The following is a 922,746-nucleotide window of genomic DNA, read 5'->3' as shown; positions in this document are numbered from 1 at the left end:
GGCGCCCAGCCCGTCCAGCCGGCGCGAGGTGGAACTGAGACTGAGTCTGCGGGGACGGGCGCTTCTCGAAGAGTACCGGGCCCTGCGCGCCCGTGAGCTCAACGCGGTGCTGGAGCGGATGGATCCCGCCGCGCTCGCCGCGCTCACGGACGGCCTCGCGGCCTTCCACGCGGCGGCTTCGGAGCGCCTCTCCCCGAACGGGGACGCCGCCTCCCCGCCGCTCCGCGACGATGTCGCCGACAGCGCCTAGCCTCATCCCGCCCCTGCTTCCGCATCCATCGGCGCTCCGCCGTCGGCAGCAGCACGAGCTGCTGCCGGGGACCAGATTGTTACCCGATGGAGAATGTTGTCAAATGGCAACTGTTACTCCTATCGTTACCCCCGTACCCCACCGCGACCAGGGACGGAACCGAGGCCGACCTGTCCGACAGAAAGCCTGCCCGTCCCCCCTCCCGATCCGCCCGAGGTGCCTTCCGTGCTTTCATCGCCCAACGAAGACAGAGCCGTCAGAGTCCTCACCCGACGGGAGCGGGGTGCTCTGGTCATCACGGTGTCGGGCGACCTCGACATCGACAGTGTCGGCCCGCTGAGTGAGGCTCTCGCCACGGCGGCCGACGCCCCCTCCGGTCCGGTGGTCGTGGACCTCTCGGGCGTGAATTTCGCGGACTCGACGATGGTGAACGTCCTCCTCCAGGGGCACACCGCGCTGGGTGACCGGATGCGCCTCGCCGCCCCGTCCCCCTTCATGCGGCGGCTGATCGGCATGATCGGTCTCGACAGCGCCCTCCCGGTGCTGCCGTCGGTCGACCACGCCATCGACGCCGTACTGCCGTCCTGACGCTCCCCGGCGGCGCCCGCCGACGACGGGCCGCTACCGGCCCGTAGCGGGTGATCCGGGTGCCCGGTCGAACACGCAGTCCCCGCACAGCCCACCGCCGGGACAGCGCCAGTACAGGCAGCAGCTGCGCCGCCGGAACGCCGGGCCGTGCGGGGCCCCGGTCCCGCGCAGTGCCTCGTCGTCGAAGAGTTCGGCCGCCAGCGCACGCGCCCGCGCGGCCACGTCCGGCCGGTCATGGACGCGTGCGAACGCGAGGAGTTCGCGTACGGCCCCGGCCAGCGCGGACCCCGCGTTGCCCCACAGGAGCCGCGGGGAGATGTTCCCGTCCCGCCGGAACGCCTCGGCCAGCGGCACCAGATGCCCGTACTGGATCTGCTCGCGGACGCTGTCCGCCGTTCCGGGCAGCTCCTCCGTCCCCGCGAGCCACAGGTCGTCGGGCGAGGTGGCCAGCGGGTCCCAGTGCAGGAGGCCGGGCGTCAGGGCGGGAACGCGCCCGAAGAGCGCTGCCGGGCCGACGGCGAGGGACCAGAGCCTGGCGGCCAGGCCGAGATGGGCGATCGAGGCGGCGACCCTGCGCTCGGGGGCCGCGAGGCGCGCCGAGACCTTCTCGACCCGCGCGGCCAGTGGGCCGTTCCCGCCGGCGTACAGCTGCTCCAGCGGCTGGTGGCCGCCGCCCGGCACCGGCGTGGTTCGCAACGCGAAGAACCCGCCCACCGACGCCAGTAGCACCAGATCCACGCCCCGCTCCCCCTCGGTCCACGATCCCTCGGCCGGCCGGCCGGCCGCTCGCACGACCGGCCGTGCGGACACGTTCCGTGCCGCCCGCGCGGCTCACCGTATCCGCCGGGCGCCACATTCTGACGGCCGGGGGCAGCGGGGCTACCGTCGAGAGGAGGACGTCGGCCGGAGAGGCGTACTCCTGGGGCAGTACGCCGAAGTGCAGACTCAAGGACGACGACGCCGGGCCCCGGACGGGACATCGTGGTGTACATGAGTTCCCTTGCGCTGTCCGTGCTGCTGTCACTGGTCTCCGCGGTCGCCTACGCGGCCGGGGCGATCATCCAGGAGCGCGTGGCGGCGACCGGGGACAACTCCTCGCGCGCCCTGCTGCGCACCGGTGTGTGGTGGGTCGCCGTCGCGCTCAACGGAGCCGGCGCGGTCCTGCACGTGGTGGCGCTCGCCTACGGCCCTCTCAGCCTGGTCCAGCCGCTCGGGGCGCTGACGATCGTCTTCGCCCTCCCGATGGCGGCCCTGTTCGTCGGGCGTCGGGCGGGGGCGGTCGCCTGGCGTGGCGCGTTGATGGCGACGGCGGGGCTCGGCGGGCTGCTGGCGCTCACGGGGAACGCGGAGCCGCACTCGCTGGACGGCCCTGAACAGGTGCTGCTGGCGTCGGTGACGTTCGGGGCCCTCGGGGCCCTGGTCGTGTTCGCGCGAACGCTGCGGCGACCGGTCCTGCGCAGTATCGTCCTGGCGACGGGTGCGGGCGGGGCGTTCGGTATGGCCTCGGTGTTCACCAAGACCGTGGCCGTCGAGTGGACGTCCGGTCCGGTGCGCTCCGGCGCGCTGCCACTGCTGGCGATCGCCGGTCTGGCGGCGGCGGGGCTGTTCCTGTCCCAGGCCGCCTACCGGGGCGCGGGGCTCACGGCTCCGCTCGCGACGGTGACGGTGGTCAACCCGGTGGTGGCCGCCGCGATCGGCATCACGCTGTTCGGCGAGCACTTCCGTCTCGGTGTTCCGGGCACGGTCCTCGCCCTCTGCTGCGGGGCGCTGGCCATCGCCGGTCTGATCATGCTGACCAGGGAGCGGCTGCACCGGGAGCACGCCGAGGAGGTGCGGGCGGGCGCGGCGTGCTCCGGCATCCGGCGCGCGGTCCCGGTCGACGCCCCCGGTGCGGAGGAAGCCGTGCGCGAGCCGGAGGGATCCGGAGGGGGGCGCACCTCACCGCCGCCGAGCGTACCCGGGCCCCCGGGGGAACGACGGCCCGCGGTGCGCGGGTCGTCGCCGCTGCCGCCGGGTCAGGCGGTGCCTCAGGTGCAGTTCGGTGCGCCGGAACCGCACCCGCGCCGCATGCGCACCGGGGCCACGCTGCGCCGCCCTTCCGCCGAGCGGACGGTTCAGACCCTGACGCCGCCTGCCCGCAGGTAGGCCAGCGGGTCGACGTCGGAGCCGTATCCGGGGCCCGTACGGATCTCGAAGTGCAGGTGCGGGCCCGTGCTGTTGCCCGTGGAGCCGGAGCGGGCGATGCGCTGTCCGCCGGAGACCGACTGGCCGGCGCGCACGTGGAGCGCGGAAAGATGGGCGTACTGGCTGTACTTGCCGTCGCTGTGCCGGATGACGACCTCGTACCCGTACGCTCCGGCCCAGCCCGCCGAGACGACGCGCCCCGGGGCCACGGACTTGACCGACGTCCCGGTGGGCACGGGGAAATCCACTCCGGTGTGGTAGCCGCTGGACCAACCACCGGCCTGCCGGTACGGGGTGCCGGTACCGGCCGCCACCGGGGCACTGAAGCCGGACTGCTGCACGGCGCGCTCCGGAGCGGGCCGCTCCTTCTTCGGCGCTTCCCGCTTCGGGGCTTCCTTCTTCGGAGCTTCCCGCTTCGGGGCGGCCCTCTCGGGGGTCCGCTGCTTCGGCGCGGCCTGCGCGGGCGGCTGCTTCGTGGGCTCGGCGTCGGGCCGGTCCGCCTTCTTCGCCCCGCGCGCGGCTTCCCGCGCCGGCTTCGTCGCGTTCCGCCCGTCGCCCGCCCGGGCCGTCCGGCTCCCGTCGAGGCTCAGCCGCTGTCCGGGATGGATCAGGTCCGGGTCGTCGCCGACGACGGTGCGGTTGGCGGCGTAGAGGCCCTGCCAGCCACCGCGGACCTGCTGGGCGGACGCGATGCCGGAGAGGGAGTCGCCGCTTGCGACGGTGTACGAGTCGCGCTTGCCCGGCACGTGGGTGGGGGTCGCCGCGGCGGGGCGGGCCCGGGGGCGCACGGGAGCGCTCTGCGGAGCGGCCCGGACGGGGCGGGCCCCGGCGCTCTGCGCGTCGGCGCCCGTACCCGGTGAGACCTCGGGCGCGTCCCCGCCCCGGCTGAGCCCCGCCCGTACGGAACAGGTGGGCCAGGCGCCGGGGCCCTGGCCGTCGAGTACCCGCTCGGCGACGGCGATCTGCTGGTCCCGCGTGGCGAGATCGGCGCGCGGAGCGTACTCCGTGCCGCCGTAGGCCGCCCAGGTGGAGCCGCTGAACTGGAGCCCGCCGTAATATCCGTTGCCCGTGTTGACGGACCAGTTGCCGCTGGACTCGCAGGCGGCGACCTTCTCCCAGACCTCGCTCGGCGCGGCCCCGGCCGACGCCGCGGTGATGAGCGGGAGCGCGATGCCCGCGCCTCCCGCCGTCACCGTGAGCGAAGCACGGTTGATGCGGCTCGGCTGATATCTGCGGTGCCGTCCGGTCGCGGCCATACGTGGCTCCCCCACTGGCTTCGGTACATCTCGCAAGGGGCAACGTAGGTCCGCGCGGTGACTGATCACAAGCAAAACGTGATACTCGGCCGCCCGGGGTGAAGCCCGTGGCCGGATTCCGTCCCTCGGCGGCCTGGCGGGGAGTCTGCGAGCAGGGACCCGGCGAACTCCCCGGGGAACTCGTCCTGTTCAGGTTGCGCGGGGATGACCCGGGGCCTGCTGGTCCATGCGCTGACGGCACCGGACGCCTGCCCTGCCCTGCCGGAGCACGGCCGCTCGGCACAGAGCCCCCCTTCTGCCGCCCACCACGCGGGCGGGGTGCTACCGTGCCGTCCGGCCTGGTCAACGAGTCTGCGTGGAAGAGGAGTTGCGCGGGCCGCCCCGGCGGGACAGGTGGGCTCATGAGCACGGAGTGCGACACGGCGGACGACGCGGAGGATCCGCAGCGGCCCGAGCACCCGGACCATCCGGAGCTGGGCGCCCACCGCCGTACCTACCGGCCGTTGCCCGGGAAGCTCTCCGCGTACGCGTCGCTGCTGCTCGCCCTCACACCCGTGGCGGCCCTCGCCTCCATCCTGGCGCTCCTCGTCTGTGCGGCCGTCGGCAGGGGCGGGGCCCTCGTGCCGGCGGTGTCCGGCGGGCTGGGGTTGCTGGTGCCGTTCGCCGTACGGGTGTCGTGGTATCGACGCCATGCGAAGGTCGAGTTCCGCCTCCACGAGAAGGGCCTCGTCGCGGTCACGGCGCACGGCCGGAACGTGGTCTACCCCTGGCTGACAACAGCGGTGTTCACGGATGGCTGGGACCGCGTCAAACTGTGCACCCCGCAGGGGACGGTCGTCACGCTGGGGCCGCCCGGCCGTCGGCCCGCGTTCGGTGGGGAGCGGATCAAGGGCCTGCGGACCCGTACGGTGATCCGGGGCGCCCAGGTCCCCGGGGATGAGGAGTGGGACCCGGCGATCCGGCGGGGCATCCGGGCCGCGCAGGGGGGACCGGCCACCGATACGGCCCTCGGCGGCGGCGACGTCACGTTCGGGGACCTGGTGCTGAACCGGACCGGAGTGACCGTACGGCGCAGGCACGGCCGGGACGACTTCACGACGTGGGAGGACGTCCGCTCGCTCGCCCTCTCGCCGGAGGGGCTGCTCATGATCTCCTCCCGCGGCAGTGACTTCCCGACGCATTTCCTGAGGTACCGGTACCGGGTGGCGAATCTGGAACTCTTCCTCGACCTCGCCCAGCGGCTGCACCGGCACGCCCTTCAGCGCCCACCCCAACCACCCTCAGCGGCCGCCGAGTCGACACCGGACTCGCCCGAACCGTCCGCCGCCACACCCGAGTCGGCGCCTGCCTCCCCACAACCGTCCACCGCACCCCCCGAGTCGGCACCCGCCTCGCCCGAGTCGGCCCCGGACACTGCCGCGCCCGCCCCCTCCGCGCCCGCCCCGGCTGCGGCGGGTACCGCCCCGACCACCCCGGTTGCGGCACGCAACGCTCCGGCCGCTCCGGTGCTCCCACGGGACGAACTGCTCGAACTCCTCTCCCAGTACCTCGTCTTCGGAATGGGGGCGTGGGCGGCGTGGCACCTCGGCACGCGGGACGAGATCGACGAGGTGGGGGCCGTGCTCCTCGCCGTCCTCAGGGCGGTCATCGGCGCCATCGGCGGGGTGCTGGCCGGCCTGCTCGCCGTGACCGCCATCACGGCCGGGTGGAAGGTCGGCGGCGAGATCTTCCTCGAAGCCGCGATCCGCTGGTTCCGCCACCGCCGGTACGCCGCCTCGGCCGGCCTTGTCCTGTGCGTCTTCGTCGGCCCCCTGGTTCTGCTCTTCCTCCTCTTCCGCGCGTTTCCTTCCCGCCTGGTGCCTCTGGTGGCGCTGCTCCTCTTCGGCGGCTGGGCCCTGCTGCTCGCGGTGGGCCGGTGCGTGCCGTCGGAACATGCACTGGTCCGCCATCTTCCCGACCTCCCCGGCGTGTTCCTGGTCGTGCTCGCCTGCCGGCAGATGGCCTCCGGTGACGTGCTCACGGTCGCGCCCGCCGCCGGACTCTTCTTCCCGATCGCCCTCTGGCTCTCCTGGTGCGGGTGGCGGTGGATGCAGGGCTCTTCGCGGCGGACCGTCCAGGCGGCGGCCGACGTCGTCCTGTCCGCCGAACTCGGCCTGGTGCTCACCCTGTTCATGGTCTGGCTGGCCAACGTCCTCTCCTTCACGCCGCCTCAGGTGGCCGTGGTGCTGGAGGTGGTCGAGAAGGTGCAGGGATTGACCGAGGTGCACTGGCTGTACTGGATGGCGGCCTACACGGTGCTGGCGATCGGCAGCTATGTCCTGTTGCGGTGGCCGGGGCTCGTCGCGCGCGTCCGACGACGTCTGCGCCCGGCGCGGTACAGCGAGTCCCGGCTGCCACTGGGCCTCGTCACCAACGCCGTCCAGCGGTCGCTCTCCGGCCTCAACATCGCCATCATGGTCGCGCTGGTCTTCCTCGTCGTGGTGGCTCCGGTATCCGAAGGCGCGTGGAGGCGCCCGGTCGAGGAGCGGTACGCGCTGGAGGTGCAGCGCCGGGAGTACGCCGAGGGCGCGGTCGCCGCGTACCAGGAGATCCACCGGCAGGTGGCACTCCATCCCCGGACCGCGGCGCGGATCGGCGACGTGATCACCGCCGTGCACCGGATCGCTCCGTCGCCGCCCGGCGAGCCCGCGAACCGGACGGCCCTGGACATCGCCCGGCAGGCCGGACGGTTTCAGGCCGGGACACTGGACATCGATCCCACGCCTCCCGAGTCCGAGGCCGAGTCCGATTCGGCCCCGGAAGGGGACGATCTCGAGGACCGGCTCGGGCAACTCGACGAGGCCCAGCGGCGACGCGCGGAACGGGAGGAGCGGACCGACCGGTTCGCCGAGCTGGCCTCGCTCGCGGTCACCCGCGCCCTGGACACCCTCGACCTCGGTGACAACCAGGCCGTGCAGCTGGTCAAGGAGTATCTCGGCGGACTGGTGGAGGACGGCCCGGTGAAGACGGCCTTCCAGCGCTGGGGTGAGGCCGCAGGACAGCCCCGGCCGGAGGGCCGCCGACTCGTACAGATCGACGTCCGCCGGCTGACGGCGGTGGCCTACGAGCGCACCGCCGTGGCGGTCGACCGGGCCGACGCGGGTCTGCTGACCTTCTACGGACGGTTCGGCATCGGCGTTCCGGCCGAGGACGCCTCGGTGACCCGCGCGGTCGAACTGGCGAACCAGCACCGGTACATCCGCCAGGGCACCGGCCCTTGCGCGGGATGTGCCTCCCCTCTGACAGGCGGAGGCGGTACGGGTGGCACCGGCACGACCGGGGGCGGCGGACGGCGCTGAGCGGAGGCACCGAGAGGACGGAGGGCGCCGAAGCGAAGCCGGGAAACGGGGTTGCGGAGGAGCTGTCCGGGTCGGTCCGGAGTGCTGTCCGCTCAGGCCGTGAGCAGGTGGAGGAGGCCGCGATCTGCCGCGTCGAGGCGTACAGGGTCACTGGTGGGCTCGGTCCACCGGCCGGAACGGAGGTCCTCACCGGGGTTTCGTGGCTCCGCGACCTCTCCAGGACCGCATCCCGCCCGCCGGTGGGTCACCAGCTTCCGCAGCCGCTCCATGTCGCCCGCCGCAGAGGCCCGCCGGCCGACGCGGGACCGGTTCGCCCCGCAGACGGCGAGGACCCCCGCAGGAGCCGCCTCGCCGGGGAGGACGGCGAGGCGGCTCCGCCGGATCAGGCGGTGTGCAGCCTCAGCCCGTACCGGTTGAGGATCTCGTTGACCGGCTGGTACCAGGTCTCCCCGCCGGAGGAGCAGTTGCCCCAGCCGCCGGAGGTGACGCCCTGGGCCTGGTCGCCGCTGATGAACGAGCCTCCGGAGTCGCCGCCCTCGGCGCAGACGCTCGTCTTGGTCATCTGGTACACGGCGCCCTGGCTGTAGTTGACGGTCTCGTTCTTGGCGAGGACCCGGCCGCAGTGCCAGCGCGTGGTGGAGCCGGAGCGGCAGATCGACGCACCGATCGGCGCTTCGTTGGAGCCACGGACGAGCTGGTCGGAGACGGTCCCCCAGCCGAGGACGACCGGCACGGTCCACCAGCCGTTGGCCACGTTCACCCAGGCGTAGTCGTTTCCGGGGAAGGACGAGCCCTGGAAGTTGCCGATCGCGGAACCGTCCCAGCCGCGCACGGACTGGCCCGCACCGCCGCAGTGTCCGGCGGTGACGAAGCCGCCGTGGACGGAGAAGCCGATCGAGCAGCGGACGTTGCCCGTGTAGTACGGGTCGCCTCCGACCGTTCCCGCGGCGAAGGTCTGCGGCGCTTCGGCGGTGGTCTCCACCGTCACGGGACCAACCTTGCGGGCCTTGGCCACGAAGGCACGGACATCGTTGTCACGCCGCTCGGACGCCACGACGTCGACGACGACCCTGCTGCGCGCCGGATCGACGCGCCAGCTGCTCACCCCGGCCGGGGCGGGCAGGGCGTCGATGCGGGCCTTCGCCGCGTCGAGCTGCGCGGCCGAGTGCTCGACCATGCGGACGTCGGCACCGGTGGCCCGTACGGCGTCGGCCTTGGAGGCGCTCGTGACGGCGACGACCAGCTTGCGGGACTTCGCGTCGAACCAGGTGCCGCCGAAGGCGGAGCCCGCCGCGCGCTGCGCCTTCGGCTCCAGGGCGGTGGCCGCCTTCTCGTCGGCGAGCCTGGCGACGGCCTCGCTCTCGCTGATGCCGAAGTCGCGCTGCATCGCGGTGAGCAGGGCGGTGGAGGCGGGGAGGTGCGCGGATTCGGTGGGGGCGGCGGAGGCGGACGAGGGGCCGGCGGCGGCCCAGGCTCCGACGAGCAGGAGTGCGGACAGACCGGCCCGCAGCAGGGTTGCGTGTCTCAAGGGAGTGACCCTTCCTGTTGTTCCAGCGACGTGGGGGCGTAGGAGTGGAACGGGAGGCGTCCGGGAGCGCATGCTGATCGTGCCGCGTGAGAGCGCTCTCAGATGTGCCGTCCCGGACTGTAGCGGAGTTCGAAAGTCAGGTCCATGCCAATGACGTGATGACCGCAAGGCGGTGCGTGACGCCTTCCGGTCCCTTGCGGGGGACGACACTCCACACCTCGTTGAGTAGCCGTACTCATCCGGCTCCCGGCCGGCGGTCCTACTGTCACAGGAACGCAAGGCGGGACCTCAGGGAGGAACGGACCATGGCCGGATCACGCCGCAGGCAGTGGAGAACCGTCATGACCGGTGTGCTGGCGGGTTCGCTGGTCGTCCTCATGGGCGCGTGTGGAGTGGTCGGCACCAAGGACGACCGGCGGGCGGCGGAGGACCTCGCCGAGAAGCACTTCCCCGGTCAGCTCAAGGCGATCGGCGCGCGGACGCTCTTTCCGGGCACGGGCGGCTCGGAGGTCATGTTCGCGGTGAGCGGCGACCGCGACGCCGTGGTCCGGCTCCGCATCGACACGGACGAGAACGAGCGGGGCTCCTGCGACGGGAAGGACTGCGTCGGCGCCCTGACCGAGGCCGTGGAGCGCGCGAGGCAGCAGGCCGAGGACTTCCGTACGCTCGAGTCCGCCTTCGACGCCTGCGGCTACGAGGTCGTCGCACTGGGCCCGACCGGCACCCCGCCCTATGTCGTGGCCGAGCTGACGAACGCCACCGTGACGCGGGTGCTCAGCGAGATCGGGCAGTGCGTCCAGCGGTGGGTCACGGCGAGCGGGCCCGACAGCACCGTGGCGAAGGGGCAGGGAACGTACGTGAACGTGGTCTCCCCCGCCGTGGCGGAACACCGGAACCGGGGCAAGGATTCCTGGCCCACCCTCATGCGGCTGACCCGTTCCGACCTCCTGGCCTCGCTCACCGAGTACACCCACTTCTCCGCGAGTTACGAGATCGAGGCGGGCCGGGTCGACACGACGGGCAGCGCCCGCGAGGTCCGCCCGTTCCGGGAGCGCCAGAAGTTCGGCGAGACCGTGCAGAGCGCGGTGAAGGAGCAGTTGCGCACCACCTATCCGCGGGTGGCCGTGAGCGAGTACCAGTGGATCTGGCGGCTGGAGCCGGGACGGGTGGACCGCCAGACCGGCTACGTCCTGTTCTGCCCCGAGCCGGACCCGCGCGGGCGGTGCGTCGACAGCGACGACGCGGCCCTGGTGACCACGGACGAGAAGGGCGTTCCGGTGGGGAAGATCCGCCTCGTACACGATGTGCGGGACGCCTCCGGAATCCTGCGGCTGCCTCCGTACTAGCAGAGCCGGGGCATGGTGCGGTTCGTGGCCACCACCGTGCGCCCGCCCCTCCCCGCCGTCTCGCCGGATCGCGGCCGGAGTTGGCGACGGTGACCGTCACCCGCCCTGTGGGGGAACTCTCCCCGGCGAACGCCCATGCCCCCTGCTCCAGCGCGAAGGGCGCGACCTCCCTCGGTGCATGGTCGAGGACGTTCTCACCCGGGAGCGCATGACCGCCTGGTTCGGCCGCCCCCCGTCGAGGTGACCCGGCACGCGGGTCGCCGGTCGGCCCGCTCGGGCGGCTCTGCGTAGAGGTCGGCGCTACACCGGGGGCATGGGGGTGTCAGGGGGCCAGCAGCGGTAGTCCGGCCGTACGCCACAGATCACGGCAGCCGCCCCCGGCCTCCCGCACGTCCTCGGGACGCCCTTCTTCCATGCGCCGGGCCGTGTCGCTCCCCGTGCCACCCTCCACGCCCGCGTCCTCCTCCGCCGTACGCCAGACGCGTACCCTCGCACCGCTCCCGGCGGGTCGCTCGGGTCCGGGAGGTCCGGCGAGGGGCGGCCACCCCGGATCGCCATGGGCGGCGAAATCGGCCCAGGCTCCGGTCATCCGCCGGGCCAGCTCCTCGTCGGCGGCGCCGGGCGGCCCGCCGATCAGGAAGTGGACGCTCTCCTCGTGAAGGTTGCCGAACGCGAACGGGATGTCGGCGCAGTGCCAGGCGCGCACCCGCTGCCCGGCGCCGCCCGTGCGGCGGTCGAAGCGGGCGAGGAAGGCCCGGCCGCCCGCCGAGGCATGGGCCTCGGCGAGGCGCGAGCTGTACTCGGCGAACAGCAGGTCGGAGGCGAGGGAGAGGTGGACGTCGAGCACCGGCGCGCCCGGCAGGCGCTCACGATACTTCTCGACGAAGGCGGACGACAGGCCGAAGTCAGCGGCGAACCGGGCCAGTTGATCATCGTCCGTGATCTTCGCTCTGCTGCCGACCGCATCCAGCAGCCAGCACTCCTCCGTGGTGTGGCAGACCAGGAGTTCCACCGCGCCGCCCGCTCCGGCGGCCAGCGCCTCCAGCGGGTCGGCGGTCAGCAGGGCGCCATCGATCACCGGGCCGTAGATCGCCGGGTCGTAGTGGCGCTGCCCCGAGGCGGGGTCCTGCGCGTACCGGGCGCAGACCCGGTCCGCCGCGGCGACCAGGGCCTCGGGCGGGGCGGCGAGCAGCCCGCTCCGGTCGGCGGGTACCCCGGCCTCGGCGGCGACCTCGGCGGTGGTGCGGGCCGCCTGTTCCACCGTGGCGAAGGCGTTGACGGCGCTGTGCAGGACCACGCGCCGGAACAGGCCGTGCGCCCGGTCGGCCACTGCCAGGCAGGCGGCGGAGGTCGCGCCCGAAGACTGGCCGGCCAGCGTGACCCGGTCCGGGGAGCCGCCGAACGCCGCGATGTTGTCGCGGATCCATTCCAGCGCGGCGATCTGGTCGAGCAGTCCACGGTTGTCGGGGAAGGACGGGCCGCCGTCCGCGTGGGGGACGTGGCCGAACCCCTCGAAGCCGAGACGGCTGTTGAGTGTGACGACGACGAGCCCGAGCCCCGCCAGCGCGGTGCCGTCGAAGTCCGGCTGGGCCGAGGACCCGAAGACGTACGCACCGCCGTGGAGCCAGACCAGCACGGGCAGGTCGCCCGGCCCGCCGGCAGGCGTCCAGATGTTCAGCGTGAGGATGTCCTCGTCACCGGGCGACCAGAGCGGCGCGCCCGGAAGTTCGGCCGACTGGGGAGCGACGGGCCCGAAGGCGGCGCAGTCGCGTACGCCGTCCCAGGGCTCCGCCGGCTGTGGCTCCAGGAACCGGCGGGGACCGAACGGCGGTGCCGCGTACGGTAGTCCGAGTACGGTGACGATCCCGCGGTCCCGCGCGGCGCGCCGCCCCCGTACCCGTCCGGCCTCTGTCGTGTAGACGTCCACGGTTCCGCTCCCCCTGGTACTGCCCGTCCGGCGTTCGGCGCGGCCGGGTCAGCATCCCAGCATGCCTCGGGCCCCCACCAGCGAATTGATCTTGCCCCGGGGCGTGTCCCGAACCGGCTCCAGGGGGGGTGAACGGGTTCCGGGAGGACACCGCCGCCGGGAGCGGCACCGTGCGGAAGGGCCGGGCCGCTCAGCCGCCGATCAGCTCGCGTACGGTCGCCATGTCGCTGAACGGGAGCAGTTCGCCCCGGACGCTCTGGTGCGGTTCGCTGCCCTTGCCCGCGATGAGCACGATGTCGTCCGGCCCCGCTTCCGCCAGGGCCGCGGCGATGGCCAGGCGGCGGTCGGCGAGCCGCTCGAACGGTGTCCCGGTCGACGCGATGGCCGGGGCGATCTGGTCGAGGATGGCCTCGGGGTCCTCGTGACGGGGGTTGTCCGAAGTCAGGACGCACAGGTCGGAGTGGGTCCCCGCGATCGTGCCCATCTCGGCGCGCTTGGTGGTGTCGCGGTCTCCGCCGCAGCCGAAGACGGTGATGACCCGGCCGCGGGCGAAGCCCCGGATCGTGGTGAGGACCTTGCTGAGGGAGTCCGGTGAGTGGGCGTAGTCCACGATCACCGAGGTGCCTCCGGGCGTGTGGAGGCGTTCGAAGCGGCCGGGGATCTGCGGCATCCGCTCCAGCGCGTCGACCAGGCCGGCCAGGCTGTGGCCGAGGAGGTGGCAGGCTGCCACCGTGGCCAGCGCGTTGGAGACCGAGAACCGGCCCGGCGAGGGGATCGCCGCCGGATATTTGCGGCCCTCGTGATGCAGGGTGAAGCGGGTGCCCGAAGCGTCCACGGTGAGATCGCTCGCGCGGTAGTCCGCGTCGCCGTCCAGCGCGAACGTGGTCACCGCGTCGGGCATCAGCTCCCGGATCCCGGCGCCCACCGGGTCGTCGGCGTTGATCACGGCGCGGCGGCACAGCCCTTGGAAGAGGCGGAGTTTGGCGTCCCGGTAGTTCTCCATGGTGCCGTGGTCGTCGAGGTGGTCCTGGGTCAGGTTGGTGAAGACGCCGACATCGATGAACGTACGGTCCAGCCGGTGTGTCAGGAGCCCCATCGAGGTGGCCTCCAGGACGACGCTGCCGGTGTCGCGGTCGCGCATGTGCCCCAGCAGGTACTGGAGATCGGGTGATTCCGGCGTGGTGAGCACCGAGGAAGGCATCGGGATGTGCTCGTCGCCGATGCGGCTGCCCGCGGTGCCGATCACCCCGACCCGCGCGCCTTCGGCGATCCGGAGCACCGACTCGGTCATGTACGAGACGGACGTCTTGCCGTTGGTGCCGGTGATGGCGATGAGGTCCATCGCCCGGCCCGGTTCACCGAAGTAGCGCGAGGCGACGACCGCAGCCGCCTTGCGGACGTCGGGGACCCGTACGGCGCACACCTCGCCCAGCGCCGGGGGCAGCGGGGGCGCCTGTTCGTCGACGAGGACGGCGACCGCGCCGCGTGCGACGGCCGGGGCGACGGAGCCCGGCCCGCCGGCGGCGTGGCCGGGCACCGCGGCGAAGACGGAGCCGGGGGCGACCCGGTCCACGTCGAAGGTCGCTCCGGCGGTGACGTCCGTGCGCGCGGGGGTTCCCCGGAGCACGTGGTGGTCCTGCCCGGCCATGAGGTCGCTCAGCTTCACGATGATCCCTTCGAATGCGGCGTCGGCCAGGTCGTACGGCCGTCGCCGGAATGCCGCACGGGCAAGTGCGCCGTGGGCCGCGTGGTGCTGTGGAGCCGGTGGTGGATTCCGCGTCCGGCGAGCGCCGGAGGAGACGGTGACGCTGCGGCACGCGGCCGCCGGAGCGGTGGTGCTGGTGATGCCTCCGGGCGGTCGTGGCCCTGCTGATGGCGTTGGTGAGATGGCGGCGGGCCGGGGCGGTCCGCGCCGAGGGCCGGGGACGCCGGATGCCGCTGTCGGGGACGGTCGCGGAGATCGCTAGCCGTGGCCGTGCAGTGCGGTACGGCCCGTTCCGGGCGCCGCGTCGGCGGGCACCGGGGGCACGGCCGCGCGGGCGGCGACCGGGGGCAGCGCGGAAGCGGCCCGGTGCGGGCACATGCTCGGCTCGGCGCTGCGTTCCATGAGCCGAGTGTACGTGCGGCGGGAGGCGCGCCGGTCCGCTCCGCCGCGCGCTCGCCGGGGAGGCCGGGCCGGGACGCTGCCCGCTCCGGTGGGTCCCGTGTGCGGCCTCCCGCCGTCTCCGCCACCACCGGCTTCAGGAATCGGTCACCACGGCGGGGGGCGGTTCCGCCGAGGGTGATGACCGCCTCGGGGCGGCCGTTCTCCGTGGGCGGGCGAGGTCACCTCGTGGCGCGGGCGTTCGGCGGTTCGACCATCCGCACCGTCGGTGTGACGGATCTCTTCGGATACCGGGGGAACGGGGCGCGACCTGCGGACGAACCGGTCGGGGTGGCCCGCCCCGACACCCGGAAACCGATCTTCCCTTTGCGGCCGGAGCGGTACCGGAGTGGAATTGCGTACAGGGACAGCGGTTCTCGGTACCCCGGAGGAAAGGACGCGCCATGAGCGACACCGACTGGGGGGACGCGGTCTACCAGCCCCAGGAGCCCGAAGCTTCCGACCCCGCCGCCGAGCAGCTCGGCGCCGAGGACACGCTCATGGACCCGTCCGGCACCGGCGACCCGCTGGACGAGGGCTACGCGCCGCCGGACCGCCCCTGGGTGGTCGAAGGGCTGGGCGCCACGGCCTCGGAACAGAACTCCGGCGAGTCCCTCGAAGCCCGTCTGAGGAGAGAGGTCCCCGAGCCGGACCGTTCACTCGGCGACGGTGTCGGCGATCTCGTGGACGGTGACGGCGAGCCCTGGGACGACGAGGTCGGCGTCGCCCGTGCCGGGCGGCTGACCCAGCAGGCGGAAGGGACCGTTCCGGCGACCCTCACCGCGAGCGACGTGGGCATCGACGGGGCGGCGGCGTCGGCCGAGGAGGCCGCGATGCACGTGATCCCCGAGCCGGGGGACGACGACGCGCTGCTGGAGCCCTGGCCTCCGCCTCCGGGCGACGCCGGGACCGATCCCGCCACGGGCGGAGCGGCGGCCTCGGCGTCGCCCTGAGCGGACCGTGGCGCCGCGCGGGACCGCGCCCCGCCCCGCTTCTCACCCTCCCGACGTCATCGGACCTCCAGGAGCACACAGATGAGCGGCACCGCTCAGATCGGCGTCACCGGACTCGCGGTCATGGGACGCAACCTGGCCCGGAACTTCGCCCGCGACGGCTACACGGTGGCCCTGCACAACCGCACCACCTCCCGGACGGACGCCCTGGTGGAGGAGTTCGGCGACGAGGGCGATTTCGTGCCGGCGCGCACGCCGGAGGAGTTCGTCGCCGCGCTGGAACGGCCCCGGCGGCTGGTGATCATGGTGAAGGCGGGGGACGCCACCGACGCGGTGATCCAGGAGTTCGCCCCGCTGCTGGAGGAGGGCGACGTCATCATCGACGGCGGGAACGCTCACTTCGAGGACACCCGCCGCCGGGAGAGGGAGCTGCGCGAGCGGGGCATCCACTTCGTCGGGGTGGGAATCTCCGGCGGGGAGGAAGGCGCGCTGCACGGCCCCAGCATCATGCCGGGCGGCTCCGCCGAGTCCTACGCATCGCTCGGCCCGATGCTGGAGCGGGTCGCCGCTCGGGCGGAGGACGGCACGCCGTGCACCACGCACATCGGCCCCGACGGCGCGGGCCACTTCGTGAAGATGGTCCACAACGGCATCGAGTACGCGGACATGCAGTTGATCGCCGAGGCGTACGACCTGCTGCGTTCCGTCGGCGGCTACTCCCCCGCGCGGATCGCCGACGTCTTTCGCACCTGGAACACCGGCCGGCTGGATTCGTACCTCATCGAGATCACGGCGGAGGTCCTCGCCCATACGGACGCGGCGACCGGAAAGCCGTTCGTGGACGTCGTGCAGGACCGGGCGGAGCAGAAGGGCACCGGCCGGTGGACCGTCCAGATCGCGCTCGACCTCGGGGTCCCGGTGTCGGGGATCGCGGAGGCGGTGTTCGCCCGGTCGCTGTCCGGCCACGCCGATCTGCGGGGCGCGGCACGCGACCTCCCCGGACCCAGCCCGAAGCCGCTCGACGCGCCGGCTGCCGCGGCGTTCGCGGACCAGGTGGAGCAGGCCCTGTACGCCTCCAAGATCGTCTCGTACACGCAGGGCTTCCACCAGATCCGGGCGGGCAGCGAGGAGTACGGCTGGGACGTCGGCCTCGGCTCCGTGGCGGCGATCTGGCGGGCCGGCTGCATCATCCGGGCCGCCTTCCTGGACCGTATCCGCGCCGCCTACGCCTCCCGGCCGGACCTGACCCTCCTGCTGGCTGACGAGGAGTTCGGGCAGGAGATCGGCGCGGCCCAGGAGGACTGGCGGGCGGTGGTGGCCGTGGCCGCGCGGCAGGGAGTGCCGACACCGGGGTTCGCCGCGGCGCTCTCGTACTACGACGGGCTGCGCGCCGACCGGTTGCCCGCGGCGCTCACCCAGGGGCAACGGGACTTCTTCGGGGCGCACACCTACCGGCGTACGGACCGGGAGGGCTCGTTCCACACGCTCTGGGGCGGCGACCGGTCCGAGGTCGAGGTGGGCTGAGCCCGGCGTGGCGGCCCCGCTCCCCCGGCCGGTCCACCCCGCGTGCGACCGGTCGGCAGCCGTGGCCCAATAACTCCGAGCCCTGTTCGCCGTCGCCCGGTGGCCGCCGTCCGGCCACCGTCCGACCCCCCTCGTAACGGAGCACGTCCATGCCCGATGCCGTTCCCGATCCCGTCTCCGTCCAACCCGTCGTGGCACCGGTGACCAGTGCGGCCCTGTTCCTGGTGGGCACGGTCGAGCCGGGCGGTGAGCAGGCGGTGCGGGACGTGCTGCCGGACCTCGCGGCCGTCGCCCGGTCGCTCGGCTTCCGGTTCCCGGACGCCGGGCTCGCCTGTGTGACCGCTTTCGGTTCCAACGCCTGGGACCGCTTGTTCGGCGGGCCCCGTCCCGCCCACCTCCGGCCGTTCCCGGAACTGCGGGGGCCGCTTCATCACGCTCCGGCGACACCGGGCGACCTCCTGCTGCACATCCGGGCCGACCGGATGGACGTCTGCTTCGCCTGGGCCGCCCAGTTGCTCGACAAGCTCGGCGGGGCCCTGCGGATCGTGGACGAGACGCACGGCTTCCGCTATCTCGACCACCGGGATCTGCTCGGCTTCGTGGACGGCACGGCGAACCCGGTGGGCAACGACGCACGGGTGGCGGCGCTCGTCGGGCCGGAGGACCCGGATTTCGACGGCGGCAGCTACATCGTCGTACAGAAGTACCTCCACGACCTGGCGTCCTGGAACGCACTCACCGTGGAGGAGCAGGAACGCGTCATCGGCCGCACGAAGCTGGACGATGTGGAGTTCCCCGACGACAAGAAGCCCGCCGACTCCCATCTCGCGCTCAACACCATCATCGACAAGGACGGCAACGAACGGGACATCCTGCGGGCGAACATGCCGTTCGGAAGCTTCGAACGGGGCGATTTCGGCACGTACTTCATCGGATACGCGGCCGATCCCGGCGTGACCGAACAGATGCTGCGCAACATGTTCCTCGGCGACGGCGCCGGGTCGCACGACCGCATCCTCGACTTCTCCACGGCGGTCACCGGCTCGCTCTTCTTCGCCCCCCGCGCCGACTTCCTCGACGCTCCCCCGCCCCCACCCGCCTCGGCCCACGCCGGGAGCCGGCCGGAGCCGGCGTCCGCACCGGACCGGCAGGAGCCGCGGAAGCCGGCCGCCGCCGGCTCCGACGACGGTTCGCTGCACCTCGGCGGCCTGCACGGAAGCAGTCAGTGATGAACAATCTGCACCGCGAGCTCGCACCGGTCACCCCCGCAGCCTGGGACGAGATCGAGGAGGAGGCCCGGCGCACGTTCCGCCGCCATGTCGCCTGCCGCCGCGTCGTCGATGTCTCCGACCCGGCCGGCCCGACGCTGGCCGCGGTCGGTGACGGCCACCTCCGTGCCATCGGTCCGCCCACCCCGGACGTCGTGGCGCGCGCCCGCACGTCGATGCCGGTCATCGAGTGGCGGGTGCCGTTCACGGTGACCCGCGCGGCCGTGGACGACGTGGAGCGCGGCTCGGCCGACAGTGACTGGCAGCCCGTCAAGGACGCCGCCCGCACCTGCGCGTTCGCCGAGGACATGGCGATCATCGACGGGTACGGGGCGGCCGGGATCACCGGCCTGAGGGACGGCTCCTCACACGATCCGCTGCCGCTGCCCGCCGACGCGCGGGACTATCCGGTGGCGGTCAGCCAGGCCGTGACCCAGCTGCGGCTGGCCGGGGTCGACGGGCCGTACCGGCTGCTTCTCGGCGCGGACGCGTTCACCGAGGCGGCCGAGACCTCGGACCACGGCTATCCGGTCAAGACGCATCTGAGCCGCCTGGTCGATGACGAGATCCTGTGGGCGCCGGCGGTCAAGGGTGGTGTGCTGCTCTCCACCCGCGGCGGGGACTTCGAACTCTGCCTGGGCCAGGACCTGTCGATCGGCTACGCGGACCACGACGCCACCAGCGTCCACCTCTACTTCCAGCAGGCGTTCACCTTCCGGATGCTCACGCCGGAGGCCGTGGTCGGCCTGATCGCCTGACCACGGGGGCGCGCGCCCGCGCGTGCGACGGCTGCCGAGCGCCCCCGTTCCGCCCAGGACTCCGGGGGCAGCCATCAGGGACTCCGGCCGTATGACGCAGACGACTCCCGCACACCACGAGGGCGCGACGACACCGCCCGCGACCGGCCACGCCACGCGCCGCGATCCCCGTTTCGACGCCGTCGTCCGGGCGGCTGTCGGGCAGGGGCTCCTGGGCGAGGGCGGCCAGGTCGCCGGATTCATCGACACCGAAGGGGTGCGGGCCTCCGTCGGGGCTCTGCACGACGCCTTCTCGGCCGCGCCCGAGGTGCTCCACACCTTCGCCGCCAAGGCGTGCTCGCTCATCCCGGTCCTGCGGCTGCCCGACCGCGGCATGGGGTGCGAGGTGGCGAGCCCCGGCGAACTGCGCCTCGCCCTGGAGGCGGGGTTCGCCGCGTCCCGTGTCGTGCTGGACTCGCCTGCCAAGACCCGTGAGGAGATCCGGCTGGCGCTCGCGCTCGGGGTGTCCGTCAACGCCGACAGCCTCGACGAACTGCGCCGCATCGACGCCCTCCGTCATCCGGGTACCGCCTCGGTGGTCGGGGTGCGGATCAATCCCCAGGTCGGCGGTGGTTCCATCGGGGCGATGAGCACGGCGACGGGCACCTCGAAGTTCGGGGTGGCGCTGCGCGATCCGGGAGCCCGTGAGGCGATCGTGCGGGCGTTCCGGGACCGGCCGTGGCTCACTCGGCTGCACGCCCATGTCGGCTCCCAGGGCTGCCCGTTGGAGCTGATGGCGGCCGGGGTGGCCCGAACGTACGAACTGGCCGAGGAGATCAACGCGACGCTGGGGGTCCGGCAGGTCACCAGCCTGGACATCGGTGGCGGCCTCCCGGTCAACTTCGCCGACGAGACCGTACGCCCCACGTATCCGGACTACGTGGCGGCCCTGACCGCGGCCGTCCCCGGCCTGCTCTCGGGGCGCTACGGGCTGATCACGGAGTTCGGACGGTCGCTGCTGGCGAAGAACGGGTTCATCGGGGCGCGCGTGGAGTACGTGAAGGACGCCGGGGGCCGCCGGATCGCCCTGACCCACGCGGGTGCGCAGACCGCCACCCGTACGGTGTTCATGCCGGACGCCTGGCCGCTGCGGATCGGGGCGTTCGGCGCGGACGGCACCCCCAGGACCGGCCCGGTGCTGCCCCAGGACATCGCGGGGCCGTGCTGCTTCGCCGGCGATGTGGTGGCGTACGGCAGGGAGCTGCCGGAGCTGGCCGAGGAGGATGTGGTGATCCTGTACGACACGGGGGCGTACTACTTCTCCACCCCGTGGGCGTACAACAGCCTGCCTCGCCCTGCCGTGTACGGATTCCGGGCGGGGAAGGGCGGGGCGGTGACGTTCGCGACGGTGCGGGACGCGCAGTCGATGGAGTCGATCGCCGCGGAGAGCGGTCTCGCCCACGTGGACGCCCTGATGGAACGGGACGGCTGAGCGGGCGGCCACCGACCGGAGTGGCCGAGCAGGCACAGCGGGCCCGGCCGACCGGCGCGCCACGGCCGGCCGGGCCCACATGGTGCGAGGCGTGGCTGTCGCGCTCCGGTCCGCCGCCGGTCAGCTCCCGGCGGGCTGCGGCTCGGGCTCCGGGTCCGGTACGGGGTCCGGGCCCGGAGCGGGCGGCTGCGGGATCGGGTCCGGCGAGGGACCGGGCGGAACCGGTGCGGGCCCCGGCGGCACGGGCGGCGGGCTGGGCACCGGGGTGGGCGGGCCCGGCACGGGCGGAGGCGTCGGCGAGGGCGGTACGGGGTCGGGGTACGGGTGGGTCATCGCGATCCTCCACAACGGGACGAAACGAACAGATGGAGCTTTCCTCCACCGTCTCCCGGTGCGGCTGCCCGCGCCTGCCGAGTCCACACGCGCGCGCCGCCGCAGTCCTACGGACGGACGTGACCGGGACCGCCCGGAGCGGGCGGATTCCCGGACACGTCCCCGGAGCCGGCCGGGGCTGCGGCCGGCTCCCCGCTCAGTGCAGTTCGGGGTGGTCCCCGAGCCGGCGCTCCGCCTCCTGGACGAGCTCGGCCGGGGCCTCCGGCGCCTCGTCGGGGTGGCGCTGGGCCCACTTCGCTGCGTACGGGCACAGCGGTACGACGGGTACCCCTTCCCGGCCGGCCATGGCGTAGAACTCGCGCACGAGCGCCCCCGCGATGCCCTTGCCCTCGTGCTCGGGCCGGACGACGGTGTGCACGGCCACCAGGGCACCGGGGGCCGGTTCCACGGCGAAGTACGCGATGGAACCGACCGGCTCACCGCCCTCGTACGCCACGAGGCTGCCGCTCTCCCGGTCGTCCCTGATCTCCACGTCCGCCATGGCTCCTGCTCTCTCCCCGTCATCCGGGCGCATCCAAGGCGCACCCGTGGGCTTGTCCCGACACGGGCGTCCGTGGTCGCCCCCGCACACGGACGGCGGACTCAGCCGCCCGCGACGACGGCCTGCGGGCTCCGCTCCGTACGGGTCCCCGGAACGGGCGCCGAGGCGTCCGTCCCGAGCGCCACGATCCGGTTGTCCGCGTCCACGTGGACGACGCGCGGCACGAAAGCACGGGCCTCCGCATCGTCGACCTGGGCGTAGCTGATCAGGATGACCAGGTCACCGGGGTGGACGAGGTGTGCGGCGGCGCCGTTGATCCCGATGACACCGGAGCCGCGCTCGCCCTCGATGACATACGTCTCCAGGCGGGCGCCGTTGTCGATGTCAACGATATGGACCAGCTCGCCGGGCAGCAGGTCGGCGGCCTCCATCAGAGCGGCGTCGACCGTCACGGACCCGACGTAGTGCAGGTCGGCCTGGGTGACGGTGGCCCGGTGGATCTTGGATTTGAACAGAGTGCGCAGCATCGTGGACTCCTCGAAGACGGCTCCCCGCCAGCTTTGTGCAGGTCAGGGGCGTTGCTCACTCTACACCGGCGCTTCTCGAACGTGAGGTTCCCGAGGAAGATCGATCCCCTGCCCGGCCGGGTGACCGGGGCACGGCGACGCGTCCCGACCACCCGGCTCCGCGGCGCGTCCGCAACCACTTCCTCCCGCGCGGCAAGGAGTCCGTCGCGGTCGCCCGCCGTCGGCCACGGCAGCCAGGAGTTCTCGACGGTCCTCCGCGAATCGCTCGACAGCGAGGGGGACGCCGGCGCACGCGACCTGCGGGAGTCGGCGACCACCGCCGCCCCGGCCCCACCCCATTGCAGGCAAAGGGCACAAGTCGCGCGATCACCCATTCGACTAAGCCCGTACGAATGAATGACCGACAGTCCTATGAATTGCTCTGCGGCGGCCGGGGGCGCAGCATGTAAGTCACCTCGGCGGGAGGGGCCCGGCCCAGCCGCTCGCGGCCCTCGATGACGGAGGACCTGGATGGCATCGTATTTCGAGAACGGTGACGACACCCTGGTGCCGGACGCTCTGCGGGGCTTCGCCCGCGCCCACGCGGATCTGCTCACGCTCGACCCGGATCACGGCTTCCTCCTGGCCCGCGACCCGGCACCCACGCGGAGGGTCGGCCTCCTCTCGGGTGGCGGATCGGGCCACGAACCCCTGCACGCCGGATACGTCGGACGGGGCATGCTGGACGCCGCCTGTCCGGGACTCGTCTTCGCCTCGCCGCACAACCGGCAGGTGTACGAAGGGTCTCTCGCGGCCGCCCGGTCCGAGGGGGTGCTGCACATCGTGAAGAACTACACGGGGGACCGGATCAACTTCGGTATCGCCGCCGAACGGCTCGCCCACCGCGATGTCCCCTGTGCCCGCGTCCTGATCGACGACGACCTCGCCACCGACTCCGAGGACATCGCCGCGGGTCGCCGTGGTACCGGCGGAACCGTCCTGATCGAGAAGATCCTCGGAGCGGCGGCCGACACCGGCACGGGCCTCCGGGAGCTGCAGGAGTTCGGCACCCGCCTCGCCGCACGCTGTCGCACCCTGGCCGTCGCCTCAGCGGCCCACACCGCGCCCAGCACGGGCAGGCCGGCCTTCGCCCTCGATCCGGAGGAACTGGAGTACGGCGTCGGCATCCACGGCGAGCGCGCCCGCCGGACCATTCCTCGCGGGCCTCTCCGCCCTCTCGTGGAGCGCATGGTCCGGGAGCTTCTCGACGCGCTCTCCCCGGCCCGCGGTTCCTCCGTCATCGTTCTGGTCAACGGGCTCGGGGCCGTCACCCCCCTGGAGTTGTACGCGGTCCACGCCGAGCTGTGCGGCCTGCTCGACGCACGCGGTATCGAACCCGCTCGCTCCCTCGTCGGCGAGTACGTCACCGCCCTGGACATGCGCGGTTTCTCCCTCACCCTGCTCACCGCCGACCCAGAGATCCTGCGCCTGTACGACGCGCCCGTGCGAACCGCGGCCCTGCACTGGTGAGGAGACGGCACCGACGGCCGCTGCCGAAAGAGTTTCCTCGAACACGGGAGCACCCATGACGACCAGCGCGTTTCACGACACGTTCTCCACCGACGGCTGGATACGCCGCTTCGCACAGTCCGTCGACAACGTGAAGGACCGCCTCACCTCTTTGGACCAGGAGGTGGGTGACGGCGACTTCGGTCTCAATCTCAGCACCGGAGCACACTCCACCCTTCGACATCTCGACGCGACCCCCGCTTCCCGCACGGGCCCCGCCGCGCCTCTGCAGGCTGCGGCAGCCGCCTTCCTGGACGAGGTCGGCGGGACCAGTGGGCCGTTGTTCGGCCTGCTGTTCCAGTCGTTGGCCGTCGCGGTGGCCGACGCCGGGGCCGCCAGCACGACGGCTCTCGCGGCCGGAGCGACGGACGGACTGGCGGCCATCCGCCGGGTGGGTGACGCGGCGCCCGGCGACAAGACCCTCGTCGACGCGCTGGGCCCGGCGGCGGAGGCCCTCCGGACCGCCCCGGCGGACACCCCGCCCGCGGAAGCCCTGGGCCGGGCCGCCGACGCCGCCTGGGCCGGCGTGTCCGAGACCGCACGCCTGCGCGCCCGGATGGGACGCTCCAGCTACGTCGGCGAACGCGCCGAAGGCGTTCCCGATCCGGGCGCGGTGGGCATCGGGCTGTTCTTCGCCTCCGCCCGGACAGTGGTGGACGATCTCAGCACGCGGCTGGGCTGAGGGGCTCCCGACCTACTCCCCTTCCCCCCGAGGCGGCCAGGACTCCACCCAGGCCGTCAGGTCCGGCGCGTTCAGGACCGGCACCCACAGGTCGGCCCGAGTCGCGTCCTCGGACCGCGGGCGCGGGCCCACCCCGATGACGCGCAGCCCGGCCCGCAGCGCTGACTCGATTCCCGTCATCGAGTCCTCGACGGCCAGGGCACGCTGCGGTGCGGCACCGCAGAGCCGGGCGGCGGTCGCATAGACGTCCGGCCAGGGCTTCGGGCGTACGGGCTCGCTCGCCCCGCCTCCGGAGTCCTCTTCGCTCGGGACCACGACGTGCTCGAAGTGTCCGAGCAGGCCGGCCCGCTCAAGGCTCGACTCCACCACCTCCAATGGGCAGTTGCTCGCCACAGCGAGCGGCAGGCGGCCGGAGAGGCGGCGGACGAAGTCGGCGGCTCCGGGCATGGTGACCGGGTCCTCGGCCACCTGCGCCATGAAGTGGCGCAGCAGCGAGCCGGTCATTTCCCCGGCCAGTTTGGGCTTGTCCGCCTCCTGGGCCATCATCCGGCCGCATGCGATGTAGTGGACGCCCTTGGCCCGCTCGGCGAAGCCCGGCGCGGGGTGGATTCCGAAGTCCCGGAAGACCTGGTTGCGTGCGTCCTGCCAGTGGCTCTCGGTGTCCATCAGGGTGCCGTCGCAGTCGAAGACGACGGCTTCCGGATACCAGCCGGTCAGGGCGTCGGGTGTGTCAGTCATGGTGTGCCGCTCCTGAAGGAGGGAGGCGGTCGGGCTCGTGGCGGGACCGCGTATTCGAGGTGGTGCGTTTCCCCGAGGCGGCTCGGATGGCGTGCTACGTCCGTCGGCCCCATCGATGTCCGGGGGTGCGTCGGCGTATTTCCGTCCGCATCGTGAAACATCAGCGCGGCCACGCTATGGAGTTTTTGTTGCACCATGCAATCACTGCTTTGCGTGCTCGACCGCGCGGCATTCGAGGTGTACGGGCCCACTCGAATAGGCCGCACAAGGCACGCCGAAATTCGCGTCAATTCCAGTCGAAAGAAGGTGAGTTGACCACAACACGCAGGGGGCCTCCGGCCTGGATTCCCCGTATGCCGGTCGACCCGTACGGCTAACCGCACTCCGAAAACTCGGGCAAATTCACTCGCAGGCATGCATGGTCGAAAACACATCACAATACGGGGAATGAGCCGGCTGATCCTCACCGGCGCACGCGGGCGCACGAAATTCTCCCATCGAACGCGGAATGAGCGGGCACCACGCGCGGGCGAGTCGGGGCCCAGGGGTAAGCAGAAGCAAAGGTTGACGGTCCGGAAGATCTCGACAGCCCCATTCGGTGCGGACAGGGAGGTCCGGCGTCACCTGTTCCCGGACAGTCGGTCACCAGCAGAAAGGAAAGACTTCGCCGCCCTGACGGGAATTCATTCACCCTGACGGGGGGGACGCTCGAAGGATCACGGGATAGTACCTTAAGAAGGGTATCGTCCCTGCACATGACAGGGATTCCGGAATTTCCCTGTCCATGCGTCCAGCGCGGCTCGTCCGGAACCAGCAACAGAGACCCGCTGAGGCCCGGCCGGGCCGCCTCTGTTTTCCACTCCGAGAACATGACGGGTTGAGAGACCAGGTAGCCGGATGACGATCGACGTCGTGTCCCCTGTTCACCGGCAGCCCGAATTCGGCAGCCTGATCCGCACTCGCAGCGAGGTCGTCGCCGGACGCGGTGGAGCGCCTGGTGACGATCGGCGGCGACGTTGGCATGGACTGCGACCTGGAGCGGGTGAGCGCTTCACCCCCTACGCGGCCGGGCCGGCCTCCCGCGCGGCCGTCGAGGCCGAAGCGAGGGCCGCCGCCGACGCGGACCTCCAGATCTCGTACGTCACCGGGACGGGGCTGCCCTTCCCGGCCGGCGGCGCCGTCCACCTGGACGGGCAGGCGCAGTTCCCCCCAGGCGCGTACCTCCTGGCCTTGACCGAAGTCCTGCGGGTCCTGGGGGCCTCGTCCTCGAACGGGCCCGGGGCACCGGCCTTCGGGAGGGCTGCCGTGTCGTCCGACCATCGAGGGCCGGCCGGGGGATGGCGGCACGGGGACGTAGTGGTCGCCACCCATGATCCGGTCTTCGACCGCGCGGTCCCGGCTCGTACGGTCACACACGGCGTGCCGGTCGCCAGGGCATACCGTAATTTCGAGAACCGACGGAAACGGGAGCGGACTGTGCGCCTCTTGCTGACTTCGGACACGCATGTACCCAAGCGGGCCAGGGTGCTTCCCCCGCCCCTCCTCGCGGCGATGGACGAGGCCGACGTCGTCTTCCACGCGGGTGACTGGACGGACACGGCCACGCTCGACGTGTTCGAGTCCCGTGCTCGACGCCTGGTCGCCGTTCACGGGAACAACGACGGGCCGGAGTTGAGGGCCCGGCTCGGCGAAGTGGCACGGGTGGAGTGCGGTGGTCTCCGCTTCGGCGTCGTACATGAGACCGGACCGGCTCGGGGCCGCGAGGAGCGGTGTCGGGAACGCTTCGCCGACCTCGACGTCCTGGTGTTCGGCCACAGCCACATTCCGTGGGACACCACCGCACCCGGCGGGCTGCGTCTGCTGAATCCGGGCTCGCCCACCGACAGACGGCGACAGCCCTACTGCACCTATATGACTGCCGAGGTGGTGGACGCCCAGCTGAGCGACCTCCGTCTGCTCCGTCTGCCGCCCCGCTCCCGGTGAGGTGCACGCCGACCGGCGTCATCCGACCGGCCGGGCCCCTCCTCGGAGTCTGCACGCGTGCGAGGCGCAGCTCCCGGGGAACGCGACACCGAGGCCCGCAGCGCGCAGGGCGCTGGGGGAACACGCACGGCCGGTGGGGAACCACGTGCCACGGCGGCCACACCGATCACACCTGGCGAGGACGATCTCCCCGTTGTGGTGCGTCCGGCGTTCAGCCGGCCGCTGATCGTTCCGCGTCCCGGGTGGCTTCCCCGGTGGCGGCCCGGGCGGCGAGGAGACGCAGTCCATCTTCGGAGGGTGAGCCGGGTTCGGCGATGTAGATGGTGAGGGTGAGGCCGGGTGCGGCGGCCATGTCCAGGCCCTCGTACGCGAGGAAGAGGTCGCCGACGGCGTGGTGGTGGAAGTGCTTGGTGCCGGTGCCGTGGTGGCGGACGTCGTGTGCGCCCCACCGGGTACGGAACGCGTCGCTGCGGGTGCACAGCTCCCCGACGAGATCGTGCAACTCCTTGTCGTGGGGGTTGCGGCCGGCTTCGGCGCGCACGATGGCGACGGTGACGTCGGCGAAGGAGTCCCAGTCCGGGTAGAAGCGGGGGGCGGCGGGGTCGAGGAAGGTGAAGCGGGCAAGATTCCGCTGGTTGCGGGGTGTGGCGTAGACGTCGGTGCAGAAGGCGCGGAAGAGCTGGTTGGCGGCGAGGATGTCCATGCGGCCGTTGCGGACGAACGCGGGCCCTGCGGTGATGGCGTCCAGCGTCCATTGCAGGCTGCGGTGCGGCTTCCACTCGCCCTTGGTACCCCGGTGCCGGGGCCGGGTGAGCGCGTCGGAGCCGGCGGCGGCGTGGGCCAGGTTCACCAGATGGGCGCGTTCGGCGTCATCGAGCCGCAGAGCACGGGCGAGGGCTTCGAGGACGGCCGGGGAGACTCCGGCGAGGTTGCCGCGCTCCAGCTTGGCGTAGTACTCCACGCTCATGTCCGCGAGGGCCGCGACCTCGCTGCGTCGCAGGCCGGGCACGCGACGGCGGGATCCGGAGGGCAGTCCGGCCTGGTCGGGGGTGATCTTCGCGCGCCGCGAGGTGAGGAACTCGCGGACCTCCTCACGGTTGTCCATGCCCTCGACGGTACGTGCCGCGGGCGGCCCGAGGGGTGTACTGCCGGTACACCCCTCGCCAGTGACTCGCCGCGGGCCTGAACAGGGGGTTACCTGGACGGCGTGGTACTTCTCCTTCCGGCCCCCGTCGGCGGCCAAGGCGGAATGGTCCACGCTCCCGGCGGCACCCGCTCCTCCCCTCGTCCAAGGACTCACGATGACTACGTTCGCACTGGTCGGCGCAGGCCCCGGTCTCGGTCTGGCCACTGCCCGCCGCTTCGGCGCGGCGGGCCACACCGTCGCGCTCCTGTCCCGCGACCGGGGGCACCTCGATGATCTGGTGGCCGCGCTGGACGGCGACGGAGTCACGGCCCGCGGCTACCCCGCCGACGTTCTCGACCTCGGAGCGCTGACCGGCGCCCTGCGCGCGGCGGCAGAGGACCTGGGGCCCGTCGAGGTCCTGCAGTACAGCCCCGTACCGCGGGCCGACTTCATGAAACCGGTCCTGGAGACCACCGCAGCCGACCTGGACGACCCGCTGGCGTTCTCCGTTAAGGCCCCGGTCGCCTGTGTGAACGCGGTCCTGCCCGGCATGCGCACGTTGGGCCGGGGCACGCTGCTGTTCGTCAACGGCGGCAGCGCGGTACGCCCGAAGGACAGCGTGGCCGGCACCTCGATCGCGTTCGCCGGGGAGAGCGCGTACGCCCGGATGCTCCACACCGCGCTCGCGCCGGAGAGCATCCACGTCGCGCAACTGATCGTGCCCGGGGCGATCAGTGCCGACGCCGAGCACTCCACACCCGGTGCGCTCGCCGAGCTGTTGTTCGGACTGCACACCGACCGGGAGGGCTTCCGGCACTACGCCGAGCCCATGCCCGATCCGCAGGACGGCACCTCATGATCTTCACCTTGTCCCGGGCTCTGACCGCCGCTGCCACCGTCGGAGTACTGCTGCCGGCCGCGACCGCCTGCTCCGCCGATTCATCCGCCGGGCAGTCCCCGTCCGCCGCCTTCGTCTCGTCCGGCTCCATCTCGTCGTCCGCTCCGGCGTCCGGGCAGCCCCGGACTTCGCAGCCCCGGACTTGGCAACCCCGGACTTCGGCGTCGGTGAACCCGTCCGACTCGGAGAGGAGCACTCCGATGGACATCCGCGTCACCGTCGATGGGCAACCCGTCGACGCGGCTCTGAACGACAGCCCCGCCGCCCGTGACCTCGCCTCCCTGCTGCCGCTCACTCTGGATCTGGAGGACTTCCACGGCACCGAGCGGACAGCCGACCCGCCAAGGAGGCTGACCACCGAGAACGCCCCCGAACCGCAGGCGGCGAAGGCCGGGGACATCGCCTACTTCGCTCCGTGGGGCAACCTCGCCGTCTTCTACGAGGACGGTCCAGCCGCCTCCGAAGATCTGCTGATACTCGGCCACATCGACGCCGACGCCGGCCGGCTGGCCGAGGCCGACCGGATCACCATCGAGGCCGCCCCCTGACCTCGTCCACCACCCCTCCTCGTACGGAAAGGTCGGCTCGTCGTCCGGGCCTCCTCGTACGGGAGGGGCGGCCCCTCGTACGGGAGGACCGGCGCGGTCTGCGCCGCGGTCGTCCCGCTGCCGCTGAGCGCGCTCGTCCCCCTGCGGCACCGCCGATCCCTCGCGGATCGTCGCCCAGCGCGCTATGGCGACCCGTACGGGAGGACGCCTTCATACCGGCACACCCCTGAGGTCCGCTGTGATCGGCTGAGATCCACTGACCTCCGCTCACATCCGCCCGGACGAGCCACGGCTCGGCCGACGAAGGAGAGACTCGCATGACCGTCACCTACGACTTCCACGGCAAGAGCGCGTTCGTGACCGGCGCGGCCTCCGGCATCGGCCGCGCCACCGCCCTGGCCTTCGCCCGCGCGGGCGCGCAGGTAGCCCTCGCCGACCGGTCCGCCGATGGCCTGCGGGAGACCGCCCGCCTCATCGAGGCTGCCGGAGGCAAGGCCCTCACCCTGACCTGTGACGTCACCAGCGAGGACGACGTCCGGACCGCTGTCGAGCGGACGGTCGAGCGTTTCGGGGGCCTGGACGCCGCGTTCAACAACGCCGGCATCGAGCAGCCCGTCCAGTCCGCGGCCGACACGGCCAAGGACGACTGGGACCGCATCCTCGGCGTCAGCCTCACCGGTGCGTTCCTGTGCACCAGGGCGCAGATCCGCCAGATGCTCCGGCAGGACGGCGGCGGGGCGATCGTCAACGTCTCCTCCGGCGCCGGGGTCAAGGGGTTCAAGGGCCAGGCCGCCTACGCCGCGGCCAAACACGGCGTCATCGGTTTCACCCGCTCCGCGGCCCTCGACCACGCCGCCGCGGGCATCCGGATCAACGCCCTGTGCCCCGGCATCATCGACACCGAGATGATCCGCCGCTTCGGCGACACCCGGCCCGGCGGGCGCGAAGGGCTCATCGCCGACGAACCCGTCGGCCGCCTCGGCAAGCCCGAGGAGATTGCCTCCGCCGTGCTGTGGCTGTGCTCCGACGACGCGGCCTTCACCACCGGCACCGCCCTCGTGGTCGACGGCGGCCAGACAGTCTGACCTCCGGGAAGCCCGTACGGAAGCCGCCCACCGACACTCCATGTGAGGAGTCATCACCATGAACCCCGCCTACGACTTCACCGGCCAGGTCGCCTTCGTCACCGGCGCGTCCTCCGGCATGGGTCTGGCCACCGCCCGCGCCTTCGCCGCCTCGGGGGCCGCTGTCGCTCTCGCCGACATCAACGAGGACGCCGTCAACACGGCTGCCGAACAGCTCGCCGCCGAAGGCCGTCACGTCCTCGCGCTGGTCTGCGACGTCGCGGACGAGGACCAGGTCGCCGCCGCCGTCGACCGCACGGTCGAGGCGTTCGGCCGACTCGACATGGCCTACAACAACGCCGGAATCATGCCCCCGCCCACCGACGCGGCCGACGAGAGCGCCGACCAGTTCGACCGCGTCCAGGGCATCAACCTGCGGGGCGTCTGGGCGAGCATGAAGCACGAACTGCGCCTCATGCGGGAGCAGGGCAGCGGCGCGATCGTCAACTGCTCCTCGCTCGGCGGCCTCGTCGGCAACCCCGGCCGCGCCGCCTACCACGCCACCAAACACGGCGTCATCGGCCTGACGAAGAGCGCGGCCCTCGAATACGGCTCGCGCGGTGTCCGCATCAACGCCGTCTGCCCCGGCACGATCAGCACCCCGATGGTCGATGCCATGGTCGAGGGCGGAGAACTCGACCGCTCCCGGGCCGAAGCGGGCCAGGCCATCGACCGGCTGGGCACCGCCGACGAGATCGCGCAGGCCGTCCTGTGGCTGTGCAGCGACGGCGCCGGCTACGTCACCGGCGTCGCCCTGCCCGTCGACGGCGGCTACACCGCTCGCTAGCCACCAGCGCCCATCGGACGATCGCCGGATGTGAGACCCGGAAGGCCGCGGCCAGGCCCCAAGCTTCCGGCACGCCGAGTGCCTGCCGTGTGGCTGCCGTGTGGCACTCCGGCTGCTGGCCGTGCGGCGCGCCGATGAGGCCAAGCCTGTGCAGCTCCGGCTTTCCTACCCGCCCGAGACCGCCCCGCACCCACTCTCGTACGCACCGCGAAGAGCCGCCGACACATCGAGAAGGGCTATCACGAGCCGGAACGGCCCCTGGGGCCGCCGACCTGACCTGAGATGGCCGAGAACGAGTCTGAGCAAGGCCCGCTTCTCCGCCCAGGGCGTCGGTACGATGTTCTGGTTTCCTCCCAACAGTCGGCAACGGGGCATCGTGAAGCACTTTCCAACAGTGGTCGAGAAGCACGGTCCGGGGCTGATGCTGGTGACGGCCCCGACAGGCGACGGCACAACGGATGCGGCACTGTTCGTGTCCAAGTCACGCCGGAGAATCGTCGGCGGCGTCTCCGCCAAGGTCCGCGACGAACTCTGGGCAGCGGTGACCGCCTGCACCCAGAACGGCCTCGCAGTCCTCACCCACCCCACCGACAACGAACAAGGCTTCCAACTCCGCACAGCAGGCACCCGCCACCGCGAACCGATCGACTTCGACGGCCTCACATCCATCGCCTTCCACCGAGAAAGTCAAGAAATGGCAAACCCCCTCTAACGGCCCAGGTCACGAAGGGTGCTCTCCGCGCGAGCGGAGGTGAGCCATTCAAGCGGGGACCGGAACCAGGTCTGTCACGGTGCTCTCCGCGCGAGCGGAGGTGAGCCGTCGGCCCGGTACGCGGCGGCGGTCCAGGAGCAGTGCTCTCCGCGCGAGCGGAGGTGAGCCGACGCGCGGGTGGGTGCTGTGGCCCCCGACCACGTGCTCTCCGCGCGAGCGGAGGTGAGCCGCAGCTCACGGCCGGACAGATCCGTCTCGTCCAGTGCTCTCCGCGCGAGCGGAGGTGAGCCGCTGCCGCTCTACCGCAAGCTCCACCCGGTACTGTGCTCTCCGCGCGAGCGGAGGTGAGCCGACGCGGCCGCGGCGGTGGCCGCCCTCGCGCAGGTGCTCTCCGCGCGAGCGGAGGTGAGCCGGCCCAGGCCGCCGCAACCGCCCTCCAGGACCTGTGCTCTCCGCGCGAGCGGAGGTGAGCCGGCGCTGCAGGCGTTCGATGAGCTCGCCAACTCGTGCTCTCCGCGCGAGCGGAGGTGAGCCGCCCACACCGAAGAAGACACCGCCCCGGCAGAAGTGCTCTCCGCGCGAGCGGAGGTGAGCCGTTCAAGGCCGAGTCCGCGAAGCGCCGCGTCAAGTGCTCTCCGCGCGAGCGGAGGTGAGCCGGCCCGCACCTACCTCGACGGCACCGTCGAGTTGTGCTCTCCGCGCGAGCGGAGGTGAGCCGCCGGCGGACACCGACGAGGACGGGTTTCAGGGGTGCTCTCCGCGCGAGCGGAGGTGAGCCGGCGGACCTTGCTGCTGCTGGCCTGGACCGCATGTGCTCTCCGCGCGAGCGGAGGTGAGCCGTCACGCGCGGCGGTGAACGCCTTCTGCATGTCGTGCTCTCCGCGCGAGCGGAGGTGAGCCGGTGAAACCCTCCCGCAGCTCGACGCGCCACTGGTGCTCTCCGCGCGAGCGGAGGTGAGCCGTTCATCGCCGACCTCGCCCGCGCGAACAAGGGGTGCTCTCCGCGCGAGCGGAGGTGAGCCGGAGATCTGCGACGCCCCGACCTCCTTCGTCTTGTGCTCTCCGCGCGAGCGGAGGTGAGCCGTGACCTCCTACGACGAGGACGGGGAGGTGGAGGTGCTCTCCGCGCGAGCGGAGGTGAGCCGGCTCTCGGCCTGGCGGGTCTGGCGGTGCTGATGTGCTCTCCGCGCGAGCGGAGGTGAGCCGTCGGTCACCATCTGCCCGGTGATGTAGCAGCCGTGCTCTCCGCGCGAGCGGAGGTGAGCCGGCCGGGGCCTCCTACCGCGACCCGCTCGACCGGTGCTCTCCGCGCGAGCGGAGGTGAGCCGGTTGAGGCGCAGTCCCGGCTGAAGTCCGCGTCGTGCTCTCCGCGCGAGCGGAGGTGAGCCGCACGCAGACCGCCGGCCCCGACTGGACGCGCGGTGCTCTCCGCGCGAGCGGAGGTGAGCCGTTCTCCGAGACCGGCGGCTGGGTGTCCATCAAGTGCTCTCCGCGCGAGCGGAGGTGAGCCGTCCAAGGCCGGCGGCAGCTACACCGGGGATGCGTGCTCTCCGCGCGAGCGGAGGTGAGCCGCCTCCCCGCGTGGCAGGCGTGCAAGGACTGCGGTGCTCTCCGCGCGAGCGGAGGTGAGCCGGGCCGCGACATCCTCGCCTCCCGCGCCGCCGCGTGCTCTCCGCGCGAGCGGAGGTGAGCCGTTCGACCTTGACGAGATCAAGCGTGGCGCTCCGTGCTCTCCGCGCGAGCGGAGGTGAGCCGACGCCATGCGACGTTTCGCCGACCAGGGCATAGTGCTCTCCGCGCGAGCGGAGGTGAGCCGCCACCGCGCAGATCGTCCGGGCCGACGATCCCGTGCTCTCCGCGCGAGCGGAGGTGAGCCGGAAGTCGGCAAGAGCTACACGGCGACCAGCAAGTGCTCTCCGCGCGAGCGGAGGTGAGCCGGTCCTGGCGGGCCTTGCCGCGCCAGTCCCCAGGTGCTCTCCGCGCGAGCGGAGGTGAGCCGTCCCACTCCACGACGTCGCCGGTACCGCCGGTGTGCTCTCCGCGCGAGCGGAGGTGAGCCGTACGGGCTGTCCTTCATGCGGGCGGTCAACGAGTGCTCTCCGCGCGAGCGGAGGTGAGCCGAAGCCATCCTTGGGAATAATTTCAGAGACATTGTGCTCTCCGCGCGAGCGGAGGTGAGCCGGACCGCACCAGCCTGTCTCGCGCGGTCGCCGTGTGCTCTCCGCGCGAGCGGAGGTGAGCCGGCCATCCCCGGCGCGCGGGTGCACGACCCGGAGTGCTCTCCGCGCGAGCGGAGGTGAGCCGCCGGTCGTAGGCCCACCGTCGATCGCACTCCGGTGCTCTCCGCGCGAGCGGAGGTGAGCCGCGGGCCCTCGCCGTCCGGCTGGGCGCGCAGGAGTGCTCTCCGCGCGAGCGGAGGTGAGCCGACGATGTGCGCTTCGGTCGGGTCTCCGAGCCCGTGCTCTCCGCGCGAGCGGAGGTGAGCCGTCGCGTTCGCCGCCTTGATCTTCTGCGACATCGTGCTCTCCGCGCGAGCGGAGGTGAGCCGTCCCGCATCGGCAAAAGCTGGGTAGCGAGGTTGTGCTCTCCGCGCGAGCGGAGGTGAGCCGGTGTCGCCGCCACAAAACCGCAGGTGGCGACGGTGCTCTCCGCGCGAGCGGAGGTGAGCCGCTGGTATGGACGCGCACGCGCGTCCGGCCGTCGTGCTCTCCGCGCGAGCGGAGGTGAGCCGTTGATATCGGCAGGGCCTAGAGTCAGGGAGCCGTGCTCTCCGCGCGAGCGGAGGTGAGCCGAAGGGTCGGCGGATCATCTTCGCGGATGAGGTGTGCTCTCCGCGCGAGCGGACGTGAGCCGTTGGCCGACTCCGGGACGGCCTCGTCGTACCAGTGCTCTCCGCGCGAGCGGAGGTGAGCCGGCTTTGTCCGGAGTCGAGCGCGGTCGCGCCGGGTGCTCTCCGCGCGAGCGGAGGTGAGCCGTACGCGGAGCGTACCCACGGCAAGATCGGCGTGTGCTCTCCGCGCGAGCGGAGGTGAGCCGTGGGTGCCCTGCTGGTCGTCCATGTCGCCCATGTGCTCTCCGCGCGAGCGGAGGTGAGCCGCCGTCGACCCCGAGGAAGCCGACGGTCTCCGTGTGCTCTCCGCGCGAGCGGAGGTGAGCCGCCGCGGGACGACTTCCGGACCACCCCCTGGCAGTGCTCTCCGCGCGAGCGGAGGTGAGCCGCTGTGGCAGCGCCGTTGGGACCGGTGGACCCCGTGCTCTCCGCGCGAGCGGAGGTGAGCCACCTGCCGGTCGCACCCAGCCAGAAAGGCCGGAGTGCTCTCCGCGCGAGCGGAGGTGAGCCGCTCCGCTGACTGCGCTAGTCGCCGCGGTGTCTGTGCTCTCCGCGCGAGCGGAGGTGAGCCGTCGCGGATGGCCAGGGCGACACCGACAACTCCGTGCTCTCCGCGCGAGCGGGGGTGAGCCGGCCACACCCGACCTCACGGCCTGGCTCCGTGAGTGCTCTCCGCGCGAGCGGAGGTGAGCCGCCGGTCCAGACGAGCGCCGCGCCGCCGCCCAGGTGCTCTCCGCGCGAGCGGAGGTGAGCCGCCGGTCCAGACGAGCGCCGCGCCGCCGCCCAGGTGCTCTCCGCGCGAGCGGAGGTGAGCCGCACCGGATCCGGCACCGCGGCGAGACGCTGCGGTGCTCTCCGCGCGAGCGGAGGTGAGCCGCAGGAGGCCGCGGACGCCGACGCCGCCCTGAAGTGCTCTCCGCGCGAGCGGAGGTGAGCCGACCAACCGATGACTGACCTTTCACCGACCGGCGTGCTCTCCGCGCGAGCGGAGGTGAGCCGACCTGGTCCTCGGTGAACTTGGGGTAGGCCGCGTGCTCTCCGCGCGAGCGGAGGTGAGCCGAAGGTGTCCGGGTCGATGAAGGGGCTCCGGCAGTGCTCTCCGCGCGAGCGGAGGTGAGCCGGAGTAAGTCACCATGCCTCAGACCACCGCCGCGTGCTCTCCGCGCGAGCGGAGGTGAGCCGCCCCTCGCCTGGACCGGGCCGAGAAGCACGCGGTGCTCTCCGCGCGAGCGGAGGTGAGCCGATCCGGCACGCGGACACCGTCGATGCCCGGGTGGTGCTCTCCGCGCGAGCGGAGGTGAGCCGGCCGTGCACGAGTACGGCTACCACCAGCAGGCGTGCTCTCCGCGCGAGCCGAGGTGAGCCGTCCGGCTCGCTGGGTTCGTACTGGCGGATGCCGTGCTCTCCGCGCGAGCGGAGGTGAGCCGCCGACCAGGGCGCCGAGTTCGGAGGCGGTGATGTGCTCTCCGCGCGAGCGGAGGTGAGCCGCCCGAGGGTCCCGAGGGCGACGGCTGGCAGGTGTGCTCTCCGCGCGAGCGGAGGTGAGCCGGCACCCGCCCACGGCACCGGAGAAGGAGCCTCGTGCTCTCCGCGCGAGCGGAGGTGAGCCGCGCGGGCACACCGCCGCCGGACTGGGCCGGATGTGCTCTCCGCGCGAGCGGAGGTGAGCCGCGCGGCCCGGACGGCAGGTTCGTGCTGCCGGAGTGCTCTCCGCGCGAGCGGAGGTGAGCCGTCGCCGAGTCGCAGCGCAACGTCGCCACCACAGTGCTCTCCGCGCGAGCGGAGGTGAGCCGCGTGGAAGCGGTACACGTACCGCAGGACCGGGGTGCTCTCCGCGCGAGCGGAGGTGAGCCGACGACCGTCTCGTGCTGCGTGTGGGTGTTGTTGTGCTCTCCGCGCGAGCGGAGGTGAGCCGCTGGTAGGGCGCGCACGCGCGCCCGGCCGTCGGTGCTCTCCGCGCGAGCGGAGGTGAGCCGTCTTCGGGCCCGGCCTGAACCTTGCGGGCTTCGTGCTCTCCGCGCGAGCGGAGGTGAGCCGGCCCCGTCCGTGAGGGGCGGGGCCTGGGGTGTGTGCTCTCCGCGCGAGCGGAGGTGAGCCGATGCCCATCAACACCACGGCCCTGCCCGCCCGGTGCTCTCCGCGCGAGCGGAGGTGAGCCGGCGAACCTCGAACGGATGCTCACGGCGGGCGCGTGCTCTCCGCGCGAGCGGAGGTGAGCCGCAGTCCCCGATGTTCTCGGGGATTTCCGGGACGTGCTCTCCGCGCGAGCGGAGGTGAGCCGGCCGTGTACCAGCACCCGACTCCGGACATGCGGTGCTCTCCGCGCCAGCGGAGGTGAGCCGGAGGAGGACTCGGCGAAGGCGAAGGAGCCGGAGTGCTCTCCGCGCAAGCAGATATGGCCTGAAGTTCAGGTGCCGCGCCGCTCTTCGCAGCGCGCACGGAGGTGGTGCTCGCGTTCCTTTCGATGGTCATCCGTGATGGACGCGTTCGTCGGCCAGGGGGAAGATCTCCGCAGGGACCCTGTCAGCAGGTTCACCCGGTCCGTTCGGAGCTCGTGGAGGTCGTGGGGATCGTCGGGAGAACCGTCCCGGCGATGTCGAGGAGCGCGCTGTCGTCGGGAAGCGTTCCGGAGTCGCTCCACACGGTGAGTTCGCAGTAGCCGCCCCGGTCCTTCTCGTCCAGGGCTACGGACAGCGTTCTGGCCAGGGGGCCTTGCCCGACGGGTCCGCCGGTTCCGTCGCTGCCGAGGTCGATCTCGATCGCCATGGTGTGGTCCGAGGAGAGGACTGCGGGCCGGCCGAGGACCAAGAGCGTCCTGACGTCCGTCTCCTCCCCGAACTTCATCAGCTTCACGTACTGGGCCATCGACAACTCGTTGTACGTGACCGAGACGTTCACGGTGTAGGTGTCGAACTGGACCTGAGCCTCCGGCCGCGCGACCCTCCCGTCGGTCAGGGGCGCGGTGTTGTCGGAGCCGGACGCCACGGTCGCGGTTTCCGCCGGCGTACCGAGGAGCTTGGCCAGGCCCGGCCTGTTGAGCACCTTGCACAGTTCGGCGCCGGTGACGGCGTGGGCCGTCTTCCTGTAGGCGGGTGGCAGCTCCTCACCCCCCGCCCGCGGGCACGAGGCGGCCTCCGGCGTGCTGTCGACGTCGGAGGGCACCAGACGCGGGCCCAGCCACAGCGCTGCCCCGAGCACCGCGAACAGCGCCACGGCGGCGAAGACCTGGGCCCCCGCGTGGGGTTCCTTCTCCGGAGCCACCGAGGCGGCACTCTGCCCCGCCGGCTCCTGCCCCGTCAGCCCCTGCCCTGCCGGACCCTGGTCGGCCGAAGGCTGCGGCTGGTGCTGCGCCTGGGGAGCGTCGGGCCCCGCTCCAACTGCGGAACCCGCCCCGGCGTCGGAACTCGCCCTGCCCGCGGAACCCGCCCCGGTCGTTGAATCCGCCGGGCCCGCGAAACCCCGCCCGTCCGCCGCGCCCGACCCGTCCGCCAGACCTGGCCCGCCCTCCGCGTCCGCCGGGCCAGGAGAGCGGCGGGCGCGGAGGGCCCGGACCACCGTGTGGACGCGCACCGCGGTGAACAGCAGGAACACCGCGCCGATCGCGGCTGCCGGCCATGAGCCGTCGTGGAGGGCCAGGTACATGATGCGTAGGCCGAAAACAGACCCGACCACGATGAACAGAGGCTCCCGGACCCAGAAGGGCAGGAGACCGAAGAGGAAACCGAGCATCCGGCGATCTCACCAGGACAAGATCGCGTTGGCTGTGACGGAGGCCACAGTTCCGGCCCGGTACTCAACCGTGATGGCCCGAGGGCTTTGGACCCACACGCGTCTCCGGGCGAACCGTCCGAGCGGGAGCCCCGAGGTGGCGGCCGCCGGCTGAGCGGACGCGCCTGCTCATCACCCGCGCAGCGCGTCAGCGGGCCGCCACCCGTACCCACAGAAGCCGCTCGGCTCCCGTCGCGGCGGCGCACCTCCGACCGCACAGATACGCACAACCGACCTCCATTCGAGCGTGCGTACGAACATCGCCGGCGCGCACCCCACCTCTCCGGATATTCATTGTCATGACCCTTGCAAGGTGGGCGGCGGCGCGCTCCAATGGACGCGACTCAATGGAAAGGAAACTTTCCTAATAGAGCTCGCCTCCCCGGCCGAGCTGTGTCCGTACGCCCCCCACGGCGCACCGGTGCGTCCGGCGTGCGGCACGTCCCAAGAGATCGGAGAACCGCATGCGCATGCGTATGCCCCACCGCATTTTCCGGCGCGTCTCCCGTTCGGAACGACCACCCCGGCCCGCGCACCGCCGGCGGCGCACCGGCGTGCGGATCGCCCTGGCCGTGGCGCTGACCGCGATCCCCGCCGCGGTCGCCCTCAACACCGGACAGGCGGCCGGGGTTTCCGGCCTCGACGATCCGGTGAAGAAGGAAATCGCCATGCAGATCGTCTCGACGGCCGAGAACTCCTCGCTCCAGTGGCGCGAGCAGTTCGACTACATCGAGGACATCGGCGACGGGCGCGGCTACACGGCCGGCATCGTCGGCTTCTGCTCCGGTACGCACGACATGCTCGAACTCGTCGAGTACTACACGGCCCAGGTGCCGGGCAACCCGCTGGCCAAGTACCTCCCCGCACTCCGTGCGGTCGACGGGAGCGATTCCCACGAGGGTCTGGACCCCGGCTTCACGGCCGCCTGGGAGAAGGCCGCGGCCACCCCCGAGTTCCGGGCGGCCCAGGAACACGAGCGCGACCGCGTCTACTTCGACCCCTCCGTGTCACGGGCGAAGAGCGACGGGCTGCGGGTGCTCGGGCAGTTCGTCTACTACGACGCCATCGTGATGCACGGCCGGTCGGGCTTCGACAGCATCCGCGCCGAGGCCAGGAACGACGCCCGTACGCCGGCCGAGGGAGGCGATGAGACCGCGTACCTCGACGCCTTCCTCGACGCGCGGGTCGTGGAGATGAAGAAGGAGGCGGCACACGAGGACACCAGCCGTGTCGACACCGCCCAGCGCGTGTTCCTGAGGAACGGGCAACCTGGACCTCGCCACGCCGCTGGCCTGGTCCGTCTACGGCGACGCATTCCGGATCGACACCGACCCCCGGCCCGGTCCGGGATCGACGGAGCCGCCCGGCGCCGAGACGCTGATCTCGCGCGGCAGGCCCGCCACCGCCTCGTCCTCCGAGACCTCCACCCTCACCCCCGGCAAGGCCGTCGACGGCGTCGCCACCACCCGCTGGGCCAGTGACGAAGGCTCGGACCCGCAGTGGCTCCGCATCGACCTCGGCGAAGGAGCGTCCGTCTCCCGCGTCGTGCTCAACTGGGAGGCCGCGTACGCGAAGCAGTACCGGCTGGAGATCTCGGCCAACGGCACCGACTGGACCCGACTGGCCACGGAGACGGCGGGCAACGGCGGGACCGACACCTGGACCGGCCTGACCGGCAAGGGCCGCTATCTGCGCGTGTACGGCACCGCACGCGGCACCACGTACGGCTACTCCTTGTGGGAGGCCGACGTGTACGGCAGCGTCGGGGGGACCACTCCCACCGACCCGCCGCCCAACGGCGCGTTCACCGTGGTCGGCGCCGGTGACATCGCCGACCAGTGCAACAAGAGCGATCCGGGATGCCAGCACTTCAAGACCGCCGCACGCGCCATGGCGATCGACCCGGCCTTCTACATCACCATGGGCGACAACCAGTACGACGACGCCCACATCGAGGACTTCCGCAACTACTACGACAAGTCCTGGGGCCAGTTCAAGGACAAGACCCACCCCGTGCCCGGCAACCACGAGGCGTACGACGACTGGGACAACCAGGACGAGGTCGCCTACCGGCAGTACTTCGGTGACCGCGCCACCCCCCAGGGCAAGATGTGGTACAGCTACGACTACGGCAACTGGCACTTCGTCGCCCTCAACTCCAACCGGTTCGACGAGCGCGAACAGCTCGACTGGCTGAAGGCCGACCTCGCCAAGAACACCAAGAAGTGCGTCGCCGCGTACTTCCACCACCCGCTGTTCAGCTCCGGAAGCCACGGCAACGACCCCGTGGGCAAACCGGTCTGGTCCATGCTCCAGGCGGCCGGCACCGAGCTGGTGCTGAGCGGCCACGACCACCACTACGAGCGCTTCGCCCCCCAGCTCCCGGACGGCACGGCGGACCCCAAGGGCATCGTCGAGATCCTCGGCGGCATGGGCGGCAAGGACCTGTACGGCCAGGGCGACACCGTGCAGAAGAACAGCCAGAAGCGCATCTGGGACAAGTTCGGTGTGATGCAGCTCGACTTCACCGACACGACCTTCACCTCGAAGTTCGTCGGAACCGACGGGACGGTCCTGGACACCGGCCCGACGTACAGCTGCCACTGACCTCCGCACCGGACCTGTCACCGAACCCCGCACCGTCCGTCGTGGTCCGGCCGCCGTGCCCCGGTGGCCGGCCATGACCGGGCGGCGAACCCACCCGGAGCAACGGTCGTGCGGCCGTTGCTCCGGGCACCGCGCCCCAGGAGCGTCTGTATGTACCTTGCCGCCGGCAGAGCCCGTCCACCGGACGGCCCCGCCCCCGACCGGACACCCCCAGCCGCACGACCCGCCGGGCGAAGGCGCCTCACCGGCACCGTCGTCGCGCTCGGCGCGGTCAGTCTCGTCACCGACATCTCGTCCGAGATGGTCACCGCCGTCCTGCCTCTCTATCTCGTCCTGGGCCTGGGACTCAGCCCCCTGCAATTCGGCTTTCTCGACGGCCTCTACAACGGCGTCACCGCCTTCGTCAGACTCGCCGGCGGGCACGCGGCCGACCGCTGGCAGCGGCACAAGCTCGTCGCCGGCACCGGATACGCGCTGTCCACCGTCTGCAAACTCGGACTCCTCCTCGCGGGCAGCTCCACCCCCGCCCTCTCCGCCACGCTCGCGGCCGACCGGGTCGGCAAAGGCGTACGGACGGCACCGCGCGACGCACTGATCTCGCTGAGCTGCGACGAGCGGGACCTCGGCCGGGCCTTCGGAGTGCACCGGGCCATGGACACCACGGGCGCCATGCTCGGCCCGCTCGTCGCCTTCGCCGTCCTGTGGGCGACCGTCGACGCCTACGACGCCGTGTTCGTCGTCAGCTTCTGCTTCGGTCTGCTGGGGGTGTTCATCCTCTTCGCGTTCGTCCCCGGCCGCGAAGCCACGCCGGCACGCCCGCCGGGAGCCGCGGCGGCCACCCTGCGGGAAACCCTGCGCCTCTTCCGTGTCCCCGCCTTCCGCAGGATCCTTCTCGCGGCCACGGCGCTCGGCCTCGTCGGCGTGGGAGACGGGTTCCTCTACCTCGTCCTGCAGAAACGGCTCGCCCTCGACGTGGAGTACTTTCCGCTGCTCCCGCTCGGCAGCGCGGCCATCTACCTGCTGCTCGCCGTGCCGTTCGGGCGGGCCGCCGACCGGATCGGCCGCCGCGTCCCCTACCTGCTGGGCCATGGCGCACTGCTCGGGGTGTACGTCGCCCTGTTCTCCCCGGTGGCCGGCTGGCCGCTCACGATCCTGGTCCTCGTCCTGCACGGCGCGTTCTACGCCGCGACCGACGGGGTCCTCATGGCGCTCGGCGGACCGGTCGTACCGGCGGACCGGCGTGCGGGCGGGATGGCCCTGCTCCAGACAGGCCAGAGCGTCGGCCGCCTGTTCGCGTCCGTCGGGTTCGGAGCCGTCTGGACGGTATGGGGCATGGACCACGCCCTCGTCCTGGCCACCGTCGCCCTCGGCGCCGTCCTCGTCCTCGCCTGCTTCCTCCTGCCGGCCGCGCCCCCTCCCGCCGGCCACGCCCCCGTCACCGCCCCGGAGCCCTCATGAGCCTGCCTCCCCTCTCCCTTCGCGCGCGGATCACCGCTCTCACGGCGGCCACCGCCGTGCTGGCGGCCGTCGCCGTCGGCTACACGGTCGCGGCGGCCGACGACGACGGCCGGAAGCCGGATTCCGCCGCCGCGGGCGTCACCCTCGACGAGGCGCCCGGCCTGTACCACGCGGCGCGGAAGGGCGACGTGCTCGCGGCGCCGTACAGCCCTTCCGGCACGGGAACGGCCGCCGGGGCGCGGAGCAGGAACACCGGGCTGTCGTGCGACCGCTTCTACGCGAGCGGAGCGTCGGCCGTCTGTATCTCGAGCCACCCCGGCCTCGCGCAGAAGACGAAGGTGCGCGTCCTCGACCGCAAGCTGAACACCCGCAAGACCGTCGTGGTCGGCGGCATACCCAACCGGGCGCGGGTCTCCCCGTCGGGGCGGATGGTCGCCTGGACGCTGTTCGTCAGCGGCGACTCGTACGCCTCGTCGTCCTTCTCGACGAGGACCGGCATCCTCGACACCCGGACCGGATACCTGGTCAAGAACGTGGAGACGCTCCAGCTGTACCTCGAAGGGCGGCGCTACCACGCGCCGGACGTGAACTACTGGGGCATCACCTTCGCGGACGACGACAACCGCTTCTACGCCACGGTGGCCACCAAGGGGAAGACGTACCTGGTCGAGGGCGACATGAAGACGTGGAAGGCCCGCACGCTGCGCCGGAACGCCGAGTGCCCGTCCCTGTCGCCCGACGGCACCCGGATCGCCTTCAAGAAGAGGGTCCGCGAGGGGGCCCGCGACCCGTGGCGGCTGCATGTCCTGGACCTGAGGACGATGCGTGAGACCCCCGTCGCCGAGACGCGCAGCGTCGACGACCAGGCGGCGTGGCTGGACGCCTCCACCCTCGCGTACGCCCTTCCGGGCCGGGCGAAGGGCGCCTCGGACATCTGGACCGTCCCCGCCGGCCCTTCGGCCGCCGGGCCGCGACTGCTCCTGAGCGACGCTTCGTCGCCTTCCATGGTCGTGGCGGGCGGCTGACGGGCCGGCGGGGCAGGGTGCCCGGTGCCGCCGAGCGCCGGGCGCACACCGACCAGCTCCCTACCAGGTGACCCCGAGCCGCCGCGGGCTGCGGGAGGTGGTGCCCGTCCGCCAGACGACGGCGTCCGCGGGGGCGGCCAGGCGCAGTTCCGGGAAGCGGGCGGCCAGCCGGTGCAGGGCGAGCCGGAGTTCGGTGCGGGCCAGCCAGACGCCCAGGCAGTAGTGGGGGCCCGCGCCGAACGAGAGCGTGGGGGCCTCCAGGGGCGCGAAGAGGTCGTGGAGGGTCGCGGGCGGGAAGACGTCCGGGTCGCGGTTGGCCATGCCGCAGTCGGCGATCACGATCGCTCCGGCCGGGATCGTCACCCCGCCGACCTCGACGTCGGTGGCGGCGTGCCGGGTGCTCCCCCGGTCGTCGCCCAGCGGGACGAGGTGGACGAGCCGGTCCACGACGCGTCCGGCGGCCTCCTCGTCGGCGCCGATGCGGGGCCAGGTCTCACGGCGTTCGCCCAGGAGATAGAGCAGCGCGTTGCCGAGCATGGTCATCGTGCTGTCGTGGCCGCCGACGACCAGCCCGCACACCAGGCTGACCAACTGCGCCTCGGGTAGGGCCCCTTCCTCGTCGGCCGCTGCGACGATGCCGCTGACCAGGTCGTCGCCGGGCGTCCGGCGCCGCTCGGCCAGGAGGTCCGCGCCGAAGGCGCTGAACTCCGCGAGGGCGGCGGCCACGTGCTCGCCGTCGTGGGTGCCGTCGGAGAAGGCGTGCTCGCTCCAGTGCCGCATCCGGCTCCAGGCGGACTCGTCCAGGCCCATCAGCCGGCTGATCACCGCCACCGGCAGCGGGAGGGCGAACTCCCCCACCACGTCGACGGGTTGCTCCCGTGCCTCCAGCCGGTCGAGCAGGTCCTCCACGATCGCGGCGATCCACGGCCGCCAGCGGGCGACGGCCCTCGGGGTGAACGCGCGCCGCAGGGTGCGGCGCAGTCGCAGATGGTCGGGGCCGTCCTGGTTGAACATCAGGTCGGGGTCGTTCACGAGGTCCGGTACGCCGGAGAGGGCCGGCGCGTCCGCCGCGTACAGCCGCGCCCGGCCGAACCGCGGGTCGGAGAGCACCTGGCGGACGTCGGCGTACCGGCTCACCAGCCAGGCGGGGGCGCCGCCGGGCAGTTCGGCGGGCCGGGGCGGTGCGGGTTCCTCGAAGCGGAGACGGTGCATCGGCTCCGGGGCGGGGTGCGTGGGGTCCGTGGGGTCGGCGGTGGTCACAGTGCCTCCCGGTGCGGGGACGTCGGAGCGTGCGGGGAAGGGGCCGCGTCGAGGGGCCGCGCTCAGAGTTCGACGAGCACCTTTCCCCGGTTGGCCGCCCGCTCGGCGTAGAGACTGCCGTACGCGGCGGGGATGCTGTCGAAGCCGTGGTGGAGGGTGTGGTCGAAGGCGACCTCGCCGCGCCGGACGCGGCCGCCGAGGTCGGTGTGGAGGGCCTGCCAGTTCTCCTCGGTGAACCACTCCAGGGAGAAGATGCCGCGCACGGTGGCGCGCGGGAACATCAGGTAGGGCAGCAGCCGGGGGCCGGTGGTCTCGTTGGCGACCTGGGTCGCCCACTGCCAGCACACCGCCACCTTGCTGCCGATGTTGAGCAGGGGGAACACCGCGTCGGTGACCGTACCGCCGAGGTTGTCGAAGTACCGGTCGACGCCGTCCGGGGCGGCCCGCGTGAGCGCCTCGCGCACGGTGTCGGTGTCGTCCCCGTGGCGGTAGACGACCACCGCGTCGAAACCGAGGCCCGTGAGGTAGTCCGCCTTGTCCGGGGACGAGGTGGTGCCGACGACCCGCGCCCCCGCGAGCGCGGCGAGCTGTCCGACGAGGGTGCCCACCGCACCGGAGGCCCCGCTGATCACCAGGGTCTGGCCGGGACTGACCGTCAGGTACTTGGAGAGGGTCCCCCACGCGGTCATACCGGGGCCGCCCAGGACGCTGAGGGCGGTGGGCAGCGGCAGCTCGTCGTCGTACCAGCGGGGGTCGAGTCTGCGGTACGCCGGGAAGACCATGGGGAACGTGCCGGTCTGCCAGAGTTCGGCGGCGCCCGTCGAGATCACATGGGTGCGCCAGCCGCCGAAGCCCTGCACGAGGTCGCCGACGCGGTGGGCGGCACGCGGACCCGCTTCCACCACCTCCATGATCGAGTCTGCGCCCATGTGCCCGCCGAGCGGGGTGTCGAGGGCGATGCCCTGGAGGTAGGGGTCGACCGAGACGTACAGGGTGCGCAGGAGCATCTCGTCGGGGGCGAGGGTGACGTCGACGTTCTCGACGACCTTCTCGTAGACCCGGTCCACGTCGGGGACGCCCTCGACGTGGTCGCGGACCACCCACTTCGCGATCTTCATCGTTTCCTCTCCGGTGGTGCGGCGGGGCGGACGGGCACGGGGATGACCCGGTGGGTCGGTGGGGGTGCGGTGCGGTCGAGCGACGCGGTGAAGGGCTTGCCGTCGTCGCGGCAGACGAACTGCATGACGTGGCGGCCGGCCGCGGCGGCGCGGATGAGGCCGCCGGTGGTGGCCCAGACGCCGGACTGATAGAAGTTCCGCAGTCCGGGCAGGCCGGGCCCGTGCTTCTTGATCAGCTCCTCCAGGGTCTCGCCGCTCTCGACGAAGGGCTGCCAGCCGAGGACGGTCCCGTCGTAGTTGCCGGTGTAGCGGACCTGGGTGAGGGGGCTGGAGACGTCGCGGACGACGATCGCGTCCCGCAGGCCGGGGTGGCGCTGCTCCAGGAAGTCGATGAGCGCCTCGCGGGCCCGCCGCTTCGCCGCGTAGTAGCCGCGCCCGTGGCGTACCGGCAGGGTGTGCAGCTTCTGGCCGCCCCGGGTGCGGGTGACCTGTTCGGGGCCCTCGTCCAGGGCGCGCCAGGGGGCGATGTCGCAGAAGTAGGTGGCGTAGACGACGGTGGTGCCCTCCGGGGACAGCTCGGGGTAGTGGCGGCTGCGGAACTGGACGTTGACGCTGGGATGGCGGATGCCGGTCAGCTCAGCCGCCATCGCCTCGTCGATGAGGTGCGTCGTGCAGGGGTCCCCCTCGGGGAACGGGCGGGAGAGGCCGAGGAAGAGGGTGAAGTAGCCGGGGAAGACCATGCCGGGTTCGTGGATGGTCTCGGTGTAGAGCTTGCGGTAGTCCTCGCCCAGGTACGCGCCGTCCAGGAACTTCATGGTGGTGGTGTAGCCGTCGCAGGCGGACACGACGATGTCGGCGCGCATTTCCCCGCCGTCGCTGAGCCGGACGCCGACCGCCCGGTCGTCCTCGACGATCACCGACTCGACCTTCGTGTTGTACGTGACCTCGCCGCCGAGGCGGCGGTAGCGGGCCTCGATGGACTCGGCGAGACCCAGGGAGCCGCCCTCGGGGACGCCCGCGGAGAGGTTGGCGTGCGAGGCGAGCTGGAAGTGGAACGGGAGGACGGGGAAGGCCGGGTGCTTCTCGTACAGGATGAAGTTGAACGCCTCCCGGAGGAGCGGGTCCGTGAACTTCTGGGAGAAGTCGGTCATCAGGACGGTGATCGTGGTGCGGACCGCGTTGACGTACGGGAGGAAGGAGGCGAGCATCCGCCAGCGCTCCACGCGTCCCATCAGTCCGACGGGCTTGAGGAAGGGGTAGACCGCGAGCGCCTTGCGGAAGCTGCGGAGCTGCCGGCAGAACGTGCGCACGAGGCGGGCGTCGGCGGGCGAGATGTCGATGAGGTGGGCTTCGAGGCGGTCCGGGTCGGAGTAGAAGTGGACGGCCCGTCCGTCCGTGCCGCGCACGATGTTGAAGACGTCGAAGTGGCGGATCTCCTTGCCCTGGAGGGCGCCGAGCTCCAGCCAGATCTGGTGCATCTCGTTGCCGGGTCCGCTGCCGAGGAGCCAGCTGACGCAGGCGTCCAGGGTGAAACCGCCGCGCTCCCAGGCGGTGCAGCAACCGCCGGGGATCTCGTGCATCTCCAGGATGCGGGTCCGGTAGCCGTTCATCTGGGCGTAGCAGCCGGTGGAGAGGCCGCCGAGCCCCGCCCCGATGATGATCATCGTCTCCCTGGGCCGGTCGCCGCCCGTCCCCGAGGCGGTGGCACGGCCGCTCATGAGTCCTTCCTCTCCCGTGCGGACCACCGGTCGAGCTGGGGCAGGTGCCCCAGCTTTCCGGGGTGCCAGGGCTCGCTCCCCTTGCTCTCCCACGCCCGGAATTCCAGTCCGAGTTCGCGGCAGAGGTACTGGACGGCGAAGCGGCCGGTGGAGGCGGCCCGGATCAGTCCGCCCATGCCGACCCACTGCCCGGCCATGGAGAAGCCGCTCAGTCCGGGCAGCCGCATCCGGTCCTTGCCGACCAGGCGGGCGGCGACGTCGTCGGCGTCGGAGAATGCCTTCCAGGCGAGGATGGAGCCGTTGAGGTTGCCGGTGTAGCGGTGGGTGGTGGCGGGGGTGGCGACCTCGACGATGTCGATGCGGTCGGCGGTGCCGGGGGTGCGGCGCTCCAGGAAGTCCCGGACGAAGTCGGCGACTTCGCGCTTGCGCCGGCGGTACTCCTTGCGGTCCCTGGTGCGCAGGTTCTTCCAGTGGGCGTAGTCGCTGAAGTAGGTGCAGTGCAGGACGGAGTGGCCCGGCGGTGCGAAACCGTCGGAGTAGCGGGAGCGGGCCTGGACGACGAGGCTGTCCTGGAGGGCACCGGGGAGGTGGGCCGCGTCGTCGGGGGCCAGGAGGTGGGTGGTGCTGTGCGCCTCGGCGGGGTCCGGATCGCCGCGCAGGCCGACGAAGGCGGAGACGACGGCGGGGAAGAGGGTTCCGGGGCGGTGGAGGAGGTCGGTGTAGAGCTTGTCGATGCGGGGTCCGGTGTACCGGCCGCCGAGCAGCCCGTAGACGGTGGTGTGGCCGTCGCAGGCGGAGACCACGTGTTCGGCGAAGTACCTTTTTCCGTTGCGGAGTTCGATGCCGATGGCCCGGTCGTTCTCGACGAGGACGCGTTCGGTGCGGGCCCGGTAGGTGATCGTGCCGCCCAGGCCCCGGTAGCGTTCCTCGATCGAGCGGGCAAGTCCGAGCGAACCGCCCTGGGGGAAGCCCGCGTTGCCGTGGTGGGCGGCCGCCATGTTGAAGAGGTACGGCAGCAGGGGGAATCCCTCCGGGTCCTGGAAGAAGATGTTGCGGAACGCCGTGCGCAGCAGCGGGTCCTGGAACCGGTCGGCGAAGGTGTGCATCGGGGTGGCGGCGGTCCGCCAGAACAGCCGGAACGCGGGCAGCACCGTGCGCAGGGTCCGCGCCCTCTCCCGTGCGGTCCGCAGGGCGGGCGCGGTCAGGAACGGGTACAGCTCGATGTCGATGAAGCGTCGCAGGTCGCGGGTGAAGGCCCGGATGAGGGGGCCGTCGGCGGGTGAGACGTCCAGGAGGTGGGCCTCCAGGCGGTCGGGGTCGTTGTAGAAGAACACCGACCGGCCGGAGGGATCCTCGACCTTGTTGAACAGCTCGAAGTTGGTGACGGACTTGCCGTCCAGCGCACCGAGTTCGGCCCACACCTGGTGCGCGTCGTTGCCGGGGGCGGTGCCGATGAGCCATTCGATGCAGTAGTCGAAGAGGTAGCCGTCGCGCGACCAGGCGGTGCAGCAGCCGCCCGGCAGCACGTGCTTCTCGAAGACACGGGTCCTGGCCCCGCTCATCTGCGCGTAGCAGCCGGTGGAGAGGCCGGCCACGCCCGCGCCGACGACGATGACGCGGGGCGGGGCGCCGGGGGCGCGTTCCCTCGTGGTCCAGTCGGTGGAGTCGTCATCCGCCATGGGGCGCGCCCCCCGTGAGGGTGGAGCGCACCAGCTCGGCGTTGCGCGCCAGGTGTTCGGCGTCGAGCATGTCGGCGTGGACCCCGGAGCCGCGGAGGACGGCGGTGGCCCCGGTGGAGCTGCCGTGCCAGGTGCCGTGCTCCCCGGCCGCGTAGAGGGCGGACTTCTCCTCGTCGGTGATGACGGTGACCGTCGCGGCGACGGTGCCGGTGTTGGGGGTGCGCCCGCAGAAGGCGAGGTACTCGGCGGCGTGGGCGAGGGTCTCGTGGGTGACGGCCTCGGACCCGGTGTGTTTGCGTACGTGGTCGGCGAGTTCGGCCTCGAAGGCGGCGATGCCGGAGGCGTCCGGTTCGTAGGCGGTGAGGATGCGGCGGGAGTCGATGATGACGACGTGGGCGACGCTGCGGCCGCGCCTCTCGAGTTCCTTGGCGGTCTCGAAGGCGAGGTTGCCGCCGAGGGAGTAGCCGAGGAGCAGGTAGGGGCCGTCCGGCCGGTCGGCCTCGATGAGGTCGGCGTACCGGGCCGGCTTGTCGTCACCGGGGAGGTAGTTGAAGCCGATGACGGCGAGGCCGGGAAGGTGGGCGGCGAGACCGCGGTAGACGAGTCCGTGGCCGCCGGCGGGCGGGAAGCAGAAGAGCGCGGTGTCCTGTCCGGGGTTGAAGGTGAGGCTGGGCAGTTCCTCGGCGCTCGCTCCGAGCAGGACGTCCTCGACGGTGGCGGCCATCCCGTGCAGGGTGGTGACCTGGTAGAGCCTGCTGACGGGGACGCCGACGCCGAACTCGGTGCGCAGGTGGTGGAGGAGTTCGATGAGTTTGATCGAGCTGCCGCCGAGTTCGAAGAAGTCGTCCTCCAGACCGATCTGTTCGCGGCCGAGGAGGGTCTTCCAGTGCCGGGCGAGGCTGATCTCGTAGAGCGTGACGGGTTCCTCGTGGGGCCGGTCGCCGGCTCCGGCGCGGGGGGCGGGCAGGGCGGCCGTGTCGACCTTGCCGTTGGCGGTCAGCGGCAGGGCGGGCAGCTCGGTGAAGTGGGACGGGATCATGTACGAGGGCAGGGAGCGGGCGAGGTGGCGGCGCAGGGCCCGGACGTCCAGGGTCGCGCCGGCCTCCGGCACGCAGTAGGCGCACAGGGCCGCGTCTCCCCCGGTGTCGGTGCGTACGGTGACGACGGCGCGGGTGAGCCGGGGCCACTGGGCGAGGTGCGTCTCGATCTCGCCGATCTCGATGCGGTGGCCGCGCAGCTTGACCTGGCCGTCGGTGCGGCCGAGCAGGTGGACCCGGCCGTGCGCGTCCCAGCGGGCGATGTCACCGGTGCGGTAGAGCCGTTCGGGGCGGGCGTCGGCAGCCCCGGAGAGCGTCCGGGTGACGAAACGCTCGGCGGTCTGCCCGGGGTCTCCGGCGTAGCCGAGGGCGACGCCGTCGCCGCCGATCCAGAGTTCGCCGGGCACGCCGGGCGGGACCGGTTCGCCGTGGGCGTCGAGGATGTGCAGGACGCTGTTGGACAGGGGCCGGCCGATCGGGACCATCGTGCCGGGTTCGAGGTCGTCGACGGGCCCCTCGAAGCAGGCGCTGTCGATGGTGGCCTCGGTGAGGCCGTAGGAGTTGACGAGGCGGGTGCCGGGTCCGCACAGCTCGGCCAGCCGCCGGTACTCCCCCACGTTCCAGGCGTCCGAACCGACCACCAGGAGCCGCAGGAAGTCCAGCCGCAGCCCTTCCCGTTCGCAGTGGTCCATCAGACCGCGTACGACGGCGGGCACGAACTCCGCGCAGTCCACCCGCTCCTGACGCATCGTGCGGTACAGCCGGGTCGTGTCGAAGAGGAGGTCGCGGTCGGCCAGGACGAGCGTGCCGCCCGAGCAGAGGGCGCGCACCAGGTCGCCCGTGAACACGTCGAAGGCCGGTTCGGCCATCTGGAGGTGGGTGCGGACCTCGGTCTCCAGCCGGTATTCCTGGCGCCATGCACCGTAGGCGGAGGCGAGGTTGCGGTGGCTGACGCGAACGGCCTTGGGCCGGCCGGTGGAACCGGAGGTGGTGATGATGTAGGCGGGCGCGTCCGGGTCGGTCGCGCACGGTGCCCCGGCGGGGTGCGACGGGGTGCCGCGGAGCGCGGCGAGGGTGAGCGTCGGGGCGGCCGGGTCCCTCGTCCGCCCGTTTCCGGCTCCGTCCTCGACGAGGACCAGTTCCGCGCCGGTGGCCGACACGAGCCGGGCGAGCCGGTCGGCGGGCTGGTCGGGGCGGAGCGGGAGGTAGGCCGCGCCGGTCTTGAGGACGGCGAGCAGGGCGACGATCAGCTCGGGTGACTTCTCCAGGCACAGCACCACCACCGAGCCCTCGCCGACACCGAGCGTCCGCAGCCGGGCGGCGGTGTCCTCGGCCCGCCGGTCCAGCTCCGCGTAGGTCAGCCGGTACGCGTCCCCGTGCGGGGAGGGCAGGATGACGGCGGTGGTCTCGGGGTGGTCGGCGGCGGCACGGGCGATCACGGCGTGGACCGGGGTGAACGGCTCGTCCTCCCGGTGGCCGGGGAGCGGCAGGGCCGGGAGGCTCCACTCCCCCACGAGCCGCTCGCGCTCGTGGTCCCCGAGCATCTCCAGGCGGGAGGCGGGCCGTTCGCCCGGCACACGGGTCATGCGGTCCAGAAGACGGGTGTAGTGGGCGGCCATGCGGCGCATGGTCTCGGGGAGGAAGAGGTCGGTGTTGTACTTGAACACGCAGTGGAAGCGGCCCTCGGCCTCGTCCTCGTAGGCGGACAGGGTTATGTCGAACTGCCCCTCCTCCTCGGGTAGTTCGATGTACTCCAGCCGGTAGCCGTACTGTTCGGCCGCGACCTTGTGGGTGAGGAGGATGAACATCGCCTGGAAGACGGCGGAGCGGCTGGGGTCGTGCTGGAGGCCCAGCTCCTCGACGAGGAGGACGAAGGGGTACTCCTGGTTGTCCAGGCCGCCGAGCACCGTACGGCGGACCTGTTGCAGCAGTTCGGCGACGGTCGGGTCACCGGACAGGTCGGCGTGCAGGGGCAGCGGGTTGACGAAGTAGCCGTACACCGAGGCGAAGTCCTGCCGGGTGCGGCCGGTCACCGGGCTGCCGACGACGAGGTGGTCCTGCCCGGAGTAGCGGTGCAGCAGGAGGTAGTAGGCGCTCAGCAGCACCATGAACGGCGTGACGCCGTGCGCACGGGCCAGGGTGTGGACGCGGGCGCTCAGTTCGTCGTCCAGGACGAAGAACGCGGAGGCCCCGTTGTGGGTCTGGACCGCCGGGCGCGGCTTGTCGACGGGGAGGTCCAGCAGCGGGACCTCGTCCGGCAGGTGCGAGCGCCAGTAGTCGAGCATGCCGGCCGCCTCGGGCCCGGCCAGGAAGGTGTTCTGCTGGTTGAGGAAGTCGAGGTAGCGGGCCTCGACCGGTGGGAGCTGGGGCTCCTGGTTGCGCCGCAACGCCTCGTAGACGCTGAGGAGTTCCTCGATGAAGGTGAAGGTGGAGATGGCGTCGGAGACGATGTGGTGGACGGCCTTCATGATGATCCAGCGGTCCGGTGCGCGCTTGAAGAGGCGGAAGCGGACCAGGGGGTCGTGGGCCAGGTCGTAGGGCTTGCGGTACTCCTGGACGATCGTGGCGTGGATGGTCTCCCAGTCCTCGCCCTGGACGTCGAAGAGGGCGAGGTCGCTCGGGGCGTCCTCGGAGACCCGCTGCACGGCTTGGCCGTCCACCAGGTGGAAGGTGGTGCGGAGTGCGGGGTGGCGGGCGATGAGGCGGCGGACGGCCTCGAACATCAGGTCGGGTTCGAGGGCGGCGTTCACCTCGACGGCTCCGCCGATGTTGTACGCGTAGCCGTCGGGGTTGAGGTGCTTGAGGAACCAGAGCGCCTTCTGGTTCTGGGTCAGCGGGTACTCCCGCTCGTCGGTGTGGAGTTCGACCGCGCCGGCCGCTCCGCCTCCTCCGTCCGCCGAGGCCAGGGCGGCGAGGCCGTCGTGGAGCTGGGCGGAGAGCTCTCCGGCGGGGGTGCCGCTGAGCAGGGCGACCACGGGCAGGGCGACACCGAGTTCGGCGTGGATACGGGCCCGCAGTTCCATGGCGAGGAGCGAGTCGAGGCCGAGTTCGCCGAGGCCGGTGGCGGGGTCGATGCGGTCGGCTCCGGTCCGCAGCACGGCGGCCGAGAGCGCGGCGAACCGCTCGGTGACCAGGGTGCGGCGGGTCTCCCCGTCGGCGGCGCGGAACGTGTCGAGGAATCCGCCGCCGGAGACGGCGCCGGCGGGCGGCGCGGCGGCTGCCGCGAGCTCGGCGACCAGCGGCGGCGGTGACGGGTACCAGGCGAGGAAGACCGGCCAGTCGACGACGGTGGCGACGACCAGCTGGGCGTGGTCCTGGCCGATGACGCGTTCCAGGACGGCCATGCCGGCCTCCGGGGAGAGCGAGCTCATGCCCCGGCTGTGCAGGTAGTGGTCGACCAGGCCGAGTTCCTCGATCATGCCGGTGGCCCAGGGCCCCCAGTCCAGGCTGAGTCCGGGCAGACCCAGCGCGCGGCGGTGGTGGGCGAGGGAGTCCAGGAAGGCGTTCCCGGCGGCGTAGTTGGTCTGGCCCGCGGTGGTCAGCAGCGAGGCGATCGACGCGAAGAGCACGAAGTGGTCGAGGGGTTCGTCCCGCAGGTGCCGGTGCAGGAGGTGGGCGCCGACGGTCTTGGGGTCGTGCACGGCGTCGAAGGCGGCCCGGTCGAGCTCGGCGACGAGCGTGTCGCGGACCTGTCCCGCGAGGTGGAACACCCCGCGTACGGGCGGTGCCCCGCTGTGCCGGTGGGCGTCGAGCCACGTGGTCAGGGCGTCCTCGTCGGTGATGTCGAACGCCGCCGGGACGGGCTGCGCGCCGAGCGTCTCCAGTTCGCGGAGCAGGGCCACGGCCCGGCCCTCCGCGGTCGCGGGGTCGGTGCCCGCCCACTTCTCACGGGCCGGGACGGGGGTGCGCCCGACCAGGACGATCCTGCGGGCACCCCGGCGTACGAGGGTGCGGCACAGCAGGCGGCCGAGCGCGCCGAACGCGCCGGTGACCAGGTAGGTCCCGTCGGGCCGCAGGCGCGGCGGCAGCGGGCGGGTCAGGTCCCCGGCGGGACGGAGGCGGCTGGTACGGCGGACGCCGTCGCGCAGCGCGATCTCCTCCTCGTCGTCGCTCAGCACCTCCGCCAGGAGTGCCGCGGCCTCGACGCGGTCACCGTCGCGCCCGGGCCGCCGGCGCGGGTCGAGGTCGATGAGCTTGCCGGGGTGGTCGGTCAGCTCCTGGTGGCGCAGTACGCGGCCGATGCCCCAGGCGGGCGCTCCGAGCGGTTCGGGCCCCTCGCCGGGCCGTGCGGGCTGGGCCCCCCGGGTGACGATGTGCAGACGGCCGCCCCCTCCCCGTGCGGCCAGCAGGCGGGCGAGGGCGACCAGGGAGTACGCGCCCGCTCCGGTGTGGTCGCGCAGAGCGGTGCGGTCGCAGTCGGCGAGGGCGGGCGCGTCGAGGTTCCACAGGTGCAGAACGGCTCCCCGGAAGGGGCCGCCGTCCCGGTCGAGGTCCGCGAACAGACGGCTCAGGTCGGCGTCGGACGCGGGGTCGACGGTGTACGTGGCGCCGTCGCCGGAGGCCGTGTAGGCGGCTCCGGTACGGACCAGGCGGCAGCGTTCGCCGCGGGCGGCGGCCAGGGCGGCGAAGGCGTCCGCGACGCCCCCGTCGTCGGCGAGGAGCAGCCAGTCGTGGGCGGGTGCGGTGGTGGCCGCCGAGGCGGGACGCGCATCGCCCTCGTGGACCGTCGACCCGTCGTGTACGCCGATGGGGTGCCCGTCCCGCCGCTGTCCACCGGCATCCTCGGCGGGCAGCGGCGGGCAGTCGGTCCAGACGGGTTCGGCCAGCCAGGAGTCGATCGTGGTGCGGGCGACGGCGGTGGCGGCCTTCTCCACGTCGGCGGCGCGGAAACCCTGGACGCGGCCGAGCGGGGTGCCGTCGTCGGCGTACAGCGCGATGTCGCCGAGGGTGGTGTCCGCGTCGGCGGCGCGCAGGGTGGCGTGCGCCCAGAACGGCTGGTCCCCCACGGGTTCGAGGGCGACCTCGTCCAGGGAGAGCGGCAGCCTGATTCCGGTGCCGGGTTCGGGGCCCCGGAGGATCAGTGGGGCCAGGAGGGCCTGGAAGCAGGCGTCGAGGAGCACGGGGTGGAGGTGGTGGCCGGCGGCGGCGCCGTCGATCGCGTGGGGCGGGCGGATGCGGGCGAGGACTTCGCCTCCGCCGATCCAGACCTCCTCCAGGGCCTGGAAGGCGGGGCCGTAGTGGTAGCCGAGGGTGGCCAGCGCGGAGTAGCAGTCGGGTCCTTCGAGGTGGCGGAGCGACCTGGCCCGGATCGCGGCGGCGTCCAGCGGGCCGGTGGTGCGGCGACGCTGCCCGGCGCGGACGACTCCGGCGGCGTGCACGGTCCGCTCGCCGTCGTCCCCGGCCGGGGAGGCGATGGTGAAGGCGGCGTTCTCCAGGGAGAGCGACACCTCCACGGTGCGGTCCTCACCGTCCGGCAGGAAGAGCGCCTTGCGCAGGTCGATGTCGGCGAGGGTGGCGGTGGTGCCTCCGGTGAGCCGCAGGACCGCCTGGGCCGCCATCTCCAGGTAGCCGGCGGCGGGGAAGACCACGGTGTCCTGGATGCGGTGGTCCGCGAGGTAGGGCAGGTCCTCGGTGTCCAGGCGGGCCAGCCAGGTGGGTTCGGTGGCGTCGGTCCGGCGGCCGAGGAGCGGGTGGTCGCGGTGGCCGAGGCGGACCTGGGCGACGGTCCGGGGCTCGGTCCAGTGGCGGTCGCGCCGGAAGGGGTGGCGGGGCAGCGTGACCGGGCGGCCGGCGGGCTGGAGCAGGTCCCAGTCGATCGGGACGCCGAGGGTGTGCAGGGAGCCGAGCGAGGCCGCGAAGCGTTCACGCTCGTCCTCGCGGCGGCGGATGGAGGGCAGGGTGAGCCCGGACGCGGAGGCGGCGTCGAGGCATTCGCGGATCGCGTGGCCGAGGACCGGGTGCGGGCCGAGCTCCAGGAAGATCTGGTGGCCGTCGTCGGCGATGCGGTCGACCGCCGACCGGAAGCGCACCCGGTCGCGGACGTTCTTCCACCAGTAGGCGGCGTCCAGTTCCTCGCCCCGCGCGGTTCCCCCGGTCCCGGTGAGGTACAGCGGGACCTGCGCCGGTCGCGGTTCCAACGCGGCCAGCGAGTCGAGGAGTTCGTCCTTGATGCGCTCCATGGCGACGCTGTGGTAGGGCACTTCGACGGTGAGGAACTTCGCGAACTGCTGCTCGGCCCGCAGCTCCTCGGCCAGCAGGGCCAGTGCGGCCTCGTCCCCGGCCAGCGTGATCGCGGTGGGGCTGTTGACGGCGGCGATGGAGACCCGGTCGGCGTAGGGGCGTACCCGGCGCTCCGCCTCGTCCTCGGAGAGGCTGACGGCGAGCATGCCACCGGTCCCGGCCAGGGTCTGCTGGAGCCTGCTGCGGTGCACGGCGATCCTGGCCGCGTCCCGCAGGGAGTAGACCCCGGCCTCGTGGAAGGCGGCGATCTCGCCGGTGCTGTGGCCGACCACGGCGTCGGGACGCACCCCGTGGGACCGCCACAGGGCGGCCAGGCCGACCTGGAGGGCGAAGTTCGCGGGCTGGGCGAGCCAGGTCTCGCTCATCCGGGAGGCCTGCTCGTCGGCGGTCATCTCTTCGATGAGGGACCAGTCGGCGAACTCGCGCATCGCCCCGTCGCACGCGAGGACCGCGTCACGGAAGACCGGTTCCCGTTCGAGGAGTTGGCGGCCCATGCCCCACCACTGGGGGCCCATGCCGGTGAAGACCTGGACGATTCCGCGGTCGGCGGCGTCCCGCGCCCGGCCGCGGACGACCCGCGGGTGGGGTTCGCCGCGCTGGTGGGCGGCGAGCGCCTCGTCGAGGGAGGCGCGGGTGGAGTAGGCGACGGAGAGCCGCTCGGGCAGGTGCTGGCGGCGGTGGGCCAGGGTGTGGCCGAGGTCGTCGAGGGCCACGGCCGGGCCGTTCTCGCCCGCCAGCTCGGCCCGGATACCGGCCGCCATCTCCGTCAGGGCGTCCGGGCGGCGGGCGCTGAGCGGCAGGATGCTCCAGGCCCGGCCAATGGGTGCGGCCGTGTCCCCGTCCGCCGGGGACGGCGGGGCCGCCGGGGCCTCCTCCAGGACGACATGGGCGTTGGTGCCGCCGAAGCCGAAGGAGTTGACCCCGGCGCGGGCGGGTCCCTCGTGGTCGGGCCAGGCGGTGGGCCGGGTGGGGATCTCGTACGGCAGGGTGGCCGGGTCGATGGCGGGGTTGAGGTTCTCGAGGTTGATGTGGGGCGGGATCATCCGGTGCTTGAGGCTCAGGACGGTCTTGATCAGCCCGGCGACTCCGGCGGCGGATTCGGTGTGACCGATGTTCGTCTTGACCGAGCCGACGTAGGCGCGGGCGCCCGGAGCCCGTCCGATGGCCAGCGCGCGGGCCAGGGCGTTCGCCTCGATCGGGTCGCCGACGGGGGTCGAGGTGCCGTGCGCCTCCATGTACTGGAGGTCGCCGGGGGTGATGCCCGCCTCCGCGCAGACCCGGCGGATGAGGTCGACCTGTGCGTCGGGGCTGGGCACGGTGATGCCGTTGGTGTGGCCGTCCTGGTTGACGCCGCTGCCGAGGATCACCGCGTGGATCCGGTCCCCGTCCCGCACGGCGTCCTCCAGCCGCTTCAGGGCGACCAGGCCGACGCCTTCGGCCCGGACGTAGCCGTCGGCGGCGGCGTCGAACGTACGGGAGCGGCCCTCGGGCGACAGGAATCCGCCCTTCGTCTCGGCCACGGTGTACTGCGGGGCCATGTGCAGCAGGGTGCCGCCGGCCAGCGCGAGGTCGCTCTCCCCGCTGTTCAGCGCCTGGCAGGCGAGGTGGACGGCGACCAGGGAGGAGCTGCAGGCGGTGTCGACGGAAAGGCTGGGGCCGCGGAAGTCGAAGCAGTAGGAGATGCGGTTGGAGACCATCGTCATCATGGTTCCGGTCGCGGTGTGGGCGGCCAGCGAGGTGAAGCCCAGATCGGCGAATTGCAGGATCTTGTAGTCCAGGGTGAAGGCGCCGACGTAGACCGCGACGTTGCCGCCGGCGAGGTCGCCGGGCCGCTGGCCGCCGTCCTCCAGGGCCTCCCAGGCCACTTCGAGCAGCTTGCGCTGTTGCGGGTCCATGTGGTCGGCCTCGCGGGGACTGATGCCGAAGAACGCGGGGTCGAACTCGTCGAAGCCGTCGATGTACCCGCCGCGCCCGCCGATGAGGCGGCCGGGCTTGTCGCGGAACCGGCTGCCGAGCGTACGCACGTCGTACCGGTCGGGCGGGGTGGGCGTGATGCAGTCCTTGCCCGCCACCAGATTTCGCCAGTAGGCGCGGTGGTCCGAGGCGCCACCGGGCAGGCGGCAGCCCATGCCGATGATCGCCACCTTGTTCCGTGCGGCCCGGTTGTTCACGTCGGCCATGCGAACTCCTCTGATCGTGGTGGAGCGTCAGGGGGCGGCGATCACTCCGGGCGGGCGCCCGGCGCGGGTCGGCGCCGCCAGGGATGCAGGAGCGCGGCGAGGATCTCGCCGGTGCCGGGGAAGGATGTGGGGTCGTGGAGGCCGACGGAGGTGGGCTCGCGGCCGGGGTACCAGGTGAAGCTGCCGAAGAGGTGGTCCCAGCACGCCAGGTCGGAGCCGTAGTGGCCGGCTTCGGACAGGTCGGTGCTGTGGTGCAGGCGGTGCTGCTCGGGGCTGGCCAGCAGGTGGTTGAGCGGCCCGATGCGGACGTCGATGTTGGCGTGGACGAAGTAGCCCTGGGCGGCGACGAAGAGCCCCGCCACCAGCACCGCGGGCCGGGAGAATCCGACGAGGGCCAGGGTCAGCTGGACGAGCCCCTGGGCCAGGACGATGTCCAGCACGTGATTGACGCCGTTGTTGGCGACGTTGACCTTCTCCGGAACGTGGTGCACCCCGTGCAGCCGCCAGAGCAGGGCGTTGCGGTGGCCCAGCCGGTGCACGAGATAGCCGGCGAGTGAGCCGGTCAGCAGGGCGCCCGGTATCTCGATCCCGAGGTGGCGGGTCGGTTCCGGTGGCGAGATCAGGCCCACGGCCACCGCGACCAGGAGTTGCGCCAGGCCGCTTCCGGCCATGGTGAGCAGGAACCAGATGCCGTACCAGCGCCATTCACCGGCGTCCGGATGCCAGGTCCGGTCGTGAGGAATCAGCCGTTCCAGGAGAGCCAGATAGGAGATGACCCCGATCAGGAAAAGCGGACTGACCCATGCGGGATCCCACCGCAGCCGCAATGCGGATCCCGCCACGAGAACGACCGCGAGCAGCAGAAGCGGGTATGCGGTGAGCCGGATGATCCGAGCCGGGTAATCACCCACCCTGCCATTCCGGCCACCCGAAAAGGCAGCCGAATAATTTTCGCCATCGGCGGATCTTTCACGCTCGTCCATCCGTGACCCTCCACGAGAGACCTTGCCTAGGAGAGAGATCGCCACATCACATCGGCGCAGATCAGGGGCTGCTGGCGAGTGATGGGCCCGCATCGGTCGCCAGGGCACCGCACTGGCCATTTCCCGACGCCCGGCTTCGATGAATTCCGGCCGTGACGTGAACCGATGCCCCCTGTCCCCATCGGCCCAGATCATCTATTTCCCGATCGCCCGGCTTTAACCGCCCCTCGCTCATCGGAATCGGCGGTCGCTTTCCCCATGAGATCCCCGCGGCGAAAAACCGTGCGGCCGAGGCGGGTTCACCGGCGCGAGACATTCTTTCGTAGGATTATCTTCATGCCGAGATGCGGCGCATTCCGACACCCCGGTACACGACATTCACGCGGAGGCGCACGCATTATCCGGGGGCGGCGCGCCCGCGCGAAATGGGGTGTCTTCCGAGCGCTCCACCGGGGCAGCCCCACCGGCCGGGACCCGCTCGTCCGGGCCCCCGCTCCTTCCGCAGGCCCGCGCGGCCCTGCGATGATCACGGCGAAGTCCGGCGCGCGGCCCGGCACCCGGCCCCCCGCGCAGCCCGGCAGTGAAGTCCGGCCGAACCGAGGAGTCCCCTTGTCGTACGACGTCCGCGCGGTGCGCGCGCAATTCCCCGCCCTGCGGTCCGGCACGGCGCACTTCGACGGTCCGGGCGGCACCCAGACGCCGGCCTCCGTCACCGCCGCGATCGGCGAGGCGATGAGCGGGCCCCTGTCGATCCGGGGCACGGGCCTGCCCGGGGAGGTCAACGCCGAGGCGATCGTCCTCGGATTCCGGCGCGCGATGGCGGATCTGCTGGGTGCGGAGCCGGACGGAATCGTGTTCGGCCGCAGCGCGACCCAGCTCACCTTCGACTTCTCGCGCACCCTGGCCCGCGGGTGGGCTCCGGGCGACGAGGTGGTGGTCAGCCGCCTGGACCACGACGCCAACATCCGCCCGTGGCTGCGGGCGGCCGAACAGGCGGGGGCGATCGTGCGGATGGCCGACTTCGATCCGGCGACCGGAGAGCTGCCGCCGGAGTCCGTCGCCGCCCAGCTCACGGGGCGGACCCGGCTGGTCGCGGTGACCGGCGCGTCCAACCTGATCGGCACCCGTCCGGACATCCCCGCCATCGCCGAACTCGTGCACGGGGCGGGGGCGTTGCTGTACGTGGACGGGGTCCACCTCACGGCCCACCACACCGTGGACGTGGAACGGCTCGGGGCGGACTTCTTCGTCTGCTCCCCGTACAAGTTCTTCGGACCGCACCACGGTGTGCTCGCCGCCCGGCCCGAACTCCTCGACACCCTCCACCCGGACAAGCTGGCCCCGTCCACCGACGCCGTACCGGAGCGCTTCGAACTCGGCACGCTGCCCTACGAGATGATGGCCGGGACCAGCGCGGCGGTGGACTTCATCGCCGGTCTGGGCACGGAGGCCGACGCGCCGGGCGGGCGCCGTGCGCGGCTGCGGTCGGCGTACGCGGCGATCGACGCCCACGAGAGCGCGCTGCGGGAGCGCGTCGAGCGGGAGGTGGCCGAGCTGGGCGGGGTGGCCGTGCGGTCACGGGCCGCCGAGCGCACCCCCACCCTGCTGCTCACCTTCGAAGGCCGGGACCCGGCCGACGCCTATCGCTTCCTCGCACGCTCCGGGGTCCACGCCCCCGCCGGCTCCTTCTACGCCCTGGAGGCGTCCCGCCATCTGGGGCTCGGTGAGACCGGCGGCCTGCGCGTGGGGCTGTCCGCGTACAACGACACGCAGGACGTGGACCGGCTCCTGGCAGGGCTCGCGGACTTCCTGCGCTGAGGCGGCGGCCGGCTCCCGCACCGGCCCGCACCACGATCGGGCGCGCTCGACGGCCCGGCGCCACCGCGCGGGCACGCCTACCGCGCAACCGGCGCGGCGAGTACGTCCACGGCGCGGGCCAGCCCGGAGAGATGACGGGCTCCCGGCGGTCGCCGTCCGGCCCAGCCCGGTCCGGCGACCAGAACGGCGGGCCTCCGCCGCGCGCCCCGTACGCCCCACGCGATGGCCTCCACCCGGTCCACCGTCGCACCGTCAGCCGTGTCCGGGGACTGCGCCCAGAGCACCACCGCGTTCGGCCCGGTACGGCGAACCGCCTCCACCAGCGCCTCGACCGGCAGCGCCGCACCGAACATGCTGACGGGAAGACCCTGGTGGGCCAGGGTGGCGGCAAGCGCCTCCAGGGCCAGCGAATGGGTCTCGCCGGGCACGCAGGCCAGCAGGGAGAGGCCCGCGCCGGGAGAGGGCGACCGCGCCGGCACTCTGCGCAGCGCGCCGGAGACGTGCCACGACAGCAGGTGCTCGACCTCGATGTACCGCTCCCCCGCCGACTCCCACCTCCGGCCCACCGCGTGCAGCACGGGCATGATCACCTCGTCCCACGCGGCCGGCAGGCCGTACCGGTCGAGCGCGGCGGTGAGCAGTTCGTCCATGGCCGGCCCGGCCAGCCGGGCGGCGGCGCGGGCCAGGCCGCGGCACTCCCGGCGGGCCCGGCCCGGCGGAAGCGGTCCGGGAGCCGGTGAGGCGCGTCCCGGCGTCGGGGCCGGGGCAGGGGTCTGCCCGGCGAGGACGGCACGGGCGGCTTCTGCGGGCGGCAGACCCGCGCTCGTGAGCCGGCACATGGCCCGCAGGACGGCGATGTCGGCGGCGGTCCAGCGGCGGTGCCGGCCGTCCTCCCGCGCGGCCGGGCCGAGGCCGTAGCGGCGGTCCCACGAGCGCAGGGTGGTGGGCGCGACGCCCAGGAGGCGGGCCACCGCGCCGGTGGTGAGGCCACCCACCGGCGGCGCCGTGGGCAACAGGTCGCCTGTCGGGTCCATCAACCCACCATACGATGCGAAAACGACGCATGTTGCCGGGCGGGCTGCGGAGCTGTTCGCTGAGGACCGGGCGTGGATCTGCTGCTGTTTCCGCGCTCCGGGACCGCGCCCGCCCGAGCCGTGCGGGCGGGCCCTCCCGTACCGGTCGGACCCCACCCGCAGGAACCGGCCCGCAGGGACTGTGCCCGTGCGGGATGAAGGAGACGGTCATGAAACTGAGGGACGAACTCCCCGTCGATCATCGGCTGGCGAAGGTGTACCGGATGGGCGCGGGGCTGTGCGGCGCCATCCTGGTGACCTTCGGCATCCTCGGCTTCACCCGGAAACTGGGCTTCTTCGACACCAGTGGCGAGAGCATCGCCGGATTGTCCACCAACGGGCTGCTGAGTCTGATCTCGCTGGTGGTCGGCGGGCTGCTCCTCGCCGGAGCCGTCGTGGGCGGCAACGTCGCCTCCACCCTGAACATGACGATCGGCACGCTGTTCGTGCTCAGCGGCTTCGTGCACCTCTTCATCCTCGACCGGTCCGCGAACATCCTGGACTTCGGCATGTCGAACGTCGTCTTCAGCTTCGTGATGGGGCTGCTGATCCTGACGTTCGGGATGTACGGGCGGGTGACCGGCGGGCTGCCGCACGACAACCCGTACTGGCGCCGCCGCCACCCGGAGGAGGCCGAGCGGGAGGCCGACGCCGCCCGCCGGAGTGCGGCGGCGGGCGGCATGCTCGGGCGGTGAGCCCCTCAGACCTTGCGGTAGCGGGCGTTGGCCCAGGAGAACACGCCGAACGCGACGAGCCCGAGGGCGATCACCACGAGCAGCCACGGGCCCGCCGGGGTGTCGGCGAAGGAGCGCAGCGTGTCATCCATGCCCTTGGTCCGGTCGGCCTGGTGCTCGATGGCGGCGGCCACCGCGAAGCCGCCCGCGGTGGCGAAGACGACGCCGCGGGCCGTGCCGCCGAAGACGCCGGTGAAGTCGACCGTCTGCCGGACCCGCTGGGACATCGTGGACATCTTCAGGTGCTTGCGGTACTTCCGCATCATCGCGCGGACCGCGATCCAGAGCCCCGCGCAGGCCACGCCGACGCCGGCGATCCCGACGATCCACTGACCGCCCGGCCAGCCGAGCGCCATGGCGGTGACGTCCTGGGACTGCTTGTCGGACGAGCCGCCGCCACTGCCCGTGTCGCCGGCCGCGAAGGACAGGACGGAGTAGGCGACGCATCCGTAGAAGACGAAGCGGCCCGCCGCCATGGCCCGCTTCGTCGGCTTGTGTCCGTCCGGCCCCACCGAGCCGAACAGTGCCTCGGACAGCCTCCACAGGGCCATCCCCACCAGGGCGATGCCGAGGACCCACAACAGGATCTTCCCGAAGGGCTTCTCGGATATCTCGGCGATCGCGCCGCCCCGGTCGGCCTGTTTCCCGCCGCCGGACAACGCTATCCGCAGGGCGAGGGCGCCCACGAGGGCGTAGATCGCGCCGCGGGCGACGAACCCCGCGCGGGCACCTGCCTCGACCGCCTTGCTGTTCGCGGCTCTTCGGGCGTGACCGCGTCCCTGCGCTGCTACTGAACGGGTATTCATGTCATCCCCTTGCCCCCGCCCCGGCATTCGATGTCACGAGCGGGGCCGGAACTCCTCCCCTCTCTCTCCCGTCGCCCCCGGCACCACTCCCGCTCCCGGCAACCGGGCCTTTCGACGCAGAACCGACGCGGCAGGCCGATCCGGCGGGAGCGCGGGAACGTGGGAGCGACGGAGACCACCATCCCTCGCTCACCCCGAGGGACGTCCGGAGGAGACCACATGACGCCCACCCGTCTGCAGCGCACCGCCGCGGCCGCCGCCGCCCTCGCCTTCCCCGCCTCGCTGGCGTTCTTTTCGCTCCGCAGGCCGGGGCGGCGGCGCCCGCCGAACCGTACGGCCCCGCCTGCTCCTCCGTACCGAAGGAGGGCGCGGGGAGCCTGGAGGGGATGGCGAAGGACCCGGTGGCAACCGCCGCGTCGAACAACCCGGAACTCTCCACCCTCGTCGCCGCGGTGAAGAAGGCGAGGCTGGTGGACACGCTGAACAACGCGAAGAACATCACGGTGTTCGCGCCGACCGATGCCGCGTTCGAGAAGATCCCGAAGGCGGATCTGGACGCGCTCCTCAGCAACAAGGCCCAGCTCACCAAGGTGCTCACGTACCACGTGGTGGGCGAGAAGGTCACGACCCAGCAGATGGAGAAGGGCACGTTCACGACCCTGGAGGGCAGCGACCTCATGACGAAGGGCTCAGGCACCCGGTTCACGGTCAACGACTCCTCGAAGATCGTCTGCGGCGGTGTGCCGACGGCCAACGCCACGGTCAACCTGGTCGACACGGTCCTCATGCCACCGTCCTCCTGACGGCCGTGAACCCGCCCGTCCACGAGGCTCCGCGCCCCGATCGCACGCCGGTCCGGGCGCGGCCCGCGGGCGAAGGTTCTATACGCTGAAGGCGTGACCAGCGCCGACGACCGAACGCCCCGGAGCCCCGCCTCACCACCCGAGGCGGGGCTCGCCGACCTCCAGGCGTTCGCGGTCGAGCTGCGCCGGATGAACGGCGAGATCAACCGGATGACGCACGGCTTCGCGGCGCACCAGCAGCTCCATCCCACGGACGTGAGCGCGCTGGCCGCCATCCTCGACGCCCCCTCGCCCCTCACGCCGGGGGCACTGCGTGAGCACCTGGGCCTCACCTCGGGTGCGGTGACGGCCTGCCTGGACCGCCTGGAGCGGGCAGGACACGTCCGGCGCGCACGGGAGAGCGCCGACCGCCGGGTCGTGCACGTGTACTACGAGCCGAGCGCCCGCACCGCCGCCCGCGACTACTTCATGCCGCTCGCCGAGGCCACGGCGCGCGCCAGGGCGCGTTTCAGCGAGAGCGAGCTGGCGACCGTCCTGCGCTTCCTCGCCGCGATGAACGAGGAACTGGCCGACCTTCCCCCGGCGCGTCACTGAGATCGCCCCTCCCAGCGCCTCCCCTGAGGGGACGGCTCACCGAAGCGGCCCCCGTTCGGTTCGCCGGCTCCGCCGTCCCGTAATCTATTTCAACGATTGAGATTGTTAGCTGCTGAGATATCTCCACCCTCGGGAGACCCATGTCCACCCCCGCACGGCCCCTCCGCCGGCTGATCCCCGTCGTCCTGCTGCTGGTCTGGCTCGGCATCGGCGGCGGGCTCGGCCCCTACGCCGGGAAGCTCGGCGAGGTCGCCACCAACGACCAGGCCGCTTTCCTGCCCCGGAACGCCGAGTCCACACAGGTGATCGACGCCCAGAAGGCGTTCCAGCAGAACGAGACCGTCCCGGCCATCGTCGTCTGGACCTCCGACCAGCAGGACGCCCCGGTGGGCGACGCACAGCGCAAGGCGGCCACCGGGGCCCTCGCCTCGCTCGCCGGGAGCGAGGGCGTCGTCGGCAGACCCTCCCCCGCGCTGCCCTCCGAGGACGGCCTGGCGCTGCAGGGCATCGTGCAACTGAGCCCCGACCTCGGTGAGGCGTTGCCGACGGTGCTGGAGAAGATCGGGAAGGCGGGCGCGTCCGTGCCCGGAACGACGGTCCGGCTCGCGGGACCGGCTGCCAGTCAGGCCGATCTGTCCGACGCGTTCGCGGGCATCGACGGGCTGCTGCTGGGGGTCGCCCTGATCGCCGTGCTCGTCATCCTCCTGCTGGTCTACCGCAGTGTGCTGCTGCCGTTCGTCATCATCCTCGGCGCGGTCTTCGCCCTCGGCCTGGCCTGCGCGGTCGTGTACGTCCTCGCCGACCACGACGTCGTACGCGTGGACGGCCAGGTGCAGGGCATCCTGTCGATCCTGGTGATCGGCGCGGCGACGGACTACGCGCTGCTGCTCACCTCCCGGTTCCGGGAGGAACTGGCCGTCCACGGCGACCGGTTCGCCGCGATGCGGGTCGCGCTGCGCGAGTCCTCCGGTCCGATCACCGCGAGCGCCGCGACGGTGGCGGCGGGCCTGCTCGCCCTGCTGCTCAGCGACCTCACCAACAACCGGGCGCTCGGTCCGGTGGGCGCCATCGGCATCGTCTGCTCGGTCCTGAGCGCCCTCACCTTCCTGCCCGCCGCCCTGGTGCTGCTGGGCCGGGCCGCGTACTGGCCGGCGAAGCCCAGGTCCGCCGAGGACACGGCGACCGGCGGGAACGGGATCTGGCACACGGTGGCGGCCCTCGTCGACCGGGCCCCCCGGAAGGTCTGGGCGATCACCCTGGCGATCCTGATCGCCTGTGCCGCGTTCGCCCCCACGCTCACCTCGAAGGGCGTGCCGCTGGACGAGATCTTCGTCAACGACGCGCCGTCCGTGGCCGCCCAGGAGACACTGAGCGAGCACTTCCCCGGCGGCTCCGGCAACCCGGCGGTGATCATCGCGTCGGCCGATCGCCTGAGCGAGGTCACCGAGGCCGCCGAACACACCGCCGGCGTGGCCTCGGCCGCTCCGGTGAGCGCGAGCGGGCGGCCGGGCGGCAAGCCCCTCGTCGTCGACGGCAGGGTCCGTATCGACGCGACGCTCAAGGACGCGGCCGACAGCGACGGGGCCAAGGAGGCGGTGGCCGCGCTGCGCACCGCCGTCCACGCGGTCCCCGGAGCGGATGCCCTGGTCGGCGGCTACACCGCGCAGCAGTACGACACCCAGCGGACGGCCGAGGACGACCGCATGCTGATCGTGCCGGTGGTGCTGGCGATCATCCTGGTGATCCTGGTCCTCCTGCTGCGGTCGCTGCTGATGCCGGTGCTGCTCGTGGCGACCGTCGCCCTGAACTTCCTGGCCACGCTGGGCATCTCGTCCCTGGTCTTCACCCATGTGTTCGGCTTCAGCGGCACGGATTCGTCGGTTCCGCTGTACGGATTCGTGTTCCTGGTGGCCCTGGGCGTCGACTACAACATCTTCCTGATGTCCCGCGTCCGGGAGGAGTCGCTCCGGCACGGCACGCGGGAGGGCATCCTGCGCGGGCTCACCACGACCGGCGGGGTCATCACCTCGGCGGGCGTCGTGCTGGCGGCCACCTTCGCGGCGCTGGGCGTGATCCCGCTGGCGTTCCTGCTCCAGATCGCGTTCATCGTGGCGTTCGGCGTCCTGCTGGACACGCTGGTCGTCCGGTCGCTCCTGGTCCCGGCGCTGGTGCGGGACATCGGGCCGAGGGCATGGTGGCCCGGCGCCCTGAGCCGCGAGAGCGCGAACACCCCGTCCGGTACGGGGTCCGGGGCGGCCGCGACCCGATAGGGCCCGCCGGACGTGGGGCAGGCCGAGCGGCCGGGGTCAGAACTCCTCCGGCTCCCGCTGGGCCTGCCCCTTCGCGCGCCTTCCGACCACCGCGGCGGCGGCCACCGCGCTGCCGGCGAAGGCCAGGGCGACCGTCCAGGGGCGGTCGAAGACATGGCAGGTGGCGTGGTCCACGGAGTAGCGGCCGGGACCGGTCAGACCGATGGCGGCCGCGGTGAAGCCGAGGAAGGCCGGGTATTCGTAGCCGCCGCCCTGGGCGAAGAACCCGGCCGGCGCGTGCACGGCCACCGCACCGGCCATCGCCCCGGCGGCCGCCGCGCCCGCCGCCGGAGTGGCGAGGCCCAGTGCCAGCAGGACGCCGCCGCCGGCCTCGCCGAGTCCGGCGGCGACCGCGCTGCGCTTCGGCGGATGGAACCCCATCGCCTCCATCGCGGCCGTGGTGCCCTGGATGCCTCCGCCGCCGAACCAGCCGGCCAGCTTCTGGCTGCCGTGGGCGGCGAGGACCGCGCCGGTGCCGACGCGCAGGGCGAGCAGGCCGAGATCACGCCGGTTGACGCAGACCATGGGGACTCCCGGGATGAGGGGGTGTGCGGTACGGGTCCCACTCTCGTCGGCGCGCGACGGGCGGGCGCGGCCGGCTACGCCGTACGGGCGACGGACGAGGCGATCCGGGGGTTCCCGGAGTCCCGGTGCGACGCAGATCATTGTGCAACTTGTTGCATAAGCGTTCGGCGGTGGTCTACAACTGACCCGACGCCCCTGTGCCGAGGAGACCCCATGAGCGCCCCCCTGAGCCCGTATCCGAACCTGCTGAGCCCTCTGGACCTCGGGTTCACCACCCTCCCCAACCGGGTGCTCATGGGCTCGATGCACATCGGCCTGGAGGAGGCCGAGCGCGGCTTCGAGCGGATGGCCGCGTTCTACGCCGAGCGCGCCCGTGGCGGTGTCGGCCTCATCGTCACCGGCGGCATCGCCCCCAGCGAGCGGGCCTGCTCCTTCCCCGGCGGGGCCAAGATGACGACCGAGGCGGAGGCCGAGCAGCACCGGGAGATCACCTCGGCGGTGCACGCGGCGGGCGGCCGGATCGCGATGCAGATCCTGCACTTCGGCCGGTACGCCCATCATCCCGACCTGGTGGCGCCGAGCGCGCTCAAGGCCCCGATCAGCGGATTCACCCCGAACGCGCTGAGCGGCGAGCAGGTCGAGGAGACCGTCGAGGAGTTCGTCCGGGCCGCGGAGCTGGCCCGGCACGCCGGGTACGACGGGGTCGAGATCATGGGCTCCGAGGGCTATCTGATCAACGAGTTCATCGTCTCCGCGACCAACCACCGCACCGACCGCTGGGGCGGCTCGTACGAGAACCGCATCCGGTTCCCCGTGGAGATCGTGCGCCGGGTCCGCGAGCGGGTCGGCACCGACTTCATCCTAATCTACCGGCTCTCCATGCTGGACCTGGTGCCGGGCGGCTCCACGCTGGAGGAGGTCGTGACGCTGGCCCGGGAGATCGAGGCTGCGGGCGCGACGATCATCAACACCGGCATCGGCTGGCACGAGGCCCGCATCCCCACCATCGCCACCTCCGTGCCACGCGGCGCGTTCACCTGGGTGACCGAGAAGGTGCGCGGCGCGGTCTCCGTACCGCTGGTGACGAGCAACCGCATCAACACCCCCGAGGTAGCGGAGGAGATCCTCGCCTCCGGCCGGGCCGACATGGTCTCGATGGCCCGCCCCTTCCTGGCCGACCCCGAGTTCGTCGCGAAGGCGGCGGCGGACCGCGCGGACGCGATCAACACCTGCATCGGCTGCAACCAGGCGTGCCTCGACCACGTCTTCAGCCTCCGGATCACCTCGTGCCTGGTCAATCCGCGTGCCTGCCACGAGACCGAGCTGGTGCTGAGCCCGACCCGGACCCGTAAGCGCGTCGCCGTGGTCGGGGCCGGCCCGGCCGGTCTCGCCTGCTCGGTGACGGCGGCCGAGCGCGGCCACGCGGTGACCCTGTTCGACACGGCGGACGCGATCGGCGGCCAGCTGAACGTGGCCCGCCGGGTGCCGGGCAAGGAGGAGTTCGACGAGACCCTGCGCTACTTCCGTACCCGACTGGCGGAGCTGGACGTCGAGCTGCGCCTGTCCACCCGCGCGGACGCCGGGACGCTGGACGGCTTCGACGAGATCGTGCTCGCCACGGGCGTCGAGCCGCGCACCCCGGAGATCCCCGGCACGGACCACCCGAGCGTCGTGAGCTATCTGGACGTCCTGCGCGACGGTGCGCCGGTCGGCGACCGGGTCGCGATCGTGGGCGCGGGCGGCATCGGCTTCGACGTCGCGGAGTTCCTCACGGACGGCGGAGAAGCGGCGAGCCTGGACCCGGACACGTTCTTCCGGCAGTGGGGCGTGGACACGGCGTACGGGGACCGGGGCGGACTGCGCACCCCCGAGCGTCCCGAGCCGCCGCGCGCGGTGCACCTGATACAGCGCAGGACGACCAAGGTGGGCGCGGGTCTCGGGAAGACGACCGGCTGGATCCACCGCACCGAACTGCGCCACCGGGGCGTCGAGATGATCGCCGGAGCCTCGTACGACCTCATCGACGACGAGGGCCTCCACCTCACGGTCGACGGTGAACGCCGGGTGCTGCCGGTCGACACGGTGGTGCTGTGCGCGGGCCAGGAGCCGCGCCGCGAGCTGTACGAGGAGCTGCGCGCGGGCACCGTCCCGGTCCATCTCATCGGCGGCGCGGACGTGGCGGCCGAGCTGGACGCGAAGCGGGCCATCCGCCAGGGCACGGAGCTGGCCGCCGCGCTCTGAACACCCCGGCGGCCGACGGCGACGGGCCGGGCGCCACGGTCCCCGCACGTCCTTAGGATGCACCCCATGTCACTGCCGCACGCGATCCTCACCGCCCTGCTGGAGAAGCCGTCCTCGGGTCTGGAGCTGACCCGCAGGTTCGACCGGTCGATCGGCTACTTCTGGTCCTCGACCCACCAGCAGATCTACCGCGAGCTGGGGAAGCTGGAGCAGGCCGGGCGGATCAGGGCGCTGCCCGCGGCGGCGCCGGCCCGCGGGCAGAAGAAGGAGTACGAGGTGCTGCCCGCCGGCCGCGCGGAGCTGGCGTCCTGGGTGGCGCTCCCCGAGGACCCCAAGCCGGTCCGCGATCCGCTGCTGCTGCGGATGCGGGCGGCGGCGGTCGTCGGCGCGGACGGCATGGGCGCGGAGCTGCGCCGCCATCTGACGCTGCACGAGAGCCAGCTCGCGGAGTACCGGCAGATCGAACAGCGGGACTTCACCCCCGCGCCGACGACCGACGAGGGGCGGCTGCGGTACCTGGTGCTGCGGGGCGGCATCGACCTGGAGACGTTCTGGATCGGCTGGCTGACACGGGCCATCGCCGACCTGGACGGCTGAGCGGTCCGCTCGGGGCGGCACGCCGCCGCGTGGGGCGGGGGCGCGCGGAGGTCCCCCGCGTGGGCGGCCGTCGCCCGCCGGCCGTGCTCAGCCGCTCGCGTGCGCCGGGAGGGGTTCGGGAACGGCCTGCGCGGACTCCGCGCGCCGGGGACCGCCGATGACGGTCCGCGCGGGCACCGGGCCCACCGGGGCGACGTCCACGGGTGCGTCCTCCGGCCCGGTGTTCCGCGCCTGGGCCCGGCTGAGGAGGACCACCCCGCGCACGGCACCCGCCGTGCCGAGGACGGCCGCCACCAGGCTGACCGGTCCGCCCTGCAGGCGCTCGCCGAGCAGGGCCAGGCCGATCGCGGCGGCGGCGACCGGGTTGGCGAGGGTGACCACGGCGAGCGGCGCGCCGAGCCCGCCCCGGTAGGCGGTCTGGGACAGCAGCAGGCCGCCCATCGCGAAGGCCGAGACGAGCAGCGCGACCGTCAGCAGCCGCCAGCTGAACAACGGGCCGCCGCCGTGGTCGGTGACGGCGACGGTGAGCGTCTGGGTGAGGGCCGAGGCGACTCCGGAGGTGATCCCGGAGGCCGCCGCGTGCCGCAGCCCCGGACGGGCGCCGGGCCGGCTGAGCCCGGCGACGACCGCCATGGTCGCCGCGCCGACGCCGAGCGCCTCGGGGAGGGTCAGGGTGTCGTGCGGGGCGGAGCCGCCCGCGGTCAGGAGCAGTGCTCCGAGGCCGAGCAGGGTCAGGGCGGTGCCCCGCCATTCGACCCGGCCGACCCGCCGCCCGGCGGCGCGCGCGCCGAGCGGGACGGCGACGACGAGGGTGAGCGCGCCGAGCGGCTGGACCAGGGTCAGGGGGCCGTAGTTGAGCGCCGCGACGTGCAGCAGCGCACCGGCGGCGTTGAGGCCGACCGCCGACCACCAGGCGCCCCGGCGCAGCATCCGCAGGACGCCGGCGGCGGGGTCGGTGCGGCCGGCCAGCCGGGACTGGGCCACGGCGGCGGCCGCGTAGGCGGCGGCCGAGACGAGGGAGAGTCCGACGGCGAGGAGGGTGGCGTTCACCGGGCGGCTCCGTTCCGGGGGTGCGCGTACGGTCCGGAGCACCTGCCGGCGGCGGAGGCGGCGGCCCCCGTGGGACCTGCCGCCGCGAGCGGACCCGCGACCGCGCCGGACGGCCGGCGCTCCCCGGCCGACGACCGGGGCACGAGGGGCGTCGCACACGTCCCGGACACCGGGGGCACCACTCGCGTACGACGCGCTCACGCCCGCATACGCCGGTACGGGAGAACCGGTGCCGCTCCCCCGCGGTCCCGGCCGGGACCGCGGTCCGACAGCGGTCGGGGCGGACCGCGGCAGCCGGAACACGGCGAGCGCGACGGCCAGCAGCGCCACGACGACGACGGCGTCGAGCCAGTAGTGGTTGGCCGTGCCCACGACGACGAGCAGCGTGACGGCCGGGTGCAGCAGCCACAGCCAACGCCACCGGGAGCGGGTGGCGGTGATCAGCCCGACGGCGACCATGACGGCCCAGCCCACGTGCAGCGAGGGCATCGCGGCGAACTGGTTCGCCATCGTGTCGGTCGCGGGCGTCTGCCCGTACACGGTCGGCCCGTAGACCTGGCCGGTGTCGACGAGGCCGGCGACCGGCAGCATCCGGGGCGGGGCCAGCGGGAAGACCAGGTGGAGGGCCAGGGCGGCGGCGGTCAGCGCGGCGAGGACGCGGCGCGACCGTACGTAGTGGCGGGGACGCCGCCAGTAGAGCCAGATCAGGAAGAGGGCCGTGGCCGGGAAGTGCACGGCGGCGTAGTAGGTGTTCGCCGCGTGGACCAGGGATGCGCCGTGCAGCAGCAGCCCCTGGACCGCGCCCTCGCCGGGGAGGTGCAGGGCGCGTTCGAGGTCCCAGACGTTCCCCGCGTTGCGGAACGCCTCATCGACATGACCGTTGGCGGCCTGGCGGCCGAATTTGTAGGCCAGAAAGAGTCCGGCCACGAGAAGGAGCTCGCGGACGAGGGGCGGTCGGGCACGTATGTCCGGCTCCTGGTCCACGGGCTCCGTGCGGGCGAGTCCCACCCGGTGCCCCCTTGGATGCGAAGCGGTATCAGGACGGCCCGGTCGTTTCGATCCATGCCGTATCGATACGCCAGTGTACCGATACGTTGGCGTATCGGTACACCCGCGTATCGGTACACTGGCGTATCGAGAACCTCGCCGCACCGCCGCAGGAGGTACAGCCCATGCCGTCGCCCGGTTCCGCACAGGAGTCAGCACTCGCGTCCCCCCGGTCGAAGATCACCCCGGAGCGCGCCCAGGAGCTCTACACGGCGGTGCTGGACCTGTTGCGGGAGAGCGGTTACGAGTCGCTGACGATGGAGGGCGTCGCCTCCCGCACCCGGTGCGGGAAGTCGACGCTGTACCGGCAGTGGGGCTCCAAGCCCGAGCTGGTGGTGGCCGCGCTGCGCGGCACCCGGCGTATGCGGCTCCCCAGGATCGACACCGGGACGCTGGCCGGGGACCTCCTGGAGGCGGCACGGGCGATCGGCGAGGCGGCGGGGCGCGACACCCCGCTGATGCACGCCCTCAGCCATGCGGCACTCCAGAGCCCGGAGCTGCTGTGCGCACTGCGCGAAGCGCTGATCGCGCCGGAGGTCGCGGCCATCGACGCGATGGTCCGGCGGGGCCAGGAGCGCGGCGAGATCGCGATGGACCACCCGGGCGCCGGGTTCGTCGCGGCCCAGCTGCTCGGCGTGATGCGCGCCCGCCCGCTGCTGGAGGGGCGCTACGCCGACGCCGCGTACCTGACCGGGTTCGTGGAGAAGGTGATCCTCCCGAGCCTCGGACTTCCGGCGGAGACACCGGAGTCCTGACAGACGTGGACCGCCCGCCCCCGCGGATGGGGACGGTCCACCCGCGCCGCACCGTGGGGACGGGGGCGGCGCACCGCCCGGACGGCCGGCGACCTCTGCGGAGGCCGCCGGCCGTCCGCGTTCCCCGTCCGCCCCGTGGAACCCGGCAAGCGGTCGGTGGACCACGGGGACGAGGGAGCGACGGGACGCCCACGCCCCCTTCTCGTCACCTTGAAACCATAAGAACCACCCTTTATCGTCGTGATGACGAAATAGAAGGGGTCCTCACCATGGCCGACATCACCCGCCGCTTCGGCTGGCGCCATCTGCGCTCCGCGCCCACCGCCCACATCCGCCACCACAAGCGCGGCGTGCTCGCCCACGACGGTCGGGGGCTCAGCTTCTGGTACCGGTCCCTGACGGCGGCGCTCTCCGAGGTGCCGGTGGACGACCGGGAGCTGGCCATGGCGTTCCACGCCCGTACCGCCGACTTCCAGGACGTCACCGTGCAGGCCACCGTCACCTACCGGATCAGCGATCCGGCCGAGGCGGCGAACCGGCTCGACTTCTCCGTGGACCCGGACACCGGAAGCTGGCGCGGCGCGCCGCTGGAGCAGATCGCCACCCTCCTCACCGAGACCGCGCAGCAGCACACCCTGGACGTCCTGGCCCGCACCCCGCTCGCGGCCGCCCTGGTGGACGGGGTCGCCTCCGTACGCGAACGGGTCGCCACCGGTCTCGCCGCCGAGCCCCGCCTCCCGGCCACCGGCATCGACGTGGTGGCGGTGCGCGTCGTCGCGATCCGCCCCGAGGCCGAGGTCGAACGCGCCCTGCGCACCCCGGCCCGCGAGCAGATCCAGCAGGAGGCGGACCGGGCGACCTACGAGCGGCGGGCCGTGGCGGTCGAGCGTGAGCGCGCCATCGCCGAGAACGAGCTGGCCAGCCAGATCGAACTGGCCCGGCGCGAGGAGCAGCTGGTCGATCAACGGGGTACCAACGCCCGCCGCGAGGCCGAGGAGAAGGCCGCGGCCGACGGGGTGAGGACCGAGGCGGAGGCCGCCCGCACGGTGCGCCTGGCCCGCGCGGAGGCCGAGGCGGCACGTGAGACGGGCGCGGCGCGGGCCGAGGCCCGGGCCGCCTGGCTGCGGGTGCACGGCGAGGCCGATCCGGTCACGCTGCACGCCCTGGCGGCGACCCGGCTCGCGGAGAACCTGCCGCGCATCGAGAGCCTCACCCTCTCCCCCGACGTCCTCACCGGCCTGCTCGCCAAGCTCGGCCGCGCGGAAGGCGGGGCCGGAGCGTGAGCCTGGCGCCCCGGGCGGTGCTCGTCCACCGGCGGACGGAGTACGAGGAACTGCTCGCCCGGCACGGCACGCACGGACAGGCCGCGTTCTTCCTGTCCAGCCGGGGCCGCTCGATCGACGAGGTGGCCCGCCGCCACGAGGACACCCGGCAGGCGCTGCGCGAGGTGGCGGCGGCGGTGCCGCTCACCTGGCGCTCCAGCCGGGTGGAGCGGGCCGACCTGGACCGCTTCCTGTTCGCCCCGGAGGACGTGGTGGTCGTGGTCGGCCAGGACGGCCTGGTCGCCAACACCGCGAAGTACCTGTCCGGGCAGCCGGTGGTGGGCATCGACACCGATCCGGGACGCAACCCCGGCGTCCTGGTCCGCCACCGCCACGCCGACGCGGCGGCCCTGCTGCGCGCCGCGACCGCCGCCGGAGGGCGGGCGGACGAGCTGACCATGGTCGAGGCCGTCGCCGACGACACCCAGCGTCTCCTCGCCCTGAACGAGATCTACCTCGGGCCGCCCGGCCACCAGACGGCCCGCTACCGCCTCGGCGACGACGGCGGGAGCGCCCCCGGCGAGGCGCAGGCGTCCTCCGGGGTGCTGGTCGGCACCGGCACCGGCGCCACCGGCTGGCTCCGCTCGCTGTGGCTGGAGCGCGGCAGCACCCTCCCCCTGCCCGCGCCGTGCGACGCCCGGCTCCTGTGGTTCGTACGCGAGGCGTGGCCCTCGCCGGCGACCGGGACGTCGAGGGTGGCCGGGGAGCTGGGGCGGGGTCAAGGGCTGCGGCTGACCGTGGAGTCGGACCGGCTGGTGGTCTTCGGGGACGGCATGGAGGCCGACGCGCTGGAGCTGACCTGGGGTCAGAGCGTACGGCTCGGCATCGCGGAGAGGTCGCTGCGCCTGGTGGTGTGAGCTCCGCCCGGACGGGCCGCTTCGCTACGGTGGTCCGTACGCGTACCCGTGACGCACCGCCCCTACCGCAGAGCGGAGATCCAGCGCCATGTCGGCCGACCCCGCCATCGAGCCCGCCCGCAACACCCGTCCGCCCACGGCGCAGGCGGCACTCGGGGTGGGGGTGATCGTCGAGGACGGCCAGGGGCGCGTCCTGCTGGGCCGCCACCACAGCGGCACCTGGGAACTGCCGGGCGGAAAGGTCGACGCGACGCACGAGTCGATCGCCGCGGCGGCCGTCCGGGAGCTGCGCGAGGAGACGGGCCTGGTGGTCGACGAGGGATCCGTGGACGTCATCGCGATGGTCCACGACGTGATCGGCGGGATCAACCGCGTCAGCATGGCAGCGGTCGCCCGGCTCGCGTCCGGGGCGCCGGAGGTGACCGAGCCGCACCTGATCAGCGCCTGGCGCTGGACCGCGCCGGAGGAGCTGCCGTCCCCGCTGTTCGACCCGTCGGCACAGATCCTGGCGGCCTGGCGACCGGAGCTGGGGATCGCCCACCCGGCCGCGCACATCCTGCCGATCGCCCGGCGCGGGAGCCGTACCTGACGGCCGCTCCCCCGACCGCCGTGCCCACCCTTACAGATGCGGACAAATAAGACCCGCTGTATGAATAGGGGACCATCCAGGCGATCGGAGTAGCTCCATGGACGATTACCCGCTCCTGAACCTCTTCCTGACCATGCTGTACCTGTTCCTCTGGGTCATGTGGTTCTTCCTGCTGTTCAAGGTGATCACCGACCTCTTCCGGGACCACTCGCTGAACGGCTGGGCCAAGGCGGGCTGGCTGATCTTCGTGATCGTGCTGCCCTACCTGGGCGTCCTGGTCTACCTCATCGCCCGCGGGCGCAGCATGCGCGAACGCGACGAGAAGGCGGCCAGTGACTCGGAGGCGGCGTTCCGCAGTTACGTACGCCAGGCGGCGGGAACCCAGGACGGATCCGGCGGCAGCTCCCACGTGGACGACCTGGCGAAACTCGCCGAACTCAAGGACCGGGGCGCGATCAACGCCGAGGAGTACGAACGGGCGAAGGCGAAGATCCTCGCCTGAGCGGTACGGGGCCCGGCGGCCGCACCCCGACGGCCCCCGGCCCCTCGCCTACCCGGCCCGGCAGGAGGAACGTCCCGGCCCGAGGGCGGCGAAGACCGCGGCGGTGGTCACGCCGTAGAGCAGATGGGCGCCCAGATCCCTGGCCAGCGTCACCCGGTCGTACTCGGTGATCGGCCGGTAGAGGCCGGCCGCGGGCAGGACCACGTATCCGGCACCCCACAGCCCGGCGCCGAGGAGAACCCCGTAGCCGATCCGCGGCCTGGCCACCGAGCCGACGACCAGACCGTACTGCGCGCCGGCGAGCATGCCGTACGCCCAGTGGGTGGCATTGTTGGCCGACCGGGCCCACCGGGGGTCCAACTCCCGCCGGAACAGGCCCTCGACCAGCCGGCGGCCCACCTGCGCGGGGGCGGGGGCGTCGTTCCAGTCGCGTACGGCGGCCGCCGTCTCCCAGGGGCCGAACCCTTCCCCGCCCCCTCCGCGCCGGTACCGGAGATACAACAGCGCGTCCATCGCGAGCGTGCCGGCCGCGCCGGCGAGCGCGCCGCGGGCCACGGCGCCCAGAGGTGTCGTCCCAGCCATGCCCCGACGATACCCAGAGTCACGAGTCGATCACGTACAGCGACAGGCAGCCGGCCGCCCCTGGGCCGGTCGGGTCACGGTCGGCCGAGGAAGCCCGCCGGGCAGGGAGATGCCGGGAGCGGACACCGCCGGGCCGCAGGCGGCCGGACCGCCGCTCAGGCGGTGAGGGGGATGCGGATGGCGAGCAGTGCGACGTCGTCATCGTTGTCGTCGGGCCGCGAGTGCATGAGCAACTGGTCGACGAAATCGTCCAGTTGCCGGTGCCCGAGCTCGGCCGCGTGTTCGCTGAGCCGCTCCAGACCGGTGTCCAGGGGCTGGCGGCGGGATTCGATGAGGCCGTCGGTGTACAACAGGAGCGTCGAGCCGGGTGGCAGGTGCACCTGGGCATCGGGCCGGGACTGGTTGGCGGAGGCCCCGAGGAGGATCCCCCTGCCGTCATTGAGGAAGCGCGTCCGGCCGGCGGGGTCGAGCAGCAGCGGAGGCGGGTGACCGGCGTTGGTCCAGCGCAGGATGCGGCCTCCGGCCGGGTCGGTGGTCAGCCGGGCCAGGACGAGGGTGGCCATGGAGACGTCGGTGATGTGCCCCATGGCCTGGTCCAGACGTTCGACCGTGTGGTGCGGCGGATCGTCCAGGGCCCAGGTGTAGGCACGCAGCATGTTGCGGAGCTGGGCCATACCGGCGGCGGCTTCCAGGTCGTGACCGACGACGTCGCCGACGACCAGGGCGGTGTCCCCGTTGGGGAGGGGGAAGGCGTCGTACCAGTCGCCGCCCACGTGCGAGGCGTCCGGGGCGGGAAGGTAGCGTGCCGTCATCTCCACCCCGGTCAGCCGCGGCAGCTGGGGCAGGAGGTAGCGCTGCATGGTGGCGGCGACCTGGCGTTGCCGCTGGTAGTGCCGGGCGTTCTCCAGGGCGATGCCGATGCGCCGGCCGATGTGCTCCAGCAGCTCCAGGTCGGCCGGCGTGAACGGCGCCTCGCCCGCGGTGCGCCCCAGCGTTATGGCGCCGAGGACCTCGCTCGGCCCCTTGACGGGAGCGATGGCCGCCGTCTCGATGCCGGTCGCCGTGAACAGCTTCCGCTGCTCCAGCGCCACCTCGCTGTCGGGCGGTACGTCGTAGGTCTTCGGTCCGGCGATGGTGGAGGCCACCCCGCGCAGGGCCTTGGACAGCGGCATGGGTGAGGAGGCCGGCACGGGCGGCATGGGCCCTTGCAGGTCCTCCCGTACCTCCAGGCCGTCGGAGTGGGCGTGCAGCACGAGCGACCTGTTCACCTCGTCCGTCTCCGTGATCAGGTCGATGACCGCCCAGTCGGCGAGACGCGGCAGCAGCAACTCCACGACTCTGCGCAGGGACTCGTCCACGTCGATGTTGTAGATCAGCTGGGCCGTGGTGTCCGCCAGCAGAGCCAACCGGTCCCGCTCCGACAGGGTCCGCGTGTACGAGGACGGCCCGGTGGGGCGGCGTCCGGGGGCGTCCTCCTCGGCGTCGAAGGCGAGCAGACGCACCCCGCCACCGCCACCGGAATCGACGGGCAGCGGAAACCACCGGACCGACAGGGGCGAACCGTCGCCGCGCGCCAGCCACGTCCTGTCCTCGGCAGTCACCACGGGCGTCCGCGCGCCCTCCCCGGCCGGCCGGGGAGAGGGAACGGGCCGGGCGCCCGGGTGGAGCAGCGCCCGGAGGCCGCGGCCGACGACCTCCGCGGCGGAACACGACAGGAAGGCCAGGGACGCGGCGTTGGCCCAGACGATCCGGTCGTGGCCGTCGAGCGCGAACACGCCCACCTTGAGACGGTCCAGCACGGCGGCCAGCTCCTGCTGGACGACGACCTGCGTCGACGTGCCCGTACCGTCGCCCACACCGGCTCCTTGCCTCAAAAACGTAGCCCCATGGGCACCGGCGGGACGGAGGCGCGCCCCTTGACGGCCACCGGGGGCTCGGGGGAGAACGAACGCCGCACGGGGGACCGTAGGAGAGCTGCTTCCGTCCGAACAGCCGCCGACCAACCGGCCACGAGGACCGAAGGAACATTACTAACACGAAACTCCGGGGCGGACCGCTTCGCCCGCGTCACCTCGGCGGCCCGCCCTGAACGCCACGGTGGCCGCGCGGGCCGCGGCGCGTCGGACGTTACGGACACTCCACGGGGGGAACCCGCCCTGCTACGGGCCGATCCGCCCGCTCGACCAGGCCGTCGACCTCATCGAGCCCCTTTCCACCGACCGACGACCGATCGCGCCCGGCCGTCCCGGAACGCGGCGTACGAGAAGGGACGTTCCCCATGGCGATGGAAGACCGTCCTCCCGGCAGGCGGGTGGTGGTGACCGGAGCGACCGGCAACGTGGGGACCGCTGTGGTGCGCGCACTCGCCGCCGATCCGGGCATCGGCTCGGTCCTCGGGCTGGCCCGCAGGCGGCCCGCGCTGGAGATCCCGAAGGTGCGCTGGGACACCGTCGACCTGTCGCGCGCCGACAACGAGGACCGGATCACCGCCCTCCTGCACGGCGCGGACGCCGTGGTCCATCTCGCGTGGCGCTTCCGGCCCACGCACGATCCGGTCGTGACCTGGCGGAGCAACGTGCTCGGTTCGCGGAGAGTGTTCGACTCCGTGGTCCGCGGCAAGGTCCCCGCGCTGGTGTACGCCTCCTCCGTCGGTGCCTACTCCCCCGGCCCGAAGGACGAGCCGGGCGTGGACGAGACGTGGCCCACCGACGGGTGGCCCGACGCGGCCTACTGCCGGGAGAAGGCCTACCTGGAACGGGTCCTCGACGCCTTCGAGCTGCGGCACCCGGAGGTCCGGGTCGTCCGGATGCGGCCCGGATTCATCTTCAAGGAGACGGCAGCACCCGAACAACGCCGCATCTTCGCCGGCCGCCACGCCCCCGGGCCCCTCCTGCGACCCGACCTGCTGCCGTTCGTGCCCGATCTGGACGGCCTGCGCTTCCAGGTGCTCCACACCGACGATGCCGCCGAGGCCTACCGGCTGGCCGTTCTCCGTGACGTCCGCGGCTCCTTCAACCTGGCGGCGGACCCGGTGGTCGACGCCCCGGTGCTCGCGGAGCTGCTCGGCGCGCGGATCGTGCGTCTTCCCCGCGCCCTGCTGCGTACCGCCCTGGCAGGCGCGTGGCACGCCCGCGCCGTGCCGGCCTCACCCCACCTGTTCGACGCGGTGCTGCGGGTTCCGGTCATGGACACGGACCGGGCGCACGACGTGCTGGGGTGGCGGCCCCGCCGTACGGCGGAGGACGCGCTGACCGACTTCCTGCGCGGCGTGCGGAAGGGCCGGGGCGAGAGCACGGCGCCGCTGGCCGGCGGAAAGCTCCGTTGAGCGCGCAGCGTCACTCCGGCCGGGCGGAAGCCCGGGCGGCGACGGCGGACCGGCCTCCTGTCAGGCGCGGGTCGGTGCCTCGCCCGCCTCGGCGTCTTCCCCGCCCGGCACGAGGTCGTCCAACAGCGCCTGGCAGTCGGCCACGAGGCTGCCGAGAGCGGCTTGGGCGTCGGGGGCCTGCCCGTGCAGGTGTTCCTTGACCGCGGCGAGCGCCCGGTCGGCGTCCGCGAGGGCCTCCCTCCGCCGGTCGTGCCCCTCCTGGTCGGCGCTGTCCTCCATGATCGCCCCGCACGCCTCGCACGCCTCCGCCGCGGCCGACAGGAGCCGCCCGAGCTCCTCCAGGGCACGCGGGGAGGGCAGGGGCAGCACGCGGCTCTCGGAGGCGGTCTCCCACACCGTCAGGGTCAGGGCGAGCAGCCTGTTCGCCACCCGGGCCCAGACGGCGTCCCAGTCGGCGGAGGGGGCGGGCGTCCAGCGGCGCAGCCGGTGACCGGGGTTGAGCCGGAAGCTCTCGGAGTCCCATCCGCGTCCGACGTACAGCTCCGACAGAGCGGCCGGGAGGCCCTCGGCGCTCCGGTGCCATTGTTCCGCCCGCGCGGTGTCGTAGTCCTCCATGCCCTCGGCCATGTCCCGCAGCAGCCGCGCACTGTCGCGGGGCAGGGCGGCCGCCAGCCTGCCGACGTGCTGGGAGTGGACCGGCGGCAGCACCACGGCGTTCACGGCGACGCCCACGGCGGCCCCCACCAGGGTCTCCAGCAGTCGGTGCCCGACGGCGGGGGCCGAGTAGGAACCGTAGGCGAGGACGAAGAGCGCGGTGGTGGAGGCGTACAGGCCCTGGCCTCCGACGGGAGCCACATTGCCGAGCAGCGTGGTGAGGGGAAGGACCACGATCATGGCGATCATCGTGTCGCCCGTGAGCGCGGCGGCACCGGCGGCGAGCAGCGTTCCCACCGTGATCATGAGGACAAGTTGCGCGGCGGTGCGCACGGACCGGTACACGGTTCCCTGCACCAGCGCGACAGCCGCCCAGGGCGCCATCAGGGCCATCGGGGCCGCCAGCCACCACCCGGTCAGGGCCCAGGCGACGATCGCCGCGGCGGCGGCCTTCAAGGACTGCACCACCTGGGGGCGGTCGGGGCGGCGCAGGACGGGCTTCCAACGGGCGAAGGCGTTCTTCATGTCGTGCGGGCTTGCCCTTCATGTCGCGGTGCGACCGGCCCCTCCCCGGCCGGGCGCCGCCCGTGGCCGGATGCGGCCTGCACCGGTGTCACTCCCCGTCGATGAGGCGGTGGCGCCGCCGTCGGAGCGGGTGGCGCGGGAGGACAGAGCCGCCCGGACCTCCACGGGCGCGCCTCCTGTCCGAAGCGCGTTGCTCGCGTGCCCTTGCGGGCAGCGCCTAAACGTCTCCGTCCCGGAACCGCCCCCGGCCCCGGTGCCCGCAGCCGACGCCGACAGGTACCGGACGCGTGAGTATCCCGCGGGACCTCTGTCCGACGTCCCCGCCCGGCCGAAGAGGAGGGGTTCGCCGGAGTATCGGCCGGGTGCCGCGACCGGTCACCGGCGCGCAGCCGTGGGGCCGCCGTACTCGCGCTCGGCGCCTGAGCGACTTCTTCGGCCGCCCTGCGTTTGATCCGGGGATGGCGGGAACCGGGAGGATCGACCGCGAGCACAGCGAGCCCTTCACCCCATCGGTCGGACCGCCGGTCCACCGAGCGTCGGACGGTACACCGACGCCCGGGCATGGCCCGCACCCTCCGGCGCGCCGCGAAGCCCCCCGCACACGTGGTGCGGGGGTGGGGCGCGGCCGGAAGACATGAAGACCGTCAGGTCCGAACCGCCGACCCGCCACCGCCGTGACCCATCGCCGCTCCGGACACCCGGTACCAGCCAGTGCGTGCGATCCGGGCAGGTGGCCACCGGGGGCGACCCGCGGGTCCGGCTGCTGATCACCGAGGCATTCCGGCACGGCAAGGCCATCGGTGCCCGCGCCGAAGGCGTCGAAACGCTGGGAACGACCGGTATCTCCTCCGACGCGCCCGGTGTGGCGACCGCCGCCGATCCGGCCGCGGTGATGGAGAGCCTGACCGGGATGCCGGGCCGCCACCGGGCCCGGTACCGGTGGCGGCCCGGCTGTCCGATGCCGGGCCCTGCCCGGTTCTGGCGGTGCTCCGGGGCGCACCGGACGTATCGGACGCGGAGGGTGCCCGAGCGTCCCGGACGGCACCCGCGGCGAACGGCCGCCGCGCCCCGCGCCGAGTAGTCCCTCCGCGTACGGGTACGGGACGAAGCCCGCCCCCACGAAGAGGAAGAGGAGGACCATGACGGAGACATCACCGGCCGAGGGCGAGCAGCGGTTCTGCGCCGCCTGCGGCACTCCCGCCGGAACGGCGAAGCTGTGCGAGCACTGCGGTGCCGTGTTCCCCGCGGCCGACGGCGGTCTCGTCGACGACGAGGGTGCTGTCGCGCGCCGCGTGTTCGAGGGCCGGGACGGCGCCGCCCCGGAGTGAACCGTCTGATGCGGGCCGGCCCGGTTAACCGGGCCGGCCCGCACGAGGACTCCGCGGCGGGGGCCAGGGCCATCGGAGCGACTCCGGTTGTCGGACGGGGGCTGGGGTACCCGGCGCCCCGTGAAACCATCTCCCACGGTGCCCCCGGCCTCGGACGCTCCGGCACCGCTCAAGAAGGCCCTGACCACACCGCTGCTCTACTTCTTCATTCTGGGCGACGTACTCGGCGCGGGCGTGTACGTCCTGGTGGGTCAGGTCGCCGCCGAGTCCGGCGGGGCCGTATGGGTTCCCCTCCTCGTGGCCATGTGCCTGTCCCCGCTGACGGCCGCCTCCTACGCGGAGCTGGTCACCAAGTACCCGCGCGCCGGCGGCGCCTCCCACTACGCGACCCTGGCCTTCGGTCCGTTCCCGGGGTTCCTGGCGGGCTTCTTCATGCTGGCCGCCGGCGTGGTGTCGGTGGCCGCCCTGGCCCGAGGGTTCGGCGGCGACTACCTGACCGAGTTCGTCACCCTCCCCGTGGTGCTGGTGACCGTCGTCTTCCTCGGCCTGCTGGCACTGCTCAACGCCCGAGGCATCAACGAGTCGACCCGCGCCAATGTCGTCGCCACGGTCATCGAGGTCGGCGGGCTGCTGCTGGTGATCGGGCTCGGCATCCGGATCATGCTGCGCGGCGACGGAGCCCCGGGGAGCCTCACGGATCTGGGCACCTCGCGCGAGGGCCCGGTGGCGGCCGTGCTCAGCGGCGCCGTGCTCGCCTATTACTCGTTCGTCGGATTCGAGACGTCCGTCAACGTGGCGGAGGAGACCCGCGAGCCCCGCCGCTCGTACCCCCGAGCGCTCTTCGGCGCGCTCCTCACCGCCGGCGCGGTGTACGCCCTGGTCGGCGTGGCGGCGTCCGCGGCGGTGCCGACGGAGACGCTGGCGGAGTCGAGCGGTCCGCTGCTCGAGGTCGTCCGGGCGGCAGGAGGGGTCCCCACCGAGCTGTTCGGCGCCGTCGCCCTGGTGGCCGTTGCGAACGGTGCGCTGCTGACGGGCATCATGTCCTCGCGGCTGGCCTACGGCATGGCGCGGGACGGCCTCCTCCCCCGCTTCCTGACGAAGGTTCTCCCCGGCCGCCGCACCCCGTGGGCGGCCATCGCCGCGACCACCGCGCTCTCACTGCTCCTCGCGCTGACCGGCGATGTGTCCACGCTCGCCTCCACCCTGGTCCTGCTGCTCCTGGTGGTCTTCTTCCTCGTCAACACCTCGCTCCTCGTCCTGCGCCGCGACTCGACGACCGGGCGCCACTTCCGGGCGCCGACCGTCGTACCGGTGCTCGGAGCCCTGTCCTGCGTCCTGCTCGCCACCCAGATCGAACGCGACGTCTGGTGGAGGGGGCTGGTGCTCCTGGCCGTGGGCGGCGGTCTCGGCGCCCTTGTCTCGTTCCGGTCGCGTCGGTCCTCCCGACCGTTCCGTACGTGGCTCCGGTGACACCCCCGACCGGCCCCGGAAACGACCGGGGGCCGGTTCCGGATCGCTCCGGAACCGACCCCTTCTCGGGGGCACCGGCCGCGCCGCGCGTCGTCCTAGACGCTCGTCCGGGGCACGTCCTCGTTCCACGTACGGGAGAACACGCGGCGGCCGCCCTCGTAACCGTCCAGGGTCGCGTCCACGTGGAACGCGTCCCTGTCCGAGGTCAGGACGGTACGCGTCTCGACGCGCACGTCCCAGCCGGGCCGGCCGAAGCTCATGGTCCAGGCCGAATCGCCCCGTACCGAGGCGAAGTCCTCGGCGACCCAGCTGTACCGCTCGCAGGCCCGCAGGCCTACGTCGATCCCGGCGTCCTCGTACCGGCGCGCCCCCTGGTCCTTCACGATGTCGAGCACGGACCGGTAGTTCACCAGGTCGCGTGAGACCGTCCACGCCTGCTCCGGTTCGCCGAGCTGGGTGACGGCCGCCGGCGCGCAGCCCTCCGGCTCACCGAAGGGGCGCAGTTCGCTGTCCGTGGCGACGTCCTGGTCGCGTACCGGCAGGGTGAGCGCGCTGCCGGACTCGTACACCGTGAGCAGGACGGGTTCGGGGGCCGGCCAGACCAGCGGCCAGTACGAGGTGGACAGGGAGAGCCGGATGCGGTGGCCGGGCGGGAACACCTGCGCCACCCCGTGCAGAGGGACGCGGACCGTGTACCGCTCCCCCGGTGCGAGTTCACTCGGCTCCGCCTCGCTGTTCCTGTGGGCGAGGTTGAGCACCCCGTAGGTGACGCGCGTCGAGCGCCCGTCCGGAGCGACGTCGGAGAGACGGACGTTCACCTGCGCGGCAGGGGCGTCGGCCGACACGTCGAGGGTGACGGAGGGGGCGCCGAGGATCTCCACGCGTTCGGTCAGGACGTCGGTCTCGAAGACGAGCGACCCGCCGTCCTCCTCGCGCTGGTCGTAGGGCAGGTCCGGCGGGGCGTTGTAGGACGCCCACTTGCCGGCGAACTGGCCGACGGACAGCGGGGACTGGACGGTGCGCGCGCGCTCCCGGCCCTCCGGCCGCTCCGCCACCTCGCCGCTGCCGCGGGGCATCAGGATTCCGCGGTCGTGGAAGGGCAGCACGGTGTCCGTGACGTGCGGCGAGGGCCAGGAGGGCTCCCCGATCCAGCGGCCCGGCCGCTCCTCGTACGAGGTGGAGGGCGGCACGCTCTCCTGCATCCAGGTGCGGAGCATGGGGCCGTCCATGACGCCGTTGTCCAGGCCCTTGAGCCAGTGGTCCCACCAGCGCACCACTTCCTGGAGGTAGCCGATCGCGGGGCCCGGCTCCCCCAGGTGGGGCAGCTTGTGCGACCAAGGGCCGATCAGCCCCTTGCGGGGCACGTCGACGTGGCGCAGCAGCCGGGTGACGGCGTTGGAGTAGCCGTCGGCCCATCCGCTGGAGGCGAGGACCGGGCAGGCGAGGGCGCTGTAGTCCTCGCTGAGACTGGCGTGCCGCCAGTAGGCGTCGCGCTGGGGATGGCGCAGCCATTCCAGGACCCAGGGCTTGGCGGCCCGCAGCCGCTCCTCCCACATCTCGCGCCACCGGTCGCCTACCACGGCCGGGTCGGGCGGGCAGGTGGCGTAGGCGAACATGGTGCCGGCCTCGGCCAGGTTGTCGGAGAGCATGGCGCCGCCGAGGTAGTGCATGTCGTCCGCGTACCGGTCGTCGGTGAAGGACGAGATGCAGATGGCGCGCAGGCTCGGGGGCCTGCGGGCGGCGACCTGGAGGGCGGCGAAGGCGCCCCAGGAGATGCCCATCATGCCGGTGGCGCCGTCGCACCAGGGCTGGTCGGCCAGCCAGGCGAGCACGGTTTCGGCGTCGGCCTGTTCCTGTTCGAGGTACTCGTCGACGAGGACCCCGTCGGACTCGCCGGTGCCCCGGATGTCGACGCGGACGCAGGCGTAGCCGTGCCCGGCGATGTAGGGGTGGTGGATGGAGTCCCGCGGGGAGGTGAGGTCGTTCTTGCGGTAGGGGATGTACTCAAGGATCGCCGGGACCGGCTCGGTGTCGGAGGAGACGGGGCGCCAGATCCGTGCCGAGAGCCGGTTTCCGTCGGCCATCGGGATCGTGACGTGCTTCTCCTCCTCGACCGCGTGGGGGAGTTGGTCCACGTGTCGCATCTGCTGCGACCTCCTCTGCTGCTCGGGTGTCCGGGCCTGCTCGGTGCTGTCGAGGCCCGTGGCCGCCGTGGTTCGCACGGGTCAGCCGAAGGAGAGGCCCAGGGCTGCCACGGCGCGGTCGAACGTGCGGCGCAGGTCCTCCTCGTCGTCGCCTCCGGTGAAGATGTGCGCGACCTCGTAGCTGTAGCTGTCCTGCTGCGAGACGGCGGAAAGCTTCTGTCCCTCCTCGGGAACGACGTCGATCCGGACGCCGGGGATCTCCTTCTCGATCTCGGCGATCCGCTCCGGTCCGGGTATCTCGTGCACCTTGCCGTCGGTGAACCAGCGGTAGTACCACTTGGCCGCCATGGCGTAGTCGCCCCGGCCGCCGGGCAGCGCCGGGTCGCGGCCGAGCGCCAGTGCGATCATCCGGTGGTGGTTGGGGACGCCGTCGACGTACTGGAACAGCTCCGCGTGGGACTGGGAGTGGCGGGGGTTGATCTCCAGCAGGCTGACCTGACCGGTCTTGGGGTCGTAGAAGTACTCGATGCTGAAGGTGGCCGTGTCGAAGCCGATCTGGCGCATCGTCCGCTCGCTGACATCGTGCAGGGTGCGGATGACGTCGGGCGGCAGGGTGCTGGGGTACTGGTGGCGCAGGAAGCAGGGCGAGTCGGGGTAGTTGATCGAGTCGAGCACGCCGTAGACGGTGGGGCGGCCCTCGTGGACGTACCCCTCAACGGCCACCTGTATCCCGGTCATCGCCTCCTCCGCGAGGCAGACCTCGCCGCCGACGCCGTCCATCTCCTCGGGCAGTTCCAGCATGTCGAGCACGGTCTCGAAGGGGCGCCCGACCCGCCCGATACCGCTCCGGATCTCCTTCACCGCGGCCTGGAACTCGTGCTCGTCCTTCACGCCGAAGGCCAGTTCGGAGGAGTAGGCGAGGGCGGGCTTGAGCCACATCGGGAACGAGACGCCCTCGGGCGGGCGCGGGGCGTCGGTGGTGAGGTCGACGCGGCCGAAGCGGGGATACGCGTCGACCGCCTTGCGCTGCTCCAGCCGGCTCCAGTATTTGTGTTCGCACTTCACCACGGACTCCAGGCTCGTGGTGCGGGTGCCGTACTCCCTGCCGAGGATCGGGACCATGGTGCTGACCGGGAAATCCCAGTAGCCCACGATCGCGTCGATGCTCCCCTCGTGCGCGTCGAGCACCTTCCGGGCCCGGTCGAGGAGATCGTTCACCGAGACCTCGCCCTCCTGGAGTTCCTCGACGGTGAGCAAGCCGTGGAAGTGGTAGGCGTCCGCGTCCGGAACGGCACGCAGGGTGGGCAGATTGGCCTCGTCGAGGCCGATGACGAAGATGTTCCGGCAATGGTCCTCGGGCATGCGGCGGTCCTCTCCTGGGGAACATGGGTGTGTTCCGGCCGCGTGCCCGTTGACGGCGAGCCCATGCGTGAACGCCTGTGGGGCACAGCACACCTTGTCGGGGGGCGCCCGTCGCGGGCACCGGGGAGGGCCTGCGGAGCGGGCACCGGCCGAGGAATGGGCGGTGAGAGTGCGGTGCGTGGCGGGAGTGCGGTCGACCGGAACGCGGGCGGGCCCGTACGCCGGGGCCGGGCCGTACGCCGCCCGGAGCTGCGCCGTCAGCTCGTGTCCGGCCCGAACCGTCGCCTGTACGCCGACGGTGTGATGCCGGTCCCGCGGCGCATCAGGGTGCGCAGATGCGCGGCGGTACCGAGCCCGCTGCGTCGCGCGACCACCTCGAACCGGGACTCGCCCCGCTCGATCAACCGGCACGCGAGAGCAAGGCGCTCCCCGGTGAGCCAGGCCAGCGGAGTCGTGCCCAGTTGCGCCCGGAAGCGCCGGTGCAGTGTCGCCGGACTGACCACCGCACGGGCCGCGAGGTCCGCAACGGTGAGTGGTGAGTCCAACCGTTCCTGGGCCCAGGCCAGAACAGGCGCCAGGGACTCGTCGGGGAGGTCGGGCAGGGGACGCTCCACGAACTGCCGCTGCCCGCCGTCCCGGTGCGCGGCGAACACCAGGCGGCGGCTCACCGAGTTGGCGACCTCAGCGCCGTGGTCGCGGCGGACCACGTGCAACCCGAGATCGAGCGCGGCCGCACTCCCCGCCGCGGTGAGGATGTCACCGTCGTCCACGAACAGCACGTCCGGTTCGAGGCGGACGGCGGGGAAGCGGGCCCGGAAGGAATCCGCCCACTGCCAGTGCGCGGTGGCCCGGCGCCCGTCGAGCACTCCGGCCTCGGCCAGGGTGAAGGCTCCGCTGCAGAAGCCGACGAGCCGCGCACCGCGTGCGTGCGCCCGCCGGACCGCGTCGAGCACGGCGGGGCGGCGGGGCACCTCGACGTCCGGGCGGTTGGGGACGATCAAGGTGTCCGCCGCGTCGGCCGCTTCCAGCCCGGCCACTCCCGTGAGGGTGAAGAATCCGTCGCGCATCACGGTGCGGGGCTCCGGGGAGCAGAGTCCGAAGTCGTAGAGGTCACGGCCGATCTCCGGTCTGCGCAGACCGAAGACCTCGGTCGCGCAGCCGAGCTCGAAGGGGTTGCTGTTCTCGTCCACGATCACGACGACCCGGTGCAGGGCCGTCTGCGAGGATTCTTTCGCCATGTGCGATTCCTAGCACTCACGGCGGCCGTGCGGAACAGCGCAGGATGAGCCCGTGAGCAGCGAACCGATCTCCCTCAGCAAGGCACTGGCTTCCTTCGACACTCTGTGGAGCCCTCGTATCGTCACCCGCGTCAACGACTACGACGTCCGCGTCGCAAAGGTCGAGGGCGAACATGTCTGGCACGTCCACGACGACACCGACGAGTTCTTCCTGGTGCTCGACGGCGAGCTGCACATCTCCCTGCGCGAGCCCTCCGGGGAGCGCACGGTCCTGCTCCCCCGCGGGTCGGTCTTCACCGTCCCCCGAGGCACAGCGCACAGGCCGTACGCTCCGTCCGCCGCCGCGATCCTCCTGTTCGAGCCCACCGGGACCCCGACCGTGGGCGATCGCCACGACGAGATCCCGGACCACGTCGATTCCACGACCGGACACGCCCTCAGCACGTGACGCCGGGGCGGGTCCGGGCACCCTGTGCCGACACGACACGCCGAACCGCCGGAGAGGGCCCGGCTAGTCTGCCGCGCTCTTCCCGGAACTCGGGGGCGCGGAGCCACGGTTCGACGGCGCCCCCGGCAACCTCTCGGCCCGCAGGACCTCGACCTCGTCCCGTAGTGCGGTCAGTTCGCGGTGCAGCGCCTGGATGGCGACGATGGCCACCCCGTTGGCGTCGGTGCAGCAGATCGTCCGGTCGTTCTCCCCGACCCCGAACGCCTTCCACCAGTCCTGCGCCATGGGCCCCAGATGACGTACCTGCGGTGGGTCCCAGTGATACCGCCAGGTGCTGACCGGCAAGCGGACCACCTGCTCCAGCACCTGGTAGCCGTTGACCGGATCACCACCGCACACCGCACCCGACACGGCGTCCGAAGCCAGGCCCGCGGCAGAGGCACCCCGGGGCGGGCCCATCCTGGCCAGGGCCGATGTCAGCATCCTGACCGCCGCCCCTTTCAACCGCCCGTGGCTCATCGCTCCCAGACCACCGCGGTGACCCCGGTCTTCAGCCGGCGGTCCGAGAAGAGCAGGCTGCCCCCGCCACCGCGGTTCTCCGGGCTGTTCACCGGCAGCTGGACCATGCCGCTGCCCACCCCGCTGCCGTACGCCGTCCCACCGACCGCCCCGACCTCACGGTCCCTGTTGATCATCGTGGCGTCGTGAGCGTCGTTTCCGATCGCAAGAATGTTCGTGCTCGCCAGGGCCTGACCGCCCCACGCACCCGTACCGCCGGCCGCCGTGGCCGTCAGCACCAGCAGACGGCGGGCAACGCGCTTCGTGAACATCGGGCACCCCTTCCCCACGGGACGCCACGCGCGTCCGCGACACCCCTAACGGCCCGCGCCGCCAAAAGGCACGTACGCCCTCCGAAGGAATCGCCGGCCACGGTTCGCCGCCCCGCGATCTGCGACTGCTGCCCGTCGGGACGACAGGAGGTGAACCTGCGCCCCCTTGACCCCGAGGTGTTGGGGCACGAGGCACTTTAACGATCGGGGGTCGTGGCGATGAACAGGGCAATGAGGCAGATGAACGCGGCCATCATGGCGAAGACGGTCCACGTGAGGTGCCGGACACGTTCTTCGCTGCCCAAGCGGATGGACCGGGCGAGCGGCAGGGTCGCAACGGCGGTGTCGGCGACCATGGTGCGCAGCTGATCGCTGACGGCCGCGGGGTCTTCGAGGCCGAGCAGGCGGTGAGCCATGTGGTCGCGGGCCCAGAGCAAGCGGCTGGTGGTGGCGGGTGTGCTGGCCTCCATCTCCCAGGCGGCCTGTTCCGGCGCGAGGCCCAGGCCCTCGCAGAGCAGGAGGGCCCGACGTTGTGGCGCGGGCAGGTCCAGCAGTGTCCGGTGCGTCGCATCGGTGACGGACGCGTCGAAATCCCGGAGGGTCCAGCGGAACCGGTGCCAGGGGGAGAGAGCGTACTCGTGCGCCTTGCAGCGCACCCAGCTGACCGGGTCCGGGTCAGCGGCGACCTCGGGCCAGTTCTGCCATGCCTGGCGGAAGGCCCAGTCGACGGACTCGAACGCCAGGCTGCGGCGTCCGGTCAGCAGGTAGGTCTGTCGGGTCAGGCCGGAAGCGGTGTGGGCGTAGAGCGCGTCGAAGGCACCCTCGGGTGCGGCGCCGGTATCGGGCCGCCTCCAGGTCCCGCCGGTCGCCACCCGGGCGCTCCGGCTGCCTTCGCCCCCGTCGATCGGTACATCGCCCGCACCGATCGCAGCACTGCTCGTCCCCACTGCCGTTTCCCCTCACGTCTTGAACCACCGGGGGCGTGGACCCTGGTGGGTTCCGGCATCCCGCGTGTGCAGAATCGTCACCGCTGTGAAGCGCCATGGGTCATAACGGCCGGAGAGCCCATCGGTCGCGCCACCCAAGTGTTCGATCGGGATGTGGAAGCCGCACGGGCGGTGGGGGCGCGTCGGACGATCTCGCGCCGATGACGCGATGCCCGGCGCGTTCCGCCCTGGAGTACGAGGTGTACGGGGCGACCCGCTCGACTGACGGCAGAAGGACACCACCGTCCCGCCGCTGACGTCAGGAGGGAGGAGCCCCGTGACACGTGCGACTGTCGTGGCGCGGGCCGCCGTCCTGCTCGCCGCCTCCCTGGGGAGGGAGCAACACCGCCTCGCCGTCGAGGAAGTGATGTGCCTGGCGCGCGAGGAATTCGCCGTTCTCATCGACGCCGGGCAGGCCCGTGCCGCCCTTCACCCGCACGGATCGGCCAGTGGCCGGCCTGGACTCCACCGCCCCGAACGATCGAGGGCCGGTTTCGGATGGCTCCGAAACCGGCCCTCGATCTACGACTGTCTCCAGTCGGGACGACAGGATTTGAACCTGCGACCCCTTGACCCCCAGTCAAGTGCGCTACCAAGCTGCGCCACGTCCCGCCGCGTTTCCCTCTGGTCTCCCAGGTGGCCGCGCAGGACAAACATTACCTCACTCCGAGGACCGGATCGACGCACGCGCCTGGTGCGCTCGGGCGGCCAGACCCTCGGCTCCGCAGGTCATCGCCTGCTTCTGGGCGCGCGCAAGCTCCCGGTGCGAACCGATCGCGATGCCGTACTCGACCCGCGCGAGGGCGTGCTCGTAGGCGGAGGTGGATTTCTCCAGATGCCCGACCGCCTCGGCGAGCAGTTGCGCGGCCCGCTCCGGAGGCGCGAACAGGGCGGCGCAGCGCAGGGCCTCGCCCATGGCGGTGGGTGTGCCGAACCGTTCGGCGTGCACACGGTTGCGGGCGGCGAGGTGGGCCGCGCGGGCCGGGTCCTCGTCGGCCAGCGCCCGTGCCAGGTCGGCGGCCCAGGGAGCCCAGACGCCGTTGAAGCGTTCCCTCGCCTCCAGGGCGGCGCCCGCCGCTTCGAGTTCCGCGATCGCCTCTTTCGTACGGCCCTCCGCCAGCAGCAGCCGGCCCCGGATGCACGGACCGTCCGGCAGCACCATGGCGCTGGGGTAGGGCGGTCCGAAGTGGTAGCGGTCGGCGAAGCTGCGGGCCTCCTCGGTACGTCCCCGCGCCAGCAGCGTGTCGATGAGCAGGCAGGTCGCGTCCCAGTGGACGGGCAGTCCGGTCCCGACGCGGTCGGCGAGGCGCAGCCCTTCGCGCAGGAAGACCTCGGCCTCGGCGAGGCGGCCTCGACGGCGGTGGACCATGCCGAGCAGGGTGTGGGCGAACGCCAGGTGCGCCCCGCTCCAGCCGGAGATCTCGAAGGCCCGGACCGCTTCACCGAAGAGGCTTTCCGCGCGGTCGAGCTGATCGACGAAAGTGTAGGTGATGCCGACCATGGTGGGGAACTCGAAGCCCCACTCGGTGTCGGTCCAGCCGAGGCCGCGGGCGGGGCTGCCGTCGATCAGGGCGCGTTCGCAGAGGTCCACGACGAGCTGGGCGTTCTCACCGCGCAGCATGCCGTCGAAGGCCCGCAGGGTGAGCAGCGCCCGCTCGGCGTTGTCGCGTCCCTTGAGGTGGTCGGCGTTGCGGGTGAGCCGGCGGGAGCGGCTCGGCCCGTCCTCCTCGACGGCCTGCATGCCCTCCCACATGAAGTGCGCGGCCTGCAGCCGCATCAGTCCGGGGCCGGGTGCGGTGCGCCCGGCCTCGGCGGCCAGCGAGATCGCCGCTTCCTTGAGCTGGTTGTTGTGCGCCAGCGCGGCGGCGAGCCGGAAGGTGGCGTCGACCCGCAGGCCGTCGTCGAGGCCCGGCATGTCCAGGGCGGCGCGCAGGTGCTGGACCGTGGTGGGCGGGGAACTGAGCAGCGTCGCGCAGCCCAGCTCGTACAGCAGGACGGCCCGGTCCTTGGGGCGCGGCGGTTCCTCCAGCGCCCGTTCCAGACAGCGCCGGGCCGCTTCCGGCGCGCCGACGGCGAGGTGCTGGGCGGCGGCTTCCCGCAACTGCGCGACCAGCTCCTGGTCGTCGTCCGGGTGGACCTCCAGCAGGTGCCGGGAGGCCGCGGCGGCACCGCGGCCGGCCCGCGTGATCGCCCAGGCGGCGCGGCCGTGCATGGCGGTACGGGTGGCCGCCGGGATCGATCGGTACACCGCGGACGCGATCAGCGGATGGACGAATTCGAGCGGGTCGAAGCCGCTGACGATGCGGGCGTCGCGCAGCCGGGCCGTGCAGTCGGCGGCCTCCGCCGAACTCATGCCGGCGAGGGTGGCCGCCAGCTCCTGGGAGATGTCGGTGCCGAGGACGGCCGCCGCCCAGGCGAACCGGTTGGCGTTCGTGCCGAGCCGCTCCAGCCGGGCGACGAGTCCGCTGCCCCTGGCGGATGCGCCCAGCGCGCGCAGTTCGCCCGCCGATTCCTCCACCGGCGGCAGCTCGTGGTCCTGGACCTTGGCGACCAGTTCGACCGCCTCGTAGGGATTGCCTCCGGTGACGGCCCACACCTCGCGGCAGAACGGGTCGTCGGCGTGCTCACCGAGGGCCGCCCGGACCAGCACGGCGGTGGCGTCCGGCGTCAGGGCGCGCAGCGCGACGCGGGTCACCCTGCCCTGGCCGCCCGAGTCACGCTCGGCGGCGCGGTCCGCGATGTGGTCGGCGTTGCGCTCCGCCAGCTCCTGCGGGCGGTGCGCCTGCACCACCAGGACCGGCAGTTCACCGAGGCGGGCGGTGAACGAGGCCAGCCAGGCGAGGGATTCGCCGTCCGCCCAGTGGGCGTCGTCCACGATGAGCAGCAACGGCCGGTGGCTGAGCCGGGACGCGAGGCGGCCGACGACGAAGTCCAGGCCGTCGCGCACACCTTGCGGATCGGGCTGCGGTCCGCTCGGCTCCGCCAGCCCGAGGGCCGGGGCGGTGATCTCGTACCAGTCGCCGAACAGCGCGCGGGTCTCGTCGGGCGGGAGCTGGTCGAGGGCGGGTTGCAGCAACTGCCGTACGACGTGGAACGGTACGGAGGTGACGGTCTCGCCTCCGCGGGCGGACCACACGGTGCAGCGGTCGACGGCCATCGTCTGGATCTCGTCGAGCAGCGCGGTCTTGCCGATCCCTCCCTCTCCGCTGAAGACCAGGAGTCCTCCGACGGCCTGCGCACCGCACAGGGCGTCCACCGCCTCGGCAGCGGCGGCGAGTTCCGGTTCACGTTCGTACAACGGCCGGGACGGCTTCATGCCCACCCTTCCCACAGAGGCAGTCTTCTCGACGGTCGAGCCTAGTCGTGCGCGGGTGCTCACCGACAGAGTTCGCACGATTCCTTGCAGGTACGAGGCACAATCGAGTAGTGGACGAGATGCGCAGGGACCGCGATGCCGAAGGCCGGGCGCACAACGCGCGCCCCCGTGACGGGCTGGGGCGTCCCCTGCCGTACGGGACGCCCGGCGTCGCGCGCCAGCCGGAAGGGGTGGTGCGCACGCCTCGCCAGACGCTTCTGGAGGCTCAGCGGCTGCTGGACGCCGGGATGCCGTTCCACGCCCACGAGGTCTTCGAGGACGCCTGGAAGTCCGGGCCCGAGGACGAACGGGAGCTCTGGCGGGGCCTGGCCCAGCTCGCGGTCGGGCTGACCCATTCCGCGCGGGGCAACACCACGGGCGGCGCGCGGTTGCTGCGCCGGGGCGCGGGGGCGCTCGCCCCGTTCGCCGGGTCCGCGCCCCACGGGATCGCGGTCACCGGACTGTCGGAGTGGGCCGGGGAGTTGGCGGACCGGGTGGAGTCGGGCCCGACGGTGGACGCCGCGGCCGAGGCGCCCCGTCTGCGACGGTGAGCCGGAGTGCCGGGCCGGGGCGGAGGCGCCGGCTCCGGGAACCCTGCCCGCCCACAGCTACTACGATCCGGCTCCATGAGCACTTCTGACCAGGACCAGCACCGGGACCAGCACCCGGACCGGCGCCGCGACCGCCGCGAGAGCGGGCCGGGCGACGAGCGGGCCGACCAGGACCCGGACACCGGCACCCTCATAGCCGAGGGCGCCTCTCGGCGTGTGGGGGAGGCGGAATCCGCAGAGGTGACCGCCGCGGAGGCAGCCGACGCGGCTGGGGGCGGGGAACCGGGCCGGGAGCTGAGCGGGGACGAGGACGGTCCCGGCGCTTCCGCCGGGCAGAACGGGCGGAAGGGGCCGGAAGAGGCGGAAGAGGCGGCCACCGGGCGCGGCCGGGACGAGCCTGCCGCCCCGGACCGTGGGGACGATCCCCCTGCCCCGGAGGGCGAGGACGGGCGCGACGGTAAGAGGCTGACGCCGCGCCAGGCGCGGCGGCTGCGGATTCTGCTCTCCTCCGTGGGCATGGCGGCGATGGCTGTCGTGCTCATCCTGCGCATCGCGAGCCGGTCGTCGGTGCTGGTGGTCGGCGTCTACGGGCTCGCGCTCATCCTGTGCGGCGTGGTGATCGAGCTGAGCCGGAACGGCCGTACCCGGATGGCGAGTTGGCTGCTGGTAGCCGGGCTGCTGGCCGCCGTGGGAGCGGACTGGCTGCTGCTTCCCTGATGCCGTGTGGCCCGGCGCCGGACGGTAAGGGCGACGACGTGCGGCACCGGGCGCCTGCCCGGTCCAGCCCTCGCTGCGGATCGGCGCTTCGACCCACTTCGACCGGTCGATCAGGCTGCGTCCATGACCACTTTCCTAGTCCGTGTTCGAGGTTCTGGCTCCACCGGGGCCGTTGAGCCGTGCCGGTCCGGGACCTGGGAACGAGGGCGGGTCGGTGTGGTGGGTCGCATGCGGGGTGCAAGGGCCCGGCCGGCTTTGCCGGCGCAGCACCGGCCGGGCCCGTTCCTGCGTTCGGCCGGCTGTCTCCCGGCCGTGTCCGCGGTCTGCCGCTATCGGCTTCTGCACATCACATAGAGGTCCACGTCGATCGGCTCCCACAGGCTTCCGGCCTGGATCCACCAGCCGTCGCGGTCGGCTCCCTCACTCATCAGGCCGGGCCTGGATGCGATGAGGACGGGCTCCTGACTGTTCGCCGCGGCACCGCCGCTGGTGACCCGCCGTCCGTTGAGGCAGGTGAGGAACCCTCCTGACGGGGTGTTCTTGCTGACCTTGTAGGTCGTCCACTCATGGTCGGCGATCGGGTCGGCACAGGTCACGGCCCCCGCGACACCGACCGTGCGGTTCGACATGACACGGCCGGCCACCGTCCACGCCGTCGGTCCGGAGGCGGTGAAGCCGGACGGGTAGCTCTTGGTGAGAGAGCTTTCGGTGCCCTGGATCTCGGCCCCGCCGCCGAGGGCGGTCTTGCCTGCCGGGCAGGAGACGGTGACGGCCTGGTCGCTCGGCACCTGGACGAGGGGGGCCTGTACGACCTCATAGCCCCTGGGCAGGGACGCGCAGACCGCCCAGACGGTCACCGTGGTGGGCTTCCCGCCGAAGTTGCGGGCATTGGCGGCCCACCCCCACGCTTGCTTCTCGCCTCGGAGGACGGCGGGGAAGCTCCCGACCAGGCCGACCTCGTGGTACACGGCGTTGGGGGCCACCGCCTCCGCGCCGCCGCTGACGGCCCAGTCCCCGTCGCGGCACTCCGCGTAGACCGGCTGGTAGTCGTTGACGGTCTTCGTCGCCTTGACGATCGAGACCAGCGCCAGTGGCGGTGCCGGTGTCGTGTCGGCGGCGGCAGGCTGGGCCGGCACCGCCGCGATCAGGACCAGGCCGAGCGCGGTGGCGCACCAGCCGATCCGGGAAGCGGCCCGGGACAGGAACTGCTGAAAGCTCATGGGACCTCGATCTGTGAGAGCGCGACACATCGCGCAGCGCGATCAAGGTATTGCGGTGCGTGATCGGTTGCCCAGCGGGTGTCACCGGATCCGGTGACACCCGCTCCCGCACGCAGCCCGCGGGTCACGCCGGGACGGCACCGTCGACGGTGCGATCGGATCGCCTCCGGTACCAGCACGAACTGCGGACCGTCACCTCGGGAAAGGGGCGCGGTCAGCGGGGGCTGCCGGGGATGTTCCGCCCGTGCAGCCGTCCGCGCTGCGGGTCGAACAGATGGGCCGCCGCGCCGGACACCACCAGGCCCGCGGCGATCAGGAGCCCGTCTCCGGCCGCGATGCCGGCGCCCAGCACGGCGAGGCCGACGGAGATCCACAGCCAGGCAGTGCGGCGGCGGTATTCGCGCGGGGGGCGCGGGGTCCCGCCGGACATCGCCTCGGCGAACACGGGATCGTCGTGACGCAGCTGCTGCTCCAGCTCACGCAGCCGCTCGTCGTACTTGGGCATGGTGCCTCCCTCCCGTACGGATGTCCTGTCGGCCCCGAGGGCCCCTCGGGGCCCTGGACCTCATGGTCGTCGGGGAGGGACGCCGGGGGCCATCGGGGGTGGCACCCATATCCGGGGGTCCGCACCCTGCAGACGAGGCCGCGCGGCGGTGGCGCGGAGTCACCCGCGTCCCGCAGCGGCGATAGTGGAGGCTGTCAGCGCGCCCGTACGCCCCGCCCCTCCGAAGGAGCCGTTCGGCCTTGTCCCTGTTCTGGCGGATCTTCCTGCTCAACGCCGCCGTGCTGGTCGCGGCCGCCGCTCTGTTGCTGCTCGGGCCGGTCACCGTCTCCACCCCGGTCCTGCTGACCGAGGCCATGATCCTGACCGGCGGCATCGCCTTCATGCTCGCGGCCAACGCGGCTCTGCTCCGGCTCGGTCTCTCCCCGCTCCAGCGGGTCACCCGCGCGATGGCGACCACCGATCTGCTGCGCCCGAGCCCGCGCCCCGAAGTGGCAGGACACGGGGAGATCGCCGCGCTGATCGAGACGTTCAACACGATGCTGGACCGGCTGGAGGCCGAGCGGGCCACGAGCAGCGCCCGTGCGCTGTCCGCGCAGGAGGCCGAGCGCCGCCGTGTGGCGCAGGAGTTGCACGACGAGGTCGGGCAGACGCTGACCGCGGTCCTGCTGGAGCTGAAGCGGGTCGCCGACCACGCCCCGGACCCGCTGCGCGAGGAGTTGCGGCAGGTCCAGGAGATCACTCGGGGGTCGCTCGACGAGATCCGGCGGATCGCCCGCCGGCTGCGGCCCGGCGTGCTGGAGGAACTGGGCCTGGTGAGCGCGCTGACGGCGCTGATCACCGGGACGCCGACGCCGGACGGGCTGACGATCCGCCGGCAGATGGAGAAGGATCTGCCGGAGCTGGGCACGGCGGCCGAGCTCGTCGTCTACCGGATCGCACAGGAAGCCCTCACCAACACCGTCCGGCACGCCCGTGCCACCCGGCTCGAACTCTCGCTGCGGCGCACCCCGGGCGGGGTGGAACTCCGCATCCGCGACGACGGCCGCGGCCTCGGCGACGCTCCGGAGGGGGCCGGCCTGCGCGGTATGCGCGAGCGCGCTCTGCTGATCGGCGCCGAAATCTCCCTCGGTCCCGGCCCGCTGGGCGGCACCGAAGTCCGGCTCGACGTTCCCGTACCGAACGGAAGCACGTGATCATGCCCATCTCACCGTCCACCGCCACGCCGCCTCGGGGCGGTACCGCTCCGACCCGCATCCTGTTGGCGGACGACCACGCCCTCGTACGGCGGGGCGTCCGGCTGATCCTCGACGGAGAACCGGACCTGACGGTCGTCGCCGAGGCGGGCGACGGCGCCGAAGCCATCGAGATGGCCCGGCGGGAACGGCCCGACCTGGTCATCCTGGACATCGCCATGCCCCGGCTGACCGGACTCCAGGCGGCGCGCGAACTGTCACGGGCCATGCCGGGCCTGCGCATCCTCATGCTCACCATGTACGACAACGAGCAGTACTTCTTCGAGGCGTTGAAGGCGGGCGCGGCCGGTTACGTCCTCAAGTCGGTCGCGGACCGGGACCTGGTGGAGGCGTGCCGGGCGGCGATGCGCGACGAGCCGTTCCTCTATCCGGGCGCGGTGACCGCGCTCATCCGCGACTTCCTCGACCGGGCCAAGGACGGCAAGGGCCTGCCGGCGCGGGCCATCACGGAGCGCGAGGAGGAGATCCTCAAGCTGGTCGCCGAGGGCCACTCCTCGAAGGAGATCGCCGACCTGCTGGTCATCAGCGTCAAGACCGTGGAGCGCCACCGCGCCAACCTGCTCCAGAAGCTCGGCCTGCGCGACCGCCTGGAGCTCACCCGCTACGCGATCCGGGCCGGCCTGATCGAGCCCTGACCGGTCCGGGAGCGAGGCCGGCACCCCACCGTCCGCGAGCGCCGGGCGGGTGCGCGAACGATCTCCCGCCGGTCATTTCATGTGATTCTCAGCCGGTCCGCATAGGGTGCCCTCGTGACCCAGATGACCCCGCCCGGCTGGCACCCAGACCCCGGGCACACAGGCAAAGGCCCCGCCCCGGAACGCTGGTGGGACGGTGTGCAGTGGACCGGCCATGTCCGCGCGGCACCCGGCTCGGCGCGCCGTCGCGGGCTGCGTATCGGCGTCGGCGTGACGGTCGGCGCGGTGGTGCTCGGCGCTGTCGGCGGCGGTGTGTATCTGCTGGGAGAGGACAAGGGCGGCCGGCCGGGTACCGCGGCCTCTTCGCCGTCCGGCGTTCCCGGCCTTCCCGGCGTACCGGACGGCGACGGGAAGGACGGCGGTAAGGGCGGAACCGGCGGCGGAGAGGGCGGCGACGGGAGCGGCGGGCAGGACGGCGACGGTCAGGAGCGGGGCGCTCAGCCGCCGACCGAGCCGGGCTTCGCCACGGACGTGGCCGCCGGGATCAGCCTTCCGGTGCCCAAGGGGTGGAAGGGAACGTCCGGCATGGTCGGTGCCGGGCTGACGACGGGCGAGCACCCGTGCCCCGGAGACACCGCCGAGACCTGTGTCCGCGGCGGGGTGTTCTCGGCTCCGGCGGCGGCCGTGAAGCTCTCGGCCGAAGATCCGGAAGAGGCGGCGCGGAAGGACATCGCCGTGAACGCCAAGGAGTCCTACGGCGGCAAGAGCTACGGGAAGGTCACCTCGCACGAGGTGCTGAAGTCCGAGGCCGTCACGGTGGCGGGCGGCAAGGGCTATGTCGTGCGCTGGAAGGTGGTGACGGAGAAGGGCGACGACGGCTACGTGGAATCGCTGGTGTTCCCCTCCCCCACGTCCAAGGGCATGCTCGTCGTGGTCCGGTCCGGGTTCGACATCCACGAGGACGCCCCGAAGCTGAGCGTTCTGGACGAGATCACCGGCGGGATCAAGGCCGCGTCCGGGGGTGCGGGAGGCGCGGGCGGAGCGGCCTGACCGCACGCGGACTCACCCCGCCCCGCCGGCGGCGCACCGAACGGACCGGCGGGGTGCGGGCCGAGGACGGCCCGCACCCCGCCGGTCCGCTTTCTCAGCCGGTGATCGTTCCGGGGTCGCTGACTCCGGCCTCGCCCGTCTCGACGTGGCCGGCGAAGCGGCGCAGGAAGAGGGGGTCGCCCTCGACCGTGACGGTCACGTCGTACCAGCGCTTCCCCGCCCGCAGGTCGATGGTGCGCGACACAGTGGCGCCCGGCCGGACGGTGACGGTGTGCTCGGCTCCCCCGTACACGTCGGCGTTGACGAGGGTGAGGCGGGCCTCGGATCCGCCGGCGTTGGTGAGGGTGAGGTCGAGGTTGCCGCTCCCGCCGTTGTGGCGGGCCGTGACCTCGGGCCCGGCGGCGGAACCCCGGCTCCTGAACGTGCGGAGAAATCCGTTCGGCCCGTGGACCGTCAGGTCGTGGGCGCCGCCGGAGTAGGCGGCGTTCCAGGCGTCCGTCACCGTCCGGCCGGCCCCCGCGGTGTACGTCCACGGGGCATCGGTCCGGTTGCCGGAGGTGACATAGAACTGTGCGCCGCCCTCCGTCCCCGGACTGAAGGTGAGCGCGATCTTCCCGGTGCGCGTGTCGACCGCGGCATCGACGTACGGGGCGTACGGGAGCGGCCGCGCCGGACGGCTTCCCGGCTCCTGCTTCGGCATGGCGCCCACGGCGGGCGGGGTGGGCCGGTAGTCCGGGTGCCTCTCGCGGTCCGGCGGCTCGTAGGCGGAGGTGTCCGGCAGGTCGCCGGGGGCGGGCTCGGTGCGGGCGAAGTCGAAGGCGGAGGTCAGGTCCCCGCAGACGGCGCGCCGCCAGGGTGAGATGTTCGGTTCGCGCACCCCGAAGCGCCGCTCCATGAAGCGGAGCACCGAGGTGTGGTCGAAGGTCTCGGAGCAGACGTAACCGCCGGTGCTCCACGGCGAGACGACCAGCATCGGGACGCGCGGCCCGAGCCCGTAGACACCGGGGCCGTAGGAGGAACCGCCCGCGTACACCTCGGTGGAGGTGTCCGCGGTGGACAGGCCCCGGTCGGCGGAGGTCGGCGGACAGGGCGGGACGACGTGGTCGAAGAAGCCGTCGTTCTCGTCGTAGGTGATGAACAGGGCGGTACGGCTCCACACCTCGGGGTCGGACGTCAGCGCGTCCAGCAGTCGGGCGATGTACCAGGCGCCGTAGTTCGAGGGGAAGTTGGAGTGCTCGGTGAAGGCCTCGGGCGCGGCGACCCAGGAGATCTGCGGCAGCTTTCCGTCCCGTACGTCGGCGGCGATGCCGTCGAAGTAGTCGTCGCCCCCGGCCACGTTCGTGCCGGTGCGCGCCTTGTCGTACAGCGGGTCGCCGGGCTCGGCGTCGCGGTAGCGGTTGAAGTAGAGCAGTGAGTTGTCCCCGTAGTTGCCCCGGTAGGCGTCGTCGATCCAGCCCCAGCCGCCGGGCCCGTCCAGACCGTCGCCGATGTCCTGGTAGACCTTCCAGGACACCCCGGCCTCCTCCAGCCGTTCGGGGTACGTCGTCCACCCGTAGCCGCGCTCCTCGTTGCCGAGGACGGGCCCGCCGCCGGTTCCGTCGTTGCCGGTGTGCCCCGACCAGAGGTAGTAGCGATTGGGGTCGGTGGCCCCGATGAACGAGCAGTGGTAGGCGTCGCACACGGTGAAGCGGTCGGCGAGCGCGTAGTGGAACGGGATGTCGTCCCGCGTCAGATGGGCCATCGTCGTCGGCGTCTTGGCCGGAATCCAGCGGTCGTAACGCCCGCCGTTGTACGCCTGGTGGCCGCCCGCCCAGTCGTGGTTGAGGCCCTGGAGGAACTGCATCCCCAGGTCGTCGGCGGTCGGGTGGAACGGCAGGGTCTCCCTGCCCGCCGCGTCGGCCTGGTGCCAGACGGACTTGCCGCTCGGCAGCGTCACGGGACGTGGATCGCCGAACCCCCGTACCCCTCTGAGCGCCCCGAAGTAGTGGTCGAAGGAACGGTTCTCCTGCATCAGGACGACGATGTGCTCGACATCCTTGATCGTTCCGCTCGCGCGGTGGGCGGGGATGGCGGCGGCACGGTCGATGCTGCCCGTCAGAGCGGCGAAGCCCGCCGTCGCACCGGCTATCCGGAAGAAGCGGCGCCGATTCATATCAGCCATGTGTAAGGCCTCTTGGAGTGGGGGGACCGGGGAAGTTCGAGGAACAGAAGCGAACAGGATGTTCCAAGAGAATCCAACAGAACGGAAGAGGCCGTGACGGATCGGTGAACGGCGGCGGTACGCCGGAGCGCGCGGCGGGTGTGCACGCGAAGGGTGCGGCCGCGGTCCGTCAGGTCAACGCACGTGTCAGCCAGACCACTTCACCGTTCTCCTCCATGGAGAGGTGGTCCCGCTCGAACCCGAGCTTCTCCAGTACGCGGAGCGACGGCGTGTTCCACGTGCCGACGGTCGACCAGAGCCGCTTCCGCCCGGTCGCCACGGCGGCCTCGACCACCGCGGCGGCCGCCTCGGTGGCGTAACCGCGCCCGTGGACGCGCCGGAACAGCTCATAGGCGATCTCGGGCTCCTCCCGTGTGGTGCGGCCGATGATCAGACCGCAGTAGCCGATGAAGTCGCCCTCCTCCCGGCGCTGGATGGGCAGGAGGGCGATCCCCGTGCTCTCCGTCGTGGCGAGGAACTCCGCGATGGACGTCCGGATGCGTTCGACCGGGGGCGTCCCTTTGCCGCGTTCGGAGAGGAGGGCGCAGAACTCGGGGGCGTCGGACCCGGCCCACGGCCGGAGTACCAGGCGCTCGGTCTCCAGGTGGAACGGCATGGGCTTGTACGTGGTGGACATGGCCTCACTCTGCCCCACGCCTGCCGCGCTTCTCGCCCTCCCTCGTCCCGCACGACCTGCTCACGTGGACGGAGCGTCGACGAGCGACTTCCGCACGGGTTCGGCGAGGAGGCCGGGCTGCCCCACGAACGGGGAGCGGTCGGCCGGCCGGCTCGGGACAGAGGCCGGACGACCCGTCGGGCTCGGCCCTGATCGCTTCCCGGCGTCGTGAGGACGAAGCCTTGCCGAGTGCTGCCGCGCTCTCCCCGACGTCCGGGACGAGAGCCGCCGCCGCAACGGGCGACCGGCTCCACCAGCTCAGCGGCAGGACCGGCCCCTGCGACGGAGCGCCCCACGACCGGCTTCGCGCCGCACGAACATCACGTCACCGGGAACGACTGTTCGGCAGCGACCGGTGCGGCCGACCTGGCGGCCTGCTCGATCTTCGCGCGGTGGGCGGCACGGGCTTCCTCGTCGATCCGCTTCTCGTGTTCGGCGCGCATCCCGGTCCGGCCGTCGAGGGCCTCACGCAGGATGTCGGCGTGCCCGGTGTGCCGGATGGACTCGCCGAGCACGTGGATCATGACGGCGAACAGGTTGGGGTTGCGGTACGGCTCCGGCCACCACGGCACGTGGCCGGGGGCGTCGAGGGGAAGCTCGTCGATCGTCGCGTCCGCGTGTACCCACGTGCGCCGGTAGAACCCGATGATCTGATCGCGGGTCTCGCCGGCGGCCGCCCACAGATCGCTGCCGTCGGACTCCTGCCACGGGCACAGCGGTTCCGGGGAAGGGCGGCCGAAGACCTCGCCGAAGTACCTGGCCTCGACGGTGGCCACGTGTTTGACCAGGCCGAGGAGGTTGGTCCCGGTCGCCGTCAACGGCCGGCGGGCGTCGTATGCGGACAAGCCGTCGAGCTTCCAGAGCAGCGCCTCACGGTCCCGCCGCAGTCTCCCGTGCAGGTCGGCCTTCGCGGATTCATCGATCATGCGGCACGAGCCTGCCATGGGCTGCCCGTGGTCTCAAGATCTTGTACGGGGTCCACGCCCACCCGCGGAGCCGGGACGTGGCCAGGACAGCGGTCCGACCTGCGCCGGGCAGCTTCGAACAGTCCGCGCGACATCCCACGGCGCCTCGTTCGCCTCGCCCCGCACCGCCGGACGGGCGAGAATGCCCAGCACGAGGTGTTCGCCTGCCGCACAGCACTGGGGAGGAGACCCACCGTGAGTGAACGGCACGGGACGTGGCCCGCGCTGGACCACGACGAGCTGGCGCCGACGATCGGGTACGTGAACCGGATCACGCAGGTCGCAGGCAAGTACACCCTCGGCGCACCCTTCCAAGCCGGTTGGGGGAACATCGTCCTCGACGTCACTCCCCGCGGGCTTCGGACACCGACCTTGCGGGGGTCGGACGTGACCTTCTCGGTGCACCACCGTCTGCTCGACGGCGATGTGGTCATCGAGGCCGATACGGGGACGCGGACCGTTTCCCTGGCCGAGAGATCCGTCGCCTCCTTCTACCGAGCGTTCTGCGACACGGCGGCCGAGCTGGGCATCGATCGGCCACGCACCACGCTGATCTGTGAGATCGAGGGCTCGGCGCGCACCTTTCAGGACGATCACACCGAGCACACCTGGAATCCCCGAGCGGCTCGGCGGATGTGGGAGGCGTGGAACCTCGCGTCCAGGGGGCTCGAAGCCTGGCAGGCGCCCTTCCTCGGCAACCACCCACGGGTAGGCGTGATGTGGGGCGGCTTCGACCTGTCGGCGACGCGGCACAGGGCGCAGCCCACCAGGCCGAGGTCCGACCTGCCGCCGTTCCAGCAGAACGGCGAGCTGAACGCCTACGTGTCCGTGGGGTTCGCCTTCGGGAACGCGGGATCACCGAGTTCCGGACTGTACGCCTATATCTGGCCCCAGCCGGACGGACTGGAGAGCCGGTCCTGGGGCGTCGCCGGGGCGGCCTGACATCCCGACGCGGGGCTGGTACGTCTGCCGTGGGACGAACTCGGGCGGACAGCCGACCCGCAGAAGGCCATCGTGGCGTTCGGTGACGCCGTGTACGACGCGGCCGTCGCCCTGGCGGGATGGCCTTCCGACCTCGTCGGGCCCCGCGTCGACGGCTGGTACATGAGCCGGACCCCTGCGGAAGCCGTCGCACGCCCCCCGCACCGTTGAGCGGAACCCGGCCGCCTCCCGCGCCTCGTGCCAGGACGACGCTCCCGGCCCGCTCCGGCGTGCTGCGCCTATCGCACTCGCTGCCGAGCCCCATCGGCATGGCCCGCCGGCCCCCTGCCCCGGCCGAGGGCGCCGACCCCTCACCCGGCCCCCGCGAACGATCGAGGTCGGTGCACAGCGACGACCGTCGCCCGATCAGGCCGGATCGTCCGGGCGGGGCCGTTTCCCGGATGCCTCCTGGCGCATCCTTGCGGCGAGGGCCAGGAAGACCGAAACATTCTGGATCATCTCCACGGGGAGCCTGGCCCACGGCTTTCCGTCGCCGTGCCGATGGATCTCCAGCCAGCCGTGTTTCATCGTGATCCGGTCGACCTCCCGCCAGCCGAGCCGGTGGTCGAGGTACCCGAGACCATCGGGATCGAGGTGGGCTCCGAAGAAGTCGACCCGTTCGCCCGCCTTCAGCCGGTCCCTGTCCTGCGGCAGCCGTACGCGCGTGAACGCCTTGTCCAGTTCGTCGATGAACCGTGCGGCCCCTTGGTACGCGTCGGTCACCGTCATCTCCGTGCCCTCACGGGGGCGCACCCGGAGTTCGTGTGTGGTGACGCTGATGATCCCGTTCGTCACTGTGGTGCTGCTCCGCCGGATGCCGTCGATCTCGTCCCATGAGTACGCCTCCGGCACGTGCCCGGCCACCTCCCGGACGATGCCGTGCTGGTAGCGACCCACCCAGACCTGGGCCTGCCGTCTCGTGAGCGCGAGGAAGAGGAAATACCCGGCCGCGGCGACCACGGCGGCCCCCACGATGAGCAGAGGCAGTCCGTGGTACCAGGCACCGTGGCTCCGCCGGCCTTCCACCGCGGACGACATCCCCAGCCAGAGCATGGGCAGTCCGACCAAGGCCGGCAGCAGCACCACGATCCACGGAAAGCGCTTGGGCTCCGTCCACACCAGCCCCTGGCGCGAACCGAGTTCGAAGTCCCGCGCGACTCTGCTCATGGCGGGTGGAACAGGAGTGGAAACACGATCCGTCACGGGCCCCCCACGACCAGACAGCGGAGGGCCAGTATCGGGGAGGAGGGCGTCGGCGGGAAGAGCACCCGACCCGGCGCGGGAAGCACGACAAGGAGGAGTACGCCGTCCGCTTCACGAGACTTCCGACGACGGCCCGGGGCGTGGAAGGGCGAAGCTCAGCGGTGGTGGCCGAAGCCCCGCCGGAGTGCAGACGGCGCACACGGCGGCCGACAGCTCTGTGGATGAACGGGGCGCGGGCGCGCGGGCGGGTTCCGGGGCCTGGTCGCGGCCGCCGTCACGGTATTGCCCAGGAGCTCCGGTGCCCGGGACCGTGGTGGGATGGTCGATACCCATGCACGTAGGTACCTGCTGGTGGTCCGCAGGATGTTCTGGGCAGGCATCCTGTTCTTCGGCCTCGGTCTGGCCGCCGGATGGTCCGCCAGGAGCCACCGGGCGACCTCGTGGGACTGCGATCCGACGTGCCGGCCCTCGCCCGACGCGACGTGGGACGCCATCGCCGACACGGCCCTGGTGTCCGTCGTCCTCGGGACCGCCCTCGCCGTAGCCGCTTTCCTGATGATCATGCTCCGCCGGCCTCGCTCCCTTCCGGACGACGACAAGTCGTAACCCCCGTACGACAAGGCCGACCCGCGCCGGCCCTGCCGGCCACGCGGGAGCCCCCGGCCCGGGCCCCGGATCAGGCAACCAGCAGCCGAGCGACCGGCGGGCAGAAGCTCCACGAGCAGGCCGAGGACGAACTCCCCGCCCCCGCACCACCCGGCGCGTCCTGTCCGCCGGCCCCGATCCGGATTCCCGTCGTGTTCACGGGCCCGAGGCTATGCGAGCACGGCGGCGACCAGTACCGCCGGCTCCGCCGAACGCGCCGCCTCGACGCACAACGGTGCGCCGCCCTCACGGGCGGGCCGCCTCAGCGTCTGGAAGAGCGAGCAGCTGGGCCCGGTGGCGACGTACGGCGCGGGCTTCACCCTGGACCGCTACGCGCAGGACACGGCGGTCCGGCAGACTCGCGGCCAGGGCGTCGGCGGCACCTGGTTCCCGGCCGCGCCCGACGGCACGAAGCAACTCACCATCGACTGCCGGCCGCTCCCCTGGTTCACCGGCGACGAGAAGCCGGGCGACACCAACGGCCAGGGCGTGAACGGCACGTGGTTCGCTGTTCGACCGGACGGAAAGCTGCCGAGATGGCCGCAGGCCCGGCCGGCCCCTCACCCGGCCCGCCGCCCTGGTCAAGGCCGCTGGTCCCCAACTGGTCCCCAAAAACGATCAAGGGCCGGTTTCGGATTGCTCCGAAACCGGCCCAGATCTACGACTGTCTCCAGTCGGGACGACAGGATTTGAACCTGCGACCCCTTGACCCCCAGTCAAGTGCGCTACCAAGCTGCGCCACGTCCCGATGCCCGCCTGACCTGGGGTTTACCCCGGCCGAACGCGCATGAGAACAATACCGCACTCCAGCGGGTGGTCACCAACACCATTCCGCGCTTGACCTCAACCATGGTTGACGTTGAACGCTCGGTGTCATGACGAACACCGCCGCCGAACCGACGACCCACGACCGCCACGCCACCTCCGCACCCAGCCCTGCGCCCGGCCCCGGTTTCCGGGACCTGCCCCGGTTGATCGCCCTGATGGCCGGGGACGAGAAGCACGCCCCAGCCGCCCACTCCACGCTCGACGCCCTCTGGGTCCTCTACAACCGGGTGCTCCGCGTCACACCGGACACGGTCGACGATCCCGGGCGGGACCGCTTCCTGCTGTCCAAGGGGCACGGACCGATGGCCTACTACGCCGTTCTCGCCGCGCACGGCTTCTTCGACGAGGGGCTGCTCCCCGGCTTCGGGACGTACGACTCACCGCTGGGCCACCACCCGGACCGGGTGCTCGTGCCGGGGGCGGAGGTCGGCAGCGGCTCCCTGGGCCACGGGCTGCCGATCGCCGTGGGGACCGCGCTGGGGCTGCGCGCCCGGGGGCTCACCGACCCGCGCGTGTGGGTCCTGATCGGCGACGCCGAACTGGACGAGGGCAGCAATCACGAGGCCATCGCCCACGCGGGCCCGGCCGGGCTCGATCAGCTGCACACGCTGGTGATCGACAACGCGTCCGCCACCCACGGCTGGCCCGGCGGGATCGCCTCCCGGTTCACTGCCGCCGGGTGGGCCGCGGAGACGGTGGACGGCCGCGACCACGACGCCCTGTACGCCGCGTTCACCACACCCCATCCGGGAAGGCCGCTGGCCGTCGTGGCCCGCGTCGCGCCCAAGAGCTGACCTCGTCGACCTCGTACACCCCCATCGCTCCACCGCCCGGCGCCGATTCGTACGCCGCGCACCCTCGGGAGGGAACCCCATGGACACCATGCGTGACCGATTCATCAGCACCACCTCACGGCTCCTGGACGAGCAGTCCCGGCTGGCCGTCGTCCTCGCCGACATCAGCACCGACGGCTTCGCCTCGGCCCGCCGCACCCACCCCGACCGCGTGATCAACGTCGGCATCCGGGAGCAGCTGCTCGTCGGGGCCGGCGCGGGCCTGGCGCTGGCGGGCATGCGGCCGGTCGTGCACACCTTCGCCAGCTTCCTGGTCGAGCGCCCGTTCGAGCAGGTCAAGCTGGACTTCGGGCATCAAGGGATCGGCGGAGTCCTGGTCAGCGCCGGCGGCTCGTACGACTGGCCGGCCGGGGGCTTCACGCACATGGCTCCCGGCGACGTCGCCCTCCTGGACACACTCGACGGCTGGACCGTCCACGTGCCGGGGCACCCTGACGAGGCCGAGGCGCTGCTGCGGGACGCGGTCGCCGGGGAGGACCGGGTGTACGTACGGCTCTCCCTCCAGGCGAACAGCGAGGCGCGCCCGGTGAGCGGCACGGACGGATTCACCGTGGTGCGCGAGGGCCGGCGGGGAACCGTGATCGCGGTCGGCCCGATGCTCGACAACGTCCTCGCCGCCACCGAAGGGCTCGACCTGACCGTGCTGTACGCGACGACCGTGCGGCCGTTCGACGCGGCGGGGGTACGCCGGGCCGCCGGCGCGACGACGGCCGCGGACGTGGTGCTCGTGGAACCGTATCTGGCGGGCACCTCCGCCACGGCTGCGGGCGAAGCACTCGTGGACCGGCCCCACCGGGTGCTCGGACTGGGGGTGGGCCGCGCCGAGCTGCGCCGGTACGGGGGGATGACGGAACACCTCAGGGCGCACGGTCTGGACCCCGTGGGCCTGCGGGAGCGGATCACCGGGTTCCTGCGCCCCTGAACCGTCGGCGCCCGGAGGCAGGCGGACGGCCGCCCGCCCGGATCAGCCGTCGCCCTCCCCTGCCGCGCCCAGCTCCGGATGCGCCGCCGCCAGCCGGCGGGGAGCGACCTGCCACCAGGAGTCGGTGAGGATGGCGGCCAGCTCGTCCGGGCCGTCCAGGGCGGACAGCCGTACGCGCATCCAGGCGTAGTGGTCGTCGTGTCCCTCGCGGATGAAGAACTTCTCCGGCTCGGCGGCGATCAGCTCGGCGCGATCCTCGCGAGGGCACTTCACGCCCATGGCCGTCCCGTCGTCACCGAGCGAGGCGAAGATTTTGCCCGCCACCCGGAACGTGGGCTGCCCCCAGGCGAGCTTCTCGGTGGTGTCGGGCAGGGAAAGCGCGGCCGCACGGACGTCGGCTGCGGTGATCGTGGCACCGGTGGTCATCCGGCCTCCATAACGACGGCTCGATGGGCCGATGGATCGGCGGTCAGAGGGGGTGGTGGCCTTCCCGGTCGTCGATCCGGCGGACGAGTTCGCGGGCGAGCGACTTGATGGTGTCGAGCCCGGCCCGCCCCCAGGGGCGAGGCACGGTGTCGACGGCGCAGACGGTGCCCAGCGCGATGCCGGTGCGGTCGATCAGCGGTGCCCCGAGGTAGGAGCGGATGCCTATCTCGTCCACCACCGGATTTCCCGCGAACCGCGGGTAGTCGCAGACGTCGTCCAGCACGAGGGCCTTGCGCCGGGCGAGGACGTGCGGACAGTACCCGTGGTCGCGGGCCATGTACCGGCTGCCGCGGTCGCTGCCCGCGGCGGCCGAACCGAGCTCCTGTCCACGGCGGTTGCCCGCGGGGGTGTGCAGCCCGGCGAAGAACTGCCGGTTCTCGTCGATGAAGTTGACCATCGAGAAGGGGCTGGCAGTGGCTTCGGCCACCTTGTCGGCGAAGGCGTCGAAGTCGTCGTAGGAGGAGTCGGGGCGTTCGCCGAGGTCCAGCTTGCGCAGTCGCTCGGCGCGGGCCCGGCCGTGCCGGTCGGTGGGTGTCAGGAGCATCCTGCCGGTGGCGAAGGATGTCACGGGTGGGCTCCGTACGTCTGGAGTGGGGCGGGGGCCGAGGTGGCGTTGATGAGGTGCTGGACCAGGGTGACGAGGGCGCCCGTGCCGGAGCTGGCCATCCGGGCGTCGCACAGGACGACGGGCACCTCGGGCCCGAGGTCGAGCGCGGCACGGACCTCGTCGGGTTCGTAGCGGTAGGCGCCGTCGAACTCGTTGACGGCGACGATGAATCCGATGCCGCGCCGCTCGAAGAAGTCCACCGCGGCGAAGCATTCGGCGAGGCGCCGGGTGTCGGCCAGCACCACCGCGCCGAGCGCACCCCGGGAGAGTTCGTCCCACATGAACCAGAAGCGCTCCTGTCCGGGTGTGCCGAACAGGTAGAGGACGTGCTGTTCGGAGAGGGTGATGCGGCCGAAGTCCATGGCGACGGTCGTGGCCGTCTTGGACTCGACGCCCTCCAGGTTGTCCGTCCCCACGCTGCTCTGGGTCAGCAACTCCTCGGTGGACAGCGGGGCGATCTCGCTGACCGCGCCCACGAACGTCGTCTTGCCGACGCCGAATCCTCCGGCGACCAGCACCTTCAGGGCCACGGGGAAGAACTCGGGGGCTCCGGTGCGGTCAGAGCTGTCGTCGTAAACCATCGAGCACTGCCTCCAGCAGAGATCGGTCGGTGGGCATGTCACGGAAAGCGGGGGCGTGGGCGGTGACCGCGCCGCAGGCGACCAGGTCGGAGAGGATGACCTTGGCGACGACAGCGGGAAGCCGGAGGTGCGCGGCGATCTCCGCGACGGACACCGGCCCTTCGCACAGACCGAGGGCGATGGTGTGCTCGGGGCCGAGCGGGACGTCGGGCTCGATGCCCGTGGCCATGATCAGGGACAGCAGGTCGAACGCGGTGGACGGCCGGGTGCGGCCGTTGCTGATCGTGTACGGGCGGATCAGCCGGCCGGCCGCGTCGTCGAGCAGGGGCCCGTCCTGCGGGGCCGGCATCCTCAGATCCCCGGAGTGAACGGCGCCCCGGCGGGCTGCCGCAGCGGGGTCGTCAGGTAGGGGCGGACGCTCTTGACCAGCATCGCCATCTCGTAGCCGAGGACGGCGGCGTCCGCCTCGCGCCCGGCGAGGACGGCGAGGCAGGTGCCCGATCCGGCGGTGGAGACGAAGAGCAGCGTGGAGTCCAGTTCGACGACCACCTGCCGCACGTCCCCGTTGTCCCCGAAGCGGGCTCCGGCGCTGCGGCCCAGCGAGTACAGACCTGCGGCCAGGGCCGCCATGTGGTCGGCGCTGTCGGGGTCCATGCCGTGGACGGACTTCACCAGCCCGTCGGCGGAGAGCAGGACCGCGCTGCGCGTGTAGGGCACGCGCTGGACCAGTCCGCTCAGCAGCCAGTCCAGGTCCGAGACCTGCCCGGACCGCATATCGCTCGTCATGGTGTCCACTCCTTGAAGGTGGTGTCTTTCCGGGGTTCCGGTACGGCCCCGCCCGGCAGGTACGTGGGGATGTCGTGCGGGTACGCGTCGGGCGGGTAGCTGTCCGGTACGGGAAGGTCGGACGCGGACAGCGCACGGTCCTGCCGGGAGCGCCGGGCCGGGTTGGGCCGCTCGTGCGGCGCGGTGTCTCCGCGTACGGGGAGGGGCGAGAGCGTCTCCAGGGGGGCGTCGAGGGCGGTCTGCCCGCCGGTCTCCGCGGAGTCGGGGCCCCCGTGGCCGCCGTCGGGGTTCTCCTCCTGGGCGGTCTGGGCCTCGGCGAGGTCGATGCCGCGCCGGAAGGCGGCCATGAGGCCGGGGTCGTGGAGGGCGTGTTCGTCCTCGACGCGCGGGGCAGGCGTTTCCCTCAGCTGCGGTACGAGGTGCTCCTGGTTCGACCGCTTGGGCAGCTCGGGGCGGGCGGGCGGCGGGGCCGGGCGGTCGTCGCGCTCGTGGACGCCCGCCGGTGCGGCGGTGCTGCCGCCCTCGGGCGGGGAGGCGGGCGGTGCGGCGCGGTCGACGCGCTCGGCGCGCAGCGGGAGGGGCGGGGCCTGACCGGCGGGCGGCTCCGGGCGGTCGCTCCGACCGCGGGCGGGTGCGGGGCGGGCCCCTCCGGTGGGCGGCTGGGCCGAGGACGCGGCGTCGGCCGGCCCGCTCTGCCGCGGGACCGCGGCGGCGGCTTCGACGGGCGGACGGTGCACCGCTCCGGGGGGCGGTACAGGGGCGGCGTCGGACGAGGGCGGGGCGTCGGGGTCGTCCCCGAGCAGCGACTGCGGGAGGACGAGCACCGCCTGCGTACCGCCGTAGATGTTGCTCTGCAGGCGGACCGCGATGCCGTGGCGGCGGGCGAGGGCCGAGACGACGAACAGGCCGATCCGGCCGTCCTGGAGCAGATGGGCGACGTTGACCTGGTCGGGGTCGGAGAGCAGGGCGTTCATCCGCTTCTGCTCGTGTTCCGGCATCCCGAGGCCGCGGTCCTCCACCTCCAGGGCGAGTCCTGCGGTGACGTGCTGGACGCGCAGGAGGACCTGGGTGTGCGGGGCGGAGAACACCGTGGCGTTCTCGACCAGCTCCGCCAGCAGGTGGATCACGTCGGCGACGGCGTGGCCGCGCAGGGTGCCCTCCATCGGCGGGACGAGCTTGACGCGGGGGTACTGCTCGACCTCGGCGATGGCCGAGCGGAGCACCTCGGTCATGGTGACCGGGTTGCTCCACTGCCGGCGGGACACGGCCCCGCCGAGCACGGCGAGGTTCTCCGCGTGGCGGCGGATCCGGGTGGCGAGGTGGTCGACGTGGAAGAGGCCCTTGAGGAGGTCGGGGTCCTCGACCTCGTGTTCGAGCTCATCGAGGATCTGGATCTCGCGGTGGACGAGGGATTGCAGTCGGCGCGCGAGGTTGACGAAGACCTCGACCTTCTGTTCGTTGCCCGCCCTGCTGAACATCTGGGACGCCTGGACGACGGCGGCGACGGCGGCCTCCTGGCCACGCGCCATCTCCTGGCCGAGCAGGTCGAAGGCGTCGCCGCCGGCCATCTGGGCCCGTCGGGGCGGGTGCGGGGCGACGGTCTCGCCGTCACGCAACTGCTCCACCACCCGTCGCAGTTCGGCCTGGCCCTGGGCGCCGGCCTGCCGGAGGGCGAGCGTCCGCTCCAGCACCTGTCCCGCGACCCGGTGGGCGCCGAGGTAGGCGGCGGCCACCGCGGCTACGGCCAGGGCGGCCGATCCGCCGAGCGCCGCCCAGAGACCGGGCGAGGGGTCGACGGCTCCGGCGCGCGCGGTGAAGATGACGGCCGCGGCTCCGCCGAGCACCGCGGCGACGGCCGGGAGCAGTGCGGTCCGCAGCAGCTGGGGGCGCATGCGGAGGTCGGGGGGCGGCCCTGCGGCACGGGGCCCGGTCGGGGCGGGGTGGGCGCGCGGTCCGGGGCGGCCGTGCCGCCCGCCGTCGCGGCGGTCCGGTCGCGCGTCGGGTGCGCGAAGTTGAGACATCAGCGTCCTCGGTACAGGGGGCACCGGGGGTCGGCGGTCGTGCCGGCGTCCATGCGGTGGCCCCTACGGTGGTCGGTCAGGCGCGGGTCATCGGTCGGGCAGGCCCGAACGTCATGAGCCCACCGTTGATCACCGGACACACACGGTAGTCGTCAATGTCGTATGCGCGACGGGCAGTTGTCGAACTTGCCCGCCATCCGTCCCACTCTGGTATGAGCCCTCGCACGCGCGCCCGATTGCGCCAGCTCGGCCCCGCATGTCCCCGCACCAGGCCCGGGCCGCCCACACGCTGGACCCGACCGGCGTTCCGGCCTCTTCCGAGGGGCCGCGATTCCCGGCCTGCCCGCAGGTGGGGCACCCCCTGAAGGGCCGGAAGACCGTCCGGTTACCATATGAGCGCCGCCTAGCTCGAAAGATAAACTTGTGACTGTCAACGACGACTCGTTCACCAACTGGATGCACCGCGAGGAGATCGCGGAGTCGATGATCCCGATCATCGGGAAGCTGCACCGTGAGCAGGACGTGAACGTCCTGCTGCACAGCCGCTCCCTGGTGAACAAGTCGGTGGTCAGCATCCTCAAGACCCACCGCTTCGCCCGGCAGATAGCCGGTGAGGAACTCTCGGTCACCGAGACGATGCCGTTCCTGCGGGCGCTGACGACGCTCGACCTCGGCCCGTCCCAGATCGACATCGGTATGCTGGCCGCCACCTACCGGGCCGATGGCCGCGGACTCTCCGTCGAGGAGTTCACCGCGCAGGCCGTCGCTGGGGCGACGGGCGAGAACAAGATCGAGCGCCGTGCGTCGCGCGACGTGGTGCTCTACGGCTTCGGCCGCATCGGCCGCCTCCTGGCCCGCCTGCTCATCGAGAAGGCCGGCTCGGGCAACGGGCTGCGCCTGCGGGCCATCGTCGTCCGCAAGGGCAAGGGCCAGGACATCGTCAAGCGCGCCTCGCTGCTGCGGCGCGACTCGATCCACGGCCAGTTCCAGGGCACGATCACCGTCGACGAGGCGAACAGCAAGATCATCGCCAACGGCAACGAGATCCAGGTGATCTACTCGGACGACCCGACGACGGTCGACTACACGGCGTACGGCATCAACGACGCCATCCTCATCGACAACACCGGCCGGTGGCGCGACCGCGAGGGGCTGTCCAAGCACCTCCGGCCGGGCATCGCCAAGGTCGTGCTCACCGCGCCGGGCAAGGGCGACGTCCCCAACATCGTGCACGGCGTCAACCACGCCACGATCAAGCCGGACGACCAGATCCTGTCCTGCGCGTCCTGCACGACCAACGCGATCGTCCCGCCGCTGAAGGCGATGGCGGACGAGTACGGCGTGCTGCGCGGACACGTGGAGACCGTCCACTCGTACACCAACGACCAGAACCTGCTGGACAATTACCACGACTCCGACCGTCGTGGCCGTTCGGCGGCGCTCAACATGGTCATCACCGAGACCGGCGCCGCGTCCGCCGTGGCGAAGGCGCTGCCCGATCTCAAGGCCCCGATCACCGGCAGCTCGATCCGCGTCCCGGTGCCGGACGTCTCGATCGCGATCCTGAGCCTGCGGCTGGAGCGCGAGACCACCCGCGAGGAGGTCCTCGACTACCTGCGCAACGTGTCGCTGGCCTCGCCGCTCAAGCGCCAGATCGACTTCATCAGCGCGCCCGACGCGGTCTCCAGCGACTTCATCGGCTCGCGCCATGCCTCGATCGTCGACGCGGGCGCCACCAAGGTGGACGGCGACAACGCCATCCTCTACCTCTGGTACGACAACGAGTTCGGCTACTCGTGCCAGGTCATCCGGGTCGTCCAGCACGTCTCCGGGGTGGAGTACCCGACGTACCCGGCCCCGGCGGTCTGATCCCGGTAGGCCCCTCCGTACGGCGCCCGGTGTCCGGCAGGTCCTCCTGCCGGACACCGGGCGCCGTCGTGACGTACGGGCTCGTCGCCCTCCGGCCGCTCCCGGCTCAGACCTGGCCGAGGTCCGAGCTGACCCACCGTTCGGGGCGCAGGGTGATCAACACCTGTTCGCCGTGGTTCTCCCGGGCGAAGTCCACGTACCCGGCGACCTTCCCGGCCGGAAGGTAGCGGGCCGCCATCTGCTCCAGGTCGTCACGGGTGGCGGGCCGGGTGTCGACGGCGGGCCCCTCGACGGAGACGTACCGGACGGTCGGCTCCAACCGGTCGACCAGCAGCGTGAACCGGCCCGCCGCGGCGATCAGTTCGGCCTTGCGCGAGGTGCGGCCGGTGAGGACGCGGACATCGCCGCCCGGTTCGTACGCGTACCAGATCGGCACGCTGAGCGGGGCGCGACCGTCCTCCCCGGACGCCACGGACAGCGCCGCGACACGGGGTTCGGCGAGGAACTGTTCACGTTCTTCTCGGGTGAGGGCCACGGCGCACTCCTTCGTACGGGAATTCGGGTGGGTCGCCCCAGTGTGCCCCGTGCGCACGGCGTGGCCGTCACCCGGCGGTCGGCGTGTCCTGTGCGGGGCGGTGATCGTTGCGTCACGACGTCCGGGACCGCGCCCGGGCGTCCTGAACCGCCCCGACGGCGTGCTCCGCGACGCGCCGGAGGGGAGCGGTCCAGGCCCCTCGACCGAACGCGTGCTGTCCGTCCGCGAAGAAGCCGACCGCCACGCCGGGAGGACCGAAGCATCCCCGATCATTCGGCAGGGCCGCCTGCGAGCTGTTCGATCATGGATGGCACAGTGGGCGTCCGCTCGGGGTGGGCTGTGGTGAGGGAGAGGGCGCATGCTGGAGATAGCGGGGATCGGGGCAGCCGAGGAGCGTGTCTATCGCTTCCTGGTGGAGGTACGCGATGCGGGCGTGGACGAGATCGTCCAACGGCTCCACATCCGGGAACGCGAGGCGCTGCTGCTTCTCTCCTCGCTGCACGACAGAGGTCTGATCGAGCGGTTGCCGGGTGACGTCGGCATGCGGTACGTGCCCCTCCCGCCGGACGTGGCGCTGCACCCCCTGTTGGCGCGTGGCCAGGAAGCGCTGGAGTGGGCGCGGCGCGGAGTGGAGCAGCTGGCCGAGGAGTACCGGGCGGGCGGACGGCGCCACGACGCCGGGCAGCTGGTCGAGGTGATCACCGGGAGCGGCGCCATCCGCCAGCAGTTGCGTCAGCTCGCCTACGCGGCCCGCAGTGACCTGCGGTGGTTCTGCAAGGCCGATCCCGTGGCGCTGCGCGCCCAGGACAACGACGAGGAGTTCGAGCTGCTCGCCCAGGGCATCCGCTACGAGGCGATCTACGAACGGGCCTGTCTGGAGCAGCCCGGCATGGTCGACAACGTCGCCCAGGGGATCCGCGCCGGTGAATCGGCCCGCGCCGCCAGCACACTGCCGGTGCGCATGGTCATCGTCGACAGCTCGGTCGCCGTCTGCCCGCTGATGCCGGGCGGCACGGCCACCTCCCGGGGCGAGCCGACCGCGGCCGTCATCCGCAGCAGCAGTCTCCTGGACGCCCTCGTCGCCCTGTTCGACATCCAGTGGGCGGCGGGAACCCCGCTGCACGTCACGGAGACGGGCGAGCTGGCCGACTTCGCCGGCGGCATGGGACCGGGCGGCAGCCTCGCCGACGACGAGCGCTACCTGCTCTCCCTGGTCGTCGCGGGCGTGGCGGACAAGGCGATCGCCACCCAGCTGGGTGTCAGTCACCGCACGGTGCAGCGCCGTATCACCGCCCTGATGCAGCGGGCCGGCGCGACGACGCGCACGCAGCTGGTGTGGCAGGCGGCGCGGCGCGACTGGCTGTCGTAGGACGTGCGGAAGCCGCGACCGGGACCGGTCGCGGCTTCCGTGTTCCGTGTACTACCTCAGCGCGTACGCCCGCTCGATCTTCTGCGTCACCTCGTTGCCCGCGTCGTCCCAGGCGCGGACCCGCAGGGTGACGTACCCGCCGGTGCGGGAGGTCGAGGGGTGGGTGACCTGGACACGGTAGGCACCGTGGCCGCGGTGGGACGTGGTCGCCGGACGCCAGTGACCTCCGTCGTCGTACGAGACGGACACCTCCATGCCCTTCACGGAACGGCCCGTCAGACCGTCCTGGTGGCGGGCGCTCACTCCGAAGGCGAAGGACCGCGATCCGGGGGCGGCGCCCCGGAGGTCGGTGGCCACGTCGTAGTCGAGCTGGAGGAGGGGGAGCAGGGTCTGCTCGCCCTCGGCCGGGCGCGGGGCCGTGAACGACCAGCGGGTGCTGGTGGCCCGCGAGAGCGTGCCCTCGGGGCTGGTGCGCTTCACGTCCAGGTCGAGCTGGTAGTCGCCGTTCTCCCCGCCTGCGGGGAAGGTGCCCCAGGCCCGGCTGCCTTCGGCGAGGACCTGGCCGTCGCGGCGCAGAACGGCGCGGGTCTCGTCGGGGTAGGGGGTGGCGGCGTCCCTGCGGGGCAGGGCGTAGCCGAAGTGGCCGGAGGCGGTGTCGGCGAACTCGGGGATTCCTATGGTCAGCTGGTCGCCCTTGCGCTGGGCGAGCCCTTCGGCACCTCGGGGGATCGCCGGGCGGACCACGGGGGCGTACCAGCTCTCCGTGGTGCGCTCACCGGGCCGGTAGGTGCGCAGGGGGCCGAACATGCCGGTCCCCACGGCCTGGTGGGCCCAGGTGCTGCGGGGGTTGACCCAGTGCAGCCACCGGGTGTCGGCGGGACCGCTGAGGTACTCCGTGCGCACCTGCCCGGTGCGGACGTACCGGGACTTCAGGGCGAGGTAGACCTCCTGGCCCTCCCACGGACGCCAGGATTCGCGGCTCTCCGCGACGTACCGCGTGCCGCCCGTGTCCGGGTAGCGCGAGACCACGGTGGCCGTGTTCCTCGACTCGACCTTGTGCACCACGCGCTCGGGGACCCGCTGTTCGGAGACCTGCATGACGTCGTAGAGGTAGGGGCTCTCCGGGGTGCCCTTCAACTCCAGCGTGGTGCCCGGCACGCGCAGTCGCTTCATGGCGGTGCCGGGGGCGTACAGTCCGATCGCCGACAGCCGCTCGCTCACCGGCTGCCAGGGCGTGGTCGCGTACCGGTCGCCACCGGCGGTGGTGACGGCGGCCGCGGCCCCGGCTCGGGCGGCGGTGTTCACCGCCTCGTCGTAATCCACTCCCTCCAGTTCCACGAGGACCGCCGCTCCGCGCACGTCCGTGCCCCGTGCGCGCAGCGCCGCGTAGTCCTCGGGACGGCCGTGGCCGGCGTCCACCACTCGCAGGCGTCGCACACCGTCCACAGCCGGGGAGTTGTGGAGCAGCCGGACGGGGACACCGGTCGCGGCGGTGCCGGAGACGGCGCGCCCGGTGAGCATCGGGGCCACCAGCTGCCAGCGGGAGGAGAACTCGAAGGTTCCCTCGGTGAACTCCTCGGTGGGCGTGACGTAGAGGTGCTGCCCTCCGCTGTGCCCGCTGGTGAAGAAGCTGGCGAACTCGCGGGCGGCCTTCTTCCAGTGGGTGGTGAAGACCAGCGGACCTCGCTGCTCGGCCCGCTTGGGGGTCCGGACCTCCACCGGGACCGCCTTGCGTGCGTCGAGCACCAGGTCGGTGGCGCCGCCCACCTTCAGGTGGGGGTCGACGACCAGGCTGTTGGTGACGTACTCGTCCCCGTGCTGGGTGATGACGCCGTGCAGGTAGTAGTCGCCCTCGGGCAGGTCCACCGTCAGGCTCTGCCCCGCCGGCACCTCGTGGACGATGTCGAAGCGGCCCGACGGGCCCAGCATGATCAGCGGGAAGACGGTCGCCGGCTGCCCGGCGCGGTCGATGCCGCGCACGGTGACCTTGTGCTTGACCGGGTCCTTCGTCGCGGAGAGGACGGTGTGCGCGACGGTCCGACCGTCGGCCGAGGTGGCGGTGAGACGGCCGCCGTAGATGCCCTCCGGCAGGGTGGACGGGTCGAGGGTCACGGTCACGTCGGCGGTACCGCGGGCGTCCACGGTGACCTGCCGGGGGGCGCCCAGGGCGCCTGCCGGGGCCGGGGAGCCGTAGAGCTGGTCGAAGCTGGTGTCCAGGGTGAGCGTGACGGGGGCGTCGCCGTCGTTGGTGTAGGTGACGTTCACCTGCTGCGGTCCCGCGTCCGGTCCCAGGGAGCCGAAACCGGTGGTGCCGGTGGCGCGCACCTGCTGGCGCACCGAGCGGGCGACGTCCACCCGGCCGGTGCCCTGCTCGTACGCCGTCCGGCCGGGGGCGGTGCGCGTCGTGCTCATCAACGCGTCCTTGAGCTGCTGGGCGTTCCAGTCGGGGTGGCGCGCGGCCAGGATCGCCGCCGCACCCGCCACGTGCGGGGTCGCCATGGACGTCCCCGAGGCCGCGGTGTAGGCCGCGTCCACCGGGCGGCCCATGGACGTGCCGGTGGCGCGGGCGGCGACGATACCGACGCCGGGAGCGGTGAGGTCGGGCTTGGCGCCGTTGTCCCCGGCGCGCGGTCCGCGGCTGGAGAAGGGAGCCAGCGTGTCGTCGCGGTCGACGGCGCCCACGGTCAGCGCTCTCTCCGCGGCGCCCGGGGAGCCGATGGTGTAGTCGGCGCCCGAGTTGCCCGCCGCGACGACGAAGAGGGTGCCGGTCTCCTCGCTGAGGCCGTTGAGGACGACGCTGAGGACGTCCGTGCCGTCGGTGGGCTGGCCGCCCAGGCTCATGCTGACGATGTCGGCGCCCGAGCGGGCCGCCCAGTCCATGCCGCCCAGGATGGCGGAGTACGGTCCGGAGCCCTTGTCGTCGAGCACCTTGCCGATCAGCAGCTTCGCCCCCGGTGCCACACCCTTGTGGGAGCCGCCGCCGGCAGCGCCGCTGCCGGCGATGGTGGAGGCGACGTGGGTGCCGTGGCCGTGCCCGTCGTTCGCGGTGGGGTCGTCGGTGAAGTTGCGTATCTCGCCGAGCTTCCCGGCCAGGTCGGGGTGGGTGGCGTCGACGCCGGTGTCCAGGACGGCGACGGTCGCGCCGCGTCCGTCGTGGCCGTCCTGCCACGTCTCGGGCGCACCGATCTGCGCGGTGCTGCGATCGAGGGTGGCGTGGACCTTGGCGTCCAGCCACAGCTTCTCGACGCCGCCCTCGAAGGCGGCGTTCTTGAGCGAGGGGTTCCCGGTGGCGTTCCGCGCGTCGCCCTCGGCGCCCCTCCTGGCGAGCGCGTCGTCGTCGATGGACTTCCAGAAGCGCCCGGCCTGCTTCTTGTCCGCCTTCAACGCCGAGCCGCGCAGGCTCTTGATGACCTGGCCCTTGCGCGAACCGGCGGGCGCGGCCTTGGAGGCGGGGTTCGTGCCGTTGGTGTAGCGCACGATCAGCGGGATGGCGGAGGTGCGGGCGTCGTCGTAGCCCTGCTTGATCAGGGAGGTGATGTTGAACAGCTGCCGGTCCAGCTTGCCGGAGGAGATGTACGGGACCGCGGCGCGGGGCAGCACGTACAGCTGTTTGTCGATCTCCAGTTGGGTGAAGTCGGCCGCCGAGACCCCTGGGGCCGGCTCGACGGAGACGGACTTACGGCCGCCGGGGAAGGTCTCCACCCTCACCCGGTCACCGGTCACGAGCGTGATGGAGGCGACTTTGGGGCGGACGGCGGAGTCGGTGCCGGGGGGAGCGGGCACCGGAGCGGCACTCGCGCCGGCGGTGGGTGCCAGGGTGGCGATGAGGGCGCCTGCCGCCAGAAGGGCGGCAGGGCGGAGCCGTCTGTGCATCGGAACCTTTCCAGGGGGCAAGGAAACGGACACGCGGAGCGGCTCCAGACTCGGGCCCCCGTAAGCGCCGCACCAGCCCTTTCCGTGCCGCGCTTACGACATGTCGCCAAGACGACACGGCGCGCTTCCTGACACGTGCCGAGGGGTTCATCGGGGCAAAGCGCCTGCGCAGCGGGCTCCACCGGCCGTCCGGGAGCCCGGTGCGAACGCCTCCCTCAGCGGCTGTCGCCATCACGACATGTCGCTTCCACGACACATGCCACGCCTCACCTCACCCCGGCGCGCGCCCTGTTGCCCTGGCCCCCACCCCACCCCGCCCGACTCGGCGCTCCCCCGCGCGCGTTCGGACGACAGCCGAGGACGAACCCGCCCCGGACGGCAACGGCCCGGACCGCGGGGCGCCCGTCGAGGGCTCCCGCCGCTCCGGGCCGTCCGGGGCACTCACCGCACGATGGCGCTACTCGCCCAGGAGAGGCGTCAGCACTCGCCCCGGAGAGGCGTCAGCAGAGCCACGGTCCTGCCCGCCTCGTCCTCACACGGCGTCACCGGTCACCCGCCAGGTCGAGATCCCGGCGGGGCGCCCCGCCGGACTCCTCCGCCGGCTTCGGCCGGCGCCACGGGTGGGCGATGGGCTGGGACACCGCACGCCACCAAGCGTCCGCGGGCACCTTCCCCGCAGGCTCGAACGGCTCACCGGCCCGCGGGAACGCCACCGCCTGCCCGGCCTCCTCCGCCTCGTACTTCGTCCACTCCCCCGGTTCCGCCCACGCGTGCGGGGCCAGGTTGAAGGTCCCCCAGTGGATCGGCAGCAGCACCCCGTGAGGGCTGCCGCCCTGGAGGTCCAGGTGGGCGCGCATGCCTTCGGCGGGGGTCATGTGGATGTCCGGCCAGTACTCCGAGTACGCACCGATCTGGATCATGGTGGCGTCGAACGGGCCGTGCTCGGCCCCGATCTCCCGGAAGCCGGGGAAGTAGCCGGTGTCCCCGCTGTGGTAGATGCGGTGCTCCGGGCCGGCCACGGCCCATGACGCCCAGAGGGCATGCTGCTGATTGCGCAGCCCGCGCCCGCAGAAGTGGCGTGCGGGGGTGGCGGTGAGCCGGATCGCGCCGACGGTCGTGGTCTCGTTCCAGTCGAGCTCGCGCATCCGGTCGAGGGGGACGCCCCAGCGCTCCAGGTGGGCCCCGACCCCGAGCGGCACGGCGAAGACCGTGTCGGTCCCGGCCAGGGCGCGGATCGTCGGGAGGTCGAGATGGTCGTAGTGGTCGTGGGAGATCACCACCACGTCGACGGGGCCGAGTGCGGCCAGCGACAGCGGCGTCGGGTGCAGGCGCTTGGGTCCGGCGAACGGGAACGGGGAGCACCGCTCACCCCAGACCGGGTCGAACAGGACGCGGTTGCCGTCGATCTCCGCCAGCACGCTGGAATGCCCCATCCAGGTCAGCCGGAGCCCCGAGGCGGGGAGGCCGGCCAGATCGGCGAGGGTCGTGGGGTGGACGGGCACGGCGCCGTCCGGCGTCCTGCGGGCCCGTTGCTCCTTCTGGAAATAGATCTTGGCGAATTCGACGGCGGACCCGGAGGGCCGGGTCCGGGCCCCCACGGGATTCTGGAAGGAACCGTCGACGAAATGAGGCGAGCGGCGGATGCGCTCCATCCGCGCTCCGGCCGGGTCGGCCCCGAAGGACTCGGTGCGCAGCGAGCGCAGTTTGGTGCGGAGCGGAAGCAAGTAGTCAGCGCCGGTCACAACATCTCCTGAGGGAGTCGGTGTCGTCTCATTATGGTCGTGCTGTACGACGGGGCCACCAGAAGGTGCTGAACGGGGCAGGCGGTCCGGCCGGCGACGGCATCAGCCGCGCCGCTGCCCGTAGACGTGGTCGATGTGCAGGGTGAGAAGCACCCTGCGGTCCTCGACCATGGCCCGCCGGAAGTCGTCCCAGTCGGGGTGCTCGCCCCGGACGTCGCGGTAGAGCGCGATCAGGGCCTCCACCGTGTCGTCGTCCGGCGCGGCGGCGGGCGGGGTCAGTTCGGCGGTCCCGTCGACGACGGTCCAGGCCCAGCGGTCCTCGCTGGTGACGTGGTAGCTCACCCGCGGGTCGCGCCGCAGGTTGCGGGTCTTGGCCCGGCCCTCGGTGATCGAGACGCGGATGACCTGCTCATCGGGGGAGAAGGAGTGGTTGACGTTGGACAGCTGGGGCCGTCCGTCCTGCTTGAGCGTCACGAGGACGCCGCCGTCGTGCTCGCCGACGAGGCGGAGCAGCGCTTCCTGTGCCGGTTCGGATCGCGTCATGCAGGGTGCAACGTCCGGGCCCGTCACGGGATTCCGGACGCCGTGTCCGGACGTCCCTTCGACGGCCGTCGTCCCACGATCGCCGGCCTGGCCGATTCGTTAGGGTGACCCGGTGGCAAGAGTCCGGTTGAACGTGGCGGAGCGCCGTGAGGAGATGCTGCGCGCGGCGGTCGGGCAGATCGAGCTCCGCGGGGTCTCGGCCGTGCGGATCGCCGATGTGGCCTCCGCGCTGGGAGTGAGCAACGCGCTCGTCCTCTACCACTTCTCGACCAAGGAGAAGCTGGTCGCGGCGGCGTTCGCGTACGCCGCCGAGGCCGACCTCGCCCAGCTCCGCAAGCTGCTGGCCCGCCGCACCACTGCCGTACGACGGCTGCGGGCGGCCGTCCGGTGGTATGCGCCGACCGGCCGGGCGAAGGGCTGGCGGCTGTGGATCGAGGGCTGGGCCGCTTCTCTGCGCGACCCCGCGCTCCGTGAGGTCGCGGGCGATCTCGACCAGCGGTGGAAGGCGGAACTCGCCCGCGTCATGGCGGAGGGCACCGCAGCCGAGGAGTTCCGGTGCGAGGACCCCTGGTCGGCGGCCTGGCGGCTGACCGCCCTGCTGGACGGGATGGCGGTGCAGACGACGTCGTACGCGGGTCCGCTCTCCCGGTCCACGATGCTGCGGTGGACCGATGAGGCGCTCGCCCGCGAACTGGGCATCGACCTCGCGGTGCTGACCGGCTCCTCGGCGTCCGGCTCCGGAGCCGCGGGCCCAGGGGGCCGACCGGACGCCACGGGCCGCGCGTCCTTCGGCTGAACGGCCGCCCACCGGCGCCTCACCGTCCTGAGCCGGATACTCGGCGACGCGGTCGAGGACGGCGAGGGCGACGGCGAGGGCGGGCGTACGGTCGATCCTCTCCCCCGGCCCCGGCCCCCTGCCCCGGCCCCTTCCGGCTCCGCGGGACGCGGAGCCGCGTCGCGCCGCCCTTCCGTCCCGTGCCGCCGGGCCGCCGGAGTCACGTCTGCCGGGGTCAGGTCTGCCGCAGCGGGGCGTACGCCGTCCCCTCCAGTCCGAACGTCCAGGCGACACCGTCCTTCGCGGTCCGGGTGGCGGGCGGCACGCGCAGCCAGTAGGTGCGGTACGTGCCGTCCGGCTCGGGGGTGGAGTTGACCACCTCGACCATCACCACGTCCTCGTCACCGTCGAGCGCGATGCGCCAGAGGATGCCCGTCTCGTCGCGGTGGACGGGCTCGGCGCCGGACTCGGTGAGATAGCGGTCGTAGCCGTAGTACTCCAGCATCACGCGGCGCAGCTCCGCGTTCTCCTCGGCCCGGATGCGCTCGGGGGTGAGGGAGGACAGCTCGGCCAGGAACGCGGCGGGCACGGGCATGCCGCGCCAGGCGTACAGGGCGAAGCCGTCCCCGTACGCGAGGGCAGGCCCCCCGCCGTGGTCGAGCCGGCCCGCCTCGTCGCGGTGGAGGACCTCGGGCCGCTCGGTGACGACCACGGCGTTCTCGTAGGGCCACCACCAGCCGGCGTTGCGCGCCACCTCCCCGAGACCCGTCAGGCGGTCGCCCCGCCCGTCGAACGCGGCGAGCCAGGCGGCGTCGTGCTGGCCGAGCACCGCGTCCAGGAGCACCAGCCGCACGGCCCCTTCCTCCTCGGGCCGGGTGGCCAGATCGGCGACGACCCCGCTCCGTATCCGCTCGGCGAGCGCGGCCGTGGTCTCCCAGAGCTGGGCCCCGGTGGCGGACCAGAGCGCCGCCCAGCCCGCCGGGCCCAGCTCGTCGTACATCCGGCGCCGTTCCGCGGCCCAGGGGCGGGTGCGGACCTCCTCCCGCACGGACCGTCCGGCGTCCGTCAGCTTCTCCACCGTCTCGACGGCGGCCCGTGGCGATGCGGCCCAGATGATCCGGTCCGGCTCGGCCAGTCCGGCGGTGCGGTAGGCGCGCCGCACCCCGGCCTCGGCCGCCGCCCGGTCCGCCCGGCCGGTCGCCGCTGCCACGCTCCGCCAGGTGTTCACGTCACTGCTCATCTGCTGTCCCCGTCCCCTGCTGTGCTCGTTCTGGACTGTGCTTGTCGTGGGCTGTGCCCGCTGTGGGCCGTGCTCGCTGCCGATGGGCGTCTTCGAAGGCGCCGGGCGCGGTCAGTCCGCCACGATGCGGACCGCACCCGGCGCGTACTCCCGCTGGCGCACGACGCGGAACCAGCCTGTGGGGAGGGGGATGACCGCGTGCTCCTCGTGCACCACCCGCCCGCCCTCGGGGAGATGGAGCAGCATCGGGCCGAACGGCCCGGCCTCCCGGATCAGCCGTCCGGGGCCCTGCACGGCGTGCGCGTGTCCGGTGACCTCGCCCAGCGCGAGCACCAGCCGCCCCCGCGCGTCGCGCAGTTCACCCGGCGCCTCCAGGAAGGGCGCGGGCACCGCCGACTCGTCCAGCTCCATGATCAGTACATCGCCCTGCCGGTACACAGACGTCTCCCCTCGGTCGCGGCACCCGCTGTGCCGGCCAGGGAAAAAACGCTACGGGCAAGGTCTGACAGCGGGCCGCCGCGGCGGCGTGAACGGGTCCCGGTCGCAGCGTTGTCAGAGCGGCTTGATAAACCTTGCGGACATCAGCAGTCCCCAGGATCAGGAGCTCAGGGCCATGTACGGTGCGCAGCATCTGCACGAGTTCGGCGGTCTTCCGGCCGTCGACTTCCAGCACACCGCCGGGGAGGGCTCCCGGCCGGCCGCGGACGCCGCGGCCTGGCGCGTTTCCGTCAACCCGTACGGCGACGACGACCGGCCCTGGGAGGAGGCGTTCGCCGAGTTCCTGGAGACGGTGGACCCGGCCGGGGTCCGGGCACTGATCATCGGCCAGTGGGGTGAGGCGTACGACGAGAACTCCTCCGTTCCGGTCAACCTGGTGATCGCCGCCGCCGACCGGCTGACCGCGCTGGAGGCGGTGTTCGTCGGTGATCTGGAGGCGGAGGAGGCCGAGATCACCTGGATCCAGCAGTCGGACGTGACGCCGCTGCTGGCCGCCTTCCCGGCGCTGACCGAGCTCGGCGTGCGCGGCGGATCCGAGCTGGTGTTCCCGCCGACGAAGCACGAGCGGCTGCGGTCGCTGTCCATCCAGGCGGGCGGGCTGCCCGTCGAGGTCGTACGCGGGGTGCTGGACAGCGAACTGCCCGCGTTGGAGCGGCTGGACCTCTGGCTCGGGGTGTCCGCCTACGACGGCGACACCGACGTCGCCGACCTCGCGCCGCTGCTCTCCGGCACCCGTTTCCCCCGGCTGAACCACCTGGGGGTGCGCAACAGCGAGATCCAGAACGAGATCGCGTCGGCCATCGCCTCGGCTCCGGTCGTGGCTCAGCTGCGGGTCCTCGACCTGTCGAACGGGACGCTGGGCGACGAGGGTGCGGCCGCGCTGCTGGAAGGCCAGCCGCTGACCCATCTGGAGCTGCTCGATCTCCACCACCATTTCCTCACCGAGGCCATGGAGGAGCGGGTCCGCTCCGCCCTGGAGCCGCACGGGGTGCGCGTCGACCTCTCCGAAAGGTGCGAACCCTGGGGCGACCGGGGTGCCGAGGGCCGCTACACCGCCGTCTCGGAATAGGAGCGGGAGACCGTGACGTATCTCGGTATCGAGCATCTCGACCATTTCCACGGACTGCCGGTCCACACCCCGGAGCCGTCGTCCGGGGCCCTGCCCGCCGCCGACTCCGTCGCCTGGCGGCTGGTGTGCGACGAGGACGAGGACGACGGCTTCGCCACCCTGTGGGAGCAGTTCCTGGAGACGGTGGACACGACCCGTGTCCGGGCACTCGTCATCGGCCCCTGGTGGAGCGAGGAGTACACGCCGTTCGCCCCGGTGATGGAGCTGATCGTCACCCACGCGGACCGCTTCCCGGCCCTGCGCGGACTCTTCCTCGCCGACGTGGTGGGCGAGGAGTGCGAGGTGTCCTGGCTCCGCATGTGTGACGTCACCCCGGTGCTCGAAGCGCTGCCGCTCCTGGAGGAGTTCGCCGTGCGCGGCTGCGGCCGGGAGGGGCTCGCACTGCGTCCGCTGCGCCACACGGCGCTCAGGTCGCTGCGTTTCGAGTCCGGCGGTCTGCCCGGCGCGCTGGTCCGAGCGGTCACCGCGAGCGAACTGCCCGCACTGGAGCGGCTGGAGCTGTGGTTCGGCAGTACGTGGTACGGGTGCGACGCCACGGTCGAGGACATCCGGCCGGTCCTGGCAGGCGGCCTGTTCCCCCGGCTGCGCCATCTGGGGCTCCAGAACAGCGAGTTCCAGGACGAGATCGCCGCCGCCGTGGGTTCGGCGCCCGCCGTCGCCCAGCTGGAGTCCCTGGCGCTGTCGATGGGCACGCTGAGCGACACGGGCGGCGAGGCGCTGCTCAACGGACAGCCGTTGCACCACCTCTCCCTGCTCGATCTGCGCCACCACTACCTCACCGAGCCGATGGTGGAGCGGATTCGGACCGCGTGCGCACCGGCCGTCGTCGAGGCGGGCGAGGCCGAGGAGGACTACGGGGACCCGGACGAACCGGAACGCTATGTCGCGGTCAGTGAGTAGCGCCGGGGACGGCCCGGCTCCGCGTTTCGCGGTGGTCGGCAATCCGGACAACCGCCGGATCGCCTTCTTCGAGGAGGCCGTACGGGCCGCCGGCCTGCCACCGGCTCGGGTCGTGCCCTGGCTCCACGTGCTGCGCGGGGAGGCGGGGTTCCGTCCCGGCGAGAGCGTGCGGATCGATTCGCCGGGCGAGGACGCCGAGGTGGAGCGGCTGCTGCGCGGGGTCGACGACCCGACGCGGGTGGAGGGTTCGGCCCGGTGGTACGCGCGCTTCACCGCTGCCGTGGAGGCGGTGGCGGGCGCGGCCGGAGCGGCGGGGGCCGAGGTGCTGGGCTCCCCCGCCGACATCGCCGTGCTCTTCGACAAGCGGCTGTGCCACGGGGTGCTCGACCGTGCGGGGGTACCCGTCCCCGCCTCGCCGACATCGGGCCGGGCGGCGTCCCCGGTGCGCGGCTGGTCCGACGTACGGGAGCTGCTGCGCGAGCACCGGATGCCGCGCGCGTTCGTGAAGCTCGCGCACGGCTCCTCCGCCTCCGGGGTACTGGCGGTGGAGACGGCGGGTCCCGGCCGGGTCCGGGCGAGCACCTCGGTGGAGCGGGACGCCTCGGGCCGGCTGTTCAACTCGCTGCGGGTGCGGCGCTACACCTCGGAGGCGGAGGTGGGCACGGTCGTGGACGCCCTGGCGCCGGACGGGCTGCACATCGAGCGCTGGCTGCCGAAGGCGTCCCAGCGCGGGCGGGCCGCGGACCTGCGGATCGTGGTGATCGGCGGCCGGGCGACCCACGCCGTGGTGCGCACCAGCACGAGCCCCATGACCAATCTGCATCTCGGCGGCGCGCGCGGCGACCTCGACGAGGTCCGGACCGCCGTCGCGGCGGCGGGCGGCTGCTGGCGCGAGGCGCTGACGATGTGCGAGCGGGCGGCGGCCTGCTTCCCCGGAACACCCTGCGTGGGCGTCGATCTGCTGCCCACGGCCGGCTGGCGGCGCTTCGCCGTCGGCGAGGTCAACGCCTTCGGCGATCTGCTGCCCGGACTGACCGGTCTGCCGGGCAGCGGTGCCGAGGGCCTGAACACCTATGCGGCGCAGGTCGCCGCCGTACTGGACCGAGCAAGGAACCACCGTGCAGTCACCGCTTCCTGACCCCGACCCGCCCCGCCCGTCCGAGGGCTCCGCACGGCCCGACATGGGCGAGGTCGTGGGCAGCCACGATCTGCTGCTGGTCACCCTCGACACGCTGCGCCACGACGTCGCCGTCGAACTGGCGGCCGCCGGCCGGATCCCCAACCTCGCCCGGCACCTGCCCGGCGGCGTCTGGGAGGAGCGGCACGCTCCGGGCAGCTTCACCTACGCCTCGCACCAGGCGATGTTCGCCGGGTTCCTGCCGACGCCCGCCCATCCGGGGCCGCATCCCCGGCTGTTCGCGGCGCGGTTCGCGGGCAGTGAGACGACGGCGGACGGCACGTTCGTGTTCGACACACCGGATCTGGTGTCGGGGCTGGCCGCCGAGGGGTACCGCACGGTGTGCGTCGGCGGTGTCGGCTTCTTCAACCGTCAGGGGCCGCTCGGTTCCGTGCTGCCCGGCATGTTCCAGGAGAGCCACTGGGAGCCCGGCTTCGGTGTCGCCTCCCCCACCTCGTTCGAGGAACAGGTGGCCAGGGCGGAGGAGGTCGTCGCGGCGCTCCCCCACGAGCAGCGGCTGTTCCTCTTCGTCAACGTCTCCGCCCTGCACCAGCCGAACTGGTTCCATCTGCCCGGCGCGACCCGCGAGGCGGGCGACTCCCGTGCCACGCACGCGGCGGCTCTGGAGTACGTGGACCGGCACATCGGCCGCCTCTTCGCCGCGGCGAGCAGCCGCCGCCGGTGCTTCGCGGTCGTCTGCTCCGACCACGGCACCGCCTACGGCGACGACGGCTACACCGGTCACCGGCTCGGCCACCCGGCCGTCTGGACCGTTCCGTACGCCCACTTCTTCCTCGAACCGACCGGACAGGCCGGTGAGACCGGACCACCCGCATCACACGGACCGGGGGCCGCCCGATGACCACCACCCCTGCCACCGCCGCGACCACGTCCCCGCTCCCCGCCGTCCGGCCGTACGAGAGCTACGTCTACGCCTATCCGCACAAGACGGCCTACCGCCCGCTGGAGGACCGCCCGGAGCTGCGGTCGCTGTGGGCGGCGGAACCGAAGGACGTGCTCTCCCTCTATCTCCACATACCGTTCTGCGAGGTCCGCTGCGGCTTCTGCAATCTCTTCACCCGGATCGGCGCGCCGGAGGAGCTGACCACGCGTTATCTGGACGCGCTGGACCGTCAGGCCCTGGCCGTGCGGGAGGCGCTGGGGGACGAGGAGCCGGTGCGGTTCGCGGCGGCGGCGTTCGGCGGCGGCACCCCGACGTTCCTCACCGCGGCCGAGCTGGAGCGGCTCTGCGACCTGGCCGAGAAGCGGATGGGCGCCGACCTGCGCTCGGTGCCGCTGTCGGTGGAGACCTCGCCGTCCACGGCGACGGCGGACCGGCTCGCGGTCCTCGCCGACCGGGGCGCGACGAGGATCAGCATCGGCGTGCAGAGCTTCGTGGACGAGGAGGCGCGGGCGGCCGTCCGCCCGCAGCGCCGTGCCGAGGTGGAGGCGGCGCTCGGCCGGATCCGCGAAGCGCGGATACCGGTGCTGAACATCGATCTGATCTACGGCATCGACGGGCAGACCGAGCGCACCTGGATCGCCTCGCTGGACGCGGCGCTGGCCTGGCGGCCGGAGGAGCTGTATCTGTATCCGCTCTACGTGCGCCCGCTCACGAGCCTGCACCGCCTGGGCCCGGTGGCCGGCGCCCGGGCGCGGGAGGACGCCGCCTGGGACGCGCAGCGGCTGCGGTTGTACGCCGTGGGCCGCGACCATCTGCTGGCGCACGGCTACGAGCAGGTGTCGATGCGGATGTTCCGGCGCGCCGACGCCCCCCGCGAGCAGGAGGGGCCGGAGGACTACGCCTGCCAGACCGACGGCATGATCGGCCTCGGCTGCGGGGCCCGGTCGTACACGTCGGCCCTGCACTACTCCTTCGACTACGCGGTGGACATGCGGGAGATCCGGTCGATCATCGACCGGTTCACCGCCACCGAGGACTTCTCGCGGGCCGAGGTCGGCCGGTACGTCGACGCGGACGAGGCGCGGCGGCGGCATCTGCTGCAGTCCCTGCTCCAGGCGTCGGGGCTGCCGGTGGCGGAGTACCGGGCCCGGTTCGGTACGGAGCCGGACGCGGACTTCCGGGCCGAGCTGGCGGGTTTCGCGGCGCGGGGCTGGCTGGACGCCTCGGCGCCGGACGGGCTGCTGCGGCTGTCCCCGTCCGGTCTCGCCCATTCCGATGCGCTGGGCCCCGCGCTGTTCTCCCCCGGTGTGCGGGCCGCGATGGCCGCGTACGAGCGGAAGTGACCGGGCTGTGGACCTGACGATCCTCTACCGGGGCCCACTGGCGTCGTGCGACTACGACTGTCCGTACTGCCCCTTCGCCAAGCGGCGGGACAGCCGTGCGGAGCTGACGTCGGACCGGGCGGCCCTGGAGCGGTTCACCGGCTGGGCGGCGGAGCGGACCGACGACCGGCTGTCCGTGCTGTTCACCCCGTGGGGCGAGGGGCTGGTGCGCTCCTGGTACCGGCGGGCGCTGACCGAGCTGTCGCGGCTGCCGCACATCGGTCGGGTGGCGATCCAGACGAATCTGAGCGGCCGTACCGCGTGGCTGGCCGAGGCCGATCCGGAGCGGGTCGCGCTCTGGTGCACGTACCATCCGGGGCAGACGCCGTACGAGCGGTTCCTGGGCAAGTGCCGTGAGCTGTCCGCGCTGGGCATCCGCTACAGCGTGGGGGTGGTGGGGTTCGAGGCCCATCGGGAGGAGGCGCGGCGGCTGCGGGCGGCGCTTCCCGAGGAGGTCTACCTGTGGGTGAACGCCGCGGAGGGGCACACGTACTCCGACGAGGAGGCGGCACGGTGGACGGAGCTGGATCCGCTGTTCCCCTACAGCCGCGATCCGCACCGTTCGGCGGGGCTGCCCTGCCGGACGGGCGAGTCGGTGATCTCGGTGGACGGCGACGGCACGGTGCGGCGGTGCCATTTCGTCAAGGCGGAGCTGGGCAATCTCTACGACGGGAGCTACCGCCGGGCGCTCGGCCCGCGAGCCTGTCCGCTCGCCGTGTGCGACTGCCACATCGGCTATGTGCATCTGGAGTCGCTGCCGCTGTACGACGTGTTCGCCGGCGGCGTCCTGGAGCGGATACCGGCCGGGTTCGGCGCGGGCACGCCGCGGGACGGGCTGGTCGTGCCGAACCCGTCCCGTGCGCTTCCCCTGCTGGAGCCCTGAGGGGCCCGCCGGGGGGGGTGTCCGGCCCTGATCCGCCGGACACCCCCTCAGAGCGGCAGCAGGTCCGGGCGCTTCGCCTCGACGTGGTCGCCGGAGGACTCGCCGCGCAGCCGTCGGCCGATCCAGGGGACCAGGTACTCGCGGGCCCACTGGACGTTGTCGCGCCGCGCGTCGAAGGGGCTGCGCTGGGCCTGCGGCGGCCAGGGCTGGTCGGGGTCGGCGGGCACGTCGTGGCCGAGGACCTGGGCGGCGCGCAGGGCGACGCGGGTGTGGCCCTCGGGTGAGAGGTGCAGCCGGTCGGCGTCCCACGCCCGCCGGTCCTGGACGGAGCGCAGCGACCACAGGTCCAGGACGGGGCACCGGTAGCGGTCGGCGATGGCCCGCAGATGGACGTTGTACGTGGCGATCTTGCCACGCATGTGGCGCAGGACCGGAACGCCGCGGGTGTCGAAGCCGGTGGTCACCATGACCGTCCCGACGGCGTTGCTCAGGTCGGCGACCGCCCGCTCGTAGCGCTCGGCGAGGTCGTCGGGGTCGGTTCCGGGCCGGATGATGTCGTTACCGCCCGCGCAGAAGCTGACCAGGTCGGGGGCCAGTTGCTTGGCACGGGGGACCTGCTCCGCCACGATCTGGTCGAGGAGGCGTCCGCGTACGGCGAGATTGGCGTAGCGGAAGTTGCCGTGCGGGGAGTCGTCGGGGCCGGCCGCCACGTCGGGGGCGGGGAGCCGGTCCGCGAGGAGCACCGCGAAGCGGTCCGCCCAGCCGACGAAGGCCCCGTCCGGGCCGGGATCGCCGACGCCCTCGGTGAAACTGTCGCCTATCGCCGCGTACGACCCGATGATGTGCTGCTGGTTGTTTCTCGAATCGTCTGCCACAACCACGTATCCTGCACCGTTCGATGTGACCTACGCGACCGTAATATGGGATTGACGGGTGGTGAGATAGACCACCCGGTCAGTTTTTGGTAAAGGCGGAATAAGCGAGGGGCGATGTGCTGACAGCACATCGCCCCTCGGGCACTTCTCGTGGTGCCGGATCAGACGGAGACGCCGTGCTGACGCAGGTACGCGATCGGGTCGACGTCCGAGCCGTAGCTCGGGCCGGTGCGGACCTCGAAGTGCAGGTGCGGTCCGGTGGAGTTGCCGGTGGAGCCGGAGAGGCCGATCTGCTGGCCGCCGGTGACGGTCTGGCCGACGGAGACGTTGAGGGCGGACTGGTGGGCGTACTGGGAGTACATGCCGTCCTCGTGCTTGATGACGACCTCGTTGCCGTACGAACCGCTGTTGCCGGCCGAGACCACGGTGCCCGGTCCGATGGCCAGGACGGGGGTGCCGGAGGCGGCCTGGAAGTCCGAGCCGGTGTGGTAGCCGCTGGACCAGCTGGCGCCCGAAGCGCGGTACTGGGTGGTGACGTTGGGGCTGGCGAGCGGGGCGGACCAGCCGGAGCCGGCGGCCTCGGAGGAACCGGTCCGCGCCGGGTCGCCGGAGCCCTCGGAGTCGTCGGCGGAGACCGTGTCGGCCTTCGGGGCCTGCCGGGTCTCGGCCTTCGGGGCGGGTGCGGCCTTCTTCGGCGCGGCCTCGGGGGTGGCGGACTTCGCGGCCGGGGCGGAGCCCTTGGCGCCGAGGGTCAGCTTCATGCCCGGGTGGATCAGGCTGGGGTTGCCGCCGACGGTGGAGCGGTTGTCCTGGTAGAGCTTCTCCCAACCGCCCTTGATCTTGTGCTCGGCGGCGATCTTCGACAGGTAGTCGCCGGAGACGACGGAGTACGTCTTCGGGGCGGCCTTGGCGGGGGCGGCGGCCGTGGCGCCGTGCGCGGCGGCGACCGACGCGGCGGCGGGCTTCGCGGCCGGGGCGGCCTGGTCGGCCGCGCCGGCGGTGGTGGCACCGATGAGCGGGAGCGCGAGTGCGGCTCCGCCGGTCCCGGCGGCGAGGACGCCGCGGGAGATCGGGCCGGACTTCGGACGACGGTGCTTACCCTTTGCGGGCATGGGGATCTTCCTCTCCGGCGCCTGCGAGGTGAGCTGTCGGGTTCGGGCTGGAGATGCCCGGTCGCGTTGCGGCGACTTCACCCCGAGCCGGCCCGGATCACTCCGGGCCGGCGGCTTACCTGGTTCCCCCGCTCCTGCCACGTCTGTGTGGGTGGGTGCGAATTCCGGGCGGCGGCAGGATTAGGCGGTCCGTCCGGATTGACGGTGACCGTAAACCGGCCGGGACGAGCGGAACAAGCCAACGGTTGGCCGCCGTATTCATCGATTCGACAGCGTCCGGAATTTCCGGTCACACTCCGTGGATTACGGATCTTGGATTTCCGCGCGCATCCTGGGAATACCTTGGGGCGCGTTCACCACGGACCGTCACGGATATGATCCCGCTCACCTCCCTATTCCCATCTCCCCCATTAGCGGGGCATGTTCTGCGAAATGCACCAATACGGACACAGGGCGGGCGGCACCCCTGACGCCGGGTCAGCCACAGCCCTCTCCGGACCCCGTCCGGACAGGCGAACCGTGATGATTTCCCGCTGAATCGATGTCGTATCGTCACGGGAGCGCCCTCGCCGGCGAGCCGCGCCGGCGTCAGAGACCCCAGGAGCCCCCGTGACGCAACAGGTGCCGCAGGTCCCGCCGACAGAGACCGTGCTGACCGGAGTCCGCAATTTCCGCGACGTGGGCGGGCTCCCCACCACGGACGGTCGGCGCACCGCCTTCGGGCGCCTCTACCGCAGTGGCCACCTGGCGCACGCCACGGCCGAGGACGCGGCCTTCCTCGGCGGGCTGGGACTGCACACGATCTTCGACTTCCGCCACTCCGCCGACCACCGGCTCGACGGGTACGACATCGATCTGGCCGGTGTCCGCAACATCAGCATTCCGCTCTCGGACCCGGCCGACGGCGCGGAGTTCTGGCGGCTGGTGGGCGATGGGAACATCGAGCAGCTGCGCTCGGTCCTCGCGGGCGGCAAGGGTGTGGACCGCATGATCCGGATGTACCGCGCGACGATCGAGGAACGCACCGCCGAGCACAGCCGGGTCCTGCACGCCCTGGCGGAGGACAGCGTGCCGGCGCTGATGCACTGTGCGGCGGGCAAGGACCGGGCCGGCCTCTCGATCGCGGTCGCCCTGCTGGCCGTCGACGTCGAGAGGGAGGCGATCGAGGAGGACTACCTCAAGTCCGACGACCTCCACCGCCGCTACGCCGTGAAACGCTCCGACGCCTCCGGGGCCGGGATGTCGCCCGAGGTACTGGAGCTGCTGGATCCGCTCTTCGGGGCGCGGCCCGCCTATCTCGCGGCGGCCTTCGCGGCCATCGAGGAGAACTGGGGCACGGCGGACCGCTATCTGGCCGAGGGGCTGGGGATCTCCCCGGCGACCCGCGACCGGCTCCGCGAGCGTCTGCTCGACCAGGGCTGACCGGTCCGGAGGCGCCCCACCCCATGGCGGCCTCTCACTTGCTCCCGGCCACCACGAAGAGCAGACAGAGGAAGCCCGCGACGACGTGGCCCGCCACCAGGTAGGCGAAGAGGCGGATGACGAGGCCGCGGGGCATCCGCTTCTCCTGCGGGTCCTCGCCCACCCGGCGTCCGGGGCCCAGCGGGTCGTAGTGCTCGGAATCGGACATGACGGTCCTCTCTGTCGGCCTCACGGCCGGTGGGACGAAGGGCGGACCCGGCGGGGCGCCGGTCAGCGGGCGTGGAGGCCGCTGCCGAGGCAGAGCTCGGCGACGGGACTCTGCAGCAGGGAGTGGACGAAGAGCAGCTCCGCGCCGCAGCGGCCGGCGGCCGCGATCCGGTGCGGGGTGAGCGAGTCGAAGTGGGCGCTGTCGCCGGGTTCGAGGTCGTGGACGGTGTCGCCGAGCCCGACCCGCAGCCGGCCCTCCAGCACGTACAGCCATTCCTCGCCCGGATGCACCCGGACCAGGTCGCCCTGGGCCCCGTACGGCACGCGCACCCGCAGCGCCTGCATCGCGCGGCCGGAGCCGCCTGCCTGCCGGTACATCCAGCCGTCGGCCTCCGTCCCCTCGAAGGCGCCGCCGCGCACGATCGCGTCACGTGCGGGAGACTGCTCGCCGAGCAGCTCGGAGACCGTCGTACCGTAGATGCGGGCGAGTCCCAGCAGCATGGGCAGCGAGGGCTGGCGGCGGCCGGTCTCCAGCCGGGAGAGGTGGGCCGGGGAGAGTCCGGCCCGGCCGGCGGCGGTCTCCAGCGTGAGACCGCGGGCGCGGCGCAGGTCGCGCAGGCGGGGTGCGACGCCGGGGAGCTCGTCCGGCGCCCCTTCGTCCGGAGGGTTCATGGAGCCATTGGGCCAGGATTTTTCCTCGGAGGCAAATAAGTTGCCTCAGAGGCAATACCTGTCGGCTCCCGGACCGGTCAGCGGTTCGCCACCGCCTGCTTGACCAGTGTCCGGCCGAAATCCCACATCAGCCCGCCGCCGCTGTGCGCGTCGTCCATGACGGAGGTGAACGCCGCCACGAAGCGGTCCACCTCCGCGTCCCCGATGATCAGCGGCGGGATCAGCTTGATCACTTCCAGGTGGTCGCCGGAGACCTGGGTGAGGATGCGGTGCTTCCGGAGCAGTGGCACCACGACCATCTGGGCGAAGAGTCCCTTGCGGGCCGCCTGGAGCATGGTCCAGCGGCTGCGGAGCTTCAGCGAGGCGGGCCGGCCGAACTCGATGCCGATCATCAGCCCGCGCCCGCGGACCTCGTGCAGCAGCTCGTAGCGGTCGACCAGGGCGGCGAGCCGGTCGCGCAGCAGGTCGCCGGTGCGCCGGGCCCTGGCGACGATCTCCTCGTCCTCCATGACCGCGAGGACGGCGAGCCCGGCCGCCATCGCCTGGGCGTTGGAACCGAAGCTCGCGGAGTGGACGAGGACCCGGTCCATCGAGGAGTAGACCTTGCGGAAGATCCAGTCCTTGCCGAGGGTGGCGCCGACCGGCACGTAGCCGCCGGAGAGCGCCTTCGCCACGCACACCAGATCGGGCTCCACCCCCTCCTCGTGCTGGTAGGCGTAGAAGTCCCCGGTCCGGCCCAGGCCCGTCTGGACCTCGTCGGCGATCAAAAGCGCCTTGTGCCGGTGCAGCAGCTCCTGCGCATCGCGGAGATAGCCGGGCGGCGCCGCGTGCACGCCCTTGCCCTGGATGGGCTCGACGACCAGCGCCGCCACGTCGCCCCGCTTCAGCTCACGGCGCAGCGCTTCGAGGTCACCGAGCGGGACGGCCGTGTCGGGCAGCAGCGGGGCGAAGCCGTCGCGGAAGCCGCGCTCCCCGTTGACGGACAGGGACCCGGTGGTCAGCCCGTGGAAGGCGTGGTCGCAGTAGAGGACCCGCGGCTTCCCGGTGGCGTACCGCGCGAACTTCAGCGCCGTCTCGACAGCCTCCGTGCCGCTGTTGCCGAAGAAGACCCGGTCCAGATGCGGGCTGTGGGCCAGCAGCTTCTCGGCGAGCAGTCCGGGCAGGGGCTGGCAGTCGAAGCGGGTGAGGTCGGCGAGCTGGGCGTCCAGCACGTCGTGCAGGGCCCGGCGCACGACGGGGTGGTGGCGGCCGAGGCCCATGACGCCGAACCCGGCGAGCATGTCGAGGTAGTCGTCGCCCTCCGCGTCCCAGAAGTACGCGCCCTCGGCCCGCTCGTAGACCTTGTCGAAGCCGAGGGTGTGCAACATGCGCGGCAGTTGGTGGTTGAGGTGGCGCGCGTGCAGGTCGTACCGCTCGGCTCCGCGTTCGGCGAGGAGCCCCGCCAGGTCGAAGCCCTGGTTTCCGCCGTCCGTCATCGCCCGCTCTTCTCCTTCGACGTGCTGCCGCACGGGTCTTCGGATGTGCTGCCGCACGGGTCCGGCCGCCCCGGAGGAGCCGCCGCGGCCGGACCCGTCACGTCGGTCACCGGCTCACCGGTTGCTGCTGATGGTCTCCCGCGCCGCACGCAGTGACTCCTTGAGGGACCCCATGGTGGCCAGCACCGCCGTGGGCTCGTAGCCGCAGTGCGCCATGCAGTTGGCGCAGCGCGGGTCCTTGCCCCGGCCGTACTTGTCCCAGTCGGTCTCCTCGATGAGCTGACGGTACGTCGGTACGTAGCCGTCGCTCATCAGGTAGCAGGGGCGCTGCCAGCCGAAGAGGGAGTAGTTCGGGATCGCCCAGGCGGTGCACGGGAAGTCCGCCTTGCCCTCCAGGAAGTCCAGGAAGAGCGGCGAGTGGTTGAGCCGCCAGCGGGCCCGGTTGCCTCCCGCGAACGCCTTCTTGAACAGCTCGCGGGTCTGCTCGACGCCGAGGAAGTGCTCCTGGTCGGGGGCCTTCTCGTAGGCGTAGGCGGGCGAGATCATCATCTCGTCGACGTGCAGGTCGTCGTTGAGGTAGTTGAGCACCTCGATGATGGTCTGCGGGGTGTCGGTGTTGAAGAAGGTGGAGTTGGTGGTGACGCGGAAACCGCGCCGCTTGGCCTCCTGCATCGCGGCGACGGCCTCGTCGAAGACGCCTTCCTTGGCGACCGACTCGTCGTGCCGCTCCCGCAGTCCGTCGATGTGCACCGCGAAGGCGAAGTACGGGGACGGGGTGAACTTGTCGAGCTTCTTGCGCATCAGCATCGCGTTGGTGCAGAGGAAGACGTATTTCTTCCTCGCGACGAGCTGGCGCACGATCTCGTCGATCTGCGGGTGCATCAGCGGCTCGCCGCCGGCGATGGAGACCATGGGGGCGCCTGATTCGAGCACCGCGCCCACCGCCTGGGCGACCGGCATGCGCTGCTTCAGGACACCGGCGGGGTGCTGGATCTTCCCGCACCCCTCGCAGGCGAGGTTGCAGGCGAACAACGGCTCCAGCTCGACGATCAGCGGGAACTTCTCACGCTTGCGGAGCTTCTGTTCGAAGAGATACGTCGCGACCTTGATGGACTGACGGAGCGGCATGGCCATCTGGCTCACCTCCTGGGGAGCAGTAAGGATCGGTGCCATTCGTAGAAAGCCGGAAGGACGGCACGAAGAACGATGAACGCCGATATTCCACCGCGTACGGTGCCGATGCGGACGAGCTCATGCTCCGGAGCGTCCACGACCACCCGGACGGCCGCAACCGGACGCGGCCCGTGGCACAGGGCGGTCCGCAGGGTCGCGGCGGACTCCATGTCGACCGCGATCGCCCCGCCCGCCCGCAGCGCGGCCCGCTCGGGCCCCCGTACGACGTGGTCGGAACCGGTGAGCGGGCCGGTGTGGACCCTGCGGCCGGGGAAGGCTCGGGAGAGGGCGGCCACCAGGACGCCGGTGCCCGTGCACGGAGTGGTGCCGTCGGCGTCCCGCGTCTCCCCGGCGACGACGAGGTCACCGGGGTGCATGCCCGGCGCGAGGCCCGCGCAGAAGCCGGAGGCGATCACCGCGGCATCGGGCATCCCCGCGGGACCCAGGGCCCGTGCCACGGCCGCCTCCGCCGCCCGCGGTCCCATGCCGGTGCGTACCACCCGGACCGGGCCCGGAGCGCCCCTGCCGCTGCGCAGGGCCACCTGTTCGATGCCGAGGGCGCACGCGACCAGCAGAGGCGTCACGGTGCCCCCGGCCCCTCGCGGATCGCCCATCAGGCCCACTCGGCGGCGTCCACGCGGTCGGCGAACGGGTCGCCGTGCACGAAGCGCCCGAGTGCGGTGAGGGGGAAGACCTGGCGGTAGAGGTGGTAGTTGATGGAGAAGTCCCAGGGGAAGCCGGTGCCGGTGAAGTACGGCTCGTCCCAGGAGCCGTCGGCCTGCTGGGCCTCGGTCAGCCAGGTGACGCCGCGGGCGACGGAGGGGGTGTCCCGGCGGCCTGCGGCGAGGAGGGCGAGCAGCGCCCAGGCGGTCTGGGAGGCGGTGGACTCGCCGTGCCCGATCCACTTCTCCTCCTGGTAGGAGCGCAGGTCCTCGCCCCAGCCTCCGTCATCGTTCTGGACGGACTCCAGCCAGGTGACGGCCCGGCGGATCGCGGGATGCCCGGCGGGCAGCCCCGCGGCGATCAGGGCGGGCACCACGGACCCGGTGCCGTAGACGTAGTTGACTCCCCAGCGGCCGAACCAGGCGCCGCACGCCTCCTGTTCGGCGAGCAGCCACGCGATGCCCTCGCGGGTACGGGGGTGGCGCGCGTGCCCCTCGACGGCGAGCATCTCCACGACATGGCCGGTGACGTCGGCGGACGGCGGGTCGATGACCTCCCCGAAGTCGCAGAACGGGAGGCGGTTGGGGAGGGGGCTGGTGTTGTCGGCGTCGAACGCGCCCCAGGCCCCGTTGCGGGACTGCATGCCGAGGGTCCAGCGGACGCCGCGGGCGATGGCGGCTTCGAGGCGGGCGGGATCGGGATGGCGCACCCGGCGCAGCGCCAGAACGACCTCGGCGGTGTCGTCGATGTCCGGGTAGTTGTCGTTGTGGAACTCGAACGCCCATCCACCGGGGGCGAGTTCGGGCTTGCGGACCGACCAGTCACCGGGGCGGGTGATCTCCTCGGCCAGCATCCAGTCGGCGGCCCTGACCAGGGCGGGGTGGTCGGGTCTGAGTCCGGCGTCGGCCAGCGCGATGGTGGCCAGACAGGTGTCCCAGACCGGCGACTGGCATGCCTCGACCATGCGGGCTCCGTCCTCGCGCCGGACGGCGAACCGGTCGAGAGAGGCCAGCCCCGCCTTCATCACCGGATGGTCGAGGTCGTAGCCGAGGAGGTGCAGGGCGATGATCGAGTAGACGGCGGGCGGCTGGATCCCGCCCCAGCAGCCGTCGTTCTCCTGGCGCTCGATGATCCACCGGGCGGCCACGTTCATCGCGATCCGGCGCAGTGGGCGCGGGGCGACCCTGTGGTAGAGGTGCAGCCCCTTGTCGAGGCGCTGGAAGAGCCCGTCCCATCTGGTCGGCGGGGCGAGCTTCGCGGGCGGGTTCGGGCGGTGCGGGTCGGTGTGCAGCTCGTCCAGGGCGAAGGGCGCGGGGCGCACCGGGCGCTTCGCGGAGACGATGGTGAGCGGCACGATGGTCTGGCGGGCCCAGCAGCCGAAGTCGTAGATGTTGAGCGGGACCCACCGGGGCAGGAACATCAGCTCGGGCGGCAGTTCGGGGAGGTCGTCCCACTTCCACCAGCCGAACAGGGCGAGCCAGATGCGGGTGAAGACGCGGGCGGCGGCGATGCCGCCCTGTTCCCGGATCCAGCCGGAGGCGCGGGCCATGTGCGGTTCGTCGGGGCGGTCCCCGGCCAGCCGCAGGGCGACGTACGCCTCGATCGTGGCGGAGAGGTCGGCGGGTCCGCCGTAGAAGGTGTTCCAGGTGCCGTCGCCGAGTTGTTCGCCGCGGATGAAGAGGGCGGCCGCGCGGGTGGTTCCGGCGTCCTGGATCCCGAGGAACTGGCGCAGGAGCAGGTCCTCCGCGTCCATCGTGACGTTGGTGGCGAGGTCGCCCTTCCACCAGCCCTGCTCGTCCTGTCGGCCGAGGAGGTGCTCCACCGAGCGTTCCGCGGCCCGTCGCGCGGCGGCGGTGACGTCGTCCGCGGCGGTGGTCGTGTCGGCCGGACCGTGGGCCGTGGCCCTGGCGGGGTTCGCGGCCCCGGTCGATCCGTCGGTCGTCGCTGTCATGAGCTTCCCCTTACGTGCAGTCGGTTCTCTGCTGTGCTGGGGTCACCGTCGGCCGACGCCCCGTGAGGGGCGCCGGCCGGCGACTGCGAGTCATATGCGAAGCATGGTCATCTCTTGCGTACCACCACGAAGTCGGCGAGCTCGGTGAGCTGCGCGCGCACCCGGTGCGGCATGTCCACGGCGTGCAGCGCCTCGATGGCGATGGTGTGCTGACGACGGGCTTCCTCGGCGGTCCACTCGCGGCCGCCCGCCTCCTCGATGAGCGCCGCGCGGGCGGCGAATTCCTCTTCGGAGAAGCTGTCGAAGTCGTTGCTCTTGGCATCGGCGGCGAGCAGTTCGCCCAGCCGCTCGGATGCCTGGCCGCCGGCGGCGAGCGCCGCGACGACGGGCAGGGACTTCTTGCGCTGCCGCAGGTCGCTCCAGGTCTGCTTGCCGGTGGACACCGGGTCGCCCCAGATGCCGAGCAGGTCGTCGACGGCCTGGAAGGCGAGACCGAGGTGGTAGCCGTACGCCTCCAGGGTGTCGGCGGTGCGGTCGTCGGCGCCGCCGAGGACTGCGCCGATCGAGACCGCGCAGGCCAGCAGGGCACCGGTCTTGTTGCCCTCCATCTCCAGGCACTCCTCGACGGTGACCCGCTCGCGGTGCTCGTAGGAGATGTCCTGCGCCTGTCCGTCGATGAGCTTGCGGCTGGCGGTGGTCAGCCGCCGGGCCGCGCGGCCCGCCTCGACCGTACCGAGCTCCAGCAGCACGTCGTAGGCGAGGGTGAAGAGCGCGTCACCGACCAGGATCGCCTGGGCGGGGCCGTGCACCTTCCAGACGGTGTCGCGGTGTCGGCGCTGCTCGTCACCGTCCATCAGGTCGTCGTGCAGCAGCGAGAAGTTGTGCACGAGTTCGACGGCCACCGCGCCGGGGACGCCGGTCTCGGCGGGGGCGCCGGCAGCCTCGGCGGACAGCAGGGCGAGCGCCGGGCGCACGGCCTTGCCGCCGTCGCCGTCCGAGGGCCGCCCGTCGGCGTCGATCCAGCCGAAGTGGTAGGCGGCGACGGTGTCCATGGGCGACGCGAGCCGGTCCACGGCAGCCCGCAGGACCGGCACTGACAGGGCTCGTCCGCGCTCCAGAAGCGCGGTGACGCCCGCGGTGTCCGCCACGGTGTCGACAGCCGGATTCGCCGGGGTCACAGACTCTCCTCTTGTTCCGGTGGTACTGCTCATGCCGCCTCCTGCAGCGGATGTCCTGGGGGGCGGCCGAGGTCGTGGAGGGCCGCGTCGGCGGCGGCGGCGCCGCTGCGCACGGCACCCTCCATCGTCGCGGGCCAGCCGGTGTCGGTCCAGGCCCCCGCCAGCTGGAGGCCGGACAGCCGGGTGCGGGGGCCGGGGCGCAGCCGTCCGACGCCCGGGGCGGGGGCGAAGGTGGCCGCGCGCTCGCGGGTGACGAAGAAGTCACGGATGCCGGCGCCGCGCGCGGCGGGCAGCAGCCGTTCCAGCTCGGGAAGATAACGGGCGCGCAGCTCGGCGACGGGCAGGTCGATCTCGGCCCGGGCGGCGGACTGCGAGACGGCCAGATACTGTCCGGGGCCGGTGAGGCCCGAGGAGTGGGTGCGGTCGAAGACCCACTGGACCGGGGAGCCGATCGCGGCGAAGAACGGCCGGCGCAGGACCTTGCGGTCGTAGACGACGTGCACGTTCAGGATGGGCGCGTTGTCGATGTCGAGCAGCAGCTCGGGCTCGTCCAGCGCGCCTGCGGGCAGCAGGTCGTGGGTCTCGGTCTGCGGCACCGCGAGGACGACGGTGTCGGCGGTGATCCGCTCCCCCGCGCTCTCCACGACCCAGCGGCCGTCCTCCGTGCGGGTGACGGAGCCCACCTTGGCGCGCAGCTCGGTACGGACGCCGGCGGTGTCCAGCGCCTTGCGGGCGAGGGTGTCGTGCAGGTCGCCGAGCGGCACGGTGGCCCAGCCGATGTCGGCGGCGCCGGGGTCGGAGAGCAGGCCGGTCTTGAAGACCTTCGCCGCGAGCGCCATGGAGGCGTGCGGTGCGGTGGCGTTCAGCGTGGCGACGCCGACGAGATCCCAGAGGGCCTCGATGGTGCGTTCGGACTGGCCGTTGCGCCGCAGCCAGGTGGCGAAGTCGATCCGGTCCAGTTCGGGGTCGGCGGGGTCCAGGCGGCCCAGCGCGAGGGCGGCCCGGCCCACGCCCGCCTTCTCGGCGAGCGAGAGGTGCGGGTAGGCGGCGAGCCCGCCGGCCAGGTGCAGCGGTACGGGCAGTGCGGTGCGGCGCAGCCGTCCCAGGCGGGGCCCGGCGGCCCGGCCGACGTCGAGCACGGGCACGTCGAGACGGTCCTGGAGCGGGGCCAGGTGGGTGCCGTCGATCCGGTCGAGGAACCAGCGGTAGCCGGTGCAGCAGCGCAGGTAGACGTGCTGGCCGTTGTCGACGGTGAGGTCGCCGCGCTGGAAGGAGAAGGCGAGGCCGCCGAGGCGGGGGCGGCCTTCCAGCAGGGTCACGTCGAGTCCGGCGTCGGCGAGCCGGAGCGCCGCGGTGACGCCGGCGAGTCCGCCGCCGACGACGACGCCGACGGGGCGCGCACTCTCGTCGCTCATGCCTGCCCCTCTCGCCGGGTGATGGCCGGGCGCCGGGCGCCCGCCGTGAAGATCGTCGCAGTCGGTGACGCGTCGGGCCACCGGAGGGTTGCCCGTGGACCGGGGCCGTGCGGAGGCATCAGGCACGCCCCCTGGCGGTGAGCCGGGAGATGTGGCGGGCATCCATGCCCGACAGGCCGCGCACCGCGACGTACGCCTTCTCGTGGCCGGGCAGCGAGACCCGGCCGCGCAGGACGGCCTCGGGGTCGCGTTCGATCCGGTCGAGGAGGCGGCGGTAGATCCCGGCCATCGCGGCGACGCAGGCGCCGCTGCGGCGGTCGAGCATCGGCAGCAGCCGGTAGCCCTCGGCGAACAGGGCGCGGGCGCGGCGGACCTCGAAGTGGACGAGGCCGGCGAAGTCGGAGCCGGGGGGCGGGGTGGTGCGGTGGAAGCCGTCCGAGCAGCCGAACTTCGCCAGGTCGTCGGCGGGCAGGTAGGTGCGTCCGTTGGCGGCGTCCTCGCGAACGTCGCGCAGGATGTTGGTGAGCTGGAGGGCGAGGCCGAGGGTGTCGGCGTACTCCGCGGCGCGCTCGGCCCCGCGGGCGCCGGGCGCGGTGCCGAAGACACCGAGGCTGAGGCGTCCGATGGCTCCGGCGACGCAGCGGCAGTAGGTCTTGAGGTCGTCCCAGGTCTCGTAGGTCGCGCCGCGCACGTCCATCAGGACGCCGTCGATCAGCTCGTCGAGCCCGCTGAGCGGGAGCGGGAAGCGGCGGGCGGCGTCGGCCAGCGCGACGGCCACCGGGTCGGTGTCGTCCTCGTCGACGGCGTCCTTGCGGATGCGCTCCAGCAGCTCACGGGTGCTCTCCAGCCGGGTCCGCTTGGTCTCCGGGTCCAGTTCCCCGTCGCCGATGTCGTCGACGCGGCGGGAGAAGGCGTACAGCGCCGACATCGCCTGCCGCTTCTCGTTCGGCAGCAGCCTGATGCCGTACGCGAAGTTACGGGCCTGCCGGCCGGTGACGGCCTCGCAGTAGCTGTATGCGGCCTGCACCGGCGGCGACATGGGCGTCGTCTGTCCCTCCACGGTCCGGCTCACCTCTCTCCACGCGCTCGGTTCAAGACGATTCCCACTTCCCGCAGCAGCCGGGGCTTGGTCGGTCCGGGTGGTCCGGGCAGGACGTCGAACCCGGCGGCCGAGATCGCGGCCAGTGCGGCGCGGCCCCCTCCGACGAATCCGGCGAGGAGCAGCTTCAGCCTGCCGTCGACGCTGCCCACCAGTGGGGGGCCTTCGTCCAGCAGTTCGCTCGCGCGCTGTGCCTCGTACGCGATCAGGGCGCGGACGGAGGCTCCGGCGGACGGGGCGGCCAGGTCGGATTCGGTGACCCGGAAGCGTTCCATGTCCTCGGCGGGCAGGTAGATCCGGTCGCGTTCCAGGTCCTCGGCCACGTCCTGGAGGTGCTCGACGATCTGGAGCGCGGTGCAGACGGCGTCGGAGCGGCGGATGCGGTCCGGGCTCGACGTGCCGGTGAGGGCGAGGACCAGGCGGCCGACCGGATTGGCCGAAAGCTCGCAGTAGGAGACCAGCTCGGCGTAGGTGCCGTAGCGGCGGATCTTCTGGTCCTGGCGGTTGGCCTCGATCAGGCCGAGGAAGGGCTCGGGGGTGAGCGACCGGCGCCGCACGGTCGGTCGCAGGCCGCGCAGCAGCGGATGGCGCGGTCCGCCGGTGGTGGCGAAGACCCGGTGGAGGTCGGTCTCCAGGGCGTCGAGCAGGGCGAGGCGGTCGTCGCCCCGCTCCGGCTCCAGGCCGAGGTGGCGGGCGTCGGCGCCGCCGGGGGCGAGGTCGCCGTCGCCGATGTCGTCGACGAGCCGGGCGAATCCGTAGACCGCCATCAGGTCGTCGCGCCAGGCGCGGGGCAGGAAGAAGGGGGCCACGGGGAAGTTCTCGTCCGCGGCCTTGCCGAGCGTGGCGGCGCCGGTGCGCGCGTCGGGGGTGGAGGTCACTGCGTACCGCCCGGTGCGGGGACGGCGGAACCACGTCGGAGCTGGAGATCTTCCGTCAATGCCGTCACATCTCCCGTTCTACACTGCTGACCCAAAACAACCCTTTTCGGACACGCCGCTCATGCTTCCGAGTGCATTGCGGCAAAGCGGGTGGTGCCGGGGCGATTCGCCCTACTCGCCATGAATCAGCACTGCTACAGCTTACGTTGTACAGCTCACCGGGGGCGGGCGGGGTGCGGGGGCCGCCACCGCCGCCCGGCCGTACCCGTCAACTCTCCCCGCGCACGGCGGAGATGGCCTCATCCGCCGGGAGGAGATCGACACCGCGGCCTCCTGCGGGCGCGCCGTCCCGGAGCGGGCACCGCACGGCCCCCGCAGGACCGGTCCGGCGGGGGCCGTGGCGAGCGCCTGGACTATTTGCCCGTCTCGCGCTCGTACGCCTTGAGGACTTCCTCGGTGGGGCCGTCCATCAGGAGTTCGCCCTTCTCCAGCCACAGCGCACGGTCGCAGGTGTCCCTGATCGACTTGTTGTTGTGGCTGACCAGGAAGACGGTGCCCGCCTCCTTGCGCAGCTCGCGGATGCGCTCCTCGGAGCGGACCCGGAACTTGCGGTCACCGGTGGCCAGCGCCTCGTCGATCATGAGGACGTCGTGGTTCTTGGCGGCGGCGATCGAGAAGCGCAGCCGCGCCGCCATGCCGGAGGAGTACGTCCGCATCGGCAGGGTGATGAAGTCGCCCTTCTCGTTGATCCCGGAGAAGTCCACGATCTCCTGGTACCGCTCGCGGATCTCGTCGCGGCTCATCCCCATCGCCAGACCGCCGAGCACGACGTTGCGCTCACCGGTCAGGTCGCTCATCAGCGCCGCGTTCACCCCGAGCAGCGAGGGCTGCCCGTCCGTGTACACATGGCCCGATTCGGTCGGCAGCAGTCCGGCGATGGCCCGCAGCAGCGTCGACTTGCCGGAGCCGTTGGTGCCGATGAGACCGATGGCCTCGCCGCGGTAGGCGGTGAAGGAGACGCCGCGTACGGCGTGCACCTTCCGTACGCCACGCTCCTCGCCCTTGCCGCGCCGCAGCATGCGGCTCAGCGCGGCGGTGGCGCTGCCCCGGCCGCCGCCCGTGCCGTTGACCCGGTACACGATGTGCACGTCGTCGGCGATCACCGTGGGGACGCGCCCCTGTGCGTTGTCCTCAGCCACGGCCGTACCGTTCCTCTGCCTTCCAGAAGTACACGAATCCCACGACGCCCAGCAGCACCGCCCAGCCCAGGCCGACGGCCCAGACGTGGTCGGGCAGGTTCTCGGAGCCGTAGCCGTCGATCAGGGCGAAGCGGACCAGGTCCATGTAGACCGCCGCCGGGTTGTACTGGAGCACGTCGGCGATCCAGGCCGGCTTGTCCTTCAGCATCACCGGGATGGAGAACATGACGCCCGAGGCGTACATCCAGGTCCGCATGACGAACGGCATCAGCTGCGCGAGGTCGGGGGTCTTGGAGCCGAGCCGCGCCATGACGAGGGCCAGACCGGTGTTGAAGACGAACTGGAGCAGGAGGGCGGGGATCACCAGGAGCCACGACAGCGAGGGGTAGCTGCCGAAGATGACGGCGACCGCGACCAGCACGATCATCGAGAACAGCAGCTGCTGGAGCTGCTGGAGGGAGAAGGAGATGGGGAGCGAGGCCCGCGGGAAGTGGAGGGCCCGGACGAGACCGAGGTTGCCGGAGATCGACCGGACGCCCGCCATCACGGAACTCTGGGTGAAGGTGAAGACGAAGACGCCGGTGACCAGGAACGGCACGAAGACGTCGTGGGAGATCCCCTCCCTGGTTCCCAGGATCAGCCCGAAGATCAGGTAATAGACCGCCGCGTTCAGCAAGGGCGTGACCACTTGCCACAGCTGGCCGAGCTTCGCCTGGCTGTACTGCGCGGTCAGTTTCGCCCGGGAGAAAGCCAGGATGAAGTGGCGTCGGCCCCAGAGCTGTCGCATGTATTCGAACAGTCCGGGACGGGCGCCACTCACGGTCAGGCCGTACTTGGCGGCCAGCTGGGCCGCGTCGAGGCCCTCGTCGGCGGACGGCGGGGTCCCGAGGGCTACCCCACCGTCGTGGGTCGTGTCACTCACAAGTTGAAACTCTCGTCTTCACGCGCAGTCGGTCGGGAGCGCGGCTCAGGCGGACAGGTTCCGGAAAGAAAATACGCCTCATGCTCTCAGAGGAAAGCCTCTCAGATGACCGGAGGGCGGCCCAGCCTCGTCAGCCGCCATACCGTACGCCACCTCATCGGGCGACGAGGTCCGCAGGGGGCCGACCAGCCTTCCCGGAATCCGCCGAACCATGCCTTGAGCGCGGGTGGCGACGGGCGCCTGACCAGGGTCAGCAGCAGCCAGACCCCCAGGTAGAGGGGGATCAGCGGACCGGGCAGATTGCGGCGGGCGAGCCAGACCCGGTTGCGGGCCACCATGCGGTGGTAGACCGCGTGCCGGGACGGGGCGGTGGTGGGGTGGTGCAGCACCATGTCCGCGCGGTAGTCGATCATCCAGCCCGCGTCCAGCGCCCGCCAGGCGAGGTCCGTCTCCTCGTGGGCGTAGAAGAATTCCGCGGGAAGCGGGCCCACCTCGGCGATGACCCGTGTCCGTACGGCGTTGGCGCCGCCCAGGAAGGTCGTGACGCGCGAGGAGCGCAGCGGGTCGGCGGCCCGCAGCCGGGGCACGTGCCGCCGCTGGGTGGCCCCGGTGCCGGGGTCGGTGATGCGGAAGGTGACGATCCCGAGCTCCGGGTCCGCCGCGAACGCCTGCCGGCACAGCTCGGCGGTGTCCCGGTTCGGGAGCAGCCCGTCGTCGTCCAGGAAGAGCAGCGCGTCCACGTCCGCCCCGCAGGGGCCGAACGCCTCGATGCCGACGTTGCGGCCGCCGGGGATGCCCAGGTTCTCGGGCAGCTCCACGGTGCGTACCCCCGCGGGCACGTCCGGGACCGGGGCGCCGTTGCCGACCACCACGACCTCGATCCGGTCACCGTGCTGGGCGGCGACCGAATCGAGGAGGGCGCGGAGTTCGTCCGGGCGGTTGCCCATGGTGATGATCACCGCACCCAGTTTCATGGGCAGCGTCACTTCAGCCTGCTGGACGCCAGGACGGAGACCAGGTGCAGCAGGGTCTGCAGCAGCGCGATGCCGGCCATCACGGCCACGGTGAGGCGGGTGTAGAACAGGTCCCCCCCGATCGCGTCCACGACGGCCACCACGAGGATCACCAGCGACGCCTCGATGCCGAGGATCAGCCGGTGGAACTTGAGCGCCGCCGCGGCCCTGCGGGCCAGCGCCATCCCGGAGGAGCGCGGCTCGGAGGCGGCCTCCTTGACCGGCGGCAGCCCGCCCTGGTGCCGGGCCACACCCACCAGGTCCGTCTCGGCCTTGATCAGGATCGCGCCGAGCGCGGCGAGGGTCCCGAGGAAGGCCCAGAGCCAGTCGATCCGGCCCTCGCCCCAGATGTCGGCGGCGCGCAGGCCGAGACCGACCAGCACCGCCGCGTCGCAGAGGTAGGCGGCGACCCGGTCCAGGTAGACCCCGCTGAGCGAGTACTGCTTCTTCCAGCGGGCCAGCTCGCCGTCCACGCAGTCGAACAGCAGGTAGAGCTGGACCATCAGCACACCGAGCACGGCGCCGGGGATGCCCGGCACCAGCAGCGCCGGCGCCGCCAGGGCGCCGGCCAGCGTCATCACGTACGTGACCTGGTTCGGGGTGACCCTGGTGTTGACCAGGTAGCGGTCCACCCGCAGCGAGACCTCGCGCATGTACATGCGCCCGGCCCAGTGCTCGCCGCTGCGCCGGTCCTTCACCCCCGGCGGGTGCACGACCGGACGGAGTTCAGCTACTGATGGTCGTCGCATAGTCGGCGTACGCGTCCCTGATCTGGTCGGTGGACAGGTTGAGGTGTTCCAGGATCGTGAAGCGTCCCGGACGCGTCTGCGGCGCGTAGGCGACGGCCTCCACGAACTCGTCGACGCTGAACCCGATCTCCTGCGGCAGCACCGGCAGGCCGTGGCGGCGCAGTATCGACGCCATCAGGAGGGCCTCCTGGCGGGCGCCGCGCAGGTGCATGGCGAAGCAGGCGCCGAGGCCGACCTGCTCACCGTGGCTCGCCGCGCGCTGGGGGTACAGCAGGTCGAAGGCGTGGTTGATCTCGTGGCAGGCGCCGGACGCCGGACGCGAGTCGCCCGCGACCGACATCGAGATGCCGGTCAGCACGAGCCCCTCGGCCAGCACCTTCAGGAAGGCGTCGTCGCCCACGCCGCCGGGGTGGCGCAGCACGGCCTCGCCCGCCTGGCGGGCCATCGCGGCCGCCAGACCGTCGATCTCCTCGCCGTTGACCTCGTGGGCCAGCTCCCAGTCGGCGACGCAGGAGATGTTCGAGATCGCGTCGCCGATGCCGGAGCGGACGTACCGGGCGGGCGCCTCACGGATCACGTCGAGGTCGATGACCACGGCGATCGGGGTGGGGACCCCGTAGGAGCCGCGCCCGTTGTCGTTGTCCAGCGTGGCGACCGGCGAGCACAGTCCGTCGTGCGAGAGGTTCGTCGCGACGGCGACCAGGGGCAGCCCGACCCGCGCCGCGGCGTACTTCGCCACGTCGATGATCTTGCCGCCGCCGAGACCGACCACGGCGTCGTACCGGTTGCCCTTGATGCCGTCGGCGAGCTTCACCGCGGAGTCGATCGTGCCGTCGGACACCGGGTACCAGTCGGCGCCCGGCAGGACCGGGGCGAGCCTTTCCCGCAGGGCGCGCCCGGAACCGTCGCTGATGGCGATGGCGAGCTTGCCCGAGGAGGAGATCCGCTGATCGGCCAGGAGACCCGCCAGATCGTCCATGGCGCCGCGTCGGATGTCGACGACGACCGGGGACGGAATGAGCCGGGTCAGTACTGGCACGCGATCTCCCGGCCCTTGGCGAGGTCGTCGTGGTTGTCGATCTCGACCCAGGTGACGGTGCCGATGGGGGCGACGTCCACGGTGAAGCCGCGGTTGACCAGCTCCTGGTAGCCGTCCTCGTAGTAGAGGTCGGGGTCGCGCTCGAAGGTGGTCTTCAGCGCGTCCGCCAGCTCCTCGGCGGCCTCGGCCTCGATGAGGGTGACACCGATGTACTCACCGGTCGCGGTGGCCGGGTCCATCAGCTTGGTGATGCGCCGGACGCCCTTGCCCTCCTCGGTGATGACCTTCATCTCCTCGTCGGCGAGGCTCTTCTCGGTGTCCAGGGCGAGGATGATCTTCTGGCCCTTGCCGCGGGCGTCCAGGAGGGTCTTCTCGACGGAGACCGGGTGGACGGTGTCGCCGTTGGCGAGGATCACACCGCGCTTGATGACGTCACGGGCGCACCACAGGGAGTAGGCGTTGTTCCACTCCTCGGCCTTGTCGTTGTCGATCAGCGTGAGGGTGAGGCCGTAGGTCGCCTCCAGCTCGGCCTTGCGGGCGTAGACGGCCTCCTTGCGGTAGCCGACGACGATCGCGACCTCGGTGAGCCCGACCTCGGCGAAGTTGGCCAGCGTGAGGTCGAGGACCGTCTTGTCGCCGTCGACAGGGACGAGCGCCTTGGGGAGCGTGTCCGTGTAGGGGCGCAGACGTCGTCCTGCACCGGCTGCCAGTACGAGGCCGATCATGCGAGTTCTCCTTCGTCGTGTACGGCGGGCGCCGAGGAGGACACCCAGAAGCGGATGGACTCCACGAGCACCACCAGAGCCACGGCGACCGCGAGCGCGGTCAGGGCCGTGGTGAAACCTGAGGCATGGGTGAGTACGGCGGCGAGGACGGCCACCAGCGCGGTACGGCCCTCGTGTCCACCGATCGTCCGCACCAGCCACCCGGGCGGCGCGCCGGTGCCTCCGCGGATGCGGTACACCGTGTCGTAGTGATGGTAGGCGACGGCCGAGACGAGCCCGAAGGCCGCCGGAACGGCGTGCGGGACGTCGCTGCGGGCCGCCAGCACGAGGATCGTGACGTACTCCCCCGCCCGGAAGAACGGGGGCACCAGCCAGTCGAGCGCGCCCTTGAGCGGGCGGGCGACGGCCAGGCCGGAGAGGAGCGCGTACACCGCGGCGGCTGCGACGGTGAACCAGCTGCCGTACGGGAGGAGGAGGGCGGCGCCGATCATCACGAGGGTGCCGAGCAGGGCGACGGCCGGGGCCGTGAACGCGCCCGGAAGGCCGGGGGCGACGGAGGCGACGGCGCGGGCGAGCGGGCCGGAGTCCGCGAGGTCCGCGAGTGCCTGCGCCGCGCGGTCGGTGCGGCGGGCCTTGCGGGTCAGTGAGCGCAGCAGGCGGCCCGCGGTGGTGTAGCAGGCGGCCAGGGAGCAGCCGACGAGCAGGGCGTAGAAGACGACGCGCGGGGTGGTGAGGGCGGTGAGCACCGCGATCATGGCCCAGCGCTCACCGATCGGCAGCACGATCATCCGGCGTGCCCAGACCGTCCAGCCGACGCTGTCGAGCTTGTCGGAGAGGGCGGCGGTGGGGCTGGTGTTGGCGACCGCGTCGTGGTTGGCCTCGTTGAACGAGAAGTCCACGACGTGGCGGCACGCCTGGAGGACCATCGCGCCCAGCGCGAGGACCCACACGTCGTCGCCGCCGCGCACGGCCCCGATGGCGAGCCCAGCGTAGTAGGCGTACTCCTTGGCCCGGTCGAAGGTGGCGTCCAGCCAGGCGCCCATCGTGGAGTACTGGAGCGAGTAGCGGGCGAGCTGCCCGTCGGTGCAGTCCAGCACGAACGAGACCAGGAGCAGGATCCCCGCCGCGACGTAGCCGCTCCGGGTTCCGGTGGCCGCCGCGCCCGCCGCGATGAGCGCGGTGATCAGCGAGGCGGTGGTGACCTGGTTCGGGGTGAGGCCGCGGCGGGCGCACCAGCGGGCGATGTAGCGGGAGTACGGGCTGATGCCGTAGGTGGTGAAGAAGCCGTCGTGGGCCTTGACCGCGCTGCGCAGCCGTACCGCCTCGTCGTCGACCGAGGCGAGACCGGCCTCGGCGGCGGCCTGCTGCTCCGGGTCCGTGGGGACGGCCGCGACGAGCGAACCGAGGGCGGGGCGCTGCACGGCGATGCCCTCGGCCTCCAGCGCGACGGCGATGCGGCCCGGAACCGTGCGGTCCTCGGGTGCCGGGTCGGCGTCGGGCTCGACGACGGGGGCCCCGGCGCCGACGGCGGCCGTGGTGTGCCGGAGCGCGCGCAGCAGGGCGCCGCGCGCCTCGGGCAGGGCGGTGAGCGCGCCGGGGACCGTGGCGGCCGGGAAGCGCGGGTCGGTCAGTCCGAGCCGCAGCGCGTGGACGTGGCCGACGAAGCGCGGGTCGACGAGGGCGACCCGGCGGCCGGCCGGGACGGCGGCGAGCAGGGCTGCGGCGTCACCGGCGTCGGCGGCGGTCCGCACGTCGAAACCCAGGGACCGCAGGTCGTCCGCGAGCGACGACCCGGGTACCGGCGTACCGGTGAGGATGGCGGTCGACAGACGAACTCACTCCTTGGCACTGGCGTGGACGACACACGGGGACGCGGCCACGTGGCGGGCCGGCGGCGTGTCGGCTGAGGCTATCGGATGAACGGAAGGCCGAGTTCACCGCCCGTTTGTGCGCCGTTCGGGTGGACCCGAGAGCCCGCCCGGCGCCGACGATCATCATCATCGATCGGGGGCCCGGCCCACAAACCGCCGGTCGGTTCCGGCGGTCCGGGCGCTTAGGCTGGCGGTCATGACATGGCTGATCACAGGCGGGGCGGGATACATCGGGGCACATGTGGCGCGCGCCATGGTCGCGGCGGGCGAGCGGGTCGTGGTGCTCGACGACCGCTCCAGCGGCCTGGTGGACCGGTTGCCGGAGTCCGTCACGGTGGTGGAGGGCTCCGCCTCCGACCGGGCCCTGCTGGAGAGGGTGCTGGCCTCCCACGCGGTGAGCGGCGTGGTGCATCTCGCGGCGAAGAAGCAGGTCGGCGAGTCCGTGGAGAAGCCCCTGCTCTACTACCGGGAGAACGTCGCCGGGCTGGCCGTCCTGCTGGAGGCCGTGGTCGCGGCGGGGGTGCCGCGCTTCCTCTTCTCGTCCTCGGCGGCCGTGTACGGCGTACCGGACGTGGATCTCATCACCGAGGAGACGCCCTGTTCCCCGATCAACCCGTACGGCGAGACCAAGCTCACCGGCGAGTGGATGGTGCGGGCCACGGGCCGGGCCCACGGGATCGCGACCGCCTGCCTGCGGTACTTCAACGTGGCGGGTGCGGCGGCGCCGGAGCTGGCGGACACCGGGGTCTTCAACATCGTGCCGATGATGTTCGAGCGGGTGACGCGCGGCGAGGCCCCGCGGATCTTCGGGGACGACTACCCGACGCCGGACGGCACCTGTGTCCGCGACTACATCCATGTCGCGGATCTGGCGGAGGCGCATCTCGCCGTCGCGCGGCGGCTGGACGCGGCGGGCGCCGGTGACCTGACCCTGAACGTCGGCCGGGGCGAGGGCGTCTCGGTGCGGGAGCTGGCGGAGGTGATCGGCGAGGTGACGGGGCACGGCCTGAAGCCGGTGGTCGAGCCGCGCCGGGCCGGGGACGCGCCGAAGGCGGTGGCGTCGGCGGCGCGGATCGCCGAGGAGGTGGGCTGGACGGCCCGGCGGGGCGTGCGGGAGATGGTGGAGTCGGCCTGGGAGGGCTGGTGCCTGCGCCACCCCGAGGCCCTCGCGCGCCGGCGTCCTTGATCATGTCCGCGGACCGGCGGCCCTGATGGTGTCCGCGGACCGGTGTTCCTGATCATGTCCGCGCGGGAGCGTTCCGGATCGGGTCGGCGCGGGGGTGTCGCGGTCCTTCGACGCTCTGACCTGCGGAACGTTTCCGCAGGTCAGAGCAGATGACAACGGTGTTCAGTCCCGTGTTGCCCGATACCCCCCACCCGTAGTTCACTGGGCCGGGCCGGGCGGTTCCGCCCCGGCACGTCCTACGGACCTGGAGGCGTTTCGCATGGGGGCTGGCCACGATCACGGGCACACGCACGGCGGTCCGCCTCCGACGGGCACGGCGGCCGCCGCGTACCGGGGCAGGCTCCGGATCGCCCTGGCGATCACCCTGGGCGTGATGGTCATGGAGATCGTCGGCGGGGTGCTCTCCGACTCGCTGGCCCTGATCGCTGACGCCGCCCATATGGCCACCGACGCCCTGGGTCTCGGGATGGCCCTGCTCGCCATCCACTTCGCCAACCGCCCGGCGGCCCCGCACCGCACGTTCGGCTTCGCCCGCGCGGAGATCCTGGCCGCTCTCGCCAACTGCCTGCTGCTGCTCGGTGTCGGCGCCTACCTCGTCTATGAGGCGGTGGAGCGGTTCATCACCCCGGCGGGGACGAAGGGCGGCCTCGCCATCGCGTTCGCCGCCGTCGGCCTGGTGGCCAATGTCGTCTCCCTCTCCCTGCTGATGCGCGGGCAGAAGGAGAGCCTGAACGTGCGGGGCGCCTATCTGGAGGTGATGGCCGACACGCTGGGCTCGCTCGCCGTGATCATCTCGGCGGGCGTCATCATGGCGACCGGCTGGCAGGCCGCCGACCCGATCGCCTCGCTGGTGATCGGCCTGATGATCGTCCCCCGGACGGTGAAGCTGCTGCGGGAGACCCTGAACGTGCTGCTGGAGGCCGCGCCCAAGGACGTGGACATGGCGGAGGTACGGGCCCACATCACGGCACTGCCCGGAGTCCTGGACGTCCATGACCTGCACGCCTGGACGATCACCTCGGGCATGCCGGTGCTCTCGGCGCATGTGGTGGTACGCCAGGAGATGCTGGACTCGATAGGGCACGAGAAGGTGCTGCACGAGTTGCAGGGCTGCCTCGGGGACCACTTCGACGTGGAGCACTGCACCTTCCAGCTGGAGCCGAGCGGTCACGCGGAGCACGAGGCGCGCCTCTGCCACTGAGGCGTCTCGGGCGCCGGGCCGCGCCTCTCCCCTCGGCGGGTGCGGCGGAACGGACATGCCCGGACCCGAAGTACGGACAAGCGGCTTCGGTACGGCAGACTTGACCGGACTCCAGGGGCCCGGCGCACCAGGCCGGGGACCAAAGCGAAGGATGGGTATGCCGACCACACCAGCCACCGCGACGCACAGCTCGTCGGACGGAACCGCAGAGGCGATCATGCTCGAACTGGTCGACGAGAACGGCACCACCATCGGCACCGCGGAGAAGCTGGCGGCCCATCAGGCCCCCGGTCAGCTGCACCGCGCGTTCTCCGTCTTCCTCTTCGACGAGCAGGGGCGGATGCTCCTCCAGCGCCGGGCGCTCGGCAAGTACCACTCCCCCGGTGTCTGGTCGAACACGTGCTGCGGGCACCCCTATCCGGGCGAGGCCCCGTTCGCGGCGGCCGCGCGGCGTACGTACGAGGAGCTGGGGATCTCGCCCTCGTTGCTGGCGGCGGCGGGCACGGTCCGCTACAACCACCCGGACCCGGCCTCGGGGCTGGTGGAGCAGGAGTTCAACCACCTGTTCGTGGGGATGGCCCAGGAGGCCCTGGAGCCGGACCCGGAGGAGGTCGGGGAGACGGCCTTCGTGACGGCGGCCGAGCTGGCGGAGCGGCACGCGCGGGCGCCGTTCTCGGCGTGGTTCATGACGGTGCTGGACGCGGCACGGCCGGCGATCCGCGAGCTGACGGGGCCCTCGGCCGGTTGGTGACCCTCGGGGTGTCCGGCGGATCCCGACCGGGTCCGCCGGCCCCCCGGCCCGGTCGGACACGGCCGCTCAGAGCCGCGTCTTCAACGGCAGCGCCGCCCAGATGATCTTGCCGCCGCCCGCCGTGTGCTCGACGTCGCAGGTGCCGCCCGCCTCCGCGGTGATCACCTTGACCAGCAGCAGGCCGCGGCCGCCGGTCTGCGCGTAGTCCGTCTCCAGGGCGGTGGGGCGGTACGGGTGGTTGTCCTCGACGGAGACCCGGACCCAGTCGGCGGCGATGGCCACCTCGACGGCCAGCTCGGGCGAGAGGAGCGCCGCGTGTTTGACGGCGTTGGTGACCAGCTCCGAGACGATCAGCAGCAGCCCCTGGAGGACGTCGTCCTCGATCGGTGCACCCTGCCGGCCGAGGAGGTCGCGCACGGCGTGCCGGGCGCTGGGCACGGAGGCATCCACGGCGGGGGCGGTGAAGCGCCACACCCCCTCGTACGACACGGGGTCGGCGGGGGCACTCCCGAGGCTCTCCATCGTCCGGCACCAGCTCTCACTCGCACTGCACTGACCGTCGAGTAAAGAGTGTTGGGAATGGCTTGGTCCGCCCCGTGCCACTGGCCGGAAGTAGCCAGGTATCGGCGCTATTTGACCAAACGTGCCGTTCCTTGAGCGATTCTGGACTATTTCGGTTTGCCTTCTGGCGACTTACCCCATCTGCCGCCACTCAGGGTCGCCTCATCGCGCCGCCCCGAGACCATGCCGACGACGCGCCGTCCGCCGATGCCGAGGGCGACCAGGCCGAGCCCGTCGAACAGCAGCGCCAGCGAGAAGAAGCAGCCCAGGACGTACAGACTGCTGTGCGGCCAGTCGAACAGCACCAGCAGGCCCAGCAGCAGGCCGAAGGCTCCCTGCAGCAGCGTCCACCCCATCTGCGGGCCGCGTACCACGACGCTGCCGACGAGCCGGAAGACCCCGCCGGTCAGGAAGAGCAGGGCGGCGAACATGGTCAGTGCCTCGGCCGTGCCCTCGGGGTGCTTGATGACGACGACGCCCGCGGCGATGTTGAGGGCCGCGACCACGACGCCCAGCCAGAAGTAGTTCGTGCCGCGCGACTCGATCGTGTGCAGCAGCCCGACCAGGCCGCCGACGAGCAGCAGCCACCCGAAGAGGAGCATCGAGGTGAGGGTGGCGACGCCCGTGTAGACGAGGCCGAGGACGCCCGCGATCACCAGCAGGGCGCCGAGCAGGACGAGCCGGCCGAAACTGCGGTTCAGTCTCCGGCCCTCGGTGGTGGGTTCGTTCATCGACAGCTCCTCACGGTGCGTGCCCGGTTCGCGACCCCTTCCTGATCATAGGTTCGAACCGTGGGGATAGCATCCGGCGCATGGACCGTACGGAGCCCCGGCTCATCCCGACCGTCGCGCACGGCGTCGCCACCGTCGTGATCGCGAATCCCGCCAAGCGCAACGCCATGACCCCGGTCATGTGGCGAAACCTGCCGGAGCTGCTGGATCGGCTGGCGGCCGATCCGGCGGTCCGGGTGCTGGTGCTGACCGGGGCCGGTGACACCTTCTGCGCGGGGGCCGACATCTCCGCGCTGCGGGAGGGCGCGGAGACCGCCCAGGACCTGGCGGTCGCGGCCGAGGACGCGCTCGCCGCGTTCCCCCGGCCGACACTGGCGGCGGTGCGCGGCTACTGCGTGGGCGGCGGCGCCCAGCTGGCCGCCGCCTGCGACCTGCGGTTCGCGGAGGAGGGGGCCTCCTTCGGGATCACTCCGGCCAAGCTCGGCATCGTCTACCCCGCCTCCTCGACCCGGCGGCTGGTCGCCCTGCTCGGCCCGGCCACCACCAAGCACCTGCTGTTCTCGGGCGAGCTGATCGGCACGGAACGGGCCCTGCGCACCGGCCTGGCCGACGAGGTGCTGCCGGTGGGCGGCCTGGACCGGCGGGTCGAGGAGTACGTACGGGTACTGGCGTCCCGGTCCCAGCTCACCCAGGCCGCGGTGAAGGAGTTCGCCGCGGGCCGGACGGACCGGGACGCGCACTGGGCCGGCGAGGCACGGGGCAGCGAGGACACGGCGGAGGGCGTCACGGCCTTCCTGGAGCGGCGTGCGCCCCGCTTCACCTACACCACGGTCCCCACCGGGGCAGCCAGGTGACGCGGCGTACGGACCGGGGCTACCGCGTGCTGTGGCGGCTCCTGGCCCGCCACTCCTCGACGAGGGCCGCCGGGGCCTTCTCGGGCGAGCCGCTGTCGTAGGGCGGCTGCGGGTCGTACTCCGTGAGCAGTTGCACCGAGCGCGCCACGTCGTCGCCCGCGATCCGGCCGAGCAGGGTCAGCCCCATGTCGATGCCGGAGGAGACCCCGGCGGCGGTGACGTACTTGCCGTCGAGGACGACACGTTCCCCGGTGGGCTCGGCGTCGAACTCCTTCAGCACCTCCAGCGCCAGCCAGTGCGAGGTGGCCCGGCGGCCCGTGAGCAGTCCGGCGGCGGCCAGCAGCAGCGATCCGGTGCAGACCGAGGTCGTCCAGGTGGTGGCGGCGTCTGCCGTACGCAGCCAGCCGAGCAAGGTCTCGTTCTCCATCTGGTCGCTCTGTCCGGGGCCGCCCGGCACGATCACCACGTCCGGTGACGGGACCTCGGCGAGCGTCCTCTCTGCGACCAGGGCGAGGCTCCCGGTGTCGTTGCGGACCGGACCGGTCCGCTCGGCCACGAAGACGGTCTCCGCTCCGGGGGCCCTGCTGAGGATCTCGTAGGGGCCCACCGCGTCCAGGGCGGTGAAACGGTCGAAGAGCACGATGGCGATCTGCACGGGAACGGCCTCTCTGTCGGTCGGTCAGGTGGTGCGGCTCGGGTGCTTGTACAGGTCAGGTTCGGGTGCGCTCGTACGGTTCGGATGCGGGTCGGCGCGTACCGTCCGGGTACGGGGCAGGGGTGCGGAAGCGGCGGCGGTACTCGGCCGGAGCCGCCGCGAGCGTCTTCACGAAGGCCCGGCGCATGGCCTCCGGCGTGCCGTATCCGCTGGCGCGGGCGACCTGCTCGATGCCGTCGGCGGTGTCCTCCAGGAGGCGCCGCGCGTGCTCCAGGCGGACGTGCTCGACGTACCGCCCCGGTGTCGTCCCCGTCTCCGCCCGGAACGCGCGGGCGAAGTGCCGGGGCGAGAGCCGGGCGCGGGCCGCGAGGGTGTCGACCGCGAGGTCGGCGGCGGGGTTCCGGTCGATCCAGAGCTGGACCTCGCGCAGCGGTTCGCGCCGGGCGGTCCGGGCGCTGAGCTGGGTGCTGAACTGGGCCTGGTTGCCGGGGCGGCGCAGGAACACCAGGAGGTGCCGGGCGATGGTCAGCGCGAGCTCCCGCCCGTGGTCCTCCTCGACGAGGGCGAGGGCGAGGTCGATGCCCGCGGTGACCCCCGCCGAGGTGGCCAGCCTCCCGTCCCGTACGAAGATCGGTTCCGGGTCGACGTGGACGGCCGGGTGGTCACGGGCGAGCCGCTCGCAGTAGTTCCAGTGGGTGGTGACCCGGTGCCCGTCCAGCAGACCCGCCTCGGCCAGCAGCAGCGCCCCGGTGCACACGGAGACCAGCCGCTCCGCCAGGGGCGCGTGCGCGCGCAGCCAGCCGGTCAGCTCCGGATGGGAGCCACGGGTGCCCTGTCCGCCGGGCACCAGCAGCGTGTGCGGTACGGGCGCGTCGGCGAGTCCGCCGTCGGGCACCAGGGTGAGGCCGCCGGTGGCCCGGACCGGGCCGCCGTCGAGCGACGCGGTCCGCAGGCCGTAGGAGACCCCGGCCGCCCGCGAGGCGCCCGCGAAGACCTCCATCGGGCCGCTCACGTCGAGGCTCTGGACGCCGTCGAAGAGGACGACGAGCACGGTTCGCTGCTGCACGTCCGCCATCCTGGGCGGCGGGCGGTGACGGCCGCAATGACGAATACCCCACCTTTCCTGCCATCGCCCCGCCACGGCGCGACGGTCCGCCGCCGCGTGAGGCCGTCCGCCACCCCAGGGGTACCACGTCGTACCGACCAGTCGGTAACGTTCTGGCATGACTACTCTCCCGGCCCGCGCGGAGCGCCGCTGCCACAACGCCGTCAACCCGCTGCACTCCTGCGTCTTCTTCTCGCCCGACCTGGGCGCCGAGATGGCGAAGATCGGCATCGAGGATCCGGCCACCGCCTACTTCGCCACCCGAGCCGCCGCGCTCGGCGCGGTCGGGGCGGGCACCGTCACCGCCACCTTCTACAACTTCAACCCGGTGCTGGTGGCCGGCTGTGTGCCCGCGGTCTGGGAGACCGCCTCCCCCGACGTGGTCCTCGGAGCCCGCCTGCGGGCGGCGGACTCGACACTGCGCCGCCTGCTCGGCGAGGAGGCCGTCGCCTCCGACGGGATGGCGGAGGCGGCCCGGCTCGCGCTGCGCGCCACCGAGGCGTGCACCCCGCACGCCCGCCCGCTGTACGCCGCGCACGCGGATCTCCCGGTGCCCGAGGAACCGCACCTGGCGTTCTGGCACGCGGCGACGCTGCTGCGCGAGCACCGGGGCGACGCACATCTCGCGGCGCTGCTCGCGGCCGGCCTGGACCCGCTGGAGTCGCTGGTCAGCCACACGGCCACCGGCAAGGGCATGGCGATCCGCTGGATCCTCGCCTCCCGCGGCTGGCGCCGCACCGACTGGGAGGCGGCGTGCGAGCGGCTGCGGGGACGCGGGCTGCTGGAGCCGGGCGAGGAGCCGGCGCTGACCGACGCCGGTACGGCGCTGCGCGCGGAGGTCGAGGAGGCGACGGACCGCATGGACGTCGCCCCGTACGAGCACCTGGGCGCGGACGGCGTGGAGCGGCTGACCGAGCTGGCGCGCGGCTTCCTCTTCACGGCCGCGGCGGCCGGAGCCTTCCCCGCGTCCGTGACCGGCCGGGGCTGATCCCGCACCGCCCGGGGCCCGGCCCGCGCCGCCGGGCCCCGGGCGTGTCGCCCGAGGTCACGCGACACACCCCCCGGCCACGCGGCACAATGCAGGCGCGGGGGATGCCCCCGGCACAGCAAGAACGTGCTCATCGGGACCGAGCACGGCCAGCACAGCCAGTACGAGAAGGCGAGTCGGGAAAACCGTGACGACGTCCATCGAAGGCAGGATCGCCGAGGAGCTCGGCGTACGTGAGCGACAGGTCAGGGCGGCCGTCGAGCTGCTCGACGGCGGATCGACCGTGCCGTTCATCGCGCGCTACCGCAAGGAGGCGACCGAATCCCTCGACGATGCGCAGCTGCGCACGCTGGAGGAACGGCTGCGCTATCTGCGGGAACTGGAGGAGCGCCGTGCGGCGATCCTCGACTCCGTACGCGAACAGGGCAAGCTCGACGAGGCGTTGGAGGCGAGCATCCGGGCCGCCGAGACGAAGGCGCGCCTGGAGGACATCTACCTGCCGTTCAAGCCGAAGCGGCGGACGAAGGCGCAGATCGCCCGCGAGGCGGGGCTCGAACCGCTCGCGGACGGCCTGCTCGGCGATCCCTCGGCCGACCCGCTCACGGCCGCCGCCGCGTTCGTGGACGGCGACAAGGGTGTCGCGGACGCGGCGGCCGCCCTGGAGGGGGCCCGCGCGATCCTCACCGAGCGGTTCTCGGAGGACGCCGACCTGACCGGCGAACTGCGTGAGCGCATGTGGACGCGCGGCCGGCTGGCGGCGAAGGTGCGCGACGGCCAGGAGGAGGCGGGCGCGAAGTTCGCCGACTACTTCGACTTCGCGGAGCCGTTCACCGCACTGCCCTCGCACCGGGTCCTGGCGATGCTGCGCGGCGAGAAGGAGAACGTGCTCGACCTGGCCCTGGAGCCGGACGCGCCCGAGGCTTCGGAGCAGCCGGGCCCGTCCTCGTACGAGAACATGATCGCCCGCCGCTTCGGCGTCGCGGACCGGGGACGCCCCGGTGACAAGTGGCTGACGGACACGGTGCGTTGGGCCTGGCGGACCCGCATCCAGGTACACCTCGGCATCGACCTGCGGCAGCGGCTGCGCACGGCGGCGGAGGACGAGGCGGTGCGGGTCTTCGCGTCGAACCTGCGCGATCTGCTGCTCGCCGCCCCGGCCGGGACCCGCGCCACGCTCGGCCTGGACCCCGGTTTCCGTACGGGGGTGAAGGTCGCGGTCGTCGACGCGACCGGCAAGGTGGTGGCCACCGATGTGATCCACCCGCATGTGCCCGCCAACAGGTGGGACCAGGCGCTGGTGAAGCTCGCGCACCTCGCGAAGGAGCACGCGGTCGATCTGATCGCGATCGGCAACGGCACGGCGTCCCGTGAGACGGACAAGCTCGCCGGTGAACTGATCGACAAGCACCCGGAGTTGAAGCTCACCAAGGTGATGGTCTCGGAGGCGGGCGCCTCGGTGTACTCCGCCTCCGCGTTCGCCTCGCAGGAACTGCCCGACATGGACGTGTCGTTGCGCGGTGCCGTCTCGATCGCCCGGCGGCTCCAGGACCCGCTGGCCGAGCTGGTGAAGATCGACCCGAAGTCGATCGGCGTCGGCCAGTACCAGCACGACCTGTCCGAGGTGAAGCTCTCCCGTTCGCTGGACGCGGTCGTCGAGGACTGTGTGAACGGTGTCGGCGTGGACGTCAACACCGCGTCCGCACCGCTGCTTTCGCGGGTTTCGGGCATCAGCTCGGGGCTGGCGGAGAACATCGTCGCGCACCGGGACGCCCACGGCCCCTTCCGCTCCCGCAAGGCGCTCAAGGACGTGGCACGGCTCGGCCCGAAGGCGTACGAGCAGTGCGCGGGCTTCCTCCGGATCCGGGGCGGCGACGACCCGCTCGACGGTTCCAGCGTGCACCCCGAGGCGTACCCGGTGGTACGGAGGATGGAGAAGAGCGCGGGCGGCGAGGTGGCCTCGCTGATCGGCAACACGGAGGCGCTGCGGGCGCTGCGCGCGGCGGACTTCGTGGACGACATGTTCGGACTGCCGACCGTGACGGACATCCTCAAGGAGCTGGAGAAGCCGGGGCGCGACCCGCGCCCGGCGTTCCGCACGGCGACCTTCAAGGAGGGCGTCGAGAAGATCGGCGACCTGGAGCCGGGCATGGTGCTGGAGGGCGTCGTGACGAACGTGGCCGCGTTCGGGGCATTCGTCGATGTCGGCGTCCACCAGGACGGACTGGTACACGTGTCGGCGCTGTCGAAGACGTTCGTGAAGGACCCGCGCGACGTCGTGAAGCCCGGGGACATCGTGAAGGTCAAGGTCATGGACGTCGATGTGCAGCGCAAGCGGATCTCGCTGTCGCTGCGGCTCGACGACGAGCCCGGTGCGGGCGGCGGCCCCGGCGGCGGGCAGGGCCGTGGTGAGCGGGGCGGCCGTCCGCCGAAGCAGCGCCAGGGCCAGGGGTCCGGCGGCGGCCGGGACCGGCGCGGCGGTGGCGGGGCACGTCAGGGCGGCCAGGGCGCTCCGACCCCGGCGAACAGCGCGATGGCGGACGCCCTGCGGCGGGCCGGCCTCACCGACCCGAAGCCGGGCGGCGGCGGCCGGGGGCGCTGAGCCCCGGGGCCTTCGGGGGCGGGCCGCCGTGTGCGGGCCGCCCCCGCTCGCTTGCTCGGTGACGGGCCGCGGACGGCTTGCCTCCCGTTCCGTCGGGGGCGAAGGGGGGCTGCGGTGGTCACGGCGGTGGGGGTGCGGTCCGCACGCGGCCCCGTGACCGAGCGCAGACCTCGTGGCCGCGCTCAGACCTCGTGGCCGCGCTCAGACCTCGTGGCCGCGCTCAGATCTCCTTGACCTGACCGCCCGCCACCTCGATGCGGCGGTTCGTGCGGACCGCCTCCAGCATCCGCCGGTCGTGCGTGACCAGCAGGAGCGTGCCCGTGTACGTCTCCAGGGCCGCCTCCAGCTGCTCGATGGCGGGCAGGTCCAGATGGTTCGTCGGCTCGTCGAGCACCAGGAGGTTGACGCCCCGGCCCTGGAGCAGCGCGAGGGCCGCGCGGGTGCGTTCCCCCGGCGACAGACTGGTCGCGGGGCGCGTCACATGGTCCGCGCGGAGCCCGAACTTGGCGAGCAAAGTGCGCACTTCGGCCGGCTGCGTGTCGGGCACGGCCGCGCAGAACGCGTCCAGCAGGGACTGCGCGCCGAGGAACAGCTTGCGGGCCTGGTCCACCTCGCCGACGACGACGCCCGAACCGAGCGCGGCATGACCGGAGTCCAGGGGCAGCCGTTCCAGCAGGGCGGCGAGCAGCGTGGACTTGCCGGCACCGTTGGCCCCGGTGATGGCGACCCGGTCCGCCCAGTCGATCTGGAGCGAGGCCGGGCCGAAGGTGAAGTCTCCGCGCACCACGCGGGCGTCGCGCAGGGTTGCGACCACGGAGCCGGAGCGCGGGGCGGAGGCGATCTCCATCCGCAGCTCCCACTCCTTGCGGGGCTCCTCCACGACGTCGAGACGTTCGATCATGCGCTGGGTCTGACGGGCCTTGGCGGCCTGCTTCTCGCTGGCCTCGCTGCGGGCGTTGCGGCCGAGCTTGTCGCCGTCGGTGGCCTTGCGCCGGGCGTTCTTGACGCCCTTGTCCATCCAGGAGCGCTGCATGTGGCCGCGCGCTTCGAGGGACGCCTTCTTGTCGGCGTACTCCTCGTACTCCTCGCGGGCGTGCCGCCGGGCCGTCTCCCGCTCCTCCAGGTAGGCCGCGTAGCCACCGCCGTACAGGGTGATCTGCTGCTGGGCGAGGTCCAGTTCCAGCACCTTGGTGACCGTACGCATCAGGAACTCGCGGTCGTGGCTGATGACGACGGTGCCCGCGCGGAGGCCGGAGACGAAACGCTCCAGGCGCTCCAGGCCGTCGAGGTCGAGGTCGTTGGTGGGCTCGTCGAGGAGGAAGACGTCGTAACGGGAGAGCAGGAGCGAGGCGAGACCGGCGCGGGCCGCCTGGCCGCCGGAGAGCGCGGTCATCGGCCGGTCGAGGCCCACGGTCAGCCCCAGCTCGGCGGCGACCTGCCCGGCCCGCTCCTCCAGGTCCGCGCCACCGAGGGCGAGCCAGCGCTCCAGGGCCTCGGAGTACGCGTCGTCCGCGCCCGGAGCGCCCGCGACGAGGGCCTCGGTGGCCTCGTCCATGGTGCGCTGGGCGTCGGCGACGCCGGTGCGGCGGGCCAGGAACGCGCCCACGGTCTCGCCGGCCCGGCGCTCGGGCTCCTGCGGGAGGTGGCCCACAGTGGCGGTGGGCGGGGAGAGCCGCAGCTCGCCCTCCTCCGGGCGGTCGAGTCCGGCGAGCAGGCGGAGCAGCGAGGACTTCCCCGCGCCGTTGGCTCCGACGAGACCGATCACGTCCCCGGGGGCGACGACGAGGTCGAGCCCGGCGAAGAGCGTGCGGTCGCCGTGTCCGGCGGCGAGGTCCTTGGCGACGAGAGTGGCAGTCATCAGGGTGCCGATCCTAGCCGCGACGCCCGGCGCCTTCGCTCCCTGCCGGCCCTGGCTCGGGGCTTCCCGTTCGGTTAGCGTCCGGGCAGCGAGGGACGCGGGCCGGGAGGACAGGGGTGACCGGGATGCCGGACGTGATCGTGGTGGGCGGCGGCGTCGTCGGTCTCACCACCGCCGTGACGCTGGCGGAGCGCGGGCTGCGGGTGCGGGTCCGGTCCCGCGATCCGGCCGGGGCCACGACGTCGGCGGTGGCGGGCGCCCTGTGGTGGCCGTACCGGATCGAGCCGGCGGAGCGGGTGGGCGCCTGGTCGCTGGAGACGCTGGCGGTGTACGAGGGGCTGGCCGCCGCCCCGGAGGAGACCGGCGTACGGCTGGTGGCGGGGCTGCACGGCGGGGAGCGGCTCACGGCGCTCGGGCCGTGGGCGGCGGGGCTGAAGGACGCGGTGGAGGTGGCCGAGGGGCTGCGGGTGACGCTGCCGCTGCTGGACATGCCGGTCCACCTGGCGTGGCTGGAGCGGCGGCTCGTGGCGGCGGGCGGCTCGGTGGAGCGGCGGGCGGTGTCGGGGTTCGGTGAGGCGGCGGAGGAGAGCCCGGTGGTGGTGAACTGCACGGGACTCGGGGCGCGCGAACTGGTGCCCGACGCCGGGGTGCGGCCGGTGCGGGGGCAGTTGGTCACGGTGGAGAACCCGGGGATCGAGGAGTGGTACACCGAAGCGGATCCCGCGTCGGCCGCGACGACGTACTTCTTCCCGCAGCCGGGGCGGCTGGTGCTCGGCGGTACGGCCGAGGCGGACGATCCGCGCACCGAGCCCGCCCCGGAGACCGCTCGGGAGATCGTGGCACGGTGTGCGCGGATCCGGCCGGAGATCGCCGGGGCGCGGGTGCTCGGCCACCTGGTGGGGCTGCGTCCGGCACGGGGGGCCGGGGTGCGGATCGAGGCGGAGGCGCTGCCGGGAGGCGGTCTGCTCGTGCACAACTACGGGCACGGCGGCGCGGGCGTGACCGTGGCCTGGGGCTGCGCGCGGGAGGCGGCGGCGCTGGTGGGCCGAACGGGGTCCGGCCCCGCGGTGTGACCCGGTGCCGGGCACGGGCCACCCCGGCACCGGGCACGGGCCAGGGGGTACCGGGTCGGAAGACGCCCGGAGCCCGCGACCGGTGTGCGGTCGCGGGCTCCGGGCGGCAGTGCGGCTGAGCGTTTACAGGGTCATTCGGAGGGCCGCTCCTTCTTCTCCGTGGAGAGGGTGGAGGTGGCCGTGGAGCCCGTGCCGTCCGACTCGTGTTTGTGGCGCTCGTCCACGACCGGCGTGGTGCCGGGACCGATACGGATCTCGAAGTCGCCGTCGTACTTGGCGTGCCCCTCGATCACCGCCGACTCGACCGCCTCCACACCGAACTCCTGGCGGACGATCTGCGGATCCTCGCGCAGGTCCCGCATCAGGGCCACGCACATCCCGAGCATCACGATGACGAAGGGCGCCGCCACCAGGATGGTGAGGTTCTGGAGCCCTTGGAGCGCGTTGTCCTTGCCCTCGCCGATGAGCAGCATGATCGCGGCCACGGCCCCGGTCACGACGCCCCAGAAGACGACGACCCACTTGCCGGGCTCCAGGACGCCCTTCTGCGAGAGGGTGCCCATGACGATCGAGGCGGCGTCGGCCCCGGAGACGAAGAAGATACCGACCAGGATCATCACGAGGATGCAGGTGACCGTGGCGATCGGGTACTCCTGGAGGACACCGAACAGCTGTGCCTCGGGGGTGTCGGCGCCCTGGAGCTTGCCGGCCTCGTCCAGCTTCATGGCCGATCCGCCGAAGACGGCGAACCAGATCAGGCTGACGGTGCTGGGCACCAGGATGACGCCGCCGACGAACTGGCGGATCGTCCGGCCGCGGCTGATCCGGGCGATGAACATGCCGACGAAGGGCGTCCAGGAGATCCACCAGGCCCAGTAGAAGACCGTCCAGCTGCCGAGCCAGTCCGCGACGTCGCCCCCGCCCGTGGCCTCCGTGCGCCCGGCGAGCTGGCCGAGATCGGTGATGTAGGCGCCGATCGAGGTGGGCAGCAGGTCGAGCACGATGATCGTGGGGCCGGCGATGAAGACGAAGACCACCAGGAGCAGGGCCAACACCATGTTGATGTTGGACAGCCACTGGATGCCTTTCTCGACGCCGGAGACCGCGGAGAGGACGAAGCAGACCGTCAGCACGGCGATGATGGCGACCAGCAGGCCGGTGCCGGTCTTCTCCATCCAGTTCAGTTCCTCGAAGCCGCTGCCGATCTGGAGCGCGCCGAGGCCCAGGGAGGCCGCGGAGCCGAACAGGGTGGCGAAGATGGCCAGAATGTCGATGAAGCGGCCGAAGCCGCCGTAGGCGTGCCGCTTGCCGATCAGCGGCTCGAAGACGGCGCTGATCGTCTGCCGCCGGCGCCGCCGGTAGGCGCTGTACGCGATGGCCAGCCCGACCACGGCGTAGATGGCCCAGGGGTGCAGCGTCCAGTGGAAGAGGGTCGTGGCCATCGCCGTCTGCTGGGCCTCGGCCGCGGTCGCGGGGTCGGTGCCGGGCGGCGGGGTGCGGAAGTGGGCGAGCGGCTCGCTCACGCCGTAGAACATCAGCCCGATGCCCATACCGGCGCTGAACATCATCGCCACCCAGGAGGTGGTGCGGAACTCCGGTTCCTCGCCCTCCTGGCCCAGGCAGATCTTTCCGTACCGGCTGATGGCCAGCCACAGCGCGAAGACGACGAAGCCCGATGCGGCCAGCATGAAGGCCCAGCCGCCGTTGTGGATCAGCCCTTCGAGCAGCGTGCTGGACACGCTTTCCAGGGAATCGGTGGCGGTCGCTCCCCACACGACGAAGGCGAGCGTGAGGATGGCCGTGACGCCGAACACCACGCGGTCGGTGGTGGGCGCCCTGGCGCTGACCGGTTCGGGGGGAAGGTCGGCTGTTACCGCCAGCCCTTCCCGCCCCTCCGCTGTCTGGTCGTCCTGGGACACAAATGGCACCTTTCACCGAGTCCGAAAATAGCTCTCCGTAGGCAGTACCACACCTGCCCAGGATCTCGAAGGATCAACAAGCAGTTACCGCTTGACCGTTTGTGAGGTGATATGTCGCTCGCTGATCGAGGAGCAGGGGAATCAGGGCGCGAGCCGACTGACGCAGGGGCACGAACACGCCACTTCGCTCCTGCCGGGTCGTGACCCCGTGGAGGGCCAGCTCGTCCTTCACCGCCGCGTACTGGGCGGCGTCCAGCCGGTAGCCGCACGGCGGGTCGGCGAGGATCTCGGAGGGGTCGGCCGGGTCGTTGTCCGCGCCGCCGAGGTGGACGGCGCCCCGGTCGGCGAAGCCGGCCAGGCGTGAGAGGGCGGTGGCGGTGCGGAGCCGGGCGCGCTGCTCGTCGGTGAACGCGAGGAGGCCGCCGAGGGCGGTGAGCTGCGAGTCGACCCGGCGGCGGTGGTTGCGGGCCGGGTCCGCCTTCTCCGCGTCGCTCAGCGCGTCGACGCGGGATTCGATGAGCAGGCCGACGGCGTGCTTGAGGCCGGAGGTGTTGCGCAGGATGCGCTCCTGGCCGTCGCCCGCGACCTGCTTGACGGGCTCCCCGGTGACCGGGTCGGTCCAGATGCCGTAGTGGCCGCTGGTGTAGCCGCCCGCCGTCGCGGCGGGGCGGACATAGCGCTCCGAGAGGGTGCGCGACGCCTCGTGGACCCGGCCGTGGACGTTGAGGTTACGCGGCCAGAGGGCGAACAGGTCCTTGTCGTAGTACGGCGGGGTCGCCCCGTACTCGTGCAGGTCGTAGATCACGTCCGGCCGTTCGTCGCGCACGACGGCGGCGACGGCCCGCGCCTCGGCGGTCCTCAGGGCGATGTGGTCGCGGTTGACGTCGGTCCCGGCCGCGTTGCCACGGGTGTCGGCGGCGCGTCCGTCCGGGTTGGCGGTGGGCAGGACGAGCACAGTCGTACGGGAGAGGAGGGCACGGGTGGACCGGTCCTCGGCGAACGCGAGGTCGCGGACCGTGGTCAGGCACGCCTCGCGCCCGGCGGGCTCGTCCCCGTGCTGGCCGCAGACCAACAGCACGGTGGTGGCGCCGGGCCGCCCCTGACCCACCCGTACGAGCCGCAGGGGGCGGCCCTCCTCGGTGGTGCCGACGCGGTCCACGGAGACCCGGCCGCTCCCCCGGTCCACCGCGGCGAGGAAGGCCCGCTCCTCCGCCTCACCGGTCCAGCGGGCCCCCTCGCTCGTCTCGAACCCGGTGCGCGGCGGGCGGTGCGCGGCCTCGGCGGGGGCGATGGCCAGGGGGAGGGCGAGACCCGCGAGCGCCGCCACCACCGTCCGGCGGGTCGTCCGCGCTCCCTCGCGCGATGTCACCGGTCCGGCGGCCCCCGCGACCGGCGCGAGCCACGGGTGCGGGCTGAGCATGCGGAGTGCGCGAGCGACGCGTGGGGTCATCGGCGGCTGCCTCCCGGGGGGACTTGAGGGGGCGGACACCGTGACGCCCCGTCGGTCTGTCGGAGAAGTGCGGACGTTACCTCGGTCAACTCCTGTGCAACAGGGGGCGATCGCCGCCGTTCGCCCGGTCGTGCGCGTCGTCGTCCGTGACGATGGAATGGCGATCGTGTGACAGAAGTACCCGGAACGGCCCGTACCGCTCCGCCGGCTGCTTAGCCTCGTGACGACCGGCCGGAAGATCATCCGGCCCGACCATGTGGAGCTCGCGTGCACCGCAGATTCATCGTCCCCAGCGCACTCGCGGCCACCCTTCTGCTGGCGATCCCGGCAGCGGCAGCACCGGGCACCGTGGGCGCCCCGGGCATCGGCGACCCCTACTACCCGGCAAGCGGGAACGGCGGCTACGACGTCTCCCACTACGACCTGCGGCTGAAGTACCAGCCCACGACCGACCTCCTGGAGGGCACGGCGACGATCCTCGCCACCACCACGCAGGAACTGTCCCGCTTCAACCTCGACTTCGGGCTCGACGTCTCCGAGGTGCGGGTGAACGGCAGGAAGGCCGGATTCGCCACCAGCGGCGACCACGAACTGGAGGTCACCCCGGCGGTTCCGCTCGCGTCGGGCAAGTCCGTGTCGGTGGTCGTCCGGTACGCCGGAAAGCCCTCCGAGCTGAAGATAGGCGGCTGGACCGCCTGGGCCCGGACCCCGGACGGCGGGGTCGCCGCGCAGGAGCCGGACTCGGCCGTGTGGTGGTACCCGAGCAACGACCACCCGCTCGACAAGGCCACGTACGACATCTCGGTCTCCGTGCCCGACGGCACCCAGGCCATCAGCAACGGTGTTCTCCAGTCGCAGAGTTCGAAGCTCGGCTGGACCCGGTTCAACTGGCGCTCGGACAAGCCGCAGGCCACGTACCTCTCGACGCTGGCGGTCGGCAGGTTCGACATCACGACCGACAGGACGGCCGACGGCCTGCCCGTGCTCAACGCCTACAGCAAGGACCTCGGCCCCAACGCCGGAGCGGCCCGCGCGAGCGTCGAGCGGAGTACCGAGGTCGCCGAGTGGCTGACCGGGGTGTTCGGCCCGTACCCGTTCAACGCCCTCGGCGGCTACGTCCCGAACGTGAGGAGCGGCTTCGCCCTGGAGACCCAGACGCGGCCCTTCTACAGCCCGAGGCAGTTCGCCAACGGCGCCAACGTCTCCGTCGTCGTGCACGAGCTGGCCCACCAGTGGTACGGCAACAGTGTGTCGGTCGACGGCTGGAAGGAGATCTGGATCAATGAGGGCTTCGCCCGCTACAGCCAGTGGCTCTGGTCGGAGAAGGAGGGCGAGGGCACGGCACAGGAGCTGGCGGACTACACGTACGCCCAGCATCCGGCCGACGACCCGTTCTGGAAGGTGAAGCCGGGCGACCCCGGCCCGGAGAACCAGTTCGACATCGCCGTCTACGACCGGGGGGCGCTGGCGCTCCAGGCGCTGCGCAACGAGGTCGGCGACGAGGTGTTCTTCGAGCTGCTGAAGGGCTGGCCGACCGAGCGCGCCCATTCCAACGCGAGCGTGGGCGACTTCCTCCGGTACGCCGAGCGGGTCTCGGGCAAGCCTCTCGCCGCCCTCTTCGACACCTGGCTGTACCGGCCGTCGCGGCCGGCCGGACCGGCGGCGGCCGGGGCCGGGCTCTCGCAGGAGGCACTGTCGGCGCGCTCGGCGCCGAAGGTCGAGCGCCCGGCGTCCTGGAAGAAGATCGCGGCGACGAACACCGTGCACGACCACGGGGACCGGGGCCGCGGCCGGGGCACGGCCGAGGGGCACACGGGTCACGGCCACCGCTGACGGCCGGCCCGCATGAGGTGCGTCGGAGCGGTGAGCGCTCAGCCGTTCCGGCGCGCCTCGGCGGTCCACGTCGCGCGGGCCGCCCGCGCCCTCGGCAGGTAGCGCAGCCGCTCGGGCAGGGCGGGGACCGCGGCCCGCAGCACCGCGCACGTCCGGCGGAGCCGGCGCTCCTGGGCGGCCGTCCACGGCAGGCCGATCGCCGCGCGGGCGTCGGGCGGCATGAGCCCGATGGTGACGAAGCGCCGGAAGCGGGCCAGGGGCGGCAGCAGCACCGGCCACAGCGCCCGCAGCAGCGGCCTCAGCGGCCACGGCCCCCGGTCCGGCGGCGGTACGCTCAGGTCGGTGGCGACGAGTTCACGGACGACGGCGGTCGCCTCGATCTCCTCGGCGAGCATCTTCCTCCAGTACGGCCAGAACTCCTCGATGGTCTGCGGCATGTCCCGGTCGTGGATGCCGAGGACGCGTCCGACCTGGAGCCACTCCCGGTACAGGGCGCGCTCCTGGTCCGGGGTCATGGGCCGGACCAGATAGCGGGCGGCGTGCCGGTAGACGGGGAAGCCGGTGGCGTGCACCCAGGCGTAGTTGGCGGGGGTCAGCGCGTGGTAGCGGCGGCCCCGCGTGTCGGTGCCCTGGATGCTCCGGTGGAGCACGCGCAGCCTGCGGCCCTCCTCGGCCGCCTCCGCACCGCCGTACACCCAGAGCTGGAGCGAGCGCAGCGAGCGTTCGCCGCGCCCCCACGGGTCCGTACGGAAGACGGAGTGCTCGTCCACGCCCGCGCCGACGGCCGGGTGGGCGACCTGGAGGGTGAGGGCGGCGGGCAGCATCAGCAGGGCGCGGAGATCCCCGGAGAGGCTCCACAGCACTCCACCCGGCGGGGGCGGCACGGGGTCGTGCGCGCCGCCGCTCCGGTGCTCCTGAGGTTCCGGCGAACGCTCCGTCGCGCGTTCCGCGCTGCTCATCCGTGCTCCCGAGGTCCCGGCGGGCCTGCCGTGCGCTGCCCGTGCCCTCCCTCCATGGTCCCTCGCGCAGGAGGCCGCCGGGCGCCGGGGGCCTCGAACGCGTGCGGGCGGCGCGAGGTCCCGGCCGGCCGGGGCCGTTCGCCGTCACCGGTACGGTGGCCCGCACCGTGGCAGCCGCCGTCGACGCGGCCGCCACCCGGGCATCCACCGCCGTGCCCGGAGGGTCCCTCTACGGTCCCGAGCCGATCCACCGCCGCAGGGCACGCGAACAGGCGGTGCCGGAAAACCGATTGCTTCGCGGGGGCGGCCCCACCAAAATGCCGAGGTGACAAAGATCGACAAGGGACCGCCCCTCGACGCGGCGTACTGGCACACCGTCCACGCGAACGACTACGCCGTCCCTCACGACGCGGACCTCTCCACGCTGACGGACGAACTGGCTCGGGCCCTCAAGGACCCGGACCCGGAGGTCCGGGACGGCATACCGTACGTGGTGCTGCGTACCTGGATCGAACGTGATGTGATCGGCCGGGAGCTGCGTGCCGGGCTCGGCACCGTGATGGCCGACCGCTTCACCGACCACGAGATCCAGGCACGGACCTTCGCCCCGCTGGTCCTCGACATGATCGTGGGCCGCGGCGACTTCGACCCCGGATGGCTTGCCGCCTTCCGCCGCTGGTACCCGGCGGAGGCGGACCTGCGCGGTTATGACCCCGAGCTGGGATGGCTCCACGCCGTCGCCCACGGCGCGGACCTGCTGGGCACGTTCGCCCTCCACCCCGCCGTGGACCCCACCACCATGCTCGCCCTGGCCTCGGACCGCCTGCTGGCCCCCACCGACCAGATCTACGCCCAGCAGGAGGACGACCGCCTGGCCCAGGCCATCGCCCGCGCCCTGACCCGCCCGGAGCTGAGCGAAGCGGAGTCCGTCGAGTGGCTGGCCCCGATCGAGGCGGACTTCGCCGTCGGCCGCCCACCCGGAGTGCCCACCACCGCAGCGCACACGTCGAACGCCATGAGGACCCTGCGCATGCTGTATCTCCTGGCCGATGTGGGCGTCCGGACCCGGCCGTCAGGACCGGTGGTACGACCCCTGCACGCGGATGCGCTGCAGCAGCGATTGGCGCGCGTGCTCGCCCTGGTGTTCCAGTCCCACTGAGCCCCGGCGTGAGCGGACGATCTCATCGGAGGGCAACAGGTCACTGACGCCGCTCGCCTCCGGCCGCGTCCAGCCGTCGGTCCTGGCCTCTAGGCGGCCGCTGCGGGCCGGTGCCCCCGCGACCGCACCGGCGCGATACGGCCCGCCCGCGTACGTCTCCTCCACCGCCCGCGACGAGGCGGGAGTCGGCATGATTCGGTGATCGTCCGCGCGGACCGCCGACCTACCCTCACGTTCCTCCGGTTGTCCCACGAGTCGCGGTGCTCCCTTGTCGACGGGTCATCGGGGTGCGGGTGACCTTGTCGCCCACCGCGCCGCCGGTACCGGCCCTGGCGCAGGAGATGTACGGACGGCCGGTTGGATCAGGCCGACGAGCCGGAGCAACGGCACCGGACCCGACCGGCCGGACCGGTGCGGCGCCGACCTCGGGCCGGCTGTACGAGGGCGCCGTCGCGGGCCCGGCACGCACCGGCCAGGTCGGCGTGGGCGGTTCGGTGACCGTACGGCACTCCGGCGGCACGGAGTCGACCGTGCGGATCGGTGAGATGGCCGAGGTGCACGACCCGACCGTGGTGACCTCCGACAGCCGCTCGGCGGCGCGCTGCTCGGTCGGCGCGTCGGTGTCACCATCGCCTCTCGGCCTGACCGAGAAGGAGCACGGCGCGAGGGCGTCCGCAGCCGTGCGCCGTCTCACGCGGGCGAAGGCGCAGGGGACGGTGTCACCGGTAGTCGGCGGTCCTCCGCACCTCGCCGAAGCGGGGGAAGACGCGTCGCACTGCGAAGTCGTGCTCGTCGGCGGCCAGTCCGGACATCGCGTCGGCCACGAACTCGAGTCGGTAGCCGTGGTCGGACGCGGCCCGCGCGGTGGACTCGACGCCCATCGTGGTGACCAGTCCGGCGATCACCAGTGTGTCCACGTCCAGGGCGCGCAGGCGCTCGTCCAGACCGGTGCCGTGGAAGGCGCCGACGGTCCGCTTGACCACCACGAGGTCACCGTCGTGCACCAGATCGTCGGCGAAGTCGCTGCCGGGCGGCTGTTCGGCGACGCCCGGACGCTCCACCCGCACCATCACCACGGGTCGCTCCCGCTCCCGGAACGACTCGGCCAACTCACGTCCGCGTTCCAGCACTTCCTCTCCTGAGTGGGGAGCGAGAGGAAGGGCGACGATGCGGGGCATCAGGTCGATCAGGACCAGTGCGGACGTCATGCCGGTGATCACAGGAGCACCCTCTCAGGGGAACGGAATGTCGAACCGGGTCCGCCGTCCGGGGGTCAGGTACCGACGATGGCGTCGTGGACGGCCCAGCCCATGTCGCCGGCCGACCAGCTGACGTTCGCCAGGACGGCCACGTCCATGTCGTGCCGGGGGTAGTGGTAGAGGCGCGCGCTGACCCCGTCCTCCTCTCCGGTGTGGCCCCATCGGACCGTATTCCCCTCGTCGTCCAGGAGGTGGGTGAGGCCGAAGCCGTACATCCATCGGTAGCCGCGGACCTTCTCCTCGCGTTCGGCGACCTGCGGGGTCAGCGCCAGACGCGTGGTCTCCTCGTCCAGCAGCCGCCCGTGGCGCAGGGCCCGGGCGAAGGACGTCAGGTCGGCGGCCGAGCAGGTGGAGCCTCCGTCGGCCGCCGCGCGGGGCGTGGTCGCGTAGTGGTTGGTCCGGTACGGGGTGGGGCCGTCGGCGGCGGTGAGGTACCCCTCGGCGACACCGGGTCCCAGCTCGTCCAGGGCGACGAATCCCGCCGTGTTCATGCCGGCGGGGGTGAAGACCTCGTCGGTGACGGTGTCCTCGAAGGAGCGGCCGGTCACAGTCTCCAGGAGCAGGCCGAGCAGGATGTAGCCGGCACCGTTGTAGAGGTGACGCTCTCCGGGCGGGAAGTGCGGCTTCTTGTCGGCGAACAGGGGCACGTAATCCGCGTTGCCGCGTAGCAGGTACAGCGGGTGGGACGCGGTCAGCGCGGCCCACTCCTCCTCCCCGTTCTCGCCGCCCTCCTCGAACCAGTCCCCGATGCCCGAGGTCATCGTCAGGGCGTGCAGGACCGTGACCCGCGGGTCCAGTCGGGGCATGTGGCCTCCCACGTGGTCCACCAACGCGTCGTCCAGGCGGATCCGCCCGCGCTCGACGAGTTGGAGGACGGCCACCGCCGTGAACGCCTTGGCGACCGAGGCCACGCGGAAACGCGTGTCGGGTGTGTTCGGGACCGACCACCGCCGCGACGCCGACCCGAACGCCCGGGTGAGCAGGGGCTCCCCGCCCCGCGTCACGCGCACCGTGCCGGAGAACTGCCCGGCCTCCGCGGTCCTGGACACGGCCTCCTCCAGAACTGCCGGATCGAAGCCGTCCGCGCCGTCCGTCCTCGCCATCGAATCCCCCCGCACAGAAGAAGTCCGCCTCGCAGGAGTGATGATCTTCGGACGGCTGCTTCCGGGCAACTGCTTTTCGCGGGCTTCCCGTTCCGGCAACCGGGCAGCGTCTCGCCGCTGTCCGAAGCGTGCGGCCAGGAAGAGGGGCTGTCCGTCGGCATGAGCGCCACAACCACAGATGAAGCGGTCACGCACGCCGTGGCGACTCCCGATCCACCCCACTGAAGCCGCAGGTCAGAGCATTGCTTCATCGATGATCGAGGATTTCACACACGGAAGCCGCATATGACCCCCAGGTCCGGCCATCTCTCTTCAGTGCCGGCTTGAAAGCCTGGTCGCACGGTCCGGGGTGGACGGCGGGGCCCCGGTGCCGGAGACTTTCACAGTAGTGGTGAGACAGCAGGACTGTCCGATACGAGATCCGACCGGCGGGAGCAGAGATGGCGACGGGGACCGACGGGCCGACGCTCACGGTGGACGAGCTGGCGGCACGCGCCGGGGTCACCGTGCGCACGGTGCGGTTCTACAGCACGCGGGGCCTGCTGCCGCCCCCGGTCATCGGCCCGCGCCGGGTCGGCCATTACGGGCCCGACCACCTTTCGCGGCTCGCGCTGATCGAGGAGCTCCAGCAGCAGGGCATGACGCTGGCGGCGATCGAACGGTATCTGGAGCAGCTGCCGCCCGACCTGAACGCCCGCGATCTGGCGATCCACCGGGCGCTGGTCGCGTCCTGGGCGCCGGACCAGACCGAGGTTCTCTCCCGTGCCGAGCTGGAGCGGCGAGCCGGGCGGGCCCTCGCGGAGGAGGACGTGGAGCGGCTGGCGGCGATGGGCGTGCTGGTGCGGCCGCAGGAGCCCGACGGGGAGTTCCGGGTGGATCTTGGGCTCCTGCGGCTCGGGGTGGAGCTGCTGGACGTGCCGATCGCGCACGAGACGATCCTCGCGGCGCGGACCCTGCTGCTGGAGCACACCCGCTCGGCCGCGCAGGAGATGACCCGGCTGTTCCGGGACGAGGTGTGGAACCCCTACCGGGAGCGGGAGGGAGATCCGGAGCATGTGGCGGCGATGAAGTCGCTGTCGGCCCATATGCAGCCGATCGTGGTGCAGGCGCTGGTGACGGCGTTCCAGCGGTCGCTGAAGGAAGAACTGCGGGCCGCGTTCACCGCCGAGTGACGGTGAACGCGGCCCACGGCGGCGTCCGGCGACGGATCAGTCGTGGAAGGTCTCGCCCTTCTCCGCCTTCTCCACCAGCAGCGCGGGCGGCAGGAAGCGGTCGCCGTAGCGCTCGGCGAGTTCCCGGGCGCGGGCCACGAAGCCGGGCAGCCCGCCCTCGTACCCGTTGATGTACTGGAGCGCGCCGCCGGTCCACGGCGGGAAGCCGATCCCCATGATGGAGCCGATGTTGGCGTCGGCGACGGAGATGAGGACGTTCTCCTCCAGGCAGCGGACGCTGTCCAGGGCCTCGGAGAAGAGCATCCGCTCCTTCATGTCCTCGAACGGCACGTCCGCGTCCGGCTTGCCGAAGTGCTCGCGCAGTCCGGGCCAGAGGCCGGTGCGCTTGCCGTCCTCGTCGTAGTCGTAGAAGCCCGCTCCCCCACTGCGGCCCGGTCGCCCGAACTCGTCCACCATGCGGTCGATGACTTCGTCGGAGGGGTGGCCGGGCCAGGTGCCCCCGGACTCCTCCACCGCCCGCTTCGTCTCGTCGCGGATCTTGCGGGGCAGGGTCAGGGTCAGCTCGTCCATCAGGGAGAGGACCTTGGCCGGGTAGCCGGACTGGGCGGCGGCCTGCTCGATCGAGGCGGGCTCGACGCCCTCCCCGACCATGGCGACGCCCTCGTTGATGAACTGCCCGATGACGCGCGAGGTGAAGAAGCCACGCGAGTCGTTGACGACGATCGGCGTCTTTTTGATGCGCCGTACGAGGTCGAAGGCGCGGGCCAGGGCCTCGTCGCCGGTGCGCTCGCCCTTGATGATCTCGACCAGCGGCATCTTGTCCACGGGCGAGAAGAAGTGCAGACCGATGAAGTCGTCGGGGCGCGTGACGCCTTCGGCGAGGACGGTGATCGGGAGGGTGGAGGTGTTGGAGCAGAGCAGCGCGTCCGGCTCGACGACGTCCTGGATCTCCTGGAACACCTTGTGCTTGAGGGCGGTGTCCTCGAAGACGGCCTCGATGACCGCGTCGCAGCCGGCGAGGTCGGCCACGTCCCCGGTCGGGGTGATCCGGGCCAGCAGCTCGTCGCGCTTCTCCTCCGTCGTACGGCCGCGGGAGAGCGCCTTGGCGAGCAGCTTCTCGCTGTACGCCTTGCCCTTGGCGGCGGCCTCGGTGGTGACGTCCTTCAGGACGACCTCGATCCCGGCCTTGGCGCAGGAGTAGGCGATGCCCGCGCCCATCATCCCGGCGCCGAGGACGGCGACCTTGCGGACGGGTCGCTCGGGGACGTCCTTGGGCCGGTTGGCCCCGGAGTTGACGGCCTGGAGGTCGAAGAAGAACGCCTGGATCATGTTCTTGGAGACCTGGCCGGTGACCAGCTCGGTGAAGTACCGGGCCTCGATGGTCAGGGCGGTCTCGAAGTCGACCTGGGAGCCCTCGACGGCCGCCGCGAGGATGTTGCGCGGCGCGGGCATGGGCGCGCCCGCGATCTGCTTCTTCAGGTTGGACGGGAACGCGGGGAGGTTCGCGGCGAACTTGGGGTTCGAGGGGGTGCCGCCGGGGATCTTGTACCCCTTGACGTCCCAGGGCTGCTGGGACTCGGGGTGGGCGTCGATGAAGGCGCGGGCCTTCTCGATCATCTCCTCGCGGGTGGCGGCGACTTCGTGGACGAGGCCGTTCTCCTGCGCCCGGCGCGGGGTGTACTGGGTGCCCTGGAGGAGCACCTTGAGCAGGGCGTCCGTGATGCCCATGAGGCGTACGGTCCGGGTGACGCCGCCGCCCGCCGGGAGCAGGCCGAGGGTGACCTCGGGGAGGCCGATGCGGGAGCCGGGGGCGTCGAGGGCGATGCGGTGGTGCGCGGCGAGCGCGATCTCGTAACCGCCGCCGAGGGCGGCGCCGTTGATGGCGGCGACGACGGGCTTGCCGAGGGTCTCGATGCGGCGGAGCGACTTCTTGATCGCGGTGCCGGCGTCGAAGACGGCCCGGGCGTTCTCCGGGCCGACCTTGATCATGTCCTTGAGGTCGCCGCCGGCGAAGAAGGTCTTCTTCGCGGAGGTGTAGATGATGCCGCGGATGGAGTCCTTCTCGGCCTCGGCGCGGTCCGCGATGGCCGCGATGGAGTCCTTGAAGGCCTGGTTCATCGTGTTGGCGGACTGGTTCGGGTCGTCGAGGACGAGGGTGACGACGCCGGTCTCGTCCTGTTCCCAGCGGATGGTCGTGCTCTCGGTCATGTGGGTGTCTTCTCCGTAAGCAGATGGGGCCGGGGCAGGTCAGATGCGTTCGACGACGGTCGCGACGCCCATGCCGCCGCCGACGCAGAGGGTGACCAGGCCGAACCGCTGGTCGCGGCGCTCCAGTTCGTCGATGACGGTGCCGAGGATCATCGCGCCGGTCGCGCCGAGCGGGTGGCCGAGGGCGATGGCGCCGCCGTTGACGTTGACCTTGTCCAGGGAGAGGCCCATGTCCTTGACGAAGCGCAGGACGACACCGGCGAAGGCCTCGTTGATCTCGACGAGATCGATGTCGTCGATGGTCAGACCGGCCTTGGCGAGTGCCTTGCGGGTGGCCGGGGCGGGGCCGGTGAGCATGATGGTGGGCTCGGAGCCGGAGACGGCGGCGGAGACGATCCGGGCGCGCGGGGTGAGGCCGTAGCGCTCCCCGACCTCCTTCGAGCCGATGGCGACGAGGGCCGCGCCGTCCACGATGCCGGAGGAGTTGCCCGCGTGGTGCACGTGGTCGATCTTCTCGACCCAGTGGTACTTCTGGAGCGCCACCGCGTCGAATCCGCCCATCTCGCCGATGCCGGCGAAGGACGGCTTGAGTCCGGCGAGCGAGTCGGCGGTGGTGCCGGGGCGCATGTGCTCGTCGTGGTCGAGGACGAGCAGGCCGTTGCGGTCCTTGACCGGGACGACGGAGCGGGCGAAGCGGCCGTCCTTCCAGGCCGCGGCGGCGCGCTCCTGGGAGAGGGCGGCGTACTCGTCGACGTCGCGGCGGCTGAAGCCCTCGACGGTGGCGATGAGGTCGGCGCCGATGCCCTGCGGAGCGAAGCCGGTCTCGAAGCTGGTCATCGGGTCCATCGCCCAGGCCCCGCCGTCCGAGCCCATCGGCACGCGGGACATCGACTCGACGCCCCCGGCCAGGACCAGGTCCTCCCAGCCCGAACGGACCTTGGCGGCGGCCAGGTTGACCGCTTCCAGGCCCGAGGCACAGAAGCGGTTCTCCTGGACCCCGGCGACGGTGTCGGGCAGCCCGGCCGCGATGGCGGCGATACGGGCGATGTCGGAGCCCTGGTCGCCGAGCGGGCTGACCACGCCGAGGACGATGTCGTCGATGGCCGCCGGGTCGAGGTCCGGGAAGCGGCCCTGGAGCTCGTGGATGAGGCCGACGACAAGGTCGATCGGCTTGGTGCCGTGCAGGGCTCCGTTGGCCTTGCCGCGACCGCGCGGGGTGCGGATCGCGTCGTAGACGAATGCTTCGGTACTCAAGACAACTGCCTTTCGAGGGTGATGGTCGGCGCGGTGGGAGGGCGTCAGGCGAGCAGCGAACGGCCGATGATCTCCTTCATGATCTCGGTCGTGCCGCCGTAGATGGTCTGGATACGGCCGTCGGTGAATGCCTTGGCGACCTTGTACTCACTCATGTAGCCGTAGCCTCCGTGGAGTTGGAGGCAGCGGTCGGCCACGCGCTTCTGCAGTTCGGTGGCCCACCACTTCGCCATGGAGGCGTGGACGGCGTCCAGGACCCCGTCGGAGTGGTCGACGATGCACCGGTCGAGGAAGGTCCGGGTGACGGCGCACTCGGTGGCCATCTCGGCGATCTCGAAGCGGATGTGCTGGAGTTTGGCCAGCGGGCGGCCGAACGCCTCGCGCTCCTTGACGTACTGGGTGGTGATCTCCAACAGGTGTTCGGCGGCGGCGATCCCGGCGACCGCTATGCCCATGCGCTCCTGGGCCAGGTTGGTCATCAGGTGGAGGAACGCGCCGTCCCGCGTCCCGAGGAGGTTCTCCTTGGGGACGCGGACGTCGTTGAAGAACAACTCGGCGGTGTCCTGGGACTTCTGGCCGATCTTGTCGAGGTTGCGGCCGCGCTCGAACCCTTCCGCGCCGCGTTCGACGACGATGAGGGAGAGGCCCTTGGCGCCGCCGTCCGGGGTGGTCTTCGTCACGACGACGACCAGGTCGGCGAGGATGCCGTTGGAGATGAAGGTCTTGGAGCCGTTGAGCAGCCAGTGGTCGCCCTTGTCCTCGGCGGTGGTGCGGATGCCCTGGAGGTCGGAGCCCGCGCCCGGCTCGGTCATGGCGATGGCGGTGATGGTCTCGCCGGAGCAGAAGCCGGGGAGCCAGCGGCGCTTCTGCTCGTCGGTGGCCAGGCCCGTGAGGTAGGGGCCGATGATGTCGTTGTGCAGGCCGATGGCGAGCCCGGCGGCCCCGGCGCGGGTGAACTCCTCGGCCAGGACGGCGCTGTAGCGGAAGTCGTCGCTGCCGCCGCCCCCGTACTCCTCCGGGACGGCGAGGCCCAGCAGTCCGGCGCGCCCGGCGGCGAGCCAGGCGTCGCGGGAGACGATGCCGTCCTGCTCCCACTGCTCGTAGTGCGGGAGGACCTCCTTGGCCAGGAAGGCCCGGACGGTCTCGCGGAACGCGTCGTGTTCCTCGGTGAAGATCTGCCGTTGCACGCGGTCTCCTAGTCGTGAGAGGGGGGCCGGAGCCCCGGTACGTCCCAGTCGGCGGCCACGGAGTCCGTGTCGGCACCCGGCCGCGCGGGTCCGCTGCGGACGGAGACGGGGGTGGCCGAGAAGCGGGGGGCGGGGGCGGGCTGGGTCTGTCCGCCGTGCTCGACGAAGGTGGAGCGGGCGGCGAGGTGCGGGTGGTGCGGGGCCTCGGCGAGGGAGAGGACGGGGGCCACGCAGGCGTCGGTGCCCTCGAAGACCTCGGTCCATTCGGCGCGCGTACGGGTGAGGAAGCGTGCGGTGACGGCGGCGCGCAGGTCGTCCCAGCGGGCGAGGTCCCAGCGGTCGGGGAAGGCGTCGGCGATGCCGAGGAGCCGGACGAACTCCGCGTAGAACTGCCCCTCCAGCGGGCCGACCGCCATATGGCCGCCGTCGGAGGTGGCGTAGGTGCCGTAGAACGGGCAACCGCCGTCGAGCAGGTTGGCGCCGCGCCGGTCCTGCCAGCTCCCCGCGGCCAGCATGCCGTGGATCATCGAGGACAGGTGGGCGGCACCGTCCACGATGGCGGCGTCGACCACCTGGCCCTCGCCCTGGGCGCGGGCGTGCTGGAGGGCCGCGAGGACGCCGACGACGAGGTAGAGCGAGCCGCCCGCGTAGTCGCCGACCAGGTTGGCGGGGACGGTGGGCGGCTCGTCCGGCTTGCCGATCATCGACAGGGTGCCGGAGAGCGCGAGGTAGGCGATGTCGTGCCCGGCGCGCCCGGCCAGCGGGCCGTCCTGGCCCCAGCCGGTCATCCGGCCGTACACGAGCCGCGGGTTGCGGGCGAGGCAGGCGTCGGGCCCGATCCCGAGACGTTCGGCGACGCCGGGGCGGTAACCCTCGATGAGGACGTCGGCGCGTTCGACGAGATCGAGGACGCGGGCCGGCCCTTCGTCGCTCTTGAGGTCCAGGAGGACGGAGCGCTTGTTGCGGTTGGTGATGTCGTACGCCGGGTCGATGCCGAGCACCGAGCCACCGGGCCGGTCGACGCGGACGACGTCGGCGCCCAGGTCCGCCAGCAGCATCGCGGCGAACGGCCCGGGGCCGATGCCCGCCAGTTCGACGACCCGGACCCCGGTCAGCGGACCGTGCCCGGACGTTGGGCCTTTCGCCATCTGTGAGCCCCCAGAGGTGTGACACAACCGATGTAACATCAATGATGCTAAGAACGCGCCCGGCTCCGCACAACCCCTCAGGGCGAGCAAGCGCTTAGTTCTTTTCTCCGATCCTCCCGCATCCCGCCCGCCCGGCCCGACGCCGCCACAGCGCTCTCCGCTACCCTCTGCCTGCCACATCGGCAACGGCTCCCGGCGGAGGTACTCGTGAACAGGCAGAAGGACGCGACACGCACCTGGGACGTGGTCCTCTTCGGCGCCACCGGCTTCGTGGGAACCCTCACCGCCGAGTATCTGGCGGCCCACGCCCCCACCGGGCTCCGCTGGGCGGTGGCCGGCCGCAGCCGGGCCAAGCTGGAGGCGCTGCGCCGGCGGCTCACCGCGATCGACCCGGCCTGCGCGGAGCTGCCGCTGGTGGAGGCGGACGCGGACGACGCGGAGGCGCTGGCCCGACTGGCGGCCTCCACGCGGGTGGTGGCCTCGACGGTGGGGCCGTACATCCGCTACGGCGAGAAGCTCGTCACCGCCTGCGCGGAGGCCGGGACGGACTACGCGGACCTCACGGGCGAGGCGGAGTTCATCGACCGGATGTATCTGGAGAACGACGCGCGCGCCCGTGAGACGGGCGCGCGCCTCGTGCACGCCTGCGGCTTCGACTCCGTCCCGCACGACCTGGGCGTCTGGTTCACCGTCCAGCAGCTTCCCGAGGGCGTGCCGCTGGCCGTGGACGGATTCGTGCGGACCAACGCGGTGTTCTCGGGAGGGACGTTCGCCTCGGCGCTGACCGCGATCGGCCGGGGGCCGCAGATGCTGGCCGCCGCGCGGGAACGCCGGCTGCACGAACCGCGCCTGGTGGGCCGCCGGGTCCGCACCCCCGCGGGCTCCCCGCACTTCAACGGATCGGTCGGCACCTGGGCGCTGCCGCTGCCGACGGTGGACCCGGCGATCGTGGGACGTTCCGCACGGGCGCTGGAGCGGTACGGCCCCGACTTCGGCTACCGCCACTTCGCCTCGGTCAAGACGCTGCCGATGGCCCTGGGCGCCCCGGCGGCGATCGGCGCGCTGGTGGCCGCCGCGCAGGTCGAGGGCGTACGGGAGTGGCTGATGGGGCGTTACGAGGCGGGTCGGGGACCGGACGAGGCGCGCCGCGAGCGGAGCTGGTTCACCGTCCGCTTCATCGGGGAGGGCGGCGGGAGGCGCGTCTTCACCGAGGTGTCCGGCGGCGATCCGGGGTACGGCGAGACGGCGAAGATCCTGGCCGAGTCGGCGGTGTGCCTGGCCCTGGACGAACTGCCGGAGACCTCAGGGCAGGTGACCACGGCGGTGGCCATGGGCGACGCGCTGCTGGACCGGCTGACGGCGGCGGGGCTGCGGTTCCGGGTGGTGGCGGTGCGCTAGGGCCTCGGGACGTGGCCGGTGCGGCCCGGCAGCCGGGCCTCGGTGCGGGCCCCGACGGTCAGAGGATCCAGCCGGCCAGCGTGTAGAGCATCGCGCCCAGCCAGACGAGTCCGGCGGCGCTCCCGAGGAGCATGCCGAGCGCCATGCGGCGCTGGGCCGGGTCGAAGGAGGCAGGGCGGACTGCTGTGCGAGTGGCGTTCATGTGTTCAGCCTGCCCAGCCGTACGGATCTATGCCATCCGTACACGTACTCAGTTGCGGGACTGTTCCCGTCCTGGAACGTCACGCGGGCGGCCGGGCGCTCCGCGCACCCGCGCAGGGGCCGGTCCGTGATGCGGCCGGCGAAGGGTTCACCTCGGTGGACGGCGCGAACGGCGCCGGGAACGCGCCGGCCGGGACGGTTTCGCCGCCGGGGGCGCATGCCGTCTCCGCCACCGCTCCGACGGGGCAGGCAAGGGACGCCGGGCCTCCCCGCACGCCTCCTGACGGGACATGCTGCCGCCGCCCCGGACCGCCCTTCCGGGCGGCCGCGTTCAGGCGGTCGCCTCCCGCAGGACCCGCCGGCACAGGGCGTCCGCCCGCCGGGTGCTCTCCGGCTGGCGGTAGCGGCCGGAGAGGCGGAGCGTGTGGGCGCAGGCGTTGTCGAGGCTGATGCGGTGGCCCACCGAGACGAACACCGGGCTGGTGTTCTCCCGTGTCCGCAGGGCCCGGCCGACCACCTCGTCGCCGTCCAGCAACGGCGAGGAGTCACCGCGCCGGGGGCCGGGGGCCTCGTAGGTGAACGTGAACGGGTTCTTGCCGACGCCGATCACCGGCAGTCCGGTGAGCACGCCCAGGTGGCTGGCGAGCCCGAAGCGGCGCGGGTGCGCCAGACCGTAGCCGTCGCAGACCACGAGACCCGGTTCCACGCTGAGCTCCTCCAGCGCCTCCAGCACCGTCGGGATCTCCCGGAAGGCCAGCAGTCCGGGGACGTACGGGAAGGCGATCCTGCCGACGGCGGTGGCCTCCTCGACCGTCTCCAGCGTCGCGGCGTCCAGCACCACGGCCGCCGCGACGACGACGTCCTTCTCGTCGTCGTAGGCCACGTCCACCCCGGTGATCAGCCCCGTTCCCGGCTCCGGCCCCACCTCGTCGAGGATCACCCGGCCGCGCAACCGGTCCTGGACCGCCCGGCCCTCGGCTTCGTCGGCGGGGGTCTCGTGGGCGGGGGAGGGGGAGCTCGTCATACCCGGAAGCCTATGCGCCGGCGGGACCGCCCCATGACCGGGTGCGCCGCGAGGTCCGCGGGCGCCGGGAATTACCGGGTGCGGGCGGCGGCGCCACGATCCTTCGGCCGGGTCCGGGAGACCGAGGAGGCCGCGGCGGAGGGCCTCCCCTGTCGCTCGCGGCGATGATGTCCGTCCTCGCGGCGGCCGGCGTCCCGTAGCCTGACGATCATGTTCGTACTCGAATTGACCTACATCGCGCCGGTCGAACGCGTGGACGCGCTGATGGCGGAGCACATCGCATGGCTCGACGAGCAGTACACGGCGGGCGTCTTCATCGCCTCGGGCCGCAAGAACCCGCGGGACGGCGGGGTGATCCTGGCGGCCGGGGAGGACCGGACGGCGATCGAGGGGATCGCGGCCGCCGACCCGTTCGCCGCGCACGGCGTGTGCGCGTACCGGATCACCGAGTTCATCGCCACCAGGACCGCGCCGGAGCTCGCCCCCTACCGGCAGCAGCCGTAGCGCGTCGGCATCGGGCGACGGCTGCCGTAGCGGTCGGAGGTTCCGGGCGGGTACCCCGCCACCGATGAGTCTTCGGGACGGGGCCGGTCTGCACGGGTATGGAGACCTACACACTCACCACAGCCGGCGCCGACCTCGTCCACGACGTTCGCGGCCCCCTGCCCACCGCCGACGGCCGACCGCCGCTCGTCCTGATCGGGCACCCCATGGACGCCACCGGGTTCGCCGCTCTGGCCGCGCGCTTCCCCGATCGGACCGTGGTCACCTACGACCCGCGGGGGCTCGGCCGCTCCACCCGCAAGGACGGCCGGGTGGAGTACACGCCCGAGATGCTGGCCGACGACGTGCACGCCGTCGTCGAGGCGGTCGGCGCCGGGCCGGTCGAGATGTTCGCCAGCAGCGGCGGCGCGGTCGTCGCCCTCGCCCTGGTGGCACGCCACCCCGCGGACGTGACGACCCTCGTCGCGCACGAGCCGCCGCTCATCACGCTCACCCCGGACGGGCCGGCGGCCGTCCGCGCGCGGGCCGGGGTCCGGGACGCGTACGAGAAGCGGGGGTGGGGCGCCGGAATGGCCGCGTTCGTGGCGATGACCTCGTGGGAGGGCGAGTTCACCGAGGCGTACTTCGCCCGGCCGGCGCCCGACCCCGCCGCGTTCGGCATGCCCACCGAGGACGACGGCTCCCGCGAGGACCCGCTGCTGTCCGACCGGTCCTGGGCGATCAGCGACCACCGGCCGGACGTCGAGGCGATCGCGGCGGCGACCACCCGTGTGGTGATCGCCGTCGGCGAGGAGTCGCAGGCGGTGCAGACCGGGCGGACCTCGGTCGCCACCGCCGAACTGCTCGGGCAGCGGGTGGCCGTCTTCCCGAGCCACCACGCCGGTTTCGTGGACGGGGAGTTCGGCTACCCGGGCAAGCCGGACGAGTTCGCCGAGCGGCTGCGCGAGGTGCTGGACGCCTCGTAGGGCCGCCGCCGGAACGAGGATGCGCCGTTCGGATCGGACCGGCCTGATCCGAACGGAAGACCCTAGAACCCCAGCCGGGCCACCCGCCCCTTCTCGCCGGCCGCCCAGCAGCCCCGGTCCGGCGTGCAGTCGACGGTGTCGTACGAGCCGGTGTCGAGCGTCCGCCAGGTGCGCCCGGCGTCCAGGGTGAGGTCGGTGCCGGTCGGACCGACGGCCAGGGCGGCGGTGCGGCTGTGCGGGAGCCAGGCGACGCCGGAGCGGTAGGCGGGCGGCGGGGTGGCCGCCTGCCGCCAGGTCCGGCCGCCGTTCCCGGTCACGGCGGCGGCACGCGGCGATTCCTGGTCGGCCCGGTAGTCGCCGCCGACCGCGATGCCGTGGCCCCGGTCGCGGAAGGCGACGGCGAAGACGCCTCGCGCCGGGTCGCCCGCCGGGAGGGTCGAGGCGCTCGCCGTCCACGTCAGGCCCCGGTCCCGCGAGTGCAGGACGCGGGCGGTCTCCGCTCCCCCGGTGGTCAGCCAGACGTCCTTCGGGCCGGAGCTGACCAGGCACTGGCCGCTCGCGGCGAACCCCGCCTCACCCGGCAGGGCGTCGGGCATCCCGGCGTTCGGCAGAACCCGCCAGGAGCGGCCGCCGTCCGCCGTGGACAGGAGGCGGAACTTCCCGTCCACCGGGTCGCCCGCCGCGAGGCCGTGCCGGCTGTCGAAGAAGGTCAGGCAGTTGAAGAAGGCGCGCGGGTCGGTGTTGCGGAAGGACTCGGTCCAGGTCGCCCCGCCGTCCTCGGTGCGCAGGACGCGGGACGCCTCGCCCTCGCCGATGGCCAGGGCGACGGCCCGCCTCCCGTCGAATGCCTCGATGTCCCGTAGTTCGAGTTCGGCCGCGCCCGGCGGTGACACGTCGAGCCAGGTACGGCCGCCGTCCGCCGTGCGCAGGACCGTGCCCTTCGACCCGGCGACCCAGGCAGTGCTGCGGCTGACCGCCGCGAGCCCCCGGAAGCGGGCGGTCGTGCCGGTGTCGGTGAGCTTCCAGCCGGGCAGCGGTCCGCGGACGGCCGCCTCCCGGAAGACCTGCTTCCCGTCCGGGTGTTCCGCCGCGTGCGCGCCCGGTGCGACCAGTGCGGCGGCCAGGGCCGCCCCGCCGGTCACCAGTGCCATCAGCCGTCTCGTGTTCCCCATGGCCTTCATGGCGCAGGAAGCTAGCCGACGGGTTCCGGCCCGTCCAGGGTGCGTCGCCGCCGAGCGGGCAGGAGGGGGGTGCGCGGAGGCGCGGCGGGGCCGGCCGGAACCGGTGACGCAGCTCACTCCGCGCGCCGGTGCACGAAACGAAGGGTTCCGTCGTCTACTCCAATGCCGGGAACCGTTCACCCAGCAGCGAGAGGGAGCAGGCCTTGTCCAGCGTTATCGAGCAGTCCGTGCAGGCTCGCATGGTCGCGTCCGCGCCGCGGATGGAGACCCTGCCCGCCATGCTCAGCTACGACCGGGCGTATCCCTTCGCCGTCCGCATGGCGTTCCCGGCCCCGGCGACCCTGGAGGGCACCGAGGTGTCGTGGGAGTTCTCCCGCGAGCTGCTGACCACCGGGGTGGACAACCCGGCGGGACAGGGGGATGTGCGGGTCCGGCCGTTCGGCTACGACCGGACGGTGCTGGAGTTCCACGCGCCCGAGGGCGTCGCCATGGTCCATGTGCGCACCGAGGAGCTGCGGCGCTTCCTCCAGCGGGCACAGGAGCTGGTCCCGGCAGGTGACGAGCACCTGTATCTGGACATGGACCGGGACCTGACCGACCTGCTCGGCGAGGACCGCTGACCGCACCGTAAATCCGGTTGCCCGGTCCGCTTCCCGGCCCTACCGTCGTGAGCGTCCCTGTCGTCGTCGATCGGAGTGGGACGTTGCTGATCTGAGGTCCTGTGCACACCGTGCAGCGCCCGCCGCGCCATGCCGCGGCCGGAGCGCCCGTGTGCGATCTCGGCCTCCAGCCGTCCTCTTCTTCCCCGACGTTCACGGGAGTTCCGCATGCCTGCCGACGACACCCACATCAGCTGTACCTCCCTCTCCTTCCGCTGGCCCGACGGCGGCGAGGTCTTCACCGGCCTCGACTTCTCCGCGGGCCCCGGCCGCACCGGGCTCATCGGGCTCAACGGGTGCGGCAAGTCCACCCTGTTGCGGCTGATCGCCGGTGAACTCGCCCCGCACGCGGGGGTGATCAGGATCCGTGGCGAACTCGGCCACCTTCCGCAGACCGTGGTCCTGGACACCGCGCTGCGCGTCGATCAGGTGCTCGGGATCGCGGAGCGGCGCGCGGCGCTGGACGCCGTCGAGTCGGGCGACGTCCGGGCGGAGCACTTCGCGGTCATCGGCGACGACTGGGACGTCGAGGAGAGGTCCCTCGCGGCTCTGGACGGGCTGGGACTCGGACACATCGGGCTCGACCGCACCGTCGGGGAGATGTCGGGCGGCGAGTGCGTCCTGCTGCGGCTGGCCGCGCTGCTGCTGCGCCGGCCAGGGGTGCTGCTGCTGGACGAGCCGACGAACAACCTGGACGCGCACGCCCGTCGCCGTCTGTACGACGCGGTCGACGCCTGGACGGGGGCGCTGCTCGTCGTGAGCCACGACCGGGAGCTGTTGGAACGGGTGGACCGGATCGCGGATCTGCGTGAGGGCTCGGTCACCTGGTACGGCGGAAATCTGTCGGCGTACGAGAGGGCGCTCGCCGTCGAGCAGGAGGCGGCTGAGCGGATGGTGCGGGTCGCCGAGTCGGACGTGCAGCGGCAGAAGCGCGAACTGGCCGCCGCACACGTCACGTTGGCCCGTCGCAGACGCTACGGGCAGAAGATGTGGGACACCAGGCGCGAGCCCAAGGTGGTGATGGGGCAGCACAGGCGCGCGGCCCAGGTGTCGGCCGGCAAGCACCGCATCCTGCACACCGAGCGGCTGGCGGCGGCCGAGGAGCGCCTGGACGAGGCGGAGGCGGCGGTGCGCGCGGACGAGGAGATCCGGATCGAGCTGCCGGACACCCGGGTCCATCCGGGCAGCGAGGTGCTGCTGCTGCGTGATCCGGTGCCGCCGTACGGTCCGCCGCTGCGGGGCGAGCTGCTGGTGCGGGGCCCGGAGCGGATCGCGCTGACCGGGCGCAACGGGGCGGGCAAGACGGCACTGCTGCGGACCATCGCGGGCGAGCTGTCGCCGCTCTCCGGCGAGGCGGCGCCGTCGGTGGCGACGGGGTTCCTGCCGCAGCGGCTGGACGTGCTGGACGACGACGCGTCGGTGGCGCGGAACGTGGCACGCGCGGCCCCGGACCGTACGGAGAACGCGGTCCGGGCCCGGCTGGCCCGTTTCCTGTTCAAGGGGGCGGCGGCGGACCGCCCGGCGTCCACCCTGTCGGGCGGGGAGCGGTTTCGGGCGACCCTGGCGATGCTGCTGCTGGCCGACCCGGCGCCCCGCCTGCTGCTGCTCGACGAGCCGACGAACAGCCTCGACCTGGCGAGCGCCCGGCGGCTGACCGAGGCGCTGGCGGCGTACGAGGGGGCGTTGATCGTGGCGAGTCACGATGTGCCGTTCCTGGAGTCGATCGGGATCACCCGGTGGCTCCGGCTCGACGGCGAGCTGCGGGACACGACGCCGGAGGCGGTGCGCGAGGGCCGCTGAGCGGCTTCCTGCGGCGCACCCGCACATCGCCCCGAAAAGGCGCCAGAAGCTGTCCGGTATCCCGCCTAACGTCGCGCACATGAACCGCCTTCCCGAGTACGAGCACGGCGCGGAGCCGGACGCCCCCGGCTCCGCCCACCGCGACATCGTCATCACCGGCGCGCGCGAGAACAATCTCCGCGATGTCTCCCTCCGCATCCCCAAGGGCCGGATCACCGTCTTCACCGGTGTCTCCGGTTCCGGGAAGTCCTCGGTCGTCTTCGACACGATCGCCGTGGAGTCGCAGCGGCAGCTGACCGAGACGTTCACCTCGTTCCTGCGCAACCGGTTGCCGAAGTACGAGCGCCCGCACGTCGAGTCCGTCGAGGACCTGTCGGTGGCCATCGTGATCGACCAGAAGCCGCTGGGCGGCAGCGTCCGGTCCACGGTGGGCACGGCGACAGACATCTGGTCGGTGATCCGGGTGCTGTTCTCCCGGTGCGGGACGCGGAGCGCGGGCGGGGCGAGCGCGTACTCGTTCAACGACCCCGCCGGGATGTGTCCGGAGTGCGACGGGGTGGGGCGCACCGTCCACCTGGATCTCGACCGGGCGATCGACTGGTCGAAGTCGCTGAACCAGGGCGCGCTGCTGCTGCCCGGCCTCTCGGTGGGCAGTTGGGAGTGGAGCCTGTACGGAGGGTCCGGGCGCTTCGACAACGATCTGCCACTGGCCGAGTTCGGCGAGGACGAGCGTCAACTGCTCCTTCATGGTTCGGGGTTCACCGTCCGCGTCGATATGCGGACCGCGTCGGCGGAGATGAGGTTCGAGGGCATCGTGACCCGTTTCGAGCGGCTGTACCTCAAACGCGACACGGCCTCGCTGTCCGAGAAACGGCGCGAGGCGGCTGCCCGGTTCACGGTGGACCGGGTGTGCGGGGCCTGCGGCGGGGCGCGACTGAACGCGGCGGCGCTCGCCACCCGGATCGACGGCCTCTCGCCCGCCGACTACGGACGGATGGAGGTCTCCGAGCTCATCGGCGTGCTGGAGCGCATCGACGACCCGGTGGGCGGGCCCGTCGCGGCGGCCGCCCGCGAGCGGCTGGAACGGCTGGCCGGGATCGGGCTGGGGTATCTGAGCCTGGACCGGGAGACCACGACCCTGTCGGGGGGCGAGGGCCAGCGGCTCAAGATGGTGCGCCACCTGGGCAGTTCGCTGACCGGGCTGACGTTCGTCCTCGACGAGCCGAGCGTCGGCCTGCATCCGCGCGATGTGGGACGGCTGTGCGAGCTGCTGGTGCGGCTGCGCGACAAGGGCAACACGGTGCTGGTCGTCGAGCACGATCCGGATGTGATGGCGGTCGCCGACCATGTCGTCGACATGGGTCCGCGGGCCGGCTCCGACGGCGGTCGCGTCGTCTTCGAGGGCCCGTTCGCACGGTTGCGTGAGGCGGATACGCTCACCGGCCGGTCGCTGCGCCGCCGCACCCCGGTCAAGGGGGTCGTCCGCTCCCCCACCGGCCGGCTCCCGGTGCGCGGGGCGGATCTGCACAACCTCAAGGGACTGGACGTCTCGTTCCCGGCCGGGGTGCTGACCGCGGTGACGGGGGTGGCGGGGTCGGGCAAGTCGACGCTGGTGTCACGGGTGTTCACCGCGGCGTACCCGGAAGCGGTCGTCATCGACCAGGGCGCGATCGCCGCCTCGTCGCGCTCCACCCCCGCCTCGTACATCGGGGCGCTGGACGCCATCCGCAGGACGTTCGCCCGGCAGAACGGTGTGGACGCGGCGCTGTTCAGCTTCAACTCCGCGGGAGCGTGCGCGGGGTGCTCGGGGCGCGGGGTGATCTCGACGGATCTGGCGTTCATGGACCCCGTCACCACGACCTGCCCGGAGTGCGAGGGCCGCAGGTTCCACGACGACGTGCTGAAGCACCGGGTCGCGGGCCGGTCGATCGCGGACGTCCTGGAGATGACGGCGGCGGAGGCGGCCGGGGTGTTCGAGGACCGGGCGCTGCTGCGGAAACTGCGGACGCTCGACGAGGTCGGTCTCACCTACCTGGCGCTCGGGCAGCCTCTCAACACGCTCTCCGGCGGTGAACGCCAGCGCATCAAGCTCGCCACCCAGCTGCACCGCACCTCCAGCGTGTACGTGCTGGACGAGCCGACGACCGGGCTGCACCTGGCGGACACGGGAGCGCTGGTGGATCTGCTGGACCGGCTGGTCGACGCGGGGAACACGGTGATCTGCGTGGAGCACAACCTGGAGGTGGTCAAGCGGGCGGACTGGGTGATCGACCTCGGTCCGGACGGCGGCAAGCACGGCGGGGAGCTGGTCTTCGCGGGGACGCCCACCGAGCTGCTCGCGCATCCGACGTCCGCCACGGGCCGGTACCTCCGCCGGGATCCGGGAGCGGGCACGGGAACGGGGTGAGTGAGGTGGAGTCGATGAGCCGCCGGGCCGGGAAGGGCCTCAGCAGCTCCCCGTACCGCCTTCACCTGCGTTGATGACGCTGCGCATCGGACCGCTGGCGGGGACGGGCTTGGTTTTGGCCTTACGGTCGCCTTAACCTACGGTCACGTAACCTACGAAGCCGTAGGTAATTCTCCCGTCCCCAGGAGCTCCCCGTGACGATCACCTCTCCCCACCTCGGCAGTTCGAAGGCGTGGACCGACGCCCAGCTGCTGTACGCGCTGGAAGAGGTGGTGGAGAAGGAACTCAACCGCCATCTCAAGGTCGCCAAGGACTGGATGCCCCACGAGTACGTCCCCTTCTCCGACGGCCGGAACTTCCCCGGTGTCTTCGAGGACGGCGAGGCGTGGACGGCGGACCAGTCCAAGGTCACCGACATCGGCAAGATCGCCCTCGTGGTCAACCTCCTCACCGAGGACAACCTCCCCAGCTACCACCACGAGATCGCCTCCCTGTTCGGCCGCGACGGGGCCTGGGGCTCCTGGGTGCACCGCTGGACCGCCGAGGAGGGCCGCCACGGCATCGTGATGCGCGACTACCTGCTCACCTCGCGCGCCGTGGACCCGGACAAGCTGGAGCAGTTCCGCATGGCGCACATGGCGGAGGGCTTCGAGTCGGACAACCGGCACTCGATGCTGCACTCCGTCGCGTACGTCGCGTTCCAGGAACTGGCCACCCGTGTCTCGCACCGCAACACCGGCCACCAGTCCGGCGACCCGGTCTGCGACCGGATGCTGGCCCGGATCGCGACCGACGAGAACCTCCACATGGTCTTCTACCGCAATCTCCTGGGCGCCGCCTTCGAGCTGGCCCCGGACCTGACCATGCAGGCCGTCCGCGACGTCGTCGTCAACTTCCGGATGCCCGGACACGGAATGCCGGGCTTCGAGCGGGCCGCCGCGCAGATGGCGATCGGCGAGATCTACAACATGCGCATCCACCACGACGACGTGATCCAGCCCGTGCTGCGCTTCCTGAAGGTCATGGACATCGACGGGCTCGGTCCGGAGGGCGCCAAGGCCCAGGAGGAGCTCGGTCTGTACATGGGCGGGCTGGACAGCGAGGCGTCGAAGTTCGACGAGAAGCTCGCCGCCCGCAAGGCCCGGATGGCGGCGCGCGGCCGCGCCTGAGCCGCCCGGTCCGGCCTCTCCGGGCCCGGTTCGCCGGGGTGTCCGGAGCCGCTCTCGGGTCCGGTACACGCCGGCGGGGCGGCGACGAGCAGGGGCGGCGGAGCGTCGATCATGGCCTGTTCCCGCCGGACGGGCTCCGCTTCCCCGGCGGTGTACGGGCCGGGGAAGCGGCCGGGAGCGTTCAGCCCCGGCGGCGTCCTTCTCTGCGCAGCCGCTCGCGCTCCTTCTCGGACAGGCCGCCCCAGACGCCGAACCGCTCGTCGTTGGCGAGGGCGTACTCCAGGCAGGCCGGCCGCCCTTCGCAGGCGTTGCAGAGCTGCTTGGCCTCGCGCGTCGAACTGCCCGGGGCCGGGAAGAAGAACTCGGGCCCGGCCTGCGCGCACAACGCGGCTTCCTGCCAGGCGAGAGCGTCGTCGGTCACGGTGTTGATCAGCATGGTGCACACGGTGCCCGATGGCGATAAACAGCCGATCAACGATCCATCAACCCGCCGGTCGGCTACTGCCTCGGCTCGGGCTTCATGACCGCGAAGACCGCCCCGTACGGGTCGGCGACGTTGGCCATCGTGCCGACGCCGGGCACCTCCATCGCGGCCAGGGTCTCCGTGCCGCCGAGCCGCTGGGCCTCGGCGACCGTGACCGCCACGTCGGCCACGGCGAAGTACGGCAGCCAGTGCGGCCCGCGGGCGGCCTCGGAGGGGACGTCGCCCATCCTGACCAGGCCGCCGAACGACTCGTCCGGGCCCGCCCCGGCCGGGTGGGCCGTGGTGTACGTGTAGTCGGTGCCCTCGACCCTCAGCTCGTCGGTGCCCCAGCCGAACACGCTGGTGTAGAAGGCGGCCGCGGCCGGGACGTCGGGGGTGTAGAGCTCGGCCCAGAGGAACGAGTTCGGCTCCTGGATCACACCGAAGCCGGGATGGTCCTTGGGCTGCCACACCCCGAAGTACGCGCCGGACGGGTCGGTGAAGCCGCCCATGGCGCCGAAGTCCAGGACGTCCATCGGTTCGAAGGCGGCGCTGCCGCCGGCCCGTCCGACCGCCGCGGCGGTGGCCCCGACGTCCGGTGACCGGAACGAGACGGACCAGGCGCTCGGCGCCTGCTCCGTGGGCACCGTCATCACTCCGCCGACGTACCGGCCGTCCAGGGTGAGCATCCCGTAGCCGCCGACCTCGGGGCCGCCGGGGACCAGCCCCCAGCCGAACAGCTCCCGGTAGAAGGCGGTGGCCCCGTCGAGGTCGGGAGTGCCCAGATCGACCCAGGTGGGCGCTCCGTCGAGGACGATCGGGCTGATCATGGTGTGCTCCTCGGTCGGTCCGGATGAACCCGCTCGGCGTGCGGCGCCGCGGCGGTTCCTCTCGTTCCGAGTCTTGCACCGGACGCCGGCGGCCGCAGTCCGCGCGGGGCCGACCGGGGCGCGATCCGCCGCGGGAGCCGTGGAGCCCACGCTCCGGCCGGCCCGGCCGGAGCCGCGTGCGGCGGTGATCGCGTCTGTCATGCGGCCAGGTTAGACAGCACTCGGGCGCAGGAACGAAGCGTTGGACCGGTGCGTCGCCCGGCGCTCGGCGGGGCCGTCGGGCGCCGGTGGCGGAGCCGGCCCGGTGTCCGGGTGCGCCGGGAGCGCCGGTCGTGAGGTGGGCCCCGTCCGGAGCGCGCCCGAGGGTGTCGGCGGTGCGTGCGACGATGGCACACGGAGCGGACCCCCGGGGCCGTCGGGGGTCCGGGAGGAGAACGACGCGCATGAGGCGGAGCGGGGCGGCGGGCGGCACGGGCCACGGGGCGGCCGAAGGTCCGGTGCCCACGGGCGGCGCGGCACGGGAGCTGCTCGCGCGGGCGGAAGCATTGCTGGAGGCCGCCCGCGCGGTGCCGGCGGACCGGGCGGACGCGGTGGACGCCGTACGTTCCGTGCTCGATCCGCTCCTCGGCACTCTGGTGGACCGGGAGCTGGCACACATCCCCGTCTCCCGGCTCAAGGACGTCACGGAAGGACGGTTGCGTCTCGGGGCCCTGGAGCAGGCAGGGTTCGGCACGGTCGGCCAGGTCCACGGCACGCACCGGTACGCGTTGCGGCAGCTTCCCGGTGTCGGGGCGCACACCGCCGACCAGGCGCTGGCCGCCGCGACACAGATCGCCCACGCCGTGCGCGACACCGTCTCGGTGCGGATCGACGTGGACGCCCCGGACGACACGAGCACCGCCCTGGTCATCGCCCTGCACCGGCTGGTCGTGGCCGGTGCGGACGCGCGCCGGGCGGTGGACGGGGCCCGCCGGCTGAGCGAGCTGCTGGGCCCGGCGGTGGAATCCGCGGCGCCGTCCGGGAGCCCGCTGCGGATGCTGTTCGCCGGGGGCCGGACGCGGGCGCGGGTGCGCGAAGCGCTCGGCGCGGTGCGGTCGGCCGTGGCGGACGCCGAGCAGCGGGAGCTGCCGGTCCTCTTCGCGCAGGCGTCGGCCGACCTGCTGCGCTCTCCGGCCTCCCCCGCCGAGGCGTGGGTGGACTTCGAGCTGCGGTCCGCCGAGTACTACAGCCTGCTGGCGGAGCTGTCCGGCAGCGGCCCGGACCGGGACGCGGCCGAGGGGTTCCTGCCCGCCGGGATCGCGGACCGGGTGCGCGCGCTGCGGCTCGACGACACGTTTCTCCGGGTGTCGTTGCGCGGCTACCAGGCCTTCGGGGCGCGCTTCGCGCTGACGCAGAAGCGGGTGATCATCGGGGACGAGATGGGCCTCGGCAAGACCGTGCAGGCCATCGCCGCCCTCTGCCATCTCGCCGCCCGTGGCGAGACCCACTTCCTCGTGGTCTGCCCGGCGAGCGTGCTGATCAACTGGAGCCGGGAGATCCGGGCCCGCTCCACCCTGCGCGCCGTTCCGGTGCACGGAACGGAGCGGACCGGGGCGTTCGAGGACTGGCGGGAGACCGGCGGGGTGGCGGTGACCACCTTCGACGCGCTGCGGCTGCTGCCCGAGGGGGCGGCTGCGCGGGTGCGGCCCGGCATGCTGGTGGTGGACGAGGCGCACTTCGTGAAGAATCCCGAGACGCGCCGGTCCCGTGCGGTCGCGGGGTGGGCGGAGCAGGTGGAGCGGGTGCTGTTCCTGACCGGCACGCCGATGGAGAACCGGGTGGAGGAGTTCCGCAGCCTGGTGCGCCGGCTGCGTCCCGACCTCGCCCCGTCGGTGAGCATGACGCACGGCGCGGCCGGTTCGCGGGCCTTCCGCCGGGCCGTGGCCCCGGTCTATCTGCGCCGCAACCAGGTGGACGTACTGGCCGAACTCCCGGCGCTGGTCCACGTGGACGAGTGGGAGGAGTTCGGGGCCGAGGACCGGGAGGCGTACCGCGAGGCCGTCGCCTCCGGGCGGTTCATGCGGATGCGCCGGGCCGCCTACGCGGTGCCCGCGTCCTCCGCCAAGCTGGAGAGGCTGCGCGAACTGGTCGGCGAAGCACGGGACAACGGCCTCAAGGTGGTCGTGTTCTCCTTCTTCCGCGACGTCCTCGCGGCGGTCGGCGATGCCCTGGGCCCGGACGTCTTCGGGCCGCTCTCCGGGAGCATCCCGCCGGCCCGGCGGCAGGAGCTGGCCGACGCGTTCTCCTCGGCGGAGGGGCACGCGGTGCTGCTGAGCCAGATCCAGGCGGGCGGCACCGGCCTGAACCTGCAGGCGGCCTCCGTGGTCATCCTGTGCGAGCCACAGGTCAAGCCCACGCTGGAGCACCAGGCCGTCGCCCGTGCGCACCGGATGGGCCAGGTGCGCACGGTGCAGGTGCACCGGCTGCTCGCCGAGGACAGCGTGGACCAGCGGCTGGTGGAGGTACTGGCCCGTAAGGACCGGCTGTTCGACGCGTACGCGCGGCGCAGCGATCTCGCGGAGACCACGCCGGACGCGGTGGACGTCTCGGACGCCGAGCTGGCCCGGCACATCGTCGAGAAGGAGCAGCGGCGGCTGGCGGACGACGCCGGCCATCCGTGACCGGCCGCGTCAGTGCCGGTGCTCCCCCGCCCCAGCCGCGTCAGTGCCGGTGCTTCCCCGCCCGGCCGCCTCTCCCGCCTTCTTCGCCGCGTCCCCGCCCGCGGCCGTACGGTGGTGCGGTTCGTACCCCGGAATCGTGCCGTCCGGCTTCTTGACCAGCAGCAGTCCCGCCATCCCCATGTCGGAGTGGCTCTGGACATGGCAGTGGTACATCCAGGCGCCCGCCCCCACGCGTTCTCCCGCGATGATCTGGAGGCCGAAGGAGTCCGCCGGGCCGCAGATCTTGTTGTCGATCACCCGGCTGGGGTCGTCGGGCCCGGTCAGCAGGCCGGTGCGGTTGTCCGCCCAGCGGTGACCGTGGATGTGGAAGGTGTGGTAGTACTCGCCGTGCGTGATCATGACGAATTCGAGCCGGTCGCCCACCGTGGCCTCGAAGTTGACGCTGTTGTGGTCCGGCTCGTTGTTGATCGTCATGTCGTTGAAGACGACCGTGCACGTCCGGTCCGGCAGGATGTCGCCCTTCCGGCGCACGATCACCGGACCGTAGAGACCCTTGCGGATGCCGCCGGTGCCGTGGTCCGTGCCGACGACGTGGTCGTGGTAGTGCCAGTAGCCCGCGCTGCCCGGCTCCCAGGTGCCGTCCTTCCGGCGGCCCGGTGCGTGGGTGCGCCAGGTGTACGTCCGGGTGCCGCCGGGCTCGACGTGGCTCCTGTTCATCCGGGTGCCGTCGTTGGCGATGTCGTAGTCCACGCCGTGGACATGGAGGCTGGTGTCGGCATCGGTGAGGTTCTCGAAGTCGATGTGGAGCGTGTCGCCCTCGTTCAGCTCGATGAGGGGGCCGGGGATCGACGCCTTGCCCTTCTCGAAGCCGTAGCCGAGCTGACCGTCCGGCAGCTTCTCCGCGTACATCTTCAGTCGGCGCACCACGCCGCCGGCCGGGGCCGTGCGGGGCGGGATCTCGGCGGAGCTCGCCTCCACCGCTCCGAGCGACAACGATGTCACACCCGTCGCGGCCGCGGCCGCGCCACCGACCAGCATCCGTCGGCTGAAGGTCCTTCGGTCCATGTCGAACTCCCCACTGGGATAGGGAAACGGGCGGCTCCACCGCTGTGGGACGGTACTCGCGGGCTCGCCGGAACGGGCCACACCGTAGCCGGGGCACCTTCGTTTATCCACACCCAGGACAAAGTTGGTTCGATTGTCGCCCTCCCTATTGGCGGGCCGCGAAAAGAGGTCTAGCTTCGTGCGCTGTCGCGGTGAATCGAGAGGCACCGACGAAGAGCGAGCAAGCCACAGTCACCGGGAGGCGCGGTGACCACAGAGGGGTGGGTGACCACATGCAGCGCGCATCACATCACCGGTCCAGATCACGACGCGGCCTCGCGGCGGCCGTGGTGGCCGGCGCACTGACCGTGTCCATGCTGGGCGCCGGCGGCCCGGCCGACGCGGACACCTCGCCGGACCGGGCCTTGGTCGAGAAGATGGCGACAACGTTGTCTCTGCCGTCTCCGCCGGGCGCGGCGAGCCAGGTCAAGGTGCTGGTGTTCCACGCGTCGGCGGGCGACGAGGCCCCGTACACCGACGCCGGGATCGCGGCGATCGAGAGGATCGGCCTCTCCGGGCCGGAGGAGCGGCGGTTCACCACCGTGGCGACCGCCGACCCGAGGGTCTTCACCAACGGCAAGCGGCTCGGCTCCTTCCACGCCGTCGTCTTCCTGACCGGCGGGGGCGACGTCCTCGACCCCGCGCAGGAGGCGGGCCTGGAGGCGTACATGGAGGCGGGCGGCGGCTTCCTCGGCATCCACGACGCGGCGCGCACCGAGCCGTACTCGGACTGGTTCACCGGTCTGGTGGGGGCCCGTCCGACGGCGAACAGCCCGGCCTCCGTGCAGCGGGCGACCGTCGAGATCGGCGACCGGGTCCACCCGGCGACCAAGAACCTGCCGCTGGAGTGGAAGCGTCCCGACAAGTGGCTGAACTGGGCGAAGAACCCGTCCGGCGACGTCCACACCGTGGCACGGGTGCGGGAGTTGACCTACAAGCCGGGGGCGGGCGCCAACGGCTGGGACCACCCGGTCTCCTGGTGCCGCGACTACGACGGCGGCCGGTCCTTCTACACGGCGATGGGCGGTACGGCGGACAGCTTCACGGAGACCGACTTCCGCGACCACCTGCGCGGCGCGCTCGCCTGGACCAACCGGACCGCGCAGGCGGACTGCAAGGCGACCATCACCTCCCACTACACCGCCGAGCGCGTCACCCGGCCCAACCAGCCCGGACAGAACGACCAGATCGGTGAACCGCACGGCCTGGTGACCGCCCCGGACGGCCGGGTCTTCTTCATCGGGCGCGGCGGGGCCGACAGCTCCGTCCCGGTCGTCACCGACTGGAACGACCCGGACATCGGCAGGGGCAAGGGCGAGATCCACGTCTACGACCCGAAGACCGGGAAGGTCACCCTGGCGGGTGCGCTGGACGTCTTCGGCAACAAGGGCGGCGGCGACGAACTGACCAAGGTGGAGGAGGGGTTGCTCGGCATCGAGCTGGACCCGGACTTCGCCTCCAACGGGTGGGTGTACCTCCACTACACCCCGCACGCGAAGATCGACCGGGACAAGCGCATGGCGACCCGTCAGGTCTCCCGGTTCACCTTCGACTCCGCGACCGGCAAGCTGGACCTGGCCTCGGAGAAGGTGCTGCTGGGGTGGCCGGTGCAGATCAACAGCTGCTGCCACGCGGGCGGCGGTATGGCGTGGGACTCGAAGGACAACCTGTACATCGCCACGGGCGACAACAACTCTTCCGGTTTCAGCGGGGGTTACTCCGGCAATAACCCGCAGCCGAACTACAAGGGCGTCGCCTTCGCCGACGCGCGGCGCACGTCCGGCAACACCAACAACCTCAACGGGAAGATCCTGCGCATCCACCCGGAGGACGACGGCACGTACACGCTGCCGTCCGGCAACCTCTTCACCGGCGACGAGCCGGACGAGGGCGGCGGCAAGACGCGCGGCGAGATCTACGTGATGGGTGTGCGCAACCCGGCCCGGATCTCGATCGACCCCGCGACGGACACGCTGTACGCCGGCTGGGTCGGCCCCGACGCGAGCTCACCGTCCACCACGTGGGGCCCGGCGAAGTACGACACGTTCGCCGCGATCACCAAGGCGGGCAACCACGGCTGGCCGTACTGCATGGGCAACAACCAGCCTTACCGGGACCGCAATCTGCCGGACCCGTCCAAGCCGCTGGGCTGGTACGACTGCAAGGCCCCGAAGAACGAGTCGCCGCACAACGACGGCCTGGTCAAACTGCCGCCCGTGACCCCGAACACCATCTGGTACTCCCCGCAGGGCGGCGGGGTGGACTACCCGCGCGACGCCGACGGCGTACCGAGTTACAGGACGGAGGAGGGCAAGGAACTCCTGCCCTGGCTCAAGGGCGGCGGACAGGCCACGATGAACGGCCCGGTCTACCGCTACGACGCGCAGAGCACGTCCACCGCCAAGTGGCCCGCCTACTGGGACGGCAAGTGGTTCGTCGGCGACTTCTACGACGACACCCAGCCCCGGCACGCCGTGCTCACCGACCCGAGGACGGCCGGCAAGGGCGGACTGCCCACGCACGCCGAGTCGTTGAAGAAGATCATCCCGGTCGGGGCCGACGGCATCCGCAACCTGATGGACTGGAAGTTCGCGCCGGACGGTTCGCTGTACGTCCTCGACTACGGACGCGGCTTCTTCACCTCCGACTCCAAGTCCGCGCTGTGGCGCGTGACCTACCACGGCGGCGGCGCGACCCCGGCCGCGAAGGACCTCGTCGGAAAGGCGGCGGCGCAGTGAGGCACCCCACGCTCCTGGCACGACGGAGGCGGCACCGTCCGCCGGGCTTCCGGGTGGCCCTGCTGGCCTCCCTGCTGATGGTCCTCGGGCTGACCTCGACGGCCGCGTACGGCAAGGGGGACGACGCTCCCGCCGCCGCGGCCGACCAGGTCCTGACCTGGACCGCGGGCGACCCGATCGACCGCTACCTGACCGCGCCGGAGACGGCGGTGGCCGGCCGGGCGACCATCGTCTTCGAGAACAGCACGGCCACCGGCAACACGACGAGCATGCCGCACACGCTGACGTTCAGCACGTCGGACCCGGAGTACAACAGCGACGTCCGGCTGAACATCCTGGCCAACCCGAGCGACGCCGAGGGCGGCAGGCACAGCGTCGAGGTCACCCTCACTCCGGGGAAGTACTTCTACCACTGCACGATCCCCGGCCACGGTGAGATGAAGGGCGTCCTGACCGTCACCGAGGGCGGTGGCGGCGAGGACACCGAGGCCCCCGCCACCTCGGCGAAGGTGGGCGGCGACCGGGACGGCGACGGGGCGTACATCGGCCAGGCCACCGTCACCGTCGAGGCCGCCGACGCCGGCTCCGGCGTGGCCACCGTCGAATACGCGCTCGGCGCGGACGGCGCGTGGCAGCCCTACACCGCGCCCGTCGTGGTGAACACGGTGGGCGACCACACCGTGCGCTACCGGGCCACCGACAAGGCGGGCAACACGGCCGGGGAGAAGTCCGTGGCCTTCGCGGTCGCCGCCCCGCCGAGCGACGACGAGACCCCGCCGGAGACCTCGGCGACCGTCTCGGGCGAGAAGGACGACGCGGGCGCGTACCTGGGCATGGCGACGGTCACCGTGACCGCGTCCGACACCGGGTCCGGCGTCAACACCATCGAGTACGCCCTCGGCGCGGACGGCGCGTGGCAGCCGTACACCGCACCGGTGATGGTGCACGAGCTGGGCGGGCACACCGTCCGCTACCGGGCCGCCGACCGTTCCGGCAACGTGACGGACGAGAAGTCCGTGGCGTTCACCGTGGTGGAGCCGCCGTCGCAGGACCGGACGGCCCCGGAGACCTCGGTGAAGGTCGAGGGCGACAGGAACAGCGACGGCGCGTTCATCACCAGCGCCCGGGCCACGGTCACCGCGACCGACGACGACTCGGGCGTGGACAAGGTCGAGTACAGCCTCGACGGCGGGCCCTACCTGGCCTACACCGCGCCGGTGATCGTGGACCGGGTCGGCCACCACTCGATCGCCCACCGGGCGACCGACAAGGCGGGCAACACCTCCGAGGCGAAGAAGGTGTCGTTCACCGTCGCGCAGGGCGGCGGGGTCCCCGCGCCGAACTGCGCGGAGTTCGACGAGCGGCACACCGTCTTCGTCGGAACGGTCGACACGGGCGTCCCGAACCGGATCACCCGCAACCGCTGCACGATCAACGAGCTGATCGAGGACGAGAAGGACTGGTCCTCCCACGCGCTGTTCCTCAAGCACGTGGCGTCGGTGATCGACAGGCTGAAGGCCGACGGCGTCATCGACCTGCGCGAGCGCCGGGCGATCCACCGGGCCGCCAAGCAGTCGGGCATCGGCACACCGGGCCAGAGCGAGGGGTACACCAAACTCTTCGACGGCACGGCGGCCTCGCTCGCCGAGTGGCAGCACGTGGGCGGCGGCGCGTTCGGGCTCAACGAGGAGGAGGGATCGATCACCAGCTCCACCACCGTGGACGGCATGGGCATGCTCTGGCTGCCGACCCGTGCCTACGGCGACTTCTCGCTGAAGCTCCAGTGGCGGGACGACGCCCCGGGCCCGGGCAACGCCAACGGCGGGGTCTTCGTCCGCTTCCCGCAGGTCCACGACCATCCGGAGGAGCCCCGTCCGGAGTGGGTCGCCATCAAGTACGGCCATGAGATCCAGGTCAACGACCGGCCGGACGGCGACATGTACAAGACCGGTTCGGTCTACGGCTTCGACCGGGTGGGTCTCGGCGGCGCCGGGGTCACACCCAAGGGCACCTGGAACGACTACGAGATCAAGGTGGTCGACCAGCACTACGAGATCTACCGCAACGGTGTCCTGATCAACGAGTTCGACAACACCCGCGGTCAGCTCTTCGAGCCGCCGCGGGGCGACGACCCGGGCACCGACGGCCGGCGGTTCGCCTCCGGCTACATCGGGCTCCAGGTGCACGGCGTCTCGGACGTCATCTCGTACCGCGACATCCGGATCCAGGAGCTGTGAACCCGTAGGGAGACGGCCTCAGGTGGCCGCGGCCGCATGCTCCGGCGCGCGGGCGCGGCCACCGGGGTGCCGGTGCCGCCACACCCAGAACACCGTGCAGGAGACCAGCGCCCACCCGGCGAGGACCAGGTACGGGAAGACGAACTGGTGGCCCTGGTAGTAGACGGCGGTGTGCTGGGCGTTGACGGACGCGCCCGGCGGCAGCCAGCGGCCGATGTGGCCGAGCGCGGAGGGCAGCAGCGGCCAGGACACCGCGCCGCCGGAGGACGGATTGCCGAGCAGCACCATGACGCCCCAGGTGGGGATCATCGCCCAGCGCCCCATCAGGGTGTTGAACATGGTGAAGACCATGCCGGAGGTGAACATCGTGAACGCCAGGATCAGCCAGGACTGGACGAACGGCAGGTCCACCGCCCCCAGCCACCAGTCCACCGCCGCCGCGATGGCGAAGCCGCCGAGCAGGGCGTAGGCGAGGGTGAAGGCGATGCGCTCGGCCGGGTTCAGTCCGTGGGCGTGCACGCTGAGCTGGAGCGCGCCGAGGAAGCCCATGATCACGGCGGCCAGCGAGATGTAGAAGAGGGCGAGGCCGCGCGGATCGCCCCGCTGGAGCGGTTTGACGTCCGTGACCGTGACCTCGGTGCCGGTGGCGTCGCCCGCCTCGACGCCCGCTTTGCCGAGCAGTTCGGCCACCGACGCCCCGGACGCCCCGGCCACGTCGAGCGCCACCCCGCCGCCGGTGGCGCGCACGATCGCGAAGACCTTCTGTTCGTCCAGAGCGCGGCGGGCGGCGGCGTCGTCCGGGTAGTCCTTCAGCTCGAGCGAGGCATCGAGCGCCTTCTCCATCCCGAGGACGAACTCCCGGCCGCCCCGCACCTCGGGTTCGGTGACCAGGGCCGCCGGGATGCGGTGCGGAGTCGGGTTGGCCATGGCGTACGTGTAGGAGCCGGCGAAGAGGCCGGCAGCGGCGGCGATGATCAGGACGAGGACGGTCGCGGGGAGGAACGGGCTGTTCTTGTACGCCTTCCAGCGCTCGCGCGGTGACAGCGGGCGGCCGTGGCCCCCGTGCTTCTCGCTGCTCCCCCTCACGCCTTCCCGCCGTCGCGGTCGTCGCCGGGCCGGTCGTCATCGTCGTCATCGCCGTCGTGACGGGCCCGGCTGGGCTGGACGCGCTTGGGTTCGCCGGGCATCTTCGGATACTCCGGCGGATACGGCATGTCCCCGAGGCCGCGCTCCTTCTCGTCCCGGTCGGCCAGCTCCAGCAGCCCGTCGAGCCGGAACGCCTCCTGGTCCATGTCGGCGTGGACGTCACCCACTTCGGCGTAGCGCACCGGGAGGGTGCGGATGTCGAAGTCGCGCGGTTCGGCGTCGTCGATCTCCTCCCAGCGCAGCGGCGCGGAGACCGGTGCGTGCGGGAAGGGGCGTACGGAGTAGGCGGACGCGATGGTGCGGTCGCGGGCGGTCTGGTTGAAGTCGACGAAGATCCGCTCCCCGCGCTCCTCCTTCCACCACGCCGTCGTCACCCGTCCGGGCATCCGCCGTTCCAGTTCGCGTCCGGCGGCGATGGCGGCGCGCCGCACCTCGGTGAAGGTCCAGGCCGGCTCGATGGGGACGAAGACGTGCATCCCGCGCCCGCCGGAGGTCTTGGGCCAGCCGCGTACCCCGTGGTCCTCCAGGACGGAACGCAGCTCGTGGGCGGCCGTGACGGCGTCCGCGTAGTCGGTGCCGGGCTGCGGGTCCAGGTCGATGCGCAGCTCGTCCGGGTGGTCGGTGTCCCCGGCCCGCACCGGCCAGGGGTGGAAGGTGAGCGTGCCGAGGTTGGCGGCCCAGATGACGGCGGCGAGCCCGGTCGGGCAGATCTCGTCGGCGGGCCGGCCGCTGGGGAAGGCGATCCGGGCGGTGGGAATCCACTCGGGGAGGTTCTTCGGGGCGCGCTTCTGGTAGAAGAAGTCGCCCTCCACGCCGTCCACGAAACGCTGGAGGGTGGTGGGCCGGTGGTTCAGGGCGCGCGTGATGCCGGGCCCCACGGCCAGGAAGTACTCGGCCACGTCCCTCTTGGTGTAGCCCTTCTCAGGGAAGTACACCTTGTCCGGGTTGGACAGCCTCACGGCCCGCCCATCCACGTCCAGCTCCACCGCTGCTCCCATGACGGTCACCGTAGGCCGGTCGCACATCTGCCGCACATCGGGAGACACCGGTCGATGGACGGTGAAGAATCGGGGCCATGGATCTGCCGGTGATGCCACCTCTGAAGCCGATGCTCGCCAAGTCGGTGGCGAAGATCCCGCCGGGCATGGCGTACGAGGCGAAGTGGGACGGCTTCCGGACGATCGTCTACCGGGACGGTGACGAGGTCGAGATCGGCAGCCGCACGGGCAAGTCGCTGACCCGCTACTTCCCCGACCTGGTCGACGTCGTACGGGAGAACCTTCCGCCGCGCTGTGTGATCGACGGGGAGATCGTCATCGCCCACGAGGGGCGGCTCGACTTCGAGCGGCTCGGCGAGCGCATCCATCCGGCGGACTCGCGGGTGCGGATGCTCGCGGAGCAGACCCCGGCGAGCCTGATCGCCTTCGACATCCTCGCGGTGGACGAGACCTCACTGCTCTCCACGCGGCAGGCGGACCGGCGCGAGGTGCTGAAGGCGGCGCTCGCCGGGGGCTCCGCGCCCGTGTTCCTCGCCCCGTCCACCACGGACATCGACCTCGCGCGGGAGTGGTTCGACCGGTATGAGGGGGCCGGACTCGACGGGATCGTGGCCAAGCCGCTGGACCTCCCCTACCGGCCCGACACCCGCGCGATGTACAAGATCAAGCACGAGCGGACCGCCGACGTCGTGGTGGCGGGCTACCGCGAGCACAAGAGCGGCCCGGTCGTCGGCTCGCTCCTGCTCGGCCTGTACGACGCACAGGGCGTGCTCCAGCACCTCGGGGTCTGCGCGGCCTTCCCGATGAAACGACGCGCCGAACTGGCCGAGGAACTGGCCCCGTTGCGCTGCGACTTCACCGAGCACCCGTGGGGCGCGTGGGCCGAGGCGGCGGCGCACGAGCAGTCCCGGCTGCCGGGGACGCAGAACCGCTGGTCGGGCAAGAAGGACCAGTCGTGGGTGCCGCTGCGCCCGGAGCGGGTGTGCGAGGTGGCGTACGACCACATGGAGGGCGACCGGTTCCGGCACACCACCCAGTTCCGCCGGTGGCGGCCGGACCGGTCCCCCGCCGACTGCACGTACGCGCAGCTGGAGGAGGTCGTCTCCTACGATCTCGCCGAGGTGCTGGCGGGCGGCTGATCGAAAGGCCCTCGTGACGGTGGGCATGGACGGCGGGAGCGGGGGCACGTTCCGGTGCGGGAGAGGGTCCACCCGCGGCGGGGTGGGCCCTCTCCCGCACCGGTTTGATGTCGAGGCGGACGGGGAGACCAGGGCGATGACCGAAGGACCGCAGTCCGACCCGGCGGAGCTGCTGAAGGGGCTGACCGTGGACGGCAGCCGGCCCGAGCAGCCCGTCCTGCTGGACGACCGGGGCCGCCCGATCGAGACGTGGCGGGAGAACTATCCGTACGACCGGCGGATGAGGCGCGGGGAGTACGAGCGGGTCAAGCGCGTCCTCCAGATCGAGCTGCTCAAGCTCCAGCGCTGGGTCCGGGAGAGCGGGCAGCGGCTGGTGGTCCTGTGCGAGGGCCGTGACGCGGCGGGCAAGGGCGGGACCATCCAGCGGTTCACCGAGCGGCTGAACCCGCGAGGCGCGCGCGTGGTCGCCCTGGAGAAGCCCACCGAGCGCGAGAGCGGCCAGTGGTACTTCCAGCGCTACGTGGCCCAGTTGCCGACCGCCGGGGAGATCGTCTTCTTCGACCGTTCCTGGTACAACCGGGCCGGCGTCGAGCGGGTGATGGACTTCTGCACCCCGGCGCAGTACGAGCACTTCCTGGAGCAGGCCCCGCAGTTCGAGCGGATGCTCGTCGAGGACGGCGTGCTGCTGGTGAAGTTCTGGTTCTCGGTCTCCCGCAGCGAACAGCGGACCCGCTTCGCGATCCGGCAGGTCGACCCGGTCCGTCAGTGGAAGCTGTCGCCGACCGACCTGGCATCACTGGACCTGTGGGACGAGTACACGACGGCGAAGGTCGAGATGTTCCGGGCCACGGACACCACGTACGCGCCGTGGACCGTGGTGAAGAACAACGACAAGAAGCGCGGCCGGCTGGAGGCCATGCGCAGCCTGTTGTGGCGGTTCGACTACGACAGCAAGGACGAGAAGGCCGTCGGTACGCCGGACCCGCTGATCGTCGGCCCTGCGGACACCCTGCTGGAACCCGGCGAGGAGCGGGCGGACCTCTCGCCCACCCCCCTCACCGGCCGGTCGGAAGGGCCGGGCAACCACCCCGGACGGGGCTGACGAGGGCGCTGTGCCCGGATGCCGGGGGCGGGCGGTGACGCCGTCCGCCCCCGGCATCCGGTGCCGGGTGCAGGAGCTTCGCGGGGTGCCGGGGTCAGGCTCCGGAGCCTTCGACCGGTGCGCAGGGGTCGCCGGGCTCGGCCTGGCCGCTCGCGGTCTCCTCGGCCGGTGAGGGATCCGCCGGGGAGGGGGGCGGGGTTTCGCCGGGGCAGCCCGGATCGGTCTCGCCGGGGTCGGGCGGGGTGGTGGGGTCGGTCGGGTCGGGGCTCGGGCTCGGACCCGGCTCGGTGGGGCCCGGATCGGTCGGGTCTGGGCTGGGGCTGGGGCTCGGGCCGGGGTCGCCGGGACCGGGGCCGGGGTCCGTGGGACTGGGGCTGGGGCTCGGGGAGCCGGGGCCCGTGGGCCGGGGCGTGGGGGTCGGGCTGGGCGGCTTGGTGGGCTGCGGGCCGACGACGATTCCCCCGCCGCCGTCGCCCTTGCCGGGCCGCTGCGGAGCGCCCGAGTCGGCGACCGGGGCCTTGGGCCGGGTCGTGCCGCCCGGTCCGGGGCTGGCGGGGAGGACGCCCTGGCCGTCGGCGACCGGATGGCTGCCGTCGCGGTAGAAGTCCAGCCAGGACAGCACCGTCCGCAGATAGGTGCCGGACTGGTTGTAGCTGAGGATCGCCCGGTCCAGGTCGGCCGGGCGGGTCAGGTCGCGGGTGCCGGCGCAGAGGTAGCGGCCGGCGGCGAGCGCCGCGTCGTAGATGTTGTGGGGGCTCTTCCGGCCGTCGCCGTTGCCGTCCGCGCCCCAGTTCGCCCAGGTGGAGGGGATGAACTGCATCGGCCCGACGGCCCGGTCGAAGGTGCGGTCGCCGTCGTACGCCCCGTCGTCGGTGTCCCGGATCAGGGCGAAGCCGTTGCCGTCGAGCGCGGGGCCGAGGATCGGGGAGAGCGTCGTCCCGCGCTTGTCGACCCGCCCGCCGGACGCCTGGCCGGACTCGACCTTGCCGATCGCCGCGAGCAGCTGCCACGGCAGCCCGCATCCCGGATCCCCGCGGCCCACGGTCTTCTCGGCCTTGCGGTAGGCGGCCAGCACGGTGGCCGGGATGCCCGCCTCCGACCAGGCGCGGGCCACGAGAGGGTCGGGTTTCGTGCCGGGTTTCAGGGGCGCGGGGGGCTCGGGGGATTCCAGGGGCGGCAGCTCGGTGTGGTACGCGTCGTCGCCCGGCACCTCGCTCCACAGGACGTCGTCCGAGGACGCCGCCTTCTCCTTCCGGGGCTCGGGCGCCGTGAAGCCGGGAGCCTGTGACGCGGTCAGCGCGGTCATCGCGGCGAGAGCGGTGGCCGTGGTGCCGAGCCGACGCCGCACCGTGCGGTTGAAGCTCATGTCGGTTCCCTTCGCTCAGCGGGTGAACGTGTCGATGGCGGCGATCAGCCAGGTGTCCCCGCGGCGGACGGCGTCCACGGCGAACATGGCCGCCGCGTACGTCGTCTCCTCGTCCTTGCCGGTACGGGTGTTGCTCTGGTCGGCGAAGACCAGCAGCCGGGCGCGGTCGCCGTCGAGGAACTCGACCCCGCTCTCGGTCACGGTGGTGGTGAGGACCAGCTTCTGCTTCGGAGCCTGCTCCCGGACGTCGGCGAGCATGTCCTTGTGCTGCTGCACCGCGCGGCCGGTCAGATAGGTGCTCGCGGCACGGTCGGCCCGGGCGGGCGAGGCGTAGTCGTACGAGAACACCGCGCCGACCGCCTCGCTGATGCGGCCCTTCACCTCGCTGGTCCGGCCGATGTCGGTGAGCGCGCTGTTCTGCCGGGCCGGCTCGTCGCGGAGGCGGTCGGCGGAGGTGAACGCCCAGACGGCGAAGGCTCCCAGGAGCACGGTGAGGGTGCAGAGCACGGCGGGCAGCGTGACGCGGAGGCGGGAGCGGCCGGGCCGGGACGCCTCGGCACGGGGTGTGTCCGCAGAGGTGTCGCCGGCGGAACTGGGGTCGGCTCCGGCTCCGGCTCCGGCTCCGGTTCCGGCTTCGGTTCCGGCTTCGGCGGTACCGGCCGGGTCCGGGTCCGTGGCGCGGTCGGCGGCGGTGTCGCCCTCCGGCGCTGCGGTGGTCAGCACGCCGCCCGGTTCCGTCTCGGCTCCCGTTCGTGAGGGCGTCGTGGCCATCCGGCGGCGGCGGTTGACGAGGTGGCGGGTCGTCGACATGGGGTGGTTCCTCTCCGGGGCGTACAGGGCGGGGCGGGTGCGGATACCGGGGTCAGCCGGCCGTGGCGCCGACGGGAGCCTGGCCCAGCGCGCTGAGCTTCCACCCCTCGGAGGTCCGGGTGAGGCTGCCGAGCAACCGGCTCTCCTTCACCGCCGGTTCGCCCTCGGGGGCGGTGACGGTGACGCGCAGGGCGACCATCACCCCCGCGCGGCCCGCCCGTTCGTCCAGCTCGGTCACCGCGCCGGAGAGGACCTTCGCCGTGCTGACCGTCTTCGCCTCGGCGATCTGCTTGGCGAACGCGTCACGTCCGTCGACGAGTTGGCGGTGCAGGTCACCGGTGGTGGACTGCTCCCAGCTGTCGAGCCCCTGCTCCAGCGACGTGTGGTCCAGGGTGTTCATGTTCTGCACGGCCTGCTCCCCCGCCGCCAGCGCGTCGTCGCGCGCCTGCGCGAAGGACGCCGCGTCGTCGTTCGCGGCCTGGTAGCGCTGCCAGCCGCCCCAGCCCGCCGCTCCGGCCGCGCAGACCACCAGGGCCAGCGCGGCGAGCAGCAGCGGGTTCCCCGCTCTCGTCCGTGCCGTTCCGGAGCGTTCGGTGCCGCCGGTCGTCCCGGCGTTCCCGCTGTTCTCAGCGGTCTCGCCGCTCTCGGTCTTCGCTGTCGCCGTCCGCTGCCGTGCCATGTGGTGCCTCTCCCCTGCCTGCCGAACCGGACCGGTGTGCCGTCGCCTCCGGTCCGCCGTCATGTGGAGCCGATCTCCACGATCCACCAGCGTCCGTCGCGCAGTTCAGCGGTCACCGTGAGCTGCGCCGCGGCGGTGGTGGGTGCGCGGCCCTGCCGCTCATAGACCTGGTCGAGGAAGACCAGGAGGTGGGCGCTGTCGTCGGTCAGCCGGGTCACGCCGGCCCGGACGACCTCGCTGGTGAGCGTCAGCTTCTGGTCGGCGGACTGTCGCTCCACCTGGCCGAACAGCGCCGCGTACTGCTGGAGCGCCTTGCCCGTCAGCACCTGCTTCGCCGCCGCCCGCGTGGTGGCGGTGGAGCCGGGGGCGTACGAGAAGATCTTCGCCAGGGCGCTGCTGACGTCGCCGGTGACGCGGGTGGTCGCCGCCGCGTCGGTGAGGGCGAGGTTCGCCGTGGCCGGGGTGTCTCGGAGCTGGCGTCCCTCGGCGTACAGGACACCCCCGGCGGCGACGAGGGCGACCGCCAGCAGGGCGCCGAGCACGCGCGGCCACCGGCGGGACGACGCGTCCGCACCGCTGTCCGGCCCCGGACCGGGCCTCTGCGTCTCCGCCTCCGCCTCCGCCTCCGGGACACCGGTTCCGGGTTCGACGGCGGTCCCGCCGTCGACCGTGGTCACTCCTCCGTGCCGCGTCATCGGCCGCCGTCCGTTCCTATCGCGGTGAGCGCCTTGACCTTCCAGCCGTCGGCCGTACGGGCGAGGGTCGCGCCGAACCGTTTGCGCTGGGTGCCGGCCGCGCCGGAGCGCGGGGTGACCTGGACGTCCACGGTGGCGATCAGCTCCGCCGTGCCCGTGCGCTCGTCCAGCGCGGTGAGCGCCGCCGACGTGACCTTGCCCTCGGCCGTGTCGCCCGCTGTCGTCAGGGACTTCGCGTCGGCCTTCCGGGTCCGCTCCAGCTGGTCGTGCAGCGGTCCGGTGGAGGAGTCCAGCCAGGCCCGCAGCCCGGTGTCGACCCGCTTCGCGTCCGTGCCGTCCAGGCTGTTCAGCGTGGCGAGGTGCCGTCGGCCCTCGGCCAGCGCGGTGTCGCGGGCCTTCGCGTAGGACAGGGAGCTGTCGCCGCGCGCCTGCCCGTACGACCAGGCTCCCAGTCCGCAGACCAGGGCGGCGGCGAGCAGAACGGCCCAGCCGCCCAGGTGCCGGGTGCGGGCGGTCACGAGGCGCCTCCCATACCCAGCAGTCCGGCCATGCCCTCCGCGCGGGGCTCGGAGTTCGCGGACGTGCCGTCCACGGTTCCGGGCAGCTTCATCGAGCCCGGTACGGCGGGCTCGGGCACCGGGCCGCCCTTGGGCGCGTTGGCGCTGCCCCGGACGTTGATGCCGGTGCCGGGCGAGGAGGTGCAGCGTGCGGCGGTGTTCACGGCGGGCCCGCCCGAGGTGTCGAGGCCGTTGCGGTAGACCGTGCCGCCGTATCCGGCGGTGCAGGGCAGCGGCTCGAAGAAGGTGAGGGACATACCGAACCGGGCGCCGTCGTCGTCGACCGCGCTCGCGCCGGCGGCGACCACGGCGGGCAGCTTCACGAGCAGTTCCTCCAGGCCGCGTTGGCGGGTGACGGCCACCTCGGAGGTGGTGAGGAGGTTGGCGACGACGACGCCGAAGGCGGGGTCCACGTCGCGCAGCAGTCCGCTGATCTGGAGGGCCGCGTCCGGGGTGGCCGCGATGAGGCGGCGCAGGTCGGCGTCGGAACCCTTGAGTTCGGCGGCCAGTTCCTTGGCGCCCTTGGCGAACCCCTTGAGCGCCTGCCCCTGTTCGGCCTGGGTGCGCAGGACCTTCTCCCCGTCGGCCATCAGCCGGGTGGTGACCGGGAGCGACCGGTCCGCGGCCTCCACGAAGTCGCCGCTGCTGTCCAGCAGGACCTGGAGGTCGTCGCCGCGCCCCTCGAAGGCGGCCCCGAACTCCTCGACGACGGTCCGCAGGCTCTCCAGGTTCACCGAGCTCGCCAGGTCGTCGACGCTGGAGAGGACATCGGTGGGGGGCGCGGGGATGGTGGTGTCGGCCTCGTCGATGACCGAGCCGTTGCCCAGGAAGGGCCCGTCCTTGCGGGTGGGCCGCAGATCGACGTACTGCTCGCCGACCGCCGAGAGGTTGGCGACGACGGCCGTGAGGCTGTCGGGGATCGGCGGGGCGTCCTTCTCGATCCGCAGTTCGGCCTCGACGCCTTCCTCGGTCAGCTCGATCGGTCCCACCCGGCCCACGGAGACGCCCCGGTAGGTGACGTTGGAGTGGGTGTACAGGCCGCCGGTCTGCGGGAGCTGGATCTTCACGGTGTAATAGCTGCGCAGTCCGACGTAGTGGCCGAGGTCGGCGTAGCGGACTCCGAGGTAGCCGAGGACCAGGACGGCGATGAGGAGGAAGGCGATGTTCTTGATCCGGATGGCGGGGGTGATCACGGGGTCGCCTCCTTCGTGGGCTTCGACGACCCGGACGCGGACGGCTGCGAGGCGCCGGGTGCGGTGGACTCCGGCGTGCCGGGCGCGGTGGTCCTCGGGGTGCCGGAGACGGCGGGCAGCGGCAGCGGGAGCGCGCCCCGGAGCGACGCGGCCGGGCCCTCGCCCTCGGCCGGAGGCTGCGGGATCCCTGGCGGGTCGGGGGTGAGGGCCGGGATGATCCGGGTGCCCGGCATGGCCGTCACGTCCAGGTAGACGTTGAGGTAGTCGCCCTTGACGCCGCGCAGCACCTCATCGGTGAAGGGGTACGTGAGCAGCACCTGGAGGGAGTCGGGGAGGTCCTGCCCGGAGTCGGCGAGCGCCTTGAGGGTCGGCGCGAGCGCCTTCAGGTCGGCGATCATGTCGGCTTTGCTCCGGTTGATCGTGTCGACGGCCACGGTGGAGAGGGTGTCGAGGGAGCGCAGCATGGTCAGCAGCGAGCCGCGCTGCTTCTCCAGGACCTTGAGTCCGGGGCTGAGGCCGGTGAGGACCGTTCCGACGTCCTGTTTGCGGGTGGCGAGGGTGGCGGCGAGCCGGTTGACCCCGTCGAGGGCCTTGGTGATGTCGCCCTTGTTCTCGTCGAGATTGGTGACGAGGGTGTCGATCCTGTTGAGCACGGACCGGATCTGCGGTTCCTGCCCGGCGAGCGCCTTGTTCAGCTCGGTGGTGATGGTCTTGAGCTGGTTGACGCCGCCCCCGTTGAGGAGCAGGGACAGGGCGCCGAAGACCTCCTCGACCTCCGGGTTCCGGTTGGTCCGGGAGAGGGGGATGCGGCCCCCGCTCGCGAGCGTCCCCTCCGCGGTGCCCTCGGGGGGCGGGGCGAGCTGGATGTACTTCTCGCCGAGCAGGCTGGACTGTTCGAGCCGGGCGTAGGCGTTGCCGGGGAGCTTGATCTTCCCGTTGACCTGCATGGTGACCCGCGCCCGCCAGCCGTCCGGGGCGAGCGCGATCTTCGTGACCCGCCCCACGGCGACATCGTTGACCTTGACCGAGGACTGCGGGGCGAGGCTGAGGACGTCGCCGAACTCGGCGGAGACCTCGTACGGCCGGTCGCCCAGGTCCGCACCGCCGGGCAGCGGGATCTGCTCGATGCCGTTGAACGTCGGGGCGTCGGGGCGGACCACCACCAGGGCGATCAGCGCGCCGGTGGCGAGCAGGGCGACGGCGGCGACGGCCGCCCGTGCGGCCGGTCTGCGGCGGGCGTCGTCGTTCATCGTTCCGCCCCCTTCTTCTTGCCGGGCTGCTTCTCGGGCGTGCCGTACACCGTGCCGACCTCGGGCAGCGGGAGGACGGGCAGGACCTTGCGGCGGTTCGCGTCCACGGGGGCCAGGCCGGTGAGCCGGCCGGCCGCCGCGGCGGCCCCCGGCTCCACGAGCGGTCCGCCCATGGACAGTTCGTTGAGGTTGGTCCGGCCGTTGAGGGTGCGGTGGGCCGGGTCGTACGCGTTGAGGACATTGCCCGCCGCGAGCGGCAGGGTGTCCATCGCCTCCGCGAGCGAGGCGCGCTGGTCGACGAGCGTCTGGGTGACGGGCACCAGGGCCTCGACGTTCTTCTTGAGCGAGCCGCGGTTCTTGGCGATGAACGCCTTGACCTGGCCGAGCGCGGCTCCCAGCTCCTTGAGGGCGGCGCTGAGGTTCTTCTTGTCGTCCGCCAGGAAGGAGGTGACCGTGTTCAGCTGCTGCTCGGCGCTGCGGACGTTGCCGTCGTTCTCCTTGAGCATGGTGGTGAAGCTCTGGAGATAGGTGAGGGTGTCGAAGAGGTCGCCGCTGCTCTTGTCGAGGGTCTTGGTGGCCTTGCCGAACTGCTCGATGGAGTCCCCGATGGCCTTGCCGTTGCCGTCGAGGTTCTTCGCCCCGGTGTCCAGGAGCCGGGCGAACGCCCCGTCGGCGTTGGCCCCGTCGGGCCCGAGCGCGGTGGAGAGCTCGGTGATGGAGGCGTACAGCTCGTCGACCTCGATCGGGGTGGCGTTGCGGGCGGCGGGCAGCACCGCGTCGTCCGCGAGCCGGGGGCCGCCGTCGTAGGCCGGGGCGAGCTGGATGTAGCGGTCCGCGACGAGGCTGGGGGCGACGACCACGGCGTGGGCGTCCCGGGGGACATCGATGCCCTGATCGATGCTCAGGACGACCTTCACCTCCTCCCCGCGCGGTTCGACGGACCGGACGGTGCCGACCTTGACGCCGAGGATGCGCAGGTCGGATCCGGCGTAGACGCCGGTGGCGCGCTCGAAGTAGGCGGTGACGGTGACCTTTCCGTCCTCCTCCAGGGCGCTCACTCCGGTGGCCGCGGCGACCGCGACGAGGGCGAGGCCGACGGCGATGCCGGTGATGCGGGTGCGTCTCATGTCAGCGGCCCCCTTGCTGCCGGGGTGGCATGCATCCGGTCGCCGGGCCGGTGCCGGCGGGCAGGTAGTTCTTGGGCACGACGCCGCAGACGTAGTTGTCGAACCAGCGTCCGCTGCCGAGGGTGTTGCCGACGAGGCGGCTGTAGGAGCCGGTCGTGGCGAGGACCTTGTCCAGGCTCTTGCGGTTCTTCACCAGGACGGCGGTGACCCGGCTGAGGGAGTCCAGGGTCGGCCCGAGCTGCTTGTCGTTGTCCCGGACGAGTCCGGCGAGCTGGGTGCCGAGGTCGCGGGTTCCGGTGAGCAGCAGATGGATGGAGTCGCGGCGGGCCTGGATCTCGCCGAGCAGCAGGTTGCCGTCCTCCAGGAGGGTCTCGAAGCTGCTCTTCTTCCCGGCGAGGGTCTTGGTGAGCTTCTTGCTGCTGCTGAGCAGGGTGGCGAGCTGGGCGTCGCGTTCGGAGACCGTGCGGGAGAGGGCGGAGAGCCCGACTGCGGCGCTCCGGACGTGGGGCGGGGAGTCCTTGAAGGTGGCGGAGATCGTGTCGAAGCTCTTGGCGAGCTGTGCGGTGTCGATCTCCCCGATGGTCTCCCCGAGCCCGTTGAACGCCTGGGTGACGTCGTACGGGGAGGTGGTGCGGCTCGCGGTGATACGGCTTCCGGGGTCCTGCGGGGCGTCGCCCAGGGGATCGACGGCGAGGTACTTCTCGCCGAGCAGGGTCTTGATGGCGATGCCGACGGTGGAGGAGTCGCCGATCCAGGCGTCCTTCACCCGGAAGTCGACCCGGACCTTGGCCCCGTCGAGCGAGACGCCGGTGACCTCTCCGACCTTCACACCGGCGATGCGTACCTCGTCGCCCTCGTCGAGTCCGGCGGACTCGGTGAAATCGGCGCTGTAGGACGTGCCGTTGTCGACGAAGGGCAGGGAGTCGGCGCGCCAGGCGGCGAGGCCGACCAGGGCGAGGACCAGGAGTCCGACGACGGCGACGGCGACCGGGTTGCGTTCCCGGATGGGGGTGATTCTCATGCCAGGCACCTCGGTTGGGTGATCGCGATGCCGGTGGGCGGCTTGCTTCCGTCGTCGTGGGTGACGCCGCTGACCTTCGCCTCGCAGAGGTAGAGGTTGAGCCACGATCCGTAGGACGTGAGTCGGCTGATGGCCGCCATCTTGGCCGGGGTCTTCTGGAGGAAGTTCTCGATCTGCGGGGTGCCCTTCTCCAACTGTCCGCTGAGGCGTCCCAGTTGACGGATGTTGTCCTTGAGCGGCTTGCGGCCGTCCTGGAAGAGGTCGGCGGTGACGGTGGTGAGCGCGCCCATCGCGGTGATGGCCTCGCCCAGCGGCCTGCGGTCACCGGAGAACCCGATGACGAGCTTCTGGAGGGTGACGACGAGGTCGTCGAAGCCGGCTTCCCGGTCGTTGACCGTCTTGAGGACCGTGTTGAGGTTGTCGATCACCTCGCCGATCACCTTGTCCTTCGCGGCGACGGTCGTGCTGAGCGATCCCACGTGCCGCAGGATGCTGTCGACGGTGCCGCCCTCGCCCTGGAGGACCTGGACGATGGAGCCGGCGAGCTGGTTCACGTCGGGCGGGGACAGCCCTTCGAAGAGGGGCTGGAAGCCGTTGAAGAGCTGGGTGAGGTCGAGCGCCGGGGTGGTGCGGGAGAGCGGGATGGTGTCGCCGGGCCGGAACGTTCGGCCGACCGGCCCGGCGCCCTGGTCGAGGTCGACGTACCGCTGTCCGACCATGTTCAGGTACTTGATGGAGGCCGTCACCGAGGCGGGGAGGTCCCGCCCCTTGCGTACGGCGAAGGCGACCTCGGCGATCCGCCGGTCCGCGACCCGCACGGACTCGACCTGGCCGACCTTCACCCCGGCGATCCGGACGCTGTCGCCGGGCATGAGCCCGGTGGCGTCGGTGAACCGCGCCCGGTACGTGGTGGTGTCGCCCACGCCCGTGTTGGCGATGGAGAGGCCGAGGACGGTGGTGGCCAGCGCCGTGACGACGATGAAGACGAGGGACTTGACGATCGGTCCCGTGAGCGAGCGGCGTTTCACTTGAGCTTCACCTCCGCACCGCGGAAGGCCGGGCCGATGAGCACGCTGCTCCAGTCGGGCAGGTCTCCCGGCGCCACCTTCAGCGAGGGTGCGACCAGTTCGTTGACGAGCTGGGACTCCTGGGGCGAGTTGGGCAGTCCGAGCGCGGTGTCCGCGTCACCGGCCGGTGCGGGCGGCGGCGCGGTGACGTCGGCGGCCCGGCGGGTGTCGGCGGTCGGGGCGTGCTTGCCGACGTACGGCACCGAGTAGCACTTCGGTCCGCCCGAGGCGTTGTAGACCGGCCGGTCCCTGCCGGGGACGTACTTGCCCTTGGAGGGAACGGGTTTGATCGACACGTGGAGCCCCGGCTCGTTCGTGCCCTTGCCGAGCGCCTTGTCCATGGCGGGGACGAATCCGGCCATGGTGCGCAGGGTGCAGGGGAACGACTCGGCGTATTCCGCGAGGAGTTCGAGGGAGGGGCGGCCGGCGGCGGAGAGCCGGATGATGTTGTCCTTGTTCGCCCGCAGGAAGGTGGTCATGTCCCGCGCGGCGGCCGTGGTGGTGCCGTGGAGCCCGGCGAGGCGCGCTTCCTGGTCGGCGAGGGTGGAGCTGGTGACCGTGGCGTCGGTCAGCGCGTCGAGAACGTCCGGCGCGGTGTCCGCGTAGAGCGTGCTCACCTTGACGAGTTCCTTGATGTCGGCGTTGAGAGTGGGAAGTTGGGGGTTGAACTTCTTCAGGTGGCCGTCCAGCGTGGTCAGCGTCTCGCCGAGGCGCTCGCCGCGTCCCTCCAGCGCCTGGGAGACGGCGTTGAGGGTGGCGGAGAGTTTCTCGGGCTTCACGGCGGTCAGCAGCGGCAGGACGTTGTCGAGGACCTGTTCCAGCTCGATCGCGTTGCTGGAACGGTCCTGCGGGATGACCGCTCCGGCCCGCAGGGTCGCGCCGGCGGGGACGCGGGGCGGGACGAGGGCGACGAACCGTGCCCCGAAGAGGGTGGTCGGCAGCATCTGGGCGGTGACGTCGGCGGGGATCCGGTCGAGCTGGTCGCGGTCGATGGCGAGGGTGAGGCGGGCGCCGTCGCCGTCGGAGTCGATGGAGCGGACCTGGCCGACGACGACGCCGCGCAGCTTCACGTCGGCGTTGTCGTGCATCTCGTTGCCGACCGCGCCCGTGCGGACGGTGACGGTGGCGTCATCGGTGAACTTCTTCTCGTACACGGCGACCGAGACCCACACCAGGACGGCGGGCACCAGGAGGTAGGTGACTCCGGCCAGACGGCGGCGGACCGTGCGTGTGCTGGATGTACGCATCAGCCGGCCACCTTCACCGTCGTCGTGGCGCCCCAGATGGCGAGCGAGAGGAAGAAGTCGGTGACGCTGATGAGGACGATCGCGTTGCGTACGGAGCGGCCGACCGCCACGCCCACGCCGGCGGGTCCGCCGCTGGCGTGGTAGCCGTAGTAGCAGTGGGCGAGGATCACCAGCACGCTGAAGATCAGCACCTTGAGCACCGACAACAGGACGTCCTGCGGGGAGAGGAAGAGATTGAAGTAGTGGTCGTAGGTGCCCGCCGACTGGCCGTTGAAGAAGATGGTGATGAAGCGGGAGGCGACGTACGAGGAGAGCAGCCCGATCGCGTACAGCGGGATGATCGCGACGACTCCGGCGATGATCCGGGTGGTGACGAGGTAGGGCATGGAGCGGACGCCCATCGCCTCCAGGGCGTCGACCTCCTCGTTGATCCGCATCGCGCCGAGCTGCGCGGTGAAGCCCGCGCCGACGGTGGCGGAGAGGGCGAGTCCGGCCACCAGGGGGGCGATCTCACGGGTGTTGAAGTAGGCGGAGACGAACCCGGTGAAGGCCGAGGTGCCGATCTGGTTGAGGGCCGCGTACCCCTGGAGTCCGACGACCGTGCCGGTGGACAGGGCCATGGCGACCATCACGCCGATGGTGCCGCCGATGACGCCGAGGCCGCCGCTGCCGAAGGAGACCTCGGCCAGCAGGCGCTGCACCTCCCGCAGATAGCGGCGCAGGGTGCGCGGGATCCAGAGAAGGGCCTTGATGTAGAAGGCGAGCTGGTCGCCCGATCGGTCGAGCCGGCTGAGCAGCGTCATCGGTCAGCTCCCCTTCGCGGGGACGATCTGGAGGTAGATCGCCGTGAGGACCATGTTCACGAAGAACAGCAGCATGAAGGTGATGACGACGGACTGGTTGACCGCGTCGCCGACGCCCTTGGGGCCGCCGCGTGGGTTGAGGCCGCGGTAGGCGGCGACGATGCCGGCGATGAAGCCGAAGACGAGGGCCTTGAACTCGCCGATGTAGAGGTCGGGCAGCTGGGCGAGGGCGGAGAAGCTCGCGAGGTAGGCGCCGGGCGTGCCGTCCTGCATCACCACGTTGAAGAAGTAGCCGCCGAGCGTGCCGACCACCGAGATCAGGCCGTTGAGCAGGAAGGCGACGAGCATGGTGGCGAGCACGCGGGGGACGACAAGGCGCTGGATGGGCGAGACGCCCATGACCTCCATCGCGTCGAGTTCCTCGCGGATCTTGCGCGAGCCGAGGTCGGCGCAGATCGCGGAGCCGGCGGCCCCGGAGATCAGCAGGGCCACGATGAGCGGACTGGCCTGCTGGATCACCGCGAGGACGCTGGCGCCGCCGGTGAAGGACTGGGCGCCGAGCTGCTGGGTGAGCGAGCCGACCTGAAGGGCGATGACCGCGCCGAACGGGATGGAGACGAGGGCCGCGGGCAGGATGGTGACGCTGGCGACGAACCAGAACTGCTCGATGAACTCCCGTACCTGGAAAGGCCGCCGGAAGATCGCGCGGGCCACGGCGACGGCGAGCGCGAACAGCTGCCCGGTCTGACGGAGCGGTGCGAGGAGCCGGGAGGGCCGCCGCCGGCCGGTGGCGGGACGGGCGGCCGCGTCCTGGCCGGATGTGGGCGGGTCCTTCTCGGGCGGCCCGGGCGGCCGCACCGGCATCGGGGCGGTCACGCGCGCGCACCTCCCGCGGCCGGGGCGTAGCTGTTGAGGATCGCCGTACGGGCGGCCTCCGGCAGCTGGCCCATCATCGACATGACCCGCTCCCGGCGGCGCAGCGCGCCCTGGCGTACCGGCATGCCGGGCGAGGGCTCCAGCTGGGGGACGACCGTGCGGGGCCCGGTGGGGAGCGGGGCGGTGTCACCCAGTTGCTCGGCGGCGAGGGTGGCGGCGTCCTTCTCCTCGGACATGCCGATGGGTCCTTCGCGGCGTCCGGCGAGGAACTGGGAGACGACGGGCGTGTCGCTGGTGAGCAGCACCTCGCGCGGGCCGAAGGTGACGAGGTTGCGGCAGAACAGCATGCCCATGTTGTCGGGGACGGTCGCCGCGATGTCGAGGTTGTGGGTGACGATGAGCATCGTCGCGTCGATCTGGGCGTTGAGGTCGATGAGGAGCTGCGAGAGGTAGGCGGTGCGGACCGGGTCGAGCCCGGAGTCCGGCTCGTCGCAGAGGATGATCTGCGGGTCCAGGACCAGGGCGCGGGCGAGGCCGGCGCGCTTGCGCATACCGCCGGATATCTCGCCCGGCAGCTTCCCCTCGGCGCCGAGGAGGCCGACGATGTCGATGCGCTCCATGACGATCCGGCGAATCTCGGATTCCTTCTTGCGCGTGTGCTCGCGCAGCGGGAAGGCGATGTTGTCGAAGAGCGACATCGAGCCGAAAAGGGCCCCGTCCTGGAACATGAGGCCGAAGAGCTTCCGGGTCTCCATGATCTCGCGCTCGGGGCTGTTCACCATGTCGACGCCGTTGATGAGGACGCGTCCCTGTTCGGGCTTGAGTAGCCCGATGATGGATTTCAGGAAGACGGTCTTGCCGGTTCCGGAAGGCCCGAGCATGACGCTCACTTCACCGGCGGGCAGGGTGAGGCTGACGTCCTGCCAGATGTTCTGCTTACCGAAGGACTTCGTCAGGCCCTCGACGACTACTTCGATTCCCATCGGCCCTCCCTCGAAATGGCGGTGAACGTGTTCATCGTTGGCGCTCCGGCTCTACTGAAAGCGATGGCGGCTCGTCACACATGCACCAGGGGGCGCACGCTATGTCCGTCGAAACCGCCAGGGCAAGCCGTTGAACAGCGGTGATCGACGAACGCGGGGGTCAGGTTGGATCACTTGTCATTCGGTGACAAGTCCGGTCGTCGTCCTTGTCGAAATCTGCGCACGTGCCCGGCGTCTCGACCGGGGGTGTTCCAGGGCCGGAGCGGAGCGAACCGGGCCCGAGCGTGCCCGCCAGCAGGTGCGCAGGCGCTTTCGATCGGCATGTCTGGGACGCTACGGGCCAGTAACCTGACTTCGCAATACTGGGTACAGATTTTCCTCGGCGAGAATTCATGCGGGCCGGGGGTTTGTCGACGGGTGAGTAATCCGCCCGCCAAACCTGTCGGATGATGAGGAATCATGCGGGCGGTATTCCGGCCCGGCGGACAGAAAAGAGCCCTCCCGGTCCCGGGGAACCGGAAGGGCTCTCTCGCCTTTCACCTGTCGGCGGCCCGCCGGCCGCCCGTGCTCACCGTTCGGGCTTCGGCTTCCTCGGGGGGCAGTCGGGCCCTTCCGGGTTGGTCGCCACGCACAGGGGCGCCTGGGTCATCTTGGCGTAGTTGTCGGCCTTCTTGCCGGGGCTGGAGATGGCCGAGGTGAAGATCGGGTCGAGGTCCTCGCCCACGCCGCAGCCCGTGAACGGCGGGATGTGGGCGTACCCGGTCAGGCTGCCGCCGTACGCCACCAGGTAGCCGGCCGGAGGATAGCTCTGGCCGTACCCGCGCAGCACCTGTTCGAACGGCCGTTCCGTACGGCAGTCGGGGCCCACGTCCAGGGGCACCCCGTTCACCTCGACGTCGGAGAGCCGCATGACGAGCCGAGCGGTGACCGTCGTCTCCTCCGGGTAGGTCGGCGTGTTGGTGACCGTGTGCGTGTGGATCGCCGCCGGCGGGCCCACCTGCTCCAGTGTCATGGTCGCGGTTGTCGGCATGAAGCCGTAGGTGAGGAACGTGGCCTTCGTCGGAGGGAGTTGACGCTTCCCCTGGTAGTCGAAGTTCACCTCGGAGGTGACGTCGACGGTCGAGGCGCAGGAGTCGTTGATGTAGCGCTTGTTCAGCACCACCTTCATGAAGGCGGGCCCCAGCGCCGCCGCGCCGTTCAGCTTGGCGGCGTTGGCGTAGCCGGCCGCGTAGGTCTCGGCGGTGGTCATCACCCACTCGGGCGGGATCTCGATCGGGCAGCTGCCCGGGTCGTCCTCCAGGGCGTCGAGCCGCTTGTCGGTGAGGGCGTCGATCTTCTCCCGTGCGTTGGGCGGCAGCCCCTCGGCCGGACGGCCCGGAGTCGGCTCCGGTGCGGGGTCGCTCTCGCCCGGCCGGGGTGCCGGGGCCGTGGGATCCTGGTCGCCGCGGATGTCCACGGCGGCCAGTTCGGCCTCCTGGCCGGGGACCGGTTCGCAGGCGACGTCGAGGCCGGGGGGCGTGGTCGGCTCGCCGTCCGCGGTGTGCGAGGAGAGCGCCAGGGCGAGCGCGGCCGGGGCCAGCGTCGCCCGACCGGGACTGCCGAAGGCGACCGTCGGCACCTCCCCGGTCGCGGTCAGGGTCAGGCCGCCCCGGTCCTCTCCCTCCCCTTCGCCCTCGCCGGGCTTCGGCAGCGCTGCTGGCGGGGCGGTCAGGTCCTGCCAGGAAGCGTCGGCGGACCGGTCGCCGACCGTGTTGCGGACCGTGAGCCGCGCGGTGGCCGACAGGGTCTCGGCGTCCAGGTCGCCGAACCGGGCGAGCGCCGTGGCCGGCAGGCCGACCTCGACGGAGACCTGGCCGGGGCGGATCTCCTCGCCGGTACGGGCAGAGGTGGGGAGCACCGCCGAGACGACGACCTCCACCTCCTCGGCCCCGGAGGGAAACGGGCAGTCATAGCGGAGGGCGACCTCCGACTTCTGTTCCGCGGCGGCCGATTCGGCACTGGGAACCAGCGCGGTGGCGACGACGAGCGCCCCACCCACGGCCCAGTGGATCGGTCGTCTCGCCGCGGCGCGTGCATCGACGGTCATACGGATGTGTCCTTCCGGCGCGCGTGGGCCCAGCGGGTGGGCGACTGCGGAGCGGGTCCGGTGCTGGGCGGCGGCTGAGCGGGCGGAGCCCCGGGCGGGCCGCCGACGGACGTCGGGCGGGGCCCGGCCGTGCTCCGGACCGGTGCGGCCGGACGGCCCCTACTCACGGGTACGCTACGCACGCCGACGACGCCTGGGAAGGGCCGCGTTCGCGTCCGGATCACCGGTGCGCGGACTTTGGCAGCCGGTGACAACGCACCGCCCCGGACCTTGTCGGCGGGTGCGTGAAAAGGCGGGGCCGGCGTGGTGGCACAGCACGTGCTCCGTGGTCGGCGTCACGGGTGTTCCGTGACGTGGTCGTGCCCGGCCGCCGGGTACGCACGGCCGGGCACGACGTTCAGGTGGTGCGGCAGGTCATCGGGTGCGGGATCAGCCGCTGATGACCGGGGACTTGCCCGTGGTGGCGCTGACGAGCGTGTACAGGCCCTGGAAGCTGGCCGTGGTGCCGACGATGCCGCAGCCGCCGCCGACCTTGTTGGTGATGGACAGGGTGAGCCCGCCACCCGCCGTGTTCAGGGTGCCGTTGCTGCCGCCCGCGGTCGGGTTGTTGTACTTGGCGGCGACCTTGCCGGTGACGTCGAAGGAGCAGGGACCGAGGACGCTGCTGCCGGTCACCTTCGCCTTGATCGCCCGGATCTCACCGGTCACCTGGCCCGTGGAGTTGGTCCCGGCGCCCGCCGCGTAGTCCAGGCCCCAGATCTCCCACGGCGGCGTGGTCGTGGTGGCCACGGTCCAGGTGGAGCTGAACGGACCGGTGCACGGCGAGTTGAACGAGATCGCCGTGATGTTCGCGAGCTTGGCGGGGCTGCCGGCGACCGGGGACGTCGGCGCGTTGCCGGAGGCTGCCGAGGACGCGCACTGGATCTTGTTGCCGTTGTTGTCGGTCAGGACCGTCACTCCGGCGCTGCCGTTGAAGTTGCCGGTCGGCGTGATCGTCCAGCTGGTCGGCGCGGCGACGGCCGACGGGGCCGCCAGGACCACGGAGGCCGCGGCGGCACCGATAGCGGTCAGGACACCGGTTCGCTTGAACATGGGGGTACTCCCTTTACTCGTCCCGTTGGGGAATTGACTGAACGTGAGTGGAGAGGCTGCTGCGCTGTACCTGGCGGTGCCGGACGGTGCGGCACGCTGTGGGGTCCACGGCGGCGGCTTACGGTGCGCGGACCTGGACGTGAGGACGTTTCCCGCATCACCTCCTCGTGCGGGCGGGCGGCCTACCGCTTCGCGGAGTGCCAGAACTCGGACAGCTTCCGTCCCTCGTTCGGCGCGAGGCCGGCGGGGTCGTAGGGGCTGCCGAAGTAGGTGGTGGTGGCGTTCAGCTTCACGCTGTTCTTGCCGGAGGCGGACGGGAGACCGGTCTTGAGGTTCACCGCCCAGTTCAGGAGGCCCGCTCCGCAGCCGCTGGCCCCCGGAACGGCGAACGTCGTGTCACCCTGGTCGGCGCCGTCGAAGGTGTAGCGACCCATCTCGCCCTCGTCGTCGTTCGGCGTCCCGTCCGCGGAGAAGCGCTGGAGGGAAAGGGTCGGCGCCGTGGTGTTCTGCGGCCTCAGGAGCACCGGGTCCGCGGTGGTCCCGATGTAGCACTTGTCACCCAGGAACGGATTCTTGAGGTGGATGCGGACCGGGATGGTGAGAATGGGCTCACCGGTGGAGAAAGCCGCCGCCATATTGAAGTCGCGGGGCGCTCCGGCCGGTTCGATGGTGGCCGTCACGCGGTTGAGATTGTTGTCCGTGAGCTGGCCGCAGATTGCCGAGACGACGGGAATTCCGCTGGGGCACATCAGACCGAGCAGGCCGCCCGGAATCTCCGCCGGGTCGGCGGTCAGCGCGCCCTCGGACGGGGCCACCAGCGAGGTGGTGCCGTCGGAGCGCTGGATGACGCCGAGTTGCAGGTCGGTGTTGCCGGTGGGGACATGCGACTTGCCCAGCGTGATGGAACCGGTGGCCGATCCGGAGGATATGCAGGTGGCGATGGTGTTGATGCCGTCCGCGGCCAGCATGGCGGGGGCGTCGACCGGGCAGCGGTCGAAGGGCGCCCAGTCGCCGTTGAGCTGAGTGGCGGTGGTGGCGGCGGTGGCCGAACCGGTGGAGAGCAGTGCGCCGAATGCCGTGAACGCCGCGAGCAGACCCACGCGGGTTCGATTGGAAACAGATCTCATGTCGTCCCCTCTGTCGGCCGCTGGGGCGCGGCCTGATGCACGAAAGCTGAACGGTGCTGCAACACATGCCCGCACCGTGACGACCGTCGACGGTGATGGGGCCTCGGGTGGGCCCGGGGGCGGAGGATCTGAGCATCAAATTTCGGGCAGATTTTTCGACCGAATTGATCGAGGCGTGATGTTACTTGCCGGAAACAGCGCGACACAATCCGTCCGCCTAAGATTCTTTCCAGCACCCTCTTTTTGATCCGGAAATGAGCATCCGGGAACCGGCCCCTTGTCAAGGAATGCGCACGCCGGGCCGGGAAAGCGCGCGCCGGCGGCGCGAACCCCGCAGGGGGTGCGCAGGCGGGACCGGCCGGGTGGGCTCGGCGGAACTCCTGCCTCCGCTCGCCGGCAGATCTCACGCAAATCAGCCACCCGGCTGAAAATGTTCGCCCAACGCCAGGCGTTACCGCGGGTTCGCCGTGGTGAGCCGCCTGCCACAGGAACCGACAGGGACGGCACGCGGCCCACGGGAAACACCGCCGGGAGTGCGGAACGTCTTTGTTGTCACCTTCGGAGCAGGCGGCCGGAATTCATTGTCCGAAAGCGCGCAGTACCGTCCGACCTGCACGGAAGTCGCACCGCGCCACCGGGATGCGTGGCCCCTGCACGCCGATCTTGTCCAAGTGGTGTGCAGTGCCAGTCACTTGGTCTATCTTCGTCGCGGACTTGGTACGCACCTGTCGGTTCGTGGGAGCGCTTTCCCCCCACCGCCTCACCCCACCACCGGGCGCCGAGAGCAAGGGGACTTGTCATGGCACATCTCATACAGCCGTTGGACACCGAAGACCCCCTGGGGCCCCTCCCCCAGGAATTCGCGGCGATCATGCGGCCCGAACTGCCGAGCCTCATCAAGGAAATCGGTGTCGAGGTCACGCGGGCCTACCCGGAATACGCCCGTCTGCTCGACGGACCGAACGGTCAGGCCATCCGGGTGGGCGTGGAGCAGAGCCTCTCCTCGTTCGTCGACCTGGTGGCCGAGCCCACCTCCTCCACCGCGCTCCGGGACGACATGTGCCGGCGCTTCGGGCGGTTCGAGGCGTACGAGGGCCGGACCATGGACACCCTCCAGGGGGCCTACCGGCTGGGCGCACGCGTGGCGCTGCGGCGGGCGAAGAAGGTGGGACAGAGCTACCGTCTCTCCCCCACCCTGCTGCTGAGCTTCGCCGACGCCCTCTTCGCCTACGTCGACGAGCTGGAATCCCTGTCCAGGGAAGGATTCCTGGAGGTGCAGTCCCAGTCGGGCGAGCACAGCGAGGCCCTGCGCCGCCGCCTGCTCCACCTCATCCTCGCCGGACGGCCGGCACCCGGCAGCGCCATCGCGGACCTCTGCGAGCAGGCGGCCTGGGCGCTGCCGGAAGAGGTCACGCTGATCGCCGTACGCGCCCCGGCGGAGCTGGACCGGATGCGCGCCGACCGCGACCTCCTCATCGACCTCAGCGCCCCTCAGCCGCATCTGCTCATCCCCGGCCCGATGACCGACGCCCGAAGATCCATGCTGGAGCAGGCCCTGCCGGACACCCGCGCGGCGATCGGGCTGACCGTCCCCACGGCGCTGGCCTGCGAGTCGGTCCGCTGGGCCCGCCGGGTCCTGGAGCTCGTCGACTCCGGCGTGATCGACGACGCCCCGCTGATCCGCTGCGAGGACCACCTCATCACCCTGTGGCTGCTCTCCGACCCCGCCCTGCTGGACCAGCTCGCCCAGCGGGAGCTCGCCGCCGTCGCGGGGATCAGCGCCACCCGCCGGGACCGGCTGGTCGAGACGCTGCGGATCTGGCTCGACACGCGGGGCACGGCCGCCCAGATGGGTGCGCTGCTGGATGTCCACCCGCAGACCGTGCGCTACCGCATGCGCAGCCTGGAGACCATCTTCGGTGATCAACTCGTCGATCCCGAGAGCCGTTTCGCCACGGAGGCGGTGCTGCGAGCCCTGCGCCTGCGTTCCCGCTCCACCGGCACATCACCCTGATCCGGAGCACGTTCGGCGCGACGGGTCAACTTACCGGCGGGTAAAGCGAAATAGACGGTCAGTCCCAAACGGTTGCGACACGGAGACGTATCCGACGAGAAACCCGGAACCGCGTCCCGTACACAGGAGGGAACCTGCCGCCGATCGGGCGGCGGGCCCCGCACCGCCTCCAGGCCGACCACCCGAGAGGGCCCCGATGACCGCCTCGCACCTCCTCGTCCCCGTGCCGATCCCGGACCGGGTCGCCGCGCTGATCGGTTCGTGCATTCCGCCGAACATCCTCCAGGCGGAGTTCGACGCCGATTGCGCGGCCCGCGAGGTCCGCAGGTTCCGCGGCCCCCGGCTGGGCGTCGAGGACCAGGCCGACCGCGAGCAGGCGCTGTCCGACCTGGCCCGCGCCAACAAGGTGCTGGCCGCGCATCATCCCCACCTCGCCGTGCTGCCGGGCTCCCCCTTCTGACCCGCACCCGCGCGCGCCGCGCGCCCGGCAGCGGAGGGGGATCGGGGCCGGGCCGCCGAACGGCCGGAGCGAGGGGGGAGCCCGGCCGGACCTCTCTTGCGGGACGGCCTCCGCCACCCGTACCTTACTCCAAAGTAAGTTTACTTCGGAGTAAGGAATTCGGCGTGGACGGAACCAGCAGCGGCAACCTCGGCGACGACCTGGCCCGGCTCGACTTCGCGGCGGTCGCCCCCGAGGAGTTCGCCCGGATCGTCAAGAGCCTGTCCTCCCGGCAGATCACCGAGGTCATGCGCGGAGAGCTGCGCACCCGGATACTCGGCGAGGTCTTCGGCCGGATGAAGCAGCAGTTCCGGCCGGAGGCGGCCGGCGGTCTCACCGCGCTGATCCGCTGGAAGGTGACCGGGGAGAGCGACGCGGTCTACGAGACCGCGATAGCGGACGGCGTCTGCGAGGTCACCCCCGGCCGGTCCGAGGCCGAGCCGCGCACCACACTGGTGATGGGCGACGTGGAATTCCTCAAACTCGTCTCCGGCAACGGCAATCCGGTCACCATGTTCATGATGCGCAAGTTGAAGGTCGCCGGTGACGTCGGCCTGGCCTCCGGCCTGACCCGCTACTTCGACATCCCGAAGGCGTGAGGACATGAGCTTCTTCTCCCTCGCCCTGACCGAGGAGCAGCAGGACCTGCGCGCCTGGGTGCACGGCTTCGCCGCCCGGGTGGTCCGCCCGGCCGCGGCCGAGTGGGACGCCCGCGAGGAGACCCCCTGGCCGGTGATCCAGGAGGCCGCCCGGATCGGTCTGTACGGTTTCGAATCGCTCGCCGACCTCTACGGGGACCCCACCGGGCTCTCCCTCCAGATCGCCAACGAGGAGCTGTTCTGGGGCGACGCGGGCATCGGCATGGCCCTCTTCGGCACTTCGCTCGCGGTCGCCGGGATCTTCGCCTCCGGCACCCCGGACCAGCTCGCCGAGTGGGTGCCGCAGTGCTACGGCGACGCGGACGACCCGAAGGTCGCCGCCTTCTGCGTCTCCGAACCGGGGGCCGGCTCCGACGTCTCCGCGATGACGACGCGGGCCCGCTACGTCGAGGCGAAGGACGAGTGGGTGATCTCCGGTCAGAAGGCGTGGATCACCAACGGCGGCATCGCCGAGGTCCATGTCGTCGTCGCCTCGGTCGATCCCTCCCTCGGCTCGCGCGGCCAGGCAGCGTTCATCGTGCCGCCCCGAACGAGGGGCCTCACTCCGGGCCGTACGGTCAAGAAGCTGGGCCTGCGCGCCTCGCACACGGCCGACCTCTTCCTCGACGAGGTCACCGTACCGGGGCACTGCCTGCTCGGCGGAAAGGAGAGGCTGGACGCCCGCCTCGCCCGAGCACGCGAGGGCGGCGCGGCCAAGGGCCAGGCGGCGATGGCCACGTTCGAGGTCAGCCGCCCGACCGTCGCCGCCCAGGCGCTCGGCATCGCGCGGGCCGCCTACGAGTACGCCCTGGAGTACGCCGGGGAGCGCGAGGCGTTCGGCAGGCCGATCATCGAGAACCAGTCGATCGCCTTCGCCCTGGCCGACCTCCGTACCGAGATCGAGGCCGTACGCCTGCTGATCTGGCAGGCCGCCTGGATGGCCCGCAACGACCGCACCTTCGACGCGGGCCAGGGCTCCATGTCCAAGCTGCGGGCCGGCGAACTCGCCGTCGCGGCCACGGAGAAGGCGGTCCAGATCCTCGGCGGTGCGGGCTACAGCCGGGAGCACCCGGTGGAGCGGATGTACCGCGACGCCAAGATCTACACCATTTTCGAGGGGACCAGCGAGATCCAGCGGCTGGTCATCGCACGGGCGATCTCGGGGCGTCACATCCGCTGAGGGATAGTGGTCCCCCGTCCCGCGCGACCACCGGAGGTCCCCATGCCGCCCTTGCCCGCCACCGCCACCGAGTCCGGTGCGGGCGGCGTCCGCCGCTCCTCCCTGCTGCTCGTCACCGATCTCGCGTACGAGGCGCGCGGGCGGCGCTACGGCGACGAGGACGTCTTCCTCTCCTCCCGGCTGCGCGAGACGTTCGACGTCGCGCTCTGCCACCCACGGGACGCGGCCGCGCTGCTGGAGGGCTTCGACACCGTGCTGGTCCGCAACAGCGGGCCCGTGCTGCACTACCGGGACGCCTACGACGCCTTCCGTTCGCGGGCGCGGGAACTGGGGACGGCGGTCTACAACCCGCTGCACGGGCGGGGCGACATGGCGGGCAAGGAGTACCTGGTCGAGATGGACCGGGCCGGCCTCCCGGTCATCCCCACGGTGGACCGCGAGGCCGATCTGGCCCGGCTGCCCGACGTCGCCGAGTACGCGGTCAAGCCGAAGCTGGGGGCGGACTCGGTCGGGCTGCGGTTCGTCACGGCAGCGGAGGCAAAGGGCGCGCTGGGGCGGGCGTCCGAGGGCTCCCTGCTCGTCCAGCCCCGGATCGACTTCCGCCACGAGGTGTCCTTCTACTTCGTGGACCACGACTTCCAGTACGCGCTGTACGCACCCGACCCGGAGCGGCGCTGGGTGCTGGAGCCGTACGCGGCGAGCGCGGCGGACCTGGAGTTCGCCCGGCGCTTCGTCGCCTGGAACTCCCTGACCCACGGAATCCAGCGGGTGGACGCCTGCCGGACGGCGGACGGCGCCCTGTTCCTGGTCGAACTGGAGGACCTCAATCCGTACCTCTCGCTCGACCGGGTACCCGAGGACGTCCGTGAGGCGTTCGTGGCCCGGCTGACGAGGTCGATCGCCTCGCTGCCCCGCTGACCCCCGTCCGGCCCGCTTCCGCATGCGGGGGCTCCGGGCCGGTGTGAGGGTGCAGAGGTGACCACTGCCAGCGAGCACGCCCCCGCCGCGCAGGACTCCACCGCGCCGCCGCCCGTCCTGGACCGGCGGCGGCGCAACATCGTCTTCGCCACGATCGTGCTCGGCATGCTGCTCGCGGCGCTCGACCAGACGATCGTGGGCACCGCCCTGCCCACGATCGTCTCGGATCTGGGCGGTGCCTCGCACATGTCGTGGGTGGTCACCGCCTATCTGCTGGCCGAGACGGTGGCCACCGTCCTCGTCGGCAAGTTCGGCGACCAGTTCGGCCGGAAGCTGGTGTTCCAGGTCTCGGCGGTCATCTTCATCACGGGATCGTTCCTGTGCGGCCTCGCCTCGGACATGCTGCTGCTGATCCTCTGGCGCGGTATGCAGGGCATCGGCGCGGGCGGCCTCATGGTCACGTCGATGGCGCTGATCGCGGACGTGATCCCGCTGCGCGAACGCGGCAAGTACCAGGGTGCCATCGGCGCGGTCTTCGGCATCTCGACCGTGATCGGGCCCCTGCTCGGCGGACTGTTCACCGACCACCTGACCTGGCGCTGGGCGTTCTACGTCAACGTCCCGATCGCCATCGTCGTGGTCATCGCCGCCGCCCGGAACATCCCCTCGGTGAAGGCCGCGGGCCGCCCGGTCATCGACTACACCGGCATCGCGCTGGTCACCGTCGGGGCGAGCGCGCTGATCCTGGCGACGAGCTGGGGCGGGAACGAGTACGCCTGGGGCTCGGCCATGATCATCGGCCTCTTCGCCGGCGGACTGATCGCACTCGCCCTGTTCTGCGGGGTGGAGACGCGGGCGAAGGAACCGATGCTGCCGATGCGGCTGTTCCGCAACCCGGTCTTCACGGTCTGCTCGGTCCTCAGCTTCATCGTGGGCTTCGCGATGCTCGGCTCGATGATCTTCCTGCCGACCTACCTCCAGTACGTGGACGGGGACTCGGCGACGCTCTCGGGGGTGCGGACGCTCCCCCTGGTCGTCGGCCTGCTGGCCGCGTCGATCTTCAGCGGCAACGTGGTGAGCAGGACGGGCCGCTACCGGGTGTTCCCGATCGTGGGGACGCTGGTCATGGCGGCCGGGCTGTTCCTGCTGTCGAGGATGGGGCCGGGGACCGGAGTCTGGCTGGAATCCCTCTACATGGTGGTGCTGGGGCTCGGCATCGGACTGGCGATGCAGGTGCTGACGATCGCCGTGCAGAACACCGTGGACTACGAGGATCTGGGCACGGCCACCTCGGGCGTGACGTTCTTCCGTACGCTGGGCAGCGCCTTCGGCACCGCGGTGTTCGGCACCATCTACGCCAACGCGCTGAAGCCGAACCTCACCGACGGCGTCGCCCGGGCGGTGGCGGTGGGCGGCGATCCGGCGGCCCTCGCCGGCGCGTCGCAGAGCCCGCAGGCGCTGCACGCCCTGCCCGCGGCCCAGTCGGAACCGCTGGCCCAGGCGTACGCGGACACGCTGCACACGGTGTTCCTGTGGACGGTGCCCGTGGCGCTGCTCGGCTTCGTCGTCGCGCTGTTCCTCAAGGAGGTGAAGCTGCGGGACTCCGCCCGGCTCGGTTCGACGGACATGGGCGAGGGCTTCGCCCAGCCGGGCAGCGGGGACTCGGCGAAGGTCCTGGAGTTCGCCGTGGCCACGATCCTGCGGGACGCCGGGCCGGAGACCGCCCGGCGGATCACCGCCGGGTCCGACACCCGGCTCGACATGGCGGGGGCCTGGGCGGTGATGCAGGTGGACCTCTTCACCCGGATGGTCGGCCATGCGGGGCTCCGGCTGATCGCGGCCCGGCACCGCATCCCGCCGGAGGTACTGGTGCCCGTCTTCGACCGGATGATCGAGGAGGGCTACCTCACGGGCGACGGCCGGATCTTCTCGCACACGGCGGCGGGCCGGCGCGAGGCGGCGGTGATCTCGGACGCCTGGGGCCGCTGGCTCAACGAGCGCCTGGCCGAGGACGGGGCCCGCCCCGACGACCGTCGGCTCCGGGCCACCGTCGACGTGATCGCCAAACGGCTGCTGGCGGAGGATCTGGCCCAGGAGCTGTCCCCCGCGGCCGCTCCCGGCGGCTCCTCACGGGTGGGCGCGCCGGTCTGAACCCCGGCGGCCCGCCGCCGTCCGCACGTCCGGGCCCCGGTCCGTGCCCGGCAGGGGGTGCGGGCGGCTCAGTCGACGAAGACCGCTGTCGTGTACACCCAGGCCCCCTCGTGCCGGACGAAGCGGCTCTTCTCGTGGAGGGAGTCGGGACGTCCGTCGTCGGTGTAGTGGGCGCGGAAGGTGACCGTTCCGGTGGAGTGGAAGGCGCTGCCCTCGGTGGTGTCCAGGATCTCCAGGCGTACCCAGCGCATCGCGGGGTCGAAGTCGACGCCGGGTGGCCGGGTCTCGGGGTGCCAGGTGCGCAGCAGGTACGCCGCGTCCTGGACGGCGAAGGCCGCGTACCGGGAGCGCATCAGGGCCTCGCAGGTCGGTGCGGCGGCGCTGCCGGAGTGGTACCGGCCGCAGCACTCCCCGTAGGCGGCGGGCAGGCCGCAGGGGCACGGCGAGGCGGGGGTGACCTGCGGGGCGGCGGTCGCCCGCGGCCGGGAGGTGCGTCGTGACATGGGTCCATTGTGACGCGTGCGGCGGGCGGGGCGGAGCGAGGGCATGGTCTCCGCCGTCGCTCCGCCCCGCCCCCGCCGGCCGCGGAGGCGCGCGTCAGGGTTTGCGGGCCACGCCGGCGTAACCGGGGATCGGCTCGTCGCCGGGGACGTCGATGACCTCGCCGAGCTCCGGGTGCCAGTCGGCCGAGAGCGTGACGCCCGGCTCGACCAGGTCGAGGCCGTCGAAGAAGGCGGTCAGTTCGGCGCGGCTGCGGGGCCGCAGGGTCATCCCGCGCTCCTTGTACATGGCCCGTGCCTGCGCCGCGCCCTCCGGGTTGAAATCGCCGGTGGTGTGCGAGAGCACCAGGTAGCTGCCGGAGGGCAGCTGCTCGACCAGCTTGTCGACCAGGTCGCCCGCACCGTCCTCGTCGTCGATGAAGTGCAGCAGGGCCAGCAGCGACAGGGCGATCGGCCGGTCGAAGTCCAGGACCTTGCCGGCCTCCGCCAGGATGGTCTCCGGCTTGCGGGCGTCGGCCTGGATGTATTCGGTGACCCCCTCGGGCGTGGAGCGCAGGAGGGCAGCCGCGTGGGCGAGCACGATCGGGTCGTTGTCGCAGTAGACGACGCGGGCGTCGGGGGCGGCCCGCTGGGCGATCTGGTGGAGGTTCGGTTCGGTGGGTATGCCGGTGCCGATGTCCAGGAACTGGCGTACCCCGCTCTCGGCGAGCCAGCGGGTGGCCCGGTGCATGAACGCCCGGTTGACCCGTGCCATGTCCCGTCCCCGCGCGTCCAGGGCGAGCAGTTGCCGCGCCATCTGTTCGTCGACCGGATAGTTGTCCTTGCCGCCGAGGAACCAGTCGTACATCCGGGCCGGGTGCGGCTTGGTGGTGTCGATCTCGATGGGGTGGTGCTCTTGTCCGGTCATGGCGCGCTCCGTGGTCAGGGTCCGTGGGTCGACGATGGGAGAACGGGTGCGGGGGTGCGGCGTGCGGAGTGTCTCAGGTGAGCAGGAAGTCGGCCTGACCGGCCTTGGCTCCCTGGATGAACGCGGCGATCTCGCCGTTGGAGTAGATGAGGGCCGGGCCTTCCGGGTCCGCGGACTGGCGTACGGCGACCCGTCCGTCGGCGAGTTTCATCGCCTCGACGCAGTTGCCGCCGTTGCCTCCGCTCCACGGCTTGTACCAGCCTTCGGAGCCGAGGTCACCGGCCGGCATGCCGTTGTATATGCGGTCCATCACAGCTCCTTGCGGAAGTCCCGGAGGATTTCCTTCGTGCGTTGTGCAGTCGCGGCCTGAGCCGCCATGCGGTCCATGACTTCGAGGTAGGAGGCCACCTCGGGGCGGGCGTCGAAGTAGACGGCTCCGGTCAGGTACTCGCTGTAGACCATGTCGGGGAGTTCGGGGACGGCGAACCGGAAGAGGACGAACGGCCCGTAGGTGCCCGGATGGTGGCCGGTGGCGAACTCCGCGATCTGAACGGTGACATGGGTCAGTTCGGTCGCTTCGAGCAGCTTGTCGATCTGTCCGCGCATCACCTGTGCGCTGCCGACGGGCCGCCGCAGCACCGTCTCGTCCATGATCACCCAGAGCTTGGGGGCCTCGTCCTTGTCCAGCAGGGACTGCCGCTCCATCCGCAGCGCGACATGGCGCTCGATGTCCTCGGGCCGGGTATGGCCGATCGCTCCGGTCCGCATCACGGAGCGGGCGTACTCCTCGGTCTGGAGCAGTCCGGGCACGAAGTGGGGTTCGTACATGCGCAGCAGGCTCGCCGCGCCTTCCAGGCTGACGTACATGCTGAACCAGTCGGGCAGGACGTCGTGGAAGCGCTGCCACCAGCCCGGCCTGTTGGCCTCCTCCGCGAGCTCGACGAAGGCTTCGGCCTCCTGGTCGGTGACGCCGTACTCCTTCAACAGCAGCTGGACGTAGGGGATCTTCAGCCCGACCTCGGCCGTCTCCATCCTGCGTATCGTCGCCGGGGCGACCCGGAGGACCTTCGCCGCCTGATCGCGGGTCAGGCCGACACGCTCGCGCAGATCCTGCAGGCGCTTGCCGAGAACGACCTGGCCCACGGTCGGGGCGGACCGCGGTTCGCTCACTTCAGACCTCCCCATGCGCTGGTGTGCGAGCAGTGTGCCACGCGGGCGCTTCCGACGACACAGCCACTCTGCAATTTTCAGAGTGCCTCTTGCCAAGTGTCATCGTCAGGAGGAGAGTTGGCCCCGAACCAGTTCGCTCAGTCATGCCCGCCCCCGGTCGCCCGGCGGCGGAACGTGACGCAGCCCCCACTGTGAGGAATCGGTCGTGGCACCTGGCAGTGCGCTCATCCCCCGGCTCATGGATCTCAGCCCCGGTGCGGAGGCGCTCCGTTACTGCTTCGCACTGCCGGCGCGCCCCGAGTCGGTTGCCGGAGCCCGTGAACTGGCACGGACGCGGCTGGACGCCTGGGACCTGGGCCGCGACACCTGTGAGGCGGCCGTCCTGATCGTCTCCGAGCTGGTGACCAACGCGGTCGTGCACACGGCGAGCACCCGAGTGGTCTGCGAGCTGAGCCGCCCCGGCGGACGACTGCGGATAGCCGTGCAGGACCAGGGCCACCAGCCCGGCGGCCCGCGGCTGCGCCGTTCCTCCGACGACGAGCACGGCCGCGGTCTGCTCCTCGTGGACGCGATGAGCAGCGCCTGGGGGTCGCACGACGCGGGGCGCGCCTCCGGACGCATCGTCTGGGCCGAGCTGCCGGACGAGGCCGGGCAGCCGTCCGGCGCGGAGCGGACGTGTTGAGGAACGCACTGGCCAGGCTGCGGACGGCACACCGGGTCCGGACGACCGAGCAGGCTCGCGGCGGCCGGGTGCGGCTGGCCCTGCCGGCCTCGATGACGGCCTCCCTGGGCTGCGACGCGGTCGGGGTGCCCGCCCGGCACGGCTTCCGCCTGATGTCCCATCTGCCGCGTACCGGCTGTGTCTTCGCCGACGCGGACCGCTGGTGGTGGATCGTCCCGGCCGGCTCCGACCTGGACCTCGACTGGCCCGAGCAGGTGACCTACGCGCGTGACGCGGACGTGCCCGGCGGGCGCCCCCGGCTGATCCACTCCCCGGACGGCCTCACTCCCTACACGCCGCCCATCCCGCTCTTCCTGATGGTCTGCCAGCTGACCGGGGTGGCCCCGAGCTGGGCCTCGGCGGGAGCGCCGAGCGTCGTACCGGCCCCCTGAGAGTCCGGCCCCGGCCACGGATGCGGCCGGCCCCGGTACGGGGTCAGGGCCGGTCGAGGTAGGCGAGTTCGGGGTGGACCGCGGTGTACCGATCGAGCAGCCGCCGGGCCACCGTCACCGAATCGACCAGCGGGTGCAGGGCGAACGCCTGGACGGCCGCCGCGCGGGACCCGCTCTCCGCCGCCTCCAGCACCGCGCGTTCCACGGCCTTCACCGCGGCGACCAGGCCGAGCGCGTGGTACGGGAGGGGCGCGACGGCCACCGGATGCGCCCCGTTCGCGTCGACGAGGCAGGGCACCTCGACGACGGCATCCGCGTCCAGGGCCGGAAGGGCCGTGCGATTGCGGACGTTGAGGATCAGCGAGGCGCGTTCGTCGCGGGCGACGGCGCGCATCAGCGCGAGCGCGACCTGTTCGTAGCCGCCGGACGCGAGGTCGCTCTCCTCCCGCTCCCCCACCCCGGCGACCTCGCGGCTCTCCGCCATGTACGTGGCCTCACGCTCGGCGCGGGTGCGGTCCCAGGTGGCCAGGGCGGGGGTGCCCGGCTCGCGCATCCGGGCGTAGAAGCCCTCCTGCTGGTCCTGGAGGAAGGCGCCGCGGCTCCGCTCGGCCTCCCGGTAGGCGCGAACGGCTTCCCGGTTGAAGTAGTAGTAGTGCAGGTACTCGTTGGGGATCGCGCCCAGCGACCGGAGCAGGTCCGCGCCGAAGAGACGGCCCTCCTCGAAGGATTCGAGCAGCTTCGGGTCGGCGAGCAGCCGGGGCAGCTCGTCCCGGCCGTCCACGTACAGCCCCCGCACCCATCCCAGGTGGTTGAGGCCCGCGTAGTCGATGCGGGCGCGGTCCGGGTCGGCCCCCAGCGCACGGGCGATCCGCCGTCCCAGCCCGACCGGCGAGTCGCAGATGCCGATGACCCGGTCGCCGAGGTGCCGGGACATGGCCTCGGTGACGAGCCCGGCCGGATTGGTGAAGTTGATGACCCAGGCGTCCGGGGCGAGCCGGGCGATGCGCCGGGCGAGACCGAGGGCGACGGGGACGGTACGCAGCCCGTACGCGATGCCTCCGGCGCCGACCGTCTCCTGGCCGAGCACGCCCTCGTCGAGGGCGACCCGCTCGTCGGCGGCGCGGCCCGCCAGGCCGCCGACCCGGATGGCGGAGAAGACGAAGTCGGCGCCGCGCAGCGCCTCGTCGAGTTCCGTGGTGGCGACGACGGCGGGGGCGTCGGCGATGTCCCGCCCCTGTTCCGCCAGGACGCGGGCGACGGCGGTGAGCCGGTCGGCGTCGGTGTCGTACAGCGTGACCCGCGCAATGCGGCCCTCGCCGTGATCGCCGAGGAGGGCCCCGTACACGAGAGGCACCCGGAATCCGCCACCACCGAGAATTGTCAGCTTCACGCTGCTCGATGGTACGGGCAGCTCCGGCTCGACGGCGCTGCCCGCGTCCGCCGGGGCGCGCGGCGCGGCGACCCCGGACCCGTGGGTACGGTCCGGGACCGCCGCGGCCGGGACGTGCTCGGCCGGGTGGGCCGCGGTCCGTGGATCAGTGGCCGTTCCACCAGCGGGTGACCGCCTGCCAGAGCCGGGCGGGGGCCGGAGGACGGCGCTGCTGCGGGATCGTCGGCACCGGGGCGGGTTCGGCGGGGGCCGGTACCGGTGCGGCGACGGGCGGTGCGGCAGGGGCGGGCCGGGGTACGGCGCCGGGAGCGTGGGCGGGCTGTGCTCCGGCTGCCTCGTGCCGGGGCTCGGGGACGGTCCTGGCCGGGGAGGAGATCTCCCAGGCGTCGGCCGGACGGGAGTTGCGGGACATCAGGGAGAGCGGGTCGGCGTCCAGCTTCTGCTGCGGGCTGGGGGCGAACTTCACCGGCAGCTCCACCAGGTGGCGGGACATGATGTTGCCGACCCGGCGCAGTTCGCTCTCCTGGACGCCGAGTTCCAGGTCCGGCAGTCGCATCAGGAGGGCGTCGACCCCGACATCGGCGATGGCGCGGCCGATGTCCTGGCCGGGACACTCGTGGGGGCCGCCGCTGAAGGCGAGGTGGGCGCGGTTGCCGCCCATGTCGGCACCGAGGTCGGGGCGTACCGCAGGATCGGTGTTGGCCGGCGCGATCCCGACGAGCAGGGCGTCGCCCGCCCTGATCCGCTGCCCGCCGAGCTCCGTGTCGCCGACCGCCCAGCGGCCGAAGACGGCGGTGAACGGCGGCTCGTCCCAGAGGGTCTGCTCGACCGCCTCGGGGACGGTCATGTGGCCGCCGCTGAGCCGGGCGCGGAAGCGGGGGTCGGTCAGGACCATCCGCAGCACGTTGGCGATGAGGTTGGCGGTGGACTCGTAGGCGGCGATCAGGGTGAGGCGGAGGTGTTCGACGACCTCGATGTCGGTCATCTCCGCGGGGTGTTCGACCAGCCAGCTCGCGAAGTCCGGCTCGGGGGCGGCGCGGCGGCGTTCCACGAGCCGGGTCAGGACGGCCACGACGTGGGCGTTGCTGCTGACCGCGGTCTCGGTGCCGCGCGTCATGTCACGGGCCGCCTGGACGAGGCGCTCGTCGTACTCCTCCGGCATGCCGAAGATCGCGCACATGACCATCATCGGCAGGTGCTCCGCGAACTGGCCGACCAGGTCGGCGCTGCCCTTCTCGCAGAAGTCGTTCACGAGCCGGTTGCTGAAGCGGTTGATGTGGCGGCGCACGCCACGGGTGTCGATGCGCGCCATGCTGTCGGTGACGGCGCCGCGCTGCCGTTCGTGCTGGGCGCCGTCGGCGAACACGCAGACGGGCTGCCAGGTGAAGATCGGGGCGAGCGGGTGGTCCGGGGCGACGCTGCCGTCCTGGAGGGCGCGCCAGCGCCGCGAGTCGCGGGAGAACTGGGACGGCGTGCGGGTCAGGTGGAGGTTCTCGCTGTGGCCGAGCACCAGCCAGGCGGGCACATCGCCGTGGAGCAGGACCGGGGCGACCGAGCCGTGTTCCGCGCGGAGCTTGTCGTAGAGGCCCGCGGGGTCGTTCTCCGCCTCGGGGCCGTAGAGGCGGCGCAGTCCGCCGGGGCCGATGTCGAGGTTGTGGGCCGGGCACCGGGGCGGGGGGACGGCGCCGGGTTCGTGGTGGAACGGGGTTGTCACAGGGTCTCCAGGGATCAGGATTCCGGGGCTGGTGCGCGAACGGGGGCGTGCGGGGACGGACCCGGCCGGAGGCGTACGCCGCGGGATGGCGTACGCCCGGCCGGGTGCCGGTCGCGGGGCTCCGGCGCGTACCACGTCAGGCGAGGGGGACGGCCAGGCTGTGCAGGTAGCGCATCAGGGTCATCAGTACGTCGCGGCTGGAGGTGCGCAGCCGAGCATCGCAGTCGATCATCGGTACCTCGTCCGGCAGGTCGAGGGCCCTGCGCAGGGCCTCGACCGGGTGGCGGGGTGCGTTGGGGAAGGTGTTCACGGCCACGACGAACGGCACTCCGCGCTCCTCCAGCCGGCCGATGACGTCGAAGCTGACCTCCAGCCGTCTCGTGTCGATGAGGACGACCGCGCCGAGAGCGCCCTCGAAGAGGCCGTTCCACAGGAACCAGAAGCGTTCCTGGCCGGGGGTGCCGAACAGGTAGAGGACCAGTTCCTCGCTGAGGCTGATCCGTCCGAAGTCCATGGCGACCGTGGTGGCGGTCTTCGTCTCCACGCCGGAGTTGTCGTCCACGCCGACGCCGGCCTGGGTCATGGTCTCTTCGGTCGTCAGCGGCCGGATCTCGCTCACCGAGCCGACCATGGTCGTCTTGCCGACCCCGAACCCTCCGACGATCACGACCTTCACCGCGGCGGTGGCCGTGGTGGGGAGGACGTCCTCGCTGCGGGGCCCGGTGATCGTGTCAGAGCTTCTGAAGTCCATGCATCACCGCTTCGAGAAGGGACCTGTCGGGGAGCGTGGCGCGGACGATCGGGTCCCGCGACTCGATCAGTTCGGTCGCGAGGAGATCGCTCAGGAGCGAGGTGACCACGCTGAACGGCAGGCCGAGGTAGGCCGAGATCTCGGCGACGGACAGGGGGGACTGGCACAGCCGGAGGATGGCCGCCTGTTCGGGCTGGAACGTCGGCGAGGGCTCCGCCTGTGCGACGACCATGGTGACCAGGTCGAGCGAGGCCCGCCCGCCGGTGTCGAGGTCGCCCGTGATCACGTACAGCCGTTCCGGATCGTGGAGGTCCGGGTCGGCCTTGCGGCGCTCCCGTCGGGGTTCGCTCATCCGGGCTGCCCGCCGTGGCGGGGCGGACTGGTCAGGTGGGCTCCGATCCGCACGACCATGTCCCGCATCCGGGCGCCGACGAGTCCGGCGTCGACGGTCTCACCGGCCAGGACCGCGAGGTAGGCGCCGGTGCCGGCCGCCATCAGGTAGAAGAACCCGCCGGTCACCTCGATGACGACGAGCTTCATGAGGCCGTCGCTGTACGGGATCTCGGTGGCCACCGCGGCGGCCAGGCTCTGCAGTCCGGCGCAGGCCGCCGCGAGCCGGTCGGCGACGTCGGGATCGCCGCCGTGCATGGCGATGCGCAGACCGTCCGACGAGAGCACCACGATCTGATGGATGCTCGGGACGTCGTCGGCCAGCTCCTTGAGCATCCAGTCCATGTTTCCCCGCTGCTGGATCACTTCAGGTCTCCCTTGTCCCACGCGTCATCGGAGTCTTCGCCGTGCTTGCGTTCCTGCGGTACGCCGTTGACGGCCTTGGTGAACGCCTCCAGCCACAGGCCGGGGGGCTTCTCGCCGCCGCTTCCGTCGCCCGCGCCCTGGTCCCGGCCGGGCTGGGAGCCGTTGGCGTGGGCGGGGGCCGGCGGCGGCTGCGGGAGGTTGTGCGAACCGAGCGGGGCGCGGCCCCGGCTGCGGCGCTGCGGCAGCCCGTTCTCGGTCCACTCGGTGACCACGGGAACGTCGTCCTCCAGGGCGGCCGCGGGGCCGCCGGCGGGGACCGGTGCGGCCACGGACGGCACCGGGCCGGTGGGGGCGGGCTTGGGCTTGCGCTTGCCGGGTGGCGGCACCACGTGCTGGAGCTGCGACATGTCCAGCGAGCTGGTGGGCCGCGAGGTGGCGCCGATGCCGTGGGCGATGCCCGGAGCGGGCCCGGTGGTGATCATGTCGCGCGGGACGACGAGGACGGCGCGGACGCCGCCGTACGCGGACTGGCGCAGCGACACCTGGAGTTGGTACATCCGGGAGAGCCTGCCGACGACGGCCATGCCGAGGCGCGGGGACTCCCCGAGGTCGTTCATGTTGATGCCGGCCTGGGCCTGCGCGAGCATGTTCTCGGCGCGGGCGCGGGCCTCCTCGCTGAGGCTGACGCCGCCGTCCTCGATCTCGATGGCGATGCCGGTCTGCACCTCGACCGCGGTGACGTGCACCCGGGTCTGGGGCGGCGAGTAGCGGGTCGCGTTGTCGAGGAGTTCGGCGCAGGCGTGGATGAGCGGTTCGACCGAGGTGCCGACGATGGCGACCTTGGCGATCGAGTGCAGATCGACGCGCTGGTACTCCAGGATGCGGGACATCGCGCCGCGCAGGACGCTGTACAGCGGCACGGGCTTGGGCCACTGGCGGCTGGGGCGGGCGCCGCCGAGCACGGCGATGGAGTCGGCGAGGCGGCCGATCAGCGCGGTGCCGTGGTCGATGCGCAGCAGGTCGTCGAAGACCTCGGGGTTGCGCCCGTAGTGGTCCTCCATCTCCCGCAGTTCACTGGCCTGGCGGTGCACGATCGCCTGGACGCGGCGGGCGACGCTGACGAAGGCGCGCTGGGCGGAGTCGCGGCGCGCCTCCTCGTTGTCGATGACTTCGAGGACCTGGCGGATCTGCTCGCGCAGCGCCTTGGGCAGATGGCGGTTGGCCACGTCCGCGTCGACGATGTCGCGCATCACCTCTTCGGGTGAATTGCCCACGCGCAGCCGCTTGATGGCGGTGGGCATGACTTCCCTGGTGAGCCGTACCGTCTCGGCGTCGTGCGAGAGGATGCGGTGTTCCAGGTAGGCGATGCGCTGTTCGTACTCCGCCCGCTGCACGCGCATGGCGTGGCGGCGGCGGTGCAGCGCCACGGTGAGTACGGCGACCACGAGCGCGGTGATCGCGCCGCACACGGCGACTGGTATCCGCGCGGCCGGTGCGACCAGGGCCGACCCGGCGGCGGTCGCGCCGAGGAGCAGCACCACGGGAAGCAGGACTACGCGGACGACGGGTACTTCTCTGTCGGTCGGCGGTGATTCAACACGGACCATCTAAAACCCTCTGGCGGTTGATTCCGGGATGTATGCGCACGTGAGCGGATACTCAGGAACAAGTGCTCGAATTCATCTCAACTCGACTTCACTGCGCGTGAGCTTAGCCAGATCAGAACAGTGCTTCGGCATATTCACCCAACCCCCTGCGGAAGCTCGCGAAGAGGAATACACTCACCAGTTTTTGCACGCAGCGCTTTCACGTGTGCGCGGTGAGTGATGATGGCTGGAAAGAGTTCACTTGGGACGCCATTCACGATGAGAGGCGGGATCTCAACCCGCCCCATATCGGGGCAAAATTGGGCAAATCGCCATCAGGTCAACGGGGTTCCTCGCATAGAACAAGACAACAAAACACCTGATCGAACCGGATCGAAAGGTGCAGATTCACGGTCGACGGAAGGGTGACGGGCCGAGCGGCCGCTCTGACGCGGGTCCGTGGCTCCCCCGCTCCGACACACACGTGCGCGGGCCCACCCCTGCGACGCGTCGCACGGGACCTCGTCCACGACGCGCCCCTCGGTCCCGCCACCGATGGTCGGCTCAGTACCGGCCCCCGCCGAGCCGCCCCTCCAACTGGACGAGCAGTTCGCCGAGCCGGGAGCCGAGTTCGTCGCGGCCGCTCTCGTCGAGGCCGGCCAGCACCGTGCGTTCGTAGGCGAGCTGCCGGGGCAGCAGCCGGTCCACCAGGGCCCGGCCCTCGTCGGTGAGGCGGACATGGGCGACCCTGCGGTCGCGTTCGTCGCCCCGGCGGTCGACCAGGCCGCGTTCCTGGAGGGCGCGCAGGCGCTTGGTGACGGCGGCGCCCGAGGAGAAGGTCTCACGGGCCAGTTCGCCGGGGGTCAGCTCCCGGTCCGTCCGGCGTACGGCGCCGAGGAGGTCGAACTCGGCACGGGTCAGCCCGGCGGAGCGCAGCGGACCGTCCTCCGCCTGCTGGAGCAGTGCGGCGCAGCGGTTGATCCGGCCGATGATCTCCATCGGCCCGGTGTCGAGCTCGGGGTGGACGGCCTGCCACTGCCGGACCACCGAGGCAACGATGTCGTCGGTCACTCCGCTCCGATCGAAGGGGCGGTGGGCGTGGAGGCCGTGGAGGCCCCGGACCCCCGCCGTCGTGCTGTCGCGGCGAGCGTACGGTGTCCCGCCAGCTCGGCCGCGAGCAGGCGCTGCTCGGGCAGGGCGCGCTGCCACCACTCGCCGGCGGCGGTGTCGCCCGCCTCGCGCAGTTCGACCAGGCTCGCGGTGAGCGTCCGGCGCGCCCGGTCCCGCTCGGCGGGCGCGGCCGAGGGGTCGGCGCCGGTCCGCTCGGCCTCGGAGCGGGCCCGTTCGGCGGTGTCGAGCGCCCGCTCGACGCGTCCCGCCGCCCTCCGGTTGGTGACGAGCACGGCGGCCAGGAAGCCGGCGAGCGCGCCGAGGACGGTGTCCAGGACCCGGTCCCCGATCACTTCCCCGGCCGGGTGGGCGCCGCCGAACTCCAGGACCAGCAGGGCCATCGGGGTCACCGCGACGGAGCCGAGCCAGTAGTTGCGGGTGATGAGGGCTTCGGCGGCGAAGCTGAGGAAGAGACAGCAGCAGACGAGGGCGAGGGGGCCGGTCCGGGACACGGGCAGCACGGCGGCGAAGACGAGTACGCCCAGGAGGTTGCCGAGGGTGCGCTGGAGGGTCCGGTCCCACGAAAGGGTGACGTTGGCCTGGTGGAGCGAGGCGGCGGTGACGATCGCCCAGTACGGGCGGCCGACGCCGAGTGCGGCGCAGAGGTACCCGGCGAGCGCGCAGCCGACCAGGGTGCGCAGGGCCACGGGCAGCAGGGGCGAGCCGGGGCCGAGGCGTCCCAGCAGCGCGCGGCGGGCCGCGCGACGGCCCTCGGGGCAGCGCAGGGCGGCGCGTTCGGCGGCGATCCCGTACAGCTCGTCGGCGGTGCCGGCCGTCGGTGGCGGCGTGGGGACGGGGCCCCTGGCCCGGGTCCGGGCCGCCCACTCCCGCAGCCGGTCCGGTTCCCCGGCACCGCCGTCGGGACCCGGCGCGGCGAAGGCCGCCTCGGCACGCACCACCAGGCGCTCCAGCGACCGGCGGACGGGCGTGGGGCGTCCCGAGGCGAGCAGGCACTGCCAGGCGGCGTGCACGGCGGCGGCCGCGGCGTTGCGGGTACGGGGGCCGGGGTCGGCGGCGCACGCGGCGGCGGCCTCCAGGGCGCGGGCGACGGACCGGCGTTCGGGGCCCTCGCGGCGGACCAGGGCGGGCGCGAGGACGACCAGCCAGGCGAACGCGCCCGCGCCGAGGGTCAGGGCGAGATGGGCGGGGGTCTGCTCGGGGCGCTGGGGGGCGAAGAGGGCGGCGGAGCTGACGAACGTGAAGATCACATGGCCGGGCGGGCCGATCCGGGTGGCATCGCACACCGCCTTCTGGACGGCGGCGAGCAGCGCTCCGACCGCGATGAGCACGGCGGTCGAGTCGGTGAGGGCCGCGGCGGCCCGGGAGACGGCGAGGCCGGCCGCCATGCCGAGCACCACGCCGGCGACGGCGCGGGCCCGCCGCGCGTACGGCAGACCGTGGCCGTAGAGCGCGCAGAGCGAACCGGCCATGGTGAAGATGACGAGGTCGAGCCGCCCGACGGCCAGGAGCGTCAGATGGGGTACGGCGGAGGCGGCGACCACGCTGAGGGCGGGCTTGAACCAGGTGTCCGAGGGGCGCGACAGCCGCAGGGCCGGAACCACCGCGAGCCTGCGGGCGGCCGCGCGGGCGGTGCGGGCAACAGGCCGCTCCGGACAGGTAGGTGCATCACTCACCCATATACGTTAACAGGTATTACACCAGTAAATTAACTTGCCTCTGTTCGGACGGCGACGACTCGGGCACACTGTCCCGCGAACAGCGCGACCCACATTCTTTGAACTTTCATGCACCCACTACGATGACGGGCGATGACCAGGGTGAGCAGGCGGAGCGACCGGCAGGGGTGCCGCTCCCGCACGCCCCTCGCCCTGGGCTGGGTCTTCTTCCTCCTGGCCATGCTCTTCTGCTGCTCGGCCACCACCTCGTCCGCGGCCGTGCCGGTCGCGGCGGGCCCCGACCCGGCCGCCGTCCGCGCGTTCACCCCGACCCCCGAGGCGGCCTTCGAGCCGGTCGTGCTGGCCTCCCCGGGCGACCGCGGACTGGGTACGTCGTGCCACGGCGGCTCGACGCACACGGTGGCCGTCGTGCTGCCGGCGTCGTCCGCCCCCGCGGCCGTGCCCTCGCCCGTGGCGTCCGCCCCGGCCGCTCCGCTCACCGGGGCGGCGGCCATCAGGGGTCCGGCGCACGACGGTGTGCGTTCCGTCGATCAACTGCGTCTCCAGGTTCAACGGGTCTAGAAACCGGCCCGCTCCCCACCGCGCCCCGGCACCGGTTCACCGGGAGCGGTGTTCCGCACGGCTCGACCCCTTTACCCCTCATGCATCGCCCCGTATGCATCGGTTGAACGACGAGGACTTCCCATGGCTTCCGCCAAGAACCCGAACGACCCGGCCGCGGCACGCCGCGCCAAGCTCGAAGAGGCCCGCCGCAAGGAGCGCGCCCGTGAGCGCCGGGTCCGCATCCTCACCATCGGCGCGTCGGTCGCCGTGGTCGCCGCCCTGGTCGCCGGCGGCGGCTACCTGATGGCGCAGGCCGACGAGAAGGAGAAGAAGGACCAGGAGGCCAAGACCTCTCCCGTCACCGGCGAACGCAGCTGGGACAAGCTGACGCAGGAGCACGTGGCGACCAAGGTCGACTACCCGATGAACCCGCCCGTCGGCGGCGACCACAACCAGGTGTGGATGAACTGCAACGCGGACGTCTACACCCACGAGCTGCCGAAGGAGAACGCCGTGCACTCGCTGGAGCACGGCGCGGTCTGGGTCACGTACAACGACGAGGCGTCCGACGCCGACATCGAGGCGCTCGCCAAGAAGGTCAAGGCGACCCCGTACTCCCTGATGAGCCCGGTCAAGGACCAGAAGGACCCGCTGATGCTCAGTGCGTGGGGCAAGCAGGTCACGGTGAAGAGCGCGTCGGACGACCGCGTCGCGCAGTTCTTCACCAAGTACGTGCAGGGCCCGCAGACCCCCGAGCCGGGGGCCGCCTGCACCGGCGGGCTGGACAAGTGACCCCCCTCGCCCCGTCCCGTGCCACCCGGCGGATGGTGATCGCGGGGGCCGGTGTGCTGCTCGTCGCGCTGGGGCTGGTGGCGCTGATGGTCGTCCGCCCCTCCGCGGCGTCGCCGTCCGGGGCGTCCTCGTCGCGGTCCGCCCCGGCGGAGGACTCCGTGGACGCGGGCTTCGCCCGCGACATGGCGATCCACCACCAGCAGGCGGTCGAGATGTCGTTCATCGTGCGGGACCGCACCGACGACGAGGACGTGCGGCGGCTCGCGTACGACATCATCAACACCCAGGCCAACCAGCGCGGCATGATGCTGGGCTGGCTGGAGGTGTGGGGGCTGCCGAAGAGCGCGGCCGGACCGCCGATGGAGTGGATGGGGCACACCGTCACGCCGACCGGTGACGGTGCGCTGATGCCGGGCATGGCCACCGACGCCCAGCTGGCGGCGCTCACCGCCGCGAAGGGCGAGCGGGCCGAGGTGCTGTTCCTGCGGTTGATGACCGTGCACCACCGCGCCGGGGCGGGCATGGCGCGAGCCGCCGCCGACGCGGCGACGACGGGCGCCATCCGGGATCTCGCGGCGGGCATGGTCCGCGGCCAGCGGTCGGAGATGGGCCTGATGGCGCACATGCTGGAGGAACGGGGCGCCAAGCCCTGAACACCGGGTCCTGAGCGCGGCGGGGGCGGTCGGCGGCCGGAAGGCCGCGGCCGCCCCGGCCGTGTCCGCCCATCACATAGGCTCGGCGACGACATGAAGAGCATCCTCACTCCGCTGGGGCCCAAGGCCGACAAGGACACCGTGCGACGGCACAATCTGAGCCTGGTACTGCGCGCCGTGCGGGACGAGGGCGAGCGCGGCGAGGCGACCCGCGCCGGGGTGGCCGGCCGCGTCGGGCTGACCCGGGCGGCGGTGTCCTCGCTCGTCGAGCAGCTGATGGACAGCGGGTTCCTCACGGAGTCGGGCAAGACGTTCAGCGGGCAGGCGGGCCGCCCCGGTACCGCGCTCAAGGTGGCCCGCACAGGTCCGGCCGGGCTCGGCGTGGAGATCAACGTCGACTACGTCTCGGTCTGCGTGGTGGACCTGGCGGGCACCGGGCGGGTCCGGCAGACCGAGCACCTCGACAACCGGGGCGCGTCCGCCGCTGAGGTCCTGGCGCGGGCGGCCCGGCTCGCCGCGCGGACCCTGGAGTCGGCGTCCGAGCAGGAGCTGCGGCCGGTGGGCGCGACGCTGGCGCTGCCGGGCCTGGTCTCCGGCGGCTCGGTGCGGCAGGCCCCCAACCTGGGCTGGAACGAGGTGCCGGCGCAGCAGCTGTTCGCCGAGGCGCTCGCGGCCCTGCGCCCCGGCCGCCCGGTGCTGCCGGTCGCCTCGGAGAACGAGGCCAATCTCGCGGCGCTGGCCGAGCTGTGGTTCGGCGGGCTGGGCGAGGTGCGCAGCTTCCTCTATCTGACCGGGGAGATCGGGGTGGGCGGGGCGCTCGTCCTGAACGGCGAACTGCTGCGCGGGGCACACGGTTTCGCCGGGGAGATCGGCCATGTGGTGGTGGACCCGGCGGGCCCGGAGTGCCGGTGCGGATCGCGGGGGTGCCTGGAGCAGTACGCCGGACAGTCGGCGCTGCTGCGGACGGCCGGGATCGACGGCGGGGGCGGCGCGTCCGGGGTGCTGGAGCTGGAGCGGCGCGCCGCGGCCGGGGACCCGCGCGCGGTGGCTGCGGTCGGCGGGGCGGGCCGGATGCTCGGCCGGGTGCTGTCGGGGGCGGTGAACCTGATCGATCCGGACGCGGTGGTGCTCGGCGGGATCTACCGGGGCCTGATGCCGTGGCTGTCGCCGCCCGCCGCCGAGGAGCTGACCGGCCGGGTGGTCTCGGGGCTCTGGTCCGCGGCCGACGGCCGGCTCCGGGCGTCGTCGGTGGCGGGTGACGCGGCGCGGGGCGCGGCGGCGCTCGTGGTGCAGGACGTGCTGGACGACCCGGTGGCGTACGCGGAGCCGGTGGGAACGTCCGGGGAGTGAGGCGCGGCGGCCACGGTCCACGGGGCGGCCGAACCGGGGTGTCCCGCGGTGCGCCGGGGCCTCGCCGTACGGGTGGGCCGGGCCCGGTGCCGGTCCCGGCCCACCCGTACGGGCGCCCCGCCCCACCCGGTTCCGTCCGTCAGCGCACGGCCAGCAGGTGGTCCATGGCGAGCTGGTCCAGGGCCTCGAAGGCCATACCGCGCTCGGCGGCGGCGTCCACGTCGAAGTCCTCGTACGCGGTGCGGTCGGCGAGCAGGCCCGCCAGGCCGTCGCCGGCGGTGGGACGTGCCAGTTCGTCCAGGCGTGACGCGCGCAGGGCCGCCCGCACCTCGGGGTCGGCACGGAAGGCTGCGGCCCGCTCCTTGAGGATGAGGTAGTTGCGCATGCAGCCGGCGGCCGAGGCCCACACCCCGTCGTGGTCCTCGGTGCGCGGGGGCTTGAAGTCGAAGTGGCGGGGGCCCTCGTAGCCGCTCTCCAGCAGGTCCACGAGCCAGAACGCCTGGCGCAGATCGCCCGCGCCGAAGCGCAGGTCCTGGTCGTACTTGATACCGGACTGGCCGTTGAGGTCGATGTGGAAGAGCTTGTCGGCCCACATGGCCTGGGCGATGCCGTGCGGGAAGTTGAGCCCGGCCATCTGCTCGTGTCCGGTCTCCGGGTTGACGCCGACCAGTTCGGGGCGCTCCAGGCGCTCGATGAAGGCCAGGGCGTGGCCGATGGTGGGCAGCAGGATGTCGCCGCGCGGCTCGTTCGGCTTGGGTTCGACGGCGAAGCGGAGGTCGTAGCCCTGCTCGACGACGTACTGTCCCAGCAGGTCGAACGCCTCCTTCATCCGGTGCAGGGCCAGGCGGACGTCCTTCGCCCCGCCGGACTCGGCGCCTTCCCGGCCGCCCCACGCGACGAAGGTCTTCGCGCCCAGTTCGACGGCGAGGTCGATGGTGCGCAGGGTCTTGCGGAGCGCGTAGCGGCGTACGTCGCGGTCGTTGGCGGTGAAGCCGCCGTCCTTGAAGACGGGGTGGGTGAAGAGGTTCGTCGTCACCATGGGCACCACGAGCCCGCTGCCGTCCACCGCCTTCCGGAAGCGCTTGACGAGCCGCTCGCGTTCGGTCTCCGGCGATCCGAACGGGATCAGGTCGTCGTCGTGGAGGGTCACGCCCCAGGCGCCCAGCTCCGCGAGCCGCCGCACCGAATCGACGGGGTCGAGGGCCGCGCGGGTCGCGTCGCCGAAGGGGTCCCGGCCCTGCCAGCCCACGGTCCACAGGCCGAAACTGAACTTGTCCTCCGGGGTGGGGGTGAAGCGCTCCGTCATGGTCCGACCGCCTTCGCCTGCCGTCGGGAGGCCGGTGGAAGATCCGGCACCCTTATTTGTTCAGTGTCATGACTAATCAAGCACATCGCGCCCGCAGCACGGAAGCCCCCTGCCGCACAGAGCTTCATCCGCAGTACGCCCCGAGCGCCACCGGCACCCTGTGCAGGGGCGCGCCCATCCCGTAATTTGTTCGTGCCGCAGCCCAATTCCCGGCCGCCGTGACCCGCACCCGCAGCGCGAAAGAGGCCCCCATGCCGTCACCCGCCGTCGTCATCGGCGTGGACAGCTCGACCCAGTCCACCAAGGCCGCGTTCGTCGACGCCGGGACCGGCGAGCAACTCGCCGTGGGCCGCGCTTCCCATGCGGTCACCGGGGAGGGCGGGGCGCGGGAGAGTGACCCGGAGACCTGGTGGCGGGCCCTGGGCGAAGCGGTGGCCGCCGGGCTGAAGGAGTCGGGGCTGCCCGCCCGCGCGGTCACGGGCATCGCGGTCGCGGGGCAGCAGCACGGGCTCGTCGTACTGGACGGGGCGGGCCGGCCACTGCGCCCCGCGCTGCTGTGGAACGACACCCGCTCCGCGCCGCAGGCCGCCGCCCTCACCGACGCGCTCGGCGGGCCGGAAGCGTGGGCCGCGCGGACCGGTTCCGTGCCGGTGGCCTCGATCACCGCCTCCAAGTGGCGGTGGCTGCGCGAGAACGACCCGGCGAGCGCCGCGGGCGCGGCCGCGGTCCGACTCCCCCACGACTTCCTGACCGAACGCCTCGCGGGCGTCGCGGCCACGGACCCCGGTGACGCCTCGGGCACCGGCTGGTACTCCACCGCCACCGGCGCGTACGACCCCGGACTGCTGGATCTCCTCGGGCTCGACCCCGCCCTGCTCCCCGAGGTCGCCCCCACCGCGGCGGCCCGCGTCGGCACGCTCACCGGCGCGGCGGCACGTGCCCTCGGACTGCCGGAGGGCATCGCGGTGGCGGCCGGAACCGGCGACAACATGAGCGCCGCCGTGGGCCTCGGGCTCGGCGGCGACGGGCTGCTGGACCATCCTGCCCTCAGCCTCGGCACCTCCGGCACGGTGTTCGCCGCCTCCCGCACCCGGCCCGTGTCCACCGCGCTGAACGGGTTCGCCGCCGCCGACGGCACGTTCCTCCCCCTGGCCTGCACCCTCAACTGCACGCTCGCCGTGGACAAGGTGGCCGCCCTGCTGGGCCTGGACCGCGAGGACGCGGCACCCGGCCGCGAGGCGGTCCTGCTCCCCTATCTCGACGGCGAACGCTCCCCCGATCTGCCCACCGCCGCCGGACTGTTGACCGGACTGCGCCATGACACGACCCGGCAGCAACTCCTGGGGGCCGCCTACGAGGGCGCGGCCGTCACCGTCCTGCGGGCCCTGGACGCCCTGCTGTCGGCCTGCGGCCTGGACCCGGACGCGCCCGAGGTGGCGGCCCGGCCGCTGCGGCTGATCGGCGGCGGGGCACGGGGCCGGACATGGGTGGAGACGGTCCGCCGCCTCTCCGGCCGGCCGCTCGTCATTCCGGGCAGCGGGGAGCTGGTCGCCCTCGGCGCGGCGGCGCTCGCCGCGTCGGCGGCGGGCGGAGGCGACCCGGTGGCGCTGGCGACGGCCTGGCAGGCGGGCCGGACGAGCCGTCAACTGCCGCCGGTCAAGAGGGATATGGAGACCTGGGAGCGGGTCACATCGGTCCTGGGGCGGGCGTCGGCACCCCTGCTCGGCGGGTGATCCCCCGGCTCCGGCGACTGCCGGGCAGGCGTCGGGGCAGGCCCCCGGGCCCCAGCCGCGGCGGCCGCCGTCACCGCGCCCCCTTCACGCAGGTGTTCGATGAAGTCCTCGAAGGAGTCCGGGCGGCCCGCCCGGCCCTCACCCTCGGCGGCGTACCGCCCCCTCAGCTCTTCCAGGTACGGCTCCACCCGCCCCCACGCCCGCGCCGACGTGAGATCCATGCCCATCACCGCAGCACAGCCACGGTTCCGTACACCGGGACCGGCGCGGCGTCCCCTGCCCGACGGCCTTCCCCACGCCGCGGACCGTGACTCGCCGGTGACGGCGGCGGACTCTCGAAGGACCCGGTTGGGAATGCGAACTGATATTCCATAGGATCCGGCGATGATCATTAGAAAACGGCTGACGACCGGGGTGGGCATAGCGCTCGCCACCCTGGCCGCCGGGCTCGGCACCGCGATCCCCGCCGCCGCCGACGAAGCCCCCGCCGCTCCCTCCCCCAAGGTCGAGCTGGTGCTCGACGTCAGCGGTTCCATGCGGACCCGCGACATCGACGGCCAGTCCCGGATGGCCGCGGCCAAGCAGGCGTTCAACGATGTCCTGGACGCGGTGCCGGAGCAGGTGCGGCTCGGCATCCGGACGCTCGGCGCGAACTATCCGGGTGAGGACCGCAAGGTCGGCTGCAAGGACACCCGGCAGCTCTACCCGGTCGGCCCGCTCGACCGCACGGAGGCCAAGGCCGCCGTCGCCACCCTCGCCCCCACCGGCTTCACCCCGATCGGCCCGGCCCTGCTCGGCGCGGCCGACGACCTGGAGGGCGGGGACGGCTCCCGCCGGATCGTCCTCATCACGGACGGCGAGGACACCTGCGGACCGCTCGACCCGTGCGAGGTGGCCCGTGAGATCGCCGCGCGCGGCACCCACCTGGTCGTGGACACGCTGGGCCTGGTGCCCAACGCCAAGATCCGCCAGCAGCTGACCTGTATCGCGGAGGCCACCGGCGGCACGTACACCGCCGTCCAGCACACGGAGGAACTGTCCGGCCGGGTCAAGCAGTTGGTGGACCGTGCCGCCGAGCCCGTCGTGACCCCGGTGGCCATCGAGGGAGCCGGGAGCTGTTCCGCCGCCCCCGAGTTGAGGCCGGGTCTCTACACCGACCGCGCGGAGATCGCCCAGCACCGCTGGTACCGCGTGGACGTGCTGCCGGGCCAGGAACTGCGCGCTTCGGCGAGCGTCGCGGCCGACCGCGCCGTGGACGACGACTACGGTGTGCTGCTGCGGGCGGTGACCGTGCACGGGCGGGAGATCGTCCGGGGTTCCGAGGCCGGGGCCGGGCGCACCGATGTGATCTCGTCCGGGCTGCGCTACCCGAAGGGCGAGGCGGAGGACGGCGACGGCAAGCCCGCCGCCGAGACCGTCTGCCTCCAGCTCGCCCACTCCTTCTCCGCGCCCGCCTCCGTGAAGCGGTCCCCCGGCCTCCCGGTCGAGCTGACCGTGGACCTGGTGGACGGCCCGGACGGCGCGTCGGACGTGGCGGCCTTCGGGCTCGGCCGCGGCTGGTGGCTGCTCGGCGCGCTCACCCTGACCGGCCTGATCGCGGGCCTGCTGACCGGCTGGATCTCCCGCTGGCGCGTCGCCGTCTGGAGGACCAACTGATGCGTACCCCTTCCCGCCGCCGCGCCCACGGCGTACGACGCGCGCTCACCGGGGCACTGCTCGCCGGGCTGACGCTCCTCACCACCGCTCCCCCGGTGTTCGCGGACGACCCGTCGGCGAGCGCGAGCCCGTCCGGTGACGCGTCGGGCCCCACCGAGGCCGGCACCACGTTCCGCACCGCGACCGCCCTGGAGCAGGGGCAGACCGGCACCGCGCAGGCGTCGACGGGCGACTACCTGTACTGGGTGTTCCCGGTCGACGCCGGGCAGCGGCCCACCGTGGAGGCCACGGTGAAGCTGCCCGAGAACGCGGCCCGGCGCTCCACGTCCACCTGGCAGATCGACGTGTACGACGGGTTGCGCCGCCGCCAGGCGTGCGCGTACGGGCACCAGACGCGCAAGACGGCTGCCGACGCGGCGACCGTCGAGCTGTCCTGCGTCCTGCGGCCCGTGCGCGCGTGGTCCGAGCCGTGGGCGAACGACCCGCTGCCCGGCAGCTATTACGTCCGGCTCACCGTGGTCGACCTGCCCGCCGACGAGCTCGGACTGCCGGTCGGGGCCGAGGTGCGGCCGACCGTGCGGGAGCAGGGCGGGGCCCACGACGTGGACGGCGCGCTGTCCGAGCCGCTGGTGCCGGGTATCTCGGTCGCCTCGGCCGCAGACGGCGAGGACGGGGACGACACGGGCGCTTCGGCCGCGCCGCGCACGGTCGCCGCAGGCGAGCCGGAGGACGGCTGGGCCTCGGGCCGGTGGACCGACCGCTGGCTGTGGACCGTGGGCGGCGGGGTGCTCGCCGCGCTGGCGGCCGTGTTCGGCCACTCGCTGACACGGGGCCGGGGCCGCCCGGCCCACGTCCCGCCGGGCGTCTGACGGATGCGCGGGGCCGGGGTCGCGCACCCCGGCCCCGCGCCGGAACACCCACCTCCCAGCCGCGCCCCGGCCCGTGCCGGAACACCCACCCCGCCCCACCGGCCGGGCCGGCGATTCTCCCGGCCGCGGTGGAGGAGACGGACGGAAGGAGAGACACGATGTACGTACGGTTCCAGAGCCCGGAGCGGAGCCCCTGCGGCCACTTTCCCGGCATCTTCGCGCTGGCCAACGGGCTGGCCCGCGAGGGCCGGCTGACCGAGGAGCAGTACCGGTTCTGGCGGGCGGCCAACGACTGGTACGACGCCGCGTACACCGACCCGTCGCGGGTCGACCCGACCGTGTACGACCCCGAGGTGAACCCGGAGGCCGTCGCCTGGTTCAAGCTGTCCGCCACCCGCCTGCTGGACCGCGTCCCCGGCTACCTCGCCCTGCTCTCCGCGCACGGGGTGGCGTGCGAGCGGCTGGAGTCCGCCGATCCCGGCCGAGTCGTGTACGAGGACGAGCACCAGGTCGTCGTGGTGCCCCACGGCCGCCGGCCCGGCCCGCAACCGGGAGCGGTCGCGGCCGGACCCGGCAACTCGACTGCCCCGTAAGGTCATCCCGGCACATTCCGGCCATGCCGGTCGCTTGAGTTCGAACGTGCGCGCGTCGTCGATGGCGCGCCCCAGGAAGCGGAGTCCACTCGATGTCCACCCCGACCGATCCGGCACTCGACACCCCACCGCACGGCCCCGCGTTCACACCGGGACCCAAGGGGCTGCCGCTCGTGGGGAACCTGCCGCAGTTCGGCAAGGACCCCCTCGCCTTCTTCGAACTCCTGCGCAGCCGTGGGGACATGGTGCGCTGGAGGTTCGGCCGCAACCGGTGCGTCTTCCTCGCCGACCCCGACCGCATAGGCGAGTTGCTCACCGAGACGGAGCGCACCTTCGACCAGCCGGATCTCGGCATCGCGTTCCGGACGGTGCTGGGCAACGGGATGCTCGTGGCGCGCGGCCGGGACTGGCGGCGCAAGCGCTCGCTGGTGCAGCCCTCGGTGCGGCCCAGGCAGGTCGCGTCCTACGCGGCCACGATGGCGGCCTGCGCGGTGGAGCTGGCCGACCGGTGGTCGGACGGACAACGGATCGACGTCAAACGGGAGATGTCCACGCTGACCCAGCGGATCGCGGTGCGCACCATCTTCGGCGTCGACACCCCGGCGGACACCGAGGCGATGGGGCGGGCGATGGACGTCGCCCAGCTGGAGATCGGCAAGGAGTTCGCCGGGCTCGGCGCACTGCTGCCGGACTGGGTGCCGACGCCGGGCCGGGCGCGGATCAGGAAGGCCGCCGCCGTCATCGACGCCGAGGTGCGCCGGGTCGTCGCCCGGCACCGGGACGGCGGCGAGGAACGCCCCGATCTGCTCAGCCGGCTGCTCACCGCCGTCGACGAGAGCGGGATGCCCCTCACCGAGGAGGAGATCCGCGACGAGGCGGTCACGCTGTACATCGGCGGTCACGAGACGACGAGCACGACCCTGGTGTGGGCGTGGTACCTCCTCGCCCGCAACCCCCGCGTCCGCGAAGCGCTCGCCGAGGAGCTGGACCGGGTGCTCGGCGACCGGGAGCCCGGCATCGAGGACTACGCGCGTCTGACGTACGCCCGGGCCGTGGTGAAGGAGACCCTGCGGCTGTATCCGGCGATCTGGCTGATCACCGGCATCGCGAAGGAGGGGGCGACGATCGGTGGCCGGCCCGTCGAGGAGGGCACGCGGGTGTGGGTCAGCCAGTGGGCCACGCACCGCGACCCCCGGTGGTTCCCCGAGCCGGAGGAGTTCCGGCCGGAGCGCTGGGACGCGGAGGCCGGCGACGCGATCCACGAGTACGCGTGGTTCCCGTTCGGCGGCGGCCCCCGGGTCTGCATCGGCACACGCTTCGCGATGGTCGAGTCCGTCCTCCTGCTCGCCGTGCTGGCCCGCCGCTTCACCCTGGACGTCGATCCGGGCGAGATCACGCCGCTGACGGGGCTGACGCTCCAGCCGGACCGGGCCATGACGGCGACGGTCCGGGCGCGGTAGCGGCACGGCGCGGTGCCCGGCTCCCCTCCCGGGGCGCCGGGCACCGGGCGGTCAGCCCTCGGGCAGCCACTTCTTCCAGACGTCCGGGTGGCGTTCGGTCCAGCGCTTCGCCGCCTCCCGGGGGGTGAGCTTCTGCGAGGCGATCATCTCGGAGACCTCGTTCTGGTCCTTCTCCGACCAGTGGAACTTCTTCAGGAACGCGGCGGCGTCCCCGCCACGTTCGGCGAAGTCGGCGTTGAGGAACTTCTGCAGCGGAGTCGTCGGGTACGCGCAGTCGATGTCCGCGGGGTCCTTGGCCGCACACTCCTCCGTGTACTCGGGGAGCTTCACCTCGACCATCGGCACCTCGTTGAACAGCCACTGCGGCTGGTACCAGTAGCTGAGGAAGGGCTTCTTCTCCTTGGCGAACTGCTGGATCTGGGTGATCTGGGCCGCCTCGGAGCCGGCGAAGACGACCTTGTAGTCGAGGTCGAGGTTCTTCACCAGGGCCACGTCGTTGGTGACGTAGGACGGCGAGCCGTCCAGGAGCTGGCCCTTGCCTCCGCTCTCGGCGGTCCTCAGCTCCTTCGCGTACCTGTCGAGGTTCTTCCAGTCCGTGACGTCCGGGTGCTCGTCGGCCCAGTACTTCGGTACGTACCAGCCGATGTGGCCGGTGACTCCGAGGTCGCCGCCGCGGACGATGGTCTCCTTCTCGTCGATGTACAGCTTCTCCTGGTCCGGGTGGCCCCAGTCCTCCAGGATCGCGTCGACGCGGCCCTGGCTGAGGGCGTCCCAGGCGGGGACCTCGTCGGTCTGGACCAGGTCGACGCGGTAGCCGAGCTTCTCCTTGAGGAGGTGCTCGGCCACCGCGACGTTGGCCTGGGCGCCGACCCACGACTGGACGGAGAGCGTCACGGTCCTGACCCCGGCGGGGGCCGCGAAGGGCGACGCCTGCCTGGTCATGTCGGCGGCGCCGCAGCCGGCCGTGGCGAGCAGGGTTCCGGCCGAGGCGAGCGCCACGAGCAGGCGGGTACGGGAGCGGTTCATCTCAGCTCTCCTGTCGCTGGCGGCGGGTGGTGGGCTGGGTGACCCGGTCGAGCATCAGGCCGAGGCAGACGATCGCCGCTCCGGCGACGAGGCCGGTGGCCAGGTCGCCCTGCGCGAGGCCGAGGACGACCTCGTAGCCGAGGGCGCCGGACCCGACGAGTCCGCCGATGATGACGACGGCGAGGACCAGGACGACCGCCTGGTTGACGGCGAGCAGCAGCGAGGGCCTGGCCAGCGGGATCTGGACCTGGCGCAGTTGCTGGCCGGGGGTGGCGCCGAGCGAGCGGGCGCACTCCATCGCCGCCGGATCGACGCCCCGCAGCCCCTGGGTGGTGATGCGGATGACGGCGGGCAGCGCGTAGATCACCGCGGCAGCGGCGGCGGGCGCGCGGCCGACGCCGAAGAGCGCGACGACGGGGATCAGGTAGACGAACTGCGGCATGGTCTGGAAGACGTCCAGGACCGGGCGCAGCAGCCGCTCCAGCCGTTCGCTGCGGGCCGCGCCGATGGCGACGCCGAAGCCGATGACCAGGGTGACCGCGACGGCGGCAAGCACCTGGCTGAGGGTGTCCATCGAGGGCTCCCACACGCCGAGGACGCCGATCGCGGCCATGGCGAGGACGGCGGTGGCGGCGGTGCGCCAGGTGCCGATGGTCCAGGCGAGCGCGGCGACGATCAGCAGCACCGACCACCAGGGCAGCCCGGTGAGCCCGCCGCGCAGCGGGTTGAGGACGCCGCCGGTGAAGTGGGCGGCGAGGTCGGCGGTACCGCCGACGACGGGAACCCCGGTGTAGAGGTGGTCGACCATCCAGTCCTTGGCGGTGTTGACCGGTCCGGCGATGGCCACGGTCATCTCGTCGGGCCAGACCCGGCCGTCGGCGGCCCGTCCGGCGGCGGCGACGGCCGCGGCGGCCAGGGCCCAGCCGCGCCACCCGCGCAGCAGGGCAGGTCCGGTGGGCTCGGCGCCGATGCGGCGGCCGGCAGCCTCGGTCGTACGGTCCAGGACGACGGCCAGCAGGACGATCGGGATGCCCGCGGCGAGCGCCGCGCCGACGTCCACGGAGGACAGCGCCTGGTAGACGCGGTCGCCGAGGCCGCCCGCGCCGATCACGGAGGCGATGACGGCCATGGAGAGCGCCATCATGATGGTCTGGTTGAGGCCGAGGAGGAGTTCCTTGCGGGCCAGCGGGAGCCGGGCGCTCAGCACCCGCTGGCGGCCGGTGGCGCCGAGCGAGGCCACGGCCTCCATGACCCCGGCGTCCGCGCCGCGCAGGCCGAGCGCGGTGAGCCGGGCCATCGGCGGGGCCGCGTACACGACGGTGGCGAGAACGGCTCCGGGGACGCCGATGCCGAACACCAGCACCACCGGGAGCAGGTACGCGAAGGCGGGCAGCACCTGCATGGTGTCGAGGACCGGGCGCAGGACGCGGAACACGCGGTCCGAGAGCCCGGCGGCCAGGCCGAGGAGCAGCCCCAGCACGACCGAGGCGAGGACGGCGACGACCATCAGCGCAAGCGTCTGCATGGTCGGCACCCACATGCCGAGCAGCCCGCAGGCCAGGAACGAGGCGGCCGCGGTGAGGGCCGTCCTGATCCCGGCCGCGCGCCAGGCGACGGCGGCGGCGAGCACGGTGACGCCGGCCCAGCCGAGGGCCAGGAGGACCAGGTAGACACCGCGTACGGAGAGCACGACGGCGTTGCTGATGTGGCCGAAGAAGTAGAGGAACAGGGGGTGGCTGTCGCGGTTGGAGACGATCCAGTCGGTGACGTCGCCGAGCGGGCCCGAGAGGTCGGCGGTCAGCGCGGCGGGCCACATCCCACCGCCCCAGCGGCCGTGCACGAGGGGGACGGCGACGACGGCGACGAGCGCGAGCAGCAGGAGCTTCGCGGCGGCGGGGCGGTCGCGGAGAACGGCCAGCGGTCCCCGGCGGGCGCCCGCGGAGGCGGGGCGGACCGGGGTGGCCCGGGCGGTGGCCATCAGGCGGTCACCTCGCGGGGGCCGTCCGGTGCGTCGGGGGCTCCGGTTCCGGCCGCGGGCGTGGCCGCCTCGGCGGGTCCCGCCGTTCCGGCGACGACGTCGAGCAGGCCGGCGCGGTCGACGACGCCGACGAGCCGGCCGCCGTCCATCACCCGGGCGGCGGGGTCGCCGGAGCGGGAGACCGCCTCGATGGCCTCGGCGACGGTGGCTTCGGGGCGCACGGCCGGTCCGCGCTCGCTCTCCCCGGCGAGCGCGGGGCGCATGGCGGTGGCGACGGTGAGGACCTGCTCGCGCGGTACGTCGCGGACGAACTCGCGGACGTAGTCGTCGGCGGGCGAGCCCACGATCTCCTCGGGGGTGCCGAGCTGGACGATGCCGCCGTCGCGCATCAGCGCGATCCGGGTGCCCAGGCGCAGGGCCTCGCCGAGGTCGTGGGTGATGAAGACCATGGTGCGGCCCTCCTCGCGGTGCAGCCGGACCACTTCGTCCTGCATCTCGCGGCGGATCAGCGGGTCGAGCGCGCTGAACGGTTCGTCGAAGAGGAGGACGGACGGGTCGACGGCGAGTGCGCGGGCGAGCCCCACGCGCTGCTGCTGGCCCCCGGAGAGCTGCGAGGGCCGCCGTTCCTCCAGGCCCGCGAGACCGACCTTGGTCACCAACTCGGCGGCCTTGGCGCGGCGTTCGGCCTTGCCCAGCCCCTGGATCTCCAGTCCGTAGGCGACGTTGTCCAACACGGTTCGGTGCGGGAGGAGTCCGAAGTGCTGGAAGACCATCGCGGCCCGGTGGCGGCGCAGTTCGCGCAGCCGGGAGCGGTCCATGGCGAGGACGTCCTCGCCGTCGATGGCGAGGGTGCCGCTGGTGGGCTCGATCAGCCGGGTGAGGCAGCGGACGAGGGTGGACTTGCCGGAGCCGGAGAGGCCCATGACGACGAACACCTCACCCTTGCGGACGTCGAAGGAGACGTCGCGGACGGCGGCGGTGCAGCCGGTGGCCTCGCGCAGTTCGGCGGGCGGGAGTGCGGCGTGCTCGCCGCCGGGGACGCGGTCGGCCCGGGGGCCGAAGACCTTCCAGAGGTTGCGCACGGAGAACACGGCGTCCTCGGCGGTCTCGGCCGTGGCCTCGGGAGCGCGGGTCGCGGTCATCGGGCATCGCCTCCGGTGCTGGTACCAGTGACCGGGGCGGTGTCGCCCGCCCGGCCGGTGAGGAGTTCGGCGCACTTCTCGCCGACCATGAGGACGCCGATCATCGGGTTGACGGCGGGCATGGTCGGGAAGACGGAGGCGTCGGCGATCCGGATGCCGTCGAGGCCCCGGATGCGCAACTGCGGGTCCACCACGGCCTCCCGGTCGTCGGCGGCGCCCATCCTGCACGTGCCGGCCGGGTGGTAGACGGTGTGGGCGACCTTGCGGGCGTACGCGCTGATGTCCTCGTCCGAGGTGATCTCCGGACCCGGGCAGACCTCGCGCTTGAGCCAGTGGGCCAGTGGTTCGGTGGCAGCGATCCGCCGGGCGAGCTTGATGCCGTCGACCAGGGTGCGGCCGTCGTGGTCGTCCTCGTCGGTGAAGTAGCGGAAGTCCAGGGCCGGCTTGACCTCGGGGTCGGCGCTGGTGAGGTAGAGGCGGCCCCGGCTGCGCGGCTTGGGGATGTTCGGGGTCATCGACACCCCGTGCTCGGGCTTCTCGTAGCCGAGCCGCTCGGGGTTGTCGGTGAACGGGATCTGGTAGAAGTGGAACATCAGGTCCGGGCCGCGGGATCCGGGGTCGCGGCGGACGAAGAGACCCGCGTCGGAGTCCATCGCCGAGTTCTCCGGGATGGGCCCGTCGGTCTCCCAGACGATGACGGACTCGGGGTGGTCGAGCAGGTTCTCGCCGACGCCCGGCAGGTCGTGGCGCACCTCGATGCCGAGTGCGGCCAGGTCCTCGCGCGGGCCTATCCCGGAGTGCAGGAGCAGCCGGGGCGTGTCCACGGCGCCGGCGCAGACGATGACCTCGCGGGCGGCGCGCAGCAGGATCTCCTCCCCGTCCTTCGTCCGGACGTGTACGCCGGTGGCGCGGGTGCCGTCGAACTCCAGGCGGTAGGCCCAGGTCTCCAGCAGGATGCGGAGGTTCGGGCGGTCGCCGGCCTCGATGTGCGGGTGGAGGTAGGCGACCGAGGCGGAGGAGCGCTTGTTGTTCTCGGGGTGGTAGGCGAGGTCGAAGAAGCCGACGCCTTCGTGGAACGGTTCGCGGTTGAAGCTGTCCACACGCGGGACCCCGGCCGCCTGCTGGGCGGCGTCCACGAAGTCGCGGGCGATGGCGTTGCGGTCCTTCTCGTCGACCGGGACGATGTTGTTGCGCAGCTTGGCGAAGTACGGGTCCATCGCGGCCGCGTCCCAGCCCTCGGCGCCCGCCTCGGCCCACTCGTCCCAGTCGCCGGGCAGCGGCTTGAAGCTGATGAGCGTGTTGTGCGAGGAGCAGCCGCCGAGGACCCGCGCGCGGCTGTGGCGGATGTGGGAGTTGCCGCGCGGCTGCTCGGTGGTGGGGTAGTCGTAGTCGAGGTCGCCGCCGAGCAGGCCGAGCCAGCGGCGCAGCGTCAGCACGTCGTCCCGGTCGATGTCGGTGGGCCCGCCCTCGATGACCGTGACGGTGGTGCCGGGGTCCTCGGCGAGCCGGGAGGCGATGACCGACCCGGCGGTGCCGCCGCCGACGATCACGTAGTCGGACACGGGGCTTTCGGGGTCGGGGACCGCGGTGCTGCGGGGGGTGGAAGGCATCGGTCACTGCTCCTTCTGCAAGGTTCGTGCGTGTGCGTGGTGCTGCGAACAGCCGGGCGGGGCCCCGGTGGCCGTACCGGTACGGGGCCCCCGCAGGCGTCAGCCGGCGAACCACCGCTGGGGGCGCGGGTTGAGGTTCTGGTAGATGTGCTTGGACTCGCGGTACTCCGCCAGCCCGGTCGGGCCGAGTTCGCGGCCGGTGCCGGACCTGCCGAAGCCGCCCCACTCGGCCTGCGGGAGGTAGGGGTGGTAGTCGTTGATCCAGACGGTGCCGTGGCGCAGCCGTCCGGCGACCCGGCGGGCCCGTCCGGCGTCGGTCGTCCAGACGGCGCCCGCGAGGCCGTAGTCGGTGTCGTTGGCCAGGGTGATGGCCTCTTCCTCCGTACGGAAGGTCTCGACGGTGAGAATCGGGCCGAAGGTCTCCTCGCGGACCACCTTCATCCCCCGGTGGCAGCCGTCGAGGACCGTCGGCCGGTAGAAGTAGCCGCCTTCGGGCCGTACGTCGCCGGGTTCGGGGCGCTCGCCGCCCGCCCGGACGATCGCGCCCTCCTCACGGGCCGAGGCGACGTACGCCTCGACCTTGGCGAGCTGCTGGGCGGAGACGAGGGGGCCGCACTCGACGCCGTCGAGGGTGCCCCGGCCGAGGCGGATGGCGTCGGCGCGGCGGGCCAGCTCGGTGACGAACCGCTCGCTGACGGTGTCCTGGACGATCAGGCGGGCCCCGGCGGAGCAGACCTGGCCGCTGTGGAAGAACGCGGCGTTCAGCGCCTGGTCGACGGCGGTGTCGAAGCCCTCGTCGGTGGCGCAGGCGTCGGCGAAGACCACGTTGGGGTTCTTGCCGCCCAGTTCCAGGGCGACCTTCTTCACGGTCGGCGCGGCGGCCAGGGCCACCTTCGTACCGCTGGCGAGGCCGCCGGTGAAGGAGACCAGGTCGACGTCCGGGTGTTCGGAGAAGCGGGCGCCCACCGGGTCGCCGGCTCCGGTGACCAGGTTGGCCGTGCCGTCGGGGAGTCCGGCCTCGGCGAGGAGCTTGACGAGGTGGACGGTGGAGAGCGGGGTGACCTCGCTGGGCTTGAGGACGAAGGTGTTGCCGGCGGCGAGGGCCGGGGCGATCTTCCAGCTGGCCTGGAGCAGGGGGTAGTTCCAGGGGGCGATCAGGGCGCAGACGCCGACCGGTTCGTGGACGACGATGCTGTGGACGTCGGGGTCGCCCGCGTCGACGACCCGGCCGCCGCTCTCGTTCATCACGAGGTCGGCGAAGTACCGGAAGGCGTTGGTCACGTCGTCCACGTCGACCCGGCCCTCTTCGAGGGTCTTGCCGGTGTCGCGGCTCTCGGTGATCGCGATCTCCTCGCGGTCCCGCTGGAGCAGGTCGGCGACCCGGCGCAGCAGGGCAGCCCGCTCGGCGACGGGCTTGTGCGGCCAGGGGCCGTCGTCGAAGGCGCGCCGCGCCGCCGCGATCGCCGCGTCGGCGTCCTCCGCCCCGCCCTCCGCGACGACGGCCAGGACCGTGGCGTCGGCGGGGTCGATGACCTCGCGCGTCGCGCCTGATCCGGCGGCCCGCCAGGTGCCGTCGATATGGATGGTAGTGAGCGCCGACATATCGTTTTTCGCCTTCCGTGCCTGAAATGCCCCCTCCGGTTCGGCGGGGGCATGCTGCGCGGCGGGCCGGGGTACGGCCGCACCAGCGACCTGGACCCCTCCCCGATATGGCGGAAACCATGCCGAGAATTTCACGCAGAGTGATACGCCTCACGCGCGGCGGGCTCGGTGGGGCGGGTCCTGAGGAACGGCCGGTCCCGCTCGCGGACCAGCCCTCGGGGGCCGGCCGAGCGGAGCACCACGTCCAGGGCGCGGTCGGGGTCGGCGGCGTACACCGTGCTGAACCAGGCCATGTTCGCCTCGACGACGGCCCAGTCGGCGGCCCTGCCGGGCGCCCGCATGCGCCCGACGTCCACGACGACGGCGCCGGGCAGGGTGTGGCCGCACTCCTCGGTGAGCCGGTGCACGAAGGCGCGTACCGCGGCCTCCCGGGGGCTGCCCGCGAGCGGCGCCGTGTCGAGCCGCCCGTACCGGGCGTACCGGGAGCCGGTGCGGATCTCGCCGTCGAGCAGGAAGACCCGGAACTCCTCCTCCCACTCGACGACCTCGCTGATCTGGACGAGCGGGTCGCCGGAGCCGGGTGGGGGCGGCGGAAGGGTGGATCCGTCCGGGTGGACGGCGGCGGGGAAGCTCTTGTCGGTGGGGGGTTTGACGAAGACCGGCCCGGTGCCGCGCCGGGCCTCGGAGAGCGGGACCCGGCGGATGGAACGGCCGGTGAAGGCGGCGGGCAGGGCGTCCAGCCATCCGTCGTGCGGTTCGAGGAGGGCCGTCCCGAGCGGTCCGGCGACGCGGGCGGCGAAACGCGGGCCGCCGTAGTAGTGCCCGTCCCGCCGCGCCCGGTACCGCTCGGGCACTCCCTCCACGGGCAGCACGGCCACCTCCATACCGCGCCGCCGCGCCGCTTCGGACAGGAGGGAGGCCGTGCCGGAGCGATGCGGCGCGAGCGCCAGGAAGCCCGGCCCTGATGACATGCGCTCTCCTCCCCGGTCCGCCGGTCCGCCGTCAGTCCAGGAGGACGGGGAAGGCGGCCATGTCGTTCTGCGTCATCACCGGGAGTCTGGTGATCTCCTCGTCCGGGACGGCGAGGCGCAAACCGGGGAAGCGCCCGAACAGGGCGGGCAGCGCGATCCCCGCCTCGATGCGCGACAGGGCCGCGCCGGGGCAGATGTGCGGGCCGTGGCCGAAGGTCATGTGCCGGTTGCGGGTGGGCCGGGTGATGTCGAAGGCGTCGGCGTCGGGGCCATGCTGCTGGATGTCGCGTCCGATGGAGCGGTAGGAGACGACGAGGCCCTCCCCCTTGCGGATCACGTCGTCGCCCACGGCGATGTCCTCGGTGGCGAACCGCATCAGCAGATGGGTGGTGGGGGTGTCCCAGCGCAGCGTCTCCTCGATCACCGCGTCCCAGCCGGCCTCCCCGTCGAGCACCTTGCGCAGCTGGGCGGGGTGGGAGAGGAGGGCGCGCACGGCGTTGAGGACGAGCCCGATGGTGGTCTCGTGCCCGGCGGCGACCATCGCCTTGAGGTTGCCCACCACCTCCTCCTCGGTCAGCGGCTCGCCGCCCTCCTCGGCCAGGATCAGCGCGCTGGTGAGGTCGTCCGTGGGCCGGGCCGTCTTCTCCCGTACGAGATCGGTGTAGAAGACGTCCAGTTCGGCGAGCAGGGCGAGCCGTTCGTCCTGCGGGGTGAGCATGGAGAAGAACGCCTTGTACTTCCGGGTCAGCATGGCGTGCTGGGACTCGTCGACGCCCATCAGCATGCCGACGACCTTCATCGGGAGCGGCTGGGCGAAGACCGCCTTCAGGTCGACGACCCCGTTCTCGTCCCGGCCGGCCTCCAGATCGTCCAGCAGTTCCCCGGTGAAGTCCTCGATGGCGGGGCGGATCGCCTCGAGCCGGCGCGGGGTGAGCGCCTGCGAGGTCTTGGTGCGCAGCCTCCGGTGTTCGGCCCCGTCGACGGTGAACATGGAGCGGCCGGCGTCGATCATGCCGATGAGCGGCCATGCACGTGTCACCACTCCGACGCGCCACGCCTCCCAGGCCTCGATGTCCTTCACCAGGCGCTGGTCGACGAGGAGTTGACGGGCCTCCGCGTGCCGGGTGACCGTCCACGCCGGGACGCCGAGCAGGTCGATCCGGGCGAGGACGCCCGCGTCGCGCAGCCGCGCGGTCTCCCCGTCGAGGTCCTGGACCATGGGGTCGATGACGATCGCCCCGGTACCCCGGTCGGCCGGTGCGGCGGCAGTGTGCGGGCAGTTCACAACGCGTCTCCTGTCGTACGTACGGGTGTGAAGCGGACGGGCAGCGCGATCGTGCCGCGCAGGAAGGCGGAGGGGCGGCGGACCAGTTCGGTCGCGGGAACGGACAGTTCGAGGTCGGGCAGCCGGTCCATCAGCACCTCGATGCCGGTACGGGCGATGGTCTCGGCGATCTCCCTGGCCGGGAAGGGGCAGCGGTACTCGCCGTGGCTGAACGCCAGGTGCGCGCTGTTGCCGCCCCGCCCGGAGCGGTCGACGTACGGGGAGACCTGCTGCCGGATGTGCGGGTCCGCGTTGGCGGCGCCGAGTCCGAGGAGCAGCATGTCGCCGCGCGCGATGTTCCGCCCGCCGAGCCGCGCGTCGCGCGCCGCCCAGCGTCCGGCCAGGATCTGGGTGGGCCCCTCCTCCCACAGCACCTCGTTCATGGCCTCGCCGACGCTGTGCCGGCCGCCGGTGAGCGCGTCCGCGAACTGGTCCTCGGTGAGCATCAGCCGGGTGGAGTTGCCGATCCAGTCGGCGGTGGTCAGATGGCCGGCCGCCGTGATGGCCATCAGGTCGAGCGCGTACTCCTCGTCGGTGAACGGTTCGGGGTGGGCGAGCATCCGGGAGGTCACGTCGTCGCCGGGCCGCTCCCGCTTGGCGGCGACGAGCCGGTGCATGTGCTCGCCGAAGCGCTGGTGCGCCTGCTGCGCGCCGGGCCCGCCGTCGGCGAGATCCTTCAGCACGCGGGCGATGTCGGCGCCCTCCTCGTCGGGGAAGCCGACGAGCCGGGCGAGCACGAGGACGGGCAGCGGCTCCGCGTACTCGGCGACGAGGTCGGCGGTTCCCCGCGTGCACACGGCGTCGATGAGCCGGTCGGCCAACTGCTCGCAGTGCTGCCGGATTTCGAAGGGGTCCACCGCTTCGAGCGCGGGGACGACCATGTCGGCGTGACGGCGGTGCTCGGCCCCCGCGGTGAAGTAGATGGACGGCATGGGCGTGCCCACCATGGGCAGGAGCGGCCAGTCGGCGGGGATGTTCTCCCACTGGTTCCACAGGGAGACGTCACGGGGGAACAACTCCCCGTCGCTGGTCACCTGGTGGAGTTCCCGGTAGCCGATCACCAGCCAGGCGGGCACGCCGCCGTGCAGCTCGACCGGGACCACGGGCCCGTGCTCGCGCCGCATCTGCCGGTAGAGCGCCTGCGGTTCGGTGGTGAAGCCGGGGCCGCCCAGCACGACCGCCCCCGTACCACCGACGGGACACCCAGCGCCGGGCGCGGTCGAGGACGTGGGGGACGAAGGGTTCGTCATCGTACGGACTCCAGTGGCAGCGGCTTCGCGCGTTGGGACCCGACGATCAACGCGGCACCACTATAAGGAGATCGAGTGAACGCGGGAGCGATTCGCGCTCATTTCCCCTCCCCTGTCGAGCGATTCGGCACCACCTTCTGATCCCATCCGTACGACATCTGCGCGGATTCGACCACAGCATCGGCATCGGGGGCGGTCTCCGGTGGGTGCGGTCCGGCACCCCCGCATCCGTACGGCGTCCCGTACACGCTCATGTGCTGGACGCGGACGGCGGGGTGAAGGCGACCCGGACGCTCCACTCGCCGGTACGGAGCGTCAGTCCGTCCGTCAGATCCTTCGACCGCTCCGGATCGGTCAGCCACAGATTGACCGCAGAGCCCAGGAGCACCGGGTCGAGCGGGGGCCGGCGAGCGCCCCAGGCACGTTCGGTGCGGGCCTCCACCTGCCGTCCGCCGCGCAGCCGGACGAGGCAGCGGGTCTCGTCCAGCCGGGCGACCAGGACGTTGAGGTTCTCGTACCGCAGCGCCGCGTTCGCGATCCAGTCGAGGGCGGCCACCTCCGCGTCCGCGACCGTACGGGCCAGCACCTCCGCGGCGTGCGGCCAGTGCGGGTGGGTCTCCTCGGTGGTGACGGCGTAGAAGCCGAGGGCCCGTGTGTGGTGCCCCGCGACCAGGGGCCGCCGCTGAAGCTCGACGCCGCCCCACGCGTCATGGGCGCCCGTCACGTCGTACGCGGTGACCGACGGCCTCCGGACCGGTTCGGGCGGCGGTACGGGAACGGGACGCGGCGCCTCGCCGGGCACCCGGACCCCGCGCCCGGCGAGGAAGGCGTACATCCGCGCCCGCGTCACCTCGCCCGAGGTGTCGACCGACGCGAGCTGTCCGTCGACCACGGGCCGCAGCGCCGCCGGGTCGTGGCGGCCCGCCGCGTCCAGCAGTTGGGCGTGGACGTCGCCCTCGGGGTCCAGCCGTGGTGCGCCCCGGCCGAACGCGGCGGCGGGCGAGAGGGGGTCGAGCTCGTCCAGGCCGGTGGCCGCGAGCAGCGTGACACGGTCCGCGGCGGCCGAGTAGAACGACGTACTGCCGTGGTCGCCGACCACCCAGTCGCTGGCCACCACCGCGGCCCGCCAGCCCTCCTGCGGCGGGATGATCATGAGCCCGGCGTCCATCGCCGCACCGAGCCGCTCCAGCACTCCGGCGCGGGTGTGCCGGGCCCACACATTGGGGTGGAAGACGGCCGCGACGGCGAACTCGTCGGCCGGGAGCGAGGTGACCAGCCGCAGCGGCAGCTCCGGGTGGCGCCCGAGCAGCGAGTGCTCGCTCCAGGTGGAGTGGATGACGACCAGCCGCCGCCCGTCGACCGCGCCGAGCCGCGAACGGTACCGGTCCCGGTGGGACATGCTCGCGGTGATGCGCTGGAAGCACCAGTCACCGACGGGCACCGCGTACGGCGCCGCCTCGGGGCAGGTCTCGGCCAGCCGGTCGATCTGCCCCTGGTGGGAGACGCCGATCGCCTTCGGCACGACCTTTCCCCGCCACATCAGCTCCCGGCGCGACAGCCCGGCGGGGGCGACGGCGTCACCGGTCGACTCGGTGACGAGACGGTTGTACCCGGCTCCGTGCGGCAGCACCATCAGCGGGGCGTCGAGGCGGCGCATCGTCGGATGCACCGAACAGCTCACGGCCAGGTCGAAGGAGCGCCGGGTCGCCTCCTCCCAGCTCAGCACGTGGATGCCGAGCCCGGCCAGATAGGAGTCGAGTCCGTCCGCGAACGCCGATCCCGGATTGACCGTGTAGTACTTCTCGATCCCGTCCTCGCTCCGGAGCAGATGCATCACGTCCACCACCCGCGTGGCGGAGGTGAGCGTCCGGGCCACTCCGAGCACCTCGGCCCTCGGCGGGTCCCAGGTGTTCCAGCGGGACGGGCCCGGCCGGCCGGCCCGGCGGAACCAGCTGGAGGGGCGGCTCAGCAGTGATGACACCGAGGACAACATGGCTCCGGGAAGAGGAAGGAACGGAACGGGGATCGGAAGGGGGCGGGGGCGGTCGAGCAGGGTCCGGGGGCGGAAGCGGTCGCGAGGGGCCGGGGAAGCAGGGAATGCCAGGAGGGACCGGGCAGCCGGGTAAAGGGCCGGAAGGAACGGGAGGGTGCGGGGCAGGCGCCGGGCTCAGTCCGCTGCGGCCGGTGGCTTCAGTCCCATCGCCTGCCGCAACGTCCGCAGCTTCTCCTCGTACGCGGCCCGCAGGGGTTCTTCCTCGGCCCGCTCGGCCAGCGAGGCGAGCAGCGCGAGGGCCTGATCGAACTTGGCCAGCTGCCTGAGCTCCGCCGCGCCGTCGGCCGCCGCGACCGCCGCCGCGACCGCCCGGTCCAGCTCGCCGCGTCCGCAGAGGGCGCGGGCCCGTACGAGCTCGATCCGCGGCAGCATGGGATCGTCACCGGTGGTACGGGCGACCTCGGCCGCCGCGTCCAGTACGCCGAGGGCGTCGTCCCACCGCCCTCCGGCCACCAGCGCCTGCCCCACGTTGTAGCTCTGCACGACGACGCCGTGCGGGTCCGGCACCGAGCGGTTGGCCTCCAGCGCCCGTCCGAAGAGTTCGCGGGCCTCGTCCGCCCGGTCACGGGCCAGAGCGATCAGACCTCGGGTCTCCCACACCACACCGCTCAGCCGCGGGTCGCCTGTCAGCCCCAACAGGGCTGTCGCGGCCGTCAGTTCGGCATCCGCCTGGTCGAGGTCGCCCAGTTCGTACGCGGCGCGGGCCACCTGGTTACGCATCCGGACCTCCACGTCGGGACGGGCCTCGTGCTGGGCCGCCTCGATGCCCAGACGGCCCGTGGCGACGCAGTCGGCGAGGTGTTTGCGGCTGTGATAGAGCGCCCACAGAGACTCGCACAGCCGCCACACGTCCTCGTACCACGCGTGCTCCGCCGCGGTGCGGATCACCTGCTCCAGGTTGACGCGCTCGGCGTCCAGCCAGTCCAGCGCGGCGGACCGGCCCACGAACAGCGGTTCTTTCGCGGAGAGTTCGGCCAGGGCACGGTCCGGCGGGGGTTGGATCCGGAAGCGGTCACCGAGCACCAGCGCGTCCGCGTGGGCCGCCGCGTCCCGGTAGAAGTCCACGACGAGCCGCAGAACCGGCCGCCGTCCGTCCTCGGTCAACGCCCTCGCGCGCACACGGGCATGGGCGCGCGCCACATCGTGCAACCGGCAGCGCCGGGGACGGTCCGGCGACTCCACCAGGACCGCGAGCCGCGACGAGACGAGCTCGCCGAGCGCCTCGTCCACCCGGACGGCGCCCGCGGCCCGCAGCAGATCCGTGGTCGCCGTCGTACCGGGCAGGACGCCGAGGAGATCGTAGAGCTGCCGGGTGTGCTCCGACACCTCGGCGACCACCGAGTCCAGCACGGTGTCGACCGCCTCGCCCACACCGCCCTCGCCCTCGTGGAGCCCCTCGTTCGCGCCCATGACCACCGCCCTCGCCTCCCGTACGCCGACGCCGCCCGTTCCGGTGTGTCCGCCGTCCGTTCCGTGCCGTCCGGCGGCCGTCAGATCACGCACCACGTCGTCGAGGGTCAGATGAGGCCGCGCCGCCAGCCACTCCACCGCGGCCCGCAGCGCCAACGGGTGCCCGGCGCACAGCCGTACGACGTCCGCGGCCGTCTCCTCGTCGGCGTCGGCGTGCCAGCGGCGCACCAGTTCCGTCCCGGCGGCCTCGTCGAGCGGGTCGACGGCGATCAGCACGGCACCGTCCATCAGGAGCGACGGCAGCACCCGGCGGCCGATCACCACGAGCAGCCCGCCCGGCGGCACGAGCGCCCGCGCCTCCGGGGCGTGCTGCGCGTTGTCCACCATCACGAGCAGCCGTTTTCCGGCGGCGACGCTGCGGAAGAGGGCCGTGCACTCGGCGAGTCCGGCGGGCACATAGTCCTTGCTGACCCCGAGAGCGCGCAGGAACCGGCCGAGGACCGCGGCGAGATCGACGGCGCCGTCACGCCGCAGATCCTCCAGATCGACGTAGAGCTGCCCGTCCGGGAAGAGCTGCTTCAGCTCCCGCCTCACGCTCTGGGCGACGAGTTGCGTCTTGCCTACCCCGCCGACGCCGACCACGAGCAGCATGCCGGGCCCCGGTTCGCCGGCCAGGGCCACGGCGGCCTCCCGGAGACCGGCGAGCTCCTTCGTCCGGTTGACGAACACCCGGCTGGGCGGGGGGCCCTGGCTCGGCGGGACATCGGGAGCCCGCTCCGGCAGCCGCAGGCCCTCGATGTGCTGCGCCATCAGGACGGGACCGACGATGACGGCGTCCCCCGACACCGTGTTGTACGCCGTTCCGCCGCTGTCGGTACCGAGGCTGTTCAACCCGTCTCCTTCCACCGGTACGCCACCCTCGCGCAGGTGAACGCGCCGGTACCTTCCCGGCTTCCGCGTTCCGGAACCCGCCCCGGCCTCGCACTGTAGTCCCGCCGCTCTACGATCGGGGGCGTGTGCGCAGACGTCATGGTCGCCGAGGACGACGAGAAGCAGGCCGAGCTGGTGCGCCGCTATCTGGAACGGGAGGGACACACCGTACGGATCGTGGGCGACGGCCTCGCCGCACTCGACGCCGTCCGACACCGGGAACCCGATCTGCTCGTACTCGATGTGATGATGCCTCGCGCCGACGGTTTGGACGTGGTGCGGGTGCTGCGGGCGGAGTGCCGGGAGCTGCCGGTGCTGATGCTGACCGCGCGGTCGACCGAGGACGATCTGCTGCTCGGTCTCGACCTCGGCGCCGACGACTACATGACCAAGCCGTACAGCCCACGTGAGCTGATGGCCCGCGTCCGCACCCTGCTCCGGCGCGCGCGGCGGTCCGCCGCCCCGGAGCCGGCGGCCGAGGATCCCGTCCTGCGCGTGGGCACCCTCGTGGTCGATCCGGAGCGGCACGAGGTGTCCGTGGGCGGCGGGACGGTGGAGTGCACGCCCGGCGAGTTCCGGATTCTGGCGGCTCTGGCGGCGGGCCCGGACCGGGTGTTCAGCCGGCAGCGGCTGCTGGAGGAACTTCACGGTTTCGACCGCTACATCAGCGCCCGCACCGTCGATGTGCACGTCATGAACCTGCGCAAGAAGATCGAGCGGGCCCCGCGGCGGCCGGAGCGGCTTCTCACCGTCTTCGGGGTCGGCTACAAACTGACCGATCCGGCCAAGGCCCCCCGCGGTGCGTAGGAGGCGCGCGGCGGACTACGGCAGCGGCGCGCCCGGCCCGGCCGGTGACGGTGGAGCGGGTGACGGCCGTGGTGGTGCCGGTGACGGCCGTGGTGGGTCCGGTGAGAAGGACGGTCATGGTGGTGGCCGTGGGGCCGGTGCACGCGAGGCTGTGGCCGGGCGGGGCGGTGACCGCGGACGCCGGGCCGCGGCGGGGCGGGCGCGAGTCCCGTTGCGGCGCAGTCTGCTCGGGCGGCTGCTCGCCGTCTCGGCGCTGGTGGCCGCGTGTTCGGTGGCGGCCACCGCCTGGATCGCCGTCCAGACCACCTCGGGCGCGATCAAGCAGGAGCAGGGGCAGAACCTCACCGCGGACGCCCGGATCTACGACACCCTGCTGGAGTACGCCGCGCGGAACCCGACCTGGGACGGGGTCGATGCCACGGTGCGGGAGCTGGCACGGGAGTCGGGCCGCCGTGTCGCGCTGACCACGCAGAGCCGGCAGCCGCTCGCCGACTCCGCCACCGCGGCGACCGCCCCGGCGCTTCCGCCGCAGGCATCGGCCGTGGTGGACCCGCTGTCCGTCGACACCGTCCTGGCGGCGCGGGGCACCGACGGGCAGGACACGGCGGCCGACCGGATCGACCCGCGGGCGGTGGGACCGTTCCGGCTGTCGGCGGCCGACAGCACGGCGTTGCGCCGGAAGGCCGACGCCAAGGTGGAGTGCCTGAACCGGGCGGGGATCGCCTCCGACGTGGTGGTCGGCGCGAGCGGTCGCCCGCGGGTGCAGATCGTGGGCAACGACCCCGAACGCGCCCTGGGCACCCGCTGCGACCTCGCGGATCTGGACACCCCCACGCGTTCGGAGCAGAAGGCTCTCGACGCGCTCACCGAGCTGGCCGACGCCTGCCTGAAGCGCCAGGGCCGCGAGGGCGTACGCCTGAACAACGACCTGTCCTGGGGCGATCCGGTCCCGGTGGCCGTGCCGGGCGAGCCGGGGCCGACCGCGCCCCGGCCGATGCCCGCGCCGGGCGACGATCCCCCGCAGGAGTCCGCGCCCTCGGTCATGGGCCCGGAGCGCACCGGGGAGAACGACCGGGCCATCGCGTCCTGTGTGGGTACGGCCCGCAGCGAACAGCTCAGTTCGTACGTGGCCTCCCCCGCCCTCCTCTTCATCGGCGACGAGGGCGGCGCGACGCTGCCCGGCTTCGACCTCTCCCCCGCGAACACCGCCAGGATCGCCGGTGCGGCGGCGCTCGTGCTCGCCCTGACCGTGGGCGCTTCGGTGTTCGCGGGAACCCGGCTGGTGCGCCCGCTGCACGCGCTGACCGGGGCGGCGCAGCGGATGCGGGACGGGGAGGAGCCCGCGTCGGTGCCTGTCTCGGGCGACGACGAGGTCGGGCGGCTGGCGGCGGCTTTCAACGACATGTCCGCGCACCGGGCCCGGCTGGAGGAGCAGCGCAAGGCCATGGTGAGCGACGTCGCGCATGAGCTGCGTACCCCGCTGAGCAACATCCGGGGCTGGCTGGAGGCCGCGCAGGACGGGCTCGCCGACCCCGACCCGGCGTTCGTCTCGTCGCTGCTGGAGGAGGCCGTGCTGCTCCAGCACATCATCGACGACCTCCAGGACCTGGCGGAGGCCGACGCGGGGGCGCTGCGCCTGCATCCGGAGCCCGTCGAGGTCCGGGAGCTGTTGGGCCAGGTGGCCGCCGCCCATCAGGCGCGGGCGGAGCACGCGGCCGTCACGCTCGCCGTCGCGGTCCCCTCGCCGGGCCCGGAGCTGTGCGCGGACCCGGTCCGGCTCCGGCAGGCGGTGGGCAACCTGGTCTCCAACGCCGTACGGCACACACCGGAGGGCGGCCGGGTCACGCTGAGCGCCCGCGCCTCCGACGAGGGCGACGGGGCGGTGCTGGTCGAGGTGGCGGACACCGGCTCCGGCATCCCGTCCGCGGACCTCCCCCATGTCTTCGACCGGTTCTGGCGCGCCGAGAAGTCCCGTAGCCGGCGGACGGGCGGCAGCGGTCTGGGGCTGGCCATCGTCCGCAAACTGGTCGAGGCCCACGGCGGCACGGTGAACGCGACGAGCACCGAGGGCAAGGGGTCGGCGTTCCTCATCCGGCTCCCCGGAACACCCCCGTCCGGGCCATGACGACGTCACCGGTGACGTCACCGGGGCGACTCCGTGGCGACTGCTCCGTGGCGACTGCTCCGTGGTGGAGGCCTCGTGGTGACGGTGTCGTGGTGACGCCTCCGTGGTGACGGGCGTCGTGGTGACGGACGTCGTGGTGACGGCCAGGGCGACGCGTCCACCGGCGTTCACGGCCGACTGCCCTACCGCGCCCCTGATGGAATGACCACAGCGATCTGACAGCTTCTTCATATCTCCACGCCAGCCTGGCGGCATGCCCCGCTCCCGGTGCCGACCGGCATCCGGGACCGTCACGGGGCCGCGTATGGAATGGAGCAATCCGTATGACCGCTTTCACCTCCCGCCGCACTCTGCGTGGAGCCGTGCTCGCCGCCGTCGCGGCCGGCGCGGTGCTGGTCCCGGCCGCCGCCTTCGCCGACTCCTCGCCGAAGCCGGTGCCGTCGGCGCCCGCAGCCGCCGCACCGTCCCCCGACCGGGGCAAGGCCACCGTGCCCGCCCCGAAGGACGCCGCGCCGGCGGTGGCTCCGCGCGGCGGCGTCGCCGCGGGTGAGCGTCCCATCACCGGCGACGACAGCAGCACCACCGTGCTGGCCGGTTCGGCGGTCGGGGCCGTCCTGCTCGCGGGCGTGGGCACGATCGTGCTGCGTCGCCGCTCGGCGGCCGGCCACAACGCCTGACCCGCACCGCTTCCCGCCGATGACCGTGGCGTCGCCCCGCACCGGGGCGGCGCCACGCCCGCTCGCCCGCATGCTCGCCCGCACCGATTCCGGAGTCCTCTGTGCCGTCCCGTACGCCCCACCGCTTCCGGCGGACCGCCGCCCTGTCGACCGCCTTCGCGGCCTGCGCCGCGCTGGCCGGCTGCTCGTCCGCCGAGCCCTCCCCGTCCTCTGCGGCCGCGTCCGGCGGAACGTCCGCCTCCGCTCCGGCCGGACCGGGCGACGCGCGCCCCGAGTCCGCCGGACCGACCGGATCGGCAGGATCGGCAGGGCCCGCCGCGTCCACCGGGACGGACCGCGCGACCCGGTCGGCCCCCGTCGAGGTCTCGATCCCCTCGATCGGCGTGCGGAGCACCCTGATGAAGCTGGGGCTCAACGCGGACGGCACCGTCGAGGTCCCGCCGGCGGACAAGGGCATGACCGTGGGCTGGTACAGCGGCGGTTCCGTGCCCGGAGCACCGGGGCCGGCCGTGCTGATCGGCCACAACGACACCCGCTTCGGCCGCGCCGTCTTCCACGACCTCAAGACCATCCGCGAGGGCGCCGAGGTCCTGGTCCGCGACACGGCGGGAAGGACCCTGCGGTACACGGTGACCGGCAAGGAGGCGGTCAGCAAGAAGGCGTTCCCCACCCGGAAGGTCTACGGCCCGTCGAAGGACAGCACCCTGCGGCTCATCACCTGCGACGGGGAGTTCGACGCGGAGGGCCACACCGTCGACAACCTCATCGTGTACGGCTCCCTGAGCTGAAGGAAACGCCACCTCCTCGGCCGGAACGGGGTGTGACCGGCGGGTGATCCGGATGGCAGCCGACCGGACAGACTCGTGCCATCCGATGTCTACCCGTGGGTAACTGCCGCTGCTTGGATGGGGGTCGCCCGGTACGCCCCACTCGACCCCAGGAGACCCCGTGCCGAACACCGCGTTCCGCCGCCTGACCGGCGTGGCACTTTCCGCCGCACTCGCCACCGTCACCCTCGCAGCGAACGCACCGCAGGCGGCGGCCGCCGAGACCCCGTCGCTGCGGGTGCTCTCGTACAACGCGTTCCTCTTCAGCAAGAACCTCTACCCCAACTGGGGCCAGGACCACCGCGCGGCCGAGATCCCGAAGACGTCGTTCTTCCGGGGCAACGACGTCGTGGTGATCCAGGAGGCCTTCGACAACGGGGCCGCCGACGCGCTGCTGCGCAACTCCGCCGCCCAGTACCCGTACCAGACCCCGGTGGTCGGCCGGAGCAAGAGCGGCTGGGACGCGACGGGCGGCTCGTACTCGGCGACGTCCCCGGAGGACGGGGGCGTCACCATCCTGAGCAAGTGGCCGATCGTGCGCAAGGAGCAGTTCGTCTTCAAGGACGCGTGCGGCGGCGACTGGTTCTCGAACAAGGGATTCGCCTACGCGGTGCTGAACGTCAACGGCGCCCGCGTCCACGTCGTCGGCACCCACGCCCAGTCGACCGACCCCGGCTGCTCGGCGGGCGAGGCGGCGCAGATGCGCAGCCGCCAGTTCAGGCAGATGGACGCGTTCCTCGACGCCAAGAACATCCCGGCCTCCGAACAGGTCGTCGTGGCGGGCGACTTCAACGTGGACGGGCACTCGGCCGAGTACGCGTCGTTCCTCTCCGACGCGGGCCTCTCCGACCCGGAGTCCCGGACGGGCCACCCGTACTCCTTCGACACCCGTGACAACTCCATAGCCTCCGAGCGCTACCCCGACGACCCCCGCGAGGACCTGGACCACGTACTGCACCGCGCGGGTCACGCCAAGCCGGCGGGCTGGAAGAACGACGTGATCAAGGAGCAGAGCGCGCCCTGGACGGTGTCGAGCTGGGGCACGACGTACACGTACACCAACCTCTCCGACCACTACCCGGTGATCGGCTCGGGCCAGTAGCCGGACCACGACGTCGCCGTCCGCATCCGCTCCACACGGGAGGGGACGGCGACATCCCCCGGCTCCTGCCGATATCGTGGCCAGCACTTGTGTCAGGGAGTGCGAGGGGCCGGTGTGGACGAGGGACGGAACCGGTGGATACGGGTGCCGGTCGGGGACGACGCGGGACGCTGGGCCACGCGGGTGCGCTGCCGTCGCGTCCTGTTCGTCGTGCACAACGTCACCTCGGCGACCCGGCTGCTCGACGTCCTCCCGCTGTTTGACGACGACCTCGGGGTACAGCTCCTCGCCACCTGCACGGGGTCCTCGGCCTTCCGGTCGGGCGTCGCCGAACTGCTGGCGGACACGGGGGTTCCCGTACTGCCGTGGGAACAGGCCCTCGTGACGCCGGTGGATCTGGCGATCTCGGCCAGCTTCGGCGGCGAACTGGCCTCCCTGCAAGGGAAATTGATCGTACTTTCGCACGGTATTGGGTACAATAAGAGGCTGGCAGCACCGAGCACCGAGCACCGAGCACCGAGCACCGAGCACCGAGCACCGAGCACCGAGCCGGATGCGGACGGGGCGGGACCGGCGCGGAGCACGCCTCCTCCCGTCTTCGGGCTCGCGCCGGAATGGCTGCTCGCGGACGGTGCCCCCGTGGCCGACGCGCTCGTCCTCTCCCATCCGGAACAGTTCGACCGATTGGCCGCGGCCTGCCCTGAGGCGTTGCCCACCGCCGTGCTCGGGGGCGACCCCTGCTTCGACCGGATACTGGCAGCCCGTCCGTACCGCGACCGTTTCCGCAGGGCGCTCGGCGTAGGTCGCGGGCAGCGTCTTGTCCTGCTCAACTCCACGTGGAGTTCCGAGTCGCTGGTGGGCGACGGGGACGGGCGCGGCGACGACGTACTGCCCTCGCTGCTCCCGCGGCTCACCTCGGAACTTCCCGCCGACGAATACCGCGTCGCCGCCGTCCTCCACCCCAACATCTGGCACGGGCACGGCCCCGGCCAGATCAGGGCCTGGCTGGACCGGGCCAGACGCAGCGGTCTGGCGCTGATCGACCCGCTGGAGGACTGGCGCCAGGCGCTCATCGCAGCCGATCTGGTCATCGGGGACCACGGCTCGGTCACCTATTACGCCGCCGCGCTCGGCAGCCCCGTGCTCCTGGGAGCCGCACCTCTGGACCGCCTCGACGCCGACGCGCCCATCGCCGACTTCATCCGGACCGCTCCCAGGCTCGACGCCCGGACGCCGCTGCGCGGCCAGGTGGACTCGGCGATCGGGAACCACACCCCGCAGCCGGGCCCCCTGCGGTTCACGTCCTCCGTGCCCGGCGAGGCGGCGGTACGGCTGAGGCGCGCCTTCTACGAACTGATGGCCGCCCCCGAGCCACCCGGCCCCGCCCTGCTCGTGCCACTGCCGATGCCGGCCCCGGAGCCCGCTCCCCGTACGGCGCCCCTGTGGGTGCTGACGCACGTCCTCGAAGAGCCGGAGGTCGCCGTGACCCGGTACGCCGATCCCGCCCGGGAACCGGCCGAGGAGGGAGAGGCCCATCTCGCCGTCCACGAGGACACCCGCGATCCGAGCCAACTCGGCCTGGCCGACCTCGTCTTCCGGGACGGCTCCCCGGACGACCCGCGCTTCGGCCCACCCGGCCGGTGGGCTGCCGACGTGCTGGCCCGGCACCCGCACTGCGCGCTCGCGGCGTACGTCACCGGGCCCTCGTCCTGCGTCGTCCGGACCCGTGACGGGGTCCTGCTCGGGCTCTCCGCAGGAGCACACGCAGATGCGGACCCGGCGGTGTACGCGTCGGCGGTGCACGCGTGGCTCGCGGCGGGCAGAACCCACGCGGCTCTGATCACGTACGGTCTGACCGTCCGCACCGGCGGCACCGCCCACCACGTCGTGGTCACGGCCGAGGCGGACGAGCCCGACGCGGGCGGAACGGGACAGCGCCCCCGTCCTACGTCTGCGGACCGGAGCACCTCTCCCGCACGCGGCGCAGATACTCCACGTGCTGTTCCGCGTTCTCCTCGGACAGGATCCTGATGGCCTCGTCGACCAGCGGCAGCGCTGCGGCGGGCTCCTCGCGCGCCAGCAGGATCTCGGCCAGATCCGTGAGAGCACGGGCGGAGTTGTACGCCTCGCCGCTCGCCCGGAAGGCGGCCAGCGCGCGCCGCACATGACCCTCGGCCTCGTCCAGCCGGCCGAGACCTCGCAGCGCCCGGCCCCGGTGGCGTTCCAGCAGAGCGCGCGCTCGGGGCAGATCCCCCGCGCCTTCGTCGTCGGGTCCGATGCCGTCCAGGACGGTGTACGCCTCGTCGAAGCAGTCGTAGGCGTCCGCGAAGCGCCACTGCCGCAGCCGTAGCAGTCCCAGCATCTCGACGGCCGAGGCCAGGCCGCGCACGTGTCCGGCCGCCCGCTCGTCGCGCGCGGCGGCCGCAGCCTGGGCCGCGGCCTCGTCAGCGAGCTGCAACTCACCCAGCGTGTGAGCCAGTTGGAAGTGCAGTGCCCCTGCGGCGCGGCTGCCCGGGGCCTGGGCATCGGCGACCGCCGCGCCGATCCGGAGCGCCGGGAGCAGCGTCTCGTGGTGGCCGGCCTTGAGCTGGAGCGGCCACAGGGCACGGCAGAGCGTCAGCAACGTGTCCGCGTCGCCGAACTCCTCGGCGGTGGCGACGGCTTCGACGAGGTTGGGCAGTTCGACGGCCAGACGCGCCACGGCCTCCCCTCGTGCCGTGTACACATCGTCCGGAGCATCGGCCAGGGCCTCCGGCACGCGCCAGCTCTCCGGGAGCGCGGCCCGCGCTGCCGTGACGGACAGCCGCAGGTAGTACCGCACGGCGCGGTTCGTGGCCGCCGAACAGCCGGCGATGCCCTCCTGGCGGTAGGCCGCCTCCTGGGCGTGGGCGCGGACGGACGGCCGATAGCGGTAGCGCCCGTTGTCCGTGTGCTCCAGCAGCAGCGCGTCGGCCAGTCCGCCGAGCAGCTCCTCCGCGGTGTCGGCTTCGACGCCCGCGACGTGCGCCGCCGCCTCCGCGTCGAAGGCGGGCCAGTACCGCAGCCCCATGAGGCGGTAGAGCCGGGCCGCGTCGGGCGGCAGCAATCGGTAGGCGTCCTCGGCGGCTGTACGCATCGGGTCGCTGTCGCTCACGGTGAGGTCTCCCGTCCGGTCCTGGTGGGGTGGTGGGGGCGGGGCCGCGGCGAGCGGTCCGGCTTCGAGGAGCCGGGGTGCGGCGGCGCGCAGGGCGTAGGGGGATCCGCCGCACCGTGCCAGCACGGCGGGGAGCGCCGCACGGGCGGAGCGCATGACCTGCTTGCCCACGAGCTTGGTGAGCAGGCGTGCCGCGTCCCGGTCGCTGAGAGGGCCGACGGGCACGGGGAACGCGTCGAGACCGGGGAACGGGCGCCGGGCCACGACCAGGGTGAGCACGGAAGGGGCGGAGGTCAGCAGCGGTGCGATCTGCGCCGCGGACCGGGCGTGGTCGAGGACGAGAAGCAGCCTGAGGTCCGCGACGATGCGGCGGAAGGTGTCGATGCGCTCCGCCTCCGAGGGCGGGATCTGCTCATCGCTCAGGCCGAGTTGGCGCAGCAGTGCCCGCAGGGCGCTGCCCGCGGTGTGGGCGCTGCCCGCGCCCCGGCGGCCGAGGTCCACGTAGAGCTGCCCGTCCGGGAACAGGCTCTCCGCCCGCCAGCCCCAGTGCACGGCGAGTGCGCTGGTGCCCATGGAGTCGTCCCCGTACAGCAGGGCGACGCGGGGCCGCCCGTCCGCTTTACGGGCCGCCTCGCGGTCGAGCAGTTTCATCGCTCCCTTCCGGTCCGTGAAGAAACGTACGGAGGCGGGCAGTCGGGGCCGTCCGATCGTCGTCCCGGTGGTCTGCACGCTGCGGGCGAACGCGCTCCAGGTACGGGCGAGTGCGGGGTCGCTGTGCACGCTGTCGTGGATGATCCGCGCCACGGCGGCCCGTTCCTCCGGCCGGGTCGGCGCGGCGACCTCGCGTCCGGCGATCCGCCGCACCAGTCCGCCCGCGGTCTCCCAGGCCCATTTGCCCGCCTCGCTCGCCACGCCCGATCCGACGGCGCCGAGGACCGCGGTGATGGCGGCCATCGATATGGGATCCAGCATGCGGTGCGCCCCCTGTTCCCGCCGGTTCGCCCGGTGCACCCCTCCCGGGCACCGCCGCGACCGACCACAAGGATCAACGGTAGCCGCTGGAGCGGTTCGCTGACGGGCCGCCAGGAGAACAGGGAGGCCGTTCGCCGCCGCCGGGGCTGTCCGGGATGCTGGTGGCGGAAGACGGATGAAACACCCTTGAGGAGTACCCGTGCATCAGCCTCCGCAGCCGTTCACGCTCGTCCCCGGAGCTGTCGACTCGCCGGTCCTCCTGCACGTACCGCACGGATCCCGCCACATCCCCCACCGCGTGCGCGGGGGCATCACGTTGGGCGACGCGGCCCTGGAGCGCGAGCTCGACCACATCACCGACGCCCACACCGCCGAACTGGCCGCCTCGGCTGCGGCGATCGCCCCGTCCGCTCCCTGGCGCTTCGTGAACAACCTGTCGCGGCTGGTCGTCGACCCGGAACGCTTCCCGGACGAGCGGGAGGAGATGTCGGCCGTCGGCATGGGAGCCGTCTACACCCGCACCACCCACCGCGAACGGCTGCGCGCCCCGGAGACCGACCCGGCACCGCTGCTGGAGGCGTACTTCCACCCGTACGCCGACGCCATGACGGAGGCGGTCGACGCCCGGATCGCTGCCGCGGGCCGTGCGGTGATCATCGACGTCCACTCGTACCCGACCGCGCCACTCCCGTACGAACTGCACGGCACGGGCCCCCGCCCGCCCGTCTGCCTGGGCACCGACCCGTTCCACACACCGCCGGAGCTGCGGTCCCTGGCGGAAGGGGCGTTCGCCGGTTTCGGGGGCACAGCGGTCGACACCCCGTTCGCCGGTACGTACGTCCCGCTGAAGCACTACGGCACGGACCGGCGGGTCACGGCCCTGATGATCGAGATCCGCCGCGACACGTACATGACCGAGCCGGGCGGCCCTGCCGGGCCGGGGCTCGACGCGCTGGCGGGGGCGCTGGCGGAGCTGGTGGGGACGTGCTGACCTGTTATGCGGGGGCCCCGCCGCCGGGCTGTCCGATCTCCACCACCCGCGCCCATGCCGGGGGCCGGCGCGGTAGGTGACCGGGGTCGTCCTCGTCCCGGGAGTGACGTCCGTGATCCCTCGGGAAGAGGCCGACGACCGTGCGGCAGGCCGGTCGCGTCGCGGGCCACGGTGTCTGTCCGTCGGTCAGGATCACCACGGCGTCGGGGCGGGGGTGCCCCCGCAGCGCCTTGGCGAAGCCCGTACGCAGGTCCGTCCCGCCGCCTCCCACCAGCGGGATGCCCTCCGCCCGGCACAGCGGGTGGACGACGCGGGTCGCCGCGTCGCAGGCCAGGACGGTGACCAGGTCGCGGCGGCCGCCGACCGCTCGGGAGATGGCGGCGACCTCCAGGAGGGCGCTGCCCAGTTCGGCGTCGCTCACCGAGCCCGAGGTGTCGATGACGACGGAGACCCGCGGCGGTCTGCGGCGCAGGCTCGGGAGGACGACGCCGGGCAGTCCGGTGGAGCGGCGCGACGGGCGGCCGTAGGTGTAGTCCTCCCCCGCGCCGGACCCCGAGGCGGCGGAGCGTACGGCGGCGCCCAGCAACTCCCGCCAGGGCTGCGGAGGATGGAACGCCTCCTCCGCCCACCGCTTCCACCCCTTCGAGGCGTTGCCCGGCCGGCCGGTGATGCCCTGTGCCACCCGGAAGCGGACCGCGTCCTGTTCGTGGGCGCTGAGCCCGTGCGCGCCGTCGGGCCCCTGCTCCCAGTCCCTCTCCAGCCCGTCGGCGCCGCTGCCACAGTCCAGCCAGGCGAGGTCCCGGGTACGGGGGCCGAGCCGGAACTGGTACAGGTAGTCCTCCATCAGCTCGCCGGGCTTCAGGTGCAGCGTCGACGGGTACACGGCGCCCTTCGGACGGGCCAGGCCGTCGCCGTAGACGTCGTCGTTGATCTCGCAGTCGGCGGCGATGTTCATCCGCAGCCGGTCGCCGGGCCCGGTCAGTCCGCGCTGCCGGGCGACCCGGTCGCTGCGGCCGTGGTGGTCGCGCAGCAGGTGGGACACCTCGTGGACCCAGACTCCCGCCAGTTCCTCCACCGGGGTGCCCGCCACGAAGGACGGTGAGACGTAGCACCGCCAGTACCGGTCCACGGCCATGGTCGGAACCTGCCGCGACTCCACGGTGTGCAGGGCGAACAGGGCGGTCGCCAGATAGGGGCGGGCCCTGGCGGCCTGGAGGCGGGCGGCGAACAGCTTGTCCAGGTCGAGCGCGGCCGGCGCGTCCGCCGCCGTCACCGGCCCGCCTTCGCACCGACGCGGGCCACCCGGTCCGCCGCCCGGTCCGCACGCCGGGACAGGGAGACCACCCCGGCGAGGTGCTCGATGGCCGCCGGTACGTCCCAGTCCTCCTGCCGCAGCGCAGCGAGGGTCGTCGCGGGGACGACCACCAGGTCCGGGGCCCCTGCCTCCAGGGCGCGGACGAGCAGCGCCCACGCCGCGTCCCAGCGGGCCCGGTCCGGCCGGGCGCGGACCGCCGCGACGACCCCGTCCAGCGCGGCCTGGCGGAGATCGCCGCGCTCGGGAAGGACGGCGCTCGCCGGGTCGGCGAGGAGGTCCTCGGGGTCCGGGAGGTCCATCCGGTCCAGGCTCGCCAGGAGCTCCAGCCCCGGACCGTCTCCCACCGTGCCCCTGACCAGCAGGGACAGCACCTCCCTGGAGGATCCGGCGGCAGTCGCGAACGCGATGAGGCTCAGGGTCATGTCCCAGCTGCGCGGCGACGGCCAGGGCCCGCCGCGTCGGGTCTCCGTGGTGGGCAGCCGGTGCACGAGCGTCGGGCGGGCGGAGAGGAGGCCGCACACCGCACGCCGGGCGAAGTCGACGGCCTCGGGCAGCTTTTCGGGGTGGAGGCGGGGCAGTGTCGCGCGGGGCCAGGTGCCGCCGAGGCCGCGGACGACGACCTCGTGGTCGTGGGTCCACCGGAGGTGGACGAAGCGGTTGGCGAGCGGCGGGCTCAGCTCCCAGCCGTCGGCCGCCGAGGAGCGCGGGTTGGCGGCCGCCACGATCCTCACTCCGGGCGGGAGTCGGAGAGCCCCGATACGCCGCTCCAGTACGAGACGGAGTAGCGCGGCCTGTACGGCGGGGGGCGCGGTGGACAGTTCGTCGAGGAATAGCAGCCCCTTGCCCGCCCGTACGAGACGGACGGCCCAGTCCGGCGGGGCCATCGGCACTCCTTGTTCGGCTGGGTCGTCGCCGACGACGGGCAGGCCGGAGAAGTCGGACGGTTCGTGCACGCTGGCGATGACCGTGGTGAGCGGCAGGTCCAGGGAAGCAGCGAGCTGGGTGAGCGCCGCGGTCTTGCCGATCCCCGGCTCGCCCAGGAGGAGCACGGGCAGGTCGGCGGAGACCGCGAGGGCCAGCGCCTCCAGTTGGGCGTCGGGGCGCGGTTCGGTGGTGGTGTCGCGGAGCAGGCTCATCAGAGCGTCGGCGACGGCGAGTCGGGAGACGGGAGCGGGGTCCGCGAGCACGGCGGTGGACGGACTGTTCGAGAGCATGAGAGATCACCTGAGGGTATGCGGGAGGGCGGATGGGCCAGGGTGCGTGCGGGTGTGGACGAAGGTGGTCACGGAGCGGGAACCGGCGGTTCCGGTGCCCGGAGTCAGCAGACGGCCGTGGGGCGCGGACGCCTGGCCCGGCGAGGACGGGGGGCGACGAGGTGAGGGCCCGGACGGTGGTGGACGGGGCCGGGTTCGAACAGGCCGGCCCGGTACAGTCCGTAGGTGATCCGCCGTTGCGCGTCGGCCTCCAGTTCGTCCCGCAGCGGGCCGTCGCGCAGGACCGCCTCCGGGCCGAGCAGTTCCTCGACGACGGCCAGGGCCCCGGTGAGATCGCCGTGGTCGAGGCGTTCCCGGACACCGGTGAGGCAGTCCGGCCGCCGGTGCGCCTCGTCGATGGCCTGGAGGCAGGGCAACGGCGTTCCGGTCAGAGCGACCAGCAGCTCTTCGCGGCGGATCTCGGCCGGGTCGTGGTCCAGCGCAGCGAGGGCCCCTCCGACCAGGCCGATCCGATGCTGCACTCCCCGGCATTCCACGAGGCGCGACGATCCCGCCCGGTCGCCGGTACGTGAACGTGCACCGTCCGGATTCGGCCCCGGAAGGTCCGGGACGAGGGCACGCGCGACCAGCGGGTGCAACCGACCGGCCTCGATCGCCCCGGTACGGAGCAGGTGGAGGTCGGGCAGCACCCAGGTGGCGGCGTCCGGCAGCACCGGTGTCGCGGAGGGACCGGGGTCCGGGGTCACGGCTGTGATGCGCCCGGCAGGCAGCCCGCAGCCGGACTCCTCCCGGGCCTCCATGTGCAGGAGGAGCCGACGGCGGCCCCCCAACCGCACGCTCACCGTTCCGGCCGGCCCCAGCCCCTCGGCACCGAGCAGGATCACCGCCTCCGCCGCCCACCGGTCGACGGCGCTGCGGCGGCCGGGCGGCACGGCGCTCCACAGCTGCGTATCAACCGACGCGATGACGTGCCGGGGTGGCTGCCTGTCGGCCCCGGATCGGGTCCGCAGGTCGTCGGCCCTGCGCGCATCCCACAGGTGGCGGTGCAGATCGAGGCGGAAGCGCCGGTTCGGATGCGGGTGGGGGTGGCGGCGGGCGCCCGGTTCGGTGTGCGAGCCGTCCCACAGCGCGAGGCTGATCCGCTGCCCGGCGTCCGCCCAGGCGGGCGGGGTCCGGACGACCAGGCGCAGGGGGCTCCGCCCGTCACGTTCCGGTGGGTCGTAGCGGGCCAGCTCGATCGTCAGGCCCGGGCGCAGCAGCCCGTGCGGGGCGATCCTCGGCATGTGCCAGCGCAGCAGGTCGGGTGCCAGATGGCGGAGGTCCGCCCGGATGCGGACGGCTGTTTCCCGGCCGTGGTCACGGACCACGGACCGGAGGCGGAAGTCGATGTCGACGCCTGCTGCGGCGCACGCTCCTGCCCAGTCCCCGGCCTCACGGCGGGCGGTCGCGGTCCGGATCATCGAGGCCGGCACGGCGTACTCGCGCACGCGCGGCCAGAAGGAAGAAGGGGAGGAGTGGGAATCCCGGTTCGCGGAGGAAGTGAGCATCAGCACTCACCTTGCGCGGACGGGTCCCCCGATCTGTTCTCGGAGTGAGTCATCGCGGGGAGCATAGCTCCGGTGACCGGGCGCTGCCAGGAATTTATTCTGCGACGGGACGCGACACGACCGGAGCGGGGTGCCCGCGTCCACCCTGAGCGGCACTGACGTACCACTCCGCTCGCCGGAACCGTTTCTCGCCCTCGGGCGAGCCCCCCGCACGCCCGCGTGCCCGTCCTTGTGCCGTCGGCGTCCCGCCCGTTCAGAAGAAGACGCCGCACCGCAGCAGGACGTTCGCGTACGGCCGGGCCTCCCCGGTGCGGACGACGAGGCGGGCGGCGGGGGTGAGCGCCTTCAGGGCCTCGTGCGGAACCAGTTCCAGCCAGGGGAAGTGGGTGTCCAGGAGTGTCGCGGCCTCCGGGTTGGCTTCCCGGATCTCCTCGGCGGCCGTCGCGCCCTCGACGGCCAACTCGTCGAGCAGGCCGTCCAGCACCTCCGCGAACGACGGGATGCCGGCGCGGAAGGCGAGGTCCACGACGCGCGGGCCGGGAGGGATCGGCATGCCGACGTCGCAGACCAGGACGCCGTCGCCGTGGCCGAGTTCGGCGAGCGCGCCCGCCAGGTGGCGGTTGAGGATGCCCGACTTCTTCACAGCGCGTCGACCTCCTCCAGCGTCGGGAACGACTCCTGCGCCCCCCGCGCCGTGACGGCCGCCGCGCCCACGCGGACCGCGAAGGCCGCCGCTTCCCGCAGGTCGTCGCCCCGGCCCAGCCGCCAGGCCAGGGCCGCCGTGAACGCGTCCCCGGCGCCGGTGGTGTCGAGGGCTTCGACCTTCGGACTGACCAGGTGGTCCAGGGAGTCCGTACGGCTGTCCGCCACCAGCGCGCCCGCCGCGCCCAGGGTGATGACGACCGAGCGCGGGCCGAGCGCGAGCAGGGCAGGGGCCCAGTCCTGCGGGCCCTCCCCCGCACCGTCGCCGAGGATGTACCGCGCCTCGTGCTCGTTGACCACCAACGGGTCGCAGGCGGCGAGGACTTCGGCGGGGAGCGGGGCGGGCGGCGAGGGGTTGAGGACGAGCCGGGTCCCCGGCCCCCGGCCGCGTACCGTCTCGGCCACGGTCGCCGACGGGATCTCCAGCTGTACGGAGATCACCCGCGCGGCCGCCAGCAGGGGGGCCGCCGCCCGGATGTCCTCGGGGGTGAGGCGGCCGTTGGCCCCCGGCGAGACGACGATGCTGTTGTCGCCCGAGGGGTCGACGGTGATCAGCGCGACGCCCGTGGGGGCCCCGCCGATCAGGACGCCGTCCGTGTCCACGCCCGCCGCGCGCTGGCTCTCCAGCAGGAGGCGGCCGTGGCCGTCGTCGCCGATCCGGGCGAGCAGGGCCGTCCGGGCGCCGAGACGGGCGGCGGCCAGCGCCTGGTTGGCGCCCTTGCCGCCGGGGTGGACGGCCAGATCGGAGCCGAGGACCGTCTCGCCGGGGGCGGGGCGGCGTTCGACGCCGATCACCAGGTCGGCGTTGGCCGACCCGACGACCAGCAGGTCGTACCGGTCGTCGGGGGCGTTGTCGCGCATGAGGGCTGCTTCCTGCTTTCGTCGGTCCGGGCCGGTCGACGGATTCGGTGCGGGCGGTTCAGGAGAAGTCGGCGACATTCTTCCGTGTGACCACCTTGACCGGCACCTTCACCATGTCCTCGACCTTCTCGCCCTTCGCTGCCATCACCGCGTTGCGGACCGCGATCTTCCCCAGTTCGGCGGGCTGTTGGGCGACCGACGCGTAGAGCGTTCCGGCCTCGACCGCCTTCAGCCCGTCCGGGGTCCCGTCGAAGCCGACGACGGAGACGGACTTCCCGGCCTTGCTCCCGAGCGCCTTCGCCGCGCCGAGCGCCATCTCGTCGTTCTCGGCGAAGACGCCGGTGACGCCGGGGTGGGACTGGATGAGGTTCGTCATGACGTCCAGGCCCTTGGTCCGGTCGAAGTCCGCGGGCTGCTTGGCGACCACCTTGATGTCCGGGTACGCCTTGAGGCCTTCCGCGAACCCGGCCCCGCGCTCACGGCTGGCGGAGGTGCCCGCCGTGCCCTGGAGGATGACGATGCTGCCCTTGCCGCCGAGCTGGTCGGCCAGCGCGTCGGCGGCCAGCTTGCCGCCCGCCACGTTGTCGGAGGCGACGAGCGTGGCGGTGTCCGCCTTGTTGACGCCCCGGTCGGCGGCGATCACGGGGATGTCCGCCTTGTCGGCGCTGCGGACGCCCGGCCCGACGGCGTCCGAGTCCACCGGGTTGACGATGATCGAGGAGACGCCGGAGCTGGTGAAGTTCTGGAGCTGATTGGCCTGTTGGGAGGCGTCGTTCTGGGCGTCGGTGACGGTGAGGTCGATGCCCGCCTTCTCGGCCTCCGCCTGCGCGCCCTCCTTCATCTGGACGAAGAAGGGGTTGTTCAGCGTGGACAGCGACATGCCGACCTTGGTCGTGCCGCCGGACGATCCGGAGTTGAGGAAGGAGACCGCGCCGACGACGATCGCCGCGCAGAGCGCGGCCCCGCCGAACTTCAGCGCGTTCCTCCTGCCGGAGCCCGGTGCGCCGGGGGCGGTGCCCGCCGAGGAGGCCGCGCCCGAACCGGCCTTGCGGCGCAGGGTGTCGAGCAGGACGGCGAGCGCGATGACGACGCCGATGACGACCTGCTGCCAGAACGCCGATACGGACAGGAGGTTGAGGCCGTTGCGGAGGACGGCGAGGATGAGCGCGCCGATGAGGGTGCCGGACGCCTTGCCGACACCGCCGGCCAGGCTCGCCCCGCCGATGACGACGGCGGCGATGGCGTCGAGTTCGTACCCCTGCGCGGCCTGCGGCTGGGCGGAGACGAGGCGCGAGGCCAGGACGATGCCCGCGACGGCGGCGAAGAGGCCGGACAGCGCGTAGATGACGATCTTCTGGCGCTTGACGCGGAGCCCGGAGAGCCGGGCCGCTTCCTCGTTGCCGCCGATCGCGTACATCGAACGGCCGATGAAGGTGCGGCCGAGGATCAGCGCGGTGATCAGGCCCATGGCGATCATCACGAGGACCGGTACGGGGAGCCGTCCGCCGATCGTGTCACCGAGCCACGAGACGGAGTCGGGGAAGGCGATCGGGCTGCCCTGCGAGATGACGAGCGAGAGGCCGCGGGCGATCGAGAGCATCGCCAGCGTAGCGATGAAGGGCGGGAGTTTGCCGTACGAGACGAGGGCGCCGTTCACGAAGCCGCAGGCGATGCCGGTGACGACCGCGAGGACGACGGCCAGGACGACCGGCACCCCGGCGGAGGTCGCGGACCAGGCGAGGACCGTTGCGGACAGGGCCGCGACCGACCCGACGGACAGGTCGATGCCCGCCGAGACGATGACGAAGGTGACGCCGAACGCCAGGATGGCGGTGACGGCCGCCTGGACACCGACGTTCAGCAGGTTCTGGGTGGTGAGGAAGTCGCCGGAGAGCAGCGACATCGCCACCACCAGGACGACGAGGGCGCTCAGCGCCCCGTTGTCGAGCAGGACGCGGCGCAGCACGGAGGCTCCGCCCGTACCCGCGTCACTCTTGGCTGTCTCAGTGGCCACGGGGGCCCTCCTCTTCCTTCTTCGGTGCGGGGTGTCCGGTGGGGGCGGGGCCCTCACCGGACATCGGTGCGGCGACGGCGAGGGCCATCACCGCGTCCTGGGTCGCCTCGTCGGCGGCCAGCTCTCCGGCGATGCGGCCCTGGGCCATGACGAGCACCCGGTCGCTCATGCCGAGCACCTCGGGCAGATCGCTGGAGATCATCAGGACGGCGTGCCCGGAGGCGGTCAGTTCGTTGATGAGCTGGTAGATCTCGACCTTGGCGCCGACGTCGATGCCGCGGGTGGGCTCGTCGAGGATGAGCACCCGCGTGTCGGCCAGCAGCCATTTGCCGATGACGACCTTCTGCTGGTTGCCGCCGGAGAGGGTGCGCACATGCTGGTCGAGACCGGACATGCGGACCCCGAGCTGCTGCGCGATGCGGGCGGCGGCGGTGCGCCGGCCCTTGAGGTCCACCAGCCCGGAGCGGGTCGCCGAGCGCAGGGTGACCAGGCCCAGGTTCTCCTGCACGGAGGCGTCGAGGACCAGGCCCTGGCCCTTGCGGTCCTCGGGTACGAGTCCGAGCCCGGCACCCATCGCGGCGGGGATGTCGTGCCGGGTCAGGCGCTCGCCGCGGACGTCGACGGTGCCCGCGTCGTACGGGTCGGCGCCGAACACCGCGCGGGCCACCTCCGTACGCCCGGCGCCGACGAGGCCGGCGAGGCCGACGACCTCCCCGGCGTGGACGTCGAAGCTGATGTCGTGGAAGACACCGTCACGGGTGAGGCCGCGCACCGACAGCAACGCGTCGCCGGGGTCGGGGCGTTGGCGCGGGTACTGCTGCTCGATGCTGCGGCCGACCATGAGCCGGACGAGCTCGTCCTCGGGGGTCGACGCGGGGACCTGGCCGATGCTGCGGCCGTCGCGCAGGACGGTGACGCGGTCACCGAGGGCCGCGATCTCCTCCAGGTGGTGGGTGATGAAGACGATCCCGACGCCGTCCTCGCGCAGCCGGCGGACGATCGTGAAGAGCTTGTCGACCTCCTCGGAGGTGAGCACGGCCGTCGGCTCGTCCATGATCAGGACACGGGCCTCCAGGCTGAGCGCCTTGGCGATCTCCACCATCTGGAGCCGGGCGATGCCCAGTTCGCGGACCTTGGCTTCGGGGCGTACGTCCACGCCGACCCGGCGCAGCAGCTTCTCCGCGTCCTGGCGCATCCGGCGGTGGTCGACGATTCCGAAGCGGCGCGGCTGGCGGCCCAGGAAGATGTTCTCGGCGACGGTGAGGTCGGGGACGAGGTTGAACTCCTGGTAAATGGTGGCGATTCCGAGACATTCGGCATCCTGCGCGCCCTCGATGCGGACTTCGCGTCCCTCGGCCAGGATGCGCCCGTGGTCGGGCCGGTAGGCGCCGGAGAGCATCTTGATGAGGGTGCTCTTGCCCGCGCCGTTCTCGCCGAGCAGGACGTGCACCTCGCCTCTGCGGAGGTCGAAGTCGACGTCGTCGAGCGCCACGACGCCCGGGAAGGTCTTGCGCAGACCTTCGATGCGCAGCAACTCGTCGGGGGCGGTGGCCCGTTGCTTCTGCAGGGCGGTCAACGGTCGCTCCTCTCGTTCGGTGCGGCCTCGCCGCACGAGCGGCGTACGACGAGGCGGGCGGGCAGGGTGACGGACTGCGGGGTCCGTCCTTCGATCCGGTCGGCGAGCGCGCGCACGGCGGCCCGCGCCAGTTCGGCGGTCGGCTGCGCGATGGCGGTGATCGGCGGGTCGGTGTGGACGAACCACGGGATGTCGTCGAAGGCGGCGAGCGCGATGTCGTCCGGCACCCGCATCCCGCGCGCCCGGATCGCGTCCAGCGCGCCGAGGGCCATCAGGTTGTCGGCCGCGAAGACGACCTCGGGCGGTTCGGCGAGGTCCAGGAAGCGCTCGGTGGCCCGGCGTCCGCTGGCGGCCTGGAAGTCGCCCTGCCCGATGTAGGCGTCGGGCAGGGCGAGCCCGAGCTCCCGCAGCGCGTCCCGGAACGCCTCGACGCGCTCGTCGCCGGTGGTGGTGGCGGCGGGCCCGGCGATGATGGCGAGGCGACGGTGGCCGAGGCCGTGCAGATGTGCGACGAGGTCCCTGACCGCTCCCGTGCCGTCCGCGCGGACGACGGGAACGTCGATTCCGGGGATCCAGCGGTCGACGAAGACCATCGGGGTGCCGCTCAGCGTGACGTCCCGCATGAGGGGAGTGCCGCCGTCGGCGGGCGAGACGAGGAGGCCGTCGATCCGGCGGTCGATGAGCGTGCGGACGTGGTGGTCCTGGAGATCGGGCCGCTCGTCGGCGTTGCCGATGATGACGCTGTAGCCGAGGGCGCGGGCCTCCTCCTCGACGAAACGGGCGAGCTCGGTGAAGTACGGGTTGAGCACGTCGCTGATGACCAGGCCGAGCGTGCGGGTCTGGGCGGTGCGCAGCGATCGGGCCACCGCGTTGGGCCGGTAGCCGAGGGCTTCGACGGCGGCGAGGACGCGGGTACGCGCCTCCTGGCTGACGGACGGATGGCCGTTCAGCACGCGCGACACCGTGGCGACGGACACTCCCGCCTCGGCAGCGACATCCTTGATGCCCGCCATGTCCGGACCACCTCCTTGTGGTTTCCGTGCACCTCGAAACCTGGGAGCCGACCGGTGGGGACCGGACCACGACGCCGTGGAATCGATTACACGCATGATTGGAATCGATTACATGGCTCAAAGCAAGACCCGCCCGGTGGCCGATATCCGATCGTGACGGGAAGGGTGCGCGACAGCACGGGGCGGGGCCGGGAGGCGCGGCGGCACCGCGCGGTCCGGTGCCGCCGACACTCCGCGCACCATCGCCACCGAAGTCTCCGGCCGGCCGGAGACGGATGCGGCAACGCCCACCGAACGCCGGACCGGTCCTCGGAGCGCGCTCTCCGGAAGCTCCATCGGCGCGAGGCCGGGCCAGTTCCAGGACCGCCCGCTGCGGGGGCACGAGCGGCTGGACCTCACGGGCGAAGGACTGCGTGGCGGAGCGGGGACCGGAATGCCCCTCGCCGCGATGAAGTCGCGGAACGACGGGGGCAGTTCAAGCACCGGCCCGTGGCCCCGGACGATGGCCTGGCTCCCGCTCTCCGGCAGTGGCGGCGGGCTCCGGAGCCGAGGCGCCCGGCTCCGCGCCCGGTCACGGCGTACCGTCCACCGCCGCGACGAAAGCTGCCTACCGGTCGACACCCCGGAACTTCTCACGGCGGTGGACGAAGAACGGCGCCCCGAAGACTCCGTCCCGGTCCATCGGGAACACCTCCGCCACGCCCCGGGCCCGCGGCCGCAGGGCGTCCGCCGTCGGATGCGCCAGGTGCGGCGCCTCCCAGCAGCCATGATCCGGCCCGGGAAGGGTCACTCGGCGTCGCTGGGCGGGTACGTGCCCCACACCTCGCGCAGGGCGTCGCAGACCTCGCCCACGGTGGCGTGCGCGGCCAGGGCGTCCTTCATGGGAGGGAGGACGTTGGCGTCGCTCTCGGCGGTCTTCTTGAGCAGGTCGAGCGCGTGGCAGACCCGCGTCTGCTCGCGCCATGCCCGCAGCTTGGCGATGCGCTCGGTCTGCCGGGCTTCGACGGCGAGGTCGGCCCGGTTCCGGCTGCCGGAGTCGGGCCGGTGGGCGGCACGGCCCGAGCCGCGCTCGATGTCGTCCTTCTGGAAACCTCGTTCCACGGCACCGACGGCACCGCCGAGGTCCTCGACCTTCCGTAGCAGTTCGAGGACGGCGACCTCGAAGTCGTCGGCCCCTTCCCCCATGGCTTCGGAGCCGACCAGCGGGGCCACCGCGGCGGCCGGGTACCTCGCCGGGGCCCGCGTCCGGGCGGGAGGGCGCGCGCTCCCGGCACCGAACTCCTCGCGCACCACCCGCGCCCAGACGCGCCGCGCGGCACCGAGGACCGCGGTCTCGTCCAGGGCGGTCGCACGGGCGGCGAAACTGAAGGACAGGCGGGACGCGAAGTCGGCGGCGTCCAGTCCGGCCGCCGTCGCGGAGCGCACGTAGGCGACGCCGTTGGCGAGGGTGAAAGCGACCTCCTGCGCGGGAAGGGCGCCCGCCTCGGCCATGCTGTGGCCCGAGACCACGATCGGGTTCCACCCGGGCATCTCGGCCCGGCAGTACGTGAACACGTCCGCGGTCAGCCGGAGCGACGGCCCGGGCGGGAAGATGCACGTCTCTCGCGCGACGTACTCCGCCAGCACGTCGTTGCGGACGGCGCCGGTCAGGCGGCTCACGGCGACGCCCTGTTCCTCCGCCACCAGTTGGTACAGCAGCACGAGCAGCGCCGCCGGCGCGTCGATCATCAGGGAGGTGGACACTCCGTCCAGCGGAACGCCGCTGAAGACGACGCGCATGTCGTCGAGGGAGTCGATCGCCACGCCGGCCTTGCCGACCTCTCCGCGGGCGCGCGGCGTGTCGGAATCGTGCCCCCTTCGGGTGGGCAGGTCGAACGCGACCGACAGCCGTCTGACGCCCTGCCCGATCAGGTACCGGTAGCGTTCATTGGACGCCGCCGCCGTGGCGGAACCGGCGTACCGGCACTCCGCGGTGTCCCGGCCGCCCACGGTGTTTCGGCCGCCCGGCCCGTCCCGCCCGTGGACCGGCGGGACCCGTCGGTCCGACTCCGCGCGTCCGCGGCTCCGAAGCATCACTCACTGTCCCTTCAGCCTCTGGGCCACGGGTGTTCGACGACAGCTGAGGCACCGGCCCGGTGCGTCGTCCCGAAGGTCTCCTCGGCGAGCAGGACGGCACCCCTGAGCGAGGACCGCCCGCCGAGGGCGGCCGGCCGGACCTCGACCGGCGGGACACCGGGCCTGGCCAGTTCTCTCACCCGCTCGGCGACCGAGTCCACCAGTGCGGGCAGGCCCGCGGCGAAACCACCGCCCACGCAGACGATCTCGGGATGGGCCAGCTCGCAGATGCCGACCGCGGCCCGGGCCAGGGCGGCGGCGGTCTCGTCCACCGCCGCCCTGGCCCATGGCTCGCGGGCCGTGAACGCCTCCACCAGGGCGGGGAAGTCGGTCTCCCGGCCCCGCAGTTGCGCGGCACGACGCAGGGTGGCCGGCCCGGAGGCGACCGCCTGCACGCAACCCCGGCGTCCGCAGTCGCACCTCGGTCCGTCGCGGTCGATGAGTACGTGCCCGACCTCGCAGGACCCCCGGGCCGGCCCCGGCCACGACCGTCCCTCCACGACCAGTCCGCCTCCGACGCCGGTGCCCACGCCGAGGTAGAGCAGGTTCGCGCCGCCCGCTTCCCGCGCTTCGGCCAGCGCCGCGAGGTCACCGTCGTCCGCGAACACCGACGGGGTGTCCGGGAACACCCGGCCGACGGCGGCCGTCAGGTCGAGCCCTGTCCAGCTCGGCCGTCCTGGCCACGTGAGCACCGTGCCGGCCGTGTCGCAGACCGCCGGTACGGCCAGTCCGACGCCCCGGAGCGGTGCCGTGTCGTTCCGCAGCAGCGCCCGGACCCGTTCGGCGATCAGGTCCATGTCCGCCGCGGCACCGTTGCCCGCGGGCCACCGGAAGGTGTCCTCCAGCGCACCTGCGCCGTCCACGCGGCCCTGGAGACGCAGGGCGACCTTCGTCCCGCCGATGTCGATACCGAGGTAACTGATGCCGCTTCCTCTCCTCGGGTCAGCTGCCCACGCTCTGACCGTGGTGGAACACGTTGTGCGGGTCGTACGAGGTCTTCACCCGCAGCAGTTCGGCGTAGTTGTCGCCGTAGTACGCCCGCTTCCAGTCGGAGAGACGGGGGTCGGGGAAGTTGATGTACGCCTCGCCCGTCGACGCCGGCTCGATGATGCGCGACCCCCGGTCCACGAAGTCGACCATGGCGGCCTCGTCCTCCGCGGGCGGCGTCGCCGACGAGGTCATCGCGGCGAAGCCGGTCATGAACTGGGCGGTGCGGTGCCAGTACGCGGTCTCGGTCCGGCTCGCCTCGTTCGCCCGGCCGCCGGTCGCGGTGAAGCTGAGCAGACGGGTCTGCCCGGCGTACCGTTCCCGGTCGTAGAAGTCCAGCGCGTCCACCAGGACCGATCCGGTCACCGGGCGGTCGTAGATCCGGGTACGTTCGCGCAGCACGCCGTTGCGGGGCAGGACGGCGTCCGGGTTCTGGCCGACGAGGTGGCACTCACGGGTGGTCAGCTCTCCGCAGCCGTACACCCGGCGCATCACGTCGCCGTAGGAGAGCTCTGCGATCTCCTTGGTGACCGGCGCGGTGCCGGCTTCGGCGGCCATGGCGTTCAGCTCGTTCTCCAGTGCGCTCCGCTGCCCCCAGTAGGCCCCGGTGATCGCGATCGTCGGGACGTTCCCCGAAGCGGCGTCGGGCAGGATCACCAGCAGGGCGGAACCGAGGTCGTACGGGCCGGTGACGCTCCACTCCTGCCACGCCTCCAGCACTTCCGGGGCCTTGTCCCAGGACCACTCGGTGTGGAAGAAGACCCCGCGCGGCTGCTGGACGGGGCGGACCTCGAAGTCCATGACGATGCCGAAGTTGCCGCCGCCGCCACCGCGCAGCGCCCAGAACAGCTCGGGCCGCTGGGTGGCCGAAGCGGTGACCAGCCGACCGTCGGCGAGCATGACCTTGGCCGACACCAGCCGGTCGGACGCGGTGCCGTACTTGCGCGTCTGATGTCCGACACCTCCGCCGGAGACGAACCCGCCGGGGCACACCGTCGGACAGGTACCGGTCACGATCTGACGATCGTACGGTTCCAGCGCGGCAAGCGCGTCGATGGCCTTCACGGCGGGGCCGATGTGGACGGTCCGGCTCCCGACACCGACGTGGTCGAAGGCCGACAGGTCGATGACCAGACCCTCGCCCGTCGACCAGCCGGCGAGATTGTGACCGCCGCTGCGGGTACGTACCTCCACTCCGTGCCGCTGTGCGAACAGCAGGCACGTGCGGACGTCCGCCACGGTCCGGCAGTAGGCGACGCCCGCGGGGTTCACGGTGCTGAACTCGCCGAGATAGACGGTCTTGGCGTTCTGGTAATTGCCGTCGGAGGGGCGTACCAGCTCCCCGTCGAGCGCATTCTCCAGGGCATCCCAGTCTCTTGGAGCCGTGGTACCCGAAACAGCGCCGGCGAAAGCCGCTGACGATATGGCTCCGGTCGTGGCGGCTGCGGCCAATCCGCTGGCGGCCCTGAGAAGATTTCTCCTGCTCGGCATACTTTCCCGTCCCTTCGGTAACTCCCGAACCGTAAGGACTGCGAAGCAAGAAAGGGAACCCCTATCAACCCCCTTAAGCGGCTTGCCGATTGACGCTTGCCGACCGCCCGGATACATGCGACGTTGGCCGCCGCGTGAAGATTCCCGGAAGGACGCGCATGACTCTCTCTGCCATCGAAGCGAACGCATGGATACGGCGTTACCACCCGTCACCGGAGAGCCGGGCAGATCTCGTCTGCTTCCCGCACGCCGGCGGCTCCGCCCCCTATTTCTCCCCGGTGTCCGCCGCCCTCGCGCCGTCGTACGAGGTCGCGGCCGTCCAGTACCCGGGCCGCCAGGAGCGCCGGCACACGCCCTGCATCGACGACATCGGCGAACTGGCCCGCCGCTCCCACGCCGCGCTGGGACAGGCGGGCATCATCGGGTCCGGGAGGCCGGTGGCCCTGTTCGGGCACAGCATGGGCGCCGTGGTGGCTTTCGAGGTGGCCCGGCTGATGGACCTGGAGGGGGGCGCCGGGCCGGTGGTGCTGTTCGCGTCGGGACGCCGTGCCCCGAGCCGCTTCCGGGAGGATCACGTCCATCTCCGTGACGACGCCGGCATCATCGAGGACATCCGCGCGCTGGGCGGCACCGATTCCCGCGTCCTCCAGGACCGGGAACTGCTCGACCTGATCCTGCCCACCCTGCGCAGCGACTATCGCGCCGTCGAGCGGTACCGGCGGGACGCGGACACCCGGATCGGTGCGCCGATCACCGTCCTCGTCGGGGACAGCGATCCGCACACCACCCGTCAGGAGGCGCTCGCCTGGGGCGGCCATACCTCGGCCGGCTGCACGGTGCACACCTTCCCCGGCGGTCACTTCTACCTGGAGGATCAGCAGGCGGCGGTCCTCCGGACCATCACCGAGGAGCTGGAACGCCTGCTGCCCTGACGGGCCGGGCGGCGGGCGGACGGCGGCGGAGGCCGGGACGGTGTCCCGGCCTCCGCCGTGTGCGACCGGGTGGCCGGGTGCGGGCCGCGCGCCGGTGGGGCCGGTCAGCCGGTGACGAGGTCCGACTCGGCGGCGCCCGCCGTGCCTTCGGCAGGCTGCCGGCGCTCCGGCTCCTTCTTCGCGAGCATGACGGCCCCGATGACCAGGGCCAGCAGCACGAATCCGGCGGCAAGCAGGAACGCCGCGTGGTAGCCACCGAGCAGGGCCTCCGGCTCGGACTTGCCCGCGGTCGTGAGGGTGTCCGTACGGGAGCTGACCACCGCGCTGAGCACCGCGAGGCCGATGGCGCCGCCGACCTGCTGGGTGGTGTTGAACAGGCCGGACGCGATGCCCGACTCCTCGGGCGTGACGGAGGACATGCCGAGCCCCATCATCGCCGGGGCGGCCAGACCGAAGCCGACGCCCATGAAGAGGCTGGCGGGCAGGAAGTCCACCGCATAGGTGCCGTCGACCCGGGCGAACGAGAGCATCACGAAAGCCACGATGATGAGGACCAAGCCCGTGAACAGCATCGGGCGCTGCCCGAACTTGGTGATCAGCCGGGCGGACAGCCCCAGGGAGATGGCCGCGATCACGACCGCGATCGGCACGAATCCGAGGCCCGCCTCCAGCGAGCTGTAGCCCAGCACGCGCTGGACGTACAGCGTGCCGAAGAACAACAGTCCGAACATGCCCGCGATCATCATGAACTGCACGATGTTCGCCGCGGTCAGGCTGCGGGAGCGGAAGATGCCCAGCGGCAGCAGCGGCTGTGCGGCGGTGGCCTGGCGCACGACGAAGCCGACGAGCAGCAGGATCGACAGCAGGCCGAGGAGCAGCGTCTGAGCCGAACCCCAGCCGGCCTGCTCGGCGTCGACGAGCGTGTAGACCAGCAGTGTCATGCCCGCGGTGACCAGCACGGCGCCGAGGAAGTCGGTCCCCTTGCTGAGTCCCTGGCCCCGGTCACGCTCGATCCGGCCGAGACCGACCAGGATGAGGACGGCACCGATCGGGGCGTTGATGAAGAAGATCCAGTGCCAGCTCAGCGTGTCGGTGAGAACGCCGCCCAGCAGCGGTCCGACCGCGCCGCCGCCCGCCGAGGCGAAGCTGTAGGCGCCGATGGCCTGCGCCACTTTGCGCGGCTCGGAAAAGGTGGTCGCGACCATGCCGAGAATGCAGGCGGAGGCGACGGCCCCGCCGATGCCCTGGATGAACCGGAACAGAATCATCGTCGCCTCGCTGGACGCGAAGCCACACAGCAGAGAGGCGAGGCTGAAGAGCCCGACACCGGTGAGGAAAACGACCTTCCGGCCGATCAGGTCACCGAGTCGCCCCGCCAGAAGAAGCAGGCCGCCGAACGGGATGACATAGGCGTTGACAACCCAGACCAGATTGTCCGAGGAAATTCCGATCCCCCGCTGCACCGCCGGAAGTGCCACGTTCACGATATTCTGATCGAGCACGATCATCAATTGGCCGAGGCATAGAACGCTGATCGTCAGCCACGGCGATTTACTCTTCTGCAGGGCTGGCTGGCCCATCTCCGGTCGCCTCCAATAGTGCACCGTTTGTTACAGCAGCCATGATGCGTGCCCGTGGCGACGAGCGGAAGAAGGCACTTCTTTGTGCCACAGACACATCGGTGTGCCTTTCACGTCCGGCTCTTCGACAGCGCCGCCACGCGATGGGCCACTTCCATCGCCTGGTCGGCGTTGAGCCGGGGATCGCAGAGGCTCTCGTAGCGTCCGGTGAGGCCATGGGCGGTTATACCCCGCGGGCCGCCGAGGCACTCGGTCACGTCGTCCCCTGTGAGCTCCAGGTGCACCCCGCCCGGGTGGGTGCCGAGCGCGCGGTGCACCGCGAAGAAGCCCTCGACCTCGTCGACGATGTCGTCCAGGCGCCGGGTCTTGTAGCCGATCGCGGACTCACGGGTGTTGCCGTGCATGGGATCGCACTGCCAGACGACCTGGCGGCCCGTCGCGGCGACCCGTTCGACGAGGGGCGGGAGCACGTCCCGGACCCTGGTGCTGCCCATCCGGCTGATCAGGGTGAGCCGTCCGGGCTCGCCGTCCGGGTCGAGCCGCTCGACGTATTCGGCGACCTGGTCGGCCCGCGTACCCGGGCCGACCTTCACCCCCACCGGATTGGCGAGCAGCGCGGCGAACGCGAGGTGCGCGCCGTCGGGCCGGCGGGTGCGCTCACCGATCCACAGGAAGTGCGCCGATCCCGCGTACGGCCGGCCGGGCTCGTCCGGGTCCGTCACCAGCAGGGCACGCTCGTAGTCGAGGAGCAGGGCCTCGTGACTGGTGTAGATGTCGGCGGGGTGCCCCGAGCGCAGCATGCCGAGGGTGTCGCGGGCGTTGCGGTAGCCCTCGATCATCCGCACGGGGTCGGGGACGCGCGCCCCGGCGTCGGGGGTCGCCGCGTTGACGATGTCGCCGCGGTACACGGGCAGCCCCAGACCGTCGACGGCCTGGGAACGCGGCTTCGCGTACTGACCGGCCAGCCGGCCGACGGTCACCACGGGCAGCCCCGCCTCGTCCGCCAGGACCGCCGCCATCCGTTCCAGGGTGTCGACGGTGCCCCGGACGTGGTCCGGGGTGTTCCCGGCGAAGGTCTCGGCGCAGTCCCCTCCCTGGAGCAGGAACGCCTCGCCGCGGGCGACCAGAGCCAAGTCCCCGCGCAGCCTGCGGATCTGGTCCGGAGTGACGAGCGGGGGCAGTGTCGCCAGGAACGCGGAGACCGAGCGCACCTGCTCCTGGTCGGGCCACGGGGGCTGCTGCGCGGCCGGCCTGCCCAGGGCCTCGGAAATCCGGTCACACATTTCTCGGGAAAGGCCGGGATGTTCCTCGGCCGCATTGTCCATCTGAACAGTCGGATGCATAAGGTCATTGAAACGGCAGGGGCGAACCCCTAGCAGTACCCCTAACCACTCCCTCATTTTCTTCGGCACAGCTCACGGGAGCTTCGACAATTGCCCTCCGGTCATCGTGATCCCTAGGATCGGCGACGTCCAGGACCGGCCCCGCGAAGATCGAGGTGGATCGTTTTGGCGCGTCAATGGCTGTTCGTGCGCCTGTATGGCGCCGCAAGGGTGCCCACGCCCCTGCCCCCCGTACTGCCGCGCCTGGCGCGGCACCTCCGGTCGGCCGACCCCGGAGCCTGTTTCTTCTTCTCCCGCGCCGACGGCCCGGCGGGCCCGGCGGTCGACGTCTGGGTGGACTGCGCCCCCCGGGTCCGTCCGGGCGTGGTGGAGCTGCTGCGCGCGCGGACCGGGCCGCCATGGCGGCTCGCCGTGCGGCAGGACGTCCGGCGCATCGCCGACCGGAGGCATGAGAGCGGCCGGGAGGTGACGGACGAACTCGCGGCGGTGTCCACAGCGTTCGCCCTGGCGGTGCTGCCGGAGGGCGTGCCGGATGCGGAAGACGCGTTCCGGCTGGGCGTGACCCACCTGCGGGACCTGGTCGGACTGCTCCCCGAGGGCGCCGGGCCGGGGTTCCTCTTCCAGTGCTGGCAGCTCTGGAGCGCGGCACTCCCGCCGAGGCGGCGGGAGGAACTTGCGGTGGAGGCGGACGTACGGGCGGCCACCGTGCCGCACCCGCGGTCGGAAGCCCGGCAGACCTATCTGGAGCGCACACGGCACGTCCTGCGGCAGGGTCCGGCCGGCGGCCTGCCGGAGCCGTACCTGCTCCTGCATCACGCGGGCGCCACGCACGACCGGCTCGGGATACCTCCCGCCCGGAGTGCGGCGGCCGCACTCACCGTACGCAACGAGCTGACCGAACGACCCGCTCAGCTGCCGGCCACCGCTTCCGGGGGCCGGGTATGAGCGCCCCGGCGACCCGCGACGCGAGCACCAGTGTCCGGGTGGCGCTGCGGGAACGCTCCTACGACGTGCACATCGGCGCCGGGACCCGGCACCTGTTGGCCGCATGCGTGGCCGAACTCGGCGCCTCGCGTGCCGTGGTCGTCTCCGCGCGCCCGGCGGAGTGGGTGCCGGACCCGGGGGTGCCCCACCGCGTGATCGAGGCGCGGGACGGGGAGCAGAGCAAGACGCTGGAGACCGTGGGGAACCTGTGCCGGCAGTTCGCGGACGCCGGGCTCAGCCGGAGCGACGTGGTCGTCTCCTGCGGTGGCGGGACCACCACCGACACCGTCGGCCTGGCCGCCGCGCTGTACCACAGGGGTGTTCCGGTCATCCATCTGCCTACTTCGCTGCTCGCCCAGGTGGACGCCAGCACCGGAGGCAAGACGGCGGTCAACCTGCCCGAAGGGAAGAACCTCGTCGGCGCGTACTGGCAGCCCAGCGCCGTCCTGTGCGACACCGACTATCTGCGCACCCTGCCCGAGCGGGAGTGGCTCAACGGCTACGGCGAGATCGCCCGCTGCCACTTCATCGGCGCCGGCGACCTGCGCCGGCTCTCCACGGTCGAGCAGATCACGGCGAGTGTGCGGCGCAAGGCGGAGATCGTCTCCCGCGACGAACGGGACACCGGTCTGCGGCATCTGCTCAACTACGGCCACACGCTCGGACACGCGCTCGAAGTGGAGACGGACTTCCGGCTACGACACGGTGAGGCGGTGGCCGTCGGCACCGTGTTCGCGGGTCGGCTCGCCGGGGCGCTCGGCCGCATCGGCCCGGAGCGCGTCGAGGACCACCTCGCCGTCGTACGGCATTACGGACTGCCCTGGCAGCTGCCCGCGGACGTCGACGACAAGGCGCTGATCCGCCTGATGAAGCTGGACAAGAAGGCGCTCGGCGGCCTGGCCTTCGTCCTCGACGGGGCGGCCGGCGCGGAGCTGGTCCCCGGCGTTCCGGAATCCGTGGTGAAGGAGTGCCTGGCGGGGATGGACCGCGGCTGAGAGGGACTCGGGGGCGGGCCGGGCTCGGGGCATGATGCCCCGAGCCCGGCCCGCCCCCCCTGGCGTCACTCCGGGACGAGGTGCAGCAGCGCCTTCGCCGCCAGGCGGTACCCGTACGCCCCGAGACCGACCACGACTCCCCCGGCGAGCGGTGCGATGACCGACTCGTGCCGGAACGACTCGCGCGCCCAGACGTTGGAGAGGTGCACCTCGATCCAGGGGCGCGGGTAGGCGGCGAGCGCGTCGCGCAGGCTCCAGCCGGCGATCATCAGGGCACCCGGGTTGACGATCGCGCCGACGGTGTCGGGGTGGTCGTTGACCGCCCGGACGAGGGCGCCCTCCGCGTCGTCCTGGATGCCGGACACCGTCCAGCCCCGGTCCGCGACCTCTTCCGCCACGGCTTTCTCGATGTCCGCCAGAGTATCGGTCCCGTAGATCTCCGGCTCACGACGGCCGAGGATGCCGAGATTGGGGCCGTTGAGCAGCAGCAGTCGGCTCATGACGCCACCTTTCAGTCGACGATGGTCGCCCCATTTCTAGCCCCAGTTATACCCGGTGCGAAACCGTGGAAGAACGGATTCGATGCAGGGGGGTTGTAGGGGGTGGGCGGCCGGGTTCACGTCAGGTATTTTCGACAAGCGCGCGGTCGACAACTCCCGCCGCCTCTCGAGAGACATATCCCTCCGTCGAAGAACTTCTCCAGTAAGTAAAGGACAGGGACCGTGAGCATTTCCCGAGACGTTCCGGAATTCCCGGCTTGGCCGCAGTTCGACGACGTCGAGCGCGTCAACCTCCTCCGCGCCCTGGAGCAGGGCCAGTGGTGGCGCATGGGGGGCAGCGAAGTCACCGAGTTCGAGCGCGAGTTCGCCGAGTATCACGGCGCCGAGCACGCGCTGGCGGTGACCAACGGCACCCACGCCCTCGAACTCGCGCTCCAGGTGCTGGGGGTGGGGCCGGGCACCGAGGTGATCGTGCCGGCGTTCACCTTCATCTCGTCGTCCCAGGCCGCACAGCGTCTCGGTGCCGTCGCCGTGCCGGTCGACATCGACCCCGGGACCTTCTGCATCGACCCCGCCGCCGTCGAGCGCGCGATCGGGCCGAGGACGGCCGCCATCATGCCGGTGCACATGGCCGGGCACATCGCCGACATGGACGCGCTGGAGAAGCTGTCCGCCGACAGCGGGGTGCCGCTGATCCAGGACGCCGCCCACGCGCACGGTGCCCGCTGGCAGGGCCGCCGGGTCGGTGAGTTCCCGTCGATCGCCGCGTTCAGCTTCCAGAACGGCAAGCTGATGACCGCCGGAGAGGGCGGTGCCGTGCTGTTCCCGGAGGGCGAGCAGTACGAGCAGGCGTTCCTGCGGCACAGCTGCGGGCGGCCGTCGGCGGACCGCGGCTACTTCCACCAGACGTCGGGGTCGAACTTCCGCATGAACGAGTTCTCGGCCGCGGTGCTCCGCGCCCAGTTGAGTCGTCTCGACGCCCAGATCAGCCTGCGCGAGGAGCGTGCGCCGCTCCTCACCCGCCTCCTCGACCAGATCGACGGTGTGACGGCGCAGAGCCGCGACGAGCGGTGCGACCGCAACCCGCACTACATGATGATGTTCCGGCTCCCCGGCATCACCGAGGAAGCGCGCAACGCCCTGGTCGACAAGCTCATCGCGCGGGGCGTTCCCGCCTTCGCCGCGTTCCGGGCGATCTACCGCTGCCCCGGCTTCTGGGAGACCGGCGCTCCGGAGCTGTCCGTGGACGAGCTCGCCTCCCGGTGCCCCACCACCGAGGCCGTGCACCAGGACACCGTCTGGCTGCACCACCGCACGCTGCTGGGCACCGAGGAGCAGATGCACCGGATCGCCGACATCGTCGCCGACACCCTGGCCACGGCATGAGCCGGCGTACCGGCGAAGGGCCGCTGCGCGTGGCGGTCGTGGGGGCCGGCTGGGCCGCGCGCTCCATCTGGCTGCCGCGGCTCACCGCGCACCCCGCGTACCGCGTCGTCGCGGTCGTCGACCCCGACCCGCGGGCGCGCGAGGCCGCGAGCCGGGACGCGTTCCCGGCGCTGGCGTCCGTGCGGGATCTCCCACCGGACACCGTGGACCTCGTCATCGTCGCGGTCCCCAACCACCTGCACGCCACCGTCGCCGAGACGGTCCTCGGCGCCGGTGTCCCGGTGTTCGTGGAGAAGCCGGTGTGCCTGTCGTCGGCCGAGGCCGACCGGCTGGCAGCCGCCGAGTCGGCCGGCGGCGCGGTCCTGCTGGCCGGGAGCGCGGCCCGGTACCGCACCGATGTGCGCACCCTGCTGGAGCTGGCGGAGTCGGTGGGCACCGTCCGGCACGTCTCGCTGGGCTGGGTCCGGGCGCGAGGGGTCCCGAGCGGCGCCGGCTGGTTCACGCAAGCGCGGCTGTCGGGCGGCGGCGCGCTGATGGACCTGGGCTGGCACCTGCTGGACGTGGCCGGGCCGCTGCTGGGCAACGCCAAGTTCCGGCACGTTCTCGGGGCGGTGTCGGACGACTTCCTCACCGACGGCACCGCGCGCGCCGGCTGGCGCGAGGACGGCACGGCGGAGCTCTCCGGCGACGTCGAGGACACCGCACGCGGGTTCCTGGTGACGCCGGACGGCCCCTCCGTGTCCGTCACGGCCTGCTGGGCCTCGCACCGGCCGGACGACGTCACCACCCTGGTCGTGGAGGGCAGCACGGGCACGCTGAGCCTGTCCTGCACGTTCGGTTTCAGCCCCGCGCGCCAGGAGCACTCGGTGCTCACGCTGACCCGGCACGGGCAGGAGACGGTCGTACCGGTCTCCGGAGAGCCGGTCGGCGCCGAGTACGACCGGCTGCTCGACGGCCTGCCGGCGATGTTGGCGGACCCCGCCTCCCGCGGTCTCGCGGTCCGCGAGGCCGCCCGCAACGTCGACGCCATCGAGCGGCTCTACGACTCGGCGGCGTCGACGCGCCCGACGGCGCGGCCGGCGGTGCCGCACCGGGACCGGCCGCCGAGGGCGGTGGTCTTCGACCTCGACGGCGTCGTGGTCGACAGTTTCGAGGTCATGCGGCAGGCGTTCACCCTTGCCTACCGCGAGGTGGTCGGCGACGGCGAACCGCCGTTCGAGGAGTACAACAAGCACCTCGGGCGGTACTTCCCCGACATCATGCGGATCATGGACCTGCCGTTGGAGATGGAGGGGCCGTTCGTCCGGGAGAGCGCGCGTCTCGCCGACCGGGTCACGCTCTTCCCCGGAGTCCACGACCTGCTGCGGCTGCTGCGCCACCACGGGGTGAAGTGCGCGGTGGCGACGGGCAAGGCCGGCTGGCGGGCCAGATCGCTGCTCGACCGCTTGGGCGTCCTGCCGCTGTTCGACCACGTCATCGGATCGGACGAGGTGGCCCGGCCCAAGCCGGCCCCGGACATCGTCCTGCGCGCCCTCGACCTGCTCCGGGTCGATGCCGAGGAGGCGATGATGGTCGGTGACGCGGTGACGGACCTGGCGGCGGCCAGGGGCGCGGGCGTGGCGGCGGCCGCCGCGCTGTGGGGCGAGACGGACGAGCGGTCGCTGATCGCCGCCGAGCCCGAACACACCCTGCGTAAACCAGCCGATCTAGCCGAATTGTGCCTGCCCGCCGAGGCCGCCCTGGCGTGATCCGGCCGGACCCGGCCGGACCTCCGGCCGGGTCCGCGGAAGCCCCGTTCCTCCTTGTGAAGCACCGCCGTCCCCTCACCCCGGACACCTTCAACCCCCGATAATTTCAAGCCAGTTGACTGCGGACCGACAACATGACGCGCTTGCGGTCTACCCTCGCAGAGGGATCTCGTAGTCACGGAGAAGTCGCATCGGCGGGGCTGACAGCCATCTTCAACCGAGTGGGGGACCGGTGATATGAGAGCGAATGAGGAGTTTCCGCCCCCGTCGTTCCACGGACAGGGGGCTCGATGAGGTTCTCCATACTCGGGCCGCTGAACATCACCGACAAGGGACGTCCCGTTCCTCTGCGGAGCGTCACCCAGCGGGCCCTGCTCGGCTATCTCCTGTTGCACGCGAATACCGTGGTGGCGACCAGCAGCCTCCTGCAGGCCCTCTGGCGGGAGGAGCCGCCGCCCACCGCGAGGAAGATCGTCCAGAACGCGATCTCCGGTCTGCGCCGCGCCCTGGCCGAACCCGACGGCGACCGCTCCAGGCTCCTGGTCACCTACGCGCCCGGCTACATGCTGCGCGCGGATCAGGCGACCATCGACAACTGTGAGTTCCAGGAACTGGCCAGGACCGGCCGGGCTGCACTGGCCGCCGGGCAGTGGGACGAGGCCGACCGCCACCTGCGCCAGGCGCTGGCGCTGTGGAACGGCCCGGCGCTGGCCGACCTCGTGGAGGACGGCTACGACTGGCCCGAACTGACCGCCCTGCAGAACGCCCGGCACTCGGTGCTGGAGAACCGGATGGACGCGGCACTCGCCGCGGGCCGTCACCTCGACGTCATCGGCGAACTGGAAGCCGTCGTCAGCGCCGACCCCCTGCGCGAACGCCTGTGCCGGCAGCTCATGCTGGCGCTGTACCGCTCCGGACGGCAGGCCGAGGCCCTGCGTGCCTTCCGCCGCACCCGCGCCGCCCTGGTCGAACAGCTGGGTCTCGACCCCGCCCCGGAACTGCGTGAGCTGGAACGGGCGATCCTCGACCACGACCCCTCGCTGGCCAGCGGTGGAACGGCGATCCGCATGGCCTCCCGGGGAACGACGGCTCCCCCGCCCCCCGGGAGCGCCGAGACCGTCGGGCGGTCCGCTCCGGCGGCCGTGCTCGGCACGCCGCCGGGCACGGCCGCCGGGCCCGGTCGGGCGCGCGGTGGTTCCCCCGACCGTCCCGAGGACGAGCACAAGCGGGTGACGGCCGTCTTCGTCCGCGTCGACACCTCGGACTGCTGCGCCCCTCCCGAGGTGCTCGACCGTCTGCTCCAGCAGGTCCGCTCCGCCGTGCGGCAGCAGACCTGCCTGTACGGGGGACGGAACCACGGCTCCATGGGCCCCGTCACCCTGTCCCTGTTCGGCACCGCGCAGACCCAGGAGGACGACGTGCTGCGGGCTGTCCGGATGGCCCGGGACGTCGCCGCGTACGCCGAGCAGGGGGTCCGGCTGCGGGTCGCCGTCTCCAGCGGGGACGCCCTGGTCCTGCGGGCGCCCGCGACCGAGGTGGACGACGACCCCGTGGACGTCGCGGGCCGGTTCATGGAGACGGGACTCGGCCTGCTCCTGGAGGCCGCCCCCGGTGTCGTACGGGTCTGCGAGGCCACCCGGCAGGCGTGCGCGGAGCATTTCGGCTTCGCGGCCAGGGGCACGATGCCCGGTGGACACGACGTGACCGTGGCCCTGCGGCCCGCGCTCGCGAGCCGGACCCATCTGCCGTTCGTCCAGCGGGACCGCGAACTGGAGCAGTTGCGCTGGTGGGTCGAGGAGGTCCGGCGCAGCAGGCGTCCGCACCTGGTGACCGTGCTCGGGGTGGCGGGCATCGGCAAGAGCCGACTCATGCACGAGCTGCGCCGGGACGTCACCGAGCGGCCCGGGATGGGCTGCCTGGTGGGCTGCAACCGGGCGCTGGGACCCAAGGACCCGTACACTGCGCTGGCCGGCGTGGTGCGCGCCTACCTCGGAACGAAGAACGACGATCCGGCACCGGAGCAGAACGGCAGGCTGGACGCCGCGGTGACCGACCTCGTCGGCACCGGACCGATCTCGGCCCAGCTGGCCAACGCGTTACGCCCCTTGCTCTTCGCGGCCACCGGGAACGAAGCCGGTCGGCACGCGCTGGCCGACCCGGAGTGCCGGCAGGCGGTGTTCACCGCGTGGCGCAGGTTCGTCGAGGAACTGGCGGTGCGCGAGCCACTTCTGATCATCCTGGAGGATCTCCACCGGACCGACGACGCGCTGCTGAAGTTCATCGGCGATCTCACCGAGAACGTCGGCAGCCTCCCCCTGCTCGTCGTCGTCACGGCCCGGCCGGAGTTGGTCAACCGCTCGCCGTACTGGGCCAGCGGGCGGCGCAACGCCACCACGATGAGCCTGGAACCCCTCTCCCGTACGGGCATCGAGGCCCTGCTGAGCAGCGTGGCCCGCCCCGGATCGGGCGGGCACGCGCCCGAGTCGTACGCCACCTTGACGGAGCAGTCCGGGGGCAACCCGCTGTTCGCACTGGAGTACGCCCGCATGCTGGACGGCGCGGCGGACGACCATCAGCCGCGGTCGGCGTGCGGGCGTCAGCGGCTTTCCGGGGCCGAGCCGCCGGTGCCGCCCCGGGTGCACGGCATCGTCTCCGCGCGGCTCGACACGCTGCCGACTGCGGAGAAGTCACTTCTCTACGACGCGTCCCTGTTCGGCAGCCCCTTCTACGAGGTGGAGCTTGCCGCGCTCAGCGACCGGGACCCCGAGGAGATCCAGGAGTGCCTCAGGTCCCTGGAGCGCCGAGAGTTCCTCCAGCGCTGCCGACTGGGGCCGGAGCTCGGCTCCGTCGAGTACGACTTCGTCCACAAGCTCGTCGGCGCGGTCGCCTACTCGCGCATGTCCCATGCCCGGCGGGCGGAGACGCACCGCAGGGCCGCGCAGTGGCTGGCGGACCGCTCCAACCGGCCGCTGGCGCTGCTGGTCCACCACTGCCGGCAGGCGGTGGGCCACACCCGCGACGCGAACCTGCCCGTCAAGGACATCTCCGCGCACGTCTGCGACATCCTGATCGGCGCGGGCCAGCAGGCAAGGCGGCGGCAGGCGCTCAGGGCCGCCCGGTACTGCTACCGCTCGGCGCTGGAGTTCTGCGCCACGGGCGACCCGCAGTGGGAGGTGCTCCAGCGGCGGCTGCACGAGGAGGCGCGGTCTCCGGTCTGAGACGGTGTCACCCCGAGGACGCGGCGGCGGCCAGGGCGGAACGGGCCACCGCGTCGGTGAGGCGTGAGGAGACCGGGTCGACGCCGGGGCGGGTGAAGTTCCCACCGGCGAGGGCGGTGGTGAACGGACCCAGTGCGAACCGCCGCGGGTGCCTTCGCCCCGTCGCGTCGAGCACGGCGCCGTCCCGCCCGTCCACCGCGGCCAGCCCCGTGCGGTGGCTGAACCCGTCCTCCGTGCCGCCGCTCTCCGCCAGCCCGCCGCGCGCGTACAGGAGCCGGAGCAGCGGGTCCCTGCTGGCGGGCAGGGCGCCGACGGGCAGCCGGGCCTCGACCAGGGCCCCGGCCGTCACGGGATCGCCCGGGACGGCCGGGCTGCCCGCCTCGAACCGGCCGGCGGCGGCGCGCACCCACATGTCCGGACCGACGAACCGCACCACACCGGCCTCGGCCAGGGCGGTCAACTCGCGGACCCGGTCCGGCGGCGGGCCGCTGGCCAGGTGGTTGAAGAAGCCTGCCCACCATCCGTCCACGTCGGCCGCGCGCGAGCGGAGCGAGAACCGGCCGCTGTCCACCAGAGCGGGAAGCCGGCCGAACACCGACAGCAGGCCGTGGACGGCGCCCAGATGCGCGCTGTGCCGGGGGTCGGACCGGCGCTCCAGGGCAGTGCGCATAGAGCGGCCCACGCCTCGGTGCAGAGCGGCCCGGTCGGGGAAGGCCGCCTCGCCGAGGGGTCGGTCCAGGGCGGCGAGGTTCAGGACGTCGGCGGGGTCCACGACCGTGCGCCGCAGCAGATCACTCAGCTCACGGCTGTCCCACGCGGCCGCCGCGTACTGTTCCGCGAACGTGTCGGGACCGCACCGCACCCGGTCGGGGTGGGCGGTGAACAGTTCGTGGTAATAGCCCCATCCGACCTCCTTGGCCGCGTGCGGCCACACGTCGCGGAAGAAGTCCAGCCGCCCGGGTGACTCGCGCAGAACACGCTCGGGATCGAAGTACGCAGGCAGAGGGGGCGGGGACGACAGCGCGTAGGACGGCTTGGGCGGGAACGGCACTCCGCGCCGGGAACCGACGTACAGAACCGGCTCCTCGCCGCTCGGCAGGTACCGCAGGGTGTCCGGTCCGTCCTCGGTGTACCGGCCCCCGCGTCCCTCGGTGACCAGCACCATCAGGTCGGTGAAGGCCAGGCCGAGGCCGCGTACGAGAACCCGCGCGCCGGGCCGCAGGACGGAGAGGTCCTGGTCGGCGGTGTAGCCCGGCGGGAGGTAGCACAGTCCGTGGCGCCCGGCGTGGGCGGCCATGGCCTCCTGACCGGGCGAGAGCTCCACCTCCTGATGCCCGACCGCGAGCACCACGGCGTCGGCCTCCACGGCTCCTCCGCCAGCGAGAACGACCCGCTGGCGCCCGCCGTGGTCGCGCACGTCGACCGCCCGGTCGCGGTGGTGCCGGAACCGGGTGCCAGGGGGAAGGCCGGCCACCGCACGTTCGAACACCCAGCTCAGGTAGTGGCTCTGGAGCCGGCGGGTGGGATACGAGGTCTCCGACAGGTTCTCCAGCTCCCGGGCCACGCCGGGGTCGTCGACGCCCTCCCCCCGCCGGCGGGCCCAGTCGTGCAGCGAGGGCCCCGACCGGATCGGTCCGGCGCAGGCCACGCCGGCGCCGGTGAACATGGTGACGTGCGCGGCCATCGTGTTGAGCATCAGCAGCGGTGACTGGTCGTGCCGCCAGACCCGTCCCGGGCCCGGCCGGCAGGGGTCGATCAGGTGCACGTCCAAGGGCCGGTCGCCGAGCAGTTCGGCGGCGTTGGCGCCCAGCCGCTCCAGTACCGAGACGCCGCTCGGTCCGGCACCGACGATCACCACCGTCACCGGCTTCACAGCGTCTTCTCGAAACAGAGCGCGAGCCTTCCGTCGTCGGGCGCCGGAGGGCAGGCCACCCGGCGGTAGCCGACAGAGCCGTACAGTACGCTCGCCTCCGGCTGCCGGGGGCCGGTCGTCAGGTACAGCCTGCGGTATCCCAGCCGCCGCGCGGCCTGCTCGATCTCGGCGAGGACCCGTCGGGCGAGCCCGAGCCGGCGACGGTGCGGGTGGGTCCAGATCCGTTTCAGCTCCGCGGTCCCGGCGTCATGGCGGCGGAAACCGCCGCCGGCCACGGTCTCGCCGTCGAGGGTCAGGACCAGGAAGCCGCCGTGGGGCGGGGCGAACTCGTCCCGGGTGGAGCGGCTCATCTCGTCGTGGGCCGAGGGACCGTAGCGGGCCAGGTACTCCTCCGTCAGGCCCCGGTGCAACGGCGCGACCCGGGGGTCGTCGGCCGGCACCCGGTGCAACTCGATCCGTGCCGCGTCCCACGTCGGTTCCATGCGCCCCAGTCGACCAATCCGGGCTGCCCCGGTCAACCGCGTATGTGTCCTCGGTAGCCGCCCAGTGGGCACGCCCACCGCCCGGTAACTCCTGGCGAACTGCCCGTCAGGGGCCGTTGAAACGTGTTCGCCGTCCTCCTTAGGTTCGAGCACGACCGGGTCGGACCACGCCATGTCGCAACAGGGAAGTGCTGATGACATCTGCGCCCTCTCACGCCACCGCCGATGCGGTGGACGCCTCGGGCCGACGCGGCGCCCGCGAGCTGCTGGCCCTGCGCCGGGTCCCCGCGCCGAGACCCGGCCGCTGGCTCGTCAGCGCGCTCCTGCTCGTGCTCCTGGCGCAGTTCCTGCACGGGCTGGGGACCAACCCGGGATGGGAATGGCCGGTGTTCCGGCAGTTCTTCGTCGAGGGCAGCATCATGCGGGCGCTCGGTCTGACATTGGAACTCACTGCGTACGGCACCGCGTTGGGCTTCACGCTGGGACTGGTCATCGCGCTGATGCGCCTGTCCGGAAGCTGGCTGCCGGCATCGGTGGGCTGGCTCTACGTGTGGGTGTTCCGTTCGGTCCCGCTCATCGTCCAGCTGCTGTTCTGGTTCAATCTCGCCTATCTGTACGACCGGTTGTCGTTCGGCGTGCCGTTCGGCCCGGAGCTCGTCTCCGTTCCGACCATGCGCCTGGTGGGCCCCATGGGCGCAGCCGTGCTCGGACTGGCGCTCCATCAGGCGGCGTACGCGGCGGAGATCATCCGTTCCGGCATCATCTCGGTCGACCGCGGCCAGGTGCTGGCAGCGGCCGCCCTGGGCATCCCCCGCCGACGGCAGCTCACCCGGATCGTGCTGCCCCAGGCGATGCGGACCATCCTGCCGAATGCCTTCAACGAGTTGATATCCCTCCTCAAGGGCACGTCGATCGTGTCCGTGATGGCCTTGGGCGACCTCTTCTACCAGACGCAGGTGATCTACGGCCGCAACGGCCGCGTGGTCGCCCTCGTCATGGTCGCCACGATCTGGTACGTGATCCTCACCGGGCTGCTCTCCGTCCTCCAGTACTACGTGGAGCGGCGGTTCGCGCGCGGCGGGTCCCGGGCCCTTCCTCCCACACCGCGGCAACGGCTGCGCGCGGCGCTCTCCGGCACAGGGAAGGCGGAGCGGTGAACGACCCGATGGTCGAGATCGTCGACGTGCACAAGAGCTACGGCGCCAACAGCGTGCTCAAGGGTGTCGATCTGGTGGTGAACCAGGGAGAGGTCACGGTACTGATCGGCCCCTCGGGCGCCGGCAAGTCGACCCTGCTGCGGATGATCAACCACCTGGAGAAGGCCGACCGCGGCCTGGTCCTGGTCGCCGGGGAGCTGATCGGGTACCGGCGGGCGGGCAACCGCCTGCGCGAGCTGCGGGAGAGGGAGATCCTGCGGCAGCGGACCGGGATCGGGTTCGTCTTCCAGGACTTCAACCTGTTCGCCAATCTCACCGTGGTCGACAACGTGGCCGAGGCGCCCCGGTCCGCGCAGGGCCGTCCCGCCGAGGAGGTGTACCCGCTCGCCCGCGAACTCCTGGAGCGGGTCGGGCTCGCGGACAAGGCCGACGCCCATCCGCGGCAGCTCTCCGGCGGCCAGCAGCAGCGCGTCGCCATCGCGCGTGCCCTGGCCCTGGAACCGAAGCTGCTGCTGTTCGACGAGCCGACCTCGGCGCTCGACCCCGAACTCGTCGGCGAGGTCCTGGACGTCATGAAGTCCCTGGCCGCCACCGGCACGACCATGATCGTGGTGACCCATGAGATGGGCTTCGCCCGGGAGGTCGCGGACCAGGTGGTCTTCATGGCCGACGGCCGGGTCGTGGAGCAGGGACCACCGCAGCAACTGCTCAGAACTCCGGCACACGAGCGCACCCGCGCGTTCCTCACCAAGATTCTCTGACCCCACACGGAGGTAACCAATGCGTCGATTCCTGGCGGGTGGCTGGGTGTTCCTGCTCCTGCTGACCGGGTGCGCCGACGGCGACGAGCTCACGGCCGCCACGAGTTCCGGCCTCAATCTCACTCCCCGGCAGAACCGGCTCACCGCCGCCGAGGTCGACGAGGTCGCCGCGCTGGTGCCCGAGCGCGTGCGCCGGACGGGCGTCCTGCACATCGGCGGCACGATCGACAACACACCGCCGCTGAGCTGCTACGCGACCGACAACAAGACTCCCATCGGGTTCGAACTGGACATCGCCGTCCTGATCGCGGGGGTGATGGGTCTCGAGCCGGACCGTGAGGTCACCTCATGGGAGAACATGTTCCTGGGCGTGGACAGCGGGAAGTACGACGTGGCGTTGTCCAACATCTCGGTCACCGAGGAGCGGATGAAGACGTACGACTTCGCCAGCTACCGCCGCGACCGCCTCGGTTTCGAGGCGCGGGAAGGCAGCGACCTGAAGGTCGACGAACCGGCCGATCTGGCGGGCAAGAACGTCGCGCTGGCCTCCGGGTCGACCCAGGAGAAGATCATGCTGGAGTGGAGCGCCGAGAACCGCGAGGCCGGGCGCCCCGCGATCAACATCCAGTACTACCAGAAGGCGTCCGACTACTACCTGGCGCTCCGGTCGGGGCGGGTGGACGTCTACGTCGGTCCCAGTTCCAGTGTCGTCTATCACGCGGAGACGACCGGCGAGACCGAACTGGTCGGTGTGGTGGACAGCGTGACGGACACCATCGACAGCCAGGTCGGCGCCATGAGCCGCAAGGACGACGGAACGTCGAAGGCGGTCGCGGCGGCTGTGAACGAGCTGATCCGCAACGGCAAGTACCAGAAGGTGCTCGACCGTTGGGGACTGGGCGACCAGAAGATCAGCGAATCGCTGGTCAATCCCTCGGTCGGGGAGGGTGCCTGATGCGGACCCCGTTGTACCTCGGGGCCGCGCTCGACGGTCTCGGCGCCCACCCGGCCGCCTGGCGGCTGACCGGCACGCCTCCCGAGACGCTGTTCGACCCGGAGCGCGTCGTGTCGCTCACGCGCCTCGCCGAGCAGGGCGGACTGGACCTGGTCACCCTCGACGACCAGGTTCCCGCCACCCCGGAGCCGGGGCACGCCCACGGCTCCCTCGACGCCTGGCTGGCCCTCACCCTGGCGGCCTGCCGAACCTCGCGCATCGCCCTGTTCCCCACCGGTGTCGCCCGGGGCGAGCCGGCGGTGACGGCGGCCAGGGCGGTCACCCTGGACCGCATCGCCGGGGGCCGCGGCGGCTGGCGGCCCCGGGTGGCGCTCAGCGACGATGAACGGCGCCGGGCCACCGCCGACCCGGAACGCTACGCCGCCTTCACGGAGGAACGCTTCGCCCACGCCGAGGAGTTCGTCGCCTCGGTCGCCGCGTTCTGGGACAGCCGGCGGGAGGAGTCCGTGCTCAGCTCGCACGCCGTCGATCTGTCGGGAGACCGGCTGACGGTGTCCGGGCACGCCCGGGTGCCGACGGCGTCCTCCGGTCCGCCGATGACCGCGGTCCTGGCCCACTTCAGCACGCCTTTCCGGCTTGCCGCGCGCCACGCCGACCTCGTCTTCGTCACCCCGTTCAGCCGTACCGACGTCGACGCTGTCCGCGAGGAACTGGACGGGCTGCGCGCGGCCCTCGGAAGCACACGGGCGCCACTCGCCGTCCTCGCCGACCTCGACGTGGTGGTCGCGGCGACCGGGTCCGAAGCGACCGCGCGCAGGAACCGCCTCGACCGCTGGATACCGTTCACCTCCGATTGCGCCACCTTCACCGGAACGCCGGAGCAATTGGCGGACCTCATGGAGGAATGGCACAGAGACGGCGGGGTCGACGGTTTCCGGATTCGCCCGTCCGTGTTGTCCGACGACCTCACCGCTGTGGTGGAGGCCGTGGTGCCGTGTCTACGGAAACGGGGTCTGCTGGGAGAAAATCCCGGCATTCCACTGCGCTCCCGGCTCTTCGGCGCTTCCGTCTGATTCCGCCTTACCGCGTTCGCTCTGGGGGAGACGTCATGCTTTTACTGGAACGTGAAAAACACATATCACTCCTGAAGTCGCTCGTCGGTGAATGCCTGGCCGGCCGGGGACAGGTGCTGTTGATCGAGGGCGTGGCAGCGAGCGGCAGAACGGCCCTGCTGCGCCAGGCCGTCGAGGACGCGGAGCGGGCGGGCCTGCTGGTCATGCGGGCCTCGTGCTCCCCGGTGGAGAAGGACCTGGCCGGCAGCGTCCTCAGCCAGCTCCTGCTCAGCATTCCGGCACCGGGTGCCCTGGCCGATCAGGCGGCTCCGGGCTACCACGAGTTCTGCCGGCAGATCCTCCGCCGGACGGCGCAGGTGCCGCTGGTCGTCGCCGTCGACGACATCCACCACGCCGACGCCGAGTCGGCACAGAGCCTGCTGTACCTGGCCCGCCGACTGGGAGCGGCCCGGGTCCTGCTGGTGGTGACCTCCCAACGGGACGACGGGCAGGCACCTCCCCTGTTCGCCGCCGAACTGCCGTGCGAACTGGGGACCCACCGCGTGGAGGTGGAACCTCTGTCCGAGGACGGCACGGCCGCCCTGCTGGCGGAGCGCCTCGGCCCGCGGACCGACACGGCCCGGCTCGCGGCCGAATTCCACCGGATCAGCGGCGGCAATCTCCGGCTGCTCGACGCACTGACCGAGGACGCTCGTCGCGGCGGCCGGAGCGGCCACGACCGCGTCACCGCACGGGGATACGGCGCGGCCGTGGTCAGGCTGCTGCGGCGCGGGGAGCCGGCCCTGCTGCGCACCGCGCAGGCGCTGGCCGTCCTGGGCGGGCGCGGTACTCCGGAGCGGGTGGCCCGGCTCACCGGGCTCGACCAGGAGACCGAGGCGGGCACCGGGACCCTGACCGGGTCAGCGGCGGTGGAGCGGGCGATCGCCACGATGACGGCGACAGGGCTCCTGCGCGACGGCCGGCTGCCACACCCGGCGGCCCGCGAGGCCGTCCTCTCCACCGTGACCGGAGCCGACCGCGCCACCCTCAACCAGCACGCGGCACGGTTGCTCCACGATCTCGGGGAGCCGGCGTCGGCAGTGGCGTGCCACCTCGCGCAGGCACGCCGGCGGGTGGAGCCATGGGCGGTGCCGGCGCTCGTCGAAGCCGCGGAACACGAACTGCTCGCCGAGCGGAACGAACGTGCCGCCCGCTATCTGGAGCTGGCGCACGAAGCCTGCCCCGAGCCGGCCGGCCGCGCCGCCGTACTGGCGAAGCTGACCGACGCCCGGTGGCGGGTCAGCCCGTCGGCCGCGGCCGGGCACCTGACGCCGCTGGTGACCGCGGCGCGGACGGGAGACCTCGGCAACGGCTGCCTGCCGGACCTCGTACGGCAGCTCCTGTGGCACGGGCGGCACACGGACGCCGCCGCGGTGCTCGGCCGACTGCGCGAAGCGGCGGCCTCGGACGCCTCGGTGGCGCAGGAGGTCCGCCACCTCGACTCCTGGCTGGCCTTCTCCCATCCCCGGTTCGCGCACCGGCGGACCCAGCCGACCGCTCGGGCCGCGTTCGGCAGCCCTCACGCCGCCGAAGGCGACCTGACGGCACCGGCCGGTGACGATCCGTGGCTGGCCCTGGCCGGATCGCTGTGCGACCGGCTGGTGAGCGGTCGCGGCGGCGACCGGGTGGCCTCACTGGAGGGGTCACTGCGCAATCTCCGTTCCCGTGGCAACCCGGCGTGGGCGCACGAGACCGCGGCCCTGGCCCTGCTCGGCCTGCTCGATCTGGGCCGCTACGACCTGGTGCTGCAGCAGTGTGCGGCGCTGGTCGTGGCCGGCGGCGAGGACGAGGCACCGACCTGGCACGCCGTGCTGGCAAGTCTGCGCGCGGAGGCGCTGCTGCGCCGCGGCGACCTGGCCGACGCACTGCGGACGGCGCAGGAGGCCCTCACCCTGCTGCCGTCCCACGCCTGGGGGGTGGCCGTCGGGTTCCCGCTGGGCACTCTCGTCACGGCGGCGGTTCGGTCGGGCGACACGGAGACAGCCGAACGGTATCTGGCGTTCTCCCCGCCCGAGGCGATGTCGCAGAGCCGTTTCGGCCTCTACTACCTGCACGCGCGCGGCACCTACCACCTCGCCGTCCAGCGAGCCTACGCCGCGCTCGCCGACTTTCTGGCCTGCGGCGAGCTGGTCACGGCCCTGGGGCTGGAGGCCGCGGCGCCGGTCCCCTGGCGCACCAGCGCCGCCGAGGCGTGGCTGCGGCTGGGCAACGACGATCGGGCACGCCGCCTGGTCCGGGAAGAGCTGGCCTGCTCGGACGCCTCGGGCGGCGCCGGCAGTGCTCGCGGGCGGTCGCTGCGGATGCTCGCCGCGGTCAGCACCCCCGAGCGGCGACCGCAGTTGCTGCTGGAGGCCGTCGAGCTGTTCGAACAGTACGGGGAGCAGTACGAGCAGGCACGGGGCCTGGCCCACCTCGGCTACGCCTACTCGGCCCTGGCCGACAACCGCCGGGCCAGGACGACACTGCGCCGGGCCCGGTACCTCGCCACGACCTGCGGGGCGGCGCCGCTGGGCGAGGAACTGCTCGCCTTCCAGGGAACCTCGGACACCTCGGTGTCCTGCGAGGACGACGGCAGCCGACTGACGGAGGCCGAGCGGCGGGTGGCACACCTGGCCGTGCTCGGCTACACCAACCGGGAGATCGCGGCGAAGCTCTACATCACGGCCAGCACCGTGGAACAGCACCTGACGAGGGTCTACCGGAAGCTGGACATCAAGCGCCGACGGGATCTCCCTGCCGACCTGGGCACCACCACCCTGCACGGGCGGCAGCGCCACGCTCAGCGGCCGTCGACCAAGCGTTCGGCGTCGTAGGCGTGCCGCGCGTCGGAGATCTCTTCGCGGTGCCGGGTGGCCCAGTCGGTGAGCGAGAGGAGTGACTGATGCAGTTCCTGCGCCATGGCGGTGAGCCGGTACTCGACCCGGGGCGGAACGGTGGCGTACACCGTGCGCGTGAGCAGGCCGTCCCGCTCCAGGTTCCGCAGGGTGAGGGTGAGCATGCGCCTGCTGATGCCCTCGATCGACCGCTCCAGCTCCGTGAACCGCACGGGACCGCGGGCCGCGGCGACGATGATCAGGATGCTCCACTTGCCGGCCACGCGGTCCAGCACTTCACGCACCGGACATGCCTCGCCGACGATCTCGTGCGGCGTTTCCGTCTTCACCTGCGGCATGGGACATCTCCTTCCCCCGCCTCCCATGGTGCCAGGCCGGTGTCCCCTGTTACAACAGCGTGTCCGATGGGAGCCCGGAAGTGACCGAAACTCCTCTGTCGGGCGCTACGCGGCTGTACGCGGTCGTGGGCGACCCGGTGACCCAGGTCCGGGCTCCGGAGCTGGTCAACCCGGTGCTGGCCGCCCTCGGCATCGACGCCGTGGTGGTGCCCGTGCACGCCCCGGCGGAGCATCTCGCCGCCGTCGTGGGCGGCCTGGTCCGGGCGGGCAACGTCGACGGGCTGCTGGTCACGGTCCCCCACAAGGCCGCTGTGTGCGCCCTGGCGGACGAGCTGGGGCCGGCCGCTGCGCTGAGCGGTACCGCCAACGCGATGCGGCGCGGTGCCGACGGCCGCTGGCTCGCCGACAACTTCGACGGGCTGGGCTTCGTCCGCGGGCTGGAGGCTGCCGGGCATCCCGTGCGGGGCGGACGGGTGGTCCTGGTCGGCGCGGGCGGGGCCGGGAGCGCCATCGCGGTGGCCCTGCTGACGGCGGGTGCCGGGCCGGTCTGCGTACGGGACGTCGACGCCGCTCGGCTCGCCGGGCTGCTGGCGCGGCTCGGCTCCCGGTGGCCCGGGACCGTCCGTGCCGAGGCCCCCGGGGACCTGGCGGCAGCCGACCTCGTCGTCAATGCGACACCGCTCGGGATGCGCCCGCGCGACGCGCTGCCGTTCGACCCGGCCGACGTCCGGGCGGACGCGGTGGTGGCGGACATCGTCATGAAACCCCACGAGACCGCCCTGCTGCAGGCAGCGGCCGCCGCGGGCCGGCGAATTCACCACGGTGTCCACATGCTGGAGCAGCAGGTGCCCTGCTACCGGGAATTCTTCGGCTGGCTCTGAATTCGGTCACGCCCTAGGGGGATTGCCTCCGTACGGCCGTCAAGTCAGGGATGCCATAGGGGGATTGTTAGGGGATTCGCGCTCCGCAATTCACGCGAGACTCGAAGTCGCGCTCACGCGCTTCTCGCCGTGCCTAGGAGTGATTACCGGATGCTGCGCACAGAACTGATTCGGCCCCTGCCCGAGACCCTGATCGAACACGCCGCCCGACTCGGCGGGAAAATCGCTTTCGCCGATGCCCGGCGTCAGGTCGGCTACGCCGAACTGGAGCAGCGGACCCGGTTCATCGCGGGACACCTGACCGGGCTGCGCGTGCATCCGGGCGACCGGGCGGCGCTGTACCTGGGCAACTGTGTGGAGATGGTCGAGAGCTACCTGGCCCTCACCCGGGCGAACGTGATCGGCGTCCCGCTCAATCCCCACTGCACCGACGCCGAGCTGGAGTTCTTCCTCTCCGACAGCGGCGCCCGCGTGGTGATCACCGACGCCGCCCACGTCGAACAGCTCCGGCGCGTGCTGGGAGACGCCGAGCACCCTCGGATCGTCGTCACCGGCGATCGCCCGGTCCCGGCCGGGACGGTGGCCTTCGAGGCCCTGGCGGGCTCGGAGCCGGAGACCGGTGCTCGGGACGACCTCGGCCTCGACGAGGTCGCCTGGATGCTCTACACGTCGGGGACCACCGGGAAGCCCAAGGGAGTGCTCTCGACCCAGCGCAACTGCCTGTGGTCGGTGGCCGCCTGCTACGTTCCGGTGCCCGAACTGACCGCCGACGACCGGGTGCTGTGGCCCCTGCCGCTCTTCCACAGCCTGTCGCACATCGCGTGCGTGCTGGCGGTCACCTCGGTCGGCGCCACCGCGCGGATCACCGACGGGTACTCGGCCGACGAGATCCTGTCCGTCCTGCGCGAGGAGTCGCCGACCTTCCTCGCCGGCGTGCCCACCATGTACCACTACCTGGTGCAGGCCGCACGGCAGCAGGGGGTGCGGGCCCCGGACCTGCGGGTCGGCCTGGTCGGCGGGGCGGTCACCACCCGGTCGCTGCGGGCGTCCTTCCAGGAGACGTTCGGTGTCCCCCTCCTGGACGCCTACGGCAGCACCGAGACCTGCGGCTCGATCACCATCAACTGGCCCACGGGGGCACGGGTCGAGGGGTCGAGCGGTCTGCCGGTGCCCGGACTCAACGTGCGCCTCGTCGAGCCGGAGACCGGACGTGACGTACCGGCCGACGAGGAGGGCGAGGTCTGGGTCAGCGGTCCCAATGTGATGGTCGGCTACCACAACCGGCCGGAGGAGACCGCCCGGGCGCTGCGCGACGGCTGGTACCGCACCGGTGACCTGGCCCGACGCGACGAGGCCGGCTACTTCACCGTCACCGGCAGGATCAAGGACCTCATCATCCGGGGCGGCGAGAACATCCACCCGGGTGAGATCGAGGACGTGCTCCGGGACGTGCCCGGTGTGGCGGACGTCGCCGTGGCCGGCAAGGCCCACGACATCCTGGGCGAGGTCCCCGTCGCCTTCCTGGTGCCGGGTCCGGAAGGGCTCGACACGGACGCGCTGTTCGCCGCCTGCCGCGAACGGCTGTCCTACTTCAAGGTGCCCGAGGAACTGTACGAGGTCACGCACATTCCGCGTACCGGTTCCGGCAAGGTCACCCGGCGCCTGTTGCTGGACCGGCCCGCCCGGCTCCGGGCCGCCGGCAGCAGTTCCTACGAGCACCTGTTCCGGGCCGACTGGCTGCCGCTGCCGCCGGAGGGGCCGGCCGTCTCCGGCGCCGCCGGTGCAGCGGCGGGCGCGGACCCGGCCGGTCCGCGGTGGGTGATCGCCGCAGAAGGTGACGCGGACCTGGTCGCCGGTCTGGAGTCGGCCGGAGCCGAGGTGACGTGCCTGGTGGACGGGGTGCCGCCCGCCGGGACCGCGCCGGCCGACGTGGTGGTGGTGCCCGCAGGTGCACCGGATGCGGATCCGGCGGGTCTCGTGGCGGACGTGTCCGCCCGTGTGCGGGCGTGGCTGGATCAGGGGTGGCCCTCCCCGGCGCGGTTGGTCGTCCTCACCCGCGGTGGGGTCGCCACCGGTCCGGCCGAGACGCCCCACCCCGCGCAGGCCGCGGTGGCGGGACTGTTACGCGGGTTGCGGAACGGGCACGGCGACCGGCTCGCGCACGTGGACCTGGAGGCGGCGGCCGCCCCCGGTGCCGCGCTGCCCGCGGAGCTGCTGCGTGCCGTGGCGGCGGGGAACGAACCGCAGGTGGCCGTAAGGGCCGGCAGCGTCGTCCGGCCGTCGCTGGAGCGGCTGGCCGTGCGCTCCGGCGGGGAAACGGTGTTCGGTCCGGCGCGTACCGCGGTCGTGGCGGGCGCCGACACGGTGGCCGGTGCTGCGGTGGCACGCCACCTCGTGGCCGGTCACGGCGTCCGGCACCTGGTGCTGATCGGCGAGCGGGGCGAGGACGACCTCTCCGTCGCCGGTCTCGCGGCCGAATTGACCGGGCTCAAGGCGACGGTGACGGTGTCCGGCTGCGATCTCACCGACCGCGCGGCGCTGCGTGAGGTGCTGACGGGGCTGCGCCGTCCGCTCGCCGGTGTGGTGCACGTCCCCACGGGTCCGTTCCGGCTCGCGGCAGCGCAGGCGGCGGCGCTGGACGAGGTGACCGCCACCGTGGAGGGGGCGGCCCTGGTGCTGCTGCCCTCGGCCGCGGGCACGCTGGGCACGGCCCACGCCCCGGAGGAAGCGGCAGTGGCCGCGTACTGCGACGCGCTGGCGCTGCGGCGGCGGGCCGAGGGCCGGGCGGGGCTGTCGGTGTCCGTGGGGCCGTGGGCCGACGAACCGGAGACGGCCCTGCCGTCGGGCGTGGGCACCCTGGCCCTGCGTGAGCTGCTCACGGTGGTCGACGCCGCGCTGATGTCCGGCGAGGCGGCGGTCAGCGCACTGAAGCTCGACCCGATGACGCTGCACGGTGGCGACATCGTTCCGGCGATGCTGCGCGGACTGATCGACACCTCGGCGGGGGTGTCGGCGGACACCGGGCGGGCGGAGGAGTTCCGGGCACGGCTCGCCGGCCTGACCGAGGCCGAGCGGCTGCGAACCCTCGTCACCGCGGTGTGCGACGCGGCGGCGGAGACCGCCGGGCGGGCCCGGGACACCGTGGCACCGCGTCGGGCCTTCAAGGAGATCGGCTTCGGCTCGCTCCAGGCCGTGCAGTTGCGGAACCTCCTGGTGGAGGTGACGGGCCTGCCGCTGCCGGTCACTCTGGCCTTCGACCGTCCGACCCCGGAGGCAGTGGCCCGATTCGTGCTGGACGAGTTGTCCGGTGGTGCCGAGGAGAGCACCACCGCGACGGTGGAGGGCCGCGCTCCGGCCGAGGACGACCCGGTCGTGATCGTCTCCATGGCGTGCCGGCTGCCGGGTGGCATCACCTCCCCCGAGGATCTGTGGACCTTCGTCGACCAGGGTCTCGACGGGATCACCGCGTTCCCCTCGGACCGGGGCTGGGATCTGGCGGGGCTGTACGACCCCGACCCCGAGCGGTCCGGCACGACCTATGTCCGCGAGGGCGGCTTCCTCCAGGACGCCACCGGGTTCGACGCGGACTTCTTCCGGATCTCCCCGCGTGAGGCGCTGGCGATGGACCCCCAGCAGCGGGTCTTCCTGGAGACCTCGTGGGAGCTGTTCGAACGCGCGAGCGTCGACGTCACCTCGCTGCAGGGCAGCCGGACCGGGGTGTTCGCCGGCGTGATGAACCAGGAGTACGACGTGAGCCTCGCGGGCTCGGACGACGACACCGAGGGATACCGGAGCACCGGGACAGCCTCCGCCGTCGTCTCGGGCCGGGTGGCCTACACGTTCGGGTTCGAGGGTCCGGCGGTGACGGTGGACACGGCGTGCTCGTCGTCGCTGGTGGCCCTGCACCTGGCCGCCCAGTCACTGCGCTCCGGCGAGTGCGACCTGGCCCTGGCCGGAGGCGTCGCGGTGATGGCGCAGCCGACCTCCTTCGTGGAGTTCTCGCGGCAGCGGGGGCTGGCGCCGGACGCCCGCTGCAAGGCCTTCGCCGCCGCCGCCGACGGCACCGGCTGGTCCGAAGGCGTCGCCCTCGTCCTCCTCGAACGCCTCTCCGACGCCCGCCGCAACGGCCACACCGTCCTCGCCCTCGTCGCAGGCTCCGCCGTCAACCAGGACGGCGCCTCCAACGGCCTCACCGCACCCAACGGCCCCTCCCAACAACGCGTCATCAACCAAGCCCTCACCAACGCACGACTCCACCCCCACGACATCGACCTCGTCGAAGCCCACGGCACCGGCACCACCCTCGGCGACCCCATCGAAGCCCAAGCCCTCATCAACACCTACGGCCGCCACCGCGACCCCGACCACCCCCTCTGGCTCGGCTCCCTCAAATCCAACATCGGCCACACCCAAGCCGCCGCAGGCGTCGCCGGCATCATCAAAACCGTCCTCGCCCTCCACCACCGCACCATGCCCCGCACCCTCCACATCGACCGACCCACCCCCCACGTCGACTGGACCACCAACACCGTCCAACTCCTCACCCAACCCCGCCCCTGGACCCACACCACCCACCCCCGCCGCGCCGCCGTCTCCGCCTTCGGTGTGAGTGGGACGAACGCTCACGTGATCCTGGAGGAAGCCCCCACCACCCCCGACACCACCACCCACGACGAACCCGACACCACCGACGAAGTCATCACCTGGCCCCTGTCCGCCGCCACCCCCCAAGCCCTCACCGACACCGCCCGACGCCTCCTCCACCACCTCGAACAACACCCCCACCACACCCCCACCCACATCGCCCACCAACTCACCCACCGACCCCACCACCACCACCGCGCCGTCATCACCGCAACCCACCACAACGACCTCCACCGCGCCCTCACCGCACTCACCACCCACACCCCCGACCCCGCCCTCACCACCGGCACCCCCACCACCACCGGCAAAACCGTCTTCGTCTTCCCCGGCCAAGGCACCCAATGGGCCGGCATGGGCGCCACCCTCCTCGACACCCACCCCGTCTTCACCCACACCATCAACGCCTGCGACACCGCCCTCGCCCCCCACCAGAACTGGACCGTCACCGACGTCCTCCGCCAAACCCCCGACGCCCCCACCCTCGACCGCGTCGACGTCGTCCAACCCGTCACCTTCGCCGTCATGACCGCACTCGCCCGCATGTGGCAACACCACGGCATCCACCCCGACGCCGTCATCGGCCACTCCCAAGGCGAAATCGCCGCCGCCCACATCGCCGGCGCCCTCACCCTCGACGACGCCGCCCGCATCATCGCCCTCCGCAGCCAAGCCATCGCCCGCCAACTCGCCGGCCACGGCGCCATGATGTCCGTCCCCCTCCCCCACACCGAACTCACCCCCTGGACCACCCCCCACCAACACACCATCGACATCGCCACCATCAACGGCCCCACCACCACCGTCATCGCCGGCGACCCCACCGCCATCGACGACCTCCACACCCAACTCAACAACCACAACATCCGAGCCCGCAAAATCCCCGTCGACTACGCCTCCCACACCCACCACGTCGAACAACTCCACGAAGAACTCACCCACCTCCTCCACGACATCACCCCCCACACACCCACCACCCCCATGTACTCCACCACCGACACCACCTGGATCACCGGCCCCCACCTCAACGCCGACTACTGGTACCGAAACCTCCGCCAAACCGTCCACTTCCACACCGCCACCACCACCCTCACCGACACCGGCCACCACACCTTCATCGAAATCAGCCCCCACCCCGTCCTCACCCCCGCCATCCAGGAAACCCTCACCCAACACACCACCACCCCCACCACCACCCTCCCCACCCTCCGCCGCAACCAACACGAACCCACCACCTTCCACACCGCCCTCGCCCACCTCCACACCCACACCCACCACACCCCCACCTGGCACCCCACCCACACCACACCCACCACCACCCACACCACCACCCACACCCCCCTCCCCACCTACCCCTTCCAACACCACCACTACTGGCCCGAGCCCACGGCCCCGGACTCCACCGCGGTCGCCGACCCGTACGAGGCACGGTTCTGGGAGGCGGTGGACCGGGCGGACGTGGAGGCGCTCACCAGCACGCTCGACGTCACCGGCGAACGGGACCGCGAGGTGGTCGCGTCCGCTCTGCCGGCTCTGACCGATTGGCGGCGGCGCACGCGGCACGAGCACGCGGTGGAGTCGTGGCGGTACCACGTCGTCTGGCGACGGCTGGGGGTCGTCACCTCGGACCGGTTCTCCGGCACCTGGCTCGCGGTCGTTCCCGCCGGCTTCGCCGAGGACACCCGGGTGACCAGGGTCCTGGACGGTCTGCGGGGCTACGGCGCGGACTGCGTGGTGCTGGAGACCGCGGACGGCGACCGGACGGCGGCGTCCGACCGGCTGGCGGCGGCGGGAGTGGCGTCCGCCGGGTTCAGCGGTGTCCTGTCGTTCCTCTCCCTGGACGAGCGGCCGCACACCGGCTTCCCGGCCGTGCCCAACGGCCTGATGCTGCTGGCCGCTCTGGTACCGGCGCTGGCGGACCTCGGTGTCACCGCGCCGCTGTGGTCCGTGACCATGGGCGGGGCGGAGGCGCAGGACGGTCCGTGGATCGGCCCTGCGGATGCGCTCACCTGGGGGTTCGGCCTGGTTGCCGGGCTGGAGCACCCGCGGTTGTGGGGCGGTTCGGTGGATCTGCCGGCCGAGCCGGACGAGCAGGCGCTGCGGTATCTGGCCGGTGTGCTGCGCGGTCAGGGGGACGAGGACCAGGTCGCGATCCGTCCCTCCGGTGTGTTCGGGCGGCGGCTGGTGCGGGCGGCGTCGGACGGGGCCGCCGGACGGCGGACCTGGACACCGCGCGGGACGGTACTGATCACCGGCGGTACCGGCGGTGTCGGCGGGCAGATCGCCCGCCGGCTCGCCGCCGCCGGCGCGGAGCACCTGCTGCTGGTCAGCCGTGGCGGCGCGGAGGCCGAGGGTGTGCGGGAACAGGTGGCCGCACTGGAGGAGTCGGGCGCCGCCGTGACGGTGGCCGCGTGCGACGTGGCCGACCGGGACGCGCTGGCCGCCGTGATCGAGACCGTACCGGACGACCGGCCGCTGACCGCCGTCGTCCACGCGGCGGGCGCGGGCCAGCAGAGCTCGATCGCCGAGACCTCGGCGGAGGAGTTCTCCCGCATCATCGCGGGCAAGGTGCTCGGCGCCCGGAACCTGGACGACGTGCTCGGCGACCGGCCGCTCGACGCCTTCGTGCTGATCTCGTCCAATGCCGGGGTGTGGGGCGGTGGCGGCCAGGGTGCCTACGCCGCGGCGAACGCCTTCCTCGACGCGCTGGCCCGGCAGCGGCGTGCCCGCGGCCGCACGGCGACCTCGATCGCCTGGGGCTCCTGGGCAGGAGCGGGACTCGGTGCGGTGGACGGCGCCGCCGAGCGGCTCGCCCGGCTGGGTGTGGTCGCCATGGACCCGGAACCGGCCCTGCGGGCGCTGGTGCACGCGGTGGAACACGACGAGACGACCGTGTCGGTCGCGGACATCGACTGGTCCCGGTTCGCCCCCGGCTTCACCGCCGCCCGGCCCAGCTCGCTGCTGAGCGAACTGCCGGAGGTGGGCGCGGCGTTGCGGGAACTGGAGGGCTCGGCGGGCGGTGAGCGGTCCGGTTCGGGCCTCGCCGCTCGGCTGGCCACGCTGTCCGAGGGGGACCGCGAGGCCGCGGTGCTCGACGCGGTGCGGACCCACGCGGCGGCCGTGCTGGGGCACCGTGACACCACGAACGTGGCCGCGGAGACCGCGTTCACGGACCAGGGCTTCGACTCCATGACGTCGGTGCAGCTGCGCAACGCCCTCGTCAAGGACTTCGGGCTACGACTGCCGACCACCCTGCTCTTCGACCACCCGACTCCGCGCGCGCTGGCCCGGTTCGTACTGGACGAGCTTTCCGGCGACGCGGAGGGGGCCACCGCCCCGGCGGCTGCCGGTCCGGCCGAGGACGACCCGGTCGTGATCGTCTCCATGGCATGCCGGCTGCCGGGCGGCATCGCCTCCCCCGAGGACCTGTGGGAGTTGCTGGCCTCGGGTGGCGAGGCGCTGTCCGACTTCCCGACGGACCGCGGCTGGGACATCGACGCCATCTACGACCCCGAGCCCGGGGTTCCCGGCAAGACGTACACCCGCCGAGGCGGTTTCCTCGACGGCGCGGGGGACTTCGACGCCTCGTTCTTCAAGATCTCTCCGCGTGAGGCACTGGCGATGGACCCCCAGCACCGGGTTCTCCTGGAGAGTTCCTGGGAGGTCTTCGAGCGGGCCGGTGTCGATGTCACCGCGCTCCGCGGCAGCCGGACGGGGGTGTTCGCCGGTGGGTTCCACACGGGATACACCATCGGTGCGGACCTGATCGGGGAGGGTGTGGACGGTTACACCTCGCACAACAACCTGCCGAGTGTGCTGTCCGGCCGGGTGGCCTACACGTTCGGGTTCGAGGGTCCGGCGGTGACGGTGGACACGGCGTGCTCGTCGTCGCTGGTGGCCCTGCACCTGGCCGCCCAGTCACTGCGCTCCGGCGAGTGCGATCTGGCCCTGGCCGGAGGCGTCGCGGTGATGGCTCGGCCGTCGACGTTCGTGGAGTTCTCGCGGCAGCGGGGCCTGGCGGCGGACGCCCGCTGCAAGGCCTTCGCCGCCGCGGCCGACGGCACCGGCTGGTCCGAAGGCGTCGCCCTCGTCCTCCTCGAACGCCTCTCCGACGCCCGCCGCAACGGCCACACCGTCCTCGCCCTCGTCGCAGGCTCCGCCGTCAACCAGGACGGCGCCTCCAACGGCCTCACCGCACCCAACGGCCCCTCCCAACAACGCGTCATCAACCAAGCCCTCGCCAACGCACGTCTCCGAGCCCGGGACGTCGACGCCGTCGAGGCGCACGGCACCGGCACCACCCTCGGCGACCCCATCGAGGCACAGGCGGTGATCAGCACCTACGGGCAGGACCGGGAGCAGGGACGGCCCCTGTGGCTGGGGTCGCTCAAGTCCAACATCGGTCACACCCAGGCGGCCGCGGGCATGGCGGGGGTCGTGAAGTCCGTGCTGGCCATGCGCCACGGTGCGCTGCCCCGCACCCTCCATGTGGACGCACCGACACCGCATGTCGACTGGTCGGCCGGCGAGGTGCGGCTGCTGACCGAGGAGGTGCCCTGGCCGGAAGCGGACCGGCCTCGGCGTATCGGCATCTCGGCGTTCGGTGTGAGTGGGACGAACGCTCACGTGATCCTGGAGGAAGCCCCCACCACCCCCGACACCACCACCCACGACGAACCCGACACCACCGACGAAGTCATCACCTGGCCCCTGTCCGCCGCCACCCCCCAAGCCCTCACCGACACCGCCCGACGCCTCCTCCACCACCTCGAACAACACCCCCACCACACCCCCACCCACATCGCCCACCAACTCACCCACCGACCCCACCACCACCACCGCGCCGTCATCACCGCAACCCACCACGACGACCTCCACCGCGCCCTCACCGCACTCACCACCCACACCCCCGACCCCGCCCTCACCACCGGCACCCCCACCACCACCGGCAAAACCGTCTTCGTCTTCCCCGGCCAAGGCACCCAATGGGCCGGCATGGGCGCCACCCTCCTCGACACCCACCCCGTCTTCACCCACACCATCAACGCCTGCGACACCGCCCTCGCCCCCCACCAGAACTGGACCGTCACCGACGTCCTCCGCCAAACCCCCGACGCCCCCACCCTCGACCGCGTCGACGTCGTCCAACCCGTCACCTTCGCCGTCATGACCGCACTCGCCCGCATGTGGCAACACCACGGCATCCACCCCGACGCCGTCATCGGCCACTCCCAAGGCGAAATCGCCGCCGCCCACATCGCCGGCGCCCTCACCCTCGACGACGCCGCCCGCATCATCGCCCTCCGCAGCCAAGCCATCGCCCGCCAACTCGCCGGCCACGGCGCCATGATGTCCGTCCCCCTCCCCCACACCGAACTCACCCCCTGGACCACCCCCCACCAACACACCATCGACATCGCCACCATCAACGGCCCCACCACCACCGTCATCGCCGGCGACCCCACCGCCATCGACGACCTCCACACCCAACTCAACAGCCACAACATCCGAGCCCGCAAAATCCCCGTCGACTACGCCTCCCACACCCACCACGTCGAACAACTCCACGAAGAACTCACCCACCTCCTCCACGACATCACCCCCCACACACCCACCACCCCCATGTACTCCACCACCGACACCACCTGGATCACCGGCCCCCACCTCAACGCCGACTACTGGTACCGAAACCTCCGCCAAACCGTCCACTTCCACACCGCCACCACCACCCTCACCGACACCGGCCACCACACCTTCATCGAAATCAGCCCCCACCCCGTCCTCACCCCCGCCATCCAGGAAACCCTCACCCAACACACCACCACCCCCACCACCACCCTCCCCACCCTCCGCCGCAACCAACACGAACCCACCACCTTCCACACCGCCCTCGCCCACCTCCACGTACACACCCACCACACCCCCACCTGGCACCCCACCCACACCACACCCACCACCACCCACACCACCACCCACACCCCCCTCCCCACCTACCCCTTCCAACACCACCACTACTGGCTCAAGACGGACGGCAAGGCCACCGACATCGGTGCGGTGGGCCTGGACGGCAGCGGCCATCCGCTGCTCGGCGCGGTCGTGCGGCTTCCGGAGTCGGACGCGGCGGTGTTCACCAACCGGGTCTCCCTGCGCACCCAGCCCTGGCTGGCCGAACACGCCCTCTCGGGGACGGTGCTGGTGCCGGGCACCGCGCTGCTGGAACTCGTGTTCCGCGCGGGTGACGAGCTGGGGGCGACCGCGGTGTCGGAGCTGGTGGTGGAGGCGCCGCTGACGCTCCCGGAGACCGGCGGGACGCAGCTGCGGGTCTTCGTCGGAGAGGCCGACGACACCGGCCTGCGGCCGGTCACCGTGCACTCCCGAGCCGATGGCGCCGACGTGGACGCGGCCTGGACCCGGCACGTCGCCGGACACCTCCACACCGAGCCCCGCCCGGCGCCGGCCGTCGGACCGGAGAGCTGGCCGCCCGTGGGCGCCGAACCCGTCGCGGTGGACGGCTTCTACGACGAACAGCGCGCGGCCGGCTTCGAATTCGGCCCGCTGTTCCGGGGCCTGCGGTCCGTCTGGACTCGGGGCGAGGAGGTCTTCGCCGAGGTGGAGCTGCCGGACGACACCGACCTCTCCGCCTTCCTGCTCCACCCGGCGCTGCTGGACTCGGCCCTGCACGCCGCCGCGTTCCTGCCGAGCCGCCGCGGCGAGGAGGCACCGGCCCGGCTGCCGTTCGCCTGGAACGACGCCGTGCTGCACGCGACCGGTGCCACCGCCCTGCGGGTGCGGGTCGGCCCGGTGGGCGCCGACGACATCACGGTGGAGGCGACCGACCCGACGGGCGCCCCGGTGGCCTCGGTCGGCAGCCTCGTCACCCGTCCCGTGGACGTCCACCGGGTCGGCGCCGGGACCGGTGTGGCCGACATGCTGTTCACCACCGGGTGGACGGAGCTCCGGGTGGACGACGCGCGGCCGTCGGCCGAGCCGGTGCCGGACACCGTGCTGGACCTGACGGACAACCGCGCTGCGGACGAGGATCTGCCCCGGCGCTCCAGGGAGCTGGCCACCCGTGCGCTGGAGGCGGTCAAGGCGCACCTGGACACGGCCGAGCCCGCCACCCCACTGGTGATCCTCACCCGTGACGCGCGGCACGACCCGGCCATGGCCTCGGTGTGGGGACTGGCCCGGGTGGCGCAGTCGGAGAACCCCGGACAGGTGGTTCTGGTCGACGTGGACGACACGGCCGCGTCCCGGGCGCTGCTGCCCGCCGCGGTCGCCACCGGTGAACCTCAACTGGCCCTGCGCGACGGTGCCATCCTCGTACCACGGCTGACCCGGCTGCGGCCCGAGGAGGCCGGACCGGCCGGACTGGACGCGGAAGGCACCGTCCTGATCACCGGGGGCACCGGCACCTTGGGCGCACTGGTCGCCCGGCGGCTCGTCACCCACCACGGTGTACGGCACCTGCTGCTCACCAGCCGGCGCGGCTCCGACGCCCCGGAGGCCGGGCGGCTGCGCGACGAACTCACCGCCCTGGGCGCCACCGTGACCGTCGCGGCCGCCGACATCGGTGACCGCGCCGCGGTCGCCGGCCTCCTCACGGGTATCCCGGCGGACCACCCGCTCACCGCCGTGATCCACAGTGCCGCCGTACTGGACGACGGAGTGCTCACCTCGCTGGACGCCGAGCGGGTCGACAGGGTCTTCGGGCCGAAGGTCGACGGCGCCTGGAACCTGCACCGGCTCACCGAGCACCTGGGCCTGTCGGCGTTCGTCCTGTTCTCGTCGGCCTCGGGCACGCTGGGCAACGCGGGCCAGGGCAACTACGCAGCAGGCAACGGGTTCCTCGACGGTCTGGCCGCCTACCGGCGGCGGCTCGGACTGCCCGGGCTCTCGCTGGCCTGGGGCCTGTGGGAGCAGGCCAGCGAGATGACCGGCGCGCTCCTGGACGGCACCCGCGGGCACCTCAAGCGGGAAGTGCTCGCGATGAGCGACGAGGAGGGCCTGCTGCTCTTCGACGCCGCGCTGCGCGGCGACAGCTCTGCGCAGAGCCCCTCCGTGGTGGTGCCGGTCAAGCTCAGCCTCACCGCGCTCCGGCAGTCGGCGAACCCGCCCGCCGTGCTCGGGGACCTGGTGCCCCGCACGCGGCCCACCGCACGGCAGGCCGCCGCCGAGCCGTCGGACTCCTTCCTCGACCGGCTGCGCCGGGTCACCGCGCCGGATCGGTCGAAGCAGCTCGTCGACATGGTGCTCGCGCACACGGCTGCCACGCTGGGTCACGCGGCACCGGAGGCGGTGGACGGACGCCAGGCCTTCAAGGACCTCGGCTTCGACTCGCTGGCCGCCGTCGACCTGCGCAACCGCATCGGCGCCAGTACCGGCCTGCGGCTGCCGGCGACCCTGGTCTTCGACCATCCCACCCCCACCGCGCTCGCCCGCCACGTCGAACAGCAGCTCGGCTTCGGCGAGGAGGAAGAGGGCGGCTCAGGAGTCGACGGGGCGGCCGCCGCGGTCCTCGCCGAACTGCAACGGCTGGAGGCATCGCTCGACCGACAGCTGCTGGAACCCGACGACCGCGCGGAGGTGGCGGGGCGGCTGCGCGAGCTGGCGGCGAAATGGCACGGCGTCGGCGCTGCGGCCGAATCCGACCTGGAGCTGGCGACCGACGAAGAGATCATGCGGCTCGCGGAAGCCGAACTGGACCTGCCCCAGGCCCCGAACGCGTGAAGGAGTCCGCAATGACCAATGACACCAGGCTTCGTGATTACCTGAAGCGCACCCTCGTCGAACTGCGGCAGGCCCGCGAGAAACTGCGGGAGGCGGAGGCCGCTTCCCGGGAGCCGATCGCCATCGTAGGTATGGGCTGCCGGCTGCCCGGGGGCGTCACCACCCCCGAGGACCTGTGGCGGCTGGTCGACTCCGGGACGGATGCCGTCGGTCCCTTCCCCGACGACCGCGGCTGGGATGTGGCGGGCCTGTACGACCCCGACCCCGACGCGCCGGGCAAGGCGTACGTCCGCGAGGGCGGGTTCCTGCACGACGCCGCCGGGTTCGACGCGGAGTTCTTCGGCATCTCCCCGCGCGAGGCACTCTCGCTCAACCCGCAGCAGCGGCACCTGCTGGAAGTGTCCTGGGAGACCATCGAGCGGGCCGGCATCGCCCCGACCTCCCTGCAGGGCAGCCGGACCGGGGTGTTCGCCGGCGTGATGTACCACGACTACGCCCCGCCCCTGCGGGAAACACCCCCCGAGGTCGAGGGTCTGCTGAGCATCGGCAACTCCGGCAGCGCGGCCTCGGGCCGGATCTCGTACACCCTGGGGCTGGAGGGTCCGGCGGTGACGGTGGAGACGGCGTGCTCGTCGTCGCTGGTGGCCCTGCACCTGGCCGCCCAGTCACTGCGCTCCGGCGAGTGCGACCTGGCCCTGGCCGGCGGTGCTGCCATCATGGCGGCGCCCGACACACTCGTGCATTTCTCGCGGCAGCGGGGGCTGGCGCCGGACGCCCGCTGCAAGGCCTTCGCCGCCGCGGCCGACGGCACCGGCTGGTCCGAAGGCGTCGCCCTCGTCCTCCTCGAACGCCTCTCCGACGCCCGCCGCAACGGCCACACCGTCCTCGCCCTCGTCGCAGGCTCCGCCGTCAACCAGGACGGCGCCTCCAACGGCCTCACCGCACCCAACGGCCCCTCCCAACAACGCGTCATCGACCAAGCCCTCACCAACGCACGACTCCACCCCCACGACATCGACCTCGTCGAAGCCCACGGCACCGGCACCACCCTCGGCGACCCCATCGAAGCCCAAGCCCTCATCAACACCTACGGCCGCCACCGCGACCCCGACCACCCCCTCTGGCTCGGCTCCCTCAAATCCAACATCGGCCACACCCAAGCCGCCGCAGGCGTCGCCGGCATCATCAAAACCGTCCTCGCCCTCCACCACCGCACCATGCCCCGCACCCTCCACATCGACCGACCCACCCCCCACGTCGACTGGACCACCAACACCGTCCAACTCCTCACCCAACCCCGCCCCTGGACCCACACCACCCACCCCCGCCGCGCCGCCGTCTCCGCCTTCGGAGCCAGCGGGACGAACGCTCACGTCATCGTCGAAGAGGCACCCGCTCCACCTGACTCCGCCGACGCCGAGCCCGGTTCCGCCGCCGTCGAGATGGTCGCCTGGCCGCTCTCGGCACGAACGCCGGCCGCCCTCGCGAGAACGGCCGGACGGCTGGCCGACCACCTGGCCGCCGCCGAGGACATCGAGGCGTCCCGCACAGCCCGTGCGCTCGCCACCACCAGGGCCCACCTGGACCACCGTGCCGTGGCCGTGGGGGCGGACCGGGAAGAGGTGCTGGAGGGGCTCCGGGCGTTCGCGGCCGGCGCCTCCCCCGACTCCGTGGTGACGGGACGGGCGGGCACCGGGAGGCTCGCGTTCGCCTTCTCCGGGCAGGGAAGCCAACGGCTCGGCATGGGCCGGGAGCTGCACCGGCAGCTCCCGCCGTTCGCCGAGGCGTTCGACGAGATTTGCGCGGAGCTGGACAAGCACCTGACCACTCCGCTGCGCGAGGCCGTGTTCGCGGAACCCGGCACGCCCGCCGCCGGGCTGCTCGACACCACCGCGTACACCCAGCCCGCGCTGTTCGCACTGGAGGTCGCTCTCGCCCGGGTGCTGGCCGACTGGGGGGTGCGGCCGGACGTCGTGGTGGGACACTCCATCGGCGGGATCGCCGCGGCGCATGTCGCCGGAGTCCTCTCGCTCACGGACGCGGCCGTACTGGTCACCGCTCGGGGCCGGCTGATGCAGGCCCTGCCCGCCACCGGAGCCATGGTCGCGTTCAGCGTGGGCGAGGAGGCGATACGGCCGTTGCTGGCCGGGCACGAGGACGCCGTCTCCCTCGCCGCCGTCAACGGACCGGAGTCGGTCGTGCTCTCCGGGGACGAGGACGTGGTGCTCGCCCTCGCGGAACGACTGCGCGAGCAGGGGCACCGCACCAAGCGGTTGGCCGTCAGCCACGCCTTCCACTCGCCCCACATCGACGCGATGCTCGACGCGTTCGGGCGGGTGGCGGCCGGGCTGGCGTACAACGCCCCCGTCGTCCCGGTGGTCTCCGACGTGACCGGTGAGCCCGCGGACCCGGCCGAACTCGCCGGTGCCGCCTACTGGGTCCGGCACGCCCGCGCCGCCGTCCGGTTCAGCGATGCCGTGCGCACCCTGGAGAGCACCGGGGTGACCACGGTCCTGGAGCTGGGGTTCGGCGACACGCTCGCCGCACTGGTGGGGGACAACAGCGAGACCATCGGCGCCGTTCCGGCGCTCCGCCGCGGCCGGCCGGAACTGCGGTCACTGACCGACGCGCTCGCCCGGGTGTACGTCCGCGGGCACCCGGTCGACTGGCCGGCTCTGTACCCGGCGCCCGGCGCGCACCCGCCGCTGCCGACCTACCCGTTCGAGCACCGGCGGTTCTGGCTGGAGCCGGTGCGTACGGCCGATCTCGGTGCCGTGGGCGCGGCCCCCTCGGGGCACCCGCTGCTGGGCGCGGCGGTCGCGTTGCCCGGGTCGGACGGGGTGGTGTTCGCCCAGTGCCTCTCCCCGGCGTCCCACCCGTGGCTCCGTGAGCACATCGTCGCCGGGGCCATGGTGGTCCCCGGTGCCGCTCTGGTCGAGGCGGCCGTCCGGGCGGGCGACGAGGTCGGGGCCGGCACCGTCGACGAGATGGTGATCGAGACGCCCGTGGTGCTCCCCGAGGACCGCGCTCTCCAGCTCCGGGTGACCGTGGGGGCGAAGGAAGCGGACGGGCTGCGGCCGGTGGCGTTCCACTCCCGGCCCGACGGGGCCCGGGACGCCGAGTGGATCCGGCACGCGACCGGATTCCTGTCCGGGACCCCGGTGACCGGCGCGGAACTGCGCGACTGGCCGCCCGCCGGAGCGGAGCCGGTGGCGCTGACGGACTTCCACGATCGGCTGACGGAGACCGGCCTGGAGCTGGGTCCGCTGTTCCGGGGGCTGCGAGCGGTCTGGGCCGGGGGTGACGAGGTGTTCGCCGAGGCGGAGTTCCCCGGCGACGGTGTGGAGGACTTCCTGCTGCACCCCGCGCTGCTGGACTCGGCGCTCCAGGCGGCGGCCTTCGCCGCGGGGGCCGGGGAACGGGGGACCGCGCTGCCGTTCGCCTGGAAGTCGTTCGCCGTGCACTCCTCGGGCGCCACAGCGCTGCGGGTGCGGATGCGCACCGGCGACGGCGTCATGAGCCTGGACATCGCGGACGCCACCGGCTCCCCCGTGGTCACGGTCGGTTCGTTGGCCACCCGGCCTCTGGACCCGGACCGCATCGCGGAAGCCGGGCGCTCGGACGACCGGCTGCTCGCTCTCGACTGGGCCACGGTCCCTCTGCCGGACAGCGGAGCCGCGCCCGCCCCGCAGCGCGTTCTCGATCTCACCGAGCCGGTGACCGGCGGGCCCGTGCTCCAGGCGCGCGGTCTCGGCGTCCTCGCCCTGGAGGGCCTCCAGCGGAAGCTGGCCGAGCCCGGCGGCGAGCCGCTGGTGGTGCTGACCCGGGACGCCCGGCGCGACCCGGCAGCGGCCACCGTCTGGGGCCTGGTCCGCTCCGCACAGCTCGAACACCCCGGCGAGTTCGTGCTCGTGGCCGTCGACGACGACTCCCGCGATCTGCTTCCGAACGCCCTCGCGGCCGGTGAGCCTCAACTGGCGCTCGCGGAACGCACGTTGCGCGTGCCCCGACTCTCCCGCACTCCGGCCGTTCCGCCCGGCCGGGACAACCGGTCCGGCGGGGGCCGCACGCTGGACCCGACAGGCACCGTGCTGATCACCGGCGGCACCGGCGCCCTGGGTGCCCTCGTGGCCCGTCATCTGATCGGCGAACACGGTGCCCGGCACCTGCTGCTGGTCAGCCGGCACGGGCCGAGCGCCCCGGGCGCGTCCGAACTGCACGCCGAACTGACCGCGTTGGGCACCTCGGTGACCATCGCGTGCTGCGACGTCTCCGACCGGCAGGACGTGGCCCGGCTGCTGGCGACGGTCCCCGCGGAACACCCGCTCACCTGCGTGGTGCACACCGCCGGGGTGCTCGACGACGGTGTCGTCTCGGCCCTGACCCCGGAGCGGATGGACACCGTGTTCCTCCCCAAGGCGGAGGGCGCCTGGCACCTGCACGAGCTGACCCGTGGCGCCGACCTGGCCTCGTTCGTCCTGTTCTCCTCCGCCGGCGGCACGCTCGGCAGCGCCGGCCAGGGCAACTACACCGCCGCCAACGCGTTCCTGGACGGCCTCGCCGCATACCGCGCCGGCCTGGGCCTGCCCGCGGTCTCGGTGGCGTGGGGGCTGTGGGAACAGGACAGCGAGATGACCCGGTCGCTGCGGGACGGCGGGGCGGGCTCCCGCGACCGGTACGTCCTCCCGCTCCCGGCGGAGCAGGCGTTGCGCTCGTTCGACGCGGCGGTGTCCGGCGAGGCCGCGGCGGTGCTCGCGGCGAGGTTCGACCTGGCCGCGGTGAAGCGCTCGCCCGCCGTGCCCGCGGTCCTGCGGGGCCTGGTTCCTCAGGACCGCCCGACGGCCCGGCGGGAGCAGGCGTCGGAGGGCTCCTTCGTCCGGGAACTGGGGCGACTGACCACCCCTCAGCGGCTGCGCCGGCTGGTCGACCTGGTCCGCTCGCAGGCCGCGCACACGATCGGGCACGAGGACGCGGACGCCATCGACCGGGAGCGGTCGTTCAAGGAGATGGGGTTCGACTCCCTCGCCGCCGTGGAGCTGCGCAACCGGATCGCCGCGGCGACCGGCGTCCGGCTTCCGGCCACCCTGATCTTCGACTACCCCAACCCCGCGGTCGTCGCTCGGCAGTTGGCCGAACGGCTCTTCCCGGAGCCGGTGGACGACGAGGACATCGACGGGCCGCGCGAGGAGCGGCTGCGCGAGGTGCTGGCGTCGGTGTCGCTGGAGCGGCTGCGGGAGCTGGGTCTGCTGTCCGGGCTGCTGCGGCTGGCGGACGAGACCGGCGGACCGGCTCCCGCCGACGGCTCCCCGGCCGGGGAGCCGGTGAGCGAGATCTCGACCATGAGCGTGGAGAACCTGGTCGCCAGGGCTCTGGGCGAGCGCCACCCCTGACGGTCACCGACGATGGAGAAGAACATGAGCACGCACGACAAGACGGTCGTCGAGGCGCTGCGCGCGTCCCTCCTGGAGAACGAGCGCCTGCGCCGGGAACTCACGGTGGCCACCGACCGGGCCGTCGAGCCCATCGCGATCGTGGGCATGGCATGTCGGCTGCCCGGCGGCGTCCGTTCTCCGGAGGACCTGTGGGAACTGCTGGAACGCGGCGGGGACGGCATCACCCCCTTCCCCGAGGACCGCGGGTGGGACGTGGAACGCCTCTACGACCCGTCGCCGGACTCCCCCGGCAAGAGCTACGTCCGCGAGGGGGGGTTCCTGCACGACGCCGGTGACTTCGACGCCAGGTTCTTCGGCATCTCCCCACGGGAGGCGTTGTCGACCGACCCGCAGCAGCGGCTGTTCCTGGAGGCGACGTGGGAGGTGTGCGAGCGGGCCGGCATCGACGCGCACTCCCTGCGCGGCAGCAATACGGGTGTCTTCGCGGGCGTGATGTACCACGACTACGGAACCGGGCTCGCGGCCACCCCGGCCGAGGTCGAGGGGTTCCAGGGCGCCGGTGTGGCAGGCAGCCTGGTCTCGGGCCGGACCTCGTACTGCTTCGGTTTCGAGGGACCGTCCGTGACGGTCGACACCGCTTGTTCGTCGTCGCTGGTGGCGGTCCATCTGGCCGCCCAGTCGCTGCGCTCGGGCGAGTGCGACCTGGCGCTGGCGGGCGGTGTGGCGGTGATGGCCCAGCCGAACACCTTCGTGGAGTTCTCCCGGCAGCGCGGGCTGTCACCCGACGGGCGGTGCAAGGCGTTCGCCTCCGCCGCCGACGGTACGGGGTGGTCCGAGGGCCTGTCCCTGCTGCTGCTGGAAAGGCTCTCCGACGCGCAGCGCAACCGTCATCCCGTCCTGGCCGTCGTCCGGGGCAGCGCGGTGAACTCGGACGGCGCGTCCAACGGCTTGACGGCGCCCAACGGCCCCTCGCAGGAACGGGTGATCAGACGGGCCCTGGCAGCGGCGGGCCTCACCGTCGCGGACGTCGACGCGGTCGAGGCGCACGGCACCGGCACCAGGCTGGGCGACCCCATCGAGGCCCAGGCCCTGATCAACGTGTACGGCCGGGGGCGGAGCCCCGAGCGGCCGCTGTGGCTGGGCTCCCTGAAATCCAACGTCGGCCACACCCAGTCCGCCGCCGGGGTCGCCGGCATCATCAAGACCGTACTGGCGATGGACCACGGCACCCTGCCGCGGACCCTGCACGTCGACGAGCCGAGTCCGCATGTCGACTGGTCGGCGGGGACCGTGCGGCTGCTGAGCGAGGCGCGGCCCTGGCCGGATACCGGGCGGGCCCGGCGCGCCGCCGTGTCGGCGTTCGGCGTGAGCGGGACCAACGCGCACATCGTCATCGAACAGGCCCCGCCCGCTCCCGGTGCGGGCGAGGAGACGGGCCCGGCCACGGAACAGGACGACACCCCGGTTCCCTGGGTGCTCTCCGCGAGGACACCGACCGCTCTGGCCGCACGTGCGGAGCAGTTGGTGCGGCACGTGGAGGCGCACCCGGAGCTGGACACCGCGGCTCTCGGCCGTGCGCTGGCGACGGGCAGGGCCGGACTGGAGCACCGGGCGGTGCTGGTCGGCGGCGACCGTGCGGAACTTCTCGCCGCCGCCCGGCGCGTCGCGGAGGGCAAACCCTCGCCGCGTGCGGTGACCGGCAAGGTGGTACCGGGCCCGCTCGCGTTCCTCTTCTCCGGCCAGGGCAGTCAGCGGCCGGGGATGGGCCGTGAACTGCACGCCGACTTCCCGGTGTTCGCCGCCGCCTTCGACGCGGTGTGCGAGGAGCTGGACGCCCGGCTGCCGCGGCCGGTCCGGGAGGTGGTGCTCGCGGACCCGTCCTCCGAGCGGGCCGCACTGCTGGACCGTACGGAGTTCACCCAGCCGGCCCTGTTCGCCTACGAGGTGGCCCTGGTACGGCTGCTGGCCTCATGGGGGGTGGAACCGGACATCGTCGCCGGGCATTCCATCGGGGAACTGGTCGCCGCGCATGTGGCCGGGATGCTGTCGTTGAGCGACGCGGCGACCCTGGTGGCGGCCCGCGCCCGGCTGATGCAGGCGTTGCCGGCCGGCGGAGCCATGGTGGCCGTGGCCATGGGCGCCGAGCAGGCCGCGGAGGTCCTGGCCGGCCATGAGCACGAGATCAGCATCGCCGCGGTCAACGGACCGGCCTCGGTGGTGCTGTCAGGGGCCGAAGAGCCTGTGCTCGCCATCGTCGAGCGGCTGCGGGCCGACGGCCACCGCACCAAGCGGCTCCGCGTCAGCCACGCCTTCCACTCCCCGCTCATGGAGCCCATGCGGGAGGAGTTCATCCGGGTGGCGAGTGAACTCTCCTACAGCGCGCCGCGCATCCCGCTGGTCTCCAACATCACGGGACGGCTCATGGAGCCGGGCGAGCCCCCCACACCGGAGTACTGGGCCCGCCATGTGCGGGCGACCGTCCAGTTCGACGCAGGCGTGCGCACCCTGGAGGCCGAGGGCGTCCGCACGTTCCTGGAGGTGGGACCCGCGGACACGCTCACAGCCATGGTCCAGGAGAGCCTGACCGGACTCGGCGACGCGATCCCCGCCGTACGGCGCGGACAGTCCGAGACCGCGTCCCTGCTCACGGCGTCGGGACGGCTGCACGTGCGCGGCCACGACCTCGCCGTCGCACCGAACCGCGACCACCTTCCCCTGCCCACCTATCCGTTCGAACGCAAGCGCTACTGGTTGGAGAGGACCGTCATGCCCCAGGAAGACCTGGCCGCACCCCCGCAGGAACCGGAAGGGGAGGACGCGGTGAAGACACCGGAGCTGCCCCTGGTGGACCGGCTGTCCGACCGCCCCGCCGAGGAGCGCCGTAAGGAGCTGACCCAACTCGTCATCGAGCTGGCGGCCGCCGCGCTGGGACACGAGACGACGGAGGAGTTCGACGAGGAGACCGGATTCTTCGATGTCGGGTTCAGCTCACTGACCGCGGTGGAGGTCCGCAACCGGATCAACGACCTGTGCGGTCTGGAGACGACCCCGATGCTGCTGTTCGACCACCCGACCCCTGCCATGCTCGCCGAGCACCTGGACGGGCTTCTCTTCACCCCGCAGAACACCTGACCCGGAGGCGGAAACAGACATGTTCGTACTCGACACCTACCTGAAGCACCTCGGCTACACCGGCTCGCTGGAGCCGACCGCCCGGACCCTGCGCGAGCTGCACAAGAGGCACATGATGACGGTGCCGTTCGACAACTCCCGCAACGCCCCCAAGGGGCTGGCGATCTGGGACGACGTGGACGCCGGGGCCGACGTGTTCTTCGACGCGCTCATCACGGAGCGCCGCGGCGGGATCTGCCACGAGCACAGCGGTCTCTTCCGAGCGGTGCTCACCGAACTGGGTTACGACGTGACGGTCATCTCCTCGGGCGTGCGTGGTGCCAACGGGGAGTTCGGCCCCGACCTGGAGCACATGCTGAACCTCGTACGCGTCGGCGATGAACTCTGGCTGGCCGACGTCGGCTTCGCCGGCCCGTCGTTCACCGAACCGGTCCGGGTGTCCGAGGAGGTGCAGACCCAGTTCGGCTTCGACTACCGCGTCCTGGAGCACGGCGCCCACCTGGTGCTGGAGCGCCGGACCGCGGGCGGCGAATGGCTGGCCGTGTACCGCTTCACCACGACCGAACGCGAACTGGCCGAGTGGAAGGCCATATCCAGCGGCGAGAACGACGACCCGTTCTGGCACTGGGCGGGAGAGATGATCGCGGCGGGCACCCTGATCTACGGCCGCGCCTACGACACCGGCCAGCTCCTGCTGGTCGGGCGGCGCTACCTCAAGGCGGAGAACGGCCGGGACGAGACCCGGGTGCTGGCGAAGAACGACGAGTACCAGGCCGTCATCCGGCACGTCCTGCTCCAGGACGCTTGAGGGGTGGCCTGACCATGGACGTGGATACGGACGTGCTGATCGTCGGCGACGGCCCCGTGGGGCAGACGCTGGCGATCCTGATGGCCCAGCGGGGCTGGCAGGTCACCGTGGTGGACCGCTGGCCCGAGCCGTACACACTGTCGCGGGCCGTGGCCTTCGACAGCGAGGCGGCCCGCACACTGGCCACGCTGGGCCTCGGCGGGTACATCGCCGAGGAGACCGAGCCGTCGGGCCGGTACGTGTGGCAGAACGCGGACGGACAGGTCCTGCTGGACATCCAGGGGTCGCCCACCGGCTGGTGCCACTGGCCCGACTCCAGTTCGATGTTCCAACCCGCCTTGGAGAGCGCGCTGTCCGCCCGCGGCGCGCAACTGCCGACCCTGCGGGTCCTGCGCGGGCTGGAGGCGGTCGAGGCCGACGACCACGGCAGCCACGTCGAACTGACCTGTGTGGACCGGGCGGGCGAACGGCGGGTGCTGTCGGCCCGCTGGCTCGTCGGCTGCGACGGGGCGAACAGCTTCGTCCGCGAGTGCATCGGCCCTTCCATGCACGACCTGGGCTTCTCGCACGACTGGCTGATCTGCGACGTCGTGCTGCACCAGCCCCGCGCCTTCGATCCCAACAACCTCCAGATCTGTGACCCGGCCCGGCCCCGGACCGCCGCCTCCGCCGGACCGGGCCACCGGCGGTGGGAGTTCATGCGGCTCGCGGACGAGCCGATCGAGGAACTCGACACGGAGGAGAACGCCTGGCGGCTGCTGAAGACCTTCGCTCTCACCCCGGACAACGCCACCCTGCTGCGCCACGCCGTCTACACCTTCCAGGCCCGGTGGGCGGAGCAGTGGAGAGCGGGCCGCATGCTGATCGCGGGGGACGCGGCCCACGTCATGCCACCGTTCGCAGGCCAGGGCATGTGCTCGGGCATCCGGGACGCGGCGAACCTGTCCTGGAAGCTGGACCTGGTGCTGCGCGGCAAGGCGGGCGATCACGTCCTGGACACCTACGTCGCCGAGCGCGCCCAACATGTTCGGCACGGCGTGCGGATGTCGGTGGATCTGGGGAAGGTGATCTGCCAGCTCGACCCGGTCGCGGCCGCCGACCGCGACGTGGCCATGATGGCCGCGCGGGAACGCGGAGTGGGCAAGGGCGCCCCCCAGGCCCCGGTGCACCCGCTGCGGACGGGGCTGCTGCACCACGGCGGGGGTGGCGGCGGGCGGTTGGCCGGGCGGCTCAGCCCTCAGGGCCGAGTGCGGCGGGGTACCGAGACCGGGCTGTTCGACGACGTCGTCGGAACCGGCTTCGTCCTCCTCTGCGCCGAGGACCCCCGCCGCCACCTCGACGCGCGTACCGAGGAGACGCTGAAGGAACTGGACGTACGACTGGTCACGGTCGTCCCCGACGACGCCCCGTCCGGCACCGCGGGCGAGAACGTCGTGGCCGACACCGATCGCCTGTACCTGCCGTATCTCGCCGAGGCGGGGGCCCGCGCGGTGCTGGTCCGGCCCGACCATTACGTGTACGGCCAGGTCGTGGCGGACGAGGACTACGGGGCTCTCTTCGACGATCTGCGGCAGCGGCTGGCGGCCCCGGCCCCCGTGCGGGCGGCCTGAGGGACAGCACGGACCGGCGGCCCGCAGGACCCGGGGCCGCCGGCGACCGCGCCGGAGCGGGCCGACTCGGCCTGTCATCACGGGGGTGAACCGGGGCTTCGTTCCGCTGTGGGTCGCGCCACCGTCCGAGAAACAGAAAAACCCCAGGTGAACTGGGGTTTTTACTGGTGTCCGAGGGGGGACTTGAACCCCCACGCCCGATAAAGGGCACTAGCACCTCAAGCTAGCGCGTCTGCCATTCCGCCACCCGGACCGGGTGTGTCCTTCGCGGTGTGTTTCCCGCGGCGACAGGGAAAACAATACCAGGGGTTCGGGGTGCCCCTCACCCGCATATCCGGTGGTCAGTGCGGTGGGGAGGGCCGGTGGGGGCCGGCTCCCCGGTCAGGGCGGGGTGCCGGGCCGCCTGCGCGTCCGTGAGGGATCGCGGCTGCCGCCGGCCCCCGCCCGCCGGTGAGCCTCACCGGCCCGGCTCCGTGGGCCGGGCCGGTGAGGGGCGCGGCGGGTCAGTCGCCGCAGCGGCCCGAGCGCAGGGAGTGCAGGTGCTCGCCGGACTTGCGGGCGAAGGCGAGCGAGTCGACCGGGTTGTCGTGCTCGGTCTGCCAGTGGTGGTAGCTGCGGCCGCGGTGGGTGCGGCCGGTGACCTCGGACAGGAACGTCCTGTAGTCGATGTCCCCGTCTCCGACGTCCGCCATGCGGTAGCCGTCGCGCGTCGTGTCGTCGCGGACGCCGTCCTTGACGTGGAACAGCGGGTAGCGGTCCGGGTGCTTCAGGACGTATTTCAGCGGGTCGAGCGGGGCCGGGGTGCCATCCACGCGCGTGCTGAAGCGGAACTGGGCGCAGTACGCCCAGTAGATGTCCATCTCCAGGTGCACGAGGTCGGGGTCGGTCTCGGCGAGCAGGACATCGTAGAGGCGCACCTTCGGCTGGTCGGTCGCGAAGGAGAACTCCTCGGCGTGGTTGTGCTGGTAGAACTTCATGCCGCGCTCGCGGGCGGCGGCGCCGTACGTGTTGAAGTCCTCGGCCGCCCGCTTCCAGCCGTCGACCGTCGCGCCGTAGCGGAACGGGCCGGAGGCCGTGCCGATGTGCTTGAGGCCGAGGGCCTGGGCGTCGTCGAGGACCTTCTCCAGGTTCTGGGCGAAGGTGTACGCGCCGGGGTCGCCGTCGTTGTAGTAGCCGACGTGGCTGCCGATCGGGTCGAGGCCGTGGTCCTTGGCCAGCCGCTTGAGCTGGGCCAGGGTGATGGGGCCCGCCGAGCCCTGGGTGTAGCCGGCGAACTCGATCTCGTCGTAGCCGTACTTCTCCAGTTCGGAGAAGACGGGGCCGAAGCCGAGCGTGGAGACCTGGTCGCGGAGGCTGTAGAGCTGGATGCCGAGGCGGCCGGGGGGCAGGACGGGCCGGCCCTTGCCGTGCCCGTGGCCGTGGCCCGTGCCGTGTCCCTGCCCTCGGTCCCCGCTGTCGGCCCGCGCGCTCGCCGTGCCGATGATGGAGGCGGCGGCGGCTCCGGCGGCGACACCGAGGATGTCGCGGCGGCTCAGTCTGCGGGCGAGTCCGGTGTCCTTGGAGGTGCGGCTCATGTTCGCGTGGCTCCCTTGGGTGACATGGATGACGTGGGTGGCATGGGCGAGCGGTGCGGTGCCGGGCGTTGTCAGTGCAGTCCGGCGAGCTGGAGGAGCAGGGACTTCACGCCGGTGGCCCTGACCCGGCCGGTGAACGCGTGGGGGGTGGAGCAGAGGATGAGCGGACCTTCGTCGTCGCTCTCGGGGAGGCGGCCGTGGCTGCCGCGAACGGGCGACGGGTCCAGGGGGACGACCGCCATGCGGTAGCGCAGGCCGAGCTTCTTGCGGGCGACCGCCGAGAGTGCCTTGACCCGGACGTAGGGGTCCCGGGGGTCCATGAAGAGTTCGACGGGGTCGTAGCCGGGCTTGCGGTGGATCTCGACGAGCTGGGCGAAGTCGGGGGCGCGGGCGTCGTCGAGCCAGTAGTAGTACGTGAACCAGGCGTCCTTCTCCGCGACGGCGACCAGTTCGCCGGAGCGGGGGTGGTCCAGGTGGTGGGCCTTCTTGCCCTCGTCGTCGAGGAGCTGGTCGATGCCGGGCAGGTCCGCGAGGGCGGCGCGGGTCGCCGCCAGGTCCTCGGGGCGGCGTACGTAGACGTGGGCGAGCTGGTGGTCGGCGACGGCGAAGGCGCGGGAGGCCATCGGGTCCAGGTACTCCATGCCGTCCTGGGTGTGGACCTCCAGGAGGCCCGCACGGCGCAGGGCGCGGTTGATGTCCACGGGCCGGTCGACGCGGGTGATGCCGTACTCGGAGAGCGCGACGACGGTGCGCCCCTCGGCGCGGGCGTCGGCCAGCAGTGGGGCCATCGCGCGGTCGAGGTCGGCGGCGGCCCGGTGCGAGCGGGGGTCGTCGGGGCCGTAGCGCTGGAGGTCGTAGTCGAGGTGCGGCAGGTAACAGAGGGCGAGGTCGGGGGTGCGGGTGGCGAGGATGTGCCGGGTGGCGTCGATGATCCACCGGGAGGAGACGAGGTCGGCGCCGGGGCCCCAGAAGTGGAAGAGGGGGAAGGTGCCGAGTTCGCCGGTGAGCTCGTCGTGGAGTTCGGGGGGCCGGGTGTAGCAGTCGGGTTCCTTGCGGCCGTCGGCGTAGTAGACGGGACGCGGGGTGACCGTCCAGTCGGTGTCGGCGCCCATCGCGTACCACCAGCAGATGTTGGCGACGGTGTAGCCGGGGTGGGCGCGGCGGGCGGCGTCCCACAGCTTGTCGCCCGCGACGAGCCCGTTGTGCTGGCGCCACAGCAGGACGTCGCCCAGTTCGCGGAAGTACCAACCGTTGGCGACGATGCCGTGTTCTGCGGGCATGGCGCCGGTGAGGAAGGTGGACTGGGCGGCGCAGGTGACGGCGGGCAGCACGGTGGAGAGCGGTGCTTGCGCGCCCTGCTCCCCCAGGGCCCGGAGGTTCGGCATGTGGGTCAGGAGCTGAGGGGTGAGGCCGACGACGTCGAGGACCAGGAGCGGGGTGGGACCGCCGGTCTCCTGTGCGGTTTCCGTGCCGGGGTCGGGCGCGCTCATGGCAGTTCCTTGAGGCCGAGGTCGACCAGGAGGTCGCGGGCGAGGGTGAGTTCGGCGGCGATGCCGTCGGCGAGCTGGGCGCGGGTGCGGGGCCGCAGGACGGCGGGCAGTGCCTGCCAGGTGTACGTCTCCACCTCCAGGTGGCGGGTCAGGGGTACGGGTCCGCCGATGAGCCGGGCGAGCGTGTCCCGGAGCACGGGCAGTGTCGAGGTGAGCGGGGGTGCGGGGGGCGCGTGCAGCGGTACGTGGAAGTGGGCGCGCCAGGGGGTGGAGTCGGGGAGCGCCCGGCCGGTGACGGCTTCGTCCAGGTCGTCGGTGCCGCGCAGTCCGGCGGCGGTGCGGGTGCGGGTCTGGTGCAGGAAGCGGGGTTCGGCGAACGCGGCGAGCGCGGCGCGGACCTCGGGCAGGTGGGGGTGCTCGGCGTGCAGGGCGGCGGAGAGCTGGGACTTGACGACGCGGATGCCGGCGGCGGTCAGGGCGTCGAGCGCGGTGCCGGGGTCCTCGAACGAGGTGGCGAGGTGGCAGGTGTCGACGCAGAGGCCGATGCGGTGGTGGCCGACGTCGGTGAGCGGGGCGATGGCGTCGGCGGTGGTCTCCACCGTGCAGCCGGGTTCCGGTTCGAGGCCGACGCGGACGGACTTGCCGGTCAGTTCGGCGAGCGCGTCGAGGCGCTGGGCGAGCGTGATCAGGGCGGCGCGTGCGGTGCGGGCGGCCCCGGCGTCGCCGTCGTAGGGGGTGCGCCAGGCGAGCGGCAGGGTGGAGACGGTGCCCTCGGTGACGTCGTCGGGGAGCAGGGCGGCCAGGAGGCGGGCGAGGTCGGTGGTGTGGGCGAGGCGGTCGGGTTCGGTCCAGTCGGGGCGGTAGACCCGGTACTTGACCTCGGCGGCGCCGAACCCTTCGTACGGGAAGCCGTTGAGCGTGACCACTTCGAGGCCGCGGCCGTCGAGTTCGGCGCGCAGGGCGCGGAGTTCGGCGGGGTCGTTGATCAGGGTGCGGGCGGCGTCGCGGGCCAGCCAGAGGCCGATGCCGAGCCGGTCCCGGCCGAGTCGGCGGCGGACGGGTTCGCAGTGGTCGCGGAGCTGGGCGCGGACGCCGTCGAGGGTTTCGGCCGGGTGGACGTTGGTGCAGTAGGCGAGGTGGACGGTGGAGCCGTCGGGGTGGCGGAAGCGCATGGCCTCACTCCCCGCCGCGCAGGATGGAGTTGCCCTCGTGGAGGGCGTCGGGGGCGGGGACGTCCAGGTGGAGACGGCCGCTCCGGCCGTAGAAGGCGACCGGGTTGCGCCACAGGACCTGGTCGACGTCGTCCTCGGTGAAACCGGCCTTCAGCATGGTGTCGGCGACCTTGCGGGTCGTGAGGGGGTCGCTCTTCCCCCAGTCGGCGGCCGAGTTGACGAGGATCTTCTCGGTGCCGTGGTTCTTCAGGACGGTGACCATGCGGTCCTCGTCCATCTTGGTGTCGGGGTAGATGGAGAACCCGGCCCAGCAGCCGCTGTCGAGTGCGGCCCGCACGGTGGTCTCGTTGAGGTGGTCGAGCAGCACCGACTCCGGGGCGAGGTCCGATTCGCGGACGACGTCGATGGTGCGGTGCAGGCCGGCGAGCTTGTCGCGGTGCGGGGTGTGCACGAGGGCGGGCAGCGCGTGATCGGCGGCGAGCTGGAGCTGGGCGGCGAGCGCGTGGTCCTCGGCCGGGGTCATGGAGTCGTAGCCGATCTCCCCGACGGCGACGACGGAGTCCTTGACGAGGTAGCGGGGCAGCGCGTCCAGGACGGGGGTGCAGCGGGGGTCGTTCGCCTCCTTCGGGTTGAGGGCGAGCGTGCAGTGGTGGGCGATGCCGTACTGGGAGGCGCGGAAGGGCTCCCAGCCGAGCAGCGCGTCGAAGTAGTCGAAGAAGCTGGCGGGCGAGGTGCGGGGCTGGCCGAGCCAGAAGGAGGGTTCGACGAGCGCGCGGACCCCCGACTCGTACATCGCCCGGTAGTCGTCGGTGGTGCGGGAGGTCATGTGGATGTGGGGGTCGAAGATGCGCATCAGGACTCCTCCGTGGGGGCGGGGGCTGCGGTCGGCGGGGCCTGGCGGTCGCGTGCACCGGGCGGGGCGGTGAGGGCGAGGACCGTCCGCAGGTCTTCGGGCACGGGGCGGCCGGCGGCGGTGCGCTCGGCCGCGAAGTCGTACAGCATGCGGGCGAGTTCGGCGTCGCCCCTGGCCCGCTCGTCGAGCCGGGCGACGGAGGCGACCGGCACCTCGGTGAACAGGCACTTCAGTACGGCGTGGCGCCACGCGTGCGGGTCGAGGTGGTCGGCGGCACAGGGGCCGACGGCAGCGGCGATCAGCCGGGTGTCGTTGGTGCGCAGGGCGTCCTCGATGAGAGGGAGGGCGGTGTCGCCCAGGTCGAGGAGGTGCAGGGTGAGCAGGACGGCGCGCCGTTCGGCGGCGGTGCCCTGGTCGTAGAGGCGGGTGACGGAGGTGAGCGGGGCGCGGGCCTCGGTGAGCAGGAGGGAGCGTACGGAGTCGGCGTGCTCCGGGCCGCAGTGCCGGCCCGCCGCGGCGTAGCGCAGCTCCCACGGCGGGGATGCGTACGGGGAGGTGTACGGGCCGTCGGCGGCGGCACCGGTGCGGGACGCCTCGTGGGCGGCCTCGGCCAGGGCTTCGTCCAGCCAGGCGCGGGCGGCCCCGCCGAGTTCGGCTTCGAGTTCCTTGCGGGACGTCAGCACGGCGCGGCCCCCTTCCTCGTGACGGCGGCGTCCGGGATGTCGTGCGTCGCGGCGTCGCGTGTCAGGGCATCCCGTGTCGGGGCGTCGCGGTTCGCGGCGTCGCGTGTCAGGGCCGCACGGAGGAAGTCGAGGGAGCTGCGGGCCAGTTCGGGTCCGGCGTGCGAGTGGCGGGGCAGTTCGACGACGGTGAGACCCCGGTACTCCGAGGCGGCGAGGGCGGCGAGCACGGGCGGGAAGTCGATCTCCCCCTCGCCGAACGGGAGGTGCTCGTGGACCCCACGCCGCATGTCCTCGATCTGGACGTGCCGGAGCCAGGGGGCGGAGTCGCGGACGCAGTCCGCCGGGGACGCGTCCTCCAGGCACTTGCAGTGGCCGATGTCGAGGGTGAGGCCGAGCGGTCCCGGATCGCCCAGAAGGCCGCGCAGCTGGTGGAAGTCCGCCAGGGTGGCGAGGAGATGGCCGGGTTCGGGTTCGACGGCGAGGGGGACGCCCGTACGGTCGGAGGCTTCGAGGACGGGGGCGATCGCCTCGGTGAGCCGCTTCCACGCGGTGTCCGTCGAGGTGCCGGGCGGGGTGACGCCGCTGAAGCAGTGGACGGCGTGTGCGCCGAGTTCGGCGGCGACGTCGACGGCGCGGACCAGCAGGGCGGTGCGGGCGGCGCGGCCGTCGGGGTCCGGGTCGAGGAGGGAGGGGCCATGTTTGCGGCGCGGGTCGAGGACGTAGCGGCCCCCGGTCTCCACGGTGACCCGGAGGCCGAGGGAGCTGAGCCGTCGGCGGACCTGGCGGGTCCGCTCGGCGAGGTCCGGGGCCAGCGGGTCCAGGTGCATGTGGTCGAGGGTCAGGCCGACGCCCTCGTACCCGAGGTCGGCGAGCAGACCGAGGGCGTCGTCGAGGCGGAGGTCGGTGAGCCCGTTGGTGCCGTATCCGAGGTGGAGGGTCATGTGGGGCTCACCTTCCGGGCGAGGCTGCGGGCGAGGGGGGCGAGCCCCATGACGGCGAGACCGGTGACGGGCGACCCGGCGCGGGCGGCGAGCGCGGCCTGGAGCGGGATCATGGCCCGGATGCCTCCGCCGACCGCCCGCCGGGTCAGCGGTGGGGACGGGTTCAGGGCGGCGTGCAGGAGGGGCGGCCCGGCGGTACGGAGGTAGGCGCCGGCGAGCCCGACGGCCACGAGGCGGCCGGGGTCGGCGGCGAGCCGTCCGAGGGGGTCGCGGAGGTGTGCGGCGCGTGCGGGGGCCGCGCCGAGGAGGCCGAGGAGGCACGCGCCACGGGTGGGAAGCGGGCCGAGGGGGTCGCGGAGACGGGCGGGGGCGGCGGGGCGTCCGAGGAGGCCGTGCAGGCGTGCGGCGCGGGCGGGGGCCGCGCCGGGCGTCTGCCACGCGTCGGCGGGGGTGTCGGCCGTGGCGGGGGCGGTGGGCCGGAGTCCTGCGGGACGCGGGGCGATGGTGCCGGCGGTGTGCCGCATGCCGCCGGGGCCGGGCGTGGCGGTGGCAGGGCCTGCCGTCGCCAGGGGAAGGCTCGTCACGGTGCGCCCGTCCGGGCTCCGCCCCCGCCACTCCCCCGCCACCACGGCCGCCAGCGCCGCCGTCGTGGCGAGCACCGCGAGCGGTGTGCCGGTGGAGCCGCCCTGCGCCTCGTGGCGGGAGACGGCGGTGAGCCCGTACGTGTGCGCCCCGAGCACCAGCGCGGCGGGCAGGGCGGGCAGGACCGCCGCCATCACGCCCGGCGGGGGTGCGGCCCTCGCGGTCGACCGCGCAGGCCCGGCAACGTTGTCGGGCCGAGTGCCCCGGCCCGGTACGCCGACCCGCGCCGCGGCCGGTACCCGTGGCGTGCCGGCCGCCGTGGTACCGGCGGAGACCGTTGCCGTAGCGCCCAGCAGCAGGTCCAGCGAGCGGGCCGCGGCCATCGCCGCAGGGCCCGCCTTCGTGTGCTTCAGGTGGAGGTCGTAGGCCCAGACCGTGGCGGCCAGGCCCGTGGCGACGGTCAGCGCGGGGCGACCTGCGCGCGCCGCCAGGGCGAGGCCCGCGGCCGTCAGCGCCCCGGCCGCCCCCAGGGCCGCCGCCGGGCTGATGCGGCCCGAGGGGATCGGGCGGTGCGGGCGGTCCACGGCGTCCTCGTCGCGGTCGGCCCAGTCGTTGAGGGCCATCCCGGCCTCGTACAGGCAGAGCGACGCGGCGATCGCCGGTGCGGTGGACCGGCCGGGTCGGCGGCCCACCGCCGCCGCGCCTGCCAGGGCGTCCCCCGGTACGGAGAACAGGGCGGAGACGCGCAGCAGTTCGGCCCACGCGCGCAGACGCTCCCGGCCGGCGCCCCGGTCGGCGCCCGGACCAGGGTCGGAGGTGACGCCCCGGCCGGAGCCCGCGCCCGGCCGGGGCGCACCGGAGCCCGAGCCCCGGTCAGGAGCAGCGCCCTGGTTGGGAGCAGCGCCCCGTTCGCCGTTCCGGCCCGTGGGGACCGGTGCGGGCCTGCCCGGTGCGGGCGCAGTCCCACCCGCACCGGACAGGCGGTCTTCGGCCACGGCGGGGGTGCCCGCGCCGTGTGCGCAGCCGTTGCGCCGCCCGGCCGGGACGGCCGACAGGGCCAGGGCCGGCGCGGCGGGCAGGAGCCGCCGTCGCCGCCTCATGCCCGGCCCCGCAGCCGCTCGGCGAAGGCGAGCAATGTGGCGTACTGCTCGGCGAGCGCCGCCGGGGCGCCGCCGTCCGGGTCCTTGAAGTAGAAGCCCAGCTCCGGCAGGGGGCCGCCGATCCCGACCTCGTGGGCGCGGGCGAGCAGCCGGGCCAGGTCCAGGACCAGCGGGGCGGCGAGTGCCGAGTCGCAGCCCTGCCAGATGGTCTGGAGGATCATGCGGGAACCGAGGAAGCCGTCGAAGGCGACGTGGTCCCAGGCGGTCTTCCAGTCCCCCATGGCGGGCACGTCGTCGATGTGCACCTCGCCCTCGGGGGCGGTGCCGAAGGTGTCGGCCAGGACGCGTTCCTTGCCGGCGTTCTTGGCGGCGGCGGCCGCCGGATCGGCCAGCGCCGCCCCGTCCCCGCCGCCCAGCAGGTTCGACCCGGACCACGCCCGTACGGCGAGGGCGCGCTGGAGGAACATGGGGGCGAGTACGGAGCGGAGCAGCGTCTGGCCGGTCTTGCCGTCGCGTCCGGCGTGGGGAAGTCCGCTTGCGGCGACGGCGTCGGTGAGCGCGGGGGTGCGCAGACCGGTGGACGGGGTGAAGTTGGCGTAGGCGCAGCCGGCCCGCAGGGCGGCGGCCGCGTAGAGGGAGCTGGCGGGCAGTCGGGGGTCGCCGGGGCCGGGGGCGGGTTCGGTGGAGGCGACGTTGAGGACGACGGTGCGGGCCAGGTCGTGGCGGTCCGCGAAGTCGGTGAGGTCGGCGGTGAACGCGGCGATGAGTTCCCGGTCGGTGCGGCTGTCGCCGGGGAGCGGTCCGCCCGGCCGGATCTCGGCGTCGGCGGCGTCGAGTTCGGCGCGTACGGCGGAGGGGAGGCCGTGCGGGAGCACGCCGCCGTCGGCGAGGGCCTCGGCGCGCTTGGCCGACGGGCAGTCGAGGGTGTCGTGGCCGCCGAAGACCAGGCTGGTCAGGGCGGGCAGGCCGCTGTCGGCGAAGGGGGGCGTCTCGGTGACCATGCCGGTCGGTGGGTGCAGGCCCGCGGCGATGGCGGCGCAGCCCGCCGTGGCCGTGGTCGCCACGGAGCCGCGTGCTCCGATGAACCAGACGCCGGTGCGTCCCGCGGTCCCCGCGGGACCGGTGCGCTCGGAGGAGGGCGGGGCGTCGGTGCGGCCTGGGGTGTCGGTGCGGCCTTCACGATCGGCGTGAGCGGTCACGGGCTGCCTCCCTGGGGCGGGTGGTCGGGGTGGGGACGGCGGGCGGGGGAAGGTGCGTGCTTCCCCCGCCCGCCGTCGGCGGAAGGGGCCGCCCTACGTCGGGGGCAGCTCCTTCAACTGGATGTCGCGGAAGGACACCTGGTCGGCGGCCCCGTGGTTCTGGAGGCCGATGTAGCCCTCCGTCAGGCTGCGGGCCGGGTCGGTGTTGGTGAAGTCGTTGATCTTCGCTCCGTTGAGGAAGACCTGGAGACGTTCGCCCTGCACCTTGATCTCGTAGCTGTTCCACTGCCCCGGCGGCCGCAGGACGCGGTCACGGGCCTTGATGTCGGCGGACTTGAAGGTGTAGACGGCGCCGGTGGTGCGGTCGGCGGCGTCGGTGGCGTCGATCTGGATCTCGTACCCGTTGTTCACGGCGGACCAGGGGTCGTCGGACTCCGGGAAGCCCACGAAGACACCGGAGTTGTCGTCGCCGGCCATCCTCCAGTCGAGCTTGAGCGAGTAGGACTTCAGCTCCTTGGCCTGGTAGGTGAGCAGGCCCATGCCGCCCTCGGAGTGCAGGGCGCCGTCGCTGATGGAGAACTTCCCCGGACCCGCCTGCTTCCAGCCCTCCAGCGTCTTGCCGTTGAAGATCGGCCGGTGGCCGGTGTCGGGCTTGCAGTCGGCCTTGACCTGGCCGGTGGCGTAGCGCAGTCCGCCCAGGACGTGGCTGCGGAAGGCCGGTTCGGCGTAGGACTCCTCGGTGTGGCCGAGGCCGGTGTAGAAGGAGCGTCCGCCCTGGTAGATCTGGCACCAGGAGATCGGGTGGTCGCCCTTCATGTTCCCGCCGGTGTAGGTGGTCTCGTCCAGGGTGGCGAGGACCTTGGCCTTGTCGCGGGGGTTGGTGCGGTAGTTGTACCACTCGTCGGTGCGCTGCCACTCCTCCTGGAGGTGGGCGGTGGCGGGGTGGTCGTGGTCCTCGACGCGGACGGTGGCGGGCTGGATGTGCGGGTGGGAGTCGAAGTGGGCGCCGACGAGGCCGCCGTAGAACTCCCAGTCGTACTCGGTGTCGGCAGCGGCGTGGATGCCGACGTAACCGCCGCCGGTGGCCACGTAGTTCTCGAACGCCTTCTGCTGCTGGGCGTCGAGGACGTCACCGGTGGTGGAGAGGAAGGCGACGGCGTCGTAGCGGGCCAGGTTGCTGGTGGTGAACTGGGCGGCGGACTCGGTGGAGTCGACCGTGATGTTCGCGCCCTTGCCGAGCTCCTTCAGGGCCGCGACGCCCGCGGGGATCGAGTCGTGGCGGAAGCCGGCGGTCTTGGAGAAGACCAGGACGCGCTTGGCCGTCCTGCCGGCCGGGGAGTTGGAGAGTTCGAAGTCGTCGATGTCGTAGAGCGCGCCGGCGCCGCCCTTGAAGACGAGGAAGAGTTCGGTCTGCTTCCTCGGGGCCCCGCGCAGCGGGATGTCGATGTCCTGGAAGGTGTCCCAGCTGCCGGTCACCGGGACGGGACCGGAGCCGAGGATCTTCCCGGTGGGCGATCCGGTGCGCACTTCGAGGAAGCCGCCGGAGCCCGCGGAGGAGATACGGGCGGTGAGCTTGGTGGTGCCGCCCAGGACGTAGGTCTTGAAGGAGATCCAGTCGTCGTGGTGGATGTCGCCGACGGTCTTGCCGCCGTGGGCGCTGGACTTGCTGGGGGTGGTGACGCCCGAGGAGGCGTCGTAGTGCTCGGCCTGGCGGTGCCGGGGCTGGAGCCGGGAGGTGTCCTTGCCGGTCAGCTCGGCCTGGCCGCCGCCGCCGTTGTCGGTGTAGGAGGCCGAAATGCCGCCGTAGATGTTGGCGTTGGGGTCGTGGCCGCCCTCCATGGCGGTCTTGATGGTGCCCTCGCAGCCGTGTTCGGTGGTGATGTCGTGGCCGTGGCTGTCGTGGCCCAGGGTGAACGTGACCTCGACCTTGGTGCAGTCGATGGTGCCGTCCTCCGGGTCGCTGACGTCCACCTTGAACGGCACGGCGTCACCGAAGGCGAAGAGCTGCCCGTCCTCGGGGAGTACCAGGTCCACGGTCGGGGCGGTGTTGCCGACGGTGACGTGGACGCTGGCGGACCCGGTTCGGCCGCTCGGGTCCTCGGCGGTGACGGTGGCCGTGTAGGTCCCGTTCTTCTTGTACGTGTACGTGGGGTCGGCGGCGGTGGAGGTGCCCCCGTCGCCGAAGTCCCAGGAATAGGTCAGCGGGTCGCCGTCGCCGTCCGCCGTGCCGGCCGAGGAGAACTTCACCTTCAGCGGCGCGGTGCCCGACGTCTTGTTCGCCGATGCCTCGGCGATGGGCGAGCGGCCTCCGGTGGCGTTCTCGATGCGGTAGAGCGCGGAGTTCTCGTCGCCGCCGAACCAGGCGAGGCCGTAGTCGAGGACGTACAGCGCCCCGTCCGGGCCGAAGGCCATGTCCATGATCTGGGTGCCGGACCACGGCACGTCGTTGATGGACCGGACGGCCCCGTCGGCGTCCTGCTCGATGCGCTTGATCCACTTGCGGCCGAACTCTCCGGCGAAGAAGTCGCCGTCGTACGCCTCGGGGAACTTGACCGGGGAGTCGAGGTCCGCGTCGTAGTGGTAGACGGGTCCGCCCATCGGGGACTCGGAGCCGCTGCCGAACTCGGGGACCGAGCCGCCGTCGTACGGTATCCACGCCGCCCGGGCCGGCGGCAGGTCGACGAGTCCGGTGTTGTGCGGGGACTCGTTCTTCGGTGCGGCGCAGTCGAAGGCCGCCCCGGACGTCCTGGTGGCGAAGTCGTAGTCCATGTACGGCTCGTTGTCGCCGACGCAGAAGGGCCAGCCGAAGTTGGCGGGCTTCGTCACGCGGGCGAACTCGACCTTCCCGGCGGGTCCCCGCTGGGGGTCGGCCGCGCCCGCGTCGGGCCCGTAGTCACCGACGTACAGGTGGCCGGTGGCCTTGTCCACGGAGAAGCGGAAGGGGTTGCGGAAGCCCATCGCGTAGATCTCGGGGCGCGTCCTGTCCGTGCCCGGCGCGAAGAGGTTGCCCTCGGGGATGGTGTACGAGCCGTCCTCGGCGACCTTGATGCGCAGGATCTTCCCGCGCAGGTCGTTGGTGTTGCCGGAGGTGCGGCGGGCGTCGAACGCCGGGTTGCGGTCCGGGCGTTCGTCGATCGGGGTGAAGCCGTCGGAGGCGAAGGGGTTGGTGTCGTCGCCGGTGGAGAGGTAGAGGTTGCCCTCGGCGTCGAAGTCGATGTCGCCGCCGACGTGGCAGCAGATGCCGCGCGAGGTGGGGACGTCCAGGACCTTCTTCTCGCTGGCGGTGTCGAGGGTGCCGTCCTCCTTGAGGACGAAGCGGGAGAGCCGGTTGACGCCCTCGAACTTCGCGAAGTCGGCGGCGGTGCCGGTCTCGGGGGCATCGCCCGCGGGGGTGTCGAGCGGGGGCGCGTAGAAGAGGTAGATGGCCCGGTTCGCCGCGAAGTCCGGATCGACGCCGACGCCTTGGAGTCCCTCTTCGTCGTGCGTGTACACGGGGATCGTGCCGGAGACGCGCGTGTTGCCGGCGCTGTCGGTGATCCGCAGCTCGCCGCTGCGCGAGGTGTGGAGCACGCTGCGGTCGGGGAGCACGGCGAGCGACATGGGCTCGCCGGTCTCCTCCGCGCCCTTGGCGAGGGTGACCTGCTGGAAGTCCTCCGCCACGGGCCCGTCCTGCGCCGGGTGGGCGGCGGCTCCGGGGGCGGAGCCGAGGGTCAGGGTCGCGGCGGCGAGCAGGCCGCCGGTGAACAGCGCGAACGTCGTGCGTACGCGGGTCCGGGCGAGGGTCCGCTTTCCTGTTCTGTGCACGTAGGTCCTCCGGAGAGTGCCGGTTGTACGGGCGGGTGAAGCCGTGCCGTGCCGCGCGGGGACTGCCGCGCGTGCGTCACCGGGGCCGGGAGCGACCCCGGTGACGCGAGTCATGTCGTGTACACGTGGTGGACGGTAGACCTGTTCGTCCTCGGCGGAAAGCCCTTGTGCGACGGTTGGGCCGAACTTCTGCTTCCGCCAGGACAAAGCCGATTTCGGGCAGGGCGGGGCAGCCCCGGAGGCCGCCGGTTCCGTTCCGGTCAACCCCTCCGGGACCTGCGTGGGGTTCCTACTCGCCGCCGCCGAAGGCCGCGTCGAAGGAGGCCGCCGGCGGGTCGAAGTCGTAGCGCCTGAGGTGGGCAAGCGCTTCCGGTGCGCCGGTCAGCCGGTCCATGCCCGCGTCCTCCCACTCGACCGAGACCGGGCCCTCGTAGCCGATGGACCGGAGCATCCGGAAGACGTCCTCCCACGGCACGTCGCCATGGCCGGCGGAGACGAAGTCCCAGCCGCGCCGGGGGTCGCCCCACGGCAGGTGCGAGCCGAGGCGGCCGTTGCGGCCGTCGAGACGCTTGCGGGCCTCCTTGCAGTCCACGTGGTAGATCCGGTCGCGGAAGTCGTACAGGAAGCCCACCGGGTCCAGGTCCTGCCAGACGAAGTGGCTCGGGTCGAAGTTCAGCCCGAACGCGGGCCGGTGGTCCACCGCCTCCAGCGCCCGCCGGGTGGTCCAGTAGTCGTACGCGATCTCGCTCGGGTGCACCTCGTGGGCGAAGCGCACCCCTTCGGCGTCGAAGACGTCCAGGATCGGGTTCCAGCGCTCCGCGAAGTCCTCGTAGCCGCGCTCGATCATGTGCGGCGGGACCGGCGGGAACATGGCGACCAGGTGCCAGATCGAGGAGCCGGTGAACCCGATGACGGTGTCCACCCCGAAGGCGGCGGCGGCCCGTGCGGTGTCCGCGATCTCTGCCGCCGCGCGCTGCCGTACGCCCTCGGGCTCGCCGTCGCCCCAGATGCGGGCGGGGACGATGCCCTGATGGCGTTCGTCGATCGGGTGGTCGCAGACGGCCTGGCCGACGAGGTGGTTGGAGATGGCGAAGCACTTCAGCCCGTACCTGTCGAGCAGCCGGTGCCGGGATTCCAGGTAGCCGGGATCGGCCAGCGCCTTGTCGACCTCGAAGTGGTCGCCCCAGCAAGCGAGTTCGAGTCCGTCGTAGCCGAAGTCCCGTGCGTGCTCGCAGACCTCCTCCAGCGGGAGGTCGGCCCACTGGCCGGTGAAGAGCGTGAAGGGGCGGGGCATGGGCGGCAGCCTCCTAGGACGCGGACGGGACCGGGGTGTGGACGGAGTTCTTGGCGGCGCTCTCCTCGACGGCGGCGAGCACCCGCTGCACCTGGAGGCCGTCCGCGAACGACGGTACGGGCGGTGCCCCTTCGGCGATCGTGCGGACCACGTCGCGGGCCTGGTGGACGAAGGTGTGCTCGTAGCCGAGACCGTGGCCCGGCGGCCACCACGCCTCCAGGTAGGGGTGCTCGGGCTCGGTGACGAGGATGCGGCGGAAGCCCGCGGTGGCGGCGGGCTCGGTGTGGTCGTGGAAGGAGAGTTCGTTGAGCCGTTCCAGGTCGAAGGCGAGCGAGCCCAGCTCCCCGTTGATCTCCAGACGCAGGGCGTTCTTGCGGCCGGCGGCCATCCGGGTCGCCTCGAAGGAGGCGAGCGCGCCGGAGGCGAGGCGGCCGGTGAAGATCGCCGCGTCGTCCACCGTCACCTCGCCCCGCTCCGCCGCGCCCGCGCCGCCGGAGAGTCCGGCCGAGGCCCCGGCGCGCAGGGGCCGTTCCCGTACGAAGGTCTCGGCCACGGCGGAGACGCCGGTGAGCAGGTCGCCCGAGAGGTACTGGGCGAGGTCCACGATGTGCGCGCCGAGGTCCCCGAGCGCACCGGAGCCGGCGTGCTCACGCCTGAGCCGCCAGGTGAGCGGGGTGGCGGGGTCCACCAGCCAGTCCTGGAGGTAGGCGGCCCGCACATGGCGCAGCGGACCGAGCCGGCCCTGAGCGATGAGCCGCCGGGCGTAGGAGATGGCGGGCACCTTGCGGTAGTTGAACCCGACGATCGCCGCCTGGCCGCGGGCGGCGGCCGCTTCGGCGGCGCGGACCATCGCCTCGGCCTCGGCGACGGTGTTGGCGAGCGGCTTCTCGCACAGGACGTGCTTGCCCGCCTCCAGAGCGGCGATGGCGATCTCCGCATGGCTGTCGCCGGGGGTGCAGATGTCGACCAGCTGGACGTCGTCGCGGGCGATCAGGGCCCGCCAGTCGGTCTCGGCCGCCGCCCAGCCGTGCCGGGCGGCGGCGGCGTCGACCGCCGCCCGGTCGCGCCCGCAGATCGCGGCGAGAGCGGGGCGCAGCGGCAGGTCGAAGACGTGTCCGGCGGTGCGCCACCCCTGGGAGTGGGCGGCGCCCATGAACGCGTATCCGACCATGCCGACCCCGAGCGTTCCCGGCGCCTGCTGCGGCGGGGGTGCCGGGGCGTGCGCTTCCGTCTCTTGACTACGGGCCATGCGGACTTCCTCCTCGTCGGTGTGCGGTGACGGGCCGGGGGACGCGCTCGCCGCCTCCCCCGGATTCCCGGTCAGTTGAAGCCCGTCGGCAGGTACTGGTCGACGTTGTCCCGGGTGACGACCGCGGAGTACAGGGTCAGGGAGGTCGGGATCTCCATCTCGGAGAGTCCGCTGACGCCCTTGGACTGGCCGAGCGCGCGGGCCAGGTCGATGGCGGAGGCGGCCATCGTCGGCGGGTAGAGCACGGTCGCCTTGAGGACGGAGTCGTCGGCCTTGATGGCGTCCATGGCGGACTTGGCGCCGGCGCCGCCGACCATGACGAACTCGTCGCGCCCTGCCTGCTCGATGGCGCGCAGCGCACCGACCCCCTGGTCGTCGTCGTGGTTCCACAGGGCGTCGAACTGCTTCTGCGCCTGGAGGAGCTGGGCCATCTTGGCCTGGCCGGACTCGACGGTGAAGTCGGCGGCCTGACGGGCCACCAGCTTGATGTTGGGGTAGTTCTCGAGGGCGTCGGCGAAGCCCTGACTGCGCTGCTTGGTCAGCTCCAGGTTGTCGATCCCGGCGAGTTCGACGACCTTGGCGTCCGGCTTGCCCTTGAGCCGTTCGCCGATGTAGTGGCCGGCGTTGAGGCCCATGCCGTAGTTGTCGCCGCCGACCCAGCAGCGGTACGCCTGGGGGGAGGCGAAGACGCGGTCCAGGTTGACGACGGGGATGCCCGCCTTCATGGCTTCCAGGCCGACCCGGGTGAGCGCCTTGCCGTCGGCGGGGAGCACGACGAGGACGTCGACCTTCTTGTTGATGAGGGTCTTGACCTGGCCGATCTGGGCTGCGGTGTCGTTGGAGCCCTCGGTGGTCTCCAGGGTGACGTCGGAGTACGTCTCCGCGCGGGACTTGGCGTTCACGTTGATGGCGTTGAGCCAGCCGTGGTCGGCCTGCGGTCCGGCGAAGCCGATGGTGACGGCCTTGCCGGGCTTGTCGTCGGCGGGGGCGCTGTCGGCGGCGGACTCGGTCTTCCGGGGCTCGTTGCTGGTGCAGGCGGTGAGGAGCGCGCCGGCGGAGACGGCGGCGGTTCCGAACAGCAGCCCTCTGCGGCTGGTTCCTGGCATGACGGTGGGACCCTTCATCCGGTGGGTGCGTACGGGGTGCGGGTGCGGCGGGTCGTACAAGTGCCGTGGCCCCGGCGGGTGTTCAAGGGGGGGCCGGCGGGAGCGCGCGGGGCCGTCAGGTCTCCCGGCCGCGCGGGGTGCGGCCCTGGACGAGGACGGCGGCGACGATGATGGCGCCCTTGGCGATCTGCTGGACGTCGGTCTGCAGGTTGTTGAGCGCGAAGATGTTGGTGATCGTGGTGAAGATCAGAACGCCGAGGACGGAGCCGACGATGGTGCCCCGGCCGCCGCTGAGGAGGGTGCCGCCGATGATCGCGGCGGCGATGGCGTCGAGCTCGTACAGGTTGCCGTTGGTGTTCTGGCCCGAGCCGGCGAGCACGATCAGCATGAAGGCGGCGATGCCGCAGCACAGCCCGGACAGCAGGTAGAGGTACAGGCGCTGGCGGCGGACGTCGATCCCGGCGAGCCGGGCGGCCTCCGCGTTGCCGCCGACGGCGACGGTGCGGCGGCCGAAGGTGGTCCGGTTGAGGAGCAGCCAGCCGACGACGGTGACCACGGCGAACATGATGACCAGCGGCGGTATCCCGAGGATGTAGGAGTCGGGCAGGCCGAGGTCGAGCACGGAGTCGACGGTGACCATCTGGGTCTTGCCGTCGGTGATCTGGAGGGCGAGTCCGCGGGCCGAGGCCAGCATGGCCAGGGTCGCGATGAACGGGACGAGACGGCCGTACGCGATGAGGACGCCGTTGACGAGTCCTGCGGCGAGGCCGACGATCACCGCGGTGAACGCGACGCCTGCGAAGCCGTACTCCTGGGTGGCCACGGTCGTCGCCCACACGGACGCGAGGGCGACCATCGCCCCGACCGAGAGGTCGATGCCGCCACTGATGATGACGAAGGTCATGCCGACGGTGACGACGCCGATGACGGACGCCTGGGTCAGGATCAGCTGGAGGTTCCCGCTGTCCAGGAAGGCGTCGGGCTCGGTGACGCCTCCGACCAGGATCAGCACGGCGAGGACGCCGAGCAGGGACAGGATCCGGACGTCGAGCCGTAGACCGAGGGCCGGCGCACCGCCGCCCGGCTTCGGGGGCGGCGCGTCGGAGGGGGCGGCGACGGCCCCCTTGTCCGGCCCGTTGTGCTGCGCCGACGGGGCGGGCTGTGTCATGGCGTCGGGCTCCCTTCCATCACGAGGTCGAGTACGCGGTGTTCGTCGAGCTCCCGGGCGGGGGCCGTGTGGACCACCTCGCCCTCCCGGAGGACCAGCACCCGGTCGGCGAGGCCCAGGACTTCGGGCACCTCACTGGAGACGAGCAGGACGGCGAGCCCTTCGTCGGCCAGCCGGCGGATCACGGCGTAGAGCTCGGCGCGGGCGCCGACGTCGACGCCGCGGGTGGGCTCGTCCAGCAGCAGGACCCGGCAGCCGCGCAGCAGCCAGCGGGCGAGGACGACCTTCTGCTGGTTGCCGCCGGAGAGCGTGCGGACGGCGGCGTCGGGACGGTCGGGCCGCAGTTGCAGCTCGCGGGTGGCGTTGCGCGCCGCCTTCCGCTCCGCCGCCCGGTCGATCCACCCGAGCCGGGCGAAGCGGGAGAGGGAGGAGACGGAGACGTTACGGGTGACGGACTCGGTCAGCAGCAGGGCCTGTGCCTTGCGTTCCTCGGGCGCCAGTCCGATGCCCGCGGCGACGGCGGCCCGGACGCTGCCCGGCCGGATCCGCTCGCCGGCCACGGTGACGGTCCCGGTGGTCGGCCTGCGGGCCCCGTAGATCGTCTCCAGGATCTCCGAGCGTCCCGAGCCGACGAGTCCGGCGAGGCCGACGATCTCGCCGGGTCGCACCTCCAGGTCGACGGGGGCGAACTCGCCCGCGCGGGACAGCCCTTGGACCCGGAGCACCGGTTCGCCGGGGGCGGCGGCCGGTTCGGCGGGGCGGGGCGGGAAGACGTGGGCGACGTCCCGGCCGGTCATCATGGCAACGATGTCGCGGGTGGGGGTGTCGGCGGCGGGGAGCCCCACGGCGACGGTCCTGCCGTCCTTGATGACGGTGACCCGGTCACCGATGCGGCGGATCTCCTCCAGCCGGTGCGAGATGTGGACGACCGCCACCCCGTCGGCGGTGAGGCCCTCGACGATGCGGAAGAGGTTGTCGACCTCGTCGGGGTCGAGGGCGGCGGAGGGCTCGTCCATCACGATCAGCCGGACGTCGTGGGAGAGCGCCCGCGCCATGGAGACGATCTGCCGCTGGGCGGCGGAGAGGCCTCCGACGTGCCGGGCCGGGTCGATCTCCGGGTGTCCGAGGCGGGCCAGCAGCGCTTTCGCGGCGGCGCGTCCCTCCCCCGTCCGGACGACGAAGCCGGCGCTGGTCGGTTCGTGTCCGAGGAAGATGTTCTCGGCGACCGAGAGGTCCTCCACCAGGTCGAGTTCCTGGTAGATGGTCGCTATGCCCAGGCGCATGGCGGCGATCGGGGACTTGAGCCGGACGGTTCCGCCGCGCCAGGTGATCTCGCCGTCGTCGGGCTGGTGGGCTCCGGCGAGCACCTTGATGAGGGTGGACTTGCCGGCGCCGTTCTGGCCGAGGAGACAGTGCACCTCGCCGGCCTGGACCTCCAGGTCGACGCCGTCCAGGGCACGGACGCCCGGAAAGAGCTTGGTGATGCCGGACATGGTGAGCAGGGGCGGTTCTGGTGCCATGACGAATCCCCTCGGCGAATGGGGTCTCCCCTGCTCGGGCGGTGCCGAGGAGCCGGGGAGGGCCGGTGAGCGGACAGGACGCAGGGCTGGAGGTGCCGTGGAACCGGCGGCACCGCGAACGGCTGCTGACGGGTACCTGACGAGCTGGGTGGTTCGGCGGTACGTACGGCCCGGAGTCAGGCCGGTGAGAAGAGGTGGTCGCTGATGAGCCGGGCCGCGCCGATCACTCCGGCGGTGGGCCCCAGCTCGCCCAGCACGATGGGGAGATTGCCGGTGGCCAGCGGCAGGGACTGCTTGTACACCTGCGTACGGACACTGGCGAGGAGGTTGTGACCGAGGCCGGTGACCCCGCCGCCGATCACCACCAGACCGGGATTGAAGAAGCTGACCAGGCTCGCGATCACCTGGCCGAGCCGGTTGCCGCCTTCGCGGATCAGGTCGAGCGCGGCTGCGTCGCCGGCGGCGGCAGCGGCAGCCACGTCGGCGGCGGTGAGGCGCCCCGCCGCCTCCAGCCGGGCGGCGAGTTCGGGTGAGCGGCCCTCACGGGCGGCGTCCTCCGCGTCGCGGGCGAGGGCCGCGCCGCTGAAGTGGGCTTCCAGACAGCCCCTGTTGCCGCAGGCGCAGGCCCGGCCGTCGGGGTCCACCCGGATGTGCCCGATGTCTCCGGCGCTGCCGGTGGTACCGCGGTAGACCTCGCCGCCGACGACGATGCCGCAACCGATCCCCGTACCGATCTTGACGCAGAGGTAGTCGCCCACGGAGCGGGCGACGCCCGCGTGCTGCTCCCCCATCGCCATGAGGTTCACGTCGTTGTCGACCATGACGGGGCAGCCCAGCTCCTGGCTGAGCGCCTCCCGGACCGGGAACCCGTCCCAGCCGGGCATGATCGGCGGCGCGACCGGCACGCCCTCGGGGAAGCGGACGGGGCCGGGGACCCCGATGCCCGCGCCGTCGAAGCCCTCGGCGAGACCGGAGGCCCGCAGTTTGGCGGCCAGCGACAGCACCTGTTCGAAGACGGCGACCGGCCCCTCGCGTACGTCCATCGGATGGTTGAGGTGTCCCAGCACCTCCAGCTCCGCGTTGGTGACGGCCACGTCGATCGAGGTGGCGCCGATGTCGACGCCGAGGAAGCGCAGTTCGGGAGCGAGCCGGATGTTGTGCGAGCGGCGCCCGCCGCGCGACGCGGCGAGTCCGTCGGCCACCACCAGGCCGGTCTCCAGCAGCCGGTCCACCTCGACGGCGAGCTTCGAGCGGGAGAGATCCACCTGATCACCCAGCTGCGCACGGGAGTTGGGGCCCCCGTCGCGCAACAGCCGGAGCAGCCGCGCCTGATGCGCGTTCGCGGGTCGTGCCGTCATACGTCTCACGCGTCCCTCCCCGCCACATCGGCCAGTCCGTCGGGCTTTCGAGGGGGAACGTAGCAGCGCTTTCCCGGAGGGGGAAGAAGTTGCGCAGGAATCCGTCCCAACTTTCTCCACAGTCAGGACAAAGGCGGCCGGGAGGGTGTCAGGAGGGTGCCGGAAGGCCGCCGGGACACCCCGGAGAAACACCTTCACGGAGGGCTCCGGGACGCGCCGGGGAGCCCTCGGGACGCGCCGGAGACCCCCGGGAGCAGCGTCGTCGAGGGCAGCGGGCCGTCAGGGGCAGCGGATGACCTGGCCCGCGTACGAGAGGTTCCCGCCGAACCCGAAGAGCAGGGCGTACGCGCCGGAGACGACCTCGCCGCGTTCGACGAGTTTGGACAGGGCCATCGGGATGGAGGCGGCGGAGGTGTTGCCGGAGTCCACCACGTCCTTGGCGATGACGGCGTTGACCGCGCCGATCTTCCGGGCGACCGGTTCGATGATCCGCAGGTTGGCCTGGTGGAGGACGACCGCGCCCAGCTCCTCCGGGGCGATGCCCGCCTTCTCGCAGACCCGGCGGGCGATCGGCGGGAGCTGGGTGGTGGCCCAGCGGTAGACGGACTGGCCCTCCTGCGCGAAGCGCGGCGGCGTCCCCTCGATCCGGACCGCGTTGCCCATCTCCGGCACGGAGCCCCACAGCACCGGCCCGATGCCCGGACCGTCCGGGGCATCCGCCGGGTCGGCGGTGACGACCGCCGCACCCGCACCGTCGCCGAGCAGGACGCAGGTGCTCCGGTCGGTCCAGTCGCCGATGTCGGCCATCTTGTCGGCGCCGATGACCAGCGCGCGGGTGGCCGCACCTGCGCGGATCGCGTGGTCGGCGGTGGCCAGGGCGTGGGTGAAGCCGGAGCACACCACGTTGATGTCCATGACGGCGGGCGAGCCCATGCCGAGCCGGGCGGCGACCCGCGCGGACATGCTCGGGGACCGGTCGATCGCGGTGGAGGTGGCGACGAGGACCAGGTCGATGTCCGAGGGGTCGAGCCCGGCACCGGCCAGCGCCTTGCCGGCGGCGTGGGCGGCCATCTCGTCCACCGGCTCGTCGGGGCCGCCCACGTGGCGGGTCTTGATGCCGACCCGGCTGGTGATCCACTCGTCGCTCGTGTCGACCATGGCCGCCAGGTCGTCGTTGGTGAGCACCTTGGCGGGCTGGTAGTGGCCGAGCGCCACGACACGTGAGCCGGTCATACGGGTTCCCATCGTCGGGTAGGGCAGGAAACATCCAGTCTTGGTCGCTACCGCCGGGTACGCGTGCACGTGATCCCACAGGAAACCGGCTCACTCGTTGGAGCCTTGACAACACGCCGGTCGGCGTGGTGCGCGGGGGATGGCGACACGCGGGAGCGGGTGCCGGACAATGGCGGAGGCGGGTTCCGGTTCCCCGGTCCGGGGCGGCCGCCGGCGCGCGGCACCGAGCCGTCGCGTACCGGACCCTCGCGTACGAGCACTCCGCGCGCGAGGCCGCCGCGCACGAAGCCATCGCACACGGACAGGATCGGATTCACAGCTATGGGACGGGCCACCGAACGCCGCCGCACCCTCCGCATCCGGGACGGGGCGGTCTCCACCCGCGCGGACACCCTCGTGGCGGAGGAGCCCCTGGAGATCCGGCTGAACGGCCGCCCGCTGGCCATCACCATGCGCACGCCGGGCGACGACTTCGCGCTGGCGGCGGGCTTCCTGGTCAGTGAGGGGGTGATCGCCGAGGGCGAGGAGGTCCAGTCGATCGTCTACTGCGCCGGGGCGACGGCCGACGGCGGCAACAGCTACAACGTGGTGGACGTGAAGCTCGCGCCCGGCGTCCGCGTCCCCGACATCACGCTGGAGCGCAACGTCTACACCACCTCCTCGTGCGGTCTGTGCGGCAAGGCCAGCCTGGACGCGGTCCGCACCACCACCCGGCACCCCGTGGCCGACACGCCCCCGGTGCGGGTCTCCCCCGAGCTGCTGTCCGCCCTGCCGGACCGGCTGCGGGCCGCGCAGCGGGTGTTCGACCGGACGGGTGGCCTGCACGCCGCCGCCCTGTTCTCCGAGGAGGGCGAGCTGCTGGACGTGCGCGAGGACGTCGGCCGGCACAACGCGGTGGACAAGCTGGTGGGCCGGGCGCTGACCGACCACCGGCTGCCCCTGTCGCGGACCGTACTGCTGGTGTCGGGCCGGGCGTCGTTCGAGTTGGCGCAGAAGGCCGTGATGGCGGGGATCCCGGTGCTGGCGGCGGTCTCGGCGCCGTCGTCGCTCGCCGTGGACCTGGCGGCGGAGGCCGGACTGACGCTGGTCGGGTTCCTGCGCGGCGCCTCGATGAACGTGTACGCCGGTGAGCACCGGATCGCCCTGGAGCGGGAGCCCGACCGGGTCTGAGGGGGCCCGTCCGGAGGCGGTGCCCCCGCCGGGTCCGAGCCTCGGCCGGCGGGCCGGCTCCCTCGCGGCGGGGGCGGTCCCGAGGTGCGGCCGCCCCTTCCCGGCGCCCGCTCACTCCCCCGCGAAGGCCAGCCCCTCGGCGGCCAGCGCCTCGCGGAGCACCCTGATCGCCTTCGGGCCCACCCCGTGGAGCGCGAGCACGTCGGCGGCGGTCACGGTCGTGAGCTGGGCGAGGCGGGTGTAGCCCGCCGCCCTCAGCGCGCGCCGGGCCGGATTGCCGGCCCCGTGCGGAAAATCGTCGGCGGGCACGTCCCCCGCCGTACCGGACGGGTCGCTCATGGCCCCTCCTCACTCCCGGTCGAGGGTCACCGGCTCACGGTAGCCGCTGTTCCGGCGCGCCGGCGTCTGCGAGGCTCGCGGGGGCGACGCACCGGAGGGCCGACGGGAGCCACGGTGACCGCCGGTAGGCGCAGGGGGCGGATTCGGTGGAGATTCCGGTGCGAACCGCTTACCCCTCCCTCGAAACTGGCCCGGTCCGACGCCCGAGCCTTGCCCATCTGGCCGGATTTCGACGGTTGACCTGTCCGGACGGCCAGGGGTGAGGACGTTCCGTTCCCCTCCCGCCGGGCCCCCGCTTGGGGTAGCGTCGCGGCGCTGTGCGGAGCGCCACGAGGAGCATGTCATTGCGCGATTTCACTGTCCCACCCGTGCCGGCGGCGCCTCAGGTCGGCGGTCTGGCCGACGTGGTCTTCGACTACGCGGAGGACGATCCGCACCGCGTGGCGCTGGCACGCAAGGATGCCGGGGGCCAGTGGCGCGATGTGACGTCCGAGGCGTTCCGCGATCAGGTGCTGGCCCTGGCCAGGGGGCTGATCGCGGACGGGGTGCGGTTCGGCGACCGGGTCGCGCTGATGTCCCGTACGCGCTACGAGTGGACTCTGTTCGACTTCGCGCTGTGGACCGTCGGGGCCCAGTCGGTGCCGGTCTACCCGACCTCCTCCGCCGAGCAGGTCCTGTGGATGCTGCACGACGCGGAGGTGGTGGCGGTCGTGGTCGAGCACGAGGACCACGCGATGACCGTGGGGTCGGTGATCGACCGGCTGCCGCGGCTGAAGCGGCTGTGGCAGTTGGACGCCGGAGCGCTGGACGAACTGCTCGCGGCGGGCGCGTCCATCGACGACGACGTGGTGCAGCGGCACCGGCGCGCGGTGACCCCCGACTCCGTGGCGACCGTCATCTACACCTCGGGCACGACGGGCCGCCCCAAGGGGTGCGTGATCACCCACGCAAGCCTCATGTTCGAGAGCGACACGATGGTGACGCGCTGGGAGCCGGTGTTCCACTCCCGGCCGGGCGACGAGGCGGCCACCCTCCTGTTCCTGCCGCTGGCCCACGTCTTCGGGCGGATGGTCGAGATCGCCGCGGTCCGGGGCCGGGTCAAGCTCGGCCATCAGCCGGAGCTGTCCGCGAGCGCGCTGATGCCGGACCTGCTGACGTTCCGGCCGACGTTCATCCTGGCGGTGCCGTACATCTTCGAGAAGGTGTTCGGCGGAGCCCGGCGCACGGCCGAGGCGGAGGGCCGGGCGGGACCGTTCGACAAGGCCGTCGATGTCGCGGTGAAGTACGCGGAGGCCCTGGAGCAGAAGGCGTTCGGTGCCGGGCCCGGCCCCTCGGCAGGACTGCGGATGCAGCACCAGTTCTTCGACAAGGTCGTCTACAAGAAGGTCCGTGACGCGATGGGCGGCCGGATGCGGCACGCGATGTCGGGCGGCTCGGGCATGGACCGCCGGCTCGGGCTGTTCTTCGCGGGCGCGGGGGTGAGCGTCTTCGAGGGGTACGGGCTGACCGAGACGAGCGCGGCGGCGACGGCGAACCCTCCCGAGCGCACCCGGTACGGGACCGTCGGCCGCCCGATACCGGGCACAGCGGTGCACATCGCGGACGACGGCGAGGTGTGGGTGAACGGGCCGAACGTGTTCTCCGGCTATCTCGGCGACCCGGCGTCCACCCGTGCGGTGCTGCACGAGGGCTGGCTGGCGACCGGGGACCTCGGTTCGCTGGACGACGACGGCTATCTGACGATCACCGGGCGGAAGAAGGAGATCCTGGTGACGTCCGGCGGCAAGAGCGTCTCCCCGGCCGGTCTGGAGGAGCGCGTACGGGCGCATCCGCTGGTGGCGCAGTGCATCGTCGTCGGCAACGACCGCCCGTACATCGCGGCGCTCGTCACCGTGGACCAGGAGTCCGTGGACCACTGGCTGACGATGCAGGGCCGACCCGCGCTGAGCCCGGCCGAGCTGGTGCGCGACCCGGACCTGGAGATGGAGGTCCGCCGGGCGGTGGTGGCCGCCAACACGGCCGTGTCACAGGCCGAGTCGATCCGCACCTTCCGGATCCTGGCGCATCCGTTCACCGAGGAACTGGGGCTGCTGACGCCGTCGCTGAAACTGAAGCGGAAGGCGATAGAGACGGCGTACGCGATCGAGGTCGACGCGCTGTACCACTGACCCGAGCCGGCTCTCCGGACCGCTGCCCCACGGACGGCCGAGGGGCCGGGAGACCACCGGCCCGCGGACGGCCAGGGGCCGCCGGGGTGGGGCGGCGGACCGCCCACCCGCAGGGGCGGCGGGCGGTCGGCCATCCCGTGCGCGGCGGCGGGAATGCCCGGGCGCGTCCGCTCGTTGTCGTGGGGAGTCACCCACCGACGACGTTAGGATCGACCGCTCGTGAGCCAGGTCCCCTCCATCACCCTCAACAACGGCCTCGACATGCCGCAGCTCGGTTTCGGCGTCTGGCAGGTGCCGGACGACGAGGCGGAGAACGCGGTCGCCACCGCCATCGAGACCGGGTACCGGAGCATCGACACCGCCGCGATCTACGAGAACGAGACGGGCACCGGCAAGGCCATCGCCGCTTCCGGCGTCGGCCGCGACGAACTCTTCGTGACCACGAAGCTGTGGAACAGCGAGCAGGGTCACGACAGCACCCTGCGCGCCTTCGACGCCTCGCTGGACAGGCTCGGCCTGGACTACGTCGATCTGTACCTGATCCACTGGCCGGTCCCGGCGAAGGACGCGTACACCGACACGTACAAGGCGTTCGAGAAGATCCTCGCCGACGGCCGCGCGAAGGCCATCGGCGTGTCGAACTTCCACCCCGAGCACCTGAAGCGGCTGCTCGCCGAGACCTCCGTGGTCCCCGCCGTCAACCAGATCGAGCTGCACCCGCAGCTCCAGCAGGCCGAGTCCCGCGCCTTCCACGCCGACCACGGCATCGTCACCGAGGCGTGGTCGCCGCTGGGCCAGGGCAAGGGCCTGCTGGAGGTGCCGACGGTCGTCGCCATCGCCCGGAAGCACGGCCGCACCCCCGCCCAGGTGGTGCTGCGCTGGCACCTGCAGACCGGCACCGTCGTGATCCCGAAGTCCGTGACCCCGTCGCGGATCAAGGAGAACCTCGACGTGTTCGGCTTCGAACTGGACGCCGACGACCTCGCCGCCTTCGCGGCCCTGGACGAGGGCAAGCGGCTCGGCCCGGACCCGGCCGAGTTCAACGTCGGCGCCTGACCGCGTCCGGCCGCGCGGCGCCCCCACCGTGAACGCGGTGGGGGCGCCGTCGTCGGCCGGTGCGGCGGCGGTTCACAGCAAGCGGGGTCCGCGGTGACACGGACCCCTGTCGAACGGGGAGAAGCAGGAACATGAGCGGCGAACTCGCACCGGTCGTCGAGGCGGGCCCGTACCGCCTGCGCAACGTCGGCAGCCGGCTGCTGCTGGAGGTGCACGGCGCGGCCAGGGGCAGCGGGGCCAGGGTTCAGCAGGGCCTCGACGACGGGACGGCCGCCCAGGTGTGGCGGCTGTCCCCCGTCCACGAGGGCGCGGCCCTCTTCCACCTGGTCAACGAGCACAGCGGGAAGCGGCTGGACGTGGCGGGCGCGGGCACCGAGAAGGGCGTCCGCATCCAGCAGTGGAAGGCCAACAACTTCGGCGCCCAGGAGTGGCTGATCGAACAGCACGCGGAGGCGCCCGGCACGGTGACGCTGGTGAGCTTCGTCAGCGGCCTCGTCATGGAGGTCGCGGACGCCTCCACGGAGGCCGGAGGGACGGTCCAGCAGTGGGAGGACACCGACTCCCCCTTCCAGTGGTGGCGGTTGGAGCCGGTGACGTAGGAGCGGGCCGGCGAGGCGCGCGCGGGGCCCGGTGCGGCGGGACGGGCTCAGGCGCGGCGGCCCAGATGCACCGTGCGGGCGGAGAGCAGGTGGACGTCGGGGCGGTGGTGGAGCCCCTCGGGGTCCTCGGGGTCCAGCAGCCGTTCCAGTACGGCGCTGTCCTCCGACGTCAGCAGATCACCCAGCACCTCGCGCTCGCGGGCGATGCTCGCGACGACGTGCTCGCGGGCGGGGCCGGAGAGCGGAGCGGGCAGGTCGAGGAGGAAGCTGCGGGTGCCCTGCGGGGCGAGTCCGACCGCGCTGAACAGGGCACGCCAGTCCTCGGTCTCCCGCTGGGCTCCGGGAAGTTCGGAGCGCATGCGCTCGAAGCGGGCGGCGGCGGCCGCGCCCATCCGGGCCTCCAGGCCGGGCTCCCCGATGCCGATGTCGCGGGGCAGTCGCCGGGTCGGAAGTCCGCCTTCGACGAGCGCGACCGTGCCGCCCGGCCGCAGCAGGGAGGCGAATCCCGCCAGGGCGGCGCGCTGATCGCCCAGATGGTGCAGGGAGTTTCCCGCCCAGATCAGATCGGCCTCGTCCAGGATGCCGATGTCTGCGGGGAGTTCGGCGGTCAGGGTCCGGAAGCGGTCGCCCAGCCCGAGGCGTCGCGCACGGTTCGTCGCGCGTTCCAGGAGAGCGGGCGTCGCGTCCACGGCGACCACCTCGGCGCCGGGGAAGACCTCGGCCAGCAGGCAGGAGACGACACCGGGGCCGCTGCCGACGTCCAGGATGCGGCGGACCTCGGGCGCGGTGGGCAGGGCGGCGATCCAGCGTGCCGCCTCCTCGTACTGCGCGGCGTTGAGTTCGGCCTCCTGTTCCAGCAGGGGGCCGAGGACGTCCCAGTCGATGTCCGTCTCGGGATCGCCCCCGGACCCGTGCGCGTGACCGTGGGCGTGCGCGTGCACGGAGGTGGCGGGGGCGGGCGTGTCGTGGTGGCCGTGGCCGGCATGGCTGCTCATGGGGCCAGCGTCGCCAACGGTCGGGCTCACGGCAAGCTTCGTTGCCGGTCCGGCAAATCGCGCCTTCTCCCGGCGGTTCGCCGCCCGGCTCCCGCGGGCCGACGCGGGCGTCCCCCGCCGGCCCGCCTCGTGGTGCGGACGCCGGGCCCGATGAGCCCGTGCGGGGCCGTCCCGTCCGCGTCGCCCACGGTGTACGGGGCGGGGCCGCGGACCACCGCGATGCCGCCGGGGACGGCGCCTGGAACGGCTCGAGCGGAACCCGTCCCACGCCGTGCGCCCCGGCCGGGGTACGCGGCGTGTACACCGACCGAACGGTAGGCGGAGCACACATATTGCCGGGGTGCGTCCGGGCCCATAACTTGCCCTTATGGAGCTGGAGTTGCGCCATCTGAGAACGGTCCGTGCCATAGCCGACACCGGCAGCCTCACCAAGGCCGCCGCCGCACTGGGGCTTGCCCAGCCCGCTCTCAGCGCTCAGTTGAGGCGGATCGAGAAGGCCCTGGGAGGCGTTCTCTTCGACCGCGACCACACCGGAGCACGCGCCACCCCGCTCGGGGAGCTGGTGCTGGAGCGGGCGCGGGTGGTCCTGCCCGCGGTCAGCGAACTCCAGGCGGAGGCGGTGCGGTTCGCCAACGCGACGGGGTCGCTGGACCGGTTCCGGCTGGGCGGTACGCACGGTCCGCTGCTCGGCGGCCTGGTGGACCGGATGGCCGCGGCGCATCCGTCGGCGCAGGTGTCGACGTACACCTCGTGGTCGGTGGGCGAGATCGCCTCGCTGGTGATCGACGGACGGCTGGACTTCGCGTTGATCGGGACGTGCGGCGAGAGTCCGCCGCCGCTGCCGGACCGGCTGGTGTGGGAGGTCGTCGGGGTGGATCCGGTGTTCGTGATGCTGCCGGAGGAGCACCCGCTCGCCGGAGAAGCGGAGTTGGAGCTGGCCGCGCTCGCGGACGAGGGCTGGGCGGACGTTCCGGGGGAAGGCTGCTTCGCCGACTGCTTCACCGCGGCCTGCGCCCGGTCCGGCTTCACCCCGGTGTCGGTGTTCGAAACGGACACCGCTTCCGTCGTCCACCTGGTGCAGGTGGGGCGGGCGATCGGGCTGTGCCGGGCGACGTTCCCGCCCACGCCCGGCGTGGTGACCCGACCGCTGGCCGGCGCCCCGCTCAGCTGGCGCCATCTGGTGGGCTGGCACCCGCACTCCCCCGCCGCCGACGCCGCGGCGAGGACGGTGACCGGGGCGACCCGCGCGGCGTACACGGAGGCGGTGTCCCGCAGCCCGAGCTACGCGCGGTGGCTCGGCGCGCACCCGAGGTTCGGCACGGTGGCCTGAGCCGGGGCCGTTCGGGCGCCCCGGCGCGGAGGGCGGGCCGACCGGGCGGGGCAGGCGGTCCCGACGGCCACGCGCCCCTGCGGCGGAACGTCGGCCGGGCAGGCGATCTTGACGGCCGTGCGGCCCTGCGGCGGGACGTCGGCCGGGCAGGCGTGACCTCGGCGGGCATGGCCCGGGCAGCCCGTCCGGCCGGCAGGCGTGACCTCGGTGGGCTACTCGGCGCCGTGGGCCGGGGCTGCGGCCGTCACCCGGGTGGCGAGAGCGAAGTCCTTCTCGGTGACCGTGCCTCCCGCGTCGTGCGTGCGGACGGAGAGGGCCACCGTGTCGTAGCCGAGGGTCAGTTCCGAGTGATGGTTCACCTCGTCCTGGATCGCGGCGATGTGGGCCGTCAGCGCCGCGGCGGCCACGTGGGAGGGCAGCCGGAAGGTCCGGGTGATCCGGTCGCCCCCTTGCAGCGTCCAGCCGGGCAGGCTCTCCAGTCGGCGGTCGATCTCGGCGGGTGACAGCGGCTCGGCGGTCATGGAAGGCTCCCGTGGTCCTGGGCGGGTGTGGGGGTGGTGACGTTACGGTCTGGGCATGACGACTGTCCTGACCGACACAGGAGTAGGGCCGCTGCTGCGGGAGTGGCGGGAACACCGGCGCATCAGCCAGTTGGAGCTGGCCCTGCGCGCGGATTCCTCCGCCCGCCACATCTCGTTCATCGAGACGGGCCGGTCACGGCCGAGCGAGGACATGGTCCTGCGGCTGGCCGAGGAGCTGGATGTCCCCGTCCGTGAGCGCAACGCCCTGCTCGTGGTGGCCGGTTACGCGCCCCGCTACGCGCAGACGCCGCTCGACGACCCCGCGATGTCCTCCCTGCGCGAGAGCCTCGACCGGCTGCTCACCGCGTACGAGCCGTATCCGGCGCTCGTGGTGGACGGCGTCTACGGAGTGGTGGCCGCCAACCGGGGGATCGCCCTGCTGCTGGAAGGGGTGCCGGAGAAGCTGCTGGCCCCGCCCGTGAACGCCATGCGGCTCACGCTCCACCCGGAAGGGCTCGCCCCGCGCATCGTGAACCTTCCGGAGTGGCGGGCCGACCTGCTGGCGCAGATGGAGCGGCAGATCGCCCTCGTACGCTCACCCGCCCTGCGCGAACTGTACGAGGAGGTGGCCGCCTACCCGGCCCCTGGACGGACGACCCCCGAACGGGCCGCCGTCACGGCCCCCGGAGGCGGGCAGGACGGTACCGGGCGGCACGGAGGCGCCGGACGGGCGGGCGGTACGGGCCGGCAGCGGAAGGCCACCGCGTTCGCGTTGCCGATGCTGCTCGAACACGGCGGCCACGTCCTGTCGTTCGTGTCGTCGATCGCAACGTTCAACACACCGATGGACGTGACGGTGGCCGAGCTGGCCATCGAGACGTTCCTCCCCGCCGACCGGGAGACCGCCGCCTTTCTGCACGCCCACGTACCTCGTGATGCCTGAGACCGTCACAGCGGATGCGATCCGGGGGCCGGGCGCCGGCCCTCACGACCGCATCGGGTCGTGAGGGCCGGCGTCGTGCCGAGCCCCGAGGCGGGATCACCTCAGACGCGCGCCCCGTTGTCGAGCGGGTCGCGCCGCGCCGGACGGCCCTTCCCGCGCGATGTGCCCTTCCCCTTCCCCGGTGCGGGCGGCGGCGGGGCCTCGGCGCTCCGTTCCAGTACGAGGGCTCCGGGCACGGCGGTGAACACGGAGGACCAGGTGCCCACGACGATGCCGATGAGCAGGGCGATCGCGAAGTCGGCGAGCGAATCGCCGCCCAGCAGCGCGAGGGCGGCCAGGATGAACAGGGCGCCCATGCCGGTGTTCACCGTACGCGGAACGGTCTGGAGGACCGCCCGGCGGGCGACGGTGTCCAGCGGGGCCCGCCGGTTCGCCCCCCACAGTTCCCGTACCCGGTCGAAGACGACCACCGAGTCGTTGACCGAGTAGCCGATGACGGTGAGGAGGGCGGCCAGGAAGATGCCGTCCACCGGTCGCCCCAGCCAGGCGAACGCGCCCACCACGAGGATCACGTCGTGCACCATCGCCACGACGGACGCCACCGCGAACGTCCAGCGGAACCGGACCGCGAGGTAGGCCAGCTGCACGGCCACCGCGACCCCCAGGGCGATCAGCGCGTTGCGCCGCAGTTCGTCGCCGAGGCTGGGGCCGATCAGCTCGTCCCGTACCTTCTTCGTCTCGCCGCCCTCCTCCGCCAGCGCGGTCCGCAGCGCGTGTTCGCCGTCGTTGTCGAGCTTCCCGGTGCGTACGGACAGATCGCCGTCGCCCGCCGTGGTGACCTCGGCGTCCTCGAACCCGGCGGCGGCCAGCGTGTCGCGTGCCGTCTCGACGTCGACCGGGCGGCTGGTGGAGTACTCGACCAGCCGGCCCCCGGTGAACTCGACGCCCAGATCGACCCCGCGCACCACGATCCCGGCCACCGCGACGGCGACCAGCGCGGCCGAGACGACGAGCCAGCGGACCGGCCTCCGGAACAGCCGCGGGTCCTTGCGGACCAGCCAGGTCCGTACCGCTCCGGGGCGTCCGATGCCGTTGACGTTCCGGTAGTCGCTGACGAAGCGGGAGTTCGCGGCGATCTCGGTGAGCGCGCGGGCGATGACCAGGGCGGAGAACATCGAGGCGACGACCCCGATGGCGAGCGTGACGCCGAAGCCCTTGACCGGGCCCGAGCCCAGGAAGAAGAGGAGCCCGGCGGCGATCAGCGTGGTCGCGTTGGAGTCGGCGACCGCGCTCCACGCCTTCGTGAATCCGGTCGTCAACGCGGAGCGCAGGGAACGTTTCGGCCGGTCGGCGCACTCCTCCCTGGCCCGTTCGAAGACCAGGACGTTCGCGTCGACCGCCATCCCGATCGCCAGGACGAAACCGGCGAGTCCGGGCAGGGTCAGCGTGACGCCGAGGGCGACGAGCGCCGCGTAGGAGATCACCCCGTACGCGGCCAGCGCCACGGCGGCCAGTGCGCCGAAGAGGCGGTAGACGAGGGTGATGAAGAGGGCGGTCGCGGCCGCCCCGATGAGGGCGGCCTTCGCACTCGCGTCGATGGCCGCCGCGCCGAGCGTCGGGCCGACGGTCCGCTGTTCGACGATCTCGACGGGCACCGGCAGGGCCCCGCCCTTGATGAGCAGCGCCAGGTCCCGTGCCTCGTCCGCGCTGAACGAGCCGGTGATCTGGGTGGTCCCGGACGGCAGCCCGACCCGGCACCCGACGGAGGGGGCGACCTGCGGCGAGGAGATGACCTTCTCGTCGAGGACGATGGCGACCCTCCGCCGGTCGTCCCCCGCCGGGTGGCAGGCGGCCTCGCCGGTCAGTTTCTTCCAGTCCTGGCCGGCGCCCTTGTGGAACTTCAGCGACACGCTCCAGCCCGCTCCGCCCTGCGCGTCGAACGCGGCGGTGGCGTCGTCGACGCCCGCGCCGGAGAGCCGGGACGGGCCGAGCGCCAGGGAGCGGCCCTGCTCGTCGGGGAGCGTCAGCCCGTCCGGATCGGTGGTGGGAGCGGGGTCAGGAACTTTCCCGTCCGGGGCCTTCCCGTCCGGATCCTCGGCCCCCGGGCCCTCGGCGCCCGGGCCCTCCACCGCGTGGAAGGACAGCTGCGCCGTCCGGCCGATCACTTCGGCAGCCTGGCGCGGATCCTGGACGTCGGGCAGTTCGACGATGATCCGGTCCTCACCGGACCGGGTCAGGGTCGGTTCGGAGACGCCGAGCGAGTCGATCCGCCGGCGCAGCACCTCCAGCGTGCGGTCGGTGGTCTCCCGGTCCGCCTTCACCGTGGCGGTGTCACGGGCCTGGAGCACGATACGGGTGCCGCCCTGGAGGTCGAGGCCGAGTCTGGGCGACATGGTCAGGGTGATGAATACGGACACGAGCAGTACGGCGACGGCCAGAACCGCTCGCACCACGGTGGCGCGAGTCATGGAGATCCTCCGGTGGGGCGTCGAACGCCCTCACCTCAGTGAGGACGCGACGCCGGATCGGCAGTACGGGACGGAAGGCCGGTCGTGGGACCGGTGATCCTGCCCGGAGGCCCCCGTACGCCGGGGAGGGCGCCCCGCGGCTGCCGGGTACGTCGAAGGAGCCCGCGGCGGACTGCCGGACGCCGCCGCGCGGCGCGGCGGGCCCCGGCGCGGCGGGCGTCAGCGCGTCGTGCGGCGGCGGAGGGGCGTGCAGCAGCAGATACGGCCGGCCGCTGCCCGCACGGGGGGTCTGCGCCGGATCGGCGGCCGCCGCGGGATGCTCGTGCCCGGCCCGCGTCACGGCTCCCGTGCCCGGCGCGGCCACGGCACCGTGCGCGTGGTCCGGCCCCCGATGGTCCTGTACGGCGATGTGCCGGGAGCCGGGGCCCGCCCCCTGTCCGGCCCGGTACCCGGTGCCGGGGCCGGTCCGGTCACCGGCGCGGTGCTGGGGAACGGGGCCGCCGGCCTGCGGTGCGGACGCGGCCGAGTCCGCCAGGGCGGCGGTGCTTCCGGCGGTCGGCAGCGCGACCGCCGTACCGCCGGCCGTGGCGGTGCCGCCGGCCAGGGTGAGAACGGTGAGGAGCAGCGCGGCCAGCAGACGCCGCGAGCGGGACGTGTCGGCGTGGGGCCGCGGGCGCCGCGTCACTTCGGTCGGCCGGTGGGTGCGGGCGGTGCCGTCCGGCGGCGCAGCACGGAACTGAGGATCTGCCCGGCGCCGCGGACGACCGTGGTCGACGGGTCGTCGGCCAGACGTACCCGCGTGCCGAGGCAGCGGGCGATGCGGTCGGTGACGTCGGGACGCAGCGCGCCGCCGCCCGCGAGCACGGGCCCCTTGCGCAGCGCTCCACGGATCGCGCCGTGCCGGTCGTTCCGCCACATGGACGTGATCATGTCGAGCACCGTACGCACCAGGACGGCGGGCACCGCCGCCGGGTCCAGACTCCCGAGGTCGTCGAGGCCGCTCTCGGCCTGGCGGGCATCGGCGACCAGTCCGTTCACGAGGAGCGTGACCTCGGTCAGTTCGGCGCCCATGTCGACGACGAGGAGGGGGCCCGTCTCCTTCGGTCCCGCGTACGCGGCGGCGGCGCGGGCGCTGCTGAGGATCACGACGCACGTCGTCCCGAGCCCGGCCAGCAGGGCGCGTGCGGCGGAGCGGTGTTCGGCTCCGGCGAGCACGGGGTGGCTGAGGACGATGACGCTGTCGCTGCGGTCGGGGCCGAGGGCCGCGTCGGCGATCCGGCCGAGCAGCCGGCCGCAGGACTCGGGATCGACGATGCGCCCGCGCCGGACCGGCCGCTCGTCGTCGCCGTGGACGCCCGCCCCGGCGTACGGGTCGATCACCAGCCCCCGCCCGGGAACCCAGGCACGGGTACGGGAGCTGCCGAGGTCGAGGGCCAGGCCCCGGCCGGCCGGAGCTCCGCCCCACGCGCCCCGGTGCTGGTGGTGCGCCCTCGGGCCGCCGGACGTACGGCCCGCCCCGAACGCCCCGGCACCGCCTCCGTCACGAAGCGGTCCGGGGCTCTTCCCCCATGGGCCCGCATCCGGGCGGAGCGGCCCTCGCCGCTCGCCGGGCACGGAAGTCGTCGGGCCGCGCACGGCCGGGGCCGGGGTGGTCGGGAGAGCCGCGGTCCGGGCGGTGGCGGAAGGCCCGCCGGCGGGAGACCTCCGGTCCGCACCGATACCGGAGGACGGCGGGGGGACGGTGCGACCAGGTCGCCGCCCGTCGTGCACCGTACGCATCGTCCCTCACCCCCGGCCGGCCCGTCCCGGCCGCCCACGCACCCGTCGGCCCACGCATAGTGAGGCGCGACCGAGCCCTCACTATGCAATACCGGGTGGTGGAACGCCACTTCCTCGGTGATTCCCAGGCGCGCCCGTGCCGTGGGCGGGGCGGCCGCCGATCAGTTCCCCTCCCCCGCCGTCAGGAAGGGGCCGACCAGTTCCGCGAACTCCTCCGGCACCGCGATCCGCACGCCCAGCTCCTCCGCCTTGGTGCGCTTGGACCCCGCCTTCTCCCCGGCGACCAGCAGGCTCGTGCGCTGGGAGACGCTGGAGGACGCGCGGCCGCCCGCCCGCTCGATCAGTTCGTTCATCTGGTTGCGCGACAGCTTCTCCAGCGCTCCGGACATCGCGCCCGTGACCACCACGGTCATCCCCGCCAGGGGCAGCGCGGCGCCGTCCGTCCCGTCGTCGGCCGCCCCGGTGTCGGCGTCGTCCCCGGCCACCGGCTCCGTACCGGGCTCCGGGGGCGGGGTGGCACCCGGCTCCGTCATGTTCACCCCGGCCGCGACGAGCTTGTCGATCAGCGGGGCCAGCTCCGCCAGCTCGGCGACCACCGCTGCGGCCTTCTCCTTGCCGATGCCGTCGACCTGCTGGAGGGTCTCCACGTCGGCGGCGACGATCCGGTCCATGGTGGCGAAATACCGGGCGATGCGACGCGACATCGACCGCCCCGTGCCCCGTACGCCCAGGGCGCAGAACACGCGGGAGAGCGGGCGGGTGCGGGCCGTCCCGATGGCCGCCAGGAGATTGTCCGTGGAGGTCTCGCCCATCCGGTCGAGGGTGAGCAACCGGTCGCGCTCCAGAGTGAACAGGTCCGCGAAGTCCGCGACGAGGCCGGCCTCGACGAGCTGGACGACCCGCGTGGAGCCGAGGCCCTCGATGTCGAGCTGGTCGCGGCCCGCCGCGTACGACACGGAGGCGACCAGCCGGCAGCTGCGTCCTCGGACGCAGCGCCAGCGCTGCTCGCTCGCGTCGATGTCGGAGCCGCACCGGGGGCAGCTCGCGGGGAACTCGATGGGCGTCTCCTCCCCGGTGCGCAGGTGCACGACCGGGGCCTCGATGCGCGGGATGATGTCGCCGGCCTTGTGGACCATGACCTGGTCCCCGAGCCGCAGGTCGCGGCGCGTGATGTCGGCCGGGTTGTGCAGGGTGGCGTAGCCGACGGTGGAGCCGTCGATCTCCACGGGCTCCAGGACGGCGCGCGGCGCGATGATGCCCGTGCGCCCGACGTTCCACTCCACGGCCAGCAGGCGGGTGATCTTCTCCACGGCGGGCAGCTTGTAGGCGATGGCCCAGCGCGGAGCGCGGCTGCCGGAGCCGGCCTCGCGCTGATCGGCCGCCAGGTCGGCCTTGATCACGATCCCGTCGATGCCGAACGGCAGCGCCGCGCGCAGGGAGGCTATCGCGTCCACCCGCGCCTGGACCTCTTCGACCGTGGTGGCCAGGACCGGAGCCACGTCGGTGCCCGCCGCCGTGTGCACACCGAGGTCCGCGACGTACGACAGGACCTCGCTGTGCGGCAGTTCGGCGAGGGTCTCCGCCGACGCGCCGGAATCGGGCAGCGGCAGCGCGCCGTAGGCGAAGAAGGTCGTCTCCACCCGGTAGGCGCGGTCCTTGGCGCGCAGGGTGCCCGCCGCCCCGTTGCGGGGGTTGGCGAAGGGGGCGCCGCCGTGTTCCGTACGGATCGCGTTGCCCTGCTCGAACTGCTCGTTCGTCATCAGGATCTCGCCGCGCACCTCCAGGGTGACCGGGGCGGACAGCCGCTGCGGCAGCCCGACGACGGCGGCGGCCGCGTGCGAGACGTCCTCGCCCGCCTGTCCGTCGCCGCGGGTGATGAGGCGTTCGAACCGGCCGTTCCGGTAACGCGCGGCGACGGCCAGGCCGTCGAGCTTCGGCTCGACGCTCCAGGCGGTCACCGGCCGGCCGATCCGCCGCTCCAGCGACGCGGTCCAGGTCCCGAACTGCTCGGCGGAGAACACGTTGTCCAGCGACAGCATGGGCACCGTGTGCGGCACGTCGCCGACGGCCGCCCCTCCCGCGACCTTGCCCGTCGGCGAGTCGGCGAGCACCTCGTCCGGGTGGTCCGCCTCGTATGCGGCTATCCCGCGCGCCAACCGGTCGTAGGCGTCGTCGTCCAGCGCACTCTCGCCCGTGGCGTAGTACGCGGCGGCGGCGAGGGAAGCCTCCTCCACTGCGGCGGCATAGGCGGCGGCATCGGCGAGAACAGCGGCTGAGTTCGTCATGGCCGCCATTCTTCCGCCCACCACTGACAACGCCGCCGGACCACCGGCGCGCAGGTGCCGGCGATTGCCCGCGAGCGTCCCGAGGCGTCCGGTCAGGGGGTCTTCCCCGTGGCGTCCGGGGCGGGGACGGTCCCGGCGGGAGGACTCGGCGGAAACGGTTCGTCCACCGGTCCGGCCCCGGCGAAGCCCTCGGCCCGTACCGGGACCTGGGGGCCGGAGGACTCCTGGAGCCAGCGGGTCAGCACCCGGTGCACCGCCTCCGCGCCCACCAGCCCGCCCCCCGGCGGCACAGGCATGGGCGCGGACGCGGCGGACTCGGCGGACGCGGCGGACTCGGCGGACTCGGCGGACTCCGCGGACTCGGCGGACTCGGCGGACTCGGCGGCCATGATGTCGTGCGGGTCCGTGAGCCCGCGCGGCCAGAGCAGGAACGGCCGGGACTGCTCGCCGCCGAGGCCGCCGTGCGAGCCGATCTGCTCCTCGAAGGCGTGCACGGTCCCGGTGCCGGGGTCGTACCGGGAATTGACCATGACGTCCGCGACGTGCGGGAACGTGTCGGTGCGGCGTACGGCGTCCGCCGCACCGGCGCCGAAGACGGCGAGCGGACCCTCCTCGTCCGTCAGCTCCGCGACGGGGACCTCGGCTCCGCCCGGCCCGAGCACCACGGAGCCGTGCTCCTCGCTGCGGACGAGGAGGAAGCCGATCCCCGGATGGTTGGCGAGCGTGGAGAGCAGCGCCGGGTGGCGCCGGTCGATCTGCTCGCGGGAGGCGCGGCCCCCGATGTCGGGGAAGGAGATCAGCCCGAGGTTGCCGGAAGCCAGCACGATCGGGTCGGAGGGCTTCGCGGTGTGTTCGTCCTCCTGCCCCTCGACCGGCCGGTGCAGGGCGATCCGTACCGCGTCGCGGGCCTCGGAGGCGCTGCGGGTGCGCTGGGCCCGGCGGGGCACGGGCAGTCCGCAGCCCGCCCGGACGAGGTCCTTGAGCGTCAGCCCGTACGCCCCCGCGAAGGTCTCTCCGGAGCTCTGGCCGTGGTCGGAGAGGAGCACGATCCGGTAGGCCCGCGGGGTGTGGTCGGCGATCTCGGCGATCAGGGCGAGGGACCGGTCGAGGCGTTCGAGGACCTTCTCCGCGTCGCGGCTGTGCGGCCCGGAGTGGTGGGCGACCTCGTCGTAGGCGACGAGGTCGGCGTAGACGGCGGTGCGTCCGGCGAACATGTCGCCGAGGACGGCGGCGACGACCACGTCGCGCTCCACGACGGTGGCGAAGGCGCGGATGAAGGGGTAGAGACCGCCGCGTTTGATCCGCGGGGTGACCTTGCGGGCGCGGGCCCGGACGGACTGGCCGATCTCGCGGACGACCTCCGCGACGAAGGAGAGTGCGGTACGGGTGGCGTTGGCCGGATCGGAGAAGTAGGCGAAGTACCCGGCGCGTGAGCGGCGGCCCTTGCCACGCCGGGCGGCCATGGAGAGCACCAGGGCCAGCTCTCCGGCCCCGCCGCTGAAGAGGTTGCCCCGGCTCGCGCCGTCGACGGTGAGCAGGCCCCCGTCGCGGGTGCGCTCGATGGCGCGGCGCTGCATCTCCAGGGCGCTGGCGGGGCGGCTGGAGACCATGACGGTGCGGGTCTCCTTCTCGTACCAGCGGAACGCGGGTACGTCATGGTTGCTGCCGTGCAGGATGGCGAGCTGGCTGGCGCCCGTCTGGCTGGACCAGTCGGTGCGCCAGGGGGTGAGCCGGTGCCCGGCGGAGTCCGCGAGCAGGCCGGCGACGGTCGGCATGAGCCCGGCGGCGGCGGCCTCGACCAGCACGTCGTGGCCGACGCCGTCGAGCTGGAGGAAGACCGTTCCCGGCGGTCCCGCGCGGCCGGGGCCGTCCGGCTCCGCCGGTCTGCCGCGTCTGCGCCGGTAGGCGAGCCGCGACAGCCGGCGCCGGTACGCCTCGTCGTCGCGGACGGCGAAGGCGGTGGAGGTGGCGGAGGCGACGGCGGACATCACGGCGGCGACGACGACCGCGGTCTCGGGGGCGGCGTCGCCGCGTCCGTCCGGGATGAGGCGCAGCGCTATCAGCAGCAGCGAACCGTTGAGGAAGAAGACCAGGGCGCCCAGGACCAGCGCGGGCACGATGAGCAGGGCCCGCACCAGGACGGGCCAGACCAGCGCGGAGAGCAGCCCGAAGGCGCCCGCGCCCCAGGCGGCGGTGAAGGCCGTCCTGGTGACGGTGTCGCCGTCGTCGGACTGGAGGCGGAAGTCGGGCAGGATGCCGGCGAGCGCGAGCATGGTGAGGGTGGACACGGCCCAGACCGCGATCACGCGTATCACGGTGCCGCCCGCCCTGCGCCACGTCCCGTCAGCCACGCCGTTCCACCCGCCCTCTCGTCCCGGTCCCGGTCGTCCGGGCACGGCCCTCAGCTTGGCACAGCGCCGGTCCCGGCCGGCGGCTCCGGTGGGACACCCCGGACCCGGCGCGACGGTGCGGGGGACGCATAGGCTCGTACCGGCGGCGCGGCCGTACCCGGACCGCGCGGGCCGTGAGCGCCGGGGCGTCGTGAGGTGCCGGAGGTGGCGCGGGTGGTGGGGTACGGATCGCGCGGTGACGGGATACAGGGCGACGGAGCAGGGGTCGGCCACGGGGCAGCGGTCACGCTGCGTCGACGAGCGAGCGAGGAGGCGGGGTGCCGGTGGAGGTCACCTGGTGGGGTCATGCCACCTGCACGATCGAGGACTCGGGGGTGAGGGTGCTGACCGACCCCCTGTTCGCACGGCGCTTCGCGCATCTGCGCCGCCGCCGGGGCGAGGTGCCGCCGCCGTCGGCCGCGGCCGCCGAGGTGGTGCTGATCTCCCATCTGCACTCCGACCATCTGCATCTGCCGTCACTGGCCCGGCTGGCTCCGGGCAGTCGGCTGGTCGTGCCGCGCGGCGCGGTGGCGGCGGTGCCGGGGCTGCGGACGCTGCGGCGGAGGCTGGGGCTGCGCGTCACCGAGATGCGGCCGGGCGACACGGTACGGGTCGGTGAGGTGCGGGTGCGGGCGGTCCCCGCACTGCACGACGGGCGGCGGCTGCCGGTCGGGCCGCACCGCGCCCCCGCGCTCGGCTATGTCGTCGAGGGTGAGGCCCGGACGTACTTCGCCGGGGACACCGGGCTCTTCGACGGGATGGCGGACGCGGTCGGACCGGTGGACCTGGCGCTGCTGCCGGTGGGCGGCTGGGGCCCCTTCCTGGGCCACGGCCATCTGGACCCGGCGCGCGCCGCCGAGGCGCTGACCCGGATCGCCCCGGCGTCCGCGGTCCCGGTGCACTACGGCACGTACTGGCCGATCGGGCTGGACGGGGTGCGCCCGCACGAGTTCCACGCGCCGGGCGACGAGTTCGTCCGGCAGGCGGCGAAGCGGGCTCCCGAGGTGAGGGTGCACCTGCCGGCGCACGGCGAACGGGTCGTGCCGGGGGCCGGCCGGTGATCCAGGAGATCCAGCAGCTGGTGCGGGACCTGCCGACCGAGTCGACCCAGCAGGCGGTCGGCTACCCGACGCTCTTCACGCTGGTGGCGCTGGGGTCGCTGGTGCCCGTGGTACCGACGGGGGCGCTGGTGAGTTCTGCGGCGGTGGTGGCCTTCCACCAGACCTCGCCGCTCGCCCTGCTCTTCGTCTTCCTGGTGGCGTCGGCCGCCGCGTTCCTCGGGGACATCGGCCTGTACTGGCTGGGCCGGCGCGGGGTCAGGTCGAAGAACGGGTCGAAGTGGCTGGCGGCGATCACCCGCCGGGCCGCGCCGGAGCGGCTGGCGCGGGCGGAGGAGAAGCTGACGGACCACGGCGGGGCGGTGCTGGTGCTCTCCCGGCTGATACCGGCCGGGCGGATTCCGGTCATGCTGGCGTGTCTGCTGAGCGGGATGCCGCTGCGGCGGTTCGCCCGCGGGGACGTTCCGGCGTGCCTGGCATGGGCGGCGACGTACCAGCTGATCGGCATCCTCGGGGGTTCGCTGTTCCCGGAGCCGTGGCAGGGGGTGGTCGCGGCGATCGCCCTGACGCTGCTGATCAGCGGGGCTCCGGCGGTATGGCGCAGGCTGCGCGCGCGGTTCGGGCCGGGGACGGGCGACGCGACGGGGTGACCCTCGCGGCGGCGTCGCCCGGCGGCAGTCCCGGACCGGCACGGCGGCGGGCGGCGGGCGGCGGGTGGTCGTGACCGCGTCAGCGCAGTGCGCCGAGGACCGCGGCGAAGCCGTCCAGGGCCTGCGCCACATGGGGAAGTGCCAGGGGGTCGGCGGCGGCGAGGGACTCCGCCCGCTGCCGCTCCGTGGCCCCGAGCAGCGGTCCGGTGCCCAGGCGTACGCGGAGCGCGCCGAGCTCGTCCCCGAAGCGGTGTCCGCCCGGTGCCGGGGCTCCGAGCCGGTCGGTGAGGTACTCCTCCAGCTCCATGGAGTCCGCGACGCCCAGCTCCGCCAGGCGGGAGCGCAGCGGGCCGAGGTCGGCGTAGAGGTGGCGGCCCGCCTGGGGCGGCCGGGCGAGCGCACCGGCGGCGAGGACCGTGCGATGGGCGGCGGCGGCGACCACGGTCTGGAGCGCGGCGGCCCGCCGGATCCGGTCCCGTACGGCCTCCGGCTCGTCCAGGGCGTGGGCGGCGGCCCCGGCGACCGGGCCGGCGACGAGGGCCCCGAGGGCGGTGAGGATGTCCAGGGTGCGGGCGTGCCGGACGGCGGCCCGCGGGGTGTCGGGAAAGCGGGCGACGGCGACCGGCCAGGCGGCGGGGGTGAGGGCTCCGGACAGATCGGTGAGGACCGTGACGTCGTCCGGGCACATCTCGGCGGGGCTGAGCAGGACGGTGTCGCGGGGCCGGTGGACGGTGTCGCGCCAGGTCTCGTCGCTGACGATGTGCAGCCCTTCCCCGATCGCCGCCTCGCACGCCTCGCGGACCAGTTCGGGCGGGGCGACGGTGGCCGTGGGGTCGTCGGCGACGGACAGGAGCAGCAGCTTCGGCCGCCCGCCCTCGGCCCGGACCCGGCGGACGGTCTCCAGCAGGGCGTACGGGTCGGGCACGCCGCCGCATTCGGCCGGGGTCGGCACGTGGTAGGCGGGGCGTCCCAGCAGCCGGGCCTGCGGCATCCAGGCCGCCGGACAGGGACGCGGCATGAGGACGTCACCGCCGTGCGCGCCGATCAGGGCCAGCAGGAGCGGCTGGGCACCGGGAGCGGCGGCGACCCCGGCGGCCGCGCCGTGCAGCCCCCGCCGGTCCCAGTAGCCGCGGGCCGCCTCACGCAGCACCGGCCCACCGCCGGGAGGCTCCGGCCGGGTCCTGCCGGAGGCCGCGGCGAGCACGGCGGACAGTTCGGGGAGGACGGGAAGCGCGGGGTCGGGGGCGAGCGGTCCGTAGCGGACGGGCCCGTGGTCCACGTGGGCGGGGCCTCGGTGACCGTACGCGAGGGGCCCGCCCTCGTGCACGGGGGCACGGTCCCCGCTGTCGTACGGGGAGGCCGGGTCACCGCCGCCGTGCGCGAAGGCCGGGTCGCCACCGTGCGCGGAGGCCGGGTCGCCACCGCCGTGCGCGCCGTCCCGGTCCCCCGGCGGGCCGAGGTTCCCGTTCCCGTGCATCCGGCCCTCCTTCACCGCTCGTCGCCCGCTCTTCACCGCGTTCCAGGCCGCCCCGCGCGTCCACCCGCCCGGCCACCGGGCCCGGCCCGGTACCGCGTCCTTCGCGCCCGGCCGCACAGCCCCGGAGCCGCACACGCCGCGCCTCTGCCCTTCTTTATACGGAGGTTCCCGGCGCCCCGCCCGCCCAGCCCGTCCCCGTGCCCTCCCACATGCCGGGACTCGTCCGCCCGGCCGGTCTCCGTGCCGTCCCACGTGCCGGGACCTGTCCCGCCCGGCCGTTCTCCGTCGCACGCGCCCCCGTGCCGCCCGGCGCGGGGGCGATCCACCTTCCTCCGGGTCGCCTCCCCCGTGCCGTTCCGGGTGCCGTTCCGCCGCCGGGCGGCCGTGCGTGGTCCGGGTCTCAGCGCGCCTCCTGGTTCAGCCGGGCGCGGCCGGGTATTCGCTGATCCATGTCCACACCGAGAACCTCGTCCGCCACCGCCACCGCCACCGCCCGGTGGCGCGGCTGGCTGCAGAGCCGTGACCTGGCCGTCTTCCGAAGCGTCGCGGACCGGCACTGGCCGGGGGCGGACCCGCTGCTGCCCAAGCTGAGCCGGAGCGCCAACCACGGGCTGCTCTGGTTCGGGACGGCCGCCGGGATCGCCGTCCTCGGCAGCAGCGCGCGCTCCCGGCGCGCCGCGCTGCGCGGGGTGGCCTCGCTCGCCGTGGCGTCGGTGGCGATCAACACCGTCGGCAAAGGTGCGGTGCGCCGGGAACGGCCGCTGCTCGACCGGGTGCCGTCGGTGCGACAGCTCAAGCGGCAGCCGGTCACCACGTCGTTCCCGTCCGGGCACGCGGCGTCCGCCGCCGCGTTCGCGACCGGGGTGGCGCTGGAGTCCAGCGGCTGGGGTGCGGTGGTGGCACCGGTCGCCGCGGCCGTCGCGGTCTCCCGCGTCTACACCGGCGTGCACTATCCGAGCGATGTGCTGGCGGGGGCGGTGCTCGGGGTGGGGGCCGCGTTCGCGTTGCGCGGGGTCGTGCCCACGCGGGGCCAGTTGCCCGCACCCGGCCGTCCGCCCGGTGAGGCGCCGGCGCTCCCCGCCGGGAAGGACCTCGTCGTGGTGGTGAACCAGGAGTCGGGCACGGCCACCGCGACCGCGTCGCTGGTACGTGAGGCGCTGCCCGCCGCCGAGGTGGTCGAGGTGCCGCCCCGGGAGCTGTCGGCCGCGCTGGACAGGGCGGCGGGCCGGGGCAAGGCGCTCGGCGTCTGCGGAGGCGACGGCACGGTGAACCGGGCGGCCTCCGTGGCGGCCACGCACGGGGTGCCGCTGGCCGTCTTCCCGGGCGGCACGCTCAACCACTTCGCGTACGACCTGGGCATCGAGACGGTCCACGACACCGCCGCCGCCCTCTCGAAGGGGGACGCCATCCGGGTGGACCTCGGCCGTTTCCGTCCGGGGCCGCACGGCCCCGACGGGGCGGACGGCTACTTCCTCAACGCCTTCTCGCTGGGTGTCTATCCCGAGCTGGTACGCACCCGTGAGCACTGGTCGCCCCGGATCGGCGGCTGGCCGGCGGGCGTGCTGGCGGCGTTCCGCGTCCTCCGCGACCGCCGGCCCCTGGAGGCCGAACTGCAAGGCCGGAGGCGGCCGTTGTGGCTGCTCTTCGTCGGCAACGGGATGTTCCAGCGGATGGGCCCCGCGCCGGGCCGCCGCCACAACCTGGCGGACGGGCTGCTGGACGTCCGGGTGGTGCACGGCGGGCGCGGCCCCGCGCTGCGGCTGCTGGCGGCGGCGGTGGCGGGTCCGCTGACCCGCTCCCCCGCCCATGCGGCGGTGCGACGGAGGCGGGTGCGGCTCGGCGGCCTTGCTCCGGGGACCCCGTACGCGTACGACGGTGAAGTGGGCCGCTCCGGAACGGAGCTGACGGTCGACAAGCTGCCGGAGGCGCTGACCGTCTACTGCCCGATGCCTGTCTGAGCCGTCGGGGCCCGTGTCCCACGTCCGGCCCCTCCCCGACCGGTCCGCATGGCAAGACTCCCATCTCGCCATTCGACATGGCGGCGTACGGTGGGTCCTGTCGCCGTGCCCGCAGGCGCGGCACTTCCGGAGAGGGAGAGGACGCGTCACCATGCCGAAGGAGACCGCCGTGTACACGCACGGCCACCACGAGTCGGTCCTGCGCTCGCACCGCTGGCGCACGGCGGCCAACTCGGCCGCCTACCTCCTCGGCGAACTCCGCCCCGGACAGGCCGTGCTGGACGTCGGCTGCGGCCCCGGCACCATCACCGCCGACCTGGCCGCGCTGGTCGCTCCGGGCCGGGTCACCGCCGTGGACACCACCGCCGACATCCTCGCCCGAGCCGCCGCGGTGGCGGACGAACGAGCCCTGGACAACGTCGAGTTCGCGGTGGCCGATGTCCACGCCCTGGACTTCCCCGACGGCTCCTTCGACGTGGTCCACGCCCACCAGGTGCTCCAGCACGTGGGTGACCCGGTCCAGGCGCTGCGCGAGATGCGCCGCGTCTGCCGCCCCGGTGGCGTGGTCGCGGTCCGCGACAGCGACTACGCGGCGATGACCTGGTATCCGGAGACGCCGGGGCTCCACACCTGGCTGGACGTGTACGAACGCGTGGCGCGCGGCAACGGCGGCGAGCCGGACGCCGGCCGCAGGCTGCTGTCCTGGGCACGACAGGCGGGCTTCACGGACATCACCCCGACCGCGGCCGCCTGGTGTTTCGCCACTCCGGAGAGCCGCGCCTGGTGGAGCGGCCTGTGGGCGGACCGTACGACGGACTCGGTCTACGCGGAGCTGGCGGTCGCGGGCGGTCACGCGAGCACCGCCCAGCTCGCGGCGATCGCCGGGGCGTGGCGCTCCTGGGGCGCGGAGGACGACGGCTGGTTCATGGTCCCGCACGGCGAGGTGCTCTGCCGGGTGTGAGACGGGGCGCCCCTGTCGAGACGCGACGGGGGCGCCGCTCCGGCCGGAATCGATCACACCGGCGACAGCCTCCAACTACCCTCGTCCCATGGAGATCCTGGGAACCACGCTGCGTATCTGCGTCGACGACCTCGAACCGGCGGTGGCCTTCTACGAAGGGCTGACGGGCACTGCGGCCCTGCGTTTCGAGCGCGGCGGGGTGTCGGTGGCCGCGATCGGCTGCTTCCTGCTGATGAGCGGGCCGGAGTCGGAGCTGGAGGTGCTGCGCAAGGTGGGGGCGACCATCGCCGTCGAGAACGTGGACGAGGCGAACGAGGCGCTGACCCGAGCGGGTGCGCGGGTCATCGCGGGACCGGTGCCGACCCCGGCGGGCCGCAACCTCATCGCCCTGCACCCGGACGGCTCGGTCTTCGAGTACGCGGACCGCGAGGTGTCCCTCTGATCCGCCCCGGCCGGTGACCACGGCCGGTTCCCGCCCGCAGGCGTCCCTCCCGGCGGGTGCACGGCCCCGGCGGGTGCACGGGGGCAGGCGTCAGCCGGCCGGGACCACCGGGAGTTCCAGTACGCCGGTGTCCCCGGGGGCGCTCACGACGGTGACGGGTTTGACGCCCCGGTTGCCGAAGTACGCGGTGTCGCTCGCGGCGATCACGAACTCCAGCCGGTGCCCCTTCTCGTACCGGTGGACGATGCCCGGCAGTTCGACCGTGAACGGCCGGGTGACGTCGGGGACCCGGACCGGGGCGACGAGCCGGTTCACCAGCGTGCGGCTGCCGTCGGGGGCGATGTCGTAGACCTTGGTGAACAGGACGAGCTTGTCGGAGGCGTCGCCGCTGTTCTGGACCCGTTCCGCCTTCGGGGAGACGACCTTCAGCGTGGCCCTCGGGGCTCCGACGACGTCGAGCGGGGCGGTGAGGGGTTCGGTGCGCCAGCCGAGGTACGTGCCCCTGGTGTCGTACGGCTCGGGGTCGGGCAGGCCGATCAGCGGGGCGATGGAGCTTTCGGAGTGGCTGGTGGGCACCAGCCAGTTGGTGTACTGGCGGCTGCCGCGCGCCACCGCGGAGCGGTTGTCGACGAGCTTGCCGTCGCCGGAGAGGTAGAGGGTCCGCGAAAGGGCGGGTACGTCCGCGGCGGTGCCGTAGCCGCTCTGCCAGTCGCGGTAGTAGGAGAGGGCGGGCCCGGTGTCGGCGGCCGTGTTGGCGCGGAGGTGGCGTTCGAACCAGGCGAGCACCCGCCGTCCGACGTGGCTGGTCTCCAGATTGCCCTGGCTCAGGTCGAGTTCGCCGGGTACGTGGCCGCCGCTGTGCCCCCAGGACTGCCAGATCATCTTGGTCTCGGTGCCCTGCGCCTTGAGGGTCCGGTAGGTGGCGGTGGCCTCGTTGAGGTTGAAGAGGCTGTCCGCCTGGCCCTGGACGAGGAGGGTGGGCGCCTTGACCCGGTGGAGGTAGGAGACGGGTGAGACGCCGCGCGCGTAGGCGAGCATCCGCTCGGTCCGCTCGGCGGGGAAGCGGCCGGAGTTGAGGAGGCGGACGGTCTCGCAGGCGCGGGTGGCGAAGTGCAGGCAGTCCAGCCGGTTGATCCGGGAGGGGTCGAGGCTCGGCTGGAGGAGCGGCTGGCCTTCGCCGATCAGGTAGAAGCCGTTGGCCCACTGCCACTTGAAGACGCCGGGGGTGTCGGAGGTGACGCCGGTGCGCGCGCCGGTGCTGTTGGGGGCGAGGGCGTAGGCGAGGTCGTTCCAGGTGATCAGGGGGACCAGCGCGTCGAGGCGCGGATCAACCGCGGCGGTGGCCAGTTGGATCGCGCCGCCGTAGGAACCGCCGATCATGCCGACGCGCGGATCGCCCTCGGCGTCCCGGATGACGTAGTCGACCTTCGTGCCGTCGTCGGCCGCGCGAACTCCCCCGAGGAAGTCGATGAGTTCCGTGGCCGCCCGTCCGTCGACGGCGGGGTCGTCGAGGGTGATCAGACAGCCGGACCGGCCGAAGCCGAGGCCCGAGTAGACGAGACCGATGTAGCCGCGCTCGGCGAACGCCTTGCCGATGGCGTCGGTGGAGCCGTCGGACTTGCTGCCGCCGAAGCCGTTGGTGGCGAGGACCGCGGGGGCGGGGCGGTCGGCGCCGGCCCCGGCGGGCCGGTAGAGGTCGGCGTCCACCGTGCAGGTGCGGTCGCCCGCCTCGACGGTGAACGTCAGCGGGGTGACGGTGTACGGGGCGGCCTCGGCGCGGGCCGGGCCGGAGAGGACGAGGGGGGCGGCGAGGGCCGCCCCGGCGACCACCGCGAGCGGGCCGCGCACACGGGAGACAACACTTGACACGAAGACCTCCACACCGAGGGCCTTACCGGCCGAAAAGCAGTGGGCCGCTCCCATGCTGTGACGCAGCTCACTGCGTGTCAACGCACCGGTCAGCGGCCTTTGACGGTTGTTCACCGCTTCCGTGCGCGAAAACACCCACACAGGCTCGCGCGGGCGCGGAAGCAGAAGCGGATACGGGAGAGGCCGAGGAGGGTCAGCGCAGGGCGGGCGTCCGGACGGTCAGCGTGCAGCGTCCTCCGTCCGCGGGCGCGTCGAGCACCGCGGGGACGCCCAGGGGGATCGTCAGCGCCGTGGGGCCGTGCCCGAACCCCAGCTCCTCGACCACGGGTATGCCCAGGGTGCCGAGCCGGTCGGCGAGCACCGGGCGGATCCTCTCGTACGGTCCGCAGAGCTGCCAGGAGCCGCAGGCGATCCCGGCGACGCCGGTCAGGGCTCCGGACCTCAGGAGCCGGGTGAGGATGCCGTCGAGGCGGTAGGGCTCCTCGCCGGTGTCCTCGATCGCCAGCAGTCCGCCGCGGGCGTGGGTCCGCCCGCCCGGGGTGCCGGTGTCGGCGGCGAGCAGGCTGACGCAGCCGCCGTACAGGACGCCTTCGGCCCGTCCGGGGACCAGGGGCCCGGCCGTGTCCAGGCCGAGGGTGAGCACGGTCTCGGGTGCGAAGAGGGTGGCGCGCAGGTGCTCGCGGGTCGGCGCGTCCTGGAGGAAGGTCTCCGTGGCGACCATCGGGCCGTGCAGCGTCACGAACCCGGCGCGCAGGGCGAACGCCTCGTGCAGCACGGTGATGTCGCTGTAGCCGACGAAGACCTTGGGCCCGGCGGCCCGGATCGCCGCCCAGTCGAGCAGATCGACCATGCGGTGGACGCCGTACCCTCCCCGCGCGCAGAACACGGCCTCGACGGACGGGTCGCACCAGGCGGCCTGGAGGTCCGCTGCGCGCTCCGCGTCCGTGCCGGCGAGGTAGTCCAACTCCGGGTGCGTGGACCGCACATGGCGGCCGACCACGGGGTCGAGGCCCCAGTCGCGCAGGATGGCGGTCCCCGCCTCCAGCCGGTCGGCCGGGACGGGGCCGCTGGGTGCGACGACGGCGACCCGCGAGCCGGGGCGCAGCCGGGCCGGCCGGGCGAGCCGGGTGGCCGGTGCGCGGTCCTCGCGGGTCACGTGGTCAGCTCCAGAGGCGGCACGTCGGGGCGGTCGATGCCGAACGTCTGCGCATAGAGGGAGAGTTCGGCCTCCAGCGCGCGGACGAGGGTCTCCACGCGGCGGAATCCGTGGCTCTCCCCCGCGAAGGCGATGTAGGCGTGGGGCACGCCCCGGCCGGCCACGGCGGCGAGGAACCGCTCGCTCTGGGCAGGCGGGCAGATCACGTCGTCCAGGCCCTGGAGCAGCAGGAACGGGGTGTTCAGCCGGTCGGCGCGGTGGAGCGGGGAGCGTTCCCGGTAGCGCTCGGGCACGTCGGCGAACGGGCCGACGAGAGAGTCCAGGTACCGCGATTCGAAGTCGTGGGTCTCGTCGGTGGCCCACCCCTCCAGGTCCAGCACCGGGAAGAGAATCGTTCCGCAGGCGTACAGGTCGGTGCCGGTCAGCGAGGCGGCGGTGGTCCACCCTCCCGCGCTGCCACCTCGGATCGCGAGCCTGTCCGGGTCGGCCGCGCCCTCCTCGACCAGGGCCGAGGCGACGGCCGCGCAGTCCGCCACGTCGACGACGCCCCACTCTCCGCGCAGGCGCTCGCGGTAGGCGCGCCCGTAGCCGGTGGAACCGCCGTAATTCACGACGGCGACTCCGATGCCGCGTGAGGTGAAGTAGGCGACCCCCAGATCGAGGGCGAGCGGCGCGTACCCCGTGGGTCCGCCGTGCACCGAGACGACGTACGGCGGTTTCTCGCCCTCGGGGCCGGTGAGTTCGGGGTGGTGCGGCGGGTGGATGTGGGCGTGGATCTCCTGGCCGTCGGGGCCGGTGAAGGTCCGGCTCTCCGGCCGGGGGTAGTAGCCGGGGTCCACCGCGTCCCGGTGGGGTGCGCCGATGGTGCGGGTGCGCCCGGTGGCGGTGTCCAGTTCGACGACCTCGGGCGCGCTGCGAGGGCTCGCCGCGACGCCGACGACCCGGCTGCCGTGCACGGCGAGCGTGTCGGCCCAGGTGGTCCAGGGGCCCGGAGTGTCGGCGAGTTCGCCCGTCTCGGGGTCGAGGATGCCGAGGCGGTGGTCGCCCTTGCCGTGCAGGACGGCGATCAGCCCGTTGTCCAGCGGGTGGAACCAGCGCAGCCCGATCTTCCACAGCGGCCCGCCGAACTCCTCGCCCCGCGGCGGCAGGAGGCGGCTGCTGGGGAGCACGCCCCCCGCGACGGCGTCGGGGCGGATGCGCTGGAGCTCCCACCAGCCGGAGAGGTCCGAGACGAACAGGAGGCTGCCGTCGCGGTCCCACTCCACCTGGCAGACCGCTTCGTCACGGGCCCCGACGAGGGGCCGGATCGCGGTGAACTCGCCCGTGCCGGTGATCTCGGCCAGCATGACCACCGTGCCGTCCCAGGGCATCTCGGGGTGGTCCCAGGCGATCCAGGCCGCCCGCCGCCCGTCGTGGGAGACCTTGGGTCCGGTGACGAACCGGTGGCGGTCGTCGGAGAGTTCGCGGATCTTCGAGCGGTCGTCGGCCGCCGAGCCGTCCAACGGCACGGCGGCGACCACGCGTCGCACGTCGGTGGGCGCCGGCCCGGTGAACTCCTCCAGTACGCACCAGACTTCACCGGCCGCTCCGCGCTCGGGGCGGATCTGCGGGTCCACCCAGCGCAACCCGCCGCCGATGTCCGAGACCGGGGTGAGCGGCCACGGCTCGTCCGGCCCGTCCGGGAGGTAGGCGTACAGCCGCTGGTCGGTGAAGTTGACGAAGACCGCGAGGGGTTCGCCGCCCTCGCGGACCGTGCCGGCCCAGGGCTGCCCCCCGTACTCGACGACCCGGCTGCGGGCGTTCCAGGGGGCGGGCAGCACGGGGACGGTGGTGCCGTCGGCGCGGCGGCGGACGAGGGCGCGCCGGCCCCCCTCGGCGGGGCGCGGCTCGGTCCACCAGATCTCGTCGCCGACGGTGCCGAGGTGGTCGGGGCGGCCGTCGTGCGTGGCGGTGAGCGCCGCGTCGATCGGTGACGGCCAGGTGCCGTACGGGGCTGCTGCGGGCACGGTGTTCACGTAGGTCGTTCCCCCCGGGGACGATTCGGTCAGGCGGTGCGCAGGTAGTGGTCGAGGACGCGGACGCCGAAGTGCAGGGCGTCGACGGGGACGCGCTCGTCGACGCCGTGGAAGAGCCGCTGGTAGTCGAAGCCGACGGGCAGCTTCAGCGGGGTGAAGCCGTAGCCGGTGATGCCGAGGCGGGAGAACTGCTTGGCGTCGGTGCCGCCCGACATGCAGTACGGCACGGTGTGCGCGTCCGGGTCGAACCGCTCGACGGCGGCGCGCAGTCTGGCGTACGTCGGGGAGTCGACCGGGGCCGTCAGGGCCTGCTCACGGTGGTAGAACTCCCAGGAGACCGCCGGGCCGGTGAGCCGGTCCAGGGTGGCGTGGAACTCGTCGTCGCCGCCGGGGACCGTCCGCCCGTCGACGAAGGCGGTGGCATGGCCGGGGATGACGTTGACCTTGTAGCCGGCGTCCATCATCGTCGGGTTGCTGCTGTTGCGGATCGTGTTCTCGACGAGGGATGCGGCCGGGCCGAGCTTGCCGAGCAGTTGGGCGACGTCGAAGCCGGGGTCGTCGAGGTCGGCGGTGATGCCGTGCAGCGCGGCGATCTCGGTGATCGCGGCGCGGACGGTCGGGGTGAGGCGGATGGGCCATGCGTGCTCGCCGATCCGGGCGACGGCGGCGGCGAGCGCGCTCACCGCGTTCTCCCGGTTGACCTTGGAGCCGTGCCCGGCCCGGCCCTCGGCGGTGAGCTTCAGCCAGCCGGTGCCGCGTTCGCCCGCCGCGATCGGGTAGAGCGAGAGCCCTTCGCCGGCATGGAAGGTGAAGGCCCCGGACTCGCTGATGCCCTCGGTACAGCCCTCGAAGAGGCCGGCGTGCTCCTCGGTGAGGAAGCCGGATCCGTCGGCGGCGCTGTCCTCCTCGTCGGCGGTGTAGGCGATGACGATGTCGCGCGCGGGGCGGAACCCTTCGCGGGCCCAGCCCCGGACGACGGAGAGGACCATCGCGTCCATGTTCTTCATGTCGACGGCGCCCCTCCCCCACACGACCCCGTCGCGGACCTCGCCGGAGAAGGGGTGCACGCTCCAGTCGGCGGGTTCGGCGGGCACCACGTCGAGGTGGCCGTGGACGAGGAGTGCGTCGGCGGTGGGGTCGGTGCCGGGAATCCGGGCGACCACGTTGGTCCGGCCGGGGGTGCGCTCCAGCAGCGTCGGCTCGATCCCGGCGTCCGCGAGGCGCTCGGCGACGTACTCGGCGGCGGGGCGCTCCCGGCAGTCGCCGCCGCCCCGGTTGGTGGTGTCGATCCGGATCAGCTCGGAGGTGAACGCCACCACTTCGTCGAGCGCCTGCTGGTCCACGGGTCCGAGCGGGTCGGGGGCCTCAGCCATACTGTTCCTCCACGGCGGCCGACACGATCGTCGTCACCGCCTTGAACGTGCGAATTCCTTCGTACATCGTCGCGCTGGTGTACGCGACGCGCCTCTCGCCGCTCGCCGCGACTCCGGGAACGACGGTGGCCGCCGCCGCCAGGTGTTCGGCGTCGAACTCCAGCTCCACGGTGAACGTCCCGCCGGTGACAGGGTCCCGCCGGCCCGCGAGCGCGGTGGCGCTCCGGGCCGCCGCCCGGATGTCGGCGGCGGTACGGGCGGGGGGTGCGGCAGACGGCCGCGTACCGGGAGACGTAGTCCTTGACGGCGACCTTCCGGGCGTCCGGCGCGTACCCGTCGGCGTCCACGCAGGTCAGGTCGTCGCCGGTGACGAGGACGACGGGCACCCCGTACTCGGCGGCGACGTGTGCGTTGAGCAGCCCCTCGCTCGCTCGGGTGCCGTTGAGCCAGACCCCGGTGATGGAGTTGGCGAGGTAGGTGTGGGCGAGGACGCCTTCCGTGCCGGCCCCGGTGTGGTAGCCGACGAAGGCCACCGCGTCCACGTCGCCGTGCTGGATGCCCTCCACCATGGACAGCGACTTGTGCTTGCCGGTGAGCATCTCGACCCGTTCGTCCATGTGCTCCAGCAGCAGGTTGCGCATCGACCAGTGGGCCTCGTTCACCAGCACCTCGTCGGCGCCACCGTCGTAGAAGCCGAGGGCCGCGGCGTTCACGTCGGACGTGAACATCGAACGGCAGCGCTCCCACTGCGGGGTCCCCGGCAGCACGTCGGCCGGCCAGGTGACTCCGGTGGCGCCTTCCATGTCGGCGCTGATGAGGATCTTCATGCCGCCACACCGTACGCCCCGTGAGCGGCTCGGGCCAGGGAGGGGCGGCGCGCCATCGGTCCGGATCGGTGGGTGTCCGGGGCGCGCCGGGACGTGTCCGGGGCGCGCCGGGACGTGTCCGGCGCCGCCGAGCGGGTGGGCGGCGGTCGTTCCGCGGGGCGCCCGCCCTCTGGCATCGCGCCGGGCCGTGCGGCGATACTGCGCACCATCGCTCGATCGGAAGGACCCGTGTGACCCACCACTCCCCCGCGGCGGCCCGGCTCGGTATCGGCGGCCTGGCGCTCCTGCTCGTCCTGGCGGGCTCCGCCCGGCCCACTGCCGCCGCCCCGGCGGTCACCGCCCGCACCCCCCGGGCGGTGACCGTCGAGGAGCAGCGCCTCGACCGGGCCGCGCCGCGGGAGATCCTCCGGCGCAGCGGCTTCGACGCCCTCGCCCCGCGCTTCGGGAGGGCCCTGGAGGGCACCGGCGGCTACGCGCAGGCCGAGCGGACGGTCACGCGGCACGCCTCGGCACTGTGGCGGCGCGCCGTGGACCGCGCGCGGGGACGGGGTCCCGCCACGGGTGACCTGAGCCGGGGCGACGACCGGCCGCTGTACTGGGCGCGGCTGGCCCTCAGCCGCGAACTGCGTTCGTGGACACCACCGTTCGCGCTCGGCGACGAACAGCGGAAGGCCCTGCACACCGCTCTGGAGAGCGCCTCGCGCGGCGAGCGGGAGATCCGCTTCCCGGACCGGCGGATGAAGCGGGTGCTCGTCACCGGCTTCGACCCGTTCACGCTGGACCGGGACGTCCGGATCGGCAATCCCTCGGGCGCGAGCGCACTCGCCCTGGACGGCACAGTGGTGCGGACGGCGGACGGGCCGGCCCGGATCGAGACCGTCGTCTTCCCGGTGCGCTGGTCGGACTTCGCCGAGGGCGTCGTCGAACGGACCCTGGCGCGGCACCTGCCGCGGCTGGACCTGTTCACCACGGTCAGCCAGGGCCGCCCCGGCCGTTTCGACGTGGAGCGCACCAACGGCGCCTGGCGCGGCGGCTTTCCCGACAACGAGAACACGGCGAGCACCGGACCCGTCCCGGTGGCCGACCCGGACACCCGGCCGCAGTGGACCTCCACCACCCTCCCGTACCGGCAGCTCACCGAAGCGGAGACGGGACGCTTCCCGGTGTACGACAACACCGAGGTCACCGAGATCCCGGCGGGCGGCACCCAGCCGGTGACCAGGCCGGACGGGCCCACGCCGGGCTCGGCGGCGCGGGCCGGGGGCGGCGGCGACTACCTCTCCAACGAGATCGCCTTCCGGGCCACCCTGCTGCGCGACCGGCTCGGGCTGCCGCACCTGCCGGGCGGTCACCTGCACACCCCGGTCCTGCGGTTCGGCGCGGAGAACACGGACCCCCGGACGGGGACGGTCACCGACCCGGACTTCGAACGCAACCGCTCGGACATCGTGCGCCAGGTGGGGGAACTGGTGAGGACGGCGGTGACGGCGGGGCGCTGAGCGGCCGGAAGGGCCCTTCAGCGGTGGGCTGCGACGTGCCCGTCCGGCGTGGCGGCCGTGCCCTGTCGGGCGGTGGAGGGGCGGGCTTCGGTGTGGCCGGGGCAGAGGGCGGGACCGACGGTGCGGCCACGGAGGTTCCGGCCCGTCCGGGCCGGGGACGCCGACGGCAGCCAGGTCCGGTCCGGGTGGCGGAAGCGCAGGTGGGACAGGACCCTGCGGGCCACGGACCCCTCCGGCAGCGGGGTGTCGATACGGGTCGTCGTCAGCAGGCCGGCCGGGCAGCGGGTGCACAGCCGGTACGAGATCTCCCCGACGACCTTGCGGTGGTGGACCAGGAGCAATTGGTGCTCGCCGCCGCCGTCTCCCGGGGAACACGAGGTCCACTCCAGGGCGGCGAGCGTACGCGCCCGTCGCCTCGTCCGGGCCCAGCGACGGCGGAGGGCGCCGGGACGGCGGCGCCGGCGCGGGGGCCCCTCTCCGGGCCGGCCCCCGCTCCGGACGCCGGCGGGGCAGGGCTGGGGGCTCGTGCCTCCCGCGCGGGAGGAAAGGGGCGGTGCTGGGGAAATCCGCATGATCCGCGTGTGCCCCGGCACCGCCGTCTGATGCCGCCCGACCGGCCCCGGTCCTCCGCCCGGTGCGGGCCGGTCGGGCCGGTCTTCGGCCGGACCTGACCGGCGGGGTCGGCAGCGGGGTCGGTGGCGGCGGTCGGTGGTTCGGCCTCGGTGGTCGCGCCGGTGGTGCCGCCTGGCGCGTCAATGCGCGGCGGCAGGTTTGATCCGCTTCTCGAACCAGTGATGGGCGTACGGCTCGTCGTTGAAGGCGGCCACCTCCTGGAATCCGCAGGACCGGTACAGCCCGCTCGCCGCGCCGAGCCTCGCGTTGGTGTCCAGGCGCAGCAGCTCGTGGCCGTGCGCGGCGGCCCGCCCCTCCAGTTCGGCGAGGAACCGGCGGCCGAGCCCCAGTCCCCGCACCGCCGGGGACACCCACATCCGCTTCACCTCGGCCGGAGCACCGGTCGGCAGTTTCAGGCCGGCACAGCCGACGGGTTCGCCGTGCAGCCGGGCGACCAGGAAGAGGCCGCTCGGCGGGCGGAGGAGCCCCGCGTCGGGCAGCAGGCTGCGGCCGGGCTCGAACCCGGTGTCCAGCAGCGCGGCCAGCTCGGAGAAGTAGGCGCGCAGGCAGTGCCGGGCGTCGGGATGATCCGGATCCACCGTGTCCAGGGTGATCTCCGAGGCGGTCGGCGGGCGGTCGGCCGCGCCCGCTCCCTGCTCGCGGCGGGGCTGCTCCTGTTCGCTCATGCACCCGACCCTAGGTGGTGTCCGGCGGACTTGCGGCGGGCCCGCCGGAACACCCCGTCCACCGCCGCGCCCGGCCGTGTGTCAGCCGGTCTCCGCGCCCCGCAGCAGCTCCTCGATCCGGGACAGCTCGTCCTCGGTGAAGTCCAGGTTCCGGGTGGCCGCGACGCTGTTCTCCAGCTGGGTCACGCTGCTCGCGCCGACGACGGCGGAGGTGAGCCGGCCGCCGCGCAGCACCCATGCCAGGGCCAGCTGTGCGAGTGACTGGCCGCGCTCCCGTGCCAGGGCGTCGAGCGCGCGCAGCCGCTCCACCAGCTGCGGGGTGACGGCGTCGGCGGTCAGGAACGGGCTGTCGCCCGCCGCCCGCGAACCGGCCGGGATGCCGTTCAGATAGCGGTCGGTGAGGATGCCCTGCTCCAGCGGGGAGTACGCGATGGAGCCGACGCCCAGCTCGTCCAGGACGTCCGGCAGCCCGTCGTCCTCGATGCGGCGGTCGAGCATCGAGTAGCGGGGCTGGTGGATGAGGAGCGGGGTGCCGAGGTCGTCCAGGATCGCGGCGGCCTCGCGGGTCTGTGCCGCGGAGTAGTTGGAGAGGCCGACGTAGAGGGCCTTGCCCTGCCGTACGGCGGTGTCGAGCGCGCCCATCGTCTCTTCGAGCGGGGTGTCCGGGTCGGGCCGGTGGGAGTAGAACACGTCCACGTACTCGACGCCGAGGCGCTTGAGGCTCTGGTCGAGCGAGGAGCGCAGGTGCTTGCGCGAGCCCCACTCCCCGTACGGCCCGTCCCCCATGTGGTAGCCGGCCTTGGTGGAGATGACCAGCTCGTCGCGGAGGCGGGCGAAGTCGGTGGCCAGGGCGCGGCCCAGGGTGAGTTCGGCGGAGCCGGGCGGGGGGCCGTAGTTGTCGGCCAGGTCGAAGTGGGTGATGCCGAGGTCGAAGGCGCGGCGCAGGATGGCGCCCTGGGTGTCGGGGGTCCTGTCGCCCCCGAAGTTGTGCCAGAGGCCGAGGGAGAGCGCGGGCAGCAGCAGACCGCTGCGGCCGGTGCGCCGGTAGGGCATGGCGGAGTAGCGGTCGGCGGACGGCAGGTACATACGGGGCTCCGCGGGAGGGGTACGGGGGTGCGTGCCGGGAACGGCGCGCGCGGGGAGGGCGGACTCCAGGGTTCCGCAGATGGATCCAGCGGTCCAACAGGAGATTCCGCTCGGATTCATCGCCTACATTGCTCAATCATGGAACTGCGTCAGCTGGAGCACTTCGTCGCCGTGGCCGAGGAGCAGCACTTCACGCGGGCCGCCGAACGCCTCGCCGTCTCCCAGTCCGGGCTCTCCGCCTCCGTACGGGCGCTGGAGCAGGAACTGCGGACCCCGTTGTTCAGCCGGACCACCCGCACGGTCCGGCTCACCGAGGCGGGGCGGGCGCTACTGGTGGAGGCGGAGCGCACGCTCGCGGGCGCGCGGGCGGCGCGGGAGGCGGTCGACGCCGTGCGGGGATTGCTGCGCGGAACGCTGACGGTGGGGGTCGAACAGTGCGTGGCGGGCGTGAGTCCGGCGCGGCTGCTGGCCGCGTTCCACCGGGATCATCCGCAGATGGAGCTGCGGCTGCGGCAGGAGGGCACCAGCAGTCTGCTGGACGGGGTGGCGGGCGGAAGGCTCGACCTGGCGTTCGCGGCGACGGTCGATCCGGCCGAGTGGCGCGGGGAGCTGGTGCCGCTGGCACGGGAGCCGCTGGTGCTGCTGTGCTCGGCGGAACATCCGCTCGCGGGCCGTTCCGAGGTGGGGTGGGCGGAGTTGGCGGGGGCGTCGTTCATCGACTTCCACCCGGACTGGGGCCCCCGGCGGGCCGCCGACGGGGCGTTCGGGGCGGCGGGGGTGCGGCGGACGGTGGGCCTGGAGGTCAACGACGTGCACAGCCTGCTGGAGTTGGTCCAGGAGGGGCTGGGGATCGCGGTGGTGCCGCACCACTTCTCCCGTAAGCCGGAGGCGGCGCGGCTGGTCACGGTGGAGCTGGCCGGCGGGGCCCGGCCGGTGTACGAGAGCGTGGCGGTGCTTCCGGCGACCCGGAGCACGGGCCCGGCGGCGCGGGCGCTGATGCGGCTGCTGCGGGAGGACACGGGCGCGGAGTGAGCCGAAGGCGACACCGGGGGCGGGGCGAGCCGGGGCGACCCGGGGGCGGGTTCCGCCGGGAGCGGCATGGATCGATGCGCGTCGGGGCGGCATCGCCCCGGCCCCCGTACACCTCTGCACGCCCGTACCCGTAGGCCCTCGGACTCCTACGCCCCGGCGTTTCCCCGGCCCTGTACGTTCCCGGCCCGCCCGGCTCAGTCCTCGTGGCCCAGCTGGAGGTCCCGTTCGGTGCGGCCGCCGCCCGCGACCTGGAGGACGGTGGCGACCGGCGGGTAGCCGGCGGCGATCACCGTGTACTCGCCGGACGACAGGTCGACGAACCGGAACGAGCCGTCCGCCCCGGTGGTGAGGGTGTCCACCACGTTGCCCGCCGCGTCGAGCAGGGTGACGCGGGCGTCCTCGACGGGGCGTCCGCCGGTGGCCCGGACGACGCCGCGCAGGACGGCCCCGCCCGCCAGCTCGATGTCCTGCCGGGTCTCGCGGGCGGCCTGCACGCTGACCGGGAGGGCGGCCGGGCGGAAGGCGGGGGCGCTGGCGGCGAGGGTGTACTCGCCCGCGATCAGCTCGCCGATGACGTATCCGCCCTCGCGGCCGGTGCGGGTGGAGGCGACGACCTCGCCGCGTACGTCGGTGAGGGTGACGGCCGCGTCCTGGACCGGGGCCCCGTCGGGAGTGAGGACGGACCCGGCGAGGCGTCCGGCGCCCCCGAGGACCACGTCCAGTTCGACGGGGCGCTCGCCCACGGTGACGCTGACGGCCTGCGGCTGGTGTCCGCCGGCGGCGGCGATCAGGACGTACGAGCCGGAGCCGGGAACGCTCAGCGCGTACCGGCCGTCGTCGCCGCTGCCCCCGCGTCCGATCTGCCGTCCCTGGACGTCGATGAGGGTGAGGGCGGCGCGGGGGACGGTGGTGCCGTCGGGGTGCTGGACGCGGCCGTGCACCGGGACCCCGGAGGGATGGCCCGCGGCGGGCCGGGCGGAGTCGGCGCGGGCGGCGGGGATCGGCGCCGTGGTCTCGGCGGCGGCTTCGGGACTGTGGTGGGACACCAGCGGTTTCTCCTTGAGGAAGAAGGCGAGGACCAGGCCGAGAACGAGCACCGGCACGAGGTAGAGGAAGATGCGCGGCATCGCGTCCACGTACGCCTGGATGTAGGCGTCGCGCAGGGCGGGTTCCATCGCGTGGACGATCTGCGGGGTGATCGACTCGGGGTCGGGCAGTTCGGCGCCCGTGGGCAGCCGTACGCCGAGCGCGTCGGAGAGCCGTCCGGCGAACAGCGTGCCGAAGACGGCCGCGCCGACGCTGCCGCCGATCTGCCGGAAGTAGTTGTTGGCGCTGGTGGCGGTGCCGAGGTCCGAGGGACGTACGGAATTCTGGACGGCGAGCACCAGGACGGACATGACCAGTCCGATGCCGATGCCGAGAACGGCCTGGTAGAAGCTGTGGGCGAGGGCGGAGGTGTCCGCCTCCAGCAGCGAGAGCAGCCCCATGCCGACGGCGGAGACGGCGCAGCCGGCGATCGGGTAGATCCGGTAGCGGCCGGTGCGGGTGATGAGCTGGCCCGAGACGATGGAACCGCCGACGATGCCCATCATCATCGGGAGCATCAGCAGTCCGGATTCGGTGGCGCTGACGCCGTCGACCATCTGGAGGTAGGTGGGCAGGTAGCTGGCGGCCCCGAAGAGCGCGATGCCGACGACCGCGCCGACCAGGCCGCTGACGTTGAAGACGGAGTCGCGGAACAGCCGCAGCGGAATGATCGGTTCTGCGGCCCGGCGTTCGGCGGCGACGAACAGCACGGTGGAGGCGACCGCTCCCGCAGCGAGGGTCAGGATGGTGCCCGAGCCCCAGGCGTACTCGGTGCCGCCCCAACTGGTCACCAGCACCAGGCAGGTGGAGGCGACGGCGAGGAGCACCGCGCCCAGGACGTCGAGGCGGGGCCGGACGTCGGGCCGGGGCAGCTTGAGGACGACCGCGATGACGGCCAGAGTGACCAGGCCGAACGGGACGTTGACGTAGAAGCACCAGCGCCAGGAGGCGTGGTCGGTGAAGAACCCGCCGAGCAGGGGCCCGGCGACCGAGGCGAGGCCGAAGACCGCGCCGATGAGGCCCATGTAGCGGCCGCGCTCCCGCGCCGGGACGATGTCCGCGATGATCGCCTGGACGCCGATCATGAGCCCGCCGCCGCCGATGCCCTGGAGGGCGCGGAAGGCGATCAGTTCGTCCATGGTGCGTGACCAGCCCGCGAGGGCGGAGCCGATGATGAAGACGACGATGGCGAACTGGAAGACGCCCTTGCGTCCGAAGAGGTCGCCGAGCTTGCCGTACAGCGGCAGGACGATGGTGGAGGCGAGGAGGTAGGCGGTGACCGCCCAGGACATCTTCTCCAGCCCGTGCAGCTCACCGACGATCTTCGGCAGGGCGGTGGCGACGATCATCTGGTCGAGCGCCGCGAGCAGCAGGGTGAGCATCAGCCCGAGGAAGACCATGCGGATCGTGCGGGGGCTGATCTCCGCGGCGTCCGGACCGGGTCGGGACGCCGGGGGCGGCGGGGGTGGTACGGCGAGCGCTTCGACGGCCGCCGTCGTGGCGTCCGGAGCCGGGGTTCCGAGCGCCGGAGCGTGCGGAGCCGGGCCGTCCGGTGCTGAACGGTCCGGCCCCGGCCCGTCCGGCTCGTCCTTCTCCAGCGTGATCCCACCCACCACGTGCCGCTCCCCTCGTCGCGCCTGCGCCGCCCATTTCTCGCATCGCGCGGCAAGGCGGGGCAAACGTGACGAGGGGCGTACGCGGAGAGCGCGAAGGGCTTATGCCCCGGTGGGAGCCGCTACGGCGCACCACCGGCCGCTCCGGAAAACCACCCGTTCCGGTGAGGCCGGCCCGGCACCGGAGAGTGCTCGACCTCCGGTGCGGGCAGGGGGAGTTACTTCTCGACCTCGGTGGCGAGGTTCTGGAGGAGCTCGTCGTAGATCCGGCCGAGTCCCTTGGGCGCGAAGGTGCGCTCGAAGAAGCCGCCGATGCCGCTCGCGCCGTCCCAGACCGTGACCACGACGGCCTTGGACCGGCCCTCACCGGCCGGGGTGACGGTCCAGGTGGTGACCATGGAGGAGTTGCGGTCCTTCTCGACGAGCTGCCCATCGGTCGGCTCGCTGACCTCCAGCAGGCAGTCGCGGACGCGCTTGCTGGTCGCCTGGAGCTTCCAGTGGACGAGGGTGCCCTCGCCGTCGCCGCCCTCGCGGACCTCGTACTCGCTGAAGTGCCCGGTCAGCACCTTGCCACGGACGTCCTTGTAGTCGGCCAGGGCGTCGAACACCGTGTCCGCGTCCGCCGCGATGATCCGCTCCGTCGTCGCCTCGACCTGCGCCATGGCTGTTCCTCCAGCTATCCGTGGTTCGGGGGGTGTGCTGAGCCAATCACCTCGGGCAGGGCCGCTCAAAATCGGGGCGGGGAGGGCTCAGGGCCAGCGGGTGGAGAGAACGCGGTGGTCGAGCACCGCGCACCGGAAACGGGCGGGGCCGACCGGCTCGGCGCAGTCGAGCGGGAGACCGGCGAACTCGGCGGCCATGGGCGGGCCCTCCCGGTCACGTGGCGGTCCGTCGGGGATCACACGCCAGCCGTACGGCCGCGGGCTGGGGGCGCGACCGCTGGCGCCGGCGGGGGGCCACCCTCCACCGAAGATCCCGTCACCCTTCCGGGGCCGGCCGAGACCCCGTCACCCTTCCGGGGCCGGCCGCCGAACGATTCCATGCCGCCGGGCCACCGATGGCCCCGGCCGTCAGTGACCCTTACGGCGCTCCGCGTCGAAGCGGCGCAGCACCCGGACCAGGTGCGCCACCCCGACCGCCGCTCCCGCCGGCACTCCCCCGGTCCGTACCCCTTCGGACGCCGGACCGGAGAGGCCGAGGACGAGGGTGAGGGCCACGGCGACGGCGAAGACCGCCCCGGCCAGGACGGCGGCGGCCAGCAGCGCGAAGACGATCTCCACCGTCATCGCGTCCTTCTCCCACCGCGACTCACGCCCCCTGTCCATGCCGGAAGTCTCGCACCGCGGTCAAGCCCGCCCCGCGCCCTCCGCGGAAGCCCGCTCGCGGCACCGCCCGCACGCTCCGCGAGCCACGTGCGGCCACACCTCGCACGATCATGGGAACACATGTTCTATTCTGCGAGGAGTGCTACCGAGGAGGCGTCCATGCGCTGGGACAATCTGGTCGAGAAGAACTCGACGGCCGGGAACAGCGCGCTCTTCGCCGCGGACGCGGTGACCACGCGCACGTTCGACACCCCCGAATTCCGGGGCATCACCTTCCACGAGATCCGGGCCCGTTCGATCCTGAACCGGGTGCCCGGAGCCTCGCGGATGCCGTTCGAATGGACGGTGAACCCCTACCGGGGCTGCACACACGCCTGCGTGTACTGCTTCGCCCGCAAGACCCACAGCTATCTGGACCTGGACACCGGCATCGGGTTCGACTCCCAGATCGTCGTCAAGACCAACGCCGCCGAACTGCTCCAGCGGGAGCTGGGATCCCGGCACTGGCGGGGCGAGCACGTCGCCATGGGCACCAATGTCGACTGCTACCAGCGGGCGGAGGGCCGGTACCGGCTCATGCCGGGCATCATCTCCGCCCTGTGCGACCGCGCGAACCCGTTCTCGATCCTGACCAAGGGCACGCTGATCCTGCGCGACCTGGAGCTGCTGCGCCGGGCCGCCGAGGTCGCCGAGGTCGGTGTCTCGGTCTCCGTGGGCTTCACCGACCGGGAACTGTGGCGCACGGTCGAGCCGGGAACACCCTCCCCCGACCGCCGGCTGGACGTGGTGCGGGCCCTCACCGACGCCGGGATCGGCTGCTCCGTCCTGATGGCCCCGGTCATCCCGTTCCTCGGCGACCGCCCGGAGCAGTTGCGCGCCACCGTCGCGGCGGTCGCGGACGCGGGGGCGACCTCGGTGACCCCGCTCGTCCTGCATCTGCGGCCCGGCGCACGCGAGTGGTACCTGCACTGGCTGGGGCAGCACCACCCGCACCTGGTGGAGCGCTACGAGCGGATGTACGCGGACGGGGCGTACGCCCCCACCTGGTACCAGCGCCGCATCACGCGCCAGGTGCACGAGCTGGCGGACGCGTACGGCATCGGCCCCGCCCACCGGGGCGAGTCCCGCCGCGTCTCTCCGGCCCCTCCCACGGCCACCGCTTCGGAGCCCGGCCCGACCCAGCTGACCCTGCTCTGAAGACACGGGGAGAGCCTCGGGGCGGGCCACGAGCCGGACCGGCTCGTGCGGCCGATGGCGTGACCTACGGGCCCCATCCGCGCGGAACGGGCCCTTCCGCCGCGCGATTCGGGGAGCATGCGGCGGGGACCGGTGATCCGGCGCCGCGTCCCGCCACTCCGGGAGGCCCCATGACGAAACGTGCAGGAATTCTGGTCGCCGTCGGTGCGACCGTCGCCGGTCTGCTGACCGCCGCGCCCGGCCCGGCCGCCGCCACCACCGCGAGCGCGCCGCCCGCCCCTCGGCTGAAGTGGACCGACTGTCCCACCGAGAGCTACCCGACGCTCCAGTGCGCGAAGGTCCGCGCGCCTCTGGACCACCGCCGCCCTTCGGGCCGTCAGGTCACGCTCGCCCTGTCCCGCGTCCCGCACACCGCGAAGACCTTCCAGGGCCCGCTGCTGGTCAATCCGGGCGGTCCGGGCGGCAGCGGCCTGTCGATGGCGGGGTTCGTGGCCTCCTCGCTGCCGAAGAAGGTGGCGGCGCAGTACGACGTGATCGGTTTCGACCCGCGCGGGGTCGGCAAGAGCACCCCCGCACTGAACTGCGTACCGGGCCACTTCGACCCGGTGCGCCCGGACACGGTGCCCGCCTCCTACCGCGCGGAGCGGATCAACCGCGACCGGGCGGAGTCGTTCGCCCGCGCCTGCGGCGAGAAGCACGGCGACGTACTGCCGTACATGGACACGGTCAGCGCGGCCAAGGACCTCGACGTGATCCGCCGGGCGCTGGGCTCACGGCAGATCAACTACTTCGGCTACTCCTACGGCACCTACCTCGGCGCGGTCTACGCCAAGCTGTACCCGGACCGGGTGCGCCGCCTGGTCCTGGACTCGGTCGTCGATCCGGACGACGTCTGGTACGAGGGCAACCTCGGCCAGGACTACGCCTTCGACGACCGGCACAAGGCGTTCGCCGCGTGGGTCGCGCAGAACGACGCCGCGTACGGCCTGGGCACCGACCCGGCCCGTGTCGAGGCCACCTGGTACCGGATGCGGGCGGACGTGGCGCGGAAGCCCGCGGGCGGCACGGTCGGCGCGAGCGAGCTGGAGGACGCCTTCCTGCCCGGCGGCTACTACAACGGCTACTGGCCCTACCTCGCCGAGGCGTTCGCCGCGTACGTGAAGCACCGGGACGCCGACGCGCTGGTGGAGGTGTACGAGAACTTCGGCGCGGTGGACGCGAGCGGCGACAACGGCTACTCGGTCTACACCGCCGTCCAGTGCCGCGACGCCGGCTGGCCCGAGCACTGGAGCACCTGGCGCAACGACAGCCGGCGCATCCACGAGAAGGCGCCGTTCATGACCTGGAACAACACCTGGTACAACGCGCCGTGCGCGAACTGGCCGGTGGAGCCGCTGCGCCCGGTCCCGGTGAACAACCGGCAGCTGCCCCCGGCGCTCATCCTCCAGGCCACCGACGACGCGGCCACCCCGTACGGCGGCGCGGTCAGCATGCACCGCAAGCTCAAGGGCTCCAGCCTCGTCGTGGAGGAGGGCGGCGGCAACCACGGCATCACGCTGAGCGGGAACGCCTGCCTGGACGCGCATCTGACGGCCTATCTGACCGACGGCACGGTCCCGCGCGGCCGGGGCGAGGCGGACGCGGTCTGCGCCGCCCTGCCGGAGCCGAAGCCGCTGCCCGCCGAGAAGGCGGCGGCCCAGTCGGTGGACAACAGCGAGGGCAGCCGGCTGCACGGCCTGCTCGGCTTCCGCCGCTGACCCGGCCGGACCGCCCCCGCGGCCGGTTCCCTCACCGGCCGCGGGGGCGCCCCGCCGTAAAAGGGCGCGCGAATGTGCGGGGCGCACGCGAGGATGGCCCGGCATGAGGCACTCCGGCACTCCCCCGCATCCCCCCGGTACCACCGTCCGCGACATGCGGATCGAGGACTGCGCGGCCGTCGCCGCCGTCCGGGTGCGCGGCTGGCGGCACGCGTACCGGGGCATGATTCCGCAGCCGTACCTGGACGCGATGGACATCGCCGAGGAGACCGGGATGCGGCGCAGGTACTTCGAGGAACGCGGCGAGACCGTGAACGTGGTCGCGGAACGGCCGGACGGCACCGTCACCGGCTGGGCCTGCATCGGGCCGTACCGCGCCGAGGACCGCCGGTCCGCCCGCTGCGAGCTGTACGCGATCTACGTGCTGCCCGAGCACATCGGGACCGGCACCGGGCGGGCCCTGCTGACGGAGCTGACCGCCCGGGCGGCCGCCGCCGGGCACACGGGCATGGCGCTGTGGGTGCTCCGGGAGAACACGGCCGCGCGGCGCTTCTACGAGCGTGCCGGGTTCCGGCCGGACGGGGGCGAGGACACGTTCCTGGCGGGCGGTGCCCCGGTGTCCGAGGTGCGTTATGTCCGCGCGCTCACTGCCCCGGCAGCCGGCTGAGCGCCGCCGCCGCGGCCGCGCCGACGCGGGGGTGCGGGAGGGCCGCCGTGAGGACCGGGCGGGCCTGTTCGTCGGCGAGTCGTCCCAGGCCCTCCACGCAGGCGAGGGCGACACGCCAGTGGGGGTCGCCGGGGGCCAGCAGCCGGCCGAGGGTCTCGACCAGGGCGGGAACCGATTCGGGGGCCCGCAGGTCGGTCAGCAGGCGCACCGGGTAGAGGGCGTAGGCGGTGCGCAGGGTGTTGGTGGCGAGGGCGGCGGCCGCGCGCGGGGTGCGGGGGTCGCGCAGGAGGTACAGGGCGTGGGCGGCGGAGACGCAGCGCTCCGGGTCGCGGTGGTTGAGCAGGAGCACCAGCGCCTCGAAGGCCCTCCGGTCACCCGCGCAGCCGAGCCGGAAGGCGGCTATCTCGCGGGCCCACAGCGGCTGGCGCGGCTCCACCAGGACCCGTGCCAGCTCCTCGGGGTCCTCGACGGCGACGAGCCGGGCGTACTGCGGCGCCCCGGCCGCCTCGGGCTCCAGCCGGTCCATGAGCGAACGGAACTCCTCATCCATGACGCTCAGCGTATCGACGGACACACTGTGTACGGGACGGGTTCGCGGAGCCCGTGTGGTCCAGGGCACACGGACCCAGGGGTGGCGCGCTCGTTACCCGCCGGTTAATCTCATCTGAGCGGGGCCAACTCCCCGCAGGCTCCGGTGGCCTGGTGACGCAGCCACCGGAGTGCTTGTCGGTTCGGCTTCCTGTGCGACGCGACTCCGGGACAGAGTCCGTCACCCCTCACGGCCGGGCGCGCCGTCGCGCCTCGGCCCCGCACTCCACGACACGCAGCTTCCGTGCGCCCCGCGCGCCCTGCTCCACGACACGCAGCTCCGTACGCCACGCGCCGCTCCCTCATCGCCGCGCGCGCCGTGCTCCCCCAGTCGTCACTCACCCTGGAGTCCCGTGATGGACACCCCTCTTTCCACCATCGCCGTCGTCGGCCTCGGCACCATGGGCGCCGGTATCGCCGAGGTCCTGGCCCGCGCGGGCCGCGAGGTCATCGGCATCGACATCAGCGAGGCGGCCGCCCTCGGGGCCGTCGCCTCCCTCGAAGCGTCCACCGCGCGCGCCGTGAGCCGTGGGCGGATCACCGAGCAGGAGCGGGCCGACGCACTCGCCCGGTTCCGTACCTCGGACTCGCTGCGGGCCGCCGCCGACGCCGAGCTGGTCATCGAGGTGGTGCCCGAGTCGTACGAGATCAAGCAGCAGGTGTTCCGGGAGCTCGACGCGATCGTCTCCCCCACCGCGATCCTGGCCACCGGAACCAACGCCCTGTCGGTGACCCGGCTGGCCGCCGAGTCGCAGCGTCCCGAGCGCGTGCTCGGCCTGCACTTCTTCAACCCGGCGCCGGTGATGAAGCTGGTCGAGGTGGTCTCCTCGGTGCTGACCGCGCCGCCCGCCGTCGCGGCCGTCACCGCGCTCGCCCGCGAGCTGGGCAAGGAGCCGGTCGCGGTCGGCGACCGGCCCGGTTTCGTCGCGGACGGCCTGCTGTTCGGCTACCTCAACCAGGCCGCCGCGATGTACGAGGCGAACTACGCCTCCCGTGAGGACATCGACGCGGCGATGAAGCTGGGCTGCGGGCTGCCCATGGGCCCCCTCGCCCTGCTCGACCTGATCGGGATCGACACCGCCCGTACGGTCCTGGAGGCCATGTACGCCGAGTCCCACGACCGGCTGCACGCCCCGGCCCCCGTTCTCGGGCAGCTCAGCAGCGCCGGCCTGACCGGCCGCAAGGCCGGGCGCGGCTTCTACACGTACGACGCTCCGGGCGGCCAGGACGTGGTGCCGGACGCGCTGACCCCGGCGGCCGGCGCCGAGGCGGGCGCGGGGCGCGCGGTGGCGTCGGTGGGCGTCGCGGGCTCCGGCACCATGGCGTCCGGGATCGCGGAGGTCTTCGCGAAGGCCGGGTACGGCGTGGTGCTGGCGGCCCGGAGCCAGGAGAAGGCGGATCTCGCCAAGGGGCGGATCGCGAAGTCGCTGGAGCGGTCGGTGGCCAAGGGGCGGCTGACCGCCGAGGCCCGCGACGAGACGCTGGCCCGGATCACGGCGGCCGGTTCGCTGGACGCGTTCGCCGAGGTCGATCTCGCCGTGGAGGCGGTCGCCGAGGACCTGGAGGTCAAGCAGCAGTTGTTCGCCACGCTGGACAAGGTCTGCCGGCCGGGTGCGGTGCTCGCCACCACCACGTCCTCGCTTCCGGTCGTCGCGATCGCGCGGGCGACCACCCGCCCCGAGGACGTCATCGGGATGCACTTCTTCAACCCGGCCCCGGCGATGAAGCTGGTCGAGGTGGTCCGTACCGTCCTGACCGCCGACGACGTGCACGCCACGGTCCGCGCGGTCTGCGCGAAGATCCGCAAGCACCCGGTGGACTGCGGTGACCGGGCCGGGTTCATCGTGAACGCGCTGCTGTTCCCCTACCTCAACAACGCGATCAAGATGGTCGAGCAGCACTACGCCTCGCTGGACGACATCGACGCGGCGATGAAGCTGGGCGGCGGCTACCCGATGGGGCCGTTCGAACTGCTCGACGTGGTCGGCCTGGACGTCTCGCTGGCCATCGAGAAGGTGCTGCACCAGGAGTTCCGCGATCCGGGCCTGGCCCCCGCGCCGCTGCTGGAGCACCTGGTCGCCGCGGGCTGCCTCGGTCGCAAGACGGGGCGCGGCTTCCGCGAATATGCCCGTCGCTGATCCGGGAGCCGGGTGGGGCGGGCTGCTGGGACCGCCCGGCGGCCCGCCCCCGCAGGCGCGCTCTCCCGCACCGATGGGTTACGTTCATGCCATGTCCCAGCCCGCCAAGTCACCCCGTGCCACCACCGCGACCGACGCCCCGGAGACCACTGCGGGGACGCGGGCGGCCGCCCAACGGCTCAAGATGCGCCGTGAACTGGCCGCGGCCGCGATGGAACTCTTCGCCACGAAGGGGTACGAGGCGACCACCGTCGACGAGATCGCGGGCGCCGCGGGCGTCGCCCGCAGGACCTTCTTCCGGCACTTCCGTTCCAAGGAAGAGGCCATCTTCCCGGACCACGACGACACCCTCGTCAGGGCCGAGGCGGTGCTCAACGCCGCCCCCGCGCACGAGCATCCGCTCGACACCGTCTGCCGGGGCATCAAGGAGGTCATGAAGATGTACGCGGCCAAGCCCGCGGTCTCCGTGGCCCGTTACAAACTGACCCGTGAGGTACCGACCCTCCGGGAGGCCGAGATCGCGTCGGTGGCCCGCTACGAGCGGCTGTTCACCCGCTATCTCCTGGGCCATTTCGACGAGCGCGACCACCACGTGGGCAACGACGACCCGCTGCTCGCGGAGGTCGCCGCGTCCGCCGTGGTCACCGCGCACAACCATGTGCTGCGCCGCTGGCTGCGGGCGGGCGGCCAGGGGGACGTGGAAGCCCAGCTCGACCGCGCCTTCGCCATCGTGCGCGACACCTTCGGCACCGGTATCGGGGCGGGCCGCACCGCGGGGAACGAGCCGGAGCGGCCGGCCGCGTCGGTGGCCGCGGACGGCGAGGTGCTGGTGGCGGTGGCGCGTACCGATGCCCCGCTGGACGAGGTCATGCGGACGATCCAGCAGGCGCTCAAGGACCGCTGATCTCGGCGTCCAGCCGCTCGGCGGGGGTCACGGCCTCCCAGGGCGGTGGTGCGGCGCCCTCGCTCCAGGCGGCCAGCTCCTCGGGGCCGTAGCAGAGGATGGCGCACTGCTCGGCGTAGTCGAGGGCGGGCTGGGTGAAGCCGCCGGTGGAGACGACGAGCGCCACGCCCGCCGCGTGCACGGCGTAGCAGGTGCCGCCGAAGCGCTGGAGGTCCTGCGATCCCGCCCGGTTCTCCTCCCCGTAGCGCTTGCACTGGACGACGAGGCGGCGGCCGTCCGGGGTGGTGCCCACCACGTCGGCGCCCAGGTCGCCGGCGCCGCCCACCACCTCGGCGTCGGCGCAGCCGTCGCGGCGGCAGAGTTCGGCGACGGCTTCCTCGAAGGCGTACGGGTCCAGTCGGGCGAGGTCGACGGGGTGGGTGGCCGGTTCCGGGGGCGCGACGCGGGCCTCGGCGCGGGCCGCCTCGGCGGCGTCCAGCTCCGCGAGGCCCACCTCGACGATGCCGTACGCGGCCTCGGTGACGGCCTCCGCGACCCGGCGGGCGCGCCGGCGGCGGCGCAGCACCAGGACGGCCGCGGCCAGCAGCGGGAGGGCCACGAGGACGGCGATGAACGGGTGGCGGGCGGCGCTGTGCCAGGCCGCCCGGAGCGTCACGCCGCCGCCCGCGAGGATCAGGGCGATCAGAGCGAAGCCGAAGGAGGTGCGCCGGAGGTCGAACGAGGCCCGCCCTCGCCGGTCGCCGTGTCTGCGGCGGATCGGTATCGCCATCGGTGCCCCATCCCTTGTTCCGTCGTCGCTCCAAGATCACTTGTTGTCGCACCATGTGCCCCGCGCCGCGTTTTCGACTCTCCCGGCGGGGCGTGCGGTGCGGAGTCGGCCGAAATCCGGTGGCCCTCCATCCGTCGCCGTGCTGAGGTGCGCGGATGCGACCTACCGAGATCCGCGACCTGTTCGACCGCGACCTGCGGGAGCACGCCCGCCCGGACGGGCCCGGCGTACGCGTCGAGCGCGCCGGGCCCCTGGTCCGCCAGGTCGGCGGGCCCGACGACTGGAACGGGGTGGTCTGGTCGGACCCGCGGCTGGACGCCGAGGGGGCCGACGCGGCGATCGCGGCCCAGATCGCGCACTGGGGAGCCCTCGGCCACGAGGAGTTCGAATGGAAGCTCTACTCCCACGACGGCCCGGCCGACCTGGGCGAGCGGCTGCGGGCGGCCGGGTTCGTCCCCGAGGCGACGGAGACCCTGCTGGTCGCCCCCGTGGAGGCGCTGGCCCCGGTGCGCGGGGCGGAGCCGCCCGAGGGGATCGATCTCCTTCCGGTGACCGACGCGGCCGGGGTCGATCTCATGGTCCTGGCCCACGAGCGGGCGTTCGGGACGGGCGCGGGGCGGCTGCGCCACCAGGTGCTGACGCGGCTGGAGCGGGCTCCGGACGAGGTCGTCGCCCTGGTGGCCATGGCGGGCGGGGAGCCGGTCAGCTCGGCCCGGATGGAGCTGTACCCCGGCACGGACTTCTGCGGGCTCTGGGGCGGCGGCACGGTCGCCGCGTGGCGGGGCAGGGGCCTCTACCGGACGCTGGTCGCCCGTCGCGCGCGGATCGCCGCCGACAAGGGCTTCCGCTTCCTCCAGGTCGACGCGAGCGCCATGTCGGCCCCGATCCTGGTCCGGCTCGGTTTCACGGCGCTCGCCACGACGACGCCGTATGTGTACCGCGCGGGGCGGTGACCGCCTGCCAGCAGGACAGAACGTCTCGTAACGCCCATCGTGTTGCTCATGCGTGCCTACGAGATGACAAGTGAGAGAAATTGTTGGCACTGGGTGCCTTGTCAGGTGTCACGGAGTGCCATACGTTGATGGTGTCCGGGCGGCCGGCGTGCTGAGACCTCACACGTACGCCGGCTGTCCCCGCAACCACCGCGCTGCGCGCCCGGACGCCTGCGTCACAGGCACCCTTCTGCTCCACCGGGCAAAGCCGAGCTCCACCCGCCGAACCGACGGCAACACCTCCACATAGCACCCCCTGCCAGCAGGGCCCCTCAAGCGTTCCCTCGACGCGCATCATCGGAGGCAACACCGTGAAGGAAATCCTGGACGCGATCCAGTCGCAGGACAGCACCGCCGCGGACTTCGCGGCCCTGCCCCTCCCCGAGTCCTACCGCGCGATCACCGTGCACAAGGACGAGGCGGAGATGTTCGCGGGGCTGGAGTCCCGTGACAAGGACCCCCGCAAGTCGATCCACCTGGACGACGTCCCGGTCCCCGAACTCGGCCCCGGTGAGGCCCTCGTCGCCGTGATGGCCAGCTCGGTGAACTACAACTCCGTCTGGACCTCCATCTTCGAGCCGGTCTCGACGTTCAACTTCCTGGAGCGGTACGGGAAGCTCAGCGAGCTGACCAAGCGCCACGACCTGCCGTACCACATCATCGGATCCGACCTGGCGGGCGTCGTCCTGCGCACCGGCCCCGGCGTGAACGCCTGGAACCCGGGCGACGAGGTCGTCGCGCACTGCCTCTCGGTCGAGCTGGAGTCCTCCGACGGCCACAACGACACGATGCTCGACCCCGAGCAGCGCATCTGGGGCTTCGAGACGAACTTCGGCGGCCTCGCCGAGATCGCGCTCGTCAAGTCCAACCAGCTGATGCCCAAGCCCCAGCACCTCAGCTGGGAGGAGGCCGCCGCCCCCGGCCTGGTCAACTCGACCGCGTACCGCCAGCTCGTCTCGCGCAACGGCGCGGGCATGAAGCAGGGCGACAACGTGCTGATCTGGGGTGCCAGCGGCGGACTCGGCTCCTACGCCACCCAGTTCGCGCTGGCCGGCGGCGCCAACCCGATCTGCGTCGTCTCCAGCCCCGAGAAGGCCGAGATCTGCCGGGCCATGGGCGCGGAGGCGGTCATCGACCGCAACGCCGAGGGCTACAAGTTCTGGAAGGACGAGCGCACCCAGGACCCCAAGGAGTGGAAGCGCTTCGGCAAGCGCATCCGGGAGTTCACCGGCGGCGAGGACATCGACATCGTCTTCGAGCACCCGGGCCGCGAGACCTTCGGCGCCTCGGTCTACGTCACCCGCAAGGGCGGCACGATCACCACCTGCGCCTCCACCTCGGGCTACATGCACGAGTACGACAACCGTTACCTGTGGATGTCCCTGAAGCGCATCATCGGCTCCCACTTCGCCAACTACCGTGAAGCGTGGGAGGCCAACCGCCTCATCGCCAAGGGCAAGATCCACCCGACGCTCTCCAAGACGTACTCCCTGGAGGACACCGGCCAGGCGGCGTACGACGTCCACCGCAACCTGCACCAGGGCAAGGTCGGCGTCCTGGCGCTGGCCCCCCGCGAGGGCCTGGGCGTGCGCGACCAGGAAATGCGCGAGCAGCACATCGACGCCATCAACCGCTTCCGCAACGTCTGAGGTTCTCCGATGAACGAACGTCAGAAGGACCGGCCCTGGCTCATGCGGACGTACGCCGGTCACTCGACCGCCGAAGCGTCCAACGAGCTGTACCGCCGCAACCTCGCCAAGGGCCAGACGGGTCTCTCGGTCGCCTTCGATCTGCCGACGCAGACCGGATACGACCCGGACCACATCCTCGCCCGCGGCGAGGTGGGCCGCGTCGGTGTTCCCGTCTCGCACCTCGGTGACATGCGGCGGCTGTTCCAGGACATCCCCCTGGAGCAGATGAACACCTCGATGACGATCAACGCGACCGCCATGTGGCTGCTGGCGCTCTACCAGGTGGTCGCGGAGGAGCAGGGGGCCGACACCTCCAAGCTGCAGGGGACCACGCAGAACGACATCGTGAAGGAGTACCTCTCGCGCGGGACGCACGTCTTCCCGCCGGTGCCCTCGCTGCGGCTGACCACGGACATGATCACGTACACGGTCAACCGCATCCCCAAGTGGAACCCGATCAACATCTGCAGCTACCACCTCCAGGAGGCGGGGGCCACCCCGGTCCAGGAGATCGCGTACGCCATGTCCACCGCCATCGCGGTGCTCGACGCGGTCCGCGACTCGGGCCAGGTGCCCGAGGAGAAGTTCGGTGACGTGGTCGCCCGCATCTCGTTCTTCGTGAACGCGGGCGTCCGCTTCATCGAGGAGATGTGCAAGATGCGCGCCTTCGGCCGTATCTGGGACCGCGTCACCCGCGAGCGGTACGGCATCACCGACGCCAAGAAGCGCCGCTTCCGCTACGGCGTCCAGGTCAACTCCCTCGGCCTGACCGAGGCGCAGCCGGAGAACAACGTCCAGCGCATCGTCCTGGAGATGCTGGCCGTCACCCTCTCCAAGGACGCCCGTGCCCGCGCGGTGCAGCTGCCGGCCTGGAACGAGGCGCTGGGACTGCCCCGGCCCTGGGACCAGCAGTGGTCGCTCCGCATCCAGCAGGTGCTGGCGCACGAGAGCGATCTGCTGGAGTACGAGGACATCTTCGCCGGTTCGCACGTCATCGAGGCCAAGGTGGACGCCCTGGTCGAGGAGTCGCTGGCGGAGATCGACCGCATCCAGCAGATGGGCGGCGCGATGGCGGCCGTCGAGTCCGGCTACCTCAAGTCCGAGCTGGTCGCCTCGCACGCGGCGCGGCGGGCCCGCATCGAGGGCGGCGAGGAGAAGATCGTCGGCGTCAACATCTACGAGTCCACCGAGCCCAACCCGCTCACGGCCGACCTCGACGGCGCGATCATGACGGTCGACCCCGAGAACGAGGCGCGGGTCGTCGCCGCGCTGCACGAATGGCGCGACAACCGCGACGAGGCGCGCGCCTCCGAGGCGCTGGCCGCGCTGAAGAAGGCGGCGGCGGGCACCGAGAACATGATGGAGGCCACCGTCGAGTGCGCCCGCGCGGGCGTCACCACCGGCGAGTGGTCCTGGGCGCTGCGGGACGTCTTCGGCGAGTTCCGCGCCCCCACCGGGGTCTCCTCGGCCCCGGTCGCGGTGGCCGCCGAGCCGGGCAGCACGCTCGCCCTGGTCCGGGGGAAGGTCACCCGGACCGCCGCCGACCTCGGTGTGGGACGGCTGCGCCTGCTGGTCGGCAAGCCGGGCCTCGACGGGCACTCCAACGGGGCCGAGCAGATCGCCGTACGGGCCAGGGACGCCGGGTTCGAGGTGGTCTACCAGGGCATCCGGCTGACGCCCGAGCAGATCACCGACGCCGCGCTCGCCGAGGACGTGCACTGCGTGGGCCTGTCCATCCTGTCCGGCTCGCACGCGGAGCTGGTGCCCGACGTACTGCGCCGGCTGCGCGAGGCCGGGGCCGCGGACATCCCGGTGATCGCGGGCGGCATCATCCCGCCGGCCGACGCCGCGGCGCTCATCGGAGCCGGTGTGGCCGCCGTCTTCACCCCGAAGGACTTCGGCATCACCGAGATCATCGGCCGTATCGTCGACGAGATCCGGAAAGCGAACAAGCTCGACCCTCTGGAGGTCCCCGCATGACCACGCCCACCCCCTCGGTCAACCGGCTGCGCCCGCGCCGTTCGTGTCTGGCCGTGCCGGGCTCCAATCCGCGCTTCCTGGAGAAGGCCCAGGGCCTCCCGGCCGACCAGGTCTTCCTGGACCTGGAGGACGCCTGCGCCCCGCTCGCCAAGGAGGGCGCGCGCCACCACATCGTGGACGCGCTCAACAACGGCGACTGGAGCGGCAAGACCCGCGTCGTGCGGGTCAACGACTGGACCACGCACTGGACCTACCGGGACGTCGTCACGGTCGTCGAGGGCGCGGGCCCGAACCTCGACTGCATCATGCTGCCGAAGGTCCAGGACGCCCAGCAGGTCGTGGCGCTGGACCTGCTGCTCACCCAGATCGAGAAGACGATGGGCTTCGAGGTCGGGAAGATCGGCATCGAGGCGCAGATCGAGAACGCCAAGGGCCTGGTGAACATCGACGACATCGCCGAGGCCTCGCCCCGTCTGGAGACGCTGATCTTCGGCCCGGCCGACTTCATGGCCTCCATCAACATGAAGACCCTGGTCGTCGGCCAGCAGCCGCCCGGCTACCCGGCGGACGCCTACCACTACATCCTGATGCGCATCCTGATGGCCGCCCGCGCCCACGACCTCCAGGCGATCGACGGCCCGTTCCTCCAGATCCGGGACGTGGACGCCTACCGCGAGGTGGCCGGCCGCGCCGCCGCCCTCGGCTTCGACGGCAAGTGGGTGCTGCACCCCGGCCAGGTCGACGCCGCCAACGAGGTGTTCTCGCCCTCGCAGGAGGACTACGACCACGCCGAGCTGATCCTCGACGCCTACGACTGGTGCACCTCCGAGGAGGGCGGCAAGAAGGGCTCCGCGATGCTCGGCGACGAGATGATCGACGAGGCCAGCCGCAAGATGGCCCTGGTCATCGCCGGCAAGGGCCGGGCCGCCGGAATGCAGCGCACCTCCAAGTTCGAAGCCCCGGAGGCCTGATCATGCAGTTCGGACGCACGTATGAGGAATTCGAGGTCGGCGCCGTCTACAAGCACTGGCCCGGAAAGACGGTCACGGAGTACGACGACCACCTCTTCTGTCTGCTGACCATGAATCACCACCCGCTGCACATGGACAGCAATTACGCGGAGAAGACGACCGACTTCGGGAAGAACGTCGTCGTCGGCAACTACATCTACTCGCTGCTGCTCGGCATGTCGGTGCCGGACATCTCCGGAAAGGCCATCGCCAACCTGGAGGTCGAGTCGCTGAAGCACATCGCGCCGACCTTCCACGGCGACACGATCTACGGCGAGACGACCGTGCTGGACAAGACGCCGTCGAAGTCGAAGAGCGACCGCGGGATCGTGTACGTGGAGACCCGCGGCTACAAGCAGGACGGCACCGTGGTCTGCGTCTTCCGGCGCAAGGTGATGGTTCCCACCGAGACGTACATCAAGGAGCGCGGCGGCGAGCAGCCCGGCCGCCCGACGCCGTCCAACTGACCTGCGCGGCCGTGCGGCCGCCCGCGTGAAGCCACAGGAGAAGCAGCCATGACGCGACTCGCCCAGACCGCCGGTCTGAACGACGTACAGCGGGAGATCCTCGCCACGGTCCGGGATTTCGTCGACAAGGAGATCATTCCGGTCGCGACCCAGCTGGAGCACCGGGACGAGTACCCCACGCAGATCGTGGAGGGACTGAAGGAACTCGGCCTGTTCGGGCTGATGATCCCCGAGGAGTACGGAGGCCTGGGCGAGTCGCTGCTCACCTACGCGCTGTGCGTGGAGGAGATCGCGCGCGGCTGGATGAGCGTGTCGGGCATCATCAACACGCACTTCATCGTGGCCTACATGCTCAAGCAGCACGGCACCCAGGAGCAGAAGGACACCTTCCTGCCGCGGATGGCGCTGGGCGAGGTGCGCGGGGCCTTCTCGATGTCCGAGCCGGCGCTCGGCTCGGACGTCTCGGCGATCTCGTCGAAGGGCGTGAGGGACGGCGACGAGTACGTTCTCAACGGCCAGAAGATGTGGCTGACGAACGGCGGGACCTCCACCCTGGTGGCCGTTCTGGCCCGGAGTGACGAAGGCCACCCCGAGGGGACCGCGCCGCACAAGTCGATGACGACCTTCCTGGTGGAGAAGGAGGCCGGCTTCGGAGAGGTCCGGCCCGGCCTGACGATCCCCGGAAAGATCGACAAGATGGGCTACAAGGGCGTCGACACGACCGAGCTCATCATGGACGACCTGCGCATTCCGGCCAATCGGGTCCTCGGGGGCACGACGGGCCGCGGTTTTTACCAGATGATGGACGGCGTCGAGGTCGGCCGGGTGAATGTCGCGGCACGTGGCTGCGGTGTCGCGCAGCGTGCGTTCGAACTGGGCGTTTCGTACGCGCAACAGCGCCACACCTTCGGCAAGCCGATCGCCCAGCACCAGGCGATCCAGTTCAAACTGGCCGAAATGGCCACCAAGGTCGAGGCCGCTCATGCGATGATGGTGAATGCGGCACGCAAAAAGGACTCCGGGGAACGTAACGACCTGGAGGCAGGGATGGCGAAGTACCTCGCCTCCGAGTACTGCAAGGAAGTCGTCGAGGACGCCTTCCGTATCCACGGCGGTTACGGCTTCTCCAAGGAGTACGAGATCGAGCGCCTCTACCGTGAGGCGCCGATGCTGCTGATCGGTGAAGGTACCGCCGAGATCCAGAAAATGATCATTGGCCGGCGCCTCTTGGAGGAGTACCGATTCCAGGGCTGATTGTCCGTTCTGGGGTGATCTGGTGGCGAAGAACATCACACCGGGTCACCCTCGACGGGCGGCGTTCGACAGTCCGACTCGGCTGCTGGCTTGCCCAGTTGCGCCCGGCAACCGATAGCATCTTCGGAAAGCCGCCGTCCCCCGTTGCCAGCGCGGCATCATCCGCTACGAAGGTCATCCATGCCCGACAGCACTTCCTCCGCATCCCGCGGTGGGGTCCGCATCGCCCGCGGAGCATCTCCGTGGCTCCTGCCGACCGTCGCCACCGCAGCCCTCAGCCTGGCCCGCGCCCGCACGTCGAGGCGCTGGGCAGCAGCGGCTGTGCCCACCACTGCGCTCGCGGCGGGCATGCTGTGGTTCTTCCGTGACCCCGAGCGCGAGATCTCCGAGGGCCGGGTCATCTCCCCGGCCGACGGCGTGGTGCAGAGCATCATGCCGTGGAAGGACGGGCGCACCCGCGTCGCGATCTTCATGAGCCCGCTCAACGTCCACGTGAACCGCGCGCCGCTGGCGGGCACCGTGACGTCGGTCGAGCACATTCCGGGCGGATTCGTTCCGGCGTTCAACAAGGAGAGCGAGAACAACGAGCGCGTTGTCTGGCACTTCGACACCGAGCTCGGCGACATCGAGATGGTGCAGATCGCGGGAGCGGTCGCCCGTCGGATCGTGCCGTACCTCCCCCAGGGCACGAAGGTGGAGCAGGGCGAGCGCATCGGCCTGATCCGCTTCGGCTCGCGCGTGGACATCTACCTCCCGGAGGGGATCGATGTCGCGGTCGAGGTCGGCCAGGCCACCACCGCGGGGGTGACTCGAATTGACCGTGATTGATCCTGATACCAAGGCCGGCTGGGTGCCGGAGGCGGACGAGGAGAACGACACCGAGGGCGCGGAGGACATGCCGCTGTCGATGCGGCTGTCGATAGCGGACACGCTCACGCTCGGTAACGCGACGTGCGGGTTCATGGCGGTGTACTTCACCACCACGGGCATTCTGATCCCGCACCTCACGGGCAGCGACGAGACGGGCATGGCCCGGCACTCGGCCGCCACCGCGGTGATCCTCATGCTCATGGCCGCGATCTTCGATCTGTTCGACGGACTCGTGGCGCGCAAGCTGCGCTCCTCGCCGATGGGCGCCGAGCTGGACAACCTCTCGGACCTGATCAGCTTCGGTCTCGCGCCGGCCTACTTCGTGCTCGTGTACGGCATGGTCGCCGACGACGCCCATCAGCGGGTGTCGGCACTGGCGGCGATCGTGGTGTTGCTGGCGGTGGTGCTCAGACTGGCCAGATTCTCCTGCGTGACCTTGAAGGACGGCATGTTCCAGGGCATGCCGAGCCCGTTCGGAGCGCTGACGGTCGTCTCGATCGTGCTCCTGGAGCTGCCGTTCGTCCCGACCCTGCTGGCGATCGTCGGTGTGGCGTGGCTGATGGTGAGCCGGGTGGAGTACCCCAAGCCGCGGGGCATCCTCGCGGTGGCGATGCTCAGCTGGATCGTCGGCGCGATGGGGCTGCTCGCCGCGTGGGCGTTCGACGCGCCGGGCGGTCAGCTGCTGCTCCAGACGGGCTGCGCGCTCCAGGTGGTGCTCGGCGCGGTGATCCCGCTGTTCGCCACGGCGCGACGGGTGAACACGTTCCGTGACAATCGGCGCGAGGCGCGGGCGGCTCAGCTCCCGTAGCGCGGCGGTCACCCTCCGTACGGCAGGTCCTCGAGGGCCCGGATGCTCCCCGGCATCCGGGCCCTCGTGCGTTTCCCGCGCGCTCCTTCACCCTCGGCCCTCGTGGGTCTCCCGGCGCTCGTCCCTTCGCCGGGGCCTGTGCCTCGGGCCTTTCCCGTATCCCGTCTCCCGGCGCCGGGCTCAGGCGGCGCCGCGAGGCTCGGCGCTCCAGATCAGCTCGGTGCGCAGCGGCCCGTTCCGGTCCAGGAAGGCGCCGTGGGCCGGGGCGAGGCCGGATAGCTGGGAGGCGTGGCACAGGACGGCCTCGCGCTTGGCCGCCCACTGCTCGTCGGTGAGCGTCAGCTCGTGGCGGACGGTGAGCCGGTGGGTGCGGGTCAGCCGCTGGTAGGCGGTCCCCCACTTCTCGCTCGCGGCCAGTGCGGCGCTCGCGTCGGAGGCTCCCCATTCCGGCAGGTGCCCGGTGTAGGGCAGATCGGCGTAGACCCAGGGCTCGGGCGCCCCGGCCTCGGCGAGGACCCGCTGGGCGCGCAGCCGTACGGCCTCGTGGTCCGGCTGGTTGGTGGCGAGCGGTACGAGGATCCGGGTGCCGGGGGCCAGCGAGCGCAGCAGCGGGTCCAGGCCGGCCGGTTCGTCGCCCGCGCGGACGTACGGGCCGTCGGGGTGGTCGATGAGGACCTGCTCGGCCCCCAGGAGCGCGCAGGAGCGGGCGTCCTCGGACCGGCGGACCTCGTACGCCTCGCGGGCCGAGCTGAAGCCGCAGAGGGCGTCCCACCCGGAGACCGGCAGACCGGCGGCGGGCGGGCCGCCGTGGACGGTGACCACGGCGAGCGGGCCGGGCAGGGTGGGCAGCAGCCCGGCGAGGGAGAGCGCGGCGTCGTCGAAGTGCGGCGAGACGACGACGGTGCGCCAGGGCGGGGGTACGGCGGCGGGCACGGGTCCTCCGGAGGGGTGCGGGCAGCGGGTGGGCGGGGCTTCGGGTGGGCGGCGCGGCGGTCGGCCGGGAGACGGTGTCAGGGGCGGAGGGCCGGGAGCGGGGGACGGCGCTCAGGGACGGCGGTCAGGCACGGCGGTCGGCTCCGGGGGCTCGGGGGATGTCCAACGGGGCCAGGGCGGCGTCCCAGGCGGCGTCGTCACCCTCCCAGCGGCCCGGATCGAGGGGGACCGTGCCCCACAGGACGCCCGGCGGGAGGGCCTCCGCGTCCGTCGGGGGCGTACGGCGCAGCCACAGCAGGTCGAAGTCGTGGGCCGGGTAGCGGGTGCGCAGCAGGGAGTGCAGGGCGGCCAGGTCCGGGGCGCCGCTCTCGTCGAACGCGTCCTGGTGGACGTAGAGGACGCGGGAGCGGGAGGCGGTCAGGGCGCGCCAGCGGGCGGCGAGGTGATCGAACTTGGACCGGACCGCGTCGAACTGCTCCGCGATGATCGCGGAGGTCAGGGGGGCGCCCTCCGGGGCTCGGAAGTCGTGGAAGAAGCGGATGTTCGAGCCCCGGTCCCGTACGCAGGCGCCATCGCTGAACGGCTCGCACAGGCCGGGGCGGAGGACATTGGCGAAGTCGGCCGCGACGGTCTCCCGTACGGCGACGAGGTCGAGGTCGAGCCAGTCGAAGAAGTGGGCCCGTTCGACGCCGGTGACGCGGCGGAGCTGGTAGGTCGACTCGCAGTGGTAGCCGAGGCCGACGCAGACGTCGTACATCGCGTACCCGGTCAGGCGCCGATGCGCCGCAGCAGGACGCCGATGGAGCCGCGCTTGCTCAGATAGGCGCGGCCGCCGCAGACGGCTTCCAGCGCGGGGGCGACGAGCGGCGTCTCGTCGGTCTTCTCCCAGTGCGGGGTGCGCTCCAGCCAGGGGGTCAGTCCGGCGGCGAGCGCCTCCGGTTCCAGGGCGACGAAGACCAGGTCGGCGGGGAGCCGGTCGAGCAGGTCGAGATCCTGGCCGTAGTAGAGCATCTCGATCAGGAGGTAGGCCGCGCCCGGAAGGCCGGGGCGGGCGGCCAGCTCCTCCAGCGACTCCGGGTGGATGTGTGCCGCCTCCCCGGCGCGGGCGGCGAGCCGGTGGCGGAAGGCCGCGTTGGGTTCGGTCGCGTGGACGGTGAACCCCTTGTCCAGGAGCCGGGTGGTGAGGGCCCCTTCGCAGGCGCCGACCTCGACGAGGGGCCCGCTGCCGGGCGGGCAGTGCCCGGCGATCCAGGCGACGGTGGTGTCCAGCCGCTCCGCCTCGTACGCGGAGGTGGCGAACTCCCAGGGGTCGTCCACCGAGGCGGCGTCCTCGTCGAGACTGGCCAGGAGTGCGAACAGCCGCTCGCGTTCCCCGGGTCCGGCCGCGAAGAAGCGTTCGGTGGCGTGGACCCGTCCGGTCCGGACGACGTGCTCCTCCGAGGCGGTGCGCAGCAGGTGACCGCAGTGCCGGTTGACGAAGGCGAGTTTGGCGGCGACACCGGCCCGGTCCAGGGGCCGGTCCAGGTCGCTGATGAACTGGAGGTACGGGGAGTGGCCGACGGCGTGCAGGACGGGGCGGCCCCCGGCGGCGTCGGCGGTGTCCCGGCCGAGACGGCCGCGGCTGCGCCGGGTGTCGGCGGGCGAGTGGGTCCAGAGGCGGGCGGCCCCTCCCCCGTCCGATGCCGCGACGAGCGCTGCCAGGGCCTCGGGGCCCGGCGACGCGGCGTGCTCGTCGACCGGGCGGACCAGCGGGGCCAGGGCGTCGAGACGGTCGGCGAGCGGCCGGCCGGCGGGGAGCACCAGCCGCTCGCCGGTGTCGCCGCACAGGACGTGGATCTCGTGCTCCTCCCCGCCGAGCACGGAAAGGAAGTCCAGGGCCGCGTCCTCGGCCCTGAGTACCGCCACGATGTCGATCACGGAAGGATCCCCTCAGCAGAACGCAACAGAACTCGGCGGTGGACGGGCGGAACGCGGCGCTGTCCGGGCAGGCTCCGGCCGTACGTGGGCGAAAGGCGGGCGGACCCGGTCCCGAAGGCGCGGAGTCCGGAACGAGCTAACCACTGCCGCTCCAGGTGGTCCAGACCAATTTTCCGCCGATCATGAGAGCCCTCCGGTGCGGCCGCGCGGTGGCGGAGCCCCGCCGCCGCCGCTCCGGAACCGGCTACTCGCCCGTACCGCGTAGTCGAGTTCCGGCCACACCCGTGCCCCTTCGGCTCCGGCTCCTACCACCCCGCGCACCGGGCCGCCAGAGGTGAAGTCCCGTTGCCGACTGAGCCGTTCCGCGTCCGGGATGAGTATCGGAATCCCGTCACCGTGGCGCGATGCGCTTCTAGAATCGCCTCGCACCGACGCCCGGACCACGACGGCCGGGGTGCGGGTTTGCGGGACCAGGGGGTCCGATGATGAAGCTGATGCTGGTGGGGCCACGTGTGGTGGCGGTCGCGGCGGCGGGGGCGCTGCTGGCCGGCTGCGGCGGGCCGGCGGCGAAGGGCGGGGGCGGGCCCGGCCCGAAGCCGAGCGGATCGGCGAAGCGGGGCGGCACGGAGACCGGCGGGAAGAAGACCGGGGGGACGGGGAAGCCCGATCCGCAGCGGTCCACGCTGCCGGGAGCGCTGCCCAGCGCCTACGAGTTCACGCCGGACCCGGCACGGGTCCCGAAAGACGCGGCCCGCGCGCGGAAGCTGACCCGTAATGCCGCGCTCGGGGAGAACGACTGGGCGGCGGGCATGGTGCGGCACACCCCGTACGAGAGCGGCGGCAGCTGGCCCGTGCTCCCGGAATCGTGCGTCTGGACCCGCTCCGCGCTGCCCTCGGGAATCCTGGACAGCTTCACGCGGCGGCTCGACCTCCCGGCCCGCGGCGGCAAGGGCCGGGTGCAGGGGGCGGTGACCGTGACCGTGCACCGGACCGAGGCGGGGGCCGAGCGGGAGATCGAGGACACCGTCCAGGAGAGCTTCCGCTGCCCGCGGCAGGAGCTGGGCGGCGGGCAGCGCCTCAGCGGGCTGATGTCACTGCGGTTCGACCAGAAGGACGTGCGCAACGCGGACGCCTCCCTGTTCGAGGCGGGGAAGTACACCGGACCCGGGTCGGGCGGCGTCCAGGACTACGTGTGGTCGAAGTCCCGGATCGGCCCGGTGACGACGGCCGTGTCGGTCAAGGGCGCGAAGGGCTACCAAAACAGCGACCTGCTGCGGATCGCCGCCGAGGGCGGCGCCAAGGTGCTCTACCGCGTCGAACTGGAGCTGAAGTGACCGCGGACCGGAACGAGAGGCACTGACCCCTGATGGAACCGCTCCGTCCCACCGACCCGGCACGGATCGCCGGGTACCGTGTCCTCGGCCGTCTCGGCGCCGGGGGCATGGGCGTGGTGCTGCTGGGCCGTTCGCCCGGCGGCGCGCTGGTGGCGATCAAGCTGATCCGGGCGGAATACGCCGACGACACCGCTTTCCGGGCCCGGTGCCGGCGGGAGGTGGCCATCGCCCGGCAGGTCCGCAACCGGTGGGCGGTGCCGGTGGTGGACGCCGACACCGAAGCCCCGGCCCCGTGGCTGGCCACCGAGTTCGTGCCGGGGCCCGCCCTGAGCGAGGCGGTGTCCGGAGGGGGCCCGCTGCCGGAACGCGGGGTGCGGGCGCTCGGCTCGATGCTCGCGGAGGCGCTGGAAGCCGTCCACGCGGCGGGGCTGGTGCACCGGGACGTGAAGCCGGGCAACGTCCTGCTGGGCCTGGACGGGCCCCGGCTGATCGACTTCGGGATCGCGCGGGCGCTGGACGACACCGTCCTCACCGCGACGGACGTGATCGTCGGCTCCCCCGGATTCCTCTCCCCCGAGCAGGCGCAGGGGAGGCGGATCGGCCCGGCGAGCGACGTCTTCTCGCTGGGCTGCGTCCTGGTGTACGCGGCGACCGGCGGGCGGCCGTTCGGCACCGGGCCGGTGGAGGCGATGCTGTTCCGCACCGTGCACGACGCGGCGGACGTGAGCGCGCTGCCGCCCGGTCTCCTCCCGGTCGTCGGGGCGTGCCTGGCCAAGGACCCCGAGGGCCGTCCGTCGGCGGCCGAGGTCCGGGCCGCGCTCACCGAGGACCTCGCGGGTGGCGGCTGGCTGCCCGCCCCGGTCACGCACCTGATCGCCGAGCGTTCGGCGCGGATGCTCGCTCTGCCCGACATCGACGCGACCAGCCTCGACGCCCGGTCCGGCGACGCCCCGGACACCCGCACCGGGACCGGTGCCGCGAGCACCACGTCCGTCCCGGCTCCGGTCGGCCGCCGCCGCTTCCTCGCGTACGTCACCGGAGGCGCGGCCCTCGCGGCGACCGGAGGGACCGCGGCCTGGCTGGCCTCGTCCGGCGGCGACGGGGAACGCGGGGACGGGAAGGCGGCCCGCCCCGAGCTGCACCTCGGGCTCCAGGCCGATCTGAGCGGACCTTCGGCGGCGGTCGGCAGGGGCCAGGACCGGGCGGCGCGGCTCGCCGTGGCGGAGCACAACGCGCGGCGGGACGCCCCGTTCACGCTGCGCCTGACGACGGTCGACGACGGGGGCGAGGAGGAGCGGGCGACGGCGGCGGTCCGCCGGTTCGCCGAGGACCCGCTGCTGGTGGCGGCCATCGGCGCGACCGGCACCGACGCGGCCCGCGAGGCGCTGGTCGCCTACGACGAGGAGGCCCTGCCGCTGCTGAGCGTGGTCGACGGGGACATCCGGCACCTGAACCGGATCTTCCTGTGCGCCCGGCCGCGCAACGACATGCAGATGCTGCCGGTGGCCGAGTACCTCGGGGCGTACGAGATCGACAAGGTCGCGCTGGTGGACGACGGTACCGAGTACGGTCGGCAGACCACCCGCTTCCTCGACGCGGGGCTGCGCGGCAACGGCCGCACGGTGTTCGCGGAGACCGTACGGGAGGGCCTCCGCGACCTGGACGCGGAGGCCGGGCGGATCGCCGCGAAGCGGCCGGGGGCGGTGGTGTACGGCGGCGGGTGGCGGGACGCCGGGCGGTTCGCCAAGGCCCTGAACAGGGCCGGCTTCCTCGGGCCGAGGATCGCCACCCAGGCCGCGCACGATCCGCGGTTCCTCGCGGAGGCGGGCGCGGACGCGGCGGGGTGGCTGCTCGTCTCGACGGCCGCCGACCCCGGCTCGGTCCCCTCGGTGCACGCCTTCGCCGCCGCCTACCGCGAGCGCTACGACGGCGCGCCGCCGTTGTTCGCCGCCGAGGCGTACGACGCGGTCGGGCTGATCGCCGCCTGCGCCGAGCGGCTGGGCCGGGAGAAGCCGACCCGTCAGGACCTGCTGCCGGCGCTGCGGACGACCTCGTACAAGGGGGTGTCCAAGAGCTACGCCTTCGAGTCCGCCAACGGGATGTACACCGGGACCGGGGTGTTCCTCTACCGCGTGGAGCGGGGGCGGTTCCGGTACGTCGGGATGGACGGCCGGGAGGTCTGAACGCGGGGAGGCGTACGGACCGGGCCGTCCGTACGCCTCCCCGCCGGGCCCGCTTCCGGCCGTGGGACTCAGGAGCCGGGGGTGAAGGATTCGGCGACGGCGGCGACCTCGGCCGGGCGGACCACCTTCAGCCCGCCGGCGGCTGCGGCGTCCGGCTTCATGATGACGCTCTCCCGCGTGGACGGCGCCTTCGGGTCCGAGAAGTCGTGCGTCACCCCGAACTCGGTCCCGTACCCCTTGATCGTGAGGAGCGCCTTGTCGATGCCCTCGCGGGTGAGGTCCTTGTCGTCGCACGCCTTCGACAGCGCTTCGCCGAACAGGGAGGCGGCCGTGTAGCCGGCGACCACACCGTTGTCGAGCACGTCCTTCGGGTACTGGGCGGCGTACTCCTTGGCGAGCTTGGCGGGGCCGTCGCCGGGGTCCCCGATGGGCAGGGTGGAGGAGGCCACGTAGTAGTTCTTGAGCAGGGCGGGGCCCGCCTGGGTCTTCAGCAGCTGGGGGGCGAAGGCCGAGTTGTTGCCGACGACGGGGACGTCGAAGCCGGTGGCCGCGGCGACGCCGACGAGGGAGGCCGCCTGGCGCGGTCCGGCGCTGACGACGACGGCCTTGACCCCGGCCTGCTTGAGGGCGGCGACCTGGGCCGTCATGTCGTTGTCGGTCGGCTTGATCTTCTGCTCGACGACGGTGAGCCCGGCCTCCTTCGCCGCGTGCTTCGAGCCGACGAGGGCGTTCTCGCCGTAGTCGCCCTCGAAGTACACATGCCCGATCTTGTCGCCCTTCACGATCCGCTTCTCCGCGAGGAGGTAGTCGATCAGATTGATCGTCTCGACGTCGTAGGTGGCGCCGATGACCCGGATGTACGGGGAGCCGAGCAGGCTGGCGGACCAGGCCTGGGGCAGCACGACGCCCTTGTCCTGGCCGTCGATGCGCTGCTCGACGGCGGCGACGAACGGGGAGCCGATGAACTGGGCGAACCCCACGACGTCCGGGGCCAGTTCGGTGTACGCGGCGATCGCCTTCTGCGGGTCGTAGCCGTGGTCGCGGACCGTCAGTTCGATCTTCCGGTCGCAGATGCCGCCCTCGTCGTTGGTCTGCTTCACCCACAGCTGCTGCGCCTGGGTGACGCTCTTGCCCAGCGAGGCGTAGACCCCGGTCATATCGGTCAGCACGCCGAGGGAGATCGTGGAGGAGGAGACTCCGGGGCCGGTCTTGATCCCGCCCTCGCCCTCCCCGTCGGTCTTGCCGTCGGTCGCCTTGCCGCTGCATCCGACGAGGGTGACGGCGAGGGCCGCGACCACGGCCGTGAGCACTCTCAGTTTCATGACTTCTCCCCTGGATTCTTCGGAGTCGCTGGTTGGTTCGGAGCCGCTGATCGTTCAGGAGGCGCCGGCTGTCGCGGGACCGCCGGCTTCTTCGGTGCCGCCGGCTTCTTCGCGCGGTCGGCGCCGAGGCGGGCGAGGCCGCCGGGCAGGAAGAGGACCACCGCGACCACCGCGGCGCCGTACAGATAGCGGGACGCCTCACCCGGCGCCAGCCCGCCCGTGCCGGGGGCGGAGACCAGCGGCAGGGAGTCGCTGTAGTGGGTGAACACCTGCGGGAGCAGGGAGACGAAGGCGGCCCCGATCACGGCTCCGGCGACGCTGCCCAGCCCGCCGATGACGATCATGGCGAGGTATTCGAGGGACAGGATCATGCCGAAGTACTCGGGCACGGTCCGCTGGAAGACCAGGGCCAGCAGGACGCCCGCGAGGCCGGCGTACATCGAGGACAGGACGAAGACGCCCGCGCGGTAGCGGGCCACCGGCACGCCCATCACCCCGGCCGCGATCCGGTGGTCGCGGATGGCGTTCATGGCCCGTCCCGGCCGGCCGCGCAGCACGCCGCGGGCGAACAGCGCGCTCAGCAGGAGCGCGAGCAGACCCGCGTACCAGAGCTTCTCCGACGCCCCGAACGGGACGGCCGCCACGACGAGTTCGGTGTCGTCGAAGGTGAACCCGAAGAGGGACAGCGGCGGTACGGCCCGGCCGTTGTAACCGCCGGTCAGCGAACCCGCGTTGAACAGGACGTGCTGCCCGATGAAGATCAGGGCGAGGGTCGCGATGCCGAGGTACGCGCCGCGCAGCCGCCCGGCGATGGGGCTGAAGATCCCGCCCGCCGCCCCGGCGAGCAGCACCGCGAGGATCGCGGCGAGCCAGCTGGGCAGCCCGAGCCCGGTCAGTGTGTGCCCGTTCTCCGTGCTGCTCTCCCCCGCCAGGACGCAGTAGCCGTACGCGCCGACGGCGAGGAAGAAGGCGTGCCCCATGGAGAGTTGCCCGGTCGCGCCGGTGAGCATGTTGAGCCCGATGGCTCCGATCGCCGCCACCATCGCGAACAGTCCGGCCTGGAGCCAGAAGCGGTCCACGTAGAACGGAAGCGCCAGGAGCACGAGGGAGCCGAGGAGCACGGCGTACGTCCGGGGGGTGCGCAGCCGGTCGGTGAGGCCCCCCGCGCGGGCGGGCGCCGGGGCGGTTGCGGCGGTGGTGTCAGACACGGGCCAGCTCCTTCGTGCCGAAGAGCCCCGCGGGCCGGATGAGCAGGACCGCCACCATCACCAGGTAGGGCGCCAGATCGCCGATGCCCCGGCCCAGGAAGGAGAGATCGCTCTGGTAGCCGGTGGCGAGCGCCTCGGTGACGCCGACGATCAGTCCGCCGGCCAGCGCCCCGGTGGTGGAGTCGAGGCCGCCGAGGATCGCGGCGGGGAACGCCTTGAGCGCGGCGAGCGAGGTGGCGCGTTCGAGGCCCGGAGTCGGGAAGACGGTGAGGAAGAGGGCGGCGACGGCGGCGAGGGCCCCGGCGACCGCCCAGGCGGCGAGCGACACCCGCCCCAGCCTGATGCCCATGAGCGCCGCCGTCTGCGGGTTCTCGGCGGCGGCCCGCATCGACACGCCCCACGAGGTGTAGCGGAAGGCGAGCAGGAACACCGTGATCAGCAGCCCGGCGGCGAGGAACGCCGCGATCCGGGTGTGGGCGAGGGTGACCCCGCCGACGGTGAGGACCTCGTTGCCCCAGGGGTCCCCGAGGGCGAGCACGTCGGTGCCCATCCTGCGGGTGAGTTCGGTGATCAGGAGGATGTCGACGCCGATGGTGACGATGGCCAGGACGCTGTGGTCGCTGCCCCGGTAGCGGCGCATCACGAAGAACTCGATGGCCGCCCCGACGGACGCGGCCCCCGCGATCCCGACGAGCAGCGCGGGCCAGAACCCGATGTCGTCGTGGAGCACGGCGGTGACGTAGCCGCCCGCCAGCAGCAGCGAGGCGTGGGCGAAGTTGACGACCTCGGTGGCCTTGAAGATGACGACGAAGCCGAGCGCTATGAGGGCGTAGACCGAGCCGATCGACAGGCCGCCGAGGAGGAGTTCGACGAAGGTGGTCATTGCGGTGCTCCCAAGTAGGCCTGGACGACGGCCGGATCGTTCTGGACCTCGGCGGGGGCGCCTCCGGCGATCCGGCGTCCGAAGTCGAGTACGGTCACCGCGTCCGCGAGTCGCATCACCACCCCCATGTCGTGCTCGACCAGGACGATGGAGATGCCGAGGCTGTCGCGCACGTCGGCGACGACGGCGGCGGTGCGGCGGCGCTCGTCCGCGGTCATCCCGGCGATCGGCTCGTCCAGCAGCAGGACCTTCGGCTCCATGCACAGGGCGCGGCCGAGTTCGACGAGCTTCTGCTGCCCGTACGGGAGGGAGCCCGCCGGGCGCTCCAACTCCTTGTCGAGACCGATGAATTCGGCGATCTCCCGGACCCGCTCCCGGTGCCGCCGTTCCTCGCGGGCGGCGGAGGGCAGCCGCAGGCCGGTGGCGAGGAACCCGGCGCGGGTGAGCCGGTGGCGGCCCAGCAGGAGGCTGTCGGCGACGGTGGCGTGCGGGGGCAGCGCCAGGTTCTGGAAGGTCCGGGCGACGCCGAGGTCCGCGATGGCGTGCGGCGGGAGCCCGGTGAGTTCGGCGTCCCCGAGACGGACGTGCCCGGAGGTGGCGCGGTAGACCCCGGACAGGACGTTGAAGCAGGTCGACTTGCCGGCGCCGTTGGGTCCGATGACGGCGTGCACGCTGCCCGGTTCCACGGTGAAGGAGACGCCGTCGAGGGCGGTGAGCCCGGCGAAGCGCACGGTGACGTCCTGTACGGCGAGGGCGTCCGCGACGGCGCCCGAGGGGGCGGTCGCTGCGGCGGTCACGCGGACCACCTGCTCGGGGCGGGCCGGCTCGGATCGGCCGGGTCCCATCTGCTGAGGGTGCGCCGGACCCGGTCGGCCGGTTCGGTGTCGGCCGCCGCGTCCTCGTCGACGACGCCGAGATAGCGGCGGCGCACCTCGTCGGAGGCGGCGAGTTCGTCGGCCGGCCCGGACAGGGCGACCTCGCCGACGTCGAGGACGTATGCCGTGGAGGCGAGCCGCAGGGCGATCGCCGCGTTCTGCTCGACGAGCATGACGGAGGTGCCGCCCGCGTTGATCTCCCGCACGGTGTCCGCGATCCTGGCCGCCATCAGCGGGGCGAGGCCGAGCGAGGGCTCGTCCAGCAGGAGCAGCCGGGGCCCCGCCATCAGGGCGCGGCCCATCGCCAGCATCTGCTGCTCGCCACCGGACAGCAGCCCGGCCCGCTGGTGCGCGCGGTCGGCGAGCACCGGGAACAGCTCGTGCACGCGAGTCAGGGCGGCGCTCGTCTCCTTGCGTCCGCCCCGTGCTCCGAGGGTGCCCGCCCGCAGGTTGTCGGCCACCGTCATCCGGGCGAAGACCTGCCGGCCCTCCGGTACCTGGACCACTCCGGCGGCCACCACCTGGGCGGGTCGCAGCCCTTCCAGCGGGCGGCCGTCGAACCGGATGGTCCCGCTCCCCGTCCCCCGGTGGAAGCCGAGGGTCCGCGAGACGGCCCGCAGCAGCGTGGTCTTGCCCGCGCCGTTGCCGCCGAGCACGGCGGTGATCCCGCCGTCCGGCACCTCGACGGAGACGTCACGCAGCGCCCGGACCGGGCCGTACCCGACGGACAGCCCGCGGATCTCCAGCGTCGCCATATGTGTTCCTCCTTCCGCCATGTCGTGTCGCGCACAGCGCGTCGGTCGTGCTCTGCCGTGCCCCGCCCCGGCGTGGTGCTCGTTCGGGGGGTGGTGCCACAGACCAGCACCGGGCCGGGCCGCACGTCCACGGCGCGGGGCCGACTCGATGCGGGCGACCAGCCGATACAGGGCCTCGTTGTGCACGTGCACAGACGCGCGTACGGGCAGGGCGCCCGGCCGGGCGGCCGGTGGCATCCTCATCGGTCGTCAGGAGCGCCCGGACCCGGGGACGGAGCGGCGGATGCGGCGTGGGACGCGGTACGGGGCGCTGCTCGCCCCGCTGCTGGCGGGCGGGGCGCGGCCGGACCTGGTGGCGGACGCGGCGGACGGCCTCGGGCTGCCGGAGCGGGGGTGGTTCGCGGTGGTGGTGCTGGGCGCGCCCGCGCCGGAGGCGGCGGTGCCGGAGGGCCCGGACGCGGACGGGACGCGCTGGTGGTGGGGCGCGGCGGAGCGTTCACCGGGGGCGGCGGAGAGCGGGGCGGCGTACGCGGACGTCGCGGTGGTGCTGCTCGGCGCGACGGGGCCGGCCGGGGCGGTGGCACGGCTCGCGGAGCGCGGTGCGGGGCCGGGTGGCATGAGCCCGGTGGTGGGCTCGCCGGCGGAGCTGGGCGCGGCGCTGCGCCTGGCGGGTACGGCGCTGCTGACGTGCGCGCCGGGCTGCCGGGGGGTCGTACGGCTCGACGAGCGGCTGCCGGCGGCCCTGCTGGTGAGCCGTCCCGAGCTGGCGGCCCGGCTCCTCGCGGAGGTGCTCGGGCCACTCCTGGAGCTGGTCCCGGCGGAGCGCGCGCTGCTGGTGGGGACGGTGGAGGCGTGGCTGGAGTGCGGGGGCTCGGTGGGGCGGGCCGCGGTGCGGCTGCGGTGTCACCGGAACACGGTCTTCAACCGGCTGCGGCGGCTGGAGCGGCTCACCGCGCGCTCGTTGACGCGGCCGCGCGAGCTGGTGGAACTGGTGCTCGCGCTGGAGGCGTTGAGGCTGTCGCCGGGGGCGTCGTGAGGGGCTCGTGCGGTCCGGGCCCGGCGGCGGCCCCGGACGCGCGAGGACCGGGGCGGACACCCGCCCCACGGTGTTCGCCGGGGAACGTACGCCCGTCCGGCGACGGCCGCCGGTGCGGCCGCCGCCGGACGGGGCTGATCGTCGCGGGCGGCACCGGCCTCCCGACGCGGCGCGGAAGCGCGCCGTGCCGGGAGGGGAGGCCGGTGTCAGGCGGTGCCCCGCCAGGCGCCGGTCGCGGTGCCGCGCTTCTCGATGAACTCCTTGAAGTTCTTCAGATCGTCCTTGGCCTGGCGGCGGACGAAGCCGAGCTTGTCGCCGACGGTGTCGGCGATGCCCTGCGGGTCGTGGTCCAGCTGCAGCATCACCTTGGTGTGCGTGTCGTCCAGGCGGTGGAAGGTGACGACGCCGGCCTGGCGGACCTCGCCCGCCACGGTGGACCACGCGACCCGTTCGTCGGGGATCTGCTCGGTGATCTCCGCGTCGAACTCACGGCTCACCCCGTCCACCTTGGTCCGCCAGTGGGTCAGTGTGGGCGTGCGCTGCTCGATGTGCTGCACCGCGTCCATGAACTGCGGGAACTCCTCGAACTGCGTCCACTGGTCGTAGGCCGTGCGCACCGGGACGGCGACCTCGACGGACTCCTCGATCTTCGACATGTTCGCTCCTTGGAGTGATCGGGGTTCGGATGGTGACGCACCGCCGCGTACCCGGCTCCGTCCGCGCGACACCGGTCAGGACGAGATGATCTCCGCCGGCCCGGCTCGGCCCCTCATGTTGTGGTTCGGGCACGGCGAGACGAACCTGGTATCAGGGGGTTTCCAGGATCGGAGGCACCATGATCATCCTCGGCCTCGTCCTTCTGATCATCGGCCTGATCGCCGGTATCGGCGTCCTGTGGACCATCGGGATCATCCTGGTGGCCGTCGGCGCGGTGCTGTGGGTTCTCGGGGCACTGGGGCACGCGGTGGGAGGACGACGGCACTACTGGTAGTCAAGGGTTCCCGCGACCGGTGGCGAGCCCTCCCGCGCGTGGCGGCCACGGGAGGGGCCCGGCGGCAGCCACCGGCTGGAAGTGAGGCCCCGTGGCCCACCGGGACCTCACCTCGCTCCGACGGCTCTCCCCGCGCCGGGTCCCACCCCGCACCGGACCCCTCACCGCACCGGGCCCTGTCCCCCCTCCGGGAACTCCCCGGCCGCGGGGGCGTCAGCCGTGCAGGTGGTCCCGTGCGATGGACTCCGCCACCTGCTCCAACAGCCGGCCGGCCCGGGCCATGGAGACGGCCGGGTCCGGCTCCAGGTCCGCCAGGGCGTAGGCGCGCCGGATGCCCGCCTGCTGAAGGGCCTCACGGGACAGGGCGAGCCGGCCGCAGACGGCGACGGTATCGATCCCGGCCGCACGGGCGGCCGCGGCGACCCCGGCCGGGGCCTTGCCGTGCAGCGTCTGCTCGTCGAGCGACCCCTCGCCGGTGATCACCAGCGTGGCGCGGGCGAGCGCGGGGGCGAAGCCCAGGACGTCGAGCATCACCTCGATGCCGGGGCGGAAGCGGGCACCGAGGGCGACGAGCGCCCCGTAGCCGATGCCTCCCGCCGCGCCCGCGCCGGGAAGCCGAGCCGTTCCGGGGCCCAGGATCGAGGCGTAGTGCGTCAGGGCCGCGTCGAGGACCGCGATGTCCTCCTCGCTCGCGCCCTTCTGCCGCCCGTACACCTCCGGGGCGCCCTTGGGCCCGGTCAGCGGGTTGTCCACGTCACTGGCCAGGACCAGATCGATGTCCTTCAGACGCGGGTCGAGCCCGGAGAGGTCGGCCTCGGCCAGCTCCGCGAGGGGGCCGCCGCCGGGTCCCACGGGCGTGCCGTCCGCGTCCAGGAACCGGGCTCCGAGGGCGGCGAGCATGCCCGCGCCGCCGTCCGTGGTGGCGCTGCCGCCGACCCCGAACACGATGGTCGTCGCCCCCGCCTCCAGGGCGGCCCTCAGCAGTTCGCCCGAGCCGTAGGTGGTGGCCGAGAGCGGGGCGAACACCCCCTCGGGCAGGTGCTGGAGGCCCGACGCCTCCGCCATCTCCACCACGGCGGTGGACCCGCGCAGCGCGTACGCCGCCGTCACCGGGTCCCCGAGCGGGCCGGTCACCCGCGCCTCACGGCGTTCGAACCCGGCGGCCACCGCCGCCGCGACCGTGCCGTCGCCGCCGTCCGCGACCGGCAGGGTCTCCACCGCCAGACCGGGGACGACACGCCGCAGCCCCGCCGTCACCCGCTCCGCGACCTCTACGGCCGTGAGCGAGCCCTTGAACTTGTCCGCCGCGACGAGCACGCGCGCGGCCTTCACATCTGCTCCGTCCGTCACCTTGCATCCCTTGCTTTCGAACAGGCAGTCGCGCCGCCCCGACCCTAACCGCAGGACCCGTGATCTGCCCATGGCCGCCCACGCCGCACGACCGGCCCGGAACGGGAGCCGCCCGCGAGAGACGTACGGCGGGGGCCGGCCTCCACCACCGCGACCGGGCACGTGATCCGACAGCTCCTGCCGCGGGGACGGAAGGGGTGACGGTCCTCGTCGCCCCGCGCCGCACGTCCGGGGCCCCGCGCCGTTCTGCCGCCGGCAGAACACCGCCCGGTTCGCTCTCGGCCATCACTACAGTCCGGTCCCATGACGACGATGACGGCGCGTGCGGTCGCGTATCCGGCCGACGGTCTGACGATGATCGGGTACCTCGCTCTCCCGGCCGGTGCCGGCCCCCGGCCGGCGGTGCTGATCGGACCGGAGGGCATGGGGCTCGGCGACGTCGAGCGCCGCAGGGCCGATGCTCTCGCCGAGCTGGGGTATGTGGCGCTGGCCTTCGACCTTCACGGTGGGCGCTATCTGGGCGACCCCGAGGAGATGCTGGCCCGTTGCCTGCCGCTGCTCGCCGACCCCGACCGGATGCGCGGCATCGGCCACGCGGCGCTCGGCGTGCTGCGCGCCGAACCGCGGACCGATCCCGACCGGATCGCCGCCATCGGCTACGGCACCGGAGGCGCCGTCGCGCTGGAACTCGGGCGCGACGGCGTCGGCCTGCGCGCGATCGGAACGGTCAACGCCACCACCACGGGCCGACCGGGCGAGGCGGCGCGCATTCGCTGCCCGGTGTGGGCCGGAGTCGGGTCGGAGGACCCGATCATGGCGCCCGCGCAACGGAACGCGTTCACCGCCGAGATGCGGGCGGCGGGCATCGACTGGCGCCTCACGGTCTACGGCGGCGCCCTGCACGCCTTCCACCACCCGCCGGTCGACCACCCCACGGTCCCCGGCGTCGGCCACCACCCCCAGCACGCGCGGCGGGCCTGGCGCGACGTCGTCGACCTGCTCGCCGAGTGCCTGCCCGTGACGGAGGCCCCGGAGGTGTGACCCCGGCAGACCGGCCGGGGCCCGTCCCGGCCGGTCGGCGGCGGTACCCGGCAGTCCCCCGGGGTGCGCGACTCCGGTGCGTATCCCGGTCGCACCCCCGTCGGCCGGCCGCACCCCCGTTAGGCTGTCGGCCGTGACGACACCCGACGCCGATTACGCCGCGTACATCGCCGGACTCCCCCGCGTGCTGGCGGGCGCCGCCTCGCTCTTCCGGGATGCCGAGGGGCGCGTCCTCCTCGTCGAGCCGAACTACCGCAAGGGCTGGGTGCTGCCCGGCGGGACCGTCGAGTCGGACGCGGGCGAGAGCCCCCGGCAGGGGGCCCGGCGCGAGACGGCGGAGGAGATCGGCCTCGACGTCGCGCCGGGGCGGCTGCTCGTCGTGGACTGGGTGCCGGGTGTCGGCCGCCCGCCGATCGTGGCCTACCTGTACGACGGCGGGGTTCTCGGCGCCGACCGGTTGGCGGAGATCAGGCTCCAGGAGGAGGAGTTGCTGTCCTGGCGGCTGGTGGCCCCCGCCGACCTGGACGGGTATCTGCTGGGGTCGCTCGGCGGCCGGGTGCGCGCGGCGCTGGAGGTCCTGGCGTCCGGCGACGGGGCGGCGGAGCTGGAGAACGGTGTACGGGTCGCGTAGGAGCGGCTTCCCGCGCGCCGGTACGCCGGGGCAGCGGCCCCACCGACAGCGCGTCGGGCGGAGGCGGGACGGCGGGGACCGTCACCTGCCGCGTACCGGTGGGCGAGCCGGACGAGTGATCAGTCATCCGGCCGGACTGGCGATCCGTCAGCCGGGGGTGGGTTCCGGTCGGACACCGTCTTCGACGTCGTCGTCTCCGAGGGCGGTTCCACCCGGCGGCCCACCCTCCGGCACTCCGCCGGTCAGCCCTGCTGGGCCTCCGGCTTGATCTCCACGTCGCGCGACGTCGCCTCGTGCTCGGCGACGAGCGCTTCGGTGCGGTGGCCGCGCGCGATTGTAGTCGCGCACCACGAGCTCGACAGCGTCCTGGGGGCTTCCCACCCCCGCGAGCACCATGACTTCGACGACGAGTTCGGCATCCAGACTGACAGTCACCTTGGCCATGCGCGGACCCTACCCCGGCGGGTTCGGCGCGCGGGCCGGATCTCCCGAAGCACCCCCGTGCCCCGGAGGTCGCCCGCGCTTCGGGGGGTGGTGCTTTCCGCCACTCACCGGCCGGCCACTGTGGAGTTCCACGCCATGGGATGTCCGGTCGGGTGTCTCTAGCGTTTCCGGCCATGACGAGCCAATCTCACGCAGCGTCCGCTTCCGCCGCACCGGGCGCGGGGGCCGTGGATCTCAGGGGCCGCACCGCTCTCGTGACCGGGGGCGGCAGCGGCATCGGGCGGGCCGTCGCGCAGGCGCTCGCCGGAGCCGGGGCCCTGGTCCACGTGGTCGACCGCGAGGCGGGGACCGCCGAGTCCGTCGCCGCCGGGATCGGCGGGGTGGCCCACGTCGTGGACCTGGCGGACGCCGAGGCGATCAGGTCGCTGCCGACCGGGGTGGACGTGCTGGTCAACAACGCCGGGCTGCAACACGTGGCCGCCATCGAGGAGTTCCCTCCGGCCCGCTTCGAGCTGATCCAGAAGGTGATGGTGACCGCCCCGTTCCTGCTGATGCGGCAGTGCCTTCCGCACATGTACGCCGCCGGATGGGGCCGGATCGTGAACGTCTCCAGCATCCACGGGCTGCGGGCCAGTGCCTTCAAGTCCGCCTACGTCACCGCCAAGCACGGTCTGGAGGGGCTGAGCAAGGTGGCCGCCCTGGAGGGTGCGCCGCACGGGGTGACCAGCAACTGCGTCAATCCCGGCTATGTCCGTACGCCCCTGGTGGAGGGCCAGATCGCGGACCAGGCCGCCGCGCACGGGGTCCCCCCGGAGGAGGTCGTCACCGACATCCTGCTGGACCGCTCCGCGATCAAGCGACTGATCGAGCCCGCGGAGGTGGCCGCGGTCTGCCTCTGGCTCTGCGGCCCCCACACCGGCTACATCACCGGCGCCTCCGTCCCCGTCGACGGGGGCTGGGGCGCGCGCTGACCCACCGTCCTGCGGCCACCCCCTCGGACCGTTCTCCCGCTTCCCGCACCGCCCACGCGCCTCACGCGCCCCCCGCCTCCCTACCGACCGCTCGCCCTCGTCCCCGTCCCCGACCGCACACCGTCCCTGACCCCTCCGCCAACGAAACGCGGTGACTCCCCCATGGGCTCCCCCAGTTCCGTCCAGCCTCCCGCAGGCAGAATCGGCCGCATCGTGGCCGCCGGCCTCGTCGGAACCACCATCGAGTGGTACGACTTCTTCCTCTACGGCTCGGCCGCCGCCCTCGTGTTCAACACGCTGTTCTTCCCCAGCAGCGACCCCCTCGTCGGAACCCTCCTGGCCTTCCTCACGTACGCGGTCGGCTTCGCCGCCCGTCCCCTGGGCGGTGTCGTCTTCGGCCACTACGGCGACAAGATCGGCCGCAAGAAGCTGCTCGTCCTCAGCCTGCTGCTGATGGGCGGCGCCACCTTCGCCATGGGCCTGCTGCCCACCCACGCGAGCATCGGGGTGTGGGCGCCGATCCTGCTGACGGTGCTGCGCCTGGTCCAGGGCTTCGCGCTGGGCGGCGAGTGGGGCGGCGCGGTACTGCTCGTCTCCGAGCACGGCGGCGACTCCCGGCGCGGGTTCTGGGCCTCCTGGCCGCAGTCCGGCGCTCCGGGCGGGAATCTGCTGGCGACCGGGGTGCTGGCGCTGCTGGCCGCCGTCCAGTCCGACGAGGCGTTCCTCGCCTGGGGCTGGCGCGTCCCGTTCCTGCTCTCCGGCGTCCTCGTCATGCTCGGCCTGTGGATCCGGATCTCGGTCGAGGAGTCCCCGGTCTTCCTCGAAGCCCAGCGGAAGTCGGCCGCCGCGGCCGCGCGGGGCGAGAGGGAAGGGGCCCCGGTGGTCCAGGTGTTCCGCAGGAGCTGGCGCGCGGTGCTGCTCGCCATCGGCACGCGTTTCGGCGAGAACATCTCGTACTACGTCCTCACCGCCTTCCTGCTGGTCTACGTGACCGTGCACCTGGAGATGTCCAGGAGCGACGCCCTGAACGCCGTTCTGATCGGCTCCGCGGTGCACTTCGTCACCATCCCGCTGTGGGGTGCGCTCTCGGACCGGCTGGGCCGCCGCCCGGTGACGCTGATCGGCGCGGTCGGCATGGCGGGGTGGGCGTTCGGCTTCTTCGCGCTGCTGGACACCGAGTCCTTCCCCGTCATCGTCCTCGCGGTCACCGTCGGCCTGCTGCTGCACGGCGCGATGTACGGTCCGCAGGCGGCGTTCATCTCGGAGATGTTCGACACGAAGGTGCGCTACTCCGGGGCGTCGATGGGCTCCCAGCTCGCCTCGATCATCGGCGGCGCCCTCGCCCCGCTCATCGCGGTCGAACTGCTCAAGGACTACGGGTCGTCCGTGCCGATCTCCCTCTACCTGTGCTTCGCCTCCCTGGTCACCGCGGTGACGGTGTGGGTGGCGAAGGAGACCCGGGGCAGGGATCTCACGAAGGACGGCGTCGACGCCGCCGCGCCCTCCGCCGCACCGGCCGGGGTCGGCAAGGACTCGGTCCCCCTGGGCGGCTGAGGCCGCTCCTACCGGTCCCCCGCGCGGGCCGTACCGCACCGCTCCGGCGGCCGGTGCGGCCCGTGCCGCACAGCAACCCCGCCGCCGCACCGCCCCGGAAGGCCATCACCGTATGCTCACCGGCGTGACACCACCGGCAGCCCAGCACGCCGCGCCCGCCCTGCGCCGGCTCCTCGACCTGCTGGCGCGGGGCGCGGCCGCCGAGGAGTTCGACCGGCCGGCGGCCGACGCCCGGCGGGCGGGGGCCTCCGCCGCCGAGCTGACCGAGATCGCCGAGGCCGCCGCCGTGGCGCTGCGGATCCGGCGCACGCTCGGTCAGCACCGGGTGCGCGAGGCACAGCTCACCGCCCTGTTCGACACGGCCAGCGACCTGGCGGCCCTGCGGGACCTGGACGCGGTGCTGCGGGCCATCGTGCACCGGGCGAAGCTGCTGCTCGGCACGGACGTCGCCTACCTGTCCCTCAACGACGACGCCGCGGGCGACACGTACATGCGGGTCACCGACGGGTCGGTGGCCGAGGCGTTCCAGCGGGTGCGGCTCGGGATGGGCGAGGGGCTCGGCGGGCTGGTGGCGCAGACCGCCCGCCCGTACGCCACCGGGGACTACCAGGCCGACACCCGGTTCCACCACACCGCCACCATCGACGGCGCGGTCCTGGACGAGGGGCTGCGGGCGATCCTCGGGGTGCCGCTGCGGCTGGGCGCCCGCGTCATCGGAGTCCTGTACGCGGCCGACCGGGCTCCGCGCGAGTTCGCCGCCGCCGAGGTGGCCCTCCTCTCCTCGCTGGCCGACCACGCGGCGATCGCCATCGACGGGGCCCGCCTGCTGGAGGAGACCCGTGCCGCGCTGGTCGACCTCAACGCGGCGTCGGAGACCATCCGGACGCACAGCGAGGCGATGCGCCGCGCCGAGGAGGCGCACGACCAGCTCACCGACCTCGTCCTCCAGGGCGGCGGGGCCGACGACGTCGCGGCGGCCCTGGCCGACATCCTGGACGGCGGCATCCTCATCCACGACGCGGACGGCGCGGAGCTGGCCCGTGCCCGCTCCGGGCCGCTGCCGCAGCCGGTCCCGGCGGTCTCCGCCTCCCGGACGAGGGGCCGGGCGGTCGCGCCGGACGGCACCTGGGTCTGCGCCGTCCTCGCCGGACCCGAACTCCTCGGCTCCATCGCGCTGACCGGCCGGGCGGGTCTCGCGGACGCCGACCGGCGGCTGTTCGAACGGGCCGGCGTGGTCACCGCGCTGCTCATGCTGCTGCGCCGGTCGGTCGCCGAGACGGAGGACCGGGTCCGGGGCGAGCTGCTGGGTGACCTGCTCGCACGCACCGGCGACCCCGGCACCCTGACGGCCCGCGCCCGGCGGCTGGGGGTCGATCTGGGCCGCCGCCACAGCGTGTTCGTCGCGCACAGCGAGGTGGCCCCGCGCCACCGGCTGCTGGCCGCCACCGCCCGGAGCGCGCGGGCCCCGCACGGTCTGGCCGGGCTCCACCACGACCAGGTCGTCCTGATCGCGCCGTGCGACGCGCCGGGCGAGTCCGCGCAGTCACTCGCCGCCGAGCTGGGCCAGGCGGTCGGCTGCCCCGTCACGGTCGGCGCGGCGGGTCCCGCCACGGGTCCGGCCGAGCTGCCCGACGCGCACGGCGAGGCCGCCCGCTGCCTGTCCGCGCTGCGCGCCCTCGGGCGCGCCGGGAGCGGCGGGGCCGTCGCGGACCTGGGGTTCCTCGGCGTGCTGCTGGGCGACGAAGCGGATCTGGAGGGGTACGTACGGCGGACGCTGGGTCCGGTGCTCGACTACGACGAACGGCGCGGGACCGACCTGGTCACCACGTTGGACGCCTATTTCGCCGCGGGCGCGAGCCTGACCCGGACCAAGGCGTCGCTGCACGTCCATGTGAACACCGTGGTGCAGCGGCTGGAGCGCGTCGGCCGGCTCCTCGGCCAGGACTGGAACGCGCCCGCCCGCACGCTGGAGATCCAGCTGGCCCTGCGGCTGCACCGGCTGACGCGGGGTCCGTGAGGGTGCGCACCCGGCGGCTGGGGCGTCAGCCGTCCAGGCCCGCCGAGACCCGGCGCGAGGGCTTGAAGACGTACAGGTCGAGGATGTCCGGGGGGTCCGCGAGCCCCGGACCGCCGGCCGCCGCCCAGGTCACGATGTCCTGCACGGCGTGCTCGTCGTTGACCAGGCCGAGCCAGACCGGCCGCCCGCCGGCCCCGCGCCCCTCGGCGGAGGGCTGTACGACGATCACGTTGCCCTGCTCGCAGGCGTCCAGGCACTCGACCGCCCGTACGGTCGCGGCGCCTTCCAGGCCCGTGCGGAGGCGAGCCAGCTGGGCCGCGTGGTCGACGCCCGGGATCTTCCCGGTGCCGCAGCAGCAGCCCCGGCAGACGCTGACGGTGGGACGGGTGGCGCCCCGGGCGGGAACGTCCTTGCGGGTGCGGCGGCTCATCGGGGCACTTTCCGTCGCGGTGGGCGGGGTGGGGACCACCGTGGTCCGGGTGATCACGGCGACTCTACCGAGGCATCCGCCGTTCGAACACCAGCACCCCGGCCGGAACGGGTGGGGTATCGTTGACGGCTGCGAAGGGGAGTAGCCCCGCAAACCGGTCGTCGACACACTGGAGCCCTCGGGCTCCCGGTGGCCGGGCTCGTGGATGCTGAGAAGGCGTCACGGGTGGGCGAGACCTTCGGTCCTGTATGACACGTCCACGTCCTGTGGGCGTCGCCGTCATGCCGGGCCGAGTGGTCCTCCGAAAGAGCCCCAGCGGCGCTTCGCGAAGATCCGGGGCCCGGCTCGCACAGAAAGCCGACCGGAATGCATCTCGACCTTCTGGCGATCATCACCGCTTTCGGGCTGATCTTCCTCGCGGAGCTCCCCGACAAGACGATGTTCGCGTCGCTGGCCATGGGCACGCGGATGCGCCCGCTCTACGTGTGGTTCGGCACGTCGTCCGCGTTCATCGTGCACGTCGCCATCGCCGTGGGCGCGGGCGGCCTCCTCGGACTGCTGCCCGACTGGATCGTCAAGCTCGTCTCGGCCTCGCTCTTCGCGCTCGGCGCGTTCCTCCTGCTGCGCGGCAGCGGCGGGGACGACGACGAGGAGGAGGCCGAGGTGAAGACCGTGACCGGTTTCTGGCCGGTCTACTCGACCGCGTTCATGGCGGTCTTCATCAGCGAGTGGGGCGATCTGACGCAGATCACCACCGCCAACCTGGCGGCGAGCAACGGCGCGTGGTCCACGGCGATCGGTTCGGCCGCCGCCCTGATGTCCGTCTCCGCGCTGGCGCTGCTGGCGGGCAAGTTCATTGCGAAGCGCGTACCGCTGAAGACCGTGCAGCGCGTCGGTGGTCTCTGCATGCTGGGCCTCGCCGTCTGGACGGCCGTGGAGATCTTCACCGGCTGACGGGCAGTCCGGCGGGGCCGGGGCGTGGCGGGTCCGGCACGCCGTCCGGTACGCCCGGCCCACGGTCAGAACAGCGGCTGGGCCTGGACCCCGCCCCGTGTCCCGCCGCTCTCGAACGCGAGCAGCCGCTGCTTGCGGTCCAGGCCGCCCCCGTAGCCGGTGAGGCTTCCGGAGGCTCCGATCACCCGGTGGCACGGGACGATGATCCCGAGCGGGTTCTTGCCGTTGGCCAGGCCGACCGCGCGGGACGCGCCCGGTTTGCCGAGCTGCTCGGCCAGGTCTCCGTACGTACGCGTCTCGCCGTACGGGATCTTCAGGAGTTCCGCCCAGACGCTCTGCTGGAACGGCGTGCCGGCCAGGGACATCGGGAGGTCGAAGGCCGTGCGGTCCCCGGCGAAGTACTCGCCGAGCTGCCGGATCGTCTCGCCGAAGGGCTCGGGGTCCGGGACGCCGAAGGTCTCCTCGGCGGGCCGGTGGCGCTGGTCGGTCATGTAGAGGGCCGACAGGACGCGGTCGGTGGCGACGAGCGTCAGCGGACCGTAGGGGCTGTCGACGACGGTGTGCTGCTTGGTCGTGGTCATGGGGGGGCTCCTTCAGGCGGGCAGGTGGTTGACGGGGTGGTCGTCCACCGTCCAGAGGTACTGCACGGCGTAGGCCCGCCAGGGGCGCCAGTCGGCGGCCCGTGCGGTGAGGGCGGCGGGGGTGGCCGGGAGGCCGAGCCGTTCGGCCGCGCGCCGGATGCCGAGGTCGGTGGGGAGGAAGGCGTCGGGGTCGCCGAGGGCCCGCATGGCGATGGACTCCACCGTCCAGGGGCCGAATCCGGGCAGCGCGGAGAGTGCGGCCCGTGCCTCCTCCCAGTCGGTGTCGGTGTCGAGCCGCAACCGGTCCTCCGCGAGGGCGGCGACGAGGGTGGTGAGCGTGGTGCGGCGGGTACGCGGCAGCGCCAGGGCCTCCGGGTCGAGGCCCGCCAGCGCTCCGGGCGTCGGGAAGAGGTGCGTGAGCCCGCCCTCGGGATCGTCGACCGGGGTGCCGTGGGCGGTGACCAGCCGGGCGGCGTGGGTGCGGGCGGCGGCGGTGGAGACCTGCTGGCCGAGTACCGCGCGTACGGCGAACTCCGCCCCGTCCACGGTGCGCGGCACCCGGCGGCCGGGGCCCGCGCCGACCAGGGGGGCGAGGAGCGGGTCCATGCTCAGCCGGGCGTCGACGGCGACCGGGTCCGCGTCCAGGTCGAGGAGCCAGCGGCAGCGGCTGATGGCCCGTGTGAGGTCGCGGGGGTCGGTCAGGGAGAGCCGGCAGGCGATGTGGTCGGGCTTCGGCGCCAGGGCGACGACGCCGTGCCCGTACGGGAGGGTGAGGGTGCGCCGGTACGCGCCGTCCCGCCACTCCTCGACGCCGGGGACGGCGGTCGCGGCGAGGTGGCCGAAGAGGTTGCTCGGGTTGAGCGGGGCCCGGTACGGCAGGCGGAGAGCGATGACGCCCGGTACGGCGGGGGCGTGCGGGCTGCGGGCCGCGCGGGTGCGCAGGTCGCCGGGGGCCAGGCCGAAGACTTCGCGGACCGTCTCGTTGAAGGTGCGGATCGAGGAGAACCCTGCGGCGAACGCCACCCGGGCCATGGGCAGGGCGGTCGTCTCGATGAGGAGGCGGGCGGTCTGGGCCCGCTGGGCGCGGGCGAGGGCCAGTGGGCCGGCGCCCAGCTCGGCCAGCAGCTGGCGTTCGATCTGGCGGGCCGAGTAGCCGAGCCGGGCGGCGAGACCGCTCACACCCTCGCGGTCGACGACCCCGTCCCGGATGAGGCGCATGGCGCGGGCGACCGAGTCGGCGCGGGCGTTCCACTCGGGGGATCCGGGGCTGGTGTCGGGGCGGCAGCGCTTGCAGGCCCGGAATCCTGCCTGCTGGCAGGCGGCGGCGCTCGGGTAGAAGGTCATGTTGCGGACCTTGGGCGGCACGACGGGGCAGCTGGGGCGGCAGTAGATCCGGGTGGTGAGGACCGCGGTGAAGAACCAGCCGTCGAAGCGGGCGTCCTTGGACTGGACGGCCCGCACGCAGCGCTCGGTGTCGGTGTGCATGAGTCCAGGATGATGCACCGGTCAGCGGCGTGGCTGGCGGAAATCCGACACGGTGGTCGTACGTCGGCCGCAGGGGGACGGCGCATCGGGCACGGGGACGGCGCGGAGATCCGACGGCTGCGCGGCTCCGGCGCGGCGGGCCGGAGCCGGTCCCGCCCCACCACGTTCGCGGCGCCGGTCGGGGCGCGCGTGCGACACGCGGAGCCGGGCGCGTGCTCAGGCGCGCATCGCGAGGACTTCCTCGAACTCCACGTACGCGTGCGCGTCGAAGAGCACGAAGCGCACCTCCTCGACCGGTTCCACCGTTTCCGCCAGGACCGTGCGCACCGCGATCCGCGCCCCGTCGTCCATGGGCCAGCCGTAGATGCCGGTGGAGATCGCCGGGAAGGCGATGGACGTGGCCCCCAACTCGGCTGCCAGCCGCAGGGATGCGCGATAGCAGGAGACGAGCAGGGCGGAACGGTCCTGGACGCCCGAGAACACCGGGCCGACCGTGTGCACGATCCACCGCGCGTCGAGCCGTCCGGCGGTGGTCGCCACGGCCTGCCCGGTGGGCAGGCCCTTGCCGTACCGCGAGGCGCGCAGTTCGCGGCAGGCGGCGAGGATGTCGGGGCCTCCGCGCCGGTGGATGGCGCCGTCGACTCCGCCGCCGCCGAGCAGCGAGGAGTTCGCCGCGTTGACGATGACGTCGACGGACTGGTCGGTGATGTCGCCGCGGACCAGACGTACGGCGGGCGAGACAGAGGTGCTCATGCGGACATCATGCCGCGCGCCGTGAGCCTCCGCCGCCCGGTCGGGCCGACCTGTCGGGCGGAGCGGCGGCCGGTTCACGCGTACGGTGACGCGCGGCCATGCCCTGCCCCTCAACCGTCGACCGAGCAGGCAGAATGCCCCGATATACAACCATTCCGCCGGACATGGCGGCAGATCGGGAGGAAGGTCACGTCCCGGTGTCCTCGCACACGTCGGTTCCCTCGGACGACTCCTCGTCCACGGATGGTTCCTCGTCCTCGGACGCCACCGCGCTCCCGGACGCCTCGCGGGCCCGGGACCGGGCGCGGGTCGGCCGGCCGGCCGGCGACGGCACGTTCCTCGGCAGACGCCGGGCGCGGCGGGAGCAGTTGTCCCGGTTGCGGGACAACGAATCGACTCTGCTGGACCGGCTCTACGGAACGGAGTTCGAGGGGTACACGTTCCCCGAACCGCGCGACGTGGGCGAGAGGACGGCCGTCGCCTGTATGCGGTTCGCCCTGCGCCACGGGCGGGAGCTGTTCCTCGCCGGGGCGGAGACGCGGGCCATCGAGTCGGCGATCGTCGCGGTCACCGCACGCTGGGAGATGGACTGCATGACGGTCGACGTCACCTCGCGGACCATCCAGGCCCAGTACGCGCCGCCGGGCGCCCATACGCTCACCATGATGATGGTGACGGGGTCGGAGGACAGCCGGGATCTGCGGCAGCTCGACGATCTGAGCGCTCTGACGCACCGGGTGCTGGACAAGGGCCTGCGACCGCTCGAAGCCGAGCACGAGCTGACCCGGATCATCTCGCGCAAGGGTTTCTGGCCCTGGTGGACCACCGTGCTGGGAGGCGCGCTCCTGGCGGCCATGCTGTGCGTGCTCGCGTCCGGCACCCCGCAGGCCGCGGCCCTCTCCCCCGTGGTGTTCCTGGTGGGCAACCGGTTCGGTTGGGCGCTGGGGGCGGGCGGCCTGCCCTCGTTCTACGTCACCGCCCTCCAGACCGCCTCGGTGATCGGGCTGACGATTCTCCTGGCGGACGCGCACCTTCTGACCGGCGGCGAGGCGGCCAGCGTCGCGGCGGCCAACATGGTGCTGCTGCTGCCGATCCTGTCCCTGGTGAGCCTCGCGGAGGACGCCATCTCCGGGTTCCGCGCGATGGCGGCCGGGCGGCTGATCAGCGTGGGCATGTTCCTGGGGGCGATGGTCGGCGGGATCGCCCTGGTCGGCTTCCTGCTGCGGGACGCCGACGTGGACGCCCGTAACACCGCTTTCCGCGCACTGCCGTTGGTGCTGTCCCTGGTGACATCGGCCATCGGGGCACTGGGCAACGCGATCTTCATGGGCGGCCCGCCCCGGCTGCTGCCGTGGGTGATGGGCGCGGGGGTGCTCGCCGGTCTGGTCAACGGCGTCCTGCACCAGGAGCTGGGGCAGCCCACCCCGATGGCGGCCCTGGGCGCGGCCGCGGTCCTGGGCGCGGCGGCCGGGGCATTGGCGCCGTCCCTGCACATTCCGTCGCGCTCCCTGGTGGTGCCCGGCATCGCGGGGGCCCTGCTGCCGGGGCCCGACGTCTACCGCAGCCTGCTCCAGTACGGGCTGCACGTGCCCGGAGCGGGCGGCTACGCGGTGCAGGCCTTCGTCACCACGGCCGCGATCGGCGTCGGGACCGTGCTCGGCAGCCAGTTGGGCGGAGCGGCGCAACGGCGCTGGGCACCCGCACTGTGAGCGGCGCGGGCGGACGCGAGCCGTCCGCCCGGTCGGGGAACGGGCGGCTCAGGAAGAGGCCCGCAGCTGTCTCCATACGGCCTTGGCGGCGTGATGGCCGGACATTCCGTGCACGCCGGGGCCCGGCGGGGTGGCCGAGGAGCAGAGGAACACGGCGGGGTGTGCGGTGGCGTACGGGACGCGGGCGAGCTTCGGGCGGATCAGGGTCTGCAGGCCGGCGAAGGCCCCGCACGCGATGTCGCCGCCGACGTAGTTGGCGTTGCGCGCGGCGAGTCGGGGCGGCCCCGCGAGCGCGCGGGCCAGCACCAGATCACGGAACCCGGGGGCGAAGCGCTCCAGTTGGCGTTCGATGACCTCGGTGGCGTCGCCCTCCCAGCCCGCCGGGACATGTCCGTACACCCAGAAGACATGGCGTCCTTCGGGAGCGCGGGTGGGGTCGGTGAGGCTGGGCTGGGCGGTGATGAGGAAGGGCTTGTCCGGGTCACGGCCCTCGACCGCGGCGCGCAGGGCGGTGTCGATGGCTCCGGCGGTGGGCCCGATGTGGACGGTGCCGGCGCGGCGTGCCGCCTCCGCGGTCCAGGGGACGGGACCGGAGAGCGCGTAGTCGATCTTGAAGGCGGAGGCCCCGTAGCGGTAGCCCCGGTAGGCGCTGCCGAGGCCGGCGATCCGGGCCAGGGCCGAGGGCGAGGTGTCGAAGATGTAGGCGCGCGCGGGCGGGAGTTCGTCCAGTCGCTTGACCTCGCTGCCGGTGCGGATCGTGCCGCCGTGTTCGCGGAGCAGGGCGGCGAGGGCGTCGGAGATGGCCTGGGAGCCGCCGCGCGGCACCGGCCAGCCGTTCTCGTGGGCGGCGAGCGCGAAGACGAGGGCGATCGCCGAGGTGGCGAAGCCGCTGGTGGGCGCTATGGCGTGGGCGGCGAGCCCGGCGAAGAGGCCGCGGGCCTTCGCGCCCCGGAAGCGCCGGGAGACCCAGGTGGCGGGCTGGAGGCCGAGCAGTCCGAAGCGGGCCAGTCGGTAGGGGTCGCGGGGCAGCCCGTCCCAGGGGGTGCGCAGGAAGTCGGCGGCCAGGGTGTCCCAGCGGCCGAGGAAGGGCGCCATGAGGCGGCGGTACGCTCCGGCGTCCACGGCCCCCAGCGACATGGCGCTCTCGCCGACGGAGCGGGTGAGCGTGGCGGCCGTCCCGTCCGGGAAGGGGTGGGCGAGATCGACCTCGGGGTGCAGCCACTCGAGTCCGTGCCGGGCCAGGGGCATCGCCCGGAACGCGGGCGAGCCGATGCCGAGGGGGTGCACGGCGGAGCAGGGGTCGTGCCGGAAGCCCGGCAGCGTCAGCTCTTCGGTGCTGGCCCCTCCCCCGACGCTGTCGTGCGCCTCGTGCACCTCCACGGCGAGTCCACGGCGGGCCAGTTCGGCGGCGGCGGTCAGCCCGTTGGGCCCGGCCCCCACGACCACCGCGTCGAGCATCGAGGTCACCTGGGACTCCTTCGTCGGCCGGTGGGCGGAGACCCAGGATATTCGGGGACACCGCCCACGCGGAGGCGGGACCCCCGGCGGGGCGCTCGGACCGGCGGGTGCCTGCGGCCGGGGAGCGGGGCTCACGCCGGCCGGCGGCCCGGAGAGGGGGCCGGCGGGGGTCAGCCGCCCGCGCGCAGGGCGGTCAGGACGCGCCGGGCGGTCGCCTCGTCGCGGGCGGCCGTGAACGGCAGGTCGTTGCCGCCCGCGATCCGGAACGGAGCACCGGAGAGGGTGGACTGGACGCCGCCCGCCTCGGTGACCAGGAGCAGTCCGGCGGCGTGGTCCCAGGCGTACTCCCAGTTGAAGGCGGTGGCGTCCAGGTCGCCGCGGGCCACCGCCAGGTACTCCAGCCCAGCCGAGCCGCAGGGGCGGGCCGCGATGCCCTCGGTGCGCAGGCCGAGCAGGGCCCGCTTCTGGGCGTCGGTGGTGTAGTCGGGGTGCGACATCGCCACCTCCAGGACGGCTCCGGGGGCGGGCGACCCGGCCCGTAGCGGCGCTCCGTCGAGCGTGGCGCCCCGGCCGCGTACGGCCACGGCCATCTCGTCCAGGACCGGTGCGTAGGTCCAGGAGGCGTGGACCTCTCCGTGCAGGGCGAGGGCGACGAGGGTGCAGAAGCCGGCCTCGCCCCGCACGAACTGACGGGTGCCGTCGACCGGGTCCACGATCCAGACCGGGGCGTCGCCGCCGAGGGCGTCGTAGACCGCCGGATCGGCGTGCACGGACTCCTCCCCGACGACGACCGAACCGGGCAGCAGTGCGGTGAGGGCGGCGGTGAGGTGCTCCTCGGCCAGCCGGTCGGCGGCGGTGACCAGGTCGTGCGGGCCGCTCTTCTCGATGATCTCGTGGGCGGCCAGTTTCCGGTGGCGGGGCATGATCTCGGCCGCCGCCGCGGCGCGCACGGCGGCCTCGACCTCGGCGAGCGGTCCGGTGGGGCCGGGGGTCCCGTGAAGGAAGTCATCGATCATGGCTCCAGCCAATCACGGCGGTGCGAGCCCTCGCCCCGCGGGTGATCGCGGGCATCCCCGTCGCGCGCCCGCGCCTGCCGCCGGTCCGCCCTCCGGAGGGTTCGGGGCGGCTGCGCGGGGCAGGCGATCCGCCGGACGGCCGATCACCGCCGACGCGTCGGGAGCCACTTCCCGGCACGGGCGTGCGGGACGCCGATCCTGGCCGGACCGGGCCTACCGTCGGCCCGGTCAGCCACCCCGACCAACGGAGATGTACGACATGGCAAAGATCCTTTTCGTGGTGTCCGGCGCGGACCACTGGACCCTGGCGGACGGCTCCGCCCACCCCACGGGCTTCTGGGCGGAGGAGGCCGTGACCCCGTACCGGGCGTTCACCGAGGCCGGTCACGAGGTGGTCGTGGCGACGCCTGGCGGGGTCGTCCCGACCGTGGACCGGGGCAGCCTGGCGCCCGACGCCAACGGCGGCCAGGAGGGCGCCGACGCCGTGGCGGCCGGCCTGGAGGCGTTCGAGGAGCTGCGGCGGCCGGTCGCGCTGGAGGAGGTGGACCTCGACGCGTACGACGCCGTCTTCTACCCCGGCGGTCACGGCCCGATGGAGGACCTCGCGGTGGACCCGGCCTCCGGACGGCTGCTCGCCGAGACCCTGGCGTCGGGCAAGCCGCTGGGCGTGGTCTGCCACGGTCCGGCGGCGCTGCTGGCCGCGACCGGCCCGGACGGCGTCAACGCGTTCGCCGGGTACCGGCTCACCGGCTTCACCAACGCCGAAGAGGCCGGCGCGGGCTTCGCGGACCGGGCGAAGTGGCTGCTCCAGGACCGGCTGGTGGCGTTGGGCGCGGACTTCCGGGAAGGCGAGCCGTGGGCCCCGTACATCGTCACCGACCGCAACCTGATCACCGGTCAGAACCCGGCGTCCTCGGCCCCGTTGGCCGATGAGATGCTCAGCCAGCTGAGCTGACCGGGCAGTTCGGCGGGCCCGGCCGGCGGGTGAACCGTTCACCCACCGGCCGGACGGCGGTCACGCCGCCGGGCCGGTCAGATCCAGTCCCGCCGGGCGGGCGGCTCGCAGAGTTCCAGCACCACGGCGCCCGTCTCCGGTTCGTCCCCGGAGACGGGCCGGACACGGGCGCCGACCGTCACCAGATGGGGAGCCGCGCCGACGACCCGGCAGCGGAAGACGAACCCCTCGGGAAAGCGCACGAGGGACTCGTTGCGCGCCTCGTCGGTGTAGCGGTGGACCACGGCGGTCCGGACGACCACGCCGTGACCGGTGGTGCGTTCAGGCTCCAGATCACTCGACGCGCACACCGGGCACAGCAACCGCCGGAAGGAGGCGGTGCCGCACCAGCGGCAGCGGTGGTAGGAGAGGCCGCTCTCCTCGTGCGCCTTCCGGACGGTGCCCATTCCTGTCTGGGACATGGCTCGACCCCCTGCGCTCGACTCGGGAACGCGCCGCACCCGCACGGACGGCGCGTCCGCACCATATGGCACCCAGTGCCGCACCGTAAAGGCACTGAGTGCCTATTGATGCTCAGCCCTCGCCGACGGCGGCCTCGATCTGCTGCACGACGCGCCACATCGGGGCGCCCTTCCGCGCGACCATCACGATCACCTCGCCCTCCCCCTCCCCTTCGCCGGAGACGGGAAAGGGGGTGGCCGACGCGGGGGCCGCAGCGCTCCCCCAGACCTCGCGCACGAGCGAGAGCGCGTGGTCCACCGCCGCCTCCGGGTCACCCTCCCCGCCCGACCGCAGCCACAGACGCAACCCGTTGTTGTGCGCGGCGACCACCGACGCCGCGATCACCTCGGCCCGCAGCGCCCCGTCACCGCCCTCGCCGAACCGGCTTCGCAGATGCCCGGCGAGGGTCTGCTCGTACCGGCGCACCACCGACAGTTCGTACGTCCGCAGACCCGGCACCTCGCGGGTGAGCCGGTAGCGCTGCACGGAGAACTCGGGGTTGTCCGCGTACATCCGCAGCACGATGCGGGCGGCGTCGCACACCGCCCCGACCGGGTCGTCGTCCCCCACGGCGGCCAGGAACTCGGTCATCTCGGCGAGGCAGCGCTCATGGTCCGGGAAGACCGCGTCCTCCTTGGACGGGAAGTACCGGAAGAACGAACGACGGCCCACCCCGGCCCGCGCCACGATGTCGTCCACGGTCGTCCGCTCGAAGCCCCGCTCCAGGAAGAGCTGGAAGGCCGCCTGCGCCAGCACCTCCCGCATGGGTGTCTTCTTCTCGGGTCCTCGTGCCTCGCTCATGCGGCGAAACGTAGCACCGGAAGCCCCCATTTGGCACTGGGTACCTTTACAGAGGGTACTGAGTGCCATAATCTCTCCACCAGTACGAATGACACCAGGTGGGACCACACCCAGGTAGGCAGGAGAGCCGGCGTGAGCTTGAGGATCGTTGTCTGTGTGAAGTACGTGCCCGACGCGACCGGTGACCGGCGTTTCGCCGATGACCTGACGCTGGACCGTGATGATGTCGACGGTCTGCTCTCGGAGCTGGACGAGTACGCGGTCGAGCAGGCGTTGCAGATCGCGGACGGGGCGGACGATGCGGAGATCACCGTGGTGACGGTGGGTCCGGAGGATGCCAAGGACGCGTTGCGCAAGGCGTTGTCGATGGGTGCGGACAGGGCGGTTCATGTCGAGGACGACGGTCTGCACGGTACGGACGTGATGGGGACGTCGCTGGTGCTGGCGAAGGCGGTCGAGAGGACCGGTTACGACCTGGTGATCTGCGGGATGGCCTCGACGGACGGGGTGATGGGGGTGCTTCCGGCGCTGCTGGCGGAGCGGCTGGGGGTGCCGCAGGTGACGCTGCTGTCGGAGGTGTCGGTGGACGGTGGTGTGGTGGTCGGGCGGCGTGACGGTGACACGGCGTCCGAGCGGCTGGAGGCGTCGCTGCCGGCGGTGGTGTCGGTGACCGACCAGTCGGGTGAGGCCAGGTATCCGTCGTTCAAGGGGATCATGGCGGCGAAGAAGAAGCCGGTGGAGTCGCTGGATCTGGATGATCTGGGTCTGGAGGCGGACGAGGTGGGTCTGGCGGGTGCGTGGACGGCGGTCGAGTCGGCGACCGAGCGTCCGGCGCGGACGGCGGGCACGATCGTGAAGGACGAGGGTGAGGGCGGCAGGGAGCTGGCCGGGTTCCTCGCGGGCCGGAAGTTCATCTAGCTCTCCGGTTTTCTCCTGGTGGGGGCGTGTGGGTCTCTGCCTGTTCTGTCCGTCTCGTCTGTCTCGTCTGTCTGGAGTGCGTGTCATGGCTGATGTTCTGGTTCTGGTCGATCATGTGGATGGTGCGGTCCGCAAGCCGACGCTGGAGTTGCTGGCGCTGGCGCGGCGGCTGGGTGATCCGGTCGCGGTGGCGTTGGGTGCGGGTGCGGGGGCGACCGCGGGGGTGCTGGGTGAGCACGGTGCGGTGAGGGTGCTGGTCTCGGAGGCTTCCGAGTTCGGTGATTATCTGGTGGTGCCGAAGGTGGACGCGCTGGTGGCGGCGTTCGGGGCGGTGTCGCCGGTGGCGGTGCTGGTGGTGTCCTCGGCGGAGGGCAAGGAGGTCGCGGCGCGTGTGGCGCTGCGGATCGGTTCGGGGATCATCACCGATGCCACCGATGTGGAGGCGGGGGACGGGGGGCCGGTGGCGACGCAGGCGGTGTTCGCGGCGTCGTACACGACGAGGTCGCGTGTGTCGCGGGGTGTTCCGGTGATCACGGTGAAGCCGAACTCGGCTGCGGTCGAGCCGTCCGCCGCGGCGGGTGCGGTGGAGGATCTGGCGGTGTCGTTCGGTGACGCGGCGTCGGGGACGAGGGTGACCTCGCGGACGCCGCGTGAGTCGACGGGGCGTCCGGAGCTGACGGAGGCGGCGATCGTGGTCTCGGGTGGGCGTGGGGTCAACGGTGCGGAGAACTTCCCGCTGATCGAGGCTCTCGCGGACTCGCTGGGGGCGGCGGTGGGCGCTTCGCGTGCCGCGGTGGACGCGGGCTGGTACCCGCACACCTCGCAGGTCGGGCAGACCGGCAAGTCCGTCTCGCCGCAGCTGTACATCGCCTCGGGGATCTCCGGCGCGATCCAGCACCGGGCGGGGATGCAGACCTCGAAGACGATCGTCGCGATCAACAAGGACCCCGAGGCCCCGATCTTCGAGCTCGTCGACTACGGCGTCGTCGGTGACCTCTTCACCGTCGTCCCCCAGCTCACCGAGGAGATCACCGCCCGCAAGGGCTGACCCACCCCGGCACGAACCCCGCTCCGGGCCGCACGGTGAACCCCACCGCGCGGCCCGGAGCCGTGTCCCCGTCGCTCCGCGCTACCGCCGCTCCTCGGCCGGACCTCGCGCGGAGGCCCGTTCCGCCCCGTACCGAGCACCGAGGCCGAACGTGGTGAACGCCGTACGCTCGGGCAGCGGGTAGAACTCCTTGCCCGTCAGCGTGTTGACGATGACGGCGGACCGCCAGGCGGCCAGGCCCAGATCGGGTGCGCCGACGCCGTGGGTGTGCCGCTCGGCGTTCTGCACGAAGATGGAACCGGTGATCTCCGGTGCGAGGACGAGCCGTTGGGCCGCGTCGACCTGTGGCCGGCCGGCCCCGTCACGGACGATGTACGGGTCGAGCGCGGCGAGCAGCGTGTCGACGGGGCGCTCCCGGTAGCCGGTGGCGAGGACGACCGCGTCCGTGACGAGCCGGCCGCGCGTCTCCTGCTCGCCGTGCTCGACGCTCAGTTCCACGCGCCCCTCCCCCGTTCCGGCCGCGCCGGTGACCTCGATGCCGGGGGTGAGCGTCACGTCGGGCCAGACGCCGCCGAGACTGCGCCGGTAGAGCTCGTCGTGGATGTCCCCGAGGGTGTCCCCGCTGACGCCCTTGTACAGCTGCCACTGCCGGGGCAGCAACCGGTCCCGCGTGGCCTGCGGAAGTCCGTGGAAATACCGGGTGTAGTCGGGGGTGAACTGTTCCAGGCCGATCTTGCTGTACTCCATGGGCGCGAAGGCCGGCGTACGGGCCAGCCAGGTCAGCCCCTCCGCCCCCTCGGGCCGGGACCGGAGCAGGTCCAGCAGGACTTCGGCGCCCGACTGTCCCGAGCCGACCACGGTGATGTGGCGGGCGGCCAGCAACCGGTCCCGCTGAGGGAGGTAGTCCGCGGAATGCAGCACGAGGGCTGCCGGGTCATCGACCAACTCCCGCAGGGCCTCGGGCACATGGGGAGACGTCCCGACGCCGAGCGCGAGGTTGCGGGTGTGGGTGAGCCCGGCCGTCAGCGTCTCACCCTCGGGCCCCAGCCGGGTGGACTCCACGGCGAACACACCCTGTTCCGCGTCCCAGGCCACGGTGTCGACCCGGTGGCCGAAGCGGGTGGAGGGGAGTTCGGTGCTGGCCCAGCGCAGATAGTCGTCGAACTCCGAGCGGTGGATGTGGAAGCGCTCGGCGAAGTAGAACGGGAAGAGCCTGCGGCGGATCTTGACGTAATTCAGGTAGGACCAGGGGCTGGTGGGCTCGACGAGGCTCACCAGGTCCGCCAGGAACGGCACTTGGAGTGTCGCGCCCTCGATGAGCAGCCCCGGATGCCAGCGGAAGGCGGGGCGCTGTTCATGAAAGGCGGTGCGCAGCCCCGGTACGCCGTCGGCCAGCGCGGCGAGCGAGAGATTGAAGGGTCCCACCCCCACCCCCAGCAGGTCGAGGGGTGGCGTACGCGGTCCGGGTGTCATCGGGCTCCTCCCTCAAAGGGCGCCGGGACGGACCGAGTTCGTCCCGCGTGGGTCGTACGCGTCGTCGACGTCATGGCGACAGCCTTTCCGCCGCGGGGACGTCGGTACCTTCGGCCGCCACCGCGTCGCCCACGGCGCGGTCCGCCACCGCCGTGACGAGGTCCAGGAGCGGCAGCAGGTCGGCGGTCGCGGCGGTCGGGTGCAGCAGGGTGGCCTTCAGCCACAGTCGGCTACGGCCGTCCCCGTCCTCCGCGCGGGCGCGGCCGAGGACGGCGCGTCCCTCGGTGAGGAGGGCGCGGCGGACGGCGGCGACCACGGCGTCTCCTGCCTCGTCGGACAGTGCGTCGGCCACGGCGGGGCGGAACAGGACGGTGCTGATCCCGATGTCGCCGGGGCGGCGGCGCAACGCGGGGCGTTCGTCGATCGCCCGGCCGAATTCGTGGGCCGTACGTACGCAGTGCTCCACCAGGGCGCCGAGTCCCCGGCGTCCGAGCGCCCGGAAGGTGACGGCCATCTTCAGGGCGTCGGGGCGTCGGGTGGTGCGGATCGAGCGGCCCAGCAGGTCCGGGAGTCCGGCCTCGGTGTCGTCGTCGGCGTTGAGGTAGTCGGCGCGCAGGGCCAGCGGTGCGAGCGTCGCGGCGTCCGCGACGGCCAGCACCCCGGCGGCGACCGGCTGCCAGCCGAGTTTGTGCAGGTCGAAGGTGACGGAGTCGGCGCGCTCCAGTCCCGCCAGCTGCGGGGCCAGCCGATCGCTGAACAGCAGCGGACCGCCGTACGCGGCATCCACGTGGAGCCGGGCCCCGCGCTGTCCGGCGATCCGGGCGATCTCCGGGAGCGGGTCGATGCGTCCCTCGTCGGTGGTCCCGGCGGTGGCGACGACCAGCAGCGGTGCTCCGGCGAGGCCGGACAGAGCGCGGTCGAGGGCGGCCGGGTCGATCCGGCCGTCGCGGCAGGCGACGATGGCCGGGGCGGGCAGGCCGAGCATCCAGGCGGCGCGGTGGACGCTGTGGTGGGCGTTGGCGCCGGTCACCACCCGGAGGGCGCCGGGGGCCGCACGTTCGCGGGCGAGGAGCAGGGCCACCAGGTTGGACTCGGTGCCGCCGCTGGTGATGAGCGCGTCCGGGGCGGGGGCGGCGGGGTGGACGAGCCGGGCCAGTGCGGCCGTGGTCAGCTCCTCGATCACCCCGGCGGCGGGTGCCTGGTCCCAGGAGTCCAGGGAGGGGTTGAGGGCCGCCCCGGCCAGGTCCGCCGCGACGGCCACGGCGAGCGGCGGGCAGTGCAGGTGGGCGACGCAGGCGGGATCGGCCGGGTCGGCGGCCCCCTCGGCGACCGCGCGGACCACGTCCGCGAGCGCGGCTTCGGGGCCGACACCCTCCTCGGGCAGGACCGGGGCGCAGAGGGCGCGGGTGCTCCGGGCCACGGCCTCGGGCCCTCCGGAGGGCAGCGGCCCGCCCCGCGCCGAGGCGGCGCCCTCCAGCGCGTCCAGGACGATGGCGGTGAGGGACCGCAGGCTCTCCGGCCCGTGCGCACCGCCCGCGACGAGACGTCCCCGTACGCTTTCCGCGCCGGGGACCGACGGCGTACCGGCGCTCACTCCCCACGCTCCGCGGAGGGCGCACCGGGGAGCGGGAGCGAAGCAGGCGGCATGGTGAAGACCTTCGGTCGTCGTGCGGGCGTACGGATGCGGGTTCGGCGCGCGGGGCGACCCCGGAGGCGGAACGATCCGCCGCCGGGGATTTGCTGGTTAGGCTAACCTAACTATTGCGGTGTCGGTGACGAGCGACCCGCCGAGTCATGGAGGCTACTTCGCTTACCCGGCAGCCGAGTTGGCGGGTCCCGCCTCCGCCGCCCGGCACGGCGCGGCGCCCCGCCCGGTGCGGTGACGACGTGGTCGGGCGAGGTCCCCACCGGGTTCCCTCCGGCGACGCCCGGTCCGGGCGACAGGACGGACCCGCCGCACCGGCCGCCCCGCCGAGACGTTCGCCGTTGTTCAGGTGTCCACCCCGCGGGCGGTGGGGAACGGACAAGGATTCTCCGCGTTCCCCGTCCAGGCGGATGTCCGTCAGCCGGATGCTGACCCCTGGTCAACTCGCCGCGATCGGCTGGACATGACAGTGACCCAGATGTAACCGAATGGCGTAGGGACTGCGGAACCGCAGAGCGTCACAAGCCGTTCTTCTTGCCACTACACGGCCGCCGACCCACGGCAGGCCGATTCGAGAAACGGAAAACGCCCTATGAAGAAGACAGTCGGGTGGGCCCAGGACGGCGACGACTGGACGATCACCGTGAACGGCACGCAGTACCGAGCGGTCGAGCGGCCGACGGACGGCAGAGTCCACGACTACCTGGTGCGCGGCGACGACCTGACGGCCGAGTGCCCGAGCCTCGGCCACGGTCTCGGCGTCATCAGGGAGCACGAGTCCCGCCGCTGACCGGGTCCGGTCAGCCGGGCGGACCGTCCGCCGGGCCGTCCGCGCCTTCCGCCGGGCGGCCCTCCCCGTCCGCTCCGGCGGGGCCCTGCCGCAGCAGATAGGTGTCCATGATCCAGCCGTGCCGTTCGCGGGCTTCCGCGCGCAGCCGGCTGATCCGGCCCGCCACCTCGTCGAGCGGCCCGGAGACGAGGATCTCGTCCGGGGTCCCGACGTAGGCGCCCCAGTGGATCCACCACCCCTCGCCCACCAGGTGGGTGAAGGTCTCGTGGCCGTCGAGCATCACGACGAGGTCGCAGTCGTCGGGGTACCCCCGGGCGAGCCGTCGGCCGGGGGTGATGTGGAGGGGGCGGCCGACCCGGTTCAGGGTCACGCGGTGCCGGGCGGCGAGGGCCGAGACGCTGCTGACGCCGGGGATCACCTCGTGGTCGAAGGCGACCGTTCCCCGCCCGCGGATGTCGTCCAGGATCGCGAGCGTGCTGTCGTACAGGGACGGGTCGCCCCACACCAGGAAGGCGCCGGTCCGCCCCGGCGCCAGCTCGTCGGCGATCAGGCCCTCGCAGATGTCGGCCCGGCGGCGCCGCCAGTCCTGCACCGCCGAGGCGTAACGGCCGCCGTCCCGCTGGGTGCGGTCCCGCCACGGGTCCTCGGCCTCGACGACGCGGTAGGGGCCGGGGAGGTGTTCGTCGAGGACGTCCCGCCGCAGCCGGGTCAGCGCGTCCTTCTCCGCGCCTTTGCCCAGGACGAAGAAGACGTCGGCCCGGCGGATGGCCTTCACCGCGGCGAGGGTCAGATGGTCGGGGTCGCCGGCCCCCATGCCGATGACGAGGATGTGGCGGGGCGCTTCGCTCATGCCGGCCGATCATGCCAGGGCGGGCAGCCCGCAGCGACGCCGCACGTGGTGTCCGGGGACGGAGGGGCGGGGCGGACGGTACGTGCCGCCGTCCGCCGGTCGGTCGCCGCAGCTCGCCCCGCACCCCCCGTCGTCGCCGGCCCACGGACCGCCGCCGGGCCCCGACGTGCGGGTGCTTCCATGAGGGCCGTGCGGGGCGAGGGCGGGGCGAGCTGCGGATAGCGGCGGTGGAGCAGGGAGGGGCCGTACAGGGCGATGACCCGTGCGAACGTTTCGGCGTCGTCGGTGTCGTCGGCGGCCGACGCGGGGTGCCGCTCCGCGGCCTTCCGGAAACGGCGGGCCGGGGATGATCCGTACACTGATGGGCGTTGTACCCGTGGGTGTCCGGCTCGTCCGGAGAGCCGGGACCTCGCAACGGACCCAGGAACTGGAGGCGGCGCGGTGCACGGTGAGTACAAGGTTCCCGGCGGCAAGCTGGTCGTGGTGGACCTGGACGTGGAGGGCGGGGCGCTGCGGAACGTCCGCGTCGCCGGGGACTTCTTCCTCGAACCCGACGAGGCGATCCTCGCCATCGACGCGGGGCTGGAGGGGGCGCACCGGCCACCACCGACACGGCCGGGCTCGCGGCCCGGATCGAGGCGGCACTGCCCGACTCGACGGTGATGCTCGGGCTGAGCGCGGAGGGCGTGGCCGTCGCCGTACGCCGGGCGCTCACGCAGGCCACGGAGTGGAGCGACCACGACTGGCAGCTGATCCACGACGCCCCGCAGTCGCCCGCGCTGCACATGGCGCTCGACGAGGTGATCACCGCCGAGGTCGCGGCGGGGCTGCGGCCGCCGACGCTGCGGGTCTGGGAGTGGGACTCCCCCGCCGTGATCATCGGCAGCTTCCAGTCGCTGCGCAACGAGGTGGACCCGGCGGGCGTCGAGCGGCACGGCGTGGATGTCGTACGCCGTATCTCCGGCGGCGGCGCGATGTTCGCGGAGCCCAGCTCCACCATCACCTACTCGCTGGCCGTCCCCCAGTCCCTGGTCTCCGGGCTGTCGTTCGCCGACAGTTACGCCTACCTGGACGACTGGGTCCTGGAAGCCCTCGCTGACATGGGCATCAAGGCGTGGTACCAGCCGCTCAACGACATCGCCACCGAGGTCGGCAAGATCGCCGGGGCGGCCCAGAAGCGGGTGGTGGGGCCGGACGGCGGGCCGGGGGCCGTCCTGCACCACGTGACGATGGCGTACGACATCGACGCCGACAAGATGCTGGAGGTCCTCCGCATCGGCAAGGAGAAGATGTCGGACAAGGGCACCCCGTCGGCGAAGAAGCGCGTCGATCCGCTGCGGCGGCAGACCGGACTGCCCCGCCGGACCGTGATCGAGCGCATGATCGACTCGTTCCGTCGGCGGCACGGGCTGACGGCCGGCAGCGTGACGCCGGCGGAGCTGGCACGCGCCGAGGAGCTGGTACGGACGAAGTTCACGACGCCGGAGTGGACGGCGCGGGTGCCATAGGAGCTGTCGGAGGCCGGGCCCGTGCGGCGGCCCCCCAGCATACTGGGACACATGGTCGAGGCGGCGGGCTCAGGACTGCGGGAACGGCTCGGGAGAATCCTGTTCGCGCGGGTGGCGGGGCCTTCCGGGCCGGAGAACCGGGCCCGTATCCACGACACCCCCGGCCCCCGGTGGTTCGGCCCGGACCGGCCGGTGCGCCGGGTCCACGGGGACGCGTCCATGTTCATCGGAGGGCTGCGGGCCCTGCTCCTCCAGTCGCTGCACCCCCTCGCCATGGCGGCCGTCGCGGGCCACTCGGGGTTCCGGAGCGATCCGTGGGGGCGGCTCCAGCGGACCAGCACGTTCCTGGCCGTCACCACCTCCGGCACGGCCGACCACGCGCGGGAGGCGGTGGACCGGGTACGGGCCGTGCACGAGGGGGTCCGCGGGTTCTCGTCCTCCGGTGAGCCGTACCACGCGGCCGACCCGCACCTGCTGTGCTGGGTGCACGTCGCGGAGGTGGACAGTTTCCTGCGCGCCCATCAGCGGTACGGGGCACGGCCGTTGGACGGTGCGGGGTGCGACGGCTACATCCACGACATGGCGACGGTCGCCCACGCGCTCGGCGTCCCCGACCCGCCGCACGATCGCGCGAAGCTGGCCGCCCGGATCGCCGCCTACCGGCCGGAGCTGCGCGCGGCCCGTGAGGCGCTGGACGCAGCCCGCTTCATCCTGTCGCGCCCGCCGCTGCCCTGGCCGGCCCGTCCCCCGTACGCGGTGCTCGCCGCCAACGCCGTGTCCACACTGCCGCCGTGGGCCAGGAAGCAGCTGCGGCTGCCTCGGGTTCCGGGGGTCGAGGAGATCTGCGTACGGCCCGCCGGGAAGGCCCTGACCGGAACGATCCGGTGGGCGATGACCCGGCCTCCGGCGCCCGCGGAGGGCTGACCGCCGCGCGGCAGGCGGAGGCGGCCGGGGCGTCGGGCGGCGACGGTGTGGCGCCCCGGCCGGGCGACCGGGCCCCGCACTCCGGCGGTCCCGCCGGGGACCTCGCCGCGTACCCGGAGGGACTCTTCGACCTGCTGCGCGGGCGCGGTCAGGTACCGCTCGGGCGGGGCCGCCGCCCGGCCGACGGCACGCCGTCCGATCTCGCCTCCGCCGCACGGGAGTTGAGCCGGGACCAGGTGGCGACCGTGCGTGCCGCCCGGACTGTGCGTGCGGTGCGGGGCGTACCCGGCGTCCGGCGCGTCCCGGATCAGTCGACGGTGACGACCACGGAGTGCCATCCGCTCGCCCCGTCCGGGACGGTCCCGGTGCGCTTCTCGGTCTGTGTCTCGCCCGTCCCGTCCGTGGCGCGGACGGTGAGCGTGTGGCTGCCGGGGGCCGCCTTCCACGGGTAGGACCACTGACGCCAGGTGTCGACGGTGGCCCGGTCGGCCAGTTGCGCCGGCCGCCAGGGGCCGTCGTCCACCCGGATCTCGACCTTCTCGATGCCCCGGTACTGGGCCCAGGCCACTCCGGCGACCATGACCGTACCGGCCTCCGGGCGGGCGAAGGGCTTGGGGGTGTCGATGCGGGACTGGGTCTTGACGGGGGCCTCCCGCGCCCCACGACCGCTTCACCCAGTACGCGTCGTAGGCGGCGAAGGTGGTCAGCTCGATGTCCTCGATCCACTTGCAGGCCGAGACGTACCCGTACAGACCGGGCACGAGCATGCGGACGGGGAACCCGTGGACGAAGGGCAGCGGTTCGCCGTTCATGCCGAGGGCCAGCAGCGCGTCCCGCCCGTCCATGACGTCCTCGACAGGGGTGCCGAGCGTCATGCCGTCCACCGAGCGGGCGATGATCTGGTCCGCCCGGCCGCCCCGGGACGGCGGCTTCACACCTGCCTCCTTGAGGAGGCCCGCGAGGCGGACGCCGATCCACCGGGCGTGGCCGATGTAAGGGCCGCCGACCTCGTTGGAGACGCAGCACAGGGTGATCTCGCGTTCGATCAGAGGGCGGGACAACAGGTCCTGGTAGGTGAACTCCAGGTCCCGGCGCACGCCCTTGCCGTGGATGCGCAGCCGCCAGGTGGTCGCGTCGACCTTGGGGACCACGAGCGCGGTGTCCACCCGGTAGAACGTCTTGCCGGGGGTGGTGAACGGGGCGAGACCTGGCACCCTCGGCCGCGCGCCCGCCGGGATCGGCTCGGCGGGCGAGGCCGGGGCGGGCAGCCGTACGGCGTCGCGGGAGGCGACGGCGTCCCGGGCGCTGCGCCCGTTGAGCGTCCGGCCGACGGCCCCCGCCGCCGTGGAGGCGGCGGCCGCGGCGGTGGCGGCGACCAGGAACCCGCGCCGGTCCCAGCCGCTCTCCTCGTCCGGCGACCCGGTGGGGCCCCTGCGCGGGGTCGTGAGCCTGCCGGCGAGGACGTACAGCAGGACGGCCCCGGCGACCGCGCCCACCAGCGACGGCAACCCGTCCACGAGGCCCGTGGAGTCCGGGCGGCTGACGGCGGCGGCCGTGCCGACCACGCCGAAGACCAGGACGGCGAGGGAGCCGGTGCGCCGGTGGCGCAGGGCCAGCAGGCCGATGGCGACGGCGAGGAGGGCGAGCGTGGCGACGATGCCGAGTTGGAGGACGGCCTTGTCGTTCTCTCCGAAGGTGCGGATCGCCCAGTCCTTCACCTGGACGGGCGTCCGGTCGATGGCCGCCCCGCCGACCGCTGTCAGGGGGCCCGCCTCGGGCCTGACGGCCGCCGAGACGAGTTCGGCGACGGCCAGGGCGGCGAACCCCGCGAGGAGTCCGCTCAGGGCGGCGAGAGCGTTGCGGGTCAGGGCTGTCCGTTCGATCCTCACGGTCCTCATTCGGAACCGTGGGGCCCGCGGATTGCCCTGCTCACCCGTACGGGCCCCGGACGCACCCCGCCCCGGCGGGCGCGGGGCCGGCCGGGGCGGGGCAGGTGGGGCGAGAGGCGGACGTGTCCGCCTCACCTCACGTCAGGCGAGGGACGCGATCGCCCGGTTGAACGTGGCGGACGGGCGCATGATCTCGGCGGCCTTGGCCGGGTCGGGCTGGTAGTAGCCGCCGATCTCGGCCGGGGAGCCCTGCACCGCGATCAGCTCGGCGACGATGGTCTCCTCCTGCTCGGCCAGCGTCTTGGCGAGCGGCGCGAACGCCTCGGCGAGCTTGGCGTCGTCGGTCTGCCGCGCCAGCTCCTGCGCCCAGTAGAGGGCCAGGTAGAAGTGGCTGCCGCGGTTGTCGATGCCGCCGAGGCGGCGGCTCGGGGACTTGTCCTCGTTGAGGAAGGTGCCCGTCGCCCGGTCCAGGGTGTCCGCGAGGACCTGGGCCCGCGCGTTGTCCGTGGTGGTGGCCAGGTGCTCGAAGCTGACCGCGAGGGCCAGGAACTCGCCCAGGCTGTCCCAGCGGAGGTAGTTCTCCTTGACGAGCTGCTGGACGTGCTTGGGGGCCGAGCCGCCCGCGCCGGTCTCGAAGAGGCCGCCGCCGTTCATCAGCGGGACGACGGAGAGCATCTTCGCGCTGGTGCCGAGCTCCAGGATCGGGAAGAGGTCCGTGAGGTAGTCGCGCAGCACGTTGCCGGTGACGGAGATGGTGTCCTCGCCGCGGCGGATGCGCTCCAGGGAGAAGGCGGTGGCCTCGACCGGGGACTTGACGGTGATGTCCAGGCCGTCGGTGTCGTGGTCGGCGAGGTACGTCTTCACCTTGGCGATCAGGTTGGCGTCGTGCGCGCGGGTCTCGTCCAGCCAGAAGACGGCCGGGTTGCCGGTGGCGCGGGCACGGGTGACGGCGAGCTTGACCCAGTCCTGGATCGGCGCGTCCTTGGTCTGGCACATCCGGAAGATGTCGCCGGCGCCGACGGCCTGCTCCAGCACGACCGCGCCGCTCGCGTCGACGACGCGCACGGTGCCGGTGGCGGGGATCTCGAAGGTCTTGTCGTGGCTGCCGTACTCCTCGGCCTTCTGCGCCATCAGACCGACGTTGGGCACCGAGCCCATGGTGGCCGGGTCGAAGGCGCCGTTGGCGCGGCAGTCGTCGATGACGACCTGGTAGACACCGGCGTAGCTGCTGTCCGGGAGGACGGCGATGGTGTCGGCCTCGTTGCCGTCCGGGCCCCACATGTGACCCGAGGTGCGGATCATGGCGGGCATGGAGGCGTCGACGATGACGTCGCTGGGGACGTGCAGGTTGGTGATGCCCTTGTCGGAGTCGACCATGGCGAGGGCCGGGCCCTCGGCCAGCTCGGCCTCGAAGGACGCCTGGATCTCGGCGCCGACGTCCGGCAGCGAGTCGAGGCCCTTGAGGATGCCGCCCAGGCCGTCGTTGGGGGTGAGGCCGGCGGCGGCGAGCTGGTCGCCGTACTTGGCGAAGGTGTTCGGGAAGAAGGCGCGGACCGCGTGGCCGAAGATGATCGGGTCGGAGACCTTCATCATGGTGGCCTTGAGGTGCACGGAGAACAGCACACCCTCGGCCTTGGCGCGGGCGACCTGCGCGGTGAAGAACTCGCGCAGCGCGGCGACGCGCATGACGGCCGCGTCGACGACCTCGCCCTTGAGGACGGGTACGGAGTCGCGGAGCACGGTGGTGGTGCCGTCGTCGCCGTGCAGCTCGATGCGGAGGGTGCCGTCCTCGGCGATGACCGCGGACTTCTCGGTGGAGCGGAAGTCGTCGACGCCCATGGTGGCGACGTTCGTCTTCGAGTCGGCCGTCCAGGCGCCCATGCGGTGCGGGTGGGCCTTGGCGTAGTTCTTGACGGAGGCGGGGGCGCGGCGGTCGGAGTTGCCCTCGCGCAGCACCGGGTTCACGGCGCTGCCCTTGACCTTGTCGTACCGGGCGCGGACGTCCTTGTCCTCGTCGGTCCGCGGGTCGTCCGGGTAGTCCGGAAGCGCGTAGCCCTGTCCCTGGAGCTCGGCGATGGCGGCCTTGAGCTGCGGGATCGACGCCGAGATGTTCGGCAGCTTGATGATGTTCGCGCCGGGCGTCCTGGCCAGCTCGCCCAGCTCGGCGAGTGCGTCATCGATACGCTGCTCGGCCTTGAGGTGCTCCGGGAAGCTGGCGATGATCCGGCCCGCGAGGGAGATGTCACGGCGCTCGACCGTGACGCCTGCGGTCGAGGCGTAGGCCTCGACGACGGGCAGGAACGAGTAGGTCGCCAGGGCAGGGGCCTCGTCGGTGTGCGTATAGATGATGGTCGAGTCAGTCACCGGGTGCTCCGCTCCACGTCTGCAACATTGCTTGACATCAAGATATCTCTTCGGCGTGCCGGGCTCCACAAGACCCCCGCACGGCTTCACGCTCCGCACGGGGGCCTGTGACGGCACGACCACACAGGGTTACGTGATCGGCGGCCGGTGCTCGTACCAGCGCAGGTCGTCCTCCAGCTGGGCGGCGAGCGCGATCAGGCGTTCCTCGGCGCGGGAGGGCCCCAGCAGCTGGGCGCCGACGGGGAGGCCGGAGCGGGTGAAACCGGCCGGGACGTTCACGCCGGGCCAGCCGAGGACGTTCCACGGCCAGGCGTACGGACAGGCGGCGGTCATCGCGAGGTCGGTGCGCCAGGCGCCGAGGTCGTCGAACCTGCCGATCCGCGGCGGTGGGGCCGCCGTGGTGGGGGTGAGGAGCACGTCGAACCCGGAGGCGTCGAAGAGGGCCCCGATCCGGCGGTGCTGGCGCACCTCGCGGGCGCGGGCGGCCCGCACCGCCCGACCACCGAGCCGGGTGCCGGTCCGCAGGGCGCTGCGGGTGCGCGGGTCGAGCAGCGCCGGTTCGGGGTGGCGTGCGGCGAACTCGGCGATGCCCGCGGTGGCGCGCGGCACGAAGGAGAGACCGATCAGCCCGTATCGGGGGCGGGCCTCCTCGACGTGGTGGCCGAGCCGGGCCAGGGTCTCGGCGAGCGCGGTGACCGCCCGGCGCACCTCGGGGTCGGGGCCCGCGCCGGTGAGGGTGAGCGGGGGCCGCCAGGCGAGGGCGATGCGCAGCCGGCCGGGCTCGCGGCGGGCGGCCTCGGCGGCACGGACGGCGGGAGGCCGGTGGAAGTCCTCGGGGTGCGCCCCGGCGGCGGCGTCCAGCAGCAGCGCGGCGTCCGCGACCGTACGGGCGAGGGGCCCGTTCACCGTCAGGCCCTGGAAGGCGTCGCTGTGCGGGTGGACCGAGATCCGCCCGCGCTGCGGCTTGATGCCGACGAGATGGGTCCAGGCGGCGGGGATGCGGACGGAACCGGCGCCGTCCGAGCCGAGGGCGGCGGGGACGAGCCCGGCGGCGACGGCTGCGGCCGATCCGCCCGAGGAGCCGCCCGGTGTGTGCGCGGTGTTCCACGGGTTGCGGGTGGCTCCGAAGCCGGGCCCTTCGGTGAAGGGCCACTGCCCGAGTTCGCAGGAGTTGGTCTTGCCGACGACGACGGCTCCGGCGGCGCGCAGCCGGCGGACGGCCTCGCTGTCGGCGGTGACCGGGGGCCGTTCCCCGTCGCAGCCGAAGTGGGTGGGCAGGCCCGCCACATCGGTGTCGTCCTTGACGGCGACCGGTACGCCGAGGAGCGGCAGCCGCTCCCCTGCCGCGAGCCTGCGATCGGCCTCGGCCGCCTCGGCCAGGGCGGCTTCGGCGCGCAGGTGGCGGAAGGCGTTGAGGGTGGGCTGGGTGGCCTCGATACGGGCGAGGGCGTCGGCCACCAGGGCGGTGGAGGTGGTGGACCCCCCGGCGAGCCGGCGGGCGCTCTCCGCGAGTCCGGGCAGCGGCGGCGGGACGGGGGCGGCGCGGCACGGAACGCGGCCGGGGTCCCGTACCGGCGTGCCCGGTGGACCGGGCTTCCCGGCCGGCCCGGTCGCGGTGGGGTCCGCTTCGGTGGGCTCCGCTGAGGACATGGGCGTGCCGCCTCCCTCGGGTCGCGGGGCCGGCCGGTCGTCCCGGCTGCACCCCCACGTACTTACTGGAGGGTAACGAGAGGAGGCGGCACGCTCAACCGCTGGGCACCCACCGGCCGTTGCGCATACGGCCGGTGGGTACGGCACGGCTCTACGAGGTACTCACGGCTCCGGCGTCACGGGCGGACATGGATCTCGCCGATCCCGGTGCCGAGGCTTCCGCAGTGGGCGGTGGACTGGCCGGACTCGCCGGGCCGGAGCGTGACGCGGTCGCCGTCGACGTCCGGCGACCAACCGCAGACGAGATGGACCCAGAAGACCTGCGTCCGGCTGCCGTTGTTGCGGCAGAGGGCGAAGCCCGTGTAGTCGTCGATGGCGTGCTTGCCGGTCTCGCAGGAGAGGCCGGGCGGAATCGCGGCCGGGGCGGCGGTCGCGGTCGCGGCGGTGACCGGGACCGCCAGCGCGACCGCCGTCGCCGCGGCGGCGAGCGCCCGCAGGGCGGACCGGGAGCGGTCCCCCGCAGCCGTGCGGCCCTCGCTCCTCGTCCCCGTGAACAGGTTCATGACGGTTCTCCCTCATGGTGCGTATGCCGGTGGCCCCGGGGCGGGACCACGGCAGCTCTGCCCGCGCAGCGTGGCCGAAATCAGCGCCGAGCTTCACTCTCCGTACGCGCACCGGGCGGTGTCCCCGCTCCCGGCGTACGCTCGAACATGCCGGTCACGGAATCTGAGCCCCTGACCGGGGCCTTTCCGAGGAGGCGACGTGAGCGGACACCGGTGGGCCACGCGGGCGGCCGCGGGCGTGGCGGCCGTCACTCTCACCGTGACGAGTGGCACGCTCGCGCGGGCTGACGACGACATCGACGCGCTGAGCGCGCGGGAGATCGTCGAACGCTCACGCGATGCCCTGCTCGACGTGAAGTCCTTGCGGTTGAGCGCGCGGGGCAGTGTCGACGGGAGCGGCCGGTCCATGAGCGTGGACCTGGCACTGGACCGTGCGGGGAACTGCGCGGGCGAAATCGACCAGGGCGACGACGGCTCGGTGGAGATCGTGAAGCGCGGTGACGACGTCTGGCTGAAGCCGGACGCCGCGTTCTGGAAGGAACACGTGCCGGTCGGCGGGTCCACGTTCCACGCGATCCTCGACGGCCGCTCCATGAAGGCGTCGGCCGACGACCCCCGGCTGATGGGAGTCACCGATGCCTGCGATCTCGACACCTTCCGCGGACTGATCGCGGACAACGCCGGCGCCACGGAGCGGGGCACGCTGACGAAGGGGAGGAAGACCGACGTGAACGGCGTTCCCACCGTCCCTGTCACGCGGGTGGAGGGCGGCGAGCGGGTGACCGTCCACGTGGCCGCCGAGGGCACGCCGTACCCGGTGCGGATCACCGTGCGGAACGCCGACGAGCGCGGGACGGTGACCCTCTCCGGTTTCGACCGGCCGGTTCCGACAGCCACTCCGTCTCCGGACGAGACGGTGGACGTCACCGCCCTGCTGGGGCGCGGCGGCCCGCCCGTGTGATCGGCGGCCGCGGGGTGAAGGGGTGACCCGGACGGCGGGAACCGAGGCGGCCCCGGACGGATCAGTCGCTCAGGGCCGGGATGACCCCGGCCCCGTAGGCGTCGATGGTCGCCTCCCGCGCGTCGTGCATGTTGTACAGCGCGAACTGGTCGACGCCCATCTCCCGCAGCGCCCGTAGCTTCTCGATGTGCGCCTCGACGGGACCGAGCAGGCAGAACCGGTCGACGATCTCGTCCGGGACGAACGCCGTGTCCGGATTGCCGGTGCGCCCGTGGTGGCTGTAGTCGTAGCCGGAGCGTCCGGCGATGTACGCCGTCAGCGCCTCGGGCACCAGGCCGGAGTGCTCGCCGTAGCGGGCGACCAGGTCGGCCACGTGGTTGCCGACCATCCCGCCGAACCAGCGGCACTGCTCCCGCGCGTGGTCGAGGTCGTCCCCGACGTAGGCGGGGGCGGCGACGCAGATGGTGACGGAGTCCGGGTCCCGGCCGGCGTCCGCCGCCGCGTCCCGTACCGCCTTGATCATCCACTCGGCCAGGAACGGGTCCGCGAGCTGGAGGATGAAGCCATCGGCCTTCTGCCCTGCCAGCGCCAGGGCTTTGGGGCCGTACGCCGCCATCCACACCGGCAGCCGCCCGTCCTTCACCCAGGGAATCCGTACCGGCTGCCCGCCGACCAGGGCCTCCCGGCCCTCCGCGAGGTCCCGGATGACGTCGATGGCCTCCCCGAGGCGGGCCAGCGTGTTGGGCGGGCGGCCCGCGACGCGCATCGCGGAGTCGCCGCGCCCGATGCCGCAGACGGTGCGGTTGCCGTACATGTCGTTCAGGGTGGCGAAGGTGGAGGCGGTGACCTCCCAGGTGCGGGTGCCCGGATTGGTGACCATCGGGCCCACGGTCATCTTCTCCGTGTGTTCCAGGATGCGGCTGTAGATGACGAACGGCTCCTGCCAGAGCACCGCCGAGTCGAAGGTCCAGCCGTAGCGGAACCCGTTGCGTTCCGCACGGCGCATCAGGCCGACCACGGCCGAGGCGGGCGGGTCGGTCTGGAGGACGAGTCCGAAGTCCATGACGGGGTCTCCTCTGTCCTGGGGCTCACGCGCGTCGGCACCGCCTCGCGGACACCGGTCCCCGCGTGGCGCGCTCCCGGAAATCCTTCCACAGCGGGGCGCGTCGGCCCGCGTCCCGCCGCACCCCGATCGCGCGTCGTGCGAGGGGGCACCATCCTGGAGCACTTCCCGGGCGGGGGGAAGACCACCGGGCGGCCCGGACACGCCCCGGCTCACCCCCGGAGTGCCCGCACCACCCGAACCGGCCAGGAGTACGTCGATCCGGGCGCGCACGTATGGCGGTCGAAGGCGCTACGGCGACGCCCGCTCAGCGGTACCGGGCCGCGCGGCTTCCCGGGATGCCCCGGCGCCCGGGTACCGCCGCGCTCCCGGCGGGCACTCCACCCCGTATCTCCGTGCCCACTCCGTACAGGCCGAGGCCGGCGGACCGCGCGAGCCCACGGGCCCGAAAGGCCGAATCCCCCGATGCCGCCTACGCTCGGATCATGCGTGCCACTGACGTGAGGATCGTCGCACGCGGCGACTCGCAGCCCCGAGATGACGCGATGGTGTGCGTCCGGGACGCCGCCGAGCACAATCTGCGCGGCGTCGACGTCGACATCCCCCGCGACCGGCTCGTCGCCTTCACCGGTGTTTCCGGTTCGGGGAAGTCCTCCTTGGCCTTCGGGACGATCTTCTCCGCCTCGCAGCAACGCTATCTGGAGTCGATCTCCCCCTACGCCCGCCGCCTCATCGACCAGGGCTCCGCACCCCGTGTCGGGGAGATCTCCGGGCTGCCCCCGGCGGTGGCGCTGCGCCAGACGTACGGCGGCGCCAGCTCCCGCTCCACCGTCGGCACGGTCTCCCGCGTCTCCAACGTGCTGCGGATGCTGTACTCCCGCGCCGGTACGTACCCCGCCGGCCGGGGCCCGGAGGAACTGGCCGGCACCTTCCCCCGCGACGCCGCCCCGCTGGACTCCGACGCGTTCTCCCCGAACACCGCCGTCGGCGCCTGCCGGACCTGCCACGGCCTGGGCCGACTGCACGTGGTGGACGAGTCGACGCTGGTGGCCGACGAGGACCGGTCCATCCGCGACGGCGCCATCGCCGCCTGGCCGAACGGCTGGGCCAGGGGCAACTACCGCGACATCCTCGCCACCCTCGGCATCGATGTCGACATGCCGTTCCGCAAGCTCCCCCGGGCGACACGGGACTGGCTGCTGCTGACGGACGAGCACCCGACGGTGGAGGTGCGCCCGGACCGGGGTGAGGGCTACGACGGCTCGTACATGGGCACGTACACCAGTCCTCGCGCCTGGGTTCTCCACGCGTTCGGCACCACCAAGTCGGCGGCGATGCGCGCGAAGGCGGCGGCGTTCCTCAGCGACGAGCTCTGCCCGACCTGCCAGGGCCGCCGGCTCAACCCCGAGGCCCTCGCCGTGACGATCGCGGGGGCGAACATCGCGGAGGCCAACGCGCTCCCCCTGTCCCGCCTGGCGCAGTTCCTGGAGTCGGCCCGCACCGACCCCCGCACCCACGCCCTGCCCACCGCCCGCCGCCAGGCCGCCGAAGCCCTGATCGGCGGCCTGCTCTCCCACCTGGGCAACCTGATCGACCTGGGCCTGGGATACCTCTCGGTGGGCCGCACCACCGCCACCCTCTCGGGCGGTGAGCTGCAGCGCCTGCACCTGGCGACGCAGATGCGCAGCGGCCTCTTCGGCGTCCTGTACGTCCTGGACGAGCCGTCCGCGGGACTGCACCCGGCGGACACCGTCACGCTGCTGACGGCGCTGGAGCGGCTGCGCGCGGCCGGCAACAGCGTGTACGTGGTCGAGCACAATCCGCAGGTGATCGAGGCGGCGGACTGGATCGTGGACCTGGGGCCGGGAGCGGGCCGCTACGGGGGCGAGGTCCTCTACAACGGGCCCGCCCGGGACATCACCACGGCCGAGGACTCGGTGACGGCCCGCTATCTGGTCGCCCACGCCCCGAAGGCCCCCGGCCCTGCGGTGACCCGCACCGCGCGGGGTTGGCTGGAGCTGCGCGGGGTGACGGGCCACAACCTGCGGGGGGTCGACGCGCGCTTCCCGTCGGGTGTGCTGACGGCGGTGACCGGGGTGTCGGGCTCGGGGAAATCGACCCTGGTGGAGCGGGCCCTGGCGGACACCTTGCGCACCCACCTGCGGGTGGCCCCCGCGGCCGACGAGGAGGGGGACGTCAGCGACCTCGGCCGCGGGGCGGCGGGCCCGACAGAACCGGACGACGACGGCGCCTGGGCACCCGACGAGGACCTTGTCACGGTGGCCGAGGCAAGCGGCCTGGACCAGATCGACCGCCTGGTCTCCGTCGACCAGAAGCCGATCGGCCGCACACCCCGCTCGAATCTCGCGACCTACACCGGCCTCTTCGACAGCGTCCGCAAGCTGTACGCCGCCCAGCCGGAAGCGAAGAAGCGCCGCTTCACGGCGAGCCGCTTCTCCTTCAATCTGGCCGCGGGCCGTTGCCCGGCCTGCCTGGGCGACGGCGTGGTGAGCATCGAAATGCTGTTCCTGCCCACGGAGACCGCACCCTGTCCCGTCTGCGAAGGGGGCCGGTACAACCCCGACACCCTCACGGTGACGGTGAAGGGCAGGACGATCGCGGACGTCCTGTCCCTGACGGTCGAGGAGGCGGAGGCGTTCTTCGCCGACCTGCCCCCCGCGGCCCGGATCCTCACCCTCCTCAAGGACATCGGCTTGGGCTACCTGACCCTGGGCCAGTCCGCGACGACGCTCTCGGGCGGTGAGGCCCAACGCATCAAGTTGGTCAGCGAGTTGCACCGCGCCCCCAAGGGCCACACCCTCTACCTCCTGGACGAGCCCACCTCGGGCCTGCATCCCGCGGACGTGGACCGCCTGGTCGCCCAACTCCAGAGGCTGGTGGACGCGGGCAACACGGTCGTCGTCGTGGAGCACGACCTGCGCACGATCGCCGCGGCCGACCACCTCATCGACCTGGGCCCCGGAGCAGGCCACGAGGGCGGTCGCATCATCGCCACGGGCACCCCGGAGGAGGTGGCCGGCACCAGTACCCCCACAGCCCGCCACCTGTCCCCCTGTCTGACCCGTCCCTGACGCGGTCGCCGTCGAGGAAGATCCTGATTCCTCCCGGCCCGGACGCCCGGCGGCGGGAGCCGGTTCTCCCGCGCACGACGCGCATGACGCGCGAGGCCCTGACGGCGACCCGGTTCGATCACCCCGGCACCTCGCCGTGCACGCCGCGGCGGGGCCGGCCGGCCTCGCCCCGCTCAGCCCGGGTACTGGCTGAGGCCACGCGGCAGGAACATCCCGTGCCCCGCGCGGCCCACGTACCGCTGCCGGTCCACCACCGGTTCCCCGCGCGACAGGACGGTCTCGACCCGGCCCCGCACCGTCCTCCCCTCGTACGCCGAGTAGTCGACGTTCATGTGGTGGGTCTCGGCCGACAGGACGTGGATGGCCTCCGGGTCGTAGACGACGATGTCGGCGTCGGCGCCCGGCGTGATGGTGCCCTTCTTCGGGTAGAGGCCGAACATCCGGGCCGGCGAGGCACAGGCGATCTCGATCCAGCGGCGGCGGCTGATGTGGCCGTCCACCACCGCCTGGTGCAGCAGGTCCATCCGGTGCTCGACGCCCGGCATGCCGTTGGGGATCTTGGAGAAGTCGCCGCGGCCCATCTCCTTCTGGCCCGAGAAGCAGAACGGGCAGTGGTCGGTGGAGACGACCTGGAGTTCGTTGTTCCGCAGGCCCCGCCACAGGGCCTCCTGGTGTTCCTTGGGGCGCAGCGGGGTGGAGCAGACGTACTTGGCGCCCTCGAAGTCGGGCTCGGCGAGGTTGTCGGTGGACAGGAACAGGTACTGCGGGCAGGTCTCGCCGAAGACGGGGAGGCCCCGGTGACGGGCGGCGGCGATCTCCTCGACGGCCTCGTCGGCGGAGACGTGGACGACGTAGAGGGGGGCTCCGGCGACGCGGGCGAGCTGGACGGCGCGGTGGGTGGCCTCGGCCTCCAGGGCGACCTTGCGGACGTCCCCGTGGTAGCGGGGGTCGGTGCGGCCCTCGGCGAGCGCCTGCTCGACCAGGACGTCGATGGCGATGCCGTTCTCGGCGTGCATCATGATCAGCCCGCCGTTGCCGGCGGCTCGTTGCATGGCGCGCAGGATCTGGCCGTCGTCGCTGTAGAAGACGCCGGGGTAGGCCATGAACAGCTTGAAGGAGGTGACGCCCTCGGAGACGAGGAGATCCATCTCCTTGAGCGAGGAGGGGGTCACGTCCGCGAGGATCATGTGGAAGGCGTAGTCGATGGCGCAGTTGCCGTCGGCCTTGGCGTACCAGGCGTCGAGCCCTTCGCGCAGGGAACGGCCCACGCTCTGGACGGCGAAGTCGACGATGGTGGTGGTTCCGCCCCAGGCGGCGGCGCGGGTGCCGGTCTCGAAGGTGTCGGCGGCGTACGTGCCGCCGAACGGCATCTCCATGTGGGTGTGCGCGTCGACGCCGCCCGGAATGACGTACTTGCCCGTCGCGTCGATCCGCCGCTCGGCGCTCCAGCTCTCGGCGGCGTCGGATCCGTGGGCGGCGAGAGCGGCGATCCGGCCGCCCTCGACGAGCACGTCGGCGTGGATCTCGTCGGACGCGGTGATGACCAGGCCACCGTGGATGACGGTGCGGCTCATGGGGGTCTCCTCGACTGCGGGACCGCCCCCGCCGGCCCGGTGGGCTCGACGCGGGCGGCTCCGCGCGGTTCGTGTGCGTACGGACCGGTGGACGCGGGTCTCAGCCCGCCGCGTGGAGGGCGTCCGCGAGGATCGCCGCGCCCTCCTCCGCCTCGGCGACGGTCAGGGTCAGGGGCGGGGCGACCCTGAGGACGCTCGTGTTGTGGCCGCCGCCCTTGCCGATGAGCAGTCCGCCCGCGCGGGCCGCTTCGAGAACGGCCGCCGCGGCCTCCGGGTCGGCGTCGTCGGTGCCGGGCTTCACCAGTTCGATGCCGATCATCAGCCCCCGGCCGCGCACTTCGCGGACGGCGGGGGACGCGGCGGCGACGGAGCGCAGCCGTTCGATGAGGAGTCCGCCGACGCGCCGTGCGTTGCCCTGGAGGTCGTGTTCCAGGAGGTACGAGAGGTTGGCGAGCGACGCGGCCATGGTGACGGGCGAACCGCCGAAGGTGGAGATGGAGTTGGCGTCGAGACAGTTCATCACCTCGGCGCGGGCCACCACTCCCCCGACCGACATGCCGTTGCCGATGCCCTTGGCGAAGGTGAGGATGTCCGGCGGGCCGTGCTCCGCGTGGGCCTGCCAGCCCCAGAAGTGGTCGCCCGTACGGCCCCAGCCGGTCTGCACCTCGTCCGAGATCCACAGCACTCCGTGCCGGTCCAGGACCCGCCGGAACGCGGCGAACAGTCCGTCGGGCGGGGAGGTGAACCCGCCGACGCCCTGGACGGGTTCGGCGATCAGGGCGGCGGGGGCGCGGGTGTGTCCGAGCAGGTCCTCCAGGTCGGCGACGCACGCCTTGATGAACCGCTCGTCGCTCAGTTCGGCGTACGGGCCCCGCGTGCGGACGCCGCCGTGCACGTACAGCGTCTGGAGCGGGGACAGACTCGTGGGCGACCAGGCATGGTTGCCGGTGATCGAGACCGCGGAGAACGAGCGGCCGTGGTAGCTGTTGCGCAGCGCGAGGATCTGGTTGGACCCGCGGTAGGCGGTGGCGAGCAGCAGCGCGGTGTCGTTGGCCTCGGTGCCGGAGGTGGTGAAGAACACCCGCGCGTCGGGGATGCCGGAGAGGACGGCGATCCGTTCGGCCAGCTCCACCATGGGGCGGTTGAGGTAGAGCGTCGAGGAGTGGATGATGCGCCCGGCCTGCTCGGCGACCGCCTTGGTCACCTCGGGCAGGGCGTGGGCGGTCATGGTGGTGAGGATGCCGCCGAAGAAGTCGAGGTAGCGGTTGCCGTCCGCGTCCCAGACGTACCTGCCCTCGCCGTGGGTGAGTTCGATGGGGTGGCGGTAGTAGAGGGCCAGCCATTCGGGGCTGACGGCGCGGTGGCGCTCGTGCAGTCCGCTCACGGCTCCACCAGCCCCTCGTAGGCGTCGGGCCGTCGGTCCCGGTAGAAGGCCCACTGGGTGCGGACCTCCTCGATCAGGTCGAAGTCCAGGTCCCGGACGAGGAGTTCCTCCTCCTTGTCGCCGGCGACCTCGCCGACGAACTGGCCGCGGGGGTCGACGAAGTAGCTGGTGCCGTAGAAGTCGTTGTCGCCGTACTCCTCCCGGCCGACGCGGTTGATCGCCGCGACGAAGTACTCGTTGGCCACGGCGGACGCCGGCTGTTCCAACTGCCAGAGGTGGCTGGAGAGTCCACGCGAGGTGGCCGAGGGGTTGTAGACCAACTGGGCCCCTCCGAGACCGAGTTGCCGCCACCCTTCGGGGAAGTGCCGGTCGTAGCAGATGTAGACGCCGACCTTGCCGACCGCCGTGTCGAAGACCGGCCAGCCCGCGTTGCCGGGCTTGAAGTAGTACTTCTCCCAGAACCCCTTGACCTGCGGGATGTGGTGCTTGCGGTACTTGCCGAGGTAGGAGCCGTCGGCGTCGATCACGGCGGCGGTGTTGTAGTAGAAGCCGGACCGCTCGATCTCGAAGACCGGGACGACGATCACCATGCCGGTCTCGCGGGCCAGGTCCTGCATGCGCCGGACGGTCGGCCCGTCGGGGACCGGCTCGGCCCAGCGGTAGTGCTCCGGCTCCTGCACCTGGCAGAAGTAGGGGGCGTTGAACACTTCCTGGAAGCCGATGATCTTCGCGCCCTGCCGGGCGGCCTCGCGCGCGTGCTCCTCGTGCTTGGCGATCATCGACTCGGTGTCGCCGGTCCAGGTGGCCTGGACGAGTGCGGCGCGTACGACGTGGGACATGGGCTGCTCCTTCGACGCGGCGTCAGAGAGCCCTCGGCGTCTCTACGCACGTAGACCGGTGCATGGAGGGAGAACGTAAGCCCCTCCGTCCGGCGGGGCAAGACCATCGCCGTGAACCAGCGGAGTCGATCATGTTTCGCACCCGACCGGTCCACAACGGACACGTTCTGTCCGGCGCCGCTCGTCCGGTCCGGAGGCGGCGTCCCGCGCCCGGCTCAGAAGGTGATGGCGATCCCGGTGTGCGGGCGCTTGCCGAGCCGGACGATCGTGGCGGGCAGGTCGACGAGCCAGAACTTCCAGGTGTACTTGCGGGCCAGCAGCTTGCGCACCGCGCGGGTGCCGTCCGCGTCGAGGAGTTTCGCCGTGCCCTCCGCGCTGGGAGCCCCTTCGGCGATCCTGCCGCGTACGTCGCAGACGGTGACGGTGACCTTGCCGTTGCGGCGCAGCCGCTTGACCTTCCACGAGTCGGAGCGGGTCCAGACGTACAGCACGCCGTCGTCGGCAGCGGCCCAGACGGGAGTGGCGACCGGGGTGCCGTTCTTCCGGTACGTGGTGAGGCTGACGTATTCGCTGCGCGCGAAGTCCTGGAGGGTCACGGCGCGACCCTACGCGCCCCCGGCACGGTCGGGAGCGGCGGGGGCGCGGGCGGGCCGCAGGAGCGGTGGGACAAGGACGGTGGCGTGAGGATGCCCCCCTGCGGGCGCGCCTCCGCGGCGTCCCGGTCCGGGAGGCCGTGGAGCTGCCGCGCGGCGGGGCAGCAGCCGGCCTGGCCGCACACGCCTCCGCGGGGGACTGCGCCTTCGCCGTACGAACCGGCCCGCCCCGGCCCCCTGCCGCCGGGCCGGTGGCGATGACGCCGCCGGGCCCCGTACCGGCGTGGTCCGGGGCCGCGGGCGGATCAGCCGCCGGACCGCACCGGCTCCAGCTTGATGCTGAAGTGACGGAGGATCGGCGACTGGCCGGTGACGCGGTAGCCGCTCACCGACCCGGGGTCCTTGGCTATGTCCGCCAGGGTGGCGGCGACGTGGTCGTAGTGGCTCCGGGTGTAGACCCGCCGGGGCAGCGCCAGCCGCACGAGTTCGTACGGCGCCGTCCTGACGGGGTTGCCCTGCTCGTCCTCCTCGCCGAGGTACAGCGAGCCCAGCTCCGCCGAGCGGATGCCTCCGCGGAGATAGAGTTCGCAGACCAGCGCGGTGCCGGGGTACTGGTGCGGAGGGATGTGGGGCAGCAGACGCCCCGCGTTGACGTAGAGGGCGTGCAGGCCCGAGGGCTCCACGATGTCGACCCCGGCCTCGCGGATGCGTGCGGCGAGGTAGGCGGCGATGTCGGCGCGCTCGGCGAGGTAGGACGGTTCGGTGACCTCCAGGAGCCCGCGGGCCATCATCTCGAGGTCGCGGCCCGCCAGGCCGCCGTAGGTGGTGAACCCCTCGGTGGCGATGAGGAGGCCGCCGCACCGCTCGGCGAGCTCCGGGTCCTTCAGGCCGATGAAGCCGCCGATGTGGACGATGCCGTCCTTCTTCGCGCTCACGACGCAGCCGTCCGCGAGCCGGAACGCCTCCTCGGCGACCTGGCGCGGGGTGTGGTCGGCGTAGCCGGGTTCCCGCTGGGTCACCAGCCAGGCGTTCTCCGCGAACCGGGCCGCGTCCAGGATCATGGGGACGCCGTGACGGCGGCACAGTTCGGCGGTCCGGCGCAGGTTCTCCATCGAGACCGGCTGGCCGCCGCCACCGTTGTTGGTGATGGTCATCACGACGGCCGCCACCGGCGTGCGGTCCGCGTTCTCCAGCGCGTGTTCGAGGGCGACCAGGTCGATGTTGCCCTTGAACGGATAGTCGCTGTCGAGGTCCTTCGCCTCGGCGCAGGGCAGGTCGTAGGCGTGGCAGCCGGTCAGTTCGACGTTGGCGCGAGTGGTGTCGAAGTGCGTGTTGGACAGCACGCTCGTGCCCGGCCTGAGAAGCGCGGAGAACAGGATGCGCTCGGCGGCGCGGCCCTGGTGTGCGGGCAGGATGTGGGGGTAGCCGGTGAGCGCGGAGACGACCTCGTGCCAGCGGTAGTAGCTGCGGCTGCCGGCGTAGGACTCGTCGCCCCGCATCCCCGCGGCGAGCTGGTCGGCGGAGATGGCGCCGGTCCCGGAGTCGCTCAGCAGGTCGATGGTGACTTCGTCGGCGCGCAGGTCGAAGGGGTTGTAGGCGACCCGCTCCAGCGCGGCCTCGCGTTCCGCCCGCGTGGTGAAGGCGATCGGTTCTACGACTTTGATGCGGTACGGCTCCACGTGTCTTCCTTCTGTGCGGTGTACGGGCTGACCTGGCCTGCGGCCCGGTACCCGGCGTTCCATGCGTCGTACGGTGATGCGGGTGCGGGTACCGGGCCGGGCCGGGCGAACTGCTCCTGCGGGGGCCGGACGGCGTAGGCCTCGGAGGACAGGTAGGCGGTGATCCGGGGCTGTCGGCCGCGCTCGTACACGAGCGCGAGATAGGCGATCAGTCCCACGCCGTCGGCGAGCTGTCGCCGCGTGAGGGCGTGCAGGCTCCGCCTCAGGACCGCCGGGTCCATGCCGAAACGATTCATCAGGGCGGTGGCCCGTGCGAGCGCCTCCCCGTCGTCGCGGACGTAGTCGCGTACCGGGATGTGGAGCGTGAAGCCGCTCGGTTCGCTCGCTCCTTCGGTGAAGGAGTGGCAGGTGAGCGCGGGCCGCCGCAGCAGCCTCGGCGTGCCGTCCGCACCCTGCGCGGTCGGCAGGGGGGCGCCCCCGGCCACCTGGAAGAAGTACCGGATGTCGGCGGCCGAGGCTCCGGAGGGACGGCTCAGCGCGGCGGCCTCGTGGGCCGACATGCGGGGGTGCCTCACGTACACCTTGGTACGGGGCGACTTCCAGGCGCCCAGGTCCAGCGCGAGGAACGGGTACCCCGCCCCTGAGGGAAGCTCGGCGAAGGCGTTGCCGTAGCCGAGCCGGCGCAGTGCCTCTTCGACGGTGCGTGCGGCGTGCTCGGGTCCGGCGGCGGAGGGGTTCACATAGACCTTGACGCCGGGAGCCCTCCCCGCCCGGAGATCGAGCGCGTACCACAGGGCCAGCGGTCCCTCGGCCGCGGCAGGGAAGAACAGGTCCTGAAGGGCGTCGAGCGGGTCGGTCGGGAAATTCCACCGCGCGGCCATCGCGCGGAGCGCCGTGAGTCCGGCGCGAGCACTGTCGTCCATGGCGCCGTGGGCCCAACCGGGCTCCACGAGCACACGCAGCCCCGGAGCCCCGTCCGACGTGCAGGCGAGGGAGAACTCGACGGGGGTGTGGTCGTCCGACAGGAAGCTGGGCGACGCCGGAGGCAGGGACAGGGGCCGTCGGGCGACGCCCGCGAGCGAGTCGAGCAGGACCTGTCCGTACAGCGCGGTGTCCGTCTCGCTCAGCCCCACCGTGGCTCCGAGCCGCAGCAGTTGGCCCCGCACGTGGTCGCCGAGCGTCGCTCCAGCGTGTTCGACGCTCGATATGCCGGGTTCCTGCAAGGTGGTCATCGCGTCCCTCGCGGTTCGCGGCGCCGAGAGCGTTCGCGGGGCGCGGCGGTACGGGGCCCGGACCCCTCGGCGCGAGAGATGACCAGGACCGGCCCGCCGGGGGAAGCGGGTATCCGGCCCTGGGGGTTGCCGGGGTCGCCGCCGCCCCCGCCCGGCCCTCTTCGCCCGCGTGTGGTGCGCCGTGGGGCCGGGCGTCCGTCTGCGGAACAGAACGCGGAGGTTCCGAGGTCCACTGCCTCTCCTTCATCTCGTGCAACTCCAGCAACTCCGCGCTGTCCTACCCGAGCTGTTGATCTTTCATGCGGCCACGCCCCCTGTCCGCATCACCCGCGTCCGGCTGCTACTGGCCCGTCAGCCACCGCATGAAGCCGCTCCAGCGCCCCGGCTTGCCGTCGGTGGACGGCGAGGCGGCGGGCCGGGGCGCGCCGGGCAGGTGCGCCTGGTCGTTCCGTGCGGCGGGCGTCGGCTGCGGCTGGGCCGCTGGACGCGGGGTGACCGCCGCGAAGCGGACGGGCAGGGAGGCCAGGGCCCGGTTGAACGGGCCGGGCCGCCAGACGAGGCTGTCCGCGGGGACCGCGAGTTCGACATCGGGCAGCGCGTTGAACAGAGCCTCCATACCGGTCAGGGCGATGAGCCGGGCCGGCTCCTTCGACGGGCAGGCGTGCGGTCCGGCGCTCCAGGCGAGGTGCCCGCGGGTGTCCGCCCCCTGGTCGGCCAGTGCCGCGTTGGCGGCGCCGAAGGAAACCAGGACCAGGTCACCGGCGCGCACCGGGTCGCCGGCCACGTCCGCGTCCACGACCGGGTAGTGCGGCGCGTAGTTGAACATCGGCGCGTTGCGCCACAGGGTGTCGTCGAGGGCCTTGTCGAACTGCCCGTTGCGCGCGTACTCCTCATTGGTCAGCATCGTGTAGAAGCCGTTGCAGATCAGGTTGCCCTCCGGCTCGCCGCCCGCGCCGAGCAGCAGCACCAGGGTGTGCGCCAGCTCCTCGTCGGTCAGCTGCGCCGGATGCTGCATCAGATAGGACGTGATGTCCTCGCCCGGCCGGGCCCGCTTCAACGCCACCAGTTCGCCGACCGCCTGGAGCAGGACCTGGCTCGCCTGTTCGGCGTTGATCCCGTCGAACATGCCGGCGATGCCGAAGAGCACCCGGTCACCGATCTCCGCCGGACAGCCGAAGAGCTCGTTGAAGACGTACAGGGGGAGCTGCTGGGAGTAGTCCCTGAGCAGGTCGGCCGAGCCGCGGGCGCTGAACTGGTTGATGAGGAACCGGGCGGCTTGGTTGACGATCCGGCTCAGGCGGCTGTTGCTGACGCGGGCGAAGGACTCGGTGATCGCCTGACGCAGCCGCAGATGCTCGGCACCGTCGGTGAACATGCAATTGGGCCGGTAGGCCAGCAACGGCAGGACCGGACTGTCCGGGCTGATCATTCCTTCGCTCAACGCACGCCACCGGCGGGAGTCCTTGCGGAAGACCGACGGGTTCTGCAGCAGGTCGAGAGCGGCGCTGTAGTCCGTCACCAGGGTCGCGTCCACTCCGGGCGCGATGGTGACGGGCGTCGTCGGGCCGAACTGGCGCATGTAGCGGTAGTACGCGTGCGGGTCGGCGGCGAACTCCGGGGTGTCCAGGGGTATGCGCCGACCGCTGCCGTGTGCGGGGCAGCCGGGCGGTGGGGTGGGGGGCGTTGTCATGCGTGCTCCAGAGCGGCGCGCTCTTGCAGGTAGCGGACCATGGTGATCAATGCGTTGACGGACGACTTCTTGTCGCGCGCGTCGATGGTGACGACCGGGGTGTCGGGCAGCAGGTCGAGCGCCTCCCTGACCGCCGCGGGGGTGTGCTCCACGCCTCCGTCGAACCTGTTGATGGCCACGGCGAAATCGAGTCCGTAGCTCTCGACCAGGTCGATGACCTCGAAGCTGTCCGCCAGTCGCTCGGGGTCCACCAGGACCAGGGCTCCGAGCGCTCCGCGGGCCATGTCGTCCCACAGTTCGACGAACCGCTGCTGTCCGGGCGATCCGAAGAGGTACAGCACGATGCGTTCGCTGAGGGTCAGGCGGCCGAAGTCCAGGGCGACGGTGGTCGTGGTCTTCCCCTGTACCCCCTTGAGGTCGTCCACGTCCTCCGAGAGGCTCGTCATCTGCTCCTCGGTGGACAGCGGCGCGATTTCGGAGAGCGAGCCGATCAGGGTGGTCTTGCCGACGGCGAAGTGACCGACGACCAGGATCTTCACCGCGGTCTGCTGTGCACCGCTGCGTACGTATGCGTCCTCAGACAGGGAGGGCCTTGAGACCATCGAGCACCTCCTGAAGAAGAGTTCTGTTGGCGAGACGGGCCGCGGGCACGGGCGCGCGGGTGAGGAGATAGCCCCCCTCGGTGAGAGAGCTGAGCAGGACCTTGACGACGCCGAGGGGCAGCTGGGAGTGCGCGGCGATCTCGGCGACCGACAGGTAGCCGCTGGCGCACATCTCCAGGACCTGCCGCTCCTCGGGAGAGAGCCGCTGGGGGCGCTGCCGCTCATCCGTGGCCGTCGTGACGAGGGTGATGAGGGAGAGCTTGTCCTCGTCGGGCAGGTCGCGCCCACGGGTGATGACGTAGGGACGGACTAAGGCGGCGGCCTCGGTCTCGATCTCGGGCTCGGTACGTCCGGGATCCGTCATGAGCTGACCGGGTCGGTGCGGAGACCGGAGGACATCGCCTTGCCCAGCCGGCTGACGAGCTGCTGCATGCGGTACGTGATGTCTCCCATGTCGACCTCGGCGGACGCCGCGACGGCGAGGTAGGAACCGCCGCCCGCCGCGTTGAGGAAGACCCAGCCGCCGTCGAACTCGATGAGCGTCTGGCGCCAGGAGGCGCGGTCGTCACCGCAGAAGAACCCGACGGACCGGCTGAGCGACTGCAGACCGCTCACGGCGGCGGCCACCTTGTCGGCGTCATCCCGGCCGATGTCCGCCGTGCGGGACATCTGCAGGCCGTCGGCGGAGATGAGGACCGCGTGGAGGGCATGGGGAATGGCCAGCGCGTCCTCAAGCATCCAGGACAGGTCGTCGCTCACGGGGCATCGGTTCCTTTGTGTGAATCAGCTGGACTGGACGCGCGTTCAGCGGCAGGCACCCCCGCACTCCGGCCGCTGACTGTGCCGCGCTGGAAGGCCCCCATCGCCGCGACCCGTGCCTCCGGCGACCGGCCGGACGGCACAGTCGGCGCGGACGGGTCGGACGCCGCGTCGGTCTGGCTGTCCGGCACGAGCGCCATGCCGCGCTTGTTCCGTCGCCGGGGCAGCCCGTCCGTCGTCGTCGTGGGAGCCGCACCGCGCACGGGCGTCCGTGCGGCGGCCTCTCCCGTGGCCTCCGGCCGCTTCGGCTCCGGCAGGTCGGTCAGGAGGTCCTTCGGCACCATCACCACGGCGCGGACGCCCCCGTACGGAGAGGTGCTGTCGATGTTGACCGTGAACCCGAAGCGCGCGCACAGCGCGCCGATCACCGCGAAACCGAACGCCGGAGGGTTGCCGAGTTCGGAGACGCCCACCGCGGCTTCGCTGCTCAACAGGGCCGAGGCGTTCGTCTTCTCCTCCTCGCTCATTCCGACACCCGCGTCGTCGATCACGATGCAGATGCCCTTGGGCACCGTCCGCACGTTGACCTCGACCGTGGACGCGGGCGCCGAATAGCTGGTGGCGTTGTCGAGCAGTTCGGCCACGGTCAGAGCGACCGGCTCGACGGCCCGGCTGGTCACCGCGAAGTCCACCTGCGACAGGACGTCGACGCGCTGGTAGTGCCGGATACGGCCCTGCGCTCCGCGGATCACGTCATAGACGGAGGCCGCCTCCCGCTGGCGGCCGAGCCACCCGCCGCAGAGCACGGCGATCGACTGCGCGCGCCGGTTGAACTGCGCGTTCATGTGGTCGACGTCCAACATGTCCCGGAGCACCGGTGAGTCGCCGTACTTCTTCTGCAGCCCGGAGATGGCCCGCTGCTGCTCCGCCGCGAGGCCCTGGAGCGTCTGCATCGCGGATTTCAGTACGGTGTTGGTGGCGCTTTCGGCCTCCTCCTTGGCCTGCCGAACCACCTCGGCGTAGCCGTTCCGCAGTTCCTCGATGGAGGATTCGAGACGGGTGTGGCTGGCCTGGAGTTCGCTCAAGTCTTCTTCGACACCGTGCTTCTGACGGCGCAGTGTCCGAATCGTTTTTCTCTGGCGGACGACAACGCTGGTGGCGACAGGGACGCCGGCAGCTAGCGCCCATACTGTCGGATCCTGCCAAAAATTCGTCATGTAACTCTCTTTGAGCGACTGGAGTCCAGCTCCCGGAATCGGTCTGGGCGGGCCCTCTGTCGCGGGCAGCCGTCACCACCCGAAGAGCCCCCCGGCTGTCGTCATGCCGAGGAGAAAACTCACGCGGCATGTGCCGGAATCGTATCACCGGAAGATCATGACGTTCTGTCAAGTTCGCCACGCCGTGGCGCGCTTGGCGTGAAACCGGCACCGGCGGCGCGCCTGGAGCCCGCGAAGCGGAGGCGACCGAGACCGGCGGACCGGCGCCGGGAGGGCGCGCCGTGGAACCGTTCGGCCGCCCGTAGGATCAGCTCGATCGACTGCCGGGGCCGGGTCACCGACCGGCGAAGACAGCGTCCGGGGGCCGCCCGCGAGCCGACTGCGACCGCCGGCATCGGACAGCGCGCGCCCCGGCCGAACGCCGAGCCCTTCCGCGCGACCGGACCGACCGAACCGGCTGTGCGGGCGGATCTCCCGGCCACAGCTCCCGGCTCCCGACGCCCGGGCCCCCGCGTACGTCCGAAGCGTGTCGCGGAAAGGCACGGACGGCCGTCACGCAAAACACGACCCTCCGCCCGAAGGAGCCCATTTCCGTACAGCTTCACCGGGAAGCCAGAAGCCAGGGGTCACACGGGCGCTCTCCGCGAACGTGTCCCATTCGGAGCCGACGCCATCCCCTGCGCTCCGCACGAACGCCCAGAACTCTCCAGGAAGTTACCGATCCGCATTCACGCCACTCCCCCTGGCAAACCGAAGAAACCAGACATGATCGCCATTGGGGCTGCTTATCGGTCTTTTTATCGGCCGAGTCCGACCGGCGAATGGACGACCGGCGAATTCATCCCCTTCGGCGTCACGATTCCCCGTGAGGACACCCCCACCCGGAGATCACGCGCCCGGTGGGAGCGGCGGGGTCCAGTTGCTCCCGTCACGAGCTTCGCCGGGCCGCGGGCACAGCCCACCGGCGGCTGTCACATGACGGCGCCACTCAAGCGCTCAGCGGCTCAGCGGTCCGCACGGAGGCGCAGCCGCCGAGAATCTCGTCCAGGGAGAGGCCCAGCGCGCCGGCGAGGGCGGCCACGGTGAAGAAGGCCGGGGTGGGGGCACGGCCGGTCTCGATCTTCCGGAGCGTCTCCGCGGAGATGCCGGCGCTCGCGGCGACGGTGGACATGCTGCGCTCCCCGCGCGCGGCGCGGAGCAGCGCGCCGAGCCGTTCGCCGCGCAGACGCTCTTCGGGTGTCAGAGGGGTGCGGACCATACGCCCATCCTACTACGGAATGCCATTTCTATACCGTCATTACTATACCGCTCCGACCGGTATAGTAATGGGCATGGTGCACATCAAGACGGACCCACAGATCGAAGCGATGCGCGAGGCCGGACGGGTCGTCGCGCGGATCCTGAACCGCGCGCGGGAGGTGGCGGCGGTCGGCGTGACCCCGCGCCGGCTGGACGAGGCCGCCCGCGAGGTACTGGGCGACGCCGGGGCCTCCTCCCCCTTCCTGGACTACAAGCCGCACTTCGCGCCCACTCCCTTCCCGGCCGTCATCTGCGTCTCGGTCAACGACGCGGTCGTGCACGGCATCCCCTCCGCCGAGCCGCTGCGCGACGGAGACCTGGTGAGCGTGGACGCGGGTGCGCTCCTCGGCGGCTGGGCCGGCGACTCGGCGATCAGCTTCACCGTGGGCGAGGCCCGCCCCGAGGACACCCGGCTCATCGCCACCGCGGACGAGGCCCTGGCGGCCGGTATCGGCGCGGCCGTGGTGGGCAACCGGATCGGCGACATCGCCCACGCGATCGGCACGGTCTGCCGCGACGCGGGCTACGGCATCCTGGAGGGCTACGGCGGGCACGGCATCGGCCGGTCCATGCACGAGGACCCGTCCGTGCCGAACGAGGGGCGGCCGGGACGCGGCATGACGCTGCGGCACGGAATGGTTCTGGCGATCGAGCCGATGCTGCTCGCCGGGGGCCTCGACGAGTTCCGCCACGACGAGGACGGCTGGACGCTGCGGACGACCGACGGCAGCCGGGCCGCGCACGCCGAGCACACGGTGGCGATCACGAACGACGGCCCCCGCATCCTCACCGCGCTGTGAGCGACCCTCCCGCGACGCCGCCCGTGACACGATCCCGGCGCGTGGGGCGTGCGGTTCGTTAGCAACGGACGAGCCCGAGCATGCTCTCGGACGGCGGGACCGCACCGACCCCGTCTCGCGTTCCCCAAGACGGCGGGGCCGGTGCCACGCGCTGTGTCGCGTGGTACGGGCCCCGCCGCCCCTGCTGCGTCCGGCCGGTTCAGTGGCCGCCGCCCGGACGCACCACCATGGCCGAGCCGCCGCCCCGGCGCACCTTTTCCGCCGCCGCGAGCCAGCGTCCGCCGGGCAGGCGCTGCACTCCGGTGGCGGCTCCGATCTCCGGGTTCTGCTTGAAGGCGTGGCCCAGCTTCTCCAGTTCCGCTCGGACCGGGCTGTTCCACAGGTCCGGCTCGATCTCCGTCGTCGGGGCGTTGCGCTGGCTGGCGCGCGGCGCGGCGATCGCGTCGACCAGCGGCAGCCCCCGGTCCAGGTGCCCGGTGAGGGACTGGAGGACCGTCGTGATGATCGTGGCACCGCCGGGCGAGCCGAGGGCCAGCACCGGCTTGCCTTCGTCGAGCACGATGGTCGGGGACATCGACGAGCGCGGGCGCTTGCCCGGCCCCGGCAGGTTCGGGTCGTGGACCGCCGGGTGGGCGGGGGCGAAGGAGAAGTCGGTCAGCTCGTTGTTGAGCAGGAAGCCGCGGCCGGGCACGGTGATGCCGCTGCCGCCGGTGGACTCGATCGTCAGGGTGTAGGCGACGACGTTGCCCCACTTGTCGGCCGCCGTCAGGTGCGTGGTGTTCTCACCCTCGTACGTCGTCGGCGCGGCTGTTCCGCCGCTGCCGCACCGTTCGGGGTTGCGTGGGTCGCCCGGCGCGAGCGGACTGGTCAGCGCCTTGTCGTCGCGGATCAGGCACTCCCGCGCGTCCGCGAACCGCTGGCTCAGCAGTCCCCGGGCGGGGACGTCCTCGAAGGCCGGGTCGCCGACCCAGCGGCCCCGGTCGGCGAACGCGATGCGGCTCGCCTCGATGAGCCGGTGCAGGTACTGGACCCGGTCGGCGCGGGAGAGGTCGGTGGACTCCAGGATGTTGAGGGCCTCGCCCACACCGGTGCCGCCGGAGGAGGAGGGGGCCATGCCGTAGACGTCCAGGCCCCGGTACGTCACCCTGGTCGGGTCCTTGCGCAGGGTCCGGTAGGACGCCAGGTCCTTGCGGGTCAGGTCTCCGGGGCGGACGACACGGGTGGCGTCCGGATCGACAGGGGGCTTGCGCACGGTGCGCACGATGTCGTCGGCCAACTCGCCCCGGTACAGCTCCCCGACACCCTCGCGGCCGAGCTCCCCGTACGTACGGGCCAGGTCGGGGTTCTTGAACACCGAGCCGACCACCGGGAGTCGGCCACCGGGAAGGAACAGTTCCGCGGATGCGGGGAAGTCGGCGAACCGGGCCTGGTTGGCGGCCGTCTGCGAGCGGAAGGTGTCGTCCACGACGAAGCCGTCCCGCGCGAGGCGTTCGGCCGGTTTCAGCAGCGTACGCAGGGACTTGGTGCCCCACGCGTCCAGCGCGCGCTCCCAGGTGGCCGGGGTGCCGGGCGTGCCGACGCCGAGACCGCTGGTCATCCCCTCGGCGAACGGGATCGGCTTGCCGTTCTCCAGGAACAGCGAGGCGTCCGCGCTGCGCGGCGCGGTCTCGCGGCCGTCGATGGTCCGTACGGTACGGGTCTTCGCGTCGTAGTGGACGAAGTAGCCACCGCCGCCGATCCCTGCCGAGTACGGCTCCGTCACCCCGAGCGCGGCCGCCGTGGCCACGGCGGCGTCCACCGCGTTGCCGCCCTTGCGCAGCACTTCGATCCCGGCGGCCGACGCGTCCGGGTCGACGCTCGCCACCGCTCCCCCATGGCCCACCGCCACCGGGGACTTGGGCGGCGCGGGCCGCGCGGTGGTGAGCGGTTCCGGGGCCGCCGGGGCGGCGGCTCCCACCGAGGCCACCACGGCGAGGACGGCCAACAGCGACGTGTTCCGGCCGACGGAACGGCGCATACGTACCTCCAGTCAACGGATCTCCCGCCGCAGGGTAGCCCCGGAGGGAACGGATCGTCAGGACCGCCTCGAACGGTTACCCGAATGACCGATACCATGCGCGCCCATGACGGATGACGTGCGCAACATCGTGCTGGGCGTGATGGCCACCGGGATCAGCGCCTCACTGGGATGGTTCGCCCGCACCTATCTCTGGCGGCGCGGACTCCGCCGCAAACAGACGTTCTTCGGGCTGCCGACCCATTCCGCATGCCTGCTCGTCGTCAACCGCTACGCCGGCGCCGAGGGCTCCGTGCACCCCGCCACGACGCCTTCGCCCTGCTCGAACTCTCCGCGCTCGTCAAGGACTGCGGGGCTCATGCGCAGATCGTCACCCATGACGCGGCGCAGCAAGGGTTCGGTGAGCGTACGGAGTTCTGCGTCGGCGGCCCGACGTCCAATCTGAGGATGGCCGCGCATCTGCGGACCCTGCTGCCCGGTGTGCACATCAACGTCGAACAGGAACCGGGCCCGGACCGGGTGGCGTTCCAGATCGGTTCGGAGCGCTACCGGATGGAGCCGGGGACCTCCGAGTACGTCCTGCTGGCCCGCCTGACGGGCAGTCAGGACGCGCGTCCGGTCTTCCTGTTCTGCGGCCAGCGGGCCATCACCAACCAGGCGGCCACCCGCTATGCCGCCCGCAACCACGAGCAGTTGCGCCGCAGGTACGGCACCCAGTCGTTCTGCCTGCTGCTGCGGGTCGTCAACTCCGGTGCGTACGGCCCCGATGTGGTCGAGCTGGTCGGCGACGTGACCCGCGAGGCCCAGGCCCCCGTACCGCGCACCCCGGCCTCTCACCGGGCAGGCGGCTGACGGGCGGCACCACCGCCGACGCGGTCGCGCCCGCCCGGCCGCCACCGTCGCGCCGGTCTCGCCGGTCTCGCCGGTCCCGCCGGTCTCGCCGATCTCGCCGATCTCGCCGATCTCGCCGATCTCGCCGATCTCGCCGATCTCGCCGATCTCGCCGATACCGAACGGCCGGGCCGAAAGGCCGGTGACGGCCGTTCCGCCCCCTCCCCCGCGCCGCATCCGGCCATCGTTACCTTCACGCAACCCGCCCGGTAGTTACCAGCGGTAAACAACCAAGGTTACCGTCGGGTCACTTTGCACTGACACGCATGAGGAGTGACCCGTGGTACGTCCGAAACCGGCACTGCGCACCACCGCTTCGATCACCACCGCCGCCGTCCTGCTCGTCGGGGCCGCGCTCGGCGCCGCCCCGGCCGCGACGGCCGCCCCTGCCGCCGCTCCCGCGAGCACCGCGGCCGGCGGCCTGACCTTCCACGACATCCCCGGATCGGGCGGCATCACGCTCAAGGGCAACGTCTTCACCCCCGCGGGAGCCGCCGCCGGGTCGAAGCACCCCCTCATCGTCTTCCCGACGAGCTGGGCGATGCCGCAGGTCGAGTATCTGGCACAGGCCCAGGAGCTCGCCGACTCCGGTTACGTCGTGGTCAGTTACACCTCACGCGGCTTCTGGCTCTCCGGCGGGGAGATCGAGGTCGCCGGACCGCCCGACGTCGCGGACGCCTCCGCCGTCATCGACTGGGCGCTGGAGCACACCTCCGCCGATCCCGACCGCGTCGGCATGGGCGGCGTCTCCTACGGCGCGGGCATCAGCCTGCTGGCCGCCGGGCACGACCCGCGCATCAAAGCGGTCGCCGCCCTCAGCGGCTGGGCCGATCTGATCGACTCGATCTACAGCGGTCGCACCCAGCACCTCCAGGCCGCCGCCCTGCTCGGCGGCGCGGGCCTGGTCACCGGCCGGCCGAGCGACGAACTCACGCGGACGCTCCAGGACTTCCTCGGGTCCCGTCTGGACAAGGAACCGGAGATGATCGCCTGGGGGAAGAAGCGCTCCCCCGCGACGTATCTGGACGCGATCAACGCGAACGGCGCGGCCGTCATGATGGGGAACGCCTGGGGCGACACGATCTTCCCGCCCAACCAGTACGCCTCGTTCTACGACAAGCTCACCGGGCCCAAGCGGCTGGAGTTCCGCCCCGGCGACCACGCCACCGCCGAACTGACCGGCCTGTTCGGGCTGCCCAACGACACCTGGACGAGCACCCGCCGCTGGTTCGACCGCTACCTCAAGGACGAACGCAACGGCATCGACACCGAACAGCCCGTCCAGCTCATGTCCCGTACGGGCCGGGGCTACGAGGGCTACCCGGACTGGAAATCGGTCGGCGCGGCGCAGAACCGCATCCCGCTGGACGGCTCCCAGAAGGTGTGGGCGAACGTCGATTCGGGCGCGAACGGCGGTATCACGCTGCTGTCCAACGCCCTCGACCAGTTCCTCAAGCTCCCGCCGACGGTCTCCGTGCCGCTGCTGCCGCGTACGTTCGCAAGCGTGTGGCAGTCGGAGCGGTACGCCACCGAGCAGCGCGTCCGGGGGACGTCCCGGCTGCACACCACGGTCACCGGCACGAAGCCGAGCGGCACCTTCGTCGCGTACCTCTACGACGTGGGGCCGCTCGGCGTCGGCAAGCTGGTGAGCAACGCTCCGTACACGTTCCACGGGCAGACGCCGGGCCGGCCGTTCCCCGTCGACCTGGAGCTGTACTCCACGGCCTACGACGTCCCGGCCGGTCACCGGCTCGCCCTGGTGATCGACACCGTCGATCCGCTGTACATCGAGCACAACCCGACCGGCGCGCAGCTGACCTTCTCCTCGCCCGGCACGGACCCGAGTCATCTCTCGGTCCCGCTGCGCGAGAAGTGATCACCGACTGCTGCCGGGCGGGCACTGCCCGGCTACTGCCCTCCCGGCAGCAGCGTTCCTGGTTCGGCCGGGTCCACCCCGGCCGCTCCGGTCTTCACGTTGCGCCGCTCCCGCTTGGCCACCCAGGTGGCGAACCAGGAAAGCAGCATGCACAACCCGATGTAGATCGGAGAGATCACCATCACGACGGGGATGAAGGGAAGATCGTAGTCGAGATTGGACGCGATGAGCTTCCCCGCGTGAAGAAATTCCTCATAGGTGATCAGATAGCCGAGCGAGGTGTCCTTGAGCGCGACCACCAACTGGCTGATGATGGTCGGCAGCATCGCGCGGACCGCCTGGGGCGCCAGGACGAACGTGGTGACCTGCGTCTTGCGCATGCCGAGCGCGTACGCCGCCTCGCCCTGGCCGCGGTCCACGGAGTTGATCCCGGTGCGGAACACCTCCGCGAGGACGGATCCGTTGTAGAGCGTGAGCCCGGCGACCAGGGCGGGCAGTGGCTGGACCTTCAGTGCCACGAAGATGAAGAAGATCATCACCAGCACGGGCATGGCCCGGAAGAACTCGACCAGCAGCGTGGAGATCCACCGCAGCACCCGGTGTTCGGAGAGCCGGCCGACCGCGAGGACCGCGCCGAGCGCGAGCGAGAGGACCGCCGCGTACGCGAACGCCTTGAGGGTGTTGCCGAGTCCGCGCAGCAGCAGTTCCTGAATGCCCTTGTACTCGAAGGGCGTCCACTTCTGCGCGGTGAACTGGTCGGTGTCGAAGAGGAGGTGGACGATCCAGCCGAAGAGCGCGGCGATCAGGACCGTCGCGGCGATCCCGTACAGCCGGTGGCGTCTGCGGGCCTCCGGTCCGGGGATGTCGTAGAGCGCGCTCGCCTCGGGCGCGGCCGGCCTGCGGTTGCGGGTCTTGGTCATCGTGCCACTCCCCAGCGCTTCTCCATCACGGTGAACAGCGCGCTGATGGTCAGGGTGATGATGAGGTAGCCGACGGCGATCCAGACGAAGGACCAGATGACGCTGTAACCCAGCTCGTTGAGCGTCTTGTAGGTGCCGAGGAGTTCGGTGACGCTGAACGCGCCGGCGATCGCGGAGTTCTTCGCCAGCGCGATCAAGGTGGAGCCGACCGGCGGGATCACCGACCGGAACGCCTGCGGCAGCACCACGGTGGCCAGCGTCTGGCCGAAGTTCATCCCGAGGCTGCGGGCGGCCTCGCCCTGGCCGGTGGGCACGGTGTTGATGCCGGAGCGCAGCACCTCGCAGATGAAGGCCGAGGTGTAGCAGCCGAGCGCGATGACGGCGAAGAGCTGGAACGGCAGGACGAGCCCGAAGCGGGGCAGTCCGAGCAGGACCGCGAAGAACAGCAGGGTCAGCGGGGTGTTGCGGAGCACGGTGACCCAGACCGTGCCCAGCACCCGGAGGGCGCCGACGGGCGCGACCCGGAAGGACGCCATCAGGAAGCCGAGGACGAGCGCCAGCAGCGAGGCGTACACGGTCAGTTCGACGGTGCCGAGGAAGCCCTTGCCGTAGAGGGAGAAGTTGTCTGTCAGTACATCCATGGGTGGCCGTCCCCTCAGGTCGCCGGGTAGCGGTCGATGGGCGGCGGGGCCGGGGCGGGCGCTCCGGAGAGCCCCAGCGTCGCTTCGTACGCCTTCTTCCAGTTGCCGTTCTTCTCGTTGGCCTCCAGCGCGTCGTTGAGCGCCTCGCGCAGGGCGTTGTCGGCGCGCGGGACGCCGATGCCGTACGGCTCCTCGGAGAAGGGCTTGCCGACGACCTTCATCTCGTCGGGCGCCTTGGCCGCGAAGCCCAGCAGGATCGCGTCGTCGGTGGTGACGGCGTCGACCTGGTAGGTGAGGAGGTTGTCGACGCAGATGGAGTACGTGTCGTAGGCGACGAGGGTCGCCCTGGGGTAGTCGGCGGCGATGCGCTGGTAGGGCGTGGAGCCGGCCGCCGAGCAGACGGTCCTGCCCGCCAGGTCCCGGGGCCCGTCGATGTCGTCCTCGTCCGTGCGCACCAGCAGGCCCTGGCCCGCCAGGTAGTAGGGGCCGGCGAAGCCGACGAGCTTCTTGCGCATGTCGTTGATGGTGTAGGTGCCGACGTAGTAGTCGATCTGGCCGTTCTGCAGGGCGGTCTCGCGGTTGGCGGAGGCGATCGTGCGGAAGCGGATCGACTTCGGTTCGAAGCCGAGCGAGGCCGCCATCATCCGGGCGATCTCGATGTCGAACCCGGTGTAGGCCCCGCTCGCCGGGTCCTTCTCCCCCAGGTACGGCTGGTCCTCCTTGGCCCCGACCGTGAGGTGGCCGCGCTTCTTCGCCCTGGTCCAGGTGCGGGAGTCGGGCAGGTCGAAGCCGGTGTCGACCCGGTAGACGGGCAGCGCCCCGGCCTTGGGCCCCTTGACGGGCGGGCTGCCGTCCTTGCCGCAGCCGGCGGCGAGCGCGGCGAGCAGGAGGCCGGTCACGAGGGCGGCGGCCCTCCTTGTACGCGTGTTCCTCGTACGCAGCATGGAAACCCCCCTCAGTGCTTGAGGATCTTGGACAGGAAGTCCTTGGCGCGGTCGCTCGACGGGGAGGTGAAGAAGTCCTCCGGAACGCGGTCCTCGACGACGCGGCCGTCGGCCATGAACACGACGCGGTTGGCGGCGGACCGGGCGAAGCCCATCTCGTGGGTGACGACGATCATCGTCATCCCGTCGCGGGCCAGCTGCTGCATGACCTCCAGGACCTCGTTGATCATCTCCGGGTCGAGCGCGGAGGTGGGCTCGTCGAAGAGGAGCGCCTTGGGGTCCATGGCCAGGGCGCGGGCGATGGCCACGCGCTGCTGCTGACCGCCGGAGAGCTGGGCGGGGAACTTGTCGGCGTGGGCGGCCAGGCCGACCCGCTCCAGCAGTTCGCGGGAGCGCCGGTCCGCCTCGTTCTTCTTACGTTTGCGGACCTTGACCTGGGCCAGCGAGACGTTGTCCAGCACGGTCCTGTGCGCGAAGAGGTTGAACGACTGGAAGACCATGCCGACTTCGGCGCGGAGCTGGGCCAGCCCCTTGCCCTCGGCGGGAAGAGGCCGGCCGTCGATGGTGATGCTGCCGGACTCGACCGTCTCCAGCCGGTTGATCGCCCGGCACAGGGTGGATTTCCCGGATCCGGAGGGGCCGATGACCACCACCACCTCCCCGCGGCCGACGGTGAGATTGATGTCCTGAAGTACGTGCAACTCCCCGAAGTGTTTGTTGACGTCCCTCAGTTCGATCAACGGATCGACGGCCATGCGCTGCCCTACCCACTTGTCGCTGTGTCGAGGTCAGCGCAAACTATCCATCCCGAAAAGGGACTTCGCACCCGACACGCGTAAATGGCGCAAAAGGCTGTTTATCTCTCTTGATGATGAACTCCGGGATCCGTGCCCGCTCCGGAAGGTCAGTTCTCGGCCGACTCCGCGTAGATCTGCGAGAGCTCCGGACTGCCGGACATGGCCCAGTCCAGCCCGGCGGCGACGACATCGATCTCCCGGCCGGACTCCAGCCGCACCACGGGCTGCCCGCTCGGCCAGACGTCCCACGCGGCGCCGGGGACGGTCCGCACGATCACCGTGCCGAGGTAGAGACCGGCGTCGTTGCCGAGCCAGGGCAGCTCCTCGGGGTCGTCGCGCCAGCGGGGCGACAACTGGTCGAGCGCGGCCAACGAAGCCGGGGCGTCGTCGAGTTCGAGTCCTTGCTGCCCCGCCCGGACGCGCAGCAGTTCACACTCGGCGAGCAGCTCGGCCACACCGTCGGGATCCGTCTCGACAGCGGCGACGAGCGCGCCTCCCTGCGTACCACCCTGACGCTTACGCCAGTTGTCCAAGAAGGGGATGTTCATACCACTAGGGTCGCATCCTGGCCCGGCTCCGCACCACAGGGCGCGCGGACCCCGCCGGAAGCCGGGGCCTTGCGCCGGAAACCGGTGAGGGTGCCGTCCGCGTCCGAGAAGGACGTCGGCGGCGCCGAGACAGCCAAGGACAAGGGCCCCCTCGGCGGCCGGACGTTCGTCGGAGGAGGTGCAGCAGCGCAGCACCTCACCGGTCGTGGTGTCGACTGCGGCGATGCGACCGGTCAGGCGAACGGGTTCGCGGTGCAGCCGCCGAGGTGTTCGATCTGCTGCTGGGCACGGTCGAAGTCAGGCTGGTTGTCCAGGTGGAGCAGGTCCCACACCGCGGGGCCCGCCACGTGGCGCAGGTCCAGGGTGACCATTCGGGGCGTTCCCTGCTGTCGGGGCGGGTCCCCGAGCAGCAACCGGTCGTGACGGTCGCCGTGTTGGTGATGCTCGGGGCAGGACGAACCAGGCCCGGGGAGGGGTGCTTCCGGCCGGTGGCCGGGGTGGCTCAGAGCTGAGCGAGGGCGGCGGTGGCCACCGGCAGGGCGACGCCCATGCGGGTGGCGAGCTGAGCGGCGGTGGCCGGTGTTCCGCGCTCGGCGTGGTGGCTGTCCGCGATGCGCCGGGCCGCGCTCAAAGAGCGTCTTGTCCTGGCAGGAGTATTCGGCAACGCAGTGCTGCCGTGGATGATTGCGGGGTGTTGGTCCAAGTGGAAGCGGTGGGGCAGGTCGCCGACGGGCGCGCGACGGTTCGGGTGCGCTCGGAGGCGGGTGCCGCCGTGGCCTTCTGGTGCGGCGGTCCGACGGGAGTGGGCCGCGAACATCATGTGGAGTGGGCTGTTGAAGAGGACATGTCCTGGGGCGGCAACACCCGACCGGCCACGTCCTTCTCGCCCGGGGTGGATGAGAAAGAAGGCGACCGGATCGTCTTTCGGGGGCGGCTGGGCCTGACGGGAGATGGCGGAGCCACGTTGGAAGTAGCCGGAACTCACCTCCTTTTCGACCTCGCCGACCCGCCGCCATCGACTGCTGCCGATGGAATGTGGGTGGAGATCAGCGTGGAGCGGAACAGCGTCAGCCTGTGGCCCTACCTGCTGTGATTCGCGGGAGCCAGCTGTGCGGCCGTTCAGCTGTCGCGCCAGTTGTGGGTTGATTCGCGGGTGAGTCCGCGGCGGTGCATGAGCCAGCCGAACGTCCGCTCGACGACCCAGCGGCGCGGGATCACGTCCTGCCTGTCGTGGGGCCCGGACCTGGTCCCGGGAAGACGTACGCGGCCTGAATCTCCTTTCGCGTCGTTCGGCCCGCATGGTTGCTCCGCGATCCCCCGGCAGCTCCTCATCCGGGCATGGCGGCGATCGCCGCCGCGGCGACCTTCTTGGCGTCCGACCGGCAGCGTGCCGGAGGGTGTTCGTCGCCGCCGAGGTCCACCCGCACCGAGAGGTTGCCGTCCAGGACCATCAGTGAGCAGTTGGTTCCGGGGTCTTCGGCAGGGTTGGTGAGGTCGCGCCAGTAGGCCGCGTCGCCGAAGCCGAGTGCCGGTTCGCGCTTGCCCTCCTCCTTCGCCCTCGTGTCGAAGATCTGGCGCTGGAAGAAGGTCCCGTTGTCCGTGGGGCCGGAGGAGCTGTTCGAGGTCCTCTTGATGTCCCATATGACGAAGGCGTGCGGCGATTCGTCGCGGTAGCTGACGCCGCCCTCCTCGTAACTTCCGTACCACGAGCAGGTATTGGATGCTCGGTCGCCGGATTCCTGGTAGCTGTCCGGGTTCTTGCTCAATCCCTTCAGCGGAAGGTTCTTCGCCGCCTCCGCGCAGAGCGGCACCTTCGTGTACGTATCCGGCTGCTGCTCGGCTCCCGTCGACGGATCGCCACCGTCCCCCGGATCGGCGGCCGGGGTCTTCTTGTCCCCGGCGGCGTCCGACGATGAGCTGTTCCGCCGGTCGGAGGGCTCCCCGCCCCCGGACGTCAGTGCGTACACCCCGACGCCCACACCGGCCAGGGCGAGCACTCCGGCCGCCACCGACGCCGCGATGACCTTGGTGCGCGGCCGGCCCGGTGGCGGTGCGGCAGAGGCGGGCCGTACCGCGGTCTGTGTGGGCGCCGAAGCCAGGGTGCTCGGGGACGCGGGAGCGGACACCACGGTGCGCTCGTGGCCGTTCAGCAGCCGGTCGATGCTCGCCCGCTGCTCTTCGAGCATGCGGTGCACGGCCGGGGGCCACGGCCGTACGGAGTGGGCGACGGGCCCGATGAGCTCCTGGAGTTGTGCCGGGCTGGGGCGGGCCGCCGGGTCCTTGACGAGGCAGGGCTCGATGATCCGCCGCAACTCGGCCGGCACGGACATCAGGTCGGGCTGCGTGTGGACGACGTTGTACAAGGACTGGGCCGTCGAAGCGCCCGCGAACGGGCTGAGTCCCGTGGCCGCGAAGACCAGCACGGAACCGAGCGAGAACACGTCGCTCGACGCGGTCGGTTCGCGGCCTTCGGCCTGCTCGGGCGACATGAACGGCGGCGAACCGATGACGAGGTCCGTCTGCGTCAGGGCCGTACCGCCGGCGCCGTCGACGACGCGGGCGATCCCGAAGTCGATGACCCGCGCACCGTCCTCGGCCAGCAGGACGTTCTCCGGTTTGAGGTCGCGGTGGACGAGACCCGCCCGGTGGATCGCCGTCAGCGCCGCCGCGAGACCGGCAGCGAGCCTTCGCACGTCCTGTGGGGGAAGTGCTCCGGCCGCCGACACCGCCGCGCCCAGCGACGGACCGGGGACGAAGGCCGAGGCGAGCCAGGGGGTGGCCGCGTCCGGGTCGGCGTCGAGGACCGCCGCGGTGAAGGCGCCGGACACCTTGCGGGAAGCGGCCACCTCCCGCCGGAACCGGGTACGGAAGCCGTCGTCGGCCGCGAGCCGGGCATGTACCTGCTTGACCGCGACGATCCGGCCGTCGGTCCCGGTACCGAGCAGCACCCTGCCCATGCCGCCGCGCCCGAGCTCGGCGTGGAGGCGGTAGGGGCCGGCCGAAGCGGGGGTGGAGGGGCTCAGAGGCTTCATCAGGACGTCACCGCGCTCAACGCGTCTCCCGTTACGTCGGTGGTCAGTTTCTCGCACGTGCCCGGCGGGTGGGCGCGGCCCGAGACGCTGGTGATCACGACGAGGTTGACGTCCCGTACGTACAGCAAACAGTTGTTTCTGTCGTCGTCGGTCACCCAGAGCGCTTCCTCGCCGAGTCCGATGTCCTCACGCCGGCCGTGGCCCGGGTAGAAGAAGCCCTCGTAGTACTTCTTCGCCTGCTCAGCCCCGGTGCCCTCCTCGGGGTGGGAACCGTAGCGCTTCCAGGACACATTGATCTCGTCGCCGCTCCGGGAATTCCAGGTGCACCAGCTCATCAACTCGTGCGCGTCGGGGTCGTGATGGGTCTGCTCCTTGGTCGGCCCCGTCGGAGCGTCGAACAGGGAAGGCACCCGTACCGGGCTGCTGCGCTTCGCGCAGTTCGGCAGGTCGGTCGGGTGCTTGTCCGGGACCTTCGACAGCGGCGTGGTCCCAGGGGTCGGGACATTCCAGGTCGTGTCCGGTGACGGCGTCCGTTCCGCGGCCGCGCGCGTGGGCTTCCCCTTCGGGTCCTCACCCTGTGGCAACAGCAACGCCGCCGCCGTCACGGCGGCCGCCACCAGAACGCCGCCGACGACGAGCCCGAGGGTTCGGCCACGCCGTGACGAGCCGTGCTCCGCGGCGGACCCGACGGCGGCGGGAGGGGCGAAGCCCGGCGGGGGCGGCTGGGTGCGCGGTGCCGGGGAGATGCTGGTGGTACGGTCCGGCAGGCTGACCAGCCTGTCGATCTCGGTCCGCTGCGCGGCGGTGATCCGGTGGACCTCCGCGGGCCAGGGGCGGGCCGTCGGAGCGACGGTACCGATCAGCGCCAACAGCTCTGCCGGGCTCGGGCGGTCCCCCTCCTCCTTGGACAGGCACGGGGCGATGATCTCGTGGAGTTCCGGCGGGAGCGCGCTCAGGTCGGGATCGGAGTGCGCGACCTTGTAGAGGATCCCGGGCACCGAGTCGGCGTGGAACGGCGGCAGTCCGGTGCAGGCCGTGAACAGGGTGGCACCGAGCGAGAAGACGTCACTCGCCGGTGTCGGCGCGCGCCCGTGCACCTGTTCCGGCGACATGAACGGCGGCGACCCCAGCACCGCACCGGCGTGGGTGAGCGCGGTCTGACCTTCGGCCGCCCGCGCGATACCGAAGTCGATGACCCGTACGCCGTCCTCGGCGAGCAGCACGTTCGACGGCTTGAGGTCGCGGTGGATCAGCCCGGCACGGTGGATGTCGGCCAGTGCCTGCGCCAGCCCCGCGGCCAGCTGCCGTACGGACGGGGCGGGCAGCGTCCGTACCGCCTCCAGCGCCTGGCTCAACGAGGGGCCCGGCACGAAGGCCGAGGCCAGCCAGGGGACGGGTGCCTCGGCATCGGCGTCGAGGACCGGCGCGGTGTAGGCACCGGACACTCTGCGCGATGCGGCCACCTCACGCCGGAACCGGGCGCGGAACCCGTCGTCATCAGCCAGATCGGCGTGCACCTGCTTGACGGCGACCAGCCGTCCGTCCGGCGAGACACCGAGAAGGACCCGGCCCATCCCGCCCTCGCCGAGCACAGCGACCGTCCTGAACGGTCCGGTCCCCTGCGGTTCCAGCAGTTCCGACATAGCCATGGCCGAACAGCACCCCCCAGTCGTAGATCAAGATAGTACGACCGCCCGATTCGCTCTGCGTACCCTCAGCCGCTCTGACGCCCCGGCAGGAGGTACCGCTCGGCACCGCCCTCGGCGTCGACGGGATGGCCCGCCTGGTGAACCGGTGACACCCGCGGCGATGGCTCAGGTGAACAGAACCGATGAGCCCGAATCCGTCGTGGCCCACCCCCTGCCGTCCCCCACTCCTCGTCCTTCCCTGTGCCCTTTGGAGATCCTGTCGGCGGACCGGTGGCATCGGCCTCCCCCGGCGGCCCCGAAACCGCAGGTGTCCTAAGGTTCGGACATGAGTACGCAGACGTATGTGTCGGGCCTGTTCTCGCTGGTCGGGCGGGTTGCCGTCGTGACGGGCGGGAGTTCCGGGATCGGACGGGGCATTGCCGGGGCGCTTGCGCGGGCCGGGGCGAGTGTGGTCGTCGTGGCTCGGCGAGAGGCCGAATTGAAGGCCACCGTCGAGGAGTTGGCCGCCGATGGGTGCCGGGCCGCCCGGGTGAGCGCCGATCTGGGCACGGGTGAAGGAGTGCGCGCCGCTGCCGACGGCGCGGTCGCCGCGTTCGGGGAGCCGGACATTCTCGTCAACTGCGCCGGCATCAACCTGCGGCCGCCCATGGGCGATCTCGGTGAGGACGTGTGGGACGCCACCATGGCCGTGAACCTGAAGGCCCCGTACCTGCTGGGTCAGCGGTTCGGGCCCGGCATGGCCGAGCGCGGGTACGGGCGGATCATCCACGTCAGCTCGCAGCAGGCGCACCGCGCCTTCGTGAACAGCGGGGCGTACGGGGTGTCCAAGGGCGGGCTGGAGTCGCTGGCCCGGTCGCAGGCGGAGGCGTGGTCGCCGCACGGTGTCACCGTGAACACCCTCGTGCCGGGGTTCGTGCTGACGCCGCTGAACGCGCGTCTCCAGGCGGACCCGGAGAAGGTGGAGTCGCTCGCCGCCCGGACCCTCGTCGGGCGCAACGGCCTCGCCGAGGACTTCGCGGGGGCCGCGGTGTTCCTGGCGGGCCGCTCCTCGGCGTACGTCACCGGCCAGTCCGTCTTCGTGGACGGCGGGTTCTCGGTGCACTGACGGCCGGTGCTCACGGGCGGCGGGTTCGACACGCCGCCGGCGGGGTGCCGAGCCCGCCGTCCGGGGCGGGAGATCTCCGGGCCGCTACTGCCCCGGGGTTCGGGCCGCCGCCTCGCTCACGGCCCGCTCCACCGCGGCGGACACGGCCTCCTTGTCCAGGCCGAGGCCGGTCAGTACGCCGGAGCCGTCCTCGAACTCCAGCAGGGCGAGCAGGATGTGCTCGGTGCCGATGTAGTTGTGGCCGAGCCGGAGCGCCTCGCGGAAGGTCAGTTCCAGGGCCTTGCGGGAGTCCGCGTCGTACGGGATGAGCTCGGGCGCCTCGTCCATGGCGGCGGGCAGCACGGCGGTCGCGGCCGTTCGCAGCGCGTCCGCGCTCACGCCCTGGCCGGTGAGCACACGCGCGGCGACGGCCTCGGGCTCGGCGAGGAGGCCGAGGATCAGGTGAGCGGGGACGATCTCGGCGTTCCGGGCCGCCCGGGCCTCGTTGTGGGAGGCGACCACCACGTTGCGGGCGCGCGGGGTGAAACGGTTGAAGCCCTCGTTGGGGTCCAGGTCCGACGCGCCCTCGCCCTTCTTGGGCACGAAGCGCTTCTGGGCCGCCTGGCGGGTGACCCCCATGCTGCGGCCGATGTCCGTCCAGGAGGCGCCGGAGCGGCGGGCCTGGTCCACGAAGTGGCCGATCAGGTGATCGGCCACGTCGCCGAGGTGGTCGGCGGCGAGCACCGCGCCGGAGAGCTGTTCCAGGGCGTCGTCGTTGGTCTTCTTGATGGCCTCGATCAAGTCGTCGAGGCGTACGGAAGGGCTGACGGGAAGAGGCTGCGACATGTGACAACCGTAGGTTGACACCCAGGGAGTGTCAACCTTGGGTTGTCGCATGGGCCCAGTCGTTCGCCCGCCTCCCCCGGCCCGGCTCAGAGGTCGAGGTCGACCACCACTGGAGCGTGGTCGGACGCGCCCTTGCCCTTGCGCTCCTCACGGTCCACGTAGCTGTCCTTGACGACCGCCGTGAAGAGCGGGTTGCCGTACGTCAGGTCGATCCGCATGCCCTTGTTCTTGGGGAACCGCAGCTCGCGGTAGTCCCAGAACGTGTAGGCGCGGTCGTACTTGAGGGGGCGCGGAACCACCTCGCCCAGCCCTTCCGCCTCCAGGGCGGCGAGGGCGGCCCGCTCGGCGGGCGTCACATGCGTGGCGCCCTCGAACAGGGCCGGGTCCCAGACGTCCTCGTCGGTGGGGGCCACATTGAAGTCACCCAGGACCGCGAACGGCAGGCTCCCCGCCGCGTCGGCGGCGACGGCCTTGCGCAGTGCCTCCAGCCAGCGCAGCTTGTACGCGTAATGCTCGTGCTCGACCTCGCGGCCGTTGGGCACGTACACCGACCACAGGCGCAGCGGTCCGCAGGTCGCCGAGATCGCGCGGGGCTCCTGGACGCCGTCGTAGTCCGGGCCGCCGGGCAGGCCGGTGACCACATCGGTGAGGCCGACGCGCGAGAGCAGCGCGACCCCGTTCCACCGGCCCGTGGCGTTGACCGCGGACTCGTACCCCAGCTCGCGCAGGGCTTCGGCGGGGAACTGCTCGGCCGTGCACTTGGTCTCCTGGATGCACAGCACATCGGTGCCGCTGCTCTCCAGCCAGGCCAGCAGCCTCGGCAGCCGGGCGGTGATCGAATTGACGTTCCAGGTGGCGATGCGCATGCCCACCAACCTAGCCGCTCGCACTGACAGGCGGCGAAAGCCCGGTGACGGACGGCGGGCCGGGGCGGGCCGTGCCGGGAGCGGGGCGAAGGCGGGGCGGACGCCCCGGCCCTCACAGCTCGGTGATGCCGCCCGGGGCCAGCCGGCCGTGGTCCGCGCCGCCCAGCGCCCCGATCTGATGGTCGTAGATCGGCCGTGCCAGATCGGTCAGCAAGGCATCGTGGACGTCGATCGCGCGGCGCGGCTTCACCTCGCGTACGTAGTCGATGACCTCGGAGATCTTGCTCCAGGGGGCCATCAACCGGCAGCAGGAGCGTATCCACGGGGCGCTCGGGAACGGTGAGTGCGTCGCCGGGGTGGAAGACCGAACCGTCCACCAGGAAGCCGATGTTGGTGATCCTCGGGATGTCCGGGTGGATCACCGCGTGCAGCTCCCCGTGCACGGTGACGTCGAAGCCTGCGGCGGAGAACGCGTCCCCGTCGCCCACGGTGTGCACCCGCCCCGGAAACGCGGCCGAGAGCTGCTCCGCCACGCTGCGCAGCGTCCAGATCTCGGCCGCCGGGTTCGCCTCCAGGCCCGCCCGCAGCCGCGCCTCGTCGAAGTGGTCCGGGTGCTCGTGCGTGACCAGCATGATGTCCGCGCCGAGCGCCGCGTCGTCCTCGGAGAAGCCTCCCGGGTCGATGACCAGGACCCGCCCCTCCTTCTCGATCCGGACGCAGGAGTGGGTCTTCTTGGTGAGGGTGAGTGCCCCGGACGATGCGTTCATGGCTCCATCCTGCTACGCGGGGGGTGTGGTTTCCTCCTGGATCACCTTTCCCGCGACGGCGAACGCGGCCCCGGCGGCCGGGAGGCCGCAGTAGACGGCGGTCTGGAGGAGGACTTCCTTGATCTCGGCGGGCGTCAGTCCGTTGCGCAGGGCGGCGCGGGTGTGCGCGGCCAGGCCCTCCAGGTGGCCGGAGGCGACCAGAGCGGTGAGCGTGATGCAGCTGCGGGTGCGACGGTCGAGGCCGTCCCGGCTCCACACCTCGCCCCAGGCGTACCGGGTGACCAGCTCCTGGAAGTCCTCGGTGAAGGCGTCCGCCGTGGCGTTCACCGCGTCCACATGGGAGTCCCCCAGCACTTCCCGGCGTACCCGCGTGCCCTGCTCGTACCGGTCGTCGGGCGTCGGTACGGCGGCGGGCGCGGCGGCCGACGCGATCTCGGCCACCGGGGCGAACGGGGTGGCCGGGACGGCGGGGCCGGGGGCGTGGGGCAGGACCGGGATCGCGGCCGAGGTGTCCTGCTGCCAGCCGGTGGAGAAGTGCGTCAGCAGCAGGTCGCTGACGGCGGCGGGCTGCTCGACGGGGGCGAGGTGGGAGGCGCCGGGGACGAGCGCCAGGCGGGCGTCCGGTATCCCGGCGACCAGCGTGCGGGCCTCGGCGGGGCCGGTGACCTGGTCCTCCGCTCCGACCAGCACCAGCGTGGGGACGCCGATCCGGCCCAGCGCACCGCGGATGTCGAACGCGGCGAGCGCCTCGCAGGCGGCGATGTAGCAGCCGGGATCGGTGGTCCGGACCATCTGTACGGCCCACTCGACGATGGCGGGCTGGGCGGCGGCGAAGCCGGGGGTGAACCAGTGCTCCGGGGCGGTGCGGGCCATCGGCTCCAGGCCGTTGGTACGGACGATCACGCCCCGCCGGCGGAACTCGTCGGCCGTGCCGAACCGGGGCGAGGACGCGACCAGCGCCAGCGAGGCGATCCGGTGCGGGTGGCGCAGCGCCAGGTCCGCGCCGACCGCCCCGCCGATCGAGCAGCCGGCGTAGCCGAACCGCTGGACGCCGAGCCCGTCCAGCGTCGCCAGCAGCCGGTCCGCGAGGTCGGCGACGGAGGCGGCGGCGTGGGCGGGCGCGCCGCCGTGGCCGGGCAGGTCGTAGCGGAAGACCCGCCAGTGCTGCGACAGCTCGGGAATCTGGCGGTCCCACATGTGCCATGTAGTACCGAGGCTAGGACCGAGCACCAACCAAGGTGCGTCCTCTGGCCCATCTACCTGGTACTTCATCGCTTGCGGCTGCGTCTCACTCATAGGTCTTAACCTCTCATCTCTCACAATCACTCACGACTCTGCGGTATGTCCTCCGCCAGACCCGTGCAGCCCTCCCCACACTGTGGCGGCTCCGCGAAGATCCTCCACACCCGGCTTGACGTACCATTTCTTGGTGGTGCGGACGTTCGTGTGCCCCGCCCACCTAGCCAGCAGATGGTCGGGCACCCCCATGTTGGCGAGATATGTGAAGCAGGTCGCTCGCGCGTCGTAGAGGCGCACCCGACGCAGACCCAGCAGGGCCATGATTCGGTACGCCCGTCGACGGAGTTGCTTGATGTTCCGAACCTCCCCTACCTCGTCCACCAGCACGTAGCCAGAGTCACGGTAGTCGGGCCCGAGGGCCAGCTCTTCCGTGGCCTGGAGGGACTTGAACGACCGGAGCGCACCCCAAACCGGAGCTGGTAGGGGAAGCTCCCGCTCTCCAGCCATCGACTTTGTATCTTTCTCAACCACCGTCCGGTTGCCCATCATCGTGCGCGTATTAGCAATGCGAATAGTGCCGGACTCCAAGTCGACATCTTCCCAACGAAGTCCGCAGACTTCCGCCGGGCGAAGCCCCATAAGAGAAAGCAAGAGCGGGGCGTAAAACCTATCCGCTTGAATTCCCCGCACGAATACATGAACCTCTGCAACATCCCAAGGCTTCAGCTCCTCCTTATTCTTCCGCTCTTCTTTTCGCGCCCGACGCGGAATTGAAAGATTTTGAGCCACGTTCATGGACACCAGCCGCTTGGTCACTGCGCGATTCAAACACTCTTTAAGCCGCGCTAGACTCATGTCAACTGTCGTCACCGCAAGCGGCGCCCCTGCCCCCTTTCCGCGAACACGACCATACTTCAGGGTCCATTTCACCCAATTTTCCACATCCTCTTCAGTGAGCTCCTGAAGCAGGATCCCCTCAAGCTTTCCTCGAACCCGATCCAGGGTGATTCGATAGTTGTAGATCGTGGTCACTTCGAGGTCCTCCGCCTTCTTTTCCAACCATTGGTCAATCCAATCACCGACCGTCAGTCGACTAGGTTGAACGAATGTGCCCGAACCTCGTTCGCTTTCAATTCGAAGCAGCTCCGCTTTGGCCTCTCGAAGCGTGTTTCGCGTAACCGTTAGCTGCTTACGCTTACCACCCTCCCCTCGCCCGATATCGATAACGAATCGGTATCTCACCTTCCCTGAACCGAGTGTAATCTTCTTAATATCGGCCATTTTCCCTTGTCCTCCTAGTCAGCCCCGCAGGGATGGAAATACGATCAGAGGCGTCATTGCGATACGTCCACAACGAGCACCAACTAATATCCTCCCGCTGCATTGGCGGCTCGCCCTATATGGACGCGCGAAAGGCTACGTCGCCAAGCGTTGGCTCATCCCTTGCCCCAATGGTGGTCGCGATCGCCGGTTTGGCTAACCGGCGAACATGGTCTATGTTGCGCGCCGCATCACGAATCCGACGTCTGCTTGTGCTGGCCGATTTCGAGGCCGCGCAGGGCTCTCGGTCCACCTCCCGCGGCGACCGCCAGCAGGCTGTCTCCGTGAGCCGGTCGAGATGACGCGTAGCGCGGCGTTGGGGAATCCTGAGGGTCCGCGCCTTGCCGTGTTGTGGCTTCGGGATGCGTCGCAACGAACGTGAGGACAACACGATCAGCGCGGCGTCCGCGTTGCAGGAGGTCCTCACCGAACAGGCCGGCCGCGCAGGCACGGACGCAGAGCCTGGTGGAGACGACGAGGTAATCACCCGCCGCTCGGCCGACCCAAGCGTTCAATCCGCCGAGGGCAAAGAGCGCGGGTGAAGTGAAGCGGGCGTATCGGATAGAAGGTTCGGACAGATATGCCTCCCAAGTACGGGCCATCGCAACACAGCGACCCTCCCGGCCAGGCTGTGGAGCCTTTCGCTTCGCCGCCTAACCCAGGTGTCTAGGCTGGCATCTTCCGGGACGTTGTACGTTGGCATGATCCCGGCAGAGGTATCCAGTCCTTGGGGATTCTTTCCTGTCCGCCGTGAGCGAATGCCCGTGATTAGGCACCGCGTAATCGTTCGTCTCGACCTTGGTGAAGCGAAAAGCCGTTCACAGGCACCTTGAACCCGGCGCATGCCTTCGCCGACCGAAAGCGTAGGCGGCCCCCGGGTGACCCGGGGGCCGCCTACGGACAAGTCGTCGCGCTGCCGCACGGACAGCTGTCAGCTACCGCTGGTCTAATTCATGCTCCATTTTCGTCGCGCTCGGGCGCAGTCCGCCCGGTTCGTTGGCCGGCTCCGGCGATCAGCCCCGGGGCAATCCGCGCACACCGCGCGGCGTACTCGCCAAGATGACGGGCACGGAACTGCTCAGCATCCCAGTCCTCCTCCAGTACCTCGCCGTCCGGCCAGACATAGGCGAGTCCTCGCTCGCCGGAGGTCAGCGTCACCTCGCGCAGGTCGTAGCGGTCGTCCTCGAAGGCGTCGAGAATCGTCCACTCCCTCCGGCTGAGGTCGGTGAAAAGTACGCCGGGCGCCGCGGAGCCGTGCGCCGCTACGAGCCCCGGGCAGACCCGGCCCTCCAGGGACGCCGCGCGCCAGCCGGGCGCGCTAGCCGACACCTTCTGTGACACCCGGCCGACCAGCGCTTCGAGGACGGCATCGAACTGGAGCGTCCCGTACGCGAACAAGATCGCAGCATCCGGCGCAATTCGGTCACCACGACCGGAAGCCGCCGCGATTGGGGAGGACTGGGCGGGTATCTGGTACATGACCATTCCGGTCATCGTGAGCTAGGCAGGTACATGGCGTTGTAGATCGGTGACTCTGGGGCGTGCCTGATCTCCCCCATCACCGTGTACCCCCATCGCAGATAGGCGTCATGCGCTGGCTGATTGTCGATGATGCAGGTCAGGGTGGTGGCGCTCTCCGCGCGTCCCGAGATCACGGTGTCATGGATCTTTCTGCCGAGGCCCTGGTTCTGGTGCTCGGGGAGGACCATCAGCTCACGGAGCCAGAAGACCTGCCGGATGTCCGCGAGGGTCTGGAGCTGCATCGGCCTCCGGGTGCCGAGGGAGATCCACCACGGCTTGTCGACGGGCAGCGTGGCGCCGTGCACGTATCCGATGATCTGCCCGCCCCTGCACGCGGTCACGGTCTCGAAGCCATCGCTATCGAAAGCCGTCTCTAGTCGTTCCCGGAAGGAGGCGACGGAGAAGAACGGATCGCCGGTGTACGGGGGCTTGTCGTACACCCTTGCGTACACCTCGACCATCTCGTCGGCGACAACCTTGACTGACGCCCAATCGTATCGCTGGTACTCCACATCCACTGGCTACATCTCTCCTTTTACCGAATCATGCGACAACCGCGCGGATCTCTTCGAGCAGGTCCCCTACCCCACGGGCACGGTATCGAGGAGCCAGTCCATCGTGGACGACCTTCAGTTGCTGGACTGCCCGAGCGGAAGACAGACCCGCCGTCCGGATCAGACCGATGGCCTTCCTCGCGGCATCGACGCTGTGCTCAATGTCCCCTGCGCCGATGGCCGCAGTCGCGAGCCGACCCAAGCACATGCCTCTGTTCCGCGAGTGCGCCACGTCCTGCAGCTTCTCCGATTGCGCCAGGAGCCTCTGAGCGCGTGCGGTCTGGCCGAGGTCGAGCCGGCACATCCCTTCCAGGCACACCAATTCGGCCTGGTTAACAACGGCTAACACAATGAGGTGCATAGGCCGTGGTGGCCGTGTCCGCGTCAGGAGTTGGGCGTTGTTCGGGCATGGGGACTTCGCCGTGGATCGTGTCGGATGACCTGTGGGAGCGGATAGAGCCGCTGCTGCCGCGCAAGGAACGCCGGTTTCGGCACCCGGGACGGAGGCCGCTGCCGGATCGGCAGGTGTTGTGCGGCATCCTCTTCGTGCTGCACACCGGCATCCAATGGGAGTTCCTGCCGCAGGAGTTGGGCTTCGGCTCGGGCATGACCTGCTGGCGGCGACTACGGGACTGGAACGAGGCCGGCGTCTGGCAGCAGCTGCACGAAGTGCTGCTGGCCGAGCTCAACGCGGCGGCCCGCCTCGACTGGTCGCGTGCAGTGGTCGACTCCAGCCACGTGCGCGCCATAAAAGGGGGAGTCAGACGGGACCGAGTCCGGTCGACCGTGGCCGAACCGGATCGAAACACCACCTGATCACCGACGGAAACGGCACACCGCCCGCCGTAATCCTCACGGGCGGCAACCGCAACGACGTCACCCAGCTCATGCCCCTCATCGACGCCATCCCACCCATCAGAGGCAGGATCGGACACCCGCGACGCAAGCCGGACTCACTCTTCGCCGACCGCGGATACGACCACGACATCTACCGCGAACAGGTCCGCCAACGCCGCATCGTCCCGGCCATCGCCCGCCGCGGCACCCTCCACGGCACCGGGCTGGGAAGCTACCGCTGGGTAGTCGAGCGCAGTTTCGCCTGGCTCCACGGCTTCAAACGCCTCCGCATCCGCTGGGAACGACGAGCAGACATACACGAGGCCTTCCTCAAGCTCGCCTGCTGCTGCATCACCCACCGACAGATCAGCTCATTGTGTTAGCCGCTATAAGGAACGTCGTCCAATCAGGGTCGCGGTCGTCCGTCCCGAGTTCCCATTCCTTCCAGGCCCGCTTGATCGCGGACTCGCAGTTGAAAGCGTCGCCGACCCGGGCGTGCCCTTGGGCCTCACGGATCGCCAAGAGTGCCGTGACACGCGTGGGCGCGCTCCACATACTCGCGTGTGTCTGCGCGAGCCGGGCAAAGCGGATGGCCTCACGCCCCTTGTTCAGGTCCACGGCCTGGCGGGCCATGTTGCTCAGCGTCCGACTGGAGAGCACATCGTCGCCGGTCAGCATCGCAGCGTTCAGTGTCTCGGAGAAGTACTGCCGAGCCTTGGCGTGGTGCCCGGCGTCGTAGGAGAACCGGCCGAGACTGGTGGTGAACTTGCCTGCCAGAGCATGTAATTGCTGGCCGAGCTGCTCGTCGTAGATTCCGCGGTCGATCATGTGGTGCACCCACAGCAGGTGAGCGCGCGTCGGCCGCCAGAGCCTGTTTCCTCCGAATTGCTGGTCCTGTGCGTCTCCGCTCCGCATCCCGGCGGACGCGCTCAGTCTCCAGCTTGATCATCAATAGGCGGTGGCGCTCGCGGGCCCGTGCCTCGGCGGCGTCCGCCTCAATCTTGCGGAGGTGTTGTTCTTCCTTCTTCCGGGCTTCTTCTTCCTGGTGTTTGCGTTCCTCTGCTTCCTGTTCGCGCTGCTGCTAATCTCGTTTCCACGCTTCTTGCCGCTGGCGCTTCTTCTCGTGCCGGGCTTCGGCCGCGGTGGATCGTGTAGTCGTCCAGATCATCGCGCGGCGGGATGTACGGCCCCCCTGTGTGAGATGGATCCGGCGATACCGGGGAAGCACGGGGTGAGGGGCTAACTGCTCGTTCACAGCCCAGCGGACCAAGGTGCCCAGCTCGGTGTTCTTGACCCTGATCCAGGCTCCTTGGCCCTCGTCGAACTGGGCGATGCCGTCGGCCACGGTCCACGCCGCTGTGCCGGTCGGGGGTGGAATGACGCGCACGGCTGGGGCGGTGCCGAGCCACGGCACGTCGTCGCGTGGCGAGACCCAGCACACTCCGATCCCGTCGTCGATGTACCGGCCCGTCCGCTCACGGAGGTCGTCATGGCTGATGGGGGAGAGCTGAGCCTCCCAGGCCGTGCGTCGGTCTCCATCCGGCGAGGAGGCCATGACGTCTGCCCGCCACGAGCCGTCAGGGGCCCGTACTTCGATCTCCGCATGCCACCCGGCGGCCCGTATGGAAGTAGCCAGTTCCAGCTTCAGTAGGTGGTGCTCGACGGACTCGTTGGACAGCTGGCAATCCGGCGGTCTGCCGGGGTTGTGGGCGATGGCTGTAGCACCAGAGGCTCACCGCCGGCGTGATCGGGGTGCAACTGTCCTGCAAAAACAGGTCTTGCGCCGTACAGAGACGCTTGCATACGATGACGCGAACTCGGCGATCAGCGTGAGGGGTTGGGCAGCACTGGCAATTGCGCACACGCGGAATTCGGGTGTCTCCTAGTTGCCCTGGGTGCTGCGCTGAACGGGCTTCCTCGTACTGGCGGAGCATCCGGCGATGCCGCGCATCCGTCCAAGAATGACTAACTCTCGCCCGCTTCGGGGGTGCGGCGGCGGAGTTGTACGCGTCGGCAAGGACGCCAGGAATCGCCTTGTGACGGAACTGCCTTCACGCCTGGTCTCCCCCCGGAGCCACGGAGGCGTCCCTCCCCCGGTAACTGAAAGCGGCAAGGCTGATGTTGAGGCATGAGGAGGAACACATGGGCGTCGATGAAGTCGCAGTTGAGGCGGATGATCCCGCTCTCGACGACGTCGGGGACCGCCTGCTGTCGATCGTGTGCACCCGGTTGAACACCTCCTGCACACTCGATGACAACTTCTTCGCTCTCGGGGGCGGTTCCCTCGACGCACTCGAAGTCCTTGCGCGAATCCGTGAGGAGTTCGGGGTCCGTATTCGACTGCGGGAATTCTTCAAGGCGGAAACCCTCCGCGATCTCCGGGACATGATGGGAAGCGCGGCGTGACCGTTAACAGCACCGAGCCGATGACGGAAACGCTGCCGATCGGCCCGCTCCAGGAAGGCATGTGGCTGTTCTGGCGGCTGAATCCGGCGAGCCCCGCGTACTGCATGCCGGAGATTTTCCACTTCGAGGGTGAATTCGTCCTCGAAGCAGTGGAGTTCACGTTCAACGAGCTGATCCGGCGTCACGAGTCGTTGCGTACGACCTTCCGTGAGACCGAGGCCGGTGCCGTGCAGGTCATCGCGCGCGAGCCGGAGCCGAGGCCTGTTGAGGTGCTGGACCTGCGCCACTTGCCGGAGGGCGAGCGGTCCGAGCGGCTGCAGTCGGCCATCAACGCCGCGGCCAACCGCCCGTTCGACCTGGAGGCCGAGGCGGGGATCAGGCTCACCGCCCTCCGCGTCTCGGACAGCCGCACCACGCTGGTGCTGGTGGCCCACCACCTCGTGTGTGACGGCCTGTCGATGGCCGTCCTCCTGGACGAGTTCGGCGAGCTGTACCGCTCGGCCCGCCGCGGCGTCCCGGCCGAGCTCGGCCCCGTACCGCCCGGATACAGCACCTTCGTCAACAGGCAGCTCGCCACGCTCGCGAACGGCACGTACGAAGAGGAGCGGAAGTACTGGCGTGAGCGGCTCGCCGGAATCACCGGCAGCGCCCTGCCCGGGCGCTGTCCACAGCTCCGTGCGGACGCCGGTGGCGCGGGACACGGCCCTGATGTCCCTCACGCTCGACGACACGCTGACCGAATCCCTCACGGCCTTTGCCCGCCGCACCCGGTCCACGCAGTTCTCCGTCCTCCTGGCCGTGATGAAGGTGATGATCGCGGCCGCCACGAGCGAGGGCACCACCGTGCTGGGCATGGCCACGAGCGGCCGGACGCCCGAGTTCGAGCGCACGGTCGGCTTGCTCGCCAACACCATCGTCATCCGGTCCGAGATCGACCTGACGCAGTCCTTCGCCGAGACGCTCGGCGAGGTGTCGCTGGACCTCATGGAGGCCATCGACCACCAGGACCTGCCGTTCAGCAGGATGATCGCGGACCTCGACGCCGAGCAGCAGCTGGGTTCGGACATCCTGCGCACGGTGTTCACCGCGGGCGCCGTCGGCAGCCTGAAACTGGGCGAGGGCGACCTGTCCGAGGTCTTCGCGCGGACCGATCAGGGGCCGTTCGACCTGCACGTGGCCTGCGACATCGTCGACACGGGGATCGCGCTGGACTGGGAGTACGCCCTCGGTACGTACCCCCACGAGGTCGCGCGTGGGTACGCCGCCGCGTACCAGGAGATCCTCGCGAGGCTGCTGGACGAGCCCGACGCGCCGATGGACTCCCTCGGCCTGGCCGAGGTCCTGGCCCGCGTGCCCGGCCTCGCGGGAGGCGAGGCCGCTGGCGCGACCCCGGCCGTGGCGGCGGACCGGGCCTCTGAAGAGGGCGGACAGGGCGCCGCGTTCACGCCCGTCGAGGAGACGGTCGCCGCCATTTGGACCGAGGTGCTCGGCGTGCCGGTGGAATCCCCGCACGACGACTTCTTCGACCTGGGCGGGCACTCGCTGCTGGTGGGCGCCACCATCGCGGAGGTGCGCCAGCAGGTCTCGCAGTCCGCGACCCTGCGCATGCTCTTCGACTACCCGCAGTTGCGCGAGTTCGTCTCCCAGCTGGAAGTCGACGGCCGGCCGGCGTAAAGCTGAGGATCCGGTTCTCAAGCCGCCGCAGTGGCCACCACCGCGCCGTGGAATTCGCGGCACGGTGGGCCCGGACGCGGTGACCGCTTTACGTGAGGGAGCAGCAGGTGCAAGAGCCGCTGGCCATCGTGGGCATGGCGTGCAGGGTTCCGGGGGCGGCCGACTACCGCTCCCTGTGGACCGGGATCGAGACCGGGGCGACGGGCATGGTGCGAGTCGGCGAGGAGGACCGCCGGCGGGAGAACATCAGCCTGGACCCCGAGGTGCGCAACCGGTACGTACCGGTCGCGGCGCCGCTGGACGGGTACGACGCCTTCGACAACGCCGCCTTCGGCATGAGCGCCGGGGAGGCCGACGGACTCAACCTCAACGGCCGCGTCCTGATGGAGGTCGCGCTCTCGGCCCTGGAGGACGCGGGCTGCGACCCACTGCGGTACCCGGGCAGCATGGCGACGCGGACATGGCGCTGGCCGGGGGCGTCAATATCGAACTGCCGCACCGGGTGGGCTACTACCACCAGGACGGCAGCATCTGGTCGGCCGACGGCTCCTGCCGGCCCTTCGACGCCGACGCCGGCGGCACCATCACCGCCAGCGGCGCGGGCGCGGTCGTCATCAAGCGTCTGGATCAGGCGCTCGCGGACGGGGACGCCGTCCACGCCGTGATCCGCGGCAGCGCGCTCAACAACGACGGAAACCGGAAGGTCGGTTTCACCGCGCCGAGCGTGGCCCAGCAGAGCCGCGTCATCCGTGCGGCCCTGGCGAACGCGGGCGTCGACAGGCGCGAGATCGGCTACCTGGAAGCGCACGGCACCGCCACCGCGATCGGTGACGTCGTCGAATGGGCGGCCATCGAACAGGCGCTGGGGCCGGACGGAGTGCCCTGCGCACTCGGCGCCACCAAGGCCAACCTCGGCCACCTGGGCGCCGCCGCGGGCATCCTCGGCGTCATCAAGGCGACGCTCGTCCTCGCGCACGGCCGCATCCCGCCGGTCGCGAATTTCAGGGAACGCAACCCGCAGATCAGGCCCAAGAGCGACCGGCTCTTCGTGCCCGAGGACTGCGGCCCGTGGGAGAGCGAGAAGCCGCGGCTGGCCGGGGTGAGCTCGATGGGCGTCGGCGGCACCAACGCGCACGTCGTCCTGGAGGAGCCGCCCGTCGCCGAACCGGTCGAGGAATCAGGCGAGTTGGTGGCCGTACTGCCGGTGTCCGCCGCCTCCGAGCGGAGCGCCCAGGACACCGCCGAGCGCGTCGCGCGGTTCGCCGCCGAGCATCCCGGGCGCCTCGGCGCCCTCGCCCACACCCTCGCCACGGGGCGGCAAGTGCTCCCCCACCGGGAGGCCGTCGTGGCCGTCCGGCGGGACGGCGGGGTCACCACCTGGCGTACGGGCAGCCGGCTCGCGAAGCGCAAGCTCGGCCATGTGCTGGTCCTGCCGGGCCAGGGACAGCCGGCGGGCGATCTCACCGGCGCCGCGGCCGGGATCGACGGGTTCGCGGACCTGCTCGCCGAGGCCCTGCAAGCGCTGCCCGCCGAGGACCGCACCGCGGTAGGAGAACTGCTGTCCGGCGCACCCGCGGGCGAGGCCGAGCCACGCCTCGGTGAACTCGCCCTGCTGGTGCAGTCCGTGGTGATCGGCCGGTCGCTGCTCGCGGACGGCCTGCGGCCCTCGGCGCTGTGCGGGTTCAGCCTGGGCGAGCTCGCCGCCGGGGTGCTCGCCGGTGTGTTCGACCTGGGCGAGGCCGCCACGGTGATCTCGGAACGCGCCCGCATCCTGCGGGACGCACCGCCGGGCGGGATGATCCGCGTACGCCTCACGGAGGAGGCCCTTGCTCCCTACCTGAGCGAGGCGGTGTCCCTGGCGATCGTGCCCGGAGCCAGGGACTGCATGCTCAGCGGCGAGGCCACCGCCCTCGACGCGCTCATGGACCGGCTGCGCGGCGACAGGCTCGCCGCCGTCCGCGTCCCGGTGGCGCACCCGTACCACAGCACGGTCCTCACGGCTGCCAAGCGCTTCATCTGTCTCGGGTACTGCGGCGGAGGCGTCAGCTCGTACATGAAGTGGGCCGGCGTCCTGCCTCCCGGCGTGGAGCTCGCCGCCGTCTGCTACCCCGGCCGTGAGGGCCGCTTCGTCGAGGACTTCGCCAGGGGCTGGGAGGAGCTGGTCGAGGACGTGATCACGGCGGTCGTCTCCGCCTCGGACCTCCCCTACGTGCTGTTCGGCCACAGCATGGGCAGCTGGGTCGCCTTCGACGTCGCCTCCCGGCTGGAGGAACGCGGCCACCGCGGGCCCGAGGCACTGGTCCTGTCCTCCGCGAACGCGCCGAGCGTCCGCCTGGACGCCGGGGAGGTGATCCCCTCGCAGGCACAGAGCGACGACCAACTCCGCGACTGGATGCGTCATTTCGGGCTGCTGCCGCAGCACGTCCTCGACGACGCCGATCTCCAGGAGATGGCGGTCGAACTGATGCACGCCGACATCCGGGTCCGCGACTCGTTCCGGTTCCGCCCGGGCTCCGGGGTGACGGCTCCCGTCGAACTGTTCACCGGCACCGAGGACGAGACCATCGACCCGGACGTCCAGGAGCAGTGGCGCAAGCTCGCCGGGAACGGGCTGCGCCACACCGAGCTGCCCGGCTCCCACTTCTACACACCCGCGATCTGGGACGTCCTCCCCTCACACATCTCCTCGCTCCGGGCGAACGCCCCGGCCGCGTAGGCCCGCGCCACGGAAGGAATCCGCAGTGACCCTTGATGAGCCGGACCGGCTTGCAGCCCTGTTCCTGAAGTCGGCACGCCGGACCCCGGAACGCGTCGCGGTCCGTGACGCCCACGGATCGTGGGACTACGCCGCGACCGCCGCGGCGGTCACGGAGCTGGCCGGCCGGCTCGCCGCCGCCGGTGTGGAGCCGGGCGACAGGGTCGGCGTCATGGGGGCCCGCCGGGCCGGCGCACCCGTGGCCATCCTGGCCGTGCTGTGGTGCGGGGCCACGTACGTCCCGATCGACCCGGCATGGCCGGCAGCCCGCTGCGCCGCCGTACTGCACGGGGCCGGGGCACGCATGGTGCTGGCGGTCGACACCGCGCGCGAGACGCCCGCGAACGTGCCGCGCCTGGACCTGACCACGCCCGAGCTGATGTCGGCCGGGAGTACCGGACCGTCCGAACCGGTGCCGGCCGGGAGCGCCGGACCGTCCGAGCCGCTGTCCCGCCCGCAGCCGGGCGCCGCCTACGTGATCTTCACCTCCGGGTCCACCGGCACGCCCAAGGGCGTCGAGGTGCGCTCGGCCGCCGCGGCCGGGCTCGTGGAGTCGGTGGTCTCGCTGATCGGGATGGGACGGGAGTCCTCGTTCGTCGCCCTGTCCTCCTTCGCCTTCGACGTGTCGGTGTTCGAGATCTTCGCGCCCTGGTCGGTGGGCGGCGAACTGGTCATCGCCACCGAACTGCAGGTCCTGTCCAACCAGTTGGGGGCCCTCCTCGTCGTGCCGGGGCGGGAGGTCTACGTCCAGACCACGCCGACCGTCCTGGAACACCTCGTCCAGGCCCGCCTCGAACTGCCGGCCGGCACCGTGCTGCTCCTCGCCGGGGAGCACCTGCGCCGCGCGCTGGTCGCCCGGGTCGCGCACGTCAGGCAGGTGTGGAACCTGTACGGGCCGACCGAGGCCACCATCTACACGACGGCGCACGCCTGCCTCCCGCTGGACGCCGACGAGACGGAGCCGGACCTTCCGATCGGTTCGGCCGTGGCTCGTGCCGTACTGGAGATCCGCCCCCTGAGCGAAAGCGGCCAGGACATCGGCGAACTCCTCGTCAGCGGCCCCGGCCTCGCCCTCGGCTACGTGGGCCGCCCGGACCTGACCGCCGAGCGGTTCGGCGCCGACGGGAAGCGTTACGCCACCGGAGACGTGGTCCGGCGCCGGGCGGACGGCCCGCTGGTGCACGCCGGCCGGATCGACCGGCAGGTCAAGATCCGCGGCAACCGCGTCGAGCTGGACGAGGTGGAGGACGCCCTCGTGGCGCTGCTCGGCCACCGCCGCGTCGCCGTCCGCATGGACACCCACCGGCTGATCGGCCCGCACCTCGCGGCCTTCGTCGCCGGCCCGGAGCGTGATGTGGCGGAGCTGCGCCGGCAGGTCGCCGGGCGGCTCCCGGCGTACATGGTGCCCGCCCGCGTGTACTGGGTGCCCGAGATCCCCAGGACCAGCAGCGGGAAGACCGACCACAGCGCCCTGCGTGCTCCCGAGTCCACCTGGAACTGGGACGATGCCGTGTTCGAGACCTTGTCCACGCTGTGGGAGCGCCACCTGGGCGCCCCGGCGGCACCCGACGCCAACTTCTACGCCCTGGACGGGAATCGGCGGGCCGCCGAGCAGATCGCGGCCGGACTTCGCAGGACCCACGGCACCGAGGTGGACGCGGCGGTGATCGAGCGGTACCCGCTATTGTGCGACCTGGCCGCCGTGGTCTCGGACCCTCTTGCGCGTATCGACGCGGAGCGATGACGGGGAAGGAACAGCCGTTCCGATCGCTGCCAGGCGGCGCCCGCCCGAGCTCATGGCCGCGGCGCCGATTCCACCGAAGGGACCGACCTCTCGCTCATGCAACAAATACCAGCACTCGACCATGACGGACTCGACCATCGGTCGCCGGGCCGGTTCCTGCTCGCGCTCGTGGGCAAGCAGAAGGCGGCCACCCTCTGGGGCGCCGTCACGTCCGCGGTCTGGATGACCAGCCAGGCCCTGCTCCCTGCCACCATCGGCCTCGCGATCGACCGGGGCGTCGCCGGCGGCGACCTCGGAGAAGTTCTGTGGTGGTCAACGGCCGTTCTGCTGCTCGGCGTTGTGCGGGCTCTGACCGGCATCGCCTTCTACCGGCACTCGATCATCACGCGCACGGTCTCGGCCTCCCTGGTCACGCGCATGGTGACGCGGAAGATCACCCGGCTCGGTGCGGCGCTGCACCGGCAGAAGGACGTCGACAGCCTGATCGCGACCAGCACCTCCGACAGCATCACGATCGGCGTCGGCCTCCTCTACGCGGGGCGGATCGTGGGCGCCGTCTCGGCCATAGCGGCCGTCACGGTGGCCATCCTCATGGTCTCGGTGCCGCTCGGCCTCCTGGTCCTCGTGGTCGTACCCGTGTTCAGCGGGCTGAGCAGCCTGCTGCTGCGCCCTCTGCACGACAAGCAGGACACGTACCGCGACCGGCAGGGGCAGTTGGCCGGCCGCGCCGTGGACATCGCCTCCGGGCTGCGGGTCCTGCGCGGGGTGGGCGGCGAGCGGAAGTTCGCCGAGCGTTTCCGGGCCGACTCGCTGCGGCTGCGCACGGCGGACGCCGAAGTGGCGCGCGCCGAGGCCGACTTCGAGGCGGCACGCGTTCTGGTACCGGGCCTGGTCACCGTCATCGTCACGTACGCGGCGGCGCGCTTCGTGCTCGACCAGCAGCTCACGATCGGTCAGCTGGTCGCCTTCTACGGATTCACCACCTTCCTGACCATGCCGCTCACCGATTTCATGGAGGGCATGAGCCAGGTCACCCGCGCCGTGGTGGCCGCCCGCCGGGTGACGACCCTGCTCAACGTCCCCGCAGCGGTGGAGGAGGCGCCCGCGGCGGCCGCCGCCGCGCCCCCGGCCCGCAACGAGACGCACCTGGCCGACCCCGGCTCGGGCCTGGACGTTCCCCCGTCCACGTTCATGGCCGTCGCCTGCGCCGACCCTGTGGACGCCGACCTCCTCGCTCGCCGGCTGGCGCGCTTCGAGGCCCCCGGCGAGAGCGCGCTGACCGGCGAGCCCTGGGCCTCGCTGCCGCTCTCGGCCGTGCGCCGGCGGATTCTGCTGTGCACCAACAGGCACCAGTTCTTCGACGGCACCCTGCGCGAGGAACTCGCCCGGGGCGGGTCCGTGGCCGAGGCGGACATCGACGCGGCCCTTGAGACAGCGTCCGCCGCGGACATCGTCACCCCCCTCCCGGAGGGCCTCGACAGTCCCATGACCGGGCGCGGCCGCACCTTCTCGGGCGGTCAGCTCCAACGCCTGCGCCTGACACGGGCGTTGCTGACGAAGGCCGACTTCACGGTGTTCGTGGAGCCGACCGACGCGGTGGACGCGTACACGGAGTACCGGATCGCGGAGAACCTCGAACGGTTCCACGCCGCGCACGAGGACGGCCGCAGCGCGGTCGTGTTCACCGTCAGCCCCCTCCTGCTCCAGCGCGCGCACCGCGTGGCGTACGTGGAGGACGGGCGCGTGGTCGCCACCGGCACTCACGAGGAACTACTGGAAAGCCATGCGGAGTACCGGACCTTGGTGGCCCGCGACGAGACAGCACCGGTGAGGCCATGAAGGTTCGTACGCTCCCCGTCGCCGAACCCCGGTTCGTGCACCGCTTCCTCCGGCAGACGGCAGGACGTCACCGCAGGGAACTGGCCAAGGTCCTCGCCCTGTACGGCGCCGCCGTCAGCAGCGGCCTGGTCGGCCCCTGGATGCTCGGCTCCCTGGTGGAGGACCTGCGGCACGGCACCACCACCGGGCACGTGACCACAGTCATCGCCGCGCTGACCGGCTTCGTCCTGCTGCAGACCTTCCTGACGCGTGCCGCCTTCCGCGCCGCCGGCCGACTCGCCGCCACCGTGCAGGGCGAGATCCGCGAGAAGTTCGTCGACGACGTACTCGACCTGCCGATCGCCACCGTCGAGAGCGCCGACGACGGCGACCTCGTGACACGGGCCTCACAGGACTCCGAGACCCTGCGGCGTACCGTGCAGATGGCGGTGCCCCAGGTCACCGAGGCGCTGGTGTGGATTCTGCTCGGCATTGTCGCCCTCGTCGTGGTGTCACCCCTGCTGTCGGTCGCGCTCCTGATCACCCTGCCGCCGCTGTACGCGGTGAACCGCTGGTTCCTGCGCCGCGCGCGCGACGGCTTCCTGCGCGAGAGCGCGGCCTCCTCCGGCATCACCGACGGACTGGACGCCACCATCCAGGGCGCGGCCACCGTCGAGTCCCACCGCATGGAGAAGCACCGCGTCCTGCGTGCCGAGCAGGCGACGGACAACTGGTACGAGACGATGCGCTACACCCTGTGGCTGCGCACCGTCCTGTACTCCTGGGAGGAGTTCCTCGGCACCCTGCCCCTGGCCCTCGCCCTGCTCCTCGGCGGATACGCCTACAGCGAGGGCTGGGTCGGCCTCGCCGAGGTCACCGCGGCCACCCTGTACATCCTCCAGCTGATGTTCCCCTTCGAGACGCTGCTCGACTGGGTGGGCACGCTCCAGCAGGGCAGCGCCTCCCTGGGCCGCCTGCTCGGGGTCTCGGCCGACACCGGCCAGGAGTCCGCCGGGGGCGCGAAAAAATCCGCGAAGATGCCGGTCATCGACTCGGTGGACCTGTCCGTAAGTGACCTCCGGTTCGCGTACGAGGACGGGCCGGAGATCCTGCACGGCATCGACCTCAGCGTCCGCCGCGGCGAGCGCGTCACCATCGTGGGCCCCACCGGAAGCGGCAAATCCACACTGGCCCGGCTGCTGTCCGGGACCTACGCCCCGCACAGCGGCGAGGTACGCCTCGGCGGCACCTCGCTCGCGGAGCTGCCGCACCACGAGCTGCGCAGGCATCTGGTCCTGGTCAGCCAGGAGCAGCACGTCTTCGGAGGCACGCTGCGTCAGAACCTCGAACTGGCCGCCTCCCACCTCCCGCAGGACGGCGGGGAGGAGGCCCGGGACGCCGCCCTGTGGAGTGCCCTGGCAACCGTCGGCGCGACGGGCTGGGCCGACGCGCTGCCGGAGAAGCTGGACACCACGGTGGGCGTCGGCGGAGAGAGCCTCACGGACGCGCAGGTACAGCAACTCGCGCTCGCCCGGCTCGTCGTGGCGGATCCGAGCGTGCTGATCCTCGACGAGGCGACCTCACGGCTGGACCCGGGCTCCGCCCGCGATCTGGAGCGGTCGTTCGCGGCCGTACTGGAGGGGCGCACGGTGATCTCCATCGCGCACCGGCTCTACACGGCGCGCGACGCGGACCGCATCGTCGTGGTGGAGGGCGGGCGCATCGTGGAGTCCGGCTCCCACCAGGACCTGCTGGAGCAGCGCGGCGCGTACGCCCGGCTGTGGTCGAGCTGGATATGAGAACTGCCTTCCGTGCGAATGGAGTCGACAGCTTGAAGCCCGCTCACGAACGGTTCGCCGCACGTGCCGCCGCGCAGCCCGGGAGCCTCGCGGTGGTGCAGGGCCCGGTGCGACTGACGTACGCCGAACTGGAAGAGCGCGCCCACCGGATCGTCGGCCGGCTCCGGGCGCGCCGGGTAGGCCGGGGTGACGTCGTCATGGCCCACCTGTCGCGTTCGCCCGACCTGGTCGCCATCATGCTCGCGACCTGGATGACCGGAGCGGCCTACCTCCCCGTCGAGCCGGGAACCCCGGGAGAACGGCTCGCCACTCTCGCCCGTCGGTCCGGGTGTGCCCTCGTCGTGACGGCCTCGGCCGGCGGCCGCCTCCCGTACCTGGACCTTCCGCTGCTCGGCCTGGACGAGCCTGCCTCCCCGGACGAGCCCCCCGCCGGGGACCCCGCACCGCCGTGCCCCCCGGTCTCGGGCACGGACCTCGCCTACGTCATCTACACCTCCGGGTCGACCGGCGCACCCAAGGGCGTCGAGGTCGAACACTCCTCCCTGGCGTACCTCCTGGCGCACATCAATGAGCGTTACGACATCGCGCCCGGGGACCGCGTACTCCAGCTGGCCGCCATCACCTTCGACACCTCTCTCGAACAGATCCTGGTGACCCTGGCCAACGGCGCCACCCTGGTGCTGCCCGACCGCATGTGGGCTCCCGGCGAACTGGTCGAGGAGATACACCGGCACCAGGTGACGGCCATGGACCTTTCCCCCGCCTTCTGGCGCGCGTTCCTCGCGGACCTGGAGGGCAGGCCGCAGGAACTCCCGGTGCGGCTGACCATCGTGGGCGGCAGCGCCGTGCACCTTTCGGACTGCGAGAGCCATCTGCGCCTGCTCCCCGGCTCCCGGCTGGTGAACGCCTACGGCCTGACCGAGACCGCCGTCACTTCCTGCACTGCCGAGATCATCGCCGAGCTGACCTCCGGCCCGCTGGCGGAGCACGGGAGCGCGCCGGTCGGGCACCCGCTGCCCGGCACCGGCGTCCACCTGCTCACCGAGGCGCTGCAGCCTGTGCCCGCCGGGCAGGAGGGCGAGATCTACCTGTCCGGCCCCGCGCTGGCACGCGGATACGTCGACGCGGAGGCCACCGCCGCCCGGTTCGTGCCCGGCACCGGACAGACCGCCGGACTGCGCCTGTACCGCACGGGTGATCTCGGAATCCTGGCGCCGGAAGGCCTGCGCGTCACCGGCAGGGCGGACCGCCAGCTGAAGATCCGCGGCTACCGGGTGGAACCCGCCGAGATCGAGAAGGCGCTCACGGCCCACCCCGAGGTCACCGACGCCGCCGTCAAGCCGTACACACGGTACGGCGACCTGGCCCTCGCCGTGTACTACGCCACCGGCACGACCGAGCCCCCCGGGTCCGGGACCTGCGCAGTCACCTCGGCGCACGCCTGCCCGCCTACATGGTGCCCTCGGCGTTCGTGCCGGTCGTCCGCCTGCCGGTCAAGGCCAACGGGAAGGTCGACTTCGCGGCGCTCCCCGAGGTCGGCCCGCCCGCCTGACGGCTCTCACCGCGAAGCGCCGGCCTCGCTCGCCAGCAGTTCGTCCAACTCCGCCTCCGGGTTCCGCACGACCTCGTGCACGAGGCGCAGGAACTGGGCGGCCAGCGACTCGATGAACTCCCGGTTGTACAGCGCGGTGCGGAAGCAGATCGCCCCCCGGAAGCCGCGCTCCGCCGAGACGATCGAGAACGACAGGTCGGATTTGACGACGACCTCGTCGGTCCCGATGGCTTCGACTTCGAGACCGGAGCTCCACGTCTCGGCTTCCGCGGGGATGTTCTCGTACGTGAACATCGTCTCGAACAGGGCGGTCGGCCGACCCTCGCGGCGTGAGCCCAGGTGCGCGAGAAGCTGCGCGAGGGGATAGTCCTTGTTCTCGTAGGCGTCCCGCGAGACACTCCGTATGTGCCGCAGGAGGTCCCGGAAGGTGCGATCGCTCTCCGAGTCGACGCGCAGCCCGACGATGTTGACGAAATACCCCATGGTTTTCAGCAGGGCCAGGTTGTTGCGGTTCGCCATGGGGCTGGCCACGACGATGTCCCGCTGCCCGGACATCCGCGCCAGCGTCAGGTGATGGACCGCCAGCATGAACATGAAAGGCGTGGCCCGCTCCGCCGAGAGGAGCCTGGCCAGTGCGCCCACGTCCACGTCGTCCAGATCGAACTCGACTGCGTCGCCGGCGATCGAGGAAAACGCGGCGGACGGACGGCCCTGGGGAGAAACGCATGGTGCGGAATCGCTGGGCGTGGACGGACCAGCAGGCCGCCACGTATTTCTGGTCCGGGCAGTGGACCAGCCTGGACCCGAGCTACTCCGTCTTCTACGGGTACCCGTCCATCGAGTTGGCGCGCGGTCTGCATTACGCGGGCATCAAGCCGTGGTCGTGGCGGAAGAAGGGATTCGCGCGCCGGATCGAGCGTTTTCCCGATTACGCTCTCTGGTCCCAGAGGTTCCTGGAGATGCTTGAGGAACTGCCCGAGTTGCGAACCATCGGCACTCTCAAGCTGCTGGAGCGCGAACTCCGGGCAGTGCCCCAGGTGGAGGCCCGTCGTCGCTGAGGGGCACGCTCACCGAGCTCCCCGGTGACCCCGGATTCCCTGCAACACACCCACCGAAAACACCAGGGACAAGAGGCTCCAGATGTCCGATCAGCAAACAAGTCAGGTTGCCGCACGTCTCGTATCGCTGACGGGCAAGGACGCCGGCGGTCGGCCGCTCTTCCTCGTCCACGCCGTCGGCGGGACCGTGAACGCTTACGGTGCCCTGGCGAAAGGGCTGGCCGGCACCTATGCGGTGACCGGTATCGAGGCGTTCGCTATTTCCGAGGGTGAGCCGGTCGAGAAGCTGGCGGAGATGGTGGAGCGTTATGTCGCCGCCGTACGCGAGGCCCAGCCGGAAGGCCCGTACCGGATTGGCCCTGCGGTCCAAGGGGCCCTCGGGGGTGGACTCGCGGATGAAACCGGCCTGGCGCATCTGGCTGGCCCGGGCGTTGGAGCAGGGGCCGGCCGCGCACGGCTGGACCGAAGACCAGCACCGAGACCCTGGTCAGGGTCTCGGTGCTGGTCGTGCGTCGCTCCCATGTCCGCTTCAGCCAGCCGCAACTGTCCCGGATCCTGCATCAGATGGCCTTTTCCGTGCAGGTTCCGGTGCACCGGGCGGCCGAGCACGACGACGAGAAGGTCGAGGTGTGGCGGCGGGAGACGTGGCCGGACGTGGAAAGACGGTGAGGGAGCAGGGGGCGTGGTTGGTGTTCGCCGATGAGTCCGGGCTCGCTCTGCGGCCGGCGAAGGCACGGACCTGGGCGAGGGCCGGCCGGGCCCCGGTGGTGCGGGTGGCCGCGCGGGCGGGCCGGGTGTCCCTGGCCGGGACGGTGTGCGTGAAAGCGGGGTGCCGGACCCGGCCGGTCTACCGGATGCTGGTGCATCACCCGCACCGCCGGGGTGAGAAGAAGGGCTTTCGTGAACGGGACTTCGCCGGCCTGCTGGATGCCGCCCACCACCAGCTCGGCGGGAACATGGTGCTGGTCTGGGACAACTCCACCCAGCACGTCGATGCCCTGCTGCGCCGGCTGCCGAGTGCCCGTTCCGGGTGGCTGACCGTCTACCGGCTCCCGCCGTACGCTCCCGACCTCAATCCGGCCGAGGGTGTCTGGGCCAACCTCAAGCACGACCTGGGCAACCTCGCGGCCTGCACCGTTGACCAGCTCGCCGACCTCACCCACACCCGTCTGAAGAGAATGCAGTACCGGGCCGACCTGCTCGACGGCTTCATCGCCGAGACCAGCCTCACCATGACGTCACCCTGAAACGAAAGGATCAGAAGCGGCAGGAGCGGGAGCTGTCACAGCTCCGGTGACTTGCTGCCGCCCCGAGCCTCGCCGCCGTCGGCCAGCGCCGCCCGCAACGCGCGCAGTAGCGCCGCTGGCGGATACAGCTCGGGATCGCCGGGCGAGAGCCGCATGATCTCGTCCGGCTGCCCAGGAAAGATTTCGGTCACGGTGGGTTCAGCGAAGCCGAAGCTGTTTCGGAGGACGATCTCGGGGAGATCCGGCGAGGCGGCGTTGAGTAGCGTACGCACGCGCTCGGCCCGCTCCGGCCCGAGCCTCAGCAGTACGAAGGGCACCGCGGGCCGTCCGAGTGCGGCCCACGCGTCGTGCTCGGGGTGCTCGGGGCTCGCCGGGTGCAGGACCTGCGACGCCGGCGCGGCCAGTTCGGCGGCGATCCAGGCGGCGGCCTCCCCGAGCCGTTCGGCGCGCGCCGACGCCCCGCTGGCGCAGGCGGCGACGAGCCGCAGCGCGGGCTCGTACGACCCGGCGAGGTCAACCGTACCGCGCAGCTCCGCGGACGAGAAGAGCGGATCGCTGCCGGTCGGCACGAGGTTGAGTAGATAGCCGCCCGGTGACCAGTCCTCGCCGGCCATGAAGTGTTTCTGCAGGCTCGACCACAGGACGACCTGCACCCCGGACTCCTCGGCCGCCTCCGCCACCCTCGCGAGCCACGGGCCGGGCCCGGAGACGCTCGCGTCCACGGCCACGAGTGCCCCGCCACCGTACGCCGTCCCAAGCGCGCGGATCACCGCCGGTATATCGCACACCGCGAGGTCTCGCGCCTCGCTGCGCGCCCAGCCGGTGAACTCCGAAATGTGCTCCGTCGCGGCGCAGTTAGATACCGGCTCAAGCAGTACCATCAGCCGCTTCGGTCGGCCCGCCGCGTCTCCCGGCACGATGCCGTGCAGCGGCCGGTCCTCCGTGAAGGACCGTACGTCGCAGCGGTGCGCGATGTACTTGAGGAGCTTGCCCGTCTCGGGATAGCAGCCTTTCCCGACCAGCACCGAGGTGTCGGACGACACGGCCAGCTGCAGCAGTGAGTCGAGCGCGGACATGCCGCTGGCGGTGAGGACGCACTCGGCCCGCCCGGCACCGGCGAGGTACGGACCGTGGGCGGCCGACAGCACACGTTCACACTCCTCTACGACGCCACCGCGACCGCAGGTCGCTGCCTGAGTGAACCGGAGGCGGAGCGGCCGTACGTCCGTCGCCGCGCCGGACGCCGCGTCGTCCACGCACCACGAGTCCACTGGCAACTGTTCGAGCGCGAGATACGCGGAGACCAGTTGGAGGAACGTCAGGGCCCCGCCGAGCTTGCGGACGTCGCGGGCGAGATGCTGCAGTACCTCCGTCCCCGCAGCCGGCAGCCGCAGCACGCCCACCTCCTGGTCGAGCACGCGGAGGGGCGCGAACTCGGGGGCGGGCAGCCGGTCCCGCTTCTCAGGCTGGTTCGCGGCGATGTAGCCGACCGCATAGGCGTGGGCTTTGCGGGCGCAGTCGACGGTGCGGAAGACCAGCGCATCGTGTGTGTCGGTCGACAGCGCGTCTTCGAGGACGTCGGGATCGAGCGACTCGCGCTCGTAATGGGACTCGTACGACGGGCCCTGCAGTGTGCCGCTTCCCCGCCGGTCGCCCTGCACGGGCGACTGCCATGCCGACAGCAGCAGGGCGTCCCGCAGGCGCAGCTTGGCGGCACGGATGTTGTCCTCCTCGGTGTCTGTACGCAGCGCCGCCAGCAAGCCGTTCAGCGCATCTCGCTCCAAGTCGTTGGCTGGGGCAAGGAGTTCGAGATCCTTCGAGAACCGTACGCGGCGCTGCGTCTCCTGCATCATCCGGCGGCCCCCTGGAGCGGCCCGTGGCCTGGGCCAAAGGCCCAGTCGCCGCCATCCTCCGCAAGCGCGAGCACCGTGCCGGCGGGTGTACGGCCGCCGGGGTGCTCGATCCAGCAGCTGTCTGTGGGGTCCCACCAGCGTCCCGCCACCGCGAGTACCTCCCGGTAGATGAGGCCCGGCGGCGCCAGCCAGACGACGGCGCTGCCCCGCGCCCGCCAGCGCTCTCGCCAGTGCGCGACGACGCTTGGCGGCGCGGACAAGACGGCCTTGCCCCGGCGGTGCTCGACGCCGTACCGGTCCAGCACGGCAGAAGCCAGCTCGGCGTGCACGCCGGAGTCCGCCGCCGATGCCCGCGCGGCGTCGCACCAATGGCTCGGCCATTGGGTGTCACCCCACGGCAGCCGTTCCGGGATACGGGCGAGGGCGCTCGCCACGTCCAACTGCGCGGCAAAGCCGCCGACGAGCACCTCGCGCGCGAAGACGCAGCACGCCGCCAGGTGACTGCTCAGTCTCGACGGCGGCGCGTGGGTGAAGGAGGACGGAAACCCGGCACGGTCGCGGCTCGGCTCATCCATTGGCTGCTCCCCGCCCGAACTCGTAGCTCATCGAAAAGTCGTACGCCCCGCACGCGCCGATCGCGAGCGTCGTGCCGATCCGCAGGTCGGTCGTGTCGACATGCGTCAGCAGTACGTCGCTTTCCTGGCAGGTACGGCCCAGCACTCGCGCCGTGCCCCGTCTCAGCGGCGTCCACGTGCCGTCGCGGAGCACCGCCACCGGGCGGTCGAAGCTCAGCGCGTGTGACATCTCCGGGTCTCCGATGTCAACCACGACGTCGCACTCCATCGCGTCCGTACGCCGCGCGAGCACTGTCGCGTAGCGGATTCCCGCCGTCTGCGTCAGCACCCGGCCCGGCTCGGTAGCGAGGCGTGTCGTGCCGTCGAGGATGGTCGGGAAGAGGCTGCGGGCCGCTGCGACCGAGGTGCGGTAGTCCTCGAAGTCCTCAGCGTGCCAGCCGCCGCCGACATCGACCACGGCGGGCGGCGTGCCGAGGGCATCGGCCAAGAGGTGGGTGATGCGGGCGAGCCGCTCGACTTCCCGGTGCCAGACGGGACGTCCAACAACGGCTTCGGCGTGGTGGAAGTGCACGCCCCAGCTCGTGCCCAGCCTGGCCGCCGTGCGGCCGAGCTGGTCAGCCACGCGTTCGATCGCCTCCGCCGAGTCCATCGCGATGCCGAACCGGCTATCGAAGCTGGGTTGGAGCCGTACGCCGACCGTCGCCAGCTCCAGCGGGAAGGGGCGGTGGGCGGCGGCGAGCATCCGCAACTCGTCCAGCGAGTCAGCGAACGCGGTGCCGCAGACCGCTGCTTCGGGTGTCGGCCACCACTTGGCGGGGCCGTTGAGGACGGCGTCCCGGCGCGCGAAACCGGCGCGCACACCTGCGTCCAGCTCATGCTGGGAGGTCGCTTCGGCGACGAGGCCCAGCTCGGCGGCGGTAGCCATGAGACGGGGGTGGGGGAAGGTTTTGATGCTGTAACCAATTACCGTCTCGGGGCCGAGGGTCTCGCGTAGGCGCGTCGCCCGGCGTACGAAGTCGCTCGTCTCGAGGGCGAACGAGCTGGTGTCGCTGTCCCGTTCGTACGCGCCCTGCTCCAGCAGGCGGATGAGGTGTGCGACGGCCTGGGCCGGCTCTTCTGTGCTGTCCTGTCCCGGACTGTCCTGCCCCGAGGTGATGGCGCTGCACTTGAGGAGCGCAGGCACCGACGCAGACCGCTCCCGGGTCGGTGCCACGGCCGCCGCTGGTGTCCCGGCCTCCACCACGAGCCGCGTGAACGCGGCGTTGCCGGATTCCGTACGGACCGGGGTGCAGGAAAGGAGCGACCCGACGAGGTTGAAGCCCGCGAGGGCCGCGCCGTGGATCCAGGACGGAAACGTGGGCTTGACCGAGAGCAGGCGCAGGTCGCCGTTCCAGGTGCGGATCAGGTCCAGGGTGCCGCCGCCGGTCCAGCGCAGCTCGGCAACGACCGTGCGCAGCCGGTCGTTCAGGGCCGGGGGTGGCTGAGTCACGTTGCCCGCCCATGGCGTCCCGCCGCTCGTCACCTCCGTGGCCGCCATGAAGACGGCGTCTATGAGCGCCCCGTCGCGGGCGGCGAAGGCAAGGGAGCACGCCTGGCCCGGCACGTGGGCCTCCAGATACCAGGGTGTCCCCCACATTGCCGCAATCTGCCGCCCCGCGCTCAGCGCGGCCGATGTGCCACCGACCCGCGTGCCCCCTCCGATCTCGCCCCTGACCCAGGCACCGTGCTCGCACTGCCGCATGAACTTCGACACTTCGGTGATGGAATGCTCGGCGAGTGAGGGCGGCAGGGGCGTTTCCAGTGCGCGCGCGAGCTTCTGCGCGGGTCTGCCGAGCTGCGCGAGGCAGCTCTCGTCAGGGGCCAGGACATTCGCGTGCTGCGACAACTCCTGGGCGAGGATCCGGGCTTCGAGCGCGAGTCCCGGAATGAGCACCGCCTCTTTCGTCATTTCGCTTAACTGGGCAGCCCAGGTGCCGAGGTGCATTGTGCCCCAGTTCGGAAAGACGTGCGTCTCATCGAAAATCCCAGAATGCTCGGCGGTTTCGGAAAGCACGGCGCTGGGCATGGCCGAGTACCCGATGCCCGTGATCGAGGCTTCCGGGTCGAACAGTCGAATGCTGCGCGCGATTCCCAACCCGACGGAACCGTCCGGTCCCCCGTCGATCCCGGAGACCACGTAGCGTGCGCGCATCGAATCCGCCGTTCTCATGCCGTGTTACTGGAGGCGGCATCGTATGCAGGTGTTTCTCCGCAACACAAGCCCTGTTGAAACGGTGCCGGCTGCCAACTCTCGCCGCCCGAAGCACGGTTCGGTGCGGGCGGGAACGACCGCCGCCACCCCGTATCCCGGGGCCGGCACACGCGCCTGGCTCCCCGCAGGGGCAGGATCAACTATGGCCTGACCAGGGTGTCTTGACAGCATGTCGTCCGGTGGAAATGCTGGTGCTCATTGAGCTTCTTCAGCGGTGACGCTCCAGGGTGAGGACGGCCTTGGCGATTGCCGTCATGCGGTTCGGGCTGCAGCGGGACCGGCGGAAGATCTGCCAGGACTTCAGGCGGGCGACGCCTCGCTCGACCAGTGCTCGGGCTGTGGTCAGTGCCTGGTTGACGGTCCGCTCGGTGGGGGTGAGTTCTTGCAGGGGCTTGCGCTTGATGCCCGTGGTCACCCAGGGACCTGCGCCGAGGTAGGCGAGATCGGCCAGGACAGGGACGTCCTGGCGCTCGCAGATCCGGATGATCCGGTGGGTGCGGGCCGCGGTCAGGTCGTGGGCACGGCCCGGCAGCGCGGGCGAGAGCCACAGCAGCTGGCCGCCGGGATCAGTGACGACCTGCACGTTCACACCGTGCCGGCGGTGCTTGTGGGGGTAGTCCGCCCGCCCGTCACCTACCCGGTCGCACTCGGCGAGCGTGCCGTCCAGCAGGACGACGTCCGGGTCCGCCGCGCGCAGGACCTTGAGCAGGCCCGGCGCGCGGTCGGCGAGCAGGGCAATGACCGAGGTGGTGTAGGCGTGAGCGGTGGACTCGCTGATCCCGAACCCGGCGGCGATCTTGGCCGGAGTGGTGTGCTCCCGCAGGTGCACCAGTGCCACCAGCGCACGCTGGGACGGACGGAGCTTGCAGCGCCGGTCGCCCTCACGAGTGACGAGGAGCATCGTGACCCACTCCACCAGCGCATGCGGCAGGTCGAGTGCGGCAGGACAGATGACCAACGAGGCCCCCGGACCCTGTTGTTGAGACGTCAGACATCTCGATCAACACCCCGAGGGCCTCGTCCGTTTCGCACCCGAGGGCATCACCCGATCGGTGGCCACCTCGAAGAAGCTCATTGAGGTCTTCTCGGCAACGAGCCGGTTGCAGTGTGTGACTGTGTGAAGGCGTGAGGCCGGGGCATGTGACCCGGCGTTAGATGCGAGTGGAGCCCCTGGTAGGAACAGGTCTGCGAAGATCACGTTCCTGAACCCAGAGGCTCCACGTTGACCAGTATCACCTATACCGCTGTGCTCGATGTCGGCAGGGAGACCGCCGAGACTCTGGCCCGACTGCTGCACGAGCACCGCGAGAGGCTCGGTACCCGCAAGGGAAACCGGGCGCTGGGCGAGTACAAGCAAGGCGTGCTGGTCCTGCGGTGGTTGGTCGACGGGACCGGGCTGGCCCAACTCGCCTGCGACAACGCCATATCGGTGCCCACCGTTTACCGCTGCCTGTACGAAGGACTGGCCGTGCTCGCCGACCATGCCCCGGACCTGTCCACCGCACTGGAACGGGCGGCCGCGGCCGGCTACACCCCACCACCTGAGCGAAGATCACGAACCGTCACGAGACGTTACCGAGAAGGGCTCACTATGAACCGCCCCGGCCCGTCGGTGCCCCGATCCCCCGCGAAGGGACGGGCCGGGGCTTTCCGAGAGGGTCTCGCCCGGACACTGCCGACGGATGAAAGCTCCCAAACATGACGGGACCCAGCCCTCACGACAGCGCACCCGCCACCGCCCCAGGCCGCACGGACCTGCCGGACCCGTCGGGCCTGCTGGCCGGACTGCTGCCCCCTGGCATCGAGGTCGCGGAGCTGTTCGCCGATCCCCCCGACGTCACCTCGCTGCTGTACCCCGAAGAGGCCGGACTGGTCGTCAAGGCCGTGGAGAAGCGCAAGCTGGAGTTCGCCGCGGTACGGCTGTGCGCGCGTACGGCGCTGGCGCGTCTCGGCGTGCCCCCGATGCCCATTCTGCCGGGGCAGCAACGGGCCCCGATGTGGCCGGAGGGGATCGTCGGAAGCATGACGCACTGCGACGGCTACCGTGCCGCGGCGGTGGCGCGCCGCTTGGCGGTTCGCGCGATCGGCGTGGACGCCGAGCCGCACGACCCGCTGCCCGCAGGGGTCGCGTTGTCCGTGCTGCTCCCCGAGGAGCAGGACACCGTCCACGGGCTCGCGCGGCGGCGCCCCGACATCGCCTGGGACCGGCTTGTCTTCAGCGCCAAGGAGAGCGTCTACAAGGCGTGGTCCCCGCTCACCGGCCGCTGGCTGGATTTCCACGAGTGCGCCGTCGTGCCCGATCCGGACCGGGGGACCTTCACGGGCACGCTCCGCGTCTCCGGCCTGGTCGTGGACGGCGATCGGATACGGCGCTTCACCGGCCGCTGGACGACCCGGGGAGACGTCGGAGCCGGGCACTTGGCCACTGCGGTGCTGGTGATGGCCCCCGGGCAGGGGTGACGGAAGGTGCTTGCGCGGGCCTGCCCGGCAGCGGGCGCGGCGCGGGTCAGGAAGCGGACCGGCGGTCGGCCAGCCGATGGAGCTGCCGGGCGAACGCCGGGATCTCCTCGACCGTGTCGACGAACTGACCGGGGTTCACCACGAATCATCGGCAAGCCCCCCTATGGATACCTCGCCGACAAGGTCCCCCACCCCGTGCCCGCCCGCCGTGCCGAAGGCCGGACCAAGCACCGGCTCGTCCCCGACCCGGTATGCGGCCCCGTGGTCTCCGAGACCTTCCGGTTGCGCGCGCTGGAGCGACTCACCTACCGGGCCATCGCCGAGAGGTTCAACCAGGACCTGGACAAGTACCCGCCGCCCGTCGCGAACAAGAGCACCGTCACCGTCGGGAGATGGCCCGTGCAATCCGTACGGGGCAACCTCGAAAACCCCAAGTACACCGGCTACCAAGTCTGGAACCGCAAGGCCCGCAAGAAGCGCGGCAACAAGGGCAACCCGGTCTCCGAATGGATCTGGTCCCCGCGCCCGGTCCATGAGAACCCTTCGCGAATCCGGATAGGCGGGGTGCGCCCTGGACTGACGTACGAGTGGTCCCGGGGGAGGGAAGATCGCGGCATGACAACGGGACCTCGTTTTGGCGTGAGAGCTGTCTAGGGTCTGTTGCGAAAGTGCTGGTCACAGCCACTCGTTGATGGCCGCGACCAGCACGGTTGCCTCATAGCGGACGGCGAGTTTGTCGTACCTCGTGGCTACTGCGCGGTGTCTCTTGAGGCGGTTGATCCCGCACTCCACCGCATGCCGTTGTTTGTAGTCTTCCCTGTCGAACTTCGGCGGCCGGCCGCCGCGGGAGCCGAGCTTCTTGCGGTTACGGATCTGGTCCGCCTTCTCCGGGATGGTGCAGGCGATCCGGCGTCCGTGCAGGTAGGCACGGTTCGCTCGGGAACCGTAGGCCTTGTCGCCCCGCACCTTGTCAGGTCGGGTGCGGAGCCGACCGGGGCCTGGGCGGGGTACTCGGATCTTCTCCAGGACCGGGCGGAAGTAGGGACTGTCGTGCCGGTGGCCGGCGGTGATGAGCAGTGACAGTGATTTCTGCCCCTGCTCGGTGGCGAGGTGGATTTTCGTGGTCAGACCGCCGCGGGAGCGTCCGAGGCCATGATCGTCGGGCTCGGTGACGAAGCCGCCGGGCGGTTCCTTTTGAAGGTCCCCTTTTTACGGGCTCCCGCGGCGTGCTGATGAGCACGGCAGACCGTGGAGTCCACGCTGACGTCCCACGTGATCAGGCCCCTCGCGTCGGCATCGGCCTGCAGTTGTTCCAGGATCCGGTGCCAGGTGCCGTTACGCTGCCACCGGCGGAACAGGTCGTACACCCGGTCCCACGGTCCGTACCGTTCGGGCACATCCCGCCATGGCGTTCCCGCCGTGGTCCTCCACCGTATGCCGTCTATGAGCTGCCGCCTCGTCCATATCGGCGGCCTCCCGGCCTTCTTGCCCTTTGGCAGCAGCGGCTCCAGCCGCGACCACTGTGCATCTGTCAGATCTCCACGCGCCACAACGCATGATCATCACCGATCAAGATCCACTTTCGCAACAGACCCTAGGCGCATTCATAAGCTCAGCTCTGAGCCTGAGTGTAGAGCTCGACTACGTCGGATCGCTCGCCAACGCCGCCAAGGTGATCTCCGCCCTGCACCGGGGCGAGAAACGGCTTGTCTTCTGCGACTCCCGCAAGCAGGTGGAAGAACTCGGTGCGGCGCTGCGCGCTCGCGACGTCACCGTGTTCCTCTCCCACGCCTCCCTCTCTACCGACGAACGCACACGCTCCGAGCAGGCATTCGCCGAAGCCCGCGACTGCGTCATCGTCTCCACCTCCACCCTCGAACTCGGCATCGACGTCGGCGACCTCGACCGCGTCATCCAGATCGACTCCCCCAGCACCGTCGCCTCCTTCCTGCAGCGCATCGGCCGCACCGGACGCCGCTCCGGAACCTCCCGCAACTGCCTGTTCCTCGCCACCCGGCCCGACACCCTGCTCCAAGCAGCCGGCCTGCTCACTCTGTGGGCCCGTGGTTGGGTGGAACCCGTCACCCCGCCACCCTCACCCCGCCACCTCGTCGCCCAGCAACTCCTCGCCGTCACCCTGCAGGAACACCGCATCGGCGACCGGCTGTGGCCCGAGCAGTGGAACGGCCTCGCCCCCTTCGACCAGTCCGCCGCGCCCATCCTGTCCCACCTGGTCACAGGCGGCTTCCTCGACAGCGACGGCGGCATGCTGTTCATCGGTCCCGAAGCCGAGAAACACTTCGGCCGCCGTCACTTCATGGAGCTGACCGCATCCTTCACCGCGCCCCCCGAGTGCACCGTGCTCGCCGGACGCACCGAGATCGGCACCACCGACCCCACCGTCCTCACCGAAGAACGTCCCGGCCCGCGCCGCCTGCTGCTGGCCGGACGCAGCTGGCAGGTCACGTTCATCGACTGGGCCCGACGCCGTGCCTTCGTCGAACCCGTCGAGGACGGCGGCATCGCCAAATGGCAGGGCAGCGAAGCCCGCGGCCTGTCCTACGTCCTCACCCGCGCCATGCGCGACGTCCTGCTCGACACCGACCCCGACGTCCGCCTTACCCGCCGCGCCACAGCGACCCTCGCCGGGCTCCGCCTGGACCTCGCCCCTCACGAAGTACACCCGGCAGGCACCCTGCTGGTCCGCGACGCCGACGCCACCCGCTGGTGGACCTGGGCCGGCTACCGCGCCAACGCCACCCTCGCCGCCTCCCTCGGCAACCTCGCCGACCCCGTGCAGCGCCCCACCGATACCCATATCCGGCTCCGCCAGGACCTTGCCCCCACCGACTGGAAGACCGCCCGCGCTGAACTCCCCGATTCCCTGACCCTGCCCACCGTCGACCCGCGAGCCGTCCGCGGCCTGAAGTTCTCGGTAGGCCTCCCGCCCCGCATCGCCACCACCACCCTCGCCGAACGCCTCGCCGACTTCGACGGCGCCCTCGCCGCAGCCCGCGAGCCCGTACGAATGGAATGGGGCACCTGAACAGCCCGGCACACGGGCGATTTGCTGCCGGTGCAGTTCCCTCCCCTCGCTGATCCGCTATTGGCCTCCGTCTGGAGACGATCGCAACTCGCTCGGCTCATATCCGAGTTGGTAGGCGCGGACACCGCTGCCGTTCATGCGGTAGATCGTGATGCTCGACAGGAATTGCTGCTTGATGTCCAGGATGCGTTGCGGCTCTTTCTCCTCGATCCCGCTGATCCACGCCTCAATGTGTTCCGGCAGCTTGAAGGCCAGACGGTAAGCGTCCTCGTCTGCTCGTGGGGACAGCGTCCACTCAGCAGTTGCGGCTTGCCCAGACCGGCGCAACCGCACAGCGTGGTCGGGGCACTGTTCGGCGTAGGAGAGGAACTGCTCCTGTTCCTCAGCGACCAGCGGCAGGATGAACGGGGCCGCAGGGAAACCGAGCAGCAGCTCAGCCGCAGCATGCTGTTCCAAGGTGTCGACGAACTGGGTAAGGATCACGGAGGCGGCAGCCTTGAACTGCTCGGCGTTGGTGGTGACCGGCAGTGGCGGCACCCCTGTCGGCCATGTGCCGAGAGCCTCGCGGAGTACCTTGCGCATCCATGTCACAGGGAAATGAGCAACGGCATGGGCGTTCTGCGCCGAGTAAAGGCTGGCCGCAGCGGTACGGATCGCCTTGCGCAGCCATGTGAAGGACTCTCCGGACAGGTCCACCAAGGAGATCTGGTGGGCGAGAGCATACTGCTGGGCACTCGGACTGAACCCGTTGGCGGAAAAGAGCGCGTAGGTGTACTGGTACCGCCGTCGGGGCCGCGTACCGGCATGGCTCATGAAGTTTTCGTTGACGTCGTGCAGGACGCCATGCGCATTGCGCACGACCTCCAGTTCGCACGGAGTCGAGTAGTGCTTGGCTTCCAGGAACAGCCGCACGGGGAGGGAGAAGGCGGGGTTGAAAGCGAACTCACCAAGCACGTCCACTTGATGGACCGCACCACGGCCTCGGACACGCAGAGAGCCGCCTGATCCGACGAGTTCGGCATCGTCCTGTCGATAGTCGACGAGCAGCCGGTAGCCGCTGTGCCGGAGCAACCAGGCCAGGGCCTCCTCGAGCAAGTACCCCCGCAACGCGGACCTCTTTGCCATGCCCTTGCCCCCTGCCGTTCACCGAGCTTGCCAGATGTGATCTTCTCACCCTTTCCTGGGCCCGACCGGACCTCGCGAACGCCTCGCCAGGCCCCTTCAGCCACCGAGGAGACCGTCTGGAAGCCACCTTCTCCAAGCCACTGCGACCTTTGACCTAAAAGGTTCGAATCCCTTCCGACCTGCATATTTGCCTGATCAGGGATATTTGGAATGCCCTCTGCGAAAGGAACTCCGTCATCGCGACCGGCACGGACCATTCTCGCTTCGAATCGACCGTGACCCAGGCACGATCAGCGGCATAAGCGCATCCCCTGCCCCGTTACGCGGAAGCCCTACACGGCAGACCGCGGCGACCACGCGGCCCAGCGAAGCCCCTACCAACGCCTACCTGAGAGCCCCCGCCAGCGCCCCGACCCCCATCCGCCCGAGGGCCGAACCCACGGCCAATTGCACTGACGAGCCCCCGCCGACAGAGGTCGGCGGGGGCTCGTCGTGTCTCCTGCTAGGAGCGTTTTCTCTCCCACACATCTCACCAACAGAGTCGACGTGCCTGGACAGAAAGGGCCCGACCTGGCCCTATACAGCTCACCTGGACCGACCAAGACCCCACGAGACACGATTCACCACCTGTGCCATGTCGTCCCGAGGGAGGGTCCGATGACCAGGACGGGCGCGTCCTCGGGCCCGTCGAAGCGGTACTGGAGAGTCCGGGGAAGCCCGTTCCCCGCATGCGTCCCCTGAGCGCTCCCCTGCGGGGGCTGCGGAGCGGACGCCCCCTGCGGGACGTGGGCGTCCTGCGGGACAGGAGTGGTGTGCGGGGTGGCAGTGGTCTGCGGTACGGCAGCGGCCTGGAGGGTCCGCGGTACGGAGGTGGTGTGCGGGCCGGGTACCAGGGTCGCGCCCGGAGTCGCCTGCGGGACCGGAGCGCCCTGCGGTGACGGGCCGGGCTGCTGCGGGGCGAACGGTGTCTGCGGGGTCGGCCGAGCCGGGGCCGGGGCGAGCGGAAGGTGCTCCGGCTGCGCGGACATCGGGGCCTGCGGGAACCCCGGCGTACCGCCGCCGCCCGGCGCCGGGTAGACGGACGCGGGGTCCGGATACGGCTCCGGGGCGGCCGGCGGTGGCACGGCGTCCGGTCCACGGTGCGACGCCGGGGCCGCCTGGTGAGGCGCTCCGTGGTGCGGGGCGGGCCCAGCCGGGTCGGGGGCCTGCACGGGCTGCGGGGTCGTCTCGCTCACTTCGCTCACTCGCTCCAGGTTACTGAGCGCCCCTCCGGTCCCCGGATCAGGGGGTCGCCGCCGATACGACGTACACGACAGGACTGGCCGGATCGGTCATGTTGACCGTGATGTTCTGGGTGGGGCGCGGCTTCTTGTTGCTGTGTGTGGTGCCGGCCCAGCGCTCTCCGGCGCCGAAGGACCAGCCGGTGATCTTGATGTCCCGCCGGCTGATGGTGATGGTGTCCGGCTCCAGCGCCGCGCGTCCGGTGCCCACCCCGGTCAGGAAGCGGTCGAGACCCGCGGAGGTCGTCCGGAACTTCGCGTACATCCGGCTGGCTTTCCAGTTGTTCGTCTCGTAGTACTGGACGCCCTGTCCGTTGCCGGGGATGGGGATCTCGAAGATCCGGCGCTGCATCTTGGAGGGCCAGCCCTCCCGGAGTCCCTGGGCGGCCGCCTCCGCCTCCTTGTCCTGGCCCGAGCGGCGGCTCTGGCCCGCCGAGATGAGCAGGTAGCCGGCCGGGATGCCGATCAGCAGCACGATGATCGTGGCGGTGATGAAGCGCCGCTTGAACACATGCCGCGGGTCCTCGGGCGGCTTGCCCTCGCCGTCGCCCGGAGACTCCGACTGGTGCGGCACCACGGGGTGCTCGGCTGCGATCATGATCAGGTGGTCCCTAGGTGCTGCGGCGTGAAGAGGCGTACGTATGGAAGGAGGGACGCCGGAAGGGGCGGCCCCGGTTCAGTCGACGGTGCGGGTGGTCCGCGTGTTGCGGATGGTGCTCGCGGCCTGGTCGTAGATCTGGGCGTACCGCTCGTACCGCTCGACCCGCCGCCGGTTGGCCCGGCGGAAGCGGCGGGCGACCAGCCGTGCCAGGTCCGCGGCGCCGACCATACCCGCCTCGGGGCCGAGCTGCGCTTTCGCGATGCGGGCCTCCGGGCGGTAGCCCCGGCCGGTGAGATGGCGCTTGAAGGCGTCACGGGCGGGGTTGATCAGGAGGTCGTCGGCGGCGCTGACGCCGCCCCCGATGACGAAGCAGGAGGGGTCGAGCGCGGCAGCCAGGTTGGCGATGCCGACGCCGAGCCACTGACCGATGTCCTGGAGGAGTTCGATGCACATCGCATCGCCCTCGCGGGCCAGTTCGGTGATGAGGGGCCCGGTGATGTCGGAAACGTTCCCCTTCACCCGGTCCAGCAGGTAGTGCGCGACCGGGGAGTCGGCGGCGGCCAGCTCCCGGGCCTCGCGGACCAGGGCGTTGCCGGAGCTGTACTGCTCCCAGCAGCCCCGGTTGCCGCAGGGGCAGCGGTGGCCCGAGGGCACCACCTGCATGTGGCCGAACTCACCGGCCACCCCGTACTTGCCGCGCTTGACCCGGCCGTCCTCCAGGATCGCGCCGCCGATGCCCGTACCGAGGGTGATCATGACGAGGTGGTCCTCGCCGCGGCCCGCTCCGAAGCGCCATTCCGCCCAGGCGGCGGTGTTGGCGTCGTTGTCGACCATGACGGGGACGACGAGGCGGGAGGCGAGGGCGTCGCGCAGGGGCTCGTCGCGCCAGGCGAGGTGCGGGGCGAACAGCACCTTGGAGCGGTCGGCGTCCACCCAGCCCGCCGCGCCGATGCCCACCGCGTGGACGTCGTGCCGGTCGGAGAGGTCCAGGACCAGCTCGACGATGGTGTCCTCGACGACCTTGGGGCTCTTGGACTTGTCGGGCGTCTCGGTGCGCAGCTGTTCCAGGATGTTGCCGTCGGCGTCGACGACGCCCGCCATCACCTTGGTGCCGCCGATGTCGATCCCGACCGTGGGCACACGGGGCGCGGACAGGTGCGAGCGGCGTTCCTTGGTGCCGACGGTCTTGAGGACGGTGGCGCGGGCTGAGCCGCGGTGTGCGAAGTCGCGGTACGTGCTCATCGTCCCTGCGGGGTCTCGGAGGCCGGGCCGTGGTCGCGGCCGGCGGCGGACGGCGCCCGCCGCGCTCGATTCTGCCACTGCCCGGCCCCGGCGACCGGCGGCCGGGGTCGGCCGCGCCGGGCGGGTCGGCGGCGCGGCCGGGTCGGGCGGCGGGTCAGGGGGTGCCGTCGGTCGCGGTGGACGCGCCCGGCAGGGTGGGGGTCGGGGTGCGTTCCAGCTCGTGGCTGAGTTCGTCCAGCTCGCTGCCGCCCGCCATCTGCCGGGTCAGTTCGTCCAGCGTGATGTCGTCCTTGGTGTGGCTGCCGGACATCACGCCCCGCTTGAGGAGGACGAACCGGTCGCCGACGAGGTGGGCGTGGTGCGGGTTGTGCGTGATGAGGACCACGCCGAGCCCGGCGTCACGGGCGGCCGCCACGTACTTCAGGACGACGCCGGACTGCTTGACGCCGAGCGCGGCGGTCGGCTCGTCCAGGACGAGGACCTTCGCGCCGAAGTAGACGGCGCGGGCGATGGCCACGCACTGGCGCTCACCACCGGACAGGGTGCCGATGGGCTGGTCGACGTCGCGCAGGTCGATGCCCATGCGGAGCAGTTCCGTACGGGTCGTCTCGCGCATCATGCGGACGTCGAGGCGCTTGAAGGGGCCGAAGCCGGTGGTGGGCTCGGAGCCGAGGAAGAAGTTTCGCCAGACCGGCATCAGGGGGACGACGGCCAGGTCCTGGTAGACCGTGGCGATGCCCCGGTCCAGGGCGTCGCGCGGGTTGGCGAGCGTGGTCTCCTCGCCCTCGATCAGGAAGCGCCCCGTGTCGTGCCGGTGCAGCCCCGCGATGATCTTGATGAGGGTGGACTTGCCGGCGCCGTTGTCGCCGAGGACGCAGGTGATCTCGCCCGCGTGGACCTCCAGCGAGACGTGTTCCAGGGCCTTGATGTTGCCGTAGAACTTGGAGACGTCGTCCAGCTCGACCAGGGGCCCGGCGGCGGTCGCGCCCTCGGTGCTGTCGGGGGTGGCCGTCATGTCGTCGCCTCCGCGCGCTTGCGCACCCACGCGTTGAGCAGGGTGGCCAGGAGCAGCATGGCTCCCAGGAAGAATTTGAACCAGTCCGGGTTCCACTCGGCGTACACGATGCCCTTGCTGGTCATGCCGAAGATGAACGCGCCGACCGCCGAGCCGATCGCGGAGCCGTAGCCGCCGGTGATCAGGCAGCCGCCGATGACGGCGGCGATGATGTACGTCAGTTCGTTGCCGACGCCCTCGCCGGACTGGACGACGTCGTAGCTGAACAGCAGGTGCTGGCCGGAGACCCAGGCGGCGAAGGCGACGCCGAGGTACAGCCCGATCCTGGTGCGGATGACGGGGACGCCGACCGCGCGGGCGGCGTCGGCCTCGCCGCCCACGGCGAAGATCCAGTTGCCGAAGCGGGTACGGAGCAGGATCCAGGTGGCGACGGCGACCAGGGCGATCCACCACAGGATGGTCACCTTGAGCTCGACGCCGCCGAGGGTCAGCGTGGAGGCGAACAGGGCGTGGGCCGAGTCGAAGCCCTCCATGTCGCCGATGGCCTTGGTGGAGACGGTGCCGCTGATGAGCTTGGTGAAGCCGAGGTTCAGGCCGGTCAGCATCAGGAAGGTGCCGAGCGTGATGATGAAGCTGGGCAGCTTGGTGCGGGTCAGCATGAAGCCGTTGAACGCGCCGATGGCGAGGGTGACCAGCAGCGAGACGAGGACCCCGACCCAGACGTTGGCCGTCATCTGGTAGCTGAACATCGAGGAGATCAGCGCGGAGCTGGTCACCAGGACGCCGGCGGAGAGGTCGAACTCGCCGCCGATCATCAGCAGCGCGACCGGGGCGGCCATGATGCCGAGGACCGAGGCGGCGTACAGCACGGTGCCGAGGCTGGATGCCTGGAGGAAGCTGTCCGCGACGATCGTGAAGAACAGGAAGACGGCCACCGCGCCGACGACCGAGCCCAGTTCGGGACGGCCGAGGAGCTTGCGCAGCGGCGAGGTGCGCACCAGGCGTTCGTCCGGCCGGTCGGGTGCGGCGGTGGAGCCGCTCATCGGGTGCCCCGCTCGGTGTAGTCGGCCAGTGCGTCGGCGTCGTCCTTGGTGATGACCTGGGGGCCGGTGAGGACGGGGAGGCCGCCGCCGAGGACGTTGCGGTTGTAACGGTAGAGCCAGAGCAGGTCGACGGCCTGGTAGCCCTGGAGGTAGGGCTGCTGGTCGACGGCGAAGCCGAGCTTGTCGCTCTGGAGCCCGGTGGCGACCTTGGCGTTGAGGTCGAAGGTGTCGATCTCGGCCTTGCTGCCCGCCGTCCGCTTGGCCTGGACGGCCGCGTCGGCGAAGGGGGCGCCGAGGGTGACGACCGCGTCGATGCTCTTGTCGGACTGGAGCTTGGCCTCGATGGACGCGGTGACGTCGGGCATGTTGGTGCCATCGACGTAGAGGTTCTGCATCGTGCCGTCGAAGGTCTTCTTCGCCCCGGCGCAGCGCTGCTCGTGGCCGACGTTGCCCTGCTCGTGCAGGACGCACAGGGCCTTCTTGCGGCCCCGGCCGTTCAGCTCGTCACCGACGGCCTCGCCGGCGATGGCCTCGTCCTGACCGATGTGGGTGAGCGCCCCGAACTCCTTGGACTCGGCGGAGCCGGAGTTCACGGTGACGACCGGGATGCCCGCCTTGACGGCCTTGGCGACCACGGCCTTCATCGCGTCGGGCTTGGCCAGCGAGACGATCAGCCCGTCGACCTTCTTGTCGATCGCGGTCTGGACGAGCTGCGCCTGCTGGTTGCCCTCGTCGTTGTGCGAGTAGAGGAAGTTGATGTTGTCCTTGAGCGCGGCCTGCTCGGCGCCCTTCTGGACGATGTCCCAGAAGGTGTCGCCGTCGCCCGAGTGGGTGACCATGGCGAAGGTCCAGCGCGGCGTGTTCACCGCGGCCCGCCCCTCGGCCGCGGCGGCCGCGCGCTCCTCGGCGCGCTTGCCGCCGGTGCTGCTGCATCCCGCGAGGGAGGCGACCAGCGCCACTGCCAGCACGGCGCCCATCGCGCGTACCCCTGTCCGAACCGTTGCCACGACGCCGTGCCCTTCTTCTGCTGCTCGCTGTGCGCTTCGCTCGACCGGGCCGGGGTGTGTACGGCCGCGGACCGGCTGCCCAAGTATCCCCGAGCCCCCGACGGACACGGAGCCTGGGGCACAGGGGCGGCCGAGCGCAACCCGTGTGCCCGGACCATTTCTGCCCGTCCGGCGCCCGCGGACGGAACCCTCGCGTGGGTGGGTCCCCGGACACAGGGAGCCGGGGCACGGATATGCGGCGGGCGCGGTCGGGCGCTCAGGGTCGTACGAGCAGCTGGAACTCGAAGGAGTACCGCGTCGCCCGGTACACGTGCGATCCGAACTCGACCACCCGCCCGGTGGTGTCGTACGTGATCCGCTCCATCGTCAGCAGCGGCGCGCCCGGCTCCTCGTCCAGGACGCGGGCCTCCTCCGGCGTCGCGGCGCGTGCGCCCACGGACTGGCGGGCGCTGTGCAGGGTGATGCCGGCCGCCCGCATCAGGCGGTAGAGGCCGGTCGCCTCCAGCTCATCGGTGCGCAGGGGGAGCAGCCCCGGTGGCAGGTGGTTGCGCAGGAGGGCCATCGGTTCGCCGTGGGCGTCCCGCAGCCGCTCGACGAGGTGCACCTCGCTGCCCTCCGCGACACCGAGCGCGGCGGCGGCCTCCGCACCCGCCGGTTCCGTGGCGACGCGCAGAACCCTGGTGGTGGGGCGCTGCCCGGCCGCCTCCAGGTCGTCGTAGAGCGAGCTGAGCTCCAGCGGGCGGCGGACCCGGCGGTGGACGACCTGGGTGCCGACCCCTCGGCGGCGGACCATCAGCCCCTTGTCGACGAGGGACTGGATGGCCTGGCGGACGGTCGGCCGGGACAGGCCCAGGCGCGCGGCGAGGTCGATCTCGTTCCCGAGCAGGGTGCCGGGGGCCAGTCGGCCCTCTTCCACCGCGGCCTCCAGCTGCTGCGCCAGCTGGAAGTAGAGCGGCACGGGGCTGGTGCGGTCCACCCGCAGCGGCAGCGGCCGGTCGGTTCCATGTGCGGTCACGGGGGCGAGCGTAGTTCGCTTGTCCGGACAAAGCCATGGCCGGTCGGGGTGTGCTCGCCCGACCTGCGCGACCCCTCCTTTGTCAGGACAAACGCTTGACATGACGACCGGGCGAACGCCACCTTGGGCCCATGCGCATCGCACTGATCGGAACGGGACGGATCGGCACATTCCATGCGGAGGCGCTGAGCCGTCATCCCGCCGTGGACGCCCTGCTGCTGGCGGACGCGGACCCCGAGCGGGCGGCGCGCGCAGCCGTACGGACCGGGGCGTCGGCCGTACCGGTGGACGCCCTGTTCACCGGGGAGGGCGGGGCGCGGGGCCTGCCCGACGCCGTGGTGATCTGTTCGGCGACCTCGGCCCACGCCGGGCTCATCGCGCGGGGCGCCCGCGCCGGGCTCCCGGTCTTCTGCGAGAAGCCGATCGCGCTGGACCTGCCCGGCACCCTGGCCGCGCTGGCGGAGGTCGAGGCGGCGGGCAGCGTGCTCCAGCTCGGCTTCATGCGGCGCTTCGACGCGGGGTACGGCGAGGCCAGGGCCGCCGTACGGGACGGGCGGCTCGGCCGGCTGCACACCGTGCGGGCGGCCACCTCCGACCCGGCCCCGCCGCCGGCCGCCTACCTCCCGCTCTCCGGCGGGCTGTACCGCGACTGCCTCGTCCACGACTTCGACATCCTGCGCTGGGTCACGGGCCGGGAGGTGAGCGAGGTGTACGCCACCGGGTCCGACGCCGGGCCCGCGATGTTCCGGGCGGCCGGGGACGTGGACACGGCCGCCGTCCTGCTCACCCTGGACGACGGGACGCTCGCCACGGCCACCGCGACCCGGTGCAACGGCGCCGGGTACGACGTACGGATGGAGCTGGCCGGGGAGCTGGACCAGCTCGCGGTCGGCCTCGACGACCGTACGCCGCTGACCTCGGCCGAGCCCGGCGGCCCCGGCGCCCCGGCGAAGCCCTGGCCGGGGTTCCTGGAACGGTTCGCCCCCGCCTACGAGGCGGAGCTGGACGCGTTCCTGCGGGTGGTCCGCGGCGAGCTGGCCAATCCGTGCGACGGGCGGGAGGCCCTGCACGCCCTGCGGATCGCGGAGGCCTGCGAGGTCTCCCGCCGCGAACACCGGCCGGTCGCGCTGACCGAGATCGCGGGCGGCTGAACCGGAGCCGGACCGCGCCCGACCCAGCACCGGAGCCGTACGCGCCGGAGCCGTACCCGACGCGGCCTTGCCCGACCGCGGCGTCACCCGACCGCGGTCAGGTCACGCCGCGCCGTGTCGGCCGCCCCCGCTACCAGGCGACCGGATAGCTCAGCGGGCCCCGCATCAGCATCCCGGTCCGCCACGGGAGCGTCGCCGGGTCGGCGGCCGGCCGCAGTTCCGGGCAGCGTTCCAGCAGCGACCGGATGGCGATCCGCGCCTCGATGCGGGCCAGCGGCGCCCCCAGGCAGTAGTGGATGCCGTGCCCGAAGGCGAGGTGGCCCCGCGCGTCCCGCGTGATGTCGAACCGGGAGCCGTCGGAGTAGCGGGCCGGGTCCCGGTTGGCGTCCGACAGGGCGACGAGGACCAGCTCGCCGCCGCCGGGGATCACCACGCCGCCGACCTCGACCGGTTCGGTCGTGAAACGGTACGTGGGGGTCTCCACCGGTCCCTCGAACCGCAGGATCTCCTCGACCGCGTTGTCGATCAGGGAGAAGTCGGCGCGCAGGGCCGCCAGTTGATCGGGGTGGGCGAGGAGGCTGTGCACGCCGTTGGTGATGAGATTGACCGTGGTCTCGTGTCCCGCGACCAGCAGCAGCCAGACCATGCCGATCAGTTCGTCGCCGGAGAGCCGGTCGCCGTCCTCGTCGGCGGTGTGGATGAGCGCGCTCAGCAGGTCGTCGCCCGGCTCCGCGCGCTTGTCGGCCAGCAGCCGGGAGAGGTACGCGGCCATCTCCTCGGTGGAGGAGGCGCGCACCGAGGGATCGATGGAGGAGACCGCCTGGCCGGACCAGGTGCGGAACTTCTCGCGGTCCAGGAACGGGACGCCGAGCAGCTCACAGATCACCGACATGGGCAGCGGGAAGGAGAGCCCCTCGACGAGGTCCGCCGTACGGTCGGGGGCGGCGAGCATCGCGTCCAGCAGGCCGTCGGTCATCTCCTGGACGCGCGGCGCCAGCCGTTCCATCCGGCGCGGGGTGAACTCGCGGGTGACCAGCTTGCGCAGCCGGGTGTGGTCGGGGGCGTCGGAGCTGAGCATCGAGGTGCCCGCGGACACCTTGGCGATCCCGAGCGCCGGCGAGGCCCGGCTCCACTGCTTGGAGAGCCGCTGGTCGGCGAGGAGGTCGCGGCCGAGCTCGTATCCGACGACGAGCCAGGCGTCCGCGCCCTCGGGGATCCGCACCCGGTGGACCGGTCCCTCCTCCCGCAGCGCGGCGTAGACGGGGTAGGGATCGCGGATGAACTGCTCGCCGAGCGCGGCGAGATCGACCAGGGGTGAAGTGGTCAACACGGTTCCCTTCGAGTGGAGTTGCGGTCCGGGCCGCTGCGGTCAGCCTAGGCGTCCCCTCCCTCGCCGTCCGTGTCGAGGAGTCCGGCGTCATGAACCAACAGCGCAATCTGGACACGGTTGTTGAGGTCGAGTTTGGCGAGGATCCGTGAGACGTGGGTCTTGACGGTGGCGAGGCTGAGGTAGAGGGAGGCCGCGATCTCCGCGTTGGACCCGCCGCGTCCGACGGCGACGGCCACCTCCTGCTCCCGCTCGGCGAGTTGGCCGAAACGCCTGCGTGCGCGGTCGGCGCGGCCCGCCCGGTCGTCGCTTCCGCCGCCCGCGGCGCGGTCCATCAACTGGCGGGTGACAGCGGGCGAGAGCACCGGGTCCCCGGCGGCGACCCGGCGGACGGAGTCCACGATCCGGGCCGGCGGGGTGTCTTTCAGGACGAATCCGGCCGCCCCTGCCCGGATGGCCCGGAGCACCTGTTCATCGGCGTGGAAGGTGGTGAGGACGACGACCTCGGGGGCGTCGGGGCGGCGGCGCAGCCTCTCGGTCGCGGTGAGTCCGTCCATGACCGGCATCCGGATGTCCATCAGGACGACGTCGGGGCGCAGCCGTTCGACCAACTCCTCGGCCTCGGCGCCGTCCGCGCCCTCCCCGACGATGTCGATGCCCTGGCCGCCGCCGAGCATCAGGGTCAGTCCCGCCCGGACCAGCGGGTCGTCGTCGACGATGAGCAGCCGGACGGGCGGTCCGGGCGGGGGCGTGGCGGATGTCCGGGGCGGCGGGGTGCTCATGACGGCCACCGTAGCCAGCCGGTACGCGCTATCGGTACGGCGGGCGGCCGGGCACCGGTCGCCGCGCGCCCGCCGGGCCACCGTCGCGCCGCCGGAGCCCGTACGGCGGACACCGTCCGTCCCGGTACGGCGGGCGTCACGCGGCGGGCCAGGGCAGATGGGCCCGGACCGCGAAGCCGCCGTCCCGCGTCGGTCCGTGTTCCAGCTCTCCCCCGGCGAGGGTGGCGCGTTCGGTGAGGCCGATGAGCCCCTGGCCGGAGCCGGGGACGCGCTCGAAGGGCTCGGTGGGGGCGGGGTTCTCCACCTCGACGGTGAGACCCGCGCCGGGGCCGCCGCGCACGGTGAGGGAGACCTCGGTGCCGGGCGCGTGCTTACGGGCGTTGGTCAGGCACTCCTGGGCGATCCGGTAGACCGTGCGGCCGGTGGCGGCGGGGGCGGCGCCGGGGTCGGTGACCCGGTTGTCGAGGGCCACCTTCATGCCCGCGAGCCGGGACTCGGCGACGAGGGCGTCGAGGGTGGCGAGGGTGGGCTGCGGCCGGTGGCCCTCGTCGGTGTCGCCGGGCCCGCGCAGGACGCCGATGATCTCGCGGAGGTCCTGGAGGGCTTCGTGGGCGCTGTCCCGGATGACGCCGGCGGCCCGGCCCACCTCGGCCGCGGGGGCGTCGGGCCGGAACTCGAGGGCTCCGGCGTGCACGCTGAGCAGGGTGAGCCGGTGGGCCAGGACGTCGTGCATCTCGCGGGCGATGGCCTCGCGGGCGAGGCGTTGGGCCTGTTCGGCGCGCAGCTCCGCCTCGGCCTCGGCGCGGTGGGCCCGTTCCCGGAGGGTGACGACGAGGCGCCGCCGGGAGCGTACGGCCATGCCCCAGCTGATCACCAGCAGGACCAGCAGGACCCCGAAGAGGACCGAGACGAGGTAGCCGGTCGTCGGATCGGGGCGCAGGAACGGTTGCAGCGGCACCAGGGCCAGGGCGAGCGCGCCGACCATGGCGACGGGCCTGAACGGCCGGTGGACGGCCAGGCTGAACAGGGCCACCAGCAGCGCCCCGGCGGCCACGGGTTCGACGGCGGACAGGACGGTCAGGGCGACGGCGAGTCCGACGGGCCGGCGCCGTCGCAGCCAGAGGGCACAGCAGGAGATCGCGCCGACCACCGAGTCCACGAACACGACGACGTCGGCGGTGGTCTCGTCGGCCTCGATCGTGCCGAGGGCCAGCATGCCGATCCCCGCGGCGATGAGGAAGGCCGTGATGTCGACGGCCCAGTCCCGCACGGTCCGCCGCCCCCGGAGCCGGTCGTCCGGCAGTTCGGGGCCGGCCATGGCCGAGGGAAGCAGCCAGCGGTACTCGGTGCGCGTCATGTCGACAAAGTTACGCAGCTCCCCGCAGCCGGAGGGCACCGCGGGACAAGGCAGCGACCAAAGTCGCACGGTCCGCCACTTTCGGCGCGCCGGAGGGGCCCGTCGGCCGACGCGGCGGGTCCGGGCCGGACGGGAGGCTCGGCCCATGAAGAAAATCGTGGAGACGATCGGGTTCCTCGTCCTTCTCCAGGGCGTGGGCGGACTGCTGTACGAGTGGACCGGATGGTTCCGGCTGTGGACGGTGGTGCGGCACATCGACCTCCTCGGCGACCGCATGCTGTTCGTCAACATCGTGCTGATCGTGGCGGGGGTGGCCGTGATGATCGCCGCGGACGCGGTCAAGAGCTGACGCGGGACTCACAACCGCGCACCGTGAGCACGGCCGCGTTCCCCCCGCACGCGCCCCCGACCCGTGCCCCGCGCGGGGTCCCGGATGACCGGTCGCGGCCCCGGCGCCACCCCCTGGAAAAGGAACACCTGTCGCAACGGTCCGCACCTTCCGGGACATCACCCGTGGTCAGAGGTGATCAGGCCGTCCGACCGGGTGGAAGGGGGTCCGCCGACCGCGCCGCCGCTCCCTAGACTGACGCCTCGATAACTCTGAGGCACGGAGTGGTCACATGGCGTCGGTAAGGGCGGACGGGCGGGTCGAGCGCGGGGACCGGACCCGGCAGTTGATCCTGGGGCGGGCGGTGCAGATCGCCTCGGTCGAAGGGCTGGAGGGCCTGTCGCTGGGGCGGCTGGCCACCGAGCTGGGGCTGAGCAAGAGCGGGGTCTTCGCGCTGTTCGGATCGAAGGAGGGGCTCCAGCTCGCCACCGTACGGGCGGCGGTGACCATCTACGTGGACCACGTACTGCGCCCCGCCCGGTCGGTGCCGCCAGGGCTCGGCCGGATCTGGCGGATGTGCGAGGCGTGGATCGCCTACTCGCGCGACCGGGTGTTCCGCGGCGGCTGCTTCTTCTACGCGGCGACCGCCGAGTTCGACGCCCGCGGCGGCAAGGTGCACGACGCGCTGGCATCCGCGCAGACGGGCTGGGTCACCTTCGTGGAGCAGACGATCGAGGAGGCCAGGTGCGTCGGGGAGCTGGCCGTGGACACCGATGTCTGCCAGCTCGCCTTCGAGGTGATCGCCCTGCTGGAACTGGCCAACGCGGAGTCGGTGCTGCAGAAGAACAACCTCGGCTACGACAAAGCGACGCGGGCCATCCTGGCCCGGCTGCGGGCGGCGGCCACGGACCCCGCGCAGCTCCCTTCGCCCCTCCCTCCGCAGCTCCCTTCGCCGTTCCCCTCGCGGTGAGCGGCCCCGGCGGGCGTGGGTGTCCGATAGCCGCCGGTGTCCGGGTCCCGCGGCGCGTTTGCTGGGGGATGCCGTCGCGGTGACGGCATTCCCGATCAGCGAGGAAGCAGCCGATGTCCAGTCCCCTCTCCCCTTCTTCTCCCCTCCCCTCCTCCCCCGTTCCCGCCGTCCGTGCCGCCCTGGTCACCGGGGGTGGCCGGGGCATCGGTGCCGCGACCGCCCTCCGGCTCGCCCGTGACGGCGCGGACGTCGCCGTCACCTACGTGCGGGACGAGGCGGCGGCCCGTGCGGTCGTCGCGGAGATCGAGGGCCTCGGCCGCCGGGGAGTGGCCCTGCGCTGCGACGCGGCCGACGCCGTCGCGGCCGCCGACGCCGTGGACCGGGCGGCGGACGCGCTCGGCCGGCTCGACGTCCTGGTCAACAACGCGGGCATCGGCCTCCTCGGTCCGATCGGAGAGCTGACCGAGGAGCAGGTGGACCGCACGCTGGCCGTGAACGTGCGGGCGGTCTTCCTCGCCTGCCGGGCGGCGGCGGAGCGGATGGCCGACGGGGGCAGGATCGTCTCCGTGGGCACCGCCCTGAGCCGCTACACGGGCGGGCCCGGCTCCACGCTGTACGCGCTCAGCAAGTCCGCCCTCGCCGGGCTGACCAAGCCGCTCGCCCGCGAGCTGGGACCTCGCGGCATCACGGTGAACCTGATCCAGCCCGGCCCGGTGGACACCGATCTCAACCCGGCGGACGGGCCGTTCGCCGAAGGGCAGCGGGCGGCGACCGCGCTGGGCCGGTTCGGCACGGCGGAGGAGGTCGCCTCGCTCGTGGCGTACCTCACGAGCGCGGAGGCGGGGTTCATCACGGGCACGGAGCTGGTCGTGGACGGCGGCCACGCGGCCTGAGTACCGGGGTCGCGGCCGGGGCAGCCCCGGCCGCGACCGGGCCGCCGTCCCGGCGGTTCGTGGGCGGCCCCGGGACCCCACGAGGAGTTCTGAACGTGCCCGTGCGGCGGGCCCCGTCGGCGTCGCACGGGCCCCGCTCGTCACCGGCGGTGCCGCACGGGCCCGTCCTCACCGGCGCGCGGTGTCGTCCTCGCGCCGGCCGGTCGTCACCGGTTGCGCGGGGTGACCTCCGCCATCCGTGACCAGCCGGTGCCCTCCACCTCGACGTTGATGATCTCGGGGACGTCGGCGACCATCTCCGACATCGTCTCGATCGCCGCCTTGAAGTGGTCCGAGTTCACGTGCGCCTCGCCGGCCGCCGCGTCGGCGAACGCCTCCAGCAGGACGAACTCGTTGGGGTTCTCGACGCTGGAGGACCAGTCGAAGAAGACGTTGCCGGGCTCGCCGCGGGTGGCGACGGTGAAGTCCTCCAGCCGGGGAAGCCAGTTGTCGCGCTCGTCGACGAGGGCGGTGAACTTGACGGCGATGAAGATCATGGCGGTGGCTCCTGGTCGAGACGTCGGACGGTGCGGATCACCTGCCCGTCGGGCCTGCTCCCACACCCCGACCAGGGTGACACACCGTTACGTAACGGGGCCGGACGGACGCACCGCGGTCCCCCTGCGACCGCGGTGCGTCCGTCCGCGCGGAGGGGTCAGGCACCCCCGAGCTCCCGGTGGCGGGCGGCCAGCGCGGCCGTGCCCTCGTCGGTGAGTGAGCCGTACAGCCTCAGGCGGGAGATGCCCCCGTCCGGGAAGATGTCGATCCGTACGTGGGTGGCCCGCGCGGTCGCGTCGAGCACGAAGCGGTGGTCGGTGTCGGGCTGGAGGCGGGTCCGGGGCAGGATCTCGGTCCAGTCCCCGCCCTCCCCGTCCCGTACCGACAGGCTCGCCCAGCCGGCGGAGTTGCCCTTGAGGTAGGCGGTGTCGATCTCGACGGCCCGGATCCCGGACTGCGCGGCCAGGCGGTAGCTGATCCAGTCGTTGCCCCGGTCGCGCCGCCGGCGGGTCTCCCAGCCGTCGTCCATCTTGCGCGAGCGGCCGGGCTGGATGGTGTTGGTGGCCGGGGAGTAGAAGCGGTCCGAGGCGTCCTCGACCTGGCCGCCGTTCTCCAGGGCGGCGAGGTCGAACGTACCGAGGGCGGCGAGCCAGGCGGGGTCCGGGACGACCTCCCCGTACACGCGCAGCCGGGCGATCCCGCCGTCCGGGTGCTGGTTGACCCGCAGGTGGGTGAAGCGCTGCTCGGCGTCGACGGCGAACCCGTTGGCCGCGTGGCCGCCGACCGCCGTACGGGGGACGAGCGTCGTCCACTTCACGCCGGGGGCGAGGAGTTCCTCGGGGGACGGGGTGCCGGGCAGGGAGGTCGCCTCGACGGAGACGGCCTGCGGGTAGTTGCCGCGGAAGTGGGCGGTGTCCAGGACGATGCCCCGGACGACGCCGGGCGCGCCGAGGCGGACGAGGGCCCAGTCGTGGTCGTCCGGGGTGGGGTGCGGTTCGGCGGCGCTCACCCCGCGGCGGCGGCGGGTCTCCCAGCCGTCCATGACCTTGCCCTTGTGACCGAAGTGCTCCGGGTCGAAGACGGCGGGGCCGGGCTTGAGCAGGTTCTCGCGCTCCGCGAAGAACTCGTCGTTGGCCGCGATGACCCCCGCTCCGAGGCGGCGGTCGGCCAGGTCGACCAGGTGAGTGAAGGGGAAGTCGGCGATGCGGTGGTCGGCGTACGGGTCACCGCCCGCGTAGGGGCGGGCATCACCGGTGAAGCGGGGTATCGCGGCGTCCGTCATGGTCGGGGCGTTCCTTTCGGGCACGGTCGGTGGTCGCGTTCGGGGAGTGGGCCGGTGGGGTGGCAGGCGTGTCCCGTTCGGGCGGCGGGCCGGCGAACCGGGTCGGCGGTCCCGTGCGGGAAGCGGGCCGACGGGCCGGGTCAGCGGTCCCGTTCGAGGAGGCGGCCGGCGGGTTCGGCGAGGACGCCGTCGGAGGCGATACGGACGCCGCGCAGCCAGCTGGAGCGGACCACGCCGTGCAGGGTCTTCCCGGCGTAGGCGGTGACCTGGTTGCGGTGGAACAGTTCGGCGGGGTCGACGGTGAAGGTCGCCTCGGGTGCGAGGACCGCGAAGTCGGCGTCGCGGCCGGCCTCGATGGCGCCCTTGCGGGCCAGCCCGGCCAGTTCGGCGGGGGCGGCGGACATCCAGCGGGCGACGTCGTCGAGCGAGTGGCCGCGCCGGCGGGCCTCGGTCCAGACGGCGGGCAGGCCGAGCTGGAGGGAGGAGATGCCGCCCCAGGCGGAAGCGAAGTCCGGCGTCTTGAGGTCGGTGGTGCACGGCGAGTGGTCGCTGACGATGCAGTCGATCGTGCCGTCGGCGAGCCCGGCCCACAGCGCGTCCTGGTTGGCGGCCTCGCGGATCGGCGGGCAGCATTTGAACTCGGTTGCCCCGTCCGGGACTTCCTCGGCGGTGAGGGTGAGGAAGTGCGGGCACGACTCGACGGTGACGCGGACACCCTCGCGCTTGGCGGCGGCGATCAGCGGCAGCGCGTCGCTGGAGGAGAGGTGCAGGACGTGCACGCGGGCCTTCAGCCGCTTCGCGTGCGCGATGAGCCCCTCGATCGCGGTGTTCTCGGCGTCGCGCGGGCGGGAGGCGAGGAAGTCGGCGTAGGCGGGGCCGGGGCGCTGCGGGGCGTCGGCCAGGTGGTGCGGGTCCTCGGCGTGCACGATGAGCAGTCCGCCGAATCCGGCGATCTCCGCCATGGAGCGGGCCAGTTGCTCCTGGTCCAGCTCGGGGAACTCCTCGACGCCGGAGGGGGAGAGGAAGCACTTGAAGCCGAAGACCCCGGCCTCGTGCAGCGGACGCAGGTCCTTCGGGTTGGCCGGGATCGCGCCGCCCCAGAAGCCGGTGTCGACGTGCGCCTTGGGCGCCGCGACCCGCTGCTTGGTCCGCAGGTGCTCGACGGTGGTGGTCGGCGGGAGGGAGTTGAGCGGCATGTCCAGGAGCGTGGTGATGCCACCGGCCGCGGCGGCACGGGTGGCGGTCCAGAACCCCTCCCACTCGGTGCGGCCGGGATCGTTCACATGGACGTGGGTGTCGACCAGGCCGGGCAGCAGGACGTCGTCGCCGACGTCCTCCAGACGGGCGCCGGCCGGCACGTCGGCGTCGTACGGCAGAACGGCGTCGATCGTCCCGCCCGCGACGGCGACGGCGGCCGGGCGGGTTCCGTCGGGGGTGACGACGCGCGTCGAGCGCAGTACCAGGTTCACGTCCTGACCGGACACCCGTGCTCCTTCACTCCAGGAATTCAACGAACTGTTGAAGATGCGGTGGAGTCTTCACGCGGGGATCGCCCTCGTCAAGACCCCGCCCTCCGCCACGGAGCCCGCCGGGACGGTCCACCGGCGGCCGCCCGACCGCTCCGCCCACGACCGTCCGCCGCCCCGGAGAACCACCCGACAGCCCTCTGGATGTTTCCACAAAGTAGAAGTAATTTTTCGGACTGCGGAACGTAGCATGGGCCAGACGAGGCGGCTCGGAGCCATCCGCTCCGGTCGGCGGCACCCGGACAAAACAGGCCCTGACCGGCACGGACGCCGACCGGGGAGCAGTGGGCCGATCGTGAGCCGCCCGGTAGGCTGCTGCCTTGCCTTCCGCTTCGAAAGGATCGCCCACGTGCCGCCGTCCCACGCCAGCACCGCCGACTCCAAGCCCGCCGGCCCCAGCGGCGGGGTGCAGTCCCTCGAGCGCGCCTTCGACCTGCTGGAGCGGATGGCGGACGCCGGGGGCGAGGTCGGGCTGAGCGAGCTGTCCGCGAGCAGCGGCCTGCCCCTGCCGACCATCCACCGGCTGATGCGCACCCTGGTCGTCTGCGGCTACGTACGCCAGCAGCCCAACCGCCGGTACGCGCTGGGCCCCCGCCTGATCCGGCTCGGCGAGTCCGCTTCCCGGCTGCTGGGCACCTGGGCCCGCCCCTACCTCAGCCGGCTGGTCGAGGAGACCGGCGAGACGGCGAACATGGCGCTGCTGGACGGGGACGAGATCGTGTATGTCGCCCAGGTTCCGTCCAAGCACTCCATGCGCATGTTCACCGAGGTCGGCCGCCGGGTCCTGCCGCACTCGACGGGCGTGGGCAAGGCGCTCCTCGCGCACACACCGGCCGACGAGGTCCGCGCGCTGCTCGCCCGGACGGGCATGCCGGCCGCCACCGAGAAGACGATCACCACGCCGGAGGGTTTCCTCGACGCCCTGGAGCAGGTACGCCGTGCCGGGTACGCGGTGGACGACAACGAGCAGGAGATCGGGGTGCGGTGCCTCGCGGTCTCCGTGCCGAACTCCCCCACCTCGGCCGCGATCTCCATCTCGGGCCCGGCAGGGCGCGTCACGGAGGCGGCCACGGAGCGCATCGTGCCGATCCTCCAGCAGGTCGCCGGTGAGCTGTCCGACGCCCTGGCGAGCAACGGTACGCACGGCGGCTGAACCCGCACGGGCCCGGCCGCCCCGGAACGCGGGGCGGCCGGGCCGGTCGCGGGCCGAGGGCGGAGTCCGGACCCCTCGGCCGACCTCCCGGACGCGGCCCTGGGTCAGACCCCGGCCGGAACGGTCAGCCGCCCGTCGTCCATCGTCACCGTGCGGTCCATCCGGTCCAGGTGCGCCAGGTCGTGCGTGACCAGCACCGTGGCGGTGGCGCGCTCGCGCGTCAGAGTGACCAGCAGCTCCAGTACGGCCACGCCGCGTTCGTGGTCGAGCGCGCTGGTCGGCTCGTCGACGAGCAGGACGGCCGGTTCGTTCATCAGGGCCCGCGCGATGGTGATCCGCTGGCGCTGGCCGCCCGACAGCTGGTGCGGCCGCCGGTCGGCGCGGTCGGCCAGGCCGACCGCGTCGAGCAGTTCCAGGGCCCGGCGGCGGGCGCCGCGGGCGGAGCCGCCGGAGAGGTGGCGCATCACCTGGAGCTGTTCGGCGGCGGTCAGCGAGGGCAGCAGGTTGGGCTGCTGGAAGACGATGCCGATGTGCTCCCGGCGCAGGGCCGCCCGCCCGGCCCGGCTCAGCCCGGAGGTCGGCGTCCCGGCCACGACGACCTCGCCCGAGTCCGGGGTGACCAGGGTGGCGGCGGCCGCGAGGAGGCTGGACTTGCCCGAGCCGGACGGCCCGACGACAGCGGTGAGCGTGCCCGGCGGCACGTCCAGCGAGACCCGGTCCAGGGCGGTCAGCCGGCCCTCGCCGTCCGGATAGGTGAGGGTGACGTCGGTCAGGGTGAGCGTCATCGGGCACTCCCGAGTGCGGTGAGCGGGTCGACGGCGGTGATCCGCCGGACGGACAGGGCCGCCCCGAGCGCGCCGAGGGCGATCATCACGGCGGCCGGGACGAGGACGGTCGCGGCGTCCAGGACGAACGGCACCGGTCCCCCGCCGATCAGGACGCCCGCCCCGGCGGCGAGCGCGGTGCCCAGCCCCGTACCGAGGGCGAGCATCACCACCGCCTGGCCGAGCGCGTCGCGCAGGAGGTACGGGGTCGACGCGCCGAGTGCCTTCAGCACGGCGACGTCGCCGCTGCGCTGGATCGTCCAGACGGTGAAGAACGCGCCGATGACGAGCGCGGAGATGACGAAGAGGAAGCCGCGCATCAGTTGCAGCGAGCCGTTCTCGGCCTGGTAGGAGCCGATCGCGGTGAGGGAATCGTCGAGGGTGAGCGTGCTCGTGCCGGCCGCCTCGTCCCCGGCGGCGAGGTCGACGCCGTCCGTGGTGGTCAGGGCGATCACGGTGGCCCGTTCGGCGGGACCGGCCCCGTCGTGGCCGATCTGCTGCCAGTCGGCGAGGGTGGTCCAGACGACGGGGGTGTGGCTGTGGGAGGCGTCCCCCGCGACGGCGGCGACCTCCCGTTCGGTCCCGCCGAGCGCGATCCGGTCGCCGACGGCCACGCCGAGCTCCTCCGCCGCCTTCTCCGAGAGCACGACGCGGCCGGGCCCGGTCCCGTCCGGGCCGAGGGTGCCGTCCGGTTCGACGCCGAAGGCCGCCACGGCGGCGGTCCGCTCGCCCGCGGCGGTGGCGTTGAGCGTACGGATGCCGACCGGCTGCGCGGCCTCGACCCCGGGCCGGGCGGCCCAGGCCCGCCAGTCGTCCTCGCGGACGGTCGAGTCGGCGAACGACTCCGCCTGCCCGTCCGGGGGTGCGGCGAACGCCAGGTGGTCGGCGTCCAGCCCGGTGACGGCCGAGGTGTTCTCACGGGCCAGGCCGGCGGTGAGGCCGGACAGCAGGCCCACGAGCAGCGTGATCAGCACCACGACCGAGCCCATGAGGGCGAACCGGCCCTTGGCGAAGCGGAGGTCTCTCCATGCGACGAACATGGCTCCAGCCTCACCGGGCCGGGGCGGGAAGACATCGCACGGCGGACGGTCACGGGATCAACCTTTCGATTGACCGGAGCCGGGGAGGCCGCGGCTACGCTGGACGGACCATGGATTCGCGTTCGCACACCCACGTCACGGCGGCCCTCCGGCTCTGCCTGCACGCCCTGCTGACGGGGCTGCTGGCGCTGGTCGTGGTGCGCGCGGTGGGTGAGGACGCACCCGGCGAGGTGGCGATCGTGGCGGTGACACTGCTGACGGGGGCCGTGTACGCGGCGGGGGTGCTGCTCTCGTCCGTCCGCCCTGAAGCCCCGGCGGGGCTCTCGTCCGTCCACCCGAAAGCTCCGACAAGGGCCCCGTCGGTGCGACGCCGGGGGGAGGCCCTGTTCACTCCCGTGCTGCCCGGCAGCCGGGCGGGGGCATGGTGGCTGGGCGCGCTGTGGACGCTGTGGGCGGTGCTGCTGGTGCTGTCGCCGGACGCCCTGTGGGTCGCTTTCCCCCTCTACTTCCTCCAGCTCCACTTCCTGCCGATGCCCCGGGCGCTGCCCGCCGTCGTGGTCACCGCCGCCGCGGCGATCACCAGTTTCGTCGTGCACCGCCAGGAGGTCGCGCCCGGAGCGTTCATCGGGCCGCTGATCGGCGCGGCGGTCGCGGTCGCCACCGTCCTCGGGTACGACGCCCTGTTCCGGGAGAGCGAGCGGCGGCGGGAGCTGATCGTGGAGCTCGTCGCCACCCGCGCGGACCTGGCCGAGGCGGAGCGGTCCGCGGGGACCCTGGCGGAGCGCGAGCGGCTGGCGCGGGAGATCCACGACACCCTCGCCCAGGGGCTGTCGAGCATCCAGTTGCTGCTGCGGGCCGCCGAGCGGTCACTGCCCGAGGATGCCCCGGCGACCGCGCATGTGCGGGCCGCCCGTGAGGCCGCGCAGGCGAATCTCGCCGAGGCGCGTTCCTTCGTCCGCGCGCTGACACCGCCGGATCTGGAGCACGGGTCGCCGGCCGCCGCCCTGGAGCGGCTCTGCGCCCGGACGACCGCGCCGGACCTGACCGTGCGGTTCGCGGTCAGCGGTTCCCCGGTGGAGCTGCCGACCCCGTACGGGGTGGCGCTGTTGCGGACCGCGCAGTCGGCTCTGGCGAACACGGTGCGCCATGCGGACGCCGGGCGGGTGGAGGTCACCCTGAGCTTCATGGACACCTCCGTGGCGCTGGACGTGGTGGACGACGGTCGGGGCTTCGACCCGTCGGCGGCTCCGGTCCATGAGCGCGGTGACGGCGGCTTCGGGCTGCCCGCGATGCGGGCGCGGGCCGCATCGCTCGGCGGGGCGCTGAGCGTGGAGTCGGCGCCGGGCCAGGGGACGGCGGTGGCCGTCACGCTGCCGCTGCCCGTCGCGGAAGCGGCCCCGGACACGCACACGGACAGGCATGCCGACACGGACCCGCGGACGGTCGCGCGCGTGGCGAAGGACAGGACGGCGGAAGCGGGGCGTGCGGCGTGAGCGGGGAGGCGATCCGGCTGCTGCTGGCGGACGACCATCCGGTGGTACGGGCGGGGCTGCGCGCGGTCCTGGACACCGAGCCGGACTTCGAGGTCGCCGGTGAGGCCGCCACCGCCGAGGAGGCCGTCGCCCTGGCGGCGGCGGGCGGCTTCGACGTGGTGCTGATGGACCTCCAGTTCGGGGCGGGGATGCACGGCTCGCAGGCCACGGCGGCGATCACCGCGGCACCGGACGGCCCACGGGTCCTGATCCTCACCACCTACGACTCCGACGCGGACATCCTGGCGGCGGTGGAGGCCGGGGCGAGCGGGTACCTGCTGAAGGACGCGCCGCCGCCGGAACTGGCGGCCGCGGTGCGCACCGCGGCGGCGGGCCGCTCGGCGCTCGCGCCCTCGGTGGCCCACCGGCTGATGGACCGCATGCGCACCCCGGCCCGGGCGCTGACCCGGCGGGAGCTGGAAGTGCTGCACCTGGTCGGGGAGGGCCTCTCGAACCTGCAGATCAGCAAGCGGCTGTTCCTGAGCCAGGCCACGGTCAAGTCCCACCTGGTGCACATCTACGCCAAGCTGGGCGTGGACTCCCGTACGTCGGCGGTGGCGGCGGCCACGGCCCGCAGGCTCATCCGCCGCTGAACCGGGGGAAGGCGGACGCCGCCGGCCCGGTGGGCGCGGGATGTCACCCGCGCGGGGGCTCCCCGAAGAGGTCGACAGCGTTGCGCAGCTCCCGCAGGGCAGCGGCCAGGGCGCTCACCGAGCCGATCGCCCCTGCGATCAGCAGCAGGGAGCGACGCATCCGGGGGATCTCCGGCACCCCGCTGACGGCCATGGCGTCCAGGGCCGCCAGCTCGTCCTCCGCGATCGGGCGGTCCGGGAACTCGGCCCGGAGGCCGGCCAGCTCTCTGCGGAGCCGGGAGACCGCCATGCGCAGTTCGGCCACCCGCGGGTCCTCGACGCTTTTGGCCAGTCTCTTCTGCCCCATGCTTCGCAACACGGCATTCCCCCTCGCACGTCCTGGCGCCGCTGTGACCCCCGCACCCGGGCTGTGGCCAAGTCACCGGGTCCGCCCGCAAGTTAACGCCATGACAGGCTGTGTGCGCCAGCCCACGGAAAGAAATCAGGGTTACCCCTGAGGGTGACATGCGTGTCGCGTGTGCGAACGCCGCGGTGGTATTCCAGACCTCATGGTGACGGATACGACGACGAGCACGGAACCCGACCGGGTGTCCCGTACGAAGAACCCCAAGGTCGCGGGGGTGCTGCTGGCCGCCGGAGGGGGCCGGCGGCTCGGCGGCCGCCCGAAAGCGCTGCTGCGGCACCGGGGCCGCCCGCTGATCGAACACGCGGTGCGCTCGCTGCGCAACGGTGGATGCGGGCCGCTGCACGTGGTGCTGGGCGCGTCGGCGGACGAGGTACGGGCCCGCGCGGATCTGACGGGCTGCGCCGTGAGCGTGAACCCGGACTGGGAGGAGGGCATGGGTTCCTCGCTCCGGCTGGGTCTGGCCGCCCTGAGCGCGGCGGACGCGGACGCGGCGCTCGTCCTTCTGGTCGACCAGCCGGGGATCGGAGCGGAGGCGGTGGCACGGGTGCGTCTCGCGTACCGCTCGCGGACGAGTCTGGCGGCCGCATCGTACGACGGGGAGCGGGGCCATCCGGTGCTGTTCGGTGCGGACCGGTGGCGGGACATCGCGGCGGCGGCCGAGGGCGACCGGGGCGCGCGGACGTATCTGCGGGAGCACCGCGACGCGCTCACGCTCGTGGAGTGCGCGGACGTGGCGGAGGCGTACGACATCGACACCGTGCGGGATCTCGGACGCCTGGAGTGACCCCGGGGCCCGCCCGCCGGGCGACGCCGCCCCCGCCCGCCCCGCCCGTTCGCCGTCGACGGCCCGTGGCCGCACTGGCACGCCGCGCCACCGGGGGGCCGCTTCTGTCGAGCCGGAGAATCTCGACATCAACACATCATTGAACTTCCACCATGAGGAAACTACTATCCACTGTTCAGAAGCCATCTGCACCTCAGACGGCTCCCACGGCCGTATCCCGGAGCCATGGCACGCCGTGCCGTCGCGGGCGACCCGGCGGCCGGTGAGAGGCCGCCGCCCGCTGAAGGAGTGACAGCTCATGTCCGCACCAGCGCCGTCCACGCTGGCCATCGTCGATGCCGAGCCCCTGCCCCGACAGGAGGAGGTCCTGACCGACGCGGCCCTCGCGTTCGTGGCCGAGCTGCACCGCCAGTTCACCCCGCGCCGCGATGAGCTGCTCGCCCGGCGCGGTGAGCGCCGCGCCGAGATCGCCCGCACCTCCACGCTGGACTTCCTGCCCGAGACGGCGGCGGTCCGCGCGGACGACTCCTGGAAGGTCGCGCCCGCGCCCGCGGCCCTGAGCGACCGCCGGGTGGAGATCACCGGTCCGACCGACCGCAAGATGACCGTCAACGCCCTCAACTCGGGTGCGAAGGTCTGGCTCGCCGACTTCGAGGACGCGTCCGCCCCCACCTGGGAGAACGTCGTCCTCGGCCAGCTCAACCTCACCGACGCCTACGAGCGGCGCATCGACTTCACCGACCCGAAGTCCGGGAAGGCGTACGCGCTGAGGTCCGCGGACGAGCTGGCCACGGTCGTCATGCGCCCCCGCGGCTGGCACCTGGAGGAGCGCCACCTCCAGCTCGACGGCGTCTCCGTGCCCGGCGCGCTGGTCGACTTCGGCCTCTACTTCTTCCACAACGCGCAGCGCCTGATCGATCTCGGCAAGGGCCCGTACTTCTACCTGCCGAAGACCGAGTCACACCTGGAGGCCCGCCTCTGGAACGACATCTTCGTCTTCGCCCAGGACTACGTCGGCATCCCGCAGGGCACCGTCCGCGCGACGGTCCTGATCGAGACGATCACCGCCGCGTACGAGATGGAGGAGATCCTCTACGAACTGCGCGACCACGCCTCCGGGCTGAACGCCGGCCGCTGGGACTACCTCTTCTCCATCGTCAAGAACTTCCGTGACGGCGGAGCCAAGTTCGTCCTGCCGGACCGCAACGCGGTGACGATGACCGCCCCGTTCATGCGGGCGTACACCGAACTCCTGGTCCGCACCTGCCACAAGCGCGGCGCGCACGCGATCGGCGGCATGGCGGCCTTCATCCCCTCGCGGCGCGACGCCGAGGTCAACAAGGTGGCGTTCGAGAAGGTCAAGGCCGACAAGGACCGCGAGGCCGGCGACGGCTTCGACGGCTCCTGGGTCGCCCACCCCGACCTGGTCCCGATCGCCCTGGCCTCCTTCGACGCGGTCCTCGGTGACAAGCCCCACCAGAAGGACCGCCTCCGCGAGGACGTCTCGGTGGCGCCGGGCGACCTGATCGCCATCGACACCCTCGACGCGAAGCCCACCTACGACGGCCTCCGCAACGCCGTCGCGGTCGGCATCCGCTACATCGAGGCGTGGCTGCGGGGCCTGGGCGCGGTCGCCATCTTCAACCTGATGGAGGACGCGGCCACCGCCGAGATCTCCCGCTCGCAGATCTGGCAGTGGATCAACGCGGACGTGGTCTTCGAGAACGGCGAGCACGCGACCGCGGAGCTGGCCCGCAAGGTCGCCGCCGAGGAACTGGCCGCGATCCGCGCGGAGATCGGCGAGGACGCCTTCACCGCCGGCAGGTGGCAGCAGGCCCACGACCTCCTGCTCCAGGTCTCCCTGGACCAGGACTACGCGGACTTCCTGACCCTGCCCGCCTACGAGCAGCTCCGCTGACCCCTCCGGCCCCCTGCGGGAACGGAACACCGCCCCCGGCAGCGCACGGCGCCGGGGGCGGTGGCGTCCCCGGCCCCGGACGGGCGCGCGCCCGGCTTCGCCGCCGCCCGGACGCGTCGGCGCGGGCGACCGGCCACCGAGTCCTGTGCGTCACATGCGATGTGACGCTCCGGCACCTGCCGCACCCCTTCAGTAGGGTGATCCCGCTACCGGCGCGCACCGTGACCGAACCGGGCACGGAGGCGCGACCGGACAGCGGGAGCCGATGCGGACGGGGGCGCGATGGCACGGGCGAGGGCGGCCGAGGACGCGGCGCACCGCATCCTTCAGCAGGCCGAGCGCGCGGACGCCGACCCCGGCGTCCTGGAATGGTTCGCCGGGCCGGAGGCGGCGCGGGCGGCCGACGAGGTGCGCGGCGCTCTCACCCTGTCCGACGGGAGCTCGTGGGGCCCGGGCGTTCTGGCCCTCGGCTACGCCGATCTCTTCCGCTACGTCGCACGCGGTGCGGCCGACCGGGTCGCGCTCGCCACCGCTCTGCTCGGGTTCTCCGCCGTCCGCGAGCAGGACCCGGACCGCGTGCCGTACGGGCTGCGTCCGGTCTTCGCGACCATGGCGGGCGAACCGGACGGCGGCGCCACCGAGCCCGCTCTGGCGTACGACGCCGGCGTCGGCATGATGGCGGTGTTCCAGCAGAGCCGCGATCCCGGCGTCCTGCGCCGGGCGGAGGTCCTGCTCCGGCACGCCGCCACCGCCTCCGGCCCCGGCAGCCCGGAGCAGGGCGTCTGCCTGTCGGACCTCGGTCTCGTCCTCTTCTACGGATACCAGGAAGGCGCCGGACGTCAGACGCTCGCCGACGCGGTCGCCACCGGGCGCGCCGCGGTGGCCTGCGCCCCCGGCGACCGGGACGAACAGGCCCGCAGACACGGCAACTTCGGTCACACACTCCGCAACCTCGCCGACGCGACCGGGGACGAGGGCACGCTGCGGGAGGCGGTCGCCGCGCTGCGGAAGGCGGTGGAGCTCTCCACGGCCGGCAGTCCGCACCGCGCCCACCACAGCGCCACCCTCGGTTCCGCGCTCTGCCTCGCCGCCGACCGCCTGGACGATCCCGCGCTGCGCTCCGAGGGCATCGCGCTGCTGCGTACCGCCCTCGACGGGCCGGGGAGCGCCGGGACCGGCCCCGCGGCGCTCCTCTCCGACCTGGGGATCGCCCTCTTCGCTGAGGCCGCCGAGGACGGCGGGCGCGCCGGGCTCGCCGAAGAGGCCATCGCCGCCTGCCGGAAGGCCGCAGCCACGGCTTCCAATGCCTTCGAGCGCTCCGCCTACCTCGCCAATCTCGGGCTGCTGCTGGCCGGGTTCGCCGGTCACGCCGGCCGCCCCCAGCTCCTCGACGAGGCATGCGCGGCAGCCCGTGAGGCGCTCGACGCCGCTCCGCCGGGCCATCCGGTGCGGGCCCGCGCCCACTACGCGCTCTCCCTGGCGCTGAACGCGCGGCACTCGGCGGAGAACTCCCCGGACGACCTGGACGAGGCCATCGCCCATGCCCGCCTCGGGACGCGGACCGGACCCGCCGACGACGTGGCACGCCGGGTGCTGCTCGCCACCCACCTCGCGGAGCTGCTGGGGAAGCGTGCCGCCCGGAGCGCCGGCAACCTCCGGAACCCGGTGGTGGACCCCGGTGCGTTCGACGCCCCGGTCTCCCTGCTCCGAGAGCTCGCCGGAGAGGTCCCCGCCCGCTCCGCCGATCGGGCCCTCGTCCTGCGGGCCCTCGGCCGCTGCCTGCTGTTGGCGGGCGACGCCGACGAGGCCGCCGACTGCTTCCACACGTGCCTCGTCCTGCCCCCGCCCGGCAGGGACTTCGCGGCCGGTACACGCTTCGGCCTGGGGGCGGCGCTGGCCCTGCGCGCCGGGGCGGACGCCGAGGAGTGGCGCGCGGGCGCGGCGGAGATGCGCCGGGCCCTCGGAGAGCTCCGCCCCGGCGGTCCGGAGTTCTGGGATCTCCACGCCGAATACGCCGAAACCCTCATGGCGCGGGCCGAAACGACGGGCGACCGCGACCTCTACGAGGAAGCCGTGAGCCTGTTCCGCGAGGAGGTGCGGCAGGCACCGCTCTCCCGTGCCGAGGGCGCCGTACGCCGCTCGAACATCGGCTTCGGCCTGATGAACATCGTGGCGCACTCCGGACAGGTCGGGCTTCTCACCGAGGTGGTGGCCGCCCACCGGGAGGCCGTCGCCCTGTCGGAGCCGGGAGACCACTTCGCCGCGCACCTGCTCCTGGGTCTGGGGGAAGCCCTGCTGGCGCGCGCGGAGTTCTGTTCGGACACCGGGGCGCTGGACGAGGGCATCGCGGTGCTGCGGCGCGCCGTGGCCTCGTCCGACGCCTCGACGTACAGCGGGCCCGACTGCCGTTCGGCGCTGGGTGACGCCCTGCGCAACCTCGCCCGCCTCTCCTCCGACCCCGCGCCGCTCGAGGAGTCCGTGCGCTGCCACCGGGAGGCGGTCGCCATGGCGTCGGGCCACCCCTCACCCGTGGCTCTGCTCGGCCTCGCCAACAGCCTGGCCGCGCTCCACCGCCTCACCCGTGACGAACGGCAGGCGGACGAGGCCGCGCGCCACTACCGTGCCGCGCTCGACTCGCCGCAGCCGATGCCGTACGGGCTACGGGGTTCCCTGCTCACCGGACTCGGCTTCGTCCGGTGGACCCGCGCCGTCGAGAGCGGGGACGAGGCGCTGATGGACCGGGCCGTCGGCACCCTTCGCGAAGCGGTGACCCAACTGCCGCGAATACGCCGGGGGACGGCGCTCACCGACCTGGGCGCCGCCCTCATGGACCGGGGCCTGGTGTCCGGCAACCGGATCTGGCTGGCCGAGGCCGTGACGGTGCTGCGGCGCGCGCTGGACGACAGCCCGCCGACCGCGGTGGAGCGGTCCCTGCACCTGAACAACCTCGCCGAGGCGCTGCGCTGCTGGTACGAGACCGTGGGCGACACCGCCGCCGCCGACGAGGCGGCCGGGCTGCTGCGCGAGGCGATGGCCGTGACGCACGGCGACCGCTGGGGCTCCGAGATGGCAGCCGTCAACCTGGGCTCCCTGCTGATCAACAGGGCGCAGGCGGAGAAGGACCCGCAGCTCGCCGACGAGGCCCGGCGGGTACTGGACGACGTGGTCGCCGGGTTCGGGGCGCACCACCCGACACGCCCCCTCGCCCTGCAGAAGCTCGCCACCGCGTGCATGGCCTTCGCGCGTCTGGCGGAGGAGCGCGCCGGGGCGACCGCCCGGCAAGCACTGCGGAGAGCCGAGGCCGCCGCCCTCGAAGCCCTCACGGAGACCTCCCCCGGCCACGCCCTGCACCGCGTCTCGCAGATGCTGCTGGCCACCGTCCGACTGGACCGGGCGGCCCTGGGGGAACGGATCGACCTGCCGGAGGCGGCCCGCCTCGCCCGCGACTGCGCACGGAGTCCGGACACGCACGTCGGCGTCCGGGTCCGGGCCGCCCGTGCCTGGGGTCTGGCCGCGGCCAAGGGGGGAAACCCCGCCGAGGGGCTGGAGGGGTACGCGTACGCCGTCGGTCTGTTGCCCCGTATCGCACCACGCGGCCTCGCCCGTGCGGACCAGGAGGCGCGGCTGCTGATCGGTGACGGCCTGGCGAGCGACGCCGCCGCGCTGGCGATCGAAGCGGGTGCGGCGGGACGCGCGCTCACCCTTCTCGAACAGGGACGCGGAGTGCTGCTGGCCCAGGGCCTGGAGAACCGGTCCGACGTTTCCAGGCTGCGGGCCCTCGATCCCGGCCTCGCGGCGGAGTTCGAGCGGGTACGCGACCGGCTGAGCGAACCGCCGTGGCCCACCCCGGTCCTGGGCGCCGGGCCCGGCGGCGCGGCGGCCCGGTTCGACGGGGCCCACGAGGCGGCGGTGCTCGCCGAGGACCGGCTCGCCCTGGCCCGGCGCTGGGAACGACTCCTGGACGAGATACGGGTGTTGCCGGGCCTCGAAGGCTTCCTGCGGCCGCCGTCCGTGCCCGAGCTGGTCGCGGCCGCGGCAGGCGGGCCGGTCGTGGTCGTCAACGTCAGCGGCTACCGCTGCGACGCCCTCGTCGTCACCGCCGGCGCCGGCATCGACGTGGTTCCCCTGCCCGGCCTCACCCTGCGGGACGTCGAAGCGCGGGCGGCGGAGTTCGTCGAGGGGGTCGACACGGCGTACGGCGAGCGCGGCGTCGACGAGGCCGTCGCCATGATGCGGCGGCTCTCCGGAACGCTGGGCTGGCTCTGGGAGACCGTGGCCGCGCCCGTCCTCACGCGCCTCGGCCTGGACTCCGTACCGCGCGAGGATGCCCCCTGGCCCCGCCTGTGGTGGTGCGCCACGGGCCTGCTCTCCTTCCTCCCCCTGCATGCCGCCGGCCGGGGCGCGGCGGACTCCGGCGACTGGGTCGTGGACCGTGCCGTCTCCTCGTACACCCCGACCGTGCGCGCCCTGGCACGCGCCCGCGGCGGTCTCGCCCCCGGTGGCCGCCACGGTCCGCCCTCCGATTCCCGCGGCGGTCCCGCCTCGGGCCGTCCCGGACGTCCCGCCCCGCTGGTCGTGGCGCTGGACGAGACGCCGGGGGCCGCACCGCTGCCGGGTGTCGCGCGGGAGGTGGCGCTGCTCGGGGAGCTGTTCCCCGAGGGGCGGCTGCTGGCCGGGCCCGAGGCGACGGTGGAGGCGGTCGGCCGGGCGCTGGAGGCCCACCCGTGGGTCCACTTAAGCTGCCACGGCGTCAGCGAGCTGCTCGATCCGTCACGGAGCCGGACTGGTCCTGCACGACGGGCGGCTCACCGTCTCCGATGCCGCGGCCCAGCGTCCTCGGGCCCCGGAGCTCGCCGTGCTGTCCGCCTGCTCGGCCGCCCGCGGCGGCATCAGGCTCTCCGACGAGGCGGTCCAGCTGGCGTCCTCCTTCCAACTGGCCGGGTACCCGCATGTGATCGGCACCTTGTGGCCCGTCGCGGACAAGCTGGCGACGCGGCTCACCGAGGAGTTCTACACGGCGCTGGCGGCGGATCTCGACCGGGGCCGCCGCATCGATCCGGCCACGGCCCTGCACCACCCGGTCAGGGCGCTGCGCGACCGTTACGCGCAGGCGCCGCACCTGTGGGCGGCGCACATCCACACGGGGCCGTGAACGCGGGTCCGGAGCGCAGGCCCCTCGGGAGGGACAGCTCTGGAGACGGAGGGTGCCGTGCCGGCCCCTGCGGGGGCCCGTGGAGAACGCGCCGTGCCGGGGGCGGCCCGCCGGGGATCCTGCGGTGCCGCCCCCTCCGGTCCGCAGTCAGGACCCGTCCGGCTCCGCGGCGCCCCGCGCGGTCGGCGGGGCATCGGCCATCGCCGTGCCCGAAGGCCCGTGCGGCACCTCGTCCGGCTCGGCCATCCCGTCGGTGGGCCGATAGGTCTTGCGGAAGGAGAACTCCGCCACGAGGGCCGCCAGTTCGGCGTCGTCCCCCGCCCCGTACTCCCCTTCTCCGCCTGTTCCGGCCGCATGCGCCATCGGTCAGTCACTCCCTCCGGCCGCCGGCGCGGTAGGCGCCAGCAGCACTTCCAGAACGTCCACATCGCCGGCCCGCACGTACACGCCCGCCGTACCGGGCACCTTGCCGAGGAACGCGCCGTCGGGTCCCATCCGGTACTGGGCCTGGAGATAGAGGTCGCCCGGCTGCGGGTAGGCCGAGACGGCCGACCGCGAGCCCAGCCAACCACCCACCCACAGCCCGCTCTTGAGCCGCACCCGGACGAAGCAGGACCCCCGGTCCCGGAAGAGGGCGTCCCAGGCGGTCGGCGTCGGTTCGTACCGCGCCCGTGCGCGCCGCCGCCCCCAGGCCGCCTCCGCCCACGCCAGCGCGGACGGCGCGGCGACGATCAGCAGCAACGCGGCGAGTCCGGCCTCGCGCGGCCGGCTCAGCACCCCGGCGAGCGGCCCGTCCCCTCCCCCGGCCAGCAGCCGCACCAGCCACGGCCCGGCTGCCACCGCGTAGACGATGTCGAGCAGCGCACCCGCGGCGATGGCGCGCACCAGCCGGTTCTGCGGTTCCTGCTCACTGGCGAGGGAGCCGCGAAGCCGCTCGCGCACCGCCTGGTAGAAGAATCCGGGCAGCACGAGGACCAGCAGAATGGTCAACTGCCCCACTGTTCCCGGAACCATCGTGGTGCCGCACCCCCGTGCCCGTCGCCTCGGCGGCTTCGCCGTCGCCCCAGGATGACGCATGGCCCCCGGTCCGCCCAAGCCCTCGCAGGTCGGCACCGTGGCGCCCTCCGAGGCCCACGCCGTGGCGCCCTCTCAGGTCAACACCGCGCCCAGCGCCAGGAATCCGCAGATCAGGGCTGCCAGGATCGCCAGCAACGGCCAGACGAACCGCAGGTACGTGTCGTAGCCGACCTTCGCCAGGGCCACCCCGCCGATGGTGACCGCCGTCGTCGGAACCCAGAGGTTCATCCAGCCGCTCGCCGCCTGCCACGCCGTGACGACCACGGCACGGGACACGCCCGCGAAATCGGCCAGGGGGGCCAGGATCGGCATCGCCAGGGTGGCGTGGCCGGAGGTGGAGGGGATGAGGAAGGCGAGGGGCAGGTTGACGAGGAAGACGAAGACCGCGAAGACCGCCGACGAGGTGCCCGAGACCACGCCCTCGATCGAGTGCAGCACGGTGTCGGTGATCTGCGCGTTGTTCATGATGACCGTGACACCGCGCGCGAGGACGATGACCAGGGCCGGGGAGATGAAGTCGGCCGCGCCCCGGATGATCGTCGCGCTGAGCCTCTGCTCGCCGAACCGGGCGACGACGCCCACCAGGACCGCCGCGACCAGGAACAGGGCGGCCAGATGGGGGAAGGACCAGCCGAGTTCGAAGCCGTACGGGGTGGCGTCGGCGTCGCCCGTCAGGGCGCTGGACCACGGGACGACCGAGAAGATCATGAAGCTGAAGACCAGGGCGACCAGGACGAGAACGGTCCGGTGGAGCCCGCTCAGCTCCGGGGGCTCCTCCGCGTCCGCCGCGTCGTGCTCGCGGTCGCCGGGCAGGAAGCCGGAGAGCGAGCGGTCGGGGTTCTCGCGGACCCGGCCCGCGTACCGGATGACGTAGGCGATCGTCACCGCCGTCAGGACCACCCACATGAGCGCGCGCAGCACGATGCCGTCGCCCAGGGAGATGTCGGCGGCCGAGGAGGCGACGCCGGTGGCGAAGGGGTTGACCGTGGAGCAGAGCACGCCGACGCCCGCGCCGAGGATGATCGTGCCGGTGGCCACCATGCGGTCGTAGCCGAGCGCCAGCATCAGCGGGATGATCAGGCCGTAGAAGCCGAGTGTCTCCTCCGCGAAGCCCTCGACCGTGCCGAGGAGGGAGAAGACCAGCATCACGCCCGCGATCAGCAGCGCACCCCGGTCGCGCAACCGGTGCGCGAGACGGCCGATGCCCCGGTCCAGGGCGCCGGTGGCGAACACCACGGTGATGAACGCGCCGATGGCCAGCACGAACAGGAACACGCCCGCGCTGCCGTACAGTTCGCCGGCCAGGTCGGGGCCGACCTCGCCGGTCTCCGCGTCCTGGACGCCGTACAGCCCGTTGACCGGGGAGAGGAAGAGGTCGTTCAGGCGGTCGGCGAAGCTCCGGTCGGAGTCGACCCGGTGGTACGTGCCCTGGACCGGGGCCCCTTCCCCGTCCCGGTCGTAGGCGCCGGACGGGATCAGGAAGGCCAGGGACCAGACGGCGAGGGTGACGACCGCGAGGATCGTGAGGGCGCTGGGGAAGGTGAACGTCCGGCCGGCCGGGGGCTCCTCCTCCGGGGCGGGCCTCGTCCCGGCCGCGCCGCTCATGCCGCCCTCGGCGTGCGCAGGTCGCCGGGGGCGGCCGTGGGCGGGATTCCGGTCGGCGGCGGGGACTCCGGACGGGTGACCGGGAGGCTCCGAAGCCTCCCCGCGCCGCGTGCGGGCCGCCGTGCCCGGCGGTCGGCCCGACGGCCTGTCAGCGCGTCGGCCCGCCCGCTCGGCCCGTCTCCCAGCTCCATGGTCCAGCCCCTTCGGTCCCGCGGTCCACCGGTCCTCCGGTATCACGGGACCACAGGGCGCGGGCCGCCGCACCCCTGGAGGCGGGCGGTCTCGGGGCGCGGCCGAGGGGACTGCCCGTGGCGTGGCCGGGGTCCGCCCGTGGCGCACCGGAGGGCTGCCCGTGGTGTGTCAGCCCGTCAGGACGACCGTCCGCTGGGCCGAGAAGTCGCCCCACGTGCCATCCGGAAGCTTGGCCCTGAGCTTCACCGAGTAGCGGGTGCCCGCCGGGTCGGAGAGGTCCAGCCGGTACGTGGCACGTCCCTCGGGCGGCGTACCGCCCCAGACGATGGTGGTGGTCAGCTTGCCGTTCAGGTACAGCTGGTACGCGGGAATGCTTCCGCCCGTCTCGGGCTGGTCCCAGGACAGGTCCAGGGTGAACCGGGAGCCGGCCGTGCCGACCTCGGTGCGCAGTCCGGTGGGCGCGGTGCTCGCGGGGGCGCCGGGGGCGGACGCGGTGGTGAGGTCGAGCGCGTCGCTGTCGGCCGAGGACTTGTCGGAGGCGTCGCGGGCGCGGACGGTGAAGGTGTAGACGGTTCCCGGCCGCAGCCCCGTGAGCTTCGCGGTGGTCTCGGAGGCGGGCACACTGTGGATCCGGGAGTCCTCCTGGTAGATGTCGTACGCGGTGACGCCGACGTCGTCCTTGGCCGCGCCCCAGCGGAGGGTGGCGGCCCGGCTTCCGTCCGCACGGCCCGTCAGTTCCGTCGGAGCGGTCGGCGCCTCGTCGTCCCGGGGCGGGGTGGGCCGGGTGGTGACGGGGACGGCCTCGCTGGGCTCGGAGACGTTCCCGGCCGTGTCCCTGGTCCGGACGCTGAAGGTGTAGTCCGTCGAGGCGGTGAGACCGTTCACGTCGATCATGGTCTTCGTCGCCGGGACGCTCTTGACCTTGGCCGTGCCCCGGTAGACCTCGTAGCCGGCGACCTTCCTGTCGTCGGTGGCGGCCTTCCACATCACGTGCACCGACGTGGAGCTGCTGGCCTGGGCGGTCACGCCCCGAGGGGTGGCGGGCGGCTGCGTGTCGGCTTCGGCGGTGCCGCCGCAGGCGGCGATGAGGGGGGCGAGCAGCAGGGCGGAACAGGCCAACGCGGCTGGTACGTGGGGGCGTCGCACGGTGGTGCCTTCCATCCGGACAGCAATGGTCCAGACCTGTATGCCACGGTGGGGCGGATGCCCACAAGAGGCCGGAGGGGAACCATCCGCTATGTGCCGGGTTGCACTGCCCGCCCCTCCGGCCGGGCGATGGGTCGGCCGATGCGTCCTCGGCGGCCGAAGGGGCTCCCTCGTACGGATGCACGGGAAGCCTCCGCCTCGGGCTCCGCCGCCATCCCGGCCCGGAACCGGCCGCCCGGCGGATCGAAGGTCTGCTCGGGGCGATCGACGACGGGGCGCCGGCCGCCCCCACCCCCTGCCCCGACCACACCGTACGGGGGCTGCTCGCCCGCCTGGCCCGGCAGTCGGCCCGTGCGGGGCCGAGGAGAACCGTCCTGTACGGCACGCCGGGGATCGCGCCCGTACGGCACGCCGGGGATCGCGCGCCCTGCGGTGCCCGGGCGGGGGCCGGTGTCGAGGCGCGGGAGGGGTCAGGGCCGCGCCCGGTGCCGCTTCGCGTACGACCAGGTCACTGCGGTCATCAGGGCCGGGATGGCGAACAGCGGGGCGAAGACCAAGCCCCAGACGGTCTGTGCCGTACCGCTCGCCAGGTACGTCTGGCTCTCGACGGTGAGGGCGACGACGAGTTGCCACAGTGCCACCAGGACGAGGACGCCCGAGGCGGTCCAGGCCAGCGGGGCGAGGACCCCGGGAGGCACCGGCAGCCACCGGTCGCTGACGAGCAGCAGCGGAAACAGGGCGCCCAGCTCGATGAGGACGGAGAGCCCGACGACGTAGGCGACGCCCCAGCCGGGGATGTCGAAGATGTCGCGCAGTACCTGGTCGCTGTAGCCCACGTAGACGCCGGACGCCATGGCGATGCGCCACAGGCCGGACGGGAGGGCGCACAGCGCGATGGCGTGGGCGGCGCGGCGAGCCCAGGCGGGCGCGGGTGCGGGTGCGGAGGCGGCGGGGCGCGGGGCGGTCTCGGTCGTCATGACGTCCATGCTGGCCCGGAGCAGGGCAGCCGCGCTTCATCCGCCGGGGCGGACCGTATGCGCCGTGCGGATGAGGACGCGGCCCGCCGAGGGGGACCTGAGGAGGGGGCTCAGTCGCCGTACCGCCCGGGTCGTCCAACCGTCGGGCGGTCCAGGGGGTGAGCGTTCGCGGTCGCGGCCCCGGGAGCGCGGTTCGGGTCAGGCGGGACCGGGGAGCGGGGTCCGGTACGTGCGGCTGCGAGGAGACCGCCACCGCCCTCCCTGCCGGGGGCCCGACGGGGCGGCTCTCCCCTACGTCGCGTGGACGCGGGAACCGGCCCGCAGCATCGTCCCCGTCCGACCAGGGCGCGCCGGCCGCCGCCCGGACCGGCGACAGGATTCCTCAGCTCGTGAAGAACTCCGTGATGTGCGCGGCCACCTGGTCCGCGCGGGTCTCGTGCATCCGGTGGCCGCCCGGAACAGTGATCAGCCGGCAGTCCGGGATCAGGGAGGCCACGTCGGCCTGGCGGTGCTGCTCCATCGTGCTCTCCGGCCCACCGGTGATGATCATCGTCGGGGACACGATGTCGCCGAGGCCCTCGTCCGCGTCCGGGCCGGGGTCGGCGAGCTGGTCGTGCACGGCGGGCACCGCGTTCTCGTCGTAGTCCACGGGGCCCTCCGCCCGCCCCGCCGGACCCGGATCGCCGGCGAACGGGGCCGGGGTCTCCACCAGCACCAGCCGCTCCACCCGGTCGGAGTGCTCCTGGGCCAGCAGCCGGGCGACGACACCGCCCATGCCGTGGCCGACGAGGCCGACCCGGTCCAGTTCCAGTTCGTCGAGGAAGCCCACGACGTCCTCGGCCATCAGGTCCAGGCCGTAGTCGTCGGGCCAGTCGCTCTCACCGTGGCCGCGCAGGTCCAGGGCGAAGACCCGCCACTCCTGGCCCAGCAGGGAGCCGGCCGCCTCCCAGTTCGCGGCCGAACCGCCGAGGCCGTGCAGCAGCACGACGGGCGAGCCGAACGCGTCGCCCCAGGTCCGGTACGCGAGGCGCACATCGCCGACATCCACAACAGACTGATCTTCCATGCCCCCGACGCTACAGGCGACGCGCGCCGGCCGGCTCGCGGGCCCCGCGCCCGGCCGGCCCGCCGGGCGCGGGGCCCGCGGCGGGCCGACGGCCCGGTGGACCCGCACGCGGGCCTCACCGGGCCGGGGCGAGGCGGGCCGATCCGTCAGTGCACGCCCACCCCGGCGGCCGCCGGGACCACGTGCTCGCCGTTGGCCGGAGGTTGGTCCGCCGGGCCGGGCTTGCGGCCGAAGTGGTTGAAGGCGAGGTTGAGCACGATCGCCACCACGCAGCCGGTGGAGATGCCGGAGTCGAGGACGACCAGCAGGTCCTCGGGGAAGGCGTGGTAGAACTGCGGCGCGGCGATCGGGATCAGCCCGATGCCCACGGCGGCCGCCACGATGAGCGCGTTCTCGCCCTTCTCCAGCGCGGCGGTGGCCAGGGTCTGGATGCCGCTGGCCGCGACCGTGCCGAACAGGACGATGCCCGCGCCGCCGAGGACCGGCAGCGGTACGAGGGCGATGACCGAGGCGGCCACCGGGACGAGGCCGAGGAGGATCAGGATCACGCCGCCCGCCGCGACGACGAAGCGGCTGCGGATCTTCGTCATGGCGACGAGGCCGACGTTCTGGGCGAACGCACTGCACATGAAGCCGTTGAAGATCGGGCTGATGGCGCTGCCGAGGGTGTCGGCGCGCAGGCCGCCCTCGATGATCTTCTCGTCGGCGGGGCGGTCGACGATCTTGCCGAGGGCCAGCATGTCCGCGGTGGACTCGGTCATGCAGACCAGCATCACGATGCACATGGAGATGATGGCGGCGATCTCGAACTGCGGGGCGCCGAAGGCGAAGGGCGTCGGGAAGCCGACCACGTCGGCCTCCTTGATGGCGCCGAAGTCGGTGATGCCGGCGGGGATGGCGATGAGGGTGCCGATGACCAGCCCGAGCAGGATCGCGATCTGCTGGAGGAAGCCGCGCAGGAGTTTGCGCAGGGCCAGGACGACCACGAGGGTCACGGCGGCCATGGTGATGTTGGTCATCGAACCGTAGTCGTCGGCCGCGGCGTTGCCGCCCTGGGACCAGTTGAAGGCGACCGGGAGGAGCGAGACGCCGATCAGGGTGATCACGGTGCCGGTCACGACGGGCGGGAAGAAGCGCACCAGTTTGCAGAAGTACGGGGCGAGGACGAACCCGAGCAGGCTCGCGACGATGATCGCGCCGAAGATGACGGCTGTCCCGTCGTGTCCCCGGTCCTTGCCTATCGCGATCATCGGGGCGACGCCGGCGAACGAGACGCCGTTGACGAAGGGCAGCCGGGCGCCGACCTTCCAGAAGCCGATGGTCTGGAGCAGGGTGGCGATCCCCGCGGTGAACAGGCTCGCCCCCATCAGGAAAGCGGTCTCCTTGGCGGTGAGGCCGACGGCCGGCCCCACGATGAGCGGCGGGGCCACCACGCCCGCGTACATGGCGGCCACGTGCTGGAGGCCGCTGGTGAACATCTTCAGTGGGGGAAGGGTCTCGTCGACCGGATGCTTCCGGTCGGCTTCCGCGGCGGTGTCGGCCGTCGCGTCGGGGGCGGCTGCGTCTGCGTCTGTGCGAAACCTGGGCTTGGCGGCCACGGGCGGTTCCTCCGGTCGGTTTCACGCCGTCGGCGACGTGGGGTTCAGGGAGGTGATGCGTGAGTGGTGCGGTGATGCTTGCGGCTCTCAGGTGGTGCAGGTGGTGCAGATGGGCGTTCGGGACGCACGCGCGTGGGGGTGGGCGCGGGCAGCCCTCATCACCGGTCCGGCGGGCGCGCACGCTGGGGCGCGCGTCCGCCGGACCGGCTGCCGCGGGCCCCGCTCGGGCCCACGGCGGCCGGTCTCGGGCCGTCCCCCTCGACCGGCCGGTCGGGGATGTCCGTGCGGAGCGGAGCTCCGGCCGGACGGGTTGCCGCGCGGAGTCAGGATCCGGCGGCGATCTGCGCGAGGCGGCGGGCCTCGTCGCGGGTGACACGGGCGATGGCGTCCTCGTCCACCGTGGTGAGGTGGTCCCCCTCGACGACCGGCTTGCCGTCGACGAGGGAGAGGGTCACCGGGGCGGCCGCGCCGAAGATGAGCGCGGTCACCGGGTCGGCGATCGAGGAGTGGGCCAGGGTGTCCAGCTTCCACAGGACGAGGTCGGCGAGCTTGCCGGCCTCCAGGGAGCCGATCTGGTCGGCGCGGCCCAGCACCTGGGCTCCGCCGATGGTCCCGAGGCGCAGGGCCTGACGGGCGTTGAGGGCCGCCTCGCGGTGGGCGCCGAGGCGGTTGATGAGCAGCGCGTTGCGCAGCTCGGTGTGGAGTTCGCCGGACTCGTTGGAGGCGGTGCCGTCCACGCCGAGGCCGACCGGCACCCCGGCGGCGAGCATGTCCGGGACGCGGGCGATCCCGGCGGCGAGGCGGGCGTTGGAGGACGGGCAGTGGGCGACGCCGGTGCCCGTCCGGGCGAAGGCGGCGATGTCGGAGTCGTTCATGTGGACGCAGTGGGCCATCCACACGTCCTCGCCGAGCCATCCGGTCGACTCGAAGTATGCGGTCGGGCCCATCCCGAACAGTTCCTTGCAGAACTGTTCCTCCTCCACGGTCTCCGATCCGTGGGTGTGCAGCCGCACGCCTTTACGACGTGCCAACTCAGCGCCCTGACGCATCAGTTCGGTGGAGACGGAGAAGGGCGAGCAGGGCGCGACGGCGACCTGCGTCATGGCGTCGAAGGAGGCGTCGTGGTGGGCGTCGACGGTGGCCTCGGTGGCGGCGAGCGCGCCTTCCAGGGTCTCGACGGCGAAGTCCGGGGGCAGGCCGCCGTCCCTCTCGCTGCGGTCCATGGACCCGCGGGCGAGGGTGAACCGTACGCCCATCTCGCGGGCCGCGCCGATGATCGCGCCGGACAGGTCGCCGGAGCCCTTCGGGAAGACGTAGTGGTGGTCCATGGCGGTGGTGACGCCGCCGCGGGCCATCATGGCGAGCGAGCCCTGCGCGGCGGCTCGGGCCATCGGTTCGTCGATGCGCGCCCAGGTCGGGTAGAGGGCGACCAGCCAGTCGAAGAGGTTGTGGTCGGTGGCCAGGCCCCGGGTGATCCACTGGTAGAAGTGGTGGTGGGTGTTGACCAGACCGGGGGTGGCGAGGTGCCCGGTGGCGTCGACCCGCCGGGCGACCCCGGTGAGGCCCTCGGGGGCGCTGCCCGCGCCGACGGACTCGATGCGGTTGCCGGCCACGACGATGTGCCCGGAGGCGTACTCGGTGTCGTGGGCGTCGACGGTGGCGATCGAACAGTTCTCGATGACGATGCGCTGAGGGTCTGCCGAAGCTGCCATGGCGCTTCCTTCTTCTCTCTGTGGCGATGTGGGCACGGCAGGACCCTAGGAGGATTTGAGTGCCACAGCCGGGCGGCTGTGGGTGCCGAGATGGTGGAAGAACAGGTTGAGCACGACCGCGACCAGGGCTCCCGCGCTGATCCCGGAGCCGAGGACGGTCTGCGCCCAGGCCGGGAATCCGGCGTAGAAGGTGGGCGCGGCGAGCGGGATGATGCCCGCCCCGAGCGCGACGGCGACCAGGATGATGTTGGAGCTGTCGTCGAGGCCGGCTTCGGCGAGCGTACGGATGCCGCTGACCGCGATGGAGCCGAAGAGGACGATGCCGGCGCCGCCGAGGACGGGCATCGGGACGAGCGAGACGACCGCGCCGAGCACCGGGAAGGCGCCGAGGACCAGGAGCACCGCGCCCGCCGCCGCGACGACGTACCGGCTGCGGACCCGGGTGAGCGAGACGACGCCGACGTTCTGGGCGAAGGCGCTGGTGGGAAATCCGCCGAAGACCGGGCCGAGGAGGGTGGCGATGCCGTCGGTGCGCAGTCCGCGGGTGATGGTGCGCCCGTCGGTGCGGCGGTCGCAGATCTCGCCGAGGGCGAGCATCCCGGCCGAGGATTCCGTCATCAGGACGAGCATGACGATGCAGAGGGAGAGGATCGCGGCGGGCCGGAACTCCGGTGTCCCGAAGGCGAAGGGGGTGGGCAGGGCGGCGAGCGGCGCGGACTCCAGCGCGGCGAAGTCGGCCATGCCGAACGGGATCGCGGCGAGCGTTCCGGCGAACATGCCCAGGAGCAGAGCCACTTGCTTGAGGAAGCCGCGGCCGAACCGCTGGATGAGCAGGATGACGACGAGGGTGAAGGCGGCCAGGGCCAGGTACTTCATGGCGCCGAAGTCGTCGGCGGTGGCGTCGCCGCCCCGGGCCCAGGCGACCGGCACGGGCATGAGGGTGACGCCGATGAGGGTGATGACCACGCCGGTGACGAGGGGCGGGAAGAAGCGCAGCAGCCTGCCGAAGAACGGCCCGACCGCCAGACAGAACACGCCCGCGACGATCACTGCCCCGTAGATGGAGGGGAGTTGGTGTCCCGGGGCGCTGGTCTCGGCGATGGCGAGCATCGGAGCGATCCCGGCGGACGAGGCCGCGTTGACGAAGGGGAGCCGGTTGCCGGCGAAGCGGCCGAGACCGACGGTCTGCAGGACGGTGGCGAGTCCCGCGATCAGGAGGCTCGCCGCGATGAGCCGGGTCATGCCGGCGGTGTCCAGACCGACGGCCTGGCCGATGATCAGCGGAGGGGTGACGACGCCCGCGTACATGGCGGCGATGTGCTGGAGTGCGGCGGGGAGGAGCCGCGCCGGCGGAAGCTTCTCGTCGACCGGGTGAACCGCGGTGGCGACGAGGGTGGTCGAGGGGTCTGTGCCCGCGCCTTCGGCGGGCCCCGTTGCGGGCTGTGCCATGGGTGTTCCCTCCGGGTGACCGGCCGCTGCCCGACTGCGGGCGGGCGGCGGCCGGTTCGGCACCCCGTCAGAGGTTGGTCATGTCGACCGGGATCTTCGGCTCGACGCCGTCCCGGAGCACGGTGGCCTCGATCAGTCCGTAGGGGCGGTCCGCCGCGAAGTAGACGGCCCCGTCGTCGGTGCCGTTCTTCAGTCCGAACGGTTCGAGGTCCACCAGGAAGTGGTGGTTGTTCGGCAGCGAGAACCGGATCTCATCGATCTCGCTGCGGCTGTTGATGATGCGCGAACCCATCTGGTACAGGGTCTGCTGGAGCGAGAGGGAGTACGTCTCGGCGAAGGCGTGGAGGAGGTGCTTGCGCGCCTGCTCGTAGGACTTCTCCCAGTTCGGCATACGCTGCTCGTCACTGGTCCAGTTGTAGCGCCAGCGGGCGGAGACGTCGGTCGCCAGGATGCGGTCGTACGCCTCTTTCAGCGTCGTGTACTTGTCCTTGACGTAGCCCCAGAATTCGGAGTTGGTCGAGTTCATCACGGTGAGGTCCTTGAGGCCGGAGACGACCTCCCAGCTCTCTCCGTCGTACGTGATCTGGGTGACGCGGGTCTCCTGGCCCTTGCGGACGAAGGAGTGCTTGACGTCGTCGGCGCCGATGAACCTGGAGTTGGCGTCGGAGGTCGCGATGCGCTCCCAGGCGTACTCCTCGATCCTGATGCGGGCGCGGTGGATCGGTTCCTGCGAGGTGACGAAGTGCCGGGCGAGGTGGATGCCGAACTGCTCGGCGGACTCGATCCCGTGCTCCTTGGCGAACGCGAACACCGTGTTCTTGGTGGTGTCGGTCGGCAGGACGTTGGCGTTGGAGCCGGAGTAGTGGACGTCGTCCATGTCGCCGGAGAGGGCGACCGAGACGTTCAGGTCCTTGATGTGGTGGGTGTCGCCGTCCCGCACGATCTTGACGACGCGGTTCTCTGCTTTGCCGTACTGGTTCTGGCCGAGAATCGTGGGCATGTCGGTGCTAGCTCCCTCGGTAAACGGAGTAGCCGAACGGGTTGAGCAGCAGCGGTACGTGGTAGTGCTCGCCCGGAACGACCGCGAACGCGATGGTCACCTCCGGGAAGAACGCGCCGCTGTCCCTTACGCGGGGGGCGTCCTGCTGCGCCTCGGCTTGCTTCTTGGAAAAGTACGTCCCGGTGTCGAAGCCGAGCCGTACGTGGGTCGTGCCCTCCGGCAGCGCCGGGAGGTCCTTGCAGCGCCCGTCCGCGTCGGTGGCGGAGGCTCCGAGCGTGACGTAGGGGGCGTCCCCTCCGCTGCGGGCGGCGAGCGTGACGGCGACGGACGCGGCGGGGCGGCCGATGCTGGTGTCCAGGATGTGGGTGGACACCGATGCGGTCGTGTCGGTACTCAGGACCGTCACTCTCCTCGTTCTCAAGAGTCCTGTGCGGGAGCGTCCTCTGCGAGGGTCTCCCGTACGAGACGGGTCAGCCGGATGCGGTTGATCCTGCCCAGTTCGGTGCGCACGATCTCCCGCTCCTGCTCGGGCGTGTTCCCGATCCGGGACTTCACCGCGTCACGCATCTGCTCACCGGTGGCCCCGGTGGCGCAGATCAGGAAGACGTGTCCGAACCGCTCCTGGTAGGCCAGGTTCAGTTCGAGCATCTCGGCCTTCAGTTCCTCGGAGGCGCCGGCCATGCCCCGCTGTTCGCGGGAGGAGGTCGGGTCGCCGGGCTTCGGGCGTCCGATGGGCGGGTGGCCCGCCATCGCATCGGCCAGGTCCGCCGCGGTGAGCCGCGCCGTGGCGGCGTCGCTCGCGTCGAGCAGGGCTTCTTCGGTGGCGTACGGACGCCCGGCGAGGAGGGTGCTTCCCCAGGCCGCACTGGCACACACCTCGTGCAGTACGGGGGTGGCCTCGCCGTCCGCCAGGACGTTGAACCGGGTGAGGCCCGGTGTGGAGCTCGACGTCACGGGAGCCTCCGTGGCTGTTCCTCGCTGTGCGTTGTTCGGGCTGCGGATAGCTAACGCCCTCGACAACACGACGTCAACAGTTTGTTGAAATATTGCGAACGCAGAAAGCCGCCGTCCCGGCATACGGACGGCGGCTTTCCCACAGATTCGGCCAACTACTCACCCTTGGCCGCATGTTCCCGGTTCAGGTAGTTGTACACCGTGAATCTGGAGACGCCCAGAGCGCCCGCGACGGTCTCCACGCCGTGCCGCACCGAGAACGCGCCGCGCGCCTCCAGCGTCCGGACGACGGACTGCTTGGCCTTGCGGTCCAGGTCGGCGAGCGGCATCCCGTGGCGGCGCTCCATCGCGGCGAGGATGTGGTCCAGCGAGTCGGAGAGCTGCGGAAGCCGTACGGCTATGACGTCCCGGCCCTCCCAGGCGAGGACGATGTCGTCCTGTTCGGCGCGGTCCGGACCCAGCAGCTCCGCGCCCATCGCGTCGACGAGCGGCTTCACGGCCGAGACGAAGGGGTGGTCGAGCGCGGCCGGCGGGTGGTCCGCCGCCGGAGAGGGGGCGTCGGCGGCAGGGGGGTGATCGACGGAATCGGTCACGGCGCGTCCCCCTCGATCACGTTCACCTGGAGCGAGACCCGCGTGGCGCCCGAGGCCAGGGCCCGGCGCAGCAGGGAGCCGACGGCGGTGAGCACCTCGTCCGCGCCCCCTTCCGCGGTGTTGCCGAAGGGGCCGACGTCGACGGCGTCCAGCTCGGCGCTCTGGATCACCTCGCGGGCCACCACCGCATGGGTGGGCGCCTCGTCGAGATCGAACGGCTCGGTGGTGAATTCCACCCTCAAGCGCACTGTTCCTCCCTGGTGTCCGCGCCCCGGGTGCGGGCCCCCGCGGCTCGGCCACGACTGTAACCGCTGGACAGCCCCCCCCTCCCGTGCGCGCGAGGTCCACCGGGCGGCCCCGGGGAGCGGCGGGAGCGGCACGACGCGTACCGCGACCGGCGCCGGCGGGGGATCTCCGTCGCCGGTCGCGGACCACCGGCCCCGCCCGGCCGCAGGGCACGCCCGCCGACCGGGGCGAATTCGCGGACACCTCTTGACAGCCTCGCCGCCCGCCGGGCAATCTTCCGTTAAGCAGAAAGAAACTTCCGCAATACGGAAGGAGCGCCGAACCCTCATGGGATACCCGGACCAGCGCTTCGATGTGAACCTCTCGATCCTCTTCACGGAACTCCCGCTCCTGGAGCGCCCCGCGGCAGCCGCCGCGGCGGGCTTCACAGCGGTCGAGCTGTGGTGGCCCTGGACCGAGACCCCCACCCCGCCGCAGGCTGAGCTCGACGCCCTCAGGAAGGCGCTCGACGACGCCGGTACCCAGCTGGTGGGGCTGAACTTCTACGCCGGACAGCTCCCCGGCCCCGACCGCGGCGCACTCTCCGTGCCGGGTGAGGAGGCGGACCGCTTCCGCGCCAACATCGAGGTGGCGGCCGGCTTCGCCGCCTCGGTCGGCTGCACGGCGCTCAACGCGCTGTACGGCAACCGCGTCGAGGGCACGGACCCGCAGGTCCAGGACGCGCTCGCGCTGGAGAACCTGGTCCTGGCCGCCCGCGCGGCGGACCGGGTCGGGGCGATCCTGCTCGTCGAGACCCTCAACGAGCCGGAGTCGCCGCTCTATCCGCTGGTCAGCGCACCGGCCGCGATCGAAGTCGTCGACCGGGTCAACGCGGCGGCGGGCCTCGGGAACGCGAAGTTCCTGCTGGACCTCTACCACCTGTCGATGAACGGCGAGGACCTGAGCCAGGTGATCAAGGCGTACGCCGCGAAGACCGGCCACGTCCAGATCGCCGACAATCCGGGACGCGGCGCGCCGGGCACCGGTTCGCTCCCGCTGGAGCGGCTGCTCGACGAGCTGAAGGACGCCGGGTACACGGGCCGGGTCGGCCTGGAGTACAAGCCGGGCGACCGGCCGAGCGCGGAGGCCTTCGACTGGCTCCCGGAAGCGGCCCGGGCGGACCGCTGACCGGCCGGCCCACGACCGGCCGGCCCACGGCACCGCGGACGGGCCGGGGCGGCCTCGGTGGAGCGCCCAACCCCCTTGCGTACACACGTTTTCCAGGAAGGCACCCTCATGAGCAACCCCCTCCCCAAGGTCGCGTGGATCGGTCTCGGCATCATGGGCTCCCCCATGTCCGAGAACCTGATCAAGGCCGGGTACTCCGTCACCGGATACACCCTGGAGCAGGACAAGATCGACCGGCTGGTCGCGGCCGGCGGCACCGGTGCCTCCTCCATCGCGGACGCGGTGAGGGACGCGGACGTCGTCATCACGATGGTGCCCGCGTCCCCGCAGGTCGAGGCCGTCGCCTACGGGCCGGACGGCATCCTGGAGAACGCGAAGCGCGGCGCACTGCTGGTGGACATGTCCTCCATCACCCCGCAGACCTCGGTGGACCTGGCCGAGAACGCGGCGGCCAAGGGCATCCGGGTCCTGGACGCGCCGGTCTCCGGCGGTGAGGCGGGCGCCATCGAGGCGGTCCTGTCCATCATGGTCGGCGGCGAGCAGGCCGACTTCGACGCCGCGAAGCCGCTGCTGGAGGCGCTCGGCAAAACGATCGCCCTCTGCGGTCCGCACGGCTCCGGCCAGACGGTGAAGGCCGCCAACCAGCTCATCGTCGCGGTCAACATCCAGGCGTGCGCCGAGGCCGTGGTCTTCCTGGAGAAGTCCGGGGTGGACCTCGCCGCCGCGCTCGACGTACTGAACGGCGGTCTCGCCGGCTCGACCGTGCTGGCCCGCAAGAAGGACAACTTCCTGAAGCGGGACTTCACCCCCGGCTTCCGGATCGACCTGCACCACAAGGACATGGGCATCGTCACGGACGCCGCCCGCAACGTCGGCGCGGCCCTGCCCGTCGGCGGTGTGGTCGCCCAGCTGGTCGCCTCGCTGCGCGCCCAGGGCGACGGCGGCCTCGACCACTCGGCGCTGCTGCGCTCGGTGGAGCGGCTGTCCGGCTCCCAGGTCTGACCTCCTCCCCCACAGGGGCCGCCTCTTCGATACGGAGAGGCCCACGAACTCCGGGTCGCGGTGGCGCTGACACCTGTCCTGTCGCGCCCAGGCGCTGCCGCGACCCGGAACCTCATACTTCGTTTTCAACAAACTGTTGACGTTGTCTCACGGCGAATTTACGCTCCTGAAGCCGTCAGCAGCTCGTACGAAAGGTCATCCCGCCACATGGCTAAGCGTGTGCTCACGACCGAGTCAGGCGCCCCGGTCGCCGACAACCAGAACTCCGCCTCCGCCGGCGTCGGCGGGCCGCTCCTCCTCCAGGACCAGCACCTCCTGGAGAAGCTCGCCCGCTTCAACCGTGAGCGCATCCCGGAGCGCGTGGTGCACGCCCGTGGCTCCGGCGCGTACGGCTACTTCGAGGTCACCGACGACGTCACCGGCTTCACCCGCGCCGACTTCCTCTCCGAAGTCGGCAAGCGCACCGAGACGTTCATCCGCTTCTCCACGGTCGCGGACTCGCTCGGCGGTGCGGACGCGGTCCGCGACCCGCGCGGCTTCGCCCTCAAGTTCTACACGGACGAGGGCAATTACGACCTGGTCGGCAACAACACCCCGGTGTTCTTCATCAAGGACCCGATCAAGTTCCCCGACTTCATCCACTCGCAGAAGCGCGACCCGTTCACGGGCCGTCAGGAGCCGGACAACGTCTGGGACTTCTGGGCGCACTCCCCCGAGGCGACGCACCAGGTGACGTGGCTGATGGGCGACCGCGGCATCCCCGCCTCGTACCGCCACATGAACGGGTACGGCTCGCACACCTACCAGTGGACGAACGCGAAGGGTGAGGCGTTCTTCGTCAAGTACCACTTCAAGACGAACCAGGGTGTGCGGTCCCTCTCCTCCGAGCAGGCCGCCGAACTCGTCGGCAAGGACGCCAACTCGCACCAGACGGACCTGCTCCAGGCCATCGAGCGCGGCGTCAACCCGTCCTGGACGCTGTACGTCCAGGTGATGCCGGCCGCCGAGGCCGCGGAGTACCGGTTCAACCCGTTCGACCTCACCAAGGTGTGGCCGCACGCCGACCACCCGCTCCAGCGGGTCGGCCGCCTGGTCCTGGACCGCAACCCGGACAACGTCTTCGCCGAGGTCGAGCAGGCCGCGTTCTCCCCGAACAACTTCGTTCCCGGCATCGGCCCGTCCCCGGACAAGATGCTCCAGGGCCGGCTGTTCGCCTACGCGGACGCGCACCGCTACCGCCTCGGTGTCAACCACACCCAGCTGCCGGTGAACGCGCCGCGGAACCCCGTGGTCGACAACTACGGCCGCGACGGGCTCCACGCGACCCGCTACGGCTCCCGCCACGACAAGAACTACGAGCCCAACTCGTACGCCGGTCCGGCACAGACCGACGCGGCACTGTCCTCCCCGCTCGCGGTCCACGGCTGGACGGGGACGCACGAGGCGCCCGCCCACGCCAAGGACGACGACTTCTTCCAGGCCGGCGAGCTGTACCGGCTCATGTCCGAGGACGAGAAGGGCCGTCTGGTCGCGAACATCGCCGGGGGCCTTTCGCAGGTCACCCGCGACGACGTGATCGAGAAGAACCTCGCCCACTTCCACGCCGCGGACGCCGACTACGGCAAGCGCGTGGAGGAGGCGGTCCGCGCCCTGCGCGAGGACTGAGCCTCCCGGTCCCCTGCCCGTACCGCGCACCCGGATGAGGGGTGCCGCGCGGCACGGGCAGGACGACGAGGCCGCGGCGGTCGAGCGATGCCAGTGCGGTGGTGAAGGACCGGGGACCGTCCCCTGACCTGGAGGAGACGCCCTCCCCCGGACCGATCGCCGCCGCCGCGGTCCCTGTCACCCGCTGAACGAGGGCGCGGAGTACGGATACGGTCCCGTACTCCGCGCCCTTCCGCGTGCCCGCACGTCTTCAGCCGGTGGGACACCTCTTCGGTCCGTGGGGCCGCGCCGGGCAGGCGGCACGCGGGGCACAGCGCAGGGCCCCCGGGCCGGAGAGGTTCGCTCCGGCCCGGGGGCCCTGTCGGGTGACGGGAGCGTCAGGACGCCGTCAGGGGGCGGATCGCGGTCGGGGCGTGGGACGGGTCCGTGGCCAGATCCTCGAACTCGTTCACCGACGCGATGTCGCTGCCGCCCATCGCGATGTTCGTGACCCGCTCCAGGATCGCCTCCACGACCACCGGCACCCGGAACTCCGCCGCCAGCTTCTTGGCCTCCTCGAAGGCCGGCAGCAGCTGGTCCGGCTCGGTGACCCGGATCGCCTTGCAGCCGAGTCCCTCGACGACCTTGACGTGGTCGACGCCGTAGACGCCCAGCTCCGGGGAGTTGAGGTTCTCGAACTCCAGGTTGACCTGGAAGTCGATGTCGAAGTTCCGCTGCGCCTGCCGGATGAGCCCCAGGTACGAGTTGTTCACCAGCACGTGGACGTACGGGATGCGGTGCTGGGCGCCCACCGCCAGCTCCTCCAGCATGAACTGGAAGTCGTAGTCGCCGGAGAGGGCCACGACCGTGCCCTCCGGGTCCGCCGTGGCGACGCCCAGCGCGGCCGGGATCGTCCAGCCGAGCGGACCGGCCTGGCCGCAGTTGATCCAGTGGCGCGGCCGGTAGACGTGCAGCATCTGCGCGCCGGCGATCTGGGAGAGCCCGATCGTGGTGACGTAGCGGGTCTCCGGGCCGAACGCCCGGTTCATCTCTTCGTACACGCGCTGCGGCTTGAGCGGAACGCTGTCGAAGTGGGTGCGCCGCTGGAGCGTCGCCCTGCGCTCCTGCGTGGAGGCGGCCCAGGCCGAACGGTCCTTCAGTCCGCCCTCGGCCTTCAGCTCGCGGGCCACCTCGACGAAGAGTTCCAGTGCCGCCTTGGCGTCGGAGGCGATGCCGAGGTCCGGGGCGAAGATCTTGCCGAGCTGGGTGGGCTCGATGTCCACGTGGACGAAGGTGCGGCCGCGGGTGTAGACGTCCAGCTTGCCGGTGTGGCGGTTGGCCCAGCGGTTGCCGATGCCGAGGACGAAGTCGGACTCCAGGAAGTTCGCGTTGCCGTAGCGGTGCGAGGTCTGCAGGCCCACCATGCCGGCGTTCAGCTCGTGGTCGTCGGGGAGGACGCCCCAGCCCATCAGGGTCGGGACGACCGGGACTCCCGTCAGTTCGGCGAACTCCACGAGGAGTCCGGAGGCGTCGGCGTTGATGATGCCGCCCCCCGCGACGAGGAGCGGGCGCTCCGAGGCGTTCAGCATCGCCAGGGCCCGCTCGATCTGCTTGCGGGAGGCGGCGGGCTTGTGCACCGGGAGGGGCTCGTACAGCTCGGGGTCGAACTCGATCTCGGTGAGCTGCACATCGATCGGCAGGTCGATGAGGACCGGGCCGGGGCGCCCGGTGCGCATCAGATGGAACGCCTGCTGGAAGACGCCGGGGACCTGTGCGGCCTCCAGGACGGTGGTGGCCGCCTTGGTGACCGGCCGCGCGATGGAGGCGATGTCGACGGCCTGGAAGTCCTCCTTGTGCAGGACGGCGGTCGGAGCCTGGCCCGTGATGCACAGGATCGGGATGGAGTCGGCGATGGCGGAGTACAGACCGGTGATCATGTCGGTGCCCGCCGGGCCCGACGTACCGATGCAGACGCCGATGTTGCCGGCCCCGGCTCGGGTGTAGCCCTCGGCCATGTGGGAGGCGCCCTCGACATGGCGGGCCAGCGTGTGGTGGACCCCGCCGGCGGCCTTGAGGGCAGCGTAGAAGGGGTTGATCGCCGCGCCCGGAACACCGAACGCGTTGCTGACGCCTTCGCGCTTCAGGATCTCAACTGCCGCTCGGGCAGCGGTCATACGAGGCATGGAAGCTCCTGCTCGGGATTGGTGGAGTCGGGCTCTGTCGCGCCACCTGAGAGCACCAATTCCGTATGACGGAAACTTACTTCTGTTATACGGAATCAATCTAAAACGTGGCGGGACCCCCGTCAAGGGCGGTGCGAGGGGGGCCGGGGCGGCCGGAAAAGACCGCACGCCCGGTGCGAAGTCCACCGATTCCCTCCCCGGGACTTCGCTCCTGGTGGACGATGGCGCGACGAGGGAGGCAGGGCGCACGGTTCGGTCGTGGGCCCGTGCCGGAGCGAGACGAACACAGGGAGGCGAACGTGGAGTCCGTGCCGGTCCGGTGTCCTGTATGCGGCCGGGACCACACCTACAGCGCACCGGCCTACCCGTGCCCGTGCGGGGAGCCCACGGCCCCGCCGCTGCTGCGCGGCGCCCCGGCGGTCCGGGTCACCCGCCGGAGCTGGAACGACACGTGGGTCACCGTGCGCTGCGCGTCCTGCGCGCGGGAGGACCAGTGGCCGCGGCCCGAGCTGTGCTGCCCGTGCGGGACCGTCCTGCGCATTCCGGTACGCACCGCGGCCACCGCGACGGCGCCGCCCGAACCGGCCGCACCCGCCCACATCCCGCTGCCGCGCACCGCCGCCCACCCGCGCCCGGCGTTCCACCCGGTGACGATCCGTACGGGCCACGACGCGGTGAGCGCGGCCGGCCTGTATCTGACCTGGCTGGGCTACCGCGACGTCGGCCGGCCCGGCGCGGGCCCGGCCTCCGGGATCGACCTGCGGGGCGACGGGGTCGTCGCGCGCGTGGACTCCCGTACCCACCCGGTCCCCCTGCGCGCGGTCGAGACCCTCTGGCTCAACGCGCTGGGCGCGTCGGCGGCCGGGGTGTTCTTCTCCCTCACGGGGTACGCGGCCGACGCGCTGGCCCGTGCGGACGGCGTCGGGCTCCCCCTCTTCGTCCTGGACCTCACCGGGACCCCTCGGCCGGTGAACGGTCCGGCCGAGGACCTGGTCGGCACCGGCGCCTGACCGGCGTGCGGGGTACGGCCCCGGCCCCGCGTCCGGCCACGCCGCCGGGAGCCGGAATCCAGCGCCTCGCGTACCGGCCGGGGCTCCGGCGCGGCACACTGAGTACATGCGTATCCGCTCCGCCAGACGCTCGGATCTCCCGGTACTCCAGGACATCGAGCGCGCCGCAGGGGAACCGTTCCGCGCCCTCGGCATGGCCTTCGTGGCCGACGACGATCCGCCCCCGCTCGACCTGCTGGAGAGCTACCGGCAGGCAGGCCGTTGCTGGGTGGCCACCGACCCCCTCTCCGCCACCGGCGACCGGCCGCTCGGCTATGTGCTCGCCGACCCCGTCGACGACGCCCTGCACATCGAGCAGGTCTCGGTCGACCCCGCCGCCGCCCGCCGGGGCATCGGACGGGAACTGATCGCCCATCTCGCCGGCGTGGCCGCGCGGCACGGGATGACGGCGCTGACCCTGACCACCTTCACCGACGTGCCGTGGAACGCCCCGTACTACGCCCGGATCGGCTTCCGGGTCCTGTGTGAGGAAGAGCTCACCGACGGGCTGCGGACGATCCGCGGCGAGGAGGCCCAGCACGGACTCGACCGCTGGCCACGGGTGTGCATGCGCCGCGAACTGGCCGCCGTCCCCCCGCCGAAGAACGCACGAACGGTCGCACGGCCACCGCTTCTTCCGGACACTTCGGGGGCGTCCGGCGCTTCGGAAGCGGTAGCTGTCGGTGGCGGCGCGTAAGCTGTGCGCATGGCTTTACTCCCGGACAGCTCCTCCCCAGCAGCCCGTCCCGCGCCCGCCGCCGAGCAGGCCAACGAGGCGATCCGCGCGCTCGTCGACGCCACCGGAACCGACTGGTCCGAGGCATCGGCGGCGACCTATGAGGTGCTGCTCGTCGAGTGGGCGGCGGCGACCCGCGGCGACCCCGACATCATCGAAGCCGCCTGACCCGACGTCCACGTGGTGTCCGCGCGCGGTGGCCCCGTCCCGTACGGGGTCACCGCCTTTCCGTGCGCCGCGCCGCGTGCGCCGGCCTCCCGGTCCGCGCAGGCATCGCCTCGGTGCCGCAGGTTTCACGTCGGTCGGCGCAGGTCTCGTTTCGCGTCAGTCTGCGTAGGTCTCGCGCAGTTCGATCTTGCGGACCTTTCCGCTGACCGTCATCGGGAAGGCCGTCAGGATCCGCAGCCTGCGCGGGATCTTGTAGTGCGCCAGCCGCTCCCGGCAGAACGCGTTCACCTCCTCCAGGGTCGGCGGGTCGGCCGGGTCACGGGGGATGACACAGGCCAGGATCTCCTCGCCGTACCGCTCGTCCGGCACCCCGACCACCTGGACATCGGCGATCTTCGGATGGGCGTACAGGTACTCCTCGATCTCCCTCGGATACACGTTCTCGCCGCCCCGGATGATCATGTCCTTGATCCGGCCGACGACCTGGACGTACCCGTCCTCGCGCATCACCGCCAGGTCCCCCGTGTGCATCCACCGCCCCGCGTCGACGACTTCGGCGGTGCGCTCGGGCTGGTCCCAGTAGCCGAGCATGACGCTGTAACCCCGCGTGCGCAGTTCGCCGGGGGTGCCGCGCGGCAGCGTGACCCCGGTGACCGGGTCGGCCACCTTCACCTCGATGTGGGGCAGCACGCGGCCCACCGTGCCGGTGCGGCGCTCCTGGTCGTCGTCGCGGCGGGTCTGCGTGGAGACCGGCGACGTCTCCGTCATCCCGTAGCAGATCGACACCTCGGCCATGTGCATCTCCGCGACGACCCGCTTCATCACCTCGGCCGGGCAGGGGGAACCGGCCATGATGCCGGTGCGCAGCGAGGAGAGGTCGTACGCCGCGAAGTCCGGCAGGTTCAACTCCGCGATGAACATGGTGGGCACCCCGTACAGCGAGGTGCAGCGCTCCCGCTGGACCGCGGACAGCACGGCGGCGGGCTCGAAGGACGGGCCCGGAATCACGATGCACGCGCCGTGCGAGGTGGCCGCGAGGTTGCCCATCACCATGCCGAAGCAGTGATAGAAGGGCACCGGGAGGCAGATCCGGTCCTCCTCCGTGTAGGCGATCGTCTCCCCCACGAAGTAGCCGTTGTTCAGGATGTTGTGGTGGGAGAGGGTGGCTCCCTTGGGGAAGCCGGTGGTGCCCGAGGTGTACTGGATGTTGATCGGGTCGTCGCAGGACAGTTCCGCCTCGCGGGCCGCCAGCCGTTCGGCGCTGACGGCCGGCGCGGCGGCGGTCAGTTCGTGCCAGGTCGGATCGCCGATGTAGTGGACGGCGCGCAGGCCGGGGCAGTCGGCGCGGACCTGGTCGACGAGCGCGCGGTAGTCGCTGGTGCGGTGGGAGAGGGAGGCGACCAGCAGGGAGATGCCCGCCTGGTCGAGGACGAACTCCACCTCGTGGGCGCGGTAGGCCGGGTTGATGGTGACCATGACGGCCCCGATGCGGGCGGTGGCGTACTGGACGAGCACCCACTCGGGGCAGTTCACCGCCCAGATGCCGACCCGGTCCCCCTTCGCCACCCCGGACGCCATCAGGGCACGGGCCAGCACGTCCACGTCGGCGCCGAACTCCGTGTACGTCCAGCGGCGGCCCGAGGCCACGTCGACCAGGGCCTCACGGTCGCCGTGTGCGGCGATCGCCCGGTCGAGGTTGCGGCCGATGGTGTCGCCGAGCAGCGGGGTGTCGCCGACGCCGTGCGCGTAGGACAGCTTCTCGGGGGGCGGCACGCTCACTTCAGGTCCCCCTCGTCGAACTCGACGCCGCCGCCGAGGGCGGTGCGTTCGCGGAGTTCGATGCGGCGGATCTTGCCCGAGACGGTCTTGGGCAGCTCCGCGAACTCCAGTTTGCGCAGGCGTTTGTACGGGGCGAGGACCGACCGGGAGTGCGCGAAGAGGACCTCGGCCGTGTCCGGGCCCGGCTCCCAGCCCTCCGCCAGCACGATGTACGCCTTCGGGACGGCGAGGCGGAGCGGGTCGGGGGCGGGCACGACGGCGGCCTCGGCGACCGCCTCGTGCTCCAGCAGCGCACTCTCCAGCTCGAACGGCGAGATCTTGTAGTCCGACGCCTTGAACACGTCGTCGGCTCGGCCGACGTAGGTGATGTAGCCGTCCTCGTCGCGGGTGCCGATGTCCCCGGTGCGGTAGTAGCCGCCGGCCATCGCCTCGGCGGTGCGGTCGGGGTCGCCGTGGTAGCCGGTCATCAGACCGACCGGGTGGTCGGCCAGGTCGAGGGAGATCTCGCCTTCGGCCGCTCCGGGCTGTCCGGTGACCGGGTCGAGCAGTTCGACGGTGAAGCCGGGGCTCGGGCGGCCCATGGAGCCGGTCTTGAGGAGTTGGCCGGGGCTGTTGGCGACCTGGACGGCGGTCTCCGTCTGGCCGAAGCCGTCCCGGATGGTGACGCCCCACTCCCGCCGGACCGTCTCGATGACCTCCGGGTTCAGCGGCTCCCCTGCCGCCACGACCTCGCGCGGCGGGGTCTTCAACCGGCTGAGGTCGGCCTGGATGAGCATCCGCCAGACGGTGGGCGGGGCACAGAAGCTGGTGACGCCGGAGCGGTCCATCTCGTCCATGAGGCGGCCCGCGTCGAACCGGGTGTAGTTGAAGATGAAGACGGTGGCCTCGGCGGTCCAGGGGGCGAAGAGGTTGGACCAGGCGTGCTTGGCCCAGCCGGGCGAGGAGATGTTCAGATGGACGTCTCCGGGCTTCAGGCCGATCCAGTACATCGTCGCCAAGTGGCCCACCGGATAGGACACATGGGTGTGCTCGACCAGTTTGGGGCTGGCGGTGGTGCCGGAGGTGAAGTAGAGCATCAGCGGCTCGTCCGCGTCCGTCTCCCGGTCGGGCGTGAACACGGCGGACGCCCGGGCCGCGCCCGCGTACGGCCGCCAGCCCGCCACCTCCTCGCCCACCGCGATCCGGGTGTAGCGGCCGGGGACCTCGTCGAACTTCGCGGTGTCCGCGTCCCGTACCAGCACATGGCGCACCCGGCCGCGCGCCACCCGGTCGCGCAGGTCGGCGGGGCCGAGCAGCGGGGTGGCGGGGATGACGACGGCGCGCAGCTTCATCGCGGCGAGTGCGGTCTCCCACAGCTCGACCTGGTTGCCCAGCATCACGAGGATGCGGTCGCCCTCCCGTACGCCCTGCGCCTTCAGCCAGTTGGCGGCCCGCGCGGAGCGTTCGGACATGTCCGCGAAGGACACCTCGGTGCGCCGGCCGTCCTCCTCCACGATGTGCAGGGCGGTGCGGTCGTTGTTCCGGGCGATGACGTCGAACCAGTCCAGCGCCCAGTTGAAGTGGTCCACCCGCGGCCAGCGGAAGCCGGCGTACGCCCGCTCGTAGTCCTCACGGTGCTCCAGCAGGAAGTCCCGGGCGGCCCGGAACGTCTCGGTCGCACTGGTTGCCGACATGTGCCCTCCTCATTACGGACCCGTCACCTGACATCATGTAAACAGTGACCCAGGTCTCACCACCCCCGGACGGGGGTGGTCGCCTCCCCCGGCCGGGAGGCTGTTCGGGCCGGGGTGGAGGGGCGTCGGAGTGCCGGAGGCGGTCGAGACGGTGGAGATGCAGGCAGCGCTGTTGAGGCTGCGTCGCGCCAGCGGGCTTCCCGTGGTGTTCGGCGGTCTGCTGTCGGACGCGCGCCATGCGCGGATCGCCGAGCTGAACGGGGCGCAGACCACCGCGTTGCGCGGGCTGGTCATCTCGGCGGGGAGCGGTCTCGGCGGCAAGTCCATCGCGCTGTCGCGGCCGTGCGCGGTGACGGACTACGCCTCCTCGCGCCACATCAGTCACGAGTACGACGCGGCGGTGGCGGCGGAGGGGCTGCGCTCGGTCGTCGCGGTCCCCGTGGTCGTACGGCGCACGGTGCGCGGCGTGCTGTACGGGGCGCTGCGCTCGCCGGTCACGCTCGGCGACCGGACGTTCGACGCGGTGGTGGCGGCGGCCCGTGACGTGGAGCAGTCGCTCGCGGTACGGGACGAGGTACGGCAGTTGCTGGCCGCGGGCCGGGAGCAGGTGAGCGATCCGGGCGCGGTTCCCGGCGCCTGGGAGGACGTGCGCGAGGCCCACCGTGAATTGCGGGCCCTGGTCCCGAAGGTGGTGGATCCGGTACTGCGCGACGAACTCCTGGACGTCTGCGGAAGGTTGGCCTCGGCGTCGGGGGCCAGGGCGCCGGCGGCCCGGAAGGTCCGGCTCGCGCCGCGCGAGGTGGACGTGGTGGCGTGTGTGGCGGCGGGTGCGACGAACGCGGGGGCGGCGGAGCGGCTGGGGCTGCGGCCGGAGACGGTGAAGGGGTATCTGCGGTCCGCGATGCGGAAGTTGGGCGCGCACACCCGGCTGGAGGCGGTGGTGGCTGCCCGCCGGGCGGGGCTGCTGCCCTGACACCCGCGGGGCGGGGTCGCCGCCCCGGCCGTGCGCCTGTTCCTCGGTCCGTCCGGCTGCCTCCCGGCGGGCGGTCAGTCCCCGAAGTCCAGGAACGTGCCGAACCGGATGTCGTGGTCCGGCGCGTCCGTCATCACCGTGAGCATCCGGGCCGCCTCCTCGGTGATCGCGGCGGTCTCCGCGCGGGTCGGGTTCCGCAGCGGCTGGACGGTCAGGATTGCCGTGTCCTTCTCCTGCCGGACACGCCAGAGGGCGTCGAGGAAGCCGTCGACCAGGACGCTTCCGTACGTCTGGTTGCCCACGCCGTTGCGGCCCTTGTTGACCGCGGGGATGACGCGGGTGCGGTCGGCGTGGCCGAGCAGGACGTTGTCGAACTCGGGCAGGAAGCGGGGCGGCGCCGGGGTGTCGGGGTCGGGGCGCGGGGCGTCGGGGAGGTCGAAGAGTTCGGTGCCGACGCCGTCCCGGAAGGTGGTCAGCCGGGGCCTGAGCCGTTCGAAGACCTCCTTCGTCCGGGTGATCCCCGCCCAGCTCTGGAAGTCCTTCACCGAGGCGGGTCCGAACGCGCCCAGATAGCGCAGCACGGTGGCGTCGAGTGCGGGCACGGGCCCGGCGGTCCTGCCGAGCCAGTGTTCGACCGTGGTCAGCGCGACCTGTCCGCTGCGGCCCCACAGCCCGCGCGGGGTGACTTGGACCAGGGGCAGCAGGCACCGGGCGGCGGTGGTGAGCGCGAGGGGGTCGGCGTCCGGCCAGTGGGCGAGGAGTTCCTCGCGCAGTTCCTTGAGGGGGCGCGGGCGCTCCTCGACGAGCTTCCGGGCCTCCGCCGCGAGCCGGTCCAGGTCCACCCCTTCCAGCCCCCTCCGGAAGTTCTTCAGCTCGCGGTCGCGCGGCGCGCGCACCAGGGGCCCCAGGGTGAGCGCGTCGTCCGCCGTGTGGGTGTGGAGGGTCGAGCGCAGGGTGACGGTGCGGACCACCTCGCGGGACTCCATCAGGGCGGACAGCTCGGCCGGGTCGAAGCCGGTGAGCCGGGCGTACAGCTGGAAGTACGGCGGCTTGGTGTTCTGGGCCTGCAGCCCGACGAGGTGGCCGACCGCGTCCTTCGCGGACATCGTGGACCGGCGCAGCAGGAGCTGGCGGTCCAGGGTCGCCCGGTTCAGCGCCCGGACGGTGAGGGGGGCGGGGTGTGCGGCGGTGCGGTGCGTCTGCGCGGCCATGGCCCGTACGCTACCGGGTCCCGGGGCGGCCGGGCCCGCGAGGAGCGGGTGCGGACGGACCGGGGCGGCGCCCGCCGGGCGCGTACACGGCCTACGCCCACCGGGCCACGCACCGCGCGTCCGGGCCGGGCCGCCGCCATGATGAACCGGTGATCAGCATCCTGTTCGCCGTTCTCACCGCCCTCAGCAACGGTTCCGCCTCGGTGCTCCAGCGCAGGGCGGCGATGCGGGTGCCCGACAGCGAGGCGATGCGGCTCTCGCTGTTCGGGCGGCTGCTGCGGCAGAAGGTGTGGCTGGCGGGGATCGGGCTGGTGATCGTGGCCGCCGTCTGCCAGGCGGTCGCGCTGGCCACCGGGCCGATCGCGGTGGTCCAGCCGATCTTCGTGATCGAGCTGCCGGCCACGCTGCTGATCGCCGGGTACGTGATGCGTGTCCGGGCGGACCGGGCGCTCTGGTACGGCGTCGCGGCGGTGACGGCGGGCCTCGCGCTCGGGATGGCGTCGGCCGACCCGGCCGGGGGCTCCGACACGGTCCGGGGTGCGGCGTGGATTCCGGCGCTGGTGCTGACCGGACTGTTCGAGGCGGTGCTGATCGGTTGCGCGCTGCGGACGCGCGGCGACCTCCGCGCGGCGCTGCTGGGGCTGGCCGCCGCGTGCGGGTACGCGCTGACGGCCGCTCTGATGAAGGACGCGATGGCGCGCCTGGACGACGGCGGTGCTGCCGCGCTGCTGTCGTCCTGGCAGGTGTACGCCACGGCGGCGGCCGGGGTCGGGGCCCTGTTCCTGCTGCAGAACGCGCTCCAGGCGGGCAGCCTGGTGGCCGTGCAGCCGATGCTCACCCTGGGGGACGCGCTGATCAGCATCGTGTACGGGGTGACGCTCTTCGGCGAGGTGCTGCGGACCGGCTGGTGGCTGCTGCCCGAACTGGCGGCGCTGGCGCTGGTCGCCGCGGGGTGCGTGCGGCTGGCCCGTACCCCGCTGGCGGCGGGCACGCTCGCTCCGCGGCCGTCCGCGCCACGGGCGCGGTGACCCGTCCGGCTCAGGGGGCGGGCGCGAAGTCGCCGTGCACCTCGTAGGAGCCGCTCGCCGCGGTGGCCGTCGCCCGGTACACGTCCGCGCCGGCGTCGCGGCCCCCGGAGGCGTGGTTGTACTGTCCGGCGAACACGTGCGTACCGGCGGGCACGGTCCGTCCGGGCCTGAGGCTCCAGCGGTGGACGAGCATGCCGTCGCGCTCGTGCACGGAGAGGTCGAAGTCCGCGGCGGGTCGCGTCTCCCACCGCCCGGTGCTCCGTACCCCGTCCGTCCGGGCCACGAACAGTTCCAGGGTGAGCGCGGTGAGCGGTTCCCGGTTCTTGAGGGTGACGTTGCTCTGCGCCCAGTGGACGTTGTCGTCGGGGACGACGGAACCGTCCGCCCACAGCGGCCCGTCCGCGGTGCGGCTCCGCCCCGGCAGCGGGGGGCGGCTGTCGCCGGTCGGGGAAGGCGTGGCGGCCGGGGGCCGCGGCGCCGGGCCGGTGGACACCTCCTGCGGTGGGGGCGCGTCCCCCGGTACGAGAGCGGTGACGGCCGCGCCCGCGATCACGCACACCGCCGCGGCGGCACACGCCGCGAGGAGGACGCGCGGCCAGGCGGGCGGGGTGCGGCGGCCCTGCGGCTCCGCGCCGCCGGACGAGCGGGCCCGCTCCACGCGGGCCAGCATCCGCGCCCGGTCGGGCCGGTGTGACTGGGCGGCTTCTTCCAGCCGCCTGCGCAGGTCGCTCATCGTCGTCCACTTCCCGCGGTCTCCAGGGCGGTCCGGTCGCCCAGCAGCCGTTCGAGTTCCGCCATCCCCTTGGAGGTCTGGCTCTTCACCGTGCCGACCGAGATGCCCAGGGCCAGGGCGGTGTCCTTCTCCGACAGGTCGAGCGCGTGCCGCAGCACGACACAGGCCCGTTTGCGGAAGGGCAGTCTCCGCAGCGCCTGGCGCACGTCGAGGACGGCCGCCATGTCCGGTCCTTCGGCGGGTTCCTGACGCCGGGACCAGAACAGGGCGACGCGGCGCCGCTCGCGCACGGCCCCCCGGATGCGGCTGCGCGCCATGTTGGCGACGACTCCGCGGGCGTACGCCACGGGGTGCTCGGCGGCGCGCACCCGGTCCCAGCGGTCCCACAGGGCGACGAGGGCGTCGGCGGCCAGATCGTCGGCGGCGTCGGCCTCCCCCGTCAGGAGGTGGGCGAGACGGGCCAGTTCGGCGTAGTGACGGTCGAAGAAGTCGTGGAACTCCTCGGATGCGTCGTCGGTCATGCCGGGGAACTCCCTCCGTGGTACGCGCCGATGCGGGCAGAGCGCAAGACCCTACGCTCCGGGGCCGGGCTGCCGCCCACCGGCCCCGGAGCGTGGTTGCCGGCCGGTCGGGGCGACGGGCTACTTCATCTCCGCTCCGACGGCCGGGGTGCCGGTCACCAGGAAGACCGTGGCGGGCAGGGAGCCGTTCGCGCGCCGGGGCCCGTACGCGGTGGCGGGGTCGGTGGTGGCGGGGCGCACGTCCGGGCCGCCCGCGTCCCAGGTGTTGGCGGCCGACACCACGCGCTTGTCGAGCTTCGCGGCTCCGGTGGCGTTGTCGAGCGCGAGGTTGCGGGAGAGCCGCGAGGGCGAGGAGGCGGCGTAGAAGCCGGAGGCGTCGTTGGCGTAGGCGGTGTTGCGGTGCAGCCGCAGCGCTCCCGGATTGCTGTTGTCCGTGAAGCCGTGCTTCTCGTTGTCCCAGGCGGCGTTCCGGGTGATGACGTGCGCGGCGCTCGCTCCGCCGCCGCCCAGCTTGAAGCCGTTGCCGTTGCCCTCGAAGGCCGGGTCCTTCCAGCGGTTCACGCCGTTCCCGTACGCCCAGCTGCGCTCGATGCGGATCGGGCTCGCCCACTGCCACAGGTCCACGCCGTCGTCGGCGTTGTGGAAGAGGCGTGCGCCGACGACCCGGTTGCCGGTGCCCGAGCCGAACTTGACGGCGAGGCCGTCGGCGTTCTGGCCGTGGTTCTCCGCGTCGTAGTTGCCGTAGGAGTCCAGGTTCTCGATGAGGTTGTCCGTGGTCCCCTCGCCGCGCAGGGTGAAGCCGGAGTTCCCGTTGCCGTGGGTGGTGAGGTTGCGGAAGATCCCGCCGGTGGACGAGGTCACGACGACGCCGTGCGCGCGGGAATTGCGGAACGTCAGGTTCGACAGGGTCCAGTGGTCGCCGCCCAGCGCGACCAGCCACGCGTCTTCGGGGAGCCGGGAGCCGTCGACGACCGGCTTCTCCGTCCCGTACGCGGTGACGGTGATCCGGCTGCGTGCGGTGCCGTCGGCCTGGCTCCTGAGGCTCTTCGCCGGGTGGTACGTACCGCCGCGCAGCTGGACCGTGGTGCCGGGTCCGGCGTCCGCGAACGCCTTCTCCAGTTCGGCGGTGGTGGAGACGACGACCGTTCCGGCGGCGCGGGCGTCGTCGGGGCCGCTGGTCAGCCAGACGCCTGCCGCGCCCGCTGCCACGGCGACGGCCACCGTGGCCGAGAGCGTGCGCGTCCTGCGGTGTCGTCCTCTGCTGGTGCTCACGTGAGGTGGTTCCTTCGCTCGGTGGGGAGTCGTCCGGTCCTGTCCGGCCGGACGGCTCCTTGTCGCCGCCGAGGCTCAGAAGGTTGCCGCCGGGGGCACTTCCTCCCCCGGCGGCACGGGGCCGGGTGGCGTGCCGTCGCCGAACGGACGGCCGCCGAGCTGTTCGCGGTGGTGCGGGGTGGTCCAGCCGGAGAGGTCGGGGCCGAGGGGGACGATGCCGGTCGGGTTGATGCCGGTGTGCACCTGGTAGTAGTGCCGCTTGATGTGGTCGAAGTCGACGGTGTCGCCGAATCCGGGCGTCTGGTAGAGGTCGCGGGCGTACGCCCACAGGACCGGGTCCTCGGTCAGTTTGTTCCGGTTGCACTTGAAGTGGCCGTGGTAGACGGGGTCGAAGCGGACCAGGGTGGTGAAGAGGCGGATGTCGGCCTCGGTGATGGTGTCGCCGACCAGGTAGCGGCGGTCGGCGAGGCGGGCGGAGACCTGGTCGAGGCGGGAGAAGAGAGCCTCGTACGCCTGGTCGTACTCCTGCTGCGAGCTGGCGAATCCGGCCTTGTAGACGCCGTTGTTGATGTCCCGGTAGATGCCCTCCATGACCTCGTCGATCTCCCCGCGCAGCGGTTCGGGGTAGAGGTCGGGGGCGCCGGGGCGGTGCAGGGCGGTCCATTCGGTGGCGAGGTCGAGGGTGATCCGCTGGTAGTCGTTGGTGACCAGCTTCCCGCTGGGGACGTCCACGATCGCGGGCACGCTGACGCCGCCGGGGTAGCCGTGCTCGCGGGCGTCGTACGCCTCGCTGAGGTGGTGGATGCCGAGCACCGGGTCCTTGCCGTCCGGGTCGAGGGTGAAGCGCCAGCTGCGGTCGTCCTGGATCGGGTCGGCGACGGCGAGCGAGAGGGAGTCCTCCAGGCCGAGGAGCCGCCGGGAGACGAGGGCGCGGCTCGCCCAGGGGCAGGCCCGGCTGACGACGAGCCGGTAGCGGCCGGCCTCGACGGGCCGGCCGTCGCGGCCGTCCGCGGTGATCCGGTCGGCGAAGTGGCTGCGGGACCGTTTGAACGGCTTGCGGCCGTAGGAGTCGTTGCTCTCGGTCCCGGCACTGTCGTTCGTGTCGCTCATGCGGTGCTCCTGGGTGCGTCGGTGGGTCGGTCCGCTGTGCGCCGTCTGCCCCGTCGGTCGGCGCCCACATCGGCGAGGGCCACGATCAGCCCGGCGAGCACGAAGGCGACGGAGACGATGAGTCCGTGGTCGTAGGCGTCGGCCCAGCCGTCCGGGCCGACCTGGGCGAAGAACACCGCGCCGACCGCGGCGATCCCGATCGCGGAGCCGACCCGCTGGCCCGTCTGCAGGGTGCCCCCGGCGCTGCCGGCCCGGTCCACCGGCACCTCCGCGAGGGTCAGGGTCTGGTTGGGGGCGATGACCAGGCCGCTGCCGAGCCCGGCGAGGAGCAGCGGGGCGGCCATGGCCCAGCCCGCTCCGGTGCCGGGGACCAGGTGGACGGCGAGCGCGGTGCCGCCGAGACCGAGGGCGACCATGGCCAGGCCCGCCACGACCAGCGGGCGTCCGAAGCGGCCGACGAGCCGGCCGCCGATGGACGCGGCGGCGCCGGAGCCGAGGGCGAAGGGGGTGATGGCGAGGCCCGCCTGGAGGGCGGAGTAGCCGAGGCCGGACTGGAGGTAGAGGGTCGTGATGAAGAAGATCGAGGTGAATCCGGCGAAGTAGAGCAGGATCAGCAGGCAGCCCAGCCAGTAGGAGCGCAGCCGGAACAGGGCGAGGTCCAGGACCGGGTGGACGCGTCCGCCCGTGCACCGCGCCTCCCAGGCGACGAACGCTCCGAGCAGGGCGGCGGCCAGGACCAGCAGGAGCCATTTGCCGTTGCCGGGCCACTGTTCGGCCTGCACGAAGGGCAGCAGCAGCGCCAGCACACCCGTTCCGAGCAGGGCGACGCCCACCGGGTCCAGGTCGCGCGGCCGCACCCGGCCGGCTGACGGGGTGTCGGGGAGCAGCCGGCGGGCGAGCAGGAGGCAGACGACGCCGAGCGGGAGGTTGACGTAGAAGACCCAGCGCCAGCCGTGGTCGGGTCCGGCGGCCTGGATGAGGAGGCCGCCGAGCAGCGGGCCCACGGCGGTGGAGATGCCGACGACGGTGCCGAACATGCCGAAGGCGCGGCCGCGCTCGCGCCCGGAGAACATCTGCTGGATCAGGGCGGAGATCTGCGGGGAGATCAGGCCGCCCGCGATGCCCTGGACCAGACGGGCGATCACCAGCCACAGGCTGGACGGGGCGGCTCCGCAGGCGGCGGAGGCCAGGGTGAACAGGGCGAGCCCGGCCATGAAGACCGCCCGGCGGCCCCGCGCGTCGCCGAGGCGTCCGGCGGGGATGAGGAAGAGGCCGAAGGCGAGGGCGTAGCCGGAGAGCACCCACTGGAGGTCGGACTCCGGGGTGTGCAGGCCCTCTTTGATGGACGGCAGGGCCACGTTGACGATGGAGACGTCGAGCAGGGTCATGAACCCCGCCACCAGGCAGACGGCGAGCGCCCGCCAGCGCCGGGGGTCGGGGCCGTCCGGGGCGGCGTCGCCCCCGGTCGGCCCGGTGTGCGCCGCGCTCCGTGCCATGGTTCGCACCTTAGGTCGGGTCGGGTGTTTCCTCATCCGGGACGCGGCCGCACCGGTGGCCCGGATTCCGGTTCTCCGGCCCCGGTCCGGTGCGGCGTGCGCGTCCCCGACGGGGGTAGGCGTTCCCGCATGACTGTGGAGAAAACGAGCGTCCTCGTCCTCGACTGTGCCGAGCCCGTGGAACTGGCCGAGTTCTACGCCGGTTTCCTCGGCGCGGAGACCCGCATCGGCAGCGACCCCGATTTCGTCGAGATCGTCGGCAACGACGGTGTCCGGCTGGCGATCCGCCGCGACCACGGCTACGCGCCGCCGAGCTGGCCCCGCCCGGAGGACTCGCAGCAGGCGCATCTGCGGATCCTGGTGGCCCGCGAGGACATCGACGAGGCGGAGCGGGAGGCGATATCCCTCGGGGCCCGGCCCGTCGACACCGGGGACGGCAACAACGGGCCGCGCGACGTACGGACGTACGCGGACCCGGCGGGCCACTCGTTCACCCTGGCGGTCCACCCGCTGCCGCGGGGCTGAGCGGAACCGCCGGACGACCGGGAGGGGCGTGTGACGGAAGGGTCCCAACGGGCCCTTCCGCCACACGCGTTAATAGACAGGAAAGTTTCCCAACACCGTTGACGGCAATTGGAAGGAACCCTTACTTTCGATCCTGCCGACATGGCGCCTCCCACCCCCTCCGAAGGGAGCACCACCATGCACCAGCGCACCATTCCCCCCACCGGCTCCGCGTCCACGACCGGCCGCCGCCGCCTGGCGCGCAAGGCCCTGATCGCCGCGTCCGCACTCGGTGTCGCCACCGCGCTCATGGCTCCCGTCCGGGCGGGCGCCGCTCCGGCCCCCGCCGCTCCCACCGCCGCCACCCCGCTCGCCGCCAACGGCCAGCTCTCCGTCTGCGGCCGCCGGCTCTGCAACGCCTCCGGCGAGGCGGTGGCCCTGAACGGGATGAGCACGCACGGCACCCAGTGGTACGCCCAGTGCGTCACCGGCGGCTCGCTCGACGCCCTCGCCAAGGACTGGCGGGCCGACGTGCTGCGCGTCTCCACCTACGTACAGGAGGACGGGTACGAGACCGACCCGGCCGGATTCACCGCCCGCGCGCAGAAGTTCGTCGACGCGGCCCACGCGCGCGGCATGTACGCGGTGATCGACTGGCACATGCTCGACCCGGGCGACCCGAACGCGAACCTGTCGCGGGCGAAGACCTTCTTCACGGCGATGGCGAAGAAGTACAAGAACCATCCCGGCGTGCTCTACGAGATCGCCAACGAGCCCTCCGGGGTCAGCTGGTCGGCCATCAAGTCGTACGCCGAGAAGATCATCCCGGTGATCCGGGCCCAGGACCCCGACGCGGTCGCGCTGGTCGGGACGCGCGCCTGGTCGTCGTTCGGGGTGTCCGAGGGCTCCGACGAGTCGGAGGTCGTGAACAACCCCGTCCGCGCCTCGAACATCATGTACACCTTCCACTTCTACGCGGCCTCGCACCGCGACGAGTACCTGAGCACGCTCGACCGGGCCTCCGACAAGCTGCCGGTGTTCGTCACCGAGTTCGGCACGCAGAACTACGCGGGCGAGGGGGCCAACGACTTCACCATGTCGCAGCGCTACCTCGACCTGATGAAGCGCAAGAAGATCTCCTGGACCAACTGGAACTACTCCGACGACCACCGCTCCGGCGCCGTCTTCAAGACCGGCACCTGTGACGGCTCCACCTGGACGGGCACCGGGGTGCTCAAGGAGGCCGGGGTCTGGATCCGCGAGCGCATCCGCCAGTGACCCGGTCGCGGTCGGCCCCGGCGGGGCCGGAAGCCTCGTGACGCGCCCGGCGCGCGCCCCCTCCCGCGGGGGCCGCGCCGGGCGCGTTGCCGTGGTGCCACCCGCAGTACGCCCGGAATTTACCTTCCACGCCTTGTCATACTCTGTTCTACGCGCATAGTTTTTGCCCCTACTACTCAGTTGGGGGCACCTCCCGTGCAGATATACAGATCCGGTTCCGTCCTGCTGACCGGAGCCGTCGCCGCCGCGCTCGCGGTGACCGCCCTGCCCGCCGCGCACGCGGCCCCGTCCGCCGCCGCCGTCATCTCCGAGGTGTACGGCGGCGGGGGCAACTCCGGCGCGACGCTCACCCGCGACTTCGTCGAGCTGGCCAACGCCGGTTCGGCGCCCTTCGAGGTGGCCGGCCTCAGCGTCCAGTACCTGCCGGGCAGCCCCTCGGCCGGATCGCAGTGGCAGGTCTCCGAGCTCACCGGGTCGATCGCCCCCGGCGGGCGCTACCTGGTCGCCCAGGCCGCGGGCACCGGCGGCACCGTGGCCCTGCCCACCGCGGACGCCACCGGCACGGTCGCCATGGCGGCGGGCAGCGGCACCGTCGCCCTGGTCTCCGGGACGACCCCGCTCACCTGCAGGACCGCGGCGGACTGCGCGGCCGACACCCGGATCGTGGACCTGGTCGGCTACGGCTCCGCGGTCGTCCGGGAGGGCAGCGGCCCGGTGCCCGGCGCATCGGCCACCGCCTCCGTCGCCCGCGCGGCCTCGCTCGCCGACACCGACGACAACGCCGCCGACCTCGCCGCGGGTGCCCCGACGCCGTTCAACACGAAGGGCGAGACGTCCGGCGGCGGGCAGCCGCCGCAGGAGCCCGGCCCGACCGAGCCCGGCGACGTCCGCGTCCACGACATCCAGGGCACCACCCGCCTCTCCCCGCTCGCCGGCACGGCGGTGACCGGCGTGCCGGGCGTCGTCACCGGCGTACGGACCAGCGGGTCGCGCGGCTTCTGGATCCAGGACACCGCCCCGGACGGCGACCCGCGCACGGGCGAGGGCCTGTTCGTCTACACCGGCTCGGCCGCGCCCGCCGTGAAGGCCGGGGACTCCGTCCTGGTCAGCGGCAAGGTCGCGGAGTACTACCCGGGCACCGGCACCCAGTCGCTCACCCAGATCACCGCCCCCCGCACCACCGTGCTCTCCTCCGGCAACGCGCTGCCGGACGCGATCGTCCTCGACTCCGCCTCGGTGCCCGGCCGCTACGTGCCCTCGGCGGACGGCGGGGCGATCGACGCGCTGCCCCTGGACCCGGCCCGGTACGCCCTTGACCTGTACGAGGCGCTGGAGGGCTCCCGCGTCACGTTCGCCGACACGCGGGTGACCGGCGCGACGACGGCGTACGACGAGATCTGGGTGACGGTCAAGCCCGGCGAGAACCCGACCCGGCGCGGCGGCACGCTCTACGCCTCGTACGAGGACCAGAACACCGGCCGCCTCAAGGTGCTGTCGCTCGACCCGGCCCGGCCGGTCCCGACGGCGAACGTCGGAGACGTGCTGAAGGGCCGCACCACCGGCGTCCTCGACTACGCGAGCTACGGCGGCTACAACGTCCAGGCCACCGAGCTGGGCACGCTCGTCGACAGCGGGCTGCGGCGCGAGGTGACCCGCAAGCAGAAGAAGAACGAGCTGGCGGTCGCCACGTACAACGTGGAGAACCTCGACGCGCGCGACGACCAGACCAAGTTCGACACCCTGGCCGAGGGCGTCGCGGTCAACCTGTCCTCCCCCGACATCGTCTCGCTGGAGGAGATCCAGGACGACAACGGCGCGGTGAACGACGGCACGACCGGCTCCGAGGCGACGCTGAAGCGGTTCACGGACGCGATCGTCGCCCGGGGCGGACCGCGCTACGCCTGGCGCTACATCGCTCCCGAGAACAACAAGGACGGCGGCGAGCCCGGCGGCAACATCCGCAACGTCTTCCTCTACAACCCGGAGCGGGTCTCCTTCACCGACCGCGCGGGCGGCGACGCCACCACGCCGGTGCGGGCCGTCGACAGCTGGAAGGGCGTCAGGCTCTCCGCGTCCCCGGGCCGGATCAACCCGGCGAGCCCGGCGTGGGCGGACAGCCGCAAGCCGCTGGTGGGCGAGTTCGTCTTCCGGGGCAGGCCGGTCTTCGTCATCGGCAACCACTTCGTGTCCAAGGGCGGCGACCAGCCGCTGCACGGCCGCTACCAGGAGCCGACGCGTTCCTCGGAGACGAAGCGGATCCAGCAGGCCGCCGAGGTGAACACCTTCGTCGCCTCGCTGCTGAAGGCCGACAAGTCGGCGCACGTCGTCGCGCTCGGTGACTTCAACGACTTCGAGTTCTCCCCGACGATGAAGGCGCTGACCGAGGACCGGGCGCTGAAGCCGCTGATCACCACGCTGCCCGAGGCCGAGCGGTACAGCTACGTCTTCGACGGCAACTCGCAGACGCTGGACCACATCCTGACGAGCCCCGGCGTCCGCCGCCTCGACTACGACGTGGTGCACATCAACGCCGAGTTCGCCGACCAGGCGAGCGACCACGACCCGCAGGTCGTGCGGATCAAGGTCGGCGGCCCCTGGCCCTGGTCGCGGTAGAGCACCGGCCGGGCGGGACGGACCGGTACGCGGGTCCGCCCCGCCCGGCCCGGCGGCAGGACAGGAGCGGGCCGGGCGGGCTTGCCCCGGTCCCGCCCCGCCCGGCCCGGCTCAGCGCCTTTCCACCCGCGCGCCCGCCTGGCGCGGCAGCACGACCGGCCCGGCCGCCGGTTCCCGCCCGGTGAAGAACTCGGCGACGAGTGAGGCCACTTCCTCGGCCCGCTCCAGGACCACCCAGTGGTCGGACTCCTCGATCGTGAGGAAGCGGCTGCCCTCGATGGTCGCGGCGAACTCCCGCTGCCGGGCGGGCGAAGTCACCGTGTCGTGCTCCCCGGCGAAGACCAGCGCCGGCACTCCGGTGAGTCCGCCGGAGAAGTCGGGCCGGTCGGCCAGCGCCCGGTGGAGGGAGTCCGCCGCGTGCGGCGAGTGGGTGAGCGCGTGCAGGAACGAGCGTCGCACATAGCGTCGGGCCAACTCCCTGCGGTGTACCGGGCGTTCGGCGTCCAGGCACATCAGCGCGTCGGCCGCCGTCGCGGCGAACCCCTCGCGGTCCCCGGCGGCGAGCTGCCGCCGGGCCCGCTCCCAGCAGGCGACCTGGGCCGCGTCGATGTGGACCGGTACGCCCCCGAGCGCCAGGCGCGCGACCCGCTCGGGGTGGCGGCGGGCGAATCCGAACGCGATGGCGGTGCCGTAGGAGAAGCCGAACACGTTGAGCCGGGGGGCGCCGAGGTCGTCCGCGATGGCGAGGACGGCGCGGCGCAGCAGGTCGGCGCTGGGCCCGGCCGGCAGGGGGTCGGCGCTGCCCATGCCGGGCAGGTCGGCGGTGACCACGTCGGCGGAGGGGCCCAGGTGGTCGTCCATCTGGGGCCAGCCGAACATGCCCTGGAGCGCGCCGCCGAGAATGAGCGTCGGCTCGGTGGCGGGGACGCCGCGGGGCCCGGAGTGCGGCAGGACGCGGTAGCTGAAGCGCACCCCGTCGGCCGACAGGGGTCGGATGATCTCCTCGGGCATGGGTAGGCCGCGTTCCCTTCTGTTCCGTCAGGCCCTGGTGAGGACGAGCGCCGCGTTGTGGCCGCCGAAGCCGAGCGAGGTCTTGACGGCGCAGTCGAAGGCGGCCGTCCTGGCCTCCTTGGCGACCACGTCGATCGGGATCGCCGGGTCGGGGGCGTCCAGGTTGACGGTCGGCGGGACCAGTTGGCGCTGGAGGGCGAGCACGGTGAGCGCGGTCTCGATGCCGCCGGCCGCGCCGAGCGTGTGGCCGGTCATCGCCTTGGTGGACGTCACCAGGGGGCTCTCACCGAGGACCCGGCGCAGCATGGTCGCCTCGATCAGGTCGTTGGAGAGCGTCGAGGTCCCGTGCGCGTTGACGTGCCCGACGTCGGACGGGGAGAGGCCGGCGTCCGCGAGCGCGGTGCGCAGGGCCCGCTCGATGCCGAGGCCGTCCGGATCGGGGGCGACGGCGGAGAGCGCGTCGCTGGTGGCTCCGTATCCGCCGACGTGGGCGCGGACGGTGGCGCCGCGGGCGCGGGCGTGGTCCGGGTGTTCCAGGACGAGGAGCCCGGCCCCTTCCCCGACGACGAAGCCGTCGCGGTGGGTGTCGAAGGGCCGGCAGGCGGCGGCGGGGTCCTCGCGGCGGGTGGAGACGGCCTTGAGGCTGCACGCGCTGGCGATCAGGAGCCGGGTGCAGGTGGACTCCGCGCCGCCCGCGATGACGATGTCGCAGGCCCCGGAGCGGAGCAACTGGTGGGCGGTGCCGATCGCGACGGTGCCGGAGGAGCAGGCGGTGGAGACGGCCTGGCTGGGTCCGTGGACGCCGAGGTCGAGACTGACGCTGCTGGCCGCGCCGTTGACGACGCTGAGCGGGGCGAGTTTGGGGGAGACCCGGCGGGGGCCGCGTGCGGCGAGGGCGGCCTGCTGCTCGTCGTAGAAGGGGAGCCCGCCGTGGGCGGAGCCGATGACGACGCCGACCCGGCCGCTGTCCCAGACGGACGGGTCGAGACCGGCGTCCGCGACGGCCTCACGGGCGGCGATGACGGCGAGCTGGGCGAAGCGGTCCATCAGCCGCTGGGCGGCCACTCCGAGGATCGCTCCCGGATCGCAGTCGGTGACGGAGTAGAAGAAGTCGCAGGGCAGGCCGTCCAGTTCGGGCCGGGGCCCGGCGGAGGGCACGAGGCGCTCGGTGACACCGTGCCAGGCGGCGTCCGTTCCCGTGCCGGCCGCGGTGACCAGGCCGACGCCGGTGACGGCGGCGGCGTACGGGGCGAGCGGGGGTCGGCGGTAGGGCCCGGCGGCCGCGCTCACGCGGAGACCTTCGCGTGGACGACCTCGACGAGGCGGCCGACGGTGTCGCGCGAGGTCAGCGCGGTGTCCTCCAGGTCCACGTCCAGCCGGTCCTCGATGTGCAGCCGCAGCTCCTCCAGCGCGAGGGAGTCCAGGCGCAGCCGGTGCAGCGGTACGTCGGGGCGGATGGCGTCGGGATCGGTACCGAACTTCGTCACCAGCAGCGTGCGGATCTCTGCCGACGTACCGGTCTCCACGGACGTGCCGGTCTCGGACTCGCTCATCGCTTCCGACGTGCCGATCTCTTCCGAGGTGCTCATGCGGCTCTCCTGGGCTCGGTGACGCGGTGACGCCTGCCGCGTGGTGAGGGGAGGTGAGGGAGGGGCCATCGGGGGACGCCGGCTGCTCCGGAGGGACCCTTTATACGCCTTCGCGGGCGCGTTCCCGGCCCCCGTTCCCCCGTGCGAAGGGAGTTCTGCGCAGGTGTACGAATACGGGGTGACGGGCGGGTGCCAGGATGGAGGCGCAGCCGTACCGGACGGCAGGACCGAAGGAGACGCCCATGACAGCCGAGCAGGACGGCACCGCCGAGGCCGCCCCGAGCCCCTCCGCATGGGTCGCCCGCCAGGCCGAGCTCTACGAGTCCTCCGGCGGCACGGAGGGCACCACCCAGCTCGGCGTCCCCTGCCTGCTGATGGATTACGTGGGGCGGCGCAGCGGCACGGTACGGCGCACGGTGCTGATGTACGGGCGGGACGGCGAGGACCACCTGATCGTGGCGTCCAACGGGGGCTCGGACCGGCCGCCGCTGTGGTACCTGAACCTCCAGGCCCACCCGGAGGTCGAACTGCGCGTGAACACCGAGCGGTTCGGGGCCGTCGCGGCGACGCTCCCGGCCGGGGAGAAGGCACGGGTCTGGCCGGGGCTGGTGGAGCTGTTCCCGCGCTACGGGGAGTACCAGGCGGGCACCGAGCGGGACATCCCGGTCGTCCGGCTGACGCGGCGCTGAGACGGAGGCCGCCGGGGCGGCGGCGGACCCGAGCGGTGGTGAAGCTGGGGCGGCGGCTCGGGGGCGGCCCACTGCCGCATATGCCTCGGACAAGTCCGCCGACAGCCCTTCTGGCGCACCGCTCCGCGCCGTAAACTCCGCGATCATGACCATGGAAACGGTTCGTCCCGACCCGTCCGCCCTCGGCGGACCCGCCCTCTTCGACACCATGTCCACGATGCGCGCCATGCGCCGCCTCAAGCCGGACCCGGTGCCGGACGAGACGGTCGAGCAGCTGGTACAGGCAGCCGTCTGGGGGCCCAGCGGCGGCAACATGCAGTGTTACGAGTACGTGGTGGTGACCGATCGCCAGGTGATGGCGCGGCTCGCCCCGCTCTGGAAGCGGTGCGTCGACGCGTATCTGGCGACGACCGGGAAGTACGCCCCCGTGGGCATGGACGAAGCGGCGTACGGGCGGATGGTCGCGGCGATCGAGCACCAGCGCGACCACTTCGCCGACACCCCGGTGCTGATCATCCCGTGCTACCGGTTCCCGGCACCGCGCCTGGACGAGGAGGGCCTCGCCGCGTCGGCGCGGGCCCTCGGCCCCGAGGGAACGCAGCACATGATGGAGACGCAGACGCGCTTCCAGGCGCTGGCGGAGGGCTCGTGCGTCTATCCGGGCGTGCAGAACCTGCTGCTCGCGGCCCGCGGGCTCGGGCTCGCGGCGAACATCACCATCTGGCACCTGATGCTGGAGCAGGAGTGGAAGCGGGAGCTGGGCATTCCGGAGGACATGGGCACCTTCGCGGCCGTCCCCGTGGGGTGGCCCGGTGGCAACTTCGGCCCCGTCCGGCGACGCCCGGTGGCGGACGTCATCCACCGCGACCGCTGGTAGCGCCCGGCCGCGCGTCAACCGCGGCCGCCTCCCCTGTCGGGTGACGCTCGACGTCACCCGACAGACGCACCGCTTCCGTCAACTCCCCATGTTTTGCAGGATGTTGCCACTCCCAACACCCCAGTCACTCATTGTCATGCCCTGCTCATCTCGATAGCCTGACCGTGTTCGGCGTCCCTCCGGTCCCACCTCGGACCCGAGGGTCTTCTCTTCGCCGCACCTCCCCCCCACCCCCTCCACCGAGCAGGAGCCCTCATGCCCCAACGCATCGTCGCCCGGAGCCGGGCCCGCGCCTGCGCCGTGGCGGCCCTCACCGCCGCCGCCCTCCTCGCAACCGGGCACCCGGCGGCCGCCGCCCCGCACGCGGACGGGGCCGACCCGCTGAACCGCGCCTTCGCGGAGGCGGCCCGCGAGTACGGCGTACCGCGCGACCTGCTGGCCGCCGTAGGCTACGGCGAGTCCCGTCTCGACGGACACGCGGGCACGCCCAGCCAGGCCAACGGCTACGGCGTGATGCACCTGGCGAGCAACCCGGCCAACCACTCCCTGGAGAAGGCCGCCGAACTGACCGGCGAGAGCACGGCGAAGCTGCGCCGGGACACCGCGGCCAACATCCTCGGCGGGGCGGCCGTCCTGCGCGACCACGCCGACGCGCTGGGCCTGGACGCCGCCGAGCGCCGGGACGTGGACGACTGGTACCCGGCGGTGGCCCGCTACAGCGCCGCCGAGGGAACGGCCGCCGTCCTCTACGCGGACGCGGTGTACACGTTCCTCGCCCAGGGCGTCTCCGTGACGGTGTCCGGCGGCGAGGAGGTGCTCGTGCCGTCCCGTCCGGTCGATCCGGACAAGGGCGAGTCGGCGGCGTCCGGCGCGCACGCCCTCAGCACGGACTACCCCTCGGCGCTCTGGGTGCCCGCGTACTCCGGGAACTACGTCGTCGGGCGCAAGGCCGCCGTCGACAAGGTGGTCATCCACACCACCCAGGGGTCGTACGCCGGTTCCATCAGCTGGTACCAGAACCCGGCCTCGCAGGTCAGCGCGCACTACACGATCCGTTCGTCGGACGGCGAGGTGACCCAGTCCGTCCGGGAGAAGGACACCGCCTGGCACGCCGGCTCCACCAACTCCTCCTCGGTCGGCATCGAGCACGAGGGCTACGTCGACAACCCGGCCTGGTACACGGAGGCGATGTACCGCTCCTCCGCCGCCCTGACCAAGCACCTCGCGGCGCGCTACAACATCCCGAAGAACCGGTCGCACATCATCGGGCACAGCGAGGCCCCCGGCGCCACCCACACGGACCCCGGCCCCAACTGGGACTGGAACCACTACATGCAGCTGATCGACGGCGACCCGGCCCCCGGCGGCGACGGCCTGACCTTCTCCGCGTACACGACGCAGAAGTCCGGCTCCACCGGCCCGCAGGTCAAGGCGGTGCAGACGCTGCTCAACGCGCAGGGGTACGAGGCGGGCGCGGTGGACGGCAGCTTCGGGCCCACCACCACGAGCGCGGTGCAGGCGTTCCAGCGGGCCCGTTCGCTGGTGGCCGACGGCACGGTCGGCCCGAAGACCTGGACGGCCCTGCTGTCCGCCGGGACGACCCCGGCCCTGGTGAAGGGAGCGTCGGGCGACGCGGTGAAGCGGCTCCAGCGGGCGCTGACGGCGGCGCTCGGCACCACGGTGAACGCGGACGGCAGCTTCGGGCCGGCCACGGAGACGGCGGTGCGCAGCTACCAGACCAGCCGCAAGCTCACCATCGACGGCAAGGTGGGCCCGGCCACCTGGGGGGCGTTGCAGAGCGGGCAGTGAGCACGGGCCCGGACGGCCCCGCAGCGCTGCGGGGCCGTCCGGGCCGCCGGCGACGCGCCGGGGCCGCCCGGCGCGTCACTCCCCCGCGCCGGCCGGGTACCCGATCTCCTCGATGTCCCCGGCCAGTTCGGCGGGGACCCGTTCCGGGTTGAGCGCGGCGACCACCTCGGCGGTGAGCGGTCGCAGCGCGTAGACGTGCCGCACGGCTTCGAGGTCGAGGGAGGTCTCGAAGTGGTCCTCGGCCCACTCCTGGTACGACTCGGGGGTTCCCGTGACGAGGAGCTGGAAGAGCCAGTGCGCGCCGTCGGAGTCCTCCCCCTCCTCCGGGAACTCGACGGGCCCCGCCCGCCAGCGGTCGTCGCCGCTCTCGCGCCAGAGGCAGGCGGTGACGACGGGCACGCCGGACTCGTCGCAGAACGACGGCTCGTCCGCGTACCGGCGGAACACGGCGGGCACCTCGTCGAGCACGCCGGGCCAGGGGGCGTCGTCCCCGTACGGGCTCATCGGGGACTCGTGGTCGAAGCCGCGCGCGTAGGCCCCGGCGGCGGAGAAGACCACGGAGTATTCCCCGCCCGAGCCGTCCCGCATCGACGCCAGCGCCTCGGTCGGCGACCACCGCGCGTCGAACCCGTGCCAGCGGTCGGCCCACTCCGCGCACAGGATCGCGTCGAGCATCGCCAGGGAGCGGCAGCGGTCGGAGAGGGTGGATATGTCCGGCAGCCTGCGGGCCACGTCGTGAACGCTCATACGCTCATCCAACCGCACCGCCGGGCATGCCCCGCACCTGGTCCCGTGCCCCGGCGGGGGCGGATCAGGCCACGGACGTGAGGAGTTGCCCGCCGCCGTCGTGGTGGATGGGGGTGTGGGCCCCGGTGAGCGGCACGCCGCTGCCGCCGCGCCGGACCGCGACGATCTCGGCGGCGATGGACAGGGCCGTCTCCTCGGGCGTACGGGCGCCGAGGTCGAGGCCGATCGGGGAGTGCAGCCGGGCCAGTTCGCGGTCCGTGAGGCCGACCTCACGCAGCCGGTCCTCCCGCTCCCGGTGGGTACGGCGCGAGCCCATCGCTCCGACGTAGGCGACCGGGAGGCGCAGGGCGGCCTCCAGGAGGGGTACGTCGAACTTGGCGTCGTGGGTGAGGACGCAGAGCACCGTGCGGGAGTCGGTCTCGGTCCCGGCGAGGTAGCGGTGGGGCCAGTCGACGACGACCTCGTCGGCCTCGGGGAAGCGGGCCGCGGTGGCGAAGACCGGGCGGGCGTCGCAGACGGTGACCCGGTAGCCGAGGAACTTCCCGGCCCGGACGAGGGCGGACGCGAAGTCGATGGCGCCGAAGACGATCATGCGGGGCGGCGGCACGCTGGACTCGACCAGCAGCTCGACCGGCCGGCCGCAGCGGGAGCCCTCCGCGCCGATGGCGAGCGGTCCGGTGCGCCCGGCGTCGAGCAGGGCGCGGGTCTCGGCGGCGGCGGTGCGGTCGAGCGCCGGGTGGCCGCCGAGCCCGCCCTCGTGGCTCCCGTCGGGGCGGACCAGGAGCGGCAGGCCGAGCAGTTCCTCCGGTCCGTCCGTGACCCGGGCCAGGGCGGCCGCCGTCCCCTCGGCGGCGGCCGCGAGCGCGGCGGCGAACACCGGGCGGGCGGGATCGTCCGCCCGCAGCGGTGTCACCAGGATGTCGATGACGCCGCCGCAGGTCAGGCCGACCGCGAAGGCGTCCTCGTCGCTGTAGCCGAACCGTTCGCGGACGGATCGCCCGTCGTCGAGCGCCTGCCGGCACAGCTCGTACACCGCCCCCTCCACGCAGCCGCCGGAGACCGATCCGACGGCCGTGCCGTCACTGTCGACGGCGAGCGCGGCGCCGGGCTGCCGGGGCGCGCTGCCGCCGACCGCCACCACGGTGGCGACGGCGAACTCGCGTCCCTGCGAGACCCACCGGTGCAGCTCTTCGGCGATGTCCAGCATGGCGTGTCTCCTCGGAAGGTGAAGGGGGCGGGGCGGGTGCGTCAGTGGACGCCCAGCCAGCTCTCGATCGGGTTGAGGGCGAAGAAGACGATGAAGATCACCGTCAGTCCCCACATGAAGGCCCCGACCTCGCGGGCCCGGCCCTGGGCGAGTTTGATGGCGCTGTACGCGATGACCCCCGCGGCGACACCGGTGGTGATGGTGTACGTGAAGGGCATCAGGACCACGGTCAGGAAGACCGGGATGGCGACCGACCGGTCACCCCAGTCCACGTGCCGGGCGTTCTGCATCATCATCGCGCCGATGACGACGAGGGCGGCGGAGGCCACCTCGGTCGGGACGATCGCGGTGAGCGGGGTGAAGAAGAGGCAGGCGGCGAAGAAGAGGCCGGTGACGGCGGAGGCCAGCCCGGTCCGGGCCCCTTCGCCGACGCCGGTGGCCGATTCGACGAAGACGGTCTGGCCGGAGCCGGAGGCGACGCCGCCGATGACGCCGCCGGCGCCGTCGATGAACAGCGCCTTGGAGAGGCCCGGCATGCGGCCCTTGTCGTCGGCGAGCTTCGCCTCGGTGCCGACGCCGATGATGGTGGCCATCGCGTCGAAGAAGCCGGCCAGCACCAGGGTGAAGACGATCATGCCGACGGTCATCACGCCGACGTCGCCCCAGCCGCCGAACTCGACGTTCCCGAAGAGCGAGAAGTCGGGGGCGGAGACCGCTCCGCCGGAGAGCTCCGGCGGCCCGCTGCTCCACGCCTTGGGGTCGATGTCCACGATCGCGTTGATCACGATCGCCACCGCGGTGCCGGCGACGATGCCGATCAGGATCGCGCCGGGGATGTCGCGCGCCTGGAGCATGAAGATGAGCAGCAGGGTGACGCAGAAGATGAGGACGGGCCAGCCGGCGAGTTCCCCGGCGGGGCCGAGGGAGACCGGGGTGGCCTTGCCCTGGTGGACGAAGCCGGCCTTGTAGAGGCCGATGAGGGCGATGAAGAGGCCGATGCCCATGGTGATGCCGTGCTTGAGCGCGAGCGGGATCGCGTTCATGATCAGCTCGCGCAGGCCGGTGACGACCAGGAGGCAGATCACCACCCCGTAGATGACGCACATGCCCATGGCCTGCGGCCAGGTCATGGTGGGCGCGACCTGCGAGGCGAGCACGCCGGAGACGCTGAGGCCGGCGGCGAGCGCGAGGGGCACCTTGCCGACGAAGCCCATGAGCAGGGTCGTGGCGGCGGCGGCGAAGGCGGTCGCGGTGATCAGGCCGGGCTGGCTGAGGAGGTTCCCGTCGACGTCCTTCCCGCCCAGGATCAGCGGGTTGAGCAGGAGGATGTACGCCATGGCCATGAAGGTCGTGACGCCGCCGCGCAGTTCGCGCGCGACGGTCGATCCCCGTTCGGATATGTGGAAGTACCGGTCGAGCCATGATCTTCCGCCGGGGACGCGCGAGCCGGGGCCCGCGTCCTCCGGAACGGTCTTCGGTTCCACTGACTGCTGGGTCATGATGCCTGACTCCCAAGGTTCACAGGGGCACCCGCCTGGAGATTCCTGAATGCGGGATTTGGGATGACTGCGTCGGCCGCACGACCCGGGGACGGCCGGGACGGAGTGGTGAGGCAGGACGGATGTGCCGGAGGCACGGATGATCCGTGAGGCGTGCCGTGCCCGGTGGCACGGCGGTGAGGAACCGCGAGCGGTGCGGTACCCGGTGGCTCCGGGCGGTGCGGGGGGCGCAGAGGTGTGACGTTCTCGGCGTCGCGCACCGCCCGGAGGGTTCGGGGGCGCTCGGAGCACGCCGGGCGGCCCCCGGTGGGAGGCCGCCCGGCGTGCTCTCAGGTGCCGGTGAGGTGTTCGGGCCGCACCGGTGTCCTGTCGAGCTGGAGGCCCGTCGCGTTCCGGATCGCCGCGAGGACGGCCGGGGTGGACGACAGGGTGGGGGCCTCGCCGACGCCGCGCAGCCCGTACGGGGCGTGCTCGTCGGCGAGTTCGAGCACGTCGACCGGGATCGTCGGCGTGTCGAGGATGGTGGGGAGCAGGTAGTCCGTGAAGGACGGGTTGCGCACCTTCGCGGTCTTCGGGTCGACGATGATCTCCTCCATCACCGCGACGCCCATGCCCTGGAGGGTGCCGCCCTGGATCTGGCCGAGGACGGAGAGCGGGTTGAGCGCCTTGCCGACGTCCTGGGCGCAGGCCAGTTCGATGACCTTGACCAGGCCCAGTTCGGTGTCGACCTCGACCACGGCGCGGTGGGCGGCGAAGGAGTACTGGACGTGGCCGTTGCCCTGTCCGGTACGCAGGTCGAAGGCTTCGGTGGGCCGGTGGCGCCACTCCAGCTCGATGTCGATCGCCTCGTCCTCCAGCACGTCGGCGAGATCGGCCAGCACCTCGCCTCCGTCGGTGACGACCTTGCCGCCCTCCAGGAGGAGTTCGGCGGTGGCCCAGGCCGGGTGGTAGGTGCCGAACTTGGTGCGGCCGAGCTCCAGGACCTTCTCCCGTACGGCTTCGCAGGAGTTCTTGATCGCGCCGCCGGTGACGTACGTCTGCCGGGAGGCGGAGGTGGAGCCTGCGGAGCCGACGCGGGTGTCGGCGGGGTGGATGGTGACCTGGTTGACGCCGAGTTCGGTGCGGGCGATCTGGGCGTGGACGGTGACGCCGCCCTGGCCGACCTCGGCCATCGCGGTGTGCACGGTGGCGACCGGTTCGCCGTTGATGACCTCCATCCGGACGCGGGCGGTGGAGTAGTCGTCGAAGCCTTCGGAGAAGCCGACGTTCTTCAGGCCGACCGCGTAGCCGACGCCGCGCACGACGCCCTCGCCGTGGGTGGTGTTGGAGAGTCCGCCGGGCAGCGCCCGGATGTCGACGGAGGCGCCGTCGCTGCCCGCCGTCAGCCACTCCTGCTCGGGCGGCATCGGCCGGGCCTTGACCCGGCGCAGCAGTTCGGCGACCGGGGCCGGCGAGTCGCAGGGCTGGCCGGTCGGCAGCAGCGTGCCCTGTTCCATGGCGTTGAGCTGCCGGAACTCGACCGGGTCCAGGCCGAGCTTCGCGGCGAGCTTGTCCATCTGCGCCTCGTAGGCGAAGCACGCCTGGACCGCGCCGAAGCCGCGCATCGCACCGCAGGGCGGGTTGTTGGTGTAGAGGGCGATGGCCTCGATGTCGACGTCCTCGACCTTGTACGGGCCGACCGAGAGCGAGGAGGCGTTGCCGACGACGGCCGGGGAGGCGGAGGCGTAGGCCCCGCCGTCCAGGACGATGCGGCACTTCATGTGCGTGAGCTTGCCGTCCTTGGTGGCGCCGTGCTCGTAGTGGAGCTTCGCCGGGTGCCGGTGGACGTGTCCGAAGAAGGACTCGAACCGGTTGTAGACGATCTTGACGGGCTTGCCGGTGCGGAGCGCCAGCAGGCAGGCGTGGATCTGCATCGAGATGTCCTCGCGTCCGCCGAAGGCCCCGCCGACGCCGGAGAGCGTCATGCGGACCTTGTCCTCGGGCAGACCGAGGACGGGGGCGATCTGCTTGAGGTCGGAGTGCAGCCACTGGGTGGCGACGTACAGCTCGACGCCACCGTCCTCGGAGGGCACGGCGAGGCCGGACTCGGGTCCGAGGAACGCCTGGTCCTGCATGCCGAAGGTGTACTCGCCGGTGACGATGACGTCGGCGCGCTTCGCGGCCGCGTCGGCGTCGCCCCGGACGATCGGCTGGCGGTGCACGATGTTGGGGTGCGGGACGTGGCCGATGTGGTGGTCGTCGCGGTCCTCGTGCACGAGGACCGCGTCGGGCGCGGTCGCCGACGCCTCGTCGGTGATGACGGGCAGCTCGCGGTACTCGATCCTGATCTTGGCGGCGGCGCGGCGGGCCGTCTCCGGGTGGTCGGCGGCCACGAGGGCGACCGGCTCGCCGTGGTGGCGGACCTTGCCGTGGGCGAGCACGGGGGTGTCCTGGATCTCCAGGCCGTAGTTCTTCATCTCGGCCGGGAGGTCGTCGTAGGTCAGTACCGCGTGGACCCCGGAGGTGGCGAGCGCCTCGGAGGTGTCGATGGAGACGATCTCCGCGTGCGCGACGGTGGAGCGCAGCGTCTGGCCCCACAGCATGTCCTCGTGCCACATGTCGGAGGAGTAGGCGAACTCCCCGGTGACCTTGAGGGTGCCGTCGGGGCGGAGGGTGGACTCGCCGATGCCGCCCTTGGTGGGCGCACCCTGGGTGATCTTGGTGGGTGTTCCGGCCGGTACGTTCCGGACCCGGGGCGTCGTCGTCATGACCGGGCCTCCTCTCCCTGGCGGGCGGCGGCGAGACGGACCGCGTCGAGGATCTTCTCGTAGCCGGTGCAGCGGCACAGGTTGCCGGAGAGCGCCTCGCGGATGTCCTGGTCGGACGGGGAGGGGGTGTTCTCCAGCAGTTCGTCGGCGGCGACCAGCAGGCCGGGGGTGCAGAAGCCGCACTGGACGGCTCCGGCGTCGATGAACGCCTGCTGGATCGGGGCCAGTTCGACGGCCTCGCCGGTCCGGCCGTCGGTGGGCCGGGCCTGCCACCGCCGGGCGGCGTCCAGGGAGGTGCCGCACGCGCCGGAGGCGCAGCCGCCGCCGGGGTGGGCGTCCTCGCGGTGCTTGGCGTAGTCGGCCAGACCCTCGACGGTGACGACCTCGCGGCCCTCGACCTGTCCGGCGGCGACCAGGCACGCGCAGACCGGGACGCCGTCGAGGCGGACCGTGCAGGAACCGCATTCGCCCTGTTCGCAGGCGTTCTTGGAGCCGGGCAGCCCCATGCGCTCACGCAGGACGTACAGGAGGGACTCGCCCTCCCAGACGTCGTCGGCTTCCTGCCGGCGGCCGTTGACCGTGAAATTGACTCGCATGACTACGCAGCTCCTTCCAGCGTGCGGCCCGCGCCGCGGTACTGCTCCCAGGCCCAGCCGAGCGTGCGGCGGGCCATGATGCCGACCGCGTGCCTGCGGTATTTCGCCGTGCCGCGGACGTCGTCGATCGGGTTGCAGGCGCCGGACGCGAGGGTGGCGAACTGCCGGGCGATCGACGGGGTGATGATCTTTCCGCTCTCCCAGAACCCGCCCTCCTCCAGCGCGGCGTTCAGGAACTCCTCGGCCTCCTTGGCCCGGACAGGCGTCGGGGCGGCGGAGCCGATGCCGGTGCGCACGGTGCGGGTCTCGGGGTGCAGGGCGATGCCGAACGCGCAGACGGCGATGACCATGGCGTTGCGGGTGCCGACCTTGGAGTACTGCTGGGGCCCGTCGGCCTTCCTGATGTGCACGGCGCGGATCAGCTCGTCCGGCTCCAGGGCGTTGCGCTTGACGCCCGTGTAGAAGGCGTCGATGGGGATCATCCGCGTACCGCGTACGGATGCGGCCTCGACCTCGCAGCCGGCGGCGAGCAGCGCCGGGTGGGCGTCGCCGGCCGGGGAGGCGGTACCCAGGTTGCCGCCGACCCCGCCGCGGTTGCGGATCTGCGGGGAGGCGACGGTGTGCGAGGCGAGCGCCAGACCGGGCAGCTCGGCGCGCAGGTGCTCCATGATGCCGCTGTACGGCACGGAGGCGCCGAGCCGTACGTTCTCCCGGCCCACCTCCCACTCGGACAGCTCACCGATCCGGTTCAGGTCCAGGAGGTACTCGGGCCGCCGGTGGTCGAAGTTGATCTCGACCATGACATCGGTGCCGCCCGCGATGGGCACAGCCGTGGGGTGCTCGGCCTTGGCGGCGAGCGCCTCCTCCCAGCTGGCGGGGCGAAGGAAGTCCATGAGTGGCTCTCTTCTCGATCGGGTGGTTCGCCGGGACTGGGGACGGCCGGCCCTCGACTGGCGCGTTCATGTGGTGTTCACGTGGTGTGTGGCCCAGTACACAAGCCGGGCCCCGGCCGGTGCAGTCACCGAAACACCGAAGGAGTTGGCTGGTCTCCGTCCTCGTCTTGTAGATTCGAACGAATGGCGGAGGTTCGTCATCTCTCCGCAATTCACAGGTACCCGCTTCACCCCACCCCTCCCCCACCCCACGACCCCCTTCACCCCCTCCCGGTCCCCGGCCTCACCCCCACCCCCTTCACCTGCTCCCTCTACGAAAGATCGGCGGCGACGAGATGCGGCTGCGCGCACTGCTGGAGACCGACGCGCTGGGCCTCCGGCTGCTCGGCGGCGAGGACGAGCTGGACCGCACGGTCCGGGGCGTCATGACGACCGACCTGCGCGACCCCAGCCGCTACCTCTCCGGCGGCGAACTGGTGCTCACGGGCCTCGCCTGGCACCGGGGCGCGGCGGACTCCGAGCCGTTCGTCCGCATCCTCGCGGGCGCGGGGGTGGCCGGCCTCGCGGCCGGCGAGGCGGAGCTGGGCGACATCCCGGCCGATCTGGTCGAGGCGTGCCGGCGCCACCGCCTCCCGCTCTTCGCGGTGCACGAGACGGTGGCCTTCGCAACGATCACCGAGCACGTCGTACGCCAGGTGTCCGGCGAGCGGGCGGGGGACCTGGCGGCCGTGGTGGACCGGCACCGGCGGCTGATGACCTCGGGCCCGGCGGGCGGCGGCCCCGAAGTGGTCCTGGACCTCCTCACCTCCGACCTGGACCTGCGGGCCTGGGTCCTCTCCCCCACCGGCCGGCAGATCGCCGGCGCGGGCGCCCCGCTGCCGGGACCGCTGGGCGCGGCGCTGGCCGGTCAGCATCTGGCCGCGACCCGTACCGGCCGCCGGGCCCCGCACCGGGCGGCGGTCGCCGGAACGACGTATTCGCTCTTCCCGATCCGGAACACCGGGCGGGGCGCGGTGGCCGCCCGCGACGTACGGGAGTCGGTGCTCTCCGACTGGCTGCTGGCGGTCGAGGCGGACGCCTCGGACTGGCCCGCCGCGCGCCTCGATCTGCTCCAGGGCGTCACCCAGCTGATCGCGGTCGAGCGGGACCGCCGCGAAGCGGCCCGCACCGTACGCCGCAGGCTCGCCCAGGAGGTGCTGGAGCTGGTCCAGGCGGGCGCCGCCCCGGCGGAGATCGCGGCCCGGCTGCGGGTCGCCGCGCCCGTTCTGCTGCCCGGCGTCGGCGTGGCCCCGCAGTGGCAGGTCGTGGTGGCCCGCGTCGAATGGAGCACGACGGACCGCGCGGCGGCCACGGGGGAGATCACGGGCGGTCCGGCGGCGCAGGCGCTGCTGGAGGAGATCCTCGTCGACCCGGCGGTCAGCGGCCCGGACTCGGCCGACCGGATCGCCGTCGCCCACACGGGCGAGGAGGCGATCGCCCTGGTGCCGCTGCCCGCGCCCACGGAACCGCCCGCCGACTCCGGGGAGGACGCGGAGGGCGCCCCGGCGGACGGCGAGGACGCCGACGCGCTCCACGAGGAGCCCGGACTGCACGCGGAGGCTCTGCTCGCCTCCGTCCGCGAACCGCTCTCGGCGGGACTCGCCGACGACGGGCGGCTGACACTCGGTGTCAGCGCGGCCGTGCACTCCGCCGAGGGGCTGCGCGGCGCACTGGAGGAGGCTCGGCACGCCCGCCGGGTGGCCGCCGCCCGGCCGGGCCGGGTCTGCGCGGCCGGCCACCACGAACTGGCCTCGCACGTGCTGCTGCTGCCGTTCGTCCCCGACGACGTCCGGCGCGCCTTCACCGCCCGGCTGCTGGACCCGCTGCGCGACTACGACCGGCGCCACCGGGCCGAGCTGGTCGAGACGCTGGAGGCGTTCCTGGACTGCGACGGGTCCTGGACCCGCTGCGCGGCCCGGCTGCACCTGCACGTCAACACACTGCGCTACCGCGTCGGGCGGATCGAGCAGTTGACGGGACGTGACCTCGCGCGCCTGGAGGACAAGCTCGATTTCTTCCTCGCCCTGCGCATGAGCTGACGCTCCGGCGGCGCACGGGGTCCGGCGGGCCCCGGAGCGCTCCCGCCGATTGTGAATTATTTCACCTGACATTGCCCGGACCTCTTGGCCCGGAGTGCCGATCCGTGCTGAGATGCGCCGTACCCAACAGCACGACGGCGCGCTCGGGGAGGGCAATGTGGCGCATACCGCCATGTCTGGTTCCGGAACGACAGCAGATGACGATCCGCCGCTCCAGACCGCGGTATGGCGGCTGCGGTCCCGCGCCTGCTGGACGGACGCGGCCGCCCTGCTGGAGCACCACGCGGCCACCGACGCGGCGTCCGCGCTCCAGCGCACCGCGCTGCTGACCGAGCGGTGCCTGTACACCGGGCAGGGCTGGACCGAGGCGGAGGACGCCCTGCGGACGGCGGAGGCCGTGGCCCGCAGCGACGACGAGCGCGGTTCGGCCGCCTCGGAACGGGGCCATCTGGCGTACGCCTCGACCCTGCTGGCGGTACGCGACCGGTCCGACGAGGCGAGCGTGGCGCTCAGCCGGTCGGCGGCACTGCTGGCCCCCGCGTCCCCGGCCCGGCCGCTGCTGGACTTCCGGCGCGGGCTGATCGCGCAGAACATCGCGGAGTCGCCGCAGTCGGCACGGGCCGCGTTCAGCCGCGCGCACGCCGGTGCGGCGGCGCTGGACGACGCGTTGCTGCTGTCGTCCACCTGGCGACACCTGGCCGCCCTCGACCTGCGTGAGGGCGAGTTGGCCGCAGCCCGGCGGGGTTTCGCCGAATCGCTGCGCATCCGCGAGGAGTTGGGGTTCCTGATCGGTACGGCTCCGGCGCTGATCTCCCTCGCGGAGACGGCGGAGGAGCCGGAGGCCACCCGGCTGCGCGCCGAGGCCGGCCGGCTGTTCCGCCTGCTGGGCGGCGTACCCACCTGGCTGGCGCCGTATCTGGGGCCTCCCGCGCCGCGCACGGGCGGGCCGGCCTGAACCCTTCGGGGTGCGTCGCGGTCCCGGCCGTTCGAGCGCGGGCCGTGCGTGGTCCGGTGGAGTGCGGGCCGTCCGGGTGAACGCCGCGGCTGTACGGGACGGACGGGCGCGGGCGGGTCCGGACGGACGGATGCCGGGCCTGCCCGGAGGCGCGGGCCGCCGGCCGCGGCCCCTGCGGATCAGCTCCGGGCGCCGGTGAAGTGCTCGCCGACCAGGGCCCTGACCACGGCCAGGTCCCGGGCGGCGAGGGCGTCGAGCAGGGCGGTGTGCTCGGAGGCGTCCGCGAGCAGATCGGCCCGGCGGGTGGCGGGGCCCGAGACCGGCGGCCACTGGGCCCGCCGGTGCAGTTCCTCGGCCACGGCCACCAGCTGCCCGTTGCCCGAGAGCGCGAGAACCGCGCGGTGGAAGGCCCGGTCCGATTCGGCGTAGGCGGCCAGGTCGCCCACGGCCGCCGCCGCGACCGTGGCGTCCGCCAGGGGACGCAGGGCGCTCCAGCGGTGAGCGGGGATCGTACGGGCCAGGTCCAGCATCACGGGGACCTCGATCAGCGCCCGTACCTGGGCCAGCTCGGCCAGCTCGCGGGGGCCGCGTTCGCTGACCCGGAAGCCGCGGTTCGGCACGACCTCGACGGCGCCCTCGGCGGCCAGCTGCTGCATGGCCTCGCGCACCGGCGTCGCGGACACCCCGAAGCGCGCGCCGAGCGCGGGCGCGGAGTACACCTGGCCGGGCTCCAGGTCGCCGTCGACGAGGGCGGTGCGCAGAGCGTCCAGGATCTGCCCGCGCACCGAGTGGCGCCGAACGGCACGCGGCACGGGCGGCTCGCCGTGCGTGTGCTCGCCGTGAGTCCGCTCGGGCAGCCGGGGGTGCCCGGCCGCCCGGGCCTGCTCCGGTACCCGCGCTGTGGCGGCCGAGCGCGGGAACACGGGGGCGTACGCCGGACGTGCGCCGTCGTGCGCGTTGCCCTGCTCCACCGGACCTCCTCCGCCTGCCGCGGGCCGACTCGCGTGGGCCGGACCTCCTGTGCACGATAGAGGGAGGAGTCCGCAGTTCACACATCGACGGCATCGGATAAGGTAAGCCTTACCTGCAAACGATCCCGATTCGGTGGTCCCTGCATGACCCTCTCCCTGCCGCTCACCGATGCCGCGCCGTCCCCCGTGACCGCCGCGTACGCCCGCCTGACCGAGGTGTTCCCCGGCCTGCGGGTCGACGTGCTGGACCACGACGCCACCGCCCCGTCCGGTGAGGGCTGGGTCGGCGCGGCGGAGCTGGCGGCCGGAGGCAGCGCCGTGGACGCCTTCCTCGCGCGGGACGACGCCCAGGTGCTGCGCGACTACGGGCAGCGGGCCCGTCCGGACGTGGTGGCCGGATTTGGACTGCACCGGTACGCCTGGCCCGCCTGCCTGCTGGTGACGGTCCCGTGGTTCCTGCACCGCCGGGTGCCGCGCGTCCCGGTAGGGGCCGTGGCCTTCCAGCGGGCGCTGGGTCACCTGACCGTACGGAGCGGGGAGTTCGCCTGCCTGCCGGACGATCCGGCGGCCACGCTGCCCGGCGCCCGGATCGTCCCGGACGAGGCGGCGCTGCGGGCCGAGGTCCTGGACTCCCTGGCCGAGCACCTCGGCCCGGTGCTGGAGGGCTTCGGATCGCGCATGCGCCGCGGGAAGCGGGCCCTGTGGGGGATGGCGACGGACGAGATCGTCGAGGGCCTGTGGTACATCGCGCATCTGCTGGGCGAGGAGCGCCGCGCGATGGCCGAACTGGAGTTGCTGCTCCCCGGCACGACCAAGCCGTACGCCGGCCGCGCGGGCTTCCGTGAGCTGTCCGGGCCCGACGGGCGGTCGCTGCCGACGCGGGACCGGGTGAGCTGCTGCCTGTTCTACACGCTGCGGCCCGACGACACCTGTGTCACCTGCCCGCGTACCTGCGACGCGGATCGGGTGCGGAAGCTCGCTGCGGCTTCCTGATCCACACCGCCCCTCCGGAGGACGTGGAATCGAACGCAACACCGCCTGCACGGCCGGTCGTTCGAGGAATTTCCACCCATCGATAGCCCCTTCCACCCCCATGGCGTGCTCTTGTCCCGAAACCACCGGTGCGGGACGGGAATTCCGTCACGATGGCGCACGAAACGCCCTACGTGACGCAAGGGACCGCGCATGAGACTGACCGACATATCGCTTGACTGGCTGCTTCCGGGCGCCGTACTGCTCGTGGGAGTCATGGCGGCGGTGACGGTGGTCGCACGCGGCAAGCGTGCCGCCGGCAAGACCACGGCGGCCGACGACTCCTGGGAACGCAGCGAGGAACGCCGCAGGCGCAAGGAGGCGCTGTACGCCACCGCCTCGTACGTCCTGCTGTTCTGCTGCGCGGCGGTCGCCGCCGCGCTCTCCTTCCACGGGCTCGTCGGCTTCGGCCGGCAGAACCTGAACCTCAGCGGCGGCTGGGAGTACCTGGTCCCGTTCGGACTGGACGGGGCCGCGATGTTCTGTTCGGTGCTGGCCGTACGGGAGGCGAGCCACGGTGACGCGGCGCTCGGCTCACGGCTGCTGGTGTGGACGTTCGCCGGGGCCGCCGCCTGGTTCAACTGGGTGCACGCGCCCCGCGGCATCGACCACGCGGGCGCCCCGCACTTCTTCGCGGGGATGTCCCTCTCGGCCGCGGTGCTCTTCGACCGCGCCCTGAAGCAGACCCGCCGGGCCGCGCTGCGCGAACAGGGCCTGGTGCCCCGTCCGTTGCCGCAGATCCGGATCGTTCGCTGGCTGCGGGCCCCTCGGGAGACCTTCGGCGCCTGGTCGCTGATGCTCCTGGAGGGCGTCCGCACCCTGGACGAGGCGGTGGACGAGGTGCGGGAGGACCGTAAGGAGGAGGAGCGGACCAGGCTGCGCCGCAGGGAGCAGGCCAAGCTGGACCGGGCCCGCATCAAGGCCCTGAACCGGCAGAACCGGGCCTGGGGGCGCGGGGTGCGAGGCGGGCAGCAGCTTGAGGTGCCCGCCCTCGCCCCGTCGTCGCCCGGCACGGCGCCGGCCGTCACGGAGCCCGCCATAGCGGAGCCGGGTCAGCTGCCCCTGCGACCCCGGCCATCCCTGCAAGCCGTCGGCCCGAAGCAGGCGGACGGACCGGGCTCGAAGAGTCTGGACGCGCCGAACCAGGGAAGTGACCCGCGGACCGTCGACCTCACCGCCGAGGACGACACCCAGACACTCCCCCGGCTCGACTCGCTGGAACAGAAACTGAAGGATCTGGAACAGCAGTTCGGCTGATCCCGTCGTGCGGCGGAGGGCCCGTCAGGGCCTTCCGCCGTGCAGTTCGAACCAGACGACCTTGCCCAGGGCCTGCGCCTCCACCCCCCAGGCGTCGGCCAGGCTGCGGACCAGGATCAGACCCCTGCCGTGCGTACCGTCGTCGGCGTTCGGTACGTACGGCGCGGGCAGGTCCTCGGACGCGAAGTCCTGGACCTCCACGCGGAGTCGGGCGGACGTCGCCGTGGCGGTCACCACGGCCCCGTTCCTCGTGTGGATGAGGGCGTTGGTCACCAGTTCACTGACCAGCAGCTCCGCGGCCTCGACCTGCTCCCGCCCGGAGCGGTGCTCCAGGAACTCCCGCAACTCCCGGCGGACTTCCCCCACCGCGGACCGGTCGGCGTGCCCGACTCTTCGGTGCATCCTGGCCGGCTGCGGCGAACCGCCCGGTCTGCGCCCCCGCGGACCGCGCACCTCGATGACCCCGGCCCTTTTCTGACGCTTCGTCATGTCCCCCGCCCGCACAGTGGTCCGCCTCCTTCGGTCCGGCTGCCCGTCGAACAGCCTCACGGGATGCATGCCCCTGTACGCACACGGTCACGCTTGTCGACTCATCAATAAGTGAGCGGCCGGAGGCGGCGAGGGGCGCACAGAACATCCCACCCGCGCACGCCATCACCACATAGGCGCAGCTGAGGTCAACATCCGGCGAACACGCGCCAGTTGACGTTGACCATGCGCCGTCTACGCGCGTCATCATGATGGCATGCGCATCCCCCCACGGATCACCCGGTTCGGCGGCGCGGCCGCCCTCCTGTCCCTCCTGATCGCCTCGGCCCCGATCACGGCCCAGGCGGCCACCGCCAACACCACCACGACCGTCTCCCACCCCGCGTCCGCGTTCCGTGCGGCGGCGGTCGGGAGCATCTGCTACTCGGCCCTGCCGTCCCAGGCGCACGACACCCTGGATCTGATCGAGCGGGGCGGGCCGTTCCCGTACGAGCAGGACGGCACCGTCTTCCAGAACCGCGAAGGCCTGCTGCCCGACCGGTCGACCGGCTACTACCACGAGTACACCGTCATCACACCCGGCTCCGACCACCGCGGCGCGCGCCGGATCGTCACCGGGGAGCAGCACGAGGAGGACTACTACACCGCCGACCACTACGCCTCCTTCGACCTGGTCGACCACGGCTGCTGACCCGGCCACGAGCCTCCCGTCGGGGCCGGCGGCCACCCCGGTGACCGCCGGCCCCGACGCGGATGTCCGGTCAAGGACGGGGCACGTTACGGAGGTTGGAGCGGGCCATCTGGAGCATCCGGCCCACTCCCCCGTCCAGCACGATCTTGCTGGCGGAGAGCGCGAAACCGGTGACCATGTCGGCGCTGATCTTCGGCGGGATGGAGAGCGCGTTCGGGTCGGTGACGACGTCGACGAGCGCGGGTCCCTTGTGCTTGAACGCGTCCTTGAGCGCGGACTGCAACTGCTTGGGCTTCTCCACCCGTACGCCGTAAGCGCCGGCCGCGCGGGCGACGGCGGCGAAGTCGGGGTTCTTGTTGGTGGTCCCGTACGACGGCAGACCGGCCACCAGCATCTCCAACTCCACCATGCCCAGCGAGGAGTTGTTGAACAGGACGACCTTCACCGGCAGGTCGTACTGGACCAGGGTGAGGAAGTCACCCATCAGCATGGTGAAACCGCCGTCCCCGGACATCGCGACGACCTGCCGGCCGCGGTCGGTGAACTGGGCGCCGATCGCCTGCGGCAGTGCGTTGGCCATCGAGCCGTGGCTGAACGAACCGATCACGCGCCGCTTGCCGTTGGGCGTCAGATAGCGGGCGGCCCACACGTTGTTCATGCCGGTGTCGACGGTGAACACGGCGTCCTCGTCGGCCATCTCGTCCAGGACGGACGCGACGTACTCGGGATGGATCGGGACGTGCTTGTCGACCTTGCGGGTGTACGCCTTGACGACGCCCTCCAGGGCGTTCGCGTGCTTCTTCAGCATCCGGTCGAGGAACTTGCGGTCGGCCTTGGGCTTCACCCGCGGGGTGAGGCAGCGCAGGGTCTCGCGCACATCGCCCCAGACCGCGAGGTCGAGCTTGGACCGGCGGCCGAGGCGCTCGGGGCGCACATCGACCTGGACGATCTCCACATCGTCGGGCAGGAAGGCGTTGTACGGGAAGTCCGTGCCGAGCAGGATGAGGAGATCGCACTCGTGGGTCGCCTCGTACGCGGCCCCGTAGCCGAGCAGGCCGCTCATCCCGACGTCGTACGGATTGTCGTACTGGATCCACTCCTTACCGCGCAGCGCGTGGCCGACCGGGGCCTTGATCTTCTCGGCGAACTCCATGACCTCGGCGTGCGCCCCGGCCGTGCCGCTGCCGCAGAACAACGTCACCCGTTTGGCCTTGTCCACCATGCGGCAGAGCTTGTCGATCTCGTCGTCGCCGGGCCGTACGGTCGGCCGCTCGGTGACGAGGGCGTGCTCGATGGACTTCTCCGGGGCGGGCTCGGACGCGATGTCGCCCGGCATGGTGACGACGCTGACCCCGCCGCGCCCGATGGCGTGCTGGATCGCCGTCTGGAGCAGCCGGGGCATCTGCTCCGGGTTGGAGATCATCTCGTTGTAGTGGCTGCACTCCTGGAACAGCAGCTCCGGATGGGTCTCCTGGAAGTAGCCGAGACCGATCTCGCCGGAGGGGATGTGCGAGGCCAGGGCCAGCACCGGGGCCATGGAGCGGTGCGCGTCGTACAGGCCGTTGATCAGATGCAGGTTGCCCGGCCCGCAGGACCCGGCACAGGCCGCGAGCGAGCCGGTGACCTGCGCTTCCGCTCCGGCCGCGAAGGCGGCGGTCTCCTCGTGCCGGACGTGGATCCAGTCGATGGAGGAGTTACGCCGGATGGCGTCCACGACGGGGTTCAGGCTGTCGCCGACGACGCCGTACAGGCGCTTGACACCCGCCCTGGCGAGGATGTCGACGAACTGCTCCGCCACGTTCTGCTTGGCCATGGGTGCGCGCCCTTCCTTGCCCGTGATCCGTGCACTGCGGTTGTCCGGGGACCGGCGCGGCGAAACACCGGCCGCCGGGCTCCGGAATCCATCAACCCACGGTGGGCGCGGTTACGCCTCCCAGACGGCGGCGCAGGTGCGGTCGTCGGCGTACCCCTTGACGCGGAGCTGGACGTCGGCGAGGAAGGCGGGAAGTCCGGGCGCGCCTTCGCTCCCCCAGCGGTCGGCGAGTTCGGCGGAGAGCCCCGCCTCGCCGCGCATGGGTTCGGCCAGGCCGCTGCCGCAGAGCATCAGCGTGTCGCCGGGCCGTGCCACGGAGGCCCGGAAGCGGAACGGCTCGGCGGGGGGCTTCGGGAGTTCTCCGGCCTCCGCCGACGGAGCCGCCGACAGGGACGAGGACGGGGTGACCTGGAGATCCAGGGTCAGCCGTTCGCCGTCCGCCCCCTCCTCCGGCTCGTCGCCGGGCCGGGCGTCGGCGGCCTCGGGGACGACGGGCTCCAGGTCCTGCCAGAGGCCGTCGCGGAGCCGGAAGAGACCGCCGGAGCCGACGCCGAAGAAGACCCGTGTGCGGCACTCGGGGTCGGCGGACAGCAGGAGGCAGCGAAGGCTCGCGGTGTAGGCCTCGGGCTCGACGCCCAGTTCGGCGGCGCGGGCCCGCAGCTTTCCGTACGTACGGTCGGTGAGCCGGTGCAGCCCGGCCTTCAGGTCGTCCCGGCGGCCGGCCCTTATGTCGTCGGAGAGCCGGAGGTGGCTGCGGGCGACGGCCCCGCCGATCCAGCGGCAGGCGTCGGCGGCGGCGAGGTGCGCAGCTCCGCCGGGTCGTCTGCCGCCCGCCACGGCGACGAGGACGACGGCGCTCTCGGCGGTTCCGAATCGGGCGGTGAGCAGCCCCTCCCGCCGGGGCTCGCCCCGGAAGCGGGCGGAGTCGCCGCGCACGGAGGCGGTGCGCAGGGTGTACGTGCCGTACCGCGCGCCGTCCAGCACCGTGTCGGGGACGAGGGTGTCCAGGTTCTCCGAGGTGGCGGCGGGCAGGGCGGAGGGCTCGGCGTCGTAGGTGGGCGGCCGCTCCCCGAGGTGCCCGACGGCGGGTCGTTCCTCGGCGGCGAAGGCATCGGGGCCCGGCGGAGGTCCGTGCAGCGCGCCGGGGTCGGCCGCGCGAGCGGACCCGTCCGGCTCCGGCGCACGGGGCGCGGCGAAGGTGCGGGGCCCGGACCGGTCGCCGGGCGCTTCCCAGGGGGCGGGGAAGACGGCGGTGCGGGGAGACGGCGGGGGCGGCGCGGATGCGCGCGGAGGCGCTACGGGCGCGGTGGGCGCGCGGTCCGGGAGCGGGATGCGCGGGTCGGGAGGCGGGGGCGATACGGGCGGGGCGGGAGGCGGTGCCGGCGCGCGGGGCGGGGCCGGTGGCTCGACCGGGGCAGGAGGCGGGGCGGGTGCGCGGGCCGGGGCCGGTGGCTCGACCGGGGCGGGAGCGCGGACCAGGGCCGGTGGCTCGACCCGCGCCGGTGCCGCGTCCCGGTCCGTGACCCGCTGGGCCACCACGGCGGGGGCCGGCTCCGGTGGCCGGTACGCCTCCCCGTACGGCTCCCCGAAGCGGCCGCCGGTCTCCGTCTCCGTACCGGGTTCCGTGGGCGGGCCGTCGAAGCGGTCCGCGTCCCGACCCGTGGACGGGCCGTCGGAGCGGCCCGCCTTCCGGTCCGTGCCGCGATCCGCCAACGGCTCCTCGTCCCGGTCCGGCTCCGGCTCCTCGAAGCGATCCGCGTACGGGTCCTCGTACGCCTCCGCGTACGGGTCCCGGACGGTCGCGCGGACGGCGTCCCGGTGGGCGTCCACCGGTCCGCCCACCGTGTCCGACACGGAGTCGAAGCGGTCGTCGAGGCTGTCGGCCGCGCCGCCGGGACCGGTGTCCGGCGCGGTCTCGTCGTACAGCTTGCGCCACCAGTCGTCCTCGTGGGCGGCGAGCGTCTCCCCCTGCTGACTCATGCCCCTATTGTCCACCGGGGAGGCGGTCCGAGAACGGGACATCGGGAAAACGCGCGCCGTGGAAAGGGTCCGCCGGGCGCCCCGCCCCCACGGGAAGGTCGCCCGGCGGACCCGGTCGAGATGACCGGCATCTCAGCGTTTCAGCCGTTCATACGCTCAGCCGATCACCGGTTCGGCGGCTCCGCGAGCCGTCGTTCAGCGCACGGCGTACGCGTCATGGACGGTCTGGACGACGGAGTTGCCGTGTGCGTCGGTCAGTTCCGTCCGCAGGGCGACGGACTTGCCCCGCGCGTCCGCGTGGTCGACGGTCGCCGTCCACCGGCCGCCCTGCCGGACGGTGGTGGCCGCCTGCCAGGTCTCGCCGCGGTCGTAGCTGAAGGACACCTTCGCGGCGGTGAGCGCACCGGGCGTGTATCCGGCGTGCCCGGTCGCGGCGAGCCCGATCCGCTGACCGTTCTTCGCGGGCACCGTCTTCATCCCGTCCATCGGAACGTCGTAGCGCGGGAAGAGCATCGGAAGTCCCTGCGACGTCACTTCCGGCTTCCCCTCCGACCGGAAGCCCCAGGTGGTCTCCGTCAGCGTGGAGCGCTTCCAGACCTGGGCGGGCGAGCCGATCTTCGTGGTGGTCAGGGTCAGCTCGTACGCGGCGTCCCCGGAGGGCACCTCGAACGCACCGTACGGGTAGCCGCTCTCGCCGACGACTTCGCCCTCACGCTTGAGCCGCATGTTTCCGACGTCACCGAACGATCCCTGCTGGCCCACGTGTTCGGTGTCGGTCATGAACGCCGGGGCGGCGCCGATCATGTCGCCCTGGCGCTCACCGGCGAGCGCCTCCTCGCCGTCCGCGTCCCGCGGAGCACCGGGAACCAGGAGACCCCGGTACCAGTTCTCCGTCAGAGCCCGGCCGGCCTGGTGCGTGCGGGCGTCTCCCGTCATCAACTCGCCCCACGGGAAGCTGGAGGAGAGCATCTTCTGCCAGACGGTGTCGCCCGCCGAGTAGTACTCGGTGCGCTTTCCGGGAGCGGCGACCACGGCCATGGTGGACGCGAGGAAGGTACCGCCGTACGGACGGCCGACCAGGAGCATGTCGACGAAGTCGGCGGCCACGCCCATGGATTCGTGGGTGGAGACGACCGAGCCGAGCTTCTTGTCCTTGACCTTGTAGGTGCGGTCCGAGGTGATCCGGCCCTTCTCCGGGAACGCCAGGTTGTAGACGTACGGGCTGACGGCCGTGGCGGTCCAGGAGACCTCCGTCCTCCCCTCACCGAGGGCCCTCTTCAGCACGGCGGCCTCGTCGGCGCGCAGGCCGAGGACCGGCAGGGGCGCGGCCCCGTAGCCGAGGCTCGGCTGCCAGTCTCCGGCCGCGGCGCGGTGCACCAGGAGCGCCCTCGCACCGGCGGCGTGGGCGGCCCGTGCCCGGGCCACCGCGCTCAACGCGTCGTCACCGACACGCACCAGGACGATCCGCCCCTTCGCACCGGCGGCCTCCAGTTCGGCGGCGCTGCCCGCACCGGCGTCGACGACCTCGGCGCGGCCGGTGCCGTCGAGGTTGACCGAGCCGGCGGTGGCGGGCCGGGGGTGCAGGTCCGCGCCGCCGACGAGGGCGAACTTCCGGATCTGCGGGGCATAGGCGCGCCAGAAGGACGCGAACTCGAACTCCCCGTCACGGGCCCTGCCCTGGACGTCGACCAGGTAGTCCTTGATGATCCCGGTGCCGCTGATCGACCCCGAGTGCAGCCAGGTGTCGTCCCAGGTGCGGCCGAACGCGAGGGTCGCGCCACGGGTCTCGGAGATCCGGTCCTCGGTCCGCACCTTCAGCCGGTGCGCCTTACGGGCGTCGAGGACGATGGTGGTGTCCCGGGTGACATCGAGCTGAGGTCGTGCCAGATAGCCCACGGACGCGGCGAGTCGGCCGGTCGGATCGCCGGCGTCGGGGGTTTCGACGAAGCTGGAGACGAAGTACGCGCCGGGCCGCACCCGGTAGGTCTGGTCGGCCGCGCCCTCGTTGAAGCGGCGTTCGCCGGACGAGGTGTCGGTGCCGATGAGGTCGACGGAGGAAACGCCGTCGGCGGGCTTGCCGGTGCCGTCGACGAGCTTGACGCGCAGGGTGACCGCCTCCGGGGCCACGTACAGGGAGAACGGCGTGGAGACCTTCACCCCGCCGGGGGCCGTGGCGAGGATCCGGCCGGTGACGTCGCCGTACTGGGCGGCGGTCAGCCGGGCGTCCGGGGCGAGGGCGAGCGGGACCTCGACCGTCCCGCCGGCGGGAACGGTGACGGACGTCCGGCCCAGTGCGGCGATCTTCGAGCGGACCGTCGAGCCGTCGTTGCCGGTGACCCCCGCGACCTTCAGCGAGAGCGTCACCGGCTTGCCGCTCGTATTGGTGTACGGCACGGTGGCGGTGGTGCGGTCGCTCGTGTCCTGGGGCCAGTTGAAGGTGCCGCCCTGCACGGCGGAGGCGCCGAACACGGGCGTACGGATCGCACGGGCCACGTCGAGGCGGCCACCGCCGGTCTCGCGCACGTCACCGGGGACGGCGCTGTGTGCCGAGGAGACCAGGGCCGCCTTGATCTGCTGGGCCGTCCACTCGGGATGGCGCTGCTTCAACACGGCCGCTGCGCCCGCCACGTGCGGGGTCGCCATCGACGTACCGGACATGGAGCGGTACGCCTCCGAGCCCCGGCCCCCCGCCGCCGCGGCGGAGATGGCGACGCCGGGCGCGGCGATCTCGGGCTTGAGGGTGTGCGAGACGATCGCGGGGCCCCGGCTGGAGAAGCTCGCGGTGGAGTCGTCGCGGTCCACCGCGCCGACGGTCAGCACGCCGGGGGCGCAGCCGGGCGAGGAGACGGTGTTCAGGGACGGGCCGAGGTTTCCGGCGGCGACCACGAACAACGTGTCCTTGTTCTTCCCGAGTTCGGTGGCGGCCAGGCTCATCGGGTCGGTGCAGTCGGTGGGTTCGCCGCTGCCGAGGCTCATGGAGACGACGTCGGCCTTGTTGTCGACGGCCCACTGCATGCCCGCGATGATCCAGGAGGCCGCGCCGGAGCCGCTGTCGTCGAGCACCTTGCCGACCATCAGGTCGGTGCCGGGCGCGACGCCCGCCTTCGTGCCGCCGCTCGCCGCTCCGGAGCCGCCGACGGTGGACGCGACGTGGGTGCCGTGGCCCTGGAAGTCACCGGTGTCGGCGGAGTCGGTGAAGTTCTCCGACGCGGTGATCCTGCCCTGGAGGTCCGGGTGTTCGGCGTCCGCCCCGGTGTCCAGGACGGCGACCTTGGTACCGGTGCCGTCGTAGCCGGCGGCGTGGGCGAGGTCCGCCCCGACCTGCTTCGTCGACCGTTCGAGGCTCGCCTCCACCTTCCGGTCGAGCCAGAGCTTCTTGAGGCCGGAACCGGAGGACAGCGTGCGGCGCGCGGTGAGGTCGGCCCAGAAGTCCGCGGCACGCTTCTTGTCGGCCTTGAGCGCCTGACCGCCGATGACGTCGAGAACCGCTCCGCGCTCGGCCCCGCGCGGGGTGGCGAACGAGCGGCGGGCGGCGTCCTTGGTGTAGGTGGCGATCAGCGGCACGGAGTCCGCGCGGCTGTCGTCGTAGCCCTGGCGGATGAGCCCGGTGACGTTGAACAGTTCTTCGTCCACGGTGCCCGCGGCGAGGGCGGGGACGGCGGACTCGGGGTAGACGTACAGGTCCGTGCCGGACTGCCGGGTCTGGACGAGGGAAGCGCTGCCGTCCTCGCGCGGCAGGACGGTGGCGGTGGACGCGCCCGAGGCATCGGTGGCCACCAGGACCCGGTCGCCGGTGACGAGGGTCACCGTGACGGGCTTCGGGTCCACGGCGGCCGCGCTCCCGGTGATCGGTCTCTTCGCGCCGGGCGCGTCCGGTGGCGCTGCCACGGACGGTGCCACGACGGTGACGGCGAGCACGGCGGCGGTCGCCGCTCCGAGTGCCGTACGCGATATCGGGCGCATCGCTCTCCCTTGGTCAATCCGGAATGAAGCATCCCAAGCATCGGCATTCCGGGGCTCGTTGGTGCTGCGGTGGCGCCACAGTGGCAGAGGGGCCAGGGGTACGGGGGATGATGTGGGCGGCGGGTTTACGCCGTGGCCCTTTCCCGCCACCCGCGGGCCCGGCCGCAGGGCGCCGTGGTGCGCGATCAGCACGTTCGGGGAGGTCGGAGAATGCTGGGGGCCATAGGTCTCGACGAGAGGCAGGAGTCGGCATATCGCGCGCTCGTCGCGGCGGGGGCGGCGGAGCTGGCCGATCTGGCGCTCCGGCTGGCCCTGCCGGAGGCGGAGGCGGAGCGGGTGCTGCGGCGGCTGGAGCAGCAGGGGCTCGCCGCCCAGTCGTCGGCCCGGCCCGGCCGCTGGGTGGCGGCCCCGCCCGGAGTGGCGCTCGGCGCGCTGCTGATCCAGCAGCGGCACGAGCTGGAGCAGGCGGAGCTGGCGTCCGCGCTCCTCGCCGAGGAGTACCGGGCCGAGGCGAGCGAGCCGGCGGTGCACGACCTGGTGGAGGTGGTGACGGGGGCGGGCGCGGTGTCCCAGCGCTTCCACCAGTTGCAGCTGGGGGCGGCGTCCGAGGTGTGCGCCCTGGTGACGGGCAGGCCGGTCGTGGTGACCGGGATGGAGAACGAGTCCGAGGAGCGGGCGACCTCGCGCGGGGTGAGCTACCGGGTGGTCGTCGAGCGCGAGGTGCTGTCGACGCCGTACGGGATCATGGAGTTGTCGGCGGCGCTGAGCCGGAACGAGCGGTGCCGGGTGGTGGACCGGGTGCCGACGAAGCTGGTGGTCGCCGACGGAAGCCTCGCCATGGTCCCGCTCACCGGGCGCGGCGCGGAGCCCGCCGCCCTGGTCGTGCACGCCAGCGGGCTGTTGGAGTCGCTGATGGGCCTCTTCGAGTCGGTGTGGCGTGATGCCATGCCGCTGCGGCTCGGCGAGAGCGGCCGGGTGCGGGAGGCCGGGGTCGGGCCGGATCCGACGGACCTGGAGATCCTGTCCCTGCTGCTGGCGGGGCTGACCGACGCCAGTGTGGCCAAGCAGCTGGATCTGGGGCTGCGGACCGTGCAGCGGCGGGTCAAGGGGCTGATGGAGCTGGCCGGGGTCTCGACGCGGCTCCAGCTGGGCTGGCACGCGTACGAGCGGGGCTGGGTGGACCGCACCCTCCCGGAGAGCTGAGGGCCGGAACCGGGGCGGGGGTTCCGCGCACCGCGGCTCACCACCGCCACCCGCATCGACCCGGGTGGCCGCCGGTGACCGGGGTGCGCTGACGGGCGGATGCGGGCACTCTCCGGCAGGCTGGTCGGATGAGTGTGTGGCAGCTCGTCGCCGTGGGCCTGGTCCTGCTGCTGGGTCTGGTCGGGGTGCTGGTGCCGGGTGTGCCGGGTCAGGCGATCGTCTGGGCCGCGGTGCTGTGGTGGGCGCTGACGGACATGACCCCGACCGCCTGGGGCGTCCTGATCGGCGCTACGGCGCTGATGCTCCTGAACCAGGCCCTCAAGCCGCTGCTGCCGCCCCGCCGGCCGGGCGAGACGGGCGCGCCCCGCCGGACCCTGATGATCGGCGGGGCGGCGGGGATCGTGGGCTTCTTCGTGGTGCCGGTGGTGGGTGGGCTCCTCGGGTACGTGGGGGCCGTCTTCGGCGCGGAGCGGCTGCGGCTGGGCAGCCGGGGCGCGGCCTGGGCGTCGGTGCGCTCGGTCATGCGGGCGACGGGCTACGCGGTGCTGGTGGAGCTGTTCTGCTGCCTGCTGGTGGCGGGCACCTGGCTGGTCGCGGTGGTCCGGGACTGACCGGAGACTCCCGGCGGTTCCGGCTCAGCGCGGGACCGGGGCCTCCGCCGCTTCCAGGTGGCGGACGGCGTAGGAGCGCCAGGGCCGCCACCGCTCCGCGCCGGGTGTGGCGTACGGGTCCACGTCGGGGTCCCCGAGCGCCCGCGTCCGGATCAGGGCGGCGGTGCGCCGGTCGATGCCGGGCAGTGTCAGCAGGGTCCGTTCCGCCGCGTCCCGGTCGGCCCCGGCGTCCAGCCGCAGCACGCCGTCGTCGAGCGCGGCGGCCAGGGCCCGCACCGCCGGGTCCTCGGCGGAGCCCGCGAGCACACCGGGCTCCGGGAACAGGTGGGTGAGCCCGCCGCACGGCACGTCCAGCGCCTTCCCGTACCGCTCGACCAGCTCCTCGGCCGCCGCACGCCCCACCAGAGCCCGCACCGCGGCCTCCTCCGGGTCGGCCGCGCCCGGCGAGCGCAGGCCGGGGCGGGCGGCGACGAGCGGTGCGAGGCGGGGGTCGGCGGCCAGCGCCTCGTCCACGGCGTACGGATCGGCGTCCAGGTCGAACAGCCGCCGCACCCGCTGGACGGCGGTGGTGAGGTCGCGCAGGTCGGTCAGCTGGATGCGGGCCTCCAGCCAGGGGCCGCCGGGCGACGCCTCGCCGACCGCGACGAGCCCGGAACCGTACGGCAGCCGCAGCGTGCGCCGGTAGGTGCGGCGTCCGGGCGGGCCCGCCATCTCCTCGACGCGGGCGACCGCCTCGGTGGCCAGCAGGTCGAACAGGGCGGCGGTGGCGTACGGGCCCCGATGGGCGAGCCGCAGCGGGATGCCGGAGCGCAGCCCCTCGCGGCGTCCGCCGCCGAGCCCCGTACCGGCTTCGGCGCGCAGGGCGCTGGGGGTGCGGGCGTAGATCTGCCGGATGGTGTCGTTGAACTGCCGGACACTGGCGAACCCGGCCGCGAAGGCGATCTCGGTGACCGGCAGCCCGGTGGTCTGGAGGAGCACACGGGCGGTGTGGGAGCGCTGGGCACGGGCGAGCGCGACGGGCCCGGCGCCCAGCTCCGCGTTGAGCTGGCGCTGGAGCTGCCGGGCGCTGTAACCGAGCCGTCCGGCCAGTCCGGGGACGCCTTCGCGGTCCACGACGCCGTCGCCGATCAGCCGCACGGCCCGGCCGACGACGTCCGCGCGGACGTTCCACTCGGCGGATCCGGGCACGGCGTCCGGCCGGCAGCGGCGGCAGGCCCGGAAGCCGCCCGCCTGGGCCGCCGCTGCCGTGGGGTAGAAGCGCACGTTGGCGCGTTTGGGCGTGACGGCGGGGCAGCTCGGCCGGCAGTAGATGCCGGTGGTCACGACGGCGAAGAAGAAGGCGCCGTCGAACCGTGCGTCGCGGCTGCTCACCGCCTCGTACCGGGTCCGTTCATCCATCACACCGTCCAGTGTGCGGCAGCCGGGGCCACCGCACTCGCGGTTTTCGGACGCCGTACCCGGGCCGGGACCGCCACCGGGCCCGGCCCGGCGTCCGGCCCCGGTCCGCTACCGCACCCGGCCGCGCTTGACCTGCATGGCCGCGCGCCCCTCCGCGCCCTTGCGCTTCCAGTCCCGCAGGATCTCGGCGCGCACCCGTGCGTCGGTCTTGGCGACGATCCGCTGGTTCTCACGGAGAAGCTTTCGGTAGCTCTCCAGCCGCCGCTCGGGCAGGGTGCCGTCCTCCAGCGCGCCGAGGACGGCGCATCCCGGCTCGGCCTCGTGGGCGCAGTCGTGGAACCGGCAGTCGGCGGCCAGCTCCTCGATCTCGGAGAACACCTCCCCGACCCCGGTCCCGGCGTCGTAGAGCCCGACGCCCCGCAGCCCGGGGGTGTCGATGAGGACGCCTCCCTGCGGCAGGACGAGCAGGTTGCGGGTCGTGGTGGTGTGGCGGCCCTTGCCGTCCACGTCCCGCGCGGCCCGCACCTCCATCACGTCGCTGCCGAGCAGGGTGTTGGCCAGGGTGGACTTGCCGGCGCCGGAGATGCCGAGCAGCACACTCGTGCCGCCCGAGACGATGGCGCCGAACACGTCGAGCCCCTCCCCGGTGGTGGAGCTGACGGGCAGCACCTGGACGCCGGGGGCGATGGCCTCGATGTCCTGGACCAGGTGGGACAGGGTGGCCGCGTCGGGAACCAGGTCGGCCTTGGTCAGGACCACGATCGGCTGAGGCTGGTACGCCCCGCCGGTGCCGTCGCCCAGCAGCGCGGCCCCCTCGGAGCTCGACAGGGCGAGCGCGAGGAACCGTTCGACCCTGCCGAGATCCAGTTCGACGGCGAGCGAGACGCAGATGACGATGTGGTCGATGTTGGTGGCGAGCACCTGGCCCTCGGACCGCTGCGAGGAGGTCGAGCGGACGAAGGCGGTCCGGCGCGGCAGCAGCGTACGGACGAACCGGGGGTCACCGTCGGCGTCGAGCGCCACCCAGTCACCGGTGCAGACGATCCGCATCGGGTCGCGGGGCACCACGAACGCGGTGTCGGCGCGGACCGTGCCGTCGGCGGTGACCACGTCGCATCGGCCGCGGTCCACCCGCACGACCCGTCCGGGCACGAGGCCCTGCTCGGCGTACGGGGAGAAGGCCGCCGCCCAGTCCTCGTCCCAGCCGTACGGAGCCAGCGGGTGCGAGGAGGAGACGGTGGAGGAAGAAGTGAACGAGAAAGACAAGGGAAACCCTTCACAGGGTGGCCCCGGCACGCGCGCTCGGCGCGGAGATGTGGGATAAGTCGGTCAGCCGGTGGCCACGGGGATGAGGACGATGCTCTTCCGGTTGTGGGCAGTGCCCATCGCAACGACAGTCATCAATGTCCTCACCTCCTGGTTCCTCTGGCTCCGGTCGCACACGTCAGCGCCGTGTGCGGAACGGTCATCACCCTAGCGCTCACCCGGGGACCACCGTCAACAGGTTTTCCGCAGCACCGCGAGGCCGGTGCTTTTCTCCTGGCTCAGCCGTAGATCTCCCTCTATCGAGTGATACGCGTGCATGGAGCCCGGTCCGTGGCCGTTAGGGTGCCGAGCATGACCACACCCCAGGCCCCCGTCGGCACGTTCACCCAGGCCCACTTGGGCACCCAGATCCTGATCGGCTGGAGCGGCCGGCAGCCGGGCGCCGACCAGGACACCGCCTTCCTCCTCGCCTACTCGCTGGGCGACGGCCAGGACGGTCCGGTGGTGGGCCGCGAGGCGATGCGCGCCGCACTGGGGCGCGCGGGTCTCCGCGTCGGCGGCCCGATCCAGGACGCGGCCGAGACTCCGGGCATCCAGGCGAAGCTCCTCGTCCAGGCGGGCCAGGCCGTCCTGACGCTCCCTCACCTCTCGGCGCAGTACCCCGCGCCCGCGGAGTGGCTCGCCGCGGCCCAAGGGCAGGGACAGGTGTACGGGATGTTCGCCACGACCCCGTGGCCGGAAGCCGTACCCGGCCACCCGATCGGCGAGGACCGGCTGCGCGCCTTCGTCACGGACGAGGACGTCGTCCGCACGGCCGCGCACTGCCTGCTTCCGGTCCGTTCCCTGGGCTGAGGACGGCGCCCCGCCGTTCAGGAGACCCGTCCGAGGCCCATCACCCCGCGTGGGGTGGTGGGCCTCCCCCGTGCGCGCCACCCCCGCCGCGGACGGCGTGCGTGTCGCGTCGCGGGAACGGCGGCGGGCGGCCTGGAGAGTGATCTCCGGACCGCCCGCGTTCAACGCCTCAGATTGTGGTGCGTCAGTTGTTGCCGACGCCGTTGCCCGAGAGGACCGGGATGTCGTCCAGGATGTGCGACAGCGGCTCGTCGCCCTTGGCCTGGGTCGAGTTGTCGGCGCACTGCTGGTTCTGCGGGTTGGAGAGGACGTTGACGTCCTGGACCGCGATCGGCACGACACCGATGAGCGAACCGACATTGGCCTTGAGGGGCAGGCCGACGCACAGCTTGTTCAGGGTGCCCTGGACGAGCTGACTCTGCGGGCTGAAGTCGCCCTCCGTCTCGGCGTTGCCGATCTCCGACTCGGCACCGTTGCCGTTGAGGGTGGTGGTTCCCCCGTCGTTGCCGATCGCCATGGCCGAGGGAGCCGCAGCAGCGGACAGACCGAGCAGGGACACGGCCACTGCAGCGCCGGCCATCATCTTCTTCATCAACTTCACCTTTCGGAGCGTTCCGTTGTGGAACGTACTGATCAACTGCCACTGCCCCTGATCGGTTGCGCGGTACCACTCAAATGGGTTGTTTCCGGCGCGAGATCGACGCTTTCCTCAGTTCCCAGGGGCCGGTTCCGAGGTGCGCGCCGCCGGTACGAACCCGACGCCACGGCGAGGGGCCGCGCCCGGATCCGGTTCGGCGAAGGGGTGGTCGCCGCCGGCAGCCCGCCATTCGGCGACGAGCCGGTCGTAGATCGGGGTGCCGGTCGGCGCGGGGTGCCGCTCACCACTCTGCGAGGTCTGACTGTCGTACGGATCCATGGGAAGGCCCTACCCGGCCCGGCCCGGATCGTCAGCCGGGGCTACGGCATCCGGCCCAACCGGATGCCCCGGCCGGTGGCTCCCGCACACCGTGGTCCGTGCACTCCGAAGGGCCGGTCCCGGCCGTCACGGCGAAGAACGGTCGCCGTGACGGCGGCATGGACCGGCGCCACGCGTGTCGGACGGTGCGGACCCCCGCTTCCCGGTATCAGTTGTTGCCGGCGCCGTTGCCGGAGAGGATCGGGATGTCGTTCAGCAGGTGCGACAGGGCCTCATCGCCCTTGGCCTGGGTGGAGTTCTCGGTGCACTGCTGGTTCTGCGGCGAGGACAGGACGTTGATGTCCTGGACCGAGATCGGCACGACGCCGAGCAGCGAACCGACGTTCGCCTTGGCCGGCAGGGCGATGCAGGGCTTGTTCAGCGAGCCCTGGATGAGCGCGAACTGCGGGCTCCAGTCGCCGTGGGTCTCGGAGTTGCCGTACGCCTGCGAAGCACCGTTGCCGTTGAGCGTCGTGGTGCCGCCGTCGTTGGCGATGGCCATGGCGGAGGGGGCGGCCGCGGCGGAGACGCCGACGATGGAGACGGCGACGGCCGCCGAGGACATGATCTTCTTGAACATGGAAAAGCCCTTCTGGGTAAGGATGCGGATCAGACGAAGAAGCCTGGAGAATCGGCCGTGCCGCGGCGGTCAGCCGCCGAGGGGGACGCCGCCCAGCAGCGGAGCCGCGCCCTCGACCGCACCGGTCGCCTGGCCCGCCAGCTTGCCGACCGTGCCGTTCTCCGAGAGCGTCTCGGTGGTCTCGGCGGCCGTGTCCACCAGCGGGTCGACGACCTGCGGAGCGCTGGCCATCACCTGGTTCAGGCCGCCGTCGAGGCTGAAGTTGGGGGCCGTGGGCGTAGTAGCGGCGAAGGCGGGGGCAGCCGCTCCGAGGGCAGCCACGGAACCGACAACGAGGGCGGCGGTCTTCGCGTACTTCACTTTTCTGGTTCCCTTCCGCGCGGCGTCTGCTTCGGTCACGTCTCCGTGCCGCACACAAGGTCTTCTTTGCCTGTGACTTCTGCCGCTTTCCTTCTGATCAACGATCAGTCCGCATTCGGGAAACTATGGGACACCATCTTTCTCCGGCATCGCCCACCTGTCCGAACAGGGGTGAATCCGGCGCAGGAAGGGCCCCGGACGACATCTGCCGTCCGGGGCCCATCGGTTACGCGGGCCTGCGGCCCGACCGGTCACCAGGTCACACGTTGGCGCAGGTGTTGCCGAAGGCCGGGTTCAGCACGCCGATCACGTTGACGGTGTTGCCGCAGACGTTGACCGGAATGTGGATCGGGGCCTGGACGATGTTGCCGGACAGCACGCCCGGGGAGTGCGCGGCGACGGCCCCGGCACCCGCGTCGGCCATGGCCGGCGCGGCGACGCCCATCGCCATGAGCGTACCGGCGGCGACTGCGGCAACCTTGGTGTACTTCACTTCTCTACCCTTTCCTCGGCGGAGTCCGGTGCGGCCACGACTGTCGCGTCCGCCCGAGTCAGGTCCTGATCTCTCACGACTCCGGCGCTGTCCTACGTAACGATGAACGTCCGGAAGAGGAACTGTTCGACGGGCGAATTCCCGGATATACGCCCGAATGCCGCAACGCCCGGCTGCCGCACCGCGGAGAACACGCACGGCAGCGGCCGCATCGCGCCCCGGCAGAGCAACGGGCCCGAGCCGCTCGGTGGAGGAACGCCGAGGGCTCGGGCCCGAGTCGGAAGGCCGCGGGTCAGTTGTTGCCGGCGCCGTTGCCGGAGAGGATCGGGATGTCCTCCAGGATGTGCGACAGGGCCTCGTCGCCCTTGGCCTGGGTGGAGTTCTCGGTGCACTGCTGGTTCTGCGGCGAGGACAGGACGTTGATGTCCTGGACCGAGATCGGCACGACGCCGAGCAGCGAACCGACGTTCGCCTTGGCCGGCAGGGCGATGCAGGGCTTGTTCAGCGAGCCCTGGACGAGCGCGAACTGCGGGCTCCAGTCGCCGTGGGTCTCGGAGTTGCCGTACGCCTGCGAAGCACCGTTGCCGTTGAGCGTCGTGGTGCCGCCGTCGTTGGCGATGGCCATGGCCTGCGTCGTGCCGAGACCGAGGACGGAGGCGGCGACAGCGCCCGTAGCCAGAACCTTCTTGATCACGATTAACCCTTCTCGCACCGATTGCCCCGTGGCGGAGCGCCCTGGTCAACCCGGCCCGAGGCCATTTGGTTCCGCGTATTCACCCGAATGCCGGACGCCGGGAGTGGCCGCGCACCCGGTCCGCACGGCCGCACGTTCGTGAAGGAATTGCACGTACCGACGTATGCGGCCATTCGCCCGAACGGGTGGGCGATGGTCACCGGTTCTGACGCATGCTCGTGCGGACGGAGTCGAGACTGTCACGGTCAACCAGGCGTGAAATGCATCGAGTTGGCGACGAATCGTTTTTCTCGCGCTGACAGCCGGGATACGCGAGCCCTACGGCCACCACCTATTCGGGTGATTACACAACTTCCCCGCAACTCCAAGTTTCCCGCCCCGCCCCGAGTCGTTAGGGCAGTCGTGCAACGCGCACGTCTTCACCAAATTTTTCACCAGGGTTTCCCGCGGGCTCCGGCCGTGCTGCGGCTCCGCCGCCCTACGGCTGCCCGTCCCCGCGTGCGAAGCACCCACGCGATGTCCTGGCGAATGTCCTAAGGAAGGGCAAGTAATGCGACAGGTCCTGAACAAAAGCATGATCGTCATGGCGGCCGCATCAGGCCTCCTGGCGGCGGTGGGCGGCACCGCGCACGCCGACGCGGCGGCCGAGGGGGCGGCGGTCGGCTCGCCGGGAGTCGCTTCGGGCAACGCCGTGCAGGTGCCGGTGCACATCCCGGTCAACGTCTGCGGCAACACCGTCAATGTGATCGCCCTGCTGAACCCTGCCTTCGGCAACACCTGCGTGAACGCCGACGGCCCGAAGCACAACCACCCGCCGATCGACGAGCCCCCGGTCGACGAGCCGCCCGTCGATGAACCGCCGGTCGACGAACCCCCGGTCGACGAGCCGCCCGTGGACGAGCCGCCCGTGGACGAGCCGCCGGTCGACGAACCCCCGGTGGACAAGCCGCCGGTGGACGAGCCGCCGGTCGACGAGCCCCCGGTGAACGAACCGCCCGTGGACGAGCCCCCGGTGTACGAGCCGCCGACCGACACGCCCGGTACCGACACCCCCGGTTCGGGGACCCCCGGCACCGGCACGCCCGGCCCCAACACTCCGGGTGCGCACCTCGCCGACACCGGCGCCGCCGACCTGGGGCTGGCCGCCGGCGCGAGCGCCGCGCTGCTGCTCGGCGGCACGGTGCTGATGCGCCGCGCCCGCGGCGCGCGGGACTGATCAGGGCTGCCGGAGCTCCCACGGGAGAACGAGGTCCGGCCGGGCAGCGGGGACTGTCCGGCCGGGCCTTCGCGTGTGCGCGTGGGGCGGTCGGTTCGACGGGGTCGGACCGCTCAACCTCTGTGCCGCCCAGCCGGAGAGGCGTCCCGACGGCCGCACCACTCTCGGAGTTCTCCGAACGGCGCCCGTCACGCCAGCGCGGGCCTACCGTCCCTACGACGCCCCTGCGCGTCCGGCTCGACCCGGAGTACGGACTATTCCTGTTCCGGCTCGGCTTCGAGCGGCGTACCGCCCTCAGCCATCGATGCGTTCGAAGATCGCGGCGAGGCCCTGGCCGCCGCCGATGCACATCGTCTCCAGGCCGTACCGTCCCTGGCTGCGGTGGAGTTCGCGGGTGAGGGTGGCGAGGATGCGCGCTCCGGTGGCGCCGACCGGGTGGCCGAGTGAGATGCCCGAGCCGTTGACGTTGATCCGCTCCTCGTGGTCCGTCTCGCCGAGGCCCAACTCCCGTGTGCAGGCCAGGACCTGGGCGGCGAACGCCTCGTTCAGCTCGATCAGGTCGAGGTCGGCGAGGGTGAGGCCCGCCCGGTCCAGGGCGGCGCGGGTGGCGGAGACGGGGGCGATACCCATCGTCGCGGCGGGGACTCCGGCGCGGGCGAAGGAGACGAGGCGGACGAGCGGGACGAGACCGAGCCGTTCGGCGGTCGCGGCGCTGGTGACCAGGCACGCGGCGGCCGCGTCGTTCTGGCCGCTGGCGTTGCCCGCGGTGACCGTGGCATCCGGGTCGGACTTCGCCATCACCGGTCGCAGGGAAGCGAGTTGGTCGGCCGTGGTGTCGGGGCGGGGGTGCTCGTCGGCGGTGATGGCCGTCTCGCCCTTGCGGGTGCGTACGGTGACGGGGACGGTCTCCGCGTCGTAGCGGCCCTCGGCGGCGGCACGGGCCGCGCGACGCTGGGAGCGGAGGGCCAGGGCGTCCTGGTCGGCGCGGCTGATGCCGTACGCGCGGCGCAGGTTCTCCGCCGTCTCGATCATGCCGCCGGGGACCGGGTGGTGGATGCCCCCCGCGGTGACGCGGCCGCGGGCGAGGGCGTCGTGGAGCTGGAGGCCGGGACCCTTGATGCCCCAGCGTCCGTCGTGGGTGTAGTAGGGCGCGGCACTCATCACATCGACGCCGCCCGCGATCACGACGTCGCTGAACCCGGCCCGGATCTGCATCGCCGCGTCCAGCACCGCCTGGAGCCCGGAGCCGCAGCGCCGGTCGATCTGGGAACCGGTGACCGTGGGGGGCAGTCCGGCGTCCAGGGCGGCGACCCGGCCGATGGCGGGGGCCTCGCTGGTCGGGTAGGCGTGGCCGAGGATCACCTCGTCGACCCGGACGGGGTCGATGCCGGTCCGGGCGACGATCTCCGCGATGACGCGCGCGGCCAGCGCGGCGGGGGTCTGCTGGGCGAAAGCCCCGCCGAACCGGCCGATGGGGGTGCGCAGGGGCTCGCAGATGACGACATCGGGCTGCACGGCGGGGCCTTCCTTCGGCGGGGCGGTCGGAGTGCGGGGGCGGGCCGGGTACGGGGTGACCTTCGCATCCGGGGACTGAGCCGGTCCAATACCGGATGCGAAGCCCATGGAGAGAGGGGGCGTCTCAATCGGGTCCCGTACGCGGGCCGGGTCCGGGGGTCGGCAGGGCGTCGCGGGCGACGGCGAGCACGGCGTGCAGGGCGGCGGAGGGGTTGTCGGCCCGCCATGCCAGGGCCGCCTGGAGCCGGATGGGCGGTCCGGCGAGGGGGCGGTAGACGAGACCGCTCTGCTGGATGTGCCGTACGGAGGTGACCGTGAGCGTGACGCCGACCCCGGCGGCGACGAGCGCCATGATCGTGTACGAGTCGGGGGCCTCCTGGACGACGCGCGGAGTGAACCCGGCTCCCTCGCACGCCTCCGTCAGGGCGTTGCGCACGGTGGAGCCGGTGTTGGCGGGGAAGGAGACGAACGGTTCGTCCGCCAGTTCGCCGAGCGGCACGGCGTCGAACCGGGCGAGCGGATGGTCGCAGGGCAGGGCGCAGAGCAGCTCCTCCTCGTCGATCACCCGGTGTTCCACTCCGGGCCGGTTCACCGGCAGCCGGACGAAGCCCAGATCGAGCGAGCCGTCGGCGACCCGGTTCAGCGCGACGTCGGCGTACGTCTGACCGGTCATGACCAGTTCGAGTCCGGGGTGCGCGGCGCGTACGGCGCGGGTGAGGCGGGGCAGCGTCTCGTGGCTGGAGGCCCCGGCGAAGCCGATGGTGACCCGGCCGTATTCGCCCTTCCCCGCGGAGCGGGCGGCCCGTACGGCGGTGTCGAGGTCGTCGAGGACGGTCCGTACGGGGTCGAGGAACGCCTCCCCCGCGCCGGTGAGCCGTACGGAGCGCGTGTTGCGGCGGAAGAGCTGGACGCCGAGCTCCTTCTCCACCTGCCGGATCTGCTGGCTCAGGGGTGGCTGTGCCATCTGGAGGCGTTTGGCGGCCCGGCCGAAGTGCAGTTCCTCGGCCACGGTGAGGAAGGCTCTCAGATGGCGCAGTTCCACGCGGGTCCCCCCTTCCCGGCTCCCCGGTCTCCGTCTTCCCGGTCTTCTTCCGCCCGCGGTGCCTCCGGCACCCCCGGTGATACGTCGGGCATCTCAATCCGAGCCTAATTCGGTATTGGACACCGATCAATGAGCCCTGGCACGGTGGGGCGACCTGTACACCGACGCCGGGGAGTGCTGTGGAACGGACGCCGGCCGACGGCAGGGCGGCGGACAAGGTCGTCCCGCTGCGGGAGGCCGTCGCGCGCCATGTGCGCGACGGGGACACCGTGAGCCTGGAGGGGTTCACCCACCTCATCCCGACCGCCGCGGGCCACGAGATCATCCGGCAGGGCCGGCGCGGCCTGACCGTCGTACGGATGACGGCGGACATCGTGGTGGACCAGATGCTGGCGGCGGGCTGCGTGACGCGGCTGGTCTCGTCGTTCGTGGGCAACTCCTCCGCCGGTTCGCTCGGTGAACTGCGGCGGCGGATCGAGCGGGCCGATCCGGAGCCGCTGGAGTTCGAGGAGTACAGCCACTACGGGATGGTGTGCCGCTACGTCGCGGGGGCGCAGCGGCTGCCGTTCCATCCACTGCGCTCGTACGGCGGGAGCGACCTGCCCGCGGTCAACCCGGCCATCCGCAAGGTCACTTCGCCGTATCCGGGGCCGGACGGGCGGCCCGAGCAGATCTACGTGGTACCGCCTGTGAACCCGGATGTGACGATCGTCCACGCGCAACGCGCCGACCGCCGGGGCAACACCCAGATCTGGGGCCTGACCGGGGTCCAGGCCGAGGCGGTGTACGCGGCGGACCGGGCGATCGTGGTGGTGGAGGAGCTGGTGGCGGACGAGGTGATCCGTGCGGACCCGAACCGCACGCTGATCCCCGCGCACGCGGTGGACGCGGTGGTGGTCTGTCCGCGCGGGGCGCATCCGTCGTTCGCGCAGGGCCACTACGACCGGGACAACGCCTTCTACCGGTCCTGGTCCGCGATCAGCGCGGATCCGGCGCGGCTGCGGGCGTGGCTGGAGGAGTGGGTGTACGGGACGGCGGATCACGCGGAGTACGTGGCGAAGCAGGGTGAGGAGTTCTGGGCGGGGCTGGCGGTGGGCGAGGCGCTGAGCGGGTCGGTGGACTACGGGAGGCGGCTGTGAGCGGGCGGGACACGGCACGTACGGAGGGCGCCGGGGCGCCTGCCGGGCCGGGGAGGACCGCCGTGACGGACGGGCCGGGGAGGACCGCCGTGGCGGAAGCGGTCGAGGCCGGCGGCCCCGTCACCGCCTCCGAGCTGTCGGCGGTCGTCGCCGCGCGTGAACTGGCGGGCCGCCGCACGGTGTTCGCCGGGATCGGGCTGCCGACCCTGGCGGTCGAGCTGGCGGCGCTGACCGTCGCGCCGGGCATCGAGGTGGTGTACGAGTCCGGGGTCTGCGGGGCGCACCCGTCCCAGCTGCCGGAGACCATCGCGGACGCCGTCCTGATCACGGGGGCCGAGGCGGTGGTGTCCCTGCCCACCCTGTTCGGCTCGGTGCTCCAGGGCGGCCACATCGACGTGGGGTTCCTGGGGGCCGCGCAGATCGACCGGTGGGGCAACCTCAACACCTCGGTCATCGGGGAGTGGGAGAGCCCGACGGTACGGCTGCCGGGGTCCGGGGGCGCGGTCGAGGTGATGGCGAACGCCCGGGAGGTGTTCGTCGTGATGCGCCGCCACACCCCGCGCTCCTTCGCCCGCGCCCTCGACTTCTGCACCACACCGGGCCCGGACCGGGCGCTGGCGGACGGTATCCGCCCGCTGGGTATCGGCGTCACACGGGTCGTCACCGAACTCGGCGTCCTCGCGCGGGAAGGCGTCGGGGACGAACTGCGGCTGGTCGCCGTGCATCCCGGAGTGACGGTCGAGCAGGTGCGGGCCGCGACGGGCTGGGAGCTGAGGACCGCGGGCCGGGTCACGACGACGGCCCCGCCCACCCCCGCGGAGCTGCGGCTCCTGCGGGAGGATGTCGATCCGCACCGCGTCTACCTCCGCTGACCCGACCCGACCGTGTTCACGTCCTCCTCTGCCGAAAGGGCCCCATCGCCATGCGTATCAGGATCGTCGGAGCCGGGGCCATGGGCCGCGGCATCGCCCAGTGGGCGGCGAGCGCCGGTCACACCGTCGAGCTGGGTGACGTACGCCCCGAGGCGGTGAAGGAAGCGCTGGACTTCGTCGTGGCGATGCTGGACCGGGCGGTCGCCAAGGGCCGGATGTCCGCCGCCGGCCGGGACGCGTCCGTGGCCCGGCTGGTTCCGCTCGCCGATCCGTGGGAGGCGGGCCCGGAGGTGGAGCTGGTGATCGAGGCCGTACGGGAGGACCTGGGCACCAAGGCCGAGGTGTTCGGGAGGCTGGAGCGGGCGCTGCCCTCCTCCGCCGTCTTCACGACCAACACCTCCTCCCTGTCGGTGACGCGGATCGCCGCGACGCTCCAGGACCCCTCGCGCCTGGCCGGACTGCACTTCTTCAACCCGGTGCCGCTGATGCGGATCGTCGAGGTGGTGCCGGGGGCCGCGACCCGGCCGGAGATCCCGGAGCTGCTGACCGCGTTGGTGGAGGGCTGCGGCCACCGGGCGGTGACCGTCGCGGACTCCCCCGGCTTCCTGGTCAACCACGCCGGACGAGGGCTGGTGACCGAGGCGCTGGCCCTGCTGGAGGAATCCGTGGCGGACCCGGCCGGGATCGACCGGATCGCGCGGGACGTCCTGGGGCTGCGGATGGGCCCCTTCGAACTGATGGACCTGACGGGCCTCGACGTGACGGCCGCGGTGATCGACTCGATCTGGCAGGGCTTCCGGTACGAGGACCGGCTGCGCCCGTCCTTCCTGACCCCGAACCGCGTGGTGGCGGGGCTGCACGGCCGCAAGACGGGCCGGGGCTGGTACGCGTACGGCGACGGGGTGTCCGGCCCCGCGCCGGAGGGCCCGGTCACCGGGGACGGGGAGCGCCCGGTGTTCCTGGTCCGGGGCGGGCGGCCGGAGACGGCGGCGTACGAGGAGGAGCTGGCCGGGTCCCTGGAGGCGGCGGGGGCCCGGATCGATCGGGGCGCGGAGCCGTCGCCGGAGGCCGTGGTGCTGGTGCCCGTCTGGGGGACGGCGGTGTCGGCGGCGGTCGCGGAGGGCGGGCTGCCCCGGAAGCGTACGTTCGGCGTGGAGGTGCTGCCGGCGGCGGGGCGGCGGCGGGTCCTCGCGGTGACGGCGGCGGGCGACCCGGCGGCCGCTCGGGACGCGCGGGCGGTGCTGGCGCGGGCCGCCGCGGGCGAGGAGCCGTACGCGGTGTCGGTGGTGCGGGACACCGCGGGCTCGGTCGCGCAGCGGCTGCTGTCCTCCGTGGTGGCGGTCGGCTGCTCGATCGCGGAGCGTTCGATCGCCACGCCCGCCGACATCGATCTGGCGGTGACCACCGGCCTCGGTTATCCGGCCGGGCCGCTGGCCTGGGGCGAGCGGGTCGGGGCCGTACGGATGCTGGCGCTCCAGCGGGCGCTGCACGCGACGACGGGCGACCCGCGCCACCGGCCGACGCGGTGGCTCACGGAACGGGCGGCCCTGGGGCTGGCCCTGACCGATCCGGGGACCTCGCCCGCCGAGTGCTCGGGCTGAGGGGCCGGCGGCGGGCGTGGCCCCACGGGTCGGCGGGCGTGGCCGGTCGGTGAGTTCCCGCCGGGCGGCACGGCCCGGCGGTCCGGGGAACTGACGCTCCGGGGCCCGCCTGTCCGGGGGGCCGCCTGTCCGGGGGGGGGCCGCCTGCCCGGGGGCCGCCTGCCGTGCGGGCCCGTCGGCCGGCGAGGCCGCCCGCCGGGTGCGGGCGGTCGCGCGGGACCTCCATGCCCGGCGACCGATTCGTCCAAGACGCCGGCCGGGCCGGGTGCCTACGGTCGGGGCATGACTCCACGATTCGACGCCATCAGCATCATCACCGCCGACCTCACCGCCTCGCTCGCCTTCTACCGGCGGCTCGGCCTGGACATCCCCGCCGGGGCAAAGGCCGCGCCCCACGTGGAGGTGACCCTGCCGGGCGGGCAGCGGCTGTTGTGGGACACGGAGGAGGTCATCGCCTCGTTCGATCCGGAGTGGAAGCGTCCGGCGGGCGGGGAGCGGGTGGCGCTCGCCTTCGTCTGCGACAGCCCGCAGGAGGTGGACGCGCTGTACGCGGAGCTGGTCGGGGCCGGACACACCGGGCATCTGAAGCCCTGGGACGCGGTGTGGGGGCAGCGCTACGCGGTCGTGCTGGACCCGGACGGCTGCGGGGTGTCGTTGTTCGCCGCCTCGGACGAGAGGACCGCCTCCCCCGGAACGGCCGCCGCCCCCGACTCCGCGTCCTCGTCCGGCCGGGCCGCCGCCCCCGGCGCGGCCTCCTCGTCCGGCGCGAAGTAGGCGCCGAGCGTCGTACCGGCCAGGGCGCGCATCTCGCGGGCCAGGTGCGCCTGGTCGACGCAGCCTGCCGCGCACGCCGCCTCCGCGTAGGGGAGGCCGGTGCGGACGAGGGCCAGGGCGCGCTGGAGGCGGAGGACGCGCGCCAGGGTCTTGGGGCCGTAACCGAAGGCCGCGAGCGAGCGGCGGTGCAGCTGTCGGGCCCCGAGGCCGACTTCCGCGGCCGTGTCCGCGACGGACCTGCCACGGCGCAACCGGTCGGCGACGGCCGCAGTGAGCGGGTCCGGCGGGCCGGTGTCGGCGGACCGGGCGAGCGCGAAGTCCTCCAGGGCGGTGGCGGGGTCGGCGGCCCGCTCGATCCGTCCGGCGAGCGCCGCGACGGCGGTACGGGGCAGGAGTCCGGCCAGATCGACCCGGAGGTCGCGCAGTTCGTGCGCCGGTACGCCGAGGAGTACGGGGGCGGTGCCGGGCCCGAACCGGATCGCGGCGCAGGAACCGCTGGTGCGGGGGTCGACCCGGAAGGCGTGGGTGTCGGGCCCGGCGACGATCAGGCGGCCGCCGGTCCAGATCAGGTCCATGCAGCCGTCCGGCAGGACGGACCGGGCGGCCGGGCGCGGTCCGGGCGGGACGTCCAGCGTCCAGACGACGGCGCCGTCCAGCCGGGACGGCCGCTCCTGGTACCGCTGGCGTGGCCGGGGCATGCCTCCACGCTAACGCGGGGGCGGCTCCCCGGCGTCCGTGGCCCCCGAGGGTCCCTTGGCGTCCTTGGACTCCTTCTCGCGGGTCGCGTGCAGCCGGGACTTCACGTCGTCGGGCGGCAGGAAGCGGGACCAGCGCTCGGGGAACTCTGAGGGCATGTACGCGGGACCGCCGTCCTCGTCGTCCTCGTCGCCCAGGCCGGCGTAGGCGGCCGAGCGGGTCCGGGCGACGAACTCGGCGGCCTGCGCGGCCCTGGCGCGTTCGGTGGCCTCGCGGGCGGCGGCCGTGGCGAGCGAGGGCCACACCCGGTCGATGGCCGCGTTGACCGCGGCGCCGACCAGGACCGCGAAGGCGGAGATGCCGATCCACAGCAGGACGGCGATGGGCGCCGCCAGGGAGCCGTAGATGGTCGGGCCCTCGACGGTGCTGGTCAGGTAGATCCGGAGGAGGAAGCTGCCGAGGACCCACATGGCGAGCGCCACCAGCGCCCCGGGTACGTCCTCGATCCAGGGCGAGCGCACCGGCACGGACACGTGGTAGAGCGTCGTGAGGAACGCGATGGTCAGCAGTATCACGAGCGGCCAGTACAGGACGGCTATGACCTCGGTGCCCCAGGGCACGAACTCGACCACCCGGTCCGGTCCGACGACCAGCAGCGGCAGCACCACCGCGCCCAGCAGCAGGGCGACGACGTACAGCAGGAAGGCGAGCAGGCGGGTCTTGACGATGCCGCGGTGGCCGTCGAGGCCGTACATGACGGTGATGGTGTCGATGAAGACGTTCACCGCGCGGGAGCCGGACCACAGGGCGATGGCGAAGCCGATGGAGATGATGTCGGGGCGGGCCCCGGTCGTGACGTCGGCGAGCAGGGGTTTGGCGAAGTCGTTGACCCCGCGCTCGGACAGCACCGTGTGGGAGGCGGAGAGGATGTTGCGTTCGATGGAGGCGACCGTGGTGGTGGTCGTCCACTCGTCGACGTAACCGAGCAGGCCGATCAGGCCGAGCAGCAGCGGGGGCAGCGAGAGCAGGGTGAAGAACGCCGCCTCGGCCGCGAGTCCGAGGATGCGGTACTCGATGCACGAGTTGACGGTGTCCTTGAGCAGATGCCACGCCATGCGCCGCTTGGAGACGTTGCGGTAGAGCGCTCGCGCCCGGTGGAGCCGGCCCGGTGGCCGCTCGGGTGTTTCGTTTGCTGCCTGCACCTCCTTACCGTATCGGCATGGCAGCTACCACCCACACCGTGACCAATCAGGTTCCGCCGCTGGTCGGCCATGATGTCTTCGCCGCCGACCGGGCCCTGTCCGAAGCCGTCGAGCGGCATGTCGCTCCCGCGGAGCGGGCGGTCGCGCTCCGGGAACTCGGTGAGCTCGGCCGGGCCGCCGGTTCCGCCCAGGCCCGGGAGTGGGGCGCGCGGGCGAACGCGTACCCACCTGTGCTGCGCACCCATGACCGGTACGGGCACCGCGTCGACGAGGTGGAGTTCGACCCGGCCTGGCACCGGTTGCTGGGCCATGCCGTGTCCGCCGGGCTGACGGACGCCTGGGGGCGGCCGTCGGGGCATCTGCGGCGCGCGGCGGGGTTCCTGGTCTGGACGCAGGCCGAGGCGGGGCACGGCTGCCCGCTGTCGATGACGCACGCCGCGGTGCCCGCGCTGCGGACCGATCCGGCGCTGGCGGCGGAGTGGGAGCCCCTGTTGACCTCGTACGTCTACGAGGAGGGGCTGCGGCCCGCGGCGGGGAAGGCCGGGGTGCTCTTCGGGATGGGCATGACGGAGAAGCAGGGCGGCAGCGACGTGCGGTCCAACACGACGCGGGCGGAGCCGCTGCCGGGCGGGGACGGATATCTGCTCACCGGGCACAAGTGGTTCTGTTCGGCGCCGATGTCGGACGGCTTCCTGGTGCTGGCACAGGCACCGGGCGGGCTGACCTGCTTCCTGCTGCCGCGGGTGCTCCCGGACGGCACGCGGAACGTCTTCTCGATCCAGCGGCTGAAGGACAAGCTGGGCAACCGGTCCAACGCCTCGGCCGAGGTCGAGTTCGACGGGACGTGGGCGCGCCGGGTCGGTGAGGAGGGGCGTGGGGTGCGCACCATCATCGAGATGGTGGCGGCCACCCGGTTCGACTGCGTGGTGGGGTCGGCGGCGCTGATGCGGCAGGCGGTGTCGCAGGCGGTCCATCACAGCGCGTACCGCAGGGCGTTCGGCGGGCCGCTGATCGACAGGCCGCTGATGCGCAACGTCCTGGCGGATCTGGCGGTGGAGTCGGAGGCGGCGACGGTGCTGGCGATGCGGCTGGCCGCCGCGTACGACGCGGACACCGAGGAGGAGCGGGCCTTTCTGCGGCTCGCGGTGCCCGCCGCGAAGTTCTGGGTCACCAAGCGCTGCTCGGCCGTGGTGGGCGAGGCGCTGGAGTGCCTGGGCGGCAACGGGTACGTGGAGGAGTCGGGGATGCCCCGGCTGCTGCGCGAGGCGCCGCTCAACTCGATCTGGGAGGGATCGGGCAATGTGCAGGCGCTGGACGTGCTGCGGGCGCTCCGGCGGGAGCCGGAGGCGTTCGACGCGTTCCTGCGGGAGGTGGGCAGGGCGCGCGGGGCGGATCACCGGCTGGACGCGGCGGTCAGGGAGCTGCTGACGGAGCTGGCCGATCTGGCGGGCGCGGAGGGGCGGGCCCGGCGACTGGTGGAGCGGATCGCCCTGGTGCTCCAGGGATCGCTGCTGGTCCGCTGGGCGCCGCCGGAGGTGGCGGACGCGTTCTGCGCCTCGCGCCTCGGCGGTGACTGGGGCTCGTCGTTCGGGACGCTGCCGCACAGCCTGGATCTGGCCTCGGTGGTGGAGCGGGCCCGGCCGTCCGCTCCGTAGGAGCGGGGAGGGGGGCCGGATCGTGGGCCCTGCCGTCCGTCGTACGGTCACGGCGGGGGGTTGATCGTCGGGGGCGGCGGGCCGTCTCGCGGGGGCCGGCGGGCCGCGGAGCGACGGAGGGTGGTGCTGCGCCGACACGGCACCACCCTCCATGCTTCTGCGACACGGGGCGGCCGGGACATGCCCGGCGCACAGTGTCTCTGTCACTCTGGTACGGCCTCGGAGATCTCGCCAGAGTTGCAAAGGGTTGCAACTCCGGGGCGGGCGGCCCGGCAGGATGGTCCGGGTGGGCGGGTCGGGAAGCGTTCGGGGGAGACCGGGACCATGACGGGCACAGGTTCTGCGGGGGTGGCAAGGGTGACGGGCCAGGGGGCGGGCCGCCAGACGGTCCGGTTGCTCCACCGGGCACGGGAGGCACGGCTGACCGGGGACCAGGTGTCCGTGGCGCCGCGGGCGGAGATCGACGCCTCGTGGGACCGGGCGGTGCGGTGCGGCCTCGACCCCGACCAGTCTCCGGACAGCGAGCTGCTGGAGGCCGACGAGATCGAGCACCGGCGGCACAGTACGGCGCTCGGCGAGCTGATGCCGTTGCTGCGGGCGGGGCTGGCCTCGATCGCGGACGCGGCGCAGCAGATCATGGTCGTGACCGACACCGAGGGCCGGGTGCTGTGGCGGCAGGGCAACACGGGGGTACTGCGCCGGGCGCACGGCATCTGCCTGGAGGAGGGGGCGGCCTGGACCGAGGCGGCGACGGGGACGAACGCGATCGGGACGGCGCTGGCCGCGCGGGTCCCGATCCAGGTCCACTCGGCCGAGCACTTCATCCGGGCGCTGCACGACTGGACCTGTGCGGCCGCTCCGGTCCGGGACCCGCGCGACGGGCGGCTGCTCGGGATCGTCGACATCAGCGGACCGGCCTCCACGTTCCATCCGGCGACCCTGGCCCTGGTCGACTCGGTGGCCCGGCTCGCGGAGGCCGAGCTCCGCACCCGCCACCTGGCGGAGATCGAGCGGCTGCGGGCGGTGGCCGCGCCGATCCTGTGCCGGATCGGCGGGCGGGCGCTGGCGGTGGACGTGCACGGGCGGCTGGCGGCGGTGACCGGGATGGCCCCGGTGGACCGGCTGCCGCTGCCGAAGTCGCTGCGGCCGGGCCGGGTGTGGCTGCCCTCGCTCGGCATGTGCCGGGTCGAGCCGCTGCCGGGCGGCTGGCTGGTGCAGGTGGGCGACGGCACGGCCGAGGGAACGCCGCGCCGGGTGGTGCTGGACCTGAGCCGGCCCCGGGCGCTCGCCGTGCATCTGGCCGGACCGCTCGGCAACCGTACGCAGCGGCTCTCGCCGCGCCATGCCGAGCTGCTGTTCGCACTGGCGGCGCACCGGGAGGGGCGGACGGCCTCGGAGCTGGCACGGGACCTCTTCGGGGACGCGACCCGGACGGTGACGGTCCGGGCGGAGGTCTCCCGGCTGCGGCGTCATCTGGCGGAGATCCTGGCCCACCGCCCGTACCGCTTCGCCGACGGGGTGGAGGTGGAGGTGGTCCACCCGGAGCACGGCGCGGATCTGCTGCCGCACTCGATGGCGCCGGTCGTGGCGGAGGCGCGCCGGGCGGCCGGAGTGGACCGAGGGAACTTCGGGCGAGCTGGCACCGGGGGCGGTGGGCTCTCCGAGGGTGCGTGACGCCCGGCGGGGCGGGACCCGGGTAGGGGGACTGCCCCGGCGTATGGGGCCGACACGGTGCGGGGCGGGCCCCACGTGGGGGCTGGCCCGGTGTGGGGGGCCGACCCGGTGTGGGGGCGGGCCCCGCGTGGGGTGGCGCGCCCCGCGTGTGGGGGGCGCGACCGGGGCGGTGGGGTTCGGGTGCGCGGGGTCCCGCGCGGGCTCGCCGCGCGTGGGGGCGGGCCCGCTGTGTGCGCGTCGGCGGGCCCATGGTTTTCTGGCCGTCATGAGCGACACCCCGCAGCCCGCAGCCCCGACCACCGAGGTGACCGTCTGGTCGCTGGAGCAGACCTCGCCCGCCGATCTCCGCCCGGCGTCCGCACCGGAGGGCGACGTGCGCGTCGTCCGGTCCGGGGTCCCGTCACCGGAGTTCAGCCGGTTCCTGTACACCGCGGTGGGCGGGGACATCCGGTGGACCGACCGGCTGGGCATGACGTACGCCCAGTGGGACGAGGTCCTGCGGCGGCCCGGCGCGGAGACCTGGGTGGCGTACGAGAACGGCACGCCGGCCGGGTACGTCGAGCTGGACGCGCAGGACGACGGCGTGGTCGAAATCGTCTACTTCGGACTGATCCCGGCGTTCCGGGGCCGCCGGATCGGCGGGCACCTCCTGTCGTACGGGGTGGCGCGCGCCTGGGACGTGGCGGAGCGGTGGCCCGGGCGGGCGGCTACGAAGCGGGTGTGGCTGCACACCTGTTCCCTGGACGGCCCGCACGCGATGGACAACTACCTGCGGCGCGGCTTCCGGCTCTTCGAGACGAAGACCGAGGTGGAGCCGGAGGTGGCGACGCCGGGCCCGTGGCCCGGAGCGCACTGAGCCGCCGGTGACCTCCCGGGGGGCGGGGCGGCGTGGGGCTTCTGCGCGTGGCGGGTCCGAGCGCCACTCCGCCCTCCGGGCGCCCGGAGGGCGGGCTTTCCGCCCCCCGGCGGTGGCCGGTCGGGTGCCCCCCGACCCCACCAGACCCCTTATGGGCGATTTACCACCCAATGCCAGCACCGCTGTGCGTGACCGACACCACACCGTCTCACTCTTCGGGACATACACGTCCACATAGCGGATAGTGGTGGACTGCCCCGAGAGGCGCGTGACACGCTTCCGTCATGCCTGGAACTGGAATTGCCTTGGTGAGTCGACGCCACGTCGACCTCGGCCGCATGTCCAGCGCCATCTGTCCGGTGAGCTGAGAGACCCAGCACCGCCGCCTTCTTCTTCCCTCTGAATCGCCCTGCGCACCGCCGCGCCTCAGCGCGAGTGTGCCGCTCAGAGCCGCCCTCCCGCAGTCCCGAAGGACGTATTGTCATGGCCGCCACCCCGGATCAGCCTGCGCCCGCCACGCCCCGCCGCAAGGCCGGACGCCACCGTGGCGAGGGCCAGTGGGCCATGGGCCACCACACCCCCCTGAACGGGAACGAGCAGTTCAAGAAGGACGACGACGGTCTCAACGTACGGACACGTATTGAGACGATCTACTCCCAGCGCGGCTTCGACTCCATCGACCCGAACGACCTGCGCGGACGCATGCGCTGGTGGGGCCTGTACACCCAGCGCAAGCCCGGTATCGACGGCGGCAAGACGGCCGTGCTGGAGCCGGAGGAGCTGGACGACAAGCACTTCATGCTGCGGGTCCGCATCGACGGCGGCCGGCTGACCACCCGCCAGCTGCGGGTGATCGGGGAGATCTCCCAGGAGTTCGCGCGCGGCACGGCGGACCTCACCGACCGGCAGAACGTGCAGTACCACTGGATCCGCATCGAGGACGTGCCGGAGATCTGGCGGCGGCTCGAAGCGGTGGGCCTGTCCACCACCGAGGCGTGCGGCGACACGCCGCGCGTCATCCTCGGCTCCCCCGTGGCGGGCGTCGCGGAGAACGAGATCATCGACGGCACCCCGGCCATCGACGAGATCCAGCGCCGGTTCATCGGCAACCCCGACTTCTCCAACCTGCCCCGCAAGTTCAAGACGGCGATCTCCGGCTCCCCACATCTGGACGTGGCGCACGAGATCAACGACGTCGCCTTCGTCGGCGTGAACCACCCGGAGCACGGCCCCGGCTTCGACCTCTGGGTCGGCGGCGGCCTCTCCACCAACCCGAAGCTCGGGGTGCGGCTCGGCGCCTGGGTACCGCTGGACGAGGTGCCCGACGTGTACGGCGGGGTCATCGGGATCTTCCGCGACTACGGCTACCGGCGGCTGCGCACCCGCGCCCGGCTGAAGTTCCTGGTCGCGGACTGGGGGCCCGAGAAGTTCCGCCAGGTCCTCCAGGACGAGTACCTCAAGCGCGAGCTGATCGACGGGCCCGCGCCCGAGCAGCCCGCCGGGACCTGGCGCGACCACCTCGGGGTGCACCGGCAGAAGGACGGCCGCTTCTACGTCGGTTTCGCCGCGCGGGTGGGCCGGGTCGACGGCTCCACGCTCACCAAGATCGCGGACCTGGCGGACCAGCACGGCTCCGGCCGGGTGCGGACCACCGCCGAGCAGAAGATGATCGTGCTGGACGTGGCCGAGGAGCAGGTCGACTCCCTGGTCGCCGGCCTGGAGGCCCTCGACCTCAAGGTCACCCCCTCCCCCTTCCGGCGCGGCACGATGGCCTGCACCGGCATCGAGTTCTGCAAGCTGGCGATCGTCGAGACGAAGGCGCGCGGTGCGGCCCTCATCGACGAACTGGAGCGTCGCCTCCCGGAGTTCGACCACCCCATCACCATCAACATCAACGGCTGCCCGAACGCCTGCGCCCGTATCCAGGTCGCGGACATCGGCCTCAAGGGCCAGTTGATGCTGGACGCGAACGGCGACCAGGTCGAGGGCTACCAGGTGCACCTCGGCGGTGCGCTCGGCCTGGAGGCCGGGTTCGGCCGCAAGGTCCGCGGCCTCAAGGTCACGTCGGCCGAACTGCCGGACTACGTCGAGCGGGTGCTCGGCCGCTTCCAGGAGGAACGTGAGGACGGCGAGCGGTTCGCCACCTGGGCGGCGCGTGCCGGTGCGGAGTCGCTGTCATGAGCGAGCGAGCCGCCCCGTTCCACTGCCCGTACTGCGGCGACGAGGACCTGCGCCCCAACGAGACCGGCCACGGCGCCTGGGAATGCGCCTCCTGCAACCGTGCGTTCCAGCTGAGGTTCCTGGGCCTGCTGGCTCGGGGCGTACAGCGCAACGACGGCGAAGGGGACCGGATATGACGGGCACTCAGCTATCCGACGAGCTGACCGGCGAGGAACTCCGGGAGCTGGCCGAGCGGGCCGGACGGGAGCTGGAGGACGCCTCCGCCGCCGAGATCCTGCGATGGGCCGCCGAGACCTTCGGGCCGCGCTTCTGCGTCACCTCCTCGATGGAGGACGCGGTGGTCGCGCACCTGGCCTCCCGAGTGATGCCGGGCGTGGACGTGGTCTTCCTGGACACCGGCTACCACTTCCCGGAGACCATCGGGACCCGCGACGCGGTGGACGCGGTGATGGACGTCCGTGTCCTCACGATCACCCCGCGGCAGACGGTCGCCGAGCAGGACGCCGAGTACGGCGCGAAGCTGCACGACCGCGACCCGGACCTGTGCTGCGCGCTGCGGAAGGTGAAGCCGTTGGAGGACGGTCTCACCGCGTACGCGGCGTGGGCGACGGGCCTGCGCCGCGACGAGTCCCCGACCCGAGCGAACACCCCGGTCGTGGGCTGGGACGCCAAGCGCCGCAAGGTGAAGGTCTCCCCCATCGCCCGCTGGACCCGGGACGACGTGGACGCCTACGTCGCCGAGCACGGGGTGCTCACCAACCCGCTGCTGATGGACGGCTACGCCTCCGTCGGCTGCGCGCCCTGCACCCGCCGGGTGCTGGAGGGCGAGGACGCCAGGGCCGGACGCTGGGCCGGGCGCGGCAAGACCGAATGCGGACTGCACGGCTGATGACGACTGATCAGGAGATGTCGATGAGCGTGACGGAGACGGGGGCCACGATCTGGCTCACCGGTCTGCCGAGCGCGGGCAAGACCACCATCGCGTATGAGCTGGCGGGCCGGCTGCGGACCGAGGGCCACAAGGTGGAGGTGCTCGACGGCGACGAGATCCGCGAGTTCCTCTCGGCGGGCCTCGGCTTCTCCCGCGAGGACCGGCACACCAACGTGGCCCGGATCGGCTTCGTCGCCGAACTGCTCGCCGCCAACGGCGTGAAGGTGCTGGTCCCCGTCATCGCCCCGTTCGCCGACAGCCGCGAGGCCGTCCGCAAGCGGCACGCCGCCGAGTCCACCACCTACCTGGAGGTGCACGTCGCCACGCCCGTCGAGGTGTGCTCCGTACGCGATGTGAAGGGGCTGTACGCCAAGCAGGCGGCCGGCGAGATCAGCGGGCTCACCGGGGTCGACGACCCCTACGAGGCCCCCGAATCGCCCGACCTGCGGATCGAGTCGCACCAGCAGACCGTGCAGGAGTCAGCGGCGGCGCTCCACGCGCTGCTCACCGAGAGGGGCCTGGCGTGAGTGCCGTCACCACCACCGTGCCGGAAGGCACAGCGCACCCGTACGCGCTCAGCCACCTGGACTCCCTGGAGTCCGAGGCGGTCCACATCCTCCGGGAGGTCGCGGGCGAGTTCGAGCGTCCGGTGATCCTCTTCTCCGGCGGCAAGGACTCGATCGTGATGCTGCACCTGGCGCTCAAGGCGTTCGCGCCCGCGCCGGTTCCGTTCTCCCTGCTGCACGTGGACACCGGGCACAACTTCCCCGAGGTGCTGGAGTACCGCGACCGTACGGTGAAGAAGCACGGGCTGCGGCTGCACGTCGCCTCCGTGCAGGAGTACATCGACGCCGGAAAGCTCCGCGAGCGCCCCGACGGCACCCGCAACCCGCTCCAGACGGTCCCGCTCACCGAGGCCATCCAGCACCACCGCTTCGACGCGGTGTTCGGCGGTGGCCGGCGCGACGAGGAGAAGGCGCGCGCCAAGGAGCGGGTCTTCTCGCTCCGCGACGAGTTCTCGCAGTGGGACCCGCGGCGCCAGCGCCCCGAGCTGTGGCAGCTCTACAACGGGCGGCACGCTCCCGGAGAGCACGTCCGGGTCTTCCCGATCTCCAACTGGACCGAGCTGGACGTCTGGCAGTACATCGAGCGCGAGGGGATCGAGCTGCCGGAGATCTACTTCGCCCACGAGCGCGAGGTGTTCAACCGCAACGGCATGTGGCTCACGGCCGGTCACTGGGGCGGCCCCAAGGAGCACGAGGCCGTGGAGACGCGGCTGGTGCGCTACCGCACGGTCGGTGACATGTCGTGCACCGGGGCCGTCGACTCCGACGCCACGACGCTGGACTCCGTGATCACCGAGATCGCCGCCTCCCGGCTCACCGAGCGGGGCGCGACCCGCGCCGACGACAAGATGTCCGAGGCCGCGATGGAAGACCGCAAGCGCGAGGGGTACTTCTAAATGACCACCACAGCTGAGCAGTTGAGCACCACCACCCTGCTGCGCTTCGCCACCGCCGGGTCGGTCGACGACGGCAAGTCCACCCTCGTGGGACGTCTGCTGCACGACTCCAAGTCGGTCCTCACCGACCAGTTGGAGGCCGTCGAGCTGGCCTCGCTCAACCGGGGCCAGCAGGCGCCGGACCTGGCGCTGCTGACCGACGGACTGCGGGCCGAGCGCGAGCAGGGCATCACCATCGACGTCGCCTACCGCTACTTCGCCACCGCCCGCCGCCGGTTCATCCTCGCCGACACGCCGGGCCATGTGCAGTACACGCGGAACATGGTGACGGGGGCCTCCACGGCGGAGCTGGCCGTGGTCCTGGTCGACGCCCGCAACGGGGTCGTCGAGCAGACCCGCCGGCACGCCGCCGTCGCCGCGCTGCTGCGCGTCCCGCACGTGGTGCTCGCCGTCAACAAGATGGACCTGGTCGCCTACGCGGAGCCGGTGTTCGCCGCGATAGCCGAGGAGTTCACCGCGTACGCGGCGTCCCTGGGCGTCCCGGAGATCACCGCGATCCCGATCTCGGCGCTCGCCGGGGACAATGTGGTCGAGCCGTCCGCGCACATGGACTGGTACGGCGGACCGACCGTCCTGGAACACCTGGAGACGGTCCCGGTCAGCCACGACCTCACCGCCTGCCACGCGCGCTTCCCCGTGCAGTACGTGATCCGCCCGCAGTCCGCCGAGCACCCCGACTACCGGGGGTACGCCGGGCAGATCGCGGCCGGCGTGTTCCGGGTGGGCGAGGCCGTCTCCGTGCTCCCCTCCGGACGGACGACCACGATCACCGGGATCGACGCGCTGGGGGAGAGCGTGGACATCGCCTGGGCCCCGCAGTCGGTGACGCTCCGGCTGGCCGACGACATCGACATCTCGCGCGGCGACCTGATCGCCCCGGCCGACGACGCCCCCGCCGTCACCCGGGACGTCGAGGCGACCGTCTGCCACGTCGCGGACGAGCCGCTCTCGGTCGGTCAGCGGGTGCTGCTCAAGCACACCACCCGCACCGTCAAGGCGATCGTCAAGGACATCCCGTCGCGGCTCACCCTGGACGACCTCTCCCAGCACCCGGCTCCGGGGCGGCTCGTCGCCAACGACATCGGGCGGGTCGTCGTGCGCACCGCCGAGCCGCTCGCCCTCGACGCGTACGAGGACTCCCGGCGCACCGGTTCGTTCCTGCTGATCGACCCGGCGGACGGGACGACGCTGAGCGCCGGCATGGCGGGCGCCGCCTTCGCCGCCGTCGCCGAAGCCGTCACGGCCGCCGACGACGACGCGTGGGACTTCTGATGACCGACTTCTTCTCCACCTTCGCGAAGGAGGGCGGCCGCGTGGGCAGCGGTGCCCTCGGCAGCGGCCAGGGAGGCGTGGGGCGATGTGCGTGATGACGTACGCGCACCGCTCGCGCGCCCTCCAGCACCGCCCGCACCGCCGAAGACCTGCCGATCTCCCGGCCGCGCCCCCCTGACCGACAGCGGGACGCGAGCGCCGGGCCGACGAGAGGAAAGCCTCCCGTGCCTGCCCCCCGTTCCACCGTTCGCCGCGGCCTCGCCGCCCTGGCCGCCCTGCCGCTGCTCGCCGTGGCGGCCACCGCCTGCGGCTACGGCTCCGAGGCGAAGGACGACGACGCCAAGGCGAACGTCTCCGCCGGAGGGAAGAAGCTCTCCTCCGACACCGTGAAGATCGGATACTTCCCGAACCTCACGCACGCCACCGCCCTGGTCGGTATCCAGGAAGGCACCATCCAGAAGGAACTGGGCGGCACCAAGGTCGAGTCGACGACCTTCAACGCGGGCCCGTCCGAGATCGAGGCGCTCAACGCCGGCTCCATCGACCTCGGCTTCATCGGCCCCTCCCCCTCCATCAACGGGTACAGCAAGTCCCAGGGCAAGGGGCTGCGGATCATCTCCGGCTCGGCCTCCGGCGGGGTGAAGCTGGTCGTCAACCCGAAGAAGATCTCGACCCTGGACGACCTCAAGGGCAAGAAGATCGCCACCCCGCAGCTCGGCAACACCCAGGACGTGGCCTTCCTCAACTGGATCTCCGAGAAGGGCTGGAAGGTCGACGCCCAGAGCGGCAAGGGCGACGTCTCCGTGGTCCGCTCGGACAACAAGGTGACGCCCGACGCCTACAGGTCCGGTGACCTGGACGGCGCGTGGGTGCCCGAGCCGACCGCCTCGAAGCTCGTCTCCCAGGGTGCGAAGGTGCTCCTCGACGAGACGGACCTGTGGCCCGACAAGAAGTTCGTGATCACGAACATCATCGTGTCGCAGAAGTTCCTCGACGAGCACCCGGACGTGGTCGAGGCGGTGCTCAGGGGTTCGGTCGCCACCAACAAGTGGATCAACGCCAACCCGGAGAAGGCCAAGGCGTCCGCCAACGAGGCGCTGGAGAAGCTGAGCGGCAAGCCGCTGGCCCCGGAGATCCTCGACCCGGCGTGGGAGTCCATCGAGATCACCGACGACCCGCTGGCCGAGACGCTCAAGACGCAGGCCGGGCACTCGGTCAAGTCCGGTCTGCTCAAGGAGCCGAACCTCCAGGGCATCTACGACCTGGGCCCGCTGAACAAGATCCTCAAGGCCGAGGGCCGGCCCGAGGTCGCCGACGCGGGCCTCGGCGTCAAGTAGCTCCGCCCATCCGTACCAGGACGCAAGGATTCCCAGGAGGTGACGACCATGGCGACCACCACCCTCACCAAGGCCGAGGACCGTACGGCGGTCGGGCACGCCGCCCGTCTCACGCACGTCTCGAAGTCCTTCGCCGGACCCACGGGTGCGCAGCTCGTGCTGGACGACATCTCGCTCGATGTCGCTCCGGGCGAGTTCGTCACCCTCCTGGGGGCTTCCGGGTGCGGAAAGTCGACGCTGCTGAACCTGGTGGCCGGACTCGACCGCCCGTCCGCGGGGTCCATCGAGACCCCCGGCGGGCGGCCGGCCCTGATGTTCCAGGAGCACGCCCTCTTCCCGTGGCTGACCGCGGGCAAGAACATCGAACTGGCTCTGCGGCTGCGCGGGGTCCCGAAGGCGGCGCGCCGCACCGAGGCGGAGCGGCTGCTCGAACTGGTCCGGCTCGGCGGGGCGTACGGCAAGCGGGTGCACGAGCTGTCCGGCGGGATGCGGCAGCGCGTCGCCATGGCCCGCGCTCTCGCGCAGGACAGCCAACTGCTGCTGATGGACGAGCCGTTCGCGGCGCTGGACGCCATCACCCGCGATGTGCTGCATGACGAGCTGACCCGGATCTGGGCGGAGACGAACGCCTCGGTCCTCTTCGTCACGCACAACGTGCGCGAGGCCGTACGGCTGGCGCAGCGCGTCGTGCTGCTGTCCTCCCGGCCGGGCCGGATCGCCCGCGAGTGGACGGTCGACATCGAGCAGCCGCGCCGCATCGAGGACACCGCCGTGGCGGAGCTGTCCGTCGAGATCACCGAAGAACTGCGTGGGGAGATCCGCCGACATGGCCAGCACTGACATCACGTCCGACCGGAAGCGGCCGGACGCGGCGGCCGGCGGCGTCGGCGCGAAGACCGACGATCTGGCGGGGCTGGAGGCGGGGCTCGACGCGCTCGACGCCGTACAGATCCGCCGCACCCCGGTGCGCGAGGTGCTGCTGCACAAGGTACTGCCGCCGGTCGTGGCGGTGGCGCTGGTCCTGGTGGTCTGGGAGCTGCTGGTCCGTGCCCGGGTGACGGAGACGTACAAACTGCCGCCGCCGTCCGCCGTGTGGGACAGCGCGCGGGAGATGTGGCTGGCGGGCACCCTGCTGGAGGTCGTGTGGACCAGCGTCTCGCGCGGTCTGCTCGGCTTCCTCCTCGCGGTCGCCATCGGTACGCCGCTGGGGCTGCTGGTGGCACGGGTGAAGCTGGTCCGCGCCGCGATCGGCCCGATCCTGTCCGGGCTCCAGTCGCTGCCCTCGGTGGCGTGGGTGGCCCCGGCGGTGATCTGGCTCGGGCTGAACGACCGGATGATGTTCGCGGTGATCCTGCTGGGCGCGGTGCCGTCGATCGCCAACGGGCTGGTCTCCGGCGTCGACCAGGTGCCGCCGCTGTTCCTCCGGGCGGGGCGCACGCTGGGCGCGACCGGGCTGCGCGGGACCTGGCACATCGTGCTCCCGGCGGCGCTGCCCGGCTATCTGGCGGGCCTCAAGCAGGGGTGGGCCTTCTCCTGGCGCTCGCTGATGGCCGCCGAGATCATCGCCTCCTCCCCCGAACTGGGTCTGGGACTCGGTCAGTTGCTGGAGAACGGCCGCAGCAACTTCGACATGCCGGGGATCTTCCTGTCGATCCTGCTCATCCTGTTCGTCGGCATCGCGATCGACCTGCTGATCTTCAGTCCGCTGGAGCGGTGGGTGCTGCGCAGCCGCGGTCTTCTCGTCAAGAACTGAGCCCACCATGACGCACCCCGTCCTCCTCGTCATCGCCCACGGCAGCCGCGACCCGCGGCATGCCGCGACCGTGCACGCGCTCACCGGGCGGGTACGCGCCGAGCGGCCGGGGCAGCGTGTGGAGACCGCGTTCCTGGATTTCAACGCCCCGTCCGTGCCCCGCGTGCTGGAGCGCCTGGCCGCACAGGGGGCGGACGAGGTGGTGGCCGTGCCGCTCCTCCTGACCCGTGCGTTCCATGCCAGGACCGACATCCCCTCGGTCCTGCGCGAGGCCCGTGCCAGGCTGCCGCGGCTGCATATCCGTCAGGCGGACGTGCTCGGCCCGTCCCCGCTGCTCAACGCCACCCTCGGCAGGCGGCTGCGGCAGGCCGGGGCCCGCCCCGCAGACCTCCCCCGGACCGGGCTCGTCCTGGCCGCGGCGGGATCCACAGACCCGGAGGCGATCGCAGTGATCGCTGAAATCGCGCGGGAGCTGCGGCACACCGGTTGGTGCGCCGTGCGGCCTGCGTTCGCCTCCGCTGCTCGTCCCGGCGCCTTCCCCCGCACCGAGGAGGCGGTCCGGGCACTGCGCGCCGAGGGCGTGGACCGGGTGGCGGTGGCCCCGTACGTCATCGCACCCGGCCGCCTCCCCGACCGCATCGCGGCCGGTGCGGAGGCCGCCGGTGCGGATGTCCTGGCCGATGTGCTGGGACCGGCACCGGAGTTGGCGCGGCTGCTGCTCGACCGGTACGACGCGGCGCGGGTGGTCGCGGGGGCGTCGCTGTCGGCGTGAGGGCCGGAACGTCCGCCCTGCCGGTTCGTTCGGACCGGCAGGGCGCCGGGCCGGGTTCCGGGCGGTGGTGACGGACAACCCGTCGCCGCCCCCGTGCCGCGGAGCCCGGCGGTGCGGCCCCGGGGGCCCGCCCCCTCCCTGCGCCGGTTCAGTCGCGGGTCAGCTCCACCAGTTTGGCGACCGTGTTCCAGTTGCGGGTGGTGGCGGTGAGGCCCTTGACGTGGCGGGGGCGGGCCAGCGCCACGGCCAGCCTGGAGCGGCCGAGGCCGTCGGGGGCGTACAGGTAGAGGCAGCGGTCGCCGAGGCGGAACTCCTCCGGCAGGAAGGACTCCGCCTCCAGGCCGGCGAAGCGTTCCGCGTCCACGGCCCGGTCGAAGTAGGTGACGTGGAGCTGCTTGCCCGCCAGTTCGGCGGCGGGGAAGGGGCAGGCGGCGGCGACGGCGGCGAGGTAGCCCGCGTCACGGACCAGGCAGTCGACGGCGAAGCCGAACCTCCGGTGCAAGGCCTGTTCCAGGGCCCCGGCGAGGGCGTCCTCGTCGTCCTCGTCGCTGCGGAAGACGGCGTTGCCGCTCTGCAGGTAGGTGGTGGTGTCCGTGTGTCCCAGCTCGGTCAGCACGGTGCGCAGTTCGGCCATCGGGACCTTCTTGCCGCCGCCCACGTTGATCCCGCACAGCAGTGCCGCGTACGTCGTCGTCATGGCGATCCACCTTAGGGCCCCTCGGGAAACGGCGCAGCCGCCGCGCCCCGTGGGGGAGAGCGCGGCGGCTGGTGTGCGCGGTGTCCGGGCGGCGGGGTGTGGGGCCGCCGCCGCCCGGTGGCCGGTCGGAGCCGGGGCGTTGGACCGGGGTGCTACTCGACGACCTTGAGGAGCTTGTTGGCGGTGCCCTCGGTGGCGTTGCTGATGGCGTCCGGGGTGGCTCCCTCGGTGAGCGCCGTGGCGACGGCCTCCGGGGTGGCGTCCTGGTGGCCCGCCAGGTAGACGGCGGCCGCGCCGACGACGTGCGGGGTCGCCATGGAGGTTCCGGAGATGGTGTTGGTGCCGCTGTCGCTGTCGTTCCAGGTGGACGTGATGTCCGAGCCCGGCGCGTAGATGTCCACGACCGAGCCGTAGTTGGAGAACGAGGACTGCTCGTCGTCCACCGTGGACGAGGCGACGGTGATCGCCTCGGGGACGCGGGAGGGCGAGCCCTGGCCGGCGTCGCTGGACTCGTTCCCGGCGGCCACGCCGAAGGTGATGCCCGCGGCGATGGCCTTCTGGACCGCGGCGTCGAGGGCCGGGTCGGCCCCGCCGCCGAGGCTCATGTTGGCGACGGACGGGCCCTTGGCGTTGGCGGCGACCCAGTCGATCCCGGCGATGACCTGCTCGGTGGTGCCGGAGCCGTTGTCGTCGAGGACGCGGACGGCCACGATGTTCGCCTTCTTGGCGACGCCGTGCGCCGCCCCGGCTATGGTGCCCGCCACGTGGGTGCCGTGGCCGTTGCCGTCGTCGGCGTCGTCGTCGTTGTCGATGGCGTCGAAGCCGGAGGTGGCGCGGCCCTCGAAGTCCTGGTGGGTGACGCGGACACCGGTGTCGATGACGTACGCGGTCACGCCCTCGCCGCCCGCGTCGGGGTAGGTGTAGGCCTTGTCGCCCGCGGTCTCGGTCTGGTCGATGCGGTCCAGACCCCACGACGGCGGGTTGTCCTGGGTGGCGTCGATGCTGAACTTCTTGTTCTGCACCACCTTGGCGACGGCCGGGTCGGCGGCGAGGCGCTTGGCCTCGGTCTCCGAAAGGCCGTTGGCGGAGAAGCCGTTGATGCTGGAGGAGTAGTCGCGCTTGAGCTTGCCGCCGTACTCCTCGGCGAGGTCGGCCTTGTCGGCCTTCTTCTCGTCGAGCATGACGATGTAGCTGCCGGAGACGGCGGTGGCCGCGTCCGTGCCGTAGACCGTTCCCATCGGAGCCGGCGCGGCTCCGGCGAAGGAGGTCCCGACGAGGGTGACTCCGGCGGCGGCCGCCACGGCGGTGACGGCGGCGGTCAGCTTGATACGACGGGTGCGCTGGTGCTTGGCCATGAAGAGGGCTCTCCTCGTCATTCTTTGTGGGGGGTTGGCCCTCGGCCGGAAGATCTCCGTGGGCTGGCTCGAAACCCTGACCGATTGACGAGCACAGTTCAAGACCTTCATGGAGGTGTGACTTGCTCAACAAGGTTGCGTAAGGGGAAAACGGCCGTGGCTGGTCACAGCGGTCGCGGAGCGCCCCCGAGCCGTCGGCCCGACCGGATCGGCCCGCCGACGACGACGTAGCACGGCCGCCCCGGTAGTCCATATCGCCTGCTCAGTGCGGCTGTCGGGGCGCCGGGCGACCGACCTCCCCGAGGGGCGCCGGCGCCCCGTCGAAGCCGCTGGGCCGATGTGACGCCGCGTGAAGACTCGTGAAGGTCTGTGAAGGCCCGCGCGAGAGGGGTGAACGCCCGGCCCCCGGGTGTGAAATCGCCAGGGCGTGCGTGCAGATGCGCCGACCGGAACCGCTGTCACACCGGCTTCACCGTGCCGAAACAGAGCCGTCCCGCCCCACGAAGCCGCAGGCCACGGCAGGTGGGGCGGGACGGGACGCGTCCGGATATCCGTCCGACGGGTCCGCTCAGCGCGACAGCTCCGCCTCGATGAGGTCGGCGGCCCGCGGGGTGCCACCCTCGCGCGCCATCTGCTCGCGCAACAACGCGCAGCGGGCCGCGACTTCGGGGTCGTCCACGAGGGCGAGCACCGCCTCGCGCAGGGTCGCGGCGTTCGCCTCCTCCATGGGAAGGTGCCGGGCCACCCCCAGCGAGCGGAGCATGTCGGCGTTGCCGAACTGGTCCACGGCCTGCGGCACGGCGACCATCGGGGTGCCGGTGGCGAGCCCCTCCTGACTGCCGCCCGCGCCGGCGTGGGTGATGAAGGCGTCCGCCTGCCGGAGCACGGCCAGCTGCGGCACCCAGTCGCGCACCTCCACGTTGCCGGGTACGTCACCGAGGTCGGCGGGGTCGACGTGCGCGCCGATCTGGAGCACCACGTGCCAGCCGGGCAGGTCGCCGAAGGTCGCGACGCACTCCCGGTAGAAGGCGGGCTGCTTGGTGAACGAGGAGCCCAGCGAGACCAGCAGCACCTTCTCCGCGCCGGCGGGCCGCTGCCACTCCCCCTGGTCGGAGCGGTCGCCCTGACAGGCCCCGACGAAGGTGTACATCTCGCGGTTCACCCGGTCCGCGTTCGGCTGGAGCGCCTCGGGGATCAGGACGAGGCCGCGGCGCGGGCGGGCCACGAAGTCGTCGGAGGAGATGTGACCCATGCCGTTCTCCGCGAGCCAGCCGTCGAAGCGCGCGTAGTACGCCTTGCCGCGCTCGGTCTGCTTCAGCTCGGCGGTCATCGGCTCCCCCACCTCCTCCTCGTACCCGTCCCAGGGGACCAGGTTGGGCCAGAGGGAGACGGCGGGGACACCCCAGCGGTGGGCGAGGACGCGGGCGGGATAGGAGGTGATGTCGTGCAGGACGAGGTCGGGCTCGTCACCCGCGAAGGCGTCCGCGAGCTGCGGGAGCGCCTGGACGGCGTCGGCGAGGAAGGGTTCGATGTTGTCGATCAGCTCCGTGCCCCAGGCGTCGGGGTCCTCGTCGGTCGGCAGGGTCGAGTTCCAGATCACCGGCTCGGCTCCGACGGCGGCGACCTTGTCCGCGAAGGAGGCGGGGATGGCGTAGCTGACCCGGTGCCCGCGGTCGACGAGTTCGCGGATGACGTCGAGGCTCGGGTTCACATGCCCGTGGGCGGCGATGGAGAACATGGCGATGTGGGCACGCGGGGATTCCGTCATGTCGGCGACCCTAAACGAGACGAGACGTCTCGTGCAACCTCTCTCCTCTCCGGATCAGCGTTGGTAGCGGGCCAGCACCCGGTTGCCGTCCTCCACCAGCCGTTCGCTCAGCTCTCCGGCGTCGATCGCTCCGCTGTAGAACTCCTGGTACGCGGGGGTCGCCACCTTGTCCTTCCACTCGGGGTAGCCGCGCACCGACTGCGCGGGCGCGGGCCGCAGCCCCTTCGCCAGGGCGGCGCCCACGGCCCAGCCGTGCTCCGCGGAGCGCAGCGACGGGTCGGCCAGCGCCTCCGTCCCGGTGGGCAGCATCCAGTCGCCGCGCGCCAGGCGCACCATGTTCGGGGGCCGCAGCAGGAAGTCGATGAACGCGACGGCCTCCTTCTTGTGCGGGCTCTCCTCCGCCACCGACAGCGTCTGCGGGCTCACGCCCTGGACCGCGCCGCCCGCGCCCGCGGGCATCGGCAGGACCGTCCAGTCGAACCCTTCGGGGGCCTGCTGGATGATCTGCTGACGGTAGGAGAAGCCGAGCGGGAGCATCGCGTACTTGCCGCCGAAGAAGCCGGGCAGCGCGTCCGAGCCGCCCATGCCCAGCGCGCCGCGGGCCGCGCTGCGGTCGGTGTTGACCTGGTCGTGGATGGTGCCGGGCACCACACCGTCGCCCCGCCCGAAGCGCAGCACCGCCTTCCCGTCACCGTCCCGGTGGAAGAGCCGGCCGCCGCCGGACAGGCCCAGGTTCAGGGTGACGGAGACCGGCTCCTTGAGCGGCCAGGCGATCCCGTACCGGCCCTTCCCGGTCAGCGCCTTCGTCACCTGGCGGAACTCCTGCCAGCTCCAGGGCCGTTCCGGCGTCGGCATCCGCGCGCCCGACGCTCTCAGCAGCCGGGTGTTGGCGATGAGGACCCGCGGTTCCTGGAGGAACGGCACCCCGTGGACGCCCTCGCCGAAGGTGGTGGTACGCCAGGACCGCTCGGGGATGTCGGCCTTGAGCCGGGCGGGCAGGTGGGGGCGGAGATCGGCGAGATGGCCCCCGTACGCGAAGTCGGCCAGGTCGTCCGAGGCGTCATGGATGATGTCGGGGGCCTCGCCGCCCTCGAACGAGGTGAGCAGCTGGTCGTGGACACTGTCCCAGCTGCCCTGGACGTACTCCACCTGGACGCCGGGGTGAGCGGCGTTCCACTCCTCCACCAGCTGCTTGTTGGCGTCGACGGACTCCTTCTGCCAGGCCAGCGACTGGAACCGGAGCCGGATCGTGCCGTCCGCGTCCCGACCGCCGTCACCGCCGCCGGTGCAGCCGGTGAGGAGCATGGCCAGGACGGCGGCGGCGGTGGCCGCCCGCCGGACCGCGGCGCGCATCAGTGCTTCACCGCCCCGGCCGCCATCCCCCCGGTGATCCGCCGCTGGATGAAGGCGAAGAGGACGAGGGAGGGGAGGGTGGCGAGGAACGCGGCGGCGGCGAGCGGACCGAGGTCGGCCACGCCCTCCGCGCCGAGGAAGTGGGTGAGGACGACCGGCAAGGTCTGCTTCTCCGGAGTCTTGAGCAGGACGAGCGCGAAGAAGAACTCGTTCCATGCGGTGATGAAGGCGAACAGCGCGGTGGCGACGAGGCCGGGGGCGAGCAGCGGGGCCACGACCGAGACGAGGGTCCGCACCCGGCCCGCCCCGTCGACGGCGGCGGCCTCCTCCAGCTCGGGGGGCACGGCGCGTACGTAGCCGGCGAGCATCCACAGGGCGAAGGGCAGCGACCAGACGACGTAGACGAGGACCAGGCCCCCCAAGGTGTTGATCAGATGGAGGTTCTTCAGGACCAGGAAGAGCGGGATGATCACCAGGACGAACGGGAACGCCTGGCTGACCACGACCCAGCCGGTCGCCGCGGTGGCGAGGCGGCCCCGGTGGCGCGCCATCACGTACGCCATCGGGGTGGCGATCACGACGGAGATCACGGCCGCGCCGACGGCGGCGAGCAGGGAGTTGGCGGCGGCCTGGAGCAGCGGCTGCTCGTCGAAGGCCTGACGGAAATTGTCCAGGGTGGGCTGCTCGGGAATCCAGGTGGGGTGCAGCGAGCCCAGTTCGCGGGCGGGTTTGAAGGCGGTCGAGATCAGCCACACGAACGGGAACGCGAGAAAGACCAGGTAGGCCAGGAGGGCCAGGTACTGCCCGGTGCGGGCGGCCCTGCCGGTACGCAGCCCGGTGGACTCACGCGGCCGCGGGCTCCGCCTCATCGGTTCTCGTCCCATCGGCCCTCCCCTCCCCTGAGGCGGCCGACGAGGTGGAGGGCGAGGAGCACGGAGATCACCGCGACCATCACACAGCCCATCGCCGCGGCGTAGCCGAACTGGCCGTAGCGGAAGGCCTCCTCGTACGCGAAGAGCATCGGCAGCCGGGTCCGGCCGCCGGGTCCGCCGCTGGTCAGCACGTAGACGAGCGCGAACGAGTTGAAGTTCCAGATCAGGTTGAGGGCGCTGACGGCCAGGGCGATGGGCTTGATCGCGGGCCAGGTGACCGTACGGAACCGGCGCCAGGCGCCCGCCCCGTCCAGGGCCGCCGCCTCGTGGAGTTCGCGCGGGGTGTTCTGGAGTCCGGCGAGCAGGGCCACCGTGGTCTGCGGCATCCCCGCCCAGATGCCGACGAGGATCACGGCGGGCAGCGCGGTGGCGAGACCGGTCAGCCAGTCCCGGCCGTCGCCGAGTCCGAGGTCGCGGACGGTCTCGTTGAGGATGCCGGCGTCCGGGGCGTAGACGAGCCGCCACATGATGCCGACGACGACCTCGGGCATCGCCCAGGGGATGATCGCCAGCGCGCGGGCCAGCCAGCGCATCCGCAGGTTCTGGTTGAGCAGCAGCGCGAGGCCGAGCGCCAGGAGGAACTGCGGGACGGTGACGCCCGCGGCCCAGAGCAGACCGATCCGGAACGAGTCCCAGAACAGGGTGTCGTGCAGCAGGTCCTGGAAGTTGAGCGCGCCGATCCACCGGGTGGAGCGGGTCCGGCCGGACTGGGCGTCGGTGAAGGAGAGCGCGATGCCGTAGAGGAGGGGGCCGACGCTGAGGACCAGGATCGGGAGGAGCGCGGGGAGCACCAGGAACCAGGCGGCCCCGTTCCCGAACACCTTGTCCGGAGGCCGGCCGGACCGTCCCGGACGCCACGAGTTTCCCGTCCGCCCGCCCTGCCCGCCGGAGCCGTCACGCCCGCCCGGTCCGTCGTGCCCGCTGCGGGGGCCGCCGGGTCCGGACCGCTCCGCCGCAGTCACCGATGTCACGAAGAAGACCCCTCTGTCCGGTAAGTCCCTGATGCGCCTGAGGCGGGCTTCATCACGTTCCAGCTGCCCGGAAGACCTCCGTCATCGTGCTGACGGGTCGTCGGTTCGTCAAGGCGGCCTGCACGGATGCGAAAATCGCACCCATGGACGAGATGCGTGCGCGCGAGGTGCTGACGGCCGCCGGGCTCCCCGGCGCGGCGGAGCTGCTCGCGCTGGGCGAGAACGCGGTGTTCGCCGCCGGTGACCTGGTGATCAAGGTCGGCCGGGACTCCACCGGCCACCCCGAGCTGCGGGAGCGGGCCGAGCGGGAGGTGGCTCTGGCCGACTGGCTCGCCGCCTCCGGCGTCCCGGCCGTACGCGCCGCCGAGAGCGGGGCCCGGCTGGTGGAGGGTCACCCGGTGACGCTGTGGCACCGGCTCCCCGAACCTGTACGGCCCGCCGAGCCGCGCGACCTGGCGCCGCTGCTCACCCTGGTGCACGCGCTGCCGGCCCCGGCGGAGCTCACGCTGCCGCGCCGCGAACTGCTGGGTGGCGTGGAGCGGTGGCTGACGCTGGCGGGGGACGCGATCGACCCGGCGGACGCCGACTACCTCCGCGAGCGCCGCGACGGCTTCGCGACGGCGGCCGCCGCCCTCGTCCCGCACCTCTCGCCTGGCCCGATCCACGGCGACGCGCTCCCCCGCAACGTCCAGGTCGGCCCGGACGGCCCGGTGCTGGTGGACCTGGAGACGTTCTCCACCGATCTGCGGGAGCACGACCTGGTCGTCCTCGCCCTCTCCCGCGACCGCTACGGGCTCGACCCGGCGGCCTACGACGCCTTCACCGCCGCGTACGGCTGGGACGTCCGGGAGTGGGAGGGGTGCACGGTCCTGCGCGGCGCCCGCGAGACGGCCAGCTGCGCCTGGGTCTCCCAGCACGCCCCGGCCAACCCGAAGGCGCTGACGGAGTTCCGCCGCCGGGTGGCGTCCCTGCGGGAGGGCGACCCGGAGGTCCGCTGGTACCCGTTCTGACACGGGGCCGACGTGCGGTACCGGTGGCGGCCGGGCACGGGGAACAGCGGGCGCCGCGTCGGCTTCGGGCCCGGTCCCGAGCTGACGCCCCGCCAGGAATCCGCTCAGCGCATCCGGGGGATGAGCGGCCAGGCCGGTTCGACGACCGCCGCCGGGTCCGAGGTGCGACGCAGGTAGGCCTGGAGGGACAGCGACTGCTCGGCCGCCGCCTGCGTCTGGAGGGCGTGCAGGTCCTCCAGGGGCATCACCCCGACCGGCTGGTGCTTCTCCCCCATGCTCCGCACCACCCGCGCGGCGGCGACGGCGTCCGCCCGCGCGTCGTGCGCGTCGTCGAGCGGGACCCCGTAGTGGGCACACAGGGCGTGGAGGGCCCTCTTCCCCCTCCGGTACTTGTCCACGTGCTTGTCGAGGACCAGCGGGTCGATGACGGGTGAGGGCGCCGCGCCCAGCCGTTCGCTGACCGACGCGACCCCGTACCGCCGGCACTCGCGGTCGAGCAGGGACAGGTCGTAGCGCGCGTTCATCACCACCAGCGGGGTCCCCGAGCGCAGCCCGTCGGCGACCGCTCCGGCGATCTCCTCGATCGCGGATGCGGCCGGGACCCCGTGCTCGCGGGCCCGTTCGGTCGAGATGCCGTGGATGGCCGACGCCTGCTCGGGTATGGCCACGCCGGGGTTCAGCAGCCAGGTCCGCTCCCCGGACACGGAGCCGTCCGCCTCCAGCCGGACGACCGCGGCCGTGACGATGCGGTCGGACTCGACGTCCGTCCCCGTCGTCTCCAGATCGAACGCCATCAACGTCCCGCTGAGCCAGCTCATCCCGTTACCTCCGTCTGTGGTGCTTTCCCCACGTGACGACCACCCTCGCACGCAGCACTGACATTGATGCTGATACTCGGGTTCCGGCGGTCGTGACTCGGGCACTGACTGACGCCCTGCTGGGCTGTCTTCGCGCTGTTCTGTCCGGCTGCCGGAGCTCGTTCTCATGGCTCCGGCCGGGCGGAACATGACCTGATAGGAGCTTGGTCAGAAGCCCCTTCAATGTCCTGTCTGCGCCACCCGGCCGGCGCCCACCTTCGGCTGGGAAGGCAGTATCAGCATGGCATCAGAGGTTGCGGCGGACACCGTGGACCAGGATGTGTTCGGTGGGGCCGATTCCCACGCTGACACCGTCCACGTCGCTGTGATCAGCGAAAACGGCGGTCATCTCGCGGATGCGGAGTTCTCCACCACCGCCGCTGGATACGCGGCAGCCCTGGCCTTCCTGGCCGCGCACGGGCGTGTGGTCTCGATCGGGGTGGAAGGCACCTCGTCCTACGGGGCCGGTTTCACGCGGACCGCCCGCTCCCACGGGCACCAGGTTGTCGAGGTCAACCGCCCCGACAAGGCCGAACGGCGCCGCACCGGCAAGTCCGACCCGATCGACGCCTACGCCGCCGCCCGCGCCGCCCTGTCCGGCAGAGCCTCCAGTTCCCCCAAGGACGACACGGTCGCCGGGATACGTGCCCTGCACAACGCAGCCCGCTCCGCCGTCAAGGCCCGCACCGCCGCGCTCAATCAGATCGGCAACGTCCTCATCACTGCCCCGGAAGCCATCCGCGCGAAGTACGGGCAGCTCAAGGGCACCGATCGCACCGAGGCCCTGGCCCGGCTGCGGCCGGCCGGTGACGCCCTCCACATCGCCGTGCTGACCGCGTTGAAGAGCCTCGCCCGCCGGGTCAAGGAGCTCACCGCCGAGCACGAAACACTGACGCGGGCCCTGGATGCCGAGGTCACCACCCACAACCCGGGCCTGCGGGCCGCCTACGGTGTCGGCCCCGACACCGCCGCACGACTGCTGATCACCGCGGGCGGCAACCCCGAACGGATGCGGACCGAGGCGTCCTTCGCAGCGCTGTGCGGGGCTGCCCCGGTCCCTGCTTCCAGCGGCAGAACCAACCGGCACCGACTCTCCCGGGGCGGCGACCGAGCGGCCAACGCAGCCCTCTACCGCATCGCCCTGGTCCGCATGTCCGGCGACGCCCGGACCCGCGCCTACGTTGCGCGACAGACCGCTGCCGGAAGGACGAAGAAGGAAATCATCCGGATGCTGAAACGGGCCATCGCCCGGGAGATGTTCCGCTGCCTCACCAGCACGGTCACCATCCCGGGCATAGCCGATCTGCGGCCCATGCGGCAGGCCAGGAACGTCACCCTCACCGCCGTCGCCCAGCACTTCGGAGTCTGGCCAACCACTATCTCCAGACTTGAACGAGGACTCAGCAGGGACGACGACCTCGCCCACTCCTACCGCGACTGGCTTCAAGCCGCTTGACAGCAATAGGAGCATCAGCGACGGACGGACCCCGCCGTCCACGGGCCGTCAGGAGAGCGGCCGGGCGGGATGTGCCACGACGGCCGCCCGCCGGACCGCTCCCGTCCGCGCCTACCCGCCTGGGGACCTGGCACGCCCCTCCGAGGGGCGTGCCAGGTCCCGGTCAGGAGACCGGCCGGGAGTCCGTCCAGACCGATTCGAACTCCTCGCGGTACGTCTCGAACAGGCCGTGCTCGCTGTCCTGCCCCGCGCGCACCACCGTGCGCCTGCCCCCGCCGCGCAGCACGAACACCGGCGCCTCCATGCCCCGTGCCCGCCGCAGATAGGGCTGGACGACGCCCACCGCGTCGGGCCCGTCGCCGTCCACCAGGTAGGCGGTGAAGCGCGGGGTCTCGTCGAAGACCTGGATCTCGAACGCGCCCGGATCACGGAGCCGGGAGCGCACGCGGCGCATGTGCAGGATGTTCATCTCCACCGAGCGGCTCAGCTCACCCTTCTTGAGGCCCAGCTCCCGCTCCCGGCGCTTCACCGCGCTGCTGGCCGGGTTGATGAACAGCAGCCGCACCCGGCAGCCCGACTCGGCGAGCCGCACGAGCCGGCGGCCGGAGAAGTTCTGCACGAGCAGGTTGAGCCCGATCCCGATGGCGTCGAGCCGCCGCGCCCCGCCGAACAGGTCCTCGGCGGGCAGCTGGCGCTGGAGCCGCACCCGGTCGGAGTGGACGGAGACCACGTCCGCGTACCGGTCGCCGACCAGCTCCTCCACCGCGTCCACCGGCAGCCGGTCGGCCGAGGGCACGCCCGCCCCGCCGCCGAGGATGTCCAGGAGCCGGGCGGACGCGCGCTCCGCCTGGGCGAGCACCGCTTCGTTCAGCGCCCGGTTGCGGGAGACCACGTTGCGCGCGACCTCGAGTTCGTCCAGCGCCAGCTCGACGTCGCGCCGGTCGTCGAAGTACGGCTCGAAGCACGGCCAGTGCTGGACCATCAGCTCGCGCAGCTGCGGCAGCGTCAGGAAGCTGAGGACGTTGTCGTCGGCCGGGTCCAGCAGGTAGCCCTTGCGGCGCGACACCTCGCGTACGGCGACGGCGCGCTGCACCCACTCCTGCCCGGCCGGTCCGGCGGCGGCCACCACCCACTCCTCGCCGTGCACCGGCTCGTAGATCGGCCGGAGCACCGCGGCGACGACGGCCCGCAGACGCTGTTCGACCAGATTCAGCCAGATATAGGCGCGCCCGGCCCGCTGGGCCCGGGTCCGCACCTCGTTCCAGGACTCCGATCCCCAGTCCAGCTCGGCGCCGATCTCCATGGGCTGCGCGAGGGACACCGCCCCGGGCGGGGCATCGGTCGTCTCCCCCTCGCGACCTGCGTCACCTGGGGGTAGCTCGAACCCTCCCGAGCTCACCCGCGTACCGCCTTCCACTCCCCCACCCAACGATCAAGGAAGGGTACTCCGGGAGCGCGACGCGACGCAGCCCGATGCACAGGGGACTTTCCCAACTCCTGGGAATGTGCGGCTTGTTCTGTGGGGTGAGATCGGGCGGAGTGAGCGGATTCATAGCGATTGGGCCCCCCGCTCCGGGGCGGGAACCGGACGGCCGCCGGGTGAGGACGTCCGGAAGCACGTCCGGGGCGGCACGGAGGTGTCCGAAGTTGACCGGTGCGAGGCGTCGCGGGCGACGGGACCCGGCCGCACCGGGCGACGTCCTAGGTGAGCGCCCCGGTTTCGGGGAAGATTCTGGACGTATTCGGGAAATGTTCGAGGAGCCATCGGGCCGAGGAAAGCCGCAGCCCCCGGATCAGAAGTGGAAGAGTCTTCATCATGCAGGTCTGGCCGGGACACGCCTATCCGCTCGGCGCCACGTACGACGGCGCCGGAACCAACTTCGCGGTCTTCTCGGAAGCCGCCCACCGCATCGAGTTGTGCCTGTTGCACGACGACGGGTCCGAGACGGCGGTGGAGCTCCGCGAGACCGACGCCTTCGTGCGCCATGCCTATCTGCCCGGCGTGATGCCGGGCCAGCGGTACGGCTTCCGGGTGCACGGGCCGTACGAACCCCAGAACGGGCAGCGGTGCAACTCCGCGAAGCTGCTGCTGGACCCGTACGCCCGCGCGATCGCGGGGAAGATCGACTGGGGCGAGGCGGTGTACGGCTACCCCTTCGGGAAGCCGGACGCCCGCAACGACCTCGACTCGGCACCGCACACCATGAGCGCGGTGGTGGTCAACCCGTATTTCGACTGGGGCGACGACCGCCGGCCCCGGACCGACTACCACCGCACGGTGATCTACGAGGCCCATGTGAAGGGCCTGACGATGCTGCACCCCGGCCTCCCGCCCGAGTTGCGCGGCACGTACGCGGGGCTGGCACACCCGGAGATCATCGCCCACCTGACCGAACTGGGCGTCACCGCGATCGAACTGATGCCCGTTCACCAGTTCGTGCAGGACCACCGGCTCGCGGACATGGGTCTCGCCAACTACTGGGGCTACAACACCATCGGCTTCTTCGCCCCGCACAACACGTACGCCTCCTGGGGCGACCGCGGCGAGCAGGTGCTGGAGTTCAAGCAGGCGGTGAAGGCGCTGCACCAGGCGGGCATCGAGGTCATCCTCGACGTGGTCTACAACCACACCGCCGAGGGCAACCACCTGGGGCCCACGCTCTCCTTCCGCGGTCTCGACAACGCCTCCTACTACCGGCTGACCGACGACCAGCGGTACTACATGGACACCACGGGCACCGGGAACTCCCTGCTCATGCGGTCCCCGCACGTCCTCCAGATGATCATGGACTCGCTGCGGTACTGGGTGACCGAGATGCACGTGGACGGCTTCCGCTTCGACCTCGCGGCCACGCTCGCCCGCCAGTTCCACGAGGTGGACCGGCTCTCCTCGTTCTTCGACCTGGTGCAGCAGGACCCGGTGGTCAGCCAGGTGAAGCTGATCGCGGAGCCGTGGGACGTCGGCGAGGGCGGCTACCAGGTGGGCAACTTCCCGCCGCTGTGGACCGAGTGGAACGGCAAGTACCGCGACACCGTCCGCGACCTGTGGCGGGGCGAGCCGCGCACGCTGGCGGAGTTCGCCGGGAGGCTCACCGGCTCCTCCGACCTCTACCAGGACGACGGCCGCCGTCCGCTGGCCTCCATCAACTTCACCACCTGCCACGACGGCTTCACCCTGCACGACCTCGTCGCGTACAACGACAAGCACAACGAGGCCAACGGGGAGGACAACCGGGACGGCGAGAACCACAACCGGTCCTGGAACTGCGGCGCGGAAGGCGAGACGGACGACCCGGAGGTCCTGGAGCTGCGGGCCCGCCAGATGCGGAACTTCATCGCCACGCTGATGCTCTCGCAGGGCGTGCCGATGCTGAGCCACGGCGACGAGTTCGCCCGTACGCAGAACGGCAACAACAACGCCTACTGCCAGGACAACGAACTGGCCTGGGTGCACTGGCCCGACCCGGACGAGCCCGCCGACGCCCCCGCCTCCACGCTGCTGGAGTTCACGCGGGCCATGGTGTGGCTGCGCCGCGACCACCCGGTCTTCCGGCGCCGCCGCTTCTTCCACGGGCGGCCGGTGGAGGGCACCCACGACGAACTGTCCGACATCGCCTGGTTCACCCCGGACGGCGAGGAGATGACGCAGCAGGACTGGCAGGCCGCGCACGCCAAGGCGATGACGGTCTTCCTGAACGGGCACGCGATCTCCGAGCCGGGCCCGCGCGGCGAGCGGATCTCCGACGACTCGTTCCTGCTGATGTTCAACGCGAGCGCCGAGACGCTGGAGTTCGCCGTCCCGGTCGGCCACGGTGAGCAGTGGCAGGTCGTCGTGGACACCGCGCGGCCGGAAGGCGTCCCGCCCGGGGCGGGCCCGAAGGTGGCCGAGGGCGAGCGGGTCACGCTGATCGGGCGCAGCCTGACGGTGCTGAAGCGGCCGGCCTGAGGGCCGGTGGGCGGCGCGGCGCGAGGGTGAGGTTCCGAGCGGGGTGACACGGATCGGCACGGGCGGGGTACGTAGGAGTCCATGACGCCCTCCGCCACGTACCGGCTTCAGCTCCAGCCCGACTTCCCGTTCTCCGCCGCCGAGAAGGCCGTGCCGTACCTCGCCGCGCTCGGCGTCTCGCACCTCCACCTCTCCCCCGTCCTGGAGGCGGTCCCCGGCTCCACCCACGGTTACGACGTGGTCGACCACGGCCGGGTCCGGGCGGAGCTGGGCGGCGAGGAGGGGCTGCGCTCGCTCGCCTCGGCCGCCCGCGAGCACGGCCTCGGGCTGATCCTGGACATCGTGCCCAACCACATGGCGGCCTCGCCCCGGCACAACCGCCGGCTGTGGGAGGTGCTGCGGGAGGGCCCCGGCTCCCCGTCCGCCCGCTGGTTCGACATCGACTGGGCGGCGGGCGGCGGGAAGGTGCTGCTGCCGGTGCTCGGCGGGCCGCTCGGCCAGGAGCTGGAGCATCTGACGGTGGACGGGGAGGTGCTGCGCTACCACGACCACGCGTTCCCGCTGCGGGCCGGCACGGCGGGCCTTCCGCTGCCGGAGCTGCTGGACGGGCAGCACTACCGGCTCGGCTGGTGGCGCCTCGCCCGCACCGAGCTGAACTACCGGCGGTTCTTCACCGTCCCGGAGCTGATCGGGGTGCGCGTGGAGCATCCGGAGGTCTTCGAGGACACCCACGCCAAGGTCCTCGAACTGCTCCGCGACGGCGTCCTCGACGGGCTGCGCATCGATCACCCGGACGGCCTCGCCGCCCCGGCCGCCTATCTGGAACGGCTCCACGACGCCACCGGCGGCCGCTGGACGGTGGTCGAGAAGATCCTCACCGGGGACGAGCGCCTGCCGTCGGAGTGGGCGGTGGCGGGCACCACGGGGTACGACGCGCTGCACCGGATCGACGGCCTGTTCACCGACCCGGTCGGGGCAGCCGAACTGCTGGGCTTCTACCGTGAGTTCGCGGGAGCGCCCGCCGACCGGGGTGGCGACTGGACGGCGACGGTGCGCCGGGCCGCGTACCGGGTGGTGACCCACGAGCTGGCCGCCGAGACCGCCTGGCTGACCCGGCTCGCCACCGCGGTGTGCGACCGGGACCCCGCGCTGCGCGACCATGCCCCGTGGGCGCTGCGGACCGCGATCCGGGAGCTGCTGGTACGCGTCCCGGTCTACCGGCCGTACGTCACGGCGGGCGAGCCGCCGTCCCGCACCGCCGAGGAGACGCTGACCGACGAGGCGGTCCGGGACGCGAAGGCGGTGTTCGCCGTGCCGGAGGAGGCGGCGGCCGTGGACGTCGTACGGGAGCTGGCGCTCGGGCGGCTCGGCGGCGGGGTGGAACAGGCGGCGTTCTGCGCCCGGTTCGCCCAGACGGCGTCCGCACTGCACGCCAAATCGGTGGAGGACACGGCGTTCTACCGGTACGTTCCGCTGCTGTCGGCCACCGAGGTGGGCGGCGATCCGGGGCGGCCCGCCGTGTCACCGGAGGAGTTCCACGCGTTCGCCGCCCGGACCGCCCGTGACCGGCCGGCCTCCGGCACGGTCCTGACCACGCACGACACCAAGCGCAGTGCGGACGTACGGGCCCGGATCGCGGTGCTCTCGCAGTGCCCGGAGCGATGGGCGGCGCTGGTGGCGGAGATGACCGCGGCGACGCCGGTCGCCGCTCCGGACCGCCAACTGGCGTGGGCGGCCTGGCAGTCGGCGTACGGCTGCGCGGAGCTGCCGGCCGAGGAGCTGGGTGGGCGGCTGGAGCCGGCGTTGCTGAAGGCGGTGCGCGAGGCGGGCCTGTCCACCAGCTGGACGGAGTCGGACCCGGCCTACGAGCGGGCGGTGGCGGACTTCGTCGCGGCCGGTCCGGGGCGTGCGTCGGGCCCGGCCCGTACCCGGATCACCGAGTTCGCGGACGCGCTCGCCCCGCATGTACGCGCCCACGTGCTGGGGGCGGCGCTGGTGCAGCTGACGATGCCGGGGGTTCCGGACCTCTACCAGGGCACGGAGAGCGAGTACCTGGCCCTGGTCGACCCGGACAACCGGCGGCCGTTCCGGCGGCCGGACGCCCCGGACGAGAAGCAGGAGCTGACGTCGGCCGCGCTGCGGCTGCGGCGGGAGATGCCGGACGTGTTCGGGGCGTCGGGGACGTACGAGCCGCTGACGGCCTCCGGTCCGGCCGCCGCCCATCTGGTGGCGTTCTGCCGGGCGGGCGAGGTGGTCACGGCGGTGACCCGGCTGTCGCTGCGGCTGGCCGAGGGAGGCGGCTGGGGGGACACGGTGCTGGAGCTGCCGGACGGCGGTGTCTGGCAGGACCTGTTGTCGGACTCGCCGGGCCGGGAGTTCGCGGGCGGCGGCGCGGTGCGGGCGGGCGAGCTGTTCGCCGAGCGGCCGGCGGTGTTGTTGCGGCGCGCGCGGGGCTGAGCGGAGGGGGCGGGCCGGACCGCACGCGACGGTTCCGGTGCGACGCGGGTTCACCCGGTCGCCAGGTCGGTGCGCAGGAGGGCGCGCGGGCGAGGGCCGGGGACGTCAGGACGGGTGGACAAGCAGGGTGCGGGGGCCTCGGGTGAGCAGGCCGCCCGCCACCGGCCGGAAGCCGTCGGCCCAGCGGATGCCCGGCATCGCCGTCAGCAGGGCGCGCAGGCCGTGTTCGGCCTCCAGCCGGCCGAGGCGGGCGGCGGGACAGTTCGCCGGGCCGGTGAGCAGGGTGTCCGCGTCGGCCCGCAGCGGGTCGAAGCGGTCGGGCGCGGCGAACCGGGCCGGGTCGCGGCCCGCCGCGCCGATGAGGCAGGCGACGGGCGCCCCGGCGGGGAGCGTGCCGCCGCTGACGGCCACGGCGGTACGGGTGCGGCGCAGCACGATCTGGACCGGCGGATCGCGGCGCAGGGTCTCGGCCCAGGCCCGCCCGAGCAACGTCGCGGCGCTGTGCCCGGCCGGTTCTCCGGCTGTCGCGGCGGCCCGCAGATCGGGGTCGTCCAGCATGTTCGCCAGGAACGAGGCGAGGGCGTGCTCGCGCAGCGCGGTGGAGGCGGCGCAGTCGTCGGCTCCACGGCCGGTCCGCCGCCGCAGGTCGCCCCGGTACCGGCCGTTCAGGCCCGCGGGGGAGACCGCCGCGGCCGCTCCGGTGGGCAGCCAGCGGCAGAAGTCGGCGACCAGGTCGGCCCGGTCGCGTCCGGAGATCCGGCGGGCCAAAACGTACGCGGTCCGCTCGACGACCGGTTCGACGGTGTGGAACGGCCAGGCGGCCGGGGTGCAGACCAGGCCGCCCCGGCAGAGGCCGAGCGGGACGGCCGCCAGGCCGCGCGGGACCCCGTCGTGCGGGTAGCCGGTGAACCGGGGGTCGGTGAGGGCCAGGGCGACGTCCGCGTACCGGCTCAACAGCCAGGCGTCCAGGACCGGGTCGTAGCCGAGGGGGTACTCGGTACGCAGCAGGCGGTAGAGGCGCAGCCGGTACGGGTCCGTCGTGGCTCCCGGAGCGAGGAGCCCCGGCTGCCCGCCCGCGATCCGGTGCGGGCGACGGGCGTCGGGCAGGACTTCGGGGCGGTCGGCCGGCATCCCCAGCCCCCTGGAGTCGGTGCGCCGGTGGTCGGCGCGCACTCTCCCAGGGGACCACCGGCCGAGACACGCCGCAGGGAGCGTACGGCCGTTCGGGTGAGGGGGCGTCGGGGCCGCCAGGCTCCGTTCCGACGGTCGCCGGGGGCGGATCGGCGGGTGGGCCGGGCGAGCGCGGGGCTCATGCCTCCGGACGCGGAGGCTCGGGCGGGTGCGGAGCCCGGCCGGGGCCGGGCGGCGGCAGCTCGGGGCCGGGCGACGGCCGCCCCGAGACGTGGGGTGGCCGGTCCGGGACATGCGGCGGAGACAGCTCACCGGGCCGCGGGCGCTCCGGGGCGGGCGGCGGATACGCGCCCGCGGGCGGCGGAGGCGCCGCCCCCGGCCGTGGCCCCTCCAGGGCGCCCGGCTGCGGGCCCGGCGCGTGCTGTCTCGGCAGTTCGGGCTGTGCGGCGGCCGGTGGGCGGGGCTCGGGCGGCGGCGGCAGTTCGAGCGGCCGGTGGGCGGGGGCGGTGAGGCGGAAGCTCATGTGGCCGAAGCTCACCTGGTCCCCGTCCCGCACCGGGATGGAGCCGACGAGCCGCTGGCCGTTGACGCAGGTGCCGTTGGTGGAGCCGAGGTCGCGCAGCAGCCAGCGGCCGTTCAGCGCGCGGAGTTCGGCGTGCAGCCGGGAGACCGTCTCGTGGTTGAGGCGCAGTCCGTTCGCCGGGTCGCGGCCGATGAGGAGCGGGTGCGGTCCGGGCACGGGCAGCAGCAGCTTGGGGAGCCGCTCGGTCTGCCAGGCTCGGCGCAGCCGTCCGGGGAAGGCGGAGATCCCGCCCACCGCGCGGACCAGTCCCTGGGACCAGCGGCCTCCACCGTCCAGGTCGGAGGTGAGGACCGCCAGCTCCTCCGGACGCCGGGCCGCGAGGGCGAGTTCCATGCGGCGCATGAAGGTGTCGTGCGACAGCTTGCCCTGGGCGGCACCCTCTCTGAGCGCGCCGAGGACACGGTCGCGCTGGGCGTCCGACAGCCGCGCGGAACCCGTGTGGAACTCGGAGGAGGATGTCACGTCGACGATTGTCGGGCCGAAGGGCCCGGAGTGTCCAGACGAGCCCGTGTTTCCTCGCCGCTGACCTGCGCCGCTCCCCGGCGGAACCCTCCGCGGGGACGCCCCGCGGGGCGCGGGGACCGCCCGGTCGAATTCGGTGGACGGCGTGCGCGGGCCGCCGCTACGGTCGGCACCGACATCGGTCGAGGCCGTGAAGGGAGGGGGGACCGTGCGTGCGAACACCACCGGTACCGCCGGCATCCGCAGCTTCATCCCATCCGCGCGCTCCCGCCCCGTCCACCGGGCGGTGTCGGACTCCGTCTGACCGGGAGTGCCGCGTTTCTCCCCGGAGGATCTCTTCATGACCGATCCGGTCATCCGCGCGCTCACCCCGAGCGACGCCGGTCTTTTCCACTCTTTTCAGGACGCCGCCCTCGTCGGCCGTGGGGCGTTCGGCCACCGCTACACCTCGACCACCGACGGCGGCGAGTACCGTCCCGACTGGACCTGGGTCGCCCTGCGCGACGGCACGGTGGTGGCCAGGGCCGCCTGGTGGGGCGGGCCCGACGACACCGAGCCCGTGCTGCTCAACTGGTTCGACTTCGCGGACGGGGAGGCGGAGGCGGGCGCCGAACTCCTGCGCCGCGCCCCGTTCGACAAGGAGTACGAGCTGATCGCGCCCGCCGGCTGGCGGGACGACCCGGTGGTGCGGGCGGCCGTCGAGGGGCGGGTCTCCGCCGCGACGGCGGCCGGTCTGGAGCCGCTGGTCGAGCGCTATCAGTACCGGTGGACCCCCGGATGCCCGCTGCCGGAGCGGACCGGGCGGCTCGTCCACCGCCCCGAGCCGGACGACGAGGTGGTCCTCGACGTGCTGCGCCGCGTACACGCGTCCACGCTGGACGCCCACGCCCGCCGGGCCATCGAGGGCCCCGGAGGTCTGGAGGCCGCGGCGCGGGAGGAGTTGGACTTCTTCCACTGGTGCCCGTCGCCGAGGGAGTGGCTGCGGCTCGCGTACACGCCGGACGGGGAGGTGGCGGGCATCCAGGTGCCCGCGCACAACCCCTCGGGTCCCTGCGTCGGCTTCATCGGGGTCGTTCCCGAGGCGCGCGGGCACGGCTACGGCTACGACCTGCTGGTGGAGTGCACGCGCTTCCTGGTCGAGGAGGGTGCCTCGTTCGTCGCCGCCGCGACGGACCGGGGCAATGTGCCGATGGCCGCCGCGTTCGCCCGCGCCGGATACCCGGTCACCCAGGAACGGATCCACCTGGTGTGAGCGCCCCGGCCTCCTCGGCCAGCCACTCCAGGCGGAGCCGCTGCTCGGCGGGGATCGTCGCGTCCTCGCCGCGCGGTCCCACGTTGAGCAGCACGTTCCCGCCGTCGGCCGCCGTGTCGCGGACCAGTGAGGTCAGCGCCGCCCGGTCGATGAAGGCGTCCGGGCCGGAGTTGCGGTTGTAGCCGAAGCTGTGGTCCACGCCGCGGGTGATCTCGTACGGATCGGAGCCGTCGTAGCGGGCGTACTCCGGGGTGCGGAAGTCGAAGACGGGCGGTGTGCGCGGGACGAAGCCCTCGCCCCGCGCCACCGTCCGGCGGTCCCACCAGGTGTGGAGCGCCTTGGCGCCGGGCAGGGTCAGAGCCCGCCAGTGCGGCGCGTAGGGCAGCAGCCGGTCGTTGACGACACCGTGCGGAACGGTGAACCGGTAGAAGTCGACCAGCGAGCGGATCTCCTGGGCGGAGGCGGGCCAGGCGATGTCGTTCCAGAGGATGTCGGGGCGGTACCGGCGGATCAGCTCGCGCAGCTGCGCGTCCGCGTAGGCGGGGTAGCCGCCGCGCGGGACGGCGGAGAACATGTCGGCGGCGGTGCCGATGGGCCGGTCGTCGAAGGTCCAGTCGAGTCCGCCGGAGTAGTAGACGCCGAAGCGCAGGCCCTCGGCCCGTACGGCTTCGGCGAATTCACCGACCACGTCGCGGGTGGTGTGCCAGCCGGGGCGGTGCGGGTTCTTCGTCCCGGAGGGCCAGAGGCAGAAGCCGTCGTGGTGCTTGGTGACGAGGACCGCGTATCCGGCCCCGGCCTCCCGGAAGGCGCGGGCCCAGGCGGTCGGGTCCCAGGTGGCGAGCCCGTCCTCGAAGTCGCGGCCGAACTCCGTGTAGGGGCGCTTCCCGTAGGTGGCGCGGTGGTGGGCGGCGACCGGGGAGCCGGGGAAGCGGAGCGCGTTCTCGTACCACTCCGCGTACGAGGTCCAGCCCAGCGGCGCACGCCGTCCCGCCGCCGGGAGTTCGGCGGCGGGCACGTGGGGCGGGGCCCAGCCGGGGACGGATGCGGGTGTCCAGTGAACGAAGATCCCCAGTTGGGCGCGGGACCACCATGAAGCGACCATGGCGGGAAGTATCGATCACTCGGGGGGCGTCGCGTAAGCCTTTTCGGCCGCCGGATTCCGCTTCCCGGCCTTCTGGGCGCGGATCAGGTCGGCATACCAGGCGTAGGACTTCTTGGGCGTGCGGGTCAGGGTCTCGTAGTCGATGTGGACCAGGCCGAACCGCTGGGAGGCGCCCTCCGTCCATTCGACGTTGTCGGTGAGGGACCAGGTGAAGTAGCCGCGTACGTCCACCCCGGCGTCCATCGCCGCGCGCAGGGCGGTGAGGTGGCTCTCCAGGTAGGCGATGCGGCGGTCGTCGGCGTGGGGTTCCTCCAGGGCGCAGCCGTTCTCGGTGATGTAGAGCGGCGGGAGGCGGTCGCCGTAGCGGGTGTGCAGCGTGGTGATGATCTCGGTGAGCCCTTCGGGGACCACCGGCCAGCCGAAGCCGGTCTTCTCGTACCCCTCGATCTCGCGTATGCCGAAGGGGAGTTCCGCGGGCATCGTGAAGCCGGAGAAGGTCTCCAGGGCCTCCGGGCGGGGAGCTCCGACGAGGGTGGGGTTGTAGTAGTTGACGCCGTACCAGTCGAGCGGGGTGGAGATGACCTTCAGGTCGTCCGCGGCCGGGCCGGGCATCAGGGCGGCGAGGCTCTCGTCCGGATAGCGGCCGGTGAGGACGGGGTCCGCGAAGAGCCAGTTGGTGAGGGTGTCGTACAGCTCCGCGCCGAAGCGGTCCTCGTCGGTGTCGCCCGCCGTCCAGACCGGGGCGTGCGAGAAGGCCGCGCCGATGTTGTCCGCGCCCGCCGCGCGCAGGGCGCGGACGGCGAGGCCGTGGGCGAGGAGCTGGTGGTGGGCGGCGGGCAGGGCGTCGAAGAGGAGGGTGCGGCCGGGGGCGTGCTCGCCGAGCGCGTAGCCCAGCAGGGTGACCTCGGCCGGCTCGTTGACGGTGATCCACATCGGGACCCGGTCGGCGAGGCGTTCGGCGACGATGCCCGCGTACTCGGCGAAGCGGTAGGCGGTGTCCCGGTGGAGCCAGCCGCCGGCCTCCTCCAGCGGGAGCGGGGTGTCCCAGTGGTAGAGGGTCGGGGCGGGGGTGATGCCGTGGGCGCACAGCTCGTCGACGAGCCGGTCGTAGAAGTCGAGCCCGTCGGCGTTGACGGCTCCGCTGCCGCCGGGCACCACGCGGGGCCAGCTGACGGAGAACCGGAAGGCGTCGGCCCCGAGCCCGGCGAGCAGGGCGACGTCCTCGCGGTAGCGGGCGTGGAAGCCGGTGCCGCGGGTGGTGTCCGTGCCGTCCTTGATCCGGCCCGGCTGTGCGGCGAAGGCGTCCCATCCGGAGGGGCCCTTGCCGTCCGCGTCGACCGCCCCCTCGGTCTGGAAGGCGGAGGCGGAGGCTCCCCAGAGGAAGCCGGGCGGGAAGATCGGCAGGGTCATCGCGGCCTCCAGCAGCCGTACGTATGAGCGAAAGCAGTGCGCGTGAACAAAACCTGTATGAGCGGGAACCTCGCCGGGCAATGATCAGGACCAGACCTTAATGGCCGGTGGCCGGCGGGAACAGAGTCCGTCGCGTGGATCGTGGAGCCCGCCGGGTGGCCGCGCGCCCCGGCCGGCGACGAGGAGTGGTGGATGCAGTTCGAGGTGTGGGCCCCCGGGGCGGACTCGGTCGTGCTGGAGGCGGCGGAGGTCCGGTCCCCGATGGAGCGCGATCCGGGGCGCGAGGGGTGGTGGACGGCCGAGGCGGAGGCATCGGACGGGGACCGGTACGGCTTCCGGGTGGACGACGGGCCGCTGCTGCCGGACCCCCGCTCGCGGCGGCAGCCGGACGGGCCGGACGGGCCGAGCGCGGTCGTCGACCAGGCCGCCTACGCCTGGCGCACCGCGTGGGAGGGACGGCGGCTCAACCGTGCCGTGCTCTACGAGCTGCACGTGGGCACGTACACCCCGGAGGGCACCTTCGACGCGGCGGCGGCCCGGCTGGGCCATCTCGCCGAGCTGGGCGTCACCCATGTGTCGCTGATGCCCGTCTGCCCGTTCCCGGGCGTCAACGGCTGGGGATACGAGGGCGTCTCGCTGTGGGCGGTGCACGAGCCGTACGGCGGCCCCGAGGGGCTGAAGCGCTTTGTCGACACAGCACACGGGCTGGGGCTCGGGGTGGTCCTGGACGTCGTCCACAACCATCTGGGCCCCTCCGGCAACCACCTGCCCGCTTTCGGCCCGTACTTCACCGACACCCACCACACCCCGTGGGGCGCGGCGGTCAACCTGGACGCGCCCGGCTCCGACGAGGTGCGGGCGTTCCTGCTGGGCAGCGCGCTGGCCTGGCTGCGCGACTACCGGCTCGACGGGCTGCGCCTGGACGCGGTGCACGCGCTGGCCGACACCCGCGCGCTCACGTTCCTGGAGGAGCTGTCGACGGCGGTGGACGCGCTGGCCGCCGAGGTCGGCAGGCCGCTCGGGCTGATCGCCGAGTCCGATCTCTGCGACCCGCGCACCACGACGCCGCGCCCGGCGGGCGGCCTCGGGCTGCACGCCCAGTGGAACGACGACTTCCACCACGCCCTGCACACCGCGCTCACCGGCGAGTCCCGGGGCTACTACGCCGACTTCGCCCGCGCCCCGCTCGCCGCCCTCGCCAAGACGGTGACGTCGGCGTTCTTCCACGACGGGACCTTCTCCAGCTTCCGGGGCCGCACCCACGGCCGCCCGGTGGACGTGTCCCGCACCCCGGCACACCGCTTCGTCGGGTACGCGCAGACGCACGACCAGATCGGCAACCGGGCGCTGGGCGACCGGCTGGCCTCCTCCCTCTCCCCCGGCCTCCAGGCGTGCGCCGCCGCCCTCGTGCTGACCGGACCGTTCACCCCGATGCTGTTCATGGGTGAGGAGTGGGGGGCGCGCACCCCCTGGCAGTTCTTCACCGACCACACGGACCCGGAGCTGGCGGAGGCCGTACGCAACGGCAGACGGCGGGAGTTCGGGGCGCACGGTTGGGCGGAGGAGGAGATTCCCGACCCGCAGGACCCCGCGACGCGGGACCGCTCCTGCCTCGACTGGACCGAGCCGGAGCGCGAACCGCACGCACGGCTGCTCGCCTGGTACCGCGAACTCATCGCGCTGCGCCGCACGTTGCCCGATCTGCACGATCCCGATCTGGCGTCGGTGAAGACCGCGTTCGACGAGGACGCCCGGTGGTTCGCGTACCGCAGGGGGGACCTGCGGGTCGTGGTGAACCTGGCGGACGAGCCGGCCGCGATCCCGCTCGGCCACGGCCGCCACCGGCGTTCCGGCGGGCGGGTGCTGGCAGCCTGGGAGCCGGTGGAGGCGCCGGGGCCGGACGGGGTGCTGCACCTGCCGCCGGAGTCGTGCGTGGTGCTGGCGGACGACTGACCCGGCCGCCTCGCCCCGGCGGCTCGACCCCGACGTCCTACTCCACGACGGCCAGTTCGCGGGCGGTGGTGTTGAGCCGCCGCCCGCCGTCCTCGGTCACCGCCACGATGTCCTCGATCCGGACGCCGAACCGGCCCGGAAGGTAGATGCCCGGCTCCACGGAGAAGCACATGCCGGGGACGAGCGGCTGCTCCTCGCCCTCGATCATGTAGGGCGGCTCGTGGGTGGTGACGCCGATGCCGTGGCCGGTGCGGTGGATGAACCGGTCGCCGTAGCCGAACTCGGTGATCACCGCGCGGGCCGCACGGTCGATCTCCTGGCAGGCGACGCCGGGCCGCACGGCGGCGCAGCCCGCCGCCTGGGCCTCGCGGACGATGTCGTGGACCCGCTGCTCCTCGGCGGTGGGCTCCCCGACGTGGACCGTACGGGAGGTGTCGGAGCCGTAACCGTGCTTGAGTCCGCCGAAGTCGAGGACGACCATGTCGCCCCGCTCGATGGTGCGCTCCCCCGCCTCGTGGTGCGGGTTGGCCCCGTTGGGGCCGGAGCCGACGACCGTGAAGTCCACCTGGGAGTGGCCGAACTCCCGCAGCAGTGCGGCGAGGTCGGTGGCCACGTCGGTCTCCCGGCGGCCGGAGAAGCGCACCTTGAGGATCTCCTCGTACGTGGCGTCGGCGGCGGCCCCGGCGGCGGCGAGCCGTTCCAGCTCGGCGGCGTCCTTCACCGCCCGGAGCATCGGCAGCGCCTCGGTGAGCGGGGTGTAGGAGGTGCCGGGCAACTCCCGTTGCAGGCCCAGAAGATGCATCGCCCAGGCATTGTCGCTGACCCCGAAACGGCCCTCGGCGTCCAGCAGGGGAGCGGTCACCGCGTACGGGTCCTTGCCGTCGGTCCAGTCCCGCAGGGTGAGGGCGGGAGCACCGGTGGCGGCGGCCGCGTCGGGGGCCTCCAGCGTCGGGACCACCAGCACGGGGTCGTGGCCGGCCCGCAGGACGAGGAGGGTGAGGCGTTCCGTGCTCACGGGGCGGTAGCCGGTGAGGTGGACGAGGTCGGGTCCGGGCGCGACGACGACCCCGGCGAGTCCGGCCTCGGCGGCGGACTCGGCGGCCCGCGCCATCCGGGCCCGGTAGTCGTCGGCGGTGAAGGGCGGCGGGACGGAGTGCTCGGCGGACGGGCTGGGGCGGGACATCGGGGCCTCCTGGCGGTACGACACGGCACGGAGCATCCTGCCCGATCCCGGCCGCCCGGTGGGCGTACGCGGCCATCGGATCTCGGCCAGGATGACGCGTGCGTGTGCCTGTCAGGCCTCGGCCCGCGTCAGCCGCACGAGCACATCGGCGCGGTCGCGGCCCCGCTCCACCAGCCGGGCGTTGGCCTCGTCGGACCGGGCCACCCACTCCTCGGCGCGGGGCCGGGGCCGCCCGTGGCGGACGTGGCGGTCGACGAGCCGGCCCGCCCGGACCACCGGGTCGAGGTCCAGGAACCACACCTCGTCCAGCAGCCCGCGCACCTCGCCCCAGGGGCCGTCGTCGTGCAGCAGGTAGTTGCCCTCGGTGATGACGAGCGGGACGTCCGGCCCCACCGGGAGGGCGCCCGCGACCGGTTCCTCCAGGGACCGGTCGAACGCCGGGGCGTAGACCGCGTGGACCGGGTCCGGCGCGCGCAGCCTCCGCAGCAGGGCCGCGTACCCGGCCGCGTCGAAGGTGTCGGGCGCGCCCTTGCGGTCGGCGCGGCCGAGGCGGGCCAGCTCGGCGGCGGCCAGGTGGAAGCCGTCCATCGGGACGAGGGCGGCGCGCCCGTCCAGGGCCGCGACCAGCTGTGCCGCGAGGGTGGACTTCCCGGCTCCGGGCGGGCCCGCGATCCCGAGGAGGGCGCGCCGTCCGGACTCCGCGAGCGTGCGGGCCCGCTCCGCCAGCGCGGCCCGGCCGCCGCCGCTCGTCCCGTCCACGATGTGCATGCGGGACATTGTGCCGGGAGACCGCGGCCGGGCAGGCGCGGGCGGCCCCCGCCGGGCAGGACGCCGGGGCCGCGCGGGCGACGGGGGTCCGGGGCGGCCGGAACGCCGCGGCCGGCGCGGCGGCGTCCGGGATGCGGGGCGGCTACGTCCCGGCGCCGGGGCGGCGGCTTCCGGGGCCGAGAGGATAGTGTTACGTATAACCTCACCGCCGCAGCATCCCTGGAGGGTCCCGCCATGTCCCAGATCGCCCTGGTCACCCTGGTTGTCCGCGACTACGACGAGGCGGTCGCGTTCTACCGCGACGCGCTCGGCTTCACGGTGGCCGAGGACACCGACCGGGGCGACGGCTCCCGCTGGGTGGTGGTGCGCCCGCGCGGGGCCGCGCCCGGTACGGGCCTCCTGCTGGCCCGCGCGAAGGACGAGGCGCAGGGTGCGGCGGTGGGGGCGCAGACCGGCGGCCGGGTCGGCTTCTTCCTGCACACCGAGGACTTCGCGGCCGACCACGCGCGGATGCGGGCGGCCGGGGTGCGGTTCCTGGAGGAGCCCCGGCACGAGACGTACGGGTCGGTCGCGGTCTTCGAGGACCTCTACGGCAACCGCTGGGACCTGCTCCAGCCCCGCACCGCCTGAGCGGGACCCACGGGGGTCAGGGCCTGCCGGCCGCCAGATCCGTCTCCCGTACGGCCACCGCCTCCATCGCGTCCAGCACCGGCCGGATCAGCGGATGGCCCTCGGCCCCCTGGCGTACGGCGGCGAAGACCCGGCGGGTGGGGGCGCTGCCCTCGACCGGGCGGACGACCACCCCGGTCAGCTCCATCCCGCGCAGCGCGGAGCGCGGCACCAGGGCCACCCCCGCGTCCGCCCCGGCCAGGGCGACGACGGCACGGAAATCGTCCGACGAGTGCTCCAGGTGGGGGGCGAACCCGGCGAACTCGCAGGCCAGGACCACCACGTCATGGCACGGGTTGCCGGGGTACGGGCCGATCCACGGGTCCTTGGCGAGGTCCGCGACCGCCACCTGGTCCTGGTCCGCGAGCCGGTGGTCCACGGGCAGCACCGCGTCGAACGGCTCCGAGTACAGGGGGACGCGGGTGAGGCGGCGGTCGTCCTCGGCGGGCGCGCCCCGGTACTCGACGGCCACCGCCACATCGACCTGCCGGTCCAGCACCATCGGCACGCTCGCGTCGCCCTCGGCGTCCTGGACCTTGACCCGGATGCCGGGCGCGGTGCGGGCCAGCTCGGTGAGGGCGGGGGCGAGGACGAGGCCGATGCCGGTGGCGAACGCGGCGACCGTGACCGTACCGGCGACACCCGCGCTGTAGTCGGCCAGCTCCGCCTCGGCCCGCTCCAGCTGGGCCAGGACCAGATTGGTGTGGCTGAGCAGGATCTCCCCGGCGGCGGTGAGCCGCGCCCCGCGCGCCCCGCGTTCGACGAGACGGTGGCCCGTCTCCTGCTCCAGGGCGGCGAGCTGCTGGGAGACGGCGGAGGGCGTCAGGTACAACGCGGCGGCGGCCGCGGTCACCGTGCGGTGGTCGGCCACCGCACGGAGGATTCGCAGCCGCCGCGCATCGATCATGTACCCATTGTCCCGGGTCGCGGCGGAGTGCCCGACCCGGCGAGCGGCGTCACCCGGCGAGGGGACGACGCCCGGTCAGGGGATCACGCCTCCGCGTCCAGCGCGGCCCGCGCGTCGACGAACGCGTCCACGGCGCGGTTCACATCGGCCGGTGGAGTGCGCGGCCGAGAGCTGGACGCGGATGCGGGCCGCGCCCTGCGGGACGACGGGGTACGAGAAGCCGATCACGTACACGCCACGCTCCAGGAGCAGTTCGGCCATCCGGCCGGCCTTGCCCGCGTCACCGATCATGACGGGGGCGATGGCGTGGTCGCCGGGGAGGATGTCGAAGCCCTCCTCGGTCATCCGGCCGCGGAACAGCTCGGTGTTGGCGGCCAGTTGCTCACGCAGGTCCCCGGCGGACTCCAGCAGGTCGATGACCTTCAGGGAGGCGGCGGCGATGACCGGGGCGAGGGTGTTGGAGAAGAGGTACGGGCGCGAGCGCTGGCGCAGCAGGGCGACGATCTCCGCGCGGGCCGCGACGTAACCGCCGGAGGCCCCGCCGAGCGCCTTGCCGAGCGTGCCGGTGATGATGTCGACCCGGTCCATGACGCCGTGCAGTTCGGGGGTGCCGCGGCCGCCGGGGCCGACGAAGCCGACGGCGTGCGAGTCGTCGACCATGACCATGGCGTCGTAGCGGTCGGCCAGGTCGCAGATCTCCTGGAGCGGGGCGACGTACCCGTCCATGGAGAACACGCCGTCGGTGACGATCAGGCGGCGGCGCGCCCCGGACGCCTCCTTGAGCTGCGTCTCCAGCTCGGCCATGTCGCGGTTGGCGTAGCGGTGGCGCTTGGCCTTGGAGAGCCGGATGCCGTCGATGATGGAGGCGTGGTTGAGGGCGTCGGAGATGACCGCGTCCTCGGGACCGAGCAGCGTCTCGAAGACGCCGCCGTTGGCGTCGAAGCAGGAGGAGTAGAGGATCGTGTCCTCCTGGCCGAGGAAGGCCGAGAGCCGCTGCTCCAGCTCCTTGTGGACCTCCTGGGTGCCGCAGATGAAGCGGACCGAGGCCATCCCGTAGCCCCAGCGGTCCAGCGCCTCGTGGGCGGCGGCGATCACCTCGGGGTGGTCGGCGAGGCCCAGGTAGTTGTTGGCGCAGAAGTTGAGGACCTCACCGGGGCGGCCGCCGGAGGTGACCTCGACGGTCGCGGACTGCGGGGTGCCGATCACACGCTCGGGCTTGTGCAGCCCGGCGGCGCGGATCTCGTCGAGGGTGGTGCGCAGGTCGTCGCGTACGGAGTCGAACATGCGGGTTCCTTAAAGGGTGCGGTCGGTCGGTCTCAGGCGGTCCAGTCGAGGATGACCTTGCCGCCGAGGCCGCTCGCGGCGTCGTCGAAGGCCGCCTCGAAGTCGCGGAAGCCGTACCGGCCGGTGATCACGGGGGCGAGGTCGAGGCCGCCCTCCAGCAGGACGGACATGGCGTACCAGGTCTCGAACATCTCGCGGCCGTAGATGCCCTTGACGGTGATCATCGAGGTGACGATCCGGGCCCAGTCGACGGCGAACTCCTCGGCGGGCAGGCCGAGCATGGCGATCCGGCCGCCGTGCGTCATGTTGGCGACCATCTCGCGCATCGCCTCGGGGCGGCCGGACATCTCCAGGCCGATGTCGAAGCCCTCGCGCAGGCCGAGCTTCTGCTGGCCGTCGGCGATGGTGTGCTCCGCGACGTTCAGGGCGAGGCTGACGCCGACCTTGCGGGCGAGGTCGAGGCGGGCCTCGCTGACGTCGGTGATGACGACGTTGCGGGCCCCGGCGTGCTTCGCGACGGCGGCGGCCATGATGCCGATCGGCCCCGCGCCGGTGATGAGGACGTCCTCGCCGACCAGCGGGAAGGAGAGCGCGGTGTGCACGGCGTTGCCGAACGGGTCGAAGATCGCCGCGATGTCGAGGTCGACGGGGGCCCGGTGCACCCACACGTTGGAGGCGGGCAGGACCACGTACTCCGCGAACGCCCCGTCCCGGCCGACACCGAGGCCGATGGTGGAGCGGCAGAGGTGGCGGCGGCCGGCGAGGCAGTTGCGGCACTTGCCGCAGACGAGGTGGCCCTCGCCGCTGACCAGGTCCCCGACCGCGACGTCCGCGACGTCGGAACCGAGCGCGGCGACCTCGCCCACGAACTCGTGGCCGAGGATCAGCGGGGTGGTGACCGCCTGCTGGGCCCAGCCGTCGTAGGCGCGGATGTGCAGGTCGGTGCCGCAGATGCCGGTGCGCAGGACCTTGATCAGGACGTCGGTGGGGCCGTACTCCGGCTCCGGCACGTCCATCAGCCACAGTCCGGGCTCGGCCTTCTGCTTGACGAGTGCCTTCACGGCTGTGGCTCCCTGACGTCGGTACGCGAGTGGATGCCCCGGTGCCTCGGGGCAGGTCGGAAGAACCTGCGGCCCCCGGGGTGGTCTGCGGTGGTTATCGGTGGGTCGCCCCCGGTGGCGGGGGCACGGCGGGCCGGGGCGGAGCACGGTGTCCGGCCGCACGTCGCGCGCACGTCACGGCTGCGGACCGTGCGCACGGCGTACGGGCCGCACGTCGTACGGCTCCACGCGCCATCCTCGGCCGTCACGGAGCAATCTGCCGTACGACGGGGCCCGGGTCCATCGAGGATTTCTTAAGCGCGCCCGCAGAAGATCTTCACGCCTGGCCCCGGCTTCACCGGCGGTGGCTTCACGACCGCTGCCCCTGGGCCGCTCCCCGGCCCGGCACCGCACGACCCGTCACGCGGGTCACCGCGCCCGGACGTCGCCGTACGAGCTCACTCCGCCCCCGCGGGCTCACTCCGCCCGGACGTCGCCGTAGGGGCCGAGGAAGCGGGGGCGGCCCCGCTCGATCCGGTGGAGGAAGATCCCGTCCGGGACGCGTACCTGGCGGGTGGAGGCGTCGAAGGCGAGAGTGCGCACGATCCCCCGGTGCTCGGTCCGCACGAGGCGCCCGCCGATGCCGTGGCGCACCTCCCCCGAGGCGCTGGTCGTCCCGGCGGCGCGGGCGATCAGGCCGACCGCGTCGTACGCCTCGGCCGCCCAGGTCGCCGGGGGCGCGCCGAAGCGCTTGCGGTGGGCGGCGGTGAAGGCCCTGGCCGAGGGGAGGGCGGCGGGGTCGGCGTACGCCTCGGCGAAGATCCAGCCGTCGGCGGCCCCGCCCGCGCCGTCGAGGAAGGCGGGGCCCAGGGCGGGCCCGGCGGCGAGCCGGTCCCCGGTGAAGCCCTCCGCCGCCAGCGCGGTGGCGAGCCGGGCGGCTCGGGACGCGTCGCCGCCCGCGTACACCACCGCGTCGGCCCGGCCGCCGACGGCTTTGCGGGCGGCCGCGCCGAACCCCGCGCCGCCTCGGGCGAGGGGGTGGTCGACGAGCGTGGTCCCGGCGGGCGGGGCGCTGCGGAACAGGCGCCCGGTCTCGGCTCCGAGGCCGTCGTCGGCCGTGTCCTCGACGAGGAGCACGCGGGCCGAGGGGCGGTTGGCGGCGAGGAAGCCGATGAGGCCGGGGGCGAGCATGCGGTCCAGGGGGCGGGTCAGGCAGAGGCGCAGGCCGGTGCCGGTCCCGACCCTGCTGGAGCCCGCCGCGACGACGACCGTGGCCAGCCGCGCCGCGCCGTACCGCTGGACGACGTCCTCGCGCAGCACGTCCCCGGTGGGTCCGAGGACCGCGACGACCGAGGGGTCCTCCGCCAGCCTCCCGGCGGCCCGGAGCGCGGCCGCCGGGTCTCCCGCGTCGTCCTCGGTGCGCAGGGCGAGCCGGAACGCCTTGTCCTCACGGGCGTTGTGATCGGCGACGGCGAGCTGGGCGCCGCGCCGATGGGCCAGGCCGGTGGCCCGGCCGGGGCCGCCGAGGTCGGCGTGGAGGCCGATGGTGTACGTGGGCGTCGTCCCGGACCCCGCCGGCCGTCCGCCCGTGCCGCCTTTGCGCAGGGCGAGCCAGGTCGCGGTGGACCCGCCGGCGAGGACGACGGCTCCGGCCGCCCCGGCGGTCAGCAGGCCCCGGCGGGTGGAGAGCCTTCGGCGCGTCGGACCGCCGGGCCCGCTCCCGGCGGGGCCGGGGGCGGCGGGTGTGACGGGGAGGGGGTCGGGGTCCGGCAGGGCGAGGGCGGCGGCGGCCCGCTCGGCGACCGACGCGGAGAGTCCGGCGGGCATGTGCCAGGGGATGAGGGGCGTGTCGTGCGGGTCCGGGGCTCCCCAGCGGGTCAGGGACTCGCGCGGGTCCCTCGTCCCGGCCGGGTACGCGCCGTGGGGCCCGGCCGGGTCCTCTCCGTCCCGTGCATCCCGGCCGCCCGCCGCCACGGCGTCGCGGACCTGGATGGCGGTGGGGCGGGCGGCCGGGTCCTTGGCCAGGCAGTCGGTGATCAAGGAAGCCAGACCGGGCGGCACCTCCGTCAGGTCGGGGTCCTCGTGGACGGTGCGGAACAGGGCGCCCGCGCCGCCGCCCTCGCCGAACGGACCGCGCCCGGTCGCCGCGTACACGAGGACGCAGCCGAGCGAGAACACGTCGCACGGCGGCCCCAGCGGCCCGGCCGACGCCTGCTCGGGGGCCAGGTAGCCGGGCGTCCCGATCACCGCGCCGGTGGCGGTCAGCGCGGAGGCGCCCTCGTGGCGGGCGATCCCGAAGTCGATGAGGCGGGGGCCGTCGAGGGCCAGCAGCACGTTGCCGGGCTTGACGTCACGGTGGATCAGCCCCGCCGCGTGGACCGAGGCCAGGGCGTCCGCCAGCCGGCTCCCGAGTGCCCGGACGGTCGCGGTGGGCAGTGGTCCGCCGGCTCCCACCGCCTCGCCCAGCGAGGGGCCGGGAACGTACGCGGTCGCCAGCCACGGCTCGGGGGCCTCGGTGTCCGCGCCGAGCACCGGCACCACCCACGGGCCGGTGATCCGGGCGGCGGCCTCGGCCTCCCGGCGGAACCGGGCGCGGAAGCCGGGGTCGGCGGCGTGCTCGGCCCGGATCACCTTGACGGCGGCGAGCGCGCCGCCCGCCGAACGCGCCAGGTAGACCACGCCCATCCCGCCCGCGCCGAGCCGGACGAGGGTGCGGTACGGGCCGACCGCGCGGGGGTCCTCGGAGGTGAGGGGCCGCACGTCAGTCCTTCGGCTTCGGGGCGGGGCCGAGGTAGCGGATGCGGCCGTCCTTCACCCGGTACAGGTGGGCGTCCTGGCCGACGAGTTGCTGACGCTCCTCGTCGAACGCGTAGGTGCGCGAGATCCCCTCGTACCGGGTCGCGGCGATCGCGGCGGAGAGCGCGGACCGGGTGGGCAGGCCGTCGCCGGAGGGTGTCGCGCTCACCTTCGCCGGGGACGCCGTTCCCTTCGCCGGACCGGCCGTGCCCCTCGCGGCGGCCTCCGCCACGGATGCCAGTTCGCGGGCGACGAGCCCCGCCACGTCGTACGCCTCGGCCGACCAGGCGGCGGGTTCGGCGCCGAAGCGTTTGCGGTGGGCGGCGGCGAACGTCGCGGCGGCCGGGGCGGCCGCGTCGGTGAACGGGGCGACGAACTCCCAGCCCTCGGCCGCCGCTCCCGCCTGTTCCAGGAACTCCGGCCCCATGACGGTGTGCTGGGCCATGCGCGGTCCGGCGAAGGAGAGCTCGGCCAGGATGCGGGCGGCCCGTGAGGCGCCGGCCGCGTCACCGGCGTAGAAGAGGGCGTCGCTCCGGTTCGACAGGAGGTCGGTGAGGACCGGGTCGAAGACGGTGGTCCCGGCGGGCACCACGCGGGGGTGGGTGGTGCCCGTGGTGAGCTGGGGGGTCAGCAGGTTGGTCGCGTAACCCGCCTGGTACGCCGCCTGCCCGCCGGCCCGGTCGACCAGGATGCCCAGCCGCTCGACGTCGGGGCGCAGCAGCAGGCGGTGGACGACGGGGACGGCGAGCGCGGCGTAGGAGGGGGCGGCCTGGAAGAAGGAGGCGTTGGCCCGTTTCGGGAAGGAGATCTGGAGGGCGGACACCGTCAGGACCGGCAGCGCGGCCTCGTCGTACGCGGGCAGGGCCGCCCCGGCCGCCTCGTCGCCGGTGGGGCCGATGACGGCGATGACCTCCGGGTCGCGGGCGAACTCCTCGGCCACCCGCGCGGAGCGGACGGGGTCCCCCTGGTCGTCGAGCACCTTCACGGCGAGCCGGAAGGGCGGGTCGCCGAGGGCGTTGAAGCGGTCGACGGCGAGCCGGACACCGCGTTCCTGGGCACGCCCGGCGGCGCTGCGGGGTCCGGTGAGGTCGGCGTGCAGGCCGATGATCCAGCGGCTTCCGCCGGGGGCTCCGTCCCCGCCGCCGGTGGAGGGTTCGTCGCGGGCGAGACGTACGGCGGCCAAGGCCCCGGCCCCGAGGGCGAGTGCGCCACCGCCGGCGAGCAGGAGCAACGTCCTGCGGGAGAACGCGGGCCGCGGGGCGGCGGGTTCGTCGGTGACGGCCACGGTGGCGTCGATGCCGGGCAGGGCCAGCAGGGCGGCGGACCGGTCCGCGATCATCCGGACGACGTCCTCGGGCAGCCCGCCGCCGGTGGGCCCGGCCGGTACGTCCTCGGAGATCAGGGTGTCCAGTCGCGCGGCGGTCGGACGGCCGCCGGGGTCCTTGGCGAGGCACCGCTCCAGCAGCCCGCGCAGGGGCGCGTCGTGGACGCCGTCCAGGTCGGGCGCGTCGTGCACGGTGCGGTACAGGACGGCGTCGGCCGCGCCGCCGCCGAAGGGCGGCCGGCCGGTGGCCGCGTACGCCAGGAGGCAGCCGAGCGAGAAGACGTCCCCGGCGGCGCCGGGCGGCGCGTCGGGGGCGGGGCCGGCGGGCCCTTCCGCCGCGTCCCCGGTGCCGGACGCGGGCGCGGTGGGCCGGGACGCCGCGCCCCCGGACCGGGCCGCCCCGGCCGGTGGCTCCGCGCCGCCTGATGCCTGCTCGGGCGGGAGGAAGCCGGGGGTGCCGACGATCAGGCCGGTGGCGGTGAGGGCGGTGGCGTCGGCGGCGCGGGCGATCCCGAAGTCGATCAGCCGGGGGCCGCCGGCCGTCAGCAGGACGTTGCCCGGCTTCACGTCCCGGTGCACGAGTCCCGCCGCGTGCACGGCGGCCAACGCGCGGGCGAGCAGCCGCCCGAGGACCTTCACACTGCGCGCGGGCAGCGGTCCCCGCCGGGCGACGACCTCGTACAGCGTGGGACCGGGTACGAACTCCCGTTGCGAGCCATGGGCGTTCGGCCTCGGTGTCCGCGCCGGTGACGGAAACGGCCCAGGGGCTGTCGACCCGCCGGGCGGCCTCGGCCTCACGGCGGAAGCGGGCGCGGAAGTCCTCGTCCCCGGCGTGCTCGGGCAGGATCACCTTGATCGCGGCGAGCGCTCCGGCGTCGGTGCGCCCGAGGTAGACGACGCCCATGCCGCCCGCTCCGAGGCGGCCGAGGAGCCGGTGTCCGCCGATCCGGGCGGGGTCGGTGGGCCGTAGCTCGTCCATCGCCCGGCCTCAGCTCTGCTTCTCGACGGCGGACCGCAACCGCACCAGCATGGCGGCCTGCGCCTGGACGACCAGGTCGTCGATCTCCCGCTCGGTGCGCCCCTTCGCCCCCTTGCCGGTGACGGAGACGGTGAACCGGTGGGCCTGCGCCTGCTGCCAGGCGTAGTAGTGCGGCCCGCCGAGTTCGGAGCTCCGGTACTGGCCCGTCTCGCTCAGGAAGTCGTCGGAGTTGTTCTGGTTGGCCTCGCCGCCGAACAGCGCACCCGCGACCAGGCCGCCGATCAGCTCCCCGTCGCGCAGCCGCTGGGTGGGGCAGCGCATCGACTCCTCGATCGACTCCGCCACCTCCCAGGCCGCGCCCTCGCGGGTGCGGTGGACGGTGACGGTCGCGGCGAGCCGCACCGGCCCCTTCCCCGCCGAGGCGGGCAGTTCGAAGGACCGGCCGAGGGTGGCGAGGACGCCGTAACCGGGCGCGCCCTGGTGCCAGACGCAGTCCTTGCCGAGGACGGGCCAGGTGGCCGGGCCGCTCTCGTACGGGCTCCGCTTCACCACGCCGGAGCCGAAGCTGTCGGGGTCGGCGATGACCCGGCGGATGAGGTCCAGGGCCGCGGCCCTGGTCGTGGGGGACCGGGCGGGGTCGGGTTCGAGGGCCCGGGTCGCCGTCGGCACGGCGGACGTTCCCGCCCCGCCGCCGGGATCCGGTGCCGTACCGTCGCTCGCCCGCTCACCGGCGCTCGCGGAGGCATCGCTCCTGCCGCCGCTCCTCCCGTCGCTCTCCGGACCGTCCCCCGCACCCGAACATCCGGCGAGCAGTCCGGTCAGCGCCACCGCGCACAGGGCGGAGGACCGCCTCGACCGGCCGCTTCTCGACGGCACATGACCGCTCACATCGCTCCCCCGTTGCTCCTCGACGCAGCCTCGATCATAGGTTCGCCGGGCCGATCGGTCAGGCGGTCTCCGCCAGGAAGGCCGGGCGGCGCTCGACGAGGGCGTCCGGCCGGCCCTCGGGGCCGGAACCACCGGTCAGGTACTGGCCCGAACAGCTCGGGCCAGTACCTGACGCAGCGTGCGGAACACCTCCCCGTGCTTGGTAACGTCGCCCCCGCGGCTGCGGACTTCTCCCCCGGACCCAGCCGTACGGGGTGGGCACGGGGACCGGGCGCGGCAGGACGAAGAGGGCCGACAGATGAGCCTTGCACAGGTGCACTACACCTCCGCCGCGCCGGGGGACGGGGGAACGGCGGGCCGGTTCACGACGGTCGGTGCCGGGGTGTCCGGGGCGCTGCTGACGGAGATCGAGCCCCTGGTGCGCTACGAGCTTCCCGACGGGACGGCCGACCACTCCTCGGACGGTGAACTCCGTTCGCTGCCGCAGGCGTTCACCTACGCGACACTTTCGGACGGCAGTCGGCTGGTGGCGCGTTCGGTCCCCGTGCGGGAGGCGGGCGGGGGGCCGGGGGTTCGGTTCCACGCGCACGCCGTGCACCTGCCGGCGGGGGTGCCGCTGCCGGGCGACCGGCTGCCGGTGGAGGCGTGGCGGTCGCCACACTGGGCGGCGGTGACGCCCGGTGGGCCGGCGCCGGATCCGCTGGCGCTTCCGCCGGGACCGGCGGCGGTCTCCGAGGGCCTGGAGGACTTCGCCGTCTCGCGTGGTCCCTGGCTCGCGGCCGTCCTGGCGGATCTGCGCCGGGCGAGCGGTGCGGAGCCGGCTGACGGGGGGCCGGTGGTGCTGGTGGAGCGGCAGTGCGCGGACGTGGCCCGGTGGCTGGGCCTCGCGTCCGTGACGCTGCCGAGGGAGAGGGCCGAGCGGCTGACGTTCACCACGTACACCCGGAGGCCGGGGAGTGCGGCGGTGCGGGTGGCGGGCGTACGGCCCGAGGACGCCGAGGCCGCACGGGGCGCGGGCCTGCGGGTGCACGTGTGCACGGGACAGGCTCCGGCGGGCGGCGGTACGGGCGATGCATGGGCGGCGACGGCGGCGCGCATCTGGCGCAACCGCTCGCCGGAGCTGTTCCGGGAGGCCCGTGAGCTGCCCGGAGAGCCGTTCGCGGCAGGCCCGTTGGCGGTGGCGGCGCTGTGCGCGGGGGTCACGCTCGGGCCGGACGGGCGTGCGGCTGCGGCCGGTTGGGCCGCCGACCGGCCGTACGCGCTGGACGCGCAGCGCACCGGCCAGTTGGTGGAGGCCCTCACCGCTCCCGGCATCGACGACCGTACGGACGCCGAGTTCGACGCGGTCGGGCGGCTGTTCGGCGCCCTGGAGGGCCGTTGTCCCGCGTCGCTGACGGCTCCGCTGGCGGCGATGCTGGTGACGGAGGCGGTACGGGGCGGGAACGGTTCGCTGGAACTGCCGGGCCGGGAGGCGTTCACGGGTCCGGAGGGCGCGGCGGTCGCGGAGCGGCTGGGCCCGGAGATCCTGACCGAGCTGGGCGGTGGCGGTACGGGGTCGCGTCCGGTGGCGCGGACGGTGCAACTCCTGCGCGTGGCACGGCTGCTGGACGTGGACAGCACGGAGCTGCTGCCGGAGGCCGTGGAGCGGCTGGCGTCCGCGCTGCTCTCGGAGTCAGGGGTACGGAACGGGGGCGGGGGCGGGGCAGGGGCAGGGGGCGGGCAGGAGGCCGGGGGCGGGCAGGACCCGGCGGGCCCGCCGGACTTCGCCCCGGCGCTGCTGGAGCTGCTGGACGAACAGTTCGAGGTGCGGACGGCGCTGCTCGGCGCGCTGGACCGGGCCCGCACCGCGTGATCCCACGGCGATGGCCCGGTTCCTGGGGCGGGTGGCGGTGCCGTTCACGGGGACGCAGGCGTTGCCTCATCTGCGGATGTGCGCCGAGGTGCCGGGGGCGATGGCGACGCTGGGCGGCGACCGGGCGGCGGTGTGGCACCGGGTGCTGCGGGCGGCCGGCCTCTCCCCGTTCGCCGAGCCGCTGGTCCTGCGCACGGCGGTCGGCCTGGTCTGGGAGGACCGGGCCCCCACGGTGGAGGAGGCCCGCCTGCTGCTGGACGCGGCCACCTCGGACGCCCACCGCGTGGCCGGTACGTGGGCCCGCCTGGTCGACGCGGCGCTCGGCGCGTCCACGGCGGGGGCGGCCGGGCCCTCCCCCGCGGCCACGTCCACCACGCCCACGTCCCCCGCCGGTACGGACGAGGCGGCCGCCCTCGCCCACGACCTGCTGCGCGGCTTCCCCGACGAGATCGGCGGCCGGGAACGCGCGGGCCTCCTGCTGCTGGTCCTGGTCCGCGAACTCCGTACCGGCGCGCCGGAACCGGGCTGGGCGGAGACGGTCCGGACCCTGTGCGCCCGGGCGGAGCCGGTCGGACCGGCGCTCCGGGAGCGGGCCCACGCGGCCCTGGTGGAACGGCTGCTGGCCCCGGACCGCCCGGGGGCCGAGCTGTACGCCTTTGTCCACGGCGACGACGCCGAGCTGATCGCCGCGTACGACCGGGCGGCCCGGACGGAGGCCGTACGGTCCCGGCTCCGCACGCAGCCCGCCTACGCCGCGGACTGCTTCACCGTCTGGACGGCCCACCCGCACGCGGGCACGGCCTGGCCCCCGGTGGCCGCGGCCCTGCTCGACGAGGTCCTGCGCCCGGCCGTCCGCACGCTGTCGGCCGAGCAGGTCGCGGAGGTGGAGGCGACGGTGGGCCGCACGGGCAGCAGCGGCCGGGCGAACGCCTTCCGGGACTGGAACCGCTCCACCGCCCTCGGCCGCCTGGGCCGCCGGATCGCGGGGCGGGTACGGCGGGGCTGAGCCCTGCGGAGCGGCGCCCGCCGCCCTTCGAGAAGGCGCAGGGAGTGATGCCGTTTCCCCTGTGCGCCCAGCAGCCGATGCCGCCTCGCACGGTCCACGTCGATGCCGCTTCCACGGGGGCGGCCCCCGTTCCGGCCCGGGGCGGCCGGCGGCCCGCCGTGCTGCACATCGGCGTCGCGGCGGCCACGGGCACCGCGGCACCCTGCTCCCCGGACCGGCGGTCCAGGACCGGGTACAGATCGCGCTCCGGTCCGCGACGCGGAGGGGCGGCCAGGGAGAATGACCCGCGCCGGGGGAGCCCGACAACGAAGGCTGAGTGGTCGGCTCTGGAATTCTTTCGGGGGTTATCTGGCTGAGACGACCTTGCGCCGGACGGTCGAGAAGAAGATCTCGCCGCCGTCGGCGAACCGGCCCCGCCAGGTGCGCACGGTGTCCACCCGCACACCCACCTCGACAGCGATCCGCGGGGTCGACCTGCCACGAGTCGCCAGGAGCACGATCTGTGATCGGATCCTGGCCTGGTGCGGAGTCTCGTGACCGTAGGCCGCCTTCTTCAGCCGTTGCCGCTCGGCGGCCGTCAGGACTATGGGGCGGGCGGCAGGAACAGGCAAGGCAGACAGGCCGATCAGCAGAAGTGGATCACAACGCCATGAGGGTCCTGCTCATGCCGTCTCGTGGTGGAGACGGTCCAAGGCGGTGAGTTCCTCCACCGACAGGCGCAGGGAGCCGACGGCGACGTTCTGGGCGAGGTGGTCGAGGTCGCCGGTGCCGGGGATGGCCAGGACGTGAGGGCCCTGGTGCAGTGTCCACGCCAGCCGGATCTGGGCTGCGCTCACGCCGTGGGCGCGGGCGATGGCGTGCACCTCCGGGCTGTGGTCGGTGGTCGCACCAGCGGTGCGTCCGGTGCCGGCGATCGAGTAGAACGGCACGAACGCGATGCCCTGCTCACCACAGATGCCCATGAACTCCTTCTGCTCGGGCGATGCGCCGATGCCGTACATGTTCTGGACACAGACCACCGGTGCGATGGTCTGAGCCTCGGCGAGGTGGTGGGGGTGGATGTTGGACAGGCCCAGGTGCCGGATGAGTCCGGCCTCGCGCAGTTCGGCAAGTGCGCCGAAGCGTTCGGCGATGGAGTCGGTGCCGACGATGCGCAGGTTCACCACGTCGAGGTGGTCGCGGCCGAGCCGGCGCAGGTTCTCCTCGACCTGGCCGCGGAGTTGCTCGGGGGTGGCGTGCGGCAGCCATTGACCTGAGGGGGCGCGGCCCGGTCCGACCTTGGTGGTGATGACGAGGTCGTCCGGGTAGGGGGCCAGTGCCTGATTGATCAGCTCGTTGGCACAGCGCAGCGACGAGAAGTAGAACGCGGCGGTGTCCAGGTGGTTCACGCCGAGTTCGATCGCGCGGCGCAGCACACTGATCGCCTGGTCGCGGTCGCGTGGGACGGCATCGGCCGCGAATGCCTCGCCGTGCTGCGTCAGGCGCATCGCGCCGAAACCGATCCGGTTGACCGTCAGGTCGCCGAGCTTCCAGGTGCCCGATGCCGCTGCGGTGATCGTTTGTGAGGTCATGGCGGGATGATCTACGCACAGTAGGCTGGCCCGCCATTGATTCGCACATGCCTGAATCCATTGAGGAGCGTTCATCGTGGCAGAGCTGGCGTTCTCGACGAGCGACCTGGCGCAGGTGCGGTTCGCCGTCTCACCGATGTGGGAGGTCGCCCCCAGCTTCCGACTGCTGACGTCCGCCGCCGCGCATCCGATCCACGGACCCTGGGCCGACCAGGTACGCCCGCGCATGGTGGCCGCCGGGCTGGACCGGGGCTGGCTCCGCGAACTGGTCCCGCCCACCGGCGGCTACGTCCCCGACTTCCTCAACCCGGCCCCCGCCGGACCGGCCCCCACCCCGGCGGCGGAGCGGGACGCGATCCGGGCCTCGCCCGCCGACCGGGTACGCCAGGACCTCGACCACCTCGCCCGCCACCGGGGGAACCTCGGCCCCCGGCTGCGAGCCCTGCACAACGACCCACAGGGCCTCCTGGCCAAGGTCGCAGAAGAGCTCGAAACGTACTGGGAGCTGGTACTCGCCCCCTACTGGGCACGAATCCGGGCAGTCCTGGACGCAGACATCCTCTACCGGGCCCGTCTGGCCGCCGAGCACGGCGCCGGCCACCTCCTCAACGACCTGCACACGTCCGTGAGCTGGGACGACAACGCGCTCCGGATGTCCCGCCGAAAGCAGCCGCTGACCCGCACGACGGCAGGCACGGGACTGCTGCTGATCCCCTCCGCCTTCACCGGACCAGGGTTGCGCACCCGAACGACGCCGCCGGACCCGCCCCAACTCGCCTATCCGGCGCGCGGTGTCGGCGCACTATGGACGAAGCGCCCCGTCACCCGGACCGGCACCCTCTCCGCCGTACTCGGCCGCTCGCGGACCCTGCTGCTGACCGAGTTGGAGATCCCGGCCTCCACCACACAGCTGGCCCACCGCACCGGACTCTCCCCCGCAGGGGTATCCCAATACCTCACCGCGCTCCGCAACGCGGGACTGGTCAGCGCCCACCGCGCCGGCCGCTCCGTCCTCTACGCCCGCACCGCCGCAGCCGAAACCCTTCTCCAAGCCGCCTCCGCCTGACCTCACGTCAACTCCCGAAGGATTTACGGAGCCAACCACCAAGGAGAGAGAGACCTCTCCTTGCCGGTCTCAACGTATAACTCGGCGGGGGGCTTGCGGCAAGACCCGGGGGACGGCGCAGAATCCCCTGGTCGATGCCGCCGCCCGTGGGGCGGGGCACGACGTGCGCGACCGGCCGGGGTGTTCCGCCGGTCCATCCGTCAGAGGGAAGCAACCAGGAATGAGTACGTGTCCGACAAGAGGTTCGACAGAGGGCGAGGCGCCGGTGATCGGACCGGCCGCCGCAGTGCAACGGGATACGACCGCCCTGGAGGTGCCGCGATGACGGACCCGTACGTGGTGGACCTCGGCGAGGTCGACGAGACGCGTGTCGCGGCCGTGGGCGGCAAGGGCGCGCACCTGGGCGGACTGTCGCGGATCGAAGGCATCCGCGTGCCGGACGGCTTCTGCGTGACGACGGTGGCCTTCCGGCGGGCGATGGCGGAAGTCCCGTCGATCGGCGATCGGCTCGATGAGCTGTCGCGGCTCGACCCGGAGGACAACGAGGCGATGCGCACGCTCAGCGCACGGATCCGCCGCACCATCGAAGAGATCGCCGTCCCGGCCGACATCGCGGCGGCGGTCTCCGGCTCGCTCGTCCGGTTCGGCGAGCGAGCAGCGTACGCCGTCCGGTCCAGCGCGACGGCGGAGGACCTGCCGACGGCCTCCTTCGCCGGCCAGCAGGACACGTATCTGAACGTCCTGGGGCCGGCCGCGGTCCTCCGGCACATCAGCCGGTGCTGGGCCTCGTTGTTCACCGAGCGGGCCGTCATCTACCGACAGCGGCACGGGATCGACCACCGTTCGGTCCACATGGCCGTGGTCGTGCAGCGGATGGTCTTCCCGCAGGCGTCCGGCATCCTGTTCACGGCCGACCCCGTTTCCGGCCATCGGAAGGTCGCCACCGTGGAAGCCGGCTTCGGCCTCGGCGAGGCACTGGTCTCCGGACTGGTGAACCCGGACGTCTTCACGGTCCGGGACGGCGAGGTCGTCACCAGGACCGTTGCCGCCAAGGAGCGCGCCGTCCACGCCCTGCCCGCCGGGGGTACGCGGGAAGTGGCGGTCGACGCAGGACAGCGGGAGACACCGGCGCTGACGGATGAGCAGGCCGTCCGCCTCGTGGGGCTCGGCCGCAGGATCGAAGCGCACTTCGGCCGCCCTCAGGACATCGAATGGTGCCTGGTCGACGACTGCTTCCGGATCGTGCAGAGCAGACCGATCACCACCCTCTTCCCCCTCTCCGTCATCGAGAACGACGACGAGGGGAACGACCGGGAGACCGCCGCGGGGGACGACGGGGGGAATCGCGTCTACGTCTCCGTCGGCCACCAGCAGATGATGACCGACCCCATGAAGCCCCTCGGGTACTCCATGTGGCAGCTGACGGCCATGGTGCCGATGCACGAGGCCGGCGGACGGCTGTTCGTCGACGTCACCCCGCGCCTGGCATCGCCCACGAGCCGCGACGGCCTCCTGGACGCCCTGGGGAAGAGCGATCCGCTGGTCAGGGACGCCCTGGAGACCCTCCTCGAACGCGACGGCTTCGCTCCCCCGCTCCCGGACGCGGCTCCCGCCGCGCCGCCGTCCACCGATGCCCCCGCCCCGATCGAGACCGATCCGGCCGTCGTCACCGAACTGATCGAGCGCAGCCGAGCGTCCGTCGCCGCCCTGGAGCGTGACATCCGGACGAAGAAGGGGCCGGCACTGTTCGACTTCCTGCTGGAGGCCTTCGAGGAGCACAAGCGGGTCCTGGCCGACCCGCTGAGCATGCGGGCGCTCATGGCGGGGATGGACGCCACCTGGTGGCTCAACGACAAGCTGCGGGAGTGGCTGGGCGAGAAGAACGTCGCTGACACGCTGACGCTGTCGGCCCCCGACAACATCACGTCGGAGATGGGACTGGCGCTGCTCGACGTCGCGGACGTGATCCGTCCGCTGCCGGAGGTGCTGGCCTTCCTGCGGGACGCCGAGCACCTGGAGGACGCCACCTTCCTGGACGAGCTCGCGAAGACCGAGGGCGGAGGCGAGGCGCGCGAGGCCATCGAGGCGTACCTCGACCGGTACGGCATGCGCTGCGTCGGCGAGATCGACATCACCAGGCCGCGGTGGCGCGAGCGCCCCACCACGCTCGTTCCCGTGATCCTCGACAACGTGCGGAACTTCGGCCCGGGAGCCGCCGAACAGCGCTTCGAACAGGGCCGGCGGAAGGCCCGGCAGAAGGAACAGGAGGTGCTGTCACGGCTGCGGGCCCTGCCGGACGGGGACCGCAAGGCCGAGGAGACCCAGCGGATGATCGACCGGGTCAGGACCTTCATCGGATACCGGGAGTACCCGAAGTACGGCATCGTGAGCCGCTACTTCGTCTACAAGCGGGCCCTGCTGGCGGAGGCCGATCGGCTCGTACGGGACAACGTGCTCGCCGAGAGGGAGGACGCCTTCTTCCTGACGTTCCAGGAACTCCACGAGGCCGTACGGTCCGAGCGGGCGGACGCGCAGCTCATCCAGCGGCGCAAGGAGGCGTTCCGGGCGTACCACGCGCTCACCCCGCCCCGCGTCCTCACGTCGGACGGCGAGGCCGTCTCCGGCGCGTACCGGCGCGAGGACGTGCCGGGCGGCGCGCTGACCGGACTGCCGGTGTCCGTCGGCACCGTCGAGGGAAGGGCCCGCGTCATCCTCGACATGGCGGAGGCCGACCTCGAAGCGGGCGACATCCTGGTCACGACCTTCACGGACCCCAGCTGGTCGCCGCTGTTCGTCGGCATCGCGGGCCTGGTGACGGAAGTGGGCGGCCTGATGACCCACGGCGCGGTGATCGCCCGCGAATACGGCCTGCCGGCCGTGGTGGGCGTGGAGGGGGCCACCCGGCTGATCCGGGACGGGCAGCGGATCCGCGTCCACGGGACCGACGGGTACGTGGAGCTCCTGCCCTGACCGCCCTCACCGAGGCAGTCGGCTGGACGGAGCACGAGTTGGCGCGGCTCGGAGGAGGGAAACGGGAACCGCCCCCTGAACGAGACCTGCCACCATCGCCCAAGCGGTCCGGGGCGCAGCACCGTCCGGGTGCCGCGCCCGACCGATGCCGCTTCCACGACGGGCGGCCCCCGGCACCGGTCCGGACGGCTGCCGGTGCCTGTGTCCGGGACTTCTCGTCCACGGCCAGGACCAGGGCGCATCACCCGTCGGGGGCGTCCGGCCGAGCCTCCGGGCGGCCAGGGCTGCGGCCTGCTCGTCCGTGATCCTGAGCGCGGCCGATCCACCAGGTACGCGACGCCCTCGCCGATCCGCTCCTCCATGACCCGCCGAACCGGGGCGGCGCTCAGCGCGGCAGGTCCAGCTCCGCGCGGACCGTCTTGCCCGGATCGCGGTCCAGGACCGCCCAGCGGTCCGCCAACGCCTCCACGATCAGCAGACCTCGCCCGCCGTCGGAGCCGTCCTCCGGGACGGCGAGCTCGCCGGGGCCGGGCGGCCGGCGTTCGCCGCGGGTGTCGGAGACCTCGATCCGCAGGAGGCCGGGCATCTCCGGGTCGCCGGGCACGTACGTCAGCCGCAGTTCGAAGTTGCGGCCGGGGACACGGCCGTGGGTCACCGCGTTGGCCGCCAGCTCCCCGATGAGCAGGGCCGCCGACTCCGAGGCGTCACTGAGGTACGCGATGCCCCAGGTATGCAGCTTGTGCAGGCCGACGCGACGGGCGAGCCGGGCACCACGGGGATTCGCCGGGTATTGATGATTGAACACACGTACGGTTACCGGGTGTTGGGTCTTCGTAGGAGCTTCCATGCCCCTACGTTCCGGGCTTTCGGCCCGTCTCCACCAGGTCAGGAACTCGTACGCTGCGTCAGCGTACGAGCGCGAAGGGTAGACGGTACGGATCACGTTCCGTAAGCATGGATGGATTGCTCACCGGCACCAGGACACGGGGAGGTGGCCGTCCATGACGCACGGCACCGACATTGATGCTGATACTCGGGTTCCGGCGGTCGTGACTCGGGCACTGACTGACGCCCTGCTGGGCTGTCTTCGCGCTGTTCTGTCCGGCTGCCGGAGCTCGTTCTCATGGCTCCGGCCGGGCGGAACATGACCTGATAGGAGCTTGGTCAGAAGCCCCTTCAATGTCCTGTCTGCGCCACCCGGCCGGCGCCCACCTTCGGCTGGGAAGGCAGTATCAGCATGGCATCAGAGGTTGCGGCGGACACCGTGGACCAGGATGTGTTCGGTGGGGTCGATTCCCACGCTGACACCGTCCACGTCGCTGTGATCAGCGAAAACGGCGGTCATCTCGCGGATGCGGAGTTCTCCACCACCGCCGCTGGATACGCGGCAGCCCTGGCCTTCCTGGCCGCGCACGGGCGTGTGGTCTCGATCGGGGTGGAAGGCACCTCGTCCTACGGGGCCGGTTTCACGCGGACCGCCCGCTCCCACGGGCACCAGGTTGTCGAGGTCAACCGCCCCGACAAGGCCGAACGGCGCCGCACCGGCAAGTCCGACCCGATCGACGCCTACGCCGCCGCCCGCGCCGCCCTGTCCGGCAGAGCCTCCAGTTCCCCCAAGGACGACACGGTCGCCGGGATACGTGCCCTGCACAACGCAGCCCGCTCCGCCGTCAAGGCCCGCACCGCCGCGCTCAATCAGATCGGCAACGTCCTCATCACTGCCCCGGAAGCCATCCGCGCGAAGTACGGGCAGCTCAAGGGCACCGATCGCACCGAGGCCCTGGCCCGGCTGCGGCCGGCCGGTGACGCCCTCCACATCGCCGTGCTGACCGCGTTGAAGAGCCTCGCCCGCCGGGTCAAGGAGCTCACCGCCGAGCACGAAACACTGACGCGGGCCCTGGATGCCGAGGTCACCACCCACAACCCGGGCCTGCGGGCCGCCTACGGTGTCGGCCCCGACACCGCCGCACGGCTGCTGATCACCGCGGGCGGCAACCCCGAACGGATGCGGACCGAGGCGTCCTTCGCAGCGCTGTGCGGGGCTGCCCCGGTCCCTGCTTCCAGCGGCAGAACCAACCGGCACCGACTCTCCCGGGGCGGCGACCGAGCGGCCAACGCAGCCCTCTACCGCATCGCCCTGGTCCGCATGTCCGGCGACGCCCGGACCCGCGCCTACGTTGCGCGACAGACCGCTGCCGGAAGGACGAAGAAGGAAATCATCCGGATGCTGAAACGGGCCATCGCCCGGGAGATGTTCCGCTGCCTCACCAGCACGGTCACCATCCCGGGCATAGCCGATCTGCGGCCCATGCGGCAGGCCAGGAACGTCACCCTCACCGCCGTCGCCCAGCACTTCGGAGTCTGGCCAACCACTATCTCCAGACTTGAACGAGGACTCAGCAGGGACGACGACCTCGCCCACTCCTACCGCGACTGGCTTCAAGCCGCTTGACAGCAATAGGAGCATCAGCTTCGGCACCACCGCACAGGGCATCTCGGGCAGCAGCGGCTCACGCGGGCGCGCCGGATTCGAGCCCGAACCGCAGTACAGCCTCAAGATGTTCGGGGAGGTGGTCAAGACCTTCCGCAAGCGGGCCCGCCTGACACAGGAACAGCTCGCCCTGCGCGTCCGGTACTCGGTGGAGACCATCGCCTCCATCGAGCAGGGCCGCCGCCTCCCGCCCCCGGACTTCGCGGAGCGCGCGGACAGCGTGCTCGACGCGTTCGGCGTGATCGAGGCCGCGGCGAAACACCTCACGCGGCAGAAGGGGCTGGCGAAGTGGTTCCACCAGTGGGCGAACCTGGAGCTGTCGGCGCTGAGCCTGTACACGTACGAGTCCCGGATGATCCCAGGGCTGTTGCAGTCGCCCGGTTACACGCGGGCATTGTTCGCCAATCGGCTGCCGCCGCTCTCCGACGAGCAGATCGAGGTTCGGCTGGCAGCCAGGCAAGAGCGCCAGCAACTCCTGCGGAACCGACCGAACACCGCGTTCAGCTTCATCCTCGAAGAGCACCTGCTTCTGCGGAACCTGGGGGGCGACGAGGTCACCAGGGAGCTGCTCGACCACATCATCGACCTGTCCGAGCTGCGTAACGTCACCATCCAGATCATGCCGTTGGTACGCCGTCGCCACTCCGGGATGGACGGCCCCATGCAGTTGCTGGAGACCCCGCAACACCAGTGGTACGGCTACCTGGAGGGACAGATGTACGGCCAGCTCATCACCGACCCCAAAGTGATCAGCGCGTTCCAGATGCGGTGTGCCAGTATGCGTTCACAGGCTCGTACGTCGGAGGACTCCAGGAGCCTGATGCAGCGGATGCGAGGAGCAACATGAGCACCACACCCCTGGCCTGGTTCAAGAGCAACTACAGCGGCAGTGACGGCGACTCCTGCGTGGAGGTCGCGCTGGAGTGGCACAAGTCGAGCTACAGCAGCGCCGAAGGCGACTCCTGCGTCGAGGTCGCCGCCTGCCCCTCGACCGTCCACGTCCGCGACTCCAAGCTCGACGAGAGCCCCCAGCTCGCCCTCGCCCCGGCCTCCTGGACCAGCTTCCTCGGGTACGCCGTCCAGGGCTGAGCGAGCCTTCGGGTCTTCGTCAGCCGACGCTCCGCGCGCGGACGGACCGGGCCGACTCGGCGCGCAGCCGTGTCGCGTACCAGGCCAGGGCGAAGCAGATGCAGGCGTACATCACCACGGCCTGGATCGCGTAGTTCGGGTAGTCGATGATCCAGGCGCTCGCCGTGGGGTCGGTGGCGTGGGCCGGGTTGTCCGCCACGTGCGGCAGCAGCCACGCGACGAGGCCGCCGACCCCCTGGGCCGCGATGTACAGCGCCACGAACTCCCCGAGACGCCACAGGTAGGTGCGGCGGCTCTCGCGGATCAGGACACGGACCCGGCCTCGGGCACCGCCCGGACGCCAGTGGGAGCCGCCCGGCGCCACCCGCGCGCTGACCTCCGGCGCGAGCACCACCGCGCCGACGACCAGGGTGAGCAGCAGGGCCATGCCCACCATGAGGAGCGACTCGGAACCGGCGCGACTGCGCATCAGTTGCGGGATCAGCGTCAGCACCAGGAGCGGCAGGTTCACCGCGAGGCAGGCCCCGTAGGTGCGGGCCAGGGCGCTCGCGTCCGGGAGGGAGCCGTCCGAAGGAGACCTGTGTGTCGCAGAGGTGGCTGTCATGGGCCGAGCCTAGCCTCGATACTTCACCAAAGTGAAGTAGTTTTACCGGGACGGCAGCGAGAGGGCGGACATGGCGGCACAGGGCGACGGCGGACCCGACGGCCGGGCGATGGGGCAGGAGTTGAGCCTGCGGGTGATCCTCTTCCACGAGGCCGTCGCCGCCCATCTCGGGCTCAACGCCACCGAGCACAAGATCCTCTCCCTGATCGCGGCGGAGCCGGGGGTGAGCCCGGGACAGCTGGTGGACCGCACCGGGCTGTCCAACCCCGCCATCACCAAGATCGTCCACCGGCTGGTCGCGCTCGGCCACGTGGACCGGCGCAAGGACGGTTCGGACGGGCGGAGGTACGCCCTGAGCGTCACGGCGGGGCACCGGCAGGACCTGGCCCGGCTCTTCGCGCCGATGGCCGAGGCGATGAACGGCCTGGTGGACGGCATGGACGACGGGGAGCGCGCGGCGGTCACACGGTGGCTGACCGGCACGATCGAGATCCTGCGCCGGTCGACGGCCGACCTGACGCGGGAGCGGGAGTCCGGCCCACCCGTCCGACGTACGCGGCCGACGCACGGAGTGGGCTCCCGGTCCGGAACGCCCGCGCCGGACGGGTAACGTAAAGAGGTACTGACTGATCGACTCATGGGCCTCCTGACGGGCTGCGTGACCCAGGAGGAGGAGCCCACCACCATGACGACCAACCGTGGACGCAAGGACGTCATCCGCGACCGGATGGCCGCCACCGGCGAGTCGTACAACGTCGCCGCCCGCAACCTCAAGGCCATGAAGGACACCGCCGCCACCCGCGACGCCGTCCTCGTGCAGCGGTGGACGCCCGCCGACTCCCTCGACGTGCCCTGCCCCTGCGGCGGGACGTGTGAGCCCGGCGAGACCTGCGACCACTGCCACGCCCGCCACCGGCACGTGAAGCGCTACCCCGGCTCCACCACCGACGTCGAGACCTGGGCCGACCGCTACGAGTGCACCGGCTGCTCCTCCGCGTACACCCTCACCGTCCACCTCGCCGGGCGCCCCTGGGGCGTCGCGGAGACGGTCGTCCAGGGCGGATCGGGCGAGGAGGTCGTGCAGGCGACGGTCTTCCCCGGCGTGATCCACCCGCTGCTGCGGTCGGGGACGGCCTGCCAGGGCGACGCCGAGGAGTGACCGGCCCGGAGCCCGCGCCCGTGTGATGGAATCGGCCCCATGAGTGCCCAGGACGTCGCCCGCAGGCTGCCCGATCCACCCACCCTCCGCGACCGCTGCCGCTCGATGGCGATGCTGGACGCCGTCATGCAGCCGGACAAGCCGTATCTGCGCCGCCACGGCTTCGACGCGCACTGGTCCCCGGCGCGGGAGCTGGCCTCCATGGACAACGGGGGCGGGGACACGTATTCCATCGTCTTCTCCGCCGCGGGCACGTACATGATCGGCTTCGACCACACCTCCGATCTGAATCCGTACGCGAGCGACGGCCAGGAGCCGTTCCCCGGAGTCCTGGACAGCGTCCCCGAGGTCTTCCGGGCCTGTGTGGAGGAACCGTCGTTCCGCCTCGACGACGTGCCGATGGTGACCGCGTGCCTGTGGCGGGAGGCCGGCGACACCGCTTGGCGCACGGGCGACGTGGACCCGCGCCTCGGCGACGACGGAGCGGACTGGCTGTTCGACATGCTGACCGACGGGACGCCGCAGACCTATGCCGAGTGGGCCACGAGCTACTTCGACGCCCCGGTCGACCTCGACGCCGTGCGGGACGTCTACGCGCTGCGCCCCCTCACCGCCGACCTGGTCCGGGCACTCAATCCGGCGGTGACACCGGAACATCTCGGTGACGCCGCCGCCGCCATCGGATACCCCCGCGCCTCCTAGCGGCGCGGAGCCCCCGCCCCGGCTCGCGCGGAGGCGGGGGCCTCTACGGCCGGCCGTGCGGCTCAGCCCTCGTCAGGCGTCAGGTTCAGCGAGATCGAGTTGATGCAGTAGCGCTGGTCCGTCGGGGTCGGGTAGCCCTCGCCCTGGAAGACGTGGCCCAGGTGCGAGCCGCAGCGGGCGCAGCGCACCTCGGTGCGGACCATGCCGTGGCTGCGGTCCTCGATCAGCTCGACCGCGTCGGTGTCCTTCGGGTCGTAGAAGGACGGCCAGCCGCAGTGCGACTCGAACTTGGTGTCGGAGCGGAACAGCTCCGCCCCGCAGGCCCGGCAGGAGTAGACGCCCGCCGTCTTCGTGTCGGTGTACTCACCGCGGAAGGCGGGCTCGGTGCCGGCCTGGCGCAGCACCGCGTACTCGGCGGGGGTCAGCTCTTCCCGCCACTGCTCGTCCGGCTTCTCGACGTCGTACGGCACGGCTCGCTCCTCAGCTCGACAGGTGGTCGCTCGGCCCGGTCGCCCCTCGGCTACCGGCCGCCCGACAGGTGGTCCAGGATGCGCGGGCCGAGGTCGGTGACGTCGCCCGCTCCCATGGTGAGAACGAGATCGCCGGGCTTCGCCATTCCCGCGATCACCGCGGGGACCTCCGCCGGGTCGTGGACGGCGGTGACCTCGGCCCCGGCCGCCTTCGCCGCGTCGATGATCAGGGCGCTGGTGATGCCGGGGACCGGGTCCTCGCGGGCCGGGTAGATGTCCAGGACCACGGAGGCGTCGGCCAGGGTCAGGGCCTGGCCCATCTCGGTGCCCAGCTCCTGGGTGCGCGAGAACAGGTGCGGCTGGAAGACGACCAGGATGCGGGCGTCGGCGGCCGCGCCGCGCATGGCCTCCAGGTCGGCGGTCATCTCGGTCGGGTGGTGCGCGTACGAGTCGATGACCTGCACGCCCGCCGCCTCGCCCTTGAGCTGGAGGCGGCGCTTGACCCCGGTGTACGAGCCGAGCGCGGAGGCCAGGTTGTGCGCCGGGATACCGAGGGCGACCCCGGCGGCGAGCGCGGCGACCGCGTTGTGGGCGTAGTGGCTGCCGGGGACGGAGACGGTGAAGGTGAGGAACTTACCCCTGAGCAGGACCGTGACCTCGCTGGTCAGACCGCGCGGGGTGACCTTGTGGACCCGTACGTCGGCGTCCTCGGCGGAGCCGTAGGTGACGACCGTGAGGTCGGAGAGGTCGCGGACCCGGCGGGTCAGCTCGACCGCGCCGGGCTGGTCGGCGGAGACGACCAGGGTCCCGCCGGGGACGACCTTGCCGACGAAGGTCTCGAAGGAGTCGTAGATCTCGTCCATCGAGGCGTAGTTCGCGTGGTGGTCCAGCTCGACGTTGAGGACGATCGCGACCTCGGGGTCGTACTTCTGGAAGCTGCGGTCGCTCTCGTCCGCCTCCGCGACGAAGATGTCCCCTTCGCCGTGCGTGGCGTTGGTGCCGGGGCCCTCCAGGTCGCCGCCGATGGCGTACGAGGGCGCCAGGCTCAGCGAGGAGAGGGCGACGGCCAGCATCGAGGTGGTGGTCGTCTTGCCGTGGGTACCGGCCACCGCGATGGCGCGGAGCCCGTTCATCAGGGAGGCCAGCGCGTCGGAGCGGTGCACCACGGGGACGCCCAGCTCGTTCGCCCGGAGCAGCTCCGGGTTGTCGGCGCGGATGGCGCTGGAGACGACCACGCAGGACGCGTCGTCGGCCAGGTGGTCCGCCGCGTGTCCGATGTGCACGGTCGCCCCCAGCGCCCGCAGGGACTCGGCGGTGGCGGACTCCTTGGCGTCGCTGCCCGCCACCTTCGCGCCGCGCTGGGCGAGGATCTTGGCGATGCCCGACATTCCGGCGCCGCCGATGCCGATGAAGTGCGGTCGTTCCATGGCGGCGGGAATGCCGGGTGCCATCTGTGCTCCTGCGGGTTTCGGGTTCCTGGGTCGCGGACCGGTGCCACTCCGGGCCGCACGCCCAGCCTATTCGCTGTGCGCGAAGAGCTTGAGCACCGGGACGCCGACCTTGTGGCGGGCGCGGGAGGCCCAGTCGCGGTGGAAGAACTCCTCCACGTAGTGCGGGGCGGTCAGGACGATGACCTCGTCGGCGCCCGCCTCCTCGACGACGGTCTTCAGCCTGTCGAGGGGGTGGTCCTCGATCACCTGCCCGACCGCCTCGGCTCCCGCCTGGCGCAGGGCGCGGAGCGAGTATTCGAGACCCATCTCCGCGGGCTCGCGGGCCTCGCCGCCCTCCGGCTCCTCCCCCTCGCGGACCGCTTCCTTCAGCTCCCCCATCGCCACGTCGTCGATCGCGCGCAGCAGAACATCGGCCTGGTCGCCGCGCGGCTGCAACAGAACGACGAACGAGATCCGCTCCTCGCCGTGGAGCGTGGTGACGAAGTCCACGTCCTCGGGAGTGAGCGGCTTCTCGATCATCAAAACGCTTGTGAACACGACAGGGCGCCCTTCCGCTTCTTCGTCTCGTCCCCGGCGCGTGCGGCCGGGGACGGTCGTTTGCTGAAACCATCCTTCCCCGTGCTTCCACGGGGACTGCAGGGGTAAGTGTGCCCATCCGACGCTAAGCGGAACGGTAAATTCCGCTAACTGTCAGTCCGACGGTACCGAGAGAAGAGGAAACCGGCCTCTTCCAGCAGTGATGCCAGGGAAAAACGTTCCGGCACGGCGATTCCAGGCCCTCCGGCGATGCGCTGAGCGTCACCCGCTGTGAGCATCGGGGCGATCGTCAGGCAGAGCTCGTCCAGCACCCCGGCCGCCACGAACTGACCGAGCAGCCGGGGGCCGCCCTCGGTGAGCTGCCGGCGCAACCCCCCGGTCGGCCAGTTCGCGCACGGCACGGGCCGGGTCCACCCCGGCGCCGTCGCCCGCGATCACCACCTCCGCACCCGCCTTCCTGGCCGCTTCCACGCGGTCGGCGGGGGCCTTGGCACCGGTCAGGACGAGGGTGGGGACCAGCGGCTCGGTGAACAGCGGCAGCGAGAAGTCCAGGTCCAGGGAGCCGCTCACCACCGCGACGGCGGGGGCGGGGCCCTGCCCGGCGGCAGCCCGCCGGGCCGCGAACGCCTCGCGGGCGCGGGCGGGGCGGTACCCCTCCTGGCGTACGGTCTCCGCCCCGGCGATCACCACATCGGCCAGGGCCCGCAGGGTGCCGAAGATCCGCATGTCGGCGGCGCAGGAGATGGGCTGCGAGCGGCCGTCGTGCTGGGCGGCGCCGTCGAGGGTGGAGACCATGTTGGCGCGCAGCCAGGAGACGCCGGGCGTTCCGGTTCCTCCGGGCGCTCCACCGTGCGGGTGGGCGGGGTAGGCGTACACCTCCGCCAGCTCGTCGAGGCTCCACTCGCGGTCGGTCGGGGGCCCGGCCGGGCCCTCACCTCCCGACGTGCTCGTTGTCAGGTCCGTCACAGGGAACAGGCTTCGCATGGGTTGCAGTCTGGCACGGGCCTTAGGGTGGAGAGTTGTGTCGTCATCCACCGCGTTTCCGGGGCAGAGCCCCCTCTCCGAAACGGCCCCGCTGTCCCTGTGCGCCCGCGAGCCGCACGTCCCCGCCGACCGTCTGGTCGCCGAGATGGTGCCGCCGCCGCGCTTCGATTCGGTGCGCTTCGACACGTACGTACCCGACCCGAACCAGCCCAGCCAGAGCGAGGCGGTCACGGTCCTGGCGGGGTTCGCCGCCGGGCTCGGCGGGGCGCACGCGACGGGGTCCGGCCGCCGCCGGTGGTTCGGGAGCAAGAAGCCGGCCGCGCCGGCCGGGCCGCGCGGGGTCTACCTCGACGGCGGCTACGGCGTCGGCAAGACCCACCTGCTGGCCTCCCTGTGGCACGCCACCCCGGCCGAGCCGTCGCTGAAGGCGTTCGGCACGTTCGTGGAGCTGACGAACCTGGTGGGCGCGCTGGGCTTCCAGCAGACCGTGCGGACGCTCAGCGGGCACCGGCTCCTGTGCATCGACGAGTTCGAGCTGGACGATCCGGGTGACACGGTGCTGGTGTCGTCGCTGCTCAGCCGGCTGGTGGAGGCCGGAGTGGCGCTGGCCGCGACCTCGAACACGCTGCCGGGCAAGCTCGGTGAGGGCCGGTTCGCCGCCGCCGACTTCCTGCGCGAGATCCAGGGCCTGTCCGCGCACTTCCGTCCGTTGCGCATCGACGGCGAGGACTACCGGCACCGCGGGCTGCCCGAGGCCCCGCCGCCGTACACGGACGAGCAGGTGACCCGGACCGCGTATGCCACGCCGGGCGCGTCGCTGGACGACTTCCCGGCGCTGCTGGGCCACCTGGCCAAGGTGCACCCGAGCCGGTACGGGGCGCTCACCGACGAGCTGGGCGCGGTGTGCCTGACCGGGGTGACGGCGGTGCCCGACCAGTCGACCGCCCTGCGCCTGGTGGTGCTGGCCGACCGGCTGTACGACCGGGAGGTCCCGGTGCTGGCCTCGGGGCTGCCGTTCGACCAGCTGTTCAGCGACGAGATGCTGAACGGCGGGTACCGGAAGAAGTACTTCCGTGCGATCTCCCGGCTGACCGCGCTGGCGCGTGACGCGAAGAGCCTGGTGGCGCAGTAGGTTCGGGGGCGTAACGCGGCGGGGAGCGGCGCACGACGGGCGCACCCCGCCATTACCCGTACAACCGCGCACACCGTTCGAAGGGATTCCAGCATGGCTACCACGCGTCACGCGCACACGGTCTGGGAAGGCAACCTGATCGAGGGCAAGGGGGTCGTCTCCCTCGACTCCTCCGGCATCGGGGAGTACCCCGTCTCCTGGCCCGCGCGCTCGGAGCAGGCGAACGGCATGACCAGCCCGGAGGAGCTGATCGCGGCCGCGCACTCCAGCTGCTTCTCGATGGCGCTCTCCCACGGGCTGGCCGGGGCCGGCACCCCGCCCACCAAGCTGGAGACGAAGGCCGACGTGACCTTCCAGCCCGGCACCGGCATCACCGGCATCCACCTCACGGTCCAGGGCACGGTCCCCGGTCTCGACGAGGCGGACTTCGTGAAGGCGGCCGAGGACGCCAAGGCGAACTGCCCGGTCAGCCAGGCCCTTTCGGGCACGACGATCACCCTGACGGCGTCGCTGGCCTGACCGGCCGGGTCCGCCGGGACGGCCTGTCCGGATCGGCCGCCCGACCACTGGCGGACGGCCCTTCCCACCAGGGCCGTCCCAGCAGCACCACGAGGCGCGGGGGCGCGCATGGTTCCCCCGCGCCTCTGTGCGTGCTACACACGTGCGGGTCACTTCACCTGTCCGCCAACAGGGAGTCACCTCATGTCAACCGCACCTCGCTCCACCGCAACGCGACGACAGGTCCTGGCCGGCAGCGGCGCGGCCGCCGCGATCGCCTTCACGGGGGCCTTCTCCGAACTCTTCGCGGGCACGGCCGCCGCGCGTGGCCACGGCGGCTACGGCCCCCTCGTCCCCGACCCGGACGGCCTGCTCGATCTGCCGAAAGGATTCCGCTACCGGGTGCTGTCCCGGCAGGGTGAGCCGCTGCGCTCCGGCGAAGGCCCGGTGCCCGGCAACCACGACGGCATGACGGCGCTTCCGGGCCGTAACGGCCGGGTGCACCTCGTCCGCAACCACGAGAACCGGCACACCGCCGCGATCGGCGTCCCGACCGTCGCGGGGCTGACGTACGACCCGGCGGCCAAGGGCGGCTGTACGGCCCTGGAGCTGGACGGCCGCAACAAGGTCCTGGGCGAGCGCGTGGCCATCGCCGGTACGGCGGTCAACTGCGCGGGCGGGCCCACTCCGTGGCGTACCTGGCTGACCTGCGAGGAGAACGAGGACAGGGCCGGGACCAACGGGTACACCAAGGACCACGGCTTCATCTTCGAGGTGGACGGCGCCGATCCGCGCCGCACCGGGGCCGTCCCGCTGACCGCGATGGGCCGCTTCCAGCACGAGGCGATCGCCGTGGACCCGAAGTCCGGAATCGTGTACGAGACGGAGGACGCGTTCGACAGGCCGTTCGGTCTGTTCTACCGCTTCCTGCCCGAGAAGCCGCTCGGCGGCACCGGTTCGCTCCGGGCGGGCGGGGCGCTGGAGGCGATGCGGGTGCCGGGCGTGCCCGATCTCTCCGCCGTCCAGGAGACCGGCGCGAGCTTCGACCGGATCGAGTGGGTTCCCGTGCCGGATCCGCTGGCCAAGGAGACGGCGATCCGCTTCCAGGACTTCGGCCCGAAGGGCATCACGCACGCCCAGAAGCTGGAGGGCTGCTACTGGGGCGGCTCCTCGGTCTACTTCGTCTCCAGCTTCGCCCGCAGCGACGAGGGCTCGGCGGCCGACCACTACGGGCAGGTCTGGCGCTACGAGCCGAAGAAGCGGCGGCTCACCCTGGTCGTGCTCTTCGGCCCGGACAGCGACATCCAGCTGCCGGGCGAGTCCCCCGACAACATCTGCCTGGCGGCGGACGGCGGGCTGATGGTCTGCGAGGACGGCGGCGGCGCTCAGTACGTGCTCGGGGTGACCCGGCGCGGGGAGGTGTACACGATGGCGCGCGGGCGGCAGAACATCGGGACGCCCCGGGAGCCGGAGTGGGGCGAGTTCGCGGGCGTCGTCTTCTCACCGGACGGTTCGACGATGTACGTGAACTGCTACACGCCGGGGACGACGTTCGCGGTGACGGGGCCGTGGTGCTGAGACAGCCGCCGCCCATCGGGTTCACCTCGGAGCGCCATCGACCAATATGAGCGGATTGTCGGATATTTTCCGTGAGTGATCACTCCTGCGCGGACGACGACGGCTCTGACGGTGGCGGGGGCGCTGGCCTGCGCCGCGCTGACAGGGTGCGGGGGCGCCGCCCCCGCGCCCGCTCCCCCACCGAAAGCGGCCGCTCCGGCACCGGATTCCGCTTCGGCACCGGCCTCCGCTCCCGCCGGGCCGAGGAAGCCGCCCACGATGGCCCCCGGCCCGGCGGGCCGTACCCCGGTCTTCACGCGGAGGGTGACGGGCGGGGGCGGAAACGCGGGCGGCCGGTCGGCGGAGAAGGTCCTGGCCCTGACGTTCGACGCGGACATGACGGCCGACCAGGGCCGCCGAGCCGCCTCCGGCGAACGTTTCGACAACCCGGAACTGGTCGCGCTGCTCCGCCGGTTGAAGGTGCCCTCCACCGTCTTCATGACCGGGCGCTGGGCCGAGGAGTACCCGGCGCAGGCGAAGGCCATCGGGGCCGACCCCCTGTTCGAGGTCGCCAACCACTCGTACAGCCATCACGCCTTCAGCTCCCCCTGCTACGGGCTGCCGGTGGTCGACAGGGCCCTGATGACCGCCGACGTGGAACGCGCCTTCGCCGCGTTCCGGAAGGCGGGGGTGCGGAACGTGGTTCCTTACTTCCGCTTCCCCGGCGGCTGCTACGACGACGCGGCGCTCCGCGCGCTGGCCCCGGCGAACGTGACGGCCGTGCAGTGGGACGTGGTCAGCGGCGACGCCTTCGCCACGGACGCCGACGCGGTGGCCGACCAGGTCCTGGAGGGGGTACGCGCGGGGTCCCTGGTGGTGATGCACTGCACCCGCAGCGCTGCCCCGGCCACGGAGGCGGCGGTACGCCGGATCGTGCCGGAACTCCGCGCGCGCGGCTACCGCTTCGTGAAGGTGTCGGAGCTGATGGGGGACGGCGGGCGGTAGCCGGGGCGCGGCCGTCGTGGCGATGGCCCTGGTCCTCCGCGACCGGTTCGGGAAGCGGGTCGCTCGGGGCCGCCTGGCGGAAGGAGCGGCCGGGAAGCCCCCTCCCCGGTGGGCGGAGGCTTCTCGGTGGCCAGGTCAGAGGCCCCACACGACCATGCCCTGCGGTGGGGGCGAGGGCCGCGACCGGCCGTGGAGCAGGTGTCAGGCCAGACGCGTGGCCCTCAGTCCGTCGAGCGGGTACTCACGCGGAAGCCTGGCGGGGTCGCCGGGCACCGTGATCTGTACCGCGACGGGCCGCGCGTTGCCTGCCTCCAGCAGCTGATCCGCCCGCGAGTAGATGTACACCTTGCCGTCCTCGTGCGTGACGTCGACGCCGGACGCCACGACCTTCGATCCGGGCGCCGTCCGCAGGTCGAACGAGATCCGGAACTTACGCGTGTCCTTCCCCTCGCCTCCGGCCTTGCTGACGGCGGTGAGGGTCAGTTCGACGCTGTAGACCTGGCCCTGCGGATCGTAGCTCTGCCACGAACCGACGGCCTTCTTCGTCACGACGATCTCGTCATAGCTGGGAGGAATCGGCATCGGGGTGATGCGTCCGGCCCCGTTCACGACCTCCAGGCCGTCGACGGGAATCCTCCCCGCGCCGATCCGCTCGGCGCGGTCGGGAACGGCGCTGCCGCTGAGATCGAGGTGGTTGACGTTGCCCGCCGAGTCGACCGCGTAGAAGTGCCCGGCGGAGTCGAAGAACGTGGCCGAGTAGGACTTCCGGGAACCACGGGACACACTGGCCTCGGCAGGGGGGAACACCCCTGTCCTGAGCACGGTCTTCATGGGGCTCTTCCGGGGATCCACCTGGAGCAGGTCGCCGTTGTCGCCCTCGACCGAGATCAGGCGGCCGTCCTTGGGGTGCGGGGCGAAGTCGTCCCACCGCCCCGGACCCGGAGGGTGCCCGGCGGTCGCCGTCCGGGTCACCACATCGATGGTGTAGCTGGGCACATCGGGACCGCTCGCGACGAGCAGCTTCTTCCCGTCGATGTCCATGTCGCCGTCGTACCACCGCAGGCCGCTCGGCAGCCCGTCGACAACCGCGTCCGAGACCGTGCCGGCCTCCACGTCGATGGTGACGAGCCTGTTGTCGCTGACGGCGAAGAGCAGCGGCTCCTTGCCCTCACCCCGGTACTGCGCACCCATGGCGGTGTAACCACCCCGGTACGCCGGTACGTTGTCGACCACGCGGGTGTCCCCGTCGATCGGATCGAAGCGGTAGATCCGCGTATTCGTCCTGCCTACCGCCAGATACACTTTACGGTGCGTCACTCTTCAACTTCTCTCAGTGATGGACGGGTTGCCGCCCCAGCATCGAGCCGCCGCACATAGCTCCGCAAGGCCGCGAATCGGTCAACTCACGAGAACCCATGAGAAAAGGTCAATCCTGAACCCCCCGCGCTCGCCAGGCGCGCCCGCTTGACAACGCCTCGACCGCTGCGGGGGACGGAGGGAGCGGTACTGCGCCACCCCTCGGTCCGTGGCCGGGTTGTCGCGTCGGTGGGCCCGGTCGGCATCCGCCGGATCGCCCGCCCCCGCTCACCTCGGCGGTCCGGGCTCCGCAGCCGTCACGTGGGCGGTACGACACCTGCGTACGGGACACACTCCGACCTGGAGAGGAACACGCGGCGGTTCGGCGTATCGATGTGCGCGACGACGACGGCGATGCGCTCTCCGGCCTCGAAGGCTTCCGCCCGACTCGCCGCCGGGCGACCGTCGATCTCTCTGAAGGGGACCAGCCCGGCCACCTCATCCCCGATGTCGACGAAGACGCCGACGGGACAGGAACGCCCGGAGTTCCGGACTCCCGGACTGCTCATCCATGCCCACCACCACGGCGCACGGCCTCACCGTTCTGCCGCATCCTCACGCGGAAGTGACCGTCCGCGATCGTGACCACGCCTCCCACGCCCGGTACCTCGGCCACCCGGACGGGTCCTACCGGTACCTCGGCCACCCGGACAGGTCCTAGCCGGAACAAGCCGTGCGGCCCGCCTCATGCCAGGCGCAGACCGGGCAGAGGGTCGCACCCCTGGCCGACTCCGGGTACTCGGTCGGCTCGCGGCACAGCACGCACTCGGCGTACGGAGGACCTGCGACGGTCTTGTCCGGCGCCGCCGGTGCGCCTGACCCCGGAGGCGCGCAGTACGTGCCGTCCTCGTCCGTTCCTCCGCCCCTGTCCCTGCCCATGTCCATGCTCACGAGCCTACGCATCCGCGCCGGGCGGCGTTCCGGCGGACGAGCGACGCGACCGGTACGGCGCGTGCGGGCGAACCCGGCCGCTCCGGAGCGGCCCCGCACTCCCCCGCTCGCCGCTTCGCCTCGGCGGTCCGCGGCCCGTGCCCCACGCTCAGCCGGAGGTCTTCTCCGGCCTGGCCTCGCTCGGGCGGACGATGACGAAGCCCTCGCCCTGGAGCATCAGCTGGACCGCCTCGCCGGAGCCGCCGCGCACCATCGAGCCGACGCTCTGGGAGCGGTGCAGGCTCGTCGTGAGCTGCTGGCTCCAGCCGACAACCGCGTCCGTGTCCACGTACACCGGCTGGGCGGAGGTCACGGGGATCACGATGGGGTTGCCCTCGCACATCAGGCCGAGCTTGCCGTAGCCCGTGAAGACGCTGTTGAAGAGGCCGCCGCCGACCATGCCGGCGCCCTTCACCGTCTTGATCTCGTAGGAGAGCGTGGGGTCGAAGCAGAGAACGTTACGGCCGTTGATCGTGATGGCGTCGCCCTGGTCCAGCTCCACGATGAAACAGTTGGCCGCCTCGTGGGCGAACCACGCCTCGCCCTGGCCCCGGACGGCCATCAGCGCCAGGCCCTCGCCGGTGACCGCGCGCTTGAGCATGCCGCCGATGCCCTGGCCCTTGCGCTCGAACTGGAGGTTGCCGCGGAAGGCGATCATCGATCCCTGCCGGGCGTGCATCTCCCCGTTGACGGCGTACTTGATCGACTTGGCGTTCTGGAGGGTCATACCGGGGGCGGTGGCCGGCTGGGCCAGGTGCTCGCTGGAAAAGAGATCGCTCTTCATGCGGAGCATCCTCACCCGGACCGGACCGTTCCGCCAAGCAGGTGACCTGGCCCGCCTGGCAGACTGGGACAGTGACCAGCGACGACACCCCCACTCCCGCTCCCGACAGCCCGTTCCGCAGCGGCGCGGCCGACCGCGACCAGGCGCCGCAGTTCGTCCTGCCGCTGGTGCTCCACCTGGAGAAGACGGACCCGCCCGCCCGTACCGACGCCCTGCGGGCGGCCGCCCGTGCGGTGCTGGCGATCCTCTCCGACGAGCGGTCCCTCGGGGACGGCGCGTGGGCGGAGGCGATGCGGGACTGGCAGGACGCCCGCATCCGCAAGGTCGTGCGCCGGGCGCGCGGCGCGGAGTGGCGCAAGGCGGCGGCGCTCGACGGCATCACGGTGACGGGCGAGGACGGCGCGGAGGTACGGGTCTTCCCGCCGATCCCGCTGGACGGCTGGCCCAAGGAGCTGGCCAAGCTCCAGGTGTCGGGCACCGAGCTGGAGGACCCCGAGCCGCCGGCCGCCCCCGACCCGGAGGGCCCGGTGCTCTGGCTGAACCCCGAGGTCGACATGTCGGCCGGAAAGACGATGGCCCAGGTGGGGCACGGGGCGCAGCTCGCCTGGTGGGAGCTGTCCGACACCGAGCGCAAGGCGTGGCGCGAGGCCGGGTTCCCGCTCTCCGTGGCCACCCCCGGAGCGGAGCGCTGGCGGGAGCTGACGGCGAGCGGGCTGCCGGTCGTGCGGGACGCGGGATTCACCGAGATCGCTCCGGGCTCCTGCACCGTGATCGCCGATCACCCGGCGCTGCGCCGCTGAGCGGACGTGCGGGGACCGCCGCACCGCTGAGCCGACGCGAACGGGGCGGATCGCCGCTGCGCGGGCGTCAAGGGCGGCTGCCCCGCCGAGCCGGGGTGAAGGGGGCGCGGCTGTCCGGGCGTGAAGGATGGCTGCACCCGCTGAGTGACGGCGCGTCCTCCCGCGTATCTCCCGGTACTGACCCATCGGCGTCACCGCCAAGCAGCCCGCGCGGCACGGCGGTCGGCGCCCCGGCGCCCCGGCGCGGGAGACACCTTGTTGCGACGCATCAACGGCACGGCCCTCATCATCGCGGCGCCGGCCGCCACCCTGGTGGCGATCGCGTTCCCGGTCTGGTCGTACGCGGACCGCTCCGGCACCGGCGAGGCGAACCTCAACGCCTCCAGCGTCGCCACCCGGTGGGGGCCGCTCTCCGCGACCGACCGGGACTTCCTGGTCAAGGTGCGGCTCGCCGGGCTGTGGGAACTGCCCGCCGGGCAGCAGGCGATCGAACGGGCCCCCAGCGAGGCGACGAAGGCCGCCGGGGACCACCTCGTCGTCGGCCACACGGACCTGGACCGGCGGGCGCGGGACGTGGCGGCGAAGCTCGGGGTGGAGCTGCCCAACCAGCCGACCGCCCAGCAGCAGGGCTGGCTGCGGGAGCTGACGGCGGCGAGCGGGGACGACTACGAGCGGACGTTCGCCAACCTCCTGCGGGCCGCCCACGGCAAGGTCTTCGGTCTGATCGGCCAGGTCCGCCACACCACCCGTAGCACGCTGATCCGGCAGCTGGCCAGTGACGCCAACCAGACCGTGCTGGACCACATCACCATGCTGGAGGCCACCGGCCTCGTCGACTTCGATGCCCTGGCGCGCGAGGCGGCCGGCGGATCCACGGTCAGTCCCTCGGGCCCGCCGATGCCGCGGGACGGGCAGGCTCCCCTGGCACCGGTGCCGGTGACACCGACGGGCGACCGGTCCTTCACCTCGCGCCCCGTACCGCCCACGATGATGCCGATGCCATGACGGGAGCGGCGGCACGGGAACCTCAAATCCTGCTCTGAACGTCCCTCCGATCGGGTTCAGCGCCGCGCGACGGGGCCATGAACCCGGAACAGCACGAGGTGAGCGAGCAGGGGGGCGGGGGCACCATGGAACTGGGCATCGGCATCGGCTGGCGGCCGGAGATCGCGCACGAGGTCGAAGCGCTGACCGGGATCGACTGGGTGGAGGCCGTCGCGGAGAACCTCTGCGGCGGCCACCTCCCGGACTCCCTGGTACGGCTCCGGGAGCGCGGCGTCACCGTCGTACCGCACGGAGTGGCGCTCGGCCTGGGCGGCGCGGACCGGCCCGACCCCGACCGCCTCGCCGCTCTCGCGGCGCGCGCCGAACTGCTGGGGGCGCCGCTGGTGACCGAGCACATCGCGTTCGTACGGGCCGGGGGGCCGCTGACCGCGTCGCCGAGGCTGGAGGCGGGGCACCTGCTGCCGGTGCCGCGCACGCGGGACGCGCTCGACGTGCTGTGCGAGAACGTGCGGATCGCGCAGGACTCGCTGCCGGTACCGCTCGCCCTGGAGAACATCGCGGCGCTGATCACCTGGCCCGACGAGGAGCTGACCGAGGGCCGGTTCCTGGCGGAGCTGGTCGAGCGGACCGGGGTGCGGCTGCTGATCGACGTCGCCAACCTGCACACCAACCACGTCAACCTCGGCCAGGACCCGGCGAAGGCGCTGGACGAGCTGCCGGTGGAGGCCATCGCGTACGTCCATGTGGCGGGCGGGGTAGAGCGGAACGGTGTCTGGCACGACACGCACGCCCACCCGGTGACCGCTCCGGTGCTGGAGGTGCTGGCCGAACTGCGCTCGCGGGTCGATCCGCCGGGCGTCCTGCTGGAGCGGGACGACGCCTTCCCGCCGGGCGAGGAGCTGGCGGGCGAACTGGAGGCGATCCGCGCGACCCTGCGGGAAGCGGCTCCCCCGACGGGCCCGGCGTCCCCGGAGGGCCCGCGTCCCGCGGTGCGGGGAAGGGACCGGGCGCCCGCCGTTCGCGTTCCCGAAGCGACCGTTCCCGAAGCGACCGCTTCCGACACGACCGTTCCCGACACGACCGTTCCCGAAGTCCCCGTTCCGGGCGGCCCCGACGTCTCCGCCACCACCCGCGACCGGATCGCCGTCGCGCAGACCGCACTGCTCTCCGCGCTGGTGGCGGGAACCCCGGCCCCCGAGGGCTTCGCCCCCGCGCGGCTGCGGGTCCAGAGCCGGGCTCTGGCCGCCAAGCGCGCGGACGTCGTCGCCAAGGTCGCCCCGGAACTGCCGGAGATCCTCGGCGACGGCTACCGCGCCGCGTTCCTCGCGTACGCCGGGAGCCGTCCGATGTCCGGCGGATACCGGCGCGATGCCCTGGACTTCGCCGAGCGGGTGCTCATCACGGGCGGCCCCGCCGATCCCCTGGCGCGGCGCGAACTGACGTACTGGTGGCAGGACCGGTCGGGCGCCCGGCCGCCGGGCCGTGCCACCCGCCTGGTCCGCGCGGCCCGTGCCGTTCTCGCAGGGAAGAAGTAGGGAAGTCACGACCATGAACGCACTCGCTCTGCTGCTGAACCTGGCGACCCTCGTCTCGGCCGTGCTGCTCATCGCGGCCGTGGTCGCCTCCCGGTCCCGCCGCCCGCCGGCCGGCCCCTTCCCCTCCGTCCACGACCTCTACGAAGGGGCGTTCCTCAACGGCGGCCCGGCCAGGGTCGTGGACACCGCCCTCACCGCCCTGCACGCGGACGGCCGGGTACTCATCGGCGGTCCCGGCATCATCTCCGTCCAGCGTCCGCAGGCGAACGACCCGGTGGAACGCGCCGTGCTCCAGGAGCTGGCGACCGCCCCGAGCGGGGCGCTGCACCTGGTGCGGGAAGCGGTGATGCGCCACCCGGCCGTGCAGGAGATCGGTGACGGGCTGGCACAGCGGGGGCTGCTCGTGCCGCCCGCCGCGAGCCGCACCGTACGGCGCTGGGGGCGGGTCCAGGGTGTGAGCTGCCTGATCGCGTTCCCGGTCTCCATCGTGCTCACGTTCGCCCAGTACGTGTCGTCCCACCACCCCTACGAGGGCCTGCCGGTCCCGTTCGTCCTGAAAGTGCTGCCCGCGATCGTCCTCGGCGGGATCAGCGGTCTCGTCGTCGCCTCGGCGTCGGCGAAGCGGATCACCGGAGCGGGTCGCCGCGCCGTCCAGGGGTTCGTGGCCGCCCACGCCCGGGCGGCCACCCCCGCCCAGCTGGTCGCCACGCGGGGGCTGCGTGCCCTGCCGGACCCGGCGCTGTACGCCCAACTGGTCGCGGCGGCACGGCTGGGCGCCCGGGGCCGGCGGTCCTTCGCGTACACCTCCGGGTCCACGACGGCGGGAGTCACCGTCGTCGCCGCCACGACGGTCTGGTGCGCCGCGTCCGGCCCCGGCGGGTCGAGCTGCGGCGGGTCCAGCGGGGGCGGCTCCGGGTCGGGGTGCGGCGGCGGGTCCGGGTGCTCCTCGGGGTGCGGGGGAGGCGGCGGTTCGAGCTGCGGGGGCGGCGGCTCCAGCTGCGGCAGCTCGGGCGGTTCCAGCTGCGGGGGCGGGGGCGGGTCGAGCTGCGGCGGCGGTGGCTGAACCAGCCGCCTGCGGTCTGAAATCACCAGCTACGTACGGATATTGGCCGCCCATCAGGGTGGTGGACGAAGACGTGCCGGGACGGTGCTGGACATCGCCTCCCGTCCGCCCGACCATCCTCCTCCGCATCCGCGGAGAGGCACCGCCGTCCCTCTCCTCATCCGCAGAGAGGCACCGCGCGTGAGAACAGCTGCGCTCTACACGACGATCGGCTCCCTGGTCCTGTCCGCCCTGGCCACCGCTCCCGCGGCCGCCCGGGACGGCCGGGGCCCCGCCGAGGCACGGGGCACCGCGATCGCCGCCGCCCGCGCCGCGTCCGTCGGGATCGACTTCGGCCCCTGCCCGCAGGAGGAGATGCTTCCGGACTCCCTGACGTGCGGCACGGTGAAGGTTCCCCTCGACTACGCCCGGCCGGACGGGCGGCAGCTCGAACTGACCGTCAGCCGTACCCCGGCCACCGGCCCCGCCGAGGACCGGCAGGGCGCGTTCGTCTACAACCCCGGTGGCCCCGGCGCCTCCAGCATCACCTTCCCGATGGCCGGGGAACTGCCGGAGTGGAAGGAGATCGCCGAGGCGTACGACCTGGTCGGCTACGCCCCGCGTGGGGTGAACGGCTCGTCCGCGCCGCTGAGTTGCCAGGACCCGTCCGCGTACACGAAGGGTCCGACCGACGCCCCGACCCACCCGACGCGGGCGGAGAAGGAGCGGCGCGTCGCCCGTGCCCAGGACTACGCGCGGGGGTGCGCCGAGCGCGCGGGAGAGACGCTGCGGCACTACACCTCGCTGAACAACGCGCGGGACCTGGACGTCCTGCGGGCCGCGCTCGGGGAAAGCCGGCTGACGTTCATGGGGGCGTCCTACGGGACGTACTTCGGTGCGCTGTACGCGACCCTGTTCCCCTCCCACGTACGGCGCATGGTCTTCGACTCGGTGGCCGATCCGGACCCGGAGCAGATCTGGTACCGCTCCAACATGGGCCAGTCGATGGCCTTCGAGCGGCGGTGGGAGGACTTCCGGCGCTGGGTGGCGAAACACGACGACGTGTACCACCTGGGCACCACCCCGGAGGCCGTGGGCCGGCACTACGACGCGGTGCGCGCCGAGTTGGCGGTGGAACCGGCGGGCGGCAAGGTCGGGCCGGGGCAGCTGCACGCGGCGTTCCTGTCGGCCGGGTACTACGACGACTACTGGGCGATGCGGGCGACGGCGCTGTCGGAGTACGTCCGGGGCAACCCGGAGCCGCTGGTGGCCCAGGCGTCCCCGCGGGCGGTGGCGGCCAAGGACAACGAGAACGCGCAGGCGGTGTACACGGCGGTCGAGTGCAACGACGCGCCGTGGCCGGAGGACTTCGCGGTGTGGGACCGCGACCACACGGAGCTGGCGCGCGTCGCGCCGTTCGAGGCGTGGGACAACGCCTTCACCAATCTGCCGTGCGCGTTCTGGCCGGCGCCCCGGCAGCGGCCGCTGGAGGTCGGGGCGCGGTGGGGCGCGCTGCCGCCGGTGCTGATCCTGGCGGCGGAGCGGGACGCGGCCACCCCGTACGAGGGGGCGCTGGAGCTGCGGAGGCGGCTGCCCGGTTCGTCCCTGGTGACCGAGCGGGGCGCGGGGACGCACGGGGTCGGCGGGGCCGGGAATTCGTGCGTGGACGACCATCTGCGCCGGTATCTGCTGACCGGCGAGGTACCGGGGCGGGGGGCGGACTGCGCCGCGCGTCCGGAGCCCAACGCGGTGTCGCTGGACTGACGTCGGGGTACGGAGCGGGGGCCGCCGCACCTTCACGGTACGACGGCCCCCGAAGCCGAACCCGGTGTCGCTGGAACGGCGGACGGCACGGTCGGTGCCCTGGTGCCCGCCCTTCTGATCTTCCGGGTTGGGGTGGTGCGGGACTCGCTGGCTATGCGAGCCCGGCCACCAGGTCTGCGACGCTCTTCCTGCGGCCCGTGTAGAACGGGACCTCCTCGCGCACGTGGAGACGTGCCTCGGAGGCGCGCAGGTGACGCATCAGGTCGACGATACGGTGCAGCTCGTCCGCCTCGAAGGCGAGGATCCACTCGTAGTCGCCCAGCGAGAACGAGGCGACGGTGTTGGCCCGGACGTCCGGGTAGCCGCGGGCCATCTTGCCGTGGTCCGCGAGCATGCGGCGGCGGTCCTCGTCGGGCAGCAGGTACCAGTCGTAGGACCGGACGAAGGGGTAGACGCTGATGTAGTCGCGCGGCGTCTCGTCGGCGAGGAACGCCGGGATGTGCGACTTGTTGAACTCGGCGGGGCGGTGCAGGGCCATGTTGGACCAGACCGGTTCCAGAGCGCGCCCGAGCTTGGTGCGGCGGAAGAGGTTGTACGCGTCCTGGAGCTGGTCCGAGGTCTCGGCGTGCCACCAGATCATGATGTCCGCGTCGGCCCGCAGCCCCGACAGGTCGTAGGTGCCGCGGACGGTGACGTCCTGGGCGGCGAGCCGGTCGATCAGCTCCTGGACCTCGTCGGCGTACCCGGCGCGGTCCAGGGGGAGCACGTCGCGCAGTTTGAAGACCGACCACAGGGTGTAGCGGATGACCTCGTTGAGGTCCTTGGCCTTCTTGCCGGCGTTCGGACCCTTGCTTGATGTCGCAGTCTCAGGAGCACTCATACGGCTATTGTCCCGCCTCGCTCCCCGTGCCCCGAACCCGGGTCGGCGTGGCGACGATCTCCCCCGTGATCTCCTCCGCGTCCGCCCCTGTGATCTCCCCCGTCAGATCGCGGAGGATCTCGTCGGCCGCCCGGTGCGCGCTCGCGATGCAGGCCGGAATGCCGACCCCGTCGTAGGCCGCGCCGCAGACCCGCAGCGCGGGCAGCTCGGCGACCTCGTCGCGGATGCGGGCGACGCGGGCGAGGTGGCCGACCGGGTACTGCGGCAGGCCGCCGATCCAGCGGGTGACCTCGCTGTCCACGGGCCGGGCGGTGAGGCCGGTGGCGGCGGCGAGGTCGCGCTGGGAGAGGGCGACGAGTTCACCGTCCTCACGGTGGAGGTGGTCCTCCTCGCCGTAGCGGCCCACGGAGGTGCGGAGCACGAACAGGCCGGGCGCGGCGTCGGCGACCCACTGCCACTTGTTGCTGGAGAACGTGGACGCCTTGATGGTGTGCCCGTCGACCGGCGGCACGAGGAACCCGGAGCGGCCGCGGAGGGTCTCGTACGCCTCGATGTCGGCGCGCCGGAAGGCGAGGGTGACCAGGGCCATCGAGGCGTACTCGACGCCGGACAGCTCGGCGGAGGCGGCCGGGGACTCGGCGGCCAGCAGGGTGCCGGCGGACCAGGCGGGGGTGGCCAGGACGACACCGTCGGCGGCGATGGTCCGGGCGTCGGTGCGGACGGCCCAGCCGCCTTCCGTACGGGTCAGGCCGAGGACCGGGGTGGCGGTGAGGATCTCGCCGCCACCCGCCCGTACGGCGTCACCCACGGCGGCCGGGAGGGTGCCGATGCCGCCCGCGATGCCCTGGAAGACCGGACCGGTGTGCTGCCGCGCGGTGGCGCGCTCCTGGACGCGGCGGACGGCCTCCAGCAGCGGGCCGCCCTCCTTGACGGCCTCGAAGAGCTGGGGCACGGCGGCGCGCATCGAGATCCGGTAGGCGTCGCCCGCGTAGACGCCGCCGAGGAGGGGTTCCACCAGGCGGTCCACGACCTCGCGGCCGAGCCGGTCGGCGACGTACGCGCCGACCGCGACGTCGTCGCCGACCGGGGTCGGGGTGAGGTCGCGCTCCTCGGCGATCCGGGCCAGACCCTCGGGGGACAGCACCTCGCCGAGGACCGCCGGGTCGCCGGGGATGCCCATGACGTGGCCCCGCGGCATGGGACGCAGGGCGTCGCGGGTCCAGAGGGAGGCGGTGGCGGTGGCGGGCGGCTGGAGGCGGTCGGCCAGCCCGACCGCCTCGGCCAGGGCGACCGCCTCGGGACGCCGGGCGAGCATCGACTCGGCCCCCAGATCGACCTGGACGCCCGCGATCTCGCCGGTCATGAGCTTGCCGCCGAGCCGGTCCGTCGCCTCCAGGAGGGTGACCCGCACTCCGGCGGCGACGAGGCGGTGGGCGGCGGCCAGGCCCGCGATGCCGCCGCCGATGACGACGACGTGGCCCGGTGGTGTCTCCGCACGCTGTTGGGAACGCTGCATGGGTCCACTCTCTCAAACCCGTTCCGCGTCCTGACCGTGACCACTTCGCAACCCCCATCGGCAACCGGTGGCGGGGCCGCCGCGTCGAACCCTCACCATCAACCGATGTCCTTGGGGGGACCTGTCATGCGTGTGGACAGCAGAATCGATCGATCCTTCGTCCGGGGGCGGGCCGTGCTCGTCGCCGGGGCGCTCGGCCTCCTGCTCGCGGTCGGCGGCTGCGGCGCGTCGGGCGACTCGTCGGGAAGCGCCGCGAAGGCGGCGGACGCGAAGGGCGCGCCGCGCGAGGGGTTCGCGGACGAGGGCGGGGCGGCGGTGTCGCCGGCGGACGGGAAGGCGTCCGGGAACAAGAAGGTGGCGAAGCCGGGCGGGGCCTCCCATGTGATGCGTACGGCAACGCTCTCCGTCGAGGTGCGGAGCGTGCCGAAGGCCGTGGCCGCCGCGCGTACGGCGGCGGAGGGCGCGGGCGGCCTGGTGGCGTCGGAGAACACCGAGCGGCTCGACGACAGGTACGAGACGTCGCACCTGGTGCTGCGGGTGCCGCAGGAGCGGTTCGGGGAGGTGCTGCGGGAGCTGTCCGGTTCCGGGAAGCTGCTGTCGCGCACCTCGAACGCGAAGGACGTCACCGACCAGGTGGTCGACGTGGAGAGCCGGATCTCCACCCAGCGCGCGAGCGTGGCGCGGGTGCGGGAGCTGATGGACAAGGCGGAGAAGATCAGCGATGTGGTGGCGCTGGAGGGCGAGCTGAGCAGCCGTCAGTCCGACCTGGAGTCGCTGCTGGCCCAGCAGGCGAGCCTGAAGGACCGCACGTCGCTGGCGACGATCACCCTGGACCTGACGCCGCCGGACGCCCCGGACGAGGACGGGGAGGAGGAGGACCCAGGGTTCCTGGACGCGCTCGGCGGCGGCTGGGACGCGTTCGTGACGATGCTGCGGTGGATCGCGGTGGCGTTCGGGGCCGCGTTCCCGTTCCTGCTCACCGCGGCCCTGGCCGTGGTGGTCTGGCGGGTGCTGCGGAAGCGCCGGGCGGCCCGCCGTGCGGCCGGGGCGATCCGGGCGCGGGCTGCCGGGCAGGGGGAGGGCACGGCGGCTTCCTGAGCCGCCGCGGCACCGTAGCGTGGGGGTCCTTGATCGGACGGAAGGGACCCGGCATGGCAGCGGAGCGACTGGTGGTCATCGGCGGGGACGCGGCGGGCATGTCCGCCGCGTCCCGGGCCCGCAGGCTCAAGGGGCCTGACGAGCTGGAAATCGTCGCGTTCGAGCGCGGCCACTTCACCTCGTACTCCGCCTGCGGCATCCCGTACTGGGTGAGCGGCGACGTCGAGGCGCGCGATGACCTGATCGCCCGGACACCGGAGGAGCACCGGGAGCGGGGCATCGATCTGCGGATGCGGACCGAGGTGACCGAGGTGGATGTGTCCGGGCGGCGGGTCCGGGCGCTGGACCGGGAGAGCGGGCGGACGTACTGGACGGGCTACGACAAGCTGGTGATCGCCACCGGGGCCCGCCCGGTGCGCCCGGAGCTGCCGGGGATGGACGCGGCCGGGGTGCACGGGGTGCAGACCCTGGACGACGGGCAGGCGCTGCTCGACTCGCTGGACGCGCTGGGCACGGAGGGGGCCCGGAGGGCCGTCGTGGTGGGCGCGGGGTACATCGGCGTCGAGATGGCCGAGGCGATGCTCAAGCGGGGCTTCACGGTGACCGTCCTGAACCGGGGCGAGCAGCCGATGGCGACGCTCGACCCGGACATGGGGCGCCTCGTTCACGAGGCGATGGACGGGCTGGGCATCAGCACGGTCAACGGGGCGGCCGTGACGGAGATCCTGACCGGCCCGGACGGGCGGGTGACCGGGGTGGTGACGGACGGGGGCCGGTATCCGGCGGACGTGGTCGTCCTCGGCATCGGCGTCGAGCCGGAGACGGAGCTGGCGCGGGCGGCGGGGCTGCCGCTGGGCCCGCAGGGCGGGCTGCTGACCGACCAGGCGATGCGTGTGGCGGGCCACGAGGACATCTGGGCGGGCGGGGACTGCGTGGAGGTCCTGGACCTGGTGGCGGGGCGCCCCCGGCACATCCCGCTGGGCACCCACGCCAACAAGCACGGCCAGGTGATCGGTTCCAACGTGGGCGGCGGCTACGGCACGTTCCCCGGCGTGGTCGGTACGGCGGTGAGCAAGGTCTGCGACCTGGAGATCGCCCGGACCGGGCTGCGGGAGAAGGACGCCGCCGCGGTCGGGCTGCGCTACGTCACGGCGACCATCGAGTCGACGCAGCGGGCGGGGTACTACCCGGGGGCGAAGCCGATGACGGTGAAGATGATCGCGGAGCTGCGCACGGGCCGGCTGCTCGGGGTGCAGATCGTCGGCCGCGAGGGGTCGGCGAAGCGGGTGGACGTGGCGGCGGTGGCGCTGACGGCCGGGATGACGGTGGAGCAGATGACGGCGCTCGACCTGGGGTACGCCCCGCCGTTCTCGCCGGTCTGGGACCCGGTGCTGGTCGCCGCCCGCAAGGCCGTGGCGGCGGTGCGGGACGCGGGGAGCTGAGGGCGACGGGGGCCGCCGTTCCCGGCCGGCCCCCGTCCGTGCGGCGTCTCAGCGCGCGGTCTGCTCGTGGACGTAACTCACGAGGCGGGTGAGCGCGTCCGGGTCCATGGTCGGCATGACGCCGTGGCCCAGGTTGAAGACGTGGCCCTCCAGGCCGGCGGCGGCGTCCAGCACCTCGCGGGTCTTCTCCTCGACGGCCGGGGTCGGTGCGAAGAGCACCGCCGGGTCGAGGTTGCCCTGGAGCGCCTTGCCGGGGCCGACGCGGCGGGCGGCCTCGTCCAGCGGGACCCGCCAGTCGACGCCGACGACGTCCGCCCCGGCCTCGCCCATCAGGCCGAGGAGTTCACCGGTGCCGACGCCGAAGTGGATGCGGGGGACGCCGTAGGGCGCGACGGCGTCGAAGACCTTCGCGGAGGCGGGGAGCACCGCGCGGCGGTAGTCGGCGGGGGCGAGCGCGCCGACCCAGGAGTCGAAGAGCTGGACGGCGGAGGCCCCGGCCTCGATCTGGACCTTGAGGAAGGCCCCGGTGATCTCCGCGAGCCGGTCCACGAGATCGGCCCAGAGCTGCGGGTCGCCGTACATCATGGCCTTGGTGCGCTCGTGGTTGCGCGAGGGGCCGCCCTCGACGAGGTAGCTGGCGAGCGTGAAGGGAGCCCCGGCGAAGCCGATGAGCGGAGTGGCGCCCAGCTCGGCGGTGAGCATCCCGATGGCCTCGGTGACGTACGGGACGTCCTCGGGGGTGAGGTCGCGCAGCCGGGCCAGGTCGGCGCGGGTGCGGATCGGCTCGGCGATGACGGGACCGACGCCCGGCTTGATGTCGAGGTCGATGCCGATGGCCTTGAGCGGCACGACGATGTCGCTGAAGTAGATCGCGGCGTCGACCTCGTGCCGGCGTACGGGCTGCAGGGTGATCTCGGCGACCAGCTCCGGCATCATGCAGGAGTCCAGCATCGCGATGCCCTCGCGGACCTTGAGGTACTCGGGCAGCGAGCGCCCCGCCTGGCGCATGAACCAGACCGGCGTGTGGGGCACGGGTTCGCGCCGGCACGCCTTGAGGAAGGCCGAGTCGTGGGTGGCGTGGCGGACCGCGTCGAGGCTGGCGGAGGTCGTCGTCTGCTGGCCCGAAGGGCTGTCGTTGGCACTCACGCACAGAATCTTCGCACGTGGGGCGAAGGAGCCCGGCCCCGCACGGGTGTCTCTCCCCGCACGCGGCCCGCCTTCCGCCTACTCTTCCCCGCATGGCTCCGGCTCAGGGACAGTTCTCCGATCATTCCGACGGCGTTGACGACAAGGACCGTGCGGAGGAGGGCCCTCCCGTGCCTCCCGCGTTCCTGGCGGCGGTCGACTCGCTGCGCTCCGCGCGCCTGCGCCCGGAGCTGGAGGTGGAGACGACCAGGCCGCCGCGGCGCCTCGCTCCGCACGCGTACGCCCTGGAGGCGGCGGTGGTGGACGGCGAGGACGATCTCGCGGACGGCAGGCTGGTGCTGCTGCACGATCCGGCGGGGCACGACGCCTGGAAGGGAACGTTCCGGCTGGTGACGCTGGTCCGGGCGGAGCTGGAGCCGGAGATGGCCGCGGATCCGCTGCTGCCGGAGGTCTGCTGGTCCTGGCTGACGGGGGCGCTGGACGCGCGGGGCCTGGCGTACGGGGAGGCCGGCGGGACGGTGACACGCGCCGGATCGCACTACTTCGGTGCGCTGTCCGCGCGCCGTCCGGCGACGCAGATCGAGATCCGCGCGTCGTGGACGCCGCGCGAGGGCCGGGGCGGCATCCCGGAGACGGCGTCGCACCTGATGGCCTGGGGCGATCTGCTGTGCCAGATCGCGGGACTGCCGCCGTCGGAGCCGGCGGACGCGGCGGTGGTGACACTGCCGCAACGGCGTGGACCCCAGGTTTCGTAACCCTCCGTCACCCGTTTCGCACAGGCACCGGCTCTCTTTTCGTACAATCGATCGCGCGTCCTATTTGCCCGAATTGTTACTCATCAAATCGCGATCTTTCCCTAAAGGAGGACGGGCCCGCTGCCGAAGAGGTCAATGACCCTTCAAGCACGGTTCGCCCCCGGCTTCATCCCCCCGAGCCGGCCCGTCCCGCCACTCCCCCCAGGAGGCCTGGTGTCCGTTCTCCTTGAGCAGCCCGCAAGCCTGGTCGCCTACCGCCCGAACAAGCCGACGGCCATGGTCGTCGTGGCCGACCCGCGCGTCCGTTCCACCGTCACCCGCCATCTGTGGGCCCTCGGAGTACGTGACGTCATCGAGGCGTCGTCCATCGCGGAGGCACGTCCCCGCGTCGGCAACCCGCGCGACATCTGCATTGCCGACGTCCACCTGCCCGACGGTTCCGGGCTGACCCTGCTGTCCGAGACCCGCGCCGCCGGCTGGCCCAACGGTCTCGCCCTCTCCGCCGCCGACGACATCGGCGCCGTTCGCAACGCCCTCGCGGGCGGGGTGAAGGGATACGTCGTCACCGGCACCCGAACCAACATCGGCCACCCCGGCCGCCCCGGCGTCGCCCCCATCGGCGCCAACGCGGCCCGTATGCACCGCCGGCCTCCCGGGTCCCCGAGCCACCCGGGCGGCTACCGCGAACTGTCCGGGCGCGAGGTGGAGGTGCTCCGCCTGGTCGCCGAAGGCCAGTCCAACAAGGCCATCGGCGTCTCGATGGGCCTCTCCGCCCTGACCGTCAAGTCCCACCTCGCCCGGATCGCCCGCAAGCTCGGCACCGGAGACCGCGCCGGAATGGTCGCCGTCGCCCTGCGGACGGGCATCATCCACTGACCGCACCCCGCCCGGACGTGCCCCGATGCGCCTCCGGCTGGAATACGCGCATGGCCGCCCGTCGACGGAACGTTCCGTCGACGGGCTCCGCGCATACACAGATACCCTTGACACGTGACCGACGCCCAAGAGACCGCAGCAGACACTTCACTGCGAACCACCGGGGGCGCTCCCCCGGACGACGTCGCCCCGGCGCCGATCCCCTTGCTCGAACCACGCGAGGGCATTCCCCCGGTGGTGACGTCCGACGACGCCCTGGCCGAGGTGATCGCCGCGTTCGCCGCGGGCACCGGCCCGGTGGCCGTCGACGCCGAACGTGCCTCGGGGTACCGCTACGGCCAGCGCGCCTACCTCGTCCAGCTGCGCCGTGAGGGCGCGGGCAGCGCCCTGGTCGACCCGGTCGGCTGCCCCGACCTCTCCGGCCTCGGCTCCGCGCTGGCCGGCTCCGAGTGGATCCTGCACGCCGCGACCCAGGACCTGCCGTGCCTGCGGGACATAGGCATGACCCCCACCTCGCTGTTCGACACCGAGCTGGCCGGGCGGCTCGCGGGCTTCCCCCGCGTCGGCCTCGGCGCGATGGTGGAGAACGTCCTCGGGTACGCCCTGGAGAAGGGGCACTCCGCGGTCGACTGGTCCACCCGCCCGCTGCCCGAACCGTGGCTGCGCTACGCCGCGCTCGACGTGGAGCTCCTGATCGACCTGCGCGACGCGCTGGAGGAGGAGCTGGACCGGCAGGGCAAGCTGGAGTGGGCCCGCGAGGAGTTCGACGCCATCGCCTCCGCGCCGCCCGCCCCGCCGCGCAAGGACCCCTGGCGGCGGACCTCGGGCATGCACAAGGTGCGCCGCCGCCGCCAGATGGCCGTCGTCCGCGAACTGTGGACCACCCGTGACCAGGTGGCCCAGCGGCGCGACATCTCCCCCGGCAAGGTTCTCGGCGACGCCGCGATCATCGAGGCCGCGCTCGCGCTCCCGGCCGACGTGCAGGCCCTGACCGCGCTGCCGGGATTCGGCCACCGCATGGGACGCCGTCAGCTGGAGCAGTGGCAGGCCGCCGTGGACCGGGCGAGGGCACTGCCCGAGTCGGCGCTGCCGCAGCCCGGTCAGCAGCCGGCCGGACCGCCTCCCCCGCGCTCCTGGGCCGACAAGGACCCGGCCGCCGCCGCCCGGCTCTCGGCCGCCCGCGCCGCCGTCTCCGAGCTGGCCGAACGCCTCAACATGCCCCAGGAGAACCTGATCACCCCGGACACCGTGCGCCGGGTCTGCTGGGAGCCGCCGAAGATCCTGACGCCGGGCGCCGTGGAGGACACGCTCGCCGGATACGGGGCGCGGAACTGGCAGATCCAGCACGTGGCCCCGCTCCTGGTCCAGGCACTGGCAGCCTCCGCCTGACCCCGCACGCTCCCGGTCGGCGGCCGGGGGTGTTCGACCTGCTCGCGGGGTCGTAGGGGCCACCGGAGCAGCGGGACTCAGGGGAGTCACGGCGGAGTACGGGGGCGGGCATGGCGATCACCGAGTACGGCGACTGGACACGCGCCTTCGCGGCAGCGCGGCGGGAACGCGCCGAGCGGGGCGATCCGGACTGGCGGACCGGGGTGCCGTTGCACCCCGCGATCCGGCGGAGTGTGCAGCGCTTCCAGGTCGGCGAGGACGGCGACGGGGCCGAGTTGATCACCGAAGCGGAGGCGGCCGGTGACGCGGAGTACGCGTCGGCGGTGCGGATGTTCGTCGCGGAGGAGCGAAATCACGCCAGGTTGCTGGCGCTTCTGCTCGCCTCCAGTGGTGCGCCGTTGATCACTTCCCACTGGAGCGACCGGGTCTTCGTGACGCTGCGCAGGGCGCTGGGGCTCCGTCTGGAACTGCTGGTCCTGATGATCGCGGAGGTGGTCGCGCTGCGCTACTACCGGGCCCTGCGGGACGGGGGCGAGGACGGGCTGACGCGGGAGGTGGCGGGGCTCATCCTGGCGGACGAGGAGCGGCACGTGCCCTTCCACTGCCACCGGCTGCGCCGGGCGCTGCGCCCGCTGCCGTCGCCGGTGCGGCTGTCGGTGACCTCCCTGTGGCGGTTCGCCGTGGCCGCGGCCTGCCTGGTGGTCGCCGTGGACCACGGCCCGGCGCTGCGGCGGCTGGGAGTGGGCCCGGTCCGGTTCGCCCGTGAGGTGGTCCGCTCCTCCGGGCCGATCGCGGTGGCCATGCGTCGAGCGGTGTGACCTTCGACGCTCCGGCCGTGGGGGGTGGGCAGTCTGGTTACCCGCAAGTAGCATGATGGCAGGCGGTGCGCCCCGTGGCGCGCCCCGCAGCAGTGCCATCCCGCACCCTGGAGGAGAGCCATCGTGCCTCGTACCATCCGGGACGTCGTCTTCGTCGACGGCGTCCGCACCCCGTTCGGCAAAGCGGGCCCGAAGGGCATCTACCACGAGACCCGCGCCGACGACCTCGTCGTGAAGGCCATCCGGGAGCTGCTGCGCCGCAACCCGGACCTGGACCCCAAGAAGATCGACGAGGTCGCCATCGCCGCGACCACGCAGATCGGGGACCAGGGTCTGACGCTGGGCCGCACCGCCGGAATCCTGGCCGGTCTGCCGCAGTCCGTCCCCGGCTACTCCATCGACCGCATGTGCGCGGGCGCGCTGACCGCCGTCACCTCGACGGCCGGTTCCATCGCCTTCGGCGCGTACGACGTCGTCGTGGCCGGCGGCGTCGAGCACATGGGCCGCCACCCGATGGGCGAGGGCGTGGACCCCAACCCGCGCTTCGTGTCGGAGAAGCTGGTCGACGAGTCCGCCCTGTTCATGGGCATGACGGCGGAGAACCTGCACGACCGCTACCCCACGATCACCAAGGAGCGCGCCGACGCCTACGCGGTGCGCTCGCAGGAGAAGGCCGCCAAGGCGTACGCCAACGGCACGATCCAGCAGGACCTGGTACCGGTCTCGGTGCGCCGCACCAACGCCGAGGCGGGCGAGACGGGCTGGGGCCTGGTCACCGCCGACGAGCCGATGCGCCCCGGCACCACCATGGAGTCGCTGGCCGGTCTGAAGACCCCCTTCCGCGCCCACGGCCGCGTGACGGCCGGTAACGCCGCCGGGCTCAACGACGGCGCCACCGCCTCGCTGCTCGCCGCCGAGGACGTCGCCCGCGAGCTGGGCCTCCCGGTCAAGATGCGCCTGGTCTCCTACGCCTTCGCGGGCGTGGAGCCGGAGGTCATGGGCTACGGCCCGATCCCGGCCACCGAGAAGGCGCTGGCCCAGGCCGGTCTGACCATCGACGACATCGGCCTCTTCGAGATCAACGAGGCGTTCGCCGTGCAGGTGCTCGCCTTCCTGGAGCACTACGGCATCGCCGACGACGACGCGCGCGTCAACCAGTACGGCGGCGCGATCGCCTACGGTCACCCGCTGGCCTCCTCGGGTGTCCGCCTCATGACCCAGCTGGCCCGGCAGTTCGAGGAGCAGCCCGAGGTCCGCTACGGCCTGACGACCATGTGCGTCGGCTTCGGCATGGGCGCCACGGTCATCTGGGAGAACCCCCACTTCAACGCTGACGGAGGCGACAAGTGAGCTCCACCACTGAGCTTCTGAAGGGTGCGGCCGAGCTGTTCCCCGGCGAGGTCGTCACGCAGGCGCACGTACGCCACCTGGACCTGCCGTACGGCGCCGGGCGGTTCGCGCTCATCACGCTGGACAACGGCCTGGACCACACCAAGCCGACCACCTTCGGACCGCAGTCGCTGGCGAACCTGAACGCCGCGATCGACCAGGTGGAGAAGGAGGCCGCCGACGGCGCCATCACGGGTGTCGGCGTCACCGGCAAGCCGTTCATCTTCGCGGTCGGCGCCGACCTCAAGGGCGTCGAGCTGCTCGGCCGCCACGAGGACGCGCTCGCCATCGGCAAGGGCGGCCACGACGTCTTCCGCCGCCTCTCCGGCCTCGCGGTCCCGACGTTCGCGTACTACAACGGCGCGGCCATGGGCGGCGGTGTCGAGGTCGGTCTGCACTGCACCTACCGCACCGTCTCCTCGGCGCTCCCGGCGTTCTCGCTGCCCGAGGTCTTCCTCGGTCTGGTCCCCGGCTGGGGCGGCTGTGTGCTGCTCCCGAACCTGATCGGCGCGGACCGCGCGGTCTCGGTGATCATCGAGAACTCGCTCAACCAGAACCGCCAGCTCAAGGGCAAGCAGGTCTTCGACCTCGGCATCGCGGACGCGATCTTCGAGGGCGCGGACTTCCTGGAGCAGTCGCTGATCTGGACCGCGAACGTCCTCAAGGGCTCGGTCACGCCTCAGCGCGCCGAGATCGACCGCGGTGACGCGTGGGACCAGGCCGTCGCCCGCGGCAAGGCCGTCGCCGACTCCAAGGTGCACGGCGCGGCCCCGGCGGCGTACCGCGCCCTGGACATCATCGCGGCAGCCAAGGACGGAGACCTGTCCGCCGGCTTCGACGCCGAGGACCAGGCGCTCGCGGACCTGATCATGGGCGGCGAGCTGCGCAGCGGCATCTACGCCTTCAACCTGGTCCAGAAGCGCGGCAAGCGCCCGGCCGGCGCCCCGGACAAGAGCCTGGCCCGCCCGGTCACCAAGGTCGGCGTCGTCGGCGCGGGCCTGATGGCCTCGCAGCTGGCGCTGCTGTTCCTGCGCCGCCTGGAGGTCCCGGTCGTCCTCACGGACATCGACCAGGAGCGCGTCGACAAGGGTGTGGGCTACGTCCACGCCGAGATCGAGAAGCTGCTCGGCAAGGGCCGCATCAACCAGGACAAGGCCAACCGCCTCAAGGGCCTGGTCTCCGGCGTCCTCGACAAGGCCGAGGGCTTCGCGGACGCGGACTTCATCATCGAGGCCGTCTTCGAGGAGATCGGCGTCAAGCAGCAGGTGTTCGCGGAGGTCGAGGCGGTCGCCCCGGCGCACGCGATCCTCGCCACCAACACCTCCTCGCTGTCGGTGACCGAGATGGCGTCGAAGCTGAAGAACCCCGAGCGGGTCGTCGGCTTCCACTTCTTCAACCCGGTCGCGGTCCTGCCGCTGCTGGAGATCGTCCGCGGTGAGCAGACCGACGACGCCTCGCTGGCGACGGCGTTCGGCGTGGCGAAGAAGCTGAAGAAGACCGCGGTCCTGGTGAAGGACGCCCCGGCGTTCGTCGTCAACCGCATCCTCACCCGCTTCATGGGCGAGATCCAGAACGTCATCGACGAGGGCACCCCGGTCGAGGTCGCGGAGCGCGCCGTCGAGCCGCTCGGCCTGCCGATGTCCCCGCTGGTGCTCCTGGAGCTGGTCGGCCCGGCCATCGGCCTGCACGTCTCCGAGACCCTGAACCGCTCCTTCCCGGAGCGCTTCACGGTCTCCGAGAACCTCGCGGCGGTCGTGAAGGCCGGCAAGCGCGGCTTCTACGTCTACGACTCCGGCGCGCCGGTCCTCGACCCCGAGGTCGCCGCCCTCCTCAAGCAGGGCGACACCGTCCTCACCGAGGAGCAGACCCGCGACCGCGTGCTCGACGCGGTGGCGCAGGAGATCGGCCTGATGCTGGAGGAGGGCGTCGTCGCCGAGGCCCAGGACATCGACCTGTGCCTGATCACCGGCGCGGGCTGGCCCTTCCACCTGGGCGGCATCACGCCGTACCTGGACCGCGAGGGCGTCTCCCAGCGGGTGAACGGGAAGCCGTTCCTGGAGCGCGGCGTGGCGAGCGTGCCCGCGTAAGCAGGGACGAGAACCACCGAGGGCCGTACGGCGAGACGTTCGCCGTACGGCCCTTCTCCCTTCCCGGCCGGACGCCGTCCCGGCCGAACGGCGGCCGGCGGGTGGTGGGCGAAGGCGGGCCGCGGGCCCGGCAGATGGGGCAGGGGGCGCCTCCGACCTGCTGTGACACCATGGGCACCCTGTCCCGGCCGTCCCGAGGAGTCCCATGCGTGCCACCGTCCGCGGCGTCGCCCGCATCGGTACGGCCCTGCTGGTCGCGGTGGCCGCCGCCGGGGCGTGGATGTGGTCCTCCGGAGGAGCGGACGCCCCGGTGGCGAGCCGGCCGGAGACCTTGCGGGTCGTCACCTGGAACATCTGCGGAGAGGCGGGCGGGGAGCGCGGCCAGTCCGGCTACTGCCCGCTGCGGGACCGCCCGGAGGAGAAAACCGGAAAGATCGCCGCCCTCGCGCGGAAGCACGACGCAGACGTGATCACCCTGCAGGAGGTCTGCGGGGGTGCGCCGGGCAGCCATATGGACCTGCTCCGCTCGGCGTTGGGACCGGGATGGTCGGTGCGGCACGCCGAGGGCGCCCGGCCCGACGGCGAGACGCGGTGCCGTGACGGCCTGTCGGGCGACCTGGGCGTGGCGCTGGCCGTACGCGGGGAGATCGTCGGGGATCGGTCGCTGAACGCCCTGCCCCCGGACCCGAAGGGCGTCAGCAGGCAGACCCTGCCGGTGCTGTGCGTACGGGTCGAGGGCTGGTCGTACACTCCCTGCACCACGCACATCCTGCCGGGCGAGGAGCCGCGGGTCGGTGAACAGATCGCGGCGGTGCGCGCGTTCGTACGCGGTGAGGACCGGCCCACCGTCCTCACCGGCGACTTCAACCGGAACGCCGGCGCACCGCAGCTGGCCCCGCTCGTCGCGTCGTACTCGGTCTGCCCGGCGGCGGACCGGGGCGGCCGGGGAGCGGTGACGTATCACGCCTGGGACCCGGAGAAGCGGGCCCACAGCTTCCACGAGCTCGACCACATCTTCTTCGACCGTCCTCCGGGCGTCCGCAATCCGCTCGTGCGCTGCGGTGTCGACGAGGACCTCATGGACACCACGCCCAACGAACCCGGTGGGCGGGGGCCGGACGGCTACTCCGATCACGCCCCGGTGTACGCCGAGATCCGTACGGGCCCCTGAGGAGCCCGTACGGGGCTGCTCAGCCGATCGCCCTCCAGGGGCCGAAGCCACCCCGTCCGGGGGCGTGCTGCGTCGTCACATGGAGGCGTCCGTCGTTGCCGAGGGCGGCCACCACGGCCCGGCCCAACGCGTCGAAGGCGGCAGCCGGGGTGCCCACGACGGTGCCGCCCAGTGCGGCGGTCGACAACTCCTGCCACGGCGAGTCGTCCGGGTGGAAGCGGTAGGCCAGCCCGCCCGGGTCGCTCCGGGTCACCAGGAAGGTGCCGGTCTCCGGCGAGGTACTCGCGACAGCCGCCACCGGCCCGAAGCCGCCCCGCCCGCCGATCGGCGCGGCGGGCTTCGCCCAGCGGCCGCGGGGGGTGTCCTCCTCGGCCAGCAGCAGGCGGCCGTCGCCGGGCTTCCGGAAGACGACCATCACCCGGCCTCCCGGCTGCACCACGGCGGCCGGCGGCCCCGAGGGGACACTCAGCTTGAACCGGGGCGCGCGCGAGGGGGGCGAGTCGATGGTGTCCTGGCTCCAGTGGAAGACTCCTTCCCGGCTGGAGGCGAACAACTCGACGGTTCCGTCGCGGGCGGTGAGGGCGGACAGCCCCTCCTGGATGTCGAACCCGCGCAGGTCCACCCACTCGCCCCAGCTCCCGTTCGCCTCCTGGACGCGTGAGTGGACGCCCTGACCGGCGTTGCGCACGAACAGGTGCAGGCGCCCCTTGCCGTCCCTGGTCACGACCGGCGCGCCCAGGTGGCGGTCGCGGCGGGGGTCCGCCGCCGAGGGGTTGCCCAGGGTCGCCCAATCGCCGAACGGTCCGTCGGGGACGGCTTGTTCGAGCGTGACGATCTCCCGTCCGTGGCGGTCGTCATGGGCGAGGACGGAGAGCCGTTCGGCGAACACCTGCCAGCGGCCGTCCGGGGTCAGCGACACGGCGAGTCCGGGTGCGAGCGGAGCGCCGCCCAGCAGGAAGGGCCCGCGCCACCGGTCCTCGCCGGGCCGGGCCTGCACCCAGACGGCGGCCTGCTGGTCGATCACGGCGAAGGCCGTCAGCCGTCCGCGCGCGTCCAGGAGCAACCGGTCGCCCGTGGCGGGGTAGCGCGGGGTCGTGCTCTGCACCCAGCCGGGGCCGCGCGAGTTGAGGCCGACCGCGTAGTCGCCACTGCCGGCCGGGTCGCCGCAGTCGTACCCGTCGGCGGCGCCGTAGATGTTGAGGAAGAACTCCTTCAACGAGACGGCCTGAGGGCTGAGGTTGTGCGGCCACCGCTCGTTGGAGTAACCCCGGAAGGACTCGACGGCGAAGTGCCGGCCCTCGGCGGGGCCGCGGTACTGGTTGATCGCGGTCCAGCTGAAGAGGGCGGTGGCGGTGTGGTCGCAGTGGTCGCTGAAGTCGCCGTAGTCGTGGCGCTGGGGGAACTTCTCGTCGTGGACGAGCCGGTCGGGGTCGGGGTCCATGGTGCGGATCACGGTGGGCCGGACGATCTCCATCAGGTTCACCAGCGTCGCCACCACTCCCGGACGCGTGTACCAGTGGACATCGCTGACCAGGCCGCCCCGCGGGACCAGCGTCGGCACCCGTTCGGTCTCCGCGCGCCACAGGGCGTGCAGACTGCGGGCGGGCCCCTCGGGCGTGCCGTGCTGGCGGATGTTGAGGAAGAACAGCGTGACCCACGGCGCGGCCGCGAGGGAGTACACCTCGGCGAGACCGCCGTCCGCGGTCTGCCAGGTGCCGCTCGTCCAGGGGGCGGTGCGGTCCCCCAGCACCATCGCGGCGTACGCGGCCTTGAGGCCGTTCTGCCGGGCCTTGCCGTAGGCCTCCCGGTCCGCGACCACGGGCTCCGTCGACCAGGGGCGGGGGTTCTCGCCCAGGGCGTCCCCACTGGTCAGGTAGACCGTGGTGGTCCGGACGCCCGCCTTCATGGCCTGGAAGGTGGTGGGGTTCATGAAGTACAGGTCGTCGTCGGGGTGCGCGACGATCTGGAGGACGGATGAGGTGCTGTCCATGCGGTGTCTCTCTCGCGGTGGGGCCTGGCCGGTCACAGCGGCCACCCGGGCAGGTAGCCGGCACGGCATCTCTGGTTGCGCTCCGAACCGGTCTCGAACTGGCTGCCGATGGGGAAGTAGCTCGGCAGGAAGGCCGTGAGGATCGCGTCCTGCTCCTCCTCCGGGACGTCTCCGTCGTGGAAGTCGTTGAGGCAGAACACGTCGTGGGGCCGGGCGGTCAGAATGCGGTTGAGGCGCGGCTTGTGGTCGCTGAGGCCGACGTTGACGAACCCGCAGGAGATGCTGCCGGGGACGCTGCGCAGGGTGTGGAACCCGTAGTAGTGGTGCAGCGAGGAGGCCACCGAGAGGTCGCTGTGGCTGCGCAGCTGGTTGGCCGCCGTGACCGCCATGGCGTCCGGGAAGCAGTTCTCCATCTCCTGCAGCACGCTGCGGCGCAGCGGGTGCGGCGCGTGCAGGAAGGAGTGGGCCAGCACCTGGCCGAAGGCGGCCTCGATGAGCGCCCGGTTGTTCTTGGCGGCGCTGATGTTGAACTCGTCGGCGTGGCTCGCCGGAGCCATCGGCACGGCGGTGGGCGACATGAAGTGCTTCGCCTGCCCGTTGCCGTGGAAGAACATGCCCGGCTGGAGCGTCCGGCCGACGAACACGTCGTCGTTGAAGTAGAGGAAGTGCTCGGCCAGCCCGTCGATGTGGTGCAGACGGCTCTCGATCGCATGGGAGTTGTACGTCGGAAGAGCGCCGTGCCGTCCGAAGATCTCGCGGTGGTCGACCACCCGCACCCGCGGGTGGGAGGTGTCCAGCCAGGACGGCACCTGCTGGTCCGTCACCAGGTAGATGTTCCGGATCCAGGGCGCGTACATGTCGATGGACCGCAGGGAGTAGCGCAGTTCGTCGCGGTCCCGGAACCGGGCCGCGCTGGTGGCCGCGTCCTCGGTCTGCAGGCCCATCCCGGCGAGTACGGCGTTCTTCCGCTCCAGCCAGTGCACATCGGATCCGTCGACCCAGGTGTACACGGCGTCCACGGGGAAGCCGATGTCGCCGTGGAGCGGTTGGGTGAAGGGGGCGATCGAGGGGTAGGTGCGGCCGGCCAGGGTCATCGGTCTGCGGGCCATCGACTGCTTGGGCAGACGCGTCCCGACGGAGGTACGGGTCGGCGAGAGGAAGAACGCCGGGTCCTCGGGATCCTCGTCCCAGAAGGAGATGGTGCAGCCGTACACCGCTCCGAGGCGCAGGGTGCGGGACCGGGACACCGCGCTCCGGTAGACGCGGACACCGGAACCGGGCGTGTCGGTGTACTGCTCCACCATCCCGGCGAGGACGGTGGCGACCGCGTTCTGGTTCTCGTTGAGCACCGATACGTAGACCGCCTGGTCGCCGTAGGCTCCGGCCAGTGCCTTCAGGACGGCCTCGCGGTAGGTGGCGTGCACGGCGACCGTGTGGCGGACCAGCGAGTCGCGCACCACGGCGTACGGGACGCCGGCGCTCTCCAGGGCATGGGCGGCGAGGGCGAGGTTGGCCTGGACGATGTCCCAGGGGGACTCCCATTCCAGCGGCCGGCACAGCTGCCCGCCGTCGCGGACCAGACCGCGCACGCTCTTGAGGAGCCGGTTCTCCAGCGCCTGCGCTCCGCCGCCGCGCACGGTGCTGGCCGGGGCCGGGGAGGCGGCGGGAACGCCGCCGTCCGCTCCGCTGACCAGGTCGTGCCGGGCCTGCCGTTCGGCCTTGGCGATGTCGCGGCGGCCGCTGTCCCGCGCGGCGACGAGTTCGGAGAAGATGTGCTCCCACCGGGCGGTCACCACGGCCGGCGCGAAGCGTTCGACGGCCCCCTGGGCTGCGGTGCCCATGCGGTGGCGCAGCGGGGCGTCCTCGATGAGCCGCAGCAGGCAGGCGGTCAGTGCGTCGATGTCGCCGGGAGGCACGAGCAGACCGGTGTGGCCGTCCATGACGACCTCGCGGGGCCCGTTGGGCGAGTCGTAGGAGACGACGGGGACACCGGCGGCCTGTGCCTCGGCGAGCACCAGGCCGAAAGCCTCGTTACGGGAGGTCAGCAGGGCGATGCTGGCCTTGGCCCACTCCTCCGCCAGGTGCGGCGAGTTGCCGTTGAGCTGGACGCTGTCGTGCAGTCCGAGGGAATCGATCTGGCGGCGCAGAGCGCCGCTGAGCGGGCCGTCCCCGAAGATCCGCAGGGTCCACGACGGGTGGCGCGGGGCGATGGCCGCCCAGGCCGTGACGGCGTGGTCGATCTGCTTCTCGCCGACGAGACGCCCGGCGATGACGACGGTGCGCGTCTCCAGGGTTGACTTGGGGCGGTACCCGCTGGGAAGGGCGTTGGGCACGACTTCCAGCCGGGGCGCGCTCGCACCGAGCGTCTCGGCGAACCACTCGCGGGTCCGCTCGCTCAGCACGCCGAGCGCGTCGAGCCTGGCCGAGTGCCGCAGAAGCGGTTCGCCGCTGGTCCCCCGCAGTTCGGAGACCCGGTGTTCCTGGTGCACGGTGACCACGCGGGACGGCGCCAGGTGCACGGCGAGCGCCATGAGGGCCGGGGTGGTGGTGATCAGCACGTCGGTGTCGGTGTCCTGGAGGGCCAGTTCGAGCTCCAGGTCGGAGACCCGGTTGAACGCGGACTCCCAGGTGCGGTCCACGATCATGCTGGGCTGCGCGGCCAGCTGCGCCCAGGCGGCGTCCTCCATGCCGGTGGGGCGCAGCGGCCGCTGCACCGGGCCGGTGAGGTCGACGAGGTAGTCGACGCGGACCCGCTCGTCCGGTGAGAAGAACTGCGCCGGTTTGGACTTGAAGACGCTCAGGACCCGGACGTCGTGCCGGACGGCGAGTTCCGAGGCCTGGTTGAAAACAGCCCGTTCGGTCCCTCCCACCGCGTCGGCGGTGGTGAGCAGGAAGGTGATCTTCATCTGGTCTTTCAGCCGGCTTCCGGCATCGGGGTACAGGTGATGCGCAGGTTGCCCGCGGCGGTGTAGCGGGGCTGTACGAGGAGCGGCCGGTGGCCGGGAGGGGCGATGACGGTGCCGCGCATGGCGAAGACCCGCAGAGGGTTGCGTACGTCGTGCAGGCGGCGGCCGAGCCGGAGTCCGGTGCCCGAGGTGCCGTGCACCACGACGTCCCAGTGCTCGGGCCGGGTGCGCCGGGGCGTCATCCTCTCCAGGGGGACCTCGACCCGGCTGATGCCGCCCTCACCCGCCGCCACGGGCTGCTGGATGCGGCGGCCCGAGGCGAGGAACTCCGCCCGCGGCTCGTCGATCCGGGTGCCGAGGACCCGGAAGTCGACGGCGAGGCCCGCATGGGTGATGTGCACCTTGAGCACTTCCGCGCCGGGTCTGGCGTCCGCCGTGACCACGCGCGCGCTCCCGGTGACGGAGCGGCCGATCCGGTGGCGCCGCCCGGTCACACCGGAGGCCGTCATCGGCTTGGTCGGGCCCTCGTAGGGGACGGGCGGCTCCACCAGCAGCAGCGGGAGCCGGCGGCTCCGCCGCCCGTGGGTCAGCCGCAGGCGCAGCTGTCGGCGACCGGCGCCGATCGGGGCCCCGCCCACCTCGGCCCCCAGGAGCATGACCGCGTCCATCAGCACCGTGCCCTCGGGGCCTTCGTAGACCCGGGCGGTGCTCTCGTACCGCTGCCGGCCGCTGCCCAGCACCAGGTGCGCACTGCCGGGCAGGGTCGTCGATGCCGGCAGCTCGGCGTGCAGATTGACGGTGTGGCCGTCGAGTACGGCGGCGTACCGCAGGCGCGCCGTGCGACCGTGGCGCAGCGGCAGGAAGATCCGCAGGATCAGCCAGGAGCGCAGGGCTGCGGCGTGGACCGCCAGTCGGCGTCCGGCGGTGTTCAGGTGTGCGCGTCGAAGTCTCATCCGGTGGTCCGTTCCCACGCACGGGTGCGGCGTGTCGGGGCGCCCCGGGACCCGTGCAGTTCGTACGGGCTCGCCACGGGGAAGTAGCTGTCGAGGAACCGCCGCACCATGCGCTCCTGAGCGTCGGGGTCCTCGGGGACCACGGTGTCGTTGATGCAGAAGGTGTCGAAGTTCCGCTGGACGACGAGGCGGTTGAGCCGCTGCTGCGCCTTATCGTCGCCGATGTCGATGTAGACGTACCGGAGGTCCGCGAGCGTCGCGCGGGCCAGGTGGTAGGCGTAGTAGTGGTGCAGCGACGAGGCGATCGGGATGTCGTGCGGGGAGCGGAAGCGGGAGTGCTGGGTGACCCAGTGGGCCCGCGCGTAGATGTGCTCGACCTCGGTGAGGACGGTGCGCCGGAGCGCGTGCGGCGTGTGCTTCATCTTCTGGGAGATGACCGTGCCGAACTGCTGGGCGATCAGACCCCGGCTGTTCTTGCCCGCCGCATTGACCGGAAGGTCCTCGGGGGCCACGTTTCCGGACGGGATCAGCGCCTTGGACAGGAAGAACTTGGTCAGGCCGTTCGGGTGGAAGAAGTGCCCCGGCTGGACCGGCCGCCCGAAGAACACATCGTCGTTGAGGTAGAGGAAGTGGTCGGAGAGGCCGGATATGTGGTGCAACTGGCTCTCGATGGCGTGGGAGTTGTACGTGGGCAGGGCCGCCGGGTCGGAGAAGATCTCCCGGTGGTCGACCACGGTGAGTCCGGGGACGTCCGTGTCGAGCCAGCCGGGTATCTGCCCTGCGGTCACCAGGAAGATGTTGCGCACCCAGGGCGCGTACTGGTGGATGGACCGCAGGGAGTACCGGAGTTCGTCGCGGCTGGTGTAGCGGGCGCCGTTGTCGGCCTGTTCGTGCAGCCGGTCGCTGTCGCCGGCCAGCGACCGCCGCACCTGGTCCTTCTCCGCTCGCCATACGGCGTCGGAGTCGTCGACCCAGGTGTAGACGACGTCGATCGGGAAGGCGTGGTCGGTGGGCAGCCGGGCGGTGAAATCGGCGACGGTCCGGGCGTGTCCCGTGTGGTACGGGCCGGGCACCGGGCTGAACAGCTTCTGTTCGGCCGTGCGGAACTCGGTCTCCACCGGGATCTGGGTGACGACGGTGTTCGGGCGGGGCGCGCACAGTTCGCCCTCGTGCTCCTCCCAGAACTCCAGGTCGCAGCCGGACTCGGGGCCGAAGACCAGATGGCCGGTGGGGTCGCAGACGTTCCAGGCCAGCCGGAGCACGGAGTGCGAGCGCAGCCGCCGCCAGGTCTTGGCGGACGCGCCCGACCGGGACTGGGCACCGTCCTCCTGCGCGACACTGCCGGGGTTGCGGCCGAAGGCGATCTGAAGGACCTCTTCGACCTCGTCGCGGCGGCCGGCCGGCACCGCGACGCACGGCAGGTTACGGGAGGTTCCCCGGACGGCGAAGTAGTCGATCTCCGCCTCTTCCAGCACGGCGACGAGCAGGTGGAAGTTCCTGGCGCGCGCGGCCCATTCGGTGGCGCCGCGCACGACCACGGCACGCGTGTGCTTGCCCTGGACCCGTACGACGCGCAGCGAGGCGTCCGGGCCGTGCCGCGCGGTGCGGCTCCGCCCGCCGAGCGCCCGCACCACCAGGGCGGAGCGGAGCGAGTCGCAGCTCGCGAGCAGGTGCATGACCATGTTGCGCAGGGGGGCGGGTACGCGGCGCACGAGTCGCCGACGCGTCCGCACCGGGACCAGAGATCGATATGTCGATACCAGCGCACTGGTCTCAGGATTGCTCACGCTCACGAAAATTCAGCCCGCCCCGTCACACCGGAGCCGGAGCTCCATCTCACGCTTTCGCCCCACCGAAAGGTCCACCCGCGGGACGCTGTCGCGTAAACAGACAGGCCGCCACTTGATCTTCACACCATCACCACTTCCTGTCCATCTGCTATCACTCTTTCTTCACATGTGTGATGAAGGTGACAGCAAGCGGCGCCGATCGAACCGCAGGAGCGGAACCGCGGCCCGGACGGGCTCAGACGGGAACGGACGGCGCCATCGCCAGTCCTGACTCCGGGACTTGGGACGCGATGCGCAACGCCCCGTCCTCGCCGAACAGGGCCATCACCACGCGCCCCTCGGCGTCACAGGCCAGGGCGGGCGGCCGGGTGCTCCGCTCCGCGGTGCGCGCCCACCAGACACCGCCGTCCTCGTTCTCCGTGCCGCAGGCGGCGAGCATGATGTCGCCGCCCGGGGCCCGGTGGGCGAGCACGGTGCAGTCGTAACCGTCGAGCCAGGCACGCGACGCGGCGATACGCCCCTCCGCCGGACCGCCGCCGAGCGGGATGACCCAGGCGCCCGGGCGGTGGGCGAACAGGCCGCCCGTCGCGGAGTCGGCCCAGTAGTACGTGACGCGGTCGGGCGCGGTCTCCAGCCCGGTCACACCGCCCGCGCCCACCGGGACCGGCAGGTCCGGACAGCGGGCCAGGCCGCCGTCGGGCTTCTCCTGCCGCCAGCGCATGGCCACGCCCTCCCCCGGAGCGAGGTACTCGACGAGGCCCGACACGGTGGCGGTGGCGACGGCTCCTTCGTACGCGTCACTCCCCTGGAGATCGCGCCAGGGCGCCCACGCGCCCTTCGCGTCCTCGCTCCGCATCGACACACCGCCCCCGGCGTTGGCCACGAAGACGTGGACCCTGCCGGAACCGCTCACGGCAGTCGCGGGAACACCGATGCGCCGCGCGCTCGCCGCGTCCTTGTGCGGGTTCCCCACCGGCTTCCACTCCGTCACCGGACGGCCCGTCTGGTACTGGGAGGCGTGCACCACGCCCGTGGCGTGCCCCTCCGCGGAGACACGGCGGCCGATGAAGCGCACGAAGCCGTCGGCCCCCTGCACCACCGTCAGGTGAGACAGGCGCGGGGTCACGATGACGTCCGGACCGGCCCACCGGTCCCCCGTGGGGGCCCGCTGCGTCCAGCGCAGCAGCCCCTCGGCCGCGCGCGCGAACACGGTGAGCCGCCCGTCCTTGCCCAGCACGATCCAGGGACCGTCCAGAACGGACGTACGAAGGCCGGCGACATGCGTCCCCGTCGCCCGGGTGCCCCCTTCACCCGCCGGGCGGCTCCTGCGTGCGGTGCGCCCGGACCTCGCTCCCATGCCCTGCCCCTTCTCCCCGCCACCCGGTCCGCCCTCCACATCCGAACAGACCTTCGGTCGGGATTTTCTCATATGTTTCACAGAGGCTTCACTCCCCTGCTGGTTTCGCGTCAGAACGCCGTGTGCAGCCGCCCCGGCCGGCGCCGGGCTCCCGGAACTCCCGGCCGGAACCGCCCCCCTGTCGTGGGATCACGTGTTCTATAGTGCTCGGTCAGTCATACATTCACGGACCGGTCACACCCCCCACCCGAGTCCCCCGCACTCCGCCCCGACCGGGGCCATGAGATTTGAGGACTCGCGGAAGATGAGCCACGACGCCACGGCACCGGACACCCACGAGGGCTCCGGCTCCGCACACCGTGCCGGGAGGAGATCCGCACCGGGCCCGCGCGCCTCCCGGCGCTCGGCACAGCCCCGCAAGCGCCGCCGCGGACTCAAGATCACGCTCGGGGCCCTGCTCGTCCTGCTGCTCGCCGGCGGCGGGACCGTCCACTGGCTCTACAGCCAGCTCGACGCGAACATCACGGGCGTCGACATCGACAAGGCGCTCGGCGAGGACCGCCCCGAGAAGACGCCCACCAGCGGGCAGAACCTGCTGGTCCTCGGTTCGGACTCGCGCGCCGGGGCGGAGAACAGGGAACTGGGCGGCGGTGGCAGCGTCGGCGGCGCCCGTTCCGACACGGCGATGGTGGTGCACATACCCGAGGGGCGGACGAAGGCGGTCGCCGTCTCCATCCCGCGCGACACGCTGGTGACCCGGCCCGAGTGCGTCGGGGACGACGGCTCCACGGTCTCGTCCAAGGAGCGCGTCATGTTCAACTCCGTCTACTCCCAGGTCGGTCCGGCCTGTGTGGTGAAGACGGTCGAGAAGATGTCCGGCGTCCGCATCGACCACTACCTGGAGATCAACTTCGCCGGGTTCAAGGACCTGGTCGACGCCATCGGCGGTGTCACCGTCGACGTACCGCAGGCCATCGACGACGACGCCACCGGGCTGCACCTCACCGCGGGTCCGCAGAAGCTGGACGGCACCGAGTCCCTGGCGTACGTACGGACCCGGCACGGCATCGGCGACGGCAGCGACCTCGGCCGCATCGGACTCCAGCAGCAGTTCCTGATGGCCCTGCTGAGCGAGGTCAAGTCGCAGGATCTGCTGGGCAGTCCGACGAGCTCGTACAAGATCGCCAAGTCCGCCACCAAGGCGCTCACCACCGACTCGGAGCTGGCGTCGCTCACCTCGCTGGCGGAGTTCGCCCGTTCGATGAACGGCGTCGACCCGGCCTCGATGGAGACGATCATGCTGCCGGTGGCGTACGACAGGATCGACGAGAACCGGGTGGTCGCGGCCGAACCGCAGGCGGGCCGGCTGTGGAAGGCGATCCGCGAGGACGCCGCCATCCCCCAGGACGCGAAGAAGTCACCCGCCACCGGGGGCTGACGGCCCGTCGCACCGTGCTCCCCGTGACACCCTGCCGGGATGAGCGAGGAGAACGCGGTGCTGGTGATCGTGGACGGGGCCAATGTGGTCGGCTCCGTGCCGGACGGATGGTGGCGGGACCGGCGCGGGGCGGCCGAGCGGCTGCGGGACTCGCTGGCGCACCACGCCGAGGAGGGGCTGCCGGGTCTGCCCGGCCCGCTGGAGTTCGTGCTCGTCGTGGAAGGGGCCGCCCGCGGCGTCGCCTCCGTACCCGGCGTCCGGGTGGCCTCGGCCCCCGGCAGCGGCGACGACCTGATCGCCGAGCTGGCGGCCGGTGCGGGCCCCGGCCGCCCGTGTGTCGTCGTCACCGCCGACCGCGGGCTGCGGCAGCGGGTCGAGGCGTACGGGGCCCGGTGCGTGGGGCCCCGTACGGTACGGGCGCTGCCGCCCTGCGGGCGGTGACCGCCGGAGAGCGCGGCCGGGTGGCGCCCACGGGTCGGCCGGACGGGGTTCGCTAGCGGTTCTCCCCGGCCATGCGGCTGTGGGAGCGCCCGTAGGCGAAATAGATGACCACGCCGAGCACCATCCAGGCCCCGAACCGCACCCAGGTCTCCACCGGCAGGTTCAGCATCAGCCAGACCGACGCGGCCACCGAGACGATCGGGAGCAGCGGAACCAGCGGGGTGCGGAAGGCACGGGGCAGGTCCGGGCGGGTACGGCGCAGGACCAGCACGCCGAGGGCGACGACGACGAACGCGAAGAGCGTGCCGATGTTCACCAGGGTGGCCAGCTCCTCGATGCTGGTGAACCCGGCGATGACCGCGATCAGCACCCCGAGCAGGATCGTCGGACGGTACGGGGTGTGGAAGCGCGGGTGGGTCTTGGAGAAGAAGCGCGGCAGCAGTCCGTCGCGGCTCATCGCGAAGAAGACGCGGGTCTGGCCCAGCAGCAGGATCATGCAGACCGTGGTGAGGCCGACTGCCGCGCCGAAACTGATCAGACCGGCGTAGAACGGGTGTCCGGTGGCCTTGAAGGCGTCGGCCAGCGGGGCGCTGACGGACAGTTCGCTGTAGTGCTGCATGCCGGTGACGACGATCGAGACCGCGACGTAGAGCACCGTGCAGATGACGAGGGAGCCGAGGATGCCGCGCGGCATGTCCCGCTGGGGCAGCTTGGTCTCCTCGGCGGCGGTGGCCACCACGTCGAAGCCGATGAAGGCGAAGAAGACGATGGAGGCGGCGGTGAAGATGCCCATCACGCCGAAGTTGGTGGGTTCGTAGCCGAACATCAGCTGCACCAGCGGGGCGTCCCAGCCGCCGCCGGCCTCCTGCTTCTCGGCCGGCGGGATGAAGGGCTTGTAGTTCTCGGCCTTGATGAAGAACAGGCCCGCGACGATCACCATGAGGACCACGCCGACCTTGATCGCCACGACGACCGTGGTGACGCGGGCGGACAGCTTCATGCCGACGACGAGGATGACGGTGAGGACGAGCACCAGGGCGAAGGCCAGGATGTCGAAGCCGAATCCTTCCGCCACGTCCGTGCCCGAGAGCACCTCGGGCAGCGCCCAGCCCGCGTTGTCCATCAGGGAGCGGATGTAGCCGGACCAGCCGACCGCGACCACCGCGGTGCCCAGCGCGAACTCCAGCACCAGGTCCCAGCCGATGATCCAGGCCACCAGCTCGCCCAGCGAGGCGTAGGAGAAGGTGTACGCGGAGCCGGCCACCGGGACGGTCGAGGCGAACTCGGCGTAGCAGAGCGCGGCCAGTCCGCAGACGACGCCCGCGACGACGAACGCGATCGCGGTGGCGGGGCCCGCCGTCTCCTTGGCGACCTGGCCGGTGAGGACGAAGATGCCGGTGCCGATGATGACGCCGACGCCGAAGACCGTCAGGTCCAGGGCGGAGAGGGACTTCTTGAGTCCGTGTTCCGGCTCCTCGGTGTCCCGGATCGACTGTTCGACGGATTTCGTGCGGAACATGCCGTTTCCGCGGGGCGGTGTGACCTGCGCGCTCACCTGCGTTTACCTCCACGCATTCGTTGTGAACGCCATAATTCGGACAGATTCGGCCGGGGAACGCGCCATCGGGCCCGATTCATGCGAATGGGCCGGGAGAACCACCCGTACAGGGGCGGTTCACCCGGCCCATCGGCCGTACGAGCCGTACGGCCGAAGGCGCGGATCAGTCGCGCGCGGGCTCCACGGCGCGGCTCTCGAAGCGGCCGTCGAGCTTGGCGACCAGACCGGTGACCTGCCGGGCGATGTCGGGGGCGGTCAGTCCGATCTCGGCCATGACCTCGCCGCGCGAGGCGTGGTCGAGGAAGACCGGCGGGATGCCGAAGTCGCGCAGCGGTACGTCGACGCCGGCGTCGCGCAGGGCCTGGGCAACGGCGGAGCCGACACCTCCGGCGCGGCTGTTGTCCTCGACCGTGACGACGACGCGGTGGCGCTCGGCGAGCGGGGCGAGGGCCTCGTCGACGGGCTTGACCCAGCGCGGGTCGACGACGGTGCTGGAGATGCCCTGGGCGTCCAGCAGGTCGGCGATCTCCAGGCACATCGGGGCGAGCGCGCCGACCGAGACGATCAGCGCGTCCGGCCGGGCGTCGGCCTTCGGCTCACGCAGGACGTCCATGCCGCCCACCTTGCCGACCGCCTTGACGGCGGGGCCGACCGCGCCCTTGGAGAAGCGGACCACGGTGGGGGCGTCCTCGACGGCGACGGCCTCGCGCAGCTGGGCGCGGACCTGGTCGGCGTCGCGCGGGGCGGCGATCCGGAGGCCGGGCACGCACTGGAGGATCGACATGTCCCACATGCCGTTGTGCGAGGCGCCGTCCGTGCCGGTGATGCCGGCCCGGTCCAGGACGAAGGTCACCCCGCACTTGTGCAGGGCGACGTCCATCAGGACCTGGTCGAAGGCCCGGTTGAGGAAGGTGGCGTAGACGGCGAAGACCGGGTGGAGGCCGCCGGTGGCGAGGCCGGCCGCGGAGACCGCGCCGTGCTGCTCGGCGATGCCGACGTCGTAGATCCGGTCGGGGAAGGCGGCCTCGAACTTGCCGAGGCCGACCGGCTGGAGCATCGCCGCGGTGATGGCGACGATGTCCTCGCGCTCCTCGCCGAGCTTGACCATCTCCTCGCCGAAGACGGAGGTCCAGTCGAGGCCGGAGGTGGAGATCGGCAGCCCGGTGTCCGGGTGGATCTTGCCGACCGCGTGGAAGCGGTCCGCCTCGTCCTCCAGGGCCGGGGTGTAGCCGCGGCCCTTCTCGGTGAGGCAGTGCACGATGACCGGGCCGCCGAAGCGCTTGGCGCGCTGGAGGGCGGATTCCAGGGCCTCGATGTCGTGGCCGTCGATGGGGCCGACGTACTTCAGGCCGAGGTCCTCGAACATGCCCTGCGGGGCGATGAAGTCCTTGAGGCCCTTCTTGGCGCCGTGCAGGGTGTCGTACAGCGGGCGGCCGACGACGGGCGTGCGCTCCAGCAGGTCCTTGCCGCGCGCCAGGAACCGTTCGTAACCGTCGGTCGTACGGAGCGTGGCCAGGTGGTTGGCGAGGCCGCCGATGGTCGGGGCGTAGGAGCGCTCGTTGTCGTTGACGACGATGACGAGGGGGCGGTCCTTGGCGGCGGCGATGTTGTTCAGCGCCTCCCAGGCCATGCCGCCGGTGAGCGCGCCGTCCCCGATGACCGCGACGACGTGGTCGTCCTTCTTCAGGACCTCGTTCGCCTTGGCCATGCCGTCGGCCCAGCCGAGGACGCCGGAGGCGTGGCTGTTCTCGATGACGTCGTGCTCGGACTCGGCGCGGGAGGGGTAGCCGGAGAGGCCGCCCTTGCTCTTGAGCCGGGAGAAGTCCTGCCGGCCGGTGAGCAGCTTGTGCACGTAGGCCTGGTGGCCGGTGTCCCACAGGACCTTGTCCTGGGGCGACTCGAAGACGCGGTGCAGGGCGATGGTGAGCTCGACGACGCCCAGGTTGGGGCCGAGGTGTCCGCCGGTCTTCGACACCGCGTCCACCAGGAAGGTGCGGATCTCCTCCGCGAGCCGGTCCAGCTCACCGAGGCTGAGCCGGTCCAGGTCGCGCGGTCCCTTGATGCGGGTCAGCAGATCCACCCGTGCCTCCTTGCGTTTGAGCTGATCGAGCGTGCGTGCCGATCCGATGAGTCTAATGTTCCGCTCGCGGGAGTGGGCAGCGGGCGGTCCGGTTCGTAGCGATACCCGTACACGCGCGGGCGCCCGGCGTCCCCCCTGGGGGCACCGGGCGCCTGCGCGGAGGTGCGGTCAGGCGCGACCCGCGGTCTTCTGGGTCTTCCGGGTGACGGAGTCGATGACCACCGTGGCCAGGAGCACGGCTCCGGTGACCATGTACTGGATCGGCGTGGCGATGCCCTCCAGCGACAGGCCGTACTGGATGGAGACGATCACCATGACACCGAGCAGGGCGTTCCAGGTGCGGCCGCGGCCGCCGAAGAGGCTGGTGCCGCCGATGACGGCCGCCGCGATGACGTTCATCAGGAGGTCGCCGGTGCCGGAGCCCTGGTTGGCCGCCGCGATCTTGGAGGCCCAGAACAGGCCGCCGATCGCCGCGAAGGTCCCCGCGATGGAGAAGACGGAGATCCGGATCGCGGTGACGTTGATGCCGGCGCGGCGGGACGCCTCGACGCTGCCGCCGAGCGCGAAGATCTTCCGCCCGTAGGCCGTGCGGCGGAGCAGGAAGTCCGTGCCGACCAGGACGATGAGGAAGAGGACCAGGGCCAGCGGCAGGCCGCGGTACTGGTTGAACATGTACGCGGCGGCGAAGGCGAACACCGCGAGGACGGCGGTGCGCACGACGATGTCCGCCAGGGGCCGGGCCGGGATGCCCGCGGCCTCGCGGCGGCGGGTGTCCAGGAAGGCGGCGGCGAAGTAGCCGACGACCGCGACGGCGGCGAGCCCGTAGGCGGCGGCGACGTCGGTGAAGTAGTACGTGGTCAGCTGACCGACCACGCCCTCGCCGTCCAGGTTGATCGTGCCGGAGTCGCCGAGCAGCTGGAGCATGAAGCCGAGCCAGAACAGCAGGCCGGCCAGAGTGACGGCGAAGGCGGGGGCCCCGATCCGGGCGAAGAAGAAGCCGTGGATCGCTCCGATCACCGCGCCGCTGACGACGGCGACGAGGATCGCCAGCCATTCGTTCATGCCCTGGGTGACGCTGAGCACCGCGACGAGGGCGCCGGAGACGCCGGAGACGGAGCCGACCGAGAGGTCGATCTCGCCGAGCAGCAGGACGAAGATGATGCCGACGGCCATCATGCCGGTGGCGACCATCGTGGTGGCGATGTCGCTGATGTTCTTCGCGGAGAGGAACTCGGAGTTCAGGCTCTGGAAGACGATCGCGATGATCGCGAGGCCGATGACGACCGGGATGGAGCCCAGGTCACCTCCGCTGATCTTGCGCTTGAACTCGGTGACGTACCCGGCGAAGCCCTGCTCGCGGATGAGCAGGCGGGGGTCGACGGCGGTGGCGGCGCCCTCGGCCGCGTCCGGGTTGCCGACCGGCGGGGCGCCGGCCTTGTCCAGCGAGGGGGCGGACTTGTCGGTGGTCACTTGGAAACCTCCGCGTTACGCGCCGCACGTCGGGTCACGGCGTTGTCCGTGGCGCCCGTGATGGCGGAGATGATCTCTTCCTGGGAGGTGGTCCTCACGTCGAAGACCCCGTTGTTCCGGCCCAGCCGGAGTACCGCGACCTTGTCGGCGACGGCCTTCACATCGGCCATGTTGTGGCTGATGAGGATGACGGCGTGGCCGCGCTCGCGCAGCCGCTCGACCAGGTCGAGGACCTGGGCGGTCTGCTCGACGCCGAGTGCGGCGGTCGGTTCGTCGAGGATGACGAGCTTGGGCTCACCGAGCATCGACCGGGCGATGGCCACGGTCTGCCGCTGGCCGCCGGAGAGCGAGGCGATCGGGATGCGGACGCTCGGGATGCGGATGGAGAGCGTGGAGAGCAGCTCGCGGGAGCGGCGCTCCATCTCCACCTCGTCCAGGATGCCGAACCGGCGCAGCTCCCGGCCGAGGTAGAGATTGCCGACGACGTCGATGTTGTCGCACAGCGCGAGGTCCTGATAGACGGTCGCGACGCCGAGGTTCTGGGAGTCGTGCGGCTTGTTGATCTGCACGGCCCGGCCTTCCCACTCGATGACGCCGTCATCGATGGGGTGCACTCCGGCGATCGTCTTGACCAGCGTTGATTTACCGGCGCCGTTGTCGCCGACCAGGGCGACCACCTCGCCGGCGTGGACCTCAAGCTCTACATCGGTGAGTACCTGGACGGCACCGAAGCGCTTGGAGACCCCTCGCAACGCCAGCACGGGCGTAGCGGACACATGAACCATCTCCTTCGCCGCCTGACCGGCGGGGATGCCGCGGCCGGGGGAAGGGCGCGGCGGTGTCGAGCAGAAGGGATACGGGAAAGCGGGGGAAGCGTTCCGTCCGGCGCCCCGCCCGGTAGCGGGACGGTTGGTGTGCGGGGCGCCGGACAGGCTTCGTCGCGCGTGCGGGGCCGGGAGGCCGGGCGCGTGCGCGGGTCGGGGGCCGCCCGGCCCTCGCGCGGGCGCGCGGCGGACCGGGTGGCGGTGGAGCGGGAGGGACTCCGGCCGTTCGGGGGCGGGCCGGGTCCGCGGGAACGGTCCCGGAGGACTACTTGAGACCGAGCTTGTCGCAGTCGGCCTTGTACTTGGCCGAGCAGATCTCGTCCAGCGTCCAGATGCCGTCCTTGATGACGGTGTCCTTGATGTTGTCCTTCGTCAGGGAGACGACCGGGACGAGGACCGTCGGGATGCCCTTGGTGGTGGCGCTGTCGACCTTCGAGGTGGCGATGGAGTCGAGCTTCTCGCCCTTGGCGAGGGCGACGGCCATCTCGGCGGCGACGATGCCCTCGGCCGGGTAGGACTTGTAGACGCTCATGAACTGCTCACCGGAGACGATGCGCTGAACACCCGCCAGCTCGGCGTCCTGGCCGGTGACCGGCGGGAGCGGGGAGATGCCGGCGCCCTTGAGGGCGGTGATGATGCCGCCCGCCATGCCGTCGTTGGCGGAGTAGACGCCGTCGATCTTGTCCTTGCCGAGCGCGGTGATCGCCGCTTCCATGTTGGCGTTGGCGTTCTCCGGCTTCCACTCCTTGGTGTCGTACTCCTTGCCGTACTTCACCTTGCCGTCGAGGACGGACTTGGCGCCCTTCTTGAAGAGCGCGGCGTTCGGGTCGGTGATCGCGCCGTTCATCATCACGATCGTGCCGCCGTCGGCCTTGTCGCCCAGGGCCTCCAGCAGGGCGGTGCCCTGGGCCCGGCCGACCTCTTCGTTGTCGAAGGAGGTGTAGGCGTCGATGGGGCCCTCGGCGAGGCGGTCGAAGGCGACGACGGGGATGCCGGCGTCCTTGGCCTTCTTGACGCTGTTGGCGATCGCCTTGGAGTCCACGGCGCCCACGATGAGCGCGTCGACCTTGTTGGTGATCATGGTGTCGACCTGCTGCGCCTGCGTGTTGGCGTCCTGCTTGGCGTTGGCGTAGGTGACCTTCGCCTTGCCGCCGGTGAGTTCGCTGATCTTCTTCTCGATGATCGGCCGGTCGAACTTCTCGTAGCGGGCCGTCTGGTTCTCGGGGAGGAGCAGACCTATCTTCAGGTCGTCGCCCTTCTTCTCCGAGCCTCCTTCGGCCTTGTCGCCGGACTCCTTGGCGCTCCCGCAAGCGGCCAGCGAGATCGCCATGGTGGTGGCGGCAACGGCAACGGCGGCACGACGCATACGCGTGTTCATTCTCGAACCTCCCTGACGAGGCCGCGACGTTGCGGCCGAGGTGGCTGGAAGTCAACTCGGCCCCAGGGCCAGCGTCAAGGAGTAAATCCTTAACGAGATGACAACGGTGCCATTCGTTATCTAAGTGAAGGCAGGAGTCGTCGCAGGGAGAGCGCCCTCCAAAAGGGTCGAATCCCCCATCTCGCTCAGCACCAGGGCGAGCGCGCCCAGCACCTCGGCACGGCCGCCGAGCGCACCGGGAAGGACCGACAACTGCCGGGCCGCGCTGGGGATCGCGTACCGCGACACGGAGTCCCGTATGGGCCCCAGGACCAGCTCCCCGGCCTCCGCCAGCGAGCCGCCGAGCACGACGCGGCTGGGGTTGAGCAGATTGCACAGGTTGGCCACGCCGCTGCCGATGTGGCGGCCCACGTCGCCGATCACCCGGCGGCACCCCGGATCTCCCTCGCGGGCCAGCTGGACGACCCGCTCCATGGTGAGGCCGGGGCCGTGGCTGGGCTGGAGCAGGGGCAGGACGTACCGGGCGGCGGTGAAGGTCTCCAGGCAGCCTCGGTTGCCGCAGCGGCAGACCGGGCCCGACTCGTCGAGCGTGATGTGGCCGATCTCGCCGGCGGTGCCGCCGGGGCCCCGGTAGATGGTGCCGTCGATCACCAGGCCGGCGCCGACGCCGCTGGCCACCTTGATGTACGCGAGGTCCTTGACGCCCCGCCCGCTCCCCCAGACCAGCTCGCCCAGCGCCCCGAGGTTGGCGTCGTTGTCGACGTACACGGGCACGCCGAGGCGGCCGGAGAGCTCCTCGCTCGGGTTGATGCCCGTCCAGCCCGGCAGGATCGAGGTGGAGCCCAGCGTTCCGGACTCGACGTCGATGGGGCCCGGCACGCCGAGCCCGATGCCGATCACCTTGTCCGGGCCGATCCCGGTGGCCTCGATCAACCGCTTGACCAGCACCTCGGCCCGGTCGAACCCCTCGGCGGACGAGGCGTCGACGTCCAGCGGCTCGGACTCCTCGGCGAGCACCTGGTGGGCGAGGTTGCCGACGGCGACGCGCAGATGCGTATGGCCGAAGTCGACGCCGATGACGATGCCCGCGTCGCCGCTGAGCGAGACGCTGCGCGCCCGCCTGCCACCCGCCGACGTGGGCGTGACCTCGACCGTTCCGCCGTCCTTCAGCTCCCGGACGATATTGGAGACCGTGGCGGCCGAGAGCCCGGTGCTCCGGGCGATCTCCGCCTGGGTGAGCGATCCCGCCATCCGTACGGCGCGGACGACCCGCTCCAGATTGGCCCTGTGCAGCGATGTCTGCGACCCGGGAGTCTCCATCGACTCATCCACTCCTGCCCTTGGCGGGCGGTCCGCGAGGACCGCCCCGGCCGGGGCCGCAGCGACGAGACCCCGGCTTCCTCCAACATGTGAACCCTAAGCTGACCTTTCGGGGGTGCCTCCCGTCAAGACCTGAGCACCGGCGCACGCGCGACGGCCCGGTGCCCCGGCGGGAGGAATCCGCCGGGGCACCGGGCCGTACGTGGGACGAGGGCTACTTCAGGGCGCCCGCGGTCAGGCCGGAGACGACCTGGCGCTGGAAGACGATGTACGCGGCCAGCACGGGCAGCATCGCGATCACCAGGCCCGCGAAGAGGCCCGAGTAGTCGCCCTTGTACCCCTGGCTCGCGGCCAGCTCCACCAGGCCCTGGGCCAGCACCCGCTTCTCCGGGTCGGTGTTCAGCACCGTCGGCAGCATGTACTGGTTCCACTGACCCAGGAAGTTGAAGATCCCGACGCTGATCAGGCCGGGCTTGGCCATCGGCAGCATGACCTGGAAGAACGTCCGGGTGTGCGAGGCCCCGTCGATGATCGACGCCTCCGCCACCGAGGTCGGCAGCGTACGGAAGAACGAGGTCAGGAAGAACACCGTGAAGGGCAGCGAGTACGCGATGTACACGGCGATCAGGCCGTGGATCGTGTTCAGCAGCCCCATGTTGTCCATGACGTAGAACAGCGGGACCAGCGCCAGCATGATCGGGAAGCTCATGCCGCCGACGAACAGGAAGTAGATGAACCGGTTGCCCGGGAACTCGAAGCGGGCCAGCACATAGGCGGCCATGGAGCCGAGCACCAGGGTGCCGACGAGCGAGCCGCCCACCACCAGCACGGTGTTCAGGAAGTACTCGCTCATGTGGGCCTGGCTCCAGGCCCGGCCCCAGCTGTCGAAGTTCAGCGAACCGGGCAGCGACCACGGCGTGTTGAAGATGTCCGAGTCGGTCTTGAACGAGGACATCACCGCCCAGAACAGCGGCAGGACGACCATGATCGCCCACAGGATCAGCATCCCGTGCGAGAAAACGTTGAGGACGTGGCCCTCACTGCTCTTCACGGGGCCCGAGGAGCCCTTGGAGACCGTCCCGGAGCGCTGGGCCGGGACCTCGGCCGCACCGGTGCCGGACGGGGCCCCGGTGGGGCCGGAGGGCGGGGTGTCAGTGGTCTTCATCAGAACTCCAGCCGCTCGCGCCGGCCCACCCGCATGACGATGGCGGCGAACGCCAGGGTCACGAGGAGCAGGGCGACACCGATCGTGGTCGCGTAGCCCGCCTGTCCGTCACGGAACGCCGCCTGGTAGACGTACAGCGGCAGGACGGTGGTCGAGTAGTCGGGCCCGCCGGGGCCGACGCTCATGATGTGGACGATGGCGAAGCCCTCGGCGCCGAGCGCCAGGATGCCCATGTAGACCCAGCCGGACTGGACCGTGTCCCACAGCAGGGGCAGCGTGATCCGGAAGAAGGTCGTGAAGCGGCTCGCCCCGTCCAGCAGGGCGGCTTCGTAGAAGTCCTTGGGGATGGAGGCCATGCCGGCGGAGAACAGCACCACGAAGAAGCCGGTCGTGCACCAGACGAGGACCGCCATGATGACCCACAGGGCCAGGTCCGGGTCGCCCAGCCAGGTCGGCACGTCGTCGAAGCCGACGGCCTTGAGGGTGCCGTTGATCATGCCCTGGGCCGGGTCGAAGGCGAACTGGAACAGGATGGCCACGATCGCGATCGAGAGCACCTGCGGGAAGAAGTACGCGATCTTGTAGAAGCCCGAGCCCCGTACGCCGGTGATGGCGGCGCCCTTGCGGCGCCGCCCGCCCACGTTGAGCATGAAGGCGAAGAAGAGCGCCAGGCCCAGCGTCACCAGCGGCAGCAGAACGGCCAGCAGCACACTGTGCTGCAGCGATTTCCAGAAGACGTCGTCGTCGAGCATCTTGGTGTAGTTGTCGAACCCGACCATCTTGAAGTCGGGGCTCAGGCCCGTCCAGTCCGTGAACGAGTAGTAGATGGACTGGATGAAGGGCCAGATGACGAAGATGACGTACAACGCCATCGGAACCACCAAGAACCCGACTATGAACCGGTATTTACCGTGTTGCATCGTTACCGACTCCGACCTTCCCGTGCTGCCCGCCGCTGGTGACGCGTGGTCACTGGTGCTTGAAGTGCTTGATGGACTGGTCCTTGGCGGTCGCGTCGGCGAAGGCCTGGATCTTCTTGATGGTCTCGGCCGGCTTGGCGCGGCCCGCCATCATCTCGCCGAGCGCGGCGACGCCGATCTGCTCCTTCTGGAGCTTCACGTACCAGTCCTGCAGGCGCGGGTTGACCACGTTGGTGCCGGCCTTCTCCAGCGCGGCGACGCCGGACTTGAGGCCGTCGGACAGCTCGATGCCGTCCGTGCCGCCGTTGTAGGCGGAGAGCGACTTGGTGCTGGTGGTGAAGGACTTGGAGGAGGCCTCGCTGAGCATGATGCGCAGCTGCTCCAGACCGCCCTCGGGGTTCTTCGCCTTGCTCGGGACGATGAACGGCTCGCCGCCGGACGCCCAGATGGTGCCGAAGGGCATCTTGTCCGAGGAGTCGAGGCCGGAGGGAGCGCCCACGGACAGCTTGAAGTCCTTGGGGATGATCGCCGCTTCCTCGTTCTCCACCCAGGAGCCGTTCGGGATGAACAGCGCCTTGCCGCGGGCCCAGGCGCCCTGCGAACCGCGGTGGTCCAGGCCCGGAGTGCCCTCCAGGATGTAGCCCTTGGCGACGAGCTCGTAGTACGCCTCGAAGGCGGACTTGACCGCGGGATGCTCCCAGGCCTTCGGCTCCAGGTTGTCGATCGCGTCGAGAACCTCGACACCGCCGATCTTGGCGATGAAGGGGTACAGCGAGAAGGGGAGGTAGTACGGGTGCTTGCCGGGGTAGGTCCAGCCGGCGATGCCCTGCTTCTTCGCCTTCGCGCAGAGCGCGAGCATGTCGTCCCAGTTCTCCGGGTACGTGGCGTCGAGCTTCTCCAGGGCGGTCTGCGAGTACCAGACGCCGTAGACCGTGTACGCGTAGTACATGATCCAGACCGGGTCGCCGTCGAACTGGCCCATCTCGACGATGCCGGGCCGCAGCGTGTCGCGGACCTTCTTGGCGGGGTCGTCGATGGAGGGGGCGTCGAGGAGCGGGGTCAGGTCGGTGAGCTGCTTCTTGCCGACCAGGACGCCCATGTCCATCTGCTGGGCGCCGGAGTTGTCGATCAGGTCCGGCGGGGTGCCACCGTTGAACCGCGGCTGAAGAACCGACTGGATCTTCTGCGTCGCGGAGAACTTGACCTTCGCCTCGGGGTAGGTCTTCTCGTAGACGGCCTTGGCGTCCTCGGCGTACTTGGTGCCGAAGCCACCGTCGAAGATGACGATCTCCAGCGGTGCGCTGCCGTTGACGGCCAGCGGGTTCTTGTCGGTCTTCTCGCCCTTTTCGACCTTGTCGTCGCTGCCGCTGTCGCCGCTCGCGCAGGCGGACAGGAAGCTCATCGTCGGAACAGCGATCAGGCCGAGTGCGGCAGAACGCTTGATCAGATCGCGACGGCCAAGGCCCTCATTGTTGTGGGCGGAGGTGGATCCCATGCTCAAGTCCTCGCCTTCCAGGACTCAGGCGGTGTACCGGTCGCCCGTCGAAACTCGCCTGAGGCGAAGGGCCCCGCCACCGCGGTCAGTTGCGCTTTGGGTCATGCGGATGTGCAGATGTACCGGCCGGGCCGGTGCAGGGGGGTGTCGGGAGACAGTACAGCGAGGGCGCCTCAACCGCCCCCGTGACCGTCGTTGTTCTCCCCCGCGCGCGCACCTCCGCGGGAAACGGCGGTGCAGGTGCCGACAGGTATAGTCCACTTGTCGCCGACTGAGCAAGATCGAAAGCAGGTTTGGCCGCCAGTCTTTCCCGAGTTGAGACCTCACGGACACCTCGGCACCCCACGCCCTCGCCCGGCGGCGACTTTTTCCCCATTCCGGCCGATTCGGCGAGGGGGTGCGCGGCACCACCCTTGACACGTCCTGCCACGTGGCTCCCTACTGGACCTTGCATCCCGCTTTGACAACGTTGTCCATGCATTTTTCCGGGGAGGAACGGCTCGGCATGCAGCCACCCAGCGGCCTCAACCACGGCGCCGACATGGCCCCTCACACGGTCCCCCGCCCGGCCCCCCGCCGGAGACGGACCCCCACAGCAGCCGCGCTGGCGGCGTCCCTCGCGCTGGTGGTGATCGCCCCCGCGGTCGCCACCGCCCAGCCCTCCGCACCGGACCGCAAGCCGGTCGGCGACCGGACGTTCACGACCTCCTTCGAGGCGGACGAGCGGCAGCCGGACTGGCGCGACACCGTCGAGGAGGGGCCCGACGGCAAGCCGCGCTCCTCGGGCGTCGACGGGGGCTTCGCCTCCGGCATACCCGGCAACGTCACCGACCGGGTGACGGAGGTCCGCGCGAGCGCCGAGAACTCCGCGGGCGGCGAGGTCAAGGAGAACCTGGTCGACGTCGAGCCGGGCTCCAAGTGGCTGGCGTTCGCCCGGACCGGCTGGGTCGAGTTCGACCTGGACGAACCGGTCAAGGTCGTGACGTACGCCCTCACTTCGGCCAACGACCACGCCGAACGCGATCCGCGGGACTGGACGCTGAAGGGCTCGGCGGACGGCAAGGAGTGGACGGACCTCGACAGCCGCACCGGCGAGACCTTCGCCAAGCGCCACGAGACGAAGACATACGACTTCTCGAACGGCACCGCCTACCGGCACTTCCGGCTGGAGATCACGAAGAACAACGGTGCGGCGGACATTCTCCAGCTCGCCGACGTTCAGTTCTCGAACGGTGACACCTCCGCCCCGGTGCCCGAGGAGATGCGCAGCCGGCCCGACCGCGGCCCCTCCGGCTCCCCCACCGCCAAGTCGGGCGTGGGATTCACCGGAAAGAAGGCACTGCGGTACGCGGGTACCCACACGCCGGACGGACGTGCGTACTCGTACAACAAGATCTTCGACGTGAACACGGCCGTCACCGAGGACACCGAGCTGTCCTACCTCGTCCACCCGCAGATGGGCGAGACGGATCTGAACTACCCGGCCACCCACGTCGCGGTGGACCTCGCCTTCACCGACGGCACCTATCTGAGCGAGCTGAAGGCCACCGACAGCCACGGCGGGCTGCTGACCCCCCAGGGCCAGGCGGACGCCAAGCGCCTCTACGTCAACCAGTGGAACAAGGTCTCCGCCCGCATCGGCACGGTCGCGGCGGGCCGGACGGTCGACCGCGTCCTGGTGGCCTACGACTCCCCCAAGGGCCCGGCGAAGTTCCAGGGCTGGATCGACGACATCTCGATCGCCCCGAAGAAGCCCGAGAAGCGCAAGGCCCATCTGTCGGACTACGCGCTGACCACCCGCGGCACCCACTCCTCCGGCAGCTTCTCGCGCGGCAACAACATCCCGGCCACGGCGGTCCCGCACGGCTTCAACTTCTGGACGCCGGTGACCAACGCCGGTTCGCTGAGCTGGCTGTACGAATACCACCGCGGCAACAACGCGGACAACCTCCCCACCCTCCAGGCGTTCGGCGCCAGCCATCAGCCGAGCCCGTGGATGGGCGACCGGCAGACGTTCCAGGTGATGCCCTCGGCCGTGAGCGGCACCCCGGACGCGTCCCGGACCGCCCGCGCGCTGCCGTTCCGGCACGAGAACGAGACGGCGAAACCGCACTACTACGGCGTCACGTTCGAGAACGGCCTCAAGGCCGAGATGACGCCCGCCGACCACGCGGCCCGGATGCGGTTCACCTATCCGGGCAAGGACGCCAGCCTGATCTTCGACAACGTCTCGAACGCCGGCGGCATCACCCTCGACCCCGGGACCCGCTCCTTCTCCGGTTACACGGACGTCAGGAGCGGCCTGTCCACCGGCGCGACACGGATGTTCGTGTACGGCGTCTTCGACGCGCCGGTCACCGACAGCGGCAGGCTGAAGGGCGGCGGGGGCGACGACGTCACCGGGTTCTTCCGTTTCGACGCGGGCAAGGACCGCACGGTCGAGCTGCGGCTCGCCACCTCGCTGATCGGCGTCGACCAGGCGAAGAAGAACCTGGCCATGGAGATCCCGGAGTCCGCCTCCTTCGACCGTGTCCGGCGTACGGCGCAGAGCGCCTGGGACGACGTCCTGCGGACGGTCGAGGTCGAGGGCGCGAACGCGGACCAGCTGACGACGCTCTACTCCAGCCTCTACCGCCTGTACCTCTACCCGAACTCCGGCCACGAGAAGGTGGACGGGAGGAACCGGTACGCCAGCCCCTTCTCCAAGGCGACCGGCGAGAACACCCCGACGCGGACCGGCGCGAAGATCGTCGACGGCGAGGTGTACGTCAACAACGGCTTCTGGGACACCTACCGCACCACCTGGCCCGCCTACTCCTTCTTCTCCCCGAAGAAGGCCGGCAAGCTGGTGGACGGATTCGTGCAGCACTACAAGGACGGCGGCTGGACCTCGCGCTGGTCCTCCCCCGGCTACGCCGACCTGATGACCGGCACCAGCACGGACGTGGCCTTCGCCGACGCGTACGTCAAGGGCGTGAAGTTCGACGCCGAGGCGGCCTACGACGCGGCGCTCAAGAACGCCACCGTCGCCCCGCCCGCCTCCGGCGTGGGCCGCAAGGGCCTGGACACCTCGGTCTTCACCGGCTACGCGAACACCGCCACCCACGAGGGCCTGTCGTGGTCCCTGGAGGGGTACGTCAACGACTACGGCATCGCCCGCATGGGCCAGGAGCTGTACCGGAAGACGAAGAAGGAGCGGTACAAGGAGGAGTCCGCGTACTTCCTGAACCGGGCGCAGAAGTACGTCAAACTCTTCGACGGCAAGGCCGGGTTCTTCCAGGGCAGGAAGCCGAACGGCGACTGGCGGCTGCCCTCCGGCCAGTACGACCCGCGCGTCTGGGGCTACGACTACACCGAGACCAACGGCTGGGGCTACGCCTTCACCGCCCCGCAGGACAGCCGGGGCCTGGCCAATCTGTACGGCGGCCGCGCGGGGCTGGGCAGGAAGCTGGACACGTACTTCTCGACGCCGGAGACGGCCGGCCCGGAGTTCGTCGGGAGCTACGGCGGGGTCATCCACGAGATGACCGAGGCGCGTGACGTGCGGATGGGCCAGTACGGGCACAGCAACCAGGTCGCCCACCACGCCACGTACATGTACAACGCGGCCTCGCAGCCGTACAGGACGCAGGAGAAGGTCCGCGAGGTGCTGGGCCGGCTGTACGTCGGCAGCGAGATCGGGCAGGGCATCCACGGCGACGAGGACAACGGCGAGCAGTCGGCCTGGTACCTCTTCTCCTCGCTCGGCTTCTACCCGCTGGTGATGGGAAGCGGGGAGTACGCGATCGGCTCGCCGCTGTTCAGGAAGGCGACCGTCCGCATGGACAACGGCCGCAAGCTGGTCGTGAAGGCCCCGAGGAACAGCGACACGAACATCTACGTGCAGGGCGTGAAGGTCAACGGCAAGAAGTGGACCTCCACGGCACTCCCCCACAAGGCGCTGGCCAAGGGCGGCACGCTGGAGTTCGCCATGGGCCCGAAGCCCTCGGCGTGGGGCACGGGCACGGACGCGGCCCCGGTCTCGGTGCAGAAGGACGACAAGGTCCCGGCACCCGAGGGCGACGCGCTGAAGGGCGACGGGGCGCTGTTCGACGACACCTCGGCCACCTCGGCGACGGTCGAGTCGGTGGAGCTTCCGGTGGCCTCCGCCACGGAGGGCGTCCAGTACACGCTGACCTCGGCGGCGGCGGACAAGGCCCCGACGGGGTGGACGCTCCAGGGGTCGGCGGACGGCAAGGCGTGGAAGGACCTCGACCGCCGCTCGGGCCAGTCGTTCGCCTGGGACCGGCAGACACGGGTGTTCTCCGTGGGTGAGCCGGGCACTTACGCGCGGTACCGGCTGGTGCTGACGGGTCCGGCCACGCTCGCGGAGGTCGAGCTGCTCTCCTGATCCGTACGCGCTGAAACCGGCGGCCGGCACCCCGAAGGCAGGTCAGGGGTGCCGGCCGTCGGCGTTCGGGCCTGTCGGCGGCGTTCGTGCCTGTCAGCGGCGGACGGGCACGGCGGGGCTCACTCGGGCCGGAGGCTCTCGGGCAGGGCGACGTTGAGCGCGGCGACGACGGGCCGGCCGTGCTCGGTGCCGAGGCGGGAGAGGGCACCGGTGGCGAGCTGGAAGAGGCGGCCCTCGGCCGGGGTCAGCCCGAGGTAGCGGGCGGTGAGGACGCGCAGGAAGTGCGAGTGCGCGACGAGGGCGATGTCCGCGTCCCCGATCCCCTCGGCGGCCGACCGCACGCCCGCGAGCACCTGGTCGGCGCGCTGTCCGATCTGGGCGGGGCTCTCACCGGGATGCTCGTCGGAGCCGGGGTCGACGCCGTCGGTCCACAGGTTCCAGAAGGGGCGCGTGCGGCGGATCGCCTTGGTGGTGATGCCCTCGTAGCCGCCGTAGTCCCATTCGCGCAGTTCGGGGGTGACCCGCGGGGCGTGCAGTCCGGCCAGTTCGGCGGTGCGGCGGGCGCGGGTCATCGGGCTGACGAGGGTGAGCCCGATGTTCCGGTCGGCCAGCAGCGGGACGAGCGCGCGGGCCTGGCGCTCCCCGGCGTCGGTGAGGGGGAGGTCGGTCCAGCTCGTGTGCTGTCCGGAGCGGGACCATTCGGTCTCGCCGTGCCGGATGAGGATCAGCTCGCCCATGGTGGTCCGTCCGCTTTCTGTCCAGGTGGGGTCGGTGGTGCGGGTGGGGCCACGTACCGTAAGCCCTTCATATGATCGACTTCCCGAGGGGGGACACATGTCCGACAACTTCCCGCCGCCGCCCGAACAGCCGCAACCAGAACACCGGGCCCCGGAGGGGACGCTCCCGGCGGCGGGCCCATCACCGTGGGCCGCACCCGCGACGCCGCCGCACCAGCAGCGTACGGGGCTGATCGTGACACTGGCCGTGGGGGGCGCGCTCGTCGTGGCGGGGGTGGTGGCGGCGCTCGTCCACTCGACGGTGTCCGCGGTGCAGGACTTCGTCGCGCTGCCGTCGGAGCGGTCGGACACGTCGTACTCCGAACCGTACGAAGGGGAGGCGTACGAAGAGGAGCCGGTGGAGTCCACGCCGGAGCCGGCCGCCGAGGGAGACGTCACGATCACGAAGTGCTCCCGCGACTCCGTGATCGGCTGGCCGCACGCCGATCTGAAGATCGTGAACAGGACCGGGAGCCCGGCGGCCTACATCGTCTCCATCACCTTCGTGGACGGGGACGGCGCCGTGGTGGCCGACGGCATCGCGACCACCGAGGATGTCGCTCCCGGCGGTTCGGCGAAGGTGCGGGCCCTGGGGTCCGGCGAGGTGGCGGCGGACACGAAGTGCCGGATCGGCCACGTCGAGCGGCACGCGTTGTGACGGTCCGCGGGACGGCGGTCCGGCGGACGGCGGTCCCGCGGACCGATGGGACGCGGAAGGGCCGCACCCCGGAGGCTCCGGGGTGCGGCCCTTCTCCACTCTGCCTCCGGTCCGACTAGCTGCGGATCAGGCTGCGGAGCACGTACTGCAGGATGCCGCCGTTGCGGTAGTAGTCGGCCTCGCCGGGGGTGTCGATGCGGACGACCGCGTCGAACTCCACACCGGTGTCGGTGGTGACCTTGACCGTACGGGGGGTGGTGCCGTTGTTCAGCTCGGTGACGCCGGTGAAGGAGAACGCCTCCTCGCCGGTGAGACCGAGGGTCTCGGCGTTCTGGCCCTCGGGGAACTGGAGCGGGAGGACGCCCATGCCGATGAGGTTCGAGCGGTGGATGCGCTCGTAGGACTCGGCGATGACGGCCTTGACGCCCAGGAGCGCGGTGCCCTTGGCCGCCCAGTCGCGGGACGAGCCGGAGCCGTACTCCTTGCCCGCGAGGATCGCGAGCGGGACGCCGGCGGCCTGGTAGTTCTGCGAGGCGTCGTAGATGAACGACACCGGGCCGTCCGCCTGGGTGAAGTCGCGGGTGTAGCCGCCCTCGGTGCCCGGCGCGATCTGGTTGCGCAGGCGGATGTTGGCGAACGTGCCGCGGATCATGACCTCGTGGTTGCCACGGCGCGACCCGTAGGAGTTGAAGTCACGGCGCTCGATGCCGTGCTCCGTGAGGTACTTGCCGGCCGGGGTGTCGGCCTTGATGGCGCCGGCCGGGGAGATGTGGTCGGTGGTGACCGAGTCGCCCAGCTTGGCCAGGACGCGGGCGCCCGTGATGTCCTCGACCGGGGCCGGGTCCATCGCCATGCCCTCGAAGTACGGGGGCTTGCGGACGTAGGTGGACTCGGCGTCCCACTCGAAGGTGTTGCCGGTCGGGATCGGCAGCGCCTGCCACTGGGCGTCGCCCGCGAAGACGTCCTGGTAGGACTTGTTGAACATGTCCTCGCCGATGGCGTTGGCCACGACGTCGTTGACCTCGGCCTCGGAGGGCCAGATGTCGGCCAGGTGGACCGGCTTGCCGTCCTGGTCGACGCCGAGGGCGTCCTTGGTGATGTCCACCTTCATCGAGCCGGCGATGGCGTACGCGACGACCAGCGGCGGGGACGCCAGGTAGTTCATCTTGACGTCGGGGTTGATCCGGCCCTCGAAGTTGCGGTTGCCGGAGAGCACCGACGTGACCGCGAGGTCGTTGTCGTTGACCGCCTTGGAGACCTCCTCCGGCAGCGGGCCGGAGTTGCCGATGCAGGTGGTGCAGCCGTAGCCGACGAGGTTGAAGCCGACCTTGTCGAGGTACGGGGTCAGGCCCGCCTTGTCGAAGTAGTCGGTGACGACCTTCGAGCCCGGCGCGAGCGTGGTCTTGACCCACGGCTTGCGGGTCAGGCCCTTCTCGACCGCCTTCTTCGCCACGAGCGCGGCGGCGACCATGACGTAGGGGTTCGAGGTGTTGGTGCAGGAGGTGATCGCGGCGACGGTGACAGCGCCGTGGTCGATCTCGTACGTCGAGCCGTCGGGGGCCGTGACCGTGACCGGCTTGGACGGGGCGCCGTTCGGCGTGTTGGCCGGGGCGTCGGAGGCCGGGAAGGACTCCTTGCTCGCCTCCATGTCGTCCGCGACGTAGTTGCGGACGTCCTGGGTGAACTGCTGCGCGGCGTTGGCGAGGACGATGCGGTCCTGCGGGCGCTTCGGTCCGGCGATGGAGGGGACGACCGTGGCGAGGTCGAGCTCCAGCTTCTCGGAGAAGTCCGGCTCGGCGTTCGGGTCGAGCCAGAGGCCCTGCTCCTTGGCGTACGCCTCGACGAGGGCGACCTGCTGCTCGTCGCGGCCGGTCAGACGCAGGTACTTCAGCGTCTCGTCGTCGATCGGGAAGATGGCGGCCGTGGAGCCGAACTCCGGCGACATGTTGCCGATGGTGGCGCGGTTGGCGAGGGAGGTCGCGGCGACGCCCTGGCCGTAGAACTCGACGAACTTGCCGACGACGCCGTGCTTGCGGAGCATCTCGGTGATGGTCAGCACGAGGTCGGTGGCGGTGGTGCCGGCCGGGAGCTCACCGGTCAGCTTGAAGCCGACGACGCGCGGGATGAGCATGGAGACCGGCTGGCCGAGCATCGCGGCCTCGGCCTCGATGCCGCCGACGCCCCAGCCCAGCACGCCGAGGCCGTTGACCATGGTGGTGTGCGAGTCGGTGCCGACGAGGGTGTCGGGGTACGCCTGGCCGTTGCGGACCATGACCGTACGCGCCAGGTGCTCGATGTTCACCTGGTGGACGATGCCGGTGCCCGGCGGGACGACCTTGAACTCGTCGAAGGCGGTCTGGCCCCAGCGCAGGAACTGGTAGCGCTCCTTGTTGCGGCCGTACTCCAGCTCGACGTTCTGGCCGAAGGCTTCCTTCGTGCCGAACTTGTCGGCGATGACGGAGTGGTCGATGACCAGCTCGGCCGGGGCCAGCGGGTTGATCTTCGCCGGGTCGCCGCCGAGCACCTTGACGGCCTCGCGCATGGTGGCGAGGTCCACGACGCAGGGCACGCCGGTGAAGTCCTGCATGATCACGCGGGCCGGCGTGAACTGGATCTCCTGGCTGGGCTGGGCCTGGGAGTCCCAGCCGCCGATGGCCCGGATGTGGTCGGCGGTGATGTTCGCGCCGTCCTCGGTGCGGAGCAGGTTCTCCAGCAGGACCTTCAGGCTGTACGGGAGGCGCGCGGAGCCCTCTACCTTGTCCAGCTTGAAGATCTCGTACGACTCGTCGCCCACGCGCAGCGTGCTGCGGGCGTCGAAGCTGTTCGCCGACACGACAGTCTCCTTCTTCAATGTGCGCGTATCTCCGCGCCGCGCCTCACTGGCAGTCGGCGCCGCGTTGCCTTCGCGGCCCCGACCATCCGCTAAGGTAAGGCTTAGTTAGGTAACCCTTACTGGGCGGCGGCTGTGGTACGCCTCGGCAGATATCTCGATGTCGAGATAACTCTAGTACATCGCCGCCTCCCGGTCATGCCCAGGTACCCCCGTGAGCTGTCGCCATGAACGCCGAGCGTTCTCACCGAAGACCGGGCGCCGACTCCTGCGGGGGGGGAAAGCGACCGAGGGGCGGCGACATGCCGCTACGCAGGCCGCCGACCGCCGGCCGCTGCGCTCGTCCGGTGCCGCGAGTCGACGTTCCCAAGCGCGAGGAGGCGGGGCGAAGACCCGACGCCGTCCGCCGCTGAGCCGCTGCGACTCCTTCGCCGGTGGGAGTGTCGTGCCAGGGCGATACCTTGCCGCCATGGCTGACGTTTTTGAGCTCTCCGTCGTCCTGAACCTGCGGGAAGATCTGTCGGACGAAGAGATCGCAGAACTTCGGTGGCATCTCGGGCTGGGCGACAAACCGGAGACTCTCCACCTCGTGACCGCGTTTCCGGTCGTCGTGGAGGACGACTGCGGCGAACCCGTCCTGGAGAACCGTCCCGTGCCCCTGCTCGGCCGGCACGGCGAGGCGTGGAAAGTGGACGGAGCACTCGTCTCGGTGCTGCTGCACCCCGAGGAAGCCCGTCACGGGACATGGGCCCTGACCGTGCGGCAGGAGATCCACCCCGACGAGTTCGCCTCCACCGGTGAACTGCTCAGGTGGCTGGCCGCCAAAGCCGATGACCGGCACCGTTCCTCCACCGGTGAGGTCCGCCTGGGCTGGACCAGGTTCTACGAGTCGGACCGGTACGAGCCCTTGGCGGTTCGAAACGACGAGGTCGTGTGGCCGTGAACCGCGAGGTCGGGTGGCGGTAAAGGACGTGTGGCCGGAAAGGACGTGTGGCCGTATGGGTCGTGTGGCCGGAAAGCCTGAACGGCGGACCGATCCCCCGGACCTCGACGAGAAGATTCGGCGTTCACTGCGCCAGGTCACCCCGGTCTCCTCTGGCCGCCGCCGGGCACGGTCGGGTCGGTACGCACGGGTGGCCGTGCGGTTCCCGGCGGCGGCGGTCGGGCCGGTCGGCGGCAGGCCCGGTGCTCAGGCCGGTCGGCGGTCGACGCGGTGGCCGGGCCGTTCGGCGGCAGGCGCGGCGGTCGGGCCGGTGGGCGGTCGACGCGGGGGCCGGGCCGCTCGGCGGCAGGCCCGGCGGTCAGGCCGCTCGGCAGTCGACGCGGAAGGCGAAGAACACCGGTACCGCACAGGCCGCCACGCCCGCCGCGAGCATCAGGGCGCCGGGAGGGGACCGGGCCGCCGCCGGACCGGCGATCGCCGCGCCCACCGCGAAGCCGGTGACCCCCTTGGGGCGAGTGGCTCATCGCCTCCTCGTGCATGGCCCTGACCGTCCTCGTCCAGGATCGCCAACGCCCGCCCGGCAGGATCTGCGCGTCGTCCGCCTGCGAGAACGTCTTCTGTCGCCCGCGGCAGCGGCCCGGAGCGCCGCTACTGCTCCCGCCGGTGCGCGACCCGCGAGCGCGTGGCGGCCCACCGGCGCTCCCGCTCCGCCGAACGATCGAGCGACGCCGAGGGAGTCCGCAGGAAGAGCCGCGGGTAGAGTCCGGTACCGGACGGTTCGGTCCGGTCGCGGGCGGTCGCGGACGGCGTCACTCAGGGGGGCCGATGACGACGACGGATGGCGTGCCGCTGGTCTTCGTCCACGGGACACGTTTCAGCGCCGGGCAGTGGAGCATGCAACTCGCCGCGCTCCGCGAGGAGTTCCCGGTGGGAGCCGTCGATCTGCCGGGGCACGGGAAGCGGTCGGCCGAGCCCTGGAGCATGTCCGCCGCCGTCGAGGTCGTAGCCTCCGCGGTGGACGCGCTGGGGCACGGCCCTGCCGTGGTGATCGGGCACTCGCTCGGCGGTTATGTAGCGCTGGAGTTCGCCCGCCGCCGCCCGGAACTGTTGCGCGGGCTGGTCCTCGCGGGCGCCAGCGCCTCCACGCGCGGCCCGTGGGCCGCGCCCTACCGGTGGGCCGCCGGGCTGGTGTGCCGGATCCCGGCGGACCGGCTGACGCGGTGGAACGACCGGCTGCTGCGGCGGCTCTACCCGCCCGAGGTGGTGGAGGCGACCATCGGCGCCGGCTACGCGTTCCACACCCTGCCCACCGCCTGGGGCGAGGTCCTGGGCCGCTTCGACGCGGGCTCGATGCGGCATGTGGAAGCCCCCGCGCTGATCCTCAACGGCGAGAGGGACACCGTCTTCCGGTCCGGTGAGGCGGACTTCGCTCGAGCGCATCAGCACGCCCGTGTCGAACTGGTCCCCGGCGCGAGGCACCTTGCGAACTTCGACGCTCCGGACGCCTTCACCGACGCGGTACGCCGTTTCGCGCGGCAGCTTCCCGCCACCCCCTGAGCACCGCCTCGCCGCTCGCCGCCACCGGGCGTGCGTGCACAAACCGGTCACACCACGGTCGTCCTCACACCACGGCCGTACGCAGCACGCGGTCGAGCGCCGCACGCCCGGCGGGTCCCCAGGCAGGTTTGCCGCCGGGGAGCCCCTGGTCGCCGTTGTATCCCATGAGCATGAGGAAGAGGCTCTTCAGGGCCGCCAGACCGCGGGCACGCCGGATCGTCGCTTCGTCGGCGCGTGCGTACGCGTCGAAGAACCGCTGGGCGGCGCCGGCCGGGAGGACGACCCAGGCTGCCGCCAGGTCCCACGCCGGATCACCGGCGCAGAGGTCGCCGAAGTCGATGATCCCCGCGAGGGTCCCGTCGGCGACCACGACGTTCGCGGGGTGGAGATCGCCGTGCACCCAGACCGGCGGGCCGCCCCACGCGGCGGCCGCGACCGCGTCGTCCTGGACGGCGCGGACCTCGTCCGCGACATCGTGGGGAGCGACGGCCTGGAAGAAGTGGTCGAAGCCCTCCGTGTACCGCGAGGGGTGGCCGCCCCGGTCCGGGGCGGTCGGCGCACCGGCGGGCGCCTCCACGTGCAGGGCCCGCAGGAACGCGGCCAGGGCGTCGGCCGCATGGTCGCCGCGGCTGATCGAGGAGCGGTCCAACGGCTCGCCGGGGACCCACGTCATGACCGTCCAGCTCTTGGGGAACCGCGCGGACGGCTCCCCGATCCGCACGGGGAGCGGGACGGGAAGCGGCAGCCGGGGGGCCAGCACGGGCAGCCACCGGCACTCCTTGCGCTGCAACTCCGGGGCACGTTCCGAGCGCGGGATCCGTACGGCCAACTTGTCCCCGAGCCGCCACTGCTGGTTGTCCCAGCCGCCCGGAACCTCGCGGACCGACAGCCCCGCGAACTCCGGATGCTGCTCCCGGAGCAGGTCGCGCACGAGGGTGGCCGTGATCTCGGACGTGGAAGGGGGATCGGTCATGGACAAGCACGGTACGCGCACGGCGGGGCGGGCTACGGGGCCCGGACGCGCCCCGGCCGTCCCCCCGGAGGCGGCCGGGGGGGACGTTCCGGCTGGCCGGTCGAGGTGGCGGCCCCGGAGCACCGCGTTTCCGGAGAACCGCGGTTTCCGGAGCACCGCAGTTCCGCGATGCCGGCCGTATCAGTCGAGGCAGAACTCGTTGCCCTCGACGTCCCGCATCACGATGCAGGACTCGTTCTCCTCGTCGGCGAGCAACACACGCTCGCATGCGGCGCCGAGCGGGATCAGCCGGTCCCGCTCCGCCTCCAGCGCGGCGAGGCGCTCCGCGCCGACGAGGCCGGTACCGACCCGGACGCAGAGGTGGACCCGGTTCTTGACGACCTTGCCCTCGGGTACGCGCTGGAAGTACATCCGGGGCCCGACCCCGTTCGGGTCCTGGCAGACGAAGGCCGCGTCCCGCTCCTCGGGCGGCCGGGTCAGCTCGTACGCCTCCCAGGTGGCGAACCCCTCGGGCGGCGGCGGGACGACATACCCCAATACCTCGCACCAGAAACGCGCGACGCGCTGCGGTGACGCGCAGTCGAAGGTGATCTGTACCTGCCTGACCGCACCTGTCGAAGCCATCCGGCCATCCTAGAGGGCGGGCTCCGCACCGGGCTCCCGGTTTTTCGCTCCGGGCGCCCACGGCACCGCGGGGCCGCAGGGCCACAGGAAAAGGAGGAGCGGCGTCCGGAACGCGTTGACAGGATGAGGAGGGGTGAGGGCGCGCGGACGCCGTGGACGAGCCCGCCGCAACAAGGCCGACGCGGTTCGGTGGTCACACCGCTATGGACACGACGCGGTGAACACGACGCTGCGGAGACCGCGATGGGGACAGTGCGGCACGCAGTGCAGGGCACGGCATACATCACCCCGCTCCCCCACCCGCAGCAGCAGACCCCGCACCCAGGAGACGACCCCACCATGACCCGTAAGAGCGCCGTTTCGCTGATCCGTTCCCGCACCCTTTCCGACGTGGCCGAGTACGCCTACGCGGCCACGGTGCCCGCCGAGGCCCGGTTGATCTTCCTGGCCGGTTCGTGCCCGCTCGACGAGCACGGCGAGACCGTGGCCGTCGGGGACTACGCCGGGCAGGCGGCGCAGGCGGTGAAGAACCTGCGGACCGCGCTCGCCGACGCGGGCGCGTCGGTCGAGGACGTCATCAGCACGCGGGTCCTGGTCGCCTCGACCCGTCAGGAAGACCTCGTGACCGCCTGGAGGGTGGTGCGGGACTCGTTCGGCGAGCACGACGTGCCCAGCACCCTGATGGGCGTCACCGTGCTCGGCTACTCCGACCAGCTCGTCGAGATCGAAGCGGTGGCCGCGGTCCTCGACGGCCCCTGAGCCGCGCCGCCCGCGACCGGAATCGGCGCGTCCGCCGCCCTGCCCCCCTCGCCGGCCGTACGGACCGGGTTCGCCACCCGGCCGTACGGACCACGCCTGCTCCCCACCCGTACGGACGCGCCGGTCTCGCCCCGTGCGGTCGTCCGGGGGACGATCGGAAGACCCGGTGTGCGGAGGCCGGTGAGCGCCCGTCACTCGATCCGTCCCCCCGGCTTCTCCCCCCCTCCGCCACTCGGTCCGTCACTCGAATGGCACACCCCCGCAGCAGTGTCATCTCATATCTGAGATAGCCTGCCGTTATGTCAGACGACTACCTCGTACGCATCGGCAAGCTCATCCGTGACGCCCGTCAGCATCGGGGCTGGACACAGACGCAGCTCGCCGAGGCGCTCGGTACCAGCCAGAGCGCCGTCAACCGCATCGAGCGCGGCAATCAGAACATCAGCCTTGAGATGATCGCCCGCATCGGTGAAGCTCTCGACAGCGAGATCGTGTCGCTCGGTTACGCCGGGCCCATGCACCTGCGGGTCGTCGGCGGCCGCCGCCTCTCCGGGGCCATCGACGTGAAGACCAGCAAGAACGCCTGTGTCGCGCTGCTGTGCGCCTCGCTCCTCAACAAGGGGCGTACGGTGCTGCGCCGGGTGGCCCGGATCGAGGAGGTGTTCCGGCTCCTGGAGGTGCTGAACTCCATCGGCGTGCGCACCCGCTGGATCAACGAGGGCGTGGACCTGGAGATCGTGCCGCCCGCGCAGCTGGACCTGGCGGCGATCGACGCGGACGCCGCGCGCCGTACGCGCTCGATCATCATGTTCCTGGGCCCGCTGCTGCACCGCTCCGAGCAGTTCGCCCTCCCGTACGCGGGCGGTTGCGACCTCGGTACGCGCACGATCGAGCCGCACATGATCGCGCTCCGCCGGTTCGGCCTGGAGATCGCCGCCACGGAGGGGCTGTACCACGCGCAGGTCGACCGTTCCGTCGCGCCGGACCGGCCCATCGTGCTGACCGAGCGCGGCGACACGGTGACCGAGAACGCCCTGCTGGCCGCCGCCCGCCACGACGGGACGACCGTCATCCGCAACGCCTCGTCCAACTACATGGTCCAGGACCTGTGCTTCTTCCTGGAGGCGCTGGGCGTACGGGTCGACGGGGTCGGCTCGACGACGCTCACCGTGCACGGGGTTCCGCAGATCGACGTGGACGTGGACTACTCCCCGTCCGAGGACCCGGTCGAGGCGATGAGCCTGCTGGCCGCCGCCGTGGTGACCGAGTCCGAACTCACCATCCGCCGGGTGCCGATCGAGTTCCTGGAGATCGAGCTCGCGGTGCTGGAGGAGATGGGCCTCGACTGCGACCGCACCCCCGAGTACGCCGCCGACAACGCGCGCACCCGGCTGGTGGACCTGACGGTACGGCCCTCCAAGCTGGAGGCCCCGATCGACAAGATCCACCCGATGCCGTTCCCCGGCCTCAACATCGACAACGTGCCGTTCTTCGCGGCCATCGCCGCCGCCGCGCACGGCCAGACGCTGATCCACGACTGGGTCTACGACAACCGCGCCATCTACCTGACCGACCTGAACCGCCTCGGCGGCCGCCTCCAACTCCTCGACCCCCACCGGGTCCTGGTGGAGGGCCCGACCCGCTGGCGCGCCGCCGAGATGATGTGCCCGCCCGCCCTGCGGCCCGCCGTGGTGGTGCTGCTGGCCATGATGGCGGCGGAAGGCACCTCCGTACTCCGCAACGTCTATGTGATCAACCGCGGTTACGAGGAACTGGCCGAGCGCCTCAACTCGGTGGGCGCGCAGATCGAGATCTTCCGGGACATCTGACCCACGCAGGACGACATCTGACCCACGCAGGACGCCGCCCCCTTCCCCGTCCCGCTGACCGGCGGGTCGGGAAGGGGGCGGCTGCGTCTTCGGGGGCCGTGGGGCCTGTGGCGAGCCGCGGGCCCCACTTCCGTGTCCTGCCCCCGGCTGCGCGCAGACCGCATCGGTGGCGGGGCCGCCCTGTACGCCTGCCCTCCGCCGGTTCCGCTCGGCGGCGTACCGGCCCTCGCTCCGGCGCCGCGGACCGAGAGGGCGGAACTCTCATCTGGCAGAAACCCGCACCATGTTCGTGGCGCATTTTCCCGGCATATGTTCACGCGGCATACCCCCCAAGCATCCGGCATTACCCCGCTCGTACCGGCGCCCATAGAGTGAGGCACGCAGCAAGCCATGCCCATTCGCCTGGCCCTGTGCAATATGTGCGGACATTCTCCGGCTCGCAGAAGATTCCCATCGTGGCCGGAGGTCCGCACGAGACCCTACGAGAGGAGTACGGCGGCAATGCCCGTTTCCATTCCTGAGGGCGTGCACGAACTTCAGAAGCTGCTCATCGACTGGGTGGGTGAATTCGTCGAGAACCCTGATGTGTCCCCCGAGGACAACTTCCTGGATCTCGGCGGCCACTCGCTCCTCGCCATGAACCTCAACACCCTTGTCCAGGAGCGCTTCGGACACGAGCTCGACGTGAAGATCCTGTTCGAGGACTCGCTCGGCAGCGCGATCGCAGAACTGTACGAGCGGATAGCCGGACAGCCTGCCGCGTAATGCGTTCACCCAGTATTCAGACCAGAGACTGGAGTAGCCGTGAATGACCGCACCGCTGATTTCCGACTGAGCGCCGAAGAACTCGCCACGTTCGAGGAGCAGGGCTTCATCGGCCCCATCAAGGTGTATGAACCCGAAGAGATGGAGAAGCGCTGGGATCAGATACGCCGAGCCGTTCCGGACCGTTCACGGGCCATCTACCCGGACGACGCGCTGGGCGCGGTGACCAACCTTTCCAACTACGACCGGCACCTCGACATAGATCTGCTCAGCGAGCACATCATGCAGCAGGCGATCGTCGAGCGGGTGGCCTCCATCCTCGGCCCGGACCTGCTGTGCTGGCGCACCGAGTTCTTCCCGAAGTACCAGGGCGACGAGGGCACCGACTGGCACCAGGCGTCCACGTTCGCCCACTCCAGCGGCCGCCCGCAGATCCGGTGGCCCGCGCAGAACAACGCGCCCGCGTTCGGCGGCACGATCACCGCCTGGACCGCGTTCACCCACTCCACCCGCGAGAACGGCTGCCTCCAGCTCATGCCGGGCACGCACCGGGTGATGAACTACGACGAGTCCCTGGGCATGTCCTACAACCCGGACACGATCAACAAGCGGGAGAAGGACAACGTCCGGCGCGGCTTCTTCGGCTACGACTACCGCGAGCTCCAGAAGGACCCCGACTGGCGCCCCGACGAGTCCAAGGCGTTCTCGCTGGTCATGCAGCCCGGCGAGTGTGTGATCTTCTGGTCGACCCTGATGCACGGTTCACTGCCGCACACCGGCAGCAAGAAGGACTACCGCATGGGGTTCGCCACCCGGTACGTGCCGACCCAGGTCGAGGTCTACCCGGACCTCGGCGACGTGTCCGAGTACGGCGGCACCATTCCGCTGGACAATTACGCCTCCGTGCTCGTCGCGGGCAAGGACGAGTACGGCCACAACAAGCTCACCGACCAGAACCGCCGCGGCCACCGGTTCACCCCGTGGGATTTCCGCGAGGCGTACAGCGGCTGACGCCGCGGGCCCGTGCCGGCGGCGGCCGGCCGCGCGGGCCGTGGGAGCCCGCCCGCGGGCCGGTCCCGCAGCACGTGACCGGCGGCGCCCGTAAGGGGCGCGGCGGTCCGCCGCCCCGACACCCCGTCGCACCGCGCCCCCCGCCCGGCGGTGACGTGGCGGCCCCCCGCTCCGCCCCCGCGGCCCTGCCCCGGCCGGCGCCGCGCACGCGCGCCCGGCCGGGGCCCCGCACCCCCGCGCCCCTTCCGGTCACGCTGCTCCGCCCCCCACCCTTCAGGAAGGCGCACCGATGACCGTGCTCGCCCTGTTCCACCATGCCGGAGGCTCGGCGGCCGTGTTCCGCCGGCTGGTCCAGCTGCTGCCCGACGACATCCGGCCCCTGGTGGCCGAGCTGCCCGGCCGGGGCCGCCGCTGGCGGGAGCCCGCCCCGCGCACCGCGGAGGAGGCTGTCCAGGATCTGACCGACCTGCTCATCGCGGAGGTACGACCCGACGAGGACGTGTCCGTCTTCGGCCACAGCATGGGCGCCTACCTCGGGCTCGGCGTGGCCGCGGCCCTGGAGCAGCGCGGCGGACCGCGCTGCCAGACCCTCTTCGCCTCCGCCAACCTGGCCCCGCAGCTCGCCTCGCCGCTGTTCCCCGACGGCGTCGACGACGCGTCCGACGCGGAGGTGCTGGCCTGCGCCGCCCGGTTCGACGCGCTGGACGAGCGGCTGCTGGGCCACCCTCACATCGCCGACCGTGCCGCGGCCCTGCTGCGGTGCGACTTCGGCGTCTGCGACTCCTTCGTCCGCACCATGTCCCGGACCGTGACCGAGAGTCGCATCGTCGTCTGCCGCGGAGAGCAGGACGCTTTCGGCGACGAACACACCGCCCCGTGGCAGTGGCACAGCGTGCAGCCGCTCTCCACCCTCACGTTCCCCGGCGGCCACCTCTACCTGGAGGCGGCCGGGGCCGAACCGCTCGCGGCGGCGATCGCTTCGGTCATGAGCGAACCGGCGCAGTCCCGAACCTGATCCGGCCTGGGAGCCCCCATGAACGAGGCAGTCCGTTCCACCGGCAACCCCCCTCTCGCCCACGAGCTGTTCGAGGCACGGCGCAGGACCCATCCCCGCAGGCCCGCCGTGCTGTGGGGTGAGCGGTCCCTCGGCTACGAGGAGCTGGGGCGCGACGCGGACCGGCTCGCCAACGCGCTGCGGCTGGCGGGGGTCGCCGGGCAGGCCGTGGGGGTGTTCTTCGGGCGGGGTTTCTCCATCACCGTCGCGGTCCTCGGCACGCTCAAGGCCGGCTGCGCCTACGTACCGCTCGACCCCGCCTACCCCGACGAGCGGCTCGCGGCCATGGTGCGTGACAGCGGTACGCGGGTCCTGCTGACCGAGAAGGCCCTCCTGGACCGCATCCCGCTGCCGGACGGCACCCGTGCCCTCCTCCTGGAGGACGCCCTGTCCGCCGTCGAGGAGGCGCCCCCGTCGCCCGCGCCGGAGATCGGCCCGGAGACCCTCGCGTACGTCATCTACACCTCCGGGTCCAGCGGCACGCCCAAGGGCGTGGCCATGCCCCACGGCCCGCTCGCCAACCTGATCGACTGGCAGTGCGCGCACTCCGCCTGCGGCACCGGGGACCGGACACTCCAGTTCTCCGCGCTCAGCTTCGACGTCTCCTTCCAGGAGATGTTCAGCACCTGGGCGTCCGGCGGGACCCTGGTGGTGGCCGACGACACGACCCGCCGCAGCTGGCAGGCGCTCATCGACCTGCTGAACAGCGCTTCGGTACGGCGCCTGTTCCTGCCCTTCGTCGCGCTCCAGTCGATCGCCGCGCACGCCTCCTCGGTCGGCGTGTGGCCGGACTACCTCCGCGAGGTCGTCACCGCCGGCGAACAGCTCCAGGTGACACCCGCCGTGCGCGCCCTGTTCCGGCGCCTGGACGGGGCGGTGCTGGTCAACCAGTACGGACCTTCCGAGACCCATGTGGTGACCTCGCTCGAACTCCGCGGCGATCCGGACGGGTGGCCCGACCAGCCCAGCATCGGCCGGCCCATCGCCCGCGCCGAGGCGTACGTCCTCGACGAGCGGCTGCGCCCGCGGCAACCCGGCACACCGGGGGAACTGTGCATCGGCGGACCGGTGCTCGCGCGGGGCTACCTGGGGATGCCCGAGGCGACCGCCGCGCGGTTCGTGTCCCTGCCCGGCCCGGGCGGCGGCCGGATCTACCGTACGGGCGACCTGGTCGAACTCCGGCCGGACGGCACCCTGCAGTTCCTCGGCCGGCTGGACGACCAGGTGAAGATCCGGGGTCACCGGGTGGAGACCGGAGAGGTCGAGGCGCACCTGCGGACCCTGCCGGAGATCGCCGACGCGGCGGTGGTCGTGCGGGAGGGGCCGGGCGGAGTCAAGCAGTTGGTGGCGTTCTGCGTCCCGGCACGCGGTGCCGAGGTGGTGGCGTCCGCGGTCCGGCGGAGCCTGTCCTCACGGCTGCCCGACCACATGATCCCCTCCTCGGTCCGTCCCCTGCCCGCGCTGCCGCTCACCTCCAGCGGCAAGGTCGACCGCAGGACGCTGGCGCGGGGCCTCTGACCGCCTTCCGTTTCCCCTGTTACGCGAGAAGAAGAGAGGACAAGCATGTCGACGCACGGTCCGGCCCTGCACGGTCCGGCCCTCAGCGCGGGAGAGAGCGCCGGTGTCACCGGAATCGTCCTGGCGGGCGTGGCCCTGGTATTGATCGCCGCGTTCCTGTTCTCCGCCGCGGCCAAACGGGTCCGCCAGCCCGCGGTGATGGGCGAGATCGTCGCCGGAATAGCCCTGGGGCCGAGTCTGCTCGGCCTGCTGCCCGGCGACATACCCGGCCTGCTGTTCCCCCCGGCGGCCCGCCCGTATCTGGAAGTCCTCGCCCAACTGGGCCTGGTGCTCTTCATGTTCGGGGTCGGCTATCAGCTGAGTCTGTCGCATGTGAAGGGCGTCGGACGGCACATCGCCCTGGTCTCGTTCGGCTCGGTGGCGCTGCCGTTCGTCATGGGCGCCGCGCTCGCCGTCCTGCTCCACCCGTGGCTCGACACGTCCCAGCTGAAGACCGACGGGGTACTCGGCCCGGCGCTGTTCCTCGGCGCCGCGATGTCCATCACGGCCTTTCCCGTGCTGGCCAGGATCATCATCGAACGGGGCCTGCAGAAGCACCGGGTGGGCGCGGTGGCCCTGGTCAGCGCCGCCATCCAGGACGTGATCGCCTGGACCGTGCTGGCCGCCGTCGTCACCGTCGTCAGCGTCAGCGGCCTGTGGTCGCTCGGCCGGACCGTCGGCGGCGCGCTGGCCTTCGGCCTCGTGCTGATCTTCGTGGTGCGGCCGGCCCTGGCCTGGCTGCTGGCCCCGCAGCGTCCGTGGGCCGGCAACGCGCCGACCGTGCACGTCGTGCTCTGCTCAGGGCTGCTGGCCAGCGCGTGGGCCACCGACGAGATCGGTCTGCACGCGGTGTTCGGCGCTTTCCTGTTCGGGGCCGTCGCACCCCGCCGCCACATCGACGCGACCGCCCCCGAGGTGCCGGAGCGCATCGACCAGACGAGTCTGCTGCTGCTCCCGGTGTTCTTCACCGTCACCGGGCTCTCGGTGGACCTCGCCGGTCTCGGCGCACAAGGGTTCGTCATGGTCCTCGCGGCGGTCGCGGTGGCGTGCGCCGGAAAGTTCCTCGGCGCCATGGGCGCCGCCCGGCTCTCCGGCTCCGGCGGCCGCGAGTCCACCGTGCTGGGCATCCTGCTCAACGCCCGCGGACTGACCGAACTCATCGTCCTGAACGTGGGGTTGAGCCTGGGCGCGCTCGACAGCCGGCTGTTCACCGCGATGGTCGTGATGGCCCTGGTCACCACCCTGATGACCGGCCCGCTGCTGAGCCGTTTCCCGCTCGACGCCGAGCCGGTCCCGGCGCCCGCGCCGCGGCCCGTCAAGCACGCCGGAAAGGACGCCGCCCGATGACCGGAACCACCGCGGAGCAGTTGGCGCCCCCGCCCGTCACGCGGGTCACGCCCCGCGCCCCCGCCCCGCCGCACCTACCGCTGCGCGGGCGCGAGGAGGAACTGGCCCGTGCGCGGCAGGCCCTGGAGTTCGGCGCCGAGGGCGGCTGCGCCCTCGTGACGGTCGAGGGTCCGCCCGGCTCCGGCCGGACCCGCTTCCTCGACGAGTGCGCGGCCCTGGCGCGACGGCTCGGCTATGTGACGGGCCCCCGGTCCGGGCATGGCGGTCCGGCCGGTCACCCCCGCCTCATCGTCCTGGACGACCCGCACCTCCCGCCGGAGGGGCCGGGCGGGACTCTGCCGCCCCGGCGGCACGCCCCCTGCGACGACCGGGCGCTGGTCCGGCTGGTGGCGCGCCGCCGGGGCGCCGGTCCGGGGGTCACCGACCCGCTGGCCTTCTGTCCCACCGGGCACACCGAGCGGATCCGTCTCGACGCGCTCCGCGCCCCGGCCGCCCTCCAGGTCGCCGCCGACCTGCTGGGGGTCCCGCCCTCCGCGCCGCTCGCCGGCGTCCTGCGGAGCGCGGGCGGGCACCCGAAGCTGCTGGTGGAGCTGGTGGAGGGGATGCGCGAGGAGCAGTTGCTCCGGGTGGGGGCCCAGGAGGCGCAGCTGGTCGAGGACCGCATCCCCCGCCGGCTGCGGATGCTCCTGCAGTCGATGCTCCTGGACTTCCCGGACGAGTACCGCCAACTGCTGCGGGTGGCGGCCGTCCTCGGCCGGGAGAGCACGGTCGACGACCTGCTGCCGATCCTCCAGGTGCCGCCGTCCGCCCTGCTGCTCCTCCTGGACCGGATGATCAGCACCGGCATGCTGGCGGTCGGCAGCACCCGTGTCCGCTTCCCCAACGAGCTGCTGTGGCGGCTCCTCGTCGACTCGGTGCCGGTCCCGCTCAGGCAGGCGCTGCGCCGCCAGGCGGCCGACTGCCGGCAGCTCCCGCGTCCGGCGATCCGGCCGGCGGCGGCCGGACCGCCGGACCTCAACGGCCAGGAGAACCGGATCGTGCAGCTGGTCGCCGAGGGGCTGACCAACAAGCAGATGGCCCGGCGGCTGGGGATCTCGCCCCACACCGTCAACTACCACCTGAAGAAGCTGTTCCAGAAGACCGGGGTCAATTCCCGCATCGCCCTGCTGCGGGAGACCGGCTGGAACGACCCGTCCGAGGAGTCACCCGAGCCGGGGTCGCGCGTGCGCCCACGGCCGGGCGTGTTCGAAGGCGGCGGCCAGCTCTAGCAGCCGGTCCTCGGCGCCGGGCGCCCCGACGAGCTGGATGCCGACCGGCAGGTCCCCCGCGGCCGTCCCGGCGGGCACCGAGAGCGCCGGCTGGCCGGTGATGTTGAAGGGGTAGGTGAAGGCCAGCCAGTCGGCGTACTCGCGCCACCGCTCCTCGAACCCGGTGCCCTCGGGGGCCGCCCCGAGCTCCGGCGGGAGCACGGTGAGCGTGGGGGTGAGCAGGACGTCGTACCGGGTCCAGAAGCCCAGTACCTCGGCCGCCCGCCGCTGGGCGGCCGCCAGGGCGGCGCAGTAGTCGACCGCGCCGAGCCGCTCGCCGCGCAGGGCGATGTCGAGGCTCGTCGGCTCCAGCTCGGCCAGCTCCCCGCGCGGTACGCCGCGGACCATGGCGGCCACGTTCGCGGCGATGACCGTCAGCAGCGGGTCCAGGAGTCCGCCGAGGTCGGGTGCGTCCTCGACGAGCTCGACGTCCAGCTCGCCGAAGGCCGAAACCGCCCGCTCGAACACCTCCCGCACCGCGGGGACGACCGTGCCGTGCGGCGGTACGCACGTGTGGGCCACGCGCAGCCGCCGCGGGGGCCGGGCGCCGGGGGTGAGGAAGGGGGCGGAGCGGTCGGGCAGCCCGTACGGTTCCCCGACGGACGGGCCCGCGAGGACGTCGAGCATCAGGGCCGTGTCGCCGACCGTACGGGCGAGGGGACCGTTGCTGACGTAGCCCGCCCACTGCTCCTGCGAGGCGGGCGCCCACGGGATTCGGCCACGGGTGGGTTTGAGCCCCACGATGCCGCAGGCGGACGCGGGGGCCCGCACGGAACCGGCGCCGTCGGCGGCCAGGGCGAGCGGGCCGATGCCGGCGGCCACGGCGGCGGCCGCGCCGCCGCTGGAACCCGCCGGGCTGTGCGCGGTGTTCCACGGGTTGCGGGTGGGCGGGAAGGCCCGGTTGTCCGTCGTGATCCGCAGTCCGAACTCCGGCATGTTGGTGCTGCCGACGAGGATGCCGCCGGCCCGCCGCAGCCGGGCCACCGCCTCGCTGTCGAAGCCGGGCCGGTAGCCGGTGAAGGGCCGCGACCCGTAGGCGGTCGGCAGGTCGGCCGACTCGTTGGCGTCCTTGACGGTGAACGGGACCCCGTGCAACGGGCCCCGTTCCTCCGGCGGCACGGCGTCCGCGGCCCGGGCGTCGGCGAGCGCGCCCCGGGCCCGTACGGCGATCACCGCGTCGAGCCGGGGGTTCACCTCCTCCAGACGGCCGAGGACCGCTTCGGTGGCCTGGAGGGCGGACAGTTCCTTGGCGCGGATCAGGTCGCGCAGTTCGTGGGCGGAGAGGAAGGCCGGGGATCCGGCGGGTGTGCGGGGCGGTGATGCCATCGAAAGGTGCTCCCATACGGTTCGCGGCGGGTTTCAGCCGGCCGCTCGGACGAGGTCGAGGACGAGCTCCACACAGTGGTCGGCGAGCCGCTCCGCGCGGTCGTCCCGGACGACCCCCCGGGCGTAGGTGAAGTTCCAGGCGAGCTGGTGGTGGCTGGAGTTGACGGTGGCGACGAACGCGCCCACCACCGAGAGCGAGGCGATGAACTGCGCCCCGGACGCCCGCAGCGGTCCGACGGTGTCCGGGAAGGGGAACCGGCCGATGTTGGAGAGGCAGAAGTTGATCGGCCCCTTCTCGTCCAGGTGCCGCACGAACGGCAGGCTCTCGGCCAGGTTCTGCGGCCCGGCCCCGCCGATCCCGTTGATCATGGAGAACTGCTCGCCCCGCGCCTTGCGCGCCTTGAGGTCGGCGCTGATCTCGCGGGCCGTCTCCCACAGCGGGCGGTCCGTCCGGTGCTCGACGAGGGTGGGGATCGTCGCCACGTAGCTGCCCACGTCGTCGGGGCCCACCGCCGGTTCGAGGTCGCCCCGGAAGTCGACCGGGGAGCCGATCGAGTACCAGGAGCCCTCGCCGGCCCCGGCGTCCACGGCGAGCGCCCGCACCATCGCGGCGGCGAGCACCCCGTGGACGGTGGCCCCGCGGGCCCGGCAGGCCCGTGCGAGCCGGTCCAGCGCCGGGCCGTCCAGCGACCGGTGGAGGAAGCGGGTGCGGCGCTCCTCGAAGGGCACCGGCCGGTCCGCGTCCACCCGGCGGGGGCGCAGCCGCTCCAGGTCGTCCGCGTCCCGGTCGGCCTTCGCCTTCGCCCGTAACTGCCCCTCGGCGCCGCGGTGTCCGGGCGGGAAGAGGTCCTCGGCCGGGGGCAGCACCGGGCGCGGTTCGGCGGTGCCGCCGACGGCCAGCTCCGCCCACTGCCGCAGCAGCGAGATGAGCGTGGTCCCGTCCGCGACGACGTGCAGCAGGCTCAGGATCAGGTCGTGCACCTCGCCATCCGGCCCGGGCCCGCTGAGCACGACGGCCGTGGCGAGCGGGCCGGTCCCCGGGGCGATGCGGCCGTTGACGAGTTCCTCGTCCACGACGCGCCGCCAGCCGCTCTCCACCGCTTCCGGCGAGGTGAGGGTGCGGTGGTCGAGCGGGACGGGACGGCCGTCGGCCGCGACGAAGCGGGGGTGCCGTCCGGTGGGGTCGGCCTCGATCGCCACCCGCAGCAGGGGGTGGCGGGCCTGGAGCCCGTCCAGGGCGGTGCGCAGCGAGGCGCGGGAGACGGGCCCGTGCAAGCGGACCCGTCCGACGACGTTCAGCGGGGAGATCTGGTCGGCTATCCAGTACCAGCGCTCCAGCGGGCTCAGTTCCCGCCGGACCACCTCCGAGGTCGTGGACACGGGCGTTCCCGGTCAGTCGACCGGCGACGCGGAGAGCGGCCGGAACATGCCCGCGCTCGCCCGGGTCTCCGGGGTGGTCTGCCAGGGCGGGTTGGTGCCGAAAGCGATGAGGACCTTCTCGCCGTCGGCGCGGAAGGCGACGGGTTCGCCCTGCTCCACCCACACCATCTCGTGCGGGCCGGCGCTCACCGAGCCGCCCTCGAAGTCCACGGCGAACCGGCCGGTCAGGACGACGATGAACTCGTCGTAGCTGGGCACCCATTCCATGACGTCGCCGGGGTGCAGGCAGGCGAAGCCCGCGCCCATCGACTTCGGGACGCCGTCGTCGGCGAGGTCGCCGATGTAGATGCGGGTGTCCGCGAACTGCTGCCAGTTCGCCTCTTTCGTTCCGTACGCGTGTGCGGCCATGTCTGGCTCCTCTCTGAGGTGTTCCGCTCGGCGGGCTGTCCGCGTCAGATCAGCGGGGAGATCTGCTCCTCCACGCCCAGCAGGGCCTTTCCGTATATTTCCTTGATCATCGAGGGGTGCAGGATGGCGTGCCGGGCGCTCACGGCCGAGTCCCGCCAGATGCGCTGGAGCGGGTTGGTGTCGGCGAAGCTGGCCGCGCCGTGTGCGGTCAGCAGGATGTCGATCGCCTCGGTGACGTGCCCGATCGCCCCGCTGAGGTCCGCCCGCGCCTGGATGCGCCGGAGCGGGTCCAGGGCCTCGCCCCGCCGCGCCGCCCCGTCGATGCCGGTGGTGGCGCGGTGGACGTGGAGGTGGGCGGTGTCGATCTTCTGCGCCGCCTCGGCGACCCGCAGCTGGAAGGCCGTCGAGTCGCGCTGCTTCTCGAAGTAGGTGAACGTGATGGCCTTCTCCGCGGACTTGTTCCTGACCAGCTCCAGGGCGGCCCGGCCCAGCCCCAGCTGGGTGGCGGCCAAGGGGGCGGCGGTGAGGAACTGGACGAAGGCGGAGCGGGGGTGGGATCCGCCGGATCGCTGCACCGGGTAGTCGCCGGCCATCGCCTTCGGCACCGACACCACCCGGTGGTCCGGTACGAAGACGTCCTGGGCCACCAGGCAGTTGCTGCCGGTGGCGCGCATCCCTGCGACGAACCAGGTGTCCTCCACCGTGTAGTCGGCGGCGGGAATCAGCGCCATGCCCTGGTCGACGATCTCCCCGGTGGAGTCCGGGACCGGGAAGCCGATCACGGACCAGCCGGCGTGCCAGGAGCCGGAGGCGTAGTGCCAGCGGCCGGAGACCCGGTAGCCGCCGTCGACCCGCTCGGCGGTGGCGCTGGGCGTCAGCACGCCGGAGATCCGGGTGTCGGGGTCGGTCCCGAACACCTCGTCCTGGGCCTGCTCCGGGAAGAGGCTGGTGACCCACGCCAGCGAGTTGCCGACCGCGACCACCCACGCGGCGCTGCCGTCCCCCTCGGCGAGGGTCGCGGACGCGTCGGCCAGGGTGCTCAGGGACACCTCGTGACCGCCGTACCGCTTCGGCACGGCCAGCCGGAACATGCCTCCCGTGGTGAGGAGTTCGACGGTTTCGTCGGTCAGCCGCCGGTCGCGTTCCCCCTGCCCGGCGTCGCGGGCGAGGAGCGGGACGAGTTCCCGTGCGGTGCGGAGCGGTGCGGACGGTTCCGAGGAAAGGCGTTCGTTCTCGGTCCGGATGTCGGCCATGGATATCTCTCCGTCTCAGCGGGCGAATGCCGTGATGTGGTCGGTGAGGGAACGGGTGTGCGTCGGTGCTGCCGCGGAATGCGTGCCGAACGTCCGGCGGCCGTAGACGAGCGGGGCGGCGCCCCGTGTGCCGGAGACCCGGCTCACCAGGCCGAGCAGCAGCACGTGGTCCCCACCGGGGACGTGCCGCTGGAGCCCGCACACGAGCCACCCCGGCGCCTGGCGCAGACGCGGGAGGCCGTCGTCCGGCCACCAGTCGGCCCGGTCGAACCGATCGGCGGCCGAGGAGGCGAACAGCCCTGCCACGTCCGCCTGTCGGGCCCCGAGCAGGTTCACGCCGAACCGTTCGGACCGCAGGATCTTCGGCAGCAGCCGGGAGTGCTGGTCCAGTGCGACGGTCACCATGGGCGGCCGCAGCGACAGCGAGGTGAGCGAGCCGACGGTCGTGCCGTGGGGCAGCCCGTCCGCCATCGCCGTGACCACCGCCACCGGAGTGCAGACATCGGCCATGAAATCCTTGAAATCTCGCTCCTCAACCATTCCTTCTCCCCAGAGCGTGAATGGGCCGGGCGTTTTCACGGGGCCGTTCCGGCGGGTTCGCCGGCCGTGCGGAATTCCGACCGGATGTCCTTTCCGCGCGGTGGACGCTGCGTACGCTAGCCAGGGGCTCGGGGTGCGTACAGGCGTGTCCCCCGGTACTACGCGAACGCGCAGTCGCCCCGGTCCCGCCGCGATCAGGACCCCGCGTCCGTGCCGCCGGGCGCACCCACCGGGGCGGTGATCGCCCGGAACCGGCGGTCCAGCAGGGGGTCGGGGAGCAGCCGCGCCAGCCGGGCCATCCGACGGGCGTCGGCCCCGGCCCAGTAGCGCGCACGGGGGCGTGCGTCGGTCAGGGCGCGCAGGACCGTGCGGGCGAAGTCCTCGGGTGTGGTGCGGCTCGCCATCGCCTGCTGCGCGTTGCCCTCCAGGAATCCCTGGAGGGCGGTCCGGTAGAGATCGGCGACCGAGGGAGCGGCGTCCGCCAGCGCCCGTTCGCCCGCCCTGGACACCTTGGTCCAGATCGGTGTGAGGATGGCGCCCGGCGCCACCACCGAGACGCGTACGCCGGTGGGCCCCAGCTCGCGCCGCAGGGCGTCGCTGAGCGCTTCCTTGGCGAACTGGGCTGCGGAGTAGGCCCCGAGGAACGGGACCGCGGCCTTGCCGAGGCCGGAGGTGACGTTGACGATCCGCCCGTTCGACCGGCGCAGCAGCGGCAGATGGGCCCGGATCATCGCAAGGTGCCCGACCAGGTTGACGTCGAGCTGCCGGCGGAACTGGTCGCCGTCGATGCACTCCAGCGGGCCCGGTACGCAGATCCCGGCGTTGTTCACCAGGCCCCGCAGTCCGCCGTAGCGGTGTTCGACGAGTTCGGCCGAGGCCCGGACCGACGCGTCGTCGGTGATGTCGATGATCGCGTAGCGGAGCCTGCCGTGCTGCGACTCGGTGAGCAGCTTCTCCCCGTCCTCGTCCCGGCGGACCCCGGCGAGCACCTGGAAGCCGCGGTGCTCCAGCTCCAGCACGCATTCACGACCCAGCCCCGAGGAGGCGCCGGTGACGACGACCGCGCCGTGCGGCGGCAGGGTCCCGCGCGGTCCGCGTACCGTGGTCCGGCTCATCGGGCCGCCTCCCCGTCCGCGCCGGCGGGAAGGCCGGCGAGGCCGGCGCCGGGGAAGGTCAGCGCCGGTTCGAGCTTGCCCACCAGTTTCCGGTGGGGCATCCAGCGGAAGTAGCCGTCCCGGACCCGGCGGCGTACCGGGCCCTGCGACTGCTCGAACTCGCTGATGGCGCGGGTGGCCTCCACCATCGTCCGGGTGCGTTCGTACCGCGCCGACTCGTAGCCGCGCAGCCCCCCGGGGACGTCCGGGGCGTGCCGCAGGTGCTGGGCCAGGACCGCGGCGTCCTCCATCGCCATGGCGGAGCCCTGGCCGAGGCTGGTGAGCATCGGGTGGGCGGCGTCCCCGAGCAGGGTGACCGGCCCCGTTCCCCAGGGCCGCAGGAAGGCGCGGTCCCGCGTGTTCAGCGTCAGCAGGTCCTCGGGCGGGGTCACCCGGATCGCCTCGCGGACCTCGTCCGGCCAGCCGGAGTAGGCGTCGAGGACCCCCGCCTTGCCGCCGTCCCAGGTGCTGGACTCCTCGAACGGCATGTTCTTCGTGCCCCACCAGTAGAGCCGGCCCCCGCCGATGTCGACCAGGCCGAACCGCATCCCGTCGCCCCACAGGTGGACCACGGAGCCGGGGGCGAAGCGGGGGTGGCTGTACTCGGTGATACCGAGCCAGGCGATGTACCCGCTGTCGTGCACGGGCTCGTCCGGTCCGGTCAGCTGCCGCCGTACCGCCGAGTTGAACCCGTCGGCGCCCACCAGGAGATCGGCCTCCGCCTCCCGGCCGTCGGTGAGGTGCACCCGCGCCCGGTCGCCCTCCACCTCGAAGCGGTCGGCGGCGGCGTTCAGCCGGACCGGGATGTCCGTCGCCCGGTCGAGGAGCGCGGCGAGCAGGTCGGCCCGGCTGATGCAGACGCACGGGACGCCGATGCGCCGGGTGATCTCGGGGAACGGGAACTCCCGTATCAGCCTGCCCTTCCAGTCCTTGACGTGGTACGTCTCCATCACCCGGCCGCGTTTCTCCAGGCCGAGGTCGATGTCCAGGGTGGCGAGCGCGGCCGTGGCGTTGCTCATCACGGAGAGTCCGAAGCCGGCCGCCCGCATCTCCGGTGCCCGCTCGAACACCTCCACCTCGAAGCCGACGCGCCGCAGGGCGATGGCCGTGGTCAGTCCGCCGATCCCGGCGCCGACGACGATGGCTGTTCGTGTGCTGCTCATGTCAGTGCTGCCCGCTTTCGCCTGTTCGGAGTCCCATGGCCCTGAGCACCGGGCCGACGACGTCGGCCACGCGCGGTTCTTCCATGATCGTGAGGTGGTCCCCCTCGGTGTCGATCACCGTGAGGCGGCCGGAGGTGCGCTCCCGCCACCCGTTGGTCTCGTCCGCGTGCATGCTGTCGATGGCGGTGTGCATGTCCAGCAGCACGCCCGGCAGCGGGTCGCGGGCCCGGAGGAGGACCACGTCGTAGTCCACGACCTCCGGCCGGTAGTCGAAGGCGGAGCGCCAGTTCGCCTCGTACACCCGGAACAGCCTCCGCACCACGGCGTCACCGCTGCCCGCGGGCAGGACGCCCTCGTCGATGGCCAGCCGGGTCATGAACGCGAACTTCTCGTCCAGCGTCGCCAGACCGGGCGGCAGGAGGTCGCCCGCGGTGGCGCTGCCGTGCTGGAGCCAGAGCAGTTCCCAGAAGAACCAGCCGAGCAGGGCCTCGTCGTCGGTCCAGGGCCGCCGCCCCGGATTGAGCGCCGTCGTGTCCAGCAGGACCACGGAGGCGACGCTCTGTCCGGCGGCGTGCAGCTGGCGGGCCATCTCGAAGGCGACGAACCCGCCGAAGGACCAGCCGCCGAGGTGGTAGGGGCCGGACGGCTGGACCCGGCGCATCGCCGTGATGTAGTCGGCCGCGAGCTGTTCCAGGCCGCGCACCGGCTCGGTGCCGACGTCCGCCCCGGCCGCCTGGAAGGCGTAGAAGGGCTGGTCCGGCGGCAGGTGCTTGGCGAACGGTACGTAGCAGAGCACGTTGCCGCCCATGGGATGCGCGAAGAACAGCGGCGGCTGGGAGCCCTCCGGCCGGATCGCCACCAGCGGGTCGAAGCCGGCGGTCGTACTGCCCGCCGAGCGGAGCCGTTCGGCCAGTTCGGCCACGGTCGGCGCCACGATGAAGTCCGACAGCGGGATCGCGGTGCCGAACCGCTCCTCCATGAGGACGACCAGGCGCATCGCCGTGATCGACGTGGCGCCGAGGTCGAACAGGTTGTCGTGGACCCCCACGTCCGGCAGGTGCAGCAGATCGGCCAGCATCCGGGCCACCACCCGCTCGTGGCCGTCCCTCGGGGCGACCCGCCCGGCCGGCCCGGTGCGGACCGGGCGTACCCGCCGGAGTGCGGCCTCGTCGCGTTTGCCGTTCGGGGTGAGCGGGATGGCGGGCAGCCAGACGAAGTGGGCGGGCACCATGTAGTCCGGCAGCTTCGCGCGCAGGTGGCGCCGCAGCTCGTCCAGGTCCGCGCGCTCGGCGTCGCCGACCAGGAAGGCGACCAGGGAGGTGTCCCCCGCCTCGTCGCGCCGGGCGATCACGGCGACGTCGGTGATCGCGTCGGGACCGCCCGCCGCGGCCCCGGCGGCGACCAGTTCGATCTCACCGGGCTCGACCCGGTAGCCGCGGATCTTGACCTGCCGGTCGGCGCGGCCCAGGCAGACCACGTCCCCGCCGGGCAGGACCATGCCGACGTCCCCGGTGCGGTAGACCAGCCCCTCGCCGTCCGGGGCGGGCAGGAACCGCTCCTCGGTCAGGTCGGGCCGGTCCGCGTACCCGTCGGCCAGGCCGGCGCCGCCGATGTAGATCTCGCCCCGGCTTCCGACGGGCACCCGGCGCATCTCCTCGTCCAGGACCAGCAGCCGGGCCCCGTGGATGGGCTGCCCCACCGGGGGCAGCGCGGGGAACGCGGCGGGATCGCCGGTCATCCCGTGGAAGGCGGCGGCGTGCGTCTCGGTGGGGCCGTAATGGTTGTCGAGCACCACGCCGCCGAGCGAGGCGCAGAACCGGCGGATCTCGTCCGTCGTCCGGAACTGCTCGCCCGACGAGCACAGCACCCGCAGGCTCCGCGGCACCAGGCCGAGCGTCACCGACGCCTCCGCCAACTGCTGGAGGGCCACGTACGGCAGGTGCATGCGCTCGACGCGCTCCCGGTCGAGCAGCCGCAGCAGACCGGGCATGTCGCGCCGCAGCTCCTCCGTGACGACGACCAGGGTCCCGCCGCCGGCCAGCGTGGCGTACAGCTCCTGGAAGGAGACGTCGAAGCTGAGCGGCGCGTACTGCGCCGTGCGGGCTCCCTCGGCGGTGCTGGCGATCCCGTTCTGCCAGGCCACCAGGTTGGACAGGGACCGGTGCGGTGCCGACACCCCCTTGGGGCGGCCCGTCGAGCCCGAGGTGAACAGCAGGTACACCTCGTCGTCCTCGGAGATCTCCGGCAGTTCGGCGGTGTTCCCGCAGGCGGCCAGCGCCTCGTACGGGAGGAGGGGAACGGCGGCTTCCAGGGTCTCCACGAGGCCCTGGTGCGCCGCGTCCGCGACCACACGGGCGGGTCGGCCCTGCTCGATCATGGCGCGCAGCCGGTCCACCGGATAGGCGGTGTCCAGCGGCATCGCCGAGCACCCCGCCTTCGCGGTGCCCAGGAGCGCGGCGACGGTCTGGGCCGTACGTCCCATGGCGAGGCCGACGCGGTCGCCCGGACGCACACCCGACCCCAGCAGGCCCGCGGCGAACCGGGTGGCGACCCGGTCCAGTTCCTCGTACGTCCACGTCAGGTCCTCGGCGACGACGGCGTGGGCCGCGGGTGCGCTGCGCGCCCGTGCCTCGAAGGCGCGGACCGCGTTCACCGGCGGGCGCCCGGCCCGCGCGGGTTCCGGCGCCGGGGCGAGGAAGCCGAACTCCACGGCCCCGTCCGGCTCCTCGGCGAGCCTGCGCAGGATGCGCACGTACGTATCGGTGTACAGCCGCGCCTGCGCGGGGGTGAACGACTGCCCCGAGAAGTCGAGACGCAGCCGGATGCCCTCGTCCACCGGGTCGACCATGGCGTTGACGACCAGGGCGAAGTTCGTCTCCTCCCGGACCGCGAAGCCGCGGCTGGCGATCCCGGAGGTCCGGAAGACCTCCCCGAGCTGCCGGAAGTGGATGAAGTTGAACAGGGTGTCGACCAGTGACGTCCGGCCGAGGTCCTCCTGGATGACCGCCAGCGGCACCCGCCGGTGCGGATAGCTCTCCCGCTCCCGGTCCAGGGCGCGGCCCACGACGTCGAACCAGGTGGGCTGCCCGGTGTCCACCCGCACGGGCAGGGTGTTGAGAAAGAGGCCGCAGGTGCGTTCCGCGCCCTCGACGTCCGGCCTGCTGTGGGTCACCAGGCCGGTCAGGATGTCCCGTTCCCCGGAGAAGGCCCGCAGCATCAGGACGTGCGCGGCGAACAGGACCGACTTCACCGGGGCCCGCCGGTCGCCGGCGGTGGCGCGCAGGGCGTCGACGAGATCGGCGGGCAGCCGCAGGTCGCACTCCACCCGCTCCTCGGTCCCCGGCGCCTCGTGCGGACGGAAGCTCTCCAGCTGGGGCTGCGTCGCGTCGGTCAGCAGGTTCCGCCAGTAGGCGCGGCCCTCCTTCGTGTCGATGGCCGCGCGCTCCCGGGCGACGTGCAGCGCGGCCGAGGGCGGCGCGGTGTCCGCCACCGGTTCCAGGTCCAGTCCCAGCAGGTGGCCGTAGTCCTGGAGGAGTTCGGCGACGAGGTTGGCGACGCTGCCGCCGTCGAGGATGGCGTGGTGGAAGCTGAGGACCAGGTCCACCGTGTCGGGCAGGGCGAACACCCGGAAGTGGTAGAGCGGCGCGTGGTCGAACCGGTAGTCGTACCGGCGCCGGGCCGCGATGTGCTCGCCGACGGCCGCCTCGGCCTCCGTGTCCGGGGCCTCCCTCAGATCACGGACGCTCAGTCCGCCCTCGACGGCGGACCGGACGGTCTGGAGCGGCTCGGCATGGCCGGCCAGGGCGAACGCGGACCGCAGCACCGGATGGCGCGCGACGAGGCGGTCGAAGGCCGCCCGGAACTCCCGCTCCCGCCACTCCATGGCCAGGCTGTAGCGGAAGACGTCCTTGTACGTCGCGGAGTCCTGCTTCTCCCGGCTGTGGAACAGCAGGCCGAGCTGGAGGCGGGTGACCGGGTAGGCGTCCTCGTACGTCTCCAGGCGGGCCCGGTCCACCGGGGAGACCAGGGCGAACGGGGCCGGGGACGCGGAGTCGGCCGGGGTGGCGGACTCCGCGCCCCCGGCGCACGCGGCCAGCCCCGCCACGGTGGGATGGCGCACGAAGTCGTCGGTGGTGAACCGGATGCCCGCCTTCTCGGCGAGCGCCCGCACCCGGAGCATGCTGATCGAGTCGCCGCCGATCACGAAGTAGTCGGTGTGGACGCCGACCCGGTCGACGCCGAGCACCCGGGCCCAGATGTCGGCGAGCACGGACTCCCGCGCGGTGCGCGGCGCGCTGTCCGCGGCCTCGGCCGCCTCGGCGGAGGGTGCGGGCAGGGCTTTGCGGTCCACCTTGCCGTTGGGCGTGAGCGGGAGGCTGTCGAGGCGTTCGAAGGACGAGGGGATCATGTAGGCGGGGAGCACGTTCCCGAGCGCCGCCCTCAGACTGCCCGCGTCGAGGTCCCGGTCGGCCGTGCAGTACGCGACGAGGACCGGGCCGCGGCCGCCGCCGGGCCGGTGGTCCACGACCACGGCGTCGCGGATCGCGTCGAGCGCGACCAGCGCGTTCTGCACCTCGCCCAGTTCGACCCGGTTGCCGCGGATCTTCACCTGGTCGTCGTTCCGGCCGAGGTACTCCAGGTTGCCGTCGTTCAGCAGCCGGGCCAGGTCCCCGGTCCGGTAGAGGCGGCCGCCGGGGACGAAGGGGTCCTCGACGAAGCGCTCGGCGGTGAGTTCGGGACGCCCCAGGTAGCCGCGGGCCACCTGGACGCCGCCGATGTACAGCTCGCCGGGGACGCCGGCCGGCTGCGGGCGGCCGTGCCGGTCGAGCACGTAGAGCGTGGTGTTCTCCACGGGACGGCCGATGGGCACCCGCGTGACAGGGCCCTCGGACGCGGGCGGGCAGTCGAAGAAGGTCACGTCGACCGCGGCCTCGGTGGGGCCGTAGAGGTTGACCAGGCGGGGCCGGTCACCGCCGTCGAAGATCCGGTTGAACTGGGTGGCCCGCTCCGGCGGCAGGGCTTCCCCGCTGCAGAACACGAAACGCAGCGATCCGGTCCCGGCTGCCTGTTCCGGATGGTCCTCCAGCAGGTCCAGGAACGGGCCGAGCATCGAGGGCACGAAGTGGATCACGCTCACCCGGTGGTCGCGTATCGTGCGCGCGATCCGTTCCGGGTCCTTCTCCGCTCCCGGCGGCAGCAGCACCACCCGCGCACCCTGGACGGCCCACCACAGCAGCTCCCACACGGAGACGTCGAACGAGATGGGCGTCTTCTGCAGGATCGTGTCGCCGGGACCGATGGGGTAGCGGCGCTGCATCCACGTCAGCCGGTTCCCCACCGCGTGGTGCTCGACCATCACGCCCTTGGGACGCCCGGTGGAGCCGGAGGTGTAGATGGTGTACGCGACGTCCTCCGGGCCCGCGGTGCGCCCGGGCGACCGGTCGGAGCCCCGGTACAGCTCGGCGATCCGGAGCACCGGGGCGGCGGTCGGGAGGTCCTCGACCGTGTGCGCCCCGCGCAGGACCAGCGTCGCCCCGCAGTCCTCCAGGAGCAGCCGGACGCGGGAGGGCGGGTAGCCGGGATCGACGGGTACGTAGGCGGCGCCCGCCTTGAGGATGCCGAGCAGGCCGGGCAGCAGCTCCGGGCCGCGCTCCGCGAGGATCGCCACCCGGTCGCCGGGGCCGGCGCCCCGTTCGCGCAGCGCCCGCGCCACCTGGTTGGACCGCCGGTCCAGTTCGGCGAAGGTCAGCGTGGCGCCGGAGGCGCCGTCGACCACGGCCGTCAGATCGGGGGTGCGCGCCGCCTGTTGGGTGAACAGCCGGTGCAGCGTCTTCTCGCGCGGGTAGGGCGCCACGGCGCCCTGGCGGCGGCGGACGACGTCCTCGTACTCGTCGTCGGTCAGCATCGGCAGCTCCGCGAGGGGCAGCTCCCGGAAGTCCAGTCCGCGGCGCAGGAGTTCCCCGACATGCCCGGCGAGGGCCTCAGCGGTGAGGTGACCGTCGAACACGTCGTCGGCGTAGTCGAGGTCGACGCGCAGGCCCGGCTCGTCGTCGAAGGCCTGCACCATGACGGAGAGCGCGTCGGCGGCGTGGACCGGGGCCATGATCGTGGTGGTCCGGTCCACGCCCGCGATCCCCGGCGGCCGGGGGAAGCGCAGGTAGGAAGCGGTGACGTCGAACAGCCGGCGGCCGTCGGCGCCCTGTACGGGGGCCTCACGGAGGATGTCGCCGAACGGCAGCCGCTCGTGCTCCCTGAGCCGGTCGATCCGGCGGCGGACCCGCTCGGCGAGTTCGACCAGCGGCAGGTCCTCCGCCACCGGGACGCGCACCGGAAGATTGTTGGCGAACTGGCCCACGATCGCGCGTTCGCCCTCGGTCCGACGGTTCAGGAAGGGCACGCCGAACACGACCTCGTCGGCCTGGTGGATGCGCCCGAGGCACACCGCGAGCGCCGAGAGCAGGTAGGGGAAGGGGGACGCGCCCGCGTCGAGGATGCGCCGCACCAGCTCCTCGCCGACCGGGAAGGAGTGGCGGCCGCGGCCGGGCCGGGCGACGCCGGAACGCGTGAAGAGAGCAGGCTCGATACCCGCCAGATATTCCCGGTAGAATGCGCGGTCATTCTCGCGGTCCGTGTCGCCGAAGGTGGATGCGAAACCCTCGATGGAATCCCAGTACGAGGCGGAATCGGTCCGCTCCGCCGATTCCGAGGACGTTTCATCGGCGGACGGGACGTCTTTTCCGGACACGCGTGAGCGGTAGTCGGAAAGAATCCGCAGGGTCAGCGCGTTCAGAGCCCAGGCGTCGGTCACGATGTGGTGCGAGGTCAGCACCAGGTGGACGGCCTCCGGCCCCTCGGTGACCACGGCGGCCCGGAACAGCGGCCCGCCCCCGAGGTCCAGCGGCCGCGCCAGCTCCTGCTCGCACCAGGCCCGCACGGCCCCGGCCGGGTCCGGGCCGCCGGAGAGGTCGATGTGCTCGATGGGCGGCGTCCCGGCGCCCGGTTCCTCCGCGATCCGCCGGACGCGGGGGGTCCCTTCGCCGTCCTCGCCGAACCGCAGCCGGAAGGCGTCGTGCTCCCGCACCGCACGGGCCAGGCAGGCACCGAGCAGCTCCCGGTCCACGGCCCCCGCCAGCCGCTCGTGGACCAGGACGTTGAATTGGCAGTTCCCCGGTGTCCGTGCTTCGGCCGCCCAGATGTCGCGCTGGTAGCCGGTTAATCCGAGGGCCGTGAATTCAGCTGCTATCCCCACGGAAAGCCACTCCTTCGCCTGCCATTCGTACGCGAATAAATAACGGCTCGGATCAGGCTAGGGTGGAGGGGTTGGTGCGGCTACTGCGTGATCGAGTAGGGCGTATTCGCGTAGGGAGCGCGAACGAATACGCCCTCGCTCCGGCGCACGCCGCCGGAGCGGACCGGGCCGGCGGAGCGCGGGGCCCGCCGCGTCCGGGACACGCCGGTCACGCCCGCGTCGGTCCGGTCACGCCCGGCGGGTGAGGAGGTCCAGTTCCGCCAGCGCGGCCGCGGCGTGCGTCTCGTGGCCCGAGGACCGGCTCTTGGCCAGGGCCCTGTTCAGGTGGGACGTGGCGGCTTCCCGGTCGCCGCGGAGCCGCGCGGCGTGCCCCAGACCGATCTCGGCCCGGATCTCGCCCCGGTGGTAGGCGCGTTCGGCCGACACGGACAGCGCGCGCTCGTACAGCTCCGTCGCCCGCTCGGTGTGGCCGCTCGCCAGCGCGGCCCTGCCGAGGAAGGTCAGCGTCTCGACGACCTCGGTCCACAGACCGAGCTCCTCCGCCATCAGGAGGCCCTCGCGGTGCAGCCGTTCGGTCCGTGCGCGGTCGCCCTCGTGTTCGGCCGCGAGGGCGAGGGACCGGGTGGCCCTGAGCTGGCCCCAGCGGTCGTCGACCTCGCGGAACAGCGCGGCGCCCAGGTCCGCCGACCCGTCCCGCGCCGGGGCGTGGCTCGCCAGCTCCACCAGGGCCGCGGCCTCGCCCCAGCGGTCCCGCGCGGCACGGGCGCCGGCCAGGCCGGCCTCCACCAGCCGCCGCCCCTCGCGGTGGTGGCCGCGGCCGGTCAGCCCGGTGCCGACGAACCACTGGAGCCGGGCCTTCAGCACCGGGTCGTCGATCCCGGCGGTGGGGTCGTCGCCCGCCGGGCCGGTCACGGCGTCGGCCTGCGAGGTGCGCAGTTCGACACCGGCCAGCCAGGCCCGTGCCGTCCGGCGCGCGGCCGGGGCGGCACCGACGTCGGCCGTCAGCGCGGTCCGCAGCGACCTGCGGGCCTCGGGGAACCGCCCCCGGAGGAACCAGTACCAGGCCAGCGCGTTCACCAGCCGCACCGCGTACCCGGCGCAGTCATGGGCGACCGCGAGGTCCAGGGCGCGGCGCAGATTGACGGTCTCCGCGTTGAGGCGTTCCAGGGCGCGCCGCTGTTCGGGGCCGCGCAGCCGCTCGCTCTCGCGCTCGGCCGACTCGGTGCAGTACCGCACGAAGCGCGCGCGTACGGCGTCCTCCTCGTCCGTCTCCGCCAGCCGCTCGGCGCAGTAGGCCGCCACCGATTCGAGCAGGCGGAACCGGTCGCCCTCGCGGACCACCAGCGAGCGGTCCACCAGCCGGGAGAGCAGGTCGGGAATCCGCTCGGCGGGCAACTCCCCGTCGGCGCAGACCGCTTGGGCGGAGGGCATGACGCAGCCGTCGGCGTGCACGACCAGGCGGCGCAGCACGGTGCGTTCGTCGGGCGTCAGCAGCTGCCAGCTCCAGTCGAGCATGCCCCGCAGGGTCTGCTGGCGGTCCGGCAGCCCGCGCACCCGGACGTCGGGCCGGGCGAACCGGTCGTCCAGCCGGGCGGCGAGTTCCCGGGGGCTCAGTGTCCGCAGCCGGGACGCGACGAGTTCCAGAGCGAGCGGAATACCGTCGAGGCGGCGGCAGACGGTGGAGACGGCCGCCGCGTTGTCCGCGTCCAGGACGAAGCCGGGCGCCGCGGCCGCGGCCCGCTGCACGAACAGCTCGACGGCGCTGGACCGGGCGACCTCCCCCGGATCGGTGTGCCGCGGCAGCGCCAGCGGCGGCACAGGGTGCACCACCTCGCCGGGGATGTCCAGGGCTTCCTGGCTGGTGAGCAGGAGGTGGGCCGCCGGCACGGCCGAGAGCAGGGACGTGGCGAGCAGGGCGACCGGCTCGACGAGGTGCTCGCAGTTGTCCAGCAGGATCAGCAGCTGCTTGTCGGCGACCGCCTGGCACAGCCAGCCCACCAGGTCGTCCAGGTCCGGTTCGGTCGCGGCCGTGTCGCACAGGCCCAGCGTCGTGATGACGCGTTCGGCGATGTCGTCCGGGTCGGACGCGGCGCCCAGGCCGGCCAGTTCGACCAGCCACACCCCGTCGGTGTACTGCCCGGCCGCGTCGCCCGCCGCGGCGATCGCCAGTCGTGTCTTGCCCACCCCGCCGAGGCCGGTGAGGGTGACGAGGCGGGTGCTCGCGGCGGGGTCCAGCCGGGCCAGCACCTGCGCCGCCGCCTCGCGCCGGCCGATCAGCGGGGTCAGCGGGGCGGGCAGGTTCGTCCGGCACGACCGCGACCCGATCGCCGGTGTGGCCAGCTCCGGTTCCTGGCGCAGGATCGCCTCGTGCAGCGCGGCCGCGTCCGGACCGGGCGAGGCCCCCAGCTCCTCCGCCAGCTCCCGGCGCAGCTCCTGGAAGCTCTGCAACGCGTCGCCCTGACGGCCGGAGCGGTAGAGGGCGCGCATGTGCGCCATCCGCAACCGCTCGCGCAGCGGGTGCCGTGCCACCAGCGTGCCCAGTTCCGCCGCCAGCGCCGTGTGCTCGCCCAGGGTGAGCCGGACCTCGGCGTGGTCCTCGACGACGGCCAGGCGCAACTCCTCCAGCCGGGCGATCTCACCGCGGGCGAACAGGGACTCGGCCACGTCCGCGTAGGCCGGGCCCCGCCACAGGGCGAGCGCGTCGGCGAACAGGTCCGCCTTCACCGCCGGTTCCCGGTGGGCGCGGGCGCGGACGGCGAGTTCCTGGAACCTCAGGGCGTCGACCACGTCGTCCGCGAGCAGCAGCCGGTAGCCGGCGGGTTCGCGGACCACCTGTTCCCGGCCCAGCACCCGGCGCAGCTGGGAGATCTTGGTCTGCAGGGTGTTGGTGGAGCCGCCCGGCGGGTTGCTCGCCCAGAGGTCCTCGATGAGGCGGTCCGCCGGTACCGGCCCGCCGCCGTGGACGAGCAGGTTCGCCAGCAGGGCGCGCACCTTCGCTTCGGGGACCCTGACCGGCCGCCCCTCGGCGTCCCAGACGGCCAGCGGGCCGAGCACCCCGTAACGCATGGCCGCAGTCTATCGCCGAACGACCCTCAGGAAACCGTGCGTGGGGGGCGGCACAGTGGCGGTCGCATGTCGACGATCCGAGAAAAGGCAGGGAGTTCCATGAGCACAACGACCGCAGGCGGAGCGGGAGCGCGGGAGTGGGGAGGGCTGGCCGTCCTCTCGTTGCCCACCGTGCTGCTGGGCCTCGACGTCACCGTGCTGTACCTGACCCTCCCCTCGCTGGCCGAGGACCTGCGCCCGTCCGGCACCCAAGAGCTGTGGATCATGGACGCCTACGGGTTCCTGATCGCCGGCTTCCTGCTCACCATGGGCACGCTGGGCGACCGGATCGGCCGCCGCCGGCTGCTGATGATCGGGGCCGCGGCCTTCGGGATCGTCTCGGTGCTGGCGGCCTACGCCACCAGCGCCGACATGCTCATCGCCGCGCGGGCGGCCCTCGGGGTCGCCGGTGCCACGCTGATGCCGTCCACGCTGGCCCTGATCAGCAACATGTTCGCCGACCAGCGGCAGCGCTCGCTGGCGATCGGCGTCTGGGCCACGAGCTTCGCGCTCGGCATGGCGCTCGGCCCGGTGGTCGGCGGGGCCATGCTGGACCACTTCTGGTGGGGTTCGGTGTTCCTCCTGGCGGTGCCGGTGGCGCTCGTGCTGCTGGTGGCCGCGCCGCTGCTGATCCCCGAGTACTCGGCGCCGCAGAGCGGCAGGTTCGACCTGCTGAGCGTGACGCTGTCGCTGGCCGCGATCCTGCCGGTGGTCTACGCGGTGAAGCGCTTCGCCAAGGACGGCCCCGATCTGCCGATGATCGCCGCCGCGCTGATCGGCGTGGTCTTCGCGGTGCTGTTCGTCCGGCGGCAGGGCAAGCTGGAGAGCCCGCTGCTGGATGTGCGCCTGTTCGCCGACCGGACGTTCAGCTCCGCGCTGAGCGTGCTGCTCGTCGGCCTCGTCGGCGTCGGCGGATCGATGCTGCTGATCACCCAGCAGCTCCAGTTCGTGGTGGGGCTGCCGCCGGTCGAGGCGGGGCTGTGGATGGGCCCGCCCGCCCTGCTGATGTTCCTGGCCGCGATCGGCTCGCCGCTGGTCGCGCGGCGGGTGCCGCCGGGCCTCGTGGTGGCGGCCACCCTGGCGCTGTCCACGGTCGGGTACGTCCTGCTCGCCCTGGTGGGCCCCTCGGGCGGCATCGCCCTGATGGTCGCCGGATTCGGCCTCGTCTACCTCGGGCTCGGCGCGATCGCGGCCCTGGGCACGGATCTGGTGGTCGGGGCGGCGCCGCCGGAGAAGGCCGGTTCGGCCTCGGCGATGTCGGAGACCGTGCAGGAACTGGGCCTCGCGCTCGGCGTGGCGATCCTGGGCAGCCTGGCGACCGCGGTCTACCGCAGCCGGATCGACGACGAGATCCCCGCCGGCACCCCGTCGGACGTGGCGGACTCCGCGGGGGACAGCCTCGCCGGCGCCGTCGCCTCGGCCGAACAGATGCCCGCAGGGTGGCTCGACCTCGCCAAGGAGGCCGCCACCTCGGGCATGAACACGGCGATGATCGTGGCCGCGGCGTGCACGGTGGTCCTGTCGATCCTGTCCGCCGTCGTCCTGCGGCACGTCGGAACCATCGGCGACGAGCCGGAGGCCGCGGAGGCGGCTTCGACGGAGCCGGTGAAGTCGCAGGTCTGACCGACCGCGGCCCGCGCCCGTCGCCCCCGCTCGCGGGGCGGCGGAGCGCGGACCGGCCCTGATCCGTGGTGGGACACCCCCTAGTCCACCCCCTCCCTCACCACGTCCCGTGCCAGCTGGATGAAGGAGCTCAGCGCCGGATGGCGATTGTTGGAAGCCCAGACCAGGTACACCGGCACCGCGGGCGCGTCCCGCAGGGGGAGGTAGCTGATCTCGGCATGCGGATGCATCCAGGCGGTGGATGCGGGGGTCACGCCGATCCCGACACCGGCGGCGATGTAGCTCTGCCAGTCGTCGATCGTGTCCACCTCCACCGCCACCACGGGCTGCCCGCCCTCCGCCCACAGGTCGAGATTGGTGGTGCCGGAGAAGGAGTTGATCACCAGCGGGTAGTCGGCCAGATCCCGCAGCAGCACCTCGCCCATCTCGATCAACGGGCAGTCCGAGGGGACCGCGACGACGCGGGGCTCCATGACGAGCAGTTCCTCGTGCAGACTGCGCCGCCCGGTGTGCGTGCGCATGATCGCCACGTCCGACTGGCCCGTGGTGAGCCCGCCCGCGGGGTCGTCGACCCGCTTCAGACGTACCAGGACCTCCGGGTTCGCCTCCTTCCACTGGCGCAGTATCTCGCTGGTGTACACCCCGATCGCCGACCAGGCATGCCCCACCCGCAGGGCCCGCACCCGCTGCGGGTCCGCGTGCATGGCGTCGTCGAAGGCGGTGACGGCGGCATCCGCCTTGGCGCAGAACATCTTTCCCGCCACGGTGGGCTGCACCCCCTCCGCGGAGCGTTCCAACAGGGTCTGTTTCACGTGGCGCTCCAGCTCCGCGAGCCTGCGGGAGACCGCCGACTGGGCCTCGTACAGGCGGGCCGCGGCCTTCGAGATGCTGCCTTCGTCGACCGCCGTGAGGAACGTCCTCAAGTGGTGGATTCCCACAGCCATGACGCTGCTTTCCTTTCGCAGAGGAGTACGGGGAGGGCACGGGGACCGCACCGGCGGGCGTTCGACCGGAACGGGGGCGCCGATACGCGACGGCGGAGAGGCCGCGCGGCTGCCACAGGGCATGACGCGGCCCGGGGGCTCACCCCGTCAGAAGCGTGCGCGGGTTCCCGGACATCGGAAGAAGCGCCCCTCGGGGCCCGTGGCCCGCCGGGCCGCCCGCGGCGCCCGTGCCGTCGCCGGCCCCGACGCGGCCGACTCCGTACTCCACTCCACGTGACCGTCCCCTGCCATGTCTCCCTCACTCCACCGCGGCACCGGTTCCACGCCACCCGCTCCCCGGGGCCGCCCTCGCGGACGGGCCCATTCCCGTCACGGTCCGGGGAGATATCCCCGGGGCCGCCCCCCGACAGGGACCGCCCCGGCTTTCGGGTCACGTCATCACTTTCCTGGAAGACGGCACACGGCAACACCCCGCAGGGACATGGAGGGAACGACACATATCGGCGCGCAAGAGACTCTGGAGCCGACGCATCGGGCATGGTCCATACCCACGGCGGCTTCGGTCCTCAGTGTGACCGGTGGCGTTTACGTGTTCAACAGTGCCTCGACGAAGGACTGATATACACCTGTCACGTGATATGCATCCGGGTTGCGCACATCATGTGGCCGAGGTGTATCGATGCAGGTGGGACGCCATGTTCGACCACGAGCGAAGGGGCGATGGGGCGATACGAACCGGTCCGGGCGGCGGAAACAGGGTGCCTGCCATCCTGAATGGCGAGAATTCGGCGCATCGCGTTTCGGACAGCGATCACACATCTCCGCCGCCTCCGATCCGTACCCGAAGGGGAGGCCGGGCGAAAGCCGAAGACGGGACAGGCCGTCGCCCGGTGAAGGTATAGCAACGGTAAAGGGTGGGCCCAGGATCGCGTGGTCCGGACACCTGTCCGGCAGAAGTCAAGAAAACCGAGGGCGGCCCGGTGCGTCCTTTCCTTCTTCACCCGGCGGCAATGTGCGCGGAACGATTCTCACCGAATGTTCACCGGGTCCGCCCGGCGCCACGCCCCGGCGCCCGCGCCCCCTGCCTGCCGGTCTTCCCGGCGCCCCGGACCGCGCCCCGGAGCGTCCCGTCCCCGGCGCACGCCGCGCCGCCCACACGGCGTTCATCCCCTGTACATACGAGGTGGGGGTTGCCGGTCGGCCGGAGGCCGCCGTGCCGACACGAGGAGCAACCACGCTCTCGCGGGACCGTCCCCCTTCCCGAGGAGATCACCGTGACTCGCTCCATGATCGTCCGGTCGGCCGTGCTGGCCGTGACCACGGCCCTGACGGCTACGGCCCTGGCCGCGCCGGCGCAGGCCGAGGGCCGTCATCGTGTTTCCGGCGACGCGCTGCCGGCCCTCACCCCGCGCGCGGAGACGGCCGTGCTGCACGACGACGACGAGGGCGGCAACGCCGACGCGGACGACCCCGCCATCTGGCGCAACGCCGCGGCCCCCGGCCGCAGCCTCGTCGTCGCCACCGCCAAGGAAGGGGGCCTGCGCGTCTACGACCTTCAAGCGCGCCTGGTGCAGTCGATAGCCGCGCCTCCCGCCGCGGGCGAGGACGACGCGCCGGGCCGTTTCAACAACGTGGACCTCGTCCACGGGCTGCGGCTCTCCTCGGGGAAGGCCGACCTGGCCGTCACCAGCGACCGCGGCCACGACCGGCTGCGCTTCCACCGCATCGACCGCGACCGCGCCGGCGGTCCGCTGACCGACGTCACCGACCCCACCGCGCCGCCCGTGTTCTCCCGCGACCAGGCCGACATCAACGACCAGCGAACCGCCTACGGTCTGGCGGCCTGGACGGATCCGGCGACCGGGAAGGCCTATGCCCTGGTCAGCCGTCGTGAACGCACCAGCATCGCCCTGCTGGAACTGCTGCCGGCGGCGGACGGCAAGGTCACCTACCGCAAGATCCGCACCCTGGACCTGCCCTCCTCCTTCCGGCTGCCCAACGGCGTCTCCTGGTCGCCGTGCGGCGAGCCCGGCGAGCTGCCCCAGGTCGAGGGGATGGTCGTCGACCCGGCCAACGGCATGCTCTACGCCGGCCAGGAGGACGTCGGCATCTGGCGGATGCGCGCCGATCTCAGCGGAACGCCGAAGCTGGTCGACAAGGTCCGCGAGTACGGGGTGCCGGGCGTCTACGACGAGGAGAGCGAGGAGTGCGCGCCGGGCGCCGACCCCGGCTTCGGCGGCACGAGGATCTCGGCGGACGTCGAGGGCCTGACGCTGCTCACCGAGTCCGACGGCGACGGCTACCTCCTCGCCTCCAGCCAGGGCGACAACACCTTCGCCGCCTACGACCGCGAATGGGAGGACGCCAACGAGTACGAGGGCGGCTTCCGGGTCGCCGCCGCGAACGACACCCTCGACGGCTCCGAGGAGTGCGACGGCGCGGCGGTCCTCAACGCCCCGCTCGGGTCCGCGTACCCCGACGGCCTCCTCGTCGTCCAGGACGGACACGACTCCCCCGGCGACGGCGACCGGGCCTCGACCAACTTCAAGTTCGTCGACCTCGGCAAGGTCAAGGACTCCCTCGACGACTGACCTCCGCCCGCGGGGCCGCCCGGCTTCCGGCCGGGCGGCCCCACCCACCCGCCCCCCCGTGACCGCACGAGCCCTCGACGCGGCAGCGGTGAGGTGCGGGTGATCCCCGCCGGGGCCCGAAGGCCCGCGCCGACGACACCGGCCCCCGTTCCGTGTGTCCGATCCAGGTCGGTCTGGAGCGGCGGGCTGCGGGACCGATGGCGGCAGGGTCAGCGACCACCTGGCGCGCTGAAGCGATTCGCGGGAAAGCCGTCGTTTTACGATCACTTGTGAGTGAAGGCGGAACACCTTCATGCGATCGGTGTACATATTTTTCAGAGATTCACTCGTCGGTGAGTGCGTCCTTCGGCATAGGATCGTGCCGCGCCACAGGGGCATCTGCTGCCCCAACCGCCCCAACTCCCCCCACCCGCACTGTTTTTACCCCCACGACTCGTTGACAGGTATTGCGTGCCCCTGATACTCGACCCCGGTTCCGGCGACGGAGCCGCGCGGTGAAAATCAAACGTCGCCTCGTCCTTCTCGTCAGTGCTCCGCTCACCGTGGCCGTCGCCTTCTCGGTACTGGCCCTCGTGCCCGCCACCGATCAGGCGATCCAGGCCGGACGGCTGACCTCGATGATCGAAGTAGCCGACGGCGCAGCTGACTTGGCCCACCGATTACAGCGGGAACGGGCGGCGGCCACCGCCCTGATCTCCGACCGGGGAAGCGCGGAGACCTTCCGGCTGCGCACCGAGGAGACCGACCGGAGCATCGCCGGATTCCACGGCAGGACCCGGGGGCTCACCGCGGTTCCCGGCAGCGCCGGGAGCGCCCTGGACCGTATCGAGCGCTTCGTCGAGGAGCTGCCCGGCCTGCGCGCCCAGGTGCGTTCCGGCAGCAGCACCGTCTCCGCCCTCGCCTTCGGCTATCGCATCGTCATCGCCGACCTGAACGGCTACCGGGACGGCATCGCCCAGGCCGACGGGGTGGACGCCGACATCGCGGACCGCATCCGCGCCGCCGCGGCCCTGTCCGAGGCCGCCGAGCACACCGCCCAGCAGCAGGTCACCGTCGCGCGTGCGCAGGCCGCGGGCGGCTTCACCACCGCCTCGCAGCGGACCTTCGACGCCGGGCGGATGGGCTACACCGAGTCGATGGGCGTCATGTACGACCTCGGCCCCGGTGAGTGGCGGACCTGGGTGGAGCGGACGCTCTCCGGGGCGAAGGCCCTTGAGGCCCGCCGCCTCGAGGACGAGATCGGGCGTACAGGAGCCGGCAGGGACATCACCGTCACGCCGGAGCAGTGGCAGAAGGCGGCCGACGCCCGGCAGCAGCTGCTGCGTTCGGTGGAGAAGCGGGTCGACGCCGCCGTACTCGCCCAGGTCTCCGACGTCCGCGCCGGACTCGTCCGGACGGCCGTCGCGGAAGTCGTGCTGGTGGTGCTGACCCTGGTCGGCGTCGTGGTCGTGGCGATCCGGCTGGGGCGCGTCATGCTCCGGCGGCTGCGCGATCTGCGCAACGCCGCCCACGAGGTCGCCCACTCCGGGCTGCCCGCCGTGATGGGCGAGCTGTCCCGCCCCGGGGCGCTGCGCGGCGCGACGCCCGAGGAGGTGGCGCAGCGGTCCGGGGACCCGGTCAGGACCACGGGCCGGGACGAGATCGGCGAGGTCGGTGAGGCGTTCAACGCCGTCCACCACGAGGCCGTCCGGCTCGCCGCCCAACAGGCGCAGACACACGAGCAGTTGGCCGAGACGCTGGTCGGCGTCGCGCGCAGGGGCGCCCGGTTGACCGCGGTCATGGTGACGGAACTGGACACGGTGCAGCGCGACGAGGCCGACCCGGTGCGGATGAAGACCCTCTTCGCCCTCGACCACCTCGCCGTGCGCATGGAGCGCAACACCAACAACCTGCTGGTACTGGGCGGTTACGGCGACGCACGGGTGCGCTCCGCCGATGTCGGATGCTCCACCGTCATCCTGGCGGCGGCGCAGCAGATCGAGCGGTTCGACCGTGTCTCGCTCGGTGCGATCGAATCGGGAATCGGCATCACCGCTCGTGCCGTGCACGACGTGGCGCACATCCTGGCGGAGCTGCTCGACAACGCCACCCGGTACTCGCCTCCGGACACGCAGGTCGGGGTCGCCGTCTGGCGGCTGTGGGACCGGGCCGTCGTGCAGATCGTCGACGAGGGCGTGGGCATCGCTCCCGAGCGGCGCGCGGTCCACAACGCGGCGCTGCGCGAGCCGCAGGCGGGCATCGGGGACGTACGGTCCATGGGCCTGCACGTGGTGGCCCGGCTCGCGGCGCGCCATGGCATCGTTGTCGAGCTCCGTGACTCCTCCGGCCCCGGCACCATCGCCGAGGTCACGCTGCCCGCGCAGGTGCTGGCCACGGACTTCAAGGAGGCCGAGGGGCCGCCGTCGGGCGCCTACGGCGGCGATGCCGGTCACCCGTCGCCCCGGCCGCTCACCGCGCCGGTGCCGCAGGCCCGGAGGCAGCCGGTGCGTACGGACCCGCACAGCGGCCACGAGGGCGATCCGGGCGCCGGCGGCCGGGCGACCGGACCGGGCCACGGCGGGACCCGTGACGGCGAACCGGCCGGGGGCGCGCGGGAGCGGGGCCACGGCACCACCCCCGCGCCGCACCCCGTGCACGACGAGCCGGTATCACGTGTCGCCGGGGTCAGCGCCTCGGGGCTGCCCGTGCGGCAGCGCCGCGCACCGCAGCAGTGGCCCACGGCAGGCCGCCGGGACGGGGCCGAGCAGCGCCCGGGCGGCGGCTCCCCGCGGCCGTCCTCGCCCCGCCGCCGGGACTCCCGGCAGGTCTCCGACGTACTGGCGGCCTACACGCGGGGGATCAGCCGGAGCACGAACCACCGGGGGCGTTCCGCCCCGGACGACACCACCGAACGGACCGAGACATGACCACCTCCTCCGACCTGAGCTGGATCCTGAGCGATTTCGCCGGGCGCCTTCCGGAAGTCACCCAGGCGATAGCCGTGTCCGTGGACGGACTCGCGCTGGCCTACACCGGCGTGGAACGCGACGACGCCGACCGGCTGGCCGCCATCGCGTCCGGCGTCGTCAACCTGCTGTCCGCGGCGGCCCAGTTGACCGGCACCGACCCGGTGGAGCACAGCCTCACCGCGATGGAGGGCGGCTACATGTTCTCGATGGCGGTCTCCAGCGGAGCCTCGCTGCTCGTCACCACCACCAGGGACGCGGACATCGGCGAGGTCAGCTACATGATGTCCGAACTGATCAACCAGGTGGGCGACGCGCTCTCCCCCCGGGTGCGTGACTCCGGCGTCCACGCGCAGCGCTGACCGGCGGCCCCGCCCGACCGGTCCGCGACAGCCCGGCCCCCTCCCCCATCGACGCCCCGGCGCACCGCGCGTGCTCCGGGGCCCCGACCCCTGATGAGAGCCCTCATGTTCCCCTTCGCCCCCTCCAGCCCCCGCCGCAGAGCCCGGTTCCGGCCGGCCGGAGCCGCCGTGCTCGCCCTCGGTCTGGCGGCCGTCACCGGTTGCAGCGGTGGCGGCGGCGCCTCCGACGACACCGTGAAGGTCGGCCTGGTGGCCTCCCTGTCCGGCACCTACGAGCCGGTCGGCACGGAGTTGCGGGACGGCTTCAAGCTGTATCTGGACACCCACGGCGGCAAGCTGGGCGGCCGCAAGGTCGAGCTGATCGTGGCGGACGAGGGCGACGGCCCGCCGACCGCCGTGCCCGCGGCCACCAAGCTGGTGAAGAAGGACAAGGTGGACGTGCTGACCGGCCTGGTGGGCGGCGGCTCGGTCAACGCGGTGCTGCCGCTGGTCCAGCAGGCCGAGATCCCCCTGCTGGGGTCCAACGCCCGGCCGCCGGTCGAGGACATCGAGTACGTCTGGACGACGAGCTTCCTGTCCGACGAACCGGGCCGGGCCATCGCCCCGTACATCAAGGAGAAGGTCGACGGACCGGTCTATGCGATCGGGCCGGACTACCAGGGCGGCCACGACGAACTGCGCGGCTTCACCGACGAGTTCAAGCGGATCAAGGGCAAGCTCGCCAATCCGGACGGCAAGACCACCTGGACGCCGTTCCCGAAGACGACCAACTTCATGCCGTACTTCGCGGAGATCGCGAAGACGGACGCCAAGGCCGTGTACTGCTTCTACGCGGGCAAGGCGGCGATCGACTTCGCCAAGCAGTACGCCCAGTCGGACATCGCCGACCTTCCGCTGTACACGGCGTTCGTCACCGAGGGCAGCGTGCTCCAGGCGCAGGGACCGGCGGCGAAGGACATCTACTCCGTCCTCAACTACGCGGCCGACCTGGACAACGAGGCGAACCGGAAGTTCGCGGCCGACTGGACGGCGGAGCACGACACCCAGCCCACCACGTACGCGATGGCCTCGTACGACGCGGCAGCCGTGCTGGACAAGGCGATCGCGGACGCGGCGAAGGGCGGCGACGTGACGCCGCAGACCATCAACAAGGCCATCGCGGGGCTCGGCCAGATCGACAGCCCGCGCGGCGCCTGGGAGTTCGGCGACAAGGCGCACTCCCCGGTCCAGACGTGGTACCTGCGCCAGGTGCGGCCGGACGGCGCCCAGTTGGCCAACGTGATGGTGCAGGACCTGGCGACGCTCGGCAGCTGACATGGATCTCCTCGACGCCCACCTCGTACCGGCGGTGGACGGGGTGGCCTTCGGGCTGCTGCTGTTCGTGGTCGCCGCCGGGCTGAGCCTCGCCTTCGGCACGGCCGGGGTGCTGAACCTGTCGCACGGCACCCTGTACGCGATCGGCGCCTACACGGGGGCCGAGCTGAGCGACGGCACCTGGGGCGGCCTGGCCCTCGGACTGGCCGCCGGAACCGCGGCGGCGTGCGTCGCCGGGGCGGGTCTGTCCGCCGCGACGGCCCCGCTGGCGCGGCGTGGGCATCTCGCGCAGGCGCTGCTCACGTTCGGGCTCGCCCTGATCGGCGGTGACCTGCTCATCCAGTTCTTCGGGGCGGACGAACTCCCGGTCCGCGTACCCGGGGCGCTCGACTCCTCGGTCTCGCTCCTGGGGCACCGCTACCCGGCGTACCGGCTCTGCTTCATCGTGATGGCCGTGCTGCTCGCGGCGTCCGGGACCTGGGTGCTGACGCGGACCCGGATGGGCGCGGCGGTCCGGGCGGCCGCCGACGACCCGCAGATGCTCGCGGCCACCGGTCACAGCCCGCGAGCGGTGCACACCGGCGTCCTCGCGGCGGCGGGTGCGCTGGCGGGGGCGGCGGGTGTGCTCGGCGCCCCGATCATCGGCCCCGGTCCCGGTACCTCCGAGAACGTGCTGATGCTGTCGCTCGTGGTGGTCGTGCTCGGCGGGCTGCGTTCGCTGTGGGCGACGCTCGCGGCGGCGGTGGCGGTGGGCGAGGTGCAGACGCTGGGGGTCGCGGTGGCGCCCGCGCTGGCGCCGTACCTGCTCTTCTCGGCGATGGCGGCGGTGCTGGTGCTGCGCGCCCGCTTCGCGGAACTGGCGGCGGCGCACGGCGACGGCGGCCCGGCCCCGGACCCGGTCGCCCGGCTCCGGGGCCACCTCGCGGCCCGGCTGCGGCGTGGGCCGCGCGGGGCGGCGGGCCTGGCGGAGGCAGTCCCGGCGGCGCAGGCACCAGGGGCGGCCGACGCCCCCACGGCTTCCGGTGCTTCCGGTGCTTCCGGTGCTTCCGGAACAGCAACGGCCGGGGGTGCGACAGGGGTTGGTGCCACTCCCGGCGAAAGCGCGAGCGACCGGTCGGCCCGGACCGGCCGCCTGCCCGGCGGGCCCGCGTGGCGGCGGGCCGCCCCGCTGCTCGCCCTGCTCGCGGTGCTGATCGCGCTGCCGTTCCTGCTGGACTCGTACAGCATCTCGCTGGCCGGTTCCGCCCTGGCCCTGGGGCTGCTCGCGGTCAGCGTCACCGTCCTCACCGGATACGCCGGACTGCCCACGCTCGGGCAGACCGCACCCTTCGCCGTGGGCGCGTACGCCACCGCCAACCTCGCGGAGGCCGGGTGGACCGTGGGCCCGGTCCAGATCGTCCTCTCCGCGCTCGCCTCCGCCGTCTTCGCCGCGCTGGTGGGGCCCGCGGTGATCCGGGCGCGCGGCACCACCGTCCTGATGATCACGCTCGCGATCGGTGAGCTGACCGGCGCGGTCGTCAACCAGCTCAAGTCCGTCACCGGGGGCGCCGACGGTCTCGTCGGCTTCCCGGCCACACGGGCGCTGTGGGGCGGGGAGGGGATGGTGGAGGAGAGCGAGCTGTACACCTACGCGCTCGTCGTCGCCGCCGTCGCGGTCACGCTGACCCTGCTCGTCCTGCGCTCCCCCGCCGGAAAGCTGCTGACCGGTACGCGAGGCGCCGAGGCCAGGATGCGCGCCTCCGGGCACCCGGTGGGGCGCTATCTGCTGGTGGCCCACGTCTGCGCGGGCGCGCTGGCCGGTGTGGGCGGTTCGCTGATGGTGACCGTGCAGCAGTATCTCGCCCCCGCCGACGTCGGGTTCGAGATCGCCGCGTTCGCGCTGCTCGCGGTGGTCATCGGCGGTACGACGTCGGTGATCGGCGCGCTGCTGGGCGCGGGGCTCATCGTCGCCACCCGTGACTGGGTCGCCGGTTCCTGGCCCGGCCACGGGCCGCTGCTGCTCGGCGTGCTCTTCGCCGCCACCGTGTACCTGCTGCCGCGCGGTCTGGCGGGCCTGCGCGGCGGCTCCGGCGGCGGGAGCGGTCCGTCACCCGGCAGGTCGGCCACGCCCGGTGTTCCCGGAGCTCCGGGTACGCCGAGCGCCGCCGGTACTCCGCGGGCCACCGGGCCCGTGACCGAGTACCGCCAGCCTTCACCGCCCGCCCCGGACCCCGCAGGGAAGGTCTCCCCATGACACCCGCACCGCCCGCGGCGGCACCTTCGATCCTCGTCCTCGACGGGCTCACCCGCAGGTACGGCACGCTCACCGCCGTGGACGACGTGAGCCTGCGCCTCCCGCCGGGCGCCCGGCACGCCGTGATCGGCCCCAACGGCGCGGGCAAGACCACCCTGCTCGACCTGATCGCGGGCACGGAGCGGCCCGACCACGGCACGATCACCCTCGACGGCGCCGACATCACCCGTACGGCGACGGCCGGCCGGAGCCGTCTCGGCATCGCCCGGAGCTTCCAGCAGCCGCCGGTGATCGCCGAGTTGTCGGTACTCGACAATGTCGTGCTGGCCGGCTGGCCGCACCACCCGCGGCGTCGCGGCGCCTGGCGCAGCCCGTCCCGCTACCGCCTGCACCAGGAGTCGGCGGGCCGCCATCTGGAGACGGTCGGTCTCGCGGACCTCGCCCACCGGCCGGCCGCCACGCTCTCGCACGGGCAGCGCCGCATGCTCGACCTCGCCGCGGCGCTGGCCGGCGATCCCCGGCTGCTGCTCCTGGACGAACCGGCTGCGGGGCTGACCGACGCCGACATCGGCCGGCTCCTCGGCATCGTCGGCGGCCTGCCGTCGGACGTCGCGGTCGTCCTGGTCGAGCACCATGTCGAGGTGGTCGCCCAACTCGCTTCCTCCGTCACGGTGCTGACCGCGGGAAAGGTCCTCCTCACCGGTCCGACGCAGGAGGTGCTGGCCCATCCGGAGGTCCGCGCGGCGTACCACGGCACGGACCCTTCGGCGGCCCCGGACGCCACCGGCTCGACGGCCGGCTCGGGCGGCGCGGGGGCCGGGGGCGTCCCGACCGTGTGCCCCTCCCCCACCGACGCGAGAGGATGACCGAGGCCCGATGCTCGAACTCACCGGCCTGACCGCCGGCTACCACGGCGGCACCGTTCTCCACGGCCTGGACCTGTCGGTCGCCGCCGGTACGGTCCACGCCGTCGTCGGCCACAACGGCGCGGGCAAGACCACGCTCGTCCACACCGTCGCCGGGCTGATGCGCCCGAGCGCCGGAACGGTACGCCTCGACGGCCGCGAGGTGACCGGGCAGCCGGCGCACCGGATCGCGCGGGCCGGGATCGGGCTCGTGCCACAGGGGCGGCGGGTGTTCGCCGGGCTCACGGTGGAGGAGCACCTGCGGCTGTCCCACCGCCCGCCGCGCCGGGGCGACACCTCCCGCCCCAGCGTATGGACCCCTGCGCGGGTTCTGGAGTTGCTGCCCCGCCTGGGCGAACGGCGGGGCAGCCGGGGCAAGGATCTGTCCGGCGGCGAGCAGCAGATGCTGGCGCTGGCCCGCGCGCTGCTCGGCTCGCCGCGGGTGCTGCTGCTCGACGAACCGACGGAGGGCCTCGCGCCCGTGCTCGTACGGCAGGTGCACGATCTGGTGGCGACGCTGGCGGCCGAGGGTCTCGCCGTCCTGCTGGTCTCCCCCAGCCCCGCGCAGGCCGTCGAGCGCGCCCGCACCCTCACGGTCCTCACCTCGGGACGGATGACGCTGCGCCTGGCCGGTGAGGACGCCCGCGCCGACGCCACCGCGCTGCACACCGCCCTGGAACTGACGGCGACGGGAGCCTGAGGAGCGGGCAAGCGGCAGGACGGCCGCGACACGGGGACGGGGCGGACGGCGACGGGCACGCGCCCCTGCCCGCCACCCACTCCCGCCTTCCTCCCTACCCGGCGCTCCCGCCCTTCCTCCCTACCCGGCCTTCCTCCCTACCAGGCCTTCATGCCTGCCCGGCCTTCATACTGTGTCCGCCGAAGCCGCTGCGCCGGTCGGAGCCGCTGTTCTGCTCCTGCCACCACGCGTCGAAGCCGGGCCGGTCCATGACGGTCCAGTCGGGCGTGTTCCCGACCTGCGCGTCGCCCATCCGGCGGGCGAGCGCGACCATGGCGGAGCCGACGGGGCCGCGCGCGGCGTCGTAGCGCTCCAGAACCTCCGTCCAGTCGTCGCCCGCCGTCCAGGCGGCCTCCAGGGCGGTGGCGTCCTGGAGCGCCTTCACGCTGCCGCCGCCGATGTGCGGCCGGGCGACGCTGGCGGCGTCGCCGACGAGGGCCATGCGGCCCGAGGTGTAGTGCGGCACCTCCAGGTCGTAGATGGGCTGGATGAAGGTGGTCTCGGCGGGGGTGCCGAGCACTCGGGCGGCCCAGTACGGCGGGAAGTTGTCGGCGACCAGGGCACGAAGCCGCTCGGTGAGCTGGGAGGTGAGGCGGCCCGGCGGCAGGGAGGTGGGGGTGCTGAGGTCGGGGTGGAGGCCGTCCGCCTCCGGGGGAGCGGTGTAGAGCACCCAGTTGAGCCGGTGCCCGCCGAGGCCGTCCGGGATGCGGTAGATCATGCAGTGGCCGCCGGGAAAGACGATGTTGTGCGCGTCGAGGCCGTCCGAAGGAAGGCCCGCGACCTCGGACGACGTCCCGCGCCAGCCGATGTATCCGGCGTACGTGGCGTCCGCGCCGGGAAACATGGCCTCACGGACGACGGAGCGGTACCCGTCCGCCCCGATCACGGCGTCGAAGCGCTCCTCGTACCCGTCCGCGAGCCGCAGCGTCACGCCGTCGGCGTCGGGTTCCAGCCCGGCGACCACCGCGCCGGACCGGTAGGAGACCCCCTCGGGCACCCGGCGGCGCAGCTCGCTCCAGAGCGAGCCCCAGCTGTAGGCGCGGAAGGGGAACGGCTGCTCGCCGACGACCCGTCCGTGGCCCGCCTCGCCGTCGCGCACGCTCCACACCCGCCGGGTCAGCGGTGCCCAGGGCATCTCGGGCGCCACGTATCCGGCTTCCCGCAGCTCCTCGTACCGGTCGCCGTGGAGGGCGATCCCCACCCCTCGGTCGCGGAGCCGGTCATCCGCACGCTCCAGAACGGTGATCCGCTCGGCCCCGCCGCGGGAAGCGGCGAGAGCCGCCGCGCATCCCGCGATGCTGCCGCCGACCACGGCGATGCTGCCTCCACGCACGACTGCCACTCCACTCACTCGGTGTTCCGGGCGTTCCGGCCGCCGGCGGGAACGCGATGTCCGCAACGGCTCGAACGAGCGAATTCCCGCTGTTCCAGCGGCTGTTGAGCCGTGATCGATGATCAGGACCCGAGCGTGATCCTATCGGTGAGCACCGCCGTGCGGGCCGCTCGCGCCCGCGGCCCGCACGGGGTCGCCGAGCCGCGGGCGGCGCGGCCGCCTTCGGAGAACCGGCCGACCGGGAGCGGGTGACGCCCGCCGCGGGCGCGGAGGCGCTGACGGCCATCACCCATGGCCGACAGATATACTCCGTGTCTCGATATATGCTCGCCCCATGACCAGACAGAGCCCGCCCTTGACGGAACCGCAGTACTTCATCCTTGCCGCGCTCATGGATGGCCCGTTGCACGGCTACGGCATCATCAAGGCTGCTGAACGGGCCACCGACGGGCGGCTCCGGATCGCCGTCGGCACTCTCTACGGCGCGCTGGAGCGGATGGAGCGGGCCGGGCTGGTGGCCGCCGGCCATGAGGAGATCGTGGACGGGCGGGCGCGGCGCTACTACCGGCTCACCGAGGACGGCACCGAGGCGGTCGGCCGGGAGGCGCTGCGGATGCAGCAGGCGGCGGCCGTCGTCATCGGACACGCGCGGAATGCCGGAGCGGCCCCGGCATGAATCGTCTGCTGCTTGCCGCCTACCCCGAGCCCTACCGTTCCCGGCAGGGAGAGGAGGTGCTGGCCTGCCTGTCCGAGGCGTATCCCGGCCGCTCCCGGCCCCCGCTGCGGGAAGTCACCGCCCTGGTGCGCGCCGGACTGCGGGCCCGCGCCCGCGCCGTGGCCGACGACCCGGCCCGGCCGTGGTGGCTGGACGGCATCCATCTGGCCGCCCTGACCCTCGCCGCGCTGGCGTTGGTTCCGTACTTGCAGGATGTGTGGCACTGGGCCCTGCGCATCGATCCCGGAGAGCACGCCATCGCCTTCCGGTTCTCCGGCTGGTACCCGTGGGCCGAAGGTCCCACGCAGATCCGGCTGCTGCCCTACGGGCTGCTCCCGCTGGGCTGCCTGATCGCCCTGCTGCGCGGCAGACCGTGGATCGCGCTGCCGGCCGCGGCGGCCATGATCTGGGCCGGCGCCACGTCCCACGGCCGCACCCTCTTCGGCGACGAGGGCAAGGCGGGCCTGGGGTACTACGGTCTCGGCGCCCCGATAGCCGCCCGTGACCTGGTGCTGTCGGGGGCGCTGTGCGCCGCGTGCGCCGTGCTGGCACTCTGCCGTCCCAGCCGTCTGCGACGCCGCTCGTACCGCTGGCTGGCCCCCGTGGCGCTCGCCATGTTCGTGGCCGGGGGCCTGCACATCATCGCCGTCAGTCCGGCTTTCCAGCGCGGCCTGTTCGTCCTCGAAGTCACCGCGCTGATCGCCGCGTGGGTGGCGACGGCCGCCACCGGCGACCACCGGTGGCTGATCCCCGTCGCAACGTGCGCGCTCGTGCGCGTGCAGGCGATCGTCGTCCGGCCCGACGCCTTCATGCGGTCCCTTCCGGACCTGGTCGTCCTCATCCTGCTGGTCGCCCCCCTCCCCGTCCTGGCGATCGCCGCCCGGCGCCGGCAGGGGCAGGCGTTCACCTGACAGCGACGGCCCCCGGTGGGCCGCCGAGCCCGGCGGCCCACGTCGTGCCGGAAGGCGTGCGGGACCGCACTCCCCCGACGGAAGAAACAAGAGCGATGATTCAGCACGATTCCCTGTCCCTGCCCGCGCACCGGCCGGTGGCCTCGGGACAGGACCCCGTGGCCCCCGACGAGCCCGGCCCGCCGTGTACGGCACGGCCGTGGATGCCGGCCCTGCTGTACACCCTGGGGTTCCTGACGGTCTACCTGCTCGCCGTCTGCACCCCGTGGGGGCAGCGAGCGGAGAACGCCCTGTTCCACCTGAGCACCAAGGGGAGCGAAGAAGCGTGGATCTACCCCCTGTCAGGAGCGGCCTACGGCTCGACACCCCTGCCGCCGATGGAACTGAGCGCCAAGCCCACCCTGATGGTGGGCCTGGCCGTCATCGTGGTCCTCACCCTGGCGCGGCGGTGCTGGCGGCAGGGGTGCGCGGCGCTCGGGGTCGTCCTTCTCACGACCGGAGGCAAGGAGGTGCTCAAATCGACCGTCCTGCCCCGCCCCGACCTGGTGGGCGCGCCGGAGAATCTCCTTGATCAAGGTTTCCCCAGCGGGCACACGGCCATCCCCGCCGCGCTGACCCTCGCCGCCGTCCTCGTGGTCTCCCCCCGCGTCCGCCCGTATGTCGCCGCGGTCGGTGTCCTCTGGCTCGCCTGTATCGCCGCCGCCAGTTCGGCCATGGGCGGCCACCGGCCCAGCGAAGTGCTGGGAGCCACACTGTTGGCCTGCGCCTGTTACGGCCTGGCGACCTGGCTGCTGCCGCCGCCCGCCGTACCGGGCACCACGCGGGGCCCCCGTGCGCTCCCCGCCATCACCCTGGCCCTGGCACTGGTCATCGCCCTCGCGTCCGGCGCACGGGACGACTCCCTCATCAGGTCACTGGCCTCCGGGGCGACCGCCTTCGTCTGCGCGGCCCTGGTCCGGCACGCCGCGGCCGGACGGCCCGCACACATCGCGCGGCGCGCCCGCCCCGCACGGCACTGACCACCCGGTCGCAGATCCCGCCCCATCCACACACATTCGAACACCTCTTCGAATAGCGGTACACTCGCCCCATGGCCGTACACCTGCAAAGCTCGCTTTTCGACCAGGAGGCCGAGGTCGCCACCCGCCCCCTGAGCGGCCTGCGGCGCACCGATCTGGGGCAGGGGGCCTGGATCGACGTGCTTCCTCAGTGGCTCCAGGGCGCGGACACGCTGTTCGAGACCCTGGTGCGCGACGTCGCCTGGCGGGCCGAGGAGCGCGTGATGTACGAGCGCGTCGTGGCGGTCCCCCGGCTGCTGGCCTTCTTCGGCCGGCGCGACCCCCTGCCGCATCCGGCGCTGGAGGCCGCCCGCACCGAGCTGGGCAGCCACTACGCGGCCGAGCTGGGCGAACCGTTCACCACCGCGGGGCTGTGCTTCTACCGCGACGGGCGCGACGGGGTCGCCTGGCACGGGGACACCATCGGGCGGGGAAGCACCGAGGACACCATCGTCGCGATCCTCTCGCTGGGCGCCCCGCGGCACCTGGCGCTGCGCCCGCGCCGGCCGGGCCCCGCACCCGTCCGCAGACGGCTCGGCCATGGCGATCTGATCGTCATGGGCGGCAGCTGTCAGCGCACCTGGGAGCACGCCGTACCCAAGACCGCCCGCGCCGTCGGAGCCCGCATCAGCGTGCAGTTCCGGCCCGACGGAGTGCGCTGACACCGAGAACGGCGCTCGTCCCGAGCGCGCCGCCCCCCTCCACCCGCACCGCCGGCCGCACCGGCCCTCGCATCTTTCGCCGCCGACACCACTGTGACGTCGGTAACTATCGGAGCAGCCCCGCCCGTTGGCACCGGGGCGCCGGACCACCGGCGCGCCCGGAGGCGCACGGAGGGCGCACGGCGACGCCGCCGCACCCCGCGCACGGCTTCCGGAAGCGGCGCGAGAGCGCGCGTCCCCGGCCCGGCACACCTCCCCGCCAGGGGGTTCACGCTCTCCCGCCGGGAAGCACCGGAGGCAGAGCCTCCACCACCCACCCGCCGACACCGCCGGGCACAAGCGCTTACCGGCCTGGCGGCCCGTCAGTTTCCTTCCTCGGGTGGCGACATCGGACGGTTACGGACGATCGGAGGAGTCTGGCCGGAGCCGCCTGAACTTCACGAGAACTCCAGCGAAATGGCACGTGTGTGGATATCGTGCACCGAGCGAGGGCGCATCCGTCAGTCCATGGGATCGGCGGATGCGTCCCGTTTGTGGGGGTGCGACTGTGACTGGGGGGTTCATGGGGCATGTCGAAATACCTGATACCGACCTGTCCGGGCCGGTGGGGCTCCGGGGCGCGCCACGCCCTCGGACCGCCTCCCGGAACCGTACGACAGCCGCACTGGAGCGGCAGTTCAGGGATCCGGGGCCTCGGCGCGAGGAGACGGGCCGCGCTCCGGCCCGGCGCGGGTCCGCGACCGGACCGGCGCTCACCTCGCTGACCGAGCTGCTCGGGCTGGCCGGTCCGGCCTGGCTGCTGCTGCGCGCGGGTGACCAACCGCGCCCGGTGGCCGCCGCCGTGACGGCGGGGCTGCTGTGGGCCGGGATGCGCGCGGTGCGGGGGCGGTACGCGGCGGGGCCGGGGACCGAGCCGGGCGGCGCGGTGGAAGCGGTCGGGGACTGGCTCGTCCTGATCGGACTGCTGGCCGTCCTGCACACGGCCGCGGGCAGCCCGGTCGATCCGGCCACGGCGGTCGTGGCCGTCGCGCCGGGGCTGCTCGTCGCCGCCGCGGCGACGGGACTGCGCGCGTGGCCCGGCTCCGCCAGCCGGGGCCGGCGGGTCCGCAGGGTGCTGCTGGTGGGTGGGGCGTCCTGCGTGGAACGGGCCGCCGAACTGCTCGACTCCCGCGCGGATCACGGCTATCAGCTGGTCGCCGCCATACCGGTGGGGCCCGGCCGGCTGGAGCTGGAGGGGGTGCAGGTGCCGGGACGGCTGGCGTCCTGCCCGGCCGACGACGACGTCACGACGGTGCTCGGCGGGGTCTACGCCCACGCGGCGGACCTGGTGCTGGTGGCACCGGGGCCGCAGCTGACCGGGGACCGGCTGCGCCGGCTCGGCTGGGGGCTGCACGACGGGGGCGTCGCCCTGTCGGTGGTCTCGGAACTGCCCGGCGTGGCGGCCGAGCGGGTGCGTCCCGTCACCGCGGCCGGGCTGACCCTGCTGCACATAGCGCCACCCCTGCGCGGAGGCCCGCAAGCGGTGGTGAAGAACGCGCTGGACCGCACCGCCGCCCTGTTCGGGCTGCTGGCGCTGGCTCCGCTGCTCCTGGCGGTGGCGCTGAGCGTACGGGTGTCCTCGCGGGGCCCGGTCTTCCACCGGCAGGTCCGGCAGGGGCGGCACAACCGGCCGTTCACCATGTGGAAGTTCCGCACGATGGTGGCGGACGCGGAGCGCCACAAGGCGCGGCTCGCCGCGGCCAACGAGGTGGACGGACCGCTGTTCAAGATCCGCCGCGACCCTCGGGTGACGCCGGTCGGACGGATGCTGAGGCGGACGTCGATCGACGAACTCCCGCAGCTGATCAATGTGTTGCTGGGTCATATGTCGCTCGTCGGGCCGCGGCCGCCGCTGCCGGAGGAGGCGTCACGCTACGACGAGCGGGAGCATCGCCGGCTCGCGGTGAAGCCGGGGCTCACGGGTCTGTGGCAGGTGAGCGGACGCTCCGACCTGTCCTGGCAGGAGACCGTCTCGCTGGACCTCTGGTACGTCGACAACTGGTCGGTAGCCGCCGACCTGGGACTTCTCGCCCGCACCGTGCGCGCCGTCGCCGACGGCCGCGGGGCGTACTGAGAACAGCGGGCGTGCGGATGCGAGAAGCACCCCCGGCTGGCCGCCGCGAGGCACCTCGCGGCGGCGAACGGTCAGCTTCCGGCGGGAAGCCGGTCGAGCCACCAGGCATAGGTGCGGGCGACGCCGTCGCGCAGCGGGATCTTCGGCGTGAAGCCGAGGGAGGTGAGGCGGGTGGTGTCGAGCAGCTTGCGGGGCGTCCCGTCGGGCTTGGAGGTGTCCCAGGCGATCTCGCCCTGGTACCCCGTCACCTCGCGTACGGTCTCGGCGAGTTCGCGGATCGTGAGGTCCTCGCCGCAGCCGATGTTGACGGGCTCGTCCCCGTCGTACGCCTCCAGCAGACGTACGCAGGCGGCGGCGAGGTCGTCCACGTGCAGGAACTCGCGGCGCGGCGACCCGGAGCCCCACAGGGTCACCTCGGGCGCCCCGTCCCGGCGGGCCTCGTGGAAGCGGCGGATCAGCGCGGGCAGGACGTGCGAGGTCTCCAGGTCGAAGTTGTCGCCGGGGCCGTAGAGATTGGTGGGCATGGCGCTGATGTAGGAGGCGCCGTACTGCCGCCGGTAGGACTGGATCTGGACGATCCCGGCGATCTTGGCGAGGGCGTACGCCTCGTTGGTGGGTTCCAGCTCCCCGGTGAGCAGGGCGTCCTCGCGGATCGGCTGGGGTGCGAGCCGGGGGTAGATGCACGAGGAGCCGAGGAAGAGCAGCCGCTCGGTCCCGGCCGCGTGCGCCCCGGCGATCACGCTGAGCTGGATGCGCAGGTTGTCCTCCAGGAACTGCACGGGATACGTGCTGTTGGCCATGATCCCGCCCACCTTGGCGGCGGCCAGCACCACGACGTCCGGGCGGACCTCCCGCAGATACGTCTCGGTCCGCGCTGCGTCGCGCAGGTCGAGGCGGTCGCGGCCGCGGGTGACCACCTCGTGGCCGTCGTCGGCGAGGCGCCGGGCCACCGCCGAGCCGACGAGACCTCGGTGGCCCGCGACGAATATGCGGGAGCCGGGCCGCAGTAGGGGGCGGGCGGATTCCTGGGTCAGGACGGGGAGTTCGGTCGTCATGGCTCGGATTGTGCCAGCAGAAAGAGGCTGCGGGGATGTTTCGCCGCAGAACGCTTCAATTCCGAAATATCGGAGAACACCGCCGTCGAGGCGATCAGCAGAGAAGGGGGAATCGTGGCGAAGACCGCGCTCATCACCGGGGTGACCGGCCAGGACGGCTCATATCTGGCCGAGTTCCTGCTCGACAAGGGCTACACGGTGCATGGGCTCATACGCCGTTCCTCGAGCTTCAACACCGAGCGGATCGACCACATCTACCAGGGGCCCGAGGAGCCGGAGCGCTCCTTCGTCCTGCACCACGCGGACCTCTCCGACGGTGTGGCGCTGGTGAACCTGCTGCGGGACATCCAGCCCGACGAGGTCTACAACCTGGGCGCGCAGTCGCATGTGCGGGTCTCCTTCGACGCACCGCTGTACACCGGGGACGTCACGGGACTCGGCACCGTCCGGCTCCTGGAGGCGGTACGGGCCAGCGGCATCCACACCCGGATCTACCAGGCGTCCTCCTCCGAGATGTTCGGTGCCAGCCCGCCCCCGCAGAACGAGAGGACGCCGTTCCACCCGCGGAGCCCGTACAGCGTGGCGAAGGTCTACGCCTACTGGGCCACGGTCAACTACCGCGAGGCGTACGACATGTTCGCGGTCAACGGCATCCTCTTCAACCACGAGTCGCCGCGCCGGGGCGAGACCTTCGTGACCCGGAAGATCACCCGCGCCGTCGCCCGCATCCGGGCCGGACTCCAGGACCGGCTGCACCTGGGCAACCTGGACGCGGTCCGGGACTGGGGATACGCGCCGGAGTACGTGGACGCCATGTGGCGGATGCTCCAGTGCGACTCCCCCGACGACTACGTGGTGGCCACCGGTGAGGGCGTCAGCGTCCGGGAGTTCCTGGAGTTCTCCTTCGAGCACGCCGGTCTGGACTGGGCCGAGCACGTGCGGTACGACCCGAAGTACGAACGCCCGAGCGAGGTGGACGCGTTGATCGGCGACGCCTCCAAGGCCGAGGAGCTGCTGGGGTGGAAGCCCGAGGTGAAGTCGCGGGAACTGGCCCGGATCATGGTCGACGCCGACATCCGCCGGCTGGAGGACCAGCTCTCCGGGGCCGCGGTCCGGGTGGACAGATGACCGGGCGCGGCCGTCGCGTGCCCCGTGCCCCCGGCGGCCGGCTCCGTCACCGGGCCCCGATCCCCTTACCGCTGTCACTGGAACGCACGGCCGCCTCCCCCACCGGGTCCGCGGCCACCCCTGGCTCCCGGCCCGGCGCTTCCCGCGCCCGGGTCCGGGAAGAGTTCCGGCGCGACCGCCGACTCCACCGACCCCTCGGTGGAGCTCTCCGCGCCGGCCACGGACGGGGCTCCCGCCCCGTCCACCCACTCGCCCCGACCGGCGACGGGACGCACCGTCCCCGCGGCCGGTCGGGCGGGGCAGCATCCGCGGCCTCCCGGCCGCAGCTCGAATCTCACCTTCGGAGCTGAATGATGAACGGAAGTACGGGGCAGAGAAGCGGAGGACGCGGCCGTGTGCGGGCCGCCTCCCTCGCTCTCGGCCTGCTGGCCGGAGCCCTGACCGCGACCGCGGCCGGGTCCTCTCCGGCGGCGGCGCTGACACCACCGGTCGCCATCACCGCGGACGACCTCACCACCTGGCAGACCAACGGCATCGTCTGGTCGATGGCGGCCGGCGACGGCGTCGTCTACGCGGGCGGCACCTTCTCCACCCTGCGGCCCCCCACCGCGGCCCCCGGCACCGACGAACAGCCCGCGGTGAACTTCGCCGCGTTCGACGCGGCGACCGGGGCGCCCACCGACTGCTCGCTCTCCTTCACCATCTCCTCGGGCACCGCGACCGTCCGCGCCCTGGCGCTCTCCCCGGACGGTGAAACCCTGTACGCGGGCGGCCAGTTCGGCGCCGTCAACGGGGTCGGCGTCAGCAACATCGCGGCGATCGACACCGAGACCTGCACCCCGCGCAACGACTTCAAGATCTCCGTGACGGCGACCGTGCGGGCCCTCGCCGTCACCGACGACACGGTCTACCTGGGCGGCGACTTCACCAGCGTCGGCGGGCAGACCAGGAACAGCTTCGCCGCCGTCACCACCGGAGCCTCCCTGCTGCCCTTCACGGCCAACGCCGACGAGGTCGCACGGGCCGTGGAGGTCACCCCGGACGGACAGCACGTGCTGCTCGGCGGGGACTTCTTCCGGATCAACGGCACCACCACCCACGCCTTGGCCGTGGTCGACGCCACCACCGGTCAGCTGACCAAGGCGTATCCGGGGTTCATCCACAACAACTCCACGGTCCAGGACATCACCACGGACGCCACCGGCTTCTACACCGGCAACGAGGGAACCGGCGGCGGCGTGTTCGACGGACGCATCGCCCTGAACCTGAACACCTTCGAGCAGCGCTGGCGGGACACCTGCCTCGGCGCGACCCAGGCCGTCGCGGTCCACTCCGGTGTGCTCTACAGCGGCAGCCACGCCCACGACTGCTCCAGCATGGGAGCCTTCCCGGACCAGCCGCGCAAGCACCTGCTGGCCCAGTCGGTCGACGACCCGAAGCTGCTGCCCTGGTTCCCGGACACCAACGACGGCATCGGCGAGCCGGTCGGCCCCCGCGTGCTGACCACGGTGAGCGGTGGCGGCCGCGATCACCTGTGGGTGGGCGGCGAGTTCACCACGGTCAACGGCAAGCCGCAGCAGGGGCTGACCCGGTTCGCGGACGGTCCCGACACGGGCGCGCCCTGGGTGCCCAACGTCAGCCTGTCCACCCTGACGTCGGGGCGGATCGACGTGAACTGGCAGACCAGTTTCGACACCGACGACGGGGAGCTGACCTACCGGATCTACAAGGACGGCTCCAGCACCCCGGTCCACACGACGACCGCCTCCTCGGTCTTCTGGGACCGGCCCCAGCTGACCTGGACGGACACCGACGTCGCGCCGGGCGAGACCCACTCGTACCGGATCAGCGCGAGCGACGGGACCAACACCAGCGCCAAGTCCCCGGCCCAGTCCGCCACCGTGGCGAGTTCGACGGAGGCGTACCCGGCCCGTGTCAGGTCCGACGGTGCGAGCCTCTACTGGCGCTACGACGAGGGCACGTCCACGTTCGCGCACGACAGCAGCGACAACCTGAACAACGGCTTCCTGCGCAACGGCCCCGCCTACCGGCAGACCCCGGCGGCGGTCGCCGGGCCTTCGACGGCGATCGGCTTCAACGGCGCCACCGAGTACGCGTACAGCAACCGGCTGCACGCCGCGCCGCCCCGGTTCTCGGTGGAGACCTGGATCAGGACCACCACCACCCGCGGCGGGAAGATCATCGGCTTCGGGAACCTCACCCAGGAGAACAGCACCCGTCACGACAAGCAGGTCTACATGCGCAACGACGGGCGGCTCGTGTTCGGCGTGCAGAGCGGCGGGGCACGCACCGTCACCACCTCGGGCGCCTACAACGACGGCCAGTGGCACCACGTCGTCGCCACCCAGGGGCCCCTGGGGCAGGGGATGACGCTGTACGTCGACGGGCAGGCACGGGCGTCGAACATCCTGGTCTCCGGCAACGAGAACCTCCCCGGCTACTGGCGGGTCGGCGGGGACAGCCTCTCCGGCTGGCCCAGCCGCCCGACCAGCAATTTCTTCGAGGGGCAGATCGACGAGACCGCCGTCTACCCGACCACGCTGAGCGCTTCCCAGGTCAGCGCGCACTACGCACTGAGGAACGGCTGATCTCATGAGGAATCCGTTCCTGGCCTGCGCCGCCGTCGTCCTGACGGCGGCGCTGGCCGCCTGCGGCTCGTCCGCGGACGGGAACGACCCGGAGGCCGCGGGCGCCCGGCGCCCCGCGGCCTCCGGGCCCACCGTCCCCGGCACGCCCGACGGCACCCCCACCCCGCCCTCCGCCGAGCCCACCGGGCCCGACGGGAAGCCGGAGGCCCGGGGGCCCGCCGCTCGTCCGAAGACCCCGTCCGACGCGATCACCCCGGCCACCGGGACCTTCACGAAGAAGCAGAAGGAGTACCTGGCGGACCGGGTGCCGAAGGGCATGGACCCGGCCGCCGTCCTCCAGACCGGCCAGGAGACCTGCGACAAGCTCCGCTACCTGGTCAAGGCCGACCGGGACACCGCCGTCGGGGCCGTCGCCACCGAGGAGATCCCGGACGCCGCGGGCGCGGTCGCCGGGCTCTGCCCCCAGCACCAGGACCTGGTGGACGAGGCGGCGTACGCCTACCCGGACGGCACGCACACCGGGAAGAGTCTCCGGCCGGGCGTCTACCGCTCCGTCTCCCCCACCGCCGACTGCTCCTGGCGGATCGCCGGGGCGGGCGGCGAGGAACTGGCGGCGGACACCTCCGCCACCGGGAAGTCCCGGAAGATCACGATCCCGAAGTCCGCCCGTACGTTCACCTCCACAGGCTGCTACGCCTGGCTGCCCGAAGGAGACCGGGGATGACCTCAGGTACGCCGAAGCTCCCGATAGCCGTGGCGATCCCCACGAAGAACGAGGGGCTGAACATCGCGGAGGCGGTGAGATCCGTGCTCGGCCACTTCGAGGCGGTCGTGGTGGTGGACTCCCACAGCACCGACGACACGGTCAAGATCGCGGAGGAATGCGGGGCCGAGGTGGTCACGTACACCTGGGACGGGGGCCATCCGCGCAAGAAGCAGTGGTGCCTGGAGAACGTCCGCACCGATCTGGACTGGATCCTGCTCCTGGACGGCGACGAGCGGCTCAGCCCCGGCCTGCTGGCCGAACTGCGGCAGACCTTCCGCGATCCGGCGGCCCCGAAGCCGGCCGCGTACGACATACCGCTCGGCTACTGGTTCTCCGGGAAGCGGCTGCGGCACGGATACACCATCCGCAAGCGGTCGTTGACCGACCGGACCCGCTGCCACTACCCGGAGGTCGGGGACCTGGACGCGCCGGGCATCGGTGAGGTGGAGGGCCACTACCAGCCGGTCGCGCCGAGCGTGGGCACGTTCAGCCACCCCATCGAGCACCAGGACCTCGACCCGGTGACCGCCTGGTTCGAGCGCCACAACCGCTACTCGGACTGGGAGGCGTGGCTGGAGCACCACCCCCGGGTCAAGGAGCAGGTGCGTCAGGTCAAGTCCCGTCAGGGGCAGTTGTTCCACAAGGCCCCGTTCAAGCCGGTGGTGTCCTTCGCCTACATGTACCTCTACAAGCGGGGCTTCCTGGATGGCCGGGCGGGTCTGGACTTCGCACTGGCGATGAGCTTCTACCGCTGGCAGATCTCCCTCAAGTCACGTGAGAAGCCCATGCGTTGACCGTACCGCCGGTCACCCCCGCCTCCGGCGGACCACGCCCTCGTAGGTCTGCCGGAGGGTGGCGGTGACGGCCTCGATGGTGAACTGCTCGTTCACCAGCTCCCAGGCGGCCTTGCCCGCCTGCTCGGCGGCCTCCGGCTCCAGCAGTTCCAGGATCGCGTCGGCGACCTTCCGGGCGTTGGCCGCGTCCTCCCCGACCCGGCTGTCGATGACCCGGCCCGCCCCCGCCCCCGCGACGTCCGGGGCCTGCCCGCAGGTGCGGGTGATGACGACCGGGGTGCCGACCGACATCGCCTCCAGCACCGAGACCGGGAAGGGCTCCTCGATCGCGGGCAGCACATACACGTCGGCCTCGCGTCCGGCGGCGAGGACCTCCTCGTGCTCCAGCGGCCCCACGTGGTCCAGGGAGCCGGTGACGCCGAGCTTCCGCGCGAGTGCGAGGGTGCCGTCCAGCGCTCCGGTGTCCGGTCCGGCCAGGACGAAGCGGGCCTCGGGGTGGCGGGCGAGGACGTGCGGCATCGCGGCGATGAAGTCCTCGGGCCGCTTGCGCTCCTGGACGCGGGCGAGGTAGAGCACGGTGGGCGGCCTGCCCGGGTCGCGGGCAGGCTTGCGCTCCTGCGGACGGACGCCGTTGACCAGCCGTACGGTGCGGGTGAGCGGGACGGGGGCGGCGACGGCGTTCACGTCGACCCGCTCCATCTCGGTGAGGTGCAGGACGGCGTCCGCCTCGCGCAGCACCTTGCGGACCCCGAGCACGTCGGTGAGCTGGGCGGCCCTCTTCTCGGTGGGATCGATCATGCCGTGGGTCTGGACGACCAGGGGCGTTCGGGACGCGAGGGCGAGGAGCGCCGCGGGGAGCGTCACCAGGTCGCGCATCAGGTGGACGTGGACGAGGTCCGCGCCGCGCATCATGCGGTACGCCGTGCGCAGGAGGGAGGCGGAGGTGATCCCGCTGACCTCGAACATCGGGAGCACGTGCCGGGCCTGGAAGAGATGGACCGGAACTCCCTCGACCTGGCCGGGCAGTTCGCCGTCCGGGAAGTCGTCCGCGAGCGCCATGACACGGGCGTCATCGCCGTTCGCCCGCTGGACCTTGGTGAGATTGAACGCCACCCGCGTCGGGCCGCCGAAGGCGTGGTCCGGGGTGTGGAGCGTGACGATGTGCAGAATCTTCACCAGAGTTCCCCTCAACTGCGGCCATGTATGCACAGGGTAGTCATCGGCTCTCCTCAAGTGGGGTGATTCGTTAGAGTGTTCAGCGGTTCACTGATCCCTGGGGGGCGCATGACGTCGGTGCACACGTCGGCGTCCGCGCCGTCGCACGGGAAGGTCCCCGCGAGGACGGCCGGCCAGGCCGACGGGACGACCGAGCGGCCGATCGCCTGGGCGATGCTGTCGCGGGCGGTGGCGGTGCCGCTCATCCTGGGGCTGGTCTGCTTCCTGCCCGCCGTGATCGCCGCTCAGCCCGGCACCGGGGTGCGGGACACCGCGTACTGGCTCCAGCTGGTGCTGACCTGCTATGCGGGGGCCCGGCTCGCGACGATGATCCTCTCGACCCGGCGGCGGCTGCTCCAGGGCGTCTTCTGGATGTTCGTGTACATCGCCATGGGCGTGGCCCCGTTCGCCCAGGTGGTGATCGGGCAGACGCCGACGCCGATGGTCGGACCGCGCCAGGACCTGATCACGGCCATCTCGATGGTGCTGGTGGGGTGCACCGCCTACGATCTGGGCGCGCTCCTGGCCTCCCGGCGCCCGCTGCGCCGCCGCAGGCCCTCGGCCCGGAGCTGGGGGCCGGCCGTGGCCCATCCCGTGCGGCTGCGGCTGCTGGTGCTGCTGGCGTTCACCGCGAGCGCGTTCTACGTCCTGAAGGTCGGCGGCCCCGCGGTCTTCTTCTCCAGCCGGCAGGAGATCAACGAGACCGTCGCGGCGACCGGGGTCGCCGCGGAGGGGTCCAACGTCGGCTCGGCGTTCCTCAAGGGCTTCGGCCAGGTTCCGGCGCTGCTGGCGCTGCTCTTCTACACCCGCCGCCTGGCCACCTCCCGCCGGGCCCGGCGCGCGCCGTCCACGGTACTGGTGTGGGTGGCCCTGGCGGCTCTGAACCTGGTGGTGAACAACCCGATCTCCAACGCCCGTTACTGGTTCCTGACGGTCTTGCTGGCGTTCGTTTTCACCGCGCTCCCGAGCAGCGCGGCGGTCTACCGCACGGTGCTGGCGACGGGGGTGGTGGGGGCGCTGGTGGTGTTCCCGTACGCGGACAAGTTCCGGTACGACGACGCGGGGCAGCGGCCCGCGCAGTCGGCCTCGGTCTTCGAGCCCCTGGTGACCAAGGACTACGACCAGATGGTGATGTTCGCCAACACCATCTCGTGGGTCGACACCCGAGGCCATACCTACGGGCGCCAACTGTCGGGCTCCGCCCTGTTCTTCGTGCCGCGCGCCCTGTGGAGCGGCAAGCCGGAGGACACCGGGGTCCGGGTGGGCCAGTGGATGGGGCTGCGGATGACCAATCTCTCGGCCCCGCTGTGGACCGAGTTCTGGGTCGACGCCGGCGCGGCCGGAATGGTCGGCGGTATGGCGCTGATCGGTTACGCGGCGGCCCGGACCGACCGCCGGTACGCACGCGCCGTCACCCGCGCGGGGCCGGGTCCGGGCAGCGTGCTGGCCATCGCCGCGCCGCTGATCGCCGGGTACACCTTCATCCTGCTGCGCGGCCCGCTGCTCCAGGCGGCGGGGAAGCTGGCGATCGCGGCGCTGTGCCTGCTGCTGCTGAGCACGTTCAGGGAGCAGAGGGCGCGGCGCCGGCGCTGACGGCGCCGGCCGTGTGCGGCCCCCGGCGGCGGAGCCGGGCCACCCTGATCCAGGTGGCCGCCGCCTTGCAGAGCGAGCCCAGGAACAGCCCCCAGGCCGCGCCCGGAATGCCGCCGACGACGTAGCCGCCCGCGAGGAACGCCACGGCGGCGAGCGAGAAGACGACCTGGATGGCGAGTGTGGTGCGCGGGTCGAGCATCCGCAGGGCGAGCAGGCCGCAGGTGCCCACCGCCATCGCGGCGTACTGGCTGCCGGTGGCCGGGAGCAGGGCGGCGGCCGTGGGCCAGGTGTCACCGAGGAGTTGACGGCCCGCGGTGTCGGGCAGCAGGGCGAGCGCGGTGGCCCAGAGCGCGGCGGTCGCCGCGAGGACGGCGGCGAGGGCGGCGGTGGCCCGGACCCGGCGGCGTTCGCCCGCTATGCGGCCGAGCAGCGGGGGGCCGAAGGAGGTGGCCGAGGTGTAGAGCACGTTGAGCGGGCCGAACAGGGTGGTGGCCCCGCGCAGCGCGCCGACCAGCAACGGGGTGCCGACCGCGCCGAGGCCGAGGACGGAGAGCTGGCCGGTCGCGTTGCCCACGCCGAACTCGACGGTGAAGCGCTGCCCGAGGTAGCCGCGCCGCAGCATCGGGCGCAGCCGTACGGGGGCCCCCGGGGTGGCCCGGTGGAGGAGGGCGGCGGACAGCAGGAGGGCGGGCAGGGCGGAGAGGCCCCAGACGGCGATCAGGCGCGCCGGTGCCGCCCCGTACGTCTGCGCGGAGAGCGCCGCGATCACGCCGGCGAGCCGCACCAGGTCGGAAGCCAGGGCGAGATGGGGCTGGCGGAGCGCGGAGAAGGCGTACCGTACGGCGTCCTGCCCCAGCACCACGGGCAGGACGAGGCCGAGCATCGCCAGGGCGCGGGCCGTGTCACCGGGGAGGAGCGCGCAGAGAGCCGCGAGGGGTGCGCCGAGGGCGGCCGAGGCGAGGACGGTGAAGGCGACGGCGGAGCGGCACGCGCTCCGGGTCTCCTCCCCCGCGCCGCGCAGGAGGACCAGCGGCTGCCCGGTGTACGCGCCCGAGACGCCGAGGAGCACCGTGAAGACCAGGTAGACCGCGGAGAACCGGGCGAAGTCGGAGACGGTGGTCAGACGGGCGGCGGCCACCAGCACCAGGATGTTGGTGAGTGCCGCCACGCCCTGGTCGGCGACCGAGCAGAGGACGGCGGTGCGGGCTCTCACCGGGGCGCGGCCGGCTGGGTGAAGGCGCGCAGGCCGAGGGTCTCGGTGGGATCGCCGGTCAGCTCGGGCCCGCCGGCCCCGGCGGACGGTGCTCCGCCGTCGTCGTCCCCGCCGCGGGAGCGGCGGCGCCGGGTGGAGGCGGCGCGGCGCTCGGCCCGGCGCAGGCGTCCCCGGCCCGGGTGGAGCAGCGCGCCGAGGACGGAACCGCCGGAGGCGCCGATGATCTCGCGGATGCGTTCGAGGTCGCTGCGGTGCACCTCGCGCGGGTCGCAGACGATCATGACGCCTTCCACCCGGTCGACCAGGGCGACCGCGTCGGCGTAGGAGAGGACCGGCGGGGCGAGGACGATGACGACGTTGCCGGGCCGGTCGGCCTCGGCGACGATGCGGCCGACCGACGGGGAGGTCAGGGTGCGCGGAACGTTGTCGGCGGTGGTGCCGGGGATCAGGGCGAAGGCACCGGAGCCGGGCACGTCCACGTTGGTGCGGCCGCCGCTGGGCCAGGTGCGGTCGCCCTCCTCGGCGGCCCAGCGCGGCGGGCGCACTTCGTGGGCGGCCCTGCCCAGGTCGCGGACGAGGGCGGGGGTGCGCAGGTCCGCCTCGACGAGCAGGACGTCGCGGCCCATCTCGGCGAAGGCGGCGGCCAGGTTGGCGGCAGCGGCGGCGGCCGCCGCGTTGTCGCCGCGCGGCGCGGTGACCAGGAGCCGGCGGCTCTCGGCGAACGCCGGGTCGTAGGCGAGCCGGAAGGCGACCGCACGGTATTCCTCGGCCAGCCGGGAGCTGCCGCGGCCGATGGCGAGCAGGCCGCCGGAGGCGGTGCGTTCGCGGGGCAGGGTGCCGAGCAGGGGCGCGCCGAGGGAGTGGACGAGCTCGCGGGTGGAGCGTACGGCGGGGTCGAAGACGAGGCGCACCCAGGAGAGCAGGAGTCCCAGGGCGAGACCGACGACGCCGCCGAGCCCAAGGAGCAGGGGCAGCCCCGGCCCGGTGGGCGAGGTGGGGGCGACGGGCTTCTTGTTGAGGTAACCGGGCGTGGTGTCCAGGGCCTTGAGCTCGGAGATCTTCCGGCTCAGCTCGGAGATGGAGACGATGATGTTGGCGCGGGCGCTGGTGACGTCGTCGGCCGTGCCGCCGGTCTGCTCCTCCAGCAGGTCGCGTTTCTCCTCCAGCGGGCGGAGCTGGGCCCGGTAGCCGTCGGACATGTTCTGGATGCTCTCCTCGGTCCGCGCCCTGCGGTGGGTCAGGTAGGCGCCCGCGAGGGCTTCGGCGCGGGCGCGGGCCCGCTCGGGGTCGGTGGCGGTGTAGGAGAAGCGGAGGGTGAGGGTGTTGGGCGGATTGGTGACCTGGAGGCCGGAGAGGAGCTTCTGGGCGGTCACGTCGTCGCCCGCCTTGAGGAGGGTTCCGGCGGCGAGGGTGCCGACGGTGTCGCTGACGGCGGTCTGGCGTTCGGAGCCGATGTTGATGCCCTTGTCGGCGGTGGCTCCGGCGGCGAAGGGGTCGGAGATCGCGGAGCGTACGAGCACCTCGCCGGTGGCCGTGTAGGTGTCCTCGCCGCCGAGGGCGAGGTAGCCGCCGCCGAGCAGGCCGATGACGACGCCGGTGGCCAGCAGTGAGCGGTAGCGCAGGAGTTGGCGGAACTGATCGCGCAGGAGCGCCGGTTCGTCCTGCTCGTCGGGGGTGCGGTGCTGCGGTGTCATCGGCGGCGGCTTCCTCGGGTGTCCGGCAGGACCTCGGCGAGCAGGGCGTCGAAGCGGGCGAGGCCCGCTTCCCGGCTCAGGTGGCGGGCGACGTAGCGGGGGCCCTCGGCCCCGAGGGCGTCGGCGGCCGCCGGGTCCTCGGACAGCTTCCGTACGGCTTCCAGCAGGGCGGCCGGGTCCTCGGGGGCGACGAGGACCCCGGCCCCCGAGCGGCGGACCTCGTCGGCGGTGCCGCCCTCGTCGGCGACGGACGCGATCACGGGGCGGGCGGAGGTGAAGTAGGAGGTGAGCTTGGAGGGGACGCTCATGTCGAGGACCGAGGCGCGCTGGGTGACCGCGAGGACGTCGGCGGCGGCGAGGACGTCGGTGAACTCCTCGGCCCCGGCCGGCTCCAGGAAGTCCACGTTGGACAGCCCTTCGGCGCGGGCGCGCAGGGCGTCGCGCTGGTTGCCGTCGCCCATCAGGACGACGCGGACGTCCGGGGCGAGCCGGGCGGCGTCCACCAGGACCTCCAGGCCCTGCTTGAGCCCCATGTTGCCGGAGTGCAGGATCACCGGGGTGGTCTCGGGCCAGCCGAGCCGGGCCCGGGTCGTGGCCCGGTCGGCGGTGGGGCCCTGCACATGGGTCCAGTTGGGGACGATCCGGATGCGTCCGGGGTCGACGCCGAGCGCCCGGACGCCGGGGACGAAGCTCTCGTGGATGACCCCGACGAGGGCGGCTCCGCGCAGGGCGTACCGTTCGGCCGCCGCGGCGACGGCCGCGGCCCTGCCCCCGCCCCGGATGCCGCTCTGTGCGGCGGCGGCGCCCATCAGGTCCTGGACGACGGGTATGTGGGGGACGCGGTGGCGGCGGGCGATACGGGCTCCGATGACGCCTCCGGCGAGGGTGGGCATCTGGGATATCACGGCGTCGGGCCGTCCCGGCGGCGGGGCCACCAGCCCGGTCGCCAGGACGCTCGCCTCGAACGCCGCGCGCTTCAGAGCTGTCTGACGGGGCGGCACATAGTGCCGGCGTCGGTGCACGCCGACGCCGCCGCGTATCTCGACCGTCCGCCAGACGCCCCGGTAACCGTCCTCCAGCCGCCAGGAGGGGTAGTGCGGCATGCCGGTCAGGGCGCGGACGCGGGCGCCGGACGCGGCCCAGTGCTCGGCGAGCTGCGCCGCGTACGGGCCTATGCCGGTGAGCTCCGGCGCGTAGTTGGTCGACACCACCAGCAGGCGGCGGCCTCCGAGCGGACTGGCCCCTGACGCTTCGGACATCGGACGATCGCCTTCCCCCACGACAGCCGCTGCCCCCGGCAGGGGACAGCCCGTGCCGAGCTTATCCGTTCACGGCTTGCACAAGTGTTCTTCACAGTAAGGTCGTTGGAACATCACCGGATCACGTTCACCGTGGGGGGAGAGATACGGATGGTGCAGCACAGAGTGGGTTACGCACCCGGCGTGTACGACCTGTTCCACGTCGGGCACCTCAACATCCTGCGGCACGCCCGCAGTCAGTGCGACTACCTGGTCGCGGGGGTCGTGTCGGACGAGATGGCCGCACTCGCCAAGGGCCACACACCGGTCATCCCGCTCCGCGAACGGCTGGAGATCGTCCGCAGCGTGCGCTTCGTGGACGCCGCGTTCGTGGAGACCGTGCCGGACAAGGTCGAGACCTGGCAGCAGGTCCGGTTCGACGTGATCTTCAAGGGGGACGACTGGCGGGGCACGGAGAAGGGCCAGAAGCTGGAGCGCGACTTCGCCGAAGTCGGCGTGGAGGTCGTCTACTTCCCGTACACCGTGCACACGTCCAGCACCCAGCTGCGCCGGGCACTGGACGTTCTCGTCAACCGGCCCGGAGCCCTTTCAGCTCCCTGAACCACTTGGCGAGGAAGGCCGCCAGGAACAGCGTGTGCACCACGGCGAGCACGGCGTACCCGGCGCGGAAGGCGTCGGGTGCGCCGAGCAGCAGGAACACCAGGCAGAACACCCCGTAGTCGGCGGGCAGCAGCGCCACCGCCCGCACCGGAGAGGCCGCCGCCCGCGGCACCGCCCAGGAAGGCCCCCGGGCACTCGCCGCCGCCTTGCCGAGCTGTTCGCGCAGCAGCCCCGCGCAGAACGTGACCACGGCGGCCAGCTGGAAGCCCAGGGGCAGCAACAGCCACGCGTCCGACGGCAGTTCACCGAAGCGGTAGAAGGAGATCAGGACGGCGGTGTGGACGAGCACCAGCTTGCCGCAGTCCACCACGTGGTCCAGCCACTCCCCGTCGGGTCCGCCCCGGCCGGTGAGCCGCGCGAGCTGCCCGTCCGCCGAGTCGAGGGCGAAGCCGGCCGCGAGGGCCGCGTAGACCAGGACGGCGAGCGTCCAGGACGGTTCGACGAGGGCGACCGCGGCCAGGGCGCCATAGGTGAACAGCCCGCTCGCCACGGTGACCTGATTGGGCGTCATCCCCGCTCTGAAAGCCCCGGCCGCGAGCACACGGCCGGCAGGCCGGTTCACGTACCGCGAGTAGAGCGAGACGCCCTTGGCGCTCTTCTGTGCGCCGCGCAATTCGCGCAGCACCGTGCCCGTGCTTCCCATACGCCCCCCAGCGTCCGGCATGGTCCGCCCGCATCATGGCACGCGGACGCCGGCAAGGGGGCGTTTTGACCGGACAGGGAAGGCGGACCGGTCGCCCGAGCCGCGAGCCGGGGGGACGAACACCTGCTCCTTCGCGGTCACTTCCCGTCGGTGAGCTGCTCGTCGAGCTCGTCGAAGAGCAGATCCTCGTGGTCGACCTGGCCCGTGCGGTACGCGGACCGGGCCACCAGGTGCGAGGCCACCGGCCCGGTGAGCATCTGGAAGAAGGCGATGAGGCCCAGGGTGGCGAGGTCCATGCCGCTGCGCAGCCGCAGCGCCACCCCGGCCAGCACCAGGATCATGCCGAGGGTCTGCGGCTTGGTCGCCGCATGGCTGCGGGAGAGGACGTCCGGCAGCCGGATCATGCCGATCACCCCGAGCAGGCAGATCGCCGCGCCGAGGAGGAGTAGCACGGCGCCGGCCGTGTCGACGATCTGGAGCCAGACGGTCATCGCGGGTCCTCCTCGGCCGCGCCGGGGCGCAGGGGGCGGGGCCGGTCGCGTACGGCGATGAAGCGGGCGATGCCCACCGAGCCGGTGAACCCGAGGAACGCCAGCACCAGCATGATCGGGAAGTAGAACGGGTCACGCGCGAACGCCGATTTGGCGGCGAGGCCCGCGATGATCAGCGCGGCGCAGACGTCCAGGGAGATCGCGCGGTCGAGCATGGAGGGGCCGCGCCAGATCCGGGCCAGCAGCAGCGCGCCGGCGACGAGGATCAGGACGACGGCGGCGGTCAGCAGAATCCGGTCGGCCTGTTCGGGTGCGGTCATGGTGCGGGCCTCCCGGCGGCGAGCTGGGGCGGTGGCGGGGGTTCGGCGACGCGGGCGATCTCGTCGGGGGTGCCGAAGGCCCGTACGGTCAGTTCCTCCATCCGCCAGACCTTGCGGCGGGCGGCTTCCAGCTCCTCGGGCCGGTCGGCGTCCAGGACGTGCAGGAAGACGGTGGCGGTGGCCCGGCGGACCTCGATGATGGAGCCGCCGGGGACGTTGGAGACGGCGACGGCGGTGGCGGCGAGCATCAGGTCGCTGCGGCAGCGCAGGGGGACGCCGATGACGGCGGCCCGGTGGGGCAGGCCGGAGAAGATCTGCCGGGTGACCTTCACCCCCGAGGTGTACATGTCGTGGAAGAGGTAGCAGGCCAGGTGGAGGATGCCCCAGGGGTGGAGCCGCAGTCCGAGGTCCACCCGTGGCAGCGGGAAGGCCAGGCAGACGGCGACCGAGACGACCAGGCCGGTGAGGACGTTCGCCCAGGTCAGGGTGGACCAGAGCAGCACCCAGATGACGGTGAGCCAGGCGATCAGCGGCAGGTCCAGCACCCGTCGGCGCCGGGTGCCGAACTCGCAGCTCAGCGGCGGAAGATCGGCGTTGCGGAACGAGAAGCGCAGCCCGTGTCTCACCGGCCCAGCACCTCCAGGATGTAGGGGGTCCGCTGGATGAGTTCGGCGGCCGCGCGGTCGGTGTAGGCGGTGAGCGGATCGGCGAACACGGTGAAGGCGAGGGCGAGAAGGATGGTGGCCGCGGTGGCCGCGACCATCGGGTGGGGCAGCCGGCTGGTGGTGGTGACGGCCCGCCCGTGCAGGGTCGCGGCGACCGCCCGGCCGCCGGGGAGGCGGGCGGGGGCGATGCCCTCGTCGCCGGTGCCGGGGATGTCGTCGGGGCCCGCGTCGCTGTCGTCGTCGCTGTCGTCGCCGGACTCCAGGACGGTGCCGGTGGCGGCCTGGCCGGGCGGGGCGGCGCGCCAGAAGGCCAGGTTCCAGACCTTGGCGACGACGTACAGGGTGAGCAGGCTGGTGGCCGCCGAGCCGGCGACCAGGACCCAGGCCCAGACGCTGCCGTCCGCGACGCCGGCCCGCATCAGCCCGAGCTTGCCGATGAAGCCGGAGAGCGGGGGGATCCCGGCGAGGTTCATGGCGGGGACGAAGAAGAGCACGGCGAGCATCGGGGCGGCTCGGGCGAGGCCGCCGAGCCGGGTCAACTCGGTGGTTCCGCCGCGGCGTTCGATGAGCCCGGCGACGAGGAACAGGGTCGTCTGCACGGTGATGTGATGGGCGACGTACACGATGGCCCCGCCGTACGCCTCGCGGGTGGCGAGGCCGATCCCGAAGACCATGTAGCCGATGTGGCTGATCAGGGTGAAGGAGAGCAGCCGCTTGAGGTCGGTCTGGGCGACCGCGCCGAGGATGCCGATGACCATCGACGCCAGGGCGACGGCCATCAGGAGGTCCCCGAGGCGGTTGCCGGGGAAGAGCAGGGTCTCGGTGCGCAGCATGCAGTAGACGCCGACCTTGGTGAGCAGTCCGGCGAAGACGGCGGTGACCGGGGCGGGGGCGGTCGGGTAGGAGTCGGGGAGCCAGGCGGCGAGCGGGAAGACGGCGGCCTTGATCCCGAAGACGGTGAGCAGCATCGCCTGGATCAGGGTCTGCACGCCGAGGGGAAGGTCGGCCAGGCGGGTGGCGAGCTGGGCGAAGTTGGCGGTGCCGGTGGCCGCGTACGTCATGGCGATGGCGGCGAGGAAGAGCATCGAGGAGAACAGCGAGATGATCACGTACGTGGAGCCCGCCCGCATCCGGGGTCCGGTGCCGCCGAGGGTGAGCAGGACGAAGCTGGCGACCAGCATGATCTCGAAGCCGACGTAGAGGTTGACGAGGTCACCGGAGAGGAAGGTGCAGGAGACCCCGGCGACGAGGATCAGGTAGGCGGGGTGGAAGACGGCGAGCGGGGTCTCCTTGTCCCGGTCGGTCATGCCCTGGCCGAGGGAGTAGACCAGCACGCAGAGCGTGACGGCGGAGGAGATGGTGAGCATCAGCCCGGACAGCCGGTCGGCGACCAGGGTGATGCCGAGCGGCGGGGCGAAGTCGCCGAGGTGGACGGAGAGCGGACCCTGCCGGTCGGCGGCGATCATGAGGATCACCGAGAGCGCGAGTACGGCGGTGAGCACGGCGACGCTGATGAAGCGCTGGAAGCGCGCCAGCCGGACACCGAAGGCGAGGCTGAGGCCGGTGGCGCACAGCGGCAGCAGCACCGGCAGCGGAACGAGCGCGTTCATCCGTCAACTCCTCGGTCGCGGGGGTAGCGGTCGTCCGCCTTGGCGTCGCCGTCGCGTGCGTAGTCCTCCGGGTCCGCGCCCAGGACGTCGTTCCAGAGGTTTCCGGAGGCGTCGCGGCCGCGGGCCTGGCGGGCCCGGTCGGCGCGGAGCCGGTCGCGGAGCCGGCGGCGCTCCTCTCGGTAGCGGTCGCGCTCCTCCGCGGTGGGCTCGGCGCCCGAGCGGAACTCCTCACGCAACTGGGCCCGTTCGCCGAGCACTTCGGCGCGCAGCACGATGCGCCGGTCCTCCAGGTCGTCGTGCACCTCGTCGGTGCCGGTGATCTGGTGGCTGCGGTAGGCCATGGCCAGCAGGAACGCGGTGGTGGCCAGGGTGATGACGATGGCGGTCAGCGCGATGGCCTGCGGCAGCGGGTCGGTGACCCGGCTCAGGGAGACGCCGTAGAGCAGGGGGGCGGCACCGGCCCGGCCGGTGGAGGAGAGGACCAGCAGGTTGATGCCGTTGCCGACGATGACGGCGCCGAGCAGGATGCGGGTCAGCGGGCGGGTGAGCATGAGGATGCCGCCGACGGCGCAGAGGACGACGGCCGTGGCGACGAGCGAGGCGCTGACGATCATCGGGGGGACCCTCCCGCTTCGGGGCTGCCCTCGGGGGCGAGGACGCCCGCCGCCCGTTCGATCTGCCGGTCGACCTTGGCACCGAGGGCGCGCACGATGTCCAGGACGACGCCGAGCACCAGCAGGTAGACGCCGAAGTCGAAGAGGACCGCGGTGCTCAGGTGGTAGTCGCCGAAGACCGGCAGGTGGCCGTGGTACGTGAAGGCGTGCAGGACGGTGCCGTCCACGAGGCCGAGGAGGCCGGTGCCGGTGGAGATGAACAGGCCGAGGCCGGTGAAGAGTCCGGGCTGGAGGGGAGCGGCCTCGGCGAGTTCGAAGCGGCCGCCCGCCAGATAGCGGGTGATCATCGCGAGCCCGGCGACGAGTCCGGCGACGAACCCGCCGCCGGGCAGGCTCTCGGCGCAGAACAGCAGATAGACCGAGAGCACCAGGATCGGGTGGAACAGCAGTCGGGCCACCACTTCGAAGACGATGGAGCGGTGCTCGGGGGCGAGCGTGGACCCGGCGGCCAGCCAGCTGCGTTCGGGGGCCACGTCGTCGCCCTGCGGCAGCCGGGCGGAGTGGCGCGCGGACAGCGACCAGGCGGTGCGGCCCTGCAACTCCTCCTGGGCCATGGTGCCTTCGCTGCGGCGGTGCAGGTAGATGAGGCTGGTGACGCCGATCGCGGCGGCGGCCAGCACGGCCGACTCCCCCATCGTGTCCCAGGCGCGCAGGTCGACGAGGATGGTGGCGACGACATCCTTGAGCCCGTGGTCGGCGACCTCCTCGACCATGGCGGCGCCGGCCGGTTCGGCGGTGCGCGCGGCGGCGGCGACCCACATGCCGACGCCGACGGTGGCCGCGGCGGCGAGGGCCACGGGGACGCGGGTGGCCCGCCGCCAGGTGGAGACGGTCTCCTGGAAGTGGACGGGCATGCGGCGCAGCACCAGGACGAAGACGATCATCGCGACGGTCTCGACGCAGAACTGGGTGAGTGCCAGGTCGGGGGCCCCCTGGACGACGAAGAGCAGCGCGGTGCCGTAGCCGGTCAGCCCGGCCAGGACGACGGCCTTCATGCGCCGTCGGACCGTCAGGCAGAGCAGGGCGGCGACGCAGGTCAGGGCGGCGACCGCGCCCTGGAGGGGGTTGTCCCAGAGCCGGGGGCGTACGGCTCCGTCCCAGGGGGTGTCGACCATGAGGACGGCGAACTGCCCGGCGAGCATGACGAGGAGGGTGGTGGCCAGGTAGACGGAGAGGGAGCCGCGCTGGATGAAGCCGGTGACCTGGAGGGCGAGTCGTTCCTGCCCGAGCAGCAGATGGCCGAAGACGCTGTCGGCGGTGGGCCAGGCGATCCGCCGGGAGATCCGGGTGACCCGCGTGCGGCCGAGGAAGAGCACGGCGCCCGCGGCCCAGGCGAGGGCGGACAGCAGCAGGGCGAGCCCGAATCCGTGCCAGAGGGCGAGGTGGTACGGGTGGGGGTCGGCCGGGAACGTGTCGGCGTACGCGCTCAGCAGCCGGTCGGTCAGGCCGACGCCGGGGCCGAGGACCAGGCCGAGGACGGCGAGCAGGGCGGGCGGGGCGAGGAAGGCCCACCCGACGCGGTGCACGGGGGTGTCGGGGAGGCCGGGCTTGCGGGCGAACGCGCCCCAGACGAACCGCAGGGTGTACGCGGTGGTCAGCGCGGACCCGGTGACGACGACGGCCAGTGCCCACCGTTCGGCGGCCGAGCCGTGCAGCAGCGCCTCGAACGCGGCCTCCTTCGCGGCGAAGCCGAGCAGTGGCGGGAGGGCGGCCATCGAGGCGGCGGCGAGCACGGCGACGGCGGCGGTGTACGGCAGGGAGCGGCCGACGCCGGAGAGCTGCCGCAGATCGCGGGTGCCGGTCGCGTGGTCGACGATGCCGGTGACGAGGAACAGCGGGGCCTTGAAGAGGGCGTGGGCCAGGATCATCGCGGCGGCGGCGAGGGCGGCGTTCCGGTTGCCGGTCCCGGCGAGCAGGGTGAGGAAGCCGAGCTGGCTGACGGTGCCGTAGGCGAGGACGAGTTTGAGGTCGTTCAGGCGCAGCGCCCGCCAGCCGCCGAGCAGCATGGTCGCGCCGCCGAGGACGAGGACGACGGGCTTCCAGACGGGGACGTCGGCGAAGGCGGGGGCGAGCCGGGCGACCAGGTAGACCCCGGCCTTGACCATCGCGGCGGCGTGCAGATAGGCACTGACGGGGGTCGGGGCGGCCATGGCGTTCGGCAGCCACATGGAGAACGGCCAGATCGCGGACTTCGACAGGGCCCCGCACAGGACGAGGGCGACGGCGACGGAGACGGCGAGCGTCGCCTCCGGCGGGTCGGCGACGATCGCGGAGATGCGGTACGTACCGGCGGCCTGACCGATGATCAGGAAGCCGATGAGCATGGCGAGTCCGCCGAGGGTGGTGACGACGAGGGCCTGGAGGGCGGAGCGGCGGCTGTGCCGGTGTTCGCTGCCGTGGCCGATCAGCAGGTAGGAGAAGACCGTGGTCAGCTCCCAGAAGACGTAGAGCGTGATCAGGTCGTCGGCGAGGACGAGGGCGAGCATCGCGCCGGCGAAGGCGAGGAGGTTTCCGGCGAAGCGGCCCAGCTGTGGGGTGTCGTCGGTGAAGTAGGAGGCGCAGTAGAGCAGGACGAGCGCGCCGACCCCGGCGGCGAGGAGCACCATCAGCTCGGACAGCGCGTCGAGCCGCAGGGCCAGGGCGACGTCGTAGTCCGGGATCCACTGCCAGGACCAGGTGTCCGCGCCGCCGGACGCGGCGGTGTTCCAGCGGGTGAGGGCCCAGACGGTGGCGGCGGCCGGGGGCAGCGCGAGCACGGCGAACGCCCGCCGGCCCAGCCGGTGGGCCAGCGGGCCCGCGCAGGCCGCCAGGGCGAAGTGGGCGACGATGAGCGCGATCACGGCGCGGGGTCCGGTCGGGAGGGTGGGACATTCGGGGCAAAGGGCACTTCATACAGATATATCCCCTGAGCCGCTTCACTCGACCGGCACGCCGTGTGCCCCCCGGACCGCTGTGTTTCGGCCCTGGACGGCGCGGGCCGTGGACCGGGAACGGCGGATCACGGCTTCACGGCAGCACCGCGATCCCGTCGATCTCGACCATCGCCTGCTCGTCCCAGAGCCGGGCCACCCCGATGACCGCCATCGCCGGGTAGTCGCGTCCGGCGAGCCTGCGCCAGATCCGGCCCAGCTCGGGGGCGTGGGAGCGGTAGTCGTCCACGTCGGTGGCGTAGACGGTGACGCGGGTGAGGTCGGCGGGGGCGCCGCCGGCCGCGTGGAGGGCGGTGAGCAGGTTGCCCAGCGCGACGGCGAACTGGCCGGGCAGGGTGTCCCCGACCACCGTGCCCCGCGGGTCGAGTGCGGTCTGCCCGGCGAGGAAGACCAGGTGCCCTCCGGTGGCCACGACCGCGTGGCTGAATCCGGTGGGCGGGGAGAGTTCGGCGGGGTTGATCCGGTGGGACGGGCTCATACGGGCGGCTCCTGGGTCGGGGTCGCGGCGGACAGGCCGTGGGCGGCGGGGGGTGTCGGCGGGGCGGACCGCTCGGGTCCGGTCGGGAGCGGGTGCCGCGCGGCGGGTGGCTCGGGTGTGGGCGTGAGCGGCTGCGGGGCGGCGTGCGCGTACAGCTCCTTGGCGATGATGGCGCGCTGCACCTCGCTCGCGCCCTCGTAGATGCGCGGCGCGCGGACCTCGCGGTAGAGGTGTTCGAGCAGATGGCCCCGGCGCAGGGCACGGGCCCCGTGGAGCTGGACGGCGGTGTCGACGACGTACTGCGCGGTCTCGGTGGCGTACAGCTTGGCCATCGCCGCGCGGCGCGGTACGCCGTCCTCCCCCGCGTCGTACGCCGCTGCCGCCGCGTACACCAGGAGGCGGGCCGCCTCGGTGCGGGTGGCCATCTCGGCGACCTGGTGCGAGACGGCCTGGAGGTCGCTCAGCGGCCCGCCGAACGCGGTGCGGTGGGCGGTGTGGTCCACGGTCGCGTCCAGAGCGGCGCGCGCCATGCCCACGGCGAACGCCCCGACGCTGGGCCGGAAGAGGTTGAGGGTGTTCATCGCGACCCGGAAGCCCCGGTCGGGTTCGCCCAGCACGTCATCGGCGGTGACCGGTACGCCGTCGAACTCCAGGGTGCCGATGGGGTGCGGGGAGAGCATGTCGAGGGCGGAGCCGGTGAGGCCGGGGCGGTCGGCGGGGACCAGGAACGCGGTGATGCCCCGCGAGCCCGCGCCGGGGGTCGTGCGGGCGAAGACCACCGCGAAGTCGGCCTCGGGGGCGTTGGAGATCCAGCACTTCTCGCCGGTGAGCGCCCAGCCGTCCGGGGTGGGCTCGGCGGCCAGGCCGAGGGCCGCCGCGTCGGAGCCCGCGCCCGGCTCGCTCAGCGCGAACGCGGCGACGGCGCGCCCGGCCCGGACCTCGGGGAGCCAGCGTTCGCGGTGGCCGGGAGTGCCCGCCTGGACGATCGGGGTGGCGCCGAGGCCCTGGAGGGCGAGGGCGGTCTCGGCCTCGGTACAGCCCCGCGCCAGGGACTCGCGCAGCAGGCACAGGTCCAGCGCCCCGGAGCCGAGCATCCGGCCGAGGAGGCCGAGATCCCCGAGGGCCCCCAGCAGCGGGCGGTTGACGCGGCCGGGCTCCCCCTGCTCCGCGAGCGGGCGCAGCTCCCGGTCGGCGAGGGTGCGCAGCTCCTCGCACCAGGCGGTTTGTTCCGGTTCGAGGGAGAATGCCGTCATGGCGGCGCCTCTCTTGTCGCGTGTCTGCCGTGTCGCGTCACCGCCATGCCGCACATGCCGTGGACGCCGTACATGTCTCGATGACCCTGTCGCACATGGCGCGTCGCCGTCTTATCGCGGACCGTTGACTACCGTCACCCAAACGATACGCTCCAGAAGCGACAAGGGGGCGATCCTTGATGGAGCCGAATTCCTCGCAGAGCACGCCCACAGCCGCCGACGACGCGTCCGCACGCGTCCTCGGCGCGCATTCCGGAGCGTCCGGGGCGGTCCCCGGAGCCCACGTCGACACCTTCCCGCGCGACCACCTCCCGCCACCGGAGCTGTGGCCGGAGCTCCTCCTGGAGGATCCCGCGCCGCACTACCCCGACCGGCTGAACTGCGGCCACGAGCTGCTGGACCGCACCGTCGAGGAGCACGGTCCCGACCGTCCCGCGCTGCTCTCGGGGGACGGAAGCGTCTGGAGCTACGGCGGACTGCGGGAGACGGTGGACCGGATCGCCCGCGTGCTGACGGAGGACCTGGGCGTGGTGCCGGGCAACCGGGTGCTGCTGCGCGGGCCGACCACGCCATGGCTGGCCGCCTGCTGGCTCGCCGTCATGAAGGCGGGCGCGGTCGCCGTCACCGTACTGGCGCAGGCGCGTGCGACGGAGCTGGCCACCGTCTGCTCCCTGGCGCGGATCAGCCACGCCCTGTGCGACGCCCGGTCGGTACGGGATCTGGCGGAGGCGGACGTGGAAGGGCTGCGGATCACGCTGTTCGGCGGGGACGGTGCCGGGGACCTGACCCGGCTGGCGGAGGGGCGGAGCGGTCCGTTCCGGGCGGTGGACACGGCGGCCGACGAGGTCGCCCTCATCGCGTTCACCTCGGGGACCACCGGGCGGCCCAAGGGCTGCATGCATCTGCACCGGGACCTCCTGGCGATCGCGGACACCTTCTCCCGGCACGTGCTGCGCCCCACGCCCGACGACGTGTTCGCGGGCAGCCCGCCGCTCGGCTTCACCTTCGGTCTCGGCGGGCTGCTGGTCTTCCCGCTGCGGGCCGGGGCCTCGGCGCTGCTGCTGGAACAGGCGGGCCCGCAGCATCTGCTGCCCGCGCTGGAGCGGCACCGGGTCTCGGTGCTGTTCACCGCGCCGACCGCCTACCGCACGATGCTCGGACAGCTCGCCGGCCACGACCTGTCGGCGCTGCGGCGCTGCGTGTCGGCCGGGGAGAACCTGCCGGCGGCGACCTGGCACGCGTGGCACGAGGCGACGGGGCTGCGCATCATCAACGGCATCGGGGCCACCGAACTGCTGCACATCTTCATCTCGGCCGCCGACGACGCGATCCGCCCCGGCCTGACGGGTGTGCCGGTGCCGGGCTGGCAGGCCCGCGTGGTGGACGAGCACGGGGTGGAGCGGCCGGACGGCGAACCGGGCCTGCTCGCCGTGCGCGGCCCGGTCGGCTGCCGCTATCTCGCCGACCCGCGGCAGACGGAGTACGTCCGGCACGGCTGGAACATGACCGGAGACACCTTCGTCCGCGAACCGGACGGCTACTTCCGCTACGTGGCCCGCGCCGACGACATGATCATCTCCTCCGGCTACAACATCGCCGGCCCCGAGGTGGAGGACGCCCTGCTGCGTCATCCGGAGGTCGCGGAGGCCGCCGTGGTGGGCCGGGCGGACGCGTTGCGCGGCGAGATCGTGGTGGCGCACGTGGTGCTGCGGGAGGGCTCGGAGCAGACCGCGGACTCGCTCCGCGCCCATATGAAGGCCAGCCTCGCCCCGCACAAGTGTCCGCGCGTCTTCGCCTTCGAGTCGTCCCTGCCCCGCACCGCGACGGGCAAGCTCCAGCGGTTCCTGCTCCGGGACCAGCCGCTCTAGAGTGATCACGTGGCAGAGTTGCGCACCCCCCGCTCCCTCATCGTCTCGCTCTACGGCGCGTACGGCCGTCCGGCGGACGGTTCGCCGTTCGCGGTGTCCGAGCTGATCCGCCTGCTGCACGCGGTGGGCGTGGACGCCCCGTCCGTACGCTCCTGCGTCTCCCGGCTGAAGCGGCGCGGGCTGCTGGTGGCGGCCCGCTCGGCGGACGGTTCGGCGGGGTACGCGCTGTCGCCGGGCGCCCGGCAGGTGCTGGACGACGGGGACCGGCGGATCTACGGGCGGCCGGTACCCCGGCTGTCCGACGGCTGGGTCCTCGCCGTGTTCTCCGTGCCCGAGGCCGAGCGCAGCAAGCGTCATCTGCTCCGCTCCCGGCTGGCCCGGCTGGGCTTCGGCACGGCCGCACCGGGGGTGTGGATCGCGCCGGCCGCGCTGTACGAGGAGACCCGGCACACCCTGGAGCGGCTCGAACTCGCCCCGTACGTGGACCTGTTCCGCGGCGAGCACCTCGGTTTCACCGCCACCCGCGAGGCGGTGGCCCGGTGGTGGGACCTGGACACGGTGGCGCGCCTGCACCACGACTTCCTGGAGCTGCACGAGCCGGTGCTGCGGGACTGGGAGGCGTCCGGGGAGACCGAGGACGTCCCGCGCCCGCAGGCCGCCTACCGGGACTACCTGCTGGCGCTGGACTCCTGGCGCCAACTCCCGTACGCGGACCCCGGCCTGCCGGCGGAACTGCTGCCGGAGCACTGGCCGGGCGGCAGGTCGGCGGAAGTCTTCGGCCGGTTGCACGAGCGGCTGCGGGACGCCGGGGAGAGGTACGTACGGGGGTGACACCGCCGGACTGGGCCGCGGCTCCGGCCGGTGGATCACCATCGACACGGGTTCGCGCCCTCCGCACACCTTCCGGGCGCAGTTGACGCACACACCGGCCGTGTTGCGGCGGGCCGCCGCGTACGGGGCGCCGCCGCGGCCCGGGGAGGAGGTCGAGGAGTCGGCCGCCCTGCCGGAGCGGATCGCCGCCGACTGCGGCGACAGCCACCACAGCGCGTCCCACCCGACGCGGCGCCTCTGCCACGCGTGCCTGATCAGCCCAGGGTGAGCCGGGGCTTCGGACCGTCGGTGCGGCCGGTGGGCGGGGGTCGGCTGCCCGCCCCGTACGGGAGAGGCCAGGGCGCGCCGGGGCCCGCGTAGCCCTGTTCGGCCGCCGCGTGCAGAGTCCAGTGCGGGTCGTACAGATGCGGGCGGGCCAGTGCGCAGAGGTCCGCGCGGCCCGCCAGGAGCAGGGAGTTGACGTCGTCCCAGGACGAGATCGCGCCGACCGCGATGACCGGGACGCCCACGCTGTTGCGGATGCGGTCGGCGTACGGCGTCTGGTAGGAGCGGCCGAACTCGGGGCGTTCGTCGGGCACGACCTGGCCGGTGGAGACGTCGATGGCGTCGGCCCCGCGTTCGGCGAACGCGCGGGCGATCTCCACGGCGTCCGCCGCACCGGTGCCGCCCTCGGCCCAGTCGGTGGCGGAGATCCGCACGGTCATGGGCCGCCCGGTGGGCCACATCTCCCGTACGGCGTCGAAGACTTCGAGCGGGAAGCGCAGCCGGTTCGTCAACGGCCCGCCGTAGGCGTCGGTGCGGTGGTTGGTGAGCGGGGAGAGGAACCCGGAGAGGAGGTAACCGTGGGCGCAGTGGAGTTCGAGGAGGTCGAACCCGGCGGCCGCGGCCCGGCGGGCCGCTGCGGCGAACTGCTCGCGCACGGTGTCGAGGCCGGCCCGGTCGAGCTCGGTGGGGACCTGGCTGACGCCGGGTGTGTACGGGAGCGGGGAGGCGGCCGCAAGTGGCCAGTTGCCGCTCTCCAGGGGCTGGTCGATGCCCTCCCACATCAGCTTGGTGGAGCCCTTGCGGCCGGAGTGGCCGAGTTGGACGCCGATGGCCGCGCCGGGGGCGGAGGTGTGGACGAATGCGGTGATCCGCCGCCAGGACAGGGCCTGTTCGTCGTTCCACAGACCGGTGCAGCCGGGAGTGATGCGGCCTTCGGGACTGACGCAGACCATCTCGGTCATGGTGAGTCCGGCGCCACCGAGGGCGCGGGCCCCGAGGTGGACGAGGTGGAAGTCGGCGGGCATCCCGTCGACGGCGGAGTACAGGTCCATGGGCGAGACGACGACCCGGTTGCGCAGTTCGAGGCCGCGCAGCCGCAGCGGGGTGAACATCGGCGGGGTGTCCGGCGGACAGCCGAACTCCTCCTCCACGGCCGCCGTGAAGGAGGGGTCGCGCAGCCGGAGGTTGTCGTGGGTGACCCGGCGGCTGCGGGTGAGCAGGTTGAACGCGAAGCGGCGGGGCGGCTGGTCCACGTAGCCGGCCAGCTCCTCGAACCAGCGCAGGCTGGCGGCGGCCGCCCGCTGGGTGGAGGCGACGACCGGGCGGCGCTCGGCCTCGTACGCGGTCAACGCGGCGGGCAGGTCCGGCTGTTCCTCGATGCAGGCGGCCAGCGCGAGGGCGTCCTCGACGGCGAGCTTGGTGCCGGAGCCGATGGAGAAGTGGGCGGTGTGGGCGGCGTCCCCGATGAGCACCGTGTTCCCGTGGGACCAGCGGGAGTTGGTGACCGTGCGGAAGGCGAGCCAGGAGGACCGGTTGCCGCGCAGGGGACGGCCTCCGAGCGCGTCGGAGAAGAACGCGGCGCAGCGGGCGGTGGATTCGGCGGGGTCGCAGGTGTCGAGCCCGGCGGCACGCCAGACCTCCTCGCGCATCTCGACGATGACGGTGGAGGCGTCGGCGGCGTACGGGTAGCCGTGCAGCTGCATGACGCCGTGCGCGGTTTCGGCGATCTCGAAGCGGAAGGCGTCGAGCGCGAAGTCGGCGGCGAGCCAGATGTAGCGGTTGCGGTGCTCCGTGAGGGCCGGGCCGAAGGCTTCGGGGCGGGCCTGGCGGGTGGCGCTGTGCACCCCGTCGGCGGCGACGACCAGGTCGTGGCCGGCGGCCAGCACGGCGGCGGGCGGGGCCGGTGTCCGGAAGCGGAGACCGACGCCGAGCGCGGCGCAGCGCTCGTGCAGGATCTCCAGGAGCCGGCGGCGGCCGAGCGCGGCGAAGCCGTGGCCGCCGGAGGTGTGGGTGCGGCCCCGGTGGACGATGTCGATGGTGTCCCAGCGGACGAACTCGCGGCGCAGCGCCCGGTACACCTCGGGGTCGGCGTGCTCGATGCCGCCGAGGGTCTCGTCGGAGAGGACGACACCGAAGCCGAAGGTGTCGTCGGGGGCGTTGCGCTCGTACACGGTGACCTCGCGGTCGGGGCCGAGCCGCTTGAGGAGGGCCGCGGCGTAGAGGCCGCCGGGGCCGCCGCCGATGACCGCGATCCGCCGCACGGAGGGGGTGCCCGGCCGGGAGGGCTCCGCGGAGGTGCCGGTCGCCGCGTCGGGGCGTCGGAGGTCCTCGGCGGCCGGCACGGTCAGCGCCCCTGCCACTTCGGGGGCCGCTTCTCGGTGAAGGCCGCGTGGAACTCCGCGTAGTCCTCGCCGTGCATCAGGAGCGCCTGGGTGCTGGCGTCCAGCTCGACGGAGGCGGCGAGCGGCATGTCGAGTTCGGCGGTGAGCAGCGCCTTGGTCTGGGCGAGCGCGAGGGAGGGGCCCTCCGCGAGGCGGCGGGCCAGCTCGGCGGCGCGTTCGTCGGCCTCGCCCTCCCCGGCCAGCTCGCTGATCAGCCCGATCCGCTCCGCCTCGGGGGCGCGGACGGCGTCCCCCAGCATCAGGAGGCGGGTGGCGTGGCCGAGGCCGACGACGCGGGGAAGCAGGTAGGCCGCTCCCATGTCGCCGCCCGAGAGGCCGACGCGGGTGAAGAGGAAGGCGAAGCGGGCCGAGGGGTCGGCGACCCGGAAGTCCGCCGCCAGCGCCAGCACGGCCCCCGCCCCGGCCGCCACCCCGTGGATCGCGGCGACGACGGGGAAGGGGCACTCGCGCAGGGCGCGGACGACCTGCCCGGTCATCCGGTTGAAGTCGAGGAGCTGCGCGGTGTCCATGGCCAGGGTGGCGCCGATGATCTCGTCGACGTCTCCGCCGGAGCAGAAGCCGCGCCCCTCCCCCGCGAGGACCAGGGCGCGGACGGAGCGTTCCCGCGACAGCTCGGCGAGGAGGTCGCGCAGATCCGCGTAGGCACCGAAGGTGAGCGCGTTGAGTTTCTCGGGGCGGTCGAATGTGACGGTGGCCACACCGCGGTCCCGCGTCAGCCGCAGATGACGCCATCGTTCGGTGCTCCGGGCCGAGCTGGGAAACGGGCTCATGGAGGGGTCCCCTTCAGCGATCGGGCTGGTGCCGGCCGTGCGCGGGTCGCGTTCCGCCTCCGAAGTTATCACTCGTACGTGACTGCCGTCACGAGGTCGCAATACGACTTCCATGAGACTGTTGTGGCGAAAGTCCCATTTGCTCCGGCCGACCGCCTCTATGGCGGGGCCGGGGCGGTTCGTAAGGTTGAAACCAGGAAGTCTCGACTCGAGCATCAGGTGAACCCGGGAAGTCGTGAACCAAGAAGTCATGAACCGTGAAGCCGTGATCCGAGAAGGCGAGACCTCCCGCTTCGAGGAAGACCCGCTCCCGATCGGAAATGCCGTGCCGCCCGAAGTCCCCGCCCCCGCTTCCTGGCGCATCGCCCTGCCGCACTCCACCGCGGCCGTGCCGATCGCGCGCGCTCTCATCCGTACGGCGCTGTCGGACATCGACGCTCCTGCCGACAGTGACACCGCCGAACTGCTGACCGCCGAACTGGTGGCCAACGCGGTCGAGCACACGCTGGGCGGCGAACCCATCGAGCTGGTCGTGGAGCTGCTCCCGACCGGCTGCCAGGTCGAGGTGCACGACCGCGACCCCGCCCCGCCGGGCGACCTGTCCCGGCCGCAGCCGGGCTGTGAGGTCGATCCCTGGCAGGAGCACGGCCGCGGCCTGCTGCTGATCCGGACCCTCAGCTCCGCGTGCGGTCACCGCACCACGGAGCACGGCAAGGCCGTCTGGTTCACGCTTCCGGCGATACCGGCGCAGTCGGGCCCGTCCCCGGGGAGCTGACCAGCCGGGAGCGCCCGCGGCCGTAGCCGGCGTACAGGAGCAGGCCGACGGCCAGGAAGACCGCGAACTGGACCCACGTCGTCCAGCCGGTCCCGTACATCAGGTACAGGCAGCACAGAACGCCCAGCACCGGGATCACCGGGTTCAGCGGCACCCGGAAGGACCGCTTCAGTTCGGGGTGGTCGCGCCGCAGGACCACCACCGCGATGTTGACGGCGACCATCGTGGCCAGGGTGCCGATGGTCGTCAGGTTCACGACGACGTCGAGCGGGACGAAGGCGGCGGGGACGGCGAAGACACAGGCCACGATCCAGGTGTTGGCGACCGGAGTGCGGGTCGTGGGCGAGACCCGCTCGAAGACGCGCGGAATCAGTCCGTCGCGGGACATCGACATCAGGATGCGGGTCTGCCCGTACATGACGGCGAGCACCACCGACGCGATGGCGACGACCGCGCCGAAGGCGACGATGCCGCCGCCGACCGACGAGTCGGTGACCTTGTTGACGGCGATGGAGAGGGCCGCGCTCTCGTCCGCGACGGCGTCCGAGCCGATCGCCCCGATGGCGGAGAGCGCCACGGCGCAGTAGAGCAGCGTGACGACGCCGATGCAGATCAGGATGGCGAGGGGGATGTTCCGCCGGGGATTCTTGACCTCTTCGCCGGCGGTGGTGATGGCGTCGAAGCCGATGTAGGAGAAGAACGCCAGCGAGGCGCCCGCGGTGATGCCGGCGGGTCCGTGGGGGGCGAAGGGCATCAGGTTGTCGTCCTGGAACGCGCTGAACGCCACGGCGCAGAACGCGACGAGGATGCCGATCTTGAGGACCGCCATGGCGGCGGTCGCGGTGGCGCTCTCCCGGACGCCGCGCACGAGCAGCGTGGCCGCCATGGCGATGACGACGACGGCGGGCAGGTTGACCGCGCCGCCCTCGCCCGGACCGGAGGACAGGGCGTCGGGCAGTTGCCAGCCGGTCAGGCTGTTCAGCAGCTCGTTGACGTACTGGCTCCAGCCCACCGCGACGGCGGAGACCGAGACGCCGTACTCCAGCAGCAGGCACCAGCCGACGAGGAAGGCGGTGCGCTCGCCGAGGGCCGCGTACGCGAAGGAGTAGGAGCTTCCGGAGACCGGGATGGCGCTGCCCAGCTCCGCGAAGGACAGGGCGGTGAAGATGCAGGTGATCGCCGCGAGGACGAACGAGATCACGACGGCGGGCCCGGCCTTCGCCACGCTGTCGGACAGCCCGACGAAGATGCCGGTGCCGACGATCGCGCCGACCCCGAAGCAGACGAGCTGGAAGAGGCCCATCGTGCGCTGGAGTCCGTGGCCCTCCAGGTCTCCGCCGGACTCGGCGATCAGCTGGTCAGGACTCTTGCGGCGCAGGCCCGGCCGGGGGGAACCGGGGCCTTTCGGGGTGCCGGGGCGCGGCAGACCGGTACTCATGGGGGACGTTCTCATCTCTGGTGGTGCAGTGGGGGGACGGCTCTGGTGGTGCGGTGGGGGGGTACGGGCCGTGCGCCGCTGGCCGCGGCACAGGTAAGGGGTTCGAGCACCAGGCCCGAACCCCACCAGATCCGACATCGTAGCCAACACGGCGCATGCTCACCCCACGGGGTGCATGCGCATACGCACCCCTGGCACGCGTTTCCCCCACGGGTCCGTGGGTCACGCTTCCGTCCCCCACGGGTCCGGAGCGTCGGTGCGTCGGCATGGGCCGGCGCCGCAGCCCGGTGGCGGCGGGAGCTACTTCCCGGCCAGCGTCGCCACCAGGACGGCCTTGATCGTGTGCATCCGGTTCTCCGCCTGGTCGAAGACGACCGAGTGGGACGACTCGAAGACCTCGTCGGTGACCTCCAGCTCGCTCAGTCCGTACCGGGCGTGGACGTCACGGCCGACGCGGGTGCCGAGGTCGTGGAAGGCGGGCAGGCAGTGCAGGAACTTCACGTCGGGCCTGCCGGTGGCCCGCAGGACGTCCATCGTCACGGCGTACGGCGCGAGGGCGGCGATCCGCTCGGCCCAGACCTCCTTGGGCTCCCCCATGGAGACCCAGACGTCGGTGGCGACGAAGCCGGCGCCCCGCACCCCCTCGGCGACGTCGTCGGTGAGGGTGATGGTCGCCCCGCTCGTCCCGGCCAACTCCTTGGCCCGCGCCACGACGGCTTCGCCCGGCCAGTACGCCTCGGGGGCGACGATCCGGACGTCCAGGCCGAGCAGGGCGCCGGTGATCAGGTAGGAGTTGCCCATGTTGAAACGGGCGTCACCGAGGTAGGCGAAGGCCGTTCCGGCGAGGGGCCCCTCCCCGTGCTCGGTCATCGTGAGCACGTCGGCGAGCATCTGGGTGGGGTGCCAGTCGTCGGTGAGCCCGTTGTAGACCGGCACCCCGCCGTACGCGGCCAGCTCCTCGACGGCCTGCTGGCTGTCGCCCCGGTACTCGATCGCGTCGAACATCCGGCCGAGCACGCGGGCGGTGTCCTTCACGGACTCCTTGTGGCCCATCTGGGAGCCGGCGGGGTCGAGGAAGGTGGTGGACGCGCCCTGGTCGGCGGCGGCCACCTCGAACGCGCAGCGCGTGCGCGTCGAGGTCTTCTCGAAGATCAGCGCGATGTTCTTCCCGCGCAACCGCTGGACCTCGGCCCCGGCCTTCTTGGCCGCCTTGAGCTCGGCGGCCAGGGAGACCAGGCCGAGGAACTCCTCGGAGGTGAAGTCCAGCTCCTTGAGGAAATGGCGGCCGGTGAGGTCTATGGCCATGATGGCTGCTCCTGGGTCGGTCGGGGATCGGCGCACTGCGCACGGCAGAACTGGAAGTCTATACGACGATCCGCATCTCTATACAGGCCCAGGGGGCACCTCGGTCACCGCGCCCGAGGCCAGGAGCCGCAGCATGCCGAGGCCTCACGCTCCACGGCCGCACGGCGTCACTCGTCTCCGCCGTACGACGTCACTCGTCACCGCCGCACGGCGTCCCCCGTCGCCGCCGCACGGCTCATGCCGTCGGGTTCTCACGCCACCGGGTCGCGCTCCACCGGGCAGCTCATACAGCGCGGGCCGCCGCGGCCCCGGCCCAGCTCGCTGCCGCGGATCTCGATCACCTCGATGCCCTGGCGGCGCAGATGCGTGTTGGTCGTGGCGTTGCGCTCGTACGCGACGACGACTCCGGGCTCGACCGCGAGCACGTTGCAGCCGTCGTCCCACTGCTCCCGCTCGGCCGCGTGCACGTCCTGGGTGGCGGTGAGGACCCGGATGGAGTCGAGGCCGAGAGCGGCGGCGATGGCGCGGTGCATGTGCTCGGGCGGATGGTCGGTGACCTTGAGCTCGCGGGGGCCGCTACCGGGCTCGATGGTGTACGAGCGGAGCATGCCGAGCCCCGCGTACTGGGTGAACGTGTCCGCGTCCACCATCGTCATCACCGTGTCCAGGTGCATGAACGCACGCGCCTTGGGCATGTCGAGCGCCACGATCGTACGCGCCGAGCCGGTGTCGAAGAGTCCGCGGGCCAGCATCTCCACCGCCTGCGGTGTGGTGCGCTCGCTCATCCCGATGAGGACGGCCCCCTGGCCGATGACGAGGACGTCCCCGCCCTCGATGGTGGAGGGGTAGTCGTCCTGCCCCTCCGACCAGTGGCGGAAGACGCCCGCCTCCGGGCCGGTGAAGAGGGGGTGGTGCCGGTAGATCGCCTCGAAGTGGACGGTCTCGCGCTGCCGGGCGGGCCAGCGCATCGCGTTGATGGAGACCCCGTCGTAGATCCACGCCGAGGTGTCCCGCGTGAACAGGTGGTTGGGCAGCGGGCCGAGGAGGAAGTCGTCCGGCTCCATCACGTGGAAGCGGACGGAGGTCGGCTCGCTGTGCCGTTCCAGGAACTCCCGCTTGGTCATGCCGCCGACCAGCGCCTCGGCCAGCTCCGCGGCGGACAGCTCCTCGAAGACGGCCCGCAGGTGTTCGGTGGCGAGCGGGCCGTACTCCTTCTCGTCGAAGACCCGGTCGAGCACCAGCCGTCGCGCGACCGGGATCTCGAGGGACTCACGCAGCAGGTCGCCGAAGAGGTGTACGGCGATGCCCCGGTCGCGCAGGACCTCGGCGAACCCGTCGTGCTCCTCCTGGGCGCGACGCACCCAGAGGACGTCATCGAACAGGAGCGCGTCCTTGTTCGTGGGGGTGAGGCGCTTCAGCTCCATCCCCGGCCGGTGCAGAATGACGCGGCGCAGCCGCCCGGTCTCGGAGTCGACGTGGAATCCCATGTCTCCATCCTCACCACGCGAAGCACTGTTCACCCGGCGAATCGCCCACCTGTTCCGCGGGGGCGCGCCCCGGACGGGCGCGCCCCCGCGTCCGGAGCGGGTCGGTCCCGGCCGGGGCGGAGAGCCGGGGCCGGGGCCGGGACCTGGACCGAACGGCCGGAGCCGAGGGCCATCGGCCGTTCGGTCCCGAGCGGTCAGAGCCGGGGGTCCACCGGCTCGGACTCCAGGGCCAGGACGGCGAACACGGCCTCGTGGATCCGCCACAGCGGCTCGCCGTCCGCCAGCCGGTCCAGGGCTTCCAGGCCGAGTGCGTACTCCCGCAGCGCGAGCGAACGCTTGTGGCCGAGGAACCGGGAGCGCAGGCGCTCCAGATTCTCCGGGCGGGTGTACTCGGGGCCGTAGATGATGCGCAGGTACTCCCGGCCGCGCACCTTGACGCCGGGCTGGACGAGGCGGCCCGCGGCATCGCGGACGAGCGCGCCGAGCGGCTTGACGACCATGCCCTCGCCGCCACGCCCGGTCATCTCCAGCCACCAGTCGACGCCTGCCCGGACCGACGCCTCGTCACCGGTGTCGACGACGAGTCGGCGGGTGACCTGGAGCAGCCCGGTCGGATCGTGCTCGACGAGCCGGTCGAGCCAGGCGAGCTGCTCGTCGTGCGGGACCGCGGCGAGGGACCGGCCCTGGACGGCGAGGATCTGGAAGGGGGCGAGCCGCACGCCGTCCAGTCCCTCGGTGGTCCAGCAGTACCGCCGGTACGCCTCGGTGAACGCGGCGGCGTCCCTCGTGCGGTCCCGCTGGCGTCCCGCCAGGTCCGCCACCGCGACGCCCCGCGCGGCCGCCCGCTCCAGGGCGGCGACGGCCGGCGGGAGGACCGCACCGGACGCCGCGCCGACGGCGGCGTACTGCGAGCGCAGCAGCCCGCCCGCCTTGAGCGACCACGGCATCAGCTCGGCGTCCAGGAGAACCCAGTCGGTGTCCCACTCCTCCCAGAGCCCGGCGGAGGTGACGGCGGTGCGGAGCCGGTCCAGGACCGCCTCGGTCAGGGCGGTGTCGTCGAGGAACGGACGCCCGGTGCGGGTGTACAGCGCACCGGTGGGGCCGGCCGTGCCGAAGCGGGCGGTCGCGGCCGCCGCGTCCTTGCAGACCAGGGCGACGGCACGGGAGCCCATGTGCTTTTCCTCGCACACGACCCGCTCGACGCCGTCCGCCGCGTACTGCGCGAATGCCTCGGCCGGGTGCTCCAGAAAGCCTTCCTCCCGCGAGGTGGCGGTCGGGGCCATGGTGGGAGGGAGGTAGGCGAGGAGCTGCGGGTCCACGGCGAACCGGCTCATGACTTCGAGCGCGGCGGCCGCGTTCTCCTCGCGCACGGCGACGCGGCCCAGCTGCCGGGTCTCCACCACCCGGCGGCCCTGCACGTCGGAGAGGTCCAGCGGGCGGCCCTCCCGCCCTCCGGGTGCCTCGGTGACCAGCGGCTTGACCGGCTCGTACCAGACCTTCTCGGCCGGTACGTCGACGAGTTCGCGCTCCGGCCAGCGCAGCGCGGTCATCTTCCCGCCGAAGACGGCCCCGGTGTCCAGGCAGATGGTGTTGTTGATCCAGGACGTGCTGGGCACCGGGGTGTGGCCGTAGACGACGGTGGCACGGCCCCGGTACTCCTCGGCCCACGGGTAGCGCACGGGCAGGCCGAACTCGTCGGTCTCCCCCGTGGTGTCGCCGTACAACGCGTGCGAGCGGACCCGGCCGGAGGTACGGCCGTGGTACTTCTCGGGCAGCCCGGCGTGGCAGACCACCAGCCTGCCCTCGTCCAGGACGTAGTGGCTGACCAGGGAGTCGATGAACTTCCGCACCTCGCCCCGGAACTCGGGGTGCTCGGCGTCCTCGCGCTCCAGCTGCTCGACGGTCTCCGCGAGACCGTGGGTGAGCTGGACCTTGCGGCCGGCGAGATAGCGGCCGAGCTTGTTCTCGTGGTTGCCGGGGACGCACAGGGCGTTCCCCGCCGCCACCATGGACATGACGCGGCGCAGCACTCCGGGGCTGTCCGGCCCCCGGTCGACGAGGTCGCCGACGAACACCGCCGTACGGCCTTCGGGATGGGCACCGTCCACGTAGCCGAGCTTGGCGAGCAGGGTCTCCAGCTCGGAGCTGCAGCCGTGGATGTCCCCGATGATGTCGAACGGGCCGGTGAGGTGGCGCAGGTCGTTGTAGCGGCGCTCCAGGACCACTTCGGCGCGCTCGGCCTCCTCCTCGGTGCGCAGGACGTGCACCTTGCGGAAGCCCTCGCGCTCCAGACCGCGCAGGGAGCGCCGCAGCTCGCGGCGGTGGCGCTGGATGACGTGGCGCGGCATGGAGGCACGGTCGGGGCGGGCCGCGTTGCGGGCGGCGCAGACCTCCTCGGGCAGGTCGAGGACGATGGCGATGGGCAGGACGTCGTACGTCCGGGCGAGCTGGACGAGCTGCTTGCGGCTCTCGGACTGGACGCTGGTGGCGTCGATGACGGTGAGCCGTCCGGCCTCCAGGCGCTTGCCCGCGATGTAGTGCAGCACGTCGAAGGCGTCGCGGCTGGCACTCTGGTCGTTCTCGTCGTCGGCGACCAGCCCCCGGCAGAAGTCCGAGGAGACGATCTCGGTCGCCTTGAAGTGACGGCGGGCGAAGGTGGACTTGCCCGATCCGCTGGCCCCGATGAGGACGACGAGAGAAAGGTCGGTCACCGGCAGCACCCGCGCGGCGCCCGTGGTGGCCGTGCCGGCGGCGGTGGTCGCTGCCGCTTCCGCGCCGGTCTCGCTGTGGTCGTTCTTCATGCGGCTTCCGCCTCCTTCTTCTTCTCGGTGTCGCGCTTCATCCCGGTGGCGTGCTTCCCGGTGTCGCGTTCGGTCCTCCCGGCGGCTCCCGTGATCCGCGTGAACGCCGCCAGCTGGGTCGGCGGCCCCACCTCGGGGTCCTCGGGCCCGACCGGCCCGTACCGGACGGTGTAGCCGTGCCGTCCGGCAACCAGCTCGGCCCACTCCCGGAACTCGGCCCGCGTCCACTCGAAGCGGTGGTCACCGTGCCGGACGTGCCCGGCCGGCAGGGTCTCCCAGCGGACGTTGTACTCGACGTTCGGCGTGGTCACGATCACCGTCGCGGGCCGGGCCGCGCCGAACACCGCGTACTCCAGGGCGGGCAGCCGGGGCAGGTCCAGGTGCTCGATCACCTCGCTGAGCACGGCGGCGTCGTACCCCGTCAGCGCCTTGTCCGTGTAGGTCAGCGACCCCTGCCGCAGGGTGACCCGGCCGGCCTGGCGCTCTCCCATCCGGTCCAGCTTCAGCCGCCGCGAGGCGATGGTCAGGGCACGCATCGAGACGTCGACGCCCACGATCTCGGTGAAGCGCACGTCCTTGAGGAGCGCCTGCACCAACTGGCCCTGGCCGCAGCCGAGGTCGAGCACCCGGCTCGCCCCGGCAGCGCGCAGCGCGTCGAGGATCGCCGTCCGCCGGTGTTCGGCGAGCGGGACCGGCTTCTCCTCGGTGTCGGTACTCTCGTCCACGGCGTTGTCGACGCTTTCGACGTCCAGCTCGTCCGACTCGGCGAGCCGCACCAGCTCCAGCGCCTGGTCGGCCTGGCGGGTGAGCCCCCAGCGGTGGGAGAGATAGCGCCGAGTGATCAGCGGCCGCTCGGGGTGGTCGGCCAGCCAGCCCTCCCCCGCACGCAGCAGCTTGTCCACCTCGTCGGGCGCGACCCAGTAGTGCTTCGCGTCATCGAGCACCGGGAGCAGGACATAGAGCTGGCGCAACGCGTCGGCGAGCCGCAACTCCCCCTCCAGCACCAGGTGTACGTAGCGCGAGTCGCCCCATGCGGGGAACTGCTCGTCCAGGGGTACGGCCGTGGCCTCGACCCGCTCCCACCCGAGCGGTGTGAACAGCCGGCGCACCAGATCGACACCGCCCCGCGCGGGCAGGGCGGGCACCTCGATCCGCAGCGGCAACGGGCTCCCGGCCCGCTCGGGCATGGCCCGGCAGACACCGCCGAGCGCGGACTTGAACACGGTGGCGAGGGCGACCGACAGCAGCGAGGAGGCCGCGTAGGGGCGGTCGTTGACATACTGCGCGAGCACCGCGTCGGGGGCTCCTCCCCGGCCCTTGCCCTTGCCCCGCCGCACCAGCGCCACCGGATCCACCTCCAGCAGGAGAGCGGCCGTGCAGCGCTCGGCGGACGCCTCGGGGTAGAAGACGTGCGCGGAGCCGTGCGAGGTGGAGAACGCCTGCGCCTTGTCGGGATGCTTGTGCAGCAGGAAGCCCAGGTCCGTGGCGGGACGTTCAGGGGTGCCGGTCGTACCGATTGTCAGGAACACCTGTCCGAGTATGGTCTCCGCCCCCTGCCCCCACCAGGTATTTTCGCCGCGCCTCCTTGCCCTGCACGCTCTCGCCCTGCGCACCCAGCCCGTCTACGCCTCCAGCTGGCCGGCCAGTTCGGCTGTCCGGTCCGGTCCCACCCGGCAGCAGCCCCCGACGAGCCGGGCACCGGCCCGGAGCCAGCCCCGCACCCGCCCCGCGTCGAACGTTCCGCGCCCGGTCCACCCCCGCGCCACCGCGTCCCAGTCCTCCCCGCTGTTCGGGTAGACCACGGCGGGCCTGCCCGTGACCGCGGCCGCCTGCTCCACGGCCTCCTGCACCTCGTCCGGGTCGCAGCAATTGACCCCGACCGCGAGGACGGAGTCCCGCCCCGCCGCCACCGCGAACGCTTCCTCCAGCGGCTGACCGGCCCGTGTCCGGCCGCCCGCCACGCTGTACGAGAGCCAGTACGGCAGCCCGGTCTCCTCGGCCACCCGGACCAGGGCCTCGGCCTCGTCCAGGTCCGGCACCGTCTCCAGCGCCAGGGCGTCGGGCCCGGCAGCGGCCAGGGCCTCCACCCGTGGGCGGTGGAAGCGCTCCAGCTCCCGGACGCTCAGCCCGTAACGGCCCCGGTACTCGCTGCCGTCCGCGAGCATCGCCCCGTACGGTCCGACCGACGCGGCGACCCAGCCCTGCCGTCCGGGATCGGCCCGGCGCGCCGAGTCGGCGGCGCGCCGGGCCAGCCGCACGCTGCGGGCGAGCAGAGCCTCGGTCCCGGCCCGGTCGATCCCGTACCGCCCGAACCCTTCGAAGGTGGCCTGATAGCTGGCCGTGATGAGCACCCGCGCACCCGCCCGCAGGTAGGCCAGATGTGCGGCCTCGATCTGTTCCGGTGCGTCGGCCAGCAGCCGGGCCGACCAGAGCGCGTCGGACAGGTCGCAGCCCTGCGCCTCCAGTTGGTTGGAGAGCCCGCCGTCCAGCAGGACGGGCCCGGCGTCCAGCGCGTCGGCGAGCGTGCCACGGGTGCTCACAGCCATCTCCACTTCAGGTCAGGTCAGGTCAGGTCAGCTGGGACTGGATCTGCGAGGAGATCAGTTCCAGGTGGTCCAGGTCGTCCAGGTCGAGGATCTGGAGATAGATCCTCGACGAGCCGATCGCCCCGTAGCGGCCGATCTTGTCGACCACTTCGGCGGGCGATCCCGCCAGTCCGTTCGCCTTGAGCTCCTCCACGTCCCGGCCGATGGCCGCAGCGCGCCGGGCGACCTCGGCGTCGTCCTTGCCCGTGCAGACGATCAGCGCGTTGGAGTACACGAGGTCGTCCGGCGAGCGTCCGTGCGCCTGCGCGGCGGCCCGGACCCGGCCGAACTGGGTCTCGCTGTCCTCCAGCGAGGCGAACGGGATGTTGAACTCGTCCGCGTACTGCGCGGCGAGCCTCGGGGTGCGGGTCGCACCGTGACCGCCGATCAGGACGGGCACCTTGGCCTGGGCGGGCTTGGGCAGCGCGGGCGAGTCGGTGAGCTGGTAGTAGGTGCCGTCGTAGCTGAAGGTCTTGCCGACCTCCGTCGCCCACAGACCGGTGACGATCGCGAGCTGCTCCTCCAGCCGGCCGAACTTCTCCTTCGGGAACGGAATGCCGTAGGCCCGGTGCTCCTCCTCGAACCAGCCCGCCCCCAGGCCCAGTTCGATCCGGCCGCCGGACATCTGGTCGACCTGGGCCACCTGGATGGCCAGAACACCCGGAAGCCGGAAGGTGCCCGCGGTCATCAGCGTGCCCAGCCGGATGCGCCGGGTCTCGCGCGCCAGCCCCGCCAGGGTGATCCAGGCGTCGGTCGGGCCGGGCAGGCCGTCGCCGGAACCCATCCGGAGGTAGTGGTCGGAGCGGTAGAAGGCGTCGAAGCCCAGGTCCTCGGTGGCCTTGGCCACGGTGAGCAAGGTGTCGTAGTCGGCCCCCTGGTGGGGCTCGGTGAAGATGCGAAGATCCATACCTCCATCCTGCCCCTCCGGCACGGGGTCCTCCTCATCAGCCCGGCCGGACCACCTCGGCTCCCCCGCGCCGGGCTTTCCCGGATTCTTCTCAGGGCCCGGCCGCCGACGCGGCGGGGCCGCGTATGCCGCCGTAGGGGCCGTCGCGCTCCCGCTCCCGCTCGGACAGCCGTCTCAGCATCCCGTGGACGCGGTCCAGCGACTCGTCCGCCGCGTCCATCGCCTCGATGCACTGCCAGTAGAGATTGTCCTCCCCGGTGTCGCAGGCCACTCCGACCAGAGCGATCCCCGCCTCACCGAGCAGCAGCGCGAGGGCGGCCAGGGTCGGCCGCACCTCGGCCATCCCGGACAACTGCGCCGCCCGAGCGCCACCGGAGAACACCGAGGGGTGGTCCAGCGCCGAGCAGCCGGCGCCGATCTCCGCCAGCGCCCGCGCCTCGCTCCGTAACTCCAGGGGCCCGCACACCGCCAGCCGGCTGCCGACGGCCCTCGCGAGCGCCTGGGCCTGCCACGCCTCCGCCATGACGTCCAGCGCGCCCCGGCTGCCCGCCAGCGCCCGCCTCCCGACCTCGATGAGTCGCTCCGCTTCCATCTGTCTCCCCCGTCCGTACGAAAACCCGCTCACCTCATTCATTACCCACAGTGAGGTCTACAGCACCGTAAGGCCAGAGGAAATCGGAAATCTGTGGACACGAAGTCGAATGTGGATAACTCGATCACTCCGAAGAGTGACGATCACCGGGTTCCGGGGCACCCGAGAGGGGGAAACGCTTCTCGTTCCGCTCCAACTTGGCCACCAGGGCTGCCGTCGGGTCGATGCCCAACACCTCGCAGAACTGCAGGAGATAGGCGAACACGTCCGCGACCTCGTCGGTGACCCGATGAGCTGTCCCCGCGTCCTCCATGACCGCGGCGGACTGTTCGGGCGTCAGCCACTGGAAGATCTCCAGGAGTTCGGACGCCTCGACGCTGAGCGCGGCCGCCAGGTTCTTCGGGGTGTGGTACTGACCCCAGTCCCGCGCCGCGGCGAACGCGGCCAGCCGACGCTGCAGTTCTGCCACATCGATGTCTTTCACGGACCCAGGTCTATCACCGGCCACCGACAACGCCCGTCCGCACGCCCGTCTCCGGGCCCCGGACGCCGCGCGGTGAGGCCGAGGGCGGCTGTCCGATCCGGCTGCCGCCCGGCTGCCACTCCCCACGGCCACCGCGACGACGACTGCGTCCCCGGCCACAGCTACGAATGGGCGATACCCGCCGGAGTGACCCCCTCGACCTCCATACCTTCCGGCGAGAGCAGGAAGACGTTGCGGTCGACGCGGTGCATGCCGCTGCCGAGGCCGAAGACCACACCGCTGCTGAAGTCGAGAATCCGCTTCGCCACATCCGTCTCCGCCGCCGTCAGATCGAGCAGCACCGGCACCTGGGCGACCAGGTACTCGGCCACCTCCCGCGCGTCCGCGAAGACCTGCACCCGCAGCACGACGAGGCGTCGCTGTTCGGCCGCGCGCTCGTCCGGGACGGTGCGGTGGTCGATCCTGGACGGCCACTCGTCCCGGCCGCGCAACGGTACGACCTGGGCGAGCCCTTCCCACTGTTCATCGGTGGCGTCGTATCGGTCATACCTGTCGTACCTGCTCACAGGCCCACCCCGTCGTCGAGCCGGGCGGGTTCGCACCGGCTGCACTCACTGTTCATCGGGCAATCCTCTCGCCCCTCACCCGTTCGGCGTACCAGCGACACGGCGAACTCGGCCTTCATGTCGTTTCCGGTACCCGACCGGTATCGGTTCATGACATCCCGCACGCGCCGGAGCGCTCGCGCCCCCGCCGTCCGATCGGCCCGGCGTGGGCCCGCACACCCGCACCGTATCCGGCGGACCTCCGCGCTCAGACCGTGATGACCTGGACCCCCGCCTCACCGAAGCGGTCCCTCGCCTCCGCGCCGATGCGGGAGTCGGTGACCAGGACGTCGACCAGCCCCAGATCGCAGACCCGTGCGAACGCCCGCTTGCCGATCTTCGACGAGTCGGCCGCCACCACCACCCGCTGCGCCCGTTCCGCGAGCAGCCGGTTGACGCTGGCCTCGCCCTCGTGGTGGACGTAGGCGCCGCGTTCGATGTCGATGGCGTTCACCCCGAGCACCGCGATGTCCAGGGTGATCTCGTTCATCACCCCGACCGCGAGCGGGCCCGTCAACTCGTACGACTGGGGCCGCGCGACCCCGCCCGTCACGACCATCTTGATCTGCGGCCGGATCGCCAGTTCGCTTGCGATGTTGAGGGCGTTGGTCACCACGGTCAGCGTCGGCTGCCCGCCCGCCACCGTCGCCTCGCCCACGATGTCCGGGCGCACCGCCAGCGCCCTGGCCACTTCGGTCACGGTCGTCCCGCCGGTCAGGCCGACGACCTCGCCGACGGCCACGAGGCCGGACACCGCGCGGCCGATGGCCTGCTTCTCCGGCGCGTGGCGGCCCGTCTTGTAGCGGAGCGCCAGTTCGTAGGAGACCCCGTGCGCCACCGCCCCGCCGCGGGTGCGGGTGAGCAGGTGCTGCTCGGCGAGTTGGTCCAGGTCGCGGCGGATGGTGGCGGCCGAGACGTCGAGCGTCCCCGCCGCCTCCTCGACGTCCACCCTGCCGTGCTTGCCGACCAGTTCCAGCAGCGCGTCCCACCGGGCGTCCCTGGACAAGAGCGTCTCCTCACCGTCCGGCGCGGGCACCGCGCTTCGCGGGAACGCGGTCGCCGGGGGCCGGACCGCCGCAAGCGTCGCACAGCGGTCTCCAGGAGCCCGCCTCCCACCTGCGGCTTGCTTGTTTTTGTTCGATAACTGCATGTAGCGTGCAGAATTCTACATGCGGGCGGGTGGGCCGAGGCCGGTCCCGCTCAGCCCCGCTGCCGTGGTCCACCTCGTTCCCGTGGAGTGCAGACGTGTCGTATGCCGAGAGACCGAGACAGCCAGTCAGCCCGATTGCTGGCGGCGCGCCGCCGCCCTGGCCGGTGGCCCCGAGGCAGCCGCCCTGCCCGCCGCGGGCGAGCGGATCGCGGTCGTCGGCTGCGGTACCTCCTTCTACATGGCGCAGGCCTACGCCGGGCTCCGCGAGAGCTCCGGCCACGGCGAGTCGGACGCCTTCGCCGCCTCCGAGTTCCCCGTCGGCCGCGGGTACGACCGGGTCGTCGCGCTGACCCGCTCGGGGACCACCACCGAGGTGCTGGAGCTGCTGAACCGGCTGCGCGGCACCACCCGCACGGTGGCGGTCACCGCCGATCCGGAGACCCCCGTCCGGGCGGCCGCCGACGACCTCGTCGTCCTGGACTTCGCCGACGAGCGGTCCGTCGTCCAGACCCGGTTCGCCACGACCGCCCTCACCCTGCTGCGGGCCCACCTCGGCCTGCACGCCGAGCGGGTGGTCGCGGACGCGGAGACCGCGCTCGCCGAGCCGCTGCCCGACGGGCTCCTGGAGTGCACGCAGTTCTCCTTCCTCGGCCGGGGGTGGACGGTCGGCCTGGCCCACGAGGCGGCGCTGAAGATGAAGGAGGCGTCGCTGTCCTGGACGGAGTCGTACCCCGCGATGGAGTACCGCCACGGCCCCATCAGCATCTCCACGGCGGGGACCGCCACCTGGATGTTCGGGGAGGCGCCCGAGGGCCTTCCGGAGCAGGTGCGCGCGACGGGCGCCACGTGGGTGGACGGCCCGCTCGACCCGCTGGCCGATCTCGTACGCGTGCAGCGCCTCGCCCTCGCCAGGGCGGCCGCACGCGGGCTCGACCCCGATCTGCCGCGTCACCTGAGCCGCTCGGTGGTGCTCGACGGAGCCTGATCCGGGCCTGCCACCATGGAGGTATGGACCTGACCCTCTCCTCGGCGGCGGCCCGGCGGCTTCTCGCCGCCTCGGAGCCCCAGGGGGGCATCGCCGGCTGGGCCGCCGGGCTCGTCGAGACGTTCGGCGGGCCCGGCGCGGGTGCGGCGATCGCGCTGGAGAACCTGTTCCCGCCGCTGCCCAGTGAGGTCATCCTGCCGCTGACCGGCTTCGCGGCCTCGCAGGGCGTGCTCAGCATCGCCTCCGCGCTGTTCTGGACGACGCTCGGCTCGGTCGTCGGGGCGGTGGTGCTGTACGGCGTCGGCGCCGTGTTCGGCCGGGAGCGGATGCACGCGTGGTGGGCGAAGTTGCCGCTGGTCAAGGCGTCCGACCTCGTACGGACGGAGGAGTGGTTCGCGCGGCACGGCACCAAGGCGGTTCTGCTGGGCCGCATGGTGCCGGTGTTCCGGAGCCTGATCTCGGTGCCCGCGGGTGTGGAGCGCATGCCGCTGCCGGTGTTCGTCGCACTGACGGCGACGGGCAGCCTGGTGTGGAACACCGTGCTGGTGATGACCGGGTACTGGCTCGGCGACCAGTGGGACGTGGTCGGAACGTACGTGGGTGTTGTGTCCAAGGTCGTGCTGGCGCTGGCCGCCGTCGCCCTGATCGGTTACATCGTGCTACGCGTCCGGGGGCGCGGGCGGGAGAAGCCCTGACGCCCTGGTCCGGGGCCGCACGGGCGGACCGGACGCCCGCGCCGCACGATCCGTCCGGACCGCTCGGAGGCCCCGGCCGGACCCGGCCGCCCGAGCGCCCCGACCGGGCCCGGTCGCCGCGACCGGCCCGACGGACGGGACACCCACTCGGGGGTGTCCCGCGCGTGAGCGCTCAGGACTCCTCGAAGTAGGCGTCCAGGGCCTTGTCCAGCTCGGCCGGCCACCCCTTGAGTTCGCTGCGGCTGCCCGCCTCGACCTCGGCGTTGAACCAGCGGCGGGTCGAGAGGTGGACGGTCACCGTGAACCGACGGCCGAAGCGGGCCGGGGTGGTCTCCACCGCGCCGATCTCGTCCCAGCCGAACTCGGCCTCCTGGTCGTCCAGACGGAAGCGGACGCCTTCCCTGGCCACCCGGATCGAACCCCGCCGGTCGCTGACCTCGAAGACGGGGCCCTCCTCGGCGTCGGTCTCCGCTACGGCGTCCTCCGGAGCGGCCTCGAGCTCCTCGTCGCGTTCCGCTTCCGCCTCCGGCCCGGCCGCCTCGGGGTCGGTCTCCGGTTCCGCTTCGGGCTTCCGGGGCGCGACGGGCGCCGCCAGTCCGGGCAGGGGGATGAACGCCGGGTCGGTGCCTGCGGCGAACTCGGGCTTCTTGTTCGAATCTATGCTCTGCTCCACGGCGGGCAGTATGGTCCACGAACCTGTACGTGACCAGTCGTCGTCGCTCCGACGCGCCGCCGGCCTCCGCCTCGCGGCCGAACTCCCCGCCTCGGAACGCCGAAGCCGTGCCCGCCGGTACGGGGTGCCCGGCGGGGCCCGGCCGGGCACGCGACGGACCGCGACCGGTGACCCGGCGGGGACCGGCGGGGCCTCAGAGCACTCCCTTGCGCCACTCCCGTACCAGCAGCCATCCGAGGTACGCGCCGCCGATCGCCATGGTGTAGATCCCGACCGGGAGGTCGTCGAAGAGCGTCAGCTGCTGGGAGCACAGGTCCGCGAGCACCAGCAGCAGACCGCCGGTGAGCGCGGAGAGCACCAGGTGGGGGCCGGAGCCACGGGCGAGGCGCCGGGCGATCTGGGGCGCGGTCAGAGCGATGAAGGCGATGGGACCCGAGACGCTGACCGCGGCGGCCGAGAGGGCGATGGCCAGGACCACCGCCAGGGTCTTGGCCTTCTTCGGTTCCGAGCCGAGCGCCTCGGCGATGTCGTCGCCCATCTCCCCGATGTCGAGCCGCCGGGAGATCAGCGCGGCGGCCGGGACGGCGGCGAGGAGGACCAGCCAGACGGTGGTGGCGTCGGTCCAGGAGCGGGCCGTCAGGCTGCCGTTGACGTAGGCGGTGAGAACGGACGCCTTGTCGCGTTCCAGGGCGTAGACGACGTACTGGGTGACGGCCGCGCCCATCGCGGCGACCCCGATGCCGGCGATGACGAGCCGGGCGGGGTTACGGAAGCCGGTGCCGGTCGAGACGTACACGAGGGCCATCGCCAGGATCGCGCCGATGAGGGCTCCCACCGGCACGGGGACCGTGTCGGGGAACATCAGCGCGCAGAACGCGGCGCCCGCGCCCGCTCCGGCGGAGAGCCCGATGACGTCCGGGCTGCCGAGCGGATTGCGGGTGACGGACTGGAACAGCGCGCCGGAGAGGCCGAGCGCCGCGCCGACCCCGATGGCGACGGTGAGGCGGGGGCCGCGCAGCCGGTTGAAGACGAACCGGTCCTTGCCCTCGGCGTCCCCGACGAGGACGGCCGGCAGGTCGGCGAGGTCGATGCCGAGGCGCCCCCAGGCCAGGGTCGCCACGGCGGCCGCGAGGAGAAGGACGAGGAGCCCGCCGCCCACGAGCACGGAGGCCCGGCGTACGGGTATCGCCACGGTGCTGCCGATGGTCAGACAGCCACGACGGGACGTGCGGGCGGGGGCGGCGCGGTCGGTGACGGTCATGAGGTGCCCCGCATCCTGCGTACGGCGATGAGCAGCGCGGGTGCGCCGATGAAGGCGGTGACGACACCGACCATGAGTTCGGTGGGCCGCATGACGACCCGGCCCACCACGTCCGCGAGGAGCAGCAGGGTGGGGCCGAGCAGGGCCGAGAAGAGGATCTGGGCGCGGAAGTCGACGCCGACCAGGGCCCGTACGACGTGCGGGACGGCGAGGCCGACGAAGGCGATCGGGCCCACGGCGGCGGTCGCGGCGGCGCTGAGCAGGGTGGCGGCGAGCAGTCCGCCGCCCCGTGTGCGTCCGGGGTGCGAGCCGAGGGCGACGGCGGTCGCGTCGCCGAGGGCCAGGGCGTTGAGGCCGGGGCCGAGGGCGAGGGCCAGCAGGAAGCCGACGGCGGCGAACGGCAGGACGGACCAGAACACGTCGAAGTCCCGGCCGCCGAGCGCGCCGACGACCCAGTAGCGGTAGCTGTCGAAGACCTGGGGCTTGCTGAGGGTCACGGCCTGGATGAACGCCATCAGGACGGCGGTGAGCACCGCTCCGGCGAGCACCAGGCGCACCACGCTCGTCCCCGTACCGGCGGAACCGATGACGTGGACGAGGACGCCGGCGGCCAGTGCTCCGGGCAGCGCCCACCACATCGTGTCGGTGGCGCCGGAGGCCCCGAGCCAGGCGGTCGCGGCGACGATGCTCGCGGAGGCGCCGGCGTTGATGCCGAGAAGGCCCGGTTCGGCCAGCGGGTTGCGCGAGACGCCCTGCATGAGGGTGCCCGCGACCGCGAGGCAGAGTCCGGCGAGGACACCGAGGGCGGTGCGGGGGTAGCGGCTCTCGACGATGACGGTGACGTTGGGTTCGGCGGTGCCCCGGAGGACGGCGACGACCTCGCCCAACGAGGTGGAGCGGCTGCCGAACATGACACTGGCGCCGAGCGCGACCGCCAGCGCTGCCAGGCCGAGGAGCAGGAGGAACGCCACCCGAGCGGCGCCGGTACGGGAGGTACCGGCGCCGCTCGGGGGTGCGACCGTGGTGGTTGCCATGGGAGTGGAGTGTGCCTTGTGGCCTCGGTGGTTCCGGTACCCGGGCGGGGTTACTTGCCGGCGGTCTTGACGGCCTGGTCGATGAGCGGCAGGTAGCGCTCGATCGTCCACGGCACGGTCAGCGGGTTGATGATCGAGGAAGCGGTGACGAAGGAGTTGTCGTTGCTCGCGACGACGGCGCCCTTCTTGATGGCGGGGATCTCGGCGTACAGCTTCTGCCCCTCGATCTCCTTGCGGTTCTTCTCGTCCGTGTAGAACGTGAAGACGATGTCGCTGTCCTTGAGCTTCTCGGCGTTCTCCAGGCCGATGAGGGCCGAGTCGGTGCCGGGGGTCTCCTTGAAGCCGTTGACGACCGGGTCGACCTTCAGGCCGAGCGAGGAGACCATCTCGACGCGCTGCTCCTCGGGCTTGAAGACGCCGAGGGTGCCGGGGCCGGAGTTGTAGATGTAGGAGAAGGTGACGTCCTTGTAGTTCGGCCGGGTGGCCGCGGCGTCGGCGAGCTGCTTCTCGATCTTCGTCTTGAGGCCGTCGGTGTCCTTCGTGCGGCCGAGCGCCTTGCCGATGATGTCGATCTGCTGGTCCCAGTCGGTGCTCCACGCCTGGTCGGGGTAGGCGACCGTGGGGGCGATGTCCTTGAGGACGTCGTACTGCTTCTGCGTGATGCCCGACCAGGGGGCGAGGATGACGTCCGGCTCCAGCTCGGTGATCGCCTCGAAGTCGATCTCCTCGCCGCCGGTGAACTGCTTGGGCAGCTTGTCGCCGGACTTCTTGACGGCCTCGTTGATCCACGGGAGGTAGCCGGACTTGTCGCTGCCCCACGGGTAGCTCTCGATGCCGACCGGGGTCTGGCCGAGGGCTATCGCGGTCTCGGCCGAGCCCTGGCCGAGGGTGACGATGCGTTCGGGCTTCTCCTCGATCTTCGCGGTGCCGAGCGAGCTCTTGATCGAGACGGGGAAGGCGCCGCCGCTCCTGGCCGTGTCCTTCGCCCCGTCCTGGTCGCCGTCGCCGTCCGAGGAACAGCCGACCAGGGCGACGGCGAGGGCGACGGTGGTGGCCGTGGCGGCGATGGTGTGGCGGCGCACGCGGGTGAAGCCGAGCATGGAGGGTCCTCAGGTTGGCCAGCAATGAAGGTTAGGCAAGCCTAAGCCAACGATGCCGATGCTCGAACACGGCCCCCTCGGGACGGTGATGCCGCGACCGCCGGCCCCGGCCTCGGCGCACCGGAGGCCGTCGAGCGGCGCGCCCCGTCCCGGCCCGCCGGGCAGGCCCCTCGGCGCGCACGGAAGCCCGCGCCGGGCCTCAGTGCCCGTGACCGGCGGACTCCCCGTCCTCCGGCGCGGACTCCTCGGGGGACGCGCCCCCGGCGTGCACGGTGAACGCGGCCGTGCGGACCTTCCCCTCGTGCCGGAAGTCGAGGAACAGCCGGTAGGCCCCCTTGCTCGGGGCGGTCGCGGTGAAGGAGACCTCGGGGCCCGGCGTCGTCCGCCCGTCGCCCGGTTCGCCGTTCGGGTGGACGTGGAGGTACGCCAGGTCGCCGGCGCGGAGCGCGACGAGGTGGCCGTACGCGCCGAGGTAGGGCTGGAGGTCGGTGACCGGCCTGCCGTCCTTCTCGACCTCCAGCCGGAGTTCGCCGGCGGCGCCGGGTCGCAACGCCCCGGCCAGCGTCACCTCGTACCCGTCGACGGTCACCGTCCGGTCGGCGGCCGGCAGCGGCTCGGGGCGCGCGTCACCCGCCACGGAGAGATCCGCGCCGAGGGTGACGCCCTCGGCGTTCCCCGCGTCCGGGGTGAAGTCGGCGAAGACCCGGTAGCCACCGGCCTCGGGCAGTTCGACGGGGGCGGACCAGGTGCCGTCGGCGGCCCGCACGGGGTGCAGGTGCCGGTAGGTGGCGAGGTCGTCCGACGCCACGATCAGGTGCAGTTCCTTGCCGTGTTCGCGGCGGAACGCGGTCACCTTGCGGGAGGTGTCCTCGTCCACGACGGAGAAGCGCAGTTCGGTCGGCTCGCCCGCCTCGACGCGCGGGGTGTCGAGGTCGAGTGTGAAACCGTCGCGGGAGATCTGCAGGCCGCCGGGAAGCTCCCGGGACTCCCCCGCGCCTTTCTTCTTCGCCGGGCGCTCCTTCTCCGCATGGGCGTCCTGGTGGGCCGGCTCCTTGGGCGCGGCGGCGGGTTCCAGCGCCCCTCCCACCGTGTACGCCGACCCGAAGACAGCCGCGAGCCCCGCGGCGAAGGCCGTGATCTTGAGACCGGTCTGCATGGCCCACTCCCTCGTCCGGGCCGCCAGATCGCGGCCACTCGTTCCAAGATACCCCCTGGGGGTATCAAGTCAACCGGGATCAGGCCTTGTGCCGCGGCAGCGGGAACGCCGACCATGGGAAGCGCCGGTACTGCCGCGGTACGGGGATCGGGGGGTTCATGGGGACGTTCGTCGCGTTGCTCGCAGGAATCGGCGGGGTGTGCGCGTGGTGTGCGGTGGTGCTGGTACGGCGCGGACGCCGCGGGGCCACCGAGAACGTGGACGGGTTGCTGATCGAGCAGGCAGCCCGGCTGCGGGCCCAGCAACTGCGGAGCGCGGGGCGGGACTTCCGGGCACATCCCCACGCGGCGTCGGGCTCCGGCTCCGAACCGCGCCGTCGCTGACGCCCGGGACGCTCCGGCGCGCGGGCTCCGGGCCGTACGGTCAGCGGCCCCCGGCTCCCGTCGACGCCAGGGTGCGCAGCAGTGCGTCCGTCCGCTCGTCCATCGGGAAGAACGACTCCACCGCGAGCTCCGACAGGGTGACGTCGGCCGGGGCCCCGAAGGTGGCGATCGTACTGAAGAACGCCATGTCGCCGAGGGGCGTACGGATGCGCAGCGGAGCGACGATACCGGTCGGGTCCACCGGGCCGGGGTCGGCGTCGAGGCCCTGCGGTGCCGGGTAGGCGGACACCTCCTCGTACAGCTCCCGGAGGTCGCCGTGGCCGGTGGTGTCGACCTGGTGCCGAAGCCGCCCCAGGGCGTGGGCGCGGACCTGGGTGAAGTTCAGGCACTGGGAGGCGAGCCCCTCCGGGTGGAGGATCAGCCGCATGACGTTGCCGCCCGACTCCGTCAGGTGCGGCGGCACGGTGCCCAGGAGCAGGGACATGGCGTCGTTGCGGTCGACGATGTTCCAGATCCGGTCGATCGCGGCGGCCGGGTACGGCTCGTGGCCCGCGAGCATCGCCCTGATCGCGGAGCGGACCATGGCCATCGGCTCGCTGTCGAGCGGTGACTCCCGGTAGGCGGGAGCGTAACCGGCGGCCAGCAGAAGGCCGTTGCGATCCCGCAGCGGAATGTCGAGGTGGTCGGCGAGCCGGAGGATCAGCTCACGGCTCGGCCGGGCGCGACCGGTCTCGACGCAGGAGAGGTGCCGGGTCGAGGAGTCCGCCCGCAGGGCCAGTTCGAGCTGGCTGAGCTTGCGTCGGCGGCGCCACGCCCGGAGCAACGGGCCCACACGGGAAGGCTCTTGGATCTCCATGCCTCCACCGTACCCATGGCGCCGCGCCCCCCGCGGTCTTGACCCGGGAGGTCATGGAGTCCCCGCCCTCCCGCATGACACGGTGTCACCGACCCGCCGCACGAAGGAGTCTCAATGATGAAGTCAAGCCGCTTGCGCGACCGGCAGCTCGGGGGTGAAGACTCGGTTGTCGCGCAGGAGTGCCCACAGGACGCTGGCCCGACGGCGGGCCAGGGCGATGACGGCCTGGACGTGTTTGCAGCCTTCGCCGCGCTTCTTGAGGCAGAAGTCCCGGTTCGGGCCCTCGCGGATGATGCTGGTCTGTGCGGACAGGTAGAACACCCGGCGCAGGCGGCGGCTGTAGCGCTTGGGGCGGTGCAGGCTGCCGGTGCGGCGTCCGGAGTCGCGCGGGACGGGCACGAGCCCGGCCGCCGAGGCGAGGTGGCCGGCGTCGGCGTAGGCCGCCAGGTCGCCGGCCGCGACGACGAACTCGGCGCCGAGTATCGGGCCCATGCCGGGCATCGACTCGATGATCTCGGCCTGCGGGTGGCTGCGGAAGGTGTCGCGGATCTGCTGGTCGATCCGCTTCAGGCGGTCGTCCAGGGTCAGGATCTGCGTGGCCAGGTCGGCGACGATCTGGGCGGCGACGTCCTCGCCGGGCAGCGCGGTCTGCTGGGCGTGGGCGGCTTCCAGCGCGGTCGCGGCGACCGCGTCGGCCCCGCGGACGCTGCGGTTGGCGAGCCAGGCCGTCAGCCGCGCCCGGCCGCGGCGGCGGATCGCGGCCGGGGTCCGGTAGCCCGTCGGCAGGACCAGTGCGCCCTTCTGCGAGCTGTGGTCGAAGGCCCGTTCCAGGGCGGGGAAGACGCCGGTCAGCATGTCGCGGAGCCGGTTGATCATCCGGACCCGGTCGGCCACCAGGTCGGAGCGGTGGGCGGTCAGCAGCGCGAGGTCGGCGGCCAGCTGGGCCGGCACGCCGATGGCGGCGAAGTCGCTGCGGTGGCGGGCGGTTTCGGCGATGACGTAGGCGTCGCGGGCGTCGGTCTTCGCCTCACCCCGGTAGGCCCCCGACATGCGGTTGACCGTGCGCCCGGGCACGTGGACGGCCCGCCGGCCGTGGGCCGCGAGCAGGGCCGGCAGCAGCGCGGAGGACGTACCGGAGATGTCCACCGCCCAGTGGACCTGGTCCGCCAGGTCGAGGATCTCGCCGAGCGCGGTCAGGATCGCCGACTCGTCGTTGTCGACCTTCTTCGACCACAGGGTCGCACCGGTCCCATCGACCACAGCCGCCCAGTGATGCCCCTTGCCCGCATCGACACCGGCCCAGACCTGCTCTTTCCCCTTGCTCACGAACCCCTCCTCGTCCCACACGACATGCCGTCGGCCCGAGGAACACCCCGCTGTCATCTCCGCAATCAGCGACCGCACACAGCGCGCACATCTCAATCAGCAGCCAGGGCGCCCCGGAGAGCCGGACGGCCACTCCTTCGAAGCCACTGAAGGCAAGACCCCATAAGCCACACCCGGCCCTCCCGGGCCACCCAACAACTTACGGAGACCCATGATGTCGCACACCCTCGCCCCGACCGCCGTTCCGTCCCCTGCCACGGACGCCGCCCGCTTCCTCCGTCTGGTGCTGCGCGTGGACAGCGCGAGCACCGCCGTGATGGGCCTCGTCCTCGTCGCGGCCGCCGCGCCGCTGGGCTCCCTGACCGGGATGCCGGTCGCCTTCGCGATGGCGTTCGGGATCTTCCAGCTCGGCGGGGCGGCCTGCCTCGCCCTGATCGCGGGCTACCCGGTGATCCCGGCCGCCCTGGCCAGGACCGTCGTCGCGGTCAACGCCGTGTGCGCGGCCGGCTGCCTGGTGACGGCCGTCGCCGACGTCATGCCGCTCAACGGCACGGGGGTGGTGTTGCTGCTGATCGGCGCGGTGATCGTGGCGGTCTACACCGGGCTCCAGTACACGGGGCTGCGGCGGATGACCGCGGCGACGGGCTGAGCGGCCGGTGCGGCCGGCCACCACCTGATCGCCCGCCGCCCTGTCGGGGGACGGTCGCGCCTCCGACCGGCCGTCGCGCGCCGACCGGCGTGGCGTCACTGACCGGCGTGGCGTCGCCGGGACCTCCTGGAGGCGTCCCTAGCGTGGGGCGGGGGCCACCGGCGTCAGGACGGAAACACCTCATGGCACCACGCACCCACTGGCTCTTCGGGGACCAACTGGGCCCGCACTTCCTCGACCCGCGCCACGGCGGACCGGATGCGCACGCCCCGCTCCTGATGATCGAGGCGCGCTCCGTCCTGAGCCGCCGCCGCTTCCACCGGCGTGGCGGGCGGGGGACGCGCCGCTCAACAGCGTCGAGGGGTTCGTCCGGCGGATCGCCGGCTGGCGGGAGTACGTCTGGCAGCTCTCCTGGCACTTCGGCGAGGACTACCGGACCCGCAACACGCTGCGCCACCGGGCGCCGCCGCCCGACTGGTTCCTCGATCTGGACGCGGACGCGGTCACCGCCAACTGCCTGTCCACCGTGCTGGAGCAGGTGCGCGACACCGGCTGGACCCACCACATCCCGCGTCTGATGGTGCTGGGCAGCCGGGCCCTCCAGGACGGCTGGGACCCGGCGGCGGTGACGGACTGGTTCCACCGGTGCTTCGTGGACGGCTACGACTGGGTGATGCTGCCCAACGTCGTCGGCATGTCGCAGTACGCGGACGGCGGCCGGATGACGACCAAGCCGTACACCTCCGGCGGGGCCTACATCCACAGGATGAGCGATCTCTGCGGCCCCTGCGCCTACCGCCCCACCGAGCGCACCGGCGAGCACGCCTGCCCGTACACGGCGGGCTACTGGGCCTTCCTCCACCGCCACCGCACGACCCTGAGCGCCAACCACCGGATGGCCAGGGCCGTGAAGGGCCTCGACCGGCTGAAGGACCTCGACGGCCTCCTGGAGGAGACCGCGCGACGCGGCGACGGCGCGCCCTGACGCAGGGGTGGCCCCGGTACGGGGCGGGCGCTCACTCTCCGGCCAGGTCGTCCGGCGCGGTCCGGGCGATGTCGGCGAGGGTCCTCAGGGCCCCGGAGAGCACGTCGCGGGTGGGCGACGCCAACCCGAGACGGACGGCCCGCGGGCCGCTCCGGCGGCCGACGCGGAACGCGGCCGCCGGGGTCACGGCGATGCCGTGCCGCGCGGCGGCGGCGACGAAGGTGTCGGCGCGCCAGGGGTCGGGCAGCTCCCACCAGCGGTAGTACGAGCAGGGGTCGCCGCCCGTCCGGAAGTCGCCGAGGTGGCGTTGCGCGATCTCCTGACGTGCCCGCGCCTCCCGCCGCTTGGCCCGTACGAGGGTGGCGGCGGTGCCGTCGGCCTGCCAGCGCACCATCGCCTCCAGGGGGAACCGCATGGGCGTCCACCCGCCGGAGCGCAGCGCCCCCGTCACCCGGCCGGCGAGTGCGGCCGGGGCCACCGCGAACCCGAGCGTCAGCCCCGGTGAGAGCCGCTTGGAGAGGCTGTCCACCAGGACGGTCCGTTCGGGAGCACGGGAGGCGAGCGACGGCAGGTCGTCCCGGAGGAAGGCCCAGACGGCGTCCTCGACGGCGTGGATTCCTGAGGTCAGGAGCACGTCGGCCAGGTGGTCGAGACGCCGTGCGGACATGGTGCGGGACAGCGGGTTGTGCAGGACCGGCTGTACGTAGACGGCGTGCAGCGGTTCGGCGCGGTGCGCCTCCTCCACCGCCTCGGGGATCAGCCCCTCCTCGTCCATGGCCAGCGGCACGAGGGTGACGCCGAGCCGGGCGGCGACGGCCTTCAGCACCGGATAGGTGAACTCTTCGACGCCCAGCCGGGCACCGGGCCTGGTGAGTGCGGCGACGGCGGCGGAGAGGGCCTGGCGGCCGTTCCCGGCGAACAGGACGTGCCCCGGAGCGGGCCGCCCGCCGCCCCGTGCGAGAAGTGCCGCGGCGGCCTCGCGCGCGGCGGGGGTGCCGGCGGGCCCGACCGGGCGGAGCACCGATTCCAGACGGTCGGAGCGCACCAGCTTCTCCAGGCCCGCGGCGAGCAGCGCGGCCTGTTCGGGGACGACGGGGTGGTTGAGCTCCAGGTCGACGCGGGCGGCGGAGGGCTCGGACAGGGCGGGGGCGGGCGCGGGAGCACCCGGCTGCTGCGTGACGAACGTGCCGCGACCGACCTGGCCGACGGTGAGGCCCCGGCGGGCGAGCTCCTGGTAGACGCGGGCGGCGGTGGAGTCGGCGATCGCGTGGCGGCGGGCGAACTCCCGCTGGGGAGGCAGCCGTTCTCCGGGTCCGAGCCGGCCGCTCCCGATATCCGCCGCCACGGCGTCCGCGACGGACCGGAAGTCCTTCACGTTCCTCTCCTCCCCCGGTGCGTGGAGCGCCATCCCAGCACAGCATTGCACCGAGCGCAATGACCGCTATTGCACCGACTCCCCGGGGCCGCCTACCGTCGATTGCACCGAGCAAGGCGATCGGTGAACAACGGGCCGGACCGTCCGGTACCGCGTGAACGGATCGGTGGACGGGCGTGGTCGAGCTGAGCGGAGTGCTGGGCGTCGCTCTGGTCGCCCTGGGCATGGTCCTCACGCCGGGGCCGAACATGATCTATCTCGTCTCCCGGAGCATCACCCAGGGGCGGCGTGCGGGAGTGGTGTCCCTCGGCGGGGTGGCCGTGGGGTTCCTGGTCTATCTGCTGGCCACGAATCTCGGCCTGTCGGTGGTCTTCCTCGCGGTGCCCGAGCTGTACGTGGCGGTCAAGCTGGCCGGAGCCGCCTATCTCGCCCATCTGGCCTGGTCCGCCCTGCGGCCCGGAGGCGTCTCCGTCTTCGCGCCGGCGGAGCTGCCGCACGACTCCTCGCGCAGGCTGTTCTCGATGGGGCTGATGACGAACCTGCTCAACCCGAAGATCGCCATCATGTACCTCTCCCTCATCCCGCAGTTCATCGCTCTGGAGAAGGGGAACGTGCTGCTCCAGGGCCTGGTTCTGGGCTCCGTGCAGATCGTGGTGGCCCTGACCGTCAACCTGGGGATCGTCCTGGCGGCGGGAGCCATCGCCGTCTTCCTCGCCGGCCGCCCCTCCTGGCTCCGCGCCCAGCGCTGCCTCATGGGCACGGCCCTGGGCGCACTCGCGGTGTCGGTGGCGACGGACACCTCCACCCCGGCGACCCCGGACTGAACGGCCGCCCACCTGATCAGAGCAATCAGCAGACGGGTGTCGGCATCAGAGCATGATGAGCAGACGGGTGTCGGCCTTGAGCTTCCTGTTCACCGAGCGGCTCTGCACGTACACCTCCAGCTTGGGGTTGTTGCCGGCCTTCACCGAGACGGTCCCGCGCACGCCCGCGCCGAACAGGAGGTTGCGCGCCGCCTCGCCCGTGTAGGCGCGGTCGGTGTCCTTCTCGACGACGATGACCTCCTTGTCGGGCTGCACCTGGACCCGCGAGCCCAACTGGTAGTAGCAGGAGCCGCGTTCGTAGGTGACGCCCGGATGTGAGTCGACGAAGGCGCGGATCTCCGCCTCCTTGTCGACCTTCAGCAGGCGGTACTTGTCGGCCGGGACCGGTTCGAGGGTGGCCCGCACGTCGTCCACCGATATGTCCTGGCCGACGGCGAACAGGTTCTTCGTGCCGCGCACGCCCTGCTCGCGGCCGCGCAGGAAGCTGGTGGCGGCGGCGCGCACGGTGCCGATCGCGTCCTCGACGCCCTTCTGGGAGTCCGCGTCCCAGATGGCGATGTTGCCGGCGGGGAAGCCGTAGTTCTGGGCGGTGCGCTTCGCCAGGGAGTTCGGGACGAGGATCGCGGAGGTCCAGTGCCCCGGCAGCCCGCCCATCTTCGCGGTGATCCGGTCGAGCCACGGGCCGAGGATCGTCATGTCGCCGTCGTGCCGCCGGTCGCCGCCGGAGGCGTTCTCCTCGCCGTCCGTCACGACGATCTGGAGGAAGCTGTGCTCGCCGTACTCCTCCCAGATGTGCCCCAGGTCGTCCAGGGACTTCAGCGACGCCTCGATGAGCGCGGTCGCGCCGTTGTTGACCTTGTAGAGCCCCCGCATGGACGGGAGGTGCTTCACGTCCATGTCCCAGACCAGGTTCTCCACCCGGTGGTCGAAGGAGTAGAGGCTGATCCGGGTCTCGTGGCCGAGGCTGTCCGACTCCGCCTTCAGCCCCGCCACGAACTCGTCCACGACGCGGATCAGCTGACCCTGGTGCTGGTGCATGGAACCGGAGGCGTCCACGACCAGAGCGACGTGATTCACCTTGTGCTGGATCCTGTTGGCGGACATGACTGGGCTCCTTCTCCGGTGCTCCCCGAGTGATGTTCCGACTGTATGGGGAGGCACTGACATTGATGCTGATACTCGGGTTCCGGCGGTCGTGACTCGGGCACTGACTGACGCCCTGCTGGGCTGTCTTCGCGCTGTTCTGTCCGGCTGCCGGAGCTCGTTCTCATGGCTCCGGCCAGGCGGAACATGACCTGATAGGAGCTTGGTCAGAAGCCCCTTCAATGTCCTGTCTGCGCCACCCGGCCGGCGCCCACCTTCGGCTGGGAAGGCAGTATCAGCATGGCATCAGAGGTTGCGGCGGACACCGTGGACCAGGATGTGTTCGGTGGGGCCGATTCCCACGCTGACACCGTCCACGTCGCTGTGATCAGCGAAAACGGCGGTCATCTCGCGGATGCGGAGTTCTCCACCACCGCCGCTGGATACGCGGCAGCCCTGGCCTTCCTGGCCGCGCACGGGCGTGTGGTCTCGATCGGGGTGGAAGGCACCTCGTCCTACGGGGCCGGTTTCACGCGGACCGCCCGCTCCCACGGGCACCAGGTTGTCGAGGTCAACCGCCCCGACAAGGCCGAACGGCGCCGCACCGGCAAGTCCGACCCGATCGACGCCTACGCCGCCGCCCGCGCCGCCCTGTCCGGCAGAGCCTCCAGTTCCCCCAAGGACGACACGGTCGCCGGGATACGTGCCCTGCACAACGCAGCCCGCTCCGCCGTCAAGGCCCGCACCGCCGCGCTCAATCAGATCGGCAACGTCCTCATCACTGCCCCGGAAGCCATCCGCGCGAAGTACGGGCAGCTCAAGGGCACCGATCGCACCGAGGCCCTGGCCCGGCTGCGGCCGGCCGGTGACGCCCTCCACATCGCCGTGCTGACCGCGTTGAAGAGCCTCGCCCGCCGGGTCAAGGCGCTCACCGCCGAGCACGAAACACTGACGCGGGCCCTGGATGCCGAGGTCACCACCCACAACCCGGGCCTGCGGGCCGCCTACGGTGTCGGCCCCGACACCGCCGCACGACTGCTGATCACCGCGGGCGGCAACCCCGAACGGATGCGGACCGAGGCGTCCTTCGCAGCGCTGTGCGGGGCTGCCCCGGTCCCTGCTTCCAGCGGCAGAACCAACCGGCACCGACTCTCCCGGGGCGGCGACCGAGCGGCCAACGCAGCCCTCTACCGCATCGCCCTGGTCCGCATGTCCGGCGACGCCCGGACCCGCGCCTACGTTGCGCGACAGACCGCTGCCGGAAGGACGAAGAAGGAAATCATCCGGATGATCTCCAGACTTGAACGAGGACTCAGCAGGGACGACGACCTCGCCCACTCCTACCGCGACTGGCTTCAAGCCGCTTGACAGCAATAGGAGCATCAGCGGAGCCCGGCCGCTTCCCGCCGCCCCCGCCCACGGCCCGGCGCACGACCGTGCCGGGGCCCGCGCCGATGGCGTGGGCCCCGGAAGAGGGGACGGGACCTCCGGTCAGTAGGCGGTGGTGAGGGTCGCTCCGCCGAACGCGGCGGCCGCGTACAGGCTGATGTAGTTGGCGCCGGCGCGCGGGTTGCTGATCGTCAGCGTGTGGGAGTTGCCGGAGCCGGTGGCCCGCTGGGTGGAGGAGGAGGTGGTGGCCCACCCCGCGTCGCTGTAGTAGAGGTCGGCGTCGCCGGTGCCGCCACTGACGGTGATCTTCAGCTGCTGGGTGCCGGCCGGGACATACAGGTAGTGGTAGGAGTAGTTGCCCTGGGTGGCGGAGAGGTTGCTGCGGCGGCAGTTCTCGCCCAGCACACGGGTGTCGGGGTCGGTGCACTCGGCGACGGCGCCGTCCCCGCTCCCGCAGTCACCGGCGGCGCACCCGGCCAGCCAGGTCCGGAAGTCACTGTCGTAGCGGGTTCCGACGGTGCTGGTGAGGTAGGTCCGGGCGGCGGCCCACTGGCCGGTGCGGTAGTGGCCGAGGACCCGGTCCATGTCGGCGGGGTGCTTCTCCAGCATGTACCGCACGGCGAGGTAGCCCCAGCGGTACACCCGCGTGGTGTCGTGGCTGTAGTCCGTGCCGAACAGCGTACTGAGGGCGTACGTGCCCTTGCCGGCCTCGGTCATCGCCGCGGTGTAGGGCTGGCCCCGGTAGTGGTAGGAGATGTACTCCGCGAAGCCCTCGACCCACCAGACGGTGGGGGTGGACATGTTCTCGGTGAAGTCGCCGTGCATGGTGAAGCGGCCGTCGAGGTAGTGCGTGTACTCGTGGTTGAGGTTCCAGATGTGGAAGTCCGGCCGCAGCCACTCCGCTTCGTAGGCGATGAAGCGGGGCTGGTTGCCCGCGGCGGAGGGGTCACCCTCCAGGTACATGCCGCCGTTGTTGGTGTCGATCCCGTACATCGCCCCGGCGTACGTCTGGTAGTCGGCGCTGGAGTCGTAGGCGATCACCTCGATGGAGGTGTTGTTGTCGCCGGCGACCGGGCCGTTGTCCTTGGCGACCCGGTGGAAGTACGCGTCCTGCTGGATGAGGCTGGTGCAGCTGGCGTTCAGCTCGGCGGAGGTCATCTGCTGGGCGAGGATGCGGATGCCGGGGCTGCAGGTGTGGCGGACCGGCAGCACCTCGCGCTTGAGGCGCTCCTGGAGGTCGCAGACCCCGTAGGTGGAGCAGTTCGCCCGGTCGTAGTAGTCGGCCATCTCCGCCACGCCCACCCAGAGCGGGGCGGTCGGGCCGGTGAGGGAGGTCTTGCGCAGCAGGTCGGCGGCGAGCGGGCGCGTCTTCGCCCGCAGGCTCTCGTGCTGGAGGAAGCGGCCCAGTTCCCGTCCGGCATTGGAGGTCAGGTACGCGTGGTCGCCGTCGAGCAGGGAGAGATGGGCGGCGGCGAAGCGGTGCAGGGAGTCGATGACGCTCGGGTCCGCCCCGACGGCGCTGACGAACGCGGGCACCTGGTGGCCTCGGAAGGTCACCGTGTACACGTTGTTGACCGCGGCGAGCATCCGGGAGAAGTCGTTCCAGGAGGACGTGTAGTCCGCCAGCAGCCGCTTGACGACGAAGAGGTAGCGGGCGTTCTCCTGGGCGCTGTCGATCAGGATGACCGCCTCGGAGAGGGTCTCGCCGTTCTCGTTCGTGACGTCGCGCGACCGGGGGGCGGCGAAGAAGCTGTCGAGGCCCGAGCGGGTGGCGGTCCGCAGGGCACTCCCGTACGGTCCGACGACGTCCGGGTTGTACCACTGCACGTAGTACCCGGCCCGGAGGTAGAGCACGAGCTGCGGGGTACCGGTGCTGCCGTCGCCCGGATAGTAGGCGGCACTGTCGCGCAGCGCGTAGGCCACGGTGGTCATCTGGGCCTCGCGGAAGGCCAGTCGGGCGTTCTCGCCGGTCAGGCTGAACAGGGTGTTCACGCAGTCGACGGTGGACGCCTTGATCTGCCGTACGAGTTCGGCCCCGGTCCGGCCGGTGAAGTCGGCGGGGTCGCACGCGGCGACCGCCTTCGCCGAGGGTTTCTCGCCCGCCTTCCGCTCCCCGGGGGCGTCGTGGTCGCCGTACGCCTCCTTGAGGGCCGACTTGTCGGCGCTCACCGGGGGTATCCGGGACGCCTCCAGCGCGTCCTTGAGCTGGTGGTCGGCGTCCGTGTCCGCGAACTGCTGCGCCTGAGGAGCGAGCTTTCCGGACGCGGCGGGCCGGGACGGCTGCGACGCGGTGGATGCCGTGACTGCCGAGGGGGAGCTCGGCTGCGCCCCGGCCGGCTGCGTGAGCAGCCCGAGGCCCATCGCCCCGGCCAGAGCCAGGGGCAGAACGGCACCCACACCTCGGCGGACGAGTGTGGTTCTCACGTTGTTTCCTCCCATGAGGGGATCGGAGGCACGCGGGTGCGTGACCGATGGGATGGAGGGCGCGGGCCGGGGGGGTGTACTCACAGCCGTGCTGTCGCCGGACGACGGAAGGGGACACCGTCGCGCTTGACATGCCCACGCCTTGTGCCATGTACAATGGCACAGGTCACACCCCACAGGGAAGGCCCTGGGTCGAATCCGATCCGACTTACCGGTGAACGCCGGTTGAATGACGGTCTGTTGACGCCCGTTCCCGGTGGCACGGACGGGCGTCCGGGCCACCGGGAACCACTCAGTCCGTCTCCGGGAAGTGGCAAGCGGCCGTGCGCGTACCGGGGCCCGCGGTGCGGAGCAGCGGCCGCTCGGTGCGGCAGACGGCCTGCGCCTTGGGGCAGCGCGGGTGGAAGCCGCAGCCGCTGGGCGGCGCGGCCGGACTCGGCGGGTCGCCCAGCAGGATGATCCGCTCCCGGCGGCGCTCGGCCGCCGGGTCGGGCAGCGGGACCGCCGAGAGCAGCGCTCGGGTGTAGGGGTGCGCAGGCCGGCCGTACACCTCGCGCTTGTCGCCGATCTCGACGATGCGGCCCAGGTACATCACCGCCACCCGGTCGCAGACCCGCTTCACGACGGAGAGGTCGTGGGCGATGAAGAGGAACGACAGCCCCAGTTCGGCTCCCAGACGCTCCATCAGGTTGACGACCTGGGCCTGGACCGACACGTCCAGCGCGGAGACCGGCTCGTCCGCGACGATCAGCCGGGGCCCGGTCGCCAGGGCGCGGGCGATCCCGATGCGCTGCGCCTGGCCGCCGGAGAACTGGTACGGGTGCCGGTCCAGGTGCTGCGCCCCCAGACCCACCAGATCGAGCAGCTCCGCGGCTCTGTCGCGGGCCGCCCGGACCGTGGCTCCCTGCACCAGCAGGGGTTCGGAGATGATCCGGGCGACCGTCTGCCGGGGGTTCAGCGAGGCATGGGGGTCCTGGAAGACGATCTGGAGGCGACGCCGGGTGGCCCGCAGTTCGCGCGGGGACAGCCGGGTGATGTCGCGGCCCTCGAACTCGACGGTCCCCGCGGTGGGTTCGAGCAGCCGCACCAGCATCCGGCCGGTGGTGGACTTCCCGCACCCGGACTCACCGACCAGCCCGAGGGTCTCGCCCGCCGCGAGCTCCAGATCGACGCCGTCGACCGCGCGGACCGGCGCCGCGGCACGCCCCGGGAAGCGGCGGCGGGGGAACTCCTTGACCAGACCCCGTACGGACAGCAGGGGCCCCGCTCCGGCGTCCTCGGTCGTACGGGAGCCGGCACCCGCGCCCTCGGCCGTGCGGGGGCCCGCCCGGCCGGCCGGCGACGCGCCTCCGGGTGCCCCCACCGCGTCGGAGGCCGCTGAGCGGGCGGTAGTACTGCGTGACGTGGGGCGCGGTGTACTCATCGGGGCTCCTCGGCCGGTGCGGGGACCCCGCCGGGCGGGCCGGGTCGCGGGACGGGCGGTGCGGCACTCAGGGGCAGATGGCAGGCGACCGTCCGGCCGCCGGGCAGCCCCGTGAGGCGGGGGGTCACGGTGGCGCAGCGGGCCCGTTCCGGAGCGGTGGCGGCGGCGGCACGGGGGCAGCGCGGCGCGAAGGGGCAGCCGGAGCGCGGCTCGGCCGGTGACGGCGGACTGCCGGGGATGGCGCGCAGCGGGGCGTCGTCGGGGTCGTCCAGGCGGGGCAGCGAGTCCAGCAGGCCCTGGGTGTAGGGGTGTGCCGGAGCCTCGAACAGCCCGTCCACCGGAGCCTGTTCGGCTCCCCGGCCGCCGTACATGACGAGCACCTCGTGGGCGACGCGTGCCACCACTCCGAGGTCGTGGGTGATCATCAGGACGCCCAGGCCCCGTTCCTGCTGGAGGCGGGCGATCAGTTCGAGGATCTGCGCCTGGACGGTGACGTCGAGGGCGGTGGTCGGCTCGTCCGCGACGAGGAGTTCGGGTTCGCAGGACAGGGCCATGGCGATCATCGCGCGCTGGCGCATCCCGCCGGAGAACTGGTGCGGGTACTCCCCCGCCCGGCGGGCCGGTTCGGGGATGCCGACCTCGCCGAGCATCTCCACGGCCCGCCGGCGGGCGGCGCGCCGACCGCTGCCGAAGTGGTGGCGGTGGGCCTCCGCGATCTGTTCGCCGACCGTGTACGCGGGGTGCAGCGCGGACAGCGGGTCCTGGAAGACCATGGCCATCCGGCGGCCGCGCAGCCGGCCGAACCGGCGGTCGCCCAGGCCGACGAGTTCCTCCCCGGCGAGGGTGATCGATCCGCTCACCCTGGCCCGGCGGTGCAGGCCGAGCACGGCCAGGGAGGTGACCGACTTGCCGGAGCCGGACTCCCCGACCAGCCCCAGGGTGCGGCCGGCCTCCACGGTGAAGGAGACCCCGTCGACGGCCTGGACGGTGCCGCCGGGGGTGTCGAAGGCGACCCGCAGGTCATGGACGCGCAGGAGCGGGCGGTCCGGTGCGGTGGTGGGCGGCACGTCAGTTCCTCACCCTCGGGTCGACGACGGCGTACAGGAGGTCGATGACGACGTTGGCCGCCACGATGAAGAAGGCGGCGAGCAGGGTGACGCCGAGCACGACGGGCTGGTCGGAGCGTTGCAAGGCGTCGTAGAAGAGGCGGCCCACGCCGGGGATGCCGAAGATGGACTCGGTGATGACCGCGCCGGCCAGCAGTGCGCCGAGGTCCATGCCGAAGAGGGTGAGGACCGGCATCATCGCGGAGCGCAGTCCGTGTTTGACCACGACGGTCCGGGCGGGCAGCCCCTTGGCGCGGGCGGTCCGGATGTAGGGCTGCGCCATCGTCTCGATCATCGAACTGCGGCTCTGGCGGGCGTACATGGCGGCGTACAGCAGCGCCAGCGCGGTCCAGGGCAGCAGCAGGTTGGCCGCCCAGGAGACGGGGTCGTCGGTGAGGGGGACGTAGGTGGGGTAGGGCAGCAGTCCGGTCAGCCGGACCAGCCCGTACAGGAGCATCACCGCCGTGAAGTAGACGGGCAGGGAGGCCGTGGCCACCGCGCCGACCATCAGCGTGCGGTCGAGCGGTCCGCCCTTGCGCAGTGCGGCGGTGACCCCGGCGCCCAGTCCGAGCACCAGCCACAGACAGGCCGCGCCGAACGCCAGCGAGACGGAGACGGGCAGCCGGTCCATCAGCAGGTCCCACACCGGCAGGGCGTTCTCGTAGGAGTAGCCGAGGCAGGGGAAGCCGCACCGGAGCGCGTGCGGACCGCTGCCCAGCTCGCGGCCGGCGAAGATGCCGCGGAGGTAGTCGCCGAACTGCCGCCACACGGGCTGGTCGAGCCCCATGAAGTGGCGTACCTCCGCGAGCCGTTCGGGGCTGCACGTCTTGCCGCAGGCGGCTGCCGCCGGATCGGCCGGCAGCAGGTGGAAGATGACGAAGGTGACGGCGCAGATGGCGAGCAGGACGCCGGCCACGCCGAGGCATCTGCGGACCAGGTAGGCGATCACGGCCGGCCTCCCTGCGGGTCGAGGATGTCGCGCAGCGCGTCGCCGAGGACGGTGAAGGCGAGGACGGCGACGAAGAGGAAGACGCTGGGGACGATGAAGTACATCGGGTCGGTCTCGTAGTACGCGACGGCCTCGGCGATCATCTGGCCCCAGGAGGGGGTGGGCGGGCGCACGCCCACCCCGAGGAAGCTGAGCGCCGCCTCCGTGCTGATCATTCCGGGGATCAGCAGCGTGGTGTAGGCGATGACGGGCCCGGAGATGTTGGGCAGCACCTGCCGGGTGAGGATGCGCCAGGGGCCGCTGCCGCAGGCACGGGCGGCCTCGACGAACTCGCGGTGGCGCAGGGCGAGGGCCTCGGCGCGCACCACGCGGGCGATGCCGGGCCAGCCGAAGACGCCGATGACGACGGTCATCAGGACGACCCGGTTGACGTCCTGGGCCACCGACATCATCGCGATCATGAAGATGAGCGAGGGGAAGGACATGGTGAGGTCCATCAGCCTGCTCAGTACGGTGTCGACAGGCCCGCCGAAGTAGCCGGCGGCGATGCCCGCGGCTGTGCCGGTGACGACGACGATCGCGGTGGCGGCGAAGGCGATCAGCAGGGAGACCTGCCCGCCGTGGACGACGCGGGCGAACAGGTCGCGGCCGGTGACCGGCTCGACGCCGAACCAGTGGTCGGCGCCGATGCCGCCGAGGGCGCCGCGCGGCAGGCCGCCCAGGTAGGGGTCGATGGCGTCGGCGTCGAAGTCGGTGGGCGACCAGCCGCCCAGCCGGCTGAGGAGGGGCGCGGTGAGGGCGACGAGGATCAGCAGGGCGGCGGCGATCAGGGCCGTACGGCTGCCCCGGTCGCCCCACAGGCTGCGCCAGGTGGTCCGCCAGGGGGTGGCGGGCAGGGCAGCGGTGCCGGGCCCGCCGAGGGCGGGGGCGACGCCGGGGCCGGACCCGGCGATGTCGGTGGGTGACGCGGGTTCCGGGGCGGTTGGCTGCCCGGACGCCGGCCGGGACGCCGGGGCGGGTGGGGGTGGTGTGGGCGTGGTCATGGCGCGGTGTCCTCGTCCTCTCAGCCCTCGCTCCGGGACGGGTCCTTCAGGCCGATCACGGCGAAGTCGAACTGACCGGTCCAGGAGGGGTGTCCGAAGGCTCCGGCGACGTTGTCGCCGACGAGCAGCGGCTTGCGTTCCCAGAGCAGGGGCACGGCCGGGGACTTGCGCTGGATCTCCCGGTCGAGCGCGGTCCACGCCGTGTCGGCGGCGGCCGCGTCGGGAAGGGCGGCGATCTCGTCCATGCGGCGCTCCACGGCCTTGTCGCGGAACTGGGACACGTTGCCCTGGTTGCCCTTGGCCTTGATGGTGCGGCCGTCGAAGACGAACGGCAGGAAGGTGGCGGCGGAGGGGTAGTCGGGACACCAGCCGCTGATCGCCATGTCGGGGGCGTCGGCGGTGTCGCCGATGGTGTCGTAGTAGACGGAGGGGTCGACGGTCTCGATCCGCAGCCGTATGCCGACCCGCGCCAGGCTCTGCTGGAGCGCCTCGGCGCGGGTCTTGTCCCCGGTGGAGACGGTGATGGTCGTGTCGAAGCCGTCGCCCCTGCCCGCCTCCGCGAGGAGCTTCTCGGCCTTCTTCACGTCCCCGGTGGCGGGAGCGGTGTGGACCGGGTCGGCGGCGCGGCCGCCGGTGAGCGAGGGCGGGAGGTAGGCGGTGGCGATGTCGTTGAGGGCGGGTCCGCCGTTGGCGGTCACCTGGGCCTGCTTGTCGACGGCGTACTGCATCGCCTCCCGGAGCTTCGGGTCGTCGAACGGCGCGCGGGAGGTGTTCAGCGCGAGCATGTCGGTGCAGCCGGTGCGCTCGGCGGAGAGCCGCTGCCGGATCCCGGGCTTCGGCAGGACCTTGGCGACGCTGGAGGGCTGGAGGTCGGACCACTCGACGGCGGAGGCGTCGGCCCCCGCGCTCGCGATGATCCGGTCGTCGATCTGTCCGCCCTTGAGCCCCTGGACCACGACGATCCGGTCGGGGTACGCCTTGCGTACCGGGTCGGTCGCCGCGTCCCAGTGGGTGTTGCGGACGAGCACCAGCTTCTTGCCGCGGGCATAGCTCTCGATGCGGTACGGGCCGGAGGAGAAGGGCCGCAGGTCGTACTGGACACCCTTCTCGCGGGACGCGGGTACGGGCGAGAAGGTGGGCAGTGTGACGGTGGAGGAGAACTCGGCGACGGGCCTGCGCAGGGAGAAGACGATGGTCCGGTCGTCGGGGGTCCTGATCGAGTCGAGGTGCTTGCCGTCCAGCGGGCCCGCGTACCCCTCGGCTCCTGCCAGGTAGCGCTGGGCGTAGTCGGGGCCGCCGGCCAGGTCCGGGGCGAAGGAGCGCTCGACGTTGTACTTGATGTCGGCGGCCTCGATGGGGGTGCCGTCCTCGTAGGCGAGGCCGGGTTTGAGGGTGAAGGTCCAGGTGCGGCCGCCGTCGGAAGGTCTGCCGAGATCGGTCGCGAGGTCGGGGACGATCTCGCTGCCCGCCTTCCCGGGCGCGGCCCGGAACGTGGTGAGGGTGCGGTAGATCAGCCGGGTGCCGAAGTCCATGGTCGGCATGACCCAGTTGCGGGCCGGGTCCAGGTGGGCGAAGTCCTGGTTGGACAGCACGGTCAGGGTGCCGCCCCGCTTCGGCGTCCCGCCGATGACGGTGCCGGTCGCCACACCGGGCTGCCGCTCGTCCGGCCCGCGGCCGTCACCCCCCTGCGCGGTGCAGGCGCCCAGCAGGGCCAGGGAGAGGGAGGCGCTCACAGTTGCGGACAGCGTGCGGGTGCGACGGGACATGGGGCACTCCTCGGTACGGGAAAGGGGCACGGCGGCGGAACGGGCCGGCGGAAGGCAGGAGGCGGGAGGGATCCGGTGCTCCGGGCCGCCGCGCGGCCCGGAGAGCGGCTGCTCGCGGAACGCGAGGGGAACGGGCCGGAAAGTGCGACCGCACCGACGCGATGTGACCCGTAACATAGTAATGTGAAATTGCACAGCCAAGGACCGTGTCACCCCGTTACCGAAACGTGTCCCGCGATCCGGCCCCTCCGGCCCCTCCGAGTCTTCGGCCCGGAAACCCCCGGCCCACCCCTTCAAGGAGACCAGTGACCTCCATGCCCCCTGCCCGACCGCATACGGGCAGCCACGATCTACCGGTCCCGGCGGCCCTGGACGCCTTCATGGCCACCGGCTGGGAACCCTCCCCACTGCCTGCCGACGCGCGGGTCCCCGGCCACGCCCTGCTGCCCGAGCGGCGACACCGGCTGTCGGCGCGCTTCCCGGGCGAGCGGCTGGTCATACCCGCCGGAACGCTCAAGGTCCGCTCGAACGACACGGATCACCGGTTCCGCCCGCACAGCGCCTACGCCTGGCTGACCGGGCTGACCGGCGAGGAGCAGCCCGACCACGTCCTGGTCCTCGAACCGTCGGGGTCCGACGGTCACGAGCCGGTCCTCCACATCCGCCCCCGCTCCCCCCGGAACACCAGCGACTTCTACCGTGACCGCCGCTACGGCGAGTTCTGGGTCGGCCGCCGGCCCGACCTGGACGAGACCGCCGCGCTGACCGGGCTGCGCTGCGCCCACCTGGACGAGCTGCCGAAGCTCCTCACCGGCCCGCAGCCGCCGACCCGCCTGCTCGCCGGCGTCGATCTCCGGCTCGACGGTCTGCTGCCCGAGCGGTCCCACACCCCCTCGGGGGACGCCGAGTTGGATGCCGTACTCGCCGAACTCCGGTTGCGCAAGGACCCCTGGGAGGTGGGACAGCTCCAACGGGCCGTGGACCACACGACGGCGGGCTTCGAGGACGTGGCGCGCGCCCTGCCCGACGCCCTGCGCCACCCCCGTGGCGAACGCCGGATCGAGGGCGTGTTCAACCTGCGCGCGCGGACCGAGGGCAACGGGACGGGATACGAGACCATCGCGGCTGCGGGCGCGCACGCCTGCGTCCTGCACTGGATCCGCAACGACGGCCCGCTCCCACCGTCCCAACTGCTGCTGCTCGACGCCGGAGTGGAGAACGACACCCTCTACACCGCCGACATCACCCGCACCCTCCCCCTGTCGGGCCGCTTCTCGCCGGCCCAACGCGACGTCTACGAACTGGTGCTGGCCGCACAGGAGGCCGCCATCGCCGCGCTGCGGCCCGGCGCCCGCTTCCGGGACTTCCACCGTGAGGCCATGCGCGTCATCGCCGAGGGGCTGCACGCCTGGGGAATCCTGCCGGTCGCACCCGAGGAGGCACTCGCCGACGACAGCGGCCTGTACCGCCGCTACACCCTGTGCAGCAGCGGGCACATGCTCGGCATCGACGTGCACGACTGCGCCCGGGCCCGCGCGGAGACCTATCTCGACGGCGTACTGGAGGAGGGTCACGTCCTCACCGTCGAGCCCGGTCTCTACCTCCAGCCGGACGACGAGACGCTGCCGCCCGAACTGCGCGGCATGGGCGTGCGCATCGAGGACGACCTCGTGATCACCGCCGACGGCGCGAGACTCCTCTCCGGGGGGCTGCCGCGTGCGGCCGACGACGTCGAGGACTGGATGGCCCGCTTCCTGGACGACCGGCGGCCGACCGGATGACGCACCGCGCAACGTGACATTGTATAGTGCGGTGACAAATCGCTGAAGGGGAACGGGAACGCATGAGTGAGCTGAAGTCCCGCAAACTCATCTCGGTGCAGGAGCATCTGCGCGATCAGGTGGCCAACGCGCTGCGTGCCGCGCTGATAGCGGGAGAGCTCCAGCCCGGCGTGATCTACTCCGCTCCCACCCTCGCCGCCGAGTACGGCGTCTCCGCCACGCCCGTGCGCGAGGCCATGCTCGACCTGGCCCGCGAGGGCCTCGTCGAGGCGGTGCGCAACAAGGGGTTCCGGGTCACCGAGCTGTCCGAGCGGGACCTGGACGAGTACACGGAGATCCGCGCCCTCATCGAGATCCCCACCATCGGCCGCGTGACCCACACGGCCTCCCGCGAGCAGTTGGAGGCCGTGCGCCCGGTGGCCGAGGAGATCGTGGCCGCCGCGCAGCGGGGCGACCTGATCGGCTACCTGGAGTCGGACCGCCGCTTCCACCTCGACCTGCTCGCCCTCGCGGGGAACGCGCGCCTCGTCGAGACGGTGGCCGACCTGCGCAAGCGCTCCCGGCTGTACGGACTCACCGACCTGTCCCAGGAAGGGTCGCTGGTGGGTTCGGCACAGGAACACACCGCACTGCTGGACATCATGATCGAGGGCGACGCGGAAGCGGCCGAGGAACACATGCGCCGCCACCTCGCGCACGTCCGGACCCTGTGGGCGGCCCGGAAGGAACAGGCCGACCGCGCTGCCCCGTCCCGCAGGCTCGGGGCGCGCTGACTCCGGTGTCGGGGTGGCCCGACGCCGGAGCTGTCGGGGTGGCCCGACGCCGGAGCCGGGCCGCTGCCGAGGGAGCCGGCGACCTGCCCTCCCCGCGTCACGCCACGGAAGCAGGCGCTCCCCACCCGGCAGATGGGTGGCGTCGGTCCGCCGCATTCCGCGCGCGGTGCTGCCGGGGGCCACGGTGGCGGCCTTCACACCGAACCGGCCACCGTGGCCGTCCGCTCGATCCGGGCACTGAAGACGGAACCCACCACCGACGCGTGGAGCGGTTCGTCCCCGGTGCGCGGCTCCCGGCGTCGGCGAGGAGAGCCACCCGTGCGGCGGCGCCCGAGCCGCACGGGGAGCGGTCGGGCCGGCCGTCCGCGAGGACCGTGACGTCGCGGTGGCGCGACAGCCGGGTGTCGCCAGGCCGTCGGCGCCGGGAGATCGGCCTCCTCGGTGTACACCGTCCCGTGGACGCCGGGCAGCCGGTCGCCGTCGGGGTGTTCGGCGGCGCGGGCGGCGTTCAGGGCGTCATGGATCTCGCGTCCGGCGGCGATGAGCGCGGTGCCGTCCCGCAGCCGGACGCGCGGGCCGGGGGCGAGCCCGTCCACCGGGAGTACGGCGGACACGGCTCCGCCGAAGGCGATGCCGACGGTGGGGGTTCCGACGAGATCGCCACCTCGGGCGCGGCGCCGGAGGTCATACGGTGAATCCCGCCGGATAGGGATCCGTGGGGTCGAGCAGGTACTGCGCGGTCCCGGTGATCCAGGCGCGGCCGGTGACGGAGGGCAGGACGGCGGGGCGTCCGCCGACCGTGGTCTCCGCCAGGAGCCGGCCGGTGAAGCGGGAGCCGATGAAGGACTCGTTGACGAAGTCCTGCCCGGTCTTCAGCAGTCCCCGCGCGTGCAGTTGGGCCATCCGCGCGCTGGTTCCCGTTCCGCAGGGCGAGCGGTCGAACCATCCGGGGTGGATCGCCATGGCGTGCCGCGAACGCTCGGCGGTGGAGCCGGGCGCCTCCAGGTAGACGTGGTGGCAGACGTCGATCGCGGAGTCCTCCGGGTGGACCACCGGGTTCTGCTCGTTGATCGCGTCCATGATGCCCAGGCCGGCGTCGAGCAGCCGCCCCTTCTCGGCCCGGTCGAAGGGGATGCCGAGGTCGTCGGTGCGGACGATGGCGTAGAAGTTTCCGCCGTAGGCGATGTCGTAGCGGACCGGGCCGAGCCCCGCCACCTCCACGACCTGGTCCAGCGCGTGGCTGTAGGAGGCGACGTTCTCCAGGGTGACGGACTCGGCGCGCCCGTCGCGCACGGCGACCCGTGCCGTGACGAGACCGGCGGGGGTGTCGAGGCGGATGAGGGTCTCCGGCTCGACCGCCTGGACCATGCCCGTCTCCACGAGGACCGTCGCCACGCCGATGGTGCCGTGGCCGCACATGGGCAGACAGCCGGAGACCTCGATGAACAGCACGCCGAAGTCGGCGTCCGGCCGGGTCGGGGGCTGGAGGATCGCGCCGGACATCGACGCGTGCCCGCGCGGTTCGCACATCAGCAGGGTGCGCAGGCCGTCGCGATCCGCCATGAACCGCTCCCGCCGCTCGGCCATCGTCGCGCCCGGCAGGACGCCCACCCCGCCGGTGATCACCCGCGTCGGCATGCCCTCGGTGTGCGAGTCGACCGCGTGGTAACAGACCTGTGAACGCACGTCAGTTGACCCCCGCGTCGATGAGGGACCGGGTGGCCGACCGGACGACGGCCTCGTTCTCCGGGCTCAGGGGCTGCCGGGGCGGGCGGCAGACGCCGCCGGTCCTGCCGATCATGTCCTGGCCGAGCTTGATCGCCTGGATGAACTCGGTCCTGCTGTCCCAGCGCAGTACCGGGTGGAGCTTGCGGTAGAGCGGCAGCGCCGTCTCGAGATCACCGGCCAGCGAGGCGTGGTAGAGGTCGAGGCAGGCGCGCGGGAAGACCTGGGGGTAGCCGGCGACCCACCCCTTGGCCCCGGCGACGGCGACCTCCAGGAGGGTGTCGTCGGTGCCGATGACGAGGTCGAGGCCGGGGGCGAGTTCGTTGATGGCGTAGCAGCGGCGTACGTCGCCGGAGAACTCCTTCACCCCCACGATGAACCCTTCGGCATGCAGCTTGGCCAGCAGTTCCGGGCGCAGATCGACCTTGGTGTCGATGGGATTGTTGTAGGCGGTGACGGGGAGCCCGGCGGAGGCGACCGCCGCGTAGTGCTCCAGGACGGCGCGGTCGTCGGCCCGGTAGGCGTTGGGCGGCAGGCACATGACGGCCTGGCACCCGGCGTCCCTGGCGAACTGGGCGTGTCTTTTCGCCTCGATCGCACCGTACGCCCCGACGCCCGGCATCACGGTGAAGCCCTCGGGCGCGTGCGCGACGGCGGTCTCCACGACGCGGTCGCGCTCCTCGACCGTCAGGGTCTGGTACTCGCCGAGCGAGCCGTTCGGGGCGACGCCGTGCAGGCCCTGTCCGGCGAGCCAGGCGACGTTGTCCCCGTAGGCCCCGAAGTCGACGGCGAGGTCCCGGCCGAACGGAAGGCTGGTGGCGACGATGACGCCGTGCCAGGGCAGGCGGGTGCGGTCGGTGGCGTCCGTGCGGTTCGTGCTGTCCATGGGATCGGTCTCCTCAGTCGGGTGTGATCGGACAGGTGCGGTCGGGAGGCGGCTCGGCGGTATCGGCGAGCGCGCCGAGGGTGACGGGGGTGGCGATCAGCCGTTCCGCGGGGACGTACGGCCGGCCGCGGGGGGCGACGAGGCAGTGCACGGCGGGTCCGCACATCCGGCCCTGGCACCAGCCCATGCCCGCCCGGGTGAGCTGTTTGACCTGGCGGTGGTCGGATGCCGGGCCCTCGGTGCGGGCGGTGCGAACGGCTCCCGCGGTGACCTCCTCGCACCGGCAGACCGTGGTGTCGTCGGTCAGCCAGGCGGACCAGGCCGGGGGCAGGGGGTGGGCGCGGGCCAGGGCACGGGCGAAGGCGCGGTGCCGGGCCACCGTCCGGCGCGCGGCGGCCAGGCGCCGGTGGTCCGGCCGTCCCGGCGCGGCGAGGTCGGCGAGCACCGATACGGCGGCGAGGCGGCCCTCGCCCACGGCGAGCGCGGCCCCGCCCACTCCGCAGGTCTCGCCCGCCGTGTACACGCCGGGCACCGTGGTGCGCTGCCCGTCGTCGACGGCGGCGGCCATGGTGCCGTCGCCCGCGTCGGCGAGCTCGCAGCCGAGCGGGAGCAGCAGGTCGAGCTGGGGGACGAAGCCCCAGCCGACCCCCACGGTGTCGGCGTCGATCCGGCGCTCCGTGCCGGGGACCGGCCGCCCGTCGGCGTCGAGGGACGCGGTGCGCACGACGGTGACCCGGCCCTCCCCCTCGGCGGCGACGACGGCGGTACGGGTACGGACCGGAACCCGGTGGCGGGCGAGTACGGCCGCGTACCGTGCGGCTTCGGCCCACTTGGCGGGGTTGCGCAGCAGCGGTCCGGGCCGGCGCAGCCAGGCCGTGGGCGCGGCCGCCTCGCACACGGCGACGACCTCGGCCCCGCGTGCGGCGAGGGCGGCGGCGACGGGCAGCAGGAAGGGGCCGGTGCCGCCGAGGACCACCCGGCGGCCCGCGGTGACTCCCCCGCCCTTGAGCAGCGACTGGAGTCCGCCGGCGGTGAGGACGCCCGGCAGGTCCCATCCGGGGAAGGGGAGTTGGCGGTCGTACGCGCCGGTCGCGACCAGCAGGGCAGGGGCGCGCAGGAGGACGGCGCGCTCCTCGGGCGGGCGGGAGCGGTCCACGGCGTGGACGGCGAAGCCGTGTTCCTCGCGGACGGCGGTCCATACGTGGTGGTTCAGCAGGAGGGCGAGCCGCCCGGTGTGCCGGTGGGCGTTCAGGGTGGCGCGGAAAGCACGGTAGGCGGGCAGAGCGTGGTGCAGGCCGGCGGTGGGAACGGTCTCGCGGGCGTGGTCGGGCGGGTGACGCCAGAACTGGCCGCCGGGGGCGGCGCCGGAGTCGACGAGGGCGACCCGCAGCCCGCCGTCGAGGGCGGTCGCGGCGGCGGCCATGCCGGCGGGGCCGGCGCCGACGACCACGAGGTCCGGGGGCTCGGGCCGTTCGCCCGCCTCGCGCTCCGAGGGCTCACGCATCGTCGCCCTCCCCCGTCGTGACGGTCATACCCGCGCGGGCCTGCACCAGGCAGGCGCGCTGCCCGCCCGTGCCGTCGACGGTCACGAGGCAGTCGTAACAGACGCCGATCCCGCAGAAGACCCCGCGCGGCCGCCGTCCGCCCCGCGTGGTCCGCCAGGCGATCCGGCCCGAGGCGACGAGCGCGGCGGCCAGGGTCTGTCCCGGTACGAACGGCAAGGGCTCGCCGTCCACGGTGAACGCGGTCACTGCGGTCACGTCGGCACACCTCCGGTGGTGAGGAATCGGTCGGGCAGCAGGCCGGTGTGGGCGGCCGGGTCGGCGCCGTGCCACGGGCGGCCGAGCAGTTGGGCGGTGATGAGGGCGCCGGTTCCGGGGGCGAGGCCGATGCCCGCGCCCTCGTGGCCGCACGCGTGGAGGACGCCGGGGACGCGGGGGTCGGGGCCGACGACCGGCAGGTGGTCCGGGCAGTACGGGCGGAAGCCCCGGTAGGCGCGGATCAGGTGGACGCCGCGCAGGAACGGGAAGAGGCGGCACGCGCGGGCGGCGAGCACGGCCACCACGGCCGGGTTCATCGAGGTGTCGAAGCCGACGCGTTCGCGGCTGGCGCCGATCAGGATGGTGCCCGCGCGGGTCCCCTCGACGACGCAGGAGGTCTCCAGTCCCTCGTCGCTGGAGGCGACGTTGGCGACGTAGTCGGCGGAGTAGACCTTGTGCCGGATCATCGGCGGCAGGGGTTCGGTGACGAGGACGAAGCCCCGGCGCGGCAGGATCTCGACGGGGGCGCCGAGCCTGCGGCCGACCTCGCCGCCCCAGGTGCCGGCGGCGTTGACCACGGCGTCCGCGGCGAGCACGGTGCCGTCGGCGGTGCGCACCCCGGTGATCCGTCCCCCGGCTCCCGTGACGGCGGCGACGGCCTCCCCGGTGTGCGTCCGGGCCCCGCGCCGGACAGCGGCCCGCAGCAGCGCGGCCGCCGCGAGGACGGGCTGGACCTGGGCGTCCTGCGGGTAGTGGACGCCGCCGGGGAGGCCGGGCGCGCTGTGCGGTTCGAGGTCGGCGGGGCGGTCGACGCGTACGGTACGGACACCGGACGCCGCCTGGCGCTCCGCGAAGGCGTGCAGGGCCGTGAGGGCTTCGGGCGTACCGGCCACGACCAGACCGCCCTTGGCCTCCCACTCGATGGTGTCCGCGCCGAGTTCCTCCCCCGCCTCGTCCCACAGGGTGCGGCTGAGCCGGGCCAGCTCCAGCTCGGGTCCGGGCTCCTTGTCCGAGAGGAGGATGTTGCCCTCTCCCCGGCTCGTGGTCCCCGCGCCGACGGGCCCCCGGTCGAGGACCGTGACGTCGAGGCCCGCGGCAGCGGCGTGGAACGCGCAGGCGGCGCCCACGATGCCCGCGCCGACGACGACGACTTTCATGGCCTCCCCCTAGTGCAATGTCACATGCCATTGCTTAGGCTATACATCCGGACGACCCGAGGACAACGCCACCGCCCGAACGAATTTCGCCGGGCACCCGACGACCGCGCGCCCTTCCCCGGCGCGCACAGGGAGACGCAGAGCCGTGCATCCGACCGACGACACGCCCCGGACCGACGACGAGCCCCGGACCGGAGTCCCCCGACCCGCCACCGCACACCTCACCGGGCATTCGCTCCTGGCCGGCCGCGAAGCCCCCGGCACCGGGGACGCCTGGCACGCGGTCGCCGCCGCCACCGGTGAAACGTTCGGCCCCCCGCACCGCGACGCCTCGGCGGCGCAGGTGGCCGAGGCGACCCGGCAGGCCGCGGCGGACGCCCGCGCCTTCCGCGCCCTGCCGCCCGAGCGGCGGGCGGCCTTCCTCGACGCGTGCGCGGAGGAGATCGAGGCGCTGGGAGATGCCCTCCTGGAGGCGGCGGCCCGCGAGACCGGGCTGCCCCTGACCCGTCTGACCGGCGAACGCGCGCGCACGTGCGGCCAGTTGCGTCTTTTCGCAGACCTCGTCAGGAGCGGCTCGGCGATCGGCGCCCGGATCGCGTCCGGCCCCTCGGGCACGGACGTGCGGCTCCGGCGCATCCCCCTCGGCCCGGTGGCCGTGTTCGGGGCGGGCAACTTCCCGCTGGCGTTCTCGGTCGCGGGCGGTGACACCGCGTCCGCGCTGGCCGCCGGCTGCCCGGTGGTGGCCAAGGCGCACCCCGCACACCCGAACACCTGCGAAGCGGTGGCCCGAGCGGTCACCGCCGCCGCCGCGCGGACCGGGATGCCGGCCGGCGTGTTCTCCCTGCTGGTGGGCCGGGGCCACGAGGTCGGCCTCACCCTGGTCCGCGATCCGCGGATCGCTGCGGTGGGCTTCACCGGCTCCCGTGCGGGCGGACTGGCCCTGATCGCCGCCGCGCAGGCCCGCCCCGTGCCCGTGCCGGTGCACGCGGAGATGTCCTCGGTCAATCCGGTGATCATGCTCCACGGGGCCCTCGCCGCCCCGGAGGGGACGGCCGCGGCGTACGTGGCGTCGCTGACCGGCGGCGCGGGCCAGTTCTGCACGAACCCCGGCCTCCTGCTGCTGCCGTCAGGGCCGGCGGGCGACACGTTCCTCGCGGAGGCGGCCCGCCTGCTCGGCGCCGCCGAGGGCCAGGTCATGCTCAGCCCGGCGGTCGCCCGCGCGTACGCGGAGGGGGTACGCCGATGGGAGGCCGTCCCCGGCGTGCGCGAGGCGGCCCGAGGCACGGCCGGCCCCGGCCCGTACGCGCCGGCCCCCGTACTCCTGGAGTGCGACGCGGAGGCGTACACCGCGTACGAGGTGCTCACCGGCGAGGTCTTCGGCCCGGCCGGGCTCGTCGTGCGCTGGTCGGACACAGCACAACTGGCTGATCTCCTGGAACAGTTGGAGGGCCAGCTGACGGCCACGCTGCACGGGACGGAGACCGACCGGCCGACGGCCCTGGACCTGCTGCCGGTCCTGGAGGAGCGGGCGGGCCGCGTCCTGTGGGGCGGCTGGCCCACCGGCGTGGAGGTCTGCCACGCGATGGTGCACGGAGGCCCGTGGCCGGCGGCGAGTTCCCCCGGAACGACAAGCGTCGGCGCGCTCGCGATCGAGCGCTGGCTCCGCCCGGTCTGCTACCAGTCCTTCCCCGATGCCCTCCTCCCCTCCGAACTCCGCGCCGACGACCCGCGGCAGACACCCCGACTCACCGGTCCGGGATTCACGCCGGGGGGCTGAACTCCGGCAGGGCCCACCGCCGTAGGGACCGGCGGCGGCCCTCCGGACGACCGGCGCCGCCGGTACGGCCGGGGCACCGCCGGTACGGCCGGGGCACCGCCGCCGCGGAGCGCCGGCCTCCCGCGGCGGACGGCCTCCCGTGCCGGACGGTCCCCCTTGACACGCGCCCCGGCAGCCACATGTAATCAGCGCCCGCACGCGCGAACCCGCCGACGGCAGAGGAGCGTTCATGGATACGCACCACAGTGGCCGGTCCCCCGGCGGCGCGGGCGCCCTGCCCCCGGACCGGGAGGACGGGCGGCGGATCACTTCGTACGCCCGCGACGGTCTGGTCTTCGACGTCGTGGACCAGGGGCCGCTCGACGGAGAGCTCGTGGTGCTCCTGCACGGCTTCCCGCAGACGGCGAGCTCCTGGGAGTTGCTCGCACCGCTGCTGCACGCGCGGGGCTATCGCACCCTCGCCCCCGACCAGCGGGGGTACTCGCCGCGGGCCCGGCCCCGCGGCCGGTTCGCCTACCGCATGTCCCAGCTGGTGGAGGACGTCGTCGCCCTCATCGGGACGGCCGCCCCCCGCGGCCGCAGGGTCCACGTGGTCGGGCACGACTGGGGAGCCGCGGTCGCCTGGACGCTGGCCGCCGCCCGGCCGGACGCGGTGGCCACGCTGACCGCGCTCTCGGTCCCGCACCCCGCCGCCTTCCTGCGGGCCATGTTCACCAGCCGCCAGTTCCTGAAGTCCTGGTACATGTTCGCCTTCCAGGTGCCCTGGCTCCCTGAGCTGTTGATCCGCCACGTGGACCCGGCCGCGAGTCCGCGCACCTCCGGGCGCCTGGCGGCGGGACAGGCCCCTGAGCGCCTCGTCCGGGACATGGAACACCTGGTGACGTCGGGCGCGCTCACCCCCGCGCTCAACTGGTACCGGGCGATGCCGTTCAGCACGCCGAACCAGCTGAAGAAGGTCGCCGTCCCCACCCTGTTCGTCAACAGCGACAGCGACCCGGCCGTGGGCCAGGCGGGCGCCGCGCACACCCGCGGGCTGGTGACCGGCCCGTACACCCTCCACACCCTGACCGGCATCGGTCACTGGATCCCCGAACAGGCCGCTCACGAGGTGGCGGAGCTTCTGCGTGTACATCTCGCGGACGCCCCTCGGGAGCCCGCACCGGAAGGGGACCGGTAGGGCTCCACGGTCCGGAAGGGGAACGGGGCCGTCAGGGCTCCCGGCCGTCGTCGTCCACGGCGACGCCGGGCCTCCTACTCCCCTGGATGCGCCCGGCGTTCGACGGTGATGTCGGTGGACCCGTCGTGCACGGCCCGCTCCGCCTCATCCGCGTCGGCGCCGGCGAAGACCAGGATGTCCGCCGCGACCAGCCGTACGCTCTCCCACACCGCGACCGGCACGGCCGTGCCCCGCTCCGGGGCACCCCGGACGATGTCGAGGGTCCGCCGGGCGGCGTGCTGGAACACCGCGTGACTTCCGCGTGCGGCCGCCAGCGCGTCCAGGACCCCGGACAGCCCGCGAACCGTGGTAGCGAACACGCGCCCGTGCGCGGGATCGAGAATCGTGGCTCCCCGGATGAGGGTGAGGCAGCTGTTGCCGAGCAGGTCCAGGTAGCGCGTGGCGGCGATCTCCTGCTGGATGGGCTCCCGCCGGCCCCGCCAGCGGGGCGTCCGGCGGGCGACGGCGATGGCGTCGTCGCGGGTGCGGCCGAGATCGTTCAACAGGGTGTAGACCGGGCGCAGTTCCTTCCACGGCTGGTCCTCGCGCTCATCGGCCGAGGCGTCCAGCGTGCGGGCCGTCAGCTCCAGTGCGCGGCCCAGCCCCTTCAACGTATCGGTCTCGGACCGTCTGAGCAGGCTGAACGGGTGCGGCGGAAAGAGGACCTGGCTGAACACGAGCGCGACGCCCGCGCCGAGCAGGGCGTCCTGCACCCGGTCGATGCCCGCCTGCTGCCCGGCCGCGACGGAGATCACCGCGCCCACGGCGGCCTGCGCCATCGTGATGCGCTCACCGTCGATGAGGAGCGCGACGAGGAGCGCGCACAGCACGGCGGCACCGACCGCCCCGTCACCGTGGCCGAGGAAGCGGAAAGCCAACTGCCCGACGATCACGCCCGCGATGACCCCGGCCATGACGCGTACCGCGTTGGTGCCGCGCCCGCCCACAGGTGTGTTGAGCGCGACGAGGGTCGCGATCGGGGCGAAGAGCGGGACGTGGTGGTCGAAGACGTTCCCGGCGATCCACCAGGAGAGCGCGGCCGCCACCGACTGCTGGAGCACCGGCCACAGGTTGTCCCTGACGCGCGGCCACACCTCGTGCATCGTCCACTCCCCTCGCCCCTGGTGAGGACGGTTCGCCGCCGGCCCTCACCCGTGCGGTGCGACGCCGGGCCTACGCCCGGCCGGCGGGGAGTCGTCGAACAGGCGGGGGCCCAGCTCGTGCCAGTTGCGCAGCCCGGGGAGCCGGTCGCCCGCCTCCGGGCCCCAGCTTCCCCGTGCGTACGGCAGCGGTGGCTCGACCGGGTCGAGGACGGGGCCGACGATGCGCCAGCACTCCAGGACGGTGGGGAAGAAGGCGAAGCACTCGGGATCGCCGACGACGGCCCCGTACAGGATGTTCTCGTACGGGAGTTCCTGACGTCCCAGGACCTGCGCGAAGTCGACGCCGATGGGCACGGTCAGCGGTCCGGCGGCGCTGTCGGGCTTGTTCAGCATCAGGTCCGCCCTGATGCCGGTGTCGCCGTCGATGCGGAAGCGGATGGTGTTCGGCGGCGTCTGGATGTCGTCGCCGCCGAAGAGTTCCAGCGGCGGCTTGCGCAGCTCGACCACGACCTCGGTGGCGGTGACGGCCAGCGCCTTGCCGCTGCGGAGGTAGAAGGGGACATCCGCCCAGCGCCAGTTGTCGACGAACATCCGGGTCGCGAAGTACGTCTCCGTGGTGGAGTCCGGCTTGACGCCCTCGACGTCCCGGTAGCCGTCGTACTGGCCGCGCACGGTGTCGGCGGGGTCCATGGTGCGGGTCGCGTGCAGCGCCCGCCACTTCTCCAGCCCCTGCGCCTGCGCGTTGGTGGCGCTCGGCGGTTCCATCACGAGGAGCGCCAGGACCTGGAGCATGTGGTTCTGGACCACGTCGCGCAGGCAGCCCACCGCGTCGTAGAAGGAGCCCCGGTCGGCGACGTCGAAGTCCTCGGCCAGCGTGATCTGCACGTTGTCCACGTAGGAGCGGTGCCAGATCGGCGCGAGGAGCGTGTTGGCGAACCGGGAGACCATCAGGCTCTCGACCGCGCGGTTGCCCAGGAAGTGGTCGACGCGGAGCAGATGGGCGTTGTCGAAGGCGGCGGAAAGTTCGTCCTGGAGCTTCCGCGCCGAGGCGAGGTCGTGTCCGAACGGTTTCTCCACCACCAGCCGGGCGTTCCGGTTGAGGCCCTCGGCGGCCAGTGAGGCGGCGACGCCGGTGAACAGCGACGGGGGGATAGCGAGGTAGTACGTCACGAAGCCGTGCCCCGCCACGGCCTCGCGCAGCTTGGCGAAGGTGGCGGCGTCGGTGAAGTCCCCGGTGACGATGGACAGGTTCGCCGCGAATCGGGCGAAGACCTCTTCGTCGATGTCGGCGTCCTCGGCGGCGACCGCCTCCCGCGCGTGGCGGCGCAGGGCGTCGTCGTCCCAGTCGGTGCCCGCCACGCCGATGACCGGCACGGTGAGTTTGCCGGACTCGGTGAGCCGGTACAGCGCGGGCAGCAGCATCTTCTTGGCGAGGTCGCCGGAGATGCCGAAGAGCACCAGCGCGTCGGCCTGTTCCA

At 72.5% G+C, this 922,746-nt stretch carries 727 protein-coding genes, 3 tRNA genes, 27 pseudogenes, 1 CRISPR repeat array and 1 riboswitch (2 of these 759 running past the window's edge); of the genes and pseudogenes, 324 read left to right on the top strand and 433 right to left on the bottom strand.

Annotated elements, in window-relative coordinates:
* Positions 1 to 250, top strand: the 3' portion of a protein-coding gene (locus QFZ71_RS28390; protein WP_307671007.1) for a MarR family winged helix-turn-helix transcriptional regulator. The gene continues 266 nt to the left of window position 1, outside the view; 250 of the gene's 516 nt are visible here — the last part of the coding sequence; the start codon falls outside the window, past its left edge; it ends in the stop codon at positions 248 to 250.
* Between the two features lie 225 nt (positions 251 to 475).
* Positions 476 to 838: an STAS domain-containing protein gene (locus tag QFZ71_RS28385; RefSeq protein WP_307671006.1), complete on the top strand. Its 363-nt coding sequence runs from the start codon at positions 476 to 478 to the stop codon at positions 836 to 838.
* Between the two features lie 33 nt (positions 839 to 871).
* On the opposite strand, the gene QFZ71_RS28380 is transcribed toward QFZ71_RS28385, so the two are convergent.
* Positions 872 to 1,576, bottom strand: coding sequence for a (2Fe-2S)-binding protein (locus QFZ71_RS28380; RefSeq protein ID WP_307671005.1), 705 nt, complete (start codon positions 1,574 to 1,576; stop codon positions 872 to 874).
* Positions 1,577 to 1,819: 243 nt separating this feature from the next.
* Here QFZ71_RS28380 and QFZ71_RS28375 point away from each other — a divergent pair, with 243 nt between their 5' ends.
* Positions 1,820 to 2,983, top strand: a complete 1,164-nt coding sequence (locus QFZ71_RS28375) for a DMT family transporter (protein WP_373465166.1) — start codon at positions 1,820 to 1,822, stop codon at positions 2,981 to 2,983.
* Here QFZ71_RS28375 and QFZ71_RS28370 read toward each other — a convergent pair.
* Positions 2,953 to 4,278, bottom strand: coding sequence for a transglycosylase family protein (locus tag QFZ71_RS28370; protein ID WP_307671003.1), 1,326 nt, complete (start codon positions 4,276 to 4,278; stop codon positions 2,953 to 2,955). The genes QFZ71_RS28375 and QFZ71_RS28370 overlap by 31 nt on opposite strands.
* 401 nt (positions 4,279 to 4,679) lie before the next feature.
* On the opposite strand from QFZ71_RS28370, the gene QFZ71_RS28365 reads away from it, so the two are divergent.
* A complete protein-coding gene (locus tag QFZ71_RS28365; protein WP_307671002.1) occupies positions 4,680 to 7,616 on the top strand; it encodes a hypothetical protein in 2,937 nt (978 codons plus the stop codon).
* A 382-nt stretch (positions 7,617 to 7,998) separates the two neighbouring features.
* Here the strand turns inward: QFZ71_RS28365 and QFZ71_RS28360 are convergent, their stop codons facing one another.
* Positions 7,999 to 9,144: an alpha-lytic protease prodomain-containing protein gene (locus tag QFZ71_RS28360; protein ID WP_307671001.1), complete on the bottom strand. Its 1,146-nt coding sequence runs from the start codon at positions 9,142 to 9,144 to the stop codon at positions 7,999 to 8,001.
* Between the two features lie 305 nt (positions 9,145 to 9,449).
* Here QFZ71_RS28360 and QFZ71_RS28355 point away from each other — a divergent pair, with 305 nt between their 5' ends.
* Positions 9,450 to 10,490 (top strand): SCO7460 family lipoprotein, encoded by a 1,041-nt coding sequence (locus QFZ71_RS28355; protein WP_307671000.1) that lies wholly within the window; start codon positions 9,450 to 9,452, stop codon positions 10,488 to 10,490.
* Positions 10,491 to 10,812: 322 nt separating this feature from the next.
* On the opposite strand, the gene QFZ71_RS28350 is transcribed toward QFZ71_RS28355, so the two are convergent.
* The 3 genes from QFZ71_RS28350 to QFZ71_RS28340 form a co-directional block, all read right to left on the bottom strand.
* Complete coding sequence (locus tag QFZ71_RS28350) at positions 10,813 to 12,417, bottom strand: carboxylesterase/lipase family protein (RefSeq protein ID WP_307670999.1); 1,605 nt, start codon at positions 12,415 to 12,417, stop codon at positions 10,813 to 10,815.
* A gap of 190 nt (positions 12,418 to 12,607) precedes the next feature.
* Complete coding sequence (locus QFZ71_RS28345) at positions 12,608 to 14,083, bottom strand: UDP-N-acetylmuramoyl-L-alanyl-D-glutamate--2,6-diaminopimelate ligase (protein WP_307670998.1); 1,476 nt, start codon at positions 14,081 to 14,083, stop codon at positions 12,608 to 12,610.
* A gap of 297 nt (positions 14,084 to 14,380) precedes the next feature.
* A complete protein-coding gene (locus tag QFZ71_RS28340; RefSeq protein ID WP_307670997.1) occupies positions 14,381 to 14,524 on the bottom strand; it encodes a hypothetical protein in 144 nt (47 codons plus the stop codon).
* A 440-nt stretch (positions 14,525 to 14,964) separates the two neighbouring features.
* Here QFZ71_RS28340 and QFZ71_RS28335 point away from each other — a divergent pair, with 440 nt between their 5' ends.
* The 5 genes from QFZ71_RS28335 to QFZ71_RS28315 all read left to right on the top strand — a co-directional run bounded on the left by QFZ71_RS28335 (position 14,965) and on the right by QFZ71_RS28315 (position 20,534).
* Positions 14,965 to 15,513 (top strand): DUF5709 domain-containing protein, encoded by a 549-nt coding sequence (locus QFZ71_RS28335; RefSeq protein ID WP_307670996.1) that lies wholly within the window; start codon positions 14,965 to 14,967, stop codon positions 15,511 to 15,513.
* A gap of 81 nt (positions 15,514 to 15,594) precedes the next feature.
* Positions 15,595 to 17,037, top strand: a complete 1,443-nt coding sequence (gene gndA, locus QFZ71_RS28330) for an NADP-dependent phosphogluconate dehydrogenase (RefSeq protein ID WP_307670995.1) — start codon at positions 15,595 to 15,597, stop codon at positions 17,035 to 17,037.
* A 149-nt stretch (positions 17,038 to 17,186) separates the two neighbouring features.
* Entirely contained in the window at positions 17,187 to 18,266 is a 1,080-nt protein-coding gene (locus QFZ71_RS28325; RefSeq protein WP_307670994.1) for a Dyp-type peroxidase, read from the top strand.
* Positions 18,266 to 19,063, top strand: a complete 798-nt coding sequence (locus QFZ71_RS28320) for a family 1 encapsulin nanocompartment shell protein (RefSeq protein WP_307670993.1) — start codon at positions 18,266 to 18,268, stop codon at positions 19,061 to 19,063. The genes QFZ71_RS28325 and QFZ71_RS28320 overlap by 1 nt, the downstream gene beginning before the upstream one ends.
* 91 nt (positions 19,064 to 19,154) lie before the next feature.
* Positions 19,155 to 20,534, top strand: a complete 1,380-nt coding sequence (locus QFZ71_RS28315; RefSeq protein WP_307670992.1) for a diaminopimelate decarboxylase — start codon at positions 19,155 to 19,157, stop codon at positions 20,532 to 20,534.
* Between the two features lie 529 nt (positions 20,535 to 21,063).
* Here QFZ71_RS28315 and QFZ71_RS28310 read toward each other — a convergent pair.
* Positions 21,064 to 21,408: a GNAT family N-acetyltransferase gene (locus QFZ71_RS28310; protein ID WP_307670991.1), complete on the bottom strand. Its 345-nt coding sequence runs from the start codon at positions 21,406 to 21,408 to the stop codon at positions 21,064 to 21,066.
* A 101-nt stretch (positions 21,409 to 21,509) separates the two neighbouring features.
* Positions 21,510 to 21,935 (bottom strand): aspartate 1-decarboxylase, encoded by a 426-nt coding sequence (gene panD / locus QFZ71_RS28305; protein WP_307670990.1) that lies wholly within the window; start codon positions 21,933 to 21,935, stop codon positions 21,510 to 21,512.
* A 510-nt stretch (positions 21,936 to 22,445) separates the two neighbouring features.
* On the opposite strand from panD, the gene QFZ71_RS28300 reads away from it, so the two are divergent.
* Both QFZ71_RS28300 and dhaL read left to right on the top strand, forming a co-directional pair.
* The gene (locus QFZ71_RS28300) at positions 22,446 to 23,444 is read left to right on the top strand and encodes a dihydroxyacetone kinase subunit DhaK (RefSeq protein WP_307670989.1); all 999 of its coding nucleotides are present in this window, start codon (positions 22,446 to 22,448) and stop codon (positions 23,442 to 23,444) included.
* 55 nt (positions 23,445 to 23,499) lie between these two features.
* Positions 23,500 to 24,165 (top strand): dihydroxyacetone kinase subunit DhaL, encoded by a 666-nt coding sequence (gene dhaL, locus QFZ71_RS28295; protein WP_307670988.1) that lies wholly within the window; start codon positions 23,500 to 23,502, stop codon positions 24,163 to 24,165.
* Between the two features lie 12 nt (positions 24,166 to 24,177).
* Here dhaL and QFZ71_RS28290 read toward each other — a convergent pair whose 3' ends face one another.
* Entirely contained in the window at positions 24,178 to 24,903 is a 726-nt protein-coding gene (locus QFZ71_RS28290) for an HAD family phosphatase (RefSeq protein WP_307670987.1), read from the bottom strand.
* A gap of 1,476 nt (positions 24,904 to 26,379) precedes the next feature.
* Here QFZ71_RS28290 and QFZ71_RS28285 point away from each other — a divergent pair.
* Positions 26,380 to 26,886: a metallophosphoesterase gene (locus QFZ71_RS28285; RefSeq protein ID WP_307670986.1), complete on the top strand. Its 507-nt coding sequence runs from the start codon at positions 26,380 to 26,382 to the stop codon at positions 26,884 to 26,886.
* A 211-nt stretch (positions 26,887 to 27,097) separates the two neighbouring features.
* Here the strand turns inward: QFZ71_RS28285 and QFZ71_RS28280 are convergent, their stop codons facing one another.
* Positions 27,098 to 27,991 (bottom strand): helix-turn-helix transcriptional regulator, encoded by an 894-nt coding sequence (locus tag QFZ71_RS28280; RefSeq protein ID WP_307670985.1) that lies wholly within the window; start codon positions 27,989 to 27,991, stop codon positions 27,098 to 27,100.
* Positions 27,992 to 28,187: 196 nt separating this feature from the next.
* Between QFZ71_RS28280 and QFZ71_RS28275 the strand changes: the two genes are divergently transcribed.
* The 5 genes from QFZ71_RS28275 to cas2e all read left to right on the top strand — a co-directional run bounded on the left by QFZ71_RS28275 (position 28,188) and on the right by cas2e (position 32,081).
* Positions 28,188 to 28,871 (top strand): SDR family oxidoreductase, encoded by a 684-nt coding sequence (locus QFZ71_RS28275; RefSeq protein WP_307670984.1) that lies wholly within the window; start codon positions 28,188 to 28,190, stop codon positions 28,869 to 28,871.
* A 239-nt stretch (positions 28,872 to 29,110) separates the two neighbouring features.
* Positions 29,111 to 29,458 carry a cyclophilin-like fold protein gene (locus QFZ71_RS28270; RefSeq protein WP_307670983.1) on the top strand — a complete coding sequence of 116 codons (348 nt, stop codon included), beginning with the start codon at positions 29,111 to 29,113 and terminating at the stop codon, positions 29,456 to 29,458.
* Between the two features lie 317 nt (positions 29,459 to 29,775).
* A complete protein-coding gene (locus QFZ71_RS28265; protein WP_307670982.1) occupies positions 29,776 to 30,543 on the top strand; it encodes a glucose 1-dehydrogenase in 768 nt (255 codons plus the stop codon).
* A gap of 58 nt (positions 30,544 to 30,601) precedes the next feature.
* Positions 30,602 to 31,369, top strand: coding sequence for an SDR family NAD(P)-dependent oxidoreductase (locus QFZ71_RS28260; protein ID WP_307670981.1), 768 nt, complete (start codon positions 30,602 to 30,604; stop codon positions 31,367 to 31,369).
* Between the two features lie 394 nt (positions 31,370 to 31,763).
* A complete protein-coding gene (gene cas2e, locus QFZ71_RS28255; protein WP_307670980.1) occupies positions 31,764 to 32,081 on the top strand; it encodes a type I-E CRISPR-associated endoribonuclease Cas2e in 318 nt (105 codons plus the stop codon).
* 18 nt (positions 32,082 to 32,099) lie between these two features.
* Positions 32,100 to 37,314: a CRISPR direct-repeat array (repeat unit 29 nt; unit sequence GTGCTCTCCGCGCGAGCGGAGGTGAGCCG).
* 129 nt (positions 37,315 to 37,443) lie between these two features.
* Here the strand turns inward: cas2e and QFZ71_RS28250 are convergent.
* Positions 37,444 to 38,640: a DUF6215 domain-containing protein gene (locus QFZ71_RS28250; protein WP_307670979.1), complete on the bottom strand. Its 1,197-nt coding sequence runs from the start codon at positions 38,638 to 38,640 to the stop codon at positions 37,444 to 37,446.
* Between the two features lie 509 nt (positions 38,641 to 39,149).
* On the opposite strand from QFZ71_RS28250, the pseudogene QFZ71_RS28245 reads away from it, so the two are divergent.
* The 4 genes and pseudogenes from QFZ71_RS28245 to QFZ71_RS28230 form a co-directional block, all read left to right on the top strand.
* Positions 39,150 to 40,005 (top strand): annotated as a pseudogene (locus QFZ71_RS28245) (chitosanase); the annotation flags it as partial.
* Complete coding sequence (locus tag QFZ71_RS28240; protein ID WP_307671613.1) at positions 40,000 to 41,286, top strand: discoidin domain-containing protein; 1,287 nt, start codon at positions 40,000 to 40,002, stop codon at positions 41,284 to 41,286. The pseudogene QFZ71_RS28245 and the gene QFZ71_RS28240, both read left to right, overlap by 6 nt.
* A gap of 150 nt (positions 41,287 to 41,436) precedes the next feature.
* On the top strand, positions 41,437 to 42,744 hold the full coding sequence (locus QFZ71_RS28235) for an MFS transporter (RefSeq protein WP_307670978.1): 1,308 nt from the start codon (positions 41,437 to 41,439) through the stop codon (positions 42,742 to 42,744).
* The gene (locus tag QFZ71_RS28230) at positions 42,741 to 43,769 is read left to right on the top strand and encodes a hypothetical protein (protein ID WP_307670977.1); all 1,029 of its coding nucleotides are present in this window, start codon (positions 42,741 to 42,743) and stop codon (positions 43,767 to 43,769) included. Before QFZ71_RS28235 ends, QFZ71_RS28230 begins: the two co-directional genes overlap by 4 nt.
* Before the next feature lie 60 nt (positions 43,770 to 43,829).
* Here QFZ71_RS28230 and QFZ71_RS28225 read toward each other — a convergent pair whose 3' ends face one another.
* From QFZ71_RS28225 to QFZ71_RS28200, 6 genes are all read right to left on the bottom strand, one after another.
* Entirely contained in the window at positions 43,830 to 45,029 is a 1,200-nt protein-coding gene (locus tag QFZ71_RS28225; RefSeq protein ID WP_307670976.1) for a cytochrome P450, read from the bottom strand.
* A gap of 62 nt (positions 45,030 to 45,091) precedes the next feature.
* Positions 45,092 to 46,147, bottom strand: coding sequence for an NADP-dependent oxidoreductase (locus QFZ71_RS28220; RefSeq protein ID WP_307670975.1), 1,056 nt, complete (start codon positions 46,145 to 46,147; stop codon positions 45,092 to 45,094).
* Positions 46,144 to 47,865 (bottom strand): NAD(P)/FAD-dependent oxidoreductase, encoded by a 1,722-nt coding sequence (locus QFZ71_RS28215; RefSeq protein WP_307670974.1) that lies wholly within the window; start codon positions 47,863 to 47,865, stop codon positions 46,144 to 46,146. The genes QFZ71_RS28220 and QFZ71_RS28215 overlap by 4 nt, the downstream gene beginning before the upstream one ends.
* A complete protein-coding gene (locus tag QFZ71_RS28210; RefSeq protein ID WP_307670973.1) occupies positions 47,862 to 49,544 on the bottom strand; it encodes an NAD(P)/FAD-dependent oxidoreductase in 1,683 nt (560 codons plus the stop codon). The genes QFZ71_RS28215 and QFZ71_RS28210 overlap by 4 nt, the downstream gene beginning before the upstream one ends.
* On the bottom strand, positions 49,534 to 59,001 hold the full coding sequence (locus QFZ71_RS28205) for a non-ribosomal peptide synthetase/type I polyketide synthase (protein WP_307670972.1): 9,468 nt from the start codon (positions 58,999 to 59,001) through the stop codon (positions 49,534 to 49,536). The genes QFZ71_RS28210 and QFZ71_RS28205 overlap by 11 nt, the downstream gene beginning before the upstream one ends.
* 41 nt (positions 59,002 to 59,042) lie before the next feature.
* On the bottom strand, positions 59,043 to 59,984 hold the full coding sequence (locus tag QFZ71_RS28200) for a sterol desaturase family protein (RefSeq protein WP_307670971.1): 942 nt from the start codon (positions 59,982 to 59,984) through the stop codon (positions 59,043 to 59,045).
* Between the two features lie 609 nt (positions 59,985 to 60,593).
* On the opposite strand from QFZ71_RS28200, the gene QFZ71_RS28195 reads away from it, so the two are divergent.
* Positions 60,594 to 61,802 carry a cysteine desulfurase-like protein gene (locus QFZ71_RS28195; protein ID WP_307670970.1) on the top strand — a complete coding sequence of 403 codons (1,209 nt, stop codon included), beginning with the start codon at positions 60,594 to 60,596 and terminating at the stop codon, positions 61,800 to 61,802.
* A gap of 77 nt (positions 61,803 to 61,879) precedes the next feature.
* Here the strand turns inward: QFZ71_RS28195 and QFZ71_RS28190 are convergent, their stop codons facing one another.
* Positions 61,880 to 62,836, bottom strand: a complete 957-nt coding sequence (locus QFZ71_RS28190; RefSeq protein WP_307670969.1) for a MerR family transcriptional regulator — start codon at positions 62,834 to 62,836, stop codon at positions 61,880 to 61,882.
* Positions 62,837 to 63,045: 209 nt separating this feature from the next.
* Between QFZ71_RS28190 and QFZ71_RS28185 the strand changes: the two genes are divergently transcribed.
* Positions 63,046 to 63,570 (top strand): DUF4383 domain-containing protein, encoded by a 525-nt coding sequence (locus QFZ71_RS28185; protein WP_307670968.1) that lies wholly within the window; start codon positions 63,046 to 63,048, stop codon positions 63,568 to 63,570.
* A gap of 5 nt (positions 63,571 to 63,575) precedes the next feature.
* On the opposite strand, the gene QFZ71_RS28180 is transcribed toward QFZ71_RS28185, so the two are convergent.
* On the bottom strand, positions 63,576 to 64,415 hold the full coding sequence (locus tag QFZ71_RS28180; RefSeq protein ID WP_307670967.1) for a DUF1206 domain-containing protein: 840 nt from the start codon (positions 64,413 to 64,415) through the stop codon (positions 63,576 to 63,578).
* Between the two features lie 219 nt (positions 64,416 to 64,634).
* Here QFZ71_RS28180 and QFZ71_RS28175 point away from each other — a divergent pair.
* From QFZ71_RS28175 to QFZ71_RS28165, 3 genes and pseudogenes are all read left to right on the top strand, one after another.
* A pseudogene (locus tag QFZ71_RS28175) lies at positions 64,635 to 65,218 on the top strand (fasciclin domain-containing protein).
* Between the two features lie 93 nt (positions 65,219 to 65,311).
* On the top strand, positions 65,312 to 65,812 hold the full coding sequence (locus QFZ71_RS28170; RefSeq protein WP_307670966.1) for a MarR family winged helix-turn-helix transcriptional regulator: 501 nt from the start codon (positions 65,312 to 65,314) through the stop codon (positions 65,810 to 65,812).
* A gap of 140 nt (positions 65,813 to 65,952) precedes the next feature.
* Positions 65,953 to 68,082: an MMPL family transporter gene (locus QFZ71_RS28165; protein WP_307670965.1), complete on the top strand. Its 2,130-nt coding sequence runs from the start codon at positions 65,953 to 65,955 to the stop codon at positions 68,080 to 68,082.
* Between the two features lie 36 nt (positions 68,083 to 68,118).
* Here the strand turns inward: QFZ71_RS28165 and QFZ71_RS28160 are convergent, their stop codons facing one another.
* Positions 68,119 to 68,646 carry a DoxX family protein gene (locus QFZ71_RS28160; protein ID WP_307670964.1) on the bottom strand — a complete coding sequence of 176 codons (528 nt, stop codon included), beginning with the start codon at positions 68,644 to 68,646 and terminating at the stop codon, positions 68,119 to 68,121.
* Positions 68,647 to 68,871: 225 nt separating this feature from the next.
* Between QFZ71_RS28160 and QFZ71_RS28155 the strand changes: the two genes are divergently transcribed.
* Positions 68,872 to 70,887: an NADPH-dependent 2,4-dienoyl-CoA reductase gene (locus QFZ71_RS28155; RefSeq protein ID WP_307671612.1), complete on the top strand. Its 2,016-nt coding sequence runs from the start codon at positions 68,872 to 68,874 to the stop codon at positions 70,885 to 70,887.
* A 66-nt stretch (positions 70,888 to 70,953) separates the two neighbouring features.
* On the top strand, positions 70,954 to 71,484 hold the full coding sequence (locus tag QFZ71_RS28150) for a PadR family transcriptional regulator (RefSeq protein WP_307670963.1): 531 nt from the start codon (positions 70,954 to 70,956) through the stop codon (positions 71,482 to 71,484).
* An 87-nt stretch (positions 71,485 to 71,571) separates the two neighbouring features.
* On the opposite strand, the gene QFZ71_RS28145 is transcribed toward QFZ71_RS28150, so the two are convergent.
* Both QFZ71_RS28145 and QFZ71_RS28140 read right to left on the bottom strand, forming a co-directional pair.
* Complete coding sequence (locus tag QFZ71_RS28145) at positions 71,572 to 72,534, bottom strand: DMT family transporter (protein ID WP_307671611.1); 963 nt, start codon at positions 72,532 to 72,534, stop codon at positions 71,572 to 71,574.
* 117 nt (positions 72,535 to 72,651) lie between these two features.
* A pseudogene (locus tag QFZ71_RS28140) lies at positions 72,652 to 73,542 on the bottom strand (phosphatase PAP2 family protein); the annotation flags it as partial.
* A gap of 164 nt (positions 73,543 to 73,706) precedes the next feature.
* Between QFZ71_RS28140 and QFZ71_RS28135 the strand changes: the two are divergent.
* The 5 genes from QFZ71_RS28135 (at position 73,707) to QFZ71_RS28115 (ending at position 77,606) form a co-directional block, all read left to right on the top strand.
* A complete protein-coding gene (locus QFZ71_RS28135) occupies positions 73,707 to 74,336 on the top strand; it encodes a TetR/AcrR family transcriptional regulator (RefSeq protein WP_307670962.1) in 630 nt (209 codons plus the stop codon).
* Between the two features lie 269 nt (positions 74,337 to 74,605).
* Complete coding sequence (locus QFZ71_RS28130; RefSeq protein ID WP_307670961.1) at positions 74,606 to 75,619, top strand: SPFH domain-containing protein; 1,014 nt, start codon at positions 74,606 to 74,608, stop codon at positions 75,617 to 75,619.
* Positions 75,616 to 76,515: a hypothetical protein gene (locus tag QFZ71_RS28125; RefSeq protein WP_307670960.1), complete on the top strand. Its 900-nt coding sequence runs from the start codon at positions 75,616 to 75,618 to the stop codon at positions 76,513 to 76,515. The genes QFZ71_RS28130 and QFZ71_RS28125 overlap by 4 nt, the downstream gene beginning before the upstream one ends.
* A gap of 88 nt (positions 76,516 to 76,603) precedes the next feature.
* Complete coding sequence (locus tag QFZ71_RS28120; RefSeq protein ID WP_307670959.1) at positions 76,604 to 77,104, top strand: NUDIX hydrolase; 501 nt, start codon at positions 76,604 to 76,606, stop codon at positions 77,102 to 77,104.
* A gap of 97 nt (positions 77,105 to 77,201) precedes the next feature.
* Positions 77,202 to 77,606 carry an SHOCT domain-containing protein gene (locus QFZ71_RS28115; protein ID WP_307670958.1) on the top strand — a complete coding sequence of 135 codons (405 nt, stop codon included), beginning with the start codon at positions 77,202 to 77,204 and terminating at the stop codon, positions 77,604 to 77,606.
* A gap of 48 nt (positions 77,607 to 77,654) precedes the next feature.
* Here QFZ71_RS28115 and QFZ71_RS28110 read toward each other — a convergent pair whose 3' ends face one another.
* Positions 77,655 to 78,188 (bottom strand): hypothetical protein, encoded by a 534-nt coding sequence (locus QFZ71_RS28110; protein WP_307670957.1) that lies wholly within the window; start codon positions 78,186 to 78,188, stop codon positions 77,655 to 77,657.
* Between the two features lie 155 nt (positions 78,189 to 78,343).
* On the bottom strand, positions 78,344 to 80,044 hold the full coding sequence (locus QFZ71_RS28105) for a SpoIIE family protein phosphatase (protein WP_307670956.1): 1,701 nt from the start codon (positions 80,042 to 80,044) through the stop codon (positions 78,344 to 78,346).
* A 422-nt stretch (positions 80,045 to 80,466) separates the two neighbouring features.
* Here QFZ71_RS28105 and QFZ71_RS28100 point away from each other — a divergent pair, with 422 nt between their 5' ends.
* Positions 80,467 to 81,513: an NAD-dependent epimerase/dehydratase family protein gene (locus tag QFZ71_RS28100; protein ID WP_373465165.1), complete on the top strand. Its 1,047-nt coding sequence runs from the start codon at positions 80,467 to 80,469 to the stop codon at positions 81,511 to 81,513.
* Between the two features lie 60 nt (positions 81,514 to 81,573).
* Here the strand turns inward: QFZ71_RS28100 and QFZ71_RS28095 are convergent, their stop codons facing one another.
* A complete protein-coding gene (locus QFZ71_RS28095) occupies positions 81,574 to 82,692 on the bottom strand; it encodes an FUSC family protein (RefSeq protein WP_307670955.1) in 1,119 nt (372 codons plus the stop codon).
* Between the two features lie 715 nt (positions 82,693 to 83,407).
* On the opposite strand from QFZ71_RS28095, the gene QFZ71_RS28090 reads away from it, so the two are divergent.
* The 3 genes from QFZ71_RS28090 (at position 83,408) to QFZ71_RS28080 (ending at position 85,490) form a co-directional block, all read left to right on the top strand.
* Positions 83,408 to 83,773 (top strand): hypothetical protein, encoded by a 366-nt coding sequence (locus QFZ71_RS28090; RefSeq protein WP_307670954.1) that lies wholly within the window; start codon positions 83,408 to 83,410, stop codon positions 83,771 to 83,773.
* A 58-nt stretch (positions 83,774 to 83,831) separates the two neighbouring features.
* Entirely contained in the window at positions 83,832 to 84,020 is a 189-nt protein-coding gene (locus QFZ71_RS28085; protein ID WP_307670953.1) for a hypothetical protein, read from the top strand.
* Positions 84,021 to 84,140: 120 nt separating this feature from the next.
* Positions 84,141 to 85,490 (top strand): APC family permease, encoded by a 1,350-nt coding sequence (locus tag QFZ71_RS28080; RefSeq protein ID WP_307670952.1) that lies wholly within the window; start codon positions 84,141 to 84,143, stop codon positions 85,488 to 85,490.
* A gap of 95 nt (positions 85,491 to 85,585) precedes the next feature.
* On the opposite strand, the gene QFZ71_RS28075 is transcribed toward QFZ71_RS28080, so the two are convergent.
* The 3 genes from QFZ71_RS28075 to QFZ71_RS28065 form a co-directional block, all read right to left on the bottom strand.
* The gene (locus QFZ71_RS28075; protein ID WP_307670951.1) at positions 85,586 to 87,634 is read right to left on the bottom strand and encodes a CocE/NonD family hydrolase; all 2,049 of its coding nucleotides are present in this window, start codon (positions 87,632 to 87,634) and stop codon (positions 85,586 to 85,588) included.
* A gap of 81 nt (positions 87,635 to 87,715) precedes the next feature.
* Positions 87,716 to 88,996 carry an ATP-grasp domain-containing protein gene (locus tag QFZ71_RS28070; RefSeq protein ID WP_307670950.1) on the bottom strand — a complete coding sequence of 427 codons (1,281 nt, stop codon included), beginning with the start codon at positions 88,994 to 88,996 and terminating at the stop codon, positions 87,716 to 87,718.
* A 257-nt stretch (positions 88,997 to 89,253) separates the two neighbouring features.
* On the bottom strand, positions 89,254 to 90,234 hold the full coding sequence (locus QFZ71_RS28065) for a GlxA family transcriptional regulator (RefSeq protein ID WP_307670949.1): 981 nt from the start codon (positions 90,232 to 90,234) through the stop codon (positions 89,254 to 89,256).
* 52 nt (positions 90,235 to 90,286) lie between these two features.
* On the opposite strand from QFZ71_RS28065, the gene QFZ71_RS28060 reads away from it, so the two are divergent.
* Positions 90,287 to 90,682 (top strand): cupin domain-containing protein, encoded by a 396-nt coding sequence (locus tag QFZ71_RS28060; RefSeq protein WP_307670948.1) that lies wholly within the window; start codon positions 90,287 to 90,289, stop codon positions 90,680 to 90,682.
* Between the two features lie 63 nt (positions 90,683 to 90,745).
* On the opposite strand, the gene QFZ71_RS28055 is transcribed toward QFZ71_RS28060, so the two are convergent.
* The 5 genes from QFZ71_RS28055 to QFZ71_RS28035 form a co-directional block, all read right to left on the bottom strand.
* A complete protein-coding gene (locus tag QFZ71_RS28055) occupies positions 90,746 to 91,165 on the bottom strand; it encodes a tail fiber domain-containing protein (RefSeq protein WP_307670947.1) in 420 nt (139 codons plus the stop codon).
* A 32-nt stretch (positions 91,166 to 91,197) separates the two neighbouring features.
* Positions 91,198 to 91,512 carry a hypothetical protein gene (locus tag QFZ71_RS28050; protein WP_307670946.1) on the bottom strand — a complete coding sequence of 105 codons (315 nt, stop codon included), beginning with the start codon at positions 91,510 to 91,512 and terminating at the stop codon, positions 91,198 to 91,200.
* 197 nt (positions 91,513 to 91,709) lie between these two features.
* The gene (locus QFZ71_RS28045; protein ID WP_307670945.1) at positions 91,710 to 92,459 is read right to left on the bottom strand and encodes an RNA polymerase subunit sigma-70; all 750 of its coding nucleotides are present in this window, start codon (positions 92,457 to 92,459) and stop codon (positions 91,710 to 91,712) included.
* Positions 92,460 to 93,036: 577 nt separating this feature from the next.
* Positions 93,037 to 93,110: transfer RNA gene (locus QFZ71_RS28040), tRNA-Pro, on the bottom strand.
* 49 nt (positions 93,111 to 93,159) lie between these two features.
* Positions 93,160 to 95,814, bottom strand: coding sequence for an AAA family ATPase (locus tag QFZ71_RS28035; RefSeq protein WP_307670944.1), 2,655 nt, complete (start codon positions 95,812 to 95,814; stop codon positions 93,160 to 93,162).
* 110 nt (positions 95,815 to 95,924) lie between these two features.
* Between QFZ71_RS28035 and QFZ71_RS28030 the strand changes: the two genes are divergently transcribed.
* Positions 95,925 to 96,404: a DUF309 domain-containing protein gene (locus QFZ71_RS28030; RefSeq protein ID WP_307670943.1), complete on the top strand. Its 480-nt coding sequence runs from the start codon at positions 95,925 to 95,927 to the stop codon at positions 96,402 to 96,404.
* 75 nt (positions 96,405 to 96,479) lie between these two features.
* Positions 96,480 to 97,121: a hypothetical protein gene (locus tag QFZ71_RS28025; protein ID WP_373465164.1), complete on the top strand. Its 642-nt coding sequence runs from the start codon at positions 96,480 to 96,482 to the stop codon at positions 97,119 to 97,121.
* A gap of 329 nt (positions 97,122 to 97,450) precedes the next feature.
* On the opposite strand, the gene QFZ71_RS28020 is transcribed toward QFZ71_RS28025, so the two are convergent.
* Positions 97,451 to 98,341: a hypothetical protein gene (locus QFZ71_RS28020; RefSeq protein WP_307670942.1), complete on the bottom strand. Its 891-nt coding sequence runs from the start codon at positions 98,339 to 98,341 to the stop codon at positions 97,451 to 97,453.
* Between the two features lie 214 nt (positions 98,342 to 98,555).
* Positions 98,556 to 98,846 (bottom strand): DUF3040 domain-containing protein, encoded by a 291-nt coding sequence (locus QFZ71_RS28015; protein ID WP_307670941.1) that lies wholly within the window; start codon positions 98,844 to 98,846, stop codon positions 98,556 to 98,558.
* A gap of 239 nt (positions 98,847 to 99,085) precedes the next feature.
* Between QFZ71_RS28015 and QFZ71_RS28010 the strand changes: the two genes are divergently transcribed.
* The 3 genes from QFZ71_RS28010 to QFZ71_RS28000 all read left to right on the top strand — a co-directional run bounded on the left by QFZ71_RS28010 (position 99,086) and on the right by QFZ71_RS28000 (position 101,784).
* Positions 99,086 to 100,039, top strand: coding sequence for a HAMP domain-containing sensor histidine kinase (locus QFZ71_RS28010; RefSeq protein WP_307670940.1), 954 nt, complete (start codon positions 99,086 to 99,088; stop codon positions 100,037 to 100,039).
* 2 nt (positions 100,040 to 100,041) lie between these two features.
* On the top strand, positions 100,042 to 100,734 hold the full coding sequence (locus QFZ71_RS28005) for a response regulator transcription factor (protein ID WP_307670939.1): 693 nt from the start codon (positions 100,042 to 100,044) through the stop codon (positions 100,732 to 100,734).
* Positions 100,735 to 100,848: 114 nt separating this feature from the next.
* A complete protein-coding gene (locus QFZ71_RS28000) occupies positions 100,849 to 101,784 on the top strand; it encodes a DUF2510 domain-containing protein (RefSeq protein ID WP_307670938.1) in 936 nt (311 codons plus the stop codon).
* Positions 101,785 to 101,878: 94 nt separating this feature from the next.
* On the opposite strand, the gene QFZ71_RS27995 is transcribed toward QFZ71_RS28000, so the two are convergent.
* The 3 genes from QFZ71_RS27995 to QFZ71_RS27985 all read right to left on the bottom strand — a co-directional run bounded on the left by QFZ71_RS27995 (position 101,879) and on the right by QFZ71_RS27985 (position 105,586).
* Complete coding sequence (locus tag QFZ71_RS27995) at positions 101,879 to 103,945, bottom strand: phosphocholine-specific phospholipase C (protein ID WP_307670937.1); 2,067 nt, start codon at positions 103,943 to 103,945, stop codon at positions 101,879 to 101,881.
* Positions 103,946 to 104,114: 169 nt separating this feature from the next.
* Positions 104,115 to 104,621, bottom strand: coding sequence for a GNAT family N-acetyltransferase (locus QFZ71_RS27990; protein WP_307670936.1), 507 nt, complete (start codon positions 104,619 to 104,621; stop codon positions 104,115 to 104,117).
* A 359-nt stretch (positions 104,622 to 104,980) separates the two neighbouring features.
* Entirely contained in the window at positions 104,981 to 105,586 is a 606-nt protein-coding gene (locus QFZ71_RS27985) for a DinB family protein (RefSeq protein WP_307670935.1), read from the bottom strand.
* Here QFZ71_RS27985 and QFZ71_RS27980 point away from each other — a divergent pair.
* A pseudogene (locus QFZ71_RS27980) lies at positions 105,554 to 106,777 on the top strand (DUF5996 family protein). The gene QFZ71_RS27985 and the pseudogene QFZ71_RS27980 sit on opposite strands and share 33 nt — an antisense overlap.
* A gap of 195 nt (positions 106,778 to 106,972) precedes the next feature.
* Here the strand turns inward: QFZ71_RS27980 and QFZ71_RS27975 are convergent.
* Entirely contained in the window at positions 106,973 to 107,773 is an 801-nt protein-coding gene (locus QFZ71_RS27975; protein ID WP_307670934.1) for a DUF6585 family protein, read from the bottom strand.
* A gap of 354 nt (positions 107,774 to 108,127) precedes the next feature.
* Between QFZ71_RS27975 and QFZ71_RS27970 the strand changes: the two genes are divergently transcribed.
* Positions 108,128 to 108,415 (top strand): hypothetical protein, encoded by a 288-nt coding sequence (locus QFZ71_RS27970; protein ID WP_307670933.1) that lies wholly within the window; start codon positions 108,128 to 108,130, stop codon positions 108,413 to 108,415.
* Between the two features lie 209 nt (positions 108,416 to 108,624).
* Here the strand turns inward: QFZ71_RS27970 and QFZ71_RS27965 are convergent, their stop codons facing one another.
* Complete coding sequence (locus QFZ71_RS27965; RefSeq protein WP_307670932.1) at positions 108,625 to 108,774, bottom strand: hypothetical protein; 150 nt, start codon at positions 108,772 to 108,774, stop codon at positions 108,625 to 108,627.
* Here QFZ71_RS27965 and QFZ71_RS30545 point away from each other — a divergent pair.
* Complete coding sequence (locus QFZ71_RS30545; RefSeq protein ID WP_373465163.1) at positions 108,749 to 109,147, top strand: hypothetical protein; 399 nt, start codon at positions 108,749 to 108,751, stop codon at positions 109,145 to 109,147. The two genes, QFZ71_RS27965 and QFZ71_RS30545, sit on opposite strands and share 26 nt — an antisense overlap.
* On the opposite strand, the gene QFZ71_RS27960 is transcribed toward QFZ71_RS30545, so the two are convergent.
* A tRNA-Pro gene (locus tag QFZ71_RS27960) sits at positions 109,129 to 109,202 on the bottom strand. The genes QFZ71_RS30545 and QFZ71_RS27960 overlap by 19 nt on opposite strands.
* 127 nt (positions 109,203 to 109,329) lie before the next feature.
* Here QFZ71_RS27960 and QFZ71_RS27955 point away from each other — a divergent pair.
* Together QFZ71_RS27955 and QFZ71_RS27950 are read left to right on the top strand one after the other, a co-directional pair.
* Positions 109,330 to 110,076 (top strand): transketolase, encoded by a 747-nt coding sequence (locus QFZ71_RS27955; protein ID WP_373465162.1) that lies wholly within the window; start codon positions 109,330 to 109,332, stop codon positions 110,074 to 110,076.
* 79 nt (positions 110,077 to 110,155) lie between these two features.
* Positions 110,156 to 111,058 carry a transketolase family protein gene (locus QFZ71_RS27950; RefSeq protein ID WP_307670931.1) on the top strand — a complete coding sequence of 301 codons (903 nt, stop codon included), beginning with the start codon at positions 110,156 to 110,158 and terminating at the stop codon, positions 111,056 to 111,058.
* Positions 111,059 to 111,100: 42 nt separating this feature from the next.
* On the opposite strand, the gene QFZ71_RS27945 is transcribed toward QFZ71_RS27950, so the two are convergent.
* Genes QFZ71_RS27945 through QFZ71_RS27920 form a run of 6 tightly spaced genes read right to left on the bottom strand, consistent with a single transcriptional unit; the run spans position 111,101 to position 115,539 of the window.
* Positions 111,101 to 111,484: an MmcQ/YjbR family DNA-binding protein gene (locus tag QFZ71_RS27945; protein ID WP_307670930.1), complete on the bottom strand. Its 384-nt coding sequence runs from the start codon at positions 111,482 to 111,484 to the stop codon at positions 111,101 to 111,103.
* A 43-nt stretch (positions 111,485 to 111,527) separates the two neighbouring features.
* Entirely contained in the window at positions 111,528 to 112,112 is a 585-nt protein-coding gene (locus QFZ71_RS27940) for a GAF domain-containing protein (protein WP_307670929.1), read from the bottom strand.
* Positions 112,109 to 112,732, bottom strand: a complete 624-nt coding sequence (locus QFZ71_RS27935) for an ATP/GTP-binding protein (RefSeq protein WP_307670928.1) — start codon at positions 112,730 to 112,732, stop codon at positions 112,109 to 112,111. Before QFZ71_RS27935 ends, QFZ71_RS27940 begins: the two co-directional genes overlap by 4 nt.
* Positions 112,710 to 113,081 carry a DUF742 domain-containing protein gene (locus tag QFZ71_RS27930; RefSeq protein ID WP_307670927.1) on the bottom strand — a complete coding sequence of 124 codons (372 nt, stop codon included), beginning with the start codon at positions 113,079 to 113,081 and terminating at the stop codon, positions 112,710 to 112,712. Before QFZ71_RS27930 ends, QFZ71_RS27935 begins: the two co-directional genes overlap by 23 nt.
* A 2-nt stretch (positions 113,082 to 113,083) precedes the next feature.
* The gene (locus QFZ71_RS27925) at positions 113,084 to 113,518 is read right to left on the bottom strand and encodes a roadblock/LC7 domain-containing protein (RefSeq protein ID WP_030114015.1); all 435 of its coding nucleotides are present in this window, start codon (positions 113,516 to 113,518) and stop codon (positions 113,084 to 113,086) included.
* Positions 113,515 to 115,539, bottom strand: coding sequence for an ATP-binding protein (locus QFZ71_RS27920; protein WP_307670926.1), 2,025 nt, complete (start codon positions 115,537 to 115,539; stop codon positions 113,515 to 113,517). The genes QFZ71_RS27925 and QFZ71_RS27920 overlap by 4 nt, the downstream gene beginning before the upstream one ends.
* 423 nt (positions 115,540 to 115,962) lie before the next feature.
* Here QFZ71_RS27920 and QFZ71_RS27915 point away from each other — a divergent pair, with 423 nt between their 5' ends.
* Entirely contained in the window at positions 115,963 to 117,408 is a 1,446-nt protein-coding gene (locus QFZ71_RS27915; RefSeq protein WP_307670925.1) for a glyceraldehyde-3-phosphate dehydrogenase, read from the top strand.
* A gap of 106 nt (positions 117,409 to 117,514) precedes the next feature.
* On the opposite strand, the gene QFZ71_RS27910 is transcribed toward QFZ71_RS27915, so the two are convergent.
* Positions 117,515 to 117,943, bottom strand: a complete 429-nt coding sequence (locus tag QFZ71_RS27910; protein WP_307670924.1) for a pyridoxamine 5'-phosphate oxidase family protein — start codon at positions 117,941 to 117,943, stop codon at positions 117,515 to 117,517.
* A 358-nt stretch (positions 117,944 to 118,301) separates the two neighbouring features.
* Between QFZ71_RS27910 and QFZ71_RS27905 the strand changes: the two genes are divergently transcribed.
* On the top strand, positions 118,302 to 119,312 hold the full coding sequence (locus QFZ71_RS27905) for a LuxR family transcriptional regulator (protein ID WP_307670923.1): 1,011 nt from the start codon (positions 118,302 to 118,304) through the stop codon (positions 119,310 to 119,312).
* A 51-nt stretch (positions 119,313 to 119,363) separates the two neighbouring features.
* Here QFZ71_RS27905 and QFZ71_RS27900 read toward each other — a convergent pair whose 3' ends face one another.
* The 3 genes from QFZ71_RS27900 to QFZ71_RS27890 form a co-directional block, all read right to left on the bottom strand.
* Entirely contained in the window at positions 119,364 to 123,185 is a 3,822-nt protein-coding gene (locus QFZ71_RS27900; protein ID WP_307670922.1) for a S8 family serine peptidase, read from the bottom strand.
* Positions 123,186 to 123,727: 542 nt separating this feature from the next.
* Entirely contained in the window at positions 123,728 to 124,927 is a 1,200-nt protein-coding gene (locus QFZ71_RS27895; RefSeq protein WP_307670921.1) for an MBL fold metallo-hydrolase, read from the bottom strand.
* 102 nt (positions 124,928 to 125,029) lie between these two features.
* Entirely contained in the window at positions 125,030 to 125,470 is a 441-nt protein-coding gene (locus QFZ71_RS27890) for a PPOX class F420-dependent oxidoreductase (RefSeq protein WP_307670920.1), read from the bottom strand.
* A gap of 112 nt (positions 125,471 to 125,582) precedes the next feature.
* On the opposite strand from QFZ71_RS27890, the gene QFZ71_RS27885 reads away from it, so the two are divergent.
* Positions 125,583 to 126,266, top strand: coding sequence for a TetR/AcrR family transcriptional regulator (locus tag QFZ71_RS27885; protein WP_307670919.1), 684 nt, complete (start codon positions 125,583 to 125,585; stop codon positions 126,264 to 126,266).
* A 214-nt stretch (positions 126,267 to 126,480) separates the two neighbouring features.
* Here the strand turns inward: QFZ71_RS27885 and QFZ71_RS27880 are convergent, their stop codons facing one another.
* Both QFZ71_RS27880 and QFZ71_RS27875 read right to left on the bottom strand, forming a co-directional pair.
* Positions 126,481 to 127,485 carry a DUF6745 domain-containing protein gene (locus QFZ71_RS27880; RefSeq protein ID WP_307670918.1) on the bottom strand — a complete coding sequence of 335 codons (1,005 nt, stop codon included), beginning with the start codon at positions 127,483 to 127,485 and terminating at the stop codon, positions 126,481 to 126,483.
* A gap of 111 nt (positions 127,486 to 127,596) precedes the next feature.
* Positions 127,597 to 127,923 carry a hypothetical protein gene (locus tag QFZ71_RS27875; protein WP_307670917.1) on the bottom strand — a complete coding sequence of 109 codons (327 nt, stop codon included), beginning with the start codon at positions 127,921 to 127,923 and terminating at the stop codon, positions 127,597 to 127,599.
* Between the two features lie 175 nt (positions 127,924 to 128,098).
* On the opposite strand from QFZ71_RS27875, the gene QFZ71_RS27870 reads away from it, so the two are divergent.
* The 6 genes from QFZ71_RS27870 to QFZ71_RS27845 are packed head-to-tail and all read left to right on the top strand — an operon-like array spanning position 128,099 to position 134,358.
* Entirely contained in the window at positions 128,099 to 129,052 is a 954-nt protein-coding gene (locus QFZ71_RS27870) for an STM4015 family protein (protein ID WP_307670916.1), read from the top strand.
* A gap of 12 nt (positions 129,053 to 129,064) precedes the next feature.
* The gene (locus QFZ71_RS27865) at positions 129,065 to 130,012 is read left to right on the top strand and encodes an STM4015 family protein (protein WP_307670915.1); all 948 of its coding nucleotides are present in this window, start codon (positions 129,065 to 129,067) and stop codon (positions 130,010 to 130,012) included.
* A complete protein-coding gene (locus tag QFZ71_RS27860) occupies positions 129,993 to 131,150 on the top strand; it encodes an STM4014 family protein (RefSeq protein WP_307670914.1) in 1,158 nt (385 codons plus the stop codon). The genes QFZ71_RS27865 and QFZ71_RS27860 overlap by 20 nt, the downstream gene beginning before the upstream one ends.
* A gap of 43 nt (positions 131,151 to 131,193) precedes the next feature.
* Positions 131,194 to 132,051 carry an STM4013/SEN3800 family hydrolase gene (locus tag QFZ71_RS27855; RefSeq protein ID WP_307671607.1) on the top strand — a complete coding sequence of 286 codons (858 nt, stop codon included), beginning with the start codon at positions 131,194 to 131,196 and terminating at the stop codon, positions 132,049 to 132,051.
* Positions 132,048 to 133,436 carry an STM4012 family radical SAM protein gene (locus QFZ71_RS27850; protein ID WP_307670913.1) on the top strand — a complete coding sequence of 463 codons (1,389 nt, stop codon included), beginning with the start codon at positions 132,048 to 132,050 and terminating at the stop codon, positions 133,434 to 133,436. Before QFZ71_RS27855 ends, QFZ71_RS27850 begins: the two co-directional genes overlap by 4 nt.
* 7 nt (positions 133,437 to 133,443) lie before the next feature.
* On the top strand, positions 133,444 to 134,358 hold the full coding sequence (locus QFZ71_RS27845) for an STM4011 family radical SAM protein (protein WP_307670912.1): 915 nt from the start codon (positions 133,444 to 133,446) through the stop codon (positions 134,356 to 134,358).
* A 47-nt stretch (positions 134,359 to 134,405) separates the two neighbouring features.
* Here QFZ71_RS27845 and QFZ71_RS27840 read toward each other — a convergent pair whose 3' ends face one another.
* Positions 134,406 to 135,233 carry an SGNH/GDSL hydrolase family protein gene (locus tag QFZ71_RS27840; protein ID WP_307670911.1) on the bottom strand — a complete coding sequence of 276 codons (828 nt, stop codon included), beginning with the start codon at positions 135,231 to 135,233 and terminating at the stop codon, positions 134,406 to 134,408.
* Positions 135,234 to 135,394: 161 nt separating this feature from the next.
* Complete coding sequence (locus QFZ71_RS27835) at positions 135,395 to 136,345, bottom strand: LysM peptidoglycan-binding domain-containing M23 family metallopeptidase (RefSeq protein WP_307670910.1); 951 nt, start codon at positions 136,343 to 136,345, stop codon at positions 135,395 to 135,397.
* 3 nt (positions 136,346 to 136,348) lie between these two features.
* A riboswitch (cyclic di-AMP (ydaO/yuaA leader) is annotated at positions 136,349 to 136,509 on the bottom strand.
* A 445-nt stretch (positions 136,510 to 136,954) separates the two neighbouring features.
* On the opposite strand from QFZ71_RS27835, the gene QFZ71_RS27830 reads away from it, so the two are divergent.
* Complete coding sequence (locus QFZ71_RS27830; RefSeq protein ID WP_307670909.1) at positions 136,955 to 137,767, top strand: tyrosine-protein phosphatase; 813 nt, start codon at positions 136,955 to 136,957, stop codon at positions 137,765 to 137,767.
* A 34-nt stretch (positions 137,768 to 137,801) separates the two neighbouring features.
* Here the strand turns inward: QFZ71_RS27830 and QFZ71_RS27825 are convergent, their stop codons facing one another.
* From QFZ71_RS27825 to QFZ71_RS27745, 17 genes are all read right to left on the bottom strand, one after another.
* Positions 137,802 to 137,975, bottom strand: a complete 174-nt coding sequence (locus QFZ71_RS27825; protein WP_307670908.1) for a DUF6126 family protein — start codon at positions 137,973 to 137,975, stop codon at positions 137,802 to 137,804.
* Positions 137,976 to 138,037: 62 nt separating this feature from the next.
* A complete protein-coding gene (locus QFZ71_RS27820; protein WP_307670907.1) occupies positions 138,038 to 138,646 on the bottom strand; it encodes a helix-turn-helix domain-containing protein in 609 nt (202 codons plus the stop codon).
* Between the two features lie 77 nt (positions 138,647 to 138,723).
* Entirely contained in the window at positions 138,724 to 140,121 is a 1,398-nt protein-coding gene (locus QFZ71_RS27815) for an aspartate aminotransferase family protein (protein WP_307670906.1), read from the bottom strand.
* 114 nt (positions 140,122 to 140,235) lie between these two features.
* A complete protein-coding gene (gene hpnH / locus QFZ71_RS27810; protein ID WP_307670905.1) occupies positions 140,236 to 141,255 on the bottom strand; it encodes an adenosyl-hopene transferase HpnH in 1,020 nt (339 codons plus the stop codon).
* A 5-nt stretch (positions 141,256 to 141,260) separates the two neighbouring features.
* Entirely contained in the window at positions 141,261 to 141,908 is a 648-nt protein-coding gene (locus tag QFZ71_RS27805) for a 1-hydroxy-2-methyl-2-butenyl 4-diphosphate reductase (protein ID WP_307670904.1), read from the bottom strand.
* Positions 141,908 to 143,908 (bottom strand): squalene--hopene cyclase, encoded by a 2,001-nt coding sequence (gene shc, locus QFZ71_RS27800; protein WP_307670903.1) that lies wholly within the window; start codon positions 143,906 to 143,908, stop codon positions 141,908 to 141,910. Before shc ends, QFZ71_RS27805 begins: the two co-directional genes overlap by 1 nt.
* Before the next feature lie 107 nt (positions 143,909 to 144,015).
* Positions 144,016 to 145,119, bottom strand: coding sequence for a polyprenyl synthetase family protein (locus tag QFZ71_RS27795; protein WP_307670902.1), 1,104 nt, complete (start codon positions 145,117 to 145,119; stop codon positions 144,016 to 144,018).
* Positions 145,116 to 146,501 (bottom strand): hydroxysqualene dehydroxylase HpnE, encoded by a 1,386-nt coding sequence (gene hpnE / locus QFZ71_RS27790; RefSeq protein WP_307670901.1) that lies wholly within the window; start codon positions 146,499 to 146,501, stop codon positions 145,116 to 145,118. The genes QFZ71_RS27795 and hpnE overlap by 4 nt, the downstream gene beginning before the upstream one ends.
* Before the next feature lie 118 nt (positions 146,502 to 146,619).
* On the bottom strand, positions 146,620 to 147,540 hold the full coding sequence (hpnD, locus tag QFZ71_RS27785; RefSeq protein WP_307671606.1) for a presqualene diphosphate synthase HpnD: 921 nt from the start codon (positions 147,538 to 147,540) through the stop codon (positions 146,620 to 146,622).
* A gap of 29 nt (positions 147,541 to 147,569) precedes the next feature.
* Positions 147,570 to 148,478 (bottom strand): squalene synthase HpnC, encoded by a 909-nt coding sequence (gene hpnC, locus QFZ71_RS27780; protein ID WP_307670900.1) that lies wholly within the window; start codon positions 148,476 to 148,478, stop codon positions 147,570 to 147,572.
* 413 nt (positions 148,479 to 148,891) lie between these two features.
* Positions 148,892 to 149,677 (bottom strand): ABC transporter ATP-binding protein, encoded by a 786-nt coding sequence (locus tag QFZ71_RS27775; protein WP_307670899.1) that lies wholly within the window; start codon positions 149,675 to 149,677, stop codon positions 148,892 to 148,894.
* Positions 149,670 to 150,599, bottom strand: a complete 930-nt coding sequence (locus QFZ71_RS27770; protein ID WP_307670898.1) for an ABC transporter permease — start codon at positions 150,597 to 150,599, stop codon at positions 149,670 to 149,672. Before QFZ71_RS27770 ends, QFZ71_RS27775 begins: the two co-directional genes overlap by 8 nt.
* A gap of 101 nt (positions 150,600 to 150,700) precedes the next feature.
* Entirely contained in the window at positions 150,701 to 151,573 is an 873-nt protein-coding gene (locus tag QFZ71_RS27765; RefSeq protein ID WP_307670897.1) for a glycosyltransferase family 2 protein, read from the bottom strand.
* A gap of 8 nt (positions 151,574 to 151,581) precedes the next feature.
* A complete protein-coding gene (locus QFZ71_RS27760; RefSeq protein WP_307670896.1) occupies positions 151,582 to 152,361 on the bottom strand; it encodes a CDP-alcohol phosphatidyltransferase family protein in 780 nt (259 codons plus the stop codon).
* Positions 152,339 to 153,400, bottom strand: coding sequence for an iron-containing alcohol dehydrogenase family protein (locus tag QFZ71_RS27755; RefSeq protein ID WP_307670895.1), 1,062 nt, complete (start codon positions 153,398 to 153,400; stop codon positions 152,339 to 152,341). The genes QFZ71_RS27760 and QFZ71_RS27755 overlap by 23 nt, the downstream gene beginning before the upstream one ends.
* Positions 153,388 to 154,125, bottom strand: coding sequence for a phosphocholine cytidylyltransferase family protein (locus tag QFZ71_RS27750; RefSeq protein ID WP_307670894.1), 738 nt, complete (start codon positions 154,123 to 154,125; stop codon positions 153,388 to 153,390). Before QFZ71_RS27750 ends, QFZ71_RS27755 begins: the two co-directional genes overlap by 13 nt.
* A complete protein-coding gene (locus tag QFZ71_RS27745) occupies positions 154,122 to 155,876 on the bottom strand; it encodes a DUF5941 domain-containing protein (protein ID WP_307670893.1) in 1,755 nt (584 codons plus the stop codon). The genes QFZ71_RS27750 and QFZ71_RS27745 overlap by 4 nt, the downstream gene beginning before the upstream one ends.
* A 316-nt stretch (positions 155,877 to 156,192) precedes the next feature.
* Here QFZ71_RS27745 and galE point away from each other — a divergent pair, with 316 nt between their 5' ends.
* The 3 genes from galE (at position 156,193) to idi (ending at position 159,134) form a co-directional block, all read left to right on the top strand.
* On the top strand, positions 156,193 to 157,182 hold the full coding sequence (gene galE, locus QFZ71_RS27740) for a UDP-glucose 4-epimerase GalE (protein ID WP_307670892.1): 990 nt from the start codon (positions 156,193 to 156,195) through the stop codon (positions 157,180 to 157,182).
* 259 nt (positions 157,183 to 157,441) lie between these two features.
* A complete protein-coding gene (locus QFZ71_RS27735) occupies positions 157,442 to 158,383 on the top strand; it encodes a cation diffusion facilitator family transporter (RefSeq protein ID WP_307670891.1) in 942 nt (313 codons plus the stop codon).
* A 157-nt stretch (positions 158,384 to 158,540) separates the two neighbouring features.
* Positions 158,541 to 159,134: an isopentenyl-diphosphate Delta-isomerase gene (gene idi, locus QFZ71_RS27730; RefSeq protein ID WP_307670890.1), complete on the top strand. Its 594-nt coding sequence runs from the start codon at positions 158,541 to 158,543 to the stop codon at positions 159,132 to 159,134.
* Between the two features lie 66 nt (positions 159,135 to 159,200).
* Here idi and QFZ71_RS27725 read toward each other — a convergent pair whose 3' ends face one another.
* Both QFZ71_RS27725 and QFZ71_RS27720 read right to left on the bottom strand, forming a co-directional pair.
* Positions 159,201 to 159,656: an ATP-binding protein gene (locus QFZ71_RS27725; protein WP_307670889.1), complete on the bottom strand. Its 456-nt coding sequence runs from the start codon at positions 159,654 to 159,656 to the stop codon at positions 159,201 to 159,203.
* Between the two features lie 146 nt (positions 159,657 to 159,802).
* The gene (locus tag QFZ71_RS27720) at positions 159,803 to 160,426 is read right to left on the bottom strand and encodes an HdeD family acid-resistance protein (protein ID WP_307670887.1); all 624 of its coding nucleotides are present in this window, start codon (positions 160,424 to 160,426) and stop codon (positions 159,803 to 159,805) included.
* 80 nt (positions 160,427 to 160,506) lie between these two features.
* Between QFZ71_RS27720 and QFZ71_RS27715 the strand changes: the two genes are divergently transcribed.
* Complete coding sequence (locus QFZ71_RS27715; RefSeq protein ID WP_307670886.1) at positions 160,507 to 161,280, top strand: enoyl-CoA hydratase/isomerase family protein; 774 nt, start codon at positions 160,507 to 160,509, stop codon at positions 161,278 to 161,280.
* A gap of 19 nt (positions 161,281 to 161,299) precedes the next feature.
* On the opposite strand, the gene QFZ71_RS27710 is transcribed toward QFZ71_RS27715, so the two are convergent.
* Both QFZ71_RS27710 and QFZ71_RS27705 read right to left on the bottom strand, forming a co-directional pair.
* Entirely contained in the window at positions 161,300 to 161,935 is a 636-nt protein-coding gene (locus QFZ71_RS27710) for a DJ-1/PfpI family protein (RefSeq protein WP_307670885.1), read from the bottom strand.
* Between the two features lie 55 nt (positions 161,936 to 161,990).
* Entirely contained in the window at positions 161,991 to 163,010 is a 1,020-nt protein-coding gene (locus tag QFZ71_RS27705; RefSeq protein WP_307670884.1) for a GlxA family transcriptional regulator, read from the bottom strand.
* Positions 163,011 to 163,158: 148 nt separating this feature from the next.
* Between QFZ71_RS27705 and QFZ71_RS27700 the strand changes: the two genes are divergently transcribed.
* Positions 163,159 to 164,028 (top strand): hypothetical protein, encoded by an 870-nt coding sequence (locus QFZ71_RS27700; RefSeq protein WP_307670883.1) that lies wholly within the window; start codon positions 163,159 to 163,161, stop codon positions 164,026 to 164,028.
* A 187-nt stretch (positions 164,029 to 164,215) separates the two neighbouring features.
* The gene (locus tag QFZ71_RS27695; protein WP_307670882.1) at positions 164,216 to 166,627 is read left to right on the top strand and encodes a Tex family protein; all 2,412 of its coding nucleotides are present in this window, start codon (positions 164,216 to 164,218) and stop codon (positions 166,625 to 166,627) included.
* Between the two features lie 220 nt (positions 166,628 to 166,847).
* Here the strand turns inward: QFZ71_RS27695 and QFZ71_RS27690 are convergent, their stop codons facing one another.
* A complete protein-coding gene (locus QFZ71_RS27690; protein ID WP_307670881.1) occupies positions 166,848 to 168,485 on the bottom strand; it encodes an ABC-F family ATP-binding cassette domain-containing protein in 1,638 nt (545 codons plus the stop codon).
* 125 nt (positions 168,486 to 168,610) lie between these two features.
* Between QFZ71_RS27690 and QFZ71_RS27685 the strand changes: the two genes are divergently transcribed.
* The gene (locus QFZ71_RS27685) at positions 168,611 to 169,558 is read left to right on the top strand and encodes an FAD-dependent oxidoreductase (RefSeq protein WP_307671605.1); all 948 of its coding nucleotides are present in this window, start codon (positions 168,611 to 168,613) and stop codon (positions 169,556 to 169,558) included.
* A 131-nt stretch (positions 169,559 to 169,689) separates the two neighbouring features.
* On the opposite strand, the gene QFZ71_RS27680 is transcribed toward QFZ71_RS27685, so the two are convergent.
* Positions 169,690 to 171,477 (bottom strand): BCCT family transporter, encoded by a 1,788-nt coding sequence (locus tag QFZ71_RS27680; RefSeq protein WP_307670880.1) that lies wholly within the window; start codon positions 171,475 to 171,477, stop codon positions 169,690 to 169,692.
* A 73-nt stretch (positions 171,478 to 171,550) separates the two neighbouring features.
* Positions 171,551 to 172,927 (bottom strand): M14 family metallocarboxypeptidase, encoded by a 1,377-nt coding sequence (locus QFZ71_RS27675; protein WP_307670879.1) that lies wholly within the window; start codon positions 172,925 to 172,927, stop codon positions 171,551 to 171,553.
* A gap of 267 nt (positions 172,928 to 173,194) precedes the next feature.
* Between QFZ71_RS27675 and QFZ71_RS27670 the strand changes: the two genes are divergently transcribed.
* Positions 173,195 to 174,760 carry a M1 family metallopeptidase gene (locus QFZ71_RS27670; protein ID WP_307670878.1) on the top strand — a complete coding sequence of 522 codons (1,566 nt, stop codon included), beginning with the start codon at positions 173,195 to 173,197 and terminating at the stop codon, positions 174,758 to 174,760.
* A 38-nt stretch (positions 174,761 to 174,798) separates the two neighbouring features.
* Here QFZ71_RS27670 and QFZ71_RS27665 read toward each other — a convergent pair whose 3' ends face one another.
* Positions 174,799 to 175,719, bottom strand: a complete 921-nt coding sequence (locus QFZ71_RS27665) for an oxygenase MpaB family protein (protein WP_307670877.1) — start codon at positions 175,717 to 175,719, stop codon at positions 174,799 to 174,801.
* Between the two features lie 325 nt (positions 175,720 to 176,044).
* Between QFZ71_RS27665 and QFZ71_RS27660 the strand changes: the two genes are divergently transcribed.
* Positions 176,045 to 176,878 carry a DUF2785 domain-containing protein gene (locus QFZ71_RS27660; protein WP_307670876.1) on the top strand — a complete coding sequence of 278 codons (834 nt, stop codon included), beginning with the start codon at positions 176,045 to 176,047 and terminating at the stop codon, positions 176,876 to 176,878.
* Positions 176,879 to 177,597: 719 nt separating this feature from the next.
* Here QFZ71_RS27660 and QFZ71_RS27655 read toward each other — a convergent pair.
* Positions 177,598 to 178,086, bottom strand: a complete 489-nt coding sequence (locus QFZ71_RS27655; protein ID WP_307670875.1) for an isochorismatase family protein — start codon at positions 178,084 to 178,086, stop codon at positions 177,598 to 177,600.
* A 65-nt stretch (positions 178,087 to 178,151) separates the two neighbouring features.
* The gene (locus QFZ71_RS27650; protein WP_307670874.1) at positions 178,152 to 179,240 is read right to left on the bottom strand and encodes a serine hydrolase; all 1,089 of its coding nucleotides are present in this window, start codon (positions 179,238 to 179,240) and stop codon (positions 178,152 to 178,154) included.
* A 440-nt stretch (positions 179,241 to 179,680) separates the two neighbouring features.
* On the opposite strand from QFZ71_RS27650, the gene QFZ71_RS27645 reads away from it, so the two are divergent.
* Positions 179,681 to 180,412 (top strand): MerR family transcriptional regulator, encoded by a 732-nt coding sequence (locus QFZ71_RS27645; RefSeq protein WP_307670873.1) that lies wholly within the window; start codon positions 179,681 to 179,683, stop codon positions 180,410 to 180,412.
* Between the two features lie 36 nt (positions 180,413 to 180,448).
* Here the strand turns inward: QFZ71_RS27645 and QFZ71_RS27640 are convergent, their stop codons facing one another.
* The 4 genes from QFZ71_RS27640 to QFZ71_RS27625 are packed head-to-tail and all read right to left on the bottom strand — an operon-like array spanning position 180,449 to position 186,209.
* Complete coding sequence (locus QFZ71_RS27640; RefSeq protein WP_307670872.1) at positions 180,449 to 182,620, bottom strand: 3-hydroxyacyl-CoA dehydrogenase NAD-binding domain-containing protein; 2,172 nt, start codon at positions 182,618 to 182,620, stop codon at positions 180,449 to 180,451.
* Positions 182,621 to 182,659: 39 nt separating this feature from the next.
* Positions 182,660 to 183,874, bottom strand: coding sequence for an acetyl-CoA C-acetyltransferase (locus QFZ71_RS27635; RefSeq protein ID WP_307670871.1), 1,215 nt, complete (start codon positions 183,872 to 183,874; stop codon positions 182,660 to 182,662).
* 44 nt (positions 183,875 to 183,918) lie between these two features.
* Positions 183,919 to 185,061, bottom strand: coding sequence for an acyl-CoA dehydrogenase family protein (locus tag QFZ71_RS27630; protein WP_307670870.1), 1,143 nt, complete (start codon positions 185,059 to 185,061; stop codon positions 183,919 to 183,921).
* Between the two features lie 8 nt (positions 185,062 to 185,069).
* Positions 185,070 to 186,209 carry a CaiB/BaiF CoA-transferase family protein gene (locus QFZ71_RS27625; RefSeq protein ID WP_307670869.1) on the bottom strand — a complete coding sequence of 380 codons (1,140 nt, stop codon included), beginning with the start codon at positions 186,207 to 186,209 and terminating at the stop codon, positions 185,070 to 185,072.
* 207 nt (positions 186,210 to 186,416) lie between these two features.
* Between QFZ71_RS27625 and QFZ71_RS27620 the strand changes: the two genes are divergently transcribed.
* Entirely contained in the window at positions 186,417 to 187,607 is a 1,191-nt protein-coding gene (locus tag QFZ71_RS27620; RefSeq protein ID WP_307670868.1) for a trans-acting enoyl reductase family protein, read from the top strand.
* Positions 187,608 to 187,665: 58 nt separating this feature from the next.
* Here the strand turns inward: QFZ71_RS27620 and mmpA are convergent, their stop codons facing one another.
* Entirely contained in the window at positions 187,666 to 187,809 is a 144-nt protein-coding gene (gene mmpA, locus QFZ71_RS27615) for a morphogenic membrane protein MmpA (RefSeq protein WP_307670867.1), read from the bottom strand.
* Between the two features lie 330 nt (positions 187,810 to 188,139).
* The gene (locus QFZ71_RS27610) at positions 188,140 to 188,832 is read right to left on the bottom strand and encodes an endonuclease V (RefSeq protein WP_307670866.1); all 693 of its coding nucleotides are present in this window, start codon (positions 188,830 to 188,832) and stop codon (positions 188,140 to 188,142) included.
* A gap of 210 nt (positions 188,833 to 189,042) precedes the next feature.
* On the opposite strand from QFZ71_RS27610, the gene QFZ71_RS27605 reads away from it, so the two are divergent.
* Positions 189,043 to 189,336: a YciI family protein gene (locus QFZ71_RS27605; protein ID WP_307670865.1), complete on the top strand. Its 294-nt coding sequence runs from the start codon at positions 189,043 to 189,045 to the stop codon at positions 189,334 to 189,336.
* A 98-nt stretch (positions 189,337 to 189,434) separates the two neighbouring features.
* Positions 189,435 to 190,301: an alpha/beta fold hydrolase gene (locus QFZ71_RS27600; protein WP_307670864.1), complete on the top strand. Its 867-nt coding sequence runs from the start codon at positions 189,435 to 189,437 to the stop codon at positions 190,299 to 190,301.
* A 62-nt stretch (positions 190,302 to 190,363) separates the two neighbouring features.
* On the opposite strand, the gene QFZ71_RS27595 is transcribed toward QFZ71_RS27600, so the two are convergent.
* On the bottom strand, positions 190,364 to 191,452 hold the full coding sequence (locus QFZ71_RS27595; protein WP_373465213.1) for a WD40/YVTN/BNR-like repeat-containing protein: 1,089 nt from the start codon (positions 191,450 to 191,452) through the stop codon (positions 190,364 to 190,366).
* Between the two features lie 233 nt (positions 191,453 to 191,685).
* On the opposite strand from QFZ71_RS27595, the gene QFZ71_RS27590 reads away from it, so the two are divergent.
* The 4 genes from QFZ71_RS27590 to QFZ71_RS27575 all read left to right on the top strand — a co-directional run bounded on the left by QFZ71_RS27590 (position 191,686) and on the right by QFZ71_RS27575 (position 197,517).
* The gene (locus QFZ71_RS27590; RefSeq protein ID WP_307670862.1) at positions 191,686 to 192,102 is read left to right on the top strand and encodes an SsgA family sporulation/cell division regulator; all 417 of its coding nucleotides are present in this window, start codon (positions 191,686 to 191,688) and stop codon (positions 192,100 to 192,102) included.
* Between the two features lie 207 nt (positions 192,103 to 192,309).
* Positions 192,310 to 193,941: an ABC-F family ATP-binding cassette domain-containing protein gene (locus tag QFZ71_RS27585; protein ID WP_307670861.1), complete on the top strand. Its 1,632-nt coding sequence runs from the start codon at positions 192,310 to 192,312 to the stop codon at positions 193,939 to 193,941.
* 79 nt (positions 193,942 to 194,020) lie between these two features.
* Positions 194,021 to 196,348: an excinuclease ABC subunit UvrA gene (locus QFZ71_RS27580; protein ID WP_307670860.1), complete on the top strand. Its 2,328-nt coding sequence runs from the start codon at positions 194,021 to 194,023 to the stop codon at positions 196,346 to 196,348.
* A gap of 194 nt (positions 196,349 to 196,542) precedes the next feature.
* Positions 196,543 to 197,517, top strand: coding sequence for an acyl-ACP desaturase (locus QFZ71_RS27575; RefSeq protein WP_307670859.1), 975 nt, complete (start codon positions 196,543 to 196,545; stop codon positions 197,515 to 197,517).
* Between the two features lie 181 nt (positions 197,518 to 197,698).
* Here the strand turns inward: QFZ71_RS27575 and QFZ71_RS27570 are convergent, their stop codons facing one another.
* Positions 197,699 to 197,953, bottom strand: a complete 255-nt coding sequence (locus tag QFZ71_RS27570; RefSeq protein WP_307670858.1) for a WhiB family transcriptional regulator — start codon at positions 197,951 to 197,953, stop codon at positions 197,699 to 197,701.
* A gap of 62 nt (positions 197,954 to 198,015) precedes the next feature.
* Entirely contained in the window at positions 198,016 to 198,810 is a 795-nt protein-coding gene (locus QFZ71_RS27565; RefSeq protein ID WP_307670857.1) for a VOC family protein, read from the bottom strand.
* 443 nt (positions 198,811 to 199,253) lie between these two features.
* Here QFZ71_RS27565 and QFZ71_RS27560 point away from each other — a divergent pair, with 443 nt between their 5' ends.
* Positions 199,254 to 201,470: a DEAD/DEAH box helicase gene (locus tag QFZ71_RS27560; protein ID WP_307670856.1), complete on the top strand. Its 2,217-nt coding sequence runs from the start codon at positions 199,254 to 199,256 to the stop codon at positions 201,468 to 201,470.
* Positions 201,471 to 201,479: 9 nt separating this feature from the next.
* On the opposite strand, the gene QFZ71_RS27555 is transcribed toward QFZ71_RS27560, so the two are convergent.
* On the bottom strand, positions 201,480 to 202,535 hold the full coding sequence (locus QFZ71_RS27555; RefSeq protein WP_307670855.1) for a multicopper oxidase domain-containing protein: 1,056 nt from the start codon (positions 202,533 to 202,535) through the stop codon (positions 201,480 to 201,482).
* A 272-nt stretch (positions 202,536 to 202,807) separates the two neighbouring features.
* On the opposite strand from QFZ71_RS27555, the gene QFZ71_RS27550 reads away from it, so the two are divergent.
* Both QFZ71_RS27550 and QFZ71_RS27545 read left to right on the top strand, forming a co-directional pair.
* Entirely contained in the window at positions 202,808 to 205,312 is a 2,505-nt protein-coding gene (locus QFZ71_RS27550; RefSeq protein WP_307670854.1) for a ThuA domain-containing protein, read from the top strand.
* Entirely contained in the window at positions 205,309 to 207,549 is a 2,241-nt protein-coding gene (locus tag QFZ71_RS27545; RefSeq protein ID WP_307670853.1) for an OmpL47-type beta-barrel domain-containing protein, read from the top strand. Before QFZ71_RS27550 ends, QFZ71_RS27545 begins: the two co-directional genes overlap by 4 nt.
* 18 nt (positions 207,550 to 207,567) lie before the next feature.
* Here QFZ71_RS27545 and QFZ71_RS27540 read toward each other — a convergent pair whose 3' ends face one another.
* Positions 207,568 to 208,635: an ABC transporter permease gene (locus QFZ71_RS27540; RefSeq protein ID WP_307670852.1), complete on the bottom strand. Its 1,068-nt coding sequence runs from the start codon at positions 208,633 to 208,635 to the stop codon at positions 207,568 to 207,570.
* Positions 208,632 to 209,693, bottom strand: coding sequence for a non-homologous end-joining DNA ligase (gene ligD / locus QFZ71_RS27535; RefSeq protein ID WP_307670851.1), 1,062 nt, complete (start codon positions 209,691 to 209,693; stop codon positions 208,632 to 208,634). Before ligD ends, QFZ71_RS27540 begins: the two co-directional genes overlap by 4 nt.
* 77 nt (positions 209,694 to 209,770) lie before the next feature.
* On the opposite strand from ligD, the gene QFZ71_RS27530 reads away from it, so the two are divergent.
* The gene (locus QFZ71_RS27530; RefSeq protein WP_307670850.1) at positions 209,771 to 210,832 is read left to right on the top strand and encodes an ATP-dependent DNA ligase; all 1,062 of its coding nucleotides are present in this window, start codon (positions 209,771 to 209,773) and stop codon (positions 210,830 to 210,832) included.
* A 136-nt stretch (positions 210,833 to 210,968) separates the two neighbouring features.
* Complete coding sequence (gene ppk2, locus QFZ71_RS27525; RefSeq protein ID WP_307670849.1) at positions 210,969 to 211,934, top strand: polyphosphate kinase 2; 966 nt, start codon at positions 210,969 to 210,971, stop codon at positions 211,932 to 211,934.
* Between the two features lie 94 nt (positions 211,935 to 212,028).
* Here ppk2 and QFZ71_RS27520 read toward each other — a convergent pair whose 3' ends face one another.
* The 17 genes from QFZ71_RS27520 to QFZ71_RS27440 form a co-directional block, all read right to left on the bottom strand.
* Positions 212,029 to 213,300 (bottom strand): lytic transglycosylase domain-containing protein, encoded by a 1,272-nt coding sequence (locus QFZ71_RS27520; RefSeq protein ID WP_307670848.1) that lies wholly within the window; start codon positions 213,298 to 213,300, stop codon positions 212,029 to 212,031.
* 15 nt (positions 213,301 to 213,315) lie between these two features.
* Positions 213,316 to 214,110 carry a hypothetical protein gene (locus tag QFZ71_RS27515; RefSeq protein ID WP_307670847.1) on the bottom strand — a complete coding sequence of 265 codons (795 nt, stop codon included), beginning with the start codon at positions 214,108 to 214,110 and terminating at the stop codon, positions 213,316 to 213,318.
* Positions 214,111 to 214,162: 52 nt separating this feature from the next.
* Complete coding sequence (locus tag QFZ71_RS27510; RefSeq protein ID WP_307670846.1) at positions 214,163 to 214,789, bottom strand: hypothetical protein; 627 nt, start codon at positions 214,787 to 214,789, stop codon at positions 214,163 to 214,165.
* A gap of 59 nt (positions 214,790 to 214,848) precedes the next feature.
* Entirely contained in the window at positions 214,849 to 215,484 is a 636-nt protein-coding gene (locus QFZ71_RS27505; protein WP_373465161.1) for a hypothetical protein, read from the bottom strand.
* The gene (locus QFZ71_RS27500) at positions 215,481 to 216,002 is read right to left on the bottom strand and encodes a hypothetical protein (RefSeq protein ID WP_307670844.1); all 522 of its coding nucleotides are present in this window, start codon (positions 216,000 to 216,002) and stop codon (positions 215,481 to 215,483) included. Before QFZ71_RS27500 ends, QFZ71_RS27505 begins: the two co-directional genes overlap by 4 nt.
* Entirely contained in the window at positions 215,999 to 217,234 is a 1,236-nt protein-coding gene (locus tag QFZ71_RS27495) for an MCE family protein (protein WP_307670843.1), read from the bottom strand. The genes QFZ71_RS27500 and QFZ71_RS27495 overlap by 4 nt, the downstream gene beginning before the upstream one ends.
* A complete protein-coding gene (locus QFZ71_RS27490) occupies positions 217,231 to 218,484 on the bottom strand; it encodes an MCE family protein (RefSeq protein WP_307670842.1) in 1,254 nt (417 codons plus the stop codon). The genes QFZ71_RS27495 and QFZ71_RS27490 overlap by 4 nt, the downstream gene beginning before the upstream one ends.
* Complete coding sequence (locus tag QFZ71_RS27485) at positions 218,481 to 219,611, bottom strand: MCE family protein (protein WP_307670841.1); 1,131 nt, start codon at positions 219,609 to 219,611, stop codon at positions 218,481 to 218,483. Before QFZ71_RS27485 ends, QFZ71_RS27490 begins: the two co-directional genes overlap by 4 nt.
* Position 219,612: 1 nt before the next feature.
* Positions 219,613 to 220,632 carry an MCE family protein gene (locus QFZ71_RS27480; protein ID WP_307670840.1) on the bottom strand — a complete coding sequence of 340 codons (1,020 nt, stop codon included), beginning with the start codon at positions 220,630 to 220,632 and terminating at the stop codon, positions 219,613 to 219,615.
* The gene (locus QFZ71_RS27475; protein ID WP_307670839.1) at positions 220,629 to 221,660 is read right to left on the bottom strand and encodes an MCE family protein; all 1,032 of its coding nucleotides are present in this window, start codon (positions 221,658 to 221,660) and stop codon (positions 220,629 to 220,631) included. The genes QFZ71_RS27480 and QFZ71_RS27475 overlap by 4 nt, the downstream gene beginning before the upstream one ends.
* Positions 221,657 to 222,946 (bottom strand): MCE family protein, encoded by a 1,290-nt coding sequence (locus QFZ71_RS27470; protein WP_307670838.1) that lies wholly within the window; start codon positions 222,944 to 222,946, stop codon positions 221,657 to 221,659. The genes QFZ71_RS27475 and QFZ71_RS27470 overlap by 4 nt, the downstream gene beginning before the upstream one ends.
* Positions 222,946 to 223,749, bottom strand: coding sequence for an ABC transporter permease (locus QFZ71_RS27465; RefSeq protein WP_307670837.1), 804 nt, complete (start codon positions 223,747 to 223,749; stop codon positions 222,946 to 222,948). Before QFZ71_RS27465 ends, QFZ71_RS27470 begins: the two co-directional genes overlap by 1 nt.
* Before the next feature lie 3 nt (positions 223,750 to 223,752).
* On the bottom strand, positions 223,753 to 224,625 hold the full coding sequence (locus QFZ71_RS27460; protein ID WP_307670836.1) for an ABC transporter permease: 873 nt from the start codon (positions 224,623 to 224,625) through the stop codon (positions 223,753 to 223,755).
* Positions 224,622 to 225,608: an ABC transporter ATP-binding protein gene (locus QFZ71_RS27455; protein ID WP_307670835.1), complete on the bottom strand. Its 987-nt coding sequence runs from the start codon at positions 225,606 to 225,608 to the stop codon at positions 224,622 to 224,624. The genes QFZ71_RS27460 and QFZ71_RS27455 overlap by 4 nt, the downstream gene beginning before the upstream one ends.
* Positions 225,609 to 226,176: 568 nt before the next feature.
* Positions 226,177 to 227,694: a DUF6801 domain-containing protein gene (locus tag QFZ71_RS27450; RefSeq protein WP_307670834.1), complete on the bottom strand. Its 1,518-nt coding sequence runs from the start codon at positions 227,692 to 227,694 to the stop codon at positions 226,177 to 226,179.
* A 429-nt stretch (positions 227,695 to 228,123) separates the two neighbouring features.
* Positions 228,124 to 228,786: a hypothetical protein gene (locus tag QFZ71_RS27445; RefSeq protein WP_307670833.1), complete on the bottom strand. Its 663-nt coding sequence runs from the start codon at positions 228,784 to 228,786 to the stop codon at positions 228,124 to 228,126.
* Between the two features lie 182 nt (positions 228,787 to 228,968).
* Positions 228,969 to 229,913: a hypothetical protein gene (locus QFZ71_RS27440; protein ID WP_307670832.1), complete on the bottom strand. Its 945-nt coding sequence runs from the start codon at positions 229,911 to 229,913 to the stop codon at positions 228,969 to 228,971.
* Between the two features lie 799 nt (positions 229,914 to 230,712).
* Between QFZ71_RS27440 and QFZ71_RS27435 the strand changes: the two genes are divergently transcribed.
* The 6 genes from QFZ71_RS27435 (at position 230,713) to QFZ71_RS27410 (ending at position 237,313) form a co-directional block, all read left to right on the top strand.
* Positions 230,713 to 231,927: a helix-turn-helix domain-containing protein gene (locus tag QFZ71_RS27435; RefSeq protein ID WP_307670831.1), complete on the top strand. Its 1,215-nt coding sequence runs from the start codon at positions 230,713 to 230,715 to the stop codon at positions 231,925 to 231,927.
* Positions 231,928 to 232,123: 196 nt separating this feature from the next.
* Positions 232,124 to 232,387: a hypothetical protein gene (locus tag QFZ71_RS27430; RefSeq protein WP_307670830.1), complete on the top strand. Its 264-nt coding sequence runs from the start codon at positions 232,124 to 232,126 to the stop codon at positions 232,385 to 232,387.
* A 164-nt stretch (positions 232,388 to 232,551) separates the two neighbouring features.
* Entirely contained in the window at positions 232,552 to 233,025 is a 474-nt protein-coding gene (locus QFZ71_RS27425; RefSeq protein WP_307670829.1) for an SCP2 sterol-binding domain-containing protein, read from the top strand.
* 4 nt (positions 233,026 to 233,029) lie between these two features.
* Entirely contained in the window at positions 233,030 to 234,244 is a 1,215-nt protein-coding gene (locus QFZ71_RS27420) for an acyl-CoA dehydrogenase family protein (protein WP_307670828.1), read from the top strand.
* 42 nt (positions 234,245 to 234,286) lie between these two features.
* Positions 234,287 to 235,162: a hypothetical protein gene (locus QFZ71_RS27415; RefSeq protein WP_307670827.1), complete on the top strand. Its 876-nt coding sequence runs from the start codon at positions 234,287 to 234,289 to the stop codon at positions 235,160 to 235,162.
* A gap of 57 nt (positions 235,163 to 235,219) precedes the next feature.
* Positions 235,220 to 237,313 carry an MDR family MFS transporter gene (locus tag QFZ71_RS27410; RefSeq protein WP_307670826.1) on the top strand — a complete coding sequence of 698 codons (2,094 nt, stop codon included), beginning with the start codon at positions 235,220 to 235,222 and terminating at the stop codon, positions 237,311 to 237,313.
* 68 nt (positions 237,314 to 237,381) lie between these two features.
* Here QFZ71_RS27410 and QFZ71_RS27405 read toward each other — a convergent pair whose 3' ends face one another.
* The 4 genes from QFZ71_RS27405 to QFZ71_RS27390 all read right to left on the bottom strand — a co-directional run bounded on the left by QFZ71_RS27405 (position 237,382) and on the right by QFZ71_RS27390 (position 239,890).
* Positions 237,382 to 237,816 carry a YchJ family protein gene (locus tag QFZ71_RS27405; RefSeq protein WP_307670825.1) on the bottom strand — a complete coding sequence of 145 codons (435 nt, stop codon included), beginning with the start codon at positions 237,814 to 237,816 and terminating at the stop codon, positions 237,382 to 237,384.
* A 94-nt stretch (positions 237,817 to 237,910) separates the two neighbouring features.
* A complete protein-coding gene (locus QFZ71_RS27400; protein ID WP_307670824.1) occupies positions 237,911 to 238,720 on the bottom strand; it encodes an SAM-dependent methyltransferase in 810 nt (269 codons plus the stop codon).
* A gap of 73 nt (positions 238,721 to 238,793) precedes the next feature.
* Positions 238,794 to 239,030, bottom strand: a complete 237-nt coding sequence (locus tag QFZ71_RS27395; RefSeq protein WP_307670823.1) for a DUF397 domain-containing protein — start codon at positions 239,028 to 239,030, stop codon at positions 238,794 to 238,796.
* Complete coding sequence (locus QFZ71_RS27390; protein WP_307670822.1) at positions 239,030 to 239,890, bottom strand: helix-turn-helix transcriptional regulator; 861 nt, start codon at positions 239,888 to 239,890, stop codon at positions 239,030 to 239,032. Before QFZ71_RS27390 ends, QFZ71_RS27395 begins: the two co-directional genes overlap by 1 nt.
* A 205-nt stretch (positions 239,891 to 240,095) precedes the next feature.
* Between QFZ71_RS27390 and QFZ71_RS27385 the strand changes: the two genes are divergently transcribed.
* A complete protein-coding gene (locus tag QFZ71_RS27385; protein ID WP_307670821.1) occupies positions 240,096 to 240,572 on the top strand; it encodes an ATP-binding protein in 477 nt (158 codons plus the stop codon).
* A complete protein-coding gene (locus QFZ71_RS27380) occupies positions 240,566 to 241,003 on the top strand; it encodes a hypothetical protein (RefSeq protein ID WP_307670820.1) in 438 nt (145 codons plus the stop codon). Before QFZ71_RS27385 ends, QFZ71_RS27380 begins: the two co-directional genes overlap by 7 nt.
* A 43-nt stretch (positions 241,004 to 241,046) precedes the next feature.
* On the opposite strand, the gene QFZ71_RS27375 is transcribed toward QFZ71_RS27380, so the two are convergent.
* From QFZ71_RS27375 to QFZ71_RS27340, 8 genes are all read right to left on the bottom strand, one after another.
* On the bottom strand, positions 241,047 to 242,393 hold the full coding sequence (locus QFZ71_RS27375) for a 6-phospho-beta-glucosidase (RefSeq protein ID WP_307670819.1): 1,347 nt from the start codon (positions 242,391 to 242,393) through the stop codon (positions 241,047 to 241,049).
* A gap of 145 nt (positions 242,394 to 242,538) precedes the next feature.
* Complete coding sequence (locus QFZ71_RS27370) at positions 242,539 to 244,107, bottom strand: cytochrome P450 (RefSeq protein ID WP_307670818.1); 1,569 nt, start codon at positions 244,105 to 244,107, stop codon at positions 242,539 to 242,541.
* Between the two features lie 136 nt (positions 244,108 to 244,243).
* Positions 244,244 to 244,858 (bottom strand): ATP/GTP-binding protein, encoded by a 615-nt coding sequence (locus QFZ71_RS27365; protein ID WP_307670817.1) that lies wholly within the window; start codon positions 244,856 to 244,858, stop codon positions 244,244 to 244,246.
* On the bottom strand, positions 244,839 to 245,210 hold the full coding sequence (locus QFZ71_RS27360; protein WP_307670815.1) for a DUF742 domain-containing protein: 372 nt from the start codon (positions 245,208 to 245,210) through the stop codon (positions 244,839 to 244,841). Before QFZ71_RS27360 ends, QFZ71_RS27365 begins: the two co-directional genes overlap by 20 nt.
* Positions 245,207 to 245,614 (bottom strand): roadblock/LC7 domain-containing protein, encoded by a 408-nt coding sequence (locus QFZ71_RS27355; RefSeq protein ID WP_307670813.1) that lies wholly within the window; start codon positions 245,612 to 245,614, stop codon positions 245,207 to 245,209. The genes QFZ71_RS27360 and QFZ71_RS27355 overlap by 4 nt, the downstream gene beginning before the upstream one ends.
* On the bottom strand, positions 245,611 to 247,221 hold the full coding sequence (locus tag QFZ71_RS27350; protein WP_307670812.1) for a sensor histidine kinase KdpD: 1,611 nt from the start codon (positions 247,219 to 247,221) through the stop codon (positions 245,611 to 245,613). Before QFZ71_RS27350 ends, QFZ71_RS27355 begins: the two co-directional genes overlap by 4 nt.
* 543 nt (positions 247,222 to 247,764) lie before the next feature.
* Positions 247,765 to 248,271: a MarR family winged helix-turn-helix transcriptional regulator gene (locus QFZ71_RS27345; RefSeq protein WP_307670811.1), complete on the bottom strand. Its 507-nt coding sequence runs from the start codon at positions 248,269 to 248,271 to the stop codon at positions 247,765 to 247,767.
* On the bottom strand, positions 248,268 to 250,004 hold the full coding sequence (locus QFZ71_RS27340; RefSeq protein ID WP_373465160.1) for an FUSC family protein: 1,737 nt from the start codon (positions 250,002 to 250,004) through the stop codon (positions 248,268 to 248,270). Before QFZ71_RS27340 ends, QFZ71_RS27345 begins: the two co-directional genes overlap by 4 nt.
* Positions 250,005 to 250,139: 135 nt before the next feature.
* Here QFZ71_RS27340 and QFZ71_RS27335 point away from each other — a divergent pair, with 135 nt between their 5' ends.
* The 4 genes from QFZ71_RS27335 (at position 250,140) to QFZ71_RS27320 (ending at position 253,345) form a co-directional block, all read left to right on the top strand.
* On the top strand, positions 250,140 to 250,568 hold the full coding sequence (locus QFZ71_RS27335; protein ID WP_307670810.1) for a hypothetical protein: 429 nt from the start codon (positions 250,140 to 250,142) through the stop codon (positions 250,566 to 250,568).
* A gap of 123 nt (positions 250,569 to 250,691) precedes the next feature.
* On the top strand, positions 250,692 to 251,342 hold the full coding sequence (locus tag QFZ71_RS27330) for a DUF3105 domain-containing protein (protein WP_307670809.1): 651 nt from the start codon (positions 250,692 to 250,694) through the stop codon (positions 251,340 to 251,342).
* Positions 251,339 to 251,995: a DUF305 domain-containing protein gene (locus QFZ71_RS27325; protein WP_307670808.1), complete on the top strand. Its 657-nt coding sequence runs from the start codon at positions 251,339 to 251,341 to the stop codon at positions 251,993 to 251,995. The genes QFZ71_RS27330 and QFZ71_RS27325 overlap by 4 nt, the downstream gene beginning before the upstream one ends.
* 93 nt (positions 251,996 to 252,088) lie before the next feature.
* Positions 252,089 to 253,345 (top strand): ROK family protein, encoded by a 1,257-nt coding sequence (locus QFZ71_RS27320; protein ID WP_307670807.1) that lies wholly within the window; start codon positions 252,089 to 252,091, stop codon positions 253,343 to 253,345.
* Positions 253,346 to 253,484: 139 nt separating this feature from the next.
* Here the strand turns inward: QFZ71_RS27320 and xylA are convergent, their stop codons facing one another.
* Positions 253,485 to 254,651 (bottom strand): xylose isomerase, encoded by a 1,167-nt coding sequence (xylA, locus tag QFZ71_RS27315; protein ID WP_307670806.1) that lies wholly within the window; start codon positions 254,649 to 254,651, stop codon positions 253,485 to 253,487.
* 251 nt (positions 254,652 to 254,902) lie between these two features.
* Here xylA and xylB point away from each other — a divergent pair, with 251 nt between their 5' ends.
* The 5 genes from xylB (at position 254,903) to QFZ71_RS27290 (ending at position 260,962) form a co-directional block, all read left to right on the top strand.
* Positions 254,903 to 256,384 carry a xylulokinase gene (gene xylB, locus QFZ71_RS27310; protein ID WP_307670805.1) on the top strand — a complete coding sequence of 494 codons (1,482 nt, stop codon included), beginning with the start codon at positions 254,903 to 254,905 and terminating at the stop codon, positions 256,382 to 256,384.
* A 384-nt stretch (positions 256,385 to 256,768) separates the two neighbouring features.
* Positions 256,769 to 258,040, top strand: coding sequence for a VWA domain-containing protein (locus QFZ71_RS27305; RefSeq protein ID WP_307670804.1), 1,272 nt, complete (start codon positions 256,769 to 256,771; stop codon positions 258,038 to 258,040).
* Positions 258,040 to 258,909 (top strand): hypothetical protein, encoded by an 870-nt coding sequence (locus QFZ71_RS27300; protein WP_307670803.1) that lies wholly within the window; start codon positions 258,040 to 258,042, stop codon positions 258,907 to 258,909. The genes QFZ71_RS27305 and QFZ71_RS27300 overlap by 1 nt, the downstream gene beginning before the upstream one ends.
* Before the next feature lie 158 nt (positions 258,910 to 259,067).
* A complete protein-coding gene (locus QFZ71_RS27295) occupies positions 259,068 to 259,502 on the top strand; it encodes a hypothetical protein (RefSeq protein WP_307670802.1) in 435 nt (144 codons plus the stop codon).
* 92 nt (positions 259,503 to 259,594) lie between these two features.
* A complete protein-coding gene (locus QFZ71_RS27290; protein WP_307670801.1) occupies positions 259,595 to 260,962 on the top strand; it encodes a cytochrome P450 in 1,368 nt (455 codons plus the stop codon).
* Between the two features lie 51 nt (positions 260,963 to 261,013).
* On the opposite strand, the gene QFZ71_RS27285 is transcribed toward QFZ71_RS27290, so the two are convergent.
* The 10 genes from QFZ71_RS27285 to QFZ71_RS27240 form a co-directional block, all read right to left on the bottom strand.
* Positions 261,014 to 261,988, bottom strand: a complete 975-nt coding sequence (locus tag QFZ71_RS27285; protein ID WP_307670800.1) for an ABC transporter substrate-binding protein — start codon at positions 261,986 to 261,988, stop codon at positions 261,014 to 261,016.
* Position 261,989: 1 nt separating this feature from the next.
* The gene (locus QFZ71_RS27280; protein WP_307670799.1) at positions 261,990 to 263,966 is read right to left on the bottom strand and encodes a proline/glycine betaine ABC transporter permease; all 1,977 of its coding nucleotides are present in this window, start codon (positions 263,964 to 263,966) and stop codon (positions 261,990 to 261,992) included.
* Positions 263,966 to 265,108 carry a glycine betaine/L-proline ABC transporter ATP-binding protein gene (locus tag QFZ71_RS27275; protein ID WP_307670798.1) on the bottom strand — a complete coding sequence of 381 codons (1,143 nt, stop codon included), beginning with the start codon at positions 265,106 to 265,108 and terminating at the stop codon, positions 263,966 to 263,968. Before QFZ71_RS27275 ends, QFZ71_RS27280 begins: the two co-directional genes overlap by 1 nt.
* Positions 265,105 to 266,718 carry a GMC family oxidoreductase gene (locus QFZ71_RS27270; protein WP_307670797.1) on the bottom strand — a complete coding sequence of 538 codons (1,614 nt, stop codon included), beginning with the start codon at positions 266,716 to 266,718 and terminating at the stop codon, positions 265,105 to 265,107. The genes QFZ71_RS27275 and QFZ71_RS27270 overlap by 4 nt, the downstream gene beginning before the upstream one ends.
* A 99-nt stretch (positions 266,719 to 266,817) precedes the next feature.
* A complete protein-coding gene (locus QFZ71_RS27265; RefSeq protein WP_307670796.1) occupies positions 266,818 to 268,320 on the bottom strand; it encodes an aldehyde dehydrogenase family protein in 1,503 nt (500 codons plus the stop codon).
* Positions 268,321 to 268,451: 131 nt separating this feature from the next.
* Positions 268,452 to 269,291: an ATP-grasp domain-containing protein gene (locus QFZ71_RS27260; RefSeq protein WP_307670795.1), complete on the bottom strand. Its 840-nt coding sequence runs from the start codon at positions 269,289 to 269,291 to the stop codon at positions 268,452 to 268,454.
* Between the two features lie 31 nt (positions 269,292 to 269,322).
* Positions 269,323 to 270,576, bottom strand: coding sequence for a cytochrome P450 (locus QFZ71_RS27255; RefSeq protein WP_307670794.1), 1,254 nt, complete (start codon positions 270,574 to 270,576; stop codon positions 269,323 to 269,325).
* On the bottom strand, positions 270,573 to 271,865 hold the full coding sequence (locus QFZ71_RS27250; protein ID WP_307670793.1) for a cytochrome P450: 1,293 nt from the start codon (positions 271,863 to 271,865) through the stop codon (positions 270,573 to 270,575). The genes QFZ71_RS27255 and QFZ71_RS27250 overlap by 4 nt, the downstream gene beginning before the upstream one ends.
* A gap of 250 nt (positions 271,866 to 272,115) precedes the next feature.
* Positions 272,116 to 273,855 (bottom strand): hypothetical protein, encoded by a 1,740-nt coding sequence (locus tag QFZ71_RS27245; protein ID WP_373465212.1) that lies wholly within the window; start codon positions 273,853 to 273,855, stop codon positions 272,116 to 272,118.
* 177 nt (positions 273,856 to 274,032) lie between these two features.
* Positions 274,033 to 276,219 carry an AAA family ATPase gene (locus QFZ71_RS27240; protein WP_307670791.1) on the bottom strand — a complete coding sequence of 729 codons (2,187 nt, stop codon included), beginning with the start codon at positions 276,217 to 276,219 and terminating at the stop codon, positions 274,033 to 274,035.
* Positions 276,220 to 276,357: 138 nt separating this feature from the next.
* Here QFZ71_RS27240 and QFZ71_RS27235 point away from each other — a divergent pair, with 138 nt between their 5' ends.
* The 6 genes from QFZ71_RS27235 to QFZ71_RS27210 all read left to right on the top strand — a co-directional run bounded on the left by QFZ71_RS27235 (position 276,358) and on the right by QFZ71_RS27210 (position 283,827).
* Positions 276,358 to 277,065, top strand: coding sequence for a response regulator transcription factor (locus QFZ71_RS27235; RefSeq protein ID WP_307671603.1), 708 nt, complete (start codon positions 276,358 to 276,360; stop codon positions 277,063 to 277,065).
* A 211-nt stretch (positions 277,066 to 277,276) separates the two neighbouring features.
* On the top strand, positions 277,277 to 279,190 hold the full coding sequence (locus tag QFZ71_RS27230; protein ID WP_307670790.1) for a HAMP domain-containing sensor histidine kinase: 1,914 nt from the start codon (positions 277,277 to 277,279) through the stop codon (positions 279,188 to 279,190).
* Positions 279,191 to 279,513: 323 nt separating this feature from the next.
* The gene (locus QFZ71_RS27225; RefSeq protein WP_307670789.1) at positions 279,514 to 279,867 is read left to right on the top strand and encodes an LPXTG cell wall anchor domain-containing protein; all 354 of its coding nucleotides are present in this window, start codon (positions 279,514 to 279,516) and stop codon (positions 279,865 to 279,867) included.
* 101 nt (positions 279,868 to 279,968) lie between these two features.
* The gene (locus QFZ71_RS27220) at positions 279,969 to 280,655 is read left to right on the top strand and encodes a class F sortase (RefSeq protein ID WP_307670788.1); all 687 of its coding nucleotides are present in this window, start codon (positions 279,969 to 279,971) and stop codon (positions 280,653 to 280,655) included.
* A 160-nt stretch (positions 280,656 to 280,815) separates the two neighbouring features.
* The gene (sph, locus tag QFZ71_RS27215) at positions 280,816 to 281,796 is read left to right on the top strand and encodes a sphingomyelin phosphodiesterase (RefSeq protein WP_307670787.1); all 981 of its coding nucleotides are present in this window, start codon (positions 280,816 to 280,818) and stop codon (positions 281,794 to 281,796) included.
* Between the two features lie 114 nt (positions 281,797 to 281,910).
* Positions 281,911 to 283,827: a hypothetical protein gene (locus tag QFZ71_RS27210; protein ID WP_307670786.1), complete on the top strand. Its 1,917-nt coding sequence runs from the start codon at positions 281,911 to 281,913 to the stop codon at positions 283,825 to 283,827.
* Here QFZ71_RS27210 and QFZ71_RS27205 read toward each other — a convergent pair.
* Positions 283,742 to 285,901 carry a tetratricopeptide repeat protein gene (locus tag QFZ71_RS27205; protein ID WP_307670785.1) on the bottom strand — a complete coding sequence of 720 codons (2,160 nt, stop codon included), beginning with the start codon at positions 285,899 to 285,901 and terminating at the stop codon, positions 283,742 to 283,744. The two genes, QFZ71_RS27210 and QFZ71_RS27205, sit on opposite strands and share 86 nt — an antisense overlap.
* A gap of 199 nt (positions 285,902 to 286,100) precedes the next feature.
* Here QFZ71_RS27205 and QFZ71_RS27200 point away from each other — a divergent pair, with 199 nt between their 5' ends.
* A complete protein-coding gene (locus tag QFZ71_RS27200; protein WP_307670784.1) occupies positions 286,101 to 286,892 on the top strand; it encodes an N-formylglutamate amidohydrolase in 792 nt (263 codons plus the stop codon).
* Positions 286,893 to 286,896: 4 nt separating this feature from the next.
* On the opposite strand, the gene QFZ71_RS27195 is transcribed toward QFZ71_RS27200, so the two are convergent.
* From QFZ71_RS27195 to QFZ71_RS27145, 11 genes are all read right to left on the bottom strand, one after another.
* On the bottom strand, positions 286,897 to 288,165 hold the full coding sequence (locus QFZ71_RS27195) for a VWA-like domain-containing protein (RefSeq protein WP_307670783.1): 1,269 nt from the start codon (positions 288,163 to 288,165) through the stop codon (positions 286,897 to 286,899).
* A complete protein-coding gene (locus tag QFZ71_RS27190; protein ID WP_307670782.1) occupies positions 288,162 to 289,421 on the bottom strand; it encodes a MoxR family ATPase in 1,260 nt (419 codons plus the stop codon). The genes QFZ71_RS27195 and QFZ71_RS27190 overlap by 4 nt, the downstream gene beginning before the upstream one ends.
* A gap of 104 nt (positions 289,422 to 289,525) precedes the next feature.
* The gene (locus QFZ71_RS27185; RefSeq protein WP_307670781.1) at positions 289,526 to 290,968 is read right to left on the bottom strand and encodes a hypothetical protein; all 1,443 of its coding nucleotides are present in this window, start codon (positions 290,966 to 290,968) and stop codon (positions 289,526 to 289,528) included.
* Positions 290,969 to 291,221: 253 nt separating this feature from the next.
* Positions 291,222 to 291,611 (bottom strand): D-ribose pyranase, encoded by a 390-nt coding sequence (rbsD, locus tag QFZ71_RS27180; protein WP_307670780.1) that lies wholly within the window; start codon positions 291,609 to 291,611, stop codon positions 291,222 to 291,224.
* Positions 291,608 to 292,531, bottom strand: a complete 924-nt coding sequence (locus tag QFZ71_RS27175; RefSeq protein WP_307670779.1) for a ribokinase — start codon at positions 292,529 to 292,531, stop codon at positions 291,608 to 291,610. The genes rbsD and QFZ71_RS27175 overlap by 4 nt, the downstream gene beginning before the upstream one ends.
* Before the next feature lie 58 nt (positions 292,532 to 292,589).
* Positions 292,590 to 294,545 carry a substrate-binding domain-containing protein gene (locus QFZ71_RS27170; protein ID WP_307670778.1) on the bottom strand — a complete coding sequence of 652 codons (1,956 nt, stop codon included), beginning with the start codon at positions 294,543 to 294,545 and terminating at the stop codon, positions 292,590 to 292,592.
* Complete coding sequence (locus tag QFZ71_RS27165; protein ID WP_307670777.1) at positions 294,535 to 296,121, bottom strand: sugar ABC transporter ATP-binding protein; 1,587 nt, start codon at positions 296,119 to 296,121, stop codon at positions 294,535 to 294,537. Before QFZ71_RS27165 ends, QFZ71_RS27170 begins: the two co-directional genes overlap by 11 nt.
* Positions 296,118 to 297,134 carry a LacI family DNA-binding transcriptional regulator gene (locus QFZ71_RS27160; protein ID WP_307670776.1) on the bottom strand — a complete coding sequence of 339 codons (1,017 nt, stop codon included), beginning with the start codon at positions 297,132 to 297,134 and terminating at the stop codon, positions 296,118 to 296,120. Before QFZ71_RS27160 ends, QFZ71_RS27165 begins: the two co-directional genes overlap by 4 nt.
* Before the next feature lie 786 nt (positions 297,135 to 297,920).
* Entirely contained in the window at positions 297,921 to 299,207 is a 1,287-nt protein-coding gene (locus QFZ71_RS27155) for a methylmalonyl-CoA mutase family protein (protein WP_307670775.1), read from the bottom strand.
* 14 nt (positions 299,208 to 299,221) lie between these two features.
* Entirely contained in the window at positions 299,222 to 300,157 is a 936-nt protein-coding gene (locus QFZ71_RS27150) for an ROK family protein (protein WP_307671602.1), read from the bottom strand.
* Positions 300,158 to 300,191: 34 nt separating this feature from the next.
* The gene (locus QFZ71_RS27145; RefSeq protein ID WP_307670774.1) at positions 300,192 to 301,727 is read right to left on the bottom strand and encodes an FAD-binding oxidoreductase; all 1,536 of its coding nucleotides are present in this window, start codon (positions 301,725 to 301,727) and stop codon (positions 300,192 to 300,194) included.
* A gap of 158 nt (positions 301,728 to 301,885) precedes the next feature.
* Here QFZ71_RS27145 and QFZ71_RS27140 point away from each other — a divergent pair, with 158 nt between their 5' ends.
* Complete coding sequence (locus tag QFZ71_RS27140) at positions 301,886 to 302,659, top strand: thioesterase II family protein (RefSeq protein WP_307670773.1); 774 nt, start codon at positions 301,886 to 301,888, stop codon at positions 302,657 to 302,659.
* 104 nt (positions 302,660 to 302,763) lie between these two features.
* Here QFZ71_RS27140 and QFZ71_RS27135 read toward each other — a convergent pair whose 3' ends face one another.
* Together QFZ71_RS27135 and QFZ71_RS27130 are read right to left on the bottom strand one after the other, a co-directional pair.
* The gene (locus QFZ71_RS27135) at positions 302,764 to 304,239 is read right to left on the bottom strand and encodes an MFS transporter (RefSeq protein ID WP_307670772.1); all 1,476 of its coding nucleotides are present in this window, start codon (positions 304,237 to 304,239) and stop codon (positions 302,764 to 302,766) included.
* A 110-nt stretch (positions 304,240 to 304,349) separates the two neighbouring features.
* Positions 304,350 to 305,522 (bottom strand): 3-deoxy-7-phosphoheptulonate synthase, encoded by a 1,173-nt coding sequence (locus tag QFZ71_RS27130; protein WP_307670771.1) that lies wholly within the window; start codon positions 305,520 to 305,522, stop codon positions 304,350 to 304,352.
* A gap of 270 nt (positions 305,523 to 305,792) precedes the next feature.
* On the opposite strand from QFZ71_RS27130, the gene QFZ71_RS27125 reads away from it, so the two are divergent.
* A complete protein-coding gene (locus QFZ71_RS27125; protein WP_307670770.1) occupies positions 305,793 to 306,527 on the top strand; it encodes a hypothetical protein in 735 nt (244 codons plus the stop codon).
* Positions 306,524 to 307,561 carry a 3-dehydroquinate synthase gene (locus QFZ71_RS27120; RefSeq protein WP_307670769.1) on the top strand — a complete coding sequence of 346 codons (1,038 nt, stop codon included), beginning with the start codon at positions 306,524 to 306,526 and terminating at the stop codon, positions 307,559 to 307,561. The genes QFZ71_RS27125 and QFZ71_RS27120 overlap by 4 nt, the downstream gene beginning before the upstream one ends.
* Positions 307,562 to 307,626: 65 nt before the next feature.
* Here QFZ71_RS27120 and QFZ71_RS27115 read toward each other — a convergent pair whose 3' ends face one another.
* The gene (locus tag QFZ71_RS27115; protein WP_307670768.1) at positions 307,627 to 308,061 is read right to left on the bottom strand and encodes a type II 3-dehydroquinate dehydratase; all 435 of its coding nucleotides are present in this window, start codon (positions 308,059 to 308,061) and stop codon (positions 307,627 to 307,629) included.
* Between the two features lie 222 nt (positions 308,062 to 308,283).
* Here QFZ71_RS27115 and QFZ71_RS27110 point away from each other — a divergent pair, with 222 nt between their 5' ends.
* From QFZ71_RS27110 to QFZ71_RS27100, 3 genes are all read left to right on the top strand, one after another.
* Positions 308,284 to 309,447: a DegT/DnrJ/EryC1/StrS family aminotransferase gene (locus tag QFZ71_RS27110; RefSeq protein WP_307670767.1), complete on the top strand. Its 1,164-nt coding sequence runs from the start codon at positions 308,284 to 308,286 to the stop codon at positions 309,445 to 309,447.
* Entirely contained in the window at positions 309,444 to 311,195 is a 1,752-nt protein-coding gene (locus tag QFZ71_RS27105; protein WP_307670766.1) for an HAD-IA family hydrolase, read from the top strand. Before QFZ71_RS27110 ends, QFZ71_RS27105 begins: the two co-directional genes overlap by 4 nt.
* A gap of 290 nt (positions 311,196 to 311,485) precedes the next feature.
* On the top strand, positions 311,486 to 314,413 hold the full coding sequence (locus QFZ71_RS27100; RefSeq protein WP_307670765.1) for a BTAD domain-containing putative transcriptional regulator: 2,928 nt from the start codon (positions 311,486 to 311,488) through the stop codon (positions 314,411 to 314,413).
* A 7-nt stretch (positions 314,414 to 314,420) separates the two neighbouring features.
* Here QFZ71_RS27100 and QFZ71_RS27095 read toward each other — a convergent pair whose 3' ends face one another.
* Both QFZ71_RS27095 and QFZ71_RS27090 read right to left on the bottom strand, forming a co-directional pair.
* On the bottom strand, positions 314,421 to 316,286 hold the full coding sequence (locus QFZ71_RS27095) for an FAD/NAD(P)-binding domain-containing protein (RefSeq protein ID WP_307670764.1): 1,866 nt from the start codon (positions 316,284 to 316,286) through the stop codon (positions 314,421 to 314,423).
* A complete protein-coding gene (locus tag QFZ71_RS27090) occupies positions 316,283 to 316,768 on the bottom strand; it encodes a GNAT family N-acetyltransferase (protein ID WP_307670763.1) in 486 nt (161 codons plus the stop codon). The genes QFZ71_RS27095 and QFZ71_RS27090 overlap by 4 nt, the downstream gene beginning before the upstream one ends.
* Positions 316,769 to 316,962: 194 nt before the next feature.
* Between QFZ71_RS27090 and QFZ71_RS27085 the strand changes: the two genes are divergently transcribed.
* Genes QFZ71_RS27085 through QFZ71_RS27065 form a run of 5 tightly spaced genes read left to right on the top strand, consistent with a single transcriptional unit; the run spans position 316,963 to position 323,566 of the window.
* Entirely contained in the window at positions 316,963 to 317,925 is a 963-nt protein-coding gene (locus QFZ71_RS27085; RefSeq protein ID WP_307670762.1) for an amino acid ABC transporter permease, read from the top strand.
* Positions 317,926 to 317,933: 8 nt separating this feature from the next.
* Entirely contained in the window at positions 317,934 to 318,686 is a 753-nt protein-coding gene (locus tag QFZ71_RS27080; RefSeq protein WP_307671601.1) for an amino acid ABC transporter ATP-binding protein, read from the top strand.
* Positions 318,687 to 318,705: 19 nt separating this feature from the next.
* Positions 318,706 to 319,641 carry an ABC transporter substrate-binding protein gene (locus QFZ71_RS27075; protein ID WP_307670761.1) on the top strand — a complete coding sequence of 312 codons (936 nt, stop codon included), beginning with the start codon at positions 318,706 to 318,708 and terminating at the stop codon, positions 319,639 to 319,641.
* Positions 319,641 to 320,714, top strand: coding sequence for an LLM class flavin-dependent oxidoreductase (locus QFZ71_RS27070; protein WP_307670760.1), 1,074 nt, complete (start codon positions 319,641 to 319,643; stop codon positions 320,712 to 320,714). The genes QFZ71_RS27075 and QFZ71_RS27070 overlap by 1 nt, the downstream gene beginning before the upstream one ends.
* Before the next feature lie 35 nt (positions 320,715 to 320,749).
* Entirely contained in the window at positions 320,750 to 323,566 is a 2,817-nt protein-coding gene (locus QFZ71_RS27065) for a helix-turn-helix transcriptional regulator (protein WP_307670759.1), read from the top strand.
* Here QFZ71_RS27065 and QFZ71_RS27060 read toward each other — a convergent pair.
* Positions 323,533 to 323,925: a helix-turn-helix domain-containing protein gene (locus QFZ71_RS27060; RefSeq protein WP_307670758.1), complete on the bottom strand. Its 393-nt coding sequence runs from the start codon at positions 323,923 to 323,925 to the stop codon at positions 323,533 to 323,535. The genes QFZ71_RS27065 and QFZ71_RS27060 overlap by 34 nt on opposite strands.
* 80 nt (positions 323,926 to 324,005) lie before the next feature.
* Between QFZ71_RS27060 and QFZ71_RS27055 the strand changes: the two genes are divergently transcribed.
* The 6 genes from QFZ71_RS27055 to QFZ71_RS27030 all read left to right on the top strand — a co-directional run bounded on the left by QFZ71_RS27055 (position 324,006) and on the right by QFZ71_RS27030 (position 349,120).
* The gene (locus QFZ71_RS27055) at positions 324,006 to 324,806 is read left to right on the top strand and encodes a shikimate dehydrogenase (RefSeq protein ID WP_307670757.1); all 801 of its coding nucleotides are present in this window, start codon (positions 324,006 to 324,008) and stop codon (positions 324,804 to 324,806) included.
* 150 nt (positions 324,807 to 324,956) lie between these two features.
* The gene (locus tag QFZ71_RS27050; protein WP_307670756.1) at positions 324,957 to 338,177 is read left to right on the top strand and encodes a type I polyketide synthase; all 13,221 of its coding nucleotides are present in this window, start codon (positions 324,957 to 324,959) and stop codon (positions 338,175 to 338,177) included.
* A complete protein-coding gene (locus QFZ71_RS27045; RefSeq protein ID WP_373465159.1) occupies positions 338,174 to 343,567 on the top strand; it encodes a type I polyketide synthase in 5,394 nt (1,797 codons plus the stop codon). Before QFZ71_RS27050 ends, QFZ71_RS27045 begins: the two co-directional genes overlap by 4 nt.
* 57 nt (positions 343,568 to 343,624) lie before the next feature.
* Positions 343,625 to 346,702, top strand: coding sequence for a type I polyketide synthase (locus QFZ71_RS27040; protein ID WP_373465211.1), 3,078 nt, complete (start codon positions 343,625 to 343,627; stop codon positions 346,700 to 346,702).
* A gap of 19 nt (positions 346,703 to 346,721) precedes the next feature.
* Positions 346,722 to 347,510 carry an arylamine N-acetyltransferase gene (locus tag QFZ71_RS27035; RefSeq protein ID WP_307670754.1) on the top strand — a complete coding sequence of 263 codons (789 nt, stop codon included), beginning with the start codon at positions 346,722 to 346,724 and terminating at the stop codon, positions 347,508 to 347,510.
* Between the two features lie 14 nt (positions 347,511 to 347,524).
* Positions 347,525 to 349,120, top strand: coding sequence for a bifunctional 3-(3-hydroxy-phenyl)propionate/3-hydroxycinnamic acid hydroxylase (locus QFZ71_RS27030; RefSeq protein ID WP_307670753.1), 1,596 nt, complete (start codon positions 347,525 to 347,527; stop codon positions 349,118 to 349,120).
* A 165-nt stretch (positions 349,121 to 349,285) separates the two neighbouring features.
* Here the strand turns inward: QFZ71_RS27030 and QFZ71_RS27025 are convergent.
* From QFZ71_RS27025 to QFZ71_RS26945, 17 genes are all read right to left on the bottom strand, one after another.
* Positions 349,286 to 349,373: transfer RNA gene (locus QFZ71_RS27025), tRNA-Leu, on the bottom strand.
* Between the two features lie 250 nt (positions 349,374 to 349,623).
* Positions 349,624 to 350,694: a sugar phosphate isomerase/epimerase gene (locus tag QFZ71_RS27020; protein WP_307670752.1), complete on the bottom strand. Its 1,071-nt coding sequence runs from the start codon at positions 350,692 to 350,694 to the stop codon at positions 349,624 to 349,626.
* A 71-nt stretch (positions 350,695 to 350,765) separates the two neighbouring features.
* Entirely contained in the window at positions 350,766 to 352,184 is a 1,419-nt protein-coding gene (locus QFZ71_RS27015) for a nucleotide pyrophosphatase/phosphodiesterase family protein (protein WP_307670751.1), read from the bottom strand.
* On the bottom strand, positions 352,181 to 353,356 hold the full coding sequence (eboE, locus tag QFZ71_RS27010) for a metabolite traffic protein EboE (RefSeq protein WP_307670750.1): 1,176 nt from the start codon (positions 353,354 to 353,356) through the stop codon (positions 352,181 to 352,183). Before eboE ends, QFZ71_RS27015 begins: the two co-directional genes overlap by 4 nt.
* Before the next feature lie 4 nt (positions 353,357 to 353,360).
* Positions 353,361 to 354,209, bottom strand: coding sequence for a TatD family hydrolase (locus QFZ71_RS27005; RefSeq protein WP_307670749.1), 849 nt, complete (start codon positions 354,207 to 354,209; stop codon positions 353,361 to 353,363).
* Positions 354,209 to 354,892, bottom strand: a complete 684-nt coding sequence (locus QFZ71_RS27000; RefSeq protein WP_307670748.1) for an EboA domain-containing protein — start codon at positions 354,890 to 354,892, stop codon at positions 354,209 to 354,211. The genes QFZ71_RS27005 and QFZ71_RS27000 overlap by 1 nt, the downstream gene beginning before the upstream one ends.
* A complete protein-coding gene (locus tag QFZ71_RS26995) occupies positions 354,886 to 355,833 on the bottom strand; it encodes a sugar phosphate isomerase/epimerase (RefSeq protein WP_307670747.1) in 948 nt (315 codons plus the stop codon). Before QFZ71_RS26995 ends, QFZ71_RS27000 begins: the two co-directional genes overlap by 7 nt.
* Complete coding sequence (locus QFZ71_RS26990) at positions 355,830 to 357,515, bottom strand: SCO3242 family prenyltransferase (RefSeq protein ID WP_307670746.1); 1,686 nt, start codon at positions 357,513 to 357,515, stop codon at positions 355,830 to 355,832. Before QFZ71_RS26990 ends, QFZ71_RS26995 begins: the two co-directional genes overlap by 4 nt.
* The gene (locus QFZ71_RS26985; RefSeq protein WP_307670745.1) at positions 357,512 to 358,714 is read right to left on the bottom strand and encodes an inositol-3-phosphate synthase; all 1,203 of its coding nucleotides are present in this window, start codon (positions 358,712 to 358,714) and stop codon (positions 357,512 to 357,514) included. The genes QFZ71_RS26990 and QFZ71_RS26985 overlap by 4 nt, the downstream gene beginning before the upstream one ends.
* Before the next feature lie 93 nt (positions 358,715 to 358,807).
* On the bottom strand, positions 358,808 to 362,518 hold the full coding sequence (locus QFZ71_RS26980) for a ThuA domain-containing protein (protein WP_307670744.1): 3,711 nt from the start codon (positions 362,516 to 362,518) through the stop codon (positions 358,808 to 358,810).
* 289 nt (positions 362,519 to 362,807) lie between these two features.
* Entirely contained in the window at positions 362,808 to 363,812 is a 1,005-nt protein-coding gene (locus tag QFZ71_RS26975) for a sugar phosphate isomerase/epimerase (RefSeq protein WP_307670743.1), read from the bottom strand.
* A 13-nt stretch (positions 363,813 to 363,825) separates the two neighbouring features.
* Entirely contained in the window at positions 363,826 to 365,061 is a 1,236-nt protein-coding gene (locus tag QFZ71_RS26970) for a Gfo/Idh/MocA family protein (protein WP_307670742.1), read from the bottom strand.
* Between the two features lie 71 nt (positions 365,062 to 365,132).
* Positions 365,133 to 366,167 (bottom strand): substrate-binding domain-containing protein, encoded by a 1,035-nt coding sequence (locus tag QFZ71_RS26965; RefSeq protein ID WP_307670741.1) that lies wholly within the window; start codon positions 366,165 to 366,167, stop codon positions 365,133 to 365,135.
* 115 nt (positions 366,168 to 366,282) lie between these two features.
* A complete protein-coding gene (locus QFZ71_RS26960) occupies positions 366,283 to 367,335 on the bottom strand; it encodes an ABC transporter permease (RefSeq protein ID WP_307670740.1) in 1,053 nt (350 codons plus the stop codon).
* Positions 367,332 to 368,855 carry a sugar ABC transporter ATP-binding protein gene (locus QFZ71_RS26955; RefSeq protein ID WP_307670739.1) on the bottom strand — a complete coding sequence of 508 codons (1,524 nt, stop codon included), beginning with the start codon at positions 368,853 to 368,855 and terminating at the stop codon, positions 367,332 to 367,334. Before QFZ71_RS26955 ends, QFZ71_RS26960 begins: the two co-directional genes overlap by 4 nt.
* Positions 368,856 to 369,031: 176 nt before the next feature.
* Positions 369,032 to 370,213, bottom strand: a complete 1,182-nt coding sequence (locus QFZ71_RS26950) for an ROK family transcriptional regulator (RefSeq protein ID WP_307670738.1) — start codon at positions 370,211 to 370,213, stop codon at positions 369,032 to 369,034.
* A gap of 279 nt (positions 370,214 to 370,492) precedes the next feature.
* Positions 370,493 to 371,446, bottom strand: a complete 954-nt coding sequence (locus tag QFZ71_RS26945; RefSeq protein WP_307670737.1) for a beta-ketoacyl-ACP synthase III — start codon at positions 371,444 to 371,446, stop codon at positions 370,493 to 370,495.
* Positions 371,447 to 371,767: 321 nt separating this feature from the next.
* Between QFZ71_RS26945 and fdhD the strand changes: the two genes are divergently transcribed.
* Positions 371,768 to 372,616, top strand: coding sequence for a formate dehydrogenase accessory sulfurtransferase FdhD (fdhD, locus tag QFZ71_RS26940; protein ID WP_307670736.1), 849 nt, complete (start codon positions 371,768 to 371,770; stop codon positions 372,614 to 372,616).
* A gap of 111 nt (positions 372,617 to 372,727) precedes the next feature.
* On the opposite strand, the gene QFZ71_RS26935 is transcribed toward fdhD, so the two are convergent.
* Positions 372,728 to 372,955 (bottom strand): DNA-binding protein, encoded by a 228-nt coding sequence (locus tag QFZ71_RS26935; RefSeq protein ID WP_307670735.1) that lies wholly within the window; start codon positions 372,953 to 372,955, stop codon positions 372,728 to 372,730.
* A 368-nt stretch (positions 372,956 to 373,323) separates the two neighbouring features.
* On the opposite strand from QFZ71_RS26935, the gene QFZ71_RS26930 reads away from it, so the two are divergent.
* The 3 genes from QFZ71_RS26930 to QFZ71_RS26920 all read left to right on the top strand — a co-directional run bounded on the left by QFZ71_RS26930 (position 373,324) and on the right by QFZ71_RS26920 (position 376,778).
* Positions 373,324 to 375,123 carry a long-chain fatty acid--CoA ligase gene (locus tag QFZ71_RS26930; protein ID WP_307670734.1) on the top strand — a complete coding sequence of 600 codons (1,800 nt, stop codon included), beginning with the start codon at positions 373,324 to 373,326 and terminating at the stop codon, positions 375,121 to 375,123.
* A gap of 219 nt (positions 375,124 to 375,342) precedes the next feature.
* Positions 375,343 to 376,179 carry an aldo/keto reductase gene (locus tag QFZ71_RS26925; protein WP_307670733.1) on the top strand — a complete coding sequence of 279 codons (837 nt, stop codon included), beginning with the start codon at positions 375,343 to 375,345 and terminating at the stop codon, positions 376,177 to 376,179.
* A gap of 131 nt (positions 376,180 to 376,310) precedes the next feature.
* Positions 376,311 to 376,778 (top strand): RICIN domain-containing protein, encoded by a 468-nt coding sequence (locus QFZ71_RS26920; RefSeq protein ID WP_307670732.1) that lies wholly within the window; start codon positions 376,311 to 376,313, stop codon positions 376,776 to 376,778.
* 47 nt (positions 376,779 to 376,825) lie between these two features.
* Here QFZ71_RS26920 and QFZ71_RS26915 read toward each other — a convergent pair whose 3' ends face one another.
* Positions 376,826 to 377,773: a class I SAM-dependent methyltransferase gene (locus QFZ71_RS26915; protein WP_307670731.1), complete on the bottom strand. Its 948-nt coding sequence runs from the start codon at positions 377,771 to 377,773 to the stop codon at positions 376,826 to 376,828.
* Between the two features lie 367 nt (positions 377,774 to 378,140).
* Here QFZ71_RS26915 and QFZ71_RS26905 point away from each other — a divergent pair, with 367 nt between their 5' ends.
* Positions 378,141 to 379,103, top strand: a complete 963-nt coding sequence (locus tag QFZ71_RS26905; protein ID WP_307670730.1) for a LysR family transcriptional regulator — start codon at positions 378,141 to 378,143, stop codon at positions 379,101 to 379,103.
* Positions 379,104 to 379,315: 212 nt separating this feature from the next.
* On the opposite strand, the gene QFZ71_RS26900 is transcribed toward QFZ71_RS26905, so the two are convergent.
* Positions 379,316 to 379,624, bottom strand: coding sequence for a 4a-hydroxytetrahydrobiopterin dehydratase (locus tag QFZ71_RS26900; protein ID WP_307670729.1), 309 nt, complete (start codon positions 379,622 to 379,624; stop codon positions 379,316 to 379,318).
* Positions 379,625 to 379,679: 55 nt separating this feature from the next.
* Here QFZ71_RS26900 and QFZ71_RS26895 point away from each other — a divergent pair, with 55 nt between their 5' ends.
* Positions 379,680 to 380,567 (top strand): helix-turn-helix domain-containing protein, encoded by an 888-nt coding sequence (locus tag QFZ71_RS26895; RefSeq protein ID WP_307670728.1) that lies wholly within the window; start codon positions 379,680 to 379,682, stop codon positions 380,565 to 380,567.
* 101 nt (positions 380,568 to 380,668) lie between these two features.
* Here the strand turns inward: QFZ71_RS26895 and secD are convergent, their stop codons facing one another.
* The 4 genes from secD to QFZ71_RS26875 form a co-directional block, all read right to left on the bottom strand.
* Positions 380,669 to 383,035 (bottom strand): protein translocase subunit SecD, encoded by a 2,367-nt coding sequence (gene secD / locus QFZ71_RS26890; RefSeq protein WP_307670727.1) that lies wholly within the window; start codon positions 383,033 to 383,035, stop codon positions 380,669 to 380,671.
* Positions 383,036 to 383,716: 681 nt separating this feature from the next.
* Positions 383,717 to 384,472 carry a rod shape-determining protein MreC gene (locus QFZ71_RS26885; RefSeq protein ID WP_307671600.1) on the bottom strand — a complete coding sequence of 252 codons (756 nt, stop codon included), beginning with the start codon at positions 384,470 to 384,472 and terminating at the stop codon, positions 383,717 to 383,719.
* A gap of 503 nt (positions 384,473 to 384,975) precedes the next feature.
* Entirely contained in the window at positions 384,976 to 387,099 is a 2,124-nt protein-coding gene (gene ligA / locus QFZ71_RS26880) for an NAD-dependent DNA ligase LigA (protein WP_307670726.1), read from the bottom strand.
* A gap of 92 nt (positions 387,100 to 387,191) precedes the next feature.
* Positions 387,192 to 389,450: a phage holin family protein gene (locus QFZ71_RS26875; protein WP_307670725.1), complete on the bottom strand. Its 2,259-nt coding sequence runs from the start codon at positions 389,448 to 389,450 to the stop codon at positions 387,192 to 387,194.
* Between the two features lie 317 nt (positions 389,451 to 389,767).
* Here QFZ71_RS26875 and QFZ71_RS26870 point away from each other — a divergent pair, with 317 nt between their 5' ends.
* Both QFZ71_RS26870 and QFZ71_RS26865 read left to right on the top strand, forming a co-directional pair.
* Positions 389,768 to 390,550, top strand: a complete 783-nt coding sequence (locus tag QFZ71_RS26870) for an MBL fold metallo-hydrolase (protein WP_307670724.1) — start codon at positions 389,768 to 389,770, stop codon at positions 390,548 to 390,550.
* Positions 390,547 to 391,197, top strand: a complete 651-nt coding sequence (locus tag QFZ71_RS26865; RefSeq protein ID WP_307670723.1) for a DedA family protein — start codon at positions 390,547 to 390,549, stop codon at positions 391,195 to 391,197. The genes QFZ71_RS26870 and QFZ71_RS26865 overlap by 4 nt, the downstream gene beginning before the upstream one ends.
* 79 nt (positions 391,198 to 391,276) lie before the next feature.
* On the opposite strand, the gene QFZ71_RS26860 is transcribed toward QFZ71_RS26865, so the two are convergent.
* On the bottom strand, positions 391,277 to 392,674 hold the full coding sequence (locus QFZ71_RS26860) for an aminotransferase class I/II-fold pyridoxal phosphate-dependent enzyme (protein ID WP_307670722.1): 1,398 nt from the start codon (positions 392,672 to 392,674) through the stop codon (positions 391,277 to 391,279).
* A gap of 449 nt (positions 392,675 to 393,123) precedes the next feature.
* Here QFZ71_RS26860 and QFZ71_RS26855 point away from each other — a divergent pair, with 449 nt between their 5' ends.
* The 3 genes from QFZ71_RS26855 to QFZ71_RS26845 all read left to right on the top strand — a co-directional run bounded on the left by QFZ71_RS26855 (position 393,124) and on the right by QFZ71_RS26845 (position 396,035).
* Entirely contained in the window at positions 393,124 to 394,632 is a 1,509-nt protein-coding gene (locus QFZ71_RS26855) for a bifunctional phosphatase PAP2/diacylglycerol kinase family protein (RefSeq protein WP_307670721.1), read from the top strand.
* Between the two features lie 151 nt (positions 394,633 to 394,783).
* Positions 394,784 to 395,593, top strand: coding sequence for a methyltransferase domain-containing protein (locus QFZ71_RS26850; RefSeq protein WP_307670720.1), 810 nt, complete (start codon positions 394,784 to 394,786; stop codon positions 395,591 to 395,593).
* 88 nt (positions 395,594 to 395,681) lie between these two features.
* Positions 395,682 to 396,035 (top strand): VOC family protein, encoded by a 354-nt coding sequence (locus QFZ71_RS26845; RefSeq protein WP_307670719.1) that lies wholly within the window; start codon positions 395,682 to 395,684, stop codon positions 396,033 to 396,035.
* A 90-nt stretch (positions 396,036 to 396,125) separates the two neighbouring features.
* On the opposite strand, the gene QFZ71_RS26840 is transcribed toward QFZ71_RS26845, so the two are convergent.
* The 5 genes and pseudogenes from QFZ71_RS26840 to QFZ71_RS26820 form a co-directional block, all read right to left on the bottom strand.
* Positions 396,126 to 397,883: a CocE/NonD family hydrolase gene (locus QFZ71_RS26840; RefSeq protein ID WP_307671599.1), complete on the bottom strand. Its 1,758-nt coding sequence runs from the start codon at positions 397,881 to 397,883 to the stop codon at positions 396,126 to 396,128.
* 214 nt (positions 397,884 to 398,097) lie between these two features.
* On the bottom strand, positions 398,098 to 399,060 hold the full coding sequence (locus tag QFZ71_RS26835) for an LD-carboxypeptidase (RefSeq protein ID WP_307670718.1): 963 nt from the start codon (positions 399,058 to 399,060) through the stop codon (positions 398,098 to 398,100).
* Complete coding sequence (locus tag QFZ71_RS26830; protein ID WP_307670717.1) at positions 399,057 to 401,075, bottom strand: S9 family peptidase; 2,019 nt, start codon at positions 401,073 to 401,075, stop codon at positions 399,057 to 399,059. The genes QFZ71_RS26835 and QFZ71_RS26830 overlap by 4 nt, the downstream gene beginning before the upstream one ends.
* 29 nt (positions 401,076 to 401,104) lie before the next feature.
* Entirely contained in the window at positions 401,105 to 402,448 is a 1,344-nt protein-coding gene (locus tag QFZ71_RS26825; RefSeq protein ID WP_307670716.1) for a M20/M25/M40 family metallo-hydrolase, read from the bottom strand.
* A pseudogene (locus QFZ71_RS26820) lies at positions 402,441 to 403,275 on the bottom strand (M55 family metallopeptidase). Before QFZ71_RS26820 ends, QFZ71_RS26825 begins: the two are co-directional and overlap by 8 nt.
* Before the next feature lie 230 nt (positions 403,276 to 403,505).
* Here QFZ71_RS26820 and QFZ71_RS26815 point away from each other — a divergent pair.
* A complete protein-coding gene (locus tag QFZ71_RS26815) occupies positions 403,506 to 404,774 on the top strand; it encodes a pyroglutamyl peptidase (protein WP_307670715.1) in 1,269 nt (422 codons plus the stop codon).
* 17 nt (positions 404,775 to 404,791) lie between these two features.
* Here QFZ71_RS26815 and QFZ71_RS26810 read toward each other — a convergent pair whose 3' ends face one another.
* The 3 genes and pseudogenes from QFZ71_RS26810 to QFZ71_RS26800 all read right to left on the bottom strand — a co-directional run bounded on the left by QFZ71_RS26810 (position 404,792) and on the right by QFZ71_RS26800 (position 407,158).
* Positions 404,792 to 405,115: a hypothetical protein gene (locus QFZ71_RS26810; protein ID WP_307670714.1), complete on the bottom strand. Its 324-nt coding sequence runs from the start codon at positions 405,113 to 405,115 to the stop codon at positions 404,792 to 404,794.
* A gap of 411 nt (positions 405,116 to 405,526) precedes the next feature.
* Positions 405,527 to 406,012, bottom strand: a pseudogene (locus QFZ71_RS26805) (GNAT family N-acetyltransferase); the annotation flags it as partial.
* Positions 406,013 to 406,153: 141 nt separating this feature from the next.
* Positions 406,154 to 407,158: an aldo/keto reductase gene (locus QFZ71_RS26800; RefSeq protein ID WP_307670713.1), complete on the bottom strand. Its 1,005-nt coding sequence runs from the start codon at positions 407,156 to 407,158 to the stop codon at positions 406,154 to 406,156.
* Between the two features lie 138 nt (positions 407,159 to 407,296).
* Here QFZ71_RS26800 and QFZ71_RS26795 point away from each other — a divergent pair, with 138 nt between their 5' ends.
* Positions 407,297 to 408,190: a LysR family transcriptional regulator gene (locus tag QFZ71_RS26795; protein ID WP_307670712.1), complete on the top strand. Its 894-nt coding sequence runs from the start codon at positions 407,297 to 407,299 to the stop codon at positions 408,188 to 408,190.
* Between the two features lie 194 nt (positions 408,191 to 408,384).
* On the opposite strand, the gene QFZ71_RS26790 is transcribed toward QFZ71_RS26795, so the two are convergent.
* The 3 genes from QFZ71_RS26790 to QFZ71_RS26780 all read right to left on the bottom strand — a co-directional run bounded on the left by QFZ71_RS26790 (position 408,385) and on the right by QFZ71_RS26780 (position 412,214).
* Positions 408,385 to 410,892 carry a DHA2 family efflux MFS transporter permease subunit gene (locus QFZ71_RS26790; protein ID WP_307670711.1) on the bottom strand — a complete coding sequence of 836 codons (2,508 nt, stop codon included), beginning with the start codon at positions 410,890 to 410,892 and terminating at the stop codon, positions 408,385 to 408,387.
* Between the two features lie 215 nt (positions 410,893 to 411,107).
* Positions 411,108 to 411,551: an SRPBCC family protein gene (locus QFZ71_RS26785; RefSeq protein WP_098008540.1), complete on the bottom strand. Its 444-nt coding sequence runs from the start codon at positions 411,549 to 411,551 to the stop codon at positions 411,108 to 411,110.
* Between the two features lie 408 nt (positions 411,552 to 411,959).
* On the bottom strand, positions 411,960 to 412,214 hold the full coding sequence (locus QFZ71_RS26780) for a DUF6332 family protein (protein ID WP_307670710.1): 255 nt from the start codon (positions 412,212 to 412,214) through the stop codon (positions 411,960 to 411,962).
* A 159-nt stretch (positions 412,215 to 412,373) separates the two neighbouring features.
* On the opposite strand from QFZ71_RS26780, the gene QFZ71_RS26775 reads away from it, so the two are divergent.
* The 3 genes from QFZ71_RS26775 to QFZ71_RS26765 all read left to right on the top strand — a co-directional run bounded on the left by QFZ71_RS26775 (position 412,374) and on the right by QFZ71_RS26765 (position 415,835).
* A complete protein-coding gene (locus QFZ71_RS26775; RefSeq protein WP_307670709.1) occupies positions 412,374 to 413,411 on the top strand; it encodes an Rv2578c family radical SAM protein in 1,038 nt (345 codons plus the stop codon).
* 170 nt (positions 413,412 to 413,581) lie between these two features.
* Positions 413,582 to 415,168, top strand: a complete 1,587-nt coding sequence (locus QFZ71_RS26770) for an alpha/beta hydrolase (RefSeq protein WP_307670708.1) — start codon at positions 413,582 to 413,584, stop codon at positions 415,166 to 415,168.
* 103 nt (positions 415,169 to 415,271) lie between these two features.
* Positions 415,272 to 415,835, top strand: coding sequence for a GNAT family N-acetyltransferase (locus QFZ71_RS26765; RefSeq protein ID WP_307670707.1), 564 nt, complete (start codon positions 415,272 to 415,274; stop codon positions 415,833 to 415,835).
* On the opposite strand, the gene QFZ71_RS26760 is transcribed toward QFZ71_RS26765, so the two are convergent.
* Positions 415,813 to 416,385: an adenylosuccinate lyase gene (locus QFZ71_RS26760; RefSeq protein WP_373465158.1), complete on the bottom strand. Its 573-nt coding sequence runs from the start codon at positions 416,383 to 416,385 to the stop codon at positions 415,813 to 415,815. The two genes, QFZ71_RS26765 and QFZ71_RS26760, sit on opposite strands and share 23 nt — an antisense overlap.
* A gap of 394 nt (positions 416,386 to 416,779) precedes the next feature.
* On the opposite strand from QFZ71_RS26760, the gene QFZ71_RS26755 reads away from it, so the two are divergent.
* Positions 416,780 to 418,561 (top strand): 3-hydroxyacyl-CoA dehydrogenase family protein, encoded by a 1,782-nt coding sequence (locus tag QFZ71_RS26755; RefSeq protein ID WP_307670705.1) that lies wholly within the window; start codon positions 416,780 to 416,782, stop codon positions 418,559 to 418,561.
* 91 nt (positions 418,562 to 418,652) lie between these two features.
* The gene (locus QFZ71_RS26750; protein WP_307670704.1) at positions 418,653 to 419,465 is read left to right on the top strand and encodes a TetR family transcriptional regulator; all 813 of its coding nucleotides are present in this window, start codon (positions 418,653 to 418,655) and stop codon (positions 419,463 to 419,465) included.
* Here QFZ71_RS26750 and QFZ71_RS26745 read toward each other — a convergent pair.
* Positions 419,452 to 420,234: a restriction endonuclease gene (locus QFZ71_RS26745; protein WP_307670703.1), complete on the bottom strand. Its 783-nt coding sequence runs from the start codon at positions 420,232 to 420,234 to the stop codon at positions 419,452 to 419,454. The genes QFZ71_RS26750 and QFZ71_RS26745 overlap by 14 nt on opposite strands.
* A gap of 155 nt (positions 420,235 to 420,389) precedes the next feature.
* Here QFZ71_RS26745 and QFZ71_RS26740 point away from each other — a divergent pair, with 155 nt between their 5' ends.
* The 8 genes from QFZ71_RS26740 (at position 420,390) to pssA (ending at position 429,306) form a co-directional block, all read left to right on the top strand.
* The gene (locus tag QFZ71_RS26740; protein ID WP_307670702.1) at positions 420,390 to 421,187 is read left to right on the top strand and encodes a GNAT family N-acetyltransferase; all 798 of its coding nucleotides are present in this window, start codon (positions 420,390 to 420,392) and stop codon (positions 421,185 to 421,187) included.
* A 350-nt stretch (positions 421,188 to 421,537) separates the two neighbouring features.
* Entirely contained in the window at positions 421,538 to 422,875 is a 1,338-nt protein-coding gene (gene ccrA / locus QFZ71_RS26735) for a crotonyl-CoA carboxylase/reductase (RefSeq protein WP_307670701.1), read from the top strand.
* A 9-nt stretch (positions 422,876 to 422,884) separates the two neighbouring features.
* Positions 422,885 to 424,897, top strand: coding sequence for a protein meaA (locus QFZ71_RS26730; RefSeq protein WP_307670700.1), 2,013 nt, complete (start codon positions 422,885 to 422,887; stop codon positions 424,895 to 424,897).
* Positions 424,894 to 425,868, top strand: coding sequence for a CoA ester lyase (locus tag QFZ71_RS26725; RefSeq protein WP_307670699.1), 975 nt, complete (start codon positions 424,894 to 424,896; stop codon positions 425,866 to 425,868). Before QFZ71_RS26730 ends, QFZ71_RS26725 begins: the two co-directional genes overlap by 4 nt.
* 2 nt (positions 425,869 to 425,870) lie before the next feature.
* On the top strand, positions 425,871 to 426,374 hold the full coding sequence (locus QFZ71_RS26720; protein WP_307670698.1) for a MaoC family dehydratase: 504 nt from the start codon (positions 425,871 to 425,873) through the stop codon (positions 426,372 to 426,374).
* 48 nt (positions 426,375 to 426,422) lie between these two features.
* A complete protein-coding gene (locus QFZ71_RS26715; protein WP_307670697.1) occupies positions 426,423 to 427,628 on the top strand; it encodes an acyl-CoA dehydrogenase family protein in 1,206 nt (401 codons plus the stop codon).
* Positions 427,629 to 427,808: 180 nt separating this feature from the next.
* Positions 427,809 to 428,456: a phosphatidylserine decarboxylase gene (locus tag QFZ71_RS26710; RefSeq protein ID WP_307670696.1), complete on the top strand. Its 648-nt coding sequence runs from the start codon at positions 427,809 to 427,811 to the stop codon at positions 428,454 to 428,456.
* Between the two features lie 22 nt (positions 428,457 to 428,478).
* Positions 428,479 to 429,306: a CDP-diacylglycerol--serine O-phosphatidyltransferase gene (gene pssA, locus QFZ71_RS26705; RefSeq protein ID WP_307671598.1), complete on the top strand. Its 828-nt coding sequence runs from the start codon at positions 428,479 to 428,481 to the stop codon at positions 429,304 to 429,306.
* A gap of 180 nt (positions 429,307 to 429,486) precedes the next feature.
* Here pssA and QFZ71_RS26700 read toward each other — a convergent pair whose 3' ends face one another.
* From QFZ71_RS26700 to QFZ71_RS26690, 3 genes are all read right to left on the bottom strand, one after another.
* Complete coding sequence (locus QFZ71_RS26700; RefSeq protein WP_307670695.1) at positions 429,487 to 430,239, bottom strand: PIG-L deacetylase family protein; 753 nt, start codon at positions 430,237 to 430,239, stop codon at positions 429,487 to 429,489.
* Between the two features lie 124 nt (positions 430,240 to 430,363).
* A complete protein-coding gene (locus QFZ71_RS26695; protein ID WP_307670694.1) occupies positions 430,364 to 430,996 on the bottom strand; it encodes a papain-like cysteine peptidase in 633 nt (210 codons plus the stop codon).
* Between the two features lie 11 nt (positions 430,997 to 431,007).
* Positions 431,008 to 432,156: a hypothetical protein gene (locus tag QFZ71_RS26690; protein WP_307670693.1), complete on the bottom strand. Its 1,149-nt coding sequence runs from the start codon at positions 432,154 to 432,156 to the stop codon at positions 431,008 to 431,010.
* 485 nt (positions 432,157 to 432,641) lie between these two features.
* On the opposite strand from QFZ71_RS26690, the gene QFZ71_RS26685 reads away from it, so the two are divergent.
* Positions 432,642 to 433,490: a hypothetical protein gene (locus tag QFZ71_RS26685; protein ID WP_307671597.1), complete on the top strand. Its 849-nt coding sequence runs from the start codon at positions 432,642 to 432,644 to the stop codon at positions 433,488 to 433,490.
* A gap of 32 nt (positions 433,491 to 433,522) precedes the next feature.
* Positions 433,523 to 435,673 carry a bifunctional serine/threonine-protein kinase/ABC transporter substrate-binding protein gene (locus tag QFZ71_RS26680; protein ID WP_307670692.1) on the top strand — a complete coding sequence of 717 codons (2,151 nt, stop codon included), beginning with the start codon at positions 433,523 to 433,525 and terminating at the stop codon, positions 435,671 to 435,673.
* Positions 435,674 to 435,741: 68 nt separating this feature from the next.
* Here QFZ71_RS26680 and QFZ71_RS26675 read toward each other — a convergent pair whose 3' ends face one another.
* From QFZ71_RS26675 to QFZ71_RS26655, 5 genes are read right to left on the bottom strand one after another with little or no spacing between them, the layout of a single operon-like run.
* Complete coding sequence (locus QFZ71_RS26675) at positions 435,742 to 436,995, bottom strand: ABC transporter substrate-binding protein (protein WP_307670691.1); 1,254 nt, start codon at positions 436,993 to 436,995, stop codon at positions 435,742 to 435,744.
* A complete protein-coding gene (locus QFZ71_RS26670) occupies positions 436,992 to 438,203 on the bottom strand; it encodes a branched-chain amino acid ABC transporter permease (RefSeq protein WP_307670690.1) in 1,212 nt (403 codons plus the stop codon). Before QFZ71_RS26670 ends, QFZ71_RS26675 begins: the two co-directional genes overlap by 4 nt.
* Positions 438,196 to 439,086 carry a branched-chain amino acid ABC transporter permease gene (locus tag QFZ71_RS26665; protein ID WP_307670689.1) on the bottom strand — a complete coding sequence of 297 codons (891 nt, stop codon included), beginning with the start codon at positions 439,084 to 439,086 and terminating at the stop codon, positions 438,196 to 438,198. Before QFZ71_RS26665 ends, QFZ71_RS26670 begins: the two co-directional genes overlap by 8 nt.
* Entirely contained in the window at positions 439,083 to 439,892 is an 810-nt protein-coding gene (locus QFZ71_RS26660) for an ABC transporter ATP-binding protein (RefSeq protein WP_307671596.1), read from the bottom strand. The genes QFZ71_RS26665 and QFZ71_RS26660 overlap by 4 nt, the downstream gene beginning before the upstream one ends.
* Complete coding sequence (locus QFZ71_RS26655) at positions 439,880 to 440,716, bottom strand: ABC transporter ATP-binding protein (protein ID WP_307670688.1); 837 nt, start codon at positions 440,714 to 440,716, stop codon at positions 439,880 to 439,882. The genes QFZ71_RS26660 and QFZ71_RS26655 overlap by 13 nt, the downstream gene beginning before the upstream one ends.
* A 283-nt stretch (positions 440,717 to 440,999) precedes the next feature.
* Here QFZ71_RS26655 and QFZ71_RS26650 point away from each other — a divergent pair, with 283 nt between their 5' ends.
* The gene (locus tag QFZ71_RS26650; protein ID WP_307670687.1) at positions 441,000 to 441,752 is read left to right on the top strand and encodes a CdaR family transcriptional regulator; all 753 of its coding nucleotides are present in this window, start codon (positions 441,000 to 441,002) and stop codon (positions 441,750 to 441,752) included.
* A gap of 206 nt (positions 441,753 to 441,958) precedes the next feature.
* Here the strand turns inward: QFZ71_RS26650 and QFZ71_RS26645 are convergent, their stop codons facing one another.
* A complete protein-coding gene (locus QFZ71_RS26645; protein ID WP_307670686.1) occupies positions 441,959 to 442,408 on the bottom strand; it encodes an SRPBCC family protein in 450 nt (149 codons plus the stop codon).
* A gap of 179 nt (positions 442,409 to 442,587) precedes the next feature.
* Here QFZ71_RS26645 and QFZ71_RS26640 point away from each other — a divergent pair, with 179 nt between their 5' ends.
* Entirely contained in the window at positions 442,588 to 442,743 is a 156-nt protein-coding gene (locus QFZ71_RS26640; RefSeq protein ID WP_307670685.1) for a DUF6131 family protein, read from the top strand.
* A gap of 213 nt (positions 442,744 to 442,956) precedes the next feature.
* Here QFZ71_RS26640 and QFZ71_RS26635 read toward each other — a convergent pair whose 3' ends face one another.
* Complete coding sequence (locus tag QFZ71_RS26635) at positions 442,957 to 444,075, bottom strand: glycerate kinase (protein WP_307671595.1); 1,119 nt, start codon at positions 444,073 to 444,075, stop codon at positions 442,957 to 442,959.
* Between the two features lie 321 nt (positions 444,076 to 444,396).
* On the opposite strand from QFZ71_RS26635, the gene QFZ71_RS26630 reads away from it, so the two are divergent.
* Entirely contained in the window at positions 444,397 to 445,134 is a 738-nt protein-coding gene (locus QFZ71_RS26630; RefSeq protein WP_307670684.1) for a dienelactone hydrolase family protein, read from the top strand.
* Positions 445,135 to 445,267: 133 nt separating this feature from the next.
* Positions 445,268 to 445,765 (top strand): NUDIX hydrolase, encoded by a 498-nt coding sequence (locus QFZ71_RS26625; protein WP_307670683.1) that lies wholly within the window; start codon positions 445,268 to 445,270, stop codon positions 445,763 to 445,765.
* Positions 445,766 to 446,007: 242 nt separating this feature from the next.
* On the opposite strand, the pseudogene QFZ71_RS26620 reads toward QFZ71_RS26625, so the two are convergent.
* Positions 446,008 to 446,209: pseudogene (locus tag QFZ71_RS26620) on the bottom strand (type II toxin-antitoxin system VapB family antitoxin).
* 173 nt (positions 446,210 to 446,382) lie between these two features.
* Here QFZ71_RS26620 and QFZ71_RS26615 point away from each other — a divergent pair.
* The 3 genes from QFZ71_RS26615 (at position 446,383) to QFZ71_RS26605 (ending at position 450,751) form a co-directional block, all read left to right on the top strand.
* On the top strand, positions 446,383 to 447,180 hold the full coding sequence (locus QFZ71_RS26615) for a 3-hydroxybutyrate dehydrogenase (RefSeq protein WP_307670682.1): 798 nt from the start codon (positions 446,383 to 446,385) through the stop codon (positions 447,178 to 447,180).
* A 162-nt stretch (positions 447,181 to 447,342) separates the two neighbouring features.
* Positions 447,343 to 448,734, top strand: coding sequence for an MFS transporter (locus tag QFZ71_RS26610; protein ID WP_307670681.1), 1,392 nt, complete (start codon positions 447,343 to 447,345; stop codon positions 448,732 to 448,734).
* 112 nt (positions 448,735 to 448,846) lie between these two features.
* The gene (locus tag QFZ71_RS26605; RefSeq protein WP_307670680.1) at positions 448,847 to 450,751 is read left to right on the top strand and encodes a GAF domain-containing protein; all 1,905 of its coding nucleotides are present in this window, start codon (positions 448,847 to 448,849) and stop codon (positions 450,749 to 450,751) included.
* Positions 450,752 to 450,776: 25 nt separating this feature from the next.
* Here QFZ71_RS26605 and QFZ71_RS26600 read toward each other — a convergent pair whose 3' ends face one another.
* Positions 450,777 to 451,181 carry a (2Fe-2S) ferredoxin domain-containing protein gene (locus tag QFZ71_RS26600; RefSeq protein ID WP_307670679.1) on the bottom strand — a complete coding sequence of 135 codons (405 nt, stop codon included), beginning with the start codon at positions 451,179 to 451,181 and terminating at the stop codon, positions 450,777 to 450,779.
* 366 nt (positions 451,182 to 451,547) lie between these two features.
* Between QFZ71_RS26600 and QFZ71_RS26595 the strand changes: the two genes are divergently transcribed.
* Positions 451,548 to 452,135: a TMEM165/GDT1 family protein gene (locus QFZ71_RS26595; protein WP_307670678.1), complete on the top strand. Its 588-nt coding sequence runs from the start codon at positions 451,548 to 451,550 to the stop codon at positions 452,133 to 452,135.
* 65 nt (positions 452,136 to 452,200) lie between these two features.
* Here QFZ71_RS26595 and QFZ71_RS26590 read toward each other — a convergent pair whose 3' ends face one another.
* The 3 genes from QFZ71_RS26590 to QFZ71_RS26580 all read right to left on the bottom strand — a co-directional run bounded on the left by QFZ71_RS26590 (position 452,201) and on the right by QFZ71_RS26580 (position 454,954).
* Complete coding sequence (locus QFZ71_RS26590; protein WP_307670677.1) at positions 452,201 to 452,716, bottom strand: methylated-DNA--[protein]-cysteine S-methyltransferase; 516 nt, start codon at positions 452,714 to 452,716, stop codon at positions 452,201 to 452,203.
* A gap of 12 nt (positions 452,717 to 452,728) precedes the next feature.
* Positions 452,729 to 454,201 carry an AlkA N-terminal domain-containing protein gene (locus QFZ71_RS26585; protein ID WP_307670676.1) on the bottom strand — a complete coding sequence of 491 codons (1,473 nt, stop codon included), beginning with the start codon at positions 454,199 to 454,201 and terminating at the stop codon, positions 452,729 to 452,731.
* Positions 454,202 to 454,417: 216 nt separating this feature from the next.
* Complete coding sequence (locus tag QFZ71_RS26580) at positions 454,418 to 454,954, bottom strand: O-acetyl-ADP-ribose deacetylase (protein ID WP_307670675.1); 537 nt, start codon at positions 454,952 to 454,954, stop codon at positions 454,418 to 454,420.
* A gap of 197 nt (positions 454,955 to 455,151) precedes the next feature.
* Between QFZ71_RS26580 and QFZ71_RS26575 the strand changes: the two genes are divergently transcribed.
* Positions 455,152 to 456,663 (top strand): threonine/serine exporter ThrE family protein, encoded by a 1,512-nt coding sequence (locus QFZ71_RS26575; protein WP_307670674.1) that lies wholly within the window; start codon positions 455,152 to 455,154, stop codon positions 456,661 to 456,663.
* 48 nt (positions 456,664 to 456,711) lie between these two features.
* Here QFZ71_RS26575 and QFZ71_RS26570 read toward each other — a convergent pair whose 3' ends face one another.
* Positions 456,712 to 458,130 (bottom strand): NAD(P)/FAD-dependent oxidoreductase, encoded by a 1,419-nt coding sequence (locus tag QFZ71_RS26570; RefSeq protein WP_307670673.1) that lies wholly within the window; start codon positions 458,128 to 458,130, stop codon positions 456,712 to 456,714.
* 161 nt (positions 458,131 to 458,291) lie between these two features.
* Positions 458,292 to 459,137: an inositol monophosphatase family protein gene (locus QFZ71_RS26565; protein ID WP_307670672.1), complete on the bottom strand. Its 846-nt coding sequence runs from the start codon at positions 459,135 to 459,137 to the stop codon at positions 458,292 to 458,294.
* Positions 459,138 to 459,396: 259 nt separating this feature from the next.
* On the opposite strand from QFZ71_RS26565, the gene QFZ71_RS26560 reads away from it, so the two are divergent.
* Entirely contained in the window at positions 459,397 to 460,092 is a 696-nt protein-coding gene (locus QFZ71_RS26560; protein WP_307670671.1) for a type 1 glutamine amidotransferase domain-containing protein, read from the top strand.
* A 77-nt stretch (positions 460,093 to 460,169) separates the two neighbouring features.
* Here the strand turns inward: QFZ71_RS26560 and QFZ71_RS26555 are convergent, their stop codons facing one another.
* Together QFZ71_RS26555 and QFZ71_RS26550 are read right to left on the bottom strand one after the other, a co-directional pair.
* Positions 460,170 to 460,538: a Zn-ribbon domain-containing OB-fold protein gene (locus QFZ71_RS26555; protein ID WP_307671594.1), complete on the bottom strand. Its 369-nt coding sequence runs from the start codon at positions 460,536 to 460,538 to the stop codon at positions 460,170 to 460,172.
* A 127-nt stretch (positions 460,539 to 460,665) separates the two neighbouring features.
* On the bottom strand, positions 460,666 to 461,358 hold the full coding sequence (locus QFZ71_RS26550) for a TetR family transcriptional regulator (protein WP_307671593.1): 693 nt from the start codon (positions 461,356 to 461,358) through the stop codon (positions 460,666 to 460,668).
* 168 nt (positions 461,359 to 461,526) lie between these two features.
* On the opposite strand from QFZ71_RS26550, the gene QFZ71_RS26545 reads away from it, so the two are divergent.
* A complete protein-coding gene (locus tag QFZ71_RS26545) occupies positions 461,527 to 462,312 on the top strand; it encodes an electron transfer flavoprotein subunit beta/FixA family protein (RefSeq protein ID WP_307666391.1) in 786 nt (261 codons plus the stop codon).
* Positions 462,313 to 462,397: 85 nt separating this feature from the next.
* The gene (locus QFZ71_RS26540) at positions 462,398 to 463,360 is read left to right on the top strand and encodes an electron transfer flavoprotein subunit alpha/FixB family protein (RefSeq protein ID WP_307666390.1); all 963 of its coding nucleotides are present in this window, start codon (positions 462,398 to 462,400) and stop codon (positions 463,358 to 463,360) included.
* Positions 463,361 to 463,441: 81 nt separating this feature from the next.
* On the opposite strand, the gene QFZ71_RS26535 is transcribed toward QFZ71_RS26540, so the two are convergent.
* Together QFZ71_RS26535 and QFZ71_RS26530 are read right to left on the bottom strand one after the other, a co-directional pair.
* The gene (locus tag QFZ71_RS26535; protein ID WP_307670670.1) at positions 463,442 to 464,833 is read right to left on the bottom strand and encodes a lysine N(6)-hydroxylase/L-ornithine N(5)-oxygenase family protein; all 1,392 of its coding nucleotides are present in this window, start codon (positions 464,831 to 464,833) and stop codon (positions 463,442 to 463,444) included.
* A 70-nt stretch (positions 464,834 to 464,903) separates the two neighbouring features.
* Complete coding sequence (locus QFZ71_RS26530) at positions 464,904 to 466,427, bottom strand: aminotransferase class V-fold PLP-dependent enzyme (protein ID WP_307670669.1); 1,524 nt, start codon at positions 466,425 to 466,427, stop codon at positions 464,904 to 464,906.
* A gap of 643 nt (positions 466,428 to 467,070) precedes the next feature.
* Here QFZ71_RS26530 and QFZ71_RS26525 point away from each other — a divergent pair.
* Complete coding sequence (locus QFZ71_RS26525) at positions 467,071 to 467,268, top strand: hypothetical protein (RefSeq protein WP_307670668.1); 198 nt, start codon at positions 467,071 to 467,073, stop codon at positions 467,266 to 467,268.
* Between the two features lie 10 nt (positions 467,269 to 467,278).
* Here the strand turns inward: QFZ71_RS26525 and cobF are convergent, their stop codons facing one another.
* Complete coding sequence (gene cobF, locus QFZ71_RS26520) at positions 467,279 to 468,118, bottom strand: precorrin-6A synthase (deacetylating) (RefSeq protein ID WP_307670667.1); 840 nt, start codon at positions 468,116 to 468,118, stop codon at positions 467,279 to 467,281.
* Between the two features lie 441 nt (positions 468,119 to 468,559).
* On the opposite strand from cobF, the pseudogene QFZ71_RS26515 reads away from it, so the two are divergent.
* A pseudogene (locus QFZ71_RS26515) lies at positions 468,560 to 469,626 on the top strand (biotin/lipoate A/B protein ligase family protein).
* Between the two features lie 51 nt (positions 469,627 to 469,677).
* A complete protein-coding gene (locus QFZ71_RS26510) occupies positions 469,678 to 470,550 on the top strand; it encodes an oxygenase MpaB family protein (protein ID WP_307670666.1) in 873 nt (290 codons plus the stop codon).
* 307 nt (positions 470,551 to 470,857) lie between these two features.
* Here QFZ71_RS26510 and QFZ71_RS26505 read toward each other — a convergent pair.
* From QFZ71_RS26505 to QFZ71_RS26490, 4 genes and pseudogenes are all read right to left on the bottom strand, one after another.
* Positions 470,858 to 472,448 (bottom strand): annotated as a pseudogene (locus QFZ71_RS26505) (molybdopterin-dependent oxidoreductase).
* Positions 472,449 to 472,580: 132 nt separating this feature from the next.
* Complete coding sequence (locus QFZ71_RS26500) at positions 472,581 to 474,803, bottom strand: NADP-dependent isocitrate dehydrogenase (RefSeq protein ID WP_307670665.1); 2,223 nt, start codon at positions 474,801 to 474,803, stop codon at positions 472,581 to 472,583.
* A gap of 129 nt (positions 474,804 to 474,932) precedes the next feature.
* Complete coding sequence (locus QFZ71_RS26495; protein ID WP_307670664.1) at positions 474,933 to 476,453, bottom strand: amidase; 1,521 nt, start codon at positions 476,451 to 476,453, stop codon at positions 474,933 to 474,935.
* A 176-nt stretch (positions 476,454 to 476,629) separates the two neighbouring features.
* Entirely contained in the window at positions 476,630 to 477,016 is a 387-nt protein-coding gene (locus QFZ71_RS26490; RefSeq protein ID WP_307670663.1) for a hypothetical protein, read from the bottom strand.
* Positions 477,017 to 477,215: 199 nt separating this feature from the next.
* Here QFZ71_RS26490 and QFZ71_RS26485 point away from each other — a divergent pair, with 199 nt between their 5' ends.
* A complete protein-coding gene (locus QFZ71_RS26485) occupies positions 477,216 to 477,977 on the top strand; it encodes a hypothetical protein (protein ID WP_307670662.1) in 762 nt (253 codons plus the stop codon).
* Between the two features lie 61 nt (positions 477,978 to 478,038).
* Here the strand turns inward: QFZ71_RS26485 and QFZ71_RS26480 are convergent, their stop codons facing one another.
* Entirely contained in the window at positions 478,039 to 479,040 is a 1,002-nt protein-coding gene (locus tag QFZ71_RS26480; protein WP_307670661.1) for a TIGR03842 family LLM class F420-dependent oxidoreductase, read from the bottom strand.
* A 485-nt stretch (positions 479,041 to 479,525) separates the two neighbouring features.
* On the opposite strand from QFZ71_RS26480, the gene QFZ71_RS26475 reads away from it, so the two are divergent.
* Positions 479,526 to 482,132 carry an excinuclease ABC subunit UvrA gene (locus tag QFZ71_RS26475; RefSeq protein ID WP_307670660.1) on the top strand — a complete coding sequence of 869 codons (2,607 nt, stop codon included), beginning with the start codon at positions 479,526 to 479,528 and terminating at the stop codon, positions 482,130 to 482,132.
* 173 nt (positions 482,133 to 482,305) lie between these two features.
* Here the strand turns inward: QFZ71_RS26475 and hydA are convergent, their stop codons facing one another.
* The 12 genes from hydA to QFZ71_RS26415 all read right to left on the bottom strand — a co-directional run bounded on the left by hydA (position 482,306) and on the right by QFZ71_RS26415 (position 494,959).
* Positions 482,306 to 483,706 carry a dihydropyrimidinase gene (hydA, locus tag QFZ71_RS26470; RefSeq protein WP_307670659.1) on the bottom strand — a complete coding sequence of 467 codons (1,401 nt, stop codon included), beginning with the start codon at positions 483,704 to 483,706 and terminating at the stop codon, positions 482,306 to 482,308.
* A 100-nt stretch (positions 483,707 to 483,806) separates the two neighbouring features.
* Positions 483,807 to 485,090 (bottom strand): aspartate aminotransferase family protein, encoded by a 1,284-nt coding sequence (locus QFZ71_RS26465; protein ID WP_307670658.1) that lies wholly within the window; start codon positions 485,088 to 485,090, stop codon positions 483,807 to 483,809.
* The gene (locus QFZ71_RS26460) at positions 485,087 to 485,929 is read right to left on the bottom strand and encodes a nitrilase-related carbon-nitrogen hydrolase (protein WP_307670657.1); all 843 of its coding nucleotides are present in this window, start codon (positions 485,927 to 485,929) and stop codon (positions 485,087 to 485,089) included. The genes QFZ71_RS26465 and QFZ71_RS26460 overlap by 4 nt, the downstream gene beginning before the upstream one ends.
* A 215-nt stretch (positions 485,930 to 486,144) precedes the next feature.
* Positions 486,145 to 486,525 (bottom strand): PPOX class F420-dependent oxidoreductase, encoded by a 381-nt coding sequence (locus QFZ71_RS26455; RefSeq protein ID WP_307670656.1) that lies wholly within the window; start codon positions 486,523 to 486,525, stop codon positions 486,145 to 486,147.
* 302 nt (positions 486,526 to 486,827) lie between these two features.
* Positions 486,828 to 488,201 carry a tryptophanase gene (locus tag QFZ71_RS26450; protein WP_307670655.1) on the bottom strand — a complete coding sequence of 458 codons (1,374 nt, stop codon included), beginning with the start codon at positions 488,199 to 488,201 and terminating at the stop codon, positions 486,828 to 486,830.
* A complete protein-coding gene (locus QFZ71_RS26445; RefSeq protein ID WP_307670654.1) occupies positions 488,174 to 489,433 on the bottom strand; it encodes a tryptophan dimethylallyltransferase family protein in 1,260 nt (419 codons plus the stop codon). Before QFZ71_RS26445 ends, QFZ71_RS26450 begins: the two co-directional genes overlap by 28 nt.
* A 340-nt stretch (positions 489,434 to 489,773) precedes the next feature.
* Positions 489,774 to 491,123, bottom strand: coding sequence for a cytochrome P450 (locus QFZ71_RS26440; RefSeq protein ID WP_307670653.1), 1,350 nt, complete (start codon positions 491,121 to 491,123; stop codon positions 489,774 to 489,776).
* Positions 491,120 to 491,725: an ATP/GTP-binding protein gene (locus QFZ71_RS26435; protein WP_307670652.1), complete on the bottom strand. Its 606-nt coding sequence runs from the start codon at positions 491,723 to 491,725 to the stop codon at positions 491,120 to 491,122. The genes QFZ71_RS26440 and QFZ71_RS26435 overlap by 4 nt, the downstream gene beginning before the upstream one ends.
* On the bottom strand, positions 491,700 to 492,089 hold the full coding sequence (locus QFZ71_RS26430) for a DUF742 domain-containing protein (RefSeq protein WP_307670651.1): 390 nt from the start codon (positions 492,087 to 492,089) through the stop codon (positions 491,700 to 491,702). Before QFZ71_RS26430 ends, QFZ71_RS26435 begins: the two co-directional genes overlap by 26 nt.
* A complete protein-coding gene (locus tag QFZ71_RS26425; protein WP_307670650.1) occupies positions 492,086 to 492,484 on the bottom strand; it encodes a roadblock/LC7 domain-containing protein in 399 nt (132 codons plus the stop codon). The genes QFZ71_RS26430 and QFZ71_RS26425 overlap by 4 nt, the downstream gene beginning before the upstream one ends.
* Positions 492,481 to 493,701 carry an ATP-binding protein gene (locus tag QFZ71_RS26420; RefSeq protein ID WP_307670649.1) on the bottom strand — a complete coding sequence of 407 codons (1,221 nt, stop codon included), beginning with the start codon at positions 493,699 to 493,701 and terminating at the stop codon, positions 492,481 to 492,483. Before QFZ71_RS26420 ends, QFZ71_RS26425 begins: the two co-directional genes overlap by 4 nt.
* 988 nt (positions 493,702 to 494,689) lie before the next feature.
* Entirely contained in the window at positions 494,690 to 494,959 is a 270-nt protein-coding gene (locus QFZ71_RS26415; protein WP_307670648.1) for a helix-turn-helix domain-containing protein, read from the bottom strand.
* A gap of 73 nt (positions 494,960 to 495,032) precedes the next feature.
* On the opposite strand from QFZ71_RS26415, the gene map reads away from it, so the two are divergent.
* Entirely contained in the window at positions 495,033 to 495,800 is a 768-nt protein-coding gene (gene map, locus QFZ71_RS26410) for a type I methionyl aminopeptidase (RefSeq protein WP_307670647.1), read from the top strand.
* A gap of 199 nt (positions 495,801 to 495,999) precedes the next feature.
* Here map and ggt read toward each other — a convergent pair whose 3' ends face one another.
* A complete protein-coding gene (gene ggt / locus QFZ71_RS26405) occupies positions 496,000 to 497,817 on the bottom strand; it encodes a gamma-glutamyltransferase (protein WP_307670646.1) in 1,818 nt (605 codons plus the stop codon).
* A gap of 106 nt (positions 497,818 to 497,923) precedes the next feature.
* Between ggt and QFZ71_RS26400 the strand changes: the two are divergent.
* Together QFZ71_RS26400 and QFZ71_RS26395 are read left to right on the top strand one after the other, a co-directional pair.
* Positions 497,924 to 498,669, top strand: a pseudogene (locus QFZ71_RS26400) (hypothetical protein).
* Positions 498,670 to 498,988: 319 nt separating this feature from the next.
* Positions 498,989 to 500,584, top strand: coding sequence for a CocE/NonD family hydrolase (locus tag QFZ71_RS26395; protein ID WP_307670645.1), 1,596 nt, complete (start codon positions 498,989 to 498,991; stop codon positions 500,582 to 500,584).
* A gap of 32 nt (positions 500,585 to 500,616) precedes the next feature.
* Here the strand turns inward: QFZ71_RS26395 and QFZ71_RS26390 are convergent, their stop codons facing one another.
* From QFZ71_RS26390 to QFZ71_RS26360, 7 genes are all read right to left on the bottom strand, one after another.
* Positions 500,617 to 501,504, bottom strand: a complete 888-nt coding sequence (locus tag QFZ71_RS26390) for an amino acid ABC transporter permease (protein WP_307670644.1) — start codon at positions 501,502 to 501,504, stop codon at positions 500,617 to 500,619.
* A complete protein-coding gene (locus QFZ71_RS26385; RefSeq protein ID WP_307670643.1) occupies positions 501,501 to 502,145 on the bottom strand; it encodes an amino acid ABC transporter permease in 645 nt (214 codons plus the stop codon). The genes QFZ71_RS26390 and QFZ71_RS26385 overlap by 4 nt, the downstream gene beginning before the upstream one ends.
* A 14-nt stretch (positions 502,146 to 502,159) precedes the next feature.
* Positions 502,160 to 503,089: a glutamate ABC transporter substrate-binding protein gene (locus QFZ71_RS26380; protein WP_307670642.1), complete on the bottom strand. Its 930-nt coding sequence runs from the start codon at positions 503,087 to 503,089 to the stop codon at positions 502,160 to 502,162.
* A gap of 11 nt (positions 503,090 to 503,100) precedes the next feature.
* Entirely contained in the window at positions 503,101 to 503,844 is a 744-nt protein-coding gene (locus QFZ71_RS26375) for an amino acid ABC transporter ATP-binding protein (RefSeq protein ID WP_307670641.1), read from the bottom strand.
* Between the two features lie 149 nt (positions 503,845 to 503,993).
* The gene (locus tag QFZ71_RS26370) at positions 503,994 to 504,434 is read right to left on the bottom strand and encodes a DUF6278 family protein (RefSeq protein WP_307670640.1); all 441 of its coding nucleotides are present in this window, start codon (positions 504,432 to 504,434) and stop codon (positions 503,994 to 503,996) included.
* Between the two features lie 233 nt (positions 504,435 to 504,667).
* Positions 504,668 to 504,805, bottom strand: a complete 138-nt coding sequence (locus tag QFZ71_RS26365; RefSeq protein WP_307670639.1) for a hypothetical protein — start codon at positions 504,803 to 504,805, stop codon at positions 504,668 to 504,670.
* Between the two features lie 131 nt (positions 504,806 to 504,936).
* Positions 504,937 to 505,065: a hypothetical protein gene (locus QFZ71_RS26360; RefSeq protein WP_373465157.1), complete on the bottom strand. Its 129-nt coding sequence runs from the start codon at positions 505,063 to 505,065 to the stop codon at positions 504,937 to 504,939.
* A gap of 60 nt (positions 505,066 to 505,125) precedes the next feature.
* Here QFZ71_RS26360 and QFZ71_RS26355 point away from each other — a divergent pair, with 60 nt between their 5' ends.
* The gene (locus QFZ71_RS26355; protein WP_307670638.1) at positions 505,126 to 505,527 is read left to right on the top strand and encodes a hypothetical protein; all 402 of its coding nucleotides are present in this window, start codon (positions 505,126 to 505,128) and stop codon (positions 505,525 to 505,527) included.
* A gap of 26 nt (positions 505,528 to 505,553) precedes the next feature.
* On the opposite strand, the pseudogene QFZ71_RS26350 reads toward QFZ71_RS26355, so the two are convergent.
* The 3 genes and pseudogenes from QFZ71_RS26350 to QFZ71_RS26340 form a co-directional block, all read right to left on the bottom strand.
* Positions 505,554 to 505,652 (bottom strand): annotated as a pseudogene (locus QFZ71_RS26350) (IS5/IS1182 family transposase); the annotation flags it as partial.
* Positions 505,653 to 505,762: 110 nt separating this feature from the next.
* The gene (locus QFZ71_RS26345) at positions 505,763 to 507,466 is read right to left on the bottom strand and encodes a serine/threonine-protein kinase (protein ID WP_307670637.1); all 1,704 of its coding nucleotides are present in this window, start codon (positions 507,464 to 507,466) and stop codon (positions 505,763 to 505,765) included.
* On the bottom strand, positions 507,466 to 509,115 hold the full coding sequence (locus tag QFZ71_RS26340; RefSeq protein WP_307670636.1) for a serine/threonine-protein kinase: 1,650 nt from the start codon (positions 509,113 to 509,115) through the stop codon (positions 507,466 to 507,468). Before QFZ71_RS26340 ends, QFZ71_RS26345 begins: the two co-directional genes overlap by 1 nt.
* Positions 509,116 to 509,440: 325 nt before the next feature.
* Here QFZ71_RS26340 and QFZ71_RS26335 point away from each other — a divergent pair, with 325 nt between their 5' ends.
* Positions 509,441 to 510,220, top strand: a complete 780-nt coding sequence (locus tag QFZ71_RS26335) for an SDR family NAD(P)-dependent oxidoreductase (protein ID WP_307670635.1) — start codon at positions 509,441 to 509,443, stop codon at positions 510,218 to 510,220.
* An 84-nt stretch (positions 510,221 to 510,304) separates the two neighbouring features.
* On the opposite strand, the gene QFZ71_RS26330 is transcribed toward QFZ71_RS26335, so the two are convergent.
* The 7 genes and pseudogenes from QFZ71_RS26330 to QFZ71_RS26300 all read right to left on the bottom strand — a co-directional run bounded on the left by QFZ71_RS26330 (position 510,305) and on the right by QFZ71_RS26300 (position 517,276).
* A complete protein-coding gene (locus tag QFZ71_RS26330; protein WP_307670634.1) occupies positions 510,305 to 511,045 on the bottom strand; it encodes a Clp protease N-terminal domain-containing protein in 741 nt (246 codons plus the stop codon).
* 86 nt (positions 511,046 to 511,131) lie between these two features.
* Complete coding sequence (locus QFZ71_RS26325; protein ID WP_307670633.1) at positions 511,132 to 511,911, bottom strand: exodeoxyribonuclease III; 780 nt, start codon at positions 511,909 to 511,911, stop codon at positions 511,132 to 511,134.
* A 112-nt stretch (positions 511,912 to 512,023) separates the two neighbouring features.
* Positions 512,024 to 512,678: pseudogene (locus tag QFZ71_RS26320) on the bottom strand (MBL fold metallo-hydrolase).
* A 12-nt stretch (positions 512,679 to 512,690) separates the two neighbouring features.
* Entirely contained in the window at positions 512,691 to 513,974 is a 1,284-nt protein-coding gene (locus QFZ71_RS26315; RefSeq protein WP_307670632.1) for an alpha/beta fold hydrolase, read from the bottom strand.
* A 30-nt stretch (positions 513,975 to 514,004) separates the two neighbouring features.
* Positions 514,005 to 515,198, bottom strand: coding sequence for a tyrosine recombinase XerC (locus QFZ71_RS26310; RefSeq protein ID WP_307670631.1), 1,194 nt, complete (start codon positions 515,196 to 515,198; stop codon positions 514,005 to 514,007).
* Between the two features lie 990 nt (positions 515,199 to 516,188).
* Positions 516,189 to 516,722 (bottom strand): gamma-glutamylcyclotransferase family protein, encoded by a 534-nt coding sequence (locus tag QFZ71_RS26305; protein ID WP_307670630.1) that lies wholly within the window; start codon positions 516,720 to 516,722, stop codon positions 516,189 to 516,191.
* A gap of 5 nt (positions 516,723 to 516,727) precedes the next feature.
* On the bottom strand, positions 516,728 to 517,276 hold the full coding sequence (locus tag QFZ71_RS26300; RefSeq protein WP_307670629.1) for a GNAT family N-acetyltransferase: 549 nt from the start codon (positions 517,274 to 517,276) through the stop codon (positions 516,728 to 516,730).
* 427 nt (positions 517,277 to 517,703) lie between these two features.
* Here QFZ71_RS26300 and QFZ71_RS26295 point away from each other — a divergent pair.
* Positions 517,704 to 518,532 (top strand): annotated as a pseudogene (locus tag QFZ71_RS26295) (IS5 family transposase).
* Here the strand turns inward: QFZ71_RS26295 and QFZ71_RS26290 are convergent.
* Positions 518,516 to 518,986 (bottom strand): hypothetical protein, encoded by a 471-nt coding sequence (locus tag QFZ71_RS26290; protein ID WP_307670628.1) that lies wholly within the window; start codon positions 518,984 to 518,986, stop codon positions 518,516 to 518,518. The pseudogene QFZ71_RS26295 and the gene QFZ71_RS26290 overlap by 17 nt on opposite strands.
* A 1,305-nt stretch (positions 518,987 to 520,291) precedes the next feature.
* Here QFZ71_RS26290 and QFZ71_RS26285 point away from each other — a divergent pair.
* The 9 genes and pseudogenes from QFZ71_RS26285 to QFZ71_RS26255 form a co-directional block, all read left to right on the top strand.
* The gene (locus tag QFZ71_RS26285; RefSeq protein WP_307670627.1) at positions 520,292 to 520,555 is read left to right on the top strand and encodes an acyl carrier protein; all 264 of its coding nucleotides are present in this window, start codon (positions 520,292 to 520,294) and stop codon (positions 520,553 to 520,555) included.
* A 20-nt stretch (positions 520,556 to 520,575) separates the two neighbouring features.
* Positions 520,576 to 521,205: pseudogene (locus QFZ71_RS30540) on the top strand (condensation domain-containing protein); the annotation flags it as partial.
* A 58-nt stretch (positions 521,206 to 521,263) separates the two neighbouring features.
* The gene (locus QFZ71_RS26280) at positions 521,264 to 522,229 is read left to right on the top strand and encodes a condensation domain-containing protein (protein ID WP_307670626.1); all 966 of its coding nucleotides are present in this window, start codon (positions 521,264 to 521,266) and stop codon (positions 522,227 to 522,229) included.
* A 134-nt stretch (positions 522,230 to 522,363) separates the two neighbouring features.
* A pseudogene (locus tag QFZ71_RS30535) lies at positions 522,364 to 522,678 on the top strand (beta-ketoacyl synthase N-terminal-like domain-containing protein); the annotation flags it as partial.
* An 11-nt stretch (positions 522,679 to 522,689) separates the two neighbouring features.
* Positions 522,690 to 524,945 carry an alpha/beta fold hydrolase gene (locus QFZ71_RS26275; RefSeq protein ID WP_307670625.1) on the top strand — a complete coding sequence of 752 codons (2,256 nt, stop codon included), beginning with the start codon at positions 522,690 to 522,692 and terminating at the stop codon, positions 524,943 to 524,945.
* 25 nt (positions 524,946 to 524,970) lie between these two features.
* Positions 524,971 to 526,728, top strand: a complete 1,758-nt coding sequence (locus QFZ71_RS26270; protein WP_307670624.1) for an amino acid adenylation domain-containing protein — start codon at positions 524,971 to 524,973, stop codon at positions 526,726 to 526,728.
* 96 nt (positions 526,729 to 526,824) lie between these two features.
* On the top strand, positions 526,825 to 528,567 hold the full coding sequence (locus QFZ71_RS26265; RefSeq protein ID WP_307670623.1) for an ABC transporter ATP-binding protein: 1,743 nt from the start codon (positions 526,825 to 526,827) through the stop codon (positions 528,565 to 528,567).
* On the top strand, positions 528,564 to 530,345 hold the full coding sequence (locus QFZ71_RS26260; RefSeq protein WP_307670622.1) for an ABC transporter ATP-binding protein: 1,782 nt from the start codon (positions 528,564 to 528,566) through the stop codon (positions 530,343 to 530,345). The genes QFZ71_RS26265 and QFZ71_RS26260 overlap by 4 nt, the downstream gene beginning before the upstream one ends.
* Positions 530,342 to 531,670, top strand: a pseudogene (locus QFZ71_RS26255) (amino acid adenylation domain-containing protein); the annotation flags it as partial. The gene QFZ71_RS26260 and the pseudogene QFZ71_RS26255, both read left to right, overlap by 4 nt.
* Before the next feature lie 233 nt (positions 531,671 to 531,903).
* Here the strand turns inward: QFZ71_RS26255 and QFZ71_RS30530 are convergent.
* The gene (locus QFZ71_RS30530; RefSeq protein WP_373465210.1) at positions 531,904 to 532,539 is read right to left on the bottom strand and encodes a condensation domain-containing protein; all 636 of its coding nucleotides are present in this window, start codon (positions 532,537 to 532,539) and stop codon (positions 531,904 to 531,906) included.
* Between the two features lie 83 nt (positions 532,540 to 532,622).
* On the opposite strand from QFZ71_RS30530, the gene QFZ71_RS26250 reads away from it, so the two are divergent.
* The 4 genes and pseudogenes from QFZ71_RS26250 (at position 532,623) to QFZ71_RS26235 (ending at position 534,202) form a co-directional block, all read left to right on the top strand.
* Positions 532,623 to 532,955, top strand: a complete 333-nt coding sequence (locus QFZ71_RS26250; RefSeq protein WP_307670620.1) for a hypothetical protein — start codon at positions 532,623 to 532,625, stop codon at positions 532,953 to 532,955.
* 82 nt (positions 532,956 to 533,037) lie between these two features.
* Positions 533,038 to 533,298, top strand: a pseudogene (locus QFZ71_RS26245) (thioesterase domain-containing protein); the annotation flags it as partial.
* A 155-nt stretch (positions 533,299 to 533,453) separates the two neighbouring features.
* Positions 533,454 to 533,624 (top strand): winged helix-turn-helix domain-containing protein, encoded by a 171-nt coding sequence (locus QFZ71_RS26240; RefSeq protein ID WP_307670619.1) that lies wholly within the window; start codon positions 533,454 to 533,456, stop codon positions 533,622 to 533,624.
* The gene (locus QFZ71_RS26235) at positions 533,621 to 534,202 is read left to right on the top strand and encodes a transposase (RefSeq protein WP_307670618.1); all 582 of its coding nucleotides are present in this window, start codon (positions 533,621 to 533,623) and stop codon (positions 534,200 to 534,202) included. Before QFZ71_RS26240 ends, QFZ71_RS26235 begins: the two co-directional genes overlap by 4 nt.
* Positions 534,203 to 534,237: 35 nt before the next feature.
* On the opposite strand, the gene QFZ71_RS26230 is transcribed toward QFZ71_RS26235, so the two are convergent.
* From QFZ71_RS26230 to QFZ71_RS26215, 4 genes are all read right to left on the bottom strand, one after another.
* Complete coding sequence (locus tag QFZ71_RS26230) at positions 534,238 to 536,055, bottom strand: hypothetical protein (RefSeq protein ID WP_307670617.1); 1,818 nt, start codon at positions 536,053 to 536,055, stop codon at positions 534,238 to 534,240.
* Positions 536,052 to 536,630, bottom strand: coding sequence for a hypothetical protein (locus tag QFZ71_RS26225; RefSeq protein WP_307670616.1), 579 nt, complete (start codon positions 536,628 to 536,630; stop codon positions 536,052 to 536,054). The genes QFZ71_RS26230 and QFZ71_RS26225 overlap by 4 nt, the downstream gene beginning before the upstream one ends.
* Positions 536,623 to 538,821: a hypothetical protein gene (locus QFZ71_RS26220; protein ID WP_307670615.1), complete on the bottom strand. Its 2,199-nt coding sequence runs from the start codon at positions 538,819 to 538,821 to the stop codon at positions 536,623 to 536,625. The genes QFZ71_RS26225 and QFZ71_RS26220 overlap by 8 nt, the downstream gene beginning before the upstream one ends.
* A gap of 268 nt (positions 538,822 to 539,089) precedes the next feature.
* Positions 539,090 to 539,839: a transposase family protein gene (locus QFZ71_RS26215; protein WP_307670614.1), complete on the bottom strand. Its 750-nt coding sequence runs from the start codon at positions 539,837 to 539,839 to the stop codon at positions 539,090 to 539,092.
* Between the two features lie 264 nt (positions 539,840 to 540,103).
* Between QFZ71_RS26215 and QFZ71_RS26210 the strand changes: the two are divergent.
* From QFZ71_RS26210 to QFZ71_RS26200, 3 genes and pseudogenes are all read left to right on the top strand, one after another.
* Positions 540,104 to 540,415 (top strand): annotated as a pseudogene (locus QFZ71_RS26210) (IS5/IS1182 family transposase); the annotation flags it as partial.
* Positions 540,416 to 540,654: 239 nt separating this feature from the next.
* Positions 540,655 to 541,341 carry a 4'-phosphopantetheinyl transferase gene (locus QFZ71_RS26205; RefSeq protein WP_373465209.1) on the top strand — a complete coding sequence of 229 codons (687 nt, stop codon included), beginning with the start codon at positions 540,655 to 540,657 and terminating at the stop codon, positions 541,339 to 541,341.
* Between the two features lie 195 nt (positions 541,342 to 541,536).
* On the top strand, positions 541,537 to 541,995 hold the full coding sequence (locus QFZ71_RS26200; RefSeq protein ID WP_307670612.1) for a recombinase family protein: 459 nt from the start codon (positions 541,537 to 541,539) through the stop codon (positions 541,993 to 541,995).
* Positions 541,996 to 542,016: 21 nt separating this feature from the next.
* Here the strand turns inward: QFZ71_RS26200 and QFZ71_RS26195 are convergent.
* Positions 542,017 to 542,891, bottom strand: a protein-coding gene (locus QFZ71_RS26195; protein ID WP_373465156.1) for an IS5 family transposase whose coding sequence is annotated in 2 segments (ribosomal slippage) — positions 542,017 to 542,499 and positions 542,502 to 542,891 — 873 coding nt in all. Because the reading frame shifts where the segments join, the coding sequence is not laid out codon by codon here.
* An 80-nt stretch (positions 542,892 to 542,971) separates the two neighbouring features.
* Here QFZ71_RS26195 and QFZ71_RS26190 point away from each other — a divergent pair.
* Positions 542,972 to 544,387: pseudogene (locus tag QFZ71_RS26190) on the top strand (helicase-related protein); the annotation flags it as partial.
* Positions 544,388 to 544,444: 57 nt separating this feature from the next.
* Here QFZ71_RS26190 and QFZ71_RS26185 read toward each other — a convergent pair.
* From QFZ71_RS26185 to QFZ71_RS26150, 8 genes are all read right to left on the bottom strand, one after another.
* Positions 544,445 to 545,512: a restriction endonuclease gene (locus QFZ71_RS26185; RefSeq protein ID WP_307670610.1), complete on the bottom strand. Its 1,068-nt coding sequence runs from the start codon at positions 545,510 to 545,512 to the stop codon at positions 544,445 to 544,447.
* Between the two features lie 620 nt (positions 545,513 to 546,132).
* Entirely contained in the window at positions 546,133 to 546,756 is a 624-nt protein-coding gene (locus QFZ71_RS26180) for a hypothetical protein (RefSeq protein ID WP_307670609.1), read from the bottom strand.
* Positions 546,757 to 546,793: 37 nt separating this feature from the next.
* Positions 546,794 to 547,390, bottom strand: coding sequence for a hypothetical protein (locus QFZ71_RS26175; protein WP_307670608.1), 597 nt, complete (start codon positions 547,388 to 547,390; stop codon positions 546,794 to 546,796).
* 78 nt (positions 547,391 to 547,468) lie between these two features.
* A complete protein-coding gene (locus QFZ71_RS26170) occupies positions 547,469 to 548,635 on the bottom strand; it encodes an ROK family glucokinase (protein WP_307670607.1) in 1,167 nt (388 codons plus the stop codon).
* A 154-nt stretch (positions 548,636 to 548,789) separates the two neighbouring features.
* Positions 548,790 to 549,650 (bottom strand): ATP-binding cassette domain-containing protein, encoded by an 861-nt coding sequence (locus QFZ71_RS26165; RefSeq protein WP_307670606.1) that lies wholly within the window; start codon positions 549,648 to 549,650, stop codon positions 548,790 to 548,792.
* Positions 549,647 to 550,693, bottom strand: coding sequence for an ABC transporter permease (locus QFZ71_RS26160; RefSeq protein WP_307670605.1), 1,047 nt, complete (start codon positions 550,691 to 550,693; stop codon positions 549,647 to 549,649). Before QFZ71_RS26160 ends, QFZ71_RS26165 begins: the two co-directional genes overlap by 4 nt.
* Entirely contained in the window at positions 550,690 to 551,670 is a 981-nt protein-coding gene (locus QFZ71_RS26155) for a sugar ABC transporter substrate-binding protein (RefSeq protein ID WP_307671592.1), read from the bottom strand. The genes QFZ71_RS26160 and QFZ71_RS26155 overlap by 4 nt, the downstream gene beginning before the upstream one ends.
* Positions 551,671 to 551,956: 286 nt before the next feature.
* Positions 551,957 to 552,715: a GntR family transcriptional regulator gene (locus QFZ71_RS26150; RefSeq protein WP_307670604.1), complete on the bottom strand. Its 759-nt coding sequence runs from the start codon at positions 552,713 to 552,715 to the stop codon at positions 551,957 to 551,959.
* 131 nt (positions 552,716 to 552,846) lie between these two features.
* Here QFZ71_RS26150 and QFZ71_RS26145 point away from each other — a divergent pair, with 131 nt between their 5' ends.
* Positions 552,847 to 553,866: a Gfo/Idh/MocA family oxidoreductase gene (locus tag QFZ71_RS26145; RefSeq protein WP_307670603.1), complete on the top strand. Its 1,020-nt coding sequence runs from the start codon at positions 552,847 to 552,849 to the stop codon at positions 553,864 to 553,866.
* Positions 553,867 to 553,996: 130 nt separating this feature from the next.
* On the opposite strand, the gene QFZ71_RS26140 is transcribed toward QFZ71_RS26145, so the two are convergent.
* From QFZ71_RS26140 to QFZ71_RS26130, 3 genes are all read right to left on the bottom strand, one after another.
* On the bottom strand, positions 553,997 to 555,193 hold the full coding sequence (locus QFZ71_RS26140; RefSeq protein WP_307670602.1) for a cytochrome P450: 1,197 nt from the start codon (positions 555,191 to 555,193) through the stop codon (positions 553,997 to 553,999).
* 47 nt (positions 555,194 to 555,240) lie between these two features.
* Positions 555,241 to 555,975, bottom strand: coding sequence for a response regulator transcription factor (locus tag QFZ71_RS26135; RefSeq protein WP_307670601.1), 735 nt, complete (start codon positions 555,973 to 555,975; stop codon positions 555,241 to 555,243).
* A 136-nt stretch (positions 555,976 to 556,111) separates the two neighbouring features.
* A complete protein-coding gene (locus QFZ71_RS26130) occupies positions 556,112 to 557,332 on the bottom strand; it encodes a sensor histidine kinase (RefSeq protein ID WP_307670600.1) in 1,221 nt (406 codons plus the stop codon).
* Positions 557,333 to 557,477: 145 nt separating this feature from the next.
* Here QFZ71_RS26130 and QFZ71_RS26125 point away from each other — a divergent pair, with 145 nt between their 5' ends.
* The 3 genes from QFZ71_RS26125 to QFZ71_RS26115 all read left to right on the top strand — a co-directional run bounded on the left by QFZ71_RS26125 (position 557,478) and on the right by QFZ71_RS26115 (position 559,523).
* Positions 557,478 to 557,681 (top strand): hypothetical protein, encoded by a 204-nt coding sequence (locus QFZ71_RS26125; RefSeq protein WP_307670599.1) that lies wholly within the window; start codon positions 557,478 to 557,480, stop codon positions 557,679 to 557,681.
* A gap of 271 nt (positions 557,682 to 557,952) precedes the next feature.
* Positions 557,953 to 558,630: a TetR/AcrR family transcriptional regulator gene (locus tag QFZ71_RS26120; RefSeq protein ID WP_307670598.1), complete on the top strand. Its 678-nt coding sequence runs from the start codon at positions 557,953 to 557,955 to the stop codon at positions 558,628 to 558,630.
* Positions 558,631 to 558,743: 113 nt separating this feature from the next.
* Positions 558,744 to 559,523 carry an SDR family NAD(P)-dependent oxidoreductase gene (locus QFZ71_RS26115; RefSeq protein ID WP_307670597.1) on the top strand — a complete coding sequence of 260 codons (780 nt, stop codon included), beginning with the start codon at positions 558,744 to 558,746 and terminating at the stop codon, positions 559,521 to 559,523.
* Positions 559,524 to 559,729: 206 nt separating this feature from the next.
* On the opposite strand, the gene QFZ71_RS26110 is transcribed toward QFZ71_RS26115, so the two are convergent.
* The 3 genes from QFZ71_RS26110 to allB form a co-directional block, all read right to left on the bottom strand.
* Positions 559,730 to 560,059: a putative quinol monooxygenase gene (locus QFZ71_RS26110; protein WP_307670596.1), complete on the bottom strand. Its 330-nt coding sequence runs from the start codon at positions 560,057 to 560,059 to the stop codon at positions 559,730 to 559,732.
* Positions 560,060 to 560,217: 158 nt separating this feature from the next.
* Positions 560,218 to 561,342 carry an allantoicase gene (gene alc, locus QFZ71_RS26105; RefSeq protein WP_307670595.1) on the bottom strand — a complete coding sequence of 375 codons (1,125 nt, stop codon included), beginning with the start codon at positions 561,340 to 561,342 and terminating at the stop codon, positions 560,218 to 560,220.
* Positions 561,343 to 561,482: 140 nt separating this feature from the next.
* Entirely contained in the window at positions 561,483 to 562,826 is a 1,344-nt protein-coding gene (gene allB / locus QFZ71_RS26100) for an allantoinase AllB (protein WP_307670594.1), read from the bottom strand.
* 391 nt (positions 562,827 to 563,217) lie between these two features.
* Between allB and QFZ71_RS26095 the strand changes: the two genes are divergently transcribed.
* Positions 563,218 to 564,021, top strand: coding sequence for an IclR family transcriptional regulator (locus QFZ71_RS26095; RefSeq protein ID WP_179180755.1), 804 nt, complete (start codon positions 563,218 to 563,220; stop codon positions 564,019 to 564,021).
* Positions 564,022 to 564,125: 104 nt separating this feature from the next.
* Here the strand turns inward: QFZ71_RS26095 and QFZ71_RS26090 are convergent, their stop codons facing one another.
* Positions 564,126 to 564,806, bottom strand: a complete 681-nt coding sequence (locus QFZ71_RS26090; RefSeq protein ID WP_307670593.1) for an ABC transporter ATP-binding protein — start codon at positions 564,804 to 564,806, stop codon at positions 564,126 to 564,128.
* Complete coding sequence (locus tag QFZ71_RS26085; protein ID WP_307670592.1) at positions 564,803 to 565,885, bottom strand: ABC transporter permease; 1,083 nt, start codon at positions 565,883 to 565,885, stop codon at positions 564,803 to 564,805. The genes QFZ71_RS26090 and QFZ71_RS26085 overlap by 4 nt, the downstream gene beginning before the upstream one ends.
* A 110-nt stretch (positions 565,886 to 565,995) precedes the next feature.
* On the opposite strand from QFZ71_RS26085, the gene QFZ71_RS26080 reads away from it, so the two are divergent.
* A complete protein-coding gene (locus QFZ71_RS26080) occupies positions 565,996 to 567,378 on the top strand; it encodes a sensor histidine kinase (protein ID WP_307670591.1) in 1,383 nt (460 codons plus the stop codon).
* The gene (locus QFZ71_RS26075; protein WP_307670590.1) at positions 567,375 to 568,010 is read left to right on the top strand and encodes a response regulator transcription factor; all 636 of its coding nucleotides are present in this window, start codon (positions 567,375 to 567,377) and stop codon (positions 568,008 to 568,010) included. The genes QFZ71_RS26080 and QFZ71_RS26075 overlap by 4 nt, the downstream gene beginning before the upstream one ends.
* Positions 568,011 to 568,053: 43 nt before the next feature.
* Here QFZ71_RS26075 and QFZ71_RS26070 read toward each other — a convergent pair whose 3' ends face one another.
* Positions 568,054 to 568,356, bottom strand: a complete 303-nt coding sequence (locus tag QFZ71_RS26070; protein WP_307670589.1) for a DUF5955 family protein — start codon at positions 568,354 to 568,356, stop codon at positions 568,054 to 568,056.
* A gap of 202 nt (positions 568,357 to 568,558) precedes the next feature.
* Here QFZ71_RS26070 and QFZ71_RS26065 point away from each other — a divergent pair, with 202 nt between their 5' ends.
* From QFZ71_RS26065 to QFZ71_RS26050, 3 genes are all read left to right on the top strand, one after another.
* The gene (locus QFZ71_RS26065; protein WP_307670588.1) at positions 568,559 to 569,200 is read left to right on the top strand and encodes a nucleotidyltransferase family protein; all 642 of its coding nucleotides are present in this window, start codon (positions 568,559 to 568,561) and stop codon (positions 569,198 to 569,200) included.
* 298 nt (positions 569,201 to 569,498) lie between these two features.
* On the top strand, positions 569,499 to 571,118 hold the full coding sequence (gene aceB / locus QFZ71_RS26060) for a malate synthase A (RefSeq protein WP_307670587.1): 1,620 nt from the start codon (positions 569,499 to 569,501) through the stop codon (positions 571,116 to 571,118).
* Positions 571,119 to 575,883: 4,765 nt separating this feature from the next.
* Positions 575,884 to 576,270, top strand: coding sequence for a CHAT domain-containing protein (locus QFZ71_RS26050; RefSeq protein ID WP_307671591.1), 387 nt, complete (start codon positions 575,884 to 575,886; stop codon positions 576,268 to 576,270).
* A 366-nt stretch (positions 576,271 to 576,636) separates the two neighbouring features.
* On the opposite strand, the gene QFZ71_RS26045 is transcribed toward QFZ71_RS26050, so the two are convergent.
* The 13 genes from QFZ71_RS26045 to QFZ71_RS25985 all read right to left on the bottom strand — a co-directional run bounded on the left by QFZ71_RS26045 (position 576,637) and on the right by QFZ71_RS25985 (position 589,887).
* Positions 576,637 to 577,269 (bottom strand): DUF6338 family protein, encoded by a 633-nt coding sequence (locus QFZ71_RS26045; RefSeq protein ID WP_307671590.1) that lies wholly within the window; start codon positions 577,267 to 577,269, stop codon positions 576,637 to 576,639.
* A gap of 150 nt (positions 577,270 to 577,419) precedes the next feature.
* A complete protein-coding gene (locus tag QFZ71_RS26040; protein ID WP_307670586.1) occupies positions 577,420 to 578,952 on the bottom strand; it encodes a YfcC family protein in 1,533 nt (510 codons plus the stop codon).
* 360 nt (positions 578,953 to 579,312) lie between these two features.
* Positions 579,313 to 580,305 (bottom strand): fibronectin type III domain-containing protein, encoded by a 993-nt coding sequence (locus QFZ71_RS26035; RefSeq protein WP_307670585.1) that lies wholly within the window; start codon positions 580,303 to 580,305, stop codon positions 579,313 to 579,315.
* 455 nt (positions 580,306 to 580,760) lie between these two features.
* Positions 580,761 to 581,267 (bottom strand): hypothetical protein, encoded by a 507-nt coding sequence (locus QFZ71_RS26030; RefSeq protein WP_307670584.1) that lies wholly within the window; start codon positions 581,265 to 581,267, stop codon positions 580,761 to 580,763.
* Positions 581,268 to 581,649: 382 nt separating this feature from the next.
* Entirely contained in the window at positions 581,650 to 582,333 is a 684-nt protein-coding gene (locus tag QFZ71_RS26025) for an alpha/beta fold hydrolase (protein ID WP_307670583.1), read from the bottom strand.
* Positions 582,334 to 582,479: 146 nt separating this feature from the next.
* Complete coding sequence (locus QFZ71_RS26020) at positions 582,480 to 583,931, bottom strand: nucleobase:cation symporter-2 family protein (RefSeq protein WP_307670582.1); 1,452 nt, start codon at positions 583,929 to 583,931, stop codon at positions 582,480 to 582,482.
* A gap of 323 nt (positions 583,932 to 584,254) precedes the next feature.
* On the bottom strand, positions 584,255 to 585,643 hold the full coding sequence (locus QFZ71_RS26015) for an 8-oxoguanine deaminase (protein WP_307670581.1): 1,389 nt from the start codon (positions 585,641 to 585,643) through the stop codon (positions 584,255 to 584,257).
* Between the two features lie 45 nt (positions 585,644 to 585,688).
* Entirely contained in the window at positions 585,689 to 587,092 is a 1,404-nt protein-coding gene (locus QFZ71_RS26010; RefSeq protein ID WP_307670580.1) for a nucleobase:cation symporter-2 family protein, read from the bottom strand.
* Between the two features lie 67 nt (positions 587,093 to 587,159).
* Positions 587,160 to 588,092, bottom strand: a complete 933-nt coding sequence (pucL, locus tag QFZ71_RS26005) for a factor-independent urate hydroxylase (protein ID WP_307670579.1) — start codon at positions 588,090 to 588,092, stop codon at positions 587,160 to 587,162.
* A gap of 7 nt (positions 588,093 to 588,099) precedes the next feature.
* Positions 588,100 to 588,489 carry a hydroxyisourate hydrolase gene (gene uraH, locus QFZ71_RS26000; RefSeq protein WP_307671589.1) on the bottom strand — a complete coding sequence of 130 codons (390 nt, stop codon included), beginning with the start codon at positions 588,487 to 588,489 and terminating at the stop codon, positions 588,100 to 588,102.
* A 20-nt stretch (positions 588,490 to 588,509) separates the two neighbouring features.
* Complete coding sequence (gene uraD / locus QFZ71_RS25995) at positions 588,510 to 589,046, bottom strand: 2-oxo-4-hydroxy-4-carboxy-5-ureidoimidazoline decarboxylase (protein ID WP_307670578.1); 537 nt, start codon at positions 589,044 to 589,046, stop codon at positions 588,510 to 588,512.
* A 155-nt stretch (positions 589,047 to 589,201) separates the two neighbouring features.
* Entirely contained in the window at positions 589,202 to 589,522 is a 321-nt protein-coding gene (locus tag QFZ71_RS25990) for a helix-turn-helix domain-containing protein (protein ID WP_373465208.1), read from the bottom strand.
* A gap of 113 nt (positions 589,523 to 589,635) precedes the next feature.
* On the bottom strand, positions 589,636 to 589,887 hold the full coding sequence (locus tag QFZ71_RS25985; RefSeq protein ID WP_307670576.1) for a hypothetical protein: 252 nt from the start codon (positions 589,885 to 589,887) through the stop codon (positions 589,636 to 589,638).
* 325 nt (positions 589,888 to 590,212) lie between these two features.
* On the opposite strand from QFZ71_RS25985, the gene QFZ71_RS25980 reads away from it, so the two are divergent.
* The 3 genes from QFZ71_RS25980 (at position 590,213) to QFZ71_RS25970 (ending at position 593,719) form a co-directional block, all read left to right on the top strand.
* Positions 590,213 to 591,052, top strand: a complete 840-nt coding sequence (locus tag QFZ71_RS25980) for a TIM barrel protein (protein ID WP_307670575.1) — start codon at positions 590,213 to 590,215, stop codon at positions 591,050 to 591,052.
* Positions 591,053 to 591,160: 108 nt separating this feature from the next.
* Complete coding sequence (locus QFZ71_RS25975; RefSeq protein WP_307670574.1) at positions 591,161 to 592,054, top strand: 2-hydroxy-3-oxopropionate reductase; 894 nt, start codon at positions 591,161 to 591,163, stop codon at positions 592,052 to 592,054.
* A gap of 207 nt (positions 592,055 to 592,261) precedes the next feature.
* Entirely contained in the window at positions 592,262 to 593,719 is a 1,458-nt protein-coding gene (locus QFZ71_RS25970; protein ID WP_307670573.1) for a catalase, read from the top strand.
* 377 nt (positions 593,720 to 594,096) lie between these two features.
* Here the strand turns inward: QFZ71_RS25970 and gcl are convergent, their stop codons facing one another.
* Entirely contained in the window at positions 594,097 to 595,881 is a 1,785-nt protein-coding gene (gcl, locus tag QFZ71_RS25965; protein WP_307670572.1) for a glyoxylate carboligase, read from the bottom strand.
* Between the two features lie 299 nt (positions 595,882 to 596,180).
* Between gcl and QFZ71_RS25960 the strand changes: the two genes are divergently transcribed.
* The 3 genes from QFZ71_RS25960 to QFZ71_RS25950 all read left to right on the top strand — a co-directional run bounded on the left by QFZ71_RS25960 (position 596,181) and on the right by QFZ71_RS25950 (position 597,834).
* Entirely contained in the window at positions 596,181 to 596,891 is a 711-nt protein-coding gene (locus tag QFZ71_RS25960) for a hypothetical protein (protein WP_307670571.1), read from the top strand.
* A 106-nt stretch (positions 596,892 to 596,997) separates the two neighbouring features.
* Entirely contained in the window at positions 596,998 to 597,627 is a 630-nt protein-coding gene (locus QFZ71_RS25955) for a GNAT family N-acetyltransferase (RefSeq protein WP_307670570.1), read from the top strand.
* Between the two features lie 9 nt (positions 597,628 to 597,636).
* A complete protein-coding gene (locus QFZ71_RS25950; protein ID WP_307670569.1) occupies positions 597,637 to 597,834 on the top strand; it encodes a hypothetical protein in 198 nt (65 codons plus the stop codon).
* A 156-nt stretch (positions 597,835 to 597,990) separates the two neighbouring features.
* On the opposite strand, the gene QFZ71_RS25945 is transcribed toward QFZ71_RS25950, so the two are convergent.
* A complete protein-coding gene (locus QFZ71_RS25945; RefSeq protein ID WP_307670568.1) occupies positions 597,991 to 599,613 on the bottom strand; it encodes an AMP-binding protein in 1,623 nt (540 codons plus the stop codon).
* Positions 599,610 to 601,286, bottom strand: a complete 1,677-nt coding sequence (locus QFZ71_RS25940) for an AMP-binding protein (RefSeq protein ID WP_307670567.1) — start codon at positions 601,284 to 601,286, stop codon at positions 599,610 to 599,612. Before QFZ71_RS25940 ends, QFZ71_RS25945 begins: the two co-directional genes overlap by 4 nt.
* A 130-nt stretch (positions 601,287 to 601,416) precedes the next feature.
* On the opposite strand from QFZ71_RS25940, the gene QFZ71_RS25935 reads away from it, so the two are divergent.
* Positions 601,417 to 602,259 (top strand): response regulator transcription factor, encoded by an 843-nt coding sequence (locus QFZ71_RS25935; RefSeq protein WP_307670566.1) that lies wholly within the window; start codon positions 601,417 to 601,419, stop codon positions 602,257 to 602,259.
* Positions 602,260 to 602,333: 74 nt separating this feature from the next.
* Here the strand turns inward: QFZ71_RS25935 and QFZ71_RS25930 are convergent, their stop codons facing one another.
* Positions 602,334 to 603,470, bottom strand: a complete 1,137-nt coding sequence (locus QFZ71_RS25930; protein WP_307670565.1) for a winged helix DNA-binding domain-containing protein — start codon at positions 603,468 to 603,470, stop codon at positions 602,334 to 602,336.
* Positions 603,471 to 603,619: 149 nt separating this feature from the next.
* Between QFZ71_RS25930 and QFZ71_RS25925 the strand changes: the two genes are divergently transcribed.
* The gene (locus QFZ71_RS25925; RefSeq protein WP_307670564.1) at positions 603,620 to 604,498 is read left to right on the top strand and encodes a DMT family transporter; all 879 of its coding nucleotides are present in this window, start codon (positions 603,620 to 603,622) and stop codon (positions 604,496 to 604,498) included.
* Between the two features lie 10 nt (positions 604,499 to 604,508).
* Here the strand turns inward: QFZ71_RS25925 and QFZ71_RS25920 are convergent, their stop codons facing one another.
* The 5 genes from QFZ71_RS25920 to QFZ71_RS25900 all read right to left on the bottom strand — a co-directional run bounded on the left by QFZ71_RS25920 (position 604,509) and on the right by QFZ71_RS25900 (position 609,630).
* A complete protein-coding gene (locus QFZ71_RS25920) occupies positions 604,509 to 605,231 on the bottom strand; it encodes a hypothetical protein (protein ID WP_307670563.1) in 723 nt (240 codons plus the stop codon).
* Positions 605,228 to 605,752, bottom strand: coding sequence for a SigE family RNA polymerase sigma factor (locus tag QFZ71_RS25915; RefSeq protein ID WP_307670562.1), 525 nt, complete (start codon positions 605,750 to 605,752; stop codon positions 605,228 to 605,230). The genes QFZ71_RS25920 and QFZ71_RS25915 overlap by 4 nt, the downstream gene beginning before the upstream one ends.
* Before the next feature lie 120 nt (positions 605,753 to 605,872).
* Complete coding sequence (locus tag QFZ71_RS25910; RefSeq protein WP_307670561.1) at positions 605,873 to 607,024, bottom strand: right-handed parallel beta-helix repeat-containing protein; 1,152 nt, start codon at positions 607,022 to 607,024, stop codon at positions 605,873 to 605,875.
* Between the two features lie 75 nt (positions 607,025 to 607,099).
* Positions 607,100 to 608,134: a glutathione S-transferase family protein gene (locus tag QFZ71_RS25905; RefSeq protein ID WP_307670560.1), complete on the bottom strand. Its 1,035-nt coding sequence runs from the start codon at positions 608,132 to 608,134 to the stop codon at positions 607,100 to 607,102.
* Complete coding sequence (locus QFZ71_RS25900; protein ID WP_307670559.1) at positions 608,131 to 609,630, bottom strand: MFS transporter; 1,500 nt, start codon at positions 609,628 to 609,630, stop codon at positions 608,131 to 608,133. The genes QFZ71_RS25905 and QFZ71_RS25900 overlap by 4 nt, the downstream gene beginning before the upstream one ends.
* Before the next feature lie 129 nt (positions 609,631 to 609,759).
* Between QFZ71_RS25900 and QFZ71_RS25895 the strand changes: the two genes are divergently transcribed.
* The 3 genes from QFZ71_RS25895 to QFZ71_RS25885 all read left to right on the top strand — a co-directional run bounded on the left by QFZ71_RS25895 (position 609,760) and on the right by QFZ71_RS25885 (position 614,025).
* A complete protein-coding gene (locus QFZ71_RS25895; protein WP_307670558.1) occupies positions 609,760 to 610,155 on the top strand; it encodes a VOC family protein in 396 nt (131 codons plus the stop codon).
* Between the two features lie 177 nt (positions 610,156 to 610,332).
* Positions 610,333 to 611,412: a glycoside hydrolase family 5 protein gene (locus QFZ71_RS25890; RefSeq protein WP_307671588.1), complete on the top strand. Its 1,080-nt coding sequence runs from the start codon at positions 610,333 to 610,335 to the stop codon at positions 611,410 to 611,412.
* Positions 611,413 to 611,607: 195 nt separating this feature from the next.
* Positions 611,608 to 614,025 carry an endonuclease/exonuclease/phosphatase family protein gene (locus tag QFZ71_RS25885; protein WP_307670557.1) on the top strand — a complete coding sequence of 806 codons (2,418 nt, stop codon included), beginning with the start codon at positions 611,608 to 611,610 and terminating at the stop codon, positions 614,023 to 614,025.
* A gap of 111 nt (positions 614,026 to 614,136) precedes the next feature.
* Here the strand turns inward: QFZ71_RS25885 and QFZ71_RS25880 are convergent, their stop codons facing one another.
* Genes QFZ71_RS25880 through QFZ71_RS25870 form a run of 3 tightly spaced genes read right to left on the bottom strand, consistent with a single transcriptional unit; the run spans position 614,137 to position 616,589 of the window.
* Positions 614,137 to 615,036, bottom strand: coding sequence for an alpha/beta fold hydrolase (locus QFZ71_RS25880; protein ID WP_307670556.1), 900 nt, complete (start codon positions 615,034 to 615,036; stop codon positions 614,137 to 614,139).
* Positions 615,037 to 615,063: 27 nt separating this feature from the next.
* On the bottom strand, positions 615,064 to 616,326 hold the full coding sequence (locus QFZ71_RS25875; protein ID WP_307670555.1) for a beta-ketoacyl synthase: 1,263 nt from the start codon (positions 616,324 to 616,326) through the stop codon (positions 615,064 to 615,066).
* Positions 616,323 to 616,589, bottom strand: a complete 267-nt coding sequence (locus QFZ71_RS25870; RefSeq protein ID WP_307671587.1) for an acyl carrier protein — start codon at positions 616,587 to 616,589, stop codon at positions 616,323 to 616,325. Before QFZ71_RS25870 ends, QFZ71_RS25875 begins: the two co-directional genes overlap by 4 nt.
* Before the next feature lie 278 nt (positions 616,590 to 616,867).
* Between QFZ71_RS25870 and QFZ71_RS25865 the strand changes: the two genes are divergently transcribed.
* From QFZ71_RS25865 to QFZ71_RS25855, 3 genes are all read left to right on the top strand, one after another.
* A complete protein-coding gene (locus QFZ71_RS25865; protein WP_307670554.1) occupies positions 616,868 to 617,314 on the top strand; it encodes a nitroreductase family deazaflavin-dependent oxidoreductase in 447 nt (148 codons plus the stop codon).
* A gap of 145 nt (positions 617,315 to 617,459) precedes the next feature.
* Positions 617,460 to 618,191 (top strand): nitroreductase family protein, encoded by a 732-nt coding sequence (locus QFZ71_RS25860; RefSeq protein ID WP_307670553.1) that lies wholly within the window; start codon positions 617,460 to 617,462, stop codon positions 618,189 to 618,191.
* 255 nt (positions 618,192 to 618,446) lie between these two features.
* Complete coding sequence (locus tag QFZ71_RS25855; protein WP_307670552.1) at positions 618,447 to 620,000, top strand: peptidoglycan-binding protein; 1,554 nt, start codon at positions 618,447 to 618,449, stop codon at positions 619,998 to 620,000.
* Positions 620,001 to 620,075: 75 nt separating this feature from the next.
* On the opposite strand, the gene QFZ71_RS25850 is transcribed toward QFZ71_RS25855, so the two are convergent.
* From QFZ71_RS25850 to QFZ71_RS25825, 6 genes are all read right to left on the bottom strand, one after another.
* Positions 620,076 to 620,747 carry a hypothetical protein gene (locus QFZ71_RS25850; protein ID WP_307670551.1) on the bottom strand — a complete coding sequence of 224 codons (672 nt, stop codon included), beginning with the start codon at positions 620,745 to 620,747 and terminating at the stop codon, positions 620,076 to 620,078.
* Between the two features lie 64 nt (positions 620,748 to 620,811).
* Positions 620,812 to 621,954, bottom strand: coding sequence for an XdhC family protein (locus QFZ71_RS25845; protein WP_307670550.1), 1,143 nt, complete (start codon positions 621,952 to 621,954; stop codon positions 620,812 to 620,814).
* 41 nt (positions 621,955 to 621,995) lie between these two features.
* A complete protein-coding gene (locus tag QFZ71_RS25840) occupies positions 621,996 to 623,453 on the bottom strand; it encodes an NCS2 family permease (protein ID WP_307670549.1) in 1,458 nt (485 codons plus the stop codon).
* A gap of 329 nt (positions 623,454 to 623,782) precedes the next feature.
* Entirely contained in the window at positions 623,783 to 626,200 is a 2,418-nt protein-coding gene (locus QFZ71_RS25835) for a xanthine dehydrogenase family protein molybdopterin-binding subunit (RefSeq protein ID WP_307670548.1), read from the bottom strand.
* Positions 626,197 to 626,796: a (2Fe-2S)-binding protein gene (locus QFZ71_RS25830; RefSeq protein ID WP_307670547.1), complete on the bottom strand. Its 600-nt coding sequence runs from the start codon at positions 626,794 to 626,796 to the stop codon at positions 626,197 to 626,199. Before QFZ71_RS25830 ends, QFZ71_RS25835 begins: the two co-directional genes overlap by 4 nt.
* Before the next feature lie 2 nt (positions 626,797 to 626,798).
* Positions 626,799 to 627,689 (bottom strand): xanthine dehydrogenase family protein subunit M, encoded by an 891-nt coding sequence (locus tag QFZ71_RS25825; protein ID WP_307670546.1) that lies wholly within the window; start codon positions 627,687 to 627,689, stop codon positions 626,799 to 626,801.
* Between the two features lie 335 nt (positions 627,690 to 628,024).
* Between QFZ71_RS25825 and QFZ71_RS25820 the strand changes: the two genes are divergently transcribed.
* Complete coding sequence (locus QFZ71_RS25820; protein ID WP_307670545.1) at positions 628,025 to 629,767, top strand: PucR family transcriptional regulator; 1,743 nt, start codon at positions 628,025 to 628,027, stop codon at positions 629,765 to 629,767.
* A 172-nt stretch (positions 629,768 to 629,939) separates the two neighbouring features.
* Positions 629,940 to 630,722, top strand: coding sequence for a hypothetical protein (locus QFZ71_RS25815; protein ID WP_307670544.1), 783 nt, complete (start codon positions 629,940 to 629,942; stop codon positions 630,720 to 630,722).
* A 179-nt stretch (positions 630,723 to 630,901) separates the two neighbouring features.
* Here QFZ71_RS25815 and QFZ71_RS25810 read toward each other — a convergent pair whose 3' ends face one another.
* Positions 630,902 to 631,693: a GntR family transcriptional regulator gene (locus QFZ71_RS25810; RefSeq protein WP_307670543.1), complete on the bottom strand. Its 792-nt coding sequence runs from the start codon at positions 631,691 to 631,693 to the stop codon at positions 630,902 to 630,904.
* A 144-nt stretch (positions 631,694 to 631,837) separates the two neighbouring features.
* Between QFZ71_RS25810 and QFZ71_RS25805 the strand changes: the two genes are divergently transcribed.
* Both QFZ71_RS25805 and QFZ71_RS25800 read left to right on the top strand, forming a co-directional pair.
* Entirely contained in the window at positions 631,838 to 632,686 is an 849-nt protein-coding gene (locus QFZ71_RS25805; protein WP_307670542.1) for a (2Fe-2S)-binding protein, read from the top strand.
* A gap of 192 nt (positions 632,687 to 632,878) precedes the next feature.
* Positions 632,879 to 633,982, top strand: a complete 1,104-nt coding sequence (locus QFZ71_RS25800) for a DUF2637 domain-containing protein (protein WP_307670541.1) — start codon at positions 632,879 to 632,881, stop codon at positions 633,980 to 633,982.
* A 24-nt stretch (positions 633,983 to 634,006) separates the two neighbouring features.
* On the opposite strand, the gene QFZ71_RS25795 is transcribed toward QFZ71_RS25800, so the two are convergent.
* Positions 634,007 to 634,471: an ATP-binding protein gene (locus QFZ71_RS25795; protein WP_373465155.1), complete on the bottom strand. Its 465-nt coding sequence runs from the start codon at positions 634,469 to 634,471 to the stop codon at positions 634,007 to 634,009.
* A gap of 256 nt (positions 634,472 to 634,727) precedes the next feature.
* Between QFZ71_RS25795 and QFZ71_RS25790 the strand changes: the two genes are divergently transcribed.
* Complete coding sequence (locus QFZ71_RS25790) at positions 634,728 to 635,162, top strand: ribonuclease (protein ID WP_307670540.1); 435 nt, start codon at positions 634,728 to 634,730, stop codon at positions 635,160 to 635,162.
* Positions 635,163 to 635,232: 70 nt separating this feature from the next.
* On the opposite strand, the gene QFZ71_RS25785 is transcribed toward QFZ71_RS25790, so the two are convergent.
* From QFZ71_RS25785 to QFZ71_RS25775, 3 genes are all read right to left on the bottom strand, one after another.
* Positions 635,233 to 636,975, bottom strand: a complete 1,743-nt coding sequence (locus QFZ71_RS25785) for a pyruvate dehydrogenase (protein WP_307670539.1) — start codon at positions 636,973 to 636,975, stop codon at positions 635,233 to 635,235.
* A 111-nt stretch (positions 636,976 to 637,086) separates the two neighbouring features.
* Positions 637,087 to 638,955 (bottom strand): protein phosphatase 2C domain-containing protein, encoded by a 1,869-nt coding sequence (locus QFZ71_RS25780; RefSeq protein WP_307670538.1) that lies wholly within the window; start codon positions 638,953 to 638,955, stop codon positions 637,087 to 637,089.
* 195 nt (positions 638,956 to 639,150) lie between these two features.
* Complete coding sequence (locus QFZ71_RS25775) at positions 639,151 to 642,918, bottom strand: S8 family serine peptidase (RefSeq protein WP_307670537.1); 3,768 nt, start codon at positions 642,916 to 642,918, stop codon at positions 639,151 to 639,153.
* Between the two features lie 210 nt (positions 642,919 to 643,128).
* Between QFZ71_RS25775 and QFZ71_RS25770 the strand changes: the two genes are divergently transcribed.
* Together QFZ71_RS25770 and QFZ71_RS25765 are read left to right on the top strand one after the other, a co-directional pair.
* Positions 643,129 to 644,121: a LuxR family transcriptional regulator gene (locus QFZ71_RS25770; RefSeq protein ID WP_307670536.1), complete on the top strand. Its 993-nt coding sequence runs from the start codon at positions 643,129 to 643,131 to the stop codon at positions 644,119 to 644,121.
* 128 nt (positions 644,122 to 644,249) lie between these two features.
* Positions 644,250 to 644,732 carry a DUF456 domain-containing protein gene (locus tag QFZ71_RS25765; RefSeq protein WP_307670535.1) on the top strand — a complete coding sequence of 161 codons (483 nt, stop codon included), beginning with the start codon at positions 644,250 to 644,252 and terminating at the stop codon, positions 644,730 to 644,732.
* Positions 644,733 to 644,756: 24 nt separating this feature from the next.
* On the opposite strand, the gene QFZ71_RS25760 is transcribed toward QFZ71_RS25765, so the two are convergent.
* Positions 644,757 to 646,130, bottom strand: a complete 1,374-nt coding sequence (locus QFZ71_RS25760; RefSeq protein WP_307671585.1) for a DNA-3-methyladenine glycosylase 2 family protein — start codon at positions 646,128 to 646,130, stop codon at positions 644,757 to 644,759.
* A gap of 108 nt (positions 646,131 to 646,238) precedes the next feature.
* Positions 646,239 to 647,396 carry a ribosome small subunit-dependent GTPase A gene (gene rsgA / locus QFZ71_RS25755; protein ID WP_307670534.1) on the bottom strand — a complete coding sequence of 386 codons (1,158 nt, stop codon included), beginning with the start codon at positions 647,394 to 647,396 and terminating at the stop codon, positions 646,239 to 646,241.
* Between the two features lie 351 nt (positions 647,397 to 647,747).
* On the opposite strand from rsgA, the gene QFZ71_RS25750 reads away from it, so the two are divergent.
* Positions 647,748 to 648,248: a DUF5949 family protein gene (locus QFZ71_RS25750; protein ID WP_307670533.1), complete on the top strand. Its 501-nt coding sequence runs from the start codon at positions 647,748 to 647,750 to the stop codon at positions 648,246 to 648,248.
* A 184-nt stretch (positions 648,249 to 648,432) separates the two neighbouring features.
* Here the strand turns inward: QFZ71_RS25750 and QFZ71_RS25745 are convergent, their stop codons facing one another.
* From QFZ71_RS25745 to QFZ71_RS25720, 6 genes are all read right to left on the bottom strand, one after another.
* Positions 648,433 to 648,840: a rodlin gene (locus tag QFZ71_RS25745; RefSeq protein WP_307670532.1), complete on the bottom strand. Its 408-nt coding sequence runs from the start codon at positions 648,838 to 648,840 to the stop codon at positions 648,433 to 648,435.
* A gap of 117 nt (positions 648,841 to 648,957) precedes the next feature.
* Complete coding sequence (locus QFZ71_RS25740; protein ID WP_307670531.1) at positions 648,958 to 649,164, bottom strand: hypothetical protein; 207 nt, start codon at positions 649,162 to 649,164, stop codon at positions 648,958 to 648,960.
* Positions 649,165 to 649,372: 208 nt separating this feature from the next.
* Entirely contained in the window at positions 649,373 to 649,783 is a 411-nt protein-coding gene (locus tag QFZ71_RS25735; protein ID WP_307670530.1) for a rodlin, read from the bottom strand.
* A 69-nt stretch (positions 649,784 to 649,852) separates the two neighbouring features.
* Positions 649,853 to 650,143 carry a hypothetical protein gene (locus tag QFZ71_RS25730; RefSeq protein WP_307670529.1) on the bottom strand — a complete coding sequence of 97 codons (291 nt, stop codon included), beginning with the start codon at positions 650,141 to 650,143 and terminating at the stop codon, positions 649,853 to 649,855.
* Between the two features lie 259 nt (positions 650,144 to 650,402).
* Positions 650,403 to 650,636 carry a chaplin gene (locus QFZ71_RS25725; RefSeq protein WP_073766998.1) on the bottom strand — a complete coding sequence of 78 codons (234 nt, stop codon included), beginning with the start codon at positions 650,634 to 650,636 and terminating at the stop codon, positions 650,403 to 650,405.
* Positions 650,637 to 650,928: 292 nt separating this feature from the next.
* On the bottom strand, positions 650,929 to 651,330 hold the full coding sequence (locus tag QFZ71_RS25720) for a rodlin (protein ID WP_307670528.1): 402 nt from the start codon (positions 651,328 to 651,330) through the stop codon (positions 650,929 to 650,931).
* Between the two features lie 550 nt (positions 651,331 to 651,880).
* On the opposite strand from QFZ71_RS25720, the gene QFZ71_RS25715 reads away from it, so the two are divergent.
* Positions 651,881 to 652,546, top strand: coding sequence for a chaplin (locus QFZ71_RS25715; RefSeq protein WP_307670527.1), 666 nt, complete (start codon positions 651,881 to 651,883; stop codon positions 652,544 to 652,546).
* 294 nt (positions 652,547 to 652,840) lie between these two features.
* Here QFZ71_RS25715 and QFZ71_RS25710 read toward each other — a convergent pair whose 3' ends face one another.
* Together QFZ71_RS25710 and QFZ71_RS25705 are read right to left on the bottom strand one after the other, a co-directional pair.
* Positions 652,841 to 654,061 (bottom strand): acetyl-CoA C-acetyltransferase, encoded by a 1,221-nt coding sequence (locus QFZ71_RS25710; protein WP_307670526.1) that lies wholly within the window; start codon positions 654,059 to 654,061, stop codon positions 652,841 to 652,843.
* 124 nt (positions 654,062 to 654,185) lie between these two features.
* Positions 654,186 to 655,103 carry a LysR family transcriptional regulator gene (locus tag QFZ71_RS25705; protein ID WP_307670525.1) on the bottom strand — a complete coding sequence of 306 codons (918 nt, stop codon included), beginning with the start codon at positions 655,101 to 655,103 and terminating at the stop codon, positions 654,186 to 654,188.
* 179 nt (positions 655,104 to 655,282) lie between these two features.
* Between QFZ71_RS25705 and QFZ71_RS25700 the strand changes: the two genes are divergently transcribed.
* The 4 genes and pseudogenes from QFZ71_RS25700 to QFZ71_RS25685 all read left to right on the top strand — a co-directional run.
* Positions 655,283 to 656,242, top strand: coding sequence for a CoA transferase subunit A (locus QFZ71_RS25700; RefSeq protein ID WP_307670524.1), 960 nt, complete (start codon positions 655,283 to 655,285; stop codon positions 656,240 to 656,242).
* A 62-nt stretch (positions 656,243 to 656,304) separates the two neighbouring features.
* A complete protein-coding gene (locus QFZ71_RS25695) occupies positions 656,305 to 657,114 on the top strand; it encodes a CoA-transferase subunit beta (protein ID WP_307670523.1) in 810 nt (269 codons plus the stop codon).
* Between the two features lie 50 nt (positions 657,115 to 657,164).
* Positions 657,165 to 658,715 carry a 3-hydroxyacyl-CoA dehydrogenase gene (locus QFZ71_RS25690; RefSeq protein WP_307670522.1) on the top strand — a complete coding sequence of 517 codons (1,551 nt, stop codon included), beginning with the start codon at positions 657,165 to 657,167 and terminating at the stop codon, positions 658,713 to 658,715.
* Between the two features lie 282 nt (positions 658,716 to 658,997).
* Positions 658,998 to 659,384, top strand: a pseudogene (locus tag QFZ71_RS25685) (VOC family protein); the annotation flags it as partial.
* Here the strand turns inward: QFZ71_RS25685 and QFZ71_RS25680 are convergent.
* Complete coding sequence (locus QFZ71_RS25680; RefSeq protein WP_307670521.1) at positions 659,330 to 660,187, bottom strand: DUF6597 domain-containing transcriptional factor; 858 nt, start codon at positions 660,185 to 660,187, stop codon at positions 659,330 to 659,332. The pseudogene QFZ71_RS25685 and the gene QFZ71_RS25680 sit on opposite strands and share 55 nt — an antisense overlap.
* A gap of 9 nt (positions 660,188 to 660,196) precedes the next feature.
* Positions 660,197 to 661,387: a YihY/virulence factor BrkB family protein gene (locus tag QFZ71_RS25675; protein WP_307670520.1), complete on the bottom strand. Its 1,191-nt coding sequence runs from the start codon at positions 661,385 to 661,387 to the stop codon at positions 660,197 to 660,199.
* Positions 661,388 to 661,404: 17 nt separating this feature from the next.
* Here QFZ71_RS25675 and QFZ71_RS25670 point away from each other — a divergent pair, with 17 nt between their 5' ends.
* From QFZ71_RS25670 to QFZ71_RS25610, 14 genes are all read left to right on the top strand, one after another.
* Positions 661,405 to 663,042 (top strand): acyl-CoA dehydrogenase family protein, encoded by a 1,638-nt coding sequence (locus QFZ71_RS25670; RefSeq protein WP_307670519.1) that lies wholly within the window; start codon positions 661,405 to 661,407, stop codon positions 663,040 to 663,042.
* A gap of 324 nt (positions 663,043 to 663,366) precedes the next feature.
* On the top strand, positions 663,367 to 664,716 hold the full coding sequence (locus QFZ71_RS25665; RefSeq protein ID WP_307670518.1) for a helix-turn-helix domain-containing protein: 1,350 nt from the start codon (positions 663,367 to 663,369) through the stop codon (positions 664,714 to 664,716).
* Positions 664,717 to 664,981: 265 nt separating this feature from the next.
* The gene (locus QFZ71_RS25660; protein WP_307670517.1) at positions 664,982 to 665,572 is read left to right on the top strand and encodes a GNAT family N-acetyltransferase; all 591 of its coding nucleotides are present in this window, start codon (positions 664,982 to 664,984) and stop codon (positions 665,570 to 665,572) included.
* A 284-nt stretch (positions 665,573 to 665,856) separates the two neighbouring features.
* Complete coding sequence (locus QFZ71_RS30525) at positions 665,857 to 665,940, top strand: putative leader peptide (protein WP_313958857.1); 84 nt, start codon at positions 665,857 to 665,859, stop codon at positions 665,938 to 665,940.
* Positions 665,941 to 666,055: 115 nt separating this feature from the next.
* Positions 666,056 to 667,753 carry a nitrite/sulfite reductase gene (locus tag QFZ71_RS25655; protein WP_307670516.1) on the top strand — a complete coding sequence of 566 codons (1,698 nt, stop codon included), beginning with the start codon at positions 666,056 to 666,058 and terminating at the stop codon, positions 667,751 to 667,753.
* Positions 667,750 to 667,929, top strand: a complete 180-nt coding sequence (locus QFZ71_RS25650; RefSeq protein WP_307670515.1) for a hypothetical protein — start codon at positions 667,750 to 667,752, stop codon at positions 667,927 to 667,929. Before QFZ71_RS25655 ends, QFZ71_RS25650 begins: the two co-directional genes overlap by 4 nt.
* Positions 667,926 to 668,642: a phosphoadenylyl-sulfate reductase gene (locus QFZ71_RS25645; RefSeq protein WP_307670514.1), complete on the top strand. Its 717-nt coding sequence runs from the start codon at positions 667,926 to 667,928 to the stop codon at positions 668,640 to 668,642. Before QFZ71_RS25650 ends, QFZ71_RS25645 begins: the two co-directional genes overlap by 4 nt.
* Positions 668,642 to 669,211: an adenylyl-sulfate kinase gene (gene cysC / locus QFZ71_RS25640; RefSeq protein ID WP_307670513.1), complete on the top strand. Its 570-nt coding sequence runs from the start codon at positions 668,642 to 668,644 to the stop codon at positions 669,209 to 669,211. The genes QFZ71_RS25645 and cysC overlap by 1 nt, the downstream gene beginning before the upstream one ends.
* Positions 669,208 to 670,146 (top strand): sulfate adenylyltransferase subunit CysD, encoded by a 939-nt coding sequence (gene cysD, locus QFZ71_RS25635; RefSeq protein WP_307670512.1) that lies wholly within the window; start codon positions 669,208 to 669,210, stop codon positions 670,144 to 670,146. The genes cysC and cysD overlap by 4 nt, the downstream gene beginning before the upstream one ends.
* A complete protein-coding gene (locus QFZ71_RS25630; RefSeq protein ID WP_307670511.1) occupies positions 670,147 to 671,478 on the top strand; it encodes a sulfate adenylyltransferase subunit 1 in 1,332 nt (443 codons plus the stop codon).
* A gap of 224 nt (positions 671,479 to 671,702) precedes the next feature.
* The gene (locus tag QFZ71_RS25625; RefSeq protein WP_307670510.1) at positions 671,703 to 672,815 is read left to right on the top strand and encodes an ABC transporter substrate-binding protein; all 1,113 of its coding nucleotides are present in this window, start codon (positions 671,703 to 671,705) and stop codon (positions 672,813 to 672,815) included.
* 48 nt (positions 672,816 to 672,863) lie between these two features.
* Positions 672,864 to 673,655 carry an ABC transporter ATP-binding protein gene (locus tag QFZ71_RS25620; RefSeq protein WP_307670509.1) on the top strand — a complete coding sequence of 264 codons (792 nt, stop codon included), beginning with the start codon at positions 672,864 to 672,866 and terminating at the stop codon, positions 673,653 to 673,655.
* Positions 673,642 to 674,568, top strand: coding sequence for an ABC transporter permease (locus QFZ71_RS25615; RefSeq protein ID WP_307670508.1), 927 nt, complete (start codon positions 673,642 to 673,644; stop codon positions 674,566 to 674,568). The genes QFZ71_RS25620 and QFZ71_RS25615 overlap by 14 nt, the downstream gene beginning before the upstream one ends.
* Before the next feature lie 7 nt (positions 674,569 to 674,575).
* Positions 674,576 to 675,340, top strand: coding sequence for a sirohydrochlorin chelatase (locus tag QFZ71_RS25610; protein ID WP_307670507.1), 765 nt, complete (start codon positions 674,576 to 674,578; stop codon positions 675,338 to 675,340).
* A gap of 148 nt (positions 675,341 to 675,488) precedes the next feature.
* Here the strand turns inward: QFZ71_RS25610 and QFZ71_RS25605 are convergent, their stop codons facing one another.
* The 6 genes and pseudogenes from QFZ71_RS25605 to QFZ71_RS25580 form a co-directional block, all read right to left on the bottom strand.
* Positions 675,489 to 676,037, bottom strand: coding sequence for a DUF1697 domain-containing protein (locus QFZ71_RS25605; protein ID WP_307670506.1), 549 nt, complete (start codon positions 676,035 to 676,037; stop codon positions 675,489 to 675,491).
* Between the two features lie 152 nt (positions 676,038 to 676,189).
* The gene (locus tag QFZ71_RS25600; RefSeq protein ID WP_307670505.1) at positions 676,190 to 677,392 is read right to left on the bottom strand and encodes a S8 family peptidase; all 1,203 of its coding nucleotides are present in this window, start codon (positions 677,390 to 677,392) and stop codon (positions 676,190 to 676,192) included.
* A gap of 568 nt (positions 677,393 to 677,960) precedes the next feature.
* Positions 677,961 to 679,215 (bottom strand): annotated as a pseudogene (mgt, locus tag QFZ71_RS25595) (macrolide-inactivating glycosyltransferase).
* Complete coding sequence (locus QFZ71_RS25590; RefSeq protein ID WP_307670503.1) at positions 679,215 to 680,513, bottom strand: ABC transporter substrate-binding protein; 1,299 nt, start codon at positions 680,511 to 680,513, stop codon at positions 679,215 to 679,217. The pseudogene mgt and the gene QFZ71_RS25590 overlap by 1 nt, the downstream one beginning before the upstream one ends.
* Positions 680,513 to 681,382 carry a carbohydrate ABC transporter permease gene (locus QFZ71_RS25585; RefSeq protein WP_307670502.1) on the bottom strand — a complete coding sequence of 290 codons (870 nt, stop codon included), beginning with the start codon at positions 681,380 to 681,382 and terminating at the stop codon, positions 680,513 to 680,515. The genes QFZ71_RS25590 and QFZ71_RS25585 overlap by 1 nt, the downstream gene beginning before the upstream one ends.
* Entirely contained in the window at positions 681,379 to 682,416 is a 1,038-nt protein-coding gene (locus QFZ71_RS25580) for a carbohydrate ABC transporter permease (protein WP_373465154.1), read from the bottom strand. The genes QFZ71_RS25585 and QFZ71_RS25580 overlap by 4 nt, the downstream gene beginning before the upstream one ends.
* Before the next feature lie 143 nt (positions 682,417 to 682,559).
* On the opposite strand from QFZ71_RS25580, the gene QFZ71_RS25575 reads away from it, so the two are divergent.
* Positions 682,560 to 683,426 carry a phosphotransferase enzyme family protein gene (locus QFZ71_RS25575; protein WP_307670501.1) on the top strand — a complete coding sequence of 289 codons (867 nt, stop codon included), beginning with the start codon at positions 682,560 to 682,562 and terminating at the stop codon, positions 683,424 to 683,426.
* A 104-nt stretch (positions 683,427 to 683,530) separates the two neighbouring features.
* Here the strand turns inward: QFZ71_RS25575 and QFZ71_RS25570 are convergent, their stop codons facing one another.
* Positions 683,531 to 684,244 (bottom strand): 3'-5' exonuclease, encoded by a 714-nt coding sequence (locus tag QFZ71_RS25570; RefSeq protein WP_307670500.1) that lies wholly within the window; start codon positions 684,242 to 684,244, stop codon positions 683,531 to 683,533.
* 280 nt (positions 684,245 to 684,524) lie between these two features.
* Here QFZ71_RS25570 and QFZ71_RS25565 point away from each other — a divergent pair, with 280 nt between their 5' ends.
* A complete protein-coding gene (locus QFZ71_RS25565; protein WP_307670499.1) occupies positions 684,525 to 685,739 on the top strand; it encodes an IS110 family transposase in 1,215 nt (404 codons plus the stop codon).
* A gap of 163 nt (positions 685,740 to 685,902) precedes the next feature.
* Here QFZ71_RS25565 and QFZ71_RS25560 read toward each other — a convergent pair whose 3' ends face one another.
* On the bottom strand, positions 685,903 to 687,138 hold the full coding sequence (locus QFZ71_RS25560) for an SAV2148 family HEPN domain-containing protein (protein ID WP_307670498.1): 1,236 nt from the start codon (positions 687,136 to 687,138) through the stop codon (positions 685,903 to 685,905).
* Between the two features lie 417 nt (positions 687,139 to 687,555).
* Here QFZ71_RS25560 and glgX point away from each other — a divergent pair, with 417 nt between their 5' ends.
* Entirely contained in the window at positions 687,556 to 689,685 is a 2,130-nt protein-coding gene (glgX, locus tag QFZ71_RS25555; protein WP_307670497.1) for a glycogen debranching protein GlgX, read from the top strand.
* A gap of 81 nt (positions 689,686 to 689,766) precedes the next feature.
* Complete coding sequence (treY, locus tag QFZ71_RS25550) at positions 689,767 to 692,142, top strand: malto-oligosyltrehalose synthase (protein ID WP_307670496.1); 2,376 nt, start codon at positions 689,767 to 689,769, stop codon at positions 692,140 to 692,142.
* A 105-nt stretch (positions 692,143 to 692,247) separates the two neighbouring features.
* Here treY and QFZ71_RS25545 read toward each other — a convergent pair whose 3' ends face one another.
* A complete protein-coding gene (locus tag QFZ71_RS25545; protein ID WP_307671583.1) occupies positions 692,248 to 693,273 on the bottom strand; it encodes a cytochrome P450 in 1,026 nt (341 codons plus the stop codon).
* 178 nt (positions 693,274 to 693,451) lie between these two features.
* Positions 693,452 to 694,318: a DUF1707 and FHA domain-containing protein gene (locus tag QFZ71_RS25540; RefSeq protein WP_307670495.1), complete on the bottom strand. Its 867-nt coding sequence runs from the start codon at positions 694,316 to 694,318 to the stop codon at positions 693,452 to 693,454.
* 340 nt (positions 694,319 to 694,658) lie between these two features.
* On the opposite strand from QFZ71_RS25540, the gene QFZ71_RS25535 reads away from it, so the two are divergent.
* On the top strand, positions 694,659 to 695,570 hold the full coding sequence (locus tag QFZ71_RS25535) for a GNAT family N-acetyltransferase (RefSeq protein WP_307670494.1): 912 nt from the start codon (positions 694,659 to 694,661) through the stop codon (positions 695,568 to 695,570).
* On the opposite strand, the gene QFZ71_RS25530 is transcribed toward QFZ71_RS25535, so the two are convergent.
* Together QFZ71_RS25530 and QFZ71_RS25525 are read right to left on the bottom strand one after the other, a co-directional pair.
* The gene (locus QFZ71_RS25530; protein WP_307670493.1) at positions 695,542 to 696,672 is read right to left on the bottom strand and encodes an alpha-L-fucosidase; all 1,131 of its coding nucleotides are present in this window, start codon (positions 696,670 to 696,672) and stop codon (positions 695,542 to 695,544) included. The two genes, QFZ71_RS25535 and QFZ71_RS25530, sit on opposite strands and share 29 nt — an antisense overlap.
* Before the next feature lie 15 nt (positions 696,673 to 696,687).
* Complete coding sequence (locus QFZ71_RS25525; RefSeq protein WP_307670492.1) at positions 696,688 to 698,082, bottom strand: GH1 family beta-glucosidase; 1,395 nt, start codon at positions 698,080 to 698,082, stop codon at positions 696,688 to 696,690.
* 192 nt (positions 698,083 to 698,274) lie between these two features.
* On the opposite strand from QFZ71_RS25525, the gene treZ reads away from it, so the two are divergent.
* A complete protein-coding gene (gene treZ / locus QFZ71_RS25520; protein WP_307670491.1) occupies positions 698,275 to 700,035 on the top strand; it encodes a malto-oligosyltrehalose trehalohydrolase in 1,761 nt (586 codons plus the stop codon).
* A gap of 37 nt (positions 700,036 to 700,072) precedes the next feature.
* Here the strand turns inward: treZ and QFZ71_RS25515 are convergent, their stop codons facing one another.
* Both QFZ71_RS25515 and QFZ71_RS25510 read right to left on the bottom strand, forming a co-directional pair.
* A complete protein-coding gene (locus QFZ71_RS25515; RefSeq protein ID WP_307670490.1) occupies positions 700,073 to 701,218 on the bottom strand; it encodes an aminopeptidase P family protein in 1,146 nt (381 codons plus the stop codon).
* Between the two features lie 111 nt (positions 701,219 to 701,329).
* Positions 701,330 to 701,986, bottom strand: coding sequence for a nucleoside/nucleotide kinase family protein (locus QFZ71_RS25510; RefSeq protein WP_307670489.1), 657 nt, complete (start codon positions 701,984 to 701,986; stop codon positions 701,330 to 701,332).
* A 234-nt stretch (positions 701,987 to 702,220) separates the two neighbouring features.
* Between QFZ71_RS25510 and QFZ71_RS25505 the strand changes: the two genes are divergently transcribed.
* Complete coding sequence (locus QFZ71_RS25505) at positions 702,221 to 702,616, top strand: VOC family protein (RefSeq protein ID WP_307670488.1); 396 nt, start codon at positions 702,221 to 702,223, stop codon at positions 702,614 to 702,616.
* Positions 702,617 to 702,632: 16 nt separating this feature from the next.
* On the opposite strand, the gene QFZ71_RS25500 is transcribed toward QFZ71_RS25505, so the two are convergent.
* The 6 genes and pseudogenes from QFZ71_RS25500 to QFZ71_RS25475 form a co-directional block, all read right to left on the bottom strand.
* The gene (locus QFZ71_RS25500) at positions 702,633 to 703,562 is read right to left on the bottom strand and encodes a LysR family transcriptional regulator (RefSeq protein WP_307670487.1); all 930 of its coding nucleotides are present in this window, start codon (positions 703,560 to 703,562) and stop codon (positions 702,633 to 702,635) included.
* Positions 703,563 to 703,645: 83 nt separating this feature from the next.
* Positions 703,646 to 704,846 (bottom strand): annotated as a pseudogene (locus QFZ71_RS25495) (glycine C-acetyltransferase).
* A gap of 32 nt (positions 704,847 to 704,878) precedes the next feature.
* Positions 704,879 to 705,907 (bottom strand): L-threonine 3-dehydrogenase, encoded by a 1,029-nt coding sequence (gene tdh, locus QFZ71_RS25490; RefSeq protein ID WP_307670486.1) that lies wholly within the window; start codon positions 705,905 to 705,907, stop codon positions 704,879 to 704,881.
* A 456-nt stretch (positions 705,908 to 706,363) separates the two neighbouring features.
* Positions 706,364 to 708,646, bottom strand: a complete 2,283-nt coding sequence (locus QFZ71_RS25485) for a bifunctional serine/threonine-protein kinase/ABC transporter substrate-binding protein (protein ID WP_307670485.1) — start codon at positions 708,644 to 708,646, stop codon at positions 706,364 to 706,366.
* 1 nt (position 708,647) lies between these two features.
* Positions 708,648 to 710,985, bottom strand: a pseudogene (locus QFZ71_RS25480) (bifunctional serine/threonine-protein kinase/ABC transporter substrate-binding protein).
* A 9-nt stretch (positions 710,986 to 710,994) separates the two neighbouring features.
* The gene (locus QFZ71_RS25475) at positions 710,995 to 711,807 is read right to left on the bottom strand and encodes a hypothetical protein (RefSeq protein WP_307671582.1); all 813 of its coding nucleotides are present in this window, start codon (positions 711,805 to 711,807) and stop codon (positions 710,995 to 710,997) included.
* 364 nt (positions 711,808 to 712,171) lie between these two features.
* Here QFZ71_RS25475 and QFZ71_RS25470 point away from each other — a divergent pair.
* Positions 712,172 to 714,731, top strand: a pseudogene (locus QFZ71_RS25470) (GTPase-associated protein 1-related protein).
* 344 nt (positions 714,732 to 715,075) lie between these two features.
* On the opposite strand, the gene QFZ71_RS25465 reads toward QFZ71_RS25470, so the two are convergent.
* Both QFZ71_RS25465 and QFZ71_RS25460 read right to left on the bottom strand, forming a co-directional pair.
* Positions 715,076 to 715,342 carry a helix-turn-helix domain-containing protein gene (locus QFZ71_RS25465; protein WP_307670484.1) on the bottom strand — a complete coding sequence of 89 codons (267 nt, stop codon included), beginning with the start codon at positions 715,340 to 715,342 and terminating at the stop codon, positions 715,076 to 715,078.
* 51 nt (positions 715,343 to 715,393) lie between these two features.
* Positions 715,394 to 716,302, bottom strand: coding sequence for an aldo/keto reductase (locus QFZ71_RS25460; protein ID WP_307670483.1), 909 nt, complete (start codon positions 716,300 to 716,302; stop codon positions 715,394 to 715,396).
* Positions 716,303 to 716,375: 73 nt separating this feature from the next.
* Here QFZ71_RS25460 and QFZ71_RS25455 point away from each other — a divergent pair, with 73 nt between their 5' ends.
* Together QFZ71_RS25455 and rph are read left to right on the top strand one after the other, a co-directional pair.
* Positions 716,376 to 717,368 carry a DUF5937 family protein gene (locus QFZ71_RS25455; protein WP_307671581.1) on the top strand — a complete coding sequence of 331 codons (993 nt, stop codon included), beginning with the start codon at positions 716,376 to 716,378 and terminating at the stop codon, positions 717,366 to 717,368.
* 321 nt (positions 717,369 to 717,689) lie between these two features.
* Positions 717,690 to 720,338 carry a rifamycin-inactivating phosphotransferase gene (gene rph / locus QFZ71_RS25450; RefSeq protein ID WP_307670482.1) on the top strand — a complete coding sequence of 883 codons (2,649 nt, stop codon included), beginning with the start codon at positions 717,690 to 717,692 and terminating at the stop codon, positions 720,336 to 720,338.
* 385 nt (positions 720,339 to 720,723) lie between these two features.
* Here the strand turns inward: rph and QFZ71_RS25445 are convergent, their stop codons facing one another.
* Positions 720,724 to 721,185 (bottom strand): ATP-binding protein, encoded by a 462-nt coding sequence (locus tag QFZ71_RS25445; protein WP_307670481.1) that lies wholly within the window; start codon positions 721,183 to 721,185, stop codon positions 720,724 to 720,726.
* Positions 721,186 to 721,575: 390 nt separating this feature from the next.
* Here QFZ71_RS25445 and QFZ71_RS25440 point away from each other — a divergent pair, with 390 nt between their 5' ends.
* Genes QFZ71_RS25440 through QFZ71_RS25430 form a run of 3 tightly spaced genes read left to right on the top strand, consistent with a single transcriptional unit; the run spans position 721,576 to position 723,918 of the window.
* A complete protein-coding gene (locus QFZ71_RS25440) occupies positions 721,576 to 722,790 on the top strand; it encodes an IS110 family transposase (protein ID WP_307668400.1) in 1,215 nt (404 codons plus the stop codon).
* A gap of 13 nt (positions 722,791 to 722,803) precedes the next feature.
* Positions 722,804 to 723,676, top strand: coding sequence for a Scr1 family TA system antitoxin-like transcriptional regulator (locus tag QFZ71_RS25435; RefSeq protein WP_373465207.1), 873 nt, complete (start codon positions 722,804 to 722,806; stop codon positions 723,674 to 723,676).
* Positions 723,673 to 723,918 carry a DUF397 domain-containing protein gene (locus tag QFZ71_RS25430; RefSeq protein WP_307670480.1) on the top strand — a complete coding sequence of 82 codons (246 nt, stop codon included), beginning with the start codon at positions 723,673 to 723,675 and terminating at the stop codon, positions 723,916 to 723,918. Before QFZ71_RS25435 ends, QFZ71_RS25430 begins: the two co-directional genes overlap by 4 nt.
* A gap of 19 nt (positions 723,919 to 723,937) precedes the next feature.
* Here QFZ71_RS25430 and QFZ71_RS25425 read toward each other — a convergent pair whose 3' ends face one another.
* Positions 723,938 to 724,522 carry a hypothetical protein gene (locus QFZ71_RS25425; protein ID WP_307670479.1) on the bottom strand — a complete coding sequence of 195 codons (585 nt, stop codon included), beginning with the start codon at positions 724,520 to 724,522 and terminating at the stop codon, positions 723,938 to 723,940.
* A gap of 70 nt (positions 724,523 to 724,592) precedes the next feature.
* Here QFZ71_RS25425 and QFZ71_RS25420 point away from each other — a divergent pair, with 70 nt between their 5' ends.
* The 3 genes from QFZ71_RS25420 (at position 724,593) to QFZ71_RS25410 (ending at position 726,383) form a co-directional block, all read left to right on the top strand.
* Positions 724,593 to 725,132, top strand: coding sequence for a MarR family winged helix-turn-helix transcriptional regulator (locus QFZ71_RS25420; protein WP_307670478.1), 540 nt, complete (start codon positions 724,593 to 724,595; stop codon positions 725,130 to 725,132).
* Positions 725,133 to 725,207: 75 nt separating this feature from the next.
* Positions 725,208 to 725,681: a hypothetical protein gene (locus QFZ71_RS25415; protein WP_307670477.1), complete on the top strand. Its 474-nt coding sequence runs from the start codon at positions 725,208 to 725,210 to the stop codon at positions 725,679 to 725,681.
* A 39-nt stretch (positions 725,682 to 725,720) separates the two neighbouring features.
* Entirely contained in the window at positions 725,721 to 726,383 is a 663-nt protein-coding gene (locus tag QFZ71_RS25410) for a hypothetical protein (RefSeq protein ID WP_307670476.1), read from the top strand.
* A gap of 62 nt (positions 726,384 to 726,445) precedes the next feature.
* Here QFZ71_RS25410 and msrB read toward each other — a convergent pair whose 3' ends face one another.
* From msrB to QFZ71_RS25390, 4 genes and pseudogenes are all read right to left on the bottom strand, one after another.
* Entirely contained in the window at positions 726,446 to 726,853 is a 408-nt protein-coding gene (gene msrB, locus QFZ71_RS25405; protein WP_073221101.1) for a peptide-methionine (R)-S-oxide reductase MsrB, read from the bottom strand.
* Positions 726,854 to 726,903: 50 nt separating this feature from the next.
* Positions 726,904 to 728,304, bottom strand: a complete 1,401-nt coding sequence (gene murC, locus QFZ71_RS25400; RefSeq protein ID WP_307670475.1) for a UDP-N-acetylmuramate--L-alanine ligase — start codon at positions 728,302 to 728,304, stop codon at positions 726,904 to 726,906.
* 66 nt (positions 728,305 to 728,370) lie between these two features.
* Complete coding sequence (locus QFZ71_RS25395; RefSeq protein WP_307670474.1) at positions 728,371 to 728,823, bottom strand: indole-3-glycerol phosphate synthase; 453 nt, start codon at positions 728,821 to 728,823, stop codon at positions 728,371 to 728,373.
* Positions 728,824 to 728,987: 164 nt separating this feature from the next.
* A pseudogene (locus QFZ71_RS25390) lies at positions 728,988 to 729,825 on the bottom strand (pyrimidine reductase family protein).
* 37 nt (positions 729,826 to 729,862) lie between these two features.
* On the opposite strand from QFZ71_RS25390, the gene zapE reads away from it, so the two are divergent.
* From zapE to QFZ71_RS25370, 4 genes are all read left to right on the top strand, one after another.
* Positions 729,863 to 730,957, top strand: a complete 1,095-nt coding sequence (gene zapE / locus QFZ71_RS25385; RefSeq protein ID WP_307670473.1) for a cell division protein ZapE — start codon at positions 729,863 to 729,865, stop codon at positions 730,955 to 730,957.
* Between the two features lie 93 nt (positions 730,958 to 731,050).
* Entirely contained in the window at positions 731,051 to 731,476 is a 426-nt protein-coding gene (locus QFZ71_RS25380; protein ID WP_307670472.1) for an OsmC family protein, read from the top strand.
* 183 nt (positions 731,477 to 731,659) lie between these two features.
* Positions 731,660 to 733,033, top strand: a complete 1,374-nt coding sequence (locus QFZ71_RS25375) for an alkaline phosphatase PhoX (protein ID WP_307670471.1) — start codon at positions 731,660 to 731,662, stop codon at positions 733,031 to 733,033.
* Positions 733,034 to 733,291: 258 nt separating this feature from the next.
* Positions 733,292 to 734,017, top strand: a complete 726-nt coding sequence (locus QFZ71_RS25370) for a polysaccharide deacetylase family protein (RefSeq protein ID WP_307670470.1) — start codon at positions 733,292 to 733,294, stop codon at positions 734,015 to 734,017.
* A 201-nt stretch (positions 734,018 to 734,218) separates the two neighbouring features.
* On the opposite strand, the gene QFZ71_RS25365 is transcribed toward QFZ71_RS25370, so the two are convergent.
* The 4 genes from QFZ71_RS25365 to QFZ71_RS25350 form a co-directional block, all read right to left on the bottom strand.
* Positions 734,219 to 735,334 (bottom strand): hypothetical protein, encoded by a 1,116-nt coding sequence (locus QFZ71_RS25365; RefSeq protein ID WP_307670469.1) that lies wholly within the window; start codon positions 735,332 to 735,334, stop codon positions 734,219 to 734,221.
* A gap of 296 nt (positions 735,335 to 735,630) precedes the next feature.
* Complete coding sequence (locus tag QFZ71_RS25360) at positions 735,631 to 735,882, bottom strand: S1 RNA-binding domain-containing protein (protein WP_307670468.1); 252 nt, start codon at positions 735,880 to 735,882, stop codon at positions 735,631 to 735,633.
* 148 nt (positions 735,883 to 736,030) lie between these two features.
* Positions 736,031 to 736,252, bottom strand: a complete 222-nt coding sequence (locus QFZ71_RS25355) for a hypothetical protein (protein ID WP_307671579.1) — start codon at positions 736,250 to 736,252, stop codon at positions 736,031 to 736,033.
* A gap of 160 nt (positions 736,253 to 736,412) precedes the next feature.
* Positions 736,413 to 737,087 carry an AIM24 family protein gene (locus QFZ71_RS25350; protein WP_307670467.1) on the bottom strand — a complete coding sequence of 225 codons (675 nt, stop codon included), beginning with the start codon at positions 737,085 to 737,087 and terminating at the stop codon, positions 736,413 to 736,415.
* 71 nt (positions 737,088 to 737,158) lie between these two features.
* On the opposite strand from QFZ71_RS25350, the gene QFZ71_RS25345 reads away from it, so the two are divergent.
* The 5 genes from QFZ71_RS25345 (at position 737,159) to QFZ71_RS25325 (ending at position 743,233) form a co-directional block, all read left to right on the top strand.
* Positions 737,159 to 737,887 (top strand): peptidyl-tRNA hydrolase, encoded by a 729-nt coding sequence (locus QFZ71_RS25345; protein WP_307670466.1) that lies wholly within the window; start codon positions 737,159 to 737,161, stop codon positions 737,885 to 737,887.
* 258 nt (positions 737,888 to 738,145) lie between these two features.
* The gene (locus tag QFZ71_RS25340) at positions 738,146 to 738,892 is read left to right on the top strand and encodes a DUF4142 domain-containing protein (RefSeq protein WP_307671578.1); all 747 of its coding nucleotides are present in this window, start codon (positions 738,146 to 738,148) and stop codon (positions 738,890 to 738,892) included.
* 125 nt (positions 738,893 to 739,017) lie between these two features.
* On the top strand, positions 739,018 to 740,427 hold the full coding sequence (locus QFZ71_RS25335) for a DUF692 domain-containing protein (protein ID WP_307671577.1): 1,410 nt from the start codon (positions 739,018 to 739,020) through the stop codon (positions 740,425 to 740,427).
* A gap of 13 nt (positions 740,428 to 740,440) precedes the next feature.
* Positions 740,441 to 741,490: a TIGR04222 domain-containing membrane protein gene (locus QFZ71_RS25330; protein ID WP_307670465.1), complete on the top strand. Its 1,050-nt coding sequence runs from the start codon at positions 740,441 to 740,443 to the stop codon at positions 741,488 to 741,490.
* A 180-nt stretch (positions 741,491 to 741,670) separates the two neighbouring features.
* Entirely contained in the window at positions 741,671 to 743,233 is a 1,563-nt protein-coding gene (locus QFZ71_RS25325; RefSeq protein WP_307670464.1) for an alpha/beta hydrolase, read from the top strand.
* Positions 743,234 to 743,384: 151 nt separating this feature from the next.
* Here the strand turns inward: QFZ71_RS25325 and hemQ are convergent, their stop codons facing one another.
* Both hemQ and hemG read right to left on the bottom strand, forming a co-directional pair.
* A complete protein-coding gene (gene hemQ / locus QFZ71_RS25320; RefSeq protein ID WP_307670463.1) occupies positions 743,385 to 744,113 on the bottom strand; it encodes a hydrogen peroxide-dependent heme synthase in 729 nt (242 codons plus the stop codon).
* A 4-nt stretch (positions 744,114 to 744,117) separates the two neighbouring features.
* Positions 744,118 to 745,629 (bottom strand): protoporphyrinogen oxidase, encoded by a 1,512-nt coding sequence (hemG, locus tag QFZ71_RS25315; protein WP_307670462.1) that lies wholly within the window; start codon positions 745,627 to 745,629, stop codon positions 744,118 to 744,120.
* Positions 745,630 to 745,761: 132 nt separating this feature from the next.
* Here hemG and QFZ71_RS25310 point away from each other — a divergent pair, with 132 nt between their 5' ends.
* Together QFZ71_RS25310 and QFZ71_RS25305 are read left to right on the top strand one after the other, a co-directional pair.
* Positions 745,762 to 746,727: a DUF4349 domain-containing protein gene (locus QFZ71_RS25310; protein ID WP_373465153.1), complete on the top strand. Its 966-nt coding sequence runs from the start codon at positions 745,762 to 745,764 to the stop codon at positions 746,725 to 746,727.
* A 53-nt stretch (positions 746,728 to 746,780) separates the two neighbouring features.
* Positions 746,781 to 748,169: an FAD-dependent oxidoreductase gene (locus QFZ71_RS25305; RefSeq protein ID WP_307670460.1), complete on the top strand. Its 1,389-nt coding sequence runs from the start codon at positions 746,781 to 746,783 to the stop codon at positions 748,167 to 748,169.
* Positions 748,170 to 748,217: 48 nt separating this feature from the next.
* Here the strand turns inward: QFZ71_RS25305 and hemE are convergent, their stop codons facing one another.
* Positions 748,218 to 749,315, bottom strand: a complete 1,098-nt coding sequence (hemE, locus tag QFZ71_RS25300; protein WP_307670459.1) for a uroporphyrinogen decarboxylase — start codon at positions 749,313 to 749,315, stop codon at positions 748,218 to 748,220.
* 92 nt (positions 749,316 to 749,407) lie between these two features.
* Between hemE and QFZ71_RS25295 the strand changes: the two genes are divergently transcribed.
* From QFZ71_RS25295 to QFZ71_RS25265, 7 genes are all read left to right on the top strand, one after another.
* Positions 749,408 to 750,070, top strand: coding sequence for a DUF3000 domain-containing protein (locus QFZ71_RS25295; protein ID WP_307670458.1), 663 nt, complete (start codon positions 749,408 to 749,410; stop codon positions 750,068 to 750,070).
* Positions 750,071 to 750,283: 213 nt separating this feature from the next.
* On the top strand, positions 750,284 to 750,946 hold the full coding sequence (locus tag QFZ71_RS25290) for a response regulator transcription factor (RefSeq protein ID WP_018491682.1): 663 nt from the start codon (positions 750,284 to 750,286) through the stop codon (positions 750,944 to 750,946).
* Between the two features lie 114 nt (positions 750,947 to 751,060).
* Positions 751,061 to 752,335, top strand: a complete 1,275-nt coding sequence (locus QFZ71_RS25285; RefSeq protein ID WP_307670457.1) for an HRDC domain-containing protein — start codon at positions 751,061 to 751,063, stop codon at positions 752,333 to 752,335.
* Positions 752,336 to 752,445: 110 nt separating this feature from the next.
* Positions 752,446 to 753,153: a ferritin-like domain-containing protein gene (locus QFZ71_RS25280; protein ID WP_307670456.1), complete on the top strand. Its 708-nt coding sequence runs from the start codon at positions 752,446 to 752,448 to the stop codon at positions 753,151 to 753,153.
* 123 nt (positions 753,154 to 753,276) lie between these two features.
* The gene (locus tag QFZ71_RS25275) at positions 753,277 to 754,503 is read left to right on the top strand and encodes an acetyl-CoA C-acyltransferase (RefSeq protein ID WP_307670455.1); all 1,227 of its coding nucleotides are present in this window, start codon (positions 753,277 to 753,279) and stop codon (positions 754,501 to 754,503) included.
* Complete coding sequence (locus QFZ71_RS25270) at positions 754,500 to 756,629, top strand: 3-hydroxyacyl-CoA dehydrogenase NAD-binding domain-containing protein (RefSeq protein WP_307670454.1); 2,130 nt, start codon at positions 754,500 to 754,502, stop codon at positions 756,627 to 756,629. Before QFZ71_RS25275 ends, QFZ71_RS25270 begins: the two co-directional genes overlap by 4 nt.
* A 205-nt stretch (positions 756,630 to 756,834) precedes the next feature.
* Positions 756,835 to 757,800: an endonuclease/exonuclease/phosphatase family protein gene (locus QFZ71_RS25265; protein ID WP_307670453.1), complete on the top strand. Its 966-nt coding sequence runs from the start codon at positions 756,835 to 756,837 to the stop codon at positions 757,798 to 757,800.
* Positions 757,801 to 757,819: 19 nt separating this feature from the next.
* On the opposite strand, the gene QFZ71_RS25260 is transcribed toward QFZ71_RS25265, so the two are convergent.
* The 5 genes from QFZ71_RS25260 to QFZ71_RS25240 all read right to left on the bottom strand — a co-directional run bounded on the left by QFZ71_RS25260 (position 757,820) and on the right by QFZ71_RS25240 (position 766,796).
* Positions 757,820 to 759,790, bottom strand: coding sequence for a PIG-L family deacetylase (locus tag QFZ71_RS25260; protein WP_307670452.1), 1,971 nt, complete (start codon positions 759,788 to 759,790; stop codon positions 757,820 to 757,822).
* A gap of 32 nt (positions 759,791 to 759,822) precedes the next feature.
* On the bottom strand, positions 759,823 to 762,696 hold the full coding sequence (locus QFZ71_RS25255) for a stealth conserved region 3 domain-containing protein (RefSeq protein ID WP_307670451.1): 2,874 nt from the start codon (positions 762,694 to 762,696) through the stop codon (positions 759,823 to 759,825).
* A gap of 8 nt (positions 762,697 to 762,704) precedes the next feature.
* Positions 762,705 to 763,649 carry a hypothetical protein gene (locus tag QFZ71_RS25250; protein WP_307670450.1) on the bottom strand — a complete coding sequence of 315 codons (945 nt, stop codon included), beginning with the start codon at positions 763,647 to 763,649 and terminating at the stop codon, positions 762,705 to 762,707.
* Positions 763,646 to 765,325, bottom strand: coding sequence for a stealth family protein (locus QFZ71_RS25245; RefSeq protein WP_307671576.1), 1,680 nt, complete (start codon positions 765,323 to 765,325; stop codon positions 763,646 to 763,648). The genes QFZ71_RS25250 and QFZ71_RS25245 overlap by 4 nt, the downstream gene beginning before the upstream one ends.
* Before the next feature lie 349 nt (positions 765,326 to 765,674).
* Positions 765,675 to 766,796 carry a hypothetical protein gene (locus QFZ71_RS25240; RefSeq protein WP_307670449.1) on the bottom strand — a complete coding sequence of 374 codons (1,122 nt, stop codon included), beginning with the start codon at positions 766,794 to 766,796 and terminating at the stop codon, positions 765,675 to 765,677.
* Positions 766,797 to 767,100: 304 nt separating this feature from the next.
* Here QFZ71_RS25240 and QFZ71_RS25235 point away from each other — a divergent pair, with 304 nt between their 5' ends.
* Positions 767,101 to 768,234 carry an LCP family protein gene (locus QFZ71_RS25235; protein ID WP_307670448.1) on the top strand — a complete coding sequence of 378 codons (1,134 nt, stop codon included), beginning with the start codon at positions 767,101 to 767,103 and terminating at the stop codon, positions 768,232 to 768,234.
* Positions 768,235 to 768,273: 39 nt separating this feature from the next.
* Complete coding sequence (locus QFZ71_RS25230) at positions 768,274 to 768,675, top strand: NTP pyrophosphohydrolase (RefSeq protein WP_307670447.1); 402 nt, start codon at positions 768,274 to 768,276, stop codon at positions 768,673 to 768,675.
* Positions 768,676 to 768,727: 52 nt separating this feature from the next.
* Here the strand turns inward: QFZ71_RS25230 and QFZ71_RS25225 are convergent, their stop codons facing one another.
* The 9 genes from QFZ71_RS25225 to ngcE form a co-directional block, all read right to left on the bottom strand.
* Positions 768,728 to 770,194, bottom strand: coding sequence for an amino acid permease (locus tag QFZ71_RS25225; RefSeq protein WP_307670446.1), 1,467 nt, complete (start codon positions 770,192 to 770,194; stop codon positions 768,728 to 768,730).
* A gap of 202 nt (positions 770,195 to 770,396) precedes the next feature.
* Positions 770,397 to 772,313 (bottom strand): 1-deoxy-D-xylulose-5-phosphate synthase, encoded by a 1,917-nt coding sequence (gene dxs / locus QFZ71_RS25220; protein ID WP_307670445.1) that lies wholly within the window; start codon positions 772,311 to 772,313, stop codon positions 770,397 to 770,399.
* Positions 772,314 to 772,481: 168 nt separating this feature from the next.
* Positions 772,482 to 773,783: a sugar ABC transporter permease gene (locus QFZ71_RS25215; protein WP_307670444.1), complete on the bottom strand. Its 1,302-nt coding sequence runs from the start codon at positions 773,781 to 773,783 to the stop codon at positions 772,482 to 772,484.
* Positions 773,780 to 774,568, bottom strand: coding sequence for an ATP-binding cassette domain-containing protein (locus QFZ71_RS25210; RefSeq protein WP_307670443.1), 789 nt, complete (start codon positions 774,566 to 774,568; stop codon positions 773,780 to 773,782). Before QFZ71_RS25210 ends, QFZ71_RS25215 begins: the two co-directional genes overlap by 4 nt.
* A 304-nt stretch (positions 774,569 to 774,872) precedes the next feature.
* Positions 774,873 to 775,985 carry a sugar ABC transporter substrate-binding protein gene (locus tag QFZ71_RS25205; RefSeq protein ID WP_307670442.1) on the bottom strand — a complete coding sequence of 371 codons (1,113 nt, stop codon included), beginning with the start codon at positions 775,983 to 775,985 and terminating at the stop codon, positions 774,873 to 774,875.
* A 120-nt stretch (positions 775,986 to 776,105) separates the two neighbouring features.
* Positions 776,106 to 777,305, bottom strand: coding sequence for an ROK family transcriptional regulator (locus QFZ71_RS25200; RefSeq protein ID WP_307670441.1), 1,200 nt, complete (start codon positions 777,303 to 777,305; stop codon positions 776,106 to 776,108).
* A gap of 214 nt (positions 777,306 to 777,519) precedes the next feature.
* On the bottom strand, positions 777,520 to 778,470 hold the full coding sequence (locus QFZ71_RS25195; RefSeq protein ID WP_307670440.1) for a carbohydrate ABC transporter permease: 951 nt from the start codon (positions 778,468 to 778,470) through the stop codon (positions 777,520 to 777,522).
* A complete protein-coding gene (locus QFZ71_RS25190) occupies positions 778,470 to 779,390 on the bottom strand; it encodes a carbohydrate ABC transporter permease (protein WP_307670439.1) in 921 nt (306 codons plus the stop codon). Before QFZ71_RS25190 ends, QFZ71_RS25195 begins: the two co-directional genes overlap by 1 nt.
* 49 nt (positions 779,391 to 779,439) lie before the next feature.
* On the bottom strand, positions 779,440 to 780,885 hold the full coding sequence (gene ngcE / locus QFZ71_RS25185; protein ID WP_307670438.1) for an N-acetylglucosamine/diacetylchitobiose ABC transporter substrate-binding protein: 1,446 nt from the start codon (positions 780,883 to 780,885) through the stop codon (positions 779,440 to 779,442).
* Between the two features lie 505 nt (positions 780,886 to 781,390).
* Between ngcE and QFZ71_RS25180 the strand changes: the two genes are divergently transcribed.
* On the top strand, positions 781,391 to 785,275 hold the full coding sequence (locus QFZ71_RS25180; RefSeq protein ID WP_307670437.1) for a GH92 family glycosyl hydrolase: 3,885 nt from the start codon (positions 781,391 to 781,393) through the stop codon (positions 785,273 to 785,275).
* Positions 785,276 to 785,394: 119 nt separating this feature from the next.
* On the opposite strand, the gene QFZ71_RS25175 is transcribed toward QFZ71_RS25180, so the two are convergent.
* A complete protein-coding gene (locus tag QFZ71_RS25175; RefSeq protein ID WP_307670436.1) occupies positions 785,395 to 786,012 on the bottom strand; it encodes a histidine phosphatase family protein in 618 nt (205 codons plus the stop codon).
* Positions 786,013 to 786,109: 97 nt separating this feature from the next.
* On the opposite strand from QFZ71_RS25175, the gene QFZ71_RS25170 reads away from it, so the two are divergent.
* Positions 786,110 to 786,709, top strand: a complete 600-nt coding sequence (locus QFZ71_RS25170; RefSeq protein WP_307670435.1) for an FxLYD domain-containing protein — start codon at positions 786,110 to 786,112, stop codon at positions 786,707 to 786,709.
* A gap of 115 nt (positions 786,710 to 786,824) precedes the next feature.
* On the opposite strand, the gene acnA is transcribed toward QFZ71_RS25170, so the two are convergent.
* Complete coding sequence (gene acnA, locus QFZ71_RS25165; RefSeq protein WP_307670434.1) at positions 786,825 to 789,542, bottom strand: aconitate hydratase AcnA; 2,718 nt, start codon at positions 789,540 to 789,542, stop codon at positions 786,825 to 786,827.
* Positions 789,543 to 790,008: 466 nt separating this feature from the next.
* On the opposite strand from acnA, the gene QFZ71_RS25160 reads away from it, so the two are divergent.
* The 3 genes and pseudogenes from QFZ71_RS25160 to QFZ71_RS25150 all read left to right on the top strand — a co-directional run bounded on the left by QFZ71_RS25160 (position 790,009) and on the right by QFZ71_RS25150 (position 792,039).
* Positions 790,009 to 790,482, top strand: a complete 474-nt coding sequence (locus QFZ71_RS25160) for a hypothetical protein (protein WP_307670433.1) — start codon at positions 790,009 to 790,011, stop codon at positions 790,480 to 790,482.
* Positions 790,483 to 790,986: 504 nt separating this feature from the next.
* Positions 790,987 to 791,242, top strand: a pseudogene (locus QFZ71_RS25155) (CGNR zinc finger domain-containing protein); the annotation flags it as partial.
* Positions 791,243 to 791,307: 65 nt separating this feature from the next.
* Positions 791,308 to 792,039, top strand: coding sequence for an alpha/beta fold hydrolase (locus tag QFZ71_RS25150; RefSeq protein ID WP_307670432.1), 732 nt, complete (start codon positions 791,308 to 791,310; stop codon positions 792,037 to 792,039).
* Positions 792,040 to 792,103: 64 nt separating this feature from the next.
* Here the strand turns inward: QFZ71_RS25150 and QFZ71_RS25145 are convergent, their stop codons facing one another.
* Entirely contained in the window at positions 792,104 to 793,012 is a 909-nt protein-coding gene (locus QFZ71_RS25145) for an aminoglycoside phosphotransferase family protein (RefSeq protein WP_307670431.1), read from the bottom strand.
* Between the two features lie 180 nt (positions 793,013 to 793,192).
* Positions 793,193 to 793,636 (bottom strand): VOC family protein, encoded by a 444-nt coding sequence (locus QFZ71_RS25140; RefSeq protein WP_307670430.1) that lies wholly within the window; start codon positions 793,634 to 793,636, stop codon positions 793,193 to 793,195.
* A 339-nt stretch (positions 793,637 to 793,975) separates the two neighbouring features.
* On the opposite strand from QFZ71_RS25140, the gene QFZ71_RS25135 reads away from it, so the two are divergent.
* From QFZ71_RS25135 to QFZ71_RS25100, 8 genes are all read left to right on the top strand, one after another.
* Positions 793,976 to 794,395 carry a RidA family protein gene (locus QFZ71_RS25135; RefSeq protein WP_307670429.1) on the top strand — a complete coding sequence of 140 codons (420 nt, stop codon included), beginning with the start codon at positions 793,976 to 793,978 and terminating at the stop codon, positions 794,393 to 794,395.
* A 299-nt stretch (positions 794,396 to 794,694) separates the two neighbouring features.
* Complete coding sequence (locus tag QFZ71_RS25130) at positions 794,695 to 796,224, top strand: UDP-N-acetylglucosamine 1-carboxyvinyltransferase (protein ID WP_307670428.1); 1,530 nt, start codon at positions 794,695 to 794,697, stop codon at positions 796,222 to 796,224.
* Between the two features lie 501 nt (positions 796,225 to 796,725).
* Entirely contained in the window at positions 796,726 to 796,989 is a 264-nt protein-coding gene (locus QFZ71_RS25125) for an acyl carrier protein (RefSeq protein ID WP_307670427.1), read from the top strand.
* A 39-nt stretch (positions 796,990 to 797,028) separates the two neighbouring features.
* Positions 797,029 to 798,000, top strand: coding sequence for a chlorinating enzyme (locus QFZ71_RS25120; protein ID WP_307670426.1), 972 nt, complete (start codon positions 797,029 to 797,031; stop codon positions 797,998 to 798,000).
* Between the two features lie 289 nt (positions 798,001 to 798,289).
* Positions 798,290 to 799,015: a thioesterase II family protein gene (locus QFZ71_RS25115; RefSeq protein WP_307670425.1), complete on the top strand. Its 726-nt coding sequence runs from the start codon at positions 798,290 to 798,292 to the stop codon at positions 799,013 to 799,015.
* 18 nt (positions 799,016 to 799,033) lie between these two features.
* Positions 799,034 to 800,572, top strand: coding sequence for an amino acid adenylation domain-containing protein (locus QFZ71_RS25110; RefSeq protein WP_307670424.1), 1,539 nt, complete (start codon positions 799,034 to 799,036; stop codon positions 800,570 to 800,572).
* A gap of 45 nt (positions 800,573 to 800,617) precedes the next feature.
* On the top strand, positions 800,618 to 801,958 hold the full coding sequence (locus QFZ71_RS25105; protein ID WP_307670423.1) for a cation:proton antiporter: 1,341 nt from the start codon (positions 800,618 to 800,620) through the stop codon (positions 801,956 to 801,958).
* Positions 801,955 to 803,226, top strand: coding sequence for a LuxR family transcriptional regulator (locus QFZ71_RS25100; protein ID WP_307670422.1), 1,272 nt, complete (start codon positions 801,955 to 801,957; stop codon positions 803,224 to 803,226). The genes QFZ71_RS25105 and QFZ71_RS25100 overlap by 4 nt, the downstream gene beginning before the upstream one ends.
* Here QFZ71_RS25100 and QFZ71_RS25095 read toward each other — a convergent pair.
* From QFZ71_RS25095 to QFZ71_RS25055, 9 genes are all read right to left on the bottom strand, one after another.
* Positions 803,161 to 804,591, bottom strand: coding sequence for an amidase (locus QFZ71_RS25095; protein WP_307670421.1), 1,431 nt, complete (start codon positions 804,589 to 804,591; stop codon positions 803,161 to 803,163). The two genes, QFZ71_RS25100 and QFZ71_RS25095, sit on opposite strands and share 66 nt — an antisense overlap.
* A gap of 33 nt (positions 804,592 to 804,624) precedes the next feature.
* A complete protein-coding gene (locus QFZ71_RS25090; RefSeq protein ID WP_307670420.1) occupies positions 804,625 to 805,971 on the bottom strand; it encodes a hypothetical protein in 1,347 nt (448 codons plus the stop codon).
* 12 nt (positions 805,972 to 805,983) lie between these two features.
* Entirely contained in the window at positions 805,984 to 806,379 is a 396-nt protein-coding gene (locus QFZ71_RS25085; RefSeq protein ID WP_307670419.1) for a hypothetical protein, read from the bottom strand.
* 44 nt (positions 806,380 to 806,423) lie between these two features.
* Positions 806,424 to 807,632 (bottom strand): acyl-CoA dehydrogenase family protein, encoded by a 1,209-nt coding sequence (locus QFZ71_RS25080; protein ID WP_307670418.1) that lies wholly within the window; start codon positions 807,630 to 807,632, stop codon positions 806,424 to 806,426.
* A 15-nt stretch (positions 807,633 to 807,647) separates the two neighbouring features.
* A complete protein-coding gene (locus QFZ71_RS25075) occupies positions 807,648 to 808,172 on the bottom strand; it encodes a flavin reductase family protein (RefSeq protein ID WP_307670417.1) in 525 nt (174 codons plus the stop codon).
* A 194-nt stretch (positions 808,173 to 808,366) separates the two neighbouring features.
* Positions 808,367 to 809,287 (bottom strand): SDR family oxidoreductase, encoded by a 921-nt coding sequence (locus QFZ71_RS25070; protein ID WP_307670416.1) that lies wholly within the window; start codon positions 809,285 to 809,287, stop codon positions 808,367 to 808,369.
* The gene (locus QFZ71_RS25065; RefSeq protein WP_307670415.1) at positions 809,284 to 810,489 is read right to left on the bottom strand and encodes an FAD-dependent monooxygenase; all 1,206 of its coding nucleotides are present in this window, start codon (positions 810,487 to 810,489) and stop codon (positions 809,284 to 809,286) included. The genes QFZ71_RS25070 and QFZ71_RS25065 overlap by 4 nt, the downstream gene beginning before the upstream one ends.
* Before the next feature lies 1 nt (position 810,490).
* Positions 810,491 to 817,738 (bottom strand): non-ribosomal peptide synthetase, encoded by a 7,248-nt coding sequence (locus QFZ71_RS25060; protein ID WP_307670414.1) that lies wholly within the window; start codon positions 817,736 to 817,738, stop codon positions 810,491 to 810,493.
* A 228-nt stretch (positions 817,739 to 817,966) separates the two neighbouring features.
* Positions 817,967 to 820,804 carry a BTAD domain-containing putative transcriptional regulator gene (locus tag QFZ71_RS25055; protein ID WP_307670413.1) on the bottom strand — a complete coding sequence of 946 codons (2,838 nt, stop codon included), beginning with the start codon at positions 820,802 to 820,804 and terminating at the stop codon, positions 817,967 to 817,969.
* 99 nt (positions 820,805 to 820,903) lie between these two features.
* Between QFZ71_RS25055 and QFZ71_RS25050 the strand changes: the two genes are divergently transcribed.
* Entirely contained in the window at positions 820,904 to 822,466 is a 1,563-nt protein-coding gene (locus QFZ71_RS25050) for an MFS transporter (RefSeq protein WP_307670412.1), read from the top strand.
* 80 nt (positions 822,467 to 822,546) lie between these two features.
* Here the strand turns inward: QFZ71_RS25050 and QFZ71_RS25045 are convergent, their stop codons facing one another.
* Complete coding sequence (locus tag QFZ71_RS25045) at positions 822,547 to 823,410, bottom strand: LysR family transcriptional regulator (RefSeq protein ID WP_307670411.1); 864 nt, start codon at positions 823,408 to 823,410, stop codon at positions 822,547 to 822,549.
* A gap of 1,286 nt (positions 823,411 to 824,696) precedes the next feature.
* Between QFZ71_RS25045 and QFZ71_RS25040 the strand changes: the two genes are divergently transcribed.
* From QFZ71_RS25040 to QFZ71_RS25010, 7 genes are all read left to right on the top strand, one after another.
* Positions 824,697 to 826,001, top strand: coding sequence for a phytase (locus QFZ71_RS25040; protein ID WP_307671575.1), 1,305 nt, complete (start codon positions 824,697 to 824,699; stop codon positions 825,999 to 826,001).
* 494 nt (positions 826,002 to 826,495) lie between these two features.
* On the top strand, positions 826,496 to 828,907 hold the full coding sequence (locus QFZ71_RS25035; RefSeq protein ID WP_307670410.1) for a nitrate- and nitrite sensing domain-containing protein: 2,412 nt from the start codon (positions 826,496 to 826,498) through the stop codon (positions 828,905 to 828,907).
* A complete protein-coding gene (locus QFZ71_RS25030) occupies positions 828,904 to 829,308 on the top strand; it encodes a roadblock/LC7 domain-containing protein (RefSeq protein WP_307670409.1) in 405 nt (134 codons plus the stop codon). Before QFZ71_RS25035 ends, QFZ71_RS25030 begins: the two co-directional genes overlap by 4 nt.
* 105 nt (positions 829,309 to 829,413) lie before the next feature.
* Entirely contained in the window at positions 829,414 to 830,622 is a 1,209-nt protein-coding gene (locus QFZ71_RS25025) for an ABC transporter substrate-binding protein (protein ID WP_307670408.1), read from the top strand.
* Between the two features lies 1 nt (position 830,623).
* Positions 830,624 to 832,855, top strand: a complete 2,232-nt coding sequence (locus QFZ71_RS25020; protein WP_307670407.1) for an ABC transporter permease — start codon at positions 830,624 to 830,626, stop codon at positions 832,853 to 832,855.
* Positions 832,852 to 833,721: an ABC transporter ATP-binding protein gene (locus QFZ71_RS25015; protein ID WP_307670406.1), complete on the top strand. Its 870-nt coding sequence runs from the start codon at positions 832,852 to 832,854 to the stop codon at positions 833,719 to 833,721. The genes QFZ71_RS25020 and QFZ71_RS25015 overlap by 4 nt, the downstream gene beginning before the upstream one ends.
* A 10-nt stretch (positions 833,722 to 833,731) precedes the next feature.
* Entirely contained in the window at positions 833,732 to 834,460 is a 729-nt protein-coding gene (locus tag QFZ71_RS25010; RefSeq protein WP_307670405.1) for an ABC transporter ATP-binding protein, read from the top strand.
* 148 nt (positions 834,461 to 834,608) lie between these two features.
* On the opposite strand, the gene QFZ71_RS25005 is transcribed toward QFZ71_RS25010, so the two are convergent.
* Positions 834,609 to 835,832, bottom strand: coding sequence for an FAD-dependent monooxygenase (locus QFZ71_RS25005; RefSeq protein ID WP_307670404.1), 1,224 nt, complete (start codon positions 835,830 to 835,832; stop codon positions 834,609 to 834,611).
* A 334-nt stretch (positions 835,833 to 836,166) separates the two neighbouring features.
* Between QFZ71_RS25005 and QFZ71_RS25000 the strand changes: the two genes are divergently transcribed.
* The 5 genes from QFZ71_RS25000 to QFZ71_RS24980 all read left to right on the top strand — a co-directional run bounded on the left by QFZ71_RS25000 (position 836,167) and on the right by QFZ71_RS24980 (position 841,291).
* Positions 836,167 to 836,508 carry a PadR family transcriptional regulator gene (locus QFZ71_RS25000; protein WP_307670403.1) on the top strand — a complete coding sequence of 114 codons (342 nt, stop codon included), beginning with the start codon at positions 836,167 to 836,169 and terminating at the stop codon, positions 836,506 to 836,508.
* The gene (locus QFZ71_RS24995; RefSeq protein WP_307670402.1) at positions 836,505 to 837,458 is read left to right on the top strand and encodes a hypothetical protein; all 954 of its coding nucleotides are present in this window, start codon (positions 836,505 to 836,507) and stop codon (positions 837,456 to 837,458) included. Before QFZ71_RS25000 ends, QFZ71_RS24995 begins: the two co-directional genes overlap by 4 nt.
* Positions 837,459 to 837,553: 95 nt before the next feature.
* On the top strand, positions 837,554 to 838,477 hold the full coding sequence (locus QFZ71_RS24990; RefSeq protein ID WP_307670401.1) for a phosphatase PAP2 family protein: 924 nt from the start codon (positions 837,554 to 837,556) through the stop codon (positions 838,475 to 838,477).
* Positions 838,478 to 838,548: 71 nt separating this feature from the next.
* A complete protein-coding gene (locus QFZ71_RS24985; RefSeq protein WP_307670400.1) occupies positions 838,549 to 839,178 on the top strand; it encodes an alpha-ketoglutarate-dependent dioxygenase AlkB in 630 nt (209 codons plus the stop codon).
* Between the two features lie 562 nt (positions 839,179 to 839,740).
* The gene (locus tag QFZ71_RS24980) at positions 839,741 to 841,291 is read left to right on the top strand and encodes an exopolysaccharide biosynthesis polyprenyl glycosylphosphotransferase (RefSeq protein WP_307670399.1); all 1,551 of its coding nucleotides are present in this window, start codon (positions 839,741 to 839,743) and stop codon (positions 841,289 to 841,291) included.
* 71 nt (positions 841,292 to 841,362) lie between these two features.
* Here the strand turns inward: QFZ71_RS24980 and QFZ71_RS24975 are convergent, their stop codons facing one another.
* Positions 841,363 to 842,346 carry a GDP-L-fucose synthase gene (locus tag QFZ71_RS24975; protein ID WP_307670398.1) on the bottom strand — a complete coding sequence of 328 codons (984 nt, stop codon included), beginning with the start codon at positions 842,344 to 842,346 and terminating at the stop codon, positions 841,363 to 841,365.
* A 114-nt stretch (positions 842,347 to 842,460) separates the two neighbouring features.
* On the opposite strand from QFZ71_RS24975, the gene gmd reads away from it, so the two are divergent.
* The 4 genes from gmd to QFZ71_RS24955 all read left to right on the top strand — a co-directional run bounded on the left by gmd (position 842,461) and on the right by QFZ71_RS24955 (position 847,643).
* Complete coding sequence (gmd, locus tag QFZ71_RS24970) at positions 842,461 to 843,474, top strand: GDP-mannose 4,6-dehydratase (RefSeq protein ID WP_307670397.1); 1,014 nt, start codon at positions 842,461 to 842,463, stop codon at positions 843,472 to 843,474.
* Between the two features lie 350 nt (positions 843,475 to 843,824).
* Positions 843,825 to 846,083, top strand: coding sequence for a LamG domain-containing protein (locus QFZ71_RS24965; RefSeq protein WP_307670396.1), 2,259 nt, complete (start codon positions 843,825 to 843,827; stop codon positions 846,081 to 846,083).
* 4 nt (positions 846,084 to 846,087) lie between these two features.
* The gene (locus QFZ71_RS24960; protein ID WP_307670395.1) at positions 846,088 to 846,807 is read left to right on the top strand and encodes a hypothetical protein; all 720 of its coding nucleotides are present in this window, start codon (positions 846,088 to 846,090) and stop codon (positions 846,805 to 846,807) included.
* On the top strand, positions 846,804 to 847,643 hold the full coding sequence (locus tag QFZ71_RS24955) for a glycosyltransferase family 2 protein (protein WP_307670394.1): 840 nt from the start codon (positions 846,804 to 846,806) through the stop codon (positions 847,641 to 847,643). The genes QFZ71_RS24960 and QFZ71_RS24955 overlap by 4 nt, the downstream gene beginning before the upstream one ends.
* 12 nt (positions 847,644 to 847,655) lie before the next feature.
* On the opposite strand, the gene QFZ71_RS24950 is transcribed toward QFZ71_RS24955, so the two are convergent.
* Positions 847,656 to 848,819, bottom strand: coding sequence for a glycosyltransferase (locus QFZ71_RS24950; protein ID WP_307670393.1), 1,164 nt, complete (start codon positions 848,817 to 848,819; stop codon positions 847,656 to 847,658).
* A 108-nt stretch (positions 848,820 to 848,927) separates the two neighbouring features.
* Here QFZ71_RS24950 and QFZ71_RS24945 point away from each other — a divergent pair, with 108 nt between their 5' ends.
* On the top strand, positions 848,928 to 850,451 hold the full coding sequence (locus QFZ71_RS24945; protein WP_307670392.1) for a hypothetical protein: 1,524 nt from the start codon (positions 848,928 to 848,930) through the stop codon (positions 850,449 to 850,451).
* On the opposite strand, the gene QFZ71_RS24940 is transcribed toward QFZ71_RS24945, so the two are convergent.
* Genes QFZ71_RS24940 through QFZ71_RS24930 form a run of 3 tightly spaced genes read right to left on the bottom strand, consistent with a single transcriptional unit; the run spans position 850,420 to position 854,617 of the window.
* Entirely contained in the window at positions 850,420 to 851,664 is a 1,245-nt protein-coding gene (locus tag QFZ71_RS24940; protein ID WP_307670391.1) for a hypothetical protein, read from the bottom strand. The genes QFZ71_RS24945 and QFZ71_RS24940 overlap by 32 nt on opposite strands.
* A complete protein-coding gene (locus QFZ71_RS24935; protein ID WP_307670390.1) occupies positions 851,661 to 853,358 on the bottom strand; it encodes a lipopolysaccharide biosynthesis protein in 1,698 nt (565 codons plus the stop codon). The genes QFZ71_RS24940 and QFZ71_RS24935 overlap by 4 nt, the downstream gene beginning before the upstream one ends.
* The gene (locus QFZ71_RS24930; protein ID WP_307670389.1) at positions 853,355 to 854,617 is read right to left on the bottom strand and encodes a glycosyltransferase; all 1,263 of its coding nucleotides are present in this window, start codon (positions 854,615 to 854,617) and stop codon (positions 853,355 to 853,357) included. Before QFZ71_RS24930 ends, QFZ71_RS24935 begins: the two co-directional genes overlap by 4 nt.
* Before the next feature lie 150 nt (positions 854,618 to 854,767).
* Here QFZ71_RS24930 and QFZ71_RS24925 point away from each other — a divergent pair, with 150 nt between their 5' ends.
* Positions 854,768 to 855,217 carry an adenylyltransferase/cytidyltransferase family protein gene (locus QFZ71_RS24925; protein ID WP_307670388.1) on the top strand — a complete coding sequence of 150 codons (450 nt, stop codon included), beginning with the start codon at positions 854,768 to 854,770 and terminating at the stop codon, positions 855,215 to 855,217.
* Here the strand turns inward: QFZ71_RS24925 and QFZ71_RS24920 are convergent.
* The 9 genes from QFZ71_RS24920 to QFZ71_RS24880 form a co-directional block, all read right to left on the bottom strand.
* Positions 855,186 to 855,920, bottom strand: coding sequence for a CDP-alcohol phosphatidyltransferase family protein (locus QFZ71_RS24920; RefSeq protein WP_307670387.1), 735 nt, complete (start codon positions 855,918 to 855,920; stop codon positions 855,186 to 855,188). The two genes, QFZ71_RS24925 and QFZ71_RS24920, sit on opposite strands and share 32 nt — an antisense overlap.
* A gap of 137 nt (positions 855,921 to 856,057) precedes the next feature.
* Positions 856,058 to 856,411: a monovalent cation/H(+) antiporter subunit G gene (gene mnhG, locus QFZ71_RS24915; protein ID WP_307670386.1), complete on the bottom strand. Its 354-nt coding sequence runs from the start codon at positions 856,409 to 856,411 to the stop codon at positions 856,058 to 856,060.
* Positions 856,408 to 856,731 carry a monovalent cation/H+ antiporter complex subunit F gene (locus QFZ71_RS24910; protein WP_073767293.1) on the bottom strand — a complete coding sequence of 108 codons (324 nt, stop codon included), beginning with the start codon at positions 856,729 to 856,731 and terminating at the stop codon, positions 856,408 to 856,410. Before QFZ71_RS24910 ends, mnhG begins: the two co-directional genes overlap by 4 nt.
* On the bottom strand, positions 856,728 to 857,357 hold the full coding sequence (locus QFZ71_RS24905; protein ID WP_307670385.1) for a Na+/H+ antiporter subunit E: 630 nt from the start codon (positions 857,355 to 857,357) through the stop codon (positions 856,728 to 856,730). Before QFZ71_RS24905 ends, QFZ71_RS24910 begins: the two co-directional genes overlap by 4 nt.
* Complete coding sequence (locus QFZ71_RS24900; protein ID WP_307670384.1) at positions 857,354 to 859,006, bottom strand: Na+/H+ antiporter subunit D; 1,653 nt, start codon at positions 859,004 to 859,006, stop codon at positions 857,354 to 857,356. The genes QFZ71_RS24905 and QFZ71_RS24900 overlap by 4 nt, the downstream gene beginning before the upstream one ends.
* Positions 859,003 to 859,620, bottom strand: a complete 618-nt coding sequence (locus QFZ71_RS24895) for a Na(+)/H(+) antiporter subunit C (RefSeq protein WP_307670383.1) — start codon at positions 859,618 to 859,620, stop codon at positions 859,003 to 859,005. Before QFZ71_RS24895 ends, QFZ71_RS24900 begins: the two co-directional genes overlap by 4 nt.
* Complete coding sequence (locus QFZ71_RS24890) at positions 859,617 to 862,520, bottom strand: Na+/H+ antiporter subunit A (RefSeq protein ID WP_307670382.1); 2,904 nt, start codon at positions 862,518 to 862,520, stop codon at positions 859,617 to 859,619. Before QFZ71_RS24890 ends, QFZ71_RS24895 begins: the two co-directional genes overlap by 4 nt.
* Positions 862,521 to 862,686: 166 nt before the next feature.
* Positions 862,687 to 863,088, bottom strand: coding sequence for a RidA family protein (locus QFZ71_RS24885; RefSeq protein ID WP_307670381.1), 402 nt, complete (start codon positions 863,086 to 863,088; stop codon positions 862,687 to 862,689).
* Positions 863,085 to 864,341: an acyl-CoA dehydrogenase family protein gene (locus QFZ71_RS24880; protein WP_307670380.1), complete on the bottom strand. Its 1,257-nt coding sequence runs from the start codon at positions 864,339 to 864,341 to the stop codon at positions 863,085 to 863,087. The genes QFZ71_RS24885 and QFZ71_RS24880 overlap by 4 nt, the downstream gene beginning before the upstream one ends.
* A 179-nt stretch (positions 864,342 to 864,520) precedes the next feature.
* Here QFZ71_RS24880 and QFZ71_RS24875 point away from each other — a divergent pair, with 179 nt between their 5' ends.
* The 3 genes from QFZ71_RS24875 (at position 864,521) to QFZ71_RS24865 (ending at position 867,308) form a co-directional block, all read left to right on the top strand.
* Positions 864,521 to 866,209, top strand: a complete 1,689-nt coding sequence (locus QFZ71_RS24875; protein ID WP_307670379.1) for an AMP-binding protein — start codon at positions 864,521 to 864,523, stop codon at positions 866,207 to 866,209.
* 9 nt (positions 866,210 to 866,218) lie between these two features.
* Entirely contained in the window at positions 866,219 to 867,040 is an 822-nt protein-coding gene (locus tag QFZ71_RS24870; protein ID WP_307670378.1) for a PaaX family transcriptional regulator C-terminal domain-containing protein, read from the top strand.
* An 82-nt stretch (positions 867,041 to 867,122) separates the two neighbouring features.
* Positions 867,123 to 867,308, top strand: a complete 186-nt coding sequence (locus QFZ71_RS24865) for a hypothetical protein (RefSeq protein ID WP_307670377.1) — start codon at positions 867,123 to 867,125, stop codon at positions 867,306 to 867,308.
* Here the strand turns inward: QFZ71_RS24865 and QFZ71_RS24860 are convergent.
* Both QFZ71_RS24860 and QFZ71_RS24855 read right to left on the bottom strand, forming a co-directional pair.
* Entirely contained in the window at positions 867,295 to 869,565 is a 2,271-nt protein-coding gene (locus QFZ71_RS24860; RefSeq protein ID WP_307671574.1) for a bifunctional salicylyl-CoA 5-hydroxylase/oxidoreductase, read from the bottom strand. The genes QFZ71_RS24865 and QFZ71_RS24860 overlap by 14 nt on opposite strands.
* 83 nt (positions 869,566 to 869,648) lie before the next feature.
* A complete protein-coding gene (locus QFZ71_RS24855; protein WP_307670376.1) occupies positions 869,649 to 870,476 on the bottom strand; it encodes an enoyl-CoA hydratase family protein in 828 nt (275 codons plus the stop codon).
* A 325-nt stretch (positions 870,477 to 870,801) separates the two neighbouring features.
* On the opposite strand from QFZ71_RS24855, the gene QFZ71_RS24850 reads away from it, so the two are divergent.
* A complete protein-coding gene (locus tag QFZ71_RS24850) occupies positions 870,802 to 871,251 on the top strand; it encodes an ATP-binding protein (RefSeq protein ID WP_307671573.1) in 450 nt (149 codons plus the stop codon).
* Here the strand turns inward: QFZ71_RS24850 and QFZ71_RS24845 are convergent.
* The 11 genes from QFZ71_RS24845 to QFZ71_RS24795 form a co-directional block, all read right to left on the bottom strand.
* Entirely contained in the window at positions 871,202 to 872,689 is a 1,488-nt protein-coding gene (locus QFZ71_RS24845; RefSeq protein WP_307670375.1) for an amino acid permease, read from the bottom strand. The genes QFZ71_RS24850 and QFZ71_RS24845 overlap by 50 nt on opposite strands.
* Positions 872,690 to 872,989: 300 nt before the next feature.
* The gene (gene argF, locus QFZ71_RS24840) at positions 872,990 to 873,994 is read right to left on the bottom strand and encodes an ornithine carbamoyltransferase (RefSeq protein ID WP_307670374.1); all 1,005 of its coding nucleotides are present in this window, start codon (positions 873,992 to 873,994) and stop codon (positions 872,990 to 872,992) included.
* A 251-nt stretch (positions 873,995 to 874,245) separates the two neighbouring features.
* Positions 874,246 to 875,481, bottom strand: coding sequence for an arginine deiminase (locus QFZ71_RS24835; protein WP_307670373.1), 1,236 nt, complete (start codon positions 875,479 to 875,481; stop codon positions 874,246 to 874,248).
* A gap of 194 nt (positions 875,482 to 875,675) precedes the next feature.
* A complete protein-coding gene (locus tag QFZ71_RS24830; protein ID WP_307670372.1) occupies positions 875,676 to 878,282 on the bottom strand; it encodes a polynucleotide kinase-phosphatase in 2,607 nt (868 codons plus the stop codon).
* Positions 878,279 to 879,811 (bottom strand): 3' terminal RNA ribose 2'-O-methyltransferase Hen1, encoded by a 1,533-nt coding sequence (locus QFZ71_RS24825; protein WP_307670371.1) that lies wholly within the window; start codon positions 879,809 to 879,811, stop codon positions 878,279 to 878,281. The genes QFZ71_RS24830 and QFZ71_RS24825 overlap by 4 nt, the downstream gene beginning before the upstream one ends.
* A gap of 93 nt (positions 879,812 to 879,904) precedes the next feature.
* A complete protein-coding gene (gene mmuM, locus QFZ71_RS24820) occupies positions 879,905 to 880,828 on the bottom strand; it encodes a homocysteine S-methyltransferase (RefSeq protein WP_307670370.1) in 924 nt (307 codons plus the stop codon).
* 22 nt (positions 880,829 to 880,850) lie between these two features.
* The gene (locus QFZ71_RS24815) at positions 880,851 to 881,774 is read right to left on the bottom strand and encodes an LLM class F420-dependent oxidoreductase (protein ID WP_307670369.1); all 924 of its coding nucleotides are present in this window, start codon (positions 881,772 to 881,774) and stop codon (positions 880,851 to 880,853) included.
* A 91-nt stretch (positions 881,775 to 881,865) separates the two neighbouring features.
* Positions 881,866 to 882,366, bottom strand: a complete 501-nt coding sequence (locus tag QFZ71_RS24810; RefSeq protein ID WP_307670368.1) for a DUF6099 family protein — start codon at positions 882,364 to 882,366, stop codon at positions 881,866 to 881,868.
* Between the two features lie 124 nt (positions 882,367 to 882,490).
* The gene (locus QFZ71_RS24805) at positions 882,491 to 882,850 is read right to left on the bottom strand and encodes a nucleotide pyrophosphohydrolase (protein ID WP_307670367.1); all 360 of its coding nucleotides are present in this window, start codon (positions 882,848 to 882,850) and stop codon (positions 882,491 to 882,493) included.
* 161 nt (positions 882,851 to 883,011) lie between these two features.
* Positions 883,012 to 883,416 carry a cell division protein SepF gene (locus QFZ71_RS24800; protein WP_307670366.1) on the bottom strand — a complete coding sequence of 135 codons (405 nt, stop codon included), beginning with the start codon at positions 883,414 to 883,416 and terminating at the stop codon, positions 883,012 to 883,014.
* Between the two features lie 247 nt (positions 883,417 to 883,663).
* A complete protein-coding gene (locus QFZ71_RS24795) occupies positions 883,664 to 884,461 on the bottom strand; it encodes a DeoR/GlpR family DNA-binding transcription regulator (RefSeq protein ID WP_307670365.1) in 798 nt (265 codons plus the stop codon).
* A gap of 226 nt (positions 884,462 to 884,687) precedes the next feature.
* Here QFZ71_RS24795 and QFZ71_RS24790 point away from each other — a divergent pair, with 226 nt between their 5' ends.
* On the top strand, positions 884,688 to 885,590 hold the full coding sequence (locus QFZ71_RS24790) for an SIS domain-containing protein (protein WP_307670364.1): 903 nt from the start codon (positions 884,688 to 884,690) through the stop codon (positions 885,588 to 885,590).
* 23 nt (positions 885,591 to 885,613) lie between these two features.
* Positions 885,614 to 886,285 (top strand): DedA family protein, encoded by a 672-nt coding sequence (locus tag QFZ71_RS24785; RefSeq protein ID WP_307670363.1) that lies wholly within the window; start codon positions 885,614 to 885,616, stop codon positions 886,283 to 886,285.
* 172 nt (positions 886,286 to 886,457) lie between these two features.
* Here the strand turns inward: QFZ71_RS24785 and QFZ71_RS24780 are convergent, their stop codons facing one another.
* The 5 genes from QFZ71_RS24780 to QFZ71_RS24760 form a co-directional block, all read right to left on the bottom strand.
* Positions 886,458 to 886,958: a hypothetical protein gene (locus tag QFZ71_RS24780; protein ID WP_307670362.1), complete on the bottom strand. Its 501-nt coding sequence runs from the start codon at positions 886,956 to 886,958 to the stop codon at positions 886,458 to 886,460.
* A 193-nt stretch (positions 886,959 to 887,151) separates the two neighbouring features.
* Positions 887,152 to 888,219, bottom strand: coding sequence for an iron chelate uptake ABC transporter family permease subunit (locus QFZ71_RS24775; RefSeq protein ID WP_307670361.1), 1,068 nt, complete (start codon positions 888,217 to 888,219; stop codon positions 887,152 to 887,154).
* On the bottom strand, positions 888,216 to 889,253 hold the full coding sequence (locus tag QFZ71_RS24770) for an iron ABC transporter permease (RefSeq protein WP_307670360.1): 1,038 nt from the start codon (positions 889,251 to 889,253) through the stop codon (positions 888,216 to 888,218). Before QFZ71_RS24770 ends, QFZ71_RS24775 begins: the two co-directional genes overlap by 4 nt.
* A gap of 50 nt (positions 889,254 to 889,303) precedes the next feature.
* Positions 889,304 to 890,353 (bottom strand): iron-siderophore ABC transporter substrate-binding protein, encoded by a 1,050-nt coding sequence (locus QFZ71_RS24765; RefSeq protein ID WP_307670359.1) that lies wholly within the window; start codon positions 890,351 to 890,353, stop codon positions 889,304 to 889,306.
* 199 nt (positions 890,354 to 890,552) lie between these two features.
* Positions 890,553 to 891,509 carry a hypothetical protein gene (locus tag QFZ71_RS24760; RefSeq protein WP_307670358.1) on the bottom strand — a complete coding sequence of 319 codons (957 nt, stop codon included), beginning with the start codon at positions 891,507 to 891,509 and terminating at the stop codon, positions 890,553 to 890,555.
* 158 nt (positions 891,510 to 891,667) lie between these two features.
* Between QFZ71_RS24760 and QFZ71_RS24755 the strand changes: the two genes are divergently transcribed.
* The gene (locus QFZ71_RS24755; RefSeq protein ID WP_307670357.1) at positions 891,668 to 891,892 is read left to right on the top strand and encodes a hypothetical protein; all 225 of its coding nucleotides are present in this window, start codon (positions 891,668 to 891,670) and stop codon (positions 891,890 to 891,892) included.
* A 40-nt stretch (positions 891,893 to 891,932) separates the two neighbouring features.
* On the opposite strand, the gene QFZ71_RS24750 is transcribed toward QFZ71_RS24755, so the two are convergent.
* Positions 891,933 to 892,748, bottom strand: coding sequence for a helix-turn-helix domain-containing protein (locus QFZ71_RS24750; RefSeq protein ID WP_307670356.1), 816 nt, complete (start codon positions 892,746 to 892,748; stop codon positions 891,933 to 891,935).
* 123 nt (positions 892,749 to 892,871) lie between these two features.
* On the bottom strand, positions 892,872 to 894,074 hold the full coding sequence (locus QFZ71_RS24745) for an IS110 family transposase (protein WP_307670355.1): 1,203 nt from the start codon (positions 894,072 to 894,074) through the stop codon (positions 892,872 to 892,874).
* Between the two features lie 214 nt (positions 894,075 to 894,288).
* Between QFZ71_RS24745 and QFZ71_RS24740 the strand changes: the two genes are divergently transcribed.
* Both QFZ71_RS24740 and QFZ71_RS24735 read left to right on the top strand, forming a co-directional pair.
* Positions 894,289 to 894,723, top strand: coding sequence for a hypothetical protein (locus QFZ71_RS24740; RefSeq protein WP_307671572.1), 435 nt, complete (start codon positions 894,289 to 894,291; stop codon positions 894,721 to 894,723).
* 322 nt (positions 894,724 to 895,045) lie between these two features.
* Positions 895,046 to 895,708, top strand: a pseudogene (locus QFZ71_RS24735) (cryptochrome/photolyase family protein); the annotation flags it as partial.
* 31 nt (positions 895,709 to 895,739) lie between these two features.
* Here QFZ71_RS24735 and QFZ71_RS24730 read toward each other — a convergent pair.
* On the bottom strand, positions 895,740 to 897,083 hold the full coding sequence (locus tag QFZ71_RS24730) for a PLP-dependent aminotransferase family protein (protein WP_307671571.1): 1,344 nt from the start codon (positions 897,081 to 897,083) through the stop codon (positions 895,740 to 895,742).
* Between the two features lie 176 nt (positions 897,084 to 897,259).
* Here QFZ71_RS24730 and QFZ71_RS24725 point away from each other — a divergent pair, with 176 nt between their 5' ends.
* The gene (locus tag QFZ71_RS24725) at positions 897,260 to 897,907 is read left to right on the top strand and encodes a LysE family translocator (protein WP_307670354.1); all 648 of its coding nucleotides are present in this window, start codon (positions 897,260 to 897,262) and stop codon (positions 897,905 to 897,907) included.
* A gap of 45 nt (positions 897,908 to 897,952) precedes the next feature.
* On the opposite strand, the gene QFZ71_RS24720 is transcribed toward QFZ71_RS24725, so the two are convergent.
* Positions 897,953 to 899,011: a VWA domain-containing protein gene (locus QFZ71_RS24720; RefSeq protein WP_307670353.1), complete on the bottom strand. Its 1,059-nt coding sequence runs from the start codon at positions 899,009 to 899,011 to the stop codon at positions 897,953 to 897,955.
* 279 nt (positions 899,012 to 899,290) lie between these two features.
* Between QFZ71_RS24720 and QFZ71_RS24715 the strand changes: the two genes are divergently transcribed.
* Positions 899,291 to 900,358: an IS110 family transposase gene (locus QFZ71_RS24715; protein ID WP_307670352.1), complete on the top strand. Its 1,068-nt coding sequence runs from the start codon at positions 899,291 to 899,293 to the stop codon at positions 900,356 to 900,358.
* Between the two features lie 123 nt (positions 900,359 to 900,481).
* On the opposite strand, the gene QFZ71_RS24710 is transcribed toward QFZ71_RS24715, so the two are convergent.
* The 6 genes from QFZ71_RS24710 to QFZ71_RS24685 all read right to left on the bottom strand — a co-directional run bounded on the left by QFZ71_RS24710 (position 900,482) and on the right by QFZ71_RS24685 (position 909,090).
* On the bottom strand, positions 900,482 to 902,818 hold the full coding sequence (locus QFZ71_RS24710) for a M9 family metallopeptidase (RefSeq protein WP_373465152.1): 2,337 nt from the start codon (positions 902,816 to 902,818) through the stop codon (positions 900,482 to 900,484).
* 277 nt (positions 902,819 to 903,095) lie between these two features.
* Positions 903,096 to 904,166: an ABC transporter ATP-binding protein gene (locus QFZ71_RS24705; protein ID WP_373465151.1), complete on the bottom strand. Its 1,071-nt coding sequence runs from the start codon at positions 904,164 to 904,166 to the stop codon at positions 903,096 to 903,098.
* A 56-nt stretch (positions 904,167 to 904,222) separates the two neighbouring features.
* On the bottom strand, positions 904,223 to 905,293 hold the full coding sequence (locus QFZ71_RS24700; protein ID WP_307670351.1) for an ABC transporter ATP-binding protein: 1,071 nt from the start codon (positions 905,291 to 905,293) through the stop codon (positions 904,223 to 904,225).
* A 1-nt stretch (position 905,294) separates the two neighbouring features.
* A complete protein-coding gene (locus QFZ71_RS24695; protein ID WP_307670350.1) occupies positions 905,295 to 906,281 on the bottom strand; it encodes an ABC transporter permease in 987 nt (328 codons plus the stop codon).
* A complete protein-coding gene (locus QFZ71_RS24690) occupies positions 906,278 to 907,324 on the bottom strand; it encodes an ABC transporter permease (protein WP_307670349.1) in 1,047 nt (348 codons plus the stop codon). Before QFZ71_RS24690 ends, QFZ71_RS24695 begins: the two co-directional genes overlap by 4 nt.
* Positions 907,325 to 907,344: 20 nt before the next feature.
* The gene (locus QFZ71_RS24685; RefSeq protein WP_307670348.1) at positions 907,345 to 909,090 is read right to left on the bottom strand and encodes an ABC transporter substrate-binding protein; all 1,746 of its coding nucleotides are present in this window, start codon (positions 909,088 to 909,090) and stop codon (positions 907,345 to 907,347) included.
* A gap of 314 nt (positions 909,091 to 909,404) precedes the next feature.
* On the opposite strand from QFZ71_RS24685, the gene QFZ71_RS24680 reads away from it, so the two are divergent.
* Positions 909,405 to 910,871 carry an aminopeptidase P family protein gene (locus QFZ71_RS24680; protein WP_307670347.1) on the top strand — a complete coding sequence of 489 codons (1,467 nt, stop codon included), beginning with the start codon at positions 909,405 to 909,407 and terminating at the stop codon, positions 910,869 to 910,871.
* Between the two features lie 62 nt (positions 910,872 to 910,933).
* Complete coding sequence (locus QFZ71_RS24675) at positions 910,934 to 911,644, top strand: GntR family transcriptional regulator (protein WP_307670346.1); 711 nt, start codon at positions 910,934 to 910,936, stop codon at positions 911,642 to 911,644.
* 97 nt (positions 911,645 to 911,741) lie between these two features.
* Here QFZ71_RS24675 and QFZ71_RS24670 read toward each other — a convergent pair whose 3' ends face one another.
* The 6 genes from QFZ71_RS24670 to QFZ71_RS24645 all read right to left on the bottom strand — a co-directional run bounded on the left by QFZ71_RS24670 (position 911,742) and on the right by QFZ71_RS24645 (position 917,172).
* Positions 911,742 to 912,041 (bottom strand): proline racemase family protein, encoded by a 300-nt coding sequence (locus tag QFZ71_RS24670; protein ID WP_307671568.1) that lies wholly within the window; start codon positions 912,039 to 912,041, stop codon positions 911,742 to 911,744.
* Between the two features lie 287 nt (positions 912,042 to 912,328).
* On the bottom strand, positions 912,329 to 913,330 hold the full coding sequence (locus QFZ71_RS24665) for a proline racemase family protein (RefSeq protein ID WP_307670345.1): 1,002 nt from the start codon (positions 913,328 to 913,330) through the stop codon (positions 912,329 to 912,331).
* Position 913,331: 1 nt separating this feature from the next.
* Complete coding sequence (locus QFZ71_RS24660) at positions 913,332 to 914,255, bottom strand: dihydrodipicolinate synthase family protein (protein ID WP_307670344.1); 924 nt, start codon at positions 914,253 to 914,255, stop codon at positions 913,332 to 913,334.
* Positions 914,256 to 914,268: 13 nt separating this feature from the next.
* Positions 914,269 to 915,759 (bottom strand): FAD-dependent oxidoreductase, encoded by a 1,491-nt coding sequence (locus QFZ71_RS24655; RefSeq protein WP_307670343.1) that lies wholly within the window; start codon positions 915,757 to 915,759, stop codon positions 914,269 to 914,271.
* A complete protein-coding gene (locus QFZ71_RS24650) occupies positions 915,752 to 916,015 on the bottom strand; it encodes a (2Fe-2S)-binding protein (protein ID WP_307670342.1) in 264 nt (87 codons plus the stop codon). Before QFZ71_RS24650 ends, QFZ71_RS24655 begins: the two co-directional genes overlap by 8 nt.
* The gene (locus QFZ71_RS24645; RefSeq protein ID WP_307670341.1) at positions 916,012 to 917,172 is read right to left on the bottom strand and encodes an FAD-binding oxidoreductase; all 1,161 of its coding nucleotides are present in this window, start codon (positions 917,170 to 917,172) and stop codon (positions 916,012 to 916,014) included. The genes QFZ71_RS24650 and QFZ71_RS24645 overlap by 4 nt, the downstream gene beginning before the upstream one ends.
* 145 nt (positions 917,173 to 917,317) lie before the next feature.
* Here QFZ71_RS24645 and QFZ71_RS24640 point away from each other — a divergent pair, with 145 nt between their 5' ends.
* Positions 917,318 to 918,949, top strand: a complete 1,632-nt coding sequence (locus tag QFZ71_RS24640; RefSeq protein WP_307670340.1) for an aldehyde dehydrogenase (NADP(+)) — start codon at positions 917,318 to 917,320, stop codon at positions 918,947 to 918,949.
* A 229-nt stretch (positions 918,950 to 919,178) separates the two neighbouring features.
* Entirely contained in the window at positions 919,179 to 920,126 is a 948-nt protein-coding gene (locus QFZ71_RS24635; RefSeq protein ID WP_307670339.1) for an alpha/beta fold hydrolase, read from the top strand.
* A 74-nt stretch (positions 920,127 to 920,200) separates the two neighbouring features.
* On the opposite strand, the gene QFZ71_RS24630 is transcribed toward QFZ71_RS24635, so the two are convergent.
* Both QFZ71_RS24630 and zwf read right to left on the bottom strand, forming a co-directional pair.
* Complete coding sequence (locus tag QFZ71_RS24630; RefSeq protein WP_307670338.1) at positions 920,201 to 921,268, bottom strand: aromatic acid exporter family protein; 1,068 nt, start codon at positions 921,266 to 921,268, stop codon at positions 920,201 to 920,203.
* A 45-nt stretch (positions 921,269 to 921,313) separates the two neighbouring features.
* Positions 921,314 to 922,746 carry the 3' portion of a glucose-6-phosphate dehydrogenase gene (gene zwf, locus QFZ71_RS24625; protein ID WP_307670337.1) on the bottom strand. The gene runs 31 nt beyond the window's last position, so the window shows 1,433 of its 1,464 coding nt (coding positions 32-1,464); its start codon lies beyond the right edge, outside the window; its stop codon occupies positions 921,314 to 921,316.

Source organism: Streptomyces sp. V2I9, from assembly GCF_030817475.1.
Classification (GTDB): Bacteria; Actinomycetota; Actinomycetes; order Streptomycetales; family Streptomycetaceae; genus Streptomyces.
Note: the sequence above shows the minus strand (reverse complement) of the source record. Positions and strands in the feature narration are given on the sequence as shown.

What these genes read in the sequence shown, in the direction of transcription:
- QFZ71_RS28370 (WP_307671003.1), bottom strand. Translation starts at nt 4,278, where the DNA reads ATGGCCGCGACCGGACGGCACCGCAGATATCAGCCGAGCCGCATCAAC.
- QFZ71_RS28365 (WP_307671002.1), top strand. Translation starts at nt 4,680, where the DNA reads ATGAGCACGGAGTGCGACACGGCGGACGACGCGGAGGATCCGCAGCGG.
- QFZ71_RS28355 (WP_307671000.1), top strand. Translation starts at nt 9,450, where the DNA reads ATGGCCGGATCACGCCGCAGGCAGTGGAGAACCGTCATGACCGGTGTG.
- QFZ71_RS28340 (WP_307670997.1), bottom strand. Translation starts at nt 14,524, where the DNA reads ATGGAACGCAGCGCCGAGCCGAGCATGTGCCCGCACCGGGCCGCTTCC.
- QFZ71_RS28335 (WP_307670996.1), top strand. Translation starts at nt 14,965, where the DNA reads ATGAGCGACACCGACTGGGGGGACGCGGTCTACCAGCCCCAGGAGCCC.
- gndA (WP_307670995.1), top strand. Translation starts at nt 15,595, where the DNA reads ATGAGCGGCACCGCTCAGATCGGCGTCACCGGACTCGCGGTCATGGGA.
- QFZ71_RS28325 (WP_307670994.1), top strand. Translation starts at nt 17,187, where the DNA reads ATGCCCGATGCCGTTCCCGATCCCGTCTCCGTCCAACCCGTCGTGGCA.
- QFZ71_RS28320 (WP_307670993.1), top strand. Translation starts at nt 18,266, where the DNA reads ATGAACAATCTGCACCGCGAGCTCGCACCGGTCACCCCCGCAGCCTGG.
- QFZ71_RS28315 (WP_307670992.1), top strand. Translation starts at nt 19,155, where the DNA reads ATGACGCAGACGACTCCCGCACACCACGAGGGCGCGACGACACCGCCC.
- QFZ71_RS28310 (WP_307670991.1), bottom strand. Translation starts at nt 21,408, where the DNA reads ATGGCGGACGTGGAGATCAGGGACGACCGGGAGAGCGGCAGCCTCGTG.
- panD (WP_307670990.1), bottom strand. Translation starts at nt 21,935, where the DNA reads ATGCTGCGCACTCTGTTCAAATCCAAGATCCACCGGGCCACCGTCACC.
- QFZ71_RS28300 (WP_307670989.1), top strand. Translation starts at nt 22,446, where the DNA reads ATGGCATCGTATTTCGAGAACGGTGACGACACCCTGGTGCCGGACGCT.
- dhaL (WP_307670988.1), top strand. Translation starts at nt 23,500, where the DNA reads ATGACGACCAGCGCGTTTCACGACACGTTCTCCACCGACGGCTGGATA.
- QFZ71_RS28290 (WP_307670987.1), bottom strand. Translation starts at nt 24,903, where the DNA reads ATGACTGACACACCCGACGCCCTGACCGGCTGGTATCCGGAAGCCGTC.
- QFZ71_RS28280 (WP_307670985.1), bottom strand. Translation starts at nt 27,991, where the DNA reads ATGGACAACCGTGAGGAGGTCCGCGAGTTCCTCACCTCGCGGCGCGCG.
- QFZ71_RS28275 (WP_307670984.1), top strand. Translation starts at nt 28,188, where the DNA reads ATGACTACGTTCGCACTGGTCGGCGCAGGCCCCGGTCTCGGTCTGGCC.
- QFZ71_RS28270 (WP_307670983.1), top strand. Translation starts at nt 29,111, where the DNA reads ATGGACATCCGCGTCACCGTCGATGGGCAACCCGTCGACGCGGCTCTG.
- QFZ71_RS28265 (WP_307670982.1), top strand. Translation starts at nt 29,776, where the DNA reads ATGACCGTCACCTACGACTTCCACGGCAAGAGCGCGTTCGTGACCGGC.
- QFZ71_RS28260 (WP_307670981.1), top strand. Translation starts at nt 30,602, where the DNA reads ATGAACCCCGCCTACGACTTCACCGGCCAGGTCGCCTTCGTCACCGGC.
- QFZ71_RS28250 (WP_307670979.1), bottom strand. Translation starts at nt 38,640, where the DNA reads ATGCTCGGTTTCCTCTTCGGTCTCCTGCCCTTCTGGGTCCGGGAGCCT.
- QFZ71_RS28235 (WP_307670978.1), top strand. Translation starts at nt 41,437, where the DNA reads ATGTACCTTGCCGCCGGCAGAGCCCGTCCACCGGACGGCCCCGCCCCC.
- QFZ71_RS28230 (WP_307670977.1), top strand. Translation starts at nt 42,741, where the DNA reads ATGAGCCTGCCTCCCCTCTCCCTTCGCGCGCGGATCACCGCTCTCACG.
- QFZ71_RS28220 (WP_307670975.1), bottom strand. Translation starts at nt 46,147, where the DNA reads ATGAAGATCGCGAAGTGGGTGGTCCGCGACCACGTCGAGGGCGTCCCC.
- QFZ71_RS28215 (WP_307670974.1), bottom strand. Translation starts at nt 47,865, where the DNA reads ATGAGCGGCCGTGCCACCGCCTCGGGGACGGGCGGCGACCGGCCCAGG.
- QFZ71_RS28210 (WP_307670973.1), bottom strand. Translation starts at nt 49,544, where the DNA reads ATGGCGGATGACGACTCCACCGACTGGACCACGAGGGAACGCGCCCCC.
- QFZ71_RS28205 (WP_307670972.1), bottom strand. Translation starts at nt 59,001, where the DNA reads ATGGCCGACGTGAACAACCGGGCCGCACGGAACAAGGTGGCGATCATC.
- QFZ71_RS28200 (WP_307670971.1), bottom strand. Translation starts at nt 59,984, where the DNA reads ATGGACGAGCGTGAAAGATCCGCCGATGGCGAAAATTATTCGGCTGCC.
- QFZ71_RS28190 (WP_307670969.1), bottom strand. Translation starts at nt 62,836, where the DNA reads ATGGACCCGACAGGCGACCTGTTGCCCACGGCGCCGCCGGTGGGTGGC.
- QFZ71_RS28185 (WP_307670968.1), top strand. Translation starts at nt 63,046, where the DNA reads ATGAAACTGAGGGACGAACTCCCCGTCGATCATCGGCTGGCGAAGGTG.
- QFZ71_RS28180 (WP_307670967.1), bottom strand. Translation starts at nt 64,415, where the DNA reads ATGAATACCCGTTCAGTAGCAGCGCAGGGACGCGGTCACGCCCGAAGA.
- QFZ71_RS28165 (WP_307670965.1), top strand. Translation starts at nt 65,953, where the DNA reads ATGTCCACCCCCGCACGGCCCCTCCGCCGGCTGATCCCCGTCGTCCTG.
- QFZ71_RS28160 (WP_307670964.1), bottom strand. Translation starts at nt 68,646, where the DNA reads ATGGTCTGCGTCAACCGGCGTGATCTCGGCCTGCTCGCCCTGCGCGTC.
- QFZ71_RS28150 (WP_307670963.1), top strand. Translation starts at nt 70,954, where the DNA reads ATGTCACTGCCGCACGCGATCCTCACCGCCCTGCTGGAGAAGCCGTCC.
- QFZ71_RS28135 (WP_307670962.1), top strand. Translation starts at nt 73,707, where the DNA reads ATGCCGTCGCCCGGTTCCGCACAGGAGTCAGCACTCGCGTCCCCCCGG.
- QFZ71_RS28130 (WP_307670961.1), top strand. Translation starts at nt 74,606, where the DNA reads ATGGCCGACATCACCCGCCGCTTCGGCTGGCGCCATCTGCGCTCCGCG.
- QFZ71_RS28120 (WP_307670959.1), top strand. Translation starts at nt 76,604, where the DNA reads ATGTCGGCCGACCCCGCCATCGAGCCCGCCCGCAACACCCGTCCGCCC.
- QFZ71_RS28115 (WP_307670958.1), top strand. Translation starts at nt 77,202, where the DNA reads ATGGACGATTACCCGCTCCTGAACCTCTTCCTGACCATGCTGTACCTG.
- QFZ71_RS28110 (WP_307670957.1), bottom strand. Translation starts at nt 78,188, where the DNA reads ATGGCTGGGACGACACCTCTGGGCGCCGTGGCCCGCGGCGCGCTCGCC.
- QFZ71_RS28100 (WP_373465165.1), top strand. Translation starts at nt 80,467, where the DNA reads ATGGCGATGGAAGACCGTCCTCCCGGCAGGCGGGTGGTGGTGACCGGA.
- QFZ71_RS28095 (WP_307670955.1), bottom strand. Translation starts at nt 82,692, where the DNA reads ATGAAGAACGCCTTCGCCCGTTGGAAGCCCGTCCTGCGCCGCCCCGAC.
- QFZ71_RS28085 (WP_307670953.1), top strand. Translation starts at nt 83,832, where the DNA reads ATGACGGAGACATCACCGGCCGAGGGCGAGCAGCGGTTCTGCGCCGCC.
- QFZ71_RS28075 (WP_307670951.1), bottom strand. Translation starts at nt 87,634, where the DNA reads ATGCGACACGTGGACCAACTCCCCCACGCGGTCGAGGAGGAGAAGCAC.
- QFZ71_RS28070 (WP_307670950.1), bottom strand. Translation starts at nt 88,996, where the DNA reads ATGCCCGAGGACCATTGCCGGAACATCTTCGTCATCGGCCTCGACGAG.
- QFZ71_RS28065 (WP_307670949.1), bottom strand. Translation starts at nt 90,234, where the DNA reads ATGGCGAAAGAATCCTCGCAGACGGCCCTGCACCGGGTCGTCGTGATC.
- QFZ71_RS28055 (WP_307670947.1), bottom strand. Translation starts at nt 91,165, where the DNA reads ATGCTGACATCGGCCCTGGCCAGGATGGGCCCGCCCCGGGGTGCCTCT.
- QFZ71_RS28050 (WP_307670946.1), bottom strand. Translation starts at nt 91,512, where the DNA reads ATGTTCACGAAGCGCGTTGCCCGCCGTCTGCTGGTGCTGACGGCCACG.
- QFZ71_RS28035 (WP_307670944.1), bottom strand. Translation starts at nt 95,814, where the DNA reads ATGAAGCCGTCCCGGCCGTTGTACGAACGTGAACCGGAACTCGCCGCC.
- QFZ71_RS28025 (WP_373465164.1), top strand. Translation starts at nt 96,480, where the DNA reads ATGAGCACTTCTGACCAGGACCAGCACCGGGACCAGCACCCGGACCGG.
- QFZ71_RS28020 (WP_307670942.1), bottom strand. Translation starts at nt 98,341, where the DNA reads ATGAGCTTTCAGCAGTTCCTGTCCCGGGCCGCTTCCCGGATCGGCTGG.
- QFZ71_RS28015 (WP_307670941.1), bottom strand. Translation starts at nt 98,846, where the DNA reads ATGCCCAAGTACGACGAGCGGCTGCGTGAGCTGGAGCAGCAGCTGCGT.
- QFZ71_RS28005 (WP_307670939.1), top strand. Translation starts at nt 100,042, where the DNA reads ATGCCCATCTCACCGTCCACCGCCACGCCGCCTCGGGGCGGTACCGCT.
- QFZ71_RS27995 (WP_307670937.1), bottom strand. Translation starts at nt 103,945, where the DNA reads ATGGCTGATATGAATCGGCGCCGCTTCTTCCGGATAGCCGGTGCGACG.
- QFZ71_RS27990 (WP_307670936.1), bottom strand. Translation starts at nt 104,621, where the DNA reads ATGTCCACCACGTACAAGCCCATGCCGTTCCACCTGGAGACCGAGCGC.
- QFZ71_RS27985 (WP_307670935.1), bottom strand. Translation starts at nt 105,586, where the DNA reads ATGATCGATGAATCCGCGAAGGCCGACCTGCACGGGAGACTGCGGCGG.
- QFZ71_RS27975 (WP_307670934.1), bottom strand. Translation starts at nt 107,773, where the DNA reads ATGAGCAGAGTCGCGCGGGACTTCGAACTCGGTTCGCGCCAGGGGCTG.
- QFZ71_RS27970 (WP_307670933.1), top strand. Translation starts at nt 108,128, where the DNA reads ATGGTCGATACCCATGCACGTAGGTACCTGCTGGTGGTCCGCAGGATG.
- QFZ71_RS27955 (WP_373465162.1), top strand. Translation starts at nt 109,330, where the DNA reads ATGACGAACACCGCCGCCGAACCGACGACCCACGACCGCCACGCCACC.
- QFZ71_RS27950 (WP_307670931.1), top strand. Translation starts at nt 110,156, where the DNA reads ATGGACACCATGCGTGACCGATTCATCAGCACCACCTCACGGCTCCTG.
- QFZ71_RS27945 (WP_307670930.1), bottom strand. Translation starts at nt 111,484, where the DNA reads ATGACCACCGGTGCCACGATCACCGCAGCCGACGTCCGTGCGGCCGCG.
- QFZ71_RS27935 (WP_307670928.1), bottom strand. Translation starts at nt 112,732, where the DNA reads ATGGTTTACGACGACAGCTCTGACCGCACCGGAGCCCCCGAGTTCTTC.
- QFZ71_RS27930 (WP_307670927.1), bottom strand. Translation starts at nt 113,081, where the DNA reads ATGCCGGCCCCGCAGGACGGGCCCCTGCTCGACGACGCGGCCGGCCGG.
- QFZ71_RS27925 (WP_030114015.1), bottom strand. Translation starts at nt 113,518, where the DNA reads ATGACGAGCGATATGCGGTCCGGGCAGGTCTCGGACCTGGACTGGCTG.
- QFZ71_RS27920 (WP_307670926.1), bottom strand. Translation starts at nt 115,539, where the DNA reads ATGTCTCAACTTCGCGCACCCGACGCGCGACCGGACCGCCGCGACGGC.
- QFZ71_RS27905 (WP_307670923.1), top strand. Translation starts at nt 118,302, where the DNA reads ATGCTGGAGATAGCGGGGATCGGGGCAGCCGAGGAGCGTGTCTATCGC.
- QFZ71_RS27900 (WP_307670922.1), bottom strand. Translation starts at nt 123,185, where the DNA reads ATGCACAGACGGCTCCGCCCTGCCGCCCTTCTGGCGGCAGGCGCCCTC.
- QFZ71_RS27890 (WP_307670920.1), bottom strand. Translation starts at nt 125,470, where the DNA reads ATGACGCGATCCGAACCGGCACAGGAAGCGCTGCTCCGCCTCGTCGGC.
- QFZ71_RS27880 (WP_307670918.1), bottom strand. Translation starts at nt 127,485, where the DNA reads ATGAGCAGTGACGTGAACACCTGGCGGAGCGTGGCAGCGGCGACCGGC.
- QFZ71_RS27870 (WP_307670916.1), top strand. Translation starts at nt 128,099, where the DNA reads ATGTACGGTGCGCAGCATCTGCACGAGTTCGGCGGTCTTCCGGCCGTC.
- QFZ71_RS27860 (WP_307670914.1), top strand. Translation starts at nt 129,993, where the DNA reads ATGTCGCGGTCAGTGAGTAGCGCCGGGGACGGCCCGGCTCCGCGTTTC.
- QFZ71_RS27855 (WP_307671607.1), top strand. Translation starts at nt 131,194, where the DNA reads ATGGGCGAGGTCGTGGGCAGCCACGATCTGCTGCTGGTCACCCTCGAC.
- QFZ71_RS27850 (WP_307670913.1), top strand. Translation starts at nt 132,048, where the DNA reads ATGACCACCACCCCTGCCACCGCCGCGACCACGTCCCCGCTCCCCGCC.
- QFZ71_RS27835 (WP_307670910.1), bottom strand. Translation starts at nt 136,345, where the DNA reads ATGCCCGCAAAGGGTAAGCACCGTCGTCCGAAGTCCGGCCCGATCTCC.
- QFZ71_RS27825 (WP_307670908.1), bottom strand. Translation starts at nt 137,975, where the DNA reads ATGTCCGATTCCGAGCACTACGACCCGCTGGGCCCCGGACGCCGGGTG.
- QFZ71_RS27820 (WP_307670907.1), bottom strand. Translation starts at nt 138,646, where the DNA reads ATGAACCCTCCGGACGAAGGGGCGCCGGACGAGCTCCCCGGCGTCGCA.
- QFZ71_RS27815 (WP_307670906.1), bottom strand. Translation starts at nt 140,121, where the DNA reads ATGACGGACGGCGGAAACCAGGGCTTCGACCTGGCGGGGCTCCTCGCC.
- hpnH (WP_307670905.1), bottom strand. Translation starts at nt 141,255, where the DNA reads ATGGCCATGCCGCTCCGTCAGTCCATCAAGGTCGCGACGTATCTCTTC.
- QFZ71_RS27805 (WP_307670904.1), bottom strand. Translation starts at nt 141,908, where the DNA reads ATGGGCGATCCGCGAGGGGCCGGGGGCACCGTGACGCCTCTGCTGGTC.
- shc (WP_307670903.1), bottom strand. Translation starts at nt 143,908, where the DNA reads ATGACAGCGACGACCGACGGATCGACCGGGGCCGCGAACCCCGCCAGG.
- QFZ71_RS27795 (WP_307670902.1), bottom strand. Translation starts at nt 145,119, where the DNA reads ATGAGCAGTACCACCGGAACAAGAGGAGAGTCTGTGACCCCGGCGAAT.
- hpnE (WP_307670901.1), bottom strand. Translation starts at nt 146,501, where the DNA reads ATGAGCGACGAGAGTGCGCGCCCCGTCGGCGTCGTCGTCGGCGGCGGA.
- hpnD (WP_307671606.1), bottom strand. Translation starts at nt 147,540, where the DNA reads ATGTCGCCGCCGGTGCAGGCCGCATACAGCTACTGCGAGGCCGTCACC.
- QFZ71_RS27765 (WP_307670897.1), bottom strand. Translation starts at nt 151,573, where the DNA reads ATGAAACTGGGTGCGGTGATCATCACCATGGGCAACCGCCCGGACGAA.
- QFZ71_RS27760 (WP_307670896.1), bottom strand. Translation starts at nt 152,361, where the DNA reads ATGCGACGACCATCAGTAGCTGAACTCCGTCCGGTCGTGCACCCGCCG.
- QFZ71_RS27750 (WP_307670894.1), bottom strand. Translation starts at nt 154,125, where the DNA reads ATGATCGGCCTCGTACTGGCAGCCGGTGCAGGACGACGTCTGCGCCCC.
- galE (WP_307670892.1), top strand. Translation starts at nt 156,193, where the DNA reads ATGACATGGCTGATCACAGGCGGGGCGGGATACATCGGGGCACATGTG.
- QFZ71_RS27735 (WP_307670891.1), top strand. Translation starts at nt 157,442, where the DNA reads ATGGGGGCTGGCCACGATCACGGGCACACGCACGGCGGTCCGCCTCCG.
- idi (WP_307670890.1), top strand. Translation starts at nt 158,541, where the DNA reads ATGCCGACCACACCAGCCACCGCGACGCACAGCTCGTCGGACGGAACC.
- QFZ71_RS27725 (WP_307670889.1), bottom strand. Translation starts at nt 159,656, where the DNA reads ATGGAGAGCCTCGGGAGTGCCCCCGCCGACCCCGTGTCGTACGAGGGG.
- QFZ71_RS27720 (WP_307670887.1), bottom strand. Translation starts at nt 160,426, where the DNA reads ATGAACGAACCCACCACCGAGGGCCGGAGACTGAACCGCAGTTTCGGC.
- QFZ71_RS27715 (WP_307670886.1), top strand. Translation starts at nt 160,507, where the DNA reads ATGGACCGTACGGAGCCCCGGCTCATCCCGACCGTCGCGCACGGCGTC.
- QFZ71_RS27705 (WP_307670884.1), bottom strand. Translation starts at nt 163,010, where the DNA reads ATGGCGGACGTGCAGCAGCGAACCGTGCTCGTCGTCCTCTTCGACGGC.
- QFZ71_RS27700 (WP_307670883.1), top strand. Translation starts at nt 163,159, where the DNA reads ATGACTACTCTCCCGGCCCGCGCGGAGCGCCGCTGCCACAACGCCGTC.
- QFZ71_RS27690 (WP_307670881.1), bottom strand. Translation starts at nt 168,485, where the DNA reads ATGACTGCCACTCTCGTCGCCAAGGACCTCGCCGCCGGACACGGCGAC.
- QFZ71_RS27685 (WP_307671605.1), top strand. Translation starts at nt 168,611, where the DNA reads ATGCCGGACGTGATCGTGGTGGGCGGCGGCGTCGTCGGTCTCACCACC.
- QFZ71_RS27675 (WP_307670879.1), bottom strand. Translation starts at nt 172,927, where the DNA reads ATGACCCCACGCGTCGCTCGCGCACTCCGCATGCTCAGCCCGCACCCG.
- QFZ71_RS27665 (WP_307670877.1), bottom strand. Translation starts at nt 175,719, where the DNA reads ATGAGCAGCGCGGAACGCGCGACGGAGCGTTCGCCGGAACCTCAGGAG.
- QFZ71_RS27655 (WP_307670875.1), bottom strand. Translation starts at nt 178,086, where the DNA reads ATGACGTCCGCACTGGTCCTGATCGACCTGATGCCCCGCATCGTCGCC.
- QFZ71_RS27650 (WP_307670874.1), bottom strand. Translation starts at nt 179,240, where the DNA reads ATGGCGAGGACGGACGGCGCGGACGGCTTCGATCCGGCAGTTCTGGAG.
- QFZ71_RS27645 (WP_307670873.1), top strand. Translation starts at nt 179,681, where the DNA reads ATGGCGACGGGGACCGACGGGCCGACGCTCACGGTGGACGAGCTGGCG.
- QFZ71_RS27640 (WP_307670872.1), bottom strand. Translation starts at nt 182,620, where the DNA reads ATGACCGAGAGCACGACCATCCGCTGGGAACAGGACGAGACCGGCGTC.
- QFZ71_RS27625 (WP_307670869.1), bottom strand. Translation starts at nt 186,209, where the DNA reads ATGGCGAAAGGCCCAACGTCCGGGCACGGTCCGCTGACCGGGGTCCGG.
- mmpA (WP_307670867.1), bottom strand. Translation starts at nt 187,809, where the DNA reads ATGAACGCCACTCGCACAGCAGTCCGCCCTGCCTCCTTCGACCCGGCC.
- QFZ71_RS27610 (WP_307670866.1), bottom strand. Translation starts at nt 188,832, where the DNA reads ATGACGAGCTCCCCCTCCCCCGCCCACGAGACCCCCGCCGACGAAGCC.
- QFZ71_RS27605 (WP_307670865.1), top strand. Translation starts at nt 189,043, where the DNA reads ATGTTCGTACTCGAATTGACCTACATCGCGCCGGTCGAACGCGTGGAC.
- QFZ71_RS27600 (WP_307670864.1), top strand. Translation starts at nt 189,435, where the DNA reads ATGGAGACCTACACACTCACCACAGCCGGCGCCGACCTCGTCCACGAC.
- QFZ71_RS27595 (WP_373465213.1), bottom strand. Translation starts at nt 191,452, where the DNA reads ATGGCACTGGTGACCGGCGGGGCGGCCCTGGCCGCCGCACTGGTCGCA.
- QFZ71_RS27585 (WP_307670861.1), top strand. Translation starts at nt 192,310, where the DNA reads ATGCCTGCCGACGACACCCACATCAGCTGTACCTCCCTCTCCTTCCGC.
- QFZ71_RS27580 (WP_307670860.1), top strand. Translation starts at nt 194,021, where the DNA reads ATGAACCGCCTTCCCGAGTACGAGCACGGCGCGGAGCCGGACGCCCCC.
- QFZ71_RS27570 (WP_307670858.1), bottom strand. Translation starts at nt 197,953, where the DNA reads ATGCTGATCAACACCGTGACCGACGACGCTCTCGCCTGGCAGGAAGCC.
- QFZ71_RS27565 (WP_307670857.1), bottom strand. Translation starts at nt 198,810, where the DNA reads ATGATCAGCCCGATCGTCCTCGACGGAGCGCCCACCTGGGTCGATCTG.
- QFZ71_RS27560 (WP_307670856.1), top strand. Translation starts at nt 199,254, where the DNA reads ATGAGGCGGAGCGGGGCGGCGGGCGGCACGGGCCACGGGGCGGCCGAA.
- QFZ71_RS27555 (WP_307670855.1), bottom strand. Translation starts at nt 202,535, where the DNA reads ATGGACCGAAGGACCTTCAGCCGACGGATGCTGGTCGGTGGCGCGGCC.
- QFZ71_RS27550 (WP_307670854.1), top strand. Translation starts at nt 202,808, where the DNA reads ATGCAGCGCGCATCACATCACCGGTCCAGATCACGACGCGGCCTCGCG.
- ligD (WP_307670851.1), bottom strand. Translation starts at nt 209,693, where the DNA reads ATGGGAGCAGCGGTGGAGCTGGACGTGGATGGGCGGGCCGTGAGGCTG.
- QFZ71_RS27530 (WP_307670850.1), top strand. Translation starts at nt 209,771, where the DNA reads ATGGATCTGCCGGTGATGCCACCTCTGAAGCCGATGCTCGCCAAGTCG.
- ppk2 (WP_307670849.1), top strand. Translation starts at nt 210,969, where the DNA reads ATGACCGAAGGACCGCAGTCCGACCCGGCGGAGCTGCTGAAGGGGCTG.
- QFZ71_RS27520 (WP_307670848.1), bottom strand. Translation starts at nt 213,300, where the DNA reads ATGAGCTTCAACCGCACGGTGCGGCGTCGGCTCGGCACCACGGCCACC.
- QFZ71_RS27515 (WP_307670847.1), bottom strand. Translation starts at nt 214,110, where the DNA reads ATGTCGACGACCCGCCACCTCGTCAACCGCCGCCGCCGGATGGCCACG.
- QFZ71_RS27510 (WP_307670846.1), bottom strand. Translation starts at nt 214,789, where the DNA reads ATGGCACGGCAGCGGACGGCGACAGCGAAGACCGAGAGCGGCGAGACC.
- QFZ71_RS27505 (WP_373465161.1), bottom strand. Translation starts at nt 215,484, where the DNA reads ATGACGCGGCACGGAGGAGTGACCACGGTCGACGGCGGGACCGCCGTC.
- QFZ71_RS27490 (WP_307670842.1), bottom strand. Translation starts at nt 218,484, where the DNA reads ATGAACGACGACGCCCGCCGCAGACCGGCCGCACGGGCGGCCGTCGCC.
- QFZ71_RS27485 (WP_307670841.1), bottom strand. Translation starts at nt 219,611, where the DNA reads ATGAGACGCACCCGCATCACCGGCATCGCCGTCGGCCTCGCCCTCGTC.
- QFZ71_RS27480 (WP_307670840.1), bottom strand. Translation starts at nt 220,632, where the DNA reads ATGAGAATCACCCCCATCCGGGAACGCAACCCGGTCGCCGTCGCCGTC.
- QFZ71_RS27470 (WP_307670838.1), bottom strand. Translation starts at nt 222,946, where the DNA reads ATGCGTACATCCAGCACACGCACGGTCCGCCGCCGTCTGGCCGGAGTC.
- QFZ71_RS27465 (WP_307670837.1), bottom strand. Translation starts at nt 223,749, where the DNA reads ATGACGCTGCTCAGCCGGCTCGACCGATCGGGCGACCAGCTCGCCTTC.
- QFZ71_RS27455 (WP_307670835.1), bottom strand. Translation starts at nt 225,608, where the DNA reads ATGGGAATCGAAGTAGTCGTCGAGGGCCTGACGAAGTCCTTCGGTAAG.
- QFZ71_RS27450 (WP_307670834.1), bottom strand. Translation starts at nt 227,694, where the DNA reads ATGACCGTCGATGCACGCGCCGCGGCGAGACGACCGATCCACTGGGCC.
- QFZ71_RS27445 (WP_307670833.1), bottom strand. Translation starts at nt 228,786, where the DNA reads ATGTTCAAGCGAACCGGTGTCCTGACCGCTATCGGTGCCGCCGCGGCC.
- QFZ71_RS27440 (WP_307670832.1), bottom strand. Translation starts at nt 229,913, where the DNA reads ATGAGATCTGTTTCCAATCGAACCCGCGTGGGTCTGCTCGCGGCGTTC.
- QFZ71_RS27435 (WP_307670831.1), top strand. Translation starts at nt 230,713, where the DNA reads ATGGCACATCTCATACAGCCGTTGGACACCGAAGACCCCCTGGGGCCC.
- QFZ71_RS27430 (WP_307670830.1), top strand. Translation starts at nt 232,124, where the DNA reads ATGACCGCCTCGCACCTCCTCGTCCCCGTGCCGATCCCGGACCGGGTC.
- QFZ71_RS27420 (WP_307670828.1), top strand. Translation starts at nt 233,030, where the DNA reads ATGAGCTTCTTCTCCCTCGCCCTGACCGAGGAGCAGCAGGACCTGCGC.
- QFZ71_RS27415 (WP_307670827.1), top strand. Translation starts at nt 234,287, where the DNA reads ATGCCGCCCTTGCCCGCCACCGCCACCGAGTCCGGTGCGGGCGGCGTC.
- QFZ71_RS27405 (WP_307670825.1), bottom strand. Translation starts at nt 237,816, where the DNA reads ATGTCACGACGCACCTCCCGGCCGCGGGCGACCGCCGCCCCGCAGGTC.
- QFZ71_RS27400 (WP_307670824.1), bottom strand. Translation starts at nt 238,720, where the DNA reads ATGACCGGACAAGAGCACCACCCCATCGAGATCGACACCACCAAGCCG.
- QFZ71_RS27395 (WP_307670823.1), bottom strand. Translation starts at nt 239,030, where the DNA reads ATGGACCGCATATACAACGGCATGCCGGCCGGTGACCTCGGCTCCGAA.
- QFZ71_RS27365 (WP_307670817.1), bottom strand. Translation starts at nt 244,858, where the DNA reads ATGGACTTCAGAAGCTCTGACACGATCACCGGGCCCCGCAGCGAGGAC.
- QFZ71_RS27360 (WP_307670815.1), bottom strand. Translation starts at nt 245,210, where the DNA reads ATGAGCGAACCCCGACGGGAGCGCCGCAAGGCCGACCCGGACCTCCAC.
- QFZ71_RS27350 (WP_307670812.1), bottom strand. Translation starts at nt 247,221, where the DNA reads ATGGTCCGTGTTGAATCACCGCCGACCGACAGAGAAGTACCCGTCGTC.
- QFZ71_RS27335 (WP_307670810.1), top strand. Translation starts at nt 250,140, where the DNA reads ATGACCAGGGTGAGCAGGCGGAGCGACCGGCAGGGGTGCCGCTCCCGC.
- QFZ71_RS27330 (WP_307670809.1), top strand. Translation starts at nt 250,692, where the DNA reads ATGGCTTCCGCCAAGAACCCGAACGACCCGGCCGCGGCACGCCGCGCC.
- QFZ71_RS27320 (WP_307670807.1), top strand. Translation starts at nt 252,089, where the DNA reads ATGAAGAGCATCCTCACTCCGCTGGGGCCCAAGGCCGACAAGGACACC.
- xylA (WP_307670806.1), bottom strand. Translation starts at nt 254,651, where the DNA reads ATGACGGAGCGCTTCACCCCCACCCCGGAGGACAAGTTCAGTTTCGGC.
- xylB (WP_307670805.1), top strand. Translation starts at nt 254,903, where the DNA reads ATGCCGTCACCCGCCGTCGTCATCGGCGTGGACAGCTCGACCCAGTCC.
- QFZ71_RS27305 (WP_307670804.1), top strand. Translation starts at nt 256,769, where the DNA reads ATGATCATTAGAAAACGGCTGACGACCGGGGTGGGCATAGCGCTCGCC.
- QFZ71_RS27300 (WP_307670803.1), top strand. Translation starts at nt 258,040, where the DNA reads ATGCGTACCCCTTCCCGCCGCCGCGCCCACGGCGTACGACGCGCGCTC.
- QFZ71_RS27295 (WP_307670802.1), top strand. Translation starts at nt 259,068, where the DNA reads ATGTACGTACGGTTCCAGAGCCCGGAGCGGAGCCCCTGCGGCCACTTT.
- QFZ71_RS27290 (WP_307670801.1), top strand. Translation starts at nt 259,595, where the DNA reads ATGTCCACCCCGACCGATCCGGCACTCGACACCCCACCGCACGGCCCC.
- QFZ71_RS27285 (WP_307670800.1), bottom strand. Translation starts at nt 261,988, where the DNA reads ATGAACCGCTCCCGTACCCGCCTGCTCGTGGCGCTCGCCTCGGCCGGA.
- QFZ71_RS27280 (WP_307670799.1), bottom strand. Translation starts at nt 263,966, where the DNA reads ATGGCCACCGCCCGGGCCACCCCGGTCCGCCCCGCCTCCGCGGGCGCC.
- QFZ71_RS27275 (WP_307670798.1), bottom strand. Translation starts at nt 265,108, where the DNA reads ATGACCGCGACCCGCGCTCCCGAGGCCACGGCCGAGACCGCCGAGGAC.
- QFZ71_RS27270 (WP_307670797.1), bottom strand. Translation starts at nt 266,718, where the DNA reads ATGCCTTCCACCCCCCGCAGCACCGCGGTCCCCGACCCCGAAAGCCCC.
- QFZ71_RS27265 (WP_307670796.1), bottom strand. Translation starts at nt 268,320, where the DNA reads ATGTCGGCGCTCACTACCATCCATATCGACGGCACCTGGCGGGCCGCC.
- QFZ71_RS27260 (WP_307670795.1), bottom strand. Translation starts at nt 269,291, where the DNA reads ATGTCATCAGGGCCGGGCTTCCTGGCGCTCGCGCCGCATCGCTCCGGC.
- QFZ71_RS27250 (WP_307670793.1), bottom strand. Translation starts at nt 271,865, where the DNA reads ATGACGAACCCTTCGTCCCCCACGTCCTCGACCGCGCCCGGCGCTGGG.
- QFZ71_RS27235 (WP_307671603.1), top strand. Translation starts at nt 276,358, where the DNA reads ATGGTCGCCGAGGACGACGAGAAGCAGGCCGAGCTGGTGCGCCGCTAT.
- QFZ71_RS27225 (WP_307670789.1), top strand. Translation starts at nt 279,514, where the DNA reads ATGACCGCTTTCACCTCCCGCCGCACTCTGCGTGGAGCCGTGCTCGCC.
- QFZ71_RS27205 (WP_307670785.1), bottom strand. Translation starts at nt 285,901, where the DNA reads ATGCTGGATCCCATATCGATGGCCGCCATCACCGCGGTCCTCGGCGCC.
- QFZ71_RS27190 (WP_307670782.1), bottom strand. Translation starts at nt 289,421, where the DNA reads ATGCTCTCGAACAGTCCGTCCACCGCCGTGCTCGCGGACCCCGCTCCC.
- QFZ71_RS27185 (WP_307670781.1), bottom strand. Translation starts at nt 290,968, where the DNA reads ATGCTCACTTCCTCCGCGAACCGGGATTCCCACTCCTCCCCTTCTTCC.
- QFZ71_RS27175 (WP_307670779.1), bottom strand. Translation starts at nt 292,531, where the DNA reads ATGCGCGACAACGCCCCCGACGACCGGTACGACCTGCTGGTCGTCGGG.
- QFZ71_RS27160 (WP_307670776.1), bottom strand. Translation starts at nt 297,134, where the DNA reads ATGGCGGGCATCAAGGATGTCGCTGCCGAGGCGGGAGTGTCCGTCGCC.
- QFZ71_RS27155 (WP_307670775.1), bottom strand. Translation starts at nt 299,207, where the DNA reads ATGCTTCGGAGCCGCGGACGCGCGGAGTCGGACCGACGGGTCCCGCCG.
- QFZ71_RS27145 (WP_307670774.1), bottom strand. Translation starts at nt 301,727, where the DNA reads ATGCCGAGCAGGAGAAATCTTCTCAGGGCCGCCAGCGGATTGGCCGCA.
- QFZ71_RS27140 (WP_307670773.1), top strand. Translation starts at nt 301,886, where the DNA reads ATGACTCTCTCTGCCATCGAAGCGAACGCATGGATACGGCGTTACCAC.
- QFZ71_RS27135 (WP_307670772.1), bottom strand. Translation starts at nt 304,239, where the DNA reads ATGGGCCAGCCAGCCCTGCAGAAGAGTAAATCGCCGTGGCTGACGATC.
- QFZ71_RS27130 (WP_307670771.1), bottom strand. Translation starts at nt 305,522, where the DNA reads ATGTGTGACCGGATTTCCGAGGCCCTGGGCAGGCCGGCCGCGCAGCAG.
- QFZ71_RS27120 (WP_307670769.1), top strand. Translation starts at nt 306,524, where the DNA reads ATGAGCGCCCCGGCGACCCGCGACGCGAGCACCAGTGTCCGGGTGGCG.
- QFZ71_RS27115 (WP_307670768.1), bottom strand. Translation starts at nt 308,061, where the DNA reads ATGAGCCGACTGCTGCTGCTCAACGGCCCCAATCTCGGCATCCTCGGC.
- QFZ71_RS27105 (WP_307670766.1), top strand. Translation starts at nt 309,444, where the DNA reads ATGAGCCGGCGTACCGGCGAAGGGCCGCTGCGCGTGGCGGTCGTGGGG.
- QFZ71_RS27100 (WP_307670765.1), top strand. Translation starts at nt 311,486, where the DNA reads ATGAGGTTCTCCATACTCGGGCCGCTGAACATCACCGACAAGGGACGT.
- QFZ71_RS27090 (WP_307670763.1), bottom strand. Translation starts at nt 316,768, where the DNA reads ATGGAACCGACGTGGGACGCGGCACGGATCGAGTTGCACCGGGTGCCG.
- QFZ71_RS27085 (WP_307670762.1), top strand. Translation starts at nt 316,963, where the DNA reads ATGACATCTGCGCCCTCTCACGCCACCGCCGATGCGGTGGACGCCTCG.
- QFZ71_RS27080 (WP_307671601.1), top strand. Translation starts at nt 317,934, where the DNA reads ATGGTCGAGATCGTCGACGTGCACAAGAGCTACGGCGCCAACAGCGTG.
- QFZ71_RS27075 (WP_307670761.1), top strand. Translation starts at nt 318,706, where the DNA reads ATGCGTCGATTCCTGGCGGGTGGCTGGGTGTTCCTGCTCCTGCTGACC.
- QFZ71_RS27070 (WP_307670760.1), top strand. Translation starts at nt 319,641, where the DNA reads ATGCGGACCCCGTTGTACCTCGGGGCCGCGCTCGACGGTCTCGGCGCC.
- QFZ71_RS27065 (WP_307670759.1), top strand. Translation starts at nt 320,750, where the DNA reads ATGCTTTTACTGGAACGTGAAAAACACATATCACTCCTGAAGTCGCTC.
- QFZ71_RS27060 (WP_307670758.1), bottom strand. Translation starts at nt 323,925, where the DNA reads ATGCCGCAGGTGAAGACGGAAACGCCGCACGAGATCGTCGGCGAGGCA.
- QFZ71_RS27050 (WP_307670756.1), top strand. Translation starts at nt 324,957, where the DNA reads ATGCTGCGCACAGAACTGATTCGGCCCCTGCCCGAGACCCTGATCGAA.
- QFZ71_RS27035 (WP_307670754.1), top strand. Translation starts at nt 346,722, where the DNA reads ATGTTCGTACTCGACACCTACCTGAAGCACCTCGGCTACACCGGCTCG.
- QFZ71_RS27030 (WP_307670753.1), top strand. Translation starts at nt 347,525, where the DNA reads ATGGACGTGGATACGGACGTGCTGATCGTCGGCGACGGCCCCGTGGGG.
- QFZ71_RS27020 (WP_307670752.1), bottom strand. Translation starts at nt 350,694, where the DNA reads ATGAGCCGCACCTCCAAGGACACCGGACTCGCCCGCAGACTGAGCCGC.
- QFZ71_RS27015 (WP_307670751.1), bottom strand. Translation starts at nt 352,184, where the DNA reads ATGAGCGCGCCCGACCCCGGCACGGAAACCGCACAGGAGACCGGCGGT.
- eboE (WP_307670750.1), bottom strand. Translation starts at nt 353,356, where the DNA reads ATGCGCTTCCGCCACCCCGACGGCTCCACCGTCCACCTCGCCTACTGC.
- QFZ71_RS27005 (WP_307670749.1), bottom strand. Translation starts at nt 354,209, where the DNA reads ATGCGCATCTTCGACCCCCACATCCACATGACCTCCCGCACCACCGAC.
- QFZ71_RS26995 (WP_307670747.1), bottom strand. Translation starts at nt 355,833, where the DNA reads ATGACCCTCCACCTCGGATACGGCACCAACGGGCTCACCGACCTCCGC.
- QFZ71_RS26990 (WP_307670746.1), bottom strand. Translation starts at nt 357,515, where the DNA reads ATGAGGCGGCGACGGCGGCTCCTGCCCGCCGCGCCGGCCCTGGCCCTG.
- QFZ71_RS26975 (WP_307670743.1), bottom strand. Translation starts at nt 363,812, where the DNA reads ATGCCCCGCCCCTTCACGCTCTTCACCGGCCAGTGGGCCGACCTCCCG.
- QFZ71_RS26970 (WP_307670742.1), bottom strand. Translation starts at nt 365,061, where the DNA reads ATGGCCCGTAGTCAAGAGACGGAAGCGCACGCCCCGGCACCCCCGCCG.
- QFZ71_RS26965 (WP_307670741.1), bottom strand. Translation starts at nt 366,167, where the DNA reads ATGCCAGGAACCAGCCGCAGAGGGCTGCTGTTCGGAACCGCCGCCGTC.
- QFZ71_RS26960 (WP_307670740.1), bottom strand. Translation starts at nt 367,335, where the DNA reads ATGACACAGCCCGCCCCGTCGGCGCAGCACAACGGGCCGGACAAGGGG.
- QFZ71_RS26955 (WP_307670739.1), bottom strand. Translation starts at nt 368,855, where the DNA reads ATGGCACCAGAACCGCCCCTGCTCACCATGTCCGGCATCACCAAGCTC.
- QFZ71_RS26950 (WP_307670738.1), bottom strand. Translation starts at nt 370,213, where the DNA reads ATGACGGCACGACCCGCGAACGCGCATCAGGCGCGGCTGCTCCGGCTG.
- QFZ71_RS26945 (WP_307670737.1), bottom strand. Translation starts at nt 371,446, where the DNA reads ATGACCGGCTCACGTGTCGTGGCGCTCGGCCACTACCAGCCCGCCAAG.
- fdhD (WP_307670736.1), top strand. Translation starts at nt 371,768, where the DNA reads ATGGGACGGGCCACCGAACGCCGCCGCACCCTCCGCATCCGGGACGGG.
- QFZ71_RS26935 (WP_307670735.1), bottom strand. Translation starts at nt 372,955, where the DNA reads ATGAGCGACCCGTCCGGTACGGCGGGGGACGTGCCCGCCGACGATTTT.
- QFZ71_RS26920 (WP_307670732.1), top strand. Translation starts at nt 376,311, where the DNA reads ATGAGCGGCGAACTCGCACCGGTCGTCGAGGCGGGCCCGTACCGCCTG.
- QFZ71_RS26915 (WP_307670731.1), bottom strand. Translation starts at nt 377,773, where the DNA reads ATGAGCAGCCATGCCGGCCACGGCCACCACGACACGCCCGCCCCCGCC.
- QFZ71_RS26905 (WP_307670730.1), top strand. Translation starts at nt 378,141, where the DNA reads ATGGAGCTGGAGTTGCGCCATCTGAGAACGGTCCGTGCCATAGCCGAC.
- QFZ71_RS26900 (WP_307670729.1), bottom strand. Translation starts at nt 379,624, where the DNA reads ATGACCGCCGAGCCGCTGTCACCCGCCGAGATCGACCGCCGACTGGAG.
- QFZ71_RS26895 (WP_307670728.1), top strand. Translation starts at nt 379,680, where the DNA reads ATGACGACTGTCCTGACCGACACAGGAGTAGGGCCGCTGCTGCGGGAG.
- secD (WP_307670727.1), bottom strand. Translation starts at nt 383,035, where the DNA reads ATGACTCGCGCCACCGTGGTGCGAGCGGTTCTGGCCGTCGCCGTACTG.
- ligA (WP_307670726.1), bottom strand. Translation starts at nt 387,099, where the DNA reads ATGACGAACTCAGCCGCTGTTCTCGCCGATGCCGCCGCCTATGCCGCC.
- QFZ71_RS26860 (WP_307670722.1), bottom strand. Translation starts at nt 392,674, where the DNA reads ATGCACGGGAACGGGAACCTCGGCCCGCCGGGGGACCGGGACGGCGCG.
- QFZ71_RS26855 (WP_307670721.1), top strand. Translation starts at nt 393,124, where the DNA reads ATGTCCACACCGAGAACCTCGTCCGCCACCGCCACCGCCACCGCCCGG.
- QFZ71_RS26850 (WP_307670720.1), top strand. Translation starts at nt 394,784, where the DNA reads ATGCCGAAGGAGACCGCCGTGTACACGCACGGCCACCACGAGTCGGTC.
- QFZ71_RS26845 (WP_307670719.1), top strand. Translation starts at nt 395,682, where the DNA reads ATGGAGATCCTGGGAACCACGCTGCGTATCTGCGTCGACGACCTCGAA.
- QFZ71_RS26825 (WP_307670716.1), bottom strand. Translation starts at nt 402,448, where the DNA reads ATGGCTGAGGCCCCCGACCCGCTCGGACCCGTGGACCAGCAGGCGCTC.
- QFZ71_RS26800 (WP_307670713.1), bottom strand. Translation starts at nt 407,158, where the DNA reads ATGTACCTGCCGTCCGCCGACCGCTACTCCGCCATGCCCTACCGGCGC.
- QFZ71_RS26795 (WP_307670712.1), top strand. Translation starts at nt 407,297, where the DNA reads ATGGAACTGCGTCAGCTGGAGCACTTCGTCGCCGTGGCCGAGGAGCAG.
- QFZ71_RS26785 (WP_098008540.1), bottom strand. Translation starts at nt 411,551, where the DNA reads ATGGCGCAGGTCGAGGCGACGACGGAGCGGATCATCGCGGCGGACGCG.
- QFZ71_RS26780 (WP_307670710.1), bottom strand. Translation starts at nt 412,214, where the DNA reads ATGGACAGGGGGCGTGAGTCGCGGTGGGAGAAGGACGCGATGACGGTG.
- QFZ71_RS26775 (WP_307670709.1), top strand. Translation starts at nt 412,374, where the DNA reads ATGCGCTGGGACAATCTGGTCGAGAAGAACTCGACGGCCGGGAACAGC.
- QFZ71_RS26770 (WP_307670708.1), top strand. Translation starts at nt 413,582, where the DNA reads ATGACGAAACGTGCAGGAATTCTGGTCGCCGTCGGTGCGACCGTCGCC.
- QFZ71_RS26765 (WP_307670707.1), top strand. Translation starts at nt 415,272, where the DNA reads ATGAGGCACTCCGGCACTCCCCCGCATCCCCCCGGTACCACCGTCCGC.
- QFZ71_RS26760 (WP_373465158.1), bottom strand. Translation starts at nt 416,385, where the DNA reads ATGGATGAGGAGTTCCGTTCGCTCATGGACCGGCTGGAGCCCGAGGCG.
- QFZ71_RS26755 (WP_307670705.1), top strand. Translation starts at nt 416,780, where the DNA reads ATGGACACCCCTCTTTCCACCATCGCCGTCGTCGGCCTCGGCACCATG.
- QFZ71_RS26750 (WP_307670704.1), top strand. Translation starts at nt 418,653, where the DNA reads ATGTCCCAGCCCGCCAAGTCACCCCGTGCCACCACCGCGACCGACGCC.
- QFZ71_RS26745 (WP_307670703.1), bottom strand. Translation starts at nt 420,234, where the DNA reads ATGGCGATACCGATCCGCCGCAGACACGGCGACCGGCGAGGGCGGGCC.
- QFZ71_RS26740 (WP_307670702.1), top strand. Translation starts at nt 420,390, where the DNA reads ATGCGACCTACCGAGATCCGCGACCTGTTCGACCGCGACCTGCGGGAG.
- QFZ71_RS26730 (WP_307670700.1), top strand. Translation starts at nt 422,885, where the DNA reads ATGAACGAACGTCAGAAGGACCGGCCCTGGCTCATGCGGACGTACGCC.
- QFZ71_RS26725 (WP_307670699.1), top strand. Translation starts at nt 424,894, where the DNA reads ATGACCACGCCCACCCCCTCGGTCAACCGGCTGCGCCCGCGCCGTTCG.
- QFZ71_RS26720 (WP_307670698.1), top strand. Translation starts at nt 425,871, where the DNA reads ATGCAGTTCGGACGCACGTATGAGGAATTCGAGGTCGGCGCCGTCTAC.
- QFZ71_RS26715 (WP_307670697.1), top strand. Translation starts at nt 426,423, where the DNA reads ATGACGCGACTCGCCCAGACCGCCGGTCTGAACGACGTACAGCGGGAG.
- QFZ71_RS26710 (WP_307670696.1), top strand. Translation starts at nt 427,809, where the DNA reads ATGCCCGACAGCACTTCCTCCGCATCCCGCGGTGGGGTCCGCATCGCC.
- QFZ71_RS26695 (WP_307670694.1), bottom strand. Translation starts at nt 430,996, where the DNA reads ATGTACGACGTCTGCGTCGGCCTCGGCTACCACTGCGAGTCGACCTAC.
- QFZ71_RS26685 (WP_307671597.1), top strand. Translation starts at nt 432,642, where the DNA reads ATGAAGCTGATGCTGGTGGGGCCACGTGTGGTGGCGGTCGCGGCGGCG.
- QFZ71_RS26680 (WP_307670692.1), top strand. Translation starts at nt 433,523, where the DNA reads ATGGAACCGCTCCGTCCCACCGACCCGGCACGGATCGCCGGGTACCGT.
- QFZ71_RS26675 (WP_307670691.1), bottom strand. Translation starts at nt 436,995, where the DNA reads ATGAAACTGAGAGTGCTCACGGCCGTGGTCGCGGCCCTCGCCGTCACC.
- QFZ71_RS26665 (WP_307670689.1), bottom strand. Translation starts at nt 439,086, where the DNA reads ATGACCACCTTCGTCGAACTCCTCCTCGGCGGCCTGTCGATCGGCTCG.
- QFZ71_RS26655 (WP_307670688.1), bottom strand. Translation starts at nt 440,716, where the DNA reads ATGGCGACGCTGGAGATCCGCGGGCTGTCCGTCGGGTACGGCCCGGTC.
- QFZ71_RS26650 (WP_307670687.1), top strand. Translation starts at nt 441,000, where the DNA reads ATGCGGCGTGGGACGCGGTACGGGGCGCTGCTCGCCCCGCTGCTGGCG.
- QFZ71_RS26645 (WP_307670686.1), bottom strand. Translation starts at nt 442,408, where the DNA reads ATGTCGAAGATCGAGGAGTCCGTCGAGGTCGCCGTCCCGGTGCGCACG.
- QFZ71_RS26640 (WP_307670685.1), top strand. Translation starts at nt 442,588, where the DNA reads ATGATCATCCTCGGCCTCGTCCTTCTGATCATCGGCCTGATCGCCGGT.
- QFZ71_RS26630 (WP_307670684.1), top strand. Translation starts at nt 444,397, where the DNA reads ATGACGACGATGACGGCGCGTGCGGTCGCGTATCCGGCCGACGGTCTG.
- QFZ71_RS26615 (WP_307670682.1), top strand. Translation starts at nt 446,383, where the DNA reads ATGACGAGCCAATCTCACGCAGCGTCCGCTTCCGCCGCACCGGGCGCG.
- QFZ71_RS26610 (WP_307670681.1), top strand. Translation starts at nt 447,343, where the DNA reads ATGGGCTCCCCCAGTTCCGTCCAGCCTCCCGCAGGCAGAATCGGCCGC.
- QFZ71_RS26605 (WP_307670680.1), top strand. Translation starts at nt 448,847, where the DNA reads ATGCTCACCGGCGTGACACCACCGGCAGCCCAGCACGCCGCGCCCGCC.
- QFZ71_RS26600 (WP_307670679.1), bottom strand. Translation starts at nt 451,181, where the DNA reads ATGAGCCGCCGCACCCGCAAGGACGTTCCCGCCCGGGGCGCCACCCGT.
- QFZ71_RS26595 (WP_307670678.1), top strand. Translation starts at nt 451,548, where the DNA reads ATGCATCTCGACCTTCTGGCGATCATCACCGCTTTCGGGCTGATCTTC.
- QFZ71_RS26590 (WP_307670677.1), bottom strand. Translation starts at nt 452,716, where the DNA reads ATGACCACGACCAAGCAGCACACCGTCGTCGACAGCCCCTACGGTCCG.
- QFZ71_RS26585 (WP_307670676.1), bottom strand. Translation starts at nt 454,201, where the DNA reads ATGCACACCGACACCGAGCGCTGCGTGCGGGCCGTCCAGTCCAAGGAC.
- QFZ71_RS26580 (WP_307670675.1), bottom strand. Translation starts at nt 454,954, where the DNA reads ATGAGCACCTCTGTCTCGCCCGCCGTACGTCTGGTCCGCGGCGACATC.
- QFZ71_RS26565 (WP_307670672.1), bottom strand. Translation starts at nt 459,137, where the DNA reads ATGATCGATGACTTCCTTCACGGGACCCCCGGCCCCACCGGACCGCTC.
- QFZ71_RS26560 (WP_307670671.1), top strand. Translation starts at nt 459,397, where the DNA reads ATGGCAAAGATCCTTTTCGTGGTGTCCGGCGCGGACCACTGGACCCTG.
- QFZ71_RS26555 (WP_307671594.1), bottom strand. Translation starts at nt 460,538, where the DNA reads ATGGGCACCGTCCGGAAGGCGCACGAGGAGAGCGGCCTCTCCTACCAC.
- QFZ71_RS26550 (WP_307671593.1), bottom strand. Translation starts at nt 461,358, where the DNA reads ATGCGGGAGGTGCTGGCGCAGGCGGCCTTCCAGCTCTTCCTGGAGCGG.
- QFZ71_RS26540 (WP_307666390.1), top strand. Translation starts at nt 462,398, where the DNA reads ATGGCTGATGTTCTGGTTCTGGTCGATCATGTGGATGGTGCGGTCCGC.
- QFZ71_RS26535 (WP_307670670.1), bottom strand. Translation starts at nt 464,833, where the DNA reads ATGACACCCGGACCGCGTACGCCACCCCTCGACCTGCTGGGGGTGGGG.
- QFZ71_RS26525 (WP_307670668.1), top strand. Translation starts at nt 467,071, where the DNA reads ATGAAGAAGACAGTCGGGTGGGCCCAGGACGGCGACGACTGGACGATC.
- cobF (WP_307670667.1), bottom strand. Translation starts at nt 468,118, where the DNA reads ATGAGCGAAGCGCCCCGCCACATCCTCGTCATCGGCATGGGGGCCGGC.
- QFZ71_RS26510 (WP_307670666.1), top strand. Translation starts at nt 469,678, where the DNA reads ATGGTCGAGGCGGCGGGCTCAGGACTGCGGGAACGGCTCGGGAGAATC.
- QFZ71_RS26495 (WP_307670664.1), bottom strand. Translation starts at nt 476,453, where the DNA reads ATGTCCTCAGCGGAGCCCACCGAAGCGGACCCCACCGCGACCGGGCCG.
- QFZ71_RS26490 (WP_307670663.1), bottom strand. Translation starts at nt 477,016, where the DNA reads ATGAACCTGTTCACGGGGACGAGGAGCGAGGGCCGCACGGCTGCGGGG.
- QFZ71_RS26480 (WP_307670661.1), bottom strand. Translation starts at nt 479,040, where the DNA reads ATGGACTTCGGACTCGTCCTCCAGACCGACCCGCCCGCCTCGGCCGTG.
- QFZ71_RS26475 (WP_307670660.1), top strand. Translation starts at nt 479,526, where the DNA reads ATGCGTGCCACTGACGTGAGGATCGTCGCACGCGGCGACTCGCAGCCC.
- hydA (WP_307670659.1), bottom strand. Translation starts at nt 483,706, where the DNA reads ATGAGCCGCACCGTCATCCACGGTGGCCTGGTCATCACCGCGTCCGAC.
- QFZ71_RS26460 (WP_307670657.1), bottom strand. Translation starts at nt 485,929, where the DNA reads ATGTCCCACGTCGTACGCGCCGCACTCGTCCAGGCCACCTGGACCGGC.
- QFZ71_RS26445 (WP_307670654.1), bottom strand. Translation starts at nt 489,433, where the DNA reads ATGACCACCTTGCAGGAACCCGGCATATCGAGCGTCGAACACGCTGGA.
- QFZ71_RS26440 (WP_307670653.1), bottom strand. Translation starts at nt 491,123, where the DNA reads ATGACAACGCCCCCCACCCCACCGCCCGGCTGCCCCGCACACGGCAGC.
- QFZ71_RS26435 (WP_307670652.1), bottom strand. Translation starts at nt 491,725, where the DNA reads ATGGTCTCAAGGCCCTCCCTGTCTGAGGACGCATACGTACGCAGCGGT.
- QFZ71_RS26430 (WP_307670651.1), bottom strand. Translation starts at nt 492,089, where the DNA reads ATGACGGATCCCGGACGTACCGAGCCCGAGATCGAGACCGAGGCCGCC.
- QFZ71_RS26420 (WP_307670649.1), bottom strand. Translation starts at nt 493,701, where the DNA reads ATGACGAATTTTTGGCAGGATCCGACAGTATGGGCGCTAGCTGCCGGC.
- QFZ71_RS26415 (WP_307670648.1), bottom strand. Translation starts at nt 494,959, where the DNA reads ATGGTCCGCACCCCTCTGACACCCGAAGAGCGTCTGCGCGGCGAACGG.
- map (WP_307670647.1), top strand. Translation starts at nt 495,033, where the DNA reads ATGGTGCACATCAAGACGGACCCACAGATCGAAGCGATGCGCGAGGCC.
- ggt (WP_307670646.1), bottom strand. Translation starts at nt 497,817, where the DNA reads ATGCGCCGTTCCGTCGGCCGGAACACGTCGCTGTTGGCCGTCCTCGCC.
- QFZ71_RS26390 (WP_307670644.1), bottom strand. Translation starts at nt 501,504, where the DNA reads ATGACCAAGACCCGCAACCGCAGGCCGGCCGCGCCCGAGGCGAGCGCG.
- QFZ71_RS26385 (WP_307670643.1), bottom strand. Translation starts at nt 502,145, where the DNA reads ATGGATGTACTGACAGACAACTTCTCCCTCTACGGCAAGGGCTTCCTC.
- QFZ71_RS26380 (WP_307670642.1), bottom strand. Translation starts at nt 503,089, where the DNA reads ATGCTGCGTACGAGGAACACGCGTACAAGGAGGGCCGCCGCCCTCGTG.
- QFZ71_RS26375 (WP_307670641.1), bottom strand. Translation starts at nt 503,844, where the DNA reads ATGGCCGTCGATCCGTTGATCGAACTGAGGGACGTCAACAAACACTTC.
- QFZ71_RS26370 (WP_307670640.1), bottom strand. Translation starts at nt 504,434, where the DNA reads ATGAACATCCCCTTCTTGGACAACTGGCGTAAGCGTCAGGGTGGTACG.
- QFZ71_RS26365 (WP_307670639.1), bottom strand. Translation starts at nt 504,805, where the DNA reads ATGGTCACCCTGGACCTGCGCCACGTGGCGGGCCCCGCGGTGTGGGAC.
- QFZ71_RS26345 (WP_307670637.1), bottom strand. Translation starts at nt 507,466, where the DNA reads ATGAAGCCTCTGAGCCCCTCCACCCCCGCTTCGGCCGGCCCCTACCGC.
- QFZ71_RS26340 (WP_307670636.1), bottom strand. Translation starts at nt 509,115, where the DNA reads ATGGCTATGTCGGAACTGCTGGAACCGCAGGGGACCGGACCGTTCAGG.
- QFZ71_RS26335 (WP_307670635.1), top strand. Translation starts at nt 509,441, where the DNA reads ATGAGTACGCAGACGTATGTGTCGGGCCTGTTCTCGCTGGTCGGGCGG.
- QFZ71_RS26330 (WP_307670634.1), bottom strand. Translation starts at nt 511,045, where the DNA reads ATGTCGCAGCCTCTTCCCGTCAGCCCTTCCGTACGCCTCGACGACTTG.
- QFZ71_RS26325 (WP_307670633.1), bottom strand. Translation starts at nt 511,911, where the DNA reads ATGCGCATCGCCACCTGGAACGTCAATTCGATCACCGCCCGGCTGCCG.
- QFZ71_RS26315 (WP_307670632.1), bottom strand. Translation starts at nt 513,974, where the DNA reads ATGAGTGAGACGCAGCCGCAAGCGATGAAGTACCAGGTAGATGGGCCA.
- QFZ71_RS26310 (WP_307670631.1), bottom strand. Translation starts at nt 515,198, where the DNA reads ATGGCCGATATTAAGAAGATTACACTCGGTTCAGGGAAGGTGAGATAC.
- QFZ71_RS26305 (WP_307670630.1), bottom strand. Translation starts at nt 516,722, where the DNA reads ATGGTCATGTACCAGATACCCGCCCAGTCCTCCCCAATCGCGGCGGCT.
- QFZ71_RS26285 (WP_307670627.1), top strand. Translation starts at nt 520,292, where the DNA reads ATGGGCGTCGATGAAGTCGCAGTTGAGGCGGATGATCCCGCTCTCGAC.
- QFZ71_RS26280 (WP_307670626.1), top strand. Translation starts at nt 521,264, where the DNA reads ATGTCCCTCACGCTCGACGACACGCTGACCGAATCCCTCACGGCCTTT.
- QFZ71_RS26275 (WP_307670625.1), top strand. Translation starts at nt 522,690, where the DNA reads ATGGCGCTGGCCGGGGGCGTCAATATCGAACTGCCGCACCGGGTGGGC.
- QFZ71_RS26265 (WP_307670623.1), top strand. Translation starts at nt 526,825, where the DNA reads ATGCAACAAATACCAGCACTCGACCATGACGGACTCGACCATCGGTCG.
- QFZ71_RS26260 (WP_307670622.1), top strand. Translation starts at nt 528,564, where the DNA reads ATGAAGGTTCGTACGCTCCCCGTCGCCGAACCCCGGTTCGTGCACCGC.
- QFZ71_RS26250 (WP_307670620.1), top strand. Translation starts at nt 532,623, where the DNA reads ATGGTGCGGAATCGCTGGGCGTGGACGGACCAGCAGGCCGCCACGTAT.
- QFZ71_RS26230 (WP_307670617.1), bottom strand. Translation starts at nt 536,055, where the DNA reads ATGATGCAGGAGACGCAGCGCCGCGTACGGTTCTCGAAGGATCTCGAA.
- QFZ71_RS26225 (WP_307670616.1), bottom strand. Translation starts at nt 536,630, where the DNA reads ATGGATGAGCCGAGCCGCGACCGTGCCGGGTTTCCGTCCTCCTTCACC.
- QFZ71_RS26220 (WP_307670615.1), bottom strand. Translation starts at nt 538,821, where the DNA reads ATGCGCGCACGCTACGTGGTCTCCGGGATCGACGGGGGACCGGACGGT.
- QFZ71_RS26185 (WP_307670610.1), bottom strand. Translation starts at nt 545,512, where the DNA reads ATGGCAAAGAGGTCCGCGTTGCGGGGGTACTTGCTCGAGGAGGCCCTG.
- QFZ71_RS26175 (WP_307670608.1), bottom strand. Translation starts at nt 547,390, where the DNA reads ATGATCGCAGCCGAGCACCCCGTGGTGCCGCACCAGTCGGAGTCTCCG.
- QFZ71_RS26170 (WP_307670607.1), bottom strand. Translation starts at nt 548,635, where the DNA reads ATGAGCACGTACCGCGACTTCGCACACCGCGGCTCAGCCCGCGCCACC.
- QFZ71_RS26165 (WP_307670606.1), bottom strand. Translation starts at nt 549,650, where the DNA reads ATGACGGCCACCCCCGACAGCACCGAGGGCGCGACCGCCGCCGGGCCC.
- QFZ71_RS26160 (WP_307670605.1), bottom strand. Translation starts at nt 550,693, where the DNA reads ATGAGCGGCTCCACCGCCGCACCCGACCGGCCGGACGAACGCCTGGTG.
- QFZ71_RS26155 (WP_307671592.1), bottom strand. Translation starts at nt 551,670, where the DNA reads ATGGGCGCCGTGCTGGCAGTGGCGCTGGTCGCCTCCCTCGCGGGATGC.
- QFZ71_RS26145 (WP_307670603.1), top strand. Translation starts at nt 552,847, where the DNA reads ATGCGCATCGCACTGATCGGAACGGGACGGATCGGCACATTCCATGCG.
- QFZ71_RS26135 (WP_307670601.1), bottom strand. Translation starts at nt 555,975, where the DNA reads ATGAGCACCCCGCCGCCCCGGACATCCGCCACGCCCCCGCCCGGACCG.
- QFZ71_RS26130 (WP_307670600.1), bottom strand. Translation starts at nt 557,332, where the DNA reads ATGACGCGCACCGAGTACCGCTGGCTGCTTCCCTCGGCCATGGCCGGC.
- QFZ71_RS26125 (WP_307670599.1), top strand. Translation starts at nt 557,478, where the DNA reads ATGAAGAAAATCGTGGAGACGATCGGGTTCCTCGTCCTTCTCCAGGGC.
- QFZ71_RS26120 (WP_307670598.1), top strand. Translation starts at nt 557,953, where the DNA reads ATGGCGTCGGTAAGGGCGGACGGGCGGGTCGAGCGCGGGGACCGGACC.
- QFZ71_RS26115 (WP_307670597.1), top strand. Translation starts at nt 558,744, where the DNA reads ATGTCCAGTCCCCTCTCCCCTTCTTCTCCCCTCCCCTCCTCCCCCGTT.
- QFZ71_RS26110 (WP_307670596.1), bottom strand. Translation starts at nt 560,059, where the DNA reads ATGATCTTCATCGCCGTCAAGTTCACCGCCCTCGTCGACGAGCGCGAC.
- alc (WP_307670595.1), bottom strand. Translation starts at nt 561,342, where the DNA reads ATGACGGACGCCGCGATACCCCGCTTCACCGGTGATGCCCGCCCCTAC.
- QFZ71_RS26090 (WP_307670593.1), bottom strand. Translation starts at nt 564,806, where the DNA reads ATGACGCTCACCCTGACCGACGTCACCCTCACCTATCCGGACGGCGAG.
- QFZ71_RS26085 (WP_307670592.1), bottom strand. Translation starts at nt 565,885, where the DNA reads ATGTTCGTCGCATGGAGAGACCTCCGCTTCGCCAAGGGCCGGTTCGCC.
- QFZ71_RS26080 (WP_307670591.1), top strand. Translation starts at nt 565,996, where the DNA reads ATGGATTCGCGTTCGCACACCCACGTCACGGCGGCCCTCCGGCTCTGC.
- QFZ71_RS26070 (WP_307670589.1), bottom strand. Translation starts at nt 568,356, where the DNA reads ATGGGGCAGAAGAGACTGGCCAAAAGCGTCGAGGACCCGCGGGTGGCC.
- QFZ71_RS26065 (WP_307670588.1), top strand. Translation starts at nt 568,559, where the DNA reads ATGGTGACGGATACGACGACGAGCACGGAACCCGACCGGGTGTCCCGT.
- aceB (WP_307670587.1), top strand. Translation starts at nt 569,499, where the DNA reads ATGTCCGCACCAGCGCCGTCCACGCTGGCCATCGTCGATGCCGAGCCC.
- QFZ71_RS26040 (WP_307670586.1), bottom strand. Translation starts at nt 578,952, where the DNA reads ATGAGCGGCGCGGCCGGGACGAGGCCCGCCCCGGAGGAGGAGCCCCCG.
- QFZ71_RS26035 (WP_307670585.1), bottom strand. Translation starts at nt 580,305, where the DNA reads ATGGAAGGCACCACCGTGCGACGCCCCCACGTACCAGCCGCGTTGGCC.
- QFZ71_RS26030 (WP_307670584.1), bottom strand. Translation starts at nt 581,267, where the DNA reads ATGACGACCGAGACCGCCCCGCGCCCCGCCGCCTCCGCACCCGCACCC.
- QFZ71_RS26025 (WP_307670583.1), bottom strand. Translation starts at nt 582,333, where the DNA reads ATGGAAGATCAGTCTGTTGTGGATGTCGGCGATGTGCGCCTCGCGTAC.
- QFZ71_RS26015 (WP_307670581.1), bottom strand. Translation starts at nt 585,643, where the DNA reads ATGGCAGCTTCGGCAGACCCTCAGCGCATCGTCATCGAGAACTGTTCG.
- QFZ71_RS26010 (WP_307670580.1), bottom strand. Translation starts at nt 587,092, where the DNA reads ATGGCACAGCCCGCAACGGGGCCCGCCGAAGGCGCGGGCACAGACCCC.
- pucL (WP_307670579.1), bottom strand. Translation starts at nt 588,092, where the DNA reads ATGCCCACGATTCTCGGCCAGAACCAGTACGGCAAAGCAGAGAACCGC.
- QFZ71_RS25990 (WP_373465208.1), bottom strand. Translation starts at nt 589,522, where the DNA reads ATGGGCGCGGAGCTGCTGGGTCCGGACCGCGCCGAACAGGACGACATC.
- QFZ71_RS25980 (WP_307670575.1), top strand. Translation starts at nt 590,213, where the DNA reads ATGGGATACCCGGACCAGCGCTTCGATGTGAACCTCTCGATCCTCTTC.
- QFZ71_RS25975 (WP_307670574.1), top strand. Translation starts at nt 591,161, where the DNA reads ATGAGCAACCCCCTCCCCAAGGTCGCGTGGATCGGTCTCGGCATCATG.
- QFZ71_RS25970 (WP_307670573.1), top strand. Translation starts at nt 592,262, where the DNA reads ATGGCTAAGCGTGTGCTCACGACCGAGTCAGGCGCCCCGGTCGCCGAC.
- gcl (WP_307670572.1), bottom strand. Translation starts at nt 595,881, where the DNA reads ATGCCTCGTATGACCGCTGCCCGAGCGGCAGTTGAGATCCTGAAGCGC.
- QFZ71_RS25955 (WP_307670570.1), top strand. Translation starts at nt 596,998, where the DNA reads ATGCGTATCCGCTCCGCCAGACGCTCGGATCTCCCGGTACTCCAGGAC.
- QFZ71_RS25950 (WP_307670569.1), top strand. Translation starts at nt 597,637, where the DNA reads ATGGCTTTACTCCCGGACAGCTCCTCCCCAGCAGCCCGTCCCGCGCCC.
- QFZ71_RS25940 (WP_307670567.1), bottom strand. Translation starts at nt 601,286, where the DNA reads ATGTCGGCAACCAGTGCGACCGAGACGTTCCGGGCCGCCCGGGACTTC.
- QFZ71_RS25930 (WP_307670565.1), bottom strand. Translation starts at nt 603,470, where the DNA reads ATGGCCGCGCAGACGCACCGCACCGCCGCACACCCCGCCCCCCTCACC.
- QFZ71_RS25920 (WP_307670563.1), bottom strand. Translation starts at nt 605,231, where the DNA reads ATGAGCGACCTGCGCAGGCGGCTGGAAGAAGCCGCCCAGTCACACCGG.
- QFZ71_RS25915 (WP_307670562.1), bottom strand. Translation starts at nt 605,752, where the DNA reads ATGACCGACGACGCATCCGAGGAGTTCCACGACTTCTTCGACCGTCAC.
- QFZ71_RS25905 (WP_307670560.1), bottom strand. Translation starts at nt 608,134, where the DNA reads ATGAGCGACACGAACGACAGTGCCGGGACCGAGAGCAACGACTCCTAC.
- QFZ71_RS25900 (WP_307670559.1), bottom strand. Translation starts at nt 609,630, where the DNA reads ATGGCACGGAGCGCGGCGCACACCGGGCCGACCGGGGGCGACGCCGCC.
- QFZ71_RS25895 (WP_307670558.1), top strand. Translation starts at nt 609,760, where the DNA reads ATGACTGTGGAGAAAACGAGCGTCCTCGTCCTCGACTGTGCCGAGCCC.
- QFZ71_RS25890 (WP_307671588.1), top strand. Translation starts at nt 610,333, where the DNA reads ATGCACCAGCGCACCATTCCCCCCACCGGCTCCGCGTCCACGACCGGC.
- QFZ71_RS25880 (WP_307670556.1), bottom strand. Translation starts at nt 615,036, where the DNA reads ATGCCCGAGGAGATCATCCGACCCCTGTCGGCCGACGGGGTGCGCTTC.
- QFZ71_RS25870 (WP_307671587.1), bottom strand. Translation starts at nt 616,589, where the DNA reads ATGAGCGAGTCCGAGACCGGCACGTCCGTGGAGACCGGTACGTCGGCA.
- QFZ71_RS25865 (WP_307670554.1), top strand. Translation starts at nt 616,868, where the DNA reads ATGACAGCCGAGCAGGACGGCACCGCCGAGGCCGCCCCGAGCCCCTCC.
- QFZ71_RS25860 (WP_307670553.1), top strand. Translation starts at nt 617,460, where the DNA reads ATGACCATGGAAACGGTTCGTCCCGACCCGTCCGCCCTCGGCGGACCC.
- QFZ71_RS25855 (WP_307670552.1), top strand. Translation starts at nt 618,447, where the DNA reads ATGCCCCAACGCATCGTCGCCCGGAGCCGGGCCCGCGCCTGCGCCGTG.
- QFZ71_RS25850 (WP_307670551.1), bottom strand. Translation starts at nt 620,747, where the DNA reads ATGAGCGTTCACGACGTGGCCCGCAGGCTGCCGGACATATCCACCCTC.
- QFZ71_RS25845 (WP_307670550.1), bottom strand. Translation starts at nt 621,954, where the DNA reads ATGCTGGACATCGCCGAAGAGCTGCACCGGTGGGTCTCGCAGGGACGC.
- QFZ71_RS25840 (WP_307670549.1), bottom strand. Translation starts at nt 623,453, where the DNA reads ATGACCCAGCAGTCAGTGGAACCGAAGACCGTTCCGGAGGACGCGGGC.
- QFZ71_RS25835 (WP_307670548.1), bottom strand. Translation starts at nt 626,200, where the DNA reads ATGACGACGACGCCCCGGGTCCGGAACGTACCGGCCGGAACACCCACC.
- QFZ71_RS25830 (WP_307670547.1), bottom strand. Translation starts at nt 626,796, where the DNA reads ATGCGAGTCAATTTCACGGTCAACGGCCGCCGGCAGGAAGCCGACGAC.
- QFZ71_RS25825 (WP_307670546.1), bottom strand. Translation starts at nt 627,689, where the DNA reads ATGGACTTCCTTCGCCCCGCCAGCTGGGAGGAGGCGCTCGCCGCCAAG.
- QFZ71_RS25820 (WP_307670545.1), top strand. Translation starts at nt 628,025, where the DNA reads ATGCGGCTGCGCGCACTGCTGGAGACCGACGCGCTGGGCCTCCGGCTG.
- QFZ71_RS25815 (WP_307670544.1), top strand. Translation starts at nt 629,940, where the DNA reads ATGTCTGGTTCCGGAACGACAGCAGATGACGATCCGCCGCTCCAGACC.
- QFZ71_RS25805 (WP_307670542.1), top strand. Translation starts at nt 631,838, where the DNA reads ATGACCCTCTCCCTGCCGCTCACCGATGCCGCGCCGTCCCCCGTGACC.
- QFZ71_RS25800 (WP_307670541.1), top strand. Translation starts at nt 632,879, where the DNA reads ATGAGACTGACCGACATATCGCTTGACTGGCTGCTTCCGGGCGCCGTA.
- QFZ71_RS25795 (WP_373465155.1), bottom strand. Translation starts at nt 634,471, where the DNA reads ATGACGAAGCGTCAGAAAAGGGCCGGGGTCATCGAGGTGCGCGGTCCG.
- QFZ71_RS25790 (WP_307670540.1), top strand. Translation starts at nt 634,728, where the DNA reads ATGCGCATCCCCCCACGGATCACCCGGTTCGGCGGCGCGGCCGCCCTC.
- QFZ71_RS25785 (WP_307670539.1), bottom strand. Translation starts at nt 636,975, where the DNA reads ATGGCCAAGCAGAACGTGGCGGAGCAGTTCGTCGACATCCTCGCCAGG.
- QFZ71_RS25780 (WP_307670538.1), bottom strand. Translation starts at nt 638,955, where the DNA reads ATGAGTCAGCAGGGGGAGACGCTCGCCGCCCACGAGGACGACTGGTGG.
- QFZ71_RS25775 (WP_307670537.1), bottom strand. Translation starts at nt 642,918, where the DNA reads ATGCGCCCGATATCGCGTACGGCACTCGGAGCGGCGACCGCCGCCGTG.
- QFZ71_RS25770 (WP_307670536.1), top strand. Translation starts at nt 643,129, where the DNA reads ATGCTGGGGGCCATAGGTCTCGACGAGAGGCAGGAGTCGGCATATCGC.
- QFZ71_RS25765 (WP_307670535.1), top strand. Translation starts at nt 644,250, where the DNA reads ATGAGTGTGTGGCAGCTCGTCGCCGTGGGCCTGGTCCTGCTGCTGGGT.
- QFZ71_RS25760 (WP_307671585.1), bottom strand. Translation starts at nt 646,130, where the DNA reads ATGGATGAACGGACCCGGTACGAGGCGGTGAGCAGCCGCGACGCACGG.
- QFZ71_RS25750 (WP_307670533.1), top strand. Translation starts at nt 647,748, where the DNA reads ATGACCACACCCCAGGCCCCCGTCGGCACGTTCACCCAGGCCCACTTG.
- QFZ71_RS25745 (WP_307670532.1), bottom strand. Translation starts at nt 648,840, where the DNA reads ATGAAGAAGATGATGGCCGGCGCTGCAGTGGCCGTGTCCCTGCTCGGT.
- QFZ71_RS25740 (WP_307670531.1), bottom strand. Translation starts at nt 649,164, where the DNA reads ATGGATCCGTACGACAGTCAGACCTCGCAGAGTGGTGAGCGGCACCCC.
- QFZ71_RS25735 (WP_307670530.1), bottom strand. Translation starts at nt 649,783, where the DNA reads ATGTTCAAGAAGATCATGTCCTCGGCGGCCGTCGCCGTCTCCATCGTC.
- QFZ71_RS25715 (WP_307670527.1), top strand. Translation starts at nt 651,881, where the DNA reads ATGCGACAGGTCCTGAACAAAAGCATGATCGTCATGGCGGCCGCATCA.
- QFZ71_RS25690 (WP_307670522.1), top strand. Translation starts at nt 657,165, where the DNA reads ATGCGTATCAGGATCGTCGGAGCCGGGGCCATGGGCCGCGGCATCGCC.
- QFZ71_RS25680 (WP_307670521.1), bottom strand. Translation starts at nt 660,187, where the DNA reads ATGCCCCGGCCACGCCAGCGGTACCAGGAGCGGCCGTCCCGGCTGGAC.
- QFZ71_RS25670 (WP_307670519.1), top strand. Translation starts at nt 661,405, where the DNA reads ATGGCAGCTACCACCCACACCGTGACCAATCAGGTTCCGCCGCTGGTC.
- QFZ71_RS25665 (WP_307670518.1), top strand. Translation starts at nt 663,367, where the DNA reads ATGACGGGCACAGGTTCTGCGGGGGTGGCAAGGGTGACGGGCCAGGGG.
- QFZ71_RS25660 (WP_307670517.1), top strand. Translation starts at nt 664,982, where the DNA reads ATGAGCGACACCCCGCAGCCCGCAGCCCCGACCACCGAGGTGACCGTC.
- QFZ71_RS30525 (WP_313958857.1), top strand. Translation starts at nt 665,857, where the DNA reads ATGCCTGGAACTGGAATTGCCTTGGTGAGTCGACGCCACGTCGACCTC.
- QFZ71_RS25655 (WP_307670516.1), top strand. Translation starts at nt 666,056, where the DNA reads ATGGCCGCCACCCCGGATCAGCCTGCGCCCGCCACGCCCCGCCGCAAG.
- QFZ71_RS25650 (WP_307670515.1), top strand. Translation starts at nt 667,750, where the DNA reads ATGAGCGAGCGAGCCGCCCCGTTCCACTGCCCGTACTGCGGCGACGAG.
- QFZ71_RS25645 (WP_307670514.1), top strand. Translation starts at nt 667,926, where the DNA reads ATGACGGGCACTCAGCTATCCGACGAGCTGACCGGCGAGGAACTCCGG.
- cysC (WP_307670513.1), top strand. Translation starts at nt 668,642, where the DNA reads ATGACGACTGATCAGGAGATGTCGATGAGCGTGACGGAGACGGGGGCC.
- QFZ71_RS25630 (WP_307670511.1), top strand. Translation starts at nt 670,147, where the DNA reads ATGACCACCACAGCTGAGCAGTTGAGCACCACCACCCTGCTGCGCTTC.
- QFZ71_RS25620 (WP_307670509.1), top strand. Translation starts at nt 672,864, where the DNA reads ATGGCGACCACCACCCTCACCAAGGCCGAGGACCGTACGGCGGTCGGG.
- QFZ71_RS25615 (WP_307670508.1), top strand. Translation starts at nt 673,642, where the DNA reads ATGGCCAGCACTGACATCACGTCCGACCGGAAGCGGCCGGACGCGGCG.
- QFZ71_RS25610 (WP_307670507.1), top strand. Translation starts at nt 674,576, where the DNA reads ATGACGCACCCCGTCCTCCTCGTCATCGCCCACGGCAGCCGCGACCCG.
- QFZ71_RS25605 (WP_307670506.1), bottom strand. Translation starts at nt 676,037, where the DNA reads ATGACGACGACGTACGCGGCACTGCTGTGCGGGATCAACGTGGGCGGC.
- QFZ71_RS25600 (WP_307670505.1), bottom strand. Translation starts at nt 677,392, where the DNA reads ATGGCCAAGCACCAGCGCACCCGTCGTATCAAGCTGACCGCCGCCGTC.
- QFZ71_RS25590 (WP_307670503.1), bottom strand. Translation starts at nt 680,513, where the DNA reads ATGCGCGCCGCGGTCCGGCGGGCGGCCACCGCCGCCGCCGTCCTGGCC.
- QFZ71_RS25585 (WP_307670502.1), bottom strand. Translation starts at nt 681,382, where the DNA reads ATGAGGCGGAGCCCGCGGCCGCGTGAGTCCACCGGGCTGCGTACCGGC.
- QFZ71_RS25575 (WP_307670501.1), top strand. Translation starts at nt 682,560, where the DNA reads ATGGACGAGATGCGTGCGCGCGAGGTGCTGACGGCCGCCGGGCTCCCC.
- QFZ71_RS25570 (WP_307670500.1), bottom strand. Translation starts at nt 684,244, where the DNA reads ATGAGCTGGCTCAGCGGGACGTTGATGGCGTTCGATCTGGAGACGACG.
- QFZ71_RS25565 (WP_307670499.1), top strand. Translation starts at nt 684,525, where the DNA reads ATGGCATCAGAGGTTGCGGCGGACACCGTGGACCAGGATGTGTTCGGT.
- glgX (WP_307670497.1), top strand. Translation starts at nt 687,556, where the DNA reads ATGCAGGTCTGGCCGGGACACGCCTATCCGCTCGGCGCCACGTACGAC.
- treY (WP_307670496.1), top strand. Translation starts at nt 689,767, where the DNA reads ATGACGCCCTCCGCCACGTACCGGCTTCAGCTCCAGCCCGACTTCCCG.
- QFZ71_RS25545 (WP_307671583.1), bottom strand. Translation starts at nt 693,273, where the DNA reads ATGCCGGCCGACCGCCCCGAAGTCCTGCCCGACGCCCGTCGCCCGCAC.
- QFZ71_RS25535 (WP_307670494.1), top strand. Translation starts at nt 694,659, where the DNA reads ATGACCGATCCGGTCATCCGCGCGCTCACCCCGAGCGACGCCGGTCTT.
- QFZ71_RS25530 (WP_307670493.1), bottom strand. Translation starts at nt 696,672, where the DNA reads ATGGTCGCTTCATGGTGGTCCCGCGCCCAACTGGGGATCTTCGTTCAC.
- QFZ71_RS25525 (WP_307670492.1), bottom strand. Translation starts at nt 698,082, where the DNA reads ATGACCCTGCCGATCTTCCCGCCCGGCTTCCTCTGGGGAGCCTCCGCC.
- treZ (WP_307670491.1), top strand. Translation starts at nt 698,275, where the DNA reads ATGCAGTTCGAGGTGTGGGCCCCCGGGGCGGACTCGGTCGTGCTGGAG.
- QFZ71_RS25515 (WP_307670490.1), bottom strand. Translation starts at nt 701,218, where the DNA reads ATGTCCCGCCCCAGCCCGTCCGCCGAGCACTCCGTCCCGCCGCCCTTC.
- QFZ71_RS25510 (WP_307670489.1), bottom strand. Translation starts at nt 701,986, where the DNA reads ATGCACATCGTGGACGGGACGAGCGGCGGCGGCCGGGCCGCGCTGGCG.
- QFZ71_RS25505 (WP_307670488.1), top strand. Translation starts at nt 702,221, where the DNA reads ATGTCCCAGATCGCCCTGGTCACCCTGGTTGTCCGCGACTACGACGAG.
- QFZ71_RS25500 (WP_307670487.1), bottom strand. Translation starts at nt 703,562, where the DNA reads ATGATCGATGCGCGGCGGCTGCGAATCCTCCGTGCGGTGGCCGACCAC.
- QFZ71_RS25460 (WP_307670483.1), bottom strand. Translation starts at nt 716,302, where the DNA reads ATGACCTCACAAACGATCACCGCAGCGGCATCGGGCACCTGGAAGCTC.
- rph (WP_307670482.1), top strand. Translation starts at nt 717,690, where the DNA reads ATGACGGACCCGTACGTGGTGGACCTCGGCGAGGTCGACGAGACGCGT.
- QFZ71_RS25445 (WP_307670481.1), bottom strand. Translation starts at nt 721,185, where the DNA reads ATGGAAGCTCCTACGAAGACCCAACACCCGGTAACCGTACGTGTGTTC.
- QFZ71_RS25440 (WP_307668400.1), top strand. Translation starts at nt 721,576, where the DNA reads ATGGCATCAGAGGTTGCGGCGGACACCGTGGACCAGGATGTGTTCGGT.
- QFZ71_RS25430 (WP_307670480.1), top strand. Translation starts at nt 723,673, where the DNA reads ATGAGCACCACACCCCTGGCCTGGTTCAAGAGCAACTACAGCGGCAGT.
- QFZ71_RS25425 (WP_307670479.1), bottom strand. Translation starts at nt 724,522, where the DNA reads ATGACAGCCACCTCTGCGACACACAGGTCTCCTTCGGACGGCTCCCTC.
- QFZ71_RS25420 (WP_307670478.1), top strand. Translation starts at nt 724,593, where the DNA reads ATGGCGGCACAGGGCGACGGCGGACCCGACGGCCGGGCGATGGGGCAG.
- QFZ71_RS25415 (WP_307670477.1), top strand. Translation starts at nt 725,208, where the DNA reads ATGACGACCAACCGTGGACGCAAGGACGTCATCCGCGACCGGATGGCC.
- QFZ71_RS25410 (WP_307670476.1), top strand. Translation starts at nt 725,721, where the DNA reads ATGAGTGCCCAGGACGTCGCCCGCAGGCTGCCCGATCCACCCACCCTC.
- murC (WP_307670475.1), bottom strand. Translation starts at nt 728,304, where the DNA reads ATGGCACCCGGCATTCCCGCCGCCATGGAACGACCGCACTTCATCGGC.
- QFZ71_RS25395 (WP_307670474.1), bottom strand. Translation starts at nt 728,823, where the DNA reads ATGATCGAGAAGCCGCTCACTCCCGAGGACGTGGACTTCGTCACCACG.
- QFZ71_RS25380 (WP_307670472.1), top strand. Translation starts at nt 731,051, where the DNA reads ATGGCTACCACGCGTCACGCGCACACGGTCTGGGAAGGCAACCTGATC.
- QFZ71_RS25375 (WP_307670471.1), top strand. Translation starts at nt 731,660, where the DNA reads ATGTCAACCGCACCTCGCTCCACCGCAACGCGACGACAGGTCCTGGCC.
- QFZ71_RS25370 (WP_307670470.1), top strand. Translation starts at nt 733,292, where the DNA reads ATGGCCCCCGGCCCGGCGGGCCGTACCCCGGTCTTCACGCGGAGGGTG.
- QFZ71_RS25360 (WP_307670468.1), bottom strand. Translation starts at nt 735,882, where the DNA reads ATGAGCAGTCCGGGAGTCCGGAACTCCGGGCGTTCCTGTCCCGTCGGC.
- QFZ71_RS25355 (WP_307671579.1), bottom strand. Translation starts at nt 736,252, where the DNA reads ATGGGCAGGGACAGGGGCGGAGGAACGGACGAGGACGGCACGTACTGC.
- QFZ71_RS25350 (WP_307670467.1), bottom strand. Translation starts at nt 737,087, where the DNA reads ATGAAGAGCGATCTCTTTTCCAGCGAGCACCTGGCCCAGCCGGCCACC.
- QFZ71_RS25335 (WP_307671577.1), top strand. Translation starts at nt 739,018, where the DNA reads ATGGAACTGGGCATCGGCATCGGCTGGCGGCCGGAGATCGCGCACGAG.
- QFZ71_RS25330 (WP_307670465.1), top strand. Translation starts at nt 740,441, where the DNA reads ATGAACGCACTCGCTCTGCTGCTGAACCTGGCGACCCTCGTCTCGGCC.
- hemQ (WP_307670463.1), bottom strand. Translation starts at nt 744,113, where the DNA reads ATGAGTGCTCCTGAGACTGCGACATCAAGCAAGGGTCCGAACGCCGGC.
- hemG (WP_307670462.1), bottom strand. Translation starts at nt 745,629, where the DNA reads ATGCAGCGTTCCCAACAGCGTGCGGAGACACCACCGGGCCACGTCGTC.
- QFZ71_RS25305 (WP_307670460.1), top strand. Translation starts at nt 746,781, where the DNA reads ATGGCAGCGGAGCGACTGGTGGTCATCGGCGGGGACGCGGCGGGCATG.
- QFZ71_RS25295 (WP_307670458.1), top strand. Translation starts at nt 749,408, where the DNA reads ATGGCTCCGGCTCAGGGACAGTTCTCCGATCATTCCGACGGCGTTGAC.
- QFZ71_RS25280 (WP_307670456.1), top strand. Translation starts at nt 752,446, where the DNA reads ATGGCGATCACCGAGTACGGCGACTGGACACGCGCCTTCGCGGCAGCG.
- QFZ71_RS25265 (WP_307670453.1), top strand. Translation starts at nt 756,835, where the DNA reads ATGCGTGCCACCGTCCGCGGCGTCGCCCGCATCGGTACGGCCCTGCTG.
- QFZ71_RS25260 (WP_307670452.1), bottom strand. Translation starts at nt 759,790, where the DNA reads ATGGACAGCACCTCATCCGTCCTCCAGATCGTCGCGCACCCCGACGAC.
- QFZ71_RS25255 (WP_307670451.1), bottom strand. Translation starts at nt 762,696, where the DNA reads ATGAAGATCACCTTCCTGCTCACCACCGCCGACGCGGTGGGAGGGACC.
- QFZ71_RS25250 (WP_307670450.1), bottom strand. Translation starts at nt 763,649, where the DNA reads ATGAGACTTCGACGCGCACACCTGAACACCGCCGGACGCCGACTGGCG.
- QFZ71_RS25245 (WP_307671576.1), bottom strand. Translation starts at nt 765,325, where the DNA reads ATGCACCTGCTCGCGAGCTGCGACTCGCTCCGCTCCGCCCTGGTGGTG.
- QFZ71_RS25240 (WP_307670449.1), bottom strand. Translation starts at nt 766,796, where the DNA reads ATGGGAGCGAGGTCCGGGCGCACCGCACGCAGGAGCCGCCCGGCGGGT.
- QFZ71_RS25235 (WP_307670448.1), top strand. Translation starts at nt 767,101, where the DNA reads ATGAGCCACGACGCCACGGCACCGGACACCCACGAGGGCTCCGGCTCC.
- QFZ71_RS25230 (WP_307670447.1), top strand. Translation starts at nt 768,274, where the DNA reads ATGAGCGAGGAGAACGCGGTGCTGGTGATCGTGGACGGGGCCAATGTG.
- QFZ71_RS25225 (WP_307670446.1), bottom strand. Translation starts at nt 770,194, where the DNA reads ATGTTCCGCACGAAATCCGTCGAACAGTCGATCCGGGACACCGAGGAG.
- QFZ71_RS25210 (WP_307670443.1), bottom strand. Translation starts at nt 774,568, where the DNA reads ATGGTTCATGTGTCCGCTACGCCCGTGCTGGCGTTGCGAGGGGTCTCC.
- QFZ71_RS25205 (WP_307670442.1), bottom strand. Translation starts at nt 775,985, where the DNA reads ATGAACACGCGTATGCGTCGTGCCGCCGTTGCCGTTGCCGCCACCACC.
- QFZ71_RS25200 (WP_307670441.1), bottom strand. Translation starts at nt 777,305, where the DNA reads ATGGAGACTCCCGGGTCGCAGACATCGCTGCACAGGGCCAATCTGGAG.
- QFZ71_RS25195 (WP_307670440.1), bottom strand. Translation starts at nt 778,470, where the DNA reads ATGAAGACCACTGACACCCCGCCCTCCGGCCCCACCGGGGCCCCGTCC.
- QFZ71_RS25190 (WP_307670439.1), bottom strand. Translation starts at nt 779,390, where the DNA reads ATGCAACACGGTAAATACCGGTTCATAGTCGGGTTCTTGGTGGTTCCG.
- ngcE (WP_307670438.1), bottom strand. Translation starts at nt 780,885, where the DNA reads ATGGGATCCACCTCCGCCCACAACAATGAGGGCCTTGGCCGTCGCGAT.
- QFZ71_RS25180 (WP_307670437.1), top strand. Translation starts at nt 781,391, where the DNA reads ATGCAGCCACCCAGCGGCCTCAACCACGGCGCCGACATGGCCCCTCAC.
- QFZ71_RS25175 (WP_307670436.1), bottom strand. Translation starts at nt 786,012, where the DNA reads ATGGGCGAGCTGATCCTCATCCGGCACGGCGAGACCGAATGGTCCCGC.
- QFZ71_RS25170 (WP_307670435.1), top strand. Translation starts at nt 786,110, where the DNA reads ATGTCCGACAACTTCCCGCCGCCGCCCGAACAGCCGCAACCAGAACAC.
- QFZ71_RS25160 (WP_307670433.1), top strand. Translation starts at nt 790,009, where the DNA reads ATGGCTGACGTTTTTGAGCTCTCCGTCGTCCTGAACCTGCGGGAAGAT.
- QFZ71_RS25150 (WP_307670432.1), top strand. Translation starts at nt 791,308, where the DNA reads ATGACGACGACGGATGGCGTGCCGCTGGTCTTCGTCCACGGGACACGT.
- QFZ71_RS25145 (WP_307670431.1), bottom strand. Translation starts at nt 793,012, where the DNA reads ATGACCGATCCCCCTTCCACGTCCGAGATCACGGCCACCCTCGTGCGC.
- QFZ71_RS25140 (WP_307670430.1), bottom strand. Translation starts at nt 793,636, where the DNA reads ATGGCTTCGACAGGTGCGGTCAGGCAGGTACAGATCACCTTCGACTGC.
- QFZ71_RS25135 (WP_307670429.1), top strand. Translation starts at nt 793,976, where the DNA reads ATGACCCGTAAGAGCGCCGTTTCGCTGATCCGTTCCCGCACCCTTTCC.
- QFZ71_RS25130 (WP_307670428.1), top strand. Translation starts at nt 794,695, where the DNA reads ATGTCAGACGACTACCTCGTACGCATCGGCAAGCTCATCCGTGACGCC.
- QFZ71_RS25125 (WP_307670427.1), top strand. Translation starts at nt 796,726, where the DNA reads ATGCCCGTTTCCATTCCTGAGGGCGTGCACGAACTTCAGAAGCTGCTC.
- QFZ71_RS25115 (WP_307670425.1), top strand. Translation starts at nt 798,290, where the DNA reads ATGACCGTGCTCGCCCTGTTCCACCATGCCGGAGGCTCGGCGGCCGTG.
- QFZ71_RS25110 (WP_307670424.1), top strand. Translation starts at nt 799,034, where the DNA reads ATGAACGAGGCAGTCCGTTCCACCGGCAACCCCCCTCTCGCCCACGAG.
- QFZ71_RS25105 (WP_307670423.1), top strand. Translation starts at nt 800,618, where the DNA reads ATGTCGACGCACGGTCCGGCCCTGCACGGTCCGGCCCTCAGCGCGGGA.
- QFZ71_RS25100 (WP_307670422.1), top strand. Translation starts at nt 801,955, where the DNA reads ATGACCGGAACCACCGCGGAGCAGTTGGCGCCCCCGCCCGTCACGCGG.
- QFZ71_RS25095 (WP_307670421.1), bottom strand. Translation starts at nt 804,591, where the DNA reads ATGGCATCACCGCCCCGCACACCCGCCGGATCCCCGGCCTTCCTCTCC.
- QFZ71_RS25085 (WP_307670419.1), bottom strand. Translation starts at nt 806,379, where the DNA reads ATGGCCGCACACGCGTACGGAACGAAAGAGGCGAACTGGCAGCAGTTC.
- QFZ71_RS25080 (WP_307670418.1), bottom strand. Translation starts at nt 807,632, where the DNA reads ATGGCCGACATCCGGACCGAGAACGAACGCCTTTCCTCGGAACCGTCC.
- QFZ71_RS25075 (WP_307670417.1), bottom strand. Translation starts at nt 808,172, where the DNA reads ATGGTTGAGGAGCGAGATTTCAAGGATTTCATGGCCGATGTCTGCACT.
- QFZ71_RS25070 (WP_307670416.1), bottom strand. Translation starts at nt 809,287, where the DNA reads ATGAGCCGGACCACGGTACGCGGACCGCGCGGGACCCTGCCGCCGCAC.
- QFZ71_RS25065 (WP_307670415.1), bottom strand. Translation starts at nt 810,489, where the DNA reads ATGAGCAGCACACGAACAGCCATCGTCGTCGGCGCCGGGATCGGCGGA.
- QFZ71_RS25055 (WP_307670413.1), bottom strand. Translation starts at nt 820,804, where the DNA reads ATGCGTTACGGGGTGCTCGGCCCGCTGGCCGTCTGGGACGCCGAGGGG.
- QFZ71_RS25050 (WP_307670412.1), top strand. Translation starts at nt 820,904, where the DNA reads ATGAGCACAACGACCGCAGGCGGAGCGGGAGCGCGGGAGTGGGGAGGG.
- QFZ71_RS25045 (WP_307670411.1), bottom strand. Translation starts at nt 823,410, where the DNA reads ATGGCTGTGGGAATCCACCACTTGAGGACGTTCCTCACGGCGGTCGAC.
- QFZ71_RS25040 (WP_307671575.1), top strand. Translation starts at nt 824,697, where the DNA reads ATGATCGTCCGGTCGGCCGTGCTGGCCGTGACCACGGCCCTGACGGCT.
- QFZ71_RS25030 (WP_307670409.1), top strand. Translation starts at nt 828,904, where the DNA reads ATGACCACCTCCTCCGACCTGAGCTGGATCCTGAGCGATTTCGCCGGG.
- QFZ71_RS25025 (WP_307670408.1), top strand. Translation starts at nt 829,414, where the DNA reads ATGTTCCCCTTCGCCCCCTCCAGCCCCCGCCGCAGAGCCCGGTTCCGG.
- QFZ71_RS25020 (WP_307670407.1), top strand. Translation starts at nt 830,624, where the DNA reads ATGGATCTCCTCGACGCCCACCTCGTACCGGCGGTGGACGGGGTGGCC.
- QFZ71_RS25015 (WP_307670406.1), top strand. Translation starts at nt 832,852, where the DNA reads ATGACACCCGCACCGCCCGCGGCGGCACCTTCGATCCTCGTCCTCGAC.
- QFZ71_RS25010 (WP_307670405.1), top strand. Translation starts at nt 833,732, where the DNA reads ATGCTCGAACTCACCGGCCTGACCGCCGGCTACCACGGCGGCACCGTT.
- QFZ71_RS25000 (WP_307670403.1), top strand. Translation starts at nt 836,167, where the DNA reads ATGACCAGACAGAGCCCGCCCTTGACGGAACCGCAGTACTTCATCCTT.
- QFZ71_RS24995 (WP_307670402.1), top strand. Translation starts at nt 836,505, where the DNA reads ATGAATCGTCTGCTGCTTGCCGCCTACCCCGAGCCCTACCGTTCCCGG.
- QFZ71_RS24990 (WP_307670401.1), top strand. Translation starts at nt 837,554, where the DNA reads ATGATTCAGCACGATTCCCTGTCCCTGCCCGCGCACCGGCCGGTGGCC.
- QFZ71_RS24985 (WP_307670400.1), top strand. Translation starts at nt 838,549, where the DNA reads ATGGCCGTACACCTGCAAAGCTCGCTTTTCGACCAGGAGGCCGAGGTC.
- QFZ71_RS24980 (WP_307670399.1), top strand. Translation starts at nt 839,741, where the DNA reads ATGGGGCATGTCGAAATACCTGATACCGACCTGTCCGGGCCGGTGGGG.
- QFZ71_RS24975 (WP_307670398.1), bottom strand. Translation starts at nt 842,346, where the DNA reads ATGACGACCGAACTCCCCGTCCTGACCCAGGAATCCGCCCGCCCCCTA.
- QFZ71_RS24965 (WP_307670396.1), top strand. Translation starts at nt 843,825, where the DNA reads ATGATGAACGGAAGTACGGGGCAGAGAAGCGGAGGACGCGGCCGTGTG.
- QFZ71_RS24960 (WP_307670395.1), top strand. Translation starts at nt 846,088, where the DNA reads ATGAGGAATCCGTTCCTGGCCTGCGCCGCCGTCGTCCTGACGGCGGCG.
- QFZ71_RS24955 (WP_307670394.1), top strand. Translation starts at nt 846,804, where the DNA reads ATGACCTCAGGTACGCCGAAGCTCCCGATAGCCGTGGCGATCCCCACG.
- QFZ71_RS24945 (WP_307670392.1), top strand. Translation starts at nt 848,928, where the DNA reads ATGACGTCGGTGCACACGTCGGCGTCCGCGCCGTCGCACGGGAAGGTC.
- QFZ71_RS24935 (WP_307670390.1), bottom strand. Translation starts at nt 853,358, where the DNA reads ATGACACCGCAGCACCGCACCCCCGACGAGCAGGACGAACCGGCGCTC.
- QFZ71_RS24930 (WP_307670389.1), bottom strand. Translation starts at nt 854,617, where the DNA reads ATGTCCGAAGCGTCAGGGGCCAGTCCGCTCGGAGGCCGCCGCCTGCTG.
- QFZ71_RS24925 (WP_307670388.1), top strand. Translation starts at nt 854,768, where the DNA reads ATGGTGCAGCACAGAGTGGGTTACGCACCCGGCGTGTACGACCTGTTC.
- QFZ71_RS24920 (WP_307670387.1), bottom strand. Translation starts at nt 855,920, where the DNA reads ATGGGAAGCACGGGCACGGTGCTGCGCGAATTGCGCGGCGCACAGAAG.
- mnhG (WP_307670386.1), bottom strand. Translation starts at nt 856,411, where the DNA reads ATGACCGTCTGGCTCCAGATCGTCGACACGGCCGGCGCCGTGCTACTC.
- QFZ71_RS24910 (WP_073767293.1), bottom strand. Translation starts at nt 856,731, where the DNA reads ATGACCGCACCCGAACAGGCCGACCGGATTCTGCTGACCGCCGCCGTC.
- QFZ71_RS24900 (WP_307670384.1), bottom strand. Translation starts at nt 859,006, where the DNA reads ATGAACGCGCTCGTTCCGCTGCCGGTGCTGCTGCCGCTGTGCGCCACC.
- QFZ71_RS24895 (WP_307670383.1), bottom strand. Translation starts at nt 859,620, where the DNA reads ATGATCGTCAGCGCCTCGCTCGTCGCCACGGCCGTCGTCCTCTGCGCC.
- QFZ71_RS24885 (WP_307670381.1), bottom strand. Translation starts at nt 863,088, where the DNA reads ATGAGCCCGTCCCACCGGATCAACCCCGCCGAACTCTCCCCGCCCACC.
- QFZ71_RS24880 (WP_307670380.1), bottom strand. Translation starts at nt 864,341, where the DNA reads ATGACGGCATTCTCCCTCGAACCGGAACAAACCGCCTGGTGCGAGGAG.
- QFZ71_RS24875 (WP_307670379.1), top strand. Translation starts at nt 864,521, where the DNA reads ATGGAGCCGAATTCCTCGCAGAGCACGCCCACAGCCGCCGACGACGCG.
- QFZ71_RS24855 (WP_307670376.1), bottom strand. Translation starts at nt 870,476, where the DNA reads ATGAGCCCGTTTCCCAGCTCGGCCCGGAGCACCGAACGATGGCGTCAT.
- QFZ71_RS24845 (WP_307670375.1), bottom strand. Translation starts at nt 872,689, where the DNA reads ATGAGTACCGGTCTGCCGCGCCCCGGCACCCCGAAAGGCCCCGGTTCC.
- argF (WP_307670374.1), bottom strand. Translation starts at nt 873,994, where the DNA reads ATGGCCATAGACCTCACCGGCCGCCATTTCCTCAAGGAGCTGGACTTC.
- QFZ71_RS24835 (WP_307670373.1), bottom strand. Translation starts at nt 875,481, where the DNA reads ATGGGATTCCACGTCGACTCCGAGACCGGGCGGCTGCGCCGCGTCATT.
- QFZ71_RS24830 (WP_307670372.1), bottom strand. Translation starts at nt 878,282, where the DNA reads ATGAAGAACGACCACAGCGAGACCGGCGCGGAAGCGGCAGCGACCACC.
- mmuM (WP_307670370.1), bottom strand. Translation starts at nt 880,828, where the DNA reads ATGGCTGTGAGCACCCGTGGCACGCTCGCCGACGCGCTGGACGCCGGG.
- QFZ71_RS24815 (WP_307670369.1), bottom strand. Translation starts at nt 881,774, where the DNA reads ATGGATCTTCGCATCTTCACCGAGCCCCACCAGGGGGCCGACTACGAC.
- QFZ71_RS24810 (WP_307670368.1), bottom strand. Translation starts at nt 882,366, where the DNA reads ATGGAAGCGGAGCGACTCATCGAGGTCGGGAGGCGGGCGCTGGCGGGC.
- QFZ71_RS24785 (WP_307670363.1), top strand. Translation starts at nt 885,614, where the DNA reads ATGGACCTGACCCTCTCCTCGGCGGCGGCCCGGCGGCTTCTCGCCGCC.
- QFZ71_RS24775 (WP_307670361.1), bottom strand. Translation starts at nt 888,219, where the DNA reads ATGACCGTCACCGACCGCGCCGCCCCCGCCCGCACGTCCCGTCGTGGC.
- QFZ71_RS24770 (WP_307670360.1), bottom strand. Translation starts at nt 889,253, where the DNA reads ATGGCAACCACCACGGTCGCACCCCCGAGCGGCGCCGGTACCTCCCGT.
- QFZ71_RS24765 (WP_307670359.1), bottom strand. Translation starts at nt 890,353, where the DNA reads ATGCTCGGCTTCACCCGCGTGCGCCGCCACACCATCGCCGCCACGGCC.
- QFZ71_RS24760 (WP_307670358.1), bottom strand. Translation starts at nt 891,509, where the DNA reads ATGCAGACCGGTCTCAAGATCACGGCCTTCGCCGCGGGGCTCGCGGCT.
- QFZ71_RS24755 (WP_307670357.1), top strand. Translation starts at nt 891,668, where the DNA reads ATGGGGACGTTCGTCGCGTTGCTCGCAGGAATCGGCGGGGTGTGCGCG.
- QFZ71_RS24750 (WP_307670356.1), bottom strand. Translation starts at nt 892,748, where the DNA reads ATGGAGATCCAAGAGCCTTCCCGTGTGGGCCCGTTGCTCCGGGCGTGG.
- QFZ71_RS24740 (WP_307671572.1), top strand. Translation starts at nt 894,289, where the DNA reads ATGTCGCACACCCTCGCCCCGACCGCCGTTCCGTCCCCTGCCACGGAC.
- QFZ71_RS24720 (WP_307670353.1), bottom strand. Translation starts at nt 899,011, where the DNA reads ATGTCCGCCAACAGGATCCAGCACAAGGTGAATCACGTCGCTCTGGTC.
- QFZ71_RS24715 (WP_307670352.1), top strand. Translation starts at nt 899,291, where the DNA reads ATGGCATCAGAGGTTGCGGCGGACACCGTGGACCAGGATGTGTTCGGT.
- QFZ71_RS24710 (WP_373465152.1), bottom strand. Translation starts at nt 902,818, where the DNA reads ATGGGAGGAAACAACGTGAGAACCACACTCGTCCGCCGAGGTGTGGGT.
- QFZ71_RS24690 (WP_307670349.1), bottom strand. Translation starts at nt 907,324, where the DNA reads ATGACCACGCCCACACCACCCCCACCCGCCCCGGCGTCCCGGCCGGCG.
- QFZ71_RS24685 (WP_307670348.1), bottom strand. Translation starts at nt 909,090, where the DNA reads ATGTCCCGTCGCACCCGCACGCTGTCCGCAACTGTGAGCGCCTCCCTC.
- QFZ71_RS24680 (WP_307670347.1), top strand. Translation starts at nt 909,405, where the DNA reads ATGCCCCCTGCCCGACCGCATACGGGCAGCCACGATCTACCGGTCCCG.
- QFZ71_RS24675 (WP_307670346.1), top strand. Translation starts at nt 910,934, where the DNA reads ATGAGTGAGCTGAAGTCCCGCAAACTCATCTCGGTGCAGGAGCATCTG.
- QFZ71_RS24660 (WP_307670344.1), bottom strand. Translation starts at nt 914,255, where the DNA reads ATGGACAGCACGAACCGCACGGACGCCACCGACCGCACCCGCCTGCCC.
- QFZ71_RS24655 (WP_307670343.1), bottom strand. Translation starts at nt 915,759, where the DNA reads ATGCGTGAGCCCTCGGAGCGCGAGGCGGGCGAACGGCCCGAGCCCCCG.
- QFZ71_RS24645 (WP_307670341.1), bottom strand. Translation starts at nt 917,172, where the DNA reads ATGAAAGTCGTCGTCGTCGGCGCGGGCATCGTGGGCGCCGCCTGCGCG.
- QFZ71_RS24635 (WP_307670339.1), top strand. Translation starts at nt 919,179, where the DNA reads ATGGATACGCACCACAGTGGCCGGTCCCCCGGCGGCGCGGGCGCCCTG.
- QFZ71_RS24630 (WP_307670338.1), bottom strand. Translation starts at nt 921,268, where the DNA reads ATGCACGAGGTGTGGCCGCGCGTCAGGGACAACCTGTGGCCGGTGCTC.